General features: G+C 71.5%; 679 protein-coding genes, 11 tRNA genes, 1 other RNA gene, 13 pseudogenes and 4 riboswitches. Of the genes and pseudogenes, 362 read left to right on the top strand and 342 right to left on the bottom strand.

The window, feature by feature from the left end; translation table 11 throughout:
* Positions 1–116 precede the first annotated feature (116 nt).
* On the top strand, positions 117–1,271 hold the full coding sequence (locus tag FRADC12_RS15360) for an alpha/beta hydrolase-fold protein (RefSeq protein WP_045877166.1): 1,155 nt from the start codon (positions 117–119) through the stop codon (positions 1,269–1,271).
* A 249-nt stretch (positions 1,272–1,520) separates the two neighbouring features.
* Positions 1,521–2,660 (top strand): LLM class flavin-dependent oxidoreductase, encoded by a 1,140-nt coding sequence (locus tag FRADC12_RS15355; RefSeq protein ID WP_232303818.1) that lies wholly within the window; start codon positions 1,521–1,523, stop codon positions 2,658–2,660.
* Positions 2,661–2,764: 104 nt separating this feature from the next.
* Here the strand turns inward: FRADC12_RS15355 and FRADC12_RS15350 are convergent, their stop codons facing one another.
* From FRADC12_RS15350 to FRADC12_RS15340, 3 genes are all read right to left on the bottom strand, one after another.
* Positions 2,765–3,616 carry an SDR family NAD(P)-dependent oxidoreductase gene (locus FRADC12_RS15350; RefSeq protein WP_045877165.1) on the bottom strand — a complete coding sequence of 284 codons (852 nt, stop codon included), beginning with the start codon at positions 3,614–3,616 and terminating at the stop codon, positions 2,765–2,767.
* A gap of 299 nt (positions 3,617–3,915) precedes the next feature.
* Complete coding sequence (locus tag FRADC12_RS15345; protein WP_045877164.1) at positions 3,916–5,511, bottom strand: class I adenylate-forming enzyme family protein; 1,596 nt, start codon at positions 5,509–5,511, stop codon at positions 3,916–3,918.
* Between the two features lie 150 nt (positions 5,512–5,661).
* Positions 5,662–6,027 (bottom strand): type III PLP-dependent enzyme domain-containing protein, encoded by a 366-nt coding sequence (locus tag FRADC12_RS15340; protein WP_198152914.1) that lies wholly within the window; start codon positions 6,025–6,027, stop codon positions 5,662–5,664.
* 149 nt (positions 6,028–6,176) lie between these two features.
* On the opposite strand from FRADC12_RS15340, the gene FRADC12_RS15335 reads away from it, so the two are divergent.
* A complete protein-coding gene (locus tag FRADC12_RS15335; RefSeq protein ID WP_045877162.1) occupies positions 6,177–7,547 on the top strand; it encodes a D-arabinono-1,4-lactone oxidase in 1,371 nt (456 codons plus the stop codon).
* Between the two features lie 460 nt (positions 7,548–8,007).
* Here FRADC12_RS15335 and FRADC12_RS31365 read toward each other — a convergent pair whose 3' ends face one another.
* The 3 genes from FRADC12_RS31365 to FRADC12_RS15320 form a co-directional block, all read right to left on the bottom strand.
* Complete coding sequence (locus FRADC12_RS31365) at positions 8,008–8,178, bottom strand: hypothetical protein (protein WP_157488875.1); 171 nt, start codon at positions 8,176–8,178, stop codon at positions 8,008–8,010.
* 309 nt (positions 8,179–8,487) lie between these two features.
* A complete protein-coding gene (locus FRADC12_RS15325) occupies positions 8,488–8,958 on the bottom strand; it encodes a YbaK/EbsC family protein (protein ID WP_045877160.1) in 471 nt (156 codons plus the stop codon).
* Between the two features lie 347 nt (positions 8,959–9,305).
* Positions 9,306–10,337: a LysR family transcriptional regulator gene (locus FRADC12_RS15320; RefSeq protein ID WP_232303817.1), complete on the bottom strand. Its 1,032-nt coding sequence runs from the start codon at positions 10,335–10,337 to the stop codon at positions 9,306–9,308.
* 16 nt (positions 10,338–10,353) lie between these two features.
* Between FRADC12_RS15320 and FRADC12_RS15315 the strand changes: the two genes are divergently transcribed.
* On the top strand, positions 10,354–10,581 hold the full coding sequence (locus tag FRADC12_RS15315; RefSeq protein ID WP_045877159.1) for a hypothetical protein: 228 nt from the start codon (positions 10,354–10,356) through the stop codon (positions 10,579–10,581).
* A 96-nt stretch (positions 10,582–10,677) separates the two neighbouring features.
* On the opposite strand, the gene FRADC12_RS15310 is transcribed toward FRADC12_RS15315, so the two are convergent.
* From FRADC12_RS15310 to FRADC12_RS15285, 7 genes are all read right to left on the bottom strand, one after another.
* On the bottom strand, positions 10,678–11,421 hold the full coding sequence (locus FRADC12_RS15310) for an ABC transporter ATP-binding protein (protein ID WP_045877158.1): 744 nt from the start codon (positions 11,419–11,421) through the stop codon (positions 10,678–10,680).
* The gene (locus tag FRADC12_RS15305) at positions 11,421–12,350 is read right to left on the bottom strand and encodes an ABC transporter ATP-binding protein (RefSeq protein WP_084010785.1); all 930 of its coding nucleotides are present in this window, start codon (positions 12,348–12,350) and stop codon (positions 11,421–11,423) included. The genes FRADC12_RS15310 and FRADC12_RS15305 overlap by 1 nt, the downstream gene beginning before the upstream one ends.
* Positions 12,347–13,753, bottom strand: a complete 1,407-nt coding sequence (locus tag FRADC12_RS15300) for a branched-chain amino acid ABC transporter permease (RefSeq protein ID WP_045877157.1) — start codon at positions 13,751–13,753, stop codon at positions 12,347–12,349. Before FRADC12_RS15300 ends, FRADC12_RS15305 begins: the two co-directional genes overlap by 4 nt.
* Positions 13,750–14,682, bottom strand: a complete 933-nt coding sequence (locus tag FRADC12_RS15295) for a branched-chain amino acid ABC transporter permease (protein WP_045877156.1) — start codon at positions 14,680–14,682, stop codon at positions 13,750–13,752. The genes FRADC12_RS15300 and FRADC12_RS15295 overlap by 4 nt, the downstream gene beginning before the upstream one ends.
* A gap of 326 nt (positions 14,683–15,008) precedes the next feature.
* Positions 15,009–16,184 (bottom strand): branched-chain amino acid ABC transporter substrate-binding protein, encoded by a 1,176-nt coding sequence (locus FRADC12_RS15290; RefSeq protein ID WP_052710932.1) that lies wholly within the window; start codon positions 16,182–16,184, stop codon positions 15,009–15,011.
* 421 nt (positions 16,185–16,605) lie between these two features.
* A complete protein-coding gene (locus FRADC12_RS29885) occupies positions 16,606–16,836 on the bottom strand; it encodes an FmdB family zinc ribbon protein (protein WP_084010783.1) in 231 nt (76 codons plus the stop codon).
* 57 nt (positions 16,837–16,893) lie between these two features.
* Positions 16,894–17,403, bottom strand: coding sequence for a J domain-containing protein (locus FRADC12_RS15285; RefSeq protein ID WP_045877155.1), 510 nt, complete (start codon positions 17,401–17,403; stop codon positions 16,894–16,896).
* A 422-nt stretch (positions 17,404–17,825) separates the two neighbouring features.
* Here FRADC12_RS15285 and FRADC12_RS15280 point away from each other — a divergent pair, with 422 nt between their 5' ends.
* Positions 17,826–19,376, top strand: coding sequence for a CoA transferase (locus tag FRADC12_RS15280; RefSeq protein WP_052710931.1), 1,551 nt, complete (start codon positions 17,826–17,828; stop codon positions 19,374–19,376).
* Positions 19,377–19,878: 502 nt separating this feature from the next.
* Here the strand turns inward: FRADC12_RS15280 and FRADC12_RS15275 are convergent.
* Positions 19,879–20,769 (bottom strand): hypothetical protein, encoded by an 891-nt coding sequence (locus FRADC12_RS15275; protein ID WP_045877154.1) that lies wholly within the window; start codon positions 20,767–20,769, stop codon positions 19,879–19,881.
* 175 nt (positions 20,770–20,944) lie between these two features.
* Entirely contained in the window at positions 20,945–21,361 is a 417-nt protein-coding gene (locus FRADC12_RS15270; protein ID WP_045877153.1) for a DUF2795 domain-containing protein, read from the bottom strand.
* A gap of 624 nt (positions 21,362–21,985) precedes the next feature.
* Between FRADC12_RS15270 and FRADC12_RS15265 the strand changes: the two genes are divergently transcribed.
* The gene (locus tag FRADC12_RS15265; protein WP_045877152.1) at positions 21,986–22,474 is read left to right on the top strand and encodes a MarR family winged helix-turn-helix transcriptional regulator; all 489 of its coding nucleotides are present in this window, start codon (positions 21,986–21,988) and stop codon (positions 22,472–22,474) included.
* Between the two features lie 127 nt (positions 22,475–22,601).
* Here FRADC12_RS15265 and FRADC12_RS15260 read toward each other — a convergent pair whose 3' ends face one another.
* The 5 genes from FRADC12_RS15260 to FRADC12_RS15240 form a co-directional block, all read right to left on the bottom strand.
* Positions 22,602–23,156 (bottom strand): DoxX family protein, encoded by a 555-nt coding sequence (locus tag FRADC12_RS15260; RefSeq protein ID WP_045877151.1) that lies wholly within the window; start codon positions 23,154–23,156, stop codon positions 22,602–22,604.
* Between the two features lie 172 nt (positions 23,157–23,328).
* Positions 23,329–24,027 carry a phosphoribosyltransferase gene (locus FRADC12_RS15255; protein WP_052710930.1) on the bottom strand — a complete coding sequence of 233 codons (699 nt, stop codon included), beginning with the start codon at positions 24,025–24,027 and terminating at the stop codon, positions 23,329–23,331.
* 83 nt (positions 24,028–24,110) lie between these two features.
* Positions 24,111–25,223 carry a DUF3089 domain-containing protein gene (locus FRADC12_RS15250; protein ID WP_232303816.1) on the bottom strand — a complete coding sequence of 371 codons (1,113 nt, stop codon included), beginning with the start codon at positions 25,221–25,223 and terminating at the stop codon, positions 24,111–24,113.
* Positions 25,224–25,665: 442 nt separating this feature from the next.
* Positions 25,666–29,172 (bottom strand): glycosyltransferase family 39 protein, encoded by a 3,507-nt coding sequence (locus FRADC12_RS15245; protein WP_232303815.1) that lies wholly within the window; start codon positions 29,170–29,172, stop codon positions 25,666–25,668.
* 453 nt (positions 29,173–29,625) lie between these two features.
* Positions 29,626–31,041 (bottom strand): XdhC family protein, encoded by a 1,416-nt coding sequence (locus tag FRADC12_RS15240; protein ID WP_045879643.1) that lies wholly within the window; start codon positions 31,039–31,041, stop codon positions 29,626–29,628.
* 205 nt (positions 31,042–31,246) lie between these two features.
* Here FRADC12_RS15240 and FRADC12_RS15235 point away from each other — a divergent pair, with 205 nt between their 5' ends.
* The gene (locus FRADC12_RS15235; RefSeq protein WP_045877149.1) at positions 31,247–31,912 is read left to right on the top strand and encodes a nucleotidyltransferase family protein; all 666 of its coding nucleotides are present in this window, start codon (positions 31,247–31,249) and stop codon (positions 31,910–31,912) included.
* Between the two features lie 90 nt (positions 31,913–32,002).
* Here FRADC12_RS15235 and FRADC12_RS15230 read toward each other — a convergent pair whose 3' ends face one another.
* Complete coding sequence (locus FRADC12_RS15230; protein WP_045877148.1) at positions 32,003–32,251, bottom strand: DUF6158 family protein; 249 nt, start codon at positions 32,249–32,251, stop codon at positions 32,003–32,005.
* Between the two features lie 97 nt (positions 32,252–32,348).
* Complete coding sequence (locus FRADC12_RS15225; RefSeq protein ID WP_045877147.1) at positions 32,349–32,621, bottom strand: hypothetical protein; 273 nt, start codon at positions 32,619–32,621, stop codon at positions 32,349–32,351.
* 487 nt (positions 32,622–33,108) lie between these two features.
* On the opposite strand from FRADC12_RS15225, the gene FRADC12_RS15220 reads away from it, so the two are divergent.
* Complete coding sequence (locus FRADC12_RS15220; protein WP_045877146.1) at positions 33,109–35,475, top strand: Hsp70 family protein; 2,367 nt, start codon at positions 33,109–33,111, stop codon at positions 35,473–35,475.
* Positions 35,476–35,857: 382 nt separating this feature from the next.
* Entirely contained in the window at positions 35,858–39,235 is a 3,378-nt protein-coding gene (locus tag FRADC12_RS15215; protein ID WP_045877145.1) for a pyruvate carboxylase, read from the top strand.
* A gap of 445 nt (positions 39,236–39,680) precedes the next feature.
* Here the strand turns inward: FRADC12_RS15215 and FRADC12_RS15210 are convergent, their stop codons facing one another.
* From FRADC12_RS15210 to FRADC12_RS15190, 5 genes and pseudogenes are all read right to left on the bottom strand, one after another.
* Positions 39,681–40,103, bottom strand: coding sequence for a hypothetical protein (locus tag FRADC12_RS15210; protein WP_045877144.1), 423 nt, complete (start codon positions 40,101–40,103; stop codon positions 39,681–39,683).
* A gap of 137 nt (positions 40,104–40,240) precedes the next feature.
* On the bottom strand, positions 40,241–40,810 hold the full coding sequence (locus FRADC12_RS31360) for a hypothetical protein (protein WP_198152913.1): 570 nt from the start codon (positions 40,808–40,810) through the stop codon (positions 40,241–40,243).
* Between the two features lie 82 nt (positions 40,811–40,892).
* Positions 40,893–41,390 (bottom strand): annotated as a pseudogene (locus tag FRADC12_RS15200) (protein kinase domain-containing protein); the annotation flags it as partial.
* Positions 41,391–41,714: 324 nt separating this feature from the next.
* The gene (locus tag FRADC12_RS15195) at positions 41,715–44,255 is read right to left on the bottom strand and encodes a glycosyltransferase family 39 protein (protein ID WP_045877141.1); all 2,541 of its coding nucleotides are present in this window, start codon (positions 44,253–44,255) and stop codon (positions 41,715–41,717) included.
* Between the two features lie 72 nt (positions 44,256–44,327).
* A complete protein-coding gene (locus FRADC12_RS15190) occupies positions 44,328–44,618 on the bottom strand; it encodes a response regulator (protein WP_502685309.1) in 291 nt (96 codons plus the stop codon).
* A gap of 131 nt (positions 44,619–44,749) precedes the next feature.
* Between FRADC12_RS15190 and FRADC12_RS34925 the strand changes: the two genes are divergently transcribed.
* Entirely contained in the window at positions 44,750–45,661 is a 912-nt protein-coding gene (locus FRADC12_RS34925) for a DinB family protein (RefSeq protein ID WP_502685255.1), read from the top strand.
* A 10-nt stretch (positions 45,662–45,671) separates the two neighbouring features.
* Here the strand turns inward: FRADC12_RS34925 and FRADC12_RS15180 are convergent, their stop codons facing one another.
* On the bottom strand, positions 45,672–46,244 hold the full coding sequence (locus FRADC12_RS15180) for a hypothetical protein (RefSeq protein ID WP_045877139.1): 573 nt from the start codon (positions 46,242–46,244) through the stop codon (positions 45,672–45,674).
* A 91-nt stretch (positions 46,245–46,335) separates the two neighbouring features.
* A complete protein-coding gene (locus tag FRADC12_RS15175) occupies positions 46,336–46,668 on the bottom strand; it encodes a hypothetical protein (protein ID WP_045877138.1) in 333 nt (110 codons plus the stop codon).
* Between the two features lie 199 nt (positions 46,669–46,867).
* Here FRADC12_RS15175 and FRADC12_RS29875 point away from each other — a divergent pair, with 199 nt between their 5' ends.
* The 3 genes from FRADC12_RS29875 to FRADC12_RS15160 all read left to right on the top strand — a co-directional run bounded on the left by FRADC12_RS29875 (position 46,868) and on the right by FRADC12_RS15160 (position 49,147).
* Complete coding sequence (locus FRADC12_RS29875; RefSeq protein WP_052710929.1) at positions 46,868–47,194, top strand: ATP-binding cassette domain-containing protein; 327 nt, start codon at positions 46,868–46,870, stop codon at positions 47,192–47,194.
* Positions 47,195–47,610: 416 nt separating this feature from the next.
* Positions 47,611–48,291, top strand: coding sequence for a hypothetical protein (locus tag FRADC12_RS28435; RefSeq protein WP_052710928.1), 681 nt, complete (start codon positions 47,611–47,613; stop codon positions 48,289–48,291).
* 127 nt (positions 48,292–48,418) lie between these two features.
* Positions 48,419–49,147: a TetR/AcrR family transcriptional regulator gene (locus FRADC12_RS15160; RefSeq protein ID WP_232303814.1), complete on the top strand. Its 729-nt coding sequence runs from the start codon at positions 48,419–48,421 to the stop codon at positions 49,145–49,147.
* 35 nt (positions 49,148–49,182) lie between these two features.
* Here the strand turns inward: FRADC12_RS15160 and FRADC12_RS34040 are convergent, their stop codons facing one another.
* A complete protein-coding gene (locus FRADC12_RS34040; RefSeq protein ID WP_283215128.1) occupies positions 49,183–50,994 on the bottom strand; it encodes an amidohydrolase family protein in 1,812 nt (603 codons plus the stop codon).
* A 468-nt stretch (positions 50,995–51,462) separates the two neighbouring features.
* Here FRADC12_RS34040 and FRADC12_RS15150 point away from each other — a divergent pair, with 468 nt between their 5' ends.
* Positions 51,463–52,386 (top strand): acyl-ACP desaturase, encoded by a 924-nt coding sequence (locus FRADC12_RS15150; RefSeq protein WP_045877136.1) that lies wholly within the window; start codon positions 51,463–51,465, stop codon positions 52,384–52,386.
* A gap of 167 nt (positions 52,387–52,553) precedes the next feature.
* Positions 52,554–52,973: a hypothetical protein gene (locus FRADC12_RS15145; RefSeq protein WP_157488873.1), complete on the top strand. Its 420-nt coding sequence runs from the start codon at positions 52,554–52,556 to the stop codon at positions 52,971–52,973.
* Positions 52,974–53,077: 104 nt separating this feature from the next.
* On the opposite strand, the gene FRADC12_RS15140 is transcribed toward FRADC12_RS15145, so the two are convergent.
* Both FRADC12_RS15140 and FRADC12_RS15135 read right to left on the bottom strand, forming a co-directional pair.
* Complete coding sequence (locus FRADC12_RS15140) at positions 53,078–54,517, bottom strand: glutamine synthetase family protein (protein WP_045877134.1); 1,440 nt, start codon at positions 54,515–54,517, stop codon at positions 53,078–53,080.
* 121 nt (positions 54,518–54,638) lie between these two features.
* Positions 54,639–55,310: a dTMP kinase gene (locus FRADC12_RS15135; protein ID WP_045877133.1), complete on the bottom strand. Its 672-nt coding sequence runs from the start codon at positions 55,308–55,310 to the stop codon at positions 54,639–54,641.
* A gap of 242 nt (positions 55,311–55,552) precedes the next feature.
* Here FRADC12_RS15135 and FRADC12_RS15130 point away from each other — a divergent pair, with 242 nt between their 5' ends.
* The 4 genes from FRADC12_RS15130 to FRADC12_RS15115 all read left to right on the top strand — a co-directional run bounded on the left by FRADC12_RS15130 (position 55,553) and on the right by FRADC12_RS15115 (position 59,462).
* Entirely contained in the window at positions 55,553–56,977 is a 1,425-nt protein-coding gene (locus FRADC12_RS15130; protein ID WP_232303813.1) for a sensor histidine kinase, read from the top strand.
* On the top strand, positions 56,974–57,618 hold the full coding sequence (locus FRADC12_RS15125) for a response regulator (RefSeq protein ID WP_045877132.1): 645 nt from the start codon (positions 56,974–56,976) through the stop codon (positions 57,616–57,618). The genes FRADC12_RS15130 and FRADC12_RS15125 overlap by 4 nt, the downstream gene beginning before the upstream one ends.
* 344 nt (positions 57,619–57,962) lie before the next feature.
* Entirely contained in the window at positions 57,963–58,664 is a 702-nt protein-coding gene (locus FRADC12_RS15120; RefSeq protein ID WP_198153131.1) for a molybdopterin-dependent oxidoreductase, read from the top strand.
* Between the two features lie 3 nt (positions 58,665–58,667).
* Positions 58,668–59,462, top strand: a complete 795-nt coding sequence (locus FRADC12_RS15115) for a cytochrome b/b6 domain-containing protein (protein ID WP_045877131.1) — start codon at positions 58,668–58,670, stop codon at positions 59,460–59,462.
* Positions 59,463–59,502: 40 nt separating this feature from the next.
* Here the strand turns inward: FRADC12_RS15115 and FRADC12_RS15110 are convergent, their stop codons facing one another.
* The 4 genes from FRADC12_RS15110 to FRADC12_RS15095 all read right to left on the bottom strand — a co-directional run bounded on the left by FRADC12_RS15110 (position 59,503) and on the right by FRADC12_RS15095 (position 63,703).
* A complete protein-coding gene (locus FRADC12_RS15110; RefSeq protein WP_045877130.1) occupies positions 59,503–60,027 on the bottom strand; it encodes a GNAT family N-acetyltransferase in 525 nt (174 codons plus the stop codon).
* A 182-nt stretch (positions 60,028–60,209) separates the two neighbouring features.
* Positions 60,210–60,422: a hypothetical protein gene (locus FRADC12_RS15105; RefSeq protein WP_045877129.1), complete on the bottom strand. Its 213-nt coding sequence runs from the start codon at positions 60,420–60,422 to the stop codon at positions 60,210–60,212.
* 110 nt (positions 60,423–60,532) lie between these two features.
* Positions 60,533–62,377 (bottom strand): hypothetical protein, encoded by a 1,845-nt coding sequence (locus FRADC12_RS15100; protein ID WP_045875092.1) that lies wholly within the window; start codon positions 62,375–62,377, stop codon positions 60,533–60,535.
* Positions 62,378–62,773: 396 nt separating this feature from the next.
* On the bottom strand, positions 62,774–63,703 hold the full coding sequence (locus FRADC12_RS15095) for an AAA family ATPase (RefSeq protein ID WP_052710927.1): 930 nt from the start codon (positions 63,701–63,703) through the stop codon (positions 62,774–62,776).
* A gap of 329 nt (positions 63,704–64,032) precedes the next feature.
* Between FRADC12_RS15095 and FRADC12_RS15090 the strand changes: the two genes are divergently transcribed.
* From FRADC12_RS15090 to FRADC12_RS15080, 3 genes are read left to right on the top strand one after another with little or no spacing between them, the layout of a single operon-like run.
* A complete protein-coding gene (locus FRADC12_RS15090; protein ID WP_045877128.1) occupies positions 64,033–64,647 on the top strand; it encodes a PadR family transcriptional regulator in 615 nt (204 codons plus the stop codon).
* Positions 64,648–64,650: 3 nt separating this feature from the next.
* Positions 64,651–65,562, top strand: a complete 912-nt coding sequence (locus tag FRADC12_RS15085; RefSeq protein ID WP_045877127.1) for an ABC transporter ATP-binding protein — start codon at positions 64,651–64,653, stop codon at positions 65,560–65,562.
* Positions 65,562–67,904: an ABC transporter permease gene (locus FRADC12_RS15080; RefSeq protein WP_045877126.1), complete on the top strand. Its 2,343-nt coding sequence runs from the start codon at positions 65,562–65,564 to the stop codon at positions 67,902–67,904. Before FRADC12_RS15085 ends, FRADC12_RS15080 begins: the two co-directional genes overlap by 1 nt.
* An 88-nt stretch (positions 67,905–67,992) precedes the next feature.
* Here FRADC12_RS15080 and FRADC12_RS15075 read toward each other — a convergent pair whose 3' ends face one another.
* A complete protein-coding gene (locus tag FRADC12_RS15075; protein WP_045877125.1) occupies positions 67,993–68,454 on the bottom strand; it encodes a CD225/dispanin family protein in 462 nt (153 codons plus the stop codon).
* A gap of 239 nt (positions 68,455–68,693) precedes the next feature.
* Positions 68,694–69,197 carry a CD225/dispanin family protein gene (locus FRADC12_RS15070; protein ID WP_045877124.1) on the bottom strand — a complete coding sequence of 168 codons (504 nt, stop codon included), beginning with the start codon at positions 69,195–69,197 and terminating at the stop codon, positions 68,694–68,696.
* Positions 69,198–69,868: 671 nt separating this feature from the next.
* On the opposite strand from FRADC12_RS15070, the gene FRADC12_RS15065 reads away from it, so the two are divergent.
* Entirely contained in the window at positions 69,869–70,525 is a 657-nt protein-coding gene (locus FRADC12_RS15065) for a TIGR03085 family metal-binding protein (RefSeq protein ID WP_045877123.1), read from the top strand.
* A gap of 17 nt (positions 70,526–70,542) precedes the next feature.
* A complete protein-coding gene (locus FRADC12_RS15060) occupies positions 70,543–71,127 on the top strand; it encodes an NUDIX hydrolase (RefSeq protein WP_084010777.1) in 585 nt (194 codons plus the stop codon).
* Positions 71,128–71,169: 42 nt separating this feature from the next.
* On the opposite strand, the gene FRADC12_RS15055 is transcribed toward FRADC12_RS15060, so the two are convergent.
* Positions 71,170–72,087: a hemerythrin domain-containing protein gene (locus FRADC12_RS15055; RefSeq protein ID WP_045877122.1), complete on the bottom strand. Its 918-nt coding sequence runs from the start codon at positions 72,085–72,087 to the stop codon at positions 71,170–71,172.
* Positions 72,088–72,490: 403 nt separating this feature from the next.
* Between FRADC12_RS15055 and FRADC12_RS32305 the strand changes: the two genes are divergently transcribed.
* From FRADC12_RS32305 to FRADC12_RS15040, 3 genes are all read left to right on the top strand, one after another.
* Positions 72,491–73,189, top strand: a complete 699-nt coding sequence (locus FRADC12_RS32305; protein ID WP_198152912.1) for a hypothetical protein — start codon at positions 72,491–72,493, stop codon at positions 73,187–73,189.
* A complete protein-coding gene (locus FRADC12_RS34355) occupies positions 73,177–74,280 on the top strand; it encodes a hypothetical protein (RefSeq protein WP_349305868.1) in 1,104 nt (367 codons plus the stop codon). Before FRADC12_RS32305 ends, FRADC12_RS34355 begins: the two co-directional genes overlap by 13 nt.
* A gap of 533 nt (positions 74,281–74,813) precedes the next feature.
* A riboswitch (cyclic di-AMP (ydaO/yuaA leader) is annotated at positions 74,814–74,988 on the top strand.
* 79 nt (positions 74,989–75,067) lie between these two features.
* On the top strand, positions 75,068–76,060 hold the full coding sequence (locus tag FRADC12_RS15040) for a C40 family peptidase (protein ID WP_232303812.1): 993 nt from the start codon (positions 75,068–75,070) through the stop codon (positions 76,058–76,060).
* Between the two features lie 711 nt (positions 76,061–76,771).
* Here the strand turns inward: FRADC12_RS15040 and FRADC12_RS15035 are convergent.
* From FRADC12_RS15035 to FRADC12_RS15025, 3 genes are all read right to left on the bottom strand, one after another.
* Positions 76,772–77,410 (bottom strand): PHB depolymerase family esterase, encoded by a 639-nt coding sequence (locus FRADC12_RS15035; protein WP_045877121.1) that lies wholly within the window; start codon positions 77,408–77,410, stop codon positions 76,772–76,774.
* Between the two features lie 122 nt (positions 77,411–77,532).
* Positions 77,533–78,258 (bottom strand): type 1 glutamine amidotransferase, encoded by a 726-nt coding sequence (locus FRADC12_RS15030; protein ID WP_045879632.1) that lies wholly within the window; start codon positions 78,256–78,258, stop codon positions 77,533–77,535.
* A gap of 599 nt (positions 78,259–78,857) precedes the next feature.
* On the bottom strand, positions 78,858–80,159 hold the full coding sequence (locus FRADC12_RS15025; protein ID WP_045877120.1) for a Mur ligase family protein: 1,302 nt from the start codon (positions 80,157–80,159) through the stop codon (positions 78,858–78,860).
* 432 nt (positions 80,160–80,591) lie between these two features.
* Here FRADC12_RS15025 and FRADC12_RS15020 point away from each other — a divergent pair, with 432 nt between their 5' ends.
* Both FRADC12_RS15020 and tadA read left to right on the top strand, forming a co-directional pair.
* Complete coding sequence (locus tag FRADC12_RS15020; RefSeq protein WP_045877119.1) at positions 80,592–81,086, top strand: tRNA adenosine deaminase-associated protein; 495 nt, start codon at positions 80,592–80,594, stop codon at positions 81,084–81,086.
* Positions 81,087–81,224: 138 nt separating this feature from the next.
* Complete coding sequence (gene tadA / locus FRADC12_RS15015) at positions 81,225–81,788, top strand: tRNA adenosine(34) deaminase TadA (protein WP_502685254.1); 564 nt, start codon at positions 81,225–81,227, stop codon at positions 81,786–81,788.
* A 220-nt stretch (positions 81,789–82,008) separates the two neighbouring features.
* Here tadA and FRADC12_RS15010 read toward each other — a convergent pair whose 3' ends face one another.
* Positions 82,009–82,350, bottom strand: coding sequence for a hypothetical protein (locus tag FRADC12_RS15010; RefSeq protein ID WP_045877118.1), 342 nt, complete (start codon positions 82,348–82,350; stop codon positions 82,009–82,011).
* An 892-nt stretch (positions 82,351–83,242) separates the two neighbouring features.
* Between FRADC12_RS15010 and FRADC12_RS31355 the strand changes: the two genes are divergently transcribed.
* Positions 83,243–83,881: a hypothetical protein gene (locus tag FRADC12_RS31355; RefSeq protein ID WP_157488872.1), complete on the top strand. Its 639-nt coding sequence runs from the start codon at positions 83,243–83,245 to the stop codon at positions 83,879–83,881.
* A gap of 89 nt (positions 83,882–83,970) precedes the next feature.
* On the opposite strand, the gene FRADC12_RS15005 is transcribed toward FRADC12_RS31355, so the two are convergent.
* Positions 83,971–84,438, bottom strand: a complete 468-nt coding sequence (locus FRADC12_RS15005) for a guanylate kinase (RefSeq protein WP_198152911.1) — start codon at positions 84,436–84,438, stop codon at positions 83,971–83,973.
* A gap of 59 nt (positions 84,439–84,497) precedes the next feature.
* Positions 84,498–85,343, bottom strand: a complete 846-nt coding sequence (locus tag FRADC12_RS15000) for a GntR family transcriptional regulator (protein ID WP_045877116.1) — start codon at positions 85,341–85,343, stop codon at positions 84,498–84,500.
* A gap of 180 nt (positions 85,344–85,523) precedes the next feature.
* Between FRADC12_RS15000 and FRADC12_RS14995 the strand changes: the two genes are divergently transcribed.
* From FRADC12_RS14995 to FRADC12_RS14945, 14 genes are all read left to right on the top strand, one after another.
* Positions 85,524–86,297, top strand: a complete 774-nt coding sequence (locus FRADC12_RS14995; protein WP_157488871.1) for a DUF6284 family protein — start codon at positions 85,524–85,526, stop codon at positions 86,295–86,297.
* Positions 86,298–86,311: 14 nt separating this feature from the next.
* The gene (locus FRADC12_RS32300) at positions 86,312–87,094 is read left to right on the top strand and encodes a hypothetical protein (protein ID WP_052710926.1); all 783 of its coding nucleotides are present in this window, start codon (positions 86,312–86,314) and stop codon (positions 87,092–87,094) included.
* A complete protein-coding gene (locus FRADC12_RS14985; RefSeq protein ID WP_052710925.1) occupies positions 87,094–89,349 on the top strand; it encodes a zonular occludens toxin domain-containing protein in 2,256 nt (751 codons plus the stop codon). Before FRADC12_RS32300 ends, FRADC12_RS14985 begins: the two co-directional genes overlap by 1 nt.
* Before the next feature lie 277 nt (positions 89,350–89,626).
* The gene (locus FRADC12_RS14980; protein ID WP_045877114.1) at positions 89,627–89,809 is read left to right on the top strand and encodes a hypothetical protein; all 183 of its coding nucleotides are present in this window, start codon (positions 89,627–89,629) and stop codon (positions 89,807–89,809) included.
* Between the two features lie 45 nt (positions 89,810–89,854).
* Entirely contained in the window at positions 89,855–90,004 is a 150-nt protein-coding gene (locus tag FRADC12_RS31345) for a hypothetical protein (protein ID WP_157488870.1), read from the top strand.
* A gap of 85 nt (positions 90,005–90,089) precedes the next feature.
* Positions 90,090–90,266, top strand: coding sequence for a hypothetical protein (locus tag FRADC12_RS31340; protein ID WP_157488869.1), 177 nt, complete (start codon positions 90,090–90,092; stop codon positions 90,264–90,266).
* Between the two features lie 5 nt (positions 90,267–90,271).
* Entirely contained in the window at positions 90,272–90,673 is a 402-nt protein-coding gene (locus tag FRADC12_RS14975; protein WP_045877113.1) for a hypothetical protein, read from the top strand.
* Positions 90,673–90,840, top strand: coding sequence for a hypothetical protein (locus FRADC12_RS31335; protein WP_157488868.1), 168 nt, complete (start codon positions 90,673–90,675; stop codon positions 90,838–90,840). The genes FRADC12_RS14975 and FRADC12_RS31335 overlap by 1 nt, the downstream gene beginning before the upstream one ends.
* 85 nt (positions 90,841–90,925) lie before the next feature.
* A complete protein-coding gene (locus FRADC12_RS14970) occupies positions 90,926–91,435 on the top strand; it encodes a single-stranded DNA-binding protein (RefSeq protein WP_045877112.1) in 510 nt (169 codons plus the stop codon).
* Positions 91,436–91,636: 201 nt separating this feature from the next.
* Positions 91,637–92,065 carry a hypothetical protein gene (locus FRADC12_RS14965; RefSeq protein WP_045877111.1) on the top strand — a complete coding sequence of 143 codons (429 nt, stop codon included), beginning with the start codon at positions 91,637–91,639 and terminating at the stop codon, positions 92,063–92,065.
* 23 nt (positions 92,066–92,088) lie between these two features.
* Positions 92,089–92,967, top strand: a complete 879-nt coding sequence (locus FRADC12_RS14960; RefSeq protein WP_045879628.1) for a bifunctional DNA primase/polymerase — start codon at positions 92,089–92,091, stop codon at positions 92,965–92,967.
* A gap of 112 nt (positions 92,968–93,079) precedes the next feature.
* Positions 93,080–94,342, top strand: coding sequence for a DUF3631 domain-containing protein (locus tag FRADC12_RS14955; RefSeq protein ID WP_198152910.1), 1,263 nt, complete (start codon positions 93,080–93,082; stop codon positions 94,340–94,342).
* Between the two features lie 30 nt (positions 94,343–94,372).
* Positions 94,373–94,564, top strand: a complete 192-nt coding sequence (locus FRADC12_RS14950) for a helix-turn-helix domain-containing protein (RefSeq protein ID WP_045877110.1) — start codon at positions 94,373–94,375, stop codon at positions 94,562–94,564.
* A gap of 10 nt (positions 94,565–94,574) precedes the next feature.
* Positions 94,575–95,813, top strand: coding sequence for a tyrosine-type recombinase/integrase (locus FRADC12_RS14945; RefSeq protein WP_045877109.1), 1,239 nt, complete (start codon positions 94,575–94,577; stop codon positions 95,811–95,813).
* Between the two features lie 66 nt (positions 95,814–95,879).
* Here FRADC12_RS14945 and FRADC12_RS14940 read toward each other — a convergent pair.
* Positions 95,880–95,966, bottom strand: a tRNA-Ser gene (locus FRADC12_RS14940).
* Positions 95,967–96,236: 270 nt separating this feature from the next.
* Here FRADC12_RS14940 and FRADC12_RS31330 point away from each other — a divergent pair.
* Both FRADC12_RS31330 and FRADC12_RS14925 read left to right on the top strand, forming a co-directional pair.
* Positions 96,237–96,497, top strand: a complete 261-nt coding sequence (locus FRADC12_RS31330; RefSeq protein WP_157488867.1) for a hypothetical protein — start codon at positions 96,237–96,239, stop codon at positions 96,495–96,497.
* A 719-nt stretch (positions 96,498–97,216) separates the two neighbouring features.
* On the top strand, positions 97,217–97,861 hold the full coding sequence (locus FRADC12_RS14925) for an NAD(P)-dependent oxidoreductase (RefSeq protein WP_045877106.1): 645 nt from the start codon (positions 97,217–97,219) through the stop codon (positions 97,859–97,861).
* Positions 97,862–98,213: 352 nt separating this feature from the next.
* On the opposite strand, the gene FRADC12_RS14920 is transcribed toward FRADC12_RS14925, so the two are convergent.
* Both FRADC12_RS14920 and FRADC12_RS14915 read right to left on the bottom strand, forming a co-directional pair.
* Entirely contained in the window at positions 98,214–99,638 is a 1,425-nt protein-coding gene (locus tag FRADC12_RS14920; protein WP_045877105.1) for a pyridoxal phosphate-dependent decarboxylase family protein, read from the bottom strand.
* A 1,563-nt stretch (positions 99,639–101,201) separates the two neighbouring features.
* Positions 101,202–101,286 (bottom strand) — tRNA-Ser (locus FRADC12_RS14915).
* A gap of 351 nt (positions 101,287–101,637) precedes the next feature.
* Between FRADC12_RS14915 and ffs the strand changes: the two genes are divergently transcribed.
* From ffs to recR, 5 genes are all read left to right on the top strand, one after another.
* Positions 101,638–101,734, top strand: an RNA gene (gene ffs, locus FRADC12_RS29865) — signal recognition particle sRNA small type.
* Positions 101,735–101,789: 55 nt separating this feature from the next.
* Positions 101,790–102,341 (top strand): hypothetical protein, encoded by a 552-nt coding sequence (locus FRADC12_RS14910; RefSeq protein WP_045877104.1) that lies wholly within the window; start codon positions 101,790–101,792, stop codon positions 102,339–102,341.
* Between the two features lie 165 nt (positions 102,342–102,506).
* The gene (locus FRADC12_RS14905) at positions 102,507–104,903 is read left to right on the top strand and encodes a DNA polymerase III subunit gamma and tau (protein WP_045877103.1); all 2,397 of its coding nucleotides are present in this window, start codon (positions 102,507–102,509) and stop codon (positions 104,901–104,903) included.
* Between the two features lie 26 nt (positions 104,904–104,929).
* Positions 104,930–105,394 (top strand): YbaB/EbfC family nucleoid-associated protein, encoded by a 465-nt coding sequence (locus FRADC12_RS14900; RefSeq protein WP_084010769.1) that lies wholly within the window; start codon positions 104,930–104,932, stop codon positions 105,392–105,394.
* A 183-nt stretch (positions 105,395–105,577) separates the two neighbouring features.
* Positions 105,578–106,177, top strand: coding sequence for a recombination mediator RecR (gene recR, locus FRADC12_RS14895; RefSeq protein ID WP_045877101.1), 600 nt, complete (start codon positions 105,578–105,580; stop codon positions 106,175–106,177).
* A gap of 160 nt (positions 106,178–106,337) precedes the next feature.
* Here recR and FRADC12_RS14890 read toward each other — a convergent pair whose 3' ends face one another.
* Positions 106,338–107,090, bottom strand: a complete 753-nt coding sequence (locus tag FRADC12_RS14890; protein ID WP_232303811.1) for a hypothetical protein — start codon at positions 107,088–107,090, stop codon at positions 106,338–106,340.
* Positions 107,091–107,492: 402 nt separating this feature from the next.
* On the opposite strand from FRADC12_RS14890, the gene FRADC12_RS14885 reads away from it, so the two are divergent.
* Positions 107,493–107,993 carry a hypothetical protein gene (locus FRADC12_RS14885; protein ID WP_045877100.1) on the top strand — a complete coding sequence of 167 codons (501 nt, stop codon included), beginning with the start codon at positions 107,493–107,495 and terminating at the stop codon, positions 107,991–107,993.
* A 13-nt stretch (positions 107,994–108,006) separates the two neighbouring features.
* Here FRADC12_RS14885 and FRADC12_RS14880 read toward each other — a convergent pair whose 3' ends face one another.
* Positions 108,007–109,035 carry a zinc-binding alcohol dehydrogenase family protein gene (locus FRADC12_RS14880; RefSeq protein WP_045879626.1) on the bottom strand — a complete coding sequence of 343 codons (1,029 nt, stop codon included), beginning with the start codon at positions 109,033–109,035 and terminating at the stop codon, positions 108,007–108,009.
* A 298-nt stretch (positions 109,036–109,333) separates the two neighbouring features.
* On the bottom strand, positions 109,334–109,918 hold the full coding sequence (locus FRADC12_RS14875; protein ID WP_045877099.1) for a TerD family protein: 585 nt from the start codon (positions 109,916–109,918) through the stop codon (positions 109,334–109,336).
* Between the two features lie 391 nt (positions 109,919–110,309).
* Between FRADC12_RS14875 and FRADC12_RS14870 the strand changes: the two genes are divergently transcribed.
* The 5 genes from FRADC12_RS14870 to FRADC12_RS14850 all read left to right on the top strand — a co-directional run bounded on the left by FRADC12_RS14870 (position 110,310) and on the right by FRADC12_RS14850 (position 114,741).
* Entirely contained in the window at positions 110,310–111,359 is a 1,050-nt protein-coding gene (locus FRADC12_RS14870; RefSeq protein ID WP_052710924.1) for an ABC transporter ATP-binding protein, read from the top strand.
* A complete protein-coding gene (locus FRADC12_RS14865) occupies positions 111,356–111,745 on the top strand; it encodes a hypothetical protein (RefSeq protein WP_232303810.1) in 390 nt (129 codons plus the stop codon). Before FRADC12_RS14870 ends, FRADC12_RS14865 begins: the two co-directional genes overlap by 4 nt.
* Before the next feature lie 34 nt (positions 111,746–111,779).
* Positions 111,780–111,986, top strand: a complete 207-nt coding sequence (locus FRADC12_RS14860) for a response regulator transcription factor (RefSeq protein ID WP_232303809.1) — start codon at positions 111,780–111,782, stop codon at positions 111,984–111,986.
* Positions 111,987–112,279: 293 nt separating this feature from the next.
* Positions 112,280–113,548, top strand: a complete 1,269-nt coding sequence (locus FRADC12_RS14855; protein WP_013427956.1) for an aspartate kinase — start codon at positions 112,280–112,282, stop codon at positions 113,546–113,548.
* 155 nt (positions 113,549–113,703) lie between these two features.
* Positions 113,704–114,741, top strand: coding sequence for an aspartate-semialdehyde dehydrogenase (locus FRADC12_RS14850; RefSeq protein WP_084011344.1), 1,038 nt, complete (start codon positions 113,704–113,706; stop codon positions 114,739–114,741).
* Between the two features lie 336 nt (positions 114,742–115,077).
* Here the strand turns inward: FRADC12_RS14850 and FRADC12_RS14845 are convergent, their stop codons facing one another.
* The 3 genes from FRADC12_RS14845 to FRADC12_RS14835 all read right to left on the bottom strand — a co-directional run bounded on the left by FRADC12_RS14845 (position 115,078) and on the right by FRADC12_RS14835 (position 118,898).
* Entirely contained in the window at positions 115,078–115,281 is a 204-nt protein-coding gene (locus tag FRADC12_RS14845) for a cold-shock protein (RefSeq protein ID WP_013427958.1), read from the bottom strand.
* 387 nt (positions 115,282–115,668) lie between these two features.
* Positions 115,669–117,726: a CHAD domain-containing protein gene (locus FRADC12_RS14840; RefSeq protein WP_232303808.1), complete on the bottom strand. Its 2,058-nt coding sequence runs from the start codon at positions 117,724–117,726 to the stop codon at positions 115,669–115,671.
* Positions 117,727–117,923: 197 nt separating this feature from the next.
* Positions 117,924–118,898, bottom strand: a complete 975-nt coding sequence (locus FRADC12_RS14835) for a CPBP family intramembrane glutamic endopeptidase (protein ID WP_232303807.1) — start codon at positions 118,896–118,898, stop codon at positions 117,924–117,926.
* Between the two features lie 478 nt (positions 118,899–119,376).
* On the opposite strand from FRADC12_RS14835, the gene FRADC12_RS14830 reads away from it, so the two are divergent.
* The 3 genes from FRADC12_RS14830 (at position 119,377) to FRADC12_RS14820 (ending at position 122,151) form a co-directional block, all read left to right on the top strand.
* Positions 119,377–119,853 carry a BlaI/MecI/CopY family transcriptional regulator gene (locus FRADC12_RS14830; protein WP_045879619.1) on the top strand — a complete coding sequence of 159 codons (477 nt, stop codon included), beginning with the start codon at positions 119,377–119,379 and terminating at the stop codon, positions 119,851–119,853.
* A gap of 72 nt (positions 119,854–119,925) precedes the next feature.
* The gene (locus tag FRADC12_RS14825) at positions 119,926–121,059 is read left to right on the top strand and encodes a M56 family metallopeptidase (protein WP_045877098.1); all 1,134 of its coding nucleotides are present in this window, start codon (positions 119,926–119,928) and stop codon (positions 121,057–121,059) included.
* Between the two features lie 249 nt (positions 121,060–121,308).
* Positions 121,309–122,151, top strand: coding sequence for a type 1 glutamine amidotransferase (locus FRADC12_RS14820; RefSeq protein WP_052710923.1), 843 nt, complete (start codon positions 121,309–121,311; stop codon positions 122,149–122,151).
* Positions 122,152–122,169: 18 nt separating this feature from the next.
* On the opposite strand, the gene FRADC12_RS14815 is transcribed toward FRADC12_RS14820, so the two are convergent.
* The 4 genes from FRADC12_RS14815 to FRADC12_RS14800 form a co-directional block, all read right to left on the bottom strand.
* The gene (locus FRADC12_RS14815; RefSeq protein WP_084010763.1) at positions 122,170–122,670 is read right to left on the bottom strand and encodes a MarR family winged helix-turn-helix transcriptional regulator; all 501 of its coding nucleotides are present in this window, start codon (positions 122,668–122,670) and stop codon (positions 122,170–122,172) included.
* Positions 122,667–124,250: an MFS transporter gene (locus FRADC12_RS14810; RefSeq protein ID WP_502685253.1), complete on the bottom strand. Its 1,584-nt coding sequence runs from the start codon at positions 124,248–124,250 to the stop codon at positions 122,667–122,669. Before FRADC12_RS14810 ends, FRADC12_RS14815 begins: the two co-directional genes overlap by 4 nt.
* A gap of 501 nt (positions 124,251–124,751) precedes the next feature.
* On the bottom strand, positions 124,752–125,426 hold the full coding sequence (locus FRADC12_RS14805; RefSeq protein WP_084010761.1) for a methylated-DNA--[protein]-cysteine S-methyltransferase: 675 nt from the start codon (positions 125,424–125,426) through the stop codon (positions 124,752–124,754).
* Positions 125,427–125,543: 117 nt separating this feature from the next.
* Positions 125,544–126,032 (bottom strand): DUF2599 domain-containing protein, encoded by a 489-nt coding sequence (locus FRADC12_RS14800; RefSeq protein ID WP_232303806.1) that lies wholly within the window; start codon positions 126,030–126,032, stop codon positions 125,544–125,546.
* A 282-nt stretch (positions 126,033–126,314) separates the two neighbouring features.
* On the opposite strand from FRADC12_RS14800, the gene FRADC12_RS32295 reads away from it, so the two are divergent.
* Positions 126,315–126,467, top strand: coding sequence for a hypothetical protein (locus FRADC12_RS32295; protein WP_198152909.1), 153 nt, complete (start codon positions 126,315–126,317; stop codon positions 126,465–126,467).
* 141 nt (positions 126,468–126,608) lie between these two features.
* On the opposite strand, the gene FRADC12_RS14795 is transcribed toward FRADC12_RS32295, so the two are convergent.
* Positions 126,609–127,193 (bottom strand): HhH-GPD-type base excision DNA repair protein, encoded by a 585-nt coding sequence (locus tag FRADC12_RS14795; RefSeq protein ID WP_045877095.1) that lies wholly within the window; start codon positions 127,191–127,193, stop codon positions 126,609–126,611.
* Between the two features lie 222 nt (positions 127,194–127,415).
* On the opposite strand from FRADC12_RS14795, the gene FRADC12_RS14790 reads away from it, so the two are divergent.
* Positions 127,416–129,230 (top strand): ATP-binding protein, encoded by a 1,815-nt coding sequence (locus FRADC12_RS14790; RefSeq protein WP_045877094.1) that lies wholly within the window; start codon positions 127,416–127,418, stop codon positions 129,228–129,230.
* A gap of 1,358 nt (positions 129,231–130,588) precedes the next feature.
* Here FRADC12_RS14790 and FRADC12_RS14785 read toward each other — a convergent pair.
* The 6 genes and pseudogenes from FRADC12_RS14785 to FRADC12_RS14770 form a co-directional block, all read right to left on the bottom strand.
* Positions 130,589–131,275: a hypothetical protein gene (locus FRADC12_RS14785; protein ID WP_157488866.1), complete on the bottom strand. Its 687-nt coding sequence runs from the start codon at positions 131,273–131,275 to the stop codon at positions 130,589–130,591.
* A gap of 1 nt (position 131,276) precedes the next feature.
* Positions 131,277–131,654 carry a hypothetical protein gene (locus tag FRADC12_RS31325; protein WP_157488865.1) on the bottom strand — a complete coding sequence of 126 codons (378 nt, stop codon included), beginning with the start codon at positions 131,652–131,654 and terminating at the stop codon, positions 131,277–131,279.
* A gap of 15 nt (positions 131,655–131,669) precedes the next feature.
* Positions 131,670–131,834, bottom strand: a complete 165-nt coding sequence (locus FRADC12_RS31320) for a hypothetical protein (protein ID WP_157488864.1) — start codon at positions 131,832–131,834, stop codon at positions 131,670–131,672.
* An 85-nt stretch (positions 131,835–131,919) separates the two neighbouring features.
* Positions 131,920–134,658, bottom strand: coding sequence for an ATP-binding protein (locus tag FRADC12_RS14780; protein WP_045877092.1), 2,739 nt, complete (start codon positions 134,656–134,658; stop codon positions 131,920–131,922).
* 430 nt (positions 134,659–135,088) lie between these two features.
* Positions 135,089–135,184: pseudogene (locus FRADC12_RS34350) on the bottom strand (HhH-GPD-type base excision DNA repair protein); the annotation flags it as partial.
* Between the two features lie 147 nt (positions 135,185–135,331).
* Complete coding sequence (locus FRADC12_RS14770; protein ID WP_084011343.1) at positions 135,332–135,982, bottom strand: TetR/AcrR family transcriptional regulator; 651 nt, start codon at positions 135,980–135,982, stop codon at positions 135,332–135,334.
* A 62-nt stretch (positions 135,983–136,044) separates the two neighbouring features.
* Here FRADC12_RS14770 and FRADC12_RS14765 point away from each other — a divergent pair, with 62 nt between their 5' ends.
* The gene (locus FRADC12_RS14765) at positions 136,045–136,983 is read left to right on the top strand and encodes an alpha/beta fold hydrolase (RefSeq protein ID WP_052710922.1); all 939 of its coding nucleotides are present in this window, start codon (positions 136,045–136,047) and stop codon (positions 136,981–136,983) included.
* Between the two features lie 78 nt (positions 136,984–137,061).
* Here the strand turns inward: FRADC12_RS14765 and FRADC12_RS14760 are convergent, their stop codons facing one another.
* The 3 genes and pseudogenes from FRADC12_RS14760 to FRADC12_RS34920 all read right to left on the bottom strand — a co-directional run.
* Positions 137,062–137,445, bottom strand: a complete 384-nt coding sequence (locus tag FRADC12_RS14760; RefSeq protein WP_052710921.1) for a hypothetical protein — start codon at positions 137,443–137,445, stop codon at positions 137,062–137,064.
* Complete coding sequence (locus FRADC12_RS14755) at positions 137,442–137,672, bottom strand: hypothetical protein (protein WP_198152908.1); 231 nt, start codon at positions 137,670–137,672, stop codon at positions 137,442–137,444. The genes FRADC12_RS14760 and FRADC12_RS14755 overlap by 4 nt, the downstream gene beginning before the upstream one ends.
* A 219-nt stretch (positions 137,673–137,891) precedes the next feature.
* Positions 137,892–137,987, bottom strand: a pseudogene (locus FRADC12_RS34920) (HhH-GPD-type base excision DNA repair protein); the annotation flags it as partial.
* Positions 137,988–138,679: 692 nt separating this feature from the next.
* Here FRADC12_RS34920 and FRADC12_RS14745 point away from each other — a divergent pair.
* The 3 genes from FRADC12_RS14745 to FRADC12_RS14735 all read left to right on the top strand — a co-directional run bounded on the left by FRADC12_RS14745 (position 138,680) and on the right by FRADC12_RS14735 (position 142,282).
* Entirely contained in the window at positions 138,680–139,468 is a 789-nt protein-coding gene (locus tag FRADC12_RS14745; protein ID WP_045877087.1) for a Fic family protein, read from the top strand.
* Positions 139,469–139,870: 402 nt separating this feature from the next.
* The gene (locus FRADC12_RS14740; RefSeq protein ID WP_045877086.1) at positions 139,871–140,281 is read left to right on the top strand and encodes a hypothetical protein; all 411 of its coding nucleotides are present in this window, start codon (positions 139,871–139,873) and stop codon (positions 140,279–140,281) included.
* 87 nt (positions 140,282–140,368) lie between these two features.
* A complete protein-coding gene (locus FRADC12_RS14735; protein ID WP_045877085.1) occupies positions 140,369–142,282 on the top strand; it encodes a hypothetical protein in 1,914 nt (637 codons plus the stop codon).
* A gap of 57 nt (positions 142,283–142,339) precedes the next feature.
* On the opposite strand, the gene FRADC12_RS14730 is transcribed toward FRADC12_RS14735, so the two are convergent.
* Positions 142,340–142,987, bottom strand: a complete 648-nt coding sequence (locus FRADC12_RS14730; RefSeq protein ID WP_045877084.1) for a DUF2461 domain-containing protein — start codon at positions 142,985–142,987, stop codon at positions 142,340–142,342.
* 284 nt (positions 142,988–143,271) lie between these two features.
* Here FRADC12_RS14730 and htpG point away from each other — a divergent pair, with 284 nt between their 5' ends.
* The gene (gene htpG / locus FRADC12_RS14725) at positions 143,272–145,218 is read left to right on the top strand and encodes a molecular chaperone HtpG (protein WP_045877083.1); all 1,947 of its coding nucleotides are present in this window, start codon (positions 143,272–143,274) and stop codon (positions 145,216–145,218) included.
* Between the two features lie 35 nt (positions 145,219–145,253).
* On the opposite strand, the gene FRADC12_RS14720 is transcribed toward htpG, so the two are convergent.
* From FRADC12_RS14720 to FRADC12_RS14695, 5 genes and pseudogenes are all read right to left on the bottom strand, one after another.
* Positions 145,254–145,688 carry a type II toxin-antitoxin system VapC family toxin gene (locus tag FRADC12_RS14720; RefSeq protein ID WP_045877082.1) on the bottom strand — a complete coding sequence of 145 codons (435 nt, stop codon included), beginning with the start codon at positions 145,686–145,688 and terminating at the stop codon, positions 145,254–145,256.
* A gap of 18 nt (positions 145,689–145,706) precedes the next feature.
* Positions 145,707–145,952, bottom strand: coding sequence for a FitA-like ribbon-helix-helix domain-containing protein (locus FRADC12_RS14715; RefSeq protein ID WP_045877081.1), 246 nt, complete (start codon positions 145,950–145,952; stop codon positions 145,707–145,709).
* A 420-nt stretch (positions 145,953–146,372) separates the two neighbouring features.
* Positions 146,373–146,957: a hypothetical protein gene (locus FRADC12_RS14710; protein ID WP_232303804.1), complete on the bottom strand. Its 585-nt coding sequence runs from the start codon at positions 146,955–146,957 to the stop codon at positions 146,373–146,375.
* A 294-nt stretch (positions 146,958–147,251) separates the two neighbouring features.
* Positions 147,252–147,839: an NYN domain-containing protein gene (locus tag FRADC12_RS29850; RefSeq protein ID WP_084010757.1), complete on the bottom strand. Its 588-nt coding sequence runs from the start codon at positions 147,837–147,839 to the stop codon at positions 147,252–147,254.
* Positions 147,840–148,386: 547 nt separating this feature from the next.
* Positions 148,387–148,692: pseudogene (locus FRADC12_RS14695) on the bottom strand (winged helix-turn-helix transcriptional regulator); the annotation flags it as partial.
* Positions 148,693–148,913: 221 nt separating this feature from the next.
* Here FRADC12_RS14695 and FRADC12_RS14690 point away from each other — a divergent pair.
* From FRADC12_RS14690 to FRADC12_RS14680, 3 genes are all read left to right on the top strand, one after another.
* Positions 148,914–150,758 carry a hypothetical protein gene (locus FRADC12_RS14690; protein WP_045875092.1) on the top strand — a complete coding sequence of 615 codons (1,845 nt, stop codon included), beginning with the start codon at positions 148,914–148,916 and terminating at the stop codon, positions 150,756–150,758.
* Positions 150,759–150,957: 199 nt separating this feature from the next.
* Positions 150,958–151,689, top strand: a complete 732-nt coding sequence (locus FRADC12_RS14685) for an MDR/zinc-dependent alcohol dehydrogenase-like family protein (RefSeq protein ID WP_052710920.1) — start codon at positions 150,958–150,960, stop codon at positions 151,687–151,689.
* 67 nt (positions 151,690–151,756) lie between these two features.
* A complete protein-coding gene (locus tag FRADC12_RS14680) occupies positions 151,757–152,173 on the top strand; it encodes a nuclear transport factor 2 family protein (protein ID WP_045877078.1) in 417 nt (138 codons plus the stop codon).
* Positions 152,174–152,316: 143 nt separating this feature from the next.
* Here the strand turns inward: FRADC12_RS14680 and FRADC12_RS34915 are convergent, their stop codons facing one another.
* The 5 genes from FRADC12_RS34915 to FRADC12_RS14660 all read right to left on the bottom strand — a co-directional run bounded on the left by FRADC12_RS34915 (position 152,317) and on the right by FRADC12_RS14660 (position 158,036).
* Entirely contained in the window at positions 152,317–152,754 is a 438-nt protein-coding gene (locus tag FRADC12_RS34915) for a hypothetical protein (protein WP_232303802.1), read from the bottom strand.
* A 16-nt stretch (positions 152,755–152,770) separates the two neighbouring features.
* A complete protein-coding gene (locus FRADC12_RS14670; protein WP_084010755.1) occupies positions 152,771–153,253 on the bottom strand; it encodes an NYN domain-containing protein in 483 nt (160 codons plus the stop codon).
* A gap of 174 nt (positions 153,254–153,427) precedes the next feature.
* On the bottom strand, positions 153,428–154,084 hold the full coding sequence (locus tag FRADC12_RS34910; RefSeq protein WP_157488862.1) for a TetR family transcriptional regulator C-terminal domain-containing protein: 657 nt from the start codon (positions 154,082–154,084) through the stop codon (positions 153,428–153,430).
* A 70-nt stretch (positions 154,085–154,154) separates the two neighbouring features.
* Positions 154,155–156,917, bottom strand: coding sequence for a hypothetical protein (locus FRADC12_RS14665; RefSeq protein ID WP_045877076.1), 2,763 nt, complete (start codon positions 156,915–156,917; stop codon positions 154,155–154,157).
* Positions 156,918–157,385: 468 nt separating this feature from the next.
* Positions 157,386–158,036 carry a DUF2461 domain-containing protein gene (locus FRADC12_RS14660; protein WP_045877075.1) on the bottom strand — a complete coding sequence of 217 codons (651 nt, stop codon included), beginning with the start codon at positions 158,034–158,036 and terminating at the stop codon, positions 157,386–157,388.
* Positions 158,037–158,205: 169 nt separating this feature from the next.
* Between FRADC12_RS14660 and FRADC12_RS29840 the strand changes: the two genes are divergently transcribed.
* Positions 158,206–158,421 (top strand): hypothetical protein, encoded by a 216-nt coding sequence (locus FRADC12_RS29840; RefSeq protein WP_084010753.1) that lies wholly within the window; start codon positions 158,206–158,208, stop codon positions 158,419–158,421.
* Between the two features lie 39 nt (positions 158,422–158,460).
* On the opposite strand, the gene FRADC12_RS14655 is transcribed toward FRADC12_RS29840, so the two are convergent.
* Complete coding sequence (locus FRADC12_RS14655) at positions 158,461–158,946, bottom strand: hypothetical protein (RefSeq protein ID WP_045877074.1); 486 nt, start codon at positions 158,944–158,946, stop codon at positions 158,461–158,463.
* A complete protein-coding gene (locus FRADC12_RS14650; RefSeq protein WP_084010751.1) occupies positions 158,943–159,254 on the bottom strand; it encodes a hypothetical protein in 312 nt (103 codons plus the stop codon). The genes FRADC12_RS14655 and FRADC12_RS14650 overlap by 4 nt, the downstream gene beginning before the upstream one ends.
* A gap of 166 nt (positions 159,255–159,420) precedes the next feature.
* Here FRADC12_RS14650 and FRADC12_RS31310 point away from each other — a divergent pair, with 166 nt between their 5' ends.
* The gene (locus FRADC12_RS31310; protein WP_198152907.1) at positions 159,421–159,933 is read left to right on the top strand and encodes a cupin domain-containing protein; all 513 of its coding nucleotides are present in this window, start codon (positions 159,421–159,423) and stop codon (positions 159,931–159,933) included.
* Here FRADC12_RS31310 and FRADC12_RS14645 read toward each other — a convergent pair.
* Together FRADC12_RS14645 and FRADC12_RS33165 are read right to left on the bottom strand one after the other, a co-directional pair.
* Positions 159,870–160,145 carry a hypothetical protein gene (locus FRADC12_RS14645; RefSeq protein ID WP_013427974.1) on the bottom strand — a complete coding sequence of 92 codons (276 nt, stop codon included), beginning with the start codon at positions 160,143–160,145 and terminating at the stop codon, positions 159,870–159,872. The two genes, FRADC12_RS31310 and FRADC12_RS14645, sit on opposite strands and share 64 nt — an antisense overlap.
* 211 nt (positions 160,146–160,356) lie before the next feature.
* Positions 160,357–160,515: a hypothetical protein gene (locus tag FRADC12_RS33165; RefSeq protein ID WP_232303801.1), complete on the bottom strand. Its 159-nt coding sequence runs from the start codon at positions 160,513–160,515 to the stop codon at positions 160,357–160,359.
* A 1,055-nt stretch (positions 160,516–161,570) separates the two neighbouring features.
* Here FRADC12_RS33165 and FRADC12_RS14635 point away from each other — a divergent pair.
* The 3 genes from FRADC12_RS14635 to FRADC12_RS32290 all read left to right on the top strand — a co-directional run bounded on the left by FRADC12_RS14635 (position 161,571) and on the right by FRADC12_RS32290 (position 163,883).
* Positions 161,571–162,431, top strand: coding sequence for a helix-turn-helix domain-containing protein (locus FRADC12_RS14635; RefSeq protein ID WP_013427976.1), 861 nt, complete (start codon positions 161,571–161,573; stop codon positions 162,429–162,431).
* On the top strand, positions 162,428–162,673 hold the full coding sequence (locus FRADC12_RS14630) for a DUF397 domain-containing protein (protein ID WP_045877072.1): 246 nt from the start codon (positions 162,428–162,430) through the stop codon (positions 162,671–162,673). The genes FRADC12_RS14635 and FRADC12_RS14630 overlap by 4 nt, the downstream gene beginning before the upstream one ends.
* Before the next feature lie 1,051 nt (positions 162,674–163,724).
* Complete coding sequence (locus FRADC12_RS32290) at positions 163,725–163,883, top strand: hypothetical protein (RefSeq protein ID WP_198152906.1); 159 nt, start codon at positions 163,725–163,727, stop codon at positions 163,881–163,883.
* 21 nt (positions 163,884–163,904) lie between these two features.
* Here FRADC12_RS32290 and FRADC12_RS14625 read toward each other — a convergent pair whose 3' ends face one another.
* Entirely contained in the window at positions 163,905–164,867 is a 963-nt protein-coding gene (locus FRADC12_RS14625) for a hypothetical protein (protein WP_045877071.1), read from the bottom strand.
* Positions 164,864–165,916, bottom strand: a complete 1,053-nt coding sequence (locus tag FRADC12_RS14620) for an SPFH domain-containing protein (RefSeq protein ID WP_045877070.1) — start codon at positions 165,914–165,916, stop codon at positions 164,864–164,866. Before FRADC12_RS14620 ends, FRADC12_RS14625 begins: the two co-directional genes overlap by 4 nt.
* An 86-nt stretch (positions 165,917–166,002) precedes the next feature.
* On the opposite strand from FRADC12_RS14620, the gene FRADC12_RS14615 reads away from it, so the two are divergent.
* Complete coding sequence (locus FRADC12_RS14615) at positions 166,003–166,812, top strand: NUDIX hydrolase (protein WP_232303800.1); 810 nt, start codon at positions 166,003–166,005, stop codon at positions 166,810–166,812.
* 29 nt (positions 166,813–166,841) lie between these two features.
* On the opposite strand, the gene FRADC12_RS14610 is transcribed toward FRADC12_RS14615, so the two are convergent.
* The 4 genes from FRADC12_RS14610 to FRADC12_RS14595 all read right to left on the bottom strand — a co-directional run bounded on the left by FRADC12_RS14610 (position 166,842) and on the right by FRADC12_RS14595 (position 171,544).
* The gene (locus FRADC12_RS14610; protein ID WP_045877069.1) at positions 166,842–167,810 is read right to left on the bottom strand and encodes a hypothetical protein; all 969 of its coding nucleotides are present in this window, start codon (positions 167,808–167,810) and stop codon (positions 166,842–166,844) included.
* A gap of 34 nt (positions 167,811–167,844) precedes the next feature.
* Positions 167,845–169,143, bottom strand: coding sequence for an MGDG synthase family glycosyltransferase (locus tag FRADC12_RS14605; protein ID WP_052710919.1), 1,299 nt, complete (start codon positions 169,141–169,143; stop codon positions 167,845–167,847).
* The gene (locus FRADC12_RS14600; RefSeq protein WP_045877068.1) at positions 169,143–170,246 is read right to left on the bottom strand and encodes an NAD-dependent epimerase/dehydratase family protein; all 1,104 of its coding nucleotides are present in this window, start codon (positions 170,244–170,246) and stop codon (positions 169,143–169,145) included. Before FRADC12_RS14600 ends, FRADC12_RS14605 begins: the two co-directional genes overlap by 1 nt.
* Positions 170,247–170,413: 167 nt before the next feature.
* Complete coding sequence (locus tag FRADC12_RS14595; protein ID WP_045877067.1) at positions 170,414–171,544, bottom strand: DegT/DnrJ/EryC1/StrS family aminotransferase; 1,131 nt, start codon at positions 171,542–171,544, stop codon at positions 170,414–170,416.
* An 862-nt stretch (positions 171,545–172,406) separates the two neighbouring features.
* On the opposite strand from FRADC12_RS14595, the gene FRADC12_RS14590 reads away from it, so the two are divergent.
* The 8 genes from FRADC12_RS14590 to FRADC12_RS14555 all read left to right on the top strand — a co-directional run bounded on the left by FRADC12_RS14590 (position 172,407) and on the right by FRADC12_RS14555 (position 181,639).
* Entirely contained in the window at positions 172,407–173,246 is an 840-nt protein-coding gene (locus tag FRADC12_RS14590; protein ID WP_045877066.1) for an amidohydrolase family protein, read from the top strand.
* 172 nt (positions 173,247–173,418) lie between these two features.
* The gene (locus FRADC12_RS14585) at positions 173,419–173,928 is read left to right on the top strand and encodes an MSMEG_0572/Sll0783 family nitrogen starvation response protein (protein ID WP_045877065.1); all 510 of its coding nucleotides are present in this window, start codon (positions 173,419–173,421) and stop codon (positions 173,926–173,928) included.
* Entirely contained in the window at positions 173,928–175,148 is a 1,221-nt protein-coding gene (locus FRADC12_RS14580) for an MSMEG_0568 family radical SAM protein (protein ID WP_232303799.1), read from the top strand. Before FRADC12_RS14585 ends, FRADC12_RS14580 begins: the two co-directional genes overlap by 1 nt.
* Before the next feature lie 6 nt (positions 175,149–175,154).
* Positions 175,155–176,636: an MSMEG_0567/sll0787 family protein gene (locus FRADC12_RS14575; protein WP_084010747.1), complete on the top strand. Its 1,482-nt coding sequence runs from the start codon at positions 175,155–175,157 to the stop codon at positions 176,634–176,636.
* A gap of 105 nt (positions 176,637–176,741) precedes the next feature.
* Positions 176,742–177,647: a carbon-nitrogen hydrolase family protein gene (locus tag FRADC12_RS14570; RefSeq protein ID WP_045877064.1), complete on the top strand. Its 906-nt coding sequence runs from the start codon at positions 176,742–176,744 to the stop codon at positions 177,645–177,647.
* A 20-nt stretch (positions 177,648–177,667) separates the two neighbouring features.
* A complete protein-coding gene (locus FRADC12_RS14565) occupies positions 177,668–179,293 on the top strand; it encodes an FAD-dependent monooxygenase (protein ID WP_045877063.1) in 1,626 nt (541 codons plus the stop codon).
* Positions 179,290–180,495, top strand: a complete 1,206-nt coding sequence (locus FRADC12_RS14560; protein WP_232303797.1) for an MSMEG_0565 family glycosyltransferase — start codon at positions 179,290–179,292, stop codon at positions 180,493–180,495. Before FRADC12_RS14565 ends, FRADC12_RS14560 begins: the two co-directional genes overlap by 4 nt.
* Positions 180,496–180,751: 256 nt before the next feature.
* Positions 180,752–181,639: an alpha/beta fold hydrolase gene (locus tag FRADC12_RS14555; RefSeq protein ID WP_045877062.1), complete on the top strand. Its 888-nt coding sequence runs from the start codon at positions 180,752–180,754 to the stop codon at positions 181,637–181,639.
* 189 nt (positions 181,640–181,828) lie between these two features.
* Here the strand turns inward: FRADC12_RS14555 and FRADC12_RS14550 are convergent, their stop codons facing one another.
* The 7 genes from FRADC12_RS14550 to FRADC12_RS14520 all read right to left on the bottom strand — a co-directional run bounded on the left by FRADC12_RS14550 (position 181,829) and on the right by FRADC12_RS14520 (position 190,069).
* Entirely contained in the window at positions 181,829–182,059 is a 231-nt protein-coding gene (locus FRADC12_RS14550) for a hypothetical protein (protein WP_045877061.1), read from the bottom strand.
* Positions 182,060–182,068: 9 nt separating this feature from the next.
* A complete protein-coding gene (locus FRADC12_RS14545; protein WP_198152905.1) occupies positions 182,069–183,340 on the bottom strand; it encodes a DUF427 domain-containing protein in 1,272 nt (423 codons plus the stop codon).
* 293 nt (positions 183,341–183,633) lie between these two features.
* Positions 183,634–184,710 carry a LacI family DNA-binding transcriptional regulator gene (locus FRADC12_RS14540; RefSeq protein ID WP_084010745.1) on the bottom strand — a complete coding sequence of 359 codons (1,077 nt, stop codon included), beginning with the start codon at positions 184,708–184,710 and terminating at the stop codon, positions 183,634–183,636.
* Between the two features lie 157 nt (positions 184,711–184,867).
* Positions 184,868–186,352: a GH1 family beta-glucosidase gene (locus tag FRADC12_RS14535; protein ID WP_502685252.1), complete on the bottom strand. Its 1,485-nt coding sequence runs from the start codon at positions 186,350–186,352 to the stop codon at positions 184,868–184,870.
* A 26-nt stretch (positions 186,353–186,378) separates the two neighbouring features.
* Positions 186,379–187,296, bottom strand: coding sequence for a carbohydrate ABC transporter permease (locus FRADC12_RS14530; RefSeq protein ID WP_045877059.1), 918 nt, complete (start codon positions 187,294–187,296; stop codon positions 186,379–186,381).
* The gene (locus tag FRADC12_RS14525; protein WP_084010743.1) at positions 187,293–188,486 is read right to left on the bottom strand and encodes a carbohydrate ABC transporter permease; all 1,194 of its coding nucleotides are present in this window, start codon (positions 188,484–188,486) and stop codon (positions 187,293–187,295) included. Before FRADC12_RS14525 ends, FRADC12_RS14530 begins: the two co-directional genes overlap by 4 nt.
* Before the next feature lie 323 nt (positions 188,487–188,809).
* Positions 188,810–190,069 (bottom strand): ABC transporter substrate-binding protein, encoded by a 1,260-nt coding sequence (locus FRADC12_RS14520; RefSeq protein ID WP_045877058.1) that lies wholly within the window; start codon positions 190,067–190,069, stop codon positions 188,810–188,812.
* Between the two features lie 391 nt (positions 190,070–190,460).
* On the opposite strand from FRADC12_RS14520, the gene FRADC12_RS14515 reads away from it, so the two are divergent.
* A complete protein-coding gene (locus tag FRADC12_RS14515; RefSeq protein WP_045879600.1) occupies positions 190,461–191,660 on the top strand; it encodes an ABC transporter ATP-binding protein in 1,200 nt (399 codons plus the stop codon).
* Between the two features lie 149 nt (positions 191,661–191,809).
* On the opposite strand, the gene FRADC12_RS14510 is transcribed toward FRADC12_RS14515, so the two are convergent.
* The 3 genes from FRADC12_RS14510 to FRADC12_RS14500 form a co-directional block, all read right to left on the bottom strand.
* Positions 191,810–192,775, bottom strand: a complete 966-nt coding sequence (locus FRADC12_RS14510) for a DUF3618 domain-containing protein (protein WP_045877057.1) — start codon at positions 192,773–192,775, stop codon at positions 191,810–191,812.
* Positions 192,751–193,812, bottom strand: a complete 1,062-nt coding sequence (locus FRADC12_RS33160; protein WP_232303795.1) for a phage holin family protein — start codon at positions 193,810–193,812, stop codon at positions 192,751–192,753. The genes FRADC12_RS14510 and FRADC12_RS33160 overlap by 25 nt, the downstream gene beginning before the upstream one ends.
* Before the next feature lie 65 nt (positions 193,813–193,877).
* Positions 193,878–195,272 carry a DUF4407 domain-containing protein gene (locus FRADC12_RS14500; RefSeq protein WP_157488861.1) on the bottom strand — a complete coding sequence of 465 codons (1,395 nt, stop codon included), beginning with the start codon at positions 195,270–195,272 and terminating at the stop codon, positions 193,878–193,880.
* 280 nt (positions 195,273–195,552) lie between these two features.
* On the opposite strand from FRADC12_RS14500, the gene FRADC12_RS14495 reads away from it, so the two are divergent.
* Positions 195,553–195,987: an SRPBCC family protein gene (locus FRADC12_RS14495; protein ID WP_045877056.1), complete on the top strand. Its 435-nt coding sequence runs from the start codon at positions 195,553–195,555 to the stop codon at positions 195,985–195,987.
* A 43-nt stretch (positions 195,988–196,030) separates the two neighbouring features.
* Here FRADC12_RS14495 and FRADC12_RS14490 read toward each other — a convergent pair whose 3' ends face one another.
* Complete coding sequence (locus FRADC12_RS14490) at positions 196,031–196,801, bottom strand: peptidoglycan-binding domain-containing protein (RefSeq protein ID WP_045879597.1); 771 nt, start codon at positions 196,799–196,801, stop codon at positions 196,031–196,033.
* Positions 196,802–196,990: 189 nt separating this feature from the next.
* Positions 196,991–197,962 (bottom strand): MFS transporter, encoded by a 972-nt coding sequence (locus tag FRADC12_RS14485; protein ID WP_045877055.1) that lies wholly within the window; start codon positions 197,960–197,962, stop codon positions 196,991–196,993.
* 220 nt (positions 197,963–198,182) lie between these two features.
* Between FRADC12_RS14485 and FRADC12_RS14480 the strand changes: the two genes are divergently transcribed.
* Positions 198,183–198,255: transfer RNA gene (locus tag FRADC12_RS14480), tRNA-Lys, on the top strand.
* On the opposite strand, the gene FRADC12_RS34905 is transcribed toward FRADC12_RS14480, so the two are convergent.
* The 8 genes from FRADC12_RS34905 to FRADC12_RS14445 all read right to left on the bottom strand — a co-directional run bounded on the left by FRADC12_RS34905 (position 198,217) and on the right by FRADC12_RS14445 (position 206,464).
* Positions 198,217–198,885 (bottom strand): tyrosine-type recombinase/integrase, encoded by a 669-nt coding sequence (locus FRADC12_RS34905; protein WP_084011339.1) that lies wholly within the window; start codon positions 198,883–198,885, stop codon positions 198,217–198,219. The two genes, FRADC12_RS14480 and FRADC12_RS34905, sit on opposite strands and share 39 nt — an antisense overlap.
* 737 nt (positions 198,886–199,622) lie before the next feature.
* Positions 199,623–200,387 carry a class I SAM-dependent methyltransferase gene (locus FRADC12_RS14470; protein WP_052710917.1) on the bottom strand — a complete coding sequence of 255 codons (765 nt, stop codon included), beginning with the start codon at positions 200,385–200,387 and terminating at the stop codon, positions 199,623–199,625.
* Between the two features lie 302 nt (positions 200,388–200,689).
* Entirely contained in the window at positions 200,690–201,676 is a 987-nt protein-coding gene (locus tag FRADC12_RS14465) for a site-specific integrase (protein ID WP_052710916.1), read from the bottom strand.
* Positions 201,677–201,769: 93 nt separating this feature from the next.
* Positions 201,770–203,614 carry a hypothetical protein gene (locus tag FRADC12_RS14460; RefSeq protein WP_045875092.1) on the bottom strand — a complete coding sequence of 615 codons (1,845 nt, stop codon included), beginning with the start codon at positions 203,612–203,614 and terminating at the stop codon, positions 201,770–201,772.
* Between the two features lie 194 nt (positions 203,615–203,808).
* Entirely contained in the window at positions 203,809–203,997 is a 189-nt protein-coding gene (locus FRADC12_RS14455) for a hypothetical protein (protein WP_045877054.1), read from the bottom strand.
* A gap of 601 nt (positions 203,998–204,598) precedes the next feature.
* A complete protein-coding gene (locus FRADC12_RS14450; RefSeq protein WP_045877053.1) occupies positions 204,599–205,858 on the bottom strand; it encodes a hypothetical protein in 1,260 nt (419 codons plus the stop codon).
* A gap of 54 nt (positions 205,859–205,912) precedes the next feature.
* Positions 205,913–206,038: a hypothetical protein gene (locus FRADC12_RS33830; RefSeq protein WP_255355193.1), complete on the bottom strand. Its 126-nt coding sequence runs from the start codon at positions 206,036–206,038 to the stop codon at positions 205,913–205,915.
* A gap of 144 nt (positions 206,039–206,182) precedes the next feature.
* Complete coding sequence (locus tag FRADC12_RS14445) at positions 206,183–206,464, bottom strand: hypothetical protein (RefSeq protein WP_198152903.1); 282 nt, start codon at positions 206,462–206,464, stop codon at positions 206,183–206,185.
* A gap of 1,002 nt (positions 206,465–207,466) precedes the next feature.
* Here FRADC12_RS14445 and FRADC12_RS14440 point away from each other — a divergent pair.
* The 3 genes from FRADC12_RS14440 (at position 207,467) to FRADC12_RS14430 (ending at position 209,154) form a co-directional block, all read left to right on the top strand.
* A complete protein-coding gene (locus tag FRADC12_RS14440) occupies positions 207,467–207,658 on the top strand; it encodes a hypothetical protein (protein ID WP_232303793.1) in 192 nt (63 codons plus the stop codon).
* Between the two features lie 440 nt (positions 207,659–208,098).
* Positions 208,099–208,557 (top strand): helix-turn-helix domain-containing protein, encoded by a 459-nt coding sequence (locus tag FRADC12_RS14435; RefSeq protein WP_045879593.1) that lies wholly within the window; start codon positions 208,099–208,101, stop codon positions 208,555–208,557.
* Positions 208,558–208,560: 3 nt separating this feature from the next.
* Positions 208,561–209,154, top strand: coding sequence for a PIN domain-containing protein (locus FRADC12_RS14430; RefSeq protein ID WP_045877051.1), 594 nt, complete (start codon positions 208,561–208,563; stop codon positions 209,152–209,154).
* A gap of 1,019 nt (positions 209,155–210,173) precedes the next feature.
* On the opposite strand, the gene FRADC12_RS14425 is transcribed toward FRADC12_RS14430, so the two are convergent.
* The 3 genes from FRADC12_RS14425 to FRADC12_RS32285 all read right to left on the bottom strand — a co-directional run bounded on the left by FRADC12_RS14425 (position 210,174) and on the right by FRADC12_RS32285 (position 212,886).
* A complete protein-coding gene (locus FRADC12_RS14425; RefSeq protein WP_198152902.1) occupies positions 210,174–210,518 on the bottom strand; it encodes a hypothetical protein in 345 nt (114 codons plus the stop codon).
* 677 nt (positions 210,519–211,195) lie between these two features.
* Positions 211,196–211,528, bottom strand: a complete 333-nt coding sequence (locus FRADC12_RS14410; RefSeq protein WP_045877047.1) for a hypothetical protein — start codon at positions 211,526–211,528, stop codon at positions 211,196–211,198.
* Positions 211,529–212,355: 827 nt separating this feature from the next.
* Complete coding sequence (locus tag FRADC12_RS32285; protein WP_198152901.1) at positions 212,356–212,886, bottom strand: hypothetical protein; 531 nt, start codon at positions 212,884–212,886, stop codon at positions 212,356–212,358.
* A 98-nt stretch (positions 212,887–212,984) separates the two neighbouring features.
* Here FRADC12_RS32285 and FRADC12_RS14400 point away from each other — a divergent pair, with 98 nt between their 5' ends.
* From FRADC12_RS14400 to FRADC12_RS14380, 5 genes are all read left to right on the top strand, one after another.
* Positions 212,985–214,628: a serine/threonine-protein kinase gene (locus tag FRADC12_RS14400; RefSeq protein WP_045877046.1), complete on the top strand. Its 1,644-nt coding sequence runs from the start codon at positions 212,985–212,987 to the stop codon at positions 214,626–214,628.
* A gap of 77 nt (positions 214,629–214,705) precedes the next feature.
* Positions 214,706–219,379 carry a DEAD/DEAH box helicase gene (locus FRADC12_RS14395; protein WP_045877045.1) on the top strand — a complete coding sequence of 1,558 codons (4,674 nt, stop codon included), beginning with the start codon at positions 214,706–214,708 and terminating at the stop codon, positions 219,377–219,379.
* Between the two features lie 62 nt (positions 219,380–219,441).
* A complete protein-coding gene (locus tag FRADC12_RS14390; RefSeq protein ID WP_084010741.1) occupies positions 219,442–221,061 on the top strand; it encodes a TIGR02677 family protein in 1,620 nt (539 codons plus the stop codon).
* On the top strand, positions 221,058–222,488 hold the full coding sequence (locus tag FRADC12_RS14385; protein WP_045877044.1) for a TIGR02678 family protein: 1,431 nt from the start codon (positions 221,058–221,060) through the stop codon (positions 222,486–222,488). Before FRADC12_RS14390 ends, FRADC12_RS14385 begins: the two co-directional genes overlap by 4 nt.
* The gene (locus FRADC12_RS14380; protein ID WP_052710915.1) at positions 222,485–226,567 is read left to right on the top strand and encodes a TIGR02680 family protein; all 4,083 of its coding nucleotides are present in this window, start codon (positions 222,485–222,487) and stop codon (positions 226,565–226,567) included. The genes FRADC12_RS14385 and FRADC12_RS14380 overlap by 4 nt, the downstream gene beginning before the upstream one ends.
* Before the next feature lie 529 nt (positions 226,568–227,096).
* On the opposite strand, the gene FRADC12_RS33150 is transcribed toward FRADC12_RS14380, so the two are convergent.
* Complete coding sequence (locus FRADC12_RS33150) at positions 227,097–227,279, bottom strand: tyrosine-type recombinase/integrase (protein WP_232303792.1); 183 nt, start codon at positions 227,277–227,279, stop codon at positions 227,097–227,099.
* Positions 227,280–227,624: 345 nt separating this feature from the next.
* On the opposite strand from FRADC12_RS33150, the gene FRADC12_RS14370 reads away from it, so the two are divergent.
* On the top strand, positions 227,625–228,908 hold the full coding sequence (locus FRADC12_RS14370) for a permease (RefSeq protein ID WP_084010739.1): 1,284 nt from the start codon (positions 227,625–227,627) through the stop codon (positions 228,906–228,908).
* A 24-nt stretch (positions 228,909–228,932) separates the two neighbouring features.
* Here FRADC12_RS14370 and FRADC12_RS14365 read toward each other — a convergent pair whose 3' ends face one another.
* Both FRADC12_RS14365 and FRADC12_RS33145 read right to left on the bottom strand, forming a co-directional pair.
* A complete protein-coding gene (locus FRADC12_RS14365; protein WP_045877043.1) occupies positions 228,933–229,268 on the bottom strand; it encodes a DUF2218 domain-containing protein in 336 nt (111 codons plus the stop codon).
* Positions 229,258–230,715: an ATP-binding cassette domain-containing protein gene (locus FRADC12_RS33145; protein WP_232303791.1), complete on the bottom strand. Its 1,458-nt coding sequence runs from the start codon at positions 230,713–230,715 to the stop codon at positions 229,258–229,260. Before FRADC12_RS33145 ends, FRADC12_RS14365 begins: the two co-directional genes overlap by 11 nt.
* A gap of 130 nt (positions 230,716–230,845) precedes the next feature.
* Between FRADC12_RS33145 and FRADC12_RS14350 the strand changes: the two genes are divergently transcribed.
* Both FRADC12_RS14350 and FRADC12_RS14345 read left to right on the top strand, forming a co-directional pair.
* Positions 230,846–231,757 (top strand): C40 family peptidase, encoded by a 912-nt coding sequence (locus FRADC12_RS14350; protein ID WP_045879588.1) that lies wholly within the window; start codon positions 230,846–230,848, stop codon positions 231,755–231,757.
* An 86-nt stretch (positions 231,758–231,843) separates the two neighbouring features.
* Positions 231,844–232,335, top strand: coding sequence for a hypothetical protein (locus FRADC12_RS14345; protein ID WP_157488860.1), 492 nt, complete (start codon positions 231,844–231,846; stop codon positions 232,333–232,335).
* Positions 232,336–232,566: 231 nt separating this feature from the next.
* On the opposite strand, the gene FRADC12_RS32280 is transcribed toward FRADC12_RS14345, so the two are convergent.
* The 4 genes from FRADC12_RS32280 to FRADC12_RS14330 all read right to left on the bottom strand — a co-directional run bounded on the left by FRADC12_RS32280 (position 232,567) and on the right by FRADC12_RS14330 (position 234,376).
* A complete protein-coding gene (locus tag FRADC12_RS32280) occupies positions 232,567–232,737 on the bottom strand; it encodes a hypothetical protein (RefSeq protein WP_198152900.1) in 171 nt (56 codons plus the stop codon).
* A gap of 158 nt (positions 232,738–232,895) precedes the next feature.
* Positions 232,896–233,204 carry an SHOCT domain-containing protein gene (locus FRADC12_RS14340; RefSeq protein WP_045879587.1) on the bottom strand — a complete coding sequence of 103 codons (309 nt, stop codon included), beginning with the start codon at positions 233,202–233,204 and terminating at the stop codon, positions 232,896–232,898.
* Between the two features lie 191 nt (positions 233,205–233,395).
* Positions 233,396–233,596 carry a hypothetical protein gene (locus FRADC12_RS14335; protein ID WP_045877040.1) on the bottom strand — a complete coding sequence of 67 codons (201 nt, stop codon included), beginning with the start codon at positions 233,594–233,596 and terminating at the stop codon, positions 233,396–233,398.
* Between the two features lie 3 nt (positions 233,597–233,599).
* The gene (locus FRADC12_RS14330) at positions 233,600–234,376 is read right to left on the bottom strand and encodes a COG4280 domain-containing protein (RefSeq protein WP_045877039.1); all 777 of its coding nucleotides are present in this window, start codon (positions 234,374–234,376) and stop codon (positions 233,600–233,602) included.
* Between the two features lie 478 nt (positions 234,377–234,854).
* Between FRADC12_RS14330 and FRADC12_RS14325 the strand changes: the two genes are divergently transcribed.
* Positions 234,855–235,286: a PPOX class F420-dependent oxidoreductase gene (locus FRADC12_RS14325; RefSeq protein WP_045877038.1), complete on the top strand. Its 432-nt coding sequence runs from the start codon at positions 234,855–234,857 to the stop codon at positions 235,284–235,286.
* Positions 235,287–235,722: 436 nt separating this feature from the next.
* Positions 235,723–236,088 (top strand): hypothetical protein, encoded by a 366-nt coding sequence (locus FRADC12_RS14320; RefSeq protein ID WP_045877037.1) that lies wholly within the window; start codon positions 235,723–235,725, stop codon positions 236,086–236,088.
* A 487-nt stretch (positions 236,089–236,575) separates the two neighbouring features.
* Here the strand turns inward: FRADC12_RS14320 and FRADC12_RS33140 are convergent, their stop codons facing one another.
* Positions 236,576–236,743, bottom strand: a complete 168-nt coding sequence (locus FRADC12_RS33140; RefSeq protein WP_232303790.1) for a VOC family protein — start codon at positions 236,741–236,743, stop codon at positions 236,576–236,578.
* Positions 236,744–237,067: 324 nt separating this feature from the next.
* Between FRADC12_RS33140 and FRADC12_RS33135 the strand changes: the two genes are divergently transcribed.
* From FRADC12_RS33135 to FRADC12_RS29805, 5 genes are all read left to right on the top strand, one after another.
* Entirely contained in the window at positions 237,068–237,271 is a 204-nt protein-coding gene (locus tag FRADC12_RS33135) for an alpha/beta fold hydrolase (protein ID WP_052710912.1), read from the top strand.
* Between the two features lie 24 nt (positions 237,272–237,295).
* The gene (locus tag FRADC12_RS29810; protein WP_232303789.1) at positions 237,296–237,727 is read left to right on the top strand and encodes an alpha/beta fold hydrolase; all 432 of its coding nucleotides are present in this window, start codon (positions 237,296–237,298) and stop codon (positions 237,725–237,727) included.
* A 105-nt stretch (positions 237,728–237,832) separates the two neighbouring features.
* Complete coding sequence (locus FRADC12_RS14305) at positions 237,833–238,336, top strand: toxin-antitoxin system HicB family antitoxin (protein ID WP_045877036.1); 504 nt, start codon at positions 237,833–237,835, stop codon at positions 238,334–238,336.
* A gap of 73 nt (positions 238,337–238,409) precedes the next feature.
* Entirely contained in the window at positions 238,410–239,258 is an 849-nt protein-coding gene (locus tag FRADC12_RS14300) for a DUF4097 family beta strand repeat-containing protein (RefSeq protein WP_045877035.1), read from the top strand.
* Positions 239,259–239,569: 311 nt separating this feature from the next.
* The gene (locus tag FRADC12_RS29805) at positions 239,570–240,016 is read left to right on the top strand and encodes a DinB family protein (RefSeq protein WP_052710910.1); all 447 of its coding nucleotides are present in this window, start codon (positions 239,570–239,572) and stop codon (positions 240,014–240,016) included.
* A gap of 83 nt (positions 240,017–240,099) precedes the next feature.
* On the opposite strand, the gene FRADC12_RS14290 is transcribed toward FRADC12_RS29805, so the two are convergent.
* Positions 240,100–240,759 (bottom strand): peroxiredoxin, encoded by a 660-nt coding sequence (locus tag FRADC12_RS14290; protein ID WP_045877034.1) that lies wholly within the window; start codon positions 240,757–240,759, stop codon positions 240,100–240,102.
* 422 nt (positions 240,760–241,181) lie between these two features.
* On the opposite strand from FRADC12_RS14290, the gene FRADC12_RS14285 reads away from it, so the two are divergent.
* Entirely contained in the window at positions 241,182–243,344 is a 2,163-nt protein-coding gene (locus FRADC12_RS14285; RefSeq protein WP_045877033.1) for a DUF7846 domain-containing protein, read from the top strand.
* Between the two features lie 167 nt (positions 243,345–243,511).
* Entirely contained in the window at positions 243,512–243,886 is a 375-nt protein-coding gene (locus FRADC12_RS14280) for a hypothetical protein (RefSeq protein ID WP_045877032.1), read from the top strand.
* A 124-nt stretch (positions 243,887–244,010) separates the two neighbouring features.
* Here the strand turns inward: FRADC12_RS14280 and FRADC12_RS14275 are convergent, their stop codons facing one another.
* The gene (locus tag FRADC12_RS14275) at positions 244,011–244,688 is read right to left on the bottom strand and encodes a response regulator (RefSeq protein ID WP_198152898.1); all 678 of its coding nucleotides are present in this window, start codon (positions 244,686–244,688) and stop codon (positions 244,011–244,013) included.
* Entirely contained in the window at positions 244,685–245,926 is a 1,242-nt protein-coding gene (locus FRADC12_RS14270) for a sensor histidine kinase (RefSeq protein ID WP_045877031.1), read from the bottom strand. The genes FRADC12_RS14275 and FRADC12_RS14270 overlap by 4 nt, the downstream gene beginning before the upstream one ends.
* A 399-nt stretch (positions 245,927–246,325) precedes the next feature.
* Here FRADC12_RS14270 and FRADC12_RS14265 point away from each other — a divergent pair, with 399 nt between their 5' ends.
* The 5 genes from FRADC12_RS14265 to FRADC12_RS14245 all read left to right on the top strand — a co-directional run bounded on the left by FRADC12_RS14265 (position 246,326) and on the right by FRADC12_RS14245 (position 251,261).
* The gene (locus FRADC12_RS14265) at positions 246,326–246,919 is read left to right on the top strand and encodes a DUF6529 family protein (RefSeq protein WP_045877030.1); all 594 of its coding nucleotides are present in this window, start codon (positions 246,326–246,328) and stop codon (positions 246,917–246,919) included.
* Between the two features lie 84 nt (positions 246,920–247,003).
* On the top strand, positions 247,004–247,471 hold the full coding sequence (locus FRADC12_RS14260; RefSeq protein ID WP_045877029.1) for a Rieske (2Fe-2S) protein: 468 nt from the start codon (positions 247,004–247,006) through the stop codon (positions 247,469–247,471).
* A gap of 111 nt (positions 247,472–247,582) precedes the next feature.
* Positions 247,583–248,128: an FHA domain-containing protein gene (locus tag FRADC12_RS14255; RefSeq protein ID WP_045877028.1), complete on the top strand. Its 546-nt coding sequence runs from the start codon at positions 247,583–247,585 to the stop codon at positions 248,126–248,128.
* Between the two features lie 211 nt (positions 248,129–248,339).
* Positions 248,340–248,879 (top strand): Rieske (2Fe-2S) protein, encoded by a 540-nt coding sequence (locus FRADC12_RS14250; protein WP_052710909.1) that lies wholly within the window; start codon positions 248,340–248,342, stop codon positions 248,877–248,879.
* Between the two features lie 813 nt (positions 248,880–249,692).
* On the top strand, positions 249,693–251,261 hold the full coding sequence (locus FRADC12_RS14245; RefSeq protein WP_232303788.1) for a glycosyltransferase: 1,569 nt from the start codon (positions 249,693–249,695) through the stop codon (positions 251,259–251,261).
* On the opposite strand, the gene FRADC12_RS14240 is transcribed toward FRADC12_RS14245, so the two are convergent.
* The 6 genes from FRADC12_RS14240 to FRADC12_RS28400 all read right to left on the bottom strand — a co-directional run bounded on the left by FRADC12_RS14240 (position 251,228) and on the right by FRADC12_RS28400 (position 257,795).
* Positions 251,228–252,805, bottom strand: a complete 1,578-nt coding sequence (locus FRADC12_RS14240) for a DHA2 family efflux MFS transporter permease subunit (RefSeq protein ID WP_045877026.1) — start codon at positions 252,803–252,805, stop codon at positions 251,228–251,230. The two genes, FRADC12_RS14245 and FRADC12_RS14240, sit on opposite strands and share 34 nt — an antisense overlap.
* Before the next feature lie 11 nt (positions 252,806–252,816).
* Positions 252,817–252,978 (bottom strand): hypothetical protein, encoded by a 162-nt coding sequence (locus FRADC12_RS32275; RefSeq protein WP_198152897.1) that lies wholly within the window; start codon positions 252,976–252,978, stop codon positions 252,817–252,819.
* Positions 252,979–253,067: 89 nt separating this feature from the next.
* Complete coding sequence (locus FRADC12_RS14235; protein ID WP_045877025.1) at positions 253,068–254,504, bottom strand: adenylosuccinate synthetase; 1,437 nt, start codon at positions 254,502–254,504, stop codon at positions 253,068–253,070.
* Positions 254,505–254,670: 166 nt separating this feature from the next.
* Positions 254,671–255,192, bottom strand: coding sequence for a hypothetical protein (locus FRADC12_RS14230; RefSeq protein WP_045877024.1), 522 nt, complete (start codon positions 255,190–255,192; stop codon positions 254,671–254,673).
* A 622-nt stretch (positions 255,193–255,814) separates the two neighbouring features.
* A complete protein-coding gene (locus FRADC12_RS14225) occupies positions 255,815–256,675 on the bottom strand; it encodes an NUDIX hydrolase (protein WP_045879584.1) in 861 nt (286 codons plus the stop codon).
* A gap of 346 nt (positions 256,676–257,021) precedes the next feature.
* Complete coding sequence (locus FRADC12_RS28400; protein ID WP_052710908.1) at positions 257,022–257,795, bottom strand: hypothetical protein; 774 nt, start codon at positions 257,793–257,795, stop codon at positions 257,022–257,024.
* 536 nt (positions 257,796–258,331) lie between these two features.
* Here FRADC12_RS28400 and FRADC12_RS14215 point away from each other — a divergent pair.
* Positions 258,332–259,756, top strand: a complete 1,425-nt coding sequence (locus FRADC12_RS14215) for an amidase (protein ID WP_045877023.1) — start codon at positions 258,332–258,334, stop codon at positions 259,754–259,756.
* Between the two features lie 119 nt (positions 259,757–259,875).
* Positions 259,876–261,198 carry a PP2C family protein-serine/threonine phosphatase gene (locus tag FRADC12_RS14210; protein ID WP_045877022.1) on the top strand — a complete coding sequence of 441 codons (1,323 nt, stop codon included), beginning with the start codon at positions 259,876–259,878 and terminating at the stop codon, positions 261,196–261,198.
* A gap of 58 nt (positions 261,199–261,256) precedes the next feature.
* Here FRADC12_RS14210 and FRADC12_RS31305 read toward each other — a convergent pair whose 3' ends face one another.
* Positions 261,257–261,412: a DUF4236 domain-containing protein gene (locus FRADC12_RS31305; protein WP_157488859.1), complete on the bottom strand. Its 156-nt coding sequence runs from the start codon at positions 261,410–261,412 to the stop codon at positions 261,257–261,259.
* A 188-nt stretch (positions 261,413–261,600) separates the two neighbouring features.
* On the opposite strand from FRADC12_RS31305, the gene FRADC12_RS14205 reads away from it, so the two are divergent.
* From FRADC12_RS14205 to FRADC12_RS14180, 6 genes are all read left to right on the top strand, one after another.
* On the top strand, positions 261,601–263,241 hold the full coding sequence (locus FRADC12_RS14205; RefSeq protein WP_045877021.1) for a carboxylesterase/lipase family protein: 1,641 nt from the start codon (positions 261,601–261,603) through the stop codon (positions 263,239–263,241).
* Between the two features lie 101 nt (positions 263,242–263,342).
* Positions 263,343–264,098 (top strand): hypothetical protein, encoded by a 756-nt coding sequence (locus FRADC12_RS14200; RefSeq protein WP_045877020.1) that lies wholly within the window; start codon positions 263,343–263,345, stop codon positions 264,096–264,098.
* Positions 264,099–264,210: 112 nt separating this feature from the next.
* Positions 264,211–264,627: a TOBE domain-containing protein gene (locus FRADC12_RS14195; protein WP_045877019.1), complete on the top strand. Its 417-nt coding sequence runs from the start codon at positions 264,211–264,213 to the stop codon at positions 264,625–264,627.
* A gap of 76 nt (positions 264,628–264,703) precedes the next feature.
* On the top strand, positions 264,704–265,510 hold the full coding sequence (gene modA, locus FRADC12_RS14190; RefSeq protein ID WP_045877018.1) for a molybdate ABC transporter substrate-binding protein: 807 nt from the start codon (positions 264,704–264,706) through the stop codon (positions 265,508–265,510).
* Complete coding sequence (locus FRADC12_RS14185) at positions 265,507–266,406, top strand: ABC transporter permease (RefSeq protein ID WP_502685251.1); 900 nt, start codon at positions 265,507–265,509, stop codon at positions 266,404–266,406. Before modA ends, FRADC12_RS14185 begins: the two co-directional genes overlap by 4 nt.
* Positions 266,403–267,560 carry an ABC transporter ATP-binding protein gene (locus FRADC12_RS14180; protein ID WP_045877017.1) on the top strand — a complete coding sequence of 386 codons (1,158 nt, stop codon included), beginning with the start codon at positions 266,403–266,405 and terminating at the stop codon, positions 267,558–267,560. Before FRADC12_RS14185 ends, FRADC12_RS14180 begins: the two co-directional genes overlap by 4 nt.
* A 55-nt stretch (positions 267,561–267,615) precedes the next feature.
* Here FRADC12_RS14180 and FRADC12_RS14175 read toward each other — a convergent pair whose 3' ends face one another.
* Positions 267,616–268,209: a TetR/AcrR family transcriptional regulator gene (locus FRADC12_RS14175; protein ID WP_045877016.1), complete on the bottom strand. Its 594-nt coding sequence runs from the start codon at positions 268,207–268,209 to the stop codon at positions 267,616–267,618.
* Between the two features lie 499 nt (positions 268,210–268,708).
* Here FRADC12_RS14175 and FRADC12_RS14170 point away from each other — a divergent pair, with 499 nt between their 5' ends.
* Both FRADC12_RS14170 and FRADC12_RS14165 read left to right on the top strand, forming a co-directional pair.
* On the top strand, positions 268,709–270,190 hold the full coding sequence (locus FRADC12_RS14170) for a tetratricopeptide repeat protein (RefSeq protein ID WP_045877015.1): 1,482 nt from the start codon (positions 268,709–268,711) through the stop codon (positions 270,188–270,190).
* A 219-nt stretch (positions 270,191–270,409) separates the two neighbouring features.
* Positions 270,410–272,659 carry an MMPL family transporter gene (locus tag FRADC12_RS14165; RefSeq protein WP_232303787.1) on the top strand — a complete coding sequence of 750 codons (2,250 nt, stop codon included), beginning with the start codon at positions 270,410–270,412 and terminating at the stop codon, positions 272,657–272,659.
* Between the two features lie 45 nt (positions 272,660–272,704).
* Here the strand turns inward: FRADC12_RS14165 and FRADC12_RS14160 are convergent, their stop codons facing one another.
* On the bottom strand, positions 272,705–273,655 hold the full coding sequence (locus FRADC12_RS14160) for an NADP-dependent oxidoreductase (RefSeq protein ID WP_045877013.1): 951 nt from the start codon (positions 273,653–273,655) through the stop codon (positions 272,705–272,707).
* A 183-nt stretch (positions 273,656–273,838) separates the two neighbouring features.
* Here FRADC12_RS14160 and FRADC12_RS14155 point away from each other — a divergent pair, with 183 nt between their 5' ends.
* The 3 genes from FRADC12_RS14155 to FRADC12_RS33130 all read left to right on the top strand — a co-directional run bounded on the left by FRADC12_RS14155 (position 273,839) and on the right by FRADC12_RS33130 (position 277,293).
* On the top strand, positions 273,839–274,327 hold the full coding sequence (locus FRADC12_RS14155; protein ID WP_157488858.1) for a MarR family winged helix-turn-helix transcriptional regulator: 489 nt from the start codon (positions 273,839–273,841) through the stop codon (positions 274,325–274,327).
* 78 nt (positions 274,328–274,405) lie between these two features.
* Positions 274,406–276,751 (top strand): helicase-associated domain-containing protein, encoded by a 2,346-nt coding sequence (locus FRADC12_RS14150; RefSeq protein ID WP_045877012.1) that lies wholly within the window; start codon positions 274,406–274,408, stop codon positions 276,749–276,751.
* Positions 276,752–276,972: 221 nt separating this feature from the next.
* Complete coding sequence (locus FRADC12_RS33130) at positions 276,973–277,293, top strand: hypothetical protein (RefSeq protein ID WP_084010733.1); 321 nt, start codon at positions 276,973–276,975, stop codon at positions 277,291–277,293.
* A gap of 329 nt (positions 277,294–277,622) precedes the next feature.
* Here the strand turns inward: FRADC12_RS33130 and FRADC12_RS14145 are convergent, their stop codons facing one another.
* The 3 genes from FRADC12_RS14145 to FRADC12_RS14135 all read right to left on the bottom strand — a co-directional run bounded on the left by FRADC12_RS14145 (position 277,623) and on the right by FRADC12_RS14135 (position 280,138).
* Positions 277,623–279,083, bottom strand: coding sequence for a hypothetical protein (locus FRADC12_RS14145; protein WP_157488857.1), 1,461 nt, complete (start codon positions 279,081–279,083; stop codon positions 277,623–277,625).
* Between the two features lie 331 nt (positions 279,084–279,414).
* Positions 279,415–279,882 (bottom strand): type II toxin-antitoxin system VapC family toxin, encoded by a 468-nt coding sequence (locus FRADC12_RS14140; RefSeq protein WP_045877010.1) that lies wholly within the window; start codon positions 279,880–279,882, stop codon positions 279,415–279,417.
* Positions 279,872–280,138: a type II toxin-antitoxin system Phd/YefM family antitoxin gene (locus tag FRADC12_RS14135; protein WP_084010731.1), complete on the bottom strand. Its 267-nt coding sequence runs from the start codon at positions 280,136–280,138 to the stop codon at positions 279,872–279,874. The genes FRADC12_RS14140 and FRADC12_RS14135 overlap by 11 nt, the downstream gene beginning before the upstream one ends.
* A gap of 594 nt (positions 280,139–280,732) precedes the next feature.
* Here FRADC12_RS14135 and FRADC12_RS32270 point away from each other — a divergent pair.
* Together FRADC12_RS32270 and FRADC12_RS29790 are read left to right on the top strand one after the other, a co-directional pair.
* Entirely contained in the window at positions 280,733–280,990 is a 258-nt protein-coding gene (locus FRADC12_RS32270) for a TIR domain-containing protein (protein ID WP_052710907.1), read from the top strand.
* Positions 280,991–282,184: 1,194 nt separating this feature from the next.
* Positions 282,185–282,832, top strand: a complete 648-nt coding sequence (locus FRADC12_RS29790) for a toll/interleukin-1 receptor domain-containing protein (RefSeq protein ID WP_349305938.1) — start codon at positions 282,185–282,187, stop codon at positions 282,830–282,832.
* A gap of 1,171 nt (positions 282,833–284,003) precedes the next feature.
* Here the strand turns inward: FRADC12_RS29790 and FRADC12_RS14120 are convergent.
* The 7 genes from FRADC12_RS14120 to xylA form a co-directional block, all read right to left on the bottom strand.
* Positions 284,004–285,491 carry a tyrosine-type recombinase/integrase gene (locus tag FRADC12_RS14120; protein WP_045877008.1) on the bottom strand — a complete coding sequence of 496 codons (1,488 nt, stop codon included), beginning with the start codon at positions 285,489–285,491 and terminating at the stop codon, positions 284,004–284,006.
* 235 nt (positions 285,492–285,726) lie between these two features.
* On the bottom strand, positions 285,727–286,188 hold the full coding sequence (locus FRADC12_RS14115; protein WP_045877007.1) for a hypothetical protein: 462 nt from the start codon (positions 286,186–286,188) through the stop codon (positions 285,727–285,729).
* 4 nt (positions 286,189–286,192) lie between these two features.
* Positions 286,193–288,193 carry a site-specific integrase gene (locus tag FRADC12_RS14110; protein WP_052710905.1) on the bottom strand — a complete coding sequence of 667 codons (2,001 nt, stop codon included), beginning with the start codon at positions 288,191–288,193 and terminating at the stop codon, positions 286,193–286,195.
* Positions 288,194–288,731: 538 nt separating this feature from the next.
* A tRNA-Phe gene (locus FRADC12_RS14105) sits at positions 288,732–288,805 on the bottom strand.
* 52 nt (positions 288,806–288,857) lie between these two features.
* Positions 288,858–288,932, bottom strand: a tRNA-Asp gene (locus tag FRADC12_RS14100).
* A 379-nt stretch (positions 288,933–289,311) separates the two neighbouring features.
* A complete protein-coding gene (gene ltrA / locus FRADC12_RS14095; protein WP_232303511.1) occupies positions 289,312–290,580 on the bottom strand; it encodes a group II intron reverse transcriptase/maturase in 1,269 nt (422 codons plus the stop codon).
* A gap of 770 nt (positions 290,581–291,350) precedes the next feature.
* Complete coding sequence (xylA, locus tag FRADC12_RS14090; protein ID WP_045877006.1) at positions 291,351–292,571, bottom strand: xylose isomerase; 1,221 nt, start codon at positions 292,569–292,571, stop codon at positions 291,351–291,353.
* Positions 292,572–292,911: 340 nt separating this feature from the next.
* Here xylA and xylB point away from each other — a divergent pair, with 340 nt between their 5' ends.
* Positions 292,912–294,354, top strand: coding sequence for a xylulokinase (gene xylB / locus FRADC12_RS14085; RefSeq protein ID WP_045877005.1), 1,443 nt, complete (start codon positions 292,912–292,914; stop codon positions 294,352–294,354).
* Positions 294,355–294,429: 75 nt separating this feature from the next.
* Here the strand turns inward: xylB and FRADC12_RS14080 are convergent, their stop codons facing one another.
* A complete protein-coding gene (locus FRADC12_RS14080) occupies positions 294,430–295,701 on the bottom strand; it encodes an ROK family protein (RefSeq protein ID WP_045877004.1) in 1,272 nt (423 codons plus the stop codon).
* Between the two features lie 180 nt (positions 295,702–295,881).
* On the opposite strand from FRADC12_RS14080, the gene FRADC12_RS14075 reads away from it, so the two are divergent.
* The 4 genes from FRADC12_RS14075 to FRADC12_RS14060 all read left to right on the top strand — a co-directional run bounded on the left by FRADC12_RS14075 (position 295,882) and on the right by FRADC12_RS14060 (position 299,629).
* Positions 295,882–296,982: a sugar ABC transporter substrate-binding protein gene (locus tag FRADC12_RS14075; protein ID WP_045877003.1), complete on the top strand. Its 1,101-nt coding sequence runs from the start codon at positions 295,882–295,884 to the stop codon at positions 296,980–296,982.
* A 246-nt stretch (positions 296,983–297,228) separates the two neighbouring features.
* On the top strand, positions 297,229–298,071 hold the full coding sequence (locus tag FRADC12_RS14070) for an ATP-binding cassette domain-containing protein (RefSeq protein ID WP_045877002.1): 843 nt from the start codon (positions 297,229–297,231) through the stop codon (positions 298,069–298,071).
* A complete protein-coding gene (locus FRADC12_RS14065) occupies positions 298,068–299,360 on the top strand; it encodes a sugar ABC transporter permease (RefSeq protein ID WP_157488856.1) in 1,293 nt (430 codons plus the stop codon). Before FRADC12_RS14070 ends, FRADC12_RS14065 begins: the two co-directional genes overlap by 4 nt.
* A 196-nt stretch (positions 299,361–299,556) precedes the next feature.
* A tRNA-Glu gene (locus FRADC12_RS14060) sits at positions 299,557–299,629 on the top strand.
* Positions 299,630–299,847: 218 nt separating this feature from the next.
* Here FRADC12_RS14060 and FRADC12_RS14055 read toward each other — a convergent pair.
* On the bottom strand, positions 299,848–300,582 hold the full coding sequence (locus tag FRADC12_RS14055) for a hypothetical protein (protein ID WP_045877001.1): 735 nt from the start codon (positions 300,580–300,582) through the stop codon (positions 299,848–299,850).
* Positions 300,583–300,900: 318 nt separating this feature from the next.
* On the opposite strand from FRADC12_RS14055, the gene FRADC12_RS14050 reads away from it, so the two are divergent.
* Together FRADC12_RS14050 and FRADC12_RS14045 are read left to right on the top strand one after the other, a co-directional pair.
* Positions 300,901–301,803 (top strand): DNA adenine methylase, encoded by a 903-nt coding sequence (locus FRADC12_RS14050; protein ID WP_045877000.1) that lies wholly within the window; start codon positions 300,901–300,903, stop codon positions 301,801–301,803.
* The gene (locus FRADC12_RS14045; RefSeq protein ID WP_052710904.1) at positions 301,800–302,258 is read left to right on the top strand and encodes a GNAT family N-acetyltransferase; all 459 of its coding nucleotides are present in this window, start codon (positions 301,800–301,802) and stop codon (positions 302,256–302,258) included. The genes FRADC12_RS14050 and FRADC12_RS14045 overlap by 4 nt, the downstream gene beginning before the upstream one ends.
* A 194-nt stretch (positions 302,259–302,452) precedes the next feature.
* Here the strand turns inward: FRADC12_RS14045 and FRADC12_RS14040 are convergent, their stop codons facing one another.
* On the bottom strand, positions 302,453–305,233 hold the full coding sequence (locus tag FRADC12_RS14040; protein ID WP_157488855.1) for a fibronectin type III domain-containing protein: 2,781 nt from the start codon (positions 305,231–305,233) through the stop codon (positions 302,453–302,455).
* 64 nt (positions 305,234–305,297) lie between these two features.
* Positions 305,298–306,731, bottom strand: a complete 1,434-nt coding sequence (locus FRADC12_RS28395; protein WP_052710903.1) for a serine/threonine-protein kinase — start codon at positions 306,729–306,731, stop codon at positions 305,298–305,300.
* 525 nt (positions 306,732–307,256) lie between these two features.
* Between FRADC12_RS28395 and FRADC12_RS14030 the strand changes: the two genes are divergently transcribed.
* Entirely contained in the window at positions 307,257–307,832 is a 576-nt protein-coding gene (locus FRADC12_RS14030; protein ID WP_045876998.1) for a hypothetical protein, read from the top strand.
* 81 nt (positions 307,833–307,913) lie between these two features.
* On the opposite strand, the gene FRADC12_RS14025 is transcribed toward FRADC12_RS14030, so the two are convergent.
* From FRADC12_RS14025 to FRADC12_RS14015, 3 genes are all read right to left on the bottom strand, one after another.
* Entirely contained in the window at positions 307,914–309,329 is a 1,416-nt protein-coding gene (locus tag FRADC12_RS14025; RefSeq protein WP_045876997.1) for a sensor domain-containing phosphodiesterase, read from the bottom strand.
* A 495-nt stretch (positions 309,330–309,824) separates the two neighbouring features.
* Positions 309,825–310,031, bottom strand: a complete 207-nt coding sequence (gene bldC, locus FRADC12_RS14020) for a developmental transcriptional regulator BldC (protein ID WP_013428155.1) — start codon at positions 310,029–310,031, stop codon at positions 309,825–309,827.
* A gap of 152 nt (positions 310,032–310,183) precedes the next feature.
* A complete protein-coding gene (locus FRADC12_RS14015; RefSeq protein ID WP_045876996.1) occupies positions 310,184–311,014 on the bottom strand; it encodes a DUF8083 family protein in 831 nt (276 codons plus the stop codon).
* 369 nt (positions 311,015–311,383) lie between these two features.
* Between FRADC12_RS14015 and FRADC12_RS14010 the strand changes: the two genes are divergently transcribed.
* The gene (locus tag FRADC12_RS14010; RefSeq protein WP_045876995.1) at positions 311,384–312,493 is read left to right on the top strand and encodes a Glu/Leu/Phe/Val family dehydrogenase; all 1,110 of its coding nucleotides are present in this window, start codon (positions 311,384–311,386) and stop codon (positions 312,491–312,493) included.
* 204 nt (positions 312,494–312,697) lie between these two features.
* A complete protein-coding gene (locus FRADC12_RS14005) occupies positions 312,698–312,907 on the top strand; it encodes a DUF3073 domain-containing protein (protein WP_045876994.1) in 210 nt (69 codons plus the stop codon).
* Between the two features lie 224 nt (positions 312,908–313,131).
* Here FRADC12_RS14005 and purM read toward each other — a convergent pair whose 3' ends face one another.
* The 3 genes from purM to FRADC12_RS13990 form a co-directional block, all read right to left on the bottom strand.
* A complete protein-coding gene (gene purM, locus FRADC12_RS14000; protein ID WP_045876993.1) occupies positions 313,132–314,250 on the bottom strand; it encodes a phosphoribosylformylglycinamidine cyclo-ligase in 1,119 nt (372 codons plus the stop codon).
* Positions 314,247–315,908, bottom strand: a complete 1,662-nt coding sequence (purF, locus tag FRADC12_RS13995; RefSeq protein ID WP_232304164.1) for an amidophosphoribosyltransferase — start codon at positions 315,906–315,908, stop codon at positions 314,247–314,249. Before purF ends, purM begins: the two co-directional genes overlap by 4 nt.
* Before the next feature lie 542 nt (positions 315,909–316,450).
* Positions 316,451–317,251: a sterol carrier family protein gene (locus tag FRADC12_RS13990; RefSeq protein ID WP_045876991.1), complete on the bottom strand. Its 801-nt coding sequence runs from the start codon at positions 317,249–317,251 to the stop codon at positions 316,451–316,453.
* Positions 317,252–317,418: 167 nt separating this feature from the next.
* Here FRADC12_RS13990 and FRADC12_RS13985 point away from each other — a divergent pair, with 167 nt between their 5' ends.
* Positions 317,419–321,294: a sacsin N-terminal ATP-binding-like domain-containing protein gene (locus tag FRADC12_RS13985; RefSeq protein WP_084010725.1), complete on the top strand. Its 3,876-nt coding sequence runs from the start codon at positions 317,419–317,421 to the stop codon at positions 321,292–321,294.
* 58 nt (positions 321,295–321,352) lie between these two features.
* Positions 321,353–321,733, top strand: a complete 381-nt coding sequence (locus tag FRADC12_RS13980; RefSeq protein WP_232303785.1) for a DUF2530 domain-containing protein — start codon at positions 321,353–321,355, stop codon at positions 321,731–321,733.
* A gap of 15 nt (positions 321,734–321,748) precedes the next feature.
* Here FRADC12_RS13980 and FRADC12_RS13975 read toward each other — a convergent pair whose 3' ends face one another.
* Both FRADC12_RS13975 and FRADC12_RS13970 read right to left on the bottom strand, forming a co-directional pair.
* The gene (locus FRADC12_RS13975; RefSeq protein WP_045876990.1) at positions 321,749–322,321 is read right to left on the bottom strand and encodes a flavin reductase family protein; all 573 of its coding nucleotides are present in this window, start codon (positions 322,319–322,321) and stop codon (positions 321,749–321,751) included.
* 234 nt (positions 322,322–322,555) lie between these two features.
* Positions 322,556–323,137 carry a winged helix-turn-helix domain-containing protein gene (locus FRADC12_RS13970; protein WP_045876989.1) on the bottom strand — a complete coding sequence of 194 codons (582 nt, stop codon included), beginning with the start codon at positions 323,135–323,137 and terminating at the stop codon, positions 322,556–322,558.
* Between the two features lie 135 nt (positions 323,138–323,272).
* On the opposite strand from FRADC12_RS13970, the gene FRADC12_RS31295 reads away from it, so the two are divergent.
* Complete coding sequence (locus FRADC12_RS31295; RefSeq protein ID WP_157488854.1) at positions 323,273–323,410, top strand: hypothetical protein; 138 nt, start codon at positions 323,273–323,275, stop codon at positions 323,408–323,410.
* A 234-nt stretch (positions 323,411–323,644) separates the two neighbouring features.
* Here FRADC12_RS31295 and thpR read toward each other — a convergent pair whose 3' ends face one another.
* The gene (gene thpR, locus FRADC12_RS13965) at positions 323,645–324,271 is read right to left on the bottom strand and encodes an RNA 2',3'-cyclic phosphodiesterase (protein ID WP_045876988.1); all 627 of its coding nucleotides are present in this window, start codon (positions 324,269–324,271) and stop codon (positions 323,645–323,647) included.
* A 122-nt stretch (positions 324,272–324,393) separates the two neighbouring features.
* Between thpR and FRADC12_RS13960 the strand changes: the two genes are divergently transcribed.
* The 3 genes from FRADC12_RS13960 to FRADC12_RS13950 all read left to right on the top strand — a co-directional run bounded on the left by FRADC12_RS13960 (position 324,394) and on the right by FRADC12_RS13950 (position 327,771).
* On the top strand, positions 324,394–325,407 hold the full coding sequence (locus tag FRADC12_RS13960) for a Gfo/Idh/MocA family oxidoreductase (protein ID WP_045876987.1): 1,014 nt from the start codon (positions 324,394–324,396) through the stop codon (positions 325,405–325,407).
* A 117-nt stretch (positions 325,408–325,524) separates the two neighbouring features.
* Complete coding sequence (locus tag FRADC12_RS13955) at positions 325,525–325,953, top strand: MarR family transcriptional regulator (protein ID WP_255355192.1); 429 nt, start codon at positions 325,525–325,527, stop codon at positions 325,951–325,953.
* A gap of 450 nt (positions 325,954–326,403) precedes the next feature.
* On the top strand, positions 326,404–327,771 hold the full coding sequence (locus FRADC12_RS13950; protein WP_084010723.1) for a citrate synthase: 1,368 nt from the start codon (positions 326,404–326,406) through the stop codon (positions 327,769–327,771).
* A 139-nt stretch (positions 327,772–327,910) separates the two neighbouring features.
* Here FRADC12_RS13950 and pdxH read toward each other — a convergent pair whose 3' ends face one another.
* The gene (gene pdxH, locus FRADC12_RS13945) at positions 327,911–328,738 is read right to left on the bottom strand and encodes a pyridoxamine 5'-phosphate oxidase (protein ID WP_232303784.1); all 828 of its coding nucleotides are present in this window, start codon (positions 328,736–328,738) and stop codon (positions 327,911–327,913) included.
* 383 nt (positions 328,739–329,121) lie between these two features.
* Here pdxH and FRADC12_RS13940 point away from each other — a divergent pair, with 383 nt between their 5' ends.
* The 4 genes from FRADC12_RS13940 (at position 329,122) to FRADC12_RS13925 (ending at position 333,242) form a co-directional block, all read left to right on the top strand.
* Positions 329,122–330,219, top strand: coding sequence for a citrate synthase 2 (locus FRADC12_RS13940; RefSeq protein WP_045876985.1), 1,098 nt, complete (start codon positions 329,122–329,124; stop codon positions 330,217–330,219).
* 34 nt (positions 330,220–330,253) lie between these two features.
* Complete coding sequence (gene serC / locus FRADC12_RS13935; protein ID WP_045876984.1) at positions 330,254–331,366, top strand: phosphoserine transaminase; 1,113 nt, start codon at positions 330,254–330,256, stop codon at positions 331,364–331,366.
* A gap of 290 nt (positions 331,367–331,656) precedes the next feature.
* Positions 331,657–332,469, top strand: coding sequence for a hypothetical protein (locus FRADC12_RS13930; RefSeq protein WP_045876983.1), 813 nt, complete (start codon positions 331,657–331,659; stop codon positions 332,467–332,469).
* Between the two features lie 2 nt (positions 332,470–332,471).
* On the top strand, positions 332,472–333,242 hold the full coding sequence (locus FRADC12_RS13925; RefSeq protein ID WP_045876982.1) for a L,D-transpeptidase: 771 nt from the start codon (positions 332,472–332,474) through the stop codon (positions 333,240–333,242).
* Between the two features lie 756 nt (positions 333,243–333,998).
* On the opposite strand, the gene FRADC12_RS13920 is transcribed toward FRADC12_RS13925, so the two are convergent.
* Entirely contained in the window at positions 333,999–334,244 is a 246-nt protein-coding gene (locus FRADC12_RS13920) for a hypothetical protein (RefSeq protein WP_232303783.1), read from the bottom strand.
* A gap of 480 nt (positions 334,245–334,724) precedes the next feature.
* Here FRADC12_RS13920 and FRADC12_RS13915 point away from each other — a divergent pair, with 480 nt between their 5' ends.
* On the top strand, positions 334,725–335,873 hold the full coding sequence (locus FRADC12_RS13915; RefSeq protein ID WP_045876980.1) for a CE1 family esterase: 1,149 nt from the start codon (positions 334,725–334,727) through the stop codon (positions 335,871–335,873).
* Between the two features lie 28 nt (positions 335,874–335,901).
* Here the strand turns inward: FRADC12_RS13915 and FRADC12_RS13910 are convergent, their stop codons facing one another.
* Positions 335,902–336,873 carry a hypothetical protein gene (locus FRADC12_RS13910; RefSeq protein ID WP_232303782.1) on the bottom strand — a complete coding sequence of 324 codons (972 nt, stop codon included), beginning with the start codon at positions 336,871–336,873 and terminating at the stop codon, positions 335,902–335,904.
* A 1,560-nt stretch (positions 336,874–338,433) separates the two neighbouring features.
* Between FRADC12_RS13910 and mscL the strand changes: the two genes are divergently transcribed.
* The 3 genes from mscL to FRADC12_RS32265 all read left to right on the top strand — a co-directional run bounded on the left by mscL (position 338,434) and on the right by FRADC12_RS32265 (position 343,128).
* A complete protein-coding gene (gene mscL / locus FRADC12_RS13905) occupies positions 338,434–338,868 on the top strand; it encodes a large conductance mechanosensitive channel protein MscL (RefSeq protein WP_198152896.1) in 435 nt (144 codons plus the stop codon).
* A 192-nt stretch (positions 338,869–339,060) separates the two neighbouring features.
* Positions 339,061–340,671, top strand: a complete 1,611-nt coding sequence (locus FRADC12_RS13900) for a S1C family serine protease (RefSeq protein WP_045879568.1) — start codon at positions 339,061–339,063, stop codon at positions 340,669–340,671.
* Positions 340,672–341,352: 681 nt separating this feature from the next.
* A complete protein-coding gene (locus FRADC12_RS32265; protein WP_052710902.1) occupies positions 341,353–343,128 on the top strand; it encodes a hypothetical protein in 1,776 nt (591 codons plus the stop codon).
* A 92-nt stretch (positions 343,129–343,220) separates the two neighbouring features.
* On the opposite strand, the gene FRADC12_RS13890 is transcribed toward FRADC12_RS32265, so the two are convergent.
* Together FRADC12_RS13890 and FRADC12_RS13885 are read right to left on the bottom strand one after the other, a co-directional pair.
* Positions 343,221–343,868: a response regulator transcription factor gene (locus tag FRADC12_RS13890; RefSeq protein ID WP_045876979.1), complete on the bottom strand. Its 648-nt coding sequence runs from the start codon at positions 343,866–343,868 to the stop codon at positions 343,221–343,223.
* Positions 343,869–343,911: 43 nt separating this feature from the next.
* Positions 343,912–344,727 (bottom strand): MOSC domain-containing protein, encoded by an 816-nt coding sequence (locus FRADC12_RS13885; protein ID WP_045876978.1) that lies wholly within the window; start codon positions 344,725–344,727, stop codon positions 343,912–343,914.
* A gap of 203 nt (positions 344,728–344,930) precedes the next feature.
* On the opposite strand from FRADC12_RS13885, the gene FRADC12_RS13880 reads away from it, so the two are divergent.
* The 3 genes from FRADC12_RS13880 (at position 344,931) to FRADC12_RS13870 (ending at position 348,834) form a co-directional block, all read left to right on the top strand.
* The gene (locus FRADC12_RS13880) at positions 344,931–345,698 is read left to right on the top strand and encodes a hypothetical protein (RefSeq protein WP_052710901.1); all 768 of its coding nucleotides are present in this window, start codon (positions 344,931–344,933) and stop codon (positions 345,696–345,698) included.
* Between the two features lie 242 nt (positions 345,699–345,940).
* Positions 345,941–346,672 (top strand): YcnI family copper-binding membrane protein, encoded by a 732-nt coding sequence (locus tag FRADC12_RS13875; protein ID WP_045876977.1) that lies wholly within the window; start codon positions 345,941–345,943, stop codon positions 346,670–346,672.
* A gap of 104 nt (positions 346,673–346,776) precedes the next feature.
* Entirely contained in the window at positions 346,777–348,834 is a 2,058-nt protein-coding gene (locus FRADC12_RS13870) for a copper resistance CopC/CopD family protein (RefSeq protein ID WP_232303781.1), read from the top strand.
* Positions 348,835–348,848: 14 nt separating this feature from the next.
* On the opposite strand, the gene FRADC12_RS13865 is transcribed toward FRADC12_RS13870, so the two are convergent.
* Positions 348,849–349,733, bottom strand: coding sequence for a hypothetical protein (locus FRADC12_RS13865; RefSeq protein ID WP_045876976.1), 885 nt, complete (start codon positions 349,731–349,733; stop codon positions 348,849–348,851).
* A gap of 419 nt (positions 349,734–350,152) precedes the next feature.
* On the opposite strand from FRADC12_RS13865, the gene FRADC12_RS13860 reads away from it, so the two are divergent.
* Complete coding sequence (locus FRADC12_RS13860) at positions 350,153–350,503, top strand: type II toxin-antitoxin system VapB family antitoxin (protein WP_045876975.1); 351 nt, start codon at positions 350,153–350,155, stop codon at positions 350,501–350,503.
* Positions 350,504–350,510: 7 nt separating this feature from the next.
* Here FRADC12_RS13860 and FRADC12_RS13855 read toward each other — a convergent pair whose 3' ends face one another.
* Positions 350,511–350,870, bottom strand: a complete 360-nt coding sequence (locus FRADC12_RS13855) for a hypothetical protein (protein WP_045876974.1) — start codon at positions 350,868–350,870, stop codon at positions 350,511–350,513.
* Positions 350,871–351,174: 304 nt separating this feature from the next.
* On the opposite strand from FRADC12_RS13855, the pseudogene FRADC12_RS33125 reads away from it, so the two are divergent.
* From FRADC12_RS33125 to FRADC12_RS29775, 3 genes and pseudogenes are all read left to right on the top strand, one after another.
* A pseudogene (locus FRADC12_RS33125) lies at positions 351,175–351,288 on the top strand (zinc ABC transporter substrate-binding protein); the annotation flags it as partial.
* Positions 351,289–351,290: 2 nt separating this feature from the next.
* Positions 351,291–351,449, top strand: a pseudogene (locus tag FRADC12_RS29780) (ATP-binding cassette domain-containing protein); the annotation flags it as partial.
* 55 nt (positions 351,450–351,504) lie between these two features.
* Positions 351,505–351,711: a hypothetical protein gene (locus FRADC12_RS29775; RefSeq protein WP_232303780.1), complete on the top strand. Its 207-nt coding sequence runs from the start codon at positions 351,505–351,507 to the stop codon at positions 351,709–351,711.
* Here FRADC12_RS29775 and FRADC12_RS13845 read toward each other — a convergent pair.
* The gene (locus tag FRADC12_RS13845) at positions 351,672–352,166 is read right to left on the bottom strand and encodes a Fur family transcriptional regulator (RefSeq protein WP_045876972.1); all 495 of its coding nucleotides are present in this window, start codon (positions 352,164–352,166) and stop codon (positions 351,672–351,674) included. The two genes, FRADC12_RS29775 and FRADC12_RS13845, sit on opposite strands and share 40 nt — an antisense overlap.
* A 310-nt stretch (positions 352,167–352,476) precedes the next feature.
* On the opposite strand from FRADC12_RS13845, the gene FRADC12_RS13840 reads away from it, so the two are divergent.
* The 3 genes from FRADC12_RS13840 to FRADC12_RS13830 all read left to right on the top strand — a co-directional run bounded on the left by FRADC12_RS13840 (position 352,477) and on the right by FRADC12_RS13830 (position 356,789).
* On the top strand, positions 352,477–353,286 hold the full coding sequence (locus FRADC12_RS13840; RefSeq protein ID WP_052710900.1) for a hypothetical protein: 810 nt from the start codon (positions 352,477–352,479) through the stop codon (positions 353,284–353,286).
* Positions 353,287–353,491: 205 nt separating this feature from the next.
* On the top strand, positions 353,492–354,706 hold the full coding sequence (locus FRADC12_RS13835) for a pyridoxal phosphate-dependent aminotransferase (RefSeq protein ID WP_045876971.1): 1,215 nt from the start codon (positions 353,492–353,494) through the stop codon (positions 354,704–354,706).
* Between the two features lie 112 nt (positions 354,707–354,818).
* Entirely contained in the window at positions 354,819–356,789 is a 1,971-nt protein-coding gene (locus FRADC12_RS13830; RefSeq protein ID WP_232303779.1) for a glycosyltransferase family 39 protein, read from the top strand.
* Positions 356,790–356,839: 50 nt separating this feature from the next.
* Here FRADC12_RS13830 and FRADC12_RS13825 read toward each other — a convergent pair whose 3' ends face one another.
* Positions 356,840–358,048: a CapA family protein gene (locus FRADC12_RS13825; RefSeq protein ID WP_349305866.1), complete on the bottom strand. Its 1,209-nt coding sequence runs from the start codon at positions 358,046–358,048 to the stop codon at positions 356,840–356,842.
* Between the two features lie 315 nt (positions 358,049–358,363).
* Positions 358,364–359,296 (bottom strand): LLM class F420-dependent oxidoreductase, encoded by a 933-nt coding sequence (locus FRADC12_RS13820; RefSeq protein WP_232304163.1) that lies wholly within the window; start codon positions 359,294–359,296, stop codon positions 358,364–358,366.
* Between the two features lie 213 nt (positions 359,297–359,509).
* Here FRADC12_RS13820 and pdhA point away from each other — a divergent pair.
* From pdhA to FRADC12_RS13800, 4 genes and pseudogenes are all read left to right on the top strand, one after another.
* Positions 359,510–360,562, top strand: a pseudogene (pdhA, locus tag FRADC12_RS13815) (pyruvate dehydrogenase (acetyl-transferring) E1 component subunit alpha); the annotation flags it as partial.
* Between the two features lie 356 nt (positions 360,563–360,918).
* Entirely contained in the window at positions 360,919–361,953 is a 1,035-nt protein-coding gene (locus FRADC12_RS13810) for a transketolase C-terminal domain-containing protein (RefSeq protein ID WP_084010719.1), read from the top strand.
* Between the two features lie 103 nt (positions 361,954–362,056).
* Positions 362,057–363,814 carry a dihydrolipoamide acetyltransferase family protein gene (locus tag FRADC12_RS13805; RefSeq protein ID WP_045876968.1) on the top strand — a complete coding sequence of 586 codons (1,758 nt, stop codon included), beginning with the start codon at positions 362,057–362,059 and terminating at the stop codon, positions 363,812–363,814.
* 269 nt (positions 363,815–364,083) lie between these two features.
* Positions 364,084–364,332, top strand: coding sequence for a hypothetical protein (locus FRADC12_RS13800; protein WP_045879560.1), 249 nt, complete (start codon positions 364,084–364,086; stop codon positions 364,330–364,332).
* 108 nt (positions 364,333–364,440) lie between these two features.
* Here FRADC12_RS13800 and FRADC12_RS13795 read toward each other — a convergent pair whose 3' ends face one another.
* Both FRADC12_RS13795 and FRADC12_RS13790 read right to left on the bottom strand, forming a co-directional pair.
* Positions 364,441–364,740, bottom strand: coding sequence for a hypothetical protein (locus tag FRADC12_RS13795; protein ID WP_232303778.1), 300 nt, complete (start codon positions 364,738–364,740; stop codon positions 364,441–364,443).
* Between the two features lie 155 nt (positions 364,741–364,895).
* Positions 364,896–366,764 carry an acyl-CoA dehydrogenase gene (locus tag FRADC12_RS13790; RefSeq protein ID WP_045876967.1) on the bottom strand — a complete coding sequence of 623 codons (1,869 nt, stop codon included), beginning with the start codon at positions 366,762–366,764 and terminating at the stop codon, positions 364,896–364,898.
* Between the two features lie 492 nt (positions 366,765–367,256).
* Here FRADC12_RS13790 and FRADC12_RS13785 point away from each other — a divergent pair, with 492 nt between their 5' ends.
* Positions 367,257–367,895: a hypothetical protein gene (locus tag FRADC12_RS13785; protein ID WP_045876966.1), complete on the top strand. Its 639-nt coding sequence runs from the start codon at positions 367,257–367,259 to the stop codon at positions 367,893–367,895.
* A 259-nt stretch (positions 367,896–368,154) separates the two neighbouring features.
* Positions 368,155–371,385: an ATP-binding protein gene (locus tag FRADC12_RS13780; RefSeq protein WP_045876965.1), complete on the top strand. Its 3,231-nt coding sequence runs from the start codon at positions 368,155–368,157 to the stop codon at positions 371,383–371,385.
* A 309-nt stretch (positions 371,386–371,694) separates the two neighbouring features.
* On the opposite strand, the gene FRADC12_RS33120 is transcribed toward FRADC12_RS13780, so the two are convergent.
* Positions 371,695–373,167 carry a hypothetical protein gene (locus FRADC12_RS33120; protein WP_232303777.1) on the bottom strand — a complete coding sequence of 491 codons (1,473 nt, stop codon included), beginning with the start codon at positions 373,165–373,167 and terminating at the stop codon, positions 371,695–371,697.
* A gap of 682 nt (positions 373,168–373,849) precedes the next feature.
* On the opposite strand from FRADC12_RS33120, the gene FRADC12_RS13770 reads away from it, so the two are divergent.
* Positions 373,850–374,191: a hypothetical protein gene (locus tag FRADC12_RS13770; protein ID WP_157488853.1), complete on the top strand. Its 342-nt coding sequence runs from the start codon at positions 373,850–373,852 to the stop codon at positions 374,189–374,191.
* Between the two features lie 261 nt (positions 374,192–374,452).
* Here FRADC12_RS13770 and FRADC12_RS13765 read toward each other — a convergent pair.
* Positions 374,453–374,779: pseudogene (locus FRADC12_RS13765) on the bottom strand (STAS domain-containing protein); the annotation flags it as partial.
* A gap of 112 nt (positions 374,780–374,891) precedes the next feature.
* Positions 374,892–376,631 (bottom strand): glucose-6-phosphate isomerase, encoded by a 1,740-nt coding sequence (gene pgi, locus FRADC12_RS13760; protein ID WP_084010717.1) that lies wholly within the window; start codon positions 376,629–376,631, stop codon positions 374,892–374,894.
* 498 nt (positions 376,632–377,129) lie between these two features.
* Between pgi and FRADC12_RS13755 the strand changes: the two genes are divergently transcribed.
* From FRADC12_RS13755 to FRADC12_RS32260, 4 genes are all read left to right on the top strand, one after another.
* Complete coding sequence (locus FRADC12_RS13755) at positions 377,130–379,670, top strand: serine/threonine-protein kinase (RefSeq protein WP_084010715.1); 2,541 nt, start codon at positions 377,130–377,132, stop codon at positions 379,668–379,670.
* Between the two features lie 153 nt (positions 379,671–379,823).
* Entirely contained in the window at positions 379,824–382,352 is a 2,529-nt protein-coding gene (locus tag FRADC12_RS34030; RefSeq protein WP_283215126.1) for a serine/threonine-protein kinase, read from the top strand.
* A gap of 98 nt (positions 382,353–382,450) precedes the next feature.
* Positions 382,451–384,049, top strand: a complete 1,599-nt coding sequence (locus FRADC12_RS13745; RefSeq protein ID WP_052710898.1) for an FAD-binding oxidoreductase — start codon at positions 382,451–382,453, stop codon at positions 384,047–384,049.
* Between the two features lie 441 nt (positions 384,050–384,490).
* Positions 384,491–384,649 (top strand): hypothetical protein, encoded by a 159-nt coding sequence (locus FRADC12_RS32260; protein ID WP_198152894.1) that lies wholly within the window; start codon positions 384,491–384,493, stop codon positions 384,647–384,649.
* Between the two features lie 242 nt (positions 384,650–384,891).
* Here FRADC12_RS32260 and FRADC12_RS13735 read toward each other — a convergent pair whose 3' ends face one another.
* From FRADC12_RS13735 to FRADC12_RS13725, 3 genes are read right to left on the bottom strand one after another with little or no spacing between them, the layout of a single operon-like run.
* Positions 384,892–385,887 (bottom strand): bifunctional lytic transglycosylase/C40 family peptidase, encoded by a 996-nt coding sequence (locus FRADC12_RS13735; protein ID WP_045876959.1) that lies wholly within the window; start codon positions 385,885–385,887, stop codon positions 384,892–384,894.
* Positions 385,888–385,902: 15 nt separating this feature from the next.
* Positions 385,903–386,652 carry a hypothetical protein gene (locus FRADC12_RS13730; protein WP_045876958.1) on the bottom strand — a complete coding sequence of 250 codons (750 nt, stop codon included), beginning with the start codon at positions 386,650–386,652 and terminating at the stop codon, positions 385,903–385,905.
* Positions 386,649–386,933, bottom strand: coding sequence for a helix-turn-helix domain-containing protein (locus tag FRADC12_RS13725; protein ID WP_084010713.1), 285 nt, complete (start codon positions 386,931–386,933; stop codon positions 386,649–386,651). Before FRADC12_RS13725 ends, FRADC12_RS13730 begins: the two co-directional genes overlap by 4 nt.
* Before the next feature lie 292 nt (positions 386,934–387,225).
* Here FRADC12_RS13725 and FRADC12_RS13720 point away from each other — a divergent pair, with 292 nt between their 5' ends.
* The 6 genes from FRADC12_RS13720 to FRADC12_RS13700 all read left to right on the top strand — a co-directional run bounded on the left by FRADC12_RS13720 (position 387,226) and on the right by FRADC12_RS13700 (position 395,846).
* Positions 387,226–389,343 carry a hypothetical protein gene (locus FRADC12_RS13720; RefSeq protein ID WP_157488852.1) on the top strand — a complete coding sequence of 706 codons (2,118 nt, stop codon included), beginning with the start codon at positions 387,226–387,228 and terminating at the stop codon, positions 389,341–389,343.
* Positions 389,344–389,404: 61 nt separating this feature from the next.
* Positions 389,405–389,827: a DUF6112 family protein gene (locus tag FRADC12_RS13715; RefSeq protein WP_045876956.1), complete on the top strand. Its 423-nt coding sequence runs from the start codon at positions 389,405–389,407 to the stop codon at positions 389,825–389,827.
* Between the two features lie 264 nt (positions 389,828–390,091).
* The gene (locus FRADC12_RS29770) at positions 390,092–390,694 is read left to right on the top strand and encodes a DUF8175 domain-containg protein (RefSeq protein ID WP_232303776.1); all 603 of its coding nucleotides are present in this window, start codon (positions 390,092–390,094) and stop codon (positions 390,692–390,694) included.
* Positions 390,695–390,816: 122 nt separating this feature from the next.
* On the top strand, positions 390,817–392,064 hold the full coding sequence (locus FRADC12_RS13710) for a hypothetical protein (RefSeq protein ID WP_502685250.1): 1,248 nt from the start codon (positions 390,817–390,819) through the stop codon (positions 392,062–392,064).
* A 174-nt stretch (positions 392,065–392,238) separates the two neighbouring features.
* Entirely contained in the window at positions 392,239–393,741 is a 1,503-nt protein-coding gene (locus tag FRADC12_RS13705; protein ID WP_045876954.1) for an SCO6880 family protein, read from the top strand.
* A 368-nt stretch (positions 393,742–394,109) separates the two neighbouring features.
* Complete coding sequence (locus tag FRADC12_RS13700) at positions 394,110–395,846, top strand: putative type IV secretion/conjugal transfer ATPase (protein ID WP_232304162.1); 1,737 nt, start codon at positions 394,110–394,112, stop codon at positions 395,844–395,846.
* 40 nt (positions 395,847–395,886) lie between these two features.
* Here the strand turns inward: FRADC12_RS13700 and FRADC12_RS13695 are convergent, their stop codons facing one another.
* Positions 395,887–396,687 carry a nuclease-related domain-containing protein gene (locus FRADC12_RS13695; RefSeq protein WP_045876953.1) on the bottom strand — a complete coding sequence of 267 codons (801 nt, stop codon included), beginning with the start codon at positions 396,685–396,687 and terminating at the stop codon, positions 395,887–395,889.
* A 494-nt stretch (positions 396,688–397,181) separates the two neighbouring features.
* Between FRADC12_RS13695 and egtA the strand changes: the two genes are divergently transcribed.
* The 4 genes from egtA to egtD all read left to right on the top strand — a co-directional run bounded on the left by egtA (position 397,182) and on the right by egtD (position 402,760).
* Positions 397,182–398,732 carry an ergothioneine biosynthesis glutamate--cysteine ligase EgtA gene (gene egtA, locus FRADC12_RS13690; RefSeq protein ID WP_232303775.1) on the top strand — a complete coding sequence of 517 codons (1,551 nt, stop codon included), beginning with the start codon at positions 397,182–397,184 and terminating at the stop codon, positions 398,730–398,732.
* Positions 398,733–398,943: 211 nt separating this feature from the next.
* Entirely contained in the window at positions 398,944–400,476 is a 1,533-nt protein-coding gene (egtB, locus tag FRADC12_RS13685) for an ergothioneine biosynthesis protein EgtB (RefSeq protein ID WP_045879552.1), read from the top strand.
* Between the two features lie 89 nt (positions 400,477–400,565).
* Positions 400,566–401,543 carry an ergothioneine biosynthesis protein EgtC gene (gene egtC, locus FRADC12_RS13680; protein ID WP_045876952.1) on the top strand — a complete coding sequence of 326 codons (978 nt, stop codon included), beginning with the start codon at positions 400,566–400,568 and terminating at the stop codon, positions 401,541–401,543.
* Between the two features lie 14 nt (positions 401,544–401,557).
* Positions 401,558–402,760, top strand: a complete 1,203-nt coding sequence (egtD, locus tag FRADC12_RS13675) for an L-histidine N(alpha)-methyltransferase (RefSeq protein WP_045876951.1) — start codon at positions 401,558–401,560, stop codon at positions 402,758–402,760.
* Between the two features lie 101 nt (positions 402,761–402,861).
* Here egtD and ilvD read toward each other — a convergent pair whose 3' ends face one another.
* Both ilvD and FRADC12_RS13665 read right to left on the bottom strand, forming a co-directional pair.
* Entirely contained in the window at positions 402,862–404,715 is a 1,854-nt protein-coding gene (gene ilvD, locus FRADC12_RS13670) for a dihydroxy-acid dehydratase (protein ID WP_045876950.1), read from the bottom strand.
* A gap of 336 nt (positions 404,716–405,051) precedes the next feature.
* Positions 405,052–407,556: a WD40 repeat domain-containing serine/threonine protein kinase gene (locus FRADC12_RS13665; RefSeq protein ID WP_045876949.1), complete on the bottom strand. Its 2,505-nt coding sequence runs from the start codon at positions 407,554–407,556 to the stop codon at positions 405,052–405,054.
* A gap of 261 nt (positions 407,557–407,817) precedes the next feature.
* On the opposite strand from FRADC12_RS13665, the gene FRADC12_RS13660 reads away from it, so the two are divergent.
* Both FRADC12_RS13660 and FRADC12_RS13655 read left to right on the top strand, forming a co-directional pair.
* Positions 407,818–408,171 carry an antibiotic biosynthesis monooxygenase family protein gene (locus tag FRADC12_RS13660; RefSeq protein WP_045876948.1) on the top strand — a complete coding sequence of 118 codons (354 nt, stop codon included), beginning with the start codon at positions 407,818–407,820 and terminating at the stop codon, positions 408,169–408,171.
* Positions 408,172–408,200: 29 nt separating this feature from the next.
* Positions 408,201–408,839: a hypothetical protein gene (locus FRADC12_RS13655; protein ID WP_045876947.1), complete on the top strand. Its 639-nt coding sequence runs from the start codon at positions 408,201–408,203 to the stop codon at positions 408,837–408,839.
* A gap of 263 nt (positions 408,840–409,102) precedes the next feature.
* Here the strand turns inward: FRADC12_RS13655 and FRADC12_RS13650 are convergent, their stop codons facing one another.
* The 11 genes from FRADC12_RS13650 to FRADC12_RS13600 form a co-directional block, all read right to left on the bottom strand.
* Positions 409,103–409,603, bottom strand: coding sequence for a GNAT family N-acetyltransferase (locus tag FRADC12_RS13650; protein ID WP_045876946.1), 501 nt, complete (start codon positions 409,601–409,603; stop codon positions 409,103–409,105).
* Between the two features lie 163 nt (positions 409,604–409,766).
* On the bottom strand, positions 409,767–410,828 hold the full coding sequence (locus tag FRADC12_RS13645; protein ID WP_045876945.1) for a CobW family GTP-binding protein: 1,062 nt from the start codon (positions 410,826–410,828) through the stop codon (positions 409,767–409,769).
* Between the two features lie 66 nt (positions 410,829–410,894).
* Positions 410,895–412,253: a replicative DNA helicase gene (dnaB, locus tag FRADC12_RS13640; RefSeq protein WP_045876944.1), complete on the bottom strand. Its 1,359-nt coding sequence runs from the start codon at positions 412,251–412,253 to the stop codon at positions 410,895–410,897.
* A gap of 666 nt (positions 412,254–412,919) precedes the next feature.
* Positions 412,920–413,366 (bottom strand): 50S ribosomal protein L9, encoded by a 447-nt coding sequence (rplI, locus tag FRADC12_RS13635; RefSeq protein ID WP_045876943.1) that lies wholly within the window; start codon positions 413,364–413,366, stop codon positions 412,920–412,922.
* Between the two features lie 16 nt (positions 413,367–413,382).
* Positions 413,383–413,619: a 30S ribosomal protein S18 gene (gene rpsR, locus FRADC12_RS13630; protein ID WP_045876942.1), complete on the bottom strand. Its 237-nt coding sequence runs from the start codon at positions 413,617–413,619 to the stop codon at positions 413,383–413,385.
* Positions 413,620–413,708: 89 nt separating this feature from the next.
* On the bottom strand, positions 413,709–414,317 hold the full coding sequence (locus FRADC12_RS13625) for a single-stranded DNA-binding protein (protein ID WP_045876941.1): 609 nt from the start codon (positions 414,315–414,317) through the stop codon (positions 413,709–413,711).
* A gap of 53 nt (positions 414,318–414,370) precedes the next feature.
* Positions 414,371–414,700 carry a 30S ribosomal protein S6 gene (gene rpsF / locus FRADC12_RS13620; protein WP_255355191.1) on the bottom strand — a complete coding sequence of 110 codons (330 nt, stop codon included), beginning with the start codon at positions 414,698–414,700 and terminating at the stop codon, positions 414,371–414,373.
* Positions 414,701–414,953: 253 nt separating this feature from the next.
* The gene (locus FRADC12_RS13615; RefSeq protein ID WP_157488851.1) at positions 414,954–415,346 is read right to left on the bottom strand and encodes a hypothetical protein; all 393 of its coding nucleotides are present in this window, start codon (positions 415,344–415,346) and stop codon (positions 414,954–414,956) included.
* A 395-nt stretch (positions 415,347–415,741) separates the two neighbouring features.
* On the bottom strand, positions 415,742–416,932 hold the full coding sequence (locus tag FRADC12_RS13610; protein WP_045876939.1) for a glycosyltransferase family protein: 1,191 nt from the start codon (positions 416,930–416,932) through the stop codon (positions 415,742–415,744).
* Entirely contained in the window at positions 416,929–418,986 is a 2,058-nt protein-coding gene (locus tag FRADC12_RS13605; RefSeq protein ID WP_045876938.1) for a glycosyltransferase family 87 protein, read from the bottom strand. The genes FRADC12_RS13610 and FRADC12_RS13605 overlap by 4 nt, the downstream gene beginning before the upstream one ends.
* 202 nt (positions 418,987–419,188) lie before the next feature.
* Positions 419,189–422,788 (bottom strand): GDSL-type esterase/lipase family protein, encoded by a 3,600-nt coding sequence (locus tag FRADC12_RS13600; RefSeq protein WP_045876937.1) that lies wholly within the window; start codon positions 422,786–422,788, stop codon positions 419,189–419,191.
* Between the two features lie 1,255 nt (positions 422,789–424,043).
* On the opposite strand from FRADC12_RS13600, the gene FRADC12_RS13595 reads away from it, so the two are divergent.
* The 9 genes and pseudogenes from FRADC12_RS13595 (at position 424,044) to FRADC12_RS13560 (ending at position 432,198) form a co-directional block, all read left to right on the top strand.
* Positions 424,044–424,388, top strand: a complete 345-nt coding sequence (locus FRADC12_RS13595; protein ID WP_045876936.1) for a hypothetical protein — start codon at positions 424,044–424,046, stop codon at positions 424,386–424,388.
* Between the two features lie 228 nt (positions 424,389–424,616).
* A complete protein-coding gene (locus FRADC12_RS34900) occupies positions 424,617–424,934 on the top strand; it encodes a DUF6444 domain-containing protein (RefSeq protein ID WP_045876935.1) in 318 nt (105 codons plus the stop codon).
* The gene (locus FRADC12_RS33105) at positions 424,897–425,214 is read left to right on the top strand and encodes a transposase (RefSeq protein WP_084010707.1); all 318 of its coding nucleotides are present in this window, start codon (positions 424,897–424,899) and stop codon (positions 425,212–425,214) included. The genes FRADC12_RS34900 and FRADC12_RS33105 overlap by 38 nt, the downstream gene beginning before the upstream one ends.
* Positions 425,211–426,095: an IS3 family transposase gene (locus FRADC12_RS31285; protein ID WP_232303774.1), complete on the top strand. Its 885-nt coding sequence runs from the start codon at positions 425,211–425,213 to the stop codon at positions 426,093–426,095. Before FRADC12_RS33105 ends, FRADC12_RS31285 begins: the two co-directional genes overlap by 4 nt.
* A gap of 33 nt (positions 426,096–426,128) precedes the next feature.
* Positions 426,129–427,376 (top strand): annotated as a pseudogene (tnpC, locus tag FRADC12_RS31280) (IS66 family transposase); the annotation flags it as partial.
* A 611-nt stretch (positions 427,377–427,987) separates the two neighbouring features.
* Positions 427,988–428,803: a phosphopantetheine-binding protein gene (locus FRADC12_RS13575; protein ID WP_349305864.1), complete on the top strand. Its 816-nt coding sequence runs from the start codon at positions 427,988–427,990 to the stop codon at positions 428,801–428,803.
* Between the two features lie 13 nt (positions 428,804–428,816).
* Positions 428,817–430,469: an AMP-binding protein gene (locus FRADC12_RS13570; RefSeq protein ID WP_232303773.1), complete on the top strand. Its 1,653-nt coding sequence runs from the start codon at positions 428,817–428,819 to the stop codon at positions 430,467–430,469.
* Entirely contained in the window at positions 430,466–430,918 is a 453-nt protein-coding gene (locus FRADC12_RS13565) for a hypothetical protein (RefSeq protein ID WP_045876932.1), read from the top strand. Before FRADC12_RS13570 ends, FRADC12_RS13565 begins: the two co-directional genes overlap by 4 nt.
* Before the next feature lie 8 nt (positions 430,919–430,926).
* The gene (locus FRADC12_RS13560; protein WP_045876931.1) at positions 430,927–432,198 is read left to right on the top strand and encodes a cytochrome P450; all 1,272 of its coding nucleotides are present in this window, start codon (positions 430,927–430,929) and stop codon (positions 432,196–432,198) included.
* A gap of 662 nt (positions 432,199–432,860) precedes the next feature.
* Here the strand turns inward: FRADC12_RS13560 and FRADC12_RS13555 are convergent.
* From FRADC12_RS13555 to FRADC12_RS13545, 3 genes are all read right to left on the bottom strand, one after another.
* A complete protein-coding gene (locus FRADC12_RS13555) occupies positions 432,861–435,398 on the bottom strand; it encodes a transglycosylase domain-containing protein (protein ID WP_045879549.1) in 2,538 nt (845 codons plus the stop codon).
* A gap of 798 nt (positions 435,399–436,196) precedes the next feature.
* Entirely contained in the window at positions 436,197–437,270 is a 1,074-nt protein-coding gene (locus tag FRADC12_RS13550; RefSeq protein WP_045876930.1) for an inositol-3-phosphate synthase, read from the bottom strand.
* A gap of 77 nt (positions 437,271–437,347) precedes the next feature.
* Positions 437,348–438,022 (bottom strand): PadR family transcriptional regulator, encoded by a 675-nt coding sequence (locus FRADC12_RS13545; RefSeq protein WP_045876929.1) that lies wholly within the window; start codon positions 438,020–438,022, stop codon positions 437,348–437,350.
* A gap of 332 nt (positions 438,023–438,354) precedes the next feature.
* Between FRADC12_RS13545 and FRADC12_RS13540 the strand changes: the two genes are divergently transcribed.
* Positions 438,355–438,789 (top strand): DUF5318 family protein, encoded by a 435-nt coding sequence (locus tag FRADC12_RS13540; protein ID WP_045876928.1) that lies wholly within the window; start codon positions 438,355–438,357, stop codon positions 438,787–438,789.
* A 10-nt stretch (positions 438,790–438,799) separates the two neighbouring features.
* Here FRADC12_RS13540 and FRADC12_RS13535 read toward each other — a convergent pair whose 3' ends face one another.
* The gene (locus FRADC12_RS13535) at positions 438,800–440,572 is read right to left on the bottom strand and encodes a substrate-binding and VWA domain-containing protein (RefSeq protein ID WP_232303772.1); all 1,773 of its coding nucleotides are present in this window, start codon (positions 440,570–440,572) and stop codon (positions 438,800–438,802) included.
* Between the two features lie 286 nt (positions 440,573–440,858).
* On the opposite strand from FRADC12_RS13535, the gene FRADC12_RS13530 reads away from it, so the two are divergent.
* Entirely contained in the window at positions 440,859–442,238 is a 1,380-nt protein-coding gene (locus FRADC12_RS13530; protein WP_045876926.1) for an MFS transporter, read from the top strand.
* Here FRADC12_RS13530 and FRADC12_RS13525 read toward each other — a convergent pair.
* Positions 442,235–443,863, bottom strand: a complete 1,629-nt coding sequence (locus tag FRADC12_RS13525) for a CCA tRNA nucleotidyltransferase (RefSeq protein ID WP_045876925.1) — start codon at positions 443,861–443,863, stop codon at positions 442,235–442,237. The two genes, FRADC12_RS13530 and FRADC12_RS13525, sit on opposite strands and share 4 nt — an antisense overlap.
* Before the next feature lie 197 nt (positions 443,864–444,060).
* On the opposite strand from FRADC12_RS13525, the gene FRADC12_RS13520 reads away from it, so the two are divergent.
* The 10 genes from FRADC12_RS13520 to FRADC12_RS13475 all read left to right on the top strand — a co-directional run bounded on the left by FRADC12_RS13520 (position 444,061) and on the right by FRADC12_RS13475 (position 459,559).
* Positions 444,061–444,531: an NUDIX hydrolase gene (locus tag FRADC12_RS13520; protein ID WP_045876924.1), complete on the top strand. Its 471-nt coding sequence runs from the start codon at positions 444,061–444,063 to the stop codon at positions 444,529–444,531.
* Entirely contained in the window at positions 444,528–447,122 is a 2,595-nt protein-coding gene (locus tag FRADC12_RS13515; protein WP_232303771.1) for a DUF6049 family protein, read from the top strand. The genes FRADC12_RS13520 and FRADC12_RS13515 overlap by 4 nt, the downstream gene beginning before the upstream one ends.
* The gene (gene murJ, locus FRADC12_RS13510) at positions 447,119–449,914 is read left to right on the top strand and encodes a murein biosynthesis integral membrane protein MurJ (protein WP_045876923.1); all 2,796 of its coding nucleotides are present in this window, start codon (positions 447,119–447,121) and stop codon (positions 449,912–449,914) included. The genes FRADC12_RS13515 and murJ overlap by 4 nt, the downstream gene beginning before the upstream one ends.
* A 220-nt stretch (positions 449,915–450,134) precedes the next feature.
* On the top strand, positions 450,135–452,012 hold the full coding sequence (locus FRADC12_RS13505; protein WP_045876922.1) for a protein kinase family protein: 1,878 nt from the start codon (positions 450,135–450,137) through the stop codon (positions 452,010–452,012).
* 96 nt (positions 452,013–452,108) lie between these two features.
* Complete coding sequence (gene sigM, locus FRADC12_RS13500) at positions 452,109–452,789, top strand: RNA polymerase sigma factor SigM (RefSeq protein ID WP_232303770.1); 681 nt, start codon at positions 452,109–452,111, stop codon at positions 452,787–452,789.
* Positions 452,779–454,062, top strand: a complete 1,284-nt coding sequence (locus FRADC12_RS13495) for an anti-sigma factor (protein ID WP_157488848.1) — start codon at positions 452,779–452,781, stop codon at positions 454,060–454,062. Before sigM ends, FRADC12_RS13495 begins: the two co-directional genes overlap by 11 nt.
* Before the next feature lie 396 nt (positions 454,063–454,458).
* The gene (trxB, locus tag FRADC12_RS13490) at positions 454,459–455,409 is read left to right on the top strand and encodes a thioredoxin-disulfide reductase (protein WP_045876919.1); all 951 of its coding nucleotides are present in this window, start codon (positions 454,459–454,461) and stop codon (positions 455,407–455,409) included.
* A 56-nt stretch (positions 455,410–455,465) separates the two neighbouring features.
* Positions 455,466–455,792 carry a thioredoxin gene (trxA, locus tag FRADC12_RS13485; protein WP_045876918.1) on the top strand — a complete coding sequence of 109 codons (327 nt, stop codon included), beginning with the start codon at positions 455,466–455,468 and terminating at the stop codon, positions 455,790–455,792.
* An 896-nt stretch (positions 455,793–456,688) separates the two neighbouring features.
* Entirely contained in the window at positions 456,689–457,840 is a 1,152-nt protein-coding gene (locus FRADC12_RS13480; protein ID WP_045876917.1) for an N-acetylmuramoyl-L-alanine amidase, read from the top strand.
* Positions 457,841–458,902: 1,062 nt separating this feature from the next.
* Positions 458,903–459,559: a GNAT family N-acetyltransferase gene (locus FRADC12_RS13475; RefSeq protein WP_045876916.1), complete on the top strand. Its 657-nt coding sequence runs from the start codon at positions 458,903–458,905 to the stop codon at positions 459,557–459,559.
* 822 nt (positions 459,560–460,381) lie between these two features.
* On the opposite strand, the gene FRADC12_RS13470 is transcribed toward FRADC12_RS13475, so the two are convergent.
* The 9 genes from FRADC12_RS13470 to rpmH form a co-directional block, all read right to left on the bottom strand.
* Positions 460,382–461,323: a ParB/RepB/Spo0J family partition protein gene (locus tag FRADC12_RS13470; protein WP_045876915.1), complete on the bottom strand. Its 942-nt coding sequence runs from the start codon at positions 461,321–461,323 to the stop codon at positions 460,382–460,384.
* Complete coding sequence (locus FRADC12_RS13465) at positions 461,320–462,150, bottom strand: ParA family protein (protein ID WP_045876914.1); 831 nt, start codon at positions 462,148–462,150, stop codon at positions 461,320–461,322. The genes FRADC12_RS13470 and FRADC12_RS13465 overlap by 4 nt, the downstream gene beginning before the upstream one ends.
* An 88-nt stretch (positions 462,151–462,238) precedes the next feature.
* A complete protein-coding gene (gene rsmG, locus FRADC12_RS13460) occupies positions 462,239–462,994 on the bottom strand; it encodes a 16S rRNA (guanine(527)-N(7))-methyltransferase RsmG (protein WP_084010703.1) in 756 nt (251 codons plus the stop codon).
* A gap of 643 nt (positions 462,995–463,637) precedes the next feature.
* Positions 463,638–465,722 (bottom strand): hypothetical protein, encoded by a 2,085-nt coding sequence (locus tag FRADC12_RS13455; protein WP_502685249.1) that lies wholly within the window; start codon positions 465,720–465,722, stop codon positions 463,638–463,640.
* 169 nt (positions 465,723–465,891) lie between these two features.
* Entirely contained in the window at positions 465,892–466,428 is a 537-nt protein-coding gene (locus tag FRADC12_RS13450; RefSeq protein WP_045876912.1) for a Jag family protein, read from the bottom strand.
* Positions 466,429–466,527: 99 nt separating this feature from the next.
* Positions 466,528–467,811, bottom strand: a complete 1,284-nt coding sequence (gene yidC / locus FRADC12_RS13445) for a membrane protein insertase YidC (protein WP_045876911.1) — start codon at positions 467,809–467,811, stop codon at positions 466,528–466,530.
* A gap of 4 nt (positions 467,812–467,815) precedes the next feature.
* Entirely contained in the window at positions 467,816–468,187 is a 372-nt protein-coding gene (yidD, locus tag FRADC12_RS29750; RefSeq protein ID WP_084010701.1) for a membrane protein insertion efficiency factor YidD, read from the bottom strand.
* The gene (gene rnpA, locus FRADC12_RS13435) at positions 468,184–468,573 is read right to left on the bottom strand and encodes a ribonuclease P protein component (protein ID WP_045876909.1); all 390 of its coding nucleotides are present in this window, start codon (positions 468,571–468,573) and stop codon (positions 468,184–468,186) included. Before rnpA ends, yidD begins: the two co-directional genes overlap by 4 nt.
* A 36-nt stretch (positions 468,574–468,609) precedes the next feature.
* Positions 468,610–468,747, bottom strand: coding sequence for a 50S ribosomal protein L34 (gene rpmH / locus FRADC12_RS13430; protein ID WP_013428281.1), 138 nt, complete (start codon positions 468,745–468,747; stop codon positions 468,610–468,612).
* Positions 468,748–469,243: 496 nt separating this feature from the next.
* Here rpmH and dnaA point away from each other — a divergent pair, with 496 nt between their 5' ends.
* The 8 genes from dnaA (at position 469,244) to FRADC12_RS13390 (ending at position 481,210) form a co-directional block, all read left to right on the top strand.
* The gene (gene dnaA, locus FRADC12_RS13425) at positions 469,244–470,776 is read left to right on the top strand and encodes a chromosomal replication initiator protein DnaA (RefSeq protein WP_045876908.1); all 1,533 of its coding nucleotides are present in this window, start codon (positions 469,244–469,246) and stop codon (positions 470,774–470,776) included.
* An 871-nt stretch (positions 470,777–471,647) separates the two neighbouring features.
* Positions 471,648–472,811, top strand: a complete 1,164-nt coding sequence (gene dnaN / locus FRADC12_RS13420; RefSeq protein ID WP_045876907.1) for a DNA polymerase III subunit beta — start codon at positions 471,648–471,650, stop codon at positions 472,809–472,811.
* 9 nt (positions 472,812–472,820) lie between these two features.
* Complete coding sequence (gene recF / locus FRADC12_RS13415; protein ID WP_045876906.1) at positions 472,821–473,945, top strand: DNA replication/repair protein RecF; 1,125 nt, start codon at positions 472,821–472,823, stop codon at positions 473,943–473,945.
* Entirely contained in the window at positions 473,926–474,546 is a 621-nt protein-coding gene (locus tag FRADC12_RS13410; protein ID WP_198152893.1) for a DciA family protein, read from the top strand. The genes recF and FRADC12_RS13410 overlap by 20 nt, the downstream gene beginning before the upstream one ends.
* A gap of 438 nt (positions 474,547–474,984) precedes the next feature.
* Positions 474,985–476,925, top strand: coding sequence for a DNA topoisomerase (ATP-hydrolyzing) subunit B (gene gyrB, locus FRADC12_RS13405; protein ID WP_045876905.1), 1,941 nt, complete (start codon positions 474,985–474,987; stop codon positions 476,923–476,925).
* 264 nt (positions 476,926–477,189) lie between these two features.
* Positions 477,190–479,682: a DNA gyrase subunit A gene (gene gyrA / locus FRADC12_RS13400; RefSeq protein WP_045876904.1), complete on the top strand. Its 2,493-nt coding sequence runs from the start codon at positions 477,190–477,192 to the stop codon at positions 479,680–479,682.
* Between the two features lie 52 nt (positions 479,683–479,734).
* Complete coding sequence (locus tag FRADC12_RS13395; protein WP_045876903.1) at positions 479,735–481,051, top strand: DUF3566 domain-containing protein; 1,317 nt, start codon at positions 479,735–479,737, stop codon at positions 481,049–481,051.
* An 85-nt stretch (positions 481,052–481,136) separates the two neighbouring features.
* Positions 481,137–481,210 (top strand) — tRNA-Ile (locus FRADC12_RS13390).
* Positions 481,211–481,228: 18 nt separating this feature from the next.
* Here the strand turns inward: FRADC12_RS13390 and FRADC12_RS13385 are convergent.
* The 19 genes and pseudogenes from FRADC12_RS13385 to FRADC12_RS13315 form a co-directional block, all read right to left on the bottom strand.
* Positions 481,229–482,476 carry a site-specific integrase gene (locus FRADC12_RS13385; RefSeq protein WP_045876902.1) on the bottom strand — a complete coding sequence of 416 codons (1,248 nt, stop codon included), beginning with the start codon at positions 482,474–482,476 and terminating at the stop codon, positions 481,229–481,231.
* Complete coding sequence (locus FRADC12_RS29745; protein WP_084010699.1) at positions 482,473–482,823, bottom strand: helix-turn-helix domain-containing protein; 351 nt, start codon at positions 482,821–482,823, stop codon at positions 482,473–482,475. The genes FRADC12_RS13385 and FRADC12_RS29745 overlap by 4 nt, the downstream gene beginning before the upstream one ends.
* A 34-nt stretch (positions 482,824–482,857) precedes the next feature.
* Positions 482,858–484,393 carry a replication initiator gene (locus FRADC12_RS13375; RefSeq protein WP_052710895.1) on the bottom strand — a complete coding sequence of 512 codons (1,536 nt, stop codon included), beginning with the start codon at positions 484,391–484,393 and terminating at the stop codon, positions 482,858–482,860.
* Positions 484,394–484,525: 132 nt separating this feature from the next.
* A pseudogene (locus FRADC12_RS13370) lies at positions 484,526–484,909 on the bottom strand (single-stranded DNA-binding protein); the annotation flags it as partial.
* 39 nt (positions 484,910–484,948) lie between these two features.
* Positions 484,949–485,317 (bottom strand): RRQRL motif-containing zinc-binding protein, encoded by a 369-nt coding sequence (locus tag FRADC12_RS13365; protein ID WP_045876900.1) that lies wholly within the window; start codon positions 485,315–485,317, stop codon positions 484,949–484,951.
* 5 nt (positions 485,318–485,322) lie between these two features.
* Positions 485,323–485,508: a hypothetical protein gene (locus tag FRADC12_RS13360; RefSeq protein ID WP_157488847.1), complete on the bottom strand. Its 186-nt coding sequence runs from the start codon at positions 485,506–485,508 to the stop codon at positions 485,323–485,325.
* Positions 485,505–485,645 carry a hypothetical protein gene (locus FRADC12_RS31275; RefSeq protein WP_157488846.1) on the bottom strand — a complete coding sequence of 47 codons (141 nt, stop codon included), beginning with the start codon at positions 485,643–485,645 and terminating at the stop codon, positions 485,505–485,507. Before FRADC12_RS31275 ends, FRADC12_RS13360 begins: the two co-directional genes overlap by 4 nt.
* Positions 485,642–485,815 carry a hypothetical protein gene (locus tag FRADC12_RS32255; RefSeq protein WP_198152892.1) on the bottom strand — a complete coding sequence of 58 codons (174 nt, stop codon included), beginning with the start codon at positions 485,813–485,815 and terminating at the stop codon, positions 485,642–485,644. The genes FRADC12_RS31275 and FRADC12_RS32255 overlap by 4 nt, the downstream gene beginning before the upstream one ends.
* A 91-nt stretch (positions 485,816–485,906) precedes the next feature.
* A complete protein-coding gene (locus tag FRADC12_RS31270) occupies positions 485,907–486,083 on the bottom strand; it encodes an LIM domain-containing protein (RefSeq protein ID WP_157488845.1) in 177 nt (58 codons plus the stop codon).
* 38 nt (positions 486,084–486,121) lie between these two features.
* Positions 486,122–486,319, bottom strand: coding sequence for a hypothetical protein (locus FRADC12_RS13355; protein WP_045876898.1), 198 nt, complete (start codon positions 486,317–486,319; stop codon positions 486,122–486,124).
* 44 nt (positions 486,320–486,363) lie between these two features.
* Complete coding sequence (locus tag FRADC12_RS31265) at positions 486,364–486,510, bottom strand: hypothetical protein (RefSeq protein ID WP_157488844.1); 147 nt, start codon at positions 486,508–486,510, stop codon at positions 486,364–486,366.
* A complete protein-coding gene (locus tag FRADC12_RS13350) occupies positions 486,507–486,740 on the bottom strand; it encodes a hypothetical protein (protein WP_157488843.1) in 234 nt (77 codons plus the stop codon). The genes FRADC12_RS31265 and FRADC12_RS13350 overlap by 4 nt, the downstream gene beginning before the upstream one ends.
* A 56-nt stretch (positions 486,741–486,796) precedes the next feature.
* A complete protein-coding gene (locus tag FRADC12_RS13345; protein ID WP_052710894.1) occupies positions 486,797–487,045 on the bottom strand; it encodes a hypothetical protein in 249 nt (82 codons plus the stop codon).
* A 455-nt stretch (positions 487,046–487,500) separates the two neighbouring features.
* A complete protein-coding gene (locus FRADC12_RS13340; RefSeq protein WP_045876895.1) occupies positions 487,501–489,807 on the bottom strand; it encodes an ATP-binding protein in 2,307 nt (768 codons plus the stop codon).
* Positions 489,807–490,673 (bottom strand): DUF2637 domain-containing protein, encoded by an 867-nt coding sequence (locus FRADC12_RS13335; protein ID WP_084010695.1) that lies wholly within the window; start codon positions 490,671–490,673, stop codon positions 489,807–489,809. The genes FRADC12_RS13340 and FRADC12_RS13335 overlap by 1 nt, the downstream gene beginning before the upstream one ends.
* Positions 490,670–491,197, bottom strand: coding sequence for a hypothetical protein (locus FRADC12_RS13330; RefSeq protein ID WP_045876894.1), 528 nt, complete (start codon positions 491,195–491,197; stop codon positions 490,670–490,672). The genes FRADC12_RS13335 and FRADC12_RS13330 overlap by 4 nt, the downstream gene beginning before the upstream one ends.
* On the bottom strand, positions 491,194–491,793 hold the full coding sequence (locus FRADC12_RS13325; RefSeq protein ID WP_045876893.1) for a WhiB family transcriptional regulator: 600 nt from the start codon (positions 491,791–491,793) through the stop codon (positions 491,194–491,196). Before FRADC12_RS13325 ends, FRADC12_RS13330 begins: the two co-directional genes overlap by 4 nt.
* Positions 491,794–491,967: 174 nt before the next feature.
* On the bottom strand, positions 491,968–493,182 hold the full coding sequence (locus tag FRADC12_RS13320; RefSeq protein ID WP_045876892.1) for a helix-turn-helix domain-containing protein: 1,215 nt from the start codon (positions 493,180–493,182) through the stop codon (positions 491,968–491,970).
* Positions 493,179–493,484 carry a putative quinol monooxygenase gene (locus FRADC12_RS13315; RefSeq protein ID WP_232303769.1) on the bottom strand — a complete coding sequence of 102 codons (306 nt, stop codon included), beginning with the start codon at positions 493,482–493,484 and terminating at the stop codon, positions 493,179–493,181. The genes FRADC12_RS13320 and FRADC12_RS13315 overlap by 4 nt, the downstream gene beginning before the upstream one ends.
* 2,053 nt (positions 493,485–495,537) lie before the next feature.
* Here FRADC12_RS13315 and FRADC12_RS13310 point away from each other — a divergent pair.
* The 5 genes from FRADC12_RS13310 to FRADC12_RS13290 all read left to right on the top strand — a co-directional run bounded on the left by FRADC12_RS13310 (position 495,538) and on the right by FRADC12_RS13290 (position 503,128).
* Positions 495,538–496,797: a glycosyltransferase family 4 protein gene (locus FRADC12_RS13310; protein ID WP_045876890.1), complete on the top strand. Its 1,260-nt coding sequence runs from the start codon at positions 495,538–495,540 to the stop codon at positions 496,795–496,797.
* Between the two features lie 3 nt (positions 496,798–496,800).
* On the top strand, positions 496,801–497,598 hold the full coding sequence (locus FRADC12_RS13305) for a class I SAM-dependent methyltransferase (protein WP_045876889.1): 798 nt from the start codon (positions 496,801–496,803) through the stop codon (positions 497,596–497,598).
* The gene (locus tag FRADC12_RS13300; RefSeq protein ID WP_052710891.1) at positions 497,585–498,874 is read left to right on the top strand and encodes a prenyltransferase/squalene oxidase repeat-containing protein; all 1,290 of its coding nucleotides are present in this window, start codon (positions 497,585–497,587) and stop codon (positions 498,872–498,874) included. Before FRADC12_RS13305 ends, FRADC12_RS13300 begins: the two co-directional genes overlap by 14 nt.
* Positions 498,875–498,898: 24 nt before the next feature.
* Positions 498,899–499,516 carry a class I SAM-dependent methyltransferase gene (locus FRADC12_RS13295; RefSeq protein ID WP_045876888.1) on the top strand — a complete coding sequence of 206 codons (618 nt, stop codon included), beginning with the start codon at positions 498,899–498,901 and terminating at the stop codon, positions 499,514–499,516.
* Between the two features lie 3,333 nt (positions 499,517–502,849).
* A complete protein-coding gene (locus FRADC12_RS13290) occupies positions 502,850–503,128 on the top strand; it encodes a helix-turn-helix transcriptional regulator (RefSeq protein WP_198152891.1) in 279 nt (92 codons plus the stop codon).
* Here the strand turns inward: FRADC12_RS13290 and FRADC12_RS31260 are convergent.
* Positions 503,125–504,531, bottom strand: a complete 1,407-nt coding sequence (locus FRADC12_RS31260) for an NsdA family TPR-like regulatory protein (protein ID WP_157488840.1) — start codon at positions 504,529–504,531, stop codon at positions 503,125–503,127. The genes FRADC12_RS13290 and FRADC12_RS31260 overlap by 4 nt on opposite strands.
* 297 nt (positions 504,532–504,828) lie before the next feature.
* Here FRADC12_RS31260 and FRADC12_RS13280 point away from each other — a divergent pair, with 297 nt between their 5' ends.
* The 5 genes from FRADC12_RS13280 to FRADC12_RS13260 all read left to right on the top strand — a co-directional run bounded on the left by FRADC12_RS13280 (position 504,829) and on the right by FRADC12_RS13260 (position 507,804).
* Positions 504,829–505,275, top strand: a complete 447-nt coding sequence (locus tag FRADC12_RS13280) for a hypothetical protein (protein ID WP_045876887.1) — start codon at positions 504,829–504,831, stop codon at positions 505,273–505,275.
* A 50-nt stretch (positions 505,276–505,325) separates the two neighbouring features.
* Positions 505,326–505,949, top strand: coding sequence for a hypothetical protein (locus tag FRADC12_RS32250; RefSeq protein ID WP_045876886.1), 624 nt, complete (start codon positions 505,326–505,328; stop codon positions 505,947–505,949).
* Positions 505,946–506,281: a helix-turn-helix domain-containing protein gene (locus tag FRADC12_RS13270; RefSeq protein ID WP_045876885.1), complete on the top strand. Its 336-nt coding sequence runs from the start codon at positions 505,946–505,948 to the stop codon at positions 506,279–506,281. Before FRADC12_RS32250 ends, FRADC12_RS13270 begins: the two co-directional genes overlap by 4 nt.
* Positions 506,282–506,292: 11 nt before the next feature.
* Positions 506,293–506,484, top strand: coding sequence for a helix-turn-helix domain-containing protein (locus tag FRADC12_RS13265; RefSeq protein ID WP_045876884.1), 192 nt, complete (start codon positions 506,293–506,295; stop codon positions 506,482–506,484).
* A 90-nt stretch (positions 506,485–506,574) separates the two neighbouring features.
* On the top strand, positions 506,575–507,804 hold the full coding sequence (locus tag FRADC12_RS13260) for a site-specific integrase (protein ID WP_084010689.1): 1,230 nt from the start codon (positions 506,575–506,577) through the stop codon (positions 507,802–507,804).
* 18 nt (positions 507,805–507,822) lie between these two features.
* Here FRADC12_RS13260 and FRADC12_RS13255 read toward each other — a convergent pair.
* The 5 genes from FRADC12_RS13255 to FRADC12_RS13235 form a co-directional block, all read right to left on the bottom strand.
* A tRNA-Ala gene (locus FRADC12_RS13255) sits at positions 507,823–507,895 on the bottom strand.
* 389 nt (positions 507,896–508,284) lie between these two features.
* Complete coding sequence (locus FRADC12_RS13250) at positions 508,285–509,619, bottom strand: hypothetical protein (protein ID WP_045876882.1); 1,335 nt, start codon at positions 509,617–509,619, stop codon at positions 508,285–508,287.
* A 170-nt stretch (positions 509,620–509,789) separates the two neighbouring features.
* On the bottom strand, positions 509,790–510,317 hold the full coding sequence (locus FRADC12_RS13245; protein ID WP_045876881.1) for a hypothetical protein: 528 nt from the start codon (positions 510,315–510,317) through the stop codon (positions 509,790–509,792).
* 73 nt (positions 510,318–510,390) lie between these two features.
* On the bottom strand, positions 510,391–511,509 hold the full coding sequence (locus tag FRADC12_RS13240; RefSeq protein ID WP_045876880.1) for an AAA family ATPase: 1,119 nt from the start codon (positions 511,507–511,509) through the stop codon (positions 510,391–510,393).
* 455 nt (positions 511,510–511,964) lie between these two features.
* Positions 511,965–512,798 carry a maleylpyruvate isomerase family mycothiol-dependent enzyme gene (locus tag FRADC12_RS13235; RefSeq protein WP_045876879.1) on the bottom strand — a complete coding sequence of 278 codons (834 nt, stop codon included), beginning with the start codon at positions 512,796–512,798 and terminating at the stop codon, positions 511,965–511,967.
* Between the two features lie 758 nt (positions 512,799–513,556).
* Between FRADC12_RS13235 and FRADC12_RS13230 the strand changes: the two genes are divergently transcribed.
* The 4 genes from FRADC12_RS13230 to FRADC12_RS13215 all read left to right on the top strand — a co-directional run bounded on the left by FRADC12_RS13230 (position 513,557) and on the right by FRADC12_RS13215 (position 518,152).
* On the top strand, positions 513,557–514,801 hold the full coding sequence (locus tag FRADC12_RS13230; RefSeq protein ID WP_232304158.1) for an ABC transporter ATP-binding protein: 1,245 nt from the start codon (positions 513,557–513,559) through the stop codon (positions 514,799–514,801).
* Between the two features lie 121 nt (positions 514,802–514,922).
* A complete protein-coding gene (locus FRADC12_RS13225) occupies positions 514,923–516,167 on the top strand; it encodes a polyamine ABC transporter substrate-binding protein (protein ID WP_045876878.1) in 1,245 nt (414 codons plus the stop codon).
* Between the two features lie 93 nt (positions 516,168–516,260).
* Complete coding sequence (locus FRADC12_RS13220) at positions 516,261–517,184, top strand: ABC transporter permease (RefSeq protein ID WP_084010685.1); 924 nt, start codon at positions 516,261–516,263, stop codon at positions 517,182–517,184.
* A 173-nt stretch (positions 517,185–517,357) separates the two neighbouring features.
* Complete coding sequence (locus tag FRADC12_RS13215) at positions 517,358–518,152, top strand: ABC transporter permease (protein WP_232303768.1); 795 nt, start codon at positions 517,358–517,360, stop codon at positions 518,150–518,152.
* 65 nt (positions 518,153–518,217) lie between these two features.
* On the opposite strand, the gene FRADC12_RS32245 is transcribed toward FRADC12_RS13215, so the two are convergent.
* Positions 518,218–518,346, bottom strand: coding sequence for a DLW-39 family protein (locus tag FRADC12_RS32245; RefSeq protein ID WP_232303767.1), 129 nt, complete (start codon positions 518,344–518,346; stop codon positions 518,218–518,220).
* 103 nt (positions 518,347–518,449) lie between these two features.
* Positions 518,450–518,992, bottom strand: a complete 543-nt coding sequence (locus FRADC12_RS13210) for a YbhB/YbcL family Raf kinase inhibitor-like protein (protein WP_045876877.1) — start codon at positions 518,990–518,992, stop codon at positions 518,450–518,452.
* A gap of 112 nt (positions 518,993–519,104) precedes the next feature.
* Here FRADC12_RS13210 and FRADC12_RS13205 point away from each other — a divergent pair, with 112 nt between their 5' ends.
* Complete coding sequence (locus tag FRADC12_RS13205; RefSeq protein WP_045876876.1) at positions 519,105–519,443, top strand: P-II family nitrogen regulator; 339 nt, start codon at positions 519,105–519,107, stop codon at positions 519,441–519,443.
* Positions 519,444–519,817: 374 nt separating this feature from the next.
* Positions 519,818–521,053: a lipase family protein gene (locus FRADC12_RS13200; RefSeq protein WP_232303766.1), complete on the top strand. Its 1,236-nt coding sequence runs from the start codon at positions 519,818–519,820 to the stop codon at positions 521,051–521,053.
* 18 nt (positions 521,054–521,071) lie between these two features.
* Here the strand turns inward: FRADC12_RS13200 and FRADC12_RS13195 are convergent, their stop codons facing one another.
* Positions 521,072–521,638 (bottom strand): NADPH-dependent FMN reductase, encoded by a 567-nt coding sequence (locus tag FRADC12_RS13195; RefSeq protein ID WP_045876874.1) that lies wholly within the window; start codon positions 521,636–521,638, stop codon positions 521,072–521,074.
* 238 nt (positions 521,639–521,876) lie between these two features.
* Here FRADC12_RS13195 and FRADC12_RS13190 point away from each other — a divergent pair, with 238 nt between their 5' ends.
* The 3 genes from FRADC12_RS13190 to FRADC12_RS13180 all read left to right on the top strand — a co-directional run bounded on the left by FRADC12_RS13190 (position 521,877) and on the right by FRADC12_RS13180 (position 524,850).
* Positions 521,877–522,998, top strand: coding sequence for an ROK family protein (locus tag FRADC12_RS13190; RefSeq protein WP_045876873.1), 1,122 nt, complete (start codon positions 521,877–521,879; stop codon positions 522,996–522,998).
* Between the two features lie 276 nt (positions 522,999–523,274).
* Positions 523,275–524,060 carry a hypothetical protein gene (locus tag FRADC12_RS13185; protein ID WP_232303765.1) on the top strand — a complete coding sequence of 262 codons (786 nt, stop codon included), beginning with the start codon at positions 523,275–523,277 and terminating at the stop codon, positions 524,058–524,060.
* 121 nt (positions 524,061–524,181) lie between these two features.
* Positions 524,182–524,850 carry an alpha/beta fold hydrolase gene (locus FRADC12_RS13180; protein WP_045876872.1) on the top strand — a complete coding sequence of 223 codons (669 nt, stop codon included), beginning with the start codon at positions 524,182–524,184 and terminating at the stop codon, positions 524,848–524,850.
* Between the two features lie 40 nt (positions 524,851–524,890).
* Here the strand turns inward: FRADC12_RS13180 and FRADC12_RS31255 are convergent, their stop codons facing one another.
* Both FRADC12_RS31255 and FRADC12_RS13175 read right to left on the bottom strand, forming a co-directional pair.
* Positions 524,891–525,037 (bottom strand): hypothetical protein, encoded by a 147-nt coding sequence (locus tag FRADC12_RS31255; RefSeq protein WP_157488838.1) that lies wholly within the window; start codon positions 525,035–525,037, stop codon positions 524,891–524,893.
* A gap of 62 nt (positions 525,038–525,099) precedes the next feature.
* The gene (locus FRADC12_RS13175; RefSeq protein WP_045876871.1) at positions 525,100–526,437 is read right to left on the bottom strand and encodes an OsmC family protein; all 1,338 of its coding nucleotides are present in this window, start codon (positions 526,435–526,437) and stop codon (positions 525,100–525,102) included.
* Positions 526,438–526,638: 201 nt separating this feature from the next.
* Between FRADC12_RS13175 and FRADC12_RS13170 the strand changes: the two genes are divergently transcribed.
* The 5 genes from FRADC12_RS13170 (at position 526,639) to FRADC12_RS34895 (ending at position 529,893) form a co-directional block, all read left to right on the top strand.
* Positions 526,639–527,256 carry an HdeD family acid-resistance protein gene (locus FRADC12_RS13170; RefSeq protein WP_045876870.1) on the top strand — a complete coding sequence of 206 codons (618 nt, stop codon included), beginning with the start codon at positions 526,639–526,641 and terminating at the stop codon, positions 527,254–527,256.
* 538 nt (positions 527,257–527,794) lie between these two features.
* Positions 527,795–528,373 (top strand): hypothetical protein, encoded by a 579-nt coding sequence (locus FRADC12_RS32240; RefSeq protein WP_198152889.1) that lies wholly within the window; start codon positions 527,795–527,797, stop codon positions 528,371–528,373.
* A gap of 46 nt (positions 528,374–528,419) precedes the next feature.
* Positions 528,420–528,695, top strand: coding sequence for a hypothetical protein (locus FRADC12_RS32235; RefSeq protein ID WP_198152888.1), 276 nt, complete (start codon positions 528,420–528,422; stop codon positions 528,693–528,695).
* 221 nt (positions 528,696–528,916) lie between these two features.
* Positions 528,917–529,519, top strand: a complete 603-nt coding sequence (locus FRADC12_RS13160; protein WP_045876869.1) for a hypothetical protein — start codon at positions 528,917–528,919, stop codon at positions 529,517–529,519.
* 107 nt (positions 529,520–529,626) lie between these two features.
* Positions 529,627–529,893, top strand: a complete 267-nt coding sequence (locus FRADC12_RS34895; protein ID WP_045876868.1) for a hypothetical protein — start codon at positions 529,627–529,629, stop codon at positions 529,891–529,893.
* Positions 529,894–530,267: 374 nt separating this feature from the next.
* Here FRADC12_RS34895 and FRADC12_RS13150 read toward each other — a convergent pair whose 3' ends face one another.
* The gene (locus FRADC12_RS13150) at positions 530,268–531,032 is read right to left on the bottom strand and encodes a tyrosine-type recombinase/integrase (RefSeq protein WP_052710888.1); all 765 of its coding nucleotides are present in this window, start codon (positions 531,030–531,032) and stop codon (positions 530,268–530,270) included.
* Positions 531,033–531,130: 98 nt separating this feature from the next.
* On the opposite strand from FRADC12_RS13150, the pseudogene FRADC12_RS33095 reads away from it, so the two are divergent.
* Positions 531,131–531,223: pseudogene (locus FRADC12_RS33095) on the top strand (TylF/MycF/NovP-related O-methyltransferase); the annotation flags it as partial.
* 32 nt (positions 531,224–531,255) lie between these two features.
* Here the strand turns inward: FRADC12_RS33095 and FRADC12_RS13145 are convergent.
* Positions 531,256–532,677, bottom strand: coding sequence for an IS1380 family transposase (locus tag FRADC12_RS13145; protein ID WP_045876867.1), 1,422 nt, complete (start codon positions 532,675–532,677; stop codon positions 531,256–531,258).
* A gap of 606 nt (positions 532,678–533,283) precedes the next feature.
* Here FRADC12_RS13145 and FRADC12_RS13140 point away from each other — a divergent pair.
* The 6 genes from FRADC12_RS13140 (at position 533,284) to FRADC12_RS13115 (ending at position 540,008) form a co-directional block, all read left to right on the top strand.
* On the top strand, positions 533,284–534,960 hold the full coding sequence (locus FRADC12_RS13140) for an exopolysaccharide transport family protein (RefSeq protein WP_045876866.1): 1,677 nt from the start codon (positions 533,284–533,286) through the stop codon (positions 534,958–534,960).
* Positions 534,961–535,089: 129 nt separating this feature from the next.
* Entirely contained in the window at positions 535,090–536,502 is a 1,413-nt protein-coding gene (locus tag FRADC12_RS13135) for a glycosyltransferase family 4 protein (RefSeq protein WP_084010679.1), read from the top strand.
* Complete coding sequence (locus tag FRADC12_RS13130; protein WP_045876865.1) at positions 536,429–537,382, top strand: sugar nucleotide-binding protein; 954 nt, start codon at positions 536,429–536,431, stop codon at positions 537,380–537,382. The genes FRADC12_RS13135 and FRADC12_RS13130 overlap by 74 nt, the downstream gene beginning before the upstream one ends.
* A gap of 56 nt (positions 537,383–537,438) precedes the next feature.
* Positions 537,439–538,305 (top strand): protein phosphatase 2C domain-containing protein, encoded by an 867-nt coding sequence (locus tag FRADC12_RS13125; protein ID WP_045876864.1) that lies wholly within the window; start codon positions 537,439–537,441, stop codon positions 538,303–538,305.
* A 458-nt stretch (positions 538,306–538,763) separates the two neighbouring features.
* Positions 538,764–539,234, top strand: coding sequence for a DUF4232 domain-containing protein (locus FRADC12_RS32230; protein WP_232303764.1), 471 nt, complete (start codon positions 538,764–538,766; stop codon positions 539,232–539,234).
* A gap of 288 nt (positions 539,235–539,522) precedes the next feature.
* A complete protein-coding gene (locus FRADC12_RS13115) occupies positions 539,523–540,008 on the top strand; it encodes a hypothetical protein (protein WP_045876863.1) in 486 nt (161 codons plus the stop codon).
* A 51-nt stretch (positions 540,009–540,059) separates the two neighbouring features.
* On the opposite strand, the gene FRADC12_RS13110 is transcribed toward FRADC12_RS13115, so the two are convergent.
* Positions 540,060–541,232, bottom strand: coding sequence for a glycerate kinase (locus FRADC12_RS13110; RefSeq protein ID WP_157488836.1), 1,173 nt, complete (start codon positions 541,230–541,232; stop codon positions 540,060–540,062).
* Between the two features lie 615 nt (positions 541,233–541,847).
* Entirely contained in the window at positions 541,848–542,825 is a 978-nt protein-coding gene (gene add, locus FRADC12_RS13105; protein ID WP_045876861.1) for an adenosine deaminase, read from the bottom strand.
* Between the two features lie 422 nt (positions 542,826–543,247).
* Between add and FRADC12_RS13100 the strand changes: the two genes are divergently transcribed.
* From FRADC12_RS13100 to FRADC12_RS13085, 4 genes are all read left to right on the top strand, one after another.
* Positions 543,248–544,240: an SPFH domain-containing protein gene (locus tag FRADC12_RS13100; protein ID WP_045876860.1), complete on the top strand. Its 993-nt coding sequence runs from the start codon at positions 543,248–543,250 to the stop codon at positions 544,238–544,240.
* A gap of 10 nt (positions 544,241–544,250) precedes the next feature.
* The gene (locus FRADC12_RS13095) at positions 544,251–544,547 is read left to right on the top strand and encodes a type II toxin-antitoxin system antitoxin (protein WP_045876859.1); all 297 of its coding nucleotides are present in this window, start codon (positions 544,251–544,253) and stop codon (positions 544,545–544,547) included.
* Positions 544,548–544,582: 35 nt separating this feature from the next.
* Positions 544,583–545,287: a GOLPH3/VPS74 family protein gene (locus tag FRADC12_RS13090; protein ID WP_045876858.1), complete on the top strand. Its 705-nt coding sequence runs from the start codon at positions 544,583–544,585 to the stop codon at positions 545,285–545,287.
* 170 nt (positions 545,288–545,457) lie between these two features.
* Positions 545,458–546,108, top strand: coding sequence for a response regulator transcription factor (locus FRADC12_RS13085; RefSeq protein WP_232303763.1), 651 nt, complete (start codon positions 545,458–545,460; stop codon positions 546,106–546,108).
* Between the two features lie 42 nt (positions 546,109–546,150).
* On the opposite strand, the gene FRADC12_RS13080 is transcribed toward FRADC12_RS13085, so the two are convergent.
* Positions 546,151–546,966, bottom strand: a complete 816-nt coding sequence (locus FRADC12_RS13080) for a peptidoglycan recognition protein family protein (protein ID WP_045876857.1) — start codon at positions 546,964–546,966, stop codon at positions 546,151–546,153.
* A gap of 446 nt (positions 546,967–547,412) precedes the next feature.
* Here FRADC12_RS13080 and FRADC12_RS13075 point away from each other — a divergent pair, with 446 nt between their 5' ends.
* From FRADC12_RS13075 to ahcY, 3 genes are all read left to right on the top strand, one after another.
* A complete protein-coding gene (locus tag FRADC12_RS13075; RefSeq protein ID WP_198152887.1) occupies positions 547,413–548,513 on the top strand; it encodes a GNAT family N-acetyltransferase in 1,101 nt (366 codons plus the stop codon).
* Positions 548,514–548,771: 258 nt separating this feature from the next.
* Positions 548,772–551,225, top strand: coding sequence for an efflux RND transporter permease subunit (locus FRADC12_RS13070; RefSeq protein WP_232303762.1), 2,454 nt, complete (start codon positions 548,772–548,774; stop codon positions 551,223–551,225).
* Positions 551,226–551,590: 365 nt separating this feature from the next.
* Entirely contained in the window at positions 551,591–553,027 is a 1,437-nt protein-coding gene (ahcY, locus tag FRADC12_RS13065; RefSeq protein ID WP_045876854.1) for an adenosylhomocysteinase, read from the top strand.
* Between the two features lie 212 nt (positions 553,028–553,239).
* On the opposite strand, the gene FRADC12_RS13060 is transcribed toward ahcY, so the two are convergent.
* A complete protein-coding gene (locus FRADC12_RS13060; RefSeq protein ID WP_045876853.1) occupies positions 553,240–553,437 on the bottom strand; it encodes a DUF1918 domain-containing protein in 198 nt (65 codons plus the stop codon).
* A gap of 91 nt (positions 553,438–553,528) precedes the next feature.
* Positions 553,529–554,749 (bottom strand): acetyl-CoA C-acetyltransferase, encoded by a 1,221-nt coding sequence (locus FRADC12_RS13055; RefSeq protein ID WP_045876852.1) that lies wholly within the window; start codon positions 554,747–554,749, stop codon positions 553,529–553,531.
* 281 nt (positions 554,750–555,030) lie between these two features.
* Between FRADC12_RS13055 and FRADC12_RS13050 the strand changes: the two genes are divergently transcribed.
* On the top strand, positions 555,031–557,055 hold the full coding sequence (locus tag FRADC12_RS13050) for a C2 family cysteine protease (protein WP_045876851.1): 2,025 nt from the start codon (positions 555,031–555,033) through the stop codon (positions 557,053–557,055).
* A 229-nt stretch (positions 557,056–557,284) separates the two neighbouring features.
* Here FRADC12_RS13050 and FRADC12_RS13045 read toward each other — a convergent pair whose 3' ends face one another.
* Positions 557,285–558,085 (bottom strand): alpha-ketoglutarate-dependent dioxygenase AlkB, encoded by an 801-nt coding sequence (locus tag FRADC12_RS13045; protein ID WP_052710885.1) that lies wholly within the window; start codon positions 558,083–558,085, stop codon positions 557,285–557,287.
* A 598-nt stretch (positions 558,086–558,683) separates the two neighbouring features.
* Between FRADC12_RS13045 and FRADC12_RS13040 the strand changes: the two genes are divergently transcribed.
* Both FRADC12_RS13040 and FRADC12_RS13035 read left to right on the top strand, forming a co-directional pair.
* Positions 558,684–560,465, top strand: a complete 1,782-nt coding sequence (locus FRADC12_RS13040) for a hypothetical protein (protein ID WP_045876850.1) — start codon at positions 558,684–558,686, stop codon at positions 560,463–560,465.
* A gap of 85 nt (positions 560,466–560,550) precedes the next feature.
* Complete coding sequence (locus FRADC12_RS13035; RefSeq protein WP_045876849.1) at positions 560,551–562,470, top strand: FAD-dependent oxidoreductase; 1,920 nt, start codon at positions 560,551–560,553, stop codon at positions 562,468–562,470.
* 105 nt (positions 562,471–562,575) lie between these two features.
* Here the strand turns inward: FRADC12_RS13035 and FRADC12_RS13030 are convergent, their stop codons facing one another.
* Positions 562,576–563,934, bottom strand: coding sequence for a hypothetical protein (locus FRADC12_RS13030; RefSeq protein ID WP_045876848.1), 1,359 nt, complete (start codon positions 563,932–563,934; stop codon positions 562,576–562,578).
* Positions 563,935–564,458: 524 nt separating this feature from the next.
* Between FRADC12_RS13030 and FRADC12_RS13025 the strand changes: the two genes are divergently transcribed.
* Both FRADC12_RS13025 and FRADC12_RS29725 read left to right on the top strand, forming a co-directional pair.
* Positions 564,459–565,001 (top strand): peptidylprolyl isomerase, encoded by a 543-nt coding sequence (locus FRADC12_RS13025; RefSeq protein WP_045876847.1) that lies wholly within the window; start codon positions 564,459–564,461, stop codon positions 564,999–565,001.
* Between the two features lie 330 nt (positions 565,002–565,331).
* The gene (locus FRADC12_RS29725) at positions 565,332–566,507 is read left to right on the top strand and encodes a rhomboid family intramembrane serine protease (RefSeq protein ID WP_084010675.1); all 1,176 of its coding nucleotides are present in this window, start codon (positions 565,332–565,334) and stop codon (positions 566,505–566,507) included.
* Positions 566,508–566,621: 114 nt separating this feature from the next.
* On the opposite strand, the gene FRADC12_RS13015 is transcribed toward FRADC12_RS29725, so the two are convergent.
* Entirely contained in the window at positions 566,622–567,758 is a 1,137-nt protein-coding gene (locus tag FRADC12_RS13015; RefSeq protein ID WP_052710884.1) for an SAM-dependent methyltransferase, read from the bottom strand.
* 677 nt (positions 567,759–568,435) lie between these two features.
* Between FRADC12_RS13015 and FRADC12_RS13010 the strand changes: the two genes are divergently transcribed.
* Complete coding sequence (locus FRADC12_RS13010) at positions 568,436–570,340, top strand: glycoside hydrolase family 15 protein (protein ID WP_045876845.1); 1,905 nt, start codon at positions 568,436–568,438, stop codon at positions 570,338–570,340.
* Between the two features lie 41 nt (positions 570,341–570,381).
* On the top strand, positions 570,382–570,753 hold the full coding sequence (locus FRADC12_RS13005; RefSeq protein WP_045876844.1) for a hypothetical protein: 372 nt from the start codon (positions 570,382–570,384) through the stop codon (positions 570,751–570,753).
* Between the two features lie 133 nt (positions 570,754–570,886).
* On the opposite strand, the gene FRADC12_RS13000 is transcribed toward FRADC12_RS13005, so the two are convergent.
* Entirely contained in the window at positions 570,887–571,150 is a 264-nt protein-coding gene (locus tag FRADC12_RS13000; protein ID WP_045876843.1) for a cell division protein CrgA, read from the bottom strand.
* Positions 571,151–571,318: 168 nt separating this feature from the next.
* On the opposite strand from FRADC12_RS13000, the gene FRADC12_RS12995 reads away from it, so the two are divergent.
* On the top strand, positions 571,319–572,152 hold the full coding sequence (locus tag FRADC12_RS12995) for a DUF881 domain-containing protein (protein WP_045876842.1): 834 nt from the start codon (positions 571,319–571,321) through the stop codon (positions 572,150–572,152).
* 41 nt (positions 572,153–572,193) lie between these two features.
* Here the strand turns inward: FRADC12_RS12995 and FRADC12_RS12990 are convergent, their stop codons facing one another.
* From FRADC12_RS12990 to FRADC12_RS12955, 8 genes are read right to left on the bottom strand one after another with little or no spacing between them, the layout of a single operon-like run.
* Positions 572,194–572,844 carry an aminodeoxychorismate/anthranilate synthase component II gene (locus tag FRADC12_RS12990; protein WP_045876841.1) on the bottom strand — a complete coding sequence of 217 codons (651 nt, stop codon included), beginning with the start codon at positions 572,842–572,844 and terminating at the stop codon, positions 572,194–572,196.
* A 23-nt stretch (positions 572,845–572,867) separates the two neighbouring features.
* Positions 572,868–574,895, bottom strand: coding sequence for a Stk1 family PASTA domain-containing Ser/Thr kinase (gene pknB / locus FRADC12_RS12985; RefSeq protein WP_045876840.1), 2,028 nt, complete (start codon positions 574,893–574,895; stop codon positions 572,868–572,870).
* Positions 574,888–576,807, bottom strand: coding sequence for a serine/threonine-protein kinase (locus FRADC12_RS12980; protein ID WP_045876839.1), 1,920 nt, complete (start codon positions 576,805–576,807; stop codon positions 574,888–574,890). The genes pknB and FRADC12_RS12980 overlap by 8 nt, the downstream gene beginning before the upstream one ends.
* Positions 576,804–578,267, bottom strand: coding sequence for a peptidoglycan D,D-transpeptidase FtsI family protein (locus FRADC12_RS12975; RefSeq protein WP_045876838.1), 1,464 nt, complete (start codon positions 578,265–578,267; stop codon positions 576,804–576,806). Before FRADC12_RS12975 ends, FRADC12_RS12980 begins: the two co-directional genes overlap by 4 nt.
* Entirely contained in the window at positions 578,264–579,751 is a 1,488-nt protein-coding gene (locus FRADC12_RS12970) for an FtsW/RodA/SpoVE family cell cycle protein (protein ID WP_045876837.1), read from the bottom strand. Before FRADC12_RS12970 ends, FRADC12_RS12975 begins: the two co-directional genes overlap by 4 nt.
* Positions 579,748–581,106 carry a PP2C family protein-serine/threonine phosphatase gene (locus FRADC12_RS12965; RefSeq protein WP_045876836.1) on the bottom strand — a complete coding sequence of 453 codons (1,359 nt, stop codon included), beginning with the start codon at positions 581,104–581,106 and terminating at the stop codon, positions 579,748–579,750. The genes FRADC12_RS12970 and FRADC12_RS12965 overlap by 4 nt, the downstream gene beginning before the upstream one ends.
* Positions 581,103–581,654 (bottom strand): FHA domain-containing protein FhaB/FipA, encoded by a 552-nt coding sequence (locus tag FRADC12_RS12960; protein WP_045876835.1) that lies wholly within the window; start codon positions 581,652–581,654, stop codon positions 581,103–581,105. Before FRADC12_RS12960 ends, FRADC12_RS12965 begins: the two co-directional genes overlap by 4 nt.
* A gap of 6 nt (positions 581,655–581,660) precedes the next feature.
* Positions 581,661–583,409, bottom strand: a complete 1,749-nt coding sequence (locus FRADC12_RS12955) for an FhaA domain-containing protein (RefSeq protein ID WP_045876834.1) — start codon at positions 583,407–583,409, stop codon at positions 581,661–581,663.
* Between the two features lie 490 nt (positions 583,410–583,899).
* On the opposite strand from FRADC12_RS12955, the gene FRADC12_RS12950 reads away from it, so the two are divergent.
* Positions 583,900–583,982: transfer RNA gene (locus FRADC12_RS12950), tRNA-Leu, on the top strand.
* Between the two features lie 334 nt (positions 583,983–584,316).
* Here FRADC12_RS12950 and FRADC12_RS12945 read toward each other — a convergent pair.
* Complete coding sequence (locus tag FRADC12_RS12945; protein WP_045876833.1) at positions 584,317–585,063, bottom strand: HNH endonuclease family protein; 747 nt, start codon at positions 585,061–585,063, stop codon at positions 584,317–584,319.
* A gap of 263 nt (positions 585,064–585,326) precedes the next feature.
* On the opposite strand from FRADC12_RS12945, the gene FRADC12_RS12940 reads away from it, so the two are divergent.
* Both FRADC12_RS12940 and FRADC12_RS12935 read left to right on the top strand, forming a co-directional pair.
* On the top strand, positions 585,327–585,992 hold the full coding sequence (locus FRADC12_RS12940) for a TetR/AcrR family transcriptional regulator (protein WP_045876832.1): 666 nt from the start codon (positions 585,327–585,329) through the stop codon (positions 585,990–585,992).
* A gap of 100 nt (positions 585,993–586,092) precedes the next feature.
* Entirely contained in the window at positions 586,093–586,443 is a 351-nt protein-coding gene (locus tag FRADC12_RS12935) for a rhodanese-like domain-containing protein (protein WP_045876831.1), read from the top strand.
* 30 nt (positions 586,444–586,473) lie between these two features.
* Here FRADC12_RS12935 and FRADC12_RS12930 read toward each other — a convergent pair whose 3' ends face one another.
* The gene (locus tag FRADC12_RS12930; protein WP_045879529.1) at positions 586,474–587,352 is read right to left on the bottom strand and encodes an Fpg/Nei family DNA glycosylase; all 879 of its coding nucleotides are present in this window, start codon (positions 587,350–587,352) and stop codon (positions 586,474–586,476) included.
* Between the two features lie 72 nt (positions 587,353–587,424).
* Between FRADC12_RS12930 and FRADC12_RS12925 the strand changes: the two genes are divergently transcribed.
* From FRADC12_RS12925 to FRADC12_RS12910, 4 genes are all read left to right on the top strand, one after another.
* Positions 587,425–587,628 carry a hypothetical protein gene (locus FRADC12_RS12925; RefSeq protein WP_045876830.1) on the top strand — a complete coding sequence of 68 codons (204 nt, stop codon included), beginning with the start codon at positions 587,425–587,427 and terminating at the stop codon, positions 587,626–587,628.
* Between the two features lie 355 nt (positions 587,629–587,983).
* Positions 587,984–589,744, top strand: coding sequence for a serine/threonine-protein kinase (locus FRADC12_RS12920; protein WP_045876829.1), 1,761 nt, complete (start codon positions 587,984–587,986; stop codon positions 589,742–589,744).
* Between the two features lie 93 nt (positions 589,745–589,837).
* Positions 589,838–591,253: an ATP-dependent sacrificial sulfur transferase LarE gene (larE, locus tag FRADC12_RS12915; RefSeq protein WP_045876828.1), complete on the top strand. Its 1,416-nt coding sequence runs from the start codon at positions 589,838–589,840 to the stop codon at positions 591,251–591,253.
* Between the two features lie 324 nt (positions 591,254–591,577).
* The gene (locus tag FRADC12_RS12910) at positions 591,578–591,973 is read left to right on the top strand and encodes a cold-shock protein (RefSeq protein ID WP_045876827.1); all 396 of its coding nucleotides are present in this window, start codon (positions 591,578–591,580) and stop codon (positions 591,971–591,973) included.
* A 329-nt stretch (positions 591,974–592,302) separates the two neighbouring features.
* On the opposite strand, the gene FRADC12_RS12905 is transcribed toward FRADC12_RS12910, so the two are convergent.
* From FRADC12_RS12905 to FRADC12_RS12895, 3 genes are all read right to left on the bottom strand, one after another.
* On the bottom strand, positions 592,303–593,208 hold the full coding sequence (locus FRADC12_RS12905; RefSeq protein ID WP_232303761.1) for a 1,4-dihydroxy-6-naphtoate synthase: 906 nt from the start codon (positions 593,206–593,208) through the stop codon (positions 592,303–592,305).
* Between the two features lie 48 nt (positions 593,209–593,256).
* Positions 593,257–594,183 carry a futalosine hydrolase gene (gene mqnB, locus FRADC12_RS12900; RefSeq protein WP_045876825.1) on the bottom strand — a complete coding sequence of 309 codons (927 nt, stop codon included), beginning with the start codon at positions 594,181–594,183 and terminating at the stop codon, positions 593,257–593,259.
* A 221-nt stretch (positions 594,184–594,404) separates the two neighbouring features.
* A complete protein-coding gene (locus tag FRADC12_RS12895; RefSeq protein ID WP_283215125.1) occupies positions 594,405–596,000 on the bottom strand; it encodes a DUF3027 domain-containing protein in 1,596 nt (531 codons plus the stop codon).
* A gap of 108 nt (positions 596,001–596,108) precedes the next feature.
* Here FRADC12_RS12895 and FRADC12_RS12890 point away from each other — a divergent pair, with 108 nt between their 5' ends.
* Entirely contained in the window at positions 596,109–598,115 is a 2,007-nt protein-coding gene (locus FRADC12_RS12890) for an MFS transporter (RefSeq protein WP_084010671.1), read from the top strand.
* Here the strand turns inward: FRADC12_RS12890 and FRADC12_RS31240 are convergent, their stop codons facing one another.
* Positions 598,116–598,262, bottom strand: a complete 147-nt coding sequence (locus FRADC12_RS31240) for a hypothetical protein (protein ID WP_157488835.1) — start codon at positions 598,260–598,262, stop codon at positions 598,116–598,118.
* A 342-nt stretch (positions 598,263–598,604) separates the two neighbouring features.
* Here FRADC12_RS31240 and FRADC12_RS12885 point away from each other — a divergent pair, with 342 nt between their 5' ends.
* Entirely contained in the window at positions 598,605–599,684 is a 1,080-nt protein-coding gene (locus FRADC12_RS12885) for a DUF5926 family protein (protein ID WP_084010669.1), read from the top strand.
* A gap of 10 nt (positions 599,685–599,694) precedes the next feature.
* The gene (locus FRADC12_RS12880; protein ID WP_045876823.1) at positions 599,695–600,864 is read left to right on the top strand and encodes a geranylgeranyl reductase family protein; all 1,170 of its coding nucleotides are present in this window, start codon (positions 599,695–599,697) and stop codon (positions 600,862–600,864) included.
* A gap of 185 nt (positions 600,865–601,049) precedes the next feature.
* Here the strand turns inward: FRADC12_RS12880 and FRADC12_RS33090 are convergent, their stop codons facing one another.
* The 5 genes from FRADC12_RS33090 to FRADC12_RS12855 form a co-directional block, all read right to left on the bottom strand.
* The gene (locus tag FRADC12_RS33090; RefSeq protein ID WP_052710883.1) at positions 601,050–605,420 is read right to left on the bottom strand and encodes a nucleotide-binding protein; all 4,371 of its coding nucleotides are present in this window, start codon (positions 605,418–605,420) and stop codon (positions 601,050–601,052) included.
* Between the two features lie 284 nt (positions 605,421–605,704).
* On the bottom strand, positions 605,705–607,249 hold the full coding sequence (gene larC, locus FRADC12_RS12870; RefSeq protein WP_045876822.1) for a nickel pincer cofactor biosynthesis protein LarC: 1,545 nt from the start codon (positions 607,247–607,249) through the stop codon (positions 605,705–605,707).
* A complete protein-coding gene (larB, locus tag FRADC12_RS12865; protein ID WP_045876821.1) occupies positions 607,246–608,172 on the bottom strand; it encodes a nickel pincer cofactor biosynthesis protein LarB in 927 nt (308 codons plus the stop codon). Before larB ends, larC begins: the two co-directional genes overlap by 4 nt.
* Positions 608,173–608,265: 93 nt before the next feature.
* Positions 608,266–609,024 carry a phosphotransferase enzyme family protein gene (locus FRADC12_RS12860; protein ID WP_349305860.1) on the bottom strand — a complete coding sequence of 253 codons (759 nt, stop codon included), beginning with the start codon at positions 609,022–609,024 and terminating at the stop codon, positions 608,266–608,268.
* Positions 609,025–609,242: 218 nt separating this feature from the next.
* Positions 609,243–611,054: an NsdA family TPR-like regulatory protein gene (locus FRADC12_RS12855; RefSeq protein ID WP_045876820.1), complete on the bottom strand. Its 1,812-nt coding sequence runs from the start codon at positions 611,052–611,054 to the stop codon at positions 609,243–609,245.
* A 794-nt stretch (positions 611,055–611,848) separates the two neighbouring features.
* Here FRADC12_RS12855 and FRADC12_RS12850 point away from each other — a divergent pair.
* The 6 genes from FRADC12_RS12850 (at position 611,849) to FRADC12_RS12825 (ending at position 618,027) form a co-directional block, all read left to right on the top strand.
* Positions 611,849–612,781, top strand: a complete 933-nt coding sequence (locus tag FRADC12_RS12850; protein WP_052710882.1) for a GNAT family N-acetyltransferase — start codon at positions 611,849–611,851, stop codon at positions 612,779–612,781.
* Positions 612,778–613,707 (top strand): dihydropteroate synthase, encoded by a 930-nt coding sequence (gene folP, locus FRADC12_RS12845; protein WP_502685248.1) that lies wholly within the window; start codon positions 612,778–612,780, stop codon positions 613,705–613,707. The genes FRADC12_RS12850 and folP overlap by 4 nt, the downstream gene beginning before the upstream one ends.
* A gap of 164 nt (positions 613,708–613,871) precedes the next feature.
* Positions 613,872–614,288: a dihydroneopterin aldolase gene (folB, locus tag FRADC12_RS12840; RefSeq protein WP_084010667.1), complete on the top strand. Its 417-nt coding sequence runs from the start codon at positions 613,872–613,874 to the stop codon at positions 614,286–614,288.
* Positions 614,285–614,878, top strand: coding sequence for a 2-amino-4-hydroxy-6-hydroxymethyldihydropteridine diphosphokinase (gene folK / locus FRADC12_RS12835; RefSeq protein WP_084010665.1), 594 nt, complete (start codon positions 614,285–614,287; stop codon positions 614,876–614,878). The genes folB and folK overlap by 4 nt, the downstream gene beginning before the upstream one ends.
* Complete coding sequence (locus tag FRADC12_RS12830; protein ID WP_045876818.1) at positions 614,875–615,309, top strand: DUF3180 domain-containing protein; 435 nt, start codon at positions 614,875–614,877, stop codon at positions 615,307–615,309. Before folK ends, FRADC12_RS12830 begins: the two co-directional genes overlap by 4 nt.
* A 174-nt stretch (positions 615,310–615,483) precedes the next feature.
* A complete protein-coding gene (locus tag FRADC12_RS12825) occupies positions 615,484–618,027 on the top strand; it encodes a helicase-associated domain-containing protein (protein ID WP_045876817.1) in 2,544 nt (847 codons plus the stop codon).
* Between the two features lie 179 nt (positions 618,028–618,206).
* Here the strand turns inward: FRADC12_RS12825 and FRADC12_RS12820 are convergent, their stop codons facing one another.
* On the bottom strand, positions 618,207–618,896 hold the full coding sequence (locus FRADC12_RS12820; RefSeq protein ID WP_045876816.1) for a RibD family protein: 690 nt from the start codon (positions 618,894–618,896) through the stop codon (positions 618,207–618,209).
* Positions 618,897–619,032: 136 nt separating this feature from the next.
* On the opposite strand from FRADC12_RS12820, the gene FRADC12_RS12815 reads away from it, so the two are divergent.
* The 3 genes from FRADC12_RS12815 to FRADC12_RS12805 all read left to right on the top strand — a co-directional run bounded on the left by FRADC12_RS12815 (position 619,033) and on the right by FRADC12_RS12805 (position 623,310).
* Positions 619,033–620,670 carry a DNA repair helicase XPB gene (locus tag FRADC12_RS12815; RefSeq protein WP_045879521.1) on the top strand — a complete coding sequence of 546 codons (1,638 nt, stop codon included), beginning with the start codon at positions 619,033–619,035 and terminating at the stop codon, positions 620,668–620,670.
* 583 nt (positions 620,671–621,253) lie between these two features.
* Positions 621,254–622,150 carry a glycosyltransferase family 2 protein gene (locus tag FRADC12_RS12810; RefSeq protein WP_045876815.1) on the top strand — a complete coding sequence of 299 codons (897 nt, stop codon included), beginning with the start codon at positions 621,254–621,256 and terminating at the stop codon, positions 622,148–622,150.
* A 155-nt stretch (positions 622,151–622,305) separates the two neighbouring features.
* A complete protein-coding gene (locus FRADC12_RS12805) occupies positions 622,306–623,310 on the top strand; it encodes a beta-ketoacyl-ACP synthase III (protein WP_045876814.1) in 1,005 nt (334 codons plus the stop codon).
* Positions 623,311–623,385: 75 nt separating this feature from the next.
* Here FRADC12_RS12805 and FRADC12_RS12800 read toward each other — a convergent pair whose 3' ends face one another.
* From FRADC12_RS12800 to FRADC12_RS12790, 3 genes are all read right to left on the bottom strand, one after another.
* On the bottom strand, positions 623,386–623,802 hold the full coding sequence (locus FRADC12_RS12800; protein ID WP_045876813.1) for a hypothetical protein: 417 nt from the start codon (positions 623,800–623,802) through the stop codon (positions 623,386–623,388).
* Positions 623,799–624,773, bottom strand: coding sequence for an endonuclease/exonuclease/phosphatase family protein (locus FRADC12_RS12795; RefSeq protein ID WP_045876812.1), 975 nt, complete (start codon positions 624,771–624,773; stop codon positions 623,799–623,801). Before FRADC12_RS12795 ends, FRADC12_RS12800 begins: the two co-directional genes overlap by 4 nt.
* Positions 624,774–624,837: 64 nt before the next feature.
* On the bottom strand, positions 624,838–625,881 hold the full coding sequence (locus FRADC12_RS12790) for a glycosyltransferase family 2 protein (protein ID WP_084010663.1): 1,044 nt from the start codon (positions 625,879–625,881) through the stop codon (positions 624,838–624,840).
* A gap of 585 nt (positions 625,882–626,466) precedes the next feature.
* Here FRADC12_RS12790 and FRADC12_RS12785 point away from each other — a divergent pair.
* Together FRADC12_RS12785 and FRADC12_RS12780 are read left to right on the top strand one after the other, a co-directional pair.
* On the top strand, positions 626,467–628,224 hold the full coding sequence (locus FRADC12_RS12785) for a GMC oxidoreductase (protein ID WP_045876811.1): 1,758 nt from the start codon (positions 626,467–626,469) through the stop codon (positions 628,222–628,224).
* Between the two features lie 81 nt (positions 628,225–628,305).
* A complete protein-coding gene (locus tag FRADC12_RS12780) occupies positions 628,306–629,646 on the top strand; it encodes a hypothetical protein (RefSeq protein ID WP_157488834.1) in 1,341 nt (446 codons plus the stop codon).
* A 134-nt stretch (positions 629,647–629,780) separates the two neighbouring features.
* On the opposite strand, the gene FRADC12_RS12775 is transcribed toward FRADC12_RS12780, so the two are convergent.
* Together FRADC12_RS12775 and FRADC12_RS32225 are read right to left on the bottom strand one after the other, a co-directional pair.
* Complete coding sequence (locus FRADC12_RS12775) at positions 629,781–632,408, bottom strand: hypothetical protein (RefSeq protein ID WP_157488833.1); 2,628 nt, start codon at positions 632,406–632,408, stop codon at positions 629,781–629,783.
* A 1,325-nt stretch (positions 632,409–633,733) separates the two neighbouring features.
* Positions 633,734–635,062 (bottom strand): glycoside hydrolase family 16 protein, encoded by a 1,329-nt coding sequence (locus FRADC12_RS32225; RefSeq protein WP_232303759.1) that lies wholly within the window; start codon positions 635,060–635,062, stop codon positions 633,734–633,736.
* A gap of 701 nt (positions 635,063–635,763) precedes the next feature.
* Between FRADC12_RS32225 and FRADC12_RS12765 the strand changes: the two genes are divergently transcribed.
* The 3 genes from FRADC12_RS12765 (at position 635,764) to FRADC12_RS12750 (ending at position 641,894) form a co-directional block, all read left to right on the top strand.
* A complete protein-coding gene (locus FRADC12_RS12765) occupies positions 635,764–637,170 on the top strand; it encodes a family 16 glycosylhydrolase (RefSeq protein WP_084010661.1) in 1,407 nt (468 codons plus the stop codon).
* Between the two features lie 516 nt (positions 637,171–637,686).
* Positions 637,687–640,500 (top strand): glycosyltransferase, encoded by a 2,814-nt coding sequence (locus FRADC12_RS31230; protein WP_157488832.1) that lies wholly within the window; start codon positions 637,687–637,689, stop codon positions 640,498–640,500.
* A complete protein-coding gene (locus tag FRADC12_RS12750; protein WP_045876808.1) occupies positions 640,497–641,894 on the top strand; it encodes a lipopolysaccharide biosynthesis protein in 1,398 nt (465 codons plus the stop codon). The genes FRADC12_RS31230 and FRADC12_RS12750 overlap by 4 nt, the downstream gene beginning before the upstream one ends.
* Positions 641,895–641,918: 24 nt before the next feature.
* Here the strand turns inward: FRADC12_RS12750 and FRADC12_RS12745 are convergent, their stop codons facing one another.
* The 7 genes from FRADC12_RS12745 to thrC all read right to left on the bottom strand — a co-directional run bounded on the left by FRADC12_RS12745 (position 641,919) and on the right by thrC (position 649,441).
* Entirely contained in the window at positions 641,919–642,527 is a 609-nt protein-coding gene (locus FRADC12_RS12745) for a Uma2 family endonuclease (protein WP_045876807.1), read from the bottom strand.
* A 250-nt stretch (positions 642,528–642,777) separates the two neighbouring features.
* Positions 642,778–643,809: a phospholipid scramblase-related protein gene (locus FRADC12_RS12740; protein ID WP_045876806.1), complete on the bottom strand. Its 1,032-nt coding sequence runs from the start codon at positions 643,807–643,809 to the stop codon at positions 642,778–642,780.
* A 442-nt stretch (positions 643,810–644,251) separates the two neighbouring features.
* The gene (gene groL, locus FRADC12_RS12735; RefSeq protein WP_045876805.1) at positions 644,252–645,871 is read right to left on the bottom strand and encodes a chaperonin GroEL; all 1,620 of its coding nucleotides are present in this window, start codon (positions 645,869–645,871) and stop codon (positions 644,252–644,254) included.
* Positions 645,872–646,367: 496 nt separating this feature from the next.
* Entirely contained in the window at positions 646,368–646,655 is a 288-nt protein-coding gene (locus FRADC12_RS12730; protein ID WP_045876804.1) for a type II toxin-antitoxin system RelE family toxin, read from the bottom strand.
* Positions 646,652–646,948: a type II toxin-antitoxin system Phd/YefM family antitoxin gene (locus FRADC12_RS12725; protein ID WP_045879515.1), complete on the bottom strand. Its 297-nt coding sequence runs from the start codon at positions 646,946–646,948 to the stop codon at positions 646,652–646,654. The genes FRADC12_RS12730 and FRADC12_RS12725 overlap by 4 nt, the downstream gene beginning before the upstream one ends.
* Positions 646,949–647,125: 177 nt before the next feature.
* The gene (locus FRADC12_RS12720) at positions 647,126–647,611 is read right to left on the bottom strand and encodes a hypothetical protein (RefSeq protein ID WP_045876803.1); all 486 of its coding nucleotides are present in this window, start codon (positions 647,609–647,611) and stop codon (positions 647,126–647,128) included.
* A 546-nt stretch (positions 647,612–648,157) separates the two neighbouring features.
* The gene (gene thrC / locus FRADC12_RS12715) at positions 648,158–649,441 is read right to left on the bottom strand and encodes a threonine synthase (RefSeq protein WP_045876802.1); all 1,284 of its coding nucleotides are present in this window, start codon (positions 649,439–649,441) and stop codon (positions 648,158–648,160) included.
* 257 nt (positions 649,442–649,698) lie between these two features.
* A riboswitch (SAM riboswitch) is annotated at positions 649,699–649,787 on the bottom strand.
* A gap of 322 nt (positions 649,788–650,109) precedes the next feature.
* Between thrC and FRADC12_RS12710 the strand changes: the two genes are divergently transcribed.
* The gene (locus FRADC12_RS12710) at positions 650,110–650,931 is read left to right on the top strand and encodes an HAD family hydrolase (RefSeq protein WP_045876801.1); all 822 of its coding nucleotides are present in this window, start codon (positions 650,110–650,112) and stop codon (positions 650,929–650,931) included.
* A gap of 217 nt (positions 650,932–651,148) precedes the next feature.
* Positions 651,149–652,792: an alpha,alpha-trehalose-phosphate synthase (UDP-forming) gene (locus FRADC12_RS12705; protein ID WP_045879514.1), complete on the top strand. Its 1,644-nt coding sequence runs from the start codon at positions 651,149–651,151 to the stop codon at positions 652,790–652,792.
* 116 nt (positions 652,793–652,908) lie between these two features.
* Here FRADC12_RS12705 and otsB read toward each other — a convergent pair whose 3' ends face one another.
* The 3 genes from otsB to FRADC12_RS34330 all read right to left on the bottom strand — a co-directional run bounded on the left by otsB (position 652,909) and on the right by FRADC12_RS34330 (position 655,140).
* A complete protein-coding gene (gene otsB / locus FRADC12_RS12700; protein WP_045876800.1) occupies positions 652,909–653,862 on the bottom strand; it encodes a trehalose-phosphatase in 954 nt (317 codons plus the stop codon).
* 157 nt (positions 653,863–654,019) lie between these two features.
* A complete protein-coding gene (locus FRADC12_RS12695; protein WP_052710879.1) occupies positions 654,020–654,664 on the bottom strand; it encodes a LytR C-terminal domain-containing protein in 645 nt (214 codons plus the stop codon).
* An 11-nt stretch (positions 654,665–654,675) separates the two neighbouring features.
* On the bottom strand, positions 654,676–655,140 hold the full coding sequence (locus tag FRADC12_RS34330) for a DUF3263 domain-containing protein (protein WP_084010657.1): 465 nt from the start codon (positions 655,138–655,140) through the stop codon (positions 654,676–654,678).
* 490 nt (positions 655,141–655,630) lie between these two features.
* Between FRADC12_RS34330 and FRADC12_RS12685 the strand changes: the two genes are divergently transcribed.
* Positions 655,631–656,002, top strand: coding sequence for an RNHCP domain-containing protein (locus FRADC12_RS12685; RefSeq protein WP_045876799.1), 372 nt, complete (start codon positions 655,631–655,633; stop codon positions 656,000–656,002).
* Between the two features lie 72 nt (positions 656,003–656,074).
* On the opposite strand, the gene FRADC12_RS12680 is transcribed toward FRADC12_RS12685, so the two are convergent.
* A complete protein-coding gene (locus tag FRADC12_RS12680) occupies positions 656,075–657,328 on the bottom strand; it encodes a Glu/Leu/Phe/Val family dehydrogenase (protein WP_045879511.1) in 1,254 nt (417 codons plus the stop codon).
* Positions 657,329–657,638: 310 nt separating this feature from the next.
* Between FRADC12_RS12680 and FRADC12_RS12675 the strand changes: the two genes are divergently transcribed.
* Complete coding sequence (locus FRADC12_RS12675) at positions 657,639–659,336, top strand: hypothetical protein (RefSeq protein ID WP_045876798.1); 1,698 nt, start codon at positions 657,639–657,641, stop codon at positions 659,334–659,336.
* Here FRADC12_RS12675 and mptB read toward each other — a convergent pair.
* Positions 659,254–661,254 carry a polyprenol phosphomannose-dependent alpha 1,6 mannosyltransferase MptB gene (mptB, locus tag FRADC12_RS12670; RefSeq protein WP_045876797.1) on the bottom strand — a complete coding sequence of 667 codons (2,001 nt, stop codon included), beginning with the start codon at positions 661,252–661,254 and terminating at the stop codon, positions 659,254–659,256. The genes FRADC12_RS12675 and mptB overlap by 83 nt on opposite strands.
* Positions 661,255–661,688: 434 nt before the next feature.
* Here mptB and FRADC12_RS12665 point away from each other — a divergent pair, with 434 nt between their 5' ends.
* From FRADC12_RS12665 to FRADC12_RS12650, 4 genes are all read left to right on the top strand, one after another.
* The gene (locus FRADC12_RS12665; RefSeq protein WP_502685247.1) at positions 661,689–663,416 is read left to right on the top strand and encodes a putative glycosyltransferase family protein; all 1,728 of its coding nucleotides are present in this window, start codon (positions 661,689–661,691) and stop codon (positions 663,414–663,416) included.
* A 426-nt stretch (positions 663,417–663,842) separates the two neighbouring features.
* Entirely contained in the window at positions 663,843–665,246 is a 1,404-nt protein-coding gene (locus tag FRADC12_RS12660; RefSeq protein ID WP_045876796.1) for a protein phosphatase 2C domain-containing protein, read from the top strand.
* A 238-nt stretch (positions 665,247–665,484) separates the two neighbouring features.
* Positions 665,485–666,486: a glycosyltransferase family 2 protein gene (locus FRADC12_RS12655; RefSeq protein WP_045876795.1), complete on the top strand. Its 1,002-nt coding sequence runs from the start codon at positions 665,485–665,487 to the stop codon at positions 666,484–666,486.
* Between the two features lie 150 nt (positions 666,487–666,636).
* Positions 666,637–667,422 carry a polysaccharide deacetylase family protein gene (locus FRADC12_RS12650; RefSeq protein ID WP_052711277.1) on the top strand — a complete coding sequence of 262 codons (786 nt, stop codon included), beginning with the start codon at positions 666,637–666,639 and terminating at the stop codon, positions 667,420–667,422.
* 51 nt (positions 667,423–667,473) lie between these two features.
* Here the strand turns inward: FRADC12_RS12650 and FRADC12_RS12645 are convergent, their stop codons facing one another.
* Together FRADC12_RS12645 and FRADC12_RS12640 are read right to left on the bottom strand one after the other, a co-directional pair.
* Positions 667,474–669,057, bottom strand: a complete 1,584-nt coding sequence (locus FRADC12_RS12645) for a purple acid phosphatase family protein (RefSeq protein ID WP_084010655.1) — start codon at positions 669,055–669,057, stop codon at positions 667,474–667,476.
* 152 nt (positions 669,058–669,209) lie between these two features.
* Positions 669,210–671,720 carry an ATP-dependent Clp protease ATP-binding subunit gene (locus FRADC12_RS12640; RefSeq protein WP_045876793.1) on the bottom strand — a complete coding sequence of 837 codons (2,511 nt, stop codon included), beginning with the start codon at positions 671,718–671,720 and terminating at the stop codon, positions 669,210–669,212.
* 602 nt (positions 671,721–672,322) lie between these two features.
* Between FRADC12_RS12640 and lysS the strand changes: the two genes are divergently transcribed.
* From lysS to FRADC12_RS28375, 9 genes and pseudogenes are all read left to right on the top strand, one after another.
* Entirely contained in the window at positions 672,323–673,777 is a 1,455-nt protein-coding gene (gene lysS, locus FRADC12_RS12635; RefSeq protein ID WP_045876792.1) for a lysine--tRNA ligase, read from the top strand.
* A gap of 841 nt (positions 673,778–674,618) precedes the next feature.
* Positions 674,619–675,596: an NAD(P)-binding domain-containing protein gene (locus FRADC12_RS12625; protein WP_045876790.1), complete on the top strand. Its 978-nt coding sequence runs from the start codon at positions 674,619–674,621 to the stop codon at positions 675,594–675,596.
* 184 nt (positions 675,597–675,780) lie between these two features.
* A complete protein-coding gene (locus FRADC12_RS12620; protein ID WP_045876789.1) occupies positions 675,781–677,043 on the top strand; it encodes a glycosyltransferase family 2 protein in 1,263 nt (420 codons plus the stop codon).
* Entirely contained in the window at positions 677,043–678,560 is a 1,518-nt protein-coding gene (locus tag FRADC12_RS12615; RefSeq protein ID WP_045876788.1) for a right-handed parallel beta-helix repeat-containing protein, read from the top strand. Before FRADC12_RS12620 ends, FRADC12_RS12615 begins: the two co-directional genes overlap by 1 nt.
* Positions 678,553–680,943 carry an acyltransferase family protein gene (locus FRADC12_RS12610; protein WP_045876787.1) on the top strand — a complete coding sequence of 797 codons (2,391 nt, stop codon included), beginning with the start codon at positions 678,553–678,555 and terminating at the stop codon, positions 680,941–680,943. The genes FRADC12_RS12615 and FRADC12_RS12610 overlap by 8 nt, the downstream gene beginning before the upstream one ends.
* Positions 680,940–681,959, top strand: a complete 1,020-nt coding sequence (locus FRADC12_RS12605; RefSeq protein WP_045876786.1) for a polysaccharide lyase — start codon at positions 680,940–680,942, stop codon at positions 681,957–681,959. Before FRADC12_RS12610 ends, FRADC12_RS12605 begins: the two co-directional genes overlap by 4 nt.
* A 1,107-nt stretch (positions 681,960–683,066) precedes the next feature.
* Positions 683,067–683,711, top strand: a pseudogene (locus tag FRADC12_RS34890) (AbeC-like domain-containing protein); the annotation flags it as partial.
* A gap of 7 nt (positions 683,712–683,718) precedes the next feature.
* Positions 683,719–684,108 carry an AbeC-like domain-containing protein gene (locus tag FRADC12_RS34885; RefSeq protein ID WP_502685308.1) on the top strand — a complete coding sequence of 130 codons (390 nt, stop codon included), beginning with the start codon at positions 683,719–683,721 and terminating at the stop codon, positions 684,106–684,108.
* Between the two features lie 3 nt (positions 684,109–684,111).
* Complete coding sequence (locus FRADC12_RS28375; protein ID WP_157488831.1) at positions 684,112–684,549, top strand: effector-associated domain EAD1-containing protein; 438 nt, start codon at positions 684,112–684,114, stop codon at positions 684,547–684,549.
* Between the two features lie 162 nt (positions 684,550–684,711).
* On the opposite strand, the gene FRADC12_RS12590 is transcribed toward FRADC12_RS28375, so the two are convergent.
* Positions 684,712–685,236, bottom strand: a complete 525-nt coding sequence (locus FRADC12_RS12590; RefSeq protein WP_198152885.1) for an excisionase family DNA-binding protein — start codon at positions 685,234–685,236, stop codon at positions 684,712–684,714.
* Between the two features lie 329 nt (positions 685,237–685,565).
* On the opposite strand from FRADC12_RS12590, the gene FRADC12_RS12585 reads away from it, so the two are divergent.
* The 4 genes from FRADC12_RS12585 to FRADC12_RS12570 all read left to right on the top strand — a co-directional run bounded on the left by FRADC12_RS12585 (position 685,566) and on the right by FRADC12_RS12570 (position 689,630).
* The gene (locus FRADC12_RS12585) at positions 685,566–685,823 is read left to right on the top strand and encodes a type II toxin-antitoxin system Phd/YefM family antitoxin (protein ID WP_045876784.1); all 258 of its coding nucleotides are present in this window, start codon (positions 685,566–685,568) and stop codon (positions 685,821–685,823) included.
* On the top strand, positions 685,820–686,080 hold the full coding sequence (locus FRADC12_RS12580; RefSeq protein ID WP_045876783.1) for a Txe/YoeB family addiction module toxin: 261 nt from the start codon (positions 685,820–685,822) through the stop codon (positions 686,078–686,080). Before FRADC12_RS12585 ends, FRADC12_RS12580 begins: the two co-directional genes overlap by 4 nt.
* A 403-nt stretch (positions 686,081–686,483) precedes the next feature.
* The gene (locus tag FRADC12_RS12575) at positions 686,484–688,844 is read left to right on the top strand and encodes a 2OG-Fe(II) oxygenase (protein ID WP_052710876.1); all 2,361 of its coding nucleotides are present in this window, start codon (positions 686,484–686,486) and stop codon (positions 688,842–688,844) included.
* Between the two features lie 231 nt (positions 688,845–689,075).
* Positions 689,076–689,630: a Uma2 family endonuclease gene (locus FRADC12_RS12570; RefSeq protein ID WP_045876782.1), complete on the top strand. Its 555-nt coding sequence runs from the start codon at positions 689,076–689,078 to the stop codon at positions 689,628–689,630.
* A 67-nt stretch (positions 689,631–689,697) separates the two neighbouring features.
* On the opposite strand, the gene FRADC12_RS12565 is transcribed toward FRADC12_RS12570, so the two are convergent.
* The 4 genes from FRADC12_RS12565 to FRADC12_RS33080 form a co-directional block, all read right to left on the bottom strand.
* On the bottom strand, positions 689,698–689,946 hold the full coding sequence (locus FRADC12_RS12565) for a hypothetical protein (RefSeq protein ID WP_045879505.1): 249 nt from the start codon (positions 689,944–689,946) through the stop codon (positions 689,698–689,700).
* 45 nt (positions 689,947–689,991) lie between these two features.
* Positions 689,992–690,228 (bottom strand): YgiT-type zinc finger protein, encoded by a 237-nt coding sequence (locus FRADC12_RS29680; protein WP_198152884.1) that lies wholly within the window; start codon positions 690,226–690,228, stop codon positions 689,992–689,994.
* Positions 690,228–690,554: a DUF4258 domain-containing protein gene (locus FRADC12_RS12560; protein ID WP_045876781.1), complete on the bottom strand. Its 327-nt coding sequence runs from the start codon at positions 690,552–690,554 to the stop codon at positions 690,228–690,230. The genes FRADC12_RS29680 and FRADC12_RS12560 overlap by 1 nt, the downstream gene beginning before the upstream one ends.
* 371 nt (positions 690,555–690,925) lie before the next feature.
* Positions 690,926–691,312: a YdcF family protein gene (locus tag FRADC12_RS33080; protein ID WP_232303758.1), complete on the bottom strand. Its 387-nt coding sequence runs from the start codon at positions 691,310–691,312 to the stop codon at positions 690,926–690,928.
* 338 nt (positions 691,313–691,650) lie between these two features.
* On the opposite strand from FRADC12_RS33080, the gene FRADC12_RS12550 reads away from it, so the two are divergent.
* Positions 691,651–691,875, top strand: coding sequence for an AbrB/MazE/SpoVT family DNA-binding domain-containing protein (locus FRADC12_RS12550; protein WP_232303757.1), 225 nt, complete (start codon positions 691,651–691,653; stop codon positions 691,873–691,875).
* A 123-nt stretch (positions 691,876–691,998) separates the two neighbouring features.
* Here the strand turns inward: FRADC12_RS12550 and FRADC12_RS12545 are convergent, their stop codons facing one another.
* The 3 genes from FRADC12_RS12545 to FRADC12_RS12535 form a co-directional block, all read right to left on the bottom strand.
* Complete coding sequence (locus FRADC12_RS12545; RefSeq protein ID WP_052710875.1) at positions 691,999–692,307, bottom strand: hypothetical protein; 309 nt, start codon at positions 692,305–692,307, stop codon at positions 691,999–692,001.
* 141 nt (positions 692,308–692,448) lie between these two features.
* Positions 692,449–692,874, bottom strand: coding sequence for a type II toxin-antitoxin system VapC family toxin (locus FRADC12_RS12540; RefSeq protein WP_045876779.1), 426 nt, complete (start codon positions 692,872–692,874; stop codon positions 692,449–692,451).
* Entirely contained in the window at positions 692,871–693,143 is a 273-nt protein-coding gene (locus FRADC12_RS12535) for a type II toxin-antitoxin system Phd/YefM family antitoxin (protein WP_045876778.1), read from the bottom strand. The genes FRADC12_RS12540 and FRADC12_RS12535 overlap by 4 nt, the downstream gene beginning before the upstream one ends.
* A 200-nt stretch (positions 693,144–693,343) precedes the next feature.
* Between FRADC12_RS12535 and FRADC12_RS12530 the strand changes: the two genes are divergently transcribed.
* The gene (locus FRADC12_RS12530) at positions 693,344–693,568 is read left to right on the top strand and encodes an AbrB/MazE/SpoVT family DNA-binding domain-containing protein (protein WP_232303756.1); all 225 of its coding nucleotides are present in this window, start codon (positions 693,344–693,346) and stop codon (positions 693,566–693,568) included.
* Positions 693,565–693,972: a type II toxin-antitoxin system VapC family toxin gene (locus FRADC12_RS12525; RefSeq protein ID WP_045876776.1), complete on the top strand. Its 408-nt coding sequence runs from the start codon at positions 693,565–693,567 to the stop codon at positions 693,970–693,972. The genes FRADC12_RS12530 and FRADC12_RS12525 overlap by 4 nt, the downstream gene beginning before the upstream one ends.
* A gap of 53 nt (positions 693,973–694,025) precedes the next feature.
* Here FRADC12_RS12525 and FRADC12_RS12520 read toward each other — a convergent pair whose 3' ends face one another.
* On the bottom strand, positions 694,026–694,949 hold the full coding sequence (locus FRADC12_RS12520) for an SGNH/GDSL hydrolase family protein (RefSeq protein WP_045876775.1): 924 nt from the start codon (positions 694,947–694,949) through the stop codon (positions 694,026–694,028).
* Positions 694,950–695,309: 360 nt separating this feature from the next.
* On the opposite strand from FRADC12_RS12520, the gene FRADC12_RS12515 reads away from it, so the two are divergent.
* Entirely contained in the window at positions 695,310–696,887 is a 1,578-nt protein-coding gene (locus FRADC12_RS12515) for an ATP-binding protein (RefSeq protein WP_084010637.1), read from the top strand.
* A 128-nt stretch (positions 696,888–697,015) separates the two neighbouring features.
* Here FRADC12_RS12515 and FRADC12_RS12510 read toward each other — a convergent pair whose 3' ends face one another.
* The 5 genes from FRADC12_RS12510 to FRADC12_RS31220 all read right to left on the bottom strand — a co-directional run bounded on the left by FRADC12_RS12510 (position 697,016) and on the right by FRADC12_RS31220 (position 698,739).
* A complete protein-coding gene (locus FRADC12_RS12510; RefSeq protein WP_045876774.1) occupies positions 697,016–697,570 on the bottom strand; it encodes a PIN domain-containing protein in 555 nt (184 codons plus the stop codon).
* Positions 697,567–698,043, bottom strand: coding sequence for an excisionase family DNA-binding protein (locus FRADC12_RS12505; protein ID WP_045876773.1), 477 nt, complete (start codon positions 698,041–698,043; stop codon positions 697,567–697,569). Before FRADC12_RS12505 ends, FRADC12_RS12510 begins: the two co-directional genes overlap by 4 nt.
* A gap of 197 nt (positions 698,044–698,240) precedes the next feature.
* Positions 698,241–698,390 (bottom strand): helix-turn-helix domain-containing protein, encoded by a 150-nt coding sequence (locus tag FRADC12_RS32220; protein ID WP_232303755.1) that lies wholly within the window; start codon positions 698,388–698,390, stop codon positions 698,241–698,243.
* Between the two features lie 23 nt (positions 698,391–698,413).
* Entirely contained in the window at positions 698,414–698,575 is a 162-nt protein-coding gene (locus FRADC12_RS32215; protein ID WP_198152882.1) for a hypothetical protein, read from the bottom strand.
* Positions 698,572–698,739 carry a hypothetical protein gene (locus FRADC12_RS31220; protein WP_198152881.1) on the bottom strand — a complete coding sequence of 56 codons (168 nt, stop codon included), beginning with the start codon at positions 698,737–698,739 and terminating at the stop codon, positions 698,572–698,574. The genes FRADC12_RS32215 and FRADC12_RS31220 overlap by 4 nt, the downstream gene beginning before the upstream one ends.
* A gap of 11 nt (positions 698,740–698,750) precedes the next feature.
* Between FRADC12_RS31220 and FRADC12_RS32210 the strand changes: the two genes are divergently transcribed.
* The gene (locus tag FRADC12_RS32210) at positions 698,751–699,527 is read left to right on the top strand and encodes an arsenate reductase/protein-tyrosine-phosphatase family protein (RefSeq protein ID WP_255355190.1); all 777 of its coding nucleotides are present in this window, start codon (positions 698,751–698,753) and stop codon (positions 699,525–699,527) included.
* A gap of 129 nt (positions 699,528–699,656) precedes the next feature.
* On the opposite strand, the gene FRADC12_RS12485 is transcribed toward FRADC12_RS32210, so the two are convergent.
* Positions 699,657–700,601, bottom strand: coding sequence for an SGNH/GDSL hydrolase family protein (locus FRADC12_RS12485; protein ID WP_232303754.1), 945 nt, complete (start codon positions 700,599–700,601; stop codon positions 699,657–699,659).
* Complete coding sequence (locus FRADC12_RS33825) at positions 700,601–700,735, bottom strand: hypothetical protein (RefSeq protein ID WP_255355189.1); 135 nt, start codon at positions 700,733–700,735, stop codon at positions 700,601–700,603. The genes FRADC12_RS12485 and FRADC12_RS33825 overlap by 1 nt, the downstream gene beginning before the upstream one ends.
* A gap of 302 nt (positions 700,736–701,037) precedes the next feature.
* Here FRADC12_RS33825 and rfbA (FRADC12_RS12480) point away from each other — a divergent pair, with 302 nt between their 5' ends.
* From rfbA (FRADC12_RS12480) to FRADC12_RS31215, 11 genes are all read left to right on the top strand, one after another.
* Positions 701,038–701,913 carry a glucose-1-phosphate thymidylyltransferase RfbA gene (rfbA, locus tag FRADC12_RS12480; RefSeq protein WP_045876770.1) on the top strand — a complete coding sequence of 292 codons (876 nt, stop codon included), beginning with the start codon at positions 701,038–701,040 and terminating at the stop codon, positions 701,911–701,913.
* A gap of 22 nt (positions 701,914–701,935) precedes the next feature.
* Complete coding sequence (gene rfbD / locus FRADC12_RS12475; RefSeq protein ID WP_232303753.1) at positions 701,936–702,847, top strand: dTDP-4-dehydrorhamnose reductase; 912 nt, start codon at positions 701,936–701,938, stop codon at positions 702,845–702,847.
* A gap of 64 nt (positions 702,848–702,911) precedes the next feature.
* A complete protein-coding gene (gene rfbB / locus FRADC12_RS12470) occupies positions 702,912–703,970 on the top strand; it encodes a dTDP-glucose 4,6-dehydratase (protein WP_045876769.1) in 1,059 nt (352 codons plus the stop codon).
* Between the two features lie 1,104 nt (positions 703,971–705,074).
* Positions 705,075–706,121, top strand: coding sequence for a glycosyltransferase (locus FRADC12_RS29675; protein WP_084010633.1), 1,047 nt, complete (start codon positions 705,075–705,077; stop codon positions 706,119–706,121).
* Between the two features lie 85 nt (positions 706,122–706,206).
* Complete coding sequence (locus tag FRADC12_RS29670) at positions 706,207–707,784, top strand: O-antigen ligase family protein (RefSeq protein ID WP_198152880.1); 1,578 nt, start codon at positions 706,207–706,209, stop codon at positions 707,782–707,784.
* An 87-nt stretch (positions 707,785–707,871) separates the two neighbouring features.
* The gene (locus tag FRADC12_RS29665; RefSeq protein ID WP_198152879.1) at positions 707,872–709,257 is read left to right on the top strand and encodes a tyrosine-protein kinase domain-containing protein; all 1,386 of its coding nucleotides are present in this window, start codon (positions 707,872–707,874) and stop codon (positions 709,255–709,257) included.
* Between the two features lie 107 nt (positions 709,258–709,364).
* Complete coding sequence (locus FRADC12_RS29660) at positions 709,365–710,384, top strand: glycosyltransferase family 4 protein (RefSeq protein WP_157488829.1); 1,020 nt, start codon at positions 709,365–709,367, stop codon at positions 710,382–710,384.
* A gap of 17 nt (positions 710,385–710,401) precedes the next feature.
* Positions 710,402–711,283: a glycosyltransferase family 2 protein gene (locus tag FRADC12_RS34880; RefSeq protein ID WP_084010626.1), complete on the top strand. Its 882-nt coding sequence runs from the start codon at positions 710,402–710,404 to the stop codon at positions 711,281–711,283.
* Between the two features lie 1,026 nt (positions 711,284–712,309).
* Positions 712,310–713,320 (top strand): glycosyltransferase, encoded by a 1,011-nt coding sequence (locus FRADC12_RS29650; protein WP_084010624.1) that lies wholly within the window; start codon positions 712,310–712,312, stop codon positions 713,318–713,320.
* A gap of 94 nt (positions 713,321–713,414) precedes the next feature.
* Positions 713,415–714,953, top strand: a complete 1,539-nt coding sequence (locus FRADC12_RS29645; RefSeq protein ID WP_084010622.1) for an oligosaccharide flippase family protein — start codon at positions 713,415–713,417, stop codon at positions 714,951–714,953.
* 199 nt (positions 714,954–715,152) lie between these two features.
* Positions 715,153–716,112, top strand: a complete 960-nt coding sequence (locus FRADC12_RS31215) for a glycosyltransferase family protein (protein ID WP_157488828.1) — start codon at positions 715,153–715,155, stop codon at positions 716,110–716,112.
* Positions 716,113–716,363: 251 nt separating this feature from the next.
* On the opposite strand, the gene FRADC12_RS12445 is transcribed toward FRADC12_RS31215, so the two are convergent.
* From FRADC12_RS12445 to panC, 6 genes are all read right to left on the bottom strand, one after another.
* The gene (locus FRADC12_RS12445) at positions 716,364–717,956 is read right to left on the bottom strand and encodes a sugar transferase (RefSeq protein WP_084011326.1); all 1,593 of its coding nucleotides are present in this window, start codon (positions 717,954–717,956) and stop codon (positions 716,364–716,366) included.
* Between the two features lie 384 nt (positions 717,957–718,340).
* Entirely contained in the window at positions 718,341–719,870 is a 1,530-nt protein-coding gene (locus FRADC12_RS12440) for a sugar transferase (protein ID WP_502685307.1), read from the bottom strand.
* 765 nt (positions 719,871–720,635) lie between these two features.
* Positions 720,636–721,388: a type III pantothenate kinase gene (locus tag FRADC12_RS12435; protein WP_045876768.1), complete on the bottom strand. Its 753-nt coding sequence runs from the start codon at positions 721,386–721,388 to the stop codon at positions 720,636–720,638.
* A gap of 93 nt (positions 721,389–721,481) precedes the next feature.
* On the bottom strand, positions 721,482–722,486 hold the full coding sequence (gene nadC / locus FRADC12_RS12430) for a carboxylating nicotinate-nucleotide diphosphorylase (protein WP_232303751.1): 1,005 nt from the start codon (positions 722,484–722,486) through the stop codon (positions 721,482–721,484).
* On the bottom strand, positions 722,483–724,186 hold the full coding sequence (locus FRADC12_RS12425; RefSeq protein ID WP_045879492.1) for an L-aspartate oxidase: 1,704 nt from the start codon (positions 724,184–724,186) through the stop codon (positions 722,483–722,485). The genes nadC and FRADC12_RS12425 overlap by 4 nt, the downstream gene beginning before the upstream one ends.
* Before the next feature lie 47 nt (positions 724,187–724,233).
* Positions 724,234–725,136, bottom strand: coding sequence for a pantoate--beta-alanine ligase (gene panC / locus FRADC12_RS12420; RefSeq protein ID WP_045876767.1), 903 nt, complete (start codon positions 725,134–725,136; stop codon positions 724,234–724,236).
* Positions 725,137–725,830: 694 nt separating this feature from the next.
* Here panC and FRADC12_RS12415 point away from each other — a divergent pair.
* Complete coding sequence (locus FRADC12_RS12415) at positions 725,831–727,180, top strand: UDP-glucose dehydrogenase family protein (RefSeq protein WP_045876766.1); 1,350 nt, start codon at positions 725,831–725,833, stop codon at positions 727,178–727,180.
* 642 nt (positions 727,181–727,822) lie between these two features.
* Here FRADC12_RS12415 and FRADC12_RS12410 read toward each other — a convergent pair.
* Complete coding sequence (locus FRADC12_RS12410; RefSeq protein WP_045876765.1) at positions 727,823–730,357, bottom strand: MMPL family transporter; 2,535 nt, start codon at positions 730,355–730,357, stop codon at positions 727,823–727,825.
* 511 nt (positions 730,358–730,868) lie between these two features.
* Here FRADC12_RS12410 and FRADC12_RS12405 point away from each other — a divergent pair.
* From FRADC12_RS12405 to FRADC12_RS12380, 6 genes are all read left to right on the top strand, one after another.
* A complete protein-coding gene (locus FRADC12_RS12405; RefSeq protein ID WP_157488827.1) occupies positions 730,869–733,364 on the top strand; it encodes a hypothetical protein in 2,496 nt (831 codons plus the stop codon).
* A gap of 283 nt (positions 733,365–733,647) precedes the next feature.
* Positions 733,648–734,625: a glycosyltransferase family 2 protein gene (locus FRADC12_RS12400; protein WP_052710873.1), complete on the top strand. Its 978-nt coding sequence runs from the start codon at positions 733,648–733,650 to the stop codon at positions 734,623–734,625.
* 120 nt (positions 734,626–734,745) lie between these two features.
* On the top strand, positions 734,746–736,020 hold the full coding sequence (locus FRADC12_RS12395) for a glycosyltransferase (protein ID WP_045876763.1): 1,275 nt from the start codon (positions 734,746–734,748) through the stop codon (positions 736,018–736,020).
* A gap of 422 nt (positions 736,021–736,442) precedes the next feature.
* Positions 736,443–738,020, top strand: a complete 1,578-nt coding sequence (locus FRADC12_RS12390) for a tyrosine-protein kinase family protein (protein ID WP_045876762.1) — start codon at positions 736,443–736,445, stop codon at positions 738,018–738,020.
* Entirely contained in the window at positions 738,017–739,708 is a 1,692-nt protein-coding gene (locus tag FRADC12_RS12385) for an O-antigen ligase family protein (RefSeq protein ID WP_045876761.1), read from the top strand. The genes FRADC12_RS12390 and FRADC12_RS12385 overlap by 4 nt, the downstream gene beginning before the upstream one ends.
* 5 nt (positions 739,709–739,713) lie before the next feature.
* Positions 739,714–740,901, top strand: coding sequence for a glycosyltransferase family 4 protein (locus tag FRADC12_RS12380; RefSeq protein ID WP_045876760.1), 1,188 nt, complete (start codon positions 739,714–739,716; stop codon positions 740,899–740,901).
* A 138-nt stretch (positions 740,902–741,039) separates the two neighbouring features.
* Here the strand turns inward: FRADC12_RS12380 and FRADC12_RS12375 are convergent, their stop codons facing one another.
* Positions 741,040–742,665 carry a right-handed parallel beta-helix repeat-containing protein gene (locus FRADC12_RS12375; protein ID WP_045876759.1) on the bottom strand — a complete coding sequence of 542 codons (1,626 nt, stop codon included), beginning with the start codon at positions 742,663–742,665 and terminating at the stop codon, positions 741,040–741,042.
* A gap of 202 nt (positions 742,666–742,867) precedes the next feature.
* Positions 742,868–744,199: a GNAT family N-acetyltransferase gene (locus tag FRADC12_RS12370; protein ID WP_198152877.1), complete on the bottom strand. Its 1,332-nt coding sequence runs from the start codon at positions 744,197–744,199 to the stop codon at positions 742,868–742,870.
* 784 nt (positions 744,200–744,983) lie between these two features.
* Here FRADC12_RS12370 and rfbF point away from each other — a divergent pair.
* The 8 genes from rfbF (at position 744,984) to FRADC12_RS12335 (ending at position 751,602) form a co-directional block, all read left to right on the top strand.
* Positions 744,984–745,763: a glucose-1-phosphate cytidylyltransferase gene (gene rfbF / locus FRADC12_RS12365; protein WP_045876757.1), complete on the top strand. Its 780-nt coding sequence runs from the start codon at positions 744,984–744,986 to the stop codon at positions 745,761–745,763.
* Between the two features lie 4 nt (positions 745,764–745,767).
* The gene (locus tag FRADC12_RS12360; RefSeq protein WP_045876756.1) at positions 745,768–746,808 is read left to right on the top strand and encodes an NAD-dependent epimerase/dehydratase family protein; all 1,041 of its coding nucleotides are present in this window, start codon (positions 745,768–745,770) and stop codon (positions 746,806–746,808) included.
* Positions 746,805–746,948, top strand: coding sequence for a Rossmann-fold NAD(P)-binding domain-containing protein (locus FRADC12_RS34875; protein WP_198152876.1), 144 nt, complete (start codon positions 746,805–746,807; stop codon positions 746,946–746,948). Before FRADC12_RS12360 ends, FRADC12_RS34875 begins: the two co-directional genes overlap by 4 nt.
* Positions 746,945–748,132, top strand: a complete 1,188-nt coding sequence (locus tag FRADC12_RS12355; RefSeq protein WP_045876755.1) for a class I SAM-dependent methyltransferase — start codon at positions 746,945–746,947, stop codon at positions 748,130–748,132. Before FRADC12_RS34875 ends, FRADC12_RS12355 begins: the two co-directional genes overlap by 4 nt.
* A gap of 56 nt (positions 748,133–748,188) precedes the next feature.
* Positions 748,189–748,683 carry an NUDIX domain-containing protein gene (locus tag FRADC12_RS12350; protein ID WP_045876754.1) on the top strand — a complete coding sequence of 165 codons (495 nt, stop codon included), beginning with the start codon at positions 748,189–748,191 and terminating at the stop codon, positions 748,681–748,683.
* A gap of 11 nt (positions 748,684–748,694) precedes the next feature.
* Positions 748,695–749,522 carry a YdcF family protein gene (locus FRADC12_RS33075; protein WP_052710872.1) on the top strand — a complete coding sequence of 276 codons (828 nt, stop codon included), beginning with the start codon at positions 748,695–748,697 and terminating at the stop codon, positions 749,520–749,522.
* A gap of 110 nt (positions 749,523–749,632) precedes the next feature.
* Positions 749,633–749,977, top strand: coding sequence for a helix-turn-helix domain-containing protein (locus FRADC12_RS12340; protein ID WP_198152875.1), 345 nt, complete (start codon positions 749,633–749,635; stop codon positions 749,975–749,977).
* 659 nt (positions 749,978–750,636) lie between these two features.
* Entirely contained in the window at positions 750,637–751,602 is a 966-nt protein-coding gene (locus tag FRADC12_RS12335) for a hypothetical protein (RefSeq protein WP_045876752.1), read from the top strand.
* A gap of 192 nt (positions 751,603–751,794) precedes the next feature.
* Here FRADC12_RS12335 and FRADC12_RS12330 read toward each other — a convergent pair whose 3' ends face one another.
* Both FRADC12_RS12330 and FRADC12_RS12325 read right to left on the bottom strand, forming a co-directional pair.
* A complete protein-coding gene (locus tag FRADC12_RS12330) occupies positions 751,795–752,706 on the bottom strand; it encodes a phosphoribosylaminoimidazolesuccinocarboxamide synthase (protein ID WP_045876751.1) in 912 nt (303 codons plus the stop codon).
* Between the two features lie 278 nt (positions 752,707–752,984).
* Positions 752,985–755,099 (bottom strand): DUF4012 domain-containing protein, encoded by a 2,115-nt coding sequence (locus FRADC12_RS12325; protein WP_045876750.1) that lies wholly within the window; start codon positions 755,097–755,099, stop codon positions 752,985–752,987.
* Positions 755,100–755,376: 277 nt separating this feature from the next.
* Between FRADC12_RS12325 and rfbA (FRADC12_RS12320) the strand changes: the two genes are divergently transcribed.
* Positions 755,377–756,246, top strand: coding sequence for a glucose-1-phosphate thymidylyltransferase RfbA (gene rfbA / locus FRADC12_RS12320; protein ID WP_045876749.1), 870 nt, complete (start codon positions 755,377–755,379; stop codon positions 756,244–756,246).
* Between the two features lie 246 nt (positions 756,247–756,492).
* Here rfbA (FRADC12_RS12320) and FRADC12_RS12315 read toward each other — a convergent pair whose 3' ends face one another.
* From FRADC12_RS12315 to fbaA, 12 genes are all read right to left on the bottom strand, one after another.
* On the bottom strand, positions 756,493–757,317 hold the full coding sequence (locus FRADC12_RS12315; RefSeq protein ID WP_198152874.1) for a WecB/TagA/CpsF family glycosyltransferase: 825 nt from the start codon (positions 757,315–757,317) through the stop codon (positions 756,493–756,495).
* Between the two features lie 369 nt (positions 757,318–757,686).
* Positions 757,687–758,700, bottom strand: a complete 1,014-nt coding sequence (gene gmd, locus FRADC12_RS12310) for a GDP-mannose 4,6-dehydratase (protein ID WP_045879488.1) — start codon at positions 758,698–758,700, stop codon at positions 757,687–757,689.
* A gap of 270 nt (positions 758,701–758,970) precedes the next feature.
* Positions 758,971–759,936, bottom strand: coding sequence for a GDP-L-fucose synthase family protein (locus FRADC12_RS12305; RefSeq protein WP_045876748.1), 966 nt, complete (start codon positions 759,934–759,936; stop codon positions 758,971–758,973).
* 503 nt (positions 759,937–760,439) lie between these two features.
* On the bottom strand, positions 760,440–761,747 hold the full coding sequence (gene purB, locus FRADC12_RS12300) for an adenylosuccinate lyase (protein WP_045876747.1): 1,308 nt from the start codon (positions 761,745–761,747) through the stop codon (positions 760,440–760,442).
* Positions 761,744–762,256 (bottom strand): 5-(carboxyamino)imidazole ribonucleotide mutase, encoded by a 513-nt coding sequence (gene purE, locus FRADC12_RS12295; RefSeq protein WP_045879487.1) that lies wholly within the window; start codon positions 762,254–762,256, stop codon positions 761,744–761,746. Before purE ends, purB begins: the two co-directional genes overlap by 4 nt.
* A gap of 106 nt (positions 762,257–762,362) precedes the next feature.
* Positions 762,363–763,670 (bottom strand): phosphoribosylamine--glycine ligase, encoded by a 1,308-nt coding sequence (gene purD, locus FRADC12_RS12290; RefSeq protein ID WP_045876746.1) that lies wholly within the window; start codon positions 763,668–763,670, stop codon positions 762,363–762,365.
* A 247-nt stretch (positions 763,671–763,917) separates the two neighbouring features.
* Entirely contained in the window at positions 763,918–765,066 is a 1,149-nt protein-coding gene (locus tag FRADC12_RS12285) for a hypothetical protein (protein WP_502685246.1), read from the bottom strand.
* A gap of 251 nt (positions 765,067–765,317) precedes the next feature.
* Complete coding sequence (locus tag FRADC12_RS12280; RefSeq protein ID WP_045876745.1) at positions 765,318–766,601, bottom strand: adenylosuccinate synthase; 1,284 nt, start codon at positions 766,599–766,601, stop codon at positions 765,318–765,320.
* Between the two features lie 140 nt (positions 766,602–766,741).
* Entirely contained in the window at positions 766,742–767,173 is a 432-nt protein-coding gene (locus tag FRADC12_RS12275) for a DUF3151 domain-containing protein (protein ID WP_045879485.1), read from the bottom strand.
* Between the two features lie 126 nt (positions 767,174–767,299).
* Positions 767,300–768,052 carry a transglycosylase family protein gene (locus FRADC12_RS12270; RefSeq protein WP_045876744.1) on the bottom strand — a complete coding sequence of 251 codons (753 nt, stop codon included), beginning with the start codon at positions 768,050–768,052 and terminating at the stop codon, positions 767,300–767,302.
* A 1-nt stretch (position 768,053) separates the two neighbouring features.
* A riboswitch (cyclic di-AMP (ydaO/yuaA leader) is annotated at positions 768,054–768,228 on the bottom strand.
* Between the two features lie 462 nt (positions 768,229–768,690).
* Entirely contained in the window at positions 768,691–769,506 is an 816-nt protein-coding gene (locus tag FRADC12_RS12265) for a transglycosylase family protein (RefSeq protein ID WP_232304153.1), read from the bottom strand.
* Positions 769,507–769,545: 39 nt separating this feature from the next.
* Positions 769,546–769,731, bottom strand: a riboswitch (cyclic di-AMP (ydaO/yuaA leader).
* Between the two features lie 807 nt (positions 769,732–770,538).
* On the bottom strand, positions 770,539–771,570 hold the full coding sequence (gene fbaA, locus FRADC12_RS12260; RefSeq protein ID WP_045876743.1) for a class II fructose-bisphosphate aldolase: 1,032 nt from the start codon (positions 771,568–771,570) through the stop codon (positions 770,539–770,541).
* Positions 771,571–771,982: 412 nt separating this feature from the next.
* Here fbaA and FRADC12_RS12255 point away from each other — a divergent pair, with 412 nt between their 5' ends.
* The 4 genes from FRADC12_RS12255 (at position 771,983) to FRADC12_RS12240 (ending at position 776,346) form a co-directional block, all read left to right on the top strand.
* Positions 771,983–772,678: a DedA family protein gene (locus tag FRADC12_RS12255; protein WP_045876742.1), complete on the top strand. Its 696-nt coding sequence runs from the start codon at positions 771,983–771,985 to the stop codon at positions 772,676–772,678.
* A 305-nt stretch (positions 772,679–772,983) separates the two neighbouring features.
* Positions 772,984–774,219 carry an NAD-dependent epimerase/dehydratase family protein gene (locus tag FRADC12_RS12250; RefSeq protein WP_045876741.1) on the top strand — a complete coding sequence of 412 codons (1,236 nt, stop codon included), beginning with the start codon at positions 772,984–772,986 and terminating at the stop codon, positions 774,217–774,219.
* Between the two features lie 125 nt (positions 774,220–774,344).
* Complete coding sequence (locus FRADC12_RS12245) at positions 774,345–774,881, top strand: GNAT family N-acetyltransferase (RefSeq protein WP_045876740.1); 537 nt, start codon at positions 774,345–774,347, stop codon at positions 774,879–774,881.
* 409 nt (positions 774,882–775,290) lie between these two features.
* Positions 775,291–776,346: a nucleotidyltransferase domain-containing protein gene (locus FRADC12_RS12240; protein ID WP_045876739.1), complete on the top strand. Its 1,056-nt coding sequence runs from the start codon at positions 775,291–775,293 to the stop codon at positions 776,344–776,346.
* A gap of 4 nt (positions 776,347–776,350) precedes the next feature.
* Here the strand turns inward: FRADC12_RS12240 and FRADC12_RS12235 are convergent, their stop codons facing one another.
* The 3 genes from FRADC12_RS12235 to FRADC12_RS33070 form a co-directional block, all read right to left on the bottom strand.
* Complete coding sequence (locus FRADC12_RS12235; protein ID WP_157488825.1) at positions 776,351–777,082, bottom strand: hypothetical protein; 732 nt, start codon at positions 777,080–777,082, stop codon at positions 776,351–776,353.
* 136 nt (positions 777,083–777,218) lie between these two features.
* Positions 777,219–779,414 (bottom strand): MMPL family transporter, encoded by a 2,196-nt coding sequence (locus tag FRADC12_RS12230; RefSeq protein WP_052710870.1) that lies wholly within the window; start codon positions 779,412–779,414, stop codon positions 777,219–777,221.
* Positions 779,415–779,939: 525 nt separating this feature from the next.
* Positions 779,940–780,245, bottom strand: a complete 306-nt coding sequence (locus FRADC12_RS33070; RefSeq protein WP_232303750.1) for a hypothetical protein — start codon at positions 780,243–780,245, stop codon at positions 779,940–779,942.
* Positions 780,246–780,279: 34 nt separating this feature from the next.
* On the opposite strand from FRADC12_RS33070, the gene FRADC12_RS33065 reads away from it, so the two are divergent.
* Positions 780,280–780,726 carry a hypothetical protein gene (locus FRADC12_RS33065; protein WP_232303749.1) on the top strand — a complete coding sequence of 149 codons (447 nt, stop codon included), beginning with the start codon at positions 780,280–780,282 and terminating at the stop codon, positions 780,724–780,726.
* Positions 780,727–780,752: 26 nt separating this feature from the next.
* Here the strand turns inward: FRADC12_RS33065 and FRADC12_RS12220 are convergent, their stop codons facing one another.
* Complete coding sequence (locus FRADC12_RS12220; RefSeq protein ID WP_045876736.1) at positions 780,753–781,682, bottom strand: pseudouridine-5'-phosphate glycosidase; 930 nt, start codon at positions 781,680–781,682, stop codon at positions 780,753–780,755.
* Between the two features lie 259 nt (positions 781,683–781,941).
* Here FRADC12_RS12220 and FRADC12_RS12215 point away from each other — a divergent pair, with 259 nt between their 5' ends.
* The 3 genes from FRADC12_RS12215 to FRADC12_RS12205 all read left to right on the top strand — a co-directional run bounded on the left by FRADC12_RS12215 (position 781,942) and on the right by FRADC12_RS12205 (position 783,702).
* Positions 781,942–782,667 carry a hypothetical protein gene (locus tag FRADC12_RS12215; RefSeq protein ID WP_157488824.1) on the top strand — a complete coding sequence of 242 codons (726 nt, stop codon included), beginning with the start codon at positions 781,942–781,944 and terminating at the stop codon, positions 782,665–782,667.
* A gap of 226 nt (positions 782,668–782,893) precedes the next feature.
* Entirely contained in the window at positions 782,894–783,340 is a 447-nt protein-coding gene (locus FRADC12_RS12210; protein WP_045879482.1) for a hypothetical protein, read from the top strand.
* Positions 783,337–783,702: a DUF5615 family PIN-like protein gene (locus tag FRADC12_RS12205; protein WP_045876734.1), complete on the top strand. Its 366-nt coding sequence runs from the start codon at positions 783,337–783,339 to the stop codon at positions 783,700–783,702. The genes FRADC12_RS12210 and FRADC12_RS12205 overlap by 4 nt, the downstream gene beginning before the upstream one ends.
* Before the next feature lie 236 nt (positions 783,703–783,938).
* On the opposite strand, the gene FRADC12_RS12200 is transcribed toward FRADC12_RS12205, so the two are convergent.
* A complete protein-coding gene (locus FRADC12_RS12200) occupies positions 783,939–786,194 on the bottom strand; it encodes a (Fe-S)-binding protein (protein ID WP_045879481.1) in 2,256 nt (751 codons plus the stop codon).
* Between the two features lie 750 nt (positions 786,195–786,944).
* Between FRADC12_RS12200 and FRADC12_RS12195 the strand changes: the two genes are divergently transcribed.
* The 6 genes from FRADC12_RS12195 to clpB all read left to right on the top strand — a co-directional run bounded on the left by FRADC12_RS12195 (position 786,945) and on the right by clpB (position 796,673).
* A complete protein-coding gene (locus tag FRADC12_RS12195) occupies positions 786,945–788,141 on the top strand; it encodes an NERD domain-containing protein (RefSeq protein WP_045876733.1) in 1,197 nt (398 codons plus the stop codon).
* A gap of 359 nt (positions 788,142–788,500) precedes the next feature.
* Positions 788,501–790,330 carry a molecular chaperone DnaK gene (gene dnaK / locus FRADC12_RS12190; RefSeq protein ID WP_045876732.1) on the top strand — a complete coding sequence of 610 codons (1,830 nt, stop codon included), beginning with the start codon at positions 788,501–788,503 and terminating at the stop codon, positions 790,328–790,330.
* Complete coding sequence (grpE, locus tag FRADC12_RS12185; protein WP_045876731.1) at positions 790,327–791,013, top strand: nucleotide exchange factor GrpE; 687 nt, start codon at positions 790,327–790,329, stop codon at positions 791,011–791,013. The genes dnaK and grpE overlap by 4 nt, the downstream gene beginning before the upstream one ends.
* 143 nt (positions 791,014–791,156) lie before the next feature.
* Positions 791,157–792,332, top strand: coding sequence for a molecular chaperone DnaJ (gene dnaJ / locus FRADC12_RS12180; RefSeq protein ID WP_045876730.1), 1,176 nt, complete (start codon positions 791,157–791,159; stop codon positions 792,330–792,332).
* A gap of 207 nt (positions 792,333–792,539) precedes the next feature.
* Entirely contained in the window at positions 792,540–793,130 is a 591-nt protein-coding gene (locus tag FRADC12_RS12175; RefSeq protein ID WP_045876729.1) for a heat shock protein transcriptional repressor HspR, read from the top strand.
* A 915-nt stretch (positions 793,131–794,045) separates the two neighbouring features.
* Complete coding sequence (gene clpB, locus FRADC12_RS12165; protein WP_045876727.1) at positions 794,046–796,673, top strand: ATP-dependent chaperone ClpB; 2,628 nt, start codon at positions 794,046–794,048, stop codon at positions 796,671–796,673.
* A gap of 20 nt (positions 796,674–796,693) precedes the next feature.
* Here the strand turns inward: clpB and dcd are convergent, their stop codons facing one another.
* The gene (dcd, locus tag FRADC12_RS12160) at positions 796,694–797,290 is read right to left on the bottom strand and encodes a dCTP deaminase (RefSeq protein ID WP_045876726.1); all 597 of its coding nucleotides are present in this window, start codon (positions 797,288–797,290) and stop codon (positions 796,694–796,696) included.
* Positions 797,291–797,680: 390 nt separating this feature from the next.
* On the opposite strand from dcd, the gene FRADC12_RS12155 reads away from it, so the two are divergent.
* Together FRADC12_RS12155 and FRADC12_RS12150 are read left to right on the top strand one after the other, a co-directional pair.
* Positions 797,681–798,499, top strand: a complete 819-nt coding sequence (locus FRADC12_RS12155) for a beta-phosphoglucomutase family hydrolase (protein ID WP_232303748.1) — start codon at positions 797,681–797,683, stop codon at positions 798,497–798,499.
* Entirely contained in the window at positions 798,496–800,865 is a 2,370-nt protein-coding gene (locus FRADC12_RS12150) for a glycoside hydrolase family 65 protein (protein ID WP_045879480.1), read from the top strand. The genes FRADC12_RS12155 and FRADC12_RS12150 overlap by 4 nt, the downstream gene beginning before the upstream one ends.
* Before the next feature lie 285 nt (positions 800,866–801,150).
* Here the strand turns inward: FRADC12_RS12150 and FRADC12_RS12145 are convergent.
* Both FRADC12_RS12145 and FRADC12_RS12140 read right to left on the bottom strand, forming a co-directional pair.
* Positions 801,151–801,224, bottom strand: a tRNA-Gly gene (locus tag FRADC12_RS12145).
* A gap of 54 nt (positions 801,225–801,278) precedes the next feature.
* Positions 801,279–801,512: an MmcQ/YjbR family DNA-binding protein gene (locus FRADC12_RS12140; RefSeq protein WP_232304151.1), complete on the bottom strand. Its 234-nt coding sequence runs from the start codon at positions 801,510–801,512 to the stop codon at positions 801,279–801,281.
* Positions 801,513–802,155: 643 nt separating this feature from the next.
* Here FRADC12_RS12140 and FRADC12_RS12135 point away from each other — a divergent pair.
* On the top strand, positions 802,156–802,728 hold the full coding sequence (locus FRADC12_RS12135; RefSeq protein WP_084010615.1) for a DinB family protein: 573 nt from the start codon (positions 802,156–802,158) through the stop codon (positions 802,726–802,728).
* 293 nt (positions 802,729–803,021) lie between these two features.
* Here the strand turns inward: FRADC12_RS12135 and FRADC12_RS12130 are convergent, their stop codons facing one another.
* From FRADC12_RS12130 to FRADC12_RS12105, 6 genes are all read right to left on the bottom strand, one after another.
* Positions 803,022–805,082 (bottom strand): ABC transporter ATP-binding protein, encoded by a 2,061-nt coding sequence (locus tag FRADC12_RS12130; RefSeq protein WP_052710869.1) that lies wholly within the window; start codon positions 805,080–805,082, stop codon positions 803,022–803,024.
* A gap of 158 nt (positions 805,083–805,240) precedes the next feature.
* Positions 805,241–805,753, bottom strand: coding sequence for a lasso peptide biosynthesis B2 protein (locus tag FRADC12_RS12125; RefSeq protein ID WP_157489135.1), 513 nt, complete (start codon positions 805,751–805,753; stop codon positions 805,241–805,243).
* Positions 805,754–805,851: 98 nt separating this feature from the next.
* On the bottom strand, positions 805,852–806,265 hold the full coding sequence (locus FRADC12_RS29630; protein ID WP_084010613.1) for a lasso peptide biosynthesis PqqD family chaperone: 414 nt from the start codon (positions 806,263–806,265) through the stop codon (positions 805,852–805,854).
* Entirely contained in the window at positions 806,259–808,223 is a 1,965-nt protein-coding gene (locus FRADC12_RS12115; RefSeq protein ID WP_045876723.1) for an asparagine synthase-related protein, read from the bottom strand. The genes FRADC12_RS29630 and FRADC12_RS12115 overlap by 7 nt, the downstream gene beginning before the upstream one ends.
* 155 nt (positions 808,224–808,378) lie before the next feature.
* A complete protein-coding gene (locus tag FRADC12_RS31205) occupies positions 808,379–808,576 on the bottom strand; it encodes a lasso RiPP family leader peptide-containing protein (protein ID WP_045876722.1) in 198 nt (65 codons plus the stop codon).
* Between the two features lie 650 nt (positions 808,577–809,226).
* Positions 809,227–810,042 carry an AfsR/SARP family transcriptional regulator gene (locus FRADC12_RS12105; RefSeq protein ID WP_052710867.1) on the bottom strand — a complete coding sequence of 272 codons (816 nt, stop codon included), beginning with the start codon at positions 810,040–810,042 and terminating at the stop codon, positions 809,227–809,229.
* A 265-nt stretch (positions 810,043–810,307) separates the two neighbouring features.
* On the opposite strand from FRADC12_RS12105, the gene FRADC12_RS12100 reads away from it, so the two are divergent.
* Complete coding sequence (locus tag FRADC12_RS12100; RefSeq protein ID WP_045876720.1) at positions 810,308–811,207, top strand: class II glutamine amidotransferase; 900 nt, start codon at positions 810,308–810,310, stop codon at positions 811,205–811,207.
* Positions 811,208–811,368: 161 nt separating this feature from the next.
* Positions 811,369–811,455: transfer RNA gene (locus FRADC12_RS12095), tRNA-Ser, on the top strand.
* A 52-nt stretch (positions 811,456–811,507) separates the two neighbouring features.
* Here FRADC12_RS12095 and FRADC12_RS12090 read toward each other — a convergent pair.
* Positions 811,508–813,019, bottom strand: coding sequence for a site-specific integrase (locus FRADC12_RS12090; RefSeq protein ID WP_045876719.1), 1,512 nt, complete (start codon positions 813,017–813,019; stop codon positions 811,508–811,510).
* A 944-nt stretch (positions 813,020–813,963) separates the two neighbouring features.
* On the opposite strand from FRADC12_RS12090, the gene FRADC12_RS12085 reads away from it, so the two are divergent.
* Complete coding sequence (locus tag FRADC12_RS12085) at positions 813,964–814,371, top strand: hypothetical protein (RefSeq protein ID WP_045879475.1); 408 nt, start codon at positions 813,964–813,966, stop codon at positions 814,369–814,371.
* Positions 814,368–814,745 carry a helix-turn-helix domain-containing protein gene (locus FRADC12_RS12080; protein WP_045876718.1) on the top strand — a complete coding sequence of 126 codons (378 nt, stop codon included), beginning with the start codon at positions 814,368–814,370 and terminating at the stop codon, positions 814,743–814,745. The genes FRADC12_RS12085 and FRADC12_RS12080 overlap by 4 nt, the downstream gene beginning before the upstream one ends.
* A 445-nt stretch (positions 814,746–815,190) precedes the next feature.
* Here the strand turns inward: FRADC12_RS12080 and rpoD are convergent, their stop codons facing one another.
* The 3 genes and pseudogenes from rpoD to FRADC12_RS29620 form a co-directional block, all read right to left on the bottom strand.
* A complete protein-coding gene (gene rpoD, locus FRADC12_RS34025) occupies positions 815,191–817,362 on the bottom strand; it encodes an RNA polymerase sigma factor RpoD (protein WP_283215123.1) in 2,172 nt (723 codons plus the stop codon).
* Positions 817,363–819,219 (bottom strand): vWA-MoxR associated conflict system protein, encoded by a 1,857-nt coding sequence (locus FRADC12_RS12070; protein WP_157488823.1) that lies wholly within the window; start codon positions 819,217–819,219, stop codon positions 817,363–817,365.
* Positions 819,220–819,372: 153 nt separating this feature from the next.
* Positions 819,373–819,595 (bottom strand): annotated as a pseudogene (locus FRADC12_RS29620) (ISAzo13 family transposase); the annotation flags it as partial.
* Positions 819,596–819,636: 41 nt separating this feature from the next.
* Here FRADC12_RS29620 and FRADC12_RS12060 point away from each other — a divergent pair.
* From FRADC12_RS12060 to FRADC12_RS12045, 4 genes are all read left to right on the top strand, one after another.
* The gene (locus FRADC12_RS12060; RefSeq protein WP_045876715.1) at positions 819,637–820,002 is read left to right on the top strand and encodes a hypothetical protein; all 366 of its coding nucleotides are present in this window, start codon (positions 819,637–819,639) and stop codon (positions 820,000–820,002) included.
* Positions 820,003–820,265: 263 nt separating this feature from the next.
* On the top strand, positions 820,266–821,336 hold the full coding sequence (locus FRADC12_RS12055) for an SAVED domain-containing protein (RefSeq protein WP_198152873.1): 1,071 nt from the start codon (positions 820,266–820,268) through the stop codon (positions 821,334–821,336).
* Positions 821,337–821,428: 92 nt separating this feature from the next.
* Positions 821,429–822,457: an SMODS domain-containing nucleotidyltransferase gene (locus tag FRADC12_RS12050; RefSeq protein WP_045876713.1), complete on the top strand. Its 1,029-nt coding sequence runs from the start codon at positions 821,429–821,431 to the stop codon at positions 822,455–822,457.
* Positions 822,458–822,568: 111 nt separating this feature from the next.
* Entirely contained in the window at positions 822,569–824,215 is a 1,647-nt protein-coding gene (locus FRADC12_RS12045) for a ThiF family adenylyltransferase (protein WP_157488822.1), read from the top strand.
* 13 nt (positions 824,216–824,228) lie between these two features.
* Here FRADC12_RS12045 and FRADC12_RS12040 read toward each other — a convergent pair whose 3' ends face one another.
* Genes FRADC12_RS12040 through FRADC12_RS12030 form a run of 3 tightly spaced genes read right to left on the bottom strand, consistent with a single transcriptional unit; the run spans position 824,229 to position 830,465 of the window.
* A complete protein-coding gene (locus FRADC12_RS12040) occupies positions 824,229–827,675 on the bottom strand; it encodes a DEAD/DEAH box helicase family protein (protein ID WP_045879473.1) in 3,447 nt (1,148 codons plus the stop codon).
* Between the two features lie 46 nt (positions 827,676–827,721).
* Positions 827,722–828,936, bottom strand: coding sequence for a restriction endonuclease subunit S (locus tag FRADC12_RS12035; RefSeq protein WP_045876711.1), 1,215 nt, complete (start codon positions 828,934–828,936; stop codon positions 827,722–827,724).
* Positions 828,933–830,465 carry a type I restriction-modification system subunit M gene (locus FRADC12_RS12030; protein ID WP_045876710.1) on the bottom strand — a complete coding sequence of 511 codons (1,533 nt, stop codon included), beginning with the start codon at positions 830,463–830,465 and terminating at the stop codon, positions 828,933–828,935. The genes FRADC12_RS12035 and FRADC12_RS12030 overlap by 4 nt, the downstream gene beginning before the upstream one ends.
* A gap of 673 nt (positions 830,466–831,138) precedes the next feature.
* Here FRADC12_RS12030 and FRADC12_RS12025 point away from each other — a divergent pair.
* Positions 831,139–832,482 (top strand): helix-turn-helix domain-containing protein, encoded by a 1,344-nt coding sequence (locus tag FRADC12_RS12025; protein ID WP_052710866.1) that lies wholly within the window; start codon positions 831,139–831,141, stop codon positions 832,480–832,482.
* On the opposite strand, the gene FRADC12_RS12020 is transcribed toward FRADC12_RS12025, so the two are convergent.
* Positions 832,479–833,042 (bottom strand): NUDIX hydrolase, encoded by a 564-nt coding sequence (locus FRADC12_RS12020; protein WP_045876709.1) that lies wholly within the window; start codon positions 833,040–833,042, stop codon positions 832,479–832,481. The two genes, FRADC12_RS12025 and FRADC12_RS12020, sit on opposite strands and share 4 nt — an antisense overlap.
* Between the last annotated feature and the right edge of the window lie 73 nt (positions 833,043–833,115).

The following is an 833,115-nucleotide window of genomic DNA, read 5'->3' as shown; positions in this document are numbered from 1 at the left end:
GGGCGAGCGGTCGCTCCGGCGTCCGTTATGCGGCGTATGCCTGGGCGCCTCTTCTAGATCACCGAGGCTCTCCCGAATTGGCCAGCAGGATCCGCCTGGGATGGGAGCATTCGGGCATGGGGTCGGGGGCAGGGCCGGAGCGGGGTGCGTCCGCGCGTGCCGCCGCGGGCGCGGGCGCGGACCCGGAGGAGGACCGCGGGCCGCGAGCGCGGGCTCCCTGGCCCGCGCGGCTGCCGAGCCTGGCGGAACGGCGCCGGTCGGCCGGCGCCGGCCCGAGCCGGCGCCGGATGCTGGTCGCGGGCACCGGGGCGTTGGTCGGCGTCGCGGGCCTCGCGGCAGCCGGTGGCGCGGTGTACGAAGGCTGGCTGCCGGGCCGGCCCCGGCTCATCAGGACGATCGAAGGCTGCGGGAGCCCCGGAACCCCGCCCGCGGGCGTCACCACCGGCCCCGTCACCACCACGACGTTCACCAGCGCCGCCCGCCGCCGTGACGTCAGCCTGGTCGTCGCCTACCCACCCGGCTACGCCCCTCGACACACCACCGGCACCGGAGCGAGCAGCGGTACCGCCGCCGGTAGCCCGGTCAGTCGTGCCGACGCCGGAGCCAGGGGCGCCGACGCCGGAGCCAGGGGCGCCGCGACGGGCGGCGACCTCGCGGCGCTGCCGCTCTGCCTGGTGCTGCATGGACTGGGCAGCACGGCAGGCGACCTCGTCACCGGGCTGGCCGGGCCTGCATACCTGGCGGCGGCGACAGCCTCCGGAGTGGCACCGTTCGCGCTGGCCGCGGTCGACGGCGGTGAGACGTACTGGCATCGGCGCGCGAACGGCGACGACCCCGAGAGGATGCTGCTGGACGAGGTACTGCCCCGGCTCGCGGCGCAGGGGATCCGGGTCGACCGGTTCGGCGTGCTCGGCTGGTCGATGGGCGGCTATGGCGGGCTGCTGCTGGCCCGGCGGCACCCAGCGCGGGTCGTCGCCGTCGCCGCAAGCAGCCCAGCGGTCTGGCGCAGCTACGGCGACGCCGCCCCCGGCGCGTTCGACTCGGCCGCCGACTTCGCGGCCAACCGCGTGCTCGGCATCGGGCCGGCCCGCGGAGTCAGCTACCGCATCGACTGCGGCAACGCGGATCCGTTCAGCCCCGTCGACCACGACCTGGCACGGCAACTCGGCGCGGCCGAGCGCGGATTCGCTGTGGGCTGTCACGACTTCGGCTTCTGGCGCCGCCAGCTTCCCGCCCAGCTCGCGTTCCTCAGCGACGCCCTGTCCGGCTAGGACCGGCTCCCGCCGCCCTGCGCGGTCGTTGATCGCTGTCTTCGCCTCGCGCGGCTGTGATCAGGACTTTCCCACGACCACCCGAGGGCCGAAGCAACGATCACTAGCACCAAGGTGGTGGCCCGCGGCTGGCCGGGAAGCAGACGGAGATCGAGAAATGCGGACCGCGGTCCGGGCTGCCCGGCCCGAGGTCGGGAAGCACCCTGGGTCCGGGAAGACGGCGGGGGCGCCCGACGGTTGTGCGAAGACGTGACATCGCAGCCTGGTGGGCTCGCGCCCGCGCCGTTCGCCCTGCCGTTGTCGGTGCTCGACCTCGTACCGGTCGGGACCGGAGTGACGCCCGGGGACGCCATCCGCAACTCGCTCCACCTGGCCCGACGGACCGAGCAGCTGGGCTTCACCCGTTACTGGCTGGCCGAACACCACGGCATGCCGGGGATCGCGAGCGCCGCGACGGCACTGCTGATCGGCCAGGTCGCGGCCGCCACCGAGACGATCCGGGTCGGCTCCGGCGGAGTGATGCTGCCCAACCACGCGCCGTTGGTCGTGGCCGAGCAGTTCGGCACGCTCGGCGCGATGTTCCCCGGCCGGATCGACCTGGGCCTCGGTCGCGCCCCCGGCACCGACCAGGCGACGGCGCGGGCACTGCGCCGGACCCAGGCCTCCCCGAGCGGCTTCGCCGATCGGGGAGGAACCCCGGGCCGCTTCCTCGTCGAGGACGAGTTCCCCGACCAGATTGCCGAGCTGACGACCTTCCTGGCCGGCGCCGAGTTCCCCAAGGGCCATCGGCTGCACGGCGTGACCGCCTTCCCGCGCGCCGAGATGCCGCCGATCTGGCTGCTCGGGTCCAGCGGCTACAGCGCCCAGGTGGCGGGCATCCTGTCGCTGCCGTTCGCGTTCGCGCACCACTTCAGTGCGCAGAACACGCTGCCGGCCCTGGAGCTGTACCGCTCCTCGTTCCGGCCATCGGCCGGCCGCGAGCGGCCGTACGCGATGGTGGCCGCCGCCGTGCTGGTGGCCGACACCGACGAGCAGGCGGAGTGGCTCGCCGGCCCGATCCGGCTGACCATGATGCGCCTGCGGACGGGCCGGCCCGGGACGTACCCGACGCCCGAGGAGGCCGCCGCCTACCCCTGGACCGACCAGGAGCGCGAGGTCGCGCGCCAGGCGACCGCCTCGCACGTCGTCGGCTCGCCGGAGAGGGTCCGCCGCGGGTTGCGCCAGCTGCTCGACGCGACCGGCGCCGACGAGCTGATGGTCACCACCAACGTGCACGCCCACACAGATCGCGTTCACTCCTACGAGCTGCTCGCCGGGCTCGGCGGGGACCTCGTGCCGTCCCGGACGCCCGCCGGCGCGGTCGGGGAGGCTACCCGCCCGGCCGGGTGAGGTCCGCCCGGCGGCGGGCGGCGACACGGTTCCTGACGTCAGGCGAACGGCGCCGGGCAGGCGGGCGCCGTTCGGCAGCCAGGGCGGGACGTCGGGCGGCGGCGTCAGGCCGCCGGGCGGGCGGCGTCGGCCGCGGCGGCGAGGTCGCGGGCGGGCTTGGCGGGCCGGGTCATCTTCGACGGGTGCAGCACCTTCTGGGTGATGCGGGCGACCAGCCCGCGCGGCAGGAACCGTGGCGCGTTCGCCGTCAGGCGGTACATCCACCCGTCGATGGCATACGGCGCGCCGCGCTTCAGGCCCCGGAAGGCGGTGGCGACGACCTCGTCCGGGGTCCGCAGCCGGCCTCCGGTCGCGACCTCGTAACCGAGGCCCTCGAAGAAGTCGGTGTCCGTCTGGGCCGGGCACAGCGCCATGATCTTTACGCCGCGGTCGCGGTACTCGGCCCACAGGGCGGTGGTGAACGAGAGCACGAACGCCTTCGCCGCGCCGTAGACGGCCATGTGCGGCACGGCCTGGAACGCCTGCACCGAGCTGAGGTTGATCAGGATGCCGCGGTCACGCTCGAGCATCCCGGGCAGGAACAGCCGGGTCATCCGCTCGACGGCGGCGCACAGCAGCATCACCTCGCGGTGGTGCAGGCCCTGGTCAAGATCATGATAGTAGCCGTGCTGCCCGAAGCCGGCGTTGTTGACCAGGATGTCGATCGTGAGCCCCAGCTCCGCCACCCGCGCGGCGAGCCGGTCCGGGCCCTCCTCCAGCGCGAGGTCGACGGCGATCTCGTGCACCGTCACCGGATGGCGCCGCCGCAGCCAGGCCGCGGCCGCGGGCAGCTTCTCGTTGGGCAGCGCGGCGATCACCACGTCCGCGCCGCGGCTCGCGAACCCGTCCGCCAGAGCCAGACCGATGCCCGACGAGGCACCCGTGACCAGGGCGGTCTGCCCCCTGTAGTCGTTCACCTAGATCACGCTCTTCCCGCCGCGGACACCTGCCGCCGTTCGACGGCAACCCGGTACATCTTCCGGATTGTGGCGAAGCGGCCAGAGCCATCTTGGGCCATCGGCGGGGGTAGATCTTCACGTGGTGGCTACATCTGTACCCTTACGGGAGTGTCAAGTGCCCCTATGAGCACATTCAGCCACCCTAGGTCGGTCAATCGTGACGACCTGCTCATCAGGCAAACGGGAATACAACCGACAGCGATCCGTGATCGACGGGCAGGATCTGAAGAGTCAGAAAGGCGACACGACCGGCCACGTCAGCCGTCCAGCAGCGCCCGCAGCGCCTTGCGGTCGGTCTTCAGCACGCTGGTCAGCGGGATCGCGTCGACGACCAGCACCTCGCGTGGGTACTTCACCGCCGAGATCCGCTCCCGCGCGAAGGCGACGAGATCCGCCGGCGTCACCGTCGCCCCCGGCGCGAGCTGGACGAAGGCGACGACCTCCTCGCCATGCGCCGCGCCCGGCCGGCCGACCACTCCACAGCCGACCACGTCGGGGTGGGTGAGCAGCACGTCCTCGACGTCGCGCGGGTACACGTTGAAGCCGTTGCGGATGATGACGTCCTTGATCCGGTCGACGACGTAGAGATAGCCGTCGTCGTCGTACTTCCCGATGTCGCCGGTGTGCAGCCAGCCGCCGCGCAGCACCTGCGCTGTCTCCTCGGGGGCGTTCCAGTAGCCGCGCATCAGCGACGGCCCGCGCAGGCAGATCTCGCCCTCCTCGCCGGCCACCGCCTCGGTGCCGTCGCGCCGCTCGATGCGCACCTCGACCCCCGCGGCGGGCTTCCCGACGCTGCCGAGCCGGATGGCCCCGCGCGGCGCGGACGAGACGATCGCCGCCGCCTCGGTGCAGCCGTAGCCCTCGGCCAGGGCGATGTGCGGCAGCCGGCGCTGCCACTCCAGACCGGTCTCCCGCGGCAGCGCGGCACTGCCGCTGACGACCCTGCGCAGGCTGGACGTGTCGTAGCTCTCGACCGGCATGTCCAGCAGCATCCGGATCATCATCGGCACGAGGGCACTGATCCGCACCTGGTGACGGGCGACGAGGGTCAGGAACCCGACCGGGTCGAACCACCGCATCAACACCGACGTACCCGGCATCGAGGCATGCAGGGCCATCACGTTGATGGCCAGCCCATAGACGTGCGACAGGGGCAGCGGGGACAGCCCGACCAGCCTGCCGCCGTCCTCGGGCGCCTCCTCCTCATGGGAGAGGTGGGCCGCCCAGGCGGCGGACGACAGCGCGTCGTGGGTGAGCACGACGCCCTTGGAACGGCCGGTGGTGCCGCCGGTGTAGAGCAGCGCCGCCATCTCGGTGGACACAGTGTCGACCAGCCCGGCCGCGTCGGCGGCCTCCAGCTCGGCGAAGTCGACCACAGGCGGCACCCGGCCGGCGCCGCCCGCGAGGTCGGTGCCCCCGGCGAGGCCGCCGGTGTCGCCGGCGACCACGACGGCGGCGACCGTCGGCACATCGGAGGCCGCTCCCAGCACCTTGGCCAGGAACTCCGGCGTGGTGACGACGAAACAGGCGCCGCTGTCGGTCAGCACGTGCTTCAGCTCCGGCTCGCTGAGCAGGAACAGCACCGGCGTGACGACCGCGCCGGCCCGCCAGACCGCCGAGTAGGTGATCCCGACCTCGGGGCAGTTGGCCATGCAGACGACGACCCGGTCGCCCGGACGCAGACCGGCGGCCCGCATCCCACCGGACAGCCGGGCGGCCCGCTCGGTCAGCTGGGTGCCGGTCCAGCGCTGGTCCTCGAAATGGAGCAGCGTCTCATCGCCCACCCGCTCCTGGGCCAGCTCGGCCAGGAGGCCGAGGCTGCTGCCGGTAGCCATGGTCCCGGTCACCGTCATCGCGTCACGTTCCCTTCGGGCCCGGCCGACCGGCGATCGAGCCGGCAGCAGGTCGGATGCTCGTGAGGTACGACACACAGCCGCGGCTGGAATGCTGCACCCTCCGCGCCGCCGACACCAGAGATCCACTCCGTGACGCGCCAGCGGTGGTCAGAAGGCCTGGCCCTCGCCTCGACAGGTCGGGACCGGCCGGACCGAGCCGTCAGCCTCCACCAGCTGCGGCAGGTTGACGTGCTCGCACAGCTCGCCCGCCTTGGCGTGCCGGAACCAGACCAGGTCGCCGATCTCGAGCCGGTCTGCCGCCGGGCCGCGCAGCGGGGTCCGCACTCCGCCGGCGCCCTCCGAACCGACGAACCGGAGGCCGGCCGGATGCACGGGCTGGGGCACCCGGTCCGGTCCTGGCGGCCCGGACGCGATCCAGCCACCGCCGGCGGCCGTCACGATCCCGGGCGCCGGGCGCCGGGCGGCGCACCACCGGCAGTGCGAACAGGGCGGGTGGGCCGGGTGGGCCGACACCGCCCTGATCCGTCCCCGCGAGACCGCCGCAAGATCACATCCGGCTCTGGCGCGCATAGGGCAAGATGAGACGGCGAACGCCAGTCATCTCACCGGTGCCCCGGACCCGGCTGCGCGGGGAACCAGGCGCGGACGCTCGGAGGAAATCAGTGGGCTCTTCCGCCGGCTGGCGGCAAAGGCGGTCGGGAACCCCGACGGCGTGGGCGAACTGGGCCGGCAACCAGACGGCGACCCCGGCCGAGGTTGCGCACCCGGCTGGCCCCGACGAGGTCGCGGCCCTGGTACGCAAGGCCGTCGACGGCGGTTCGCGGCTGCGGCCCATCGGGACCGGCCACTCGTTCACCGCGATCGGGCGGCCCGACGGCCCGGACACGACCCAGCTGGTGCTGGACCGGTGCGCCGACCTGCTTGCGCTGGACGCCGCGAGCGGGCTGGTGACCGTGGGCGCCGGGATGACGTTGAGCCGGCTCAACCGGCTCCTCGCCGAGGCGGGGCTGGCATTGACCAACCTCGGTGACATCGAACAGCAGACGATCGCCGGGGCGCTGGCGACCGGGACACACGGCACCGGCGCCCGGTTCGGCGGGCTCGCGACCCAGGTACGGGCCTTCGAGCTCGTCCGGGGGGACGGGGAGATCGTGCTGTGCTCGGTGCATGACCACGCCGACCTGTTCGCCGCCGCACGGGTGGGGCTGGGCGCCGTCGGGGTCGTCACGTCGGTGACGCTCCAGGCGGTACCGCTGTTCGCGCTGCGGGCCGAGGAGGGCTCAGCCCGGCTGCCTGAGCTCCTCGACGGTCTCGACGAGTTCGCCGACGGTGCGGACCATGCCGAGTTCTACTGGTTCCCGCATACCGATCGCACACTGACGAAGCGCAACACCCGGATTTCGCTGTCCGCCGGGCAGAGCGAACTCGACCCACTGGGCCGGGTACGCGGGTGGTTCTCCGACGAGTTCCTGTCCAACCGGGTCTTCGGGATGGTCGTCGCCGCCGGCCGGCACGCGCCGCGCACCATTTCGCCGGCGGCCAGGGTCAGCTCTCGGGCACTCGGCGCCCGCACCTTCACCGACCTTTCCTACAAGGTCTTCACCTCGGCGCGCCGGGTGCGTTTCAAGGAGATGGAGTACGCCCTGCCGAGGGCCGGGCTGGTCGGCGCGGTCCGCGAGCTGACGGCCGCGGTGGAACGCTCCGGCCTGCGGATCTCCTTCCCGGTCGAGGTACGGGTCTCGGCGCCGGACGAGATCTGGCTGTCGACGGCGCACGGCCGGGAGACCGGCTACGTCGCGGTGCACGTCGACCACGGCACCCCGCACGAGGAATATTTCGCGATGGTCGAGGCAATCATGACCTCGGCCGGTGGCCGGCCGCACTGGGGAAAGCTGCACACCCAGACCGCCGAGACCCTCCGCCCGCGCTACCCGAAATTCGACGACTTCCGAGCCGTCCGCGCCCAGAGCGACCCAGCCGGCATCTTCACCAACGACTACCTCGACCAGGTCCTGGGGCCCGTCGGCGAATAGCGCCGCAGGGATACGCCGTCAGTTGGGGAAACCGTAGAGGAACCAGCCGTCGACCAGCCAGGGCGACGTCGGTCCGGAGCTTGAGACGTACGGCCGTTGCCCCCAGCCGGCGAGCATCCCGCCGGCGACCAGGGCGATCAGGCCGATGGGAAAGGCCGCGGACCAGACCCAGGGCTGCGGCGAGATCGCTCTCGGTAGCGTATGGCAACCCAAGGTAGTCGGATTCGGTCGGCACGGATAGGCCGGCAGCGACGTGAACCGCCTGTGGTTACCGGGTTTTCGGATCAACTCAAAGTACTTCTCCAGGCCCGACCAGACTGGAAGCGTAGTTTGATCAATCCGGACTGTTATCTTGCCGCAGCCCTGGACCAGACCCGCCTGTTCCGTACGACGGCCAGAATGCCAGCGCGCATCCCGCGCTCGCCCTCTCTGTTCCCGCGGCGAGACATCCGGGCGACGATCAGCGGTACTCGGGGAGCGCGGTGTCGCTGACATCCCAGGAGTCGGCGGCCCAGTCGTCCAGCTGCCAGGGCGCGGACGGCTCCGCACGTTCCAGCTCGATGCGCAGGGTGTAGCCGGGCTCGCTCAGCCATCCGCGGGGATAGCCGAGTCGATCCTGTAGATGGGCCACGCCTTCGCCTCCTTCACCCGTGCCGCCGTCGTGTCCGGTCTCACGACCAGGCCCACCACGGCTTCCGAAGCCGGGCGGAAGCGTACCGTCGCGGACCGGTTGCGTCGGCCCGCTGTCGAGTGCGAGACAAAGGCTCGGAGCGAGGCCGGTGCGGCTGGTTCTGGTGCCGCGACCGTCAACGTCTGCCCCCGCCTTGATCGCTGTTTTCGTCCTCTGGTGGCTACGAAACAGCGCCGGATACGACCACCGGAGGGTCGAAACAGCGATCTGGGGGAGGCCGAAGCCGGCCGAACCTCGGCGGAGTTGGTTCTAGAACTCGTGGCGGACGTCGGCCCATTCGCCGTGGGTGATGGCGTGGAGCTCGTCGGGATTCGTCGGGAAGACGGCGTTGGGAGTTCCGGCCGCGGCCCACAGCTCGGCGTGGGCGAGCAGGTCACGGTCGAGAAGGATGCGCATGTCGGTGGCGTGCGCAACCGGGGGAACGCCCCCGATGGCGTAGCCAGTCGCCTCGCGGACGGTCTTCGCGCCGGCGCGGCCCACCTGGCTGCCTAGCAGCGCCGAGACCTTGTCGGTGTCGACCTGGTTCAGACCCGACGCGAGCACCATGACGGGCTGGTCCCCAGCCAGGAAGACCAGGCTTTTCACGATCTGCCCGACCGACGTGCCGAGCGCTTCGGCGGCCTCGTTCGCGGTGTGCGAGCTGTTCGGCAGCTCACGGGCTTCGCCAGTGCCGCCCAGCTCGCGCAGGCGCTCCTGAAAACGCTCCACCGTCGGATGCATGGCGTTCCCTGCTTCTTGATCGGATATTCAGGACGTGCTGTGCTGGTCTATCAGGGCCCGGCGGCCCGCGCACACGCATCGACGCTGGGCACTCCGTTCCCTGAGCGTCCGTCAGTCATCCGTTGGCCCATGACGTCCCACAGCGAGAGGGACACTCCGCGCGGCTCGTTGGCCCGCCCGGCGTGATAACCCGCTGGTCAACCATGGCCGACGCGCGGTGACCCCCGATTCCAGCCCCGTTTTCGCGCCCCGTCCATGAACGGCGCGGGCGCCGAGGAGGTCAAAGATTAGCCGGCCGCTCCAGCCACCTGGGTGCCGGCCGTCACCAGCCCGAGAACCGGGCCGTTCTACGCCATCACGGCTGGCTGGGGGACGCCCGGGCGAACCGCGGCCGGGGGCGGGCAGATGCCTGGCAGCAACGGGGTCTCGGCCTCGGCGACCCGGGCCGCGTCCACCAGCGCGCGCACCACGGCCGCGAGGTGCGGCGCGCCGCCGGATCCGCGCCGCAGCGCCACCGCGAGCCGGCGCACCGGCGGGTCCACGAGCGGCCGCAGCACCACCCGGTCCGTCGAGCACAGCCCGGCGAGCCGCGGGATGAGCGAGATCCCGCAGCCGGCGGCGATCAGGCTGAGCACCGCCGGGAAGTCGTCGCTGCGGTGGCGGATCCGCGGCGCGAAGCCGGCTACCGCGCAGCCCGCCAGCATGATCTGCAAGCAGGCGGTCCCCGGCCGGCTCGCGATGAAGTCCTCGTCGGCGAGCTGGGCGAGCCGGATCCGGTCGAGGGCGGCAAGCGGGTGGTCGCGCGGCAGCGCGACGTCGAAGAGGTCGTCCAGCAGCCCGACTGTCTCGAACCGGCCGTCGTCGGGGTGGGTGGAGACGAAGTCGCACGCGAGGTCGAGCTCGCCGCCGATCAGCATGTCGTAGCAGTCGGGTGGCATCACGTCGACGATGGTGATGTCGATGCCCGGATGGGTCTCGCGCAGCCGCTCAATCGCGGGGGCGACAATTCCGACGATCGCCGTCGGGAACGCGGAGATCGTCACCGGGCCGATCCGGCCCGCGTCGAACGCCGCGAGGTCGGCCTCGGCTCGCTCCAGCTGAGCGAAGATCTCGTCCGCGTGCCGCAGCAGCACCCGGGCCGCCGGCGTCAGCCGGACGTTGCGTCCGACCTGGTCAAGCAGGGGCACACCGGACTCGCGGGCGAGCGCCGCCAGCTGCTGGCTGACGGCGGACGGGGTCAGATGCAGCGCGGCGGCGGTCGCCGCCACCGTGCCCCGGCAGTCCAGCTCACGCAGCAGGCGGAGCCGTCGAACATCGATCACGTAGAACAGCTTAACGGTGTCGGCAAGAAAAATTAGATGGACCGGAGGATCGAACACCCGTCACTCTCAACGCATGGTCATCGTTGCTCTCATCACCCTGGCGGTCCTGCTGATCGTGGCGACTGTCCGGCGCTTCGGCGCCGACTCCCGCGACGGCCGGGACTGGCGCAGGGCCACCTCGTCCACCCTCGACGAAAGCCATCCCTGGACCGCCGGCTACCGCGACATTCCCCGACTCCATGACGTCCACGCCCGCCAGGAGACCCTGACCGGCTCGCGCGAACGCGGCCTGTTCGGGTGACCCCGGCCACCGGCGACCCGAGAGCCGGCGCATGACACCGCCGGCGATCCGAAAACGGCGGCACCCGTCAGTGACGGGTGCCGCCGTCCAGCCGGGTCAGGAGGTCGCGGCGGCCTCGGCGCCGGCCGGAGCGCCGACATCCTCGCCTAGGTAGGCCTGGCGGACGCGGTCGTCGGCGAGCAGCACGCCGGCCGGCCCGTCGAGCACGACCCGGCCCGTCTCCAGCACATAGCCCCTGTCCGCGATCCGCAGCGCCTGAGCGGCGTTCTGCTCGACGAGCAGCACGGCCACGCCGGTGGCGTTGATCTGCGCGATGACCTCGAAGATCGTCTGGACGATCAGCGGCGCCAGGCCCATCGACGGCTCGTCGAGCAGCAGCAGCCGCGGCCTGCTCATCAGGGCCCGGCCGATCGCCAGCATCTGCTGCTCACCGCCGGAGAGCGTGCCCCCGGCCTGACCGATCCGCTCCTTGAGCCGCGGGAACATTCCGAAGACCATCTCCAGGTCGTCGGCGACGTGTCTGCGGTCGTGGAACGCGCCCATCAGCAGGTTCTCGCGGACCGACATCGACGGGAAGATCCGCCGGCCCTCCGGTGAGTGCGCGACGCCGCGCCGGATCAGCTGATGCGCGGGGATGCGCGACAGCGGCTCGCCGTCGAGGAGTACCTGCCCGGCCCGCGGCCGCAACAGCCCGGAGATGGTACGCAGCGTCGTCGTCTTGCCGGCGCCGTTCGCGCCCAGCAGCGTGACGATCTCACCGGCGTCGACCGTCAGCCGAGCTCCGCGCAGCGCGGTGACGGCACCGTAGGCGACCTCGACGTCGACGAGCTCCAGCAGCATCAGGACTGGTCCTTCCCCGTGATGGTGACGGAGGCGGGCTCGTCGCTCTGGGCTCCCAGATACGCCTCGATGACCGCCGGGTCGCGCTGCACCTCGGCGGGCGTGCCATGCGCGATGACCTGTCCGAAGTTCAGCACGACGACGCTCGCCGCGACCGACATGACCAGCCGCATGTCGTGCTCGATGAGCAGCACCGACACGCCGGTCTCGGCGATGGCGCGGATCAGGTTGGCCAGTTCCAGCTTCTCGGACGGGTTCGTGCCGGCAGCCGGCTCGTCGAGCAGCAGCAGCCTCGGCTCGGTCGCCATCGCCCGGGCGATCTCCAGGCGGCGCTGCTCGCCATAGGGCAACGACGAGGAAAGCTCGTGCAGCCGGTGTTCCAGCCCCACCAGCCGCATCAGCTCGACCGAGCGCGCCACCCCGTCGCGGTCCTCCCGCCGGGCCCGCGGCGTTCCGAAGATCGCGCCGAGCGCGCCGTGGCGCTGGCGCATCTCGGCGCCGATCTGCACGTTCTCCAGCGCGGACAGCGCCGGGAACAGCCGGATGTTCTGGAAGGTCCGGGCGACCCCGAGCTTGGTGATGGAGTGCGGCGTCCGGCCGACGATCGAGTACGCCTTCTGCGGCGTCGGCGCGAACCGCACCGAGCCTTCCTGCGGCTTGTAGGCCCCGGTCAGGCAGTTGAACAGCGAAGTCTTGCCGGCGCCGTTCGGGCCGATGACGGCGAGGATCTCGCCGCGCCGGTGCCGCAGGGAGACCCCGTTGAGACTGGTCACGCCGCCGAACCGCAGCGTGAGGTCCTGCGCGTCGACGACCACGTCACCGCCGGGGCCGTCAGCGGCCGAGGCCGCGGTCGCGGCGGTGGCCGCCACGGCCACGGCCTCGGCGGTGCCCCGGTCCACGCCCGGGCCGGATGCACGGTGCTTGCTCATGAGGCCAGGTCCTCCGAGATCGGCGCGGAACCGAGCGAGTCCGCGTGGCCGATGCCCTGCTCGGCCAGCTTGATCTCCCGCCCGCGCCGCCGCGACGGGACGACACCCTGCGGCCGGAAGATCATCATCACGATGACGACCGCGCCGAACCAGATATAGCGGTCCGTCGCCGGAACCTTGTCTCGCAGGTAGAACGCCAGGCCCTGCAGGACCACCGACCCGACGACCACGCCCAGCCGGTTGCCCATGCCGCCGAAGATGACGATCGTCACCACGAGGAACGACGCCTGCAGGCTGAAGACACCGGGGTTGAAGAACTGCTTGCTCGCGAACAGCACCCCGGCGAAGCCGGAGACCGACGCGCCGATCGCGAACGCCAGCAGCTTCATCCGCAGCGTCGGGACGCCGGTCGCCTCGGCGGCGATCTCGTCCTCCCGGATCGCCGCCCAGGCCCGGCCGATTCTCGACCGTTCCAGCCGGCCGAGCGCGAGCATCACGACGACGATGATGACGAGCAGCAGGTAGTAGTACGGCCTCGGATCCAGCTTCCAGGCGTAGTTCAGGCCGCCGATGTGAATCGAGAGGTGCGGCACGCCGAACGCGCCGCGCGGCCCGTTCGTCCACGACGAGTTGTTCGCGATCAGCTGGATGATCTCGCCGAACCCGAGCGTCACGATCGCCAGGTAGTCACCGCGCAGCCGCAGCGTCGGCGCGCCCAGGATGATGCCGGCGAGCGCGGCGAGCACGAACGCGATCGGGAACACGAAGAACGGGTTCAGGCTGAACGGCGCGTGCACCGGCAGCGGCGGTGACGTGTGCTTGTACGAGAAGTAGGCCGTCGCGTAGGCGCCGATCGCGAAGAAGGCGATGTAGCCCAGGTCGAGCATGCCGGCATAGCCGATGACGACGTTGAGGCCGAGCGCGAGCAGCGCGTAGATGCCGATGTCGTTGACCATCGACTGCTGCGCGGCCGTCGAGAAGAACATCGGCGCGAGGATCGCGAGCACCAGCAGCACGAGGTTCAGGCCGATCGGGGCGTACCGGTTGCCGGTCACGACGGCGGCCGGCCCGCGGGCCTGGTCGACCGGGATCTGGAGCAGCGACCGCAGCGGCGGCCACAACGCGACCACCACCCACATCACCACGGCGATGACCAGGAAGGTGACGATCCTGGGCCCGAAGATGGACTGGGCCACGGCGTGCGCCGGCTTGTCCGGCGAGCCGTCCTTGCCCGTCATCACGGCGAGGACCAGGCTCAGCAGCACCCAGGTGCCGAGCAGCCGCAGGCCCTTGAGGCTGAAGAGGGCACCGGTGACGACAGCGCCGATCCCGGGGCGGCCGGCGGGCGCGGGCGGGGCGGACGCGGGCGGCGACGGTTGCGACATGGTCGGCGCGGCGCTCATGCGGCCCTCCCCAGCCGCTCGCCGAGCAGGCCGGTCGGCCGGATCATCAGGATCAGCACCAGTACCAGGAACGCGATGACGTCCTTGTACGACGCCTGGAAGATGAAACCGCCGTAGCTCTCGATCAGGCCGAGCGTGATACCGCCGAGCACCGCCCCGCGCACATTGCCGATGCCGCCGAGAACCGCGGCGGTGAAGGCCTTGACGCCGGGCAGGAAACCCATGTTGTTCGCGGCGGTGAACGTCATCGCCTGCAGGAAGCCACCGGCACCCGCCAGCGCTCCACCGATGACGAAGGTCAGCACGATGACCCGCTCGACGTTGACGCCCATCATGATCGCCGTGTCGGCGTCCTGAGCGACCGCGCGGATGCTCTGACCGAGGCGGGTGCGAGCGACCAGCGTGTCGAGAACGATGAGCATGAACGCGGCGACCGCGATGATGACCAGCGTCTGGGTGTTCACCTTGCCGGTGAAGATGTGGAACACGACGCCGTTGGTGAACGTCGGCGGGAGCGGCACGTTCTGGTGCCCCCACAGCTTGCCGGCCATGTTCACCGCGAAGCCGGACGCGCCGATGGCGCTGATCAGGTAGGCCAGCCGGGGCGCGTTGCGCTTCCGCAGCGGGCGGTAGGCCACTCGTTCGAGCACGAACGCGGCGAGCGCGCCGGACGCCGCGCCGGCGATGAGCCCGACCATCACGATCCCGACCGAGGCCATTCCGGACGGGGTGTGGTCGAACGCGTGGATGATTGGCCGGGCAGCAAACAGGCCACCGAAGGCGCCCAGCATGAAGACCTCGCTGTGCGCGAAGTTGATCAGCTGCAGGACGCCGTACACCAGCGTGTAGCCGAGCGCGATGACGGCATACAACGAGCCCGACATCAGCCCGTCGATGGTTAGCTGCCAGAACTGGTGGACGAAGCCCATGCATCCGCCTTGTCGAAGATCGTCCGCCGCCGCGGGAGCGACGGATCACGGTCGCTTACTCCCGCGGCCAGGTCACTCGGGGGCCCGACGCCGGCGACCGAGTCCGGTCCCGGCGTCCAGGCGGGCGCCCGCTCAGCCGTCCGGCAGGCGGCGCGGCGCCGTCGAGACATCTCCAGGCCCCCGGAAAGCCGGATCGGGCGGCGGCCGATGCGCGCCCGCCGCCCGATCCATGAGGTCCCAGGCCGGCCCCGCGGCGAGGAGCGCCATGGGCCGGCTCCCGCCGCGTGCGGCGCGCTGGCCTCACGCGGCGGGTCCGGGCGGCTGGGTCAGCCGCCGATCAGCTTCGAGGTCTGGCCGAGGACGGTCAGCTGGCCGTCCTTCACCTGGTAGATGTAGAACGACGCGTCGGTGACCTCACCGGTGGGCGTGAACTTGATCTGCTTGGTCAGGCCCTTGATGTCGATCTTGCCGAACGCGGCCGAGACCGACTCGCGGGTCGCGCCCGTGCCCAGCTGCTTGAGCACCGCGATGATCCCGTTGGTCGCGTCGTACGCCTCGGCCGAGTAGGTACCCGGCTCGGCGCCACCGTTGGTGCTCTTGTACGACGTCACGAACGCGGAGGCGTTCGGGTCGGCGCCGGCCAGGAGGCACGGGCAGCTGATGAGGGCACCCTCAGCGTTGGCCGCGCCGGCCTGCTTGATGTACTCCGGGTCCAGCGAGCCGTCACCTGACATGATCTTGCCGGTGAAGCCGGCGCTCTTGAGCGCCTTGGTCAGCAGCGCGAACTCGGCGTAGTAGCCCGAGTAGTACAGGACGTCCGGCTTCGCCGCCACGATCTTGGTGGCCTCAGCCGTGTAGTCCTTGGTCGGGTTGATCGAGTCGTGCGTGAACTTCGTGCCGTCAGAGGTCAGCGTCGTCTCGATGACCTTGGAGAGGCCGGCGCCGTACTCCGAGGCGTCGTCCAGCGAGTAGACGCTGGCCGGCTTGAGGACCTTGGAGATGTAGTCGGCGGCGGCCTTGCCCTGGCCGGCGTCGGTCGCGATGACCCGGTAGAAGGTCTTGAAGCCCAGTGTGGTCAGGGCCGGGTTGGTGGCCGACGGGCTGACCGACAGCAGGTTCGCATCCGTGAAGAGCTGCTCGCTGGCCTTGGTCGCGCCGGAGAACATCGGGCCGACCATCGCGATGACGTCCGAGTTGTCGACCAGCTTCTGGGCGGCGGTCGGCGCGACGGCCGGGTCGCCCTGGTCGTCGGACTGGACGAGCTTCAGGGTGAACGGCAGCGACGAGTCCGCGTTCGCCTCGGCGATCGCGGTCTTCACACCGTCGAGGCCGTTGATGCCCAGCTGCTGGTTGTCACCGGACAGCGGGCCCTGGAAGCCGATCGTGAACGTCTTCTTGCCACTGCCGGACGAGCCGCTGCTGCCGCTGCTGCCACAGGCGGCAGCGGTCAGCGCGACCGCCGACGCGAGCGCCAGCGCCCCAACGAGCCTGCGCCTTTCCATCAACTTCCTCCTACGTGTGCCGGGCATGACCCCCACCCGCGAACGCCGCCGCTCCCACGTCCGACGCCCGGCCCATCCGGCCGGCCACCCCAAGGACGCGAGGAGGCGCGCGCCCGGTCATGGAGATCGGAACCGGTGCGGTCTCCCCTGCTCCCAACGCCCGTGACCAGCGGAACCGGAAGATCTCCGACTCTCTGGTGCAGTCCGCGCCGAGTTGGCGGAAACCTAGCCAACCCGAGCGCAGGCGGGTAGGGCAGTTGAGCTCTTGTTACACGTAGGACATATTCCAGGCACTTTCGCGCCGCATCCGTTCACAATGCACGGCCTGAGGCCTCCGGCTGGCAACACCAGCCCCACAGGACCACGGGCAGGTCAGAGCGCCTCACCGGCACCGCGCCAGCCGCCGCAGGCCGCCGGAAGATCAGCCGCAGCCGCAGGCGCCACCGCAGCAGCCACCGCCGCCGCCCATGGGAACCGAGGCACCCACCGGCGCGGACGAGCCGCGGCTGACCGCCACCGCAGAGAAGACCCGCGAGGTCTCGGTGTGACCGGCCGGGCAGGGCACCGCCGAGGCAGGCGCGTCCTCGGTTATCCCGCGACGCACCTCGAACGAGGAGTCACAGACCCGGCAGCGGTAGTCGTAACGAGCCATGGCTTGAGAATAGGGAACGCGGACTCCGGTGTCCGCCGGTCCTCACGTCATCTCAGGTCAGGGCGCCCGGTGGCCGGCCGACCGCCCCTTGCGCCGGGTGCCACGGGTGGGCGGCGGGCGGTTCGCGACGATCGCGGCAATCGGCGGGATCACCATCGCCACCACGGCCATGGCGATGGCGGCCGGTACGGAGACCGGCCGCACCACCGTACCGGCGAGGATGAACAGCCCCAGCGCCACGGTCGTCATCACGAGGTAGCCGCGCCTGACCTCCCGGCTGGCCCCGGGGAAGGCCGCGGGAGGCGGCGGTCCATCGCCGGGCTGGGCACCGTCGGCGGCCTGGGCCACGCGGGCGCTGCTGGTGGCGAGGTACTCGTCGTAGCCGGCCCGGCCGGCTGGGTCACCAAGGATGTGGTACGCGGTGGTGAGCCGCTGGAAGGCGGCCGCACTGCCCCCGGCATCCGGGTGCAGCTCCCGGGCGGCGTGCCGGTACGCGGCCCTGATCTCGTCCGCCGTGGCCGACGGCGGGACACCGAGGAGGCCGTACAGCGTCGTCCGCCTGGTCATGGCGGCCTCCTCTCACGGCGGCCCCGCGCCCGGGCCCACGGGCAGCCCGCCCGCTCGCCCCGCCGGCACCATGTCCGGCGACCCGGCGCGTGGCGGCTGACCGGCACCTACCCGAGCAGGGCTCCTCGACCTCCCGTCGATCGATGATCACAGAACGGGACGCGAGATGTGGGCGAATCACGGCGACAAAGCGGGCCACCTCGTCGCAGGAACCCGGCCAGACTGGCGTACTTGTCGCACTTTGTTCGTATCGGTCGCCGAAGGCGTCACTGCTATCTCCTTCTGTCATCAGGAGCCTGGTTGGGGCCGTTGTTCCGACCCCTAGCGAGCAAATGCGATGCTGAGAGTCGCCAACTGCCCACGGTATGCATCAGGCGGGCTGATTATTGGCGAGCTGGACAGGCCTCGAAGCGGACGGAGCCATGGCGGATCAGCTGCATGACCTACCGCGACCGAGCCCTCGCCCCGAGGCCGTCGGCGAGCCCACGGGCGACGGCGCGCGGGAGCTCGCGGGAATCGTCACCGAGTTCGCCCGACTGACCGGGGACGCACGGGCGGCCGCCAGCCTGACGGTGACCGGGCCCGCCGACGTGCTGCCCAGCCTGTACCGGGTCACCGCCGCGGCGACCATCGCGACCGCGGCCGCCGCGCACGGCGCCGCCGAGCTGTGGGCCGCGCGCTCGGGAGACGACTGCCCTCCGGTCACCGTCGACACCCGGCACGCTGCCGCCGCGTTCCGCGGTGAGCGGCTGCTGCGGATCGGCGGGCAGCCGGCACCGAGCCCGTCGGATCCGCTGACCGGCTACTACACGACCCGGGACGACCGGTGGATCCAGGTGCACTGCAACCTGCCGCACCACCGCGCCGGCGTCCTCGAGCTGCTCGGTGCCCGGGCCGAGCCGGCCTCCGTCGCCCAGGCCATCGCCCGCCACGACGCGGCCAGCCTGGAGGCCGAGCTGCAGTCGATGGGCATGTGCGCCACGATGGCCCGCGCCGAGCCGGAGTGGTGGGCCCACCCGGCCGGGCACGCCGTCGCCGGGCTGCCGCTGATCGAGATCGAGCAACTGGACGAGGGTGTACCGCCGGCCGGGCCATCCGCGATGGCGCGGTTCCGCGGGACCACCGTGCCGTCGGCGCCGGCGCAGGCGTTGTCGGCGCAGGCGCAGGCGGTGGCGTCGCCGGCCCGCCCGGCGGCCGGGCTGCGGGTGCTGGACATGACCCGCGCGACCGCCGGTCCCGTCTGTGGCCGGGCGCTGGCCTCGTTCGGCGCGGACGTGCTGCGGGTGGGCGCGGCGCACCTGCCGGACAGCCGGACACTCCTGATCGACACAGGGTTCGGCAAGCGCGGCACGTTCCTGAACCTGCGGGTCGGGACCGATGCCCGGCGGCTGCGCGACCTGGTCGCCGCGGCGGACGTCGTCATCCAGGCCTACCGGCCGAAGGCACTGGACCGGCTCGGGTTCGGGCCGGAGGACCTGGCCAGGATCCGACCCGGCCTCGTGTGCGCGACGATCAGCGCCTACGGCCGGCTCGGGCCGTGGAGCGGGCTGCGCGGCTTCGACGGCCTGGTGCAGACGGCGTCCGGGCTCGCGGTCGAGTCCGCCCGGGCAGCCGGGTCGGACCGGCCGCAGCCGCTGCCCGCGTCGGCGCTGAGCCACGCCACCGGCCACCTCGCCGCGTACGGGGTGCTGGCCGCGCTCGCCCGCCGCGAGGGAGCCGGCGGCAGCTGGCACGTCCGGCTCTCACTGGCCCAGACGGGCCGCTGGCTGATGGGCCTGGGGCAACGGGACACCCTGGCCCAGCCGGGCCTGAGCGACGCCGACGTCGACCCGTTCCGGCGCACCATGCGCAGCGAGTTCGGCGAGCTCTCCTACATCGCCGCGCCCGGTGTGGTCGGCGGCGCCGCGCGCGGCTACGACCGCCCACCCAGCTCACTGGGCGCGCACTCCCCGGGCTGGGCGCCCATCCGCTGACCGCGCCGCCGGTCAGCATGGCCCGCGGCGTCCGGCCTGACGGAACCGAACAGCTCGCGGCAACAAGGCCACCTACGCGCGCTCCGCATTACTTTCAGGGCAGAACGGCCACGCGGCCAATGAGGGCGGAATTTCGGGTTGAATGCACCGCGCGGCGAGCCTCGTCCCGGCAGGTTCCGGGCGGTCACGGAGCTAACTCTGGGAACCGTGCTTCGGATGGCTCACGCGGCTGCGCGCAGGAGCCGAGCCAGGATCATCGCGAGACGGGACCGAGTCATCGGAGTCGCCGCGGCGGCGGCGCGCGCGTGTGCGGGTACCTACGTCCACCTGCCGCTCACGCTGTCCGGCCGCCGCCGCGGCGCGGTCGGCGAAAAGACGCTGTCTGATCAGATCAAGGGTCTGCTCGCGCTCTACCTGATCCAGTCCGGCCGCGAGGGTTTGAAACAAACCACCAGCAGCGGGTCGCCGGCCGTTTTCACTCGTCGCACCCATGCCTGGATGCCTACCCGGTCATTCGAGGGCTATTCCTGTTACCGTCCGTGTCCGCCCGGGTCGAGACGCTCCCGCCGGTTGGCCGCGCGGTACGCGGCTCGTCCGGTTCGGTGCCGGCCGAGCGAGCCACGGCCGGTACCGCGGCTGGGCCGCAGCCCGACGGCACCGCCGGCTCGGGCGGTCCCGCGGCCGGGTCGGGCGGGCTGACCCGCCACCCGCGCCCCCGGCGCCGCCGCTGCGGTGACCGGCACTCGTCCGGCCCCGCGAGCCCTGCGGCGACGACCTGGTCGAGAGTCGGCACCGTCCAGTCGGTGCCCGGCCGGCCCAGGATCACCCGGGCCGCCACACACAGCGCCCAGACGCCGAGCACCGCGCCGAGCGCCATCACATCCAGGCCGCCGACCAGCCATGACAGCCCCAGGATGACGGCCGCCAGCACGAGGCACAGCGTGATCAGGCCCAGCAGGCCGCTGACGCCGGCGGACAGACCGTGGCTCGCCGGCCGCGTCGGCCGCGGCCACCAGGAGGGGTGCCGGCCAGCGGCCGCGGGCGGGCCGTCCGTGGCGCCGGTCCCGCTGCCCCGCCACCGCGGCAACCCGGTCCGCCTCGGCCCGTTGCCCACGTCGGGGTCAGGCCGTCGCGGTCCGGCGCCAGCCGGCCGCCCCGGCCCGGTCCCCTCGGCGGTCTGCGCCGCGCGCGGCGAGATGGGGCCGGGCTGGCCGTCGGTCGTGCCGCTTCCTGGCCGGGAGTCGAGGCGGCGATCGTCGGTGCGCCGTCGCCGAGCCTGGCTTGACGGCGCGGGGCCCGTGGTTGCGGGGGCGGCGGGGGAGCTCGGCTGGCGGGTCGGAAGCAGTCCTCGGACCAGCCGCCGGTCGCCCGCACCCGAGTCGCGGCGTTCCATGCCGCGCTCCTGCCCACCGTCGCCGGGGTAATACGGGGCAGGGACCTTCAGCCCGGCCAACCTGGTCTGATCGCGCCAAGGGCGTGGAGGCGGCACTCTGTCCACGCCGTTCTCCGCACCCTTGGGCGGGATCCTCGCCAAAGCGACGGCATCCGTGAGTCGTCCCTGGCAGCTGCTAGTACCGGGCCTTCTCCACGTGAGCTCCGCTGTGGACGGCGCGCCAGAGCTCGCCGACGGAGCCGAACTGGCCGTGCTTCGGCGCCTGGCGGATCTCCTCGACCACGTGGTCGGGAGCGTTGTGGTCACGCAGGTGGCCCATGACCCCGTCGCGGTCGGCCGGGAACACGGCCCGGCCTAGCCAACGGGCCAGCTCCGAGCGTTCCTCGACATCGCTGAGGCTCATCCCGCGCGGGGCGCTACCGCGGCCCATCCCGTCCGGGCGGTCCAACGCCACTGGGACGTCGTCGGTCGACGGCTCGGGCGACCTCCACTCGGCGGCGTGGGTCTGCCTGCGGGCTCGGACGTAGTCGCGCACCTCGTCGGCCATCGCCTCATCGAGCTGCGGGCCGTGCTTGGCGCTGCCTCGGTCCATCGGCTGCTCCCGTCACGTGATGCCGGGCCTTATGCCTCGGCGGTCGTGGGTGCCTGGGGCTGCGTGGCCGCTGAGCTGTCGTGGGCTCCACTCGGAAATCGGCCCGAGCCCGGACCGGGACCTACCCGGACGGGTGTCGGCAAAGCACGGTGGTCCATGGCCCAGACCCCGAGCAAGGAAGACGGCACTCGGTGTCAAATTGGCCGCACGCATGTCAGGTCGGGGGTGAAAGCGGAATTGTCGGTACTTTTTCGACCCGCAGACCTCGTTCTCGACGGACTTGGCACCGCTTCTCCGGCGATTCCGCCACAGCATGGCCTGATGCGGATGATTATGATCCCATCCCAGCAAGACCGCGGGCTGGCAGCCACCGACCTAGACCACGGACCGACGACCACGGACGACCAAGCCGCACCGGCGCCCCCGCCAGCCTTCGGACCCTCGAATCCAACCGAGCGGCTCCGATCCCCTGTTGCCTTCGACATCCCACGGTCCTTCGCGGTCCTTGGTCCTTCGATGTCCCCGGCTCGAGACGCGCCATCCGGTGCCCGACGTGAACGGACACAGACCCTGAACACGCACACACTTCCCAACCATTCGGCAGGGAATGGTGGACGGACCATCGTGTCGGTACCGTCCGGAGCTGCCGTCGACGGCGCGGCAGACCTGTCTGCCAACCCAGGCCACCTGGCCCGCCGGCTGCAGCAGGTCATTCATCAGCTATGGACGACCTCGGTGTCCACCGAGACCACGCCGCCCCAGTTCGTCGTCCTGAACAGCCTGCGGGCGGCGCCGGACATCGACCAGCGCACGCTCGGCGAGCGGGCCTGCCTGGACCGCTCGACCGTCGCGGACGTGGTCGCGCGCCTCGTCCAGCGCGGCCTGATCCGCCGGGTCCGCGACCCGCACGACGGCCGGCGCAACGTGCTGCGGCTGACCACGCGTGGGGAGGGGACCCACACCGAGGTGGCGCACCGCGCACAGACCATGAACGAGCAGTTGCTGGCGCCGCTGTCCGGCGACGAGCAGCTGGCCCTCGTCACCCTGCTCAACCGGGTCGTCGACGCGCACCCCGCCGGCCGTCCCGGCGGCGCCGAGGCCGACCCGGACTGACTCGCCACGGGGCTGCGCGGGGGCTGACCTGACGGGCAGCTCCCAGCGTGTCCCCGTCTCGCCAACCGGACCGGCGAACGCGGGACGCGGCCGGGTTGGTTCGGCCGCGTCCCAGCAGCGGTCGCGGCTAGGCGTCCTGCGTCGTCGTGACCTCCTGCGTGGCGGGGGTGGCCGGCTTCGGCGGCTCGGGGCGCCACGAGCTGCCCAACAGCGCGGCCGCGCCGAGCACGCCCATCCCCACGGCGATCAGACCGCCAAGCCAGCCGTCCAGGTTGTCGTCGATGGTGGCCAGGTGGTCGATCGAGGCATAACCCGGGCCGAAGGTCGCGATCGCCGCGCAGACAACCGCGATCATGAGGACGTACTCGTACCCCTGGCCCGGCTTGAAGATGAAGAAGCCGTTCTTGCGATGCGCCGTCATACCCGCAACGATCATGATGCCGATGATCGCGCCGGCGCTGAGCGGCGTGAGGAAGCCGGCGGCCAGGCCCACCCCGGCGGCGAGCTCCATCAGTCCGCTCGCCCAGGCGTGCACGATCCCCGGCTTGAGACCCATGCTCGCGAACCACCCCGCGGTACCGTTGATCCCACCCGGACCGAAGATGTGGTTGTAGCCGTGCGCGACGATCGTCAGACCCACGACGATCCGAAGCACGAGGTCCGCGGTGTCCGCTGCGGTCACGAGAACTCCCCTCCACTGCCATCCGCGAGTGAACGCGAAACACGAGCCCATCTGCCGGGAATCTATAGTTCATGGGCACTCACTCGCTCGTGGTACCGCTTGGGGTAACATCGCCGCGACAATTTGGGGCACCCTGGTCACCGCCTGGTTCCGGCCGGTGAGCTGACGCAGCTCACCGCACCGGCGGAGCCACTCTCAGCAAAGCGTGAACGTCGTCGTCGGTCGGCGGGCCGAAGTCACGGTAGTACTCGCCGACGGCCATGAAGTCCGGCGGCGTCAGCGGGCACACCAGTTCGTCCACCTCGGCGCGCACCGCCAGCGCCCCGTCCGGAGACGCTACCGGCAGCGCCGCGACCACCCGCCGCGGGCCAGCCCGGCGTACCGCCCGGGCGGCGACGACCATGGTCGCCCCCGTGGCCAGGCCGTCATCGACGAGCACGACCGTCCGGCCGGCGAGCGGCGGCGGTGCGCGGCCTTCCCGGTAGACGCGCTCGCGGCGCGCCAGCTCCGCAGCCTCCCGGACGGCGACCGCCTCGATCGCCTCGGAGGTCAGGCCGAGCCGCTCGACGGCCCGGGTGTTCAGCACCCTGACCCCGCCGGCCGCGATCGCGCCGAGGGCGAACTCCGGCTGCCCCGGCGCGCCCAGCTTGCGGACCACGAGGGCATCGAGCGGGGCGCCCAGCCGGCGCGCGACCTCGGCCGCGACCGGCACTCCGCCTCTGGGCAGGCCCAGCACCGTCACCGGCTCCTCGTCGCCGGAGGCGTCGCGGAGCACGGCGCCCCGGCGGGAGACGACCGTCCCGGCGATCACGTCGGCAACCAGGTCGCCGAGGAACCGCCCCGCCGCCCGCCGATCGGTGTAACCGGCCATGCGCACGGCGTACCCATGGCTGGTCCGAGCACGCCCACCAACCAGGCCGCTCGCCGGTTCGATCTCCGCCGCGGCGCCGGCCGTCAGCTTGGGCCGGCGGAGGCGCCGTGCGCGGCCAGGTAGGCCACCGACTGGCGGCTGACGAGCTGGACCAGGTCACCGAGAGTGAGGTCGAACTCGTCGAAGTGCAGCCCCCAGGTCGGCAGCGTGTCGAGCGTGGGAAGGGCGCGCTGGTCGACATAGGCGGGCCGGACGGAGATGTCGAGCCAGGCCCTGTTCCCGGACTGTCGACAGTTCGCGGACAGGAAGTTCGGATAGGTCACGAATCCGGTCGACGCGACCGGCAGGTCGGTCGACGACAGCCCCGGGAGCAGGTCACCGCCATCCGGGGCCCCGTCCGGCAGCAGCCCGGCCGTCGGCAGGTAGGGCGCCAGGGCGGCCGCACCGCCGCCGAGGGCCGCGGGGTTGGTACAGAGCGTCTGCAGGTTCAGCGTGCCAGCCGGAGCGGCGACGCCGCGGGACGGCGCGTTCGGCTGGCCGAACCAGGCGTCCGCGGGAGGCGTTCCCTCGTACGCCGAGTACGCCACCACACAGCCGAACTCGTCGTGACGCTGGCAGGCCGGGATCTGGGCCAGGTCACCGCCGACGAGCGAGCCGTGGCGGACTCGCACGTCGGCACCGACCAGCAGCGCGGAGACGAGCAGCGCCCGCTGGCCCTCGTTCGGCTCGATCTCGTCGTGCAGCAGGCGCAGCAGCATCTCCGCGCCCTGGTCGTCGCCGATCAGCACTACAGGCCGGCCACGGTTGTCGTTCAGCAGGTAGTCGTTCCACGCGGACTGGACGTCCGCGAAGGCGAGCTGGCGGGCGCTGTCGGACGGGCCGCCGTGCTGCAGCCGGGAGACGACCGAGTACTGCTCGTAGACCGGGGCGAACACCCGGCAGTCGGCGCCGAACCGGGCCGCCTGCGTGCGGACGACCGCGACCTCGGTGTCGGTGGCCTTCAGCGGCGCGTTGGCCAGCGCGACCTGCGAGACGGTCGGATAGACGTAGAAACAGTCGACCTCGGGGTTCGTCGCGGCCCGGTAGGCGTCCGTCCCGGTCGGTCCGGTGGGGCCGAGAATGGTCGCGTCCAGGTTGGTTGCGCAGTTGTCGTCAATCGTCCCCGGCCGGCAGACCCAGACCGTCGGATGGGCCATGACGAGGCTCGAACCCGTTGTCAGCGCACCCGGCGCCGTCGCCGGGCCCCGCGCCTGTCCACACGCGGAACCGAGCACCACCGTCGCGACCACGAGCAGGCCGAGGCGTTCCCATCGCCTTGACCGAGGAGCAGGCGTCCTCGACACCGTCAGGCCAACGGGAAAGGGCTCATCAGCCGGGCAGCGGCGCATTGAGACCTCAGATCATCCGGGCATGCCGACGCGACCCCGTCGCACGCCCACGATCTGTTTGTCCGACCGTGGCCACCCGTCGATCACCGCGTTGCGGCACAGTATGCACCGTTACGTCCTCGCGCGGGTTCGCGGGTATTGCGACAAGCACGCGAGTCCGCCGCCACATCCGCGGATCGGCGATCGAGCAGGGGCCCGGTCACCGGCGTGGGGTTCCGGTGACCGGGCTTTGGCGGGCCCGCGGACGGCCTTACGCGACGGTTCCGGCCTTTGTTGGCTTGGTGAGGTCGTAGAGCGTCTGACCGCCGATGGTGACGGCGGCGAAGTTCTGCTGCACCCACGACGAGATCTCGCTGTCGGAGCCACCGCCGCCACCACGCAGGCCGCCGCCGCCGAAGCCACCGCCGCCCAGGAAGTAGTGGATCTTCTTGTCGGCGACGTCCTGCCTGAACCCGGCGAGGGTGATCGCCGGATCTCCGCCGGAGAAGCCGCCGATGGCCATGACCGGCTTGCCACCTGTCGCGAGCTCCAGGGTGGCCGCGGACTGGGAGTTGGCCACCGCGGCGGCCCAACGGAACCCCTTGGCCCCTTCGGTGAGCAGGGTGGTGACCGCGGCGTTCGACGAGCCACCCCCCGGCCCGCCGAACCCGCCGCCGAAGGGCCGGCCATTCAGGCGTGCGCCACCACCGGGAAGGCCGCCACCCCGATTGGAGCCACCCTGGTTCGGGCCGCCGCCCGGAAGACCGCCCCCGCCGGGAACCGACCCGCCGAGGCGACCCGGGAAGCCGCCCTGCCCGAAGCCCTGCCCGCCGACCCGGTTCTCGTTACGGCCGGTGGCACCGGCCGTAACGCCCGCTCGGCCGGCGGCCACGAACGGCGCTCCGCCCCCGCCGCGGTTACCGGGCCCGGCCAGCGGGGTCGCGCCGTTGTGCGCCGTCCCGGCGGTGTCCAGGGCGTACGCCGTCGGTCCCGCGAGCAGGCCGACGCCCGCAAGCGCCGCGATCCCGACCGTGGCGGCCGAGGTTCGCGCCCGGCTGGCGAAGACGTCCAGCACCGGCGAGCCACGCCGCACGGCGGTTCGCCCCTGACCGTCGGACGCGTCCGACGGTGTCGGCGAGCCACCAGCCGGGCCCGGTTCCGGCGCCGGCACGCCCACGACCTCGGCGGCCGGCCGGCCGGCGAGGAACAGCGTGAGCACCGCCGCGAGCACTCCGGCGACCAGCACCGGCACGCGCAGCCAGCCCTGCCAGTCGATCCGGCCGAGCAGTCGGTAGGCCCACCAGCCACTCACCCCGAAGCTGGCCGCGAGGAACAGCCGGGAGATCAGGTCCTCCCGGCCACGCCACAGGACGAGGGCGCCGATCGCGACCGTCGCGCCGACCGACGGCGCGAGCGCGATCGAGTAGTACTCGTGGATCGTGCCCTTCATGTAGCTGAAAACCAGCCCGGAGCCGACCAGCCAGCCGCCCCAGAGCACCAGCCCGGCCCGGGCCAGGTCGGTCCTGGCCGCGCGGCGGGTCGCCCACAGGCCACCGAGCAGCAGGATCAGCGCGGCCGGCAGCAGCCAGGAGATCTGGGCGCCGAAGTTCTGCGAGAACATCCGGCCGATTCCAGCCGAGCCGCCGAACCCGCCTCCGCCGCGGCCCGGGACGCGGTTGCCGCCGGGGAACGCCGGTAGGTCTCCCGCCGCGTGGCCGGTCAGCGCGTCGCGCAACGCGCTGGCCGCGGCACCGCCCCGGGGGGCGCCACCGCGGTTCCCGTCGCCGCCGAAGATCCGGCCGAACCCGTTGTAGCCGAAGGCGAGGCCCAGCTCGCTGTCGTTCCGCGACCCGCCGACGAACGGCCGCGACCCGGAAGGCCACAGCTCGACGGCGGCCACCCACCAGCCGGCGCCGGCCACCACGCCGGCCCCGCCCACCAGCACGTGCCCGACCCGGCGCAGGAACGCCGGCGGCGCCGCGACCAGGTACACGAGCGCGAACGCCGGCACCACCAGGAATGCCTGCAGCATCTTGGTCAGGAAGCCGAACCCGACCGCGACACCCGCGAGCAGGATCCACCGCCACGAGCCGCGCTCGACGGCCCGGGTGACGCAGTAACCACCGACCACCATGGTCAGGACGAGCAACGCGTCCGGGTTGTTGAACCGGAACATCAGCGCCGCGACGGGGGTCAGGGCGCACAGCAGCCCGGCGAGCAGGCCGGCGCCCGGGCCGGCCACCCGCCGGACCGCCGCGAAGAGCACCCCGACGCTCGCGACCCCGCACAGCGCGTCCGGCACGAGCATGCTCCAGCTGGAGAAGCCGAAGATCCGCCCGGACAGCGCCATCAGCCACAGCGAGGCCGGTGGCTTGTCGACGGTGATGTAGTTCGACGCGTCCAGCGAGCCGAAGAACATGGCCTTCCAGCTCAGCGTTCCGGCCTGCACGGCTGCGGCGTAGAACGTGTTGCCGTAGCCGGACGCGCCCAGGTCCCACAGGTAGAGGACGGCCGTCCCGGCGAGCAGCACGCCCAGCGCCGGCTGGACCCAGCGCGGATCGCCCGGCCGCCCGCACACGAGCCGGCTGGGCCAGCTCCGCCAGCCGATGTTCCCCGCGCCGGCCGGCAGCGCCGTCGGGGCGCCGGCCGCGGGGGACGGCTCGTCGGGCGCGGGCGCGCCGGAAGCGGTGGGCAAAGGCTCCGTGTCGGCTGACTCCACCGCGAGCGGGTCGGCCGTGAGCACGTCGACGGACGGTCCGGGAGCGCCTGGTGGGGCTTGGTCCTGCGCAGCCGCCGTCGGGCTGGCCCAGGCCTCCCGCCTGGGTGGCCGCGCCGCCGCGTCGACGGCCTGGCCGTCGCCACCGGGCTGCGCCGGGATCGACGGGACGACGGGGGCCACCGGGTCGGCGTCCGCCGGGTCGGGGCGGTCACCGCTGTCGGCGGCAGGGACGGTCGTCATGGGCCGATCTCCAGTGATCGAAGGCGAAGAGGCGGGGGTGGCGCCGTCGATGGCGCCGGGTGTCCGGCCAGGCAACGGTGCTCGGCCGAGCTCGGCGCGCAGCACCCGCACGGGCAGCCGGCGCGTCAGGAGGCCCCTGGCCACCCGGGCGATCCCGCGCAGGTCGGCGAGGGCGGTGGGGACGATGGCCACTCGGCTGTCCGGGTCGTCCACCCAGTCGACCGGGACCTCGTGGATACGGAGCCCGGATCGCTCGGCCAGGACGAGCAGTTCGGTGTCGAAGAACCAGGCGGTGTCCTCGACATACGGGAGCAGCCGGTGTACGACGTCGGCCCGGGCAGCCTTGAACCCACACTGGGCGTCCGAGAAGCGCGTCCGCAGGGTGGCCCGCAGCAGCAGGTTGTAGCACCGGGAGATCGCCTCCCGCTTGGGCCCGCGCACCACCCGGGCCCCGGGCGCGAGCCGGGACCCGATGGCGACGTCCGAGTGCCCGGAGATCAGCGGCGCTACCAGCGGCAGCAGCGCGCCCAGGCCGGTGGACAGGTCGACGTCCATGTACGCGACGACGGCCGCGCGGCTGGCCGACCAGGCCGCCCGCAGCGCGCGGCCGCGGCCCTTCGCCGGCAGCCAGGTGGCGCGGACCCCGGGCAGCCCCGCGGCGAGCTCCTCGGCGAGCGCCCAGGTCCCGTCCGTGCTGGCGTTGTCGGCGATCGTGATCTGAAAGCTGAAGGGGAAGCCGTCGAGAAGGAACGCGTGCAACCGCCGCACGCTCGGGCCGACGTCGGCCTCCTCGTTGTGGACCGGGATGACGATCTCCACCGCTGGTCCGTCGCCCGGCCGCGCGGCCGCCGGCTGGGGCTCGACCGGCTCTGGTCCGGTGGGCCGGGCCGGGATCGGCTCCGGTGGGCCGGGCGCCCGTGCCGGTGCCGACGATGCCGCCGAGGGGAGAGCGACGGACGTCGGCACCGGCGTCCCAGGGACGACCGACAGGGACCAGGCCGGCACTGGGATGGGAGCGACGCCCGGGGTGCCTGACATGCGTGGTGCCACCCCCGGCCGCCGTTCCCATCCCACGCTCAACAGCTTGGCCGCGCCGGTTAGGACAAGCCTTGCGGCAAGCTTGGAATCTCCTGAACTCCAGCTATCACAGAGCGTCCATCAATGGCATAGCCGGGCTTTCCCGGCTACGACACCGGTGTAAAAGGAAATCCCAGGGCGAGCCGGCGGGAGCCAAACAGCCGGAGCAGATCTGGACCGTCCGCCCGGTCTGGCTCAATCCGCTCCCGCACTGGTGGCATCGCCCACGATCACGGCCCGGCCGGAATCGGACGCGTACGTGCGACCGGAGTTCACAAAAGGGGACCCTGCCGGCACGCCGGACGGCTCGTGAATTCGGCCGGAGGTGACCGCCAGTGGCGCTCCGCTGCCGCCCCAGGTCGCCTGGATGATCTCGGCGGCGATCGCGACAGCGGTCTCCTCCGGGGTGCGCCCGCCGAGGTCAAGGCCGATCGGCGAGCGCAGCCGCGCGAGCTCGGCCTCGGTGAGACCGTCCGCGCGCAGGCGCTCCAGCCGTTCGGCGTGGGTGCGCCGCGAGCCCATCGCGCCGACGTAACCGGCCGGCGATCGCAGCGCCACCCGCAGCAGCGGGACGTCCAACTTCGGGTCGTGGGTCAGCACGCAGATCACCGTGCGCGCGTCGACCGTGACCCGCTCCAGATAGCGGGACGGCCATTCGCAGATCACCTCATGCGCGTCCGGGAACCGCCGGGCGGTCGCGAAGACCGGCCGGGCGTCGCAGACCGTCACCCGGTAGCCCAGGAACCGTCCCATCGAGACGACGGCCGCGGCGTAGTCGATGGCGCCGAAGACGAGCATCCGCGGCGGCGGCGCGAACGCCTGCACGAAGACGGTGACCGCGTCGGGCGGCAGCCCGGCCTCACCCAACAGGCCGTCGGCCGCCCGGCCCGACCAGGCTTCGTTCCAGCGCTGCCCGCCTGGGGCGCCGTCACCCGCACCGTCGCTCCCGGGCGCGTCCCGGCTGGCCGCGTCGACCGGAGACCGCTCGCCGCAGGCACCGTAATGGCGGGCGCCCGTGCGGCCGGCCGCGAGCATGCCCCTGGCGTCGTCGACGACGGCGTGGTCGAGGCCAGGTGAGCCCAGCGTGCCGACGACGCGGTCAGGCCAGACGGCGAGCTGCCGGCCGAGATCGCCCGGCCCACTCGCCACCCCGGCATCGCCCCGGCCGGGGCCGGCCTCGTTTCGGCCCGAGCTGGCGGCGGCCCGGTCCGGCCCCGCGTCCGGCGCCGGGCCTGACAGGACGGTGACGAGGGCGACCGGAACGCCGGCCGCGACCGAGTCCAGCGTCTCGAACATCGGCTCGCCCGCGGGTGCGACGAGGATGTCGATGATCCCGCCACAGGTGAGGCCTACCGCCAACGCGTCATCGTCCGAGATCCCGTAGGTCGTCAGCACCGGTGCCCCCGTCGCGAGCACCTCGGTCGCGACGTCGTAGACGGCGCCCTCGACACACCCGCCGGAGACGCTGCCCAGCGCCTCGCCACTCGCATCGACGGCCATCACCGCGCCCGGCTGCCGCGGCGCGCTCCCGCGTACTCCGACGACGGTCGCGACGGCGAACGGAGTACCGGAGCGCCGCCACCCGCGCAGTTGCTCGGTCAGCTCACGCATCGCGTGCCACCCCTTGTCGGTCGCCGCCACCGGCCCACGCACCAGGCGGCCGGCCGCACCACCACCGGTCCGTAGGTCCAGATTCGCGCGCCGAGCCGCCAGGTGCATCGTCTTGGCGGTCACGAGCACGCAAGCCGGACGCGCGCCGGCGTTCTGGGCGGCCCGCCATGGCCTCGCGAGACCCACTCAAGGATAGAAACGAGGCGTGAAGGTCGCTGGGCTGCTGCTGGCGGCGGGGGCCGGCCGGCGCCTCGGCACGCCGAAGGCACTGGTCGGCTGGGACGGCGCCCCGCTCGTCGTGCGCGGGCTGCGGCTGCTCGACGCGGCCGGCTGCTCGCCGCTGCTGGTCACCGTCGGCGCCGCCGCCGACCAGGTGATCGCCGCTATCCCCACGGCCGGACCCCCTGGCGGCGTCGAGGTCGTCCGGGTCGAAGGCTGGGCCGAGGGCATGGGAGCCTCGCTGCGCGCAGGCCTCGCGGCGCTCACGGAAACCGCGGCCGAGGCCGTCGTGGTCGCGCTCGTGGACCAGCCGTTCGTCGAACCGGACCTGGTCAGACGCCTGATCGCCACCGCGGTCGGCGGCGCGCGCGCAGCGCCTGACGTGGCGACGGCCCCGGCGGCCGTCGTCGCCTGCTTCGGCGGCAGGCCGCGCAACCCGGTGCTGTTGCCGCGCGCGATCTGGCCGGACGTCGCCCGGCTGGCCCGGGGCGACGTCGGCGCCCGGGCCTGGTTGCGCGCCCACCCGGACCGTCTCACTGTCGTGCCGTGCGACGACCTGGGCACACCCGACGACGTCGACACCCCGGCCGACCTCGCCCGTCTCGCCGGGCCTCGGGCGGCGGGCGCCCCGCCAGCAGGCGGGCCGGACTGAACCCGCCCGCCTCGCCAAGGCGAGCCGGCCACGGGAGGGCGCCCGGCCTCATCGGCGGTTGTGCGCCGACGGGCCGGCAGGGCGCGCGGGTCAGGCGGTCAGGCCGGCGGCTCGTCGCCGGCCGGCGCGGGTGCGCTGCGGGTCGGGGCTGACCGCGTCGGGGAACCGGCGCAGGTATTCGCGTTCGAGTTCCAGCATCCGGCGGGTGTGCGTCTCGAAGGCATCTTCGCTGCCTTCGAGGAAGGTCGCGTGCCGGGTCCGATGCAGTTGACGCACCTCTCGGACGAGCGCGGCGTCGGACAGGTCGCGGCCGGGGATGCCGTCGGGACGGTGGCTCATGACGAGGCCTCTACCCAGCCCTCTGAGCCACGAACCGGATCCGGCGCTCACGCACAGGACAGTTTATGACACTCCAGGTGACCGTAGGCGACTGCCGTCAGAGTGGCTCCGGGGCGGGGATCGGGGGCATCGGGATGTCGGGGCCGGGCACCGGGCCGGGGTAGGGGTCGGGCACCGGGCTCGGCGGAACCGGGTCCGGCACCGGCACAGGCGGGATGGGATCGGGGTCCGGCACGGGCGGCTTCGGGTCGGGCGGTGGCATCGGCGGCACCGGGTCTCCCGGGCGTGGGCCGGGGCCGGGGCCGGGCGGCGGCAGCACGGCACGGTGCCCGGAGCGCGCCTGGCGTCGGGTGAGCATGGTGGAGCTCATATCGGCCTCCTTCATGGCACGTACCCAGCGTGCACCGATCCCGCCCGTCCGCAAACCTCGTTCGTGGAAACGGCCAGAACCGGCGAATACGGAAAAACCGGAGCGATCGCCACTTCACTGTCGACACGGCCTTCCGGCCGTCACGGTGACCCACGCGGCGTTGGCGGGCGCACGGCGCCCGTGGCGGGCGCGTAGGGCCTCCGTACCCGCGCGAAGAGGGCAGGGACGTGCTCGGCTAGGATCGGTCGGACAAGTCGACCTCCAGGCGACGATGCCGGCCGACGATGGGCAATCCAGCACAGCCAACCCAGTGCGGATGGTGGGCCGGCCTTGGGCCGAGCTTGGGCCAACCGACGGGGTTGGAGGGCAACAGCGGCCCGGAGCGGCTGGCCGGCCGGTAGCGGGCGGCGGTCGCGACGGACTGGTACACGTTCGATCACCGGTGGCTCGTGCGCGAGGCCCGGCGACACAGACGACGGAGGGCGCGGTGGCTGAGCCGATCCTCGCGATCGACTACGGCACCTTCCGGGCGTCCGCGGCGTACGTGGCCGACGGCCAGGTGGAGCTCGTCCGCGAGACCGCCAGTGGCGCGGTGTCCTGGCCGTCGTCGGTGTTCGCGGACAGTGACACTCTGATCGTCGGGACGCTGGCGGAGCGCCGCAAGCGGATCTGGCCGGCCGCCTACCGCGGCGAGATCAAGCGGGATCTGCGCCGCGAGTCGCCGGTCACGCTCGACGGGCGGACCTACCCGCCGGCCCGGCTGGTCACGGCCACGATGGCCGCCCTCAAGGCAGAGGCCGAGGCGCAGTTCGGCGGCTCCCTGCCGCGCGCCGTCGTCACGATCCCCGCGGTCTACGACCCGTCCGGCCCGCTACGGCGCCTCATGATCAACGCGGCCGAGGCGGCCGGTTTCGTCGACGTCGACCTGCTCGCCGAGCCGGTCGCCGCGGCCTGGGCGCCGCTGGGCGCGCACCGCCCCCGCCCCGGCGACCTGGTGCTCGTCTACGACTTCGGCGGCGGCACCTTCGACGCCGCCCTGATCGCCGTCGGCTCCGCCGGCCGGCACGAGGTGATCGGCCACTCGTCCCTGCACGACTGCGGCGGTCGCGACCTCGACCAGCTACTTTTCGACGAGATCCTCAGCCAGCACGGCCGCAGCCTCGAGCCGCTGCTCAACCCGACCGGCACCGGCGAGGTGTTCCAGACCGCCGCCCGCCGGACTCGGCTCGAGCTGGCCGACTTCGCCCGGACGCTCAAGCACCAGCTCACCGACGTCCCGCTGGTCGAGGACGTGTTCGGCCCGGCCGGGCTGCTCGTCGGCATCGACCGGGAGCGGTTCGTCCAGCTCGCCTCGCCGACACTGGCCCGCACGATGGCCTGCTGCCAGCACCTGCTCGATGCCGCAGACGTTCCCGCGGAGAAGCTCGGCGGGGTGCTGCTGGTCGGCGGCGGCTCGCGGATGCCGGTCATCCAGGACATCCTGGCCGGCAAGCTGGGCGTGGCGACCGACTGGCCCGGCCAGCAGCTGTTCGTCCCGCCAGAGCCGGAGCTCGCCGTCGTCCGCGGCGCCGCGGCCTGGGCCGCGTCCGTCTCGACGCGGCGCACGGTCGCCGCCCGGCCGAGCCCCGTCGTGCAGCCGGCCCGTTGGGAGATCCCCGGCGGCACGGCGACGATGGTCCGGTGGCTCACCGAACCGGGCGCCCGGTTCGAAGCCGGCTCGGTGCTCGCCCGGGTCCGCCTGTCCGACGGCTCACTGTTCGACCTGGCCGCCGAGGCCCCCGGCAGCCTGCTGCACACGCACGCGAAGCCGGGCGCGGCGATCACCGAGCACGACTGGATCGCCACCACGCTGCCGACGTCCCCGGTACCGCTCGGCCAGCGGGCCGGCAACGGCACGCCCACCGGAAACTCCGCCGACCTGCGCGGCGGCGGCATGGAGCGGTCGGCCCGGCCGGCGCACCTCGTCGACGTCTCGCTGCGCGCGACCCTGACCGGCCACGACCGCGACGTCACCAGCTGCGCTTTCTCCCCCGACGGCCGGCTCCTGGCCACCACCAGCAAGGACGGCATCCAGCTCTGGGACGTCGCCACCGGCCGGGTCGAGGGCGAGCTGTCCGGCCCCGGACGCAAGGGCTCCGTGCCGAACAGCTGCACCTTCTCGCCGGACGGCAAGCTGCTCGCCATCACCGGCAGTGACAAGTCGACCCGGCTGTTCGACATGGCGACCCGGGCGGAGACGACGGTCTTCTCCGGACACAAGGGCCCCGTCTACGGCGTCGCGTTCTCGCCCGACGGCACGCTGATCGCGACGACCAGCACCGACCGGACGGTCAAGCTGTGGGGCGTCTCCACCGGTAAGCAGATCGCCACCCTCTCCGGCGAGCACCGGGGCTCGGTCTACGGCTGCGCCTTCTCCCCGGACGGGCGGCTGCTGGTCTCGGCCGGCGCCGACTCGATCCTGCTGTGGGACGTGGCGATCGGCGAAAGCATCATGAAGGTCCCGGGGCACACGAACTTCGCGAATGGCTGTGCCTTCTCGCCGGACGGGCTGCTGCTCGCGACGACCGCCAACGACGGCACCCGGGTGACCGACGTCCCGACCGGCACGACGACGATGACGCTCGGCGGGTCGGCGCAGAGCTGCGCGTTCTCCCCCGACGGCCAGTTGCTGGCGACGGCGAGCACCGACGACGTCGCCAGGCTCTGGGACGTCTCCACCGGCGTCGAGGTCGCGACTCTCTCCGGCCACAGCAGCACGGTCATGAGCTGCGCGTTCGCCCCCTACGGCCTGCTCCTGGCCACCACCAGCACCGACACCACCGCCCGCCTCTGGGAGATCATTTACACCCGTTAGTCCCGGCGCGCGGCTGGAACCGGCCGCGGAGCGCCCTTCAGCCGCGCCGCCTTCGGGCGCTGAGCGCCCTCCCAGCCCTTGTCCGGGTGGACGCGGACGACGGGGGCGCACGCCCGCCGATGTCGACATCTCTGGTCCCGTCCCTGCGCCCGTACCGGGTGTCGGGACCGTTTGACCGGTAACGGGGAGCTGTCTGATCGTTGACGGGGCGATGCCCGTGCTCTGACGCGCAGATGGCCGGAGCGTGGCCTGTCGGGGGGTCCCGGGGAGCGCGGCCGGGCCGTGAGACGTCGCACGTTGGCCTGGTCTCTGCTGTCGGCGCCGGTCAGAATGGGCGGGCCCGGCCTGCTCGACCGTTCCAGCCACCCGGTGAGGAGCACGCGTGCACAAGGTCCTGGTCGCCAACCGGAGTGAGATCGCGGTCCGGGTCTTCCGTGCCGCCCACGAACTCGGACTGCGCACCGTCGCGGTCTACACCCCCGAGGACGTCTCCTCCCTGCACCGGACCAAGGGCAGCGAGGCCTACGAGCTAGGCGGGCCCGGCCACCCGGTGCGGGGCTACCTGGACATCGACGAGCTGCTGCGGGTCGCGAAGCACGCCGAGGTGGACGCGCTGCACCCCGGGTACGGCTTCCTGTCCGAGTCCGCGGCGCTGGCCGAGGCGTGCGGCGCCGCCGGGATCACGTTCGTCGGCCCACCGCCCGCGGTGCTGCGGCTGACCGGCGACAAGGTCGCCGCCCGCAACGCGGCAATCGCGGCCGGGCTGCCGGTGCTGCGGGCGTCGGCGCCGCTGCCGAACGGCGACGGCGCGGTCGCGGCCGCCGAGGAGGTCGGCTTCCCGCTGTTCGTGAAGGCGTCGGCCGGTGGTGGCGGGCGCGGGCTGCGCCGGGTCGCGCGGGCCGCGGACCTGCCGGACGCGGTCGGGTCGGCGGTCCGCGAGGCGGCGGCGGCCTTCGGCGACGGGACGGTGTTCCTGGAGCAGGCGGTCGACCGGCCGCGCCACATCGAGGTCCAGGTGCTCGGCGACAGCGCGGGCGCGGTGGTCCACCTGTTCGAGCGGGACTGCTCGGTGCAGCGGCGCCATCAGAAGGTTGTCGAGATCGCGCCGGCGCCGAGCCTGGACCCGGCGGTCCGGGACGGGCTGTGCGACGCCGCGGTCCGGTTCGCCAAGCATGTCGGGTACGTGAACGCGGGAACGGTCGAGTTCCTGGTCGGCGCGGACGGCCAGTACACGTTCATGGAGATGAACCCGCGCATCCAGGTGGAGCACACGGTGACCGAGGAGGTCACCGGCGTCGACCTCGTCGGCGCCCAGCTGCGGATCGCGGCCGGCGAGACCCTGGCCGACCTCAACCTGAGCCAGGACGCGATCACGCTGCGCGGCGTGGCGATCCAGTGCCGGGTGACGACCGAGGACCCCGCCCAGGACTTCCGGCCCGACACCGGGACGATCTCGTACTACCAGTCGCCCGGTGGCCCCGGGGTCCGGCTCGACGGAGCGACCTACGCAGGCGCCGAGGTCAGCCCGTACTTCGACTCGCTGCTGGTCAAGCTCACCTGCCGGGGCGTCTCGCTGGAGAAGGCGTCCCGGCGGGCCCGCCGGGCGCTGCGCGAGTTCCGGATCCGGGGCGTACGAACCAATATCGAGTTCCTGTCCCGCCTGCTGGCCGACGAGTCGTTCCTCGCCGGGGGTGTGACCACGTCGTTCATCGACGAGCGGCCGTGGCTGCTGGCCGGTGACGGCGGTGCCGACAAGACCAGCCGGATGCTGGCCCGCCTGGCGCACGCGACGGTCAACGGCTACAAGCGGCCGGCGGCGGCGTTCACCGACCCGCGCAAGCTGCTGCCCCCGCTCGCGACGGCGGACGCGCCGGCCACCGGGTCGCGTCAGCTGCTCGTCGAGGCCGGCCCGACCGAGTGGGCCCGGCGGCTGCGTGCCCAGGAGCGGCTCGCCGTCACCGACACGACGCTGCGTGACGCGCACCAGTCGCTGCTGGCGACCCGGCTGCGCAGCTTCGACATCCTCGCCGCGGCGCCGTCGTTCGCCCGGCTCACGCCGAACCTGCTCAGCCTGGAGTGCTGGGGCGGCGCCACCTACGACGTGGCGCTGCGGTTCCTGTCCGAGGACCCGTGGGAGCGGCTCGCCGCGCTGCGCGAGGCGGCACCGAACATCTGCCTGCAGATGCTGCTGCGGGGCAAGAACGCCGTCGGCTACACGCCGTACCCGGACGAGGTCGTGCGGGCCTTCGTCTCCGAGGCGGCCGCGACGGGCATCGACCTGTTCCGGATCTTCGACGCGCTCAACGACATGGAGCAGATGCGCCCGGCGATCGAGGCCGTCGTGAACACGACGGGCGCGCTCGCCGAGGGAACCCTCTGCTACACCGGCGACCTGACCGACCCCGCCGAACAGATCTACACCCTGGACTACTACCTGCGGTTGGCTGACCAGCTCGTCGAGGCAGGCTCCCACCTGCTCGCGATCAAGGACATGGCTGGGCTGCTGCGCCCCGCGGCCGCGACAAGGCTGGTGACGGCGCTGCGCGAGCGGTTCGACGTCCCCGTCCACCTGCACACCCACGACACCGCCGGCGGCCAGCTCGCGACCCTGCTCGCCGCGGTGAACGCCGGCGTCGACGCGGTCGACACGGCGGCGGCGGCAATGTCGGGCGGGACCAGCCAGCCGAACATGTCCGCCCTCGTCGCGGCCACCGACCACACCGACCGTGCCACGGGCATCTCGCTGGCCGCACTGTCGTCGCTGGAGGCGTACTGGGAGGCGGTCCGCGACCTCTACGCCCCGTTCGAGGCCGGGCTGCGGGCGCCGACGGGCGCCGTCTACCGGCACGAGATCCCCGGCGGCCAGCTGACCAACCTGCGCCAGCAGGCGATCTCACTCGGCCTGGGCGACCGCTGGGCGGACGTCACCGAGTGCTACGCGATCGCCAACGAGCTGCTCGGCAAGCCGATCAAGGTCACCCCGACCAGCAAGGTCGTCGGCGACCTGGCCCTCTTCATCGCCTCGGGCAACATCGACCCCGAGGTGCTGCGGGCCGAGCCGGAGAAGTTCGACCTGCCGGCGAGCGTGCTCGGCTACCTGGCTGGTGAGCTCGGTACCCCACCGGCCGGCTTCGCCGAGCCGTTCCGCGAGCGTGCGCTGGCCGGGCGCCGCCCGGCGCCGCCGAAGGCCGAGCTGGAGCCCGACGACCGGGCGGCGCTGGCCGGCAACGGACGCCGGGCCGCCCTGTCCCGACTGCTCTTCCCCGGCCCGTGGCGGGACTACGAGAAGGCCGTCGAGCTGTACGGCGACAGCTCGGTCATCCCGACCGAGGCGTTCCTCTACGGCCTGCGGCCCGGCGAGCCGGTCAGCGTCTTCCTGGAGCCGGGCGTCGAGATCATCGTCGAGCTGGAGACGATCGGCGACGCCGACCGCTCCGGAGTCCGAACCCTGTACCTGCGGGTGAACGGGCAGCCCCGGCCGATCCGGGTCCGGGACGAATCGATCACCTCGGTCTCGCCGGTCGCTCGGCGAGCCGACCCGGGCGACCCCACCCAGATCGGCGCCTCACTGCCAGGCATCGTCACCTTCTCCGTCAAGGTCGGTGACTCCGTCGACAAGGGCACCAAGCTCGCTGTCGTCGAGGCCATGAAGATGGAAGCGGCCGTCACCAGCCCGGTCGCCGGCACGATCGCCGAACTCGCCCACGAATCCGGCGACTCCGTCGAGGTAGGCGACCTCCTCGCCATCATCAGGCCCTGAGCGCGCCGGGGATGCCTCCACAGAGTGATGGAGCGTTGCGTTCAAAGCCATCGGATTCAGATCGTGCTTGAGGACGACCAGTACGGTCGGCTTCGTGCGGAGTCTCAGCGCAGTGGGCCGACATCGCGGAACTGATACTCCTGGCTATCCGCCGCGCCTACAGCACCGCCAGGCCCGGCCAGGTTCTGAACGATCTCGAAGCGAGCTTCGGAAGCTGGGCCGGCCGCGCCCCGGACGGCGAAACGGACGCCGAGCAGCTACGGCCGGGCCTCCGCCACACCGCCTGACGAAGGCGCCGTACTAGCTGGCACGGCTGGGCGCTGGGGCTGTCATACCTGGTGGTGGCAGGTTCTGGCCTTCTCCCGACCATCGGGCATGAGTAGGCTCCCGCCGGCCCGGCATGGCCTCTCCTGAGCCCCGGCTCCGGATGCCGGTACCGTCCCGTCTATGGCGCGGCGGTTGGGCAGGACTTTGCGGTGCTCAAGGGGATCGTGACGGTTTTCGGGGCCTTGGTGTCGGCGTTGATGGTCAGGCAGCGACGGCCGCGGGGCGATGTTGCGATCTTGAAGCCGTAGCCGACGCCGGGGTTCCAGTACTCGTTCCGGGTGATCGACTCGCCGGGTGCCATTGGGATCCAGGCGCTGCGGGTGTTGATCTGGGTGCATGGGGTGTCCAGGCACAGGTAGACGATGACCCGCGCCTTCGAGTCGTTGACCAGGGCATACGTGTTGAAGTTGCCGTCGTCGCTGGGGTCGGTCGCGTGCGCGCCGGTGTTCGAGCTGCCGGTGAGCCCGAGCCCGAGCGCCATCACCCCTGCGAGCACGACCGCGCCGAACACCAGCAGCAGCCGATTTCCCTTCCGACCCATGTCCGCCATCATGCCCCGCGAACGGCGGCGGCCGGCGCGGGCGTGACGCTCCCGACCCGCGCCGGGGCCGACCAGGTCAGCAGCCCGGGACGCTGGCGTCATCGCGTCGTCCCGTCAGGGCCACGACGCGGGCCCGGTCAGGGCTGCCGCCATGCGGCCGGGTCAGGCCCCGGCTGGCGTCGCACGACCGTCTGCTCGTCTGCCCGGCCGGCGGGACCGCCGGCCGCGCCGCCAGCCGGACCAGACGCGGGGACCGGCGGCTCGGCCACGGCGGCGGGGCGGCGCAGCCCGCTCGGCGCACCGACCGGGACCGGCAGCTCCGCCGCGGCCGGCTCGGCCCGCGCCTGCTGCTCGGAGCGCGGCCGCGGCGCGGCGAACGCCATCGGGCTCCGCATCCCGCGCGCGGCCAGCGGGACAGCCGGATCCGGCCCGGCCGGTCCCCGTCCGACCGGGAACAGTGGGCGCGGGTCGAGCAGGACCCCCAGTCGACGGCCGAGCGGCGCGGCGTCGCGCAACGCGGCCCGCAGCTCGTCGACGCACTGCCAGGCGGCGCGCGCGTCGTCGTCACCGCCGCCCGACGGCGAGTACAGCGCCAGGTCGGCAAGTACCACGAACCGCTCCAGCGGCCGGACCGTCGCGGTCAGGGCCGGCCGCTCGGCGACCGCCCAGACGACCTCTCGTCTGGTCCAGGCCCGCGCCCGCGGCACGCCGCGTTCGCTGAGCCGGTCGCGTACCTCCCGCCAGGCGCCCTCGACCCGGCGCCGGCGCAGGCCCGCGTGCCGCGTAGCGCGGCGTGCCGCTGACCGTGCTGGTGAAGGCGGCGGTGTCCTGGAACGCCTTCGCGATTCCGAAGTCGGTGAGCTTGAGCCGGCCGTCCGCGGCGAACACGAACAGCACGTTCTCCGGCTTCACGTCCCGGTGCAGCAGGCCGCCGCCGTGGGCGAACTCCAGCGCGCTGGCCACCGCCAGGGCGGCCGCGCAGCCCCACTCCGGCGCGGACTGCCCGGCGTCGATCCGGGACCGCAGGCTGCCGCCGGACAGAAGCTCCATCACGATGAGCGCCATCTCGCCGGCTGGCACGAAGTCATACACCTTGACGACGTGCGGATGGTCCTGCTCGGCCAGCATGAGCGCCTCGTTCTCGGCGCGTTCTCCGCGCACCGAGATACCTGGCATCACCTTGACGGCGACGTCCCGTCGCAGCCGGTTCTTCGCGGCCAGGACCATGCCAAACGCGCCCTGGCCGACCTGGGCACCCAGCTCATAGCCCGGAAGCGCGGCCGCCACCAGAGCCCGATCGACGATCACGTCGACTACCGCTTCCTACGTCCTACGCGGTCACGACCGCGACAACGCCCCCGTGCGTCGCGGCGGTGATTGTCGCAGACCCGCGGCCCCCGGCCGAGCCGGACGCACCGCGTTCATACCATCACCGGTCGACCGATGGGCCTGACACCAGAAAACGAACCCGAATCCAACGCGTCATCCCCAGGCCCCGGAGGCTCCGAATGACGCTCCCATGGTGACGCCCGCGGTCGGGCACCATCTTCCCGATCGCGGGCCGGCGGTGGCCTCAATGAGGACGGACACCGCCGGGCCGCGTGAGCGAGATCAGGTGGCCCGAGGGGTGGCCGCGGTCGAGGAGGTCGTGGCGGTGGCTGCGGCGGTGAGGTCGTAAATAGTGACGCCGTCGACAGTGGCCGCCGTGAAGTTCTGCTGTACCCAGGCGGCGATCGCCGCCGCCGACTGGCTCCCGCCATTGCCGGATCCGGACAGCCCGCCGCCGATGAAGTAATGAATCTTGCCGGCGGCGACGTACTGCTGGAACTGGGCCAGCGTCGGGGACGGGTCGGTGCCGTTGAAGCCGCCGATCGCCATCACCGGCTCGCGGGAGGCCAGCTGGTAACCCGCGGCGTTCTCGGAACCGACCGTCGCGGCCGCCCAGCGGTAGGCGGAGGCGTTCTGCTTGAGCGTCGCGGTCAGGTTCGCGCCCGGCGTCGTCCCACCGAGCAGGCCGCCCATGCCGCCCGCGAAGCCGCCGAAGCCACCGGCGCCGCCCTGGCCCGTACCACCCTGGCCGGCCGTACCACCGCCGGGAAGCGTCGGCGCACCGCCCGCGGAGCCGAAGCCGGGGAAGCCGTTCGTGCCGCCCCCCGGGGTGAACCCGCGGCCCTGTCCGAAGCCGCGTCCCAGGCCCTGGCCGAAGCCACCCGGTCCGCCGGGACGGCTGGCTGCGACCGACGGTCCGGCGCTCGGGATGGCCCCCGAGTGCGCGGTGCCCGCCGTCGCGAGTGCGTAGCTGGCCGGGCCGAGCAGGCCCGCGACGAGCGCGATGCCGGCCACGCCGAGCCCGGCCCGGGCCGTCAGCCTGGGCAGCCCGATGAGCAGCACCGCCGCGGCGAACCCGACGACGAGCACCGTCGGGCGCAGCCAGGCATGCCAGCCGGACGTGCGGCCGAGCAGCCGGGCGCACCACCACGTCGTCCCCGCCGTCACTGCCGCCAGCGTCAACGAAGCCGCCGGGTGCGACCGGTGCTCCCACAGCGTCACGGCGCCCATCCCGACCAGCGCGCCGATCGCCGGGGCCAGCGCGATGGTGTAGTAAGGGTGGAAGATCCCCTGCATCTGGCTGAAGACGGCGCCGGTCACCACGAGCCAGCCGCCCCAGACCAGGAACGCGGCCCTGACGCGGTCGGTTCGGCCACGGCGGGCCGTCACCACCAGGCCCGCGATCAGCAGCGCGAGCGCCGCCGGCAGCAGCCAGGCGACCTGGCCGCCGATCTCGGAGTTGAACATCCGGGCCCAGCCGGTCTGGCCCCAGCCGCCGCCCTGCGACGGCGGGCCGAAGGTCCGCCCGCCGGCCGCCGCGCCCGCGCGGGCCCCGCCGCCGCCGACGCTGCCGGTCTCGTTGCCGGTCAGCCGGCCGAGGCCGTTGTAGCCGAAGGTCAGCTCCCACAGGCTGTTGTGCTGCGAGCCGCCGATGTACGGGCGGTCGGACGCCGGCACCAGCGCGACGACGGCGATGAACCAGCCGCCGGACACCACCAGCGCGAGCCCGGACGCCAGGACGTGACGAACTCGCCGCCACCAGGTGGTCGGCGCCGCGACCAGGTACGCCAGCGCGAGCACCGGCACGATCAGGAAGGCCTGCAGCATCTTGGTCAGGAAGCCGAAGCCGACCAGTACCCCGGCCAGCACCAGCCACCGGGCGCTGGCCCGTTCCACGGCGCGCAGCGTCGCGTACGCGGCGCCGACGAGCAGCAGCACCAGCAGTGCGTCCGGGTTGTTGAAGCGGAACATCAGGACCGCGACCGGTGTCGTCGCGAGCACCGCTCCGGCGATCAGCCCCGCCGCCGGGTTGAACGCCCGGCGCACCGTCGCGTAAAGCAGCCCTACCGAGGCGACCCCGCACAGCGCCTCCGGCACCAGGATCGACCACGAGCTCAGCCCGAAGATCCGGACCGAGAGGCTCATCACCCACATCGCCACCGGGGGCTTGTCGACGGTGATCGCGTTGCCGGCGTCCGAGGAGCCGTAGAACATCGCCTTCCAGCTCGCGGACCCGGCCTGCGCCGCCGCCGAGTAGAAGTCGTTCGCCCAGCCGGAGCGACCCAGCCCCCACAGGTAGAGCAGCGCCGTGGCCGCGAGCAGCAGCCACAGGCCGGGCCGGGCCCAGCGTGGATCGTCCTGGTGGCCCCAGACCAGTCGAGCCAGGAACCCGCGCTGTCCTGGGCCGCCGCCATCGGCCCCGTCCGCCGTGTCGTCCGTACCGGCCTGGTCGGGCCAGTAGCCGGCGTCGTCCTGGCGCTGGCCGCCCGCCGGCTCCAGCGGCCCGTCGGGCGCGAGCACGACGACACCCGCGCGCTGATCCGCGGCCGCGCCGGTCGCCAGACCGCCCACCGCGGCCCAGCTCCCACCCACGCCGTCCCGGCCGCCGGCCGCGCCCGTCGGTGCCGCCCAGGCGGACATGTCCGCCTGGGGCGCCTGGCCCCCGACCGCGTCGAGGCCGGTGGCGGCCGATGCCCCGGTGCTGGGCGTTTCCGCTGTGGCCGCCAGATCACCGACGGCGGCCGGCGCCGCCTCGTCCGGGTCGGTGCGCTGGTCCGGCACGCTCCCGTCGACGGCCTGTGACGCCGGCTCGTGCGTAGTCATGTCATCAAGGTTCACGTAGCCGGCTGTGGTTTTCCTGAACGGCTCCCTAAACCGACGCGGGGGCGCGACCCGTCAGACCGGAGCCTCGGGGCCGCGCCGGCGCCACAGGTCGCGCAGGACGTCGGGCGCGAGGTCTGCCTTGTGCAGGTAGTCCATGCCGCTCTCGGCGACGGTCGCGGGCAGGTCCGTCTGGCCGTAGGTCGAACAGAGAACGACGGCGGTGCTCGGTGCCGCGGCGCGGATCTGGCTGCCGGCGACAACGCCGTCGATGCCGCGCAGGTTCACGTCCATCAGCACGAGATCGGGGCGCAGCGTCTCGGCCGCCTCGACGCCGGCCTCACCCGATTCCGCCTCGCCGGCCAGGGCGGGGCCGCCGGGACCGGCGCTTGCGCGCCTTCGGCGGCCCCGCCGGGTCGGGCGCTTAGCGCCCTCCCCAACCTGGTTCGGGGGTGGGGTTGGAGTGCGGAGGCGGGCGCCTATCCAGGGTCAGGATCTTGGCTGCGGCTCGCTTCGCCTCGGCTTGTCTGTCGCGTCGCGCTTCGGGGCACCTCGGCTCGCTTCGCATCGCCGTCGCTTCGCATCGCCGTCGCGCCTCGCTTCACATCGCCGTCGTGCCTCGCTTCACATTGCCGTCGCGCCTCGCTTCGCGCCGCCGTCGCGCCTCGCTTCGCATCGCCGTCGCTTCGCATCGCCGTCGCGCCTCGCGTCGCGTCGGCGTCTCGCCGGTTTGCGGCGCGATGGTTGCTATTGAGGTCAGGATCTGGCCGGAATCGGTTCTAGCGTCGGTGGCGTTGGTTTCTGGGAGACGGAGGGCTTTGGAGATGACGACGATGAGCGATGCCGGTGTCGTGGCCGGGACCGAGCCGGATGTGCCGGGCAATGCGGCGGCGGCGGTCGGGGCGGCGGAGGGGCCGGCGGTGGCGGGTGAGTGTGGTGATCTGTTGGCTACGCTCAGTCAGGCTCGGTTTTTCCTGCGGTTCACTACGCGTGACCTGACCGACGAGCAGGCCGCCGGGCGCACGACGGTGAGTGCGTTGTGCCTGGGTGGTCTGATCAAGCATGTCGCCAGGGTCGAGGAGCAGTGGCTGGAGTTCGTGGCGCGCGGGCCCGACGCTCTGTCACAGGACCCGGACGAGCGGGACGCCGACTTCCGGCTCGGTGCCGGTGAGACGCTCGCCGGCGCCTTGGCGCGTTACGAGCAGGTGGCCCGGCGCACCGACGACTTCCTGGCGAGTCGGCCCGATCTCGACGTCGACCAGCCGCTTCCGGTGGCGCCGTGGTTCCCGCCCGGCGCGCGCTGGTCGGTCCGCAGGGTGATCCTGCACGTGATCGCCGAGACCGCGCACCACTCCGGCCACGCCGACGTCATCCGCGAGTGCCTCGACGGCGCGAAGACCATGGGGTAGCCGCGGCGCGTCAGCCGACCCGGTTGCGCGGGTTGGGGAGCCGCCAGCGCCGGCGCGCCGTGGGGACGCCCGCGACGAACAAGGGCAGGGCGACCGCCGCCACGGGCAGACCGAGCAGCAGCCTCGTCGGCAGGGCCACGCCGGTACCGACCCCGACCGCGGCCGCGATCTCCCACCAGATCAGCCGGCCGACGCCGAGGCCCACCGGGACGCCGATCAGCACCGCGACCAGCGCGGCGACGGCGGCAGTCACCGCGATGGCCCCGATCCGCGGCGGGGTCGCGCCGAGGACGCGCAGCACCGCCGTGGACGCCGTAGCGGCTCGCGGCGCGTTCGTCGAGGACGGCCTCTCCCGCCCGGCCGGGTCATAGAACCGGCCGGCGACCAGCACCGGCGTGTAGGCACCCGGATCCGAGCCGACCGGATGGCCCTCAAGGGCCCCGACATACCGGACGTCCGGCCGGTTCTCCACCCGCGCCACCAGCGCCCTCGTCACCCAGACACCGCGCACCCCCGGGACGACCGCCGCCGCCCGGAAGGCCAGGTCCGGGTTGGAGGTCATCGTGATCTGCAGGTCCGGCACGTCGTTGACCCGGCGCAGGTCGACCAGCGCCTCCCGCAGGTTCGCGTCGAGCTGGCGGTTGTGCAGGACGGTGCCGAGCCGGGTGCCGAGCTCAGCGAGCAGCCGGTCCTCGGCCTCGCTGAACCGCGGCCATCAGCGCACCGACCCCGACCAGCGCGAACGCGGCGACGTCGGCGGCGAGCAGGAGCGCCTGCTCGGCCTGCCGGCGCAGCACGCCGACCTGGCCCGCCACGACCCCCGCGAGCAGCAGCACGGCGGTCGTCACGACCGGCACCGACCAGGGCGGGTAGGCCGCGCCGAGCACCCTGGGCAGCACGCAGACGGCCGCCACCCCGGCGGCGGCCAACGCGCCGGCGGCGACGAGCAGGCCACGCGGACGCGGCCCTACCTCCCGCACGCGCGGCGCGCCGTCCGGCAGGCTCACGCGGGTTCCTCTTCCGTAGCCGGCTGCTCTAGCTGACCGTCGCGCATGGTGACGATGCGCTGCGCGCCGGCGGCGACGACGAGGCCGCGCCCATACGAGCGTTACGTGGTGCGTCGCTGACGGTCTGGCCGGGCGAGTTCGTCGCGGTCACCGGGCCTTCGGGCAGCGGCAAGCCTAGTTGTTCCACCTGTTGGAGAGCATGACGGCGGCGGACAACGTGGTGCTGGCGGCCCGGCTCGCGGGACTTGGCCGGCGCGACGCGGTCGGCCGCGCACGCGAGCTGCTCGACGTGCTGGGCCTGCTGGGGCGGGCCGAGGCGCTGCCGTCGACGCTGTCCTGCGGCCAGCGTCAGCGGCTCGCGATCGCCAGGGCGCTCGCCGGCGGCCCGACACTGCTGCTCACCGACGAACCGACCGGGGCGCTCGACTCGGCCGGGCGCGGCCGAGGTGCTCGACCTGTTCACCCGGCTGCACGCCCGCGGCCAGACCATCGTCGTGGTCACCCACGACGCCGCTCTCGGCGTTGAACGTCCGGTGCGCGCCCACCACGGCCACGACTGGCTCGGCGGCCCGCTCCTGCGTCGGTTCCATGCCCTCCCCCGTTCGGCTCCCCCCCAGCATTGCACCAGGCGCATCAACCGGGAGAAGCCGGCTAACCAGCGCGATCTCGGTGGTGCTGCCATCCCCGTCCATGCGGTGCCTGGGCGATCGCCCGGCCACGACCGGCGCAATGGCACATCCGGGCCAGGAACTCCGGACCCGTCGCACCAGTCGTTCGAACGCCACGGTGGGACACCGCTGGACTATTGCTCGGCGCAATCGCCGTGCACGACGCTACGTATGCCGACATGCGGCAAATACCCACCGTGACCTGTCCGGAGCCTGACTCGCTTCTCGCAGAAATTGCTGGAATGAGCCGAGCACACTTGGGGATGTGCAAACCATGGCCCGTCACCGCGTCGCCCCCCGGTCCGTCCCGCGAGCTGTTCCCGCCGGCACCGGGGCATCAGCGCGCGCACACGGCCGGCACGCCCCCACGTCCGCGACGACCACCGCGCGCCTGGCGCTGTCCCGGCGGGTCGTCACGCGGCGGATCGCGCTGCCCGCGGCATCCGTCGCGGTCGCCAGCGTGGTGACGGTCGGCGGAGTCGCGTTCGCGAGTGACGGGTCCGGCTCGACGGTCCCCACCCAGCGCGTGGCGAGCACAGCGCCCGCCAACCACCCGTCGGCGAGCACCGGCGTGGACGGCGGCGTCACCGCGTCGGCCGTCGGGATGACCGGCGGCACCCCGGCGGGCACGGCCGCGACCGGCGCGGTCGCCGCGTCGCCGAACGACGCCGCGGCGATCGCCGCCGCCATCCGGCACAGCGACCTGACCGGCCAGGTTCCGGCGAATGCCTACCAGGTCGTCGGGGCGAAGCTCTCCCGCGGCGACCCGACCTGGGCGTGGGCGCGGCTGATCCCGGTGACCGACACGATCGACCAGGCCCAGGGCGTGCTGCACCGCACCGCGTCCGGCTGGCAGCTCGTCCAGCTCGGCAGCTACGAGGTCGGCTGCTCGGTCGCGCCGGCCCAGGTCCGGGCCGATCTGGCCCTCGACTGCCCGCCCGGCGCCGCCGGCTAGGTGCTTCTCGCCGATCTTGCCAAAGATCCACGGCGAGCACCCTAGGTGCGGTCGAGCCGACGGGCCACACTGTCAAGCTACCGTCAGGCCTGGCCAAAACCGGCCTGCCTACAGGCAGACTGGTGGGATGGCCCTGCGTACCCCCGCGAGTGGACAGAACCCCGGGGGTCGTCGTCGCCAGCCGGAGGCAACCCGTGACCGCCTCCTCGCCGCCGCCGTCGACCTGTTCGCCGAGCGCGGCTACGACCGCGTCCGAGTCCGGGACATCGCCCAACGAGCCGGCGTGACGACCGGCGCGATCTACGCGCATTACCCCGATATGGCCTCGCTGCTCGCCGACGCGGCCGGCCGGGCGGTCGACCACGCGGTGGAGGCGGTCGCGCACGTCGGCCACGGCGAGGTCGGGCCCGCCCTGCTCGCGACCGTGACCACCACAGCGGCCGGCGGGCGGCGGCTGTCGCGTGAGCAGGCGCTGCTGCTCGAGGCGATGGTCGCGGCCCGCCGCGAGCCCACGCTGCGCAAGGCACTCGGCGAGGTGCTGCGCGACCGGCTCGAGGTGCTCCGCGGCGCCGTCGCGCAGGCGCGCGAGGACGGCGAGCTGCGCGCCGACCTGGCCCCGGACGCCGTCGCCTGGTTCCTCTACCTGGCGCCCATCGGCCTGCTCACCGGCCGGGCCGCCGGGATACCCGGCCCGGACCTCGACGAGTTGCGCGCCGTTCTGGAAGCCGTGGTCACCGGCCTGGGCAAGACCCCCGTCGGCGTGGGTCCCGACGAACCGATCGCCGCGACCGGCGACCCGGACGCGGCGGAGGCTGCCCCGCCGGTCCCGGCCCTGGGGGACGCACAGCACGGGTAGCTGATCGGGGACGCGCGCGCCGGCCGTCCGCGAGCTCAGCCGGTGTCGCCGGTCTTGGGGTGCGAAGCGGTCCCGTGCGTCCTGGACCTGGGCGGCTTGGGTGAACGGTGGTGCTCCTTGCCACGCGGCTCCTTGATCAACGAGATCGGGCCCGGCACCCGCCTGCGGGACCGGCCCGCGCCCCCGCCGACCGACGATGGGCCCTTCGGCCGCGGGCCGGTGGCCGGTGGCTGCTCGCTCTCCGCCTTCCCGCCGGCCTTGGGCCCCGGGCCGCTCTCGACCGTCGTATCCGACGCGTCGGCCTTCCTGGCCGCGGCCCGCCCCGCTGCGGCAGGCTTGGCGTCCGCCGCAGCGGCTTCCCCGGCCGGCGCCGTCGACTGCGCTGCGGCCTTCGCCGGCTTCGCGGCCTTCGCCGGATTCGCGGCCTTCGCCGGCTTCGCGGCCTTCGACGTGGCCGCCTTCGCGCCGCTGGTCGCCTTGGCCGTAGCCACCTTCGACGTCGTGGCCTTCGAGGCGGCGGGCCGCGGCCTGGCGGGTCGCGGCCTGGCCGCGGGCGGGACGGGCGGGGCCGGCTCGGCGTCGGGCGCGGGCTCGGCGAGGCCGTAGACGCGACGGGCGTTACCGGCCCCGATCATCGTGGCGACCCGGTCCGCGTCCCGCGCCGTCCAGTCGTCGGCCTCGACACCCGCGGCGAGGAAGGAGCCGAGGCCCCGGCGGAACAGCTTCGCCCCCAGCAGATACAGCTCGGCGAGCGCGAAGGCGTCGGTGGAGAACAACATCTTGCCGAACGGCGCCAGCTCCAGCGTCTCGGCCAGCACCGTGGCGCTCCCCCGGCCGAGGTTGTGGGTGGCCAGGCCGACGTCCACGTAGACGTGCGGGAACACCTGCGCCAGGTAGCCCGCCTCCCGGTGGTACGGGTAGCAGTGCAGCAGCAGCACCGGTGCGCCGGTGGGGACCAGCTCGCGCAGCAGGTCGGTCAGCAGCAGCGGGTTGGCCCGGGCCAGGTGCAGGTCGGTGTCGCCGAAGCCAGTGTGGATCTGCACCGGCAGGCCGAGGTCCGCGCCGGCCCAGATCAGGAAGCTGTGCAGCACCGGGTCGGCCAGCCGGATCGGCGCGCCCGCGCGCAGCTGGCTGACCCAGCCGCGCACCGAGGCGATCACCGCGCGGTCGGTGGGCCGCTCCGACGGCAGGTCGAGCCCGACTCGGTAGGCGGCCACCGACTTGACGCCGACGACGCCGACGCCGGCCGGGCTGCCGGTCCTGGTGGTCTTCCGGGCCGCGCCGGCCGGCCGTTCGGCGGCGCCGGAGGGCGGCTCCTCGCGGCCGGTGCGGGCGGCGAGCCGGGAACGGACGAGGTCGGGGAAGTGGGCGACGCCCACCTGGCCGGTGACGATGTCGAGCGCCACCTGCTCGGCCAGCGGCTCGAGCCGGACGACGTCATGGGCGCGGGCACGGGCGACCCCGGCCAGGTCAGCGGCGCCGGTCAGCCGCTCGGGGGCGAAGCCGGTGTCGACGCAGAGCTCCTCGATGCCCGCGGCGCGCAGCATCCGGGTGGCCACCTCGTCCGGGCCCAGCTCGGCCCGGCGGCCCAGGTAGTCATCCGGCTCGGCGTGCGGGGCCAGGTCCAGCACCGGCGCGCACCAGCGCCGCAGCGCGAGCCCGAGCTGGCTGTCGAAGAAGGACGTGCCCGCCGGCGCGGGATGGTCCGCCTCCGTCATGGCCCGCTCGAAGTCGGCCCGGTCTAGCTCGCGCCGCACCAGCCCGTGGCAGTGGTGGTCGACGAGCGGAAGCGTCTCGATCCTGGGCAGCCGCACCCGGAGTGCTTCCCCCGGATCCCTCGTCAGCATGCGTCGGGCGCCGCCGGTGCCGGCCCAACCGGCCATCCGGGGCCGCGCGCTGCGGGTGGACGGGCGGTAAACGGCTCCCGAAGTCTGGCCCGGGGCCTTCGCGGGGCAATCGGTTATCCACAGGTATCCACAGGCTCGATGTCACCGATGCGGCCTGAAACCGCTGCACAGCCGGCGGATAGTCCCGATGACTAGCAGTCAACCTGTCCATCGGCCCGGCTATACACAGCCCACCCCAGGTTATCCACAAGTTATCCACAGGCGGGGCGGCCGATGTGGAGTCATCAGGGCCGTACCCAGGCTCGGCTTCAGGACCGGGCGTCGACGCCAAGCCCGGATACATCCACCCAAAGCACCGGTAGGCGCGACCGAGCCCGGCTACGACTGTTCCCCCGGAACAGTTCGCCCACGGAAAGTCCACTCCGCCGGGACATGGTCCGGCCCAGGTTCAGCTGCGAAGGTCAATCCATGACCTCGTACTCGGATTCCGACCTGCTGCGCGAGCTCGAGCCCGTCGCCGCGGCGAACCTCGACCGGCACCTGGGCCTCGCCGCCGAGTGGATGCCGCACGAGTACGTCCCCTGGAGCCAGGGCCGCGACTTCGACTCCCAGCCGTGGGAGCCGGGGCAGTCCACGCTGTCGGACGTCGCGCAGCTGGCGTTCGAGGTCAACCTGCTCACCGAGGACAACCTGCCGAGCTACCACCGGGAGATCGCCGGCGGCTTCGGCCTCGACAGCGCCTGGGGCACCTGGGTGGGCCGGTGGACGGCCGAGGAGGGCCGGCACGCGATCGCGATGCGCGACTTCCTGCTGGTCACCCGGGGTGTCGACCCGGTTACCCTGGAGCGCGGCCGGATGCACCAGATGCAGGTCGGCTACCACAGCGGTGGCAAGACCCCGCTGCACATCCTCGCGTATGTCACGTTCCAGGAGCTGGCCACCCGGATCGCGCACCGCAACACGGGCCGGTACGCCGAGGACCCGCTGGCCGAGAAGCTGATGGCGCGCATCGCCGCGGACGAGAACCTGCACATGATCTTCTACCGGAACCTGACCGCCGCCGCGCTGGAGTTCGACCCGAACGGGGCCGTCCAGGTGATCCGCGACGAGGTCCTCGGTTTCGAGATGCCCGGGACCGGGATCCTCGACTTCGCCGAGAAGGCCCGGCGCATCGCCGAGGCCGGCATCTACGACCTGCGCATCCACCACGACGAGGTACTGACCCCGGTCCTGCGGCAGCTGAGGTTCTTCCAGCTTGAAGGCCTGGACGCCGCCGCGTCGCAGGCGAGGGACGAGGTGGCCTCGTTCCTGGAGACCGTCGACGCGTTCGCCACCCGTCAGGCCGAGAAGAGGGCGGCTCGCGAGGCCCGCGGCGCGGCTGCCCAGGCCTGAGGCCCTTCCGGCCAGACGTCGTGGTCAGGCGTGCCGCCGGGCCCGCCGGCACGACGGCGTCCGCCGGTGCGGCTTCAGATCGGGCATCCGCCACGGCCGCCGGCCAAGCGGACAAATCGGGAACCCGTTGCGCACGCGCCGGGCGGTATGCCCCATAGTGTTCCCCCGTGGGCGTCCATCGTCGCCGGTCGTGGCATGTCACGACGTTCCCGGTCATCGTGGCCGGGTTCGGCGTGGTGGCCCTCGCGGTCGGGCTGATGTTCGGCGGGCTGCACTCGGGCGGCTCGAAGCCGGCGGACGCCCAGGTCGGGCAGCCGGCGGCCACGGCGGAGCTCCCCACGTCGGCGGTCGCGACGAGCGGCACCGAAGGGCTGACCGCGGCCGGCCTCCCGTCCGCGGTCGACGCCGCGTCCAGTGGCACGGCGACGACGACCCGTGCCCCCGCCACGTCGGCCCGATCCACGCCCCACCCGACCGCCGGAACGGCACCGAGGCTCAGCCCCACCCCGACGCCCTCCACCGACAGCTCCGCGGGCGGCGACGACGGCATCCACCTTCCCAAGGTGAACCTTCCGACGTTCGGCTAGCCCGCCGACGCACCCGCCGCCCTTGTGTATGACGGCCGCCGCCGGGAGCCCGGCCGGGACGGCCGAGGCTCGGCTCCGCCGGTTCGAGTTACCCGCCAGACCGCTCAGTGCCGCCAGAGGGACCGCTCGACGATCTCGTCGGCGGAAGCAGCGGCGAAGACCTCGATCTCGGCCCGCCGGACGGTGGCGATCGTGTCGTGCAGCTCGGCGCCGAAGACGGACCGCAGGACGGGGTCGGCCTCGAACGCGGCGACCGAGTCCGCGAGCCGGCCGGGCAGCGCCTTGATGCCACGCCGGTCCCGCTCGGCCGCCGGCAGCGTCGCCGGGTCGACGTCGACCGGCTCGGGCAGCCGCGCGCCTTCCTCGATCCCCGACCGGCCGCAGGCCAGCACGCCCGCGAGCGCCAGGTACGGGTTCGCCGTCAGGTCGAAGCACTTGATCTCAAGGTGGGGTGACGCCTGGGACCACTGCTCGGCGCTGGGCTTCAGCCCGGCGCCCGGCGTTTGCTCGCCGGCCGCCAGCCCGGTCACCAGCCGCAGCGCCGCCTCCCGGTTCTCCACACCCCAGCAGGCGAACGCGCCGGCCCAGCGGGATGGCTTCAGCCGCAGGTAGGACGCGACGCTGGGCGCGCCGACGGCGAGCAGCCCCGGCAGGTGGGCCAGGATGCCGGCGACGAGATGCTCCCCCAGCTCGCTCAGCCCGGCCGGGCCCGTGCCGTCGGCGAGCGCCGCGCCGGCGGGACGCCGATCCGCCCGCTCGGCGCGGCGCAGGCTGACGTGCGCGTGACCGCCGTTGCCGACGCCGGCAGCGACGACCGCCGGCGAGAACGAGGTGCGCAGCCCATGCCGGGCGCCGACGGCGCGGACCGTCTGGCGGACCAGCACGCTGGTGTCGGCCGCCGCCAGCGGGTCCTCGGGGGCGGTCGACACCTCGAACTGGCCGGGCGCGTACTCCGGATGGATCTGCTCGACGGCCACCCCCTGCTCGGTCAGCGCCCGGACCAGGTCACGCAGGTAGCCCGACTGCTCGATCACCCGCTCCATGCCGTACGCCGGCCCCGTCGCCACCGGTTCCGGAACGCCGCCGGTCCGGGCCGCGCCGGCCAGGTAGATCGTCCATTCGACCTCGATCCCGGCCAGCGCGGGCAGGCCACGGTCAGCGAACGCCTCGGCCTCGCGGCGCAGGATCGCGCGGGCGTCCTGCGGGTGGGGCCGCCCGAGCTGGTCGAACCGGTCGACCGGCGCCCACGCCCAGCCGGGCTGCGCGGCCAGCGGGACGACCCGGTCGAGGTCTGGGCGCAGCCGGAGGTCGCCGACCGGGCCACCGGCGTAACGGCCGGTGGCGAGCTCGTCGGTCAGCAGGAACGCGTCGAACGACGGCGACGCCCCGACGCCCACGGTTGCCGCCCGCTCCAGCCGGCCGACCGGTACGCCCTTCACCCGGGTGATCCCGCTGTTGTCGACAAAGGTCAGCGCGACCGCGTCCACACCCCGCGCCCGCAGGTCCGCCGCGGCCGAAGCCGCCTTCTTCCCGTCCACGCTCATACGTCTCTCCCGGTCGGCACCTGTGCGGGCCGGCCCTCGGCACTGACCGATGTCCGCCAGTGTGCGGCCTTGACCACCCTCCGCGCCGGCCGGCACGCGGTGTCCGGTGAGCCGGGATGAGTCAGTACAGGCTGCGTAGGACCTTCTCGACGGCGGCGTCGACGGACGCTGCCTTCGTCGCGTCACCGGCCGCGGCGGCGCGGTCGACCGTGAGCCAGGGCGTGACCCAGCAGGAACGGGCCAGCTCGTCGTACTCGGCGGCGACCCTGGCCTGCAACGCGTCGTCGGCCTCGTACTGGTCGGGGGCACGGCTCGCGTCTAGCGCCGCGCGGGCGCGGGCCTGCGCACGGGCCACGTCGACCGGCACCCGCAGCAGGATCTGCAGGCCGGGCCGGGGCAGCGCCAGGTCGGTCAGCTCGATCGACGCCACCCAGTCGCGGAAACCGGGCCTTTCCTCGGCGGGCAGCCGGGCCGCGCCATAGGCCGCGTTCGAGGCCACGTAGCGGTCGACCAGCACGACCGCATCGCCGGCCGCGGCGGCCGCCAGCTCGGCGCCGGCGTTCGCCCGGTCCAGGGCGAACAGCAGCGCGCTCGCGCGGACCGACGCGGCGACCGGTGCGAGTGCCTGGTCACCGGCGAGCATCGCGCGCACCGCCGGCCCAAGCGGCTCAACGGTGTAGCGGGGGAAGGCCAGCCGGCGCACCGGCCGCCCGGTCGCGGCGAGGGCCGCCACCAGCGCCTGGGTCAGCGTGTTCTTGCCCGCCCCGTCGATCCCCTCGATCGCGACGATCACCGCGCGCAGGCCCCCTCGTCCGCTTCAGACCGGTCGCCCACGCTACCGGCCGCCCGGGCCGGCACCCGCGGCAGGCACCGCCGCACGACCTTTCGGGATCGCCGGTGGCGCGGGTACGGTCGGCGGCGTACGCGGGGATACGCCTGGAAGGGGATGCCACCGGGACCGGGCGGCGCTACCGTCGGCTGGTGGACGGGCCGTGGTTTCGACGGAACCTTCGGTGTCTGCTGATCGACCTTCTGATGGCCGCGGCGTTCGCGACCGTTTTCCTGGTCAGCGCGGCCAAGTGGGGAGGGACGCAGTCCGCGCCGCACAAGGCAGTCGACGCCGTGGGGTACGGGCTTCTCATCGGGATCGCGGCCGTCCTGCTGGTCCGCCGCTGGGCACCGCGCCCGGCGCTGGTCGTCGAGGCCGCCCTGGTCGGGATCTTCGTCGGCGTGGGGTACCCCGGGGGGCCGTACTTCATCGTGATGGCGATCGTCGGCCTCACGGTCGGGCGGACCAGCGGGCGTCGCGAGGCAGCCTGGGCGGCGATCGGCGCGACCTCCCTGATCGGGGCCGGGCACGTGGCGAGCTTCGACCGCGGGCACGCGGGCGGCGGCTGGGGACTGTTCGCCGGGCTCGCCGAGGCGCTGCTGGTCGGTGCCGCTCCCGTCGTGGTGGGGTCGCTGATCCGGGAGCACCGGAGCTGGCGAGCAACCGCGCAGGACGAGGCTCAGGCGCGCCTGATCGACGCCGAGCGGCTGCGGATGGCCCGCGAGGTTCACGACGTCGTCGGGCACAGCCTTTCGATCATCTCGCTGCAGGCCGGCGTCGCGCTGCACGTCCTGGACCGGCGCCCCGAGCAGGCGCAGCTCTCGCTGGAGGCGATCCGCCGGACCTCGATCGAGGCGCTCGACGAGCTGCGCGCGACCCTCGCCCTGACCCGCGCCGGCCAGTCGGCGGCCGGCCCGCCAGCGGTCAGCGAGTCGAACATCGGCGCATCACCAGCCGGCGCGACAAAGTCCGGCGCACCGCTTGCCGGCGCACCGCGGCCCGCCGTGGCCCTGCCATCCAACGCCAGTCCCGCCAGCACTCCCTCATCGGCTGCTCCGACCACCTCGGCTGGCGTGGTCGGCCAGCGGACCGACGGGGCTGGTCTCGGCCTCCGGTCGCCGGTCGCCGGTCCAGGAGCGCGGCCGGCCGAACGGGCACCGCTGACGGGGCTCGGCCGGCTGCCCGGGCTGTTGGCGGAGGTGCGGCTGTGCGGCGTGCTCGTCGAGGCCGACATCAGCGGGCCGCTCGACCGGCTCCCAGCCGACGTCGACCTCGCCGCGTACAGGATCGTGCAGGAGTCGCTGACCAACGTGCTGCGGCACGCCCGCGGTGACCGGGTCGCGGTCCGGCTGTGCGCCGAGGCCGCCAGGGTCACGATCGAGATCACCAACGTCCCGGAACGGCCGCTGGACGACCCGGTGCCCGTCGTTCCGGCCGCTTACGGCCACGGGCTGACCGGGCTGCGCGAGCGGGCCGCGGAGCTGGGTGGCGAGCTGACCGCCGGGCCGTGCGGCGCCGGCGGCTGGCAGGTCCGCGCCCTGCTTCCCCTGCCACGCGCCGGCGGTGGCAGGGTGGGCACCGTTGGTCAGACCGGCAACGGCAGGGGCGCTGCCAGCGGAGGGTCTCGTTGATCAGAGTTGTGGTGGCCGACGACCAGCCGCTGATCCGGCTGGGGCTGCGCGTGCTGGTCGAGACCGAGCACGACCTGGAGCTCGTCGGCGAGGCGGAGGACGGCCGGACCGCCGTCGAGCTGGTCCGCCGGGCCCGGCCCGACGTCGCCCTGCTCGACATCCGGATGCCGGTGCTCGACGGCCTCGCGGCACTGCGGGAGATCACCGCCGACCCGGCACTGAGCGGCACCCGGGTGGTCATGGTCACCACGTTCGAGCTCGACGAGTACGTGTTCGAGGCGCTGCGCGGGGGCGCCTCCGGGTTCGTCTTGAAGGACAGCGAGCCGGCCGACCTGTTGCGCGCGATCCGGGTCGTCGCGGCGGGCGAGTCGCTGCTGTCGCCGGCCGTCACCCGCCGGGTGATCGAGGCGTTCGCCCGCCGCCCGGTCGGGCCGGGCGCGCCGGACCTCGACGGCCTCACCGACCGCGAGCGCGAGGTGATGGGCCTCGTAGGCCACGGCCTGTCCAACGACGAGATCGCCGCCCGCCTCGTCATCAGCCCGGCGACCGCCCGAACGCACGTCAGCCGCGTCATGGTCAAGCTCGGCGCCCGTGACCGCGCCCAGCTAGCCGTCCTCGCCAACCAGGCTGGCCTCGTCTAAGCCGCGGGTTGGAACGTAACCGCTTCGGTGGACACCCGGAGTAGCTGCCCGATTCATCGGGCGAGCAGAAACGGGTTCGACACGCCGCGCATCTACCGAGGAGATAAAGATCAAGCGGTAGCTTTCCTGCTGGCCGTGATCGCCGCCACCAGCCTCGCCCGGCGCGACGTCACAGCCTGAGTCGAGCGCGGCGCCGCCGCCCGATTCGGGCGCGCCGCCGCCCACGGCCGCCCGGGCCCCCGGAAATCGCCGAGCCGCGCTGGTCAGGCCGGCAGTTCTTAAGAAACAGAGAAATCCCGGCCGAGCCGGGTCGCGGGTCCGGGAGGCGGGTGTTCACTGAGAACATGGTCGACGGGTCGCCGGTGGGGCGCCGGGTGGTGCTCGGGGTGGCCGCGTTCGGCGCGGTCGGGGTCGCCTTCGGCTCCATCGCCCAGCGGGCGCTGGACACAGCAGTCGCACCGCTGCGGGCCCGGGACACGACCGGCCTGACGAACCTGATCCCCGGCGACGGGTTCCAGATCTACACGGTGACCTCCTCGGTGCCGCACCTCTCGGCGGCCAGCTACCAGCTCAAGGTCCACGGCCTGGTGAACGAGCCGGCGACGCTGACGCTCGCGGACCTGGAGGCGATGACACAGACCGAGCTGACCCGCGACTTCCAGTGCGTGACCGGCTGGCGGGTCGGCGGCGTGCACTGGTCCGGGGTGAAACTCGCTGACCTGCTCGACCGGGTCGGCGTGCGCTCGACGGCCCGAGCGGTGACGTTCCGCTCGTTCGACGGGTTCTACGACGAGAGCCTCACCCTGGAGGAGGCCCGCCGGCCGGACGTGCTGGTGGCCCTGCGCATGCTGAACGGCCCGGTCAGCTATGAGCATGGCGGGCCGGTGCGGCTGTACGTGGCGCCGATGTACGGCTACAAGTCGATCAAATGGCTGGGGGAGATCGAGCTCGTCGACCAGGTCACTCCCGGCTGGTGGGAGCGCCGCGGCTACGACGTCGAGGCCTGGATCGGCCAGTCCAACGGCCGCAGCGACAAGCCGGTCTAGCCGATGTCCGTGGGCGAGTACCTGCGCAACTCGACGGCGACTCGCGGCGACGACATTCGCCGCTTCGGGTCCGCGACCCGATGGGTGCACCGGACGACCGCGTTGCTCTTCGGCGTCTGCCTGGCGACGGCCGCGATCCTCTATCTGCCGTCGTTGGCACTCCTGTTCGGCCGCCGGCCGCTGATCATGTCGATCCACCTGTACTGCGGCCTGGCGCTGCCGGTTCCGGCGCTGCTCGGCTGGCTCACCCGGAGCTTCCGCCGCGACACCACCGAGCTCAACCGCTTCACCGCCCCCGACGGCGTGTGGCTACGGGCCCGGCTGCTGCCCTGGGGCACGGCGCGCCAAGCGCCACTGACGCCGACCCGGGCCGGATCGGGCTCCCTGCCGCCAGCCTCTCGGCACGGCGCCGGCCAGGGCCTGCTCACCGTCGGAGGAAAGTTCAACGCGGGCCAGAAGCTCTACGCGGCGGTCGTCGCCGGGTCGATTCTGGTATTCCTCGGAACCGGCCTGGTGATGTACCTCGGCCAGGACCTGCACATCCAGGACCGCTACCGCACCGGCGCGTCGTTCGTGCACGACCTTCTCGCCCTCGGCATCTTCGTCGCCGTCTGCGGCCACCTCTGGATGGCCTCCCGCGACTCCGTCGCCCGCGCCGGCATGCGCACCGGCTACGTCCCCCGCTGGTGGGCCAGGACCGAACACCCACACTGGGCCGCTCTCGCCCCCGAAAACCTCGATGAGGCCGGCAGCGCGCCTTTGGCCGAGCCCGACGAGGACTTTCCGGCGCTGCCCTGAGCCGCCTCCCGTGGATCTTCAGGCGAGTCCGCCACACCATCTAGTCCCGGCGGGGACGGTAGGTCCTGTAGGGGAGAAAACGGTGCATGACGTAGAGGTCGACGTCGCCGTTCCAGGGGTGGCGGAAGGCTGACGGCAGCGTGCCAATCACTCGGAAGGCGAGTACGCGCCAGATCGCGACCATCCGGGTGTTGCCGGCGACCACCGCGGTGGACTGCATCGCCCGGTAGCCGAGCTCGGTCGCGTGCTCGATCGCGGCCTCGGCCATCGCCCGGTCGGCCCCTTCGGCGGCCCGGTCCGGGTGCGCCATGAAGACCAGCTGCGCCACGTGGTCGCCGAGCCCGACGAGCGCCGGTGTTATCTGCGCGGTCGCGATGATCCGCCCGTCGCCCTCGTCGTCCTCCATCACCAGCACGACGGCCGGCTTCGGCAGCATCCACAGCTCCCGAGCGTCCGACTCCTGGGTTTCGGGGTGCCAGGTGTACAGCTCACCGGCCGCGACCTGCGCGTGCCAGATCGGCCAGATTCCGGGCCAGTCATCGTCAGATGCCAGCCGTGTGTGCACCCACCTGATCCTGCCCGTCCGTCAACCCCCCTGTGGGAAAATCCGGCATGGGTACCCCCGCAATCCACCAATCTCATCCGTCAAGGCCGATCGATCTCATTGCGCAACCATATAACCACATAGGGCAACTGGTGGCCGGTGGGTCACAGTCTGTCGGGTGCGGGTGCCGTCGCCCCGGAGGTTCAGCTGTGTGCGGCCAAACCCGCGTCGAGCGTCCAGATCCGGACGTCGGAGATCCCGGTCTGGTCCCGGTAGACCTCGCGCTCCATGAGGATCGACAGGTCGCCACATCCCAGCTCGTGCATCGCGTGGTCGACTAGCGAGACACCTGTTGAGCCACCCCGGACCAGCCGCTCGAGGAAAGCGCCGTCCAGCTCGCACCGTGCAGCCGCCATGGCGCCTTGCCTGCCGAGACCAGGAGAAGGATCTCGCTGAAACGACTGGCGACCTCGCTCCGGCTGGACCCGTTCGCCCAATGCCAGTGAAACTCTCTTGATCGCGTGGGTCAGGCTGCCATGGCTGGCTGAGTGTGGTCACGTTCGGTGACATCGGGAAGCGTGAGTGTTGGGGCCGCCGTGGTGAGGGTGTCGGTGATCGGTCCGCAGATCCGGGTCTCGTAGACGACCTTGCGGGTGGTGAGGCCGGGTCCGGCGTGGGGGAACTCCGAGACGCTCTTCGCCCGGCGTTCGCGGGTGCGGTTGCGGTCGGGGGTGTTGCGCCGCCGGCTGAGTGCGCTGTGGATGGCGGCGAGCCGGTGTGCGACGACCTCGTCGGGCAGGCCGGGGGTCGCCGCGCCGAGGTGGCGGGTGAGCGCGAGCACCGTGGCCTTGGTGGACAGTTCCCGGGCCAGGACCGGCTGCCCGGCGCGGGCGCCGCGCTGGGCGGGGGTGGCCTGCGCGGCGGCGCTGCGCTGCACCGCGCGCAGGAGAGCCGCCCCGAGCAGGAGAGCGGGGATCTCCTGGTCGACCTCGAACGGGTCGGTGGCGCGCAGCATCGGCCCGGCTCCGGGTCCGGAGTCGTTCAGGGTGGCCTTGGTCTCGCGGATCGGGGTCTCGGTCGCGCCCCATCGGGCCCGGTAGCCGGCGGTGAGAGCGAGCGCGGGCAGCGCGGCGGGGTCGGTGATGTTCGTGGCCACGGCGAACGTCTCACCGGTGTGGACGCCGTCGGCGAACACGTCCCACTCGACGTCGCGCCAGCCGTGCAGCACGTCGTCGGTGCCGAGGTCGACGAGCGCCGAGCCGTCGGGCAGCCACGTGTCGACGTCGACGGTGATCCCGGCGCGCAGCCGCACCGCGAGGTTCATCCCGGCGCCGGTCAGCCGCCTCAGCCGCTCGGCGCCGGGGAAGTTACGGTCCCCGACGTGCAGGAGCCCAGGGTGACAGATCGCCGGGGTGGCGGTCGCGACCTGCTCGAGCAGCGTCTGCTCACCGGCGTCCTTCGCGCCCGAGGACGGGCCGTGGGCGTAGCCGAGCGGGGTCTTCGTCCCAGCGTCGACGTCGATCAGAAGGCGGACGTGCGGGAACGGCGCCGGGTCGGTGCCCGCCCCGAAGCGCTCCCGGTTCGCCGCCGTGTCGGGCAGCCGCAGGAGGGTCCCGTCGAAGCCGGCGACCCGGAACGCTCCCGCGGCCAGCGCCTGTGGGTCGTGCGGGTCGAGGAGCTCCGCGCGCAGCACCACCAGGACCGCCTCGCACACCGCGGCGACCACCACCCCCGGCACGCCGCGCCGCGCCCGGGAGAACGCCGGCCCGCCGGGCGTGGCGGAGCAGCGGGTGAACGGGACGTCCGCGACCGGCGCGAACAACGCCGCCAGCACGTCGTCCCACCCGGTGCCCGCCATCCACGACCCCAGGACCAGCGCCCGCACGACGACCCCCCGGGTCAACGCCAACGCCGTCTCCTGCCCGCGCACGGCGTCATCAGGTGCGGCGTCGTCGCTGCCGGGCGGTGTCGTCGCCTGGAACTGGGTGAACGCCTCGGCGATCAGCCGGTCGAGCGCGCCGGGGCCGAGCCGCCGGTCGAGCTCGGCCTCCGCCGCTCCCAGCGACACGTGGTCCGCCGCCCGGCCCGACAGGGCCAGATCCCCGTTGTCGTAGGCCCTGAGCGTCCCGGCCAGCACCGGCCGGTAGACGATCACCTGGTCGCCGTGGCGGGCCGGGAGCGCGCCCTCAGCCAGCGTGAGCAGGCCGCGGCGGTCGCGGGCCGGCGCCCGGCCGCCGCCGCGGCGCCCGGCCGTGCGAACCGGCCCCGCGGCCAGGTCCTCGGCACGCACCGCCAGCAGCCCGGCACCGACCCGGCCGAAGGCCACCCCGGGCAGCGCGACCGACGGGACGACAGGATAGAAACAGGACACGGCGGACTCCGGGTCAGGGAACTGGCTTCGACACCCTTCACCTCACCCGGAGATCCGCTCAAACCCCGCAATCCGGGCACTCCCAGCACCCAAATCCTCCGCTCCGGCGACCTCCCACCCCACCCCCGACCGTCACCCAACGTCACCGTTAGCTCAGGCGCGGCCGGGTACCTCACACCTCGCGATCAAGCGCCTTACAACGGCATTGCCCGTTCGCCAGCTGGGCGATGTGGTTGCCCGTTTCGATTACGGTCGCGACCGGTAACACCAGTCCGCACCGCGCGGCGGCCCACTCCCGCTGCTCTCGGCGCACTCGGTCCCGCTGTTGAGCACGACCCGGGACATCCAACAGGTTGGCGAAAATCGATGTGTCAACGAACCACACCGGCGGGCGCATCATTCGATCCCCAGGATGCGGTTGAATTCGCTGTAGTCCGCTTCGGCCTCGTCAGGGGCAACCAGCGCACCACGAGTGACGATGTCTCCAATTCGTCCACCGGCCATGGCTCCCAGGTAGCCCGGCAGCTCGGTGATCCGGGTGAGGCGACTGTTGGCCTGGCCGTCTCGGTAACAGACGATGACGTCTTCGTTCAGCTTTCCGGTCGATCCTCGGTCCTCGGTCCGGAGCCTCCACAGGGCAGCCGAAAGATTCTCACCAGTCCGCCGGAGTTCCATATCGCTGCTCGGCACGAAGTTTCGCATCAGATGCGGTACCGGATCGAGGTGAAATATTCCACGGAGCGCGGAGGTAACCGCGAGAGCGGCGTCGACGATGGCTCGCTCCGCCGGCGTCCCCGGTCTCATGACGGCCGGCAGCTGCGGGGTGAGCAAGGCTGTGCGGCGGAACCCGAGCACGGGTCGAATCTCGGGTTCGATGCTGTAGGCGGACTCGGGTCCTTCCGATGAATCACCGATGCGGAGCAGCAGAACCGGTTCGGCTCCGGGCGAGAGCGCTGTTGGGCTGGGGCCGGTCAGCCGCTCGTGGACGACACGTAGTTCCGGTTCCACCTGCACGCGGACGTCGAACTTGACGAGTCCCCTGTCGAGTTCGATGGTGCAGCCGAGCTGGAATGACCGCTCGCCGTGCGGCCGGCAGCCCGCCGAGCCGCCTCGAACGGCTCCACCCACGCGACCTCTCGCATCGAGGGCATCTGACAGAAACTCGCCACCCGCCAGCCGGGACAGGACCTCGAGCGCATCAAGAGCATTGGACTTGCCACCGCTGTTACGGCCGGTCAGCACGGTGACTGGCCCGAGAGGCAGGGTGACGCCACGGAACGACTTGAAGCTTGTCAGCCGGATCTCGCGGAGCCGCGCGGCGGTCACGGCGCGACTCTATCCCGGCACCCGAGCGCTTGATCATCGCAGCGGGGCCGATCGCAGCCAGCACGCTCGAACGGCGGCGAGAGCGTGCTCTGGCGCCCGATCTCCGTAGCCAGGCAACCTCCCCGCCGCCGCGCCCGTGCGTGGTGATCGCGGGCACCGGCCACAGCAGCAGCCGCTGTCCCGAGCCCGGATCGACTGGGACGCAGGCGGTGACGCGTCCGCGATGGGGTGTTGACGGCGACTAGCTAACGGATGTACATAACCGTTATGCAGATCTACCTAACCGTTATACAGACGGCCCGCCCCACCGTCCCGAGCAACAAGGCTCCGTGAGGTACCTGATGCTCGCCCTGTTGGACCGCGGACCGGCCCATGGATACGAGCTCAAGCGCGCGCACGACGACCTGTTCGGCGACGTCGCCCCGCCGGTCAACGTCGGGCAGATCTACGTGACCCTCACCCGGCTCGAGCGGGACGGCGCCGTCACGCATCGCGTCGCCGAGGGCAGCGGCGGCCCGGACCGCAAGGTCTACGAGCTGACCGACACCGGCCGCAAGTCGCTGCGTGGCTGGCTGGAGGAGCCCAGCAACCTTCCGGTCGGCAAGAGCGATGTCGTGCAGCGGCTGGTCGCCGGCCTGATCTACGACGCCCACACCGCCCGCGACGGTCAGCCGCCGAACGCCGGGGCGGGCAGCGCCGCCCGCACGATCGCCGCGCACCGCTCCCGCTGCCTGCGGGCGCTGCGGGCGCTCGCGGAGGCCGCGCCGGGCCAGGACTCGCCTGCTGAGGACGACCTGATCACCCAACGGGGCGGCGCCGCCGCTCATTTCAGCGTCGCCGGCATCGGCGACCTGCTCCGCGAGGCCTCGGTGCTGCACCTGGAGGCCGAGCTGCGCTGGCTCGACGCCGTCGAGGCCCGCCTCGCCCAGTATGGGAGGACCTGATCCATGACTACGACGGACCCCGAGACCGCGACCGAACCAATCCTGGTCATCACCGACCTCAAAAGGTCCTTCGGCCGCGGTGAGCGGGCCAGGCCCGCGCTGTGCGGAGTCTCCCTGACCGTCGCGCCGGGTGAATGGGTCGCCGTCGTGGGCCCCAGCGGGTGCGGCAAGTCGACACTGCTCCACCTGGTCGGCGGCCTGGACACGCCGAACGCCGGCTCGATCCGGATCGGCGGCGACGAGGTGACCACCTTGTCCGCGGGCCAGCGCGCACTGCTGCGCCGCCGCAAGATCGGCTTCGTCTTCCAGTCCTACAACCTCATACCGCACCTGAACGTCGCCGCGAACGTCGAGCTGGGCCTGCGGGTCGCGGGCGCCGGGCGCCGGGCCGCGAGGGCACGGGCCGCCGAGGTCCTCGACGCCGTCGGCCTCGGGGACCTCGCTCACGCGCTGCCCTCGACGCTGTCCGGCGGGCAGCAGCAGCGGGTCGCGATCGCCCGCGCGGTGGCCGGCCGGCCCGACCTCGTGCTGGCCGACGAGCCGACCGGCGCGCTGGACACGGCAGCCTCCCGCCGTGTGGTCGAGCTGCTGCGCGAGGAGCACCGGCGCGGCCAGACGTTGATCATGGTCACCCACGACTACGCGGTCGCCGCCGCCGCCGACCGGGTGATCTTCCTACGCGATGGCCAGATCATCGACGAGCGCCGGCCCGCCGGCCGTCGGGCCGGCGTGGCCGCGCTCGCCGGCCCGCACGACACCGCCGACGCGGACGGAACCGACGCCGAGATCGACGCCGACGAGGCCGCGTTCCGCGCGACGCCAGGCGAGCTCGACGCCGATGACGGCGCCGGCGGGGCGCGCTCGGCGCTGGGCGGAAACGACCTAAACGACCTGCTCGGGCTGGGGAGCTGGTAATGCGTACCGTCCTCCTGCTGGCGCTCGCCGGCCTGCGCGGCCGCAGCCGCACCGGGATCGCGATCACCGTGCTGATCCTCGCGTTGTCCGCTCTGGGCCTGTCGATCGGCTTCGCGGTCAGCGGCCAAGGCGACAAGGCGATCGACCGGCTCGCCGCCCGCACCAACGTCGCCGACGTCGTCGTCTGGGCCGACGACTCGACCCTCGACAAGCCCGGCCAGGCCGCCACGGGCAGCGTCATCCCGCCGCCGAGCGCCGTGACCGCCGAGCTCCGCCGCGTCCCAGGGGTCCGCACGGTCGTGGGGCCGCTGCCGTTCCTGGACACGACGCTCGTCGTCCCCGCCTCACAGGATGCGGCCGACGGCTCGCCCGCGGAGTACCACAGCGAGGTGACCACCCTGGCCGACCCGAACGTGGCCGTGAACCACCCGGCGCTGGTCGCCGGCCGGTGGCTGGCCGGGTCACACGAGGTCGTGCTCGAGCGCAGCGTGGCCGCGGACCTGGGGCTGCACCCCGGTGACCACCTCGCGCTGCGCGGCCCGGGTGGCGACATTCCGTTCACCGTCGCCGGCGCCGCGAACGAGCTGACCGACTGCGGCTTCCCGCAGTGCGGCCAGGCCCGGCTGTGGATCTCCGCCGCCGGGCTCGCCAGGATTGGCCCGGCCGGCGGCGTCACCTACTGGATCGAGGATGTCCCCGGTGCCTCCGCCGAGGTCGTCGCGAGCACCGTCGTCGCCCAGCTGGGCCCCGTCGTCGTGGGGACGAACACCTGGCCGAGCACCCGGGGCGACCTGGTCCAGGTCGAGCAGATCTTCGGAAAGATCGTTTCCGCGTTCGGTCTCTTCCTTCTGGTCGCGGTGGGCGTGATCGTCGCCGGCTCGATGACCAGCCGGATGGTCACGCGGCGGCGGGAGATGGCGCTGTTCGGCGCGGTCGGGGTCCGGCCCGTCCAGCTCACGGCGGCGCTGCTGGTCGAGCACCTGGTGCTCGGCGTGGTGGCCGCGGCGCTCGGCTGGGCCGCGGCCGAGGCGCTGGCGCCGAACGTCGACATCGGCGCAGCGGTGACCGGCAGGCCGGCGCCGCACTGGGCGGTCCACGACCTGCTCGTCAGCGGCGGAGCGCTACTCCTGCTGCTCACGCTGGCGACCGTCGCGGGCGCCCTGCGGGCCGGACGCGCGTCGGTCGTCGACGCCCTGCGGGACGCACCGGCCGCCGGCCAGCGCGGCGGAGCGCTCGCCCGGCTGACCGGGCTCGTTCCCGGCCGGCTGGCCTACCTCGGAGTCGGCCGCCTCGCCGCCCGCCCGGTCCGCGGCGCACTCACCGCGCTGACGGTGCTCGTCGCGGTGTCCGGGGCCGTCGTCAGCGGCGGATGGCATCTCACGGTCGCGCACGCGCTCACCAACCCAGCCGCCTCCGGAGACCCGTGGCGGGTGATGGTGGGGCGCGGCAACGTCCCGACCGCCACCGTCGAGGCCGCGCTGAACCAGACGCCCGGGATCTCCGGCTGGTGGTCGGAGACCGAACGGCGCGGCAGCGACGACGACCTGACCTTCCGGGTCCGCGCGATCGGCGGCCCCCAGGCGCCGGGCTACCGGGTCGGGGCCGGCCGGCTACCGGCCGGCCCGGGCGAGGCAGCGGTCGGCTATGGCCTGCTGGACAAGCTCGGACTGCGGGTCGGCCAGACGACGACCGTCGACATCGGCGGGGTGGACCACCACGTCCACATCGTCGGCTGGTACCGGACCACTGAGGACACCGGGCAGATCCTGGTCATGCCTGCCTCCGACCTCGGGCCTGGGGCGGAACCCAGCCAGTACCGGATGACGCTGACGCCGGGCACGTCCACGGCGACGGTGCGGGACGCCCTGGCCAGACGGCTCGGCAACGAGGCGGAGATCTCCACCCAGAGTTCGAGCATCACCGGCCGGGCGGTCATCGAGTCCGTCACGACGGCGATCATGCTGATGCTCGCGCTGGTCGCACTGACCAACATGCTGTACTCGCTGGTCGCGTCGAACCGGGAGAACGCCCGGGACATCGGGGTCACCGGCGCGCTCGGCGCGACACCGCGACAGATCGTCGCGCAGGGCGCGGTCGCGGCGTTGTTCCTCGCGACGCTCGCGCTGGTCATCGGCGTCCCGGTGGGGCTGCTGGTCTTCAGGCTGCAGGTGGACGCGGTGTCCGCCAGCATCGGGCTGGGGCCCGGGATCGGGCTGCTGCCGTCCGCGACGTTCCTCATCGGGATCGTGCTCGGCACGCTGGTGCTGACCGGCGCCACCGGAGCCGTCGCCGCGCGTGGCCTGGCCCGCCGGCCAGTCGGCGACCTGCTCCGCTGGGAGTAGCCCGCCGGCGCCCGCGTCCGATGACTCCCCGGTCAGCCGGGGTGCCACCGGACGCGTCCGCGCGGGACAGGATGCCGCGGTGAATGGTCTAGCTGCTACTGCTGCTGATCGAGCCAATGATGACGACGAAGACAACGATGTACAGAATCCAGAACGCGACGGCACCGACGGCCGACACGATGCACCAGGTCCGCGCCCGCTTGGAGCAGTCGAGCGCACCCTGGATGTCACCCATCTGCTGTTTGGTCTGCACCCGGGTCGAGTTCACGATCGCCACGATGCCGGCCGGGAGGCAGCAGAGCAGGGTGACGACTATCGACTGCCACAGGTAGTTCGGGATCGGCGCGCCACCGGGCGGCGGGGTGCCGAAACCACCGCCGGGTGCCGGGTAGCCGGGCGGCGGGGTGCCATAGGCCGGCTGGCCGTAGGCGGGCTGGCCATAACCGGGCTGCTGGCCGTAGGGCTGCTGGCCATAACCAGGCTGCTGGCCATAACCAGGCTGCTGGCCGTAAGGGTCGCCTGGGTTGCCGTAGGGCGGAGGAGTCGTCACGGTCGCGGCCGCGCCTTTCGGTGAATTCCTGATCGCTCCCGTTACGGGAGCGCCATCGGTTTCGGTACCGATCGAGGTCGTGGAGCAGTTAGAGGGCCAGCGCCGAGGCGCGTCCGACAGGTCAAAAGAAGTTACGAGATACCGGGCTAGGGGCGCACACCGGGTGCCCACGTCGGCGCACCCACCGCATGGGATGGCCAGCCGGCGACAACCGGCCCGACAACCCCGGGCCGCACCGGTCAGGCGTTGTAGGAGGCGTGGGTCGAGAAACTGGTACTCATCGCCCCGGTGGCGACGAGGATGAGGTCGAGCACGATCAGCACCAGCCCGACGACGAGCGAGACGATGCACCAGGTCCTGGCCCGCCGGGAGGCGTCCAGCGCACCCTGGATGTCACCCAGCTGCTGGCGGCCCTGGACCCGGGACGCGTTCACGATCGCCACGACACCAGCCGGCAGGCAGCAGAAAAGAGTCACGACGATCGACTGCCACAGGTAGTTCGGGATCGGCGTCCCGCCGTATGGCTGCTGAGGCGGCCCACCGGCCGGGTAGCCCGGCAGGCTGCCGTAGACCGGCGGCTGCTGGCCATAGCCGTAGCCCGGCTCCTGGGGCGCTCCGTAGCCACCCGGCGGCGGGCCCGGCTGCTGGCCGTAGGGGTTGGGGGAGCCGTAGGGCGGTGGTGTCGTCACGGTCGGGACCGCGCCTTTCGGGTCGTCGCGCTCGCCGGGCGGTCGAGCTGGCATGGGGTGTCATTCGGATTGTCGTGGAGCGCCGGGTTGCCGGGGCGGGCACAACCGGATGAAAACGACCACGTTCCGGGTCCCGGTGACGTGGGTCGGCCCCCAGGCCGGCCGACGGGAACGCGCGTCGGCCAGCTCGTCGACGCCCGGTTCTTTCAGGCATCCGTGTCGACTGCTACCGGCTCGCCGCGCGATCCGGCGCGAGATGTCCGAAAGTCGACAACACACCTGACGTCGCCCGCCGCCGGCGTCCAGCCCAACCGGCTCGGCATCGCGCTCTCCCCCTGCTCACCGCCAGACGACCGCCCGGACAGGTCCGCCCGCCCGGGCGGCGCGGCACATTGTGGCACAACCCGGCCCACGCCCGACCGGCCCCGTGCAGCCACATTGCCCAACCCAATGGCCGCACATATTCGCCCGTCCGGGCCGGCGCGGCCGCGGGCTGCGTCAACGTGGCCACCCGGCGACCCGCGGGCGTCACCCCCGATCGCGCCACGACCTGACGGCCAGCCTCGGACGGCTCTCCCACACCGGGCCCCGGCAGCCACGAAACAGCCGGCGATGATCCGGCGAAAAGTACCGGCGAATACAACCGGACGCGGCGCCGGTAAAGCCCCGGCAAAGGAAATACGCAGACGACGCACGTGGCGGCACGGCGGATCTACAGTGCCCGCATGGGAAACGCGCGCGACGAACGGGCACTGCTCGCGGACGTCATCGAAGCCGCCGGGCCGGAGCACCCGACGCTGTGCGTGGGCTGGGACGCCTATGACCTCGTGGCACACCTGGTGACCCGGGAGCGGGTCCCCAAGGCCGGCCCGGGGCTGATCATCCCGAGACTGCACGGGATCACGGAGCGCGCCGAGAAGGCGACCCGGACGGCGCGCCCCTTCCCCGAGCTGCTGGCGATCTTCCGGTCAGGCCCACCGGCCTGGCAGCCGTCCCGGTTCCGCGCGCTTGACGACGCCACGAACCTGGTCGAGTTCTTCGTGCACGGCGAGGACGTCCGGCGCGCCGGGGCGCCCGAGGCGGTGCCGGCGCGGGAGGTCGGCCCCGAGCTGAGCGAGAAGCTGTGGGCGTCGGTCCGCCGGATGGCGCGCCTCTCCTACCGCCGAGCGGCCTTCGGCCTGGTGCTGGAACGCGCCGACAGCGCCGCCCCCTCTGGTCCCAGCCGCGTCGTCGCCCGCAAGGGCGAACCGGCCGTGACGCTGAGAGGCCCGGCCGCGGAGCTGCTGCTCTACGGGTTCGGCCGGCGGTCCGCCGCCCAGGTCGAGGTCACGGGTGACCCGGGCCTCATCGCGACACTGGAAAAGACGCCACTCGGCCTGTAGCTGGCAGGCTGGGTCCCGTGGACACCTCGCGCGAGGACCTGCCGACGACGCCGGAACCTTCGCCGGCCGCTCCAGCGGTGCTCGACCTGGACCCGCCAGCCGAGGACCCGGAGTGGCCCGAGGACGTGACCGCCCGGGTGGCCGGCCGGGTGGTGCTGCTCGACCCCTCCGACGCGTTCCTGCTGATCCGCGCGCACGACCCGTTCCTGGCCGAGTCGCCGACCTGGTGGCACGTGCCAGGCGGTGGCCTCGACCCCGGCGAGAGCCCCGAGCAGGGCGCGATCCGGGAGATCGCCGAGGAGGTCGGCATCCGGCTCACCGACGTCGGTCCCGTCGCCGGAACCCGGGTCTCGCGCTTCCAGTTCGCCGGGCGGCACTACGTCCAGACGGAGTCCTTCTTCGTGGTGCGGCTCCCCGAGCGGGTCGACGTCGACGCCACGGCCTGGACGGACCTGGAGCGCAGGTCAACCCTCGGCTGGCGCTGGTGGACCGTCGAGGAGGTGCGCGCCACCGCCGAGACCGTCTATCCCCGCCGGCTGACGACCTTGGTCAGCGGCTGGCTCGGGCACGGCCCCGGTGCCGGGCCGATCGACCTGACCTGACCGGGCGCCGCCCGGCGGGCGTCGCGGCGCCGCCCTGAGCGCTCAGCCAGGCCGCTGGCCGCCACGGTCCTGGCGCGCTGGCCCGGCGCCCGCCTTGTCCTTGCTGGCAAGCCCGCCCGTCCTCGGCGGCTGGCCCAGCAGCCAGGCCCCCCACGGGCCGACCCGACCCGGCTCTCGGACCGGAGCCCAGGGCAGCTCGCGGGCGTCCATGGTGTCCAGCAGCTCGTCGAACCGGCCCAGCACGCCGAATCCCAGCGTGCCGGCGAACGGCCCCCGCGCGAACAGGTACGGATGCGGCCGGCTGGGCGCACGCGGCAGCAGCCGCTCGTACTCGGCGACCAGCCGGTCCTGTCGCCAGGAGGGGGCCGCCTCGTCGTACTCGCGCAGCAGCTCCTCCTCGACCTGGCCATGGTCGGAGATCGCGGCCACGAAACGGCGGCGTAGCTCGTCGGTCGCGTTTCCCCGACCGTGCGTGTCCCCCTGCGCGACCTGCTGCACGCCGCGCATGGTCAGCACCATCTCGTGGGCGTCCGCGCGCAGCCGGGCGATGGTGCCCTCGGTGTGCGGCAGCACCCGAGCCACCTCCGGATAGACGAGCCGGTCCATGGTCGCGAGGTGCTGGCACATCGCCGCCACGGCCGCGTCGCCCGCGTGGTGGATCTGGCGCGGATCGGCGTCGCTCGGCGCCCCGTCGGCGACCCACGCGGCGAGCCGGGTGGCGTCCCGGTGGACCGGGCCGACCAGACCGGCCAGCCCGTCCTGGGTCAGCGGCGGGCCCGAGGCCCGCGGACCCGGCGCCGCGGACCCGTCGTCCGCCCAGCCTCCGTCCAGCGGCGCGCCGGCCGCGGCGGGATCGGACCGGGGGGTGGTGGCCCGAGGCCGATGGGATGTCCGCTTCGCCAGCCGGCTGGTCAGCCGCTTCGTGGCCGCCGCCGGCTTCGTCAGCGTCCTGTAGCGCATGTGCACCTCCTGGGCGCGGCGCCCGCTTCACCTGGGGCGGGAGCGCGGCCATGACAGCCTGGGTAGCCACGACCTGACTCGATCGGCCGCGAACCGACCGAACGCCGAACAGGGGTTTCCTGCCCGCTCACGACGCCGGTATGGCCACCAGCCAGCACATCGACGTGATGCGACGGAAAGTAACGACTAGGACGCTATCCGGCTGGCTGTGAGACACTGATCCACAACCCTGTCGCAGGAAACATTCGACACGCGTTGTAGCCGCAAGCAGGATGGCCTAAATTTCTACGCTGCGGAGGATACCGGCTACCCTTCCGACATGCCTGGCACCGCTGCCCCGGGGTCCCCGCCGGGCTGGAGGAGCCGATCCGACCGGTCGACGCCGCCGGACGGCTCGGCCGTCATGGTGCGGCCAGCCAGCCCGGCGGCCGACGCGACCGCCAAGCCCGCGGACACGGCCGGCGGCCGGCGTCGTAGTCCCGACAACAGCACCGAGGCCGCGGTCGCGCGTGCCCGCGGCCAGCTGGGGCACCTGCGCCAGCAGTTCCTCCAGGGGCGGCTTCCGCCGCTGGGCCACCTCATCGTCCGGCACCGGCTGGCGATTCCGGGCGGATCAGAGGCGCCCTGGGTGCTCACCCGGTCCTGGCGGGTCCGGGCCTGGCTGGAAGGACGTTGCCTCAACGACGCGGTGCACCCGTCGCTCGCCCACATCCGAATGGGCCGGGCGGTGGTCGTCGACGCCGACCAGGTCGTCGACTGGGCGATCGTCGACGCGTTCGGCTCGATCATCGACGGCGGCTGGAGCCGGGACCTGCGCTGGGCGCCGCCACCACCGGAGCACCGAACCATCGACGCGCAGGCCACCGCTGCCTGGCAGAGCACCGCCCACCGGCCCTCCGCGGGCCACAGACCCGCTCACCGCCGGCCCGGCGGCCGTCGAACCGCGAGACACCGACCTGTCGCTCTGACCGGACCGCCCACCCCACATCGGTGCTGGAATCATCACTTTCCGTCCTGGCTACGCTCACAGGCTAGCGAGACGGTGTATCTGCCCGCACTTCCGCGCGGTCTGGGCTACCGTTACGAACCGTGTCGGATGTGACCGGCCCGCACAGCCTCACTGGACCGGAACGGGCAGTTGACAGCGCCTACATCCATGTCACCGTGCCCGATGGCACCGTCGACACGCCGCCTGGTGCTGCCCCGGACGCCCTCTGCGACGACGATCCCGCCTTCGGCGGCGCGGGCCCGGCGATCGGGCCTCGGCAGGCGTCGACCTCCAAAGGCCTCGGCCCCGGCGATGCCTCGCCACCCGCCGGTTTCGCCGTGAGAGACGAGGCCGGGTTCGCGGCAGGAGACAGGGCCGGTCTCGCGGTGAGGGACGAGGCGGGGTTCGCGGCACGCGACGAGGGCGCCGTCCCGGCCCGGGACGGCGCAGGGTTCGCGGTCGAGCAGGGCGTCGCGGTCGAGCACGGGTTCGCGGCCACGGACGGGTTCGCGGTCGAGCATGGCTTCGGTCCGGGTGACGCGTTCGCCGGGCCGGACGGCCACCAGCCCGAGAGCACGGCTGGCGCCGCGGCCGGATACGACCCCGTCGGACCGCCGGCCAGCGCCGGCCCGACGCCACCATCCTTCGCCGACTACTTCGGAGCCCTTATCCCGACCAGACCGCACCCGCTCGAGCAGGTGCCCGGCACGCCACCCCCTGGAGCGGAGCCGCCCTTCCCCCCGGGCCCGTACATCCCGGCGGTGCTGCAGTCCTCAACGGAACCGCAGGACCCGCTCGAGCAGAGGACCCCACCCGGCGGCTGGGAGGAGCAACGCTTCCCCGGGATCGGCCGGGGCGACATGCTGGAGCTCGCTGGCCGCCTCGAGCAGCTCGACCAGCTGCTGGACCGGCTGGAGGAGGCCAAGCGCCAGGCCGCCGACGCGAGCGAGCACCTGGTGCTCACCCGGCGCTGGCAAGAGGAGACGGTCCGCACCATCCAGGAGGAGCGCGCCCGGATGCGCCAGCGCCAGCACGCGCTCGACGAGCTCGCCGACCGGGCCAGAGCGGCGGTCGAGGCGATGCAGGCGATGCATCGGACGCTCCCCCGCGAGGTGCTGGAGCTGGCGATCGAGCTGCAGGTGCTCGACCGCGCCGGTTTCCTCACCCGGCGCGCCCCGCGCCAGCAGCCGGACGATCTGCCTTAGCGGCAACAAGGAGTCAGCCAAGGTGCGAGCCGCGCCCGGGCCATCGACGGTCGGTCGCCGGTCCGGCTGCGCTGGGCGACCAAGCCCGGCCATCCGTAGCGATTTAAGGACTTTCGTCCTTACGTTTGAGTCCTAGGGCCTTGCGCGGCAACCACATTTAGAGGGGTGCGCGTCTAGCCCTATAGGCCTACCCGGCATAGGGGGTGCACCTGTCACCACCTCCTCGAGGCCGGCTACGGAAAGTGTTCGCCCTGTGGCCTCTCGGGCCGATCATGACATCTTCGCGTAGTGTCGAGATTACCGGTAGTACCGACCATGGCGACCGCAAGGCCCGCTACCCAGGCAGACGGCACCACCAATAGCCGTCCGCGACCAGGGCAGTGACAGAGCGCCAAGCCGCCCGTGAACCGACGTTTCGTGAAAGACCAGACGTATCGGCGGTACCTGCGTTTACCGTCATCATCCACGTGGACTAGTCTTCTCCACGACGTCAGCCCAACCACCGGACCGAACGCCGAATCCTGCCCGCGGTCCCGGTGTCCCCTCCGAGTCGTCACCACGGGCAGGAGCGGGGGAACCACCCGTGCAAGACCGGCCGGCGTGAAAACGCTGGCCTTGGGGTGAAGCCCTTCGCGCGCCAGTCGCGCGGGGGCCGGGCAGCCCAGCCCGAACCCGACAGCTCACCTCGTAGGCGTACGGGAAGGACCAGCGAGACTTGTCTGCGCCCTCCGTTTGGGATACCGACGCCCGGCTCACTACCAGCCGAGGCCGTCACCGCGGCCTCTCCGTGGTCGCAAAGGCGAAGGGCCGGACCGCGGTTGCCGCGGCCACCACCGGCGCCATCGCGGTATCCGGCATCGCTCTTGCCGGCTGTTCCCCAGCCGCGGACCACGCAAACGACGCCTTCACCGGTGACGGCACCACCACGACCGGACTGAACCTCGCGAGCGCCCTCGGCGCCGGGGGGAGCAGCGGCAGCACGATGGTCCACCCGGTGAGCCTCGCCTCGACGCTCGCGTCCGCGGACGGCGGCACCGCGTCCGACCTGGCCGCCCCGACGCTTGCCTCCAAGGCCGACGTCGACCTGCACATCACGAACCCGAACGTGAACGTCTACGCGGACCAGGCGGTCGAGGTCGGCTTCCAGCTGACCAACAAGGACACCAACCAGCCGCTGGCCAACCAGCTGGTCAAGGTCCAGGTGAAGCTCCCTACGGGGTTCGCCACGTTCCTGCACCTGACGACGAACGGCAGCGGGTACACCTCGTACACCGCACGGGTCCTCACCACCACCCAGATCACAGCGGTGTTCGACGGCACCGACGCACTGCAGTCCGCCGTCTCGGACAACGTCGGCACGCTGAACGTCATGGCGAAGCCCGCCGTCTCGGCATCCCGGGGCATCACGGTCAACGCGCCGACGAATGGCGACCTGGGTTCGAAGGCCGTCTACCTGGCCTCGCTCCAGGCCGGTAAGCCCTACGTCTACGGGGCCAACGGGCCGGACTCGTTCGACTGCTCCAGCCTCGTCCAGTACGTCTACAGGCAGCTCGGCCGCAACCTGCCCCGGACGGCGGAAGCCCAGTACGAGGCCACGATCCACGTCGACCCGGCTCACAAGGAGATCGGCGACCTGATCTTCTTCGGGTCTCCGGGAAACATCTACCACATGGGCATCTACGCCGGCGACGGGAAGATGTGGGCAGCTCCGCACAGCGGTGACGTCGTCAAGCTCGAGGCTATCTACAGCACGACCTACTACGTCGGGCGCGTCCTGTAAGGACCTGGCCGCCGTCGGGCGGCCTGGTCGGCCGGTCCTCCGGCCGACGGCGCCAACCGGCGAGGTAGCCCGGCCCGATCGGCGACGGCCGATCGGGCTTGGCGAGCCCTACGTGGAATCACCCGTCGCGGTGGCCGGCCCTGCGGAAATCCGCGCGGCCACCCGGCGGGCGACTGGCCGTCCCACCCCGGGCTTGTCCCGGCGAGCTCCCCCAGACCAGTGTGTCGCGGCCTGACTCCGCGCGGAGCGTGCCCTGAGGGATCTCCCGCTGTCCGAAGCCGGGCAAGGGGATCCCGTCACGGCTCGGCCTCCCTCGGCCGGGCCGGGATCCACTCTGCGGACTTTGTGACCACCGGCTCGCCGGGGTCCGCCCTGGCGTCCGACCACTGTCTCCACCAGCGTGGCCCAGCCCCTTGCCACGCCCACAGCTCGTCCGTCGGCGCCAACGAGGGCTTCCCCCTCCCGCCCTCGATCTGACGCCCCCGGACGAACCGCCGGCCGATCCCCCTCGGCCCGGCGGCGGCCCGGCCGGTCCCCCCCGGATCCGGGCCAACCAGGCGGCGCCGCCCTTGCCGGGTCTTCCCCCCACCTGGCGGGGGCGGCGCCAGCCGACTCCTCGGCCGAGACCAGGCCCGCCGTCCGCCCTGCCGAGACCCCCCGCCCGGTGGGGCGGACGGCTTTCCGCCGCTCAGCAGCGGCGATCCCGGGCGCTCAGCGCCTCTTGTTCGAGGAGAAGGTCCACAACCGTGCGGACGCGTTCTTGTCCAGGGTGGCGACGCGTTCCCGGTCGGTCGGGACCTCGGTGTCGCAGTTCGGGCCCGGGTCGGGGTCGAACTGGCCGACGACACCGACCGCCGCGAACTGGGACGGGTTGGCGCAGGCCAGGGCGAGCGCCAGCCGTGCTCCCTCGCCCAGGCCCCAGATGTAGACGCGGCTCGCGTCGACCGATGTCCAGTCCTTGGACATGTAAGTGACGACGTCCTTCAGGTACTGGGCGTCGGCGCCGTTCGGGTCGACCTGCCACTGGCTCGCGACCGGCTCCGGGTAGACGAGCGCGAAGTGCTTGCGGTCCGCCAGCGTCGAGGCACCACTGTCCGTCTCGAACACCTTGGTCTTGGTGTTGTCGTCCGACAGGACGAGCACCAGCGGCACCTTGCTCTTCGACTTCTCCTTGGCGTGGATCAGCACCAGGCGCCCCTTGGACGCGTACTGGTCCGGGATCGCCTTCTCCTTCGTCTTCGCCGATCCGTTGCCGTGGGCGACGGTCCAGAGCACAGCGATCACGACGACAGCGATCACGGCTGTCTTGCTGTTCTTCTTCCACCACGCGGAGAGCGGATTCGCGGCCACGCCACCAAAGGAATCACACTAGGCACCGCCATGGCGCCGGTTTACACCACCAGCGTGGCCCCGGCCGTGCCTCCGTGTCATGAGGATGCCCACGTCACTGCCGGCCGAGGCCAGATCCTCGCTCAGGCGATCTCCAGGGCGCGCAGGCGCGCGGCACGCAGGGCGTCGACCTCGGGCGGCCCGGGCAGCGGCGGCAGCTCGCCGTGCACCCAGGACAGCAGCAGATCGGCGACAGCGGGGTTCTGCGCCAGCAGCGGGCCGTGCAGGTAGGTCCCGAGCACCGTGCCGTGGACCATCCCGTCGGTGCCCGCCGGGATGCCATTGCCCAGACCAACCCGGACCGTGCCGAACGGGACCCCACGCGCCCCCGGCAATGGCCTGGTCCGCCCACCGTGGTTCTCGTAGCCAAGCACGGTCGGCAGCCGCAGCGACGGGTCCGGCTCCACAACGATGTCGCCGACGGCCCGGGGCGGCACGGGAGCGTCCGGCGCCTCGAACGAGCGGCGAGTCTCGATGCCGAGCAGCCCGAGACCGTCGTAGATCTTCCCTCCGGCCGGGAAGGTCGTGCCGATCACCTGGTAGCCGGCGCAGACGGCGAGCACCGCCGCACCACCGCCGACGGCCCGGGCGATCGCGTTGTTGCGCCGCAGGCCCTCGGCCGCGAGCGTCTGCGGCTCGTCCTCGCCGCCACCCAACAGGTAGATGTCGCAGCCGGCCGGCACCGGCTCGCCGGCCGGCACACTGACGACCTCGGCCGCCATCCCGCGCCAGCGCAGCCGCTGGACGAGCACCGTCGCGTTGCCGCCGTCGCCGTACGTCCCGAGCAGCTCCGGGTAGATCAGCGCGATCCGGGTGGTCGACTCGCGGCTGCGAACCTGCCCACCCTGCGCGGAGAACTGCCCGGGCGACCCGTCCGCGACCGAGTCCTGGCGCCGCGCCGGCAGCCGGGCGGCGTCCGGCTGCGACCGGGCCGGCGGTGGCTCGAACAGGTGCGCGGCGGGGAGCTGAGGCGGCGCGTACCGCCGTGGCGGTCCGGCCGGCGGGACGCCTTGATCCTCCGGGTAGGTCGCTGGGGGGTTCACCTGGGCCTGGTAACGCGGCTCGGGTGGGTAAGACGAGCCGGGCGGAATCGCCCGGGCGGGCGACGACCCGGCCGGCGGCGGAAGCTCGCGCCGGGCTGGGACGCCGCGGACTGGCAGTCCCCGGGTCGAGTACGGCCCCGGCGGTAGCTCGTCCGGGTGCTGGTAGATCGGCCGGGCGTGCTCGAACGGGTCGGCGGCCGGCGCCGGCTGGCCGTACGGGCCTCTGCCTGGCGGGCCGTAACCCGGCTCAGGCTCGTAGCCGGGGTGCTCGCGGGCCCGCCGCTCGCGGCCGGGCTGGTCGGGCTCGCGGTGCTCGTCGTCCGGGCGCCGATTACGCGACCCGCGCGGCTCCGGCTGAAAAAGGCTCACCAGGCACCGCCTGGGGCGGGCGCCGCCGGCTCGGCGGGCGGGCGCGGCGCGGGCGTGGTCCGCACGAGCAGGTCACGGAAGGCGGTGTAGTTCGCGACGACGTCCAGCCGGGCGTCGCCGGCCGCGTCGGCGGCCTCTTCCGCGCTCGGGTGCACCGTGTGCCGGACGCCGGCGTAGGCCAGCCGGACGCTCATGTCTTCCTTCCGATCCCCGGTGACGAGAACCGGGCGGCCGGCCAGCCGCTCGAACGGCACGTCCCAGATCCAGGACGGGTCACGCCCGTCGGCGGTCTGTGAGTTGAAGTCGACGATCAGGCTGCGCGGCGGAGCGGAGTTGATCAGCTCCATCATCTCGACCCAGCCCGCCGGGTTCTTGGCCAGCAGCATCCGGGCCCGCGTTCCGGCCGAACCGAGCAGCACATCCTGATAGCGGCCCTGGACGTCCCCGAGGTCGGCCATCGCGGCCAGCGCGTCCTCGACGGGCACGCCGAACTCGCGGGCCGCCGCGGCCGCCATCGCCGCGTTGCCGAGGTTGACCCGGCCAGGCAGGCCGATCGACGCCCTGATCGTGTGGCCGAACCACATGATCTCGCCGGGACCGGTCACCGCGACGATCGGCTCCGGGCGCGCCAGCCCGCATTCCGACCACCAGCCGGACTCGTTGCGATGCAGCAGCCGCGCGCACTGCGGGCAGACCATCGCGTCCGCGGTCCAGTTCTGCCCGACCGAGACCCAGACCTGCTTCGACCAGGTCGCCGCCGCCCAGGTGACGAGCGGGTCGTCGACATTGGCGACGACCGTGCAGTCACCGAGCTCCGCGCCGAGCTCACGCCAGATCGCGGCGATCCGGCGGGTCTCGTTCGAGCGGTCCAGCTGGTCCCGGCTGATGTTGAGCAGCGCGACCACGCGGGGCCGGACCTGGCGGGCCACCTTGGGCAGCCAGATCTCGTCCACCTCGAGCGCGGCCGCCGCGTCGTAGGGCGGGCGGGCCAGCGCCGCGAGCACGCCCGGGGCCATGTTCGCGCCGCCGCTGTTCGACTTCACCGGGCCGAGCGTGCCCAGCGCCCTGGCGAGCAGGCGGGTGGTCGTGGTCTTGCCGTTGGTGGCGGACACACAGGCGACCGGCCTGCCGCTGCCGACCTCTTCGAGTGCGTGCGGCGAGACCTGCAGGGCGAGCTTGCCGCCGATCATCTCGCCGGATCCCTTGCCCAGCCGGCGGGAAGCCTCGGACGCCAGCCGCTCAACGGCGAGCGCCGCCTTCGTCCTCGTGGAGAGGCGGCGCGGCAACGGAGTCATCATGGCGATTTCTACAGTGCCACGCCGCCCTGGCGCCGTGGCGGCGACCCCGTGACCTGTCCGCGCTTGCCCCGCCTCGTCACCCGCCCGCTGGCGGCGGACGGGCCACCGACCACCATTCGACGGAAGATCACCTTCTCGCCGCCGGCCGGACATCGCGACGGCGCCCCCGGCCCGGCCCACCTCGCGCCCGCCGGCCTTCACATACACGGGGGAGCATCGCCGGCACCGGTCGGACGAGGCGGTCTCTGCTCCGGGCCACGGGCCGGGCGCGTTGGGCGGGCCTCGCGGCGGCGGGCTCCGGGTGACGCGGTGCGCCGGGCGAATGGGACGGCGCGAGAATCAGGATGCGGAGACACCGACCCCTCCGCGGCGAACGTCGTAGTGATCAAAAGTCTGAAGATTCACCAGCTTTGACGATGTGAGGACACCACGGTGAGCACCAAGGCCATCGCGATCGCGCGAGAGGACGACCGGTGGAGGGCATTCGACCTCGACCCCACCGAACTCGAGGACCTCGACGCGCTGACCGACGCGATGCGTGATCTCGGCGACGGCCTCGTCGTCGCCTTCGTCGAGGAGGACGACGAGTACCTGGCGATCATCAGGATCGACGAGGACACGTCCGACCCTCGGGTCTTCCTCTCCGACCGGCGGGTCCTCGGGACCTCCGGCCTGGCCAAGGCCCTGCTGGCCGACGCGCTGCCGCTGCCGGCGCCGCGCGGTGGGGACGACGACGAGGACGAAGACGAGGCCGTCATGCTGCACGCCCAGCCGATCGGGGATCTCGACCTGCTCGACGACCTCGGCACGACGGCGGAGGCGCTCGTCGCCTTGATCGCCGAGGAGGGCATGCTGCCCGGCGACGTCGTCGCCGCGATCAGCGAACGCGCGGGCGCGGGCGAGATCCTCGACGAGGTCCGCGGCTGACCGGGTGCGCGGCGAGCGGGTGCGCGGCGAGCGGGCGGCGAATCCGCCGGCTGCGGTCGGGATCACCCGGCGCAACCGCCACCGGCTCGCGTGACCGCGGGCTCGCCGCCTCGCGACGCCTGACCGGGTCCAGCGACCATGTCTGACGCGGCGGCAGAGCCCACGGCCGAGCGGGCCGAGCCGGTGCCGCAGGTTCGGCTCGCGGAGCCGGCGGGGCCCGCCCGTGACCTCGCGGCGATGCGGCTCGCGCTCGCCGAGGCCGCGCTGGCCACAGCCGGCGGCGACGTGCCCATTGGCGCCGTCGTGATCGGCGCGGATGGCGCCGTCCTCGGCCGGGGCCACAACATCAGGGAAGCCGCCGCCGACCCGACCGGGCACGCCGAGATCGTCGCCCTACGTGCCGCGGCGGCCGCCGTCGGCGAATGGCGCCTCACCGGTGCGACCCTGGTCGTCACGCTCGAACCGTGCACCATGTGCGCCGGCGCGCTCGTGCTCGCCCGGGTCGCCCGCCTCGTCTACGGCGCCATCGACGAGAAGGCCGGCGCCGTCGGCTCGCTGTGGGACGTCGTCCGCGACCGCCGCCTCAACCACCGCCCGGAGGTCATCACGGGCGTGGCCGCAACCGACTGCGCCGCTCTCCTGGACACCTTCTTCGCCACCCGCCGAGCCCCCCGACGCCCCCAGGCCACCACCGACCCGTAGCCAACCCCTCGCCAGGGCTCGCGGGCCCGGAGGCGCACCGGGTTCGGGGCTTCGCCCCGGGCGCTCGGGCAGACCCGTGCCGCGCCGGCCACCGGCCTTGGCTGGTTGAGTCATACCAGGTGGCTGTGGACCTGGGATCTTCCGAGCCACGGGGTATGAATGGGCTCGCCGTCGACGGCGGGTGCGGCGAGCATCCCTGGCTCACAATGGCTGCGGCCAGTCAGCCGGTGAGCACGAAATTGGGCAGGTACTCGACGGCAGCCTCGAACAGGCAGGCGAGCAGGAAGCACGCGATGCCAACCGCGATCCCGATCCAGCGTCTGCCGTGGACCGCGATGGCCGCTCCCGCCAGCGCGGGCAGGGCACCGAGCAGACCCACGTGCACGAAGAGACCCGGGTGTGTCCGGATCTCGACCGAGCCACCCCAGTCCGCGGTGAAGCGGCGATCGCGAGGCCAGGCCCAGCAGATCAGATAGCACGTCAAGAAGGCGCTCGAGACGTACGCCGCGACCGGCAGGATCTGCCTGACCTGACTCCACCTCGACGCGGACGCAAAGATCACGAGTCCTCCTCGCTCCACTACTCCCGCCAGGCGCACAGGGCCTGCGTAGGGAGCGCCGGGCCCGGAGTTCGCCTCCAACATTCTGGGCAGACCTGGCCGCGGTCCCAGCCACGGCCTTGACGCGTTCAGACATACCAAGTGGCTGCAGATCTGGAGTTTCCCCAGCCACAAACTATGAGTCAGTCAGCCAACCCGCCCAACAAAGAGGGCGGCATCAAACGCCACCCAGATACCCAGATGAGCAACACGGAACGCGAACGAGGCGGGTGTCAGGGGCGAAGCCCCTCGACACGGGAGATCCAGGGAGTCACCCCCCTTGGACAGACATCACGGCAACCGCGAAAGCGCCCCCCAGAAGGCGACGCTGAGCAGAAGAAACCAACCACAGAAGTTAGAACGATGAACGACACGAAGCGCGAACGCAGGACGCACCGATGAGCAACACGGAACGCGAACGAGGGGGGTGTCGGGGGGCGAAGCCCCCCGACACGGGGGTTCCAGGGGGTCGCCCCCCTGGGCAGACATCACGGCCCCCGGTGAAGCTGCCCCAAAGGGCAGCGAACAGCGGAGGCCGGCGCGGTGGAGGTGGGATTTGAACCCACGGAGGGGTTGCCCCCTCACACGCTTTCGAGGTCTGCCCAGCGTGGTCCGCCAGGGTTCGCCGTGGTCCCACTGTGGCTTTTGAGGCGCCCGAGCACGACGCCGACCGGGGGCGAACGTTGACGAACGAGACCAGGAGTGAGACCAGTGGACCGGGCAAGGGCCGTGCGTGGAGCCGCCCGCCTTGAGAGGGCGCACCCCGGCGCTCGACGAACTCAATACGCGGCTCCCGCGGCCCGTCGACCACCCACCCGGTGCGCGGATCTCATAGCAGATCCGCCATGATTGACCGATGGCATGGGAGTGGGTCTCACCCGTAGCAATCGCCACGGGAACGATCATCACGACGACCGTTACGGCGCTTCGGTCGCGCGGGGATCGCCGACATGCTGATGGCGTCGCCGCATCCGCCCGAGCAGACGCCGTCGCGGCTGCCGCCGCCGCCCGGGCGCACGCCAAAGAGACCGCCGCCGAAGAACTCAAACAGCGCCGAATCGAGCCGACCTACAGCCTCTTGTTGGAATGGCTAGGTCAGCAATGGCGGTGGGCTCGCGATATTCAACCAGTTTACAAGTTTGGCGAACAGTCCGAACCCGCACCGCCCGCCACCCAAGAGTTAAGCCAACGGCTCGAAGGCTCGCTGGTGCTGCACGGCGGCGACGCAGTATGGGAACTATTTAAAGAGTACGAACAGCACCTGTGGAATCTCGCAGTCTGCGATAGAGCCATACGGACCGCCATTCATCCGAGTGAGTCCGATGAAGCCGGGGCGTCGAGGATTTCCGAGCTGCACGCCGAGGTCCGACGCCAAAAAGATGCCATCGATGCTATAGATAAGAAGCTTAGAAGGCAGGTTCGCCTAGAATTGTCCGGCGTAGCGCCGGAAATCGAGACGAACCATTGGGGCGGCCCGAATTGGGGCGTGGCCTAATATCCTGACTTCGGGTATCAAGCAACCCAATCGAGCAGTCTAGTCTGCCCGCCGAGCGGCAGAGAATCTGGCGGCCGACCCGCTTTTCTTCACCATCCTAGGACTGAGACGATCTCGCGTGCGGCGTCGACCGGTAGGACGGTGGACGTGTCCAACGTGAGGTCCGCGGTGGGCAAACGCTCGGTCGCATCCCAGGCGGCAAGGCGCTCCGCGGCGTCCGCAGGATTCCGCTTGGTGAGTCGGCCGGCGGCGACCTCGCGAGGACACCAGAGCTGGACGACCGTCCAACGCACCTCTGGCGCGGCAGCCTCGATCGCCCCCACGGCTTCTACCTGACCAAGGTGCACCACGGGTACGTGGTCGGTCGCGGCCTTGACCAGCGCAGGAGTGTCGACCGCGTATCGAGAGCCGTAGCGGCGATTCTCCCAAGCGATCTGCCCGGCCTCAGCGAGTGAATCGATGCGCGCATCGTCCACTAGGCGGTAGCCATCCGACCGACCCTTGCCTGATTTTAGGCGGGGGAACAGTTGAATTCGAGGGTCGACCGCCGTCAGCATCAAGGTAACCGTATCCTTCCCGGCCGCTGGTGGCCCATACAAGAGGACCCCCTGGGGGATCATCGGGACAGGATCTTAGCGACGAGATCTTTGGCCTGACCTTGGAGCGGCGATGACGACGCGGAATTGTCGATAAGCTCGTGATCCGCTGTCGGCCGGAACTCGGTGTCAACGCCTGCGAGGTACGCACCCCAGTCCGCGAGCTTGGCCGCGTCGCGGGCCGCACCACGATGCCGTATGTACTGCTGCATGCTGTCCGGGTCGCAGCGCACCCACACCAGCGTTGCGACGGCGCCCCGCTCGTTCAGCCTAGCAACGGTCCGATCCAGCCAGGCCTGATCCCGGAACTCGCGGAGGAATGGCGCGACCGACACGACGCTGTTTCCGCACTCGACATTCTCCAGCGTCGCTGCGAGGAGGGCATCGTACTCACGCGGCCGAACGATGTTCAGGTAGTCGGCTGACTCGCGGTCGTGCGGGGAACGGCCAAGCACTTCTAGCGCAGCCTCGACCACCGGGCGAGTGATCGTGTCCTTGTCGACTACCGCCCAGCCCGTCTGCCGTCCGAGGATACGGCCAAGCTCAGACTTGCCGCTTCCCGGGTATCCGCCGATGAGAACGGCCCGCGGCACTTCCGGCCGCCACGCCGCCGGATTGACACCTACGGGCGCATGAACGACGCGCTTTGATCGCGACTGCGACACCACCAGGCCCTCATCTCCGAGCACGCGCATCGCCTCGTTGATCGTATAGACGCTGGTCTTCCACTCGGCCGCCAGCTCCCGGGTAGACGGGAGCACCGCGCCGTCCCGCAGACGGCCGGACTGGATCTGGTTGCGGATGCTGCGCGCGACCTGCTGGTGGAGCGACTCCGTCGCCGGGGTGCTCCGGTCGGTACTCGCCACGAGACGTCTCCTCACCGCTGTGCGTCGGACACAGCCTCTCATCTGATCGGCCTGATCGGCCCGTCAGGGCTGGTCAGAGGCCTTCCATGAGACCAACGTGACCTAACAGTTGACCTGTTCCCCGTTCAACTGTTAGCTTCCTGTTGTCGCTGACGGACGAGGCAAGGAGGGCTACGAAAAGTGACAGCGCCTGCGGTGGTGACCGGCCCGGGTTTCCGGGCCGGGTCGCCGTCCGATGACCTCGACAACGTCCGCCAGGCACCGCGCGGGGTTGGTCAGGCCGACGCGATGCGGGCCGGGATCGAGCTGCTGCGGCGGCTCGATGGCTGCGCCGACGTCTACCTGACTTGCCACCCACGCCGGGCAGAGGCCGCGTTCGCCGTGACGCTCGACGCGCAGGTCGTCCCGAACGTAGGAGCGCACCGCACCGAGGAGAGCGACCGCTCGCGGCTGGACGCGATTGTGCAGGCCTGCGCCGCGCTGGGCGCCCCGTTCGTCCTGGTCACCCCATGGTCCGGCGACGACGGCGTCAAGCTCACGATCTTTACCGTCGTCGCGGGCGTCGGCATCGACCTGTGGACCTCGGTCACGGACCCGTCCGTCGTCGCCGACGTCCGCGCCCAACTCACCGACGACACCGAGCCGGCCCCGGCCGTCCAGCCGACCGGCCCGGACGTCGAGGCCGACCACGACGAGCCGACGCCTGACGAGCTGGCCGCGATCGCCGCCGAGTGGCCTTTGATCGCCGCCGAGCTGGGCGTCACCGACGCCGACGCCGCCATCGCCGCGCAGGGCTGGAGCCCACTCGCCGCGCGCCGCCTGGCCGTCGCCCGCCGCCGCCTGGTCGAGGTCGCCGCCGGCTTCACCCTGACCGACCCGGACGCCATGACCTACCGCCCGATCGCCCCGGCCGACCCGACCCCTGCCCGCTCGACCCACCGCCGCCCGGCCTGAAAGGAGCCCCTCTCTTGTCCACCTCGATCAACCCGGCCGCCGCGGCGGAGCCGGTCGACCCCCGCCAGCTTCGCCGCGTGGCACGCGCCCTCGACGGTGCGCTGTGGCTGGTCGCGCTGATGGTCTGCGCCTACAGCCTCGCGAACGTCCACGGTGTCGCGACCAGCCACGGCACCGCCGACCCGCAGGCCTGGCTGTTGGCCCCGATCGTCGACATCGCCCTGTTCGGTGGGATCACCGCCGACTCGATCCTGTCCCGCTACGCGGTCCGGCCGTCGGGCTGGGGCGCGACGCTGCGCTGGGTCTGCGGCTGCTCGACGTGGACGCTCAACGTCTGGGACGCCGCCGGCTCCCGGGACATGGGCGCGATCGTCGCCCACTCGATCCCACCGCTGGTGCTGATCCTGCTGGCCGAAGCCGCCCCCCGCTACCGCCAGCAGTTCGCCGCCCTGGTCCGTTCCGCGCCTGCCCCGGCCGACACGGCGCCCGTCGTCGAGCCGGCCGCCGCGCCGGAGCCCGTAGCTGTCACCGTCCCGGCGCCGCGTACCGGTACCCCGGCCCGCCGCCGTACCGGTACGGCCACCCGTCCGGCGACCGGTACACGTACCGCCCGGCGCACCGACGCCGAGCTACTGACCGCCCTGACCGACGTGCCCCGCGACGACGACGGCACCGTCCCCGTCCGCCGCGCCGCCGCCGCCCTGAACTGCGGCCCCGACCGCGCCCGCCGACTCCTCGACACCGCCGGCCTACGCCGCCCGACCCCGATACCCGCACTCACCGTGGCGGCTGCCTGATGACCGAGCCCCTCACCCCCCGCGACGACGACACCCCGCCCGCCGGCATGGTCCTGCCCGGCCCCTGGACCCCCACCACCCCCACCGAGACCGCCGCCCCCGCGCTGACCGGGGAAGTCCTCGACCACCCGCCCGCCCGCTACCGACCCCGCGTGCCCGCGGTGTCCCGGGGGGAGCCGGTATCGCGGACGTGGATCGTGGTGACCGGAGTGCGGACGGTCGCCACGCACCCGCAGACCAAGACCGGCGCGAAGCTGGTCGCCCGCAACCTGTGGTACCCGGTCGCCGGCGCCGGTGTCGCCTACCGCCGCTGGCAGGACACGCACGGGGCGTCGCGGTACGAGCGGCAGATGCGCCGCGCGGAGATCGCGGGCGATCAGGAGAGCCTGCGCGAGTGGGAACTCCGCGACGTCGCGGAAAAGCAGCGCCGCCACGACCGGGTCATGGACTGGGTCCGCTCGCCCGTCGACCTGCTCCGCGCCGCCGCGGCGGGCCTGGCCGGGTTCGCCGCCCTGCTCCTCGTGCTCGGTGTGGTCCTCGCGCTGGGCCACCACGACCCCGGCTACGTCCTGGCCCCGATCATCGGCGTGATCGCCCTGGTCACGTTCGTGTGCTGGTTCCTCGCCGCCTACGGCGCCCTTCTCCTGCTCGCCGCGACCGGCGGTGTCGGCGCGTGGCTGTGGCATCTGGGCCGCTCCCGTTCCGAGCTACCCGCCTGGGTGTCAGCCACCACGCCCGACGGCAGCGCCGGGCGGGACGTGATCCCGGACGAGCGGGCGATCACGAACGCGCTGCGGAACCTCAACCTGCCGGCGCTGAACAAGAAGTTCCGCGAGGGCTGGACCCCCCGCTGGCTCGACGCGCCGGCCCACGACGGCAAGGGCTGGCACTCCCGGCTCCTGCTCCCCGAAGGCGTCACCGTCGAAATGATCGTCAACAACAAGCGGGTCCTCGCCCACAACCTGCTGCGCCTGCCGGTCGAGGTGTGGCCGACCGAGCCCCGCGACAAGCCCGGCGTCCTGGATCTGTGGGTCGCCGACCAGGGCAGCCTGACCAAGCCCGTCGCGCCATGGCCGCTGCTCACCACCGGTACCGCGGACTACTTCAAGGGCGTGCCGGTCGGGGTCGACCCGCGCGGGAACACCGTCCTCGGCCGCCTGTTCCAGGCCAACTGGGGCGTCGCCGGGATGATGGGCTCCGGCAAATCCACCCTGATCATCACCGGCCTGTTGGGCGCGATCCTCGACCCGCTCGTCGAGATCGACGTCTACTGCATGGCCGTCAACGCCGACTACGACCCGCTGCGACCCCGGCTACGAACCCTGTTCGTCTCCGATGACCCGGACGAGATCCCGACCGTCCTCGGCGCGCTCAAGCGGCTCATGTCCGAGCTGTCCGACCGCGGCCGCAAGCTCTCCGCGGCCGGCGAGCCGAAGCTCACCCGGGCCCTGGCAGAGGCCGACCCGAGCATGCGACCGAGGGTCGTGGTCATCGATGAGTGCCAGGAGCTGTTCGTCTCCGACGTCGGCGAGGAAGCCGCCGAACTCGTCGAGAAGATCGTCGCCAAGGCCCGCAAGTACGGCGTCACCCTGATCTTCGCCACGCCCGTCCCGTCGGCGGACTCGCTGCCCCGCAAAGTCGCCAAGGTCCTGTCCAACCGGGCGTGCTTCGCCATCGGCGACCACCAGGGCAACGACGCCATCCTGGGCACCGGCAAACACAAGGCCGGGATCACCGCGACGACGCTGCGGCCGATGACCGTCGAGGCCGACGGCACCGTCGACCTCGGTGACCTCGGCACCGCGATGACCTCCGGGTTCACCCCCGCCGACGGGCTGCTGCGCTGCCACTACGTCCGCCGCGGCGACGGCGTCGATGACGTCACCCCCGTCGTCGAACGCGCCCTCGCCATGCTCGACACCCCACCAGCCCCCGCCGCCGACGACGAGCCGGCACCGGTCGAGCACGTCGACCCGCTCGCCGACATCGTCGCCGTGATCCGCACCGCCGGACCGGACCCGATCATGCCCACCCTCGAAGTCCTCGCCGGGCTCGCCGCGCTGCGGCCCCAGCTCTACCGGGGGTGGACGTTCGAACGGCTGCGCGAGGCGCTCCCCGACTCCGCACGGCCCTACAAGACCCGCGGCCGGATGTCCGTCAACGCCGACCGCGTCGCCGCCGCCATCGCCGACCGCGACACCCCCGACGATCCCGATCTCGCCGACGAACCAGCCGACGAGTTCGACACAGCGTGACCGTCCGGCCGAGGGAACCCGCGAGGGAGGACCGAGGGACCGAGGGAGTTCTCCCTCGCCAGCTCCCTCACCGCCTCCCCGCGCCCGCCACCGCCGTCTAGCAGCGCGAACAGTCGCAGGCCACACCCCCAGGGGAGCCAAGGGACCCGAGGGACCCGACCCCCAACCAGCCAGCCCACACCCCGAAACCGCGATCGAGACGCCCTCCTGCGCCTCCCTCCCCTCCCCACCCACACCCACCAACCGTCACACAGCGTGACAGAACGGAGAACCCTCCATGCGCCACCAGACCCGGCTACGACCCCGCGCCCGCTGGCCCTGGGCCCTCGCCGCCACGGTCGGCCTGTTCCTCTGGGCCGCCGCCACCGCCCCGACCACCACCGCCGCCGACCTCGCCGTCGCCGGCCACGTCCTGACCCAGATCACCGCGGGCCTGGGCGAGTTCATCGCCGCCCTCTGACGACCAAACCAGTCGCTAGCCACCACCTCACGGAAGGACCGAGACATGGACTGCATCCACTGCGGCGCCAAGGTCGAAAGCGGCGTGTGTACCAACACCGCCTGCCCCCTGTCGAAGACCAACCCGAAGATCCGCCGCGCCGGCACGACCCACGCCTGCCTGTGGGTCGCCGTGTTGCTCGCGACCGTCCTCTGACCTCGCCCGGGGCGCGGCGCCAACCGCCAAGAAGCCGCCGCGCCCCGGCCCTCACCCCTCATCGCAGAGCAAGGGAGTTTCCATCATGGCGCAGTACACCTGCCCAGACTGCGGGGTCACCTCGCAGCAGCTCAGCAGCCCCGGCGAGGCCAGCCAGCTCCTCGCGACTCACCAGCAGTACACCTGCCCCGCCCGCCGCGGGCCGGTCGGCGGCGGCCAGGGCCGCGCCACCACCACGACGACGACCCGTCGGCGGCGGTAGCCCCGGTGAAGGTCAGCGTCTTCGGCACGCCCGACGAGATCTCCGGCGCCCTGACCGCGCTGCTGCTGCACCTTGACGTGCTGGACGTCTCGGAGCCGTTCGCGTCGGTGTTCTACGCCGACGAGCTGCGCGTCGACATCGACGCCGAACTCCCCGCCCCCACCCGGGCCGACGTCCTGGCCGACCTCGCCGCGATCCTCCACGGCCAGGCCTCGATCCCGGTTGGGGAGCTTCTGCCCGCCCTGGTGGCGCACGCCCCGGACGCCTACGCCGACTGGACGCCGCGCCACGTCGCGGCAGAGCTACGCCGCCACCGGATCGCCGTCACCCAGCTTCGCCCCGGCGTCCGGGTCCTCCGCGCCGCCGACCTCCCACCGACCACCCGTACGGAAGGAGCCCAGCACTGATGGCTCGTAACAACCCGACCCGGGTCCGCGCGTCGATCAACCGCGCGGTCGCCACCCAGCTCATCTGCCCGGACTGCCGCCGGCGGTTCGGCACCGACACCGCCCTGCACACCCACACTCTCGCCGCCCACGGCCCGACGGCCCGGCCCGTCCAGCGGGCCAGTTAGCACCGCCCGGGGCGCGGCGCCAACCGCCAAGAAGCCGCCGCGCCCCGGCCCTCACCCCTCATCACAGAGCAAGGGAGTTTCCAGCATGGCAGGCGAAACCGTCATCACGATCATCGGGAACCTGGCCGGCGACCCGGAGCTTCGCATCCTGCCGACCGGCGCGCAGGTCACGAGCTTCACCGTCGCCTCGACCCCCCGCGCCCTCGACCGGGCGTCGAACGAGTGGCGCGACGGCGAGACGCTGTGGATGCGCTGCTCGATCTGGCGTCAGCCCGCCGAACACGTCGCCGAGTCGCTGACCAAGGGCGCCCGGGTCATCGTCGTCGGCCGGCTCAAGCAGCACTCGTATGAGAAGGACGGCCAGAAGCGGACCGTCGTCGAGCTGGACGTCGAGGAGATCGGCCCGTCGCTGCGGTTCGCGACCGCGAAGGTCGTGCGCGCCGCCCGCGGGACCGGCCCGACAACCGGCGACCAGTGGTCGACCCCTGCGGGCCGCACCCCGGCCGGGGCCGGCGCCGCCCGCTCGGCCGGCTCGACTGTCGATGACCCGTGGGCGCCGCCGGCCGGCGGCTACAGCGACGAGCCGCCGTTCTAACACCCCGCCAGGGGTAAGCGTCCCAACCGTCCCAAGCGTCCCGCCGCAGGTCAGCGCGGGACGGATACCCCCGCCGGGACGGATCGATCCGTCCCACCACCCCGCTCATGCCCTCGCGCCCCCGCCCGGCCCGCCTCTGCCGCCGGCCGGGCGGGGCGCCCGGTCCCTGCCACGCCGCCCCGTTGTCACGGGAGGACCCGCATGCCCAGTCCCGCCCCGCACCGCCCCACGCCGCCGGCCGCCGCGCCGCCCGGCCAGCTCGACCCGCTCATCCTGACCGCGCTGGCCGCCGGCCGGGTCCGCCTCGACCGGGCCGACGCCGACACGGTCATCGACCGCCACCAGCCCGCCGCCGCCGCCCGCGGCAAGCGCCCCACGACCTGCCTGGGCTGCGGGTTCCGCTACCGGACCGGGTCACGCGCCTGCCCGTCATGGGTGTTCCTCACCCGAGGTCTGCGCGCCGCGCTCGCGCTCGTCCCGCCGGCCACGACCACCCGGCCCTGCAAGGTTTGCCGCGGCCCCGTCGAGCTCCCCGCCGCCGACCCCAACCCCCGGCCGGGCGGGGTGGTGTGCGATTCCTGCGCCCACCAGCCCGGCCTGTTCGACGGCCTGTTCGGCGGCGCGGCGTGATCCGCCGGCCGGATGATCCGGCGATGCTGGCCGCCGCGCGGCACTACGCGGCGACGGGCTGGCCGGTGTTCGTCCTGGGACGGACGAAACGCCCCGTCGCCAACTGCCCGCCCTGTCACCAGGCCGGCCGCGACCACGACCGGCAGGCCTGCGCCTGCCTGACGTGCCACGGCTTCTACGCCGCCACCCTCGACCCCGACCGCGCCGCCGCCATGCTCTCCGCGGTCCCAAGGGGGCTACTGGCGATCCGGACCGGCACCGCCGCCGGCCTGGTCGTCATCGACATCGACCCCGCCCATGGCGGTCGCCTCGACCCGGCGCTGATGACCCCAACCGCCGCCGTCGCGTCTGGCGGCGGGGGCTGGCACCTCTACTACGCCCACCCCGGCCCGCCCGTCCTGTCCCGGCCGCTCCCGGGCCGGGACGGCATCGACGTCAAGGCCGACGGCGGCTACGTCGTCGCCCCGCCCTCGACCCACCCCACCAGCCACCGCCCCTACCGCTGGACCGTCCGCCGCGGCGTCGAGGAGATGCCCCCCGCCCTCCACACCGCCGTCACCCGACCATCGGCGCCCACCGCCCAGCCGTCCCACCTGGCCACCCCGAGACCGCCAGCCCGCCCGCCAAGCGCGCGGCGCGGTGGCGGGGGCGGGGGCATCTCCCACCCCGACCTGCTGATGGCCGCGCACCTGTCCGCCGTCGCCCACGCACCCGAAGGCCGCCGCCGCACGACGCTCTACGGCGCCGCCCGCGGTGTCGCCCGGCTCGTCGCCGCCGGCCACCTCGACCCCGGCGACGCCTGCGGCGCACTTGCCGACGCCGGCCGCGCGGCCGATCAGACCGACCGCGACATCCGCGCCGCGATCGGCGGCGGGTTCCGCGACGAAGGAGTCCCGCTATGACCCGGCAGGGCCGATCCACCCCAACCCATCACCCCACCCGGGTCGAAAACGTGGCTCTACGGCCCTCTCAGCGTCTCAGCTACGGCCCCTCGCGGCCCACAGGAGCGACGCTATGACCGTCCAGCCCGAGGGGCCGGGCCTGACCGGTGCGACGCTCCTGGACGCGCTGAGGGCCGCGCTGACCCGCTACGTCATCCTCCCGTCCGACGACGCGACCACCGGAGTCGTCCTGTGGATCGCCGCCAGCCACGCCCAACCCGCCTGGGCACACGCACCCCGGCTCGTCATCCGCGCCCCCGAGAAGCGCTGCGGCAAGTCCCGCCTCCTCGACGTCGTCGAGGCGACCTGCCACCGGCCCCTGATCACCGTCAACGCCACGTCCGCGGCGATCTACCGGAGCATCAACGAGGACCCGCCGACGCTGCTGGTCGACGAAGCGGACACGATCTTCACCGCTGGCAAGGCCGGTGAGGGCAACGAGGATCTGCGCGGGCTGCTGAACGCCGGGCACCAGCGCAACCGGCCGGCGATCCGCTGGGACCACGTCAACCGCCAGCTCGACGAATGCCCCACCTTCGCCATGGCAGCCCTCGCCGGCATCGGCGCCATGCCCGACACGATCGAGGACCGCGCGGTGGTCATCCACATGCGCCGCCGCGCCCCCGGCGAAACCGTCGCCCCCTACCGCCACCGCCGCGACCGCCCCGCCCTGCGCGACCTAGCCGCCGACCTCGAAGCCTGGCTACGCCCCGGCCTGGCCGTACTCGAGAAGGCCGAGCCGGCCATGCCCGTCGAGGACCGGGCTGCGGACACCTGGGAACCGCTCATCGCCGTGGCCGACCACGCCGCCGGCCCCTGGCCCGACCTAGCCCGCCGCGCCGTCCTCGCGCTCACCTCGAACCCCGGCGACGCCGACACCACCTCACTGCGGACCCGGCTGCTCATCGACTGCCGCACCGCCATGACCGGCCTCGACGCGATCCCTACCGCCCGACTCCTGCACGCCCTCAACACCGACCCCGAAGCACCGTGGTCCGAGTCCGGACCGGCCGGACTCACCAGCCACCGACTCGGCGCCATGCTCCGCGAATACGGCATCCAGAGCGCCAACCACCGGTTCCCCGACAGCCAAGCCAAGGGCTACCTCCGCGCCGCCTTCACCGACGCCTGGCAGCGCTACTGCCCACCCGAACCCACCCCGCCCGACGAGGCCCCGCCCGACGTCGAGCCGGGACGGATCGCGGCCCTGGTACGGATCGATCCGTCCCACCGCAACCAAGCGTCCCGCGCTGACCTGCGACGGGACGCTTGGGACGGATGGGACGGCACTCCTGACGAGCCGTTCGACCACGGCCACACCGCCGCCACCGCCTGACGTCGACGACCTCCGAGGAGGACCCGCGCTATGACCGCCCCCACCGCCCCAAAGCTCCTGCTCACCGTCGAGGAAGCCGCCGACGTGCTGGGCCTTGGCCGCACCACGACCTACGCGCTCATAAGGACCGGCGCCCTCAAGTCCGTCCGGATCGGCCGGGCGCGGCGCGTCCGGGTGACCGATCTCGACGCCTACGCCGCCCAGCTCGACGCCGCCGCCTGAGGGGAGCCCAGTGGCCCGGAACCGAAAGGAAGGGACCCGCGCCCCCAACGGCGCGGCGTCCATCTACGAAGGGTCGGACGGACGCTGGCACGGGCGCGTCACCTTGGGCGTCCGCGACGACGGCAAGCCCGACCGACGCCACGTCAGCGCCAAGACCGAGAGCGAGGTCATCGCCAAGGTCCGCAAGCTGGAGCGCGAGCGTGACGCGGGCACGGTCAAGAGGCCAGGGAAGCCCTGGACCGTCACGAAGTGGCTCACGCACTGGATCGAGAACATCGTCCCGGGCACCGTCGCCGACAACACCCTGTCCGGCTACCAGGTGGCCGTACGTGTCCACCTGATCCCGGGAGTCGGCGCTCACCGCCTCGACAAGCTGGAGCCCGAGCACCTGGAGCGGCTCTACGTGAAGATGATCCGTAACGGGAAGAAGTCCGCCACGGCGCACCAGGCCCACCGGACCGTCAGGACTGCGCTCAACGAGGCCAAGCGCCGGGGCTACATAACCCAGAATCCGGCGACGTTGGCCAAGGCCCCCCGCGTCGTCGAGGAGGAGATCGAGCCGTACGGGGTCGCGGAGGTCAAGCGGCTACTCGACGCCGCGGACGATCGGCGGAACAGCGCGCGATGGGCAATCGCGCTCGCGTTCGGTTTGCGACAGGGCGAGACGCTTGGCCTGAAATGGACTGACGTCGACCTCGACGCGGGAGCCCTCCGGGTGCGTCGAAACCGCCTGCGCCCGAAATGGGCGCACGGGTGCGGCGGGACCTGCGGTCAGAAACACGGCGGCTACTGCCCGAAACGGTTCCCGAAGCGCGCCGAGACTGCCGAGACGAAATCCCGCGCAGGCAAGCGTGTCATCGGACTTCCCGACGAGCTGGTCGCGTTGCTGCGCAAGCACCGCGAGACACAAGACCGCGAGCGCCTCGACGCCGCCGACATGTGGGTGGAAGGCGGCTGGTTGTTCGCGACGCCGACCGGCGGTCCGACGAATCCCCGGACGGACTATTCCGAGTGGAAACGGCTTCTGGCCGCCGCCAAGATCCGCGACGGCCGGTTGCATGACGCCAGGCATACCGCGGCGACGGTTCTTCTCCTGCTGGGCGTGCCAGATCGGACCGTGATGGGGATCATGGGGTGGTCCAACACCGCCATGGCGGCGAGGTACCAGCACCTGACCGAGCCCGTCCGCCGGGACGTCGCCGATCGGGTCGGGTCGCTGCTCTGGAAGGACGAACGAGACCAGAAGTGAGACCAAAGCGAACGGCCGGCCCGGTAGGAAGATCAACCGGTCCGGCCGTTTGTGCTGGTCCAAGGGCGGTGGAGGTGGGATTTGAACCCACGGAGGGGTTGCCCCCTCACACGCTTTCGAGGCGTGCGCCCTCGGCCACTAGGCGACTCCACCGCAGGTGAGCTTACTAGACGGAGATGGGCGGATGGAGCCCGGCCGGCGTCGATCTCGTCCGGGTCGGTGGATCAGACCGGGTCAGTCGGGCTCCGTTCTCCGGGGTGTCGACCGAGAGGGGCGCGTCGAGGGGCCAGCCGATGAGATCGGCGTACTCCAGCAGCCTGGCCCCCGCGTTCGCGCTGACGGCGCCGACCACGATGCCCTTCCGGGGGGGTGTACACGGCGACGAGCTCGAGGGCCTTGGGTGAGCCCTCGGCGAGCCGGCAGGTGTCGGCGAGGGCGGGGGCGCCCGACACCCTGCAGCCGGATGCCGAACTGCTCGGTCCAGAAGCGGCGTATCGGCGTGAACGGCGGCGCCACGTCGGGGCCGAGCAGGAGGGCGTCGGCGGCCGCCTGACCGTGCTCGGACGCGGTGATCCAGTACTCGACCCGCCGGGGGTTCCGGTCGACAGCAGGTTCGGCCAGCGGGCCACGTCGCCGGCGGCCACGATCCAGGGGATGACCGCCGGGGCTACCCCCCGTCCATGAAGACGGCGTGGGTGGTGGGCCCGGTCAGCACTCCGTCGCTGATGTCCAGCCCCGAACCCTGCAGCATCCGACTGAGCCAGACCGGACAGCTCGGGCCGGGGAGCCGGGCGGTCGGCGCCAGTCTCCGGCTAACCGCCGGGCGTCCGTCGGGCACACCCTCGCCCGGTCGTCCGACGGTGAACTCGCCCGGGCACTTGGTCCCTCGGGTGGGCGACCACGGCCGCCGGCGACGCGCACTCCCCGTGACCGTTGGCCGCGAGCGGCGCTCCGCCAACTCGCGCCCGAAACACCTCCGGCCGCCGCGTCATGCCTGCTCGCCCGACCCGTCCGGCGCGCCGGTTCCGCGACATCTTCCAGCTACGGGCGGGGCACCGAGGTCCGTCAGGGCCGCCCCTGACGGTTTACGGACCGGGGAGCATTCGCCGGCTTTTCAGGAGAAGAAGTAGCCAGCCGTCCCAGCGTTCGGGAAGTGCGGCTCCGGGTGGGCGGAATCTGCGTGGGTGCGTGCGCCCGGGTGGGTACATCCATGGGCCGGGTTGCAGCGGCCGGCCGGCATGCAATAGTCGGTGCGAAGGAAAAAGAATGCGGATCATGACTTCACTGGAAGGTCGCGGCGCGGCCCCGGAGAATGATTTTTTAAATGCGATGGGCAGCGTTTGTCGATAGATTCTCCGGTGGAGCGTGACGCGCAACCTATCCCCGCCAGGAGGTAATGAAGAATGGCAACGGTTGTGGTGTTCGGCGCGAGCGGCAAGGTTGGCCAGTCCGTCGTCAACGAGGCGATCCGGCGCGGCCACAAGGTCACCGCGGTCGCCCGTGACGAGGCGAAGCTCAGCAAGCTGTCCAGGAAGGCCAACGCCGCTGCCGGTGACGCCACTTCGCGCGACTCGGTGCACAGCCTCGCGGACGGTGCCGACGCGGTCGTCGTGGCCGTCGGCGGCAACGACAAGAAGATCTGGGCGAACAGTGCCCGCACGATGATCGACGCGCTGACCAAGCTGGGCGGCAGCGCGCCGCGCCTCATCCACGTGGGTCACGGCGGCACCCTCGAGGACGGGCAGGGCGCCCGCGTCCTCGACGACCCCGAGTTCCCGAACAACATGCGCAAGGACGCGCTCGGCCAGGCGGAGGCCCTCGACGTGCTGCGGGCTGCCAAGGGCAACGTGCGCTGGACCGTGATCTGCCCGCCGCCGGTGCAACTGGTCCAGGGCAAGCGCCGGGACACCTACCGCACCGGCACCGACCAGCCCGTCCAGGACGGCCGCGGCAACATGGCGATGTCGACCGACGACCTCGCGGTGGCCATCATCGACGAGATCGACAAGGCCAAGCACGTCAACCAGCGGTTCACCATCGGCTACTGACCCACCAGGCCGGGGGATGAACGGCGGCCAGCGGGGGCGGGGTTTCGCGGAGTTCCTCCGTCTACGCCGGCCGTCGACCTCCCCGAAGGTCCGCGCGGCGCGCGCCATTGACACGCGCGCCGCGCGGATGCCATTTCTGTCCTCCATCGGCGTCATCGGCGAATAACGGACAGCGACGTCCGGAAAGACGGCGATGGCCCGAAAATCTCCCGCGGCGTCCGGACGCCGCGGCGGCTCGGTGCGCGCGCCCGTCGGCACCGGTGTCAGCGTCGACCCGAGACGCGGACGTGGCGGACGACTGCCGCCGGCCCTCGGAAGACCGCTCAATGTCGCGCGGCTTCCGAGGGCCTTTTCACGACTTCGGCTCGGGATCGGCGAGCATCGTGTCGAGGATGAGCGCGGTGTCCTTCGGCGTCGTGCGCGGCGAGACGATGGCGAACCGCGCGAGCGTCTCCCCGTCATGCACGGTCGGCGTGACGAAAGCCAGGCCGTCCCGCAACAGCCGGTCGGACCAGGCGTGGTATTGGGCCGACGTCCAGCCGAGCCGGCGGAAGACCACGACGGAGAGCTCCGGCTCGCCGACGAGTTCCAGATAGGTCCTTGCCCGGATCTGGCCGGCGCACAAGGCCGTGGTACGCAGCGCACTCTCGACCGCCTCCGCATAGGCGTCCGTGCCGTGCACCGCGAGCGAGAACCAGAAGGGAAGCCCGCGAGCACGCCGGGACAGCCCGACCGCGAAGTCCGACGGGTTCCAGTCACCCGAACCCAGAACGTCCAGGTAGCCGGCCTGCTGCGTGTGCGCGGCCCGGGCGAGTGCGGGCTCCCGGTAGATCAGCGCGCAGGCGTCGAACGGGGCGAACAACCACTTGTGCGGGTCGACGATCAATGAGTCGGCCAGCTCCAGGCCGTCGAACCGGGCCTTGGCCGATGGCGCGGCCAAGGCAGCGAGCCCGTACGCGCCGTCGACGTGCAACCACAGCCCGCGTTGGCCTGCGGCGTAGGCCAGCCCGCGCAGATCGTCGACCAGACCGAACTGGGTGCTTCCGGCCGTCGCCACGACCGCGAAGACGCCTGCCCGCCGATCGGCCGGCAGGCCGTCGACCGCCGCGGCGAGCGCCGCGCCGGTGAACCGCCCAGCTTCGCTGGACGGGGCGATGACGATGTCGACGTCCATCACCCGGGCCGCCTCAACCAGCGAGGAGTGCGCCTCCTCGCCGCAGACGAAGCTCCAGCGTCCGGGTGGCGACGACGAGCCGTTCGCCTCGGCGGCCGCCGGCGCCGAGCGGCGGGCGCGAGCCGTATGCCGGGCCGCGACCAGCGCGGAGAGGTTCCCCACGGTGCCGCCCGGCACGAAGACACCGCCGGCCGACGAGGGCAGACCGGCGAGATCCGCGAGCCACCGCAGCGCCTGGTTCTCCGCGTAGACCGCGCCAGCGCCCTCCAGCCAGCTGCCCCCGTAGATGGACGAGGCGCCGACTACCAGGTCGAACAGCACGGCGGCCCTTGTCGGCGCCGCCGGGATGAACGACAGGTAGCGCGGATGGTCGGTGGAGATGCAGGCACGGGCCAGCACCTCGTCGAACAACCGCAGTGCCTCGGCGCCACCGAGGCCATCCGGGGTGACCGTCTCGCCCGCACGGGCGGCAAGCTCCGCCGGCGACAGCGGCGCGTCCAGCGGCGCGGGATCGAGCCGCAGGCGTTCCTGCGCATAGGCGATGACGGCGCTGGCCAGCTCGCCCGTACGGGCGTCGTACCGGTGCACCGTGAGTCTTCCCATCCAGCCGGCATCGGGGCAGGCGCGCAGACTGCCGGCAGGCGCCGAAAGGCCCGTCGTCTCGCGCGTTGTCCCGAGGGCTGGCCGGCCCCGTCAGCTGGCCAAAAAGCCCAGACCGGTCATCCGCTCACCCATTTGAATGCCACTTCAGCGAAGCCGTCCGGAATCAATCCCGGACGGTTCTCGCTCAGGCCTCCTGCTTGCCCCTGCGCTGACGAAGGAAGAACCCGCCGGTAGCGAGGGCGACCAGCAGGACGACGATGCCGACACGCTTCATGACAACCTCCGAAGAAGTACCTGTCAAAGACTCAGAACGGCGACAGTGAGCCGCCGTCGGCCGAGCCGGGCGACGTCGCGACAGCCGTCGGTGGGAGGCGTTCGGCCGCACGCCCACGGGCGCACGGCCGGCGTCCTCGGCAGGGCTCCGACGGAATGTCACGGCGAGGTTCCAACCGGCTGGGCCAGAGCATGCCACGCGTTGCCCGACGACGGTGCGGCGGCACCGGCACGTGCCCGGCTTGCCCCAAACATCCGGCGAGCCGCCACGCCCGCTACCAGCGCCGATCCACGCCGCCCGGTCGCCGGTACGACCCGATGTCACCACCGTCACACCGCTACCGGACCTGGTTGGGCTGCCCGTTGCCTGGTTGTTCGACGCCCTTGACCGTTTTTGGATCTGGCGGCGCAGACCGTGCAGCCCCCCGCCCCGAAGCGAGTCCAACCGCCCCCTCAGACGCGTTTCTCGGTCAGATTCGACCGAACAGTGGGGACGGACCCGGTCCGGGTCGCCTGCCGTCCCACGGTCATTTCTGGATCCCAGCCACGCCACAGCCTCAGCACGGCCAGCCTCGCCATGGTGGCCGCCACGGATGGCTCTGGAGCATCCGGACGACGCCCACCTAGGAGGATCATGGACGGCCGCAGGATTGCCAGCCTGACAACGATGGCGCGCCTCACGCGCGAAAGGCGGCCGCTGGCTGGCCGCCCCGGCCCTGGTGCTGGCTCTCGGCGCGTGCGGCACCGGCGGGACCAGCACTGCGCAGGCAGGCAACGCGACCACCGCCGGCTCTGGCGCCTCCGCCGGTGGCGCCAGCAGCGCCATGAGCGCCTACATCTCCTGCCTGGCCCAGAACGGCGTCACCTTGCCGACCCCGTCCGCCGGGACGGGCGGCGGGGCCGGACGGGACAGGGCGGCACGCCGCCGCAGGGCGCCCGCCCGTCGGGGTCGCCGCCTTCCGGGATGCCGAACGGTGGCCAGCGCGCGGGCGGGCCGGGCGGAGGCGGGCCGGGCGGAGGCGGGCCGGGCGGGGCGTTGTCGACCGCGGCACCGGCCGGCGTCGACGCGCAGACCTGGGCCAAGGCCCGCACCGCATGCGCCTCACTCGCGCCGACACCACCAGCGGGCCAGACCGCGGCGCCCAGCGCGCAGCCGACGTCCTGACCGGTGCGCGCCCACGGTCTAACCCACGCGCGCGGGGGCAGTCCGGGACATGCCACGGGCCGCGCCTGGCGGTGGTGCGCCAGGTCAGCGGCCCGTTAGAGATCTTCCGTCACGTATGATCAGGGCGGAGGACGCGGGATTCGAACCCGCGAGGGTGTAAGCCCAACACGCTTTCCAAGCGTGCGCCCTAGGCCACTAGGCGAGTCCTCCGCCGACGAGACTACCGGATCGCGGGAGTGTCTGGGCCAGGGGTCGACCACGGTCCAGCTCAGCTCGGCCTCTCCGGGCAGACCTCTCGTGAGCGAGACGAGGTCCGAGCACCGCTGACCTCGGGTGGCGAGGTCAGCGCCGGACCATGCGCGCCTCGCCGCTCGTTGATCGTGGTTTTCGCCTCCGGCGGCTGTCGCTCTGCCTCGGTGACGACCACTGGAGGGCGAAACGACGGCCTAGGGACGACCGGCCCACCGGCGGGCGGGGCGTTTGCCGGGTTACGGATGGCCTGGGGCCCAGGGCACTCGGAGCCTCGGCGTCAAGATCGGCGCTGGCGGGCTATGCTGCGTGGCAGACCCCTCGTGCGGCGTCATCCTCGTGAACCTCCCCAGGGCCGGAAGGCAGCAAGGATAAGCGGGCTCTGGCGGGTGTGCGGGGGGTCCTCTCGTTGATCGCCCCGCCCGGAAGGTACGGCCCGTCCGGGCCTGCCTAAACTCGGCGCGGTGTTCGACTCGCCCGCTTCGTCCGCCACGGCCGCCGGTGGCATCCAGCTGATGTTCCTGCTCAGCCCCGACGAGCTCGCGACGGCCACTGCCTCGCGAATGCGTTCCCAAGTGCGGCGGGTACGCATCGTCGCGGCAGTGGTCGTACCAGTGGCCGTGTTGCTGGTCGGTGGATCGACTGGGTCGTTTCCGGCCGGAATCACGGTCGCCGCCGTGGGAGCGTTCTACTACTGCTTGTTCTTCTGGCGGTTGTCGCCGCGGCGGGCCGGACGGGCGGCGGTGCGCCGCCAGCTGGCCGACAACCCATGCCTCGCCGGCTCGTTCACTGTCGACGTCGAGCCTGCCGGCGTGCGTGTGCAGACCGCGACGAGCTCCGCGGCGTTCGCGTGGGCTCACTTTCCCTATCGGGCTCAGGCGGACGACCTCATCCTGCTGCTGACCGGCCCCGGCCGGGGCGCTACGGGCCAGCCATTGCCGCTGCGAGCGGTCGCGGAGGCCCACCGGCCGCACCTGCTCGCTCTCCTGTCCGGGCACACCCAGCTGATCCGCTGACCGAGGCCGCGGGGCCACCCAGGTCGGCCGCTCCGGGAGACCTCGGGAGGGCGGGGCCCGTAGTGGCCCGGACGGACGCCCGCGGCAGGAGGGGACAATGGGCACCGCTCGCGACGTAGGCGAGCTCGTTGGGCCAAGCGGGAAGACGGGCGGGGAGACGGGCCAGTGAGCACAGCGCTGTACAACCGGTACCGGCCCGCGACGTTCAGCCAGGTCGTGGGTCAGGAGCACGTGACCTCCGCGCTCATGCAGGCGCTGCGGACCGGCCGGTTGCACCATGCCTACCTGTTCAGCGGTCCGCGCGGCTGTGGCAAGACGTCCTCGGCCCGGATCCTCGCCGCGTCGCTGAACTGCGAGCGCGGGCCGACCCCGGATCCGTGCGGGGTCTGCGACCAGTGCGTGTCCATCCGCACCGGCTCGTCCATGGACGTCACCGAGATCGACGCCGCCTCGCATGGTCTCGTCGACGACGCCCGCGACCTCCGGGAGCGGGCCTTCTTCGCACCCGCGTCGGCGCGCTTCAAGATCTTCGTCGTCGACGAGGCGCACATGGTCACGGCGGCCGCGTTCAACGCGCTGCTCAAGGTGGTCGAGGAGCCGCCGGCCTACCTGAAGTTCGTCTTCGCCACCACCGAGCCGGACAAGGTGATCGCCACCATCCGGTCCCGCACCCACCACTACGCGTTCCGGCTGGTGCCGCCGGGAGTGCTGCGCGACCATCTGGCCTCGGTGGCCGCGCAGGAGGACGTCGACGTCGACCCGGCGGTGCTGCCGCTGGTGGTCCGCGCCGGTGCCGGCTCCGTGCGTGACTCGCTGTCGGTGCTCGACCAGCTGCTCGCCGGGGCCGGCTCGGACGGGCTGCGCTACGACCGGGCGGTCGCCCTGCTCGGCATGACCGACGGCGTGCTGCTGGACGAGACCGTCGACGCGCTGGCGGCTCGGGACGGCGCGACCCTGTTCACCGTCGTCGAGAAGGTCGTCGGCTCGGGGCACGACCCCCGCCGGTTCACCGCCGATCTGCTCGACCGGCTGCGCGACCTCATCATGATCAAGGCGGTGCCGGACGCGGCCGAGCGGGGCCTGCTGGACGCGTTCTCCGCCGACCAGATCGAGCGGATGAAGGCGCAGGCCGGCCGGGTCGGCCCGGCCGAGCTGTCCCGGACCGCGGACGTGCTGCACAACGGCCTCACGGAGATGCGCGGGACAGCTAGTCCGCGCCTGTTGCTGGAACTGGTGGTGGCCCGGGCGCTGTTGCCGGCGGCGGCGACCGATCCGGCGGCCCTGCTCACCCGGCTGGAACGGCTGGAACGAGGCCTCGCCGCCGGCCCGCCGCCGGCGGCACCCGTCGCGCGGGCCGGGGCTGGCGCCCCCCCAACGGCCCCGGGCGGGTCGACCGCCCCCGCCGCCCCGGCCTCCCTCCCGCCCGAGCCTGCCGGGGCGCTCCGGTCGGACACGTCGCGGCCTCAGCCCCCGGCAGGCTCGGCTGGGCCCGCGCCCGACACCCAGCAGCCCGGCAGCCGGGGTGGCGGCCCGACGGCTCCGGCCAGCCCACCCAGCGCCCCGCCGCCCCAAGCCTCGCGGCCCGCCGCCCCGGCGGCACCCGCCCCGCAGGCTCCCGGCGGCGGCGAGGGCGCCGAGGCGGCGACCGTGCGTGCCGTGTGGGACCAGGTGCTCGCGGCGACCCGCCGGCGCAAGCAGACCACCTTCGCGCTGCTCACCGAGTACGCCAGCGTCCTCGACGTCCGCGGGAGCGAGTTGTTCCTCGCCTTCTCCGCGCCGCGGATCGCGCAGATGTTCGGCCAGGGCACCCACATCGACGTGCTCTGCGAGGCGCTCGCGGAGCAGCTCGGCGGCGGCTGGCGCGTGACGATCGGCGAGCCTGGCGGCGGCCGGCCCGGGGCTGGCGGCCCTCGTGGCGGGCCAGCTCGGCCGCCGGCCACGCCGTCCGGCGGTGGCTACCCCTCCATGCCAGGGGCTTCGCCCAATCCGGCCCCGCCGCCGAACAGCACCCCCCGGCCGCCGGCCGGCTTCACTCCGGCCACGCCCGGTGGCGGTCTCGCGCCGCAGGCCCCGGGACGCTTCGGCGCCGCCGCCCGGGGCAGCAGCGCGCCCGCGGCCCTGGGCGGGCACAGCGCGACCACCGGCCCAGGCGGTGGTTCGGTTCCGTCGGCTTCCGGCCCCGCCGTCGCCACCGCCGTTCGCGGGCCGCTCGGCCCCGGCCTGGACCCGTCCGCCGGCAGCGCACTGCCCCAGGTCCCGCAGGCCGCCTCCCCCGCGGGGGTCGCGACGACCGCCTACGCCCACCAGGCCGGCGCCGGCCTGGCCGGTACCCCCGGGACCGCCCCGGTCACGCTCGGCGGCAACCTGGGCGGCCTCGCACCGGCCGCCCCCGGAACAGCCCCCGCCGGGGTGGCCGAGTCGGGCGGGCCCGACGAGCCTTCGCTGGACGACGAGGACGCTCCCGCGCACGCGGGCTCGACGCTGACCGGCGAAGCGGCCGCCATGGAGCTGCTGCGGGTCGGGCTCGGCGCCACCGTCATGGAGCAACGTGGTGCCACCTGAACCTGTCGTCCCCGGGACGTAGGATCATGGTCATGTCGAGTCCAGGCGAGCCGTTCGGGAACACGTGGCCTGCTGGAGGTTCCGTACCTGCTGGCAGTTCAGGCCCTGCCGGTGGCACGGGCGACGGGCTCGGCGGCTTCGGCGCGATCTTCGAGCAGGCGCAGAAGATGCAGGCGGCGATGGTCGCCGCGCAGCGAGAGCTCGCCGAGGCCCGGATCGACGGCAGCGCCGGCGGCGGGCTCGTCACGGCGACGGTCAACGGCGGCGGTGAGCTGGTCGCGTTGACGATCAGCCCGAAGGCGGTCGACGCGGAGGACACCGAGACGCTGGCCGACCTGGTGCTGGCCGCCGTCCGGGACGCGACGACGAACGCCCACAAGCTGGCCGAGGAAAAGATGGCCGGGGTCACCGGCGGGCTCGGCGGCATGTTGGGTGGGCTCGGCGGCGGGCTCCCGGGGCTGCCCGGCGGGATCTCCGGGCTCGGCGGCTGACGGCGTCTGCCAGGCCGGACCGGCCACGGCACCGACGGCCACCAGAGCACCGACCACCGAGGCACCGACCACCGAGGCACCGAGGCACCGAGGCACCGAATCACGACGGCTCTGTCCGGACCACGGCAGTGACGACCAGGCGTTGGACAACGGCGCTGACGGCGCGGGAACGGTAAGGCACACGTGTACGAAGGCGTCGTCCAGGATCTGATCGACGAGCTCGGAGCGCTGCCCGGGATCGGTCCGAAGAGCGCGCAGCGCATCGCGTTCCACATCCTCGCGGCGGATCCGGCCGACGTCCGGCGGCTGGCCAAGGCGCTGATCGAGGTCAAGGAGAAGGTCCAGTTCTGCCGGATCTGCTTCAACGTGGCCCAGGCCGAGCTGTGCCGGATCTGTTCCGACCCGCGCCGTGACACGACCGTGCTCTGTGTCGTCGAGGAGCCGAAGGACGTCGTCGCGATCGAGCGCACTCGAGAGTTCCGCGGCCGCTACCACGTGCTCGGGGGAGCGATCAACCCGATCGGCGGGGTCGGCCCGGATGACCTGCACATCCGAGAACTGATCGCCCGGCTGGCGGATGGCACGGTCACCGAGCTGATCCTCGCGACTGACCCGAACACCGAGGGCGAGGTCACCGCGAGCTACCTGGCCCGCCAGATCGGCCCGATGGGGCTGACGGTAAGCCGGCTGGCGAGCGGTCTGCCAATGGGCGGCGACCTGGAGTGGGCCGACGAGGTCACCCTGGGCCGCGCCTTCGAGGGCCGCCGCGTCGTCGCCGGCTAGCACCGATCTCGCGAAGGCCCCGTTACCTCGATCGCTGTCTCGCCCCTCTGGTGGCTACGAAACAGCCTCGGCTGCGACCATCCGAGGGCCGAAACGGAGATCAGGACGCCGCCGAGACCGGGTCAGCCTCGTCGGAGGCGGTACCAACCGGCCCGCGGGCTCAGAAGCCGAGGATGGGTGCGTAGGTCGAGCTGGGCAGGGACGCGAGGGTCGCGAGGACGACGCTGACGTCGAGCTTGTCGGCATCAGGTTCGAAGTGCCCGACCATGCCGCGGGTCAGGTAGACCGGGCGGTCGCCACGACTGACCCGGACGCCGAAGACGCCGGTCGCCCGTAGCCACCAGACCCGGTCGGCGGCGCGGATGCGGACCTGCCGGTTGTCCCGGCGCAGGCCGGCCGTCGCCCTGGTCAGCCGGCCTGCCTCGGCCGGCGGGCGGGCCGGCTGGTCGAGGCTTCCGGCGAAGTCCCGGTCCGGGGCGCGCACCACCAGCCGGGCCGGTGCGTCCGCGAGCTCGATCAGCGGGCTCTCGAGCGAGACCTCCGAGTCCGCCGGCCACACCGTCACCGGCCACACCCCCGCGCCGGCCAGCACCCGGGCGCCGAGCCGGCCGGCCCGTGGATGCCCGGGCGGCAGCAGCGCCCCGACTGCGGATCCCACCCCGTCGAGCTGCCAGACAACCGAGACAACCGCGCCGGCCGGCAGGTCCGTCAGCCCCTGCTCGCCGCGCGCCAGGCCGTCGGCGCAGCGCCGGGGCAACATCCGCACCAGCCGGGCCGGGACCGGCTCGTCGCCGGCCATCGCGGGAGCGAGGCAGGACCCTCGGGAGCCCTGTGCGCCAGCGAGGCGGCGTAAGCCGGCGGAGAGCTGGCCCAGCGTCAGGGGGCGGGGTTCCCCGCCGGTCAGACTGACCATGTCTCGCTGGCGCCTCCTTCGGCCGTCACCGGCGCGGGCATCGGGGCACTCCCCCGGTGGCCCGGCCGCACGGTCCTAGCCGACGCACGCTCCGTCGGGCTGGGTCGACAGTCTGCCATCCGTCCCTTACAGAATGCAATACCTGCCATGTCGGCGGCAGATTCTGGCATTCGACGGCCAGCCGAGCTATCCGACCCGCGAACTCGGGAATGACGATCTGCGCACCGCCCACCGACGACGCCTCTCGCCCGCCGCGGGCCCGGCGGAACCCGAGCGGGCCGGAAGCCGGCTCTCGCTCGGGGCTACAGGGCCCGTACCGACCCCCGGTCGTCCGCCACGGCGGGACGAATGGCAGCGTGGAGGATGCGGCCACGCGGAGCCGTCACGTCAGGAGCGGATCAGATGATCATCAGTTCGCACGTCGGGGCGGGCGCCTTCGTCGGCATGGCCGTCCGCCAGCCGGGAGCGGCGCTCGCCGCCGGCTTCCTGTCGCACCTCGTGATGGACGCGCTGCCGCACTGGGGCCTCGGGCCGAACACCGAGAGCGAGTGGATGCCGATCGCGAAGGTGGACGGTATCGCGGGGCTGTCCGCGATGGCGCTGCTCACGGCGTCGGCGCCTGCCGAGGCCCGGCTGGCCGTGCTCGCCGGGATGACCGGCGCCTGCCTGCCGGACACGGACAAGGTTGGCCGGTTCTTCTTCGGCCAGAGCCCGTGGCCGGCGAAGTTCGACCGTTTCCACGAGCTGATCCAGAACGAGGCTCGCCACCGTCTGCCCCGCGAGGTCGCCACCGCCGCGGCGCTGACCGTCCTGGGCACGGCGGCGCTCCGGGTCTGGAAGGCGCGCGCCGCGCGGTTGGAGCTCAGCGAGGTGGAGCCCGCCGAGGCGCTGGCCGCGGCCTGACCGCCACCGCCGGTCAGCGGTCCGGCTCGGGGAACAGCACGGCCGCACCGGTGACCCGGTCGGCCGCGAGGTCGGCCAGTGCCCGGTCGGCGGCGGCCAGCGGGTAGGGCGCGACCGTGACCGCCAGCTGGTGCCGGGCCGCGATCTCGAGGAACTCCCGGCCGTCGGCCCGCGTGTTCGCCGTCGTGCTGCGCACCGACCGCTCCTGGAACAGGTGGCGCTGATAGTTGAGCGTCGGGACGTCGGAGAGGTGGATCCCGGCGACGGAGAGGGTTCCGCCTCGGTCGAGCGCTTCCAGCGCGACGGGCACCAGGTCGCCGACCGGGGCGAACAGCACCGCGGCATCCAGTGGCTCCGGCGGGGCATCGTAGGCGCCGGTCACCGACGCGGCGCCCAGCTCGGTCGCGAGCCGCCGGGCGTCCGCCGACCGGGTCATCACGTGCACGATCGCCCCCTCGGCGAGCGCGACCTGCGCGGCGAGGTGAGCCGACGCCCCGAAGCCGTAGATCCCCAGCCGGCCACCCGGCGGTAGCTGGGCCCGACGCAGCGCGCGGTAGCCGACGATGCCGGCGCACAGTAGCGGGGCCAGCTCGCCGTCGCTGTAACCGGGGGGCAGCTGGTAGGCGTAGGCGGCGCTCACGACGGCAAACTCGGCGTATCCACCATCGGCGTCCCAGCCGGTATAGGTGGACGCCGGGCACAGGTTCTCGTCGCCCCGGCGGCAGTAGCGGCACGTACCGTCGGTCCCGGCGAGCCAGGCGATGCCGAGCCGGCCGCCCGGGCCGAGACCGGGCCACAGCTCGCCTGGGTCGACCCCCGGCCCCACGCCGTCGAGCCGGCCGACGACCTCATGGCCCGGAATCGTGAACGGCCGACGCGGGGCCAGATCCCCCTCGGCCAGATGAAGGTCCGTCCGGCAGACCCCGCAGGCCATCACCCGCACCCGCACCTGGCCCGGCCCCGGCTCGGGCACAGGCACCTCAACCCGCCGCAACGGCCTGGAGGCAGCCGGCCCGGGCGTCGTGACCTGCCACCCGGTCATCATCCCCGTCACCACACCCCAAGGCTCCCACCACAAGCGAAGGGGTGCCCGCCCTCAGGCAGACACCCCTTCCAACCAAACGACGGCGCCAAGGAGCGCGCCAACGCCCGCCCCCTGTCGGAAGCGGACGACGGCTCTCAACCGAACGCCCGCCACCGAACAGCGCAACCCAGCGCCGAACCCGGCTCCGGACCAGGCTGACCTCCGACTTCCGGGCCAGCCTGGGACGAGCGCAGGGAGGGCGCTCAGCGCCCGACGTTTGACCGCCGAGTGGTCGCGCCAGCGACCTTCGAGGCGGTCAAACGTTGACGCCGTAGTCGCGGGCGAGGCCGGCGAGGTCGTTGTGGCCCTGGCCGACGGCGCGGAACTTCCACTCGGCGCCGTTGCGGTAGACCTCGCCGAAGATGACGACCGTCTCGGTCGAGTAGTCCTCGGACAGGTCGTAGCGGACCAGCTCGGTGCCGGTCTGGTCGGCGACGCGGATGTAGGCGTTGCGGACCTGGCCGAAGTTCTGCGCCCGGTTGACGGCGTCGTAGATGGACACCGGGATCACGATCTTGGTGATGTCGGCCGGGACGCTGGCCAGGGTGATGGCGATCGACTCGTCGTCCCCCTCGCCCTCGCCGGTCCGGTTGTCGCCGGACAGCACGATCGCGTCCTCCGGCGACTTCAGGTTGTTGAAGAAGACGAAGTGCCCGTCGGAGAAGACCTTGTCGCTCGCGTTGACGCCGATCGCCGACGCGTCGAGGTCGAACTCCGTTCCGGTGGTCGTGCGGGCATCCCAGCCCAGACCGACGGTCAGGGTCGTGAGTGCCCCGGTGCCGGCCTCCGCCGCCGTCTTCGTCAGGCTGACGTTGCCGCCCTTGGCGAGACTGATGGCCATATTGACGTCCTTCCTGGCCGATTCCCACATGCGTCGCCGGCCATGACGAGAAGCTGCTACTGAGCAGTAGTGAGTACTGGGCAGTGGCGAACACTCTGACACAGGCAGTGGTGCGACTTCTCCGCTCGTCGCCCGCCAGACACCGCCACTGACCCGTCTGGGCCGCTCTAACCCAGACCTGCGCCGTATCACCAAAACAGGCAACCGCAACCGTACCGAAAGACCAACGAAACCTCTCCCGTGACCCACCGGGCCGGCGCGTCCCCCCGGATGGCACATCCACGTCGATGACCGGACCCGCCGGCCCAGCCGCCGGCGATGACGGATGTCATCCCGAGCTCGTGACGGTCATGACTGACCTTGGTCCGGCCCGAAGCGGCACTCTGCTCACATGCCCAGCGACCATCTGTCAGCGCCGCCCGACCGCCGCGAGCGGGCCCCTCTCGCCGCCACCGCCGCGCCGGCCCCGATCGCCCTGAGCGGTGTACGCCGCAGCTACGGCGCCACCAAGGCGGTCGACGGCGTCAGCCTCACCGTCCCCGCCGGCCAGGTCATCGCCCTGCTCGGGCCGAACGGCGCCGGCAAGTCGACCACGATCGACATGCTGCTCGGCCTGACCCGCCCGGACGCCGGCACGGTCAGCCTCTTCGGGCGCTCACCCCGGCAGGCCTGCGCCGACGGCCTCGTCGCGGCGATGCTGCAGAACGGCGGCCTGCTGCCGTTCGTCACCGTCGAGACGATGCTCAACGCGCTGCGCGGCCTGTACCCCCGCCCGTTGAGCGTCGCCGAGGCGCTGCGCCGGGCCGGCGCGGCCGAGCTCGCCGGTGCGCGCACCGAGCGGCTGTCCGGCGGCCAGCGCCAGCGGGTGCGGTTCGCCGTCGCGCTGCTGCCCGACCCTGCCCTGCTGGTGCTCGACGAACCGACCGCCGCGATGGACGTCTCGGCCCGCAGGTCGTTCTGGGCCGCGACGCGGGCCTGGGCCGCCGAGGGCCGCACCGTGCTGTTCGCGACGCACTACCTGGCCGAGGCGGACGACTTCGCCGACCGGATCGTGCTGCTGCGCTCGGGGCGAGTCGTCGCCGACGGGCCGACGACCGAGGTCAAGGCGCTCGTCGGCGGCCGGACGATCCGGGCCACCCTGCCTGGCGTCGACGACACCGGGATCGCCACGCTCGACGGCCTGCCGGGCGTGAGCCGGGCCGCCCGCCGCGGCGACACGATCGAGCTGCGCTGCTCCGACAGCGACGCGGCCCTGCGGGCGCTGCTCGACGCGGCCCCGACCGTGCGCGACATCGAGATCTCCGGCGCCGCCCTGGAGGAGGCGTTCCTCGCCCTCACCTCCGACCAGGCGTCGGCAGCTGACCGGCCGCTGGCGCTGCCCCGCCCCGCCTCGCCCACCGGCGCGGACACCGACGCCGCTCCGAAGGAGACCGCCCGATGAACGGCACGCTGTTGATCGCCCGCTACACCCGGTTCGAGATGGGCCGGATCTTCCGCAACCCCCGCTTCCTCATCTTCAGCATGGCCCTGCCGGTGATCATGTTCGCCGCGTTCACGGCGACGGACCCGACCGACACGCTCGGCCCGATCACCGTCGGCCCCTACATCATGATCAGCATGGCCAGCTTCGGCGCCATGATGGCCGTCGTCGCGATCGGCACCCGCATCGCGCTGGAACGCGCCGGCGGCTGGAGCCGCCAGCTGCGGCTGACCGCGCTCACCGGCCCGCAGTACCTGGTCTGCAAGGTCCTCGGCGGCTTCACTCTCGCGCTACCCGCGCTGATCGCGGTGTTCATCGAGGCGGTCGTGCTCGGCCGCCCGCGGTGAGCGGGTCGTCGACCCGACGCTGGCCGCCAGCACGTTGGCCAGCGGGCCGAGCCCGCTCACCGGACGGGAGCGGGACGTCCTTGTCGCCGCCCGGGACGGCGCCACCGTCGCCGACATCGCCGGACGGCTCTTTCTGTCCGAGGGCACGGTACGCAACTACCTGTCCGCCGCGATCGCGAAGACCGGCGCCCGCAACCGCCTGGAGGCGCTGCGAACAGCGGAGGAGTCCGGCTGGCTTTAGGTGGCCGACGCGACAGGACGGGGCCGGGGGACGCCGGCGCCCGACACGCGCGGCGGACACCGCGCTCGCGAGCGCGGTGTCCGCCCTGACAGCGCAACTCAGCCAAGAAATCGACCCTCGATCGTGCCCGACCATCCAAATCCGCGCCAGGGGACACCAGAGGCGGTAACGGGCGCTCAGCGCCCGACAGGCGGAGCCGGGGTCCCTGCCGGATCGACGGAGTCGATCCGGGAGGTTCGCGCAGCGCTCCGCGTCCGGTTCCGGCCGACCGCCTCGCTCGGTAGCCTGGTGGCATGGCGTTGGTCGTGGCGAAGTTCGGCGGCTCCTCCGTAGCGGACGCGGACAAGATCAAAAGGGTGGCCGAGCGGATCGTCGAGACGCGCCGCGCCGGCAACGAGGTGTGCGTGGTCGTCAGCGCGATGGGTGACACGACCGACGAGCTGCTCGAGCTCGCCGAGCAGGTGTCCCCGCTACCGCCGGCCCGCGAGCTGGACATGCTGCTCACCTCGGGCGAGCGCATCTCGATGGCGCTGCTGGCGATGGCGATCTCGAACCTTGGCGCGGAGGCGCGTTCGTTCACCGGCTCGCAGGCCGGCGTCATCACGGACTCCACCCACGGCAAAGCGCGGATCATCGACGTGACGCCGGGCCGCATCCGTACGGCGCTCGACGAGGGTGCGATCGCGATCGTCGCCGGCTTCCAGGGCGTCAGCCAGGACACGAAGGACATCACGACGCTCGGCCGGGGCGGCTCCGACACGACGGCGGTCGCGCTGGCGGCGGCGCTGCACGCCGACGTCTGCGAGATCTACACCGACGTGGACGGCGTGTTCAGCGCCGACCCGCGGATCGTCCCGAGCGCGCGGAAGATCGACACGATCTCCTACGAGGAGATGATGGAGCTCGCCGCCAGCGGCGCCAAGGTGCTCATGCTGCGCTGTGTCGAGTACGCCCGCAACTACAGCGTTCCCGTGCACGTCCGCTCGTCCTTCTCGACGAAGCCGGGCACCTGGGTCACCGACATTCCGGAGGCTGAACTCGTGGAACAGGCCATCATCCGCGGCGTCGCGCACGACAGCAGCGAGGCGAAGGTGACGGTCGTCGGCTGCCCGGACAAGCCCGGCGTCGCCGCGGCGGTGTTCCGCGCCGTCGCGGACGCGGACGTCAACCTCGACATGATCGTCCAGGTGGGCTCGGTGGCCGGCACCGGCCGGACCGACATCTCGTTCACGCTACCCAAGACCGACGGCCGCACGGCGCTGGCCGCGCTGGAGAAGGTGCGCGGCGAGATCGGCTTCGAGAAGACCCTCTACGACGACCACATCGGCAAGGTGTCCCTCGTCGGCGCCGGGATGAAGTCGCACCCGGGCGTCTCGGCCCGGTTCTTCGGCGCGCTCGCGGACGCCGGGGTCAATGTGGAGATCATCTCGACCTCGGAGATCCGGATCTCGGTGGTCGTCCGCGACACGGACCTGTCCGGCGCGGTCAAGGCCGTACACGACGCCTTCGAGCTGGGCGACGAGGGCAACCAGGCCATCGTCTACGCCGGCACCGGCCGCTAGCCCGCCACGCAACCCGCACGACACCGTCCCCGAGGCGGTGGTTATGGAGAGGATCTTCGGCCGTGGCCGACCATCTGCGTGTCCCCAGTGACCCGTCGCGCCCGGCCGGTGGCCAGTCCACCGATGCTTCCGCGCCGGGCCGCCCCACTCTCGCCATCGTCGGCGCGACCGGCGCCGTCGGCACGGTCATGCTGTCGCTGCTCGACGAGCGCCCGGACGTCTGGGGCGAGATCCGGCTGATCGCGTCGGCCCGCTCGGCCGGCCGGACGTTGCGAGTACGCGGTGAGGACGTCGTCGTCCAGGCGCTCGCTCCGGAGGTGTTCGACGGCGTCGACATCGCCATGTTCGACGTGCCGGACGAGATCTCCGCGGTCTGGGCACCGGTCGCCGCAGAGCACGGCGCGATCGCAGTGGACAACTCGGGCGCGTTCCGGCTGGACCCGGACGTCCCGCTGGTCGTCCCCGAGGTGAACCCGGACGCGCTGGCCGACGTCCCGCGCGGCATCATCGCGAACCCCAACTGCACGACGCTGTCGATGATCGTCGCGGTCGGCGCGCTGCACCGCGAGTTCGGCCTCGAGTCGTTGTTCGCCACGTCCTACCAGGCGGCGAGCGGCGCCGGGCAGGTCGGCATCGACACCCTGTACGACCAGCTGGCGGCCGTCGGCGGGCGTCGCGACCTCGGCCAGACCGCAGGCGACGTGCGCAAGACGATCGGTGACGACGGCTTCGGCCCGTTCCCGGCGCCACTCGCGCTCAACGTCGTGCCCTGGGCCGGCTCGCTGAAGGACGGCGGCTGGTCGAGCGAGGAGCTCAAGATCCGCAACGAGTCCCGCAAGATCCTCGGGCTGCCGTCGCTGCGGATCTCGGCGACCTGCGTGCGGGTCCCGGTCATCACGACGCACGCGGTCGCAGTGCACGCGCGGTTCGGCCAGCCCGTGACCGGGGCCGAGGCCCGCGCGGCACTGACCAACGCACCGGGGGTGGCCGTCCTGGACGACCCGGCGAACGGTGAGTTCCCGACGCCGGCGGACGTCGTCGGCACCGACCCGACCTGGGTCGGGCGGATCCGCCAGTCACCGGACGACCCGCACGAGGTCGCGCTTTTCGTCTGCGGCGACAACCTGCGCAAGGGCGCCGCGCTGAACACGCTGCAGATCGCCGAGACACTCGTCGCACGCGGTCAGCGCTAGTCGACACAAAAGAGGTTCTCCGCGCAAAGACACGATACAAATACCGGCCGCGGCGCCGATCGGGTACGAAACTTCGAACAAGTACCAGGAGTCGAACCAGGCGCCTCAATCGGCGGCCGGCGAAACAGGCGGGGGAGACTCCGGGCGTACGGCTGCAGCGTTAGCGGCAAGACGAGCGCTCGGAATTTCGCGCGCCCGGCGATAGGCCAGCCCGGGCTCCCTGCCATGTCGACAGCACCGGCAGAACAGAGCCCTGGGCCGACGCACAGAACGGGCCACCCGGGACCGCCGCTCGAAGGCGACTGGCCCGGGTGGCCCGTGAGGTCTGTTGGTGGCTCAGATGGCGCGGACGCCGTCGGCCTGCGGCCCCTTCTGACCCTGGGTCACCTGGAACTCGACCCGCTGGCCCTCCTCGAGAGACTTGTAGCCGTCCATGTCGATAGCGCTGTAGTGGACGAAGACGTCGGAGCCGCCGCCGTCCACGGAGATGAAGCCGAAGCCCTTCTCCGAGTTGAACCACTTAACCGTGCCCTGAGCCACGTGCCGTTCTCCCTGCTGGTGCAGTCAGGGCCCGCACCGCGCGGGCCCCGGGCCAAACGCCGGTGGGGTATTCCCATCACCGGCTCAGTTCCGCAGCGTCTCGGTTGAGACACGGATCGAACTGCTGCCAGGCACGACGGTACACGGCGAGGGGCGCAGAGGGGAGTCCTCGCGGTAACGAAGTCCACGTCATCCGGCGGTAACAAGACGACCCGCGGCCACGCGTCGGCGTCTATATCTCATCGGGCTCAATCGGTCGAGACCGTCGCGTGGACATGCCGAAACGACACGCGTCGACGCAATCCAGCCACACTCTGAAAGGTGAGACAAGTCACGTTTGATGGTCGTCCGTCACGCTAGGCGAGCCTTCGGACGACAGGCCACCGACTAGACCTTGAGCCAGCGGCGGTGGCCGGGCGCGGACAGGGCCGGCCAGGCGTCGAAGAAGTCCCGCTCGGCCGTACGGGCCCGCAGCTCCTCCAGGCCCAGCAGCAGGCCGTAGGTGAACGCCGTCGGGTCCCCGGCCTGCTGCGCCGCCACCCCCCACGACTTCAGCAGCCCCGCCGCCACCGTCGCGTCCTGGTGAGTACCGAGCAGCTCCTGCGCCTCGGCCGACAGCTTCGCGAGCGTGCGGGCGTCCGCCCCGAAGATCGGCGTCAGTGCCTCGCCGGCGTAGCGCAGCCGCTTGGCCTGCTTGCGTGCCGAATGCAGCAGCTCGTCGCGGTCGTGGCCGGCCGGCGTCGCCGCCGCGGTCGCGACCTTGCGGGCGAGCCTGCGATCGGCCTCCCGCACCAGCCGGGGCAGCTCGGTGGCCGCCGGGCGTCGGGCCCGCGCGGACACCGGAGCGCGGGCCAGCTCAGCCAGGTCCACCAGCAGGACGAGGTAGCGCTCGTCCCGCAGGGCCGCGAGGGCCGCGTCCCGACCGACCGCCATGCCAGCGCTCAGATGGCCGCTCAGGCTCGCCTCGATCGGCCCGAGGACCAGCTCCGCCGGGAGCGCCGCCAGCCGGCTGCCGAAGTACTCCAGCTGCACCTCGCTGTCCCGGGCACCGGACAGCGCCGACGCGAGGTCGCCCAGCTCGACGTCCAGGTGCCCGACCAGGTCAGCCGGGAACAGCGCCGCGAACGTGCGCAGCGTGCTGCGCAGCCGCCGGGTGGCGACGCGCATCTTGTGCACGGCGTCCGGCTCGTCCATCCGCACCCGCGGGTCGACCGCGAGCAGAGCCGCCACCTGCTCGGCCAGGTAGGCACGCAGCACGTCGCCCGCGGTGTCCGAGCGGCCGGGGCGGCGCGGCCGCGCGGCCGGCTCGGCCGCCGGCTCCGGTGGAGCAGTGTGCGCGAGGCTGAGCAGATGCGCGAGTTTCGAGCCGTGCGGGGCTTCCGTCGCGCCGGCCGTTCGCAGGACCGCCTCGACGGCGTCCAGCAGTTGGGCACCGGCCGGGCCGGCCGGGTCCGTGCCCGGCTGCCCCCCGGCCGCGGCCTTGCCGCGCACCTCCGCCTTGCCTTCGACCGCCTTGCCTTCGACCGCCTTACCGCTGGGAGCGGCTTTGCCGTTGGCCGAGGCCTTCGCGTCTGCTGCTCTGCCGCCGGCCGAGGTCTTTCCACTCGCCGCCGCCTTACCGCTCGGCGCCGCTTTGCCCTCGGCTGCCTTGCCGCTGGCCGCCGTCTTGCCGTCGGCTGCCTCGCCATCGGCCGTAGCCTTGCCACTCACCGCGGCCTTGGCACCCGGCGCGGCCTTGCCACTCGGCGCCGCTTTGCCCTCGGCCACCTTGCCGCCGGGCACCCTCTTGCCGTCGGCTGCCTTGCCGTTGACCGCTACCTTGCCGGTCACAGCCGTCTTGCCTGCTGCCGCCGACCTGCCACCCGCGGCTTCGCCGTCAGCCGCTGCGACTGTCGCGCCCGGGCCGCTGAAGGCGGCGTCCAGCAGTTCGACCTCCACCTCGCGCCACTGGGTGAGGACGGTCTGCTCGCCGAGCGTCTGTGCGTGCACGTGGTCATCGACGATCTCGACGAGACCCGCGCCGGCCGCGTCCAGCAGCCGGGTGGCCGTCCGGGTGGTGACCAGACGGGCGACCGGGCTGACCCGGGCGCCGCGCAGCGCCAGGAAGACGATGTCGAGCAGGTCCGCCGGTGGCGCACAGTTGGCCACGCCGCACTCGTCGGGCTCGCCGGCTTCCAACGGCCGGTGGATCTCCTCGCGGGCGCTCGTCCCGGCCGGAAGCTTCAGGTGCCAACCATCATCGGTGCCACCGGTGCGTCGGCGCAGCGTGATCTTGGCACGAGCCAGGCGCAGGTCCTCGGAGTCGTAGTAGACGGCCTCCTGGGTGAACGTCTCCGGGGTGCCGACCGTGGCGACGCCAGCGTCCCGGCCGGCGCCCACCAGGCTTGGCAGCGCGAAGCCCGGCTCCACCGCGAACTTGCGCTCGATCTCCAACCGGCCGCCCACTGCGCGTCCCCTTTCGGAGCCCTCGCTCCCGGTAGCCGTCTCCGACCCCGGCCGCATGCGGCGGCCGGGCCCGAGGCCCGAGGCCCGCGCGACGCGCGACGCGCGACGCTCAGCCCACCGGGAGCCGACGGGGAACGGCCCACACCGAGCCAGCCCGCCGGGACGACACCCCCGGTTCGCCTTCTGTTCCCCTATTGTTATCCGGAAGTTGGCAGCCAGGAAACCGATCCGGCCAACGCCACATAACCGACGAACGCCACCGAGTCGATCAGGGTGTGTGCCACGATCATCGGCACCACCCGGCCGCGCCGCTGGAAGAGCCAGCCGAACAGCACGCCCATCGCCAGGTTCCCAAAGAAACCGCCCAGGCCCTGGTAGAGGTGGTACGAGCCACGAAGCACGGCGCTCGCGGCGAGCGACCGCCGGTCTCCCCAGCCGAGCTCGCGCAGCCGGGCCAGCAGGTAGCCGCCGACGATGACCTCCTCGGTCACCGCGTTCTGCAGCGCCGAGAGCAGCAGCACCGGGATTCGCCACCACACCTCCGGCAGCCCGGACGGGGCGACGGTCAGGCTCGCGCCGCTGTGCCACGCCAGCAGGTACAGGCCCAGACCGGTACCGCCGACGCAGGCGGCGATCGCGGCACCCAGGGCGAGGTCGGTACCGAGGTGGCGGCCGTCGAAGCCGATCGACGCGAACCCGCGACGTAGCCCGTAGGACGCCTCGGAGCTCCGGTCCTGACGACGCCCACGGCCGGGCCACCTCGCCCACCGCAGCGGAGACCTCGGGCTGCCCGCAGTGACCGGCCGCGACGCCAGGAAAGGCAGGCAATGCCGAGACAGCAGGTGAACCGCGAGGAAGGCCGGGGCCACGTCCGCCAACAGTCCGGCGAGCTGCAGCGCGAGATCCAGCCACGGGCGCCCCGGCGCGGCTGAGCCGTTGAGCAAGGCGACTTGGCCTCGCAGTGGGCCACGGGTAACGGCGCCGATGTAGCGGATAAGCGCGAAGAGCCCGGACATGCCCAGCGATACCGCGAGCAGCAGCCAGATCTCGGTAATGAGATCCCGCCGCCCCAGCCGTTCGCCGGCCGCCAGCGCGGGAGCCCGGACCCCGGTTGCCGTCGCTGACCCGGGCGCACCCGCGCCGGACGCCTGCCCGACGATGGTGCCAGCCACATCACCACCGGCCACATCACCACCGGCCACATGACGGCCAGCCACGCGACCGCCAGCCGCCCACATGCTGTCGGACGTCCCCGTGCTACTGGGCGCTCCCGTGCCGTCGGACGTCCCCGTGCCGCCTGTCATCGCAGTGACGTCGATCGCCCGGGCGCCGCCAACCGCCCGGGCGCCGCCAATTGTCCCGGCGCCGCGGATCGTCCGAGGACGCTTGCCTGCCGCATGCCCGGACGGTAGCCCAGACTCCTGAGCCAGGAGCGAACGATCCTCGCGATCCAGCGCAGCCGAGCCCGGCCGGGTCATACCTCGTGGTCGCGACTCGCGCCCCTTCCGCGGGCCACGAGGTATGACCCGGTCCTCGCGGCGTCACGCCAGCAGGCTGGCGCCCCCGACGCGGAGGGCCGCGGCGGTCCAGGCCGGTCAAGTAATTGGTTTCGCCAGCACACGATCTTCTACACGGCGTAAAATTATGATCATGGCGCGGCTGGGAGACCTCGAACGCTCGGTCATGGATGTGTTGTGGGACTCCGTCGGCTGGCTGACCGCGCGAGAGGTCGCCGCCCGGCTTCATCATGAGCGCGACCTCGCCTACACGACCGTGCTCACCGTGCTCGAACGACTGGAGCGCAAGGGATTCGTGCAGCGCCAGCGGGCGGCCCGGGCGCACCGGTACAAGGCCGCCGACGCGCGTGAAGCGGTCGTCGCCGACGCGATGCTGGAGGCGCTGGGCACCGCGGACGACCGTGGTTCCGCGCTGGTCCGCTTCGTCGGCGCCGTCTCCGCCGAGGAAGCCGAGATCCTGCGCCGCGCACTCGCCCTGCCCACCGAGGCGGAGCCCACGCAGCTGGGCCTTGCCGAGGCCATCGGGACCGGCCCGGAGACCGACCGGCCCCATGGCCCGACCGACACGGCCACGGAACCGACTACCACTGACAGTGACGACCTGAGCTGACGCTGTGCGACCTAACCGACGCGATTCCGCATCGTCGCCCGATTTGGCGGATGGCGGTAACGTTGCGTCGACATGACGACGGCGGCCGCTCTCACGCTGTTCGCCGCGGTGCTGGCGTGGCCGGTGCCGCGGCTGCTCGCCGGTGCTCGCTGGACGCACGGCTGCCCCCGGGCCGCGATCGTGCTGTGGCAGGCGATCGGCCTCGCCGGTGGAGTCTGCGCGCTGCTGGCCGCGATCGCGTTCACGGTCGCGCCGCTGTCGGGCTCGACGCCCCGGGCAATCGCCCACCACGTCCATAACCTCGCCAAGGGCCAGCCGCTGTCGGGGCTGGACTGGCTGAGCGTCGTCGGCCTCGGCCTGGTCGCTGCCCTGGCCAGCCGGCTGTTCGGCGTACTCGCCTCGTCGACCTTCGCCACGCTGCGCCGCCGCAGCCATCACCGCCACATCGTCGACCTGACCGGTGACGATCACACTGAGGACTGCCGCTCGGCCGCCACGCCCGTGGAGCTCCCGGCCGCCGCGCCGCGGCCGCGCCACCACCGCATCCAGGACTGGACGCCGCTGGCCTCGATCCGGCACGGCTACCACGCCCGTGGCTCGGACGGCTGCGAGCTGTGCGGACACGTCGGGTTGCGGATCCTGGACCACCCGGTGGCCGTCGCCTACTGCGTCCCGGGAGTCCGGCACGCCCGGGTCGTGGTGTCCCGTGGGCTGCTGACCACGCTCGGCCCGCGCGAGCTGCGTGCCGTCCTCGCGCACGAGGACGCGCACGTCACCGGTCGCCACGACCTGGTCATCCAGCCGTTCATCGCCTGGCAGCAGACCTTCCCGTTCCTGCGGCCAGCCTGGGAGGCGACCGCGGCGGTTTCGCTCCTGGTCGAGATGCTCGCCGACGACGCCGCGGCCCGCCGGACCAGCGGCAGGACGCTCGCCCGGGCCCTCGCCCAGCTGGGAGTCACGCGCTCCCTCATTCCCGCGGGCACCCTCGGCGTCAGCGGGAGCCCCGACACCTCCGGGCCGGCAGGCCCACTGGCGACAGGCACCCGCGCCGAACCGGCAGACACCGAGCCGCCGTCCCGCTCGCCAGTGATCGCCCGCATCGTCCGGCTGCTGGACCCGCCGGCCGTCCCGTGGTGGCAGCCCGCCGCCGCCTACACCGCCGCGGCCGCCATTCTGGCCGCTCCGTTCCTGCTGCTCGCCGTCTAGCCGCGGTCCGTGCGAGGGCGCGCTCCGCGCCGACGTCACCGGGCCGTACCAGGGTCTTCAGGAGTTCGAGGCGTCACGTTTCCTGTTCGACACGCCGAAGTGGGAGGACGATCGGGGCAGACGGACCGCCCGCGCGCATCGTGTGTACGTCTCTGAAACCGGTGAGCCCTTCTCCTCACGCGGATCCGGGCCCAGCCCGGCCCACGGCGACGATGGCAACGGCAGGCTGACAGCCGTGGACGGAGGACGATGACGACGGCGATCGGCCCGGAGACGGCCGAGCATGGCGGCGACGACTACGACGGCAACCACCCCGGGCGCGACGGACAGGGCGGCGGGATCCGTGCCGGCGGCGGGCGCCACCGGCGCGATGACGGCTCAGGCGGTGCCGAGGCGGTCATCGTCGTTCACGACGTGAGCGGCGTCGCCGCGGCGGGCGAGCTCGGCACGATCGCGGACCGCATGACCCAGCACGGGATCCGCTTCGACGTGGTGACCGCGGGCGAGCGGCTGTTCCCGGACCCGGCCTCGCTCGACCTCATCGTGATCATGGGCTCGGATCGGTCGGCGTTCGACGACACGATCCCGTGGCTGGCCGGCGAGCTGGCCTTCCTGCGCGCCGCGGTCCGGCTCGGCACGCCCGTGCTGGGCATCTGCTTCGGCGGCCAGGTGCTGGCCCGGGCGCTGGGCGGCTCCGTGCGGCGGGCCGAGCGACCGGAGCTGGGCTGGTTCTCGGTCACGACGGCCGACCAGGCGGAGCTGCCGGCCGGACCGTGGATGGAAGCCCACTGGGACACGTTCACAGTGCCGCCCGGTGCCCAGCGCCTCGGCTGGACACCGGGCGCCGAGCAGGCGTTCCGCCTCGGCCCGCATCTCGGGGTCCAGTTCCACCCCGAGATCACCCCGGCCGTCTTCGAGACCTGGGCCGGCGTCTGGCAGGCGACCGGCTTCGACCGGGAGCTGGCCCGGGCCGGCGTGCGGCTCGCCTCGCTGCGCGACGAGATCGCCCGGCGGTCCGACACCTCGCGGGCGGCTTCCTACACCCTGTTCGACGCCTTCTGGGCCCGAGCCCGAGCCGTCACGCGAGCCTGATCACTACGACGACCAGTGTCACCAGGACTCCAGCGCGGCGGTGAGGCGGTCGAACGCCGCGAGATCGGCGGGGGGCAGCGCGGCGAGGGCGGGCGGCGGGTCACTGAGAATCCGGTCCGCCTCGCGGGCCGCGTCCTCGCCGGCAGCCGTGAGCGAGACCTGCCGGCAGCGGCGATCGTTCGGGTGGATGGTCCGAGCGACCAGCCCGCGCCGTTCCAGCTCGTCGATGACGACGGTGGCGTACGGGCGGTCGATCGCGAGGGCGGTGGCAAGGTCCCGCATGGGGCGTGGCCCAGGGCGCAGGCTGAGCAGCGCCTTGACCCGGATGAAGCTGAGATCCAGCGCCTCGCAGACTTCACGCCGCCGCTCGTTGCGGCCCAGCACCAGCTCCCGCATCCGCCGCCAGACCCGCGCCGCGGCGTCGTCGGCAGCCGGCCGAGGTCCGGTGTCCGGCACGGCGGGCGGGCCAGCGACCTCGACCGTCGTCTCGGCCTGCGGCGCGGGCGTCCCCGTGGTCATGCCGCCCGTCCGTCCGCACCGGCCCCGGAGAGCGACGTGGTCCGCTCGGGCGGCGCGGGCTGGGCGCTGAACAGCGCCGCGGTCCGCGCGGCGGTCCCGCGAGCCCAGGAGCCGGTCGTCAGCACACCCAGCACGCCGATGGCGGCGCCGCAGCCAACCATGATCCACCACGCCGGGGCGCTGGTCGGGTCGATCGTGGCCCGGCCGACCTGGCCGGCCGCGCTGTGCGCGGCCACCGACCCGAGGATGGCCACGCCGAGTGCGGACCCGATCTGCCGGCTGGTCGAGGCCACCGCTGCCGCCACCCCGGCCTGGGTCACCGGCATCCCCGAGACCGCGGTGTTGGTGATCGGCGCGTTGACCATCCCGAACCCGATGCCGAACAGCACGTACGCGGAAACGAGCAGAACAAGGCTGGTATGCGGGCCGAGGAACGTCAGCAGCAGACCGCTGGCGGGCAGCGCGATACCGGCGACGACCAACGACGGCCGCGGGCCACGGCTGCCGACGAGCCGGCCGGAGATCGGCGGCATGATGGCGGCGAACGCCGCCATGGGCAGCGTCATGAGCCCGGCGTGCAGGGCTGAGTAGCCCCGCACGTTCTGCAGGTACAGCGTGTTCAGGAACAGGAAGCCACCCAGGGCGGCAAAGGCGCAGACGGCGATTCCGGTCGCGCCAGAGAAGGGCACGCTGCGGAAGAACCGCATGTCCAGCAAGGCTTCCTCGCGACGCGTCTCGACGATGACGAGGCCGATGAGCGCGGCGGCGGCGATCACGAACATCACGATCGTCCGGGTGGACGCCCAGCCGGCCGACGGCGCCTCGATGATCCCATAGGTCAGCGTACCCAGCGTCGCGGCGACGAGGATCTGGCCCGCCGGATCGAAGCGACGGGCCCGTGGGGCATTCGACTCCGGCACATACAGCCCGGTCAGCACCATCGCGGCCAGGCCGATCGGCACGTTGATCCAGAAGATCGCCCGCCAGCCGACGCCATCCACCAGCACGCCGCCGAGCACCGGGCCGAGGGCCATGCTCAGGCCGATCACGGCGCCCCAGACGCCGATGGCGCGGGCTCGCTCGCGTCGCTCCGTGAAGGTGTTCGTGATGATGGCCATGGCGACCGGGTTGAGCATCGAGCCGCCGACTGCCTGGAGCATCCGGAACGCGATCAGCCAGCCAAGCCCCGGCGCGAGGCTGCACAGCAACGAGCCCGCGGAGAACAGCGTCAGCCCGGTCCTGAACACCCGCTTGCGTCCCAGGCGGTCACCCATCGAGCCGGAGAAGAGCAGCAGGCTCGCGATCATCAGCCCGTAGGCGTCGATCGTCCACTGCAGGCCGGAGTCGGGCGCGTGCAGGTCACGCTTCAGCGACGGCAGGCCGACGTTCAGGATCGTCGTGTCCAGCCCGACGATGAACAGGCTCGAGCAGCAGATCGCCAGCACAACGTAGCGCCGGCCCTTGCCCAGGGTCTCCCCCGTGGGTGGCCCGGCAGGCCGCGATCCCGCCTGCTCAGGCGGTCCGGCCGGCGCGGGACTGGCGTCCGCCGAGGGACCGGAGATGGAGGAACTGGTGGTCACAGGGCCTCCGAGACCGTTGTAGATCGTTAATAGTTACCAGACTACAACTAATTTCGGTGCCAGCCGTTCCCTCGGCCCGATGTGACGGCCGACGCGGGTCACACATCGCCCGAGCCGACCGGGCGTAGGCCAGGTTCGATACCCGGTCAGCGATCTCCAGGCCGCACGGGCAGCCTGGCCGGCCGTGATCGTGAATTACGTATGAGACAGGGGCAAATCGGACGCAGGGCGCCGTTCTCCATCCCAGTCAGCGATCAGGTCGCTCGTGGTTGCGCCGGTTTGCGGGCCCAGCTGGTGATCTCCGGCCGGTCTGGGGTCGGCCTGTCAGTTGTGATCGCCAGTTGCGCAGGGATAAAAGGTCAATATCGGGGCGTCGGATGCCTGTTTCCCCTGCGCAGCTGGGGATCATGGATGGTTACCGCGCGGCCGGCTGGTGGTGATCGCCAACCGGGTAACCGAGACTGGCAGTCGGGAGCACCACCAAGGAGACCTGACAAAGTCCTACTGGCTGTCGGCGAACAGGTCGTCGAAGAGGGCCGGGGCCGGGGCCGGCAGGGCTCCCTCGATGCGCAGGATCCGCTGTTTCGTCGCAGCGCCGCCAGGGGCCGAGAACCCGCCGAGCGCGCCGCCGGCGGCCAGCACCCGATGACAGGGAACTATGATCGGCACCGGGTTGCGGCCCAGTGCCTGGCCGACGGCCTGCGCCGCGCCCGGCATGCCGAGCCGGGCCGCGACCTCACCGTAGGTGAGCGTCGAACCGGGCGGTATCGCCCGCGTCACCTCGTACACCCGCTGGTGGAACTCGGGCAGCCCGTCAAGGTCGACGCGGATACCTGTCAGGTCGGTCGGCTCGCCGGCGAGCAGCGCGATCATGCCATCGATCGCCGCCGCCACCTCGGGTGGAGGCGTTCCCTCGACGGAGTCGGGCTGTGCGGCGGCCAGGTAGGCCCGGGTGGCCGCACGGGCCGCCGCCTCGTCGCGGCCTCCAGGCCGGGCCGGCAGCGCCACGCGGACGATGTCCCCGTCACGCCAGGCGACGCCGCAGCAACCAACCGGCGTCTCGAACAGCGCGAATCCGACTCGCGCTCCGGACTGGGCAAATCCGAACTGCGCGGACTCGGACTGGGCGAACTCGGACTGCGCGGACTCAGGTTGCGCGAACTCGGTCCCGACCATGAGACCTATCGTGCCCGCCGGTACCGACAACTTCGGGCCCCGCTCGGGCTTCCGCCCAGCCGGCCACTCGTCCCGGGCAGCCGCCCAGCCAGCCGCTCGCTGGGGAGGCCCGGGCAGCTACTGGTGCTCGCCGCTGGCGGTGTACTGGGGTTTGACGCCGTCCGGGCGGTAGGTCCTGACCGGCGGTCCGGTCGGGTCGGTACCGAGCGTGTTGCCGCACTTCGTCGAGAACCAGTGGGTCGGTCCGGCTGTCGGCCGCCAGCTCTCGATATCGAAGGTGTCGCCGGTGGCGTAGCCCTTCCCGCCGCCCAGCGCCGGAACGAGCGCGAGCGACTCGTGGCAGCGCAGCTGATCCTGCAGGCTGGCGCCGACCGGGCCGTCCAGGCCGCTGAAGCCGGCCGACGGGGTGAGACACCGCCGAATCGCCTGCCACATCACGTTGGTGGCCGCGTCCCGATCGCTGGCGTGCCGGCCCTCGGCTGTCGGCCACAACGAGACCCGGAAGTCCCCGTTCGACCACTTCTCGACCGTGATCTCCGCGACGTACTGGCTCGCGCCGCAATAGGGCGCCCCGTCGGCGCGAGCGGCGATTCCCGGGCTCGCCAACGGAGCCACCGAGGGGGACGCGGAAGGCGGTTGCGAACGATCGGCAGCCCTCGACTCGGACGAGGTGGCTGGGCCACAGGCCGCGGCGGCCGCGACCACCAGCGCCGTCGCCAGCGCCGTCCGCGCGCTGACCAGTCTTCCCGTCGACAAGCACCGCACGGCCCGAGCCTAGAGTGCGGCCATCGGCTTCGCCGCGGACGCCACACCTGACGTGGCGTCCGACTCGGCCCGATCTACGCGGGCCGCCTGATTTGTCAGGCGATCAGCGGGTAAGGCGGGATCATGCTTGCTCTCGCTGCCGCCCTCTGCTTCCTACTCGCCGCGTTCGGAGCCGACTCCAGCGACGTCAACCTCGTGTGGCTCGGTCTCGCCTTCCTCGCCGCCGACTTCGCGTTCCCGTATCGCTTCAGCCAGTTCAGAGGTAGACGCCGATAGTCGCGGCGGTTCCAACTCCTGGTCAGACAAGAGCGCCGTGCGGCCCGCCCTGACGGCGGATCGCACGGCGTCTCGGCTCACCCAGGCTGGCTCCCGGCCAGCGGCGCCCCAGGCCTACGACCGCGCCGCCAGTGAGGCCGCCTAGGAAGCTGCCCCCGCCGACTCCTTGGCCGCCGCCTTCATGGCCTTCTTGAAGTCACGGACCTGGACACGGGTCTCGGGGCTGACGATGTCGGCGACGGAGCGCAGGCTGCCTTCCTCGCCGAAAGGCGCACTCGCCTCACGCCAGCCGGGTGTCGTGACGCCGAGCTGCTTACCGAGGAGCGCGAGGAAGATCTTCGCCTTCTGCTCGCCAAAGCCGGGGAGCTTGCTGATCCGGCGGAGCAGTTCCTCGCCGTCGGAGGCCGTCGTCCAAACCGTGGCCGCGTCACCGTCGTACTGGTCGATGAGGAGCTGGCACAGCGCCTGCACCCGCTTGGCCATCGAACCGGGGAAGCGGTGCAGCGCCGGCGGCCGGGAGAAGATCGCGCCAAGCTCGTCCGGGTCGAACTGGGCAAGCTCCGTGACGTCGAGCGACCGACCAAGCCGCTTGGTCAGCTCCAACGGCGCCGCGAACGCCCGCTCCAGCGGGATCTGCTGGTCCAGGACCATGCCAATAAGGAGGGCAAGCGGGTCGTTGGTCAGCAGCTCGTCGGCCTCGGCGATCTGGCTCAGATACAGTCCCACGGTCGATTTCCCTTCGCCAGCAAACCAGGTTCTCGATCGTGCACATGATGGGTACGACCGCCGGCTCGCCTACCCTCCCGAGGTCCACCACGGGCGGATGGACCCGACGTCGCACCAGCATCCGAGCGCCGACACGTACCGTACCTAACAGAGCCTAACAAAATCTGGGAAGCCTTACAACATCGTGTTAGGCTGACGTCAGGCTCTCCGGGAGGCTACGGCATGGATGCGGACGGACTGGCCGAGATCGTTGTCTCGCTTCGCCGGATCGGTCGGGACGACGCAGGCCTTGAGGTCAAGCTGGCCGCAACCGACAAGCTACCCAGCGAGACCATGCAGACACTATGCGCATTTGCGAATACTCCGGGAGGCGGCATCCTGATCTTGGGTCTCGACGAGGCGCGCGGGTTCGCGGCGGCTGGCTGCGAGCATGCCGCGAAGCTCGCCGCGGACCTCGCGGGGCTGTGTCGGGACGGTCTCGTTCCGCCGCTCATGCCACTGATCAGCCTTCCGGAGTTCGAGGATCAGACCCTTGTCGTCGCCGAGGTGCCGGAGCTCGACCCGGCCGACAAGCCCTGTTACCTCCGGGGCAAAGGGCAGCCTAACGGCTCGTACATCCGCATCTCGGACGGGGATCATCGACTCACGTCGTACGAGGTAAGCCAACTGCTGATCAACCGAGGCCAGCCAATTTTCGACATGGAACCCGTCGAAGAAGCAGGCGGAGTCGATCTGCACGACGAACTCGTCGCGGACTATCTGCGAGACCTCCGCCGGTCCCGACCGGCCTTGGCCCGCCGGGACGACGAAGATCTACTTCGCCGCTGCGGAGTGCTGGTAAGAAGTGCGCTGGATGACCAAAGGCTCGTACCGTCACTGGGTGGACTGCTCGCTCTGGGCCGGGATCCACAGAGTTTCGACTCATTGCGCGGATGCGCGATCACGGTGACCGCGTACCCTACGCCACGCAAGGGCGAGACCGGTCCAGACGGCCAGCGATTCCTGGATGACAAAATCCTTGAAGGCCCGGCGCCGATTCTTCTCGCGGAGGTTTTTGACGTCCTGTACGCGCGCATGAGCCGGAGCGGAATAGTGGAGGGCATCGGCAGGGAAGATCACTGGGAGTATCCACTGGAGGCTCTTCGGGAAATCTTGGTCAACGCCGTGGCCCACCGCGACTACAGTCCAATGTCCCGGGGGACGCGCATCCATGTAGAGATGTACCCCGATCGCCTTGAGGTAGTTTCACCGGGCGGGCTCTTCGGGCCCGTCACCATCGACCGGCTGGGAGACGAGAGCATCGCATCCGCTCGTAACCGGGTGCTCGTCGACATCCTCGAAAATGTTCGTTTCCACCGCGATCGAAGGGCCCTGTGCGAGGGGCGGGCGACCGGTATCCCCACGGTTCTCAACAGCCTGCGTCAGGCAGGGCTCGTGCCCCCCAGATTCAAGGACAACATAAGCGACTTCCGAGTCATCGTGCCAAACAGGGCCTTGCTCGACGAGAGCACCCGCGCCTGGCTGTACTCTCTGGGTCAGCCGAGCATCTCTCCGACACAGGAGATGGCCCTCGCGGTACTTCGGACTGGCCGGGCGCTGACGAGCGACGAGTACCGCATCGAACTCGCGGTGGACAGCAAGGTCGCCCGTCGAGAGCTGGGGGATCTCGTCCAACGGGGTCTGGTACGGACGGTCAACCAGCGCCGATGGGCAAGGTACGTCCTTGACGACGCGGCCGAGGATCCACACCCAACACTTTTCTCTGAACTCCTTGGGCACGAGCCGCGTCACCAACGCGCAAGAGCCGCCCGCGACAGGGAGACTCGCGGGTCCGCCACACGGAGACAACGTGTTCTGGAACTCCTGGCCGTCGAGTCGCCCCTGACCCGCGCGGAGATCGCCGTCCGCCTTTCCCTGGGCGATCGGCAGGTTAGTTATGAGCTGACCAAGATGATCACCGAGGGCCTGGTCGCCAGAACAACCGAAGCCTACAGCGACCCGAATGCCGCGTACCGCCTCACCAGACCGCCGGCATGATTTCCACACCATTTCTCGGAGCAGGCCGGCCTGATCGAGAAGTCGCGACGACACGATCGCGAGGATGTCGCGCTCAGGCCGTACCTGCGGGGAGGCGGTACCACTGCGGTTGCGGACTCGCTGATGATCGTCGAGCGGACCGGCCGCGCATCTCTGACTCGTGGCTGTCGCCCGGTCACAACCGGGTGCGCTCCGCGGAGCGGGCGTCCTGGACGAGCGTTCCGCTGCGGAGTACGCCCGCCATCGCGCGGTCGCGCCAGGCGGCGGTGGAGTCGTAGAGCGCGGCCTCGGTGTTGACGGTGGAGATCAGAACGCCGCTTCGGTTACGCGGCAGCCGTCCACTGACGAGGCTGTCGGCCCGGACGAAGAAAGTGCCCCAGCAACTCTCCCGAGCGGAGGAGTTCGGACAACTGACCGGTTGGGCGAAACTCGTTGAAGCGGCCGGGTGCGGCCTGATGGGACTCAGCGCCTGTCCTGAATCTTGGCTGGTGTAGGCCGGGTGTGTCCTGTTCTGGTCTTTGCGGTGTGGCGGCCGCGTGGGTGGTGTGGTCGGGTGGTCAGGGTCACGATATGGCTCACCCGCCCGGTTTTTCTTTAGCGGAGTCCACGGACGTGGTGTACGGAGTGTGATCGTCTAGCGACTCGCCGGATGTGACGGTGCGTGACATTGGACGGCCAACGAACCGATCTGCCGAACTGCTCCCGGTCCGAGACCGGGTGTTAGCCAGGGCTGCGGCAAGATAACAGTCCGGATTGATCAAACTACGCTTCCAGTCTGGTCGGGCCTGGAGAAGTACTTTGAGTTGATCCGGAAACCCAGTAACCACAGGCGGTTCACGTCGCTGCCGGCCTATCCGTGCCGACCGAATCCGACTACCTTGAGTTGCCATACGCTACCGCGAGTGATCTCGCCGCAGCCCTGGGTGTTAGCAAGGTCTGGCCACGGTGGCGGCCAGCCAGCTGCGCGCCGATTCTCGCGCAGCTGTTGGCCATCCCATCGATCAGGTGTACTCGAAGTGGAGTTCGTGGTCGCCCCACCATGGACGGTGGCGGCGGGGATGCCGGATTGGCGCGAAATAGGTAAGTAGGTGCGCATTGTGTCCCGCCGCGCCGCCCCAGGGCTGCGGCAAGATAACAGTCCGGATTGATCAAACTACGCTTCCAGTCTGGTCGGGCCTGGAGAAGTACTTTGAGTTGATCCGGAAACCCAGTAACCACAGGCGGTTCACGTCGCTGCCGGCCTATCCGTGCCGACCGAATCCGACTACCTTGAGTTGCCATACGCTACCGAGAGCGGTCTCGCCGCAGCCCTGGCGCCGCCCCTGCCGCGAACCTGATGCAGTTGCCGGATCCGCCCCCTACTCGTCGCGCTGCCAAGTGAAGCGGACGGAATCACCACCGCGCAGGCCACCAAGGTCACCCAGACGGAGAACGTCCGTCATGATGCCCAGAAACTTCGCCTTGCGGAAAGTGAGTTGTTGTCCTTGGCCCGTCTGGTTCGCCCACAGGCTATTGCTGGCGATTACCCCCTTTCCATCTGCGGTGATATCCCAGCTGTTTCCCGCGCCGTCGGGCATGTTTAAGATTTTTTTCCAGCCTGAGGAGTTGTAGCCGAGCTGCAGCTCGAAGACGACGATCTGGGGATCCACCGAACTGCGGATGATGTTCCAATTTATGAGATCGACTGGGTCCTCGGTGCCGAATTCTCCGCTGTCCTGTTCCGACCAGCGGGCAGGCGGGAGCGGACCCTCGCAGGGGTGTGTGGTCGGGATGATCAGATAGATTTGGCCGAACCAGATCGCGGGCCACGGAAGCGTCAAATATACGCCGCATCCGCGATCCACCCGCTGGATCAGCCAAGCCTGTGCGCCGAAATAGGCGGAGATGACGCCGGTGACGAGCGCCGCGGGAGCTGTCACTCCGCCCGCCGCAAGGGCACCGGTAACCAGCCCTCCCGAACCGCCGAGCGCCTTGGCGCCGCTGGCTACTCCGTCCACCTCGTCGTGGTCGAAAACGAATACCAGGCCGGCGCCGTTGACTGCCACGCTAGCCATCGATATCCCCCCAGTTAGGATCGCCGTCGCCACGATGTCCGAGCATGAACGGGCGAGCGATCGCGTAGTGGATTCCCCCAACAGGAGCTGGGGGATCTTCGGGAGCGCCCGGCGGACGTTCAGCAGGTTGCGCACGCTCCTCGGGCGCCTTTCCCTTCGGCGGCAAGAAGTAGTGACGGTCGTCGGGATTGAACTCGTGAACTGTTACCCGCACACCCTGGGGGAAGGCGACACCCTCCTGCTCAAAGGCCGACTGGGCGTCCGAGAGCATCAAGACTCGAAAATCGTCGTCCACCCAGGCCCTGCAGACCACACGATCAAATGCGGCCAGGTCGTAGCCGTAAAGTGCCCGTTGTTCAGATCCGGACAAATGATTTCATCTCCTTCAGTCGGCTGTGCCGCCCGGCACCGGATCAGAGGTTTGTGCTGGCTCCAGGAGTCGCAGCAGTTCCAGCCAGCCGGAGAATCGCTGCGGCTCGGTCGCGTCCGCCTGCGTTATCTCCCCTTCCACACCGTTGCTGGTATGGCGGATCTCCACGACGAAGCGCACCTGACCTCCCCGGTATTTATCCGGTCGAGTGGGACGCTAGAGGCCGGGACCCCAGGGTCGCATCAGGGATCAACCCAGGGTCCGCCTAGGTATTGGTGAGCCTGCTCGCGATCTGGTCTCGGGAGGTCACCTGGAGCTTGGTGTACACATGGCCGAGGTGGTACTCGACGGTCTTGACACTGAGGACCAACTCCCGCGCGGCCTGCCGATTGGTCAATCCCCGGGCGACCAATCGGGCCACGGCCTGTTCCTGCGGAGTAAGACGGCTTGGGTCAGCGGCTTTCCTACGTGCCGGTGAACGGCCGCAGGCGGCCAGTTCTTGCTCGCATCGCTCCAGATGCGGTCGTGCCCCGAGCCGCTCGAAGATCGCTTGGGCCGCCTCCAACTGAGTTCCGGCCGCACCGCGTTTGCCGGCACGTCGCAGGTACGCTCCGTAAGCAAGCCGGAGGACGGCGCGCTCAAACGGCATGTCGACCTGCGCTGCGTGGTCTAGGCCGACCGTGAAGGCGCCTGCTGCGGCCACGGTGTCACCGCGGGCGGCAGCGAGATTGCCGCGCGCCCGCGCTGCGGCGGCCATGGCCGAGTGACGCCGGCGATCAGCGGCCTCTGCCTCGAAATCACCGAGCACGAGCTCCGCACGGTCGAGGTCGCCAACCGCAACGAGTGCGTCGACAAGAAGATCCTTCCAGCAAATCAGAGCGGGCTCGTCGATGCCATCGCCGTGCTTCAGATGCAGCAGCGGCTCGAGCGCCGCGATGACGCCCTCGGGGTCGGCACGGACCCGGGCCAGCTGCGCGGTGGCGGCGGCGGCGTAGGCACCGGCGATAAGGTTCCCTGAGGCCACTGCCATGGCGCGCGCGATTTCAGCGTGTGTGCTAGCCTGCTCCCATTCGCCGCGCCCGGCCAGCAACAGCGTTGCCGTGGCGTGGCACAGCGGTGCGAGCCAGGGCTGGTCCGCGTCTGCCGAGATCGACATCGCGAGATGGTTGTGGAAAGCGGCGTCGTTCCAGAGGCCGAGCCGGTATTCAGCCTCACTTAGCAGGTCCGCAGCTGACAAGCGGAATACCACAGAGCGATCGTGACCGGAGGCGAGCACCCCAGCGAGGTCTTGCCGGGCCCCGGAGAGGTCGTCGGTCCAGATCCGCAGTAATCCGCGGCCCATCAGCGCGTCCAGCTCGAAGTCTGACGCGACTGCTGGGTCCGGCGCGGTGCGCAGCGCGGCGAGCGCGGCATCGGCATGCCCGCTGATACCGAGGCCGGCCAGCCGGACGAAGCGGAGGGTGTCGGTGCCGCTCTGCTCCGGCGCCAGCCGCAGCGCCAGGTCGGCCCATTCGACGGTGCTCTGCCCGCGTGCCCGCATGACGCACAGCATCGCCATCTGCGCGGCCACCTTGGTGGCGAGTACCGGCTCCTTGTCGGGACTGCATCGCTTCCAGGCGTCTTGGAGAAGCGCCTCGGCCTCGGTGAAGCGGCCGGCAACCAGCGCTAGGCGTCCCAGGACGTAGCTGCGCCACGTTGTGGACGGAAGAAGGGTGCGCAGCCGCATGCTCATGTCGGCTGAGTCGACGATGTCGCCCGCGAGGAGTCGGCACTCGGTCGCCTCCAAGGTGAGCTGCCCAAAATGGGCTCGGCTGGGGGCGAGTCGGGCGGCCGTGGACAGGTGGTCTGCGGCTGCCCCGGGGAAGCCGTTGATCGCCTCCTGCCGTCCCACTCGCGCCAGGTTCTCGGCAAGAGCGGCGTCCGGGCCGCTGGCCGCGGCGGCGCGGTGACGAAGCCGCGTATTCTCGTCCTCACTCAGGCCTGCCGCCCGCCTGTGTAGGGTCGCGCGGCGGGCAGGACCAAGCTGCTCGAAGACGGCGGCACGGACCAGCGGGTGCGCGAATCGCACCGACCCCCGGCCGGGCTCCTCGACGAGAAGGCCGGCCCCGATCGCTTCCTCCAGAGCGGGTAGCGGCTCAGCGAGCTGGGCGACTCCACTAGCAAGGTGGAGCGGGCAGCGTGATCCGAGCACGCTGGCGGCCGTGACCAGTTCCAGCGCGTCGGGGCTGCATTCGGCCAGCCGGGCGAGCACCAGCAGGGCGAACGAGCGGGGGGCCGGCAGCGGCACGTCCGTGTCGTCGAGGGTATTGGCAGAAAGCTGTTCGAGTAAGGCACATGCGTGTAGCGGATTGCCGTCGGTATGGGCATGCAGCCGCACAGCCGCTCGCGCGGACAGCGGTACGGCACCGAGCTGGGCACCCAGGGAACGAAGTTCGCCAACTGTGAGCCCGACCAGGGACAACCGCAGCATATGGCGCCGGTCGGCGAGCAGGCGTCGTAGGCCCTCCGGCAGGCGCGAGTCGGACATATCCCTACTGGTGATTAGCACCAACACTTGATCGGTGTGCAGCCGGCGTAGCACGAAGGTGAGCGCCACCAAGGAGAGGCGATCGGCCCAGTGCGCATCATCGACGACGAGCACAACCGGCCCCAGTCGCTGAACCTCGCCGAGCAGGCCTATCAGCGCGGCACCGGCCAGCAGCGGGTCGACTGTGTTCCCGCCACCCTTGACCGCCGCGGCGAAAGAATTTATAACTGCGGTCGGCACGCGGCTGACCAGCTGCGTGACAACTCCGAACGGCACTCCATCCTCGTTCTCGTCGCCGCTGGCCCAGAGCACGCACGCTGCATCAGCGGCGTCGAGGAATTCGTGGACCAGGGCCGTCTTGCCGATCCCCGCCGGCCCCTCAATCGACGCCAAGCAGGACTGCCCCGCCCGGGCTCGCTCCATCAGGAGGCGAAGGCGGGCGAGTTCGGATTCGCGGCCGACAAACGATTTCCGCATCGGTCCGTTCGTGAGCCATAGATCAGGCCGATCCGCACGGCACACTTTAGGTAGTACTCTCGCGCAACAGATGCCTCCGAAGTCGCAAATCACGCCGTCGGGCTACAGGCTATGGCTAAAGAGAGCAGTCCAAGGGCACTTTGCGTAGGTAGGCCAGGAGTAACTGGCTGGTCAGGTTCTGGTTTGATCTTGGGCTAGCTGGTTGCGGGCATCCAGGGACGGCCCTCCGGAACAGAGCAATCCACGGAGGCCAGGAGCCAAGCGTGGATGAGACGCGGGAAGCGCTGAGGGCCGCAGACGAGATTATGGAAACCGCTTCCCCGCGCTCGGCACTGCTTTAGGCGCACTCTGATCCATCAAATCCAGACCCGAACGTCACGATGGGTGTTCATGACGTAACGGATCGTCCAAATTCGTTCCTTGTTTGTCCGACTTGCTGGTCCAGCACCATCCCGATCAGCAGCGCAAGCGGGTCATTTGTCAGCAGTTTGTCGGCTTCGTCGATCTGGCTCAGATGCAGTCCCACGGCCCCACCGTAGCCGACCTGAGCGTAGCGCCCGTCGCGCCGCAGGTCAGACAGCCGCACGGCGATGGTGTTCTGCGCGGTCCGTGGCATCGGCCAGGTCCAGTTGCCGATGACTCCCGACGGCTCCCGCGGTAACGGTCCGGACGGTCAGCTGAAGATTCGGTCAAGGTGATGGTCAAGGATCGCCGCAGCGGCATCGGGCGTGTAGAGGCCGACTAGCAGTGGTCCTACCAACCCGTGCGTAAGCCAGAACAAGGACGCCGCTTCCTGTTCGGCATCGAGGCCCGGACGCAGCTGGCCATCGCGGGCCGCTGCGCGCAGGTGCTGGGCTGTGACGTCGAGCAGCCCCCGCAGGCCCTCGCGCAGCGACTCGGCGTAACGAGGTGTGACAGCCGCCCTGGAGTAGAACGCGACCGAGACGGCCCCTTCGGCCCGACTGTCCTCGTCCGTGGGCAGGAGCTCGGTCAGCACCGCGCGTGCCAGGTCACGCGGAGTAGGTTCCGGCAGGCGCGCCAGCCGCGTTCCGAGACGGCCGGCAACCCGCTCACGCATATGGTCCAGCGCGAACAGCAGCATCTCGTCCTTGGTACGGAAGTAGTGCTGGACCATCCCCATCGAGACTCCGGCCTCGGCGGCGACGTCACGAAGGCTGATCGCTTCCACACCACGGCTCGCCGACACCCGGAAGACGGCCTCCGCGATAGCGCGACGCCTCTCAAGCGAGTCCACCCGCTTCGGCACTACGACCCCCTTTGGCAATGCGACCGCATTGCAATAACATCCCGCCACCCATAGCATGTCAGCTGCATTGCCAAGAGCCCCAAGACCTGGACGACCGCCCGAGGAAGGCCGAGATACCCGTGACCACGCCCTTCGCCCGCAACGGCGACGTGAAGATCGCCTACGAGACCTTCGGTCCATCCGACGGCGAGCCGCTCCTACTGATCATGGGCCTGACCTTCCAGATGCTCTGGTGGCCGGACGGGTTCTGCGACCAGCTCGCCGAGCGCGGGTTCACCGTCGCTCGCTTCGACAACCGCGACGCGGGCCTGTCAACCCACTTCACATCCCCGGCCAGCGGCACGGTCCGGACGCTCCTGGGACGGCAACGCGGCCCGGCCTACCGGATGAACGACATGGTCACTGACGCCACCGCCGTCCTGGACGCACTCGGCTGGGACTCCGCCCACCTGCTGGGCGAGTCCCTGGGCGCCACGATCGCGCAGATGGTGGCCATCCGGAACCCGGACCGGGTTCGCAGTCTGGTCTCGGCGATGGCCGGCGGCACCGGGGGCGCGATCGGCAACCTGCGCAACGTGAAGATCGGCACGCTGCTCCGGCTGGCCCGCAAGAAGTACGACGACACGCGCGAAGGCGGCGTACAACGGCTGATCGACACCTACACAATCATGTGTTCCACCGGGCACCCGGTCGACGAGGAGTGGGTGCGCGTCACAGCCGAGCAGTCCTGGGACCGTGACCACGATCCCGGCGCGACCCACCGCCAACTCGCCGCAAGCCGCACCGCCGGTGACATCCGTGCGCGGTTGCGACAGCTACGCGTGCCGACCCTCGTGATTCACGGTGAGGACGATCCGTGGATTCGTCCGCGAGCGGCTCATGCCATCGCCAGGGCGATCCCTGGCGCCCGGCTGGTCGTCTACCCCGGTATGGGACACGAGTTTCCCCAGCACCTGTGGGCCACCATCGCTCGCGATGTGTGGGAGGCATGCCAGTCGACGGCGCGACGCCCGTCCCCCGAGAAGGCCGGTGGAAGAAGCACTCCACGACTGGTCTAGGCCGACGTAGTCAGATGCTGGAAGGGGCGGAGCCCGATGCGGACAGACATGCACGACACCCTGACCGCGTTGGGATCGTCAGCAAGGCACCACCACGGCCGGTACGCCACCCGCTTGAACCAGGCGGGTGATGTCCTTGGGGTCGCTGGTCAGGATGCGGTCGCCCGGACGGGCGAGCAGGACGACCGTCGCGTCAACCACATCGGATGTCCCGGCCCGGCCGAGGAGCACACCGGCATCGCGGCCGGTCCGTTCATCAACGGCGCGCACCTCCACCGCGCGCAGCAGGCGGGCCAGCGCGGCCTGTCGCCCGGCGCGATCCCGCCAGACCTGGGCGACGACAACGGCATTGCTCCGTAGGCCGATGTCCCGCTGCTGCGCGATCCGGAGCCGGGCGACCATCTCCCGATCGCCGCGCTCGACGGCCAGGAGCGCGCCCGCATCGAGAACGAGCGCGCTCACGCCGCCGACTGATCCGCGCGCAGGCTCAGCTCGCGCTCGGCCCGCGCCAGCTCCTCCGGCGTCAACGCCGGATTCGTCGCCTCCCACGAGTCGAGGAACTCGGCGAGGGCATCGGCTCGAAGTTTCGCGGCAGCCGCGACCGCGAGCCAGGCCGACAGCCCAACGCCAGCGCGCCGGGCGGCGTCCCGCACCGCGTCGCCCAGATCGCCGTCGAACGAGACGCTCAACTTGTCAACCTTCACGTCTTCAGAATACCAGAGTAGCAACTACTGCGGTATGTCGTCTCGACATGGCTCGTCGACCATGTCGGGCGGGAGGGGGCAGGGCAACCGTCAATGATCGCGTTAAGGGCGTCGCAGCGTTTCGTCACGCGACGGCGGCACTGAGGCGATGAGAACAGACCGACCGGCACAGGACGGCGTCCGTCATCTGTTCCTTGTTTGTCCGATCTGCTGGTCCAGCACCATCCCGATCAGCAAGGCCAACGGGTCGTTGATCAGCAGCTCGTCCGCTTCGGCGATCTGACTCAGGTGAAGTCCCACGCCATCACCGTAGCCGGCCCCGGGAGCGAGGCGCGCCTGCCACCTTGACCTCAAGTTCGGTAGAGGTTCTAGCTCCATGACGGCATCGCCCCGCATGAGTACGTGGCCGCACTCAACGTGCTACGACGCCTGATCGCGAACCTCGGCGGCGACGCGGATCTGCCCTGAAAGAAAGCCTTTCTTCTTCCTGGGTAGCGGGACGCCCCGCCCCGATCAAGGAGCCGTTGGCGGAGCGCACCAGGACACCCACCTGGACAGATCAACGCTCCGCAGCCGCCCGAGGTGGCATGATCATAAGGTGATCGTTCGCTCGGCCGTCGCCAGTGACGCCGTCGGGACGCCGCTCAGCTGAGCAGACTCCGGAGCAAGATCACGATGAAGCAGCACAATCACGGTGCGGGCGGAGTCCTTGTGTCCTGTCGAGCGCGCATCGCGTCCTGTCGAGCGCATCGCGCGTGAACGCACCTGCGACGCGCTCGCCCAAGCCGTCACGATGAGCGGCGGAGGACACGCATCCGGCGTGTCGTAAGGGGCTCGCCGCTGGCCATATCGCCGCGCCGTCGACGTGCGGACCACCAGCTACAGCGTGCCGCACGGTAGGAAGCTCCGAGATCCCGCGGTCCCGTATCGTTGGATCACAGGCATGGCTCGCGGTACATGCCGGTGGCACTCGGTCCCGAGGAGGTGCGATCATGGCGACGAGTAAGGCGATGCTAGGCGCCCTGGGATTCGCATGGGACCGGTCCGCCGTACGCCGGGATATTCCACGATTCTCGGTCGAGCGCGCCGTCTGGCGGTTTCACCGCTCGCTGCCGGAGTACGTGTGGGATGCCGCGGTACTTGAGGGAAACCCTTTCACCTACCCCGAGGTCCAGACGCTCTTGGACGGGATCACGGTCGGCGGGCGGAAGATCAGCGACGAACGTCAGATCCTGAACCTCGCGGAGGCCGCGAACGAGCTCGCCCAGCTCGTCCGGACGCACGAGTTCCGGCTCTCCAAAGAGATCTCCGACAGGCTCCAGTTCCTGCTCGCCCGAGACGAGGCGCTGGAGTCAGGCCATTTCCGCGGCGAGGGACAGGAGACACTCACCCCAGGCGTCAGCCTCGGACAGCATGGCCGCTACCTACCACCCGCCACCGAGCGCGGCGGCGAGAACCTGCGTCGCATTTTCTCTCAGGGCCTGGAATTCCTTTCAACCGAGATCGACGCCGAGTTCGAGCAGGCGATCGCATATTTTCTCCTCGGTTCGCTTCAGCAGTTCTACTACGACGGCAACAAACGCACCGCGCGCTACATGATGAATGGCCACCTCATGTCCCATGGCATGGATTCCATCAGCGTCCCGGCCGCCCGTCGCAACGAGTTCAACACCCAGATGGTGGACTTCTTCCGACGCAAGGACGGCACGGGGATGTTCGGTTTTCTGACGTCCTGCCGACTCGCCGCCGATGAGGGGGTCCTACCGCCAAGCGGTGACTAGGAGCACCCGATGTCAACAAGGTGCATATCAAGATCCTAGCCACGTCGCGCTCAGGTGCAGTCCTACGGCACAACCTCAGCCGAGCGTCGCGAATCCGATACCAGGCCGGGCCGGCCCAGTGGCTCGCGCCGGTCGTCCACCACGCGATCAACGCCCTGCCAGCTGAGGTGTCGAGGACAGTGTCGTGCCGTGGCGGGTCACACCGTGCGGCGGCGGGTCACGAGTGTGACGCCGGGCTTCACGCCGGAGCAGGTGACGGCATCGACGAAACGTTGGAGGTAGATCATGCCGCGGACCTGTAAGGACGAGGCACCACTGCTGGTGGACTCACCCGTCGTCGAGGGTCGATATGTCGACCTTGACGCGAACATGCAGGCGCAGCCTGGGCACGGTGAGTGAACGATGAGTCCCGACGAGACGACCGCCCGGGAGCTGGCCGAGAAGCTTGTGGTGTTCCTGGAGACGAACACCCCGCCGGACGGCCTGTTCACGCCGGACGTGCTCTGTGATCTGAACGTGCCGCAGTGGCGGCTGCAGGCCCTCGGTCTGGAGGAGTCGGTCGCGCTACGCAAGGCCGGGCACCCGATGTCAGGCCGGGTTCCGCGCTCCCGCCTCGATGTGACCAGCGGCGGCTTCCTCCTCGAGGTCGAGGAGGAATGGGAACAGGGTGGGGACACCTGGTACTGCCGCGAACTGATCAGAGCCGACGTGACCGACGGCGCGGTCAGCTCCGTCACCGTTTACTGCACCGGAGACTGGGATAGCGCGCTGGTGGCCCGGCATACGGCCGAGGTGCGCCTGGCCCGGCCCTGACGGCCTGCGCCGATCCGCACCGGGCGGTTGACGAGGTCGAAGCGGCGGATCGGCCGCTCTACACTCTCGGCCATGAGCAGGTCGGCCGTGGACGGGGCGCGGAACGACTCCGCCGCCACGCCGCGGGCAGCGGTGCCGTCCTCGGCGGACGGCACCGCTGCCCGCGGCGAGGATGACGTCGACGTGCGGCGGGCGTCCTACGTCGAGGCGTTCACGGCGGCGCGAACGGCGGGTGACGTCGAGGCCATGGCCGCGGCGGCGCTGGGGCTGCCGTCCACTCAGCGGTTCGGCAGCCATCCGGGACAGCTGCCGGCACTGCTGCACGAGGCGTACGCGGCGGCCGTCGCGCCTTCGACCCGCTGCAGGCTGGCCGCGGCACTCGCCCGCACCTGGGTCTACGGCGGCGATGCCGGCCGGGCCGGCGGCTTCGCTCGAGACGCCGAACAGCTCGCCACGGACCTCCGCGACCCGGTCCTGCTCGCAGATGCGCTCGACGCGTCACTGTCAGCGCGCTGGGGGCCCGACGACTACCGAGAACGGGCCAGGCTCGCGGCCAGGCTGGAGGACGTCGCCGCGCACCAGACGGATTCGGGTACGCGGCTGTCGGCGCACCTGTGGCGGCTGACCGTCGCCTGGGAAGCACTGGATGTGATCGCGGTCCAGCGGCAGCTACGGGCCATGGACGTCCTGGCCACGGAAGCAGCCGCGCCACGTTGTGCCTTCTTCGCCATGTCCCGCCGAGCCATGCACGCCCTGGCCACCGGGAACCTGACCCGTGCCGACGATTTCATCGCCCGGACGCGCGAGCTGGGCGCCTCGCTCGCCGAGCCGGACCGGGAGGCTGTGCTGCACAGCCTCGCCGCTGACCGCGCCCTGCAGGCCGGTGACGCGGAGGCGCTGCGGCACGAGGCAGCGGCATTCGAGGCGTACGGGACCAACGAGGGCATCCCATCGGTGACCGCCGAGGCGGCCGTGCTCTGGCTGGAAGCCGGCGAGCCCGACCGTGCCGAGCGGCTGGCCCTCCAGCTGGCTGGGCCCGGCCTGCACACCGTCGCCAGGGACGTCGACTTCCTGCTCACCGTCGGGTGCCTGCTGCAGGTCGCCGCGGCGCTGCGGCTCGACGATCTTTGCGAGCAGGGTGTCACGTTGCTGGAGCCGTACGCCGGCCGGGGCGTCATCAACGCCGGGGCGGTGACCTTCCACGGCGTCGTCGACGACTATCTCCACCAGGCCTGCCGTCGACTGGGCCGGCCCGATGCCGCCCGGTGGAGGCACAGTGCCCTGTCCGCCTACCGGCGGGTCGGCGCCGCATGGTGGGCCGGCCGCCTGGCGGAGCCCGGTCCCGTGGCCGGTGACAGGTACGTCAGCGGCCCGAGCAAGCCTGGCACCGCGGCGCCCGCCCGCCCATTTCTCGTGATCCATCTCGAGCCGGGCCCCGCGGACGTCTGGACCGTCGGCCAGCCCGGCGCGACCGTCGCGATGCCGGGCGTCAAAGGGCTGCACTATCTGCGCCATCTTGTCGAGCGGCCCGGCCAGGAAGTCAGCGCGCTCGTCCTGTCCGACACGGTCACGGGTCACGCTGGCGTCAGCATCGGGGATTCGGACGCCGGCGAGATTCTCGACGCCCAGGCTCTCGCGGCGTACCGACGCCGGTTGTCCGAGATCGACGCCGAGCTGGCCGAGGCGGACGCGTGGGCCGACCCGGTACGGCTGGAGCGAGCACGCCTCGAACGGCAGGCCCTCCTCGACGAGCTGGCCGCCGCCACCGGGCTCGGTGGACGCCGCCGCCGTGCCGGCTCCATCCGGGAACGAGCCCGTGTCGCCGTCCGCAAGGCGATCGTCGCGGCCGTCGACCGCATCGACCGGATCGACCCCGAGGTCGCCGGGCTGCTGCGCGACACTGTGCACACCGGCACTGCCTGCCGCTACGACCCTGACCCGGGCCGCCCGGTCCGCTGGGTCACCGGTCGAGGCAGCACCATCACCGAATCGAACAGCTGACACGGACCGTTGCGGCCCGAACAACCTCCGGACCTGAGACTCTGGGCAGCGCGGGCGTTACCGGCGGGACTCGGGCAGCCGGGAGGCGCCGACCTGCTCGTCGAGCCAGTCGGTCAGCAACCGCATCTCCCGCCAGGCCGACGCCACGTGCTCGGCGCAGGCCGGCTCGCCCAACCACGACGGCTCGCCGAAACCGCGGTGGGCGGTGAGCGTCTTGTATCTCAGCAGCTCGACGCGTGGATGATCAGCGGCATATCCACGCGGCCGGGTCCGCAGCTGGTCGCCCGACACCTCGCAGCCGTCGGCCCGCAGCCGCGCGACGATGTCCTCCAGGCCGGGACCGCGCAGGTCATCCGCGATCGCCGCCCGGAGGCGTTCGACCTGGTCCGGCGCGGTCCGCCAGTACCCGGACGCGGCCATCAGACCGCTCGCCGACACCTGGACGTAGCCGCCCCGCTCGCAATGGGCGCCGATCGCCGTCTTGTACGGCGACTTGTCCTTGGAGAACCGGACGTCGCGATACGGCCGGAACACGTGCGGCTCGCCGAACTCCGGCCCGAGCGCCGCCAGCAGGGCCAGCATCGGGCCGCGCACGGCTGTCTCGTAGGTCGCCCGGTGATCCGTCCAGTACGCCTTGCTGTTGTCCGCCTCGAGCCCCTCAAAGAAGATCAACGCCTCGGTGGGAAACCCCGTGAACTCGGACATCGCCCCTCCTCCGCGAACGCCGTCATGCTACGGCCGCCCACCGACTGACACGCAGGAGGCGGCGTGCGGAGGTCTCGCCGGAGCGAAGCGAGGGCGAGGCCGGAGCACGCAGCCGACAAAGTGGCAGCCGTGGTACTGATCCGTCGGCGGAGGTTCGCGGACGCCCGATATGATCCAGACTCCCCGTCCCGCTGCGTGGCCGAAGCGTCGCCGGGGCGCTGGCCGTCGCGCGCTGGGCCGGGCAGCCGTCGTGCAGTCCGCTCGTGTCCGCATGGAGGGGCCCCGTGAGCACCCGGGTCGAGACGCTGGAGTTTCAGGCCGAGGCGCGTCAGCTTCTGCAGCTGATGGTCCATTCGATCTACTCGAACAAGGACGTCTTCCTGCGGGAGCTGATCTCCAACGCGTCCGATGCCCTGGACAAGCTGCGCCTCGCGTCGTTGGTCGAGGACGGTCCGCGGGTCGACAGCGCCGACCTGCGCATCGAGATCGAGGCCGACGTCGACGCTCGCACCCTGACCGTCCGCGACAACGGCATCGGGATGTCCCGCGACGAGGTCGTCGGGCTCATCGGCACCATCGCGAAGTCCGGCACGGCCGAACTGCTGCGCAAGCTGCGGGAATCGGAGGACAGCGCGGCGTCGGCCGATCTGATCGGACAGTTCGGCGTCGGCTTCTACTCCGCCTTCATGGTGGCCGACAGGGTCACCCTGCTGACCGGGAAGGCCGGTGAGAGCGGCGGCACCCGGTGGGAGTCCGACGGCACGGGCAGCTACGTCATCGAGACGGTGGACGACGCGCCGCGGGGAACCGCGGTCACGGTCCACCTGAAGCCCGAGGACGGCGAGGACCGTCTCCACGACTACACCGACGAGAACAAGATCCGCGAGATCGTCAAGCGGTACTCCGACTTCATCGCCTGGCCCATCCGGCTGGTGTCGGCCCCCGCCGCGAACGACCGAGACTCGAACGACGAGGGGACGACCGAGTCCAGCGCCGAGAACGCCGGCGACCGGCCGCTCAACTCGATGAAGGCGCTGTGGGCGCGGCCGCAGAGCGAGGTCGACAAGGCCGAGTACGACGAGTTCTACCGGCACCTCAGCCACGACTGGACCGGCCCGCTCGAGGTCATCCACATGAAGGGCGAGGGGACGTTCGAGTACGAGGCCCTGTTGTTCATCCCGTCGCGAGCGCCGCTCGACCTGTTCACCCGGGATGCACGCCGCGGCGTCCAGCTGTACGTGAAGCGCGTCTTCATCATGGATGACTGTGCGGAGCTCCTGCCGAACTATCTGCGTTTCGTCCGGGGCGTCGTCGACGCGCACGACCTGTCGCTCAACATCTCCCGAGAGATCCTCCAGCAGGACCGCCGGATCCAGCTGGTGCGGCGCCGGCTGGTCAAGAAGGTACTGGCCTCGATCGGGACTCTTCAGGAGAACGACGCCGAGCGCTACCGGACGCTGTGGAAGGAGTTCGGCGCCGCCCTCAAGGAGGGCCTCCTCGAGGATGCCGACAACCAGGAGGCGATCCTGGACCTCGTCTCGGTGGACTCGACGCACGACGCCGATCGGCCGACCACTCTGCGCGAGTACATCGAGCGCACGAAGGACGGCCAGAACGAGATCTACTACCTGACCGGCGACTCGCGCGGAATGATCGAGAACTCGCCGCACATGGAGGCGTTCCGGGCCAAGGGCTACGAGGTCCTGATCCTGACCGACCCGGTCGACGAGGTCTGGGTCGAACGGGTGGCGGAGTTCGACGGCAAGCCGCTGAAGTCGATCGCGAAGGGCGAAGTCGACCTCGACACCGACGACGAGAAGAAGAGCAGCGAGGCCGAGCGGGAACAGCTGCGCGAGGACTTCGCCGCGCTGCTGCCCTGGCTGACGGCCAAGCTCGCGGACGACGTCAAGGAGGTCCGGCTGTCCAGCCGCCTCACCAAGTCGCCGGCCTGCCTCGTCGGCGACACCTTCGACATCACGCCCGCGCTGGAGAAAATGTACCGGGCGATGGGGCACGAGATGCCACACCCCAAGCGCATCCTTGAGCTCAACCCGACGCACGCACTGGTCATGGGCCTGCGCGCCGCACACGAACGGGACGCGGATTCCGCCGCCCTCGGCGACACCGCGGAGCTGTTGTACGGCATGGCGCTGCTCGCCGAAGGCGGAGAACTACGCGATCCCGCGCGATTCACCCGCCTCCTCGCCGAACGCCTGGCGGAGGCGCTGTAGCGGCCGCTCGGCCATGGGCGACGCCGGGTGATGGTCTACTCGGCGGGCAGTACATCGGCCTCCCAGGGGTTGACCAGCTCCAAGCCCAGGCCGGTGAAGTCGCTGGTGTTGCGGGTAGCCAGGACGGCGTTGCGGGATCGACAGATAGCCGCGATCTCGGCGTCGAAGCCGCTGATCGGAGTCCCGGCTTGTTCACGCTCGGCCACGAGGCTGGCGTAGTGGCGGGCCGCCTTGGCGTCGAAGGGCAGGACTCTGTCCTGGAACGCCGAGAAGACATCGTCCGCGGCTGCCATCAGCGACTCGCGGCGGCGACCGGATGGCAGTCGGACAATGCCGTAACGGACCTCGGCCACGCTTATCGAGGTCGTGTTCAAGGCATCACCGGGTCGGCTGGTTACCCACCTGACGACGCGATCTGCTGGTACTGCTCGCATGAGTTCGGAGATGACATTGGTATCGAGAACGATCATTCTGAGGGTGGCACCCGGTCACGTGAACAGGTCCGCTGCCCGCGGTGCCTGTATCCGCGCTGGCAGCTGGAGGTCGACGCCACCAAGCGCGCCGAACCGGGCGAGCAGGGTCTGAGCGAAACCGGCAGCGTCCTCGGGCTCATTGACCGCCTCGGTGAGGATCGCACGGATCTCGGCCTCCATCGAACGGCCGTGGTGCGCCGCACGTATGCGCAGTCGCTCCCGCACACCGTCGTCGAGGTCTCGGATACTAACCGCCGCCATCGGGACCACCTCCCGATAGCAATGCTAGCACGTGCGGACTCTGGCGGCACCGTCGCGTCGCCGGTCAGATAGTCATGCGGCTACTGCTGGCTGTTCGAATATCAGGTCGGTTCCGTCGACGATGGCGGACACGCCGATCGGGAAGGTTGGCAGCGGGTCTGTGTGACCGCCCTCGACCGGACGTGGCCGTCGCAGGGAGTGCCAGGCAATCCCAGCGCGTGGCTGCTGACCGTCGCCCGCAACCGGGGGCGGGACCAGTGGAAGGCAGTCGGTCTGATCGCCATGTGGTCGACGTCGTACCGGCACGCCTCGCAGACAACGGCAACCAGACAGTGGCTGGCCGCGCCGCGCCGGGCGGACGACACCGGTTCCCGCCGGCTGGAGCCCGGTCGGCGCCACGACCGACCGGGCTCCAGCAGTTCAGGCGACAAGCACCTCCCAGCGGTCGGCTATCTCGTCGAACAGCCGCGCATCCTCATCCGGCACCGCCGAACCGAGGCCGAGACAGAAGCTGGCCTCCTCGGTCACCGCCATGTACTCGCGCACCGTCCAGACGCGACCGGCATCGCGGCGCATGCAGTCGAGCCGCGCGCCCGGCCGGCCGCCGACCGGCATCGCGGTCACCTCGAATTCACCGAAGCCGGCCCCTTCGAGCGACACGCTCGCTGACTCGGCCAGCTCGGTGGCCGACCGCGACCGGAAGATCGGCATCCGGAGCACGATGGCGATCCGCCGGTGGTCGTCGGCCGCACCAAACCGGGCCGTCTCCCACGGGCTGTTCTTCGGGTTCGGCGGCCGCTCGTCCCAACCGTCAGGAACCCAGACGGCATATGCGAACTCGAGCTTGGCGACGCGGCGCCAGACAATCTCGGGCAGGACAGGCTCGGGCATCGCGGGCCCCTCGGTGGAGATCCGTCGCAGGTGCCGGAGCGCGGCCGTGTAGGACTCGCCGGTGCGACGCATCCGCGCCCGCACCAACCGCTTGAATTCCTTGTTCGCCGTCATCCGATTTCGCCGTCATCCGACACCCACACCACCGGCACCGTCCCCCAGCGACGCCGCCGACGGCGGGCGGATTGACAGCGATCCGAGGAGAACTCCCCTTTGCCTCCGCCGAGTGGCCCGGCTGGGGTGGGCCAACGGAGGTTGGGCGGTAGATCAACGAGGAGAGCAGTATGGCCTACAGCCGCGACGGACCGTCAAACAGGCCGGCCAGGCGCGCGATGGTGGGCGGAGCTGTCGACGGATGACGGCAACACGAGGATCACAGGACCAGCGCATCCCCCGTGCGGCTGTCGATCAGGCCGCCGTGTAGTCGGTGTAGTCCCGACAAGCCGCGTAGTCGTCGGCGTCCAGGTAGTGGCACCACGGAAGCTGCGAGTCGGGAAAGCGGAGCCGGCTGGTACCCTTCCAGCTCGCTACTTCCACGTGACACCCAAGATCCCTGACGGTCTCCAACGCCGGTACAAGGTCCGTGTCGCGGCTGAACAGAACGCCCACGTCGTAGGCGCCCTCGCAGGCCAGTCGCACGAGGTCCACGGCGAGGGCGACGTCGATGCCCTTCTCCTGCGCGGGCTCAGCCGGCCAGGCCTTCGGGTAGCGCAGCTGGCGGCGGACGAGGACCACGCGGGAATCGCGAGACCAACGATCGGCCTGCCGGTCACTGGCCCTCGCGGCGACCGGCTGATGATCGGGGCTTGGGCGCCCGCGGTAGACCCGGACGGTCGCAAGCTCACCGTCGAACCGTCGCCCCCTGACGATCCGCCGCGCGACACGCATGGGATCGACATGTCCATGCCGGCCCGAGCTGCCCGAGGGCAAGAACGCGGTGCGAGCCGAGAGATGGACATTTTGGTAGTCGAGGAAGACGGCGACTCGTGGGGTCATGGCGAAGCCGATCTAGAAAAAAGCCCCGCCAGTCCCGGAGGACGGCGGGGAGTAAGTGAAACCCACAGTACTGGTGCAGGCTCCGGCTCGTCAAACGGGGGCGCAGTCATCTGATCGCGCGTGCAGCCGTGGGCCTGGAGCCAAGCTCCTCCGGGCGAAGGCCGGCGGGGCGGCACTCCATGTTTCCGAGACTGACTGGTCCAGAACCATGCCGATCAGGAGCGCCAACGGGTCCTTGGTCAGCAGCTCGTCGGCCTCGTCGACCTGACTCAGATGCAGTCCCACGACGTCACCGTAGCCGACCACGCTGCACGGGCCGTCGCGCCGCTGGTCACATCGCCGGGTTCGCAGTGGATCGGTGCCGTCCCGGCGCGCTTCGGTCCCGGGCGCCTGCTTCCGGCGGGCGGACGCCGCGACCTTCCCGACCGACGAGGTAACGCCGGCCCGTTTGAGACCTCCCTCGATCACCGGGAAAGCACGCCCACCCAGCTCGTCCGCAGGTCTCGAGTCAGTCGCTGACGTCGCGGCCCACAGATCGAGGCGGCGTCTATCCGGCGTCGCTGGGGACCGGCTGTCGATCGTAGCTGTCGCGGGCCATGGTGATCTCGTCCATATGGGTGTAGGCCCACTTGCGGACGACGGCGATCGCCTCCTCAAGGCCTTGGCCAAGCGGGGTGAGCCGGTACTCGACCTTAGGTGGGATCGTCGCGTAGACGTGGCGATGTACGAGTCCGTCTCGCTCGAACGCTCGCAGGGTTTGGGTGAGCATCTTCTGGCTGATGCCCTCGACCTCGGAGCGCAACTGCGAGAATCGCTTGGTGCCGGTCGAGAGCGCGTAGAGCACCAGCAGCGACCACTTGTCACCGCAATGCCGTTGTAAGGCGCTTGATCGCGAGGTGTGAGGTACCCGGCCGCGCCTGAGCTAACGGTGACGTTGGGTGACGGTCGGGGGTGGGGTGGGAGGTCGCCGGAGCGGAGGATTTGGGTGCTGGGAGTGCCCGGATTGCGGGGTTTGAGCGGATCTCCGGGTGAGGTGAAGGGTGTCGAAGCCAGTTCCCTGACCCGGAGTCCGCCGTGTCCTGTTTCTATCCTGTCGTCCCGTCGGTCGCGCTGCCCGGGGTGGCCTTCGGCCGGGTCGGTGCCGGGCTGCTGGCGGTGCGTGCCGAGGACCTGGCCGCGGGGCCGGTTCGCACGGCCGGGCGCCGCGGCGGCGGCCGGGCGCCGGCCCGCGACCGCCGCGGCCTGCTCACGCTGGCTGAGGGCGCGCTCCCGGCCCGCCACGGCGACCAGGTGATCGTCTACCGGCCGGTGCTGGCCGGGACGCTCAGGGCCTACGACAACGGGGATCTGGCCCTGTCGGGCCGGGCGGCGGACCACGTGTCGCTGGGAGCGGCGGAGGCCGAGCTCGACCGGCGGCTCGGCCCCGGCGCGCTCGACCGGCTGATCGCCGAGGCGTTCACCCAGTTCCAGGCGACGACACCGCCCGGCAGCGACGACGCCGCACCTGATGACGCCGTGCGCGGGCAGGAGACGGCGTTGGCGTTGACCCGGGGGGTCGTCGTGCGGGCGCTGGTCCTGGGGTCGTGGATGGCGGGCACCGGGTGGGACGACGTGCTGGCGGCGTTGTTCGCGCCGGTCGCGGACGTCCCGTTCACCCGCTGCTCCGCCACGCCCGGCGGGCCGGCGTTCTCCCGGGCGCGGCGCGGCGTGCCGGGGGTGGTGGTCGCCGCGGTGTGCGAGGCGGTCCTGGTGGTGCTGCGCGCGGAGCTCCTCGACCCGCACGACCCACAGGCGCTGGCCGCGGGAGCGTTCCGGGTCGCCGGCTTCGACGGGACCCTCCTGCGGCTGCCCGACACGGCGGCGAACCGGGAGCGCTTCGGGGCGGGCACCGACCCGGCGCCGTTCCCGCACGTCCGCCTTCTGATCGACGTCGACGCTGGGACGAAGACCCCGCTCGGCTACGCCCACGGCCCGTCCTCGGGCGCGAAGGACGCCGGTGAGCAGACGCTGCTCGAGCAGGTCGCGACCGCCACCCCGGCGATCTGTCACCCTGGGCTCCTGCACGTCGGGGACCGTAACTTCCCCGGCGCCGAGCGGCTGAGGCGGCTGACCGGCGCCGGGATGAACCTCGCGGTGCGGCTGCGCGCCGGGATCACCGTCGACGTCGACACGTGGCTGCCCGACGGCTCGGCGCTCGTCGACCTCGGCACCGACGACGTGCTGCACGGCTGGCGCGACGTCGAGTGGGACGTGTTCGCCGACGGCGTCCACACCGGTGAGACGTTCGCCGTGGCCACGAACATCACCGACCCCGCCGCGCTGCCCGCGCTCGCTCTCACCGCCGGCTACCGGGCCCGATGGGGCGCGACCGAGACCCCGATCCGCGAGACCAAGGCCACCCTGAACGACTCCGGACCCGGAGCCGGGCCGATGCTGCGCGCCACCGACCCGTTCGAGGTCGACCAGGAGATCCCCGCTCTCCTGCTCGGGGCGGCTCTCCTGCGCGCGGTGCAGCGCAGCGCCGCCGCGCAGGCCACCCCCGCCCAGCGCGGCGCCCGCGCCGGGCAGCCGGTCCTGGCCCGGGAACTGTCCACCAAGGCCACGGTGCTCGCGCTCACCCGCCACCTCGGCGCGGCGACCCCCGGCCTGCCCGACGAGGTCGTCGCACACCGGCTCGCCGCCATCCACAGCGCACTCAGCCGGCGGCGCAACACCCCCGACCGCAACCGCACCCGCGAACGCCGGGCGAAGAGCGTCTCGGAGTTCCCCCACGCCGGACCCGGCCTCACCACCCGCAAGGTCGTCTACGAGACCCGGATCTGCGGACCGATCACCGACACCCTCACCACGGCGGCCCCAACACTCACGCTTCCCGATGTCACCGAACGTGACCACACCCAGCCAGCCATGGCAGCCTGACCCACGCGATCAAGAGAGTTTCACTGGCATTGCTTGTCACCGACCCGACCGATCACTTGGCGGGTCGGGCACGCCGCGGCCATCACGTCGAAGCGACCGTCCTCGGACTTCAAGCCCACGCCATTAGTCACCACAAGGTGTGTATAGCACTTAATGCTGCCTACTTCCGACAGGTGCCCGTAGTTGTCACGCTTGCCGCGTGCAGGCATGGACCGCGACAGGACATGGATCGCTCAGGCTCGCCGAGGTCGACGAGGCCGAGCCGAGGCAGGACGAGGCGGTGGTTGCGGTCCAGGCGTTTTCGCCGAACCGCGGCGAGTCATTCGTGCTCGAACGGGCCGAGCGGGGCTTCAGGCCGGGCAAGGACATCGCCGGCGTCATCGTCAAGCCCGCAAGGTCAGGGCATGGACCGGGCGTCGGGGATCGTGTGGTCGCGCACCTGGATCACTCCGGTTGGGCGGAGCGGGCGGTCGTGCCGATTGATCGGCTCGCCGTGGTCCCCGAGGCGATCAGCAGCGAGGAGGCCGCCGCGCTGCCGTTGGCCGGTGTCACCGCGCTGCGGCTGACCAGAGCCACCGGCCCGGTGGCTTCCCGCCGGCTGCTACTGACCGGGGCATCAGGCGGTGTCGGCCACTACTTCGTGGAGCTGGCCGCATCCCAGGGCACCCAGATCACAGTCGTAGCCGCCACCGACCAACGCGCCCGCCGACTGCTCGAACTCGGCGCATCGGAGCGGATCAAGCGCAACGATCCGCAAAGTTCCTTTACACCGACGATGACACGCCAGTCGCGGACGACCTGGCCGCGCTCGTGCGGCTCACTGCCGCCGGACGCCTGCACCCCGAGATCGGCGTGGTCGCAGGCTGGGAGGACACGCCGCGGATCATCGAAGCGATGGTCGCCCGGACGGTGCGCGGCAACGCGGTCCTGACTATCCCCTCACCTCAGACCACCGTTCCACATCGACCGCACGAGCCGCTGTCAGACAGGAACTCAGCATGAGCAACGACACTGAACCCGAGCAGGTCCTCCAGCGCTACCTGGACGCGCTCGTCGCCGGAGACATCGACACGATCCGCGACAGCTTTGCTGAGGACGCCACGTGGACCGTCAAGGCCGATCTACCGACCGCGGGACCCTGGCACGGCCGAGACCAGATCGTCGATGACTTCCTGTCCGCGGTGATGGGCGAGCGGTTCGAGGCCGGCAGTCACGTTTTCACGTTCCCGACCATAATCGCACACGGCGACACCGTCGCTCTGGAGTGGCACGTCTCGGCCCGCAACACCACCGGCGAACCCTACGAGAACGACTACTGCGGCATCTTCGTCATCCGCGACGGCAAGATCACCGCAGTACGCGAGTACCTCGACAGCCGCTACGCCGCCAGAGTGCTCTTTCCCGACCTCGACTAAAGCGGCGCCAACGGTGACAGCAGCGCCCGCAGGGCTGGCGAGTGCCTCGACCTCCACACCTCACCTCCTGGCACCCGGCAGCCACGAACAGCGCCTCGTTAATCACGTTCGCGCAGGAATCAGCAAGGCCAGGGCCTTGATGATCAGATATGCCACGAACGTGACATCGGAATTTCGCGAGACTTCCGCCGCCGCGCGTCGAGGTGCTGACGCACCCGGTCCCGAATTACCGGGGCATCCCCATAGGCGACCATCGCGTCAACCAGCCGGCGGCTCGGCCGGCCGAGATCGCCCTCGTCAAAACCCATCCGCCGCATGTTCGCCGCGTGGTGCGATGCCATGGAGACATAGGCACCGACGTGCGCTGTGGACACCTCACGGGCCCGTTCGACGTCGGGGTCGAGGACGACGGCCTGCTCGACGCCGAGGAACGCCACCCCAGCCGGCCGGAAACATACCGACACGCGTGGGGCGGCCCTCACTACATCGGGTTCATCACGGTGCACGTCGGGCCCGCAATTCTCGCGCTCTTCCTGACCGGCCTGTCGCTCTACCGCAGGTTGAGGGACGTCGCCGAGCATCCACCCGCGCTCCCGGTCAGATCAGCGTGTAATCAGTGTCGTCGCGGCAAGCCTCGTAGTCGTCGGCATCCAGGTAGTGGCACCACGGAACCTGCGAATCAGGGAAGCGGATCCGGCTCGCGCCAGTCCAGCTGGCGACCTCGACGTGGACAAGGCCGGATTCGAGGTCGCGAACTGCTTCCAGGGCAGGTACCAGGTCGGTGTCACGGCTGAACAGGATGCCGACGTCGTAGGTGTTCTCGCACGCGAGACGTACGAAGTCGACAGCCAGTGCCACATCGATGCCCTTCTCCTGGGCAGGCTCAACCGGCCAGTCCTTCGGGTACCGCAACTGTCGACGTACCACCGTCACCCTTGGGTCACGTTCCCACTGGTCCGCCTGCCTGTCGCTGGCCCTGGCAGCCGCCTGCTGATGATCCGGGCTCGGACGGCCACGGTAGACACGGACGGACGTCAACTCACCGCCGAAGCGCCGACCGGCGACGATCCGCTCAGCCACCCGGCCAGGACCAACATGACCAAGCTGACGCCGCGCGTCGGCCGGCAGAAACCTGGTTCACGCCGAAAAGTGAACGTTCTGGTAGTCGATGAAGACCGCGACTCGTGGGGTCATGACGTAGCCGATCTAGAAAAAACCCCGCCAGTCCCGGAGGACGGCGGGGAGAAAGTGAGGTCAGCATAGGCGGCCGACGGTCACGGCGTCAAACGGACGAGGGCGCAGAGCACGCCGAGCACACAGTCCGGCTGGGCGGACACCCACCGCGTCCACACGAACACTCTCCGCGTTTTCATCTGGACAAATCGTCAAACTTCGTTCCTTGTTTGTCCGATTTGCTGGTCCAGCACCATGCCGATCAGCAGCGCCAGCGGGTCGTTGGTCACCTGAGTCAGATCGACGAGGCCGACGCGCTGCTGCCGTGCGCAGGTGTTGAGCCGTGACGTCGAGCAGCCCGCGTAGACCCTCGCGCAAGGCGAGCGCGTAGCTGGGATTGGCCGCGGCTCTGGAGTAGAACGCCACTGACACGGCGGCTTCGGCCCGGCTGTCCTCGTCGGTGGGCAGCAGTTCGGTCAGCACCGCACGAGCCAGCTCTCGCGGGGTGGCGTCCGGCTGACCCGCGATCCGCGCCTGAAGACGTCCCGCGACCCGGTCACGCTGTGGTCCAGCGCGAACAGCAGCATCTCGTCCTTGGCACGGAAGTAGTGCTGGGTCCCGGGTGATGTAGTCCCGCTCGAGCAGAATCTCGATGATCTTGGCTGCAGCCTGCTTGGTCACCGAGATGCGTCGACCGAGTTCGGAGGCGTTGTCAGCCCCGGACTCGATGGCACGCATGGCGAAGTCGTGCGACGGACGCACGTCGTCGAAGCCGCGCGCGGCCAGCTCGGCGACAGCGCCGCCATGCTCAGCCGCGGCCTTTCCTTTTCGCGGATTTGTTGGCCAGCTCGCGGCGGCGGGCGACGTCCCGCCGGGACGGAACGCGGCCGCCGGCCGGCGGTCTCGGGCGGCCCGGAGCGTTCTGCGCCCGCGGCGCCGGCTCCGCCGCCTGCCCCGCGGCCTGGGCGACCGCGTGCGGCCGGCGTCTGGCGATAGTCGCCAGGGCGCCGGCCAGAAGCGAGAGCGGCGTGCCGGGAAGCTCGCGCAGCGTTCGCAGCAGTTCTCCGCCTCCGCCCGGCCACCCTTCGGCCTCCTCGTCGAAGGCCGCGACGACCGCTCGGCCCAGCGGATCGTCAGTCTCGCCACCCGGCTCGCCCGGCTCGCCCGGTCCGCGTGGCCCGTCGGACTCAGGAGACGCGTCGCTGATCAGCAACGACCAGAAAGCGCCGATCTCAAGGCTGACGAGCCGATCACGTAGCAGGATCGCCCGGGCACGCGGCGGCGGGTCCAGCGCCTCGTGGCCTCCCCTCGACCGCCAGGCCGCCAGCGCGTAGGCGCCGATCGTCGGGTCGGCGACGGCTGCCCGCAGCGCGTCTCGCAACGACCGCTCGGCCTCGGCGTCGGGCAGTGGGGACGGAAGCAGCTCATCCAACGGCGCCTCGTAACGCCGGCCGGCCGTGATCCGCTCCCGCGCCCACCGGCTGTTGTCGATCCCCAGCAGCTCGAAGACGGGCTGGTAGCGCCCAGGGCTCGCCGCGCTCGCCGTGAACAGGTCCCGCCAGCGTCGTTCGTGGTCACGCGCGCCTGCCCACAGCAGCAGGCCCGACACCCGAGCCCAGGCCGGCCACGACCCGAGCCACCGCACCATCAGCGCCGGCTCGGTGCTGGCGACCTCGCTCAGCCTCGGAACGTCCCAGCCAGCCTGGCCCGCGAGATGACCTATGACCAGTTCGCCAAGCCTGGACAGCACGACCGTGTCGCCGGCCCGGCGAACCATGCCCAGCCCCGCCATCCGGTCGGCGACAAGCGCCGTCACATGCGCCTGCCGGGTGAGCTCGGCCCGCTCGTCCGCGCCGAGAGGTTCGTCGAGGCCGATCAGGCGATCGAGCTCGCCGTCGGATGGCAGGGCGTATGCCTTCGAGTCCAGCGGGTCCGGTGCCCGCATGGCGAGGGCGAGTGCCGTGTCCGGGCCGTCCGCGGCCGCGAGCGGGATCGGTGGGATCGGCTCCCGTGCCCGCCGGATCCGCCAGTCGAGGCTCGCGGCCGCACGACGCGCGACGGAGACCGTCCCCTGCCCCCCGAACAGCTCGAAAAGCAGCGAGACGTCTGCCTCGCCCAGTTCGGGGTCGCCCAGCTCCAGCTCGTCCGACTCAAGATCGTCCGACTCACGATCGCCAGATTCAAGATCGTTAACCTCGGACTCGTCCCACTCGGACTCGTCCGGCTCAGGGTCATCGCCTCCAGGGCCGTCGGCTGGCGGGTCGCCGTCCTGGTCGCCGTGCGGCCCGTGACCGTCTTCCGCCAGGCCGACCGCCATCGTCCGGATGGCCCCGTAGCTCATCGCCGCGAGGTGCAGCAGGTCGTCGGCGTCGCCCTCCCGCCATAGCTGCCACGCTTCCCCCGCGGCCACGCGGTCTTCACGGACGCGCAGCATCGACACGGCTGAGGCGAACTCCGCGACTCGCTCCACCACCGACTCCGACACGCCGAGGCGGGCGGACGCCTCCCGGTGGTGACGGGCGAACTCCGCCGCGCTGACACCGCCCCGCTCGTCCACCCAGCGGGCGAGGCCCGCCGCGGCTGAGAGCAGCGGAGCCGAGCGGATGAGAGCCGCGGTCGCCGCTGGGCCCGGGACGCCGCCGCCGTCGACTTCCGCGACGGGCAGGCGTGGCGCCAGCGGTGCCAGGTCAAGGACCGGCGGCAAGCAGCCTCCGTAGTCTTCCCGCTTCTCCCGTAGCTCCCAGACGATCGGACGGAGCAGGAGGTCGTCCGAGGGCGCGAGATCGCGGAACTCCTCGCGCAGGAACGTGCTGAGGCCCGCTGCCGTGACGCCGTCGATCAACCGATCTACCCAGTCCTGGATGCGCGCGATCGCCGACTCGTGCTCGCCGTCGTCCCCATACAAGTGGGGCAGGTAGAAGGTGCGGACAGCCTGCTCCAGACCGGAACGCACCGTCTCGGAGAGCTGCCCGACGATCACCGCGCGCGCGTGTCGCGCGGTCGCCGTTCCCATCGGCTCGATCTCGGCCGCATCAGCCGTCGCGGCGAGAAAGGCGGTCTTGCGGTCCGCCAGCGGGCGCTCACGGTAACGGGCGAGCCAGGCGCGTACGGTGACCTCGTCGGCGACCTCGACACCCTCGTCGCGCATCAGCCTGGCGTAGAAACGCTCCCAGGTCGGCCGATCCGGCGCGAAGAGCGCCCTCTCATACGGCCCGGTGGCCTCATCGATCGCCGCGTGAAGCTTCGCCAGCTTCTTGGCGCTCAGCAGACGAGCATCGTGCTGCTCCTCTGCCAGCGCCTTCAGCACCCGAGGGCAGACTGCGACGTCATCCCGGGGCGGGGCCGCGAACGTAGGCAAGGTCCCGGTGAGGATCTCCCGGGCCAGCGCCGGGGTGATCTCCGGCAGCCCTGCCCGCAGGCGCGCGTCCCGGTGCAGCGCGACAAGGGCGACCGTCGTCACGGTCGGTCCGACGGGCAGGACCTGGCCTCGCGCCTCGGCAGCGCGGCGAAGACGGTCGACCCCAGCGCCGAGTACCTCGTCGAGCTCCGTCACCGCGTCATGTCCGGTCATGGTCGACTGGTCTACCAGAGTGGTGGCAGCGGTCGCCGGACGGCCACGGAAGCCGTGCCACGACCAGACACCCGGCTTCGGGCCTGCTCCTCTTCCAAGCGGGGCCAGGACGAGGCCACGTTGGTCAGGCGGGGGCCTGCGTGGATGCGCAGCGAGTCGTTGCACTCCGCCCGGAGCTTCGCCACAGCCTCATCCTCCTCCAGCTCCCCCCACCATCTGGAGGGCGCGGGTGCCGCCGCGCTTCGTCTCCCGCCAGGCGGCCATGATCTCGGCGAACTCCGCCTCCGACGCTCGATCGCGATGTCGCTCACGGCGCCGAACGTCAGGTTCCGGCCGGCCGTCTCAGCTTCCACCGGCAGGCCACGTTCGCGGTCCTACCGTGGTCGGATGGCCGGCGGGCGAAGCGCTACCCCGGTTCCGGCGGCCAATCCCGGGCGGCGTGCGTGCCACGCGCCGGCCGCCGGCTCGTCAGCGTCGGCGGGACTCGGGCAGCCGGGAGGCGCCGACCTGCTCGTCGAGCCAGTCGGTCAGCAACCGCATCTCCCGCCAGGCCGACGCCACGTGCTCGGCGCAGGCCGGCTCGCCCAACCACGACGGCTCGCCGAAACCGCGGTGGGCGGTGAGCGTCTTGTATCTCAGCAGCTCGACGCGTGGATGATCAGCGGCATATCCACGCGGCCGGGTCCGCAGCTGGTCGCCCGACACCTCGCAGCCGTCGGCCCGCAGCCGCGCGACGATGTCCTCCAGGCCGGGACCGCGCAGGTCATCCGCGATCGCCGCCCGGAGGCGTTCGACCTGGTCCGGCGCGGTCCGCCAGTACCCGGACGCGGCCATCAGACCGCTCGCCGACACCTGGACGTAGCCGCCCCGCTCGCAATGGGCGCCGATCGCCGTCTTGTACGGCGACTTGTCCTTGGAGAACCGGACGTCGCGATACGGCCGGAACACGTGCGGCTCGCCGAACTCCGGCCCGAGCGCCGCCAGCAGGGCCAGCATCGGGCCGCGCACGGCTGTCTCGTAGGTCGCCCGGTGATCCGTCCAGTACGCCTTGCTGTTGTCCGCCTCGAGCCCCTCAAAGAAGATCAACGCCTCGGTGGGAAACCCCGTGAACTCGGACATCGCCCCTCCTCCGCGAACGCCGTCATGCTACGGCCGCCCACCGACTGACACGCAGGAGGCGGCGTGCGGAGGTCTCGCCGGAGCGAAGCGAGGGCGAGGCCGGAGCACGCAGCCGACAAAGTGGCAGCCGTGGTACTGATCCGTCGGCGGAGGTTCGCGGACGCCCGATATGATCCAGACTCCCCGTCCCGCTGCGTGCCCGAGGCGTCGCCGGGCGCTGGTCATGGGCCTGCGCGCCGCACACGAACGGGACGCGGATTCCGCCGCCCTCGGCGACACCGCGGAGCTGCTGTACGGCACGGCGCTGCTCGCCGAGGGCGGAGAACTGCGCGATCCCGCGCGATTCACCTGCCTCCTCGCCGAACGCCTGGCGGAGGCGCTGTAGGGGTGGTCGAACGGACAGGCTGGGCTGCCGAGGAGCGTCTCAGATCGGTTCGACGACGATGTCAGCGCGGTCGAGTGTGGCGGTGTAGGCGCCTATGTCGTCTGGGTCGCTCGTGAGGATCTGGGCCGGACCGTGAAGAGCAGCTGCTATGACGACCAGGGCGTCGATGACGTCCGGCCGCTTCCTCGTGGGAAGCCTGGCCTCGGCGAGCATGGCCCCCGCCCGTTTGTACGAGTCGAGGGTGAAGGTTCTTGCGCAGGCGACGCAGCCGGCGGGGATGCTCGACACGCCGCGCATGGGGGATGCGCTCTCCCGAATCTGGGGCACGGTGCAGTCCTTCAGGTACTGGCTGAAGGCAGGTACCATCTTCGGGTCCGGTCGCCACGCCTGGGCGAGGACCGGGCCAATGACGACCGGCCGGTGCGGAGCCGCGCGTAGGCCGTGGTGGAGCAGCCGCGCCGCCGACTTGTCTCGCAGGAGCGCCACGAGCATCCCGGCGTCATAGACGACAGTACGCGCGATCATGCGACACTCGCGGCGTCCGATCCAAGCGCGCTGTTCAGAACCCGGTGGACGAGCGCCTGCTCGTCCGTGGTCAGGGCATCGAACGAAGGCAGGTCCGTCTCAGGGACGCCGCCAGCCTGCTCAAGGGCTGCCCGGTTGCGCGCGTCAAGTGCCGCGAAGGTCGCCGTGGCGGCATCGTCGCGCGCCATCTGCGCGACGGCCGCCGCGATCATGTAGGCGGACACATCCATACCTGCCGCCTCGGCGTGCATCCTGATCGCGGCCTGGACGTCCGAGGCCGTCGAGATCGTGAACCGAATGTTGGGCATGCCATCATCGTAACACCGCGTATTACGCCGTCGTAGCCACCATGCCACGGGCCGCGATCCGCCGACAACCGGCCATGTGCGGTGCCGTCCGCTCGCGGGTCACGATGTGACGCGCGGTTCCACGCCGAGGCAGGTGACGGCGTCGACGGACTGTTGGAGGTAGGTCATGCCGCGCACCTGTAGGGACGAAGCCCCGCTGCTAGTGGACTCGCCCGTCATCAAAGGTCGATACGCCGACCTTGACGGGTTCATGGTGGGATTCGAGACATTCGAGGCGGATGCGGACGGGGCGCCGGCGTTCCGGGGCCTACCCGACGACCGCTGCCAGTGCCCGCACTGGGGACTCGTGCTGTCCGGCCGGTTCGTGCTGCGCTACGTCGACCGGGAGGAGACCTACGTGGCGGGTGACGCCTACTACGCCCCACCCGGTCACACGCCTGAGGTGACAGCCGGCACCCAGGTGGTCGAGTTCAGCCCATCGGCCGAGATGCGGGCGACGATGGCCGTCGTGTCCGCCACGGCGAGACCAACGGCGAACTGGCCAGGTTCCACCGGGAAGCACCGTCTCGCGGCACCGCCGGCTGAACCGGCGGCAGGCGGCCCGGCTCGCCGCGGTCAGGAGGCCCAGGCGTGGGTGCGCAGGGCGACGATGCGCGGGTGGCGTTCCTCGACGCAGTAGCCGTACTCGACGCGGCGGCGCCAGACCGTGAGCCGGCATGAGCCGCCCTCGACCGTCCAGGTGCGCCGGCCGACGCGGTCCTCGATCTGCACCGGCTGCGGCGTGAGCGGCTCCGCGGAGCGCCGGTGCGCCCAGGTGTGCGCGGCCTCCCATTCCGGGAAGCTGCCAACCAGCTCGCCGTCGCCGTCGAACACGAGGTAGGGGCGGGTCATCGTCGTCACGCCTTTCCAGGAGGCGGCGCGGGTTTCCCGACCGTCCCGGCGCGGGCGCCGTGTTCGGATCCCGGCCGCTCGAAGCGGTCCGGGCCGTCCGGCCACGGACGTCCTGCCGACCGCGACGCTGCGGCCGGCACCCGGACGACGAAAGCGGCGCCGAAGCGAACGCGGCCGGCGGCACTGCCCGGTCGCGCGTCGAAGGTGGCCGTCAGGCCCGCGGTACGCCGGTTGGTGCGAGAAACGACAACGGCGCGATCAGGTAGTCCACGAATGCGTTTTCGGCTGCATAGGCCGCCGCCTCGAGCGGGGTGTCGAAGGCCAGCACGACGCGGCGCGCCCGCCACGGGCCACTCTCGAAGACGATCACGCCGAACTTCTCCGTCGCGTCGTCCGGCATCGACCGCCGGGGTGGCGCCGGGTCGGCCGGCGCTACGGCAGGAGGGCGTTCGACCGGCCGGATTCGGGTTCGCGGCGCGAGCCCGCCGCAGGTGCGCGCACGTAGCTGGGAAGTCATCGGTACTCCAGGGGACGTCGTACGCCGCGACGGCGGCCACCACGGGTGGCCACGCATGCGTCAGCCCAGTGCTCCGGCCAGCTCGGCGGGCGGCCTGGGACCGGATCGGCGAGCGGGATCGGGCCGGATCGGCGAGCGGGAGGGCCAGCGTTCCCGGAGGCCGGCGACCCGCGAAGTCGGCAACGAGGTCGGCGTCGTAGCTCGCGCTCATCGCTTGCACTCCCCCCTGCATCGCTGCAGCCAACCTCTCACGCTGAGATGTGAACCTGCCACTCAAGGTGAGGACAGACCGGAAGCATGGCGCCCGCCGGGCGCATATGCAAGAGCTTCTGTAAGGGTTTTGCTACGGGATGCTTCAACGCATGCGAGGACGGTGGCGGACCGGTGGCGAGATTGAACTACGAGTCGGACTCGACCGACTCAGTACGGACAGACCCGCGACCTGCGTGGCAACGCCAATCGGCGGGTCCGGAACCGAGCCGGCGGGACGCGGGCGCCGGCCCGGTCGGCGTCATCGCGCTCGATTCAGAGACCACCTGCGGACCCACCACTACCGGCGAGCCCGCGTCGTGTCTGTCCGTAACGGCGGGCACGATGCCACCCAAGGCCGGAGGTCGCGTGACATTTGCGCCACCGAAATCGGGCCAGCCGGCCGAAACCGACTACCCTCCCGTTACCTTGACGGCCTCATCATCGGCACCATTGATCGCGAAGACATCGACATCGGCCGCCAATCCGGCAAAGCGGGCGGCGAGCCGACAGGGGTGGCGGCCGTGACGGAACCGGAGGCTGGTTCGCCGACCGGCGGCCAGCAGGCGGACCCGGCCGGGCCCGAGGGTGGGACGACGCCCCCGCCGGCCGGCGGGCCCGAACGCCGGCCCGGCGGGCCCGACGGAGGGGAGACGACCATGGCGACCAGCGGCGGTCCCACGGTGCGCAGGCGCCGCCTCGGCTCCGAGCTGCGCCGGCTGCGGGAGGCCGCGGGCGTCTCCGTCGACCAGGTGTGTGACCTGCTGCGCTGTTCGGTGTCCAAGGTCAGCCGGCTGGAGAACGGCCGGGTACCGGTGCGCACCCGGGACGTGCAGGACCTGCTCAGCCTCTACGGGGTGCACGACGACGAGCGCCGGGAGGCCTTGTTGGCACTGGCCCGCGAGTCCCGCAGGCACGGCTGGTGGCACGACTACCACGACGTCGTGCCGGCCTGGTTCGAGATCTACATCGGCCTGGAGGAGGACGCGGCCTCGATCAGCGTCTACGAGTCCCAGCTGGTGCACGGGTTGTTGCAGACGGCCGACTATGCCCGGCATGTGATCCGCGCCGAGGCCCCGGAGAGCCCGGACGACGAGGTCGAGCGGAAGGTCGCGCTGCGGCTGGACCGCCAGGGCCGGCTGACCGGGGAGAACCCACCCCGTCTGTGGGTAATCCTCGACGAGGCGGTGCTGCGCCGCCCGGTCGGTGGCCCAGTTGTCATGCGCGGTCAGCTGGAATGGCTGCGCAAACAGGCGGAGCTTCCCAACGTGACGATCCAGGCGCTCCCGTTCGCGGTCGGGGCACACGCCGGACTAGGTAGTACATTCTCCATTTTGGGCTTTCCGGACTCCGGCGACCACGACGTGGTCTATATCGAGGAGGCGGCCGGAAGCCTCTACCTGGAACGTGCTTCGGAAATCCGACGCTATAGAGTGAAGCTCGACTACCTGATGGCCTCTGCGCTGAGTCCGGAGGAGTCGATTCAGATGATTTCATCCATAGCGGAGGAAATGAAGTGAACAAATACGAGAAGCCGTCTCTCGCCGGTGTGGAGACTGCCCGGCTGAGCTGGCGGGCCAGCAGCTACAGCAACGGTGCCGGAGGCATGTGCGTCGAGGTGGCGCCGCTCGGTCACGGCATGGTGGTGCGGGACTCGAAGAACCCGGCGGGCGCCGTCCTGGCGTTCTCGGCCGCCGAGTGGGACGCGTTCCTCGCGGGCGCGCGCGATGGCGAGTTCGACCTGCGTTCGGTGACCGCCTGACGCGAGCGTCCCCTGCGGGGCCGGTGAGCCCGCACCAGGAAGCCCAGTACCAGGAAGACCGGCGACGAACCCGGCGGGAACACCGCGGTTTCCGTCCCGCGCACACGAGTGATCAACCGGTACGGCCACGCCCGCGTGGCCGGCCGACGAGGCGCCCGGCCTGGCCGGTCAGCCGTTTCTGGCTGCCGGCCAGGGCCCGGCCGGCAGCCACCACGGCCCATTGCGGCGCCGGCACGCCCCGGCCCCGGACAGGCTGGCCGCCGGGGCACGGAACGGACGCCCGCGGGCCCTCCAAGAAGCCGGTCAAACCCGCCTGAGCCGCGGATTTCCAGGCCATGAGGCATCACGGCGCGCAGCGGGCGCAATGCATCCGTCAGACGGCCGCCTGGCGTCGCCACATCCGCCGTTCTCGGCCAGCCCCAGGCCCGGCCTCGCCGCCTTCGATGCCCTACGTGACGGCGCGTTGTCGGAACGACGTGCTAGGGCGGGGAACGAAGCCACCGCGTCGAACGTCCCAACACGGCCGTTTTGGCTCTTGCACGACCGGCAAACGTCACGCACTCTTGTAGACGTTCGGTCGGGCTGCGTTGATCTGACGTTCACCCGGGTTGTGTCTGCCGGTGTGCCATGGAGCGGTCAGCCGCCCCCACCGGCGGCGCTCCCCGCACACCGCTGTGGCGGCCCACCGGATCGGCATGGGCGTAAGCAGGCGGACCTCCGCCGGCAGGACGACAGGGAGCAGGCAGCCGTGATCGCCAACCGGATACGCACGGCCGCAGGGCCGCGGCTGGCTCCGGCGCGCGGACGGGTAGCCGCGGCGTTGGGCCAGGCCCGGTCCGCCGCACCGATCGTCGGTCCGCTGGCCGCGCCCCCCTCGTAGCGGCACCCCGGACCTCCTCGCCCGGACCTCCTCGCCCGCACCACCGCGGCGGCCCCACCGTCGCCACCCGCTCGCAGCGTCGCGAGGGCTCCCGTCCACCTCTGCCAGCTACGCGACCTGACGGCTCTCCTGAAGTTCCCCATCTGTCCCCGGTACCGGGAGGTGATCGCCGTGGCCACTGCCACGACAAACCTGCTCAACACCCCGCTCGAGGACCCGCGCGCCGAGCGCGTCCGACGGGCCTCGCTGTCCGCGTACGTGGATGGTAAGATCACCTACGCCCAGGCGAACTCGCGGGTCCGCAAGGCCATCGAGCGGTTCCACGCCTGATCAGGCGGCACGGGCCGGGCGCTAGAGCAGCAGCAGGCCACGGCCGGCGACGCCGACAGACAGGCGCTGGCCCCAGGACAGCCGGATCGCGTCGCTCTCGATCCCATCACCGAAGACGAGCATCCGCTCGGACTCGACGGTGAGCTCGAGGCGCGCGCCCGTGCTGAGGAAGCCGTCCGTGTAGGCAGTGCCGGTCATCGGCGACGGCCACGCCTCGCGGACGAACCAGAAGAGCTGTCCGGACGCGGGTCCCGGCGGCGGTGGCGGGTCGCGCCGCTCCCGCCGCAGCGACCCGCACCAGCCGGTGGCGCCGGTGCCGGTGCCGACCAGCACCCCGGACGACGCCTGCCGCTCGGCCGTCGGCGCCCGGCCACGGCCCGGCGGGCCGGTCGTGCCTGCCGGGTCGCCGGCCGGGACCGTCAGCACGTAGCGGGCGGTCTGGTGGCTGACGTCGCCGACGAAGACCTCGTTGAGCGCGACGAGCCGCTGCCCGTCATCGGCCACCGCCTCGACCATCGTCAACCGCTGCGGCCCGCCCGCCCCCGGGCCGGCGCCGGGCGGTAGCAGCTGAGCCGCGGCGGCGAGCAGGGCGCCCACCTGCCCGGATTCATGGCGTACCAGGACCCCCGGGTTGCGTCCCGGTTCCGGGTTGATCCCGACGACAGGCTGATGCTCGACGTACTTCGCCACGTTGGCGACCAGGCCGTCCTGGCCGACGCAGACGACGACGTCCTCCGGGCCGAACAGGAACCGGTCCAGGTCGGCCCGTTCGACCGCGCCCCGCCGCCAGGCCGGCGGGGTGGCCGCCGTGACCGCCCGCCGGGCCGCGAGCTGCGCCTCGTGCCGGCTCACGACGTCGGCGAGGTCGCGGCCCCGCCCGGCGAGGAAGAACGCGGCCTGGCCGGCGGTGCCGTGCCGGTCGAGCAGCTCGTCGTACTCGGAGCGACGATGGACGACGACCACCCGCGGCGGCAGCGTGCTCACGCAACGCCGCCGCCTGGACCGGCCGCGCCGGCGAGCTTGCCGATCGCCTGGGTCAGCAGGTCCGGGGTGATGGTCAGCGCGCCGATCTCCGGCAGGTTCGCGGCGAGCTCCCGCACCGCCAGCACGATCAGCGTCGCCTGGTCCAGGCCACGCAGCGCCTCGACCTTCGCTGCCTCGGCAGCGCCCTCGGCGGCACCCACGACGCGCAGCGCATCGGCCCGCGCGGCGGCGTCGGTGCGCACCCGTTCCGCGTCGAGCGTCGCCGCCAGCCGCTTGCGCTCCCCTTCAGCCTCGGCGCCGATCCGCGCTACGGCGGCCTCCTCCGTCGTTCGCCGCTGGTCGTTCGCGCCCCGCTGGATGACGAGCTGCTCCTCGCGCTTGGCCAGCTCGATCTGGTTCTGCAGCTCGTTCTCGGCGATCCGGCGTTCCTGTTCGACAGCGAGGGCCCGGCGGCTGTAGGTCGCGCGGTCGGCGTCGGTCTGGACCTGCTCCCGGGTCGGGGTCCGCAGCGCCTTCTCCAGCTCCGGTTCGGGCCGGATCGCGACCACGCGCACGCCGACGACGGCCAGCCCGGTCTGGGCCAGCCGCGGGTCGCCGACGAGCCCGGCGCCGACCCGCTCCCGGACCGCCCCGACGCCGTCGACCAGTGCCCAGGTCAGCGGCTCGCGGGCGATCAGCTCGGCGGCGTACTGCTGGGCGGTCTCGGTGATCAGGCCGGCGACCTGCTCCAGCACGCCGGTCCGCCAGCTGCCGCGGTCCGGGTCGATGTCGAAGGGCAGGCGGGTGGCGGCGAGAGCCGGGTCGGCGACCCGGTAGGTGATCGTCGCCTGGACGGCGACGTCCTGGAAGTCGGCGGTGCGGGCGTGGAACAGCAGCGGCAGCTCCCGGTCGTCGACCGGGACCTCCGACAGGACGGCGGTTCGCGGCCGGTACCAGAACGACTGCCCGACGCCCTGCCGGCGCACCGCGCCGCCGCGCACGAAGCGCACATAGGTGGTCGGCGTGCCGCGCAGGTGGTTGAGCAACGGTCGCCGGCTGATGTCGGCCATGCGGTCACCTCTTTTCGTCATCACGACGATAGCCGGATATGTCCGTTATCGTCAAGGTGACGAGATGAGGCGGTAGGGTCGGGTCCATGACAGTGGAGCCACCGGCGCCGGTGGTGTTGGCGGTCGACCTCGTCGTGCTGACACTCCGGGACGACGCGCTGTGCGCCCTGCTGGTCCGGCGCGCCTACCCGCCGTTCGCCGGCGAACTGGCGCTGCCCGGGGGGTTCGTCGGCTTGCATGAGGCACTGCGTGACGCCGCGACCCGCGAGCTCGCCGAGGAGACGGGGGTCCGCCGACAGCCCGGCCACCTGGAGCAGCTCGCGACCTATGGCGACCCGGGCCGCGACCCGCGTGGCCGGGTGGTGTCGGTGGCGTTCCTGGCGCTCGCGCCCGACCTGCCCGACCCGGTAGCCGGTACCGACGCGGCCGCCAGCCGCTGGGCCCCGGTCGGCCCCCTGCTCGCCGAGGCACCGCTCACTGGCGCACAGCCCAGCGCACTGGCGTTCGACCATCTGGAGATCCTTCGAGACGGGGTCGAGCGGGCCCGGTCGAAGATCGAGTACAGCCCCGTGGCCACGGCGTTCTGCCCGCCGGAGTTCACCGTCGCCCAGCTGCGCCGGGTCTACGAGCTCGTCTGGGACACCCGGCTGGACCCGCGCAACTTCCACCGGAAGGTGACCTCGTCGGCCGGGTTCCTGGTGCCTACCGGTCAGACCAGCCGCGTGGACGGCGGCCGGCCCGCCGAGCTGTTCCGGCCAGGCCTGGCGCCGCTGCTGCATCCGGCGATGCTGCGCCCGACGCCCGCGCGACACCGGACACCTCAGCGGCAGAGGTGGCAGCGGGTGGACGGCCGGGCGCCCGGGCGATCGGGGGGTGAACCCGGGCGGCCGGCCTGAAACATTGATAACAGTAAGCACACGTCCGGTCACGCTTTGGTGGCCGGCGTGCCATCTGCGCGACGAGTGACCCCCGGACGCGGCATACCGGCCGATTGTCCGACGACGGCGACCCGGTCCCGCGCGAGACCCGCGATCCCGGCGGCGATGAGCACCAGGGCGGCGACGAAGGCGACGAGGCGCGGACCGGCCGGGGCCGGCTCGTCGAACAGGGTCAGACCCAGCACCACCGGCAGGAAGGCGGAGATGCCGCTGGTCACCGGGAAGGCTATGACCGCCGCCTGCCCCTGCAGGCCCCGCTGCTCCAGGCCGATCGCCAGCACGGAGAACACGACCAGCAGGTAGAACGCCGGGCCGCGCAGCAGATCGAACAGGTAGGAGCCGATGGGGTCTCCGCTGGACCGGCGCTCGTCGAGGGCCAGCCCGAACTGGCGGGTCGCGAGCGTCGCGATCGCATAGGCGACCCCGGCCGCGACGCCGAACCCGAACGCGGCGGTCGTCACCCGTCCCACCGCGGCCGAGCGGTTCGCGGCGAACGCGGCAACCAGCGCGAACACCAGCCCGGCGGACAGGAACAGCAGCAGAACCTTCGTGCTGGCCATGGAACCGACGCTGCCGTGCCGCGCGAAGGCGTAGGCGAGCAGGCCGACGCCCGTGACCATCAGGCAGATCGCCGCCGCCCCGGCCCGGCTGAGGTGCTCACGCAGCGCACGGCGGGCCAGCAGCGTGAACACGATCATGTCGAGCGCCATCACCGGGCCGACCAGCGCCACCGGCGCGACCGACAGCGCGTACACCTCCAGCAGGAAGGCGGCCGTCTCGACGGCGAGGCCGACCAGCCACAGCGGCCGGCGGACGAGCTGGGCCAGCAGACCGAGCCCGAGACCACGGCCGGCCGCCTCGCGGCGCGCCGCCCTCGCCTGTACCAACGGCGCGACCCCGTACAGGGCCGCCGAACCGATCGTCGCCGGCAGCCCGTACCCGATTGCCGCGCTCAACGGCCTCCCGCCGATCCCGTTCGCGAAGCGCCGATCACCGACCTGGGGTCAGGCCGACCAGGGCCATGGCTGTGCCAAAGGCGTCTTCCCAGTCGCGGGGCCCGCGAGTGATCCGTTGGGTCGGCGGCCGGACCCGGTCCAGCGCGGCCAGCACCGAGCGAACGAGGGCACGCGGGTCGCGGCCGGCGATCTCGGCGCCGCCCTTCTCCAGCTCCCCCTGGAGGTTGTCCCGGCCGTGGCCCGGCACGACATCCAGCAGGAGCAGGTCGCGGCCGACGACCCGCGCTTCGCTGCAGGTGTCACCGGACGAGGTCACGACCAGGTCGGCGGCAGCCATGAGCTGGGGAATCCGGTCGGTGAAGCCAAACGGGATCACCCGGTGCTCCCGCTCGGCCAGCGCCGCGAGCCGGCGGGCCAGCTTGGCGTTGTGCCCGGCGACGGCGAACACCCACACGCCGGCCGCGGCCATCGCCTCGGCCGCCGAGACCAGCGGGCCGAGGCCCCAGGAGCCGGACATCAGCAGCACGCAGCGGGCCTCCAGCGGGAGGCCGAAGGCAAGACGGGCATCCTGCTGCGTCGGCGCCTCGTAGAACGGAGCCCGCACCGGCGTCGGGACGACGGCGATCTCGGCGCGTGGGTGGAACCGACGCACGTAGCGCATCGCCGTCGGCGACGTGACCAGGTAAAGGTCGGTGTTGGGGTGCACCCACAGCCGATGCGGGCAGACGTCCGTACAGAACACGACCGTGACCAGGCCGGGGAAGTCGGCCTTGACCCGGCTGGCGGCGGCCGCGCCGGTGGCGAAGACGGAGATGACCACGCTGACCGGCTCGCGCGTCAGCTCGTCGCGCATCCGCGGCACCAGGAAGCGGCTGGAGAGGGCGTCGATCGCGGTCGCGACCCGGCCGCCGGTCCGCAGCTGGTTGAAGTGGAACGCGTCGTAGAGGCCCGGGACCTCCAGCATCCCGCGGAAGACCACCTCGCCGAGCCGACCGCCCGGCCCGCCGAGCATCCGCAGGCTGTCCAGCGTGCGCACCCGCATCTGGCGGGCCTCCAGCGAGGCGGCGCAGGCCTGCGCCATCACGTGGTGCCCCATGCCGAGCGACCCGGTCAGCAGCAGTGCGCCGCCACTCGGGCGGGGGCGCGCGAACGGGACGTCGAACCCGCGCACACCGGCCTGCCGGGCCTGCCGCGCGGCCCCTGGCGAGGTTCCCGAGGCGGGCCCCGAGTCGGGCAAGGTAGGCACGTCCTCGGGCCGGAACGGGACGGTCGGGACCTGGGCCGGGTCTCCGATCCGGCCGCTTCCGGCGGGCCAGGCGGACTCCGCGGCCATCACCGCTCCACCGGGCTCGCGGCCAGACCCGCCCGGCGCGCCGACGGCGTCGCCGGAGCGCCGTCCCGCCGGCCGGGCTTGCGCGCCGTCGAGTCCTCGGCCGGGACGGCCGGCGTGCGCGGCCGGCCGGCCGGCGACCCGGCGACTGTCGCCTGGCCGTCCACCCGGTTGGCGCGGTACCACTCGACGTACTGGCGTACTCCGTCGTGGAACGTCGTCGTCGGCCGCCAGTCGAGGAGCCGGGCGGCCCGCTCGGTAGACACCTCGCGTCCGCGGTAGTCACCAGGTCTGGCCGGTACGTGCTCGATCTCCACGCCGGGGAAGTGCGCGCGAACAGCCTCAGCCATGTCGAGGACGCTGATCCGTTCGGCGCCTTCCAGCGCGATCGTCTCGTTCTCCGCCGCGGGAGCGGTCAACGCGCGGACATGCGCGTCGGCGAGGTCCCGGACGTAGACGTACCGGCGGAACTGCCGGCCGTCCCCGGCGACGGTGAGCGGCTCGCCGGCGACCGCGCGGGCCACGAAGCGGGCCAGCACCAGCTCGTCGCGCATCCCGGGACCGTAAGGGATCCCATAGCGCAGGATCGCGAACGGCAGGCCGTAGGTCTCCCGGTAGCTGTGCAGCAGCAGCTCCGCCGCCAGCTTGGTCGAGGTGTAGACGTGGCCGGCCCGGCCGAGCTCGATGACGGAGTCCTCTGTCAGCCCCTCGCCGCCCGCCGCGCCGAGCTCGGGCCTCCCGTCGGCGTCGGGCACGGCGCCGTAGACCCAGACGGTGCTGGCGAACAGCACCCGGCGCACGCCGGTCCGGCGGGCCGCCTCGCAGACGTTGCCGGTGCCCTCGACGTTGAGCCGCACGGTGCCGACCGGGTCGGCGAAGGCCAGGTCGACGTTCGACATGCCGGCGATGTGGAAGACCGCGTCACAGCCGTCGAACGCGCCGGCCACGGCGTCGAGGTCGAGGACGTCGATCACCTGGTGGTCCGCCCGGGTCTCGGCGCCGTTGACGGCCAGATCCAGCGCGCGGACCTCGTGGCCCGCGTCCAGCAGCCGGTCGACCACGTGCGCGCCGATGAAGCCGGAACCGCCAGTAACAGCAACTCGCATGTCAGTGCTCCAAACGGGGGAACCTCCGCCGGGACGGCCGGACGAGAACGACCGTGACGGCGACGGCTCGCGGATCTGCGCGGGAGACGGAAGATGTCCCGCTCGCGGCGACCGAAGGCGTGCGTCACGCGTCGAGCCGCCAGCTGGCGAGTCTGCCTGGCGTTTCCTCAGCCGGTCAGCAACTGGGCTCTCAGTGCCCCGGAGAGGCCGGCGAGAACGTGGTCGGCCTCGGCGTCGGTCATATCCGAATGGACGGGCAGACAGATATGCCGAGCACAGACGTCCTCGGCGGCAGGAAGCGCCCCCGCGGTGAGGCCCTCGAAGACCGGCTGCTGGTGCAGCGGGGCCTCGTAGACCTCGCCGGCAAGGCCCACTCCATGCTTTTCCTTCAGCTCCTTGCGCAGCGACGTCCGATCGACGCCGACACTTGGCAGCACTATGTACTTGTAATAGTTGTGCGTGTCCGCGGGCGGTGTCCGCAGGCGCTCCAGGGCGGGGTTCGCGTCGATCACCGCGTCGTAGCGGGCCGCGATCCGGGCCCGTATGGCGAGGAACTCCGGCAGCCGGCGCAGGTGCACGAGACCGGTGACGGCATGGATCTCGCTCATCCTCCACGCGTAGCCCGGCCGAATGTGGACGTTGCCGAGGAATGCCGCCTTCCCCTGGTCCCGGTAAAGAAGCGCCTCATTCCGGATCCGCTCGTCGGCAGTGACGATCATGCCGCCCTCACCGCTCGTGATGACCTTCGTCGGGTAGAACGAGAACGCCGCCGCGACGCCGAACTGGCCGGCGTACCGACCGGCGCGCCGGGAGCCGTGCGCGTGCGCGGCGTCCTCGACGAGGGCCAGGCCACGTTCGTCACACAGAGCCTGGAGCGCGTCGATCCCGGCCGGGATGAGCCCGCCGACGTGGACGACGACGACCGCCTTCGTCCGGTCGGTCAGCACCGCCGCCACCGTCTGGGCCGAGAGCGCGAAGGTATCGGGGTCGACGTCCGCGAAGACCGGTCGCCCGCCGGCGCGCTGCACCGCGAACGCGGTCGCCGCGAAGGTGTTCGTCGGCAGCACGACGTCGGCTCCGGCCACGTCCACGGCCCGCAGGATGATTTCCAGTGCGGCCGTGCCGCTGTTCACCGCGATCGCGAACGGAGCGGCCTGCGCCCGCGCGAAGGCGTCCTCGAACTCGCGGGTGTACGTGCCGAGGGTGAGCTGGCCGGTGGCCAGGACTTCGGCCGTCGCCGCCGCGATCTCGGCACGGTCCGCCTCGGAGAAGACGATTCTCGCCGCTGGCACCTGCACCAGTTCCCCCTGTCTCCCCGATCGCGCTTCGCCCCGATTCCGGGGGCCTGCGGGCCGGCCAGGTTCCGAACCTCCCGAACCGCCGACCGCCCGGATCGCCGACGGTGCGGCGCCACCCGGGAGATCCCCGATCCGTCGCCCATTCGGCGGCGGCGCCGTCAGCAGACGTTAACCGCTCTCGGCCACTGCGGCCCGTCGTATCCGTAGAACGAGATCCAGGAGTCCCCACGTCGGCAGACTCGTGGTCTTGTTCCGGCATTTTCCCGGCACCTCAGCCGAAAAGGGCCGATGGAGAACAAATGGACCGTGATCCCGGAATGGGCCACCGAAGCCGCGGCGCAGCGAGCGATGAATCTCGCGCTGGCTTCCGGATCGGCCGGCGACCGACGGCCGATCTCGACCTGCCGGCCACGGCACGAATGCGGCCGGGAAAGCGCGAGAGCGCGGTCCGTGGGCCGTGCGCCGGCAGGGAGCGATATCACGCGAAGCGAGAGAACACGCGGAGACGAACAAACAGCACAAAAAGTGGATGCCCCGACAGTCCGTTGACTCCTGACGTACGGGGGGAACGCAGGAGAACCGGTCTATCGGGGCGTGGGTTCACCTTACGTCCCCCGAACGTCTAGGTGGGATGGGACCAAAGTCTCTACTTTCAGCGCTAGCTGGGCCTACCACTTCTACGCTCCGAATTTGTTTGACAGCATTCCGCAACGGTGGTTCCAGGCCCACCAGCCCTGACCTGGATATATCGCACAACGGAGGCAGGCCCGGACGGATCACCGATGGCACCTTTGGGTCACCATCCGGTAACCATGGTCGCTCACTAGCCTCACGGAAACGATTGTCTGCTTCACTGTGAGGTGTGCCGCTGCGAGAGGTGCGCGACGCGCACCGACATCTCGGAGTACTTCCCGCCTACGGTTTCTACGGCGGGCCGCCGGTGACGCCGGATGTCTCGGCCCGTGGCACCCTCGCCGAGCTGCGCGCCGATCTCGACCGCGAAGGCACCGCCAGGGCGCTGGTCATCCCGAACTACGGCGTCCCGGACGTCGCGGTCACCTTCGGCTTCAACGAGCTGTGCGTCGAGGCGGCCCAGGCCGACGACCGGATCCGGGCCGGCGTGTGGGTGTCACCCCGGCCGTCCGACGCGGCACACACCGCCAAGGCGCTCCAGCTGACGGACGAGCCCGGCGTCGTGGCGCTGAAGCTCAGCTTCCTGCTCGGCGGCCGGGCCGACGCCGCCGAGTGCCTGCCCCAGCTGGACGCGATCTTCGCCACGGCGGCGGCGCGCGACCTTGTGGTGCATGTCCATACCTCCCCTGGAGCCGCCTCCGACATCGACGTCGTCGGGAACCTCGTGGACCGGTACGCCGACGAGGTGCGTATTCACCTCGTGCACCTGGGTGGCGGCGTGAGCGGGCACATCAAGCTGATCGGCGGCCGGTTCTTCGACTGGGTCGCCGCCGGCAAGCGGGTCTACACCGACACCAGCTGGGCGGTCGGCTTCGCGGCCCGCTGGCTGGCCGCCGAGATCGAGCGGCGCGGCCTCGGCCACGACCGGCTGCTCTTCGCCAGCGACGAGCCCTGGGGCGACCACCCCGGCGAGCTCGCCCGGCTGGCGGCCGCGGTCGGCGACGGGGAGCTGGCCCGGCACGTCTTCACCGACAACTTCGACACCCTTTACGGCTGCCACTCGCCCTGACAACCCCGTCACCGAGCCACCGACCGGCGATCGCCGAACGAGCGCCGGGCGGCCCGGCCATCAGGCCCACAGCGGGATCACAGACCGGTGAGCGATCTCCACTTCACAGTTGGACCGTGCCAGAAGGATCAGACCTACCCAGGCCGACGAGTAGAAGGGAAGTCGCCCCCCGATGGAGCTGACCGAGCTGGAGCAGCAGAGCATCGCCGAGGTACCGCACCCGTCACTGCCGCCCGGCAGCAACCTGTACGGCTCAACCAAGATCTTTCCCGACTACCAGGCCGAGAACGGCGAAAGCTACCTCACCCTGATCCACGGCATCGCGCACGAGTCGTCGGTGAGCTTCGTGGCGATCCTGCAGGCGACCCGCGCCCTGCGGAAGGGCTTCGAGTCGGTCATCTACTTCTACGGGCCGGGCGCGATGAACGCGATGGCCACCCGGGGCTTCCCACACACCGGCGACTCCGCGTTCGCCGGCGAGCACAACATCAACAACCAGCTGGAGACCTTCATCAAGGAAGGCGGGAAGGTCTACGTCTGCCGGTTCGGCCTGTCCCTGCACGGGCTACGCGAGGAGGACCTGATCGAGGGCGCCATCCCGGCGCACCCGCTGGACATCCAGGACTGTGTGATCCACTACGCCCGCAAGGGCGCCGTCATCAACTCGACCTACATGTTCTGATGACGCTGCCGCCCACCCCCTCCGCGGCGAGCGTCAACGCCAGTGACGGAACCGGCCGCCCCGCGGCGGCCGGCCACAACCGGCTCCCCGGCTCCCCGGCCGACAAGGCCACCGCGGCCCTCACCGTGGCGGCGGACCTCGACAGCGACGTGCGGGCTCCCCGACCGCCAAGCCTGGAGACCCGGGTCGGCCTCGCCGTGCACGGCGTGCGGCTCACCGCGCCGGTGAGCCGGCGGGCCGGAGCCGGTCCGAGCGACGACGGGCACGTCGTGCTCGGCGGCCGCGGCGTCGCGCTGCCGATCGTGGCGACCAGCCGGTACGAGGTCAGCGGCGACCGGCTGCTCTTCGAGGGCACCGACCTCGGCGTCCCGGTCGAGCCGGTCCGCCGGCCCCGGTTCTACGACCTGACGACGGCCGACGGCATCCGTTATGACCAGCTCGCCCGGCTGCACAGCGCCGACGTGCTGGCGACCACCGTGCTGCAGACCTGCGTCCGCTACCAGGAAGCGGACCGCTGCCGGTTCTGCGCGATCGAGGAGTCGCTGCGGGCCGGAGCCACTACCGCGCTGAAAACCCCGGCCCAGCTGGCCGAGGTCGCCGAGGCGGCCGTTCGCCTCGACGGGGTGCGGCAGATGGTGATGACGACGGGCAGCACCGCCGCGCCCGATCGGGGCGCCCGGCTGCTCGCGGAGGCGGTCCGGGCCGTGCTCGAGGTGGTTCCTGGCCTGCCGATCCAGGTCCAGTGCGAGCCACCCGGGGACCTCGCGGCGATCTCCGAGCTACGCCGGGCCGGCGCCAGCGCGATCGGGATCCACGTCGAATCGCTCGACGACGCCGTACGCGCCCGCTGGATGCCCGGCAAAGCGACCGTCCCGTTGGCCGCCTACGAGGCCGCGTGGACGGAGGCGGTCCGCGTCTTCGGCCGCAACCGGGTCTCCACCTACCTGCTGGCCGGCCTCGGCGAGGACCCGGACGAGCTCGTCGCCGGCGCCGAGCGGCTGATCGGCCTTGGTGTCTACCCGTTCGTCGTCCCGTTCCGCCCGATCGCCGGCACCCTCGCCGCCCGTGACGGCGCCGCGGCACCGAACCCGGCGGTCGTGGCGGACGTGACCCGCCGGGTCGCGGCCGCCCTGCGGTCCGCAGGGATGCGCGGGAGAGACCAGACCGCGGGCTGCGCCGCCTGCGGTGCCTGCTCGGCGCTGCCCGAGGCGGGGGGCTGAACCCCGATGGTGGCAGCGCTGCTCGCCGGTGACCCGGTCCCGGCCGGCCCGGTCGGCCGGCCGGGCCCGGTCGACACCCTCGCCGTCTGGGGCGATCCCGGCCCGCTGCGCCTGCGCCCGAGCTACCGGATCGAGCGGGCGCAGGACGCGGCCGCCATCGCCGCCTACCACCGGCTGCGCCGGGCGGTGTTCGTCGACGAGCAGGGCCTGTTCGCCGACGGGCCGACCGGCGACCTGGACGCCACCGACGAGGACTCGCGCACGATCGTGCTCGCCGCCTGGGCCGTCGGCGGGCCACAGGACGGCCAGATCATCGGCGGGGTGCGCCTCGGCCCGACGGCGGCCTGGCCGGGACCGGACATCGGCTGGTGGCAGGGCGGCCGGCTCGCGGTGACGGCCGCCGCCCGGGAGCGCTACGCCGGCGTCGGCGGCGCGCTGGTCCGGGTCGCGTGCGCGCATGCCGAGGCGGCCGGCGCGCTCCGGTTCGACGCGACGGTCCACCGGGCGCGGGAGCGGTTCTTCGGCCGGCTCGGCTGGATGACGGTCGGGCCGACGACGGTCAACGGCGCGCCGCACGTGCTGATGCGCTGGCCGATCCACCGGGTCGCCATGCTCGCCGCGATCACAAAGGCGCCACTGGGGGCGCTGCTCGGCGGGCTACGCCCGGGCGGCACCGGCTTCGTCGGTGACGACGGCGCGCCGGTGCCGGGAACCGACCTGGTAGCCGCGTGCGACGCGATCCTGCCGGCGATGGTCGACCGGGACCCGTTCTGGGCCGGCTGGTGCGGGGTGCTGGTCAACCTGAACGACCTGGCCGCGATGGGCGCCCAGCCGCTCGGGCTGCTCGACGCGGTCGCCGGGCCGACGGAGGCCCGGGTCAGCCGGGTGCTGGCCGGGCTGCGGGCCGCCTCCGACGCCTTCGCGGTGCCGATCCTCGGCGGGCACAGCCAGCTCGGGGTGGCGTCGTCGCTCGCCGTCACCGCCATCGGGCGGGCCGAGGAGCCGATCCGCGCCGGCGCCGGCCTGCCCGGACACGTCGTCACCGTCACCGCCGATCTCGCCGGGGGCTGGCGCCCCGGCTACACCGGCCGGCAGTGGGACTCGACCTCGGCCCGTCGGACCGCCGAGCTGCGCGGGATGCTCTCGCTCACTGTCCGCCACCGACCTGTGGCGGCCAAGGACGTCAGCATGGCCGGGATCGTCGGCACCCTCGGCATGCTCGCCGAGTCCAGCGGCTGCTCGGCCGAGATCGACGTGGCGCGGGTGCCGCGGCCGGCGGGCGTCCCGGCCGGCGACTGGCTGACCTGTTTCCCCGGCTTCGCCCTGGTCACCGCGGACGTCCCCGAGCGGCCGATGCCCGCGTTGTCGCAGGCCGTCTCGGCCTGCTGCGGGCGGCTGGTACCCGGGACCGGCGTCTCGCTGGTGTGGCCCGACGGCCTGCGGACCCCGGTTCTCGGCGGTCACGTCACCGGGATGGGGCCCGCATGATCCGACGCCGAAGCCCGGACGGGACCTGGGTTCGGGAACGAAGGAGCCGGCCCGCGGCAGTTCGTGGCCGGCGCACGACAGTGGTGGGGGGCAGGAGACCTGCGGATGAGCACTATGACTATCGGGGCGGTGTCCGACACGTTCGGGCGGGACCTGGCCGCGTGCTTCGAGCGGGTGGCCCGGTACATCGAGTCGGCGCGGGCGCAAGGTGTCCAGCTGCTCGCGCTGCCGGAGGCGTCGCTCGGCGGCTACCTCCCGGAGCTCGACTCGACCGACGACCCCGGCATCGTCGAGCCGCCCCCACTGCTCGCGGCCGACGGGCCGGAGATCGCCCACCTGGTCGACCTGGCCGGCGACATGGTCGTCTGCATCGGCTACTCGGAACGGGACGGGGCCCGCCGCTACAACAGCGCCGTCTGCGTCGGCGCCGGAGAGGTGCTCGGCCGTTACCGCAAGGTCCACCTGCCCCTGTCCGAGGGCGCCTCCTACGACGCGGGTACCGGCTTCCACGCGTTCGACACACCGATCGGGCGGATCGGCATGCTGATCTGCTACGACAAGGTCTTCCCCGAGTCGGCCCGAAGCCTGGCACTCGACGGCGCGAAGATCATCGCTTGCCTGTCGGCCTGGCCGATGTCGCGCACGAACCCGGCCGAGACCCCGGCCGCCGACCGCTGGCGCTTCCGGTTCGACACCTTCGACGAGGCCCGCGCACTGGAGAACCAGGTGGTCTGGGTGTCGGCGAACCAGGTTGGCCGGTTCGGGACACTGACGTTCGTCGGCAACTCGAAGATCCTGCACGCCGACGGCACCGGGCTCGCCGCGACCGGTGACAAGGAGGGGCTGGCCGTGGCCCGGCTGGACGTCGACCATGCGCTCTTCGTCGCCCGGCGCGGCCTGAACCACCTGCGCGGCCGGCGCCCGGACGCCTACGACACCCAGTGTCTGCTGGCCGGCGAGCCGCTCCTGCACCAGCCGCTCCGGCTCATCCCGCCGGCGCGCACCGGCTGACCACCGCCAGCAGGGAGACGATGCCCGCCATGACCCTCGCGGCCACCGAACGCGTCGTGATCGTCGGCGCCGGCGCCGGCGGTCTGCTGGCCGCGGTGTTCCTCGCCCGCGCCGGCCGCCAGGTCCTGGTCGTCGACCGGGACGCCGCCAGGCCGCCCGGGGTGGGCGAGCCGCGGCCGGGGGTGCCGCAGGCGCGGCACTCGCACGCCTACCTGGCCCGGTTCCGCGCGCTGCTCAGGCAGCGGGCACCGGACCTGCTGGCCGCCCTGCTCGCCGCGGGCGCACGGGAGATCTCGCTCCCGCGGACCGCTCCCGCCGAGATCCGGTCGTCGCTGACCGGTCCCGGCGCCGGCACGACCGTTCCGGGGCTGCCGACGGAGTCGGGTGAGCTGGTGGTGCTCGGCGCCCGGCGCGCCCTGCTCGACGACGTCCTGCGCACGGCGGCACAGGCCGAGCCGGGGGTCACCATCCAGGACCGGTCCCGGGTCACCGGCCTGGTGACGGCCCCATCCGCCGCCGACGGCGTGCCGTGGGTGCGCGGCGTGCGCCTCGCCGACGGCACCAGCGTCGCGGCCGACCTGGTGGTCGACGCGGGCGGGCGGCGCTCGCCGCTGCGGGACCTGCTCGCGGCGGCCGGCGCGGCGCTGCCGGCCGCGCTCGAGGCGCCCTGCGGCATCACGTACTACTCGCGGTTCTACGCCCGCGGCGGCGACCGGTCGCTCGCCACCGGCCTCAACCGCGGCCACACCGCCGGCGGGTCCTTCGACCTTTACTCCTGCCTGGTCTTTCCGGCCGACAAGGACGTGTTCTCGGTGACCTTCGGCGTCCTGCCCGAGGACGCGGAGCTGCGGGTGCTCCGGCACGGCGTCGCGTTCGACGCGGCGGTCCGGGCGATCGGCCCGATCGCACCCTGGCTGGACGGCAAGACGGCCGTCAACCCCACGGAGCCAGCCGCCGAGGCGCGGACGCCGGCCGGCGGCAGTTGGGCGACGCCCGGCGGCGGCCCGGTCGGACCGCTCGGCCCGGTCGCCGCGATGGCCGGGCTGCACAACCGGTTCCACCCCTGGGTCGCCGACGGCCAACCCGCGGTGCTGGGCCTGCTGCCCATCGGCGACGCCGCGCTGATCACCAATCCGGCCCACACCAGGGGCACGACGCTCGCGGCGCTCACGGCCGCGTGGCTGACGGACGTCGTCGCCAGCACGCGCGACCCGGTCGAACGCGCGCTGCGCCTCGACGCGATCGTGCGAGCCGAGGCGCTGCCCTGGTACCACGACTCCCGCGCCCAGGACTCCGCGCGCCTCGCCCGCTGGCGCTCGTCCCCGGCCGTCGCCCCGGCTCCGCGCAGCCCGGATGGAGCCGGATCAGGCCGCGCGGGCTCCGAGCCGGTGACGAACGGGGAGGCGTTTCTCGCCGCGGCGCGCGACCCGGTCGTCTGGCAGGCCTTCACCCGGCTGCAGAACCTGCTGGCGCTTCCGTCGGAGGTGCTCGCCGACCCCGGGATCGTCGCCCGGGTCCGCGCCGTCCAGGCCTCCGGCTGGCGCCCCGCGCCGGCAGCCGGGCCCAGCCACGCCGACCTCGTCGCGACGGCAGAGGCCGCGCTCGCCCGCGCGGGCGAGCGCCAGGCCCCGGACAGCTCGCGGTGAGCCGGGCCGCGACCGCCGACGAGGCGCTGCGGATCGCGTTGCTGACGTACTCGACGAAGGCACGCGGCGGCGTCGTCGCCACGCTCTGCCTGGCCGAGGCGCTCGCCCGCGCGGGCCATGAGGTTGACCTGTGGACCCTCGCCCGCGGCGGCGACGGCGGCTTCTTCCGGCCGGTAGCCCCGGGGGTGACGGTCCACGGGGTGCCGTTCCCGGACCGGGCGGGCGAGTCCGTCGGGGCTCGGGTGCTGCGCTCGGTCGAGGTCCTCGGCGCTGCCTTCCACGACCATCCCGCCACCGGGCCGGGTGGGTATGACGTCGTCCACGCGCAGGACTGCATCAGCGCGAACGCGGTACCGGAGTGCGTGCGCACCGTCCACCACCTCGACACGTTCAGCACGCCGGAACTGGTGGCCTGCCACGAACTGGCCCTGCGCCGGCCGTACGCCCACGTCTGCGTGTCGGCGGCGGTCGCCGCCGAGCTCTCGGCCGGCTGGGGCATCGAGGCACGCGTGATCCCCAACGGGGTGGAGGCGGCGCGGTTCGCCGCGGCGGCGGACCCGGCGTCGGCCGAGGCGAGAGCCCGGTGGCGCGGGCAGCTTGGCCGGTTCGTGCTGGCGGTCGGTGGGATCGAGCCACGCAAGGGCACCCTCGACCTCGTCGAGGCGATGGCCCTTCTTCCTGGACTTGTGCCGCCCGGCGCGCCGGTACCGGCGCTGGTGGTCGCGGGCGGCGAGACGTTGTTCGACTACCGGGACTACCGCACCCGGGTGCTCGCTCGGGCTGCCGAGGTGGGCCTCGAGCCGGTGCTCCTCGGGCCGGTGGACCACGCCCGGCTCCCGTCGCTGGTCGCGGCGGCCGCCGTCTTCGCCTTCCCGTCCGTCAAGGAGGGCTTCGGCCTGGCCGCGCTGGAGGCGCTGGCGGCTGGCGTGCCGGTGGTGGCGAGCGATCTGCCGGTGCTGCGGGAGGTCTTCGCCGGTGCGGTCCGCTTCGCCGACGGTCCGGCCGAGCTGGCCGCAGGGCTCGCGGCGTCCCTCGCGGCGCCGGACCCGACCCGTCGCGCGGCCGGCGCCGCCCTCGCCGCGCGGCACAGCTGGGACGCGGCCGCCGGCGCACATGCCGATCTCTACCGTGACCTCCTCGCGAGCCGGCGGGCAGCGGCCTCTCCCACGGGACGGTCAGGCAACCGTCCACGAGGGTGTTGACCATGGCTTGGCGGCGTTACGCTCACCAGGCAGGATGGGTCGGTCCGACCCGGACCGCCCAGATCGACGACCCACCAGACCGACTCCCTCGGTCCGGCCGGAAGCCCGTCGCCGATCAGGCCGGAGCCCCGGGGGACCGCGGAACCGGCGGAACCGGGCCACAGCCCCGGCCGCCGGCCCGCGAGGCCACCGACCACCCGCGCACGGACAGCAGTCACGCGGGCAGCCGACAAGCCGAATAGGCGGACAGCGGGAGATGGACGAGGAAGCACCGCCCTGGTTCGACCACGCGTTGGACGACCGGCCCGAGCACTTCGAGGTCGAGGTCGAGGGCGCGCGGATCGCCTACCGGTGTTGGGGCGGCCCACCCGAGCTGCCGGCCATCGTGCTCGTGCACGGCGGCGCGGCGCACGCCGGCTGGTGGGACCACATCGCGCCGCTGATACCGGCCGAGTACCGCGTGGTCGCACTGGACCTGTCCGGTCACGGCGACAGCGACCGCCGCGACGACTACACACTGTCCACCTGGGCCGCCGAGGTGGTCGGCGTGATCGACGACGCGGGCATCAGCTCGCCCCCGGTCGTCATCGGGCACAGCATGGGTGGCTGGATCGCGATCACCACGGCCGCGGAGCACCCTGACCGGGTCGCCGGCATCGTGCTGATCGACTCGCCCGTCTCGGACTTCACGCCGGAGGAGGTGGCCGCGCGGGACCGCACCGCGTTTGGGCCACTTCGGGTGTACGCGACCGCCACCGACGCGCTCGCCCGGTTCCGCACCGTCCCCCAGCAGACGCATTCGCTGTCGTACGTGATCGAGCACATCGCGCGCGGCTCGATCGGCTCGGTCGAGGGCGGCTGGACCTGGAAGTTCGACCCGAACGTCTTCGGCAACCGGACCCCGGCCCCCGAGGCACTGCACAAGGTGCACTGCCGGGTCGCCCTGTTCCGAGCCGAGAACGGCCTGGTCACCTCGGACATCGGCGACCAGATGTACAACCTGCTCGGCCGGGTCGCCCCGGTGATCGAGATCCCGCTCGCCAGCCACCACGTCATGCTCGACCAGCCGCTCCTGCTGGTCACCGGCATCCGCACGATCCTCGCCGACTGGGAGCACTCCTCCCCCCAAGAGCGAACCGACTGAGGCGATCGGCCGGCGACGGCGCTTCGCGCCTCCGCTTACCTGCCAGATCGGCTTCGCCGATCCGGCAGGGACCCTGGCTCCGCCTCGGGCGCTGAGCGCCCTCTCGACGTCTCCTCCACGGCGGCGTGGAAGCCCGCAGCCGATCCAGGTCTGGACCGGCTTCGTTGCCGGGTCGCGCTGATTTTTCTCCTAGTCGGTGAGCGCTTGCCGCGCCCAGTCACGCAGGGTGGGGACGAGGAGTGGCCAGCGGGTGAAGGCGCTGCCGGCGGCCGCGGCCGCGGCCTGGCGTTCCAGGTACTCGCGGTCGCCCCACGGGGGCTCGGCCAGGCGGGCGTTCGGTAGCAGCTCGGCGACGGCCTCGGAGGTCGCCCTCGGATGGAAGGGATCGCTCGCGCCGCCGCGGAACACCAGCGCCGGCACGGTGCGCCATCAGATCGCGGTCTTGTCACTGTGATGGAACCTGGCCTCCAGAGCGCGCAGGATCGCATCGACAGTGAACGACGCGACGAGGCGGCCAGCCTCGGTGTATACCCGGCATTCCGCGTGTGCCATGCCGTCGCCGACGAACGTCGAGTGGTGGTGGTAGAGCATCCACTGGTCGGCGCGGACATCGGCGTGCAGCGAGATCGCGATCGTGCTGATCCCCATCGACAGGGTGCGGTGTGCCTGGTCCTGCCCGAAGCCGGCGTGCGGACGCATCGCGGCGGCGAGGGACATGTGCCCGGTGAACTGGGCGAGCAGGCCGGCGTGCAGGGCCGGGTCGGCCGGCACCTCGCGGAACTTCACCCACGCGTCAAGGGTCGGCGGTCCGACCGGCGCGTTCGAGTCGTTGTCGCACGCGGCGTCCACCACGCGCAGATCGCGGCCGGTGACCGCCATGTCGTAAGGAACCGCATCGTACGGTCCGGCACATGGCGGCGCCGGCTCCTCGTGCCGGAAGACCTCAGCGGCCGTGACGTCGAGCAGCAGGCTGACGCTGGCCCGGCGCCTTCCCTCCTGGCTGACGTGCACGAGCACCGCGCTGAAGGTCCGGCCGGAGCTGAGGTCCTCAAGGTCGAACTCGAGGGGGATGCTGGTGTCGGCGACCCGGTACATCACCAGCTGTGCCGACACGACGCGGCGGCCGCCGGTGTGCCGCATCGCGGCGACGATCGCCTGGCCGAGGATCTGGCTCGCCTCGACGACCGAGCGGGCGGCGAACGGCCGGACCGTGCTCACCTGGCGGCGCTCGCCGACGACCCGCAGATCCAGCATGTCGATGAGGTCGGTGGCGTCGCCCCAAATGGGGAACCGCTTCACCGACGCCTCGCGGGAGTCCTCCCCCTCGACGAGGTCGACGATCTCCACCCGCACCCGGTCGTGGTCGAAGGCGACCAGATCCGTGAGCCAGTCCAGGCCGGGGGCCGGCTCGGTGAAGCTCCACACCGCGTCCTGGCCGTCGACCAGACCGTCACCCGCGTGCGCCGGGTCCTGCCACTCGGGCAGCGGCGCCGGCGACTTCCCGTCGAGCGACCACAGCTGGGCCGTGCCCTTGACCGGGCAGACCGCCTGGCCGCCCGCCGCGCCCAGCAGCTCGAACCGGACGTCTTCCTTGGGGAAGTACAGCTCAGGCAGCCGCGCGGGCTCGCTCACCCGGACCGCGGCGGTCGACGCGGCGACCAGCCGTCCGCCCCACCAGGCCCGAGCCAGATATCGGCACATAGAGTGCTCGATCGCTTGCGCCGAGTCCGGTTCCGCGCCGTTCGTCACTGGCCGCACGTCCCGGAAGGCTAGTACCCGCCGCTTCCACACCAGCCACCGCGCCCACCGTCCAGCGGCAGCCGACCACGAGGCCAGCCCTTACCAGCGCCGACCACCAATCTCCACGTCCAGCCGAACAAGCCTTGGGAGGGCGCTCAGCGCCCGACAGGCAGGGCCGGGGTCCCTGCCGGATCGACGAAGCCGATCTGGGAGGTCAGCGAAGGGCGCTCAGCGCCCGGTTCCGGCCGACAGTCTCAAGCGGAGGCGCGGATGACGAGTTCGGTGGGGAGGATGATCTCGCTGGGGTCACCATCGGGATCCGCGATGCGGGCGAGCAGCAGGCGGACCATCTCCTGGCCCATCAGCTCGACCTGTTGACGGACGGTGGTCAGCGGCGGGTCGGCGTAGGCGGCCAGCGCCGCGTCGTCGAAACCGACGACGGCCACGTCGTCCGGCACCCGCCGCCCGGCCGCCCGCAACGCACGCAGCGCACCCAGCGCCATCAGGTCCGACGCCGCGAACACGGCGTCCAGGTCCGGGTGCTCGGCCAGCAGCCGGGCAGTCGCGGCCTGCCCGCTGGCCTCGGTGAAGTCGCCGACGACGACCCATCCCGCCGTGTCGCCGCCGGCGTCGCGCACCGCCTCGGTGTAGCCACGCAACCGGTCGACGCCCACGCTCATGTCCGGCGGCCCGGCGACGCTCGCGATGCGGCGCCGGCCGGTGGCGAGCAGGTGGGCGACGGCGTCGCGGGCGCCACCGACGTTGTCCGCGTCGACATAGTCGACGGTCTGGCCGGTCAGCAGCCGTCCGGCCATCACCAGCGGCATCCCGGCGGCGGCGATGGCGTTGGGCATGATGTCGTCGCCGTGCAGCGAGATCAGCAGCACGCCGTCCACGTGCCCGTTGCCGACGTAGCGCAGGGCCCGGTCGCGCTGGGTCTCCCCCTGGGCCTGCAGCAGGACGAGCTGGAGGTCGGTCGGGCTCAGCGCCCGGTTGACGCCGCGCAGCACGCTGGCGAAGAACGGGTCGGAGAACACGGTGTCCGGCCGCTCGTGGACGATCAGCACGAGGGTGTCGGTCCGGCGGGTGACCAGGCTGCGGGCGGCCCGGTTCGGCACGTAGCCGAGCTCGGCGATCGCCACGGTGACCGCCGCCCGGGCCTCCGGGGACACCCGGGACGACCCGTTGACCACCCGCGAGACGGTCGCCCGCGAGACCCCGGCAAGCTCCGCGACCTCCTCCAGCGTCGGCGCCCGGCGTGGAGCCGGGCCGGGGCCGCCCGACTCACCGGAGGTCCCGCTCGGATCGGCCAGGCCGATCGCCCCGCTCATCGCTCCCCCATCCATCGCGGCCACCCCGACCTCGGCCGAGCCCCCGTCCGTTCGCCAGCTCCTTCGCTCACGGCATCTCGGGTTCGCTCCGTCGCCGCACTCGCTACAGCCTCGTCCGCGCTCCTCGGGCGAGACCTCCGCTCGCCTGCTCCTGCGCTCACGCTGTCCCATTTACGGCGCGGTGATCACGGATCAGGCGGGAGTACCACAGCGCGCTCGACTTCGGAGTGCGGACCAGGGTGTCGAAGTCGACGTGAACCACGCCGAACCGCATTTTGTATCCCTCAGACCACTCGAAGTTGTCCAGCAGCGACCACACGAAGTATCCCCGGACGTCCACCCCGTCTCCGACCACATCCCGCACGACGTCCAGGTGCTGGGCCACATAGCGCAGCCGCCCAGGGTCAGGCACCTCACCGTCGGCCGCCGGTTCGTCGAGGAAGGCGGCGCCGTTCTCGTGTATGTACCAGGAGGTGCCCGGATAGTCGGCGTCAAGCCGGCGCAGCAGCGCGGCGTAGCTTCGCGGGCGGATCGGCCAGCCCAGCGCGGTCACGTCGTCGGTCGACCTCACCCGGGTCAGGTCGTCGCCGGCGACGAACGGCATCGGTGCCGGGTCGGGATCCGGGCCGGGCACGACGATGTGCGGGGCGTAGTAGTTGACCCCGATCCAGTCGACCGGCGCGGCGATCCGCAGCAGGTCGCCGGGCTCGACCGGCAGCTCGGCGCCCACCTTGGCGAAGTCCGCCACGACGTCCTCGGGGTAGCAGCCGCGCAGCAGCGGGTCGAGCCAGAGCCGGATCGTCTGGCCGTCGACGAGCCGAACCGCGTCCTGCGCGGCCGGCGAGTCCTCGGGGGACTCGGCCGGGATGAGGTTCAGGGTGATGCCGACGTCGCCGGCCCCGCGAGCGCGCAGCGCCTCGACGCCCAGGGCGTGGCCGAGCAGCAGGTGATGCACCGAGCGGACGGCGGCATGCGCGCTCTGGACGCCGGGTGCGTGCCGGCCGGTCAGATGGCCCTCGAACGCGGAGCACCACGGCTCGTTGAGCGTCGACCAGTGCTTCACCCGGTCGCCCAACGCGGTGGCCACCTGGTCGGCGTAGTAGGCGAACCGGTAGCAAGTCTCCCGGCTGGCCCAGCCGCCCAGGTCCTGCAGCGGCTGCGGCAGGTCCCAGTGGTAGAGGGTGAGCCAGGGATCGAGGCCGGCGGCGAGCAGCTCGTCAACCAGTCGGTCGTAGAAGGCGAGCCCGGCCCGGTTGACAGCCCCGGACCCGGTCGGCATGACCCGCGGCCAGGCCACCGAGAACCGGTACGCCGCGAGGCCGAGGCCGGCCATCATCGCGATGTCCTCGCGGTAGCGGTGGTAGTGGTCGACGGCGACGGCACCGCTCTCGCCGTTGCGGGTCTTGCCCGGGGTGCGGGCGAAGGTGTCCCAGATGCTGAGGCCACGACCATCCTCCGTGACGGCGCCCTCGATCTGATAGGCCGAGGTGGCCGCGCCCCAGACGAAGTTCCCGGGCAGGCCGGTCACGATCCGGGCGGCGATCTCGTCGGTCTCGGGCGTACCGGTCGCCCCGGTGGCCGAGGCAGTACTGAGCCTTCGCCATTTATGCGTCTCCTGGTCCAGGTCGGTGTTGCTCGTCACCGGCAATGGAAAAGGTTCACTGATAGTCATCCCTTGACCGCGCCTTCCATGATTCCACTGATGATCTGACGGCCGAAAACGATGAAGACGACGATCACGGGAAGCGTCCCGATCGCCGTGCCGGCGAGGACGAGCGTGTTGTCGCGGTAGTAGCCGGCGGAAAGAGTGCTGAGCGCGACCTGGACCGTGGGGTTCTGCGGGCTCAGCGCGATCAACGGCCACATGAAGTCGTTCCAGGCCTGCATGAAGGTGAGCAGGCCGAGCACGGCCAGCGCCGGGCGCAGGCCGGGCAGGACGACGTGCCAGTACAGGCCGAGCGTCGAGCAGCCGTCCATCCGGCCGGCCTCGAGCAGCTCGTCCGGGACCGCCTGCTCGGTGTACTGGCGCATGAAGACCACGCCGAACGCGGTCACCGCCGTCGGCACGATCACCGAGATCAGGTGGTTCGTCCAGCCGAACTTGTGCATCTCGATGTAAAGCGGGATGACGCCGAGCTGGACCGGCACCATCATCGTCCCGATCACGATGAGCAGCAGGGCGTTGCGGCCCCGGAACCGAAGCTTCGCGAACGCGAAGCCGGCCAGCGAGCAGAACAGCAGCGTGCACAGCGTGATGGCCGTGGCGACGAGCAGTGAGTTGGCCAGCGCCTTGCCGAACTCGACCGTGTCGAAGACCCGCAGCAGGTTCCCGAAGAAGTGCCCACCCGGGGTCAGCGGCGGCGGGACCTTCGCGACGTCCGCGTTCGTCCGCGACGGGATCAGGAACGTCCAGTAGACCGGGAACACCGAGATCAGCAGGATGGTGATCAGGAACGGGTACCGCAGCAGGCCGGGGCGCCGCTCGTTCGGGTCGGTCCGGCGGCGCCGCGAGCCGCGGGCGGCGGGGTGCGGTGGGTCGGCCGCGGGCGCGGACGAGCCGGCGGGTTCCTGGGTCGCGACGCTCATCGGGTCCCTCCGGTGGTGCCGTCCGCTTCGGCCTCGCGCGGCGTTACCGCGACGGCCGCGGTGGCGGCGGACGCGAGGATGGCCGGCCCGCTGCCACTCGGGGCAGGTGCGGATGGTGCGTGAACGGTCGTCGCGGTCGTCGCGGTCGTCGCGGTCGTCGCGGTCGTCGCGGTCGTCGCGGTCGGCTGGCGGCGGGCGCGGCCGGCGCGCCGGGCACCGCCGACCCTCGCGCCGCCTCTGGTGATCAGGTAGGCGCCGGCGGCGAGCAGCACCGTCAGCAGGAACATCAGCCAGGCGACCGCCGAGGCGTAGCCGAAGTGGTAGAGGTGGAAGCCCTCCTCGTACATGAAGAGCGCCAGCGTCTGGAACTGCCGGCTGGTGCCTCCGGTGACACTGCCCGGCGTCGTCTCGAACAGCAGCGGCTCGGTGAACAGCTGGATCTGGCCGATGATCGAGACGAGCCCGGTGAACGCGATCGTCGGGCGCAGCGCCGGCAGCGTCACGTGCCACAGCTGGCGCCAGGTCCCGGCGCCGTCGATCGCGGCCGCCTCGAACTGCTCCCTGGGGATCGCCTGCATCGCCGCCAGGTAGATCAGCGCGTTGTAGCCGGTCCAGCGCCAGATGACCATCGAGGAGATGGCGATCTTCGAGCTCCAGGTGCCGGCCTCCCAGTTGATCCGCGGCAGGCCGACCGTGTGCAGGGCCCAGTTGAACAGGCCGTAGTGGAAGCTGAAGAGCTGTCCGAACACGAGTGTCACCGCGACGATCGAGGTGACATTCGGCAGCAGGACCCCCATCCGGAACAGCGTCCGGCCACGCATGCGGGAGTTCAGCGTGTGCGCCAGCACCAGCGCCAGGAGCAGCTGGGGAATCGTGCACATGAACATCAGCAGGAACGTGTTGCGGACCGCGTGCCAGAAGTACGGGTCCGCCATCAGTTCGGTGTAGTTGCGCAGCCCGATCATCTTTCCGCTGTGCGAGCTGAGCATGCTCCGGTCGTGTAGTGAGACCCAGAACGTGTAGAGCATCGGGAAGAGGCCGAACACCGCGAAGAGCAGGAAGAAGGGGGCGACGAATCCGTACGGGGCCGTCACGCTGGTCAATCGCCGGATTCCGGATCGGACCGCGCTCGGGCGGCGCCGGGGCGGCGCGGCGTCCGCGGTGGACGCCGAGGTTACGAGGGTGGTCACCGGGATTCCTCCGGCCCGAGTATGGTGGTCGGCCCGAACGGGCGCTGAGCGCCCGCGGGCCGCTCCGCCTGGTCGGGCGCCTAGGGCGCCCTCCCAAAGGTGGATAGGTGCGGATGCGGAAGGCTGTGTGCTGGCCGTGGTCAAGGGTCGGGAGAGTGGTTGCGTTTCGCTCATGGGCCGGTCGGTCGAGCGGGCGTTTGTGCGCTGCTTCGCGGCCCCTGTTGAGGGCCGTGCGCTTCGCCTCGCCGGGGGCCGCGCGCACCAGGGGCCCGGTGCGCGCGGCCGGCCGGCGGGATCGACGGCCCGGGTGAGCAGTCAGCGGGTCAGCGGGCAGCCCGTTCGGCATCCGAGACGGCAGCCGTCCAGGCGGCGGCCGGATCGGTGTGCTTCTGCTCCATGTTCTGGATCTGTGCCTCGATCGCGGCCCGGATGGCGCCGTGCTTGGGGCCCTGGTATTGCGGGGTCAGGGAAAGCGCGGACTCGCCGAAGATCTTGCCGGTCGGGGCGTTCAGGAAGTACGGGTTGGTGAAGCTCTGGACGCTCGGGTCGTTGACGCCCCCGACGGTCGACGGCACGTTGCCAATCGACTTGAAGACCTTGACCTGGTTCTCCGGCCTGGTCAGGAAGTCGACCAGCTCGGCGGCGAGCTTCTTGTTCTTGCTCTGCGCGGGAACCGTCAGCCACGAGCCGCCCCAGTTACCGCCCTTGCCCGGGACCGTCGCGACGTTCCAGATGCCCGAGCCGGGCTTGGCCTGCTGGATGTTCGCCATCATCCAGGCGGGGCAGGTCAGCGTGGCGAACGCACCGTTCGCGATCGCCTTGGTCCAGTCGTCCGAGAAGGAGACGAGGCCGCCGGACAGGCCGCCCCGGATCGCCGCCGCGGTCGAGTCGAACGCCGCCTTCACGCCCGGGTTGGTCCCGACCTCGACGTCGTCGGTGCCTGGCTTGTAGTAGCTCTCCTTGAGCTGGAACACCTGGGCGTTGTAGACGTTGGTGCCGGTGTCGAACCAGGTCGCGCCGGTGTTCGCGGCCTTGAACTTCTGGCCGGTCTGGAAGTACGCGTCCCAGGTCGGCCACAGCGCGGCGACCGCGGCCGGGTCGGTGGGCAGCCCGGCCTTCTGGAAGAGCTGGGTGTTGTAGCACATCGCCAGGCCGCCGACGTCGGTGCCGAGGCCGAAGAGCGACTTGCCGTCGGTCGACTCACCCATGGTCCACTTGTAGTCGCCATAGTCGGACTTGCGGCTGCCGAGGCCGTAGTCGTTCAGGTTGGCGAACAGGTCCGGAGTCGCCTTGAACTGGGCCATGAAGCCCTCGTCCACGGCTTCGACGTCACCCGCACCCGACCCGGCGGCAAGGTGCTTGACCAGGTTGTTGTGGTGGGTGTTGTACTCGTTGATGTTCTCGACGATCTTGACGCCCGGGTGGCTGGCCTCGAAGGCCGCGTACAGGCCGGCGTCCTTGTAGCCAAATGTGCTGAAATCGTTGACGACGAGCGTCGTGCTCTTGGTGCCTCCTCCTCCGTTGTCGCTGCTACCGCCACAGGCCGTCGCCACCAGCGCCGTGACCAGGAATGCCCCGGCCATGGTCGCTAAGCGACCGCGTTGTGCCCTCATGAAGCCCTCCCTCTGGCTTCACGCCCACCGCACTGATCGCGTGTGAGCGCTCTCATGGCTTCGGAACTGTGATGCGTGGTTGCGCTGGTGTCAAGGGCCAGTCGCCCAGAGATGTCACGCGCACTTTCAGAAGCCGGCTGACTACTCAAAGCACATCCAGCCATCGCCTGGACGCCGCCGGCCCCGCCGTGTCACCCTTTGCGGCACGCCGTCAGACCAGGACGACTGGGGACTCCCTCCCTCACCCGTCCAGCACCGGTCTGACCGGCGCGGCCCGCCGAAGGCCGTGCCGGCCACCGGCGCACTGTTCGCATGCGCGCCCGGCGCCGAGCCCGCCGGGGTGGAAGGGAAGAGGGAGCCCATGTCCACAATCGAGCTTCGTGACGTCTCGCTGACCTACGACGTCGGCCCGGTCCTCGACCACGTCAGCCTGTCCGTCGAGGACGGCGAGTTCCTGGTGCTCGTCGGGCCGTCCGGCAGCGGCAAGACCACCGCGCTACGAATCGTCGCCGGGCTGCTGAGCCCGCGCTCCGGCCAGGTGCTCGTCGCGGGAGAAGACGTCACCAGGGTCCCGCCGGCGGAGCGCGACCTGGCGATGGTCTTCCAGAGCTACGCGCTCTACCCGCACATGACGGTGCGCAACAACATGGCGTTCGGGTTACGGCTGGCCGGCGTCTCGCGCCGGGAGCGCGACGAGCGGGTCGAACGCGCGGCGAAGATCCTCGGCCTGACCGAACTGCTGGAGCGGCGCCCGAAGGCGCTTTCCGGCGGGCAGCGCCAGCGGGTCGCGATGGGGCGCGCGATCGTCCGCGAGCCGCGGGCCTTCCTGATGGACGAACCGCTGTCGAACCTGGACGCGAAGCTGCGCACCCAGGTTCGCGCGCAGATCGGTCGTATCCAGCGCGATCTGGGGATCACCACGCTCTACGTCACCCACGACCAGGTCGAGGCCATGACGATGGCCGACCGGATCGCGGTGCTGCACGAGGGCAAGCTCCAGCAGCTCGGCACCCCGGACGAGCTTTTCTCCCAGCCGGCGAACGCCTTCGTCGCCGCCTTCATCGGCAGCCCGCCCACCAACCTGGTTCCGGGCACGCTGACGACGGCCGACGGCCAGACGGCCCTGCGAGTCGGCGGCCAGACGCTGGTGCTGCCGGCCGGACTCGCGGCGGCGGTCAGCTCCGCCAGCACACCGGACGTGCTGGTCGGCGTCCGGCCGCACGACGTGCAGACCGAGGCGCCGGAAACCGCGGCGCTCACGCTGGAGGTCGCCGTCGACCTGGTCGAGCGGCTCGGGACCGAGACACTCGTGCACGGGGAGATGGTCACCAGCTCGATGAGCGGGGCCGCCGCCCAGGCCGCGCACGCGTTGACCGCTGCGGACGACGGGCTGCCCACGGACCCGGAGCGTCATCGGTTCACGGCGGCACTCGACGCCCGGACCGCCGTCAGCGCCGGCAGCAGGGCGCTGTTCTACGTCACCGCCGCCCGTCTGCACCTGTTCGATGCCGAAACCGGCGTGACGCTGCGAGCCGGCCGCAAGTCGCTGGCCACGGTCTGAGGTCGGCGGTAGAGACCAGCTCGCCGCCGGTTCCGAGGCCGGAACCGGCGGCGAGCTGGTCTTCTGTTCGGATCGCGGCGCCGGCCATCCGCCTCGGCGCCGGCACGGGCACCAGCGCGTCGCACTTCGGAGGAGATCTCGTCCGCCGTTCAGGACGCGGTCTCGTGCCGCTCCTTCTTCGCTGCCGGCTTCTTCTTCATGGCCGCCCGCGCCGCTGCCGACGTCAGCCCGGCCATCGCGCCGGCTCGAGCGCCGCCGCCCGCCTCGCTGCCGGTTGGACCGGACGACGCGTAGGGCCGCTTGCTCTTCGCCGCCGCCAGCAGGTCCTTCTCGCGGCGGCCCGGGTGGCTGACCGTCCGGGCGCCGAGCGCACCGATCACGAGTGAGGCAACTGCGAGGCCCAGGTCGCGCTTGCGCGCCCGCCCGCCCGGGCGTTCCGGCCGCGACCCGCCGTCCGCGGCGCTCGACCGCTGTTCTTCGGATCGTTGCCGGTCAGCTGGCCGATGGCCGTGGCCATGCGGCTCGTGTTGCCCCCCGGGGAACGACAACAGGTGCTTGCGCGCCCGGGCGTACGTCACGTGGTCATCCGCCCGGTACGAGGACGGATCAGGTGACGGCATGTCGGACTCGGCCTGGCGTCGCGGCGGCCGGTTGTCGCCTGAGCCGGGCGTGGCGGTCCTGTCGTACGAGGAGACTTCGGACCGCCGCGCCGAATCGGCCGGATAAGGCGCGGGCGGTGCGTCCGCGTCCGGCCGGTGCCGGTGCAACCGGCCGCCGCGCTCGCGGCGCCCTGCCTCGCCACGCCGTTCGGCCGCCGGCCGTCCCGCGCCGACGTCGAGCGCCTGGCCGGTACTGGCCTGCCCTTCGCCCAGATGGCCGCAGGTGCTGGAGTGCTCGTGATGGCTGCTGGAGCGCAGGGCCAGGCGCTGCTTCATGCCGGTCGCGCCCGAGCCGACCTTCGCCCGCATGGACGTCGCCGCGTCACGCGCGCCACTCGCCTTCCGGCCGGCGACCCGACCTGGGCTGTACCGCGCGGTCAGCTCGTCGATCTCGGCGGTGATCCGGTCCCGGGTCTCCTCGATCTCTGACCTTATTTCCTCAGGCCGTGCGCCCACTGCATATCCTCCTTCAGCGTCTCGACTGTCTGTGCCGGCTTGGCGTGCGCCTTTTTCACGTTCGCCCGGCCTATCAGCGCCAGTGCCGCGGCCGACACCACCAGGAGCGCACCGATAATCAGTGCGGCCCACCCGAGCGCCATTACCTCCGAAAGGCCGAACATGGCCGCGAGCAGCAGGAAGAGAACCGCGAAGACGCCCGCTCCCGCGGCGCCACCGAACATTCCGGCGCCCTTGCCGGCCCGGACCGCCGACTGGCGGATCTCCGCCTTGGCGAGGTCGACCTCCTGGCGCACCAGCATCGACATGTCACTCGCGACGTCGGACATCAGCGCCCCGGCGCCGCGGCGGCCCTGCCTGCGCCCGTTGGCGCCACCTCGGGGCGCCGTGGCCCGGTCGGCGGTCATCGTGCGCGAGACGGTCGTCGTCCCGGTCCGGGCGGTGGCCGGTGGTGCCGCGGCCGCCCGGACGCTGGCCGGGGTCTCGCCGGCCCGGGTGATGATCGGTTCGTCCGGCCAGCTCCGGCCGGTCGAGCCGTTCGCTGTGGACGTCGTCGAGGCCGGTCGGACGGTGCGCGAGGTCTCCGGGAAGGTCCCGAGGCCGTCGTCGGTGCTTCGGACATCCCGCTGGCCGCCGGGAGGCGGGCGGCCGTCGCCGTGCGCCTCGGGCCGGTCGTCCCGGAAGGTGTCGTGCCCCGGTCTGGTCGAACGGGAAGAGCCTTCCGGATAGACGTCCAAGCCGTTGTCGAACTGGCCGTCCGTGTACTGAGTCCTGGTGGCCGCGCGCTTGTCGACAGAAGGTGGGTCGTCGTCATGCAGCCCATGGCGGCTCGTGGCCCCGGCAAGGTTGCGCCGCTTCGTGGCACCCATCGCGGCGACGTCCGACCCGTCATTCCCGACCTTGCCGGGCGCGGGGGGCGTCGGCGCCTTCTCGGTCACCACGGTGGCCGTGCCGTCGAGACGTTCGTCCGGGTACGCGCGCTCTGTGCCATCCGGAGGCATCCTGCCGGTCGTCGTCGACCGTTGCGACCTCGTCATGTTGCCTCCCTGTGTGGTGTGGCCTCAGGAGACGACCGCGGGGTCGATGCCCGGCATGCCGGTGACTAACCCGGGGTACGTGAACCACTACTATCCGTTTCTTTGCCGCGCGGCGGCGGCGCGGGCAGCCGGTAGGCCCGGCGCAGGTCCGCAGCCTGCCGGTCGTTCCCGAGCCGGCGCTCGTCGCGCCGCAGCGCGGCGGCGCCCGCGTCCTCGTCCATCGACGCCGCCAGCCTCAGCTCCTCGCGGGCGGCCGCGTACTCCTCGTACCGCGCGGCCATGCGCTCGGAGACCTCTCCCGCCTTGGCGCGCCGCGCCCTGGCATTGCGATTGAGCTGGAAGGCGTCGACCTCCTCGTTGGTCTCGCCCTCCCACAGCGCGCCGCGTTCCAGCCGTGCGTAGGCGGTCCGGTCGAGGTTGCGCTTGAACAGCAGCGGCGCCAGGTCGATACCGAGAATCAGCAGGCTGATCAGTATTCGCCACACCTTGACGGAGTTGTCGCTCGCGGTGAGCCGCCAGAAGCCCTTCTCCCGCATCAGGAGGTCGTTGGCGTTCCCGATCGACCGCCATTCCGTGTCCGCGTACTGCGCGCGGCGCTGGTCCCTGGTCACCCGGAAGGAGTCCAGCCGGGCCTGGGCGGCGTCGCGCGCGGTGCGCAGACCCGGGATCTGCCCGGCCGCGGCCTGCAGCTCGCCCAGCTTGACCTGGTAGATCGGCCCCCGGCCGCCCAGGCAGCCGTCGCCGCCGGTCAGCTGGCAGTCGACCTCGCCGGTTTTGGAGGTCACCAGGTTCTCGGCCGCGGCGAGCTGGGCGCGCTGGTCGTCGAGGGCTGCGACCAGGCCCGCCTCGGTGGTTCGCTGACCGGCGTCCCAGGACGCCATCACCCCGGCGAGCTCCTGCTGGCGCAGCTCCGCGACCCGTGGCTCGATCGACGCGTCGAAGAAGCGCAGCAGCAGCGACTCACCGACCAGGATCGCGCCGATGATCGCGATCACGATCCGGAGCGCGCCCGTCGGCAGCAGCCGGCGCTGTCGGATGCGCTCCTTGCCGCCCTTTCCAGCGAGCCGCAGAGGTCGGATCGTCAGCAGCACCGACCGGTCGATGCAGAAGATGAAGGCCGCGTAGAAGATCCCATAAGGCAGCGCTGCCAGCGTCGACGTGCGGAAGCCGAACGCCGCGACCGAGGATCCCGCGTAGGCCGCGAGGCTCGCCGTCAACAGCATCAGCGCGCCCGCGCTGGCGTATCTCGATCGGTCCCGTTCGGTGACCGCGCGGTGGTCGGCCCCGGTGCAGCCGATCAGCAGGTCGACCGCGGTCCGGCGGGCGCCGACCCCCGACCCCCGGCCGCGCCGGCGCGATGCCCGGGATCCGTCTGGCTCCGCCATGGCGACGGCGGCGTCGCCGCCGATCGGCGCGTTGTCGCCGTCAGCGCCGTCCAGCCGATCGCCGCCGGAGTCCATGCCGGCACCATAGCCGTTTCAATCACTATCCGCATTCGATCAGTTACGTTAAGGCGCCGATGTGGGCCGTCGGGCGCCGCCGTCCGCGCGGCACCCCGGGGCGCTGACTAACGTCTGTCCAGGAGCCGGAGGATCTCCTGCGCCGAGGCTTCCGCCTGGACACCTGGATCGAAGCGGTCGCCGACCCGGGGTCCCGCGGCGCGACGGCCGCGATGGGCACCGCGGAGACGATCCGCTGGGAGGGGCCGGTCAGCGGCCCGATGAACGGAGGACAGGACCAATGGGGCAGATCAACGTTGTGACGCAGCGGTCACTGGCAGCGCCGACGGATCGGGTCCTCGACCTGGCCGCCGACTACGCCGGAACCCGCGCCGAGCTGTGGCCGGAGAACATCACCGACTACCAGGTCCTCGCCGGCGGCAAGGGCGCCGGCACCCGGATCAGCTACCGGCTGCACGCGACCAAGAAGCGGATCCGCGACGTCGCGGCGGAGGTGTCGGCGCCCGACCCCCAGACGCTCGTCGAGGCCGACCAGAACTCGACCCTGCGGACGGTCTGGCGGGTGCGGCCCGAGGGCGACGGCAGCCACGTCACGGTGATGACCACCTGGACCGGCGCGGGCGGCGTCGGCGGCCTCTTCGAGCGGATCTTCGCTCCCGGCGGCGTCAGCAAGCTCTGGACCGCCGTCCTCGACAACCTCAGCACCCGCCTCTGACGGCTTCCGCGCCCGAAAGGCGAGCGATCCCTGGGTGCCAGGGCTACCAGGTGCGCGCGAGGACGTTGGTGACGTAGCCGGTCATGCGGTCGAGCTTGGGCTGGTCATCGGCACTGCCGGGGACGAGCTTGCCCTGCGCCCACTGGAGCGCCCAGGTCGGCACGTTGTGCGCGGCGATCACATAGATCCAGTTCCTGCCCCAGTCGGTCGCGTCGATCCGGGTACGCATCATGTGCGCGGTCGAGTCGAGCGCCCAGAAGGGGTCCAGCGCGTTGTCCTTGGTGACGTCGGGCAACGTGGTGTTCCACTGGCACAGGCCGAAGTCGGAGTTCGTGTAGTACCCGATCGCGCCCGGGTCCCAGTTGCTCTCGATCGTCGTGATGCCACGGAGCAGACCGCGGGGAACGGTGTACTTGATCGCGTAGCGGTCGGCGATCGGCATGAACAGCGCGTAGGACGTCTCCTTGTGCACCAGCCCGAGCGGACTGCGCTCATTCGCCGGGATGTACATGTCCCGGTTGATGGTGGGCTGCTTCTGCTGCTGGAAGGCGATCAGCGCGCTACGGGTCGTCTGGGAGAAGACGCCGTCGGTTGGGATGGGCTTGCTCGTGGCCTGGTGCCAGTTCAACGCCCGTTGGATCGCCTTGACGCCGGCCTTCACCGCCATGATGTCGTCGGCCGCGCTGCCGTCCGGGGACCGCTGACCCGCGCCGACGCCGTAGTAGGGACCGAATCCGGTCCCGTCGGCGCTGATGGTTCCGCCGCGGCCGTCCGACGGCCACCCGCCCCGCCCTTCGCGCACGGGTGTGGTCACGTCCGCCCCCAGGATCTTCTTCGCCCCCAGCACCCGGCCAGGGACCGCCTGGGCAAACGTTAGGGGCGTCCTGGTGCCTCCCGCGCCCGAATCGGCCAAATCGGCCTGGCGCTGGCGAAGGTGGCGGCGACCGGGGGACGAACCCCCGGTCGCCGCCGATGATGCGGTTCCGCGGCCCAATGGCTGAGGCTACCGGCGGTCCTGCTTGCTGCCACCGATGCCGTGCCTGGCCAGCGTGCGGCCGATCGCGCTCTCGAAATGCCCGATCTTCTCGCTGAACCCCTCGTGCCCGGCCTCGTGCCGACCGCGCTGGGTCTCCGTCGTGTCGGACCGCACGCGCTCGGTCTCGCTCGGGTAGACGGTGGTCGTCGTCTCGCCACGGCGGCCCGGGTCCTGGTCTCGATGCCCCCCCTCGGACGCGTGGACGTCCCGACGGCTCCGGCTGTCGACCGGCAGCGCGGCCGGGCCATCGACGCGGTCTGAGTGGGCCGTGTCGGACGGGTAAGGGTGGTCCCGGTAGTCACGCTCGACGCGGTTCATCCGGTCGTCTCGGCCGGAGTCGCGCCGCGCAGGCTCCCGCTCACGGCCCCGGCCGCCGTGGCCGCCAGGGCCGCCGAACAGCCCACCGTGACGGGCCAGCTGCTTGCTGCGTGCGCGCATCGTGGCGTGCTCGACGTCGCGAAGGCTGCGCACACTGAGGCGGCCATGCGCGGTCGACGCCACAGCCAGGATCACCGCCCCGAGGCCGTAGAAGAACAGCAGCCAGGTCCAGGCGATCCGGGCGGTCCCACCCATCGGGTAGCCCAGGTCCCCCAGGTGCAGCGGTCCGGCCAAGGTCGGGCCGATGACGAACCAGGCACCCGCGGCCATGGCGAGCCACGCGCCGAGCATCGTCGTAGCCCGATTGGCGCTGAGCATGAGCATCAGGCCACCGACAAAGCAGGCGATCCCCGGCAGTACCTCCAGCCAGAACCGAGCGGCCGTCCACGACCACGTCTGGCTGCCACCGAACCCGAAGTGGAACGCCGGTCCGATGAACGGGATGAGCGCACCCCAGGCGCCCAGAGCCATCAGCAGCAGGCCAGCCACCGCGCCGCGGCTGCGAGGTATCCGCCAGGCTCCTCTGGCTAGGTTGTATCCGGTATCTCCGGTCGCGGTCATGGGTCGCTCCCTCCGCATCGGTTCACCCCGGTCGGTGCCCCCAGTACCGCGTACTAACCGGATCCACCTCTTGGGGGTGACCCGCCCATCACGGATGGTGGTGTCGACGCGGGCCCCGCCGGGCACTGCTCCCGGCCCCGCCCCGATCCGCACCCCGTCGCGGTCCAGGCGAACGGTGAAGCCACCGGCAGGCCGGCGCGCCCGGGTACGATCAGCCAGCGGGCCGTTAGCTCAATTGGCAGAGCAGCCGGCTTTTAACCGGCGAGTTCAGGGTTCGAGTCCCTGACGGCCCACCCGTCTTCAGGTTGCTGACCTGCAGGTTTACCTCGGGCGCTTGGCCCTCTTCCCCCTCGTTGATCGTTGTGGGCGTCAGGTGGGCGTGGCGGCGCACGACGCGGCGCGGGACTGCGTTGGCCACCTTCTCGGCCGCGGCCTGGCCGGCGCTGCGCAGAAGGTGGGTGTAGAGCAGGCCGGTGATGTGCGGCGAGGAGTGGCCGAGCCGCTTGGAGACGAGGGTGATGTCGATGCCCTCGGCCAAACCGGTAGGCGCTGTGTCGCAGCCGATGGGCACCGACCACCCCCAGCCCTGCCTTGCGGGCCGCCGTCGCGGTGACGCTGCTGACCGTGTCAGGGCTCATCGGCCGGTAGGGGCCTCTGGCGCAGAGGAACACCTCGCGCAGATCGGTGCTGGGCCTGCCGTCCCGCAAATACGCCACGAGGACGCTCCCGGCGTCGGCGGGCAACGGGAGCCGCTCGTGGCTGGTGCCCTTGCCGACGATGCTGATCTCGCCGCGCCGCCAGTCGATGTCGTCCAGCCGCAGAGCGGCGACCTCGGCGGCCCGGAGGCCGAGGCGGGACAGCAGCGTCAGGATCGCCCGGTCGCGCCGCCCCACCGCGGTCGCCTCGTCGCAGGTCGCCACCATGGCCGCGACCTGCGCACCGGCCAGCGCCTTGGGCAGTCCCACCAGTCTGCGCGTGCGGGCCGTCGGCACCGCGTCGACAAGCCCGGCGGCGATCACGCCGTCGACATGCAGGAAACGCAGCAGCGAGCGCAGCGCGGTCACCGTCGGCGGTAACGACGCCGGCCGAAGCCGGGATTCCCTGACGACGAACTCAGCTACTTCCTCCGCGGTCAGCGACCCCAGATCCACCCCGTCGCGAGCCGCCAGCTTCGTCAGGAACGGACGGACAAGCTTCACCCTCAAAGTGACAGTCGATTCCGCGAGGCCCTGTTCTCCGGCGAGATAATTCGCGAAGCGAGCGAGCACAGCATCGACCGCGCCGACCGGGCCAGCGGACTTCTGGGCATCGGTCACGCCCAAGGCGCGGAGATACGCCAGAAGGGGCTCGAACGAACCGACCCGCACCGAGGCATACCGGCCAGCGGCATGGCACTCAGCGAGAAAATCCCTCACCAGATCGACGCTCAGCGCGCTAGCTCTTTGATCCCGGTCCTCCAGCCAGCGACTCACCTGGCCCAGCAGCCGGCAGTGGTGCTCCACCGTCCTCGCCGCATATCCCCGACCTGCCAACTCGCCGGCGAAACCCAACACGAACGGAGCCAACGGCCCCGACACCGCGACACTCGACACGTCAACCAAGCTCAGCCCCTCGCGAATCATGAACGAACCGGGAGAAGCCACCGTACCTGGACCGCAGATTATGCCGACAACTCATCACACAAAACACGTGCCAGCAACGACTTGCCTACAATAGTCGGCATAAAATTCGAGTCCACATAAGTTCCGTTATGCCGACGTCGGCATAAGGGCACGAATCCACACAGCAGGTTGCTGCTGCTCACGAGGTGATTCCCCGCGCGTTGGAGCGCCCACGACCGGGTCATGCCCAGCGTGCGCAGCGGGACGACGAGGGTGCCATCGTCCGCAAGCTGGCTGATCCAGGCCGGCGGGATATCCCACGCACCGACCGTGACCTCGATGAGATCGAAGGCGCGGCCAGGCTCGATCTCGAACTCGGCGTCCGCACACACGACCTCGACGTCGGAATAGCCGGCTGCGTCCAGGCACGCGCGAGCCCGGTCGGTGACCTCCTGGTCGATGTCAACAGTCATCACCAACCCGTCTGGCCCGGCGATCTCACGCAACAAGGCGGCGTTGTACCCTCCGCTGCCGATCTCAAGGGCGTGACGGCCTTTCGCCTGACCCAGCATCTCAGCGATCAGATGAGGCGCGGATACCGAACTCAGGTTCACGCCGTCCGGGCTGCGTTTCGTGATGACCGCGCCGTTCCGGTATGCCTCCTCGAGCGGCACGCCCGGCGTGAACAACTCGCGCGGCACCTTCCGCAACGCCCGCTCCACGTCGGCGCGCATCGTCAGTCCCTGCCGCACATGGTGCTCGACGATCTTGTCGACGAGAGTGTTACGAAGATCCTCAGCCCGGGTGCTCGTGCCGGTGCTCATGGCGGTGCTCCTCCTTGGTGGCGGCGCTTGGTCATGCGTTTGACGCAGTAGCCCTCGTGGGTCTGTCAGATGACGGAGGCGGATACCAGGCCTGAGCAGGGCAGGGCAGGACCGGGCTGTCATGCCAGGTATCGAGGGCGCGTAGACGTTCGGCGACCCGGCGCAGGGTTTCCTCGTCCGTTCGGAACACGACTGGCCAGTTGGGCTCCGGTATCGCGCTGGATACGCGGGCGGTGAGCGGGGTGTCGTCCGGGGAGGGTTGGATCACGACGGTGCCGCCGGGGATCACTGGTGGAGATCACTTAATCGGACCATGCGGTATTCCTAGATGTCGATCTTCGTTGGTTGGTGGACATCCCCTGGTCGGCTCGGGCGGCGATGAAGCTCGTCCAGTCGTGGCGGGTGCGCTGTGCCCATCGGGCGGCTGTGGTGATGTGGATGCCGAGGAGGTCTGCGAGGACCGGGGCGGGGAGTTCGCTGGCCCAGTCCGCGAGGGCGCGGTTGCGTGAGTGGCGAGGTTCGATGCCGTGCTGGCGGAGCCGGCGGGTCAGGACCTCGTTGGAGGCTCGTGCTCCTGGGGCGCGGCCGGGGAAGAGCGGCCGGTCGGGGTCTGCGGAGTTTCGTCGTCGTGTGGCTGCGTCCTGCTGTGCGCGCACGACGGTGGCGAGCTTGCCAGGGATCAGCACCGGAACGTTGTCGAGCCGCAGGTAGGTCTCGGCCTGGTTGTGGTGGATGTCGCCGCTGGTCAGACGGGTCAGGCGGGAGATCATCTGGCCGTAGAGCAGGAGCAGTCCGCCGGCGGTGCGGACATCGAGGGGCATCTGCCCGTCGTTGAGGCAGCGCTCGAGTAGCTGCCAGCGGCTGGCCTCGTCGAGGAAGGTGTCCGGCTCGGAGTGGGGCAGCGTCGGCACCTGGAGGTCGCTGGTCAGTCGGCGGGCCCTGGTCCAGGCGAGGAAGGCGCGCACCAGGTAGCGAGTTTGAGCGGCGTCGTGCAGCCAGTCGTCGATGTCGGCCTGGCGGGCGTCGGCGAGGCTGGTGCCGCGTTCATCGAGCCAGGCGAGGAACTCCAGGGCGATGAGGACGTGGGTCCGCGCCCAGCGCGCGGCGTGTGAGGTGAAGCCCTGGCGGGCGGCTCGGGCACGGGCGCGGCGTAGGAGGTGCCACTGCGCGAACGGGCGCACGACCCGGGCGTGCGCTTTAGGGCAGCCGCTGAGGGTCTGGTCGAGCCACGGTTCGAGGCGTTCAAGGTACTCGAGACGTTCGGGCAGGACACCGGCGCGGACGAGCATGCCGCGCAGGTGGTGCAGGTCGTAGGTCTGGGGGTAGCTGTCGAGGAGGGCGTGGCTGACCCAATGCCAGTGAAACTCTCTTGATCGCGTGGGTCAGGCTGCCATGGCTGGCTGGGTGTGGTCACGTTCGGTGACATCGGGAAGCGTGAGTGTTGGGGCCGCCGTGGTGAGGGTGTCGGTGATCGGTCCGCAGATCCGGGTCTCGTAGACGACCTTGCGGGTGGTGAGGCCGGGTCCGGCGTGGGGGAACTCCGAGACGCTCTTCGCCCGGCGTTCGCGGGTGCGGTTGCGGTCGGGGGTGTTGCGCCGCCGGCTGAGTGCGCTGTGGATGGCGGCGAGCCGGTGTGCGACGACCTCGTCGGGCAGGCCGGGGGTCGCCGCGCCGAGGTGGCGGGTGAGCGCGAGCACCGTGGCCTTGGTGGACAGTTCCCGGGCCAGGACCGGCTGCCCGGCGCGGGCGCCGCGCTGGGCGGGGGTGGCCTGCGCGGCGGCGCTGCGCTGCACCGCGCGCAGGAGAGCCGCCCCGAGCAGGAGAGCGGGGATCTCCTGGTCGACCTCGAACGGGTCGGTGGCGCGCAGCATCGGCCCGGCTCCGGGTCCGGAGTCGTTCAGGGTGGCCTTGGTCTCGCGGATCGGGGTCTCGGTCGCGCCCCATCGGGCCCGGTAGCCGGCGGTGAGAGCGAGCGCGGGCAGCGCGGCGGGGTCGGTGATGTTCGTGGCCACGGCGAACGTCTCACCGGTGTGGACGCCGTCGGCGAACACGTCCCACTCGACGTCGCGCCAGCCGTGCAGCACGTCGTCGGTGCCGAGGTCGACGAGCGCCGAGCCGTCGGGCAGCCACGTGTCGACGTCGACGGTGATCCCGGCGCGCAGCCGCACCGCGAGGTTCATCCCGGCGCCGGTCAGCCGCCTCAGCCGCTCGGCGCCGGGGAAGTTACGGTCCCCGACGTGCAGGAGCCCAGGGTGACAGATCGCCGGGGTGGCGGTCGCGACCTGCTCGAGCAGCGTCTGCTCACCGGCGTCCTTCGCGCCCGAGGACGGGCCGTGGGCGTAGCCGAGCGGGGTCTTCGTCCCAGCGTCGACGTCGATCAGAAGGCGGACGTGCGGGAACGGCGCCGGGTCGGTGCCCGCCCCGAAGCGCTCCCGGTTCGCCGCCGTGTCGGGCAGCCGCAGGAGGGTCCCGTCGAAGCCGGCGACCCGGAACGCTCCCGCGGCCAGCGCCTGTGGGTCGTGCGGGTCGAGGAGCTCCGCGCGCAGCACCACCAGGACCGCCTCGCACACCGCGGCGACCACCACCCCCGGCACGCCGCGCCGCGCCCGGGAGAACGCCGGCCCGCCGGGCGTGGCGGAGCAGCGGGTGAACGGGACGTCCGCGACCGGCGCGAACAACGCCGCCAGCACGTCGTCCCACCCGGTGCCCGCCATCCACGACCCCAGGACCAGCGCCCGCACGACGACCCCCCGGGTCAACGCCAACGCCGTCTCCTGCCCGCGCACGGCGTCATCAGGTGCGGCGTCGTCGCTGCCGGGCGGTGTCGTCGCCTGGAACTGGGTGAACGCCTCGGCGATCAGCCGGTCGAGCGCGCCGGGGCCGAGCCGCCGGTCGAGCTCGGCCTCCGCCGCTCCCAGCGACACGTGGTCCGCCGCCCGGCCCGACAGGGCCAGATCCCCGTTGTCGTAGGCCCTGAGCGTCCCGGCCAGCACCGGCCGGTAGACGATCACCTGGTCGCCGTGGCGGGCCGGGAGCGCGCCCTCAGCCAGCGTGAGCAGGCCGCGGCGGTCGCGGGCCGGCGCCCGGCCGCCGCCGCGGCGCCCGGCCGTGCGAACCGGCCCCGCGGCCAGGTCCTCGGCACGCACCGCCAGCAGCCCGGCACCGACCCGGCCGAAGGCCACCCCGGGCAGCGCGACCGACGGGACGACAGGATAGAAACAGGACACGGCGGACTCCGGGTCAGGGAACTGGCTTCGACACCCTTCACCTCACCCGGAGATCCGCTCAAACCCCGCAATCCGGGCACTCCCAGCACCCAAATCCTCCGCTCCGGCGACCTCCCACCCCACCCCCGACCGTCACCCAACGTCACCGTTAGCTCAGGCGCGGCCGGGTACCTCACACCTCGCGATCAAGCGCCTTACAACGGCATTGGCTGCTGCACGTCGTCGGCCTCGCGCTGCTGCTGTTCTCGCTGATCGAGCGCGAGGCCCGCCGCGCCGCCGGCCCGACCGGGACGGTCGCCGGCCTCTACGCCCGCCGCCCGGCCAGGCCCACCGGCCGGCTCATCCTCGAAGCCCTCGCCGACCTGCGCCTCGTGCCCGCCCACGGCGGCCAGCCCGCCTACATCCCCCGGCCCACCCCGCTCCAGCAGCGCGTGCTCGACCTCCTCGGAGTCGACCCGACCAAACCCCCGTGATCAAGAAAACGGGCTGGTCAGAGACCTAAACCGAACGTGCGGAGTGCAGGCAACGGTGCCCAGGGCACTCGCCACCAGCGCGGCAAGAAGTGGCAAGAACGCCGAGTACCAGCGGACGACCCGCCAGGCGGGCTGAGCAGAGAACCGAGCCATTCCACCGCCCGGCGTGTGGGGTCATGACCCGCCGCTATCTTTCCGCCACGGTAGCGAACAACAAGCCCACCCGTCCCGCCCTTCGACCGACCGGAGTTACCGCCGCCGCCCCGCACCGCCGAGCAACTTCAGCAACGTGTAGATCCCCAGCACCGACCGGATCGCGACCAGCGCCCCCAGCCCCGCGTTGATGACCCCAGGATTCCCCCGATGTCACCGCCGACGAAAGAAGGATCGACGCGAACCCGACCACCAGCCACTCCGGCAGCGCGCGCTGAGCGGGTTAGGCGGCGTAGGGGCGCCGATGCTCGCGAGGTCGAGTTCGCGACCAATACCGTCCGCGGCAAGCTCGCCGACCTTAGGTCGCGATCAGCGAGTAGATCGAGCCGTCGGGCATCGCGGAATGGACCTCGCGTGTATCTCCCCGCTCGGCACGGTCGGGACTGGCGCTCGCCCGCGAGCGCGCGTCCGAGGCGGGGAGACGCCGGGCGAAGGCCGCTTGGACTTCGAGGACAGCGCCCATGTCGCCGGTGGACAGTTGTTGGTCGAGGTTCGCTTCGACTCCACAGCGGACGGTCAGCCTTTGACCCTCGAAGGCGAATGTGGCGCTCGTCCCGCGTGCTGTGCCGAACGGGGTCTCATAGAACGGCCGTTCTCGTGGCCTGCGGTCCAACCGCTGTCGCATGACCCTCGGCGCCCAGCGCTCGACGGCGGGCAGGTTGCCCGCGAAGTCCGCGAGCATCGCCCATGAACCAGGCAGCCCAGCGTCCACCAGATCTCGTGAGTCGACATCGCGAGTATTGTCGGCGATACGGAAGCCTCGCATCTGCTGTACACGCTCGGCTCGTACCCCGTAACTGGGCTCGTCCTCATCTTGAGGATCCAGCGCGAGATATCGCAACCCGTTGTCGGCCAGGATGGTGCTCACGGCCACGCCAGCTGGGACTCGGCCGTCCACTCTGATCCCGCCGAGCTGCTCGACGGCACTCGCCAGCTGCTGGATCGCATGTGCGGGGTACTTGGTGCCCTTACATTCGACAGCCCGCACGCGGTACCGCGAGGGAACGGAAGCGTCGTCCGCGAGCAGCAGATAGTCAGGGCGTCGCACCCCAGCCTTCTTCACCGGGTACCGCTCCCCGCCTGCGCGTACGTGGCCGTCACGGAACGCAACATCGATGTCGATCACTCGGATCACCTCGCCGGCAACGCCTGACCGCTCGAACCAGCGCTGGCCGAGAAGTGCGCCGAAGCCGATACCCAGCTCTTCCGACGTGACCCGCCTCTGGTTGCCGACGACCCCGCGACCAGGCTCACTGACACACAGCTGCGGCACCTCATCGGAGGTCAGCTCGAAGAAGCCGAGATAGCGGAGGCGACCCCACTGCAGGTACAGGTCGAGAAGGTCATCCTGATAGCGAGAGCGAGTCACGTAGGAGAGCATGTGAAGCGCCTCAACCGGCCGAAGGCGAACACCCGACTCCAACCCGACGGCGGGCGCGAGGTCCTTGTCGGCGTTGAAGCCCTTCACACTCTGGATCTTGCCGACAAGTTCGTCGTCGCTGCTTCCGGACAACTGAATCTCGGTGTCAACAACCCGTAGGGCATGGTCAAGGTCCATACACCAATGATGCCAGTCAGCACCGCAGGAACAGGTCGGCCCGCCCGGTCGCGATCAGCCTGCGGTGAGGCGGACACGCCAGTCGGCGACTCGCGACCGCAGGCCTGCCAGGTAGTCGGGGGTCGCACCGTAGACGGCGAAGTCGTCCTCGTCATCAAGCCGGGCGATCAACCCGAGCATGGCCGCGAAATGCCGGCGATCAAACCCGCCGTCAGCCTCGTAAGCGATCTCGCACAGGCGATCGAGGGTGTAGTGCCCGCCCGTGACCGCGGCGCCGATGTCCAGGAAGTCGCGGGCGGCCGCGCGGTTGCACAGCGCGTGCCGCTACGCCCCAGGCCTGTGCCCGCTGGCCAACTCGAGGAAGCGCGCCTCCCAGCGGCTACGCACCTGGGGCGGCAGCACCAGCTCACGCCACAGTTGCGCGAGCGTGCGCCCATCCAGCCACCGCGACAGGTCCGCCTTCGTCGACGCCTCACGCAGAACGGTCTCGTACATCCGGACCAGCCTGCCCTGGCTGGCCAGGTCGTACCGGCCAGAACCTGACCAGTCCAGCCACCGGTCCAGGACGACCACTCCAGCGGTCGGACCATGAAGTGTCGTTGACATGAAGATCCTCGAGGGAGTCCGCCACGGCGTACGGGCGCACGTCGGCGTACCGCGACCCAGGCGGCGGGCCCCCGGACCACGAACCGCTCATCTCCGACACCACTTCCCGGCTCAGGTCCCCTGACATAGAGCACGCCGACGGGCCGGAGCCGATGGACGAACAGAGTGCCAGTGATAGACCGATAGTCATGGCTGAGCCGCTTCGACCGCAACGGCAGGTAGGCGCCATGAGATCGCCTGCCAGGTCGCCCGGGCGCCCAGCCGCCCGACGCTGTTGACCGACGCCGGAGGCATGCGCGCATTTTCGCGCGCGCGCGATCGATTTCTCGTATGCGCGATTAGATCGCGTGGGGATCAGACGCGGCGTGCGTAGGCGGTCGCACGGCCTGCGCCAGCGGCTACCAGTGGTCCGCCATCGCGTGCCATGTCGCGCAGCAACCGGGACGCCTGGCTGGAGGACAGAGCGCACAGGTTCGCCGCGTCGCTTCGGGTGATCTGGCCTGTCAACGGTTTCCGAAATTTGACCCCCTGGGGGTCCGTGAAATTCGACCCCGGGTCGATTTTCAAGATCAGGTAGTGCGGTGTTCCCGGTGGTGCGGGTGTGCCGTGACGGTGGTGGTCTTCCCTGCGTGGTGCGCGCGGGTGATTGAGCTTCGCTGAGATCGGCGATCTTCTCAGTGGGCACGTCGTGGGGTAGGGGTCGTTCGGTGCAGACGCGGTCGAACAGGTCTCCGCGCTCATACCACTCCAGGCCGGTGCCGCGCAGTAGCGCGCTGACGAGCAGGAGCGACAACTCGCGTCGCCCGATACCGCGGCCGTCCGTGGTGGCTAGATCGAGCGCGCCACGGCTGTCGGCGGCGAAGAGGGGCATGCGCGATGTCCATGGCTATGCCGCCACCGAACGCGGCGGTTTCCGGTTCGTAGACCCCGGGCCTCCAGGCGTCCAGATGTCCGTCCGCGACGAGCTGGTCAAGGGCCGCCTCGGCCGCACGCTTCCTGGGCGTGTCGAAGAAGGACTTCGTCGCCGATGCCGTCCGGGTCTACCTTGACCAGCGCCGCGAAGAGATCCGCCGGGGCATGGCCGCCTCGATGAAGGTCCTCGACGGCTCCCTGTCCGCAAGCGTGGCCGCACTGACCGGCCTGTCAGCAGAACGGATCGAACAGCTCGGCGGCGTCGGCGGCTGGAACGAGTGACCGCATGCCGGTCGCCCGACCCTGCGCTGCCCGCGCGAAGACCTGCACCTGCCACTCCCAGCGCGGCCAGAAACCTGGCACGGGACCTCACCCATCCGGAGCCTGACCGGCGACTGGGACGACGGCCCCGTGACCAAGGCGGCCACCGCCCTGCTCCCCGAGTGGGTCCAATGGCCCGCTGAACGGGCAACCTTCCCGAACCCCTCCTCGCAGCGTCACGCACCGCTACCGAGGGCACCTTCGACCTGCCGGGCCTCGGCGCCTCCTGCATGCCCTGACGTAGAGCCACCACAGCGATGTCCGCGGCGGGCCATGGGCAGCCCGTGTCGGCCTGCCCACAACGCTTGCGGATATTGCGGCTGCTGCGGATGATGCGAATAAAGGACCGCGCCAACGCGTTGAGCGGGTCGGCGAGTCCGATGGCCCCGGAGGTGATGAGCATGCCCGCGCAGGTCGACGGCGAGACCAGACCGACGGACCGCGACCGAGAGGTCGCCCGACGAGCACACCGCCGCATCCGCGAATACCTCTCAGCGCATCCGAACGACGACCAAGACACGATCAACGCGGAACTGGTCGGCGACGAGGCTCTCGTCGTCCCCAGGGGCGCAACCGTCCTCCTGACTCAGATCCTCGGAGCCCTCGCCCGCGGCGAGGGTGTTACCGTCATGCCCGATTCGGCCGAGCTGACGACCCAGCAGGCCGCAGACGTCCTCAACGTCTCCCGCCCATACCTGATCAAGCTGCTGGAGTCCGACGAGATCCCGTACCGCAAGGTCGGCACCCACCGACGGATCAGGTTCCGCGACCTCCGCGAGTACAAGAACCGCGACGACCTGCAGCGGAGACGCACCGCCGACAGCCTGACGGCGCTGGGTGAAGAGCTGGGGCTGTACTGACCCATGGCCTTCGTCGTGGTCTACGACGCCAACGCCCTCTATGGGACCACGGTGCGCGACCTGCTGATCCGGATCGCACAGTCAGAGCTCGTCCAGGCCAAGTGGACAGACAAGATCCTCGACGAGATGCTCGACAATCTCGGGCGCAAGCGCCCGGACATCACAGGCGAGAAGCTCGGCATCCTGCGCGAGCGCATGAACGGTGCCATCAGGGACGTCCTGGTGACCGACTACGAACCGCTCGTCGAAGGTCTCGATCTGCCCGATCCTGACGACCGGCATGTCCTCGCAGCGGCGATCAAAGCCGGCGCGGAGGTCATCGTCACCAGCAACCTCAGGGACTTCCCCGCCAAATACCTGGCGCAGTGGGACATCGAGGCCAAGTCGCCTGACGCGTTCGTGCTGGACCAGATGGGCATCTCGATGCCGAAGGTAGCCGGGGCCATCCAGCAGATCGTCGACTCCAGGACGCGCCCACCGCAGTCGGTCGATGAGGTGCTCGACGAGTTGGAACGTGCGGGGCTTGTCGATTCGGTCGCAGCACTTCGCACCCCTCGCGCGCTCGATTCAGCGGACGACGACGCCCCGGCCGGCTAGCAGGGCGTCGATCGGCCTGCGCGGTGTTGCCCGGATTGCCGCCCGATCGAGCCCGCGACTGCTGGAGTCGGCTCGGCGCACGCTTGGGCCGGAGGCAACCGACACGGGCTAAGGCTACGCAGCGGGCCCCCGCCGTTTGGGCAGAGGAAGCAGTCCAGCACACCCAACAGGGCGCAACACAGCAAGATCGTTGTGGGCGTGATGTGTCCATTCCAGGTGGTGGGTTGAGTAGCCCCGCGTTGATGGTGGTTAGGGAAGACGCCACGGGGGTCATCGATGAGGAAGCCGAATTGATCAGTCTTGTGGGGCGAGGGGTGCGCGAGCAACCGCCCGATTACGTGCTAGATCCTGAATCATCTGAAATCGACCGCCATGGCTAATGGTCACCCGTCGGACCAGATAGTCTCGGTTGCCTCGTCCACGCTGCGGACAGGGGCAGGCTCCGTAACCGCCGATGTCCGCGCCGAAAACCGACGACAAACAGGTACCCAGCGGGCACCCGGCATGCCATCGGCGCCAGAACTCCCGCACCTTCGACGCTGACCGATGGTTCGGTCCGAGCATCCACCGACCGAGCATGAGACTGCAACCCGCACCCGGTCACCTGGCCCGAGCCGACGCGCCGATCGACCGCCTGACCGATCGGTTACCCGCCCGCGTGCCTGCCCGCCCGAGCCACGCACCGTGGCCACCGTTCGACCACATAGCCGATCGACCACCCCGGCGCGCGGGGCTGACCCGTCGGCGGGCGTCGATCGACGCAGACCCATCGATCGGCGCCCACCGGTCCGACCCATCGAACCGGCATACCCATCGACGCCACCCCAGCCGACCTCATGAACACCCCGAACCCGGCCGACCCCATGAACGCCGGTTACCCCATGGAGGCCCGCGACGGGTGGCGGTTCGGAAACGCTGGGGCTGAAACGTGCCACCGCCCCCGGAGCGCCGTTGATCCGGGGGCGGTGGGTCGGGTGGCGCCGGCTGGACGGGCAGGAAGGATGCCGGCCGGCGCCGGCTCAGGTGGTCACGACGCGGGCAAGCGCCTCGACCCCATCCACCGGCCGGCAGTGAACGAAGACGGTCACGTCCTCGTCTGCCGGGGCGGGAAAGTGCGGGCTGACCTGCTGCACGTCAGCGACGAGGCGGATACCGGCCACCATCGCCGCGACGTCGGCCGGAGTGCCGACGATCCGCACCCGGCACGCCGCACCGTCCAACTCCGCCCCGGCGCCGCGCTGGCCGTACCGGGCGGCCATGACTGGGTGGCGCGCGGCGGCCCGCTCGGTGGCGCTCACCGGCCGGACGACCCGTGCTGGCCAGCGGCGCGCCGGTTCCAGTGGCGCAGGATGCACGCCCGGCACGGTTCGATCCACGGGCCGCGCGGCACATCGGCCCACCGAACCGGCTCGGCCAGCGGCTCGGTTACTGGCTCGGCGACGTCGGCGCCCGCAGTCGGGCAGGATGACACCATCGGCGCTCCCTATAGCGTCGCGGCCCGTTCGGTGCAGCCACACCGGGCGGGCCGTTCTCGTTCCGGCGGACCCGGCCACTCGGGCGGCCCGCGTCCAATCGGGAACGGTAGCGCGTTTGCATCGACCGCGACAGACCCGGTCGTGCATCGACCCATCTGCAATCAGGGTAGAGACGCGTGGGGCACAGCACCGGGCCACGGGCCGCGACACCGGATGAGTTGATCGGTATGGCCGAGATCCGGGCCGTTCTTGGGGTCGGAAAGGCACGGGCCTACACGATCACGCGGGACCGCTCGTTCCCGGCGCCGTGGTACGAGGGACCCGACGGGCAGACCCGTCTTTGGCTTCGGCCAGACGTCCACGGCTGGCTAGACACCTACCGCCCGGGTTGGCGGGACGCCCCGCCGGTCCGCTGACGGGCCGGCACGCAGCCGGCAGTTCCATGGCCTACAGCGATCCACCACAGTTCCATGGCCTGCACAGCGGCCGGGCCTCGACGGACGAAGCGGGCCGCTGTGCAGGTGGGCGCCGCTACCTGCTCGGGCGCCCGGTGGTCGCCATCCCGGCTAGACGAGACGCCCCGGGCTGGCCGTCCGCCTCGTCGGCGCGCTGCCCGTCCCGGACGGCTGCACGGTCAGCGTGACCGTGTCCAACAACGTCAACGACACGTCGCCGAACTGGTTGGTGAGCACCACGTCCGTGAGCCGATCCGTCCCGCTCAACCGGCGGAGAGCGGCCCGCAACTCCGCCACCGTGCAGCCAGCCGGCAGACTCACTCGGACCAGCGGACCGGCCGGCGCCGACGAGGATGCGGCCCGGTCCGCCTCGACGTCCCGAACGGCGCTGACGACCGGCCCGGCCGGCTCGGCGGGCGCCGCGACGAGGACCGGCCGCGTCACCTGACCACCCGACCGGCCCGAGCCGACGAGACGAGGCGCAGGCCGAACCGACGCGGGCAGGGTGCGGACGATGGGCACAGGAAAGCTCCGTTCATGAGCAGGTGGTCCGCAGGTCACGGCCGGCGAACCCGCGCCAGACCGGACCACACGGGCGGGATCGGATGCAGGCAGCGCCGGACGTCGAGGCGGCCGGGTGCCCGGCCGAGCCGGGTGGAATGGGCCGCGCGAACCACGGGCCGGCAGCTACCGGCAGTAGCCGAATTTCGGGGCATACCGAGCACTCGGCACGGTCAAACGGGCTGGCTGGCCGTGCCATCCGCCTAGCACACGACAAGCACACGGCGCCCGATCGCGCCCGTTTTGGATCACTCGTACCCGGTCGCGCCCGAGCCGGAAAGTGCTGCGGCGTAGGCACTTTCACTCTTGGCCGTCCGTACCCGGCCGAGCCTGAGACCGGCTTTTAACCGGCGAGTTCAGGGTCGAGTCCCTGACGGCCCACCCGTTCACAGGTCCGTGACCTGCCGGTTCCTTCATCATCTTCCCGTGCTGGGGCTCTAAAAATGACCTCAAGGTCGTTGTGGTCGGTATGTGGTCGGTGGAGCGCCGGCATGTGGCGCGGCCATCGCGGCGGCCACCTCGCATCGACCGCTCTCCGACCCGTCGCGGGGGGTGGCCGGGGCAGAGTGCCAGCCATAGACGGAGAGCGAGGACCGGCCGTTGGACGCGAGGGCCAGCCCGAGGCTCTCCGCGAGTCCAGTTGGACGCTCACCCCAATGCGATCAGGTCCGCACGGGGATCACATGCAGTGTGCGTAGGCAGCCACGGAGTCAGCGCCAATGGCTACTGATGGTCCGCACCGCCGCCCACCGGGGCGGTCGGTCGGCCAAGTCCTGGTCAGTCGCTGGTGAGCGAACACGCCAGTCCGCGACTCGCTGCCGCAGGCCGGTCAGGTAGTCGGGAGTCACACCGTAGACGGCGAAATCGTCGTGGTCATCGAGCCGGCCGATCAACCCGAGCATGGCCGCGAACTTCCGACGGTCAAACCCGGGGTCAGCCTCATGAGCGATCTCGCACAGGCGATCCAGGGTGTAATGCCCGCCGCTGATCGCGGCGTCGACGTCCAGGAAGTCGCGGGCGGCGGCACGGTTGCACAGCGCGTCGACCTTGCCGGCCATGACGTCGTCCGGGTGGAGCACCGGCCCGAGTTCCGGGCGGGCAGTCAGCCGGCGGTCCGTCCGCGCGGTGCTGGCCTTGTTCGCGAACCTCTCCGGCCAGCCGTGGTCCGCGGAGCGGGCGAAGGCGACGATCTCCTCGCAGGGCACGGCGGCCAGCGCGTCCACGAACGGCCAGCGTGTCACCCTCGTGGGCGTCAGGTCTGCGCCGGAGGCCTTCGAGGACGCCGTCTCATGCCAGTCCTCGCGGGACAAACAGCGCAAGCGATTCCTCGGAGGCCCTCGTGCCCAGTGAAGGTAGAGCCATCAGCGGCACCATCGCCGGTGACAGGCTGCTCGACCTGCTCGAGTCCGGCTGGCGACGAGAGCTCCGGGCGGGTGCCGTCGCCGGGCGGCTTGAGGCAGAGCCTGGGCTCGCGCAGGCGGTGGCCACGGCGCTGGGAGCACAGTCCCGGGCTCTGAGGGCCGGCGGGGTGGCGCGGAGGTGGCCGGCCTGCGTCGTCGTCGGGATCGCCCGCGCCGCGGCCGGGTCCGACCCGACGGCGTTCTGGCCTGCCTGGCACCGGGCCGCTGGGCTGCGGTCAAGTGCGCGGTCCGCCCGTGAGTGGGGCGACGCGTTCCTCGCGGCGCTCGGGGCGCTGGGACTGCCTGCCGAGCCCACCGCGGAGGTGGCCGTGCTCGCCCATGCGACCACGCCGGAGGACCACGCCGGTTCCGAGGGCGACCGCTCCGACGGGGTGGGCCAGGCGCGCCTTGACCCGTTCGGCGGCGGGGTCCTCCTGACGGACGGCGTATCGGGACAGGCCCGCGCGGCGCTGCCGGAGGAGATCACCGCCGAGGGCGCCACGTTGCTGGCCTTCGACGAGGACGGGGCACTCGTGGACGGGGCGCTGCCCGCCGACGCCGTCTGGGTGCTCTGCCCGGCGGGCGCCGAACTGCGCTCCGACATGCCGGTTCGGACCCTCGTGACGAGCACGCTCCCGCTGGCCTGGCGTGGCTGGCGCCTCATCCAGGTGGACCTGCGGGGGGCTTGTTGGATCGCCCTCGGCGACAATGCCGATGCCGAAGACAGCCGTCGCCTCGTGCGCGGCCGGACCAGGCCGGTGCTGCGCACGGGCCCGCCGATCCCCGGCGTCACGACCGCCGCCGGCAGGCCCGTCCTCACCTCGCCCCCCGAGGTTCTGCTCCCACCCGGTCAGGCCACCTTCCGGGTCGAGGCGCGGCGGACGGACTCCGGGGCCGCCCTCGCGAGTGTCACGACGACCGGTGACACGTGGCGACCGGACGTCCTGTGGCGCGGTGTGCGGCGGCCATTGCTCGGCGAGCTCGTGATCTCTGTGATCCCCGGGCTGCGCCGCACCGTGGTGCTCGCGGAGGGCCTGGGCGTCACCTCGTACCCGGCCCCTCGGCTCACCAGCGCCAGGGGGCTCCAGCCCGCGGAGGCGGTGATCTCGGCCCCGCCGGGCATGACGGTCTCCCCGGCCGCGGCCGCGTACCAGGAGGAGACGGTGACGCGGGAGGTCACCTGCGTCGCCGGCGCGGTGGTCCAGCGCCTGGCCGTGACCCCGCCGCACCTGCGGCTGCGGATCGATCCCGAACCGGGCAGCGGCGCCGAGGGGACCGGGTGGCACCACACGGGCCCGCTGCGCCTCACCCACGACGACCTGTGGCGCGGGGGCCTGCTGCGCATCGACCTGCCGGGCGCCGCCACGCCACCGGCGATCACGGTCATGGCGGGCGGAGAACCCGTCCAGGTCCTGGGGGCGCTGCGCGACGGCCGCTACCCGCTGCGCCGCATCCTGGACACGGCGGCCGTCCACGGCGACACCGAGCTCACCATCACCGTCGACGACGGAACCGTCGTGACGTTCGCCACCGTGACCGGCGCCGGCCCGGCCAATGATCCGTGGACGGTCACACGGGCCTGACACCGCGCCTCCCCCTCGCGCGGGCCACCCGCGAGGGCCCCGAACAGCGGGAAATCCCGACGCGAGATCCTTCAGCGATGGACGTGATCGCCACCGCCGAGCACCTCAGCCTGACGTACCGCCGCTACCTGCGGTCGCTGCTGCCGGTGCGCGACCCGAAGCTCGCGCGGGCGCTGCGGGACGCGATCGACGCCAGCCCGCTGCTGACCAAGGGGCCGGTGCTCGAGGCGACACCGCCGTACGCGGCGGGCGCCAGCCTGCGGCAGCTGATCGCCGACGGTGTCCTGCCCAGCGGGTTCGCCCGGCTAGGCGGGCCCGCGCTGCCGCTGGACCGGCCGCTGTACGCGCACCAGGAAATGGCGATCCGCAAGGCCGCCGCGGGCCGCAACCTCGTCGTCGCGACCGGGACCGGGTCGGGCAAGACGGAGAGCTTCCTGCTGCCGGTCCTCTCCGAGCTCGTCCGACAGCGGGAAGCCGGGACGCTGGGCCCAGGGGTCCGGGCGCTGCTGCTGTACCCGATGAACGCCCTGGCCAACGACCAGGTGCGCCGCCTGCGGCAGGTGCTCGCGGGCACACCCGAGATCACGTTCGGCCGGTACACCGGGGAGACACCGGAGCGGCCCGCCGAGGGCGCCTCCCTGTTCGAGGCCCTGAACCCGGGCGAGGCCAGGCTCCCGAACGAGCTGCTCTCCCGGGCCGAGATGCGCGACAGCCCGCCGCATCTGTTGCTGACCAACTACGCGATGCTCGAGTACCTGCTTCTGCGCCCCGCGGACATGGACCTGTTCGAGGGGCCGCACGGCGGGCACTGGCGTTTCGTCGTGCTGGACGAGGCGCACGTCTACGACGGGGCGAAGGCCGAGGAAGTCGGCATGCTGCTGCGCCGGCTCAAGCAGAAGGTCTTCTTCCAGGGAGCGGACTCCGCCCGCTCGCTGCAGGCCATCGCGACGTCCGCCACGGTCGGCGACAGCCCGGCGGCCGTCATGGAGTTCGCCGCGAAGCTGTTCGACGCCCCGTTCGAGTGGAGCCCCGGCAACCCGACCCGCCAGGACCTTGTCCAGGCCACCCGGGTGACGGCGCCGGACGGCCCGGTCCGGGACGCCCCCGGCCTGGGGCTGGACGACGCCGCCGGCCTCGGCCAGGTCCGCGCGCTCCTCGCCGGCGGGCCGCGCCTGTCCACCGATCTGGCCGCGGCCGCGGGGATCTCCGGGGCCCGGCTGGCGGAACTGGTCGCGCTCGGCACGGCGACCCGGGACGCCTCGGGCGCGCCGGTGCTGTCCGCGCGCTACCACCTGTTCGCCCGCGCCACCGAGGGCGCGTTCACCTGCCTCGCGGGTGACGCCGGGAGCGGGGGCGGGCCGCACGTCGCACTGGCCCGGCGCGAGGTCTGCCCCGACTGCTCGGCCGCGGTGTTCGAGTTCGGGTGCTGCAAGCGGTGCGGCGCTGTGCATCTCACCGGCGTCATCCGCAAGGAGAGATCCGGGGAGTACTTCACCTCCCGGGTCGCGCGTGGCGACCGACGCGCCTGGCTCGTCCTCGGAGACACGCCGCGGCCGCGGGGCGCGGCGCAGCCCGAGGACGCGGCGCAGGGGGCCGACGAGGACGACGCCGCGTTCGAGGAGACCGCCGAGCAGGACGCCAAGGACGCGAAGGACGCGAAGGACGCGAAGGACGCGAAGGACGCGCTGCTGTGCGGCAGGTGCGGCGCGCTGCACGCGCCCACCGCGACAGGCGCCGTCGCCCCGTGCGGATGTTCCGCCGCGTACCTGCGTGCGGTGCGCCGGCTGCCGGGCCGGTCCGGGACGCCGCGTGGCTGCCTGTCGTGCGGCGCGCGCGGCACCGGCATGATCCGGCTGTTCGAGAGCGGCAACGAGGCCTCCGCCGCCGTCCTCGCGACGGCTCTCTACCAGGCGCTGCCCGCCGACGACGAGTTCGCCGGGCGGCCAGGAGGCGGCCGCAAGCTGCTGGCGTTCAGCGACAGCAGGCAGGCGGCCGCGTTCTTCGCGCCGTATCTCGAGTCCAGCCACGCGCTGGTACAGCAGCGCCGCCTGATCCTCGACGGGCTGGCCCGGGCGACCGCGTCCGACCCCTCGTGCTCCGTGGACGACCTGATCGAGGCGGTGGCCGCCGAGGCCGGGGCCGCCGGGGTGTTCGGGCGCCGCGAGTCCCGGCAGGCACGCCGGCGGGAGACCGCCCGCTGGGTGGCGCGCGAACTGATCGCCCTCGACGAGAGGCAGTCGCTGGAAGGTCTTGGCCTGCTGCGTGTCGCCCTCGACGTCGACCCGGCGTGGCGGGCGCCGGCCCCGCTGCTCGCGCTCGGCCTCACCGCCGACGAGTGCTGGCTGCTGCTCGGCGAGCTCGCGCGGACGCTGCGGCTGCAGGGCGCGCTGTCGATGCCGGAAGAGGTCGACCCGGCGGACGAGATGTTCGACCCGCGCCGGGGACCGATCTACGTCCGCGTCGACGGCGCCGAGGCGAAGCTCAAGGTGCTCAGCTGGCTGCCGACCCGCGGTGTCAACAGGCGCCTGGACTACGTTCGCCGCGTGCTCGGCGCGGGCGGTGCCGACCCGCGGGAGACGCTGGCCGGCTGCTGGCGGGCGCTGACCGCCGTCCGGGGCGGTTGGCTCGCCGGAGCGGCGCTGCCGAAGGCCGGCCAGGTCTACCAGGTCGACCACACCTGGCTGACGCTCGCGCCGGGCGGCGCAGGGGACCTGCACCAGTGCGACGTGTGCCGCCGCCGGGTCTCCGTGTCCGTGCGCGGCGTCTGCCCGACACTGCGCTGCGCCGGCCGGCTGGCGCCGGTGACCGCCGCCACCGACAACGACGACGAGCACTACCGGGCGCTCTACCAGCGCACCGCGCCGGTCTCCCTGACCGCCCGCGAGCACACCGCCCAGTGGACCGGGCTGGAGGCGGCCGACATCCAGCAGCGTTTCCTGGCCGGGGAGGTGAACGTGCTGTCCTGCTCCACGACCTTCGAGCTCGGCGTGGACGTCGGCGCGCTGAACGCCGTGCTGCTGCGCAACATGCCGCCCACCACGGCGAGCTACATCCAGCGGGCCGGGCGGGCGGGCCGCCGCGCGGGCTCGCCGGCCCTCGTGCTGACCTACGCGCAGCGCCGCTCCCACGACCTGTCCCGCTACGCCGCGCCCGAGACGATGCTGACCGGCCAGGTCCGCGCCCCCTACGTGCCGCTCGGGAACCCGAGGATCGACCGGCGCCACGCGCACTCGGTGGCGCTCGCGGCGTTCTTCCGCGACGCGAAGGAGGACGCCGGCCAGGAATGGAAGACCGCGGGTGCCTTCTTCCTCGGCGAGCGGGGCGGGGCTACCGGCCGGCCGGGCCCGCTCTCCGCGCCGTCACAGCTGGTCCGCGGCTTCCTGACGCCGGTACCGGACGATGTCGACGCCGCGCTGAGGGCGGTCCTGCCCAAGTCCGTCCACGAGCAGATCGGCCTCGACTCCGGCGCCTGGGTGGACCAGCTCGACGCGCTGCTGGCGGCGGTCCGCGCCGAGCTCGCCCAGGACGTCGCCCTGTTCGAGGAGCGGCGCAAGGAGGCGTTCGAGTCCCGGCGCAGCGACCTGGCCGCCCGGTTCGAGCGGTCCATCAACACGATCACCCGGCGGTCGCTGATCGGGTTCCTCGCCAACCGCAACATCCTGCCCAAGTACGGGTTCCCGGTCGACACCGTCGAGCTGCGTACGGCGCACTGCGACTCCCAGGTGGGGGCGCGCCTCGAACTGACCCGTGACCTGGCGATGGCGATCCACGAGTACGCGCCCGGCTCCGAGCTGGTCGCCGGCGGCGTGCTGTGGCGCAGCGCCGGGATCTACCGGCTGCCCGGCCGGGAGCTCATCACCCGTTCCTACACGGTCTGCCGCGGCTGCCAGCACTACCGCGAGGGCGGCGACGACCTCGAACCGGCGTGCACGGCCTGCGGGCGGCCTGCCGACGGGCCGGTGCGGGAGTACTGCGTGCCCGAGTTCGGCTTCGTGGCCGACCCGCGCACAGCCAAGCCGGGCACCGCCCCGCCGCTGCGCGTCTGGAACGGCGGCGTCCACGTGGTGTCCCTCGGTGCGGAGCTCAGCGAGAGCCGCTGGCGGTCGGCGGACGGCGCGATGGCCTGGTGCCACAGCGGCACGCGGGGCCGGCTCGTGTCGCTGTCCGAAGGGCCGGGCGGCGCGGGCTTCCTGCTCTGCGACTGGTGCGGCTGGGGCGGCGCCAACCACGGCCGCGCACCCAAGTCGCACATCAACCCGCTGCGCGGCAAGCCGTGTACCGGCCCGCTGCGCTGGCGGTCGCTGGCGCACACCTACGAGACCGACATCCTGCGCGTCCAGGTCGACGCGCCCGGTCTGGGCGCCACCGGCTCCGGCACCGACGAGCGGGCGCGGTGGCACTCGCTGCTCTACGCGTTGCTGGAAGGCTGCGCCGAGGGCCTGGAGATCGGCCGGAGCGACATCGACGGCGTCGTGCACGCGGGTGCCGACGGACGCAGTGGTCTGGTGCTGTTCGACACCGTCCCCGGCGGGGCGGGCAGCGCGGCGCGTATCGCCGCGTCGCTGGATATCGTCGTCGACTCCGCTCTGCGGCGGGTAAGCGCGTGTGACTGTGGCCTCGAGACATCCTGTTACGGCTGCCTACGGACCGCCGGCAACGAGCGCTACCATGAAGATCTGTCACGCGGCGCGGCCCTGGCAATTCTCCGGTCGTTGTCCGGACTGCACGCCGACGATGACCGAGATGACTGAGCAGCATACCGAGCACCGTCTTGAGCCATTCCGACCGCGTATTCGCTGGGATACCGAAACCCATGACAACGACAAGCGCCCAGGACTCACTGGCCACGCCGGGTGGCATTCCCGCGCCGGGCGTGCCGGGCGGCGCCTTCGGTATCGCGGCGTTCACCGCCGACGACCGCCTGCGCCTGTTCCACTTCGCCGCCACCGAGAAGCGCCACGAATACCTGTGGCTGATGCGTGCCCTCGACCGGGCACGCGCCGACTACCAGGTGCTGGTACACGTTGCCGATGCCCAGGCGGCGCTCGACGCCCTGGCCGAGGAGCGCCCGGACGCGCGGGTGCCCGACGTCCAGTCCCTGCTGGACTCGCTCGCCGACTGGAAGGTCCTCGACCGCTCCTATGACGGCACCCGGGCCGCGAACCTGGCCGAGTACCGCAACCGGCACTACGTCTACCAGTTCACCCAGGCGGGCTACCGCGCCTACCGGGCGGTGGAGGACGTGCTGTCCGCCAGCCTGGAGGACGCGCAGCTGTCGCGGCTGGTCTTCCCCGATATCCTGGCGGACCTGCAGGCGCTCGCCGAGGCGGTGCGCGAGGGCGACGCGCCAGAGGTGTACCGCAAGCTGTCCCGCCTCGACGGCGTCCTCGCGGACATGGCGCAGCGCGCCGCCCGATTCTACCTGATGCTCGGCGACCTGTCGCGGACGAACGACACACGCCCCGAGGTCTTCCTCGCGCACAAGGACGCCCTGCTCGCCCATATGCGCGAGTTCCATTCCGAGCTCAGCAGATACGCGCCGCTGCTCGCCGACGCGGTCGAGGCGGTGGGCGCCGAGGGCCCGGACCGGGTCGCGGCGCTGGCCGCCGAGGCCGACGACTCCCTCTTCCGCTCCCGCGACGGGACGGCGGAGTGGCGACGGCGCTGGGCCGGCCTTGTCCAGTGGTTCGGCACCTCCCAGGGGGGAGCACAGCGGGCCAGCGAGGCGGACCGGCTACAGGACGCGACGATCACTGCCATCGCCAACGTCACCGCCCTGCTGCGGCGGGTGACGGAGTCGAGGAGGGGCGGCGTCAGCCGCGAGAGCCAGCTGCGCCACCTCGCGCAGTGGTTCGCCAGCCTGCCCGCCGACACCGACGCGCATGCGCTGTACCAGGCGGTCTTCGGTCTCGGCGGGCCGCGGCACGTCGCGGCCGGCTACGAGGACCCCGAGCTGATCCCCAGCAGGCAGTCCTGGTGGGAGGCCGAGCCGGTGGCACTCTCACGCACCCTCGTGCGGGTCGGCCGCAGAGCCGGGCTGCAGGGCCCCGGCCGGCTCCAGCGCGACGAGGCGGCGAAGGAGTGGCTGCGCGCCGAGCAGCTCAAGGCCACCACGCAGCGCCGTTCCGCGATGGCGCGGCTCGCCGGCAACGGCGTCCACGACCGCGTCCTCGACGAGGCGGAGACCGAGGCCCTGCTCGGCCTGCTCAGCATCGCCCTGGTCGCCCGGGTCCCGGTCAGCCGGACCGTCGGCTCCGGCCCCGGCCCGGTCGCCACCGGCTCCTCCGACGGCGTGCGCCTCACGCTGCGCCCCGGGCCAGGCGTCACGACCGTGCGGACGGTCCGCGGCAGGCTGCACCTCGACGGGCTGGCGATCGAGGTCAGGAGCGCCGGCTCGGGGCTGGTCGCGCCTGCGGCGGCGGTCCCGGCGTGAGGGTCGCTCAGAACGTCAGCGCCCTGGATCTCGACGAGTACCAGCAGGCCGCCCGTCAGGTGCTGCGCCATCCGCTCATCACGGCGTCCTACCCGGACAGGACCGCACTTCCGCTGGTCCGCAAGTGGGCATCGCAGCTGCGCGTGGACCTCGCCGAGACGCTCGGGTACACCCTGGTCAGCGACGGCGACACGGTCCGGCTGCGCCGCGTCCAGGACACCCTCGACGCGACGCACCCGGCGTTCACCCGGGCGAGGAAGCCCTTCGACCGCCGCCGCTACGCCTACCTTGTGCTCGCTCTGTCGGTGCTGGGCCGCGCCGGCACCCAGATCGCCCTGTCCGAACTCGCCGACGCGGTGGCCGCCGAGGCCGGACGGGTCGACGGCCTCGGCATGGACAATGCGCGGAAGCCCGACCGGGACGCCTTCGTGGACGCGGTCGCGTGGCTCGAGACGCGGGGCGCGCTGCGCATGGCCGACGGCAGCGCTGTGGACTGGGTCAACGACCCCGAACGCGCCGAGGCGCTCTACGACATCGACCGGGAGATCACCGGGGCGGTCTACGCCCCGAGCCGTGTCCTGCAGCACCTGAACTCGGTGACCGGCCTTCTCGGCGACGCCGCGAGCGCGGGCCCGGCGCAGGGCATCAACGCCGAGCGCCGACGCACCGGCCGCCGGGCCCGCCGCCTCGCCCTGGAACAGCCCGTCGTCTACTACGCGGACGTGGACGAGGGCCTGCGCGGCCAGCTGCGGGCCCCTGCTCTCGCCGAGGACCTGGAACGCCTCACCGGGCTGCCGCTGGAGCGCCGCGCCGAGGGAGTCGCGCTGATCAACACGGGCGGCCGACTCACCGACATCACGTTCCCCGGCACCGGCACGGTCGCCCAGGCGGCGCTGCTGCTGTGCGCCCGGATCGCCGGCTACCTGACGTTCAGCCCGCACCGCGTCGAGAAGCTGCCCGCCGCCACGGCCGCCGAGCGGCTCGCCGACGCTGCCGCCCGCATCGACGCGGCGCTGCCCGCGCGCTCCGGTGTCACCGCCCTGCTCGCGGACGCCGCCGACGCCGCAGCGACCGACGGCGCCGGGCAGCCCAGTGCCGCAGCGACGCCCGGCGGCGCGCTGCCTTCGGGTGACGCTCTGCCTTCTGGTGACGTGGCGGCCGAGGCGACGAAGGCAGCCGGTCGCGAGGCCACCTATCCGTTCCTCAGCGACTCCTGGCTGCGGGCGGAGCTCACGAAGCTGGTCGAGGAGTTCGGCAGCGGCATGTCCGAGCGCCAGATCGCCGATCCGGCCAGTCTCCTCGACGACGCCCTGAACCTGCTCGCCAGCGTGGGCTTCGTGGCCCGTACCGACGGCGGCGCCCTCATCCTGCCCCTGCTCGCCCGCTACCGGGGCGTCACGGCCCAGCTCAAGGAAACGACCAAGTGACCAGGTACGAGCCCACCCGGGCCGGGATCATCAACATGTGGGACTACCGGGACGAGGAGTTCTCGTTCGCCCACGGCTGGCTGGTTTTGCGCGGGCCGAACGGGTCCGGCAAGACCAAGGCCCTCGAAGTCCTCTTCCCCTTCGTCCTCGACGGCCGGATCGACCCGAAGCGGCTCAACCCGTTCGCCGCCGAGGACCGGACGATGAAGTCCAACCTGCTGTACCGGGGCATGGACAACGCGGTCGGCTACGTCTGGCTCGAGTTCCGCCACCGCGACACGAGACAGGCGGTGACCGTCGGCATCGGGCTGCACGCCCAGCGGCACCGGGACACGCCGGTGCGCTGGCACTTCGTCGCCGACGGCCGGGTCGGCGAGGACTTCTCGCTGCTCACCGACGACGACCGGCCGATGACGCGCAAGCAGCTCGCCGAGGAGATCGGCGACGCGAACATTCACGCCTCGGCGACAGAGTACCGGGCCGCGATCGACGCCCGGCTCTTCGAGCTCGGCGCCGAGCGCTACGAGCAGCTGGTCACCCTGATCCTCACGCTGCGCAGGCCGCAGCTCGCCAAGAACCTCGACCCGGTCAGGCTGTCGGACACGCTGACCGACGGCCTGCGGCCCGTCGGCGACGACCTCATCAACGAGGCGGCGCGCAGCTTCGACGATATGGAGGCGGTCACCCGCACCCTGGAGGGCCTGGTGGCCACCGACGAGGCGACTGCCGCGTTCCTCGCCAGCTACACGACCTACCTGCGCACCCACGCCCGCGCCGCCGCCGACGCGCTGACCCGCCGACGCGAGGCGACGCAGGCCCACCGCGCCGCGGCCGCGGCGGACGAGGAGGCCGAGCGGGCCGCGCACGACGGGCAGCGGGTCGCCGAGGACCGCCGCGAGCAGGCCGAGACGGCCGTCGCCGGGCTGCGCGGCCGGATCGAGCAGCTCAGGGCGAGCAGCGCCTACCAGGCGGTCGAGCAGATGGGCGACCTGGAACGCCTGGTCCGCACCTGCCTGCAGACCGCCAACGAGACGAGGGCCGAGCTGGGCCGCCGCCAGGCGGCAACCGCCCGCGCGCGGTCCGAGGCCGAGCGGGCGGGCACCGAGCTCGCCGACCTCTCCGCGGCGGCGACCCGCGCCGCGGCGGAGCTCCTCGACCATGCGGCGCGGGCGGGGATCGAGTGGCAGGCTGCCGACGCCGAGGCGGCCGGAGTGGTACGGCGGGCCAGCGCCCGCGCTGCCGTCCGCCTCGAGAACGTCCGGGCCGTCCGCGCGCCCGACGCCGAGCATCGCAAGGCCGAGCAGGCCCGTGACCTCGCCCGGATCGCCCTTGACCGCGCAGCCCAGGCCCGCACCGACGCCGAGCAGGCCGAGCAGGCCGCCGACGGCGCGGTCGCCAGCGCCGTCGAGGCCGCCGGGCAGGCCCTGGCCGCCTGGTCGTCCCGGCACTCCGGGCTGTTGCCCACGCACAACTGGGCGGACCTCACCGAGGCGCTGGGCGACGCGCTGACCCTGTTCGGCGAGCCGGGCGCGGCGCTGCCGGAGAGCACGTACAACGCCGGGACTGCCCCGGCGGAACACCAGGTCCGCGACGAGCAGGCGGCACTGCGCGCCCAGCACACCGCCCTCGCCGCAGAGCGGAAGGCCGTGACCGCCGACCGGGCTGCCATCGCCGCCGAGCGAGATGACGCCCCGCCGCGGTATCCCGGACGGACCGCGGACCGCACGGATGTCGCCGGCGCCCCGCTGTGGCGCCTGGTCCGCTTCGCGCCCGGCGTCGACGACACGCGGGCGGCGGCGATCGAGGCGGCCCTTGAGGCCAGCGGCATGCTCGACGCCTGGGTGTCGCCGGACGACCACGCCAGCCTGCTGGCCGCGCCCGGCCATGACGGGTACCTGGTCCCCGGGACGGCCGTCGCCGGCCCGAACCTCACCGGCGTACTGGAACCCGAGGACGACACACCCGTGCCACGGCGACTGGTCACCGCCATCCTGGCGTCGGTCGCGCTCGACGGGAGCCTGTTCTCCAGCGCCGCCGTGACCGGCGCCGACGGGCGCTACTCGCAGGGCATCATCGCCGGGTGGCACCGCAAGGAGCATGCCGAGTACATCGGCGCGACCGCCCGCGCCCACCGCCGCGCCGCGCGGATCGCCGAGTGCGACGCGAGGATCGCCACGCTGACCACCGAGATCGCCGGCCTCGACGAGCGGGCGCGGGCGCTCGCCGGCACCCTGGCCGCGTTCGGGGAGGCACGCAGGGACCTGCCCGCGACCGGTCAGATCGCCGGCGCCCAGCGGGAGCACAACCGGGCCGCCGGGCACCTGCGCAGCGCCCGGCACGCCGCTGAGCAGGCTCGGGCGAGCTTCGACGAGTCCGTCGCCGCCGTCACCGTGACCGAGCGCGCCCTGCGCCGGGTCGCTGCCGACAACGCGCTCACCCCCGAGGGCGCCGACCAGGTCGAGGACGCGACCCGCCGTTTCGAGGCGGCCGCCCGCGACCTCGAAGCCAGGCACCGGGAACGCGGGCGGCAGGCCGACGCCGTCGCCGACGCCCGCGACCGCGTCGAGCACGCCGATGCGGAGGAACAGGCGGCCGCCAGCACGCACCGCTCCGCGTACCGCCGCCACGCCGAGGAGGACGCGAAGCTGCAGGCGCTGCGGGAGTCCGTCGGCGCCGAGGCTCAGGCGGTACTGGCGCGGGTCTCGGAGGCCGAGTCCGGGCTGGCCGCCGCGCAGGGCGAGGAGAAGGCCGCCCGCGGCGCCGAGATGGAGGCGATCCGGCTGGCGTCCGCTGCCACCGAGCGGGTCGCCTCGGGCCGGGCAGCGCTGCGCGTCGCGCTGGACGAGGAGCTCGCCACCGCCCGGAGGCTGGCTCCGTTCGCGGCCCGGGAGCTGCTCGACGTGCTGGCGTGCCCGCCTGGGCTGCGGTGGCCCGCGAGCGAGGATGAGTGGACGCGTGGCGAGACCCCGCCGGCAGCGCTCGCGATCCATGACGCGATCCTCACGGCCACCCGGGGCATGTCCGCGACCGAGACGTCGCAGAAGGCATCGACCACCCGGCTGACCCGGGCGCTCGAGGAGCTGCAGGCGCAGCTCGCGGCGGCCGGCCAGGACTACCACCCCGAGTGGGACAGCCCGGACGGTGTGATCGTCGTGCGGATCGCTGACGAGCAGGGGCCGCTGCCCGCCGCGGCGTTCGCCAACCGGATCTCCGCCGCGCGCCGTGACCAGCACCTGCTGCTGTCCGGCAGCGAGCAGCGGATCCTCGAGGACGCGCTGCTGACCCGGCTGGCACAACAGATCCACGACCGCACCGTCGACGCGCGCGACCTGATCCGGGCGATGAACAGGGAGATGCGCGAGCGGCGGATGTCGTCGGGCAAGAAGGTCGGCGTGAGCTGGCAGATGTCCGATGCCCTCGATGCCGAGCAGCGGGCGGTCGTGAGCCTGCTCGACACGGAATCCTCCCGCTTGGCGCCGGAGTCGCTCGCCCGGATGCGGGCGCACTTCGCCGATCGGATCAAGACCGAGCGGGCGCGCCACCGGGACCAGCCCTACCGCGAACTCCTCGCCTCCGTGCTGGACTACCGGCGCTGGCGGCAGTTCTCGTTCCATCTGGTCAGCCCCGAGGGCGGGGAGGAGACGCTGACCCGGGCCAGGCACAGCAGGCTGTCCGGCGGCGAGCAGTCGGTGTCGCTGCACCTGCCGCTGTTTGCGGCGGCGCACGCGACCCTGAACACGGCGCGCCCCGACGCGCCCCGGCTGCTTGCCCTCGACGAGGCGTTCGCCGGGGTGGACGACACCGGCCGCGCCGAGCTCATGTCCCTGGCGGCGCAGTTCGACCTCGACCTGTTCATGACCGGCTACGACCTGTGGGCGACCTCGGCCGCGGTCCGCGCCGCCGCGCACTACGACCTCGCGCACTCCCCCGTCCAGCACACGGTCAGCGCCCTGCTGCTGGTGTGGGACGGCAGCGAGCTGATCGCCGACGAGACCGGCACCCTTACCGCTCTCCTCGGCTCCCCGGGCACGCGGCGCGCGACCACCTCGCCGCACCTCGTCCTGACCCCCCAGGTGTGACCGCTGATCGGGCAGGGTTCCGTTGTCCCATGCCGTTGCGAGCCGCTCGCGCTCCGCGTCCTGGGCCAGGCGATGCGCCGCCAACGACCCGAGCGTGTCGCCGTCCAGATCGACTTTTCGCCTGCCGGACCTGGTCTTCGGCGGCCACACACCGACCTGTCCGCCGGAGTCGGTGATCTGCTGCCGGATGGTGAGCACCCCGGTCTCGCCGTCCAGGCCGTCCCACGTCGCCCCGCAGGCCTCGCCCCGACGCGGCCCGTGCAGGGCGATCAGTTCAAACGGCGCGGACAGACGGTCGCCCGCGGCCTCGTCGAGGAACCGTCCGATCTCCTTGGCTTCCCACGGCTCGATCTCGGCCCGGTCGTTCTCCGGTAGCTCGACGTCGTTGCAGGGGTTGAAGGAGATCAGCCGGTTGTCGACCGCGTCGTTCAGCGCGGCCCGCAGCGTGCCGAAGATCTCCGCGATCGTCTTGGGCCCGATCTTCCGGCGCCGAGTCGCGTTGCCGTCCTCAAGCCGCCTGATCATGGCGTCAATGTGGGCCTTGCGCCAGGCCCGACAGAGGCACCGCCCCGATCAGCGGCTTGAGGTGCAAGCGGATGTCGGTCTCGTAGCCACGCCGTGTGGTCGGCCGCAGCCGCCGCTTGCCCGCGAGCCATTCGTCCAGGTACTGGCTGACGGTGAGCGTTCCGACGTGCCGCTGGCCGGCCCGCACGATCGCCAGCTTGTCTTCGGCGTCCCTCTCGGCCGCGTCCTGGCCGCGAAGCCGGAGCCGCGGAGACCGGTCCTGCCGACCAGCGGGCCCGACACGGAACAACCAAAACATCACACAACTGGCCCATCACACGCACGTGCGAAAGACAGGACTAGCAGGCGAGTTCAGGGTTCGAGTCCCTGAAGAGAGGATTGAGTAGCCTGGCGGCGGCGAGTGGCAGCGCGGCGATGTTGCAGCCGAACGGCGCCGACCGGGTCGACAAGACCGACGAGCTCATGGCCTCCGTCGCACGGCTGATGCGACGCGGCTGACAGCGCCCAGCCCGACCTGCGGAGGCGGCAACTGATGGCTCTTCTAGCTGCGCTCGGTCACGCCCTGGAACTGGCGTTCGCGATGACGTGGGAGATCACCTGGGCGCTCGTCCTCGGGTTCTTCCTGTCCGCCGCGGTCCAGGCGCTGGTCCGTCGACAGACCATCACCGGCCTGCTCGGCGACGACCGGCCCAGGACCCTCGGCGTCGCCGCCGGGCTGGGCGCGGCGTCGTCGTCGTGCTCGTACGCGGCGGTGGCCCTGGCCCGCTCGCTGTTCCGCAAAGGCGCGAACTTCACCGCGGCGATGGCGTTCGAGATCGCCTCGACCAACCTGGTGATCGAGCTGGGCATCATTCTGGCGCTGCTGCTCGGCTGGCAGTTCACCCTCGGTGAGTTCGTCGGCGGCCCGATCATGATCGTCGCCCTCGCGGCGCTGTTCCGCCTGTTCCTCCGGCCGGCGCTGGTCGCGGAGGCCCGCCGGCAGGCGGACCGCGGGCTGGCCGGGTCGATGGAGGGCCACGCCGCGATGGACATGAGCGTCCAGGCCGACGGCTCGTTCTGGCGGCGGCTCTCGTCGTCCCGGGGACGCACCGCGGTCAGCCACATCTTCGTCATGGAGTGGGCGGCGGTGCTGCGGGACATCGTGATCGGCCTGCTCATCGCCGGCGCCATCGGCGCCTGGGTGCCCGACAGCTTCTGGCGGCATTTCTTCCTGACCGATCACCCGCTGCTGGCCAAGATCTGGGGCCCGCTCGTCGGCCCACTCGTCGCCGTCGTCAGCTTCGTCTGCTCGATCGGCAACGTGCCGCTGGCCGCGGTGCTGTGGAACGGCGGGATCAGTTTCGGCGGGGTCGCGAGCTTCATCTTCGCCGACCTGCTGATCCTCCCGATCCTGATGATCTATCGGAGGTACTACGGCGTCCGCATGACGGCATTCCTGGCCGTCACCTTCTACGTTTCTATGGTCATCGCGGGCTACCTTGTCGAGATTCTCTTCGGCGTCGCCGGTCTGATCCCGTCCGGACGGCACGCGAGGGTGGAGATGGCGCACCTGTCGTGGAACTACACCACGTTCCTCAATATCGCCTTCCTGGCGCTGGCCGCCGCGCTCGTCGTGCGTTTCGTGCGCACCGGCGGGACAGCCATGCTCGCGATGATGGGCGGCGGGCCGAACGACATGGCCAGCCACGATCACAATGCCCAGCACGAGGGCCCTTCTCACGGTGGCCACCAGGCCGGCCCGGCGGCGCACGAGACCAGTGCCGACGATCCCGATGCCGGTCAGGGAGACGGCACCGGGCGGTCGGCGCCGGCGTAACGGCCCGGCGCTTGCCGCGTTTGCCTACCAGGTGAGCCTCAGTCCTTCCCGGGCGCCGATCGTCTCCAGCCGGTGGGTGAGCGCCGTTTTGATCTGTTGCAGGCTGTCGGCGTCCGTGGCGTCGGCCGAGAGGATGAGCGCGTCGTCGTTGGCTTCGAGCCGGCAGGTCCCGCGGTCGAACTCGAGCAGGGCAGCGTTGCCGCTCAGGGTCACGGTCCGGATCTGGGGCAGACCAGCGCTGCTGTGTCGTGCTTCGTGGCGGTGTTGGATGGCGTTGAGATGGCCGCACAACTGGGTGAGATATCGGGCCGCCCGGTCCGTGGCGACGCGCCCGTCGGCCCTGGGCGAATCAGGCGACATCGCGTCGACCGGTCGCCAGCGTGGCGGCGGCGAGCGCCGCGACGGTGTGCGCCGCCAGGAGTGCGCCAGCGATGCCGGGCGTGCGCAGCGCGCCTGCGCGGTCCTGCCCAGCGAGGGCCTGGGCGAGCCCGCCGGGAACGAACCGGTGCACCGCTGGCAGGTCGGTCAGCAGGTTCTCCACGAACAACAGCCAGGCGAACAGCGCGACGAGGGACGGTACCTGCGCGCGGATGACCGCGCCTACGGCCAGTCCCACGACGGCGAGCAGCCCGCCGCCGAGGGCACCACCGCCGAGGAGCTGCGCGTAGTCGCCTGCGGTAAGCCGGACGCCCAGCCCGCGCAGGTCCAGGGCCACCGAGCCGACGCCCGCGACGGTGCCGGTCGCGACCAGCCCGACGAGCAGCCCGGCGGCGAACACCGACACCGCCTTCGCCCTGATCACCGTCGCGCGGCGCGGAGTCGCCAGGAAGGTCGGGCGGATGGTGCCGGTGCGGACCTCGGCTGTGATCGACAAGGCGCCCAGCAGGGCAGCGAACAGTGCGCCGAGGTTGACGGCGACGTCGATGAAGATGCCCCGTTGGTCGGATCTCGTAGTCAGCTGGCTCGTCGAGAGACCGTAGGCGTGCAGTGCGACGGCGAGCGCGACGAGCCCGACGAGGGTGGCCAGGATCGCCGTCGCCGTCGGCGTCGTGGTGAGCTTGGCGAGTTCGGAACGCAGCTGGCGCCTCATGCCGTCGCCGCCGCGGTGAACGTGAGGTAGGCGTCTTCGAGGGAGCCGTCCAGGGCGAAGTCGGCGATCGGCTGGTCTGCGACGAGCCTGCCGCGGTTGATGATGAGGACCTTGGTCGACGGTCTGGGTGACCTCGGCCAGGACGTGGCTGGAGACGAGCACGGTTCCTCCCTGGTCGGCGAAGGTGCGCAGCAGGCCACGCAGCCAGTGCACGCCGGCTGGGTCCAGCCCGTTGATGGGTTCGTCGAGGACGAGAAGCGCCGGGTCACCGAGCAGGGCGGCGGCGAGCCCGAGCCGCTGACGCATCCCGAGCGAATAGGTCCGCACCGGTCGGCCAGCCGCGTCGGTCAGTTCCACGGTCTGCAGCGCCGTCTCGACCCGGGCGCGGTCGATGCCGGCGGCGAGGGCGAGCACACGCAGGTGGTCTCGGCCGTTGCGGGCCGGGTGGAAGTCAGCGGATTCGAGAACGGCGCCGACGGTGCCCGCGGGGTCGGTGAGCTCGGCGAAGGGCCGGCCCAGGACGTGGGCGGTGCCGCTGGAGGGGGCGGCGAGTCCGAGGAGCAGGCGCAGGGTGGTCGATTTGCCGGCGCCGTTGGGCCCGAGGAACCCGGCGATCTCGCCGCGGTCGAGGGCGAACGTCAGGTCGTCGACGACGGGCCGGCCGCCATACCGCTTGGTGAGCCCCTTGACGGCGACGACCGGTGTCGGGCGGCTCATGGACGCCGCCAGGGACCATCCGCCGGTCGACACGGCGTGGCCCCGGCGGGGCCAGTCGCCCCAGCGCCCGCCAGCCGACGACGTACGCCCGACCACGAGCTGGCGACCGCGCTTCACGGGACGACGGCAGGTGGCCACTGTTGTCGCCCTGGCCACGAGCAGCCTCGCGGTGTCGACCGCGGGCTTCGCCGCGACGACCTCGACCGCCGGTGCCGGGGGCGACAGCAGCCCGGCCGACGCAGGCTCAGTCACCCGGGCGTCGATCTTCGGAGGTGTCGGAACCCCGGTCTCGACCCACCCGCCCGCGTCGCTCGCCGAGGCGCTCGCCAACCCGACGCCCGGCTTCACCAGCACGACGATCGAGGCGGCCAAGTCCACCATCAGCCCGAACGCCGAGGCACGCTTCAGCATTACCGTCCGCGACGCATTGTCGGGCAGGCCGGTCGTGGATGAGGACGTGAACGTCGTCGTCGTGACCGGAACGCGCTGGACGACGAGTGCGACACTGTGGACCGACGAGCACGGGGCCGCGCAGATCGGCGCGCGGCTGCTCTCGACGACCACGGTGACCGCCGTCTTCGACGGCACCACCGCGCTGCGCCCGTCGGTGGCCAACGCCACCACCGTCACCGTGACCAGCTCCACCGGCGCGGCCGGCGTAAGCGGCAATGTGTCGGTGATCCCGGGCAGCACCATCGGGGCCAGAGCGGTTTATCTGGCGTCGCCGCAAAAGGGCAAACCGTACGTCTGGGGTGCCACCGGCCCGTACGCGTTCGACTGTTCCGGCTTCTCGCAGTACATCTTCAAACAGCTCGGCCGCTACCTGCCCCGCACCGCCCAGCAGCAGTTCAACGCGACATTGCGCGTGCCCCTGTCCGCCAAGCAGCCCGGCGACCTGATCTTCTTCGGGACACCGAACAACATCTACCACATGGGTATCTACGCCGGTAACGGCTACATGTGGGCGGCACCCCAGACCGGCGACGTGGTCAAGCTGGAGCCGATCTACACCAGCAGGTACTACGTCGGCCGAGTGCTGTAGATCCGCATGAGTGACATCCCGGCGTATCTGAAGACGGGACGGGCGCGACGGTCCGCGCTCGACCGGGGATCTGGAAGGATGACGCCGTGACCAGGCCAGCCAGCCGCCGTCGCGGCCTGGCCGCTCCCCGTGTCGGGGTGGGCGGTCTGGTGCTGGTCAGTGCCGTCCTGCTCGGCATCCTGCTGATGCACGGCGGGCTGGGCATCCACACCGGTGCCGGCATGATGATGAAATCGGCATCGGGCGTGCCGGCCTCAGGTGGCGCCGTGGGCATGGCCAGGCCCTCGGTGACGTCGGAGCGGGGCATGGCTCGATTGCCAGTTCCGGACGCTTTCCCACCGGGCGTGCGCGCGGCGCTGAAGGCCCTTCCGGGCCGTGACGGTCACGTTGGCGAGATGTGCCTTGGCGTAATGCGTGCCCTGGCGCTGCTCGCAGGCCTGACGGTCCTTCTGCTCCTTGCCGTCAGGCGGTACGGCGAGGCGATGAGGCGACCTCCTGTCGTCGGCGATAACCCGCCGCCACACCCGCCGCCACCGAACGCGTCGTTACTGTCCTTGCTCTGCGTGCTTCGTCTGTAAAGCGACGCGCACGCCCGCGCCGAAGCCCAGCCCCGGTGCGTCGCCCTCGCGCGGTTCCCGGACCTGCCGGATCCGTCCGGACTTGGCGACGTCTCCCGGCTGATGTGCCCTCTATCCGGCACCGCGCACATTCCGCACGACCAGGTTCCTGGCGACTGACGCCGGGCGGCTGCGTGCGGCTGGCGCCGTGTCCGCGCGGGCGATGACGCGTCCCGTCCGGTCAACGGACACTCAGACGACCTCTTGCGAGGACACGCTGACCGCCGGCCGCAGCGGCGACGAGTTCCAGATCAGATTGTGGCTGCCCCACTCCAGGCCAGCGCCATGACCAGGATCGTCATCGCGGACGACGACCACCTTCTCACCAGCAACTGCCCCGAGTGCCCGACGGAGGCCGTCCACGCGTGTCGCGTCTGGGGCGCACCGCGACTACGGCACCGGCGCGGTGCTCAGGTTCGCTCGTCGCGAGGGTCCGAGGCCAGTGCCACTGGCCGGCTGGCACGCCGCGCGCGCACATGGATGGTGAGCGTGCCGCGACCGGTCAACGCCTCGGTTGGCCGTCAGTGTTTGACAAGCTGGTCGGCCGTCTCACGGAGGGCGGCGAGGCGGGCGCGGTACTCCTTTTCGTCGATCTCACCCCGGGCGAAGCGATCAGCGAGTATCTGCTCGGGCGACGGGCGGACAGGCCCATCGGTGGCTGCAGGCCCGGCGGGTGGCCGCATCTCGGAACGACCCCGGTCGCCGGCGTTGGTCAGCGCACGTACCACCAGTACCGCCCCGACGATGAGCACGGCCCAGAACAGCAACATACCCAAAGACATGGCGAACCATCCCCAGCCCCCCATGCCATGGCCGTAGTGCCAGTACATCATCACTGTCACCTCCCGAGGCAAGCGGACGGACGGCCGAATCGGTACCCGTTCCGCACTCCCTCCTTCCAGGATGCGGCGACTCGCTCTGGAGCGCAGGTGCTGGACGGACCAGGCCACCGGTCAACCCGCTCGCTGCCGCCTGCTCATCGGAGCGGGTCGGCCCTGGAGGGTTACCTGCGGCTTCCGGATCAGCGGTGCCGGGCCGTTCTCCAGAGGGTGAACGGGAGCAGGATGGCCACCGTCAGCGGCAGCAGCCACCACGCTGGCATCAGTATGTGGATGGCCGCGGTCACGGCGACGGCGAGCACGACGCCGAGGGCGACCCGCCAGTCGTCGCCGACGAGGAAGTCGTACCAGAACACAAGGAACGCGCGGATCTTCGCGGTCATCGGTCAGCCCCCGTTCGTCGCCTGAGCGGGGGCGCCAGGCAGCGGCGCCCCACCCGTCGCCGCGCGGCGCAGCAGGACGACGAGGGCGAGCGAGAACAGCGCGATCGCCGGCACGATGACCAGCAGCGCGGCGTCGTGCCCGGGCCAGGCTCCGCCGGCACCCTCGGCGGCCCAGTAGGTGCCGAACGCGGTCAGCATGACCCCGACGACGAACTTCATCGTGTTCTCCGGCACCCGGGCCAGCGGCGCCCGCACCGCGAGCCCGGCGCCGGCCACGACGACGACCGCCGCGACGGCGGCGATCGCGGCGGTCGGGATGTCACGCTGGTTGGAGCCGAACGTGACCGCGATGAACGCGACCTCCAGCCCTTCGAGCAACACACCCTTGAACGACAGGGTGAACGCATACCAGTCACGGACCACGCCGCGGCCGGTGACGAGCGCGCCCTGGGCGGCGGCCAGTTCCCGCTGGTAGAGCGCGTCCTCGTCGTGCAACGCCTTGTGGCCGCTGGCACGAAGGATGGCCTTGCGCAGCCACTGCAACCCGAAGATCAAAAGTAGGGTGCCGACCACGACCCGCAACCCGGTCAGCGGGATCACCGTCAGCGCGGGTCCAAGCACTGCGACGACCGCGGTGAGCACCACCAGGGCGGAGATCAGGCCCTGTATTGCCGAGCGCCAGTCACGGGCGGTGCCGGCGGCGAGCACGATCGTCGTCGCCTCCACGGCCTCGACCGCGCACGCGAGAAAGACAGCCAGAAACAGCGACCCAGTAGTCACACGACCTCCCACAGACCGGCGCGACAGCCTCGCTCAGATGCCCCGGTGCCGCCGGCGGGCACCGCATCCCAGCGCGACCGCCGCGGACGCGGCCGTCCGCGGATAGACGATCATCTCCCACCCCTAACTACTACCCGCTACTACAATACGGCGACGGCCTGGAACGCGATGGCGGGATCGAGGTGGCCGGCAGCCCAGCCACTCTCGACGACGGTGACGGCGGCGGTGCGGGTCCTGTTCAAATCAAGATTGGCCGCTGGCGCGGCGCGCCCCACACCGACCACGCCGACAGCGAGGCCCGCGACTGGCTCGTCGCCGCCGGCCGCCGCGACCGGCCCCGAGCTTCTTGGCGACCTCGGACCGGGTTATCCGCGCCGCCTTGCGGATCACCGCAAGGTTCATGGCGTAGACCCGGTCCGTCTCCTACGCCGCCGGCGCCCGCCGGAATGCGCGGCGTAACGGAGGTCTTGCTACGGACATGACTGGTACGCCGTTCGACCCGCACGCGCTGCTCGCCGAAAGCCGGCTCGGTGTCCTCGCGACGATCAGGTCGGACGGCCGCCCGCAGCTTTCTCCCGTCCTGCCTTTCTACGACCGGGGGGCCGGCGTCCTCTACGTCTCGATGACCGAGGGACGCGCCAAGACGGCGAACCTGCGGCGGGACCCACGAGCCGCTTTGGAGGTCACCAGTCCCGACGGTCGAGCCTGGGCCACCGCGGAAGGCGCGGTGACGCTCGTCGGGCCGGCTGCCGACCCGCACGGTTCCGAGGTTCAGGCGCTCGTCGACTACTACCGTGCCGCGGCGGGCGAGCACCCGGACTGGGACGAGTACCGGTCAGTGATGGTGGCCGACCGCAGGGTCCTCATGCGCATGACGGTCGACCACGTGTACGGAGCCAACCTCGGCTGACAGACCCCGCCCTCTGTAACGGGCGTCGGCCGCCGCGAGCGAGGGCGCCAGGTCTCGCAAGCTGTCGGTCTTTCGGGGCTGGTCAGCCGCCGACCTCGCGGTCGAGTCGCCGCGCCTCATCACGGGCAGCGAGGACGGCATCAAACACGGCACGCGGTGGCGGGCAGTTGACCGCCTATGATCGGCCCTGTCGCAGCACACCGGAGAGACCAGCTTGGAGGGCCCAAGTCATGAGCACTCCAGGAGCCGAGTGCCCGATGCACCCACCGCGGCACCCCCGGATCTCCGCCGAGGAACCCCTGGCTGCCAATGGCATCCAGCGCATCTGGACTCTCGACTGGGCCGGGTCGGCCAACCTCGTCAGGAACTCGTCGCCGGACTCTCAGCGATCCCCGCGCGACCCGGCGACGAGGCGGTCGTCACGAGCGGCGGCGGCGTGACCGAGGCGCACGATCGGCTGGTCGAGGGCATCGCCGTCATCACCGCCGCCGCGTCGCATGACCTGGCCCAGTTGACCGCCGAAATCCGCCGGGCCATCGGCCTCAGCGCCGGCCTTCCCGAAGAGTCGACCGACGCGGATGGTGGCGAGTCGGATGATGGCCGGTCGGCCAGACAGTTGCTGCACGACCTGGCCGAGAGCAACCCCGGCGCGCTTGCCGAAGCCACAGGAAAGATCATTGAGGAAGCGGCGATGCGGATCGCCGCGGTCGCCTATCTTGCCGCGACGCTGAACGGCGAAGGGCGGCCGAGCCTGGAACACATCGCGCTGATCCTCGCCGCCGAGGCGGAGGACGAGACGTAGTCCTGCGCGACGGACCGGCTCGCCACGTGCCAATGCCATACCCCGAACGACCGGCACCGCCGCCTGAGCGGGCTGGTCAGGCGGGCACGCCGCGCCCGACCGCGCGGAGTCCAGGTCCCGCCTCAGCACGGGTGGACCTGCACCCCCGCCGCCCCGTGCTCGGCCAGGCCTGTGTTGGTGCATGTCGACATCGCGCCGCTCCTCGCGCTTACCAGCGGGCGCTCGGGCCCCCGCCCGTCTGCGCGCCCAGCCGTGCGGGCCCGGTCCGTCCGCCTGCGGCGGCGAGCAGCGCCCGTCGTCCCTGGCCAACCAGGCGAGGAACCACGGCAATGGTTACACAGAGTCACCGAGCTACGGCGGTGCGCCGAGTCGCGTGTCCCGCGCGGACGAGATCGGCAGGTCGGCCGGGCTTGCTTTACGAGTCCGTGGCCGCGCAGGACGAGGGCCGACCGTGACCCGCGGGGCCGCTGGCCGCGGGACGCGCCTGCTACTGGTCGGACGCGGGTTCCCAGAGCTCGAACCGGGTCCCCTCCGGATCCACGGCCCAGGCGTACCGGCCGTACTCGGAATCCTCGCCCGGGTCGATCACCTCGACCCCGGCGGCACGCAACTGGGCGAGCATCGCGTCCAGGTTGGCCACCCGGAAGTTGATCATAAAAGCCTACTCGGGCCGGCCGAAACGGTCGGTATCCCGATCGAAGATCGCCCAGGTCGTCGAGCCCCCAGGTTCCCAGTGAAACTGGGCGCCACCGTACTCAGCCAGGTCGATACCCAGGTGCTTTGCGTACCAGTCCCGGAGGCTCTCGGAACCGCCCGCTCGCTGGAATACACCGCCAATGCCCGTGACCTTCTCCATTGGCCCACATTAGCGGCCTCAATGCCGCGCCCAAGCGACACAGTCCGGCACGGCACGGCGCCCGCGGCGCCTACGCCGGGCAATCACGACACCAGCCCGGATCGCCGATGCTAGGAAAGTGGTGTGATCAGGCTGGCCGACGGCACGCGACTGTGGACCGAGGTCAGCGGTGGCGGTCCACCCGTCGTGCTGGGCCATGGCGGACCAGGCCTGTGGGACTACCTGGCACCGGTGGCCGCGCTGCTGGACGACGTGTTCACGGTGATCCGGTTCGATCAGCGGGGCTGCGGACGTTCGCGGTCCACTCCGTGGGCGGCCCGGACCTGATCCAGGTCGTCGAGGGCCTGCGCCATGGTGAACCGCCCACCACCGCTGGTGGACCGCTGGGGCGTGGTGGGGCACTCGTGGGGGGTGGCCGAGCTGGGCCTGCGTTATGCCGCGCACTCACCAGACAGCGTGACAGGCGTCGTCTACGTCGCCGGCGTCGGCGCGGGCGACGGATTCCGCGCCAGGTACCTCGCCGAGCGGCAGCGCCGACTGGGCACCGACCTGCCCCGGTGGACGGAGCTCTCCCAACGCCGCCGCAGCCCGGCCGAGGAACGGGAGTGGTGCCTGCTGCAGTGGCGGCCCGACTTCTCGCCTGGTCCCGCCGCGCGTGACCACTCCGCCGCGCTGTGGGCCACCCAGGGATCTCGGATCGTGTTCGACGCCGCCGGGCACGCGCCGTGGGCCGAACGACCAGCGGCGGTCCGCGACGCGATCCTGACGGCCCTCCCGCGGTAGCCGCGTCCCCTCGCGTAGCCCTCTCGAGAGGGCGTGGCGCCATTTCGGTGCCATCCTGGCGCCAATCCTCTTGCATATGAGCCAAACTGGTGCCAATATGGCGTCATGGAGTTGAGCAAGCAGGTGGACAGGCTCGGACAAGAGCTCGTCACGTTGCTGGAGGCCGGCGGCGACGACGTACGCGAGCTGGTCGAGCGGCTGACGGGCGGGCTGGAGTCGGCGATCCGGCTCACGTTGCTCGAGACGTTGTCCGCGGCCGCGAACGAGATCACGCAGGAGCTCGCGCCGGGATCGGTGGAGGTCCGGCTACGTGGACGGGAGCCCGAGTTCGTCGTGGCCATGCCACAGGCGGACCAGCCGGCCGAGACGCAGCCGGCGGCGATGACGCTGGACCCGGTGTCGGAGGACGGTGCCACGGCACGGATCAACGTGCGGCTGCCCGAACAGCTCAAGGTCGCCGTGGAGGCGGCGGCGGCCCAGGAGGGCCGGTCGGTCAACGCCTGGCTCGTCCGGGCCGCCACCGCCGCCCTGCGTTCGCCGCAGGACGGGGCCGCCCGGCCGACCGGAGGTAAGCGCGGCTCGCAGCACGTCACCGGCTGGGTGCACTAAACACCATTCTTCGGCGCTGCTCGACGACTTCGAGCGGCCAAAAACCAGAATCAGTACCTAAGTGAGGACAGCCATGCCCATTTTCGACACACCGTCACCGATTGCGGCCACTCTCGAGCTGTTCTGCGGAAACGCGAGAATCATCGCGACCGACCGCGTGGACACGGTCGTCGAGGTCCGACCGACCGACCCGGACGACGAGTCGGACGTCGAGGCAGCCCGGCAGACCCGGGTCGAGTACTCCGACGGTGCGCTGCTCGTGCGGGCGCCCCGGACCCGGGCCCTGGCCTTTTCCCGCAAGACCAGGTCCGTCGACGTGACGGTCGAGCTCCCGGCCGCGTCGCAGGTGGACTGCGAGGCATCGGTCGCCGACGTGACCAGCTCCGGCGAGCTGGGTGAATGCCGGATCAAGACGACCATGGGCGCCATCCGGCTGGAGCACTGCGGGCCGGCGCGGCTGAGCACCGGGGCCGGCGACATCGCGGTCGACGGCGTGGCCGGCGATGCCGAGGCCAAGACCGGGACCGGCGCCGTGCGGATCGGCACGGTCAAGGGCGACGTGGTGGTCCGCAACTCCAACGGCGCCACCCGGATCGGCGCGGTGTCCGGGGAGGCCCGGGTTCGCAACGCCAACGGCGAGATCGTCATCGACCGGGCGGCCACCGGGGTCGACGCACGCACGGCCAACGGCAGCATCCGGGTGGGCGGGGTGGTCAGCGGCGCGGTCGCGCTGCGCACGGCCGCGGGCGACCTCGAGGTCGGCATCGCCACGGGCACCGCGGCGTGGCTCGACGTCCAGACCGGACACGGCCACATGCGAAACGAGCTCGACGCCGTCACCGGCGAGCCGAGTGAGGCCGAGAACAAGGTCGAGATCCACGCGCGGACGCCCTTCGGCGACATCAGGCTGCACCGCGTCTGACCACCACGACGCGACGCTCGCGCGCGGCCCTGCTCACCGCGCTCGCCCGAATCGTCTCCGCCGGGCTCGGCGTCCCCGTCGACAGTCGCCCGCCGAGGTGGCCGGGGCAGGCCGCCGTCTTACGCCGGTTCCCAGCGCCAGCCGTTACCACCCACCGATGTCGCTGTGGGTGCACTCGACGGAGCATGCGATGAACCCGCTTACCGACCAACTGGTCAGCCACGACCTGGACGACACCCGCGACCTGCTGGAACTCGCGAAAAGGCCTGACCGACGCCGAGTTCCGGGCCGTCCGGCGACCCGGTGCGACGGTGACGTCCTGGGAGGGCCTGGAGGGGTCGATCGCCGCGGTCCTGGAACATCACATCTGGACCAAGGAGGTATGGCTCGCTGCCATCGAGGGCCTCGACCTGCCGGCCCGCGACGAGGATGGCGACGCGGCCGCCCTGCTGGCGCGTCATGACGCCACCGCCCCGCGCTGGCTCGCGGCCGTCCGCGACATCGACCGCCGCGGGGCCTGGGGCGACCGCCTGATCGACGCGCTCTGCGACCCGCCGGTGAGCTTCGTGCTCAGCTCCGTGATCGCGCACGTGCTCACGTTCGCCGCGCACCGCCGGCAGCTGACCCGGGAACTGCTGCGAGCCGCCGGCCAGCAGGTCGACGACGGCGACCCGATCCTCTGGCTACGCGCCGTCCGCGGCGAGCCGGGCGACGAGCCCACGAACGCGGACAGGGCCGGGGGCCAGGCCGAGTCATGACCTACGGTCGTGCCTCCGAGTCCCTTCCCAGCCACCACGTATGACTCACGCGGCGGCCGGGAAGGGGCCGGGGGCCTGGCTGGTCAGGCGCTGGGCTGCGGGACAATGCGCAGGTAGGGCTTCGGGGCCTGCCAGGTGCCGAACAGCTCCTTGGCCTGGTCGTTACTGACCGAGCCGGCGATGACGACGTCCTCGCCCTGCTTCCAGTTCACCGGGGTGGCGACCTTGTGCTTCGTGGTCAGCTGCAGCGAGTCGATGACCCGCAGGACCTCGTCGAAGTTGCGGCCGGTCGTCATCGGGTAGACCAGGATCAGCTTGATCTTCTTGTCCGGGCCGATCACGAACACGTTGCGGACGGTCTGGTTGTCCGCCGCGGTCCGGTCCGACGGGTCGCCGCTGACGTCCGCGCCGAGCATGCCGTAGGCCTTGGAGATCGTGAAGTCGGAGTCACCGATCAGCGGGTAGTTCGGCGCGGTGCCCTGCGTCTCGGCGATGTCCTTGGACCAGTCCTCGTGCAGCTCGACCGGGTCCACGGACAATCCGATGATCTTCACGCCGCGGCGGTCGAACTCGGGCTTGATCGACGCGACGTAGCCGAGCTCGGTGGTGCAGATCGGCGTGAAGTTCTTGGGGTGCGAGAAGAGCACCGCCCAGGAGTCACCGATCCAGTCATGGAACTTGATGGTGCCCTCCGTGGTCGCGGCCACGAAGTCAGGCGCGGTGTCGCCGATCGTCAGAGTCATCGCTGTCTCCGTCAACGAGAGGTCCGGCGCGGTTTCTGCCGGGTTTCTGCTGTGGTCATCGAGGACTCTACGGATCCGGCGGGGTCTTGGCGGTCCTGACCGACGCGGCGACGGCCACCTCTCCACCGCGACCGGAGCTCGGCCGACCGACCGCGGGCCGACCGGAAGCGCCACCTGGCCGATCGGACCCGGCACCAGGACGGCTGCGAGAAGGCACCGAGACGACCGGGTACGGCCGCCAGTGATCGCTTATGGGTCGTCTATCGTGCTAATGGCGCGAAGCCGCAGAATGCGGCTGCTCCGTGCAGATAAGCGCGATTAGCGACAGCGATGCGACGGATGGTGCCCACGCGTGACCGGAGACGGGCGGCAGCGTGCCGTGACGCAGTCATGATGGCCGACGTCGCACACCGCGAGCCCCGATGACCGTCGACGTCTCCGCTCCCGAGACGGTTCCCCTTCGGGTGCGACGACGGCGGCCGACCGGTGTCGGCTGGCGGCCGGCCGTAGTCGAACCCGGCTTCCAGGAGCCAGCCTGGCGGGTTCGGCTGGCCCGGATCGACGTGCAGAGCCGGGCCGTCCTGCTCCTCGCGGCCTGCTCGTTCGCCGTGAGCCTCCTGTTGCAGGCCGGCCTCTACCGGCAGGGCTCCGGGGACGCCGACGAGGCTGCCTACGTCCTGCAGGCGCGGATGCTGCTGGACGGGCGGCTCACTCTCGACGCCCGGGTGGTGGAGCCGTTCTTCCAGCCGTGGCTGACCGGCGTGCGCGGCACCGAGGTGTTCACCAAGTACCTGCCCGGCTGGCCCGCGCTGCTCGCCACGTCGCAGGCCATCTTCGGCACGATGGCCGTCGCTCCCGCGGCGGTCGCGGCCTGCTGGGTCATCGGTACCTACCTGTTTACCCGCGAGCTGTTCGAGGACGCCTGGACCGCCGTGATCGCGGCCGGGATGGTCGCGCTCTCCCCGCTCGTGCTGCTGCACACCGCGCTTCCCCTGGCCTACGCCCCCTGCGCGGCAGTACTCACGCTGGCCAGCGCCCTGCTGCTACGCGGGGTGCGGACCGGGACACGGCGCACGCTGGTCGCCGGTGGCGCACTGGTCGGGTTCGCGGTGCTGATCAGGCCGTTCGACGTGGTTCTCGTCGTAGGGCCCCTCATCGTGTTCGCATTCGCCCGGATGTGGCGGACTCCAGGGATCTTCCTGGCCCGATCGGGCTGGGGCGTCCTCGGCGCGGCCCCGTTCGTCGGCCTGCTGTTGGCCTACTGCGCACACGTGACGGGGTCGCCGACCCGGCTCCCGCAGACGGCGTCGGACCCGTTGGACACGTTCGGGTTCGGCCCGCGGCGCATCCTGCCGTCCGAGCCGGCCTTCACCTTCAGCCGTCACCTCGCCGAGCAGGCCCTCTCGGCGACGCTGAAGGCGGCGCCAAGTTGGTATTTCGGCGGCCTGGGCCTGATCGCGCTCGCCGTCATCGGCCTGCTGGCTCCTCGACACCGCGCGGAGCGCCTGCTGCTCGCCGTGACGACCGGGGCGGTGCTGGTCGGCTACTTCTTCTGGTGGGGCTCGGCCTTCGCCATGCCGGGGCTGCGTGACGGGCTCGGCCCCCACTACCACCTCGCCGGCTTCACTCCGGTCGCCATCCTCGGGGCCGCCGGCGCCCGCTGGCTGTGGACGCTGCTTCCCCAGGAGCGGCGCAGCGGGCGGCGGGCGCGCCGATCCCGTCCGAAGCCGCTGGTCCGGATCACCGCCCTGGTGCTCACCGTGGCCGGATTCGTGGCGCTGACCGTGCCCACCATCCCGGCCAGGATCCACGTCCAGCGCGGCGTGAACTCCGGCAACGCGTTCCTCGACGCGCTGATACCGGACCAGCTCCCGGGCCCGGCACTGGTAGTGGTGACGCCCGCGACCCCCACCCGCTACACCCAGATCCCGTACCACACGCTGCGCAACGCGCCCGGACTGGACGGACGGATCGTCTACGCGGCCGACATCGGCCCCGGCATCGCCGCCCTGCCCGACCGGATGCCCGACCGGACGATCTACCGGGTACGGCCGAACGAGCTCGTCGACGCGGACGTCCCCGGCAGCTACCGAGGCTCGTTCGTGCAGCTGCACCAGGTTCAGGGCACCAGCATCCAGATCCGGGTGACCGTCCGGCCGCCGGCCCCCGGCACCGCCGGCGTCTCCGCCGGTGGCCTCGGGGCGGGCGCCCGGCTCTATGTGCGGCTGGGTGGGCAGACCCAGTCCCAGCAGCTGAAGGTGGCTTCGGGCGGCGACGGCACCTTCGTGCTCGACGGCGCGGCGCCCGGTGGGCCGGGCGAGATCAGCGCCGCCACGCTCACCGCACCCGCCGAGCTCGTCGTGGGCTTCACGACCGGCGACGGCCCCGGCGCCGCGAGCTGGGAAGACCGGTTCCCACTGATGCGGCGCGCGACCGGTGACCTCACGCTGCTCGCGCCAGGCCTCGGCTGGCGGCGGCTGCCTGGAAACCTGGCGCGCACCCTGACCGGCACCGAGTCGCAGTGGCTCGCCGCCCGCATCGAGCCCACCCTCGACGTGGCCCTGACCGGATCGGACAACCGCTGACGGACCTGCAGGTGACGGACCTGCAGGTGACGGACCTGGTCAGGCAGCTCGCCGGCCGAGCGGACGGTTGACCCCGGAAGTGAGCGATCACATACTTAGCGGATGACTGAGCCGACGTCGCCCGCGCTGTTACAGGTACCCGCGGACTGGGCCGACGTGACGCCGGAATGGATGACCGCGGCCCTCGCGCAGCAGCACCCCGGCGCGGTGGTCGACACGGCCACGCTGGTCGCCCGGGACGGGACGTCGGCTCCTTCCTGGTCGGCTCGCTCACCATCGCCGACCGCCGCCGCGCCGAGGCCGACCTGCTGACGGAGTATTCGGCCGCGCTCGACGTGCCGGACGAGACCCGCCCGTCCTTCGAGGACGCCTGGACGCACTACCGGGCCTCGGCCGCCTACGGCCTGGCGATCTGGCTGTCGACGCTGGGCACCGACGGCTTCCCGCGCAGGGAGAGCTCGCTCGCGCTCACCGAGCGGTACGGCGCCGCCCACGTCGACCTCGACGGCGAGCTCGCCCTCACGAAGATCGAGCGGTCCTGACTACCAGGCGGCCCTGACTACCAGGCGGCCCTGAGCACCAGGCGGCCCTGAGCACCAGGCGGCCCTGAACGCCCGCCGGACCTGAACGCCCGCCGGACCTGACCCGGCCGCCGCCCTGACCGGCTCAGCCGGGGCGGACCCGCCGGGTCTCGTAGGCCCAGATGGCGATCTCGACGCGGTTTCGCGCGGCGAGCTTGGCCATCAGGCTGGCAACGTGGGTCTTGACCGTGCTCAGCGTGATGTAGAGCTCGGCCGCGACCTCGTTGTTGGTCCGGCCGCGGGCCACCGCGGCGAGCACCTGCTCCTCGCGGTCGGTGAGCGGCTCGACGGGCTGGCGCGGCGGCCGGCCCGAGCCCGACTCGGCGAAGGCGGCCAGCAGCCGGGCCGTGACGGCCGGAGCGATGAGCGCGTCGCCGGCGGCCGCGGCGTGGACGGCCTGGGCGAGCAGGTCCGGACCGGCGTCCTTCAGCAGAAAGCCCCGAGCGCCGGCCCGCAGCGCGGCGTACACATACTCGTCCAGGTCGAACGTGGTGATCACGACGACCGCGATCGGGTCGGCCACGCCGGGGCCCGCGAGCCGGGCGGTGGCCTCGATCCCGTCCATGGCCGGCATCCGGATGTCGAGCAGGCACACGTCGGGGCGCAGCTGGCCGGCCAGCTCGACGGCGGCCAGCCCGTCGGCGGCCTCGCCGACGACCTCAATGCCCGGCTGGGCGTCGAGGATCATGCGCAGGCCGGTTCGGACGATCTCCTGGTCGTCGGCGACCAGCACCCGGACGACCCGGCCAGCGGGACCGGTCACGCTGGCGCCCCGGCGCGAGGAAGGACCGCGTGCACCGTCCAGCCGCCGCGCGCTCCAGGCCGCTGCTCGGGGCCGGCCTCGAAGGTGCCACCCAGCAGGTGTACGCGCTCGCGCATCCCGAGCAGGCCGTACCCGGGCGTCGGGCTCGGCGCCGCCCCGCTGGTGTCGCCGTCGTCCCGTACCCGCAGCCGGACCGCGCCGTCGTCCGCGGTCACCTCCACCTCGATGCCGGTCGCACCGCGCGCGTGTCGGCGGGCGTTCGTCACCGCCTCCTGCGCGAGCCGGTAGACGGCGGTGGCCACCGGAGCCGCGACGTCGTCCACCGGTCCGGCGAGGCTGACCGCGACGGGAAGCCCGGCCCGGTCGTCCGCCAGCCGGCCCAGGTCCGTGATGCCCGGCGTTGGCGCGAGATCCTCGGGCCGCGGCGGCGTCGGCCCGGCCAGCGGTCCCGGCCCGCCCAGGGGCGGGGCGACGGGCAGCGAAGAGCCCGTGGCGGTGAGCGGCTGGTCACGGCGCAGGACACGGACCATCGTCCGCATCTCGGCCAGCGTCCGTCTCGCCTCGGTCTCGATCAGGCGCAACGCCTCGGTGGCGGCCTCCTGGCGGGCCGGCGCCGTCGCGAGGCCGGCCTGCGCGCGGATCGCGATAGCCGAGACGTGGTGGGCGACGGTGTCGTGCAGGTCGCGGGCGAGCCGCTCCCGTTCGACGAGCTTCACCTGCTCGAACTCTCGGAACCGGGCCCAGGCCCGGTAGCGGAACGCGGCGCCGAGCGCGGCGGAGGTGGTCAGGACCGCCAGCCCACCAGCCGCGCTGCCCAGCGACTCGGGGTCGGCGACGAACGACACGACGTCGGCCAGCACCGCGATCGAAAGGCCCGCCGGGACCGCCCGGCCCTCGCCCCAACGGGCCAGCGCGTATGGGAAGAGCAGCAGGTAGAACATCGAGTTCAGCTCGGGCGGCGGCCCGCTGGTCGCGAGCGAGGCGACGATGCCGACGCCGAACGCGATGGCCGTCATCAGGAACGGCCTTGTCCGGCGCCACAGCAGCGTCGGCACCAGCCCGACGCCGATGACGAGCGCCACCGGCCGCCAGGGCAGATCCGGCCGCAGCAGCCCTTCGAGCAGGGCCATGGGCGTGAACACGGCGACCAGAGCCCAGTCCCGCCAGACCCGGGCCGGCGGCCGCGGCCGGTCCGGGTGGTCGCGGCCGCCCGCGCGCCGACCGAGAGCCGCCTCCATGAATCCTCACGGTACGGGAGCCGGCCCCGCGCCGTGATCAGCCCTAAGTAGGAGCCGGCTCTCCGCCTTCTGGCCTCGGTCCGGACACCGAGCGGTTCCCCTCGACAGCACGGGCATCCTTTTCGGCGACTGGTGCATCCTCGCCGCGCCTGCGCCTCTATGCTGGGCGGTTGCCGGAAACCGACGGAATGCTTCGTCGGAAATCCAGCTCGCGACATACAGCTCTAAGGCGCGCGCCGTTTGGCTGCGATGACGCAGACCCGACGCCGCAAATCCGTCAGCCTGCGTGCCTTGACACCGACCTCCGGTTACGAGACAAATCGTCAGGCATTCCAGCGGCGGGCCATCCGACCGCGCGGAAACTGCCTGAGCCGGCCGGGGGGCCGGGACGGAGGCGATATGTCGATACCCGAGCCGACCGCGGGCACCGCCGCGCCACAGCGCCGGTCGGCCCTGAGCGGGTCCACCGGGCTCGCCGGCGCAGTACTCGTAGGCGCCGTCATCGCGGTCGTCCTCGGTGTGTACGGCCGGGAGCACACGCCCGCCCGTCGCCCGCTGTACACCCTCGGTTTCTCCAGCCCACTGCCGATGAAGGCATGGCTGACGACAATCGTCCTCGCCCTCGTTGTCGTGCAGTTGCTGACGGCGCTGTGGATGTGGGGGCGCCTGCCCGGCGTCAAAGCCGGCGGGCCAGTGGTTTCGATCGCGCATCGCTGGAGCGGGACGGCGGCCTTCGCCATCTCCCTTCCGGTCGCCTTCCACTGCCTCTGGGCCCTTGGATTTTCGACGGCAGACACGAGGGTCGTCGTACACAGCGTCGCAGGGTGCACGTTCTATGGCGCGTACGCGGCGAAGATGCTCGGGCTGCGAGTGAAATCCCTGCCCGGCTGGGCGCTGCCGGTGCTCGGCGGGCTCGTTTTCTCGCTGCTCGTGCTGCTGTGGCTGACGGCCGCGTTGTGGTTCTTCACCCGTACCGGCATTCCCCATGTCTGATCCCCGCCCGGCCGCGCGCCGCCCGCCCGCGGCATCCCTGCTGCCCACGGTTCACCGCGGCCCCGCTCCGAGGAAGGCGCTCAGATGACGCAGGACATCTCCACCTCGGACGGGGCCGGCTCGCTCACCCGGCGGGCCATTCCCGCGGCGGTCGTCGTCGTCGGCGCGGCGGCCGGTTTCGGCGTCGCGTGGAACCACCGCGACGGCGCTGGGCCCGGCGCCAACGCGGCCGGGGGCAGCCCCGCCGGCGGGGCGGCAGCCGGCGACACGCCGCTGGCGACGCTCGACCAGGTCCCGGCCGGCGGCGGCCTGATCCTGGAGAAGGCCGGGGTCGTGCTGACCAAGGACCAGGCCGGCGACGTGCACGCCTTCTCGGCGGTCTGCACACACCAGGGCTGCACCGTCAGCGAGGTGACCGGCGGCACGATCAACTGCCCGTGCCACGGCAGCAAGTTCGACGTGTCGACCGGCGCCCCGGTGGCGGGCCCGGCGTCGACCCCGTTGCCCCCGGTCCAGGTCAGCGTCCACGACAACGCCGTCTTCCCTGCCTGAGCCGGCCGGCAGTCCGCGGCCAGCAGCGGCGCCGTGCCCGTCGGGTGCGGCCTGAGTAGCGACCAATTCGGCTCCACGACCGCCGGAAGCCCGGCAGGAGAGAGGATCAGCGTGCCTCTCGTCGCGCTGCGCGTGCAGACCTCGACCACGCAGCTCACGCTGCCCGGCGACCGCAAGGTCGTGGTCGGCCGGGCCTCGGACTCGGACATCGTGGTCAGCCACCCCAAGGTGTCCCGCCGGCACGTCTCGCTCGAGCCGGGCGCGGACGGCTGGACCGCCAGTGATCTCAGCGCCAACGGGATGTGGCATGACGGCCAGCGGGTCAGCTCCGTCCCGGTCGGTCAGCAGCCGGTCCGGCTGCGGCTCGGTGCCCTGGACGGCCCGGAGCTGACGGTGGCGGCCATCGTCCCCGTCGACGTCGCTCCGGCGGCCCCGGCCGAGCCGGACGTCGACGAGGCCGAGACCCGGCTCGCCCCCGCCAGCGGCCCGCTGGCGCGCCCCGGCCGCGCGACCGCGCCGGCCGCGGCTCCGGCGCCCATTCCCAACACGCCCGTCGCGGCCCGGCGACGGCCGCCGCGCTGGCTGAGCACCGTGCCCACGCTAGTCTGGCTTTTCGCGGCCGCGTTCGCCCTCGGCGCCCTGGTCGCGCTCTCCTGAGCAACAGGCACTGACGACCGCTGGCGCCGACGGGCGGTAACTACGCCCGTCGAGCGGCCATTTCGCCAGCTTCGTGCGCCCGGATATCCGGGGCCACTCCGCGTGCTCTCACCAGTTCTTTAGAAGTTCACGGCATGCCACGACTCGGGAGGCCCTTCCGCACACCTACCGTCGGACTGCCAGGCGATACCCACTTGCAGGAAGGAATGCCATGACGCTGGACGCCACGACCGAGGTGGAGCCGACGGAACTGCCGACGCCGCACCCCGGGCTGACCCGGCGAGTGACGGTTCCCCTGTTCGCCCTTGCCGCTGGCGCCGGCGGCTTCCTGGTCGCGGCGTGCGGCAGCTCGTCGGACTCGACCACCAATGCCAGTACGAACGCGCCCGCCTCGACGGACAGCGGCGGCGGCGCGGACAAGACCCCCAGCACCGCCGCGCAGACGAGCGGCTCGGCCAGCGACGCCAAGGAGCTCGCCAGCCTCAGCAAGGTGCCCGTCGGCGGCGGGCTGATCCTCGCCGACAAGAAGATCGTCATCACCCGTGACTCCGGCGGCACGGTCCACGCCTTCTCCGCCGTCTGCACCCACATGGGCTGCACCGTCGGTTCGGTCTCCGACGGTGCCATCAAGTGCCCCTGTCACGGCAGCATGTTCGACGCCAGCACCGGCAAGAACATCGGCGGCCCGGCGCCCCGCCCCCTGTCCGCGGTCAACGTCACCGTCAAGGGCGACAACATCTACCAGGCCTGACCGCTCGCAGCTTCTGGATCCTCCCGACGCGGCCTCGGCCACCTCGACGGCCGAGGCCGCGTCCGGCCCTCTCTCCCGGGGCGCTCCGCGTGAGCCGGGAGCCGCCCGCGCAGCCGGCTTCTCCCGCCGCCTCGCCCGCGAGCCACCCGCACGATCGGCCTCGCCGCGAGCCGCCCGGACGGCAGGCTTCGTCCGCGGCCTCGCCCGCGAGCAGCCTGTAGGGCCGGTTCTTCCAGCGCCTCGCCCGCGAGCCGCGCGTGCCCGCCGCCTCGGGCGCCGCGCGCCGGCGAGACCGCGCCACGGAACTACAACCAGTAGTAGTCCGGGTACGCATCTTCGTACGGGCGGCTCCCCGGGGCTCGCGCGTCATGTTTCCGAAACAGCACGCAGGATTCAGCCGCGCGAAACATGTACGTCATCTCTCAACGCCACCGAAAAACATCGCCGCCCCGCGCGCACGCCGCCACGACGCACGCCGGCCGGACTCCGCACGGAAGCCCAACCAGACTGAATGTGCCACAGCTCACACTTCGGTCGAGGTTTCGGATCCCTTGAGAATCCGCCCGCTGACGTGCGAACATTTCGGTCAACCCCCCGCTCCAAGGTGCCCGCGCCGACGCGGTGTGCCGGCGACCGGTCACGGGTCACCCATTCTTCGCGCGCCGGCAGGCGTGCGTTAAACGCTGTATTCGTCATGGGCGGATGTCGACGGGTGGCATGAACAAGGTTGAGGCTGTCGTCATTAACTGGAAACGTCCAGGCAATGTAGAGCGGATCGTGGATGCGCTACGCGCACAATCCACCCCGTGCACGGTGACGGTATGTGACACCCATCTCGACGACCAATACACGCTGTCCGAGGCGACGCTGTCCAGCGCCGACCGGGTCTACCGCTGGGGCCACAACACCGGGCCGTACTCCAGGTTCGTGCCGCTGGCCGCCTACGACCACGAGTACACGTTCTTCGTCGACGACGACATGCTGCCCGGGACCCGCTGCGTCGAGCACTTCGTCGAGACCGCGGAGTCACTCCCCGGCTTCGGCTCGATCGGGCAGATGGGCCGGATCGTCCCGGCCGACGGGGTCTACACGGCCCGCAACGTCGGCCGGCTGCCCAGGGCACGGGAGATCGACATCCTGGTCCGTGGCTTCTTCGTCCGGACCCGGAACCTGCATCACATCGCCCAGCTCCGCTGGCTGATGAACTACATGGCCGAGCAGGTCCCCGAGGACGACATGCTGCTCTGCGTCGCGATGCGGCTGTGTGCCGGGCTGCGCAACTACCTGGCGCCGAGCGACCCGGACCCCGAGACACTGATGAACCGGGCCGAGCTGCCGGACCCGCACGCGCTGCACCGGCGACCGGACCACATCCAGCGCCGGATCGACTTCATGCTCGCCGCCAGGGCGATCGGCTGGCTCTCGGTCAGCCCGCCGCCCGCCGTCCCCAAGCAGCTCACCGCGGCCGACCGGGACCGGGTAAACGGCGGCACGGTCCGCGAGCCGGACGAGACGCTGGCCACGGAGTTCTCGGTGGCGCCGCTCGGCGTTTCCCCGAACGGCCATGCGCCGGTCCGCCAACTGAACGGTCATGGGCCCGGCCAGAACGGGAGGCCTGCCAGGCCGGCGGCGCGGCCCGGCAGGCCGGGAGCCAACCGCGGCGTCGTCTACCTCGCCCTCGGCGAGAGCTACGCCAACCTCGTCACGGACAGCGCGCGCACGCTGCGGCTGCACGGCTACGACGGCCCGGTGCGGGTCATCACCGACGCGCCGAGCCACGAGCTGGTCGACCTGGAATGCGAGACCCTCGTCGTCGGCAGCCTCCCTGGCGGCTTCGCGTCCCGTTTCCACAAGACCCAGCTGTATCGCTGGTCGTTCGAGCGCACGCTCTTCCTCGACGCCGACACCATCGTCATCTCTTCGATCGACGAGGTCTGGGAGCTGCTGGCCGGCCGCGACATGGCGATGGCGCCCGACATGCACTCGTCCGTCGCCGACGTCATCGCCAGGAGCGTCAACGACCCGAGCCGCCGCGCCCCCGAGTACCAGCTGATGCAGGAGCTGGGTCTGGCCGGCCGCCGCTACTACAACAGCGGCGTCATGCTCTGGGACCAGAACGGCCGCATGTCCCGAATGTTCAACCGGTGGCACCAGGAATGGAACCGCTTCGGCGGCGAGGACCAGCTCGCGCTCGTCCGCGCGATCGCCGCCACCGGGACGAAGGTCGCCACTCTCGACTCGACCTGGAACCGCCGGCCCAAGGCGTTCGCCTCCGTCGACGAGGCCCGCGGCGCCGGCGTCCGCATCCTGCACTTCCTGTCCCGTCAGCGCGCCCTGCTCAACGACGCCTACCTCGGTGTCGTGGCGGAGTATCTGGGGTAACGGCCCCCGGCGCTCAGCGGGCAGTTGTCCGCGGTGGTGGCGACGGGCGTCGCGTCCAGGGCGCAGTGGGTGAAGGGCGCGGGCCGCAGCCGCGGGCGCCTGCGATGCGCCGCGCGCTGGTCCGGCCGGTCGCGGATGCTGGCGGCGGCGGTGAGACCACCGACGGCGGCGATCGCGGCGGCCAGCAGCATCGCGATCCGGAATCCGTGGTCGAACGCTCCGGCCCGCAGGTAGGACGCGCCGGCGAGGCCGGCGCCGGCGGGCAGGACGGCGACCGCGAGCAGCTGGGCGGTGCGCGCGACGTCGTTGTTCACCGCGGAGGCGACGCCCGCCTTCTCGACCGGCGCCGCTGCGAGCGCGGTCGACGTCAACGGCGCGACGGTCGTCGCCAGTCCCAGGCCGAGCACGATCACCGCGGGCAGCACGTCACGCCAGTAGCCGTCACCGTGGCCGGCGCGGGACAGCAGCGCGAGCCCGGCCCCGACCACCAGCGGGCCGACACTCATCTGCAGCCGGGGCCCGATCCGGGCGGCCAGCGCCCCGGACCGTGCCGACAGCGTCAACATGATGATCGTGACGGGCAGCAGGGCGGTGCCCGCCTCGACCGGCGAGTAATGGCCGACCTGCTGTAGCTCGATCGGAAGCAGGAACAGCGCCCCGCCGAGCCCCGCATAGACCACGAAGGTGACCAGGTTGGCCGCCGAGAACTGGCGCGACGCGAACAGGCTCGGCGGGAGCATCGGCTCGTGGGTCCGTCGTTCGGCGGCCACGAAGGCCACCAGAATCCCGGTTCCCGCCGCCAGCGGCACGATCACCGGAATCGACGTCCAGCCCCGGGACGGGCCCTCGATCAGCCCGTAGCAGAGCCCGACCAGGCCGAGCGTTCCCAGGGCCGCTCCGGTCAGGTCGATGCGCCGCGGCGCGGCCGGGTCCGTCGACTCGGGAACGTGCCGGGCGGCGATGAGGATCACGGCGACGGCGAGGGGCAGGTTTACGAAGAAGATCAGCCGCCACGACACGGCCGCCACCAGCCAGCCGCCGAGGAACGGCCCCACCGCCGTCGCGACGCCGGACAGGCCGGACCAGGCGCCGATCGCCCGGGACCGGTCCTCAGCGCCGAAGGAGGACTGGAGGATCGCGAGGCTGCCCGGGGTGAGCAGCGCGGCACCGACCCCCTGCAGCGCCCGGGCGCCGATCAGCGCCGACGCGCTCGGCGCGAGCCCGCACAGCAGTGAGGCCGTGGCGAACCAGACGACGCCGACCACGAAGACCCTGCGGCGGCCGTACCGGTCCCCGAGCGACCCGCCGACCAGCAGCAGCCCGGCGAGGGTCAGCGTGTAAGCCGTCACGACCCACTGCAGCGACGCGAGCCCGGTGCCGAAGTCGCGCCCGATCGCGGGCAGCGCGACCCCGACCGCGGTCGCGTCGATCGCGGCGAGCCCAGAGCCGAGCACGGTCGCGACCAGCACCCATCTGCCCGGCGCGGACGAGAACACGAGCGCGGGCGACGTGTCCGGCCCGTCCGGGAGTGGTGGGGTCGACATGGTCGGAGACGCTACGCGTGCCGGTCCTCCCGCAGGGCCCGGATCGCGTCGGCCATCCGGGTGTCAGCGACGTCGCGCCGCTCTTCCAGCACCCGGAGCAGGACCAGCAGGAAGACGGTCCCTGACGCGAAGACCAGCGCCAGGATCAGTGTGAAGACGTAGAACTCCAGCACGGCGAACCTCCATGGGTTCGGTTCTTGCGCTGTCCACGCTGGCTGGCCACCTGGGGCAGGGGCGACCAGTGGCCGTGGACCTGTTCCGATCAGTGCTTGTCACCGCTCCTGGGTCCGTGGGAGCGGATGGCCACCGGCGCACCGCACACGTCCGCGACGACGTCCGGCCAGTCCGCCGCGCCCGGTGGGCGCGGGTCGAGGACGGGCCGGGCCCGCCACAGCAGCCCGGTCAGCTCCGCCGCGCGCGCCAGGTCACCGGGTGGCCCGGGCACCAGGCGGTCGACCCGCCGCGAGCCGGCCGGCTCGGCCTCCGCCGGGCTGGCTAGGCCACGCACAGCACTCGCGTCCATGCGGTCAGCGTTGCGCGTAGCGGCCGGCCCAATGTCGTCACAGTCCGGAATGTCGGCACCGTCGGGAGTCGGCTGGACGACTGTGCCAGCCGGGCTGACCTCGTAGGACCGGCAGATGCCCAGCGGCTGGCTGCCGGGCGCGTCGAGATGCGTGAGCGCCACCGCGTCGACCCCGCCGGCGACCTCGACGGCGTAACGGTGCGCGACCGCGTCGAAATGGCCGACGCGGAACGCGCCCTGCCAGCGGCCGGTGCCGTTGTACCGGTCGGGCAGCGCCGCGGTCAACGCGGCGTCCTCGGTCACCAGCGGGCCGGCGCCGTGGCGGGTGGTGTAGGTGCGCACCACCCCGAGCCGGCGCGCGTCGCCCGCGGGCACCCCCGCGTCGCACAGCAGCTTCTCCGCGTTCGCGAACGTCGTCGTCGACCAGGTCGTGTACGGGTGGAAGCCGTGCCACTCGTCGAGCAGCACTCCCTGCGCCCCCTCGAGGACCACCGGGCCGACCCGGGCCAGCTCGGCGAGGTGCCGGTCGTCGACGAGCCGGACGGCCCGAGAGAACTGGCCGAACACCTCGACACAGGCGTCCACCGGTGGCAGCCCGACACCGGCCCGGGCGGGTACCTCCAACGAGCCGAGCTCCGCCTCCAGCCGGTCGCGCAGCTCGGTCAGCAGCCGGCGCAGCCGGGCTGGCCGCGCGCAGTCGCGCGCCCGCGGGGCGGTGTCCGGATGGGCGAGCCCGTAGGCGGCCGTCTCACCGATGCCCATCCCGCACGAGCCGTGCCGCCCCGCGCCGCGTGCCAGTTCCCTGGCCCGATTCGCCACGACGTGGTACGGCGTGGTGAGCAGGGCGTCGCCGTGCACCGTCAGCCGGGCGAACGGGTCGGGCACGCCGAGGGCCGCGAGGTGCGCGGCCTCGGCCGCGAGCGCCAGCGGGTCGACGAGGACGTACCGGGACAGGTGCGTCGGAACGCCGGTGAGCGTGCCCGACCCGAACTGGGCGAACGTGTGGTGCCGGCCGTCGTCGGTGACGACGTTGTGCGCCGCCTGCGCGCCGCCGTTGAACCGGACCACGGCCGCCGCCGGCTCGCCGCCCGCCGCCGCGACCCGGCAGAGATGGTCGACGACCGTCCCCTTGCCTGCGTCGCCGAACCCGAGGTCGACGACGATCGTGTGCCGCATGAGAGCTCCTCCTGGTCCGCTGGACGTCGGGTCTGCTGGTGGGCCGGTACGGCCCTGCCGCGAGGGTGGGTGCCCGGGCGGGTGGATGCCCGGGCGGGTGGGTGCCCGGGCGGTTGGGTGCCCGGGCGGTTGGGTGCCCGGGCGGGTGGGTGCCCGGGCGGGTGGGTCAGAGCCGGGCGATGCCGGTTCCGCCGCGCTGCGCCGGCGGCTGGCCGCCAGGGCCGAGGGCGATCTCGCGACGGTCCGGGCCGTCGGCGCGCATCCGGGCGAGCGCCTTGCCGACCGGGACGACGGCCGCGCCGGCGCCGACGTCACGCAGGTCGTCGAGGCCCTCGTCGAGGTCGATCGAGTCCTCCAGGATGCCGATCGTCAGCGCGATCGTCTCGCAGGCCAGACCCAGGTCGTCGAGCTCGATCACCCGCTCGCCCAGCAGCTCCCGCCAGGTCGCCAGCACCTCCTGGTCCTGCGCGTGCGCGGTCCCGGCCGGGATGAGGAAGAAGACGTTGTACGTCCGCTCCAGCTCCTCGACGATCTCCCTGGTCGGGAGGCCGACCCGCAGCTGGTCGCCGACGAGGTCCCGGACCTGGCGGGCGTCGACCTTCCGGTAGGGCTTCTCGTCGCCGATGACGAACAGGTAGCCCTTCTTGGCGCGCTTCTCGAAGCAGTCCAGGGATGTGTGCCGGGCCATGACGCCGAGCCGGTCCGCGCCAGCCGAGCCGTGTCGACCAGGGTCGGCGCGTAGGCGGCGTGCCTCGGGTCGCCGAGCCGGGCCAGCCGCCGCAGGGCCGTCGCCTCCCGGGCTACGAGGTCGTCGTCGTCCGCCGAACGGGCCATCTTCACCAGCAGTTCGCCTGGCGCGGGACGGCCGTCGGCCGGCTCGACGCCGCCGGCCCGGTACAGCGTGGCCAGGTCGCCCTCGGCGTAGGGGCCACCGACGGTGTAGGCGTGCCGGGCGCGGCCGACGACGACCACGCCAGCCGGCCCGTCGGCACTCGGACCGGTCGGCACCCCGGCGGCGCCGTCCTGGTAGGCGAACCACAGCTCGGTGAGCCGGGCGAACGCCGCCGCGGCCTCGGCCCGCCGACCCGGCGGGGCGACATCCGGGTGGACCTGGCGGGCCATGGCGCGGTAGGCACGGCGCGCCGCGCGCGACGCCTCCCGGGCCTGCGTGCCGGCAGGGCCGAGCGGGCCGAACAGCACCGGCGCGGGCGGGCTCCGCCGCAGTACCAGGTCCACGATCTCGTCGAACGTGACCGGCGGGTGAGCCGTCGAGCCGGTCCTGGGGGGTGCGGCCGTGAAGGCGGGTGTGGTCATCGGGACTCCTCGTGCCCGGGACGCAGCAGCGCGGGGTGTAGCAGCCTGGCGGGACCGGCCCGGTAGAGGCGTGCCCGGCGGCCGCCGCGGGCGCCGCCGCGGGCGGTGGTGGCACCGGTGTCCTCGACGAACCCCGGCGCGGAGAGCACCTTGCGGTGGAAGTTGGGAGCGTGCAGGGGCTGGCCCCAGACCGTCTCGTAGACGGCCCGCAGCTCGGTGACGGTGAACTCGGCGGCAACGAACGCGGTGGCCAGCGGCGTGTACTCAAGCTTCGACCTGGCCCGTTCCAGGCCGTGCGCCAGGATTCGCGCGTGATCGAAGGCCATCTCGTCCCGCCTGACCGACGTGACCGGAAGCCAGGCGGCCGAGGCCGCGTCGCCACCGGCGGTCGGATCGGGCAGATCAGGGGCGAACGCCAGGTACGCGACCGAGATGACCCGCATCCTCGGATCACGCCCCGGAGTGCCGTACGTCCCGAGCTGTTCCAGGTGGATCCGGCCGAGCCGGCGGTCGGCCGCCCGCCGGTCGGGCGACGCGGCCAGGCCGGTCTCCTCGGCGAGCTCCCGGACGGCGGCCTCGCCGAGGTCCTCCTCGGCCCGGGAGCCGTCCGGCCCGACCGTCGTCCGGATGAAGCCACCCGGCAGGGCCCACCGGCCCTCGAAGGGCGCCTGGCCCCGTTGCACCAGCAGCACGTGCAGCGTGGGGACCGGCTCCCCGGCCGGGCTGCCCACCGGCCGGATGGTGAGCGCGACGACGTCGACGGTGACCGCGACCGGTTCGTAGTCGCGCGGGTCGTAGGACGCGAGGAACGCGACCTCCGCCGCCGCGCCGCTACCGGCTGAGGCCTCGTCCGTCATCGAGCTCTCCACTCCGTCGACAGTTCTTCTCGAATTGAGTAAATCTGAGATTGAGAAGAACCTATGCGACAGATCACCCGAGGGCAAGGGGTGTCCGGCAGGAGACATCGCCAGGCGGCGGACGCACGCTCAGGCGGGATCACCAGGGCTCACGGGCACACCGACGGAGCCGGCGGCGAACCACGGCCGCCGCCGCGCGCCGGGACCCACGGTCAACCTCCGGAGCGCGCGAGCCCCGGTCCGCGTCCCGATGGCCGTGGACGGCCGGGGGACGGTCGGGACGCGGACCGGTGGGAACCCCGTCACGTCAAGGACGGGTCGTGGTTCCCGCCAGCGGGGCGAGGTCTCAGGCGTCCGGCCGCCGGCGGGACCGCAGCCGCAGCCGCAGCCAGACGGTCCCGACGGCCGCGGCGAGCGCGGCACCGGCACCCCCGGCGACGGCGGGGTGCCGCCGGACCTCCTGGCCGAGCTCACGCGCGGTCTTCCCGCTCGACGCGACCGCCGCGGCACGTTCCGCCGCGGTCGCCACCCACGGGTGCTCGCCCGCCTGGGAGCGGACCCTGCCAGCGGCGGACCTGGTGCGCTCCGTCGCGGCGGCCACCTGGGGAGTCACCTTCTCGCGAGCGCTCGCGACGGCCGGGGCAACCTTGTCCTTCGCCGTCGAGACCGCGGGCCCGACCATGCCCTTCGCCGTCGAGACCGCCGGGCCTATCCTGGCGACGGCAGGGGCGATCTTCTCGCGGGCCGTCGCGACGGCGGGGCCCACCTTCGCGACGGCGGGGCCCACCTTGTCCAGAACCGTGGCCACGGCCGGGCCGACCCGCTGGCGCGCGCCCGCGACCACCCCGGGAGTGTCCGGCTCGCCGTCGGCCGGTGCCTCGTCGCCCGGCTGGACGGCCGGACCCAGCGCCGCCGCCGGCTCGCCGTCCGCCGGGTGGTGCCCGTTGGCGGTGGACGCGCCGTTGAGCCCGGCGACCAGGCTGCCGAGTGGCTCCCGGCTGGGGGTGGTGTCGTCGTTGCCGGGCGCGATATCGGACAACGCGGAGTGGGGAGCCGGGGGCTTGGTGGCGCCCTCCGGCGGGGTCCCGGTGGACTCCGACGAGTTGTCTGCTTCGGTCACCTCGTTCCCTTCTTGGTGCTCCGGTCGGTGGTGAATGATCGCCAGCGGGCGGGTGCCCGCGGGGTGCTGCCACGAACGGACCGCCCCACAACACCGGCCACACCCCGCAGGACGGGACATGGTCGGCAGAATGCGCATTACTTGAGCTACCCGTGGTGCTATGGAGATAGTCCGTCGTTCTTCACCGCAAGGACACCCCAACAGGGGCGGCGTGACCGAAAGACCGCGTGGACCACGACACGACATCTCGACGCACCCCACCTCGACGCGCGCCGAACGGCAGGCCCCTCAAGCCGGCCGCCGATCGGGGCGAATCCGCTGACCAGCGCGTTTCGGGCGACGGGAGGGGCCGAGGGGCCGCGTTCGGCTACGGTTTCCTGGGCGGCGGACTCGGCCCTCGGGCGCAGACCGGCGAACTCCGCTCCGGTGCGGACCCGACGGCGCACCGGTGGCGCGGGGCCCGCGCCACAGCGGCGGCCGGGCCAGGCCCGGCGGCAACGGCACGGCGGCCTCGTCGGGCCGGAGGGGAGGTCGGGGTGCGGGACGACCTGGTGGGCCTGCGCGACCAGGCCACGGCACTCGCCGCCGGCGCGGTGTCGGCACGCGAGCTCGTCGGCGCCGCTCTCGATCGCATCCAGGCGACCCAGTCGACGCTCAACGCGTTCCGGCGGTTGCGGCCGCAGGCCGCGCTCGCCGAGGCCGACGCGGCCGACCGGCGGCTCGGCGCGGGAGAACGGCTGCCCCTGCTGGGCGTGCCTATCGCGATCAAGGACGACACCGACCTGGCCGGCGAGCCGACGGCCTTCGGCGCGCGCGGTGAGTTCCCGCCGCAGCAGGCGGACAGCGAGATGGTGCGCAAGCTGAAGGCGGCCGGGGCGGTGATCGTCGGCAAGACGAACACCCCGGAGTTCGGGCAGTGGCCGTTCACGGAGGGCCCGGCGTTCGGGGTCACCCGCAACCCCTGGAACCTCGACCACACGCCGGGCGGGTCCTCGGGCGGGGCGGCGGCGGCCGTGGCGGCCGGCCTCGTCGCGGCGGCGGTCGGGTCGGACGGCGCCGGCTCGGTGCGGATCCCGGCGGCCTGGACGAACCTCGTCGGCATCAAGCCACAGCGCGGCCGGATCTCCAGTGCCCCGGTCTCCGAGCAGTTCAACGGCCTGACGACGTTCGGCCCGCTGGCGCTGACCGTCGGCGACGCGGCCCTGCTGCTGGACGTGCTGTCCGGCAGCGCGCCCGTCGACCGGGCCCGCCCGCCGGCTCCGGACGAGCCGTTCGAGGCCGCCGCCAGCCGGGAGCCGCGCCGGCTGCGGATCGGCCTGTCCCTGAAGATTCCGTACAGCGGCATGGCGGCCAGTCTCGACCCGTCGGTGCGCGACGCGGTCGAGAAGGTCGGCGTGACGCTGACGGAGCTCGGCCACGAGGTCGTCCTCGCGGATCCGGCGTACGGGCTGCTGGGCGTGACCTTCCTGCCGCGCTCGTTGGAGGCGATCGACGACTGGGCCCACCGGGTGCCCGACCCGCGACTGCTCGACGGTCGTACGGTCGCCAATGCCCGCACCGGCCGGGTGCTGCGCCCGCTGCTGCTCGCCGCGCGCGGGGCGGAACCGATGTCACGCTGGCGGATCGGCCAGGTGTTCCGGTCGGTCGACGTGCTGCTCGCGCCGACGACGGCGGTGCCGCCACCGCTGGTGGGCGAGCTCAACCGGCCGACGAACTGGGAGACCGACCACGCGATCGTCGCCGCCTGTCCGTTCACCTGGCCGTGGAACGTGCTCGGCTGGCCCGCGGTCAACGTGCCGGCCGGGCTGGCCCCCACCGGTCTGCCGCTGGGCGCCCAGCTGATGGGCCCGGCGAACAGCGAGAGCCTGCTGATCTCGCTCGCCGCCCAGTTGGAGCGGTCGCAGCGCTGGTACGAAAGGCGTCCGGGCCAGCGGACGGGCGCTGCCCCGTCGGCAGCCTGACCGGTCGAAGCCCGGATCTGGGTGCGATTTTCCGGTCGAAGAGGCCACCCGGCGTATATCGCCCCGATGAATCCGGCGGTACCTGCCCAGTGCCGGCAGGTGGACAGCGACAATGCCTCATGCCCTGGAAGCTGGACCGGGCGCTGGCGCTCGGGCTGGCCGTGCTGTGCTGCGCGGTCGGCATCAGTCTGCTCACCAACGTGGCCATGGCCGGGTACTTCGGGCTGGCCGCGCTGCTCGTCTCGGGCGCACGCGGCCCGCGCCGCACGGCCGCGATGGGCTCGCTGGCGGTCCTGGTGGCCGTGGTGTCCGGCCTGTGGGACCACCGGTTTCTCAACTCGCAGCATCTGGCCGCGATCGGGCTGGTCGCAGCGCAGTCGGCGGTGGCCGTCTGGATCGCGATCCATCGGTCCCGCCGGGAGTCGGAGCTGCGCCACCGGGAGACGGAGCTCGTCCGGGTGCGCGCCGTCGCCGACGTCGCGCAGCGGGCGCTGCTGCCCGAGGTGCCCACGACGATCGACGGCGCCTGCTTCGCGGCCCGCTACCTTTCGGCGGCCGAGGAGGCCACCGTCGGCGGCGACCTGTACGAGGTCGTCGCCACCCGGCACACGATCCGGGTCATCATCGGCGACGTCCGCGGCAAGGGCCTGCCCGCCGTCAGGCTTGCCTCCGTCGTCCTCGGCGCCTTCCGGGAGGCGGCGGTGACCTGGCTGGAGCCGGAGCAGGTGGCCGCGGCCTGCGCCGGGGCCGTCAACCGGGAGGCGGGCCCGGAGGACTTCGTCACCGCACTGCTGGTGGACATCCATCCCGACGGCCGGCTCAGCCTCTGCTCGGCCGGGCATCATCCGCCCATGCTGCTGGCACGGTCTTCCGCGAAGACCGTGGGGCAGGCCGACGGCACCGGCGGCGAGCCGGCCACCGGGCTCGGTCAGGTGCTGTTGAAGTCGCCGAGCCCCCCGCTGGGGCTCGCCGAACGGTTCACCCCGTCGTCCGCCCGCTGGAGCATCGGCGACCGCCTCCTGCTGTTCACCGACGGGCTGATCGAGGCGCGTTCGCCGGATGGCGAGTTCTTCCCGCTGGAGGACCATCTCGAGCGGCTGCTCGAGGGCACTCCGGAGCAGGCGCTCGACCGGCTGACCCAACGGGTCACCGAACACGCCGGCGGGCACCTGCGGGACGACCTCGCCATGCTGCTCATCGAGCGCCGGCCGCTCGCCACCGAGCCGGAGCCCACGGTCCCGCGCCAGCCGTCCGCGAACCACGGCGAGCAGCCGCGCTCCGTCCGGGACGAGGAGCCGCCGCCCGACGACGACCCCTACGACGTCGAGCCCGACGACGACCAGCCGGTGGCCACGGCCGACGAGGTACCCGCGGTCGAGGTGGCCGGGTCGGCCGGATCCGGCTGGCGGCGGCGGCGCGTCGGCCGCGCCCACCGGGGCTGACGGCGGCCCCGCCCCCAACCGGCGCCACGGCCCGAGGCTGCCCGGGCCCGGCGCCGGCCTAGTTGTTCCGGTAGTCGACCGGGCCGGGCAGGTCGATGGTGGACTGGCTGCTCCAGCCGTCCTTCGACCACAGGCTCCAGTCGATGCGGCCGAGCACGAAGCGGACCTGCTTGACGCCGCTGCCGTCGCCGTTGGACTGGAAGGGACTGAGCACCGCACGACCACCAAACTCACCGAATCCTCACCGGTGCACGAACCATGCCACACCGCCGAGGTGGACCGGCAGCGGCCCGACTACGCTCGACGGCTAAAGATCCGTTGTCGCGCGAGCGGCGCCGTCGGCCGCCAGCCGGGCGACAGGCCCGGCGTGTGTGGGTCTGTCTGACCGGGGAGGGGCCGAGGATGGGGCGCGCGCGGCTGACGGCCCTGCTGGCGGGCCTGTTGCTCCTCGCCGCCGGGCTCGGCGGCTGCACGGCCGGGACGGGAGGCTCCCAGCCAACCCGCGGCCGGCCGGCAGTGGCCGCCACACCGACCAGCTACACCGCGAACCCGGACGCGCCGCCACCACTGGTCGCCACGACCGACGGGCGAGTCAGCGGCGTGCGCACCGGGAAGATGGACCGCTACCACGGCATTCCGTTCGCCGCGCCCCCCGTCGGGGCGCTGCGCTGGACCGCGCCGCAGCAGCCGGCGCCGTGGTCCGGGGTCCGGGACGGCACGCGCGGGGGGCCGCCCTGCAAGCAGGACGGACCCTTATTCGCGATCTCCAGCGAGGACTGTCTCTACCTGTCGTTGGGCCGGCCGGCCGGGGCTCCGCTGACCGGACGCCTGCCGGTGATTCTCTGGATTCACGGCGGCGCCTTCGTCGGCGGCACCGGGGAGACCTTCGACCCGTCCGCACTGGTGGCCGGTGGCCCGGCGATCGTCGTGACGACGAACTACCGGCTCGGGCCGCTCGGATACCTGGTCGTTCCGTCGCTGGGCGCCGGTGACGCCGGAAACTTCGCCACCGAGGACCTCATCGCGGCGCTGCGCTGGGTGCGTGCCAACGCGGCCGGGTTCGGCGGCGACCCGAACAACGTCACGATCATGGGCGAGTCGGCTGGCTCGGTGAACGTCTGCGCGCTGCTGGCCGCGCCGGCGGCTGACGGGCTGTTCCAGCGGGCAATCATGGAAAGCGGCCCGTGCAGCTGGGAGCTGCCGACCATGGCCCAGGCCGCCCAGACCGGGCTGGCCCTCGCGGCCAAGCTGGGCTGCCCCGGCCCGCTGACCGCGGCGGCCTGCCTGCGGACCCGCTCGGCGAACCAGCTGGTCACCGCCGCGGCCGACGACACCGAGATCTTCAGCGCCTTCGCGTTCGCGCCGACGGTGGGCGGGACGACGCTGCCGCTCAGCCCATCCCAGGCGCTCTGGGACGGCCGGCTGGCCCGGGTCCCGCTGCTGATGGGCACCGTCACCGACGAGGGACGGCCGTTCACGAACCACTGGGCCGCCGAGGGCCCGATCACCGACTGGGGCGTGGACGCCCTGATCCGGACGCATTTCCCGGACCGGGACGACCGCGTGCTGGCCGCCTACCCAGCCGGCCAGGCCCCACCGCGCGAGCGGCTGGCGCGCATCATCACCGACGACATGTTCACCTGCCAGACAACCACGTTCGCGCAGCTGGCCACCGGAATCGCCCAGCAGCCGGCCTACCTCTACGAGTTCGACGTGCCCGACGCGCCGGCCAGCTCGCCCGAGTTCGGCCCGGGCGCCACCCACGGCTGGGATCTCGACTATCTGTTCCCCGCTGCGACCTCGTCCCAGCTCACCAGCCCAGGACGGGCCTCACTGTCCAAGGCGATGGTCGGGTACTGGACCCGGTTCGCCGCCACCGGCGACCCGAGCGGCGCCGTGACGACCGCCGGATCGCTGCCGGCCTGGCCACGCTTCGACGTCCGCACCGTCCGGGGCGGCCAGGACCGAATGCTGCTGACCCCGGCGAAGGTCGGGGCGGTGGCCGGCACCTGGTCCGCCCACCACTGCGACGTCTGGAGCTAGGACCGCGACCTCGCCGCCCTGGGCCGGCCGGGCTCTTGCGCCGGCTCGGTTGATCGGTCACCGTGAGCTGCGACGCGCCAGGGCCACGGGGAGGCGGCGGCATGGTCGGCGGCACGGCGGCGGGGGCGAACGGGTTCCGGCCCCGCGCCTCGGCGCTCCAGTTCACGAACGACTTCCCGCATCAGCCGGTTCTCACGGTCGCGATACCGGGCCTCGGCAAGCGGATCCCGATCGGCGACGCAAGCCGCGGCCTGTGCGGCGGCATGATCTTCACGGTTCGCGACCTGTTCGAGGCCGGCCGTAAGCCCCCGCCCGACGCGGCCCCGCCCGGGCCAGGCTCTCCCCTCTACCGGTACATCGTCCGGCGGCTGTTCGACAGCTGGGACCTGCCGCGCGGCGGGCTGCGCTACTACCAGCTGCAGGCGACCGGGGACGCCGACGTGACCTGGGCGCTCGGCCGGCGGCCCGGGCTCGGCCGGATCACGGTCGTCGACGAGTGGCCTCGCGTCCGCACCGACCTCGACTCCGGCCGGCTGCCCGCCCTCGGGATCGTCACCGTGCACTCGCTCGACCCGCTGAAGCTCGGCCTGAACCACCAGGTCCTGGCCTACGGCTACGACCTGGTCGGCACGACGGTCACCCTGCGCGTCTACGACCCGAACACCCCGCTCGCCGGCGCCGACGACGTCACTCTGTCGTTCGACCTCGCGAACCCGGCCGGACCGGTGCCCATCACGCACAACCTCCGCGTCGGCGGCCGGCCTGTCCGCGGGTTCTTCCACACCGCCTACCGCTGGTCCGACCCCGCGGTCATCTCGACAGCCCCGGATGGTCCCGCGACGCAAGCCAACCCCTGACCCACGGGACAGGCGCCGGCTTCCGCAATCACGTTGTCTTTGCGGCCCGATGTCCGTAATCCCGGAACGGTTCGGTCGATGTGTCCGTAAGTACGGGTGGTACTGTTCCGCCATGCCGAGGTTTCGGATCAGCGAGGCGGCGGGGCTGCTCGGTGTCAGTGACGACACCGTCCGCCGTTGGGCGGACATCGGCCGGCTGCCGACCGTCCGCGACGACTCGGGCCGTCAGGCGGTCGAGGGGGCCGTGCTGGCCCAGTTCGCCACCGAACTCGCCGAGGGCGTCGAATCCCCTGCCGGACGGGCGGTCATCGTCGGCGAATCGGCTCGCAACCGCTTCCCCGGGATCGTGACCCGAGTCCAGCGAGACGGCGTGATGGCCCAGGTGGAGATCCAGGCCGGGCCGCATCGAATCGTCTCGCTGATGAGCCGGGAGGCCGCCGACGAGCTCGGCCTGGAGCCGGGGGTACTGGCGATCGGCTCGGTCAAGGCGACGAACGTCGTGGTCGAGGTCCCCCAGCAGCATCGCTGAACGCCCGGTCGCACCGACGCGACGCCGTCATCACCCGCCGTTCCCGAGTCGTGTCACGTCGCTGTGGAGAATCCCCGTGCGCATACCCCGCCCCGCGGCGGCAGCCCTCGCCGGTGTGGTCACCGTCGTCGTGCTGGCCGGCTGCGGCTCCAGCTCCGGTGGTTCCACCGGAGCTGGAGCCACCCCGAGGGCGTCGAGCACGCCGGCGCTGTCCGGGACCATCACGGTGCTCGCGGCGTCCTCGCTGACCGGGACCTTCACCGACCTGGGCAAGAGCTTCGAGGCCGCGCACCCGGGCGTGACCGTGAAGTTCAGCTTCGGCGCCAGCTCCGCCCTGGCCACCCAGATCAACTCGGGTGCCCCCGCGGACGTGTTCGCGTCGGCCAGCACCAAGAACATGACCCAGGTGACCGACCAGAAGAACGCCGCCAACCCGACGACGTTCGCGACGAACGAGGCGGAGATCGCGGTTCCGCCCGCGAACCCGCAGCACATCGCCGCGATCGAGGACCTGGCGAGGCCGGGCGTCAAGGTCGCGCTCTGCCAGGCTGCGGTGCCGTGTGGCGTCGTGGCCCAGGCCGCCTTCGCCAAGGCCAAGATCACGGTTAAGCCGGTGACCGAGGGCCCCGACGTCAAGAGTGTGCTGACCACGGTCGAGCTCGGCGAGGTTGACGCAGGCATCGTCTACAAGACCGACGTGCTGGCCGCCGGCGGCAAGGTCACGGGCATCGCCATTCCGGAGAACGAGAACGCCTCCACCGCCTACCCGATCGCGACCCTCACCGCGACGAAGAACAAGGCGACAGCCGACGCGTTCGTTGCCTATGTGCTGTCCGCGACCGGCCGCTCGGTCCTGACCCAGGCTGGCTTCAGCCAGCCGTGACCGCCCCGCCCGTGACCGGCCCGCCCGTGACCGGCCCGCCCGCGCCCGCCGCGACTGGCGGTGGGCGCGGCCGGGGCCGGCCGCGGCGGACCGGCCAGGGACGGGCGCCCTGGCCGCTGGCCCTGCCCGCCGGCCTCGCCGTCGCGTTCCTGGTCCTCCCGCTCGTCGGGCTGCTGGTCCGGGCGCCGTGGCGGCGGCTGCCGAGCCTCCTCGGGCAGGCCGAGGTCCGCCAGGCCCTCGTCCTGTCGCTGGAGACGGCGACCCTGGCGACCGGCGTCTCGATCGTGACCGGGGTTCCGCTGGCATGGGTGCTCGCCCGGACCAGGCTGCCCGGACGGTCTGTGCTCCAGGCGCTGGTCACGCTGCCGCTGGTGCTGCCGCCGGTCGTCGGCGGCGTGGCGTTGCTGCTCGCCTTCGGCCGCAACGGCGTCGTCGGCCGCCACCTCGACAGCATCTTCGGGATCACGCTGCCGTTCACGACCACCGGCGTGGTGATCGCGGAGACGTTCGTCGCCATGCCGTTCCTGGTCGTGTCCGTCGAGGGCGCGCTGGCCGCAGCCGACCGCCGCTTCGAGGACGCCGCCGCGACTCTCGGCGCCAACCGCTGGCTGACCTTCCGGCGGGTCACCCTCCCGATGATCGCCCCATCGGTCGGCGCGGGAGCCGTGCTGTGCTGGGCCCGGGCGCTCGGCGAGTTCGGCGCGACCATCACCTTCGCCGGCAACTTCCCGGGCACCACCCAGACCATGCCGTTGGCCGTCTACCTGGCGTTGGAGAACGACCCGGACGCCGCGATCGCCCTTTCCCTGTTGTTACTCGTGGTCTGTGTGACCGTCCTGATCGTGCTGCGGCGCCGCTGGCTGTCCGGCGCGCGCGGCGTGGCCGCCGCCGCATGACCACCCCCGACCAGACCGCCCTGGCAGCCGGCCTCCCGCCCGCGACCGGTCCGGACTCCCAGGTCACGCCGGCCGGGCTGGTCGCGGACGTCGTCGTCGACCTCGGTGCCTTCACCGTCCAGGTGGCGCTCGCGGTGCCCCCCGGCGAGGTCACCTGCGTGCTCGGGCCGAACGGCGCAGGCAAGACGACCCTGCTGCGCGCCCTGGCCGGGCTCACCCCGATCAGCTCCGGGCGCATCGTCCTCGACGGTGACACCCTCGACGACCCGGCCGCCGGCGTGTTCAGGCCGGCGCACCGCCGCCCGGTCGGCGTCGTCTTCCAGGACTACCTGCTGTTCCCGCACCTGTCCGCCCGCGACAACGTCGCCTTCGGCCTGCGCGCCCGGGAGCGCACCGGCCGGCGGGAGGCCCGCCAGGTCGCGGACGGCTGGCTGGACCGGCTGGGCCTCGCCGACCATGCCGACCGCCGGCCCGGCCAGCTGTCCGGCGGGCAGGCGCAACGCGTCGCCCTCGCCCGTGCGCTGGCGCCCGCGCCCCGGCTGCTGCTGCTCGACGAGCCGCTGGCCGCCCTCGACGTCGCCACCCGCTCCGACGTGCGCGCCCACCTGGCCCGCGCGCTCGCCGCCGCGCCGACGCCGGTGCTGCTGGTCACGCACGACCCACTCGACGCGATGATCCTGGCCGACCGGATCGTCATCCTCGAAACCGGCCGCATCGTCCAGGAAGGGCCGGCCGCGGAGGTCGCCCGCCGCCCCCGCACTCGTTACGTGGCGCGCCTGGTCGGCCTCAACCTCTGTTCGGGGACGGCTCGTGGAGATCTGGTCACCCTGGACGGTGGCGGTCAGCTCCACATCCCCGCTGACAGCTCGCCGCCGGGGGCCGGTGCCGCGGTGCTCGTCGCGATCCGCCCGACGGCGGTGGCCCTGCACACGGGCCGGCCCGCGCAGGGCAGCCCCCGCAACGTGCTGCCAGGGCTGGTGGAGACGCTCGAACCGTTTGGTGACCGGGTCCGGGTCACCATCGCCTCCGACCCACCGATCCACGCCGACATCACGGCTGCGGCGCTCGCCGATCTTCGGCTCGCTCCGGGTACTCCGGTCTGGGCCACGATCAAGGCGACCGACCTTGCCGTCTACCCGGCCCAGGAGGGCTGACCAGCTCGCGGCCTGTCCCGGGGCCGGATCGTCCCAGGCCTGGCCGGCCGGTTCGCTAAGGCTCGTCGATTTCGTCGATCTCGTCGATCAGACGGGTGATGTAGGCGTTCACGGGCTCAAAGTCGTAGGCGACGCCGAGGTCGGCGTCGATCGTCATGATCTGGGTTATCCCGATCATCGCCAGCTGGGCGAACAGCGGTGGGCACCGTTCCGGCGGGACGCCGCGGTCGGTGAGCGCCGCCGTGAACGCGTCGAGCTGGAGCTGGCGACAACGCTGGTAGTAGTCGACGAGCGCGGACCGGATGACCTTGCGGTGGTTCGCCAGCGCCATGAACTCGAGGCTGAGTCGCGTGGTGGTGAGGCCGGTCTCCCGCAGGTCCCAGAGCTGCCGCAGCGTCGGGCGGGCACCCACGACCTCCCGGAGCATTTCCAGGCCCGCGTCGGCGCGACGCCGGAATATCTGCAGGAAAAGCTCGTCCATGGTGTGGAAGTAGTAGTGCACCAGCTGCGGCGTCAGGCCGGCCCGCGCACCCACCCGGCGCGAGGTGACGGCGGCGTAGCCTTCCTCCAGCAGCAGCTGCTCCGCGGCGTCGAGAAGCTGCTCCCGGCGACCTGACTCCGCCGGAGCCGTCCGATGCTGGCTGACCATCTGCCCTTCATATCGCAGCGCGGCAGCAGGCACACCGGACCTGCCAGCTGCCGTGCCCGGCAGGTCGAGGTCCGCGCGAACTTCGCGCCCACGAGACGGCGCGAAACCAGTTCGGTGCACACCGTCACGTGCGGCCGATGCCCGAGGCGCCACCCGTCACGACGGCGGCCCTGCTCATCGGGCCCCGCCTTCGACGGCCGTGAACTCCAGGTGCAGCTCGGTCAGGCCGCGCAGCACCCAGGTCGGCTCGTACCGGAACCGCCAGTCGCCGGCCGGGCCGTGGTGTTCCTCGGAGAGCCGCGTCGGCTGCGCGCTGTCCCGCGTTGGCGGGAACTCCCGCTGTCGGGTGGATGACGGCGGACGACTGGCGCAAAACCGGCCCGGCGTGGCGCGCCGAACCCTTACATTGCAGCGGATCCGCCGGGCCGGCCCCGGCACGGCTGAGGGGTTTCGGGATGCCAGCTCACGATGCGCGCAGCGGACGCAAGGGACCACTCTCGTGAGTACGGCGCAGGCTCCGGACGACACCCCGGAGTACGGCCCCGAAGGCACCACTGATCCGGAACCGCCCGTCAACCGCGACCCGCTGGCCGTAATACTCGGAAACGCGTCCTTTTTCAACGTCGGCTACCTCATGCTGGGCCGCCGGGGGCTCGCGGCGGTCACCGGGCTGGTCACGCTGATCCTGCTGATCATCCTCGGCACCGCGGCAAGGACCCTGTGGTTCGAGATCGTCGTCCTGCTGTGGTGGACCGCGCTCGTGGGGCATGGCTGGTACCTCGCGCAGGGATGGCCGCGAGGTCGCCACCGAGGCGGGAGCAGGAGCCGCCTCATCCTCGGCGCGGCCTTCTTCCTACCGGTGCTGCTGGCCTTCTCGCTGCTGCGGGTCCACGTCGCCTCGATCAACAGCCGAGTCGCCGCCGCGGTCCGGACCGGCGACTGCCGTCGCGTCGCCGCCGCGTTGGACGATCGATGGGCGGGGGACTATCTGGCGAACGCCCCCGGCGCCGTCCAGGGCGCGGGCACCGGCCGGGTGTGCGGCGAGCTGGGAGAAACCGCCGCCCGCCTCGCCGCGGTCGTCACGAACAGCGACCCGAACTCGCTGCCGCCAGAGTTGAAGAACCTCTCCGCTGTCCTCGCCACGCACCCCGACGACGACAAGCTGGTCCTTCGCACCCTGGACGACTTCCTCGGCCGGCTGCCCTTGTCGAACCCCTGCGACACCACAACGGTCCTCGACACCCTCGGCTCCTACAGCACCCGTGATGCCGTCCGGGATCGGGCGAAGGCCGTCGTCCCCCGCCTCGCACCCGCAGCGCTCGTCGGCTGCGGCGATCGCGAATTCCAGTCCAAGGACTGGAACGGCGCGAAGTCCTCCTACCAGCGCCTACTCGACGACTACCCGCAGAGCCCGCTGGCCCCGAAGGCTTTCATCGGGCTCATCGCCGCCAACCAGGCGATCGAACTGGACCACGTGCGCACCGGGCTAGGCGCCGGATCGGACACGTCTTACTGCTCCAACCCGGCAACCTGGAGCGGTGCCACCCCGTACCGCGCCGCCTCCCCGAACCGGGCGGTGCTCCGTGGCGACAGCGCCTACACGAACCAGCTGCCGGCCGACTGGGTGGTCGACGACGTGGCCAAGGCGCCACTCGTCATCTGCGTCAGCCCGAAGGAGCAGGGCGACATCGTCCAGAGCTGCGAGTACCAGTCCGGCTCGGTCCTGACCAGCCTCTACGGCACGAACACCGTGTCGTTCCACAAAATCGCGGTTCCGATCCGCGTCATCGAGGTTCTGACCGGGCACGTCGTGGCCAACCTGTTCGTCCAGGTAGACGGCACCATCTGCCCCGCCGTCATCTCGTACACGACCTACGGCTCCTTCGACACCGGGCCGTCCCCGGACGAGTACGTGGACGCGCCGGACACCGATGTCAGCGCGGCCGTACGCGACGCCCTCGCTCCGATCATCAGCCCCTGAGAGCGGGCCGCACCCACCGCGCGTTTGGCTGGCACGGTCCGACAAGACGTGTGCAGATAGTCACGGTCAGGTTCCGAAACCTGGTTCGAGCCGACGATTGGGGTTAATTTGTCGTGAATGAGGCGAGACAGCAGTTTCGGTTCGGCCGGACGGACGCGTCTCGCCGGGTTGTGTGTCGGGCACCGCTGGGTGGTCGTCGGTTTGTGGGCTCTCTGCCTGGTGACGCTTGTTGTCCTGGCGCGGGGGCAGGGATTCCGGTTCGACACCGAGGTCGCCGTTCCAGGCAGCGATTCCGGGCGTGCTCTCGACCTCGTCAGCCGGGGGCTGGGCGGGTCGGGTGTCCCGGACACCGAGACGGTGGTGCTGCGTGCCCGCCAGGGGACGGTCGATGATCCGCTGGTACGGGCGCAGATCGCCGCGGTGGTGGCACAGCTGGGGAAGGTGCCGAAGGTCGCCGGTGTGGTCAGTCCGTTCTCGGCGGCTGGCGCGGTCGTTCTCGGTGTCGACCCGGTCAGTGCCGATCGGCGCACCGCGGTGGCCACGGTGATCGTGAAGGGCTCGGCGCTGCATCCTGACCTGGCAGCAGCGCGGCGCCTCGTTACAGCGGCGCGCTCCTATGACGGGCCGAGTCTGGAGGTCGAGGTCGCGGGCCCGGACGCGGCCGCGGTCAACGCCACCGCCATCTCCTGGTGGCCAATCCTCATCGCGCTCGCGGCAGCCCTGTTGCTGCTCGGTGCCACGTTGCGTTCCCGGGGCGCGGTGGTCGTCTGTGCCATGACGACAGCGGTGGCGACTGTGACCGCGGTGGCGATTGTGGAGCTGGCGTCGCACACGACGGCGATGACGTTGTACGCGCCGCTGCTCGCGGCGGTCGTCGCGGCTGGGAGCAGCCTGGGCGGCGCGGTCGTCGTCGTGCACCAGGCTCAGTCCGGCCTGCGGGAGGGGGCCGCTTCGTCCGAGGCGGTGACGCGGGCTGCCGCGCGGACGGGCTTCGCGATCGCATGCGGCGGCTTCTGCGTGACACTGGCGATGGACGGCGTTGTGGCGTTGGGGCTGCCCTTCTTCAGCGGTGTCGCGCTCGGCTCCGCCGCCGCCGGGACGGCGACCGGTCTGGTGGTCCTTACCCTGCTCCCGGCGCTGCTGGCGATCTGCGGGCCACGGCTGCTGGGCTGGACGGAACGCCAGCATCTGACGACCAGCGGCCGTGGGCTGAGCCAGCCGCCGGGGCTGCGGGCGAGGTGGGCCGGCTGGGTGCACCGCCACCCGTTGGCCGCTGCCTGCGCGGCGGGCCTCCTGTTGCTGGCGCTCGCCGCACCGGCGCTGACTCTCAAGCTCGGCGGTGCCGACGACGGCGCCGAGTCGACATCGTCGACGACCCGGCGGGCCTACGACCTGCTTAGCGCTGACTTCTTTCCTGGGCTGAACGGGCCGATGCTCGTCGCCGTCGAGCTCGGCCCCGCGCCGTCGGCGGTGTCTCCGGATGCCGTGGTGACCGCGTTGGCCCGGACTCCCGGGGTCGCCCGGGCGGCGGTGAGCGTGAACAACGCGCAGGCGGGCGTCGCCGTGATCCGGGTGTTCCCGGCGGCCGGCCCACGCTCGCCAGAGGCCACCGCCCTGCTGCACCGGCTACGCGGCCAGGTGCTCCCACGAGTACTGGGCGGCACCGGCTCACGGGCCTACGTCGGCGGTTCCACCGCCCTGTTCGCCGACATGGCGGCGAGCTTCCGCGGCGCGACCACCGGGTTCCTCGCGGTGGTCCTGCTGACGGTGCTGTGCTGCGGGCTGCTGATGCTGCGGTCCTCGATGATCGCGGCCACTGTGGCGTTGACGAGCGTGCTGGCGATTCTCGCCGCGGCCGGTGTCCTGGCGCTGCTGTTCCAGACCGGCCCGGTCACCCGAACACTGGGACTAGCGACCGGGCCGGTCGAACCGTCGCTACTGGTCATCGTCCTGGTCGCCGTGTTCGGCCTGCTCCCGGGGCTGAACTTCAGCCTGGTCGCCCGGCTCACGCAGCCCGCCGATGCCGGCCTGCGCCGACGGGAACGGCGCCGTGGCGCCACCGGGCCGGTCCGGCTCGGCCACGCCGACGTCGGCCACGTCATGGTCACCATGAACCTGGTGATGCTGTTCCTGTTCGCCGCCGTCGCCGCCCAGCCGGCCCGCATGATGAAAGTGATCGGCTGCGGCCTCGCCGCCGGAGTCGCCATCGACGCGTTCGTGCTGCGAGCGACACTGCTGCCCGCGCTCCTGCACCTGCTCAGCCCCCACCGGCCAGCCCCGAGCACCCACCACAAGCCCAGCGGCCAGTCCGATCAGGGCCGCGACGTGCAGGACCTCGGATGGACCCAGTCGCTGGTCGGCGGACCACCCGACCGAGAGCCCACGGCCACGGACGGCACCGAGAAGACGACAGTACCGATCCGCTTCCTGCCGCCCGACGAGGCGGCGCCGCGGCCAACCCGCCCGTGACCGTCAACTCGGCCAGCCGGTAGCCGTCGCCCTGGCTGCCCTCTGTCAGACGCCGATCTCGACGACGATCTTTCCTCGGGCGGTTCCGCTGGCGAGGGTGGCGAGCCCGTCGGTGGCCTTCTCAAGGGGCAGGACGGTGGTGACGTCAACCTTCAGCGTGCCGGCGGCGGCCCGCTCGGCAAGCTCCGCGACGACTTCACGAAGTGGGGCGGCCATGACGCTGGTGCCGGTCAGGCCGCCGGCGGCGAGGGCCTGTTCGTCGGCGGCGGCGCCCAGGGTGCTGGCCACCTTGCCGCCCTTGCGAACCGCCCCGAGCGGTGCGCCTTCGGCGGTGTAGGCGACGAGGTCGATCAGGGCGTCGACACCGTCAGGGTACGCGGCGTGCACCTGCTCGGCGATCGGGCCGGCGGTGTAGTCGACCACAGTGGCCGCGCCGAGCGTGATCAGCCGGCCGGCGTCGGCGGCGGTGCCGGTGGCCACGACCGTGACGCCGCTGGCCGCGAGCAGCTGGACGGCGTAGGAGCCCACGCCACCACCGGCCCCCACGACGAGGACGGTCTGTCCCTGCTCGGGCTCGACGGCATCGACGGCCGCCTTGGCCGCGGCCGCCGCGAGGGGAAGGGCCGCGGCCGTGGTGAAGCTGAGACCGGCGGGCTTGCGGGTGACGGCGGCGGCGGGCAGCAGCGCGTACTCGGCGAGCGTGCCGGCCTGAATCGGCGGGGCCAGCAGCATGTGGCCGATCACCTCGTCGCCGACGGCGACGTGGTCGACGCCAGCTCCAACCGCCTCGACGATGCCGGCGGCATCACGGCCGAGGACCAGCGGGTACAGGTGCGGCAGCATCTCGGCCATCACCCCGGCGGCCAGGGCGTTGTCGAGGGCATTGAGCCCGGCCGCCTTCACCCGGACCAGAACGGTGTCCTCGGTCGCTTCGGGGACGGGCAGGTCCGACAGGCGGGGCTGCTCGCCGGCGGCCGGGACATTCAGTGCGCGCATGTGTGCTCCCAAGGAGATCGGGGTCGAAGACGAGCCCGGAGGGTGGGTGCGCGCCGCGGCCCGGTCTGGCCGCGGCGGACGCCCGTCTATGAGTTGAAGTTTCAACTCAATCTACGGCGAGATCACTTGACATGTCAAGTGATCAACAGATTTTCGGTTGATGCTTCAAGCTAGGCTGATGGCGTGGACGCGCAGGAGCCGCGCTGGCTGGCCAACGATGAGATGCAGGTCTGGCTGACCCTGGCGAGGGTGCTGATCAGGCTTCCGGCAGCACTCGACGACCAGCTCCAGCGCGATGCCGGGATCAGCCACTTCGAGTACCAGGTGCTGGCCATGCTGTCCGAGGCCCCCGAGCGCACCCTGCGGATGAGCACCCTGGCCGTGTTCGCCAACGGGTCGCTCTCCCGGCTCTCCCACGTGGTCGGACGGCTGGACAGGGCCGGCTGGGTGCGCCGCACGCCGGACCCCGGCGACGGTCGCTACACCCTGGCGATCCTCACCGACGCGGGCTGGGCGAAGGTCATCGCGGCCGCCCCCGGGCACGTCGCGGCGGTCCGTGCCCTCGTCTTCGATCCCCTCACCCGCGCGCAGCAGCGGCAGCTGGGCGACATCGGGCGCCGCATCGCACACGCCGTCGACCCGGATGGGAGTGCCCTCGACGCGCTCGGCTGAGAGTTCTTCCGGGAGACCCGAGGCACCTGGTGCGGATAGCCTGACGGCGTGGCGATGGGTGTTCGGGAGAATGCTGGCATGGCTTCCGGATCGTTTGCCGAGTATCTGGCCGGGTTGGACGAGTCGGCGCTCACGGGGTTGCTGCGGGCGCGCCCGGACGTGCTGGTCGAGCCGGTCCCGCGCGGGTTCGAGCAGCTGGCGCAGCGACTGTGCGGCCCGGACTCGCTGGTCGCGGCGCTGCGCTCGGCCGATCGGGACGCGGTGGTCGTCGGCCAGGCGGTGGCCGCCCTGGGATCGCTGGCCACGGTGGAGGCTGTTACGCGCCTGGCCGCCGCGCCGGAACAGGCCGTGCGGGACGCCCTCGACGAGCTGCGCGGCCGTGGGCTGGCCTGGCTGGAGTCCGGGACGATCCGCCTACCGGAGCGATTGGCCGAGCACTGGTCAGCCGAGATCGGCGACGGTCGGCCGTTGGCCACGATCGCGCGGTCGGCGCCGGTCGAGGACGTGCGTTCGGCGGCCGAGGCGCTGGGTGTCGAGGTGGCTGGCCTGCGCAAGCCTGAGTTGATCGCCCGGCTGGTGGACGCCGTGTCCGACGTCCGCGCGATGGCCGACGTGGTGCGACAGCTGCCTGAGCCCGCGCGAGGCCGCCTGTCGCAGCTCTGCCATCGCTACGGCCAGATCTACTTCGGCTCTCCCGCGCAGGCAGCCACAAGTGCCGATCGTGCGTTGGCCGCCGCCGGCCTGGTGATACGGGTCAACGGGCGGTGGGAGGTGCCTTGGGAGATCGAGGCCGCGGCCTGGTTGGCGCGCCGGGACCTGGTGGCGACCGGCCGGCCGCGGATCCCTTCGGCCGCGGTCAGGAGCGGGTCGACGCGGGCCGCCGCGCAGGCCGCCGCCGCGGATCTGCTCCGTGGGGTCACGGCGCTGTTGGACGAGGCGCGCTCACATGCGATCGTCGCGCTGAAGAAGGGCGGCGTCGGACCGCGGGAACAGTCTCGGCTGGCTGCGCGGCTGGCGCTGCCAGCCGAGGTGCTGGTGCTGGTGATCGACCTGACATACGCGGCCGGGCTGCTCGGTCGCGCGGACACGGGCTATGCGCCGACCGATCGGTACGCGCCGTGGCGGGAGGCACCTCCGGCCCGTCAGTGGTCCGCGCTGGCGACCGCGTGGTTGATGTTGGGACATGCGCCGACCAGCCGGGAGATCGAAGGGGGCAAGGAGCTGCCCCCGCCGCTGCCCCTGGTCTCGGCTGCCGGTGGGCTGCGACGCGCCGTGATGAGCGCGGCCCGTGGCGGGCTGTCGCTGCGGGCGGCCGGCGAACACGCCGACTGGTTCTTTCCGCTGCATGGGTACGAGCCCGACCAGCTGCGGGACAAGGTGGCCGCCGCAGGACGGGAGGCGGAGCTGCTGGGTGTGGCCGCCGCGGACGTGCTGACCGAATGCGGCGAACAGCTCGTGGCCCTTCTCGACGCCGAGCTCGCCGGCGCGGAGCCGGCGGACGCCGAGCCGGTGGACGCGTTGACCGAACGGGTGGCCGGAGTGCTGGTGGAGAGGCCGTGCGAGGTGATACTCCAGTCGGACCTGACCGCGGTGGTGTCCGGACAGCCGACAACGGTGGTCTCGCGCCTGCTGGGAACAGCCGCGGTGAGCGAGTCCCGTAGCACGGCAGGAGTCTGGCGGTTCAGTCCGGCCAGCGTCCGGGCGGCGTTCGACGCCGGCTGGACCGCCGAGCAGTTGCTAGCCGATCTGACGGCGATATCGAATCGGCCGGTGCCGCAGCCGCTGGAATTTCTTGTCAAGGATGTGGGCCGTCTACACGGAAAGATCCGGGTGCGGGGGATGCGCTCGTGCGTCGTAGCCGAAGAGGCCACGATCAACGAGCTTCTGCACACCCGGTCGTTGGCGAAACTGTCCTTGGCGCGGGTGGCGCCGACGGTGCTGTCCAGCCCGTACGAGCTGCAGGACGTGCTGGAACGGCTGCGCGCGGCCGGGTTGTCCCCAGTCGCCGAGGATGCGACGGGCACAGTGATCGTCGAGCAGCGGCGGGAGCACCAGGCGTCCGCGCCCCGGTCGCCGAAGCGGTCCGCGTCCCGGGGCCGGCTGGAGGCGGAGAAGCTGGCCGCGCGGCTGCTCGCGGACCCGGCCGGCGGTGACAGCAGCGGGGCGGACACCTCGGAGATGTTCGCGCGGTTGGCGCAGCTGAACCCGGGCCTGAGCGATGCCGAGATCATCCTGTTGGCCGACGCGGTCGAGTCCCAGCGCGATGTACTGATCAGCTATCGGAACAAGACCGGAAACCGGACCGTGCGGGAAATCCAGCCGCGCCAGCTGTATGGCCGGTGGCTCGACGCGTGGTGCCACCTGCGGGACGATCAACGGGACTTCACCGTGGCCAACATCGAGTCGGTCGCGCCGGTCGGATGACCCGACGGCCGCAGCCCGGCATCTCATGTTGGCCCCACGACGCCCCGCGAGCACGACGATCTCGCCCAAAGAGCAGCCCGGCGCATCGTGCGCCTGCGACGGGCCAGCTCCACGACGCGCTGGACGAGATGGGACGTCGCGGGCCTCTGGGGCTCAGCTGCTCGTCTTCGTGGAATGTGGCCACCGCGGGCATTGACCGGCACGGAGTTTCGGCGGGTTGGGTGTCACGGACACCCCCGCGCTCGGCGCGGCCTGCGAGATCGTCCGCGATCTGGTCGCCGCGGTCGACGCGGCGGCGACCAGGTCTCGCGACGATTCCGAGCTCAGCCGGCCTCGCGGCCTGGGACGCGAGCCCCGGGCCGGGCCTCGTCGCCCTCTTCCACATGCTCGACCGCGGCGAGCCCTACCGGGACCTCGGCGCCGACTACTTCACCCGCCGCCGCGACCCCGCCCGCCACGCCCAGCGACTGGCCGCCCAGCTCGACGCCCTCGGCTACGACACCGTCATCACCAGACGACCCGACCAGGCCACCGCCGCCTGACCCAGCACGACCACACCGCCTGCCCCAGCGCCGTCGCCGGACCCGCGGACTCGCCTCGCGCTGATCGGTCACCTGTTTTCCCTTTAGGTCACCGCGCCCGTATAGGAGGACATGGATAAGTGCCCAGCGGGTGGGGGCGTCGTCCGGCCGAAGCCGCAACGCCGCGTCGAGGAGTTCCTGCGCCTTATCGAACCTGTTGTCCAGGTAGGCAAGCTGTGCTGCGAGGCGCAGTGCAGCTGGTCGACGTGTCCACTCGGCGGATGCTGACGCGAGGAGGCTGCCTACCTCGTTCTCGGCGTCGGAACGACGGTCGTGGTGCACCAAGACTTCTACGGCGGTGAGGTGCAGCGATGGGTCGTGGAAATCGTCCGCTCAGGGAGGGTGCGTATCTGGTTGTCTACCTGGCCTGCGACCTGGTACGCCTTCGCTAGCGCTAGCGCGGCGGTCACTGAGTGCCGCCGCCGTGGACGAAGCTGGCTGATTGCCGCGTCCGTATTGCCGGTTGCAAGATCGGACATGGCGAGGATCTCGGCCGCCTCGTCAGGATGACGGGCCGCGAAGTCCTCGATCTGCGCCGGGTCGAGGCCGCCGGCGTCCGCCAGGCCAGCTAGGGCAATGGCGAGTTGCTGGTCGTCGTCCCGGGCCAGTTCGACGGCGCGTAGCCAGTGTGATCGGGCGTTCTCGCCCCTGGCTTCGGCCGCGAGCGCGTGAAGGCGGGCCCGCAGGGCTTGGTCGTCGACACGGCTCGCGCTGTCGCGCGCAAGGTCAAGATCACCGAGTTGCATCGCAGCCGCAGCGACGTAGCTGCGGATGGCGGGAGCCGCTGCCTCATGTTCGGTCGCACCGTCGCGGGCCACGGTGCCGACTGCGAGCACACTGCGGAAGTCGTCCGCGATGAGGGCCGCCTGGCAGGCGAGTGCCACTGCTTCGGCGCTGTCACCGCGGTAGCGGCGCCGGTCGTCGCGGGCGCGCACGGCGAGATCGTAGGCGTCCCGAAGATCGGCTGGCGCGTTCGGCGAGTGTCCTCGACTTACTCGCCAGATCAGGAACCGGGCGCGGCCGACGGCGAACCCGGCGGTCCATTGCTCCCGCAGCGACGCGGCGAGGAGATTGATCGCGTGGTCGAGCGCCTCCCTGCTCGGCATCGCCCCGTTCAACTCCGCATCAAGGACGCGCAGTCGAAGGGCGGTATGCAGCGCGCGATCGGCGGGACTGGGTGACCAGCGGTCGAGGTCCCGGTCCGCCGTTCGCGTGTCCCCAGAAAGCAGCGCCACAACGATGCGGGCGTAGGGCTCGGACACCCCCGCAGGCGCGCCAAGGGCTGCAAGTGCTTCCCCCTCCTTCGCCGGCCGAGCGTGATCGCGGAAGAGGAGCGCGGCGCGCGCGAGCCAGAAATCGCGGCGTCCCACTCCCTTTTCGCTGGCAGCCAGGAACAGATCCGCCGCCAAGATCGGCGCGCCGTAGGCGTCGGCGAGGTCGCCCGCAGCGATCTGGACCTGCGATGGGGCGTCGCGTAGCCAGGACGGCGTGTGCCGCGCCCAGCCAGCGACGACGTCGGAAGGTCGATGCTCGCTGCTGGTCAACGCCGTAACCAGGGACCAGGTCAGATCCGGTTCGTCGCGCCACGCCGCCAGTATCAGCGGCTCAGACGATCTGGAAAGTTCCTTAAGCCGGTCCGGAAGCTGCGCTTCCCGCACCAGCCACCGACCCCGGAGCTGCTCACCAGGAGCTTCCACGGAATGCCGCAAGATGTTGCCGTAGTTCACCCCGACGGCGAGCCACGGACGCACCGACCTTCCCTGGCGCCGCCCGACCCGCCGCCGCGGACGCACCGACCTTCCCTGGCGCCGCCCGACCCGCCGCCGCGGACGCACCGACCTTCCCCGGCGCGGCAGCGCCGAGCATGCCTGGCACCTCACCAGCATGAGCGATCCGGATCGGCGATGTGTCGGCTCCGGGCGGAGGGGTCGCGGTCGGTGTGAACTACGGACACATCGCCCACGGAAGAGACGGCTAGTAACGGGTCCGGGCTGATGCGGGGCTATGTAGCTTCCCCGATCCTTGGCGGACTCAGAGCCGCGTGCCAGAGAAGGGGCCCCTGTTGTCACCCCGCCGGCTTGGTCAGGGCTTCTTCTCGTGGGGCAAGGGCGGCCTCGTGACTGGAACCGTGCGTAGGAGCTTTTCCAAGCCGGTGTAGTCGCCGGGATTGGTGGTGAACAGCGGGAGGTCCTCGGCGACCGCAGTAGCGGCAATCATGAGGTCCGCGGTGCGGCGGCGCGGTTTGCGACCTGCGGCGACGACGGCTGCGGTCAGTCGGCCGTAGACTCGCGCGGCCTCGGTGTCGAACGGGATCGGGTCGAACTCGTTCTCTGCGCGTTGGAGTATCTCCATCCGCCGGGCCCGTTCCTCGTGCTCGTCGTACAGGTCCTGCTCGTCGTTGCGCCGGACCTGGTGCGGCCCGGCGGACAGCTCCGCCAGCGTCACCACGCTGATCGCCATCTCGTCCGGAAGCTCGGCGACATCGACCCAGCGGCGCAGGATCAGGATGTTGGTGTCCAGCAGGCCCTGCCGGACGGGCTCACTGGTCATAGGCGCTCGTGGCCTCGTGGTCGGCTGCCGCGTCCTGGTCGGCGCGGAACGCCTCCAGACCGGCGTCAGGCACGTTGCGCGACATCGCGGCGAACTCCTGCCGCGAGACGAACCGGCGCCGACGTCGGATCGGGACGAGCTGTCCGATCCGGTGACCATCCCGAGTGACCGTGAACGACTGCCCATGCTCGACGGCGTCCATGATTTCCCGCGACTTCGACCGCAGGTCCCGCTGCGTGATCTCAGGAGTACTCACCCAGCCAGGGTAGCACCAGGTGCTACACCGTGCCGCCGCGAAGACCGAGAGTCTGGCCAGGCGATGTTGACTGCTGGCTTCACTGTCCCGCCGTGAGCCTGCAGTCGTCTCCTACCCGGAAGGTGCTATTCGAAGTGTTCAAGAATTTGCGGGTTCACCGGGCGCATGGGTAACGGTCGCCGCACGCGGCGATTCCAGTGTCTGCCGCTTCAGTTCTTTCGTGCATTCGGCGGCCCCGCTGTCCGGCTATCCTGATGGGTCGAGTAGTTTGCGCATCAACGACGTTGCTCTGAGTTACTCATTTAACTGATTCCGCCCGAGTTGCCGGACACCGTGAGGTGGTCCTATGCCGCGTCCAACCCAGCTCAACGAGCGCCAGCGCGCGGTTCTCCGCTGGGTTGGCGACGGATGCCCGTCGCGGGACTGGCCTGACCCAGGGCTGCGGCGAGATCGCTCTCGGTAGCGTGTGGCAACTCAAGGTAGTCGGATTCGGTCGGCACGGATAGGCCGGCAGCGATTGAACCGCCTGTGGTTACTGGGTTTCCGGATCAACTCAAAGTACTTCTCCAGGCCCGACCAGACTGGAGGCGTAGTTTGATCAATCCGGACTGTTATCTTGCCGCAGCCCTGGTCCTGTCCGGCGCGTACCTGGACTCGGTCTACGGCCAGGTCGAATGGCTAGCCGCCCAACCAGCCGACCCGCACGGCTTCGCCCGCAAGCTGCTTCCCGTTCGCATCGAGGACTGTTCCCGCCCAGGCCTCCTCGGCGCTGTTGTCTCCATCGACCTGTTCGACCGGGCTGTCGACGACGCCCACGTCACCTGCTCGACCAGATCCGTGGCAGCCGCTTAGTGCCTGTTGTGCATCTTGGTGGTGTGTGCCGGGTGTAGTCCGTCTCTGACCTTTGCGGTGTGGCGTCCCGAGGTGGACGGGTGTCCCCGATCGTCCGCTGCCGAAACGGACGGTCCGCTGGTTCGCTCCGCGGATCGAGGCAGGTCAGACAGCTGCGCCGGCGCGTTCCGCTGATGTCGGCGTCTGTTCTGTAGCTACCGGTGTAGCAACAGCCTGCGATCGCCGACGAGGCGTGTGGCGCGCTGGGCCGTCAATGCGGAACCGCAGGTCCAGAGGTCTGATCGGTCGCTTCGCCTGGAGACGGGGCAGGATCGGCGTCCTGCGGCAGAGGCTTGACCAGGGTGTTTGCGCTACCTCGGGCACGGGCGGTGCGACGACCGCGGCCGGCGAGATCCGGCTCGACTGTTTTGTCCCGAAGCGGACGGTCTGCCGGAGGTGTCTGTGCAGGTCAGCGCTGGTGTGCGGGTGACCGTCCGCCGCCAGGTCTCGGTCGGCGTTGCTACACCCGTTGCTACATAACGATCTTCAAAACGGCCGATTTGATCTCTGTTGCGGTGTAAAACCGCTGGTCAGAGGTGGTGGGCAGGGGCGGGGTCGAACCGCCGACCTTCCGCCTTTCAGTGCCACGGTGGCTCGTACGCCGGCCTTCATAGCGGTCCGCGATGCAGGCGGGGCGATGCCACGACGTTGTCTCGACCGCTGCCGAACGGCCCTGAACGAGACCAAGACTGAGACCACGCACGTTCCTGCCCGCTGGCAACGCAGGCACGAGCGTCGAGTAGCGGAAGCGCAGACAGCGCGGGACGGCACCATCGTGCGGGCGGTCCTCGACCCGCAGCTTAAGAGATCTTGGTGATTTGTCCATGGATGTCCGCAGACGCCCGCTAGTGCAGGTCGCGGGCGTTTTGGATTTCAAGACATCCACGCTCGTCCACAGTCGTCCGTCGGCTTGGCCGCCACGGTGGCTGCCCGCCGTTACGCCTCGGCTGCGGAACCCTGACTGTGGGGAGTGATGTCCATCGATGTGTTCGGCCTAGGCCGGGTGGGGACTCCATCTTGTCGACCATCCCGGGCCGTGGGTCCTGTTCTCGTGCGAGGATCGGTCATGTGACGGCTTCGGGGGATTTGCCGCGCGCCGACGGGTGAGACTTCTTTGTCTCCTACACCCACACAGACCGCGCGTGGGCTGAGTGGGTGGCTTGGCAGTTGGAGGACTCTCGCTACAGCGTCTTGATCCAGGCTTGGGACTTCGTCGCCGGCTCGAACTGGCAGTTTCGCATGAACGATGGGGTGCAGCGAGCGACTCGGACGATCGCGATCCTGTCTGCCGCCTACCTCGATTCCGTCTACGGCCAACAGGAGTGGCAAGCAGCCCAAGCCGCTGATCCCACAGGCTTCGGCCGCAAACTCCTGCCGATCCGTGTCGAGGACTGCGACCGGCCCGGACTGCTCCACGGAGTGGTGTCCATCGACCTATTCGGCCTAGCCGCCGATGACGCGCAGCGTGACCTGCTCGACCAAGTGCGTAACTCCCTGAACGGCCGAGCCAAACCCACCTCGGCACCCGCATTCCCTGCGCGCCCCCGCAGCGCCCCACCTATCAGCAAGCCCGCCTTTCCTCGCGCACCCAGGCCAGCACCCGCTCCGCGGCTCACAGGAACCGGACACAGCGGGCAACCACCGAGGTCGGCGGCCAGCCGCGGGAAGCCAGCCACCGCGGCGGCCGTGTCGGCGTCGCCGAGCACGACCGGCGGGTGGGCGCGGCGCAGCATGTCGTGCTGCGCGTCGGCGATGACCGCCTCGACCGCCTCACGCTGGGCGGGGGTGGTGGCGGTGAGGTAACTGTCGCCTTCCACGGCCGGGCTGTGGTTCGGGTCGATCAGCGTCCGGGAGCTGCCGTGCCAGGACCGCCGGTCCCGCAACGACAGGTAGGTCGTGCGGATGCGGCGCCGGTCGACCGTCAGGCCCCGGCGCTGCGCCCACGCCCGCTGGGTCGGCGCGGGAACCTGCGTCGTCCACCACTGCTGCCGGCTGCCCGTGCGGGCCGCGTAGTAGTGGAAGTGCGCCCACAGATGGCCGCGTAGTCCGGCGGGAGCGAAGGCCCGGGCGGGCGCGCTGTGGGCCAGCCACTGCTCGAGCAGCCGGACCGCCTTGGCGGGCAGGGTGACCGATTCGGCTGCCCGCCGGCCCTTGACGTAGGCGAGCAGCACGGTGGCGTCCCCGGCCCAGTCGAGGTCGCTCACGCCGAGGTCGGCGATGCCGTCGGGCACGATCCCGGTGTAGATGCCCAGCAGCAGCCGGTAGGCGATCACCGTGTGGACGTCGGGGTAGAGAGCCTGGCAGACGGGGCGGACCCCGCCGCGTAGCTCGATCCACCGGTTGGTCCGGCCCAGATACGCGGCGACGTCGGTGGCGGTGGCCGGACCGTGTTCGGCCAGCAGCCAGGCAACATTGTCCTGGCTGAAGCCGAGCTCGCGCGGGTCGCCGCCACGCCGTGCCGCCGCCTGCATGACCCGGTGGCTGGCGAACGCCTCATCGACCGCCGTCCGGCAGGCTTTGTGCAGCCGTTCCCACTCCTGCACCGGGTAGGGGACCAGCGGCGTCGACGCCGGCGCGGAGTTGAACAGCCGCCCGCCGGCCAGCTCCCGCACTGGCGGCGGCAAGGCACCGGTCGTCGTGTCGTAGCTGGTCAGCATCCGCCGGGTCGTCAGCTCCGCCAGCCAGCCCGCTTGCAGCCAGTACTCGGCGAGCACGGCGCGGGTCAGCGTCGCCGCCCCACCAGCCAGCCCACGGCCGTGGGCGAAGGCGGCCAGGTCCTTCAGGCCGGTCAGGTAGCAGCCGACGGTGGCCGGCGCGTCGACGCTGCCGTGCGGGTGGACCAGCCCGGCCAGCCCGACCAGCAGATCAGCGGCCAGCGGCGCTGGCGCCACGCCCGCGACCGTGAACGCTCGGCGGCGGCCGTCGCTGAACACGCAGGCGATCCCGAGCCCGTCCTCTCGCAGCTGGGCGGGCATCAGAACTCGTCCCCCTCCACGTAGGTGCCGGTGAACTCCGCGTCCGCCTCACGCTGCGCAGCAGGGTCGGCCGTCAGGCCGTGGGCGGCGCCGGCGTGCTGGTAGGCGTCCCGGTAGATGCGGGTGGTGTCCAACCGGCGCAGGTAGGTTTCGGTGACCATCACGGAGGAGTGGCCGAGTAGGTCACGCAGCACCATCAGCGGGTCGGCCTTGGACAGATACAACGCCAACGCCACGTCCGGGCCGCCCTCGCCGCCGGTCGCCGCCGTGAGCGCCGCGGCCTGCCGGTAGTAGCCGCCGACCAGCTTCTCCAACGTGGCGAGGGCGAACGAGTGCCGCAGCCGGTGCGGGTGGACATGCGGGAAGCGGGGCTCGAAAGCCTCGCGGATGCGCTCTGAGGCGCGGGTGAACACGCTGTCCCACGCGGTGAACGGCCCGCCGTCACCGCGCAGCGCCAGCAGGCACGACCCACCGTCCGGGTCGACGAGGCGCCGCCGGTCCGCGGGACGCAGGCTCGCCCAGCGCACCCGGACCCCGTTGACCCGCCCGCCGATCGGGTCGGGGTCGCTGACGTGCAGTGGCGTTCCCCACCGGGGCGGGGGACGCCACGACGACCCGGCCGTGCTCGCCGCCCGGTCCAGCCCCACATAGCGGTGCACCGCCTCCAACGCGGCGTGATCAACCCAGGTGGTCCGGGGTTTGCGGCCCTTGGCCACTCCCGCCGGCACCGCCAGCGGCACCGGCAGGTCCCTCGCCGCTCGGGGCAGCGCCGGGACCTCGTAGACCAGCAGGTAGGTGAACTCCGCCCGGCGCAGCCCGCTCGCCAACGCCAACCGGGCCATCGCGGCGTTGCGTTCCAACTCCCGGCCCCGATAGCCCTCGTCCGCCACGCCATCGGGCCGCAGCCCCGCCAGCGCGCGCACGAACATCTCCGCGAACTCGGCCTCCAGATACTTGATGGTCACGTGCGCCTTCGGTGTCCGCCGCCGGGCCAGATTCACCCGCACCGGCCCGGCCGGACCGGCGAAACCGGCGCGGCCCTGGGCATAGCTGAACGGCACCGCCACCGCATACCCCTCGGCCACCGCCCACTGGTAGAAGCACGACAACACGCTCACGTGCCGGTTCCAGGTCGTCGCCGCGAACCGCGCCGCCACCGGCCCGTCCGCCCGGTGCGCCGCATACGCCCCCAGCGCCCGCTTCAACGCCTCCCGGCCGTCGAACAGACCGACCCCGAGGCCCGTGAGGAACTCGATCCAGTCCCGCAGCACCCGCGCGTAGGCCGCCCACGTCGCGCTCGCCGGCGCACCCCTCGTGGGCAGCTCCCACAGCCACCGGTTCACCACGACCGCCGGCCGCGGCACACCACCGTCGCCGTCGAACCGCAGATCGTCATCGACCAGCACCGGCATCCGCTCAGGGATCGCCGGCGCCGCCGCCACATCCCAGCCCTGCCAGCCCGCACCGGAGAAGAAGGTCAGATACACGAGGCGCGACCCTACGAACGCCGCACACCACCCCGCAACCGGCAAACGAGACAGCCAGCCCCACCGAAAGGAGAAAACGAGACGCTGTCACAAAGCAGAGAGAATCGGCTTTTTGTCCGCAGTCTGCGTGTCTCGTTTAATTCGGCGGCGAGCGGTCGTGTCTCGTTTCGAGCCGTGTCGGAGCGCTTGGGTGTGAGGCAGGTCATGGCTCGTGGCTGTCCCCGGTCTGGCGCGGTCAGCATGGTCCGATCTGGCCGGTGGATCGTCGGGTAGGTAGGGCGCGCAGTGTGCCGGCGGGGGCCGCCGCGGCGGTGCGGAGGCGGTGGATCTCGTCGTGTTGGGCGGCGAGCCGGGAGATCGCGAGGGTTCTGAACGCTTCGTGCTCGGCGAGTTGGCTGTCGCGTTCGGCGAGCCGGCGGTGCAGGTCGGCGTTGTCCCGTTTGAGGCGGGTGATCTGGGCGTCTCGGGAGTCGACGACGGTGCCGCCGGTGGCGTGAAGGTCGGCGAACTGCTTTTCGAACTCGGCCTTGAGGTGCGGGTAGCTGCGGTAGAGGGTGGCCCGGGAGATCCCGGCGAGGCGGGCCAGGGTGGTGGTGTCGCACTTGCCGCCGGGTGGTAGTTCGCCGCGTAGCAGTGCGCGGGCGGTGGCGCGGATGCGGTCTTCGGTGTCGCGGCGCTGGGCGTCGCTGACGCGCATGGGGCTACTCGCTTTCGGCGTCGGAAGCCGTGGATGATCCAGACGCGGTGTCGATCGCGTCCAGGACACGTTGGGCGCGGGCGAGTTCACCGCGTAGCCGGGCGCGTTCGGCGGTGTGGGTGCGGCCGAGGTTGCCAAGGAAGGCGGTGGCCTGGGTGACCGTGTCGGCCCAGACGTCGCGGTGGCAGGGGTGGTGGGTGGCCTGCGGGCAGCGGGCGGAGTCGCACATCCCGGCCAGGGGCTTGTCCGCGGTCGGGGTGCCGGCGAGTGTCAGGCAGAGCGCGCGGGCCGGGTCGATGAACCAGCAGTAGTTCGCGGCGCCGAGGTGCAGCGTCCCGGCCCGTTTGGACAGCAGGTTGATCACATGTTTGTCGCTGTCGAGGACCCCGGGCGCGATGGGGGCGTGGGCGGAGAGCTCGGCGTCGATGTGCGCGAACAAGGCGGTCAGGTCCCGGGCGCCAGGCCCAGCGGGCATGATCTGCTGCTGGTGGTTGCGGTATTCGGCGAGGATCAGCTGCTGGTTGCGTTCGGTTTCGTGTTCGCTGATCTCGGCGAGCAGTTTCGCTTGGGCGCCGCCGGGCCGGGCGGCGTAGCCCTCGGTCGTCGCCACCGACACATGCTTCAAATGGATTTTCGTGGCGAGCAGGCCGCCGGGCCGGTAGGCGAGTTCTTGGGCGAGGGTGCGGCGCAGCATCCGCGGGTTGACCGGGTCGTCGGGGATGGGGTCCAGGCCGAGCCGCCGGCCGGCCGGCCCGTTCACCCAGGAGCGTAGGTGCTGGTAGCGGGACGCGAAGGCAAACCGGCCGAACAGCAGGTCACCGTCGCGGCGCTCCGTTCTGTGGAGCCGTTCGGCGACGGCGATGGCGTGGTCGACCTCGCCGATGACGACCCATTCGTCGCGGGTGCCGCCGAGGGGCTGGCCTTTGACGAGGGTGCCGGTCAGCCGGTGCCGGTCGAGGGTGTCCTCGGCGGGTGGGCGGCGGCAGCCGGTGCGCAGTTCCATCAGCTCGCACTCGCGCATCCCGGTGACGGTGGCGGTCACCAGCAGGCAGGCGGTGAACAGGTGGTCGGCCAGGTAGCGCACGTCGGCTTCGTCGATCGGCAGTGTCCACCGGATGGGGCCCGCGCCGTCGGCCCGCTCGACGTGCGGGGCGTCGCGGCCCCAGGGCCGTTCGACGCCGACCAGGCGGAGGGTGTGTTCGATCGCCGGCCGCAGCGCCTGCACGGTCGTGTTGCTGATCTTGGCGCGGCCGGTGCGGCGGGCCAGGGCGTGCAGGTTGACCGCCAGCAGCGGGTCGTCGTCGGCCCAGCCCCGGGCCAGCCGACCGTGCACGATGTGGTCGGCGACCTGCTCCAACGGAATGCCGGTGGACTCGTGGCGGCGCAGGACGACCCGCAGGGCGGCGGGTGTGGCGTGCGAGCCGGGTAGCGCCCGTACCTGGTCCTGGTGGGCGGCCAGCCCGCGGCGCAGCAGGGTGATGGGCTCGGCGAGCGTGCCGACGAGGTAGAGCGTGGCGGCGAGCATCGGCGCCAGCACCTGCTGGCGCACCACCGGGGTGGTGTTGGACCCGGGCGGGTTGGCCCCTGTTACCGCCCAGGCTGATCGTCCCGACCAGGGCAGGAAGCCGGGCGGGTAGCGGTCGGCGGTGAACAGCTCGGTGTAGTAGGCGAGCTCGATGATGACCGCGGCGATCAGGCGGACGCTGTAGTCCCCGAGCGGGCCGACCGGGTTCCCGTCGGGATCGTGCCGGGCCCGCCGCTGGTTCAGATACCGGTCGCAGTGCTGCTGGCTGACCTGATCCAGGCTGGACACGCCGTGGCTGGTCAGCCAGTTCAGCCAGCCGGTCAGCGCGCGCAGCCGCTGGTGGCAGCTGGTCAGCGCCAGCGGTGTCCGGTAGGCGTGCGCGAGCACGGCCACCTCGTCGAGGGTGGGTGCCAGCCGGGCGAGCAGGTACTCCTTGGCGAAGCGCCGCCAGGCCGGGGCGGTGATCGCGGTGAAGTCCATCCACAGCTCGCAGTTCCGACGGGTTCGCGGAAGAAGGCTCGTGAGGTGCTGTAGCCGCCCTCGTGCTGGGCGTCGCCCGGACGGTCATCACCTGCGCGCTGCGCTGATCGGTTTTTGATCGCCTCCGCGATCCGGGACCGTCCGCCCAATAAGCGGACGTGCGCTCTCCTCGATCCTCTTCATCGTCGCAGGTGGGTCGCTCGCCAGCAGGGCACCGGGCGAGCTCCTCTGCCATACAGGGCCATGTTGTGTGGCAACGTCCATGGACGTCAGCGAACGAATGCCCCCGCGCCCGGACGGTCGTTGGGGCCTCCTACCAGCACAAACAGTGCCGGAACACCGTCGGCCGGCCACCCCTAGAAAAGGATCTTCGTGACCTTCCACCCGAAAAGCGGACGGTCAGCCTCGCTGTCTTCGCAGGTCAGCCAGGGTCCGAGCCGGTCGGCCGCTGGGATTGGACGGTCCCGTTGCCACACGCGTTGCCATATATCGATCAGGCGTTGATCGAAATTTCGGGTATTTCCGCAGGTCAAATGGGTGGGCAGGGGCGGGGTCGAACCGCCGACCTTCCGCTTTTCAGGCGGACGCTCGTACCGACTGAGCTACCTGCCCCCAGACGACACATCCGAGCGGCCAGCAGGCTGGCCGCTTCGGACGTTGTGCGCGGTCCCGACGGGATTCGAACCCGCGACCTCCGCCTTGACAGGGCGGCGTGAACTCCAGGCTTCACCACGGGACCAAGGGCGTTCAGTTTTGCGACCTTACCGTACGAACCACCTGCTGGTCAGCCGGCCTAGATCCTCGTTCAGATCTAGATCCTTAGACCGCTCTGTGCTCCGTGGAGAAGCATACAGGACCGCGAGACAGTCCAGGAGGGCCACTCGCCCACCCCTCGAACCACGTGTGGCCGACGTTCGCCGGCCCCACCTCCCCAGCCGGTCGACGCCGCCCGGCCAGCCCGCTGACCCGGTCGCGCAGGTCGCGAAACCCCGCCGTGATCGCCATTTGACCCTCGCGCGGCCGTAACCGGGGCGATTCCGTGACCGGTCGAGAGTGCCGGGTAGCCGGCGGGAGTCTCACCCGCCGGCCCCCACAGATCCGGACGTGAGCCTCTCGACTCATCCGGCTCGTGCTGTCCTACCGACCGCCAGCGGTTGCTGCCAGTGCGCGAACAGTCCCGGGTCGCGGCGACGTACCTCCGCGAGGAACCGTAGCGACCGGCGCCACCGCCGTCGGAACCGCCTGTATTTGCGTTGCAGCCATCGCGCCAGGTAGGCGTCGATCAGGCGGAGGGTCGGAGCCAACCGAGACGGTGTAAACGCACCGTAGTAGTTGATCCAACCCCTGATCAGCGGATTGATTCTCGCTGCCAGGTCCTGGAGAGTCCCGGCCGTGCGCCGATGCAACCTCCACCGGCGTATCTGGCGGCGTAGCCGTTTGGCATTCCTGTCGCTGATCGCGGGAGTGAAACCGACGAACAGTGCCCCGTCCCGGCGGCGAACCGTCCGGGCATGGAACGTGTACCCAAGGAAGTCGAAGCCCGTCGGCCCGTCCCAGGGTTTCCTCCGTCCGTCGTCCGCGCAGTAAACGACCTGGGTCTTGGACTCGTTCAGTTCCAAGCCACATTCCGCCAGCCGGCCGCGTATATCCGCCAGCACCCTGCGAGCCTGCTGCTCGCTGGTGCAGTGCACGACCACATCGTCACTGAACCGCTCGAACAGGACACCCGGAAATTCCCGGATCATCCAGGTGTCGAACGCATAGTGAAGATAGATGTTAGCCAGCAATGGTGACACAGGCGACCCCTGCGGGCATCCCCGTGTCCGTTCTTCCCGGGTCCCGTCCGCTCGGACCAGGGGAGCCCTCAGCCAGCGCTCCACATACAGCCCGACCCATCGGGTATCCCAGTCGAGGTGCCGGTGCACCGCCGCCATCAGCTTATCCCACGGCACGCTGTCGAAGAACGCCCGAATATCCAGGTCGATGACCCAGTCGTTCTTCCAGCACCGCGTACGTGCGGCCGCGACCGCGTCCAGCGGCGAGCGCCCTGGCCGGTACCCGTAGGAGTCCCGATGGAACATCGGCTCCACTCGCGGGTCCAGGACCAGCACGGCCACCGTCTGCGCGACCCGATCCGCCACGGTCGGCACCGCCAACACGCGCGAGCCACCCTCCGGCTTCGGTATCACCACCTCACGCAACGGCGACGGGAAGTAGGTACCCGACGACATCCGATTCCACGTCTTGTACAGGTTGTCTTTAAGCCTGCTCTCGAACGTGGCGATCGACGTCCCGTCGACTCCCGCCGCACCCTTGTTGGCCCGGACTCTCCCAAAAGCCTCCACGAACAGCCGCTTGTCAATGTCAAACGGTTTCGGCTGTGACACGCCGACCGGCTCCTCCCGCATCCAACGGTTGACCGACACATTGTCACCGGACAGCCCGCCCCCTTCGCTCCACCCCCATTACAGGAGTCTCCGCGCTACTACGAGGCGGTCCGCCCCTTCCGTTTCCACCTTCGGTACTCTGTCCTCACGGATTCCGCCGCTTGGAGTTCTCCCTCACCCACGCCATACTCGACGCGAGACGTGGCATACGGAAAGTTCCCACGTTCCACACGGAAGCCCGGACCGGGCTCGCGCCACCTGCATGCCGGACGCCGTCTGGGCAGTAGACGGGTAACCCCCAGACTCATCCCGAAGCCGTTTCACTGCCCCGGTTCTGACGCCATCCACATCTTTTCGACACTTCAACGGTGGTTCGCTCGCGCTCGCCTTCCCGGCCCACACCTGACACGATCACCGCCGCGCCTTTTCCGTCACGCTCACGACCCCAGCTGTTCGGCTGACGCCGCTGACGGCGGTTTGTGACCACCACCCGCATGGCGATCACGGAGGGCCAACCTCCATCTCCCGTGCAGCACCCCTCCAAAAGATCACCGTCTACCTCAGATCGGCGTCTCCCTTCGAGTTCGTGGCGCAACAAGACGGCGATCACGGCCTGACGTGTCCCCGGCCACGGACGGCGTCAGGCGAGACCACGGGCCGAACTGCTGCGCCGGGCCAGTCCGGCCGGGCCCTTGGCCAGGCCGGGCGACGGAGGCGTCCTAAGTAGCTACTTCATGCCGGGCCGCCCTCGCCTAGTGCGACCCCAACTGTCAGGCGATACCGAGGAGGTGCTCAAGGGCCAGCTGGTCGAGCGCCTCGATGTTGACCGCACGAGCACCCGCTGCGTCGGCGTCGAAGTTCTCGTACGACGAGGGGTCGGCCAACAGGTCGGCTGCAGTCTCGCCAGGGGCAAGGGTCGGGGTCGACAGCTCGTCGACGCCGGCCGCGCTCAGCGCCGCGACGACGCGAGGGTCGGCCCGGAACGCCGCGGCCTTCTCCTTGAGGATCAGGTAGGTCCGCATGCAGGCGGCCGCAGAGACCCAGACGCCGTGGATGTTCTCGGCCCGCGGTGGCTTGAAGTCGAAGTGGCGGGGGCCGTCGTAGCCGGCGCTCTCCAGCAGGTCGACGAGGAAGAACGCGCTCTTGACGTCGGCCGCGCCGAAGCGTAGGTCCTGGTCGTACTTGAGCCCGTGCTGGCCGTTGAGGTCGATGTGGAACAGCTTGCCGGCCCACAGCGCCTGGGCGTAGCCGTGGACGACGTTCAGGCCGGCCATCGTCTCGTGGCCGACCTCCGGGTTCAGGCCGACCATGTCCGGATATTCGAGCTGGTTGATGAAGGCCAGGGCGTGGCCGATCGTGGGGAGCAGGATGTCGCCACGAGGCTCATTGGGCTTCGGTTCGAGCGCGAACCGGATGTCGTAGCCCCGGTCGAGGACGTACTGGCACAGCGTGTCGATGGCTTCCTTCATGCGGTCGAGCGCCGCGCGTGGATCCTTGGCAGCGTCACTCTCCGCACCCTCCCGGCCGCCCCATGCGACGTAGAGTTTCGCGCCGAACTCAGCGGCGAGGTCGATGTTGCGCATCGTCTTGCGCAGGGCGAACCGACGGACACCGCGGTCGTTCGCGGTGAACGCGCCTTCCTTGAAGACCGGGTGGAAGAAAAGGTTGGTGGTCATCATCGGGACGATCAGGCCGGTCTCGTCGAGAGCTGATCGGAACCGCTTGATGCAGCGCTCCCGCTCGGCGTTGTCCGCCGCGAACGGGATCAGGTCGTCGTCGTGGAAGGTCACGCCATAGGCGCCGAGGTCGGCGAGCCGGTGCACGCTCTCGACCGGGTCGAGCGGCGGGCGGGTGGCCTCACCGAAGGGGTCGCGCCCCTGCCAGCCGACGGTCCACAGGCCGAAGGTGAACCGGTCTGCCTTGGTGGGCGTCAGATCACTGGCGGTCAGATCACTGACGGTCAGGTCACTGGCGGTCAGATCACTGGCCATGGGGTCACCTCGCGGCTAGTTTGGTGTTGGATACAACAAATAAGCCGGACGGAGCCGCCACGCAAGCCCCGACCCAGAGTCGCGTAGCCCTCGACGAGAGGGCTGTTCGCCGTTCACCAGGTAAAATGCCGAAGCCTCGCGGAGCCGGGCCTCGATCGCCCAAGTCGCGCCACGGGCGCATCTCACCGCGCAACCAACGGCCGGAGCGCCGTCGAGGCGGCCAATCGTTACCGACAGTCACACTGGCGGCAGCGATACGAGGGCACCCCGCACGAACGGGCCGTCGGCCCGCGGCGTCTCGTACTCCGCCGCCGCGGCGGTCACGCATCGGGAGCAGGCCATGACGCTGGTCGCGGGTGTCGACTCATCGACGCAGTCAACGAAGATCGTGGTCTGTGAGGTGGCGGACGGCACCATCGTCCGAACCGCCGCCGCGCCGCACCCGGACGGCACCGCCGTCGACCCGGAGGCCTGGTGGGGCGCGCTGCGCACGGCCGCCGGCGGCGGGCTGCTCGACGGCGTCGCGGCGATCTCGGTAGCCGGCCAGCAGCACGGCCTGGTCGCGCTCGACGCCGCCGGCCAGACAGTCCGCCCGGCGCTTCTCTGGAACGACGTCCGCTCGGCCGACGACGCCGCCGATCTCGTCGCCGAGCTGGGGGCCGCGACGTGGGCGACGGCCACCGGCAGCGTGCCGACGGCGAGCTTCACGGTCACCAAGCTGCGCTGGCTCGCCCGCCACGAGCCGGCGAACGCCGCGCGGACGAGGTCCGCGCTGCTCCCGCACGACTGGCTGACCTGGCGGCTGGCCGGCGGCGGGCCCGCGCCTGACGAGCGTCCTGACCTTCCGGCGACGACGGACCGCGGCGACGCCTCCGGCACCGGCTACTGGTCGCCGGCGGCCGGCGAGTACCGGCCTGACCTCGTTGAGCGCGCCCTCGGTCATCCGCTGGAGCTCCCCCGCGTCGCCGCCCCGTGCGAGGTCGTCGGGGAGGCGGCGCGGCTGGCCCCGCCAGGCGCGTTGCTGGCCCCGGGTACCGGCGACAACATGGCCGCGGCGCTCGGCCTCGCGCCACTGCCCGGCGATGTGATCGTCTCCTTGGGCACCAGTGGGACGATCTTCACGGCGTCCGAGGCGGCGACGCACGACGAGGCCGGGCTGGTCGCCGGCTTCGCCGACGCGACCGGGCGGTTCCTTCCGTTGGTCTGCACGCTGAACGCGGCCCGGGTGCTCGCGACCGTCGCCGACCTGCTCGGCGTCAGCCCGGACGGCTTCGACGCGCTGGCGCTGGGCGCGCGGCCCGGCGCGGGCGGGCTCACCCTGCTGCCGTTCCTGGACGGGGAGCGCACCCCGAACCTGCCCCGGTCACGCGGGCTGCTCGCCGGGCTCTCGCGCGGCAACTTCTCCCGGGAGAACCTGGCCAGGGCCGCCGTGGAGGGAGTGCTGTGCGGGCTGGCGGCCGGGGTCGACGCGCTGCGCCAGCACGGCGTCGAGGCCCGCCGCGCGTTGCTGGTGGGTGGGGGCGCGCGCTCGCTGGCGGTGCGCGCGATCGCCCCGGCGGTTCTCGGGCTGCCGGTCGCACTGCCGGACCCGGGCCGCGAGTGGGTCGCGATCGGCGCGGCCCGTCAGGCCGCCTGGGCGCTGTCCGGCGCCGCCGCGCCGCCTGACTGGCCGGTCGCCGCCGACCTCGTCGCCGCCGAGCCTGACCCGGCGACGCGCGCCGCCTTCGCCGACGTCCTGGCCGGCGTCCTGCCGCTGCTGCGGCGCGAGCGCGAGTCGGAGTAGACCCGTCCGTCGTTCTTCGGGCCGGTCGCCTTGGGGTCGCCGGCCGCTACGGGCCGGCCCGTAGCGGCCGGCGGCTCAGACCTCGGCCGCGGTCGCGAGCGTGGCGGCGACCCCGAGCGGGTCGTCCAACAGGCGGGCGAAGGCCAGCTCGGCGGCACCGAACAGGCTCGAGTCGCCGCCGAGCGCGCTCGGGACCAGCGCGACGTGCTCACGTGAGACGGTCAGGCCACCCGCGCCCATCCGGCCGACGACGTCGTGCTCGACCACCTCGAGCAGGTCGCGCAGCTCCCCGCCGAAGATCACAAGCTCGGGGTTGAACAGGTTGACGAGGTTGCCGACCCCGACGGCGAGCCAGCGACTGACCTCGTAGAGCGCCAGGCGGGCCCGGGCGTCGCCCGCCGTCGCCTCGGCGACGACCGACCGTACGGAGCCGCCGTCGCCCGGCTCGTGCCCGGCGGCCCGCAGGATGGCGTCGGTGCCGATCTCCGTCTCCCAGCAGCCGCGCGCGCCGCAGCGGCAGCGCTGGCCGCTCGGGTTGACGATCATGTGGCCAGCCTCGCCCGCGTAGCCGCCGTGGCCGCGCAGCGGCCGCCCACCGCAGATGATCCCCGCGCCGAGGCCGACCTGGCCGGAGAGGTAGACGATGTCGTCGTGGCCGCGGGCCACGCCGCGCGCGTGCTCGGCGAGCGCACCGAGATCGGCCTCGTTGGCGACCTCGACCACCGGGCTGCCGACGGGCCCGCCGATCGCCCGGCCGGGCAGCGCGTCGACGAGCGCGGCTCGCAGCGCGGCACCCAGCGGCTGCTGCTCCCAGCCGAGGTTCGGCGCGAAGCGAACGAAGCCGTCGGCGCTGCGGACGACCGCGGGGACGGCGACCCCGATACCGACACAGTGAGTGAGCGGAGGGAGCGCCTCCGCGAGACGGCGCGCCGTCGCGGCCGTGAGTTCCACCACGGTTCTGAGGTCCCGCTCACCCGGAGGTAGCGGAACGACCTCGCGCGAGAGCAACGCGCCGCCCAGACCGACCCGCGCCGCGACGATCCGGTCAACCCCCAGGTCGAAGGCCAGCACCTGGTAGCGCTCGGTCTCCGGCACCACCACCAGCGACGGGCGGCCGGCACCGGAATGGGTATCCGGCGACTCCTCGCGGACCAGCCCGGCCGTGCTCGCGAGGTCGGCGGCCAAGGCACCGATGGTGCTGCGGTTCAGGCCCGTCCGCGCGGTCAAGGTAGCTCGCTGTGTCGGTCCGGCCAGGTGCACGTAACGCAGCAGCAGGCTCAGGTTGTGCCGACGTAGCTCATCCTGCTTGATCCCGGCCGGCGATGGGTGCGGTCGGGGAAGACGCATCACGTGTCCAGTCTCCCGGAGCAGCCCGCCGTCGGTAAGTAGCTGACTGCGTACATATAGTTACCAATTCCTCTTGCCTTCGGCAATCTCCTTGCGTGAGACTGATCACATGAATATATTCTGGCAAACAACTTAGCATCCGCATCCTGGGCGACAACGCCCAAGGAAGGGGCCACGCAGATGCGCGGGAAGGTTTTACGGTTCGCGACGGCGGGAGCATGTGTTGCGCTGACCGTTGCGGCCTGTGGCAGCAGCGGCGGCGGGGGTAGCAGCACCTCGTCCGGTGGTGCGAAGGTCAAGGGCAAGATCGGTGTCATCCTGCCTGACACCAAGTCCTCGGCTCGCTGGGCGACGGCTGACCAGCCGTTGCTGGCGGCAGCCTTCAAGGCCGCGGGCGTTCAGTACGACATCCAGAACGCCCAGGGCGACGCCACCCAGATGCAGACGATCGCCGACCAGATGATCACCAACGGCGTGACCGTTCTGATGATCACAAACCTGGACTCCGGTTCCGGTAAGGCGATCGAGGACAAGGCCAAGGCGCAGGGCGTCGCGACGATCGACTACGACCGGCTGACGCTGGGCGGTTCCGCTCAGTACTACGTCAGCTTCGACAACGTCGCGGTCGGCAAGCTGCAGGGCCAGGGCCTGGTTGACTGCCTCAAGGCCTCGGGCGCGCAGAAGCCGATCGTCGCCGAGCTGAACGGCTCGCCGACCGACAACAACGCCACGCTGTTCAAGCAGGGCTACGACTCGGTGCTCGACCCGCTGTACAAGGACGGCACCCTGGTCAAGGGCCCGGATCAGTCCGTGCCTGACTGGGACAACCAGCAGGGCGGCACGATCTTCGAGCAGATGCTCACCCAGCAGCCGGAGATCGGCGGCGTGCTGACCGCCAACGACGGTCTCGGTGGGGCCGCGCTCGCGATCCTGGCGAAGAACGGGCTCAACGGGAAGGTCCCGGTCACCGGCCAGGACGCCACGACCCCGGCTCTGCAGAACATCCTCGACGGCGACCAGTGCATGACCGTGTACAAGGCCGTCAAGAAGGAGGCGGACGCGGCGTCGGCGCTGGCGATCAGCCTCGCCAAGGGTGAAAAGGGCGACGCCCCGCAGACCATCCACGACCCGACCGGTAACCGGGACGTGCCGTCGGTGCTGCTGCAGCCGGTCGCCATCACCAAGGACAACGTGAAGTTCGTCGTCGACGACGGTTACGTGACCAAGGCCGAGCTCTGCACCGGCAAGTTCGCGGCGCTCTGCACCACCGCCGGAATCTAGCCCCGGCCGATCACGGCCACCAGTCGTGATCACATGGGAACCGTCCGTGGGTGGTAGCTTCAACGCCACCCACGGACGGATTCCTACGTCCGGGTGGGTTCTCGGATCTCTGTTCAGCCGGCGCTGGTACGCCCATACTGCTGGCTACCTGTAGTCCGGATCACACCTACCTATTCGCCTGAGGCGCTCATCCATCGCTGACGCGCGCCGACGACCGGCCGTGCCTTCGTCCGGGCGAGGAGTGACATGACTGACAATCCACCGCCGGCGGGGACGCCCGTCCTCGAGCTACGCGGCGTGAACAAGAGTTTCGGCCCGGTACACGTGCTGAACGACGTCGACTTCGCGGCCAACGCGGGCGAGGTCACCGCGCTCGTCGGCGACAACGGTGCCGGCAAGTCGACGCTGGTCAAATGCATCGGCGGTATCCACCCGATCGACTCCGGCATCTATTCCTTCCTTGGGAAGCAGGTCTCGGTCAACCAGCCGAAGGACGCCGGGGCGCTCGGCGTCGAGATCGTCTATCAGGACCTGGCCCTGTGCGACAACCTCGACATCGTCCAGAACATGTTCCTCGGCCGGGAGCGGCGCGGCCGCTTTCTCGGTCTCGACGAGGCCGCGATGGAGAAGCAGGCCGGCGAGACACTCGCCGGCCTCTCGGTCCGGACGGTGACCTCGCTGCGCCAGCGGGTCTCCAGCCTGTCCGGTGGCCAGCGCCAGACGGTCGCGATCGCCAAGGCCGTGCTGTGGAACAGCTCCGTGGTCATCCTCGACGAGCCGACCGCCGCCCTCGGCGTCGCGCAGACCGAGCAGGTGCTGCAGCTGGTCCGCCGGCTCGCCGACAAGGGCCTGGCCGTCGTCCTGATCTCGCACAACATGCGGGACGTGATGGATGTGTCGGACCGGATCTGCGCGCTCTACCTGGGCCGGGTCGCGGCCGACGTCCGGTCGAAGGACGTCACCGTGGCGGACGTCGTACAGACGATCACGACGGGTAACGCGCCGGGCGCCCCGGCGGCGAAGACCCTTTCCACGAACGGTGCCCTGGCGGACGCCTCCGCCGGCGCCACCGCGGGAGGAGCGGCATGAGCACCACCGAGGTCGCTACCCCCGTCAACCCGGAGCCCGCCGCCCCGTTGGCCAAGGGGACCGCCCCCATACCAGCCACGGACCCGAGCCCGCTCGACTACGGGCGTAACTACGTCAGCCGCGTTCGCGGCGGCGACATGGGCGCGCTGCCGGCCGTCCTCGGTCTCCTGGTGCTGTGCGTCGCGTTCGCGATCCTGCGCTCGCGTTTCGTGTCGGCCATCAACTTCGCCAACCTCTTCACCCAGGGCGCGGCGGTCACCGTCATCGCGATAGGCCTGATCTTCGTCCTGCTGCTGGGTGAGATCGACCTGTCGGCTGGCTTCGCGTCGGGCGTGTGCGCCGCCGTGATGGCGACCCTGACCGCCCAGCACGGCCAGTCTTGGATCGTGTCGATCCTCGCTGGGATCGGCACCGGCGTCGTGATCGGTTTCGTACTCGGGTTCCTGGTCTCAAGGGTCGGTATCCCCTCCTTCGTGGTGACCCTGGCCGCGTTCCTCGCGTTCCAGGGCACAGTCCTGCTGATCATCGGGAATGGCGGGAACATCTCGATCAGGGACAGGACCCTGGTCGCGATCGCGAACAAGAACCTTCCCGTCTATGGCGGCTGGATCCTGTTCGCGGTGGTCGTGCTCGGCTTCGGCGCCACCCAGCTGCTCCGCACCCTCGGGCGCCGTCGCGGCGGCCTGTCGGCCGACCCGGTCTCGGTCATCGCCCTGCGCACGGGCGCGCTGGCCGTGCTCTTCGGGGTCGCGGTCTACGTGCTCAACCGGGAGCGCTCGCGCACGGCGATCGTCTCGCTCAAGGGCGTCCCGATCGTGATCCCCGTGATCCTGGTGCTGGTCGTCGCGGGGACGTACGTGCTCAATCGCACCGCGTACGGACGTCACATCTACGCGGTCGGCGGCAACGCCGAGGCCGCGCGCCGCGCCGGCATCAACGTGGTCGCGATCCGGATCTCCTGCTTCGTCATCTGCTCGTCGATGGCGGCGGTAGGCGGCATCATCGCCGCGTCCCGGGCAACCTCCGTCGACCCGAACGCCGGCGGCAGCAACACCCTGCTGTACGCGGTCGGCGCGGCCGTCATCGGTGGCACCAGCCTCTTCGGTGGCAAGGGCCGGATCATCGACGCCGTCCTCGGTGGCGCGGTGGTCGCCGTAATCGACAACGGCATGGGCCTGATGGGGTACAGCGCAGGCGTCAAGTTCGTCGTCACCGGTTGCGTCCTTGCTGTCGCCGCCAGCGTCGACGCCCTGAGCCGCAAGCGGGCTGCCTCTACCGGGCGCATCTAACCCACCGCTTCACCGTCCGAGACCCCGGCGCCAGCAGTCCCGGCGCCAGGGTCTCGACGCGTCCCGGCGGCCGGCGCACGATCCGGGACGATCCCGGCGGCAGAGACGCGTTTGGCGGTGGACCTGGCTGTCCCCTATGCTTGCCCGGACCTCTCGGCGGGGTTTGGCAACGCGCCGTGACGGTTCGGAACTCTCGGCCCCCATCGTCTAGTGGCCCAGGACGTCGCCCTTTCAAGGCGGTAGCACGGGTTCGAATCCCGTTGGGGGCACACTCAAGGTATCCGGCGCGCTACTTATTGCTACTTCCCGTCGGCCGGACAGCGCCAGATCCAGTTTTCATGTGGCCTGCCAAGTCCGCCGCCGACGGCCCTCGCGCCACCGCACGACCGAACCAGCGTGCCTGGCCTGGCCCGGGGTGTTGAGGCAATGCCGACAACCAGCGCATGATCGCGTCGGTTACGCGGCTGTGGCCAGGTCCGGGGTGTGGTCACAGTTGGTGACGTGCTGGCAGGGTGATGACGGCCGGCATGGCGGTGAGCGCCGGCGGGGTGGCGACGCCGGGCGGGGTGGCAGCACGGTCGGTGGCGGCCGTGGTGGTGTGGTGCGGGGTCGCCCCGCAGATCCTGACCTCATAGCTGATGTTGGTCGTGGTCTTGATGTCGGGTCCGGCGGTCGGGAAGTCGGAGGCGCTCTTCGCCGCGCGGGGCCGGGCGCCGTGGCGGTCAAGGGTGTCGCGGCGGCGGCCGGGCAGGTCCTGGGCGTGCCGGATCTGGACGATCTCGGTGGGCAGGCCGGTGGTCGCGGCGTCGAGACCGCGGACGGGGGCGTGGCGGGTCGCGGTGAACGACAACTCGCGCACAAGTACGGGCTGCCCCGCCCGGCGGCCGCGGGCCGCAGGGGTGGCCTGGGCCGCCGTGGCCCGTTGCAGCGCACGCAGCAGCAGGCTGGCCGTGATGATCCAGGCGGGTAGTTCCTGGTCGACCTCGAACGGGTCCCTGGCGCGCAGCATCGGGCCGGTACCGGGCCCAGCCCCGGTGATCATCGACTTGTGTTCGCGTAGCGGGGTCTCGGTCGCGCCCCACCGGGCCTGGTACGCGCCGGAGGCCTGGACGGCGGGCAGCACGGCGGGATCGGTGACGTTGCTGGCGACCGCGTACGTCTGTCCGGTGTGGACGCCGTCCGCGAAGACGTCGTACTCCACGACCCGCCAGCCGGTCAGCACGTCGTCGGTCCATGTCAGCGAGGAACGATCCGTCGTCCAGCCAGTCGCCGGCCCTGCGTACCGTCAGCCCGCCGGGCAGCCGGGCCAGCAGCTTCCACCCGTCAGCTGCCAGGCGGCGCAGCCGGCTGGCGCCGGGAAAGTTGCGATCTCCGACATCACCCGACGACCTCTAACGCGGGGGCCGTGGGCCCAACATGATCACACCCACATCGCGGACCGCCACACCGCACCACCTGCACAAACACCCGCCCGACTCACCGAGCACCCCGATGCACCGCCGGAGCCGGGTGCGCCGGCCCGGCCCGGTAGGCTCCGCATGTGCAGCCGGCTCGGGTAGAGGTTGCGCGTCCCGCGCCTGGTGAGCGGTCGTTTCTGAAGTGGGCCGGCGGGAAGACGCGCTATGCCAGCACCCTGGTGGCGCTGGCACCGGAGTTCGCGGGGACGTACCGGGAGCCGTTTCTCGGCAGCGGGGCAGTGTTCTTCGAGCTCCGGCCGGCGAGAGCGGTACTGAGCGACGCCAACGGCGAGCTGGTCGTCTGTTTCCAGCAGGTTCGCCGCCAGCCTGCCGAGGTGATGGCGCTGCTCGACACGATGCCGAACACCGCCGAGCACTTTGAGCGGACGCGGCGCCGCGACCCCGCCGAACTCTCCGAGCTGGAGCGGGCCGCGCGCGTGATCTACCTGAACAAGACCAGTTTCCGCGGGCTCTGGCGGGTCAACCGGAAGGGTGAGTTCAACACCCCGTATGGCGCCTACGACCGCCCGTACTACAACCGGGAGACGCTGTCCCGTGCCGCCGAGGCGCTGCGGGCCGCCGCCGTGGTGGAGTCGGACTTCGAGACGGCCGTCGACGCCGCCGAGGCGGGCGACTGGATTTTCCTCGACCCGCCGTATGTCCCGCTCGGCGGCTGGTCTGACTTCAAGCGGTATACGGCTGGCCAGTTCGGCGCGCAGGACCATGTCCGGCTGTGCGCGGCGATGCGGCGCGCGGACCGGCGTGGCGTGTACCTGATGCTGACGAACAGCGACACCGAGTTCGTTCGCGAGCTCTTCGGGCCGCAGTTCCAGACGCTTCGGCTCCCGACGCGCCGCGACATCAACCTGGTCGGGCGTAATCGCGGCAGCTGGGATCTGGTGTTCACGAACTACAAGCTGGATCGCGCCGCGCGGCAGACGCCGGACTCGCGGCAGAGCCCGGGCATGGCGAGGATCGGGCCGTGAGCAGCGGCCAGCCGGCCGGCGTCCGCGTCGAACGGGCCAGCGTCGAGGCCACGCTGGCACTGCGGCGCCGGGTGCTGCGGCCGCATCTGGCGGCCAGCGAGCTGGTCCGCTTCCCGCACGACGACGAGCCTCACACCGCGCATCTCGTCGCCCGGCTGGCCGACGGGACCGTCATCGGGACCGCGTCGGTGCTGCGTGAGGAGTCGCCCTGGGGAGACCCGGGCTGGCGCCTGCGCGGCATGGCGACGGAAGCGGAAGTTCGAGGCCGGGGAATCGGCTCCAGGCTCCTTTCCGGCGCAATCGAGCACGTCCGCGGCCAGGGCGGTGGTCTGCTGTGGTGCAACGCCCGTGTTCGCGCGGTCCCGTTCTACCAACGCGCCGGCCTCCGGACTCGCGGTGAGCCCTGGGAGGAGCCGCTGATCGGTTCACACATCGTCATGTGGCGCGTCATCTGAGCCCGTCCGCGGGCTCCAGGCTTCCCAGCCGAAGGGTGGCACGGGCCGCGATCAGCGTCAGCGCGGCGACAGCGACCGCGGCCACGGGCGCGAGCCACAACCGGGCGTTGGGGATGAATCCCTCGTGGCGGGCGTAGGCGAAAAGGCCGATGGTGGCGAGCGAGGCGGCCGCGGCGGCCAGTCGCGGCTACTGCTTAGTGGCTAGCCCAGGCGACGACGGGCTCACCGACACCAGCGGCATTCTTCGCGGCCACCGTGACCCGGAAATACGGGTCGGCGGCGGTCGGAGCGGTACGCGTGTAGCTATGCCCCGAGATCGTGTAGCTGTCCGAGGTCACGCCGGCCGGACCCGTCCGGAAAACGGTCACGACATACACCAGATTGACCGCGTTGCCACCGACGTTGGCGGGGACATCCCAGTTGACGATCAGATGGCCGTGACCATCCGGGATCGCCAGGATCCCGGTCGGCGGCCCAGGCGGAACGCAGCCCAGAGCCTGCACTGTCGCGGACGGCTCCGACAGGCCCCCGGGACCGCTGGCTCGGACGGTGGCGGTCAGCTGGCCGCAGCCGTCGACCGGGACCTGGAAGATCCCGGGCTTCGAGAGCGTGCGGGCGCCGCCCGGAGTCGAGGTCACCGTGTACGACGTGACGGGACCGCCGTTGAACGGGGCGATGATCGTGACCGTGACGCCGCCCGGCACCGACTGCAGGAACAGTCCGGGCACACCCGGCTGGTTCCCGGGGGGAGCCGGTGGCGTGGTGGCCGCGTCGGTCGGGCTGGCCGACGCGGCAGGGCTGCCGGTCGTCGCGGCCGCCGGAAGGCTGGCGGCCGGCGTCGGGGCGGGCCCGCCCGCCGAGGGCGTAAGCCCGGCGGCCGTCGCCGTCGCCGCGCCGCCCGACGAGCTCAGCAGGATCGGTACCAGGGTCGCCACCAGCGCGACGACGAGGGCGACCAGGATCGTCACGTTGCGCCGCCGCCGGGCGCCGCGGCGGACCGCGGCCGCCCTGGCCCGCGCGCCGGGCTGGCCGGGCAGCACCAGCTGCATGGTCGGGGCGCTGTCGACCGACAGGCTCGGTTGACCGCCTGTCGGGGTCAGCGCGACCGGTTCCGTCGCCGGCCCTTCCGCGGACGTAGCCCGGGGAATCACGGGCGCGGCCAGCTCGGGCAGCCGCGGGCCCGCGGGCTGGAACGGTTCCAGCTCGGTGGACGGGCGAGCCGACGCCGGCGGCGACTGCGTCGGGCCGATCAGCGCTACGTCAGCGCCGATCGCGCGCGCCGCGGGCACGCTCGCCGCCGGGTCGAGATCAACCTCGCCGTCCCACAACGCGTGCAGGTCGGCGAACCGGATGGGCGGCAGGGCCGGCTCGGACCGGCCACCCGTCTCCTGAATCCAGTCCGGGCCGACGTCGATGACGCCGTCGACATCGATCTCGGCGTCGGCCGCGCGGGCGACGAGTACCCCGGGCGGCAGCAGCTCGGCGAGCGCGGCGGCCGAGTCTGGCCACGGCGCGAGGACCAGCTCGGCGCCCGGGCCGGAAGCGGCCACCTCGTCCGGCGTCGAGGTAGCCTCGGCGGCCTTGCTGGCGACGGGTGCCTCGCCGGGAGTTGTGTCCCGCGGATCGTCCTGGCTGCCGTCATCCGGCTCATCGCCAGTGAGGTGGCCGTTGCTCAGCTGGATGGCGCTCAGGCGAAGGTCACTCGGGTGGTCGCCCAGGTCAGGCCTGGCCGGGCCGGCGACAGCGCGGATCGAGATCGGGCCGGTCAGGATGGCCGCGGCGGTCTGGTCCGCTGGCACGTCGCTCTCGGGCAGCACGACCGAGCGTGGACCGGTCGACAGGACGAGCTCGGATCCCACCACCGGGGTCGGCGCTGCCTCGACCGCGGGCGCGGCGACGGCGTCCGCGAGGTTCGCGACCGTGATCTCCGCCGCCGCGACCTCGACGACGGTGATCTCCGCGATGTCCGCGTCGGCCCGGTCTTCCTCGAGAAGGTCTTCGAAGGCGATGTCGACGTCACGCAGCGGGAGCGCCGCCGGGGCGTCGATGCCCTGACCGACGTCCACTCCGGGCGCGGACTCGCTGCCCGGCCCGGCGGGCGCGCCCGGCGCGGCCGCCGGGGGAGCACCGGCGGTCTCGTCCGTGACGCCAACGGCATCCGCGACAGCGATCTCGCCGGACGAGGGCACGCGATGGCCGGTGTCCGCGCCGTCAACGGCACCGACGCCCGCGGCGACAGCCGGGAAGGCGCCGACGACGTCGGCGAAGACCGATCCGGCTCCGTCGTCAGCCGGCTGCAGGTCGGTCAGCGGGGCGAACAGCGGATCGACGACCTCGGCCTCCGGCCCCGGGACAACCGGCGCCTCATCGGCCGGCGCCGGGCTTGCCGGCTCGGTCCCGAACGGCACGATCTCCGAGCCGCCCGGGCCCGTCGGCGCGAGCGCGCCGTGCGCCTCGCCGATCGAACCGAGAACGGGCGCCCAGTCGTCCCACGAGTCGACGCCCACCGCGTGTGTCCCAAGGCCGGTCGGGGGCTCCACCCGCGGCTCGGCGACCGGCTCGCCAGCCACCGGCGCCTCGGCGGCGGTGAGCGCCGCAGGGTCCTGGCCGGACGGCTCCGTCCCAGCCTGCGCCGGATCCGTGCTCCCGTGCGAGGCGACCGGAGGCATGAGCGGGAACCGGACGTCGGGCGTGGCGACGGCCTCGTCTGGCGACGAGTCCGCCGGGCGGATCGGGCCTGGAACGACCTGGTCCGGCACCTCGAGAACGGAATCGCCCGACGACCGCGCGACGGGTGCGGCCACCTCGGCCGGCGCGGGCACAGGCGCCGCGTCCACGGAAGCGGCATCCGTCGACGCGGCCGCCGCGGGCGCGGCACGGTCGAACGGCGGGGCGTCGGAGGGCACGGTGGCCTCGAAAGGCGGCACCGTCTCGAAAGGCGGCACCGTCTCGAACACCGGCGAAGGCTCGGACACCGGCGCAGCGTCAACCGGCGGCACGACCTCGGAAGCCGACACGAACTCAGGACCTGGCCCGGATTCAGGCGCTGGCCGGTCGGGCTGGCACGGCCTCCGGGGCTGGCACGGCCTCCGGGGCTGGCACGGCCTCCGGGGCTGGCACGGCCTCCGGGGCTGGCACGGCTGCGGCAGCCGGGCCGACGCCGAACGCCGGCACGACGCCGAACGCCGGCCCGGCCCCGACCGGTGGCACGTCGTCGAGCGCCGGCGCAGCCAGCATCGGCGACACCTCGTCGACAGCCAGCGCAGCCGCGACGGCCTGCGGGCCGTCGAACGCCGGCACACCGTCGGCCCCCGGCACAGCCTCAACGGACGGCACAGCCTCCACCGGCGGAGCGGGAACCGGCGTGGCTGGTCGAGGCACCGGGGGCGCGATGGCGGCCGGTGGCGCCCACGCGAACGGCGCGAGCCGCGCACTCGGCGCGGCGGCAGGTGCCGGCTCGGCGACGGGCCGGGCCGGCCCGGCGGGCAGCGCGAGGCGACGCTCGGGCTCACGCGCGCTGAGCCGGCCCGCGGACTTCTCGCCCATCAGCGTGAGCAGCAGGTCACCAGCGGACGGCCGGTCCTGCGGGTCCTTGCTGAAGGCGGCGCGGACCAGCGGGGCCAGGTCCGCCGGCAGCGCGCCGAGGTCGGGGGTATCGTGCGTGACCCGGTGCAGCAACTGCTCCGGGGTGCCGTCACCGAACGGCGGTGCCCCGCTCGCGGCGAACGTCATGACGGCCGCCCAGGCGAAGACGTCGGCGGCCGGGCCGACCTCGTCGCCGCGAGCCTGCTCGGGCGCCATGTAGCCGGGGGTGCCGATCTGGCTGGCCTCCGGCGCCGCGTGCCCGCGGCGGCCACGGCCGCGGCCCCTGCCGCCCCGCCCGTGCTGCTGGCCGAGGGCCTGGCCACCAAAGCCGTTGGCGATGCCGAAGTCGATCACCCGTGGCCCCGACGGGCCGAGCAGCACGTTGCCGGGCTTGAGGTCATGGTGGGCGATACCGGCGCCGTGGATCGCGGTCAGCGCCGCGCCCATGCCGACCGCGAGCCGGGCCAGGTCGCCGGTGCCAAGCGGGCCTCCGGCGTTCACGGCGGCACGCAGCGTGGGCCCTGGCACGAACTCGGTGACCAGGTAGGGCAGTGCCGCGTCCGGGTCGGCGTCGAGCACCGCGGCGGTGTAGGCCTCCTCGACCTGACGGGCATGTGCCGTCTCGGCCCGGAACCGCTCCCGGAACTCGGGGTCCCGGGCGTACTCGGACTGGATGACCTTGACGGCCACCCGCCGGCCATCGACCGACTCGCCGAGGTAGACGGTGCCCATTCCACCCTCGCCGAGCAGGCGCAGGACGCGGTAGTCACCGACGAACGCCGGGTCCTTCGGACGGCGAGGAAGACCCGGCTCGGGCTCGGGGAGCACGACCGGCGCGCCCTCGTCGATCTCCTGGGCGCGGGGGGCGCGGCGCGTCAGCAGCCCCACGGAACCACCCGACCACGCAGAGCCACCCGACGACGCGGAGCCACCCGACGACCGGTCAGCGGCATCCAGCGGGCGGCACGGTCAGCGAGATCGCGATCCCGACGTCGCAAGGTTCCTCCCCACCCGGAGCGTGAACCGGCGGCGCGCTCCGACTCACAGCTGGTCATCGGGGCAACGTGCTGCGTGGGCCGCAGCGTTCACCGAACGCCTCGAATGACCAGATTTTGCACAGACCGGCGCAGACCAGGTCGGCCCGCCCGGCCATCGTGCCGGCAGGTCCGCCCATCACCAGGACTGTTGCGCCGCTGGTGTTGGCCAGATTCGGCAATGGCGTCCGAATCGTGGGTGATGGATGAGATAGAGCCCGCGAGTGGACAGCCGCAAGGGTAGCAATAGGGCCAATGGAGCGTCCTGGTCCACCTCCCCTACCGTCGCCTACATCGGGGCGCGACGGGTATCACGGGACGGATTGTCCTGAATCTGTGCGGGGTCGGCCCACAGCGTTGGGCGACCAGGCTGCACACTGTGGCGGTGCCGGGACTGCTGCCACCCCCCTCCGCCGGTTTCCCCATCTACGGTCTGCGCCGGGGACTGCTGGAGCCGCGATGGCTCGAGCTGTGGGATACCTGGCGCCCGCGGTCGGAACAGGTCTGGCGCGTATGCCTCGGGCACGGCGACGCGGCCCACGCGGGACCGCGGGTCATCGTGACGACGGTGCCGAGGCTGCCGGCGATGCAGGTCGGTGAGGTGGGCTACGGCCCGACCGTGGCCGATGACGCCATCGGCTGGGCGCAGCAGAGCATGCTGCACGCCGTCGCTCCCGCGTTCCCGAGCTCCGTAGACCGGCAGGAATGGTGGCGCTACCAGCTGGAGCTCGCTGGCTGGCTGTCCACGAACCTCGACGCCGAGGACTGGACGACGATGTACCTCCCAGTCGATGGTCAGTCGCTGCCGTTCCTGCTGCGCCAGCATGGCCCGGCCTGGGCGGCGTTCGCGGAGACCGAGACCGGGTGGATCGCATTGGACGGCATTCACCGGGGCGCCGTCGGTCTAGCGCTGGAGACAGTCCCGACGGCGGCCTACCTACCGATGGCCGTCTGACCGCCCGGTCTACCGGGCCGATCGAGTAACCCGCGACGACTCAGGGGTGGCGGTACGTCGAGCTACCTACCGACTTTCCGGTTACAGACCGCTATCACTGCACATAGGCGACTCGGACCACTTTCGGGCCGCCGGGCCGCCGGGCCGGGCCTCCCACGGGCCGGGCTCGTATACCGAGGACAGACGGTCAGGTGGCGCTATGTAGTTCCCCTGGCCGAGCCGTACCTGCGCGGCCCGGAGGGTGGCCAGTTCCTCCCAGGTCTCGATGCCCTCAGCCAGCATGGTCGCCCCGATCTCGTCCGCGACCTGGATGAGCGCACCGGCGATCACCTGCCGGGCTGGGTCGGTGTCGATCCCATGCGTGAGAAACCGGTCCATCTTTACGAGATCTGGACGCAGCACCAGGAACTGCGCGAGACCGGCGTAACCCGATCCGACGTCATCCGCGCCAATCCGCACGCCGCGGGCCCGCACCTCGTCGATCACCCGCAGCGCCTCGGACTCCGCCTCGAGCCGGTTGTGTTCGGTGATCTCCAGGAGCAGCCGACTCGGCTCGACCTCCTGGATCAGTTCCAGCAGATCCGGGCGCACGCTGTCGGGCGACACGTTGACCGAGAGAAAGAGCCCCGACGGCAGGCGTCCGAGCTCGGCGAGCGCGGACCGCATGGCGGCATACTCCAGCTCGACGCCCAGGCCCACCGCCGCAGCGCAGGCGAACCAGCGTTCGGTCTCGGTCTGGACGCCGTTCCCCGGGCCGCCGGAACCTCCGGTTACGGACCGGTCCCCGCCCGCCCACGCGGCGGCGAACCGGGCTCCCGGGTCTGACCGCGTCTGGCCTTCCCCCGGATCGAGCCCCGCGAGGTCCGGGTACGGAGGAAAACGGGCCAGCGCCTCGACGCCGACGAGACGGCCCCCCGCTCCCAGGTCCGCGATCGGCTGGTAGACCATGGCCGGGCCGCCGGCGTCGATCACAGCACTGATCCGGTCCCAGTACGCCCGGCGCCGCTCCCACATCCGGGGCAGGTCGGAGACCGAGTCGGCGATCATCTCGGCGGCCAGCCGCAGGAACCGGACATCGCGTTCCTGCAGGTCGGGGCGCGGCTCGTGGGCCAATGCCGTGAGCACGCCGTAGAGCGTGCCGTCGCGTTCGAACACCGTTGCCGAGATGTACGCGCCGGAACGCAATGCCTCCACCGCGGGCAGCTGCCGGACCGCGTCGTCACCGCGGACGTCCCGGACAAACGCCGGAAGCTCGCCGGTGATGACGCGGGGATAGGCGGTGGCCGTGTGGCGCATGGTCGTGCCGACGCTGATGCCGAACGAGCCGGCGTCGCCGTCGAGGGCCTCGATGACCACCAGGTCGCCCTCGGCCCTGGCCAGCCAGACGACGTCCATCCCCAGCCGGTGCCGAACGGCCTCCAACAGGTCGGAGATGGCGCGGTCCTGCTCCGGAACGGCCAGCACGGGCCCGAACGTCGCCTTCCGGTTCCTCGCCACGGGCGTCCCCCCACCGGTCTGCCGGCACAGGCGAAGCGCCCCCGGCCTGGTGCCTACCGGCAGCATTCCCCGCCCGGTCCGGTTCGCTCACCTGCGCCGGGCGTACACAGCACGAGGACGGACGGCGTGATGCCGTCCGTCCTCGTGTTGGTGCAGGTGAAGCGGTTGGTGCGTGTGAACCGGGCAGCCCAGTGCAGGCCGTCCGGTTCGGCGCCGCAGGGATCCTGCCGACCTACGCGACTGCGCAGCCTCGGCGGGCAAGCCCCTTCTCCCGATCCGGCAGATCGGTGGGACGGGCACGTGAAAGAACTGAGCCGGCACGCCAGAAGGACCGATGACCAGGGCCCATAGGCCACCAGCTCATCGGCACTGGCAGGTTGGCGTGCCTGCCCAGAAACCCACCCCAGTCGGTACGCGCCGCACCGGCCACCGGCCGCCGTCCCCGTGGGCGGCCAGATTGCTGGCTTGGCGTGCGACCGACCTGGATCAATCCACCTAGAGGTCGCCCCCCATGCTGGGGACACCCTTCAACAGGGCACGGACCTCTGCCTCCCGGTAGCGCCGATGGCCACCGAGCGTGCGGATCGACGTCAGCTTCCCGGCCTTGGCCCACCGGGTGACGGTCTTCGGATCAACCCGAAACATCGTCGCCACCTCGGCCGGCGTCAGCAGGGGCTCGGCGTCCGGCGTTCTCGTCGTCATTGCGTTGGCCTCCCGTCACAGAGCGTCGCTCCGTCCCATACAGATCGTGCATCCTTCGGGGGCATTTCGGACATGGCACGTCGGGACCATCTGCTGACTAGTCACAGCTCGTCCGAAGCGGGTGGCGACTCTCTGTTAGCTAACGCCCGAGCTCAGCTCGCGGATTCCCGTGCCTGCATGGGTCGCCAGCGGACGAGCACCCGCTCGTAGGCCTCCGTCGCCCGGTCTGTTCGCCCTTGGCGTAACGCCCGGACGGCCTCGGCGAGGTCCTCCACGGAGCTGTCCTGGCGCAGCACGTCGTCCTCGAGCAGGTCGACCAGCCCGTCGTAGTCCAGCTCGACCCGGCTGCGCGGGTGGAAGGCGTCCAGCCAGCGGGCGAGGTCGGTGACGCCCTCCGCGGCGGCGGTGTCCGGCATCGAGGCGCGCATCGCGGCCAACGTGTCGGTCGCCTCGGAGATCCGCCGGCGAGCCAGGCCGATCTCGGTCCGGTAGACCATCGACCGCTCGGCTGTGTCGCCCGTCACGAGCATCCGCTCGGCCGGGTCGAACAGCAGGAACCACGGCGCCGGGACCGTCCAGGTCGATGTCTCGATGTGCACCTTCGGTTCGGGCCGCCGGGCCCGCCAGCGGTCCAGCTCCGTCTCGGCCGAGTCGATGACCCGCCGCGGCAGGAACACGTCCGCGATCCGCTCCGGCATCCCGCCGCGGAACTCCACCGCGGCCTGCCACACCCGCAACTGGGTGGACCAGGGGCAGACGAACATCAGACCGTCGACCATCTGCACGAACGCCGACTCGCCCGCGACGTCGAGCGACGGGCGGACCGTCGCGACCAGCGCGACCACCCGCTCCCGGCGGGTGCCGGCCCGGCGTGACGGCGGAGCCGTCGCCGCGAAGCGCTGCCAGCGCAGCCGCTCGGCCGGCGAGAAGGCGGCCAGTGGCTCGTAGACCCGCAGATACGCCGCCGGAGAGACAACAGGCACCTTGGACCCCCTCCCCAGCCTGATCCCGCCGAGGCGAGGCTATCGCGCAAACGGCGATCGGCCGGAACCGGCGCTTGCGCGCATCGCTCGATCCGGCAGGAACCTGGCTCCGCCTGTCGGGCGCTTAGCGCCCTCCCAATCTTCGTTGTCATCTTCGTCGTCTCATGACATGGAAATTGCAGCCGGTCATCATCCCGGCCGGTTTCGTGGCTGGTTCACACTTTTGAGTCGCCGGTCAGCACGGGGCGGCTGGTTCGATGGACGTCGCTGGGCCTGGGCCAGAACGTCGGTTCAACACGAGGCCAAGTGCGGCAGGGGCGCCTCGCGCCCGAGCGCGGCGGGCCCGGTGCCCGCCGTAGGGTTCCAGGCATGACAACGGTGTCCGCCTATCCCGGCGAGCCGCGGGTCGCGTCGTCGGTGTTCGACGCCGGCGCCGAGCACGAGCAGGTCGTCTTCTGCTCCGACCCGGCCTCCGGTCTGCGCGCGATCATCGCCATCTTCTCGACCGCGCTCGGCCCGGCCCTGGGTGGCACCCGGTTCCACCCCTACCCGGACGAGTCCTCGGCCTTGGCCGATGCGCTGGCCCTCTCGCGGGCGATGGCCTACAAGGCGGCCTGCGCCGGTCTGGACCTCGGCGGCGGCAAGGCCGTCATCATCGGCGACCCGGCGAAGGACTCCTCCGAGGCGCTGCTGCGCGCGTACGGCCGGTTCGTGGCCTCGCTCGGCGGGCGTTACATCACGGCCTGCGACGTCGGAACCTATGTCGAGGACATGGACGTCGTGGCCCGGGAGGCACGCTGGGTGGCCGGGCGGTCGCCGGCGCACGGCGGGTCGGGCGACTCGGGTGTGCTGACCGCCTACGGCGTGTTCGAGGGGATGCGGGCCAGCGCCGCCAGGGTCTGGGGCAGCCCTACCCTGGCGGGGCGGACGGTGGCCGTCAGTGGGGTGGGAAAGGTGGGCGCACGGCTGGTCGGCCACCTGATCGAGGACGGCGCGTCGGTGCTGGCCACCGACGTCAACCCCGCCGCACTGGCCCGGCTGCGCACGCTGCATCCGACGGTCGAGATCGTCGACGACCCCGACGAGCTGATCGGCGCGGCAGCGGACGTCTACTCGCCGTGCGCGCTCGGCGGCGCGCTCACGGAGGAGACGGTCGGCCGGCTGCGCGCGAAGGTGGTCTGCGGCGGAGCCAACAACCAGCTGGCCCACTCCGGCGTCGACAAGCTGCTCGCCGACGCCGGGATCTTGTACGCGCCGGACTTCGTCGTCAATGCCGGCGGGCTGATCCAGGTCGCCGACGAGATCGAGGGCTACCGGGCCGACCGGGCCAAGGCGTCTGCCGCGCGGATCTTCCGGACGACTCGGAACGTTTTCGAGCTCGCCGAGGCCGAGGGGCAGACGCCCGGTGCCGCCGCGGTGACACTCGCGGAACGCCGGATGACCGGAATCGGCCGGCTTCGCCGCATCCTGTTGCCCTGAGACCCCGCGCTCGCACCCACCGCCATCGTCCGAACGGGGCGAAGGCAGGGCACGAAGTAGCAGAAGGCGGACGCTCCATGGCCCGCCGGCGGCAACTGCGGGGTTGGCGTGCCGACCGGCCCGCGATCCCTGTAGTCTCGGTAAGCACGAGACAGTTAGAGCACCGGGGCGGGTCCCCGTCGTCATGTTCGAGGGGGTCGAGCCATGGGGCGCGGCCGAGCGAAGGCCAAGCAGACGAAAGTCGCCCGCGAGCTCAAGTACAACTCGCCAAATATGGATCTCGACCGGTTGAAGGCGGATCTGGGCGTAAATGGGTCGACCACTCGAAGCACCACCGAGGGTGATGATCCCAACGCGGACGACGAATACGACGACGACGAGTACAGCGCGTATCTCGTCGACGACGATGATTAGCCCGGCCATCCGGCGCTGACCTCCGGTCAGCACGCCCAGGCCCGCGCCAACGCTCCCGAGGCAAAGCCCGGGAGCTTGGCGTGCCAGGGCCCGAACCGCGGCCTCGGCAGCCGCTGGCCAGGTCAGCACGGGATCGACTCCCGCGCACGGCTTTCGCCGTCATCGCCACCCCGGACGACCGCCCGGCCCCGCCCGGCACACCGGGCCGGCCGCACGCTCACGGATCAGGGATGGGCACCGGTCACGCGGGCGGTCAGGCCGTCCTCGGCGTCCGCCGCGTCGACGTGGCCGGCGAGCCAGGCCGGGACGCCACGGTCGGCCAGTACGGCAAGCGTCGTGTCAACGGCACCCGGAGCGACGACGGCGATCATTCCGACGCCCTGGTTGAACGTCTGCTCCATCTCCGCGAGCGGGATGTCACCGCGTTCGGCCAGCAGCGCGAAAACCGCCGGCGGCGTCCAGGTGGACCGGTCAAGCGTCGCCAGCAGCCCGGCCGGGATCACCCGGGCCAGGTTCGCCGCCAGCCCGCCTCCGGTGATGTGCGCGAACGCACGCACCTCGGCGGCGGCCGCGGCCGCCAGGCAGTCCTTCGCGTAGATCCGGGTCGGGGTCAGCAACGCCTCCCCCAGCGTCGTGCCGAGCGCCGGCTCGACCGCCCGCAGCGCGGCCTGGCCCTCGGCGCCGATGCCGCCGGGCGCGGTCGGGTCGACGGCGCCGAACAGCACGTGGCGCACCAGCGAGAAGCCGTTCGAGTGCACCCCGGACGACGCGATCGCGATCAGCGCGTCGCCGGCCCGGACCCGCTCCGGGCCCAGCACCTCGTCCGCCTCGACGACGCCGATCCCGGTCGCGGCCAGGTCGTAGTCGTCCGCGCCCATCAGGCCCGGGTGCTCGGCCGTCTCGCCGCCGACGAGGGCGCAGCCGGCCTGCTCGCAGCCGGTCGCGATCCCGGCGACGATCGACGCGACCCGGCTCGGGTCGAGCGATCCGCAGGCGATGTAGTCCAGCAGGAACAGCGGTTCCGCGCCGCAGACGACCAGGTCGTCGACGACCATCGCGACCAGGTCGATGCCGACCGTGTCGTGGACGTCCAGCGCCCGCGCGAGAGCGATCTTGGTGCCGACACCGTCGGTGGACGAGGCCAGCAGCGGCTTGCGGTAACGGCCGGTGTCCAGGGCGAACAGGCCGGCGAAACCGCCCAGCGACCCCACCACCTCCGGCCGGGTCGCCCGGGCCACATGCCCCCGCATCGCCTCGACGGCGCGCTCCCCGGCCGCCACGTCCACGCCGGCGGCCCGGTAGGAGGCCCCGGCCGACGCGCGAGCGCCGTCGGTGCCGGTCACGAGCTCCTGCTTCCCGCCGGAGCGACGTCCGCGGCCGGACCGTCGATCGCGGCCATCTCCCCGAGCGTGTCCATCTCCCCGAGCGTGTCCAGACCGGCGAGGCCGGCGAGTTCGTCCAGCGCGTCAGGCGACGGATCGGCGCCGTTCATCCCGACCACGACTCGCCGGCTGAACGCTTCCGCGAGCGCGGCACCGGTTGCCGCGCCGCTGCCCATCCCCTCCAGCTGGTGCCTGCCGCCCAGTCGGTCGGAATCCATCAGCGGTACCGGGTAGACGCCGTCGAAGCAGGCCCGGCACAGCTCGTTCGCCGGCTGCCGGGACGCGTCGACCAGGCCGTCGAGCGAGACGTAGGCCAGCGAGTCCGCCCCGAGCGAGGCGCGGATCTCCTCAACCCCGAGGCCGCTGGCGATCAGCTCGGCCCTGGTGGCGAAGTCGATGCCGTAGAAGCAGGGCCAGCGCACCGGCGGCGACGAGATCCGCACGTGTACCTCGGCGGCGCCGGCCTCGCGCAGCATCCGCACCAGCGCTCGCTGGGTGTTGCCCCGCACGATCGAGTCGTCGACGACGACCAGCCGGCGGCCCTCGATCACCTCGCGCAGCGGGTTGAGCTTCAGCCGGATGCCCCGCTGGCGGATCTTCTGCGACGGCTGGATGAACGTCCGGCCGACGTAGGAGTTCTTCACCAGGCCCTCGCCGAACGGGATGCCGGACGCCTCGGCGTAGCCGACCGCCGCCGGCACTCCGGACTGCGGCACCGGGATCACCAGGTCCGCGTCTACCGGTGCCTCGCGGGCCAGCGTCCGGCCGACCTCGACCCTGGTGGCGTGCACCGAGCGGCCGGCGATCGTCGTGTCCGGACGGGCCAGGTAGACGAACTCGAACAGGCAGCCATGCCGGTCAGCCGGGGCGAACCGCAGCGAGCGCGGCCCGGCCTCGTCGATGACCAGCAGCTCACCGGGCTCGACCTCGCGGACGAACGTCGCGCCTACGATGTCCAGCGCGCACGTCTCGCTGGCGACCACCCAGGAGCCGGACGGATGCTCGGCGCCACCCTCGGTCCGGCCGTCGAGGCGCCCTAGCACCAGCGGGTGGATGCCGTGTGTGTCGCGGGCCGCGTAGACGGTCGCGGCGTCGGAGAAGGCCAGTGAGAACGCGCCGCGCAGCCGGGGCAGCACGTCCAGCGCGGCCTCGACGAGGGTCGGGCCGGGGTGCTCGGCGAGGAGCGCGGTGATCAGGTCGGAGTCGGTGGTGGCGTGCATGCCGGCGTCCCGGTTGTCACCGAGGCCCTCGGCCAGCTCCAGGATGTTGGTCAGGTTGCCGTTGTGCGCGAGCGCGACGCCACCGCCCAGCTTGGCGGTCCGGTACGACGGCTGGGCGTTCTCCCAGGTGGAGGAGCCGGTCGTCGAGTAGCGGGTGTGCCCGACGGCCAGATGGCCTGACAGGCTGGAGAGGGTCCGCTCGTCGAAGACCTGGGCGACCAGGCCCAGCTCCTTGAAGACCACGATCGTGCGACCGTCCGCGACCGCCATGCCGGCGGCCTCCTGGCCACGGTGCTGAAGCGCGTAAAGGCCGTAGTAGGTGAGGTTCGCGATGTCCTCGCCGGGCGCCCAGATGCCGAAGACCCCGCAGGCGTCCTGGGGCCCCGCCGCGTCGTGCAGCTCCCGCTCCCAGGCCCGGTCGTCGACGCCACCGGTAGCCCGGCCGCCCGTGCCGCGAGTGTCGCAGCCAGGTTCGGTGGGCACGGGCCTCGGGTTACCCGAGCCTCCCGCGTCCGGGGCAGCAGCCGTCCCCTTGGTCACTGGCACCAGTCTCCTCGCCGTCAGGCCGTTTGAGGGGTGCCGGGGATCTGTCCCCCCGGGCAGGCAACACGGGACATGGACGGTCTTGTACGCGAAGGTGGACGCACCGTCGACAGCCACCGGCTTTCACGCTAACAGGGGCTGGGTGAGCGAGCATTTCCCTTCGGACATACCCGTGACCAGTGCCACGGCGATCGGCCGGAACGGGCGCGGAGCGCCCGCCGCCCGCTCCGCCTGGTCCGGGCGCTGAGCGCCCTCCCCGATGTGGTACGGGGCCGGCGAAGAAGTCCGGCGATCAGCGCTGGTCAAGGGCCGGCATGTCGGCTGGTTTTGCCGGTCCGGTCGGAACTATGCAACCGATCTGGCAATGACCTTGGAAACTCGGCCTGGCCTGAAGGTGGCTACAGCAGCGGGAGCCAGGGGCGTAGGTCGGCACGATCACCACTGGCTGTGATCCGGCCGGTGGCGAGCGCCCTGGCCCATTCGAGCCGGCCGGCCGCCACCTCGACGAACGCCACCGGATCCGCCTCGACCACGTTCGGCGGGGTGCCGCGGGTGTGCCGGGGGCCGTCGACCACCTGCACCGCGGCGAACGGCGGCACCCGGACCTCCACCGACCGGCCGGGCGCCCGCGCCGCCAGCAGGTCGACGAGCGCCCGGGTGACGATCCGCAGCGCGTCCCGAGCCGGCGCGAACCCGAGGTCCAGCCCGTGCACGACCCCCTCGACACACCGGGTCACGACGAAGTCCCCGAGCCGGATCGGCCCGCCCGGCGAGCTGACCACCTGATCCCAGCCAGGCGACGAACCGGCACCGAGCGCGGCCTGCAGCCCCCCGGCCGACGCGGCCACCGCGTCCCGGAGCCGGCCACGCAGCTCGACGGCGCCCGGCCCTGCCGCGTCGGACCGGGCGGTGTCCGCGACCGCCTCCGCTCGCGCACCGACGCCGCCCAGATAGTCGACGGCGTCCGCAGCGCTCACGCCGGCGGCTGGGCCGGCCGCCAACGCCACCGCCAGCGCGCCGCCGGAGCGGGCGCAGTGCGCGACCAGGGCACCGACGGTCCAGCCTGGCAGCGGGCTGGCCGCGTCGAAGGCGGCGTCCGGCAGGGCGTCGACCCCCGCGGCGACGACCCGCCACTGCTCGCCGAACGCCTCGGCCAGCCGCGCGTCGTCCGGCCGTCTGGCTCTAGCTCCTCGTGCCACCGGCCCATCCTGCCGTGATCCCGACGATCGCCGCACCCGCCCCGCACGCGTCACGGCCGCCCGTCATTGCCGCCCTGGCACCGCACCAGTGGCCGCATCGCCGGACGACTCGGGCCCAGGTGGACGGCCACCCGCCAACCGGGCGCGCGGGTCGCGAAGATAGAGCAGTGGAAGCGACGCATCTCGACGCGATCGACGGCGCGGGGCCGGCAGGCCCCGACCTCTCCGCCGGCCAGGCAGACCCGTTCGGGACGGCGGCGATCCGATCCCGGGTGCTAGACGCGTGGGCGGCATCGCCGGCCCGGTTCCGGGAGGACGCGAATGCCGAGGAGGACGCGGCGCTCGGCGCCTACCGCGACCGGCTCGTCGCCGAGCTGTTGCAGAACGGGGTCGACGCCGCCGCGTCGGCCGGCGTTCCCGGCCGGGTCCTGATCCGGCTCGCCGGGGACCTGCTGGAGGTCGCGAACACCGGAGCGCCGCTGACGGCCGAGGGCGTCGAGGCGCTCAGCACGCTGCGCGCCTCGGCGAAGCGGGATGTGGCCGCCGTCGGCCGTTTCGGCGCGGGGTTCGCCGCCGTGCTGGCCGTGAGCGACGACCCGTCCGTCGTCTCGCGCGCGGCCTCGCCAGGGGATCCCGCGGCCTGGCGCGGGGTGCGGTGGTCGAAGGAATGGACGGCCATGGCCGTGCACGAGATCGGTGCCGCCGGGCTGCGCACCGAGCTGGGCCGTCGAGAGGGAGCGGCGCCCGTGCTGCGGCTGCCGTTCGCCGAACCGGCGCCGCAGCCGGTGCCGGCCGGTTACGACACGGTCGTGCGCCTGCCTCTGCGGGACGCCGACGCGGCCGCCATGGCCCACGAGCTGCTCGCCGCGTTCGACCCGACCCTGCTGCTGGTGCTGCCAGGCCTGAGCGAGGTCGTACTGGAGGTCGACGGCCAGCTCCGCACCCACAGCTGCGTCTGGGAGCACCTCGGCGCCAGTGCGGCCGGATCCGAGCTGCCCGCCGTCGAGGCTCCGGGCGCCGAGCCGGCGGCGAGTCTGTTCACGCGCCCGTCCGGCGCCGACGAGGGCCAAGAGCCCGTGGAGACCCCGCTGGACACGACGTTGGAGATCGCGCTGCTGAACGGGGAGCGCTGGCGCGGCTGCGTGCGGCGCGGCACGATCCCGGCCGCGCTGCTCGCCGGCCGTCCGGTCGAGGAGCGGACCAGGACCGGCTACGTGGCTCGGGTGATGGTGCGCGACGGTGGCTGGCCGACCGGCGTGCCGAAGGTGGTCCGGGCACCACAGCCGACCGACGAGGCGTTGTCGCTGCCGGTGCTGGCCAGCGTCGAGCTCCCGTTGGAGCCGTCCCGGCGGCACACCGTCGCCGGCCCGCTGCGCGACTGGCTGACCGACCGGCTCGCCGAGGCGCTCGCCGCGCTCGCCATCCACCTCGGCACCGCCGGCTCCACCGACGATCCCGCCGACCTCGCCGGTGCCGCCGGCAGTGACGCCGACGGGGCGGACGACGACCTGTTCGCCGTCTTCGCCCCGCGGCCGGGCCGGCCGCAGGCCGCCACGGCGCCGGGTGCGGATCCGCTGGTGCCGCCGGACCCGCTGGTGGCGCTGGAGCTGGTCCCGGCCGGGCTGCCCGCCGGAGCCGTCGACGGCCGGCTGCGGGATGCCGTCGCCGCGATGCTGCCCGAGGCCGCGATGATGCCGGGCGGCCGGCTCGGCCGCGAATGCGTCGTCTGCGACCTCGGCCCGGCCACCGACGCCGTGACCGCCCTGCTCGCCGGTCCCCACCCGCTCGGCCGCGCCGACGCGGGCCATCGGGTCGACCACGGCGTCGCCTCCAGCCCCGATCTCCTCGACGCCGGGTTCGACAGCGGCTTCGGGGTCGCCGTCGAGCTGGGTTCCCCGGTCGGCGAGGACCAGACGGCGGGCGTCGTAGCCGGCCTGCTGCCCGCGCGGTACGCCGCCCGGCACTGGCGACGGGCTCTGGATGCCCTCGGCGTGCGCCGGCTGGACAGCGCCGGGCTGGTGGAGGTGCTGGCCGGGCTACGCCGGCCGCCGGCCTGGTGGTCGGCGCTGTACTCGGCTCTGATCACCGCGCCGGACCGGGACGCGCTCGGCGCGCTGCCCGTTCCCATCGCGACCGTGGCCGACGACGACACGCGGACGTTCTCCCCAGGCGGTCCCGCCGGTCCGGTGACGGGCCAGGACTCGCTGGTCGGCGACACCTCGAGCGCGGCGCCCCTGCGGGTCCGGATGGTCACCGGGCCGCGCGGGGTGCTGCTGCCCACCGACGGGCTGGACGTCGTCGCGCTGGCCGCCTCCGGGCTGCCGCTGCGGGTCGTGCACCCGGACGCCTGCCTCGGCGGCGCCCGGGACGCGCTGCGCACGCTCGGCGCCGTCGAGGGCACCCCCGCGGGTGTGCTGCGCGACCCCGCGGTGCACGAGGCGGTCGTCGACGCCGACCCCGACGACGATCCGGAGGAGCTGCGGGCGCTGGCCGCTGCGGTGCTCGCGCTGGTCCGTGACGCGGGGCTCACCGCCGAGGAGCTCACGGGAGGGCTGGACTGGCTGGGCGAGCTGCTGCTGCCGGACGTCGACGGCGAGTTCGTCCCGGCCTCCGAGCTGCTCATCGCCGGCGGCCCGCTCGACCGGCTGGTCGCCGACGACGCCCCGTTCGCCGTCCTCGGGCCCGAGCTGACCGACGCCTGGCCGCCGGCCGTCCTGGAAGCCGTCGGAGTGCTGCGCACGTTCGGCGTGCTCTACGCGAACGACGTGACCCTCGACCCGGACGAGCCCGTGCTGTTCGACCTCGACGACAGCGACACGTGGGTCGAGGAGGCGGCCGATTCCCCGGCCCTGGCCGCGGTCCGGGCGGCGGCGGCGCGGGCCGGCGCGGGCCGGGGTTCCTACGGGGCCGGCGACGGCGAGTTCGCGGGTCGCGCCCCGGTCGTGCTCGCGAGCTTCGCGGCCGTGCGTGACCTGGAGCTGGTCGACTCGGCCGCCTGGCCGCGGGCTCTCGCCGAGCTGGCTCAGCCACCGCTGCGTCACGTCGTTCTCGGCGACGAGCCGTCCTACACTCGCTGGTGGCTGTCCCGCCATGCCCTGCTGCCGGTCGCGAGCCGGGCCATGACCCACTCGGACGGCTCGGCCGGCGCCTTCGGCGACGCCGGTTTTGGTGACGGCCTCGACGACGGCCTCGACGGTGCCGGGCCACTGGCCGGCCGGGTGGTCCGGCTGCCACCGCCGGAGCTGCGGCTGCCCAAGGCGGACCCGCTGCTCGACGGCCTGTTCGCCCCCGCGGCCCCGCTGCCGGGCGTCGACCCGGAGCTGCTGCGCGCGCTCGGCTGCCGGTTCACCCTGGACGACGTCCTCGGCGACCTGGCCGGGGTGCTCGACCTGCTGGACCGGCTCGGCGACGTCGACCGGGAAGTCCCCTGGCCCAGCGCCCGCGCGCTCTACGTGGCAGCGGTGACCGCCGCGACGCTGCTCGCGACCGGCCCGGACGGCCGACCCGGCGGCGGCCTCGCCGACGGCCGGTTGGACCCGCCGCTCACGGTTCGCACCCCACTCGGCGTCGTCCCGACCGGCGACGCGGTGATCCTCGACGCGCCCGACCTGCTCACGCTCCTCGGTGACGTGGCGCCGCTGCGGCTCCCGCTGGACCGCGCGGCCGAGGTCGGGCACGTACTAGGTGTCCCGCTGGCCTCGGCGCTGGCCGACTGCCCGATCCTCGCCGACCCCGCCGACGCCGCGATCGAGCAGCAGGCCCCGGACGGCACGCCGTACGTCCAGCACACCCGGCTCACGGTCGCGGACCTGGCCGGCCGCCCGACCCGGACGGGCTGGCGGGTCGTCGGCGGCATCGGCGGCGAGATCCACGTCGACGCCTCCGCCGGCTCCGACGCGCTGGCTCGCGCGCTCGCCTGGCAGGCCGGCACCTGGCACCGACGGCACGCCCTGGCGGCCGCGCTGCGCGACCCGGACGGCACCGAGTTCCGGGACGCCGAGGACGACCTCGACGACTCCGGCGTCCCGCTGTGGGGAGGCTGAGCAGCCACCGGCGGCGGCTCGGGGGGTGCGGTCCTGGCCGCCCGAGCGCTCGGCCCCGGTGGCGGGTAACGTCGCCGGCGTGGAGGCGAAAGTGCCGCTGGAGCAGGACGCGGCCGGCCAGCGGCCGGCAGGCCCGACGTCGACCGCGGTGAAGGCCACCGAGGCCGACACGGGCGGGGTGGGCGACGGGGCCGGGCCGGCCGGCGCCGGCCTGGCGCCGCTGCCCTACGACGGGGTCGGCTCGGTCGCGGGTGGCACCGTCCTGTGGCTGATCGCGCTGGCCGTGATGATCCCGCTCGCCGGTCGGCTGCGCCACGACGGCCACCTGTGGTGGCTGGCGACAGCCGCGTGCGGCTCCGGCCTCGGGCTGGTCGGCCTGTTCATCGTCATCCGTAGGCGCAACCGGATCCGGCGCGGCGAGCGGTCCAACGCGAACTGACCGAGCCGGCCGAGCTCAGCTCTCCGGCTCCTGCACCCGCTCACCGGGCGGGGTCATGTCGGTCAGCGTGGCGTAGCGGCCGTCGTGGTAGACGAGCGGCTCGTCCGCCCGGTCGACCCGACAGTCGATCACCTCGGCGACGACGAGGTAGCTCTCCCCGGCCGGGATCCGGTGCCCGATCCGGATACGCAGCCAGACGGCGACGTCCGACAGCAACGGCTCCCCGGTCGGGAGCGTCTCCCACCGGATCGGGGCGGCGAACCGGTCGACGCCACGGGTCGAGAACCGCCGGGCGATCTCCTCGTGCTCCCACGACAGCAGGTGGACGATCAGCGTGTCGGCCTCGAGCACCGCGGGCGCGCTGGACGACGTCGCCGACAGCGACAGCGACAGCAGCGGTGGGGCCGCCGACAGCGACGCGACCGAGGTCGCGGTGAAACCGACCGGACCAGCCGGCCCGGCACACGTGACCACCGCTACCCCGGCAGCGTGCCTGCGGAACGCCTGCCGCAGCGCGTCCGGCTCGATTGCCGGACCTACGACGGCCGGCCGCCGCGCGTCCCTGGCAACCCCCGGCACGCTGGTCATGACCACCCTTCGAGTCAGAAAACGACTAGCCAGCCGCCCGAGTCGAAGTCTCACACGGCTTGCTCGGCTGGTCCCCGGGGACGGCAGCCGCTCCCAGGCTCCGCCGAGCACGTCGTCGCCGCGAGGTGGCCGACTGGCCTGGACGCCACCGGCGATGCCTCACCTGACCATACGAATCGAGATCCCACAACCGGGCCCGAAGTGACGAAGGCGGCGCTACTGGGACAGCCCGGCTCAGGCGACCGTGTCGACGGGGGCCGGCCGGTAGCGGTACCCGACGCGGCGGACGGTCTCGATCCTGGCCCGGTTGTCCGGGCCGAGCTTGCGGCGCAGCCGGGTCACCAGCACGTCGACGGTCCGGCCGGCCTGACCGGGGTCGTCGTCGACCCGGTGGCCCCAGACGTGGCGCAGCAGGGCGGCCCGGGAGTACACCCGGCCGGGGTGTCGGGCCAGGAAGTCCAGGACCTCGAACTCCAGATAGGTCAGGTTCAGCAGCTCGCCGTCCAGCCAGGCGGCCCAGGCCGACCGGTCGACCGCCAGGCCCACGCGCCGGCTCGGCAGCGGCGTGGCATAGGCGCTGGTCGCCGCGGCCCCGGCCGCCGCTCCGGCGGCGGCCGGCGCACGGTGGAACTGCCGCAGGTCGAACCGCTCGCCCGGGCGGGCCACCCCGGCCGGGCGGCCCAGCTGAGCCCGCGCCGTCTGTGCCGTCGGGACGGCCGGGCCCGGCAGGCGGCGGACGGGGGCGACGGGCGCGAGCGGGCGTGGCGCGACCAGGTGCTCCGAGGCGGCGCGGACCGTGGCGGGCTGGGGCGACATGGCGTTCTCCTTGGGCGTGGCGGCTGAGCGAGTGAGGCTTCGGTAGCGCGGGGCCGGTCCCGCCCGGGTCCGCCGCCTGCCAGCCGGTCGAGTCCAGGGCTCGCGCGCTGGGCTTCGCGGGTCGAGGGACCACCGGTGGCCGTGTCGGCAGGTTCCCGGCGACGCGAGGCCGACGGCCAGGAACTGGCGGGAGGGAGCGGCGGGCTGGGCCCGGCGCGGCGCGATCGGGAGGTGGTCCCGGAGGCGATGCGGGCCGCCGTGCTGACCGAGTGAGGTCAGCGAGTGAGGCGGCCTGGAGTGGCTGGCGGCAGGGTCGGCGGGGTCTTCAGCGGACCGGACAGGCCGCGGAAGAGACCCGGAGCAGGTCGATGTGGCCCCGGGTGACCAGGTAAGCCGGCTTCAGCACAAGCCAACAGAAACACACCCGCAGCCGGCCCGCCAACGCCTTACCGGTGTGTCGTGATTCACTTTTCTACTTCTTGACTTAACAAACTGAACTTTTGAGCGTCAGGCGCCGGCCAACGGCCAGGTCGACTCGACCGTGTAGGCGGGCTGGGGGCCCAGCACGCTGCTCATCAGCTCGAAGCGGTCGACCGTCCAGGCCAGGGCCGGCAGCCCGCCGAGGGCGGCCACGACCGGACGCAGGTCCATAGGCTCCGCCGAGGCGCCCGGCCCACCGGAAGTGCCAGCGGCCCGGGAACCAGCCGCCGCGCGCGCCGAGCCGGCCTGGTCCACCCGGCGGCCAGCGCGGGCGTAGGCAAGAGTGAGGTGCGCCCGCAACGGGCGCGGGTCCAGGTCGGCCACGCCCGCTCGCCGCGCCGCGCGACATATCCCCGCGGCCAGCGGGGCCAGCTCGCCGTCGACCCCGGCCCACAGGACCCGGTCGCCGAACCGCCCGGCTCCGGCCAGGGCGACCTCCACCGGTGGGTGGCGCCGCGCGACCCGGCCGAGCCGCTCGGCCAGCGCGGCGCGCAGGGCGTCGTCGACCGAGCCGAGGAACACGAGCGTCAGGTGGCTGCGGGCCAGATCCACCCAGCGCAGCGCCGGCGCCGTCGGTCTCGCCCGGGCCACCGCCGCGCCGAGCGCCGCGATGACCTCGGCCGGCGGCGTAGCGGCGACGAACAGCCTCGCCATGCCCCGATCATCGCCCATCACGCCCGGACTGCGCCCGCTCACCAAAGATCGACAAGATTGCCGCCGGTGGCTCGGCCCAACCGTTCGTCGCCGGGGCGCAGGCGGAGGCACTATCTGGTGCCATGACCACCGTTCCCGAGCTCGTCGGGCCGCGCGACCCGGTCGCCGCGCAGACCTGGCGGGAGCAGCGGCGGGCAGACCGGCGCCGCGACCCGCAGCTTCCGGTCGCCGCGGCGCTGGTCACCGACGGCTCCGAGCGCCTGACCGCGAGCCTGCTGCGGGAGGCCGGGATGGACGTGGTCGGGCTCCTCGCGCCGGAGCCGCTGGAGTCGCTCGCCTGGGCCGCCGACGTGGGGGCACCACGGGCGTACGGCGACCTGGCCGCGCTGCTGTCGGACGACATCGAGGCTGTGTGCATCGAGCTCGCGCCGCCGGCGTCCGACCTGATCGCTCAGCGGGCCGCCGAGGCCGGGCTGCACGTGCTGCTGGTCAGGGCGGTCACCTCGGACCCGGAGGCGCTGCGCGCGGTCGCCGACGTCGCCGAGGACGCGGACCTCGCGCACGTCGTGGCGTTCGACGACCGGGCCTGGCCGGCGGCCTGGCACGTCCAGGCGTCGGTGCCGGCGCTCGGCCGGCTCACCCAGATGACCGTCGTCGGCGCGCCGTCCGGGCCGCTCGGGCGGGCGGAGATCCTCGACCTGACCGTGCGCTGGTGCGGCGAGGTGCTGGCGGTCTGCGCCGACCCGGCGGGCATGCCGGCCCCGCTGCTGACCAGCACCGCGCCGGTTACCCTCGCGCTGCTGACCGCGAGCGGCGCCACGGTGCTCGTCCACGAGCAGATGGGCGCGAGGCTCACCGACGCGACGTTCACGCTGTGCGGTGAGGAGGGCCGGATCGTGGTCGAGGGCCGGCGGGTCCGGCGGTCCGACCACGAGGGGGTGCGCACCGTGTGGATGCCGCCGCCGGTCTCCGAGCGCCCGGGCCTGGTCGAGGCGACCTACGACCTGGTGCGGGCGGTCGAGCTGGACGACCCGGCGATGGTCCGCGGCGCGACCGTCCACGATCTGCTGACGGTCACGCGACTGCAGGACGCGGCGCGCCGCTCCCGCGAGGCCGGCGGCTGGGTGGAGCTCTAGTCCCGGCCGCGCCCCCGGCGCGCGGGCGGCTGTCGGCTGTCGTCCGGTCGGAACCGTTCGCACCGGCACTTGCCGAGCGGCGGCTAGATCCTGAAGTTGGGTCATGAGTACCGTCAGATGATGGACAGCGCCGCGAAGACCGAGCTTGCGTCGGCATTGCGTCTCTCGGTGATGCGGCTGTCGCGGCGGATGCGCCAGGAGCGGTCGAGCAGCCTCACGCCGACGCAGCTCGCGGTGCTCGCCACGCTGGAGCGGCACGGCCCGATGACGTTGGGCGAGATCGCGGCGCACGAGCGGGTTCAGCCGCCCTCGATGACCCGGGTCATCAGCAATCTCGCGGATTCCGGCCTGGTGGCGAGGTCGGCGCACCCCACTGACGGCCGGCAGGTCATCGCGGAGGTCACCGAGGCCGGCCGGGCGCTGCTGGAGGCGGACCGCCGCCGCCGGGACGAATGGCTGGCCGAACGCCTGGCGGAGCTCTCCGATCTCGAGATCGCCGCGCTGCGCCACGCGGCACCGATCCTGGAGCGGCTCGCCGGCTCCTGAGCCGGACGTGCGGGCCCGCGGTGTGGCCGCGAGGCCCGCGCCCGGCGCGGATACCACCGAGTGTGACAACTCGCACCCGGACGGACCGCCGGCCCGGCGCACCCACCGGCCGCCGCGACGACGCTCAACGCATTCACATCAAGACTGGGTATCACCCGTCAGGAAGCAACGTTCACCGGTCTGACGAACACGTCATGTAGCCAGGTCACAGCGCTACGCGGTGGGCGCACAACAGCGCTGACCAACCCGGCGACGGGGGACAGACCGGGTGGCGCAGCCCACGTCGGATGTTCCACTCCGATCACGCGCATGTGGCGCCTCCAGCGGCGAGACTTGGGAGCAACGAACTGCCAGCAAACCGGCGCGAGGGCTCCGCAACCCCGGACTCACGGCGCCGGCGTCGTGCCAGCCCGTCGACCGACTGCGCTGCCACAGCGAGAGGAGCCCGGCGTGTCCGAGCAGGTCAGCACCCTGACCGTGACCGACAACCGCACCGGTCGTAGCTACGAAGTACCGATCAAAGACGGCGCCGTGCGCGCTGCGGACTTCCGCAAAATAAAGGTCGACGACGACGACTTCGGGCTGATGACCTACGACCCGGCGTTCACCAACACGGCGAGCTGCCGGAGCGAGATCACCTACATCGACGGCGACGCCGGCATCCTGCGGTACCGCGGCTACCCGATCCAGGACCTCGCCGAGAAGAGCAGCTTCCTGGAGGTCGCCTACCTCCTGCTGGCGGGCGAGCTGCCGTCGAAGGACGAGCTGGCCACCTGGGAAGACGAGATCACGCACCACACGCTGGTGCATGAGTCGATTAAGAAGTTCATCGACGGCTTCCACCACGACGCGCACCCGATGGGCATGCTCGTGTCGTCCGTCGGTGCACTGTCGACGTTCTACCCGGACGCCAAGAAGATCAAGGACCCGGGACTGCGCCGCCTGCAGATCGTCCGCCTGATCGCGAAGATCACCACGCTGGCCGGCTACTCCTACCGGCATTCGGTGGGCTTCCCGTACGCGTACCCGGACAACGACCTGTCGTACGCCGGGAACTTCCTCAACATGATGTGGAAGGCGACGGAGCTCAAGTACGAGCCGGACCCCAACCTCGAGCACGCGCTCGACGTGCTGTTCATCCTGCACGCCGACCACGAGCAGAACTGCTCCGCGAACGCCATGCGCGCGGTCGGCAGCTCCGAGGCGGACCCGTTCTCGGCCGCGGCCGCCGCGATCGCCGCGCTCTACGGCCCGCTGCACGGCGGCGCCAACGAGCAGGTCCTGCGGATGCTGCGCGAGATCGGCTCGGTGGAGAACATCCCGACCTTCATCGCCCAGGTGAAGGACGGCAAGAAGAAGCTCATGGGCTTCGGGCACCGGGTCTACAAGAACTACGACCCGCGGGCCCGGGTGATCCGTCAGGTCGCCGACGAGGTCTTCAAGGTGACGGGCACCAACCCGCTGCTCGACCTGGCGATGGAGCTGGAGCGGATCGCCCTTTCGGACGAGTACTTCATCTCCCGCAAGCTGTACCCGAACGTCGACTTCTACACGGGCATCATCTACCAGGCGATGGGCTTCCCGGTGGAGATGTTCCCGGTGCTGTTCGCCATCGGCCGCATGCCCGGCTGGCTGGCGCAGTGGGAGGAGGGCCTGCTCGACCCCGAGCAGAAGATCGCCCGCCCCCGCCAGCTCTACGTCGGCCACGGCGAGCGTTCGTATGTCCCGATGTCGGCACGCACCGCCGACATCGACGCCGATGTGGACGCCATCGCGGCCCAGGCGGCCCAGGCCGCCCCGGAGCGCCCACTGCGCTAGCGCCCCCGGCAAGGCTCGGTCAGAAGGCCGGCCCGGCCCCTGATCCATGGGGTTGGGCCGACCCTTCGTCGTCCGCACCAGCGCCTTGATCGGCTTCTGCCAGCGACGGCCGGAACGACCGGAGTGGCAGCCGCACGAGTCAGGGGGAAAGGCGTTCGATGACCCAGTTGTCCGGGCCATCGGGGCCAGGTGCAGTGACGCGGCGATACCGGAGGCGGTCGTGGAGGCGGTCCGGTCGGCCCTGCCAGAACTCGACCGTCTCGGGCACGACCAGGAGGCCTCCCCAGAAGGTCGGGACAGGGATCTCGGTGCCGTCGGGCCAGCGCTCGGCGAACTGCAGGTCGCGCCGTTCCAGCTCCGCGCGCGAGGTCAGGACGGCGGACTGCCGGCTGGCCCAGGCACCGAGCTGGCTGCCTCTCGGCCGGGACCGGAAGTACTCGGCCGAATGGGCCGGTGAGATCCGTTCGACCGCGCCGACGACGATCACCTGACGTTCCAGCGCGTACCAGGGGAACACGAGGCTGCCGTGTGGGTTGGCCGCGCTCTCCTGGCCCTTGCGGGAGTTGTAGTTGGTGAAGAGCAGGAACCCCTCGGCGCTGAAGCCCTTCAGCAGCACGGTCCTGGCGCTCGGCCGGCCGGCGGCGTCGGCTGTGCCGAAGACCATCGCGTTGGGCTCGAGCACCCCGGAACCGGGAGCCTCCGCGTCGGCGAACCAGTTGGCGAACTGCTCCACCCAGACTGGCGCAAGGTCACCCTCATCGAGCCAGCCGACGTCGTAGACCCGTCGAAGCTCGCCAAGGTTGGCCGTCACATCGGCGCCATCGTGGTCAGGAACGTCGTCATGCCTGTCCAGGCCCCGGCCGCGGTGATCTCCGCGTTCCGCGGAACGGGGCGGCGCGACGCCGGCGGCCGGGGCCTCGACGTACGTGTCCGGTGCCCCGGCGGGGGCGGGTTCGCGGGCGGCCATGAGCCCGATCCTGGCACCACGCCACCGCCCGATCCGGGCACCGCGGCACGGACCGCGAGCCCACGACGCGGCAGTGAGCGGCGGCGACCTCCGCTGGGACGTGACCGGACCGTTTTCCGGCTCCTACCGGCTTCGCCCCGATGTGAGCTACGACACCTCGGCGCGGTGAGGGCTTTCTCCACGCCGCCTTGAGGGCGAAGGTCCGTCGAGAAGAGTTGGATGGAGGGATGGCCGGCGGACGCCGTTTTCGGCGAGACTGGCCGGCCGGGCACAGCCAGGGCGGCAGGACGCGCGCCACCCGCGGCTCGCCGAACCCGATCCGAAGCAGGCAACGAACCACAACAGGATTCAAGTCGCGAACTCAGAGCGGAGATCCGGACTCGATGGCCGAGAAGACAAGCGATTTCAAGCCCGGACTGGAAGGCGTCATCGCCTTCGAGACCGAGATCGCCGAGCCGGACAAGGAAGGCAGTGCGCTGCGCTATCGCGGCGTCGACATCGAGGACCTGGTCGGCAAGGTCGACTACGGCCACGTCTGGGGCCTGCTCGTCGATGGCTCGTTCGAGCCCGGCCTGCCACCGGCCGAGCCGTTTCCGGTGCCGGTGCACTCCGGTGACATAAGAGTCGACGTGCAGAGCGCGCTGGCCATGCTGGCCCCGTACTGGGGCTTCGGCCAGCTGATCGACATCCCCGACGAGCAGGCCCGGATGGATCTGGCCCGGTCGTCCGTGATGGCGCTGTCCTTCGTCGCGCAGTCGGCCCGTGGCCTCGGGCTCCCGGCCGTGCCGCAGACCGAGGTCGACAAGGCCCGGACGATCACCGAGCGGTTCATGATCCGCTGGCGCGGCGAGCCGGACCCGAAGCACGTCCAGGCCGTCGACGCCTACTGGGTGTCCGCCGCCGAGCACGGCATGAACGCGTCGACGTTCACCGCCCGGGTCATCGCCTCCACCGGTGCCGACTGCGCCGCGGCGCTGTCGGGCGCGGTCGGCGCCCTGTCCGGCCCGTTGCACGGCGGGGCGCCGTCCCGGGTGCTCGCCATGCTCGACGAGGTCGAGCGGACCGGCGACCCGGTCGGCTACGTGAAGCAGGCGCTGGACAACCACGAGCGGCTGATGGGCTTCGGCCACCGGGTCTACCGGGCCGAGGACCCGCGCGCCCGGGTGCTGCGGCGCACGGCCCGCGACCTCGGCTCGCACCGGTACGAGGTGGCCGAGGCGCTGGAGGCGGCGGCCATCGAGGAGCTGACGAACCGCTACCCGGACCGGCCGCTGCGGACCAATGTCGAGTTCTGGTCGGCCGTGGTGCTGGACTTCGCCGAGGTGCCGGCACATATGTTCACGTCCATGTTCACCTGCGCGCGGACCGCCGGGTGGAGCGCGCACGTCATGGAGCAGAAGCGCACCGGACGGCTGATCCGGCCGTCCGCCCGCTACGTCGGCCCGGCGCCTCGGCCCCTGGGGGATGTGGCAAGTGCCTGAAGTCGAACAGACGACTGACTCACAGCAAGGGACGATGACGATCGTTCTGCCTGATCACCTTCGCCCGGTCGACGGCCGGTTCGGCTGCGGGCCATCGAAGATCCGGCCGGAGGCGGTGGCGGCCCTCGCCGCGACCGGCACCAGCCTGCTCGGCACGTCCCACCGGCAGAAGCCGGTCAAGAACCTGGTGGGCCGGGTCCGGTCCGGGCTCGCACAGCTCTTCTCGCTGCCCGACGGCTACGAGGTCGTCCTCGGTGTCGGCGGGTCCACCGCCTTCTGGGACGCGGCCGCGTTCAACCTGGTCCGGGAGCGCTCGCAGCACCTCGTCTTCGGCGAGTTCGGCGGCAAGTTCGCCGAGACCACCGCGGGTGCGCCGTTCCTGGCCGACCCGTCGGTGATCAGGTCCGAGCCCGGCTCGCACCCGGACTGGTCGCCGCTGGCCGGCGTCGACGCCTACGCGACCCCGCACAACGAGACGTCGACGGGCGTCGCCAAGCCGGTCCGCCGCCCGGTGGGCGCCGACGCCGGCGCGCTGCACGTGGTCGACGCGACCTCCGGCGCCGGCGGCCTGCCAGTCGACGTGTCCGAGGCCGACGTCTACTACTTCGCGCCGCAGAAGTGCTTCGCCTCCGACGGCGGGCTGTTCGTCGCGCTGATGTCGCCGGCGGCGCTCGCCCGGCTGGGCGAGATCAAGGCGACGGGCCGGTGGATCCCACCGTTCCTGGACCTGACGACCGCGCTCGACAACTCCACCAAGGACCAGACGTACAACACCCCGTCGGTGGCGACGCTGTTCCTGTTCGCCGAGCAGCTGGACTGGATGAACGGCCAGGGCGGCCTGGACTGGTGCGTCGCCCGGACCGCCGACTCGAGCTCGATCCTCTACAACTGGGCCGAGAAGACGTCCTACGTCACGCCCTTCGTCGCCGACCCGGCGCAGCGGTCGCAGGTCGTCGTAACGATCGACTTCGACGGGGTGGACGCGGCGGCGGTCGCCGAGGCGCTGCGGGCGAACGGCGTCGTCGACGTCGAGCCGTACCGCAAGCTCGGGCGCAACCAGCTGCGGATCGCGTGCTTCCCCGCGGTCGACCCGGCCGACGTCGAGGCGCTCACCGGCGCGATCGAGTACGTGGTCGACCGGCTGTAACGAGCCGGCGGGCCCACTACCGCGTGATCGGCCGGCCGGATCCCGTCAGGGGATCCGGCCGGCCGTTCTCGCGTGCTCCGGCCACCGGCTCGGCACCGGCGCCCAAAAGAAACCCGTACCCAACGTGCGCGCTAGCCCGGTACCCGCGTCGAGTATGCGCTTTGCGATATTGGTACCGTTCCTGCCGGCGACGGCGCACCCGAGCAGGATGCCCGTCGAGTCCGGCTAGCCGGGGCCGCGCGGGAACATGACCGCCGTGGGCCCGTCGTCCTGCAAGGGAGAACGGATCCATGCGTAACTCCAGAATGCGGGCCGCCACGGCCGGCCTGCTTGGCGCGGCAATGGTCGCCATCGCCAGCCCCGCCTGGGCCGCCGACACCCCGACCCCGACGCCGACGTCGACCTCCTGCACCACGCCGTCACCGACGGCCGCAGCGTCGGTCACGGCGACCACGACAACGACGCCGACCGGCACGCCCACCGCCACGGCGACCAGCACCGCGAGCGCGCCGACTCCGACGGCGACCGAGACCACCGCCGCGCCCTGCGGCGTGATCGTGGCGGGCGGCACCGCGACGCCGGAGGTGACCACCCCCGGCACCCCCAACACGAGCCCGAGCTCGTCGCCCGGTGTCATCGTCATCCCGGGCCTCGGGACGATCAACCTGGACATCAAGAAGGACTGCGACGCCTTCAACTCGTTCTCGCCGGTCAAGCTGCCCTGTGACAAGCAGATCACGGGCATCCAGGACTTCGTGCCGAACCCGCTGGTCATCACGGCCAAGTGCGGCCCGGACGGCCCGATCTGGACGGTCACGAACACCGGCACCGCCGCGCTGGGCTACGGCTGGTTCGACATCAACCTCGGTGGCGGCGTCTCGATGATCGCCCCAGGTGAGAGCCAGACCCTGAACAGCCACTCGATCGCCGTGATCGCCTCGCCCTGGGACGCCAAGACCAGCACCCTGCTGGTCGCGATCCCGGCCGTCGGCTACTCGACCTGCCCCGGCGGCACCTCCGTCAAGATCCCGCCGATCGTGCTGCCGGTCGCCCCGCCCGCCACGGGCGTGGCCGTCCCGGGCACCCCGCACTTCACGGGCTGACCGTGCGTTTCTCAGCCTCACTCGCCCGCGTCACGGCGACAGCGGCCATCGCCGTCGTCGCCGTGGCCGGTTGCGGCGGTGGCAAGGGCTCCTCGTCCGCCACCTCGACCCAGATCCCGGACACCGTGAAGAGCGAGCTCTCCGCAGTGGCCGGCGTCGGCGTGGACAGCACGATCCTGACCGCCAACACCGGCTCAGTCGCCGTCTACGCGGCGCCCAGCACGGCCGGAAGCGCCGGGACGGTGAAGGTCCGGCTCGCCAACCCGAACCAGGACGGCGCCAAGCTGGTCTTCCTGGTGACGGCAAAGCTGCCTGGCTGGTGGCAGGTCCTCCTGCCGGTCCAGCCCAACGGCAGCACCGGCTGGGTCAAGACCGACCAGGTCACGGCGAGTACCACGCCCTACCGGATCGTGGTCTCGCGCGGCCAGCACACGATGACCCTCTACAAGTCGGGTGGCGTGATCGCCGTCGAGAAGGTCGCGATCGGCACCTCGGACACCCCGACTCCGGGTGGCCGGTTCTACCTCGCCGAACTGCTCAAGCCGCCGAACCCGAACGGCCCCTACGGACCGTACGCGTTCGGGCTGAGCGGCTTCTCGACGACCCTGGCGTCGTTCGACGGGACGAAGCCGGTCATCGGCCTGCACGGGACCAACCAGCCCCAGCTGCTGGGCCACGACGTCTCGCACGGCTGTATCCGGCTCAGCAACGACGCGATCACCCGGCTCGCCGGAACGGTCCCGACCGGCACCCCGGTCGACATCATCGCCTGATCGCACTTTCAACCCCTCGGGTGGCGTCAACCGCGGTCCTTCCGTGAGCCACCCGAGGGAGCGATCGGCGCGCCTGGCGAAGGACGGTCGCCGACGTGGTCGCCGAGCCGGGCTTGGACGCGGCGATCAGCCAGGTTCGCAGGTAGGAGGCGTTAGCCCCGCTCCAACCGGGTAGATGCCCCAGAGCTGGTCGCGGGCACTGAGCCACGCAACGAAGGCCAGGCGGAGGCTGTGGGGACTCCTCCGCCACCGGGGGACCGCGCACGTGCGTGAGTTGGAGGGCTCCGCGCGTTGCCGACGGTCCCACCCGGCCGCGGTCGCGCCGGCCCGACGCTCGGAGGGGGGCGTACGGAGGCGCGACCGCGGCGGTCGGCCAGAACGGGCGCGGAGCGCCCGCTGGCCGACCGCCCGTCGGGCGCTAGGGCGCCCTGCGAACGCCTATCGATCGGGACGTGGAAATCGGGAGCCGAGGCCGTACTGGGTTGGCTTCGTGGCCGGGTCTCGCTTGGGCGCCCGCCGGCTGAGGTCGCGTACCGCCTGAGGCTGCCGCACCGGCCAAGGCCGCTCGCCGACTAGGGTCGTTCGCCGCGGACGACGGTGGAGATGGGCGGGTTGGCTTCGTGGCTGGCATCGCTTGGCGCTCGCCCATTGCGGTCGCGTACCGCTTGAGGCTGCTGCACCGGCTGAGGCCGCTCGCCGACTAGGTCGTTCGCCGCGGACGACGTCGAGATGGGCCGGCTTCGTGGGTGGGTACCGCTAGGGTCGCTCGCCGCGGACGACGTTGAGGTGGGGGCGCTCGTGCTGGGCGCCAGCCGTCTTCTCCGCGGCCGTGCGGTAACGGTCGAAGGCCGCCTGGGCACGGCTCTCCAGGTCGTCCACCAGGGCCAGCTGGGCCCGGACGCGCCGCTCACCCGCCGGTCCGGCAGCCAGCAGGTCCGACAGGCAGTGGTCCACTGCGCGCCGCGCCGCCAGCCACCCAAGGAGCAGGCGGGAACGGTCCATGTCCGATAGCTCGTCCACCGAGAGTTGTCCCTCCGGATTGCCGATTGCTCGCTCCGGTCGCGTCTCCTGACTACCTACCCTGGGGGCAGTCGCGCTTCACATTGCGACGAGCCGGCCGGCCCGCCGTCAGCTGGCTCGTCGCCCGCGCTGGCTTCCACTCCCAGAGTGCCGCACAAGGGCCGGCCACGCCCGACAGTTCGCCGAACCCCTCCCCACCGTGTCATCCTCTCGCGCCCGCCCAAACGCCCGACGCCGCCCGTCGCCGAGTGATGCCGCCAAGCCCGCCACCAGGGCGCCGACGCCGCAGCCGGAGCGCCTGGGCCCTGCGTGGCCGCCAGCCGGCGCCACGACCTCATGTGGCGGAGACGACCTGGGATGTCACCCGCCCAGCACACCCGAAGACGGGCGACACGTGGCAAAGGGACCACTGACGGCCATGATGGACAACCGGGCGTCGGGTCCGCCCAGGGAAACGGCAAAATGGGCGATGTGTCGGCCGTCCGTCGCCGCCGGGCCGTCACGGTCTGGCCCCTCAGCCTCCTGTTCGCCGCTCTGGCCTTCGCCGGATGCGGCTTCCCGGCCGGTGACCCGCCCGCTGCCGGTGGCGCGGCCGGGGCGACGCCGGCCGCCGTGGCCGCCGCCGCCACCCCCACCCACACGACCGGCCCGGACGCCTACGAACGCTCCGGCCGCACGGCCCAGCTGCGCCTCGTGCTGCCCGGGCCGGACACCGCCGGGCCCTACCCGCTGGTCATCGCGCTGCACAGCCTGTTCCACTCGGCAACCGAGACGGACGGCTGGGGACTGAGCCAGCTCGCCGAGACCGCGGGCTTCGCGATGGTCAGCCCGGACGGCATCGACGGCTCGTGGGACGCGGGCAACTGCTGCGGCGCCGCGGCCAGCAAGAAGATCGACGACGTCGCCTACCTGCACGCGCTGATCGAGCACCTGGAGGCGAACTACCCGATCGACCCGACCAGGGTGCTGATCGTCGGACTGTCCAACGGCGGCATGCTGGCGTACCGCTACGCCTGCGAGCACCCCGAGGACATCGCCGGGATCGCCGTCGTGGCCGGCAGCCTGGAAGTGCCCGGGTGCGCGCCGAGGACTCCGGTGACCGTCGTATCGGTACACGGCGGCAAGGACCAGCACGTGCCGGCCGCCGGAACTCCCTGGCAGCCCGATCTCGGCGCGCCGATCACCTCGACCGTGGACAGCCTGGCCCCGTTTCGTGCCCTGGACCGCTGTGAGCCGGCCACCAGCGCCGGCGACGTCACGGCGACTGGCCCGGACGGTGCGCCGCGCCTGAGCGACGCGCTCAGCACCGGCAGCCCGGCAGTGACACCGGCGCAGATCCGCGCCACGCTGGCCGGCGCACGGACGTCCGGCGACCCGGCCTCCGGCGGCGCCGCGCCGATCACGCCGGTGCCGGTCAGCACGGCGACCAGCCCGACCGACGCTGTGCGGACCGAGTCCACCTGTGCCGCGAGCGCCCGGGTGGTCGACTACTTCCTGCCCGACGTCGACCACGGCTGGCCCGCGTCGACCGGCCCGGCCGCGTTCGACACTGCGACCGTCGTGTGGCGCATCCTGAGCGGCGCCCGGGCCAACCCCGTCCCCAGCCGGTAGCCCGACGGCCGCGTCAGGCCAAGGTGGGTCAGGCCGCGGGCTGGAACGAGGCCCGCAGCGACCGCATCAGGCCGTCCAGCTCGGACGAGGAGTCCGCCGGCACCCGGACGATGAGGACGTACTCGGCGCCCGGCCCGTCCACGGAGTGCATCATGTACGCGACCTTCTGGCCCTGGCGGGTGTAGGTGCCGGTCAGCTCCCACGCCGTGGCGCCGCTGACCGGGTCCTTGACGTTGCCGGAGCCGGTGACCGTGTGGCCGGCCAGGGTGTTGAACTCCAGCGCGTCCACCTTCGAGACGGCGGCCGCCCCGTCGGTCAGGCCGGCCCGCCGCGCGACGCCGACCATCCGGGGGCCGCTCGGCTCGACGAAGAAGACGGCCGTGCTGTCCGGGTGGATCGTCCAGGTGCCCGGGTGCGAGAACGTCGACCTCGCGTTGCTGGTGGTGGCCGTGTAGGCGGCCCAGTCCGCCGGGACGGCCGGGGTCGGGGTGGCGCTGGTCCTCGGCGCCGGCGCGGCAGCGGCGGGCGCACTGGCGGACGGGGTGAGGCTCGCCGAGGAGGCCGTCGTCGCGTCGCCACTCGGGCGGATCTTCTCCCAGACGACGCCAGCCCCGACACCGAGGCCCAGCGCGAACCCGAGCCAGACCAGCGTGATCACCAGGCGGCGCCAGAACAGCGCCATGCCGAGATCAGGTCGTTCGGTCTCCGGCGGGTCGTCGTCCTCGTCCTCGTCCGTCTCGGCGAAGGCGGCCAGCCGGCCCGAGCCGGCCGAGCCGCCCTCCGTCCCCAAACGGCCGGCCGGGCCGGCGCCGGCCCGGCGCGGCCCGGCACCGCCGCGCGACGCCGCCGGGCCGTCCCGGCCGACCCGAGGGCCGCGCTCGCCATCCCAGTCCCAGTCGGCGCCGCGGCCGAGCTCGGAGGCCGGGTCGGCGGGGCCGTCGAGGAGGGCGTCGTCGCGGCCATCGGCCCACGGGCCGCCCCGTCGGGGGCGCCTGATCATCGTCTGCTCGCTGACGGATTCCCGCTGAGGGTCTTCAAATCGGCCGCGGGCGCCGGTCCCACCAGTGTCACGGCCGGTCCTGCCATCAAGGTCACGGCCGGTCCTGCCATCAAGGTCACGGCCGGTCCTGCCATCAAGGTCACGGCCGGTCCTGGCATCGCGGCCGGTCCTGCCGTCGGCGCCGCCGGCTCCAGGGCCTGGAGCGCGCGGGCTGAGCATCGTCTGTTCGGCGCGGGACTCGGGGGGCGGCGGGCCGAATCGGTCGCGTGCGGCCGCCTCAGGGCCAGCCGCGGCCACGCGGGGGCCGGTGCCTCCGGTTCGCCGACGGCCTCCCGTCACCTGGTCAGCCGGGCGACGACCGGGCGCCGGGGCACGATCGCCCGCCGGGCCGGGACCACCGGCCGGGCCGGGACCATCAGCCGGGGAACGTCCGGCTGCCGGGCCGCGACCGCCGGCGGTGTTGCCAGCGGGCGGCACCAGCACCTTGCGGCCCGTGAAGCCGGGCCGTGAGTCGTCGCCGTCGCGACCGTTCGCGGCGACGCGGCCCTCCGGCCCGCGGCGCTCCCGGCCCTGCCCCGTCCGGTCGGGGCCGCCCGGTGGGAATGAGCCGGTGTTCCGCGGGCGGCTGTCCTGCCGGTACGGGTCGTCGTCGCTGTCCCAGCCCCCGCCGACGGCGCCTGGATCACGGCGGTGGGGGTCGTCCGCGCGGCGTGGCGGGGGGGCGCCGCGGTCCGGGGCACGGTCCGGGGCACGGTCAGGCGCGCGGCCGGGATAGCCACTGGCCGCGCCCGGCAGGCGCCCACTCTGGCGGTTCCGCGGGTTCGCCTCGTCAGCCCGGCGACCGGTGGCGTTCCGGGGGTCGCCCGCCGGCCCGCCGCGGCGGGGCGGCGGGGCGGCGGGGCGGTAGTCGTCCTGGCGGTAGCCACCTGGCTCATCGGCACGTCGACCGCCCGCCGGAGCTCGGCGAGGGTCGACCGGGCCCGGTCGGCGCGTACCGTCCGTCACCGGGCAGCCTCCCTCCGGGCCTCATCCGGCAAGGCCCCCGACCGGCACACTGCCTCAGACCGGTGTACCACGCCGTTGGTCGCCCATTGCGGGAGACCCACGCGCCAGAAGGCGCCCTTCCGCGCTGATGCCACCGGATCGCCCGGCTTGGCACACACAGCGCAACCAGATGCCCCCATCCAGGTGACCATTTCGCCGCGCCCCGACGCGCTCGGTCACCAAAGAGCGCGGCGTCGGACAGCCCGGGCCGACTGGCGGTTGACGAGCCGTTGACCCGACACGCCCGGTTTGAGACTTTCGACGGCCGATAGCGGCACCAATTCCCATTAATTCTGTTCCGACCACTCAGGCGGTGGTTCGGGACTTTCGTCTACGGTGACCCGAACGGACAGCGCACGCTCGCCCGGCGCACCGGCGTCGGCGCGGTGGGCCGCCGACCGGATGGATGGCCTTCACCGGGGCGCGCGGGCAATGGCCGATCCAGCGAAACAAACAGCCAGGTTCGCGCCCGGTCGGCGCCGCCGCGGGCCAGAACCGACCCAAAAGGGGGGACCCATGCGCGACACCCTGCAAGGCTTCAAGAACTTCCTGATGCGCGGCAACATCATCGACCTGGCGGTCGCCGTCGTCATCGGCACCGCGTTCACCGCGCTGGTGAAGTCGCTGGTGGACAACATCCTGACGCCGCTGATCGCGGCCATCGCCGGCAAGCCAAGCTTCCAGGGGCTGACCTTCCGGATCCACCACAGCGCCTTCACCTACGGACTGTTCATCAACGAGGCGATCTCGTTTCTGATCGTCGCTGCCGTGATCTACTTCCTCGTGGTGATGCCGCTGGCCAAGATCAGCGAGCGGCGCCGCAGTGGCGAGACGCCCACGCAGGCGGACCCGGTGCTCTCCGACGAGGCCCTGCTGCTGGTCGAGATCCGCGACCTGCTCGCCGCCCGCGGCACCACCGGTCAGTCCGCCGAGCCTCCGAAGGGACTCTGAGCCGGCCCGCGGGGGCCCGCGCGCCGGCCCCGGAAGGTGGACCAGCCCGGCAGTGTCCGCATGGCGACCACGACCGACCAGCGAAGCTGCCCAGATGGTTGTCGGGCAGCCGATAGGCTGCCTGAGACCGCTTAGCGGAAACGTTGGTCGGGCTTCAGCAAGCGCTCAGGGTCCGCCGGGAAAGTGCCTCTCATGACAACGCGTCCCACCTTCAACACCACCGCGGTCGACGGCAGCGACCCGGCCGGTCGGTCGTTCGACGCCCGGGAGGGGTCGGAGACCGCGTTCGACCCTGCTCGATCCTCGGACGGCTCCGCGGACCGCTCGCCCTGGGCCCGGCCCGACGGCTCCCTGCTGTCGCCGGCGGAGAACCCGGGATTCGGCGCGGCGCCAGCCGGGCCGCCGGTCACCGGCGGTTTTCCCATCGACCCGCCTACCAACGGGGTACCTATGGCGTTCCGGGCTGAGGACGCGCCGAACCCACCGACCAACCCCGGCCAGGGCGGCCCCTGGGGCCCGCCGCCGGGTTCGCCCTGGGCGGGTCGGCCTGGCGACGCGTGGTCCGCTCCGCAGTACCCGCCGCCAGGCGGGATGTACTCCGGCGGCCCTGGTGGCCCCGGCGGCCCTGGCGGGATCACCGCCGGCCCCGCGCGCTCCGGGCCGATGGGTGGCCGGCGCCGGCTGGTCGCCGCGGCCGTCGCGCTCGCGCTCGTCAGCGGCGGGGTCGGCGGCGGGATCGGCGCCCTGGTCGCAGACAGCGACCATTCGACGACACAGGTCGTCACCGGCTCCGGGCTGACCCGCTCAACCGACTCGAACCCGGTGGCGCCGGCGGCCGACAACACCGTCAGCAAGGCCGCCCAGGTCATCCTGCCCAGCGTCGTGACGATCTCCGAGGTCGGCAACAACGAGGCCGGTACGGGATCGGGCATCATCATCCGCGCCGACGGCTACATCCTGACCAACAACCACGTGGTCTCCGGTGCCTCGGGAGCCAGCGGCTCGCTGACCGTCACCCTGCAGTCGGGGGACACCGTCGACGCGACCGTCGTCGGCACCGACCCGAGCTCCGACCTGGCCGTCATCAAGATCAACAAGTCGGGCCTGACCGCGGCGACGTTCGGCGACTCGGACGCCCTGCAGATCGGTGAGCTGGTGGTCGCCGTCGGCAGCCCGCTCGGCCTGGCCGGCACGGTCACCTCCGGCATCGTCAGCGCCGTGCACCGCCCGGTGCGCACCGGCGACAGCCAGGTCCAGGATGCCAACGCGGTCCTCGACGCGATCCAGACGGACGCCCCGATCAACCCGGGCAACTCCGGCGGCCCGCTGGTCAACAGCAAGGGCCAGATCGTCGGCGTCAACAGCGCGATCGCCACGGTCGACAGCGGCAGCAGCAGCCCGTTCGGCGGCCAGCAGCAGCAGTCCGGCAACATCGGCGTCGGGTTCGCCATCGCCAGCAACTACGCGCAGAAGATCGCCCAGCAGCTGATCACCTCCGGCAAGGCGGTCCACCCGTACCTCGGGATCAACGCGCAGGACGCCGGTAACGACCCGACGGGCACCGGCATCGGCGGCAAGGGTGCGCAGATCCAGAACCTCGTCAGCGGCGGCCCGGCGCAGCAGGCCGGTCTGCAGCCGGGCGACATCATCACCAAGATCGGCGACCGGACGGTGTCCGACGTCGACGCGCTGATCGCGGCGGTCCGCGCCCACGAGATCGGCGAGTCGGTGACGGTGACGTACACCCGCAACGGGCAGAGCCAGACCGCCAAGGTCACACTGGCGCAGCAGCCGTCCTCGTAGCCCCACAGCGACCTTCGAGGCCCGGCCGGTGAGTTTCACCGGCCGGGCCTCGGCGCGTTATGGCGGCCGGCCGCGCGTCCCGCCGCGGCTGTCCACACACCGGCCGGGCCCGCCTCACAAATCGGCCCGGCCGTCCCCGCCGGTGAATACCCGAAAACCGCCGGACCGAGATTTCAGATTTGCCCACCGGTACCACACCGTATACCCAGGTAATGCCGGCCCGGAACGCTGGGAGAACATTTCGGTAACGATTCTACGCAACCGGCGTATGGCACGACACGGAAGTGGTCCGCCGCCAGCCGGGCACCACCACGGTCAAGTCACCTGGGCCATAATCCGGTCCAAGGGGACAGATCCGCGAGGCATGTCTGGTATCCGGACAGCCCATCGGAACACGGGCATCGACGGCCCGTCCGCGCCCGTGGCCGCCGGCTCGGGACCGAGGAGACGAAGGGTCCGGATTCTGGCCAGACCCGCTGTACGAGCCCTGCCATCACGTGAAATCATCGAGGTCAGCGGGGGCTACGCAGTTGGTTACGGATGGATCAGGTGCCGTCATCGCCGTCAAGTCGGATGAGCTGTCGAACGCGCGACACGGCGATCTTCGCAAGGTTCACGCCCACCGAACGGCAGGCTCCTAGTATTGGTGCGTCCGAGTAAGCGACGGGAGCGGCGGGCGATATGGGCGGCGACGCGGACCTGGTGGCGCGAGTGCGCCGCGGTGACCGTCAGGCGTTCGACGATCTTTACGATCGGTATGCAGACGACGTCTTCTCCATGTGCCTGGTCGTTCTCGGCGACCCGACCGTGGCGCGGGCCGCCGCCGGCACCGCATTCGCGCTGGTCGCCCGCACCCGGATGAACCCGCTTTCCGATCCGTCCCGGCTGCGGTCCTGGCTGCTCGAGCTCGCCCGAGGCAGCGCACTGGCCTGGTCCGGCTCGCCGCAGGCCCGCAGCGTGCCGGTCCCGCACGGCGTCGGCGCCGAGGAGATGATCGAGGGCGCCGTCGTCCCCGCGCCCGCGAGCCTGCACACCGGCCTCGCCCGCACCTTCGACCGGGCCGCCAGCGCCGCCGCGCACGAGCGGGCCGCGCACGAGCACCTCGCCGCCCGGAACGTCCCGCGCCCGAGGAGCACCGAGGCAGCCGCCGCGTTGACCGGCGCCGCCCTGGCGGCGGACAGCGGCGATGTCCCGGCGGCCGGGGCCGGGCTCCGCGACGCGGCGGCCGTGCTCGAGCTGAGCTCGTCCGAACTCGCGGACGGCGAGGACGCCACAGTCGGCGCGGGGTCGCACGAGGCCGCCGCCGCGCACAGCCAGGACGCGACGCACGAAGCCGCCGCCGAGGCAGCCGAAGACGTCACCAGGGCCACCCACTTGGACGAGGCGCAGGACCACGACCTGGAGACCGTCGCCGACGGCCTGGCCGAGGTCACGGTCGAGGCGGCGGCGAACGTCACCCGGGCCGCCAAGACCGCCGGCCGCTTCAGCAGGAAGTCGGCCGGGCACGGGACGAAGGCCGCCAGGCCCGGTACCGGCGACCTGGCCGCCCATGCCACGGCGGACCCGGGCGCGGTCGCCCGCGGTAGCGGCCTCGGCGGCCACGCGGTCGGAGCCGAGCAGCCCGTGGCCCTGGTCAAGCGGCCGCGCGACGCCGCGGCCGAGAGCGCCGTCGACCTTGATGTCGACCCGCCGACACTCGACACCGAGCTACCGGCGAACGTCCTGCCGTTCGCCGCGGCCCAGCCGTTCTACGCCGACGACCAGTTCTACGCGGACGGCCAGGGCGCGCCCCTCGTCCCGATCGACGACGTCGAGACCCGCCACGGTCGAGGGCTCAGCCCCGACTGGCGCACCCGGCCGGCGATCGCGATCGCCGCGTCGCTGGTGGTCGCGGTCGCGGGTATCACCGCCGCGCTCAACTGGCCGACGCCGTCGGCGAACCTGTCGGCCGAGAACTACCCGGGCGCGGCGATCGTCGCGCCCTCACTGGCGGTGACCTCGACGGCGACGCAGGGCGCCGCGACCACCCCGCCTGGGATCACCCCGCCGGTGGCGCCGCAAGCCCCCGCGGTGGTCATCACGCACGGCCAGCCGCGCCCGGTCGTCGACCATCACTTGATCGTCGCGACGACGCCGCCCCCACCATCGGACGGCGGCGCCCCCACCCAGCCGACGGTCACCAACTCGCCGACGGCCACGGTTACCTCGCCGGCCACGACGACAGACGGCCCGACGTCGCACTCGAGCCCGACGGTGACCCCAACCTGGTCGTCGTCGCACAGCCCGCCGCCGACCGGCGGCGCACCGACCAGCCCGGCACCGACCCAGCCCGCGACGACCCCGCCGCCGGCCGGCAAGACGACCCCGCCGGTCACGACGGCGGCCCCGACGCTGCAGCTGCCCCACCCGTCGACCGTCCTCGGCACGCTCGACTCGGGCAGCACCGCCAACCTCTAGCCGGGCAGCCGCCGTCCGACTGACTTACCAGGTCCAGCTTCACCGACCTCGGACCCGCTCAGGCGAGCCTCGCCGCCCCCGGGCGGCTGGACTCAGGACTCGCGCAGGTAGGTGAGGACCGCCAGCACCCGGCGGTGGTCACCGCCTGACGCCTCCAGGCCGAGCTTGGCGAAGACGTTGGAGATGTGCTTCTCGACCGCGCCAGCGCTCACCACCAGATGCGAGGCGATCGCGGCGTTGGACCGCCCCTCGGCCATCAGCTGGAGCACCTCCCGCTCACGCGGCGTCAGCGTGGCCATCGGGTCGTCCCGGCGGCTGCGGACCAGCAGCTGCGCGACCACCTCGGGGTCCATCACGGTGCCGCCGCCGGCCACGCGCCGGACCGCGTCGACGAACTCGCGGACATCGGCCACCCGGTCCTTGAGCAGGTAGCCGATCGAGCCGGCGCCGTCGGCGAGCAGCTCGGCGGCGTACTGCTTCTCGACGTACTGGCTCAGCACCAGCACCGGCGAGCCGGGCACCTCGGCCCGCGCCGAGATCGCCGCCCGCAGCCCCTCGTCCCGGTGGGACGGGGGCATCCGCACGTCCACGACGGAGACGTCCGGCCGGTGCGTCGTGATCGCGCCCACCAGCGCCGGGCCGTCCCCGACGGCCGCCACGATCTCGCAGCCCGCGTCGGTCAGCAGCCTGGACAAACCCTCCCGCAGCAGCACCGAGTCCTCGGCGATCACGACCCGCACGGCACCTCCCACTCCTCGTCGGCGGCGGGCCCCGGCCTGGCGCTCAGCCGGCCGCGCCGAGCAGGGTGACCGGATCGCCGGGCCGGACCGTGCCGGCTGTCAGCACCGTGGCATAGCTGCCGCAGTCGGTGTGACCGTAATGGGTCTGGAGTTCCTTGAGGACCTTCAGGTCCCTTTCGGCGGTCCGCGGGTTGACCATCGTCGCCGCGCAGCGAGGGATGTCGCGCAGGACCCGCAGCCGGGCCGGCCCGACGAGGATCTCCTGGCCGACCCAGTCCCGCTCGGCCCAGGCCGCCACGCCGTCGAGATGCAGGTTCGCCCGGAACCGCAGCGGGTCGACGGCCTGGCCGACCCGTTCGGCGAAGTCGCGAACGCTGGCGAGGTTGAGCAGGGAGACGGCCCGCATCAGCTCGGGCCCGCTCGGCCCCGCGTCGGTGAACCGGTGCCCGCGCTGGGCGGCGACCAGCCGGGGCAGCCCACCGTCGCCGGACGTCCCGGCGGTCGGCGCGGCCAGCGCGCCGAAGTACTCCTCGACGGACCGGCGGCCGGCGGCCGTGCCCAGGTCGGCCGACCAACGGCTCGCGCCGTCGTCGACGGTGAGCACGCGGGTCCCCGGGTCGTAGCCGGTGCGCACCCGCGCGAGCGTCTCGTCGCGCATCAGCATGAGGAAGTGGCGCTTGCCCAGCGCGACCGGACGGTCCTCGTCGAACTCGGTGCTCGGCAGCGCGAGCGCGAACATCCGATCCCCGGGGACCCCGTCGCCGGCGGCCAGGGCCACCTCGTCCAGCCGCTCACCGGTCAGGCCCTTGACCGGGTATCGGTAGAGCTCGGACACGCGGGGACCGGTCGACACGCCCATCAGCCCCGCTCCCTTGCCCGCACGGTCCTGTCCGCGCTTCGACGCTACCCGCTGCCCGGGCGATGCCAGCGAACCAGCGCGCGGCCCGGGCTCGTCCCCCGACGGGGGACTGTGCCCGTGGGCGCCTGGCTGGCCGAGAGGGCAGTTCGTCGCGCTGGCGACGGGGCTCGTGCCGAACATTCAAGATGTGGCAGAGTCGCGGCGTGACGTCCGGTCGGGCAGACGCGCCGCGGCCGCCAGGTTCGCATGGCGCCAGCACGGCCCGGCCCAGCATCCCGGCGGTCGAGATCGCGCTGCCGGCCACCGGCAACGGGCCCGCGGCCGGGCCGACCCGACTGGTCCGAGCCGTCGTGGCCGGCGGGTCGTCGGTGAGCCTCGCGGTCGGCGCACACACCGCCGCCAGCGGTCAGCCACCGCCGGCCTGGCTGGTCCTCGCGGCTGGAGCGCTGTTCGTCCGGCTGGCGTGGGGCCTCGCCCGCAGGCGCCGCGGCCTCGCCGCGGTGCTCGGTCTGCTCACCTGCTCGCAGCTCGCGGCGCACGTCGCGTTCGTGCTCGCCAGCCATCCGGTGGGTGCCGGCCACCACCACGTGCTGCGGCCCACCGAACTGCTCCTGGAGCAGGACGGGTCGACGTGGACGCGAGCCGCGTTCATGGTCCTCGCCCATCTCGCCGCCCTCCTGGGCACCGGCCTGCTGCTGCACCGGGCCGACAGGCTGCTGTGGGCCGCCGCCACGCTGCGCACCGCGCTGCCGAGGGCCGCGGCCCGGATCGTCGGGCCGCTGGTCGCGGCCGCCGCCCGGCTGCGCCGCCTAATGGTGCTTGCAGCCACCGACGGTGATGCGGACGGACGCCTCGACGTCGGTTCGCTGGCCAGCAGACCCCCGGTACGTCCGCGCACGCATCCGGTCGGCCGCGCCGCCCGGCGGCGCGGCCCGCCGGCGAGCCCGGTCGTCACCCTCCTCGTGGTCTGACCAGATCCGCGCACCTGGAACCCGGGTGCCCCGGCCTACTGCTCTGACCGACCTCGCGTTCCGGTCGCCTAGCTCGCAGCCGTCCGCCGCAGGCCGCTGCCTGGGCGAACGCCGGTGGCGTGCCTCGGCGGCCCATCACCGCTCCCGTTCCGGCCCTGCCCGCGACGCCGCGTCGCCCAGTTCCGGCCGAGCGGGGGCCGGCCCATTCCTGTTCGCCTGTCCACCTGTGTGGAAGGACCACCATGTCCCGAAGAATGCCCCGGTTCGCCAGAGTCGCCGGCGTGGCCACGATCGGCGCCGTCGCCGTCGTGGCGATGGCTTTGCCGGCCTCGGCGCACGTCACGGTGTCGCCCCAGAGCGCCCCGGCGGGCGGATACGTCCAGCTCTCCTTCAACGTCCCCTCCGAGAGCGACACCGCGGCGACGACCAAGCTCGACGTGCAGTTCCCGACCGCCGATCCCATCGCCTCGGTCGCGGTGCAGCCGAAGGCCGGCTGGACGTACGAGGTCAAGACCGGCGCCCCTAGCAGGCCGGTCACCGACGACGACGGTGACAAGATCACTCAGGTTGTCAGCGAGATCATCTGGACTGCCGACGGGCCGGGCATCAAGCCCGGCGAGTTCGACACCTTCGTCGTCTCGGCCGGTCCGCTGCCCACCGACGCGAAGTCCGTCAGCTTCAAGGCGCTGCAGACGTACTCCGACGGCTCGGTGGTTCGTTGGATCGACGAGAGCCAGGCCGGCCAGCCGGAGCCGGAACACCCGGCTCCCACCGTGACCCTGACCGCGGCGACGGGCGACACGGCCAGCACCGCCGGCGCCACGCCTGCCCCGGCGGCGGCCCCCGCCGCGGCCAAGGCGGATGACACCGCCCGCGGGCTGGGGATCGCCGGCCTCGTGGTCGGCGTGCTCGGCTTCGTCACCGCGGGCCTCGCGCTCGCGTCGACCCGCCGCCGCGCCAACACGGGCGGCTGACCTGGGAACCGTCGGCGGCGGGCCAGCCCGCCGCCGACGGGACCTTCTGGACCAGGGCGCCGGGCGGACTTTCACGGGGCGCCCGGCAGAAAGAGACTGGGCGCATGAGCGGCAATTCCGGCACGGCGGCTGACGAGCCCCGCTTCCTCCCGTCGCAGACGGCCGACCCGGCCGGCCGCCGCCGCCGCCGCAGGCGAACCGTACGGCGCCGGCGGGCGGGCATGCTGGCGGCCCTCACGGTGACCGCCGTGGTGGCCCTCATCGGGCTGGGAGCGTCGCCCGCGTGGGCGCACGCGATCCTGGAACGGGCGATGCCGGCCGGTGGCACGGCCGCCGCGACGTCGCCGGCGACCGTGACGCTCGGCTTCAGTGAGTCCGTCCGGGCGGATTCGACGTCCATCCGGGTGATCGACGCACACGGCACCCGGGTGGACATCGGGGGCGCGCACGGCGGCCCGACCGCCTCCCAGGTCACGATCGCGCTCAAGCGCAACCTGCCGACGGGCACCTATCTCGTCAGCTGGCATGTGATCTCGGAGGACAGCCACCCCGTCGCCGGCGGGTACGCGTTCGGGATCGGCCGGGCGCCCACGGCGAGCGAGGCCGCTGCGGCGAACGCGGCGCAGACCGGCTCGTCGGTGACCGGGTTCGTGTTCGGCGTGGCCAGGCTGGTCGCCTTCGTTGGGATGGCGGTGCTGCTCGGCGCCGGCTTCTTCCTGCTGGTGCTTTGGCCAGCCGGGCTGCGCCGGGCCGCGCCACGCCGGCTGCTGGCCGCGGGGTGGGTGGCCGCGCTCGTGGGGGCCGTCGCCTGTCTTTTCCTGCAGGGGCCCTATGGCGACGATCTCGGGCTGTCGGCGCTGTTCCGCTGGGCACCGCTCGGCTCCACGCTGGCCGACCGGTACGGCAAGCTCACCCTGATCCGGCTGCTGGCGCTGCTGCTGGCCGTCCCACTGCTGCGCGCGGTGCTCGCGGCCACCGCCGCGCGGCCCGACGCGCCGACCACCCCGGACGATGAGCCGGGGTGGCGGCCGTCGGTCTGGACGAAGGCCGAGCTCGGCGGCCTCGCAGTCGCGGTCGCCGCGACGACGGCACTCACCGGTCACGGCGGCGTCGGCTCGTGGGCGTGGCTGGCGACCACAAGCATCACGGCGCACCTGCTGGCGATGTCGGTCTGGCTCGGTGGCCTGGCGGTCCTCGCCACCGGCCTGCTCGACCGCCGCCGCCCCGCACCCACCGACAGCGAGGACCAGGCCGACTGGGCCGAGGCGGTCGTCCGCCGGTCCAGCCCCGACGAGGGTGACGAGGACGGCGAGCTCGACGACGAGGCCGCGCTGGCCGCCGCCCGCGCCTACCTCGACGAGCATGACGGCGACGTCGTGCCGGTCGAGGCCGACCGCGCGGCCGAGCTGGCCGCGGTACTTCCGCGCTGGTCGCGCGCCGCGATGACAGCGGTCGCGCTGATCGTCCTGTCCGGCGTTTACCAGAGCTGGCGTGAGCTCGGCGCGGTGGGCGCGCTGTTCGACACCGCCTACGGCCGGCTGCTGCTCTACAAGCTGTGGTTCGTGCTGGCGATGCTCGGGGTCGGCTTCGTGTCGAACCGCTGGGTGATCCGGCACTTCCGCCCGGTCGCGCTGGCGATGACCGCGCAGACCGACGCGGCCAGCGCCGAGGCCGACGACGACGAGGCGGAGTTCGACGAGGAGGGGCGCCGCAGGGTCACCCGCGGCTCGCTGGGGGTGCTGCGACGCGGCGTGATGGCCGAGGCCGTGATCGGCCTGGCGGTGCTCGCGGTCACCGCGGCGCTCGTCAACCGTGCTCCCGGCCGCACGACGTACGCGCCGCCGTTCCACACGACGACCACCGCCGGGCCCCTCACCGTCGAGGTCCGCGTCTCGCCGACCCGGACCGGCCTGGAGACGGTCGACGTCCGGGTGCGCGACCCGCAGGGCCAGCCGCAGCGGCTGGTGGAGGCGTCGGTCACGATGTCGCTGCCGGCGGCCCAGGTCGGGCCGATCGACGTCCCGATGGTCGCGGCCGGCACCGGCGAGCTGATCGCCCAGGCCGCCCAGGTCCCGCTCGCAGGCTCGTGGCGGATGGGCATCACCTTGCGGATCAACGACTTCGACGAGTACTCCACCACCGTCGCCTACACCGTGCGGTGACCGCCGCGCCGCCGCTACCGGGACGGCTCCGCGAGCAGGCGGCGCAGCTCGAGGCCCAACGAGCGCGGCTCCGTCAGCGGGTTGTGAAAGGCGACCGTCAGCTCGTGGGCACCCGCCTCGTCGACCAGCCACAGGGTCAGGCCGCCGCGGTCGAGCGCTCCGACGGCGATGCCCGCGACGCTGCTGAGGTCCGCCGGGCGCATCGGCGCAGCCGACCCGGTCCCAGGCACCTCGGCGGCGACCGTCCGGCCGTGGGCGGCGGCGATGAGCCGCAACTGGCCTACGTGCGCGGTGTTCAGGTGCTCGATGAGGTCGGGCGCGTAGGCGGCGATGAGGTCGGGCTCGGCGAGCGCGTACGCGTCCAGCTCGATCCGGCGGCCGGACGCCGTCGACGGCCACGCTGGCTCGGCGCCGCGGCCCAGCCCCCGCCGTCCCGCGAGCGCGTTGACCCGGCGCCCGGCGCGGTGGCCACGGCGGCGCGCGCCTGGCTCGGTCGGGGTGGGCAGGCAGAGCAGCACCTCGTCGACCGACAGCGCCAGCGCGGCGAGCCCGTCGTCGTCGTAGTCCTGCATGGTCGGGCGCAGCCCGGGGCCGGCGATCCGCCGGGCGATCTGCTCGGCGCTGCCCGGCATGGTGCGCAGCTGGCCGCCGAGCACGAGCCGCTCGCCCCGGAACCCCGGCACGTCGAGCCGGCAGCGGCGAGCCCCTGCCGTCAGCGTCGGCGGGCTGCCGGCTCCGACCAGGAGGACGGGCTCACCGCCGTCGTCGATCAGGCCGGTCCAGCCACACACCCGCGCTCCCGGCAGGGTGAGCAGCGCGTGCCGAGCGCCGGCCAGTACGGTCCGCGCGTGGATCGCGAGCCGGGGCATCGCGTCGTCGTCCGGTTCCTCCGCGGCCATCAGGCCCCTCCCACCCAAAGCAGTCATGAAGTTAGGCTTACTTAAGTGGGTGTCGTGGCGTAGGTCAAGCGCTTTCGCGAGCTGATCCCGCGGCACGGGCCGCCCGGGCGGGTTCGAAGGCAGCGTGAGCCGGCACCGGCCGGCGGGGTGGGCACCCCGCGACACGCCCTGGCAACGAGGCCACGCGCACCGGCTGACGGCTACGCGACGCCAATGCCGTCCGTGTGTCTCAAGACCTGGGCAACTGCGGGCCGGAGAGTGGTAGTGCGCGAGGGTGCGGGCGCAGGATTCTAGGCTGTAGTGGTGGCGTCGCCGAGCAAGGTGAGCGGCCACCCGCTCCGGCTCCGGCCGGTTGGGACGGTTGTCGACGCGCGGCCACCCGGTGTGCGTGGGTTGACGAGACGGCGAAGGAGGTACAGGTGATCTTCAAGCTGGTCGGGGACGGTCGCCCGTATCCCGATCACGGGCTCGGCCAGCGCGACTGGGCGAAGATCCCGCCGCGCCAGGTCCGGCTCGACCAGCTGGTCACGACGAAGCGGGTCCTCGCTCTCGATCTGCTGCTCGACGAGGACTCGACCTTCTACGGCGACCTGTTCCCGCACGTCGTCGAATGGGACGGCACGCTCTACCTGGAGGACGGGCTGCATCGCGCCGTCCGCGCCGCGCTGCAGCAGCGGACGTCCATCCACGCCCGGGTGTACGTGCTCGCCGCCGGCCACCCCGGCTCGCCGCCGTCCGGCGAGGCCACGATCCCGCGCCCGGCGCGGTGACCGGCCGTCAGCCGGTCGGGAAGGTGTAGACGACGAAGCGGTCCGAGCCGACCTTCGCGAAGACGTAGCGCGGGCAGGCCCTCGCCGGCTTGTAGGCGGCGATGGGGCGCAGCACCGGCGAGCGCATGACCTGCTTGACCCGGCCGCCCGCGAGCGACTCCATGTCGGCGGTGGACACGTCCGGCGGACTGTCGCGCCGCTCGTAGTACGTGCGGCAGTAGCGGATCTCGTTCGGCCGCGACGTCCACGCGGGGGTGTGGAAGTACCACAGCAGGTAGAGCTCGCGGAAGACGATCGTGATCAGGCCGATGACGATGAGCGCGCGGACGAAGTTCCCGGCTCGGGACGAGGCGAGGACTGGGCTCACAACACGGTGACCCTATGCCCATCTCCACAGGTTCCCGGACATGTCCCCTGTATCCGACGCATGTGTCGTGCAACGGCCGACCCACTCTCGCCCGGTTGGGCACGACGCCCGGCCTCGACACGCCCGACCGGAAGCGGCCAGTTTGGACCACTATCCGAAATTGTTTTCATTACGGACGCGCGAAGCCGTGGCGGGGTCTGCTCCTCCCCCGATCGAGGCGAACGTCGGGCCGGCCCCCGAAGGCGGCGGCACCGGACCAGGGCCGCGGCGGGAGCTCTCGGCGTCCTGAGCCTGGCCGCGTCGGGCGGGTGAGGACTCGCTGTACGCCGACTCGCTCGGCCCGGCCGGATCCGCCGGTGACACCTACCTGAAGGCCGAGCAGCACAACACCGACGTGATCGTGCGGGCACTCCGGTGAGCGCCGCCGACACCGCGCTGGACGCGGTCGGGCTCGCGCACCGGGCGAAGGACCGTTTCGGCACGCTGTCCGGCGGCCAGCGCCAGCGGGTCCTGCTGGCCAGGGCGATCGCGGGCGCGCCCCGGCTGCTGCTGCTGGACGAGCCGTTCAACGGCGTCGACGCTGGTCGTCGGCCCGGCGGCGACCGCCCGGCGGTGGTGCGTCCGCACCGGCTCGATGACGGCGCTCGCGATGGCGCTGGGGATGGTCGCCGGCGTCGCCTGCCTGGCCATGAGCGCCCAGTGGAACATCGCGGCCGGTGGCGCGATCGTGCTGACGGTCACGGCGCTGTTCGCCGGCTCGCTGCTGGTGGCTCCGTGGCTGCGGGCCGAGGCTTGCCCGGCTCAGGCGCCGGCGGCGGCGCAGCTGGCGCAGCGGCCGTAGATCTCGACGGTGTGGGCGACGTCCGTGAAGCCCTCGGCCGCGGCGACCTGCTCGGTCCAGTGCTCGATCTCGCGGCCGGAGACCTCGACCGTGTGCCCGCAGACCCGGCAGACCAGATGGTGGTGGTGGGTGTCGGTGGTGCACCGGCGGTAGACCGTCTCGCCGTCGTCGAGGCGCAGCACGTCGACCTCGCCGCGGTCGGCGAGCACCTGCAGATGCCGGTAGACGGTGGTCAGCCCGACCGGCTGGCCGTCGGCGCGCAGCTGGGCGTGCAGCTCCTGGGCGCTGGTGAACGCGTTGGTCGCGGCAAGCGCCGCGGAGACGGCATCACCCTGCCGGGTCGAGCGCGTCGCGGTGCCTCGGCCCGCCGCGGCCCTGCCGACGGGAGCCGTCGGGCCAGGCCCGGACGCTTCGTCGTTCGCTCGGCTGCGGTTCACGGTCGACACACCATCCACTTTCTCACCTCAGCCGCTACGGGGTCCCAGGACGACCGGCACCCTGTATACCCGGCGATCGGCCTCGCGGAAGCGAAGCCGATTGATCCACCGCCAGATCAGCACCGGGTCTGACGGCCCTCGGCAAGGGATTCCTTCCAGGTCAAAACACCTGCAGGGCGGCCGACTCCGACCCGGCCGACAAGGAGGGTAGAAAGAGCGCGAGGTGCACCTAACGACCCTCCCCGTCGGCAGCTGACGTAACTGGCGATATCGTGCCGACTCGTACGCGCTACTGGCTGACGCCGGTGACTCGAAGGAGAACGGTCGGATGGCGGTCCCTCGGCTGAGCCTGCGTGCAAAGGCCGACGGGGAGCCCAGCGAACTATGGAAGCCGTTCGCCCTCGCCGGAGCCATCCTCATCGCGGTCGCTGGGGTGCTGACCACCTGCGCCGGCCCTAAGCCCGCGGACTCGACGGCGAACAGCGGCGGCAGCGCATTCGCGGCATCAACCGTCAGCAGCGACGCACTGACCCGGTGGTACATCGGCACGCAGGCCATCCGGCAACTCGTCGCGCTCGACGTCGCGGCCATCCGCACCGACCTGGCCGGGCAGAACGGAACGGCCCTGCAGCCGGTGTGCAGCGCCCTCGCCGACGCCGTCACGGAGGCCCGCGCGCTCCCCCCGGGCCCGGACAGCGCGGCCCAGGACCTGTTCGACGGTGGACTCGACGGTTACGGCGACGGCGTCGCGGCCTGCGGGAACCTGTTCGACGGCACGGCGGCGCCCGTCTCCACCATCCAGCAGCGTGTGAAGGCCGGGCTGACCAAGGGCGACGCGCAGTGGTCCGCGCTCGCCACCCGGGTCGGGCAGCCCATGGCCACCTTCTCGGCGCCGGCCCCCTCGGCCGGCGTCACGCCCGCCGCACCGCCCGCGACGGGGACGCCCTCCGCCTCGGCTCGGCCGACGTCCAGTGCGGCCGCCCGCCAGACCGCGGCGCCGACCACCCCGGCCAGGCAGACCACCTCGCCGCCGCCACCCGCGACCACCCCGCCTCCGTCTCCCACCGCGGTCCCCACCAGCGAGGCGCCGCCCACACCGACTCCGACCGCGACCAAGGCGGGGATCCTCGGCGCCTGAACCGAAGGCCCGCCCGTTGGCGGGTGACCGTCGTCTCTGCACACACCGTGGTGTCGCTGGACGCAGGCACGGTCACTGCGGGTGAAAATAGGAGCCTAGAATGGGCCGATACGGGTCCCGAGGCTCCCCTCGGCGCGGGTGACGCGGCCTCCCGCGGCCACTGGGCGTGCATAAACCCGTGGACAGCCGGCCTACCCTGGATGGCATGGAGTTCACCCAGTCCGACAAGCTCGCCGGCGTCTGTTATGACGTCCGAGGTCCAATCCTCGACGAGGCGACCCGGATGGAGACCGCAGGCCAGCGGATCCTGAAGCTGAACATCGGGAACCCCGCTCCGTTCGGCTTCTCCACGCCGCCCGAGGTCCTCGCCTCCGTCATGGAGAACCTCGCGAGCGCACAGGGCTACAGCGACTCCAAGGGACTTCCCGCCGCCCGCGCCGCGGTCGTCGACTACCACCGCCGCAAGGGCATCGCCGGCATCGGGCCGGACGACGTCTACCTCGGAAACGGCGTCTCCGAACTGATCATGATGTCCCTTCAGGCGCTGCTCAACAACGGTGACGAGGTGCTGCTGCCGGCGCCCGACTACCCGCTGTGGACGGCGGTCGTCAGCCTCTGCGGCGGCCGGCCGGTGCACTACCTGTGCGACGAGTCCGCGGACTGGGCCCCCGACATCGAGGACGTCGCCGCCAGGATCACCCCCCGCACCCGGGCACTGGTGCTGATCAACCCGAACAACCCGACCGGCGCGGTCTACGACCGGGCCACCGTCGAGGCGCTCGTGGAGCTGGCCCGCCAGCACAACCTGATGCTCTTCTCGGACGAGATCTACGACCGGGTGCTCTTCGACGACGCCGAGCACGTGTCCACCGCGGCGCTCGCGCCGGACGTGGTCTGCGTGACCTTCAACGGGCTGTCGAAGTCGTACCTGCTCGCCGGCTTCCGCGCCGGCTGGATGGTCGTCTCCGGCCCGCGCCAGCATGCCAGCAGCTACATCGAGGGTCTCAACATCCTGGCGAACATGCGGCTGTGCGCGAACGTGCCCGGCCAGTACGCGGTGGTCGCGGCACTGGGGAACGACGAGGGCGCCGGCAGCCTGGTGCTGCCCGGCGGCCGGCTGCGCGAGCAGCGCGACACCGTGGTGAAGCTGCTGGCCGACATCCCCGGGGTCACCTGCGTGCCGCCGCGCGGCGCGCTGTACGCGTTCCCGCGGCTGGACCCGGACGTCTACCCGATCACGGACGACGAGCGGTTCGTTCTGGACCTGCTGCGGGCCGAGAAGATCCTCCTGGTGCAGGGCACCGGCTTCAACTGGCCGAGCCCCGACCACGTCCGGATCGTCACCCTCCCGAACGTCGACGACCTGACCGCCGCGATCGGCCGGATCGGCCACTTCCTGTCGACGTACACGCAGCGCTAACAGGCTGCGGTCGCCAGAGGCCCCGGGCACCTCGTCATCCACACTCTGCGGGAGGATTTCCACAGCCCAACGCACTCTGTGGACAAGGTCTGTGGATAAGCCTCTCTCAACTGTGGATGCCAGCGTCGAGTCGACCAAGGAGCCGCTACCCGGCGTAGCCGAGCCGGGAGGCCCGGAAGAGGCCTCGCGCGGCCCCGACGCCGGGACCGTCACCCCGCCGGCCCCGCGCCCGCCGGCCCGTCGGCATCCCCGGGCGGCTGTGGATATCGCCGTGCCCGCCGCCCTGGCCGGCGCGGTCGTCGCCGTGCTGGCCGTGCTGCACACGATGCTGGCCAGGCCGCTCTGGTACGACGAGATCTGGCGGCCGCACTTCCTGTCCGCGCCGCCGTCGACGTACTGGTCCCAGCTCGCGCAGGCGAACACGCCGTCGGCCCTCGGCTGGGCGGTGCTCATCCGCCTCGTCGGCGACGTCGCCGGCTGGCACGCCTGGGCTCTGCGGGTTCCCGAACTGGTGGCGCTGGTGGCGCTGCCGGTCGTCACGTACGCGTTCATCCGCCGCTTCGCCGGTCCGGTGGCGGCCGGCCTGGCGGCGGCCAGCCTCGGCCTGTCCGGGGTCGTGGTCGACCTCGGCACCCAGCTCAAGCCGTACAGCGTCGAGGCGCTCGCCTCGCTCGTGATCGTCTGGCTGTGGGTCAGGGCGCCGAGCACGGCCCCGTGGCACCGGCGGCTCGGCTGGCGCACCGCCGCGGGCCTGGTCGCACTGTTCTCCGTTCCGGCGGCGCTCCTGGTCATCCCGCTGGCCGCCGTCGACGTGGTGACCGCCGGTTACGGCTACCGCTACGGGAGCTGGCGAGTCGGCTGGCGCCACCGGCTGTGGGCCGCGGCCACCGCGGCGCCGGCGGTCGTGATCTGTGGGCTGCACACGTGGCTGTTCATCGGCCATCAGTCGAGCCAGCGGGCCAGCCAGTTCTGGAACACCCAGTTCCTGGCCGGCCGCGGTCCGCTGGGCGGCCTGCGTTTCGTCGCCCGTGAGCTGGTCCGGATCTTCGGCGGCGCCCCGACCGGCGTCGACCGGTACGACCCGAACCTGGTGCACCCGGCCACCGACCCGACCTTCGCGGCGGCCTGGCTGCTCGCCCCCGCCGCCGCCGTGGCGTTCCTCGTCGGCGCGGCCGCGCTGGCCCGCGGGAGCACGATCAGCCGGACGGTCTGGGGCATCGGCGGCGCGCACCGCCCGTCCGACCGGCCGGCGACGGCGGACGACGGTGGGTACGTGGTCGCGGCCGTGCTAGGCGCGCTCGTGCTCGCCCTTGCCGCCAGCGCCGGCCGCTACTGGCCCTTCGGCGCCAACCGCACGAACCTCTTCCTCGTCCCACTGCTGGTCACGGTCGTCGGCACCGGTGGCGACCGCCTCGCCCGCCGCGCCAGCACCCGCGACCCCCTGGCCCAGCTGGACCACGTCCGGCGACGGGCCTCGACCGCCCGCAGGCTCGGCCTGGGCGCCCTGGTCCGGTACTGCCGGCTGGCCGCGTCCGGCTGGCACCGGCTCGGCCGGCCGGGCCGGGAGGTCGCGCGAGCCGCGCTGGTCGCCATCCTGGTCGTGCTCGCGGCGACGCCGGCCGCGTCGGCGAGCGCGCTGCGGCCGCTGTGGCGGGAACGCGGCGAGATCCGCCCGGTGGCGCTCATGGTCGACGCGACGACCCAGACCCGGCGGCTCTACCGCCCGGGCGATGTCGTCGTGGCCGGCGGCCGGCTCGCCCGGTCCGGCTGGCTGTATGCCATGGACGTCAGCGCGGACGGGCCTTTCCTCGCGTCGTCGGCGAAGCAGCCTGGGCCGGTCGGGCCGCGCGTGCCCACCGGTGCGACGGTGTTCCTCACCGCGGTGGGCAAGGGCGAGGCGCGTGCCGCACTCGCCGCGCGCCGGGGCCCGACGCCGGACCGGCTGCTGCTCTTCGTCCTCGTCTACGACCGGGCCGGCACGGCCGGCGAGCTCGCGAGCCTGCGCGCCGCGGGCTGGTGCGCGACGCAGACCTTTGACTACCCCGGCACTGGCACCCTGCGCGTCCTCGCCCGCTGCTCATAGCCCCACCGGGCCGGTCAGCCGTGGGTCGGGGCCGCCACGGGCGGGACGGATTACGCGGGGATGGCGGATGACGCGGGGATGGCGCCCCAGGCGGGTGGGTTCGGGTTGAGGCCGGCGCACTGCTGCAGCGAGCCGACGGTGCCCACGATCTGCTGCGCGTCGACCCCGGTCGCGGGCCTGGGCAGGCCGCCGGAGATCCGGGCCGGCAGCCACTGGGCCTGGGTCACCGCCCGGCCCTGGACGGTGAGGCGCAGGATTCCGCTCTGCGTGCTCGCGCCCATGCCCGAGGAGTAGAAGACGAAGTTGCCCAGGCCGTAGTCGACGAACGCGCCGGACGGGTGCCAGCCGCCGCCCTCGAGCACGTGGGCGTGCGAGCCGACGACGATGTCAGCCCCGGCGTTGACCAGCTGCGGGACGATCCCGGTCTGGTCGGTGCCCGGGCAGCTGTGGGTCTCGACGCCCCAGTGCAGGTCCACCACGACGGTGTCCGCCTCGGCGCGCGCCGCTCGCACCGCGGCCAGCAGCTCCGTCATGTCCTTGGCCGACGCCAGGCCCGGCTTGCCCGGCCCGGCCGTCCAGGCGGCGGCCAGGTTGTCGTCCAGCACCCGGGTCGCCGCGATGATCGCGATCCGCTGGCCCTTGATGGTGACCTTGTACGGCCGGAACGCGGCGGTGTCGTCCGCGCCGATCCCGACGACCGGGAAGTTGGCCGCCTGGGCGGCGCTCAACGTGTCCCGCAGGCCGGTCACGCCGTAGTCCATCGCGTGGTTGTTCGCCATCGTGACGACGTCGACGCCGGCGCCGCGCAGTGCGGTGAACGCCCGGGACGGGGCTCGGAAGGTGAATTCCTTGTCCGCCGGCTCGCCACCATCGGTGATCGCGGTCTCCAGGTTCACCATGGTGAGGTCGGCGGCCGACAGTTCAGGCACGATCGGGCCGAAGCCGTTCAGGGCCGCGGCCGCCGAACCGGCGAAGTGCACGTCGCCACCGAACTGCAGCGTCACCGGCTGACCGGTCGGCGCCCGCTGCGTCCCGCCCGGCGGCACGTTCGCCGTCGTCGACGCGGACGCCTGGTCCGCCACGCCCGTCGAAGCCCCGGCATCGACGCCACCGGACGGGGCGTAGGACGACGACCCGCCGAGCAGCCCACAGCCCGCCAGGGCCAACCCGACGGCCGTCAGCGCGGCCGCGGCCCGCGCCGGCCCGCTGAGCCGGCCACCCGGACCAGGCCGGCCACCCGGACCGCGGCGGCCATCCATCCGGCGCTGGCCGGCGCCCGATGACCTGCCGAACCTGGGACCTTCGCGGCGTTCCGGGGCGCGAACGCCCACACCGGAGGCGTCCGGCCTGCCCTGATCCCCGCGCGACGGCACCGCAGCTCCACCCTGCCCGTTCCGGCTCCCCAGCCAGAGGACACGGTACGCAGACACCGACAGACCACTTGCCATCGACCCGCCGGCCGGCTCGCGGCGGTCGGCGGACCGAATCATGATCTGGTGGATTCCCGGTCGTCGGGGCTACCGGAAATCCACCAGATCATGGAAGGCGAGGCCGCAGCACGCGTCGCCCGTCGCCTACAGGGCGAGCAGGGCCGGCGCGAGCTCGCGCCACTGGCGGCGGGGCAGGCCGCGCCGGTCGTAGTCGAGTACCTGGATGGCGACCTGGTCGGCGCCCGCGTCCAGATGCTCGGCGATCCGCGCCGCCAGCATCTCGGGACCACCATGCGGGACGATCATGTCGACCAGCCGGTCGGAGCCCGCGTTCGCGAAGTCGTCGTCGGTGTAGCCGTAACGGCGCAGGTTGTTGGTGTAGTTCGGCAGCCGCAGGTAGGAGCCGGTATGCCGGCGGGCCAGCTCCCGGGCCCGCTCGGTGTCCGTGTCGAGCACGAACGCCTGCTCGGGGACGAGCAGCTTGCCGGAGCCGAGCGCCTTGCGAGCGGCCGCGGTGTGCTCGGGCGGCACGAAGTAGGTGTGTGCCCCGTCGGCCCGGTCGCGGGCGAGCTCCAGCATCTTCGGCCCGAGCGCGGCCAGCACCCGCGGCGGCTCGGTCAGCGGAGGTACCGCCCTGTACTGTTCGGAGGCCATCCGGTCCATCTCAGCCAGATAGGCCGACATCTGGCCGAGCGGCTTCGTGTACGGCGCGCCGCGGATCTGCATCAGCTCGGCGTGCGAGACCCCGAGGCCGAGCACGAACCGCCCCGGGAACGCCTCGGCCAGGGCGAGCTGGCCGGCGGCCATCGTGAGCGGGTTGCGGGCCAGGATCTGCGCGATGCCGGTCGCGACGGTGATCCGGGCCGTGGCGGCGAGCATCAGCCCGGCCGTCACCAGCACCTCCCGGCCCTTGACCTCGCCGGTCCAGACCGTCGGGTAGCCCAGCTCGTCGAGCTCGGCGACGGCCTCCCGCACCACGGTGGCCGGCGAGAAGTCGAACTGCCCGCTCCAGACGCCGACCCGGCCAAGGACAGCACCGTCGACCAACGGCCGGGCGGCCGGGCTCGCGGTGGGCACGGTTGGTTCCTCGGATCCGCTCACGCCGTCACCGTACCGACCTCACCCGGCCTCTACCGGACGGCGCCCTGTCGCCGGCGCGGATCGCGTCCGAAGCCTCGGCCTCGGCCCGCAGGGATCGGCGGCGTCACCCCACCGCTCGTTGATCAGTAAGGCGTTTCTGGCTTGCCGTTACAGGAGACCGTCCTATCGTTAGCCAACGTGACGGAGCTGATGCAGCTGCTCACGCCCAGCGGGCAGCGGGTGGCGGCGGCGTCCGGGCGTGAGATCGAGGCGCACGTCGCGGACGTGGGCGTCGCGGGCCTGCTGGACCTGTACACCGACATGGTGGTCGTCCGCCGGCTGGACGAGGAGGCCACCGCGCTGCAGCGCCAAGGTGAGCTCGGGCTCTGGGCTCCGCTGCGCGGCCAGGAGGCGGCCCAGGTCGGCTCCGCCCGGGCCCTCGCGCCGGATGACATGGCCTTCCCGTCGTACCGCGAACACGGCGTCGCCTACTGCCGGGGCGTCGACCCGGTCGCGATCCTCGGGCTCTTCCGCGGCGTCTCGCACGGCGGCTGGGACCCCGCTGACCACGGCTTCGCGCTCTACGCGATCGTCGTCGGCGCGCAGACGCTGCACGCGACCGGCTACGCGATGGGCATCACCCGGGACGGCGGCCAATGCGCCACGATCACGTACTTCGGCGACGGCGCCTCCAGCCAGGGCGACGTCAACGAGGCGTTCGGCTGGGCGGCCGTGTTCGGCGCACCGGTCGTCTTCTTCTGCCAGAACAACCAGTACGCGATCTCTGAACCGACCTCTTACCAGTCACGGGTGCCGATCTCCCAACGGGCCGTCGGCTACGGCTTCCCCGGCGTGCGCGTCGACGGCAACGACGTCCTCGCCACCCTGGCCGCGACCCGCTGGGCGTTGGAAAGGGCCAGGGCAGGTGACGGGCCGACACTCATTGAGGCGGTCACCTACCGGATGGGTGCGCACACCACCGCCGACGACCCGACCCGCTACCGGGACGCCGCCGAGGTCGCGGACTGGGCCCGGCGCGACCCGATCGCCCGGGTACGGGCCCACCTCGTCGCCCAGGACGCGCTGAACCCGGCGGGTGAGACCGCGATCGCCGCCCGGGCCGACGAGCTCGCCGCCGACCTGCGCCGCCGGTGCCTGGCCCTGCCGGACCCGGCGCCGCTCACGCTGTTCGACCATGTGACCGTCGAGGAGAGCCAGCTCCTGGCGGCCGAACGGGCCGATCTCGCCGACCTGCTCGCCGCCGGCACGGACGGCGCCGGCCTCACGAACGCGGATCTGGATGCCGCCGAGGCGTACCCGCACAATCCGTACCCAGACGACCCGTCCCCGGGACCCGGACGCTTGCGCGACCCCTACCCGGACGATCACCCGCACCAGGGCGGTTCCACGGCTCCCGGCCCGACTGGCCCGTCCGCGTCCGCTTCGTCGCCCCGGCCACCCGCGGCCTCGTCGCGGGAGGACGGTGCCCCGCCCGCCGCCGGGGCCGAGACTTCCGTCGCGCCTGTGCCAGCCGCCCAGGCGGTGGCACCGAGCGAGGCAGCACGGCGCAACGGCGGGCGGCCAGTCGCTCCGCCGCAGGTCCCAGGTCCGGAGGCATCGTGCCCACACTGACGCTGGCCGGCGCGCTCAACAACGGGCTGCGCGCGGCGATGGAGTCCGACCCCAAGGTCGTCGTGATGGGAGAGGACGTCGGGCGGCTCGGCGGCGTCTTCCGGGTGACGGACGGGCTGCGCGCCCGGTTCGGCGAGGACCGGGTGATCGACACCCCGCTGGCCGAGTCCGCGATCATCGGCACGGCGATCGGGCTGGCGATGCGCGGCTTCCGGCCGGTCTGCGAGATCCAGTTCGACGGCTTCGTCTACCCGGCGTTCGACCAGATCGTCAGCAACCTGGCCAAGCTGCACTACCGCTCGGCCGGACGGATGCGGATGCCGGTGACGATCCGGATTCCGGTCGGCGGCGGGATCGGCGCGGTCGAGCACCACAGCGAGTCGCCGGAGGCGTATTTCTGCCATACCGCCGGGCTGAAGGTGGTGACCTGCTCCAACCCGGCCGACGCCCAGGTGATGATCCAGCAGGCCGTCGCGGCCGACGACCCGGTGGTGTTCCTGGAACCGAAACGGCGCTACTGGGAGAAGGACGAGGTCGACCCCGTCGTTCTGGGGATCGCCGAGGCGGACGCGCGGGCCGGGTCGACGACGGTTCCCGCGGCCCGGGTGCCGGCGCCGCTGTTCAGCAGCCGGGTGGTCCGGCCAGGCTCGGACGCCACCCTCGTCGGCTACGGGCCGATGGTGCGCACCTGCCTGGACGCGGCGCTCATCGCCGATGCCGAGGACGGGCGGTCCCTGGAGGTCATCGACCTGCGCACGCTGTCGCCGCTCGACCTCGAACCGGTGGTCGAGTCGGTCCGGCGGACCGGGCGGCTGGTGGTGGTGCACGAGGCGCCGTCGAACGTCTCACTCTCCGCCGAGGTAGCCGCCCGGGTCACCGAGCAGGCCTTCTACTCGCTGGAGGCGCCGGTCCTGCGGGTCACCGGCTTCGACACCCCGTACCCGCCGTCCCGGCTGGAGGAGAGCTACCTCCCCGACGTCGACCGCATCCTCGACGCCGTGGACCGGACCTTCACCTACTGAGCCCCGGCCCGACGGACGACGCTCAGGTCCTGGGCACCCCTCAGCAGCTGAGCGCCCCCGCTGACTGAGCCCCCTCACCTGCTGAGCCCTGGATGGAGACACGGTGGCGCGACGAGAGTTCCGGCTCCCCGACCTGGGCGAGGGGCTCGCGGAGGCAGAGATCGTCCACTGGCTGATCACGGCCGGCGACCAGGTGACCGTCAACCAGCCGCTGGTCGAGGTGGAGACGGCGAAGGCCGTGGTCGAGCTGCCAAGCCCGTTCGCCGGCCGGCTGGTCGCGACCCATGGCGCGGCGGGCGACACGATCTCGGTGGGAACCGTCCTGGTCACCATTGAGGACGACGAGACCGCCGAGATGGCCCCGACCGACGGTTCGCCAAGGACCGGTGCCGCCCGGCCGGGCGGCACCGCCGCCCGCACCCCGAACCCGCCGGGAGGGGCGACCGTTCCGGCGCCGGCCGGCGCGGCTGGTGGCAGCCGGGAGCCGATGCTCGTCGGCTACGGCCCGCGCGCCGCTGCCGCCGGCGGGCCAGGCGGCCCCGGCCGAGCCCGCCGCCGCCATCACCCCGCGGCGGCCGCCACCGGCGCCCAGGCCGCGATCAGGCGGCCCGCCGGAGGCCGGGCCGCCACCGCCACGCCGTCAGACCACCCGCACGACGGCGGACCCGCGCTGGCGAAGCCACCCGTGCGCCGCCTGGCCCGCGACCTGGGTGTCGACCTCAGCGGGCTGGTCGGCACCGGCCCCGCGGGCACCATCAGCCGGCACGACGTCGAGGCGGCTGCCGGCGTCCTCGGTCATCCGGAACCGCCGTCGGCAGCCACTCGGCTCACGTCTCCGGCGCCGCCCAGGCCCGCCGGATCCTTCGCCACCTCGCCCGGAGCGCCTGCCGCGCCCGGCTGGGGGCCACGGACCGTGCCGCCCGACATCACCGCACGACCTGACATCACCGCACGACCTGACATCACCGCACGTCCTGACGGCACCGCACGACCTGACATCACCGCACGACCTGACATCACCGCACGACCTGACATCACCGCACGACCTGACGGCGCCGCGTCGAGCACCGGGCCGGCGCCGCGGCGGCCAGCCGGCCAGCCGGCCGAGCCCATCGGCTGGGTCCCGGCCGGGGCCACGTTCGACGAGGCCAGCCGGACGTGGCGGATCCGCGTGGCCGGCGTGCGCCGGGCGACCGCGCGGGCCATGGTGAGCAGCGCCTTCACCGCGCCGCACGTCACCGAGTTCGTCTCCGTCGACCTCACGGCGACGCTGGCGGTCCGCGACCGGATCGCCGCGCTGCCCGAGTTCGCCGGCCTGAAGGTGACGCCGTTGCTGTTCGTCGCCCGTGCACTGCTGGCCGCGGTCCGGCGCCACCCGATGATCAACGCGACCTGGGCCGAGAGCGGCGTCGGTGACCCGGAGATCGTCGTCTCCGCCGCCGTCAACCTCGGCATCGCGGTCGCCTCGCCGCGAGGCCTGCTCGTGCCGAATGTCCCCGAGGCTGACCGGCTCGGCCTCGCCGGGCTCGCCCAGGCCCTGCACGACCTGACCACCCGGACCAGGTCCGGCGGGGCGACGCCCGCGGATCTCAGCGGCGGCACGATCACCATCACCAACATCGGGGTCTTCGGCGTCGACATCGGCACGCCGATCCTGAACCCGGGCGAGGCCGCGATCCTCGCCGTCGGCGCGATCCGCCCGGCCCCGTGGGTCCACGAGGGCCAGCTCGCGGTCCGCACCGTCGGCCAGCTCGCGCTCTCCTTCGACCACCGCCTGGTCGACGGCGAGCTCGGTTCCGCCGTCCTCGCCGACGTCGCCGCCATGCTGACCGACCCCGCCCTCCTGCTCGCCTGGGGCTGACCAGGCCCGCTGTAGCTGATGGCGTGGCCGCGCCTGACCGCGGCGGGCCGGCGCCGCGCGGACCCTGGAGATCACGGCGACGGGTGGTCCGCACGCGAACAGGCAGCATCCGCCCAACAGATGCCGCGATGACGGCCAAGACTCCCCGGGCCGGCGCAAAGGGGGCAGGTGGGGCGAACAACAGCGGCAGGATGCTGCCTGGTAACGTGCGGACCGCAGCCAGGTATCAGTACGGCTCCGGCTTCACGGGACAAATAGAGGTGACCCATATGACGCGCGTGGAAGCTCTGATGGCCGCGGACGAGTTTGTCGCCAAGGTCCTCACCTCCGCGTCGTCCGCGGGTCAGACGAGCGGTCGTTTCACCGGCGCCCTCAACCTGGCCGAGCGGGTCGACCTGACGCTGCGCGTCGCCCGTTTCCTCCTCGAGGGCCAGCCATCCTCGGAGGCCGACGACATCCTCAAGCGCGACATGCGCAACGAGCTAGATCAGGCTTTCCCGCCCCTCCGGACCTCCTGACCAGGTCCGCCCCATCCGAGGCGTCCCCGCGCGGCGCCGAAGGCGAAGCGCGCTCCGGGCAGGAGGGAGAAGGGTTCCCTCCCCCGCGCGCGGCCCGGGCGGCCGTGGTCACAGGGGCTCGGTCAGGTTCGGGTACTCGTGGGCCGGCGCGGTGATCGGGGTCGTCGGCTCGACCATGATGATGTCGTCGTCGGGGGACAGTGGCGGCGTCGTCCCCTGCTCGATGGACTCCTCGAAGATGCGCCGCCGCCAGAGGTCGCGATAGACAGCTGCCGCGAAGCCCGCGACGCTGACCAGCATGATGATCACGCCTACCGCGACGAGGCTGATGCCGGAGGGCTCGGCTCGGATAGCGAAGGTAAAGATCGCTCCGATCGCGAAGAACACCAGGCTCACCATGATTCCCATGGCTCGGCGTGTACCCAGGATCTGCCACAAGAACCGCCGCGCCTATTGGCAATCCAGCGCGTCACACCTCGGACACCCGCCGAGACGCCGCCGGCCACCGGTGCGGGAGCACCAGGCGGCCGGCGGGTACCGGTCGGGCGGACCGGCGGGAAGGGCTAGAACGCTTCCTCGGGCAGCGCCATGAGGTCGAGGTCGGCGGCCTCCAGCATGGCCCGGCGGGTGTGCAGCTCGGGAAGGATGTTCGCGGCGAACCACTTGGCCGCGGCGATCTTGCCCTGGTAGAACGCGGCGTCCCGGGCGGACGGGCCGTCCGCGACCGCCGTGATCGCGACCTCGGCCCCGCGCAGGAGCAGCCAGCCGATCACGAGGTCGCCGAGGCTCATCAGCAGCCGGGTGGTGTTGAGACCCACCTTGTAGACCTCGTCGCGGGTCTCGGCGGCGGCGGTGAGGAAGCCGACGAGGGCCCCGACCATCGACTGGACGTCCTCCAGCGCGGTGGCGAGCTGGTCGCGCTCCTTGGCGAGGGTGCCGTTACCGGCGTCGCCCTTGGCGAACGCCTGGATGTCGATGAGCAACGCGGTCAGCGCCTGGCCCTGATCCCTTACGATCTTGCGGAAGAACAGATCCTGCCCCTGGATCGACGTCGTCCCCTCGTACAGGGTGTCGATCTTGGCATCCCGGATGTACTGCTCGACCGGGTAGTCCTGCAGGTACCCGGAGCCGCCGAAGATCTGCAGCGAGCTGGCGAGCAGCTCGTACGACCGCTCCGAACCGACGCCCTTGACGATCGGCAGCAGCAGGTCGTTCATCCGGGCGGCCCGCTCGGCGGCCGAGCCGTCCGCGCCGGACAGCGCTGCCCGCGTCCCGGGGACGCCGCCCTCGGCCTCGGCGGCGGCGACGGTGTCCTGGAAGGACGCGGTGTAGAGCACCAGCGCCCGCATGCCCTCGGCGTAGGCCTTCTGCGCCATGAGCATCCTGCGGACGTCCGGGTGATGGATGATCGTCACTCGCGGCGCGCCCTTGTCGGTGGCGGCGAGGTCGGCGCCCTGGACCCGGGTCCTGGCGAACTCCAGCGCGTTGAGGTACCCGGTGGACAGCGTGGCGATGGCCTTCGTGCCGACCATCATCCGGGCGTGCTCGATCACCTGGAACATCTGGGCGATGCCGTCGTGGATGTCGCCGACCAGCCAGCCGACGGCGGGCGCCTTCTCGCCGAAGCGCAGCTCGGTGGTCGCCGAGACCTTCAGGCCCATTTTGTGCTCGACGTTGGTGACGTAGACGCCGTTACGGGCCCCCGGCGCACCCGTCTCCGGGTCGGGCATGAACTTCGGCACGATGAACATCGAAAGGCCCTTGGTGCCCGGGCCGTGGCCTTCCGGCCGGGCAAGCACCATGTGGAAGATGTTCTCGGGGATATCCCAGTCACCGCTGGTGATGAACCGCTTGACGCCCTCGATGTGCCAGGTGCCGTCGGGCTGTTGGACGGCCCTGGTCCGCCCGGCGCCCACGTCCGAACCAGCGTCAGGCTCGGTCAGCACCATCGTCGCGCCCCACTGCCGCTCGATCGCCTGAGCGGCGAGCTTCTTCTGCGACTCGGTGCCGAGCCGGTCGAGGATCCCCGCGAAGGTCGGGCCGGCCATGTACATGAACACGGCCGGGTTCGACCCGAGGATCAGCTCGGAGGCGGCCCAGGCGACGGTCGGGGGGGCGCCGAGGCCGCCAAGGTGCGCGGGCACGAACAGACGCCACCACTCGCCCTCCTCAAGGGAGCGGTAGGACTTCTTGAACGACTCGGGCAGCCGGACGGTCCCGGTGGCCGCGTCGAACTGAGGGGGATGGCGGTCCGCGTCCGCGAACGACTCGCCCAGCGGTCCGGTCGCCAGCCGCTCGAGCTCGACGAGGACCTCGTGCGCCGTCTCCCGATCCATTTCCTCGAACGGGCCGGTGCCCAGGATCTGGTCGACCTTGAACACTTCGAAGAGGTTGAACTCGATGTCCCGAAGGTTGCTCCGGTAGTGCCCCATGGCCGCCCCCATGTCGTATGCGGGCCCGGGTATCGGCCACCCGCTCGGCCGTAGCCGCGCGCCGCCCTGCCCCAGGCCCTTGCCGACGTTCGAGCACAGGGCCCGTCGGCGTTGTTACTGGTGAGTACGTCGTACCCATGCTACTAGCGAGTAACCCAGGAGCAAACCCGTCTTCGCGGCCTCCACCGGTCGCGATCGACATGCGAGCCAGCCGGGGAGACAAGGGATGGCAGGTCAACCGACCCGCCAACGGCCACTCCCTGTGATGCAACACACAGACACCACGGAGGGGGTGGGTGTCGCGGGACGAAAGACGAAGCAGCAACCAACGATCAATGGCATGCCTAAGCTGGGTGGTGAGACCCCGACGGAGGCGGCCGAGCGGAACACGCCCCGCTACACAACGCGATAGCTTGTAAGCGCATCGCCACCGGGTGGCGCCCGCCCCGTTGGCGTGCCGGCCCGGTCCGCCGGGTGGGAGGAGGGTGCGCCGTGGCCGGGTGGACGCGGGTTCACCAGGCGGTTGTGGCGGGCGTGCTGCCGGCGATGCTTGCCGCGGCACTGTTCGGCGCCCTCGCCGGATGCGGGCACGAGAGAAGCCAGAGCACCGCCACGTCCGCCGCGAACACCGCACCTGGCGGTCCCGCCGCCGGGGCGAGTGACGCGGGGCCAGGTCCGGCCACGACGACCGCCTCAGCCCCCGCGCCGAGCACCGAGACCGAGCCGTCACCCGGTGCGTCCAGCGCGGCCTCGGGCGCGGCCGGGGGCGCCGCGGCCGGCACGGCCAGCGGCGGCCCCGGCGGTTCCGATGCCTCCGAGCCGGCCGCCAGTCCCAACGTGGCCGCCTCGCCGGTCTTCGTCGGCGAGCCATGCCAGCCGAGCCAGGACTCGACCCCGCAGGCGGCGATCAACGGGCTGACGCTCTTCTGCGTTCCGGTCGCCGGCGCAGCGGGCTCTGCCGGTCTGGGCGCCTGGTCGGACTCGCCGCCCAAGCCGCAGCCGAGCGGGCCGGCGCCCGGCTCGGAATGCGCCAGCTCGGACCTGGGGCAGGTCCAGCGGGACCCGTCGGGGCGTCCGATCGCCTGCCTGCGTGAACCGAACGGCGACCTGCGCTGGGCCGACATCTCCTGACGAGGGTCGTCGGCGCGCCGCTGACTATGGTGGTACCGACCGAATGCCGCACCCGCGGGAGGCACGGCTTGGCTTGGGCATGGGCCGCGCCGCGCCGGGGCTCGCGCGGATGAACGACCAATCGGGCGATTCAGGCAACCCCCACCCCTGGGCCAGGGAAAAGCCCCACGACGCGCCGATGTGGGACGGATCACCGCGCAGCCGACCGATGCCGAGATCCCCCGCCGCCGGGCCACCCGTTCGGCCTACCATCCGGCACATGGTGCGGTGCCCGGTATGTGCGCGGCAGAACCAGGATGATTCCCGGTTCTGCTCCGCCTGCGGGAACGCTCTCCCCACCGCGGTCAGCGGGACCCGTAAGACGGTCACGGTGCTGTTCGTCGACATCACCGACTCGACGCGGCTGGCCGAGAACATCGACTCCGAGCCGCTGCAGCAGGTGATGTCGCGGTTCTTCGACCTCGCCAGAGAGGCGATCTACGCACACGGTGGCACCGTCGAGAAGTTCATCGGTGACGCCGTCTTCGCCGTCTTCGGCATCCCGGTCCTGCACGAGGACGACTCACTGCGGGCCGTGCGCACCGCACTGGAGATCCGGGCCCGGCTGCGGGAGCTCAACCTCGACCTGCACCGCGGCTGGGGCATCGGCCTGCGGGTCCGGATCGGGGTCAACACCGGCGAGGTCACCGTCGCCGGCGGCGGTGTCACCGGCGACGCGGTCAACGTCGCCTCCCGGCTGGAGGTCGCCGCCGCCCCCGACGAGATCCTGATCGGCGACGCCACCTACCGGCTGACCCGGCACAGCGTCACTGTCGACAGCGTGCCGCCGATGGTCGTACAGGGGAAACGCGACCCCGTGCGGGCACACCGCCTGCTCGGCCTGGTCGACCCCACCGCGGGACCGGGCAGCCGGACGCCGTCGCTGAGCCTGGCCGCCCCGGTGATCGGGCGCAACCGGGAGCGCCGACGCATCCAGGACGCCTTCGAGGCGGTCGTCGAGGAACGGATCTGTCATCTGTTCACCGTGCTCGGCCCCGCCGGCATCGGAAAGTCACGGATGGTCAAGGAGTTCTGCGAAGGCGTCGCGAGCCGGGCGACCGTGCTGTCCGGGCGCTGCCTGTCCTACGGCGAGGGCATCGCCTACTGGCCGCTGATGGAGATGGTCCGCCAGGCCACCGGGATGTCGGCGGACTCGCCGGCCCCGGAGGGCAAGCGCCGGCTGCGCGAGCTGCTCGACGAGCTGGGCGTCGTCGGCGCGCCCGAGGTCGTCGCCGCGCTCGCACCGCTGGTCGGCCTCGGCGGCGCCGAGGTCGGCACCCAGGAAAGCTTCTGGGCGGTACGCACCTTCTTCCACGCGCTGGCCGAACGCCGCCCGCTGGTGCTCTGCTTCGACGACGTGCACTGGGCCGAGCCGACCCTGCTCGACCTGATCGAGCACATCACCGACTGGTCCCGCGACGCGCCGATCCTGCTGCTGTGCCTGACCAGGCCCGAGCTGTTGGAGGAGCGCCGGCAGTGGGGCGGCGGCAAGCTGAACGCCACCTCGATGCTGCTGCAACCACTCACCGAGGCCCGCTGCCAACGGCTGATCCGCAGCCTGATGGGCTCCGACGACCTCGACCCGGCGCTCGTCGCGCGGATCACCTCGTCGGCGTCGGGCAACCCGCTGTTCGTCGAGCAGATGGTGGCCGCGCTGGTCGACGACGGCCTGCTGCGCCGGGACGGCAACCGCTGGACGGCCACCGGCAGCCTGCGCAACGTCAAGGTCCCGCCGACGATCTCCGCGCTGCTCGCGGCCCGGCTCGACCGGCTGGTCACCGCCGAGCGGCAGGTGCTGGAGCGGGCGGCCGTCGTCGGTGGCCGGTTCTACCTGGACGCCGTCGTCGACCTCTCCGAGCCGGAGGAACGCCCGCAGGTCGCGGCGCACTGCCTGGCCCTGGTCCGCAAGGAGCTCGTGCACCCGGACCGCTCCGACCTGCCCGGCGTCGAGGCGTACCGCTTCCTGCACGTGCTGCTGCGTGACTGCGCCTACCAGGCAACCTCGAAGCGGCAGCGCGCCGACCTGCACGAGCGGTTCGCCCGCTGGCTGCAGGCCAGAATGGTCGGCGGGCCGGGCGAGCACGACGAGCTCGTCGGCTACCACCTGGAACAGGCCTACCGCTACCGGGTCGAGCTCGGCCAACGGGACGCGGCGACCGTCGAGCTCGGCCGGCAGGCCGCCAGCTGCCTGATCGAGGCCGCCGACCGGGTCCGCCAGGGCGACGAGATGGGCGCCGCCCAGCTGCTCAAGCGCGCGATCGTGCTGCTACCGGAGCTGGAGCCGCTGCGGCTGCGGGCCGAGATCGACCTGGGCTGGGCACTGTACTCGTTCGGCCGGCTCTCCGACGCCGACCGCATCCTGCGCCAGGTCACCGACCGGGCGCGCCGCGCCGGCGAGGACGGGCTACGGGCGCACGCCCGCCTCGCCCACCTGCGAGTGCTGTTCTCCACCGAACCCGACGGCCTCGTCGCGACGACGCTTGAAGAGGCGGGCGAGGCGCTCACCGACTTCGTCCGCGACGGCGACGAGGTCGGCGCGGCGCTCGCCTGCCGCAGCCAGGCCGCTGCCTACACGGCCGCGGGCCAGTTCGGCGCGGCAGAGAAGGCGATGGAGATGGCGGTCGGGCACGCCGAGGACTCGGGCGTGCCGAGGGCTGCCCAGTCGCTGCGCCGCGAGCTGATCGGCCTGCTGAGCTGGACACCGCGGACCGTCGGCGACGCGATTGGGATCGCGACGTCAGCCCTGGACGCCGCCGGCGACGACCGTGGCCAGCGCCGGGCGCTGCTCGCCCAGCTCGCCGTGCTGACCGCGATGTCCGGGGACATGGAGGCGGCGAGAACCCACCTCAAGGACGCCGAGGAGATCGTCTGGGACCTGCGCGGACCGCGGTTCGACCCGCTGCACAGCGGGTTTGTCGTCGCGAGGGTGGCCGTGCTCGCCGACGACCTGACGACCGCCGAGCGCGAGCTGCGCCGCAGCTGCCGGCACCTGTCGCAGATGGGCGAGCGGGCGTACCTCGCGACCCGGGCAGCCGCGCTGGCGGAGGTCATGCTCGCGCTGGGCCGGCTCGACGACGCCGGCAAGTACGTCACCCGCTGCCGGGACGCGGCCGCCTCCGACCAGCTGCCCGCGCAGGCCGGCTGGTGCGGAGTGCACGCGCGGCTACTGGCGATCCGGGGCCGCGACGCCGAGGCGCTGCGGTTCGCCGAGACCGCCGTCGACCTGTCCGGCCAGACCGACGATCTGGACGGCCAGGCGGTCGCGCTGCTGGCCCACGCCGAGGTACTGCACCGGGCCGACCGCAAGGACGAGGCGGCTGTGAGCCTGGCGGGCGCGATCGAGCGCTACCACCGCAGGGGAAACGTCACCGCCGCCGCGCTGGCCAACCGGGCCTTCGAGAACCTCGAAGGCCCGGACACCACGGTCGTCATGCTGAGCCCGCCGCGCTGATCGTCCGCCGCAACGCGGCCAGGACCGGCAGCCTCGGCCGTCCCGCTCTCGACTTCACCGTGGCGACCCGGCCTGGCTCAGGCCGGGTGACTCGGCCGTAATGCCCGCAGTCGTAGCGGCAGTAGTCAGTTCCCGGCCGGTCGTGGTGATGCTCGACCCGCTGATGACCGCAGCCGCAAGCGAGCGGCCATGGGTCCGCCAGCACTCCGACGATTGATCACAGCCCTCCCCCAAGATGCCTGGCGGCAATCTACCGCTGGTCAGCCCGGGTGAGGCCAGGAAGTCAGTAGCTGGACGACAGACCGGCACCTAAGCGAAGCCGCGGGTCTGCTCCTGAAGCCAGTAGAGCTCCTGTGCCCAGACCCGGAGCCGCTCGACACCGGCCAGCTCGCAGAACAGCGCGTGCGCCACCGCCGGCCGGCGCATCAGGTCCACCTCGGTGTCCCGGAACGGCCAGCCGGGCCGGCCGGTGTCCTCGCAGGCCCGGCGGAACGCGGCCTTGGCCAGGGCGATCTCCGCCAGCGCGTAGTCGACCTGCTCACGGACCACCGCGTGCCTGGCCGCGAGGTCCTGCGGGCTGACCTGGCGCCGGCCGCGATACGGCTCCAGCGGCACCGGGCCGGTCGCCGTGCCGGCCGCGAGCCCGTCGCCTCCGTCGGCGGCCGCCGGCTGTCCGAGGGCGGCCACCGCCTGGACCGCCGCGGCCGCCGCCGCGAGGCCGGCCAGCACAGGGGGCGACGTCACAGCTGCCGGCTCAGCCAGCGTCGGCGAACGCTCGTCCGGGGGTCCCGCCGCCGCCAGTTCCGCCCCGTCGACGACCTCCCAGTCCGAGGCCGCCACCGGCGCCGGGCCCTGAGGGGAGCGCGCCGACGGCCCATAGCCGAGCCGCTGGGGCTCCGACGGTGCCTCCGGCCGGGGTCGGCTCGACTGGTCCGGCCCATGGAACGGGTCCAGGCCGTACGACAGCTCGGGCGCGCGGGACCGGTCCGGCCCGTGGCGCTGGTCCGGCCCGTGGCGGTGATCGGGGCCGTAGTACTGGTCAGGCTCATAGCGTTGGCCGGGGCCGTAGGGCTGGTCCGGGACGAACGGCCGGTCCGTCCCGGGCGGCCGGTCCATCTCGCGGGACGGGTGTGGCAGCGGCAGGTCGACGCCGATCCCGCCGTCGTCCAGCGCGGTCAGGCCCACCCCGATGCCCGCCACCGAGACCGGCACCGACGCCGGCACGAAGGCGCCCGAGGGCAGCGAAACCCCCGGAAGTGATCCGTACGGGGCCACGACCGGCTCGGGACGGTGGTCGCCAGGCAGTGCGGGGGCGAGCCGCTCGGCGTCAACTCCGGCGGTCGTCGTGACCTCGAACGGCGCCCGCTCGGCATGCATCGAGACGGGTGGCGGCTGGGCGGCCTGGTAGCCGGGCGAGCCGCTCGGCGACCAGGCCGCCGGCACTGGGAACAGGCCCACTGGCAGGCCCTGCGGCGGGAAGGGCGCCGTCGGAAGCAGCGTCGTCGGCGGCTGCGGACCGTCCGGCGCGGCCTGCGCCGCGTAGCCGGGTGGAGGCGGGATCGGGCGGCCGAACTCGTCGGCGGCCATCCGCCAGTCGGTCACGTGGCTGACCGCCAAGCCGCCCGGAACTCCGCCCTGCCCGGCGGAGCCCGGCCCTGCTTCCGTCGCCCACGGCAGGGACGGCACCGGCATCTCGGCCTGGTCGACCGGCGGGTAGCCGGAATCGCCCCCGTACTCGTAGGGGGCGTGGCCCTCGTACGAGCCGAACGACGACACAGACATGGTGAGGGCAGGGTACGACGGGCGCTTCGAGCCCGTCGTACGACGCTTCGCGCCCGGCCACCGCGTGCGCCGGTTGGTCCGCATTGTGACGGCCGGCCCGGTCGGGTTCGGAGGTTCCAGCCACCGGCCGCTGCGCAGGCAGAACGGTATGACCTACGGCATCCGTCACCTGGCCGCGCCCTGCTCGGCCCGGATGCCGGTCTCGCTCGCGGCGCGGGCCGGCCCCCACGGCGGGGGCGAGCCGCTCCTGTCCAAGGTGTCCGATCCAAGGTGTCCGAGCCGCTCCCGCTCGGCGAGAGGGCGCAGCCGATCGGCTCCAGTCCGGCCCATCCCGGCACTCAGGGCGTTTCCCGGCGAGCCCGCCTACTGGGCTGCCGGGACGACGCGTCGGTGAGAGCGTGAAACCGGCTCTCCCGCCAATGCCGTCGAAGCCTGATCCACCGGGCTCGGCCTGTCGGCGGGGACTGGTCGCGAACCTGCGGGTCCTCCGGTGTCCGAGGGGCCCGCACCAGGACAACTCTCGACGGGCTCACCCCGCATGGGTGAGAACAACCGCGCCCGGTGACATAGTAACCACTACGGGTAACCAAACGAATGAGGCACCTGGTCGCGGTCCGGGCCCGCCGCGCCGATTGAGCGCCTTTCTCGGACTTGTCGGACCTTTGGCACAGGGGGTGTTCAGGTGGAACTAACCGCGCCAACCGCCGCGCTGGTGATCGGATTTCCGCTCGTGATGATGCTGGTCATGCTGTTGATGAACACGGTCGAGAGGTGGTTGACCAGCCCTGGACGAGCGCAGTTGCGCCTGGTGCCTGGCGGCGCCCCACCGGATGCCGCCGGCGGCGAAGGTGAGCTCACCGAGTCCACCGCGAGCGCCGTCGACGTGCCGGCAGCGGCCGAGGTCCCGCTGATCGCCGCGCTCGGGACGAGCGACGGCGGGAGCCGCACAGCCGAGCTCCACCCCGCCCTCCAGCTGGTCAAGGCCACGCGCTCGGCCGGCCGCGTGTCAGCCGCCGACGCCTGAAGCCGAGCCGGGGTCGGGCAGACCGACCACCGCCCCGACCCCACCCGACGGCGCTGTTCCCACTCGCGACGTCCCAGCGGGTCCCGCCCCAGGGATCCGAGCCGCACCTGCTCCAGACGTCAGAGCCGCACCTGCTCCAGACGTCAGAGCCGCACCTGCTCCAGACGTCCGAGCCGCACCTCCTGACGGCGGCGTCGGTGCCTCGGTGGCCGACCGCGCTGGGAGGTCGCCCGGCGCCCGTGAGGTGGGCGGGGCCGGGACAAGCTGGAGCCGGCCGGTCAGCCCGGTGGCCGTCACGAGCTCCAGGAAGGCCGGCGTCGCCGACCGGATCTCCAGCGAGCCGCGGACCCGCCGCAGCAGCAGGTCTGCCCGCAGCAGCGCGGCGAGCCCCGGTATGTCGACCCGGCGCAGCCCGCCGACGTCGACGGTCACCGTGCTGCCCCCGCGGCCGAGCAGCTCGGCGATCTGGTCACGCAGGCAGCGCCGCCCGGCCGCGTCCAGCTCGCCGGCGAGCTCAATGAGCACGTCCTCCCCGCCCCGCGCGTCGCGGTGCACGGACATCCGCAGCGCCCCCGCGTCGACCCGCATCTCATCCCCGATCCCCTGTCCACAGAATGGTTACGGAGAGTAACAGCGGCTCCGTCGATTCAGTCGGACGCGAGCGGGTGAGGGAGACCGGCCGACGCCGGAGCCTGGGGCCTCAGGTGGCGACGGGCGCCGGGAGCGTCTCGGCGAAGCCGGCGCGGAAGCGGTGGATGAGGGCGTTGGTGGAACCGTCGTGCGCGAGGTCGGGCTCGGCCGCCCCGGCCAGCTCGGGGATGATCCGGCCGGCGAGCACCTTGCCGAGCTCGACGCCCCACTGGTCGAAGCTGTTGATCCCCCAGATCGCGCCCTGGGTGAACACCTTGTGCTCGTACAGCGCGATCAGCTGACCGAGGGTGAACGGGGTCAGCCGGGGCGCGAGCAGCGTGTTGGTCGGCCGGTCACCGGTGAAGACCTTGTGCGGGACGAGCTCCGGCGCGACCCCCTCGGCGGCGACCTCGGCGGCGGTCTTACCGAAGGCCAACGCCTCCGTCTGGGCGAAGAAGTTCGCCATCAGCAGCAGGTGCTGGTCCGCGGCACCGCTGCCCCCGACCTGCGCGTGCGTCGGGGCGACGAACCCGATGAAGTCCGCCGGGATGACCGTCGTGCCCTGGTGGAGCAGCTGGTAGTAGGCGTGCTGCCCGTTCGTGCCCGGAGTGCCCCAGACGACCGGGCCGGTGGCGGCGGTGACCGGGCGGCCGGCCCGGTCGACCGACTTGCCGTTGCTTTCCATGTCGAGCTGCTGCAGATAGGCCGCGAACCGGCTGAGGTAGTGGCTGTACGGCAGCACCGCATGCGTCTGCAGGCCGAAGAAGTCCCGGTACCACAAACCGATCAGTCCCAGGAGGACCGGCAGGTTACGGTCGAGTGGCGTCGTGCGGAAATGCACATCCATCGCGTGGAAACCGGCGAGCAGCTCGGCGAAGTTCTCCGGCCCGATTGCCACTACCAGAGACAGGCCGATGGCCGAGTCCATCGAGTACCGGCCGCCGACCCAGTCCCAGAACTCGAACATGTTCGCCGTGTCGATGCCGAACTCGGCGACCTTCTCGGCATTCGTCGAGACGGCCACGAAGTGGTGCGGCACGGCATCCTCGCCGAGCTCGGCGACCAGCCAGGCGCGGGCCGTCTTCGCGTTCGCGATCGTCTCGAGCGTCGTGAACGTCTTGGACGAGATGATGAACAGCGTCTCGGCCGGGTCCAGGTCGTGCGTCGCCTCCCAGATGTCCGAGCCGTCGACGTTGGAGACGAAACGGGTCTGGATGGATCGGTCGGCGAAGGTGCGCAGCGCCTCGGCGGCCATTGCCGGGCCGAGGTCGGACCCGCCGATGCCGATGTTCACGACGGTCCGGATGTGCTTGCCGGTGGCGCCCGTCCAGACCCCGGAACGGACCCGGTCGGCGAACGCGTACATCTTGGCGAGCACGGCGTGCACCGCGGGCACGACGTTCTCGCCGTCGACCAGGATGGTCTCGCCCGCGGGAGCGCGCAGGGCGGTGTGCAGAACGGCCCTGCGCTCGGTGGTGTTGATTTTCTCACCGGTGAACATCGCCTCGACCCGGCCCGCGAGCCCGGCCCGTTCGGCAAGGGCCACCAGCAGCCGCATTGTCTCGGCGGTGACCAGGTTCTTCGAATAGTCCAGGAAGAGCTCATCTGCTTGCACGGACAACTTATCGGCCCGGCCGGGCTCGGCCGCGAACAGGGCCCGCAGACCGGTTCCGGCGAGCTCGGCATGGTGTGCACGCAGCGCGGCCCACTCCGCTGTCCGAGTGAGCACAACCGGCTCGGGCGTCTGTGTGATCACCACCGGCTCGCCCCCCAGCGGGGACGACTCAGAGCTCGGCACCGAACTCGACATCACGCGACCGCCCTTCGAACCTCTTGCCTGAGATCTGCCACCGTCAGTGTCTACGGCCAGCCCGGCAGTCGAAGTCAGGGCGCCCCGACCGCCCGGCGTCCGACAGACATCCCATGCCCTGAGCCGTCAAGCGGCAGGTACTCCGCCCCAACCCGCACAACCCAACCCAGCCAAGAACCCGACCCAGATACACCCCCGCCTCCCGACCTCCACACCCCAGGACATCAGGCGTTGGGAGGGCGCTCAGCGCCCGACAGGCGGGGCGGCCGGAGGCGCGGAGCGCCGTCTCCGGCCGACCGCCCCATGTCGGACATCCGACGGACACCAACTAGGCCCTACCAGGGGGGAACTGGGGGGTACCAGGCCGTAGTATCGCCGGGTACACGACGAAGGGCGCGTTTGCAGCCCGGGCGTGGCCTTCGCGTTTTAGATTCCCCGCGTTCATCCCCGGGGGCCGGCGGCGAACGGGACCAGACCTTGCTAATCGATCGTTCTCTGGTGGAGGCGGCCCTCCCCGGCTACCAGGTCGAAGGTGACCTCGGTAAGGGTGGTTACGGCCTCGTGCTCGCCGGCCAGCACCGGCTCATCGGCCGCAAGGTCGCCATCAAGATCCTCCTGGACACCTCGGACGACCCGGAACTGCGCGCCCGCTTCCTCGCGGAGGCCCGGGTGCTCGCCGAGCTCGACCACCCACACATCGTGCGGGTCCACGACTACGTCGAGCACGAGGGCACCTGCCTGCTGGTGATGGAGCTGCTGCCCGGCGGCACCCTCAAGCAGCGCATCCAGGCCGGAAAGATCAACCAGGAGACCGTCTGCGCGGTCGGGATCGCGGCCGCGGCGGCGCTGACCACAGCGCACGCGGCCGGCGTCCTGCACCGGGACGTCAAGCCGGACAACATCATGTTCGACGGCGCCGGACTGCTCAAGGTGACCGACTTCGGCATCGCCAAGATCTTCGACGGCGCCGAGACGACCGCCAGCGCGATCCTCGGTACACCGCGTTACATGGCGCCAGAGCAGATCCTCGGCGGCCGGCTGTTCCCCTCGACCGACCTGTACGCGCTGGCCGGCGTCCTCTACGAGATGCTCGCCGAGCGGCCACTGTTCGGCCGCCCGATGGGAGTGCAGCCGCTCACCCATCACCATCTCAACGTCATGCCGGAGCCGCTGACGATGGCGCCTCCACAGGTCGCCGCGGTCATCATGCGCACCCTCGCCAAGGACCCGGCGACCCGGCTCGGCGAGGCCACCGAGTTCGCCCTGGAGCTCGCCAGGGCGAGCGTCGCCTCGTTCGGCCCGGCCTGGCTGACCCGCTCGGACGTCAAGATCCGGGTGGACGACGAGATCCGCGAGGCCGCGCTCGGCACGGCCTCGACGCCCAGCTCGCGCTTCTCCGGGCCGCCCGTCGGGCCGCCCCGCCCGGTTGGTCCGCAGACGCCGCCGCCGGGCACGCCGGGCTTTCCCGGCTACGGCCCGGGCGGGCCGCCGCGCCCGAACCAGCAGTTCCGGCCCGGCATGCCCACCGGCCCCGGCTACCAGCCGGGGCCCGGCCGGCCGCACGTGCCCGGCCAGCCCGTGCCGACGACAGGCCGGCCGTTCGCCGGCACCTCGCCGGTGTCCGGCCCCGCCGGCTGGTCGGCGCCGCCGGCCACGCCGCAGCCGGGCCCGACGCCGCCCGCCGCCCCGCTGCCGACCCCGGGGTACCGCCCTCCGGCCACCGGCGGCTGGCCGCCCGGCGGCGCACCGCCGGTCCAGCCACGGCCACCGCAGCCCATCCAGCCGCGGCCGCCGATGACACCGCAGCCGGTCCGGGCACCGCTTCCCGCCCCGAACCGCAACCAGCCCAAAGACGGCATGTTCGGGCTCTCGCTGCGGGCCACCGTGATCGCCGCGACGCTGCTGTTCGTGCTCGTCGCCGGCCTGATCGCCGCGATCGGCCTGGCCGCCAGTGGTGGAGGCCGCAGCGGGGGCGGCGGCACCGTGGAGAGCACCCAGGAGCCGTACCCGGACCGGACCCGCGGGCTGCCGGCGACCGCGGTCGCGTACTCGGGCCCAGTGCTGCGGGTCCCGAACCTCGCGCCGCTGCACCTGTTCATGGGGACTGACGGCTCGGTGTACGTCTCCAGCCTGGACACCGACATCGTCCACCGGATCAGCAAGGACGGCACCGTCACGCCGATCGCCGGCAACGGCACCGCAGGGTTCAGCGGCGACGGTGGGCCGGCGACCTCGGCCGAGCTGAACGGCCCCGGCACCGCCGTCGTCGACAAGAACGGGAACATCTACATCCCCGACACCGCGAACAACCGGGTCCGCAAGATCACCCCCAATGGAGTGATCACCACGGTGGTGGGCAACGGCACCGCCGGTTTCGCCGGTGACGGCGGCCCGGCGACCCAGGCCGAGATCAACAGCGTCGAGGGCATGGCTGTCGGCCCGGACGGTTCGCTCTACCTCGCCGACTACACGAACGAGCGCATCCGCAAGGTGACGCCGGACGGCATCATCACGACGATCGCGGGCACCGGCACGAAGGGCTACACCGGTACGCCGACCCCCGCGATATCGGCCCAGATCAGCGACCCGAACAGCATCGTGATCGCCGACGACGGCACGATCTACATCGGCAACCTCGGCAGCGACTCGGTACAGAAGATCGACAAGAACGGCATCCTGAGCCCGTTCGCGGGCAACGGCAAGACCGGCCGTACCGGCGACGGTGGGGACGCCGCCGACGCCACCCTGTCGATTCCCGACCTGACCCTTGGCCCGGACGGCACGGTCTACATCTCCAACTACGGCAGCAACACCGTTCGCAAGGTCACCCCCGACGGCGTCATCTCCACGATCGCCGGGACCGGCGCCGAGGGCAGCTCCGGCGACGGCGGACCGGCGACGGCCGCGCAGCTGAAGAGCCCCAGCTCAGTGGTCGTCGACGCCAGCGGCGCCGTCTACATCGCCGACAACGGCAACAAGGAGATCCGTCGGATCGACCCGAACGGCACGATCAACGTGATCGCCCGCCAGGCAAGCTAGGCCCACCTCCGTCCCGCGAGCGCTAGGAGAGGCGCCCTGACCACGCCGACACCCGCGCCCGACCTGATCGCCGGCGCGCTTCCCGGGTACGAGATCGGCGCCGAGCTGGGCCGCGGCGGCTTCGGGGCCGTCTACGCCGCGCGGCACCGGCTGATGGGCCGGGCCGTCGCGGTCAAGGTGCTGGTCGACCCTGGGGCCGCGGCTGGCAGCGACCCCTTCGACGGATCGGCCGGTCAGACCTCCCAGATCGCCGACCTCCCAGATGGGTTCCGCCCATCCGGCAGGAACCCTGTCGCCGATCCGGCAGGGACCCCGAGCGGCGACCTACGGACCCGCTTCCTCGCGGAGGCGCGCGTGCTGGCCGAGCTCGACCACCCGCACATCGTGCGCGTCTACGACTACGTCGAACACGCGGGGCTTTGTCTGCTCGTCATGGAGCAGCTCACCGGCGGCAGTCTGCGAACCCGGATCGCGACCACGCCGCCGTCACGCGGCCAGGCGGAGTGGCCGCCGGCCAACCAGCCGATCCAGCCCACGAACCTCGACCCGCGGGCCGTCTGCGCGATCGGCCTGACGGCCGCGGCCGCGCTGGCGGCGGCGCACCGGATCGGTGTGCTACACCGCGACATCAAGCCCGACAACCTGCTGTTCGGCGCCGACGGGATGCCCCGGGTCGCCGACTTCGGCATCGCCAAGATCGTCGAGTCGGCCACGGTGACCACCACCGGTCTGATCGGTACGCCACGGTACATGGCGCCCGAACAGATCGAGGGCACCCGGCTCGGCCCGGGTACCGACCTGTACGCCCTTGGGGTCGTGCTCTACGAGCTGCTCTGCGGCCGGCCCGTGTTCCGCCGCGGGCTGACGGTCCCGGCGTTGCTGCACCATCACCTGTCCGTCCCACCGGACCCGATGCCCGAGGTTCCAGCGCCACTGGCCGCCGTGGTGCTGGCCGCGCTGGCCAAGAACCCGGCCAACCGGCCCGCGAGTGCCCACGATCTTGCCCTCATGCTGGCCGCCGCGGCGACGGCCGTCTTCGGGCCCGGCTGGCTCGTCGCCACTGGAGTCCCGGTTCGGCTGCCGGACGACGTGCTCACCGCCGCCGGACACCGGCTCGGGGACCTCCTGCCGGGAATGGCCCCCGGCTGGGCACCGCCCGGAGTGTCCCCGACGCTCGTCGGGCCGACGACGACCCCTCCCGGCGGCAGCCACGACGGGTGGGCCGCGGACGACCCGGCCAGGCCGACCCAGTTCCTGCCGGAGAGCGCCGCGGCGGTTTCCCCGACAACCCCCGTTCCCGGCCGGCCCACGCCACCCACAGGCCCGGCGCAGGCCGGGTGGGGCGCGCAGCCGCCGTACCCGATGCACACGCCGAGGCCGGGCGGCGTGTCGCCCTCCGGCCCGCCATCTCGGCCGGGGCCGCCGCTCGCCCCGACCAGGGTCGCCTCGCCGCCCCGCGGCCGGCGCCGCCGGCCGCGACGGCCGGGCCTTCTGATCGGCGCGGGCGTCACGCTGGTGGTGGTCCTGCTCGCGATCGGCCTGGTGGTGGGCCTGACGGCCGGTGGCGGGGGCGGCGCCAAGCCCGGCTACGCCGGCCAGCAGCTCACTCTCGACCGGGGCACGTACCTCGACGCGGTGGCGATTCGCCGGGACGGCACGGTCTACATGGCCGTCTCCGACAGCGGCGCGGGCACCGGCGCCGTCTACAAGGTCACGGCCAGCGGAACGGTGCGGGCCGTCGCCGGCGTCGGACCGGCTCCAGCGGGCGCGACGACGCCGCCGGCGACCGCGACGGCCAGTCCCGCGACGGCCAGTCCCGCGCCGGTGCCCGCGGCCGGCATGCCAGCAGCCCAGCTCGTGCTGAACGACGTGCAGGCGCTGGCGGTGGCCCCGGACGGCACGGTCTACGCCGCCGACCACGACGAGAACCAGGTCTACCGGATCGCCCCGGACGGCACGGCCTTCGTCTTCGCCGGGACGACCCGCGGCGACGGGGGCTTCACCGCCGGCTCGGGGCTCGCCACCAGGGCGGCGCTGGACGGCCCGGCCGCGCTGGCGCTCGGTCCGGACGGCTCGGTCTACGTCGCCGAGGGCACCCGGATTCGTAAGATCACCAAGGACGGCCTGATCTCCACGGTCGCCGGCGCGTACGGCAGCAGCAGCTCCACGAGCCTCGGCGACGGCGGGCCGGCCACGAAAGCATCGCTGCCCTCGCCGTCCGGCCTGGCGGTCACCGCGAACGGCTCGGTCTACGTCGCCGACGACTATCTGAACACCGTCCGCGAGATCACCCCGGACGGGATCATCCGGACCGTCGCGGGCACCGCCAGCCAGGACGGCGAGACCGGCGACGGCGGACCGGCGGCGAACGCGCTGCTGAGCGGGCCGACCGGCCTGGCTCTCGGCCCGGATGGCTCGCTCTACATCACCGACACGCACAACGAGAAGATCCGGCGCATCGACCCGAAGGGCGTGATCGCGACCTTCGCCGGGACCAGCTCCAGCCAGTCGACCGGCCTGGACGGCGCCACCGCCGACGAGGCCGACCTGGCCGACCTGTACGGGGTGGCCGTTGATCCGTCCGGCGCGGTCTACGCCACCCTGAGCGTGGGCCGCACCCTGGTACGGGTCGACCCGGCGAACCACATCGTGCGCACGCTGCTCGCGCCACCGGAGAAGTAGCTGCGCACGGCCCGGGCGTCCGCCGGCCGACAGCCCGGCGGCCGGGCAGCCGCCCAGAGCGGCCCTGACCTGGGGCTTCACCCGCGTAGGGTCCGGACATGGGCGTCGTGACGGACCGTCGGGCAGTGTTACGGGCGGCGGGGCTCGCCGTGCTCGGCGGCGGCATCGCGGCCGGTTGCTCGCCGGGCCGGTCCCACCAGCCGACGGCCCCCGCCGCCTCCAGCTCGGCCACGGCCGCCGGTGGGACGCCGGCGCTCGGCCCAGCCCAGAGCTGGGACGCCTTCGCCCGGCGGCTGACCGGCCAGTTGGTCCGCCCCACGGATACCGACTACGACCGGGCCAGGGCGCTGTTCGACCCGGCCTTCGACACGGTTCGCCCGCAGGGCATCCTCTACGCGGCCGATCCCGCGGACGTGGCCGAGGCCGTCCGGTTCGCGCAGGCCACCGGGGTGCCGCTGGCCGCCCGCTGCGGTGGCCACAGCTACGCCGGCTACTCGACGTCCGATGGGTTGGTCATCGACGTCACCCGGATGAACCAGGTGAACGTCGCCGCCAACGGCATCGCGACCATAGGTGGCGGCGCCCGGCTGATCAAGGTCTATACGGACCTCGCCGGCGCCGGCCGGGCCATCGCGGGAGGCTCCTGCCCGACGGTGGGCATCGCGGGGCTCACGCTCGGCGGTGGGATCGGCGTGCTCGGCCGGCTCTACGGCCTGACCAGCGACCAGCTGACCGGCGCCGACGTCGTGCTCGCCTCGGGTGAGCGGCTCAGCGTCGACGAGAACCACGACGCGGACCTGTTCTGGGCGCTGCGCGGCGGGGGCGGGGGCAACGTCGGGATCGTCACGGCGTTCCGGTTCGCGACGCACCCCACCCGGCCGCTGACGCTGTTCTCGGTGCGGTGGCCGTGGTCCGCGGCGGCCGACGTCATCACCGGCTGGCAGCAGTGGATCACCGGAAAGCTGGGCACCATGCCGGACACGCTGTGGTCGACGGTCGTCGCCGGTTCGGTACCCGGCGGCTCGGCGCCGACGCTGCGCGTCAGCGGGGTGTTCGCCGGCCCCCGGGCCGGCCTTACCGCCCCGCTGGCCGACCTGCGCGCGGCGCTCCGCTCGGCCACGCCCGTCAGCACCGCGATCGCCGAGCATGACCAGCTGACCGCGATGCGGATCGAAGGCGGCTGCTCGGCGAGTGGCGGCACCTGTGGCAGCACCACGGGCATCAGCGCGGGCACCCGCCGGCCGGGACAGAAGGCGGCGTCGGCGATCCTGGTCGCGCCGATCGCCCCGGCCGGCATCGACGTCCTCACGCGGATGATCGAGGAGCGCCAGCGCGACCCGCTGGCCACCGCCAGCGGCGGGGTCATCCTGGACTCGTGGGGTGGCGCGATCGGCCGGGCCGGGGCGGCGGACACCGCGTTCGTGCACCGGAACGCGATCGCCAGCGTCCAGTACTTCGCCGGCTACCCGGCGGGCGAGCGGGCCGAGAACGTCCAGGCGGCGCACAACTGGGCGCGCGACATCGCAGCCGCCGCCGCGCCCTACGTCTCCAACCAGGCGTACCAGAACTACATCGACCCCGAGCTGGCCGACTGGGCCCAGGCCTACTACGGCGCCAACCTGCCGCGGCTGACGGCCGTGAAGCGCCACTACGACCCGGGCAATCTCCTCCGCTTCGCTCAGAGCATCCCCATCTGAGCTCCGGAGGGCGGGAAGCGCCTCGAGCAGGGAGTCGACGTCAACCGGCTCGAGGCGCCTGACCTCAGTACAGCGCGGAACGGCCTCAGATCGCTACCGTCGGCAGCTGGCCCGGGTGTGCCCACGGGTTGCCCGCGACGCGATTCCCCGCGGCCGGTCAGCGCGCGACACGCCGACGCGACTCACACCATATGCGTTTGAGCGATCACTCAAAGCGGCGAGTCAGCTTGCGGTATGCACCCACCGTAAGTACAAACTCGATGCTGGTGATGCAGCAAGGCCGGTCGAGGCGGCGGATGGCCGCCACCGCGCCGCCCGGGGCCTTCCCCGGGCGGCGCGGTGGCGGCCCCGACCGTCCGCTCCGTCCGGCCCGGGGGGCGTCGCCGGCTCCTCGTCGTCAGCCGACCGCTCGCCGGTCGCCGGGTCATTGAGAGGTCGGGCGTGAAGAAGGTTCTGTGGCCATGGGGTTTCTGGATCTTCGTGACCTTCTATGTGGTGACCGCGCCCAGTGACGCGGCCAACTTCGTCCACACCGCGTTCGGCTGGCTCGGTTCCATGGCCGACGGTTTCTCCAGCTTCGTCAGCGACGCAACGGCGTAGCGGTCGGAACGGGCGCGGAGCGCCCGCCGACCGCTACGCCAGCTCGGGCGCTGAGCGCCCTCCCTAACGTGAATCTGGGTTGGTGGAGACGACCGAGGTAGACGCTGCTCCAGGGCCGGTACCTTGGCTGATCTTCGCTTGAGCAAGAGACGGCTCGTCATGGCTCGTCATGGCTCGTCATGGCTCGTCATGGCTCGTCATGGCTCGTCATGGCTCGTCATGGCTCGAGCAGTCCGTCTGCTCTAGGCTTTGCCTGCTAGGGGTCTGGTTACGGCGACGACGTTGGTCCAGGCTGAGATGTCCGAGACGACGACGCCCCAGCGGGCGCCCTTCGCGTCGATCACCTGGCCGTCGCCGACGTACATACCCACGTGCCCCGGCGCGGCAACCGTGCCGTCGCTGCCCGGAATGAACAGCAGGTCCCCCGGCTGGATGTCCGCGCCGGAGACCTGTGGCCCGGCGGCCAGCTGTTCGGTGGTCACCCGTGGCAGCTGCAGGCCGATCGCCCGGTAGGCCGCCTGGACCAGCGACGAACAGTCCCAGGTGTCCGGGCCGACCGAACCCCAGACGTACGCTTTGCCCACCTGCGAGCGCATGAACGCGACCACCGGCCCGACCGCCTCGGCCGAGACGATCGCCCCCGCCACGAGGTCGTCGCCGTACTCGCGCGCCTTCGCCAGGATCGTGCGGACATAGTTGCGGGTCTCCGGGAACGGGGGCAGGCCGGAGAAGGCCAGTACGGCCCCCGGGCCCGCGTTGTAGGCGGCGAGCATCTTCTCCTGGCCGGCGCCGGGCACCGCCGCCACCGAGGCCGCGACCGCGCAGTCGTACCGCGCCGCGGCCGGGATCGCGTCGGCCGGGTTCCACACGTCGCCACCGCCGCCATGGGCGGCCCAGGTGGCCGGCATGAACTGGGCGATGCCCATGGCCCCGACCGGCGACGAGGCCCGCGGGTTGAAGCCGGACTCCTGGTAGAGCTGCGCGGCCAAAAGCGCCGGGGTCACCTCGGGGCAGCCCGCGTCGTTCGCCGCCGAGACGATCAGATCCAGGTACTCGGCCGGGATGCCCTTCGAGTTGACGATCGTGTGCGGCCCGTTGTTGTCGCTGCTACCCAGGAACGGCCCGGCGATCAGCAGCACGACGAGGCAGATGAAGAGGATCATCCCGCCGACCGCCACCAGCCCGCCGCCGCCGAGCCACAGCATCCAGCGACGCCGGCCGAGCCGCCCCCGTGCCATCTACGTCCGCCTCCTCTAGCGCCCGGGCGCGTCGCCCGCGCTGGCGGACAGGTCGGCGCCGGCGATCCGCCAGCGGCCGGCGGTATCGCGCAGCAGCGTCACCGTCGGAGTGGAGACGGTTTGGGTCGCCGTGGCGTTGTCGGACGCGTAGTCGCTGCGAGCATTGAGCAGGTACACGACCCGGCCGGTCGCGGCGGTGTCGCCGAGCGGGGTCGCGGCGAGCACCGTCACGGTCGAGTGGGCGCCGTGGGCGCGAAGGTCCTCCCAGGCCGGCCCGGCGCCCGCGTCGGGGGTCGACGCTCCGGTTCCGGTGCCGCTGGCCAGCTGGCCGAGGAAGTCGGGAGTGAAGCACTGGTCGGCGGCGGCACGTTGGACGCCGGCGCCGAGGCTCGCGTCGGTGCGCGCGTCGAAGGTCTGCCAGCGAGCGAAGCAGTAGGTGGCGACGGCGGCCGGGTCCGAGCCGGCCGGCGGTGTGGTCGCGTTCGGGGCGGCCGAAGCGGTCGCGAGCGGGGGGCCGGGGGCCTGGCTCGCGCCGGGCGGTGGCCCCGTCGTGGCCGGCCGGGCCGAGGGTGTCGCCCGCTGCCCCGAGCCACCCGGCAACGAGCATCCGGCCATCATCAGGGCCACGGTGACAACCGTGACCCCGATCTTCGGGGCCAGCGCGGGTCCCCGCCTCCGCAGGCAGGCCAGGCGCCCGGTCCAGGCAACGCGGGGGGCCGGGCCCGTCGGCAGCGTCGGCCTGACCTCGACGGCGCCCGGGATCACTCGCGGCCGTCCAACCAGTCCCGGACCCGGCCGCGCCGGACCCGCCACTGATGCCCCACCTTGCGAGCCGGAATGGCCCGCTCGGACAGGAGCCGCAACACGGTGCTCTCGGACAGCCGCAGCCAGACGACCAGCTCGTCCACGGTCAGAACGTCGTCGTCGTCCTGGCGCTGAGGCGGCTCATGGCGAGCGGACGGGTCGAGCCGCCGTTTGGGCTCCAGGCGCTGGGGAGACGGGACGGCCGATACGCCCTCATGCGCCGTCGGGACACCCTCCTGCATAGCGGCTGCCCCTTTCGCGCGGGTCAGGCGGTCGCGGATTCCGCTTGCATGGTCGCGCGTCCCCTCAGGAGCCCGGCAGCACCCCCTGCATCAGGGCGGCAACGACGTGGTCGACGCCCATTGATGGTGACGGACGGTGTACCACCCCAGGTAACCATGGTTAGGCTCTGTGGGAGCTTGTCATACTTCTACGTCCCGGGTTATCCGAATCTGGTGGCGGCCCGCCGCAAGTGACGGTAAGAAATCCCAACTGGGGCCAACCGGCCTGAACCAGCCAGGAGGGCGACGGCACGTGAGCAATGTGCCACCGACACCGTACGGCGAGGAGGGCGACGCGCGACCGGTATCTCTCATCGGCGCGCAGATCTCCGCGACCGGGCCCATGGCCGGTGAGGACGACGCTGACCCGCGCCTCGACCGGGATGGCGACTCACGCGGCAGCCGCAGCCGGCGCCGCCACCGCCGGCGCTCCGACGACGGCGCCGCCCCCGAGGGCGACGAGGCGTTTCACCTGGACGACCGGCCGACCGTCCCGCTGCCACCGGCCCGCGACCCACGGCCGCACGTCGTCGCCGGCCGGCCAACGGACACGGTCAGCGACCGTCCAGCCCGCCGCACCGACCGGCCGGCGGACGGGCCCGAGCCGGCCGGCGCGGAGACGACGGCCGCACCCGAGCCGTCGATCCGGATCGAGGGGCCCACCCAGCCACTCCCGCCGTCCACCTACGCTCCGTCGCCTCACTCTGCGTCGCCGCCGGCGGCCCAGCCGCCCGGGCCCGCCCGGCCCGCTTCGTCGCGCCCGGCGCCCGGCCCGCCCCCAGCCCGTCAGCCGCGGACCGGCTGGCTGCCGGCAACACCACACGCCGCCGCGCCGGGCGATCCGGCCGACCCGGACGACGAGCCCGCCACGCCGCCGATCGGGCGCCGGATGCCACCCCGGCCCCCGGCGACGCCACCGCCAGTGCTGGCACCGCCCAGCCGGCCCGGCGACCGCGCGGCGCCGGGTGCCGCGGCACCGGCCCATCCGCCGCTGGCACCCGAGCCGCCGAGACCGGCGGCGCGCGGCCAGGCCACCCGCACGGCCGAGCCCTCGGCGCAGCCCGCTCCTGGGCCGTGGACCATCCCGCCGCCCGCCCGGTCGCGCCCGACCGCGCCGACCGAACCGGCCCGACCGACCGAACCACCGAGGTTCACAGAGCCCCCCCGGCTCGCCAAGCCGGCGCCGGCTGACGGGCGGTCCCGGCCTGCCGGACCGGGTGCACCCAGCCAGCCCGGCGCCTGGACTCCACCGCCCGCGGCCTCGGCCGAGCCGGATCACCCGGTGGCGGAGCCCGGACACTCGACGCTCCCGGCCGTCCCCGGCTCCGCCGTCGCCCGGCGGTTCGCGCTGCCCGCGGTCACGGACGACGACTGGGACTGGGACGACGAGGACGGCCTCGCGGACTGGGACGAGATCCCGCTGCGGGAGTCGCTGCCCGACCGGGCCGCGGTCGACCTGCCCGGCTCGTGGCGGATCGGGATCACCTCCGCGTTCCCGTACTCGGGGACGACGACCCTCGTCGGCATCCTCGGGCTCGTACTGGCCGGTGCCCGCGGCGAGTCGGTGCTCGCCCTCGATCTGTGCCCGTCCGTGTGGCCAGACGAGGAGCCTGAGGAACCCCGCGGGGATCCGCTGTGCCCGCGGGTCGGACTGGCCGGCGACGTCACGGTCGCCGACGTCGCCCGCCGGCGGGACGGCGCGGCCGCCGGCCTGCGTGCGCTGCTGCGCTCCTCCGGTGATGGCACACCGGCGCTGGAGGTGGTGCCGTTGAGCCGGAGCCAGGCGCCCGGGGGCGGCGCGGCGGTGGTCCCGGCGGATGACACCGTGACACCCGGGATGCTGCGAACCGCACTCGGCCAGCTGACCCGCGCCTACCCATTGGTGTTGGTGGACGCGCCCGTCGCCGCACCGCTGTCGCCGACCGCGCTGCGGGCCGCCGACCTCATCGTCGTCGTCAGCCTCGCCGCTCCGGCCGACCTGGACCGCACCGCCGCCGCGCTGCGTGATCCGGCCGCCCCGCTCCTGCCCGTCGACAAGGACGGCCGCCGACCGCCGGTGATCGTCGCCGTCGTCTCACCGCGGCGGGGCCGCTGGTCACCGCGTACCCGGGCGGCCGCCGGCCGGCTGGCGCGGCAAGTCGACAGCGTCGTGAGGATTCCGTACGAAAGCCGGCTGGACCCGAGCAAGCGTGCGCCAATTCGCATCCCGAGGCTGCGCGCGAGTACTCGCCGGTCGTATCTGCGGCTCGGTGTGGCAGTGGTGGAGTCCCTGCTTCGGCTTGCCGCCGAAGAAACGGTCAAGACACACGCAACGGCAGCCGACGCGACTCGCGGGAGCACTCCGGAAACGCTCCGGACACCCGTCGTATGATTCGCCAGACCTGCGGTCTCCGGGCCGTAGTAGGGCGAAGTGCCCATGGGAAGGGACTACGATGATCGTCGACGCCGCGTCCGCGCGGGCGACAGTGCTGCTCGCGTCGGTTCAGGTCAAGCCAGATGAGACGAAGGCACCAGGAATCAACGCGCTGAAAGACCTGGTCAACGGCCTGGCGGCCTATGCCATCATCGCCGCGGTCGCGGCTGTGCTGCTCGGCGGCATCGCCTGGGCACTCGGCGAACGGATGGGCCTGGACCGGGCGTCGTCCATGGGCAAGAGCGGGGTGCTCGCCGGGTTCGGCCTGGCATTCCTGGTCGGCGCGGCCGCAGCGCTCGTCAACTTCTTCCTCGCGACCGGCAGCACCGCGTCCTCCGGGACACCGAAGGCTGGCCCCACGAACGGCATGCGACCACCCGCCATCGTCCGAACCGTGGACGACCCCGCCGTGGTCCATGACGAACCTTCCGCATCCTCCTGAGACGTTCTCCGGGTACCGGCGGGCCGGTATTGGGATGATGTCCCTGCCGTCAGGGAGGGGAAGTACGTGGTTAGCGTCACGGGGTGGGCCGCCAGGCGACTGGCCCTGGTAGCCGCGGGGACGTGTCTCGCGACACTCGTGGTCGGCGTTCCCGTTGGCATCGCCATCGGTTACTACACCCTCGGCCGTTCATCCCAGAATCAGAGCCGAGGGAACAGCGCCCTGCCAGGTGCCACCTCCCAGCCGTCGCCACCGGCGACCGTCGTGACCGTGGTGCCGTCGGCGACTTCTGACGGCGCCGACAATACCGCCGGACCCGTCGGCGCCCTGCCAGGCGCGCCGAGCCGGGTCAACGAGTTCGGCATCCCCGTCGGCTATCCCCACACCGAGCCCGGCGCCATCAGCGCCTGCGGCAACTACGTCTCGGCCTACAGCGACGTCCGCAACCGCGAACCAACCCGCATCAAGGCTGTTCTTGGTTCGATCGCAACCGACAGCGCCAGCAAGTCGATTAGCGATCAGATAATTAAGGCCGACGACACTAATACCAAGACTGCGGGTGCAAATTCAATTTCCGATCCGAGATTGAATTTTAATCTCAGAGTTGTCGGGTTCAGCGCAAAATCATCAACAGCTAATTCGGCGACCATATCGATCTGGTCGGTCGGTGGAATTGGAATGTACGCAAGCAACGACGCGACGACCGCTCCACGCGAGGTGTGGGGATCCGATGACTGTACTGTAACGTGGACGACCGGGGATTGGAAGCTTTCCGCCGCAACCGACGGCCCTGATGGACCATCGATCACCCAACGGCCGGGGGAAGATTTTCGTCGTTTCTTTTACATCGGGGGTCCCTCCGCATGACCATGATCCCGTCGCAATCACAGCCCCTCGCTATTGGATTCGATCCGGTCGCACCATTGAAAGACGCAATTACCGGGACTGCGGATTCTTTTCTGAGTTCTATTGGTACAGCGTTCTGTAACATGGCGGCGGATCTTTCGTCGTCGGTGTTCAGTTTCGCGGCGCAGAAGACGGCCGTTGACCTGCGGGCCGACTACGTGGTGAAGAACTACAACATCGTGTTCGGCGTCTCGGTGCTGGTCGTCACCGGCCTTTTCCTGTGCGCGTGCATCATGGGCGCGGTACGCGGCGACCCCCACATCTTCGCCCGGGCGGCCGCGGCGACCGGAACCGCGATTCTGGGCTCGTTCATCGCGCTGACGCTCCTACAGATGGTGCTTACCGCGTCCGACGGCATGGCGGACGCCTTCGGAGACGGACAGCCGCTCGGCGCGAGCCTGGTCGGGCAGCTCAGATCCCTGCCAGAACAGGGAAACTTCGCACTGGACATGGTGCTGTCCCTACTGGTGGCGTTGTTCTCGTTCGCCCTGTTCGTCGTTCTTTATATCCGTAAGGTCGCGATCATCGCGATGGCCGTGTTCATCCCGCTCTACCTGGCGGGCCAGCCGTCGATGTCGACCAGCGCGTGGATGAAGCGGGCCACCGAGTTCCTGATCGCGTTGATCTTCGCCAAGCCGGTGATCTATGCGATCTTCACGCTGGGCGCGGGAATGGCCAGCGACAACACCGGCTCGGCCGCCGACCAGACGCTGACGATTCTCGGCGGCGTGGTCGTGATGATCGCCGCCGTCTTCTCGCCGTTCCTTCTCGTACAGCTGTTCGGCTTCGCCGACGTCCATCTGATGCGCGCGGTCGGCAGCGCGGGCCGGCGCGGCGCCGCCTCGTTCGGCCAGGGCGCTGGCGCCCTGCTCGGCTCCACCTCCCGGGACACCTTCCGCGGCATCGGCGCCCGGCTGCAGACCCGCAACCGAGGCGTCCTCGGCGACGCCATCCCGGCCGGCGTGTCCGCCGGTGGCGGCGGTGGCTCGGCTCGTCCGGCCGTCCGCGCCGGACGCCCTGGAGCGGCTCGGCCCGGCACCGTACGCCCGGGGGTCGGCGGCCGTCCTCGCGTCGGACGTCCAGCCATCGCGGCCAGCACGGGCGGGGTCGGCGCGGGAACCAGCGCCGTGCGCGGCCGCACGGCCCTTCCCGCGCGGGCCCCGGCGGCCCGGATGCCCGCCCGCGTCAGTGCACCTCGCGCAACCACCCAGGCGGCCGTCACGTCCCACACCGCGGCCCCGGCGGCCCGCGCGACCCCGGCCGCGCGCCTACCGGTGGCGCCCCCGACCAGGCCGCGGGTGCCCGGCGGAACCAGCCATGGCGGCGGCTGACCGCCGCGCCACCGCCGGGCGCCGGCCGACGAGCGTTCCAGGGCGCGCCCGGCCGGTCCCACCGGCCCGGGGCGGACCCGCGGCGACGCGTCCGGGCCGCTCGGCGACCGGCCGGTCGCCCGCAGCGTTGGGCTGGCAGCGTTGCTCTACTAGGACTGCGTTGGAATAGGGGTCATGGTCGCGGAACGCAGTTATCGGTTCGGCCCGCTGGAACGCGGCGGGATCCTGCTCGGCCTGCGCTGGCCACAGCTCGGCCTGCTGGTCGGGGTGATGGTCTGCGTCATCGGCGCGCTGCGCTCACCGGTGCTGCTGGCGCCGGCCTGGCTGCTGGTCGCGGTGGCACTGGGTTTCGTGGCGTTCGTCCGGGTCGAGGACCGTAGTCTCGACCAGTGGGTGCCGATTCTGTTCGGCTACACGATGCAGAAGGTGACGGGCGAGACAGTGTTCCGTGGCGGCGTGTTCCGGCTCAGGCCGGACGAGGACCAGATCACGAGGACGGTGCTGCCCGGACCCCTGGCGAGCCTCGTCATGCTGTCGGTGCCGGTCGGGAACGGCCGCTACGTGGCCGTCGTCAAGGACACCGGCAAGCAGACCTACACGGCGGTCCTGCAGGTCCAGGGCAGCCAGTTCGCGCTGCTGGAGTCGGGTGACCAGCAGGCCAGAGTGGACGCCTGGGGCGAGCTGCTCGCCGGGCTGACGTCCGGCGGCGGGCGGCTGGCCCGGATCCAGTGGCTGGAGCGCACCCTGCCCGACTCGGGCGACCAGTTGCAGCGGCACTGGCGGGTCCGTGGGCACCACGACGACTCGTGGGCAGCGCAGGCCTACCAGGAGGTGATCGACGCGGCCGGTCCGGTGGCACAGAGGCACGAGACCTTCCTGTCGTTCCAGCTGCGGGCCAGGGACGCCCGAAGGGCGATCCAACGGGCCGGCGGCGGCGACCGGGCCGCCTGCGCGGTGCTGCTCGGCGAGCTGCGCACGATGGAGGCCGCCCTCGCCAGGGCTTCCATCAGCACCGTGGGCTGGCTGCCGCCGCGGGCCCTCGCGGCCGTCATCCGCACCACCTACGACCCGTACTCGGTCGACATGATCGACGCCCGCGGTGGCGCGTCCACCGACCTGGCCGGTGGCCTGAAGGGCCTGCCGTCCGGGATCGACCCGGCCGTCGCCGGCCCGGTCCGCGCGGTCGCGGCCTGGGACCACTACCGAACCGACTCGGGCTTCCACACCACGTACTGGATCAACGGCTGGCCTCGGGTGCCGTCGCCGGCCGCGTTCCTCGCCCCGCTGCTGATGGAGACGACCTGCCGGCGCACGGTCTCGCTGGTGGTCGAGCCGCTGCCGGGCCGCAAGGCCGAGAAGGCGGTCAACCGCCGCCGGATGGCGCACCTCGGCGAACAGCAGATGCGAGACAAGATCGGAAAGGTGACGACCCAGCGGGACGCCACCGAGGCGGACGAGGTGGAGCGCCGCGAGCAGGAGCTGGTCGCCGGCTTCGGCGCGTTCCGCTTCCACGGCTTCGTGACGGTGTCCGCGGACGACCTGGACAGCCTCGCCGACGCCTGCGGCGAGGCGGAGACGCTGGCCTCGCGCAGCCGGCTGGAGATGGTGCGCCTGGTGGGCGAGCAGGACCAGGGCTTCAACGTCGGCGCGCTGCCGCTCGCAGTGGGCGTCTCGTGACCGCGCAGGACCCGCCTGACCCGGCCACGACCACCGGCCCGTATGCGGCCGCCGGGGACGCCGGCCCGTACCTGGCCGCCGGGGACGCCGGCCCGTACCTGGCCGCCGGGGACGCCGGCCCGTACCTGGCCGCCGGGGACTCAGACCCGTACGTGCCCGCGGTCCACGAGCCCGGCCACCAGAACCTGACGCCCAACGGCTACGGCGACGCCCAGGACGTCGACGACGACTACCCGGACGACCAGTACACCGACGCCGACTACCAGCTCGGCCCCGCCGACCAGGGCGAGCCTGGCGGCTATGGCGTCGTCGTGCGCCAGGACGACCTGACGGTCGACGGCCGGCCGGTCGCGGCCCCGGCCGCCCGCGTGCCGGTCCGCCCACCGGACTACGACCCGGGCCGGGACGCCGGCGGCTACGTCGACGACCTTGGCGGCCGCGGCCGGCGGGCGGGCGGGCCGGCCCGAGGCTCGGCCCGGTCCGGTCGCCGGGCGCAGAAGTCGGCCGCGGCGGCCGAGCGCGCGGCGGCCCGGCGGGCCCAGTCCACGGCGCGCCGAGGGGCTCAGCCATCCCAGCCGCACGGCCCGTTCCGCGGCCAGACCTTCCACAAGCTGCGGCTGCCGGCGCACATGGAGACGACGGCGCAGATCGCCGGGATCTACCCGTTCGTCGTCGACTCCGGCCTGGACGCGCCGGGCATGTTCATCGGCAGGCACGTCTGGTCCGGCAACTCGTTCGTGTTCGACGTCTTCGAGCTCTACCGCCAGCAGGTCATCGAGAACCCGAACTTCGCGGTGTTCGGCGCGGTCGGTTCGCGCAAGTCGTCCCTGTTGAAGACGCTGATGTCACGCGGCGCCGCGTTCGGGTACCAGGCCGCGGTCCCGTGCGACCCGAAGGGCGAGTACACCCGGCTGGCCCGCCGGCTCGGCTGCGAGCCGACCTACATCGGCCCGGGCATGTCGACCCGGCTGAACCCGCTGGACGCGCCACCGCGGCCGCGTGGCATCCATGACCATGACTGGGCCCGTGAGGTGAAGCGCGCCCGGTCGTCGCTGCTCGCGTCGCTGATCGAGACGGCCAAGGGCGTGCCGCTCACCCCGCCCGAGCACACCGCGATCGACCTGGCCCTCGACGTCGTCTCCCGGCAGATCACCGGCGCGACCACCGACCGCTGGGCGACGCCCCTGCTGGGGCAGGTCCTCGACGCGATGACCGAGCCGGCCGAGGCGGACTGCACCGGCCTGCCGATGACCGCCGTCGAGCTGCGCGACGCCTCCCGGGACGCGACCCTCACCCTGCGCAGGCTGACGACCGGCGCCCTGGGTGGGCTGTTCGACGGCCCGACGACGTCGCCGCTGGACTTCGACAAGCCGATCGCGGTGCTGAACCTGGAGCGGGTCCAGGGCTCCGACGAGATGATCGCGCTGATCATGACCTGCGCGCAGGGCTGGATGGAGGCCGCGCTGATGCGCCAGGACGGCGTCCAGCGCTACGTGGTCTACGACGAGTGCTGGCGGCTGATGCGCTTCGCCGGCCTGGTCCGACGCCTGTCCGCGCAGCAGAAGCTCGCCCGGCAGTGGGGCTGCGCGAACGCGATCGTCGCCCACCGGATCTCCGACCTGCTCTCCGCCTCGCCCGACTCGGTGGAGATCGCCAAGGGCCTGCTGGCCGAGACGTCGACCCGCATCCTCTACAAGCAGGCCACCGACCAGGTGGCCGCGACCCAGGAGGCGCTCGGGCTGACCGACGTCGCCGCCGACCTGCTCCCCCGGCTCGACCCGGGCTTCGCGCTCTGGCTGATCGGCCAGCGGGCCTTCTACGTCGAGCACGTCGTCGGCGACATGGAGATCCCGGTCGTTCTCAACGGCTCGAAGATGCACGGCGAGGTCGACGACATCAACCTCACCCCCGAGGACCTCGACCCGCGCGAGCTGGACCCGCCGGGCATGGGCCCCGAGGACTTCGCCGGCCACTGGGAGCCGGCGATCCTCGACGAGGCCGCCGACGCCGAGCTGGAGGACGGCTTCGACGTCTCGGCCTACCGCGACGACGAGGAGCCCGACGGCACCGGAGTCCGCGTCCCGCCCGGCTACCAGAGCTACTAGCGCCGGCAGCCGGCCGCGGCGAACCGCGGCCGGTGGACTGTCAGAGCTGCTCGCGGCGACGCAGGCCGCGCAGCTTGGCCAGCGCGGACCAGGTGGGCGGCGGGCCGGCGACCTCGTAGGCGGGCAGCGCCCGCTGGGCGACGTCGACCAGCATCGCGACGTCCAGCGGGCGCAGCACCACTCCGGCGGACAGCACGTACTCGGCGACGCCCGCGGCCGGCAGCAGCAGCACGCCGTCGACGAGGGCGAGCCCGCCGGGCACGTCGGCCCGGGCGAACGCGAGCACCGTCTGCGCCTGCAGCTGCCAGCCGTCGGGCAGTTCGGCGAGCAGCGCGCCACTGACCTGCTCACCCGTCCAGGCGACCAGGCCGAGCCGGGCGCGCAAGGGCGCCTTGCCGGCCCACACGCCGCCGCCGCTGGAACGCACCGGCCCGCGGTGCGCGTCGGTCTCGATCACCCAGACTCCGGACGCGCCGATGATCAGGTGGTCGATGTTGCCGGCCGAGTCCGCGGTGGACCGGTCGTGCAGGACGGTGTACCCGGCGCGGTTCAGCCGGTCGAGAACCCGGGCGGTGCGCCGCTCGGCGCCCGCGTCCCGCCGCCAGGCCTCGATCTCCGGCGGGATCCGGAAGAACCGGGTGGCCGCCACCACGAGGACGAGAAGTGCGGCGGCGACGCCCGAGCGCACCAGGACCGCCGCCGCCCCGTGCAGCGAGATCCCGATCAGCACGACGACCAGCGCGGCCCCGAGCGCGGCCGAACCGGCGATGATCGCGGCTCGGACCCGCCTGTCGTCCCGTTCGGCCACGTAGAGCGCCCGGCGCCGCCGGTACTCCGCCATGGCCGACCGGCCAGGAGCCGTCCGGTCCAGCCCCGCGCTCAACCGCCACCACCTTCCAGCACCACGTGCCACGATTCTGCCGCGAGGCGGTCACCACGTGCTATCGGCAGTTCCTGGTCCGATGACCAGCATTCCATCGAATCCTCACGGTAAGCCAAGGGTGGCACACGTATTGCACACTGGTTGACCAGCAGTCCCGCTTGACCTGGTTCGCGGGCTCGAACGTCCCGTCCGGTCGGCCCAAAAGCCAGGCTCCGCCGGTTTATCCGCCCCGGTCCGGGTGTATCGAGCCGGGGGTGAGCGGGCCGCCCGCCACGCCGGGTACCTGGCGACCGGCGGGCGGTCGCGCTCCCGCGTCCGACGTGGAAGGTTCCGAACCGTGCCCCGAACGCCAGCTCCCGCCCGTGTCAGCGCGGCGGGACCGGTCCCGGGAGGAATTCATGCCACCCCGTCCGATCTCGGCGCCCTCCGCCGCGCCGGCGAGCACGCGGCCGATGCCCACGCCCGGCCGGCCCACGACCGCGCCCCCTGGCGTGGCGACCCGGCCCGCCGGGCCGTCCAGGCTCACGACCAGGCGCCCGACCGGGCCACGCGGTCCCCGGCACCGCTCGCTCGCCGGCCTGACCGTCGACGACGTGCTGCGGTTCGCGGCCGGCTGCCTGCCGGCCCGGCCGGGGCCGCGATCCGTCGGCGTCGAGACGGAGTGGCTGGTCGTCGACCGGGCCGCGAGCGACGCGCCGGTGCCCCCGGAGCGGACGTCGGCGGCGCTGGCCACCCTCCTCGCCACCGGGTGTGGTGGCGCCGCCGTGGCCGGGCCTAGCTCTACCGCGCCCGACGGGCCGGGAGCCGCGCTGAACGTGACCGGTGCCGTGCTGAACGTGACCGGTGCCGTGCTGGCCGGCGGCAGCCGGCTCACGTTCGAGCCGGGAGGGCAGCTGGAGCTGTCGGGCCCGCCACTGCCACTGTCGGCCGCGCTGGACGCGGTACGGGCGGATCTGGCCCAGGTTCGGGCCGCCCTCGCCGACGCCGGCCTGGCCCTGGCCGGGCTCGGGCTCGACCCGCTTCGCCCGCCGACCCGATGGCTCACCGACGACCGCTACGCCTCGATGGCTGGCTACTGGGCGGCCAGCGGCCATGACGCCGGCCGGATCATGATGTGCTCCAGCGCGTCCGTGCAGGTCAACCTGGATGCGGGGGCCGACCCGACCGACATCGTCCGCCGCTGGCGGCTCGCCCACCGGCTGCGGCCGGTGCTGGTCGCGATGTTCGCCGCGTCGCCGGCCCGGCTGGGCACGCTGACCGGCTTCGGCTCGGCCCGGACCCGGATGTGGGAGTCGCTCGACCCGACCAGGACGGTCCAGGTCGGCCCCATGCAGGTGGCCGCGGCCGACCTCGCCGACCGTTGGGCGGACTACCTGCTCGCGGCCCGCCTGATGATGATCGACGTCGGGCCGGACGCCGATCGAGAGGCCGGCGCCTCGGCCGGCTGGGGACCCGGCAATGGGCCTGGCTCCCGCACCGGTCCGAGCCGCCAGCCGCGGCTGGTCGCCGTGCGGGACGGCACGACGTTCGGCGACTGGCTGCGCGGCGCCGGCCCGACGGACCGTCCGCCGGCCTACGAGGACCTGGTGCTGCACTCGACCACGATCTTCCCGCCGGTCCGCCCCCGCGGCTGGCTGGAGATCCGCTACCTGGACGCGCAGCCGGGCGACGGCTGGCTGGTGCCCGTAGCCGTGACCACTGCGCTACTGGACGACCCGGTCGCCGCCGCCGGGGCGCTGGCCGCCTGCCGCGGGGCCGACGAAGGCTGGCGGCAGGCCAGCGCCTTCGGCCTGCGCGACGACGCGCTGCGCCGGGCCGCCCTCAGCTGTGTCGACCTCGCGCAGGACGCTCTGGTCCGCCTGGGCGCCGACGAGAGCACTCGCGCGGCCGTGGCCCGGTTCCGGGACCGCTACCCGGCTCGCGGCCGCACCCCGGCCGACGACCTGGCCGACCGCTTCACCCAGGTGGGCCCCGCAGGCCTGCTGCGCGACCAGTTCCGCTGAGGAACCGGCGGCTCGGCGCCGAGATCGGTCTCTGTCAACTTTCCAGAATCTGGTCACATCAAGGATGAAGCAGAAGTTCGCGGTGTTTAGCTGATCACGGGCGTCCGTAGGGCGGTGGATGCCCGAAGCGGACCCGCGACCGGTCGAGAGCCACGAAAAGACCCCCTGGCGACCAGCAGGCAGGACCGGTCCCTGTCGGACGGAGATGCAGATGGCGGGATCGGCGGCGTCGCCACGCCGTGGACCAACGACGGCCGAACCAGCGGCCGCTGCTCAGACAACGGGCTTCCCCGCCGGACCGACCGCCGGCGGATTCCACCCGGCGCCCGTACCGGCCGACCCCGCTGGATGGGCCGAGGCCCTCGATCGCAGCCGGCGCCGGACGCTGACGTATACGGACCTCGACGACGCCCTGCTCGTGCGCCAGCACTCCCCCTTGATGTCGCCGCTGGTCTGGGACCTGGCGCACATCGGCAACTACGAGGAGCTCTGGCTGCTTCGCGCGCTGACCGGCGCCGACCCGGTCCTGCCGGGCATCGACGACCTGTACGACGCCTTCCGCCACCCGCGGGCCGACCGGCCGGCTCTCCCGCTGCTGCCCCCGGACCGCGCGCGTGGCTACATCGCCGACGTCCGCGCCCGGGTCCTGGACGCCATGGCCACCCTGGCCCCCCGTGCCCTCGACGGAGGCGTCACCGTCCCGGGCCCACCCACCGGCGAGCGGGAGGATCAGGTCACGCGCCTGCTGACGGGCGGGTTCGTCTACGGCATGGTCGTCCAGCACGAGCACCAGCACGACGAGACGCTGCTCGCGACGCTGCAGCTGGCGACCGCGACCCTGGCCCAGCCGGACCCAGGCCCGCTGGTCGACGAGGGCGTGGAGCTGCCTGCCGGCCGGCCGGCCGGCGGTGAGGTCCTCGTACCCGCCGGGCCGTTCACGATGGGCACCAGCACCGACCCATGGGCCTACGACAACGAGCGCCCGGCCCACCGGGTCGTCGTACCGGCCTTCCGGATCGACCGGCTACCCGTCTCGAACCGGGCGCATCTGGCGTTCCTCGACGACGGCGGCTACGACGACGAACGGCTCTGGTCACCGGCTGGCTGGGCGTGGCGATGCCGCGAGCGGCTGGAAGCCCCGCTGTTCTGGCGCCGCGACGGCGCGGGCGGCTGGTCGCGCCGCCGGTTCGGCCGGGACGAGGCGCTCCCGCTCGACGAGCCGGTGCAGCACGTCTGCTGGTACGAGGCCGAGGCGCACGCCCGTTGGGCCGGGCGGCGGCTGCCGACCGAGGCCGAGTGGGAGAAGGCGTGCGCCCACGACCCGGCGTCCGGCCGGTCGCGTCGCTTCCCGTGGGGCGACGAACCGCCGACGGCGGCGCACGCGAACCTGGGCCATCGCGCCGCCCGGCCGGCGCCCCTCGGCGCCTACCCGGCCGGCGCGAGCGCGAGCGGAGTCGAGCAGCTCATCGGCGACGTCTGGGAGTGGACGGCGAGCGGCTTCACCGCGTACCCGGGCTTCGCCTCCTTCCCGTACCGGGAGTACAGCGAGGTCTTCTTCCGTGGCCCCGGCGAAGCCGGCGGGGCCGACTCCGACCCGGACCAACAGTTCAAGAGCTACCGGGTGCTGCGAGGGGGCTCCTGGGCCGCCGACCCGAGCGCGGCCAGGGCCACGTTCCGCAACTGGGATCACCCGATCCGCCGGCAGATCTTCGCCGGCTTCCGACTGGCCCGGGACGCGGACTGACCGACCAGCTGTCCACGCCGATCCGGGTGGTCCGGTCTGGACGCGCCCCGGAGGCGCCTCGTACCCGTGCCGAGTGAAGGGCCGACCACATGTGCAGACACCTCGCCTGGCTCGGTGTTGACCGCACCCTCGACGAGCTGCTCCTCGCCCGGCCGTCCGGGCTGTTGCAACAGTCCTGGGCGCCTCGCCAGCAGCGATACGGCCGGGTCAACGCCGACGGGTTCGGGGTCGGCTGGTACGCGCCGGGCTCCCGGCCCGCGCCGGCCCGCTACCGCAGGGCTGTGCCGATGTGGACCGACGCCTCCTTCGCGTCGTTCGCCGGCGTGGTCGCCTCGGGCTGCGTCCTCGCCGCGGTACGCGACGCGACCGTGGGCATGCCGATCGAGGAGAGCTCGACCGCGCCCTTCACCCACGGACCGCTGCTGCTGAGCCACAACGGCCGAGTGAGCGTCGACGTCCTGCTCGGCCTGCTGGCCGGGAGGCCGGACGCCCCGGCACCGGACTCGCGGTGCGACTCGGCGCTGCTGGCCGCGCTGGTGTGGGAACGGACGCTGGCCGGAGCCGGGCTGGCGGAGGCGGTGGCGGAGGTGGTGACGACGGTCGGCGAGAAGGCGTCCGCGCGGGCGGCGAGCCGGGCGGCGAGCCGGGCGGCGGCGGACGCCGGCCAGCAGCCGGCGAGCCGGCTCAACCTCCTCGTCACCGACGGGCGGCAGGTGGTCGCGACGACCTGGAACGACACGCTCTGGTATCGGGTCACCCAGGCCGGAGTGCTGGTCGCCAGCGAGCCGGACGACGACGCCCCCACAGCCCCCGTCCCGCGGCAGAGCCGCGATGACGCGGTACTCGCGTGGCCGGGCCCAGACGGCGCCGAATCCGGCAGCGAAGGGCACCCTGCGACCGAAGGGCACTCAGCGACCGAAGGGCACTCAGCGACCGAAGGGCACTCAGACAGCGGAACGGACGTCTGGGTGGAAGTCCCGAACCACCGCCTGCTCGTAGCCGACACACGCAAAGTAACTGTAAGTAATTTGATCTCGCAGGACGATTACTCTGGGTTCACTACCTGACGGAGGGCGTCCGTATGACTTCGAGGACACCGACACCGGGGGCGGACACGGTCCAGTCCCCGGACGCGGTCATCTCTGGCCAAGAACGGGCCGCGCACACCCCTGGCCAGGAGCAGGCCGCGCACACCGCCAGCCAGGGGCGGGCCACGCGCACTCCTACTCCGGCCGATGTGGCCGCCCTGTTGAAGGCCCGCGGCGGTATGACGATCGAGCGACACCTGACCGATGCGCAGCGGACGGCGGCACTCGCGGCGGACGTCCGCCGCGGCCTGGCCGCCACGCCCAAGGAACTCCCACCCACCTGGTTCTACGACGCCACGGGCAGCATGCTGTTCGGCAAGATCACCGAGCTTCCGGAGTACTACCAGACCAGGGCCGAGCGGGCGGTCCTCGCCGCGCACGCGGCGCAGCTGGCCGCCGAGCTCGAGACCGCGGTCCCGGGCGGCGTCGACACCCTGGTGGAGCTGGGCTCGGGGGCCTCGGAGAAGACGCGCCTGCTGCTGGCCGGGCTCGCCGGCGCCGGTCGCCTGCGGCGGTTCATCCCGTTCGACGTCGATGCCGAGGCGCTCTCCCGCGCCGGCGCCGCCGCCCGCGCCGCCCACCCGGGGCTCGCGGTGCACGCCGTCGTCGGCGACTTCCGCCAGCATCTGGGCCTGCTGCCCGCCCAGCCAGCCGGCGGGACCCTCGTGGCGTTCCTCGGGGGCACGATCGGTAACCTGCGCCCGCCCGAGCGGGCGGCGCTGCTGACCGAGCTGCGTTCCGGGCGCGACCAGGCGAACGGGTCCCGGGGGCACGGCGGCCGGGCCCAGGCCCTGCTGCTCGGCACCGACCTGGTCAAGGAGCCGGCCCGCCTGGTCGCCGCCTACGACGACAGCGCCGGGGTGACCGCGGCCTTCAACCGCAACCTGCTGACCGTGCTCAACCGGGAGCTGGGCGCGGACTTCGACCTGCGCGGATTCGCCCACGTCGCCCGCTGGGACGCGGCGAACAGGTGGGTCGAGATGCGGCTGCGCGCGGTCAAGGCGCAGACGGTGAAGGTGACGGCCCTCGACCTGACCGTCGAGTTCGCCGAGGGCGAGGAGATCCGCACCGAGATCAGCGCCAAGTTCGACCGTGCGACGGTCGAGCGCGAGCTCGGTGCCGCCGGTTGGCGCCTCGCCCAGTGGTGGACCGGCCCCGACGGCGACTTCGCCCTCTCACTCGCCGTCGCCGCCTAGCCCGGTCAGAACGGCCAAGCCCGGTCCGCGACCAGTGGTCACGGACCGGGCTTCGTCCGTCAGGCCACCCTGCGGCGAAACCGCCGGGACGGCGCCGGGCGTCAGCCGCCGAGCAGGCTGATGTCCCGGGCGGCGCCCGTCGCGGCCGACGTCGCCATGGCGGCGTAGGCGCGCAGCGCGGCGGAGACCGTGCGCTCACGGTTCACGGGGCGATAGCCGTGGCCCGCCTCCAGCTCGGCGCGGCGGGCGGCGAGCTCGGCTTCGGGAACCATCAGCTCGATCCGCCGGGCGGGGATGTCGATCTCGATCCGGTCGCCGTCGCGGACCAGCGCGATCGTGCCGCCGTGCGCCGCCTCCGGCGAGACATGCCCGATCGACAGGCCCGAGCTGCCACCGGAGAACCGCCCGTCGGTGATCAGCGCGCACTTCGGCCCGAGGCCGCGGCCCTTCAGGTAGGCGGTCGGGTAGAGCATCTCCTGCATACCCGGGCCGCCGCGCGGCCCCTCGTAGCGGACGACGACCACGTCACCCGGCTTGACCCGGTTGCCGAGGATCGCCTCGACGGCCTCCTCCTGGCTTTCGACGACGATCGCCGGACCGGCGAACACCCACTGGTCCTCCGGGACGCCGGCGGTCTTGACCACCGCGCCGTCGTCGGCCAGGTTGCCGTGCAGCACGGCCAGGCCACCCTCGGCCGAGTAGGCGTGCTCGACGGACCGGATACAGCCGTTCTCGGCGTCGGTATCGAGGGTGTCCCAGCGGTTGGTCGAGCTGAACGGCTCGACGGTGCGCACCCCGCCCGGCGCGGCGTGGAACAGCTCGACGGCGTCCGGCGCCGGGCTCGCGGCGCGGATGTCCCACCGGTCCAGGTGCTCCCGCAGGCTGGCCGAGTGCACGCTGTGCACGCCGCGGTCAAGCAGCCCGGCCCGGTCCAGCTCGCCGAGGATCGCCGGGATGCCACCAGCGCGGTGCACGTCCTCCATGTAGTACTTCGTCGAGCTCGGCGCGACCTTGCACAGGTTCGGCACCCGGCGGGAGATCTCGTCGATGTCGTGCAGGGTGACCGGCACCTCGGACTCGACCGCGGCGGCGAGCAGGTGCAGCACCGTGTTCGTCGAGCCGCCCATCGCGACGTCGACGGCGAACGCGTTGCGGAACGCGGCGGCGGTCGCGATCGAGCGCGGCAGCACGCCCTCGTCGTCCTTCTCGTAGTACCGGCGGGCCAGGTCGACGACGAGCCGCCCGGCCTCGACGAACAGCTCCCTGCGGGCCGCGGCGGTCGCCAGCGTCGAGCCGTTGCCCGGCAGCGAGAGGCCGATCGCCTCGGTCAGGCAGTTCATCGAGTTCGCCGTGAACATGCCGGAGCAGGACCCACAGGTCGGGCAGGCGGACCGCTCGATGATCCCGAGGTCGGCGTCGGAGACAGCCGGGTTGACGGCGGCCGACATCGCGTCGATCAGGTCGAGCCGGGAGTGCACGGTGCCGTTCTGGACCACCGCGTTGCCGGACTCCATAGCCCCGCCGGAGACGAACACGGTCGGGATGTTCAGGCGCAGCGCGGCCAGCAGCATGCCCGGCGTGATCTTGTCGCAGTTGGAGATGCAGACCAGCGCGTCCGCGCAGTGCGCGTTGACCATGTACTCGACGCTGTCGGCGATGATCTCCCGCGACGGCAGCGAGTAGAGCATGCCGCCGTGGCCCATCGCGATGCCGTCGTCGACGGCGATCGTGTTGAACTCACGCCCGACGCCGCCGGCGGCCGCGATCGAGTCGCCGACCAGCTGGCCCAGGTCCTTCAGGTGCACATGACCGGGGACGAACTGGGTGAAGCTGTTGGCGATCGCCACGATCGGCTTGCCGAAGTCGTCCTCGGTCATTCCGGTCGCCCGCCAGAGCGCGCGGGCACCGGCCATGTTCCGGCCATGGGTGGTCGTACGGGAACGCAGTGCGGGCATCTTCGTAACCTCTCCGACCTTCGACGGCGGTACGAACGCGGGGCGGGCTCCACAGCGGGCGCGGGTTCGCGCGGGCCAGGTCGCCGCACTCGCGGACGGACGCGCACCTGCCTCGGAGGGTTCACCGGCGCGAGGCCGCCAGTACGCGTGGGCGCTCGCCTCGGTCCGGCGGCGCGCTGCCCACCAGCGTATCCGCTGCCCCGGGCGGCCTCTGTGGCCGGCCTCACCCTGACGGCCAGCCTCCGGACACGAGTCGGACGTGCGGCTCGTAGCAACGTCGACACCCACGACCAGCGGGTATGACGGCGAGCCGTCGGGGCGGCCGCGCGGGAGAGATCAGCTCGGTTGCCAGAGCCGGACGGTGTTGTCGCCCGCCGTGGCGAGGGTCTCGGTCGTCGGGGAGAAGGCCAGCGCGCGGACGGTGCCAACGTGGCCGGTGGCCAGCGGCCCGAGCGGTTGCGGGGTACCGAGGCCCTCGATCATCCACAGCTGGACGGCGGCGCCGATGCCACCCGCGGCGGCCAGCGTGCGGCCGTCCGCGCTGAGAGCGACCGAACGGATCTGCCCGTTGCCCCTGCTGGTGACCTGGGCCAGCGGGTACGGCTGGGCCGGCTCGGCCACATCCCAGAGGTGGACGGCGCCGAAGCCGGCGCCGGCCACCAGTATCCGTCCGTCGGGCGAGAACGCGAGAGCCTGCACCTGCCAGCGGTGACCGGCCAGCGGAGGGCCCACCGGGCGCGGGACCGTCGCGGTCAGGTCCCACAGGAGCGCGGTGTGGTCCGTCCCAGCCGTCGCCAGCAGCCCCCCGTCGGGTGAGAACGCGACGGCGAGCACCTTCCCCTGGTGACCGCTCAGCGGCTGCCCGAGCTGGCGGACGACGCCCAGCCCGGACGACGCCGGGTCCAGCTCCCACAGCCGGGCCGTCCCGTCGAGGCTGGCGGTCGCCAGGATCCGGCCGAGCGGGGAGAACGCCACCGCGGTCACCTGGTCCGTGTGGCCGGAGCCGGTCACGGGCAAGCCGTCGCCGTCGTGGCCCGAACCGCCGTTGCCGCCGCCGCCGTTGCCGCCGCCGTAGCCGCCGTAGCCGGAACCGCTGGAACCGTCGGCGTCGTGGCCGCCGGTGCCGGACCGGCGCGTGGCCGGGCCGGTGGCCGCTGCCGGCGGCAGCGGCCAGATGCGGACCGTGTGGTCGCCGCCCGCCGTGGCAAGCGCCGTCCCGTCCGGAGCGTAGGTGACGGCGAGAACGCGGCCCTCATGCCCACGCAAAGGTTCGCCCAGCGGGGCCGCTGTACCGGGCCCGACCGGGTCCTCGGCCAGCCGCCAGCGACGGACGGTGCCATCCGCGCTCGCCGAGGCTAGCTCGCCACCGCCGGGTGCGAAGGCCACGGACTCGACATGACCGGTGTGACCGGCCAGCGGCTCGCCGAGCAGGGTCGCGTTGACGGTACCACCGGTGGCACCACGCCGGCCGGCGAACAACCGGCCCGACCTACGACGGGCCGTCACACCGGTGACCGTCTCCGGGTCACGTCGATGGGAAGTTTCGGCCGATTCGTCGCCCTCGGGACGCAGATGGGAGGGGACAAAGGTGGTCGCGTCCCTGGTAGGCGGATCGGTGGTCACGGCCCGCGTCGAGGCGACGCGGCCGACAGCAGCCGCGCCAGCGGGGCCGGTCACGTGACGAGAACCTGCCGCGTCACGAGAGCCAGTCACGTGGCCGGGGCCGGTCGCGTCTTCCGGTGCGGTCTCGGCGCCGGGAGCGGTCTCTGCGCCGGGGCCAGTCGCTTCGCGGGTGCCGAGGGTATCGTCGCCGAAGTCGCGAGCGATCTCGTCGGCGAGCGCCAGCGCCTCGGCGAGGTCGGCTGGTGCGGAATCGAGGTCCGCCGTGGACGGCTCGTCCAGGCCGTCGAGGGGGCTCGCGCCGACGAGGTACAGGAGGAGTTCCTGCGCCGTGGGACGGGCGTCCGAGTCCTTCGCCATCGCGCGGGCGACGAGCTGGCGCAGGCCTGGTTCGAGGCCGGAGAGGTCAGGCTCGTCGTTGACGGCCCGGTAGAGGATGACCGGGCTCGGTCCTTCGCCGTGCGGGAGCCGGCCGGTAGCGGCGAAGAGCACGACGCCACCCCAGGCATAGACGTCGGCCGGCGGCGCGACGACGCTCCCCAGGGCTTGTTCGGGCGCCATGAACGCCGGAGTTCCAACGCCGGCCTGGGTGAAGGTCGTCGTGGCGTCCAGCGCGCGGGCGATCCCGAAGTCGATCACCCGGGCTCCGGACGGCGAAAGCATGATGTTGCCCGGTTTCAGGTCTCGATGCACCAGCCCGGCGGCGTGGATCGCCGTCAGCGCCGAGGCGACCGCGACCGCGAGCCGCTCGACCTCGGCGCTGGGCAGCGGGCCGTCCTGGCGAACGGCCGCGGCCAGGGTGCGGCCCTCGATGTACTCGGTGACCAGGTAGGGCCGCCGGGACTCGACGTCGACGTCCAGCACCTCGGCCGTGCAGAACCGGGCTACGCGCCGGGCCGCCGTCGCCTCCCGTCCGAAGCGCTCGCGGAACTCGGGCTCCCGCGCCAGGTCGGGCCTGATCATCTTGACCGCGACCAGCGGGCTGGCGCCGTCCTCGCCGCCCGCGCCGGCACTCTCCGGGTTCTGGGCTGCCGCTCCAGCGTCAACGCCCAAGCCGTCCGTCCCCGTCCGGCGGCCCAGGTAGACGGTGCCCATTCCGCCCTGGCCCAGGCGGCCAAGCAGGAGGTACGGGCCGAGCCGGCTTGGGTCGTCCTCGTCGAGCGGTTCCACCAGCTGGCTCCCGACCGCGCCGTCGCCGGCGACCATGCCGGCCTCGGCCATCGCGCCGACGCCTTCGTCGCCCTGATCGTCAGGACGAAGGATATTCGTGCCGCTACGCCGGTTCGCCCGGGTTCGCGATCCCGTCCGGATGCGGACACGTCGCTGACTGGCACCACTCTCGCGTGAGCCGGCGAAGTCCCCGGCCCAAGCAGTTCTGGGCAGAGGAGTCCGCGGCCGGAGGCGCCCCTGGGCCAAGAGTCCCGGGCCGGCGGAGTCCCGGGCCGGCAGCGGAGGCGGCGGTGCGGGTGCCAGACTTGCGGCATGAGCGTTACCGGGCCGGCGGCGGGCGGCACCCCCGTTACGGAGATCGCAAGGTTTGACGTGAAACCAGGTACGGAGAGCGACTTCGTGGCCGCCTACCGCACGGTTCGGCATGAGATCGCCAACACGCCAGGCTGCCGATCGATCCGGATGAGCCGTGGAGTCGAGTCACCGAGCTCGTTCGTGCTGATCGTCGAGTGGGCCACTCTCGAAGCGCACACCGAGGGCTTCCGCGGCTCCGCTGGCTTCGGGCGCTGGCGTGCGGCGATCGGGCCGTTCTTCGCCGGAACGCCGTCGGTCGAACACGTCGCCAGCGTCGAGGCGTCGGCGGACGCCACGGCCGGCGCGGCCTGACGGCACGGTCTCAGGCGGCGGGGCCCGGCATGGGCGACTTCTTCAAGCAGTTCTTCGGGTTCCTGGTCTTCTCACCGTTGACCGCGGCCGTGTTCGGCTTCGGCATCTGGATCCTGCCGGCGGTGTTCCTGCGGGACGTGGTCGCCCGGCTGCGGCTGCGCTTCTTCCATTTCTTCGTCAGTGGCTACGTCTTCATCGCGATCATGACGATCTACCTGCTCGCCGCGGGCGCACGGACGAAGAGCGGGGACCGGCACCACCAGGCTGGACCGTTTGTCGGCATGCTCGCGTCACTCGCGCTGGCCTGGTGGCTCAACCGACTGCTGCGCAGCCGCTTCCCCGGACGCGGTCCGGGCCGGCCGACGGGACCGGGCGTCGCGGCCGGCCAGCAGCCGGGCTATCCGGGAGCGCTGCAGCAGGGCTACCCCGGCGCGAACCAGCCGGCCTACGGCCACCCCGCCTACCGCCCGCCGGGCTACGGCCAGCAACCTGGTTACCCTCCTCATCCCGGCTACCCGGGCTATGGTCCGCCGCCACCGGCGCCACCCAGCCAGCCGGCCGCCCACCCCGAGGCCGAGGGCATCCCCAACCAGCCGCGCACCCCCGGCGTGCCCTGGGTCGTCCCTCCTCCTGCCGACCCCGCCCCTCCGACCACCCCGGCCGAGTAAGTCGCGCACGACGATCACCGCGCCCCGCGGAACGTGGAGATCGTCTTCCTTGTCGGGCAGCGGCTGCCCACGACGGCGCCCCGGACCTGAAGTCGATCAGCCCGGCGCGGACCTCGGCGGGCGAGTTCAGCTGCGCCCTCTCCCTCGGCCCGCGAGCCACCGGCAGACGCCGTCAACGACCTTGGCGTTCCGCGGAACGCGCGGCACGACCCAAACGGCCGGTGGCAGGCGCGAGTCGGCTGACGGCCCGATCGCACGTACCGTCAGGCGCGAGGAGCCGGCCGGTTCAGGGCATAGACGACTACCGGCTTGTCGAACAGGACGTCCGCACGCAGGACGGTGAAGCCCAACCGCTGCGCGACGCGGTGCGAGGCCGCGTTCTCGGGGTGGATGTAGGCAACCAGACAATGCTCGTCAAGGTGCTCGAACGCCCAGTCGACGCAGGCTCGGGCCGCCTCGGTGGCGAGGCCCTGGCCCCACCTCTCGGCGCGCAGCGTCCACGCGATCTCGACCTCGCCGAACTGGTCCCAGAACTGCGGCCCGACCCGGCCGACGAACTCGCCCGTGGTCCTGTCCAGAACGGCGAACAGTCCGTGCCCCCGCTGTTCCCACTGCTGCTCGACGGTCCCCAGCCGGGCCAGCGCCTGGTCCCGCGTGTAGGAGCCGACGAAACGGTTCACCCGGTCGTCGGAGTGCAGGGCCACGAAGTCGTCGACGTCGGCCAGCCGCAGCGGGCGGAGCAACAGCCGGTCCGTCTCAAGCACAGTGCTGACCTTTCGCCGTGGACGTCTACTGGCGCCGGGCGGCGACCGTGACCAACCAACACCTTCCGCGCCGGCGACGCCACGCCATGACGCCCTGTCCCGGCACCGAGCGGTCACCCCCGCGAGGCTCAGAGGTGGCCGAAAACCACGGTCAAACCCGTCGTCAGCCGCTAAGGCGGCGGTAGCGGGTGAGGCGACGCACGCCGTCCGCGGCCGGCCGGCCGCCGCAGGGCCGCAGGGCGGCCTCAAGGCGGGCCCGGGCGGCGACCTGGTCGAGGTGCAGGCCGATCGCGACCAGCCCGTCGGGGCCGCCTGCCGCTGGCCTTGCCGCGACGTGAATCTGCGGCCCGACGATGTTGACCACGAAGCCACGCGGGCCTCGCCCGGTATCCACCGTCACGGTGCCCTTGAGACGGTAGGCCCCCGCGGGTGGGTCTTCGAGCAGGTCGACCAGCGGGCCGGGGTCCACCAGGCCGGTGGCCGGCACCGTCACCGCCCGGACGTGCCGATGATGCTGCGCGCCAGGGCCGCGAGAGCCAGGGCTCCGCGCGACGAGGTCCTGGACGCCGAGGTCCTCCCTGGCCGCGGCGGCGAACGGGAGCTCGTCGACCGGGTCATGCGTGCTCGCGGCGTCGAACACGAGAGCCGGGTCGACGCGGCCGTGCGACGTGTCGACGAGGTGGGCGCGGGGGTTCGCCTCGTGCACCCGGTCGGCGATCCGAGCCACCGTGTCGGCGCGGAGCGCGGCCGGGATGAGGTCGGTCTTGTTGATCACGACGAGCGAGGCCGCCGCGAACCTGGCCGGCGGCGGTCCGCCGGTGTCGACGGTGTCGAAGTACGCGCCAGCGTCGATCACGTCGACCAGGCCGCCCGGACGCATCCGGCGCACACCGCTGAACTGGATGAGCCGGGCCAGGGCCGGTGGGTCGGCGACGCCGCTCGCCTCCACGAGAACCGCGTCCAGCCGCAGCCGAGGCTGGGTGAGCTTCTCCAGCGCGTCGTCCAGGCCGTCCGTGTCCGGCACGCAGCACACGCAGCCGCCCGTGATCGCGGCCGGCTCGTCCACCTGACCCGTGATCAGCGCGGCGTCGACGTTGATCGCACCAAAGTCGTTGACCACCACCCCGATACGCGCTCCTGGCGCCCGGAGCAGGTGGTTGAGCACCGTGGTCTTGCCCGCGCCCAGGTAGCCCGTGAGCGCGATCACCGGCACCCGTGTGCCCATCCGCCGCCTCCTCCCGCGCCAGCGATCAGCCGCGTGGGTGAACGACCTGCCCGCCTGGCAGGAACCCTAGTTGGCCATGTCGACGAAGCGGGAGTAGTGCCCCTGGAAGGCGACGGTCACCGTGCCCGTCGGGCCATTTCTGTGCTTCGCGATGATGAGGTCCGCCTCGCCGGCCCGGGCCGACTCCTTTTCGACGGTGTCCTCGCGGTAGAGAAGAATGACGGCGTCGGCGTCCTGTTCCAGCGATCCGGACTCGCGAAGGTCGGAGACCTGGGGCCGCTTGTCCGCGCGCTGCTCGGAGGCGCGGTTCAGCTGGGATATCGCGACCACGGGAATCTCCAGCTCCTTGGCGAGCAGCTTGAGTGACCGTGAGATCTCGCTGACCTCCTGCTGACGGCTCTCCACCCGCTTCGGCGAGGACATCAGCTGGAGGTAGTCGAGGATGATCAGGCGCAGGTCGTTGCGCTGCCGCAGCCGGCGGGCCTTCGCGCGGATCTCCATCATGGTCAGGTTCGGGCTGTCGTCGATGAACAGCGGCGCCTCGGCCACCTCACCCATCCGCCGGGCCAGGCGGGCCCAGTCCTCGTCGGTGAGCCGCCCGGTCCGGATGTTCTGCAGGGAGACACGTGCCTCGGCGGACAGCAGCCGCATCGTGATCTCCATGCGGCTCATCTCCAGCGAGAAGATGACCGACGCCAGGCCGTGCTTGATCGAGGCCGCCCGCGCGAAGTCCAGGCCCAGGGTCGACTTACCGACCGCGGGCCGAGCGGCGACGATCCAGAGCTGCCCGCCGTGCAGGCCGTTCGTCAGTTCGTCGAGGTCGGCGAAGCCGGTGGGAACGCCGGTGAGGGCGCCGTCGTGGCCCGCGATCGCCTCGATCTCCTCGAGCGCCGGGTTGAGCAGGTCGCCGAGGGGCGCGTAGTCGTCGGTACCACGGCGCTCGGTGACGTCGTAGACGGCGGCCTGCGCGCGGTCGACCAGGGCGTCGACATCGTGGGCGGGCCCATAGGCGAGCTGGACGATCCGGGTGCCAGCTTCGGCGAGCCGGCGGAGCACGGCCTTCTCGGCGACGATATGGGCGTAGTAGCCGGCGTTCGCCGCGGTCGGCACGCTGGAGATCAGGGTGTGCAGGTAGCCGGCGCCACCGACCCGTTCCAGCAGTTCGCGACGGCCCAGCTCGGCGGCGACGCTCACTGTGTCGGCGGGCTCGCCGCGGCCGTAGAGATCGCCGACGACCTCGAACACGGTCGCGTGTGCCGGACGGTAGAAGTCGGTCGCCCGCAGAACCTCGACGACGTCGGCGATCGCGTCCTTCGACAGCAGCATGCCGCCCAGCACGCTCTGCTCAGCCGGGATGTCGTGTGGGGGCGTCCGGTCGAGCTCCAGCGGCTGGCCGCCACCGCGCGAGATGTCGGTGACCGTCACCCGCCTCACCCCTGTCCTCGATCATCCGCGCCGGCCCACTCTGACGCACCGCCCCGAGCCGCAGGCTCGAAGGCGCGACCCGCCGCGTCACTCGGGCGTCCCGTTCGGATCGCCGTCGACTCGGATCGCCGACCACCCGAACCCAACTCTCGAACAAATGTTCGAGGAACGGTAGCCCGTTGTCAAGGAGGCACCCGCGATGGGACCGCGGGCCGCCCGCGACAGAGAACGTACGTACGACCGGAGGCCGACTTTAGGGGCTGGCAGGCGCGACCAGCAAACAGTTATCCACAGTCCTGTGTGGATAACCTGTGGGCAACGCCGGTAGTACCTGGGGAAAGCCTCGGGACGACCGTCGGTGGACTGTGGACAGCCAAGTCACGTTTCGTTCAAATTTCCCCGCTGTGCTGGGCATCTGCCCTCGCAGCCTGTGGACAGAGAAAAGTCGGCCGAAACCCGAGAATGAATCGTCCGGACGATGAACACAGGCCATGCATGGGCACCGTCCGCCACGATGAGCCGGCGGGGGGCGGGCGGAAGGTCCGAGAACGGCACTGCCCGGTGTCCCGACAACCGCGCGAGACGGTTGTCGGGACACCGGGCAGTGGTAGAGCAAGTACGTCGCGCGGGTCCCGGGCCAGCTCGCCCGGGACCCGCAGCCGTGGATCAGGCCGCGGAGACGCGGACCGTGACCTGGGCGGTCACCTCCGGGTGCAGATGCACCGCGACGGTGTGCTGGCCGAGCGATTTGATCGGCGCGGTGAGCTGCACCTTGCGCTTGTCCAGCGCCGGGCCGCCAGCCCGCGTGACGGCGTCCGTGACGTCGCCGGCCGTGATCGAGCCGAAGAGCCGGCCCTCCTTGCCCGCGCGGCTCGTCAGCGTGACCGTCAGTGCCTTGAGCTGCTCGGCGATCTCCTGCGCGTGGCCGAGGTCGCGGACCTCACGGGCCGAGCGGGCCCGCTTGATCTGGTCGACCTGGCGCTCGACACCGCGAGTCGCCACGATCGCGAACTGCTTCGGGACGAGGTAGTTGCGGCCGTAACCGTCGGCGACCTCGACGATGTCGCCGGGGCTGCCGAGACCAGGCACCTCGTGGGTGAGAACGAGCTTCATGTCGGCGTCACCCTCCTCAGCGAGCGGTCGAGGTGTAGGGCAGCAGCGCCATCTCGCGGCTGTTCTTCACCGCGATCGCGACGTCGCGCTGGTGCTGGCTGCAGTTGCCGGTCACACGGCGGGCACGGATCTTGCCGCGGTCGGAGATGAACTTCCGCAGCAGCGACGTGTCCTTGTAGTCGATGTAATCGGTCTTGTCCTTGCAGAAAACGCAAACCTTCTTCTTGGGCTTGCGCACAGCCGCCTTGGCCATGTGTGCACTCCTAGGTTCAGACAAACGTCATGAGGGCGCGCAAGAGCGCGCAACGGGCGCCGCGCACCCGTGGGCACCGTGGGTGGTGCCTAGAACGGGGGCTCGTCCGAGTAGCCGCCGGCCGACTGCGACCAGGGATCGTCGACGGCTCCACCGGAGTAGCCGCCACCGGACGAGGAGCCGCCCTGGCCTCCACCCCGGTAGCCGCCACCGCCGCCGGCACCACCGGCACCACCGGCACCACCGGCGCTGGCGCCGCTGGCACCACCGCTGGGGCCGCCACCGGAGTAGCCGCCACCGTCGAAGCCGCCGCCACCGCCCGGGCCGCCGCCGCGCGCGGCGCGAACGACCTTGGCGGTCGCGTACCGCAGCGACGGGCCGATCTCATCGACGTCGAGCTCGATGACGGTGCGCTTCTCGCCCTCGCGAGTCTCGAAGGTGCGCTGCTTGAGGCGGCCCTGGACGATCACCCGGGCGCCCTTCTGCAGCGACTCCGCGACGTGCTCGGCCGCCTGCCGCCAGATCGAGCAGCGAAGGAACAGCGCTTCGCCGTCCTTCCACTCGTTGGTGGCGCGGTCGAGCGTGCGCGGGGTCGACGCGACGGTGAAGCTCGCGACAGCCGCCCCGTTCGGGGTGAACCGCAGCTCCGGATCGCTGGTCAGGTTGCCGACAACCGTGATGACGGTCTCACCGGCCATGGCTTGTGCCCCCAGTCCCGCAAGGCCTGTGGTTGGCCTCGATTGACACGGTGTTAAGCGGCGACCGGCCGACGGGCGGCGCGCGGCTTCTTCGCTTCCGGCAGTCGGATGACCTTGGTGCGGATGACCGACTCGTTGAGCGTGAGCTGCCGGTCGAGCTCGGCGACCACGTCCGGCTCGGCGTGCAGATCGATGACGGCGTAGATGCCCTCGTGGCTCTTGCGGATCTCGTAGGCGAGCCGGCGCCGGCCCCAGACGTCGACCTTCTCGACCGCGCCGCCGCCGTTGCGGACGACGCTGAGGAACTGGTCGAGGGACGGGGAGACGGTGCGCTCTTCGAGATCGGGGTCGAGGATGACCATGAGCTCGTAATGACGTGCCAAGGCTGAACCCACCTCCTGTGGACTCGGCGGCCGCGGGACGTGCCCGTGGCAGGAGGACAGTGCTGTACCGACGGACGACGCCACTCGAACGAGCGGCTCCGCCGGCAGAGCAGACGCTCGGCACATCGTTGGCGGCCCAGCCGTGAGGCTGAGGCTCTGAAGCTGACGTCCTACCGCTGACGTCCTACAGCTGGAGCCGCGAAGATGTGTCGACGACACCCGGTATAGGAGCGGGCGTCACGTCGCGTCGAGCTTACTCGACGTGTCGGACGACCTGACGCTCGCCGTCTCGGGGCCGCGCGGCGGAGTGCGCCGGGGACGAGGGCCCGTCCGTCGGGGCGTCGGCGCCCGGACCGTCCGTCGGCCCGTGCCAGACCGTGCGCACCCAGCCACACGCCGCCGCCAGCAGCCCGACCAGGGCCAGCAGGATCAGCAGCCCGCGCACGTGCCGCCCCGGCGACGGGTCGACCAGCGCGACCACGATGACGACCACCACGGCGGCCGCGGCGGTCCCCGCGACCGGATAGGCCAACGCGTTGATCGCTCGCTCGCGCTCCGTGAAGCCGCGGCGCGGGCCGGCGGGCCGGGGCTCGGGGGCCGGGGCACCGTCGGCCGGCGGGCCGGCTGGGTCGCCGTCCGTATTCATCGCCCCATCCTGGCCTACCGACGCGCCGATCACCTCCATTGGCGTCCTTGGTGTGGTGCTTCCGCGGTAGGCGCCGCTTCGGTGGACCCGTGCCGGGTGCCCAGGCTGGCCGGGCCCCGAGGACCAGCCCACCCGACCGTCACTGTGCGTTATCTTGCCGGCCGACGAGCGGTGACGGAGCGCGGACGGGGGACGGCCGTGGAGGTCTGGGACAGCTGGCCGTCGCAGCGCGAGCCTGAGCCACCGCCCATGCCGTACCCGGCGATCGCCGCCGCGGCGCTGCTCGGTACCGGGATAGTCCTCGGCTTCGGCATGGTCATCCAGGGCGTCCTCGCACCACCCCACGCGCTACCGACCGTAGCCACCAGCCCGAGCAGCGCGCGCCCTCACGGCGGTCAGTCGACCCAGTGGCCCTGGGTGAAGGCGACGACGAACGCGGCCATGACGGGCCCGGACAGCCAGAGGTAGGCCGGCGCGAGCCGCGGGTACCGGCCGGCGAGCCGGGCCAGCAGCAGGTAGACCGGGAAGGCGACCAGCATCGTGCGCACCCCGGAGGCGTAGTAGTTGGTCGCCGCCATCAGGAGGGTCGCGGTGCCGATGAAGGTCGCCTCGGCCCAGCGCCGGCCGCGCAGCAACATGAGCGTGACGACGACGCCCAGCACGACAGCGAGCAACTCGGCCCGCCAGAACCAGGTAAACGTCGTGGATCCGTCCGGACCGGGAAAAGCCGAATGCCACGTCGCCCGCCAGCCGGACCACGGCCAGTCGGTCCAGCGGTGCCAGCCGGCCCGCATCGCCACCGTGTAGGCGTTCCACTCGCCCGTCTTGCCGTGCAGATACCAGAGGAAGCCGAAGACCGGCAGCGGCGGCAACGCCAGCGCGAACGCCGGCCGGGCGAGTACCGGCTGCCCGGCGACGCGACGTTCGACCAGGTAGAGCACGACCAGTCCGCACCACAGCGGAATGCCGGTGATCCGGGTGCCGGTGGCTCCGGCCGCGAGCAGCCCGGCGACCCACCAGTGGCCGCGCCGGCCGGCCAGCCAGGCGGTGCTCGCGAAGGCCAGGAACAACGCCTCGGAGTAGCCGGCGAACAGGAAGACCGCGTACGGGGCGAAGATCGCGGCGAGCACCGCCGCCCGGCCGGCCTCGGGCCCGTCCTCGTCCGCGGCGAGCCGCCAGAGCGCAGCCATCGCCACCGCGCCGGCCAGGAAGACGACGATCAGCCCGGACGCGAGCCAGCTGCGGGTGAACAGGTGAACCAGCCGGATCGCGAGCGGGAAGGCTGGGAAGTCGACCTCGGTCTGGTCGGCATAGTGCGGCGAGACGTAGCCGTAGCGCGCGACCTTGGTGAACAGGCCGACGTCCCAGCGGTCCCACAGCGCCAGGAACGTGGGTTGCCGGCCCAGTGCGCCCTCGACCGCGACCCGTGCGGCCGCGTAAGACAGCACCGCGACTCCGACCCGGCTGGCGAACCAGACCGGCAGGGTGGCGCGCACCGTTTCCGGCAACCGTGCCCACCAGGTCCGCACGGCCGAAACCGGCGGCTCCGGTTCGACCGATTCCCCCGGCGTGAGCAGCGATGTCACGGAGCGTCGGGATCCGTCCGGCGCGGTTTGAACAGCGCACCCGGCTCGCCCAGCCCGCCATCTCCGCCGGCCTCGTCGCCCCGGCCGGATGTTCCCGTCCCCGTCGGGGTCGCGCCCGCGTCACCGACCACCTCGGCGCGTCGCCAGCGCCGGCCGAGCGACGGGAGCGGTCCCGTCTCGGCGTACTCAGGCACGGTCGGGCTGGGCCCGGAGGCCAGCAGCCGGTCGGACGGCGGCCGGGCGGGCGGCGCGTAGTCCCGGCGCACGGCCCGGCCGCGGCCCGCAGCGACGTCCGCCGCACCGTCGAGGACACCGCCGGCCGGGTCATCCAGCCCGGAGGCCCGCACGACGTCCAGCTCCGGGCGCAGGATCTCGCGGATCACGAGACCCGCGAGCACCACCAGCATCAGGTCGCGCAGCGCCACCGCGCCGACGAACCAGCCGCGCGCGACACCTCGCCCACCGGACGTGTCGTTGTAGATGAAGTGCATGAACCGCATGAAGAGCAGGTAGGCCTCGGTCGCCTGCCAGACCAGGAACGCTCGCCACCTCGGCCGGGCGAGCGCGTACAGCGGGACCAGCCACAGCGTGTACTGCGGCGAGAACACCTTGTTGGTGACCAGAAACGCCACCACGAGCAGGAACAGCACCTGCGGCAGCCGGGGCCGGCGCGGCGCGAACCAGCACAGCGCGCAGATCGCGGCGACGACCATGAGCAGCACCACCGCGGTGACCCAGTTGAGCACGTGCACGGGGATGCCGTGCTCACGGATCGCGGTCAGCACGAGCGGCGTCGCGATGACGATGACGAGCCACGTCCCGCCGGCCAGGGCCACCTGGACCCGCGGCGCGTCGAGCAGGCCTCGGGCCAGCTCCGGCTCCTCGGGCCCCGCCGCCCACCGCGCTCGTTCGGCGCGATAGCGGACGAGGACGACCGCCCCGGCCAGCAGCAGCCCGCTCAGCAGGACGACCACCAGGTGCAGGCCGCCGAACCAGCCTGGATCGTGCGCCCCGGACAGCCACTGCAGGGCGAAGGCGACCGAGTCCCAGTCGGCGACCCGGGTCTCGTTCAGGTGGAAGAACTGTTCGACCGCGTTGCGCGAGCCGTCGGGGCCGTGGCCGCCGAGCAGACTCAGCCAGTCCCCGCCGGAGAAAAACGTCGGCAGAATGCCGTCCTGCACCTTCCGCGTGCCGACGAAATAGCCGGCGACCAGCCAGGTCGGCAGCATCACCGCCGCGATGGTGACGGCGGTGGCTATCGCCGTGCGGGCGAAGGTGCGAAGGTACCCGGTCCGCAGGCACAGCATGAACAACCCGACGAGGAAGAAGATCGGGTAGAGCTTGGTACACACCCCCAACCCGAGCATCACCCCCGCGACCACCGGCATCCGTCGCGACCACGCGTAGCTGGCCAGCGCCGCGAAGGCGACGGCGATGATGTCCCAGTTCGTCAGGAGATGCAGCACCATGGTCGGCGCCAGCGCGAACAGCGCCGCGTCCCAGATCCGCCTTCGTCCGGCGGTCAGCGCCGTCGCGACGACGGTGACGCAGGCCAGGCCGAGGAAAAGGACCCAGGTCAGGTCGTAGAAGAGTGCTGACCGGCTGTCCATCGTGTAGTGATCGACGACCTGCTTGCCATCGACCGTCTTGTAGACCGGGTGCTGGGTGGGAGCGAGCCGCGAGACCGCCCCGACGACCTCCATCGTCAGGCCGATCAGCGGCGGGTACTCGGTCGGGTAGTCCAGGTAGGGCGTCTTGCCGCCGGACAGGCCCTCCTGCGAGTAGAGCGCGACGACGTCCGAGTAACACATCCGGGTGTACTGGTACTCGTGCGCCCAGTTGCGGGTGTCCCGGCAGGTCGACTTCTGGGTGTAGCCGAGGCCGCAGACCACGATCGTCAACGCGAGCAGCACCCGCAGCGGCGTCCACCAGGTCGACGCGGGCAGCGCCGCGTGCCGCCCGGGCGGCCCGCCGACCAGCTCACTCGCGCCCCGGACGACAGGGTCCTCGTCGCTAGGGCTGACGGTGGCGTCCACGACGTCGGCCGCCGTCATCCCCGCCACCTCATCCGCACCCCACACTCATGCAACCCATTGTGGTACATGCCCGTGCTTCGCCAGCCACCACGCATGCCCTGAGCGTGCCGACGCACGGCGCCAGCGAGCCCCGGACCCCATCGACGACCCGGCCGCCGGTTCCGAGAGTTCTGCTCGGAACCGGCGGCCGGATCTCACACCTGTTCGGCCTCCGGTTTCGTCACACTCCGAGAGAGGCGTTGATGAGACCGGCGACGGCACCATGGCCCGCGGCGTCGGGATGGAAGCTTCCCGGTCCGGGATAGGTGCTTCCACTCCCCGTACTGCTGTGGGGTATGAGTGAGTTGATCCACTCGTCGTCGTGGTTGAAGGAGCAGGCACCATGGTCAGGTGGCCCTTGGAAGGTGCTCACAGGGTTGACGAAGGTCGCTCCGACCCCGGCCTCCGAAACGGCCTGTGCGGTCACGCTGTCCAGCCGGTCGCCCATATCCGCGAACCACTGGGCCAGATCGGGGTTGAGGGCCACCGTGCAGATATCCAGCCGAAGACTGCCGGTCGTGACGATATGTGGATAGCCGATGACCGTTATTTTCGCGTTGGGAGCCAGAGAATGTATCTGCTGGTACAGCGTGACCAGGCGTGGTTTGAGAGCGTCGATGGCGATGGGCTCCTGAACGGTCAACGGTTGCGGATCAAGTACTCCATCGGCCTTGAGATGAAAATCTGACGCCATGCAGTCCGGGCCGCTCAGTGGTAGTTGCGAATAAGCGTCCTGCAGGTCATCGATCAAACACGCCTGCACGATCGTGCTGAAACGTGAGTCATTTCCGCCGATACCGATCGTCACATTGGTGACGTTCTCATCAAGCCAGTCTGTGGTTATCTGCGGCAGCTCCCCCTGGTCGTAGTGCTGACCGTTGATGTCGTCGATGACCGCGCCACTACAGGCCAGGAAATGAAACTCGTCGTTGCCCGGATGCGCGGCCTGCAGTGCACCAAAAACAGCGTTTGAGTAGGCCTGCGGGCTGCGGTGGCAGGCATCGGAGATGCCGTTCATCTCCGGCCTGTCGGCATTCCCGTAGTACGGCTGGACTCCTTCTCCAGCCTGGTAAGAATCGCCCAGGGCTACATAGTCGACGGCGGGTTTCGACGATGGCGTGAAGGCGATCGCGTCCCACGCGATGTCAACGGTGTGACTGTAATCCTCGTTGGTGATGTTCGTCAGGTAGACGTAGGCACCAGCGCTTAGCTGAAACGAGCCGAGATCGAACCATGCGTTCTGGTTCCATCGCTGGTTGACGATCCGGTCCTTCGTCGTCGTACCAGTGTTGATGACATAGTCGGCCTGCTGGGTGTCGGCACCGTTGTCCGGGATGTGCACCCAGATCCGCTGCCACCCAGTCACGCTGGACGGCGGCGTCCAGGTGCCGGTGGCGCGTACGGAGGTCGTGGACCAGGCCCGACTGACCGAGACGGTCCTGGCGAAGTAAGTATGACCCATGTATCCGACGCCGAGCTGATGAGTGTCGATGGCTCCGATCGGGTGGCCGGAGCTGTCGGTTCCATAGGTCATCGCGAAGGTCCCCGCGGAAGTGGTGGTCCCACAGCCGGCGAGGTTCGTGGTGGAGCTCGAAAGTTCGTCGACGATCACGGCGCCACCGGGCAGGGCCGCGGTCCCTGGTGTCTGCACGACGGGCGAGGCCGCGGCCGAGCATGATGCCGGATAGGGATCAGCGACCGCCGGCTCGCCGCCGCCGACGTCTCCGGAAGGATTTTCCGAGGCCAGATTCGGGCGGTCGACAGAGGTCCAGGTGACTGCCGTGTGCCACGCACAGTAGGAGCGGTCAGCGTTGTTGCAGTATCCCCCAGAGGTATTCGTCTGGCTGCAGTTATTCGCGGAGGTGCAGAAGAGGAAGTAGTTCTGGGGCAGGTTCAGGATGCCACTCGGCGTGTACTTGTTACCACCGTTGATCAGGTCGAGCTGGGCATTGGCGGCCCAGCCCAGGACCTTCTCCTGGTACGGCCACCGCGAGGGGTGGGCGGCGTCATCGTAGGTGACACTCAGGAAGGGCTGACGGTTCGGCGGGTAGTCGTTCTGCGCCGGATTGTTCGTCCAGCCCAGGCCGAGCGAATGGTAGTTACTCGGCAACGGGTTCGCATGGATACCGGTATTATAAGCCCAGATCGCGAAATACCAGTTCTCAATCTTTGTCGGGTCGCCGTTGTTGGCAAGAATTCCCATGCCGTAGAGCTGGTTCCAGAAGTCCGTGAGCATCTTGACAGCGGCGAGCTCGTTCACCTCGTAGTCGGTGGCGATCGCCAGCTTCACGGTGTCGCTCCACGGGCTGGTCGCCGCACCCGTCATGCCCGAGGTGATCTGGCCGACGCCGTAGCCACAGTCGGCGTTGCTGGGATTGGCGCCGGTGATCAGAGAGCCGTCGGAACTGTAGGCGGTCCCGTAATAGTTGGCGATGAGCGGGTCGCTCGCGATGCCCGGCAGTGCGCGCCAGCTGGCCTGGCTGAAGTTGGACTCCTGAGCGAGCACGCCCTCCAACACCTGGGCTGGGATGTGGCCCCCGGTGGGAGCACCCGCGAGGGTCGCGATAGGGATAAGCGACGCCGGCGTGTAAGCCGGAAGGCCGTGCTTCTCCCAGTTCGCGGGCCGTTGAGCCGTCAGACCACCGGAAACGGCGCGGTAGGCACCCCACTGAATCTGCGCTGGAGACGGCTGGATGATCTGCATCTGCGGATCGAGCGGCGCGACCGCGCAGGGCGAGCCAGAACCGGCGGCTCCGCCACTCGGAAGGGTGTTCGGCTTGAGGGTGCTCGGTGCCAGGCTGGACGGCGTCGGGCTGCTGCTCGCTGCGGGGGTCTGTTCCGGCGCGGCGGTGGTGACCTGGGTGGTCGTAACCGCGCCGCCCGACCGGGGCCGGTTCCTGATCGTGATGGCGTTGGTCGTCTTGGTCGGCGCCGTCCCGCCTGGAATGTCCTCTTTTTCGACGACGAGCCCGGCATCCAGGGACAGATCCGCCGGTTGCGCGTCGGCGCCGAGAACATCGATCGGGTTTCCGCCGGTGACCCGGCTCGGACGGCCGACGAGGTGGTTCTTGCCGCCCCGGCCCTGCCAGAGCGCCATGTTGCGTAGCGGCCCCTCGGCCAGCTCCGTGATCTTGCCGCTGCTCCCTCGGCGGAACGCCTTCGAGGTCGCCGAGCCCGTCACGGCGAGGTAGTCGAGCCCGTCACCGGAGCTCGGCCGCAGATCGAAAACCGCACCTGGCGCAGTCACCAAGGTCGATTTGCCTCCGTCGGCCGCGACCGAGATCACCCTGGAACCGTCGGCCGCTGCCACCCCCTTCGCCGTCGGCACGGCTGACGCCACCCGACCGGTCACAGTGCGTCGGTCGCGGATCTTGCTGCCCGCGGCATCGACCCTGATCAGTTCGGTGTTCGCATGGTCGGTTCCGGTGTTACGGCTGAAGACGACATCCGTGCCGGTGCCACAGCCGGGTGAGTAGTACTTGAGCCCGACTCGGACCGGCAGGACCCACCGGCTGCCTGTCCTGAGGTCGACGATTGCGCCGAACGCACCCTCGTCGCGCAACGTCTCGTCATCAGCCATGCCGATCGGGGCGAAGGTCACAGCCATGTAGCGGCCATCCCCCGTCACGCAGTGGAACTCGGTCCAGAGCGGGGTGTCCCAGCCCTGAACCGCTAGGTTGGTCAGCTCGCGCCAGCCGCCGTCCGCAGCGGAGTTCGGCACCAGGACGTTCACGCCGTCAGGGGTACCGACCGCCAGCGCCGCGACATCTCCGGCCGGCACGGGGACGTTGCCACCGGCGCCCGGCTGGGCCGGATTCGCCGACCCGCCCCCGCCGGTCCCGCCGGCGGGCGTGGGACTGGGGGGGGGGCCGACCCCCCGCCTGGCGAGGCCTCGACCGCGAGGGCGGTGCCGGTGAGGCCCGGCAGGCCACTCGACATCGCCAGCGCCAGGCAGATCACGATCACGACGCTCTCTGCGAAAAGAAGCTTGTACCTACGCGTTCGAGGCAAGGCTCTTCCTCTGCTCCGATCAGGCATCTGGACGACAACGGAGTCGCGCAGCGGCGCGCGGCAAGGACGAACAATCCGTGTCGGTGACTACTGGCGCCAGGAAGCGAGCAGGCCGGCAGAGACCGCCCGCACCTCGACTAACTGCGGCTGCTGCTTTGTGGGCATGCCCCTTTGACGCCGAATACAGGCGCAGGAAATCCCACGGTCGAGGATCTCCTGATTGGAACCCCGACGAGGTTCGGCGACGAGGTTCGGCGCCTGTGCTGTTGAGCGGGTGAGAAGTGCGCCGGATTGATCATGTAGGCGCGCACCGACCTGCCACGAGTACCGACCAGGCCCGGAGCTGGAATTTAGATTGGTGACAAACTCACATGGGGCATGACTATGCGGACAGTGACGGCCACTGTCAACCAGCAACCCGAGCCGACTCGCGACTACTTTCTGTCGCCAACCTCATCCCGCGCTGAGCGTTCGCGCCACAGGCGCCTGAGCAGGGCATCTACAAGCAGGGTGCTCACTGACCGTGATTCACGCCGAGTTGGCGTATACAATTAGCTACTTCGATGCGCCGCTAGCGTCCAGAACAGGGGAGAAATTGGCTACCGAACGTCATAGGCCCAGGCAGGCGGACCGTGAGCCGACACCAGAACGGGAGAAATTTCCAGATACGGCTTGCGCTTGCCCCCGTGGCCGCTTATGTTGCATCCCGCTGCCCATACCTCAGCCCACGGATCGGCGCTCCCGCCTCATCTTGCTCCGGGAACCCGCTGATTCAGGATGCGTCCCGCTGGCTTAAGTCTTGGAGCGTCCGTGCTCGGTGAACTGCAATGCACCGTGGTAAATGATCTTTTGACTGAGGTGCGGAACGTCGACCCATTCATGATCACGCACAGGTCCTCGTCGATGCCACCGTCTCTCTCCGAGACGGGGGCAGGGCCCGGCATGCACCGCCTGCGAAAGATCTACCTGGAGGTTCCGGGCCCCAACTGTCGCCGTCCCGGGCCCAGGCCGCGGCCACACCCCTGATGCGGCTCGGGACCTCGGCGGGCTGGCGCCAGGCCCGGACCGTCTTTTCGGTCGCCGTGGGGCCACTCGCGAGCTTCTTTCTGACGGTCTACCTCCTGAAGTGGGCCGCGAAGCTCGACCGTCACTACATCACCGACTTTGGCGTTCCGGTCGAGATCCGTACTCACGCCGGCCTGTTTGTGAAAATGAGCCTGCTGGGCGCACTGCCAGCGTGGGCAGGCGCAGCGGCCGCAAAGCGTGGCACACGATGGGTAGGCATCCTGGTCGGCCTCGGATGTCTCGCCGCCGGCTGCATCTGCGAAGCAGTCGTCACCTATGTGTACAAACCGTGGTTCACCTTCTAGCCAGACCGGAGATTACGGCGGTGGCGAGCAGATGCTAACTGAGGATGAGTTCGTCGATCTGGTCAGTGCGCGAACAGGTGTGCTGCGGGAAGTCGTGGACGGTTCTTCCCGCCTGGAGATGGATCTGGGGTAGCTGTTCAGCTCGGTTGAGCGGCTGTCTTCCGGATCTTGTGTGGTGATCGGTCTCCTGGTTGTCGGGCGGCGGGGCAAGATCGGTTAGGTTGCGGGGTGGAGTCCGCGGGCCGGCCGAGCTATGAGGAGCTTGAGCGTCTGGTCGCGGAGCAGGCGGCTGTCATCGCTGGGCAGGCCGCGCTGATCGAACGGCAGGCGGCGCTGATCGAGGGGCTGACCGCGCGGGTCGCGGAGCTCGAACGCCGGCTCGGGACGGACAGTTCGACGTCGTCGCGTCCGCCGTCGTCGGACAGCCCGTTCACGAAGGCGCCGGGGTGGAACGTAACCGCTTCGGTGGACACCCGGAGTAGCTGCCCGATTGATCGGGAGAGCAAAAATGGGTTCGACACGCCGCGCATTTACCGAAGAGTATAAAGATCAAGCGGTAGCTTTCGTCCTCGATGGTGATCGTCCGATCGCCGAGGTCGCCCGCAACATCGGCGTCCACGAGATGACGTTGGGTAAATGGGTGAAGAAGGCACGGGAAGCCGCCGCCGAGCGGCCAGCGGACGCGGTCTTGAACGAGTCTGAACGGACCGAACTCGACCGGCTACGCAGGGAAGCGGCCGATGCGACGGCGACGATCGCGGAACTACGGATGCAGGTCGACTTTGCAAAAAAAGTTGCGACCTGGTTCGCGAAAGGAAAGCAGTGAAGTTCGCTGCTATCGCGGACTGGGCTGCCTCCGACGCATTCCCCGTCACGTTCATGTGCGACGAACTGGAGGTGTCTCGGTCGGGCTACTACGCCTGGTTCCAGCGCCGGCCGAGCCAGCGGTCCCTCGATGACGCTACCTACACCACCCTGATCAAGGCGATCTGCGCCCACGGACGCGGGAACCCCGGCGTCCGCCGGGTCCAGGCCGACCTGGCCGCCTCGGGCCACCTACTGTCGCCCAAGCGTGTCTGGCGCCTCATGAAGGCCGCTGGCCTGCAAGGACGTCACCCCAAGGCGTGGCGCCGCACCACCATCGGCGGGGACCATCCCGTGCCCGCACCCGACCTGATCGCCCGGGACTTCACCGCCACCGAGCCCAACACCCGCTGGTGCGGAGACATCACCTACGTCAAAACCTGGGACGGCTGGGCCTACACCGCAACCGTGATCGACCTGCATTCCCGCACCGTGGTCGGCTGGGCCGTGGCCGACCACATGCGCACCAGCCTCGTCACCGAAGCTCTCGATATGGCATTGACCCGCCGGAGCCCACCACCCGGGGTGATATTCCACTCCGACCGCGGCACCCAATACACCTCCGCCGCGTTCGATGACTACTGCAAAACCAACAAGATCAGCCGGTCTCTGGGGCGGACCGGGATCTGCTACGACAATGCCGTCTCGGAATCTTTCTTCGCAACCTACAAGAAGGAGCTTGTCCATACCCGCCCCCGGCCGACCCGAGCCGACCTCAAAACCGAAACCACCGACTGGATCAACAACTACTACAACACAATTCGCCGTCACTCTACCCTCGAATACTTGACATCCAGAGAATACGAGCTAGGCTACAGGGATATCAGCCAACTAGCAGCTTAAAACGGCGTCCACAAAAGCGGAAACACTCCAAAGCGGTCGTCGCGGACGGCGTCGGGCCGGCCCCGTGGCAAGCAGCCGGGCGAGCCGGGGCAGACGCGGAACATGGTCGCGGACCCCGACGAGGTGGTCACCCTTGATCCGGCCGCGTGCGGGCGGTGCGGCGGCTCGCTGGCCGGGGCGGCGGTGTTCGGGATGCGCCGCCATCAGGTCTTCGACGTTCCGCCCCCGCCGCCGCAGCCGTATGTGGTCGAGTACCGGGTGATCGCCAGGGTCTGCCCGTGCTGCCAGGCCACGACCGCCGGACAGGCTCCGGCGGGGGTGACCGGCCGGGTCGTCTACGGGCCGGGGCTGCTCGCCCGGGCGGTGTGGCTCGTCTGTGGCCATCACCTGCCGGTTCGCCGGGCCGGGGCGGTGCTCGCCGCGCTGCTCGGCGTCGCGGTCTCGACCGGCTGGGTCGCCGCCACACAGGGCCGGGCCGCCCGGCTGCTCGAGGCCACGTTCCTGCCCCACGTGCGCGGGCTGATCACCGCTGCGCCGGTCGCGCACGCCGACGAGACGACCGCCCGCGCCGCCGGCGCGTTGCGCTACCTGCACGTGGCCGCCACCGACTACCTGACCGTGATGCACACCGGTGACCGCACCGCGGCGGCGATCGACGCCGGCGGGGTCTGGCCCGGCTTCACCGGGGTCCTCGTCCGCGACGGCTACGCCGGCTACACCCACCTGACCGGGGCCGTGCACGCCTGGTGTGGCGCACACCTACTCCGTGACCTACGCCAGATCCACGACTCCGACCCAGACGGGCAGGTCTGGGCCCAGGCGATGGCCACCACCCTGCTCGACGCCCACCACGCCGCGGGCGCCGCCCGCCAGAACGGACAGAACGCGCTCACCCCCGAGACGCTCGCGACGATCCGCAACCACTACCTCGGCGCGCTCGCCCGCGGCGAGACCGACAACCACGGGAAACGGAACCCGCTCGCCGCCGATGCCCGGACCCTGATCCGCCGGTTCCGCGCCTACGAGGACCTGATCCTGCGGTTCGCCACCGACCTGACGGTCCCGTTCTCGAACAATCTCGCGGAGCGCGACGTCCGGCCGGTCAAGGTCCAACAACGCGCCTCCGGCGGCTGCTGGCGCACCCTGGAAGGCCTCGCCGACTTCGCGATCGTCCAGTCCTACCTGTCCACCGCCAGCAAATGGGGCCTCGACACCCTCGACGCCCTCACCCGGCTCTTCACCACCGGCCCCTGGCTACCACCAGCGACACAACCCGTCTGACCAGCACAATCAGCTACGACGCCAGCTGAACAGCTACTTCCTTCGACGGTTAGCCCACTCAGAGTGAGCATTTCGGCTACTGGCGCTCACTTTCAGCTACATCAGTGCGCCACAAGAAGATCGTGGCGGCGGGATCGCGTAACGTTCCGCGATAAGCCCTGGTAGAGAGGGTGTCGATCTAGCTTCGAAGAACGATCACGAGGAGGTTCAGCGAACCGCTTGTCCACTCCTCAGCATTGCCGCTAAGCTGCGCGACAGACCCACACCGTGGCATTGCCACCAGGACTCCCAATCGTGCCCGATCTCGAAATCAGCTTCTTGTAATCGAGCCGCGCCCTGGCCCGTCTCGACGGATCCTTCTCCACTTCTTACGTTGGAGAGTGTGTGTTCAGCGGAATTCAGCGCGGCGCCGTCCAGGAGTTCCGACCCAGCTGCTCGCCCATGATCCGACTCAGGTGACCTCGGCGAGGGTGCTGCCAGATGAGCTCGCTCTCGACTGGAGACGGCTGCGCCGTACGAATTGCCGCAACAAGGTGGTCGGGAGAGATGGTGTTCGACGTTGGTCAGACCGGAAATGCGGCGGGGAGCAGATGCTAACTGAGGATGAGTTCGTGGATCTGGTCAGCGCGCGAACGGGTGTGCTGCGGGGGTCAGTGGGCGCCGCTTCCCGGCTGGTTACGGATCTGGGCCTCGACTCGTTCGGCCTACTGGAACTAGCAGCGTCGCTCGCGGACCTTGGGGTGGATCTGGAGGAGCGAGAGTGGCTCGCGGCGGAGACGGTCGGCGGACTGTACGACTGCTACAAGGATCGGGTCGGATCTTTCTCCACGGCGGTTGGCGAAACTGCGGTGGAGTCCGCGCGAGGGCCTGAGGATCTTGTCGGCCCGCCGCGGCTGGCCGGCAGATTCTTCCGACTGGTGCCGATACACCCACAGGCCGTACCGTTCCTATATGAACTTGCAGTGAGCCCTGACGTGGGTTTCCGGTGGCGTTACCGGGGATCGGTGCCCCCGTTCGCGCAGTTCGAGAACGACTTGTGGCAGGGAGTATTCACGCAGTTCCTCGTGGAGTCGGTGCAAACAAACCAACCCGCCGGACATGTAATGTGCTACAACGCCGATCCGAACCTGGGTCACGCCTACGTGGGCGCGGCAATGACAAATCAGTACCTCGGATCAGGGATTGCGGCTGAACCGGTGCAGCTTCTCGTCAGGTACTTGTTCGACGTGTGGCCTCTACGGAAACTTTACCTGGAACTTCCCGAGTTCAATTTCACTCAGTTCGCGAGTGCGAGCGGCCGCGGCCTGTCTGTGGAGGCGCGGCTACGGGACCATGACTACTACCAGGGCCGCAGATGGGACCGGTTGATTCTGGCGATCTACCGACCCGGCGAGAACCCGGAGTCCTCTGGGGAGTTCGCCAGCTGACCAGGCCTCCCTGATGGTGATACTCGACGCGAAAGGCGCGGTCGTGGTCCGTTTGTTGGATGGGTTCGCTCGGGCGCGGCTCAGGGATGGTCAGATTGTCTTTCTCCGCCCGGACGGCGAGGACGCCCTGACGTGGTCTGAGTTGTTCGCCGAGGCGGAGCGGGTTGCGGTGTGGCTCCGAGACGCTCGAGGAACCGGGCCGGGCGATCGGATCGTCGTGCTGGGGCTGCCGTCACGTGCGGTGGTGACCGGGCTGGTCGGGGCATGGATGGCGGGCGCGAGCGTGACCTGTGCGCCGACGCCGGCGCGGACCGTGGCGCTGGAGAGCTACGTCGAGCAGACCCGGGCGCGGCTCGCGGCGCTTCGGGATCCGGTCGTGCTGGTGGGTGCGCCCTATGAGGACCTGGTCGGCGCGCTCGGGGTCGGTGGGACGCGGGTGGAGCTTCTCGCGGATGTGGTCGCGGCCAGTCCGGCCGGGGTGTGGAAGGCGCCTGATCTCACCGATGACGATCCGGCGATTCTGCAGTTCACCAGTGGGACCACGTCCGAGGCGAAGATTGTTCAGGTCAGTCACAGGAATCTCGCGGCGAACATCGCGGCGGTCCAGGAGCGGCTGCGCCATGACGAGATGCACGGCCGGTTGCTGACCTGGCTGCCTTTCTCGCATGACATGGGGCTGATCGGGGCGCTGGCCTCGCAGCTGACCTGCGGTGGGTGTGACGTGCTGGTCGGCTCGCCGGTCGATTATCTGGCGTCGCCGTCGTCGTGGCTGCGTAACGCCGCCCGGCTTCGGGCGACGGTGCTGATGGGCCCGCCGTCGGCCTATGCGCTGGCCGGGCGGCTGTTGCGCAGCGGCCCGGCGCTCGATCTGTCCTGCGTGCAGCAGGTGTTGTCGGGCGGTGAGCCGATCGACCCGGAAGCGATCGAGGGCTTCCTTGATGCCGGACAGCGCCATGGCCTGCGGCCGGAGACGTTCGTGGCGGCCTACGGGCTGGCCGAGGCCACCCTCGCGGTCACCGCGCCCGAACCTGACCGGGGTCTGACGGTCGATGAGGTCGACGCCGACACCCTCGCGGAACACGGCCTCGCCACGCCCGCCCGGCCGGGCCGGCGGGCGCGCCGGCTGACTCGGTTGGGACCGCCGTTGCCCGGCACGCAGGTCCGGGTCGTCGACCCGATCACCGGGGCCGACTGCGGGCCGCGCACGGTGGGCGAGGTGCGGGTCGCGGGGCCGTCGGTGGCCGGCTACCTCGGCGAGCCACCAGCCGACGGCTGGCTGGTCACGGGGGATCTCGGCTACCTCGTCGATGACGACCTGGTCGTGTGTGGCCGGGTCAAGGATCTGATCATCGTGGGGGGTCGCAACATCCACCCCGAGGAGGTCGAGCAGGCCGCCACATCCGTTCCCGGAGTCCGCGCGGGCAACGCGGTCGCGTTCGCGACCCGCCGTCCGAACGCCGCGACCGACGGCGTAATGGTCGTCTTCGAGCTGCGTGCCGGTCACGACGAGGCGGATGTTTGCGCGCAGGTCACCGCGGCCGTGCTCGCCACAGTCGGAACCAGGCCCGCGGCGGTGCGCGCCGTGCCACCCGGGTCGGTCCCGAAGACGCCGTCGGGCAAGCTCCAGCGCGCAGCGGCCGCGCGACGGTGGGGGCAACACCGGTGAGCAGCAGCGGATCCGTCAGCCACCAGATACCGATCAACGTCGGTCAGGGCGTCTCCACCGCGATCGCCCAGGTTGTCGCGGCGGCGACAGGCCGCGTCCATGAAGTTTGGCGTTCTGCCGACACCGACCAGCGCGCGGCCCTGCTCTGCGAGGTGTGTACCGAGGACGTCACCTACGCCAACCCGCTGGCCGACAGCACCGGGGTCCGCGCCCTCGCCGAGCTGATCACCCGGCTGGCCGGCGAATACCCCGGGTACCTGCCCTTCCGGACCTCCGGCCTCGACGTGCACCACGACACCGCGCGCTACTCCTGGGCCATGCGCGACCGGCGCGGTCAGACGGCCCTGGCCGGCCTGGAGATCGTCCGGTTCACCCACGAGGGACGACTGGCCGCGATCGTGTCCTTCTTCGGCCAGCCCCCGAACCTCGCCTACACCTACACGACCTGACCTCACCCATGCCACTCACCGCCCAGAGCCACGACCGCGCCCTCGTCGCCCCGACCAGCGGCGAGTTCCGCGACGCCCCGCTCGAACAAAGGCTTGTTCATCTCGCTCAACTCCGCGAGGCCCCCGGCCTCCCCCTGTTCGACGAACCATCTGTGCCCGGTCTCCCGCTCGGTCCGGGCTATCGGGCAGTAGCCCGCCACGCCGACGTCCTCAAGGCGATCCGCAGGCCGGCCGCCTTCCGCTCCGGCCAGGGATCCCTGTTCATCAACGATCTACCAGCAGGATTCGGGGAGTCCTTCGGCTCGATCATCACCATGGACGACCCCTGCCACCGCAAACTCCGCGCCATCGTCGCCCAGACATTCACCCGACAGAACCTGCGCACGCTACGCGAACAGATCGAGCGAGCCGCCGCGGACACCGTCGAGGCCGTCGCCTCCCGGCGGGAGTTCGACATCGTCACCGACCTCGCGGCACGGTTCTCCCTCCTCGTCATCGCCGGGATGCTCGGCATCCCCGACAGCCAACACACCCGCGTCCTCGAGGCCTCCACCCTCATCGCCTCCGCGGGCGCCCCCGACCTGCTCCCCCCCGAGCACGACCCCGTCCGCGCCGTCCTCGACGCCGGCACCTACCTCGCAGACCTCGCGACCGACCTCGCCGCGTTCCGCCGCACCCACCCCACCGACGACCTACTCACCACCCTTGCCCATGCACAGATCGACGGACAGCCCCTCACCACCGGTGAAATCGCCTCGTTCTTCACCCTGCTGACCTTCGCCGGCCAGGAAACAACCCGCAACACCATCTCCCTCGGCCTATGGGCCCTACACACCCAACCCGACGCCCGCACCACCTGGGCCGCGGACTTCGACCGCCTCGCACCCACCGCCGTCGAAGAACTCGTCCGCTACACCAGCCCCGTCGTCCTCATGCGCCGCACCACCGCCCACGACACCACCCTCGCCGGCCACCCACTCCACGCCGGCGAAAAGATCGCCCTCTGCTTCACCGCCGCCAACCACGACCCCACCCTGTTCACCCACCCCGACCGACTCGACCTCACCCGCACCCCCAACCCCCACCTCGGCTTCGGCGGCCCCGGGCCCCACCACTGCCTCGGCGCCCACCTCGCCCGCGCCGAAATCACCGCACTCCTCCGCGAAACCTTCCACCACCTCCCAAGCCTGATCATCACAGAAGAACCACAGCGCCTGCGATCGATCACCGTCAACGCCCTCACACACCTCCCCGCCACAACCACACCAAAGCCAGCCTGAATAAGGGAGGGCAGGCCCGCAGAAGGGATCAAAGCTCCTATCGTGCACTTCGGTCACTAAGACGTATCTATCACAGCAGTAATCGAAATCATTTGAGAGGGAAGATGACACCAAGACGAAACCTGGCCACCCGAGTCGCGATCGGAGCCTGTGGGACCGCGGCTTTCGCGTCCGTCGGCAGCGCATTGTCCGCCGTTCCAGCCTACGCCGGTGCCCAGTATTTCGATGGATCATATTGGCTGGACTGCACCCACGCTGGATCACAGTACAGCGGCCTTGTTTACGCATGGGCGCCTTATGTCGGCTATAGCAATTCCTCCGAGATTTGGGCACAAAGCTCGGGAGGATGCGATACGGGTAACCCGCCGAACAACATCATCAACAATGTTACGACCACCCTCCAGAAGTCGACCAACCGCGGCTCCTCGTGGTCGAACGCGGCCACCTCCACTGACGTGGGTGGCGGCATAGTTTCGGCTGGACGCACCACCAGTGGTTGCACGTACTGGCGGACGGCCGTCGTCGACAAATTCGACGGCAAAACGCTCGGACTTGTAGGCCCCACCTTTACCGATCACTGCTGACCCAGCTGGCAGAAAGACCACGGGCCTGGCGAGTTCTCACTCGCCAGGCCCGGCTTGTGTCAATGTCCCGTGAGGGTGCTACCCCGATGGAATCCCGAGGACCCCGGTTCTTCGGGTCGTTGGTGTCGGTGCGGGTGTCGCCGTCGGCGGTTTGTTCCCGCCGCCGCCAGAGCCGTTGCCGTTCCCACTGCCGCTGGTACTGGTGGTGCCGCGGTTCTGGTTGGTGCCCCAGCTGGCGAACGGGTTCCACGGGGTGTTCGAGGTGCCGGGGTTGTTGAACAGGTCGCCCGGGGTGAGCGTCGACATGTCGGGGGTCGCGCTGGGCGAGTTGGTCGGGGTGAAGGTCCGGATCGAGCCGCCGTAGACCGGCGGTGGGAACTGCTTGACCGGCTGACCGGTGAGCGCGGCGTTCATGAACGCGTTCCAGATCTTCGCCGGCATCCCACCGCCGTACACGCCACTGGTCGCGCCCGGAATTCCGGTCAGCGCCTCACCCGGCAGCGGCTTCGGATTTTTCGGATCGCTGTTATCCATCAACGCCTGGTCCCGGTACATGTCCACACACGAGGTCAGCTGCGGGGTGAAACCGCAGAACCAGGCACTACGGTACTGCTGGACGGTTCCGGTCTTACCTGCGGCCGGCCGGCCGGTCAGCGACGATTTCGCCGCCGTGCCACCGGGCTGGAGCACCGACTGCAGCGCGAAGGTGGCGTCGGCGACGACTCCGGGCTCGAGGACCTTCTTCGCATCCGGCTGGCCCTGGTAGATCAGGTGGTTCGAGCCGTTGTAGACGGTGTCGACGATGTGCGGGGTCGTCCGGTACCCGCCGCTGGCGATGGAGTTATAAACATTGGCCATCTCAAGCGGGTGAATCGAGTCCTGACCGAGGGTGATACCGGCCAGGTTCTTCAGGTCATCCGAGACTCCCAGACTCTTCGCCATCTGGATGACCTTGGAAACGCCGACGTGATATCCGAGCGGCACATAGACGGTGTTCATCGACTCGCCCGTCGCCTGGATCAGGTTCGCGGAGTCGTAATGGCCGTCGGTCTCGTCGTTGTGGATTACGTAGTCCTGGCCGTTCTCACCCGGCAGCTTCTGCGGATCGGACGCGTCAAATGTCGAGTTCAGGTTGACGCCGTTGCTCAGCGCGGTCAGCAGCGTCACGGCCTTGAACGTCGAGCCCGTCGGAATGCTCGCGTTGGACACCGTGTCGCCGTACGACTTGTAGGTCGGGTCCGAGCTCTGCGGGTTCGTGCCATACTGCGAACCGCCGTACCAGGCGAGGATCTTCCCGCTCGCCGGGTCAAGCGCGACGAGTCCGGTTTTCAGGGTCGCGATCGGGTTCGGGTAGATCGGACCGATGACCTTGTTGACGGCGGCGACGGCATCAGCCTGTCTGACGGGATCGATCGTCGTCGTGATCCTCAGGCCGCCGGTCTCGATCTGTTGCTCCGAGATCCCGTGCGCCTCCAGCTCGGCGACCACCTGGTCCTGGATGTACCGGTTCTGGACGTTGCCATTCGTCGACGAGACGTCCGTCTTCTGTTTCACCGTGGACAGCGGGTAGTCCGGCACCGAGCTCAGCCACTTCTGGGAGATCATCGTGTTGACGACCTCCTTCCACCGTGCCTTCGCGGCGTCCGTGTGGACCACGGGGTCGAGGTAGTTCGGCTGCCGGATGAGACCGGCGAGGATCGCCCCCTGCGCGGCCGTCAGCTGGCTCGGCGGGATGCCGAAGTACGCCTCAGAGGCGGCGTAGATGCCGTACGAGTTACGGCCGAAGTAGATCGTGTTCAGGTAGTACTGAAGGATCTCGTCCTTCGAGTACTTGTGGGACAGCTTGACCGAGATCACGATCTCCTTGATTTTTCGGGAGAACGTGCGGTCCTGCGTCAGGTAGGCATTCTTGACGTACTGCTGCGTGATCGTCGAGGCGCCCTGCTGGACGCTGCCGCTCTTGAGGTTGACCAGCAGCGCCCGCGCGATGCCGCGGTAGGAGATGCCCGGCTCGGTGTAGAAGTTCTTGTCCTCGGCCGCGAGCACCGCCTGCTGCGCCGGCTTGGAGACCTGCGACAACGGGACGTCGGTCCGGTTGGTCGTGCCGAACCGGGCGAGCTGGGTGCTCTTGTCGGAGAAGTAGATGATCGACGTCTGGTCGGTCTTGATCGAGTCCGGCAGCGGCACCTTGGTCGCCGAGTACAGGATCGCGCAGGCGGCGACGAACAGCAGGAAGGTGCCCAGCGAGCCGAAGATGACCAGGCGCCGCATCCACAGCGGCCGTTCCCGCCAGATCCGCGGACCGTGCGCGCCGACCTTGCGGCCGGGACGGGCGGGGCCGTCCGGCGCCGCGTTGGGGTCGTTCGGCCCGCCGGGGCGCCGATGGCCGCCGGGGCCGGTTGGCCTGCGGGGAGCCAGGGCGGCGCCGTCGGCGCCGACGCGACGGTAGGTGGTGGCGTTCTCGTCGCGGTCGCGTACCTCGATCTTGCTGAGCGCGGCCTGGTCGACGGTGTCGTAGACAGCGTCGCGCTCGGCCGGATGCAGGGGACGCCGACCTCGGTCGGAGACTCCCCGGCCTCGGTCGGAGATGCCACGGCCTCGGTCGCCGATCGCCATGGTTCCGGTAACCCCGCCACCGGCACGCGCGCCGGTCGGGCCGTTCGCGCGGCCGGCGCCTGTGCGCGGGCCACTCGGCCGGGCGCCCGTCGCGCCTGTCGCGCCAGTCCGGTTGGCGGTAGCCCGCGGATGGTAGGAAGGCCGGTCGGTCGGCGGAACACCATCATCGGCGGCGGGACGCGCGCCGGCCCGGTCGCCACGGCCAGCGGGCGGACGGGCACCAGTAGCGCCGGTACCACCGTTGACGCCACCTGGGCGCGGGCCGCGCCCGGCCACCGGCCGCTCGGGCCGCTCACCGCGGTCGCCACTCGGCCGCGCGGAGCGGCCGGTGCCGTCGTCGTCGGCCGGCCGCTCGGGCCGGTCGTAGCGACCGGGCCGCGGGCCGCCGGGGCGCGCCCCGTTGTCGACCGGGTCCGCGAAGCCGCGCGACGCGCCACCTGGCGGCGTCGGACGCCGCCGGGTTGGTTCCTGATCATTAGGCAGGCTCAAAGCCGTCCCGTCCTTCCCGCACCGCGACCAGGACTGGGACAATACAGACAGTTCGGTCGCGTTCGGTACATGGAAGCTCAGGGTCTCATGTCCGGCTGTGGGCCCGACCAGCACCCCCTGCGCGCCCCTGATGCAGCTACTGCGCCGTCACGTCGAGGCTGATAGCAGGACGCGCAAGGCCCGCTGTGGGTTGCGCCGGTGCGTCTCATCGGCTCGGACGGCCAGGCCCGACACACGACGAGGGTCGGGCCACCCCCTCCGGTGGCCCGACCATCGTCGCTGTACGTACTCAGTTGTGCGCGAGGACGACTACTCCTCGCCGAGGATGAAGGCCTCGACCTTGTCCCGGGCGACGCTGTCCCGGTACTGCTCCGGCGGGGACTTCATGAAGTAGCTCGACGCCGACAGGATCGGGCCGCCGACGCCGCGGTCCAGGGCGATCTTGGCGCAGCGCACCGCGTCGATGACGACACCGGCGCTGTTCGGGGAGTCCCAGACCTCGAGCTTGTACTCCAGGCTCAGCGGGACGTCGCCGAACGCGCGGCCCTCGAGCCGGACGAACGCCCACTTGCGGTCGTCCAGCCAGGCGACGTAGTCCGACGGGCCGATGTGCACGTTGCGCGCGCCCATGTCGTGCGACACCTGCGAAGTGACGGCCTGGGTCTTGGAGATCTTCTTGGACTCCAGCCGGTCGCGCTCCAGCATGTTCTTGAAGTCCATGTTGCCGCCGACGTTCAGCTGCATCGTGCGGTCCAGGATGACGCCCCGGTCCTCGAACAGCTTCGCCAGCACCCGGTGGGTGATGGTGGCGCCGACCTGCGACTTGATGTCGTCACCGACGATCGGCACGCCGGCGGCGCGGAACTTCTCGGCCCACTCGGGGACGCCGGCGATGAAGACCGGCAGGCAGTTGACGAAGCCGACGCCCGCGTCGATCGCGCACTGGGCGTAGAACTTGGCCGCGTTCTCGGACCCGACCGGCAGGTAGCAGACCAGCACGTCGGCCCGCGCCTCACGCAGGGCGGCGACGACGTCCACCGGCTCCTCGTCGGACTCCTCGACGGTCTCCCGGTAGTACTTGCCGAAGCCGTCGTAGGTGTGGCCACGAGCGACGGTTACCCCGGTCGGCGGGACGTCAGCGATCTTGATGGTGTTGTTCTCGCTGGCGCCGATGGCCTCGGCCAGGTCACGGCCGACCTTCTTCGCGTCGATGTCGAACGCGGCGACGAACTCGAGGTCGGAGACGTGGTAGTCACCGAGCTGGACGTGCATGAGCCCAGGTACCTGCTCGGACGGGTCGGCGCTGCGGTAGTACTCGACCCCCTGGACGAGCGACGCGGCGCAGTTGCCAACGCCGACGATGGCGACACGTACCGAACCCATGACGGTCTACTCCTTTAGTTACGCGGAATGCATGCGGGACAGTGGGCCAACTGGGGCGCCGCGACGGTCATCGGCGTTCACCGGGGCCCGGGGACCTCACCGTCGGGGTCCTGGGATGTTGCGGGTGGTGCCGCGGGTGGCACCAATGGCCGAACTTCGGCTGGCCGTACTGCCGCCTGCGGCTGCGGCGCTGGCTCCGGCAAGCCAAGATCCTCCATACCAGGCTGGCCGTGAGCGCGTTCCGTCTCGATCAGCTCTGTGAGCCAGCGGACCTCACGTTCGACGGACTCCAACCCGTGACGCTGCAGCTCAAGGGTGTATGCGTCGAAGCGCTCCCGGGTGCGGGAAAGCGCCGAACGGACCTTCTCCCGCCGCTCCTCCAGCCGGGTGCGCCGGCCTTCGAGGATCCGCAGCCGCACAGCGGCGTCGGTCTTCCCGAAGAAGGCGAAGCGGACGCCGAACATCTCGTCTTCCCACGAGGCCGGGCCGCCCTCGCCGAGCAGCTCGGTGAGCCGTTCCTTCCCCTCGGCAGTGAGGGTGTAGACGACCCGGCTGCGCCCGCCGATCCGGGCAGCCGCACCGGCGTCGTCGGCGGTGACGAAGCCCTCGGCCTGCAGCTTGCGCAGGAGCGGGTACAGCGAGCCATAGCTGAACCGGTGAAAGGCCCCGAGCACGGCCGCGAGCCGCTTGCGCAGCTCATACCCGTGCATCGGGCTCTCGGAGAGGATCCCGAGCACCGCGAGCTCCAACATCGCGCCGCCCTCCCCTCCGCACCGATGTGTCCCCGATATGTCGAGCCAACGTGTCGACACAACATATCGAGCCGATACATCGACCTTAGACGACTCGGGACGACCATGGCAACAGGGGATGTCTCACCGGTGTCCGGCTGGCGGCGGCATGATGACCTTCCAACCAGACGGCGGGCCGTCGCCGGGGCCCCCGCCGATTCCGCCCCCTGATCACCTACCAGGCTCGAACCCGCAGACCAGGACCGACCCGGAATGGGTGGGGAAGTGGCGAAGGCGGCCGGAGCCGTCGAACGGGGGCTGCCGGGCCAGGGTGTGGCGGTACCGTGGCAGTCATGGGACCCGGGCCGGGAGCGAGGTCGGTCATCGACTACGCCCTTGCCCGCCGGGCGGCGCTGACCGGCCTGCAGGCCGGCCGGGTCTCCCGGCCAGAGGTCTGCGACGCCAGCCCGTACCTGCTGCGGGCCGCGCGCCACCACGGCGAGCCGACCACCAGGACCTGCCCGGTCTGCCTCGCGGGCGACCCGGAGCGCCCAAAGCCCGGCGACCCGCTGGTGAACGTCATCTACGGCTACGGCGACGAGCTGGGCGGCACCTCGGGGCGGACGTGGGCGACCGCGGACCTGCCCACCCTTGCCGGGCGGTTCAGCGAGCTCCAGATCTACGTCGTCGAGGTGTGCGCCGAGTGCGGCTGGAACCACCTGGTCACGTCGTACGTCATCGGGACCGGCGGGCCGCCGGTCCGCCGGGTCAGCCGCCGCGCCGAGTGAGGCGCGGCCGTTACCGGTCGGTCAGGGCGTTGACCATGACCTGGAAGATCGAGTTCGGGTCCTGGGCCGGGTAGCTCTTCGAGCCGGTGGCCGCCGAGATCTGCCGCAGCGCGTCCAGGTCGGCGTCCGCGCCATAGCCGATCGTGATGATGTGGACCGGCGCCTTCGGGTTGTACTCGGCCTTCAGGGCCGAGACCAGCTGGGTGAGGGTCAGCGAGCTGGTCGGATCGTCGTTCTGCCCGTCGGTCAGCAGTACCACCTGGTTGGGCTTGTCGGGCTGGTACTGCGCGGTAAGGCTCTCGAACGCCGCCAGCGCGGTCGCGTACAGCCCCGTCCCGCCCTTCGCCTTCAGCCCGTTGACGGCGGCCACCAGCGCTTCCTCGCGGGTACCTGTGCCAACCTCGTCGCTCATCGGCCCGACCGGCACCAGCTCCCGGTAGGGCTTGTTGCCGTCGAGTCTGGTGGAGAACTGCCACAGGCCCAGCCGGCTGTCCTTGGCGAACAACGGGATGGCCGCGTCGGCCGCGCCGACGGCGATCTGCAGCCTGGTCTTTCCACCGCTGTTGGCGACCGGCAGGTCCATCGAGCCGGAGGTGTCGTACACGGCCAACGTGTTCCCGCGCTGGTGGATACCGATGAAGGTGTTCCGGGCGGCGTTGATGGCCTTGCCGTCGAGGGCCGCCCGCGGCTCGGTACGAAGCGTCGGGGCGAAGCCGAGGCTCTCGGTGAGCTTGGGGTTCTGCCGGTCCGGCGACCGGAAACCGGCCGACTGGAACGCCGCCTGGCCATGCGGGCCGGTGAGCTCGGCACGGAAGTCGGCCGCGGCGGCGGCCCGGTCCGAGCTGGCCGGAAGCTCGAGCGGCTGGTAGCTCGCCTCGTCCACGACGAGGCCGTCGGTCGGGTAGGCGGCGACGAGCGGCACGGCGGCGGGCGCCAGCGCCCCCGCGCTGATCGAGTCATCGCTGGCGACCGTGGCGCTGGTCCCGACATTCGCCTGGTACACCATGCTTTCCGGCATGACCAGCGCGGACATCTGCGCCGGCGCGTTCTTGCCCCAGCCGACGTAGGAACCAAGCAGGTCGGTGTCCGAGTTGGCGACGAGGTCGGCGCCCCGCTCGAACGTGAGGATCGCGCCCTTGGTGTTCAGGTCGCCGCTGAACTGCGCCGCGGTCAACGCCGACGACGGCTGGCCGACGGTGCTCGCCACCACGTTCAGCACCGCGGCCAGGCCCGCCGACGAGGTCTGCGGGTTCGCGAACCCGATGCTGAAGTCACCCCACTCGGGGTGGCCGCGCCCGGCCCAGAATGACGGCGAGTTCTCGTTCGCGCGCAGGTCGGCCCAGCTGAGCTGTCGGTCCGGCCAGCCGAGCGCGACGGCCAGGGGCCGCGGCATCGCGAGCACAACCGGGGAGCTGGCTATGACCGTCCCCGTCCCGCCGAGCATCTTCACCCCGGCCGGGCCCGCCTTCGCCAACGCGACCCAGCCGGCCGACTCGGGCACCCACACGTCCGGGGCCTGGCCGTACTGCTGGTCGGTCCAGCCGGAGGCGATCGCCTCGGCCGTCTGCCCGCTGTCGACGGTCTCGATCTTGACCTGGACGCACTTGCCCAGCACCTGGTGCCGCTCGTTGTTGTAGGTGGCGGCGATCTGGGTGAGCGGCGCGGTGAGCGTCGACCCGGTGCGCACCGTCAGCGGCATCGTCTGGGCGCAGCCGGCGCCCGGCTCGTCGCGGCTCACCAGCCGGGTGCTCGCGACATAGCCGCCACCCGCCAGCAGAAGCACAACGACGGCCGCGATGAAAATCTTGACCGGAGCAACGGACCGACTGGACGGACGGTGACGGGGGCGGTGACGTGCGTCGGCCATCGGACCGGACCTCCGCGACACTGGGTACGAGAGGCCCGAACATAACGCCTAGTGAAGAATCCTTGCCAAACGCAACACTGGTTGTGATGGGGTTGGGCGCGCTTCACCGGTCGCTGACGACATGATGTGACGCCCTAGGTGCGCCGCGCACCAGACAGCCTCCGGCACCGGATGGTCGCCGGAGCTTCTAGGCTGTTGGGATATGGCGCGGGCGGGGAAGCTACGGGAGTTGCTGGACGTCCCCGGGTTCCGGGCGCTTTACGCGTCCCGGCTGACGTCACAGACCGCCGACGGGATCTTCCAGGCGAGTCTGGTGAGCTACGTGCTGTTCTCGCCCGAGCGGGCCACGTCGCCGGGTGCGTTGGCCGCCGCGCTGGCCATCGTGGTGCTGCCGTTCAGCGTGATCGGGCCGTTCGCCGGGATCGTGCTCGACCGGGTGTCGCGCCAGCGGGTCCTGGTCTACTGCTCGCTGGTCCGCGCGGCGCTGTTGGCGGTCCTGGCGGTACTGATCGCGGCCGGGCACACCGGTGCGGACTTCTACGTCGTCGCGCTCGGGGCCGTCAGCGTCAACCGGTTCGTGCTGGCCGCCCTCTCGGCCGGCCTGCCGATGGTGGTCGACCTCGAGTGGCTGGTCAGCGCCGACTCGCTGTCCGTCACCTCGGGAACGGTCGCCGCGCTGGTCGGCGGTGGCATCGGCACCGGCGTCCGCGGGCTCACCGGCGGCCACGACGCCTCGGTCGCGCTCGTCGCGGGGCTGGCGGGGCTCGCCTACCTGGGCGCCGCCGCGACCGCGGCGACCCTCGCCGACCGGCGGATGTTCGGCCCGGCCGAGGTCGGCGACTGGGCCGGCAGCACGGAGCAGCTGCGACGGGTGGCGTTCGACTTCGCGGATGGTGCGCGGGTGCTGTGGCGCGCCGGCCCGGCCCGGCGCGCACTCGCCGCGCTGACCGCGTCGCGGGCGGCCTACGGGCTGGTGCTGTTCATGACGATCCTGCTCTACGCCAACTACTTCAAGGGCGATGACGGCCGTCTCTGGGGGCTGGCGGCCGTCGCCGTGGCGAGCGGGATCGGCACCGTGCTGGCGGCTGTGGCCACCCCGGCCGTCACCGCGCGGATGCCACGGGCCCGCTGGATCCTGATCGTGCTGACCGGTGGTGGCGTCGTCGAGATCGCCTTCGGGCTGCCCTACTCCTCGGTGCTGTTCGTCCTCGCCGGCCTGCCGCTGGGCTTCTCCGCGCAGGCCAGCAAGATCTGCGTCGACACGATCGTCCAGGAGCACGTCCCCGACGCCTACCGCGGGCGGGCCTTCTCGCTCTATGACCTGCTGTTCAACGTCGCGTTCGCCGGCGCCGGGGCCGTGGCCGCGCTCGTGGTGCCGAAGAACGGCCACTCACCCGGCACGATCATCGCGGCCGGAGCCGGCTACCTGCTCGCCGGCGTGATCTACTACCTGGCCGCCCGACGCCACCCGACCGACCTGCGCATCGCCGTGGACGGCACCACGCAGCCCGCCGGGACGTCCGAGCCGACGCCGCCACCGGCGGCCGTCACGGCCGCCGGCCCGGACATCTCGTTTCGTTAGTCGCCAGCCGTTGGAGAGCCCGGGATCTCAAGCCCTTTAGCGCTAGCCCAACGCAGAAGTTCGGCGACGGCCGCGTCACGGCCGACCATGCCCATGTCGAAGCGGAAGTCGAGCATGTGCTGGCGCGCCTCGCCGACCAGCCGGGACGGCCGCAGGCCCAGGATCTCCATGATGTCGTCGCCGGAGAGCTCGGGCCGGATCGCGGAGATCTCCTCCTGCGCGGCCAGCGCTGCGATCCGCTCCTCCAGCGCGTCGTAGTGCCGGGCGAGCATCGCGGCCTTGCGCTTGTTGCGCGTCGTGCAGTCGGAGCGGACCAGCTTGTGCAGCCGGCCCAGCTGCGGGCCCGCGTCGTGCACGTACCGGCGCACCGCCGCGTCGGTCCACTCGCCCGTGCCGTAGCCGTGGAAGCGCAGGTGCAGGAAGACCAGCAGCGTGATCGCGTCGCCGACGTCCTTCGGGAAGCGCAGCGCGGCCAGCCGCTTGCGGGTCATGTCCCGGCCGACCACCTCGTGGTGGTGGAACGAGACGCCACCGCCGGCGGCGTGCCGACGGGTACGTGGCTTGCCGATGTCGTGCAGCAGCGCGGCCCAGCGCAGCACCTCGTCGGGGCCGTCGTCCTCCAGCTCGATCGCCTGGCGCAGCACGGTCAGCGTGTGGGTGTAGACGTCCTTGTGCTGGTGGTGCTCGTCGATCTCCATCCGCAGCGCGGGCAGCTCGGGCAGCACGACGGCCGCGGCACCGATGTCGACCAGCCGCCCCAGCCCGCGGGCCGGGTCCGCGGACACGACCAGCTTGCGCAGCTCGTCGCGGACCCGCTCCGGCGCGACGATCCGCAGCCGGTCCACCCGGGCCCGCATCGCCTCGACCAGCTCCGGAGCCGGGGCCAGGCCCAGCTTCGCCTCGAACCGGATCGCGCGCAGGATGCGCAGCGGGTCGTCGTCCAGGGACACCTCGGGCGGGCCAGGGGTGCGCAGCACGCCCCGGGCCAGGTCGGCCATGCCCCCGAACAGGTCGACGAACTCGTGGTCGGGGACGGAGACCGCCATCGCGTTCACGGTGAAGTCCCGGCGCAGCAGGTCCGCCTCCAGGCTGTCGCCGTAGGAGACCGTCGGGTTGCGGGAGCCCCGGTCGTAGGACTCGGCGCGGTAGGTGGTCACCTCCAGCCGGGTCCCGGCGCGGGCGATGCCCACGGTCCCGAAGGCGATCCCGGCCTCCCAGGTCGCCTCCGCCCAGCCGCGGGTGATCTCCAGGACCCGCTCGGGCCGGGCGTCGGTGGTGAAGTCGAGGTCCGGCACCTCCACGGCCGCTCGTGCAGGTGATGTTCCAGGCGCTCTTGCCGATGACGTTCCAGGCGCTCTTGCCGCTGCGCTGCCAGGTGTCTTGGCCGGTGCGGTGCCAGTGGTGCTTGCCGGTGAGGTGGCCGCCGGCCGCGCCGACGAGGTCGAGGCCGCCGGCGTGATGTCGCCCAACAGGGCGTCCCGGACGGAGCCGCCGACCAGGTGCAGCCTGTGCCCATGCGCGGCGAAGATCCGGCCCAGCTCGTCGGCGAGCGCCGGGACCTTCAACATGTCGGCCACCACGGCCTCCGCGGAGTCACGCGGGTTGTCGAGACTGATGACAGACACCTGCTCAGGGTAGCGGCGATCGAGACTGAAGCGCCCCGGGCTCACGTCCCGCACAGGGTCTGGGGGCCGTCCCCCAGAGGGTCACGCAGCACGGTAGTCACCCACGCGAGGTGTCGTCGGCGACAGAGCTCCTGTCGGTACCGGACAAGCCGGACAGTCGAGCGGGGCGCTCCCGGCAATGCTCGTACGATCGTTTAATGCCGCCCACCTCGTCGCCCCGCAGCCGTCGGCGGCTGCGTCGGGTCGAGGAGACGTCGGCCGGCGGGTTGGTACTCGACGTCCGCTCCGACCATGCCAACGCGGCCCTGATCGCGCGGCGGGACCGGCGCGGCCGGCTACTGTGGTCGCTGCCGAAGGGGCACGTCGAAGGCGGCGAGACCCACGAGCAGACCGCCGTTCGTGAGGTCGCTGAGGAGACCGGGGTGACCGGGGAGATCGTCGCGCCGCTCGGGACGATCGACTTCTGGTTCGTCACCGGCCGTTCGCGTATCCACAAGACCGTGCACCATTACCTGCTGCTGCGCACCGCCGGCGAGCTGTCCGACGCGGACATCGAGGTCAGCGCCGTGGCGTGGGTACCGCTCGACCAGGTGGCCGAGATGCTCGCGTACGCCGACGAGCGGCGCCTGTTGGACGACGTTCCGGCCCTGCTGGCGGCCAGCGCATGACCAGACCGCCCCGGCCTCGCCCGCTCGTCCGCGGGCTTGCCCGGACGGCCGTCGCGGCGGTGGTGACCGCGGTGCTGGGCGCGCTTCTGGTGAGCGGGCCGGCCCAGCCGGCGGCCGCCTCATCCACAGTGTCCACAAGCTTGTCCACAGGTCTATCCACAGGCAGTACAGCCACCAGCCCCGGTACCGACGTGACCGCGGGCGTTGTCTCGGCGGCGGGTTCGGCGGTGACAACGGCGGCCGCTGCCGTCCGCGTGCATATCGACCAGTACGACGGGATCGCCTCGCCAGACAAGCCGCTGGTCCTGAACGGCCACATTGACGCCACACCCATGACCGGGCTGTCGGCCTACGTGTCGGTGATGTCGGGCGGCGTGGGCAGCCGCGGCACTCTCGCGAAGCTGCGGGCCGACCCCACCCTGGGTGGCAAGGCCCGCTACGTGCTTGCCCCGAACTCCTCGGGAACCCCCGTCGTGGGCACGGCGTTCTCGATCAACCAGAAACTGAAGATCGAGAAGCCGCTGACGATCTATGCAATGAAGATCACCATTGCGCCGACGGGCGGCCCGTCCAAGGTGCTCGGTGCCGCCTACTCCTTCCTGGTCTGGTCTCCGGAGCAGCCCGGCCTGAAGGCGACCTCGCTGGCCACGGTGCTGCCCATCTCCGACTACCCCCGGCTGCGCTCCGACAACATCCTCACCGACAACCAGCTCGCCACGGAGGTGCGGCCGGGCGGCCGCCTCTACAAGCTGCTGATCGCCGTCAGCCCGACCAGCCGCCAGCCGTCCCCGATCGCCCTGGCCGTCGATCCGACGCTGCTCAAAGAACTGCAACTGATGAGCGGGCCCTACAGCTACGCGGACACCGAGGGCCCGAAGAGCAAGCCTCCCGACCGGTACGCGGGCGACTATCTGGCCGCGCTGCGTATCTTTGCCGCGACGCCGGGCAACGTGGTGTTCGCGCTGCCCTGGGGCGACGCCGACATCGCCGCGCTGGTGCGCGCCGGCGGCCAGCATGACGACGGCCAGCTCAACGACGCCCTCTGGGCCATCAACACCGGCCAGCAGACGCTGCGCGACGTGCTCGGCGTCGCGAACCCGCCGCCGGTCGCCTACCCGGGGGACGGCCTGGCCAACGCCGCGACGCTGGAGTTCCTGGCCCACCCGACCGTCGGCGTGACCACCGCGATCCTCGACGACAGACTGCTGCCAGCGACGTCCAAGGCCGCCTCCTCGACGCCGACCGCGCTGACCGTCCAGCAGACGGCCAACGGCCCGATCCGGGCTCTGGCGGCGGACTCGAGGCTCGCCACACTGCTGACCCCCAAGATCAGCCAGAACGGCCTGAGCAAGGATCAGGCACTCGCCGACGTGCTCGCCGACGTCGCCATGATCACAGCCGAACAGCCCAGCGCCTCGGCGAGCCGGCTTGCCGTGCTCGCGTTGCCACGGCTGTGGGACCCGACGGACGACTGGGCCAGCCTCGTGCTGCACTCGCTCAGCACCCCGGCCGACCCCGGCTACCAGCCGTTCTTCCAGCCCGTGCCGCTCCCGGTCGCCCCCAAGGGCGGCGCGGGTACGACCGCGTCCATCGGCCAGGCCGCGACGCTCACGTTCGCCCCCGCCGGCAGCAGTCGCACGTACGTCTACCCTGACTCGGCGACGGCCACCGAGATACCGACGTCGTACGTCGATGCCGTCGAGCATCTGCGCGCCGAGGTCAGAGAGCTCGATCCGGTCCTGTGCGCCACCACCGCTCGCAATGGAAAGACGACCAATCCGCCGGCTCCGGCCCCGTGCGCGCTCACCGACGTGGTGGACGCCGCCGGGTCGAAGCCGCAGGACGGGCGCGCCACCGTCATCAACCCGATGCTGAACACCCTGCTGACCGCGCTGTCCGTCGACTGGCGGCCCGACCGCTCCGGCGCCGTCCGGCTCAGCCAGGAGGTCGACGGCCGGATCAGCCAGATCCGCGCCAATGTCGAGGTCGTCGCTTCACAGAAGGTCACGCTTACCAGCCGCAACGGCGCCGTCCCGCTGAGTGTGCAGAACATCAGCGACCAGCAGGGCGGCGGCGGCTACCCGATGACCGTGATCCTCTCCCTGTCCTCCAACGACAAGACTCGGCTGCGCTCGGCGGCGCGGATGGCGCTGACCGTCGCCCCGGGCGCGAAGACGCAGGTGGAGATCTCGGTCAGTTCCGACGCCGCCGGCACGTTCCCGGTCTTCGTCCAGGTGCTGACGCCGGACGGGCAACGGCTGTCGGCCCAGCCGGTCCGCATCCTGGTCCGCTCCACGGCGTACGGCTCGATCGCGACCGCGATCACCTATGTCACGATCGGACTGTTCGTCGCGGCGGTCGTGCTGCGCCAGGTCAGGCGGTCGCGCCGCAAGCGCCGCGACGGGGGTGACAGCGGTGGTTCCGCCGGACCAGTAGCCGGCGTCACCCCGACTGGCCCGAACACGGCAGCGGCAACGGATCGGGCCACGGTACCCATCCGGCGAATCCAGGCGAACGCCGCGGGAACACAACGGACCGAGGTCGAACGGGCCTACGCTGGCGGGGTGCCAGCCAACCCGAGCGAGCCGTGAGCCCGGCCGACGGTTCCGACGGTCCCCGGGGACCGCGGCGCCGCGGAGGCCCCACTCGCCGGGATGACAGCTACCGCGACGACCCCAACCACGCTGATCCTTACTCGGTCGATCCGTACTCCGCGGATCCCTACGCCGGAGATCCGCGGCCCGTCGACCGGTACTACGCCGACCCGCACTACGCCGACCCGCACTACGCCGACGAACACGAGCCCGGCCGCGGTGCTCCGAACCACTATCGGCCAGACCGCCCGCAGGCGAACGGCTACGGCGACGACCGGTACCAGGAGCGCGGGCGCGCCGGCGGCCGGCCGGCCAGCCGTGGCTACCCGGAGCCGGGCGACCCAGAGCCGGGCTACCGGGCGTCAGGGAGCGCAGGCCCAGGACAGCGCGACCCGAGGCAGCGCGACCCAGGGCTCCGGGACCCAGGGCTCCGGGACCCAGGACATCGGGAGCCAGAACCCCGGGGGCGAGAACGCCGCGACCCGCGGCGCGCCGACGCCGGCTACCGGGACGAGCGCTACCTGCAGCCGCCGCGCAACCAGCCCTACCGGCAGCCCTGGGAGCGGGACGAGCGGCCCCGCGACGCCCGCGCCGAGCCGCATCGCGAGGATCGTCGTCCTCGACCGGGCACTGGCCCGGAGCCGACCCGCCGCCTTCCGGCGACCCCGCGCACGCCGCCTCCCGCGCCGCAGGCACCGCCGACCAGCCGGCTGCCAGGCCCACCCGCCAGCCCACCGCCGCTGCCCGGCGACCGGGCCCCGAGCGGCCGGGCGGCGGAGGCGCGCCCGACGACGCCCGTCTCCCGGCTTCCGTCCCGGGATGGCCGCAGGCTCGGCTCGCACCGCGCCGAGGGCCGCCGGGCCACCCCGCCGCCCGAGCCGCCGAGGCAGCAGCGCCCCCGCCCGGACGGGACGGGCCGGCCGATCCCGCCAGACCGGATGGTCGCGCGGACCGACCGGGCGGTGGCCCGCGCGTCGGGCCGCGGCGAGGAGACGGTCGCCCAGCCACGCCCGCGGCGGTCCGGCTCGCGGCAGCCCCCCCAGCCACGCCGGGACCCCGGCCAGCAGCCCAGGGGCGGCGGGACCGGCCAGCAGACCCGGATCCAGGGCAGCGCCGGAGCCGCGGGCCGGACGGCACCGGGCAGGGCCGCGGCCCAGCGCCCGTCGGGCAGGACCGGCAAGAGCAGCCTCGGCCGGGCCAGCGGCGTCATGGCGCTCGGCACGATCGCCTCGCGGGCCACCGGGTTCCTGCGGACGGTCGCGATCGCGGTCACGATCGGCGCCGGCGCGGTCAGCAACGCCTACAACGTCGCGAACACGATCCCGAACATCGTCTACGACCTGCTGATCGGCGGCATCCTGACCAGCGTCGTGGTGCCGGTGCTCGTCCGGGCCACCAAGGAGGACCCGGACGGCGGTGAGCGGTTCGCGTCGTCGCTGCTGACGCTGATGATCCTGCTGCTCGGCGCCGCCTGCGCCGTCGGCATGTTCCTGGCGCCCCAGATCGTCAACAGCTACCTGCACGCCACCGGGCCGGACGCCGCCGCGGAACGCGCGCTCGGCGCCACCTTCCTGCGCTGGTTCATGCCGCAGATCGTCTTCTACGGCGTCGGCGCGACGATCGGCGCGATCCTCAACGTCCGCGGCTCGTTCGCCGCGCCGATGTTCACGCCCGTGCTGAACAACCTCGTGGTGATCGTCTCCTGTGTGGCGTTCGCCTACGTCATCGCCGGGCCGCACCCACCACAGGTGAACGGCGCACACACGATCACCAACACCCAGGAGCTCGTGCTGGCGGCCGGTACGACGATCGGCGTCGTACTGATGACCATCGCGCTGCTGCCGGCGCTACGGAAGGTCGGCTTCCGCTACCGCCCGCGCCTGGACCTGACCCATCCGGGTCTGCGGGGCGCGCTGCGGCTGGCGGGCTGGACGTTCCTGTGGGTCATCATCAGCCAGCTCGGGTACCTCGTCATCACGAACCTTTCGACCGCGACGAACTCGTTCCCGGTCTACACGTACGCCTACCAGCTCTTCCAGCTGCCATACGCGATCATCGGCGTCTCCGTGATCACCGCACTGCTGCCGCGGATGAGCGCGCACGCGGCGGACGGCGACCGGGCGCTGGTACTCGAGGACCTGTCGACGGCGACCCGGCTCAGCCTGACCGCGATCGTGCCGGCGGCGTTGTTCCTGCTGGCGTTGGGGCGGCCGATCGCCGTCGGTGTCTTCAACCACGACGCGTTCGGCTACGAGTCGGCGTTGTCGGTCGGCGACACGCTCTCGGCGTTCGCCGTCGCCCTGGTGCCGTTCTCGGTGTTCCAGCTGCACCTACGGGTTTTCTACGCCCATCAGGACAGCCGGACACCGTCGCTGGTGAACATCGGAGTCGTCGCGACGAACGTGACGGCGGCCGTGGTGATCAGCCATGTGCTGCCGCCCGAGCACCGCGCGCTCGCCCTCGCGCTCGCCTTCACCGTCGGCTATCTGGTCGGCCTGTGCGTGACCTGTGTGCTGCTGCGCCGGCGGCTCGGCGGGATGGACGGCGACCGGATCATCGCGACGCTCGCGCGGATCAGCGTCGCCGCGGGCCTCGGGGCGGCTGCCGCGAGCGCCGTCGCGCACGGGCTGCGCACGGTCCTCGGCAACGGGTTCGTCGGCTCGTTCTCGGCGGTGCTGGCGGGGGCGGTCGTCGGCCTGCCGTTGTTCGTCGGCACGGTTACCCGGATGGGAATCCCTGAGGTCAGGGCCCTGACCCGGATGGTTTCTCGACGTTTCCCCCGGGGCTGAGCGACCTGTCCGGGCGATCCCCGTAGACTAAACCCGGGAACATCGCCAATCGGCCGGCAAGCGACAGCGAACGCCAGCCCACGGACGCCAGACCAGCGGACACGGCCACACGGTGCGTGCAAAGATCGGGCGGCCAGGCCACGCGACGACATACGAGACCAGCACGGCCAGGCGAGCACGGTGGCGACGGCGCCATGGAGCTGGGGACGACGGAGGCGTTGTGGTCGAGGCAGGCAACCGGCCCCAGCCGGCGGACGTCGACAATGACGTGACGGTCAACGCCTCGTCCTCCGATGCCCACGGCGGCGGCACGCTGCTCGCCGAGTCGGTCCTCGACCGCCGGTACCGCCTGATCGGGGTCCTCAGCTCGCGCGGCCCGGTCACCCTGTGGCGCGGCGACGACACGGTGCTCACCCGGCCCGTCGCGGTCCGGGTTGTCGAGCACATCGACGACGACCCCGCGCGCCGCGAGGCGGCGCAGTCCCTTCTCCAGGCCGCGGTCAGCTCCGGACGGCTCGTACACCCGGGCGCGGCGTCCACCTACGACGCGACGGTCACCAACACCGAGAACGGCCAGGTCTCGTACGTCATCACCGAGTGGGTTGACGGCCGTACCCTGCGCCAGCTCGTCGAGGACCAGCCGCTGCGGCCCGACCAGGCGTCCGCCGTCGTCCTCGGTGCCGCCCGAGTGATCGCCGCCGCGCACGAACGCGGGCTGCGCCACGGCGGGCTTCGTCCCGGTGATGTCATCGTGTCCGGCCACGGCACGGTCAAGGTCATCGACCTCGAGGTCGGCGCCGTGCTCGCCGGCATCGACGGCACCGCGCCGGCCGATGCCCCCGCCGACGCCGACGCGGCGGCCGCCGACGTGTGCGCCCTGGGCGGCCTGCTCTACGCGGCCCTCACCGGCTGCTGGCCGCTCGCCGGCGACACGGGTCTGCCTGCGGCGCCCTACGGCACGTACGGCCGGCTCCAGAGCCCGCGTCAGCTCAACCACGCGGTGCCGCGCGACCTGGACGCGATCACGATGGCCGCGCTCAGCGGCGAGGAGGCCGGCACCGAGCCGATCACCACCGCCGCCGAGCTGATCGCCGAGCTCGAGGCGGTCACCCCGGTCGAGGCCCTGCACGCGACCGGCCTGATGACCTTCGGTGACGAGCCGTCCGACACCGAGGCCATGGCCGGCTACGACGGCTACGGCCCCGACACGTCGAACCTTCCGTCGACCGCCGGTTTCGCCGCGCCCGACCAGGACGACTACGACCGTTACGGCTACGACGACTACGACAACGGCTACCAGGACGGCGGCCGCTACCGGGACGAGTACAGGGGCGAGACCCAGGTCGACCGTGGCCGTGGCGGCGGGTACCGGCCCAGCTACCAGGACGAGGGCTATCCACCGGCGCAGCGCGGCTACCAGGCGGCCGGCCCGGGTGGGACCGGCCCCCGGCCAGGGAGCCGAGCTGCGGCGCACGGGCGCTCCGGCCGGACCAGTCGCCGTCCGCTGATCGTCATCATCGCTTTGGCGGTCGTCGTCGTAGTCGTCGCCGTCGTGCTGGGCCTCAACCTGGGCAGCAACGGTGGCGGCGGCGGCGCCAACAACTCCCCGACGGCGTCGGCGACCGTGACGGCCGGCGTGCCGATCACCCCGGTGAACGTGGTGTCCTTCGACCCGCCGCCGGGCGACGGCTCCGAGAACAACGGCCAGGTCGCCAGGGCGTACGACGGCAACCCCGCGACCCAGTGGGAGACCGAGGGCTACCTGCCGCCGTATACGTTCGGCAATCCGGCGAAGAAGGGGGTCGGCCTGCTGTTCGACCTCGGCCAGAGCCATGACGTGTCCCAGGTGGTCGTCACGCTCGGCACCCTCGCGCCGGACTCGTTCGAGATCCGCGCGGGCGACTCGTTCGACGCCAACGCCCAGAATCTGGGTCTCTACCAGGTCGTCGGACAGCAGCAGAACGCCTCGGGCACCGTGACAGTGAACGTCTCGCCACGTGGTGCGCACCGGTACTGGGTCGTGTGGCTGACGAACATCCCGCAGGGCGCGGACTCGAAGTTCAAGGGCTCGATCGCCGAGATCAAATTCCTGTCCTGACCCGGGCCGTCGAACGCCGTCCGGCCACATGCCATGCCCGCCCAGCCCGACTCGCCAGAACCGTCTGCCCCTGCCGGCGCGCCCGGGTGGTGGGGAATGCCGACGTCCGGCCAGAGTGACGCCCCCGACTCGGCCGGCGGCGAGCCCGACTCCGAGGCCGAACGCCGCGACGACCCGGATCTCGAGCTGCTGCGTCGGCACGTCGCCGGCGACCCGACGGCGTTCGCCGAGCTGTTCCGAGCCAACGCCGACCGGCTCTGGTCCGTCGCCTTCCGGCTCCTGCACGATGCCGAGGACGCCGCGGACGCCGTCCAGGAAGCCATGCTGTCCGCGCACAGGCGGGCCGCGGCCTTCCGCGGTGAGTCGGCCGTCCGCACCTGGCTGCACCGGATCACCGTGAACGCCGCGCTGGACCGGCTGCGCCGGCAGGCCGCCCGCCCGACGACCGTGCCCATGCCCACCACGCCCGAGGGTGAGGAGCGCGAGCCACCCGACCCGCGGGACGCCCACGCCGAGGGTGAGCTGCGCCTCGACATCGCCGACGCACTGGCCCGGCTGCCGGCCCAGCTACGGGCGGCCGTCGTCCTCGTCGACGTCGAAGGACTGCCGGTGGCACAGGTGGCCGAGCTGCTCGACGTGCCCGTCGGGACGGTCAAGAGCCGGGCCTCACGCGGCCGGGCCCGGCTCGCGGCCGAGCTGGGCTACCTGCGTCCAGGGAACCAGCCGGCCGCCCCCGCCGTCTTCCAGAGGCGGGAGGTGATCGGCGGTGGGTCCTGACGAGCGCGGCGAATCTGTGCCCTCGGAGGCCAGGGACGAGCTCGGGCCCTCGGGGCCGATGCTCCCGGCGGCCGACAACGGGCCGCTGCCTCTGGCGGCCGACAACGGGCTTGATCCCTTGGGCGCCAGGAACGGGCCGACGCCGTTGGACGCCAGCGGCGGGTCTGGGCCGCGGCATCCGGAGGGCGACCTCCTGGACGCCTACGCGGACGGCGAGCGGACGCCTGGATCCGTCGACCGGCATGTCCGAGGCTGCGCCGTCTGCCAGCAGACCGTGGTCGCGCTGCGCGGCGTGCGGGTCGAGCTGGCCCGGCTCGCGCCGGTCAGCATGCCGCCGGATGTCGCCCGCCGGATCCAGGAGGCGCTGACCGCCACGCCGCTCCCGTCGATGCCGCCGGCCGGCGAGGGCCGCCGCGGCGGTCCGGCTCGCCGTCGGCCGGCGGGCGGGCGCTCCGCCGGGCGCCCGTCGGCCGGCCGGCGCCGGCCGACGGCCCCGCACGGCGTCACCCCGCTGCGCCCGCCAGACCGTTCGACGGTGCTTTCCCACTCGCAGTGGTCCGAGCGGCTGGTCCTCCTGGCAGTGTGTCTGCTCGTCGTCGTCGCCGGGGGCGGCCTGGTCGTCGCCCTGCAGCACAACGCGCAGTCGTCGTCCTCGACCAGCAGCTCCGCCGCCGGACCCGCGATCGCCGCGGACCAGCAGAACAGCGCGGACTCGGCCGCCCGTGCCGCGGTGCCCAGCGCTGTCGCGGCCGCGCCCACTCCCGAAGGCCTGGTCACCGTGACGGACGGCGGCTCGGTCCAGTCCTTCCGCGTCGCGACGAGCCGGGCGGCGCTCGACCCGGCCAACGTCGCCGCGCACGCGAGGGATCTGCTCGCCGGGAGAGTGCCCGGCGCCGAGACCGCTCCGTTCGCCGCGTCCGACGCGCGGACAGCCACCGGAGCGTGGGCCGTCGTCGCCACCCCCGCTCTGCTGGCCTGCTATCGGGAGCTCGTCGACACCGCGCACGGCCCGCTGCTCGCCGTCGACGAGGTCAACTACCGGGGACGCGACGCCATCCTCGTCGTCCTCGACCTCCCGGACGGGGGGAGCGCCGTGGGGACCGCGTCCGCATCGGCGGCCGCCCCGGTTGGGCCGGCCTCGGCGGCGCCCGGCGCGGCCCTGGTTCCAGCGAGTCAGGACCGGATCCAGCTGACTGTCGTCGACCTTGACTGCAATGTCGGGCGCCTGCCCGCGGCCACCCTGTTCGACGAACGGTCGACGAAGGCCGCCTGAGCAAGGCGACGAAGGCAGGGGAACTCGATTATTGGCGCTTAACTTCTGTTTAGTGGTAGTTAATAACTACATATTGACACTGTACGTACACAATTCGTTGTCGACTTCGCCATAACAAATTCGACCAAAGATGTCACTTAGAGTTGTCAGCGTAGGGCGGTGCGCCGAAGCTCCGACCGGCCGCCGGAGATCGTTTGTCCTTCGACGGCCTCGACGGCCTCGACGGCACCTCGCCGGGGCTCGTCGAAGGATGAGCCGACCCGGGCCAGCGGTCCGGACAGTTCGCGGCGCGGTACCGTTCCGCCCGGTAGCAGGCAGGAACCCAGCAGGAATCTCTGGCTGGCCCGCGCGGTTAGCGTGTCAGCGGCTTTGGCCGCAATGTGAAGGGAGCAGGGCGTGACAGCGCAGGACAGCGGGGTCCGGGACGTCATCATCGTCGGCTCCGGCCCGGCGGGATACACGGCAGCGATCTATACGGCGCGCGCGAGCCTGCACCCGTTGGTGTTCGAGGGCGCGGTGTCCGCGGGTGGCGCGCTGATGACCACCACCGAGGTGGAGAACTTCCCGGGCTGGCCCGAGGGCATCCAGGGCCCCGACCTGATGGACAACCTGCGCAAGCAGGCGGAGCGGTTCGGCGCGGAACTGGTCACGGACGACGTGACCGAGGTCGACCTCACCGCCACCCCGAAGGTCGTCAAGGTCGGCGAGGAGACCTACTACGCGAAGACGGTGATCCTCGCGACCGGTTCGGCCTATCGCAAGCTGGGCGTCCCGGACGAGGGCAAGCTGCTGGGACGCGGTGTCTCGGCCTGTGCGACCTGTGACGGCTTCTTCTTCCGCGACCAGGACATCGTGGTCGTCGGCGGCGGCGACTCGGCGATGGAGGAGGCCACGTTCCTCACCCGGTTCGCCAGCTCCGTGACCGTCGTGCACCGCCGGGACAAACTGCGCGCAAGCGCCATCATGGCCGAGCGCGCCCTGGCGAACCCGAAGATCAAGTTCCGGTGGAACGCGGTCGTCACCGGGCTCGAGGGCGACAGCAAGCTCACCGGGGTCCGGCTCAAGGACACGGTCACCGGCGCGGACGACAAGCTGGACGTGACCGGGCTGTTCGTCGCGATCGGCCACGTGCCGCGCTCCGATCTGTTCCGCGACCAGGTGACGCTCGACGACGAGGGCTACGTGCTGGTCGAGGCTCCGTCAACGCGGACCAACCTGGACGGGGTGTTCGCCGCCGGCGACGTCGTCGACCACACCTACCGGCAGGCCATCACGGCCGCCGGCACCGGCTGCGCCGCCGCCCTCGACGCCGAGCGCTGGATCGCCGCCCACGAGAAGGACGCCTAGACCACAGGCAGCTTGAAGACGAGATCAACCGCAGTCGACCCGAGGAGAAGAGTTCGATGGCAGGTGCGACCACCCCGGTGACGGACAGCACGTTCGACGCCGAGGTACTCAAGAGTGACAAGCCCGTGCTGGTGGACTTCTGGGCCGAGTGGTGCGGGCCGTGCAAGATGGTCGCCCCGGTCCTGGAGGAGATCGCCGCGACCCACGGCGACCAGCTGCGGATCGTCAAGCTCAACATCGACGAGAACCCGCAGACCGCCCGGGCCTACCAGATCATGTCGATCCCGACGATGGCGGTCTTCGTCGACGGCGCGATCGCGAAGAGCATCGTCGGCGCGAAGCCGAAGAGCGTCCTTCTGAAGGACCTCGCCGAGTACATCTAAGCCTCGGCCCGCCAGGCCGCCGCGGCCTCCGCTGAGCAGGCCACGGCCGCGGGGCAGCGTGTGCTCTCCGGCGCGAGGCGTTCGACGGCTCCGCTCGGGCAGGCTTCTCTCGGCCCGCCAGTTTCCCCGCCCGCGAGGGCGAGAGGCTGGCGGGCCGATCGCGTCTCCGACCCCGGCCCGCCGGCCCGGCTCGGCTCCGCGGGCACGCCCCAGCGCCAGAGTCGGCCCGTCGACGTGTCCGGCGGCCAGATCTCCCGCACGATGCCAGGTCCGGCCGGCCCAGCTGCCTCGGGCCGCGGCGGCTGCCCCGGATTTCCAGCATTCGCACAACGCCATGCCACCGGGCGCAAAGGGGCATAAGGAAGCCGCGATAAAGGGCCCTGGGGTCACCGCTAGCGGACAGCGAACCTGAACCCACCCCGGTTACCCAGGACTGCTGCGATCGTCCGCCAGCGGCGATCTCAGCCGCACACGTATCATTACCGTACGTATAGAAATGGCCGCTTCTGGCGGGATCCTCTCGCTCGGTCGGACGATTGCGGGAATCCGGCGCCCGGCGACTCCGGGAAGCCTCTTCACACCACCCGGCCGGCCTCGCAGCCGTGTCCCGGCCAGCCCCGACCGCCGTCTCTCATCCCGGCCGCCTCGCCACCGCGCTGCCCTGCAGCCCGACCACGCTCTCTTCCCCCGTCGACCGTCGCGCGGCCCAGGGCCGACGCCCGTCGCGCAGCCCCGCCCCGACACCGGTGCGCGGGCTATCCCACCGTGGCCACGCAGCCAGGCCCGGACCCAGACCTCGCGACGGAGCTGACCCGGGTTCGGTTCCGGCTACCACGACAGCAGCAGATGAGAAGGCGAAGCGCGACCATGAGCGGCATCGCCTACGCTGGTCTTCCGTGAAGCTGCTCCGGCTCGGCGACCGCGGAACACGCGTGGCCGACGCGCGCGTCGCCCTGGCCTATCTGTCGTTCCTTCCGGCCGCCCCACGTCAGCCTGACGGGGAAGAAGGCGGCGCCGCCGACGCCGAGCTGTTCGATGACGACCTTGACCGCGCCGTCCGCGCCTTCCAGCAGAGTCGCGGCCTATCAGTCGATGGCATCATCGGTCCGGACACGGCGCGCTCTCTCGAAGAGGCCCGTCACGGCCTGGGCGATCGTCTGCTCTTCCATGCACCAGGCCAGTCGCTCACCGGCGACGACGTAGCCGCATTGCAGGAGCGGCTGTCGAACATGGGGTTCGACGTCGGCCGCAGCGACGGGATCTTCGGCCCGCGCACCGAGTCCGCCGTCCGCGACTTCCAGCGCAATCGAGGCCTCGAGCCCGACGGACGCTGCGGCCCGCACACTCTGCGCGAGCTCAAGCGGCTGGAGCGCACCGTCACCGGCGGTCGCCCAGACATGCTGCGAGAGTCGGTGCGCCTGCTAGTGCGCGGCCCATCGCTCCTCGGCATGCTGGTGGCGATCGACGCCGGCCACGGCGGTGACGACCAGGGCGTCGTCGCCCACGGCCTGACGGAGCGGAACGTCGTGGCCGACCTGGCCCGCCGGCTTGAAGCCCGGCTCCTCTCCTCCGGGCTGGAGACCTTCCGGGTCCACACCGAGGACGAGTCGCCAGACGAGGCGGAGCGCGCCAGACGAGCGAACGAGCAGGGCGCCGACCTCCTCGTGTCCCTCCACCTCGATGCCAGCGACTCTCCGAAGGCCGAGGGCATCTCCTGCTACTACTTCGGCAACGCCCGCGGCTCGTCGGCGGTCGGTGAACGGCTCGCCGCCCTCATCCAGAAGGAGCTCGTCTCCCGAACGGACCTGGTCGACTGCTGGACCCATGCCAAGACCTGGGACCTCCTGCGCCGGACGACGATGCCCGCGGTCCGGATCGAGGTCGGCTACCTGACGAACGCCCGCGACGCCGCCGCGCTCGGCTCCCCCAACTACCGCGCCAACGTCGCCGAGGCGATCCTCGCTGCCATTCAGCGGCTCTACCTTCCCCCCGAACAGGACCCCCCGACCGGTCAGCTTCGAGTGCCCCGCGTTGCCACACCATCCTGAGGACGAGTCCAGCCATGCCGTCCCTAGAACGAACCCACGCGATGCGAGGCCAAGAACGGACCCAGGCCGCACGCCCCGAGGACGGGCCTGGCGGGCGCCGTTCGAACAGGATGTCATCGTGAGGACGAAGTCTGTCGACGTGGCTTCCGCACGACGAATCGGCAGGCGACGAACCACTCGAGATTCGCCGGCGACCAGGGTTGGAACGCAAGCCAACGTTCGGGCACCGGCGAATAGGAGGCAGTCGCGAATGACCGTTCACGATCCATCGGCCGCGCTGCGCGGCAAACCGTCTCTCGGGTCTACGTAGCGAACGTCGCAGCGCCGATCTTCTGGGGGCCGTCGCGGTTGGACGGCAGTTTCGGTCACAGAGTTCGCCGATGTTTCACGTGGAACAGGCGGGCACAGCGGCCCGCGTGACGTCGTATCGGGTGGTCTTCGGCGCCGCGTTCCCGGACCGCAGGCCGCAGGCCGCAGGCCGCAGGCCGCAGGCCAGTCTCACTCAGGCAGCACCCGATCCATCTGCGGGGCGCCTGCGGATGACAGTCGCCCGATGTTCCACGTGAAACCTGACCATCGCGCGAACTGTTCTTACGGGGTCCAGACGTGAGCGCGGACGGCGCGCTTCTAGCGTCACGACGCAGCCTCGAGACAAGAGCGGCACCAGGCCGGGCGATACCATCGACCACCCGCCGCTCGTCCTTAGATCTCGTACTCCGATGCCATCACTGGCCGCAGCTCCCTCCGTGAGCCAGCGTCCGCCGCGTCAGCAACACCGTGTCGGGCGGGACGCCGAAGACGAAGAGCACTCGCGCTCGCCAGCCTCAAGGTCGCAACCCGCAAACCCTTCGACCTGCGCCGTCGAACTAAGATTTCCTCGCGCGGGAGACCATCGTTCGACCTCGACGTGCCGAGCCGGGGCCGGACGATGGGCGCCACGATGGCAGCGGGGAAGGCGTGGACGCGGAGGGCGATCGCACCCGCCCCTGTCAGGAAGATTCCGGGAGGGACGCTTAGGCTGGGTCCAGCTACCTGGATCCCTCGACGTGCGGAGCGCCACCGATGAGTCGTCGCGTCGCCAACATTACGCTCGACAACATCGACGACCTACCCCAGCGGTGTCGCCGATGCGTGTTCTGGGAGCTCGATCCGGTTGCGCGAAGCCGGGCCGAGGAAGCCGGCGGAACCGACATCGAGAAGGAAGCCTGGGTCTCCTCCGCGCTGCTCGAATGGGGAAGCTGCGGGAAAATCGTCTACATCGACAATGTCCCCGCTGGCTTCGCGATGTACGCGCCTCCTGCCTACGTCCCTCGCTCGATCGCCTTCCCGACCAGTCCGGTCAGTGCCGACGCAGTGCTCCTCATGACCGCGAAAATCGTCGATGAGTTCGCAGGACAGGGCCTCGGGCGGGTGCTGGTCCAAGCGATGGTGAAGGACGTCATCCGGCGCGGCTACCGAGCCATCGAGGCTTTCGGCGACCTTCGGCAGGACGAGGGCACCAAATGCGTAGTGCCCGCCGACTACCTTCTCTCGGTCGGTTTCAAGACGGTTCGCCCGCATCGACGCTGGCCCCGGCTGCGCCTCGAAGTAAAGAACGCCGTCACCTGGCGCGAGGACGTCGAGGTCGCCTTGGAGCGCCTTCTCGGTTCGATGACTCCCGAGGGGATCCTTCGCCCCATCGGCGGCGGCACCCCGACTCCGGCTCCGGCTCCCGCCTGAGCATCGGTCCGCACATCCCTGTCGGGCAGAGCGGTCACTCGATCAGCGCCGCTGCCGACCAAGCTCCAACAGGAGCAGCGGCCTGGGGCGGGCCTACGGCGCGCACCGTCCGAGTGAAGGTTCACGATCGGGTGGGATGTCCGCGCGTTTCAGCGCTGCGCGAGGCTTGGGCACTGTGCCCCTACCTCCACGTCGCCACCTGGTGCCGCGACCGTCAACGTCCGCCCGTCGACTTGATCGCTGATTGCAGCCTCTGGCGGCTACGAAACGGGGCCGGATACGACCGCTGGAGGGTCGAGGCAGCGATCATGGGGACGCCGGGAGCGGGCGAACCTTGTCGGAGGCGGCACTAGCTCGGGGCACCGGGGCGTCGGCCGCCGCTCGGCAGCAGGGCCACCGGGGAGGTACGGCCCAAGGCCCGCCAGGCGAATGCCGAGAGCGATGCTTGAGACCGAGTAGGTCGAGATGGCGCCGACAGCCTCAGCCCTGACCCGTAGCTATCCGCGGAAATGGGAGAACTCGCCAGACAGAGGCGCCATACGCCGACCACGCAGGCCGACGCGACCAGTACCGGTCCTGGCAAGGTCGGACCGGACCGTCGAGCCGTGGCGGGGCGAAGCTGGGAGCAGCGGGTTTGTCACCGCCGGAACGGGCGGACGCTGCCAGAGAAGGCACTAGAACCAGGCCGGGCCGAAGCAGGCTGCCGGTCACGCGAACAGCTGGCGCCAGGTCCCTGGGAACCTGCCGATGCCAACGATCGAGCGGCCGACCCGCCAGCCCCCAGCGACGCCGCCTGACGGCCCGCGAGCAAGAAGGCGCGAGCTAGGCGCCAGGGACGATGGCGGCGACGATCCGCTCCAGGTCCTCGATGCTGGCGAACTCGACGGTTATCTTGCCCCGGTTGCGGCCCATGTCGACCTTCACCTTTGTGTCCAGGCGGTCGGCAAGGCGCTCGGCGACCTGGTTCAGGGCCGGCGGCGTGTGGCGGGGCGACCGCGGCGTTCGCTTGCGTGGCCCCTCCTCGCCCAACGCCACGATTTCCTCGACAGCGCGCACGGACAGGCCCTCGGCGACGATCCGGGTAGCAAGACGGTCCTGGGCCTCGGTGTCCTCAAGCGCGAGCAGCGCACGGGCGTGGCCGGCAGAAAGCACACCGGCGGCGACCCTGCGCTGGACGGCCGGCGGCAATGCCAGAAGCCGGATCGTGTTCGTGACGTGGGATCGAGATCGGCCCAGTTTGCTGGCGAGCTGGTCATGTGTGGCGCCGAACTCGCGCAGCAGCTGCTCATAGGCCGCAGCCTCTTCGAGCGGGTTGAGCTGCTGGCGGTGCAGGTTCTCCAGCAGCGCGTCCCGGAGCATCTGGTCGTCGGCGGTCTCCCGCACGATCGCCGGGATCTCGGTCAGCCCGGCGAGCTTCGAGGCCCGCCAGCGGCGCTCGCCCATGACGAGCTCGTACCGATCGGGCATTACCTCGCGGACGACGACGGGCTGAAGCAGACCGACCTCGCGGAGACTGGCGGCGAGCTCCTCCAGCGCTTCTTCGTCGAAGACCAGCCGAGGCTGACGTGGGTTCGGCTCCACCCAGTCGACCGGGATCTCCCGGAACACGGCGCCGTGGACCGGCACGGGCTCCGACCCGAGCCGGGTCGACGTGCCGTTGCCGTTACCGCCGGCACCGTAGCCGTCGTACCCCTCCGGCGCGGTCGGAATGAGCGCGCCGAGCCCCCTGCCGAGCCCGCCGACCCGCCGCGGGGGCGGGCTCATCGAACGGTTCCGTTCGGTGCCTCGACGCCGCGCTCGGCCAGCTCCCGGGCAGCCGCGAGGTAGGACAGCGAGCCCCGCGAAACCGGGTCGTACGTCAGGGCGGACTGCCCGTAGCTGGGCGCCTCCGCCAGCCGGACGTTGCGGGGGATGGTCGTCCCGAGCACCCGGTCACCGAAGTGCTCCTTGACCTCCGCGACGACCTGGTCGGCAAGCCGGGTCCGCGAGTCGTACATGGTCAGCAGGATCGTGGTGAGCCGGAGTTCCTGGTTCAGATGCGCCTGCACCAGGTCGACGTTGCGTAGCAGCTGCCCAAGACCCTCCAGCGCGTAGTACTCGCACTGGATCGGGATGAGCAGCTCTTTCGCCGCCACGAGCGCGTTCACCGTGAGCAGACCGAGCGACGGCGGGCAGTCGATGAAGACATAGTCGACGTCGACTTCCTTGGAGAGGGACGCGATCGCTTTGCGTAGCCGGCCCTCCCGAGCCACCATCGAGACCAGCTCGATCTCCGCGCCGGCGAGATCGATGGTCGCGGGGGCGCAGTAGAGACCGTCCGCCTCGCCGGACTCGACGACCACCTCGTGGAGTGGCCGGTCGCCGAGCAGAACCTCGTAGATGGACGGCACCCCGGAACGATGTTCCACCCCGAGCGCCGTTGATGCGTTGCCCTGAGGGTCTAGATCGACGACCAGGACACGGACCCCGTGCATTGCCAGGGCCGCCGCGAGGTTGACGGTCGTCGTGGTCTTACCGACGCCGCCCTTCTGGTTGGCGACCGCGAAGATTCGCCGCCTGGTGGGCCGCGGGAAGGGCCGTCGACGTTCCATGGTCAATGCTTCCACCGCTGCTGCCGCCGCCGCTCCGATCGGGGTCGACGGATCGAGGGGGTCCATTCCCAGACCTGTCGACGCTGTTTCACGTGGAACACGCCCGTCCGCGTGCCCCTCGTTGCTGTTCACGTGCTGTCTGTCCACGCCGTTCACGCTGCCTGCCATCGTGCCGGTCTCCGCCGCCCCGCCCCACATCGTCGGCCACCCGTACAGCTGAGACTAGGCGAGTGGGCTCGGTCAGCCGATCTTTTCCACACAGAAGGACCTGTACCTCGCGCCATCCCTGCGAATGCAGGCCGTCCCGCGCTTCCGCGAGTTCCTCGTCCACGCGTGAACCTCGCATCGCAAGCATGACACCCCCGGGTTGAACAACCGGAAGCAGCATGCCGCCCAACCGCTCCAGGGGCGCCACTGCCCGAGCGACGGCTACGTCCCACCGTAGCCCGTCCCGGCCCATTCCGACGTCCGGCGCGCGGCCCCGCAACACGGACATCCGGCTCGTGGCGCCCAGCGCCTCGACAACCTCCCGTAGGAAGACACACCGGCGCTCCATCGGCTCCAGGAACACGACCCGCAGATCGGGACGGGCCAACGCGAGTGGCACCCCCGGCAGACCCGCGCCGCTGCCGACATCGACGACCGTCACGTCGGGCCCGACAACCTCCGCGAGGAGCGCGCAGTTGAGCAGGTGCCGATCCCACAACCGCTCGGTCTCCCGCGGTCCGATCAGCCCGCGTTCCACACCCGCGGTGGCCAGTAGCTCGACGTACCGGATCGCGTCATCGAGCGCCGCACCGAACACCTCGGCAGCAACGGGTGGAGGCGGCGCCACCACGCTCACCGGGCCGCCTCGGGATCGAGCCGAACCAGGGACGAGGACCAGGCCGCAGGGCAGCCACACAAACGCCGCATCTGACCAGCATCCACGACGCGCCCGGCAACCCGCACGAAGCCATGCCGCCGCCTCCCCAGCGCAAGCAAGTCTCCGGGCTCCCTAGGCGGAATTACATGCATCAGCCCGGTGCTGGACGGGCCAGGAACCCATCCGCCAACGCGACGAGCGCGTCCGCGTCCGCCCGCCGGTCCCGGGGGATCCTGCTGGCCAATTACACGCAGCTACGATTCGGCCGGGACTGGCCGCCGATCAGGGGGCGAGCGGTCGCTCCGGCGTCCGTTATGCGGCGTATGCCTGGGCGACTCTTCTAGATCACCGAGGCTCTCCCGAATTGGCCAGCAGGGTCCCGGGGATGGCCAAAACGTCCTCGTCTGTCGGACGGAGCCTGGCTCCCCGTCAGCCGGCTGCGGGCTGGAGTCGTCCAGGCTTGCTTGCGCCGAGTCGATAGCCGCCGCGAGTCGCGCGCCCTCCTCCGCTGTCAGCACCGCTGCCAGGCGGAACATCCCGTCTGACCGCCTGACGATCTCTGCGTTCCGCAGAACGGGCCGAGGTGAGGCACCGTGCTCTGCGATCCCGCTCTCGGACCTGCTCAGCCAGCCGCGGGCTGACAGTGGACGAGAACGGTCAGGGTGCCGGCCTGGGGAAAGGGATAGGCCTCGGAGGAACACCAGCCGGAACGACGTAGGTCGGCCAGGTCTGAGCGCGCGCTGGTGGCATCGAGGTCGAACACGAACAGCAGGATGCGGTCCGGCGCCGGGGTGCGCGCGTCGACGTCGGCCACGACCTGTCCCGCACCGGGCTGGACGAAGAACACCGTGTCCGACCGCGGAATTCGAGGTGCCTCTCCGGCTGCCCCCGCGGGCCTGGCCGGCAGGTTGGCCGGGCGCCGGGCCGCGTCATCGTTGGCTTCCATCGCATAGATCCAGCCGGGCCGCAGAAGTCGGCCGCCTACGACGACGAGATCGCCGGGACGATAGAGCCGGCGGGCCGCGATCGCGGCGTCGACCGTCAGGTCCAGGCCACGGAGCCGGTCACGTTGCCCATACAGCCGGCCGTCCTTCGAGGCCGACGAGATCTGCGCGGTTGTTCCGGCGACGGCGACCGCGACGATGACCACGACCGCCGACGCGACGATGCCGACCCGACCAACGCCGCGCGCAGGACCGGAGACGTGTGCCTCGACGGCCGAACCCACCGCGGCTTCAACCGGTCTGGCGACCGCCCCGGCAGCCGCGGCGGCGACCCGACGCACCAGGGTCGCGGCGCCGGTTACGACCACGAGCACGAGCAACGGGACCAGGAACAGGTTGGTGCGAGTGGGGCCGAACGGCCAGAACCGGATGGCACTCGCGGCCAGCATCGCCGCCTGGGCGCCGCCGAGCGCGAGAAGGAGCAGCCTGCCGTCGTGCCGTCGGGCGAGCACCGCGACGCCGGCGAGGCCGCAGACGACGACCGCGGGAGCGAGCACCCAGTAGGACGCCCACGAGCCGTCGGTCGGGGGGTGCAGCAGGCTTGGGTCGTACCGGTCGATGCCCGGCGGCGTGCCGGTGACGATGTCGCGCAACTGCCGCCCGACGAAGGCGAGCCCGCCCGCCAGGCCGCGGCCGGCGAGGAACTGCGCGTCCCAGTAGTGCCCGAGCCGCTGGCTGGACTGGTGCCCGACGAAGAGGAACGTGTTGGCCGCCGTGAGGACGAGCGCGGGCAGCGCCTCCACAGCACGCCACCCGCCGGCCAGCAGGGCGTCCCGAGACCGCCTCCGCCGCCAGGCCGCCTGCGCCGCGAGAAGGATGTCTGCCGCCGCCAGCGGCGCGATGATGAAGATCGCCGGGACTGAGAACAGGCTGATCACCCCGGCGGCTGTCCGCCGCGCCAGCCGACCCCGGTTCAGGCGACGCGGCCCGTCGCCGGTGGACCTGAGCGCATCAGCCTCGTTGCCGGCCCCGAGTCCGCTGGAGGGGCCATCAAGGCCGGCATCTGCGGCCGGTTGTGGCCCGGCAGGACTGCTGGGCTCAGCGTCGTCACCGACGCCCCCGAGGACCGCACCCTCTCTGACCCCGCCGGGAACTGCACGGTGGAGGCCTTCGCCTCGTGCGTTGTCTGGGGCGGCATCGGTCGCCGTGGGCTCGCCGGCCAACCAGAGGAGGACAGCGACGACCGCGGCGAGGGTCTCGATGGTGTATGGCTTCAACTGGGTACCGAGGTCGAGAAGAGTGCTGTTCAGACAGATCCACAGCGCGGCGAACGCTCCAGCCAGTCGTCCGGCGAAGCGACCGACCAGCAGCGTGATCCCAACCCCAAGCAGCGGCAGCGCGACGAATCCCGGCAGCCGCAGGACCCAGGTATGCCAGCCGAGTACGTCCCCACCGAGCCGTTCCATCACGACCCAGCCGGTGGCCGACGGGGTATTGGCCTTGGCCAGCTCCGGCCAGAAGGTCCCGAGCGGCTCGCTGACGAAATGCCCCCGCCAGATCTCGTCGTACCAGAACGGTCGGCGCAGGTAGGCGCGTAGCACGACGTCAACGGCTACGAGCGCCCCGCCGACACCACCGGCCCACCAGAGATCGAGGAGGGAGACCCCCCAGGCCCGCCCGCGGCGCGGTGTCGAACCAGCGGAGGCCGAGGCGACGCCCACCTCGGCCAGGCTGGCCGCGGCGACGCCCGACTCGGAGGCCAAGCCGACCGGAGCAACGCCCGATTCTGCCGAGCGGATCGAGGCATCGCCTACCTGAGCCAGGCCGACCGGCGCCAGGCCCGTCTCAGCCAGACCCCCCGACGCAGCTGGAGTCCCGTCGTGGACCGGCCGCCCAGGGCTCGGGTCTCGGCTCACCTCGACGATCGGGCGGTCAGACCGGCATGACGACGACGCAGCGGTTCGGCTCTTCGCCCTCCGACTCGCTGCGCACGCCGTCGACGTCGGCGATGACGTCGTGCACGACCTTGCGCTCGAACGGCGTCATCGGCGCGAGTTTCTCCTGCTTGGCCCCGCCCGCGACCCGCTTGGCCACCTCCGTGGCAAGCTCGCGCAACTCCGCGCGGCGGCGAGCCCGATGACCGCCGACGTCGAGCATCAGCCGGCTGCGCTCGCCGGTCTTCTGCAGCACCGCGAGCCTGGTCAGCTCCTGCAGCGCCTCGAGGGTCTCTCCGTTGGACCCGATCAGCTTGTCCAGGTCGTCACCGACGACCGCGACGACGGCGCGGCTGCCTTCGACGTCCAGGTCGAGATCGCCATCCATGTCGACGATGTCGAGCAGGCCCTCGATGTAGTCGGCGGCGATTTCGCCTTCCTGCTCCAGGGCGGTCAGCCGCTGCTGAGCGCTCGCGGGCTCATCGACCCGCGGGGCGTCTTCGTCAGGGCCAACGGCGATGTCAGAACCGCTCATCAGCGCAACTCCATGGGGTTGGGGGACCGCCGTGAGTGGCGGTACGCAATCGGAACGCCGGGTCCAGCCGGAGGAAAGGGGCCGCGGGCGCGGCAGCGGTCACCGCCGGCCGCCGGGTCGCTTCCCCTTGCCGCCGCTGCGCCGCTTCGCGGCCGGACGTGACCCGCCGACGTGACGCTGGACTCCAGCCGGGACCGGCCTGGCCGAGTCGGCGGCGGAACCAGCGGGCGGCTCGGCGTCACTGGACTTACTCACATCCTGGGCCGCGGGCGGCGTACCTGCCTCCGCGGCGGCAGGCGGCTGAACCACCCGCTTGGAAGTACCGCCGCGGGGTGACCGGGTGCCTGCCGGGGCCGTGCCGCTGGCGCCGGTCTTGGTGGCCGCGCCGCTCTTCACCGCCGCGCCGTTGACGGACGGGCCGTCGGCTGCGGGGGTCGCCTTGGTCAGCGTGGCCGGCTTCGGAGCTGTCTTGCCCTTGGCACCGGCTCGGGCGCCGGGGGCGGGGCGGGCGCCCGGGGCCGGACGAGGGGGGGTGGGCCGGTCGGACACCGCAGCGGCGGTGCGGGCGGCAGGCAGCTTGCCGGTTCCGGCTGCCTCCCCGACCGGCGGCATCCGCTTGATGACGAAGAACTGCTGGCCCATGCTCCACAGGTTCGTGACGAGCCAGTAGATCAGCACGGCGACCGGGAAGCGGAAACCGAAGACCGCCAGGGTGATCGGCGAGCCGTAGAGCATGACCTTCTGGACGATCGCCTGCTGTGGGTCGACGGTCCCACCGGTGCGGGCCATGATCTGGCGCTGCGTGAAGAACGTCGTCGCGGCCATCAACAGGATGAGCACGACACAGACGATCTTGATGTGCGTGCTGTTCGCGTGCAGTTCGTCCAGCAGTGCCTTCGACGAGTTGAAGTTCGTCGAGAGCGAGATGCCCCAGATCTTGGCCTTCGCGATCTTCTCAATCGTCGCGCCGGTCAGGCCGACGCGGTCGACCCACTCCAGCTTCCCGTTCCTCGTGACCGGGGCCATGTGGGTGAAGACGTGGAACAGCGAGATGAACAGCGGGATCTGCAGGAAGATCGGGAGGCAGCCGAGCAGCGGGTTCCCGTGCTCCTTCTGCAGCTCCATCATCTTCTGGTTCATCTGCTGCTTGTCATGCCCATACTTCTCCCGGATCTCCTTGATCCGGGGCTGCATGAGCTGCATCGTCCGCTGCGACTTCACCTGCTTGACGAACAGCGGGAAGATCAGGATGCGGACACAGACGACCAGCAGGGCGACCGAGAACGCCCAGGCGAAGAAGCTGCTCTCGCCGAAGATCGGCCCGAAGCCCTTGTGGAAGAAGACGATCGAGTTCGCCGCGAGATGGTAAAGCGGATCCAGCACCGGTCTAACTCCTCCAGGCCCCTCGGGCGGACTCTACAGGTACTGGGTCGTACCCACCGCGGGATAGCGGCTGGCAGCGTAGGAGCCGCCAGCCGGCGAGCAGGCCTCCGCGCACGCCCCCGTGTATACGAACGGCGGAGAGCGCGTAGACGCTGCAGGATGGATCAAATCGGCACGCGCCGGCCGACCGGGGTGACCAGACGAGCTGGTAACCGCGGATGAGCGCGCCGAGCACCCAGGCGAGCGGGCCGCGGACGGCTCCGGACTGGTCACGGGCGATCCGGGGCGCCCGTTGGCGTAGTGCAGCGGACGCGAGCGCGAGGTCGAGGAGGGCGAAGGCGCCGAGGACGATCCCGGCCCAGGCGAGCGCGGTCATCCCCGACTCCTGCGTGGGCGTCCCGGGTCGGCACGGTCGGGACCGGGCCGAGCCGATCGCACCGCGGCGAAACCTCGGTCGAGAGCGAGGCCGAGCTCGGCCGAGCTGGCTTCCGCGGCGGCGGGCAGCGCACGGATGACCAGCAGGGTTCCCGCTGGCACCGAGGCCAGCCGGGACCTGGTCTGCTCGCGCAGCCGGCGGCGGACCCGGTTGCGGGTCACGGCCGCGCCGACCTTGCGGCTCACCACGAAGCCGGCCCTCGCCGGGCCGGAATCGTCGGTGCGCAGAGCGTGAACAACCAGTGGATGGCAGCTGAACCGGCGACCACCTCGCCCGACCTGGGCATGCTCCGCCCGGGACGCGACCCGGGAACGGGCGGGGAGCATCGGAGGCCGGTAACCGCGCGCCGGCGAGGTCCGCCGTCAGGCGGACAGTTCGGCGCGGCCCTTGCGGCGGCGGCCGGAAATGATGGCGCGGCCGGCACGGGTACGCATCCGCAGCCGGAACCCGTGGGTCTTGGACCGCCGACGGTTGTTCGGCTGGAAGGTGCGCTTGCTCACGTGACGACTCCGTGGTTACAGGCCGCGGTGCTGACGGGCCGGGACAGGCGGACGGGACACGCGGGCAACACCGCGCGTACTCAGGCTACGCCAACACTGCCCCCGGCTCGCAGCGCGCGCGTCGCCGACGCAATGCCGGGCCGAGCGCGACGCCGTAGAAGTGCCGACAGGAGTGGGCTGGCGACGCACCAGCCTACACACGCCCGGACCACACAGTGCCCGCCGCACCGACCAGCGCCCATCGAGGGCCGAGTCCCTGGATGTCTGGATGCCCACCGTCCGCCCTACCGTGCCGGCGCCACGCCGGATGCGGTGTCATGTCCGTACACAGGTTGTGGACGACTATGTGGAAACCTTGGCGGCACGCCGGGCCCGATCCTCGTCCCCAACACCGCGCCCCGGCCGAAGGAGACCCGACCGTGACCATCGTCGCGGCTCCGTCGGCCACCAGCCGAACCGGCCGACACCTCACTGGCCGACGTATCGAGGAGCACCCGTGACCGACCGCGACACCACCCCCGTCACGGGCTCCCAGCGCCAGCTTCCGCTCGGCGAGGACCCGGACCTGCACGAGGTCTGGCGCCAGGCCGTCGCCGGCGTCGCGGACGGCACACTGTCCGCGCAGCAGCGCGCCTGGCTGCGGCTGACCCGGCCGCTCGGCCTCGTGCAGGACACCGCGCTGCTCGCCGCGCCGAACGAGTTCACCAAGGACCTGCTCGACTCACGGCTGCGCCCGTTCCTGTCGACCGCGCTGACCGCCGCCTATGGCAGGGAGATCCGGGTAGCCGTCACCGTCGAGCATCTGCCCGACCCGGAGCCGATGACCGGCCCGATGGTGCTGCCGCAGGCGGCGCTCGCCGGAGCTGGGTCGGCCGGTGCCGCGGGCACGGGCCACGACGGGCGCGCGGACTCACCGCTGGGCTCGCCGACCTCGCCCATCCAGCGGGTGGCCACCGGCCTCGGCCGCGACCCGGAGCCGCGCCCGTCGGAGCCGGCCCGGCTCAACCCGCGGTACGTCTTCGAGACGTTCGTCATCGGCGACAGCAACCGGTTCCCGCACGCCGCGTCGGTCGCCGTCGCCGAGGCGCCGGCCAAGGCCTACAACCCGCTGTTCATCTACGGCGACTCCGGCCTCGGCAAGACCCACCTGCTGCACGCGATCGGGCACTACACGAAGAAGCTCTACCCGGACGCGCAGGTGAAGTACGTCAGCACCGAGGAGTTCACGAACGACTTCATCAACTCCATCCGCGACGACCGCCAGCAGGCGTTCCAGCGCCGCTACCGGGACATCGACGTGCTGCTCGTCGACGACATCCAGTTCCTGGAGAACAAGGAGCGGACGCAGGAGGAGTTCTTCCACACGTTCAACGTCCTGCACGACACCGAGAAGCAGCTGGTCATCTCCTCGGACCGCTCGCCGCGCCAGCTCTCGGCGCTGGAGGACCGGCTGCGCAGCAGGTTCGAGTGGGGCCTGATCACCGACGTCACCCCGCCTGACCTGGAGACCAGGATCGCGATCCTGTCCAAGAAGGCGGCGATCGAGCGGCTCCCAGTGCCACCGGACGTGCTCGAATACATCGCGACGCACATCGAGCGCAACATCCGCGAGCTCGAGGGCGCCCTGATCCGGGTGGCCGCGTTCGCGAGCCTGAACAAGTCGCACGTCGACCGGACGCTGGCCGAGATCGTGCTGCGCGACCTCATCCCGGACGCGACCAACACGGAGATCACAGCCACCTCGATCATGAACGCGACGGCGTCCTACTTCGGCGTCTCGATGGAGGACCTGTGCGGGACGTCGCGCAGCCGGGTGCTGGTGACGGCCCGCCAGATCGCGATGTACCTGTGCCGGGAGCTCACCGACCTGTCGCTGCCCAAGATCGGTCAGCACTTCGGCGGTCGCGACCACACGACCGTCATGCATGCCGATCGCAAGATCCGCGGGCTGATGGCGGAGCGCCGGGCGATCTACAACCAGGTCACCGAGCTGACCAACCGCATCCGCGCCGAGACGCGCCATCTGTAAGCCCGGCGGCTGGGTCTAGCCCGAGGCTGGAACCAGCGCGGTTGACGGGCGGTCACCGTCCGGGCTGCCGTCGATCTTCAAGCACAAGCTCTTGGGCCCGACATCTTCGGTAATACCCAGGGATTGTCCACAGCCTGTGGGTTCCAGCGGGGATGGTCGGCCTGACCGGTTCCGCTCGGCACGGCGCCCGAATCGCGCCTACTGGTCGACCCACCAAGAGCCCCATATGCCCGATATGCGCCGTATATGTGCGCACGGGGACGGAGCGTGCTCGACCCCCGCCCTCAACTCTCGCTGGCCGTGATGGACCCCCAACGCAGGGCTCAGGACCCACGAGACCACTTGGGTGGTATTCACCCACAGCTTGTGGACAAGCCTGTGGATTACCTGGGGGCAGCCGTCCGCTCGCGACCGCCGGAGATCACTTCGGGACCCGGCTCAAGGCCCCCGGCTCCTGTGGAGAACCAGGGGACAGCCTGGGGACGACCTGGGTGTAACCGGTGGATGGACGGTGGATGGCGCCGGGGGACAGCGAGCGGTGTGGACAACTACCGGCGTCACGCACAGGTCGACCCACACGATCTCCACCGGCCAATCTGCGGCCTGACCTGGGAAAACGCGAGTTTTCCACAGTTTCCACAGCCCCTACTACTACCACTACCAAGATTTCTAATTAGAAGATCAAAAGCTCGAAGAACTAGGGCCTGGGGATGACGCTCGCGCGGCCTCGGTCGCCTCGGTCCCGAGCGGGCCGGCTTCACGCCTCGCCGACCCGACGTGACGCTCCGCGTTCGCCGTACCACTGGACCGCTCGCGAACGCGTCGGAGGGCTCTGAGATGCTGGACCACGTTCGTCGCTGAGGAGGCAGGCATGAAGTTCCGGGTTGAACGGGACGAGTTCACCGAAGCGGTCGCCTGGACCGCGCGCAGCCTGCCGAGCCGTTCGGCGACAGCGACCAACCAGCAGGTGCTGATGGGCCTGCTGCTGGACGCGACTGCGCCGGGCCTGGTCGTCGCCGCCTTCGACTACGAGGTCGCGGCGCAGGCGACGCTGGAGGCGACCGTCCACGAGGAGGGCCGCGCGCTGGCGCCGGGACGGATGCTCGCGGACATCACCAAGCAGCTACCGGCCGCGCCGGTCGAGGTCGAGACCGACGACAACAAGCTGATCATCACCTGCGGCAACGCCCGGTTCACCCTGCAGACGCTGCCCGTCGACGAGTACCCGACGCTGCCCCCGCTGCCGCCGGTCACCGGACACATCGAGGGCGGCGCGTTCGGCGCCGCCGTCGCCCAGGTGGCGGTGGCCGCGGGCAAGGACGACACGCTGCCCGTGCTGACCGGCGTCCGGCTGGAGATCGAGGGAGACACCCTCACCCTCGCCGCCACCGACCGTTACCGGCTCGCGGTGCGAACCCTCAAGTGGAGCCCGTCGAGCCCCGACGCGTCCGGGGTCGCGCTCATCCCGGCGCGCACACTGCTGGACACGGCCCGCTCGCTGGGCGGCGGGACGGCCCAGGTCGCGATCGCGCTCGGCACCGGCCCGTCCGGGGAGGCACTCGCCGGTTTCGCGGGCAACCACCGCCAGACCACGACCAGGCTCGTCGACGGCCAGTTCCCGCCCTACCGCAAGCTGCTGCCGGACTCGTGCCCGCTGGCCGCCCAGGCGGAGAAGGCCCCGCTCCTGGAGGCGGTCAAGCGGGTCGCGCTGGTGGCCCCGAAGACCGCGCCGGTGCGGCTGGCGTTCAGCGCCGACCACCTGCGGCTGGAGGCTGGCAGCCACGGCGGCGAGGCGCAGGCCTCCGAGACGCTGCCCGCGACCTACGACGGTCCCGACCTGGAGGTCGCGTTCAACCCCGCGTACCTGCAGGACGCGCTGACGGCGGTCGAGTCCGACCAGGTCGAGTTCGGCTTCGCCAGCGCCGAGGACGCCGAGGTGGCGGCGAAGAAGCCGGCCATCCTGACCGGTAAGGGCGCCGGCGACGAGCTGCCGGACTACCGCTACCTGCTCATGCCCATTCAGCTGAACGGCTGACCGGGTGACGTGTACGTCACGCACCTGCAACTGGTCGACTTCCGGTCCTACCCGGCGCTGGAGCTGACGCTTTCGCCCGGGGTGGTCACCTTCGTGGGGGCCAACGGCCAGGGCAAGACGAACCTGCTCGAGGCCGTTGGCTACGTCGCCACCCTCGGTAGTCACCGAGTCTCCGGCGACGCGCCGCTGATTCGCGAGGGCGCCGAGCGGGCCGTGGTCCGGTCGCGGATCGTGCGTGGTGACCGGGCCGCGCTGGCCGAGATCGAGATCGTCACCGGCCGGGCCAACAAGGTCTGGCTGAACCGCCGGCCGCTCAGCCGCCCACGCGACCTGCTCGGCCTGCTGTCCGTCGTCCTGTTCGCGCCGGAGGACCTGGCGATGGTCAAGGGCGATCCGGGCGAGCGCAGGCGGTTCCTCGATGACCTGCTGGTCGCCAGGACGCCGCGGCTGGCCGCGGTGATCGCCGACTACGAACGGGTACTGCGCCAGCGAACGACCCTGCTGCGTGCCCACGGCGACCTGCGCACCCTCGATTCCTGGGACCAGGCGCTGGCCCAGCACGGCGCCGAGCTGCTCGCCGCCCGGCTGGCCCTCGTCGACGAGCTGCGTCCCCGGGTCCGGGCCGCGTACGCCGCTGTGGCCGGAACCGCGGACGAGGACGTGACCGGGCAGGGCGTCGGTGTCGACTACCGCTGCGGGGTGGAGCTGCCGGAGGGTGCGGACCGGGAGGCGATCGCGGCCGCGCTGATCGCAGAGCTCGCACGTGTGCGGCCCCGGGAGATAGAGCGGGGCGTGACCCTGGTCGGCCCGCACCGCGACGAGCTCGCGCTGGCGGTCGGCGGGCGCCCGGCTCGCGGCTACGCGAGCCACGGCGAGTCCTGGTCGCTCGCGCTCGCGCTGCGGCTGGCGTCGTACGAGCTGCTCGACGCCGACGACCGCGCACCGGTACTGCTGCTGGACGACGTCTTCGCGGAGCTGGACGCGCATCGCCGCCGCCGGCTCGCCGAACTGGTGGCGTCGGCCGAGCAGGTGCTGATCACGGCCGCGGTCGGCGCGGACGTGCCGGCGGAGTTGGTCGGGCCGCGGTTCACCGTCCACCGGGGGGAGGTGCTTGATGCCGACCGATCCGGCTGAACCCGACCAGAGCGCTGCCGCTCCCCGGGTCACGGGCGCGGACCTGGCCCGCCAGGTGCTCGCCGCCGCGAAGGCGGACGCGCGGGCCCGATCCAGGGGCGGCCGGCCTGGCTGCGGGGGCGGCCCTGGCCGAGGGGCCGACGCCACGTCACCCCCTGCGGACCGCACCATCCCGGCGGACGACGACCGGGAGCCGCCACGCCGGCCCCGTCAGCCGGGGATCGCGGCGCCCGGCCGGGAGTGGCGCGAGCCGACCAGCTTCGCGGCCTCGATCAACCGGCTGCTGGCCGCCCGTGGCTGGCAGACCAGGGCGACGGACTCCGGTGTGCTGGCCAGATGGGATGTGATCGTCGGCCCGGAGATCGCCTCGCACGCGACCCCGGTCTCGCTGCGCGACGGCTTGCTGGAGCTGGAGGCGGAGTCCACTGCCTGGGCCACCCAGCTCCGGCTGCTGGCCCCGCGGCTGCTCGGCGTGCTGCGCCGCGAGCTAGGCCAGGGCATCGTCACCGGGATCACGGTGCGGGGTCCGTCCGCGCCGTCCTGGCGGCATGGCCCGGCCCAGATGCCGGGTGGTCGCGGGCCTCGGGATACCTACGGCTGAGGGGTTCCGACGCACCTCTCCGGGCCGCGCGGCAGGCGCCTGGCGACGCCGGGAGCCGCCTCGTACCGCCGGTCCTGGGCCGATCGGCGGCGGGGCCTGGCGGTCGTCCGTGACACCGTCGGGCGGGGTGGCCGCGTCAGGTCCGGAAGGTGCTGTGAGCCGGCCGTCAAGCGGCGACCGGCGTGGATCGGCCTCACGGCCGTTGAGGCCGCCCGCCTCGTAGGGGGGGTTCGCCCGGCCCTCGTTCGGCCCGCTACGCAGACGTCAGAGCCCACCCTGCGTCTGTTGTGGTGCGTTGCCGGGTAGACTGAAAGGGACTTCGGCCCACAACGAGCGCCTTGCAACAACGAGGCCCGCCCGGACGGCCCTCGCACGCGGGGGCGGACGAGCGGGCCTGCCGAGGGACCTGGCGAGGATCTGAAGAGAGGGACGCTGCGCGTGGCGTACGACGCAAGTTCGATCAAGGTTCTCGAGGGTCTCGACGCGGTCCGCAAGCGGCCGGGTATGTACATCGGCTCCACCGGCGAGCGTGGCCTGCACCACCTCGTCTACGAGGTGGTCGACAACTCCGTCGACGAAGCTCTCGCCGGATACTGCGACACCATCGCGGTAACCCTGCTCGCTGACGGCGGCGTGCGTGTCGTCGACAACGGTCGCGGAATTCCGGTCGGGATGCACCCCACCGAGAAGAAGCCGACGGTCGAGGTCGTGCTCACCGTCCTGCACGCGGGCGGCAAGTTCGACGGCGAGTCGTACGCGGTCTCCGGAGGCCTGCACGGCGTCGGCATCAGTGTCGTCAACGCGCTGTCGACCAAGGTCGAGGTCGAGATCAAGGTCGACGGCTTCACCTGGTTCCAGCGTTACACCGACCAACGGGCCGGGGCGCTGGAGAAGCGGGCGCCGCTGAAGAGGAACGAGCGCACCGGTACCACGGTCACGTTCTGGGCCGACCCGACGATCTTCGAGACCACCGAGTACAAGTACGAGACCCTGTACCGCCGGCTGCAGGAGATGGCCTTCCTGAACAAGGGCATCTCCCTGACGCTGCGCGACGAGCGGCCCGAGGAGCCGGTCGAGGTCGCGTTCATGTACGAGAAGGGCCTGGTCGACTTCGTCAACCACCTGAACGCGACGAAGGACCCGATCCACAAGACGATCGTCGCGCTCGAGGCCAAGGCGAAGGGCATCGAGGCCGAGGTCGCGATGCAGTGGAACGCCGGCTATAACGAGTCGGTCTACACCTTCGCGAACACGATCAACACGCACGAGGGCGGCACCCACGAGGAGGGCTTCCGGGCGGCGCTCACCAGCGCGGTGAACGTCTACGCCAAGGAGCAGAACCTGCTCAAGCCGGTGAAGGCGGGCGCGAAGAACACCGACGAGCGCCTCTCCGGCGACGACATCCGTGAGGGCCTCACCGCGATCATCTCGGTCAAGCTGGCCGAGCCGCAGTTCGAGGGCCAGACGAAGACCAAGCTCGGCAACACCGAGGCGAAGAAGTTCGTGCAGGAGATGTGCTACTCCGCGCTGCGGGACTGGTTCGACGCGAACCGGGTCGAGGCGCGCAGCATCGTCGGCAAGGCGCTCGACGCGCAGCGGGCCCGGATCGCCGCCCGCGCCGCCCGGGACCTGACCCGGCGCAAGGGCCTGCTCGGTGGCACTGGCCTGCCCGGCAAGCTGTCGGACTGCCAGTACACCGACCCGGAGCGCTGCGAGCTCTACATCGTCGAGGGTGACTCGGCGGGCGGCTCGGCCAAGGGCGGCCGCGACTCGAAGTTCCAGGCGATCCTGCCGCTGCGGGGCAAGATCCTCAACGTCGAGAAGGCCCGGATCGACCGGGTCCTGAAGAACACAGAGGTCCAGGCCCTGATCCAGGCGCTGGGCACGGGTATTCACGACGAGTTCGACATCGCCAAGCTGCGGTATCACAAGATCGTGCTGATGGCGGACGCCGACGTCGACGGCCAGCACATCCGGACGCTGCTGCTCACGCTGCTGTTCCGGTTCATGCGCCCGCTCGTCGAGGCAGGCCACGTGTTCCTCGCGCAGCCCCCGCTCTACAAGATCAAATGGGGTCGGGAGGACTGGGAGTACGCCTACTCGGACCGGGAGCGCGACGGGCTCCTCGAGCGTGGCGTCGAGGCCGGCCGAAAGCTGCCCAAGGACGCGATCCAGCGGTTCAAGGGCCTCGGCGAGATGAACGCGACCGAGCTGTGGGACACGACCATGGACCCGGACCGCCGCATCCTGCTGCAGGTCACGCTCGACGACGCGGCCGTCGCGGACGAGCTCTTCAGCGTCCTGATGGGCGAGGACGTCGACGCCCGGCGCAGCTTCATCCAGCGCAACGCCAAGGATGTCCGCTTCCTCGACATCTGAGGGGGGCCGAGGCAGGCGGCCCTGTTCGCTGGCCCGCGGCCAGCTTCCCTGGTGGCCCGCAATGTCTACCCGGGGGGCGACCCCCCCGACCCCCCGATGTCGGGCTTCGCCCGACTGGGGGCAGGTCTGGCTACGGGCCTGAATGCACTGACCGAGACAGATCGAGCCACCAGAAAGACCGAGACCTACAGCGCTAGCTGAGACGACAGCCGTTCGAGGGACAGCAGTCAACCGGTTAGCTCCGAACTGCCCTGGAAGGACACCGTGGTCGACGTACTACCGCCGCCTGGCGACCGGATTGAGCCGATCGGCATCGAAGTCGAGATGCAGCGGTCGTACCTCGACTACGCGATGTCGGTCATCGTGGGGCGGGCCCTGCCGGAGGTCCGGGACGGGCTCAAGCCCGTGCACCGCCGGGTGCTCTACGCCATGTACGACGGTGGGTACCGGCCCGACCGCGGGTACTTCAAGTGCTCCCGCATCGTCGGTGACGTCATGGGTAACTACCACCCGCACGGCGACTCGGCGATCTACGACACCCTCGTGCGGCTGGCCCAGCCCTGGTCGCTGCGGTACCCGCTCGTCGACGGCAACGGCAACTTCGGCTCGCCGGGCAACGACCCGCCCGCCGCCATGCGGTACACCGAGGCCCGCATGGCCGCGCTGGCGATGGAGATGCTGCGCGACATCGACGCCGACACCGTCGACTTCGCGCCGAACTACGACGGCCGCTCGCAGGAGCCGCTCGTCCTGCCGAGCCGGTTCCCGAACCTGCTCGTCAACGGCGCGGGCGGCATCGCGGTCGGCATGGCGACCAACATCCCGCCGCACAACCTGCGCGAGGTCGCCGCCGGCGTCCAGTGGGCGCTGGCCAACCCGGACGCCACCGACGAGGAGCTCCTCGAAGCCCTGCTCGGCATCATCAAGGGCCCGGACTTCCCGACCCACGGCCTGATCGTTGGCCGGCAGGGGATCGAGGACGCGTACCGCACCGGCCGCGGCAGCATCCGCATGCGCGCGGTGGTCCAGGTCGAGGAGAACAAGGGCCGCACCCAGCTCGTCGTGACCGAGCTGCCCTACCAGGTCAACCCGGACAACCTCGCCGAGAAGATCGCCGAGCTGGTCCGGGACAACAAGGTCTCCGGGATCTCGGACGTCCGCGACGAGACGTCGGCCCGCATCGGCCAGCGCCTGGTCATCGACCTCAAACGCGACGCCGTCGCCAAGGTCGTGCTGAACAACCTGTACAAGCACACCCAGCTGCAGGACACCTTCGGCGCGAACATGCTGGCGATCGTCGACGGGGTGCCGCGGACGCTGCGTCTGGACCAGATGATCCGCTACTACGTCGAGCACCAGGTCGACGTGATCGTCCGGCGGACCCGCTACCAGCTGCGCAAGGCCCAGGAGCGGCTGCACGTCCTCGAGGGCCTGCTGATCGCGCTCGACCACCTGGACGACGTGATCGCGCTGATCCGCAACGCCGAGTCGGCGGACGCGGCCCGCGGCCAGCTGATGGCGCGCTACTCGCTCTCCGAGATCCAGGCGACCGCGATCCTGGACATGCAGCTGCGCCGGCTGGCCGCCCTCGAACGCCAGCGGATCATCGACGAGGCCGCCGAGCTGCGCGCCAAGGTCACCGAGCTGGAGGCGATCCTCGCCTCCCCGCAGCGGCAGCGCGAGATCATCGGCGAGGAGCTCAAGGAGGTCGTCGACAAGTTCGGCGACGAGCGCCGGACCAGGATCGTCCCGTTCGAGGGTGAGATGTCCATCGAGGACCTCATCGCCCAGGAGGACGTCGTCGTCACCGTCACCCGCGGTGGCTACGCCAAGCGCACCAAGACCGACCTCTACCGCTCCCAGCGGCGTGGCGGCAAGGGCGTGCAGGGTGCGGCGCTGCGCGAGGACGACATCGTCGAGCACTTCTTCGTGACCACCACCCACCACTACCTGTTGTTCTTCACGAACAAGGGCCGGGTGTACCGGGCGAAGGCGCACGAGCTGCCCGAGCAGGCCCGCAGCGCCAAGGGCCAGCATGTGGCGAACATCCTGGCGTTCGGCCAGGACGAGCGGATCGCCGAGGTGATGGCGATCCGCGACTACGCGGCCGCGCCGTACCTGGTGCTCGCCACCAAGCGTGGGCTGTGCAAGAAGTCGGCCCTGACGGACTTCGACTCCAACCGCGCCGGCGGTCTGGTCGCGATCAACCTGCGCGAGGACGACGAGGTCATCGGGGCCCGCCTGGTCGGCGCCGACGACGACCTGCTGCTGGTCAGCCGCAACGCCCAGTCGATCCGGTTCCACGCGGACGACGAGCAGCTGCGGCCGATGGGCCGGGCGACCGCGGGCGTGATCGGCATGCGGTTCGAAGCCGACGACGAGCTGCTCTCGATCGAGGTCATCAAGCCGGACTCGCCGGCTTCCCTGCTGGTCGCCACCAGCGGCGGCTTCGCCAAGCGGACGCACCTGAACGAGTACCCGCTGCAGGGTCGTGGCGGGAAGGGCGTGCTGACCGCGAGGATCGTGCCCAGCCGCGGCAGCCTGGTCGGCGCTCTGGTCGTCGAGCCCGACGACCAGCTGTACGCCATCGCGTCCAACGGCGGCGTCTTGCGTACCGTAGCCAGGGACGTACGGCAGGCCCAGCGCCAGACCATGGGCGTGAAGCTGATCGACCTTGAGGCCGGTGTGCAGGTCGTGGGCGTCGCGCGTAATGCTGATGCCGACGACGGCGATGGCGACGAGCCGACGGCCGGCTGACGCCTGACTGCGAGGACGGGCCCATGGCTGGCGGGAAGCTAAGGGGAGACGCGTGAGCGAGAAGGACGAGCGGCCGGGTCGGTCCGGCGGCCTCCCGACGGCCGCGGCCGACAGCGAGTCGGCGGCCGGCAACCCCTTCTTCGAGAAGGTTGGCGGGCCCAAGAAGGATGTGCCCGCCAAGCCAGCCGTCGCCGCGTCCGACGACGCCGCGGGAGCGCGGACGGCGACCAAGGAGCCGGTCGAGGGCGACGCCGACAAGACGGCCGCCGTCCGGTCGGTGTCGTCGGCCGTGCCGGCCCCGTCCTCGGTCCCGTCAAAATCCTCGGCCGGGTCCAAGGGAGCTGCTTCGGACACCGTCAGGGGCGGCGCGGCGACCACCAAGGTCGCCACGCCGGTCGCCAGCCAGCCACCGTCGGCCGGTTCGGACCGGTATGCCGCGGCTGGCCGTGGCGCGCCGGCCAAAACGGCCGCGACGGACCAGCTGGCGCAAGCGCCGCGCGACCCAGACACCATGGCCATCGTGCGTACCCCAGCCCGGCCCTCCGGGTCGGACAACGGCCGGGACAGTGGCGCTCGGGACAACGGCGGCGCCAGGGACAACGGCGGCGCCAGGGACAGCGGCGGCGCCAGGGACAGCGGCGCCCGGGACGACCGCGGTCGTGCCGGTGCCGCCGACCGCGGCGCCGAGACCCGGACGGTCGCGGCCGTCGGCGCGGCGTCCGTGTCGGCCGATCCGGACCGGACCGTCGCCGACACCACCCCGAAACCGAACCTGGCCAAGCCCAGCCGCGGCCCGGCGGTGCCGGCGGAACGGATGCCGGCCCCGGTGTCCGGCGTCCGTACAGGCGCCGCGCCGGCCGGAGGCCGTGAGCAGCGGGAGTGGGCCCGGCCGGGCCGCGGCGCGCCGGATCCGGCCGCCGGCTACCCGGGCCGGGGCGACCAGGACCGGTCCGAGCCGGCCCGCGCGGGTGACTACTCGGCCGACTACGGCGACGCGGACGGCTCGCGCACCGGCCGGCGGGCCAGGCTGCGGCTCACCAGGGTCAGCCCGCTGACCGTGACCCGGCTCGCGTTCGCGTTCTCGCTGTGCCTGTTCCTTGTGATCATGGTCGCGGTGGCGGTGCTCTGGTTCGTGCTGAACTCGGTCGGTGTGTTCGACAGCATCACGAACGCCGCCGGCACCCTGACCTCGGGCGAGAGCCACAGCGTGAGCTCCTGGCTGTCGTTCGGCCGGGCCATGCAGATCAGCCTGCTCGTGGGTGCGATCAACGTCGTCCTGTTGACCTTGCTGGCCACCCTCGGGGCGATGCTCTACAACCTCTGCGCCGACATGATCGGTGGGATCGAGGTAACGCTCAGCGATCGATAGCGAGGAGCCGGGCGGTGGCTCCCACCCGGTCGCCGCCGTCCTGTACTCTTGCTCTCGCGCCCCCAACGGGCCCCAGCAACTCCCCGGACCTATAGCTCAGCCGGTTAGAGCGCTTCCCTGATAAGGAAGAGGCCGGTGGTTCAAGTCCACCTAGGTCCACCCTTTGGTACCAGCACATCAGCCGGTCTCGCCCCCGCATTCTGGGAGCGGACCGGCTTCTTTGTGCACAGGATCGTGCACGTCGTCGTCCTGCGGGGTCTCGTCAGCGGGCGGCGCGAGCGGCTCGGACGCCCCGAGGATCTGGCCGGCGACCAGGTCGGCGGCGGCGGCATCCATGCCCGGGATGACGTGGCTGTAGGTCCGCAGGGTGAACGCCACGTCGGCGTGGCCGAGCCGCTCGCTGACCACCTTGGGATGAACCCCGGCCTTGAACGCGGCGGTCGCATAGCTGTGGCGGACGTCGTGCAGCCGGATCACCGGCAGGCCCGCCGCGCGGGCGTGGCCCTGGAACCAGTCGGTGACCGAGTCCGGGTGGATGTTGGACCCGTCCGGGTGGCAGAACAGCAGATCCGAGGTGTGACCGACGTCGGCCCGCTCCTTCTCCCACCGCTCGACGTGGGCGCGCAGCGCGGCGAGCGTCGCCGGGTCGAGCGAACGCGGGCGCTCCCCGGACTCGGTCTTGGTCTCGCCGTCGCCGGCCTGGCCGTCGACCACCACCCGCGGGACCGCCGGCACGACCGTGGCCGCCGCCAGGTCGAGATCCTGACGGCGCAGCCCGACCGCCTCCCCGCGCCGCATCCCGGTCGTCACGATCAGCAGGTAGAGCGCGTACAGCCGATCGCCCTGGATGTGCTCGACGAACGTCCGCAGCTGCTCCGTCGTCCACACCGTCGCCGGCCGCTTGCCCACCCGGGGCGGGGCCGCGTCCTCGGCGACGTTGCGCGCCAGGTAGCCCCAGCGCACCGCGTCACCGAGCGCCCGGTGCAGCATCCGGTGCACCGTCGCCACGGTCGACGCCGAGAGCCCCGCGCCCTGGTCCCCGCGCGGCCGGACGCGACCCGCCTTGAGCAGGTGGGTATAGAGCAGGTTCAGCCGCACCGGGGTCAACTCCCGCAACGGCGTCTCCCCGATGACCCGGGTCACGTAGCCGGCGCAGTAGCCGTACTTCACCCACGTGTTCGGCCGCATCGCGTGCTGCACCGCCGCGTGCCACTCGGTCAGGAACTCCCCGACCGTGCGGCGCGAGGCCCCGACATGCCGGCCCGCCTCAGCCGCCGTGATCGCCGCGCGCATGGCCTTCTCCGCATCGGTCTTGCGCTCGAAGCCGGACTTGGACGGCTGGCGGCGCCGGCCGGTCAGCGGGTCGGGCCCGAGGTCGAAGCGGTAGGCCCATTTGCCGTCCTTGCGGTAGACGCTGCCCTTCACGCCGCCGCTCCGTCCGGGGTGAGGATCGCGCGCAGGCCGGCGGTGACGATGAACACCCGGCCGCCGAGCTTGCGCGACGGCAGCTCGCCGCTGGCGGCCAGGCGGTAGGCGCCTGAGCGCGACAGGCCGAGCAGGTCGGCGGCGCGCTCCACGGGCACGAGCGGCGGCAGGTCGGCGGTCGGGTCCGGCGCGAGGATCGTCGCCGGCCGGGTCGGGGTGACGCGCTGGACGGCGGCCAGGTCGTCGAGCCGGGCGAGGACCGCGCGCAGCTCGGCGCGGATCAGGTCCAGATCGGCCGCGGGTGGCGCGGTCGGCGGCCGGTGGCCGGCGATGGGGGAGACGGTCATGGAGGGCTCCTCTCGAAGGCTTCGGGCGGGACGGTCAAGCGGCGGCGCGGTCGGCGCGGGCGGCCTCGCGTCGCGAGCGGGCGAGGTCGGCGGCCATCGCGGCGAGCTGGGCGTCTCCGGACAGGCGGTAGCCGGCGCCCTCGAAGCGCCATTCGCCGATGGTCAGGACTTCGTCGCCGGTGTCGGCTTCGAGTGGGCGGCCCCAGGCGTCGAGCGGGGTTCGCGGGTTGCCCTTGGCGTCGTGGGTGCGCTGCCACTCGCGGCGTTCGGTCCGGCAGGCCCCGAAGGTCAGCGAGTAGACCCGGGACTTGGTCAGCCAGTGGCCCCGGAACCCGAACTGGTGAGCGTTTTGCCGCAACCGCAGCTCGGCGAGCGCCCGGGCCGGCTGCCCGGGCAGCGGGAGGACGGGGCCGCCGAGGTACCAGGCGGTGCGGACCATCGCGGCCTGGTGGCCGGTGAGCAGCGGCAGGACCAGGCGCAGATCGTCGGAGGTCCGGATGGGCTGGTCCAGCACGCCGGAGTCGGTGACGCCCTTGGTGACGTACTTGGCGAGGTAGTTCCCGACCGCGCGGGCGGACAGCGGCCCGTCGGGAATCACGGTGGTCGTGTCGTCGAGTTCGACGCCACCGGCCACGGTCAGGTGGCGTTCGTGGTGCTGCTCTCCCCAACGGGCGGCGGCCAGGCCGGCGGCGGCCGGGGTCGGGCAGGGTTCGCTGACCTGCTCGACGGCCCAGCGCCACGCCCGCGCGAGCAGCTTCCCGGTCGCCCAGTCGGGCGGGGGCGGGTAGTCGCCAGGGATCGGGCTGAACCCGTCGAGCCGGAGGATCCCGTGAAAGTGGATCAGGCTACGGGCCTGCATCTCGGCGACCTTGACGTAGGAGATCCGCAGCAGTTCCCGGATTCCGACGCGCCGTGATCCGTCTTTGCGAATACCGCTGGTGAGGGGCACGCCGACGATGTGCGCAAGACGGCGGTAGCAGAGATCAACGGTCCGCTTGAACAAGCGGGCGGCGATCGCGTTCCAGATCACCGCGCCGAGGTAGTCGTAACAGTCCAGACACAGCGCCTGACCCAGCTGTGGATCGTCTTTGGCGTCGTGGACCGCCCAGCAGCCGCGGGGCTTTCCGTGGGGGCAGAAGCCTTTGAGTCGGTGGCAGGTCCGGGCGTCCTGGCCGTGCTTGGCGTTGCGGGTATGGACCGGCCCGAACGAGGGGGCGGTGACCGTGACGAACAGGCCCGGGTGGTCGATGACCGCCTCGGGGATGCCCCGGCCGCCGGCCAGGCCGGTGTGCACGATCTGCCAGGCGTCACCCGCATAGGTCCACGAGCACGACGGGCAGACGCTCGCGCGCCGATTGCCGCAGGGGATGAGGATCGTCCCGTCGGGCTGGGTGGCCGACTCGAAGAATGGCCGGATCTCCCCGGTGCGCAGGTCGACGTGAAGGCTTCGGCCGGAGATGCGGATCGGGCGGGTGCAGCCGGCGATCCGGTCGAGCTGGACGCGGAACGCGGCAAGGGAGCCGTCCGCGATACGCGGCCGGGCCTCTTCCAGCAGATCGACCGGGGTCACGGATTCGCCGCTCCTTTCAGGCCACAGGGGGATGGATGCCGGGCCGGCGGCCGGTTGCGGCGATGGCCGCCGGCCCGGGAGTCGGGGCTAGAACGGCGGTTCGTCGCCGGGCGGGGTGGTGTAGGCGTCGGTGCCGGGGTTGCCGGTGCCGCGGGCGGCGCGGGTGACCTTGGCGGTGGCGTAGCGCAGCGACGGGCCGATCTCCTCGACGTCGAGCTCGAAGACGGTGCGCTTCTCGCCCTCGCGGGTCTCGAAGGACCGTTGCTTGAGCCGGCCGACGACGATCACGCGCATGCCCTTGGTCAGGGAATCGGCGACGTGTTCGGCCGCCTGGCGCCAGATCGAGGCGCGCAGGAACAGCGGGTCGCCGTCCTTCCACTCGCCGCTGGCCCGGTCGAGGGTCCGTGGTGTGGACGCGACGGTGAACGAGGTGACGGCCGCACCATTCGGGGTGAAGCGCAGCTCGGGGTCGGCGGTGAGGTTGCCGACGACGGTGATCGTGGTTTCTCCGGCCATGGCAGGTCGGTCCTTCCGGTGCTGGAGCGGGTGGGCTGGTCAGGCAGCGAGGTCTGTGCGGTCGTGGCAGTCGAGGCAGACGCCGAGGTGGGCGGGGATGACGTAGCCGGCGTCTTGCTGGCAGTCGGGGCAGATGCGGCGCCGGGCGCGGGCGGCGGCGAGCTGCGCGCGTTGCCGCTGGGTTGCTGGGGTGCGTTGGACGGTGTCGGCGAGGTGGTAGAGCGCGGCGGTCCGGATGCCGGTGGCCGAGCGGCGGGAGCGCCACATGAGCTGGGCGACGGGGTCGCCGGTCGGGCGTAGGCCCAGGGCGGTGAGTTGGCGGCGGGTCGCCAAATGGTCCGGGGCCATGCGGTACGGCCAGGTCGGGATGCCGTAGCGGGCGCCGTCTGGGTCGTAGAACACGGCCACCGGGGCTACCGCCCGGCCGGGTGAACGACGGCGATGGGCGTGGCGTGGTGGTAGGCGCGGTCGTGGCCGGTGGCGAGCTGGCGGGCCGTGGCGGTGCCGGTGACGGTGCGATCGAGCCGGCCGCAGGAACACGTCACGCGCACCGACGCCTGCCACGGAGCCGGGGCGGTCCCGGCCGGGTGGACGGTCATCGGGTGCCGGCTCGGGTCGGCGTGGGCAGGGTGACGCAGCTCGCGCAGATCAGCCCGGTGCCGCCGGTCGTCTGGCCGCACAGCGCGCACGCCCGGTTGGTCGGGTTGGCCTCACCGGCCGCCGTGGGCGGGGTCACCGGCGGCCGGTCCTGGCGGGCCGGGCGGCGGGGGTCGAGGTCGGCCGCTGGACGGGCCGGGCGGGGCGGCAGAAGTGCCGCTGGTGGGTCTGGAGGAGCTGCTTGGCTTCGGCCTGGCTGCCGACCTCTTGGGAGGTCGTGCGGCAGTCGGGGCAGTACCAGTGCGCCATGATGGAACTCCCTTGCTGTCCCTGGTGGGTGGTGAGGGCCGGGGCGCGGCGACGGTTCTTTGGCGGAGTTGGCGCCGCGCCCCGGGCGGAGCTAGTTGCCGGCGGTCGGGGTTTGGGTAGTGGGTGCGCAGCCGGGGTGGTAGTTGCGGCCGGTGGTGCGGATGACACGGCGGCCGGGGTCGATGGGCTGGCGGCAGACCGCGCAGCTCAGTGCGGCGATCGCGCGGCGGCCGGCGGCGCGCAGGGCGCCGGGGGTCTTACGGGGCATGGCCGGTCGGTCCTCTCGGTGGGTGTAGGCGGGACGGGTTAGCTCTGGCAGCCGTGGCCGGGCATGCAGACCATGCGGCGGGCGGTGACCCGCAACCAGCGGCTGGCGCCGCAGTGGGTGCAGGCCTGGCCACCGTCGCGGGACGCGCCGGGTGGGAGCTCGTCGCGGGTCGGGGCGGAGAAGGTCTGGGTGCCGCGGCGGGACGAGACGACGTGGGTACGGGATGAGCGGGCCATCGGGGGTTCCTTCCGGGTGGTGGGGTTGGTGGTCGGGGGCAGATCTAGCTCTCGTCGTCGGGTGTCTCGTCGGCCTCGTCGTCGGTGGCGGTGGGGAGCGGCGCCGCGCACGCGACGCACTCGTACACGCCGTTCAGGCGCCACCAGACGTGCCGCCCGGACGGGAGCGTGGGGCAGACGTCGCGGCTCATCGGCTGCCGCGAAGCCGCTCGATCTCGTCGCTGACCTCGCCGTGGCGGTCGGCGAGGGTCTCGGAGAGCGCGGCGGCACGGCGGCCGGTCGGGGTGTGCCGGCCGGCCCGGTCGGCGAGGTCGTAGGCGCGGTTGGACGCGTCGATGACCTCGACCTGCCGGTCACACAGCCGGGCGTCGCGGGCCAGCTCGGCGTCGGTCATCGGGCGGCGAATCGAGTTGTCGCGCATGATCACGGGTCCTTTCGGCGGGGTGATGTCGTCGGGGGTTGGCAGTCGAACTGAGGTCAGCGGCCCGCTTGGATGGCGGCGATGTCGACGTCGCACTCGGCGACCCAGACGTCGATGCCGGCGGCTTCGGCGGCCCATTCGGACTGGTCGGCGGGGTCGGTCGCGATGGCCGCCTTGTGGCGGGCGTCTGCGGCCCAGGCGACGTACTTCGCGCGGGAGGCGCGGATGCTCGCGAGCGACTCGGCGACGGTGGGCACGTCCGGTGCGGGGGTGGCCCGGCGGCTGGGGCGGGTGGGGCGTCTCATCGGTCTTCTCCGTTCAGGGGTGTGGGTTGGCGTGGGTTAGCGGCGGGCTCGGCGGTGCTGTTGGGTGAGGGCGTTGGAGATGCGCCGGCCGATGCGGAGGCGGGCGCCGGAGCCGTGGCAGCGGTGGCAGGTGCGCCACGCACGGCCCGACAGGGAGCGGCGTTTCCCGGCGCCGGAGCACCGTGGGCACGCGGCGTAGGGCCAGAACCGACACGCCACGAGGTAACCGAGCGTCACCACGGCCAGGAGTAGGAGTAGGGCCAGGACGGGAGGCATGAGGGCTCCTGGAGCGGGTTCGGGCACCGAAAGGGCAGGTGGGGTCTAGGACCTAGAGCGCTGGTGGGGTGCCGGGCGGGGGTCTAGAGGTGCCTCTAGGGTTAGAAGCCGTCCGCCTCTACGGGTCTAGCCTCACGACCCCCACCTGACGGCTACGTAAAGTGACGATCCTGAGGGGGTTAGTCGGTGTCGTCGTCGTCGGTCCGGCGGGCGCGTAGGGCGCGGCGGATGTCGGCCAGGGCGTAGCCGTTGCGGTTGCGGCCGCCCTTGTTGACCTGGACGGGGGTGATCCCGTCGGGCTTGAGGGCCTTCGTGAGTGACCCTTCGTCCATGCCGGTGTAGCGGGCCGGGTAGATGTCCTGGAGGCGGGCGAGGATCGAGGCGGCCTGGGCTTTCGGGTCGTCGCCGGGCCAGACGGCGGCGACGTCTTCGAGCACGGTGACGGTGACCTCGATCGGGCGGTCCTCGCCGGCGGCGGCGCCGATCAAAGTGCCGGCGTCGAGACGACGCTGCCGGCCGATCTTGCAGGCTTGGTCGAACTCGGCGGGGGTGAGCAGGTCGGTCCGCACGACTTGCAGGTCACCGCCGCGGGGGGTGGGGACACCGCCGATGATCGCGGCGCCCTTGTGGTGCTCCATGAACCGGTCGGTGCGGTAGCCGGTGGCCGAGATGTCCGCGCCGAGGATCGCGTCGGAGCCTTGCCGGGTCTTGGTCCGCAGCGCGATGCGGACCGTGGTGACGTCGCGGAAGTCGGCCGGGATCACGTCCGCGGCCGGCCGCTGCGTGATCGCGACCAGCGTGTAGCCGGCGGCCGGGGCGGTCTTGGCCAGCCACACCAGCACGTCCAGGGCGGCCTTGCGGATGTCGCGGTTGGTGGCCTTGAGCAGGTTCTGCAACTCGTCCACGACGATCAGATGGGCGCGCATCCCGGCGTCGGCGAGTTCCCGGGTCAGCTTGTCCTCGGGCATCTCCTTGGCCGTCAGGGTCCGGAACGACGCGAGGCGTTCCCGCGCCTCGCTGCGGCGCCGTTCCAGGATCGACAGCGCCCGCAGGAGGTCTTCCTCCTCGTCACCGGCGGAGAAGTCGACCGCGACCTGAGCGGTCGGCAGCCAGTCCCGCCCGCCCTTGCAGTCGATGGCCGTCAGGTCGCAGAACGGGTCCAACACCCCCGGGGCGACCAGCACCTTCGCGGCGAACGACTTGCCCGCCCGCGGGACGGCGCCGACCAGGAAGCTGTTGAACAGCAGGGACGGGGTCACGGCGTGCCCGACCGGGGTGCGGGCCATCGGCTGGGGGTCCCAGACACTGACCTTGGGCAGGCGGGCCAGCGGGGACCGGGTCGGGGGCAGCGTCATCGGGTCCTCGTCGGCGACGTACAGCGACACCCGACGCGACCGGCCGGCCACCGGTTCGGGGAACACCTGCGCGGTGTCGACGTCCAGCCCGGACGCCAGCTTGTCGACCGCGTCGGCGGCGTCCCCGGCGGTCTTGCCGTAGGGCAGGTCGACCACCACCTCGTAGCCGCGCCCGTTCGCCGACCGGGAGATCGGCGCGGCCAGGGTCGGGCGGGTGTCCTCGGACAGTTCGTGGCCGTCCTTGTCCAGCCGCGGCGGCGCCCCGCCCAGCCCGGCCGCCCGCAGCGCCCGCATGACGATGGCGTCGGTCAGTTCCCGGTACTTCCCGGACGCCGCCATCACCCCGGCCACCAACGGCCGGCCCGGGTCCGAGCCCAGCCACGTCAGCCCCGCGACGACACCGGCCCCGATCAGGGTCCGCGCCAGGACACCGAAGGTCGTGACCACGATCGTGGCCGCGACCGCCGTCGCGATCAGGCCGAGGGCCAGGACGACCAGGCGGGCCTTGACCCGGGCCGCCCGGTCCTCCCGCACCCGGACGAAGTCCGCGGCATCGGTCCGGCCACCGGTGGACAGGGCCTGCTCCATCCCGTCCGCCCGGATGTCCAGCGCCCACACCAGCAGCCGGGACACCAGGCGGAACGCGCCCTTCGGGGTCCGCCACGCCACCCGGCCGACGTACACCGGGGCGCGGAAGGCATGGAAACGGACCTTGTACCACTGCACACCCAGCCACCACCCGGCCACCGCCCGACGCGACGACGCAGACCGCATCCATCCCGGAACGACCGGGCGGACCTCCACCCCCCGGGAAGGCAGCACGACACCTTCGAGCACCACCCCGCGAGGGACGGCGGCCGGACGGGTGCCGGCCGCGACAGCGGGGGCCGTGACCGTGCTCGTGTCAGCCGCTTCGGGCGACGAGTCGTCGGCGGACGGCGTCGACGCATCCGGCGGCGCCGTGTCCCGATAGCGGCCGGCGACCGCAGCCACGGCGGCCCAGTCAGAAACACCCTGGGCGTCGGCGACGTACAGCGGCGCGCCCTGGGCGGGCACATCCGGGGTCCACGGGCCGGGCACGACCACACCCCCCGGCGGGGTCAGTGCGTCGATCGGGTCGTGCTCGGGCATCAGACACCTCCCATCGCCGCAGCAGCGGCGGGCTTGTTACGGATCTCGGCGAGGTAGCGGCGCGCCGTCGCCGGGGTCAGCCCGGCGGCCGGTCCCAGCTCGGCGGCGAGCTGCCGGTCCGAACGCGGGTCATCCGGAGGGATCGGGCCGAGTAGCTCGGCGAGCGTGTGACGGCCCGACCGTGCCGGCCGGCGGGTGGCACCGGTGCCACGGGCACGGCTGGCAGCGGTGCCGCGCGGCCGGGTGGCACCGGTACCGGCCGAGGTCGCCGGGCGGACCGGCACCGGTACCACCGAGGGAGCCGGGGCGGGTGGCGCGTCAGCGGGTGGCACCGGTGCCACGGCCGCCGGGGCGGTGGTGAGGGCGGCGCGGATCTGGCCGCCGACCTCCAACAGCGCGATCGACGCGACGACCACCAGGCCGTCCACCGACAGCGGCAACAGGTGCGCCGACACCGGCGTCTCGCCGTAGCGCAGCGCCACGGACACCATGTGGAAGTAGGAGACGTAGGCGGCGATCAGCGCTACGGCGGCCATCGCCACCCGGCCGACGTAGGCCAGCGCCCGGCGGTGCACCGGCACCCGCGAGATCAGCTCCACCGTGATCAGCAGAGCCACCGGTGACCATGCGGAGATCGCCCGGCCCACGATCGAGGGCTGGGCGTGCAACATGTTCGCCGCGATCGATGCGGCGACCCCGAGGACGAGCGCGGCGCGCACACCCCACTGCAAGCGCCGCAACCGGCGCAGCTTGTCCTCCGCCGACGACACGACAGCCGCCACCGGGGCGATGACCGGCACGGCGGCCAGGTCCAGGCCGCGCGGGTCGTCATCGGGCGCGGGCATGGTGAGAACGGGCGTGGTCATGCGGCACCTGCCAGCGACGACGGAACAGACGAGTCGGGGGTGAGGGCGGCGTCGATGCGGGCGAGTTCGTCGGTGAGGGTCGCGACCCGGGCGGCCCACAGGTCGCAGACGGGCCACACGTCGTCGTCGGCCGGGGCGTCGGCCAGGCGGCGCTGAGCGCGGGTGAGGTCGTCGGCCTTGGCGGCGCGCAGCTCGGTGAGACGGGCGCGGCGCTCCTCTGGCGTGCCGTAGCGGCCGGCGCTGCCGGGACCGGCCATCCAGATCGCGAGCGAGACCCGGCCGGGCTCGTCGGCGTCGATCGCGGCGGCCATCGCCAGGCCCTCACGGACCCGGCGCGGCGTCCACGCACTGTCGGGGAACGACAGGTGCAGGTTGACCGCATCGGCCAGGTTTCCCAGAGCCGCGCGGTAACGCAGGGCCCGCATGGCGTCGTCGCGGGGCGAGTCCACGACCGAGCCGACGGTGCGGAACAGCTCGACGCGAGCCGCATCCAGCTCGTCCGGCGTCAGGTCCTCGAAGCTCATGCCGCACCCGCCAGCGACGACGGGACAGGCGGAGTCGACGGGGCGGCGAGGTCGGCGACCTGGTGGGCGGCGGCGAACAGCGCCGGGCGGGTCCGCTCGATCGCGGGTGTGGTGGCCTCGGTCGCGGCGGCGGCCTCGGCGGCGAGGCGGCCGGCCAGCTCGGTCAGGTACACGAGACGGGCCGTCTCGTATGTGGCGTCGTCCGCGTGGACGACGAACGCGACCAGGTAGCCGGTCAGCGCGTCGGCCTCGGCGACCAGCGCGGCGGCCAGGTCGCGGATCAGGCCACGTGCGGCCCGGTCGTTGGTCCGGGCGGCCTGGCGCAGCAGCGCCGTGTGCCGGCGGTCGATCGCGGCCCGCCACGGGACGTAGGCCGCGTGCAGCGGCTCACGGACATCCTCAGCCAGACCAGCGCGGACACCAGCCGGCCACCGGGCCGGCAGATCCTCCGTGACGCACTCCCGACGCACCGGGCAGTCACGGCACAGCCGCGCGGCCTCGGCGGACGGGGCGCCCGGTTCGGACCAGAGAACGAGATCAGTGCCGAGGCAGGCAGCGTCACCACGCCAGCCGTCGGACGAGCCATACTGAGCCAAGGTGCACGACCCCCACATGGTCGGGTGCCCAGGCCCCGGGCCGGTGCTGCGAACACCGGCCGCGGGGCCGCTTATGTTGCGGGCCAGTGACTGCCGCCACCAACCCACACCCGAAGTATGGGGTCGAACTTGCAGTGTCGTCTAGGGGGTAGCCGAACTTTTTGTTCGGCCTAGCTACGCGGGTACGCCACACCGTTCGGCCAGGCCGCGAAGCTCCTCCTCGGCCGGGCGGTCCGCGCCTTGCAGGAGATCCCGTACGAGCGTGCGCACGCGCCCGTGGTCGCGGATCTGCTCCGGCGCGATCTGCTCGGCTTCGAGTAGCGAGGCCACTGCCTCTCTGCGGTCGCGGCGCTGCGCGTGCGCCCGGGCGACGTCGACCAAGAACCGCGCTCGCCGCTCGGGCGAGAGGCCCGAGACGTCGATGCGAGACGCGCGGTCCAGCGCTTCGCCCGCGTCGCCGAGCTCCACCGCGATCGCGACCGCGTGCATGGCGACGTTTGCTGGGCCGAACTCGGTGTTGTAGTCGTTGCGGCCAGGACCGACCGCATCCGCGAGCACCTCGGTCTCGGCGATCAACGCGCGAGCGCCGGTCCGGTCGCCGGCCCGCGCGGCCGCGACCGCTTGGACCAGGTGCAGCGCGCCTAGTACCGCAGTGACAGCGACGTCGCGGCCCGTCGCGTTCGCTCGCAGCACGGTCGCGCCGATCGTCGCCGCGTGCCGGGCTTGTTCGAGGCGGCCAGCGCCCAGCAAGGTCAGCGCCAGCCGGTGCTGACTGGCCGCGACCAACGCTGGATCGCCAGCCCGCTCGGCTGCGAACAGCGCACGGTCGGCCGCTACCCAGCCCGCCTCCGTGTCGCCGGCCTTCGCGAACAGGGCGCCCGCGGCCTGGTAGGCGCTCGACAATGCCGCCGCGATACCGGCGCGCTCCGCTGGGGGCGCAAGTCGCGCCGCGTGCTCCAGGTCGCCGATCAGATCCGCGAGTGCCGGTACGGCTTCGGAGTAGTGCGACGCATGGACTAGAGCCCACGCGCCGTCGACCCGCTCTCGCGCCCTGGCCTCGGTCGTGTCGTCCTCGGTCCGTCCCGGGGCCACCAGCGCGGCCAACGCCGGGTGACCAGTGATCGCCAGCCTCAGCGGCCACCACCACGCGGCAGACTCGGCCGTGGGAGCAACTGGAGCGGTCGGCGCCAGCTCGGCGACCGGCACATTCAGCGTCTCCGCGAGCGACTCCAGCACCGACATCCGGTCGATCTTGCGTACGCCGCGCTCGACCTGCGAGACCCATCCTTCCGACCGGCCGATCAGCCGGCCCAGCTCGACCTGAGACAGCCCGCGCAGTTTCCGGTGGTACGCGACACGGTCGCCCAGCGTCGGCGGTGCCTCGCTCACGACGCGCCGCCGGGCGTGCCCTTGGCGTCGATCAGAGAGAGGAACTCGACTCGCGGCGGACCCGCGAGGAACTCCTCACGCGCCGCGAGGAACCGCCGAACGTGCTCCTGACGCTCGTGCTCATCGAACGCCTCCCGGTCTCGGTACAACTCGTAGAAGACCCGAGCATCCGGGTCTCCCTCCACACCGTGCGTGGCGTAGACCTGCGTGCCAGGTTCGAGCGCCACAATCTCCGGCACCGTCTCGGCGACCAACCGGTCAAACCCGGCCGCCGCGCCCGGCCTCAGCGCGAACCGGACCACCAATCCGAACATCGATCTTGCCTCCCTTACAGCGCGGCGCACCCCCTCCAGCGCGCCTGGCGCCCAGATCATGTCACAGCCGCACCGCAGCTCGCGCCTAGCACTTTTCGTGCGGATCATCAGTGGATCATGGTGTAGCAAGATATGGCTTTTGATACAAAAGCCCGGGCCGCGCGGCGGCGCGATGGGTGCCCCCGGAGAGGGTTGAGCAGGAGCTGTGCCAACTTTCCTTGCTCCTTCAAGACCGGCCTTCGGCCGGACAAGCAGAACCGCCCCGGGCCGGATGATCGGCACGGGGCGGTTGTCGTGTGGGAAGACCTCAGGGGGCTCTGCCCCCCGAACCCCCCGGCCAGATCCAGAGGGGAGGGAAGTGCGGGAACGTGTCCGCGTGATCACTCCGCAGATCTGGCGCCCGAGGGCTACCACCGGAACCCCGACCGCGCAAGATCCGCACGGCGGACGATCGGGGAGGGTCGGACCCCCGACCGCACTCGATCCGCACGGCTGTCGGCTGAAACAGGGGGCGTCGGCGGATCGAGCACGGCCGGCGTTCCTCCGATGGCGGATCTTGCACGGTCGAGAACCCGGCGGTAGGGACAAGCCCGCCAGCTCTCCGGAGGGATCACGCTCGCCCCAGCCATGAGGGCCAGGCCCTCAGGCGACAGACAGCGAACGTGATGTGACACTTTCCGGCATGACGGCGATCTTCGAAGCGCGTGACCCGAAGCGGCGACGACGAGTCTTACTCCTGTCCGTGGTGGTGGTTGGGCTCATCGTTGTCTGCACGGTCGTCGTCCTTGACCGGCTGCGGACTCCGGACAGGCTGACGTATTGCGGGGGGCGTCACTACCTGCGAGGCAGCATAGAGACGCGGGCCGCGGCCGAAGCGCACGGAACGCTCGTGGCCATCGGCCACACACCAGGTCGGGCGGCCATCTTCAGTCACGGGCCCGCGACCGTAGCCGGCGGCGAGACGACATGCCCAACCGTCGTGTGGGTTGCCGATCCGGACGACGCGCATCTTCGGCACTACACCTTGTCTGGTGGTCCCTGACGACCCGCAGCGTTGGCGCGCCGCGCCGCACGCGACGTGCGCGGCCAGGACCCGGCGGCCCCGCCGCGCAGCCGCCTGCGCGCGGCGCTGGCGCGCCGTGCTCGGCGGGCGCGTCGGGCCGCCACCCGCCCGCGCCCGTCGGAGCGTCGCACCACGCATTCGTGCACGAGACCGTGAACGGGAGCCGTGAGGATCGCCCGGACGGGCGTCGATCATCGGTCGTGGACGATCACGGACGGGCGGGACGGGATGGACAGATGCCACGGTGAGACCACGCCGTTTCGTCCGTGGGCTAACTGATAAGGAAGAGGCCGGTGGTTCAAGTCCACCTAGGTCCACGAGCCGGTTCACTGTGTTCGCCGTGCTTTGCACGGCTTCCCGGCTGGCCGCGATGTCTGCCCGGGGGCGACCCCCGGACCCCCGATGTCGGACTTCGTCCGACCGGGTGGGCTCTCGTAGGAGCGAATCGCATGCTTTGCACGGCTTCCCGGCTGGCCGCGATGTCTGCCCGGGGGGCGACCCCCGGACCCCCGATGTCGGACTTCGTCCGACCGGGTGGGCTCTCGTAGGAGCGAATCGCCCCAAAAGATCCCGTAGGCGGGCTGTCGCCTGGGGATCTTTTTCATGCCTGCCGGGGTCGAGCCCCCGATCCCCCATGTTCTGGGGTTGGGTTTCCTTCCGCACCGACTTCACCTCGCCGCCTTCGGCGGCTTGGCCGGGCGGCTGACCGCTTGGTTGCTTTGGGTGATGATCTGATTTCGCACTAGGGGTGACGGGTAGTTACTTGGTGGATGCAGGTGTTGACGCTTCCGCACGGTCGCGGCGCGATGCCATCGGGACGATCGGCTGGGTTGTACGCAATCGTTACGCGTGGGCCTTTGATGTCGAGAGTGCGGGCGATTTGCAGGAAGATCGGCGAAATTTGTCCTAATGTGCCATCAACGGCGCTGCTCTCGACCGGTCGGCGAGAGGGAGCCTCAACCGTGGGAGGGCGCACCGTTGCGGATCGCGTTGCTGTCGTACCGCAGTCTCCCGACTTGTGGGGGCCAGGGCGTGTACGTCCGCCAGCTGTCCAAGGAGCTCATCGGCCTCGGCCACGAGGTCACGGTGGTCAGTGGACCCCCCTATCCGGTCCTGGACGACGGGGTCGGGCTGAGGGAGCTGCCCAGCCTCGACCTGTGGAGCGAGCCGAACCCCTTCCGTTGGCCGGCACCGCGTGAGCTGACCAACGTCGCCTCGATGGCGGAGTTCGTGATGATGCGAACGGGTCAGTTCTCCGAGCCGCTGGCCTTCAGCCTGCGGGCGCACAAGGCGTTGCGGCCGCGCAAGGGGACTCCGCCGCCGTTCGACATCGTGCACGACAACCAGACCCTGGGATACGGGATGCTCGCGCTGCGACGGGCGCTGGCCCCGCACCGCATCCCGCTGGTCGCCACGCTGCACCACCCGATCACCGTCGACCGCCGGCTGCACCTGGAGGCCACCACCGGCCGCCGGGCACGGTTCGGGGTCCGGCGCTGGTATTCCTTCCTTCCGATGCAGGCGCGGGTCGCGCGTGGGCTTGACGGGATCGTGATCCCGTCCGAGAGCTCGCGGACGGACATCATCTCCGACATGGGCCTGGCGGACGGGCAGATGCACACGGTGCCGCTCGGCACCGACCACGAGGTGTTCTCGCCGGACCCGTCGATCGCCAGGGTGCCGGGCCGGATCGTCGTCGTCACCAGCGCGGACGTCCCGCTCAAGGGGCTGATGGTGCTGCTGGAGGCGCTCGCGAAGCTGCGGGTCGAGCGGGAGAACGCGCACGTCGTCTGCGTGGGCAAGGCACGCCCCGGCGGCGCCGCCGCCCGGCAGGTCGTCGAGCTCGGGCTCACCGACGCGGTGACGTTCCGCTCGAACCTGGAACAGTCCGATCTGGTCGACCTGCTGCGGTCCGCCGAGGTGGCCGTCGTGCCGTCGCTGTACGAGGGCTTCAGCCTGCCGGCCGTCGAGGAGATGTCCGTCGGGCTGCCGCTGGTCGCGACCACCGCGGGTGCGCTGCCCGAGGTGACCGGGCCCGACGGTGAGGCGGCGCTGACCGTGCCGCCGGGAGACGCGGGCGCCATGGCGGAGGCCATCAAGCGGCTGTTGGACGACCCGGAGCTACGGGTCCGGCTGGGCGCCGGCGGCCGGGCCCGCGTCGAGGCGAGGTTCTCCTGGCGAGCTGCTACGGCGGCCACCGCGCGGTGGTACGCCGAGCGGATCGACGCCGTCAGGTAGCCGATGCTGACCGTTGACTTCGACCGGTTCCCGGTCGGTCCAGGCGACCGCGTGCTCGACCTCGGTTGTGGGGGCGGTAGGCACGCTTTTGAGGCTTACCGCCGCGGTGCCGATGTCGTGGGCCTGGACTACTCCTTCGACGATGTGGCCGGCGTCGCCCGGATGTTCGGTGCGTTGGCGCTGGAGGGCCAGGTCCCGGCCGCCGCGCGCGCCGGCGGGGTGCGCGGCGACGCCTTCGGGCTGCCGTTCGCGGACGGCACGTTCGACCGGATCATCGCGTCCGAGATCCTCGAGCACCTGCCGGCGGACGGCCAGGCGATGGCCGAGCTGGTCCGGGTGCTGCGCCCGGGCGGGCTGGCCGCCGTCACCGTGCCGGCGTGGCTGCCGGAGCGGCTGTGCTGGGCGCTGTCGTCCGGCTACCACACGGTCGAGGGCGGGCACGTGCGCATCTACCGGCGCGACGAGCTGCTGGGCCGGCTCACCGACGCCGGCCTGGACTACCTCGGGGGCCACAGCGCGCATGCCCTGCACGCGCCCTACTGGTGGCTGCGCTGCCTGGTCGGCGTGCACGACGACGACCACCCGGCGACGCGGCTTTACCACCGGATGCTGGTCTGGGACATGATGAAGCGCCCGCGGGCGACGCGGTGGACCGAGCAGCTGCTCAACCCGGTCCTGGGTAAGAGCATCGTGCTTTACCTGCGCAAGCCCCTGGACGTGAGCCAGCCGGCGGTGGTGCCCGAACCGGCGGCCCCCGCCCGGCTTGAGGCGTTCGCGGAGACCGGCCATGGCGTCGACTGACGCATCGGCGACGCAGCCGTCCGTGGCGGCCCAGGAAGCAGGCTCGAAACCGACCGTGCGACCGACGGTGCCCACCAGGCGAGGCGTGCTCGCCCCCGACCGGCTGGCCGACCTGCACCCGCTGGCGCGCCCGCCGGAGACGAGCCCGCTGTTGACCGCGGCCGAGATCCGGGCGACGGCCGACTCGATCGCCGCCATGCAGGAGCCGAACGGCGCGATCCCGTGGTTTCCCGGCGGCCACACCGATGCCTGGGACCACCTCGAGTGCGCGATGGCGCTGGAGCTCGGCGGACGTGATGATGCCGCCCAGCGCGCGTGGGAGTGGCTGGTGCGCCACCAGCGCGACGACGGCTCCTGGGCGACGAGCTACATCGGGGGCGGGGTCCGGGAGGACTTCGCCGACAGCAACCAGTGCGCCTACGTCGCGACGGCGGTCTGGCACCACTGGCGACGCACCGGTGACGCGGCCTTCGTCGCGGCCCTGTGGCCAGTGGTCCGCGCCGCGCTGAACTTCGTCATCGACATGCAGGCGCCCAGCGGCGTGATCTGGTGGGCCCGCGACGCCGAAGGCAAGGACTACCCGCTCGCGATGCTGACGGGCTGCTCCAGCACGCTGCACAGCCTGCGCTGCGGGCTGGGCCTGGCGGCGCTCGCCGGCGAGACGCAGCCCGACTGGGAGCTGGCCGCCGGCCGGCTCGCGCACGCGCTGCGCGTCCATCCGGAGTACTTCGCGCCGACGTCGCGCTGGTCGATGGACTGGTACTACCCGGTGATCGGCGGGGCGCTGCGCGGATCCGAAGGACTGGCGCGGCTGCGCGGCCGTTGGGACGAGTTCGTCATCGACGGCCTGGGAATCCGGTGCGTCTCCGACGAGCCATGGGTGACCGGCGCGGAGACCTGTGAGCTGGCGATCGCCTTGCACCTCGTCGGCGAGATGACGGCCGCCCGGACGCTCGTCCGGGACATGCAGCACCTGCGCCACGACGACGGCGCTTACTGGACCGGCTGGCAGTTCGTGGGTGGCGCCCACTGGCCGGACGAGCGCAGCACCTGGACGGCCGCCGCCGTCATCCTCGCCGTCGACACGCTCAGCGGAGGCGTCACCGAAGCGGTCTTCCGCGGCGACGACCTGCCCGAGCCGCTGCCGACGCTGGCGCCGGACGACGAGGACCTCGACGATGTCGAGACCCGCGGCGAGCTCGGCTGCGACTGCGACCCGGCGCCGGTCATCGCCGCCTGGTCGGACGATGAGCTGGCCGGCCGGCTGGCCAGCTAGCCGGACTCTGGGAGTACCTGGCTCGTGGATGAGACGTTGCGCCAGGCGGCGCTGGCCGCCAAGGGCTTCATGCCCGAGGACGAGGGGGACGCGCTCTACGCCGCCGCGGCCGAGGTGCCGGCCGGCGGCCTGATCCTTGAGGTCGGCACCTACTGCGGCAAGTCGACGCTCTACCTGGGCGCGGCGGCGCGGGCCGTGGGCGCGCGGGTCGTGACGGTGGACCACCACCGCGGCTCCGAGGAGAACCAGGCCGGTTGGGAGTACCACGACCCGACCGTCGTCGACCCGCGTACCGGCCGGATGGACACGCTGCCGTTCCTGCGGCGCAACCTCTGGGACGCGGGCGTCGAGGACGTCGTGACAGTGGTCGTCGGTCGTACCGAGGAGGTCGGCGGCTGGTGGACGACACCGGTCGCGCTGCTGTTCATCGACGGCGGGCACGCCGAGGAGCAGGCCCACGCTGACTACGCGGCCTGGGGCCGGCACGTCGCCCCCGGCGGGATGCTGCTCATCCATGACGTCTTCCCGGACCCGGCCGACGGCGGACAGGCGCCATACCACGTCTACCTGCGGGCTCTCGCGGACGGCTTCAAGGAGCGCTCCCGCACCGGCTCGCTGCGCGTCCTCGAACGCGTCGAATAGCCGTATGGTCTGGCGGTGCGTGGGCCGCCGCCGCGCGCTCCGTTGATCCGGCGCATTCCGGCGGTCTCGGGCCGCGGGTACGCTGCCGGCTGTGGGCGAGCCCGTCTCCGAGCAAGGGCCGGCTCGTCCCGCCCCGGGAGAGGTGCTGGACGACCTGGGGCGGCGGTACGGCCGCGCCGTCGCCGGCGTCGAGCAGCTGGACACCGGGGTTCTACGGGTTCCCCGGCCGGCTGGCCCGGACGGGGTGGCGCGGGTCTTCGCCGCCCACCGGCCGCGGACGCGGTTCTCGGGGACACGGAGACTCTCGGCTGGCTGGTGGGCCATCCCCAGCTGCGGGCCCTGCGTGGCGAGATCGCCACGGCCGACGACGGGGCCGGCCTGCCGGAGCTTCATCCATCGCGACTTCGTCCTCGCCAGCTGGGTCCGCGTTCCGCGGAACGCGGAGATCGGTTGGCGCGCGGCCGTGCCGCGGGGACCGTCGTCTGCGTTCCGCGGAACGCCGGGACCGGCTAGCGCGGCGGCGCTGGCAATACGAGCCTGGTCGCTGGCCCGCGTTCCGCGGAACGCGGAGATCGGTTGGCGTGCGGTGATGCCGACGCTCGTAGCCCCGCGCCACTCCTCGGCGGCTGCGGGGCACTTACCTGCCGCAACCAGCGTGCGCTAGGTGGTGGAGACGGGGAGACTCGAACTCCCAACCCCTGCCTTGCAAACTGAATGACGCCTGTCTCACCACTTCCATTTGATCTCAGCCATCCTGGTGAGGGGAGTTCCGCGCTCCCACCTGTCTCAGCGCGTCCACCCTGGCGCGGGGCGTCTCGTACGCGGATTCGTACGCGCCGCCTCCTTGGAGTGCCGACCCTTCGGGGCTCATCTCCAGGCCGGCCAACGCTGCCGTCGGCCTTGGCATGCGCCTGCTGCGGCCGGCGGTCCGACAGGGAGATGCCCCCGGCGCCTGGCGCGCGCCCGTCACCGCGGGGGCGGCGTGCACGTCCCCGGCGCCGCCTGGCCGCCGTCGGGGTTCCGATATCCGCCAGCCTCCTGTTGGGGCAGGCAATGGCCGGGGGGGCATCTCTCCGACTGGGCCTAAGGGCCGGCCGCGCCGTCGGTCTATCGGGGGCGGGCTCGACCCCAGGGCAGCGTGAAGGCCGCTGCAATGGCCGTAGGCTGCCCGGCAGGTCGGGGCAAGGTGCCGGTGGTGGCCTCGGCTTAGCCGCCCCTGTTTCAGCCGTGTCGTTGAGCGGCTGAAACAGGGTGCGTGGGCGGCAGGGCGGTGCCGGCGAATGGCGGGAGTGCGTTGACACGTTGACAATCGGCCTGCTGCCCCCTGTTCCAGCAGGTCAGAGACCATATTTCGCTGTCAACGTGCCTGGTTGACGCCTGGTGACAGCGTTGACAGCCGTCCGGGTTACCCACCGCCGCCGGATCGGGGGCTCGGGAAACTCTCCAAGGCCTCCTCGACGCCCCGCGCGCGTAGGGGTGCGCGTAGTGACCCCTACCGAGCCAGCTGGCCGCTGGGACGAGGAGAGTCTGTAGAGCTTGGAGAGTTTCACTCGCTGTAACTGGTCACCCGGACCCCGGGGGCTGGCCGGGGGCGGGGATGGCTAGGCGTGAGACCGCGCGACCCTCGGACCCTCCAAACCATCTCCGCAACCCCGCAACCCCGCAAATGACCCCTTGACCAGCACAAATACCCTGCGGGGGTAGAATGATCTAGGAACCTCCATCTCCGCAACCCCGCACTTTTGCGGGGTTAGACCCCCGTTTGCGGAGATAGACTGAGTACATCTCCGCACCTAAGACCGCAGGTCAGAACCTATTTTGCGGGGTTGCGGGGTTGCGGAGATGTTCCCCCGGCGCCACAGAGAAATTCCCGATGGGTCCGTCAGGGCCGGAGTCGACACGTCGTCTGCGGCCACGGGCGACGGGTCACGCTCGGAGGAGGAAAACGTCGCGCGGGCCGGCCGGCGCGACGGGTCGCACGCCGGCTGGAAGCGCCGCGGCCCGCCGGAGCCGATGAGCGGCCCGCGCGGGCCGAGGGAAGGCCGGAAAGGCCGGTCGGATGCCTCGCGCGCGTAGGCCCGCGCGTAGTGACCCCTCCCCAGGAGGCCCTCGCGCCTGCCGCCGGCCTTTCCGGCCTTTCCGGCCCTTGCGCTCCGGCCGCCGCCACCGACCACACCGCGCCGCCGCCTCGCGTGGCGGCGAGCGGGATGCGGGGCCGGTGACCGCCAACCGATGGGCGGCCCGCGTCGGCGAGCTCGCCGCCGTCGGCCCCAGGTCCGCCCGGCGGGACGCGACCCCGCCGGCCAGGGCGCGACACGTCACGCCTGCGTGACGCGACGGGCCGGCAGCCGGCCACTGGTAACGGATCGCCACCGATTGCGGTCGTCGCGAACTCCGGAAACTCCGGCTGGCGCCCTCGCGCGCGTAGGGGTGCGCGTAGTGTCCCCGCCGCCGCGCACCCGGCCGGCGAGCCGCCGGAGTTTCCGGAGTTTCCGGAGTCTTACGCACCGTCACGTGGCGGGACGTAGCCCGAGTAGGGCGTGCGTGCCAGGCGACCCCAGTCGGGAGGCGACACGACGCGCCGCTCGACCCCGTGAGAGGACGCGACCAGTGGTGTGCTCGCTGGCGTGCCGGTCGTCGCGCTCACGCGGTAACGAACACCGCCGCCGGGCCACGTCACAGCGACAGGCACAACCACCTCGACCTGCCCAGATACCACCCGCGAGGCTGGGAAACCGGGTGCCGGAGGCGTCGTGTGCCCGCCGCCGGGCACCGTGCCCCCCACTTCGCATGCCACCGCGCGCGGCCCCTCCATCCCCGGCAACGTCCCGAGCGGCCAGGCAACCACAGGCACGCGCGTACGGGGCGCCCGCCAGGCCGGGGCGCCGCGGCAGCCGGCGGCGCCGGAGGCGCCCACGGGATGAGCCCCCGAAGGGCCGATCTTGTCCTTTGGCCGGGCGTGGGCTCCGCGCGAGGCCCCGACCCGCCCGCGCGCCCGGAAAGGCGTTGACACGTTGACAACCAACATCAACGACGCCGCTTCCGCAGGTCACAGCCCTGAGACACCCGTCAGCATCACTTGGTGACTGCCGTTGACACCGTTGACACCCCCGCCCGGTCGGCCCGCCGGTGTCAACGCTGTCAGCGGGCGTCAACTGGGGCCGCTGACAGCGAAAGATGCCGCTTGACCTGCTGGAACAGGGCGCAGAAGGCCGATTGTCAACGTGTCAACGCCTTCCGGGGTATCCCGGGTGGCGCAGACTGGGGAGCAACCTCGCTCGCCGCGGCGTTGGCACGGTGGCGTAGGTGGATCAGACGTTAGGATCGTTGATCGTGGCAGTGGACCAGGTGCGGACCGTCCCGGACCCCGAGGCGGAATGGTGGACGACTTCCGACATCGCGGCCTACCTCGGTGTGCGGGTCGGGACCGTAAGCAGCTACCGCCAGCGCGGCCAGATGCCCGCGCCTGACCAGACGATCGGCCGAACGCACATGTGGCGGCCGGCGCGCATCGTGGAATGGCACGAGGCTCGAACTCGAGTCGGGGTCGGCGGCCGGCTGCCCGGTGGTGGCCAAAAGTCGCCCGACGACCCGACACGAGGCGAGCATTAAGCCGGTTGCGCTTCTAGCTGCCGGACGCGCTCCCCGAATGCCTGGACACATGAGAGGCCCTCGAAGGGCTCCAAGTGATCCTTCACCCGCTGAATGTGGCCGACGCAGCGTGCGGAATCGACTTGAGTCAACAGGGCATCGATCGCCTGGCTAGCTATGTCGCAGGCTGTATCGGGTTCGCCCTGCTGTGCGTAGGTGTCCGCCAGGAGCGCTTGTCGCAAGACGCCTTCTCGGGAGTTCGCAACACCTTCGACCTGGGTGGCGGCCAGTAGGTGCTCCCGTGCCCGCGGCCAGTCGCCTAGGCGCATGTAGCAGTAACCGACCTGCTCATTGATCTGCGCATCGTCAAGCCAGTAGGACCATGCGGGCTCGCCGTGCTGCGGTGTAGTACCCCCCATCGCAGCAAGGGCGGTGTCGATGGCTCGCCGCGACTCGGTGACGTCGTCAACGTTTGCGTATGCCTGGGCAGCCCTCATGTTGAGAATGGCCGTCACTGTCGGACTCCCGTCCGCGTAGCCGGAACGCGCACTATCCGCGAGTCTTGTTGCGTCGCGGAATTGGCCGATGTCCTTGGCCTGGCAGCTCATGAATCCCAGCACGTTTGCACCGAGCGCGCGATCCCCGGCCGTATGGGCGCCTCGAAGCGCGGCGACGAAGAAGCGCTGAGCTTCACCGTGGCGGCCGGCGTCGAACGAGAGCCAGCCCGCAAGGCGCAGAAGCTCCGCCATGGTGGCGTAGAGGTCGCGGCCCACCGAATCGGTGTAGCGGCCTTCCCTCAAGAGCGTTTGGACGTAGGCCGCTTGGCTGCGAACGACGTTTATGAGCGATCCGCCGCCAACCTTGTCGTCCATCTTCCGAAGGCTATCGGTCATCTGGCCGAGGTACTCGACGAAAGACGGTTCGATCACTCGGCCCGATCTTCCGATCGTTTCATCGACGGGACGTGCAATGAGCCAGTCATGAGCGGGGGTGGTAAGAGCTGTACCGGACAGAATCAAAAATGACCGACGATTCATGGCATCGCCCCCGCCTTCCGACAGTTCGCGGACAACATCAAGTGTATCGTGAGCCGTCCACGGGAGCAAAAGTGCCGATTCCGCAGGAAGGGCAGCGTCGTCCTGCACGTTTGTGACCCTGACCGGGCGGGCGTCCACCTCGGAGCTGTCGCTATGTTGGCTAAGCAAGAGCAGGAACTTATCCTTGGCCCGCTCCGGTGCTTTATCTAATGCGGCATCAAGTACGTCTTGAATAGAGGGCTTGGGAATTAGGTCGGGCCGTGCCCGCCAATTGGCCACCGTCCGGACCGCAACGCCGAGGTGCGAGGCGAAGCTCTCATTGGACATCCGCAGGGCCTCGCGCAAGGTGTCAGCCTTCGCGCCTGTCCATGAGTCGATGACGTCCATCAGAAGGCGCCCCGATCCTCGGTGAACTGCACTGGTGATGCACGGGCGGTGCATTGGTAGAGCATCGGCGGTTCATGGTCGACTACCAGGCCGGCCGCTTGACTTGGACCCATGCCAGCTCCGACGAAGCCCTGCACAAGTGGACCACACAGAGCGCACGTGGCACTACCCCCGCGCGTCAGTGGGCAGGGATTGACGAGTACTGAGTCAGTCAGTACTCTCCCTCCGAGAGAGGCCCCGGCGGGTAGCCGCCCACCGGGGCCAGTGCACCCAGTTCCCCCGCTCAGAGGACGAAAGATGCAGTTGAACAGTACCGCCGTCCGGCGATCCCGCAGCCGCGCGAACGCCCCGACCGCGCGGAACACCGGCACGCGGACGTTGGAGCCGACACCTGAGGCGTGGGCAACGGTCGAGCCGGTCCAGGTCCCGGTGACGGCCCGGTTCGGTCTGTCGGAGCGGGAGATGGTCGCGCTGTTGGCGATGCACTCGACAAAGACCAGCGTCGAGTTGGGCACCGTGAACGCGCTCGCCTCGGAGATCCTCAGGTTGCGGGACTACTGGGGGATGCGGGTGGTCCAGGGGGCGGCCCGCACCGTCTTCGAATATGACCTTGAGCCCCGCAGCCGACAGGACGGCTGGACGGCCGAACGGCAGGCCCGGCGGCGCTGGTGCGCCCGGCACGTCGCCGGCATGCTCGCCAGCCACAGCCCGCGCCTCATCGTCGCTCTGGACGGCGACCGGTGACCGCCCCGACCCGGCTAAGCCGCCGCCGACCGCGCCGCGCGGCCCGCCGCGTGGACATCGAGCCCGACCACGGCCAGGCCGTGACCCGCTCGCGGGCACGGGTGGGCCTGTCCGAACCGCTGATGGTCGCCGCACTCGTCTGCGGCGGCGTCCCCGCCGACCTCGCGACTCCCGCCGGGGTCCGCGACACCATCGAAACCGTCGTCGCGGTCGACGGCCTGGCCGCCCTCGACCAGGTCATCGCCCGCCTCGCCGACTACCCGCCCGCCTGGGTCGCCCGCTGCCGCCAGGCCGTCGCCAACCTACTCGCGGCCGAACGTCCCGTTCCTCGCCCGACGTCGGCCGCGGCCAGCCGGGGGAAGGCCGTCGCGGACCTGACGGTCTGCGCCGGCCCGAGATGCGACCACGACGTCTACGAGAAGAACACCGGCCTGTGCGCCTGCTGCGCGACGACGATCGCCACGAGCATGGCGCCCCACGACCCGCACAACGCCGCGCGCCTGGGCAGCCTGTTGGCCGATCCGTACCGGTCCACCGGCTGTGAATGGCCCCGGATCAGCACCACCCCCGAGCGCCAGAACGCCATGCACCTCGCCCGTATCGCCGCCGACGAAGGCCGTGGGGAAGTGCCGCAATCTCCGTGGGCCACCGTCCGCACGGTGCGTATTCCATGAGCCACCACCCTGACGGCCCGGCGGAATGGGCGAAGGTCATCCCGATCAACCGCGCGCGGCCCAGCACCCGCCGGACCGGCACACCCTGGGACCGTCCCGCCGCTGTCCAAGCCAGCGGTGAGCCGGCGTTCTACACCGTCGAACAGGTCGCCTACAAACTCTCGACCAGCGTCGCCGAAATCGTCGCCTGGATGAGCACCGGCCAAATGCCCGGCCGGCGAGGCAGCAATGGCCGTTGGCTCGTCTCCCGCGCCGTCCTGCACGCGTGGATCAACGCGCTACCTGAAGCCGACCCAGCGGACGACCCCCCATACGACGGCGACGACGAATAGGTCCGGGTGAGATGACCGACATCGAAATCAATGCTCTGCCCGCGCTTATCTCGGTGCCCCGCGCCGCAAAGCTACTGGGACTTCCCCGCGCGTCCGCCTACCGGTACGCCGCCAGCGGTGACTTGCCGGCAAGGCGGTTCGGCGGCCGGGTCTACGTCATTACGGCCGAGATCCGCCACCTCCTGACCGCGACGTCTGTCTAAAGAATCGCCAGAAGGCGGCGGGCGACGGGATCACCGCCGTCCGCCGCCTTCTGAGGCAACCCTGCAAACTCTGAAAGCGGAGGAGTTCCTATGAAGGGAAGTGCGCGGAAGCGCGCCAATGGCGTCTGGGAGTACCGTCACGATCTCGACCCGGACCCGCTCACCGGCAAGCGACGGACGACCGGCAAGAGCGGTTTCAAGACTCGCAAAGAAGCAGAGAGGGCAATGCGGGAATCGATCTCCTCGCACGAGGCGGGCCGGCGAGTAGCGCCGTCTCGCCGCACAGTTAGTGAGTTTCTGGCGGAATGGCTGGAGGCGACCAGGCCGTCAATCCGACCGGTGACCTGGAGCAAATACCGGACGTACTGCAACAGCTACATCATTCCGGTTGTCGGGATGACGGCACTCCAGGACTTGACCCCGGTGCGCGTAAGCCTGTTGTACGCGCATCTCCTCACCGCAGGCCGACGCCATCAGCGGACGGGCCAGGCCGCGGGCCTCGCGTCGGCCAGCGTCTCCACCGCGCACCGTGTGCTGCATCGCGCCCTGGGTGATGCCGTGAAATGGGGTTACCTGCCTCGCAACCCGGCCACGGACGCGAACAAGCCGCAGGTTGGACGCCGGCCGCCAACGATCTGGACGCCGGAGCAGCTCCGCGCGTTCGTAAAGCACATCCGGGGTGACCGGCTGTTCGCTATGTACCTGTTGGTCATCACGACCGGACTTCGCCGCGGCGCACTCGCTGGACTGCGCCGCCCCGACCTCGACCTTGAGGCGGGCACAGTGTCGCCCAGCCGGCCGCGCATCGTGGTCGACAACAAGGCGGTCGACGGGGAGCAGAAGACCGACAGCGCGTACCGGCCGCTCGTGCTCGACCCCGTGACCCTGGCCGCGCTGCGTGCCCACGTCGAGCAGTGGGACGCCGAGCGGGAGGCGGCCGAGCACACGACCGAGCTTCTGTTCTGCTGGCCGGACGGCGGCGAGATCCACCCGGACACGATCACGGACTGGTTCCAGAAGCACGCGCGTGCGGCCGGGCTCCCCGTGATCCGACTGCACGACGTCCGGCACAGCTACGCCACCGCCGCGCTCAAGGCCGGCGTACACCCCAAGGTGGTCTCCGAGAGGCTCGGTCACGCGAGCGTGGCGTTCACGCTGGCCTTCTACAGCCACGTCATCCCGGGCATGGACAAGGACGCGGCCGGCCTGATCGCGAACGCGATTCTCGGCGAGCCGCCGGCGGACGACGATGCCGACGTGGGCGAATCCGTACGCGACGAGCCTGTTTCACCGCTGATCGGCGAGGGGGAGGAGAGCTAAAGCCCTGGTGGTGCTGGGTGGAGACGGGGAGACTCGAACTCCCAACCCCTGCCTTGCAAAGGCAGTGCTCTGCCAGTTGAGCTACGCCCCCGTGGGTCGCGTCCGGCGTGACCGCTGGACGGGCGCTGCCGCCGGGCGGCACGCCTTCCAACTGTACGGCATCGAGGTGGCCACCGTGGCGGGTGCCTGGCGGGCAATCCCGCTGTCCAGGAGCGGTTTTGGATGCCTCGGCTGCCCTCTGAGTCCCCCGGCCTGAACTCCGCGCGCCGGCCGGAACTCCGCCGTTCGGAGCGGCCGCCACGGGGTCGCCCGACATGATCGCAAAAGCCCACTGGCGGTCACTGTCCGACAGCGACCACTAGCGGGCTAGAACGACGTCAACGGCCAGAGCGCGAAGGTCTGGGCGGCCGTGACGGACGCGGTGGGGTCTTCGTCTCGCGAAGGCCCCCTGGGCTGGCGGGAGCGTCCCGGGATGAGGCCCTAGCAGCCGCCCATGCGCTTGAGCAGCGTGGCGATGGCCGGAAAGTTGGTCCAGCAGTTGGAACTGGAGCTGCTGGTGGCAGGAGCCGGGACTTTGGTCGGAGCCTGGCTGGCCGAGGTGGTTGGCGCCGCGGCGGCAGAGGTCGGCTGGGGCCCGTGGCTGGCTGGGACGTTGGCGCTCGAGCGGCGCGGACGCCCGCCGACGCGGTCGACGGACTGCGCCTGCAGGGAATTGTAGCCGGGCTGGCTCGGCGGCGGGACGGTGACGGGCGGCTCGACGATGGGGAGAATGCTGGCGAAGTCCAGCGTGGGCGCCTCGGTGTTCACGAACACGACTGCTTCGCCGGTGCCCTCGGAGGGGCTGTTGCCGGCCACCAGGAGTCCGGTCAGGCCGACCAGCGTCAGCACGATGAGCACCACGGCGGCGGCGACGGCCATGCCTGCCCGGGAGCGCAGGACGTAGCCGTGCCGGACGACGTGAATCCACTTCCGCGCGTCCCGCTGTGGGTGCGGCCCGGGGCCAAGGGGCCCGGGATCGCCGTTGGCCGCGCCGATGGCGGCCGCCCGGTCGACCTCGTTGATCTCCGCGGAGTCGTCGACCGGGAGCCAGGCGGCCCGGTGGGGCGGCAGGCCGACCACCGTGGCTTCGGCATCGACACCGTCCGCGTCGCCGGCCTCGGGGTCGTGGGCATCGAGGCCAGCCTGAACCGACTCCGACGCGTCCGTTGGCGACGTGTCACCAGTGGGCTTGGCGCCCTCCTGCCGCGGGGCCGTCGCGGCGGGAGCCGGCGGGGTCCCGACAGGTGCGTCCGCGGCCCGGATCGTCTCCTCGCCGAGTGCCTGCGTCTCGAGGTCGTCCGCCACCCTGGCCTGGTCGGCGTCCTGCGGCGTGTCCGGGCCGGAACCGGCGACGCCGGGCACGACCGAGCCTGAGGCGGCGGCCACGGCGTCCGCGCTGGCCCCGGCGGGGCCAGCCGCGACGGAGCCTGGACCGGCCGCCGGGCTGGCCCCTCGCGACGGCTCGTGCACGGCCACCGGCGGCGTCTGGGCCTTCGTGAGCGAAAGACCTGCGGCAGCCACCGCAGCCACGCCCGGATTGTCCGCATTTGGAGAATTGGTCGGTGCCATGGTGGTGTCGTGGTGAGTTCCCCGCTGACTGTTGTCGACGGTCGCGGTGGACGGCGGCGGCGGGGCGGCGGCCTCGGTGACCTGTTCCGCGCCTTTCACCGGGCCGGGCCGAAGTGTCTCGTCGGGGTCGACGGCGGCCTCGGGCCGTGCCAGCCCCGACGTCGCGTCGGGGGTGTCTTCCCAGTCCCCGGCGGCGATTTCGCTCATCGTGACCTGCCCCTGTCGCCTACTGTTCGCGCGGGTCCGCGCGTGACACCGCGCCGCGCCGCAGCTGCGGACGGCGGGCTTCCGAGGTCCCACGCTTCCACATGGCGGTAGAGGTCATCCCCGCAGGCGGGCCGACCGGCGAGGGCTGACAACAGACCACCAATCCGCCATCAGCAGGGTAGCGGCATTCCGTGCCGCACCAGGTATTGGGCGATCGGCGAACTCCGGCAGGCGCTCGCCGCGGCGTCGGTGTCGTCGCGCCCGGTGCCCGTGGTGGCCGTCGACTTCGGGCCGGCGCCGGGCAGCCTGATCCGCGTGGTCGCGGCGGGGCTCTGGCTCGACGCCGCGGCCGCGGTCGTGGTGGCCGTGGGTGACGGGGTGACCGCCCGCGCCGCGACCATCGACGCCGGAGTGGCCGCGCCGGTCTGCGCACTCTCGGAGGCGACCGGCGCCGTCGTGCTCAGGGCGGGGTTGCGGGCGAACAGGACGACGGCGACCACGATCAGGACGCCGGTCAGCGCGAACCCGGCCAGCGCGGCCAGTGGGACTCGGACGGGCCGTCCGGCGGTGCCAGTCACCCCGTCCGGTAAGCCGGTGCCGGGCCCGGTCGTCGGCGCGTCCGGACGGTGGTGCCACGCGAACCGGTCCGTGACGTCCGCGGGCAGGCCGTCGTGGCTGAGCGGGATCCTGGTGGGCATCGCTGTGGCGTCCGCCTTACTGTGTCGGTCACCTGGGCGTCTGGAGGACCTTTCCGGGCTGGCCAGGTGTTAGTTACTGTCGCGTCCCCGCCGCGGAGACCGGCAGCCTGGGCAGGGTCGGGTCGAGATAGCGCAGCCGCTCCCGAACGGTCACCGCGAGGTCGCGGAACTCCTGGTAGCACTTGCGGACGTAGGTCTGCGCGCTGCCGAGCGCGCCGTCAGCGGCCCGCAGCTCGAACATCGGCTTGCGGGCGTCCTGGGCCAGCGGCATCAGAGTCTGGTAGTGGGGCAGGTTCGCGATCTCGAAGGACTTGTCGTAGGGGTCGGCTCGCTGGGTACCGAGCACGGACGTCGCGAAGACCTCCGGAATCCGGTCCAGCCAGCGGTCGTAGGCGCGGGCCGGCCGGTCCCGGCCGGACGCCGGCTGCACGATGACGTAGCCGATGGGCATCATCAGCGCGCGCGGCGCCACGATCCGGTCGGGCACCTTCGGCAGCACCATGCCCTGCCAGGTGGAGCGCCAGTCCCGCAACGTCGGGCCGAGGTTGCGCAGGCCGCGCAGCGAGAAGAGGTCCGCGCCCAGTGGCATGAGCACCGTGTCCGCGGACAGCAGTGCCGCGCGGTTGATCGCCCCCAGGTTCGGGCCGACGTCGATGAGCACGATCTCTGCGCGGACGGCCTTGCCGCCGTGGTCGACGACCCGGTGCAGCGCGGTCGTCGTGCGCAGCGCGGCGACGTCCTTGCCGAGGAAGCTGTTCGGCCAGGCGGCGGACAGCTTGTCCTCGAAGACGCTCAGGTCCACGTCGCCGGGCAGCAGCCACAGGTTGTCGTCGACCGAGACCGGTTCGGACAGTGCGACGTCCCCGACGCCCTCCATGATCGGAGCGATGGCGGTGGCGATCGTGCCGGTGCCCGCGGCGATCCGCGACCGTCGGCCGCCGAGGATGTCGTGGCGTGGCGCCGAGGACGCGGTCGACCCGAGGCCACCACCGGCCGACGCGCCGACGATCTGCTCGCGCCAGAGTGTCGCCAGGTCGTCCTCGTCGAGGAACTGCGCGGTGAGGTTCGCCTGCGGGTCGAGGTCGACGGCGAGCACCCGATGCCCCTGCCGGGCGAGCATGTGCGCCAGATGGAAGGTCAGCGTGGTCTTGCCGACGCCACCTTTGTTGTTGAACAGTGCCATCGTGATCAACAGTGGCCCCCTCGCGCCGCCCGCCAGGCCGGTGTCACGTCGGGGAGGTCGGCAGCGCGCGACCCGACGCCGCCCCGCCACCCCCGGTCGCGAGGGCCGGGCAAACCAGTCATATCGGCATGGTGCGCACGCACCGGACCATTGTCTCCGAACCGTCGGCGACGGGCGCACCGCCACGGCACCATCGTCGTAGCTCTGCCGGCGTCGAGGGTTCTAACGCTGCCCAGCTGGTGGGCAGCGAGGCCGGACGGATCCCACGCAGGCGGATCGTGCGCGGGTGGGTGCCGCCTTGTGCTGAGGCTGACGATCACCAGGGCGCATCTGTGGGCAGCGTTCCCTGGCGACCGGGACCGCCCATGGACAGCGGCCGTCGCCAGGCCGCGTCGCTACCCATCGGCGACGCGACGCTGCCCATGGGCGAGCAGCGTCGGAGCCCGTCACTGCAGCGGGCTCCATCACTCCCAGGAACGCAGCTCCGGCCAACCCCTGGGCGCGGCCGGGCGAGGAAGGCGACCCAGTAGCCAGCGCAGAGTCTCCGCGGTGGAGGTGCGGACGACGGCTGGCCGCGAGCCGGCGCCGAACGCGCGCGAGGGCCGGTCGCCAGGCGCCAGCACCACGCTGACCCCGGGTGGCAACCGTTCCGGCAGGCGCGCGGTCGTCCAGTCCCATTCGGTGTCCACGTAGGGAGCGGGTAGGTCGGCCCAGCCAGGCCCGCCGCGGTCGGCGAGCCCGAGGTCGACACCGTGGATCTCGACTTCGCGCCAGCGCAGGAACACCAGGTCCGACAGGGTCACCGGACCATCGGGCGGCGCGCCGTCCGCTGGCTCCGGCCGGCACCGGCCGAGACCGGTGCGCCAGACCTCGACATGGGCGGTGTCCCAGGCACGTTCCAGCCCGGCGATGGCGGCGGCCAGGTCCGCGTGCAGACGCTCGGCTGCGGAGGCAGCGCCCGCGTCGGGACCTGTTGGGCCGGTGTCGCGCAGAGGTACTGGGGCCGCGCCGGCGCAGGCTGCCTGGACGACGTTCGTGTGTCCGTGGGCATCGACGGTGAGGTGGTGCAGCAGGTGGCCCACCGTCCAGCCGGGCAGCAGGGAGGGCCGGGCGACGGTGGCGTCGTCCAACGCCGCGGCGAGGGCCAGCAGCCGCCGGTGCGACGCGGACACTCCGGCCAGTAGGTCGTGCGGAACCGGGGAGGGAAGGTAGCCGGCGCCGACGGGCGTGGTGTGCGTCGCCCGTGCGGACGGCGGCAGGCCTGACTCCCGGGCCCCGGCGCGCGTCTCGGTCGCCATCCGTCCACGATGCGCCGCTGGGTGCCCAACCGCCAGCCGACCGCCCCTGGAGACGCTGCTCATCTGTGGTCTGTCTGGTCACCGCCGCGAAGGCACTGCCCACTGGGGGGCAGCGCCGTGGCGATCGCCGTCTCCATGGGTGGGCAGCGTCGCCACGGCTGGGGGCGGGACAGTACGGCGCTCCGGCGCCGATGGCGCCAGGCCCCCGTGGGGAAAGCGTCAAATGATCTAACGATGCCCGCCGGTGGTCAACGCCTCCGGTGGGCCGTGGCCTCCGGTCGAGAGTGCTGGTCCTGAGCGGGACGGTGACCATCGGCGGTAGGTGACCGGGAGAGCCAGGTCGTCCGCCTGCGGACGGTGACCAGGTGGCGGTCTGTCCTGCCCCGGGTGGTTCTGCCCTCACTGCCCGGTCAGGGCGGCCGGGCGGCCACGCACCGCCCGTAGGCTGACCACTATTGGGTCAGCGCCACCGGCGGTGTGCATGGATGGTCTCCGTCCGCGCACGGACCCTTTCCCTCCAGGAGCGGTGGTTCGGTGGCCCGCGCCATCGCATCAGTGTCGATGACCCCGCCTTGCGAGTGGATTCCCTGGCCGGCAGGGCGTCTCGGCTCTGATTCGGCTGGGAAATCGAACATTTACGTCGGATCCCTTGTCGAGGGCACATGCCGCTGGCAGTCTGACTCGGCATCGGTGCGTGACTTCTACGGATTGCCATCGATCTGTCACGAAACTCGGGAAGGCAGGTGCGGGCCTTGGCGGTGACCGCGGACGGGGTGGCGGCGCCGGTGACGGCGGTCAGTACGCCGACGGTGCCCACCCGTGGAGCGGGTGCGGCGGCGCCCGCGATCGAGCTGATCGGCGTCGCGAAGGACTACGCCTCGCGGCGCGGCGCCGTGACGGCCGTCGAGACCGTCGACCTCCAGATCGCCGAGGGCGAGTTCTTCTCGCTGCTGGGGCCTTCGGGCTGCGGGAAGACGACGACGCTGCGCATGATCGGCGGCTTCGAGGAGCCGAGCCGGGGCCAGATCCTGTTGCACGGCAACGACGTGACGGCGACTCCGCCGAACCGGCGGGACGTCAACCTGGTCTTCCAGAGCTACGCGCTCTTCCCGCACCTCGACGTCGCCGGCAACGTCGCCTTCGGCCTGAAGCGCAAGGGCATCCGTGGCCAGACGATGCGCGACCGGGTGACGAAGATGCTGGAGCTGGTCGAGCTCGGCGCGCTGGCCGACCGCAAGCCCAAGGAGCTCTCCGGTGGCCAGCAGCAGCGGGTGGCGCTGGCCCGTGCGCTGGTGAACGAGCCGCGCGCGCTGCTGCTCGACGAGCCGCTGGGCGCCCTCGACCTCAAGCTGCGCGAGACCATGCAGATCGAGCTCAAGCGCATCCAGCGTGAGGTCGGGATCACGTTCGTCTACGTGACGCACGACCAGAGCGAGGCGCTGACCATGTCGGACCGCATCGCGGTCATGAACAAGGGCCGGATCGAGCAGCTGGCGGCCCCGCGCGACCTCTACGAGCGGCCGCGTACCCGGTTCGTCGCCGGGTTCATCGGCACGTCGAACGTGCTGCGCAGGACGGTCAGGACGGTGACCACTGGCCCGCTCTCGGCCGAGGCTGGCGGCGCGACCGGTCCGGTCGCGATCCTGGACGCGGGCATCGACGAGCGGCTGATGGTGCCGTTGCACGAGGACCTGGAGTCGGTGCGGACGGGCTCCGTCGTCGAGCTGACCGTCCGTCCCGAGAAGATCGGCATGACCGTCGAGCGGCCGGACGGCGACGTCTGCCTGCTGCGCGGCCGGGTCACCGAGGTCGTCTACCTGGGGACCAACACCACCTACACGGTGTTCACCCCGGGCGGCGACGAGATCACAGTCTTCTGGCAGAACAGCTCGGACTCGGCGGACATCGCGCGCCGTGGGGACGAGGTCTGGCTGTCCTGGCGGGAGGACCACTCGTTCGCCCTCGCGTCCGGTCCCACCGGCTCCACGCCCGTCGCTGTCTGACGGTGACAGCCGACCCGAAGCACCTCCCAGCCGGCCCTCGGGCCGACCTGGCAAGCAACGACCAACAGATCCCTGACAAGAAGCGCGTTCAGCTGACAGCACCTCGCGGAGGACCTCCCACGTGACGACGCACGACAGCACGGACCATCCCGGCGCGCAGTCGCCGGCTCCCGCCGTCGACCCGGCCCTCCTGCGCGGCCTCACCCAGCCCCGCCTCGGCCGCCGGCAGGTCCTGCAGGCAGGCGGCGCCGCCGGCCTCGCCGCGTTCCTCGCCGCCTGTGGCGTCAAGGGGGAGAAGAAGGCGCCGGCGAGTGCCGACGACGTCGCCAAGTTCTGGAGCGACAAGAAGAAGGCGGGCACGCTCGACTTCGCCAACTGGCCGCTCTACATGGACACCGACGACGCCGGGAAGCACCCGTCGCTGGTCCAGTTCGAGAAGGACACCGGTATCCATGTCAACTACCGGGAGTCGATCCAGGACAACGGCGAGTACTTCGCGAAGGTGCAGCCGCAGCTCGCGGCGCACCAGTCGATCAGCGCTGACCTGATCGTCATCACCAACGGCATCTACCTGGACAAGTTCATCGAGCTGGGCTTCCTCGCCCCGCTGGACCAGACGAAGCTGCCGACCTTCGCCAAGAACGCCGACCCGTCGGTGAAGAACCCGTCCTACGACAAGGGCAACAAGTACACCGTCGCGTGGCAGTCCGGCCTGGTCGGCATCGGGTACGACCCCGAGAAGACGGGCCGCGAGATCACCAGCTACGAGGATCTCTTCGACCCGGCTTTCAAGGGCCACGTCGGCATGTTCGGCGACAACGAGGACCTGCCGAACTTCTGCATGGTCGGCATGGGCGTCAACCCGGAGACGTCGACCGAGGCGGACTGGAAGAACGCCGCCGCGAAGCTGACGAAGCAGCGCGACGACGGCATCGTCCGCAAGTACTACGACCAGGGCTACATCGACGCGCTCGCCTCGGGCGACCTGTGGCTGTCGATGGCCTGGTCCGGCGACGTCTACCAGCAGCAGGCCGGTGGCAAGAACCTCAAGTTCGTGGTCCCGAAGGAGGGTGGCCTCTTCTGGACCGACAACATGTGCATCCCGATCACCGCCGCCCACCCGGTCGACGCGATCACCTACATGGACTACGTGTACAAGCCGGCTATCGCGGCGATGCTGACCGACTACATCAACTACATCACCCCGGTGCCGGGCGCGAAGGCGCTGGTCGACTCGTCGCTCTCCGGCTCCCCGCTGATCTTCCCGACCGCGGACGACCTGAAGAAGAGCTACCGGTACCGGGATCTCACCGCGGCCGAGGAGAAGACCTGGAACAGCATCTTCCAGCCCATCGTCCAGTCGTGAGCGCCTGAGCCGGAGCGAATGAACCTTTTCCATTGCCGTTGACGAGAAGGACCGACCTGGACCAGTGCACGCATAAATGGAAAAGGTTCAATCATGACCCAGACCGTGGCCGCCGCCCCGGAGGCCGGGGCGGCGGGCGGCCGCGGGAAGAAGCCGAAGCACTGGCGCTCGCCGTGGACCCCCTACCTGCTGTCCACCCCAGGCGGGCTCTACCTCGCGATCTTCTTCGTGGTGCCGATGCTGGTCATGCTCTCGGTCTCGCTGCAGACCGGGAACGTGACCGACGGCTTCGCCCAGACCTTCAATTTCGGGATCTACCCGCACGCGATCAGCGAGTACTCGACGCAGCTGATCCGGTCATTCATCTATGGCGGCGTCTGCACGGTGCTGTCGATCGTGCTGGCGTACCCGATGGCGTACTGGATTGCCTTCTACGGCGGGAGGCGGCGCGCGACCTACCTCTTCCTGGTCCTGCTGCCGTTCCTCGTCTCGTTTATCATCCGGACCGTCTCGTGGGAGTTCCTGCTCGCCGACGACGGCGTCATCCTCGGGAACCTCAAGCACATCGGGCTGCTGCCGGACGGTTTCCGGGTCATGGCGACCTCGGCGGCGGTGATCGGCGGTCTGACGTACAACTCGTTCCCGTTCATGCTGCTTCCGATCTACGTGGCGCTCGAACGGATGGACCCGCGGCTACTGGAGGCCGCGGGTGACCTCTACGCCAACAAGGCCGGCGTGTTCGGCCGGGTCGTGCTGCCGCTGTCCATGCCGGGGGTGTTCGCCGGCGTGCTGCTCACGTTCGTCCCGGCGACCTCCGACTACGTCAACGCGTCGATCCTCGGAGGCACCCACAACACGATGATCGGGAACATCATCCAGACGGCGTTCCTCACGAACGCGGACTATCCCCTCGCGTCGGCGCTGTCGTTCATCCTGATGGTGATCCTGCTGGTCGGCATCCTCATCTACGCCCGGGTGCTCGGCACGCGTGACGTCTTCGAGATGGCGACGCGGTGAGCGCGGGAGGACGCGGGCGGAGGTCCCGTCCGGAGCTTGCGGAGGACGGGGCCGTAGCTCGCGGCGGACGGAGCGAACCAGGGACTCTGAGCGCCCCCACCGTCGCGGCGACCGCTCTGGCGCAGTCGGCCACGCCTCGGCGGCGACCGCGCATCCGCTGGGGCGAGCACCTGATGCACGCCTACACCTGGCTGATCCTGCTGTGGCTGGTCGCGCCGATCATCTTTATGATCGTCTTCAGCTTCAACGACACCCACAGCCGGCAGAACACCCACTGGCAGGGCTTCACCTTCAAATGGTGGGGCCGGCTCGGCGCCTACCCGGACCTCACCAGCTCACTGGTGAACTCGCTGACGATCGGCGTGCTGTCGACCCTCATCGCGACGGCTTTCGGCACGATGATCGGCATGGCGATCGGGAAACACTCGTTCCGTGGCCAGGGTGGCGTCAACCTGCTGCTCTTCGCCAACATCGCCGCACCCGAGGTGGTGCTGGGCTCGTCGCTGCTCTCGCTGTTCATCACGATGAACATCCCGCGCGGGTACCTGACGATCCTGATCGCGCACGTCATGTTCAACCTGGCCTACGTCGCCGTGGTCGTCAGCACCCGGCTGGCCAGTTTCGACAGGAGCCTCGAAGAGGCGGCGCGCGACCTCGGGGCCGGGCCGTGGGCGACGTTCCGGCTGGTGACGCTCCCGATCATCCTGCCGGGCATCCTGTCGGGCGCGATGCTGGCGTTCTCGCTGTCGATCGACGAGTACATCATCACGGCGTTCAACGCGGGCGGCACGCTCACGTTCCCGCTGTGGGTGATGGGCGCGACCAAGAACGGGGTCCCGCCACAGGTCAACGTGATGGCGACGATCATCTTCGTCGGCGGCATCCTGCTGGCCGCCGGGGGTTTCGTTGTCGGACGTGGGGCGAAGGCCCGTGCGCCCGAGGAGGACCTGGGCGTCGTCCCCGTCTGAGGGCCGCCGCCAGGCCTGGGCCGGGATGGTCCCCTGACGCGGGGATCCATCCCGGCCTGTCGGGCCTAGCGACCACCCTGGTCGGCCGAGGTGGCCTCGTGCCACAGGTCGACCTGCTCGCCTTTGTCCTTGCGCCAGCGGGCGGCCAGCGCGGCGGCGCTGGCGACCGCGGCGATCAGCGCAAGCCTGCGCATCATCGGACGCCCTCCTCTGCCTGGGTTCCGGGGAGCCTACGGACGGCGGACCGTCGGCTCATCCCGTCAAGGTATCCCGGTCTGGCTGGTCGCGGCGCGAGACTCAGCGCTGGTAGGTGCCGCGGATGACGGCCCTGGCGAGGGTGTGGAACGCCAGGTTGAAACCCACGACCGCGGGGGCGACGGCGTCGTTGACCTCAAGCTTCGGCACGTCCACCGCGTGCACGACGAAGACGTACCGGTGCGGGCGGTCGCCGGCCGGCGGCGCGGCGCCTCCGTAGCTCTTCGCGCCCCAGTCGCAGGCGACGTGGTAGGCGCCGGCCGGGAGGCCGGAGAGGTCGCCGGAGGCGGCGCCGGTCGCGAGCTCGGTCACCGAGGCCGGGACGTCGACGAGGACCCAGTGCCAGAACCCGGAGCCGGTCGGTGCGTCCGGGTCGTAACAGGTGACCACGAATGACTGCGTCTCAGCCGGAAAGCCCGACCAGGACAGCTGCGGCGACAGGCCGCCGCCGCCGGCGCTGCGGTGCGCGTGCGCCAGTGGCAGCGGCGCGCCGTCGGCGAGGTCCGTGCTGGTCACGGCGAAGGTCGGCGCGGGCGGGAGCAGGTCGATCGGGTCCGGTGCCGGAGCTCGGTCAGCCAGCGACATTTCGTCGGTCCTCCAGAAGAGCCGGTGTGGGGCACAGGACCCCGACATCCGTCGGCTCTACGCTTTGGCAGGATGAAATACCGCAGTCCGAGCGGATGAGTGGGGCCTGGTCGTGAAGCTTGTCACCGCAATTCTCCGTCCGCACCGGGTGGCCGACGTGCGCGCCGCGCTGAACACGTTTGGTATCCATGGGATGACAATCAGCCAGGCCACCGGTTACGGAATGGAGCTCTGGCGGACCAGCTCGTATCGGGGGCAGCGGTTCCATGGCGAGTCCGTGAGCAACGTCCGCATGGAGGTCGTCGTTGACGATTCCGACACCGAGGACGTCGTCGACCTGATCCTCAGCTCGGCCGCGAGCACCGCCAGCGGCGCGGGCAAGGTCTGGGTCACCCCGGTCGTCGCGTTGACCAGGGTACGAACCGGCGAACGCGGCATGGACGCCATCTAAAGTTCCAGGAGCTGAGGGTCCCGATGTCGTCCGTTGTTCTTGGGAGCGGCGACAAGCGCAGGCCGAACCTGTAACGTGTGGCTTGTCCCGGTCGGCGTACCCCTCGAATCCCCCCGTATCGATGGGTACGTCACCGGGACTCTTCTTTGCCCCACTTCGCCGTCCTCCCGAGTCGGCCTGGTCGGGGCCTTCTTGTTGCTTGGAGCCAGGCCCCCACGGGCGCCGCGGCGCCCGTGGGGCTGCGAGAGGTCGCAGTCCCGCGCGGCCGCGCGCGGCCTGCCGGGTGGCGACCGGCCTCGGTGCCGGTCGAAATCCACGTGGGGCGTGACCCACGTGAATCGTCGAAGCGCCAGGCTGGTGAATACGCTCGAAGCGTGGCGAGGCGGGCGGACCCGGGCGTACCGGGCCGGATGAGGACACGCGGCGTCCTTGCCTACGCAGCCCTGGCCCTGCTCTTGGCGGTGCCGCTGGCTGGCTGTTTGGCGGGCACATCCTCGGGCGCCGCGGCTTCGAACGGGGAAGCCGAGCAACTGGCACCGGGCGCACCCGGCAGCCTGATCACGGCCACGCCGGTGGCCGGCGCGCCGGCGGGCATCGTGGCCTGGCGGGTGATCTACCACACCCGAGACCAGAACGGCACCGACGTGGCGGCCTCCGGGGTGGTGCTCAGCCCGGCACCGGGGCACGGCGGCACGGTGCCGCCCGGTGGCCGCCGGGTGGTCGCCTTCGGTCACGGCACCACGGGCGTCGCGGACGCCTGCGCCCCGTCGTTGACCCAGCCTCCGCTGTCCGCGGTCGGCAGCACGTTCTCGCTGGCGCAGCAGGGGTATGTCGTCGCCGCCGCCGACTACATAGGCCTCGGCACCCCCGGCGATCACGCGATCTACGTAGCCAGGCCCGCGGGCCAGGCCCTTCTCGACGTGGTGCGGGCCGCGCGGGCGCTGCCGGCGGCGCACGCGGGCAGCAACGTGATCATCTGGGGCTATTCGCAGGGCGGGCAGGCCGCGCTCGCCGCCGGGGTGATGGCCGCCGGCTACGCGCCGGAGCTCGCGGTCCGGGGGATCGTCGCCATGTCGCCGCTTGCGGACCTGCCACGTTCGCTGGCCAGCCTGCGTGACGAGAACAACACCGGGGTCGCCTACGTGCTGCTGGCGGCCTACGGCGTGTCGGTGGCCTATCCCGCCGTGAACCTGGTGGCCGACCTGACTCCGCGGGGGAAGCGGCTACTGTCGATCTTGCAGCGTGAGTGCGCCGGCGACCTGGTGACCGCCAGCACGGGGCTCACCGAGGCACAGGTGTTCCAGCATGACCCGCTGACCACCGAGCCCTACGCCTCCAGGTTCGCCGCGCAGGGCAAGGCGGTGATCGGTGTCATGCCGCCGCTGTTGCTGCTGCAGGGCGACGCCGACGACGTCATCCGCCGGCCGATCACCGACGGCGTGGTGCGGGACCTGTGCTCGGCGGGAACCGCCGTCGACTACCACCGTTACCCGACCGCCGGCCACAGCACCGTCTTCAACGCGTCGGCGCACGACATGTACACCTGGATCGCGAACCGCTTCCTGGCCAGCCCGGCCCCGGTGCACAGCGTCTGCGGCCCGGTGCTCTAAGGCCGCCGTCACCCTGGCTCAGCTGGTGCGCAGCGCGGCAAGCGTGACGGTCCAGCGGGCGAGCTCGTCGAACATCACCTTGGCGGCCGCGTCCATCGCCGCGTCGGCCGTGAGCTGGCCGTCCGAGCCGATCTTCTGGCCCACCATCGCGAGGGCGACCGCCGGAGTCACCGGGACCAGGTCGAGCGCCGCGAGCACCGGCTTGATCGCCTGCACCGCGCGGGTGCCGGCGGCGATCCCGCCGTAGCTGGCGAAACCGACCGGCTTGTGTTGCCACTCCGCGGACAGGAAGTCAAGCGCGTTCTTCAACGGCGCGGTGAACGAATGGTTGTACTCCGGCATCACGAAGACGAACGCGTCCGCCGCGGCCACGGTGGCGGCCCACTCTTTGGTGTGGTCATGGGCGTAGTCGCCCAGCCGAGGGTGCCTTGGTTCGTTGAACATCGGGAGGTCCACCTCGGCGAGGTCGACCAGTTCCACGTCGAAGGCACCGTGCGCAGTCGCCTGCTCGGCCACCCACGTCCCGATCGAGGGCCCGATCCGGCCGGGACGGGTGCTCGCGATGATGACCACAAGCTTCGGCACGACAATTGCCTCCACCTTCTGACAGGCGACGAGATTGCGTACGCAACCAAATCCCAGGCTAGCGACCGGGCCGCCGGCGAACGGACGGCACGGTCATGGGGTTGACCACAGTCCTGCCATCCGCCCCTACTCTTCGGCGAGGCGGTGCTGCCCGGCGAGCGCGGGCCGTGCGGTGGCGGCCGGCGGACAACAAGGCCGAGCACGGTTCGGCCCCAGCGCGGAGACGGAGAATGGCGCGGTGACTCAGGGCGGCCGCCAGGCCCGCACGTGGCCTCAGGATGCACAGGCCCGCACGTGGCCTCAGGATTCGCAGGCCCGCACGTGGCCTCAGGATCCCGAGGCCGCCAGTTGGCCTCAGGATTCGCAGGCCCGCACCTGGCCGCTGGAGGCCGAGCCGAGGTCCTCGACGGTCCTCGGGCTGGACCTCGGCGGCACCTCGATCAAGTGGGTCACGCTGGCGGATGGCCAGGTAGTCCGCAAGGGCCGGGTCCCGACCCCGCACAGCGGGGTGGACGACGTGCTGGGCGCCCTGGCGGAGGTCGCCGCCCAGGTGCCCGAGGCCCGCGCGATCGGGGTGGCCGCCGCCGGCGCGCTCGACCCGGTCGCCGGCCGGCTGCTCGTCGTCCCGAACATCGCGGGCGACTGGTCGGTCCGCGCGGTCGGCCCGGAGCTCGCCGACGCCACCGGCCGACCGGTGAACCTGGCGAACGACGCCCGTGCGTTCGCCTACGGCCAGCTGCGGCACGGCGCCGCGGCGGGGGCGTCGGACGCGATCTTCGTGACTCTGGGGACCGGCATCGGTGGTGCCATCGCCTCCGACGGGCAGCTTCGGATGGGTCGCGCCCGCCGTGGCGGCGAGATCGGGCACATGCCCATCGAGCCGGTGGACGGCCGCAGGTGCGGCTGCGGCTCGGTCGGCTGCCTGGAGACGATCGCCGGTGGCCGGGCACTCGCCGAGATGGGCGCCGACCTGGTGCGTACCGGGGCTTCGCCGGCACTCGCCGCCGCGGTCGGTGGGCAGCCCGAGGCGGTCGAGCCCGCCGACGTGGTGCGGCTGGCGCCCGTCGATCCCGCCTGCGCACGGCTGGTTGCCCGCGCCGGGCACGCCCTGGGGATCGCGCTGGCGGGCCTCGCGAACGCGCTCGCACCGGAGGTCATCGTCGTCGGCGGGGGTGTCGCGGCAGGTCTGCCGGCGTTCCGCCCGCAGATCGACGAGGTCATGTCGCGGTACACGGTGCTGGTGGAGGCCCCACGGATCCTCACGGCGGTGGACGGCTTCGCCGGCGCTGTCGGTGCGGCCGCCTGGGCGGCCGAACCGCCCGCCGGCTATCCGGCGCCGATCCAGCCCGGCGGCCACTGACCCGGTTCAACCCCTACATCCGCGGGTCTGCGGGGGCGCTGCGCTCCCGTCGGCTCCCGTGCCCGGTTGTAGCGCTCAGTGCACGAGTCGGGCCGCCGGTGGCTGGCTCGGGGACCCGGTGCGCGGTGCTCGAGGATGTTGGGTGAAGATCGGTCAAGAAGACCCGTTCGACCGGCCTTGAGGTCGGAAAGTAACAGTTCATTCGCTGTGCGCTGTTGTTTACCGTGACTTAACTAAGTTTACGGGCAATAAGCGAGGTGAAGGGCGGTTTGGCCGGTGAGTCGGCGTGATGACCAGGTCGACCGGCAGGTTGACGAGCTCCTGACGGCGATGGTCCACGTCTGGGCCGAGGCGCCGCCTACCGTGCGCTGGCGGGCGCTGCGCGAGCTGTCCGACAACCGGGCCAGCCTGCAGGCGATGACGGTCCACCAGCTGCTGCCCGAGACCACCGATGAGGGCGCTCGCCGTGGGGTCGGCGCCGTCGCCCGCGCGCTTGGCGTCACCACCAGCTGGATCAGCCAGCTTGCCGCCCTGCCGCGCAAGCACAGCGGCCTGTTCTCCTGGGGACGCGCGCTGGCGCTCGCCACCGAGCTCGTCGCCCTGGCCGAGCGGGCACCGTCGACCCGGCTGTCCGACGAGCTGGCCGGGATCGTCCGGCGCGGCCTGCACGACACCAGCCCGCGCCACGACCTGGAGAGCGCCACGAGCCGCTGGGCGATGGCCGCGCGCCGGCAGCGCCGCGGCCCGGAGGCCGACGTGCTGGTCGACCGCATCGACGCGTTGCTGGTCGACGTGACCCCAGCCCTGGACCTCGACTGGCTCGCCCGCGCCGAGATCGCCATCGGCTACCAGACCGCGCGCGGGCCGGCCGATCTGGACCGGGCCCTGCCATCGGCGCCCGTCAGCACGCCGGGGCCGCACCGGTTGCCGGCGGCCCCGGCTGCGACCGTCCCGCCCGCGCGCCAGCCCGACCAGGCGGAACCGCCGGCCGACCGGCTCCGCCCACGGCGGGGCTCGAACGACCCGTTGCCCTGGTCGCGCTACCGCCTCCGCGACCGCTGACCTGACGGGCGCGGTCACCGTCGTTCCCGGTGCTGTCGTTCCCGGTGGCGGTGACGGGGCGAGACCCGCGACCACCACGTGTGGCTCGACGGGCCGAAACAGCGGCGGTTACTGTTCGCGGGTGGCTGATTCGGCGCCTGTCGTCCTGGTTCATGGGTTCGCGTCCTCCAGCGAGCACGGCTGGGGGCCGGCTGGCTGGGTCGAGATGCTGCGCGAGGCCGGCCGCGAGGTGATCGCCGTCGACCTGCCCGGGCACGGCACGGCGCAGCGCTCGACCGACCCGGCGGACTACGCCGACGTCGCGGCGACCGTCGCCGCCGCGTTCGCCGACCGTGGTCCCGTCGACGCGGTCGGCTTCTCGGCCGGCGCCCGGACCCTGCTGGAGATCGCGGCGCGCGGGCTCGCGTCGTTCGACCGGCTCGCCGTGATGGGGATCGGCCCGGCCGTGCTGGAGGTCCGCGAGGCGGGCTCGTTCTCGATCGAGAACGCCGACCCGACAGACGTTCGCGCCCGCCTGTTCCGGGGCCTAGCCAAGAGCGCCGGCAACGATCTCGCGCCGCTGGCCGCGTTCGCCCGGCGCGCGGCTGAGCCGCTGACCGCCGTAGAGCTGGCCGCGATCACCTGCGAGGTTCTCGTCGTCACCGGCGAGCGGGATCCCGCCGGCGACCCCGAGGCGCTGGCGGCCATGCTCCCGAGCGCCACCGGCGTCCTCATCGAGCGCGCGGACCACTTCTCGCTGCAGTCCAACATGCGCGCCATGGCGGCCGTCCTGGACTTCCTCGGCGTGTAGCCGTGGGATCCCGCGGCGTCGGACCGGCGGCCCGCGCGGGTCAGCGGTCGGCGACGGCCAGGCGGGCGTTCGTGACCGACGCCCGGCGGGTGCCGGTCAGGCCGAGACGTTCGGAGATCGCGAGCAGGGACTCGTCGCGCGTCACGGTGAAGCCATGGCTTGCGAGCAGGGCCGCCAGCTCGGGCACGGCCTAGGCCGATCGGAAGTTCGGTCCAGGCGCCCGCCGGGCCGCGGCTGCTCCGGGTGGAGCTAGCCGGCCAGGCGGCGGACGGCGACGCGGCGCATCGTCCAGGTGATCTGACCAGCACGCTCCGGGCCAGCGGCCAGCGCCGCCAGGTCGGCGGCCAGCTGGTCGAGCTCGGGCTGTCGGCCGCGGTACAGGGGGTCGGTGCGCCAGACGACCAGGTTCAGGCCGAACATCGCGGCGGCGGCCGGCACCGAAGGACGCACGAGCTCGGTGGCGTCGTACTCGACCTCGAAGGACGCCCCGTCGCGGTGTGCGGCCAGGTCGTGCAGCGCGGTGCTGACCAGCCGGCCGGCGTGCAGGGTCGTGCCGCGGGCCGTCAGCAGCCGGCGCGCGTGGTCGAGGTAGGCGGCGAGTGCCGGCTGGTCGGTGTCGATCGACTCGACCTCGTCGAGTAGCAGCAGGCCGTGCGGGGCGACCTGGGTGATCCAGCCGCCGATCGCGTCGGTGACGTCGACCAGGTGGGGCAGCAACAGCCGGGCGTAGACGACGTCGGCGGCGCGTGCCTGGGCCGGGAACGGCACCCGGCGGACGTCGTGGCGCAGGAAGGTCAGTTCGCCGCCGCGCCCATCGTCCTCGGCGTTGACCGTCTCGGCGCCGGTGGCCGCGGCGACGAAGGCCGTCGACGCGTCCAGCCCGACGGTGTGGGCCGCGCCGGTCGCGGCGGCCAGCAGCCGGGTGGTGTGGCCCGGCCCGCAGCCGAGGTCGACGGCGAGCCGGACGTCGGCCGGCCCGTGTGCGCCGACCCGGTCCCGGACGAAGGCGCGGGAGCCGGGACCGAAGACGTCGGCGACCAGCGCGAGCCGGTGAGCCGCCGTCTCGGTGTCCCGGAACGCGTACGGGGTGAGGATCTCGAACGTCGGGGAGACGGTGACCGGGCAGTTCAGCGAGGCGGCGATGAAACACTGCTCATGGGCCAGCTGGGCGAGCCGGCCCAGCCTTTCCTCGGTGGCGTCGGTGACGACGGTGATCCGGGGCCGCAGGGTGATCTCGGTGATCGCGCCGCCGCCCCGGCCGTCCTCGGTCATCACGGCGGTGCCGGCGTCCTGGTAGTCCCGCACGTCGACCCGGGCCCGCGCGGCGATCGCCAGGAACGACAGCAGCTGGCAGGACGCCGCCGCCAACACGACCAGCTGCTCGGGGTTGAGCAGCGACGGGTCGCCGCGGAAGGCGGAGTCGGAGGAGAGCCGGACCGCGGCGGCCGCCGGCGGAGCGTTCCCGAGGTGCGACCGGGAGTACTGATCGTACCCGGCCCCGGTTGAGCCTGACCACTCGCAGGTGACGGTGTAGCCGTGCGTCGGCGGAGTGGGACGGGCGGACGCGGTCTCGGCTGGAGCGACCATGCCCGCCATCCTGTCCCAACGCCCGCGCGTTGTTCAGCCGATTTCTCCCAGGTGGGGCAACCCGGCGTTTCGCCCGGTCTGGCCTGCTCGGGACTGGTCTGGACCGGGCCAACCGTCCTGACCCGGAGGTGCCAGGCGTCCGGGCGAGGCTGGGTGGGCACGCTTAGTGGCGACCGAGCAACAGCCTGGAGGTGATGGGACATGCTCAGGTCGGAATCCACTTCCTTCCTGCTGCGCGGCTTTGTTGCCGTGGCACTGGGAATTGTCGCCATCGCCTGGCCTGGGGTCACTGTGAGCGCGCTGATCGTGCTTTTCGCGATCTATGTGTTCTGCGATGCGATCGGCCATTTCCACCGCGCGTTCGCGCATGACCGGGCGGGCCCCGCGGCGGGCAGCATCGCCCTCGGGCTGCTGGACGTCGCGGCCGGTGTGGTGGCGCTCGTCTGGCCCGCGATGACGGTGTTCGTGCTGACGGTCTGGCTGGGTGTCTGGGCCGTGGTCACCGGCGTCGTCGAGGTCGGTGCCGCGTTCGCGGCGCCTGTCCGGCGCGGCGTTCGCACCGGCATGGTGGTGGTCGGTCTGGCCAGCATCGTGTTCGGGATCGTCGTGTTCACCCATCCGAGCGTCGGCGTGCTCAGTGTGACCCTGCTGTTCGGCCTGTTCCTGCTGGTCTACGGCGTCGACCTCATGATGACGGGCGTGCGGATGCGCCGCCGCGGTGCCAGGGGCGGCGACGCCCTCGGCGGCGGCTGGACGGACAGCGCGCCGTATCCCGAGTCCGCCCGGCGAGCCGACCAGGGTGCGCCGCGCTATCGCTGAACGCGTTGGATGGAGACTGAGACCGCCGGCACGTCGCCGGCGGTCTCAGTGCTTTCTCAGTCCTAACGGGGCTTCGCCCCAGCCCGACGAGGCATGTTGCTGTGGTCGGGTAGTGATCTGGGGCTCCGGCCGGGCGGTGTGACGGGTTGACGATGAACCCGTTGTGGTGCCGCACGACGGCGGCGGTGGCCCGAGGGCTGACCGTCCCGGTCCGGAGCTGATGATGACGCTACCCCGCACGGTCGCTGACGTCCTGTCCGGTCATGTGAGCTTCGAGGTCGAGTGCATCGACCGGATGTACGAACGTCTACGTGCCCCGGCTCCAGTTCGACCGGGGGATCGTCGGCTACGTCCATAACCAGCTCGGCATGCCGGTCGCCTCGACCGCCCCACTGGGCGCGATCACGGACCGGTTCGTCAGGGCGGTGCGGACCTTCGCCACCGACCGAGGAGTCCCGATCGTCGACGTCGTCAGGGGCCAGCGTAAGGACGACGTCATGCACGCCCACCTGCCGGGTTCACCGACGACGAGGGGGTGGTGTTCATCGGCCGGGCGCAGGAGAAGGTCCCACTGTTCCGGACGGAGAAGCGCCGCGACGCCAAGGGTGTGACCTACCCGTGGATCGTGAAGACGACCGGGCTGGTCAACGTCAACCAGTTCGACTTCTACTGCGTCGACACCGACTTCGGCCCGTTCTTCCTGAAGTTCTGCTCCTACTTCCCATACAACGCCAAGCTCTGCCGGGGCGGCAACCACTGGGCCCAGCGCCAAGCCGCCAAAGCCGGGATCGGCTTCACCCCGCTCGACAACGCCTTCGCCACCGTCGACCACCCGACCGCGCTCCAGCAGGTCTGCGACCAGCTCGGCCCCGACCAGATCGACGCACTGGCACGCAAGTGGTTCGACCTCCTGCCGCACCTGTTCACCCAGGCTGACCGCGACGCCGGCTACACCTACGACATCTCGATCCTGCAGGCCGAGTTCTCCCTGACCCAGATGCTCGACCGGCCCCTGTCAGGACGGGTGTTCTTCGAGGAGGTCATCCGCGACAACCTCGGCCGGCCGGCCCGACCAGGTCAGCCTCATCTTCGACAGGAAGATCTACACCGGTCGTAACCGGCCGACCCCCGGCCGGTTCCGCACCCGGGTCCTCACCGAAGGCGTGACCCCGAGCCTGCACGTCGACTACAAGCACACCACGATCAAGCAGTACCACAAGGAAAACCGCGCCCTACGCACCGAAACGACCATCAACGACACCCGCGATTTCGAGATCGGCAAGCGGCTGGTCAACCTGCCTGCGCTCTGGCAGATCGGCTTCAACGCCAACCGGCGTCTCCTCGACGTCCAGACCATCAGCCACGACCCTCTCGAAGGCCACCTGTTGAACGGCGCTTTCGATGCCGACGGGACTGGGGCAGTGCGGCGCTGTCGCTGACGACGGCGGTGGGCTGGCGTTGGGCGGGCCGGGCTGGGTGGGTGGCGACAGCGTGTCGATGGGCGGGATCAGCGCCGGCGGTCGCGTTGGGTTTGGTGGGTCCGTGGTGGGTTTTTGGGGTGGCAGGCCGGTGACGGTGAGTACGTCAGGGATGAGGACGGCCCTCCCCGATCCTTGTTTGCGCGGGTAAGGGAGGGCCGCGGAGCGCCTCGGGAGGCGCCGTGCTCACGGTAGAGGACGATCCTGCTTCGGTCGACCGGAAGCTGACGGCGGGTGAGCTGTCCTGTCCGGTGTGTGATGGTTCGTTGCGGCCGTGGGCGTTCGCGGCGCGGCGGGTGCTGCGGGGGTTCGGTCGGGTCGTGGCGCGCCGGCCGCGGCGGGCGCGGTGCCGCCGCTGCGGGCGGACACATGTGCTGCTGCCGGTCGTGGCCTTCTCGCGGCGGGCGGATCTGGCCGCGGTGATCGGGGCGGGGCTGGTCGCGGCGGCTTCGGGGCTGGGCGCGCGCCGGGTCGCCGGGGTGCTGGGCCGGCCGGTCGGGACGGTGCGGGGCTGGCTGCGCCGGTTGGCGGGCCGGGCGGAGGCGGTCCGGCGGGTGTTCACCACGCTGCTGGTGGCGGTCGGGGTCGACCCGGTGGTGCCGGCGGGGGCGGGCTCGCCGCTGGCTGACGCGGTTGAGGCGGTACTCGGCGCGGCAGTCGCGGTGGCCAGCCGTTGGCCGAGGCCGGGGGGCCTGGCGCCGTGGCGGGTCGCGGCGGCGGTGACGCACGGGACGTTCCTCGCCCCTCAGATGATCACTGCTGTGCGCCGTCCACCTGATCGTTGATCATTCGTTCGCGTGATTGTGGATCAACGCGAGTCGCCTCTTCTGCCTGGTGGCCACCGGTTGGGAGCCTGCGCGGGTCGTATGCCCACGAACGCGGAGGATGCCTGGTGGCCGGCAAGGAGACACGCGCGCGGCGCGAACCTGGACGGGAGACGCCGACCCGGGCGGAACGGGCGCGCGACATCGCGCTGTTCCGCTATCTGCTCGTGCGCGAGGCGGGCGACCCGTCCCTGACGTCGCGGCAGCGCGGCGAGCTGGTCCGTCAGATCGCCGAGCAGGAGCACACCGGGCCGGACGGGCGGCCAGTGCGGGTGACCCGCTGGACCCTGGACCGCTTATCAGGACCTGGCGGACCGGCGGGTTCGAGGCGCTGATCCCAGCGGAGCGGCACCTCACACCACGGACCCCGGCCGAAGTGCTCGACCTGGCGGTGGCGCTGCGCCGGGAGAACCCCGCGGGCACCGCCGCGCAGATCCGGCGGATCATCGCCGCGCGCCACGGCTGGGCGCCCGACGAGCGCACTCTGCAGCGCCACTTCACCCGGGTCGGGGTCGGACCCCGCCAGCTCGCCGAGGCGAAGGCCGGGGTGTTCGCCCCGTTCGAGGCGAGCCGGCCGAACGAGCTCTGGGTCGGCGACGCCTTATCCCGACGTCGGGATAAGGCGTCTAATGACGACGCCGTCGTTATGCCGACCCGCTGCGCGGACGGGCTGGCCGGGTGGCTCCGGCCAGCTCACCGGTCGGCGTTATCAGAGGCTGTTGAGGAAGTCGATCAGAGTGTCGGGGGGCTGGTAGCGCAGCCGGCCGGCGTCGGTCGGGGCGGTGCGCGCGAGTGCGGTTTCCTTCAGGGCGAGATCGGCATGAAGGTAGATCTGCGTCGTCGTGACGGCCTCGTGGCCCAGCCAGAGCGCGATGACGGTGGTGTCGACGCCGGCGCGTAAAAGGGTCATTGCGGTCGAATGGCGCAGGACGTGGGGCGTGACGTTCTTCTCGGTCAGGGTCGGCGCGCTGGCGGCCGCGGTGGCGGCGTGTGTGGCGACGCGGCCCTGCAGTGCGTCGTGACTGAGTCGGGTGCCGCGGCGGGTCGGGAAGAGCGGGTCGGTCGGCTGGCCTGCGTGTTCGGCGAGCCAGGCACGAAGGATGGTCGCGGTCGTTCGGGTCAGCGGGGTGATCCGTTGCTTGCGGCCCTTGCCGAGACAACTGACGTGCGCTCCGGTGCCCAGGTGCAGGTCGGCGACGGTCAGCGCGGTCAGTTCGCTGGCGCGAAGGCCGGTCTGGACCGCGAGTGTGAGCAGCGCGTGGTCGCGCCGTCCGGTCCAGGTCGCCTGATCGGGCGCGGCGATCAGGGCGGTGATCTCGGGTTCGGTGAGGTAGGTGACGAGCGGCCGGTCGGAGCGTTTCGGTGGGATCGCGAGCACCCGGGCGATGACGGCGGCGTGCTCGGGGTGGCGCAGTGCCGCGTAGCCGAACAGGGAGTGGATCGCGGCGAGGCGGGTGTTACGGGTCCGAGGCACCCCCCGAAAATCCGCCGCGGTGCACCCAGTCGCCATGGCCGTTGAATTGACGAAAACAAGAGCCGCCGTTGCGAAACGACGGCCTCCTGATCGGCGCAATGAGAGTGCGAACAGTCGACGACTACGGCTGCGCCGAGCGATGCCGGCGGGCAGTCGAGGACTACCGCACCGCGCACCAGATCGACGACCCACTGATCAAGGTCGTAGGGGCGGGGGAGAATGGTCAGGTCGCGGTGGGTAGCGCCTTCACCCGTGTCCAGCTGCCGGTGACGGCGTCGATCCAGGGCCAGTCCGCGCGCAGGTGCAGCCAGCGTCTGCGCTGGCCGCGGGTGAGCCGGGCGGGCAGGTCGAACAGCCGGAGCCGCAGCAGCTTGACTGAGGCGTCGCGCTGCTCGCCGGGGGCGAGGGCCAGCCAGCGGTAGGCCGCGAGCAGGTTCCCGGCCAGCGGGACGATCTGGGTCCACGCCACGTTGATGTCCCAGTGCCGCGACGGCCAACGGTTCAGGCCGATCGCCTTGCCCTGTTTGACGTCGTTCTCGACGTGGACGTGGGAGCGGTGCCGCGCGTCGATCCACGCGAGCTGGCCGGCCTTCGCGTTGACGGCGATCAGCTGGTAGCGCCGGCCGAGCTCCTTCTCCCTCGCCGAGGCTCGTTTCAGGTACTTCGGGTGCAGCGGCTCGTCCCGGACGGGGATCCGCAGCCCGGGGATCTTCTTCGTCCAGGCCGACAGGTCGAGCAGGCCGGTCAGCTCGGCGACGAACGCGTCCTCGACCGGGGTGCCGTCCTGCTCGATTGCCTGGGCCCACGCCTTCTGCGGGAGCTTGGCGATCGCGGCCGTCTCCACGTCGGTGCACGACCAGCCGACCGAGAACTCCCAGCGCCGGCCCCGTTTCCCGCCGCCCGAGGCGATGTGCTCGAGCAGGTCGTGGGAGAAGCCCGCGCCGTCGAGGCGGACGAGCATCCGGTGGCGGTAGGCGCCCGGGATCCGCTCGACCGCTCTCGTGAGGGTCGCGATGTTGTCGGCGGCGTCGTTCGAGGTCGCGTTGCCCGGCCGCGGGTCGATCACCAGGACATCGTCGGTGTTGTCGCAGGTCGCCAGGTTCGGGCAGAAGCCGACCCCGCCCTTGTAGGTCGCCGCCGCCTTCTCCTTGTTCTCGGAACGGGCGAACACGATCGACGCGTCCAGGTCCATCACGGTGATCCCGGTCAGCTCCCGGCCGGCGACCCTCAGCCACGGGAACCCCTCCGGCCGGGCGGCCAGCAGCGACCACCAGTGGCGGCGGAACGCGGCCACGGCCCGGTGCAGTCCGTCGAGGGTCTCCTCGTCGGCCTCGTCGAGGAACCGCCACACCGTCGGGGTCGAGGCCACCGGCCCGGTCACCGGGGCCAGGTGGCGCAGGCCCTGGAAGTCGCTGATCGCCTCACCGCCGAGCAGAAGCGCCAGCCCGAGGTCGACCGCGAGCTGGCCGCGGTCGTAGACCGGGGTGAACCCGGGCCGGGCCCACGCCGCGGACAGCGCGGCCTGCAGGCCGAGCTTTTCGGCCAGAAGCCGGATCGGTAACACGCCGACGGAGGCGACAAGCCGGTCGTCGTCGCCGACGAACTCAAGTCGATCGGCCCACGCGGAGCATGGCGTAGCCTGCACGGAAGAGGTGCACCCGTTTCAACGAGAAGTGATCCTAGACAAATCACATCGTTGCTGGTCAGGTGCACCTCGATCACGTTCCGGCCAGGTCAGCCCGGCATATCACCACGGGCCGTGAAAGACGGAGGCTGCTTCCGGCCACAGAGCTGGCTGCGTCCCGACCTCGTCGACCACGACCGGTTCCCACGCGACTCGGGCGCGCGCAAGGTCCGCGCCGTGCTCGACATCCACCGCTGGCTGGCTGGCTGCCATCCGACGCATCCCCGCGCAATGGCCCGCCGTGGCCGTCGAACGCCTTGACCCGGCCTCGGGAACTGGGGCCGGCTCGCCGCTGGTGGAGTCGTCCTGAGGCTGACGACCGCACGAAGGCCGAGCGGGTGGTAGTGACTCAAACGCTTGGCGGCGCGTCCCGTTGCCGTCGGTATTCCGGCCGTCGGGATGCGGTCATCCATCGCGTGTGGTAGAGCCGTCGGCGCGCCTCCACCGCCTTCGGCGTCCCAGCCCTACTGTCACTCTAAGTATTCTTCTGGGTTCTCTTTGTGATCAAAAGGTGGGTGTGGTCGAGCATCGGTCGCACCTGCCACTATGGAAAGGAGCGGCGAGCCTGTGGAGACGGACCCCACCGCGGACACTCGGGCCGATTTTGCCCGCAGTGGTCGGAGCCTGCTCACGCTGCTTGCGCGGCGATGGCACCTGCTACTTGTCGTGACCATCCTGTTCGGCACGGCTGGGTTCCTGTTCGCCTCGCTCCAGTCGACGCTGTACTCGAGCAGCGCGACCATGCTTCTCAACGACCCGGGCAGCACCAGCGTGTTCGCCGACAACAACCGTGTTGCCGGTGACCCGTCGCGGTACGTCCGCACGCAGGCGCGGTACGTTATCTCCACCGAGGTGCTGACGACCGCCCGTTCGCTCCTTCACAACCGGCTCACCGTCGACCAGCTGCGTGACCGGGTGAAGGCGACCTCCTCGGACCAGCTCAACCAGGTCAGCGTGACTGCCACCGACCCGACGGCCGAGGGGGCCGCCACCGTGGTCAACGCCGTCTGCCAGGCCTACCGCCAGACCGTCCGGAACCTGACCCAGGCGAACGCGAAGGTCACCACCGACGAGCTCGACCAGACGATCGCCACCCTGCGCGGACGTATCAGCGATCTGGACGAGCAGCTGAAATCGAGCGAGGGCCCGGCCGACCCGAGCCTGTCCGCCGCCCGGCAGGCCGCGGCCACCCAACTGCTGACGCTGCAGAGCCGGGCTGACGAGATCGCGGTGGACACCGCGACGTACGGCGACGGCGTGCAGATGTTCGAGCAGGCGAACCCGCCGAACGCGCCGGTGCAGCCCAGGCCGCTTCGCGCGGTCGTCGTCGGCGCCTTCCTCGGGCTCCTGCTCGCCGCCGGTGCGGTGTGGTGGCGCGACGAGTTCCGCCGTAAGGCGGACGAGAAGCAGGACCCGGCAGCCATCCTCGGCGTCCCGCTGCTCGGCGACGTCCCCGAGTTCGCCGTCTCCAGCGACGGCCGGGCGCTGCCCGCCGCGCGCGAGCCCATGTCCCCGGCGGGCGAGGCTTACAACTTCCTGGTGGAGAGCATCGGGTTCGCGCTTGCCGCCGAGGGCGGCGGCAGCGTCGTCGCGGTGACCAGCGCACGCCCTGGTGACGGCAAGACGGTGACCGCGCTCAACCTCGCGATCGCGATGGCCCGCGACGACCGCAAGGTGGCGGTCGTCGACGGTGACGAGCGGATGCGGGGGCTGACCGGGCTGGCTGACGTCTCCCACGAGCCGGGCCTGTCCGACCTGGGCGGCGACGTGCCGGTAAGCGCCGCCGTGCGCCACCTCGACCTCGACGGTGCCGAGGCGCTCGACGTGGTGGCCGCCGGGACTGCGCTCGACGACCCCGCCAGCTTCTTTCGGACCGGCCGGTTCCGCCGCGCGGTCGGCCGGCTGCGCATCCACGCCGACGTCGTCATCGTCGACTCGCCGCCACTGCTCGCGGCCAGCGACGCGGCCGCGATCGCCTCGCAGGCCGATGCGGTGGTGCTGGTGGTCGGGCGCGGCACGCCGCTGCGGGTGCTCTCCGAGGCCCGCCACCGACTGGAGTTCGTCGGTACGCCGGTACTGGGCTACGTCTTCAACAGGTCGGTCGGGTCCAAGCGGCGCTACGGCTACAGCTATGGCTACGGGCGCCACACGGCCCGGCCCGCCGCTATGGTGGCGCCGGCCGGCCGCCACCGGATCCCCGACCAGCGACTCAGCGAGGGCAGTGAGGTCGAGGCCAACCAATGACGGCCGACCCGGCCGTGCGCCGTTCGCGGGCCGGGCCAGTCCGGGCCGCCCAGTGCGTCTGGGACGGCGGCCCGTCCCCGCCGCTCGCGATGCCGGAACACGCATGGCGCCTCGAGGAAAGGCGAACCGATGCGGGTGACGATCGTCAGTCAGTACTTCTGGCCTGAGCAGTCTCGGGTCAACGATCTCGCTGTGGGCCTGCGCGAGCGCGGCCACCGGATGACGGTGCTGACCGGGCAGCCTGGCTGCCCGGACGGGGAGGCGTTCGCGGGCCGCCGGCGCTCGGCCAGGGAATGGTACGAGGGCGTCGAGGTGGTGCGGGTGCCGCTGGCCTCTCGCGGCGGGGGCGAGCCACGGCGTCTCGCGCTGAGCCACCTGTCCTTCGCGGCCAGCGCCAGCGTGCTGGGCGTGCCTCGGCTGCCACCGTCCGACGTGGTGCTCGTCTACCAGACCTCGCCGGTGATGCTGGTGCCGGCGCTGCTGCTGAGGCAGCTCCGGGGCACTCCGGTGGTGCTGTGGGTGCAGGACCTGTGGCCGTGGAGCCTGCATGCGACGAGCGCGGTCCGCTCCGAACGGGTGCTCACTCTGCTCGACTGGATGGCGCGCGCCGGCTTCCGGCGCTGCGCCCGGGTGCTCGGGCGGTCCGAGGACTTTCTGCCGCTGCTGCGCGAGGCGGGGGTCCCGGTCGACCGGCTCGACTACGTGCCGAACTGGGCGCAGGAGTGCTACCGCCCGGTTCCGGCCGACCCGGAGGTCCGCCGCGCGGCCGGAATCCCCGACGGGTTCGTCGCGATGTACGCCGGCAGCCTCGGCGTCGGCCAGTCGCTGGAGACACTGGTCGCGGCGGCCGAGCGGCTGCGCGGGGATCCCCATGGCGCGCGGGTGCGCTGGGCAGTGCTCGGCGACGGCCAGCGGGCCCGGTGGCTGGCGGACGAGGTGCGCCGAAGAGGCCTCGGTGACCGGGTCCACCTGCTGGGACGTGCCTCGCCCGAGCGGACGCCCGCTCTGCTGGCACACGCGGACGTGCTGGTCACGACGCTGCGCCGCGATCCCATCGGGGCGCTGACGGTTCCTAGCCGGGTGCAGTCGTTCCTCGCCTGCGGCCGGCCGATGGTGTCTTCGGCCACCGGCGCGGCCGCCCGTGTGGTCGCCGCGGCTGGCGGAATCGCGGTACCGGCGCAGGACCCGGTGGCGCTCGCTGACGCGATCGCGAAGGTGGCGGCGCTGGGGCCAGCCGAGCGGGTGGCGATGGGCGTCGCCGCGCGACAGTACTACCTGACCCACTACCTGCGGGCCGCCCTGCTTGACCGGGTCGAGCGGCATCTGCGCGCCGCCGCGGGCCTGTCGGCCGCGGCGGAGCGGGTGCCAGTCGGTGGGCCGGCGGCCACGGAGGAGACGCCGCGGGCGCCGTCGGCGCGGGAGCGGCCAGGCTGGCCGGCCTTGGGCGCCGCGCCAGGGAGGGGGCCGGATGAGAGTCCTCGTTCTCGGCGGCGACGGGATGCTCGGGCACGAGCTCGCTGGCACGCTCGCCGGCCACCATGAGGTCGCCGTCACTGTTCGCGGTCCCGCGGTGGCGGCGCGGCCGCGCCCCGGGCCCGAGCGGGTTTTCGGCGGGATCGACGCCCGCTGTCATGATGACGTGGCCGCTCTGCTCGAGCGGTTCCGGCCGGACGCGGTGGTCAACGCGATCGGTCTGGTCCAGCAGCGTCCGGAGGCGCAGCTGGCACTGCCTGCCGTCGAGGTCAACACGGTGTTCCCGCACCGGCTTGCCCGGCTGTGCCGGGTCGCCGCCGTCCGGCTTGTGCACATCAGTACCGCCTGTGTGTTCTCCGGCCGGCGCGGCCGGTACACCGAGGATGACCAGCCGGACCCGGTCGACGTCCACGGCATGTCCAAGCTGCTCGGCGAGATACGCGAGGCGCCGGCCGTGACGCTGCGGACTTCGGTCATCGGGCTGGAGCCAGCCGGGCGGGCCAGCGGTCTGATCGAGTCGTTCCTCAGCCAGCGCGGCCGGGTGCCCGGCAACCGTCGGGCGATCTGCACAGCACTGACGACGGTGGAGCTTTCTCGGCTCGTTGACCGGGTGCTCGTCAAGCACGAGAACCTGGCGGGGCTGTGGCACGTCGCCACCGCCGAGGCAGTCACGGAGTACGACCTGCTTGTCCGCCTGGACGACCGGCTGCGCCGGGCCGGGCGGGCGGCAGCCGAGGTCGTGGCCGTCGACGGGCCCTCCCGCGACCATGGCCTGATAGCCGACCGGTTCGCTGAGGCGACCGGCTACACCGCTCCCGGCTGGGACGTGATGCTCGACGAGCTCGCCGAACAGATCATGATGCGAGCCGGCGGAGGCCGAGCCGACGGAGGCCGCGATGACGGAGGCCGCGATGACGGAGGCCGCGATGACGGAGGGTGCGATGACTGAGGGTGCGACGGCCTCGTGGGGTGGCTGGGCCGTGCTGCCGTGCCGGCTCTGACCACGTGACCGACGTGGCGGCCCGCCTCCCGCGCCCGGCATCGACTGTCCGCCCGGTGCTGCTGCTGGGCCCGGACTATCCGGCCCTACGTGAGACGGTCACCGCCGGCATTTCCGGGTGCGTCGCCGGCATCGACGGCCGCCGGGGCGACCCGGCCGCACTCGGCGCGGCGCTGTCGGCCGGCTGGCTGCCGAAGGCGGTGCCGTCTGTGGAGCCCAACGAGGACGGCGTCATGCTGGCGGCCGGCCCCGGCGGGCTGCTGCTCGCGGTGGCGGACGGCCACGGCGGCTCGGCCGCCGCGGCCGCGGCCCTGCGCGCGCTGGCCATCGCGGCGGCCGACCTGCTCGCCACTCCCGCGGAAGGGGCCGCCGGTCGCGGCGGCGGCGCCCGGCTCGTGCGCGCGCTCGCCGTGGCCGCCGTGGACGGCGTCGCGGACGTCGCCGAGCCGGCGCGCACCGCGCTGGGCCTCGTACTCGCCGTCGACGAGTCGATCTTCTCAATCGGCTACGGCGACACGCTTACGGCGCTGGTGCGTCGAGGCCGCCCCCGGGTCATCAGCACGCCGTCGGAGTTCCTCGGCCCGGGTACGCGCGGGAGCGAGGACGAGGGCCGGTCCGTTGAGCGGCGCCGCCGCCGGCCGGGAGACGCCGTTCTGATCGTCTCCGACGGTGTGCCCGACTACCTGGGCCGCGCCTTCCCCGAAGCGACAAGGGCTGTTCTTCGCGGCGACGGGCGGTCCGCTTCCGACGCCCCCGCGGTCGCCCGAGCCCTCGTCGGCCGGGCCGGGGCCGCCGGCGCCGGCGACAACATCACGGCGGCCGTGCTGCTGCCCGCCGCGGTGCCGTCATGGCGGGCTCGCCTGCGCCGCTGACGCGGCGTTCCACTGCCTCGGCCAGAGCCGCGAACGTGACCGTGGGGACTCGAGACTCGCGCGACACGCGTTTCACGATGCGTGGAGCTTTGCCGGTCGTCGCTCGCTGGCTACGGTTATTTCCGTCAGGAATCGAATGCGGAGTGTCAGCAGTGTGTCACGAGGCTGCCGCCTGCCGGACCAAGGAGCCCGCGATGCGGACGGATCGGGTCAGGGCCTCGGCATGCCGGCGGCATGCCGAGGCGCCCCGTGCCGGAAGGGCGAAGGCGGCCGCGGTGGTCGCGGCTGCGCTTGGGCTGGTCATGGTCGGATCCGGGTGTGGCTCGACCGTGGCCGGCAGGAGCTCCGCGACCGTGGCCGCGGGCTCGTCGGCAGCGGGTCCGCGGGGGCTGGCGCAGTCCGCCGCCCCCTCGGCGCCCGGCCGGGGTGGCCTCGGTGGTTCCGGCATGGCGGCGGCCGTGGCCGGATACAGTGCCGCACCCGAGGAGGTAGCGGCCACGCCCAGCTGCGCGGCAGGCGCCCTCACCGGCAAGCTCGACGACATCGAGGGCGCGGCCGGACACGTATACGGAAAGCTGGTGCTCACCAACGCGGGCCCGGCCGCCTGCAGGCTGAACGGCTTCCTCGACGTCCGGTTCGTCGACGCCGGTGGGGCCGAGTTCGGCGCGCCGGCGGACCACGACGACTCCAGGCCCATGCCAGGGCCGGCGCTACTGGCCCCGGGTGGCGCGGCGACGGCCGTGCTGCGCATCACCCAGCCGGGCATCCAGGAGGGCTGCCTGCGCTCGGACGCGACCAGGGAGGCGTCCGCGCTGGCGGTGACACCTCCCGGCGGAACAGGCACCATCTCGGTCGGACTGGCCGGCGGTGTCACGGCGTGCGTCTCCACCGGCGTCCGCCAGCTCCTGATCGGGCCCCTGGGCACCTGACGCCCGCTGCCGGCCCGCGGCCCGCGCGACATTCGCCAGGCACCTGCCACCCGCTGATGGCCGCTGGCGGGTGCGCAACAGCGTCACATATCCCGCTCGCCGCCGTCCGCGTTCATCTCGCGCGGCCGGGACTGTTGCCGCCGCCCCGGTGACTGGTTGGGCTCGCAGTGGTCCCGATGGCCGCGTGGTGAGGTTTCCCCGCCCGACCGGAATGGGGGCCGGAGGAGCTCGCCACGCGTTCTGCCAGGCGGTGCGACCGGCCGGCCCCGTGTCGGCGACCATGGAGGCGTGGGGCCCAGACACAGTGACGACCAGGACCCGGCCCGCGTCGACCCGGCCGGCCGCGGCATGCTGTCCGCGCTGGTTGCCCTCGTGCGGGACACCCGCGGCGACGAGTCGACGCCGATCCGGTACATCCAGTGCGACGCCTGCGGGAGCCCCACCCCGCATCACGCCGAGGTCCAGATCTTCTCCGCGACCTCCCGGGACCCCGCGTTCGTCGCGTCGCCGCCCGAGGTGGTCTGCGGCGCCTGCGCCTCGGTCCACCCACGCGTCGTCGATGACGAACCGCCGCTCGACACCGAGCTGACCTGCGCCGCCCATGGCCCACGCCCCTGGCCGGTGAGCCGGTTCGTCCCCGGCCGCTGGCTCGCGCACCGCTGGCTTGGCGCCTGCGCGCACCGCTTCTTCGTCCCGGCCGCCGCCGCCACGGTCGTCTGCCCCCGTTGCGCCACCACCCAGCCCGGCCGCCGCTTGGGGGCTACGGCCCGGTAGCCGTCGAGCACGATCTCAGCCATCTCGTTCCAGTCGGCCGGCGCGTCGACGTCACGCCTCCCGAGGTCCCTGGCCGGTCACCCTGGCGCTGGCCAGCTGGGCCGCCGCCGCGGCGAGCCACCGCTCGGGCTCGGCGAGCGCCGCGGGGACACCGCGGGCCAGCGTGGCGATCGCGAGAGCGGCCTCGACGCCGGGCGGCGACGGCGCGCCCAGCTGGCCGGCGACGACCAGGACAGGCACCGGGCCGGCCTCGCCGTCGCGGGCGGCGGCGAGGCGCAGTACCCCGCCGACGACCTTGCCGGACATCGAGGTCGCGTCGAAGCGGCCCTCGCCGGTGATGACGAGGTCGGCATCGGCCAGGGCGGTGGGCAGCCCGGCGTGCTCGGCCACCGTGGCGGCACCAGGCACGAGCCGGGCGCCCCAGGCGGTGGCCAGGCCGTAGCCCGTGCCGCCGGCCGCGCCGGCGCCTGGTGCGTCGGGCTCGCCGCCGAGCAGCTGGGCGAGCCGGTGCAGGCCGCCGTCGAGCAGGCTGATGTCGTCAGGGCTCGCGCCCTTCTGCGGGCCGAAGACGGCCGCGGCCCCGCGCGGGCCGCACAGAGGAGCGTTGACGTCGGTCAGGCAGAGCACCCCGCCGGACGGCGCCGGGGGTAGCCCGCGCGGATCCGCGACAGCCAGCCGAGTGAGCGCCCCGCCACCCGGTGGCAGCGGAGCGCTCGCGTCGTCGAGGAAACGGGCGCCCAGGGCCGCCAGCGCGCCGGTGCCGCCGTCGGTCGACGCGGAGCCGCCGAGGGTGACGATGATCCGGCGGGTCGCGGCGTCGTCGAGCGCCGCGGTGAGCAGCTGGCCCAGGCCGATCGTGTGTGCGCCGAGCGGGTCGCGCCGCGCGCCGAGCAGCGGCAGGCCGCTGCCCCTCGCGAGTTCGACGACCGCTGTCCCGTCGGGCAGCGCGAGCCACTCGGCGTCGATCAGGCGGCTGTCCGGGGTGCCGTCAGGGCCGGTGACCTTGACGGGCCGGCGGCGCGCGCCCGGCACGCCGGCCGCGAACACGTCGAGCGTGCCCTCCCCGCCGTCCGCGATGGGCAGCCGGACGACGTCGTCGCCGGGCCGGGCCGACAGCCACCCGTCCGCGAGTGCCGCCGCGACCCGGTCGGCCGTGAGCGAGCCCTTGAACGAGTCCGGCGCGATCACGACCTTCAGCCGACGATCCTTCAGCCGACGATCCATGCCGTCCATGATGGCCCTGTTTCTGGTTCGCTCCGTCCGGGCACGGCGCTCCGGCCCCGTACTCACGACTTCCGAAATCGGCTTCGCCGATGCCGCAGGGACCCCGTCGCTCCCACGGGACCTCCTCGCCGTGTCCTCCTCCGCTCACGTGCGCTGCGGCGACCTCCGCTGCGGCTCCCCTACGTCGCTTCGCTCGTGGGGAAGCCTCCGCGGAGGCGCGCCTCCGCGCCAGCTCGGTTGCGTGCCGCTTGAACGGATCGAACACGCCGGTTTCTACGGGAACCATGTCGCTCGCTCGTGGGGCGGCCGTCACGCCTGATCGGTGCGGAACCCGTGACCAGCACCAGTCCAGACGTTCCACGAGCGAAGCGGCGTGGCCCGCGAGGCTCTGGTTCTGGATCGGGCGGTCTTGGGTTGGTGACGTTCAGCGGTAGGTGACCGTGCGGCGCGGAGGCGTGCCTCCGCGGAGGCCTGGCCACGAGCGAAGCGAGGTGGTTGGGCCGCAGCGGAGGTCGCCGTAGCGCACGCGAGCGGAGGAGGACGGCGCGCGGAGGTCCCGTCCCGCAGCGAAGCGAGGGACGGGACCGGAGCGCGCCGCCCGGACGGAGCGAACCATCAGGACAGCCAGGCGTCGATGCCGGCGAGGGCACGCTCCTGGACGTCGGCGGGGGCGGCGCCGCCGGTGACCGAGCTGCGGGCACAGGTGGCGAGCTGCTCGTCGGTCAGGGCGAGCGCCTCGCGGCACAGCTCGTACTCCTGCAGGCAGCTCGGCCCGAACAGGAGCGGGTCGTCGGCGTTGATCGAGCAGCGCACACCGGCGGCGAGCAGCGCCGGGAGCGGGTGCTCGGCCAGCGACGGCACCACGGACAGCTGCACATTCGAGGTAGGGCAGACGTCGAGCGTCGTTCCCCGCTGCGCGAGGACCTCGACCAGCGCCGGGTCCTCGATCGCGCGGATGCCGTGCTGGAGCCGGTCGGCGTCCAGGGTGTCGATGGCGCCGCGCACGGAGGCCGGGCCGTCGAGCTCGCCGGCGTGCGGGGTGGACAGCAGCCCGGCGTCCTTCGCGTAGCGGAACGCGTCGGCGAACGGCTCCGGGGGGTAGCCGTTCTCGTCGTTGTGCAGGCCGAGCGCGACGATCCCGGCCTCCCGGAACCGGGCGGCCGTCTTCGCGATCTCGATCCCGTGCTCGGGGGTGTCCAGGACCCGGTCGATGGCCGCCATCCAACGTACGACGACGCCGTGGCGGGCGCCGGCCTGCTCGCCGCGGGTCAGTATGGCCTCCCACGCCGCCTCGGCGGTACCGAAGATCTCCAGGTACGGGTACGGGTAGAAGCTCGGCTCCAGGTAGACGATGCCCTCGTTCGCGGCGTCCTCGACGACCTCGTCGACGAGTCGCTCGAAGTCGGCAACCTCCCGAAATATCGGCAGGATGCCCCCGACCACCTCGCCGAAGCCATTGAACTCCGTGAAGCCGGTGGTCCGGGGTGTCGGCAGGCCCCTGCGCGCGGCGAGCGCGGCCAGCGTCGACGGGCGCATGCCGAGCTCGAAGTGCAGGTGCAGATGCCCCTTGGGCAGGTCGCGCAGGTCTCGCATCACCAGTCCTCACGCCGCGTGGCCGGCTCGCCGCCGCGATAGCGCCGCAGGCAGGGTCCAGCCTGGCCGATGAGGCGGCGAGACAGTCCTGACCCGCGGTGGCGCGCCTGCGACGACGGTACGGAGCGAACCACCTCCCCGGAAAATCATGTCCTGGTATTTACCGCCTGGATACACGTTTCCCCATGTCACACGCGCGCCGCCTCACGCGGTCCCGGCTGGCGGCATCCGGTCGTCGACACCGGTCACCGGCGCCGCGGCCGAACCACTGTCCGACGCGTGACGCGTGACGCGTGACGCGTGACGCGTGAGGGCACGAGAGGGGCTTACGAGGTCGACGAAAAAGTGATATCACTTTGATAGACAGCGAGGGGGTACCACCAACAGGGTGGCCCGCTCGCCGGATCGGAGGAGAGACCGCCATGACCACGGGTAACCTGCCCCAGGCCTCGACGAACCCGGCCGGCCCGGACCCGCGCCGGGACGACCCCGGCCCGGGCGAAGCGATCGACATGCCGCGGCCCCGGGTAGGGGAGCGCCCGATGACCGGCCTGTCGGGCGCGGCCGGGTTCTTCGGCGCTCTCCTGATCTTTGTGGCCGGGGTGGCGCTGATCGTGCTCGCGGCCCTGCTGTTCGACGACGGCACAGGTGGCGGCGGCGCGGCCGCGCTCGTCGTCGGCATCCTCGTCCTGATCGCCAGCGTCGTGTTCCTCGGCGGGCTGACCGCCGTCGCTCCCGGCCAGGCGCGGGTGGTGACGCTGTTCGGCCGTTATGTCGGAACTGTCCGGGTCACCGGCCTGCGCTGGGTGAACCCGTTCACCCAGCGGCGCAAGGTCTCGACCCGGATCCGCAACCATGAGACCGGCGTCGCCAAGGTCAACGACGCGGACGGCAGCCCGATCGAGATCTCGGCCGTCGTGGTCTGGCAGGTCGCCGACACCGCGCAGGCCCTGTTCGAGGTCGACGATTTCGTCGAGTTCGTCGCCATCCAGACGGAGAGCGCCGTTCGGCACGTCGCCACCCGGTACCCGTACGACGCGCACGAGGCGGGGCAGATGTCGCTGCGTGAGAACGCCGACGAGATCACCGGCAAACTGTCGACCGAGATCGGGGTGCGGGTGGCGTCAGCCGGCGTCCACGTCATCGAGTCGCGGATCACCCGGCTCGCCTATGCCCCCGAGATCGCCCAGGCGATGCTGCGCCGCCAGCAGGCGAACGCGGTCGTCGCCGCCAGGGCCCGGATCGTCGAGGGCGCGGTCGGCATGGTGGAGACGGCGTTGGCCCGGCTGGAAAGCCAGGACGTCGTCGAACTGGACGAGGAGCGTAAGGCGGCCATGGTCAGCAACCTGCTCGTGGTGCTGTGCAGTGAGCAGTCGACCCAGCCGGTGGTGAACACCGGATCGCTCTACCACTGATCCGCGGCCCGTGACGGAGCGGAAGAAGATCCTGCTACGGCTCGACCCGGCCGTGCACGACGCGCTGGCGCGGTGGGCCGGCGACGAACTGCGCAGCACCAACGCCCAGATCGAGTTCCTGCTGCGGGGCGCGCTGTCGTCCGCCGGCCGCCTGCCAGGCGCCGTCGGCCGGATACCGCGCCGCGGCCGGCCGCCCAAGCCGGCCGCCGAAGCGCCGCCGGCCGGGGCGGAGGAGCTCACCGCGGACGGCGCCGACGAAGCGGATCTCGACGGGGCACACAACCACCCAGCCGATGACGGCGACTGATAGCCCTCGACACTGCAAGGACCCGAGGAGACGCCATGGAGCTGCCCGACTCACTGCCAGCCCAGCTTTACCTGCTGACCTACAACCCGGATAAGGAGCGGATGGACGGCAGCAGCCTCCTCGGCCCCGCGCTGCGAGCGGCGGCCCTGCTGGAGCTGCGCCAGCGCGGCCGGATCATCGACGAGGGCGGCAAGGTGGCCCCGGTCCTGGGGACCCGTGGCGCCGGCCAGGTCAGCCAGCCCGGCACCGTCGGAGCCCGTCGCGTCGGCGCGCTGACGGTCGACGACCCGGTCCTGACGCGGGTGCTGGAGCAGGTCGGGGCCTCCGGGCGTCCACGCTCCTGGAAGCACTGGATCGGCAAGGACAACCGGTGGACGACCCGGTGTGCCCGCGACTACCTGGAAGCCGGCCGCTGGATCCGGGTGGACCGGACGCGGGTGCTCGGGATCGTCCCCCGCACGGTCGTCACGGTTCGCGACCCGCGTACGGTGCGGGCGCTGATCAACGACGTGCGCCGCGCGCTGCGCGGCCCGGGACCGGCGGACCGCCTCGGCGACCGTGACCGCCAGCTCGCCGCGCTCGGCGCCCTCGCCGAGATCCGCGTCCTGGGCGGCTGGCGGGAGCGCCACGCGCACAGGGCCCGCATCGGCGAGCTCACGGCGTCCATCGCCCCGGCCGGCCCCGCCCTGCGCAAGGTCATCCAGACTCAGAAGGCCGCCCACGCGTCCGGTGGGGGATGAGCCAGGCCGACGTCCCACCAGCCGCGGCAGGCCGACCAGCAGGGTGGTCATCCGGCCCGCGCCGAGCACGAAGGTGAGATCACGCCGACGAGCCAGGTGCGGAACGACCGGTCCGGCCGAACCGGTCCATCCGGGCTGATCGATTGGCCGTCCGGGTGAGGTGGAAGGCTATGCGCGTGCGTGTCGTGCTCGCCGAGGACCTGGCCCTGCTGCGTGACGGGTTGATCAGGCTGTTGACGGCCTACGACTTCGAGGTGGTCGAGGCGGTCGACAACGGGCCGTCACTGGTGCGCGCGCTGATCGCGCACCAGCCCGAGGTCGCCGTCGTCGACGTCCGGCTGCCGCCGACCTTCACCGACGAGGGCCTGCTCGCGGCGATCGAGGCACGTTCGCGCATCCCCGGCCTGCCGGTGCTCGTCCTCTCCCAGGACGTGCAGCCGCTGTACGCCCGCGAGCTGCTGACCAGTCCCGGGGGTGGGGTCGGCTACCTGCTCAAGGACCGGGTCAGCGATGTCGGCCAGTTCGTCGACGCCATTCGCCGGGTCGCCGCCGGTGGGTCCGCGATGGACCCGGAGGTGGTGGCCGAGCTGCTGACCAGGCGTTCCCGGGACGAGCCCCTGCGCACCCTGACGGCCCGCGAGCGCGAGGTTCTCGGGCTCATGGCCGAGGGACGCTCGAACGGGGCCATCGCCGGCCGCCTGTTCGTCACCGAGAAGGCCGTCGGCAAGCACACCAACAACATCTTCAGCAAGCTGGGCCTGCCGCCGTCCGCCGACGATAACCGCCGCGTCCTCGCCGTCCTCGCCTATCTGAACTCCTGAGGCGGGCTCGGCTGAGGCGCCCAGCGCCTGACCCGGGCCACTCTAGACCGAGCGGTTCATGCCCGTGAGAATGTAGCCGATCTTCAGCCAGGTCTGCCGGCCGACGACCCCGTCGACCGGGATCGGGCCGTAGTACGGCGAGTTCAGCCGTTGTAGCGAGCCGACGCGGGCCTGGGTCGCGGGGCCGAAGCTGCCATCCGGGACGAGCCGGTTCGGGTCGCCGGTCGGCGCCTCGTGGCCGAAGATGATGTTCAGTGCGTTCTGCAGCGTGACGACGGCCGAGCCCTTGCTGCCGCTGCGCAGCGTCGGCATGTTGACGTAACGCTGCTGGGCCTGGGACGGGCCCGGGGTGGGCGGCGGGTTGCCGGTCAGCGCCAGCGCGGCGGCGAGGATGTCCTGGCGTCGGTTGGCGCGGATGTCGCCGGGGCAGGAGTGACCGCCCCAGGCGGTGCCGCCCATCCGGTGGGTGCCGATTCCGTACCCGTCGACGCTGTCGGTGATCTCGGCCTTCCAGCCGAACTCGGTCATGCCCCAGGCGTAGAACTCGGCGAGCCGCTGGACCTGGATCGGCGCGTAGTCCTCGGTGTCGTATCCCTCGCACTCCACCGAGATCCAGTACGGGTTGCCGGCAGCCTCGGCCCACGCCTTGTCGGAGAGGTCGACGTACTGCTCCCAGGCTCCGCCCTTGGACAGCCACAGATGACTGGAGACCTGGGTGCTGGGGGTGTTGAACATGCCGTAGAGCGAGCCGTTGCCCTGCTGGACGTGCGGGATGAGGCCCCGCGTCGGCTCGACCATCGTGCCGGAGGTGTTGACCACCGGGCGCCAGGCGGCCGACGGATACCGGGTGGCGGCCACGTCACCGCCCCCGGCGGCCGGACCGAACCGTCAGCGCAGTGCTGCCGGCGGCCACGGCACGCGCGCAGAAGTTGTCCATTATGTCCATTTATGACCCCTGTTTAGCCGGAGAGCCTCCGCCATTCACGCGGTTGCGCGCGACCTCGGGCCGCGCCTTGGGGGCGATGGCGGGAGAGGCTCATTTCTGCCGCCTTGCCGGGCCCGGTCAGAAGACGATGCTGTAGCCGGCCGTGCCAGAAAAGCGCGACTTGCGACTGTCATTCGCTGTGTCCTCTGTCACGCGGGGTCATCCGGCCCGGCTGAACGGCGTGCGCGGGCCTCCGCCGGCCCGGCCCGGAAGTGCCGGTGCGGCAGGGTTGGTGGCGCCTGGGTGCGGGTGGCCGGTAGCGCGGGCGGGCTGGCCGAGCGCAGTCCGGGCCGCTCGTTCGCTTCCTAGACTCCGGCCCATGGTTGTGTCGGCTCGTCCAGGTCCTCGTACCGAGAGCGGCGGTGACGACGACGGCGGCCCGCCCCGCGTCGTCGTGCTACCAGGCCCGCCCCCGGCTGCGGTGCGGACGCTACGGACCGCGGTCTTCGTCGAGGAGCAGGGGGTCCCGGCCGAGCTGGAACACGACGCGGCGGACCTCGCCGCGGACCACGCGGTCGTCTGGGACGGGGCCGGCGAAGCGCTCGCGACTGCCCGCCTGCTGGATCCGGTGGCCATCCCCGGTCTCGAGCTCGGTCCGGCCGAGGCCGGGCTCACGCCGGCCGAGTCGATGCCGGCCGAGCCGGGTGAGCTGGCCGCCGACAGGCCGGGCGAGTCCGTCGGGGTGATCGGGCGGGTCGCTGTCCGCCTGGACGCGCGCGGCCGCGGGCTGGCCAGGGCCGTGACGGCGGCGCTGGAGCGCCGCGCGGCCGAGCGGGGCCTGACGGGCATCCGCCTGCACGCGCAGGCGGCCGTCGCCGGCCTGTACCTCGGCCTGGGCTACGAGACCTTCGGGCCGCCCGACCGGACCGCCGGTATCGAGCACGTCTGGATGCGGCGGTCGATCCTGCCGGGACTGCGGCCTGTCCGGGACGGCGACGGGCCGGAGGTGCAGCGGCTGATCGGCGCGGCCTGGTCCGAGTACCCGGGCTGCGTGCTCGACGTCGACGGCGAGGAGCCGTGGATGCGCGCCCCGGCGACGGCCTACGCCGGCGACCGGGACCCGGCTCGCTACCGCGGCCGGATGTGGGTCGTCGAGGACACCGAGGAGCCTGACCGGCTCGCCGCCAGCGTCGCGGTGCGCGAGACCGCGCCCGGGTGGGCCGAGCTGAAGTCGCTCTACGTCGCGGCGAGCGCCAGGCGGCGCGGGCTCGGCCAGGCACTCGTCTGGCTGGTGGAGCGGGAGGCCCTGCGGCGCCAGGCCGAGGTAGTCGAGCTGTGGTCTGACACGCGGTTCACCGACGCGCACCGGCTCTACGAGCGGTTGGGCTACCAGCCCACCGGGAAGACCCGCGACCTCCACGATCTTTCGAACACGACCGAGCTCCACTACACCAAGGATCTACCGAACGAGAAGAAGTGATCTCTGAGCGTAACCTGTCCGGCACTCTGGGGACTTGTCGCGGTCACTGACCCGTGGGGACTGCACATCCGGGTGGGAGTTGGGCTATACAGCTTGGGGACCTGTTACCTAACTCACCAGTAACCAGTTGGGCAGCCCATCGCCGCCCCATCGAACCCCGCCAGGAGTCCGCTCGTGTCCACACCCCCAGGTCCCTCCGAGTCGCGCGGACCCACGCACGGCGGCCGGTCCGGAGCCTTCTGGACGTCGGCTGCCCGGATGGCGGGGCAGCGCAGTGGCATCGTCGCGGTCATCGCGCTCGTGATCACCGTGGGGCTGGGCTTCGGCATCTCCCAGCTGAAGTTCAGTACGGACCAGAGCAACTACCTGAACTCGGGCTCGCAGGTGGCGAAGGACAACCACGCCTACCAGTCGCTGTTCGGCGGCGAGTCGATGATCACGGACTTCACGGTCGACCCGGGCAAGAACCTCACCGACCTGTTCACCCCGAACAACCTGAAGGCGTTCGAGGCGGTGACCAAGGAGCTTGAGGCGGACAAGCGGATCGTCGCCGTGGTCACCCCGGTCACCGCTCTGCAGTTCACCCACAACCTGGTCAGCAGCGCGGACGGTAACCCGATCAACAGTCCGGCCGCCAAGATGCTGCTCTCGGCGCAGCAGCGCGACACCGATCCGACGTCACAGGCGATCCGGCTCCAGGACGCGATCAAGACCCTGGGCCGGGTCAACGCGGTCCCGCCCGCGCAGCAGATCATCGGCTCCCAGGCCTGGGACAACTTCCTGCTCTACGACAACAGCGGCAAGGTCCGCGAGGCGCTGGTGCCGTTCTTCCCGAACAGCACCAACGCGCAGATGGTCGTCCGGCTCGAGGGCAACGCCTCGATCAAGGACGAGGGCGCGGCGGCGAGCCTGGTCCAGCAGGCGATGGCCAAGCAGCACTTCGAGAACGCGCACGTCGTCACGACCGGTGCCTCGGTGCTGTTGAAGGACATCAACGACTACCTGCGCGGGGGCTTCCTGACCCTCGGCGCCATCGCCCTGGCGCTCATGGCCGGCCTGCTGCTGGTCGCGTTCGCGGTGCGCTGGCGGCTGCTGCCGCTCGGCGTCGTCGTGGTCGGTCTGATCTGGGCGTTCGGCCTCGCCGGTTACCTCGGGATCCACCTGAACGTCGTCACGATCGCCGGTCTGCCGGTGCTGCTGGGCGTCGGCATCGACTTCGCCGTCCAGCTGCACAGCCGGGTGGAGGAGGAGGCGCAGCTCGACCAGGCCGAGCATCCGGTCGCGGCGACGCTGCGCAGGCTGATGCCGGCCCTCACGCTGGCCACCGTCACCGCCGTGGCCGCCTTCCTCGCGCTCGAGTTCAACGCGACGCCGATGATCCGCGACTTCGGCGTGCTGCTGGCCATCGGCCTGCCGATCATCGTGATCGCGACCGTGTTGCTGACGTCCGCGACGCTGGCGTGGCGCGAGGACAAGCGGCCGACCCAGCCGAAGGACTACACCCGCGGGCCGCTCGGCCGCGCGACGGTGACGCTGGGGTCGCTGCCGCGTGCCGCGGCGTTGCCACTGGTCGTGATCGCGATCGCGGTCTTCGTCGGCGGTGCGTTCGTCGAGGGCGGCCAGAAGATCCAGACTGACCCGCAGAAATGGGTCAACCAGAACAGCCAGGTCATCAAGGACCTCGACTACCTGGGCGGCCACGCCGGCACCACCAGCGAGCTGGGCGTCTTCATCCAGGCGGACAATCTCTTCGATGACAAGACCGCGGCGTTCGTGAACACCGTCGCTCGCGACCAGATCGCCAAGCACGATGACGTCCTGACCAACGCCTCCAGCCTCGTCACGACCGTCGGCTACCTGCTCGACGTCCCGGGCGCGAAGATGGTGCCGCCGACCGGCGACGACGTGCGCGCCGCCTACGCGGCCGCTCCGGAGGCGATCCGGGCCAGCACGGTCAACCTCAGCTCGCCGGGTGGGACCGCCGGCGCGATGAACCTGATCTTCCAGACCGGCCCGAGCTCGCTGGAACAGCGCGCCGTCGTCGTGAAGGACATCCGGGCGACCGTGCAGCCGCCGCCCGGGGTGCGGGCGACGCCGTCGGGCCTGGCCGTCGTCGGCACCAGCCTGCTGGACAACATCCAGCACAACCGGGCCGCGCTCACCTACTACGCCCTGATCGGCGTCTTCCTGGTGCTGCTGCTCCGGTACCTGAGCATCGCCAAGGCGCTGCTGTCCGTGGTCCCGGTGCTGATCGCGGTGGGCCTGACGTCGCTGATCGCGCGGGGGTCGGGCCTGGAGCTGTCCCCACTGACGGCCGTGAGCGGTCCGCTGGTCATCGCCCTGTGCACCGAGTTCACCACCCTGATCGTGCAGCGGCATTTGGATGAACGGGCGACCGGCCGCTCGCCGCGGGTGGCCGTCGACGAGGCGGCCGCGCGCACCGGCCGGGCGTTCCTCGTGTCGGCCGCGGCGGCCGTCGTCGGCATCCTGGTGCTGGCGTTCAGCCCGCTGCCGCTGCTGCGCGACTTCGGCCTGGTCGTCGCGCTCAACGTCGCGGTCGCGCTGCTGTCGGCGCTCGTCGTGCTGCCGCCGCTGCTGGTGTGGGCGGACGAGCGCGGCTGGGTCTACCGCCCGAAGGGCGGCGCCGGCGAGGCGTCGACCGGCCTGGCCGCCTCCTCGGTGGACACGCCGACCGGAAGCAGCGTGGCGTAGCGGCGGCTGGCTCCGGTAACGGGTCCGGGCTGCCGCTCAGGCAGGCCCCAGCGGCGCCCGGACGTCCGCTCGACCGGGTTTCCTGACCAGTTCGCGTCAAGTTTCACCGCCGTGGCCTGACGCGAAAGCCCCTGCTAGGGCGGGGAAAATCGCGGGCGGCGGCCGTTCCCGACTACGGGGCCGGCCGCCTGCGCGCGCCGCCGCGTGCCGTACCGTGACGCCGTACGGCACGGGCTATGAATCCCTCGCTCGGGCGTCGGCTGTGGTCACCAAGGTCTTAGATCGGACCATGTGGTCACAAGGTCTTAGATCGGACCATGGTCACAAAGGTCTCAGGAGCGCGCGCGGAGCGCCGAAGGAGAGAGATGAGCTTCGACTTCAAGGTTGCTGACCTTGCGCTGGCCGAATTCGGTCGCAAGGAGATCCGGCTGGCCGAGCACGAGATGCCAGGCCTGATGGCGACCCGTGCCGAGTATGCCGCGAGCCAGCCGCTGAAGGGCGCGCGGATCATGGGCTCGCTGCACATGACCATCCAGACCGCCGTGCTCATCGAGACCCTTGTCGCGCTCGGCGCCGACGTCCGCTGGGTCTCGTGCAACATCTTCTCGACGCAGGACCACGCGGCCGCCGCGGTCGTCGTCGGCTTGAACGGCACCAAGGACGACCCGCAGGGCGTCCCGGTCTTCGCCTGGAAGGGCGAGACGCTTGAGGAGTACTGGTGGTGCACCGACCAGGCGCTGGCCTGGCCGGACGGAGGCGCCCCGAACATGATCCTCGACGACGGCGGCGACGCGACTCTGCTCGTCCACAAGGGTGCGGAGTTCGAGAAGGCCGGGGCCGTCCCGGCGACCGACGCGTCGGACTCCGAGGAGTACTCGATCGTCCTGGAGACGCTGCGCACCACGATCGCGGCGAAGCCGGGCCGGTGGACCGCGGCGGCCGAGTCGATCAAGGGTGTCACCGAGGAGACGACCACCGGTGTGCACCGGCTCTACGAGATGCACAAGGGCGGCGACCTGCTCTTCCCGGCGATCAACGTCAACGACTCGGTCACCAAGAGCAAGTTCGACAACAAGTACGGCTGCCGCCACTCGGTGATCGACGGTCTCAACCGGGCCACCGACGTGCTCATCGGCGGCAAGGTCGCCGTGGTCTGCGGCTACGGCGACGTCGGCAAGGGCTGTGCCGACGCGCTGCGCGGGCAGGGCGCCCGGGTCATTGTCACCGAGATCGACCCGATCTGCGCCCTGCAGGCGGCGATGGACGGCTTCCAGGTCACCACGCTGGAGGACGTCGTCGGGATCGCCGACATCTTCGTCACGACCACCGGCAACTTCAACATCATCACCGCCGGCCACATGGGCGCGATGAAGCACCAGGCGATCGTCTCGAACATCGGCCACTTCGACAACGAGATCGACATGGCCGGCCTCGCCCGCATCTCCGGTATCGAGAAGGTCAACATCAAGCCGCAGGTCGACGAGTGGGTCTTCCCGGACGGCCACTCGATCCTGGTGCTGGCCGAGGGGCGGCTGATGAACCTCGGCTGCGCCACCGGCCACCCGAGCTTCGTCATGTCGAACAGCTTCACCAACCAGGTGATCGCCCAGATCGAGCTGTTCACCAAGACCGACGAGTACCCGACCGGTGTCTACACGCTGCCGAAGCACCTCGACGAGAAGGTCGCCCGGCTGCACCTGGACGCCCTCGGGGTGAAGCTCACCAAGCTCAGCAAGGCCCAGGCGGAGTACATCGGCGTCGACGTCGACGGGCCCTACAAGTCCGACCACTACCGCTACTGAGCCGGCTGGCTGACTGCCCGACGGGCAGTCAGCGGATCGCCGCTCATCCGTAACACCCGCGCACGTGACGAGGGCCGCTCCCGCCGGAGCGGCCCTCGCCGTCTTCGGGCCGGCTCGGGTGGTCGGCGCACGTGACCTCCGGTTCCGCGGAACGCGGGCCGGAGCGACGAGGCCGCTCCCACGCGTGGGAGCGGCCTCGCGGCGTCTTGCGGTCAGGCGTGTTGCTTGGTGAAGATCTCCAGGACGGAGTCGGCGCTGGGGAAGCAAAGGCCCTCGTGGCCGTCGTCCCAGCGGATCAGGTAGGGCGGGCCGTCCGGGATGCCGCGTGCCTCCATCACGACGCCGTGCCGTTCGGCCTGGCCGACCGTCCGGCTGCGGACGCAGACTCGGTCTCCTGCGGTCGCATGCATCGTTGCCTCCTTGCGTGGTCACCCGTCGTCGATAGCTGGTCGCCTCCAGGTAACTCCCCAGCCTCCGCCCGCTAACGCCAGCGGGCGGCGCCTAGCTGAGCCGCTCGATGAGCATCGCCATGCCCTGGCCGCCGCCGACGCACATGGTCTCCAGGCCGATGGTCTTGTCCCGGGTGCGCAGGCCGTTGATCAGCGTGGTCAGGATGCGGGCGCCGGTCATGCCGAACGGGTGGCCGAGCGCGATCGCGCCGCCGTGCACGTTGAGCTTGTCGAAGTCGATGCCCAGCTCGCGGGCCGACGGGACCACCTGGGCGGCGAACGCCTCGTTGATCTCGACCAGGTCGACGTCGTCGATCGTCATCCCGGCCCGGTCGAGCACCTGGCGGACCGCGCCGACCGGGCCCAGCCCCATGATCTCGGGGGAGAGGCCGGTGACGCCGGTGGCGATGATCCGGGCGAGCGGGGTGAGGCCCAGCTCGCGGGCCCGGGCGTCGCTCATGACCAGGACGGCGGCCGCGCCGTCGTTCAGCGGGCAGGCGTTGCCGGCGGTCACCGAGCCGTCCGGCCGGAAGACCGGCTTGAGGCCGGCCAGCGCCTCCAGGGTGGTGCTCGGACGCGGGCCGTCGTCGGTCGAGACGACCGTGCCGTCCGGCAGGGTGACCGGGGTGATCTCCCGCTCGAAGAAGCCGCCGGCGATCGCCCTGGCGGCGTTCTGCTGCGAGCGCAGCGCGAACTCGTCCTGGTCTGCCCTGGTCAGGCCGGTGTACTGGACGACGTTCTCGGCGGTCTGGCCCATGGCGATGTAGATGTCGGGCAGCAGGCCGGCTTCGTGCGGGTCCGTCCAGACCGGCGCGCCGGCCTCGGCCCGGGCCTTGGTGCGGGCCTCGGCGTCGGCGTAGCGCGGGTTGTGCGTGTCGGGCAGGTTGTCGGCGTTGCCCTTGCCGAACCGGCTGACCATCTCCACGCCGGCGGACAGGAACGTGTCACCCTCGCCGGCCTTGATCGCGTGGAAGGCCATCCGGGTGGTCTGCAGCGACGAGGAGCAGTAGCGGTTCACCGTCGTGCCCGGCAGGAAGTCGAACCCGAGCTGGACGGCGACAGCCCGGGCCATGTTGAAGCCCTGCTCACCGGCCGGCTGGGCGCAGCCGAGCATCAGGTCGCCGATGGTCGTCGGGTCGAGCGCCGGGACCTTGTCGAGGACGGCCCGCACGATGGTGGCCGCGAGGTCGCCGGGGTGCAGGTCCTTCAGGGATCCCTTGAACGCACGGCCGATCGGGGACCGGGCGGTGGCGACGATGACAGCCTCGGGCACGGCTGGCTCCTTCGACGGATGGTACGCGGGCGGTCGTTCCAGCCGCGGTTGTCGGTCAGGTGCAGCTGTCGTGGGGCGCACCTGTGGGGTGCGCCGTCCGCGCGTTGCCCGGGCGCCGGCCTTGACGGTCATGGGCGGGCGACAGCCACCCCGCCCAAGCTAGCGCAACTCGGCCATCCCGGCCTCTGTTGCGGACCGGTCACGATCAAGTGCTCGAGTGACATCCACCGCCGGCCGCCCTACGTTGATCCGCGCGGGAAGACACCGGCGCGGGGGGTCCGATGGCGCGGGACCGGGACTATGCCGACGACCAGGCCGCGCGGCTGCCGGCCGTGGTCGCGGCCGCCGTCGCGCGGCTGCGTGACGCGGCCGAGGAGCTGCGCCGGCTGGCTGTCGCGACCTCCACCCTGCTGGAGCCGGTGTCGGAGCTGAACACCACCGACGCCTGGTCCTCCCCGTGGCAGCGGCGCTCGACGGCCCGGATCGACGCCTGGCAGCAGGCCCTGACGGCCGCCGCCGCGGTGATGGCGCTGCGGTCCGGCTGGTACATCCGGGTCGCGGGCGTCCTCGACGCCGCTGCCAGGACCGCCGTGCCAGGCCTCGCCGGTGGTTCGGCCGGCGGTCCCGGCCTCGCCGGGGGTGGCGGTGCGGTTGAGAGGTCCGGCGGCCCGGCCCTCGCTGTGGCGGACCCGGCGCCCGCCGCGGTCGTGCCGGCGATGCCGCGCGGATGGGACACGCCCGAACCGGCGCTGGTCCGGGCCCTCGCCGCCGGGCTGCTGGACCGCGTCGACCCGGCCGACCCGCCCGGCGGGGACGTCGGCGGGGACCGTCCGGTCTCGTTCGACGCGGGACGGCTGGGCGCTCTCGCCGGCCTGCTGCGCGCGGCCGGCACCAGCGCCGCGCGGCTCGCGACTGCCGTCGACAGGACCGAGGACCAGGCGCTGCACGCCACCGTCGCCGCACTGACCGGGCTGGTCACCGCGGCTGGCGCCGGCCTCGGCGCCGCCGCCGGGGCTGTCGTCACGGTCCGGCCGGCGGCGACGTTCCGGGTCGGCGGGCTGGCGGTGGCCACCGACGTTCTCAGGCTCGGCGCGCACGTCGTCGCGACCGATGGCCCACGGCTGGCGGCGTCGCTCGATCGGCGGATGGCGCACTTCGCGGCGGCCGAGGACGCCGTGCGTGCCGGTGGGGTCCTGATCGACCAGCGGGCCTGGTTCGACGACGCGCCGCCACCGAGCCTCGGCGAGATCAGGTCCGTGGCCGCCGGTCTGCTAGCCCTGATCGGGACGCGACCGAGGTCGTTGTCGGCCGGCGACCTGCTGGAGGTGGGCCGGCGGCTGGCCGTGCTGCCGCCGGCGACCCGGGAGGCGGTGATCAGCCGGCTGCGTGGCGCACCGCTGGCCGTGCTCGCCGCCGCGGTGCCGCGGCTGATGACGCGGCTGGCGGCGCGGACCTGGGCCGAGCTCGCCGCGTTGACGGCCGTTCCGGACCTGCTGCTGGCAAGCGCGCCGGCGGCGATGCTCGACGAGCTGGTCCGGCTGTTGCCGAGCCTTGAGCCCGCCGCGCCGGGCGCCAGCGGCCAACGCGGTGGCGCACCCGGCGCGGACGGGCCTGCGGCCGACCGGACCGACGCGGTGATCCGCGACGGCATCTCCTCCTCCGACGTCGGCCAGGGCGGTGTGGACGACTGCTACCTCGCCGCCGCGCTGGTGGCACTGGCCCGCCAACGTCCGGCCCTGCTGGCCGACGGCATCCGGGAGAACGCCAACGGCACGCTCACCGTCACGCTGTACCGCGACGGCCGGCCCTTCCCCGTCACCGTCACTCGCGACCTGCCCGGCCTGGCCGCCGGTGCTGGCGTGGGAAGCCGGCCGGCGCGGACCGGGATGGCCGGTTATGACGCCACCGGCCGGCCCGAGCTGTGGGCGGCGGTCTACGAGAAGGCCTACGCCCGCGCGCACGGTGGCTACGACGCGATCAACGGCGGCGACCCGGGGGTGGCGACCAGCGACCTGACCGGCCTGCCGCACCGGACGCTCCGGCCCGCCGACGTGTCCGCCCGTGAGCTGGCGGCCCGCCTGGCCGCCGGGGACGTCGTGATCGTCTCGACCGGCGATGACGCGCCACACGCGGACACGGGCCTGGTCCGCCGGCACGCGTACACGGTGCTGGCCGTCGACGTGGCCGGCGGGCGGGTGCTGCTGCGCAACCCCTGGGAGCACCCGGGGCGAGAGCTGACCGCCTGGTATCGCTGGGATGACCTGCGTCCCGGCCTGCTCGCCGTCTCCCTGACGGCGCTGCCGTGACCAGCCGCCGAGCGTCCGTTGTGTTGTGATGTCCGTCACATTGATCGAGTTGTTCAAGGTCGCGGGCACGGCCAGACGCGTCGAGTGGGCGAACGAGCGTTCGACGAGTGTTCGAGGCGGCCCGGTGCACCAGGTCCGCGCGCGGTCCCTGGCCGGGGTACCGACGCCCGCGAGGCGAGCGCGGGGCCCACCCGGTGGACCGGCGTCGTCGGCCGGCTGTTGGGCTCGGCTAGCGGCCGAAGTGGCGGGACGCCATGTAGCCGGGGCCCTGCTCCGGCTGCCCGGTGCGGCTCGTCCAGCGCCACTGGACCGAGATGCGGCCGCCGACGTGCCCGCCCACCTTCGGTACTCCGTGTAACCAGTCGCGCTGTGCCCGGCCGCCGAGGACGAGCAGGTCACCGGGGCCGGGTGCCAGATCGAGCAGGCCGGCTGTGTCGGTGGCGTCGTTCAGGATGCGGCGGCCGGCGGGTAGTCGGGCCGGCTTGACGGTCCACGGCCGGCGGGCGCCGAGCGTCAGGATCGCGATCACCGTGTCGTCCAGCCAGCGCAGCTCCTTGTCCCGGTGCATCGCGACCGAGTCGGCGCCGTCGCGGTAGTAGGACAGGCCATAGCCGTCGAAGGAGACGCCGTAGCGGCGGCGCAGCGCGAGGTGGGCCGCGGCCAGCTCTGGGTACGGCGGCGGCTGGCCTGGTGCGTACCAGGCGGAAAGCCGCGGCGGCACGACGTACTTCTCGTAGCGCCACATCGCGCCCTCGCGCCAGCGGGCGGTGTCGCGGACGCGCTGGTAGAGCTCCTCGGTGCCCGGCAGCCAGCCGCGGCCGACGTCGACCCAGGACCCCTGGTCGAGCCGGTGCCGCTGGACCGGCGCCGCCGCGAGCGCGCTGACGAGCCGGCGCACGGTCGCCTCGGAGTCCGCTTCGGCACCGGCCACGGCCGCTGGGTCCGTGGGCGCGGCGACGGCCGGAAGCGGCTCGGCCCGGGGCGGCTCGGCCCGGGGCGGATCGGCTGGTTGCGCCTCGTCGGCGGGCATGACCCAACGTTACCGCCGGGCTCCGTCACCTCCGGGTTAGGCGCCGTTGTCGATCATTGCTGGTGGTGGTCCGGGCACCTGTCTGGAGGGTTCACGGGGGTGCTGGCGCGGCCTGACGTAGGTGTCAGATTGCGGCTGGGTGGGCTGTGGGAGGGTCGGCGTTTCGCGGCGTCGATGCGCGTCGTTGAGGCACCGGCCCCGGACGGCTGCTGGGTCTCGTGTCACTCGGTCGAAGCGAGGCATAAGTGCTGGTAAGGCGTTCGTTGTGTGCTGACGCAGGCATGTTGCCGTGGTGTGTGCCCCTTGGCCGCGAGCCCCTTACCCCTTCGCCGGCAGGGGGTAACGTGCCTGAACCGGCACAGCGCAAGCCGGCCTCGGCATACCCGGCGACGGCCGGGCGCAGACTCATCCGCGACGAGCGCACCACCACTTCACCGGCTGAAGGCCCGAGCACGAACGGCCCGAGGCGGGGCCGCACCAGACCGCTGACAGAGACCGTCGGCCCGCTCCGTGAACCGCGCCGGGCCAGGCCGCTGGCGGCCGACGGCGACGGACCGTGCGGCGCACGAGCAGACACGCAGGAAGGAGGCGACGCACCGTGCAGACCGGCCAGACCGCAAGGACCGACGAGATGATGCGCCAGCTGTCCCTTCCCGGCGTCCTCGTCCTGGTCTCCACGCCCTCCGCCGACCACCTCGTCGCCGACAACGTGGGCTGGCACCGCACCGTGGCCCAGGCAGGGCTGCCTCGCGCGACCAAGCTGGTGGCCCTCGTCCTGTCCAGCCACGTGCAGCCGGCGGGCGTCGCCGACCTGGACCTGCCGGCCGGCGCCGCGTTCTGCGCGCCCGGCCTGCCCGTCCTCGTGGAGCAGACGGGGTACAGCCGCACGCACGTCCAGCGCCAGCTCGCCAAGCTGCGCGAGCTCGGGTGGCTGAGCACGGTCGGCCGGCCCGCCGCCGGCCGGCCGGCCCGCTTCGTGCTGACTCTTCCCGCGGACGTCGCCCGCTCGGCGGGAGTCGGGGTGGCCCGGCCCAGCGAGGCGCCCACCGCCAGCCAGACATCGGCTGCGAGCCAGGCGGCCGCGGCTGGACCGGTCCCCGGGCCTGGCCCGCTGGCCGCGAGCGCAGGGTCGCCCGTGTCCAGCCAGGTCGCCGCGACGGCCCGGCCCGCGGCTCCGGTCTGGCGGCCGCTGCAGGACGGCCCGGTGCGCACCGGGCTGCTCGACCGTGGCCGGGTACCGGGGCGGGTACCGGACGAGGTCGTGGCCGCCGCGGCGGCGGGCTGGCCGAGACCCCGGCGAGCGGCCAGGGCCGACGGCGCCGTCGAGACGGCCGTCGTCGAGTGGGAAGAGGACGAGGAACAGGTCACCGAGGAGGACGGCCCGCTGACGGCCACCGGGGAACGGCCTCGGGTGATCGTCGGAAGGCACGTCTTCCGGCGTCGCGGCGGGCGGCCGCTGGACAACTCGAAGGCGGCCGTGCGACGGCGGGCCCAGGTCGTCGGCGCCTTCCTGGGCAGCGGGCCGGCCACGGACCAGCGCGAGGACACCCCGCTCGGCCGGCTGGCCGACGAGTTGTTGCCACCGACCCGGATCATCACCGACGAGTCGTCGACGCCGACCCGGATCATCATTGAGGACCGGAGCTTCGCGCCCGGGACGGAGCCCTTCGAGCCGGCGACGCCGAACCCGGCAGGGTCCCCGCAGCAGGCCACCGGCGAACGGCTCACCGGCACGGGCCTCGCCGGCGGCCCGCCCCCGGCAGTGCGACGCACCGAGTCCACCGAGTCCACCGCGCGACGCACCGAGCCGGGCGGGAACGGACCGGGCTCGGCTGGCGCGGCCGGCCGCGACCAGGGCCCGACGCCGGCCCTCGACGAGCCAGCCCCCCTCGACGGGCCGACGGCCCTCGACGAGGTGCCTGAACCCGCTGTGGCACCGCCGCCCCAGGTGGCGCCCGACCCGGTGGTCGTCGCGGCCCGGCAGGTGGTCACGACGCTGGCGCAGGCGATGCGCTGCGAGCCGGAGATGTTCGCCGACTCGGTCGACGGGCTGACCGACATCCTGCGCGAGGGCGGCTGGACCGCGCCGACGCTCGCGACCCACCTGGTCCACCTGGTCGTCGGCGGGGTGAAGGTCGGGTCCGACAGCCCGGGTGACAACCTGGCCTGGCGGCTCAAGCACCTGCCGCGGGCCAGTGACCAGTGTCCCTGCGCGGCCTGCCGGGGCTGGCGCAACGCCCAGGCGCAGGCGCCGGCCCAGGCCAGGCCGGCCCGGGAGGGTGAGGACGGCCCCGCGCTGCCGGATGTGGCCGAGATCGAACGCGCCGCCGCCCTCGGCGCGGAGCAGGCCGCTCTGCTGGCCCGCGCCCGCGCCTCCTGACCTTCGCCCGACGACGCCCCACCCGCTGGCCCCAAGCTGATGCCAGTTCCGATGGCCCGGGCGGCGGCAGGGGAATGATGGGGTCATGGAAACCGGGGGATCGGGACCGGCCCGGGACGAAGACGGCACGTTCGACGTCGACGTTCTGGTGGTGGGCAGCGGGTTCGGCGGGAGCGTGACGGCGCTGCGCCTCGCCGAGAAGGGCTACCGGGTGACGGTGGTCGAGGCCGGCCGCCGGTTCGGCCCGCCACCCGCCGTCGCCGGCGGAACCGCCTCCGACGGCGCGGCCGACGCCGGCCCGGACAAGCGAGACGCGGGCGCGGTGGCGTCGCCGTTGCCGCGCAACAGCCTGGACCTGCGGCGCTACCTGTGGCTGCCGTGGCTGGGCTGCCACGGAATTCAGAAGATCACGCTGCTCGGCCGGGTACTGGTGCTCTCCGGCGCGGGCGTCGGCGGTGGCTCGATGGTCTACGCCAACACGCTCTACCGCCCGCTGGAGCCCTTCTACGCCGACCCGCAGTGGGCGGCCCTCACCGACTGGCGGGCCGAGCTCGCCCCCTACTACGACCAGGCCGAGCGGATGCTCGGTGTGGTCACGAACCCGACGACGACCTACGCGGACGAGGTGTTCCGCGCCGTCGCCGAGGACATGGGCGTCGGCGACACGTTCCGGCTGGCCGACGTCGGTGTCTACTTCGGGCCGCCCGGCCGGCCGGCCCCGGGGGAGACGGCCGACGACCCGTTCTTCGGCGGCGCCGGGCCGCGGCGCACCGGCTGCCTGCAGTGTGGCGAGTGCATGAGCGGCTGCCGGCACGACGCCAAGAACACCCTCGACCGCAACTACCTCTACCTCGCGGAACGACTCGGTGCGACCGTCGTGCCCGACACGACGATCCGGTCGGTCACCCCGCTGCCCGGTGGCGGCTACGAGGTCCTCGGCGAGCCGGCCGGCGCCTGGCCGGCGGTCACCCCGTGGGGCCGCGCACGGGCGCGGCGGCGCCGGCGCGGCTGGCGGGCCGAGCAGGTCGTGTTCGCCGCCGGCGCGCTGGGCACCCAGCGGTTGCTGCTGGCGATGCGTGACGCCGGCCGGCTGCCCGGCCTCTCGCCCCGGCTCGGCCACCTGACCAGGACGAACTCGGAGGCCATCCTCGGGGCGACGACGGCGCGCCCGGACCGGCGGATCACCCACGGGGTGGCGATCACGTCCAGCTTCTACCCGGACGAGCACACGCACGTCGAGCCGGTTCGTTACGGCGTGGGGAGCAACGCGTTGGCACCGCTGGCGTCGGTGATGACGGACGGCGGCGGTCGGGTGCCCCGCTGGCTGAAGTTCGTCGGCGCCTGCCTGCGCCGGCCGCACCTGGCGCTGCTCGCCGGGCTGCCGTGGCGGTGGTCCGAGCGGACGATGATCTCCCTGGTGATGCAGTCCCACGACAACTCGCTGGTCGTGCGCCGCCGGCGCGGGCCGTGGGGGCTGTCCTGGCTCACCAGCAGCCAGGGCCACGGCGGCCCGAACCCGGCCTGGATTCCCGAGGGCAACGACGCGACCCGCCGGGTTGCCGCCCGGCTCGGCGGCTTTCCCGCCGGATCGATCACCGAGCTCGCGAACATCCCGGTCACGGCCCACATCCTGGGCGGCACCCCGATCGGGGCGTCCCCCGAGCGGGGTGTGGTCGACGCCTATCAACGCGTCTTCGGGCACCCGGGTCTGCACGTCGCCGACGGGGCCGCCGTCACCGCGAACCTCGGTGTCAACCCGTCGCTCACGATCACGGCGCAGGCGGAGCGGGCGATGTCGTTCTGGCCGAACCGGGGCGAGCCCGACCCGCGCCCCGTGCTCGGCGCGCCCTACCGCCGGATCGAGCCGGTGCCCCCGCGCAGCCCCGCCGTCGCGGCCACCGCCCCGGCGGCCTATCGGCTCCCCGGCCTCCCGGTCGTGCCCGTCGGCGACCTGCTCAGGACGGCCCGGACGCCCGGGGCAGGCGAAGGACCCGCACAGGCCTAGGCCCGTGCGGGTCCTCGCTCGTCCTCGTCCGGCTGGTGTTCGTCCGGCTGGTGTTGGTGTTCGTCCGGCCGGCGCGGGCCGCCTGGGTGGCGGCCCGCGCCGACGTCAGAAGCGACGCGAGGTCGAGTCGCTCATCGTGTCGGTGTCGGTTCCGGCGCGGTGGCCAGCGGTGACGTCGTCCCGCAGGCTGTCGGGCATCCGGTCGTCGGCCGGGTACCGGGTGGTGGTGGTCGCCCGGGTCGTCGACGCACCGGTCTGGTCGAGGCTGCCGGGAGCCTGCTGACCGCCACCGGGCTGGCTGAGCATCCGGCGCGCGGCGATGGTGATCCCGGCGCCGGCACCGGCCAGCATCACCAGGCCGAGGCCGCGACGGCGGCGCCGCTGTGTCGACGCCATCCGGCGCTCGGCCCGGGCGACGTGCTGCTCGAGCATCCGCTGGGCGCGGTCGGCCTGCGCCACGGCCTTGCGCTCGTCCTTCAGCGCCCGGCGGGAGTGGCTGTGGCGCATGGCACGCTCGCTCGCCTCGAAGGCGCGGCGGGCCGACTCGTCGGCGGAGTCGTGGGCTCGCTCGATCCGCTTGCTGTGCCGCCTGGGCAGGCTGTGCCCGCCGATGAGCTCCTCCCGCGACATCAGGTCAGGGCGTTCCCACCGCTGCCCCGGCCGGCGGCCGGCCTGGTCGTCCCAGCCGCCCAGCTGGTCGGTGCCGCGCTGGCCACGCCGACGGCCTCGGCCACGCTGCTCGCGAGCCTGGAGACCCAGCTGCCCGCCGGGCTGCTCCCAGCCGCGGCCGGGCCGGTCATCACCCATCCGGAGCTCGCCGCGGGCCGGTCCGCGCAGACCCAGCGCGGCTCCAATGCCCTGCTCACCCTCGTCGGCGCGGCCCATCCGGGCGGTCATGCCGTTGCCGTTGCGGCGCGCGTCGTCCCAGCCGTGGCCGGAGTCGTCGCGCTGGCTCCACCGCTGCTGGCGGGCCGGCTCGTCCCAGGCGCCCCGGCCCCTGGGCCGCTCCCACGACCGCCCGGCGCGCTGCTCGCGCGAGAACTGACCCGCGTCGTCCCACTGCCGGCCCAGTCCGCGGCCACCCATCCGGGCACCCTGGCGGCCCGGCCAGCTCGCGTCGTCGGGGTGCTCGGTCAGCCGGCCGGAGACGTCCGACACCCGCCCGGCCAGCGCGCTGCCGGCCGACTGGCCCGCGCGGGCCGCCAGGCCGGCGGCGCCGGCCATCGCCGTGCCGGCCCGGCCGGCCGCGCCCCAGGCGGCCTGCTGAAGGCCGGGGCCGTCCTGGTGCCGGCTCTGCTGGCCGATCTGGCCACGCAGGCCGGACATCGGCCCGCCGTCCCGGTCGTGCCCGCGCTGGTCGGCCGCGCCGCCGCGCAGCAGGCCAGCGAGGCCGCCGCGCCGAGCGCTCTGAACCGGCGCGTCGGTGACGCGCGAGAGCCGGTCCCGCATCTTGCTGGTACCCATCGGTCTCCCTCTTCTGCTGCCGCGTTTCCCACCGGCGGCGGAGGCTCGGGACGTCTCGCTCGGTGTGCGCCGGGACCTGCTGGCCCGGCGCCGGTCGCCATCGGTTCTCCCCCGACGTCGGATGTTCGGAGGCCCCGCGCTCGCCCGGAACCCGCCGCCGCCGGACAGTGAAAATCACTCTGCGTAGTGCTGACAGCACTCTCCCGCCTCGGGCCGCTCCTGTCGCGCGCACGGGGCGGAATGCCTCGTCCGCCCCTCCGCGTCCTGCCCTGCGGGCTTGACGCGGGCCTCGCGCTGGTCCGGCCGGCGTGGTCCAGGGACGGTCGGGCGCTGCTCCGTGTTCGGCTGGCGCGTCGGCGTGACCGGCCGGCACATACGATCGTCGACAGGTCGGCCCCGCGGAACGGGCGGACGCGATCGCCGGCGGTACGCCGCGCGGGCGCGCTCCCGATGGGGGCCGGTAGGCCGGTGACGCGAATCCGGCGCCGGCCAGGTGGCCCGCGACACGAAGAGAAGAGAGGCACATGGCCGAGGAGCTGTACGCGACGCTGCGGACGACTCAGGGCGACATCGAGGTCCGGCTGTTCCCGGACCATGCCCCCAAGACGGTCCGCAACTTCGTCGGTCTCGCGACTGGCGACCAGGAGTGGACCGACCCGAGCACCGGTGCCAAGAAGACCGGCACCCCGCTTTACAGCGGCACGGTCTTCCACCGGGTCATCCCGGGCTTCATGATCCAGGGTGGCGACCCGCTGGGGAGCGGGCGCGGCGGCCCGGGCTACAAGTTCGCCGACGAGTTCCACCCGGACCTGACGTTCAGCAAGCCCTACCTGCTGGCCATGGCGAACGCCGGGCCGGGCACGAACGGCTCGCAGTTCTTCATCACGGTCGGGCCGACCGACTGGCTCAACCGCAAGCACACGATCTTCGGCGAGGTCACCCGCGGTACCGAGGTCGTCGACGCGATCGCCAAGGCCCCGACCGGCGCCCAGGACCGCCCGCGGACCGACGTGGTCATCCAGGAGATCGCCATCGAGACCCGGCGGTCGGCTGGAACCGGGCGCTGAGCGCCCTTCAGCCGCTCCGCCTGTCGGGCGCTGAGCGCCCTCCCAACGCTTGACGGGGTTGGTGGGGAGATCCGAGGCTGGCGTCGTACGGGGTTGGGATCTTGGCTGAGTTTCGGTCCGAGTCTCGATATAGGGCTGGGATCCGGAGTTCGGTGGGTTTCCTTTCGCTGCGTTCCGGGGTCCCGGGGGCTTGCTGGGAGCGGGAGCTTGGCTGGGTTCGTTCGGAAGGTGAGTGGCCCGCGGTCACGGGCCGTGTGTAGGGCGGCGGCGGATGGCGGATCATGAGAGACGAAGGCGCAGGGGCCTGATGGCCCGCGGGGGGTGGCGGCAATGAGCGTCGAGGAGCCGGGTGGACCGGTGCCCGGTTCGCGCGAGGCCGAGCAGGCACCCACCGCCGCGCCTTCGCCCTGGGAACGCCCGGCGGACGCGAGCACGCCCCCCAGCATGCCGAAGCAGACCGGTCCAGGGCCGGACGACGGCGCGCCAGGACTGAGCCACCAGCAGGTCTGGGGAGCCGCCCGGTCGGGAGGCTCCTCAGGCCAGTGGTCCCGCGACGCGTCCGGGATGCCAGTCTGGGAGGGTCCCCGGGCGGATGAGCCGTCCGGCCGATCGGCGCCTGGCTCCGCGCATCCGGCGCCTGGCGTCCCGGCGGGCGGGCAGCCGGGGCAGTCGAACCGGTGCTACCGGCACCCGGGCCGGGACGCCTTTGTCTCCTGCCAGCGCTGTGGCCGGCCGATCTGCCCGGATTGCATGCGCCCGGCCGCGGTCGGCTTCCACTGCCCGGAGGAGACGGGGGCGGCCCGGTCGGCACCGGCGCCGACCCAGTTCGGTGGCCGGGCGGACCAGGCATCCTCGGGCCTGGTCACGAAGATCCTGATCGGGCTCTGTCTGGTCGCCTACGTGCTTGAGGGCGTGCCCGGACTGACGGGCACCTCGCACTACAACCAGTTCACCCTCAACTACTCGCTGATCGGTGGCGACATCGCCGAGCACCACGAGTACTGGCGGCTGGTCACGGCGGCTTTCCTGCACGGCAGCGTGCTGCACATCCTGTTCAACATGTACGCGCTGTTCCTGCTCGGCACGCAGCTGGAGGCGATCCTCGGCCGAGCGCGCTACCTGGCGCTGTTCTTCGCCTGCGCGATCGGCGGCAACACCCTCAGCTATGTGATCCACGGCGAGAGCGCCTTCTCCTACGGCGCCTCGACCGCGATCTTCGGTTTCTTCGCCGCGTACTACCTGATCGCGCGCCGACTGAGGGTGAACACCAGCCAGATCCTCATCGTCGTCGGGATCAACCTGCTGATCACGTTCAGCATCTCGGGCATCGACAAGTGGGGCCACATCGGCGGGCTGGCCACGGGCGTCGTGATGGGCCTGCTCTACGCCTATGTACCGGCGCGGCGAGTGGCTCTCCAGGCGCTCGGCACCGCGGCCGTCTTCGCGGTGCTGGTCGTCGCGGCAGTCCTGAACTCCCAGAGCCTGACGGCAGTGCACACGTTCTGACGCCCGAACGCCGGCTGGCGCCAGGTACGGCCGCCAGGTACGGCCGCCAGGTACGGCCGCCGGGTGGGGACCCGGGCCTGGCCCCGCAGGGGGACCAGGCCCGGGCCGAGGACGTCAGTGCCAGCCGACGGAGGCGTACACCGGGAGACGGCCGGAGTGCGGGTGCCCGCGCTCGTCCGGCGCGCTCCACTCCTCGGCGGGCACCAGGCCCGGTTCGATCGGCTCCCAGGTGCTGACCAGCTCGACGGTCTGCTCGTGCGGGCGAGGACAGCCCGGCTGGCCGGCCCGCTCGAACAACGCCCGCAGCCCGCGCGCGCTGCCCTCGTCGCACAGCTGGCTGAAGACCAGCAGGCTGCCGCGCGCCGTGGCCTCCCGGTAGCCGCGCAGCACCTCGCGCGGATCCTCATGGTCGGCGATCCCGGGCAGCCCGGGCACCATCACGACGGCGATCGGCTGGGTGACGTCGAGGCGGGCGGCCACGCCCGGGTGCCGCAGCACCTCGGCCGGCCTCGAGACGTCCGCCTGCACCAGTGCGGCCTGGCGCGCCCGGATGTCCGGAAGTGACCGGGCGATCACCAGCGGGTCCGGCTCGACGTACACGGTCTGGCTCTCCGGGGCGACGGCGCACGCGATCTCGTGCACCGGGTCGACGGTTCCCGCCCCGCTGCCCAGCGCGAGGAACTGGTTCACCCCGTTGCGGGCGGCGAACCTGACCGCCCTGACCAGGAAGTCCTTCGTCGCCCGGGCGGCGGTCGGCGCGTCCGGCCAGGTCAGCAGGATGGCGAGCGCGGACCTGCGGTCGACCCGCCGGTGCGCGGTTCCGCCGAGCAGGGCGTCGTACACCCCAGCGGGCGACGGGCGCTCGTTCAGGCCACCCGCGGGCCGGAACCCGCCGGGCGGAATCGGGGCGGCGAGGCTGCCGCCAGGACCGCCCAGGTCGACCGGGTGGACCGGTCCGACCGGGGCGAACGGGCCGTTGGACCCGAACTGGCTGCCGACGGCGGCCAGGTTGGCGATGCTGAACGAGCTGGCGGACCCGCGGGACTCCGCGTGTCTGGCCCCCGCGTGTCTGGCCCCCGCGCCGGGTCTGTGCGGTCCATTCGGCTGGCCGGACCGGGACGACGGGACGCTGGTCGGCGGCCCGTCGCCGCTGGTCCTGGCCCGCCCGGCGGAATGTGGCGGCCCGGGCGCCGCGGGAGCCTGCATGCTGCCGCCGTGCCTTCCGGCGAGCATCGGTCCGGTGGAGGTCATTTCGTTGCCTTTCGGTTCTGCTGGGCGGCGTCGGCTCGCCTGCGCGAGGCTGTGGGCACCGCGGTCGGGTCCGGCCCAGCCGTCGGTACGCGGCGCTCTCGTGCGGCACGGGCCGCGGGCGCGGCGCGAACCTTGCGGTCGCTGGAGCGATGGAGCTGGCGGTATCTGCGCCAGCGGCGTCCGGGGCACAGGACTCCGAACGTCGCCGGAGCAGCTGGTCAGCTGTTGCCCACGGTGGGTGCGGTGGCCGCGCGCGCCTGGGGTGCGCCGGGTGGCGTCGCCGCCTGGCCTCGGCGCGTCAGTGCACCGGGCCGTCGTCCGCGCGCGGGGGCCGACCAGGCCCCGGCCTCGCTCGCACCGACCTCGTCGAGCGGTCTGCACAACCGTTGTTGCCAAGCATGCGGTCCCCCTGCCGTGTGGCGTCGCGAGATCAGATTATCGTGCTTCAGCCCGCCGTATCAGTGCTTGCATTCTTCTGAGGTGAGCCTTTATCCGGTTGCCGCCCGGAATCGCCCGCTCGGCCGGTGCCTCCGACTGCCAGTCAAGATGATTACTATCCATTTCTGCTTCCGATACAATGAGTGTGACGGATGTACGGGCTCCGCTCATCGGTACCGGGGGCAATTCGGGACAACGTCTGTTCAGGTACCCGGCAGCGGGGCGAAACGGGGGCAGCGGTGGCACACTCACCGACACGTCGGCTCGGTGGCAGCCCTTTCCCGCCGATCGCCGAGTACGCGTTCCTCTCGGACTGCGAGACCACCTGCCTGGTCGCGCCGAGCGGGAACGTCGAATGGATGTGCGTACCTCGCCCGGATGCGCCCAGCGTGTTCGGCTCGATCCTAGACCGGTCCGCCGGCGGCTTTCGGTTCGGTCCCGAGCGCATCATGATTCCTGCTGGACGCCGTTACCTGCCAGGAACCAACATCGTGGAGACCACCTGGCAGACGCCGAACGGCTGGCTGATCGTCACCGACTGCCTCGTCGTCGGCCGCTGGCACCGCACCGCTGCCCGGTCCAAGACGCACCGGCGCACGCCGATGGACTGGGACGCCGAGCACGTCCTGCTGCGCACGGCCCGCTGCGAGCACGGCACCGTCGACCTCAGCCTCGTGTGCGAGCCGAACTTCGACTACGGCCGCAAGCCCGAGTCGTGGGAGTACGAGGGCGGCGGCTACTCGTCCGGGATCATCCGGAACGCCGACACCGATGTCACCCTGCGGCTGCGCACCGACCTGCGCCTCGGCTTCGACGGCCGGCGCGCGCTGGTGCGGACCACCCTCAAGGAGGGCGACACCGCGTTCGTCGCCCTTACCTGGCGGGCGCACGAACCAATGCTGCCCACGACGTACGCGCAGGCGATGGCCGCGGTCGACTCGACGACGGAGTTCTGGCGGCAGTGGCTGTCGCGCGGCGTGTTCCCCGACCATCCCTGGCGCCGGCAGCTGCAGCGCAGCGCCCTCGCGCTCAAGGGCCTCACCTACGCTCCCACCGGCGCCCTGCTCGCCGCCGCGACCACCTCACTGCCGGAGACCCCGCAGGGCCAGCGCAACTGGGACTACCGGTTCAGCTGGATCCGGGACTCGACCTTCGCGCTCTGGGGGCTCTACACACTGGGGCTGGACTACGAGGCCAACGACTTCTTCTCGTTTATCGCCGATGTCTGTGAAGAAGCCGAAGACATCCAGGTGATGTACCGGGTCGGTGGCGAGTCGGACCTCCAGGAGCAGGTACTGGGCCATCTGTCCGGCTACGACGGGGCAACCCCGGTACGGATCGGCAACGACGCCTACAAGCAGTGCCAGCACGACATATGGGGCACCGTGCTCGACTCGGTCTACCTGCTCACGAAATCACGCGACTACTTGTCCGAACGGCTGTGGCCGGTGCTGGTCCGGCTCGCCGAGTCGGCCGCGACGCATTGGCGCGACGCCGACCAGGGCATCTGGGAGGTGCGCGGCGAGCCGCGGCATTTCACCACGTCGAAGATGATGTGCTGGGTGGCGCTCGACCGGGGCCGGCGGCTCGCGCAGATGCGCGGCGACCTGAAGACCGCCGCGCGCTGGAAGACGGTCGCGGAGGAGATCCACGCCGACGTCTGCGCCCACGGCGTCGACCAGCGCGGCGTGTTCACCCAGTACTACGGCTCGGCCTCGCTGGACGCGTCGGCGTTGCTGCTTCCGGTGCTCGGGTTCCTGCCCGCGTCGGACGACCGGGTGAAGGCGACCGTGCTGGCGATCGCCGACGAGCTGACCGTCGACGGGCTGGTGCTGCGCTACCGGACCGAGGAGACGGACGACGGTATCGGCGGCGAGGAGGGCGCCTTCCTGATCTGCTCGTTCTGGCTGGTGTCGGCGCTGGTCGAGATCGGGGAGCTGCACCGGGCCCGGCAGCTGTGCGAGCGGCTGCTGTCGATGGCGAGCCCGTTGGACCTGTTCGCCGAGGAGGTCGACCCGCCAACCGGGCGGCACCTGGGCAACTTCCCGCAGGCTTTCACCCACCTGGCGCTGATCACCGCCGTGATGTTCGTGATCCGAGCCGAGGACGCGGCGGCCTACGCCCGCCCCTCGCCCTCCACCTGACCGAACGCGCCCGCGGGATCCTGAGGTCCTAATGTTGGGGTGTGGCGAAGCTGGTGGTCGGGGGCGGACGAGTCGAGGTCGTGCTCAGTCAGGCCGAACGTCTCGCGGCCCTGCGAGGGGACGTGTCGGCCGCGCTGGCCGAGGTGGCCGATGTCCTGGTCTCGCCGCACCCGTTCGGCGAGCTGCGGGGCATCCGCGCGCCCGGAACCGGTGTGCCCGGGGTGATCGCGCTGGGTACCTGGCGCCACCGCGGCGGCAAGGACTTCGTGGCCATCTACCGGCGCCGGCCGGCCGTCGTCGTGCTGCTCACGGCTGGCTGCGAGTTCGAACGCCTCATCGTCGGCGTCGAGGACCCCGACCAGACGGTCGCCGCCATCCGTGCGGCGACCGGCCTGGCCATTGGGGGAGCGTAGAGGACTGGCCGGGGCTGTCCACATATGTGGACAACGGTTGTGGATAAATCTCAGCCGTGCAACTTGCCGCGCCGGGCCGCTGACCTGCCGAACCGGTCGTCCGGCGTTCCGAGTGGTCCCGCGCCGGGGCCCGTCAGTGCCACTGGGTCGCCACGCCCAGGCCAATCACCACAAAACCAAAGCCGATGAGGATGTTCCAGCCGCCGAGCGCCTCCATCCCGAAGACGCCGCCGTTGGAGAAGTAGTACGTCAGCAGGTAGGCGATTCCGATCAGGAAGAACGCCATGATCATCCCGCCGAACCACCGGGGCGACGGTGACCGCCGCTTCGCGGTCACCGTCGAGGCGGGGCGGGCCGCAGTGGCCTTCTTCGGCTTGCGCCGTCGCGATTCGGGCACGGGACGGTCTCCTCGTCGGGGCTAGACAAACATTGCGTGCAGGCTATTACGGGTCCGCGCCGTGGTGGGCGCGCGATCCCCATCGGCGCGGCTGTGAATCGGGCTTCGACAGGACACACCGAAGACCCAGGGTCGACAAGACCGTCCGCCAGCCACCAAGGTTTCCCTGTGCACAGCGGCGGGAAGCGGCGAGCCGGCCAGGCCCGGCGCCTCGCTGTCGCGCTCGTGGCGGCTCTCGCCGGCCTGCTGCTCGTCCTTGCCCGGGGGCCTGCCGGCGGCGCACAGCCGCCGAGTGGGAGCGCCCTGGCCGGCGAGCGGCACGCGCTCGCGGACGTGGTGGCGGCCGACCAGGCCGAGGTGGACAGGTCTCGCGACCGACTCGTTCAGGCGCGGGCCGACCTCGCGGCGCCCGCCCCCCTGGCGGCGCCGGAACCGGCCCTGTCATCGCAGGGGCCGCCGGCTGGCTGTGCCGGCGTGGGCGCCGACGCGGCGGCGGTGCCGCCCGGCTGCGCGGGTGAGACGGCCCTGCTCGCACAGGCGGGCCTCACCCCCGTGCATGGAACCGCGATCATCGTGTCGCTGGACGACACCCCGCGGGACCGGCGCGCAGGCCCGTGGCCGTCCGGGGTCCGCGCTCCCGTCGCCGACGACCTGGTCGTTCACCAGCAGGACGTCCAGGCCGTGGTGAACGCCCTGTGGGCCGGCGGGGCGCGGGCGATGACGTTGATGGGCCGACGGGTGACCGCGCTGACCGCGGTCCGCTGCGTCGGGAACACGCTGCTGCTGGAGGGGAACGTCTACTCCCCGCCGTTCGTCGTCGCGGCCCTCGGCGATCCGGCGCGGCTGACGGCAGCCCTCGACGCCGACCCCGGCGTCGTCCTCTACCGGGAGTACGTCGACGCCTACGACCTCGGCTATCACGTGGAGACGAACGCGAACGTCACCTTCCCGGCCGCGACGGAACCACCGACGGCGGTCTACGCGACGCCGCTGACCGGCTGACGCCCCGGGAGGCCGGCTCACCGGGTGAGCCGGCCGCCGGGTCAGGCGAAGGCCGCCAGACGCAGGGTCTCGACCTCGTCGGACAGGGCTGGCGCCAGGGCACGGCTGACGCCACCGTCGCCGCAGGTCTCCAGCCAGCGGGCGAGCATCAGGTGCCCCCCCTGGGTGAGGACCGACTCAGGATGGAACTGCACCCCTTCGATCGGCAGCGTGCGGTGCCGCATCGCCATCACCACGCCGCTGTCGGTGCGCGCGGTGACCTCGATCTCCGGCGGCAGCGTCGCGGCGTCGACCGCGAGTGAGTGGTACCGCGTCGCGACGAACGGGTTCGGCAGGTCGGCGAGCACGCCCGCGCCGCTGTGCTGCACGACCGACGTCTTGCCGTGCAGCAGCTCGGGGGCCCGGTCGACGGTCGCGCCGAAGGCGACGCCGATCGCCTGGTGGCCGAGGCACACCCCGAAGACGGGCAGCCCGGCGGCCGACGCCGCCGTCACCATCGGGATGGTCACGCCGGCCGCCTCAGGCGTCCCGGGACCGGGGGAGAGCAGGACGCCGTCGACCCCGAGCTCGCCGACCCGGTCGGGGTCGACCTCGTCGTTGCGCCGCACGACGCACTCCGCGTCCAGCTGGCCCAGGTACTGGACCAGGTTGAACACGAACGAGTCGTAGTTGTCGACGACGAGGATGCGCATCCTGCTCCCGCTTGCTGAGTGGGTCACCCGCTGGCGCTGGCGCTGGGGGTCGGGGTCCCGCCGTGGCCGGGGCCGCCGGTGGTGCCCGAGGTCGGCAGGCCGGGCAGCGTCGGGGTCGCACCGGTGGACGGCGTGCTGCTCGGGCTGCTGGTGGCCTGCGCGGCGACGGTCAGGGTGATCGTGTCTCCACGGTTCACGGTGGCGTTCTTCGGGTTCTGGTCGATGACGGTGCCCGGCGGCTGGTCACTCGGCTGCTGCTGGACCGTGTTGTTCAGCCCCAGCTGCGTCAGGGCGGCCTGGGCCGACGCGACCGACTGGCCGATGTAGCTGCCGACGTTCACCTGCGAGCTGACCACGTAGATCGTGACCGTGGTGCCCACGCCCCACGGCTGACCAGCCGCAGGGTCGGTCTTCTCCACCCGGCCCGGCTTCTGCTTCGGCGGGTTGTTGCTGTCACTGTAGGGCTGGCTCTGTACCTGGAACCCGGCCTGCGTGAGCGCGTCCGAGGCCGCCGACTCCGTCTCGCCGACGACGTCCGGGACGGGCCTCTGGTCCGGCGCCGCCGCGACCGTCAGGGTGATGGCCGTCGACAACGGGACCTTGGTGCCCTCAGTCGGCGCGATGTTGATGACCGTGTCCGGCGCGGTCCCGTCGGTCACCGTCTGCGATTTGCTGGTGATATTGGTGAAGCCGAGGTCGGTCAGCTGGTTCTTGACGGCGGTAAGGGGCTGGCCTTTCAGACCCGTGGGGATCGTCGTCTCGGTCGACGAGCCGCCACCGGAGCCACCGCCCTTGTTGGCCAGCAGCGACGTCGCGACCAGGGAGACGACGACGAACGTGAGCACGACCGCGAGGCCGGCCAGCACCCATTTCCACGCGTTCGAGCCGCGCTGGGGCGGCGGCGTCGGGCCGCCGGAGCCGCCGTACCGGTCGTCGTCCGGGGGGAAGCGCTCGAACTGGTCGGTGTAGCCGCCCACGGGGGCGTAGCCGCCACGGGTGCGGGTCTCACCGCTCTGCCGGTAGGCCCCGGCCTCGTAGCCCGAGTCTTGGTAGCCGGTGTCGCCGTAGCGGTCGTAGGTGTCGTAGCCGCTGGTTCGGGGGTCGTCGCGGTAGCCGCCGCGGGCGATCTGTGTCGCCGCGGCCGCGGCGCCGCCGGTCGGGCGGCCGGACTGCTGCGCGACGACCCTACGGCCGGCGAGCGCACGCTCCAGGTCGTCGCGCATCTCCCCGGCGCTCCCGTACCGGTCGTCGGGCTCCTTCTCCAGCGCGTGCAGCGTGACCGCGTCCGCGGCGGCTGACAGCGCGGTGTTGTGCCGCGACGGCGGGTCGGGGATCTCCCGGACGTGCTGGTAGGCGACGGCCACCGGGTTGTCGCCCCGGAACGGCGGCTCACCCGTGAGCAGCTCGTAGAACAGCACCCCGGTCGAGTAGACGTCGCTGCGCGCGTCGACCTTCTTGCCCTGCGCCTGCTCGGGCGACAGGTACTGGGCAGTGCCGATGACGGCCTGCGTGGCGGTCATCGTCGACGAGGTCGCGTTGTTGGCCTTGGCGATGCCGAAGTCCATCACCTTGACCGAGCCGTCCGGGGACAGCATCACGTTCGCCGGCTTGACGTCCCGGTGGATGATGCCCAGCCGGTGGCTGTAGTCCAGCGCCGCGCAGATGTCGGAGGTGATCTCCATCGCCCGGCGCTCCGGGAACGGGCCCTCGCGCTGCAGCATCTCGCGCAGGGTGCGGCCCTCGACGAACTCCATCACGATGTACGGCAGCCGGGAGCCGTTGATGACGTCTTCGCCGGTGTCGTAGACCGACACGATCGCGGGATGGTTGAGGCCCGCGGCCGACTGGGCCTCACGCTGGAAACGCTTGAGGAAGTTCGGGTCGCGGGCGAGGTCCGAGCGCAGCACCTTGATGGCCACGTCCCGGCCCAGCCGGATGTCCTTGCCGCGGTACACCTCGGCCATGCCGCCGTAGCCGATGCCGGCGCCCAGCTCGTACCGGTCGCCGACGAGACGTGGCTCCGTCCCGTACAAGTCCGTCACGTCAGTCACCCGCGTTCGCCTCCCCGACCACGATCCCACCACCGCGGGTACCGGTCGTCACCGCCTGTGTGACGGAGGCCGCGGCGTGGTTCGAGCCACCGGAGCCGGCGAGCGAACGGGTGATCAGGGCGCAGACGATCACGGTGAGGACCAGCAGCACCAGCAGGACAGGCAGACTGAGTCGCCGTCTGCGGCCGCCGGCCGCGCCCGCGCGGGCGGATCCGGCCCGTCGGGCCGCGCGGTTGCCCGGCTGCCAGCCGGCCGGCTCGTCCAGGTCACCGGCCGGCGCGGGGTGCGCCGCGGCCAGGCTGGTCTCGTCGCCCTGGTCGTCATCGGCCCAGCCGCCGGCGGCCGGCTGGTAGGCGGTCGGTGCCGGCTGGTAGGCCGTGGGCGCCGGTTGGTAGCCAGCCTGCTCGGGCTCGTACCCGGTGGCGCCGGGCTGGTAGCTGGTGGCGCCGGGCTGGTAGCTGTTCGCTCCCTGCTGGTACCCGGTGGCGCCGGGCTGGTAGCTGGTGGCGCCGGGCTGGTAGCTGTTCGCTCCCTGCTGGTACCCGGTCGCGCCGGGCTGGTAGCTGGTGGCGCCGGGCTGGTAGCTGTTCGCTCCCTGCTGGTACCCGGTCGCGCCGGGCTGGTAGCCGGTGGCGCCGTCGGCGCGGTTGGCGAAGCCGCCGCCCTGCTGGTAGCCGGTCTGGCCGGCTGGCGACTGGTACCCGGTGCCGCCGGGCTGGGCCGGCGGGTAGCCCGGCGCGCCCTGCTGGTAGCTGGTCGCCGGCCCGCCGCGGCCACCGGGCTGACCGGGATAGTTGGCGCCCGGCGCGGCCGGGGCTCCCGCTCCGCCGGGGTAGCCGCCGCGCGCGGCGGCGCCGCCGGGCGCACTCGTGCCGCCGGCGGCGGGAGCGCCGGCCGGGCCGTCGGCGAGCCAGGACGCCGCGCGGGTGCGCCCGCGCGGCGGCGGGCCGGCCGGGCCGGGGTGGCGCGCGGTCATGTCGGGGCTGACGCCGCCGGCGCCCGCGGCCCAGCGCGGCTCCGGCGCGAACATCTCCCGCTGGATGGCCGCGGCGCTGCGGGCGAACCCGCCGGCCGACGAAGGCCGCCGGTTCGGGTTCTTCGTCATCGCCTGCTCGACGAGCTGGCGCACCTGGTGGGGCACGTCGCCAGGCAGCGGCGGCGGGTTGTCCTGCTGGTGCGCCATGACGACGACGATGGGGTTGCGGTCGTCGAACGGCCGGCGGCCGGCCAGGCACTCGTAGGCGACGACGCCGAGCGAGTACACGTCGCTCGCCGGGGTGACCGGGCGGCCCGAGGCCTGCTCCGGTGACACGTAGTAGGCCGTGCCCATCATGATTCCGGTGGCCGTCAGCGGCGCGGCGTCGACAGCCCGCGCGATGCCGAAGTCGGTGACCTTGACGACGCCGTCGTTGCGGATCAGCAGGTTGCCCGGCTTGATGTCGCGGTGCACGATGTTCAGTGCGTGCGCGGCCTGCAGCGCGTCCGCCGCCTGGCCGAGGACGTCGAGCATCCGCTCCGGTGACAGCCGCTTCTCCCGGTGCAGCACCGCGGACAGCGGCTCGCCCTCGACGAGCTCCATCACCAGGTAGGCGGTCGGGTGGTCGTCGACGGTCGCGACCTCGCCGTAGTCGTAGACCGAGGCGATGCCGGGGTGCGAGAGGCGGGCGGCGTGCCGGGCCTCGCCGCGGAAGCGGACCAGGAACGACTCGTCGCTGGCGTACTCCGGGCGCAGCAGCTTGACGGCGACCGGTCGGCCCAGCGTCTGGTCGACGCCGCGCCAGACCTCGCCCATGCCGCCGGTGGCGATCCGGCCGTCGAGGCGGTAGCGGTTGTCGAGAACGGTGTTGGCCGGCACGGCGCCGGCGAACGGCTGAGCCGGATGGTGGGCGGGCTGCCCGGACGGGTTGTTCATCCTTGGATGTCCAATGCGGTCTGCATGACCTTCTGCGCGATCGGGGCCGCGACGGAGCCGCCGGTCCCGGACTCTCCGCCGCCATCCTCGACCACGACCGCGACGGCGATGCTTGGGTTATCGGCTGGGGCGAACCCGACGAACCAGGCGTGCGGCGGCTCGTTCGTCCCATGTTCGGCGGTGCCTGTCTTGCCTGCCACCGACACGCCGCTGATCCGCGCCTTGGTACCGGTGCCCGATGTGACCACGGACTCCATCATGGTGGTCAGGTCACTGGCTACGGACGCGGAGATGGGCTGGCCTAGCTCCTTCGGCTGGGTCTTGGAGATCTGCTTGAGGTCGGGCCCTTCGAGCTCGTCAACGAGGTACGGCTTCATCATCCGCCCGTGGTTGGCGATCGCCGACACCACCTGTGCCATCTGCAGCGGCGTGACCCGGTCGTCGAACTGGCCGATCGCCGACTGCGCGGTCTGTGCCTGGTCCAGAGACGCGGGAAAGACGCTCTTCGCCTCCGGCAGTTCGAAGCCGTCGATCGTCGTGTTGAACCCGAATGCCTGCGCCTGTGCGCGCAGCCTGTCCCCGCCGACCTGCATGCCGAGCGAGGCGAACGCGGTGTTGCAGGAGATCGTCAGGGCGTGGATCATCGTGTCGGTCTGTCCGTTCCCGCAGCGTTCACCACCGAAGTTCGGCAGTTCGGTGTTGGTCTGTGGAAGCTTGAGCCGGTCCGGCGCCGGAAGCACCGAGCTGATGTTGTACTGCCCGGTGGAAAGCGCAGCCGCCGCGGTGATCAGCTTGAAGGTCGAGCCGGGTGGATAGGTCTGCTGCGTGGCTCGGTTCAGCAGCGGCTGGTTCGGGTCCGCGTTCAGGACGTCGTAGTTCTTCTGGACCTGGTCCGGGTTGTGGCCGGCGAGATCGTTCGGGTCGTACGTCGGGGCGGTCACCATCGCGAGGATCGCGCCGGTGCGCGGGTCCATCGCGACGACCGCGCCCTTGCGCCCGCCCAGCGCCTGCGCGGCGGCCTGCTGGATCTTCGGGTCGATCGTGGTCAGCACATAGCCGCCCTTGCGGCCTGAGCCGGACAGCAGCGCGCTGACCCGGCTCGCGAGCAGCCGGTCGTCGTCGCCGTTGAGGAACAGGTTCTCGGTGTGTTCCAGCCCGGTGGCGCTGTAGAGCGTGAAATAGCCGGTGATCGGCTCATACAGCCGGCCATCCGAGTACTGGCGCAGGTACTTGAACTCGTCGTCGACCGGCGTCGAGCTGGCCATCGTCACCCGGTCGTCCGCCGGGCCGGCGAGCAGGCCGCCGCGCTGCCGGTCCAGCCGGGCCGCGATCTCCCGGGTGTTCGTCGGCTCCTGCTTGAGCGAGTGCTGCTCGCCGACCTGCACCCAGTTCGCGTTGACCAGCAGCGCCGCGAACAGGACGGCGCACACGGCCGTGACCTTGCGGATCGGCCGGTTCACGAGCTCTTCACCACGACCTGCGTCCGGGCCCCAGCCAGGGCATCCGGGTCGTACAGGGGTGCCGGCGCGGCCTCCTCCCGCGGGCTGCGGGTGGTGCTGTCGCTGATCCGCAACAGCAGCGCGATGATCGCCGCGTTGGCGACGATGGAGGAGCCGCCGTACGAGACGAACGGCAAGGTGATGCCGGTCAGCGGAATCAGCCGCATCACGCCGCCCACCTGCACGAAGACCTGGAAGGCCAGCGAGGCCGACAGTCCGGTCGCCAGCAGCTTGCCGAACGGGTCGCGGGCGCCGATCGCGGCCCGCAGCCCTCGCATGACGATCAGCGCGTACATGACCAGGATCGCCATGACGCCGGTCAGGCCGAGCTCCTCACCGAGGCTGGCCATGATGAAGTCGGTGTTCGAGAACGGCACCTTGCGCGGGTTGCCCTGGCCCAGGCCGGTGCCGGTGATCCCGCCGGCCGCGAAGCCGTACAGGCCCTGCACGAGCTGGTAGGACTTGCCGCTGGGGTTGGCGCCGCTGAACGCGTGCAGCCAGCCGTCGACCCGGACCTGGACGTGGGAGAACAGGTGGTCGGCGAGGAGTGCGCCACCGCAGAACAGCAGCAGGCCGATCGCGACCCACGAGACCTGCTCGGTGGCCGTGTAGAGGATCACCAGGAAGATCGCGAACAGCAGCAGCGACGAGCCCAGGTCGTTCTCGATGACGAGGACGCCGAGGCTCGCCGCCCAGGCGACCAGCACCGGGCCCAGGTCCCGTGGCCGCGGCAGTTTCATGCCCAGGAAGGTCGGCGAGGCGAGGGAGATGACGTCGCGCATCCGGCTGAGGTAGCCGGCGAAGAAGATCATGAGAAGGATCTTCGAGACCTCGCTGGGCTGGAACGAGAACGGGCCGACCCGCAGCCACAGCCGGGCCCCGTTGATCGACGCGCCGATGCCGGGGACCGCCGGCAGGATCAGGAAGAGTATGCCGGCGAGGCCCGCCGTGTACGTGTAGCGGGTGAGCGTCGTGTGGTCGCGGACGACCGCGAGCACCAGCACGAACACGATGATCGCCAGAAGGGTCCAGACCAGCTGGGTCTGCGCCGCGCCGGCGGTGACCGTCTTGTGCGCGCTGCGCTGCGCGTCCGCCCTCGCCAGGTCGATCCGGTAGATCATCACGAGGCCGATGCCGTTGAGGGCCGCGACCAGCGGCAACAGCAGCGGGTCGGCCGCCGGGGCGAACCAGCGGACGGCCAGATGCGCCAGACCCCACAGCGCGAAGAAGCCAAGGCCGTAGGTGGCGACCTGGAAGGTCAGCGTGCCGTTGTGTGCCAGCATCAGCGCCGCGAACGCACCGGTCGCCAGGATTCCCGCGAACACCAGCAGGCCCAGCTCACGCCGACGGTACGGCGGTAGCTCGAGCCCTGGTGGCAGTGGGAATCCGGCGAAGGTGGCCGTGAGGTCCGCGGGGCGTGGCCGGCGCAGCGGCGGCAGGCTCATGGGGTCGGCGACGCTAGGCCCACGCAGGAGACGGCTGCCGCTGGGTCCGACGTCGCACAGGCGGCGATCGAGGCCACCGTGCCGGGCAGCGTGGTGACGTTGGTCGGCGTCGCGGTTGGAGGCGTGGTCGGCTTCGAGGTGGACCCGCTGGCCGGCACGGTCCGCAGGCTGCTCACCTTCTTCTGAGCGTCGGTGAGGTCTTCGGCGTGCAGACCGGCCCGGACCGCACTGCGGTCCGGCTCGGCGACCTCGGAGATCGGCATGAAGGTGGCATGCACGCTCGACAGCGCGTCGAGGCTCTGCACCCCCTGGAAGATCGCGACCTGGTTGTCGTGGACACCCACGTAGTACTGGCTCTTCACCCACGCCCAGCCGGCGACGGCGATGAGCACGAGCAGCACCGCGACCGACGCCCCGACGAAGACGAGCCGGCGGCGGCCCCGGCCGGGGGCCGCGCCGTCGGCGAAGTCCTCGGGTGACAGGCCGCTCCGGGACACCCGCCCGATCCGGGCGGCTCGGGCGGCGGCCGAGTCACTGTCCGGGTTACGCGGGTTGGGACCGACCCGGGCCGGGGTGGCACCGGGAACGCTGTCCTTCTCGGCAGCGGCACCGGCCACCATCGCGGCCTGCGCCGGGTCCTCGTCGTCGACGACGTCCGCGACGACGACCGTGATGTTGTCCGGGCCACCGCCCTTGAGCGCCAGCTCGACCAGTCGGTCGACGGCGTCCTGCGGGCTCGTTCCCAGCAGGGCCTCGAGGATCGTCTCCCCGCTGACGACGCCGGAGAGGCCGTCGCTGCACAGGAGGTAGCGGTCGCCGAGCCTGGCCTGGCGGAGCGAGAGGTCAGGGTCGACCTCACGGCCGTCGAGGGCGCGCATCAGCAACGAACGCTGCGGGTGCGAGTTCGCCTGCTCGGGCGTGATCCGTCCCTGGTCGACCAGGTCCTGCACCAGGGTGTGATCGTGCGTGATCTGGCTCAGCACCTCGTCGCGCAGCAGGTAGCAACGGGAGTCGCCGACGTGGAGCACGCCAAACTGGTCACCGGAGGCCAGTACGGCGGTGACCGTGGTGCCCATCCCGTCGAGTGACCCGTCCCGGGCGGACATCGCGCGCAGGTTCGCGTTCGCGTCGTGCATGGCGGAGACGAGCGCCTCCACCAGTTCGTCCGCGTCGATCTCGGTGTCCAGGTCGGCCAACGCGGCGATGACCGTCGAACTCGCCACCTCACCTGCCGCGTGACCGCCCATGCCGTCGGCGACGGCAAGTAGATAGGGACCGGCATACGCCGAGTCCTCGTTTCCTTCTCGGACATGGCCGACGTCCGAGCGGATGGCGTAGTGAAGCCGCAGGCTCACCGGCGGAGCTCCAGGACCGTCTTGCCGATCCTGACCGGCGCGCCGAGGGATACCGGCATGGGCGTGGTCACTTTCGTGTGTTCGAGAAAGGTTCCGTTGGTCGAGTTGAGATCTTCGACGAACCAGCGCCCGTCGTGAGGGACGAGTCTCGCATGCCGGCCGGACGCGAAGTCATCGTCAAGAACCAACGTCGAGTCTGGAGCCCGTCCGATGGTGATCGGTTCGCCGGTTAGTGGGATGACAGTGCCCGCTAGCGGACCCTTTGTGACCACGACCTTGCTTGGCGGGTATGCATTGGGTGCGTTCGGTGGTGCCGGAGCCGGAACACCCGCCGGTGGTTGAGCCGGATGCTGATGACCACGCGGCCGCGCGACGGCGTCGCCGCCCGCCCGGACCGGTGTACCCCGCCGCGCCACCCGGCGCCGCGCTGGTTCGAGCAGATCCGTGCGGATCGCGCGGACGGCCAGCAGCACGAACGTCCAAAGCAACGCCAGGTAGCCGATTTTCACCAGCAACAGGACGAGCTCGTTCGGCTGGGACGGGTCCATCAGGCTTTACCAGCTCCGGTCGCTCGGCGGGGGTGGGCCCGGCCGGCGGCGAGGCTCGTCGGGCCGAGGACGATCGGGCGCCCGGCCGGGCAGGACTTTCTCGGCATCGTAGATCTCTTCCGGCGGGCGGCCATCGCGACCACCGGCGTTGTCGCGGCCGCTGGCGCGGCGGGCTCCGGCCGGGTGCGGCCCACTCCCGTCGCCACGGCGACCATAGCCACGACCTTGGCCAGGGTACTCATCGCTGTCACCATCCTGACGGGGCCGGGCATCTCGGGCATCCCGGCCGCCGCGGGCTGGGCCGTCCCGGTACGGCACGTTCCGTGCGCTCGACGCGCCGCGGTAGGCATCGTCACGCGGGCGCTCGGCGCGGGGGCCGGACCGGTCGTCCGCCGGTTCCGGGCGCCGGGGGCCCTGTCGGTGTGGGCCCTCGGGCTGGAGGTTCTCGCGCGGCGGCCCGGGCCGTGGCGAGTCCTGGCGCTGCGCGTCGGGCCGCGGCGGGACAGGGCGTGGCGAGTCCTTGCGCCGCAGGCCGGGGCGTGGGCGGTCCTCGCGCTGTGGCTCCGGGCGGGGCGAGTCCGGGCCAGGGCGAGCCGGCCGGCCACCCGTGCCGTCGCGGTACGGCTCGCCCCGGGCACCGGAGCGGTCTCGGTAGGGCTCGCCGCGCGGGCTCGACCGGTCGTCGAAGGGCTCGTCCGGGCGGGCGCCGGGGCGGTCGGGCCGGCCCGGGGCTGGTGGCCGGTCGCGGTAGGGCTCGCCGCGGGCGCCGGAGCGGTCGTTGAACGGCTCGTCGGAACGGTTGCCCACCGGCCGGGCCGGTCCGTCCAGCCGGTCGCGGTAGGGCTCGCCGCGCGGGCCTGGCCGGTCCCGCGGATCTGGCCGGTCCCGCGGGCCCTGGCGGTCGCGTGGGTCGGGACGGCCGCCCTGGTAGGCGTCCGGACCGCCGCCTAGCTCACGGTCGTGCTGACGGCCGAAGGGCTCCGGTGCCTCGGCGGCCATCCGACCCGGCTCGCGGCTGTCCCGACCGCCGCGGCCGTCGTCGCGCTGGAAGGTGACCAGGGCGGCGCCCAGCTCGATCAGGTCCCCGTTGACGAGCTTGACCTGCGTCGCCGGCCGGCCGTTCACGATGCTGCCGTTCGTCGAGCCGGCGTCCACATAGAGCCAGTTGCCATCCGACATCCGGCGGATCTCCCCGTGGCGGCGGGAGACCCCGGTGTCGGTCAGCCGGATGTCGCATTCCACGCTGCGGCCGATCAGCGTCGACTCGGCGGTCAGCTCGTACTCGCGCTCCCGGCCGGGGGGTGCCTCCTTGTTCGTGATCAGCAGGCGGGGCGCTCCGGGCGCGGCTCGTGGCCCCCGCCGGGGCGGCGTCGCGACCATCCCTTCGGCCGACGCCACGCTGCTGCGAATCCGGAACACGCCGACGTCCAGGTCGGCCGCCTCGGTCAGCCGGATGCTCACCGGCCCGACGAACGTGTACCGCTGCTCGGCCGCATGTTCGCGGACCATCTCGGCCAACTCGTCACACAGCGCCCGGCTGTAGGGCGAGAGCCGGTTGTAGTCCGGACTGGCCAGTTCCACGGCGAACTCGTTCGGCACCAGCACGCGGTTGGAGCTGATGGCGCGCCTGTCGTCGGCCTCCCGGGCCAGCGCGCCCGCGATCTCCACCGGCTCGACGCCACCCTTGAAGACCTTCGCGAACGCGCCTTCGACGAGGCCGCCCAGGCGGCGTTCGAATCGCTGCAGCACACCCATGCCCGACCTCCCTCCTCCCGGTACGTGAGATCGTATGCCGCCGGCCCTCGGCGCCCCCGACCACCGGGCTGACCAGGCCCGTCGCCTCACGGACATCCCGCTCGCGCAACCTTCCGGTCGCGCGCATCACCCGTGGTCCCGGCGCGGCCGTCGTCCCAGTACCCGTCAGGTTCGACCTACCCCGGAGCCATCTACCCATGCGGACGTGGTACCGTGGCTCCGCGCGAGACAAAGGCCCTGCGATGCTGGTTCACGGGGCCATAGCTTTGGAGCCGCTGCCTTGGAGCCGTAGTTTGGTTCACGAGGTTGTCTGGTTCAGGAGGCCGTTGTATGGCTGACTCTGTGTGGTCGGCTCCGTATAGTTGGCGTCGCAAGGCTGGCGATCGTAGAGTCAACACGAGGTGCTGGTAAAGTCAGGTTGGCAGTTCGGGTGCTGGGTGATGGCGACAGCGGTCGGTGGAAAAGCGTAACGCAGTAGGCAAGACCACTCGGGCGAGTGGCGGAATGGCAGACGCGCACGGTTCAGGTCCGTGTGTCCGAAAGGACGTGGGGGTTCAACTCCCCCCTCGCCCACTCACAGGTAGTACGCGCCGGGAGCTCAGGCAGGACTGAGCCCCGGCCTTCTTTTTGGGTCGGGAGATTACCGTCGTCGTCGGCGGTGCTGTTTCTCTCTGACTTCGGCAGCCGGAGAATGCGTCCCGGTCGCCTCCGTTCAGGGTCCGGGCCCGATTCAGGCCCCGGTGGGCGCGGGCCGTGGCCGACCCGACCGGTAGCCGATCGCCGTCTGGCCCGCGGGTGGCTGTCGGCTGGCCTTGGTGACAACCCCAGCGGGCCGCAACGCGATCAGGTGTCGCTGATGGCGCGCGATCGCGCGCCATCAGCGTTCATCCAATGCTTGAGCGGGAGGTCAGCCGCCGAGCTCAGGCTGCGACGCGCAGGAGGAGAGCACGGTGCGCATGGCATCGGCCTCGGCCTGGGTCACCCAGAGGTGATAGCGCGCCTTGATACCGATCTGCCGCGCGACGTACTTGCAGCGATAGCCCGTGACCGGCGGAAGCCACTCGCTGGCGTCGCTGTCGCTCTTCTTGACGTTTGTCGGCCCATCGACGGCGAGCAGGTTCTCCGGGTCGTTGGCTATCGCCTCACGCTCGGACTCGGGGAGGGCGTAGGCGCCGGTTCGCCAGGCGTCACCCAGCGGCACGACGTGGTCGATCTGCACCGCGGCGGAGTCCTTGCCCCGGTTGAACCGGATGATCCTGTTCGTGTACGGGTCGTTCAGCTCGCCGGTGAGCACGATGCAGTTGTCGGTCGTACGCACCGTCACCGAATGCAGGTCCCGGTGCAGGACGTCGTTACGGGTGTCGCAGCCGTTGTGGTCGACGTCCTTCCAGGCTGTGCCGAAGGCGTCGCGGTCATACTTCGGCGACGTGGCAAGCGGCGCGATCTTCAGCGTGCCCAGGGCGGCGAGCGCCGAGCCGTCGGCGCCGACATCCGAACCGTTGGCGGCGAACCCGCTGGGCTGGACGTTCCCCGGGCTGGCGGTCGAGGCGTCGTTGAGCGCCGTCGAAACCGCGTTGCACCCGGTCGCCAGCACCGCGACCGTCGCTGCCGCCGCCACGACAGCGGCAAGCCGCCCCGCGACCCACGTGCCCATGTCCCCCACCTGTCCCACGTCCGTTCGTTAGCGGCGAGTCTGCCGGAGTCCGGGCCCATCCGAGCAGGTTTGTCGCTCGGTGCTGGCGGCCCGGCGCCCGATCGTGCCACACATGGGGGCATATCGGGTTTTGGCCGGCCGAGAGTCCCGGACTACGGCGTTGACTCGCAACGACAGCCGAGCGAATGGCGCGCCGATGGCGCTCAGAGGTGATGGGCTCAGAACGGATGGTTGCGCATATACGAGGCCTTTACAGTTGCCGCATGAGTTTGGGGGGCCCACACGTCGTTGGCGTCGCTGCATCGGTACCGCGGTCGTTGCGCCGCGACGCGGAACGCAATCGCGAACGCATCCTGTGCGCGGCCAGGGAGCTGTTCGTCGAGCACGGCCTCGCCGTTGGCGTCGACGAGATCGCCCGGCGCGCCGGCGTCGGTATGGGGACGCTCTACCGCCGTTTCCCGAACAAGGACGCGCTCGTCGAGGAGACACTGGCCGCGGCGGTCGGACGCGTCCGCGAGCTCGCGGTGACCGCCCGCGAGACCGCGCCGCCTGGGCGCGCACTGCGCGAGTTCCTGATGACGTCGATCGCGGATGACGCCTGCCGCTGGGCCTTCGTCTCCCGGAGGCTGTGGACGGGCCGGACCAGCGCGCTCGTGTTCGACGACGTCGTCCCGTTGCTGGGGATGATGTTCAACGACGCGCAGGAGGCCGGGCTGATCCGCGCGGACGCGGTACTGGCCGACCTGATCGTGCTGCTGCGCGCGGTGCGGGTGGTGCTGGAGCTCACCGAGGCACCCGCCGGGCGGACCTGGCGACGATACATCGACCTGCTGCTGGACTCGCTGCGTCCCAGCGAGCACAACACCGCGCTCGACGGGCCGCCGATGACGCTGCGCGCCCTGGCCAGCACCGCGAGCGAGCCCGGCTGACGCGGCCGGCCGCCGCGGTAGGCCGTGGGGGCTCGGTGCCGGGAGGTGCCGGGAGGTGCCGGGAGGTGCGGCGGACCGCAGAGGTGGCACGATGACAGGCATGGGTCCCGATCAGGTGCCGACCGTAACGGTGGCGGACATCCCCGCCGAACCTACGCGCGACGACAAGCTGTTCCTGCTCGACGTGCGGGAGCCGGACGAGTGGGCTGCCGGCCACATCGAAGGCGCCACCCACATCCCGATGGGCGACCTCGTCAGCCGCCTCGACGAGGTCCCGCGGTCGGCCCGCATCATCGCGGTCTGCCGGTCCGGGAACCGGTCGGGGATGGTCACCGGCTACCTGACCAAGGGCGGCTGGGACGCGTACAACCTGGCCGGGGGCATGATGGCCTGGGCCGCCGGTGGCCGCCCGATGACCGCCGACAGCGCGGGCGCCCCGTTCATCCTCTGACCCCCGCGGCCGTGCCAACCGGCCCGCATCCTACTTCAGCAGGCGGGACAGGCGGCGGTCAGCGAGTATCCGGCCCCCGGTCTGGCAGGTAGGGCAGTACTGCAGGCTGCGGTCCGCGAACGAGACCTGGCGGACGGTGTCGCCGCAGCGCGGGCAGGCCTCGCCGGTCCGCGCGTGCACGGCCAGGTTGGCCTTCTTCTCCGCCTTCAGGTCGGCGGCGCCCAGCCCGCCGGCCGCCTCGACGGCCGATCGCAGCGTCCCCACCAGGGCGTCGTGCAGGGCGGCGACCTGATCGCCCGACAGGGCGCTGGATGGGGCGAACGGGGACAGCCGGGCCGCCCACAGCACCTCGTCCGAGTAGGCGTTGCCCACTCCGGCGAGGACCGACTGGTCGGTCAGCACGCCCTTGATCTGGCTGCGCCCGGCGGTGGAGAGCAGCGCGGCCAGCGCCTCGACGGTGAACGCGGGGTCCAGCGGGTCGATGCCGAGCCGGGCCACACCAGGCACCTCGGCCGGGTCGCGGACCAGGTAGACGGCGAGGCGCTTCTGCGTACCGGCCTCGGTGAGGTCGAAGCCGGACCCGTCGTCGAACACCAGCCGCCAGGCGAGCCCGCCGCGCCCGCCGCGGCCAGGCGTCGTCGGCTGGCGGTCCTTCCAGCGCAGCCAGCCGGCCCTGGACAGGTGCGCGATGAGGTCGAGCCGCTCGCCGCCGGCACCGGCGAAGATGAGATCGAGGAACTTGCCGTGCCTGGTCGCGTCGACCAGGGCCGCGCCGACCAGGTCGACCGGGCTCGGGGAGACGGTGCGCAGCGCGTTGATCGCGACAGGCTCGGCCCTCGTGACGACCTTGCCGACCGCGCGGTCGCGCAGGACGCTGGCGAGCGCCTCCATCTCGGGCAGCTCCGGCATGCCCTCAGTGTTGCCGGTCCGGGACGCCGTGGCCATCCCCGACCGGGGAAGCCGGCATGTCATCGTGGATCCATGACAAATGGCGGCACCGTCGACGGGCCGTGGATCAGCTGCCCCTGGTGTACCGGCACGGTGCCGCTCACACATTTCGCCGAGTCCGACGAGGAGCCGGGTGCGCAGGAGGCGGTCTGCGATGCCTGCGGGCGCCGGGTCTCGTTCCTGCCGCCCGTGCCGCCCGACGAACCGGGCGACGCGGCGTCGTCGGCCGCGGCCTGACGATCGGGATCGCGGGCCGTGCCCGTCGGCACCGGTGGTCCGATGGCCGACAGAGGGGACGAGCAACCCGTATGCAGAGCCAGTGTGTGGGATACATGTCGGTATGCGGTGAAAGGAGCGGTCCAGGCGGGCCGCGAGCGGGCAGCGCGGCGCCCCGGTGTTGGGGGAGACTGCGGCTTGGCGGGCTTCGGGCCGTCGCTGGCGGTCATGCGAGGAACTCGGCGCCACGGCAGCCGCCAGGGCCGGGACAGCTTGACGGTGGCACCGGTCAGTGGGGCCGCGGCGAGCAGCGGGTCCTGACACGACGATGGTGGACGAGTGGCCGGGGCATCGGACGGGGGAGCAGGGGGCGCGGGTGACGGAGGACGTGGCGGGCGCGGAGCGGCGCCCGGCCTCCGGGCTGTCGGGTGACCCGCTCGCGGCGCATGACCCGCGCCGGGTCGGGCCTTACCCGTTGCTGAGCCGGCTGGGCACCGGGGGCATGGGCACGGTCTACCTGGGCCGGGGCGAGCGCGGCCGGCTGGTGGCCGTGAAGATCATCCGTCCGGACCTGGCCGCGGACGAGGAGTTCCGCCGCCGGTTCCGCCAGGAGGTGGCCGCCGCCCGCCGGGTGGCGCCGTTCTGCACGGCCGAGGTGCTCGATGCCGACCCGGATGCGCCGGCGCCCTACCTGGTGACCGAGTTCATCGACGGCCTGCGCCTCGACCAGGCGATCGCCAGGGGCGGTCCGCTCACGCCGTCGACCCTCACCGGGCTCGCGGTCGGCGTGGCGACCGCGCTGACGGCGATCCATCGCGCCGGGCTGGTGCATCGCGACCTCAAGCCGAGCAATGTGCTGCTGTCGCTGTCCGGGCCGCGGGTGATCGATTTCGGGATCGCCCAGGCGGTGGCCCACGGCTCGACGGCCAAGCCCACGTCGTGGGGGTTCGGCTCGGCCGGCTGGATGGCGCCCGAGCAGATCAACGGCCAGCCGATCGGCCCGGCGGCGGACATCTTCACCTGGGGCATCCTGATGGCCTACGCCGGGACCGGGCAGCACCCGTTCGGCGAGGGCAAGGACATCGACCTGGCCTACCGGACCGTTTCCGCCGCACCGGACCTGACCGGCCTGGCTCCGCCGATGCGGGACCTGATCGAGGCCGCGCTGGCCAAGGATCCCGCGGCCCGCCCGACGGCGCGCGACCTGCTGCTGGCTCTGATCGAGCGCGGTCCCAGCGGTGGGCCGGTCGTGCCGCCGGGTGAGGAGCTGCTCGGGCTCGCCGCTGACCGGGCCGAGGTGATGGCGAGCCCCGCCGTGGTCGCGTTGACCGGCCCGGATCCGTCCGGCGCGCTGCCGCGGACGCGGGTCGCTCCACCCGGCTACGGCGACGCGACGGAGCAGGTCGAGGGCGCGGCGCGGTTCGGTGGCCCCGGCCATGACCCGCGGCAGGCGCCGGGGCACTATGACCAGCGGCCCGGCGGCATCGTGGCGCCGCGGCGGCCGTCCTCCCCTGCGGCCGGCGGGCGCCGGGGCGCCGCCGGCTACCAGGGCCCCGCTCGGCCCGGGATGCCGGTCCGCGCCAGTGGCCGCCGGCGCGGCGGCAGCAGGCTCGGGCTCTGGCTGACGGTCGCGCTGGTCATCCTGGGCGCGCTGGCGATCACCCTGATCGCGCTCAATCCGGGCGACTCGTCCGAGCCGGGCAGCGCTCTCCCGCCGTCGAGGACGCCGACACCGACGGCGACCGGGCCGAACAGCCACGTCTACACCGACGGCTCGCTCCAGTTCCAGGTCCAGAGTCTGCGCTGCGGCGTCCAGAAGATCGGCATCATCCCGCGCAAGCCGGACGGCCAGTACTGCCTCGTCAAGATCAACGTTCGGAACATCGGGAACTCGTCGCGCACGCTGGTCGCCAACCAGCAGTTCATGTACGACCAGGACGGTGGCCGCCACCAGGCCTACTCGTCCTTCGAGTCCCGGCTCTACTACCCGTTCGACTCGTTGTGGAACAAGATCGAGCCGGACGCCCAGGTGAGTGGAACGCTGATCTTCGACATCCCGGTCGACACCGCCCCGACCCGCCTGGAGCTGCACGACGGCCTGCTCGGCCAGGGGGCCCAGATCCCGATCGAGCGTTGACGCCGGCCCGCCCGCCGTGACGACGACCGCCCTGGCGCCGTCTGTTGGCCAGGGCGGAAACCCGGTCGTTACGCTCGGGACGTGTCAGCTCGGGTGAGTTCTGCTCCGCTTGTCGTCGGCTTTGACCTGGATCTCACGCTGCTGGATGCGCGGCGGGGCATCGTCGCGATCTACGCGGAGATCGCGGCCCGTACCGGCGTCCCGATCGACGGCGAGCTGGCCGCGAGCCGGCTGGGCCCGCCGCTGGAGCACGAGCTCGCGAACTGGTTCCCGGCCGACGAGGTCGCCGCCGCCGCCACGCTCTACCGCGAGCTGTACGTCGACCACGCCGTGCCGGTGTCGGAGGCGATGCCAGGGGCGGCACGCGCCGTCGAGGCGGTCCGGCGGGAAGGCGGCCGGGTGGTCGTGGTGACGGCCAAGGCCGAATGGCTCGCACGCGCCAGCCTGGCGGCGATCGGCATCGAGCCGGACGTCATCGTCGGCTGGCTCTGGGCCGCGGCGAAGGGGGACGCGATCCGCGAGCACGGCGTGCACATCTACGTAGGTGACCACGAGGGCGACGTGATCGGCGCGCGGGCCGGCGGGGCGCTGTCCGTCGGGCTGACCACCGGGTCCCACGACGCGGGGGCGCTGTCGGCCGCCGGCGCGGACGTCGTGCTGGGCGGGCTCGAGGAGTTCCCCGACTGGCTCGCCGACGCGGTTCTCGACGAGCGGCTGGCGGCGCTGAGTGCCCGGCTGACGGACCTGGGCTCGGTGTTGGTGGCCTTCTCCGGCGGGGCCGACTCGGCCTTCCTGCTCGCCTGGGCGGTCCGGACGCTCGGGCCCGGCGCGGTCACCGCCGCGACCGCCGTCTCCCCATCCCTGCCGGCCGCCGAGCTCGAGGCCGCCCGCGCGTTCGCCGCGGCGCTCGGGGTGCGGCACCTGCTGCCCAGCACCGCTGAGCAGTCCCGGCCCGGCTACATCGCCAACGGCGCGGATCGCTGCTATTTCTGCAAGGCCGAGCTGACCGAGACGCTCGGCCCGCTGGCAGCTGAGCTGGGCCTGGCCCACGTCGTCACCGGGACGAACGCTGACGACGCCGTCGCCGGGTTCCGCCCTGGTATCCGGGCCGCGGCCGAGCGGGGGGCCGCCACCCCGCTTCTCGATGCCGGGCTGACCAAACGGCAGGTCCGGGCCGCCTCCCGCCGGCTTGGCCTGGTCACGGCTGACAAGCCGGCCGCGGCCTGCCTCGCCAGCCGGATCGCCTACGGGATCGAGGTGACGCCCAGCCGGCTCGCCCGGGTCGAGCGTGCCGAGCAGGCACTGCGGCTGGCCCTGGCCGACGCCGAGCTTCCCTGCCGTGACCTGCGGGTGCGTGACCTGGGTGACCGGGCCTCGATCGAGGTGGACGCCGAGCTGGTGCCGACGCTCGCCGCGCGGCCCGACCTGACCGCGGTGGTCACCGGGTTCGGCGTCGTCGAGGTGGATCCGCGCGGATTCCGGTCGGGGTCCATGAACGAGCTGCTCTGAGCCCTGGCCTGCGTGAACGGCGGGCCGCGGCGCGCGCCGCTCCGGCCCGGGGTGTGTCGTCCGCCTGCGGCGGCGGAAATCTCGCGCCTGTCGGGCGCCGGCCGGATAGCCTGAGCACCGTCGTTTGCCGGTCTCTCGGCCCGCTCACCGCGGGCCGGCGCGACCGGCGTGAGGGCGCGGCCAGGCAGGCATGGTCGCGCCTTCTTTGCCGCCAGGGATCCCACCGGTTGGCGGCCGAGCGAACGACGGGGAGCCGGACCGACGGCCGCCCGACGGTGGGGAGAAAGCGTTGTAGCTCCCGTCGCGCGAAGAACGAGGTCGCCCGTGCCCACCGGCAAGGTCAAGTGGTATGACGTGGACAGGGGTTTCGGCTTCCTCTCCCGCGACGACGGTGGGGATGTCTTCGTCCGCAAGGCCGCGCTGCCGGCCGGTGTCGAGAAGCTGCGCGCGGGCGACAAGGTCGAGTTCGGCATCGCCGCGGGTCGCAAGGGCGACCAGGCGCTCTCCGTCCGGCTCCTCGCCGCGCCGCCCTCCATGGCGAAGGCAGCCAAGGAGGCCGCGCGGCGCAGCCCCGACGAGTTGCACGCCATGGTCGAGGACATGATCAAGGTGTTGGACGACGTCCAGCGTGAGCTCCGGCGCGGCCGCTACCCGGACCGCCGCATCGCCCAGCGCGTGGCGAAGGTCGTCCACGCCGTCGCCAGCGAGCTTGAGGCATAGGGCGGATCGTCCCGAACGGGCGCTGAGCGCCCGCGGGACGCTCCGCCTGTCGGGCGCTGTGCGCCCTCCCAGCGTTTGCTGTGTGGTGGCGTGGAGATCTGGGGTTGAGCGGGGCTGTGGGCTGGGTTCCTGGTTGCGTTGTGCGGGTCTGGTCGCGTGTGCTTGTCTGGGCGCTGAGCGCCCGCGGGACGCTCCGCCTGTCGGGCGCTGTGCGCCCTCCCAGCGTTTGCTGTGTGGTGGCGTGGAGATCTGGGGTTGAGCGGGGCTGTGGGCTGGGTTCCTGGTTGCGTTGTGCGGTCCGGTCGCGTGCGCTGGTTGCCTTGGGGTGGCTAGGGCTCGCGGAGGGGGGCGGGGAGCGCGGGGACCAGGTTCTCGGCGGCCGCCCGGCCGAGGAGCTCCTCGGCGGCGGCATAGCCCTCGTCACCGAGGTCGAGGCTGAAGTCGTTGACGTACAGGTTGATGTGCGCCTGGACGACCTCGGGCGCCAGCTCCTGGGAGTGTGCGAGCACCCAGCTCGCGGAGGCCGCCGGGTCGGCGAACGCGACCGCGACGCTGGCCCGCACGGCCGCGGCCAGGTCGCCCGTCTCCTCGGGCAGGTCCCGGCGGGCCAGGATCGCCCCGAGCGGGATCGGCAGGCCGGTAGCGCCCTCCCACCAGTCACCCAGGTCCGCGACCGCCACCAGCCCGTAGGACGGGTAGGTGAACCGGGACTCGTGGATCACGAGCCCGGCGTCGTAACGGCCGGCCTGGACCGCCGGCATGATCTTCTCGAACGGCAGCACGTCGATCGTCGCCACGTCGATGCCCGCCGCCCACAGGCGGAACAGCAGGTAGGCCGTGGTCCGGGTGCCCGGGATCGCCACCCGCGCCCCGCGCAGCACCGCCGCGTCCCCTGAAGCGCCCGTGGTGGCCGGATTTCCGGCGGACATCAGCACCAGGGGACCGCAGCCACGTCCCAGTGCCCCGCCGGCCGGCAGCAGCCGGTACCTGTCGAGCAGCCACGGCAGCGCGGCGTACGAGACCTTCACCAGGTCGTCCAGGCCGTCGGCCGCGCGGGCGTTCAGCACGTCGATGTCGGCGAAGGTGACCGACACCGGCGGCGCCCCGGGCACCAGGCCGTGCGCGAGCGCGTGGAAGGCGAACGTGTCGTTCGGGCAGGGCGAGATCGCCAGCGTCAGGCCCGCCCGCTCCGCGTGCTCCGCCTGGCCCAGCGCAGTCACCTGAGACGTCGTCACGCCCTCATTGTCCGTCGCCCTCGCATCGGGCGGGCGACTGGAGGGCTCTCAGCGCCCGATCGGTGGGCGTGCTGCGTCCGCCACCGCCAGCAGCCCGTCCGGATGGGCTACCAGTGCTCCGGCGGCCGTGCGCAGGCTCGCCAGCGCCGCCGGCAGGTTCCAGCTGCCGCGGTCCCGCCGGCCAACCTGGTTGCTGATCGCGCGGATCTCACCGGCCGGGACGCCGAAGGCCGCGGCCGCGGTGCCGACCGCGTAGCCCTCCATGCCCTCGGCGACCGGGTCGAGCCGGGCGGTCAGCGTCGCCGCGCGCAGCTCGGTACCGGTGCCGGTGGCGACGGAGAGCACCGGGCCGGTGACGATCCGGCGACCGGTGATGCAGACGACGGTCGCCAGCCGGTCGACCAGGCCGGGCTCGGGCACGATCGTCGACGAACCGAGGTCCAGGTCGTCGAGGGTGAGGAACTTCCCGTCCGCGGACGAGCTCGTCGCGCGCGGCAGCGGTGGCGCTCCGGTGCTGTGGAAGCCGAGGCTGCGATCCATCTCGTGCACCTTGCCGGCCGGCTCGCGCAGGTCCTCCAGGCCGGACTCGGCGCCCAGGTCGGCGGCCACCAGCTGGGTCGCGACGGCCAGGTCGCCGATCTCGGCCCAGCCACGGAACCCGCCGGCGACGCCCATCGACAGCACCAGGGTGAACGGGTCGCCGGCCGCCGCGGCGACCGCGAGCGCCACGGCGGCGCCGGCCGCGGCCGCGGGGCCGCCGGTGCCGGCCGCCAGCACCGTCACCGGGCCGCGGCGACGGCCGACGTACGGGCCGAGCGTCGAGGTGGTCAGCAGCTGGCGGTCCCAGTCGGGGGAGACAGGTGCGCTCGGCACCTCGGTGGAAGGTCCGCGGGAGCGAGACCAGCTACCCATCAGGCCCGCGCACACCGCGTCCGCCTCCGCCTGGACGGCAGTGACGATCAGGGTGCGGCTCATCGGCGTGTCTGAGGCATGGTCGGTGTGGATCTCCGTGCGCCATCGTCGGGGAACAGAAGACCCTCCGGGAAGGACCACCGTGTCGGACGGCGCGGTGACAGCACGAGGTTCCCGGGGAGGGCAAACCGGACTTTGTTGACGGACCTTAGCATCGGCGTCGACCGAGCGTGGTGCCCCCGGCGGGCGGTGACGATTGACGGCTGGTCCGGTCACCCTGCGGTCTAGGCGTGGCCGTACGGCTCCGGGCGGCCCACGGATGGGTGACCGGCGTGTGCGGGCTCCGGCGAGCCGGGGCTCGCCGCCGCGCCGACCAGCTCGACGTCGGTCGGCACGAGATCCGACGGATCCTCGTCGAACGGGACCGACTCCGGGTGCGCCGACGGCGCCACCAGGGCCTCCGAGTGGGCGCCGCAGCCGTGGTCGATCGAGGTCACCCGCGCGTCGTCAGGCGCCAGCTCGTTGGCACACACCCCGAACAGCCGGCCGAGCGTGCCGGCCAGCCGGACATGGAACCCGCAGGTCAGGCAGCTCGCCGGAGCGACCTTCGCCACGTGCGCGTCGGGGCCGGGCTCGCCGGCGTACCAGCGAGTGGAGGCCTCCTCCCGGCCCAGGGCGGACAGCACCCGTGGCCGGCCCAGCCCCAGCTCCAGGAACGCGTCGGTGTCGACGAACTCCTCCACGTCGGCCTGGCGCAGTGCCAGCCGCGGGTCGTCGACGGCGGTCGGCAGCAGGTCGCCGACGCCGACGTCCCCCGGGCGCAGCCGCTGCGACCACGGCACCCACACTGGCGCGAGCAGCGCGTCGTCGCCGGGCGTCAGCACGACGTCGTCGACGGTGACCCTGCGCACTCGAGGGGCACGGGTGGTGACGACCGTCCACACCCAGCCGCGGTACGCCAGGTCCAGTGAGGCGAACCGGTGCAGCACCAGCCGCTCGCCCTCGGCCTCGACGCCCAGGTGCTCGCCGACGGCCTCCTGAGACCCGGCCTCCTCGACAGCGGCCGCGCGGGCCAGGCCGACGGCGGCGGCACAGACCGGGTCCGGCTCGTTGGCCCGCGCCCGCGTCCCGCGCGCGGCGGCCGGGTCGTCGTCGTCCTCGTCGTCGTCGTCGGCCTCGGCGACCCCAAGCTCTGGACGGTCTGCCGCCTCGTCCCCGTCGGGCGCTTCGCCCTCGGCAATGGCGGGCGTCTCGGGCTCGCGTGCCGGCTCCGGCTCGCCTGCCGTGTCAGGCTCGACCACGGCCTGCGGCTCGACGGGCGGACCGAGTTCGGCCGTCGTGGCGGACGCGGCGCCGCCCTCGGCGAGGGTGGGCGTCTCGGGGCCGGCCGCCGCGTCTGGTTCGGCCGCCGCCTCTGGTTCGGCCATGGCGGCCGGTTCGGCCATGGCGGCCGGTTCGGCCATGGCGGCCGGTTCGGCCACAGTGTCAGGCTCGGCCACAGTGTCAGGCGCGGCCACGGCGGCCGGCTCGGCCGTGGCCTGCGGCTCGGCGGGGGGCTCGACGCCGGCCGCCACGTCGAGAGATGGTTCAGATGCGGACGCTTCGGGCGCCGTCGGGGCAGCTGGCGTCACGTCGGCGGCTGCTGGCTCGTCGTCGGCGGCCGGGGGCACCTCGTCGGCTGGTGGCTCGACGATGGCGGCCGGAATCGCCGGCTCCGGCGGTTCACCTGGAGTCGGGGCGGCTGCTGTCAGGTCGGCAGGCGGCTCCGCCGGTGCCTTGATGGGCGGGGCGGGCTCGGTGGCCGCCGCCACGTCCTGGGTCTCGGCCGGCTCGGCCGGAGTAGCGCTCACTGCGTCGTCAGCGCCCGTTGCATCGTCCACGGCACCATTCTCGCCCAGGCTCGACAGGTACGCCCGGCGTGGTCGTGGCCGCGGGGCTGTTGGGCGGGCACACTCGGCAGGGTGGGTACTCGCGGGTTCGGTCGGTCGATGCGCCGCGCCGCGGCCGTGACGGAGCCTGGCGCGGCTACGGACCGTCCAACCGGGGTCGTGGGCAAGGCCCGGGCCAGCCTGGGAACGGGAGTAGGTCGAATCCGAGCGACTACGCGGCGTGATGGCGCCGACCGTTCGGGGCTCGCCGCGCTGCTCGACCTGTCGGTGATCAACGCCGCCGGCGACGCGCTGGTGACCGTCGCCCTGGCCGGCTCGTTGTTCTTCTCCGTGCCGACTGGCCAGGCCCGGTCCAAGGTCGCGCTCTACCTGCTCATCACGATGGTCCCGTTCGTGCTGCTCGCCCCCGTGATCGGGCCGCTGCTCGACCGGCTGTCCTACGGCCGCCGCACGGCGTTGGCGGCACTGTGCCTGGGGCGCTGCCTGCTGGCCTGGCAGCTCGCGGCCCAGCTCTCCGGCCTGCAGGTCTACCCGCTGGCGCTGGGTCTGCTCATGCTGTCCCGGGCGTTCGGAATCGCGCGCAGCGCCGTGATCCCGCGGGTGGCGCCGCCCGAGCTGACGCTGGTCAAGGTCAACTCGCGGATGTCGATGGTCAACATCGTCGCCAGTTCCGCCGCGGCGCCCATCGGTCTGGGGATCGCACACATTCCCTACGTCGGTTACCCGTGGGTGCTGCGGCTGTGCGCGCTGCTCTATCTGGCCGGCGTGCTGTCCGCGATCAACCTGCCGAAGCGGGTCGACTCGAACGAAGGTGAGCTCGGGCTGCGCGACATTGTGGCCGGCGCGACCGGGCCGCGCGCCGCGTTCGTCCACCCTGGCGCCGTGGGGCCATCGGCCCAGCCGGTCCAGGGCACGGTCGTGCAGGGCGCCGTCGAGCCGGGGCGCCGGGGCGGGCGGCTCGCGGGTAAGCACGCCCGCTGGCACGCGCTGGTCCGGGCGGTGCTCGGCGCGTCACCGGTGGCCCTGCGCTCGACTCTGGTGCTGCGGGCCATCGTGGGGTTTCTCACGTTCTTCCTGGCCTTCCTGCTGCGTACCGAGGGCGGGACGAACCTGTGGCTGGGCGCGCTGGCCGCCTCGGCGGCGGTCGGCAGCGGCCTGGGCGTGGTGATCGGCGGGCGGCTCGGCCGGCGCCGACCGGAGCGCATCCTGACGCTCGCGCTACTCCTCACGACCGTCGGCTGCCTGCTGGCCGCCGTCGACTACGCGAAGTTCCCGGCGCTGTTCGCGGCCCTGCTGGCGATGCTGGCGGCGTCGATGGCCAAGCTCGCGCTCGACGCGATCATCCAGCGCGACACGGCCGACGACGTGCGTAACTCGGCGTTCGCCCGCTCGGAGACCGCGTTGCAGCTGGGCTGGGTGGCTGGGGGAGCGCTCGGGCTGATCGAGATGCCCGGTCAGCTCGGTTTCCTGATCGCCGGGCTGGTCCCCGCGGCGGCGCTGTTCCCCCAGGCCCGCGAGATCCGCCGCTCCCGCGGTGCCGCGGACCGCGCCGAGCGGCTGCGCCGGTCGGGCAGCGACCCGACTGGATGGCCCGCACGTCTGACCGCTACCTGGGCGCAACCGGACGGCACGACGGTCCTTCCGGCGATGATGCCGGCACCGGATGGCTCGTTCCCACCCGGCGCCGGTCAGTTCCCGGACGACACGACGCGCCCTTGGTGGGCCGTCACGGAGCCGCCAGCTGGTCCCGCGGTGCCCGGCTACCCGAGCGTCAGCCCACCTGGGGCCCCGCCGCCGACCCTGCGGTACCCGGGCACCGGCGAGTACCCGGATTTCGGCGGGTACCCCGGAACAGGCGCGTATGCGGGGACCAGCGGTTACCCGGCTGCCGGCGAACCGGCCCCCGGCCAGCCGGTGAGCCCGTGGGCGCAGCCATCCGGGCAGGCCGACGAGGCGACCACGCGACCCGCCCGCAGGCGCCCGTGGGGACGCGCCCGCCGGGCCGCCCAGGCCGAGGACCCGGACACGACGCTCCCGCTCGGCTCCGAGCGACGGTTCCCCGAGGTGCCCCCGCCCCGGAACACCCCGAGCCGCCCGGGCGACTAGTCAGGCGAGACCCACGCTGGCCAGCCACTGCTTGGCGACCGAGTCCGGGTCACCGGTCCCGACCTTCGCGTCGAGATCGGCGAGGATCGCCGTGGTCAGCTTCGCGGACACGGCGTTGACGGTGTCCTTGATGGTCGGACGGATCACCACGCCATCCCATATGTCTGATGGCCACGACACTCGCCGCGCGCCTGACGAGGATGTTGCAGTGAAAGCCCGTAGCCAAAATGGGCTTTTCGTTGTTTCCCGGCAGTGCCATCCCTCCGTCGGCCGGCTCGCCGGCCCGGGTGCGGCGCGCCGACACCGGCGGGCTGACGCCGCCCGCCGCGAACTGCCCGGTCACGGGCGTCGCCGGGGGACGCGCGGACCGGTGCGAAACGGTGGGCGCCGTGTCGCGTCCTGGGGGCGGTCGTGCCCTAGCCTTACCGGATGACGTCCGCACCGGACGGCGGCCGGACCGGCTGTCGCCCTTGACCTCGGGAGCCCGCCATCGCTCGCCGAACCACCACAGCGCGTCCTCGACCCGCCGCCACCGGGGCTCCGGCCGCCGGCGCCCACCTGGCCGACGTGCCCCAGGTGGGACCCCGGGAGCAGTGCCCGTGTGGCTCGGGCCGCCGGTACAAGGCCTGCCACGGCGCCAAGACGCGCCCGGCTCCGGTGCTGCGGCCGTTCGCGGGCCGGGTGGACGAGGCCGACCTGGTCGCGCTGCGCGAGCTGATCCCCAGCGCCACGGCGCCGCTGACCCTGCACCCCGACCACCTGGCCAAGAACCCGGAGCACGCCGACCGGAAGATCACGCTCGGCACCATGCTGCCGCAGGCGGCGCCGGCCCTGGTCCGGGACACCGGCGAGATCCTCGTCGCCACCCAGACCCTCGTGCCCGGCCTCGACCCGTCCGCGGACATCGCCGGCGCGCTGCTGGCCGCGCTCGCCGCCGAGCCTGGCACGGTCGTCGCCACCGGGCCGGTCTCCGCGCTGACCGCCGTGGAGCGCCTGCCCGAGGGGCTCACCGGCCTGCCCAGGCTGGTCGACGTGCTCGACCCGGCGCCGCTGACGATCACCGTGCACGCCGGGTTCGACTGGTGGCTGCCGCCGTCCGAGGACGGGGCCGCCCTGTCCGGTGAGGTGGCGTCGAGCCTGGAGCGGGCGAACGCGACCGTCGTGCCGACCGCGCGGCTGAGCTCCGTCGAGGCCGCCTACTGGACCCAGCCGGGCGACAAGCGCCATCTGCGCTGGGTGCTGCCGTTCCTGGAGGTCGCGGGGGTCAGCGACCCGGACGTCGCCCGCTCCCGTTCCGAGGAGCAGCTGCTCGACGCGCTCGCCCGTCTTGCCGCCGCCGACGCGCTCAGCGCCGGCGAGGGGTCGCGGTTCGTCGGCTCCTTCCGGGCCGACGGGCTGGTCGTCCCGGTCTGGGACCTGGCGCCCGACGCGGACGCCGACAGCTGTGAGGCGCCGGCCGCGGCGCTGCGCAAGGCGATGGACGAGGTGCTCGCCGAGCGCCGCCCGCTCACCAGCGAGGAGCGCCGCATCCGCGCCGGCGTCGTCGGCCGCACCCTGACGCTGCGCTGACGGACGGGCCGTGACCGACACCTCCGCGCGGGACTTCGACGTCGTCGTGATCGGGGCGGGGCCGGCCGGCGGGGCGGCGGCCCGGGCCGCCGCCGCGGCCGGCGCTCGGGTCTGCCTGCTGGAGCGGGCGGAGCTGCCGCGTTACAAGACCTGCGGCGGTGGGCTGGTCGGGATCTCACGCGACCACATCAGCGCGGCCGGGCTGGACCTGGCCCAGCTGGCCCGGGTCGAGGTCGACGCCCTGACCATCACGCTCGACGGCCGCTACCGGGTGACCCGGCGGCGCCGGGACGGTTCGCCGATCCTCGCGATGGTCATGCGCCCCGAGCTTGACGCGGCCCTGGTCGACGCGGCCAGGGCCGCCGGTGCCGAGGTCCGCACGTCGACGGTCGTCACCGCCGTCCGCGACGACGGCCCGGACGGCGCGGTCGTGGAGATCCGCGGTGGGCCGGACCTGCGCGCGTCGGCAGTGGTGGGCGCGGACGGGACGTCGTCGCGGGCCGCCAGCTACGTGGGAGTGCGCTGCGACCAGGTCGACGTCGGCCTGGAGGCGGAGCTCAAGGCGCCCGCCGAGATCGCGGCCCGCTGGGAACGCCGGATGCTGCTGGACTGGGGCCCGGTGCCCGGCTCGTACGGCTGGATCTTCCCCAAGGGCGACGTGCTGACGGTCGGGGTGATCGGAGCCCGCGACGACGGGCCGGCGATGCGCGCGTACTACGAGCGGTTCGTCACCCAGCTTGGCCTGGCCGGCCTGCCGCGGCTGCACGACTCGGGGCATCTGACCCGAGTGCGGGCCGACGGCTCGCCGGTCCGCCGCGGCCGGGTGCTGGTCGCCGGCGACGCCGCCGGCCTGCTCGACCCGTGGACCCGAGAGGGCATCTCGTTCGCGCTGCGCTCCGGGCGGCTGGCGGGTGCGGCCGCCGCGGCCGCGGCCGGCGGTGACCTGGGCGCGCTCGACGCCTACCCGGCGCGAGTCGAGGCGGTCTTCGGCACCGAGATGACAGCCGGGCGGACCCTGCTCAAGCTCTACGGCCGCCGGCCCGAGGTGATGCACGGGCTCATGTCCGCCCTCCCCGGTGGATTCAGCCTGTTCACCCGGATCATCGACGGCCGCTCGACGGTCGCCCGTCAGCTCGGCCGCCCCGGCGTCACCAGAATCGTCGCGGCCCTCTCCCGCTAGACCGGACGGCCGCGAAGCGCCGTCTCGCTCCGTTGCTTTGAGGGGACGTAGCGCAGTTCCCGGCCCTGGAGATGCGTTTGCCTCGTAGTTCCGCGCCGTGTCTGGTCCAGGTTGGGGGAGGGCGCTCAGCGCCCGAACCAGGCGGAGCGGGCAGAGGCGCGAAGCGCCGTCTCTGCCCGATCGCCTCAGGAGAAGAGGCGGTCGTCCCGGTAGGGGTTGACGCCGGGGTAGGACAGGTCGTCGAACTCGGGCGGGGCGAACCGTTCGGCGACCGCGGCGGCCAGCTCCTGGTAGGCGCGGCGGGTCTCGCGCTTCAACGCGTCCAGGCTGATCCGGCCGCCCGTCGCCAGGTGCGGGTCCCACGGAACCCGCACGACCCGCCGGGTACGGGCCGCGAAGTGCGCCTCCAGAGCGTCGACGTCGACGCCGTCCCCGTTCTGCGGGAACATCGAGATCACCGCGACCGCGTCGCGGACCTGGGCGGCGTACCCGTGCGCGTCCAGCCAGTCGAGCGTGGCGCTGGCGCTGGTGCCGCCGTCCGCGCTGGAGCTCGTCACGATCACGAGCGTGTCCGCCAGCGCCAGGACGCCACCCATCGCGCTGTGCAGCATGCCGGTGCCGCAGTCGGTCAGCAGGATCGAGTAGTACCGCTGCAGCAGGTCGTCGACGGCGTGGTAGTCGGAGTCGGCGAACGCCTCGGAGATCTCCGGGTCGTCCGCGGAGGCGAGCACATCGAGCCGTGAATCCGACCGGGCCATGTAGTTGCGGACGTCGACGTAGCGGCTCAGCCGGTGCGAGTCCTCCAGCAGGTCCCGGACGGTGAACGGCGACGGCTGCTGGGCCTTGGTGCCCAGGGTGCCGCGGTCCGGGTTGGCGTCGATCGCGACCACCCGGTCGTCACGAAGGTCCGCGAGGGTGGAGCCGAGGCCGATCGTGGTCGTGGTCTTGCCGACGCCGCCCTTGAGTGACATCACCGCGATCCGGTGGCAGTCGGTCAGCGGTGTCCGGATGTGCCCGAGCAGCCGATTGTGCCGGGCCTCGTCGGGAGACGGGCCGGGATTCACCGCTCCGCCCGACACCTGATAGACGACCTTGCGCCAGCCTCGGGCGGCGGTCTCCTGGGCCGGGCCCAGCAGGGCGTCGCTGTAGAGGGCCGCGTTCGGGTGGCCGGTCGCGTGCCGACCATTCGAGCGGCCGGCGGCCAGCCCCGGCCCGCTGATGTCGAGACCGGTGCGGCCAGGGTCGGACGACGTGTTGCGCCGCCGGGGTGGGGGCGGCGGGCCCGACGGGATCGCGGACGGCGCCGAGGACACGTCGAACGGGTCGAAGTCGGCGCTCGCCGGCCGTGGCCGGGTCGCCGGTGCCTGGCCGCGCGCGGCCTCGGAGCGGCCGCCCGGATCCGGGCTGGTCGGGAGGTAGGCGTGCGCCGCGCGGCGCGGGTCGGCGAAACCCGGTGGCGTGGCCGGCGGCCGCGGTGGCATCGGCGCCCGGCCGTCGCCCGGCGCCATCGGCCGCTGGGCCGTCGCGCTCGGCGGAACCGGCAATGGGTCTGGCGCGGGCGCGGGGAACTGGGTCGACGGCTGGAAGCCGGGCGCGCGGTCGTGCAGCGGCGCGAACGGGGTGGGCGCGTCGGAGAGCACTGGGGCGCCCGGCGGTGGCATCGGCGGGCGCGCCGGATAGCCCGCGCCCGCGCTACCCGGAGCGGCGGGCCATGGGCCGTTGGGCCCCGCGGCCGGGCCGCCGGGACCGCCGCGGAAGCCTCCGGACGGGCCAGCGGGCGCGGCGGGCGGACGCTGACCGGTGAACACGCCGTTCGGCGCGGCGGGCGAGCCGACCGGGAGATCGCCGAACAGGGGGTCAAACGCCTGGGTGGGAGGACCAGGCTGTGCCGGTGGCTGGGCGCCAGCCGGATGGCTCCCACCGCGTGGGTCCATGCCCGGGTGTGGCTGCCCGGCCTGCTGCTGGCCCGCAGGAAGGTGCTGGCCGGACGGCCCCGCCTGGCCGCTCGGGGAGCGCTGCTCGGTTGAGCCCTCGACGATCCACGCCCCGCCCGGCCGGGCGGGGCCGCCACCGACCGCGATGCCAGCCCCGAGTGAGGAGCCGTTGACCGGTGCGCCGCCTGGACCGGCGCGCTGCGGGAACGAGGGCCCGTTGCGCGACGGGTTGCCGTTTCCTTGGCCGGCAGCGCCCGGGACGTGGCCGATGCCGGGAGCGCGGCCGTTGACCAGGTAGCCGTTGGCGGCCCCGGCGGTGACGTTCGCGCCGCCGGGACCGCGGCCGGCGGCCGGACCGCCGTCGACGTTGATGCTTGCGGCGGCGTGCCTCGGCTGCGCCTGGCCGCCGAGGACGAACGGGTCGCCTGGCCGGTGGGCGCCGGCGGGCTGCCCGGCACGAGGCTCGTCCCAGCCTCGGGTCTGGGAGCCTGGAGCCACGCCGCTGTGGCCGGCTCCGCCGTTGCGGCCCGAGCCCTGGGCCGCCTGGGCGCCGGGCGGTGGGCCACTCGGTGGCAACAGCCCGGCCGCGCCGGGATATCCGCCGGTCAGGCCCGGGCCGTGGCCGGGCCCGGCGACCACCGCCGGCGGTACACCCGGCGCGCCGCGGTGCCCGGTGGCGCCGGCCGGCGGGGGCGTCGGTGCGTTCGGGTTCTCGACCGACAGGCCGCTACCCAACCAGGACGGTGGGGCCGGCGCCGGGGCTGGCGGAGTGGACCAGGTGCCGTTGGGCGTCGACCACGGGTCCGCCACCCCGTCGGCGGGGGCCGCGCCGTAGCCGGTCACGCCGAACGGGTCGTTCGGGCCGGGGGTGGCGTGCGCCAGGTCGGCGGGGCCGCTCGAGGATCGCACCCCGGGGTGATTGCCGCCGGCCGGGCCGAACGGGTCGGAACCGGCCCGGCCGTACCGCCCGAACGGGTCGGCGCCTTGGTGCCCGCCCGGCCCGGAGGGGGGCTGGCCGTTGGGAGGCGGTGGCGTCGCGGCCCGCCCCGCGAACGGGTCCATCGGGAGGCGGGCCGACGCGGGCTCGGCGGGTGGGAGCGCGCCGCCCGGTGCCAGCGGGTCCCAGCTGGCTGGGCGGGTCGGGCCGGCGGCGTGTCCGCCCGGGTAGCCGTTGTGCCGATGGTCTTGCGGCTGGCCGATGCCGAAGCCCCCCGGCGGGCCGGGTGGCGGGCCGCCGGCGCCCGGGAGCGGTGTGCTGGGAGCAGCCGGGGCTGACGTCAGCGCGGCGAGTCGGGTGGCCGGGTGCTCTGGAGCTCCGACCGACCAGCCGTTCGGCATCCCGCCAGCCGGCCGGGCCGCGGGCGAGTCGACGGAGAAGCCGGTGTCGAAGGCGTCTCGGACCGGGCCCTGCGTGCGAAAGCCGGTTGGCTCGGACGGCTGGGCCGGCCGGCCGGTCGGGGGCTGCGGCGAGGCGGGCCTAGGCATCGCCGGGCGAGGGCCGGAAACGTCGATGTCCGTGGCCGCCGGCCGCCAGCCCGGGCTGTAGGGACGGCCCAGGGGTCCGGGACCACCGCGGCCAGCGGCTCCGCGTCCCGGGCTGATGTCAGCTCCACGGCCATCAGGGCTTGGTGCGCCAGGCCGGCGGCCGGCCTCGGGGGCGCCGCCGACGCGGGGCCCTCCTGGCTGGCCCGGGGCACCACGGCCGTTCGGGCCGGCGTGACCGTTCGAGCCACCCTGGGCGTTGGCGGCGGCCCGGCCGTTCGGGCCGGCATAGCCGTTCGGGCCGCCCTGGCCGTTGGCGGCGGCATAGCCGTTCGGGCCGGCGTGGCCGAGCGGGTCGTGGCTGTTCGGACCGTCGTAGCCGTTGGGGCCGCCCTGGCCGTTTGGTCTCGCGTAGCCGTTCGGACGGGCATAGCCGTTCGGACTCGCTTGGCCGTTCGGGCTCGTGTAGCCGTTTGGGCTGGCGTAGCCGTTTGAGCTCGAGTGGCCGAGCGGATCGCGGCTGTTCGGGCTTCCGTAGCTGTCGTTCGGGCCGCCGTAGCTGTTCGAACCGCCGTTGCCGTTGGGACCGCCGTTGCCGTTGGGACCGCCGTAGCCGTTGCGTCCGGGGTGCCCGTTCGGGTTGGCGGCGCCGTTCGGGGCCTGGGCCCCGAACGGGTGAACAGGTGGGTGGCTGTCGCCGCCTGGTGCACCGAAGGCGGGTGGGGCCGCCCGCCAGTCGGTGCCGGCGGGGGCCGGGCGGCGGCCAGGGGGGCCGGCCGGCTCGGCGAGACCGGCCGGGGCCTGCCGGGGCGGCCCGCCGGGGCGCGGGTTCTCACCACCGGGCGGTGGGATCGGTGGCGGCGGGGGTGGGACCGGTGGCCGCGGTGGACCGCCGACGCCGGCCGGTCGGCTGGCGCCGGGCGGCCCGGCGTACGAGGAGCCGTAGCCAGGGCCTTCGTCAGGGCCGGTCATCGGCTCGCCAGCCGCGGCCCGGCCGAGATAGCCGTCGGCGAAGGGCAGTGCGGTCGGGCCAAGTCGGCCGGCGCCGGCCGGCGCTCTGGCGACATCGACGCGCGGCGGACTGGTGTACCGCGAGGGCGGATACCCGTTGCCAGCGTCGATGTCCGCGTCGTCCCTCATGCTTCCGTCCGGGCTGCCCGGCCGTGGGCAGAACTCTCACGATCCGGCCTACTACCCGCCTTGTCCACAGATACCCCTCCCATCGGGGGATGGACACACCGCGAACTGGTGCCCCCGGTACGACCCAGCGGGACTAGCTCATGGCACGGAAATGGCCAAAGATCACTATAAGTACCCACCCCATAGTCCCACGCCGCCGGACAGTGGGCACTCGGCGGTCGTCCTCAGGCTCACCAGGGTGACCGTGCACACCCTCCAGGGCGTCATCGCGCCAGCCATCATGATCATGATTGTCGGGTGGCGAGGCCGGGGTCCGTCCCGTGGCCGCTGACGCCGGGACCGGCGGGTTCGGTCCCGTCCCGGTCGTTCTCCGACCCGGGTGTGACGTCCGACCAGCGGCCTTCGTACGCGAGGGCGCAGGCCGCGGCGAGCACCGCCCGGGCTGGCCAGCCGAGCTTCTCCGCCGCGAGCGCGACGTCCTCCCACTCGGGCTGGGCGACGGGAACCGGACCGGGGGGGTGCTCGCCAAGGTCGCCGACCGGACCAGGGCCGGGGGAGACCTTGACCCGGACCGGGTGGCCGGCCACCTCGACGGCGCGCATCGACCGTGCCAGCGCGTGCTTGCGCACCTGGATCTCCCGCAGGCCCAGCGTCGAGGTGTGCTGGAAGATCGCGGCCCGCACCGCGGGGAGGCTCGCGGGCGCGACCAGGGCGCGCAGTGTGTGGGCCGGACGGCCCTTCTTCATCAGGATCGGGGTCAGCCAGGCGTCGGCCGCGCCGGCGGTGAGCAGCGCCGCGAGCACCGACGGCCAGACCCGCGGGTCGAGGTCGTCGACGTTCGCCTCCAGGACCAGCTCCGCGGTGACTGCGACCCCGTCGGCGAGCCCGCCTTCGCTCTGGGCGCTCGGGGCGACGCCCTCGGCGGGCGGTTCACCTGTCGGGGGGCCGCGACGGCCGGCCCGGCTGCCCGCGTCGTGCGCATGCCGGCTGTGGAGTCCCGGGTGTTCGTCGTCGGCATGGTCGTGGCCGAGGTGGTCGTGAGCCTGATGCCGGTGGGCGCCCGGCGCGGCCACGGTCGGGTCGAGGGCGTCGCCGACCACGAGGCGGACGAGGTTGGGACGGCCGGGCAGGTCCCTGGTGCCTGCGCCGCAGCCGACCGCGGTCACCCGCAGGGCCGGGAGGTCGCCGAAGTGGGTGGCCACCGTGACGACGAGGGCGGCGCCGGTCGGGGTGCACAGCTCGACCGGGACCGGGCCGCCGACGGCCGGGGCGCCCGCGGCGCGCAGCAGCTCGAGCACGGCCGGTCCGGGGATCGGCAGCACGCCGTGCGCCGTCCGGGCCCGGCCGCCGCCGAGCGCGATCGGGGTGGCGACCAGCCCGTCGAGCCCCAGCTGGGCGAACCCGGCGCTGACGCCGACGATGTCGGCGATCGCGTCGAGCGCGCCGACCTCGTGGAAGTGCACCTCGGCCGGGTCGATCCCGTGAACCAGCCCCTCCGCCGTGGCCAGCGCGGCGAACGTGGCGATCGCCAGGTCGCGGGTCGCGTCCGCCAGCGGCGCCCGGGCAAGCAGCACCCGGATATCGGCCCAGGTCCGCGTGTGGCCGGTGTCGGGAGCGACGACGTCGACCTTCGTCGCGGCGAGGCCGGACCGGTGCACCTGGCGGGCCTCGAGCCGGATCGGCAGCCCGAGCCCGTCGATCGCGGCGGCCGGCACGGCCAGCGGAACGCCCGCGTCGACGAGCGCGCCCAGCAGCATGTCGCCGCTCGCCCCGCAGGACAGGTCGAGCCAGCCGACCCGCCGGGCGGCGGGCGGTTCCGGCCCGCTCATCGGTACCCGGCCGAGCTGGCCGCCGTCGCGCGCATGCCGGCCGCCGGCGCGGCGGTTCCGATGCCCGCGGCCGTGCTGCCCTCAGGGCCGGCGCCCGCGGCGGCACGGGCCACCCGGGCCGCGAAGAGACCGGCGCCGAAACCGTTGTCGATGTTGCAGACCGCGATGCCCGGCGCGCAGGCGGTCAGCATGCCGAGCAGCGCGGCGAGCCCGCCGAACGCGGCCCCGTAGCCGACGCTGGTCGGCACGGCTACCAGTGGGACTCCGACCAGCCCGCCGATGACGCTCGGCAGCGCGCCCTCCATCCCGGCGACGACGACCAGGCAGTCGGCCGCGGCGAGCACGTCGCGCACGGCCAGCAGCCGGTGCAGCCCGGCGACGCCGACGTCGCGCAGCACCTCGACCCCCGCTCCGCTCGCGGCGACGGTCAGAGCCGCCTCGTCGGCCACGGGCGTGTCCGAGGTGCCGGCGCAGACGACGACGACCTGGCCGCGGGCGGGCGGCAGCGTACCGACGGCGACGGTCGCGAGCCGTCCGGTGTCGCCGGCTGGCCGCTGGTTTCCCCCCGGGCTGGCGGGGGACCAGCGGCCGGTGACGTGCGCGTCCGGCCAGCGGGCGATCAGCGCGTCGACCGTCTCGCGGTTCGCCCGGGTGACCAGGGTGGGTCGGCCGTCACCGGTGCTCGCGGCTCGCAGCGCGGACACGATGCCCACTGTCTCGGCCGCGGTCTTGCCGGCCCCGAAGACGACCTCCGGATCACCCGTGCGCACGCCGCGATGGGTGTCGACCCGGGCGTAGCCGAGATCGACGAAGCCAGCGCCGTCGCCGAGCGGCCCCGCGGCGAGGCGGGCCAGCGCCGTGTCCGTGTCCACCCGGCCGGCGGCGACGTCGGTCAACAGCGCGCGCAACTGGTCGGTGTCCACAGGGCAAGTCTGCCGGGCCGACGTCCGGGACGGAAAGCGTGACTGGTCCAGTGCGACCCGGAGTCGGTCCGCCAAGGCCGCGGCGGCGCAGCGTCAGCGATAGAGCGACCAGCGGGCGGCCCGGTCGCCGCGGCGCAGGCTGTCGAGCCGGACGCGGAACTGCGCCGCGACGGTGGGGCTGCTCGCCAGGATCGGCAGCACGCTTGTGACGAGCTTGAGCTCCCGGACAGCCCGCAACACCTCGAACCCGTCCCACTCGGTCACATCGACGCCGTAGGCCGCGGCGAGCAGGTTCTGCCGCTCGGGCGGATGTCCGAACCGCAGGAGACCGACCGCGACCGGCATCAGATCCCATTCCGCGGGCCCGAGGCAGACCGAGTCGAAGTCGCAGACGACCACCTGGCCGGACGAGCCTCTGATCAGGTTCCCGAGGTGGGCGTCGCCGTGGATCACCGTCGTGCCCAGCCGGTACCGGATCGTGCGGAGGCCGGCCGCGACCTGGTCGATGAGCTCTTCGAGGAAGACGCGGTCGTCGGGGGCCAGCGCCTCCGCGTCGGACATCCGGCGCCGGACGTCGTCAAGTGGGTCCCAGCGGGGCAGGGCTGGTCGCGGTGGTTCGAGCGCGTGCAGGCGGCGCAGCATGGCGCCGAGGTCCGCGGTGTCCGGTGGCGGCTCGGTGTCAGGACCGACGTCGACCCATGCGGTCGCGAGCGCCTCGCCGGCCCGGATCGGAGCCGGTACCCCGGGCAGCAGCCGGACCGCGGGCACTCCCTCGGCGGCGAGCCAGCGGGCGACCTGGACGACCTTAGGGGCCCGGAAGGCCATCGTGCCCGACGTTGCGAGGCGGACCACCGCGCCCGCGCGCGGCAGCCGGTAGACGGAGTTGACCGTGAGCTTCAGCGCGATCGCGCCGGTGTCGTCCAGGCCCGCGGCCGCGCAGATCGCGGCGAGGGCCCGACGGGACGCGGCGGCCGTGAACCGGCCACCGCCCTCCCCCGCGGACCGCCCCGCGCTGGGCGGGGTGGCCCGGTCCCGTTGGTCGTCCGGCTCGTCGCGCGGACGACCGGACGTCAGTCGCTCGCTTCCGGGTGGGTCAGGCCCGGTTCGGTGCTTCCACTCACGATCATGTTCGTGGCGGCCTTCGTCGTCCGGCCGGCGCCCTTGACGAGGGTCACCCCGGTGGCCGTGACGAGTGCCGCGCCCGCGAGCTGCCCGGTCGCCAGCGGCGTCGTCGCGAGGCCACCGGCCGGCCGCTGCGCGGCTGCGGAGCGCTGCCATTCGCGCACCAGCGCGGCGAGATCCCGAACCTCGGGCACCTCGCCGTGCATCCGGGTCGCCTCCAGCAGCTGGTCGGCCCGAGAGGACACCGAGGACACCGTGCGGCCCCAGGAGATCTGGATCGCCTCGCTGGCCAGGTGGCAGACCCGCTCCAGCTCGAGCCGGCCGGCCCTGGCCAGCGCCAGCGACAGGTCCAGCCTGATCACCGAGCGGAAGCCGGGGGCGTCCATCGCGTCGAGCTTCGGCAGCGCGAGCTCGGCGTGCTGCTCGGCGGTCCGGGGCCGGCCGAGCAGGCACAGCGCGGTGGTCGCGTTGTAGGCGACCTCCACCGGGTTGAACTCGTCGAAGCTGGGCCCGGGCCGGCCCCAGCGGTCCGGCGAGATCTGGTCGGCGAGGTCGTACGCGTGGTCGAGCGCCTTCGCGGCGCCGAGCACGTCGCCCAGCGCGGCGAGCGCGCGGGCTTCCTGACAGACCAGCCGGGCCCGTACCGGCCCGGCGCCGACGTGGCGCTGGCCGTCCCGGGCCAGCCGCAGCGCCTCGTCCGGGCGACCGTCGTAGAACTCGGTGACGGCACCGACCTCGCGGGCCGAGCCGCACAGCGGGCCGTCGCCGGCCGTGAGCCCCGCGGCGTACCCCTGCGCGGTGAGCACCCGGGCGGCCGTCACGTTGCCCTGCTTGAAGGCCGCGTCCGCCCGCAGCACGGCGACCCGACCGGCGAGCAGCCGCAGCCGCCGCCACTGGCTGTCGGGCATCCGGCGGCGCGCCAGCCGCTCGAGGCCCCGGTGCAGCCGGGCGGTCTGGGCGAGGATGTGGGCCGGCGGGATGATCTCGTGGGCGCCGAGCGCCTGGCTGAGGATGTGCTCGGCCCGGTCGAGCGCCAGCTGTACGGGGCTCGCCGCGAGCATGCCGGACACCTCCAGGATCTGTCCCTCAATGAGCAGAGCACCGATGGCCGCCCCGGCGATCCGGTGGAACTGGCGGCGGTCCGATGACCCGTTGTCTGGATCGTCCGCGCCTGCGAATGCGGCGGGCGGGTCCGGCGTGGTCCTGGTTGTGGTCTCCCTGTCGGCCGGCTCGCCCGTGCCCGTGCGGGCACCGGTCTCGCCGTCGGCGAAGGCGGCCTCGGCTGCCCGGGCGGGCCGCCCGGCGTCGGCCGGGCGGGGCTTGGCGGGGAGGCCCAGGGCGCGGTCGCCCGGCCCGCGGCCGAACTGCGCGACGGCGGACGGTGTGGGGAACAGGGTGGCCGCGGCCGTCAGCGCGCTGGCTGGCCGGGTAGCTGCTGGGCTCCCGCCTGGAGCCTGATCGGTGGGTGAGCGGTCGCCGGTCGCGCGGTCGCCAGGTCCGCGGGCGGCGTGGGCGCGCTCGTGGCGGCCGGTCAGGCGCGGGTAGTCGGCGGGGTGGTCGTCCGGGGAGTGTCTGGCGGCCGGGATGACCAGCCCGCGGCCGTCGGCGTCCGGCGCCGGGCGTGTCGCGCCGTCGCTGGACCTCGCCGCGCTCGCTCGGTCGTCCGGTTGGTGGGCGGCGCTGTCGTCGGCAGGCGCTCGCCAGGCGTCGTCGGAGTCGTCCGACGGCTCCTGGGGTAGTCCACCCGTGGCTGGCGGCATCCGGGTGTCCCTCCTGTGAATGGCCGTAACCGGGATCGGAGCGGCCGATCGGTATCTGGACTGCTCGATGTACGCAAGTCGGGCCCTTTTTGGGACTTTAGGCCCTGGTATTGAAGGCTAGGGGTCTGTCTCCCAGGTGGTTCACAGAAGTGGCTGAGGGGTACGGCGGGACCACGCGTCGGTCTGCTCGGGCCGAACCAGCCCAAACTGTCGCGCCGCCGGTGTTGCTATGGCCGGCCAGGCGGCCTTCCGGCCAGCGGTCGTGACCAAAGATCACGGAAGGTCACGTTCGCCGGGGCGACGGCCGGTGCGCTCCCGAATGCCGGGCATCGTACGAGCACCTGCTGTGAGCCCCTGCGTGTTGTCAGTACCGGACTTGTCCTGCATGGTCCCGATTTGGGGGTAGACGGGGTGTGAGCGTGGGTGAGAAGACCACATGTGGCTTATTGGCTCGTTCGAGGTGAAGACCACTACGGACAGTTGCCGAGCTGGCGAGACCGCGGACGGCCGCCGGCCCGCGGTCGCGCCCGCGCGCCCGGCTCGGACCGACTGGCCGGTCAGTGCCGGTCAGTGCCGGTCGTGACGGCCGGTTTCGTGGCGGGAAAGGCACCGTCCCGGGTGGTGGCTGGTCGGTAGCCTCGGGGCATGTCGTGCCGCTCGGGAGCTCGTTCGCCGTTGTCGATCCGCGGTTCCCGCGCCGGCCGGCCGGCGCGCCCGGCCGGCCACGGTCTCGCGTTCGACGGGCCGGGCCGTGTCCCGTCGCGGCTGCCCGGCGCCGACGCTGGCCGGGCCGGATGAGCGGCGAGCCCCCGACCGACCCACTGGTTGGCCCGTGCCGGTTCGCCGACCAGTCCGTCGACCCGGCGGTCGCCCGGATCAGCGGGTACACCGACCCGATCGCGCTGACCCGCGAGCTGGAGGAGCTGGCCTTCCGCGGCTGGTCGGCGCTGCGGACCGAGCGGGTCGATGGCTGGGTGCTGCGCGACTCGGCGGGCGCCACCCGGCGCGGCAACTCGGTCTGGCCGCACGACGACGTCGCGGACCTGCCGGCCGCCCTGGCTCAGGTCGACCGGTTCTACGCCCACGTTGGCCGGCCCGCGTTCGTCCAGCTGACCCCCGCGTCCCGCCCCGGCGAGCTGCGGCAGGCGCTCGACGCGGCCGGCTACGAGCCCGAGCAGGGACCGACCGACGTCTGCGTCGCGGGCCTCGCCGGGATCGCCGCCGCCGCCGCGGGCCTGGCCGAGCGGTCGGCGCCCCCGGGCGGCCGCGGGCGGGGCCCGGTCCGGGTCGCGCTCGCCGAGAGCCCGGGCGACAGCTGGCTGGATGTCTGCGCCGCCGGTGGCATGTCGATGTTCGGCGCGCACCGGGCGGCGAGCGTCGCGGTCCTGCGCAGGACCGAGACCCCCGCGATCTACGTCACGGCGACGCTCGACGGCGTGCCGGTCGGCGCGGGCCGGGGGGTTCTCGACGGCCAGTGGCTCGGGATCTACAGCATGGCGACGCTGCCGGCGGCCCGCGGCCAGGGCGCTGCCACCACGGTGGTCGCGGCGCTGTCCAGCTGGGCTACCAGCGTCGGCGCCCGGCGCGCGCTCCTGCAGGTGGAGGAGCAGAGCATAGCCGCCCGTCGGATCTACGCCGCCCTCGGCTTCCTGCCGGTGTACCGCTACGCCTATCGCCGCAGGTTGGCTGGTGCCACCACCACGGGCCGGCTCATGGGCGCGTCATGACCAGCGAGCGCGCCGACCCGGGTGGCGGCCGCCTTCGGCCGGTTGACCCTGCCGAGACGCCCACGGTGGACGCGATGGCGCGGCTGCTCACGCCCGGGCCGACCAGGGTGATGGGCATCGTCAACGTCACGCCCGACTCGTTCTCCGACGGTGGCACCTACGCCGTGCCGTCCGACGCGGTGCGGGCCGGGCTGCGGATGGTCGCGGACGGCGCCGACATCGTCGACGTCGGTGGTGAGTCGACCCGTCCTGGTGCGGCCCGGGTCGACACCGCCGAGGAGCGCCGCCGGGTCGTGCCGGTCATCGAGGAGCTGGTCGCCGCCGGCGTGACGGTGAGCGTCGACACCACCAGGGCCGCCGTGGCCGCGGCGGCGCTGGACGCCGGCGCGGTGCTCGTCAACGACGTCTCCGCGGCCGCGGACCCGGACCTGCTCGCGCTGTGCGCCGAGCGGGACGCCTACTACGTCCTCATGCATGCGCGCGGCGAGAGCCTCGACATGGCCAAGCGGGCGCACTACGGCGACGTCGTCGCCGACGTCGTCGCCGAGCTGCGCGAGCGGCTCGCGGCCGTCTCCGCCGCCGGGGTCCGGCTGGACCGGGTGATCCTCGACCCCGGGATCGGCTTCGCCAAGAAGTTCGAGCACAACTGGTCCCTGCTGGCCCAGCTGGACGCGTTCGCCCAGCTGGGCCGGCCGCTGCTGGTCGGCACCTCCCGCAAGTCCTTCCTGGGCGCGCTGCTGGCCGCGCCGGACGGCACGCCGCGGCCGGTCGAGCAGCGCGAGGACGCGACCCAGGCGACCACCACGCTGCTCGCCGCCCAGAGGGTCTGGGCGGTCCGGGTGCATGCGGTGCGGCCGGCGGTCGACGCCGTCCGGGTGGTCGGTGCCTGGCATAGGGCCCGCGCCTGGCCCCGGGAGAACGCCTGATCCCGGGCGGCGGGCCTGGCACGGCGACACAGCCGGTCGCGCGCGGCACCCGGGCGGACCGACTCGGGCATGCTGCAGGGAATGCGGACCCGTGGGGGCGCGCTCACACCAGCTGGGCCGCGTCCGCAGGGGCGCGCGGACGGCGACGAATCGGCGAGGGGCAGATGGGGTTCGAGCGGGTGGCCGAGCGGGTCGCGACAGCGGCGCCGGCCGGGGAGATCCGGGACCGGATCACGTTGCGTGGGCTGCGGGTACGCGGGCGGCACGGCGTGCTGGCGGCCGAGCGTGAGCTGGGCCAGGAGTTCGTGGTCGACGCGGCCCTGTGGCTTGACACCGCGCCCGCCGCGGCGGCCGACGACGTCACTCAGACCGTCCACTACGGCGAGCTCGCCGAGGCGCTCGCGGCCGTCGTCGCCGGCGAGCCGGTGGACCTGCTGGAGACGCTGGTCGCCCGGCTCGCCGACGTCTGCCTGGCCGACCGGCGGGTCGCGCGGGCCGAGGTGACGGTGCACAAGCCGGCCGCGCCGATCCCGCTGCCCTTCGCGGACGTCGCCGTCACGATCGTCCGGGAACAGGTGTGACGGGCCAGCCGGCGCAGCCAGGTCCGGGAGCTCCGGAACCGCACTCGGCCTCGGCGGGTCCTGGCCCACTCCCGGCCCACGCCGTGCTGGCGCTCGGGTCGAATCTCGGCGACCGGGCCGCGACGCTGCGCGCGGCCGTCGCGCTGCTGGACGACCGGCTGGGTGTGCTCGCCGTGTCGCCGGTCTACGAGACGGTGCCGGTCGGCGGGCCGCCGCAGGACGACTACCTCAACGCGGTACTACTCACCCGCCCGGCGCCCGTCCGCGCGCTGCTGGCCGCCGCCCGGGAGGCCGAGCAGGCGGCCGAGCGGGTCCGCACCATCCGCTGGGGACCGCGCACCCTGGACGTGGACGTGATCGCCTGCGGAGACGTGACCAGCGACGACCCGGAGATCATCGTCCCGCATCCGCGGGCGCACCTGAGGGCCTTCGTCTGCGTCCCGTGGCTGGACGTCGACCCGGACGCGACCATCCCCGAGCACGGCCGCGTCGCCGACCTGGTGGCCGGGCTCGCCGCGGCCGGCGAGACCGCCGGGCTGCGCCGGGCCGGGGCGGCGACCGATCTCGGCGTGGCCCCCGGGCTCGGATGACGCCGACCCGGGCTCGTGAGCTGGCCGGCGCCGTCCTGGTCGCCGGGGTGCTCGCGTACCTGCTGCTCGTCTGGTCGTACCGGACACTGCCGCAGCTGCCACGTACCGGCCCGCTTTCCGTGTTCGTGATCGCCGTCCTGGAGCTGCAGACGGCGAGCATCACCCGCCGCCGCCTCGCCGGCCGGCCGGGCACCAAACCGATCATGCCGCTGACGGTGGCCCGGCTGGCCGTGCTGGCCAAGGCCAGCTCGCTCACCGCGGCCGTGATGGCCGGTGGCTGGGCCGCCCTGCTCGCCTATACCGCGGCCCATCTGGACACCTACGGCACCGCGGGCGCCGACCTCATCACCGCCGGTCTCGGCCTTGGCTCAGCCGTGGCCCTGATCGTCGCCGCGCTGCTCCTCGAACGGGTCTGCCGGGTACGGCGCTGATCCGTCCGCCCCGACCCGGGCCCGGTCAGGACGGCGCCAGGCTGGCGTAGAGCGCCGGGTCTGTCCGGCTTGCTCCCGTGTGGACAGGGCCGTGAGGCCCGGGGAGGCGCCGGCGGGCTCGGTGATGGCGGGCGGCGCGGACGGTCGCTCAGGAAGCTGGGCTACCGTCGGAGAGTGTCATCGCCGGCACTGGAGCCCGACGGGGAGCCGGCCACGCTGCCGGCGTGGCTGCGCGCCCGGTCTGACGACGAGCTGACCAGGCTGTTCGAGCTGCGCCCCGACCTCGCCACACCGCCGCCCCCCGACTTCGACATCCTCGCGGCCCGGCTGGAGATCAGGGTCAGCGTCCTGCGTGCCCTCGACAGCCTCGACACGTTCGCCCTCGAAGCCGGCGCGGTGCTCACGCTGCTGCCGGGCCCGGTGACCGTCGGCCGGCTGGCCGAGCTCTGCGGCGGCCTCGACGTCCGCGCCGCCGTGCGGGCGTTGCGGGCCCGCGGACTGGTCTGGGGCGACGGCGACGAGCTGAGGCTGGTCGGGACCGCGGCCGACCTGCTCGGCGACCGCGCGCTGGGCCTCGGCCGGGCGGCGCGGGACTGCTTGGCCGCCTACCGGGTGCCGCAGCTGGCCCGGCTGGCCACCGCGCTGGGCGTGGCCCGGGCCGGGCGGGTCGCGCTGGGCGGCCGGACCGCGCGGCTCGGGGCTCCGGGCCAGGAACGCGGGGCCGCGGTGACCAAGGAGACGCTGGTCGCGGAGGTGGCCGAGCGGCTCGGTGATCCCGCGGTGGTGCGCGGGCTCGCGGCCGAGTGCTCCCCGGCGGCCGGCCGGATCCTGGCGCGGCTGGCCGAGGGCCCGGCCCGGGGTGCCACCGCGGAGGCGGGCCGCCTGCTGGCCGTCGCGGCCGCGCGCACCCCGGTCGAGGAGCTGCTCGCCCGTGGTCTGCTCGTCGGCGTCGACGCGGACGAGGTCGAGATGCCACGGGAGGTCGGTCTGGCGCTGCGCGGCGACCGGCCAACCGGCATCCTGCACCCGGCGCCGCCGGAGCTGACCGGCCGGCAGGTCGCGCCGGCCTCGGTCGACCCGGCCGCGGCGCTGGCCGCCGAGACGGTCGTCCGGCACGTCGCCACCTTGCTGCAGGCCTGGGGCGTCAGCCCGATCGTGCCGCTGCGCACCGGCGGGCTCAGCGTGCGCGACCTGCGCGCTGTCGCCCGGCTGCTGGAGATCCCCGAGCCGGAGGCGGCGTTCGTCGTCGAGCTGGCCGGCGCCGCCGGGCTGGTCGACACGACGGCCGGCGTCGACGTGCGGATCGTGCCGACGACCACCTTCGACCGCTGGAGCGTCGACTCGACCGCGCTGCGGTGGGCACTGCTGGTCGAAGGCTGGGTCCGGTCGGCCTCGGTCGCGTCGCTGGTCGGCGACCGGGACGAGCGGGGACGACAGGTCTCGGCGCTGTCCGTCGACGTCCGCCGGTCCGCCGCGCCGGCGACGCGGGCCGAGGTCCTGGCCGCGCTCGCGGCGGCCCCGGACGGGGTCGCGCCGACGGCGCAGTCCGTGCGGGCGCTGCTGAGCTGGCGGGCGCCGCGCCGTGGCGGCGCGCTGCAGGAGCGCCTCGTCGACGCCACCATCGAGGAGGCGGAACTGCTCGGGCTCACCGGCCGGGGAGCGGCGGCGACGACCGGCCGGCTGCTCTCCACACTGCTCGCCGAGGGCGCCGGGGCCGTGGGGACGACGCCGTTCGGCCCCGGGCTGGCCGCGAAGCCCGGCTCGTTCGCCGATGCGCTGGCCGACGCGCTCGCCCCGCTGCTGCCCGAGCCGGTCGACGAGCTGCTGCTGCAGGCTGACCTGACCGCCGTCGCCCCGGGCCCGCTGGTCGCCGAGGTCGCGGCTGAGCTCGCCCGGCTCGCCGACATCGAGTCGACCGGGGCCGCCACCGTCTACCGGTTCTCCGAGGAGTCGCTGCGCCGGGCGCTGGACGCCGGCTCCTCGCCGGCCGACATCCACGGCCTGCTGACCAGGCTCAGCCGGGGTGGCGTGCCGCAGGCGCTGACCTACCTGGTCGACGACACCGCGCGCCGGCACGGCCGGCTTCGTTCTGGCCCGGCCGAGTCCTACCTGCGCTGCGACGACCCGGCGCTGCTGTCGGAGGTGGTCGCCTCCCGGCGCACCCAGACGCTTGGGCTGCGCCGGATCGCGCCGACGGTCGTGATCTCCCGGCTGCCGGTGGTCGAGCTGCTCGACGGGCTGCGCGTGGCCGGGTTCGCCCCGGCCGCGGAGGGCCCGGACGGCCGGGTCGTCGTCAGCCGGCCGGAGACACACCGGACCCCGGCACGGGCCCGCTCGGCGGCGGCCGACCCGGCCGCGGTGCGCCGCGGCCAGCTGCGGGACGCGGTCAAGCTCGTCCGGCGTGGCGACGAGAACGCCCGGGCGCTGCGGCTGGCCGGCGGCGCCGCGACGACCTTCGGGAACAGCGAGGTCGAGGGCCTGGTGCGCTCGGCGCCGCTGATCCTGGTCCGGCTTCAGGCCGCGGTGCGCGAGCGGCGCCGGGTGCTGATCGGTTACGTCGACCAGCAGGGCACGCCCAGCGACCGGATCGTGCGCCCGACCGCCCTCGATGGCGGCTGGCTGACCGCCTGGGACGAGACCGCCGCCGCCCCGCGCCGCTTCGTGCTGCATCGCGTCACCGCGGTGGCGGACGTCGTCGATCCGTTCGCCGGCGTTTGAACTCAGGGACCGGGGTACCGGGGGGAGAGCGCGTAGGGCGAGCGGCCGGAGACGGCGCTTCGCGCCTCCGGCCGCTCCGCCTGATCGGGCGCTGGGGCGCCCTCCCTTGCGTGGATCGGAGGTGGGAGAAGTGCGGCGGTGGGCGCCGATCCAGAGTCGGGATCTTGGTTGAGCCGCGTTCAGAGGCCCGGGTAGCGGGGCGAGAGCGCGTAACGCAGGAGGACGACGTCGTTGAGCTGGGTGGTCTCGGCCAGGCGGGCGGGGTGGGCCGGGTCGTGCGGGAACGTGCCGGGACCGACGAAGCGGGGGGCGCGGGGGTCGCCGACGAAGAACGGCGCGATCACGAGCTGAAGCTCGTCGGCGAGGTCCCCGGTCAGGAACTGGGTGTGCACGGCACCGCCGCCCTCGACCATCAGCCGGGCCACGCCCCGGGCCGCGAGGTCGGCCAGCACGGCGGTCAGCTCCACGGGGCCGCGCGCGTCGACGACCTCGGCCCCCGCGCCGAGGCGCCCGCGGGCCTTCGCCACCGCGCTGGTGGCCGTGTAGACGACCTTCGGGGCCTCGCCGGCGGTGAAGAACCGGGCCGAGGGGTCGAGGTCGCCGGTGGCGGTGAGCGTCACCTTCAGGGGGTTCGCGGGCAGGCCACGACTTGTCCGTGCCCGTTGCCGCGCCGGGGACCGGATCAACAGCTTCGGGTTGTCCGCACGGATCGTCCCGGCGCCGACCAGGATCGCGTCGCATCCGGCGCGAACCTCGTCCACCCGGTCGAAGTCCGCCTCGTTCGACAGGCGTAGCCGCGCGTCGCTCGTGTCGTCGAGGTATCCGTCGATCGAGGTCGCGCAGCTCAGCAGTACGTACGGCCTGGTCACCCGAGGCGGGTCCTCTCTTCCGTGGTGGTGACAACGTAACGGGACGGGCCAGCGTCGCCGCGGGCGTCCGTCCGGTCGCCTCCGGCCGGCGGGTACCGTCGAGTCATGTGCGATGCCGAGCGAGCAGCGGTGGCCCGTGGCTGACGGGCCACTGATCGTCCAGTCGGACAAGACGCTGCTGCTAGAGGTCGACCACCCACGGGCGAAGGCCGCACGGGCGGCGATCGCCCCCTTCGCCGAGCTTGAGCGCTCACCCGAGCACGTGCACACCTACCGGATCACCCCGCTGGCGCTGTGGAACGCGCGCGCCGCCGGGCATGACGCCGAGCAGGTCGTCGACGCCCTCGTCACGCACTCCCGCTATGCGGTGCCGAACGCGCTGCTGGTGGACGTCGCCGACACGATGGACCGCTATGGCCGGCTGCGGCTGGAGAACGACCCGGCGTACGGGCTGGTGCTGCGGGCGATCGACCGGGCCGTGCTGGTCGAGGTGTCCCGGGCCAAGCGGATCGCGCCGATGCTCGGCAACCGGATCGACGACGACACGATCGCCGTCCACCCGTCCGAGCGGGGCCGGCTCAAGCAGGCGTTGCTCAAGCTCGGCTGGCCGGCCGAGGACATGGCCGGCTACGTCGATGGCGAGGCGCACCCGATCGAGCTGCGCGAGGACGGCTGGGAGCTGCGCGACTACCAGAAGGGCGCGGTCGCCGGCTTCTGGGAGGGCGGCTCGGGCGTGGTCGTGCTGCCCAGCGGCGCCGGCAAGACGATCGTCGGCGCGGCCGCGATGGCTCAGGCGTCGAGCACGACCCTCATCCTCGTGACCAACACCGTCGCCGGCCGGCAGTGGCGCACCGAGCTGCTGCGCCGCACGTCGCTGACCGAGGACGAGATCGGCGAGTACTCCGGCGAGCGCAAGGAGATCCGCCCGGTCACGATCGCCACGTACCAGGTGATGACCGCCCGGCGCGGCGGTGAGTACCTGCACCTGGATCTCTTCGACGCCCGCGACTGGGGTCTCATCGTCTATGACGAGGTTCATCTGCTCCCCGCGCCTGTGTTCCGGATGACGGCCGACATCCAGTCGCGGCGCCGGCTCGGGCTGACGGCGACGCTGGTCCGCGAGGATGGCCGTGAGGGCGACGTGTTCTCGCTGATCGGCCCGAAGCGGTACGACGCCCCCTGGCGCGAGATCGAGGCGCAGGGCTGGATCGCGCCGGCGGAGTGCACCGAGGTGCGGGTGACGCTCACCGAGGACGAGCGGATGTCCTACGCCGTGGCCGAGGCCGACGAGCGATATCGGATGTGTGCGACCGCTTTGTCCAAACACGGCGTCGTCGAAAGGCTGGTCCGGAGGCACGCCGATGACCGGGTGCTCGTCATTGGCGCCTATCTCGATCAGCTCGACGCGCTCGGGCGGAGCCTGGACGCTCCGGTGATCCAGGGCAGTACGAGAAACAAGGAGCGAGAGCGGCTCTTCGAGGCGTTCCGGACCGGCGAGATCAGGACGCTGGTGGTCTCGAAGGTCGCCAACGTCTCGATCGACCTGCCGGAGGCCGGCGTCGCGATCCAGGTCAGCGGCACGTTCGGCTCCCGCCAGGAGGAGGCGCAGCGGCTTGGCCGGGTGCTGCGGCCCAAGGCCGACGGTCGCTCGGCGCACTTCTACACGGTTGTCTCCCGAGACACCCTCGACCAGGAGTACGCCGCCCACCGCCAGCGCTTCCTCGCCGAGCAGGGCTACGCGTACACCATCGTGGACGCCGTCGATATCGCCTGAGCTGGACCGGGCGCGAACCCGCCGTCAGGCGCACGAACCACCCGCATGGCGACAGAACGGGTTGAGAACCAGTTCCTGGGAACAAGCGCCATCTCCTGGCGACAACGGCGCATTCCGGAGGCCCGTTCCCCTCTTTCGTGGTCTCTTGGCCGCGAAGACAATACGAGCGGGGCCGGTTGTGCTACTGATTAGTACCATGTTCTCCCAGCGGTTCTTCAGCCAGTTCGGCCGCTCGTCCTGGCCCCCGGCCGCCGCGGTGGCACTGTCGCCTGGGCGACAGCCGGATGCCCGGTATGACGTAGCGCACTCCTGACCGCCAATTAGTGGAAAAAGCCGGCCGGCCCGTGTGGGGCGGATGGTACACTTCAGGCCATCGGGGACCTCGCGGGAGCGAGTTATCCGGCTTGATCGCTGGAATTCATAGATCTCTGCCGTCAGGGGGATGGCCGGAGACCCGGCGAGCGACGAAGCATTCGAAGCTTTAGCCCGAGCAAACAAACTTACCCGACGCCGCGGCGCCGTCTCTCGACCTGCCACGAGAGATGGTGACCGTGGGCGGGTCCTTGGTCTTGGGGGGAGACCAATGTCTGGCGCTGCGCCCAAATTCATCCGTCGCGAGCCGACGATCAGCATCGTCATCCCGACGCTCAACGAGGCGAAGAACCTGCCACACGTCTTCGAGAAACTACCCGGTGACGCCGAGATTGTGCTGGTGGACGGCCGCTCGACCGACGGCACGATCGACGCCGCCCGCTCGCTGCGGGCCGACGTCGTCGTCGTCCACCAGACCCGCAAGGGCAAGGGCAACGCGCTGGCCTGTGGGTTCGCCGCGGCCACCGGGGACATCATCGTCATGCTCGACGCCGACGGCTCGGCTGACGCCAAGGAGATCGAGGCATTCACCAAGGTCCTGAAGGCCGGTGCGCACTTCGCCAAGGGCTCGCGGTTCATGCCGGGAGGCGGCAGCGAGGACATCACCCGCATCCGCCGCCTCGGAAACCGTTTCCTTTCCTTCCTCGTTAACTCGCTCTTTCGCTGCCGGTACTCCGACCTGTGCTACGGCTACAACGCGTTCTGGCGCGCCTGCCTGCCGGCGCTCGCGTTGGACGCGGGAATGCCGGCCGGCGGGGGGGACGCCGCCGAGCGACGCTGGGGCGACGGTTTCGAGATTGAAACAATGATTAACCTGCGTGTAGCGCAGGCCGGACTGCGTGTGATCGAGGTTCCCAGCTTCGAGTACTCCCGGATCCACGGGGTGAGCAATCTCAATGCGATCTCGGACGGCCTTCGGGTCCTCCGGACGATCGTCTCGGAGCGGCGGCGGCCGCGTGCGCCGCTGGAGATCGAGCCGGAACTGCCCACCCAAACACTGCCGGCCGGCGTAACACCCATCGGCCCGCTGGAGCGGGATCCGGCCGCGGGTATTATCCGGCAGCGCGAGCGCGCCGACGGGGAATCCAAGTCCGTTGGGATGGCCTGACCCCGGCGCTCCACCGCATTTCTTCAGAGGGGGGCACGGATGAAGTGGACTCTGTGTCGGATGGCATCGCCGGCCGCGTGCCGGCGGGGCCGGCCGATCCACGTGGGCCAGCCGGGCCGGCCGATCCACGTGGCGCGCGTAGGGAACGGGCTCCGATGACCGTCGAGCTGCGGTCACCGGCGGGGCCCGCGGGCGCGCGCATTCTGGGGGTGGGCGCCTACCGTCCGCCCAGGGTCGTCTCGAACGCGGAGATCAGCCTGGCGATCGACTCGTCGGACGAATGGATCGTCTCCCGTTCGGGTATCAGGAGCCGTCGGTTCGCCGGGGCGGACGAGCCGCTGGGCGGCATGGCGGCGGGCGCCGCCGGCAAGGCGATGGCGCACGCCGGTATCTCGGCGGCGGATCTGAGCTGCGTTCTCGTGGCGACGATGTCGAATGTCGTCCAGTCGCCGTCGCTGGCGACCGATGTCGCCGCCCGCCTCGGCGCTGAGGGTGTCGCGGCCTTCGACGTGTCGGCCGCGTGCGCCGGGTTCAGCTACGCCCTCGCGATGGCGAACGACATGATCCGCGCGGGCAGCGCTCGCTACGTGGTCGTCATCGGCGCGGAACGGATGACAGACATCATCGATCCGCACGACCGCGGTACGGCCTTCCTGTTCGGTGACGGCGCGGGTGCGGTGGTCGTCGGGCCGTCGGGCACCGCCGGCATCGGCCCGGTCGTGTGGGGATCGGACGTCAGCAAGCGGGATGTCATCGGGCACGACTCGTCCTACCTGCGGTGGCGGGAGAGCCCTGAGCTGCCCTGGCCGGTGATGCGTATGGACGGGCCGCAGGTGTTCCGGTGGGCGAGCTGGCAGATGGCGCCGGTGGCCCAGCGGGCGCTCGCGGCGGCCGGGATCGAGGCCAGCGACCTGGCGGCGTTCATCCCGCACCAGGCCAACATCCGGATCATCGACACGATGTGCCGGGTGCTCAGACTGCCGAAGAGTGTGGTCGTGGCCCGGGACATCGCGACCACGGGGAACACCTCGGGAGCCTCCATCCCGTTGGCGATGGAGGATCTGCTCGCCCGCCAGCAGGCCCCGAGCGGCGGCCTGGCGCTGCTGGTCGGGTTCGGCGCGGGGCTCGTCTACGCGGCCCAGGTGGTTCGGCTGCCCTGAGCGGGCGGCGACAAGCACGCACCCCGCGTCAGGGGCGAGCTCGTGACCGGGCTCGTCCCTGACGCCATCCGTGGGTCAGGGCGCGACGATCCCCAGGCCGCGCGTGTGGCAGTAGGCCGCGACGGGTTTCATGGCGGCCGGATCCGGCCTGGCCGGCAGGCCAGCGACCAGCCGGACGAACGCCGCGTCGTGGGTGCCGGCCGTGGTGCTCGTCAGGAAACGCCACTCGACCGCGAGGAACTGCTCAAGCTCCGGGTACCTCGGCGTCGCCACGACGACGTCGGCGACCTCGCACAGCACCGCCTTGCGATTCGCGCGGGCCGCGGCCGTCCGCTCGGCGGCGAACCAGCCGGACAGGCCCCCGACGACGATCAGCACCGGGACGATCGCGGCGACGAGCCGGGTCCGGCGGGAGAGGCGCCACCGGTGCGCTGAGCTGTCCCGGTGCGCTGAGTTGTCCCGGTGCGCTGAGCCGGGCCGCCAGATCCTCATGACGAGGGCCGCAGCGCGAGGTCCGCCACGACCGGTAGGTGGTCGCTTCCGTAGCTCTTCCCCACCCGGAGCCCGGTCGCGGTGAACTGCGGCGAGGTGAGTACATGGTCGAGCCGCCACAGCGCTGGCACGAGCGGAAGGCGGTCGTTCCAGGTCGGCGACCAGCCGGCGTGCACGGAGTCGTGAGCGTCGGTCAACCCCGCGGCGAGGACACGGCGGAACGGGCGCATGTCCCGGGTGGCGTTGAAGTCCCCGGCCAGGACGACCGGGAGCGTCGTGGCCTGCACCTCTCGGCGCAGGTCAGCCAGCTGGGTCCGCCACACGTCGACGTTGTGGGAGTTCCGCGGCGACAGCGTGTGCACGGCGAACAACCGGAAGCGCTGCCCCGCCGGCAGCGTGACCGTCACGCGCAGCGAGTCCAGGCCGCCGACGAGCGGTGCCGCGACGTCCGACAACGGGTACCGGGACCAGACGCCCGCTCCGAACGCCCCGAACTGTGGCCGGGATGCACTGTAGTGGTAGCCGGCGAGTGCCCCTGACTTCATCAGGCCGTAGTAGGTCACGTTGGACAGCTCTTCGACGACCACCACGTCCGGGGAGTCGGCGCGGATCTGGCGGCCGAGCGTGCCGGCCCGGCCGTTGTCCAGCTCCAGGTTCGCGGTCAGCAGCCGGAAGTGGGCCGCGCCGGCCGGCGCGGCGCTCGCGCCGCCCGGCCGGACCTCAGGCCACAGCCAGACGAGATGGGCGACCACCGCGACGAGGGCCACCACCGCCAGCGCGTAACGATGCGTGGCGACGCCGACCGCGAACGCGGGATACGCGGGCAGAAACAGGACCGGAGTGAGCGCGTTCACCAGAACGTAGGGCCAGAGCACGTCGTCCAGGTGCGTCAACCGGCCCAGTACGGCGACAGCGAGGCCAGCCGCGGCCACCCAGGCGAGGACGACCAGCACCTTCGTCACGACCGCCATTCTTCGCGCCCTCCCGCCGGCCGCGGTTGTTCGGTCGGGTGGGGACGGATCCTCACCCGACCGGTCACGGAGTGGCACGCGCGATCGCGCCCCGGCCATAGCCGGCGACGGTGAACGTCACGCCCACCAGCACCATCGCGGCGCGCCCCCACGTCCGTGGGCTGCGCAGATCGCGCCGCACGGCGCGCGGTAGGACATGTCGCACGTAGGCCTTCTCCGCCTCGAGCGCCGACTCCTGGCCTACCCGGCGGGCGACGACGGCCTTGGAGATGCCCTCGGAGAAGCACCGGCGCCGGTAGTACCGCCAGGTCGTCCGGTCCGGCGTGACGCCGTGCAGGACGACAGCGGCGGGCTCGTAGAGGATGACGGCCTCGGCCACGTCCCGGCGCAGCCGGATGCCGAACTCGGTCTCCTCGCAGCCGAGCGGAATCGACCCGACGCGGCCGAGTCCGTCGCTGAATCCGCCGACCCTGGCAAAGGCCGACCGCCGGAAGGACATCCCGGCGCCGATCGGGTTTCGCACCGGCGCGACGGACGTGGGCAGGCCGATGTAGCTGCACCCGATGATCCAGTCGAACTCGGGCGGGAACCAGGCTGGCCGGCCCGCGTGGGCGCCGCGCCACGGGCCAGCGCCCTGCTCGGGCCAGCGCGGCAGGGCGGCGCCTCCGACGCCCTGCACGGCCGGATCCGTGTAGTGGGCGAGCATGCGCTCCAGCCAGTCCGGCTGGGCCCAGGCGTCGTCGTCCAGGAAGACGACCACGTCACCCCTGGCCCGTTCCACACCCGTGTTCCGGGCTCCCGAGAGACCGGGCTTGCCGGCGTTCGGCACCACGACCGCGTCGGAGAAGCTGCTCAGGGCGAGCTCGAGCAACTCCTCGTTGTGGTCGATCACCACGATGATGTCGCCGGCTGGAACAGTCTGGGCACGTACCGACGTGACCGCCGCCGTCAGGTCATCCCACCGGCGCAGCGTGTACGCGCAAATTACGACTGAGGCGGTGACCAGTTCGGCGCTGCTTGGCAATCGTGTCGCCGACGATCGCGCGGATTCGTATTCGTTCCCGGCGGCGCCGATGGCGTCGCCGGGCGCCTTCTCGTCGAAAGCCAAGGTGCCCCCCCTATCACCCGATGCACATTTGGCGGAACCGCTCGGCACCAACATGGCCGGGCGAGGTGGGCGAGCGCCGCACATGGTGCCTGTGTCGCAAACAGAATTGGCGGGCTTGGTATCCCCCACGACCTGGCGCCGCCCAGACAGGCCTAACCAGGAGGATACCCGTCCCCGTCCGCCGCCGGACAGCGCCCTGGGCTGGCGAATGGTCAAGGCCACCCGCTGGCAGCCAAGGAACGACGCCAAATTCACAACATCGAATAATACGAATGCAAGCCGGCCGTGCATGGCGGTCGTTCAGGTGCGCCGTGGATTGGGTGGCGGCCACCGTGGCCGACCCAACGCGGTCGGCGATGATGTTCGGGGTGAGGTCTGGGTGAGGCCGGTCATAGTTGATCGCCGTCGCCAGGGCGGTGGGTGACCGCCTCGGCGACGAACGCCACGGGCCGTGCCTGTACTTTGAGGTGGCATCGCCTGCCGAGAGGTGCGTCACGGCTGACGTCCGCTCGGCGGCGTCTTGTCTTTCCTCCGGTCGCGCGCCAGCTCACGGGCTGTCGAGCCACGGGGCGTTGGGGGGCTGCCGTGACCGTGTTCGATCTCGACAAGTTGCCGCCAGACACGGAGCTCACCACCGAGGTGTGCATCGTGGGAAGCGGTCCCGCCGGCGCGACGCTCGCCGCGGAGCTCGCAGGCAGCGCGCTGCGGGTGCTCGTGGTCGAGAGCGGTGGCCGGGAGCCCGAGGCCGCCGTCGCGGCGCTCAACGAGGTCGAGAACGTCGGCGCGTCGCGCGTCGCTGACCAGGACCTGATGCGGACCCGCGCGCTGGGCGGCACCTCGCGCATCTGGACCGGGCGCTGCGCGGAGCTCGACGAGATCGACTACGTCGACCGGCCCTGGGTGGCGCACTCGGGCTGGCCACTGACCGGGGACGAGCTGCGGCCCTTCCTCGACCGGGCCCGGACCTACCTCGGGCTCGGCCCGAACCTCTACGACGACCGGCTCTGGGCCCTGCTCGGCCGGCGCCCGGCTGGGCCGCCGTTGCCCGAGTCACGACTCGTCCCGCGGTTCTGGCAGTTCAGCCGAGGAGCCACCGATCCCGCGGGTCCGACCAGGTTCGGCGTCGACGTGCTGCCCCGGGCGGCCGGGAACGACGCCGAGGTGGACGAGCCGGGACGGCCCGTGGGCTCCGGCAACGTCAACGTCCTGCTGCACGCGACCGTCACCCACGTCGACACCGACGACACCGGCGCGGTCGTGCGCGGCGTCGAGGTGGCGTCCACCTCCGGGCGCCAGGCCAGGATTCGCGCGGCCGTGGTGGTGCTCGCGGGCGGGGCGATCGAGAACGCCCGGCTGATGCTCGCCTCGAACCGCGTCGTCCCGCATGGGGTCGGAAACCGCAACGACCTGGTCGGCCGGTTCCTGATGGACCATCCGGGCTCGGTCATCGCGTCGGTCGAGCCGGGCTCGGCCCGGCGGTTGCGCGACCGGTTCGGGCGTTACTGGCTGGACGGGCCGGACGGGCGCCAGGTCTACATCCACGGCGTCGGGCTGAGCCCGCGGGCCCAGCGCGACGAGGAGCTGCTCAACTGCGCGGCCTTCCTCGAGGAGTACCCGGCGACGGGCGACCCCTGGCACGCCGGCCAGCGGCTGGCGTCCCGGCTGCGCGGCGGCGGCGAGCCGGCGCAGGACGAGGTGGCGCTGGCCAGCTTCTGGCGCCGCGAGGACGAGGTACCCGACCCCACGCCCGGGCGGGACGCGCTCACGTTGCTGCGCAACGCGCCGACGGTTGCCGCGGGTGCCTATCGGATGACCCGGCGGCATCGCCCGCCGATCTTCCAGGCCAGCCGGGTCGACGTCTACTGCCTGGTCGAGCAGGAGCCGGATCCAGCCAGCCGCGTCACCCTGTCGGACCGGATGGACGGGCTCGGCGTTCCGATCTCCCGCGTCGACTGGCGGGTCAGCGAGCGCGAGCGGATCTCGGCCGGCCGGCTGGCCGGGCTGCTGGCGGAGGAGCTCGGGCGCCTCGGGTATGCCAGTCCGGAACCGGCTGACTGGCTCAAGGGTGGCGAGGCCTGGCCGGAGAACATCATCGACAGGGCTCACCCGATCGGGACGACCAGGATGGCCGACAGTCCGCGCGCGGGAGTCGTCGACCGCAACTGCCAGGTCCACGACACCGAGGGCCTGTTCGTGGCGGGCAGCTCCACGTTCCCGACCGCCGGCCACGTCAACCCGACGCTGACGATCGTCGCCCTGGCGATCCGGCTGGCCGACCATCTGAAGGCCCGTGGCCGGGCCGGCCAGGCCGCCTGGGCGCCGTCGCCCTCCGTGAGCTCGTGACCCGGCCGTAAGGCGACGACCAGGCGAAACTGCCGCCGCCTATCATGAGGCCGGCATACTGGCGAAAGGCGAGGGGGACCAGTGTCAACGGCGAAGGGCAAACTGATCGCCCGGCCTGGCGAGGCGCGGCGTATTCCGATATCCGGCCGCGATCTGATCTGCCTCCACATGCGGACCGTCGCCTACCTGGGCCCGATTGAGGCCCCGTCGCCGGATCAGGTCCGGGGCGCGTTGGGCCGGCTGGCCGGGCTCTGTCCGGGGCATCGGATCCTCTGGCGGGTCGACCGGGTGGCGCCGCGCTGGGTGACGGTTCCTGCCGCCGACCTGGGCCGACACTGCGACAGCATGGTCATCGACATGACCGACCTGAGCGCCGTGCCCACCACGGCCGACGCCCCAGCCGTGACGCCGGAGACGATCGTCGCGCGGCTCTACAACTGGCCGGTCACGGAGCTTCCCTTTCAGATCGCGGTCGGCACGGATTTCTGCGCGCTGCTGGTCGACCACGCTTGTATTGACGGCCTGAGCATCAACGAGATCTGGCCGGAACTCATCAGGTGTGCGATCACCGGCGAGCAGCCTGTGGCGATCGCGAAACCGTCGATTCGGTTCCCGCTGGTACGTGCCCTGGACAACTACTTCCGCCGGAAGCCGAAGCGGGTGCTCGAGACCCTGCGGCTTCCGGCCCCCGCTCCCCCCGCCGAGACCGCGCAGCCCGGTCCGCTGGTGCCCTGGCACCAGGAGTTCGGCGTGGTCAGCGTCCGGTTCGGCAAGGACGTCCTCGCCGAGATCCGGGCCTGGCGGCTGGCGAACGCCAAGGGCATCACCAGGACGATGGTGCTGTTCGCCGCGGCCCGGGCCGCCCTCGAGACGTCCGGCCTGCCGCCGGTGCGCCCGGGGGTCAACATCAGCGTCGACATGCGCAAGTTCCTTCCCCAGGGCGCCGTCCTGTACGGCAACTTCGCGCCCTCGATCTACGTCTGCCCGGCCGACGGCTGCGACCCGGCGCAGCTGAACGCGGTCATCGACGAGGTCATGTCGGTCGCTCGGCCGCTGGCCACGATGGCACTGGTCGCCTCGACCGCGAAGCGGCGCTTCAAGCGCACCGCCCAACCGCCGACGCTCGCCGAGGCCACCGCGCGCCCGGCGCTGTCGCTCATCCACTGTGGCCGGCTGAAGGCATTCGAGAAGCTGCCGTGGACGGGCAGCCCGGCCGACCGCCGCTACCTGATCGGCAGCACCCCGGGAGATCCGGACGGGATCTCGATCTTCATCTCGGAGATCCACGGCGGCGTCGACGTCACGGCGACCTTCAACGCCACCACCTTCGACCCGGCGGTCGTGCAGGGAGCGTTGGAAATCCTCGCGACCGAGCCGACGCGCGCCCTGGACGCCCGACGTCAGGTCCCGAGCCGAAGCTGACACACGCGGCGCCCGGCGACGCGGGCGTTCCGGTCTCGCCGGAGTGGCTCCGCTCTGCCGGGCGCCGTTGGTCTTCCTGGCCGCGGCTCGCCGAGAGCCGCGGGTGCCACTCCTGACGAGTGGCACCCGCGGGTTTACGGCGTCGGGGTCTGGTAGCGAGACGGCTCGAACTTGAACAGCACGGTGCCGTCCTCGTCTCTCGCGATGGACCAGTACGGCGCGGCCGCGAACGCGTCGCGCAGAGCGGCGAACTCGGTGGGCGTCTCGACGCCGTAGTCGTAGCCGTACTCCGAGGAGACCGGCGACCAGATCGCGTACAGACGAGCCTGGGAGGCGGGCTCCTGCGAGTAGTCGATCAGGCGCGCGGTGAGAATCCGCATCCGGGTCGACGGCGGCAGCGCGACGTTGGCGGCCTGCGCGTACTGCAGGTCGTCGATCTTGAGTGGCCGGTGGGAGTTCGTTCTCGTGGGAATCGAGGCGGGCAGGTCGCCAGCCCCCAGCTGCAGCACGTAGTAGGCGTTCGCTGGCGAGGTGCTGTACCCCACCGTCTGGAAGTACCTGAGGGTGTTGAGGTCCGACCACCGGACGACGTTGATGTCGTCGAGCCCGTACGCCCCGACCAGGAACGTGGTGGTCATTGTCGCCGTCACCGCGAGCAGCGGGAGGCGGGGCAGCAGAACTCGCCTGCTCGTGAACATCCGCGCGGCGAGGACCGACAGCCAGGGCAGCGCGAACAGGATCGCCCTGAAGATGCCTTCGTTGCCGTACGGATTGACCGCGACCACCGCCAGGCCTACCACCGGGCAGCACGCCTGCGCCCAGACAGCGCCGGCGCGCCTGTTGCGCAGCACCGCGATCCCGCCGATCAGCCCCATGAGCGCGAGGCCCAGCATCAGCGCGTGGACGGTCTCGCCGACGATCGGCTGGCGGACCAGCCCGACCGCGCCGTCGGTCTTGGGCGGCTGGAAGTTCTGCGAGGCCCCGATGTCGTGCAGGTTGATGAATCCGCTGACCTCGTTCCAGTGCAGGAGCGCCCACGCTATGGCCGGGCCCAGCACCGTCAACGGTGTCCACCACGGGCGGACCTGGCGGAAGACGACGAGGATCACCATAGCCCCGCCGACGATGTACGGGCTGAGCTGGTGGGTGACCGAGATGAGCAGGCCGGCGCTCACCAACAGGACGGTCCGGTTTGTGGATCGCCGTTTCGAGAGCGCGAGGCCAAAGGCTATGAGGCCGATCACGTAGCCGACGGACTGCGGCGAGAAATAGTCCGCGCCGATGGTGTCGGCCAGGACACCCAGGATGACCGCGATCCAGCTCTGGTAGGCCGTCGGCAGCACCTTGCCGGCGAAGTAACGCAGCGCGAAGACCTTGAAGACGCCCACCAGCGGCGTCCAGAACGTCGCCAGCCCCATCGGCTCGCGGATGCCCGCGATGTCACACAGCCAGGCCATGGCCGCGAAGAAGCCGGCCCAGCCGTTGTAGACCAGCACCAGTGCGTCGAGGTGGTGCACGTGCCGGATCTGTTGCACGAGGTCGACATGCTTGGTCGCCGACGGCTGCCGCGGAGCGTCGTACATCAGCGCCGGCGTGAACGAAATCACGAAGAGGAGCAGCAGAACCGTGACGGCCAGGGCACGCTCGTCGCCCCGCGGCGCGATGACGATGCCAATGACGATGAGGGCCAGCCCGAGATACCAGACTGGCCCGACGTGAGTCAGAAATCCGTACACACCGGGATTGACGATGTGGCGGTGGCCCAGCGCGGCCATCAGGCAGAGCACCGCACCCGGGCCGGCGCAGTAAAGGGCCGGGAACTGGCGGAGGCCGAGTGAGGCCACGACGCCGTTCCACGCCCCCATCGGGACCGGGGTGAGATCAGCGACCAGCCGCGCGCCGCGTCGCTCGACGAAGGCCCGGCGGAAGCCAATCCAGTGGAGCGGGACGCAGACGAGCGACACCAGCGTGAAGGCGAGCGCTGGATGCCAGCGTTGGGCCGCCAGCATGAGCGTCCCGACGAAGGTCAGCACGGAGAAGCTGACCAGCGTCATCATCGCCAGGCGGGTGGGCAGCCGCATTCTCGTGTCGAGCGCCCAGGGCGCCGTGCCAATGCCGACGAAGCAGAACACGAGCATCGCCGCGACCCGCACCGGCGTAAGGCCGGCCGCGACCGCCAGAACCCCGAGCACGAACGACAGCAGCGTCACGCCGGACAGCACGAGACGCACGTTGACCGTCGCCGAGGCGTTCTCCCGGTCCGCTGGCTCGTGGCCGGACGCCCACAGCACCTTGACGAGAGCGTCGACGATCCGCTGGCGCCGGCCGGCAGGTTGGGCCGGTTCCGGGTCGGCGAGAGGCGACTTGAGTAGCGGTCGAAGACCGGTCAGGTATTCGGGCAGCAGATGAGACCCGGTGGTCGCGGAGGTTCCCGCGTCGGGCGGCGCCGCGGGCGCCCCGACGGGCGTCGGCGGCTTCGTCGCGCCAGGCGCCGCGGGCCTCGGGGTGATGCGTGCTGTGGGCCTCGGGTCAGTGGGCGCTGTGGGCCTCGGGCCGGCGGAGGCGGCGGGCTTTGTGCCGGCGGGTGCCGTCGTCTTCGGGCCGGCCGAGGCCGTCGTCTTCGGGTCGGCCGGTGTCGTTGGCTTCGGTTCGACGGCGATCGCCGGGTGCGCGCCGCCGGTCGACCGGGGCGCCTCCTTGGCCTTCTCGACGCCCGGGGCCGGTGGCGTCGCCCGGCTGGGTACGGACTGCTCATCCGCCACGGCCTCCGCCGGCCGCCGGCCGCTGGTTGACGCGGGCTGTTCCGGGTGGGGCTCTTTCGGGGGGTCCTCGACCACCGCCGCTGACGCCTCGGCCGCCACCTTCCGCTGGTCGGACCCCGTCCGACCGGGACCCGCGGCCGGACGCCTGACGCGGGTGGTCTGCTCGGCCGAGGCCGGTGACTTCGGGGCCGGCGGGCGCTTGTCGCGATCAAGAAGTGCCGGGGGGATCTCGACGCGCACGGTTGACTCGGCGTCCAGGGCTGGCAGGGGCGGTGCCGAGACGTCGTCGCCCGGGGCGTCGCCCGGGCCCGGTGCCGGCGGCGCGTCCGGCGACGCGGTGCCGTCAGCCCGGCGCTCCGTACCAGTGCGCTGGGCGGAATCGTCACCGCGTGCGTCGACTTCCGGGGACCCCATATTGACCACTCTGCCCTGCCCTCTCAGCTGTCGAGGTAGGGGGCGTGCGCCGTCCGGCTGAGCGGGCTCGGCGGGCCGTTGTGTCCCCTCCACAACCAGACCCTGTGTAGCCCTTCGCTCACTCCGCCGCAAGGTGCGGATCGCTCCGCGCATCCGGCCCGGCTAGCGGTCGCCACAGTGGAAGCCGCTGGTAGGCGACCTCACAGCGGGCCACGCCGCTGCGTCGCGTTCAGCGTCATTCAGTAAGCGCCATAGATCGGCATTGCTTACCAATGTGAAGGCGTCACACGGCGCTGGCCTGGCACCGGATCCAGCCAGTCCTTGTTACAGCCGCGACACATCCGGCCACTGTCCCCGTAAACTTGGCCGCGGCGGACGCAGACGCCACCAAGCGCGGACCTCGGCAAGCACGGATCCCAGCTAGTGCGGATTCCACCTAGTGCAGATCCCAGCTAGTACAGATCCCACCTAGTGCAGTGCGAATCGATGCCCCCTACATCGCGCAGACTTTATCACGCCCGTGTGGGCCCTCTGTGGGCCTGCCGAGAAAATCAGGCGGCCCGGCAGAGGTGGGTCTTCCGGCGTAATCACGCGGTCTACTGGCCGGCCAAGGTATTGGTGCGCTGTTGAGCGCTTGGCCGGTGGGATTGGCTTCCTGTTCGTGAAAGTGGCATTGGTAACGCCCCCGGAGGGGCAGCGGCTTCGTCCGTCGTCATGTTCGGCCACGGGTGCCGGAAGACCTGCCCTGTGTTGTCTCGATCAGGCGACGCGGCCGGATCGGCGATCGATCGGAGGCGTGGCGCACCCGAGAACCGAAATGACCGTGGGCGGCCACCCGCGTCGCGCGGATGGCCGCCCACGGAGGGGTCCGCGGCCCTGGTCCCTGCGCCGGGACCAGGAAACGCGCCCGGCTACGGCTTGGCCGAGTAGACCCGGACGTAGTCGACGTCCATGGTCTGGACGTCCGGACCGCTGGTGCTCGTGATCGCCAGGTTGAGCAGCAGGTAGTTCTCCTGGTCCCAGAGCCAGACAGGCACCGAGCTGCGGCTGATGGTGTGGATCAGCTTGCCGTCGAAGTAGTACTGCAGCGCGCTGCTCGTCCAGTTGAGGCCGTAGGTGTGGAAGGCATCGCCCACGTTGCTCGACGAGGCGTACGTCCCGGCCCCGCCCCACCCGGACTGCCAGGACTTTCCGGCCGTGTCCACCCCGTGGATGTTGGTGTGCACGGAGGCCGGCACGTTCGAGGTGACCTCGACGATGTCGATTTCACCACTGCGCGGCCAGCCGACGGACGGATAGTTCGCACCAAGTGTCCAGAATGCGGGGAATGCGCCGGGTGCCGTCGGCATCTTCGCCCGGACCTCGAAATATCCGTACTTGAAAGTGCGCTTGTTCACGCCTTCCAGCCGCCCGGAGGTGTAGGGCATCCCGTCGCACCCGGCCTCACGCCGCGAGGTGAGGACCAGATCCCCCTGGCCATCCATCGCCACGTTGCTGCTCTTCGGGGTGTAGCACTCCAGCTCGCCGTGGTGCGAACCGCTGACCGCGGTCCAGTCCGCCTTGTTCACCCCGGTGCCGGCCGCCCCATTGAACTCGTCCGCCCACTGGAGCGCCGCGCCGTTCGCGGGCGCCGGAGCGGTGGTGGCCGGCGCGGCCGTGACGCCCGGGGCGGTGCGAACCACGGCCGGAGTGGACTGGCCAGGCTGCGGAAGGCCCGCCGGCGACGTCGCGACCGAGCTGGGCAGCACGGTGCTGGTAGGCCCGGGCACCGGGGAGGTGGTCGAGTCGTCTGGCGTCGTCGCCGGTTCGGTGGGTAGCGCGGTAGCGGTCCCCGCGACCGTCTGGCCCCCGCCGTGCTGGTGCCTGCACGGCGGCCCCGCGTTCGAGGCGCAGTGGAACCAAGCCACGTAGGAGCCGTGAATTCTGCGTCGAGCGACCGGTGCGCCGTCGGGATCGTTGGCGTGCAGGACGAACCCGTAGTCACCCACGTTCGTCGCGACGATGGGCACCTTGGAATCGGACCCGCCGTCCTGCGCCCATGCTTCGACGGTGAGCTGGTCTGGTGTCGCATTCAGGCCCGGGGTCACGGCGCACGAGCCGTCGGTCGAGGTGATGCAGGTGAAGTCGCCCACAAGAGAGGCGTACGCCGGCATGGGACTCGCCGAGAGGTCACCGGTTCGGCTCAGCCCGATGCCCACCCCCAGCGCGACTACAGCCAGAACGCCGACCGAAGTGAACATTCTTCGGCGGACTGGTCGGCGACCGGGTGGACGGGATGCGGATGACGTCGGAAGGTCATGCGACGTTGGTCGCCGGCTCGAGTGTCTGCCTGTAGTCGTGGTCATGGCGGGGGAGAGTCCCTCCCGAGGTAGAGATATTTAGGGACGGCCGGCGTGGGTTCCGCCGCCCGTCCGCCCTCCGGCCCACACCTGTTGGCTTTTCTGCGTGACGCCGACCACCAGGTACGGGACAGCTGCACACGCGGCACATATTCCGCCCATGCCTGGCCATATTACGAGGACCGGTGTTCACCGCTCCAGAGGGTCCACTCGTTGTTGATCTGGCGCGTAACCGGTGTGTCGAGCCCTGCGGTAACAACGGACGGTCAGGCGCACTGCAATCTCGTGCCATCGATCGAACCATCGGCAAATGGACGGGCAACGCTCACACGCTCCCGGGCACTGGCGGGGGTTGGGGCCGACGCCGGCACCCCGGGTTCGCTGAGCGCCGTCCGCTGCTTGCGTCTCGGGGAGTCAAAAACATCTGGCGCGCCCACGTCGCGATTCAAGATCATGAGAAGAATTCATTACAGTGACGTTTCCGGTGCGCGGCGGGCTGGCAAAGATCTGGCCGTAGGATCTCATGGTAAAGAACTGAATAGTTCTCTGGATGGTTCACGTCTCGCGGCCCTCCGGGTAGAATAGCACCCCGGGGGGATGTCGTGATTGAGCGGATTTTGAAACATCCACACAGACGGGCTGGCGAACGGGACAATCTTCGTCTGGCGGTGGGCCGGGCTCGCTCTCCTGGACGCGCTGGCGGCCGGCGCGCCGCTGGCGGAGCGCATATCCGGGCCGTCGCTCTGGCACTCGCGGCGGCCGGGGTGCTGGCCGGCTGCGGGCTCTCACATTCCGGGCCGTCGACGCCCCGGCCGAGTGGCCCGTCCGAAAGGTGGGTCGCCGGCTCCGTCGGGATTACGGACAGTCGAGGCACCTTCTGGCAGCCGGATGTTTCCGTGGCCCGCGGCGGCCAGGTCGCCACTGCCGGTTCGGGCGCCGCCGGCACGGGCAATCCCGCCCTGTACCGCAAGGCGCGCGTCGACGGCAGCGGCTATGAGCTTCCGGTGGTCAAGCCGGGCACGTACGCCGTGGTGCTCCATCTGTTGGCGCCCAGGGACGCCGGGGTCGGACAGAACATGTTCGACGTCACCGTCGGCGGCCAGACCGTGGTCTCGGCGCTCGACGTCGCGGCGCGGGTGGGTGCTGGCCATGCCCTGGCCGTTCTCGTGCCTGTGACGGTCACCGGTGAGGTCGTCGACCTGGGCTTTCGCCCGCGCCGCGGCGAGGTGAGCGTGAGCGCGGTCAGCGTGACCCTTGACAGTGCCGCGACGATTCGCGGCACCTTCACCGACGACTTCGCCGGCCCGGCCGGCGCCACGGTGGATTCCCGGTGGACGTTCGAGACCGGTGGCGGCGGCTGGGGCAACAATGAGCTGGGGGTCTACACGTCCAGCAACAAGAACGTGGCGCTCGACGGCGCCGGAAACCTGGTCATCACGGCCAGGCGGGAAGACATCCGCGACGCGGATGGGAAAACCGGCCATTACACCTCGGGCCGGCTGACCACCAAGAATTCCCTCGACCTCCAGTACGGGCATGTCGAGACCAGGCTCGTGCTGCCGACCGGCGGTGGGCTGCTGCCCGCCTTCTGGGCGGTGGGCAGCAATGTCGACAGCGTCGGGTGGCCCGTCAGTGGCGAGATCGACATTCTTGAGCTGCCGGCGCCGAACGGATCGATTTACGCCTCGGTCCACGGCCCGGCGCAGGGTGACGCGGCCTACGCCCGCGTGGCGGGAATCCACCGGCTGCCGGCGGCGACGGTGGCTGGTTTTCATACGTACTCGATGGACTGGTACCCGGGAATTCTTCAGTTCTCCGTCGACGGAACAGTCTATGGTTCGGTGAGTGTCGACGACATGCCCCCGGGCCAGACGTGGGCGTTTGATCACCCCTTTTATCTGATCTTCAACCTCGCGGTCGGCGGTAACTGGCCGGGATCACCGCCCGCCGGCACCCGGTTTCCGCAGAAGATGGTCATCGACTACGTCCAGGTCACAGGTCACAACTAGCGTGACCCCTCGCGCCCTGGCCGGAGATGATCGTGTCCTGCCCGCCCCGCGCTGGTTGATGTGCGACGTCGCGCCGGCCTTACCCTGGCCCTGCGCCTCACTGTCCGTCACAGACGGCGCCCGAGGGTCACCGGGTGTGGTTACGGCCCGGTAATTTCTATGTCGCTCGTCGTCCTTTCACCGGATGCGCGGCCGGCCGCGCCGTCGCCGGTAGTAAAATCCCAGCGTCTGAGTCTCCGTAGTGCTGGCCCTTGGACAAAGGTCCTCGAGGCGTCAGCGGGCCGCACGGTACCTGCGCCCGCGCAGCACTTCATGGACGGTCTACGTTCTTGCGCATTGTAACTCGCTGTAACATGACAACAGTTACCAGGGGGGACTGTTGATCGACGCAAGTCGCCCTGCGCCGCCAAGCAACGCCGTGATGCGACGAGATCGCACGTTGGTGGTGCCATTCAGCAGGACCAGAGCCGTGGGCTCGCTCACTCGGCGCGCCGGTCATCACGTAGAGAGAAGCGCATGACCAGACCGACGTTGGATGGTTCCGAGCAGGCGGAGGCCGTACCCGGCGGCGCGGCCGACACGGTCCGGCCGGAGTCCACCTGGTGCGGCGAGGTCGAGCTCTCCGCACCCAGCCTGCCGGCGCTGCCACGCACCGCGGACGGCAGGCTCTGCGAGGACGCCCGCGTCCTGGTCCGGCTCCACGGCGACCCGGTCGGCTACGTCCAGCTTCCGCTCGCCGAGGGCCGGCTCGACGCCGACGCCGCGTTGCGGCAGGCCGTGGACCAGTTCGGCCCGAGCATCCGGCGGCACCTCGCGGCCGAAGGGCTGCCGGAGACCGAGCTGGTGCCCGCGCCCGCCGCTACGGCGCGCTGCTCGCTCGCGACCCCGCGCGCGCCGCGCCGGCGCTCGGCGGCGGCCGCGCCGGTCCAGCCGGTCGCGACCGTCGTCGTCTGCACCCGCGACCGTCCGCAGACGTTGCTCGCCTGCCTGGATCGGCTTCGGCGCCTGCGGCACCCGAACATCGAGATCGTCATCGTCGACAACGCACCGTCCGACGAGGCGACCAAGCTCGCTTTCGCCTCCGCCGTCGGGGACCTGGCCCACTTCCGTTACGTGCGGGAGGAGCGGCCGGGGCTGTCGTGGGCGCGGAACAGGGGCGTCGCCGAGGCGCGCGGCGAGATCATCGCCTTCACCGATGACGACGTCACCGTCGACGAGGGGTGGATCGCGGGCATCCTGCGTGGCTTCGCGCAGGGCGACGACATCGGCTGCGTGACCGGACTGGTGGCGACCGCGTCGCTGACCGAGGTGGCGGAACGCTACTTCGACTCGCGGCTCAACTGGTCCGCGAGCTGCGCCGCCCGCCGTTACGACCTCGTGGAGCACCGGGTCCCGAGCCCCGTGTACCCCTACTCGGCCGGCATCTTCGGCGCCGGCGCCAACATCGCGTTCCGCCGGGAGACGCTGGCCACCGTCGGCGAGTTCGACACCGCGCTGGGCGCGGGAACGGCGGCGGCGGGCGGCGAGGACCTCGACATCTTCCTGCGCGTGCTTCTCGCGGGCTATGCCATCTACTACGAGCCGGCCTCGCTCGTCTGGCATACCCACCGCAGCAGCGTGGACGAGCTGAACCGCCAGATGTACGCGTACGGCAGCGGGATGGCGGCCTACCTGACCAAGCACCTCACCGATCTGACCACGGCGCGCGGCCTGATGGCCCGGGTCCCGCGTGGGCTGTGGGAAATGCGCAAGATCAGCACGGACAGCCAGGGCGCCGCCGGCAGCGACGACGCGCTCCAGCGCCGGCTGCTCGCCTGGGAGCTCGCCGGCTACGCCGCGGGCCCCGCGCTCTACGCCAGATCCCGTCGGCGTTCGGCGGGGCTGGGTGGCAGCCGGCCAGCCACGACGGTCGTCGCCCTGAGCTCGTCTGCCGCTGCCGCTGCCGCTGCCGCGCCGGCCGACCCGACCGCGGCGGATGACGGGGCAACGCCGAGTTCCGACGGCCCGACTGGGCTGGTCTGCGGCGAGCTGGAGCTGGCCGGGCCGATGGTCCGGCTGCCAGCCGGGGAGCACGACGGTGACTACGGCCGGGCCCGGCTGCTGGTCCGGGTCCACGGTGAACCGATCGGCTACGTCGAGCTGCCCCTCGCGGCGGACGCCGACGGGCCCGCCGGCGTCGACGTCCAGACGGCCGTGTCCCTCGCGGTGGAGACCCTCGGAGGGCGAATCCGCCAGCACCTGGCCGACGACGGGGTGACGCTGCCGGCCGGTCCCGATCCCGGCGTCGTCGTCAAGGCCGTCCGGTCGGGCGCCCCGAGCCGCCCGTGCCGGCGGCTGCCCGGGGCGACCCCGCGGATCACCATCGTCGTCTGCACCCGCAACCGGCCACGGCTGCTGACCGCCTGCCTCGACGGGCTACGCACCCTGCGGTACGACAACTTCGAGGTCGTGGTCGTGGACAACGCGCCGACCGACGACGGCACCAAGGCGGCATTCGACGCCGCGGTCGGCACCGACGACCGCTTCCGGTACGTGGTGGAGCCGGTGCCCGGCCTGTCCAGCGCGCGCAACAAGGGCCTCGCGGAGGCCGGCGGCGAGATCATCGCCTACACCGACGACGACGTGCGGGTCGACGCCGACTGGCTGTTGGGGCTCGCCCGCGGCTTCGCCCGGCGGGACGACGTCGCCTGCGTCACGGGACTGGTCGGCTCGGCCGACCTGGCGACCGACATCGAGCAGTACTTCGATGCCAAGGTCTCCTGGTCGACCAGCTGCACGCCCCGCGTCTACGACATGGACCCGGCGAACGCGCCCGGCCCGCTGCATCCGTTCACGGCGGGCGTCTTCGGGACCGGTGCCAACCTGGCGCTGCGGACCGAGACCGTACGGGCGCTCGGCGGCTTCGACACCGCGCTCGGCGCCGGCACCAGGACCCGGGGCGGTGAGGACCTGGACATCTTCGTCCGGATCCTGCTCGACGGCCACGCCCTCGCCTACGAGCCGGCCGCACTCGTCTGGCACAGCCATCGCTCCGACCTGGCCGAGCTGAGCCGGCAGATGTTCGGCTACGGCTCCGGGCTCACCGCGTACATCGTGAAGTACCTGGTGGACCCGGCCACCCGCCGGCGCGTCGTCGCCGGCATCCCCGGCGGCGTGCGGCACGCCAGGCAGCTGGGCAGCCGTACCAAGGAGATTCCCGCGGCGCCGAAGCCCGAGGTCATGCGTCGGTTGCGGGCCAGAGAAATGGCCGGGATGCTCGCCGGGCCTGGGCTGTACCTACAGGCACGGCGACGAAGCGCACGGGCGTCCGCACGAGGAGCGCAGCGATGACCAGCGTCACGGACGAGACGGCGGCGGTTGTCGGAGCGGAGCAGCCGCGTCGCAAGATGAGCATGCTCTACCGCAACGGTCTCGCCGGTGTCGTCAACAGCGTGCTGTCGGCGCTGTTGGGAGCGGGTTTCTGGGTCATCGCCGCCCGTGAGTCGAGCACGGCCGCGGTCGGTGTCGGGACGGCCCTCGTCTCGGCATTGATGGCGCTCGCCACGCTGAGCCAGATGAGCCTCGGAGGAGCCCTCTCCGCCTACCTCCCGGGCGCGGGCGAGCACCAGCGGGCTCTGGTCCTGCGCTCGTATGGCATGGCCGTGCTCATCAGCGTCGTGCTCGGCGGGGCCTTCGCCGTCGCGGCGCCGCGCCTCGATCATTCGTTCCACATTCTGGCGCCGGTCGGCGCGGCGATCGGCTTCACCGCCTCGGTCACGGTCTGGGCGATCTTCTCCCTGCAGGACCTGGTGGTCACCTCGCTGCGCAAGGCGATCTGGCTGCCGCTGGAGAACACCACCTACAGCCTGACCAAGTTCGTGGTGCTGGTCGCGATGGGCACCGGCACGACCGCGCTGATGCTGCTGACCGCCTGGGTGGTCCCGGCGGCCATCGCGACGGTCGTCGTCTCCTCAATCGTGTTCGGCAAGCTGCTGAACAAGCGGGAGCCGGGCGCCGAGCCAGCCGTCCTGACACAGGCGCCGCAGCTGCAGGGCTACCGGCGTTTCCTGGCCGGTACCACGCTGGCGCTCATCTTCGAGCAGCTGGCGGTGACCCTGCTGCCGGTGTTCATCGTCGCCGGCCTCGGCACGGAGAAAGGCGCCGAGTTCGGCATCGCCTGGATGCTCATCCAGGCGCTCGACCAGTTCCCGATGATTCTCGGGTTCTCGATGACCGTCGAGGGCGCGCAGCCCGGCGCCGACGTGCGACCGATCCACCGGACCCTGCGCAAGCGCACCCTGGCCGGCATGGGTGCCCTGGTGGTCGTCGGGATCCTGGTGGCTCCCATCATCACCACGATCTTCGGCGGCGCCTACCGGCACGGCTCGACGACCGTTCTCCAGCTGCTCCTGCTCGGCTCCCTGGGCCGGGCGGTGAACAGCCTCGCACTGTGCGCCGCGCTGGCCCGGCGCCGGCTGGCCCCGCTGATCGGGATTCACGGCGCCATCGCGTTGATGGTCCCGATCGGCGCCCTGGTCCTCGGGCGCTGGTGGGGCCTGGTCGGCGTCGGCATCGCCTGGTCGGTCGCGCAGACCGTGGTCGCGCTCGGCGTCCTCGTCGCGGAACGCCGCGAGGAGGACGCCGAGCGGGTCCACACGCCGCCCGGGCTGCGCCGCCCGGCGGCGATCGAGGCGGACATCGAGACGACCATGCGCCTCACGCCGATCCAGCGGCCGCCGCGGTAGCGCTCGCCCTGTATCGGCGCCTGCCTAGTCGCCGGGGTCGACGAGATCGGCCGGGATGAACGTGACCGGGAACGGGCGGGTGACGCTGAGCGGGGTCTCGTCGCTGGCCCGGCCGGCCCGCGGGTAGGCACCGTCGACGAGGTCATAGATCTCGATGGTCACGGTGCGCCCCGCCGGGTCCGGATCGACCAGCCAGCAGGACGGAATCCCGCGGTCGCGGTAGAGATCGAGCTTCAGCGTGCGGTTGTACCGGCGGGTGTGCTCGTCGGCCACCTCGATGACCAGGAACGGTGGCTCGGTGATCCGGGACGGCACCGTGCCGGCCAGCGGCGGCGTTCCACTCGGGTCGGTGTCCGCGGAGGGCCTGGTCGGGGTGGGCGCGGGGCCGACCACCAGATCCGGGATCAGCAACGTCCGGGCGGAAACCTCGACGCGCAGGCCATGCGGATAGACGTGCGCACCGGACGGCGCGGCCACGGCGAGCAGCTCGGCCAGTCGCTGCGTCACCCGGGTGCGCAGCGGCGTGGGCCACGGGCGTAGTACGCACAGCCCGTCGAGCAGCTCCACCCGGCCGTCGTCCGCGTCGATCGCGTCCAGCGCGGCCACCGTCACCGGCGGCGCGGGCAGCGCCACCGTCGGGAGCCATCGGCGCGGGGCCTGCGTGACCGCCCCGGCCGGAGGAGGCGCGAAAGGGTTCTTCTTTCGCGCCTCCGGAGGTCCTGATGTCGGAGTCACCCGGCCATCCTGCCCGCCACCCAGCGTTGTGTCTAAGAACTTGTCTGACGAACTGCGCCGCGGCGGCCGTTGTCGGGATTCCTGGTCCCGGATCTGACGAGTCCCGGTCACGCGGGCCGGGACGAGGGCGGCCTGCCGCCGCGCCGGCTCAGTTCCAGCCGCGGGAGTCCTGCTTCAGCGCGGTGTCGACGGTCAGCGCCGAGGCGATGACCAGGCTGAGCAGCGGGTCCGGCAGCTGGAAGTGCAGCTGGACGACGTAGTTGTCCGCCGTCGTGAACATCGTCTTGAGCAGGCCCTCCCAGGTCTTGGTGATCCTGGCGACCTCGACCTCGGCGTGGTCGACGATCGAGAAGTTCCAGGCCCGCCAGTTCTCGGCCTTGATCAGTCCGATCTGCTGGCCGCCCACCATCAGGCCGAACCGGATCTTCCCGAGCGCGTTCTGCTGGACGATCTGGCCGATCTCCGACCCGTCCGGCCGGGTGACGATGACCTTCGACTTGACCAGCTTCGCCGGCCTGGTCAGCACCAGCATGACGTTGCCCGCCTGGTCGCGGACCTCCAGCTTGTGCGTCATGTACTGGTCCAGCGAGGTGAGCACCCGCGCGACCTTCTTCGCCGTGCTCTGCCCGACCTCGACCACCGAGCCGATCTGCCGGCCACCCTGGTCGAAGATCGCGTACTGGTTCGTGACCTCGATGAACTGGGTCTTCTGGTTCACCACCAGCACGGGCTCGGTGAAGATGGTGCCACCGCCCGGGCCGCTCGGCGCGACGCCGGCCCGCTGCTGGACCTGCTCCTGGATCTTGTCCGGGGTGAACCCGGTGTGCACCGGTACTGGCTGGAAGCCGCCCTGCGCGGTTCCCCAGCCCTGCGCGCCGGGCTGCGCTGGCGGCCCCTGCTGCCAGCCCGGCGCCGGCTGCCCCGGCGCGGACGGGAAGCCGCCCGGCTGCTGCTGGGGCGGGGCGCCCGCCGGCTGGAAGGCACCCTGCGGCTGGGGTGGCTTCTGATACACCGGCGCCGCGGGCTGTTGCGGCGTCGGCTGCTGCGGCAGCGAGGGCGCCGGCGGCTGACCCGGCGCGGCCTGGGTGTGCCCGGTCCACTGAACGCCGTCCCACCACCGGAGCCCCGGCGCCCCGGACGGGTCCGGGTACCAGCCCGGCACGGGGGAATTCTGCGACATACGCCTACCCTTCCACTGGCCACGCGCCAAGGCCATGCCACCTACGCAATACGGCCCAGCCATCACATCAGGTACCAACTCCGTTGGCCCAGTCCCGGCTGCGTCGGTATGGACTGTGGCGCTTCGACCGCCGGGCCGCACCGAGGGCCGGCTCTCACGACGGCCGCACAGCAGGAAGGGGCGGCCCCAATCGGGACCGCCCCTCCTGACGTGCAACGAACTCCTACGCCCAGCCCACTCCGATGCCCACCCAGCCGATCCCAGCGCTCAGGCCCGTGGTCCCGACCTCAACGATCGTGATCTCGAACCCTAGCCAGGCGGCGACCCCTTGGTCGCGCGAAGCGCGACATCCGGGGTCTCCGGGGGGCGCCCCCCGGAGCAGACATCTTCTGACAGGCCGCGGCGAAAGTGGCCGAAGGCCACTGAGCAGGGTGAGCCCCTGTCAGAAGTCCATGTCCCCGCCGCCCGGCATGGCCGGGGCCGGGTTCTTCTCGGGCTTGTCGGCGATGACGGCCTCGGTGGTGAGGAAGAGGCCGGCGATCGACGCGGCGTTCTGCAGCGCCGAGCGGGTGACCTTCGCCGGGTCGATGATGCCGGTGGCCAGCATGTCGACGTACTCGCCGGTGGCCGCGTTCAGACCGTGGCCGATCGGCAGGTTGCGCACCTTGTCGACCACGACGCCGCCCTCGAGACCGCTGTTGAAGGCGATCTGCTTGATCGGCGCCTCGAGCGCGAGCCGGACGATGTTCGCCCCGGTGGCCTCGTCGCCGGTCAGGTCGAGCTTGTCGAACGCGCTGACCGAGGCCTGGAGCAGGGCGACGCCACCACCGGCGACGATGCCCTCTTCGACGGCCGCCTTCGCGTTGGAGACGGCGTCCTCGATGCGGTGCTTCTTCTCCTTGAGCTCGACCTCGGTCGCCGCGCCCACCTTGACGACGGCGACGCCGCCGGCGAGCTTGGCGAGGCGCTCCTGGAGCTTCTCGCGGTCGTAGTCCGAGTCGGACTTCTCGATCTCGTTGCGGATCTGCGAGACGCGGCCGGCGATCTGGTCCGGGTCGCCGGAGCCCTCGACGATGGTGGTCTCGTCCTTGGTGACGACGACCTTGCGCGCCTTGCCCAGCAGGTCCACCGAGGTCGACTCGAGCTTGAGGCCGACGTCCTCGGAGATGACCTGGCCACCGGTCAGGATCGCGATGTCGCCCAGCATGGCCTTGCGACGGTCACCGAAGCCCGGGGCCTTCACGGCGACGGACTTGAAGGTGCCGCGGATCTTGTTGACGACCAGGGTCGCGAGGGCTTCGCCCTCCACGTCCTCGGCGATGATGACCAGCGGCTTGCTGGCCTGCATGACCTTCTCCAGCAGCGGGAGAACGTCCTTGACCGCCGAGATCTTGGAGTTGACGATCAGGATGTACGGGTCGTCGAGGACGGCCTCCTGACGGTCGGCGTCCGTGACGAAGTACGGCGAGATGTAGCCCTTGTCGAAGCGCATGCCCTCGGTGAGCTCGAGCTCCAGGCCGAAGGTGTTGCTCTCCTCGACGGTGACGACGCCTTCCTTGCCGACCTTGTCGAGCGCCTCGGCGATCAGCGCGCCGATGGCCGGGTCGCCCGCGGAGATGGACGCCGTGGAGGCGATCTGCTCCTTGGTCTCGACTTCCTTGGCCTGCTTCGAGAGCTCCTCGGAGACGCTCTCGACCGCGATCTCGATGCCCTTCTTCAGGCCGAGCGGGTTCGCGCCGGCGGCGACGTTGCGCAGCCCCTCGCGGACCAGAGCCTGGGCCAGGATCGTCGCGGTGGTGGTGCCGTCACCAGCGACGTCGTTGGTCTTCTTCGCGACTTCCTTGACGAGCTCGGCGCCGATCTTCTCGAACGGGTCCTCGAGCTCGATCTCCTTGGCGATGGAGACACCGTCGTTGGTGATCGTGGGTACGCCCCACTTCTTCTCCAGAACGACGTTGCGGCCCTTCGGACCAAGCGTGACCTTGACGGCGTCGGCCAGCTGGTTCATGCCGCGCTCCAGGCCGCGCCGCGCCTCCTCATCGAAGGCAATGATCTTCGGCATGGTGTCGGAGTCCTCCCACAGGGATATGGCAGTGTGATGGCCTGGCCACAACGACGCCCGCGACGGACGGCTCGACACCACGCGCCTCGGCGCCCGCCCGGTGGCGGACGCTCCACGGACCGAGTACCTGGCATGCAACACCAGGTACTGACCCGAATGACTGATGGCGACGGCCTCGTCGTTCAGCCCTGCTGGCACTCACCCTACCTGAGTGCCAGTCCCTGTTTAGCACTCGACATCGGTGAGTGCAAGCTCGCTCCGCGTATCAGCAACGTTGTCGTCGACCGGTCGGCCCGTCGAGACCACCCGTTGCCTGCGCGTTTGTCGCCTGGCCATCCGGCCAACGCCGAGCGCTCGACGGTCCTCGATGCCCTGCCGGGCGCAGCCTCCGCAGGACGCCTGCCGGCGGGCCGCCGGCACCAACCAGCTCGGCGTCCCCCTTGCTTCGTCCGCCCCGGTTCCGTGCTGACTGTGGCGGCCCGAGCCCGGCGGATGGTCAGCGTGATCTATAGGCGTCGGATCGGTGCTCGATGGCGGTGACCAGCACGGTTCTGTTCTCGTCGTCGATCTCGTACAGCACCCGGTAGGTGCCACGGCGGGCGGACCAGGTCCCCTCGTAGGGCGGCAGTAGGAGCGGTTTGCCCAGTCGGCGCGGATTCTCCAGCAGCGCTGTCGTGATGAACTCGTGGACGGCCGACGCGATCTTCTCCGGGAGGCGGCTGGCGAGCGCACGAGCCGCCGGACCGGCGATCCTCAGCTCGTAGGGCTCGCCGCCCGGCCTCATGCCTGGCGCCCGCCGTCCCCACGGGCGCGCTTCGCCATCAGCGCCGCGAGCTCGTCGGCGTCCAGTACGTCGCCGGCCTCGACCGCGGCGCGCGACTCCTCCAGTTGCCGCATGGTCTCGCGGCTGGCGAGGACGTCGAGCGTCTCCTCGATGGCTGCAAGGTCGTCCGGGGAGATCAGCACGGCTACTGCGCGGCCGTGCCGGGTGATCTCCACCCGGTCGTGCGTCTTGGCTACCTCGTCGATCAGATCAGAAAGTCGGTTGCGCGCCTCGGTGAACGGCAGCACGGTCATGCTCTGCATGATACTCGAAAGTGGCGCGAAGTTGAGGCAGAATCATCCTAGGTCGTGATCCGACGCTGCCAGCCATACAACTGACCCGTTCCAGTCCTGTCCGCAATCAGGCTCAAGCCGCGTGACGGCGCCGGGATCAGGTGCGCCCGCGTCGGTTGCGCTGGCGCCGTCGCAGCGTCAGAGGAAGTCCTCGTTGTTGATCACGCGCAGACCAGGCGCCGCCCTCGGACCAGGGACCGGTGGGCTCGGGGGAGCCTCCGGGAGCACGCCTGACTCGTCGAGATCGATGACGTGCACGGCGCGTCGGCTCCGCGTGGCGCCGACCGCTCGCTCGAACTGATCCCGGATCCAGGGCAGCCGGAACCGCCGCGCCTGCCGGGCAGCTTCCCGGATGCCCAACTCGGCGGTCGCCCCTTCAACCTCGACTCTCAGCTGACTTGCGCGGCGCGCGATCGCGACGTCCGCATCTGCGTCCGACCGGATGCGGGCGACGTCGGCGCGGGCCCTGCGCCGCGCTTCCTCGTCGCGAGCGAACATCTGCTCCGCATAGGCCCGGCGGGGCAGTAGCGAGTTGACGAACTTGACGACGACTGGCGCGATCTCGACCGCCAGCAGCCAGAACCGCAGGATGCGCTGTAGGTCGTCGGCCCGCGCCGAGTACATCGAGACACATGCTGGGTTGTTGAATACCTGATCCGGCGTGGGGTTGGCTGGGCAGGGCGGCACGGGATCGGCGACCTACGAACTTGGCTGTCCGGCCACGACAGAGCCATGAACATCGTCGTCTGCTCCCCCCGGCGCAGCACGATAGGAACTGCATTGTTATGGACCGTTGCGCTCCGCACAACCGGGAATGGCACGTCAGAGACACAACGCCCTGTCTTTTGTGACCGGCCTCCCAAGTTCGACGGTTGAGTAGCCAGCCGTCGCCACGCCCGCAGTGCAGGGGCTGGGGTCGACAGGCGCGCTCGAGTTGCCGAACGCGGTGTGGCACGTCTACAGCGCCGACGACCGGTGCTCGACGGCGGTGACCAGGACGCGCGAAATCGAGCCGGTTGCGGGTGCGTCTGGCGGCCAGCCTGCGGCGATCAGACGTTCAAAGCAGGTCCAACCACGATCGGCCCTGTTTGGGGCTGACCAGAGTCGACCGTCCTTCCGGCCTCGTGGGTGGTGTCGCATCGTGACCGCACGAGGCCAGAAGGTGGGGTCTCAGTCGTCGCCCAGGCCCGCGGCCTCGAAGGCGCTCAGGGTCGGGGGGATCGTCGCGGTGGGGAGGGCGATGCCGACGAGGGGGTCGAGGGTCTTCAGACCGTCGCCGGTGTTGTAGATGACGGTCTCGGCGTCGGGGTCGAGGAGGCCCTCGCGCAGCTGGCGGCGCAGGTTCGCCACGGTCACGCCGCCGGCGGTCTCGCCGAAGATGCCCTCGGTGCGGGCGAGCAGGCGCATGCCCTCGATGATCTCGTCGTCGGTGACGTCCGTGATCGCGCCGCCGGTGCGGCGGGCGACGTCGAGGGCGTACGGGCCGTCGGCCGGGTTGCCGATCGAGAGCGACTTGGCGATCGTCGACGGGCGGACGGGGGAGACCGTGTCGACGCCGCGCTCGAACGCCGCCGCGACCGGGTTGCAGCCGGCGGCCTGGGCGCCGAAGACCTTGTACGGCGTCGGCTCGACCAGGCCGAGCTTGCCCAGCTCGCGGAACGCCTTGTCGACCTTGGTCAGCAGCGAGCCGGACGCGATCGGGATGACCACCTGCGCCGGCAGCCGCCAGCCGAGCTGCTCGGCGACCTCGTAGCCGAGCGTCTTGGAGCCCTCCGCGTAGAACGGGCGGACGTTGACGTTGACGAACGCCCACTCGTACTCGTCGGCGAGCTGGCTGCACAGCTTGTTGACGTCGTCGTAGTTGCCCTTGATCGCGACCAGGGTGCCGCCGTAGACGGCGGTGGAGACGGTCTTGCCGTCCTCCAGGTCGTGCGGGACCAGGACGATGGAGCGCAGGCCCGCGTGGGCGGCGTGCGCGGCGACCGAATGCGCCAGGTTGCCGGTGGACGCGCAGGCGACGGTGGTGAAGCCCAGGTCACGGGCGGCGGAGAGCGCGACCGAGACGACCCTGTCCTTGAACGAATGGGTGGGGTTCGCGCTGTCATCCTTGACCCAGAGGGTCTTCATTCCCAGCTCGGCGGCCAGCCGTGGCGCCGGCCGCAGCGGGGTGAAGCCGGCACCGAGGGATACCCGGCGGGCCGGGTCGTGGCCGGCGGGCAGCAGGCCGACGTAGCGCCACAGGTTCTTCGGCCCGGCCTCGATGGATGCGCGAGTTACCCGGCGCAGCCGGTCCTCGTCATAGGCGATCTCCAGCGGTGCGAAGCACTCAAAACAGACGTGCTGCGGGCCAAGCGGGTAGATCGCGCCGCAGTGGCGACAGGAAAGCGAGACGGCGGGGTTCACGTCATCGGTGGTCGAGCCCGTCTGGGCAGCGCGCTCCGGCGCGAGAGTCATCGCGGATCTCCTCATCTTTCCCGGGGCCGACGATGGCACCTCGGGTCGGAATTGGCACCTGCCGCGGGGAGCACTGCCGTAGACCGCGCCCACGGGTGGGCCGCGCCTAGGAGATGACCGCCTGACCGAGTGGTCAGAAGCACCTGACGTGCTCGGTCAGAGCACCTGACCGGGTGGTCAGAAGCACCTAGGTCGCGCGAAGCGCGACACCGGGGGTCCGGGGGTCGCCCCCCGGGCAGGCATCGCGGCAAAGGCGAAGCTGATCCCGGAGGGATCAGCGAGCAGGCTCGTCCGCTCGGTTGCCGGGGCTTCATTGGGCCGTTCCCTCTGCCCCTCTGGATGAGCCATGTTCAGTTGTGTGTCCGTACTGTAGACCGCCGCCACCCTTCAGCGCATCGTCCTTTTGGGCGCAGGGGTGTGATGCGGATTGCGTCCCATCGCACGTCCCGGTCGCGGCCGTTCATGCTGACGACGGCGGGGCGGGCCGGGCGTCGACCGACCGGGAGCCCCGCGGGGGAGACCTCCGACCCGGCCGGGAGGGTCCCCAGCTCCCGAGGCCGGGCGGGAGAAAGACTTAGGGCTGCCGGAAGGTTGCAGGGACCAGGCCGGGAACCGCGCGACGGATGAGCTGATCGCGTGGAACCCGGCCGCCGGGAGGAGCCGCGCGCGTGAGCATCCGTGTCGTCTACACCGATCTCGACGGAACCATGGTCGGCCCGAAGGGCTCGTTCTTCGTCGCCGAGGACGGGTCGCACACCCTCGAGGCGGCGCAGGCGCTCGTCGGCCTGCATGCCGCCGGTCTGACGCTCGTGCTGGTCAGCGGCCGGACCAGGCCGCAGCTGGTCGAGGCGGCGGCGATCTTCGGAGCCGACGGCTTCATCGGCGAGCTCGGCGCGATTGTCGGCTGGGACCACGGCTGGCAGAGCGAGATCCTGCGCGGCGCGATGCCGGCCGGCTACGCCCAGGTGCCCGAGGAGCTGCTCCACAAGCTGATCGCCGCCAATCCGGGCCGGCTGGAGTTGCACACTCCGTGGCACACAGGCCGCGAGCTCGACGTGATGCTGCGCGGCAAGATCGACGTTCCGACCGTCGATGCCTGGCTGCGCGATAACGGCTTCGACTGGCTCTCGATGCGTGACAACGGGCTGATCGCCCCCCAGCACATGCCGGACCTGGGCGTGAACCCGCACGTCTACCACCTGGTGCCCGAGGGGGTCGGCAAGGGTGAGGCGGTTGCCTGGGACCTCAGGCGGCGCGGCATCGACCCGGCGGACGCGATCGCGATCGGCGACTCCGCGAGCGACCTGACGATGGCCCGGTACGTCGGGCGGATGCACCTGGTCGCCAACGCCCTGCGGCACCCGGACATCCCCACCCTGCTGACCGCCTACGACAACGTCGTCGTCGAGAAGGAGGCGGTCACCCTTGGCTGGGCCAGCGCCGTGCGCGCCGCCGTCGCCGGCCGGGCGCCGCTGGCGGCCACCTCCTGACGGGCCGTCGGCGGCCCGTGGCGTCGACCGTTGTCGATGTTGCCGCGCGGTGTCTGACGGGCCGCAACCAGGTGGCGCGCGCCTGGAGATTTCGCGCGACCGATCGGCGCCGACCTGGTCATCTGACCCGGTCTTGAGGTCTACTCTGCCCTGTGTGCCAAACCTGACCCGTGCCGTGGTGGCGGGGCCTGATCCGGCGGCCGCCGGCACCGCGCGGGTGCTGGTCGCCTCGAACCGGGGCCCGGTCGCGTTCTCCCTCTCCGATTCCGGCGCGCTGCTGGCCCGGCGGGGCAGCGGTGGCCTGGTGAGCGGGATGCAGGAGGTGATCCGGGAAGCGGCGGCGACCGCGGCCGGCCAGGGCGACGCCGCCGAGGGCAGCGAGACCGACCCCGAGGATCCGCCGTCCGGCATCGTCTGGGTGTGCGCGGCGCTGTCCGACGCCGACCGCCGGGCGGTTCGGGTGGCGCCGGACGGCCGGCTCGACCGGGCCGGCTTCGACACCGGTGGCGCCGCGATCCGGATGCTCGACGTCGACCGGGTCGTCTTCGACCGCGCCTACAACGGGGTCGCGAACCGCACGCTGTGGTTCGTCCTGCACCTGCTGTTCGCCCCGGCCAGCGAGCCGAGCTTCGGTGCCGCGTTCTGGCGTGACTGGGAGGCCTATGAGGCCTACAACGCGATGTTCGCCGACGCGCTGGCCCTCGACGCGGCTCCCGGCGCCGCCGTCCTGATCCAGGACTACCACCTGACGCTCGTCCCAGGCCTGCTGCGCAAGCTGCGCCCCGACCTGCGGATCTCGCACTTCACCCACACCCCGTGGGCGCCGCCGGACTACTTCCGGATCCTGCCCGACCGGGTGTCCCGGGCCGTGATCGGCGGCATGCTCGGCGCCGACCGGCTCGGCTTCCTCACCGTTCGCTGGGCGACCGCGTTCCGCGACTGCGCTCGCGTCCTGCTCGGCGACGAGGTCGAGATCGACGGCGTGGAGACCTGCGTGCTGGACGGCGGTCTTGATCTCGCGGCCGTTTCTGAACCTATGGCCCCGCCCGCGGTGGCGGCCGGCCGGCCGTCGCCGCCGGACCCGCACGTCGACGCGCTGCCGTCGGTGGACGAGCAGCCCGGCCACCGGGTCAGGATCGGCGTCCACCCGCTCGGGGTCGACGCCCCGGCGCTGCGCGCGCGGGCCGCGGCGCAGGACGTGGCCGCCCGCGCGGCCGAGCTGCGCGAGGAGGTCGGCGACCGGCGCCTGATCGTCCGCGTCGACCGGACCGAGCTGTCGAAGAACATCGTCCGTGGCCTGGACGCATACCGCGAGCTGTTGCGAAACCATCCGGACTGGCGCGGCCGGGTCATGCACCTGGTCTGCGCCTACCCGTCCCGGCACGACCTGCCCGAGTATCGCGAGTACACCGCCGCGGTGCAGCGGATCGCCACCGAGATCAAGGACGAGTTCGCGACCGACGGGTGGCTGCCGCTGCGGCTGGAGGTGACGGACGACTACCCGCGCTCGCTGGCCGCGCTGACGCTGGCCGACGTGCTGGTGGTCAACCCGATCCGCGACGGCATGAACCTGATCGCCAAGGAGGGCCCGACGGTCTCCGACCGGGACGTGGCCCTGATCCTGTCCCGGGAGGCCGGCGCCTACGCCGAGCTGGGCACCGAAGCGCTGGTCGTCAATCCGTACGACGTCACGGAGACCGCCGAGGCGATGGACGCCGCGCTGCGGATGCCACCGGCCGAACGCCGCCGCCGCGCCGGCCGGATCGCCGAGCTGGCCGCCCGCCTCCCACCCGGCGACTGGTTTCGCCAGCAGCTCGCGGCGCTGCCAGCCCCACCGGCCGGCGCCGTCCTCCGCGCCTGACCGTCCTCCGCGCCTGACCGTCCTCCGCGCCTGACCGTCCTTGGCCTGGCCGTCCTTGGCCTGGCCGTCCTGCCCGCCTGACCGTCCTTGGCCTGGCCGGCCCGTGGGCGGGTTGGTCAGGCGCCGATGCGGGCCGCGAGGACCTGGAGCAGGGCGACAATCCCGGCGGGGCCGTCGACGACGAGGTCGGCTCGCTCCCGCAGGGCGGGCGGCACCTCGGGGCCGTCGCTGCAGACGGTGAGACCGGCGATCCCGGTCGAACGCAGCGCCTCGACGGCGTCGAAGGCGGGCAGGTCGCCGAGGTCGTCGCCGGCCATCAGCACCGACCGGGCCGAGCGCTCGTCAACGAGCTCCCGCAGGGCCCGGCCCTTGTCGTGATGCGGCGGCCGCAGCTCCAGGACCTTCTTGCCAGGAGCCGCCTCGAGGCCGTGCTCCTCGGCGAGCCGGCGCAGGGCGGGGGCGAGCGCGCCGAGCGCCGCGTCGGGATCAACGGCGCGGCGGACGTGGATGACCAGCGCCTGCACCTTGTCCTCGACGGTGACCCCGGGCGGAGCGTCGCGCAGCACCTCGGGCAGCCGGGCGCGTACCGCCGCGACGCCGGGCAGCGGTTCCGGACTGACCGTGTCCCCGGTCGCGCCCTCCCAGCGCTGCAGCCCATACTGGCCGAGGATCGTCAGGTTCGCCAGCGCCTCGGTGCCCGCGTCGGCGGGCAGGCCGGTCAGCTCCAGCAGCGCGTCCACCGGGCGCCCGGTGATGATCGCGAGTGTGCCGACCCGGCTGGCCAGCGCGCGCAGCGCGTCGACGGCTCCGGGCGCAGGGGCGGCGTCCATCGGCCTGGGCATGATCGGGGCGAGCGTGCCGTCGTAGTCGAGCGCGACGAGCGCGTTCTCAGGCGCGGTGATCAGGGCCGCGAGCGCGGCGCCGCCCGGGATGCCGGCCCGGTCGGCGAAACCGGCGGCCGTCGCCGGACCCGTCGTCGCCGGGCTGTCGACAGCGTCAGCGGAGCCGGTTGGCGAGGTTCGCGAGAAGGCGGATGAAGGACCCGAGGCGGGGGCAGGGCTGGCTGTCACGACGCGGCCGCGATGGCCGACAGGCAGGCGTCCATGGGTCCAGTGTGCCGGTGGCCCCGGATCCGGCGCCCACCGGACCGCGTCGCGTGGTGTTCCGCTGACGGTGAGTGTCAGACCGGCCGGTCTGGATTCGCTGGCGGAGCCGCGCGGAGGAATCTCAGGGAGCGGGCGTCGGGGTGGGGAAGTCGCGGGTGACGACCATGATCAGCTTGCCCGGCTCATAGAGCCTGATGTCGGTGCCGGCGATCGGCTCGATCTTGACGATGCCGGGAACCCGGTGTTGGAGGTTCTCCGCGGCGGGCTTCAGATTGTCCTCGTAGAAGACGGTCGTCACCGGCACGTTGTAGGTGCTGACGTAGCCGCCGACCCGGTCGACCGTGAAGCCCGCGGCCCTGACCGGCGCGCTGGCGGCGTCGGCAAGGCCATCGATCTTGGAGTCGTTGAGGATGACGACCGGGGCCACCGCGCCGGCGCCGGCCGCTGGCGGGGGGTTCGGCGTACGCGGCGATGACGCGGGCGAGCTGGGCCTGGCCGACGAGGCCGCGCCGCTGGGATGGTTGCTCGTCGTGGCGCGCGGAGCCTGGGTGGTGACCGGCGTGGGGGTCGACGCGCGGCTCGCGATGGGGTGCTGGCCTGACTTCGGGTCGTGCAGCAGGTTGACCAGCAGGATGCCGGCGGCGACGGCGAGCACGGCGATCAGGCCGGCTCCCGCCGCGCGCAGCCGACCGGCGCGGGCCGGCCGCCGCGGCGTCGGGGTGGCGGGGCCGGAGCGGGTGGTGGTCGTGGTGCCGGGTCCGCTCATGCCGGGTCCGCTCATGCCGGGTCCGCAGGGTCGGTCGGGTAGGGCTCGACGGCATCAGCGGCCTGCCCGTCCGCCGCGGGCGGCGTCGGGGTGGTGACGGCGACAGCGGTGATCGTGGAGGTGGCCCGATCCGCGTCCGGCGCCAGGCCGGGCCGGGCGCGCCCGCCACGGGCCGAGACGCTCGCGGCCGGGGACCAGCCCTGCCTGCGTGCGGCGCGCAGCCGCGAGAGCCGGCCGACCAGCACCGGCTCGGCGGCCAGCGCGGCCGGCGTCTCGATCAACGCGTTCAGCAGCTGGTAGTAGCGCGGCGGCGAGAGCCCGAACTCGGCGCGGATGGCCTCGTCCTTGGCCGCCGGGTACCGCCAGGTCCGTCGCTCGAACCGCAGCACCCGGGCGTCGCGGTCCGACAGCCCGTCGGCTTCCGCCGGCTCCGCTGTCCGTGGGACCGCCGGGTCGCGCGACTGCGTGTCGTCCACGGAGTCACCCCCTCGGCTGGCCCGGCGACGACCGGCACCGACGGGCGGGGGGCCAGCCGACCGATATCCGCGAACCACGGCTATGTGCTTGGACGTCCACTATTTCACCCCGCGGGTCCGACACTCCAGACCGCCCCCACCCGTGGGCCCTGGGCCCGAACCGCCCAGCCGGCCGGGATTCGGCCGGCCGGGGCGGGTGCGGGTGCAGGTGCGGGTGCGGGTGCCTGGGCCACCCAGGACGCGGCCCGGCGGAAAGCGATGGCGTCACCCGCCGACCGGCCCGGACGCGGCTTCGGACTCGTCCACCGCGCGGAGCAGCATCGGGTCATACCTGGTGGCTGGGATAGGGCTCAGAACCGCAGCCACCCGGTCTGGCTCAACGTGGGGACCGACACCCGGCGGCGCGCACCGCGCTCGGGCTGGTTCCGGCTGGCGTCGCCGGATCTCCAAAAGATCTTCCGTGGATCGTCCGGGGCGTTACCTTGGCCTGGTGACCCGCCAGTTCACCCGCACGCCCGAGGACTTCACCTGCCTCGTCTGCGGCGCGGCGGTACGCGGCGACGGGTACACGAACCACTGCCCCCATTGCCTGTGGTCACGGCATGTGGACGTTGCGCCGGGTGATCGGGCGGCCGGCTGCGGGGGGCTGATGCGCCCGGTCGCGGTCGAGGCCCGCGCTCACGACATGGTCCTCACGCACGCCTGTGAGAGCTGCGGGCACCGTCGGCGCAACCGGACCGCGCCGGCCGACGGCGAGGCGGCGCTGCTGCGGGTCGCCGCCGAGGCGGCCGACGCCGCGGTCGCGGGCGGAATCGCGCATGCGAACGCCGCCGGCACCAGAGCTCGGCGCCGGCGGCGTTGACGACCGGTATTTCTGGGGCGGCCTGTTTCTCAGCCGGTCACGCGGTGAGCCGCCGAACCCGACAGCCGGCCGTCACGGGAACAGGCCTCTGGTCCGGTGCGCCTCGGCGACCCGGCCGACCCCGATGACGTGCGCCGCCTCCCGCAGCGTCAGCCCACGTTCGGCGGAGAGCTGGGAGACCTGCCCGTAGGCCCGTTCCATCAGCTCGGCCAGCCGCTCGTTCACCTGGTCCTCGGTCCAGAAATAGGCCTGCAGGTCCTGCACCCATTCGAAATAGGAGACCGCGACTCCGCCGCCGTTGGCGAGGATGTCGGGAACGATGACGACCCCCTTCGCGGCGAGGATCGGGTCCGCCTCGGCCGTCACCGGGCCGTTGGCGCCTTCGACGATCATCCTGGCCCGGATCCCGTCGGCGTTCTCCGCCGTGATCACGCCCTCGAGCGCGGCCGGGACCAGCACGTCCACGTCCAGCTCCAGCAGCTCGCTGTTGCTCACGGTGTCGGTGCCCGGGAATCCGACGACGGTGTCGGCACCCCGGGCGAGATGGCGGATCAGCGCGGTGGGATTCAGCCCTCGCGGGCTGTAGACGCCGCCCTTCACGTCCGACACGGCGACCACCCGGCAGCCGGCGTCGTGCAGGTACTGCGCGGCGAGCGCCCCGACCTTGCCGAAACCCTGGATGGCGACGGTGACGCTGCCCGGATCGATGCCGCGCTCACGCAGCGCCGCGAACATCGCCAGCTGGACGCCCCGGCTCGTCGCGCCGGCCCGGCCGGCCGACCCGCCGACCGACAGCGGCTTGCCGGTGACGACGCCGTGGGTGGTGTGGCCGGTGTGGGCCGAGTAGGTGTCCATGATCCAGGCCATGGTCTGCTCGTCGGTGCCGACGTCCGGCGCCGGGATGTCCTTCTCCGGGCCGATCAGCGGGACCAGCTCGGCGGCGTAGCGCCGGGTCATCCGCTCACGTTCATGGTCGGAGAGCATCCGCGGCTCCACGGCGATGCCGCCCTTGGCGCCGCCGTACGGGATGCCCATCAGCGCGCACTTCCAGGTCATCCACATCGCGAGCGCCTTGACCTCGTCGAGGTCGGTGGACGGGTGGAAGCGGATGCCGCCCTTGGCCGGCCCACGCGCCAGGTTGTGCTGCACGCGGTACCCGGTCAGCACCAGCAGCTGCCCGTCGTCGCGCCGCAGCGGGACGCTCACGGTTACCGACCGCCGCGGCATGCGCAGCAGGTCGTGCATTCCGTCGTCGAGACCGAGGTGACGAGCCGCGTCCGCCAGCTGGACGCACGCGGTGTCCCAGGGTGATGACCCGAGGCTCACTGGCCCTCCTATGTGGCCCACGGGCGTCGGGTCCGCGGGCCCGTCGCGAGGGCCACCCGGCGGGGTGCTGGCGCCTGCCGGAGCAGGGCCACCTGGGGCCGGGCGGTCCACCCGCCGGGCGACGTCCCGTCCCGCGAGCGCATCGCCGTTGATGCACTAGGTGACGCACGGTACCCGCAGTGACCGGTCCCCTCCACGCGGCCCGACGTGGTCGGCCGGTACGGTCCGCGTTATGCGGTCCGAATCGCCTCGCCGAGACAACGCGCGGACCGTAAGAGACTTGGCCCTGCGTCTTCGAACGACGACGAGGATGCTCGCCGCCCCCGCGATTGGGCTGGATCCCGCGCCCGGCGCGGCGGAACACGTCGCCGCGGCTGGCGACGACGACGGGTCCGCACTGGACCACGGACAGGCCACGGGCACCCACCGGGCCGGCCTGGCCGGGGAGCGTTCCCGGGCGGCCGGGCGGCCAGGGCGGGGCTGGCTCGGCCGGATCGCGGCTCCCTGGCGGGCGCCGTGGCCGGTCGGCCGGCTCTGGGGGTTCTGGGCGGCCACTCGGCTGCTGCTGCTCGCGCTGGTGTGGGCCGGCCATCCGCTCGGCGCCCAGCAGGGTGTGCTCGGCGACGTCCGGCTCTACGCCGGCTGGGGGACGGCGTTCCTGCACGGCCACGGCCTGCCGGTCGGCGACCAGAAATGGCAGTACCCACCGGGCGCCATCCTGGTGTTCGCGATACCGGCCCTGGCCCAGGTGCTCGTGCGGCTGCCGTACCGGGCCGGTTTCCCGCTGTTCATGCTCGCCGTCGACGCCGCCGTCACCGCGGCGCTCGGCCGGGCCCGCGGGCCCGCGGCGGGCAGCCTCCCCGCCGGACCGGCGAACTCGCGGACATCAGGCGATCCGGCCGAGAAGCCGGCACCGGGCCACCGAGAGCCGCCGGGGCCGGGCGCGCGGGTGTGGCTGGTGGGAACCACGCTGCTCGGGCCGGTCACGCTGGCCCGCTTCGACCTGGTTCCGGCGGCCTGCGCCGTGGCCGGCCTGCTCCTGATCGTGCCCGCTGGCCGCCGGGCCGCTGGCCGCCGGGCCGCCGGGGTGGCGGGTCCGCGGTTTGGCGCGGCGGGCTTCGCCGCGGCCGTCGGGGTGCTGGTCAAGGCCTGGCCGGCTTTCCTGCTGATCGCGCTCGGCCGGTCGGCGCTCGCCGGTGAGGCGCCGGTCGGGGCGTCGCCGTGGCGACGGCTGTGGAGCCGGCCGCTGGTCCGGGCCGCCGTGGGCGCCGCCGCGGCGGCGCTCGTGACCGGGCTGCTGCTGGTAGCCGCCGGCGCCGGCGGGGACCTGCTCGGGTTCCTCGGCGCGCAGCGGGCCAGGGGGCTGCAGCTGGAGGCCGTGCCGGCGACGGTCTTCGTGGTCATCAGGATGTTCGGCGTCGGCGAGACCGCGCACTACGAGTACGGGTCGCTCCAGTTCGGCGACCCGGCGGCGCGCACCGTCGCGACCGCCTGCTCGCTCGTGGAGATCGCGGTCGTCGCCGTCGTGGCGTCGCGGTGGTGGCTCACCCGCCCGGGCCCGGCGCCAGCCCGAGGCCTGGCGCTGACCACGGGAGACCGGCTGCTGGCGCTGTTGCTGGTCGTGCTGGTCACCTCGCGAGTGCTCAGCCCGCAGTACCTGGTCTGGGTGCTGGCGGTGGCCGCGGCGGTCGTGGCCCTCGGCGCCACCGAGCCGCCCGACGGCGATCTCGTCGCCGACCCGGCCGAGGCCAGGCGCGGAGCGGACCGGCGGGCCGCGCTGGCCATGCTTCTCGTGGTGGCCGCGATCAGCCAGGTGATCTACCCGTGGCGGTACAACGACATCATCGAGGGCCGGCCGGTGACCAGTCTCGTGCTGGTCGCGCGCAACATCCTGCTGCTGGCGGCCTGCTGGCGGGCCGTCCGCGTCATCGCGTGGCGGCCTGCCGGTCGTCGTCCCGCGGGCCGGGCGCGGACCGACCCGGCCGCCGCGAGCGACCCGCCGGGCTGACGGTACGGGTGGCGAAGGTCGCCGCGGTGATCAGCAGGGCGGCGCCGACGACGGCCGTGACCACCAGCGGCAGCGCCCCAGCCGGCCCGTCCGGAGCCAGCAGCCGCCAGGTCTGCGCGAGCGGGGAAAGCGTCGCGCCGCAAAGCCAGATCGAGCCGGCCGCGGTCACCCCGACCACCGTGCGGCAGCGGCGGCGCGGGTTGACCGCGGCGGCCGGCGAGCCCGCGGCGAGATGTTCCAGCTGCCAGCGCGCGGCGAGGATGCCCAGCATCGGCAACGTCGGCGCGAGATACCACGGGTAGAGCACGGGACTGCCGAGCGCCACCGCCAGCCCGCCGGCCCCGAGCACCAGAAGCCCGTCGTAGCAGCCGTTTTCGGCCGGCCCCGCGGTGCCGGCGGCGGGCGGCGCGGTGCGGGCTGGACGGCGCCAGGCCAGCCACAGCAGGCGAGCGCAGACCAGCCCGGCGACGGCCAGGGCGGCGGCACGCGCGCCGGTCAGCAGGACCGACCCGCTCCCGGTCGACGCGTGCACCCCGCCGAGCCGCCCGAGCGCCGCGATGATGCAGGCCAGCACCGACGCCGGCGCGACCCCGGTGGTCAGCGCCCCGGAGGTGCTCAGCGCGTGCAGCCAGGTCAGGCCGAAGCCGCTGCCGAGCATGCTCAGCCCGAGCACGGCAAGGGCCACGGCGAGATCGACGACGAGGACGCCGGCCATCGCCGCACGGCCGGCGCCCCTGACATCGGGGGCACCGGCGGCCCTGACACTTGGGGCACCGGCGGCCCTGACACTTGGGGCACCAGCGGCCCTGACATCGGGGGCACCGGCGGCCCTGATACTTGGGGCACCGGCGGCCCTGACACTTGGGGCACCAGCGGCCCTGACACTTGGGGCACCAGCGGCCCTGGCGTCACGGGCATGGGCGACGAGCAGCCAGGCCAGCCCCAGGAAAGCGGTCGCCTTGACGGTGCCGGCGAAGCAGGCCAGCGCGACCGCCCCGAGCCCGGCGAAGGAGACACCGCCCCACCAGGCGCCCGGACCGGTCCCGCGGCCGGTACCCGGACCGGGCAGATCGGGCCGTCGCGCCGCGAACCGGTGCCGCTCCAGGAGCAGCGCTCCGGCCAGGGCCCCGGCTACCAGAGCGTCGAGGTGCATACCGCCGATCAGGTGGATCACGGTCACCGGGTTGGCGCCGACGAGCGCGACCGCGACGGCGACGGCCCGGTCCTCGGCCCGGCCCGCGGTGGCTCCCCCGCCCGGCGGCGTCTCGCCGGCCGCGGTGGCGGGTCCGCCGGCCGCGGTGGCGGGTCCGCCGGCCGCGAGGCGGTAGGTGCAGGCGACCAGGGCCACCACAGCGAGGACCGCGACGATCCGCAACGTCACCAGCGCGACGGTCGGGCCGGTGCCGAACAGCCGGGCGACCGTCGCGGCGAGGCGCTCGACGGCCACCGCCCCGCCGCCGTACGGGGTGTGGGTATCGCGCCAGCGCGGGTCGACCGCGGCCATGAACGCGGCCCCGCGCGGGTCGCCGGCCAGGGCCGCCACGCCGTGGGTGGCCGGGTCGATGCCGCGCCTGGCCAGCTCACCCTGGGCGGCGTAGGCGTACGCGTCCCGGCTGAACAGCGGCGGCCCGAGCGCGAACGGAGCGGCCCAGGCGGCCGTCGCGGCCAGCGCCGCGCGGGGCTTCAGCCGGTCGGTCAGGGCCAGCCGGACCAGGCCGGCCCAGCACAGGCACAGGCCGACAACGGACAGCGCGCTGATACCGGCGAGCGTGCCCCGTGTGATGCTGGTGGGTGGGACTGGTGGGAGAATGCCCCACCAGGATGTCGGATCGGTTGCGCGCGGATCACGGGGACCGAGCCGGCCTTCGGCGGTGACAGCGGCGACGGCGGCGGTCAGGCCCGCCGCGACCAGCCACACCGTCGCTGAGCCGGCCCGATGGGTCCACCGCGAGACACCCGGCAGAGCGCTGGCCGCGCGAGGTTCGTCCGCGCCCGAACGGCCGGCGCCCCGGGCTGGGTGACGTGTCGAAGCTGGCTGGGAGGTCGTACCGGGTGGCAGGACCTCGGGCCGTGCCCGGATCGCCGACCGGCCCGCTCCCGGGGGCCGCTCCCACTCCGGCTGAGCCGCGACCGGGCGATCCGCCGCCTGGGCTGCCGGATCCCGGGGCTCCGGCGGAACCGGTGGATCCGGCCACGGAGGTGGTCCCGGCGCCGAGCCGTCCCGCTCTGGGCGATGAGCCGGGTCGGTCACTCCCGTCGTCCTCCTCGTTCGTCGACACGGCGCCGTCGGCCGCGCCTGGTCCCTCGACCATCGAACCGCCGCGCCCGGCCAGCGTGCCTGGAAACGACCTCGTGGCCGGCCCTCCGACCCGGCGGGACATCCCCGGCCCGCCGGCCGGAGCCGGCCATGCCCTCCAGGACCCTACGCGGGCCGGCGAATCCGTCGAACCAGGTGATGATCGGGGGCCGCTGGCCAGGCTGCGCGGCGCCCGGCGGGTCGTCCGGCTGGTGGCGCTCCGGGAGGGCCAGCTGATCCGGGCGCGGCCGTGGCTGCTGACCGCGGCGCTGTGCGCGCTCTCGCTGAGCCTCGGCCTGACCGGTCCCGACACCCCGGCCCAGGAATACCGCGTCTGGCTCTTCGAGCACGGCGGCGCCCGGCTGTGGGACGACCAGTGGTACGGCGGGCACACCATCCCGGGCTACAGCGTCCTGTTCCCACCGCTTGGGGCGTTGTTCGGCGCGCAGCTGCTGGCCGCGCTGTCCTGCGTCGCCTCGACGGTGCTGGTGGCGCGGCTGCTGCGCGGGCCGCGGGCCCGCCGCGGCCATGACCTTCCCGTGCTCTGGTTCGCCGTCGTCACGGTCGCCGACCTCATCGTCGGTCGCGGGCCGTTCGCGCTCGGGCTGGCGTTCGGCGCGCTGGCGCTGGTCGGTGTGCGGGAACGCCGCTGGTGGGCCGCCCTGGCGGGCGCGGTCTGCTCGTCGCTCGCGTCGCCACTGGCGGGCGCCTTCGTGCTGCTGGTCGGGGTCGCCCTCATCGGCAGCCTGTCGTGGCGGCGGATCCTGCCGATGGCCGGCGCGATCTGCGGGATCGTGGTCTCACTGGTCTTCCCCGAGGAGGGCACCCAGCCCTTTCCCGCGCTGACCTACCTGTCGCTGCTGACACTGATCGTCGGCGGCCTGCTCGTGGTGCCGCGCCGGGAGCGGGCGGTGCGCCGTGGCCTGCTGCTCTGGGCCCTGTCCGCGACGGTCTTCTTCGTGCTGCCGACGACGGTCGGCGGGAACATCACCCGGCCGGCGACGCTGCTGGCCGGGCCGATGGCCGCCGTGCTGCTGGCCAGACGGCCGAAGGTCCTGCTGATCGTGGCCGTGCCGCTGATCGGCTGGTCGATCGGCCCGGTCCAGGGCGCGCTTGCCACCCAGGGCGACCCGTCCGCCTCGTCCAGTTACTACAGCGGGATGTTGAACTACCTGGACCGCGGCGGCCCGGTGCCGGTCGGCCGGGTGGAGGTGCCGTTCACCCAGGCGCACTGGGAGGCCCGCTACGTCGCACCGAAGGTGCCCATGGCGCGCGGCTGGCTGCGTCAGCTGGACAGCAAGTACAACTCCCTGTTCTACGACGGGACGCTGACCGCGAAGACCTACCACGACTGGCTGCTGGCCCGTGGGGTCACCTACATCGCGCTGCCGGACGTCCCGCTGGACCCGTCGGCGCAGGCGGAGGCCGCGCTGCTGCGGTCCGGCCTGCCGTACCTGCAGCTCGGCTGGCAGAACGCCAACTGGAAGATCTGGATCGTCACCGACGCGACCGGCCTGGTGCAGGGGCCGGCGAAGCTCACCGAGCTGGGAGTCAGCTCGTTGGCGGTCGACTTCACCAAGCCGGGCCTGGCCACGGTGCTGGTGCACTTCACGTCGTTCTGGTCGATCACCGAGGGAAACGCCTGCGTCTTCAAGGCCGCCGGTAACTGGACGGGGATCCTCGCGAGCGAGGCCGGCCCGGTCCGGCTCGGCACTCACCTGTCGGTCGACGGCCTCACACACGCCAGCGAGCTCGACTGTCCCACCGATCAACGCGTCCACTGACCTCACTGCGGCCGGCTTCCTGACGACGCCGACCGGGCTCTCGGTGGGGATCGATCGCCCACCGGCCGCGAACCCGCGGGTTGTGCCTAGGACGGCGGGATTCGGGTGGAAGATAGCCTTTCAGGCCCGTCCCGCGACAGTCTCGCGGGATGATCTGGCCAGACGGGAGGTCCGTCCTGTGGCTGGGCGCGGGTGTCGGGGGTCCGCTGTGTCGGCGTTCCGACAATTCGCCATCCGCCCCGGGGCTGATGTCGTTGTTTGGACGGACATCGAGATATGGATGGCCGGGGCTGTTCGGACTGGCGGGGGCAGGTGCCGGCGACCGGACAGGTCGGTGATCTGGCAGCATGGCCGGCACGATCAGTGCCGCCTACGCAAGGTTCCCAAGTCGGTCTGATCGCGTCGCGGCGGTGGGGTACGGAGGCCATGAAAAGCTCACTGCTACCGATCATGCTGATCGTCGTCCTGGTCGTGGGCGCCACGGTCTTCGTCGTGCTGTCCAGCCGCTCCAGCCGAACGACGTACGGCCCCGGCGCGCAGCCACCTCCTACCCAGGGCGGGTCGCGTTCCCGCCGCCGCGGGCAGGACGACGGGAGCCCGCCGGACACGGGCCGGCCGGCCCGGCGCGGCGGCGGAAGCCCCTTCGGCCCGCCGGACGTCGAGTACACGGACCCTGCCGACCTCGTGCCCGGACTCGGCCAGCGACCGGCCGCGCCTGCCCCCGACGTCGACGCCCGCCGCGTCGACCCTGCCCTCGGTCAAGCCTGGAGAGATGACGTGACGACGCAGGTTCCGACGGACGGCGGCTGGCCGGCCGACGACCGCGACCCGGATGCGACCGGTTGGGCCCCGCCACCCAGTGGCGCACCGCACCCCCGCTCGGCCGACCCGGGCCCGGCGCCGGCCGGCGCCCCGGACGCCACGACCGCGGCCGAGGACGACGCCTGGAACCTGCCCGCGGCCCGTGACAGCCAGCCCGCCGCTGCCCCGGCCAGCTGGCTGGATGCCGCGCCGCCGGCCGAGCCCGTTCCCGCGGCGCCCGTCGCCGCGCCGAGCCCGCCGGCGGAACCAGCGACCGTGGCGGCGACGGCCGGCCCCTACGTGGCCGAGGAGCCCGAGCACTTCTCCGCGCCGCCGCTGCGGCTGGCGGCTGCCGGTCGGACCCGCAGAGGCAAGCGCGGCGGCCCGAACGAGGACGCCTTCGTCGTCGTGGACGGCCTGCTCGCGGTCGCCGACGGGGTTGGTGGTGAGGCCGCCGGGCAGATCGCCTCGACCCTGGCCGTGACCACGGTCGCCGGTTTCCGGCCGCAGTACGCCGCCGATCCGCGCGAGGGCCTGCGTGCCGCGGTCGTGCGGGCGAACAAGATGGTCCGGGAGCGGCCGAGGTCCGAGCCGAGCTGGCGGGGCATGGCGTGCACGCTCGACGTCGTCGTGCTCGGCCGTGAGGAGCAGACCGGCCGGGCCATCACCGTGGCCCATGTGGGCGACAGCACCGTCTGGCTGCAGCCGGGCCGGGGTGAGCCACGCCAGCTCACCACCCCGCACGCCATCACCGGTGGCCCGTTGCTGAACGCGATCGGCCTGGCCGACGAGGTCGAGATGGACCTCTTCCAGGTCGCGGTCCAGGCCGGCGACCGGGTGGTGCTCTCCAGCGACGGCATGACCAAGGTCATGAAGCCCGAGCAGCTCTACGGCCTGTTGCACCAGCTCGCGAACGATCCCCCGGAGCGGGCCGCCGACGCGCTCGTCGAGGCCGCACTGCTCGCCGGCGCCCGCGACGACACCACTGTCGTCGTCGCCGACCTGGTCCAGGAGCCGGCCCAGCGTTAGCGAAGCCTGTCCTGACCGGGGTCGATCGGCTGCTAGGGTCGTTCTCGGGAATGCCAGGTACGCAGCCGTAGGCGCTAGATGCCCGTCCTGGGCGTCCGCGGGGCCACGGTGGGACGGGTCTGGTACGGGGGATTCACGACGGGGGCGTAGGCAGCGCCATGACTGCATGTGCGGAATCAGGTCGGACCTGGCTGGAGCCGGTGGCGGCGCGCCGCGCCGGGCTCGCGGGGGAGGCCCCGTGAGCACGGTGAGTGTCGTCGTCTGCAGTCATCTGGTGGTGCGGTACGCGCTGTTGGCGGCGGCGCTCGAGTCGCTGCGCGCACAGACCCGCGTGCCCGATCAGGTGATCGTGGTCGTCGACGGTGACGACGAGCTGTTGAAGAAGCTGCACGATCGTGGTGGTGACGAGCAGGTTTTGTCGACGGGCGGCCGGACCGGCCTGTCCAACGCTCGCAACACCGGGCTGCGGGCCGTGACGACGGACTATGTCGCGTTCCTCGACGATGACGCGACGGCGGAGCCGGCGTGGCTTGAGTCGCTGGTGGCGGCGGCGGCGAGCTCACCGGACGTGCTCGGGGTCGGTGGCCGGACGCTGCCGGCGTGGGAATCCGCGCAGCCGGGGTGGTTTCCGGACGAGCTGCTGTGGACGGTCGGGTGCAGTCATCAGGGCCTGCCCGCGTCCTGCCAGCCGGTCCGGAACGTGTTCGGCGGCTGTGCGCTCTTCCGGCGGCGTCTCTTCGACGAGGTTGGCGGTTTCGACGACCGGCTGGGCCGCAAGGCGAAGGGCGCCGCGGGATGCGAGGAGACCGAGTTCTGCATCCGCGCGCAGCGGCTGCACGAAGGTGGTCAGTTCCTGTATGAGCCGGCGGCCGTCATCCACCATCGGGTGCCGCGTCAGCGCAGCTCGCCGCGTTATGTGCTGCGTCGTTGCTGGGAGGAAGGACGGTCGAAGGCGCTGCTCAGGGTGATCACCCGTGGCTCGGGGCGCGCGCGTCCGCTGCGCCGGAGGTCGTCACTGGGCCCTGAGCAGGACTTTCTCCTGCGGATCCTGCCGGCTGGTGTGTTCAGCGGCCTGCGCGCGGCGGTGCGGGGCCAGCCCGCCGCCGCCGGGCGCGTGCTGCTGCTGCTCCTGGGCTCGGCGACGACCGTGGTCAGCTTCGTGGGAGCGGCGCTCCTGTCCGCCCGGCGCGACGGGGCCGCGGTGCCGGCGCCGGAGTCTCCGCAACCGGCCCGGCCGTGACCGATACGTCTCATGGCGGCCCGGCCGCCGTGGCGTGGTGAGCTGGAGGCGATGCGCGTGAACGGCCGGGCGGCCGGGTGGTCGGCTTCGGGTTCGGCCGGTGGCCAGGACTCGTCGGCGTGGTCTGACCGTGGTCGTCTCCCCGTGCTGATGTACCACAGCGTCGGGCGGGGGGCGAGCAGCGCGTTTCGGCGTTGGCAGGTCGACCCGGGGCTGTTCGCCGACCAGCTCGGCACGCTGGTGGACGCCGGCTACCGGCTGGTCGGGCTGTCGGCGGCGTTGGACGAGCCGGACGACCGGACGGTCGCCGTCACGTTCGATGACGGTTTCGTCGACTTCCTCGGCGCGACGGAGCAGCTGGTGGCGGCCGGCTGCGGGGCCACGCTGTACGTGCCGACCGCGCATGTCGCGCGCAAGGCCGGCTGGATGGCCGGCTACCGCGAGGCCGAGCTGCGGATCATGGACTGGCCGCAGATCGCCGAGGTCGCGGCGGCGGGCATCGAGATCGGGTCGCACGGGCACGCGCACGCCGAGCTGGACCTGATGCCCGCGCACCTCATGCGCTCGGACATCGTGCGCAGCCGCCGGCTTCTGTCGGACCGGCTGGCCCGTCCGGTCCGCAGTTTCTGCTACCCGTTCGGCTACCACACCCGGACGGTCCGGTCGGCGGTCGCGGAGGCGGGCTTCGCCAATGCCTGCGAGGTCGGCTACGGGCTGCACCCCCGAGCGGGCGACCCGTTCGCGGTGCGCCGGCTCATCGTCACCGGCGACACCAGGCCGGCCGACCTGCACCGGCTGATCATCGCAGGCCAGGACAGCCCGGTGATGCAGCTGCGACGCCGGACCCGCACCCCGTGGCGGCTCTACCGCGCGGCCCACCAGATCGCCACCCGCGGTCGTCCCGGCGCGGAGGCCGGTGAGGACGCCGACCGCTGACCGTCAGGCCCGACCGTCCGGGTCGCCGGTCAACGCCGCCTGCCCCTGACGTCAGGTGGCGTCGCGGCGGGGGCGGGTGAGGATCACCTCGTCGAACGGCGGCTCGTCGGGCGCGAGGGAGTCGTGGACCGTGACGCGGATGGTCGTGGTGCCGCCGGGCTCTCCCGGGTCGACGCGCAGGGCGGCGAACGCGTACGGGTGCTTGGTGGAGCGGGCCGCGAGCCACGGCGCCTCCTCCAGCCGGTAGATGGTGCGCCGCCGGCCGCCGCCGCGCTTCTCCGCCTCGACGACCACCCGGCCGGCGGGCGGGTCGAACAGCGCCTCGGCGCTTGGTGTCGACGAGCCGCCCGTGCCGATCGTGAGGTGCACCGTCCCGGCGGTCGCGTCGACGTGCTCAAGCTCGGCGCCGGCCGGTCCCGGGCCGAGTGAGCCGACGAGCGGCCCGGTGGCCGCCAGCGGCGCGGCGCTGGCGACGGCGTGCTGCGCCGTCACCGCCGGCCGCGGCGTCAGCTCGGCCGAACCGGGCACGAACCCGCGGACCGGATGGGTTCGCTCGTAGTGATGCTCGTGGCCACAGAGCACCAGGTCGACGTCGTAGCGGTCGAACAGCGGCAGCCACTCCGCGCGCAGCCCGAGATCGCCGCCGTTGTGGTGCGCGGCGGTGGACATGGCGACCTGGTGGATGCCGACGACGACCCAGTCGATCGTGTCGTCGGCGCGGGCCTCGCGAAGCGTGCGCTCCAGCCAGGCCGTCTGCCGGCCCTCGCTGAAGCCGCGCAGGTACACCTCGCCGTGGTCCTGGTAGCAGACGTCCTCGCCGAACACCATGACGAACCGGGCCCGGCCGACCGTGAAGGCGTACCAGAGCCCCTCATAGTCGGGGCCGGCGCCGTTGGGCGGTGACAGGAAGTACGCCTGGTACGGCGTCAGGCCGAACCGGCCCATCCCGCGTTCGCTCTCGTGGTTGCCCGCGACCGGCATCCACGGCCGGCACCGGGCCGACGGCGAGATCATCCGGAACCAGTCGGCCCAGGCCCGGGCCGGGTCCTTGCGCAGGCTCGCGTAGGTGAGGTCACCGAGCGCCAGGTTGAACAGCGGTTCCAGGCGGTCGAGCGCGCCGACGACGGCCCTGGACGCGGCGGTGCCGTACGGGTCGTCCGGCTGGTCGGTGCCATGGTCACCGAAGCAGGTGAAGGTGAAGGCCTCGTCCGCGCCGGGCGCCGCGGGGGTGCGGAACTCGCCGGTGGCGGGTTCGCCCATGGGTGCCGGCTCGATCGTGTACCGGTAGCGGGTCCCCGGCCGGAGCCCGGTCAGCCGGGCGTGGTGGACGTGGTGGCGGCGCCGGGCCGCGTCCCGGAACGTGCTGGTCGTCGCCGCCGCCCGCTCGGCCGCGTCGTCGCCGGGGACCGGGCCTGCCGCGGCGCCGTCCGGCTCGGCCGGCGCGAACCGCACCTCCGGCCGCCTTGGCTGCGGACGCAGCCCCTGGCGCAGCGCGGCCAGCGGACCGGCCGAGCCGGCCGTGGAACTCCCCGCGGATGGCTCATCGTCGCCCAGCCAGGAGACGACCATCGACGTGGCGGGGTCCGCGCCGAACGTCAGATGAACTCCACTACCTGCCGACGGATGTCGTGCCATGGCCGTTCGCCCCCCGTTCGTGTCCGTGTCGCGTGGTGCTGACATGCGGAAGGGCGGCCACGAAGCCGTGACCGCCCTCCCAACCTTGCTGTTCAGTTTATGCCGAGCTGTCTCCTGCACACCTACCCGGCCAGGGCGCTGCGCGCCCGGCCTTACTCGCCGGACTTGGCCAGGTCGATGGGCGGGGTGTCCGGGACCGAGCTCGGCTTCGTCTCGCCGCGGAAGACGAACTTCGCGTCCTCGGCGGTGGGGTCACCCTCGACGTCACCGATCACGATCTCGCCCGGCTTCAGTGTGCCGTACAGGATCTTCTCGGACAGGACGTCCTCGATCTCCCGCTGGATCGTCCGGCGCAGCGGCCGGGCGCCCAGCACGGGGTCGTAGCCGCGGACGGCGAGCAGCTGCTTGGCGGCCGGCGTGAGCTCCAGCGCCATGTCCTTGTTCTTCAGCTGCGAGTCGACCCGGGCCAGCATCAGGTCGACGATCTGGATGATCTCGTCCTGGGACAGCTGGTGGAAGACGATGATGTCGTCGATGCGGTTGAGGAACTCGGGCCGGAAGTGCTGCTTGAGCTCGTCCTGGACCTTGGCCTTCATCCGCTCGTAGTCGACCGCGCCCTGGCCGGTCGCGAAGCCGATGCCCGGGCCCTTGGAGATGTCGCGGGTGCCCAGGTTCGACGTCATGATCAGGACGGTGTTCTTGAAGTCGACCAGCCGGCCCTGGGAGTCGGTCAGGCGGCCGTCCTCCAGGATCTGCAGGAGCGTGTTGAAGACGTCCGGGTGGGCCTTCTCGACCTCGTCGAACAGGACCACCGAGAACGGCTTGCGGCGCACCCGCTCGGTGAGCTGGCCGCCCTCCTCGTAGCCGACATAGCCGGGCGGGGAGCCCACCAGCCGCGAGACGGTGTGCTTCTCCATGTACTCGGACATGTCGAGCTGGATGAGCGCGTCCTCGTCGCCGAACAGGAACTCGGCCAGCGTCTTGGAAAGCTCGGTCTTACCGACACCGGACGGGCCGGCGAAGATGAACGAGCCGCCGGGGCGCTTCGGGTCCTTCAGGCCGGCCCGGGTACGCCGGATCGCCTGGGAGACGGCCTTGATGGCCTGCTGCTGGCCGATGACGCGCCGGTGCAGCTCGTCCTCCATGCGCAGGAGGCGGGCCGTCTCCTCCTCGGTCAGCTTGAAGACCGGGATGCCCGTCCAGATGGCGAGCACCTCGGCGATCTCCTCGTCGCCGACCTCGGCGACGACGTCCATGTCGCCGGCCTTCCACTCCTTCTCGCGCTTGCCCTTGTCCGCGATCAGGTTCTTCTCCTTGTCGCGCAGCGACGCCGCCTTCTCGAAGTCCTGCGCGTCGATCGCGGACTCCTTGTCCCGGCGGACGTTCGCGATGCGCTCGTCGAACTCGCGCAGGTCCGGCGGCGCGGTCATCCGGCGGATGCGCATCCGGGAGCCGGCCTCGTCGATCAGGTCGATCGCCTTGTCCGGCAGGAAGCGGTCCGAGATGTACCGGTCGGCCAGCGACGCGGCGGCGACGAGGGCGGCGTCGGTGATCGAGACGCGGTGGTGCGCCTCGTACCGGTCGCGCAGGCCCTTGAGGATCTCGATGGTGTGCGCCACCGACGGCTCCGCGACCTGGATCGGCTGGAACCGGCGCTCCAGCGCCGCGTCCTTCTCCAGGTGCTTGCGGTACTCGTCGAGCGTGGTCGCGCCGATGGTCTGCAGCTCGCCACGAGCCAGCATCGGCTTGAGGATCGACGCGGCATCGATCGCGCCCTCGGCGGCACCCGCCCCGACGAGCGTGTGCAGCTCGTCGATGAACAGGATGATGTCGCCGCGGGTGCGGATCTCCTTGAGGACCTTCTTCAGCCGCTCCTCGAAGTCACCGCGGTAGCGGGAACCGGCGACCAGCGCGCCGAGGTCGAGGGTGTACAGCTGCTTGTCCTTGAGTGTCTCGGGCACCTCGCCCTTGACGATCGCCTGCGCCAGGCCCTCGACGACCGCGGTCTTGCCGACGCCGGGCTCGCCGATCAAGACCGGGTTGTTCTTGGTCCGCCGCGACAGCACCTGCATGACCCGCTCGATTTCCTTCTCGCGCCCGATGACCGGGTCGAGCTTGGACTCGCGGGCGGCCGCGGTCAGGTTGCGGCCGAACTGGTCGAGCACCAGCGACGTCGACGGCGTGCCCTCGGACGGCGCGCCGGCGGTCGCCGGGTCGCCCTTGCCCTGGTAGCCGGACAGCAGCTGGATGACCTGCTGGCGGACCCGGTTGAGGTCGGCGCCGAGCTTCACCAGCACCTGGGCGGCGACACCCTCACCCTCGCGGATCAGGCCGAGGAGGATGTGCTCGGTGCCGATGTAGTTGTGACCGAGCTGCAGCGCCTCGCGCAGGGACAGCTCGAGGACCTTCTTCGCGCGCGGGGTGAAGGGGATGTGCCCGCTCGGGGCCTGCTGGCCCTGACCGATGATCTCTTCAACCTGCGACCGCACACCCTCGAGCGAGATCCCCAGCGACTCCAGCGCCTTCGCCGCGACACCCTCACCCTCGTGGATCAGGCCGAGGAGGATGTGCTCGGTGCCGATGTAGTTGTGGTTGAGCATCCTGGCCTCTTCTTGAGCCAGGACGACGACCCGACGTGCCCGGTCGGTGAATCTCTCGAACATGTGCGCTCCTTCGAGCTGCGACCGACCACACGACAGCCGGTATCCGCATGCTAGCTCCGCCGAGGCATGTCCTCACGCATCGAACAGAAACCTATCCGTCAGAACCCGGCCACCTCGTCGCGGACGGGGCCGACAGCGCCGTCGTGCCCCGATGGGTCCAGACGTCTTCCTCGACGCCTACGCCAACGGTGGCCGAGCGGTCATGATTCCGGCACGGCGTTCCGCCGAGAGCGGAAAGGTGCAGGTCCACCTGGGAGTCCGTACCCGGCCCGCCGGCCTCTCACGCGGCCGCCTGGGTCCGGCCCCGCCCGGTGACCGGCGGCGGCGGCCCGGCCGCGCGGCCACCGTTCCCGGCACCGGCCGTTTTCGGTACCGCAATGCCGCGGTACCGCAATACCGCGGCACCGCGGCGCCGCCTGACGGCGCACGGGGTCTGGACCGCAGATCGGTACGCTGGGTATCGCCTCGCGGCGCATCGGTGCGCCCGGGAGTCGCCAGGCGGCGACCCAGGGGCTGCCCGTCAGTGCCAGCGCGGCGACGGCCGGCCTCCGACGGTCGCGCGGTGGGTGACGGTCGCGCGGTGTGAAGAAGGTGCGGGTTCGATGACAGCCGACGAGCCGACGGTCGACGGGGCGGCACGGCTGCCCAGGTCCGGGTACCAGACGGACCTGACGTCGGCGGACGTCCAGACGGCGCCGGACGGCACGCCCGCCCGCGTCGCAGGGCGTCTCATGCTGTGGCGCCGGATGGGTGGCCTCGTCTTCGGGACCATCCAGGACCGGGCCGGCCGGGTGCAGATCTCGCTGAACCGCAACGAGCTGGGCGAGGAGACCTACAAGGAGTGGCACAGCTCGGTGAAGGTCGGCGACTTCGTCGGCGTCACCGGCACCGTCTACACCACCCGTAAGGGCGAGCGGACCGTAGGCGCCACCGACTTCATGCTGCTCAACAGGACGGTGCGCGCGCTGCCGGACAAGTGGCACGGCGTCGCCGACGTCGAGACCCGCTACCGGCGCCGCTACCTGGACCTGCTGGCCAACCCGGAGTCCCGGGAACGGTTCCGCATCAGGTCCCGGGTCATCAGCCGTATTCGGAGCTTCCTCGACGACGCCGACTTCCTCGAGGTCGAGACGCCGATCCTCACCGACGCGGCCTCCGGTGCCGCGGCGCGTCCGTTCATCACCCGGCACAACGCGCTCGGCGAGGACTTCTACCTGCGCATCGCGGTGGAGACCTACCTCAAGCGGGTCGTCGCCGGCTCGTTCGACCGGGTCTACGAGATCGGCCGAAACTTCCGCAACGAGGGCATCGACCCCTCGCACCTGCAGGAGTTCACGATGGTCGAATGGTACGCGGCGTACTGGGACTACCACGACAACATGCGCTTTGTCCGTGAGCTGATCCTAGCCGTCCTCGATGACGTGATCGGTTCCAGGACGGCGACCTACGAGGGCACCGAGCTCGACTTCGGTGCCGACTGGCCGGTCATCGACTACCGGGATGCCGTCGAAAGCCGCACCGGGATCGATTTGCGGGTCGTGCGCGACTTCGAGACGTTGAAGACGAAGTGCGCCGGCTTTGGCCTGGATGTCAGCAAGGCGGCCTCCTACGCGGCGCTCGTCGACCTTCTCTACAAGAAGACGGTGCGGCCCGAGCTGGTCCAGCCGTGCTTCCTCGTCGGCCACCCGGTGGAGCTGGTGCCGCTGGCCCGGCGCAGCGACGACGACCCGACCCGGCTGGACATCTTCCAGGTCGTCGTGAACGGCTGGGAGATCGTCAAGGCGTACTCCGAGCTGGTCGACCCGGTTGACCAGCGGGCGCGGCTGGAGGAGCAGGCCGAGCTGCGGGCCGCCGGCGACGACGAGACGATGATGCTCGAAGAGGACTTCATCGAGGCGATGGAGTACGGTATGCCGCCGATGTCCGGCCTGGGCCTGGGTATCGACCGGTTCGTCGCGCTGCTCACCGACGCCCCGACGCTGCGCGACGTCGTCCTCTTCCCCTCCATGCGCGGGACGAAGGGCGCCGAGCCGGCGGAGCCGGAGCCGGCCCCCTGACCGGACGGCTGGTTCCGGCCGTGTGTCCTCGACGTCCGGGGCGTCCGGGGCGTCCGGGGCGTCCGGGGCGTCCGGGGCGTCCGGGGCGTCCGGGGCGTCCGGGCGGGCCTGCGGGCCGGTGACGCGAGCGGCCCCGGTCCGCTTCCACTCCGAGAGGGTCCAGGACCTGCGCCGGCACCACTCCGAGAGGGTCCAGGACCTGCGCCGGCACCACTCCGAGAGGGTCCAGGACCTGCGGCACCTGCCGGGCCGACGAGACGGCGGCCATGGCACCGACGGTTCCCGGCGCCAAGGCTGCCGGTAGCGGGCCGGTAGCGGGCCGGCGGCGGGCGTGACCGGGCGGGTGACCGTGCCCTGGTGGCTCGGCGGCGGGAACGACGCCGGGAGGCAGGCGGTGAGCGTCGCCATCCCGAGCGCGACCCCGAGCGCGACCCCGAGCGCGCCACGCGCCAGCGCCGGGACGTTTTCACCCGTGAAGCTGAATAGCGGACGACTTGGCCTCCATTTCTCCGCCGCGTTCCATCTTCTCCTTATGGCCCTTTCGGCAGCCGATCACGATAATGCAGTGATTTTGGCCTCCTGATTCACGGACTTGTTACCAGCGGAATCCCGGCCATCCCGCGCCGAGCCAGGTAATCTCGTGACTGCGCGGCGTATCCGAGTGAGTGGCCCGCGCGCGCCAAACCGGGAAATACCGGCGACCGGGCACGCGACGGGTCGCGGTTCTTCGGCTGCCAGTCCAACTCCGCTGGCCGTCGCCCGAGCAGCAGCAACAGCCCGGCCTGGCGCCACCCATGACGACCGGCGCGCCGCGGGACCAGCGCGTCCGAGGAGTGAACCAGTGAGAATATTTGTCATCGGGTCCGGTGTCGTCGGCACGGCCACCGGCCGTGGTTTCGTCGAGGCCGGCCACCGCGTCACCTTTGTCGACGTCTCGCCCCAACGCGTCGAGGACCTCACCGCCTGGGGCCTGGACGCTCGCGCCCGGCTCGGCCTCGCCGCCGAGGAAGCGGGTTACATCTTTCTGACGCTGCCGACGCCGAACGACGGCACACGCTACGACCTCACCGCGTTCCTGGAAGGCACCCGCGCCGTCGGCAGGGCGCTGCGCGAGGCCGCTGCGGTGCACACGGTCGTTGTCCGTTCGACGGTGACACCGGGGACCACAGAGGGTCTCGTCGGCCCGGTCCTGGAACGGGAGTCCGGGCTGCGCCAGGACGAGGGCTTCCTGCTGGCGAGCAGCCCGGAGTTCCTGCGCGCGGCCTCCGCCGCCGCGGATTTCCGCTGGCCCCGGATGACCGTCGTCGGTGCACGCAACAGGCGGGTCCGCGAGCGGCTGGCCGAGCTGTTCGCCCCGTTCGGCGGCGAGCTGCGGGTCTTCGCCGAGCCGATGACCGCGGAGTTCATCAAGTGCGCGCACAACATCTTCAACGCAACCAAGATCTCGTTCTGGAACGAGATGCACACCGTCGCGCAACGGGCCGGCCTCGACCTGGCCGAGATCGCCGACACGGTGGCCCGCTCGGCGGAGGCGTCGTTCAACCCCGCCTACGGGATCCGCGGTGGCGCGCCCTACGGTGGGGCGTGCCTGCCGAAGGACACCATGGCGTTCCTCGGCTTCGCCGACACTCTCGACATCGAGATGCCGCTGCTGCGCGCGGTGATCGAGGTGAACGACCGGTTCGTCGGGAGCCCGTCGGCCGGCCCCGGGCCGGCCGCGGCTGGCGCGGTGACGGGCGGGCCGCCGCGGATCGAGATTCCCGAGCAGTCGACCGGCGGCCGGCTCTCCGCCAGGGCAGCGGAAAGCCCGGCGCGATGACCCCCGCCGACTACCGCCAGACAGCCGGCCCGACAACCCGCCAGACAGCCGGCCCGACAACCCGCCCGACGGGCGGCCCGACAACCCGCCCGACGGGCGGCCCGACAACCCGGCCGACGGGCGGCCCGACAGGCCGCCCGGCAACTGGCCCGACAGCCGGCCCGGCTGGTTCGGGAGGTGGCCGGTGAAGCACTGGCTTCCGTGGCTCGGCCTGGTCGCCTTCCTGCGCCCGCTGATCGAGGTGTTCATCCTCGCGGTCGGGGAGTGGTGGTTCCACTCCGCCTACAAGGAGAACCCCGGCCTGTTCAGCCGCTACATCATCCAGATCACGACCGTGGGCCGCGAGCAGGACCGGGTGAACGAGATCATCCGGGAGATCCGCGACTACCCGATGACGATGAACTACCAGCTCTGGGTGGTGAACGAGCCGGGCAACGACGACGTGTACCCGGACGCCGACCGCGTCGTCACGGTGCCCGTGGAGTTCGAGTGCGTTGCCCAGTACAAGGCCCGGGCGCTCGAGTACAGCCGGCTGGTCCGCCAGCAGCTCGGCTTCAACCAGGGCGACACGAAGATCACATTTCTGGACGACGACACGTCGCCGACCTGGGAGTACCTGGAGACCGCCTACGCTGGCGACTACGACATCTGCCAGGGCGTGACCGCCCCGCGGATCGGCTATGGCGTCCGCCCGCTGCGCCACTTCCTGCTCAGCCACGTCGACGACCTGCGGTTCCACAACTGCATGACGTACTGCTCGTCGTTCCAGGGCATCTTCGGCAAGCCGCTGTTCGTGCACGGCGAAGGCCTGACGATCACCGGCTACACCGAGGAGACCGTCACCTGGAACTGGCGGATCTTCGCCTCGGAGGACCTGACCTTCGGCTGCAACGCGGCGGCGAAGGGGCTGCGCTGGGGCTTCTTCCACGAGTACATCCAGCTCACCTCCCCGTGGACCTGGCAGGCCTACTTCAAGCAGCGCCGCCGGTGGATGTGGGGCAACATCCACGCGATCGTCAACCGGGACGTGCTCCCGCGCGGCGCCGCGACCCGGATCGCGATCCGCTATTTCCTCAGCCTGTTCACCTTCTTCGCCTCCGGTACGTCCGTGGCGCTGATCCTCACCCACACGATCGACCTGCCCGGCTGGGCGCACTCGCTGTTCTGGTGCTCGCTCGTGATCTGGCTGGTGAACTTCGCGCTGTCCGGCTGGGTGAACGCCGGCCTGCGGACGGCGGAGCAGACCACCGCGCAGTTCTGGTGGAACCGGGTGGCGCAGACGGCCGCCGCGGTGGTGCTCTCCCCGGTCACGGCGACGTTCACGATCGTCGCGCTGATCGTCACGCTCTACCTGGGCAACCCGCGCAGCTTCGAGGTGATCGCCAAGACCGCGGCGACCAGCGGGCAGCGCGAGTCCAGCCGTCCGCTCGTCCGCGGGGCCGCCTGATGACCGGCCCGTCCAGGCGAGCCCACGAGGGCACGGACCAGACCGAGACGGTCCGCGTCCCGGTCCAGCGGTCGGGCACCGCCGACGAGGTCGGTGGTGGGGCGGCGAGGTCCGGCGGAGCCCGCCGGGCCGCCGCGCGCGCCGCCAGGGCCACGGCCGCCGGCACCCGTGGCCGCGGCGTCTACCTGCTGGTGACGGTCATGACTTTGGTCGCCGCGGGCGTGCTGACCGTGACGGTCGGGCGTCACTACCAGGGCCTCGCGTCGACGTCCGAGTTCTTCCACCGGCACGCCTACACGCCGTCCTACGACCCGATCAGCAACGTCGAGGGCGGCCTGCAGCCGAACACCATCGACACCCGGAGCAGCAGGCCGGACCCGTCGATCCGGGCGATCTCGATCAGCCCGGCCGGCGTCGACCTGCTGGTCGGCGGCCAGGTCCGGCACAGCTTCCCGCTGCGGGACTCGGTCACCGCCCTGCCCCAGCTGGCGTCGGTCGTCAACGACCCGGACTGGCTGGAGTACGACGGGAAGGGCCACGCGGTGCTGCACGCCGCGCTGGTCGTCGTCGGCCAGACGTCGTTCACGATCGACGCGCCCGTCACGAGCCTGGTGCTGGAGTCCCGGCGCGGCGTCCTGCTGGGTGCGGAGAGCGGAACGCTCGCCATCGACGGGGTCAGCATCCGGCCCAGCGCACCGAACCCGGACCCCGAGCAGCGGGCGGTCGACCAGCGGCAGCCCTTCATCGTCGCGGCCAGCCGGTCTCAGCTGATCATCTCCCACAGTCACCTCAGCACCCTCGGTCGGGACTGGAACAGCTCCTATGGCGTCTCCTGGACCGACGGTGCCAGCGGAAGCATCACCAACAGCGAGGTCGACCACACGTTCATCGCGACCTACACCGATGCCGCGCACGACGTGACGATCGCCAACAACTGGCTGCACGACAACGCGCTCTACGGCGTGGACCCGCACTCGAGCTCGACCCGGATCGTGGTCCGGCAGAACCTGAGCGAGCACAACGGCCGCCACGGGATCATCTTCTCGGACAACGTCACCGACAGCGTGGTCGAGGACAACGTCGCGCGGGACAACTACCTGAACGGCATCATGATGGACGCCGAGAGCACCGGTAACCGCATCGTCGGCAACTCCGTCACCGGGAACCGGGGTGACGGGCTGGTACTCGCCTCGTCGCCGAACAACCTGCTGGCGGACAACACCGTCACCCACAACCGGATCGGCGTCATGGTCCGCGGCGACGGCGGCGACGAGGGCGTGACCCTTCGCGGGAACGAGATCTCTGGCAACCAGCTCGCGTCGCAGGGGATCTCGCTGGCGGGCAACAAGGTCAGCGGCAACGGAGACACCTGGCTGCCCCGGCGGCTCGCCGTGATCTGGTCGCCGGTGCCGGTGACGATCGCCGTGCTGATCGGCCTCACCCGCAGGCTGCGCCGGCGGCGGGGACGCGCCGCCGGCCGCGGGCGACACTCCTCGGCGGCGACCATCGGTGTCTAGGCCTCCGGAGATCCGCCTGTTCGCTCCGTCCGTCCCGTCCGCGCGCTGCCCGGACGCGACGGAGCGGCAGGCTGGCCGGAGCCCCGACAGCCCACCGGCCTCGGACGCCGCTGGCGGCGGGTCCGCCGCCAGTCCGGTCCCAGAGCGTCCGCCCGCCGTCGGGCCGCCCGCCGTCGGGCCGGCCGCCGTCGGGCCGGCCGGCGAACGCGGCACGTCGCAGGCGGGTACCGGTGCCGCGGCTGGCGCCAACCGGCGGTCCCGCGAGTTCCGGCCGGACATCGAGGGCCTGCGCGCCGTCGCCGTGCTGCTCGTGGTCCTGGGGCACTCGGATCTCGGCGTCCCCGGTGGCTTCGTCGGCGTCGACGTCTTCTTCGTGATCTCCGGATTCCTTATCACCCAGCAGCTGCTGCGCGAGCGGGCGGCCCGGGGCCGGATCTCGTTCCGCCGCTTCTACGCGCGCCGGGCCCGGCGAATCCTGCCCGCGGCCGCGGTGGTGATCGTGGCGACGGTCCTCGCGTCCTGGGCCTGGCTCTCGCCGCTGCGCGTCCGGGACGTCGCCTGGGACGCCGTCTACGCCGCGTTCTCGGCGGTGAACCTCCGGCTCGCCAACAGCGGCACCGACTACTTCCAGTCCGCTGACCCGCTGTCACCGCTGCAGCACTACTGGTCGCTCGCGGTGGAGGAGCAGTTCTACCTCGTCTGGCCGTTGCTGCTCACGCTGGTCACTCCGGGTGCCACGGCGCTCGGTGCCCGCCGGAACCGGGCGGGAGCGCACCAGGCCGGCGCCGGCCCGGCGGACCGCCCCGCTCCCAGTGGCGGCCCGGTGGCGCTCGTGCTGCTCGCGATCGTCGCCGGATCGCTGCTGCTCAGCGTGGTGGTGACGGCCCGGTCCGCTCCGTGGGCCTACTTCGGCGGTCACACCCGCGCCTGGGAGCTGGGCCTCGGCGCGCTGGTCGCGGTCTGGGCGCCGGCCTTCGAGCGGATGGGCCGGGCGTTGTCCAGCCAGCTCACCTGGCTGGGCCTGGCCGGCGTCGCCGTCGCCGCCTTCACCTACGGCGACGACACGGCCTACCCAGGCCTGGCCGCGGTGCTTCCCGTCGGGGCGGCCGCGCTGGTGGTGGCGGGTGGCTGCGCGGCGCCTCGGAAGGGGGCCGAACTGCTGCTGGGCCGTGCGCCGCTGCGGATGATCGGCCGGCTCAGCTACTCGTGGTACCTGTGGCACTGGCCGGTGCTGCGGATCTGGCCGGAAGCCGCCGGCCACCCGTTCACCACCGTCCAGAAGCTGGCGGCGCTCGGGGTGTCCCTGGTGCTCGCCTGGCTCACCTACCTTCTGGTGGAGAACCCGGTCAGGACCAGGCCGCTGCTGGTCCGCCGGCCGGCGCTGGGCCTCGGCCTCGGAGGTGCGCTGGCTGTCGCGGCCGCCGGGCTCGCGCTGCTGGTGACCGCCGTCGACACGGTGCCCGGCGGCGGTGCCAGCGGACCGCTGCGCGCGCTGGACGCGGCCGGCGCTCCGCCCACGGCGCCCACGGCCGCCGGGATCACGACGCAGCCCCGGTTCGTGGGCGTCGGCACGAGCTCGTTGACGCCGCTGATCACCCAGTCGGCCCAGCTGCGGGACCTGCCGGCGAGCCTGACGCCGTCGCTCGCGAAGGCGGCCGGCGACCTCGGCGGGAACAGGTGCCGGACGCCGATCAGGTCCAGCACGCCGGTCGACTGCGTGGCCGGTGACCCGACCGGGTCGTCGACGGTCGTGCTGTTCGGCGACTCGCACGCCAACCAGTGGTTCAACACCCTGGACGCGATCGCGAAGGAATCCCACTGGCGACTCGTCCCGTACACCAAAGGTGGGTGCCCAGCGCCCTACTACCCGAACTTCTACCTGGACGAGCTCAAGCGGGTATACACCGAGTGCTATGCCTGGCGGGACGCCGTGTTCGCCCGGATCGCGGCGCTGCACCCGAGCCTGGTCGTGATCGGCTCGGAGGCGAGAGTCCAGGCGATTCCCGCCGGGCCGGGCGCGACGACCGACCTGGTGCGCACGCTGCGGGCGACCGGCGCGAAGGTCGCGTTCCTGGCCGACACCCCGTTCCCCGGCTTCGAGGTACCGGACTGCCTGGCCAGCCACCCGACGAACGTCGCGTCCTGCATGGTGACCATCCAGAAGTCGAAGATCGCCGAGCCGCAGCGTGAGGTCGAGAACCGCGGCGCGCTGGCCGGCGGCGCGACGCTGATCGACCCGCTGCCCTGGCTGTGCGTCCGCGACCTGTGTCCACCGGTCATCGGCAATGCCGTCGTCTACGCCGACAACAGCCATGTCACCGGTACGTATGCGACGCTGCTGGCGCCGTTTCTCGGCCCAGCCCTGCGGGCCGTCCTGCGATGACCGAGCCGACCCGGCTGGCGGGACCCGGGTCCAGTGCCCGGCGGTCGCGGCTGCTCCGCGGGGTGACTCTCGTCGTGCTGCCCGCCCTCGCCGGGCTGGCCGCCTGTTCCGGTGGCCGGCCCCAGGGCGGTCCATCCAGCACGGCGCCCACATCCGCGCCGACGGCGTCGCGGTCCGGGCCGGCCGTCGCCGACGAGCCAGCCTCGCCAGGCTCACCGGGCTCGCCGGGCTCGCCGGCCGAGCCGCTGGCCCGGTTCTTCGGGGACGACCTGGTCATGCGGTCCCGCGGCTCGTTCAACCTCGACAAGGTGCGCCTGGTCGCCAGCGGCGACCGGTGCGTGCCGACGTACCTGCGGGTCCGCTACCCGGCGGGCTCGGCCAGCCAGCTCTCGGTCCGCAACGAGGACGCGCCGACCGGTGGGGCGCAGGTCTACCTGCTGCTGAAATCCGGCCCGACCGACGTCCTGCATCTCAGCTACCGGATTCGATTCCCGCTGGGCTTCCAGTTCAACAAGGGCGGGAAACTGCCCGGCCTGTTCGGCGGCGACCACGTGGCGGGCGGCAACATCCCCGACGGCTCCAACGGCCTGTCCACCCGGTACATGTGGCGGGCCGGGGGCGCCGGCGAGGTATACGCCTATCTACCGTCCTCGCAGGTGCACGGCACCAACATCGGCACCGGAAGCTGGAGCTTTCCACCGGGCCAGTGGGTGACGATGCAGCAGCGGGTCCGTCTGAACACTCCGGGCAAGGCCGACGGGTCGATCACGGTCTGGATGGACGGCCGGCAGGCCCTGCGGGTCGACAACCTGCTGTTCCGCGACAGCGCGTCCCTCCAGATCGACGGCCTGTTCTTCTCGACCTTCTTCGGCGGCGCCGACACCACCTGGGCAAGCCCCACCGACCAGTACGCCGACTTCGCCGACTTCCAGGTCTCCAGCAACTACATCAACGACGCGATGCCCGCAGGGTGCGGGGCCGGGCCTGCACCCAGCGGCCAGGCGGCGTCCGGCTGACTGGCGGGATGTCCTCCACACGGATGCCTAGGTCGTCGACCAGCCTGCCAGGCCCTCGGTCCGTCGCCGTCGCCCGGAACGGGCTACGGTAGCGCTCGGGAGTATCAATACCTGTCCAACTGAATATAGGAAAAGAATGGGATCCAGTCGCACATGGAGCCCTACACTTTGGCCAGGTTCGTGAACCGGCCCCCACCCGGCACCGCTGTCGGCACTCGTAGAAGCGCCACCGCCGGGTCTTCCATCGTCAGGCCGGCCTCTGGGCCTGCGCGACCTGGATGCGGGGGTAACCATGGCGCTCTGGAGCCCATCTCGCCGTGCCGCCGGCCCGGCCACCGTCGACCCGCCATTCCTCGAACCGGAGGCCGATCCGCCGACTGCCACCGGCGTGTTTCCGGCCGACGACTACGGCGACGCGATCGACAGCCCGCCGACCCGTTCCCTGTGCGCCGCGGTCCACCTCTCGAACCCGCTGACCGACCTGGTGCTCTCGAGGACCATTCGGGAACGGCACCGGGCCTGGGCGCCGTGCTACTCGGTGAACCTTCCCGCGGTACTGCAGCACGCGTTGGACTCCCGCCGACGGCGCCGTACCCGGGACGGCGTCCTGCTGCTCCTGCTCGTCGGAACTCCCGCCGCCGTGCTGGTTGATATGGGATTGCGGTTCGGCGACCACGTCGCACTCCTTATCGCCGTCCTCGTCGTCGGCGCGGCGGTCGGCGGGCGGTCGGCGGGCGGTCGGCGCTGCGGCAGTGGCGGGGCGACGAACCGGTCACCGTCCGGCGGGTGCTCGGGCTGCTGTGGCGGCAGGTCAGCTCGGAGCAGGGCGCGCTGGCGCTGGCCGTACTGGTCGCCGTCGTGGCGGCCGGCTCGGTCCTGCTCGTCCGGGGCGGCGCGTCGCTGCCCTGGGCGGACCTGCTGGTGCTCGCCGGCGGCCTCGTCGTCGCCTGGCTCACCGTCGTCGCCGACCTGGCGATCGGCGTGGCGAAGGCGGCGGCCCTGCTCAACCGGGCGAACAGCCCGTTCGATCTGGCCCGGCCGCTGCCGAGGTGGATTCTGGACCGCGCCCGCCGCACTGAGTCCGCGAATGTCGTCATTTATGGAAAAATGCGCAAGAAGGACCCGTTCGTCGGCTCGGGAGACCGGCTCGGCGGCTTTCCCATCGTCGTCGACGTCACCCGCGGCAAGGACAGCGGCGACGGCGACCGGGCGACTCCCGAGCCTATCGACGTCGCCGCGCTGCACCGTTTCCTGCGGACGTCGGCCGCCAGCGTAAAGATCTCGGGTCTCTGGTGCGGCCACCGGCTCTACGTCGATGGCATGGCCGTCGGCGGATTCCGCGATCTGGTCCCCGACCGGGCGCGGCCGCCGGTCACCGAGCTGCCCCACGACCGGCTGCTCGAGGAGCTGCACAGCCCGCACCCCAAAAGGCGCGCGTACCTCTGCCTCCAGCTGACCGGCTGGGACGGCGAGCTGGTGGTCACCATGTTCGTCCGGGCGGAGCTCAGCGCGAACTTGTTGATGGTCGAGGTCTCCGCGCACGGCCTGCTACCGGTCGACGAGTCCTGGCTCGGTGACGTCTCCGGCCTGGTCGGCCCCCGCGAGAGGGCCTGGGACATTCTGCGCTCGGCCGCTCGGCAGACCCTGGGCGCCCTGTTCGCCAGCCCCCGCAAATGCGGGGCCGGGCTCGCCGAGGAGCTCGGCCACCGGCGGCGGTCCGCGCGCGACGCCCGCGCGCGACGCCCGCGCGCTTCGCCGGCTGCGCCGCTTCGACTACGGGCTCGCGTACTCGCTGCGGGAGGCTGTCGCCCGCGACGAGCACCGGTACTACAACTCACACATCGACGAGCAAGGCCAGGTCGCCCGCCTCCAGGACCGGCTGCTCGCCGCCTTGGAGGAGTTCTTCGACGCCCGGGGCGTCGACACCTCCGACCTGACCGACCGCCGGCGGACCATCGTCAACAACATCACCAGCTACCTGTTCGGCGACGTCGTCGGCGACAACGTCGCGATCGGCACGAACAGCCGGGCCGGGGACGGGCGGGAGCGGCCGCCGGGCGCCGGCGGTGGCACCAGCCCGCCGGGCGGGCGGCGGCCCAGCGGGCCCGCGGGCCCGGACAAGCCGAAGGACGGGACAGCAGGGAGCTGAACGGTGTCTGACGTGTCGAAATACTCGTTTGGCAACATCCGCGGGGTGAAGAATGTCGCCGTCGGCGACTACGCGCGGGCGGGTGATCACTTGCCGGCAGACGGAGGTGCCGCGCCGGACGCCGGCCGGCCTGCGTCGGAGGATCCGCCAGGCCCGAACGGCGAGCCGGTGGGACTGTCCGACGACGAGATAGCGGCGCTCGCCGGCGCGTACCAGTCCGCGTCGGCGGTCGGGGCACTGCTGAGGCGGGCTGGCATCCGGGCCGACCTGCTGCCCGTCTTCGGCGCTGGCGTGAACGCGCGGGACTGGTGGAGCGAGGTCGGCGCGGAGCTCCGCAACGGCCGTGCGACTGCCGGCAGGCGGAAGATCTTTCGGGCCGCCGCGCGCGACTACCCCGACAACCCGACATTCCGCCGCGCGGCCCACGGACCGGGTGCCTGATCGTGGCGGTCGCGGCCCTTCATACCGCCTGGCGGCGGAACCTTGTGGTGGCGCCGCCACAAGGCAAGTCTCAAGCTGGCTTCGGTACCCGCGCCCAGGACGGCGACGGTCACAGCCAGGAATGCGCGGTTCGCGGCCGTTCGAGCGCTGTTCCGCCGGCTCTCATGCCGCGCCGTTCGCCCAGTTCTCAGATGACATGCCGTAGGTGCCTTCGGTCATGGCATCGGCGGTCATCTCGTCGAGCAGTTCCCGTCGGCGGCGCCCGAGCCGTTCCTTGTAGGCCAGCAGGCCGTCCAGTCGAACCCGGCGGCTCGACCGCGGCCGGGTGAACGGAATCTCACCGATGTCCAGAAGCCTGACCATTTCGGCGCGTGGGACGCCCAGCAACTCGGCGGCCTCGCGGACCGTGAGCTCGCTGTCCAGGATGACGACGGACACCGCTCGTCCCGCCGCCATTGCCGCCGCCACCTGTCGCAGAACCTCGACAACCGACTCGGGCAATTCCGCCTCGTGCTGTCCGCCGACCAGGCGGTACGGCAGCGGCCCTCGGCTCTCCGAGCCGTCGCCATTCGCCAAGACGTCGGCCAGCAGGACGAGCGCGGCGGCTTCCTCGGCTGAAGGCATGACAGGCTTCCCATGGGTAGCCACGGATGCCTCCTCCACGACTCCGGTTGCCAACTCGCCCACGTCAGCTCCCTTCATCATGGCGCACCCTTCGTGCCGTCGCACCCTTCGTGCCGTCGCACCCCTCGTGCCGTCGCACCCCTCGTGCCGTCGCACCCCTCGTGCCGCGACGAGGCGGAACTCGAAGTCGGTACATGGTACTGCATGACCCACCAGTGTCGAAGTAACCAGTGCTGTAGTATGCACGTCCGATCAGGCCGCCGGCCCTCCGGCTGGAGCGTCGCTTGGCGCCCCAGGAGCTGGGCCGGCAGGGTCGCCGTCATCGACGTAGCCGCCGAGTTCTTGTACCGTATCTGGTACAACATTCGGCAAGCTCTGGATCGGAGGACGCCATGGCGGCGGCGATCAGCGCCAGCGAGGCGCGGAAGACTCTGTTCCCGCTGATCGAGCAGGTCAATGCCGATCACACGCCTGTCGAGATCGTCTCGAAGCGTGGGAACGCGGTGCTCGTGAGCAAGGAGGACTGGGACTCGATCGTCGAGACCAACTACCTGCTGCGCACCCCGGCCAATGCCAGGCGGCTGATGGAGAGCGTGGAGCAGTGGCGCTCGGGCGATGCGGTCGAACGGTTGCTGGATCCCGACGAGTGAAGCTGATCTGGACCGACCACGCCTGGGATGACTACCTCTACTGGCAGGGCCAGGACCGGAAGACACTTAAGCGGATCAACGTGTTGATCGCGGACATCAAACGGGATCCCGAGGGGCCGGGGATCGGCAAGCCTGAGCTGTTGCGCAACAACCTGGCCGGGCTGCGCTCACGCCGGATCGATGACGAACATCGACTGGTTTACGCGGTTGAGCCCGGCCAGATCACCGTCATCGCCTGCCGCTACCACTATCAGTGAGCCACTCGGCGCCTGACACGCCGGCCAAGGCAGGCCTCAAACCAGCTTCGATACCTGCGCCGTGACCAGTGGGGCCGTGGTCTTCTCGGGCCCCTGGCTGGCCCGATCGCGCAGGGTGCGGTTGGCACGGGTCCACGCCGTCGGATCCGTGCCGGCCGCCGCGCTCGCCCACCACGGGTTCGCGTCAGCGAGGATGCGGCGAGCTCGTCGTCTCGCCTGGGCTGATCTCAGCCAAGGCACCACAGAGACGGGGGGTCTGGGAGTCAATGCCACCACAGAAGGGAGGGGGTAGCGAGGTATGTGACGCCACAGGAGGGGCGGTCCCTTGCGGCGGCTCCTCCCGGCTCCTCTATGGTTCCGCCTGGATCTTCTGTCTGTGTGGGGACACGTGTGGAGGCCGTGGATGGGGACGACGTCGGCGCGCGCCGCGCTGGCCGAGGCGTTGCGCGCTGAGGCGCGGGCCGATTTCTGGTCGGCGTCGACGACCCGGACAGGCGATCTGGCCCTGGAGGTCGAGGGCGTCGGGCCGATCCCGCTGCCCATCAGCGCCGCCGTGGCCCGCCAGCTCATCGGGATCGCTCAGCCCGCCCGGTTCGGCCGTGGCGAGGAGACGCTGACCGACCCGGCGGTGCGGCACACGTGGGAGGTCCCGAAGCACCTCGCGCGGGCCGTCTGGGACGACGAGGTGATGGCCCTCCTCCTCAAGCGCGCCCAGGTCGAGATGGGCATCCCGGACGATGCCGAGCTGTCCGCCGAGCCGCACTCTCTGCTGGTCTACGAGGCGGACCAGTTCTTCCTGCCGCACCAGGACAGCGAGAAGAACGACCTGATGGTCGGCACGGTCGTGGTGACGCTGCCGTCGGTCCACAGCGGCGGCGAGCTGGTGGTGCGCCACGGCGGTGAGGAACAGCGCTTCCCCGGCTCGGAGACCGACCTGTCGATCGTCGCCTTCTACGCCGACTGCCGGCACGAGGTGACCGAGGTGCGCACGGGCTACCGGGTCGCCCTGACCTACAACCTGCTGGCCCGGCGCGACGAGAGCGCCCCGCAGGGAGACGAGGCGACCGTCCGAGGCCTCGGGACGCTGCTGCGCGAGCACTTCACGACGCCGACGCCCACCTACGGAGGCCGGGTCGCGGATCCGCCGGGCCGGCTGGTCTACCTGCTCGACCACGAGTACACGCCCCGGTCGCTGGGCTGGTCCGCGCTCAAGGGTGCCGACGTCCGCCGGGTGGCGATGCTGCGGGCCGCGGTGGAGCGGGCCGGCTGCGAGGCCGTGCTCGCGCTCGCCGACGTGAAGACGACCCACAGCGCCTACGAGGCCGACGACCTCGAGTACCAGGACCGGTACTGGGACGACGGCGAGGACGCGGAGGACGGCGACGACGCGGAGGACGGCGACTACGACATCCAGGAGCTGATCGACGAGACGGTCACGCTCACCTACTGGACCGGCCCCGACGGTGGGCGCGGCGAGCAGATCTTGCTCGACGTCGACGACGCCGAGGTGTGCGACTCCGCCAGCGCCGAGGACTTCGAGCCGCATGCCTCGGAGTACGAGGGCTACATGGGCAACTGGGGCAACACCCTGGACCGCTGGTACCACCGGGCCGCGGTCGTCGTCTGGCCCCGGGAGCAGGCGTTCGCGAACCGGGCGAGATCCTCGCCCGCGTGGGCGCTCGAACAGCTCGCCGCGATGGCCTCCGCCGGTGACCATGCCGGTGCGCGGAACGCGGCGGCAACGCTCGAGCCGTTCTGGGACGGCGCGCTGGCGGTGGCCTCTCCCGGGGCCGGCCGACTGGTCCGCGGCCTCCTCGGCCCGGCGCTGCGGACGGCGGACGCCCTGGCGGACGAGGCGGCGGCGACAATGCTGCTGCGGCCGTTCCAGCTCGAATACCTGACCGCCGACCACGTCGAGGGGCTCGGACGGCTCGTCACCCGCTTTGGCGAACCGTGGGCCACGGCACTGCTGCGGCTTTGGTCCGGTCAGCAGAAGCCGGCCTGGTCGTACTCCGGCAGAGGTGAACGGCGCACGTGGCTGACCGAGCAGCTCGTGGGCCTGTGCTCGGGGCTGCACGCGGCGCCCGGCCCCAGCTGCCAGGCGGCCGCGAGGTCACTTCTCGGCCTTGCCGAGCAGTGGGTCACCGGGACGGTCGGCACAGCGTTCCGGTCGTCGTCGCCGTCCGCCCGTGAGCAGGCACTCGAAGAGCTGGCCGGGCCCGTCGCCGCCGTCCTGGCGGCGAGCGCCGCCGTCGGGGTGGCGAGCACCCGGGAGGCAATGCGTGACTGTCTGCGCCGAGGGGGCGACGGGGCCACCGCGCTCGCGGTGCCCGCGCTGCGCGCCAGTGCGGGGCGGGCCGGGAGCGCGGCGGCGGTCTTCGGCGCGCTGGCCGCCGACTGCGCGGCCTGGCTGCGGTCCCGGCTCGCGCGGCCCCAGCGGGCGTCCGACGACTGGTCGATCGAGCTGGCGGCCGGGGGCTGTGCCTGCGAGCTGTGCACCACGCTGCGCCAGTTCCTGGCCGCCCGCGACCGGCGCACGCTCGAGTGGCCGCTCGCCAAGGACCGCCGCCAGCACGTCCACGGCCGGATCGACGCCGCCGAGCTGCCGGTCAGCCACCTCACGAGGCGGCAGGGCCGCCCCTACACCCTCGTCCTGGACAAGACCGCCGAGCTGTTCACCGCCGCCGCCAAGGCCCGCTCCCGCGACCAGGCGGACCTGGACTGGCTCGAGACGACGTGGAAGACCGCCCGAAACGGCGAATGACCTACCACCGGCCGGTCAGGGCGGGTAGTCGGCCATCGACGTCTCGGATGGCGGCCGAGGTCGCATGCCTCTCTGTACGCGCGCCGCGGTCAGTGGGGCCGCCGCCGTCTCGGGCGCGGGCGTATCTCGCTCGTCCTGCCAGCGAGCCGGGACGAGCCGGACGACGGCGCTACGCTGACCTGTAGTACTGGCTGGTCGTGTCGGCTGAGGAGGTGCGCCATCACCGCGGAGATGATCGCTCCCGCCTGGATGCACCAGCAGGTCACGGCGGAGCAGTACGGCTCCTGGTCCGAGGAGCAGTGCGCGGGCGTCGAGATCGTGGACGGGATGGTCGTCGTGAGCCCGAGCGCCACCAGGCGGCATAACCGGCTGGTCAGGATCATCACGAACGCGCTGGACGCGGCCGGAGGGTTGGACTGGAACGCCGACAGCGACTTCGATCTCCGGCTCCAGGACGTGCCGTTGACCAACCGCCGGCCTGACGTCGTCGTCTACCGCGCCGACACGCTCGACGTGATGCCGGCCCGGCCCGAGCATGTGCTGCTTGTTGCCGAGATCGTCTCGCCGGGTTCTGAGTCGACGGACAGGTTCGTCAAGGCCGGGGAGTACGCCCGAGCGGGCATCACATACTACTGGCGCGTCGAGCAGCCTGCCGGAGGGGTTCCGCTCGTGTACACCTACGTTCTCGACCCGGCGACCAGGACCTATCGGGACGCCGGCGTCTTCACGGGCGTAGTCAAGGCTCCCGCTCCCTTCCCGGTCGAGATCGACATCACTCAGCTGTAGCCGTCGTTTTCGGCAACCACCTGGCGGGGTTCCACCCGACGGAGGCCGGTACGACGGCCATTGGTAGCTACCCGCGTCGGGCTTCCTTGTAGTCCTCGACGAGTTCGTCGATCTCAGCGTCGTCCAGGGCCAGCACCTCGTCGAGTTGAGCCGCTGCCGACCTCAGCGCGGCGATCTCCGCGGCCAGGTCGGTCCTCGTTGGGATGAAGAACCCTACCGTCTGGCCGTGCCGGGTGACGGCGACCGGTTGAACGCGGGCGATGTAGTCCGCAAGGCCGGCCCGGAACTCACGGATCCCCACCTTCGTCGTCGCCATCGCGCCTTCCAACCTGTGTGTCACTGGCAGCTCCGTGGCGACCGGTCAGGCGACCGCCTTGGCGTCGCTGTAGGGACGGATCGCCACGGCGTCGGTCGCCAGCATGTCGCGGAACAGGTCGTCAACCCGCCGGGCCACCGGACCATCCAGCCACGACATCCCGCACGACGCGCACTCCTCGACCGGGATGTCCGTCACCACAGCCACTCGGCCGCTCCGTTGCACCACCTTCGGCTTCCGCCCGAGACGGATCTCGCCGTTTCCGCACGAATCACAACGCACTACCGCCTCCTCCGGAAGTCCTCCGACCACTCGGTCGGATAGGGTTCGTACACGGTCACCAGTGTCTCCCGCCGCCGCCGCTCGTCAAGAGCGACGACTACGTGGAGCGGGCGGAGCCATTCGATCAGCAAGACCAGCTCCTTGACGACGAACGGGCCGCCGGCTGCCTCCTCGATGACCTCCCCACCGCCGAGCAGGCGTTCGAACTCGCTCAGGGAGATGTCGACGAGCTGCATCTTGTCGAAGACGTGTTCGGTGTAGCGGTACTCGAAGCGCCGAACGTACGGCCGGGACACGGGTCTGTAGCGGCCCTCGTCCTCGCGCATGGCGCCCCCCATCGGTGACAAGCCGATCTTTCTGCGCAGCGTAGCCGAGCGGTGGCTGACATCGGCGGGCGATCTTGCGGCCTGTGGATAACGACGTGGGAGCTTGCTCGACCGCCATCGAGCCTTCCGGCCGCGGGTGCCAGCGCCCGGCGCAGGTAGGACGTCCTGCCGGTGACCGCCGCGCCCCTGAACGCGTCAGTCAGGTAGGTGATCCGACGATCTGCTGCCGATCGACGTTAGCGAGGTCGCGTAGACGGATGCGGTGTCGCGGCCGACGCGGTGGCAGGCGATCTTCCCGCGATCGAGGAGTTTGTACAGGTTGGTCGGGACGAGAGCAGCGTCGCGACGCTGGCGGCTCAGCTGCATCCGGGTCAGCAGCCTCGTTGCCAGACCAAGGCCTTGACCATCGCGCTCCACTGGTAGGCGATGAGGCGGGGCCAGTCGTGGAGGGGCGGGTCGACGCTGACCATGATCTTCTTGCCGGGGTAGCAGCGGTCGATGCGCAGCCTGGCTCGGACGTTCTGCGAGCGGTCCGTTACGAAGATCATGCGGGTCCAGCCGTACCGTGCCGCGAGCCGGCCGGCCTCTCGGGCCTCGCCCTGGGTCGTGAACGGGTCCGGTCGGAAACAGATCACCTTGACGTTCGGGACGGTTGGGCAGTCCCGCGTGTTCGGCGTGGAAAGCACCAGCACGGGCGCGTAGCCCGCGCGGGCCAGCTCCAGTGCGCGGTCGCGTCGGTGGCCGTCCCCGCCCAGCATCAAGATCGCATTCGCGGGCGCTGGCCGGTCGGTCGGTGGGAAGACGATGATCGCCAGCGTCGCGCCGATGAACAGTAGAAAGAGGACTGCCAGGGCCGCTGCCGTGCGTCGGAGCGCTCGGCTCGGGAAGCCGCGTCGATCCGGTCCGTCGACGATGGTGGGGCCGGCCGGCGCGGGTGGGACCGAACGGAACTGCCGCGGGAGCCGGACCAGAGTTCGGGACACGCCTCACGATGTCACGCACGGTCTACGCGAACCGGCATCGCAACGAGGCCGGACAGGCAACGGGACCCAGGTCACAGCGAGGAACCTCGTACCGTCTTCCCATGGAAGCTGTTGTGGATCAGGCGGGCCGGATCGTGCTGCCCAAGTCCATCCGCGACGCGCTCGGCCTGCTACCCGGCACGAAGGTCGACATCTCGCCTTACGGGGCCGGCGTGCGTGTCCTGCCGGCCGGCAGGACCGCGCGTCTCGTCGAGGAGGACGGCGTGCTCGTGTCGGCCGGCGACCCGCCTGTCGACGACGACGTGCTGTTCGGCGTCGACGACGCCGGGCGCAGGTGACCATCGCCGTCTGTGATCCAGAGCCGGCACGGCCGTCGGTCTCCTTGTCGTCGCCGGGTTCCGTTCCGGGCTGGAGCAGGCTGGTCCAGAGGGTTTCGCGCCTGGTGCGCACCGTGCTCCCGATCAGGCGTCGGTGAGAGCCTTCGCTTCGGCCCCGATCTCGCGGATCAGGTCTTCCCAGCCAGGGGTGGCGGCGCCGACGGCGTGAACAGCCGCGCGTGTGGCGGTCGCGGCCTTCGTCAGGGCAGCCTCAAGAGTGTCGGCCTCGACGACCATCGACACGTCGAGACGACCAGTGGTCAACGTCGCGCCAAGGTCAGGGTCGATCACGTCATGCAGGTCGTAGAGAGCTTCCGCGAGCTGATCGCTGAGCGCGTCGAGGACGGCTACCGGTGCGTCCACCTTCAGCTCGATCAGCGTGTGGTACTTCACCCCAAGTCCCCCTTCCAGGAGGTTCGAGCCCTCAGATAGCCACGGAGGTTCGTCCTTGCCGCGCGCTACCGCCTCATCTCCACTCGTAGGAGCATCTCGGCTTGGAGCCCGTCGGTGGGCCTCCGTCGGGCTGGCAGGGGGTCAGCTTCCTGTGGCGGAGTGAAGGTCTGGTGACGCGGTCGGGAGGTCGGCTCGGCGCGCGGCTTCGAGCAGGCGCTTGTCGTAGGTGACGAACGCGTCCAGCGGGGTGTCGTTCTCGTCGGCCAGCCGCAGCGCGGTGGCCAGGTGAATCGCGTCGAGAGATCGCAGGAGCGGGTCGTCGAAAGCGGCCGCGACGGTGCGTACGTTGGCGTCGATTTCCAGGCGGTACATCCGCTCCAGTACCCGTGGAACGCGTCCCACCGCCTGCGGGGCCGCTCGTCTGATCGCGCGCGTGACCTCCACCTCCGCCAGTGCGGAGGTAAACCGCGGCAGGTCCTCGCGGGCATTGAGCCAGTCGACGAGTGCCGGGCTTTCCGGTTCGGCGACGACAAGCTTCACCACGGCCGCCGAATCCAGGTAGATCACCAGCGTTCCTCGTCGCGCATGGCGATCAGAGCTGCGCTGGCCGAGCCATCGCCCAGGATCGGCGGCATGGGTATCGGCCCAGCGGCCGTGGGCGGGATCGCGCGGCCCTCGGCGACCAGGCGGTCGAGCGCGGCTGTGCCACGGCTGACGGGCACCAGCCGCGCGACGGGGCGGCCCCGGTCGGTGATCTCGATCGTCTCGCCGCGCCGGACGCGGTCGACGACCTGGCTGGTGTTCTGGTTGAGTTCCCGCACGCCGACTCTCTCCACGTGGCAAGTGTAGAACATCATGTCCTACATCGGGGATCGCGAGGATGCTCGGTAGTCCGCGCGGGGCCGTCAGGCGACAAGGTAGGCCGAGTCGCCGAACTCGGCGGACACCCGTACACACAGAGGGCCTCGCGTGCCTGGTCCGTTAGCGGTCCGCGCGACTGGGATCGGAATGGTACCGTCTTCCCATGGAAGCTGTGGTGGATCAGGCGGGCCGGATCGTGCTGCCCAAGTCCATCCGCGACGCGCTCGGCCTGCTGCCCGGCACGAAGGTCGACATCTCGCCTTACGGGGCCGGTGTGCAGGTCCTGCCGGCCGGCAGGACCGCCCGTCTCGTCGAGGAGAACGGCGTGCTCGTGTCGGCCGGCGACACGCCTGTCGACGACGACGTGCTGTTCGGCCTCATCGACGCGGGACGTAAGTGACCATCGCCGTCGATACAAGCGTCGCCGTCCCTCTCCTCGTCCGCTCCCATCAGCATCACGGCGACGTGGTGCGCTGGTGGGGCCGTCAGCAGCTCACACTCAGTGGGCATGCCTTGGCGGAGACCTACTCGGTACTCACCAGACTGCCGGGCGACGCGCGGTTGTCCGGGCCGGACGCGGCGCGCCTGCTCGACGCCAGGTTCGCCGCGCCGCTGACGCTGAGCGGCCCGCAGGCCCAGAAGGTCCACACGACTTTGAGCCAGCTCGGCGTCGCCGGGGGCGCCGTGTACGACGGGCTTGTGGCGCTTGCCGCCAGGGAGCACGGCCTGGCTCTCGCGACAAGGGATGCACGCGCGCGCGGAACCTATGACGCGGTCGGAGTAAAGGTGATCCTCGTCGGCTGAGCGGTACGCGGCCGGGCCGAGGATGGCGAGATCGAACGGTCGGTCGCCGCTGGCTACTTGCCCTTGAAGAGGTAGCCGTAGACGGCGTCGGCGATGGCCTGCTCGCCTTGGGCGTTGGGGTGGGCGCTGGCTGTTGTGCCCGTGCCGAGTAGTTCGACCGGGTAGAGCCAGGAGTCGGTGGTGCACAGGCGATGGCCGTTGAGGGTGTTGGCTGTCGAGACGTACTCGACGCCGGCCTTCCCGGCGGCCCGTTTGGCTACTCGGTCGAGGTCGTCGTTGAGGCCGACGAGCTGGGTCCGTTCGGTGCTGGCCATCCATTTGCAGGTGTTGTCGCTGCGGCTCGGGAAGATGTCCGGGTATCCGACGACGAGGATCCTGGCGTTCGGGGCTGCGGTCTTGATGCCCTGGTAGGCGGTCTGCAAAAGCCCGGGGAGTTGGTTCTCGACGAAGTCCACGCTGGTGTTGTCGTGGCCCGTCCAGAAGCAGCGCCAGATCACGCAGCTGGCGATGGTCGGGCCGAAGCTTGCGTCGTTGCCGCCGATCGTGATCGTCACGACGTCTGGATGGACCCCAGCGGCCAGCAACGACTTCAGGGCTGTGATCTGGGCGGGCTGGCCGTGGAAGGCGCTCGTCAGTGCGTAGGTCTTGGCGCCGGAGCAGGCGAGCAGCTTCACCGTCGAGCCGGCCGCCTGTTGGCCGAGCAGCCTGGGCCAGGCGCTGGCGCCGCGGTGACAGGTGGCGGCGTCGGTGTCGAAGGGTGCGTTGCCCTCGCCGGAGGAGTACGAGTCGCCGAGGGCGACGATCGTCAGCGGCTGGTTGTTGGTCAGCGGCCGACGGGTCGATGACCCGGTGGCGGCGTTCGCCACCGTTGGGGGCTGACAGGCGGCGAGCAAGGTCGCGATGGTCGCGAAGAGGCTGACGACGCCCACCACGACGAGGCGACGGGCCCGCGCCGAAACGGGCGCACGCAGCTGCATGACCTCGGAGCGTAACCGTCTTGGCGGTGGTTGGCCGCCGCGTAGCGGCCACGAGGGTCCACGTTCTGCGCCGTGTTGGAGATCCGCGCGGTACGTTTCGGACATAGCAGACGCAGTGACGGAAGACTCTGCTGCCCGGCTGAGATCTTCAGCATCGCCAGAGATGGCCGCCGTGGGCGGATGCGCGCCCAGGGTATCGGGCCTGGCCTGGCCGGGTCGTAGCGCGGGACCCGTCGATCACCCGGTGTGTACCGCCGTACAGTTGCGGTGATCGGGTCATGGTCGTTTGCGCGAGAAAGCGGGTGAGTGATGACGCGCTGGTTCAACATCACTGGGCCCTGCGTTCCGGGGAAACATTTCATGATCGCGGCTTCGGCGCGGTTGCCCGAGGTCCCGGCTCTCGTGGCGCGCGAGCACTACTTCCTCGTGCACGCCCCGCGGCAGACCGGGAAGACGACGACCCTGCGCGCGCTCGCGGCCGGACTGACAGCCAGCGGGGAGTACGCGGCCGTGAAGCTCTCTTTGCAGAGCGGCGCTGCTTTTGGCGACGACATCGGCGGCGCCACCCGCGCCATCCTGGCGAAGGCCAGACGAGAGGCCCGGCTCACTCTTCCCGCGGACCTGCGGCCGCCGGTGTGGCCCGAGGGCCCGGACGGGGATCTCTTCGGCGGTGCGCTCGCGGCCTGGGCCGAGTTCTGCCCGCGGCCACTCGTGCTGTTCCTAGACGAGATCGACTCGCTTACGGGTGCGACGCTCGTCGCCGTGCTGAGCCAGATCCGGGAGGGCTTCGAAGATCGTCCGGGGGCGTTCCCGGCTTCGATCGCGCTCTGCGGCCTACGGGACGTCCGTGACTATAGGACCGCCTCTGGTGGAAATCCGGAACGCTCGGGCGGCCCAAGCCCTTTCAACATCATTGTCGAGTCGCTGCGGCTCGGGGATTTCACCCTTGACGAGGTGCGGGAGCTCTATGGCCAGCACACCGCGGAGACCGGCCGTGTCTTCACCGACGAGGCCGTCGCGCACGTCTTTGCGCTGACTGGCGGTCAGCCCTGGCTGGTCAACGCGCTGGCCGCGGAGATCGTCGACCGGATGAAGATCCCGGCGGCGGAGCCGGTCACGGTCGAGCAGGTCGACACCGCCCGGGAGCGGGTCATCCAGGCCCGGCCGAGTCATCTGGACTCGCTGGTGCGCCGGCTGCGTGAGCCTGAGGTGCAGCGGGTCCTCCTGCCGGTCCTCGCCGGCTCGCAGGAGCCGGTCGACCTGGAGTACTCCGACGACCGGTCCTTCGTCCGCGACCTCGGTCTGATCACCGAAGACGGTGGGGAGGGCCCGCGGATCGCCAACCCGATCTACGCGGAGGTGATCTCCCGAGCCCTCGCAGAGCAGGTGGTCCCCAGCCCGGCGGCGCTTCCCACGGCGCGCGACTTCGTCCTCCCGGACGGCCGGTTCGACGTTCCGGGCGCGCTGACCAGTCTCGCCGCGTTCTGGCGTACCCACGGCAAGATGCTCGGCGACGGGCGGCCCTATGCGGAGGCCCTCCCGCACGCGTTCCTGTTCGCCTGGCTCGACCGGGCCGTCAATGGCGACGGCGACGTGTTCCGGGAGTACGCCAACGGCGGCGGCCGCGCTGACCTCTATCTCCGCTGGCGCTACACAGCCGGGGACGGAACCCGCGCCGAGCAGCGCGAGGTGTTCGAGGTGAAGACCCACCGCGCCGGGCAGGCCAACCCGCTCAAAGATGCGATCGTCCAGCTCGACGACTACCTGAACCACCTGGGCCTGTCGTCAGGCTACATAGTGATCTTTGATCAGAGGCCGCAGACCATGCCAGACACCGACGAACCCCTGACCACCCAGGCCAGCCCGTCCGGCCACTCGATCGCCATCGCCCGTCTGGCCCTACCGCCGGGCCGCGATCAGACCCAGGCGCGGTCATAGCAGGTAGGAGCGTCGAGGGTTCCACGCACGCCGGCCCACACCCTGATGCGCGGACTACGGACTGTCGGCCGGCTCGCGGTCGGCAAGGATCTTCACCTGAGCTCGGCTCCGGTTCGGCCAGCTGTCTCCTAGAAGATCAGTCGGTGGGCCTCGCTCGCGAAGCTCCCGAGGCCGGATCTGCTCAGGGTGGCGAGGAGGCCGTCGAGGGTCTTGGGATCCCGCTTGTAGCCGTCGGCCTGCCTGCGTAGCACGGTGATCACCGTGCGTGGTGAAGTGTCGAGAAGTTCGAGGAGGAATTGGTCGGCCGTCAGCACCTCGACCCCGTGGGGTAGGGCCGATGCCGCCGGGAAGTCGGAGATGTTGTCGGTGACCAGAAGTCCTGCGCCCGCCTTGACGGCGGCCGCGAGGACGTGGCGGTCTTTCTCGTGGCAGGCCATCGCGGGGATCAACGTCTCGTAGCCGAGTACTTCCGCCTCGGGGAAGTGCTCGCGCAGGAGCCCGATGATCCGGCTGGCCTGGTCAGGTGACGCCGATCCTCGGCGGACGAGCGCGCCTTGGAGTTCCTGCAGGATGTGCGGTGACCACAGCGGGCGGTAGAGATCGGCGATCGCGAGGCGGAGCAGGCTGTCGCGTAGGTGCATGGGGTACAGGACGCACGTGTCTAGCAGCGCGGCGAACGTCATGGCGCTTCTGGGCGGTGGTAGGGCTTCTCGGTCGTGTGGTAGCCGTCGAACTCCTCGGAGATGGCGATCAGCTCGTCCATGGCGGCCTCGCGCTCGGCTCGGCGTAGTTCCTGGTAGGCCAGCACATCGTGCAGCAGGAGCCGGCGGTGTCGACCGGGCTGGGTGTAGGGGATCCGTCCCTCGTCGAGCATCCTGACCAGGGTCGGGCGCGAGACTCCGAGGATGTCGGCCGCCTCCTGGGTGGTCAGCTGCTGGTGATGAGGGGCGATGGTGACGGCCTGGCCGCGGGCCATCGCGAGGACGACGTGTTGGAGAACGTCGTAGACGGCTGCGGGAAGCGGGGTGCGTGATCCGCCGGATCCGACCAGTTCGGCGTGGTTCTCCGTACGGCTGATCTGCCTGACGAGTGCGACCAGGTCGTCGAGGGACTCGTCCGGGGGAAGGATGGTGCGTTCGGATACTCCAGTGGCCATGGTCTTCAACCTCCTGCCCCAGCATACTCAGATTCGAACGAATCGAAAGCGGCGGGATTGGAGCGGGTGAGCCGCTCCGACCTGACCGTGGTACGAATCAGACTTAGCGGACACGGCGGCGGAATGCGCTGCGGCTCGGCTGAGATGTCCAGCATCGTCGGGGATGGCGACCGCGGGCGGGGCCCGCGAAGGGCTGGTCAGGCGACGAGGTAGGCCGAGTCGCCGAATTCCGCGGTCACCTTGAGCTGGCCGCCGAGTGCTTCGACGTAGGCGCGCAGGACGGCGACAGAGACGACGTCGAGGTTTCCGCGCTCGACGTCGGAGACCCGAGGGCCGGAGACGCCCAAGGCCTCGGCGACCTCCCGCTGGGTCAGCGAGCGGTCGCGCCCTCCGCGAGTCGATAGGCGCGGATCTCGTCGTCGAGCCGGCGCTGTCCGGCCGCGCGCTCAGCTTCCGTGCGCACGTGGTGACCGGCGGCCTGGCGGGTCTGTTCCGCGCGCCGCTTCGCGTCGTCCCAGCTGACAGTGCTCATGAATAGCTCCTCGTCGGCAGCTCGGCGAGATGCGCGTCGTAGCGATCATCCCCCAGCGGGATGGCGATGTCGTACCAGCCCCGCCAGTCGCTCGACTTGTCGCCGGCGTGCTGGGCCGCGTGGCGGCCGGCCTCACGGTCCTCGCCCTGGCCAGGCTTGCGCACGGCCGGCGATAATGCTGTCGGCTGGCGCCGGGGCTCTGGTGCCGCGGACTGGTGCGGAGTGGGGTTGGGCCAGCGTGCAGCGGCGGGACGACGGCTCGCCCGGGGCGGGGGCTGCTCCGGGCGCCTGGCCACCCCGCCCGGCCACGGGTGCCGCGGGCGAAGGGCGCGGGCCTGGGGAGCTCGGCCGGCCTTTCCGCGTCCTCTTTGTCTGCACGGGGAACATCTGTCGGTCGCCGATGGCCGAGTGGCTGTGCCTGACGGAGCTGCGCGGGCAGCTCGGCCCGGCGGCGTCTGGTTTCGCGCTGGCGAGCGCCGGTACCCACGCGCTCGTCGACGAGCCCATGCACCCGCACGCGGTCCGCGCCCTGGCCGAGCTTGGCGTGAAGGCGGCCGGCTCGTTCGGGCGGCAGCTCGACGCGGGCGCGGTGGACCGGGCCGATCTGGTGTTGTGCGCGACCCGGGAGCACCGCTCCGAGGTCCTGACCGAGAACCCCCGCGCGCTGCGACGCACCTTCACCCTGCGCGAGTTCCACCGGGCCACGGCTGGGCTCGACCCGGCGCAGCTCGACGGGCGCGACGCCCAGGCGGCGATGCGGTCCCTGGTGGAGCAAGCGGCCGCCCGGCGGGGCTGGACGGCGGCCGGGCCGCAGACCGACGACGACCTCGGCGACCCCTACGGCGCGCCGCTGGAGGCCTTCCGGGTCTGCGCGTCGCTGATCCGCGAGGCGCTGGCCGGGCCGGTCTCGCTCGTGGCGGCGGCGGCCGGCAAGCGTGGCCCGGTCACGTGAGGACGCAGCGCTGCCAGCGCTGCCAGCGTCGCTCGGCTTGGGAAGCGCCGCCGAACCGGTCCGTCGGTGGTGGTGGGATCGACTGACGCGGTACGCCCGGACGAGAAAGGCCGGTCGTCGTGGGCCTGGCTACTTGCCCTTGAAGAGGTAGCCGTAGACGGCGTCCGCGATCGCCTGCTCGCCCTGGGCGTTCGGGTGAGCGCTGGCCGTTGCGCCGGTGCCGAGTAGCTCTACCGGGTAGAGCCAGGAGTTGGTGGTGCACAGCCGATGGCCTTTGAGCGTGCTGGCCGTCGAGACGTACTCGACGCCTGCCTTGCCCGCGGCCCGCTTGGCGACGCGGTCGAGGTCGTCGTTGAGCCCGACGAGCTGGACCCGTTCGGTGCTGTCCATCCACCTGCAGGTGTTGTCGCTGCGGCTCGGGAAGATGTCCGGGTAGCCGACGACGAGGATCCTGGCGTTCGGGGCCGCGGCCTTTATCCCCTGGTAGGCGGTCTGTAGCAGTCCGGGTAGCTGGTTCTCGACGAACTGCACGCTGTTGTTGTCGTGGCCGGTCCAGAAGCAGCGCCACACGACGCAGCTGGCGATGGCCGGCCCGAAGCCGGCGTCGTTGCCGCCGATCGTGATCGTCACGACGTCTGGATGGACTCCGGCGGCCAGCAGCGACTTCAGCGCGGTGATCTGGGCGGGCTGGCCGTGGAAGGCGCTCGTCAGCGCGTACGTCCTGGCGCCGGAACAGGCGAGGAGCTTCACCGTCGAGCCGGCCAGCTGCTGGCCGAGCAGCCTGGGCCAGGCGGTGGCGCCGCGGTGACAGGTCGCCGCGTCGGTGTCGAACGGTGCGTTGCCCTCGCCCGAGGAGTACGAGTCGCCGAGGGCGATGATCGTCAGCGGCTGGTCGGTGGTCAGCGGCCGGCGGGTCGACGTCCCGGTGGCGGCGCTCGCCGTATTCGGGGGCTGGCAGGCGGTGAGCAAGGTCGCGATGGTCGCGAACAGGCTGACGACGCCCAGCACGACGAGGCGACGAGCCCGCGTCGGTGCGGGCGAGCGCAGCTGCATGGTCTCGGAGCGTAGCCGCATCAGCCCTGGTCAGCCGTCGCGTAGCGGCCACGAGGGGCCACGTTCTGTGTCGCGTCCGGGTCCTCGTTCCGCATGTCCCGGATATAGCGGACATGGCAGCGGTAGGTCTGCTGTCTCGGCAGGATCTCCAGCATCGCCGCGGATCGCCTGATGCCTCGCGGTGTCGAGAGGCATCTGGGCCCCGATCGGCGCCGCGCGACTGGTTCGGTCGGCCAGGACTGTGTCGAGCAAGTTACGAACTTCGGTGCCCGTAAGGCCCCTTGTGGCGAACGCTGGCTGCTCCTAGGTAGCCAGCCAAGATCTAGAGCAAGGTTTTGCGACCCCGCAGTCTGTCCAGACTTCTCAGCCTGTAAGTTACATAGCGCGGTGGCGGGGGTTTCGCGGAGCTGGCCCTTGGCGGTCGCGCTGACGATGAAGATCATACCGGGGGCATCGCATGAAGGGCATCATCCTCGCGGGCGGCACTGGGACTCGTCTCTATCCGATCACCCAGGGTGTCTCGAAACAGCTGATGCCCGTCTACGACAAGCCGATGATCTACTATCCGCTGTCAACCCTCATGGCGGCCGGTATCCGTGAGATTCTTCTCATCACCACACCCGCGGACGAGGCGCAGTTCCAGCGGCTGCTCGGTGACGGTAGCCGGTTCGGCTGCCACTTCGAGTATGCGACCCAGAGCACGCCGCGTGGCCTCGCGGATGCCTTCATCGTCGGCGCGGACTTCGTGGGCGCGGACAAGGTCTGTCTGATTCTCGGTGACAACATCTTCTACGGCGTCGGTCTGGGTGAGCAGCTCAGGCAGTACACCGATCCGGACGGGGGCGTCGTCTTCGCCTATCACGTCTCCGACCCGCATCGCTATGGCGTGGTCGAGTTTGACGACCACCGCCGTGCTGTCTCCATCGAGGAGAAGCCCGAGAAGCCGAAGTCCAGCTACGCCGTGACCGGCCTCTACTTCTATGACAACGACGTCCTGCAGATCGCCAAGGATACCAAGCCCAGTGCCCGCGGCGAGGTTGAGATCACGGCGGTCAACCAGGAGTATCTCGACCGAGGCCAGCTCGGTGTCCACGTCCTGGACAGGGGCACAGCGTGGCTCGACACAGGCACGTTCAACTCACTCATGCAGGCCGCCCAGTTCGTGCAGGTGATTGAGGAACGCCAGGGCCTTAAGATCGGCTGCGTCGAGGAAGTCGCCTGGCGGGAGGGCTTCATCAGCGACAACGAACTTGCAGCGCTGATCCCCCGGGTGTCGAAGAGCGGCTATGGCGACTATCTGGGGCGCCTTCTAGAGACAACGCCGAGTCGTTGAATGAGGCGGGGGAAATCGTATCGTGCGCATTCTCGTGATCGGCTCGGGCGGCCAGGTTGGCTCTGACCTGTGCCGATTGCTGGCTGCTGATCGGCGGCTGGCGGTCTTGGTAGGACTGACGCGGGCCGAGTGTGACGTCGCCGACATGGAGCGGGTCCGAGAGGTGGTTCGTGACCAGTCGGCGGCTGCCAGGGCAGAGGGTGGGCTGACGGTCATCAACACGGCGGCCTGGACAGATGTTGACGGCGCGGAGGCGGACGAGGCAGGCGCCTACGCGGCCAATGCCGCCGGGCCAGCGCATTTGGCCGCGGCCTGTTCCGAGGTCGGCGCGGGACTGGTGCACATCTCGACCGACTATGTGTTCGACGGTGCGGCGAAACAGCCATACGAGGTCGACGACCGGACGGCGCCAGTGTCCGCCTACGGGCGTACCAAGCTGGCGGGTGAGCAGGCTTTGCTCGCGCTGTGTCCATCCGCGTATGTCGTCCGCGCGGCCTGGGTCTACGGCGCGTCCGGGAAGAACTTCGTGAAAGCGATAACGCGGCTGGCTGCGGAGCGCGACATGTTGACAGTTGTAGACGATCAGCGGGGCTCTCCGACCTGGTCGAGGGACCTGGCGGGCGGCCTGGCAGACCTTGCGCTGTCGAATGCGCCATCGGGCATTTATCACTACGCCAACGGAGGTGAGGTGAGCTGGTGCGGTTTCGCGCGCGCGATTATGCAGGAGCTGGGCGAGGACCCGGGGAAGGTGCGGCCGACTACGACCGATGCTTTTCCGCGGCCAGCACCCCGACCGGCGTATTCCGTCTTGTCGACCCGTCGCTGGGTCGATGCCGGGCTGCCACCGCCCCGCCCTTGGCGTGAGGCGCTGGCCGCAGCCTTCACGGCCCACCCGGATGAGCTCCGTGGTCTTGCCACGGCGCCTCGGCCGTGAGGAGGCCAGAAGTGAGCCAGATCACAGGGCATCAACCATCGAGCGCGAAAGGCCGACTCACGTCATGTCGACGACACTGCTGGTGACCGGGGCCGCCGGGTTCATCGGTTCGAACTTCGTGCGCTACTGGCACAGCTCGCATCCGGGTGACCGGGTGGTGGGGCTGGACTCGTTGACGTACGCGGGTCTGCGGGAGAACCTCGCCGACGTGCTGGACGGGTCGGGTGGTCTGGTGAGCTTGGTCCACGGGGACATCCGGGACCGGGAGCTGGTCGAGTCGCTGCTGCGCGAGCACAGGGTCGACACGGTGGTGAACTTCGCGGCGGAGTCGCACAACAGTCTGGCGATCCTGCGGCCGGGTGACTTCTTCTCGACGAACGTGATGGGTGTCCAGAGCCTGCTGGAGGCGGCGCGGACGGTCGGGGTGGGCCGGTTCCACCAGATCTCCACCTGCGAGGTCTACGGCGATCTGGACCTGGACGACCCGGGGGCGTTCACGGAGGACTCGCCGTATCTGCCGCGGACTCCGTACAACGCGGCGAAGGCGGGCGGCGATCATGCTGTGCGGGCCTATGGGTACACGTATGACGTGCCGGTGACGATCACGAACTGTTCGAACAACTACGGGCCGTACCAGTTCCCGGAGAAGGTCATCCCGCTGTTCGTGACCCGGGCGTTGCAGGGCCAGGAGCTGCCGCTGTACGCGTCGACGAAGAACCGGCGCGAGTGGCTGCACGTGCTCGATCACTGCCGGGCGGTCGAGGCGGTGCTCCAGGGGGGCCGGGTCGGGGAGACCTACCATGTCGGGTCCGGCGTCGAGGCCGACATCGAGACGATCGCCGACACGATCCTGACCGAGCTGGGCCTGCCCGACTCGCTGAAGACGATCGTCCCGGACCGTCCGTCGCATGACCGCCGGTACCTGCTCGACTCCAGCAAGCTGCGTACCGAGCTCGGCTGGGCGCCGGAGATCGAGTTCACCGACGGCATGCGCTCCACTATCGCCTGGTTCCGCGACAACGAGGCCTGGTGGCGCCCCCTCATCGGCCGCAGCCCCGTCTCCGAGACCGCCTGGAATGGCCAATCGAGACAGTCGCCGGCTGACCTGCCCCTGGCAAGGTGACAGCGGTCGACGTCTGATGTCTCTCTGTCGGGATGTTGGTAGGCGAGGGCCGAAAGGAATCACCGCCGGGGCCGCACGCCCAGGCCGGCGCCCTCGTCGACCGTAGCCAGGGCCAGGCCGGCCTCGCGCGATGCGGCGTGATGTCAACGATGCCAGTCCGCGGGCAAGGCCCCTACCGCGGTGATGTCAGCCCCCGCACCTTGCCTAGGCGAAGCCGCCCACTCGTCGGGTAGCCCGCGTCGTTGATGATCAGTCTCTCGGCCGCGAGCATCTCATGCGCCCAGCCCGCCCGACAGGCGCGGACCTCGCTGAAATCCTAGGGCCGGTTCCGCAGGAACTTTGGTCACGCCAGATGATCAATCGCGAGTCGTTCCGCCACCGGATGAAGCCTCGGTCCCTTTCTTGATCAATTGCGCAACATCGTCGAAACCGTATTTCCTGCGCTGATCTGTGCCCGCTGGATTCGGACGGACCCGCGCCGCGAGTTCCTCAACGTCGGACGCACTCAGCAATCTCCTCCGCCGTCAGCGGTCCGGCGGCAAGCGGGCAGAGATCCGCAATCCGACGCCGGGCCCTCAACAACCGAACAATGCCGGACTCGGTACGGTCCCGGAAACCGAGTCCCGAGGCTCAAATTTTCCAGAGGTCAAATCCGTTCTCTGGAAAAAGGCGGAACGAGGCCGCCTCAGATGGCGTCTCGTCACCTCGTCGATAGGGCGCCAGCTGACAGAAACTAGAGAAGGCTGAGACAATGGCGCAGCGGAGGTCCCGCATCGACACCTGAGGTGCATACTTGAGCCAGTCGGGCGCCACGGACCAGCGCACTCAAGCCCGGCTGGCTTGACTTGCGGCATCAGCTCCCGGGGGAGGGCCGATCTACCGACAGGTGAGGGCCGACACTGGCCCGCTACAGAGGGTCACCGACCATACGCCAGTGGCGACCATCAGGCGTTAATGCCGAGGTCCGCGCTCCAGACCCAGCCTAGTGACTCAATCGTATTGTCATCCTATTAGCTATTTCTCGTCGCCAAGCGACATTAAGGACAGGAAAACCGGCCCCTCGGCGCGGACGCGCGATAGGCCGGACAGAATACGGGGGGAACTATGACTGCGCTGCTGATCGCCTCCACCGGTGGTCATCTCACGCAGCTTCACCGACTGAGGCCGAGATTTCGAGCATTTGATCCACAAGACGTAGTCTGGGTCACCTTTGATACCAAGCAGAGTCGGTCTCTTCTGAGCGATGAAAACGTTGTGTACGTCAAGTACACCCATCCACGCGACATCAGGTCGGCAGCCGTGAACTTCACCCGTGCGATCCCGATCATCCGGACCGGGAAATACACCCACGCCGTTAGTACAGGCGCTGCGATCGCCGCATCCTTTTTGCCCGTCGCGGCGAGCCAGGGCCTGTCAACGCATTACATCGAAAGTGCAACGCGCGCCCAAGGGCCGTCGGTCACGGGAAAACTTCTACGTGTTATTCCACGGGTCAATCTTTACACCCAGTATCCAGGCCTGGCAAGCGCGCGCTGGTCATACCGGGGCTCGGTCTTTGACGGCTACCGGATCATCAGCGCTGCTCGACCGGTTTCAGTGAAGAAGGTCGTCGTATCTCTTGGCCAGATCGAGCGATACGGATTTAGGCGGTTGATCGAGCGCCTCTACAAGGTTCTTGGTAGTGACGTCGAGGTCGTATGGCAGACTGGGGCGACGGACACTCGTGGCCTACCTATCAGAGCGGTCAAGATGATGCCTGCAGACGATCTACGTCAGGCCATCACGGACGCCGACGTCGTAGTAACTCATGCTGGGACAGGCTCTGCTCTGCTTGCGCTCGACTGCGGGAAGTATCCAGTCCTGGTTCCGAGGAGGCGCGATCAAGGTGAACACATCGATGATCATCAAATGCAAATCGTTGGAGCGCTAGGGCGGAAAAATCTGGCGCTGGCGCGCGAGGCCGACGAGCTCGACTGGGAAGATTTGATCTACGCAGCGCATCAACGGGCCATAGTTGAGGCTGAGCCGCCGACTTTCAAGCTGAACGGCGAAGTTCCGGACAATGTTCCTCTGATGAAACCGCTGTCCCCCGCGGCTGAACCTACGCCTCCGCAAGCCGAGAAAAGGTCGCGTAACACGCATGGCGGGTAGCCGTTCAAGCGCGGGACTCCAGCCTCTCGCCAACCGACAAATAAGAAGAATAGAGTCATATTACGTCTCGACACCTGCTGGAGTCGTGACCGCACTGGCGGTCGGCTATTCTATTGCCCGCCACATGACCCTTCTTTATCTAATCTTCGCAGCGTTCGCCCTAGCGCTACTAGTTTTGAAACCGAACCTCGCTATCTATGCTACTATCGTCTTAGCATTCGGAGCGTTTCCAGACAGTCTTCGGCTCTCGATTCACCACCCGAAACCCCAAATAATATACTTCTATGAGATTACCCTCACGATTGCCGCGATCTATTGTGCGAGGTCGCTGCGCCCACGCGCCGAGGCCGCGCGATGGATATCAATCTTCGTGCTGGTCGTCGGCCTTGCAATCGCACTCGGATTCTACCGAGCCAATTCGCCGAATCAAATTTTCCGCGAGAGTCACCTCCTCGACTTGGCACTGGGATATTATGTAGCTGCGAGCGTGATCAATAGCGAGCACCAAGCAACGGCGATGAAAGTTGCGGGCTGGACGTTGGTCGAGGCAGCGACGATGGCTGTGCTCGGCCCGCTTCTTGGAGTCCGCCTCGCAGGCCGCGAGGAAACCACCCACCTCGGCGATAACGTGGCGGCTGACGCGACGCGCGTACTGGGAAACGCGCAGTTCTTGGCGCTCGCCGTTGTATGCATATTGCTCGCGCTTTATCTAGCAGGTTTTACTCCTTCCGTCAATCGCCTCTCGTTCTGGCTCGCACCATCGCTCGTGTTGCTACTCTTGGCGTTCTCGCGAAATTCAATAATCGCCTTGGCAGCAACTGCTGTCTTCACGCTACTAACCATGCGGTCATCCGAAACGCTGCGACGAATCACAGCGGCAGCCGGAGTCGTCTTGGCAGTCGTCGTCCCCAGCTACCTACTGTTGCGTGCCGCGCTTCCCGAAAATCCCCTTGTAAAATACTTGGCGAGCCAAATCCAGGCCTACCAGCTACGAGTATTTGGAGGCCTGAGCGGATCGGCTATTCAGACAGACCCTTCAGCACAGTACCGCCTTCTCGAGAACACTTACCTCGTGAGGGCCATCAATGAAAACCCAGTCATAGGCCATGGCCTGGGGTACGCCTACAAGCCTCCAATGGGAACCGATCCGAGTAGTTTCGAAGCGACCCTCGGCCAGTTTTACGCGCATAATTTCTATCTATGGATCGCCGTGAAGGCGGGCCTCGTTGGCGCGACAGCCGTCCTGTGGTTTGCTGGAAAGTCTGTTATGTGGGCGCTTCGCAGCCACCGTCCGGCTGGAGTGGCTGTAGGAGCTGCTGCGTCTGCGTTCCTAGTAGTTTGCCTCGTCGCACCCTTGCCGCTGGATCCTTCAAATAACCTCATCTTCGGGGTAATGCTTGGACTGGCGGCCGCGCAAACCCGCCTCGCGTCCGACCAGGCACTCGATTCTGAGTTGATTGACGGAACAAATCGCGAATCTATTGGCAGTGAGCGGCCTACTCCAGTGATAGTGCGACGTCGACGCAAAATTCACCCGGGCCGCGGCTTAACCTCGATGCGCGGGCCCGATCAGACGCAGGTACTGCGAATACCGCCGGGCCCGCCAACGCGGGACCAGGAATCGCATGACGTAGAACCCGGCTGGACCAACGAATTAATCTGAACTCCGCGTTAAAGTTCCGAAATATTGATGGAGTACCGTGACCGGCAAAAGCAACGCGGGCGCACAGACTCCAAGGCTGGGGGGAAAATGAATCTTTTTGGATACCTGCGCGCCGTTCGAGCACACTGGCTAACCGCGCTAAGCCTGGTGATAATTTGTTCTGCCGCAGCCGGGTTCTATTCGATAAATCAGCCCAAGATCTACCGGGCGAACATCCAAATGTTCGTCTCCGTCGCTAACGGAGCCGGCGACATTAGCGCGCTTTACCAAGGTGGAAACTTCACCACGGAGCGAATGCACTCCTACGTTCAGATTGTCAACAGTCCAGCAGTGACCGATCTGGTGAAGTCTCAACTCAAACTTACCACTTCTACAGAGTCGATCGGTTCCTTGATCTCTGCTTCATCGCCTACTGACACCGTGCTTCTGGACGTCGCAGTCCAAGATCACTCTCCTGAGCTCGCCCAGGCAATTGCCAATTCGATCGCCGACAACTTCCCGACGGTGATCCAGGACATAGAGAAACCAGACAGTGGTGGATCATCTCCTGTTCAAGTTTCGGTGACAAGAAAGGCAACCCTGCCTGAAAGGCCGGTCTCGCCACGGACAAAGGTAAACGTGGCGCTAGGACTTATAATAGGCTTGATCTTGGGGATCAGTTTCGCGACTCTGAGGTACCGTCTCGACCGAAAGATCCGAGACATCGAACAAGCCGCCCAGATAACAAATGTGCCCGTTCTTGGCGGAATTTCCGAAGACTCTTCATTTGCTTCGCGGGAACTCGTAGCAGGCATCCGAGGCAGCATTCGAGCGGAAGAGATCCGGCACCTTCGCACTAACATAAGGTTTCTTTCGGTTGGTAAAAAACTGTCGAGCTTTGTGGTCACATCTTCGGTCGCAGGGGAGGGCAAAACTCTCGTCACGGCGAACCTGGCGGTCGCCATCGCACAGCTTGGCGAAAACGTCGTACTCATCGACGGCGACCTACGAAAGCCACGAGTCGCCGACGTCTTCGGGTTGCCCGCCGGCGTCGGACTTACGAACGTCCTCGTCGGTGACGTTTCAGTCAATCACGCCTTGCAGCAATGGCGGGAGAATGCGTCCCTTTACATTCTGGCTGCAGGTCCCGTGCCACCGAATCCGAGCGAGCTTCTAAGTTCCGAACGCTTGCAGGCCTTGATCGATGAGTTGATCAATGCCGGCTACCTCGTCATTTTTGATGCCTCACCGCTCCTGCCCGTCACCGATGCAGCGCTGTTGGCAAGGGTCACGGGTGGCGCCCTATTGGTGACTCATATTGGGAAAACTCGGTCAGATGAGCTCCGAAACTCGACCGAGATCGTCAGAACTGCCGGCGGCAATATCCTCGGTCTGATCGGTAACCACGTGCGTAAGTCGTCTGCCGGCGGCTACTACGGTGCCGCGCCTTCGCAAGAGCCTGTTGGCGCATACTCGCGCCACGGACGGCATTAGCTAAATCTATCGTCCGGGAGCATGAGGTGCGAATCAGATCGCTTACCAGAAGCTGGCCGCAGGTAAATCGATGGAGGCCCACCAAGATCCGGACTCAGTTGGCTCCGGTGCTCATCATTGGAGATGATCCAACGGGTCCCGGTGGTATTGGTTCGGTCATTCGAAACATCCACGAGATGACCGATCATAAAGCATCTCACGTCGCAAGCTATCGGCCGGATGCGTCGCCGCAACAAAAGGCGGTTCTGTTTTGCCAGGCTGCCTACGTCTTGCTGACAGGCCAGCCTCCGGAACGATGGCTAACGCATGTACATCTGTCGCAGCGTGGATCATTTGTGAGGGAAGGCGTCTTGCTGTGGCTGGCAAAGCTTAAGGGTGCGGCATGTATCGTAACAATACATGGTAGTAGCTCCATCGACTTTCTGGCCTCGAATTCTATTTTTGGGCGAGGGGTTCTGGCGGCAGCTGACGATATCTATTGCCTGGGGCCGCTACAGGCCGAGCAGATCGCCAAAGTGTTGGATCGGGCTGTCGACGTGTTGCCGAATTTTGTTCCAATTCCTCCGTCGCCCCCGTTGGGAATATCAGGTCACCAGTTTGTATTCGCTGGCGCTGTCGGCGCTCGAAAAGGCGCTGATGTCCTTGCACAAGCATGGGAAAAGGTGGTCGCGCATTCTCCGGCATCTAGGCTGCTTGTCGTCGGCCGGGACGCAGGTATGGCAGGTGTGTTCATTGGTCTGGAAGGCTGCACTGTGCTTGGGGAGTGTACTCACGACACCGTCATTGAGATCTTTCGACAGTCTAGGGCAATCATTCTCCCGAGCCGAGCGGAGGGATTGCCGATGGCGCTGTTGGAAGCCGGATCGTACGGCCGAGGAAGCATCGCGACTCCAGTCGGAGAAACTCCTGCCCTCTTAGCGGATACTGGCATCCTCGTTGCCGTCGGTGATCAGAAAGGCTTGGTGAATGCGATTATCGAGTTCCTCGATGACGACGTCGCCGTTAGATTCGGCCAGGCGGCGTACGCAAAGGTGTGTACCGAATTCAGCTTCGAGCAAGGGAGGAATATATACCAGGGACTCTACGGGGCATATATCAAGCTGGCCGATATCGAAGACAAGTCGTAGAACTGGGGCCGCTCCGCATGGCGCACGTATCCGCGATTATCCTCAATTATCGGCGCGCAGCAGGTACGGCAAATGTCGTGAGGTGCCTATTCGATGGGACGGTCATACCTACTTGGGTGACCGTTGTAGATAACTATTCTGGAGTCGATGAACTTGATCTTCTGGAAAAGCAGCTCGAATCCTGGCCCTCGGTGGAGATCGTGGCCTCAGATCGGAACGGTGGTTATGCGGCTGGTATGAATCTGGGGGTTCTACGAAATCTGAGTTTGCGGCCAGACTATTTTCTTCTCTTGACTCACGACTGCCAGCTGGAACCCGGCGCGCTCTCAAATCTTATTTCGGCATTAGAATCGGATTCGGAAAGCGCGGTTGCCGGGCCACTTCTCAAGAGCCGCACGAGCGGCGATGTTTTCAGCGCGGGAGGGTGGATCGATGCTGGGAGGTGCAGAATCGGCCATTACCGTAACGCGCGCGCATGTGGAACTTCACGCGTTGATTGGATTGATGGCGCAGCAATCCTCGTTCGTAGGGAGATCCTGGAGCGGACTTCGATCGACACTCAATACTTTTTGTATTACGAAGACGTCGACCTGTGTCTAACCGTGCGCAAGATGGGTCGGAAGATCCTCTTGGTGGAGAGCGCGAAAGCAAGTCAGACAACTGACGGAATGCCGGTCTTCTACGCCGCGAGGAACAGATATCTTCTTGCTCGAAAGTGGTTTTCGAGGAGCGTCAGGAGACGAACGGTCGGAGAAATCGCGTTGGACGCCTGCGGACGCGCGATTCGAGGAGCCGTGCGTCGACGTCGATCTGAGATGGTCGAGGCGTGGAATATCGTCCGAGGTTTGGCATCGGGGATAGGCTTGCATACGGCGAGGGGAACCAGTCTCCATGGCTAGATTCTTGCTGGCGTCTGCCTGGTTTGCCGACCTGGCGGTCGCACACGCAGAAGCCCTCGTTAAACATGGACATTCGGTACAGGTAATCGTCGGCCGTGCGCCTTCGATAACGATCTCGTCCGTCCCGATCTATGTAGGTCCGGCGCGAATCAAAGACCTCAGAAATGCCGGGTTCGCGCGTAAGCTGGCTACGTTGCGCAGTACCATCTTTGACACAGTCGTTGTCGATGAGACTTGGGATCCGCGGTATAGTCATGCGTTGATTGATTTGGCAGACACGGCGGTAGTGGCCGTGCATGACGCCGTACCCCATGACGAGACGCATCGGTATACTGGCTGGAAGGAACTCTCGCGACGGTCTCTCCGGAAGCGGGCTTCCTTGCTTGCTTGCTTTAGCGAGTCGGTTGCTCTCCAGCTTCGAGGCACTGGAAAGCCGCTAATGCGTCTGCCGCTCACAAGCGACTATCTTGGTGCTGTCCCCGATCCGGCAACTGATCGCCGCGACTTCGTCTGCTTCGGACGAGCGAGACCCTATAAAAATGTTCGCACCGTTCTCGAAGCTTGGTCGGTGCATGTTGGGTCCGAGGGCTATAAGGGCGATCGGCTCATCGTGACGGGAACTCCGACTGATCATGGGGTAAGCGGTGCTCAGTGGGCTAATGTCGTCTGGATTTCAGCTGATCAACCATATAGTTCTTTGCTCCCGGTGCTCCGGAGGGCTAAAGCCAACGTGAGCCTCTACACGAGTGCGAGCCAGAGCGGGGTGCAAGTTCTCGCAGCGCAGCACTCGGTGTGCAGCATTGTTAGCAATGTCGGCGGCCTTCCCGAATATCAGGCTCCCGGCGCGCCTATTGTGAACCTCGCGAATTCAGGCGGCCTTGTTGACGCGTTTAACAGGCTGAGTGACGTCGACGTTGCTGTCCGACTTGGTGCCGAGGCACGGCTGCGGTACCAGAACGAGTGGTCCGCATCGGAGGTCGCGCGACGTCTCCTAGACGAGCTATCAGGAAGGAGGTCGGATCTCGGATGAAGGTCCTCGTCACAACCAACACGCTTGGAATCGGCGGAGCTGAGCGCCAACGGGTACTTCTCGCTAATGGCCTATTTCGTCAGGGCTTCGCTGTCGATCTGCTTTGCCTGCAGGGCATCGGCCCGATGTCAAGCGGTCTTGATGCAGGAGTAGTCCTGCGGCGCCAGCGCCCAACCGTAACAGTGCTAATTGAGGAGCGGGCCGATGTCGTGATAACGGGAGTTACTCGCACCGAGATGCTTGTTGGTATGACGATGCGTAGGAGTGGGCGCGCGCGGAAATGGGTCGCAGCCAGTCACCATGCTTTCCCGGATCGTCCTGGTCAGCGCCATCATCGGTATCCTCGAGATCTTGCTAGATGTTTGGGATTCGCGGACGTGGTGGTGGCGCTCAGCGAGGGACACGGTCGGCATCTTATGCGTTCGACTGCAGCGAAGAACGTGGCGGTGGTGGCGAACGGTCTTCCATCGGTGGCGATCTCTAATCCTCGAGTAGTGGAAAGCGGTCTAACCGAGTTCGCTTTTGTCGGTCGGATCACGGAGCAAAAGGGGCTCGGGCCATTTTTGGCGGCGTGGGAAGAGTCCCAGGCCGGTTCGAGTGTGCTGAAAATTTATGGCGATGGCCCGCTCACAGGTAGCCTCCAAGATGGTTTCGCCGCGGCGCGCAATGTGAGCTGGGAAGGCGCGACTAATGACCCTTTGGGCGCCATCGCGCGGAGTGATTGGCTGGTCGTTCCGTCTCTCTGGGAGGCGTTTCCAATGGTGATTCTGGAAAGTCTTGCGGTAGGTACTCCTGTGTTGGCTTCGCGCGTCGGCGCGGTCGGTGAGATGCTTGATGGTTTGCCGATGTGTGCCGCGGTGGAGCCGGGACGTTCCGCTTGGATCGATCTAATTCGACGTCACGACGGAAAGAGGACTGGGTTTCAAGATGAGCTGGCGTCACATGTAAACAGAAGATACTCGGCTGAGACAATGGTAAGTTCCTACATGGCGCTCCTTGAGAATTAGCTCACTGGGTGTAGAGGTTCCGAATCGACATCGAGTCGGCAGTCCGGCATGGCTGATGACCAAGGCCGTTGTCCGTCTCGGGCCATGAACGGAAATGGGCGTGAGGTTGGTGCGTACGGTGGTCAGTTCGGCTGCCGATGAGGGTCGGAACTCGACTCCGATGAGTCGGGGACGGCATCGGCAGCCTAGACGACGTGCCACGTCTCGACGGATCATGCGGGCCTTCGGTCACCAAGCGCTCGCGAGGTTGGTGACGACCCTCCTGGCGCTGGTTTACGTTGGAATATCGTCTCGGTATCTAGGTCCTTCGGCTTACGGCTCGGTTACGGCAGCGCTTGCTGTGGCCTCTCTTTGTACCGGACTTTCAGATTTCGGCGTAAATGCGGTGGCTTTGCGCGAAGGCGGCAGCGACGCGGAGTTGCTAAGGAAGATCGTGTCCGGCAGCGTCGGGCTTTCAATCGCATACGCGGTACCACTCGCACTCTTGGCCAGCGCCGTCGGGGGTCTCGTCTATGGGTGGAATCCTGGGTCGACCGGTCGACTGGTCGCGGTTACGGCGCCTTATATTGTTGCGTATACCGTTAGCGCGTGCTACATTCCGATCTTCCAATTTCATCATGACTTCCGTGGCTCCCTCGTCGGGGATGTTCTTTCGAGTTTGATCACGCTCGGTGCGGCGGTGCTGGCCGTCCGGTGTGGCTGGCCTTCTTGGACGTTCGTTGTAACAGTTGGAGTCGCCGCCTGTGCGAAATTGATCGTGGTGTATGCGAGCGCTAGACGGCTGGAGCACACTCCGCCGAACTGGGATGTTCACGCCTGGGCCAAAATATTGAAGGCGGCAGTCCCGATAGGCGCGAGCGCTTTGGTTGGGACCTTGTATTTCAGGGCAGATGCGATAATTCTGTCAGTCGTATCGACCGGCGAAGAGACCGGTCTTTACGCACTTTGCTACCGAGTCATCGGCGCTTTGGGGGCTGTTCCGAATCTTGCCGTTTCGAGTTCGTTTGCATCGCTCTCCGAAGCGGCGAAGAGCAGCGACGGTATGTTCGTGAGGCGTGTGTCGAAGCTGATGAATCTACTTTGCTTTGGCGCATTCGCGTTGTGGGCGAGTGTCGGGCCCTTTTCGCAGTATATTTTGAGAACCTTCGGCGGTGCCGATTATGCGTCAGGTGCCTCGGCTCTCCTTCTTATGGTCGCGGCGACAAGTTTCTCGTTCGTCAATACTGGCCTCTCGGTTTCGCTGATACTGGGTGGACGTGAGCGGATCCTATTTGTATCTAGTGTCGGCTTCTTGATATTGAACGTGGTGGGCAACGTGGGTCTGGACCGGAGTCACGGCGCGGGTGGTGCGGGACTTTCACTGCTCTTGAGTGAAGCTGGTAGCACCATAGTTGCTGGTCTGGTTCTTCTCCGGCGACTTAGGGTGCGGCTTGCGAATCGCACGTTGGTAGTGCAGATTCTTTTCGGCTGCCTGCTCGTTTATGCAGTAATGGTCGGGCGCAGGTATGGTCCTCTAGTTAGCGTCGCAGTCTCGACAGTCTTGTTGTGCGGAAGCGTTCTTGGTTATCGCGCAGGATCTCGTCGTTATGCCGCTGGAGGGGGCAGTGCGCAAGTTTCGGTGGATGCTGGTTGATGGGAATGGAGTCGCTTCGGCGCGACTGAGTGTGTAGTGAATAGTATCGATGACTTCGGGAGAGTGCGAATAGGACTTGATAGCGTGAGGTGGGGCTATGTCTAAGGTACTCGAGGCCGGATGTCTGGTTCAGAAAAGAGATGGGAGAAGCCCTGCGATGATGCGATGGTCTCGCGGTCGAAAGTCGAAGAAGATTTATGTGACAACCTGGTATGCCGATGCTCTTGGTGCGAGGAGATATGTCGCGCAAGGCGATAAGAAGAGATCGGCGATTGTGCGGACTCTTCAGATCTTTCGCGAGAGCTTTTTCTACGATTGTGTGGTAACCAGCGAGGGTTTCCAGACTGCGGCTGGCCTGGTGTTGCTTTGCCTCCTTGAGGCGATCACTGGCCGGCGGCGTATCGTGCTCCTCGAGTTTCTTCCGGGCGTTCGGCCGGGACGTAAGGGGATGGCTGTACGTCAGATGTATCGGATAGTTCTGCCGCGATCGGTGGCGGCATGTCACGTGCTGTCCTCGTGGGAAGCCGATTACTATTCACAGGCGTTTGGGATTGCAATCGAGCGTTTTAAATTCATTCCGTGGCCACTGGAGGGTCGTCTGGATCGGGATGTAACGCCGATTCCATACGGCGAGAGGAGCGGTGTGGTGGCGTCCGGTCGGAACTCGTGTGACTGGGAAACGGTATGCCGGGCTGCTAGCGCCTACTCATGGAAGGTAACGCTGATCTGTGGGCAAGCCGAATATCAGAGGGTGCTGGCCGCCGCGCCTTCGACGGCGCGGATTCTCGTCGATATCAGCGAAGATGAGCATTGGGCCGAAGTGAGACGGGCTAGCGTTTACATCTTGGCGTTGCAGGAGCGATTCGTGAGCGCGGGCCACGTGCGGCTTATGACGGCGATCATGGCGGAGACGCCAGTAGTCGCGTCCGATGTGCGTGGGCTGGCGGATTACAAGGATGCGATTGGTGTACTCGTGCCGGCAGCTGATTATCTGGCGCTGGGGGAAGCTGTTGGGTCGTTGCTTGGAGAGCCGAAACGCGCTGAGTCGATCGCGTCGGATCGTCGAGCCGTCGCTAGATCGCGCTCGTGGGATGAGTATCTGTCGAGGATTCGGGAGTTTATGTCGGAGGTTTCGGGACACTCGTGGTCGACTGCCTGAAGGCGATGTCCGAGTACTTTCGAGTTCTGACGAACGGTGTATCGTGGATGCGGAATGACATTAGTGTGCCGGTTCACCGTTGCGAAGATGCCAGCCTGAGCGGAAAGCGCGATTGGAGTCTGGCGTTGAATGGCGATCTTGTATAGTAGTGATGGGGCGAGTATGGATACACTCTGGGGAGCTTGGCCGAAGCTGCTCTCGCGTCTTCGTTGAGCTGGACGGCGAGATGTCCTTGAAGCCAAGGAAAATATCTAGTAGGCACCCTCGCGCCTGAGAACTGCAAACAGGGTTCGCCACAGAATGATCAGATCCATGGCCAGTGACCAGTTCTCCACGTAGCGGAGGTCCAGCCGGACCGCCTCGTCCCAGTCGAGGTCCGAGCGGCCGCTGATCTGCCAGAGGCCGGTGAGGCCTGGCTTGACCAGGAGGCGGCGGTGGACGTCCTTCTCGTAGGCGGCGACCTCGCGGGGTAGCGGCGGCCGAGGCCCGACGAGAGACATCGTTCCGTTAAGCACGTTGAAGAGCTGGGGCAACTCGTCGAGCGACCACTTGCGCAGGAAGCGCCCGGCCGGCGTGACGCGGGGGTCGTCCTTCATCTTGAACAGCAGCCCGGCGCCTTCGTTGCTGCCCTGGAGCTCGGCCAGCCGGGCCTCGGCGTCGGTGTACATCGAGCGGAACTTGTACATGGTGAATTCGTGGCGGCCCTGCCCGACCCGCTTCTGCTTGAAGACGGCCGGCCCGCGGCTGGTCAGCCGGACTGCCAGGGCGAGTGCGAGGAAGACCGGTGAGGCGAGCAGGACGACGGCGAGTGCCAGCCCGCGGTCGAGCCCGGCCTTCATGAGCCGGCGGGCGCCGGTGAGCTCCGGCTCCTCGATGTGCAGGAGCGGTAGCCCAGCCACCGGCCGCAGGTGTATCCGTGGCCCTGTCACGTCGGTGATGGCGGATGAGACCAGTACCTCGACGTTTGAGCCTTCGAGCGCCCAGAGCGCGCGGCGGAGTTGGTCCCCGTCGATCTGCGGGCTGATCGCCACGGCAGTAGCCTTGGTCCGGCGAATTACGTGATCGAGGGAGTCGGACGCCCCGACGATCGGGACGCCGGCGAGGTCGAAGCCGGAGCGGTCGGGCCGGTCGGAGCTGTGCATGCCGGGCGTCCGGTCGAGGCAGACGCCGATGACGTTCCAGCCGGCACCGGGGTCGCGTTGCGCGATCCGGACCAGGGACGCCGCCGATTCACCCGAGCCGACGACGAGCACCCGGTGCTGGCATTTGCCGGCGCGGCGCATGCGATGCAGCCGAGCCCGGGCGACACCACGGCCGACCAGGGTCAGCGCCGTCGCGGTGGGAAAGAGGACCAGCAGATAGCCGCGGGCGACCTCAGCCTTGGTCGCATACGAGATGACCGCGACCAACGCGACGAGACGCACCGCCGTATTGACGACCCGGCGGAACTCCTCCGAGCCAAGACCGAGGAAGCGCGCCTCGTACGCGCGGTTCAGCGCCATCGCCGCGATCCAACCGACCGGCAGAACCAGCGAGGTGATGAGGTACGGCTTGATCGAGATGGGGGCCTGGTCGAACTGGACGAGGCCACCGAATCGGATCAGGTATGCCAGGCCGGCTCCCGCGAGGCAGGCAGCGAGATCGGCGAACACGACGGTCCGGGTGTAGTCGCCTTCCCAGCGGACCTCGGCGCGGTACGGCTCACGCGGGCCTTCGTGCGGGGTGGTCGACAGGAGCGCGCGTTCGGCGCGGCTGCGGGTGGTCGCATGCGGGTTCGCGGGCGGCGCCGGAGCCGGTGCTGGTGGGCGGCCGGCAAGTCGTGCCCGGAACGCCCTGATCGACATCCGCAGGGTGGTCTCGGAGTCGTCCCGGCCGCCCGTGTCCTTGACGGGCGCGACCGCCTCGGCCGTCTCAGTGGCGGCTGCTATGAGGTCGGCCGGGGCATCGACGGTTCCGTCCGCGGTGGTCTTGCTCACTGGCTGTGCCCCTGGCTCCTCCGGCCGCGCCCTTCTGGACGACTCGGCTGGCTGGCCGCGGCCAGCCATAGCGGCCGCATAGCCATGCGCACTCCTCCACTCAACGCAGCCCCCCGGCAGCGGTCGACCGGCCCGCCACGGGCTGTCCGTAGTGCGCCGAACGACGTGCGACTAAAGCTACCAATTCGGCCAGGACCGCCGCGGCCACCCCTGATGCAATTTCCAGGTTCGTCGCGCTCGGTAACCAGGCAGCTAGTACGCGCCTTCGCGCTTGAGGACGGCGAACACGGTGCGCCACAGGATCGAGAGATCCATCGCGAGCGACCAGTTCTCGACGTAGCGCAGGTCGAGGCGCACGGCCTCTTCCCACTCGAGGTCGGACCGGCCGCTGACCTGCCACAACCCCGTCAGCCCGGGCTTGACCATCAGCCGGCGGTGGACGTGCCCCTCGTACTGGGCGACCTCACGGGGCAGTGGCGGCCGCGGGCCGACCAGCGACATCGTGCCGATCAGAACGTTGATCAGCTGAGGCAGCTCGTCGAGCGACCACTTGCGCAGGAACTTCCCGACGGCGGTGACCCGAGGGTCGTCTCTCATCTTGAACAGCAGGCCCTCGGCGCGTTCGTTGCGGTCGGCCAGCGAGGCCAGCCGCGCCTCGGCGTCGGTGTACATCGAGCGGAACTTGAACATGGTGAACGGCCGGCCGTCCCGGCCGACCCGGGTCTGCTTGAAGATCGCAGGCCCGCGGCTGGTCAGCCGGACCGCCAGGGCGAGCGTCAGGAGCGCCGGGGCCAGCAGCGTGAGCGCGAAGGTCGCGACACCCCGGTCCAGCGCCGCCTTCATCAGCCGGCGGGCACCCCGGAGCTCCGGCTCCTCAATGTGCAGCAGTGGCAGGCCGGCGACCGGGCGCAGGTGGATCCGCGGCCCGGTCACGTCGGTGACCGTGGACGACACCAGCACGTCGACGTTGGAGCCTTCCAGCGTCCAGAGCGCGCGGCGCAGCCGCTCCCCGTCCATCTGCGGGCTGATCGCGACGGTGGTGGCGTCGGTGATCCGGATCGCCTCCTCCAGCCGCTCCGACGTGCCGACGATCGGCAGGTCGAACAGCTCGAAGTCGGCCCGTTCCAGCCGGTTGTGGCTGTGCCGGCCGGGGGCCCGGTCCAGGCAGATCCCGACCACGTTCCAGCCGACCCCGGGATCGCGGTGGGCGAGGCGCACCAACGCGGCCGCCGCCTCGCCGGAGCCGACGACCAGCACCCGGTGCCGGCAGCGGCCCGCGCGACGCATCCGCAGCAGCAGCACCCGGGCCATCGCCCGGCCGGTGACCGTGAGGATCGTGGCGGCCGGGAAGACGATCAGCAGGTAGGCGCGGGCCACCTCGGCCTTCGTCGCGTACGAGGCGATCGCCACCAGCGCGATGAGGCGCGCGGCCGAGTTGACGACCCGGCGGAACTCCTCCGACCCGTTGCCGAGGAAACGGTCCTCATAGGCCCGGTTCAGCGCGATCGACCCGACCCAGGCGAACGGGAAGATCAGGCTGACGAGGAGGTAGAACCTGGTCGCCGACGCCGCGCCCAGTCCGAGATCGACGAGCACCCGGTTGAACCGGAGCAGGTAGGCCAGCGCCGCGGCCAGGGCGCCGGCGAAGAAGTCGGCTGAGACCACCAGCCGGGTGTAGATGACCTCCCAGGCGAGCTGCGCTCGGTAGCGCTGGCGGACCGGCCTACCGAGCAGCTGCTCCGGCCGCCGGCCCTTGCGGCGACGGCCGAAGGCCGCGGGCATGGGGTTCGGGTGCGGCTCCGGCCGCGGAGCTGGGATCGTGGCGTCAGCCGGAGCGGCGCCCATCTCGATGGGCCCGGACTCGGCGTCTTCGGCGCGGGTCACCAGCGGTGACTCCTTCGGGGCCTTGTCCCGCGCACTGATCGCCGTTGCCGGCTGAGCCCTCTGTTGCGGGGCGCCTGGCGGCAGCCGCTGTGGTGGCACCTCGACGAGCGGCTCGACCTTGGCGTGGGCAGTGCCGGTCGTGCCGAGCTCTAGCTTCTCCTCGTCCATGGCGCTGGGCTCCGCGGAACTGTCGACGGCGGCATCGGCCGCGCCGCTGCTCGGCACCGTAGATCTCGTGATCGTGCCCAAGCCCGCGCCATCGGTGGACCCGGCGCCGGCCAGGGCGCCGTGCCCCGAGCCGAGGCCGCCTTGACTCGACTCGCCTGCTTCTGTGCTCCTCGTGCTCGTGCTCGTGGTTGCCGCGTTCTCGATCGCATTTGCCATCGGTGAGCCCCCCGGATCGCCGAACCGATCTTGGTCGCGCCCGGGGGGTGAGTCCACCGGGTGATGCAGCCAATTACGGTGATGACCCGGAGTCTAACGTCGCGTCATTGCGTGGGCGGACTCATGCGGTTAACTCGCGTTCCAATGGCGAGTGCGCGGCCGATTCGTTGCGTGTCGTGAGGATTTGGAGGGCTGCGGATTGGCCCGGACTGCCCACGGGACGGCTATGCCGCTACCTGGTCTGTGATCCCCGCCACCAGCGGCGCGAGGCTCGCGCGGTCACACATTCTTGGCGAAGACGAGCCGTAGCCCGATCAGCGTCAGGTGCGGCTCGTGCACCTGGAGGGTCTCGCTCTCCTTGAGGACGAGCGGGGCGAGGCCGCCGGTCGCGACCGTGGTGGCCTCGGTGCCGAGCTCGGCCCGGATGCGGCGCACCAGCCCGTCCACCTGCCCGGCCACGCCGTAGATCATCCCGGACTGCAGCGCCTCGACCGTCCCCTTGCCGATCACCGACCGCGGCGGTACCAGCTCGACCTTGCGCAGCTGGGCCGCCCGGGAGGCGAGCGCGTCCAGTGCGATCTCGATCCCTGGCGCGAGCGCCCCCCCGAGGAACTCCCCGCGCGCCGAGACGACGTCGATGTTCGTCGACGTGCCGAAGTCGACGACGATCGTCGGGCCGCCGTGCAGGTGGTGGGCCGCCAGCGTGTTCATGATCCGGTCGGCGCCGGCTTCCTTCGGGTTGTCGATCAGGATCGGGACGCCGGTGCGGGTGCCGGGCTCGACGACCACCACCGGGACGTGGCGGAACAGCCGGCCGGCCATCCTGCGGATCTCGCGCAGTGCCGCCGGGACCGTCGAGCACACCGCCACTCCGTCGATCTTGTACTCGCCGATCAGGCCGCGGTAGAGGAACGCCAGCTCGTCGGAGGTGGCGTTGGCCTGGGTGCGGACCCGCCAGGAGTCGGCGAGCGTCTCGCCCTCGAACACGCCGAGGACCGTGTTGGTGTTGCCGATGTCGATCGTCAGCAGCATGAGGTCGTTTCCATCGTCTTTTCGGACCAGGGTGTCTCTGACCACGGTGGCAGGCCTCGGCGCCGCGCCGAGACGGGAAGGCTCACGGTTGTTCTACTTGTCCAGGGTGAGGTCGAGGCCGAGATCCAGCGCGGTCACCGAGTGCGTGATGCCGCCGACAGCGAGGTAGTCGACCCCGGTGGCCGCGACCTCGGCGGCGACGTCGAGCGTGAGGCCACCACTGGCTTCCAGCAGCACCCCGGCCGGCCCGTTCTTGGCCCGTGGGGACGCGGCCCGGGCCAGCGCCACCGCGGCGCGCAGCTCGTCCGGGGTCATGTTGTCCAGCAGGATCAGGTCGGCGCCGGCAGCGACGGCCTCGCGGACCTGGTCGACGGTGTCGCACTCGACTTCGACCGGCAGGCCGGGGAACGCCGCGCGGACGGCGGCGAACGCCTCCGCCACGCCGCCGGCGGCGACCACGTGGTTGTCCTTCACCAGCGCCGCGTCCACCAGCGACATCCGGTGGTTGACCCCACCGCCGGCCCGCACCGCGTACTTCTCCAGCGCGCGCAGCCCGGGCATGGTCTTGCGGGTGTCCCGGACGGCGGCGCCCGTCCCGGCGATCGCGTCGGCCCAGGCGCGGGTGGCGGTCGCGACGCCGGACAGGTGGCAGAGCAGGTTGAGCGCGGTGCGCTCGGCGGTCAGCAGGCCGCGCACCGGGCCGCGGACCCGCAGCACCTCGGTGCCGGGCCCGATCCGGTCACCGTCGGCGGCCGTCAGGGTCACCTCGGCGTCCGGTCCGGCCACGGCGTCGAACACGGCGGCCGCCACCGGGAGCCCGGCGACCACGCCGCGGGCCCGGGAGACGATCCGCCCGACGGCCACCAGGCCGGCGGGCACGGTGGCGGCCGACGTGACGTCCACCCCGAGCCCGCTCGCGGCGGGCAGGTCCTCGGCGATCGCCCGGGCCACCACGTCGGCGACGGCCGACGGGTCGAGGCCGGCCGCCAGCAGAGCCCGCTCGGTCGCGGCCGACCAGCCGGGGCGCCGCGCGAGCGTCGCGCGGTCGGTCGCCGGCGAAAACCCGAACCCGTGGGTCGCCTTGATTCTGGGGCTCACGGTGCCTTCCCTTCGCCCGCGCCGCCGGCGGTGACCCCGTCCGGTGGGGCGGGGGCGTACGTGACGTCGAGCAGGCCGTCCGGATCCATCCGCAGCAGCAGGTGGCCGCGCCAGGCGTCGTCGGCGTCGGCGAAGTCCTCGCGCCAGTGCGAGCCGCGGGTCTCCGTCCGCGCGGCGGCGGCGGCGACCAGCGCGGTCGCGACCGTCCGCAGGTTCGTCATCTCCCAGGCCTCCGGGCCGGCGGCGACCGTCGCCCCGGTCAGCCGGACGTCGCCGACGTCGGCGAGCGCCTTCGCCGTCGCGAGCAGGCTCGGGGCGCTGCGCAGGACACCGGCGCCCTCGCTCATCACCCGCGCCAGCTCGACGCGCTCGGCCGGGTCGGCCAGGCCCGCCGAGCCGCGGTCGACGACGGCCTCGACCGGTGCTCCGGGCGACGGCAGGCCGCCGGCCAGGTCTTCGGCGATCCGGGCCGCGAACACCAGGCCTTCGAGCAGGCTGTTCGACGCCAGCCGGTTCGCGCCGTGCACCCCGGTGCAGGCGGCCTCGCCACAGGCGTACAGGCCCGGGACGCTGGTCCGGCCCTGGGTGTCGGTGCGAACTCCGCCGCTGGCGTAGTGCGCGGCGGGCGCCACCGGAATGGGCTGGGTGACCGGGTCGATCCCATGGGACCGGCACCGGGCGGTGATCGTCGGGAAGCGGCGCAGGATCGTCTCCTCGCCGAGGTGGCGGGCGTCGAGATAGAGATGGTCGACGCCCTGGGCCGCCATCACCCGCGACATCTGCTTGGCCACCACATCGCGGGGCGCCAGGTCCTCCAGGGGATGAACGCCCGACATGACCCGCTCGCCGGCCGCATCCACCAGGAGGGCGCCCTCGCCGCGCATCGCCTCGCTGATCAGGGGCTGCTGGCCGGCCGACGCCGCGCCCGGGATCCGCAGCGCGGTCGGGTGGAACTGGACGAACTCCAGGTCGGCGATGACCGCTCCGGCGCGCAGCGCGAGCGCGACGCCGTCGCCGGTCGACACCGACGGGTTCGTCGTCGAGGCGTAGATCTGGCCCATCCCGCCGGTCGCGAGGATCACGGCCCGCGCCAGGACCGCGCCGACGCCGTCGCGGGTGCCCTCGCCGAGCACGTGCAGGGTCAACCCGGCCGTCTGCCCGTCCGCGTCGACGAGCAGGTCGAGCACGAGGGCATGCTCGATCACGTCGATGCCGTCGTCGGCGAGCAGCGCGGCGATCAGCGCCCGCTCCACCTCCAGGCCGGTGGCGTCGCCGCCCGCGTGCACGATCCGGTCGCGCAGGTGGCCGCCCTCCCGGGTCAGCGACAGCTCGCCGGCCGCGGTGAGGTCGAACCGGGCGCCGAGCGCGGCCAGCTCACGGACCCGCGCCGGGCCCTCCGTCACCAGCACCCGCACGGCCCCCGGGTCGCACAGCCCGACGCCGGCGACGAGGGTGTCGCGCAGGTGGTCGTCGGGGGAGTCCTCGGCGGCCAGCGCCGCGGCGATCCCGCCCTGCGCCCAGCGGGTCGAGCCCATGTCGAGCAGCGCCTTCGTCACCAGCAGCACCCGGCTCGCCGGCAGCTGGGCGCGGACCCGCTGCGCGGCGGTGAGCCCGGCGACGCCGGAGCCGATCACGACGACGTCGGCGTGCCTGGTCCAGCCGGCGCGCGGCGCGCCGAGCCGGGCGGGGAGCACGGGCAGCGGGGGCAGGCCGACCGGCGACGCGGCCGGGTCCGGGTGTGTCGATGTCACTGTTCCCCCGCTCCGGGCCCGGGGGCGGGCGCCACGGTGAGCTCGATGTTGTCTATCAGCCGAGTGGAGCCGACCCGCGCGGCCACCAGCAGCAGCGCCGGGCCGCCGGCCGGGCCGACCGGGCCGAGGCTGTCGGGGCTCGCGAGGGTGAGGTAGTCGACCTCCACGCCGGGCTCCGCGGCCAGCACGGCGCGGGCCGCCGTCAGCGTCGCGTCCGCGCCGTCGTCGGCCGCCGCGACCCCGGCGGCCAGCGCCCGGGACAGTGCCAGCGCCGACGCCCGCTGCGGCGTGGTCAGGTAGACGTTGCGGCTGGACAAGGCCAGGCCGTCCGGCTCGCGCACCGTCGGCACCCCGACCACCGTGACCGGGACGGCCAGGTCGGCGACCATCCGGCGGATGCAGACCAGCTGCTGGGCGTCCTTGCGGCCGAAGAAGGCCAGGTCCGGCCTGGTCAGGTGCAGCAGCGTCGCGACGACCGTCAGCATGCCGTCGAAATGCCCCGGCCGGCTGGCGCCCTCGAGGATCTCGCCGAGTGGCCCGGCGTGCAGCGTCACCAGCGGCCGCGGGTCGTGGATGACGACCGGCGCGAAGACGACGTCCGCACCCTCGCGGGCGCACACCTCGAGGTCGGCGTCGAAGGAGCGCGGGTAGCGGTCGAGGTCTTCCGCCGGCCCGAACTGCAGCGGGTTGACGTAGATCGTGACGACTACCTGGTCGGCCCGGCGCCGGGCCTCGCGGATCAGGGCCGCGTGGCCGTCGTGCAACGCGCCCATGGTCATCACGACGGCCCGGGTGCCGGTCGGCTCGGCCAGCAGCCGCGCGAGCTCGGGCCTGGTGCGGGCGACGACAGGGCGCAGGCGCGCGCCGGACACCGGATCGGCGGTTGGGGCGTAAGGCATGGGCCGTTCCAGTCCTCGGGGCGGTACCGGACGTCCGGATGACTGTAACCCCAACGCAACGACCGTGGAGTCAGTGTGACTGTAACTACCTGCGCTGGCCGTTCTCCGTGACGTCCGGGGTGGTGCGCCGCTGCCATGACGAGCAAGGCCGGGGGTAGTGGTGATCGCGGGTCCGACCCCGTCCAGCCCTGCCTCGTGGTCGTTCGCACGCGTCTTCGGGCGGCCGCGCGGTAGAACCGGGCTTCTTCGCCGGGCCGACGCCTGTCGGGACCGACCCACGCCGTCCCGATCGGCCCGGGCGCGTCGCCTGGCGGCAGCGCACTCGTGCCGAGCAACCGCGGTCTGCCCGTCCGGCGCGGGAACTGTCGGCGGTGAACCGGTAACTCGTCCGCAACAAATGCGTAGCGAGTTGCGCTGGCCATCTGTCGGACCGGCGGTCGGGCCGTGACTACCATGATGTGACGGCGAAATTCCATGGACCGGTTCGCCGCAGCTTTCGAGTCCATGGGGACGTGATTGGTCGTCGGTTGAGCTGGAATTCGAATCCACACACCGTCTGGAATTTCTGCCTGCTCCGCTGTCGGCGATCAGGCAGGCCGGTGCGTATCGCGGTTCACCGTGGCGCGGGGGCGTCGCGCGGATTTGCCCGGGCCGGCCGTGAGCGGCCGCGCCCGGCGGACGAAACGGGGGAACAATGACTGTCGGTACTGTGCCCGAGGTCACGCGGATCAGCGTGATCGGCACCGGCTACCTGGGTGCGACCCACGCGGTGTGCATGAGCGAGCTGGGTTTCTCCGTGGTCGGCGTCGACGTCGACCAGGCGAAGGCCGACAGCCTGGCGGGCGGGACGGTGCCCTTCTTCGAGCCTGGTCTTGAGGAGCTGCTGCGCAAGAACCTCGACTCCGGCCGGCTCTCCTTCACCACCTCGTTCGCCGAGGCCGCCGACGCCGACGTGCATTTCCTGTGCGTCGGCACCCCGCAGCGGCCGGACTCGCAGGCGGCCGACCTGCGCTACCTCGACGCAGCCGTCGACGGGCTGCTCGCCGCCGGGCCGAAGGCGGGCTCGCTGGTCGTCGGCAAGTCCACGGTGCCGGCGGGCACGGCCGCCGCGCTCGCCGGCCGGCTCGCGGCCCAGGCGCCGATGGTCCGGCTCGGCTGGAACCCGGAGTTCCTCCGGGAGGGATTCGCTGTCGAGGACACGCTGCGCCCGGACCGGCTCGTGCTGGGCGTGCCGGCGGGCGCCGGCGGGCACCGGGCCGAGGAGACGCTGCGGGCCGTCTACGCGACCGCGATCACGGCGGGCACACCGGTCGTGGTCACCGACTTCGCGACCGCGGAGCTCGTCAAGGCCGCCGCCAATGCCTTTCTCGCCACCAAGATCTCATTCATCAACGCCATGGCGGAGATCTGCGAGGTGACCGGCGGCGACGTGCAGACGCTGTCGACCGCGCTCGGCTATGACGCCCGGATTGGGCGCCGCTTCCTGGGCTCGGGCGTCGGCTTCGGCGGCGGCTGCCTGCCCAAGGACATCCGCGCGTTCCGGGCGCGCGCCGAGGAGCTGGGCGCCGGGCGCGCGGTCGGATTTCTCGCCGAGGTCGACGCCATCAACCTGCGCCGCCGGACCCGGGTCGCCGAGCTCGCCACCGAGCTCCTCGGTGGTGACGTGGCCGGCCGCCGGGTGGCCGTCCTCGGCGCTGCCTTCAAACCGAACAGCGACGACATCCGGGACTCGCCCGCGCTCGACGTCGCCGAACTGCTGCGCGAGGCCGGCGCGGTGGTGACGGTGACCGACCCGGCCGCCATCCCGAACGCCCGGCGCCGCCACCCCGAGCTGCGGTACGCGGACAACGCCGCCTCGGCCGCCGCCGACGCCGACATCGTCCTGCACCTGACCGAATGGGCCGACTTCCGGGAGATCGACCCGGCAGCGCTGCGGGCGCACGTCCGCACCCCGGTCGTCATCGATGGCCGCAACACCCTCGACATCGCCCGCTGGCGCGCCGCCGGCTGGACCTACCACGCCCTGGGCCGCCCGAACGTGTGACGGCCCCGGGCCCACCTCGTCCAGGCTCGGGAGGCCACTGTCTGGGCCTGCCACGCTCTGGCTGTCCGGACGTGCGATCGCGACCGGGGCCAACCCCGGTCCGGCGCCGAGCCCCCAAAAGGCCCGCCCCGCAAAGTGATTCCCATGTCGCCAACTGGTGGTTCCGATCCGGCCTGATCGCACCTATTGCAGACCGGACTCGCGATCATGGTCTGCGGGGCGACCCGGGCGAACCTCGCCGGCCTTACTCCCGTCTCATGGATCAGGCTGGAGCGCCGTTTTCCCGACCCAACCGGTGATCATAGGTGGCCTGTTCCGCTCCTGGAGATCATGATCGCGAACTGCGTAGGGAAAATGGCGTCCTGTGCCCCGGTTTGTGCCTTTTATCCCTGCGCAGTTCGCGATCAGGGCTCCTCTGGTGGCTCGATACCGCCTGAAGATCTGCGTTTGCGTGGGGAATCTGGCGTGGGCCGGGCGCAATGAAGATCGACGGCGAGTGTCCAAGGGGCGGAAGGGAAGGGGCGAGGACGGTTGGAGCCGTCAATGCAAAGGTGCCGGCTCCGCCAGCGGGGGACTGGCGAAGCCGGCACGACTGCGGGACGCAGGGACGGGGGCGCCGGGACCGGGGCGCCGCGGGACGGGTCAGCCGGTGTGGCTCGCGATCCGCGCGCCCTGGGCGGGGATTCCGCCGCCCGAGGGCGCGGCGGCCGGGAGCTTGCCGGTGCCGCCCGCGCGGGGGCGCCAGACGCGGTCGCCCAGCATGGTGAGCAGGGCGGGCATCAGGAACACCCGGATCACCGTCGCGTCCAGGAAGATCGCGGTGCCCAGCCCGACGCCCAGCTGCTTCATGCTCACCTGGGACAGCGTCGCGAAGATCGAGAAGACGGCGACCATGATGATCGCGGCGCTGGTGACCACGCCGGCGCTGCTGCGCAGGCCGGCCAGCGACGCGGCCCGCATGTCCAGCCCGGACTGCCGCGCCTCCCGGATGCGGGAGAGCAGGAAGACCTGGTAGTCCATCGACAGCCCGAACAGGATCACGAACAGCATCAGCGGGAGCCAGCTGACGACGCTGCCGGTGGCGGTGAAGCCGAGCAGCCCGTCCGCCCAGTGGTGCTGGAAGACCAGCTCGAGCACGCCGTAGGCCGCGCCGACTGACAGCAGGTTCAGCCCGACGGCGACGCCGGCGATGGCCGCGCTGCGGAACGACAGGTACAGCAGCGCGAAGGCCAGCAGCAGCACGAACCCGATGACCAGCGGGGTGCGGCTGGACAGCTGGTCGTTGAAGTCGATTGAGGCGCTGGCCTCGCCGCCGACGTAGGCGTGCGCACCGGGAACCTTGTCGATCGTCGTGGGCACCAGGTTGTCGCGTAGCTGGTGGGCCGCGTCGATCGACGCCCGGTTGTCACCGGTGCCGGCGAGCGGAAGGATCACCCGGGCCACCTTCTTGTCCGCGCTGATGTCGACGACCATCGGCTCGAAGCCGACGTGCGCGGCGACCGCCCGGGTCCGCAGCTCCTGGATCGCGGCGCTCACCGGAGCGGCGGTGACGTCGGGCGCTGTCACGGCGATCACGGCCGGGACCGGGCCGCCGGGGAACGCGACCAGCAGCCGGTCGTAGGTGTGGACGATGGGCAGGTCCTTCGGCAGGTCCGAGACGCCCAGGTCGGAGGTGTGCAGCCGCAGGGTCGGCGCGGCCAGCGCGAGCAGGAGACCGCCGGAGACGACGGCCACGGCCACCGGCCTGCGCATCAGCCGGTCGAGCAGCCGCACCCGGTCGGGGCGGCCCTGCCGGCGGCGGGCCGGGCGCGGCGCGGCAGCGGCGGCGAGCTGTGCGCGCTCCTCCTCGGCCTCCCAGTCGGCGGGGAGGCCGGACCGCCGGGCCGCGCTGGCCGCCAGCCGGGCGGCCTTGCGCTCCCGGCGGTTGCCCGGCGCGGCGGCGCGGTGCCATGGCAGCTTGCCGAGCTCGATCCGGTCGCCGAGCATCGACAGCAGCGCCGGCAGCACGGTGATCGAGCCGAGCAGCGCGATCAGGACGACGACGATCGTGCCCACCGCGATCCCGGTGAACGCGGCCATCCCGGTGATCATCAGGCCGGCCAGCGAGACCGCGACCGTCAGGCCGGAGACGAGGACGGCGTGCCCGGATGTCTCAGCCGCGATCTCCAGCGCCCGCCGAGCGCTGTGCCCCTTGGCGCGCTCCTCTCGTTCCCGGCGGATGTAGAACAGCGCGTAGTCGACGCCGACTGCCAGGCCGATCAGCAGCATCACCGAGGTGGCGGTCTGGTTGGTCGCCATCAGCCGGCTGGTGAAGGCGACGGCGCCGATCGCGCCGACGAACGCGGTCAGCGCCAGGCCGACCGGGACCAGCGCGGCGACGACCGCGCCGAAGACCAGGAGCAGGATCGCGAGGGTGATCGGGACGGAGAGGTACTCGGCCCGCTGGAAGTCCTTGCCGATCGTCTTGTTCAGTGCCTTGTCCGCGCTCGCCGAGCCGAACTGCTCGATCGACAGGCCCTGGTGGGCGGCGCCCGCGGCGGTGACGGCGTCCATCACCGGCCCGACGCGGCTGTCCGCGTCGTCGACCGTGCCGAGCAGCTCGAAGGTGACCAGAACGGACCGGCCGTCGGCGGAGATCAGACCGGGGTCGGCCGTCGCGCCGGGTGTGGCGATCGGCGTGCGCACCGCCGTCACCTCGTGCGTCGCGACGATCCGCCGGACGACGTCGGTCACGGCGGCCTGGACCTGCTGGTCCGCGGCCAGGCCGCCGGCCGGCCGGCTCGCCAGCTGGATCAGGACGTTCTCGCTGTCCCGGTCCACGAAGCCGTGGTCGCGCAGGGCCTGCTGGGCCTGGCCGTCCTGGCCGACGGTCCAGTCCGACTGCTTGAGGTTCCTGGTGCCGATCAGGCTGCCGGCCATGACGAGGGCGACGACGGCGAGCAGCCACCCGGCGACGGCGAGCTTGCGGTGCCGGACGCTCCACCGGGCCGCGCGGGCGGCGAGGTGCCCGCCGCGGGAGCGGCGGCGGTGGGTGCCGGCTGTCGGGAGGGCTGCTGTCGGGACGCCTGGGGACCCGGGACGGCCGGAGCCGCCCGCGCCCGGGGTGGCGTCGAGGTCGGTGGGCTCGGAAGCCGGGTCGGTGGCTGCCACGGCGGCGTCCGGCTGTCGTGTACGCATGCCTCGACGGTCCCGGAACGCGAGGTCGTGGTCACTGGAGTGGACCGGCGGATCCAGGGTGGGGCCAGCGGAACCGGCCGCGCGTGGGAGTACCACCGTGAGGGGTGGGGAATTCCCCACCCCTGTCGCTCTCCGTATCGTCGGGACGCGGCTATCGGACGACGTCAACTTTTCCGTAACGGCGGACTGGGATAATGCGCTGACGACTCGGTGAGTGAGGGTGATGAGCGACGCTGGGAGTGGCCCCGAGGCGGGTCCGGAAACGGGCGAGGCCGATGAGGCCGCCAGGGGGCGCAGCGAGACGCCGGGCGACCGCGAACACTCCTCGTCACCGGTCGAGCCGGAAGCGTCGCATGGTGTTCCTCCGCGTCGGCGGACGGACCCAGGACGTGGCGAGACGCGTGCCGAAGGTTCCGGCGGGGCCGGCGACGACAGTCAGACGATCAAGCTGCCGCCCGGGCGGGTCCTTCCGCCGTCTCCTCCCTCGGTCTACTCGCGCGCGGCGGTCCGCGTGGCGGTCGACGAGACGACGACGGTGCCACGCCCAGGCCGCGGCCCAGCCGAGCCACCCGCCTCGTCCCCACCGTCGGTCTATGCACCCACTCCGTCACGTGGGTCCCAGCGCGCGGAGGACCCGGGGGAGCGCACGACCCGGGTCGAGCGGCCCAGGACCGAGCGGCGTGACACCGTCGATCCGGCCCCGCCGGACCGCGCCTCGCCGGCCGGGGAGCGGACGACCAAGGTGGACCGTGCGCGGCTGGAACGCCGGGGCACGGCGGATCCGGCGGCTCCTGGGCGCGGCGTGGCCGGGCCCGCCTCCGACGCCGCCGGGCCGGCTGGGGAACGGACGGCCAGGGTCGACCGGTCGAGGGTGACGCGGCGGGACACCGTCGATGACCCTGCGGCTGTCACGAGCCGCGGCGTCGGCGTGCCGAAGGCACCGCCGCCGGACAGCACGGAGCTGCTCGACCGTCGCAAGATCACGGGAGCCGCGTCCGACGGACGGCCTGCCACGCCTCCGGCCGGCCGAGCACCGGCCGACCGGGCGGCAGCCGACCGCCCAGCGGTTGACCGAGGCGCGACTCAGGCCACCAGGCCTGTCGGTCACCGTGCCCTGGCGGAGCCGAACCCGGCCGAGACGACGATGCGGATCTCCCGCCGGGACCTCCCAGGCGGCAGGCAAGGGCGCATCGCCCTGCTCGCCGACCCGCTGGTGGCCGAGACGACCATGCATATGTCGCGCTCGGCGATGCCCCCGGGCTCGCTGCTGTTCCAGACCGGCCCGGTGCCGATCCCGCTTCGTGAGGAGCTGACGGGGGCCGCACCGACGCCGCCCCCCGAGGAGCCGCAGGCGCCGTCGCTGCTACGCCGGGTGCCGGCCGGCCTCGTCGACTCCAGCCTGTCGTCGCTGGGCAGCTTCATGATGGGCGTGTTCGCGCAGTATTTCCTACCCACGATGCTGGGCACGTACGGGCTCTTCTACACGGCCTTCATCGCCGTGTCGGTCATCCCGACGGGCATCGTCTTCTCGCCGGTCGAGTACACGTCGGCGGGTGTCGCGGCCCGGCACAGGCGGGTGCAGCTGCTGCCACAGTCGCTGCAGCTGGGCATGGCGCCCGCCGTCCTGGCGGCGCTGCTGGTGCCACTGGTCCTGATCATTCCGTCGCACGGGCAGTCGGCCGATTCCCGGGTCGGGTTCGCCGTGACGGCCGCCCTGGTCGCGGTGGCCTCGCCGATGCAGGACCACATCCGGCGGATGCTGCACCAGGCCGGAATGTCCTGGACCGCGGCCGCGACCTCCTTTGTACAGGTGCTGGCCGTCACGCTCGGACTGGTGACGGCCAAGGTCGCGCACGTGCCGCCGGCCTGGGTGCCGTTCGGCGCGCTCGCGGTCGCGAACTTCGTCTCCGGGGCGTTCGGGCTGTGGAAGGCCAAGCCCGGCCACCGGGCGCCGATGCTGTTGAAGCTGCGAACCCTGTTCGTCTCCATGGGCGGCTGGATCGTGGTGGGCAACGTGCTGTCGGCCAGCGGCCCGTTCCTCAACTTCGCGCTCCTGACGGCGCTGTCCGGCCAGGCGGACGTCGGTAGCGGCGAGGGGGCCCGGGTCCTGGCCCAGCCGGTCACCGTGCTGGTCATCGGGCTGCTTGCCGTGCTCAACCCGGAGATCATGGAAGCGGCGCACAACCGGTCCGTCCGCAGGCTGATCAAGATCTGTCTGCTTTTCTGGGGCCTGGTCGCGGTCGCCATCCTGGGGTGGGCGTTGCTGGTGGGCTTTGAATGGCCGTTCAACCCGCTTCCCAGGTTCCAGAAGCCCGCCTATCGGGTACACGGCTTGCTGCCCTGGACGATCGTCACCGAGGGTGCCGGCTACAGCGTCCTGGTACTGATCACAATCGCGAACGCCGCGGGCCGCGCGCGGGCGGCGTCGGTCGCGAGCCTGGTGGCCGTCGTCGTGTCCGGCATCGCCGTCGCGGCGACCGCCAAGGCCCTCGGCTCGTTCGCCCTGATCTGGGGTGCCGGGGCGACCCTCCTGGCGATGTACGTCGTCAACGGGGCGGTCATCGTCCGTGAGTTCCGGCGTCCCGCGCAGCCCGCCGCGACCGCGAGCCTGGCGGTCCCGGCCCCTCCGGCGGTGCCGGGACCGGTTGGTCCGGTGTCGCCGGGCCGCCCGGCTGCTGGACCGGGGCGTCCCGCGATGCCCGTCCCGTCGCGTCCCGTCGCGCCGGGGCCGGTACCAGGCCGGGGGCCCGCCGCCGGGCCCGGTCCGGCCGAGGTTCCTGCCCGCCGGGCGACGAGGCCTCCCGCACCCATGCCGGCACCGCCGACGCCTCGTCAGCCGAGGCCCGCGCCAGCGGCCTCCCAGGCGGACCCGCGTCCGCCGGCGCCCGCGCCGCGGCCGGAGCCAGAGCCGGAGCAGCCCACGCCGGCGGCGCGGCGCGGGCGGGGCCGGCATTCCAGCGGTGGGTCCGGCCTGCGCAGGCCTGACGTGTTCGACCGAGGCCGCTGACAGACCCCTGTTGGCGTGTCGTGAGGACGCGGCCCGGGCGGGGCGCGAGGCCCGTCCTGAGAAATCAGCAATACCCACCCTCTGAACATGAAAGATTTCACACCGTGATGACACCGGCGTGTACGGGCCTCCTAACTGGCTCACAGCCGGAGGCTCTAGGCTGGCAGGGACGGGGCTCCCGGATAGAAGGCCTCGCCGTGCCCGCGGGCGGAGCGCGATTCGGCCCGCCCAGGCTCGGCCCTGATGTCCGACAGACGGATGTTCGACAGACGGAGACGCTGCGATGAAGGAATCCCGGGTACCTGAGGTCAGCATCGGGATTCCGGTGTACAACGGCGCTGACTACCTCGGCTCGGCCATCGAGTCGCACCTCGCGCAGACCTTCGGCGACTTCGAGCTGGTGATCTCGGACAACGCCTCCACCGATGGCACCGAGGACCTCTGCCGCGGGTACGCGAAGGAGGACTCGCGGGTTCGCTACGTGCGCCAGGAGGAGAACATCGGCGCGAACGCGAACTTCAACGAGGTCGTCCGGCTCAGTCGGGCTCCCTACTACCGGTGGGCCGCCGACGACGACACCCTGTCGCCGGAGTACCTGGAAAAGACGTACGGCCTGTTGAGCAGGGACGACGACGCGGTCCTGTGTCACTCCTTCGCCTCGTACATCGACGAGGACGGCAAGCCGCTGCATCCGGCCGGCGACGGGGTGGGCTTCGTCGACGACAAGGGCACCTACGTCGACGGCCCGGACCCGAACATCGCCACCCGGCAGCTGCGCTCCCCCTACCCGCACGTCCGGTTCCGCGATGTGCTGCTGCACACGAAGTGGTGCTTCGAGATCTTCGGGCTGATGCGCCGCGAGGTGTTGCTGAGCACCGCGATGCAGCAGAAGTTCTACGGCACCGACCGGGTGATCCTCGCCGAGATGGCGTTGCTGGGGACCTGGCGGGTGGTCGAGGAGCCGCTGTGGCAGCGGCGCTCGCACTCGGGGGCTTCGAACAACATGAGCGTCTGGCAGAAGGCCAAGTGGAGCAACCCGGACGCGAAGAAGAGCGTGCTGCCCCCGGTCTCCAACATGATCCGCGGGTACATCGACGCGATCGACCGGCACTCCTTCCCGCCGGTCGAGCGGGCGCAGTGCTACGCCGCGGTCGGCGTGCTCGCGGTCCAGCCGGACAAGTTCCGCAAGCTGCTGGTGCCCGGCCCGCACAACTACTTCGGCATCGGCAACAAGCAGTCGAGCGCCGAGCACCGGCTGTAGGTCGTCACCGGGCGGCCGCCTCCCGGAGCCGCCAGCACGGCGGGATGGTGGATGGCTGCCCGCACCCGCGCGGAGGGGAACCGGCGCCGGTGGCGTCGGCTCAAGGGAGGATGGCCGAAGGTGAAGGTCGCGATCGGGGCATTTGCCTGCGGTCCCGGGGGTGGCTCCGAGCCGGGCGCCGGCTGGGAGTGGACCCGTGCCGCGGCGCTGCGCCACGACGTGTGGGTCTTCACCGACCCCTCCTGGATCGAGCCGATCCGGGCGGCGGTGCGCGCCGAGCCGGAGCTGCGGCTGACGGCCGTCGAGGTCCCGGCGCCGGCGTGGGCCAACTACCCGGGCGACTTCGGCCGCGGCGAGCGGATGCGCTACGCGGCCTGGCAGTACTTCCTGCGCCGGGCGGTCCGCGCCAAGCACGCGGAGATCGGCTTCGACATCACCCACCACATCACGTACGCGGCGGACTGGATGCCGTCGGGTGTCGTGCTGCCCGACGTCCCATTCGTCTGGGGCCCGGTTGGCGGGACGGCGCCGCTGCCGTCCCAGTTCCGCGAACAGCTCGGTGACAAGCAGTTCGCCGTCGAGGTCGCGCGTGGAGTGATCACCGCCGCCGGGCGGGTCGCCTGCGGTGAGCTGCTGTCCCGGCGGGCGAGCGTGATGCTCGCGGCGAACGAGGACGTCGCCCGCCGGTTCCGCCGGGCGCACCCGCGGGTCGAGCCGAACATCGCCCTGCACCTGGACCAGCTTCCGGTTCCCGCCGCGGCTCCGGGACACGGCACCAGGCCGGGCCCCGACCGCGCGCCCGCCGGCGCGCACCCGGAGGCCACCGCCGTCGAGGTCGGGCGTCCCGAGGCACCAGGCGGGGCCAAGCCGCAGCGGCGCGCTGTCTTCGCCGGCCGGCTGCTGGCGTGGAAGGGCGTCCGGCTCGCCGTCGCGGCGATCGCGCGGGCGCACGCGGACGGCTGGACACTGGACATCTACGGAGCCGGGCCGGACGAGGAGCAGATCCGCGCGGCCTGCGAGCGGCTCGGCGTGACCGACCGGGTGACGCTGCACGGTCAGCGGCCGCGGGAGGAAGTACTCGCGGCGCTCGCGAGCAGTGACGTACTGCTGTTCCCATCCATGCACGACAGCGCCGGCTGGATCGTCGCCGAGGCGCTCGCGCTCGGTCGTCCGGTGATCTGCCTGGACATCGGCGGCCCGGCCATGCAGGTCGGCGAGGTCAGCCGGTTCGGGATGGGGCAGCGGGGTGTCCGGGTCCGCCCGTACGGCGACGTGGTCGGCGCGCTGGCCCGCGCCCTGCGTGACTGCCCCGGCCCGCTCGAACCCGACCGGCGGTTCAGCGTCGAGCGGCTGCCGGACCTTCTCGACGAGATCTATGTCAAGGCGGCCCGGTAGCCGGGTCCCACGGGCCTTCTCGTCACTGGATAGCGCTCTGGTCGGGTTCCGTGGACCTGATCGTCGCGGGATAGTGCTGACGCTACCGTTACTGGACGGTTGCGGGACTTCGCAATGCTGACACGCCCGAACGGGGTGGCGTGACCAACGGGACCGTGGTCCCGGCGTTCTCTCGTTGACGTTCGGGCTAGCTCCTCGTCGTCCCAATGTCACCAGCCTCTGGCCGCCGGTCGCGTTCTGTGGAGAATCAGGCGCGTAGCCGGCTCGGGTGCCGTCGCGGGCTTACGTCCCGGCGGACCGGATGTGGGGTCGATGTAACCTGAGACCCTCATATCGACCGGCGTGTCCTTCGGGCCCTCTCCAGGTTCGAGACGCGATGATCCCTGTCCCGCGCGCTGGCCGCCCTAACCACCGGGAAGATCATGGATGCACTAGAGGTCTCACCGTTCGCCCCGACCGTCTTCGGCGCGATGAGCCGCCGGCGTGGACTGGTCCTGGTGTGTGTCGTGCTGCTGGGTGCGGTCGGGATCGCCATCGGGGTGAAGACGTCCGGTGCTGCCACGGCCAAGGCGTCGATCCTGGTGGAGGATCCTTCGGCCAGCAACCCCGACGCCCACTACGCGGCGAACCAGGCATCGATCATGAAGATGCCGAAGACGGCGGACGTGGCCGCGGCAGGGGTAAACAAGCAGTTCCCGAGTGCGCACCTGACCGGTCGTCAGTTGAGCAAGCATCTGACGGTCTCGCTGGACCAGAACAGTGACCTGATCACGGTCTCCTACCGAGACTCCAGCCCGGAGATCGCTCAGGCCGGCGCGAACGCGCTCGTTGACGCGTACAAGGCGGTCGTGACGACCATCGCCTCGGATGCCAATAAGAACGAGATCGACGGACTCCGCAAGGCGATCGCCACAGTGACCGCGCAGATCAACACCGACCCGGCCGCTCGTGCCGCCGGCTCTCCGCAGCAGGCCGTACTGAGCCAGCTGTACTCGCAGTGGTCGGCCGCGACCGGCAAGAGCGCCGTCACCCTGACCGGCATCGTCGACAGCTCACCGGCGGCCGTGCCGAGCAGTGCCTCCAAGTCCGCGGCCATCCGCTTCGGTCTGCTCGGCGTGGTGCTCGGCCTGCTGGTCGGCGCGGCCCTCGCGTACTTCACCGTCAACCGGCGGCCTCGGATCGAGAACCGCCTGGAGCCAGAGCTCCTGCTGGAGCGGCCGTTCCTCGCCGAGATCCCCGACTTCACGCTGGATCGCCTGCCGAGTGACCTCCCCGCCTTCGACGGTGAGCGATCGGCAGCCGCCGAGGGTTTTCGGTTCGCCGCGGACGCGCTGGAGTCCGGCCAGACGTACGCGGTGATCTCGGCTACCTCCGGGGACGGGAAGAGCGTGACGGTGGCCAACCTCGCAGTCACCGCCGCGAGGTCCGGCAAGCGGGTCCTCGCCATTGACGCCAACTTCGACGGCCAGGGCCTGTCCTGGCTGCTCGGGGTGCCGTCCGAGCGGGTCGGGCTGGCCGACGTGCTGCACGGTTCGATCAGCGCCGAGGAGGGTATCCGCCTCGTCGAGCAGGTGCCCGGCAAGCTGTTCATCCTGCCGCCCGGGCTTGCCGACGACGGGCGCCCGGTCACGTTCGACCCCGAGGCGATCGGCGACGTGCTCAAGGAGGTCCGCCGCCGGTTCGACCTCGTGCTCATCGACGCCCCGGCGGTGCTGGAGCGGGCGGCCGGCACGGCGCTGGCCAAGCAGGCCGACGCGGCCGTCGCGATCATCCCGTTCGGCGCGGACATCCGGGTCACCGAGGAGTTCGCGAAGCGGATCAGTCTGCTGAGCCTGCCGGTGCGCGGCTACTTCTTCACCCGCTCGCCGCGGCGTGGCGGCACTGGTGCCGGGAAGCGGCGAGCCGCACAGCCGGCCGCCAGGAAGGCTGGCCTATCCGGCGGATCCAGCGGTCAGGGCGGCAACCGGTACAACAAGCCGTCTGTCGGATCCGGGGTATGACGGCTCCAGCCGCCGGGCTGTCGCTGCCCGCCGGCGGCCTGGGTGCGCGGGCCGGGTCCGGCCCGCGCACCAGGCCCGGCATGTGGCTGGGCCGGCGGTGGCGGCGGGCGCCGCGGCCGGCCGCCATGCGCGGATCGGTCAACTCCGCGGTCCGGCGGATGGGGATGCCCGCGGCCGAGCGGGCCGCGCGACGGATGACGATGTACGGCCTGTTCGTCACCTTCGGCATGGTGCTCTGCGGGCGCGGGTTCGCGTACCTGGGCATCGCCCCGATCAACCTGTACATCAGCGAGATCACCATCATCACGATGGTGATCTTCAGTCCCACCCGGACGTACCTCGCCGGCCTGCTGCGCCAGGCCGGCCGGGCGGGGCGGCTGCACCTGCTCGCCGTCGCGATGATGGTGTTCTTCTGCTACGGCGTCGCCGAGACCATCCGCGGCCTGTTCGACGGCGGCAGCTCGACCACCCTGCTCAAGTCGCTGCAGCTGTACTACTACCCGGTTCTCCTCTCCTTCGGGATGTGGATGGGCGTCCGGGACCCGAAGATCTTCAGCAAGCTGGTCTGGGCGCTGGCCTGGGGCAACGCGACCTATGGCATCGCCTACGCGGTCTTTCTCAACAAGCTGCAGGTCACGGTGCCGGGCAATCCCGGCGCGCCGTTGTTCGACCTGGGCCTGACGAACGCGGCGATGGCCATCCTCGGGCTGGTCGTCTACCACCGCCGCAGCAAGTGGCTGATCCCGCTGGTGCTGCTGAACGTGGCCGTCCTGTTCGGGCATCAGATCCGGGCCGAGTGGCTGGCCCTGATCGTCTCGCTGGTGATCTACTGCGTGCTGACCAGGCAGTACCGGCGGCTGGCGGCCGGTCTCGGCGTCATCCTGGTCTTCGCGACGGTCATCACGATCATCAACGTCAAGATTCCCGGCCCGACCGACCGCGGTGGCGCCGTACGGCCCACCGACGTCATCGGCCGGGCCGTCGGCTCGGTGGACCCGGAGCTCGCGAGCCAGTTCACCAGCGCGGACCGGGTCGAGGGCGCGAACGGCACCGCCCAGTTCCGCCAGGCGTGGTGGCACGGCATCTGGCACAGCGCCACCAGCGACCCGACCTTCCTCTTCTTCGGCCACGGCTACGGGTTCAACCTGCAGACGCTCGCGCCGCCGGGCAACGTCGACACTACGGTCCGCAGCCCCCACAACATCATCTTCTACTCGATCGGCTACACCGGCTTCGTCGGCGTCGCGCTGATGGCGCTGCTCTTCTACGCGATCGCCCGGCAGCTGTGGACGGTCTACAAGCGGACCGGGAACCCGGTCGGCCTGGCGCTGATGGCACTGATGGTGACGGCGTCCCAGTTCGAGCCGTTCCTGGAGTCGCCGTTCGGCGCGGCCGCCTGCTACCTGACGCTCGGCATGTGCCTCGCGCCGCTGATGCGGCTGGGCGGCGGGGACGGGCGCAGGCTGCCGGCCCGGCTGGAGCGGGCGCTGGCCGGGATGGCCCACGACCGGCCGGCGCTGGACCTGGAACCGGCGCCGATCCCGGCGCAGCGCCGCTACGCCTCCCGTGGCGGTTCCGTTCCAGGCGTCGAGACCCTGCCCGAGCCGGGCAGCTCCGGCCCGGAAAGCCCGCCGCTACGTCGGCCGGCCGCGCTCTCCGCGGGAGCCCCGCGCCCAGGGAGAAGGTGACGGCTGTGCGCGTGCTGGTGGTGCACAACGACTACGTCAGCGCCAACCCGTCCGGGGAACGCCGGGTCGTGAACGACGACCTGGAGAACCTGCGGGCGGCCGGCGTCGACGTTCGGGCCTACATCCGGTCCAGCGACGAGATCGGTGGCCTGACCGGCGCGGCCAAGGCTGAGCTGCTGGTCCGCCCGCTCTACTCCCGTGAGGACACGGCCAAGGTCGCCCAGATCCTGCGCGACGACCGGATCGACGTGCTGCACCTGCACAACCCGTACCCGCTGATCTCGCCGCAGGTCGTCCGGGTCGCGGACGCGGCCGGGGTGGCGGTCGTCCAGACCGTGCACAACTACCGGATGGCCTGCGTCAACGGCGCGTTCTTCCGGGACGGCGAGATCTGCACGAAGTGCGCGACGAAGCGGGTGCCGCTTCCCGCGATCCAGTTCAGCTGCTACCGCGACTCGCGGTCGCAGAGCCTGGTCATGACGGCGGCGCTGGCCGCGCACCGGCCCACCTGGCAGCTCGTCGACCGGTTCCTGCCGGTCACGCCGTTCATGGCGAAGCACCTGCGTGACGCCGGCGTCGCGGCGTCGCAGATCACGCCCAAGCCGAACACCGTGCACGACCCGGGCCCCGCGACCGCGCCCGGCCGGGGCCTGCTGTTCGCGGGCCGCCTGGTGGAGGAGAAGGGCATCCAGCTGCTGCTGGCCGCCTGGGACCACTTCCACCGCCACGGCGGCGGCTGGCTGGACGAGCTGACCATCGTCGGCGAGGGGCCACTGCGCACCGAGGTCGAGCGGGCCGCCCGGGCGCTGCCCGGGGTGCGTTACCTCGGGCCGGTCCCGAGCGAGCAGGTCGGCGAGCTGATGCGCGCGTCGGCGGCGGTGGCCGTCCCGTCGCTGTGGTTCGAAGGCTTCCCGATGACGGTGCTGGAGGCGTACGCCCGCGGGCGCGCGGTCGTCGGCACGTCGGTCGGCTCGGTCGGCACCGTCGTCGACGGCGAGGTCGGCTGGCGCGCGGCCGGCACCGAGCCGGAGGACCTCGCCGCCGCGCTCGCCGAGGTGGACGCCGTCAGCGCCGCGCGCCGCGGCGCGGCGGCCAGGACGCGCTTCGAGACGTCGTTCAGCCCCGAGGTCGTCACCAAGCAGCTCGTCGCGATCTACGAGGACGTGCTGGCCCTGCGCCACGCCCGGCCCTGAGACCGGGGCCGGCCGAGACCCGGGCCGGCCGAGACCGGGGCCGGCCGAGACCGGGGCCGGCCGAGACCGGGGCCGGCCGAGACCCGGGCCGCCAGCTGGGGCTGGCGCTGGGGCCCTGGCCGGATCAGGCCGGTGGGCTCAGCCCGCCTGCGGGGTGGCGACGGCGGCGATGATGCCGTTGGTGTCGTGGCCCTGGGCCTGCCAGGCGGTGAACGAGCCCGCGCCGAGGCTGAACAGGTTCGAGCTCGGGGTCACCCGGCCCCACGTGAGCACGCTGTTGTCGGTGAACACGATCTCGTCGCCGTCGGTGCCGAAGGCGAAGGCCGCCGTCGGGATGCCGATCGAGATCACGTTCCCGTGGATGGCGTAGCGCGCCGGGTGGATCCGGCCGCCGTAGTGGGACGCGATGCCGAAGCCGCCCTGCGTGCCGACCTGGATGAAGTTCTGGTCGACGGTGGCGTTGGCCGAGTCGGACAGGAAGATCGCCGAGTACTGGCCCCGGGTGTCGAACTCGCGGTTCATCGCCAGGCCGGTGTCGCCGTTGCGGCGGAACGTGTTCTTGGTGATCTCGATGCCGCCGTCGTTCGCCTCGTACCAGACGCCGGCGGCGAGGTTGTCCTCGAACAGGCTGCCGGTGACCTTGAGGTTCTTGTTCCCGGTGTCGAACCAGGTACCGGCGCCGTACGAGTCGTGAATCCAGTCCCCGCTCAGGCTGACGTTGCTCCGGCCGGACAGCTTGAGCCCGCCGGCCTCGTCCCAGTACGAGTAGCGCTCGACGTTCGACCAGCCGATCTCGGTGTTGTTGATCTGGATGTTGTTGCCGTTCGGCGCCGCATCGAGATGCGGGTCGCCGCCGATGCCGAGGTCGCCGTTCAGCAGCACCTGCATGGAGCCGGAGCGGCCCTGCTGGTCGGACGACTGGTCGCCGCTGCCGCCGTAGGAGCCGGTGGTCGGCGCGATCGTCCCGACGATGGTGTTGTCGATCTCGGTGTTGATGCCGCGGCCGTGATGGCCGAGCACCAGGCAGTCCTTGATGGTCCAGCCGGTCTTCATCTCGACCCCGGCCTCGTTGAAGCCGGTCGCGGTCTTCTCGACGGTGAGGTTGACCAGGTTGACGTTGGTGGCGGTGGTGTTGGTGTCGCCGACGCCGACCCGGCGGACGGCCAGTTCGAAGCGGTGCCCGGCCGGGTCGTCCGCGATGTACACCCGGTGGGTGTCGTAGTCGATCCAGAAGTCGCCGGAGCCGACCTGGCCGCGCTGCGCCTTGTGCAGCAGCGGGACGTCGTCGCGGTGCAGCAGGTCGGTGTCCAGCGCGTCGATGTCCGGGGTGACGCCATCCCACAGTGCGGCCACCTTGCCGCGCAGCGGCCACGGGTCGGTGAAGTACCAGAGCCTGCCGTCGCGGTGCCACGACGACGCGGTGACTGCGTTGGCGCCGTCGATCCGGGTGCCGTCGCGGCTTTCGCCCTGCAGCGTCTGCCCGCTCTTGGGGATGACGCTCTCCCGGTAGGTGCCGTTCTTGATGTAGATGGTCGCGCCCTCAGGCGCCGCGTCGACCGCCTTCTGGATGCTGGTGTAACGCTGACCGGCGCCGACGACGTAGGGCGTGTCGGGCGCGGGGTACGTGGCCAGGCTGCCGGACGGCGCGGCCGTCGGCACACCCTGTTCGAGCGTCCCCGGCGCGGCCGGCGTCCCGTGCCCGCCGCCGCAGGCGGCGAGCAGGACGGCCGCGGCCACCAGCGCGGCGGTGCGTACCGCGGGCACTCTCGGCCCTCGGCGCGGCGGACCGGACCTCGACGTCGCCCGCCGGCCGCCTCGCGGGTCGGGCGGCGTCGGCGGGGCAGGCCGAAAACCCCAGGTCGTCGTGGTCGTGTCGGCGGGGGGCCCCATGGGCTCAATTCTTACGTAACGGAAGACAGAAGAAGACTATCGCAGCCTGGACTGCACCAGTTTTCTGCCTGTTGGGCTAGTCGCCGGCGCGAATTGTGTGAAACTGGAACTCGCGTCGGTAGCGCAGCGCCGCCGACAGCGGCCAGTACGCCGCGAAGGCCAGCCGCGCCGACGGCGTCGATGGCACCACGAGGAACTGCGGGTAGTAGTCGACCTGCTCGCTCCAGCGCAGCTTCGCCTCGTCCGGGCCGGCGGACAGGTGCAGCCGGCTGGCACCCCGCGCTATCGCGTCGGTGGCGACGGTGTGGATGATCAGGGCCATCGGCGAGTAGCTCCACGCCTCGGCGGTCAGCCCGGAGACCGAGAGGTAGCTCGCCCGCGTGTTGGTCAGCACCAGCTGGGCGGCGATCACCTCGCCGTCGAGCTCAAGCTGGTAGATCGCCGCCCGGCCGCGACCGGCGAGGTCCACCACCGCCTCGCGCAGGAACGGCTCCGCCGGGCCGGTGAGCGAGTTGATGTGCGATTCCTTGCCCGTCAGGACCGACCGGGCCGTGTGTAACTGGCGCAGCGTCTCGAAGGCGGCGGAGATCTCCTCCTTACCGGTGACCGCGCGCACCGACCAGGGCTTGCCCGTCCTGGTCAGCCGGTTGCGGGCGCGGCGCACCGACTCCTTCACGTTCCGCTTGAGTACCAGCGGCTCGGGAGCGGTGGGCAGTGGCAGGGTGACGACGGCGCGCGGCGCCTTCCCCATGATCGTCGGCGGGTGCTCCGCGGCCGACGCCGGCCGGAACCACTGGGCCTCGAGCCAGGGCACGTCGCGGTCGAGGGTGATCTCGATCCAGTGGGCGCGGGCGTCGGCGGGTGCCCGGTCGATCAGGTAGCGCAGTGCGGTGCGGGTGACGCCGCGGGGGTCCTCGCAGGGGTGCGTGAGCGGGGACGGAAGCTCGGTGATCCCGGACGTGATCAGGCAGCCGAACAGCTGGATCGAGCGGAAGGCCAGCCCATGGCGGCCGACGGCGGCCAGGTAGCAGGGCAGCACTCCGACGAGTTGGCCCTCGCGACGGACCGTGACGACCCAGAGGTCGTCGTCGACCGGAACATAGGTGCGGGCCCACGCCAGCAGCCAGCCTGGGTCGTTGAACGGGTTCTGGTGGCCGGCCTCATACAGCCGCTCCCATTCGGGGCGCAGCGCGGCGATCTCGGCGTGGCTGGCGAGCCTGGCGACCTCGTAGCGCTCGTCGCCGGGCCGCTCGGCGGCCTCGGCCGGCGCGCCGAGCCGCTGGCGCGCCGTGGCGACGAGAGCCCGCCCGACCGACCGCGCGCCGGCCAGCGACCGGGCCAGGCCGGCGGCGCCGTCGCCGAGGGGACGCGCGGTTGAGGCGCTGGTGGGCAGCGCATGCGTCAGCACGACCGGAGCAAGGACGGCCGACACTGGCCGTCGAGGGAGAACGGACATCAGATCCCGCCATACCGAAGGTTTGGGGCGACGACGACTGGATGGTTGGGGACACCGCCTCTGATGGATGCCGCAGTGGGAACAGCCGTGCCCGCGGCGCTAGAGGTGTTTCGGCCTCGTCGGCATTGATGGCCCCCGAGAGCGGACCCTCACAGATCGCGTCCCGTCTGGACCTGCCACTGGGGGCAGTGCCGACGATGGGGTGGGGCGCCTCAACATCGTCTACCACGCGCGTGCGAGGCCGCATGCCGGCAAATCTAGCATTTTGATCACTAACAAGCCGCTGACGCGTGTGTCCTGTCAGTTGCCCGACATCCCCGAACGGTCCAACGGTCAGAGAATCGCCACGTTCCGACGCATCGGTTCCGGCGTCGACGCCTCAGGCGGCCCACCCGGCAGGCCGCGAGCGTGACCTATGGGCCCGCCAGGGGCGCGGGGCGCCTGATGTTCGCTGGAATGCGTTGTGTAGCATCCCTCGAAGAAGTGGCCTGGTAGGCGGCGCGAGGGGGTTGGTCCGCACATCGGGTAGGCGGGCGCCGAGTAGCTGTGATCCGAGGAGAGTTGCTCACACTACGGCCGTCATTCCCGCGGCTGGGCGGAGCCGCCGGCCTGGCCCGGTGAGCGGCGCCGCTGCCAGGTAGCCCCGCTGGTCCCCGGCCGTCACGCGGCGGCCGCGTGCGGCGCCCGACGCCGCCGGCTGGCCGCGGGCCCATCGCCAGGAGAACGAGAGGGAAGCATGAAGATTGGTATCCTCGCGGGCGGGCTCGGTACTCGGCTCGCGGAGGAGACCGCCACTAGGCCCAAGCCGATGGTTGAGGTCGGTAACCAGCCGATCATGTGGCATATCATGAAGTACTACGCCCACTTCCACCTGACCGACTTCACCGTCGCGCTCGGTTACCGGGGCGAGTACATCAAGCGGTGGCTGGTGGACTACGCGTCCTTGGCCGCGAACGTGTCGGTCTCGTTGCGGGACGGCAAGGTGCAGTGGCACGAGCCGGAGACCGAGCGCGAGGACTGGAACGTCAGCCTCGTCGAGACCGGCCTGGAGACCAACACCGGTGGCCGGATCAAGCGGCTTCAGCCATGGATCGGCACCGAGGGCACGTTCATGCTCACCTGGGGTGACGGTGTCGCGGACGTCGACCTGGACGCCCTGCTCGCTTACCACAAGTCACACGGGAAGCTCGCCACCCTCACCGCGGTGCGCCCGCCGGCCCGGTTCGGCCACATCGAGATGGACGGCGACCGGATCACCGAGTTCTCGGAGAAGCCGCAGACCGGTGAGGGCTGGATCAACGGCGCATTCTTCGTGCTCGAGCCTGAGATCTTCGACTACATCGAGGGCGACTCGACGCAGTTCGAGAAGGAGCCGTTGGAGGAGCTGGCCAAGGACGGCCAGCTCATGGCGTACAAGCACAGCGGCTTCTGGCAGTGCATGGACACCATTCGTGATCGAAAGCTGCTCCAGTCGCTCTGGGACTCCGGCAGCGCTCCATGGAAGGTCTGGGACTAACGAGATGCGCATTCTCGTCACCGGTCATGACGGCTACATCGGCACGCGGCTGATTCCCCTGTTCCGCGCCGCCGGCCACGAGGTCGCCGGTCTGGACAGCGGCCTGTTCGCCGACTGCACGCTCGGGAACGAGCCGGAGGCGGTGCCCGCGGTCCGGGCCGACATCCGGGACGCGAAGCCGGAGCACTTCGAGGGCTTCGACGCGGTCGTCCACCTCGCGGCCCTGTCCAACGACCCGCTCGGCGACCTGAACCCCCAGACGACCTACGACATCAACGCGCATGGCACCGTCAGTGTCGGCCGGGCGGCGAAGGAGGCCGGCGTCGGCCGGTTCGTCTTCTCCTCGTCCTGCAGCCTCTACGGCGCGCACGGCGACGCCCCGATCGACGAGTCGGCCGAGTTCCTGCCGGTGACGCCGTACGGCGAGTCGAAGGTGATGGCCGAGCAGGGCCTCACCGAGCTGGCCGGCGACGACTTCCACCCGGTGTTCCTGCGTAACGCGACCGCCTACGGCGTCTCGCCCCGGCTGCGCGGCGACCTGGTCGTCAACAACCTCACCGGCTACGCGCTGACCACCGGCGAGGTGCGGATGAAGAGCGACGGCACCCCGTGGCGGCCGCTCGTGCACATCGAGGACATCGCCCGCGCCATGCTCGCCGTCTGCGAGGCCCCAGCGGAGAAGATCCACCTCGAGGCCTACAACGTCGGTCGTACCACCGAGAACTACCGCATCCGCGAGGTCGCCGAGATCGTCGAGGAGATCGTGCCGAACAGCAAGATCTCGTTCAGCGACAGCGCCGGCCCGGACAAGCGGAACTACCGGGTCGACTGCGACCGGTTCGCCGACACCTTCCCGGCGTTCCAGCCGGTCTGGACGGTCCGCAAGGGCGTCGAGGAGCTGTACTCGACCTTCGTCCAGGAGGCCCTCTCCAAGGCCGACCTGGAGGGCGCCCGCTTCCAGCGGATCCGGCGCATCCAGGAGCTGATCGACGCGGGGACGATCGACACGTCGCTGAAGTTCACGGCTCCTGAGACGTCGGCGTGAGCGATCTTGGTTGTCGGTCCCGCCGGACCGTCAGGCCTGCCTGGAACCACGTCGACGAGATCATGAAGCAACAGGACGAGTACCTGCGGCGGGGCGGAAAGTTCAGCCGCCCTGTCCCGAGCCCGAGGATCGTGCCATGACGAGCATCGACCGCTGCCCGGCGTGCGACGGGGCCAACCTGACCCCGTTCTACGCCAAGGACCAGGTCGCCTCGCACAGCTGCCTGCTGATGGACTCCGAGGCCGAGGCTCTCGCCTTCCCCAAGGGCGACCTGCGGATCTCGTTCTGCGACGACTGCGCCTTCGTCTTCAACGCCGACTACGACGGCCATATGGCCGCCTACTCGGAGAAGTACGAGGAGACCCAGGCCTTCTCGCCGCTGTTCCGTGAGTTCGCCCGTGACCTGGCGAAGCGGTGGGTCGACAAGTACGACCTGCACGGGAAGTCGGTCCTGGAGATCGGCTGTGGCAAGGGCGAGTTCCTGGTCAACATGATCGAGCAGGGCGCGGGCGCCGGGATCGGCATCGACCCGGGCGTGCGCCCCGAGCGGATCGCCCCCGAGCTTGAGGGCAAGCTGACCTGGATCGCCGACTACTACGGCCCGAGCTACAACCACCTGAAGGCCGACGCGGTCGTCTGCCGGCACACGCTTGAGCACATCTCGCCGGTGGGCGAGTTCATGCGCAACGTCCGTGCGGCCATCGGTGACCAGCCGGACACGATCGTGCTGTTCGAGCTGCCGGACGTGCTGCGCATCCTTGAGGACGCCGCGTACTGGGATGTCTACTACGAGCACTGCACGTACTTCTCGGCCGGCTCGCTGGCTCGGCTGTTCCGCGCGACCGGCTTCGAGGTGCTTGAGGTCACGCGCGAGTACGACGACCAGTACCTGGTGATCGAGGCCAAGCCGTCGACCGTGCCGGCCCCCGGCGAGCCGCTGGCGATCGAGGACGACATCGAGCGGCTTGCCGCGTCGCTCGCGCCGTTCGAGCAGAAGGTCAACTCCAGCCTGGACAACTGGGCCGTCGAGATCCGCGCGGTCCGAGCTCGGGGTGGGCGCGTCGCGATCTGGGGCTCCGGCTCCAAGGGCGTGTCGTTCTTCGCCGGCCTAGGCGAGGCGAGCAAGCTGGTCGACTACGCCGTGGACATCAACCCGTACAAGCACGGGAAATACATGGCTGGCAGCGGGCACCTGATCGTCGGGCCCGAGCAGCTCGTCGAGGACAAGCCCGAGCTCGTGATCGTCATGAACCCGATCTATCTGGCCGAGATCGGGGACGAGCTGAAGAAGCTCGGCGTCACCACGGAGCTGAAGGAAGTCTGACCCTCCTGTAACGTAAGGGTCGAGTCGTCCAGGTAGACGGAAAGGCCGCGATCCCGGTGGTATGGAGGGAGTACTCCCAGCAACATCGGGACGCGGCCGCAGCCGGAGCGCCTGAGGCGAAGCTAGCCAACTCCCTGGTCGTCGGCGGCAGCGCGATCGTCGTCGACGACCAGGGGCGTTTCCTGCTCGAACGCCGCCGTGACAACGGCAAGTGGGGCATCCCCGGCGGCGGGATGCAGATCGGCGAGTGGTTCGAGGACTGCGTGGTCCGCGAGATCCACGAGGAGACCGGTCTCGACGTCAGGGTCGACCGGATCGTCGGCGTCTACTCGAATCCGAGCCATGTGATGGTTTACGCGGATGGTGAGCGCCGCCAGGAGTTCACCATCTGCTGCGCCTGCACGATCGTCGGCGGCGAGCTGCGGGCCAGCGAGGAGTCGCTCGACGTCGCGTTCGTCGCGTTCGAGGATCTCGACGCCCTCGACTTCCACGAGAGCGGCCGGCAGCGGATCAACGATTACCTCGCGGGTGGCCCGCCGGTGCTGCGATGACGGACGGGGCGATGACCGCCGTAGGCTCCCAGCCGACCGAGTCCGACAGGCTGCCGAACCTCGCGATGCAGGACGACGCCGCGGAACCGGCCTCCGTGGTGCTGGATGACGCCGCGCCGCCGGCGCCAGCAGTGGACGACGACGCCGCGGAGCCGGCCCCCGCGGTGGTGGTGGACGGCGTCGCGGAGCCGGCCGGCACGGTGGTGGTGGACGGCGTCGCGGAGCCGGCCGGCACGGTGGTGGTGGACGGCGTCGCGGAGCCGGCGCTCGTGCCGGCGGTGGAGCGGCCCCGGGCCTTCCGGCGGATCCGCCGGCTGCGGCGACGCGGTTGGCTCGTCGTCGGGCTGGTTCTCGTCCTGGTCGTGGGTCTGCTTGCCGTGACCCTGCGGCTGTTCGTCTTCCCGAAGACGGACCCGCTGACGAAGGCGGACGCGATCGTCATGTTCGACGGGATCGGCGACCGGAAGTACACGACCTTCTGGCTGGCGGGCCACGGCTATGCGCCGGTCGTCGCCGTCTCGACGCAGGATCCCACGTTCTGCCAGAAGTCGCTCCCGACGATCTCCGGCGCGCAGGTGTTCTGCTTCGTGCCCAGTCCGGCGACGACCCGCGGCGAGGCTGAGGCGACGCAGCGGCTAGCCAGCGAGCACGGCTGGAAGAAGGTGATCGTGGTCACCGGCCGGCCGCAGGAGACTCGGGCCCGGATCCGGGTCGAACGCTGCTACCAGGGGCAGCTGGAGATCGCCGGCGTCTCGCCCGGCCGGGACAACTGGCCTAAGACGATCGTGTACGAGTGGGGCGCGCTCATCAAGGCGCTCGCGTTCCAGCGGTCCTGCTGACCGGCGACCCGACGGACGCGGAAGGCCCCGCCCCGCCCGTCATCCCGCCGCACGCCGGCGTGATCGACGAATCGCGTCCGTGGCCCGGCCGGTACCCCAGAATGGGCATCGTGGACGCCGACGACGAGACGATCGCCGAGCTGCGTCATCTGGTCGCAGTCATCGATGACACGATCGCGCAGCTGGAGCGGGTCCGTCAGCGGGCGGATGAGATCGAGCACCGCCGCGTCGGCGGCGACCTCTACCGGGTGATCGTCGAGGCCGAGGAACGGCCGCTGATCGTCGAGAGCCTCAGCGACGTCCTGGACCGGCTGTCCTCGGCGGCCGGGCGCTTCCGCCGGGCGGAGGCAGCCGCGCTGGTCGCTGAGGGCTGGACCCATGAGCGCATCGGACAGTTCTTCGGGGTGACCCGACAGCGGATTGGCATCCTTCTCAGCCGCGAACGGGTTCGTTAGCGCCGAACGTCCTCTCGGCCCTACCGGCTCCCGAACCCTCTCGTGGCGAGAGCTTCTCGGGTGACGCCGGACGCATTGTCCAGGCCGTGACCAAGGTCGACCGCGACATCCATGACGCGGATTCTGCGCGGCCTTCCGGGCCGGTTAGCTGATCGTCAATCCTGCTTTCCCCGGCTGGCCGGTCCCGGAAGATCCGCTGGTCACGGGTCCACTGCGCCGGGCCGCACGATGCGCTCATGCCGAACGACCCTCCCGATCGAGGCAGTCGGCTCTATGACACACTCGTAGTCAAAACGTCAAGGCAATACCTATTGCGCCACCGCCCACCCTGGGGCATCCTTGGTCAGGGCACGGATGGGAGCATCGTCGCGACCTGTCTGACCGGCCATGATCTGTGGCCGGGCGGCGGGCCGGCCAGGTGTCACCGTGCCGACGTGGTGAGCGCCTGGGCAGGCGTGCAGAAGGACCCGATGCGCTCCAACATTCTTGAATGCATTCTCACCGTCACTCGTGGCGATGGTGCCGAGGGACGTCCCTGACTCTGGCTGTTCCACGCCGCCGTGCTTCCTCACCGTTCATCGGCGACGCGAACTGGATCGAAAACCTTGTCGGCTGTGCCGTCCCGGTGGCGGCCGACCGCCCGACCACCAAGGACAACGATGACGACCGTCTTCACCGATTCGACGATGCCCGACGAGCGCCGGCGGGAGCGGCTGTACGGCGGCGACCTGTTCGTGACGTCCCCGTCGCCGGCCGTCCGGGCGCTGGTCGACTTCGCCCGCGAGCTCATCGAGGACGCGTTCGCGCCGTACGACCCGGTGGTGGCCCAGCACGAGCTGCCCGTCGAGAAGTTCGTGGAGATCTTCGGCCCGCTCAAGCCGAAGTTCATCCACCACCCGAAGACCAAGGGCCTGATCGCCGACGTGGTCCGCGGGCTCGGCTCGGACCTGGACGAGACCTACATCGACGTCCCCCGGCTGCGCGGGGCGACCTCCGACGGCTATCTCACGGCCGGCGTCGGCTACGCGTTCCCGCTGCACCGGGATGTCTGGTGGTCCGCGCCGCTGGCGCAGATCAACTGGTGGCTGCCGATCTACGACTTCGAGTCCGAGTCGTCGATGGCGTTCCACCCGCACTACTGGACCTCCGGGATCAGCAACGGGTCCGAGGAGTTCAACTACTACGTCTACAACGCGACCGGCCGGGCGCAGGCCGCGCAGCACGTCGCCAAGGACACCCGCAAGCAGCCCGGCCCGCGCGAGCCAGTCCAGGCCGACCCGCAGCTCCGGGTCGTCTGCCCGGTCGGCAGTGTCATCGGCTTCTCGGCCGCGCAGATGCACTCCACCGTGCCGAACACCTCCGGCCGGACCCGGTTCAGCATCGACTTCCGGACGGTGAACGTCGCCGACCTGCGGGCCGGCCGCTCGGCGCCGAACGTCGACACCCAGTGCGAGGGCACCAGCCTGCGGGACTTCCGTCGCGGCAGTGACCAGGCGGCGATGCCCGCCGACGTCGTCGCCCAGTACGACAGCGGGGAGATCCCCGAGGGCGCCGTCCTGGTCTTCGACCCGAACGCCGCCAAGGCCCCCGCCGACTCGATGGCGATCGGCCCGAACGGGCGCTGAGCGCCCGCGGGCCGCTCCGCCTGGTTCGGGCGCTGAGCGCCCTCCCCGATGTGGTTCGAGGTGACGCGGAAGGCTGAGGCGGGCCCTCGTCCAGGGTCGGGACCTTGGTCGGATTCGCTCAAGGCCCCCGCCATCTCGTAGGGCGCTGAGCGCCCGTCCGGGCCGATCGCCCTACGAAGTGGGCCGATCGGCCTACGAAGTGGCGAGGTAGTCGGCGAAGGAGATGCCGGTGAGGCGCTCGTAGGCCTCGACGTAGCGGTCCCGGGTCGAGGTGACGATGTCGTCCGGCAGCTCCGGCGCGGGGGAGACCTTGTCCCAGCCCGTGTTGACCAGGTAGTCGCGGATGAACTGCTTGTCGTACGAGGGCTGCGCGCCGCCGGGCGCCCAGGAGTCCGCCGGCCAGAAGCGCGACGAGTCGGGGGTGAGCACCTCGTCCCCGAGCCGCAGCACGCCGGCCGGGTCGTGGCCGAACTCGAACTTCGTGTCGGCGAGCAGGATCCCGCGCTCGGCGGCCAGGTCGCTGGCCCGGCCGAAGATCTGCAGGGTGAGCTTCTCCAGCTCGGCGGCGAGCTCGTCGCCGATCCGGGTTGCGGCGTCGGCGCGGCTGATGTTCTCGTCGTGCTCGCCGATCGGCGCCTTCGTCGACGGGGTGTAGATCGGGCGCGGCAGCTTCGAGCCGTCGACCAGGCCTTCCGGCAGCATGTGGCCGCTGACGGCGCCGGTACGCACGTAGTCCTTCAGGCCGCTTCCGGTCAGGTAGCCCCGGGCGACGCACTCGACGAGAGCCATGTCGAGGCGGTGGCACAGCATCGAGCGGCCGCGCAGCTGCTCGGCGTACGGCTGGAGCTCGGCGGGGTACTCGTCGACGTTCGAGCTGATGACATGGGACGGCACGAGATCGGCGAGCTGGTCGAACCACCACAGCGACAGGCCGGTGAGCACCGCGCCCTTGTCGGGGATCTCGGTCGGAAGGATCACGTCGAACGCCGAGATCCGGTCGCTGGCGACCAGGAGCACGGCGTCGTCGCCGACCGCGAACAGCTCGCGGACCTTGCCGGAGCCAAGGTGGGTGAGTCCGGCGAACTCCAATTGGGTGAGCGGCATGGTCCCGACCGTACCGGCTCGCGCGGCCCCTGGGCACGCGGCAGAGACCAAGGCCGCGTGGCCCATGAAGGGCCCACCACGCGGTGATCGCCCGTTCCGCGGAACGCGGTGATCGTTCGATGTCCTGTTCAGTCCAGCAGTGAGGCGCAACCAGGTTGCCAGCCCTGGATGGGGGCTTGCCTCGCATTTTTCCGGTTACCCCGTCCCACGTTGGCGAGGGCGCTCGGCGCCCGAGCCGGCTGAGCACCCGGCGGGCGCTCAGCGCCCGTTCCGGGTGCTCAGCCGCAGGCAGCGGCCTTGATCTCGGTCTGCTGCGGCCGGGCCATCGGCTGCGCCGGAACGACTGGCTTCGCCGAGGTGGCCGGCTCGTCGGTGTTGACGGTGACGGTCAACGGCTGGCCGGGGGTCGGGAAAACCCACATCTGGATTCTCGGGTGGCCGAGTTCCGTGCCGCGGGTGAAGTCGACGGCCTTGCCGTTGACCATGACGTTCACCAGCTTCGCGCCGTCGGTCAGGTAGACCGACAGCTGCAGCACGTCCTGGCCCCGCGGATAGGAGCCGGGAGGAGCGTCGATCCGCTGCCAGACGTACCGTGGCAGGCCAGCCGGGGCCAGGTTCGTCAGGCCGATCTGGATCTGCCCGGGCCGCCGGCCGGCGGAACAGGAACCGAGGGTGTAGCTGACGTTGCGCTGCAGGTAGTACTCGAGCTTCGCGCCGGAGACGTTGTTGAGGACGACGCCGGCGTACGGCGCCGTGCCCTGGTAGAGCTCGCCCGTCAGCCCGCCCTTGCGCAGGATGGTCATCTCGGACGCGACCGGGGTCCAGATCTGCAGGTGGCCGCCCTTGGCCGCCGTGTTCAGCTCGGTGACCAGCGGCTTCGGCTTGACGTCGCTGCTCAGCGCCGTGTGGAACGCCGTGTCGGCGACCTCCTGCAGGAAGTCCTTGCGGGCGGAGCGCTCATCGGAGTTGGTCGTGTCGTCGTGGAAGTCGGCGTAGGCGTCGACCTCGATGAGCTTGGCGACCGAGTCGCCGTCGACCTTCTGCCCGCTGGACAGCGTGATCGGCCCGGTGGCCCGGACCAGGTCGGCGAGCATCTCCGGGTCGACGCCGATGACGCCGTCGATGTGCGTGCCGGTCTGGCGCTCGTACATCGTCGCCCAGGTCTGCCCGGCGTACGGGAAGTTCGGGCTGGAGTTGCCGTTGGACCACAGCGCGCCTGGGAAGAGGGTGCCGTAGTTCGCGTTGTACTCGGGCCCGAAGTCGACGACGGGCACCTTGAAGTTCTTCAGCTCGTCGTTCGAGCCGGTGTGCACCAGGGTGATCTTGCCGTGGTCCGCGGTCATGATGCCGTAGACGCCGAGCAGGCCGCCGGTCGCCTTGATCTCCGCGTTGTTCTGGAACGCCAGGAAGTACGTTCGCGGGCCGTTGGCGCCGAGCATCTCCGGGCCGACGGTGAGCGCGTCGGCCATGCCGGCGAGCAGCTTGTCCAGCTTGGCGATCTTGGTGACGGCCTGGGTGCGGGCGGTCGCGACCGGGCCGACGAGGTGGGCCGACGGCAGGCTCTGCATCCGCTTGTCGACGGTGGCGACGCCGGCGGCGGCGCGCAGCAGCGTCGGGCGGTCCTTCACGAGGGTCGGCACGTCGATCGTGCTGTCCTTGATCAGGCTGTCCGGGCTGATCGTGTCCGAGACCGAGACCATGTCGGTCAGCGGGCCGTCCGCGAGGTCGGCGAGTGACAGCACCAGCTGGCGGGACGTGCTGAGGTTCGGGCCGGCGAACGGAATGTGGGACGCGGCCCACCAGACCGGCCCGGCCGAGTGCGAGCGGGCGGCGTGGGCGGAGTCGATGACGCGCGAGAGCCGGGCCTTGGCGGTCGGGATGTCGCCGGACGTGGCGGCGTCCTGGACGGCGGTGAGGTCGTTGGAGGTGCTGGCGAGGTCGGACTTCACCTTCAGCACCTGGTAGACGAGGACGGCCGCGCAGGCGATCAGCAGCACGACGACGCCACCGACCACCAGCGGCCAGCGTCGGCGGGACCCCGGCTGGCCGGCCCGGGCGCCGCCGATCAGGCGGCCACGCTTGCCTCCCGAGGCCCCCGTGCCGTCGTCGGCCGCGTCGGCGCGCCGGGAGCCGGCCGGCTTCCAGCCGCTGTCGGGGTCCTCGAACGGCGTTTCGGGGCTGTCCGTCGCCGCGTCCGGCCCGGCCGCCTCGGCCGTCCTGGGTGCGGCGTCTGGACCCGTGGCGCCGCGGCCGCGGGCGGAATGCCGGGAGCGCCGGATCACCGTCGTGGTCGACGGGTCCGACGGGTCGGCCAAGCCGGCCGGCGGCCTCGCCCACCGCGCGGGCCCGTTCGGGTCCTCGGTCGGTGGGTCGATGAAGTCGCGGGCGCTCATGCGATGACCTCGTGCGAGGCGTGCGCGGCGCTGGTCGGGGACATGAGCCGCGCTGGACTACCCACTCCAAGCACGATCATTGTTCCCCGATCTCCCCGAAGCCGACAGCTCCACCCATGGTGGCATATGTGGGCAGGTCGCGAAATCGCGGACGGCGGTCCCGGCCGCCCCTGGCGCTCGCGGCGTGACGGGGTGGCCGGCGACCTGCGCAGATTTGGCGGGAGAACCGCGCAAAGCGCTCCAACGACTGCGGAGCAGGCACGGCTAGGCTGGGTCCGTGAAGGGCATTGTTCTTGCCGGCGGAACGGGCTCGCGGCTGTACCCGATCACCCGGGCGGTGTCGAAGCAGCTGATGCCTGTCTACGACAAGCCGATGATCTACTACCCGCTCTCGACGCTGATGGCCGCCGGCATCCGGGAAATTCTGGTCATCACGACGCCGGCCGACCAGGCGCAGTTCCAGCGTCTGCTGGGGGATGGCGGCTGGCTGGGCTGCCGCTTCGAGTACGCGGTCCAGGCCGAGCCGCGAGGCCTCGCCGAGGCGTTCGTCGTCGGGGCGGACTTCGTCGGCGACGACAAGGTCTGCCTCATCCTCGGCGACAACATCTTCTACGGGGTGGGCCTGGGCGAGCAGCTCAAGGGCTACACCGACCCGGTGGGCGGCATCGTTTTCGCCTACCACGTGTCGGACCCGGAGCGGTACGGCGTCGTCGAGTTCGACGCCGACCGGCGCGCGGTCTCGATCGAGGAGAAGCCGGCGAAGCCGAAGTCGAGCTTCGCGGTGACCGGGCTGTACTTCTATGACAACGAGGTGCTGGAGATCGCGGCCCAGACGCGGCCGAGTGCGCGCGGCGAGCTGGAGATAACCGCGGTCAACCAGGCGTACCTGGAGCGGGGCCGGCTCGGCGTGCACCTGCTGGACCGGGGCACGGCCTGGCTGGACACCGGGACGTTCAACTCACTGATGCAGGCGGCCCAGTTCGTCCAGGTGATCGAGGAACGCCAGGGCCTGAAGATCGGCTGCGTCGAGGAGGTCGCCTGGCGGGAGGGCTTCATCACCGACGCCCAGCTCGCCGAGCTCCTTCGGCCGCTCTCCAAGAGCGGCTACGGCACCTACCTCGAAGGCCTGCTCAACGACGAGACCTAGACCCCCGAACCGGGCTTGGTCATTGTCGTGCCGAGGTGACCAGAGCTACCGAGCACGTTGGACATCGACCCCAGTCGTCCACGCCGGCCGAGCAGAGGGTAGGGGGCGCTCAGCGCCCGGCCAGACGAATCGGCCCGGGGTTCCTGCCGGATCGGCGACAGGGTTCCTGCCGGATCGGCGGAGTCGATCCGGCAGGTCGGCGATCGGGGAGGTCCGGGGCGCTCCGCGCCCGTTCCGGCCGATTCGTCAGTGGCCGCGGTTGCGCAGGACCGAGAGGACGAACTGCGGGTTGCCGACGAGGTAGCGCTTCCACAGCCGCTGCGGCTCGCTGGCCAGCCGGAAGATCCACTCGACGCCGTAGTCGCCCATCCAGCGCGGGGCACGCGGCTTCAGGCCGGCCAGGAAGTCGAAGGCCGCGCCCACCGCGAGGAACACCGCGGGAATCTCGGCGGCGAGCCGCTCGACCTCCCAGTCCTGCTTGGGCGTGCCGAGCCCGACCCAGACCAGGTCCGCGCCGGAGGCGATGATCCGCAGCCGCTGCTCGGCCCGCTCGTCGGGGGTCAGCTCCCGGAACGGCGGGCTCTCCACCCCGGCGATCTGGACGCCCGGGTAGGCCCTGCGGACCGACCGCTCGAGCGCCTCCAGGACCTCCGGCGTGGAGCCCAGGAAATAGTGCTTCACGCCGTGATCACGGCCGGCGGACAACACCGCCTGAAACAGGTCCGGACCGCTGATCTTCTCGCTGTCCGCCCCCGACAGGCGGGTCCGCTGGCGGGTTAGCAGGGCGACCGGCCAGCCGTCCGGGAAGTTGAACCGGGCTGTGTTGAGCGTCCTCTTCAGCCTGGCCTCGCGGTCCGCCAGCGCCAGGGTGTACGCGTTGCAGAGGTGGACCGCCGTGCCGGCGCCGGGCACCTCGTCGCCGCCCTTCACCGGAATACCGATGACCGCCGCGACGGCGTCCTCAAACGAGCAGGCCGTGATACGCACGCCGCAGCAGCTGGCCTCCCGGATCACGGGAGCGGAGCGACGCGTGCCGGCCACCGTCCTCGGCTCGGTGCGCCCTTCCAGCACAGCGACACTCCTTACTCGTTGCCCCCGCGACATGGCACCCGTCATAAATATCAGGCGGCGCGGCGCGCACACACCGACGCCAACAAAGAACCAGTGACCTCACAGGAAACACACAGCCCGAAACAATCGCGCCGGATGCGGCACTTGTTGGCTGCCGTCCGTCCTCAATTTGGGATGATTCCCGCTCAGTCGCGCGCTTCGTACCAGGATAACAGTGTGGTCGAGGCACTCCAACACCTGCCAACCGGGCCGGCTGGCAGATGGAAGACACTCTCGGTTGGCGATTAGGCGGGCGCCGCCAGTGAGCTGGCCGGCCGCCGGTGGTACGCCACGTGACGGCCTGCTCACCAATAAGAATTGGGCTGCTGACTACCTGTCGACGCGCACGAGCCGACCGGCCCGCTCATCCTCGAGCAGCTGGATGTCGCCGTCGACCATGATCTGTACCAGCTCTTCGAAGGTCACCTCGGGCTTCCACCCCAGGTTCGCGTTGATCTTGCTGGCGTCACCCATCAGGGCGTCGACCTCGGCCGGGCGCGTGTACTTCGGATCAAACCGAACGTAGTCCTCCCAGTTCAGCCCGACGTGGCCAAACGCAACCCGGCAGAACTCGCGGACAGAATAGGTCGTGCCGGTCGCGACAACGTAGTCGTCCGGCTCCGGCGCCTGCAGCATCATCCACATCGCGTTGACGTACTCGGGCGCGTACCCCCAGTCGCGGGTCGCGTCGAGATTGCCGAGGTACAGCTCATTCTGCAGCCCGGCCTGAATCCGCGCGACCGCACGGGTGATCTTCCGCGTGACGAAAGTCTCGCCGCGGCGGGGGCTTTCGTGGTTGAACAGGATCCCGTTCGAGACGTACATCCCGTACGACTCGCGGTGATTGACCGCCGACCAGTAGGCGTAGACCTTCGCGCAGGCATACGGGCTGCGCGGGTGGAACGGTGTCTCCTCGTTCTGGGGCGGCGGCGTCGAGCCGAACATCTCCGACGAGGACGCCTGGTAGACGCGGATGTCCAGGTTGCTCGCGCGGACCGCTTCCAGGATGCGCAGCGCACCGACGCCGGTCACATTCGCGGTGTAGAGCGGGGTGTCGTAGGAGACCCGCACGTGACTCTGCGCGCCGAGGTTGTAGACCTCACTCGGCCCGGTCTCCTTGAGAATGTTCACCAGGCTCAGGCCGTCGTCCAGGTCCGCGTGGTGCAGCACCAGCTTGCGCCCGTCTTCGTGCGGGTCCTGGTACAGGTGATCGATACGCGCGGTGTTGAAGCTGGACGAGCGACGGACGAGGCCGTGGACCTCGTAACCCTTCTGCAACAAAAGCTCGCAGAGGTAGGAGCCATCCTGGCCCGTGACGCCAGTAACAATCGCGACTTTAGTCATGTCGTCCCCGATCAAACGGCTTCTGAAAACGATAGCACCGGTGTCGCCGCTGACCTCGGGCTGCACGGCTGGGTGATCGTGTTCGCCCGATGGGGGCTGCCAGCCCGGTCACAATCAACGCCGAACGCGCGGCCACTACGGCAGTGGCTGCGCCGCCGGTGTCCAGGCTCTGCGCCCACCCGCCGACGACCGGACCCGCCTCGGTCGTCGTTGACGCGGGGGGTGACACGGACTGTGGCTGGGCGCGTGCCATGCGACGTGTTCCGCCTACTACGCGTCCACGGTCACGCGGCCGCGGGCGACCTGCCCGGAGCTCTTCCACCACGCGAACGTGGACTCGATTCCGTCACGCAGCGAGATGCTCGGCTTCCAGCCCAGCCCCTCCAGCTTGCTGACGTCCAGCAGTTTGCGCGGGGTGCCGTCCGGCTTCGCCGGGTCGAAACTGATCGTGCCGGTGAACCCGACGACGTCAGCGACCAGCTCGGCCAGTTCCCGGATCGTAACGTCCGTGCCGGTACCAACATTGATCGGAGCGGGGTCGTCGTACTTCTCGAGAATGGTGGCGCAGGCATCGGCGAGATCGTCGACGTGGATGAACTCCCGGCGCGGAGTACCCGAACCCCACAGGGTGACCTCGCGGTCTCCCCGCTCGGTCGCGAGATAGAAACGGTGGATGAGCGCCGGCAGCACGTGGGACGTCTCGAGGTCGAAGTTGTCGCCCGGGCCATAAACATTCGTCGGCATCGCGGAAACGTAGTGCGCGCCATACTCCCGCCGGTACGACTGGATCTGCGTGATCCCGGCGATCTTCGCGATGGCGTAGGCCTCGTTGGTCGGCTCGAGCGGGCCGGTCAGCAACGCGTCCTCGGTGATCGGCTGAGCCGCGAACTTCGGGTAGATGCAGCTGGAGCCGAGGAAGAGCAGCTTCTCCGTGCCCGCGCGCCAGGCCGACGAGATGACATTCAGCTGGATGTGCAGGTTGTTCTCGAGGAACTCGACCGGCTGGGTCGCGTTGGCCATGATTCCGCCGACCTTGGCGGCGGCCAGCACAACCGCCGCGGGGCGCACCTCGTCGAAGAACTGGGAGACCGCGACGGTGTCGGTCAGATCGAGCTCGTCCCGGCCGCGGGTGATCACGTCGATCCCGGCACCGCGCAGCCGCCGGGTGATCGCGCTGCCGACTAGCCCCCGGTGCCCCGCGACGAAGACCGATCCATGGTCAAGTAGTCCCGACAAGATGATGTCTCCCCCACTGGACGCGGCGGCCGGGGTGGCAATAGATCCGGCTGTGTCAATCGGGCCAAGTACGGACCTCGTGGATGCAGGCCAAGTACGGGCCTCATGGTCGCACACGGGTGCGAGACCGAACGAGGGGGGATCGTACAGGACTAACGGTCACTTCCCGTGTGCGTTGTGCATTCGCAATGCGAAGGGATTTGGCCTGACAGCTACTGCGTTGTCGAATTAACCATCAACCATTGTCGGTTGATGGAGTGGCCTCGGCTCAACTGGGACGCCGTCGTGACAGCATGTGCGCTCCCCGACGCTGTTCGGAAGCAAGCGGGCACGATCCGGCAGACGGCCGCGCGAAGCCGGCGGTCTGTCGTGTTTCCAAGGCTGTCCCGGGCGCCAGATGCGCCGCCGCGGCCGATCCACGACGACGCAACGGCGCTACCGGTTTCCGCGGCCATCGCGAGGGTGCTGTCGTCCTTCCGACAGTGAGGCGCCCGCCGGCGCTGTCAGGTGAGGGCGGCCAGCCGGTCGAAGACCGGGGTGAGCCGTTCGACGTATCGCTCCGGTCGGCTCACCTCGTCCAGCCGCGGCTCGTCCAGCGGAAGGCCACGGTCGGCCGCGTGCTTACGCAGCGTCTCCCGGAACGGCACGCCGGTCTGCCAGGTCTCCATCGCGGCCGCCTGGGTGATGGCGTAGGCGTCCTCGCGCGACAGCCCGGTCTCGACCAGCTCCAGCAGCACGGCCGACGTGTAGACGAGCCCGCCGGTGGCGTCCAGGTTGGCCCGCATCCGGTCGGCGTCGACGACCAGGCCGGTGACCAGGCGGGTCGTCAGGTTCAGCAGGTAGTCCGCCCCGATGGAGGCGTCGGGGAGTGCGACCCGCTCGGTCGAGGAGTGCGAGATGTCACGCTCGTGCCAGAGCGGCACGCCCTCAAGGATCGGCACATACTGCGCCCGGACGATCCTGGCGAGCCCGGCGATCCGTTCCGACATGATCGGGTTCTTCTTGTGGGGCATCGCGGACGAGCCCTTCTGCCCCTTGCCGAACGGCTCGGACAGCTCGCGCACCTCGGTCCGCTGGCCGTGCCGGACCTCCAGCGCCACGGTCTCGCACAGCGTCGCGAGGCCGGCGAGCGCCGCGACCCAGCTGGCGATCCCGTCGCGCAGCACGACCTGGGTGGCGACCGGCGCCGCGGTCAGGCCGAGCTTTTCGGCGACGTACCGCTCGACGTCCGGCTCGATGTTCGAGTAGGTGCCGACCGCCCCGGAGATCTTGGCGATGGCGATGTCGGCGCGCGCGGCCCGCAGCCGGTCCCGGCAGCGGGCCATGCCGAACGCGAGGTCCGCGACCCGGTGGCCGAACACGGTCGGCTCGCCGTGGATGCCGTGGGTGCGCCCGACCCGCAGCGTCGTCCGGTGGGCAAGGCCCAGGTCGCGCAGCGCCGCGACGAGCCGGTCCGCCTTGGCCAGCACGATGTCGGTCGCCTCGACGAGCTGGCAGGCCAGGGCGGTGTCGAGCAGGTCCGAGGACGTCATGCCGAAGTGCACGTAGGCGGCGGCCGAGCGCGGCTCGGTCTGGTCGGCCCACGCGGTGAGGAAGGCGATCACGTCGTGCTGGGTGACGGCCTCGATCTCGGCCACAGCGGCCGGCGTCGGCGCGGGGGCCCGGCGGACCGGCTCCACCGAGTCGGCCGGAACCCGGCCGGCGGCGGCGTGCGCCTCCAGGACGAGGACCTCGACCTCGCACCACAGCTCGTACTTGTGTGCCTCCGACCAGACCCGGCCGATCTCCGGGAGGGTGTACCGCTCGATCACGCTGAGGCTCCGGCGCGCGCGAGGCCGTCGGCCGCGGCCTTCTCGAAGTCGTCCTTGTAGGTGGCGAGCTTTGCGGCCAGGCCCGGGTCGGAGACGGCCAGGATCTGGACGGCGAGCACCGCCGCGTTGGTCGCGTTGTTCAGCCCGACGGTGGCCACGGCGACACCCGGCGGCATCTGCGCGATGGCGAGCAGCGAGTCCATCCCGTCCAGGGCGCCGCCGGAGATCGGGACGCCGATGACCGGCAGCGTGGTGAGCGCGGCGACCGTGCCCGGCAGGGCCGCGGCGAGCCCCGCGCCGGCGATGACGACGGCGACTCCCCGGTCGCGCAGCCCGTCCACCCAGTCGGCGAGGGTGCGCGGCGCGCGATGCGCGGAGAGGACCGCCTCCTCGAACCCGACGCCGAACCGGCCGAGGGTCGCGCCGGCCTTGCTCATCGTCGCCGCGTCGGACGCCGAGCCGTAGACAACGGCGACCTTGGGCCGGCTGGTTGCACTGGTGGCGGACATGCTGCTCACTTCTCCTCGTCGTCGGGGAGCGGGGTCGTCAGGGTGGGAATCGTCAGGCGAGTCGTCGGGGCAGTCGGGTGCGCGGGCCGGCCGCCCGGGGGCGGCCCTACCGAGGGCCGCCGGGCTCGTCCGCCGGGCCCGGGACGGGACCGGCCCGGCGGACATCCGCCGCGTGCCGCAGCCGGGCGGGGTCGCCGATGTCGGTCCGGTACTGGGCGCCAGGCAGCGAGATCCGGCTGATGGCTTCGTAAGCCGATCCTCGCGCGGACTCCAGGTTGGAACCGATCGCCGTGACGGACAACACCCGGCCGCCGGCGGAGACCACGTTCCCCTCGGCGTCGCGCCTGGTGCCGGCGTGCAGGACGTCGACACCGGCCAGTTTCCCGGCGGCGGCCAGGCCACGGATCGGGTCGCCCAGCCGCGGCGTGCCCGGGTAGCCGGCGGCGGCCATCACGACGGTGATCGCGGCACCGGAGCGCCAGACCGGAGCGCGCCGGCCGGTCAGCACGTCCGTCAGCGGCGTGGTCAGCAGCGCGAGGATCGCCTGGGTCTCGGGATCGCCGAACCGGACGTTGAACTCGACCACCCGCGGCCCGTGCGCCGTCAGTGCGAGACCCGCGTAGAGCAGGCCGGTGAACGGGGTGCCCCGCCGGGCCAGTTCGGCGACCGTGGGGCGGATCACCGTGGCGACGATGTCCGCGGACAGGCCGCGTGACGCCCAGGGCAGCGGGGTGTAGGCGCCCATCCCGCCGGTGTTCGGCCCGGCGTCGCCGTCGCCGATCCGCTTGTGGTCCTGGGCCGGCAGCAGTGGCGCGACCGTGCCGTCCTCGGCCACGACCGCGAACAGCGAGACCTCCGGGCCGTCCAGGTACTCCTCCAGGACCACCCGGTCGTCCGGCCCGCGAAGGCAGCCGCGGACAGCGGCGACGGCGGCGTCCCGGTCGTCGGTGACCGTCACGCCCTTGCCGGCGGCGAGACCGTCGTACTTCACCACGTAGGGCGGGCCGAAGGCGTCCAGGTCGGCGAGCGCCGGCTCCACCTCGCTGTGGTCGCGCGCGGCCGCCGTCGGGACGCCGGCCGCGCGCATCACGTCCTTGGCGAACGCCTTGCTGCCCTCCAGCCGGGCCGCGGCACCCGACGGCCCGAAGACCGGCAGGCCGCGGGCGCGCAGCTCGTCGGCGACCCCGGCGACCAGCGGGACCTCGGGCCCGACGATGGTCAGCTCGGCCCGGGCCTCCTCGGCGAGAGCGGCGACGGCGTCGGGGTTGGCCACGTCCAGCGGGCGGGGCTCCGCGATGTCCGCGGTGCCCGCGTTGCCGGGGGCGCAGACGAGCGAGCCGACCCGGGGGTCGCGGGTGAGCGCGCGGCACAGCGCGTGCTCACGGCCGCCCGAGCCGACGACGAGAACCCTCATGCCCACGCCGTCACCCCGTCGGCGCAGCCGGAGCCCGGCCGGCGTGCGGCGGGTGGTCGCGGGCTGCCCTGGGCGTCGTGGCGCGTCATCGGTCCGTCGGTCCTTTGCCTGTCGCGGTGTCCCCGGGGGATGGGTGGGGCCCGGGTCGCGCTGACGAGCGAGGCTCCGGCCCGGCCGCACCTTACCCGCCCGGGCCGCCAGGCATGCGGCAAAGGCGGTCGCTCTCGACGTACTGGCTTGTGGCGTGTCAGAGCCCGACACCTGCGCGCCATAGCAGGCGGGCCATGCCGTCGACGAGATGCAGGGCGCAGCGGCGGGCGTCGACCTCCGCCATGCCCTCGACGATCGACGGGGCGTCCACCGGCCAGACCCGGACCTGCCGGCCGAGCCCGTTCAGCGGGGACGGGTCCTCGCGCCCCTCGAAGGTCCGGCCGCCGGGCTCGACGAACAGGTGCAGCGACCGGCCGGCCGACGGGAAGCTCTCGCACCGCCAGTACAGCAGCGGCCAGGCCATCAGCTGGTCACGGCCGTGCCGGCGGGTGGGGGCCGGCCCGCCGCTGGCGGAGTCCCGGCCGCCGCGGCGGGACCGGCCCGACCGGTCCGCGTCGGCGCGCCCCGGGCGCCCGGCCCGGTCGGGGCCGGACCGATGCCCCCGGTCGGCCTCGGCGCCGCGCCGGCCCAGCGGACGGGTCGTCGGGGCGTCGGCCGGGTCCGGCAGGCCGATCCGGGTGGCTCGCACCACATTGGGCCGGCCCCGCCGTGGCACGGCGGCCAGGGCCGGATCGCCCGGTGGGTCGGTCGGCAGCGCCGCCCGGGGCCGTCCCTCACCGCGGTGGCGGGCCAGCCGCGGCACGTCGCGCACCACCCGCAGCGTGACCGGCGGGACCAGCTCGGCCTCGGCGCACAGCTCCAGGAAGGCGGCGAGCTGCGCCTCGACGTGCGCGGCGATGGCCGCCGAGCGCTCCCGGCGCAGCGTCTCCACCCGCTGCGCGCTGCGCACCCAGTGGCTGCCGCGCAGCAGGACGTCGGTGAGCGCGTCGGGCAGCGCCTCGCCGCTCGGCGAGAAGCCCACCTTCCAGGCGTCGGCGTCCCGAGCCGGATCGGCGTCGCCGAGGCGATGGGCGCGGTAGTCGCCCGCCGCGGAGCGCCGCCACGGCTGGTCGTCGGCCGCGGTGACCTCGCCGCGCAGGGCTGGGCCTCGGCGGACGACGACCGCGCCGGTGCCGCCGGGTGAGGCCGGGGCCTCGGGGGCCGGCCCGAACTCGGCGGCGGACGGCGGCCCCGGCTGGTCGGGCGCCGGCGCGAAGCTGTCCTCCCTGCGGGCCTCCGGCGGTCCCGGTGGTTCGGCCCGGGATGCAGACGGCTCCTCAGACGGGCGGGCGACCAACCGATCCACCTCCCGGCACTACGCAACGTGACCAGCGAAGCGTTACGCCTAGCGGCCAACCCTGCAAGGCGATCAGCCGGAACCGGCGCTTGCGCGCCTTCGGCTGTTCGCCGCTTCGGGCGCTTAGCGCCCTCGCCTACGTGAATCGAGGCCGGCGGACGAGCTACGGGGGTGGGCTAATCCAGGGTTCAGAACTGGGTTGCGTTGCGCTGTCGGGTCGCGGGCTGGGTTGCGTTGCGTGGTCTGGTCGTCGGCGTGGTCTAGAGGAGGTCGCGCAGGACGAGGGTCTGGTCTCGGCCGGGGCCTACGCCGATCGCGGAGATCGGCGCGCCGGACATCTCCTCCAGGGCGCGCACGTAGTCCCGCGCCTCGGGGGGCAGCTGGTCGAACGACGTGGCCTCGGAGATGTCCTCGTGCCAGCCGGGGAACTCCTCGTAGATCGGCTTGGCGTGGTGGAACTCGGTCTGGGTCATCGGCATCTCGGCCATCCGGGTGCCACCGACGTCATAGGCCACGCAGACCGGAACCGTGTCGAAGCCGGAGAGCACGTCGAGCTTCGTCAGGAACAGGTCGGTCAGGCCGTTGACCCGCACGGCGTACCGGGCGATGACGGCGTCGTACCAACCGGTGCGCCGGGCGCGGCCGGTGGTGACGCCGAACTCGCCGCCGATGCGGCGCAGCTCGTCGCCGACCTTGTCGTCCAGCTCGGTCGGGAACGGGCCGGAGCCGACCCGGGTCGTGTACGCCTTGATGATCCCGATTACGCGGCTGATCCTCGTCGGCCCGATGCCCGCGCCGGTGGCCGCGCCGCCGGCGGTCGGGTTCGACGAGGTGACGAACGGGTAGGTGCCGTGGTCGACGTCCAGCAGGGTGCCCTGCGAGCCCTCCAACAGGACCACCTTGCCGGCGCGCAGCGCGGTGTCCAGGACGAGGCCGGTGTCGGCGATGTGCGGCCCGAGCTGGCTCGCGTAGTCCAGGTACTCGGCGACGACCGCGTCGACCTCGATCTGGCGGCGGTTGTAGACCTTGGCCAGCACCTGGTTCTTCTCACGCAGCGCCAGCTCCAGCTTCTGGCGCAGGATGCCGGGGTCGAGCAGGTCCTGCACCCGGATGCCGGTGCGCGCGACCTTGTCTCCGTAGGCGGGGCCGATGCCGCGGCCAGTCGTGCCGATCCGGGCCTTGCCGAGGTAACGCTCGGTCACCCGGTCGAGGGCCCGGTGGTGCGGCATGATCAGGTGCGCGCTGGCGCTGATCAGCAGCCGGGACGTGTCGATGCCCCGCGCGCGCAGGCCGGCCATCTCGGCCAGCAGCACGCCGGGGTCGATCACCACGCCGTTGCCGATCACAGGGACGCAGCCGGGGCGCAGGATTCCGCTGGGGATGAGGTGCAGGGCGTACTTCTCGGCGCCGATGACTACGGTGTGACCCGCATTGTTGCCACCCTGGTAGCGCACGACGTAGTCGACGGCGCCGCCCAGCAGGTCGGTCGCCTTTCCCTTACCCTCGTCGCCCCACTGGGCTCCGATCAGGACAAGCGTAGGCACGTGGCGAGACTCTACTAAGAATCGACCTGGTCGAGCTCACGCTTCTGATCGCCACGACGTGCGCCGACGCCTGGACCGGCCCTCAGCCCGCCCGGGACCGACCTGCCGGGCCGCCCGAAAGGGCCGCGCGAGCGCTGGTGTCAGGGGGCGAGCGGGCCGAGCTGGCCGGGTGCTGCCGGGTCGCAGTCGACCAGGAAGGCCCGGATCCGCGTCACCTCGTCGGTCTCGCCGATGGCGTCGGCGGACCGGCCGAGCGCGGCCAGCGCGCGCAGGAAGCCGCGGTTCGGCTCATGTGACCACGGGACCGGCCCGTGGCCGCGCCAGCCGGACCGGCGCAGCACGTCCAGCCCGCGGTGGTAGCCCGTTCGCGCGTAGGCGTAGGCCTCGACGACGCGGCCGCCATCGAGCGCCCCCTCGGCGAGGGCCGCCCAAGCGGCACTCGACGTGGGGAACTCGGCCGCGACGTCGGCGGCGGCCTTGCCGGCGGCCAGCGCGTCGGCGCCGGCCTCGGTCGGCAGCAGCGTGGCCGGCGGCCCGCCAAGCAGGTCCGGCCGTCCGGAGGTAGAGGTCATGGGCCAACCGTAGTGGACCCGGGCGATCAACGACGCCAGCCCCGTCCGCACGGCGGATGAGCCTGCGCCGGCAGGGGGCCGGTCGGGGAAGCCTCGTCCCGCCCGGGACGGGCGGTGGAGCGCGGACTAGCCGGTGACCGTCGCGTTCCAGAGGTTCTCGCCGACGACGCCGGGCTGGCCGTCGCTGACCTTGGTGAGGTACGAGTACAGCGCCGCGACACCCTGGGACTGGGCGCCGAACTTGCCGTCGACCGCGAGGGCGAAGCCCTGGTCGTGCATCTGGTTCTGCCAGACGTACGCGTCGGCGCGGACCTTGTTCGCGTCGGCGGCGGAGATCGTGCCGTGGAAGCCCGAGGCCTGGACCTCCGCCTCGGCCTTGTCGAGCGTCATCGCCGGCTCGGCCGGCTGGAGTGCCTGCTGGAGAGAGCCGCCGGAAGCCGACGACGAGACCCCGATCGGGCCGTTGCTGGACAAGCCGAGCTTGCGCGAGCAGGCGGGCCACGGCGACCAGCCGCGCGAGTTGTAGAGGCGGTAGGCCGCCTCGTCCTGCACGGCGGGAGCGGCCTGGTCCGGCCGGCCCGAGTAGCCGAGGCCCTGCCAGGTCCGCAGGTCGAACTGGTACGCGCCGTAGAAGCCGTTGCCGGTGTTGATCGAGTAGTTGCCGCCGGACTCGCACTGGCGCAGGCGGGCGAAGTCGTCCGGGGTCGCGGCGCCGGCGGGCATCGCGGTGACCGCGAGGCCGCTGCCGACGAGCGCGGTGACCGCGCCGGTGGTGCGCAGCACCCGCACGGTCGTGGACGGGCCCTGCGGCTGGGCGCGGTGACGGCCCCCGGTTCTGCGCTCGGCGGGCCGGGTCTGGCCCGTCTGCTCAGACGGCATGTCCGATCCTTCCCTGCGCCTGCGGGGTGAGCTGTCGGGTTCGGGCTGGGAATGCCCGGCCGGCTCCCCCGTGCTCTCGCGAGCCCGGATGGCCGGCTACACCCCAAGGACGTGACTGCCGCCGCGTCCGAAAGTGGGTCCCCCGCTCCTGCCGAACGGATCAGCGCCCTTGGATCAGGGACGGCGTACATGCGGGTGGGGCAGGATTCGGCGTCCGCCCGCACGACTCGCCCAGGACAGACGAGTAGCTCCGGACTGTAGCGAGTCGGGCGTCAAGCCCGCAAACCGGGCTCCTCTTGACATCGGGAGCCGGCCGGGTCATGAGCCGTGAACCGGGGCCGTCCGTTGCGGCGGACGGCCCCGGTTCACGGATGGTCCGGCGACCCTGGCCGGAGCGGGAGCAGGGCTGTGGCCGCCCCGCCTCCGGCTGGCCGCCGGCTGGGTGGGGATCGGCCGGATCCCGGCCTGACGAAGGCCCACGACCGGTTGGGGGGCCGGTCGGGCGAGTGGGCTCCGCGCTGCCGGTGCCTCGGCCTCTGGCGCCGTGCCGGACCGGGCGGGGACCTCGCCGCCGGACCTCGGAGCGGGCAAGGGGCCGGCTGTCCGGGCCGGGTCAGGCGGGCGAGGGTGTACCGGGGCTAGGCGAAGGTCGCGGCCCAGGTCCGCGGGCCGACGACGCCGTCGACGGCCAGGCCCTTCGCGGCCTGCAGCTGCCGGGCCGCGGCCGCGGACACCGGGCCGTAGTGGCCGTCGGCGGCGAGCGGGTAGCCGATCGCGTTCATCCGCTCCTGCCAGTGGGCGACGTCGGCGCGGTACTGGCCGACGAGAGCCGTCGTGAACGGCAGCTGGGCCGTCGTCGACGTGATCGCCTGAGCGACGAGAGGAGTTCTGGCCGCCGACCGGGAGGCCTGGGGCACGTCGGACGCGCTGGCTCCCGGAGCGAGCTGGTCCGCGCCCATACCGCGGCCACAGAGCGGCCACTGGCCAAATCCAGAACGTTGCGCCAACCGCAGCGCGGCCTCGTCCTGAACCGCCGTTGGCGCGTCACTCGGCAGTCCTGAATATCCCAGGCTCGCCCAGGTCCCGGCCGAGAACTGGTACGCGCCGTAGTAACCGTTGCCGGTATTGACGGAATAGTTTCCGCCGGACTCGCACTGGCGAAGCTGCGCCCACGTTGAAGAGGCGCTGGCGGGTGTGGCCACGGCAATTGCGCCGCCTACTGCCGCCACGATTACCGGCACCGCGGCGATGCCTTGGCGTATCCGGCGGGTTGGGTGTGCCAATGCCCGTCGGGGATCCTTGCGGATCGGCGGGGCCGAACGGTGTGGCCGGTCTGTGCCATCGCCTCCGTGGGAGGGCGCCGGCCGGTGGTGCCTCGTGCTGGTGTCTCGCACGCTTGCGTTGCCGGCTGGTACGCGGCAGGCCTTCGACGGGGCGCAGTGCCCGCCGGACATGGGATGTCGGCCAGGGTTACGTGCTTCGGACATGGGTGATTGCCCTTTCCCCACGCCTGCGAGGTGAGCTGTCGGGTTCGGGCTGGGAAGAGAATGGCCCGGCCGAATGACGTGTCCTTTTGTGTCCTCGAAAGCGCCTGGAACGCGCGCTCTCGACGACTGCGGAAGTCAGTCGGCTTCACCCCTAGGACGCCCTGGTGGGCTGGGCCCAGGCGCGGCACTCATGTGGCCGCGCGGGCGGATGCCCGATTCTTCCAGGATCTCTGGGTACGGCGTCCGGAGTCGGTTCCCCCGTTCCTGCCACTGGGTTCAAAACACATCGGGGCGGGGGCAGGATTCGGCGTGCCGCCCGATGGGTGCCTGACCTGTCGCCTGGCACGGCGAAGACCATAACCACATTCCTCGGCGTGGCGACAAGCATTGAATAGGACACGTGAAAAAGGACACACCCGCGTGTCGGTGCTTGAGGCCGGTCTCTGGCGGTGTTAACGCGCGCGTACGCGCGCTCATCTATTCCTATCGGGGCTGCCAACGGTGTGTCGGCGCCCGGAGCGGAACATCGGGGACCTGCTGAATTCGTCCCGGAACGACCTGGATGGACCGGGATCGCGGGGCACCTCACAACTGCGTGGTCCGCTCGTCGCGCCGGGAAAACAAACCTACGACTCTGCCGCCCGACACGTCCGTTCGGCGCGCCGGTGGCCGAATTGCGATCCTGGGCACATCCGCACCGAACATCCCGGTCCGTACGGCAGGTAGTTGTCTGATTGCGCGCTGCTGAGCGGCGACCTGGCCGAACGACCCCGTCCGGCGGGCGCGTGGCTCGTTGGTGGTCCATCGCCGTGGCTCGCAGTGGTCTGGCCCGAGACTGTCAGTGAAGTGTCCTTAGACACATCGGGGCCGCCCCGAAGGGCGGCCCCGATGACGAAGGTCCGGCGCGGTGCCGAGCCGGCGGCCAGCCCGGTCCTGGCCGGGCCGTGGCGACGGGCTGGCCGGGCCGCGGTGGCGGTCTGGCCGGGCCGCGGTGGCGGGCTAGCCGATCGCGGTGCCGGCGGACCGGAGGTCCTCGCACGCCTGGAGCACGCGCTTGGCCATGTTGGCCTCGGCGGCCTTGCCCCAGGTGCGCGGGTCATAGGTCTTCTTGATGCCGACCTCACCGTCGACCTTCAGTACGCCGTCGTAGTTCTTCAGCATGTGGTCGGCGACCGGCCGGGTGAAGGCGTACTGGGCGTCGGTGTCCACATTCATCTTGACCACGCCGTAGTCGAGTGCCTCGCGGATCTCGGACAGGTCCGAGCCGGAACCGCCGTGGAAGACCAGATCGAACGGCTTCGCCTCGCCAGCCAGACCCAGCTTGCCGGCCACGTACTGCTGGCCGTCACGCAGGATCGCCGGGCGCAGCTTGACGTTGCCGGGCTTGTAGACGCCGTGGACGTTGCCGAAGGTGGCCGCCATCATGTAGCGCCCCTTCTCGCCGGTGCCGAGCACCTCGGCGGTGCGCCACATGTCCTCGGGGGTCGTGTAGAGCTTCTCGTCGATCGCGCCGACGACGCCGTCCTCCTCGCCGCCGACGACGCCGATCTCGAGCTCCAGGATGATGTTCGCGGCGTTGCAGTCCGCGAGCAGCTCCTCGGCGAGCTTGAGGTTCTCCTCCAGCGGCACGGCGGAGCCGTCCCACATGTGCGACTGGAACAGCGGGTCGCGGCCGGCCTTGACCCGTTCCCGCGAGATGGCGACGAGCGGGCGCATGTAGGTGTCGAGCTTGTCCGCCGGGCAGTGGTCGGTGTGCAGGGCGATCTGTACCGGATAGGCCTTCGCGACGTGGTGGGCGAACTCGGCCAGCGCCTCGGCGCCCAGCACCATGTTCTTGATCGTCGGCCCGGACAGGTACTCCGCACCACCCGTGGACACCTGGATGATGCCGTCGCTGCCGGCGTCGGCGAAGCCGCGAAGCGCCGCGTTGAGGGTCTGGGACGAGGTGACGTTGATGGCGGGGTAGGCGAAGGCACCCGCCTTCGCCCGGTCGAGCATCTCGGCGTAGACGTCTGGTGTGGCGATGGGCATCGAAAGCTCCTGTCAAAAGGCGTCGGGCCACCGAGGGGAACGGGCGCGGCAGGCACGCCGAGTGCGCGCCGTCCGCCCACCTGGCCGCGACAGGCCGGCGAAAAGGGCGTGAACCGGGACGAGGCCGTGCGCGCCGCGGGCAGGTGTTGCGCGAAGGGTATGACGTGCGGGCTGCCCGAGGGAGCCCGTTGCCACCCACATCGTGCGTGCCACTCCCGCGTAAGCCCGGAGCCCGGCGGGCGAGTCGCCAGCGGAATGCCGAACGTCGGCCGAAGGAGACATGTCGGCGGAGCCGCCGTGACATGTCGGCGGAGCCGCCGTGACATGTCGGCGGAGCCGAACGGGCATGTCAGTCGAGATGCTGGGGACGTCGCTGACGGTCGCCGGCGCATGGGGACGGCAGACTGAAGGTATGGATGTCCACCATCTATCCGGCCTGACCCTGTATCTCACCGTCTTCGCGATCGTGTTTGTCGAGAGCGGCGTGCCGATCGGGTTCTGGCTCCCGGGAGACGCGATGCTGTTCGCTACCGGGCTGATGGCGGCAGATCCCGCCCACCGGATCTCCTTGCCGGTCCTCGCGGCGGGGGTGACCGTGATGGCCATCGCGGGGGTCTGCCTCGGCTACGTCACCGGGCGCCGGCTCGGGCGCCCCTGGCTGGAGCGGCGGCACCTGAAGGTGCTCGGACGCACAGAGACCTTCTTCGACCGGTTCGGTCCGGTCACGCTGATCGCCGCCCGGTTCGTGCCGTGGGCACGCACCTTCGCCCCGATCCTGGCCGGCGCGGTCCGGATGCCGCCGGCCCGGTTCCTGGCCGCGGCCGCGGTGGGCGCGCTGATCTGGGGCACCGGCATCCCCGCGCTCGGGTACGCGGCGTCGTCCGTCCCCGGCCTCAAGGACGCGACCGGGTGGCTCGCGCCCGCGGTCGTCGTACTGTCTGTCGCCGCAGGCGTGCCCGGCGAGTTGCTGCGCCGCCGGGCCCGTCGGCGCGCCCGGGCGGCGGCCGACTTCGCCGTCACCGTGCCGGCCGACCCCGCTCCCTGGTCCGCCGGATCCGGGCCGGACGACTCGGCGGCGTTCGCCGGCAGCGAGCAGGGCCGGGCCTGACCGCTCCGGACGGTGCCATTGCGCGTCGCGCCAGCGGCGGCGCGGCTCGCCTGGATCGGCGCGCGGCTTCGGCCGGTCTCCGTCCGATCCGCCCTGGATTGGTGGATTACGGGCTGAGTCGGGTGACCGTGGTGCGCCGGGTGGTCGCCGTGGCGGAGATCGAGGTGTGCTGTGATGCTGCAAGCAGGAACGGGGGCTGCTTGCATGCGGAGACTGGTGTAGCCCGCGTGAGGGTGGGTCGGGCCGGTGCCCGGTCCGGGCCCGCGCGGCCTGGCGGCGCTGGCAGGTGATCAGGAGGGCTGACGTTGGCTCGGGTCGTGGTGACTGGCGCCGCGGGGTTCGTCGGCGGCGCGATCGTCCACGCCCTGCGCGGGCGCGGGGACGACGTCGTCGCGCTCGACGTGGCCCGCGGCCCCGGCGTGCACACCGCGGACGTGAGCCGGCCGGGGGATTGGGAGAAGGAGCTCGTCGGCGCCGATCTGGTGGTGCACGCGGCCGCCGTCGGGATGGGTGGGGTCGGTGAGCTGCCGCCGATCCGGGCCGGCCGGCCGGCCGGCGCGTCCCGGGTGCCGGCCGCCCAGATGCGCCAGGTGCTGCTCGGCGGTACGGCGACCGTTCTGGACGCCGCCGCCCGTGGCGGCGCCAGGCGGGTGATCCATCTCTCCTGCGTCTCCGCGCTCGGGCCCGACCTCGCCGACGGCGTCGACGAGACCGCGCCGGTGGGCCTGACCGGCGATCCGCGAGCCGACATGCTGGCCGCTGCCGAGCAGGCCGTGGGCGCCGCGACCGCGTCCGGGCTGCCCGCGACGATCCTGCGGCTGGGCGACGCCTACGGGCCGCGGGCCGGCCGGTGGACGGTCTGGCCGGTGCTGCTGCTGCGCGCGGGCCGGTTCGTCCTGCTCGACGGCGGCACCGGGTGGCTGAACCCCGTGCACATCGACGACGTCGTCGCCGCGGCGATCGCCGCCGCCGGCAGCGAGGCCGCCGTCGGCGAGGTGCTGCACGTGACCGGGCCCGCCCCGGCGACCGTCGCCGAGTTCGTCGGCTGTTACAGCCGGATGCTCGAGCTGCCAGTCCCGCGTTCGGTGCCGGCCCGGGTGTACGGCGCGCTGGACGACGCGGCGCACGCGGTCGGCCGGCTGCGCGGCCGGGTCGAGTCCCGTAGGGCGTCCGGCGAGTCCGAGCCGGCCCGCGGCGGCCGGCCCGGCTCCGGCGGCGAGACCGATCGGGCCGCCGTGCCGGCGGTGGGGGCGGCCGAGCACCCGGACGCGACGGGGCCGTCGACCGGGGCTGTCGCGCTCGGGCTGGTCCGCGGGATCGGAGCCCGGCTGGCGGCCGGGGTCGACCCGCACCAGCGGATGGACCTCGGCCCGCTTGCCGTCGCGGACGTCACGAGGACCGGCCGCCTGGCTGGCGACCGGATCACCGAGGCGACCGGCTGGCGGCCGCGCGTCGACCTCGCCGACGGGATGAGCCGGACCGAGACGTGGTTGCGCGACCGCGGCCTGCTCGGCGTCAACGAGCCGTCCCGGACGCGTTGACCGGCGCGCAGGGTCGACGGCTGTCCACACCTCTTTCTCTGCGGTGCCGCGCGGCCCTCTCCGCGGGCCTGCGCGACCGGATCGTCCGCCGATCGACCGGTCGGGTTCCGTGCTGACGGTGACTCATGGCTGACGACGGACCGACGTTGACCACGCCGCGGCTGCAGGCGCTACCGGTCACGCTGTGGAACGCGGGCTACGTGGCCGAGGAGCTGGCCCGCCAGGTGGCGCTGGCCTCCCGGCCGCTGCCGGGGCTCGGCGTCGGTGGCCTGTTCGCCGGCCCGGACGCGCGTGGGACGGCCGAGCCAGCGGCCCTGCGCCGCGAGCTTCGCCACCGGGCCAGCGCCGGTCGCTCGACACCCACCTGGGTGGTCCGCGACCACGACGGCGGCCCGGTGGGGTTGCTGGGCGCGGACGCCCAGGCCCGACGGGCCGCGGTCGCGGTCGTGATCGACGCGGCCGAGCGGCGGCGCGGCTACGGGGCCGAGATCATCCGTGCGCTGGCCAGCTGGCTGGAGAGCTCTCGCCTCGCGCTGGTGGAGACCCGGCTGCGTACCGACGACCTGGCTGCCGAGCGCCTCGCGCGGGCCACGTCCTTCGAGCCGACGCGGGTGGTGATCGTCGCTGGCTGGCGCGTCTGGTGCCGGCCGCCGCCGCGTTGACGGACAGCCACGACTCACCGAGGGTGACAGTTGGCCAGAGGGGTCCGTATCGGGCCCGCCGCCACTTAGCTAGAACAGAACGTTAGGTGCAATGCTGGTTCTGTCATACTCGCAGGTTGGCCCGCAGCCTTCGGGTGGCGCCTTTGGATGCGGGGCGTGCTGGCCGCTGCTAGGTTGTCGGGAGGCCGACACCGCTTGAGGCTCCGTTTCGACGCCGATGTGTATCTTCTGGTCGCCCGTAGGGTGCCCTGACTGTTCATTCGGTTACGGCTTGGGGCACCATGGGGAATGATGTCGCGGCGGGAGATGACACCCACCATCTCCGGTCCCGGTATCCGCGTCGGTTGGGGACCGGCGTGTGTCCGGGAGGGGAGCCCGACGGTCGGCGCGCTGCGCCGGGGAGGTGCACATGAGCGTCGATACCCCACGCCCGGTCTCGGCCGCGACGCCGCCTGCTGAGGTCACCTACGACCACCTGATCATCCCGCCGCACTGGCGGCGGCCCGAGGACTCGGTGGCCGGCGCCCCGAACCCGCTTTTCCCGTCGGTGGACGGCCCGGCGCACCCGGCGTCTGGCCCGTACCCGATGACGGGCCCGTTGCTCGTCGGCACGACGGCCCGCGCCTTCGTCAAGCTCGACGACATCATCCGGCTGTCCGCCGAGGACAAGGCCGTGATCGACGCGCGGCGCGACGAGGCCGAGCGGGCGCTGCGGGCGATCTTCCCGCCCCGGTGCGCCCTGCCGCTCGTCGGCGTCGCCACGATCGGCTCCGCCGGGCGCGACACGATGATCCGGCCGCTCGACGAGGTCGACATCTTCGCGGTGTTCAGCGCCGCGAACAGCGCCTGGAAGCGGTTCCGCTGGGACTCCCGCGACCTGCTGCTGTGCGTGCGGAACGCGATCGGTGGCGACCGGGTCCAGACGATCGGCACCCGCGGGCAGGCGCTGCGGGTCGTCTACGACACCCCGCCGGACGTCCACCTCGTCCCGGCCTTCGACCACCCGCGCGCGGGCTACGTGATGCCCGACCGGATCGGCGGCTGGCTGCCGACCCGGCCCGAGCGTCACGCCAGCTGGACCGAGGACCTCGGCCCCCGGGTGATCTCAGCGGTCCGGCTGCTGAAGGCGTGGAACCGGGTGTGCGGCAGCCGTCTGCGCTCGTTCCACATCGAGGCGCTGGCCGGGACGGTGCTGGCCGGCCGCGGCCTGAACCCCCGGCAGGCGCTGGCGACCGTGTTCCGGCACATGGACGAGGTCGGCCTCTCGATGACCGACCCCGCGGACGTCGGCGGCGACCTGTCGACCTACCTGCGGCCTGACGACCTCGGCGCACTCGGCGAGTCGGTCCGGATGGCCCGCGCCTACTCGGAGAAGGCCGTTGCCGCCGAGGGTGACGGCCGCCACGAGGAGGCCGTGGCCCTCTGGGCCACCATCTTCGGCCCCGAGTTCCCCACCTTCGGCTAACCCGTCACTGGCTCTTCAGCTTGGCGGCGAGCTGCGCGCTGACGGCCGAGACGAGGGTCTCGTCCGGGGGGCGGCTGGCCGAGAAGAAGGCCACCTCGTTCTCGACCCGGCCCGCGCCGAGGAAGACCACGTCGAGGTAGACGCTCGTCCTGACCCCGGACGAGGTGACCTGGCCGGTGTAGGCGACCCGGGCCAGTGCGCCCGCGGGAACCTGGGCGGTCCGCCAGGTGAGGCTCGCGATCGTGTCGTCCTGGCTGCCCCCCGAACCCGCGGACTGCCCCATCAGCTTCTTGATGCAGCCGTCCAGGCGCGGGTCCGTGAGTTCCTTGAGGTGGGCCGCTCGCTGGGCAGGTGTGACGATCTCCGCGTTGGAGTCCACCGAGGTGATCCGGTCCTGGCTCGTCAGCGTCGGCCCAGTCGCCACCGCCGAGGGTGCGCCGACGTTCTGGCCCATGCAGCCGTCGATGTCCAGGAAGATCGCTTTGTCGTGGCTGGTCGGGTCCCCGGCGCCGGCGGACGACTGGTCCACCGTGAAGGCGGCGGTCTCGGGACCCTGTGTGTAGACGTAGTCCATCGGGTCCAGCTTCGCCGCCGACACGCTGGCCTGGGACGGCGCCGTCGAGTCGGCCTTGGGGTCGTCCCCGGTCGAACAGCCGGCGAGCGCGGCCGAGACCGCCAGCGCGACGGCCGTCACGGTCGCGCGGGCCCTGCGGGAGGTGACGCGGGTTGACAGCATGATCAGTCGACAGTCCTTGTTCCGCGAGGGAATCCGGACGATCCGGACAGCTTGGACGACGACCATAGCGGTGTAGATAGTTCGCGTTCAACGAGCCTGTGCCGGGGTGCGTGGTTGTCGGTGCATCGATCCGGGCCTAGGGGACGTCCTCCGAGACGACGACTTCCGGCGTCACGAGGTCGATGGGCGGGGTCAGGGGCCGGCTCAGGCGGCTGGGCCACCACATGGTGCGGCCGAGGTCCAGGGCCAGCGCCGGCACCAGGACCGAGCGGACGACCAGCGTGTCCAGCAGCACCCCGAAGGCGACCAGGAAGCCGATCTCGGCGAGCTGCACCAGCGGGAAGATGAACAGCACCGAGAACGTCGCCGCCAGCACCACCCCGGCCGAAGTGATCACTCCGCCGGTGACGGCGAGGCCGCGCAGCACGCCGGTGCGGGCGTCGGTGTGCGTCGCCTCCTCGCGCACGCGCGTCATCAGGAAGATGTTGTAGTCGACGCCGAGCGCCACCAGGAAGATGAAGCCGAACAGTGGCAGCGACGGGTCGGCGCCGGCGAAATGGAAGACCCCTCGGAAAACCAGCGCCGACACCCCGAGCGATGCCAGGAACGACAGCACCACGGTGAGGATCAGCACCAGTGGCGCGACCGCCGCGCGCAGCAGCAGGCCGAGGATCACCAGCACGACGGCGAGCACCAGCGGGATGACGAGCCGCCGGTCGCGCATCGCGGCGCGGGCGATGTCGTGGTTCACCGCCGTCGTCCCGCCGACCAGCGCCTCGGCACCCGGCACGGCGCGGACCCTGGCCCGCAGCCGGTCGATCGTCGCGGCGGTCGCGGCGCTGTCCGGGTTGTCGCGCAGGACGACCAGGAACTGGGTGAGCCCTTCGCCGGTGCCGTCGACGACCGCGGTGGCGACCCCCGGAGTCGCGTTGATCGCCCGGCCGAGCTCGGCCGCCTTGTCGCTGGAGCCGATCACGAACGTGGGGGCGCTCGCGCCCGGTGGGAAGTGGGCCGCGATGCGCGCTTCGCCGGTGATCGAGTCGATCGGCTTGCGGAACGCCCCGCGGTCGGTGAGACCGATGTGGAACGTGACGATGCCGATCGTGAGGCCGGCGAGGACCGCGCTGGTGACGAGCCAGATCAGCCGGGGCCGGCGGGCGATCGTCAGCCCGGCCCGGGCCCAGGCGCCGACGACGTCCGGGCTGCCGGCGTCCTCGAGGCTCGTGGTGACGGCCGGCGCTGCGATCCGGGGGATGGCCGGCCAGAACAGCCGCCGGCCGCAGATCACCAGCAGCGCGGGGAGCAGCGTCCCCATGGTGACGAACGCCACGGCGATGCCGACCGCGCCGACCGGTCCGAGCCCACGGTCGGAGTTCAGCTCACCGAGCAGCAGGCACAGCAGGCTGAGGACGACGGTGCCGGCCGAGGCCAGGACCGCGGGGCCGGCGCGCAGCAGCGCGACCCGCATCGCGTCGGTCGGGGCGGCGTGCCGGGTCAGCTCCTCGCGGTACCGGGCGATCAGCAGCAGGGCGTAGTCGGTGCCGGCGCCGAACACCAGGACCCGCAGGATGCCCGCGCTCTGCCCGTTGACCGTCAGCCCGCCGTGCCGGGCCAGCAGGTAGATGATCGCGGTCGCGGCCTGGTCGGCGGCGCCCACGGCGACCAGCGGCACCAGGCACAGGAACGGCCCCCGGTAGACGACCAGAAGGATCAGCGCGACGACGGCCGCGGTCACGAACAGCAACGGCGTCTCGACCCCGCGAAACGTCGTGTACGTGTCCACGATGACGCCGGCCGGGCCGGTGACCGACGTCTCCAGTCCGGGTGGGGCCAGCGTGCGCACGATGGCGCGCATCCGGTTGATCTGGTCCGCGAAGGCGTCCGCGTCCGCGGACTGCGCGATCGGGACGATCATCAGTGCGGCCCGGCCGTCCGGGGCCGGTGCGGCCGGGGTGACGGGACCGGCGGCGAAGGGTGCCAGCTTGGCGCCGGCGGTGGTCATGGCAGCTCGATCGGCGTCGGTCAACGTCCCGGTTGGCCGGGTGAAGACGACCACCGCCGGAATGGCGTCGCCACCCGGCAGCTGGCGCTGGGCGGCGAGCACCTGCGTCGACTCCGCGCCCTGCGGCAGGAAGGCCGCGGCGTCGTTGGTCTGCGCGTTTCCCAGCCGCCCGGAGAGCGGCGTCGCGACCAGCGCCAGCGCGAGCCACAGCCCCACCGCGACCCAACGGCCCCACCGCCCGATGGGCCATTCGGCGAAGCGCTCGAGCCGGGCGCGGGACCGCCGGGCCGCCGCGTGGGCGGACTGAGCGGAACCCCCCGACCGGCGCATGCCCACGACCCCCCACCGAAAGCGTCCCGCACGTCACGACATCTCCAGGGTTTCGCCCGGGCTCACCCGGCCCGGGCTCACCCGGCCCGGGCTCACCCGGCCCGGGCTCACCCGGCCCGGGCTCGCGCGGCCCGGGCTCGCGCGCCACGCCGCGTGCCTGACCCGTGGCGATCGCGCCCTGTGGTTGGCTGCACCGGGAGCGCGCACCCTCCGCGCCGGTCCGTCGTCGTAGGCACGCAAGGCAACCTATGAGGTTTGACGGCACCCGGATTGCGTGCGGCCGGCTTTCTGGTGGTTGGCGCCCGCGCTCGCGGTGCCTTTCGGCTCCGGCGCGCCGTCTTGACCGCATGAGCGGTTACGCGGCAACGCCCCGCTCCGCCCGTCTCGCGCCCGCCGTTCGGGCACCCGGAGAAGAAGGCGGCCGGCTGGCTCCCTACGCTTCGACTGGGACCAGTCGGTCTGGATTGGCCGGTCCTGACGGGTTCGGCCGGCCTGGCCCGGTCGGTGGATGGGGATGGGGAAAGGTCATATGCCCTCGACGGCACGCAGGACACGGTGCGCGATCGCGCTAGGGGCAGCGGCCATCGTGGCCGCGGCGGCGGGATGCGGGGTGCTCGGCGGCTCGAAGTCCCCGAGTGACAGCCCGACGCCCACACCCGAGACCTCGACCGCGCCGGCCTCGGCAAGCGCGGCACCGGCCTCCGCCGCGGCCGGATCGTCGGTCTCCGCGCAGGCCAAGGACTTCGTGCTGACCACGAGCTCCGGGTTCAGCGGGTTCTCGGCCACCAGCAGCGGAGCGGACTCCAGCGGCGGCACCTCACCGCTCGCCAAGCTCGCCTCCTGCCTGGGCGCGACCGGGTCCGCCGTGCGCGACGGGTCGCTCGACCGGGCCGAGAGCACCCACCTTGTCAACAAGACCACCGGCATCACCCTCTGGTCCGACGCGCAGGTCGTTCCGGCCGGGCAGCTGGACCGGGACACTGGGCTCCTGCGTGACCCGAATTTCACCGACTGCGTGACCTCACAGACCCAGAAGGACGCGATTGCGTCACAGCAGGCGGCCGGCAACCAGCTGATCGACCCGGAGGCGGTGACGAGGGGCGCCCCACTGCCGACCGGGGCGCTGGCGCGCACCTCCGTGGTCGTGCTCGGTGGCAGCTCGTCAGGTGGCCAGATGCAGCTGTTCTACGACACGATCTACCTGGGATCGGGCCAGGTCGAGGCGCAGCTGCACCTCGTCGGCACGATCGACCCGCCAAGCGAGGACCTGATCAGCGTCGCGGTCAAGCAGCTGACGGCCAGGCTCGGCTGAGGCGATCGGCCAGGACCGGGCGCTGCCTACCCGCGGCGGCTGTAGGCGGTGGCGATGGCTGCCGCCACGGTCGCGTTCCCTCGGACGACCGCGAGGTTGACCTCGAGGCTCGCGCCGGCGGTCTCGCGGTGGAACGCGGCCAGCAGGAAAGGGGTGACGGCCTTGCCGCGCAGCCCGGCCCGGCGGGCGGCGCCGAGGGCGTCGGCGAGCACCCGGTCGTGTAGGTCACGGTCCAGTGCGTCGGCCTCGGCGACCGGATGGGCCACGATGACCGCCCCGGGCGTGCCGAGCTCGTCGGCGGCCGCCATCACCGCGGCGACCTGGCCCGCGTCCTCTACCCGCCAGTCGAGCCGGTAGCCCGTGCCGGGTAGGTAGAAGCCGGGAAAGTCGGACGTCTGCCAGCCGAGGACGGTGACGCCCAGTGTCTCCAGCCGCTCCAGGGTCGCGCCGACGTCGAGGATGGACTTCACTCCGGCGCAGACGACCGTGATCGGGGTCGTGGCCAGCGTCGGCAGGTCCGCCGACTCGTCATAGCTGAAACCGCCGCTGTCCTCGTCGCCGCCGCGATGGACTCCGCCGAGGCCGCCGGTCGCGAACACCCGGACTCCGGCCCGGGCGGCGAGCCAGGCCGTCGACGCGACGGTCGTCGCGCCGGTCTGGCCGAGTGCGGTGGCCGGCGCGAGATCGCGCACCGACAGCTTGAGGATGTCCGTGGCGGGATCCGTGATCCGCTCGCGGGCCGCCTCGTCGAGACCGACGGTCGGCACCCCGTCGAGCACCGCGACCGTCGCGGGAACCGCGCCATGGTCGCGCACCAGCTGCTCCAGCTCCGCGGCGAACTCCCTGTTGCGCGGGGCCGGCAGCCCGTGGGCGAGCAGCGTCGACTCCAAGGCCACCACTGCCCGCCCCGCGGCCAGCGCGTCCTGAACCTCGGCGGACACCTCGATCTCCGGCATGTCCGCACGATAGGCCCCGATGCGGGGGTGATCCGGGCTGAGAGGCCCACGTCACCCACGGGGCCGTCGGACGTGGCCCCCTGCCCTCCGCGAGAGTGGCGATGGCCAACAGAACACGAATGCCACCCGCACTTCATCGTGATTCCCAAAGAATCAGTAAGGGACTCGTGAACTGGTAAGGTGGTGGTAAGGATTGAAGTCTTTCTGATGACATACATTTTGCTGCTGGAAGGTGTGGTCTGCGGCTAGCCTTGCCCACATGGATTTTGGCGGAAAAAAACACTCGTTGCGTGGTGGACGGCATTTCCTCAGAGTTGTCGTTCCCGCTGGTTTCGCCGCGCTGGGTCTGGCGCTGACCGCCTGCGGCAGCGCCGGTTCGTCCCCGTCCGCCGCGGCCGCGGGGCCGAAGCTGGACCCCTCCGCGTACGTTCTCACCAGCGGGTCAGCCGCAACGAACGGCTACAAGGCGGAGCCGAACTCCGACACCACCGAAAGCACGGCCTTCCAGGACCCGGTCCCGAAGTGCATGCACCTGTCCAGCGGCGGCCTTGGCCCGGCCTCGACCGCCCACGCCAATGGCGACATGTTCAGTGACGACGACGGCACCGCGATCGAGTCGGGCGCCCGGGTGTTCGCGTCGGCCGACACCGTGACCAGGCATGTCGACCTCGTGCACCGGGCCGACTTCCCTGACTGCCTTGCCCAGGCGGTGATGGGTGAGCTGAGCAAGTCGGGAGGCATGAGCGGCGCGACCGTGCGCAGCGCGACCGCCCAGCCGCCCCCGCGCGGTGCGACCGCGCTGACCAGGATCATCTTCAACGTCAGCGCGAGCGGCGACACGGTGGAGGTGAACGTCGACCTGATCAGCATCTTCCGCGGCCGGGTCGAGTCCGTCATCCTCGTCGTCAACCCGCTGACGCAGGTCAGCACCGACACCCTGACCGCCCTGTCCGGACAGGTCGTCGGCAAGCTCGCCAACCAGTAGCCCTTCCCTCCGCGACGTCCAGCCCGGCCTCGGCCGTCAGAGCCCGGCACCTCCCGGCTCGGCGGCTGGGGCACTGTCGCACCGCAACCAGGTGCGCGGTGGAGGGCACCGGCTCGGCTTCGCCCCATATCGAAAAACTGTCTGTGCCAACAGTGTCGATGTCGACAGGTGCGTGGGGGGCATCATCGTGCTGGACGCGCTTTCTCGACCCAACTACGTTGTAGTCATGGCGAAGCGTCATCCGATCCCGGTTCGGTTTGACGAGGCCGTTGCTGCACGACTCGCGGCCTTTGCGGCGACTTACCCAGGTTTGTCGCTCTCCTCGGCCGGGAAACTCTTGATCGATGAGGGACTGCGGACGCACGAGCACCCCGGGATCGTGTTCCGCAACGGCGCTACGGGCCGCCGCGCGGGCTTGGTCGGCGGCCCCGACGTGTGGGAGGTCGTTCGCGCCGTGCGGTCGGCTCGTGCCGCGGAACCCGAGTTGGACGAAAACGAGGTTCTGGGCCTGGTGTGTGACAACACCGGACTCTCGCTGCGGTTGCTGCGTACCGCGTTGCGCTACTGGGCCGCTTATCCGGATGACGTCAACGCGGAGATCAAGGCCGCCGACGATGTCGAGCTCGCGGCCGAGCGGGCGTTTCAGCGCGAGCAGGAACTGTTCGCACGGTGAGCCGGCCGCTGCTGCTGGACGAGATGCTCAACCAGCGGATAGGCAGGCAGCTCACCGATCTCGGCTACGACGTCCGCTGCGTCGTGCTGGAGCCAGTGCTCCTCGGTCTGCCCCACGACGAGATTCTGGCCGCCGCGACCCTCGAGGGTCGCGCGCTCGTCACTCTGAACGTCAAGGACTTCGTCCGCCTGGACGCCCAATATCGCGCGGCAGGCCGCTCCCACGCCGGTCTCGTCCTCGTCTCGACGAAGATCTTTCCTCTGGACGCCCGCTTCATCGGCGCGGTCGGCCAGGCGCTGGAAAAACTCCTCGTCGAGCCCATGCACCTCGGGCCGGACGCGGTGCTCTTCCTTCGGCGCTGACCCGGGCGGCGCTACCTGGAGGTCGGGCATCAAGGGCCGCAGAGCTGGCGGTCGCCGCGGTCGGCGAAGGGGCGATCACGGGGCGTCTGGCGGGCAAGGTCGCGATCGTGACCGGAACCGGGATAGGACAGGGCAGGTCGACGGCCTCCCTTGTCGCGGGCCTGCCCGGCCCAAGCTGGCCCAGGGCCGCGAGCTCGGGCCAGCCGGACTGGCCCGAGCCTGCCTGCCGGCCCTGATCAGCTCATCGGGGCGGGCTCCGCGCCGGGGGCGTCCTGGGTGGGCGCTGCCGGGGCGGCCAGGGAACGGGCGAGGAGCTGGGAGACGTCGAGGACCTCGACGGACTCCTTCGCCGTGCCGGCCAGCTTCTGCTCGGTCACCGCGTCGGACAGCATGACGATGCAGAACGGGCAGGCGGTCGAGACGACGTCGGGGTCGAGGCCAAGCGCCTCCTCCACCCGGTTCGTGTTGATCCGGGTGCCGATCTTCTCTTCCATCCACATCCGCGCGCCGCCGGCGCCGCAGCAGAAGCCGCGGTCCTTGCACCGGTGCATCTCCTGGCCGCGCAGGCCCGGAATGGCTTCCAGGATCTCCCGGGGCGGGGTGTAGACCTTGTTGTGCCGGCCGAGGAAGCACGGGTCGTGGTAGGTCACCGACGACTCGATCGGGGTGATCGGCACCAGCTTCTTCTCCTCGACAAGCTTGCCGAGCAGCTGGGTGTGGTGGACCACCTCGTAGTTGCCGCCGAGGCCCGAGTATTCCTTCGAGAGGCTGTTGAAGCAGTGTGGGCAGGTGGCGACGATCTTCTTGACGCCGGTCTCGTTGAGCAGCTCGATGTTGGCCTTCGCCATTTCCTGGAACAGGTACTCGTTGCCCAGGCGGCGAGCCGGGTCACCGGTGCAGGACTCCTGCGAGCCGAGGATCGCGAACTTCACGCCGGCCATGTCGAGCAGCTCGGCGAACGCCCGGGAGACCTTCTTCGCCCGGTCCTCGATGGCGCCGGCGCAGCCGACCCAGAACAGGTACTCGACGTCCTCGGGAATCTGCTCGCCCGCATCGATGATCTTTACCTCGAACGGCAGGCCGTCGGTCCATTCGGTGCGGCTGCGCGGGGAGACGCCCCACGGGTTGCCGTTGTTCTCCAGGTTGCGCAGCATGACGCCGGCCTCCGACGGGAACGCGGACTCGATCATCACCTGGTAGCGCCGCATGTCGACGATGTGGTCGACGTGCTCGATGTCCACCGGGCACTGCTCGACGCAGGCGCCGCAGTTCGTGCACGACCACAGTACGTCCGGGTCGATGACGCCGCCCTCTTCGGCGGTGCCGACCAGCGGCCGCTCGGCCTGCGCCTTGCCAGGCTCCGAGACCCGGGCGAAACCCGACTCGGGAACGCCGTGGACCTCGTGCTCGGGGTGCTCGTGGCCCTCGCCCGGCGCGTGGTCGTGGCCCTCGTGGGCCTTGGCGGCCGCGGCGTCCCAGGCGGCGTCACGCGATTCCGCGTCGGTGCCACCGAGCAGGTATGGCGCCTTCGCGAACAGGTGGTCGCGCAGGTCCATGATGATCAGTTTCGGCGAGAGCGGCTTCCCGGTGTTCCACGCGGGGCACTGGCTCTGGCAGCGGCCGCATTCGGTGCAGGTGGAGAAGTCGAGCATCGCCTTCCAGGAGAAGTCCTCGACCTTCCCCGCGCCGATGATCGGCTCGTCCTGCTCCATCAGCGTCTCGATGTCCGGCGTCGTGCCGAGCGCGCCGAGCGCCTTCGGCTCCCGCTTGAGGACGACGTTGACCGGGGCCAGGAAGATGTGCAGGTGCTTCGAGTACGCGACGAGCACCAGGAAGCCCATGATGATCGCGAGGTTGATCAGCAGGAACGTGGTCTCGATGGCCTCGTTCGCGGTGTGGCCGAGCGGCGAGAAGACCCGGCTGACGACGTAGGACGCGAAGGCCCACTTGGTCTTGCCCTGCGGCAGGTTGCCCGTGTTCCACTGGGCGCCGCGGTAGATCAGCAGGGTCACGATGACCGCCGTGATCATGCCAAGGATCATCCAGGCCGGCCCGGTGTGCGAGCCGTAGAACCGTGACTGGCGCTCGAGGCGGGCGGGCGCCTTCCTGATCCGGATGGCCGTGAACGTGGCCAGGCCGGCGAGTACCGCGACGGCGAAGAAGTCCTCGATGAACCCGATCCACGCCCAGTGCCCGAAGCCGGGGATGTGGAAGTCGTCGTCAAAGAGGCCTCCGAAGGCCTCGATGATCGTGAGCATCAGGACGGTGAAGCCCCAGAACGTGAACGCGTGCGCGAGGCCGGGCACCGACCACTTCAGCAGCTTGCGCTGACCGCCGACCTCGCTGATCTCACTCCAGATCCGGGTCGGGATGTCGTCCAGACGCCCTTCTGCTGGCTGTCCGGTCTGGATCAGCCTGAACAGCCAGAAGAATCGCCTTCCGGCAATCGCCAGGGCGATCAAGGTGATCGCCCCACCGATCGCGATCCTCAGCGCCATCAGTCTGGTCCTCCTATGCTCCGCGAACGGGGCGTAGCCTACTCGTACCCATCGGTAACTTGGGCCTCGAAGTGTCCCGTGCCACCCGCCCGACCCGGCCAGGATCCCAACCCCTGACCGCTCCCACCCCAGACTTCCACGTCATGCGGCAACAAGCGCGGGGAGGGCGCCCCGCGCCCCGGACCTCCCCGATCGCCGACCACCCAGATCCACTCCGTCGATCCGGTAGGAACCCTGCCGTCGATCCGGCAGGGACCCCGAGACGGAGCGTCCGGCGGGCGCTCCGCGCCCGTTGGGGACGATCGCTCCACGGCCCGCTGCGACCGGCACGAGTTGTCCGGCGCCCTTCGCCGCGATTCGGTTCATCCGGGTGGGCAGGCCATCCTGTTTGAGGGATCATCGACCTAGCCGCGACCGGGCGGGCGGCCGGCCCCGCCGGCAGGCGGCCGGGTCGGCAGGTCGCGGCCCCGAGGGTCTGGTTCGGCCATCGACGTCCGCCGGCCGCTGCTACGCTCAGTCGCAACAGAGACCACAAATGGGAACACTGCTCACTGGGAACGCTGCTCACTCGGAACACTGCTCACCGGGAACGCTGCGGGCAGGGATTCAGCGAGCAGAGATCCCGCGCACCGCATGTCCCCACCCTGGCCACGTGGCGCGCCCAACCGCCATTCGCGCCAGGCCGGAAGACCTCATGGGCCCCAGTACCGAGCCCCGACAACCCTGCGAACCACGGTGGGCACGATGGCGACGATCACCAGGCCGGCTACGACGAACACCAGGACCGGGCAGCCGGGTTCCTACCTCTATTCGGAGTATCGACGCGGCCGCGAGCATCAGGCCCTGGTCCGCCGGGACCGGCTCGGCCGGGTGCTGCCACGTTCGCTCGCCAAATCGGTGCCGGTCGGGCTGCTGGTCTGCCTGGTCCTGACCTTCGGCGTGGGTCTGCCCGGTGGCGTCGGGTTCGCGGTCCTCGCTCTGATCGTCGTCGGGTGGAGCTCGGTCATCGTCGCGTCGGTGTTCGGGCGCGACAACGAGATCGAGACGATGCGCCTCAGCGCCGAGGCCGAGCGCAAGACCGCGCGGGCGCTGGCCCGGCTGCGGCGGGCCGGCTGGACCGTCCTGCACGATCTTGAGGTACCGAGCGCGGACGCCGTCGTCGGCCATCTGGTGATCGGCCCGGCCGGCGTGCTGGTCATCAACAGCGAGCCGCGCAAGGGCGTCGTCCGCTACACGAAGAAGGTCGCGACCGTCGACAGCGAGCCGCTCACCGCGGCGATCGAGCGGGACGCCTTCCTCGGGACCCAGATCAAGGCCGAGCTGCAGGCCAGAATTCCGCTGATCAAGCTGTCCGTGTACCCGGTGATGGTGATGACCGAGGCCGACGTCCTTTGGAAGGACGGCGCGGTCCTCGGCGTCACGATCATCAACATCCGCCGGATCTTCGACTTCGCCCGTGACCGGCCGCGCCGGCTCAACCCGGTCGAGGTCAAGGAGGTCGTGGCCGCGGCGAGGACGCTGTTCCCGCCGTTCGTCGACAACCGGTCGCTCGAGCAGGTGACGATCGGCCGTGACCAGTGGCTGATGCTGATGGAGACGCTGCACGCGATCCGCGACCGCGACGGCGACGCCACCGACCTGCTGGACCGGCTGGCCACGCTGGAGGCTCAGCTGTCCCGGGGGGGCGACGGCTTCGCCAGGGTCGGCATCCCGCCCGGCCCGGACGACTCGCCGGGCATTGAGGAGTTTCCCGAGCCGGCGGACCGCGACGGGCCCGGCTCGCCGGACGACCGCGACAGCATCATCCGCTCGCTGCGCCCGATCGGCCGGGGGGTTCCCCGCCGCCGGCCAGGCGGCCGCCCCAGCCTCGCCTCCGTCCGCTCGGAGTCGGACCCGCCCGCCACGGGCACGGACGATACGCCGGGTGGCCCGGAAGTCTGACCGCCGGGCGTTCGTCCGGAACCCGCTGTGCCGTAATGACTGGACGGCGCGTCACCGCTTGGTGACGCGCCGTCGCGTTATTTCGCCCTTGGGCGTGGATAGCCGTCGGGAAGAGAAGCCGGCTCTGTAAGGTTGAGCCAGTGAGACTCAGGTTCGAGCGCTATAGTGGGAAGACGATCCTGAGTGGACCACACTCAATCCATTGGGTCCGTACCGTCGGCTGACTTAGAGTCAGCGTTCAACGGCCTCGCGGCCGGATCGACCGTCTCGGTCGGCCCCGCGAACGGACCCACAGACCGAAACGGCGGCCCCGCGTACGCAGACGTGGCGGGTGTCATCAGATCGAGAGGCACACAGACATGGCACGAGCGGTCGGCATCGACCTCGGCACCACGAACTCCGTCGTGAGCGTGCTTGAGGGTGGCGAGCCAACGGTCATCGCGAACGCCGAGGGCTCGCGCACGACCCCGTCGGTTGTGGCCTTCGCGAAGAACGGCGAGGTCCTGGTCGGCGAGGTCGCGAAGCGTCAGGCGGTCACCAACGTCGAGCGGACGATCCGGTCGGTCAAGCGCCACATGGGCACCGACTGGAAGATGAAGGTCGACAACAAGGACTTCACCCCGCAGCAGATCAGCGCCTTCATCCTGCAGAAGCTGAAGCGCGACGCCGAGGCCTACCTGGGCGAGACGGTCACCGACGCGGTCATCACCGTCCCGGCGTACTTCGACGACGCCCAGCGGCAGGCCACGACCGAGGCCGGCACCATCGCCGGCCTGAACGTCATGCGGATCGTCAACGAGCCCACCGCCGCGGCCCTGGCCTACGGCCTGGACAAGGGGGAGAAGGAGCAGACGATCCTGGTCTTCGACCTCGGCGGCGGCACGTTCGACGTGTCCCTGCTGGAGATCGGCGACGGCGTCGTGGAGGTCAAGGCCACCCACGGCGACACCCACCTCGGTGGTGACGACTGGGACCAGCGGATCACCGACCATCTGATCAAGACCTTCCAGGGCCAGCACGGCGTCGACCTGGCGAAGGACAAGATGGCGCTGCAGCGGCTGCGCGAGGCGGCGGAGAAGGCCAAGATCGAGCTCTCGCAGTCGACCCAGACCACGATCAACCTGCCGTACATCACCGCGTCGGCCGAGGGCCCGCTGCACCTGGACGTCTCGCTGACCCGGGCCGAGTTCCAGCGGATGACCCAGGACCTGATCGACCGTTGCAAGATCCCGTTCCAGCAGGCGGTCAAGGACGCGGGCATCAAGGTCGCCCAGATCGACCACGTCGTCCTCGTCGGCGGCTCCACCCGGATGCCGGCCGTCGTCGACGTGGTTCGTGACCTGACCGGTGGCAAGGAGCCGAACAAGGGCGTCAACCCGGACGAGGTCGTCGCCGTCGGCGCGAGCCTGCAGGCCGGCGTCCTGAAGGGCGAGGTCAAGGACGTCCTGCTGCTCGACGTCACCCCGCTGTCCCTGGGCATCGAGACCAAGGGCGGCATCATGACCAAGCTGATCGAGCGCAACACCACGATCCCGACGAAGCGCTCCGAGATCTTCACGACGGCCGAGGACTCGCAGCCGTCCGTCCAGATCCAGGTCTTCCAGGGCGAGCGCGAGATGGCCGCCTACAACAAGAAGCTCGGCATGTTCGAGCTGACCGGCCTGCCCCCGGCGCCGCGCGGCGTGCCGCAGATCGAGGTCACCTTCGACATCGACGCGAACGGCATCGTGCACGTCTCGGCGAAGGACCTCGGCACCCAGAAGGAGCAGTCGATGACCATCACCGGCGGCTCCGCGCTGCCGAAGGATGACATCGAGAAGATGGTCCGCGACGCCGAGCAGTACGCCGAGGAGGACAAGCAGCGCCGCGAGGAGGCCGAGACCCGCAACCAGGGTGAGTCGCTGGTCTACTCGACCGAGCGCTTCCTCGCCGAGAACGGTGACAAGGTCGAGGCGACCATCAAGGCGGACGTCGAGGAGAAGCTGGCCGATCTGCGCGCGGCCACCGCGGGCACCGACATCGCCGCGATCCGCACGGCCACCGAGGAGCTCGGCAAGGCCAGCACCGCGATGGGCCAGTCGATGTACGCCGAGGCCCAGGCCGCTGGTGCCGCCGGCGGCGCCGCTGGTGCCCAGGCCGACGACGACGTGGTGGACGCCGAGATCGTCGATGAGGAGGGCAAGCAGTGAGCTCGCCGCACAACGCGGGCTCGGCCGAGGAACCGCCGGTCGTGGTGCGCGACCGGCGGCGCATCGACCCGCGCAGCGGGGAGGTCCGCGCCGGGGCGGCAGCCGAGGCCGCTGCCGGCGGCGAGTCGGCGGCGGCCGGGGCGGCCACCGGCGGGTCCGGCGCCACGGGCGACGCCGAGCTGCTTTCGTTGATCGAGTCGCTGAACCTCGCGGTGCAGGAACGTACCGCGGACCTGCAGCGACTGAAGGCCGAGTACGACAACTACCGGCGCCGGGTGGAACGGGACCGCCAGATGATCGCCGAACAGGCGACCGGACGGCTGCTCGGCGCCTTGCTGCCCACCCTGGACGACATCGGGCGCGCCCGTGACCACGGCGACCTGGAAGGCCCGTTCAAGTCGGTGGCGGAGTCGCTCGAGGTGGCATTGGAAGGGCTCGGCCTGGAGCGTTTCGGCGCGGTCGGCGACGAGTTCGACCCGGTGCTGCACGAGGCGCTGATGCACTCCTACCGGGGCGACGTCACGGCACCGACCTGCGTGCAGGTGTTCCGGTCGGGCTACTCGATGGGCGGCCGGGTGCTGCGCGTCGCCCAGGTCGCCGTGGCCGAGCCGGCCGACGAGCCAGAGCCCGCCGACTCGGCGGGCACCGACGCCCCGCCGCCAGCGGACGACACCGACGCGTGAGATCGTCTCGCCCGCGACCCGGCCCCCGGAGCTCCGTGCTCGAGCCTCGCTCGACAATCGGAGCGACGGGTGCCGGGGCGGTGGGCGTGGATTAGGCGCCCCGGTGGGCTTGGCGAGGAAATCATGAAGAGAGGAGGGGCGCCGTGAGTGTTCGCGACATGGTCGAGAAGGACTACTACGCCGCTCTCGGCGTTCCCAAGGACGCGCCGGCTGCGGACATCAAGAAGGCATACCGCAAGCTGGCCCGCGAGCTGCACCCGGACAAGAACCCGGGTGACACCAAGGCCGAGGCGCGCTTCAAGGAGATCTCCGAGGCCTACGACGTCCTCTCCGACGAGCGCAGGCGACGTGAGTACGACGAGGCCAGGGCCCTGTTCCAGTCCGGCCGCTTCTCCGGCGGCCCGGGCGGCTTCCCCGGCAACAGCGGCGGGTACGGCAGCGGCTACGCCGGGACCGGCGCGGGCGGCGGGTTCGCCGGCGCCTCCGGCGGCATCAACATGGACGACCTGCTCGGCGGGTTCAGCGACCTCTTCCAGCGGCAGTCGCCCGGTCGCGGCCCGAAGCGGGGCGTGGACATCGAGGCCGAGGTGACGATCTCGTTCGAGAAGTCACTGACCGGTCTGGAGGCGGCCGTCCGGATTCCCGGCGCCGCGACCTGCACCACCTGTAACGGGCTCGGCTCCCGGCCTGGCACGATGCCGCGCACCTGCCCCGTCTGCCGCGGGCTCGGCGTGATCTCCCGCTCGCAGGGCGGGTTCGCGCTGTCCGAGCCGTGCCGTGAGTGCCTGGGCAAGGGCCAGCTCATCGACCACCCGTGCCCGGACTGCCACGGCAGTGGCCGTCGCGAGCGGGAGCAGCGCATCCGCATCCCCGCCGGGGTCGCCGACGGGCAGCGCCTGAAGGTCCGCGGCCGGGGCACCCCCGGCGAGCGCGGCGGCAGCCCCGGTGACCTCGAGGTCACCGTGCATGTCCAGCCGCACCCGGTCTTCGGCCGGGAGGGGCCGAACCTGACCATCGCGCTGCCGATCACCTTCAGCGAGGCGACTCTCGGCGCGTCGGTCCGGGTGCCGACCCTGGACGGCGCGCCGCTGACCGTCAAGGTGCCGCCGGGTACTTCCAGCGGCAAACGGCTGCGGGCCAAGGGCCGGGGCGTCCCGAAGACGGGCGGGGGCAGCGGCGACCTGATCGTCACCGTCGAGGTCGCGGTCCCCAAGCCCACCGACCTGTCGCCGAAGGCGAGGACGGCGCTGCAGGAGTTCGCGCTGGCGCATCCGGGTGACCCCCGCGAGGCCCTGATGGCACAGCTCGGGCAGCAGTAGGGCGTACGCGGGCGGTTGGCCCGCCCGGGCTGGCGCCCCGGGCGCCGCGCCCAGCATCCAGACCAACAGCTCGCCGGTAAGGGCGTCCATCTGACCCGGAAGTCGCGGCCAGCGGCCTAGGTCCGCAGCAACCTGAGAAAGACGCAGTCCTGCGGGGGAGGCACTTCGATCGGCTCCCCGAGCCGGAGCGGAAGTGAGGCAGGTCAGATGAACAACCCACGCGCGAACCGGACCTCTGACCCACCGACGGACAAGGCGGCGGGCCCGCTCGGCCCCGACGCCCGGCACGACGAGGCCCGAGGCGCCGCTGGGCGCCGCGCCGGCCCGGGTGACCCTGGCGGTCCCCGCGCTGCCGGCCGACCCTCGTACCCGCTGCCCGGGCGGGGCGGCCCGGCGCACGACGACGACGCGCCCGTCTACGTCATCTCGATCGCCGCCGAGCTCGCCGGCATGCATCCGCAGACGCTGCGCTCCTACGACCGGCTCGGCCTGGTCACTCCCGGCCGGACGGCCGGTCGCGGCCGGCGCTACTCGGCGCGTGATGTGGCGCTGCTGCGGGAGGTTCAACGGCTCTCCCAGGAGGAGGGCGTCAATCTCGAGGGCATCCGCCAGATCCTCCAGCTCGGCGCCCAGGTACTGGCGCTGCAGGCCGAGGTGCTCCGGCTGCACGAGGAGCTGGCCACGGCCAGGGCCGAGGCGGACCGCCGGGTGGCCGAGGCCCACGCCAGCCATCGCCGCGACCTCGTCCCGGTCGACCGCGGCGCCATCGTCGTCTGGCGCCCAGGCCCCCGCCGCTGACTTTCCCGGTCCGCTGACCGCGGGCGTCCCAGCCGAAGCCCAGCGGTCAGCCCAGATCCGGCGAGTCTGACGGAGTCCACAGGCTGCTTGGCCGTCCGCCAAGCCCTGACTGACACCCAGGGTTCAGAAGATCGCGGGGAGCTTTTCAGCAGGTGAGCCGCCATGGCGGAGACGAGTGCGTCGTCAGGCTGAAGGGGGTCGCCGTCGACCGAGGTTCTGGTGACGACGACGTCTGCCTCGACATCGCCCGCGAGCCTGGTCACGGTGTCCGTGAGGATGGGCCGCTGCATGCCGGGATCGCTGGGATCGGTCACCATGATCTTGGCGGTGAGGCGGTATGCGGCCCCGGCGGGCTTCGTCGTCGGCACGAGGCTGGACCCGACGACCTGGGCCTGCGTCGTCTGGGAGGTGATGCGCACCGCCCACTGGAGCATGCAGGTCCCATAGCGTGGGCTCGCCAGCAGGTCGCGGATTGCCGCCGCCTGACCGGCCTTCAGCACCTGAGCGCTCGACTCGACGAACTCGGCGCCGGGCTGGTTGGGGAAGACGCCGCCCTGCGCGCCCTGGAGCGCCTTCTCGGACGCCACCGATGAGCCACCCAGGCATTGCTGCGACTCGTCGCCCCCGCCCGTGACGGTCGACGAGTCGCTCCGGCGCCCGCCAGGGCCGGTGCTCACGTCGGGACGGTTGCCCTGGCTCTCGTCGGCACGCTGTCCGGCTCATGGTCGGCGTGCGGTAGGTGGGGAACATTCTGCGGTAGGAACTCCGGGGACCGTCGCTAGGTTGAGTGACAGCGACTCAGGTATGCTTAGCGCAAGCTACGCTGGACGGGCCTGATCTGGACGAGTCAGGTCAGGACGAGTCAGGCGCCTCAAACGGCGTAGCCACCGACGACGATGACCAGTGGGGAACCGCATGAACCCTGACCGGCTGACCGCCCGCTCCCAGGAGGCGCTGGCCTCCGCCATCTCAAGGGCGACTGGCGGCGGATCACCCCTCGTCGACCCGCTCCACCTGCTGACCGCGCTCCTCGCGCAGCCGGAGGGCATCGCGACCGCGCTGCTGACCGCCGCCGGGACCTCGGTCGACGCGATCCGCCAGCGGGCCGAGAACGCCGTCGGCCGGCTGCCGCACGCGGCCGGCACGAGCGTCTCGCCCCCGCAGCTGTCCCGTCAGCTGGTCACCGTGCTCGAGGGCGCCGAGCGCGAGGCTGGCCGGCTGGGCGACGAGTACACCTCGGTCGAGCACCTGGTCATCGCGCTGGCCGAGGAGGGCGGCGAGGCCGGCCGGACGCTGACCGCCGGCGGCGCCACGGCCGACCGGCTGCGCGCCGCGATCGAGACGGTCCGTGGTGGTGCCCGCCGGGTGACCAGCCGTGACCCGGAGGGCTCCTACCGCGCGCTGGAGAAGTACTCGCTGGACCTGACCGAGCGCGCCCGCGCCGGCAAGCTGGACCCGGTCGTCGGCCGCGACGCCGAGGTCCGCCGAGTCATCCAGGTCCTGTCGCGGCGGACGAAGAACAACCCGGTGCTGATCGGCGAGCCGGGCGTCGGCAAGACCGCGATCGTCGAGGGGCTGGCCCAGCGGGTCGTCGCCGGCGACGTGCCCGAGTCGCTGCGCGGCCGGCGGATCGTCTCGCTCGACCTGGGCTCGATGGTGGCCGGCTCGAAGCTGCGCGGCGAGTTCGAGGAGCGGCTGACCTCGGTGCTCAACGAGATCCGTGAGGCCGAGGGCCAGATCATCACCTTCATTGACGAGCTGCACACCGTCGTCGGCGCGGGCGCGGCCGAGGGCGCGATGGACGCCGGCAACATGCTCAAGCCCATGCTGGCCCGCGGCGAGCTGCGGATGATCGGCGCGACCACGCTCGACGAGTACCGCAAGCACATCGAGAAGGACCCGGCGCTGGAGCGTCGCTTCCAGCCGGTCATGGTCGGCGAGCCGTCGGTGGAGGACACCATCGGCATCCTGCGTGGCCTCAAGGAGCGTTACGAGGTCCATCACGGTGTGCGGATCACCGACGCCGCGCTCGTTGCCGCAGCGGCCCTGTCGGACCGGTACGTCACCGCGCGGTTCCTGCCGGACAAGGCGATCGACCTGGTCGACGAGGCCGCCTCGCGGCTGCGGATGGAGCTCGACAGCCGGCCGGTCGCGATCGACGAGCTGGAGCGGGCCGTGCGCCGCCTCGAGATCGAGGAGATGGCGCTGTCGAAGGAGAACGACGAGGCGTCCAAGGCCCGCCTGGACCGGCTGCGCCGCGAGCTCGCGGACAAGCGCGAGGAGCTGGGCGGGCTCACCGCCCGCTGGCAGCGCGAGAAGGACGCGATCGGCGAGGTGCAGCGGCTCAACGAGGAGCTGGACCAGGCCCGGCGGATGACCGAGATCGCCGAGCGCGACCTGGACCTGGCCCGCGCGGCCGAGCTGCGCCACGGCACCATCCCGGCGCTGGAGAAGCGACTGGCCGAGGCCGCCGCCGCGCTCGGCGCCAAGGGCGGCGGCGCGGCCGAGCCGATGCTGAACGAGGAGGTCGGCCCGGACGACGTCGCCGAGGTCGTCGCCACCTGGACCGGCATCCCCGCCGGCCGGCTGCTGGAGGGCGAGACCGCCAAGCTGCTGCGGATGGAGGACGAGCTGCATGCCCGGGTGATCGGGCAGGACGAGGCCGTCCGGGCCGTCTCGGACGCGGTGCGCCGCGCCAGGGCCGGCATCGCCGACCCCGACCGGCCGACCGGCTCGTTCCTGTTCCTCGGCCCGACCGGTGTCGGCAAGACCGAGCTCGCGAAGGCGCTGGCCGACTTCCTCTTCGACGACGAGCGCGCGATGGTGCGCATCGACATGTCGGAGTACGGCGAGAAGCACTCGGTGGCCCGGCTGATCGGCGCCCCGCCTGGCTACGTCGGCTTCGAGTCCGGCGGCCAGCTCACCGAGGCGGTCCGGCGCCGGCCGTACAGCGTGATCCTGCTCGACGAGGTCGAGAAGGCGCACCCGGACGTGTTCGACGTGCTGCTGCAGGTGCTGGACGACGGCCGGCTGACCGACGGGCAGGGCCGGACGGTCGACTTCCGCAACACCATCCTGATCATGACGTCGAACCTCGGCTCGCAGTACATCGCGGACCCGACCCTGTCGGTCGAGACGCAGGCGAGCATGGTCCAGGCCGCGATGCGGGAGGCGTTCAAGCCGGAGTTCATCAACCGGCTGGACGGCTACGTGATCTTCACGCCGCTCGACATGGACAACCTGACGAAGATCGTCGACCTCCAGCTCGGCCGGCTGCGCCGCCGCCTGGCCGACCGGCGGATCACGCTGACGGTCACCGACGCGGCCAAGAACTGGCTCGCGGACAAGGGCAACGACCCCATCTACGGTGCCCGCCCGCTGCGCCGGCTGGTGCAGACCGCCGTCGGCGACCAGCTGGCCCGCGAGCTGCTCGGCGGCCAGGTGCACGACGGCGACGAGGTGGCCGTCGACGTCAACGCCGACGAGACCGGGCTCGCTGTCGGCCCGGCCGCCGCGGCGAACCTGGAGAAGAAGACGCTCTAGGAGCGGGTCCCGCGGCCAGGTCAGGTCTGGCCGGCTACCGGGGGCACCGCGGCGCGGGTGAAGTCGCGGTAGGCGCGGGACGGGGTGGGCCCGCGCTGGCCCTGGTAGCGGGAGCCGTAGATCGCGGTGCCGTAGGGGTGTTCGGCCGGCGATGACAGCCGGAACAGGCAGAGCTGGCCGATCTTCATGCCTGGCCAGAGCTTGATCGGCAGCGTGGCGACGTTGGAGAGCTCCAGCGTCACGTGGCCGGAGAAGCCCGGGTCGATGAAGCCCGCGGTCGAGTGGGTGAGCAGGCCGAGCCGGCCCAGGCTGGACTTGCCCTCCAGCCGGCCGGCCAGGTCGTCCGGGAGCGTGATGACCTCGAGGGTGGAGCCGAGTACGAACTCACCCGGGTGCAGCACGAACGGCTCGTCGCCCTCGGGCGCGACCAGCTCGGTGAGGTCCTCCTGCTCGACCGCCGGGTCGATGTGGCTGTACCGGTGGTTCTGGAAGACCCGGAAGGCACGGTCCAGCCGAAGGTCCACGCTGCTCGGCTGGATCAGGCCTGGGTCGTAAGGATCGAGGCACACCCGGCCGGCGGTGATCTCGGCCCGGATGTCCCGGTCGGACAGCAACACGCCCTGCAACCTACTGGACCGTCTGGCAACGGGGCAGGGAGCGGGTGGTCTTCGCCGATCTGGGCGCCGCCGTCCGGATCCGCCCCGGCCGCGGTCGCGATCTGTGACCTCAACCGCTCGCGGCCGGCCACGATTCGCGACAGCGGCGGAGTCGATCGAGCGGGCGTGGGTAGGACGACCGACATGGATGTCCCGTTCGCGCACCTGGGTCGGACGGCGCCTGGCGCCCGTCCGCCGGCACGACGGCGCCTCCGCCGCTCCGCGTCCAGGGCTCACGGCGCTGCCGTCGCGCCGGTGCGGTGCCGCCGGCCCGGGCCGCTCTCCTGGCTGCGGCGGACGTCCTCGGGCGGGACGAGAGAAAGCGGAGCCGTGGCCACACTCGGATTGCCCGTGCACATCGATGCGGTGCTCTTCGACCTCGACGGGGTGCTGACCAGCACCGCCGAGGTCCACGCCCGGGCCTGGAAGGAGATGTTCGACGACTTCCTGGACAGCTGGGCCCGCCGGTCCGGTGACCCCGAGGAGCCGTTCGACATCGAACGGGACTACGAGCAGTACGTCGACGGCAAGCCGCGTCTTGACGGGGTCCGTTCGTTCCTCGCGTCCCGGGACATCCACCTGCCTGAAGGCGCGGCCGACGACCCGCCGTCCGGGCTTACCGTCAACGCCCTGGGGACTCGCAAGAACATCCTGGTCATGGACAAGATCGCCAAGGATGGCGTCCAGCCGTACCCGGGGACGATGCGTTACCTGCACGCCTGCGTCGCGGCCGGGAAGCATCCCGCGCTGGTGTCCTCGAGCGCCAACGCGGCCGCCGTGGCCGAGGCCGCCGGGTTCGCCGGCCTGCTGGAGGCCCGCGTCGACGGCGTCACGATCGACGAGCGCGGCCTGGCGGGGAAACCCGCGCCGGACACGTTCCTCGCGGCTGCCCGGGACCTCGGCGTCCCGCCCGAGCGGGCCGCGGTGTTCGAGGACGCGGAGGCCGGCGTCGCGGCCGGGCGGGCCGGCAGGTTCGGCTACGTCGTCGGGGTCGACCGCGTCGGGCGCGGGCATGCGGAAGCGCTGCGCGCGCACGGCGCGGACATCGTCGTGGGCGACCTCGCCGATCTCCTCACCGGTGATCCGGCGTCGGGTGGCGATCCGGCGTCGGGCAGCTCGGTGGCGGGCACCGGACGGTGTTCGGGCGGGACCTCAGGACGCGGCCAGTGACCAAGAACGTGACCTACACGGTCGATCCGTGGGGCCTGCGCGAGATCGGGTTCGACGCGGAAGATCCGGCCCGATCTGAATCTTTGTTCGCTCTTTCCAACGGCCATATCGGTCTACGCGGCAACCTCGACGAAGGCGAGCCACACGGCCTGCCCGGTACATATCTGAACTCGGTGCACGAGCTACGCCCGCTTCCCTACGCGGAGGCGGGCTACGGCTATCCGGAGGCCGGCCAGACCGTCATCAACGTGACCAACGGCAAGCTGATCCGGCTGATGGTCGACGACGAGCCACTCGACGTCCGCTACGGCGAGCTGCGGTCACACCGGCGTTCCCTCGACTTCCGGGACGGGGTGCTGGTACGCCAGACCGACTGGGAATCACCGGCCGGTCAGGTCGTGCGGGTGACGTCCAGGCGCCTGGTCTCGTTCTCCCAGCGTGCCGTCGCCGCGATCTGCTACGAGGTCGAGTCGCTGACCGACGCGCCCCGGGTGGTCGTCCAGTCGGAGCTGGTGGCGAACGAGACGCTTCCCGAGCGCACCGGCGATCCGCGGGCCGCGGCCGTGCTCGAGTCCCCGCTGGTGCCGGAGCTCAACTTTGCCCGGGACACCACGGTCGAGCTGGTCCACGTCACGCGGCACAGCCAGATGCGGGTGGCCGCGGCGATGGACCATGTGATCGACGGCCCAGGGTCGATCGGCGTGCTGTCGGAATGCGAGCCGAACTCCGGGCGGGTCACCGTCACCGGCATCCTGAAGCCCAGCCAGAAGCTGCGGATCGTGAAGTTCCTGGCCTACGGCTGGTCACAGCAGCGGTCTCTGCCGGCGATGCGCGACCAGGCCGCCGCCGCCCTCGTCGCGGCCCGGGCGACCGGCTGGGAAGGCCTGCTCGCCGAGCAGCGGGAGTATCTGGACGCCTTCTGGAAACGAGCCGACGTCGAGGTCGACGGCGACGCCGAGGTGCAGCAGGCTGTCCGCTTCGCCCTGTTCCACGTCTTGCAGGCTGGCGCGCGCTCCGAACGCCGCGCGATTCCGGCCAAGGGCCTCACCGGTCCTGGCTATGACGGCCACGCATTCTGGGACACCGAAAGCTACGTGCTGCCGGTTCTCACCTACACCAGTCCCGGCGCGGCCGCCGACGCGCTGCGCTGGCGGCATTCGACCCTGAAACTGGCCCAGGAACGGGCCCAGCTGCTCAACCTGCGCGGCGCCGCGTTCCCCTGGCGGACGATCAGTGGTGAGGAATGCTCCGGTTACTGGCCGGCGGGAACGGCGGCGTTCCACGTCAACGCGGACATCGCCGACGCCGTCGACCGCTATGTCAACGTCACCGAGGATTTCGATTTCGAACGCTCCGTCGGGCTGGAACTGCTCGTCGAGACCGCCCGGCTGTGGCGCTCGCTCGGGCACCACGACCTGGACGGCAAGTTCCGGATCGACGGGGTGACAGGCCCGGACGAGTACTCGGCGATTGCCGACAACAACGTCTACACGAACCTGATGGCCCAGAAGAACCTGCGCGCCGCGGCCGACGCGGCGAGGCGCCACCCGGACCGGGCCAAGGAGTTCGGCGTCGACTCCGAGGAGACGGCGAGCTGGCGGGACGCCGCGGAGGACATGTACATCCCGTTCGACGAGAACCTCGGCGTCCATCCGCAGTCGGACGGCTTCACCGGCCACGAGCTCTGGGACTTCGAACGCACCCGGGCCGAGCAGTACCCGCTTCTGCGGCACTTCCCGTACTTCGACCTCTACCGCAAGCAGGTCGTCAAGCAGGCGGACCTGGTGCTGGCGATGCAGCGCCGCGGCGACGCGTTCACCCCCGAGCAGAAGGTGCGTAACTTCGCCTACTACGAGGGGCTCTGCGTCCGGGACTCGTCGCTGTCAGCGGCGCCACAGGGCGTGATGGCGGCCGAGTGCGGGCATCTCGCGCTGGCGCACGCCTATTTGCGGGAAGCCGCGCTGATGGACCTGCACGACATCGAGCACAACACATCGGACGGCCTGCACATGGCGTCCCTCGCCGGCTCCTGGATCGCGCTGGTGGAGGGCTTCGGCGGGCTGCGTGACCACGGCAGCGTGCTCACCTTCGCGCCGCGGCTGTCCGAGGGCCTGTCCAGGCTGGCGTTCGGCCTGTGCGTACGTGGCCGGCACCTGCGCGTCGAGGTCACTGACTCGGTGGCGACCTACACCGTGCAGGAGGGCGAGGGCATCACCCTCATGCACCACGGCGAACCCTTCCACGTCGATCCCAACCTGCCATTGACGCTCGACATCCCGCCGGCCCCGCGGCACGAGCACCCCCGCCAGCCCGCCGGCCGCGAACCCCGCTTCTTCCACACCCCAACCACCCCCGACGAGGACTGACCGCGCCTGCCAGCCTTTCGGCCTGCGCGCGGTTGGCGAACCCCTCGTACTCCGGTGCCGCACCGGGCCTGTCGGGCGAGAGCTGATCCGAGTTGGCGGGACAGCCATTCCGGCCGGCTCGGCGGGCCATGCCCGGCGACCGCGGCTGTCGGCCCTCCGGCGACCATCAGGTATGACTCGCCGAGCTGCTGCGTGGTCTCGGGCGGCTGTGCCGCAGTCGCGATGACTGGTGCCGCCCGTGGCGTGCTCCCCGGCCTTACGGCCCAGGTCAGGCGCCTTGATCGGTGGAGCGGGTGACGGGAATCGAACCCGCGTTGCAAGCTTGGGAAGCTCGTGTTCTGCCTCTGAACTACACCCGCATGATGCTGCTTGCGCATCCTAGCGGATGCCGGCGCCGGGCGGCTGGATGGTCGTCAGCCGGCTGGGTCGACGAGGCGGGCCAGGGCCTTGGGCGCTACGAGGGTGTAGGAGATGCGGATCCACTCGGCGATCTGGTCCCAGCGGTCCTCGGCCGCGTCGGGGGCGACAGTCAGCGAGACCCAGCTATGGCGGCCCAGTCCGTAGCCGGCGGGCTTGGCGTCCGGCTCGGCGGCGAGCCCGGCAGCGGCCTCGTCATTGAGAAGCTTCACGGCGAGCCGGGTGCCCAGCGGGTTGGCGAAGACGAAGTTCTTGCCGCGGACGCGGAAGGCCGGTTCACCGTCCCAGGTCTTGATGTCGACGCCTACCGCCTCGGGGGAGCGCGCACGCGATCTCCTCGACCCGGCGCATGCTGTCGTGCGTCTCGGCGCTCGTCACGAGGTGAGCGTGCCACGCGTCGATCGAGCTACGAGCAGGGCCTTCGGACAGCCTCGGCCGGCACCGGCACCGGCACCGGCACCGGCGTCGGCGACGGCCGTGCGGCAGGCGTCGGCACCAGGCCCGTTGGAAACGGGCCTCGCTATGCATGCAAATTGGTTGCGGAGTAACTACCCGGGCCGCCACGACGGATGAGACCCGCGGCCAGCGGCCGGCCTAGGCAATGGTGGCCACGGCAATTGGTGGCCACTGCCCCAACAAGGCCCGCGGCGAAGAGCGCGCGGCTGCCGGATGCGTCGCAGGAGGAATCCTCCGTGGACTGGCTAGTGCCGGCCCCGGCGGTGTTGGCCGCGTTCGATCGGCGGCTTCGCCGATCTTGATCGCGGTTTTGACCCTCCCACGGCCGTACTCACGGCTGCTTGGCAACCACGGGAAGGTGCAAATAGCGATCAAGGCGGCGGGCTGACTATGGCGGGGCCGCACTAGGGTGGGGCCGTGACCTCTGACGACGCGATTGTCCCGGATGACAAGGACTGGACCTGGGTCCTCGGCCGTGCGTGCCCGGAGTGCGGGTTCAATGCCGCGACGTTCCCGGCCGTCGGCGTCTCCGGGCACGTCCTGCGGGTCGCGGCCGCGTGGCGCCTGCTGCTCGCCGGCCAGCCCGCGCAGGACCTGCGGCGCCGGCCCGCGCTGGCCCGCTGGTCGCCGCTCGAGTACGGCTGCCACGTCCGCGACGTGCTGCGGCTCTACGACGAGCGCCTCGTGCTGATGCTCACCCAGGACAACCCGCGGTACCCGAACTGGGACCAGGACGTGACGGCCGTCGCCGGCCGGTACGGCGAGCAGGACCCGGCCCAGGTCGCGGAGGACCTCGCGAGCGCGGCCGCGCGGATCGCGACCCGCTTCGCGACGGTGACCGGGCCGCAATGGGAGCGCGCCGGCGAACGGTCCGACGGGGCCCGGTTCACGGTCGACACCTTCTCTCGCTACTTTCTGCATGATCCTGTGCACCATCTTTACGACGTCAACGGCCGGCCTGGCGGTGGCGTCGCCCCGGCCGCGCGCTGAACGGGCCGGTAAAGCGCATTCCTGGCTGGGAACGCGGCCGTCGCGAGTCGGCAGGTCGCCGCGATAGATCGCTCGTGAGCGAGCGATTCACCGAACCGTTCGCTCATCACGAAGGGTTCCGCTGAACCGCGCGCATCGGGGCGGCCAGGAAGGTCGCGGGAGCCGGAAATCCGCCCGAACCTTCCCAATTCGGGCGGATCGGCCGGCGAGGGGGCCGACAAATGCGGCGTGCCAACGGTCTGCGGCTGACCGGCCTGGGGAGAGCGCCAGGGTGCGTTCTCCCCAGGCCGTGGTCAGGTGGCCGTCGTGGCGGCTCCGGCGGGGACGGCCGGGTCCAGGCCGGTGGCCGACAGGCGCCGGTAGAGCGGGCAGGTCTCGACGAGCTCCTCGTGGGTTCCGGTCGCGATCACCCGGCCCTCGTCCATGACGATGATCCGGTCGGCCGCCCGGACCGTGGACATCCGGTGCGCGATGACCAGCAGCGCCCGTTCCGTGGCGATGTCGTGCATCACCTGGGTGAGGGCCCGTTCGTTGACGCTGTCCATCTGGGACGTCGGCTCGTCGAGCAGCAGTACCGACGGCTTCGCCAGCAGCGCCCGGGCGATCGCGACCCGCTGACGCTCGCCGCCGGACAGCAGCACGCCGTGGTCGCCGACTTCCGTCCACACCCCGCGTGGCATCTGGGCGACCAGATCGCCCAGCCGGGCCAGCTCGACCGCGCCATCGACCTCCGCGTCGGAGCTGTCCGGGGCCGCATAGGTGATGTTGTCGCGCAGCGAACCCTGGAGGACCGGAGCGTTCTGCTCGACGAGATTGACCTGGCTGCGGGCGGCTTCCCGTGACAACTCGCGCATGTCGACGCCCTGCAGCAGGATCTCGCCGCGGTCCGGGTCGTAGAACCGCTCGAGCAGTTCCAACGCCGTCGACTTGCCGGCGCCCGACGGCCCGACCAACGCGATGTGGCCGCGGCGCGGCACGGTGAACGAGACATCCCGCAGCACCGGTCGTTCCGGGGTGTAGCCGAACCACACATCGCGGAACTCGACCGAAGGCGCGGCCACCCCGGCGGACGCGGGCTGCGCCGCAGCCCGGTCCGCGCTCCAGGTCGCGGCATCCGGCGGAAGGATCCGCACCAGCTGGCCGCCGACCTCGTCGACCGGACTCGCAGCGACGGCCGGGTCCTCGCCGAAGTGGCTGGGCTCGGCACCGAGGGCGGCCGCTGGGCTGGTGTCCCGTTCACGCGGCAGGTCGAAGACCGCGTCGACGCGGTCCAGCGCACCCAGCCCGCGCTGCATGATCCCGGCCGACTCGATCAGCTGGGACAGCGGGACGACGAGGTACGTCGCGTACAGCAGGAACGCGACCAGCGAACCGAGCGACGTGACGTGATGCGCCACCAGGACACCGCCGACCAGCAGGACGACGAGCACGGAGCCCTGCACGGCCAGCTCCATCGCCGGCGCGATCACGGAGTTCAGCCGGGCCATCCGGATCCCGAGCCGGTAGGCCTCCTGGGTGTGCACGCCGATCCGGTCGGCCTCACGCTGCTCGGCGCGGCTCGCCCGGACGGTGCGGATCGCGGTCAGCGACCGCTCCAGGTCGGCGGTCATCCGCCCGACGCTCGCCTGGCCCTGTTCGGAGGTCGTCCGGACCCGGCGCAGGGCACTGAGCACGAACAGGGCCGCGAAGACCACCGCCCCGACCACCAGCGCGAACAGCCGGGCATCGATGTAGACCATCAGCGCGACGGCGCCTAGAGCCCCGATGAGGCTGGTCAGGAACGTCGCGAAGCTGTAGGCGACCGCTTCCCGGACGACGACCGTGTCGGTGTTCGCCCTGGAGATGAGGTCACCCATCCGGCGCTCGTCGTAGACGCTGATCCGCAGCCGCAACAGGTGGTTGACCAGCCGGGTCCGCAGCCCGAGCAGGATTCCCTGGCCGGTGCGCTCCAGCAGGTAGTGGCCGCCCGTGTCGATCACGGCCTGGCCGACGAACAGGCCCAGCAGGGTGACCAGCAGCCAGCCGGGCACCCCGCCGTGCTGGGCCGCGTCGATCACCCGTTTGACCAGCAGCGGCTGGACGATGGCAAACAGTGTGCCGATCACGGTCAGCGAGATGCCCAGAGCGACCGGCCGTGAGTGGCCGCGCATCAGCCGCCAAAGCCGGGCCACCTGCCACCCGTCGGGGCGTCGCTGCGGCCCCGGCCCCCGGCCCGGGCCTCCCGGTCCCCAACCGGGGCCGTCGCCCAGGCGGCCGGGACCGCCAGGCCCGGGTCCGCGCCCGCCTGGCCCCGGATTGGGACCCATCGCCGGCGGTCTGCCCATGGGCCCGTCCATCGGTCCTGGTCCGTCCATCGGTCCTGGTCCGTCCAACGGTCCCGGGCCGTCGGGCGGCCAGGGGCCGTGCGGCGGCCCACCGGCGGGCGGGCGGGCGCTGCCGGGCGGCCCGGCGGCGTACGGCGATCCGTACGGCTCGGAACCGCCCGGACGCGACCTCCCCCAACCCAACCCGGTCATTTGGCCACCGCCTCGGGACGCTCCGGCCGGGGCGGTCCGGCCGGCACGTCGACGCTTTGCCGGGCCTGCTCCGGCGGCTGCGGACCGGTTCGAGACCGCGGGGGCACCGTCATCAAGGGCCGGAAGTAGCCCGGCGGCTCCTCCTCGCCGACGAGCTGGCCCGCCGCCTCGACCCAGGCGTGCGCCGCGAACGGCGCGACCGTCCGCACGCCGACCCGCCAGGTCGGCCAGGTCCCGGACATCCGGCACAGCAGCGCCGTCGCGACCGACCGCGGCACACAGCCCCGGGAGCCGCGACAGACCAGGCTGACAGCGGTCACGTCGGCCCTGGCCACCTCCGCCTGGGCCCGGCTGGCTGGCTGGGCGCCGCGGCTGAGTGCCGCCATCGTGGCCTGGATCCTGGCTGGAGACTGGGTGGCCAGCGCCCGTGCGACCACGACCGCGAGGCTCGCCCGCAGCCGCCTGGCCAGCGGGGGCGCCGGGGTGCGCCGGCGCATCGACATCGGCATCGTCACCGTCGTCGACCTCCTTCAAATGTCCGCCGGACTCCGCGCGAACACGGGCCGGCGGGGATCCCGAGCACGGGGCGAGCTGGTGGGCGCGGTGTTCACCGATCGTTCGCCCGTGGGCGAGACGGCCGGCCGAGCACCGAGCGCAGGGCGTGTCGCGCGCGGGTGGCGGACCTGTGGTGGCCGCCTCTGGTCGCCGAGCCGGCCACGCCGGGCCGGGTCACCCCGGCGGGCGGCTCGATGCCCGATCCGCTGACCGAGCCGGTGACCAGGTCGGCGGCGCGCAGCTCGTCGACGAGCTTGTCGACGTCGGCCCGCGCCGTGGCCGGAGCGACGTCGTACTGGTCGAGCAGCGCGCGGGCCGCCTGGGGCGGGTCGCCGCCGTCGAGCAGGACCCGAAGGGCGAGGGAGGCTGTCGGGTTGAGCGTCCAGTAGCGACCTGAGCGCTCGTCCAGCAGCGCCGTCCCGTAGTCGGTGTCCGTCGAGACCACCGATCCGTTCAACGTCAACATGTCCTCTCCAGCTGCTCGGGCTCGGGACTGCCGGCGGCCGGGGCGGTCGCCGGGTGGGCGCTCTGGTGGGGCGGGCCGGGGGAGGGCCGGCCCGCGCCGGCACGCAGCCAGGACTCGGCGGCGGCGGTCTGCTGCAGCGCCAGGTAGTGCCGGTCAGGTGCCGCCGAATAGCGGCAGAGGCCGAGCAGCGTGTCCGTGTCGACCAGCCCGAGCTCCGCCAGCCGGGATCCGTCGAACAGCCCGCGCAGCGCGGTCTGGTGCGCGCGCAGGCCGGCCTCCTCCTCGGCCGAGCACTCCGCCTTCGTCTCGCGCCGCAGGCACGCGGCCGGCACCAGCCCGGCCATCGCGGACTTGAGCAGCGGCTTGTACTCCCAGGGTGTGGACCGCTCCTCGGGCCGGACGGCCAGCGCGGCCTCGATCACCCGGTCGTCGTAGAACGGCGCTTCCAGCGGAGGTCCCGTCGGCGCGGCCAGCTGTGCGAAGCCGCGGGCCACTGCCGCGCCGACCCGGATCGCGAACAGGTCGCCGTGCCGGTCGCGCGTCGGCCCGAGCGGCTCGGCGGTCGCGGACGCCTCCTCGATCGTCGCGCGCAGCAGCTCGCGGGCCTGGGACGTCAGCCAGACGCCGATCCGCGGCGGCATCGACCAGTCCAGCTCCGGGATCCGCTCCGACGGCCGCGGGAGACGCCAGCCGCGCACCGCCGGGTCGCCGGGCGGCGCGGCCAGGGCCGTCAGCCAGTCCCGGTAGGACCGCGGCCGCAGCGTTCGCAACGTCGCCGCGAGCGGCCAGCGGCCCTGGGCGCGCAGCGGCCTCAGCCTGCCCCAGGCGGCGATCGGATGGCCGAGAGCCAGGCCCGCCAGGTAGTTCGGCATGCTCTCCGCGACCTCGTCGCCACCGAGGCCGCACAGGTGCAGCCTCGGTTCGTGGCGGGCGGCCAGACGCAGCCCCGCGAGCAGCTTGGCCCGGTCGATCACTCCGATGAAGGGCCGGTCGAGGCGCTCCTCAACTCCGGCGATCCCCGCGTAGACGAGCGGGAGCTGGTCGCGCGAGAGCACCTCGAAGGCCCCGGCACCCAGTGCGGCCCGGGCCAGTGCGGCCCAGCGGGCGTCGTCGTCGGCGGGGTCGCGGCCCATGCCTGTATAGGGGACGAGCGCGGCCAGGCCGCCGGCGGCCAGAAAACAAAGGGCCGTCGAGTCGAGCCCACCGGAAAGGTCCGCGGTGATGGTCCCGCCCGCGGCCGTCCGAGCCGCGACCGCGGCGACCAGCGCGTGGCGCAGCGCGGCCGCCCCCTCGACGGCGTCGAGCGTCGGCTCAGGTGCCCGCCACCAGCGCCGGTGGCTGGTGGCGGCGCCGTGTCCCGGCTCGACGCAGAGCCATTGCTCCGGGGGCACGGCCGTGAGGCCCTGCCACAGCGGGCGGTCGTCGAGCGGGTGCGGCGCCACCGGGTCGACGAGGCAGAGGAGGACGGCGGCGACATCGATCCGGTCGAGGCCGGCGAGCGCGGCGACGACGTCCGCCCGGTCTCCGGCGATGACGCCGCCGTCGCCAGGAAGCGGGGCGTGGAAGACGCGGCGCAGGCCGGACGCGGTGCCCTGGACCCGCTGACGGCCCTCGATCTCGGCCGCCAGGTGGAAGCTGCCGGGCAGCTCGAGGGCGATCTGGTCGAGGGCGGTGACATCATCGGCGCGGGCCAGACGCCTGGCAAGCCGGTCGTGGTTGATCGCGGCGCAGCCGAGAAGGGCGAGCCGGGACCGGCCGGCGACCGTGTCGACGATCTCGTCACGCGCCCAGCGGCCGATCAGCCAGGGACGGCCCGACGGTCGCCGTAGTGCCGCGATTTCCGGATCCGAGGCTTGAATGCCGGTGGCCAGGGCGGTTCCCGCCGGAGTGTCCGGAAGGACGACGAACCAGGGTGCGGCCATGGCCAGCGGTGCTGGCGTGGTCAACGGATAGGTCATCTCGTCGTCAGCCGATCCTTTCCGGGCGGTTCCGGATTCCGGGCGGGTTCAGGCTCGCCGGAAATGCCAGCGGGCCGGCCGCGCGATTCTCGGCCGGCCCGCTCCCAGCGGCAGCTATACGCTCGCCGCTCGGCAGTTACCGAGGAGCTCCGGCATCACCAGCCGCCGCCACCACCGCCGGGCCCACCGCCCACGATGATGATGGCGCCGCCACCCCCACCGCCGCCGCCACCACCGTAGTAGCGCGGGAAGCTTCGCCAGAGCCAGTCACGGCCCCAGCCCCAACGGCCGTCGGTGACCTGGCTGAATGCCCCGGCGGCGTCGAGTGTCGGCGTCTCGTAACGAGCCTTCATTGGCGGATCCTCCATTCATCGGCTGCCGTCTGAGACGGCATTTCGTCGCTCAATGTGTTCCCATTCGCGGTGGGCCGCGAACGCCGGGGACAGGACTTTCTGTCGGCACTTCGCAATTACCCCTCTGTAAATCTGGCCTGGAGTGGATGGCGCGGCCCGAAGGCGGAAAAGTCTTGGGAAGGGCGAAAAGCCCAAGTCTTGGGAAGGGTGAAAAGTCTTGGGAAGGGCGACGGCGGCCGTCATACCTGACGAGCGCCACAGAGGACGGGGGATTCGTGGCCTCCCGGCTGGACGGCGGCGGCCGGCCGGGAGGCCGCACAGAAGGAGGCCGCCTGGCGGTTTCCCGACGCGGTGGGCGGCGCCCCATGCCGGAAGGGCGGACATCCGACCCCTGCGCCAGAACGCCGGCTCTACCGGCGGCGCCTTGGTCGTTGTCGGCGCGAGCGACGATGCTCGCCTGCGCCGCGAAGGCGCTTCGCCGTCCCTTCCCAGGCTCCTCCATGTTCCTCGTGGACACTCCGCGTCGGTCGCCGTGTCGGCGGCCTGGTAGGGACATGCCCGGGTCTGGTTCAGCGGCGGTTCATCACGCTGAGTGGCTCACGTCGCGGCATCAAGATCCCTGCCTGCGCTCTCCCGCGGTCCCGACCGGCTCACCTGTGCTGATCGCCGTTCAGGATGCGCTGGTGCTCCAACTGGAGGTCCTCGCCAGGCTCGATGCCCAGCCGTTCGGTCAGCATCCGGTACACCGTCTGGTAAGCGTTCAACGCCTCGGCGCGCCGGCCGTCCTGGCCGAGCGCCACCAGAAGCTGCGCCCACAGCCGTTCCCTGGTCGGATGCTCGATCGTCAGGGCGCGCAAGGTCGGCAGCACCCGGTTGTGCTGGCCCAGCCGCAGCCGGGCGTCGACGAGGTTCTCCCAGACCGCCCAACGCAGCTCCGCCAGCCGGGTGGTTTCCGCGACGGCGATTTCGGCCGGCAGGTCGTCGTACGGCTCGCCCCGCCACAGCGCGAGCGCGCGGTCGAGCAGCACGGTCGCCTCCGCCGGGCGCCCCGCGGCCAGCTCCTCCTCGCCCCCGCGCGCGCCCGCGTCGAACAGATCGACGTCGAACTCGTTCGGTGCCAGGCGGAGCAGGTACTCGCCGTCGCGGCTGAGGATTCGGCCCAGCGGGGACCCCGAGTCGGCGCCGCGGACGTCGGGATGTCCGTCCGAGGCGGGCGGCAGCACCCGCCGAAGCTCGGAGACGTAGGTCTTGATGTTGCCGAGCGCCGAGCGTGGCGGGTCGTCCTCCCACAGCGCGACGGCGATCTGCTCGGTGCTCACCCAGCCGCCCGCGTGCAGCAGGAGCAGCGCGAGCAGGCGGCGCTTCTTGCGCTGCCCGATGAACGCCGGCTCTCCGTTCGCCGCGCGCAGCTCCAACGGCCCCAGCGCCGCGAACCGGACCACAGCCGTACCCGGCTCCACATCCACGTCGACCTCCTTGCCCGGTCCAACCCGGATGAGACCTGGCTCTCGTCCCCGATTCCGCGGGGTCAAAGGCTTGCCGCCCGATCCGGGTAGCCCCCACGATCAGGAGATTGGGACCACCAGCCGACGGGCCTCACCCGGTCAGGGTGGCTGTGTAGGTCGAACCCGCATGGGGCACAACGACCGCCAGTCGCGCCGCGCAGCCGACGTCCGGGAAGGCAGACCCCGTCACCTCGGCTGATCGGGAGGCTGACGTCATGGAGGCTAGATGTGCCAGATGTTCGCGCTGACCAGCGGCTCGCAGCCCATAGAAGCAACGTTCTGGCTGCTCGACGCTCCTGACAGCGAACGCGCGCTCTCAGCCCGCACGCCAGACGGCGCGGGCCTTGCGACGTTCGGGGAGGACCGGGTGCCGCGGATCGTGAAGCAGCCGATCTCGAGCCGGGCTGGCGCTGACTTCGCCTACCAGCCGCGCACCGTCGTCTCGTCGACGTTCATCGCCCATGTGCGACATGCGTCCACCGGGAAGGTGAGTCTCGCGAACACCCACCCGTTCCAGCACGCCGGCCGGGTGTTCGCGCACAACGGCGTCATCGAGGAGCTGGATCGCCTGGACGACCACCTCGGCGAGCACCGTGCGCTCGTCCAGGGCGACACCGACTCGGAGCGCTACTTCGCCCTGATCAACCGGGAGATCGAAGCCCAGGGTGGCGACGTCGGTGCAGGCATCGTCGCCGCCGCGCGCTGGATCGCGGCCAACCTGCCGCTCTACTCGATCAACATGGTCCTGGCGACCGCCGACGAGCTGTGGGCGCTGCGCTACCCCGACACGAACCGGCTGTATGTGCTGAGCCGCGAGCCTGGCGGCCGGAACAACCGCCACCTCGACCACGCGAGCCCGTTCAGCGAGATCCGGGCCCGATCCCTCGACCTCGCCGACCGCCCGGCCGTCGCCGTGGAAAGCGAGCGGATGGACGAGGACCCGGCCTGGCGCCTCATGGTCTCCGGCGAGCTGGTGCACGTCGCGGCCGACCTGACCGTCACCTCCCGGGTCGTGATCTCCATCCCGCCCGCCCGTCAGCTCTCCCTCGACGACCTCAGCCCCGAGGCCGCGTTCTCCCAGGTCGTCAACGTCGCCCCCGCCGAGACGACACCGGCGTCTGCCTGACGTTCGGCGCTCCGTCCGAACTGTTCGCTGGTCGGCCGCGCGCCGCGGTGCGCTGGGCCGAGCGCACCGCGGCGACCAGCGTGAGGCCTCGGGGACGAACCGCCGCGGCGGCTGGGATACTGGTGACGACCAGCCACCGGCCCAGCCGGACGGCCGGTTCGGGAGGGCTCGCCTAGTGGCCGATGGCGGCAGTCTTGAAAACTGCTATGGGGGCAACCTCATCGTGGGTTCGAATCCCACGCCCTCCGCTCGTGACCTGCAGGTTTGCGTTTCGGCCAGGCCCGGTTTTGCCCCCGAAGATCATTGTGGGCGTGATGTGGGCGTGGCTCCCCGCGTGGAACGCGGCACGGCGTTCGCCACCGCGAGGGCGGCACGGCGGCCGGCCGGGCGCAGCAGGTGGGCGTACAGCGCCCCGGTGATCGCGGGCGAGGAGTGGCCGAGGCGCTTCGAGACGAGCGCCAGGTCGATGCCTTCTTGAAGCTGGATCGACGCCGAGGCGTGTCGGAGGTCGTGCAGCCGTCGGCGCGAGAGCAGGCCGCGGCCGAGCTCGGCGCCAACGGGAACCTCGACGGTGAGCGGATTGGCGAGCTCCAGTCGTGACCGGTTGCCCCGCAGCCGAGTCACCGCCGTCACGGTGACCGTCACTGCAGGCTCACGGTCGACGTAGAGGGTCCAGTCACCGATCGGGTCACGGTCGCGCTGGAGTGCGCCGACGACGACATGGTCAGCCTTGGCTGGTGAGGTAAGCCGGACGGTGGCGAGTAGTCCTGCTCGACGGGCGATCGCCTGCATCCGCTGGGAGACGTACCGCGGAGCCAGATGCCGTCCGTCCGGCCGGGTGAACATGAGTCCCGACAGCTTGACCGGCATGCCGTGCTGATCTGGGATCGTCCCGTTGTCCCACGACTCGCCGAGCTTTTGACGCTCGGCTTCCTGGTTCAGCTGGTGTGCCAGCAGGGACCCGAGCGTCATCGGATCGAGATCGATCTTCCGCTTGCCTGACCGTGTCTTCGGCGGCCAGACGCCGTACTGGTTGCCGAACTCGGTGATCTGCTGGGTGATCGTCAGAACCGACATCTCGGCGTCGAGTCCGGGCCAGGTGGAGCCGCACGCCTCGCCGCGACGCACGCCGTGCAACCCGATCAGCTCCCACATCGCGGCGAGTCGGTCCGTCGATGCCTCATCCAGGAACACGCCTACCTCGTGCGCTTCCCAGGGCTCCACCTCGGCCCGGCTGTACTCGGGCAGCTCGACGCCCTTCACCGGGTTGAACGGGATCAGGCGTCGGTCCACGGCGTCGTTCAGGGCGTTGCGCAGGGTGTCTCGGACGCGTTCGATCGTTGCCGGGCCGGTTGGTCGCGGCTTCCTGGAGCCGGCCGCCTCGATCTGGCGGAAAGCCTTGTCGATGTGATCCGCTCGCAGGCCCGACAGTGGCACCTTGCCGAGCCATGGCTTCAGATGGACCTCGATGTGGGTCTGGTACCCGCGTCGCACGGTGGGGCGAAGCCTGCGCTTCGACTCCAGCCACTGGTCGAGGTACTCGCCCACGGTCAGCGTGCCGACGTGCTGCTGGCCCGCGCGGACCCTCGCGATCTGGTCCTCGGCATCCTTCTCGGCGGCGTCCTTCGTGGCGAAGCCCGAGCCGCGCAGCTGAGTCCTGCCGACGAGGGGGACGAGTTCCTCGGGGACCTGCAGCCGCCAGGACCACTTGCCGTGGGGCTTCTTGCCCTTGAGCCTCGGACACTGCTTGCCGAGCTGCTTCTTGGTCTCGGGGTCGCGGCAGCCGCAACGCTTTTCGGTCTGGATTTCCATTAGAACGCTCCCGCTGTCTTCCCTAGTGGGGGCAGTCGCTGGCAGAGAACGGGGATGGGTGGGTGACCGGTTCGGGGCCCATCGGAGGGGCGAGTCGCGGAGGAGAGCGTCGCGTCCGGCGCCGCCGAGGCGGTCAGGTCAATCGTATGCGTCTAGCTGGCAACATTCTTGTTTCCAAGGACATCGCGTGGCGGGTGTTTCGTATCGCTGCGTGATGTCGCGTGTTCACATTCATGTGTCCCTGACGATGCCTTTTCTCGGCCATCGGTCGAAGCCGGGCGGCCTTGGATCGAACCTCGGTCATCACGCACACCGGCGGGATCTTCCTATGATCGGGCACGTGACCGGTATCCGAGCCTGGGGCAGGCGGTGCGCGCCTGGACAGCGCTACTGGCATCGCGTGCGTCATCGGCACCGACAGCGGGGCCGGCCGTGCGAGCCACAGCTGGACCGCGGTTCATATGGCGAACCGGCCGCGGGTGAGTCTATGGAGCCAGGCATCTAGATCATCGGCGGACACCGGATCGGCCCGGTGATAGGCCTAGTGACGGCCGGCCGGCGCCGCTTGTCCAACGTGCTCTTCTCGCGTCGCTCTCACCCTCGGACCGCGCGGGGTGCTTGGGTAGGACCGGGAGGGAACCAGCCGGGCCACCATGGACACGAACCATGAACTCGTCGGTTAAAGCGAAGGAAATAGGTGTCGCGCGGTGCCAAATGGTGTCGGCGAGTGTCCGATTTCCAGTTTTCCACGATTTTTCGGCGCGCGTCCTGCCCCCGGGTGTCCACGCCCACGTCACGCCCGCAATGATCTTGTCGCTCGGTGATCAGTTGGGCTGAGCCGCGTCGACATCGGTACGGCCTGAGTCCAGATCGACCGCATGTGGACAAGCCCTCGACCGGCGTATGCCTTGCATGGAATATCCCCTTGATGTAATGCTGTTGTGGTGGACATCGACTGGCCCGAGGACTTCGGGCGGTGGCTCGATCGCCTGGAGGACGAGGCGCGCGCTGGGGACGAACGTTCACGTCGGCTCCTGGCGTACACCGCTCGTGCCCTCGACCAGTTGCGCAACCTGACCGACCCTCCTGCCCGTGACCGTGAGACGGCGACCCTGCGCTGGGTGCGCCAGTCGCGTCGCTACCCCTTGTGGCGGGTTTCGCATGCCTATGACCCGCAGGTGGCGGTCCGGTTGATCTGCTGGTTTCCTCCGGGGGCCGGCACGGTCGTCGTGACGTTGTTCGCCGCTGACAAGGCCAAGTTGGGAGACGTTTTCTACGACGGGGTCGCTACCCGGGCTGATCCGATGATCGACCAGTGGAAGCGCGAGACATCCTTTGAGGAGAAGCCATGACCGAGGACGCCACGCAGCCGCCGTCGAAGTTCGTCCGTGGGAACGACCGCCTGGACCAGCTGTTGTCTGATCCGCAGCTCGCCGGTGACGTCGCCGAGGCGCACGCGGCGGCGGAGGAGATGGACCGGGTCTACGCCATGAACCTTGCGATGATCCGCAAGGCCGCGCAGATGACCCAGACCGAGGTCGCCAAGAAGCTCGGGGTCGGCCAGGCCGCCGTCTCCCGCCTCGAAAGCCGCGAGGACATGCTCCTCTCGACCCTGTACGACTACCTCACCGCTACGGGCGCCGACGCGGCCAGCATCGTCGTCACCGTCCACGGACGCCGCATCGAACTCGACCTTGCCAGCATCCGCGGCACCCACGCCGCCTGATCCGCGCAGCGCTCTGGCGATCTCATCGGTGCGAAGAGCCGTCTACGGGACGGGCCCCCGGCGGGATCGCCCGGGTGCGGGGGTGCATGGTGGGGACGCGGGCCAGGGCGCGGCCCGAATTCGGGCCGCGCCCCGGAGCGCGCGTCGTCGGCGGGCGGGCCACCCATGTCCCCGGGGACGTGGCGGGCGCGGGGTTTACGCCTCGGTCGGCACCGGTGTCCGGCCGGGGATGGGGCGCGTGGCTAGCCAGGCGACCGCGGGCCGGTCTGCTTCGCACCCCTAATCGGATGTCAAGAAGATTGACGAGATCGGTCGTCGCGGGTTCGCCAACCTGCGCTTGCCGTGCCGCGCGCTGGTGCGAGCGACAGAGCACGTGGCCCCTACACGACGCCTGGACTGCCGGTCTCACGCAGCGCACCCCCATCGCCAGGCCCCGTGCCGCCGCTTACTCGACGTAGTCGCGTAGCTTCTGGATTCGCGACGGGTGGCGCAGCTTCGAGAGCGTCTTCGACTCGATCTGGCGAATCCGCTCCCGCGTCACCCCGAACTCCCGACCAACCTCCTCCAACGTCCGCGGATGCCCATCCGTCAACCCGAACCGCAGCTGGATGACCTTCTTCTCCCGATCCGACAACGTGGGCAGCACCGAGTCCAACTGCTCCTGCAACAACAGGAAACTCGCCGCGTCCACCGGAACGACCGCGTCCGAGTCCTCGCTGAAATCTCCGTGGTGGGAGTCCTCCTCCTCACCGATCGGCGTCTCCAGCGAGACCGGCTCCTGGGCCACCTTCTGGATCTCCCGGACCTTGTCCGGAGTCAGGTCCATCTCCTTCGCGATCTCCTCCGGCGTCGGCTCACGACCCAGATTCTGGAGCAGCTGCCGCTGGATCCGGATCAGCTTGTTGATCGTCTCGACCATGTGGACCGGAATACGGATCGTCCGCGCCTGATCCGCGATCGCCCGCGTGATCGCCTGCCGAATCCACCACGTCGCATACGTCGAGAACTTGTAACCCCTGGTGTAGTCGAACTTCTCCACCGCCCGGATCAGACCCACGTTCCCCTCCTGGATCAGATCCAGGAACAACATCCCCCGACCGACATAACGACGGGCGATCGAGACGACCAGCCGCAGGTTCGCCTCGACGAGGCGACTCTTGGCGACCTCACCGTCACGCTCGACCCACACCAGCTCCCGGCGAAGGTCGCCCACCAGCCCGGCGGCGTCCGCGGCGAGCTTCTCGGCGGCGGACAGGCCGGCCTCGACCCGCTTGGCGAGGTCGACCTCCTCCTCCGCCGTCAGCAGCCGGACGCGGCCGATCTGCGAGAGGTACTCGCGGACGCTGTCGTCCGACATCCGGTCGACGGTCGAGGGAGTTGGGCCAGCTTCCGGCTCCGTGTCGGGCTCGTTGGCCTCCGCCTCGACGGCGGCGTCGAACTCGCCGTCAGCCTCTTCCTCGTCACCCCCCGCGGCCTGCGGGGCCGGCGCCGGCTCCGCGGCCGGCGGCTGCGGCAGCTTGTCCGCGTCAAGGTCTTCGGTCGCAACGAGGCGGCGTTCCGGGCGCTGGCCGAGCGCGACCCGTAGGACCCAGCCGTCCGCTGCAGACATTGATGCTGCGAGCACCTCGCGGACACCGGGTCTGAACCGCAGGATCGGCGGGCCGCCGACATTGTCGAGTTCCACGAGGTCGCTGACGATAACCTCAGCAAGGTCGCTGACCCGCGCCTCGGGAACCAGGTCACGGTGGACGCGGCGCAGCGTGGATAGCGGCACCTGATCCTGCCCCGAGATGAGCACGGACAGTCGTCGAGCTGCCCGGGAGGCCGTGAGACGGAAGGAGCCCACGAGAGTCTCCGCGTCTGCTTGATACGGCCGAACTCCGGTCGGAGGCCGGCCGACCCCACCGCCGCGGGGCAGCATGACTCCCGCGCAGGAAGCGTCATCAACGCCATTCATCACTGCGGCCCAGGCACGCAACTTCGCCGCTCCGAATCCGACGAGCGGCATTGGTACCCCGTCTTTGCCAACGCCGTCCGCGACGGGGACCAAGGCTCGGCCAGTCACGGTGTCGGCTCCCACAAGACGCACCATCCGCGCCGGCAGCGTGCTCCGCCGCCACAGCCGGGCCGGCAGAGGATTGAACAGTACACCCGAGCCCGTCTCGCCCAACTGCCTGAGCAGGTTCGACATCTCGGTATTGGACCACAGCGGTCCGATCCAGTCGGAGATCACCAGGGTGACGGATTGGGGCGTGCTCAGCTCCAGATCGACCGGGCCGGCCTGTCCGCCCGTAGGTACGGCCGCCAGCGGACGATTGTGCGCGGGGGACAGCCGCCAGTACTGGACGCTCCGAAACGCGCCGGATTGCTGACAGATCTCGATCAGTTCATCGACAATGTCGTCCCAGACGGCCATCGTCGGACCGGTGTCGACCAGGACATTCAGACGCTCCCAGAGCGTACGAACAGAACGAAAGGCGGACGCGAAGGCGTCGAGCTCCGCAGAATCTTCGACATGCGCCTCCTGTGCGTACCCGTTATGGCCGGCGCGCGACAACGGACCGCGTAACGTCTGGTCGACAGCGTCGTGATCTCCAGGATTTTCCGGGTGTGTCATTCAGGCACTCACGAGGCCGAGGCGGTACTTCTCGCAGAACGCGAGCCAGTCTGCGTTATTCCAGACGGCGCGCAGCTCGGAGAGCAGCGGCGGTCGCTTATCGGCTGGCGTCTGCCAACGACGCCGGTAAGCGTCGTTCAGTGCCTCGGGCAGGAGGAGCAGCACCTTGCTTACTAGCGCGTCGATCTCATGCCATGCAACGTACGTCTCGTCTGCCTCAGGCCATACGAGAATCGGGACGAACCTCAGTAGGAGATCTAGGACTTCGGGTTGGTTGTCGAGACAGAACCGCAGGCCGCAGGCCGCGCCGAGCGATCCCGTCTGCAGCCGCGCGAGCAGGTAGTCGAGGTCTGCCGCCTCTTCCTCACGCAGCCAGGAGACTGGACATGCACTGTCCAGAGAGATCATATCCTCGTTCTGCCGCATGACGGTCCATAGCGGGTCGTCGACGTCCGGGTCGGTCGGCGGGTGAAGAAGATCGTTCCACCGGGCTACCATGCGGTAGCGGACGCCGAGCCGCTGCGCAACGACAATCGTCTCGGGCTTCAGGGTCGCGAGCAGCCAGGCCGGTGCCGCCAGATCGATCTGGCCTACATAATCACCGACGACGCCACGGCTCCAGAGGACCGCGTCTCGGACGACCCGATCGAAACCGACCTGATCCTGCGTTGCGCAGGTGAATACCTCGGCACGAACGCGAGCCGGACGACGACGATCGGCCGACCATCCTTTGACTTCCTCCTCGGCCACGAGCCACGCGGACAAGGTTTCCGGCCAGTCGCCGGCCAGGGGGGCGTCCACGCTGAGGATCAACCTGTATTCCTGGCGCGTACGACGCTCACGCAGCGCGCGCACCAGCACGTTGAACGAAGGCTCACCAACCAGCTCGACCGCCCACGTCGTCAGGTCGACCTCTATGTCCACCCCGGCGTTCAGGCAGAGCGACAGCGCGAAAGTGACCAACGCGCGGTGATGGTCGGGCGCGTGGTCCGGCCGGAAGAGTACAGACTGGGTCACATAGTCAATGTCGTCGTGGGGCCCGGCCGGGTGTGCGGGCGCAGTATCGAGAGCGGGCAGGGCCTCAAAGAGCGCTCTGCTGTAATCCTCGTGATAAAGCGTTCGGCCGGCGAGGCAGCGACGGAGTAACACCGTGGCGGCGAGAGCATCCGCCAACGCGTCGATAGCGGCCAGGACCCACAATCTGGCGTCGCTCGATGGTAGTCGGGTGACCCGTGCTCGCAGCGTGGCCAACCCTGCCTCGTCGTGCCGCGAGGGCGGATCAACGGAGCGGGGGAGCGACGACAGTGCCTGCGTCAAGTGCGCTATCCCGATCGGGCCTAGGGCGGGCACCCGCAGCACAGGGCGGCCGAAAGACCAAGCCTGCCCGCCACCCAACGCGGACCTCGGAGACACCTCGATGCTTATGTCCTGGGTCTCCCCCGGCGCCGACAGGTCACCGACGACTTCGCCTGTCCAATCCGGAACAATGCCATACCGCCCCGCGAGAGCGAGGAGCCTGGGGTTGGCCGGGAAGTCCCGCAGGCCGGCGACGATCAGGTGGCGGCGCGGCGCCGCGATCTTGCCGTGTTCGAGAGTGACCAGTATTTCCGACCATGCGTCCGTCGCCGATGACCTAGGAACGAAGCCACTCACCTCATGCGGTGCGACACCCAAGCTCCGCAGCAACCGGTCCCCAGCCGACCCGCTCGAATACAGCGAGGCCAGCTCGTCTAGGAGCAACTCGCGGTCGTTGCTCGAGAGCTCGACATCATGGTCAGACTCGTCACTGAGTCCCAGACCACGCTTCGCAGCGCCGCTCGGCGTATCAGCCGGCCGGCTAACTGATCCGTCCCCCATGACACGAAGGATCTCAGATCACCGAACTGGCGCGCAATGCCGAAAGGGTCATGGCCTGGTCGAAGAACCGAGGTGCCGCGACCTCGGCGCGGCGCGCGCAACCACGTCGATGACCTGCCCCAGCCCGGTCGACAGCCCCAGGGAGCCGCCGATTCAAGTTCCCTTCTTGACGTTGCTGCGGTCGATCAGATCTGTCAAGTCCTGGCTGGTCGGAGCGGATCGGCGCGGGTCGGATGCGCTGGTTGAGGCCCTCGATGACGGGGGTCATCTCATGGATCGCGTCGCCGACGGCGCCGGCGGGTGCGCCGAGCAGCTGGGCGAGCGCCTTCATCTGGGTTTTCCACCGGCGGTGGATCACGGTGACGAGCAGGCGGTCGACACACCAGCGAGGGCGAGCGCCTTATCCGTGCAGTCGCGGTGAAGGCCCGCCAGGCCGCCGCTGCCGGCGCCGTGACGATCCCGCCTGGGGTGCTCGTGTACGGCCCGCCGCGCGGGGTCTCGGTGACCTCGGCCTGGGGAGTCACGCCCGAGGGCCAGCTTCACGGTGGAATGCGCGGGACGGACAGCCCCGTCGGGGCGCCCGCGCCGCGTCCCAGCGATTGGAAAGGCCGGGTCTGGGAGGTCAGCGAAAGCGGCTTCGACCCCGAGGGGAGGCGTTACAAGTTGGTGTGCGTCGGCCGTCGACACCGCTTCGAGAAGACCGTCACCCGTAACAATCTGGCCGCCGCATACAACCGGGCCGTCGCCGCGAACAGGCGCACGATCTCGCTGCTCGACCTGTAGACCGGCGTGTCGGCACCCCGCGCCGCGCAGCCGCCACCCGGTCCGGGGAAGCCAGTCGAGACCGGTGGACTGGCCGCGGCCGGGTGCTCCGGCAGCGCGGCCATGCACCTGGTACATCGTGCGGCGAGCCGGTTCTGTCGGATCCGCCGGATAGCGTCCGATCTATGGCATCGAAGCGGGTCCGGGACACGGCGGTCGCACGGGGGAACATCAAGTCTTCGGTGCGAATCGCTGTCTGGGCGCGAGCCGGCGGGTGCTGCGTCATGTGCTCCGCCAGCCTGCTCGGCGCGGCCCGCACCTTCCTCCACACGGTCTTGGTCGGCGAACTCGCGCACAACGTCGGCGCCACGGCCACTCCCGGCTCGCCCCGCGGGCTCGCAGAGGACCTCATTGAGCGGGAGGCGGAGGAGAACCTCCTTCTGCTGTGTCACAGCTGCCACCGTCTGATCGACAATGAGGATCACGCTCCGTACTTCACGACCGACCGCCTCCGTGACCTGAAGACGCGGCATGAGGACCGTGTGCGGGTAGCCGCGACGAGCGGCGGGCTGCGCCGTACCGCGCCGGTCCGGGTCGGTGGTCTCGTACGAGGGGCTACCGCCTTCGCCTCGCAGCGGCAGGCAGCCGACGCGCTCCTGGCCGCCGGCTATCTCGGCCTCGCGGACGGCCGGTGGCAGGGGGACTTCGCCTGCCACATGGCCGGTGACCCGAGCCGCTCCTCCTACTGGCTCGCCGCCCAGGAGGCGATCGACCACACCTTGGCACTTGTCGAGCAAGCAGTCGCGAGCGGCGGCGTCGACCATCTGTCGATCTTCGCGATCGCCCCGATCCCGTTGCTCGTGTACCTGGGTTCCCGGCTCGACGACAAGACCGATACCCGCCTGTACCAGAAGCATCGGGACGGAGATCAAGGCTGGCGCTGGGACGAGACCGCCGAGATCCACGGCTTCACCCCACGCGCCGCCATCGACTCCACCGCGGCCGGAGAGGTCGTCCTCGCTGCCTCGCTGACGGCCGAGGTCCAGAGGTCCAAGCTCCCGGAGCCGCTGCAGGAGCTGCCGTACTTCGAGATCCGACCAGAGGGCGATCTCTTCGGCCCTGGTCTCGTCTCACACCCGGACACGCTGCGCAACTTCGCCGACTGCTGGCGAAGCCTGCTCGCCGAAGTCGAGACGACGTGCCCCCGTGCCACACGATGGCATCTCGTCGCTGCCACACCGCTGAGCGCCGCCATCGAGATGGGGCGCGCCTTCATGCGCGGCGCCCAGCCACCCGTCGAGGTATACGAGCGGCAGAACGACACCTACGTGCGCGCCGTCGAGGTCAACACCTGACGGGCCAGCACTCCGACCTCTCCCACACGTCCCACGGCCGGATCGCAGCCGCCGGTCCCCGTCTCGCCCACGACCACTCCAGGGAACGTTCCGTGAAGCACACCGACTACTTCAACAACTTCTTGAAGAACACGGTCAACCTCAGCCAGTTCAACCTCGATGTGCTCGCCGGCCGCGTCGATGCCATCTACACGGCCCTCGAGGCGGATCCCGAGCTCGGCCCGCGCCTCGTCAAGAAGATCCCGCAAGGCTCCTGGGCCCAGAAGACGATCATCAGTCCGCAGAACGGCAAGCCGTTCGACGCCGACTTCCTCCTTCAGATGAACGAGGTACCTGACTGGTCAGACAACGTGCAGGAGTACAGCAACGCTGTCTGGAAGGTCATCCACCATCACTGGCGCTACGGCGCCATGCCACACAGCCGAAAGTGCCGCTGCGTTTACGTCGAGTACGCGGACAACGAGATGCACGTCGACATCGTCCCGTACGTGATCCTCGCCGACGGCCGTCAGGTGATCGTCAACCGGGATCTCAACCAGTTCGAGACAACCAACCCGGACGGCTTCACCACGTGGATGAAGGACAAGGACAAGATCGCCGACGGCAATCTGCGCAAGGTGATCCGTCTTCTGAAGTTCCTGCGCGACCACAAGAACTCCTTCACCGGCACCAAGTCCATCCTCATCACGACCCTCCTCGGAACGCAGGTCGCCGCCTGGAAGAAGATCGGCGACCCCGGCTACTACCAGGACCTACCCACCGCCCTGCTGAACCTGGTCAGCGATCTGGACGTGTGGCTGCAGGTCCATCACACCAAGCCGTCCATCGCCGACCCGTCGAACCCGGTCGTCACCTTCGACCATCGATGGGACGAGACGACCTACTCCTACTTCCGCACCCGCATCCACGCCCACGCAGCTGAGATCCGCGAGGCCTACCACGAGACCGACGAAGAGAAGAGCGTCAAGAAGTGGCAGGACCTCTTCGGGGACAAGTTCCAGGCCGCGCAGACCTCGTCGGCCAGCAGCAAGTTCGGCACCGCCGGGGCCGCGGGCCGGATCACCGGCGGAGCCGAGCCCCCCGGCATCTCCTCGTCCGGCCGCTCGGGCCGAGCCGGGTAGCGAGGCGCACGACCGGTGACGAGACGGAGACGCGCAGAGTTCACGGACTGGCAGGAGTCAGCCATCCGTGAACTGCGCGCGGTCGCTGCCGGCCTCCCAAACGAGTTCCAAATGCTCGACCGCCCACGGCTGGCTGACAGCGGGTTCGTCCAGACCCGCATCCGTCTACGAACCGGCGACCTGCCCCGTGCCCCGGATGGTCTTCCCCTGCGCGAGCAGGAGGAGTTCATTCTGGGGATCGGCGTCACCCTGCTGTCACCGCCGGTTGTCGAAGTCGATCATGGTCGATTCCTGGGCTACCCGCACGTGCTGCAAGGACGACGACTGTGCATCTACCTCGACTCTGCGCGGGAATGGAACCCTCAGCGCGGATTCGCCAGCGCGATCGACCGGCTGCACGACTGGCTCGCGGACGCGGCAGCCGCACGGTTCAGTCCCGAAGCAGCCCTCTTCCACGCAGTCGGCGGAGTCCTCCACCGCACACCCGGCACCCCGACCATCGTCATCCGGCAATCCGGAACGCCGGCCAAGGCGCAACCCGCCTACCTCGCCGTGCGTTCTCCGCACCGGCAGGACCTCCGCTACGACGACGATCACGCCGGGCGACACCGGACCGTGGTCTTCCAGGTGGCAGATCCCCTGCCTCTCGGAGCGGGGAGCCGGCTGCGCGACCTTCTGGAACTGCTCGACACTGCCGTCTCGCTTGGGGCCTTCACTGCGCGGCGGCCCCAGGCCCAGTCGGCGCCTTTCCTGACGGCGCTCGCGGCTGCCGCCGTCCGAAACCCGGAGCGCACGTCGCAGACGTTCATCCTTGCGATCCCGCACCCCACCGGCGGCCCTCCGCACCTCCTCGCGGGCCGGGTCCCCCCCGCGGTGGCCGACGAACTCCGCAGGCTCGTCCGTCAGCGCACCACCCCTATGATCAACATTGGGGTGGGCGAGATCGACCGCCAGACACCCGTGGAGTGGTGCACCGTGTCCGACGAACGGGACAGCGTCACAACCCGACGCGACGCCAGCCGTCCCGCTAACGCCTATCAAGGCAAGACGATCCACGTCTGGGGGTGCGGCGGCCTCGGGTCCTGGATCGCCGAGTTCATCGCCCGTGCCGGCGCCAAACGCCTCATTCTCTGCGACCCCGGCACCGTCACCGGAGGTCTGCTAGTGCGGCAGGACTTCACCGAGGAAGACATCGGCACCGCGAAGGTGGAAGCACTGCGGAAGCGCCTCGCCGCGATCCGCGACGACCTTGAGGTCGAAGCGCACGTCGGCGCCATCCCGAGTGTCCTCGCCACGATCCTCGCCGCCGACGTTGTCATCGATGCCACCATCTCCCGCGCCATCGGCCAGCTCCTTGACGGCCTGGCCTCGACACCAGGTCGCCCGCCGTTCGCCCAAGTCGCGACGGACGCGGGAACCAGCACCCTCGGGTTGCTGACCGTCAGTGACCGGGCGTATCCGTCGGGGCCGAACGCGATTGACCAGCGCTCTGGCGAGGAGATCACCGCCGACGGCGCGCTCGAAGCCTTCCACACCTTCTGGAAGGACCTATCCCCACACGACGAGCTCGTCCCCACCCGGGGCTGTTCCGTGCCCACCTTCCACGGCTCGGCCGCCGACACGGCTGCTGTCGCCGCCAGCCTGACCTCCATACTCGGCAGCCATCTAGCGAGCACCGAGCCGGTGTCCGGCACCCACCTAATCGGCCTGCCTCACTCGCCCGCAGGACCCTTTCGCCGCTTCATGCCCGCCATCTGACGCTGGGACGCGCCTAGCCGATCTGGGGGATGGCGGTGGCGCGGATCTGGGCCAGGATGGTCTTGACGGTGGCGATCTCGGGGAGCGAGAAGAGTTTGTCGGGGCCGCGGGGGGCGAGGCTCCGCAAGGGCGGGTTGTAGAGCTGGCCGACGTCCAGGAGGCCGCGGGCGGCGAGCACGTCGATCAGTCTGTCGAGGAAGTGCAGCTGGTTGGCGGTCAGGGTGCGGCCCGCCTGGAACTCGTCGAACGCTCTCGCGGCGGACTCGCGGTCCAGGCCAGTGAGTGAGCGTAGGAACAGTCCGAGGCCGTGGTGACGTGCCGTCGCCTGCTCTAGGTCGTTCTCGGTGCCGAGGCCGATCTCCAGGAAGACGTGCACGAGCTCGGCGAGGTCGACGGTCGTGATCTGGAGGCCGCGACGCAGCTTCTGGACGGCGAGCTGACTCTCGTGGCTGCGTAGGTAGGTGCGGATCCGTGACTCGAAGTCCGAGCCGAAGGGGATCCAGGTGAGCTTTCCTTCGCTGATTTCGCCGAGCTCGTCCTCGAAGTCGGTGTAGACGACCTTCTGCTTGGACTTCTCGATCAGCCGGACGAGGGTGCGCAGGCGTTGGCGGACGTTCTCTAGCATCGGTGGGGTCACGTCCTGCCACCAGGCGTCGGTGGTCAGGTCGTCGAGCAGGTCGACCTGGGCCTTGACGGCGGGGATCGTGGTCTGGGCGAGCAGCGCGGCCGCGATCTCCTGGACGCGGGCCCGCAGGGTCGCGAACCCGCTCTCGGCACCCAGGCAGGCGAGCTGGAGGCGCAGGATCAGCAGGTCGAGACGCCTGGCCTCCTCGCCGGCGGGGTCGTCCTCGTAGGCGCTGGGCAGGCCGGCGAGCTTGTCCAGGTCGGCTTGGACCGCCGGGGTGACGTGCTTCCATCGGTTGGGCTGTGAGTAGCGCTCGACCTGTTCGCGGTGTGGGCGGACGAGGAAGTTCTCGGGGTTCATCCCGGCCACCTGCTCGCGCAGCCGGCGCGCGAGATCCGCCCGCAGGTCCGCCTCGGTGATGACCGGGCCGCCGGGTGTCGCCGATCCGGCTGACGCCTGCCCGAGCTTCTCGTCCAGGCGCAAGAGTAGGTCGGCGCGGCGCTGGAAGATGCGCTGGCCCAGCGACGGCGGGGGCGCCTGCTCGACGACGGGCAGGTTCTGGTTGAAGTAGTCGACGTTCTGGCACAGGTCGAAGACGAGGAACTCGCTCTTGTCCCGGCCCGGGCCGAACAGGTCGGCGCACAGTCGGGTGCCCCGGCCGAGCATCTGGGTGAACTTGATCTTCGAGTGGATGAGCTTGAAGAAGACCAGGTTGACGACCTCGGGCACGTCGATGCCCGTGTCGAGCATGTCGACCGAGACGGCGATGTGCGGCGACTTCGCCGGGTCGGAGAACTTGTCGATCAGATCTTGGGCGTAGGACGTCTCGTGGGTGATCACGCGGGCGAACTCGCCCTGGTGCTCGGGATAGTTCGCGTCGAAGCGGTCGACGATGAAGTGCGCGTGCGCCTGGTTCTTCGCGAAGATGATTGTCTTGCCGAGCCGGTCGCCGGCCGCGACCCGCAGGCCCCTGGTCATCAGGACCTTGAGGGCCTTGTCGACCGTGTCCTTGTTGAACAGGAACGTGTTGAGCTCGTCGGCGCTGACCTCGTCCGGGATGGAGCCGTCCTCGTTCCATTCGGCGGCGTCCCACTGCTCCTTTTCCTCGCCGGAGAGGTCCGCGTATCGGATGCCACCGCGCTGGAACTTCAGCGGCACGTCGACGGCGCGCGCCGGGACGAGGTAGCCGTCCTTGACGGCGTCGTCGAGGTCGTAGACGTCGGTCGGCTCACCGTTGGCGAGGCCGAACAGCTCGTAGGTGTTGCGGTGGATCTCTCCGCGCGGGGTCGCGGTAAGGCCGACGAGGTAGGCGTCGAAGTAGTCGAAGATCGCGCGGTACTTCTGGAAGATCGACCGGTGCGCCTCGTCGACGACGACCAGGTCGTAGTAGCCCGGGCCGAACCGGCGCCGCCCGTCGGGCGCCGTCTCGTTGATCAGGTTCATCATCGTCGGGTAGGTGCTGACGAACACCCGGCCCTCGACGTTCTTCTCCTCCAGCAGGTTGACCGTGGTCAGGCCGGGGAGGTGCTCCTTGAAGGCGTTCGTCGCCTGCTTAACGAGGGCCTGGCGGTCGGCGAGGAACAGCACCCGCTTCACCCAGTCCGCCCGGGCCAGCAGATCGGCGAGGGCGACGACGGTGCGCGTCTTACCGGAACCGGTGGCCATGACCAGCAGGGCACCTCGGCGCTTCTCCTGCTCGAAGGCGTCGCCGATGCGGCGGATCGCCCGTGACTGGTAGCTTCGGTTGACGATCTTGTCGTTGATCGTGATGCCGGCGAGCGCCTTGCGCATCGAACGCCGGTTGATGAGCAGGCGCAGCTCGTCCTTGGTGTAAAAGCCCTGGACCTCGCGGGGAGCGTAGCCGGTGCCCGGGTGGTCGTCCCACAGCCAGGTCTGGTAGCCATTCGTGTAGAAGATCACCGGGCGCTGGCCGAACTTCTGCTCCAGGCAGTCCGCGTAGAGCTTCGCCTGGTGCTGCCCCTTCCTCGGGTCCGTCGACGCGCGCTTCGCCTCGACGAGGGCGAGCGGCCTGCCGTCGTCGCCCCAGAGCACGTAGTCGACCTTGCCGGTGCCACTGGCGTTCCCGCCGGAGACCGGCATGCCAGTGACGGGGAACTCCCGGTCGCGCTGCTGGTCCAGCGACCAGCCGGCCTCCTTCAGGAGCAGATCGATGATCAGCTCGCGGGTCTCGGCCTCGTTGTAGTCGTGTGTGTCCGGGAGGGTAGCGTTGGCGGCCTTGACGGCCTCGTACTTCGCGCGCAGCTCGTCGTACCGGGCCTTCAGGTCGGCGTGCAGCTGGCGCTGCTGGGCCAGTTGCTCCGCCAGCGCCGCCTGCTTCTCGGCGAACGCGGCCTCCTGCTTCTTCAGCTCGGCCATCGTCAGCTTGCGGACGTCCAGCGGCGGCGGAATCGCGGCCGGGCTGAACGCGAGGCCGGCCGCGGGCAGGCCGGCGGGGTCGCTGGCGTAGGTACGGGCAACCCAATACAGGACGTGGAAGAGTTCGCCCAGGACGGCGACGGCGTCCTTCTCGTCGACCGGCGTCTTCTGGTGGACGGCTGCGTTGCCCTTCTTGCGGATCACATCCATCTTGCCCTTGAGCGTCCTGCCGACCAGCGCCACCAGGGCGGGCTTCGCCGTCAGGTTGTTGAGCATGTCGTTCTTCTGCGGCACGGGCAGCGAGGCGTCCACCTCGTAGACCCAGCGCACCGCCAACTCCAGGCACCGGCGCGCGTAGAAGCAGGACGTCCGCGCATCTACCCGGGCGTTCCGCTCGGCGAGCCCGGCCTCCTCATGCAGGTCAGGCCACTCATGCAGCAGGAACCCGAAGTTGCCCACGACCACCCCCGCGCGACCGCCCGCCAAGCGCTAACGAAGCGCTATCCTACAACTCCCCCCGGAACGCCCGGTACTGAAGCGACGTAAAGAGAGCTTCCAAGCTCGCGAGGCTGCTCTGGTTCGAGCGCCGAATGTCTTGGACCGCGGCGACGCGCTGGGCGAACTCGTCCTGTAATTCGAGCGGAGGAAGACCGAAACCAATCGAGAGAACCTTCGGCTGTGAGATGTTCTTCATGGATGCACTGGTACCGGTGGCCCTGCTGCCGATTTCAAAGCGGAACCTCGGCTGACGAAACATCTGGTGAACAAAGGCAGGGTTGGCTGCTCGTGGTGAGCGCCAGACAAACCGCCAGAGCTTGTCGGGTAGCAGGAGGTTGTCGGGAACGTCGCCCTCCACGAGCGCGGTGGCACCCACTAGTTCCGCCGTGTTGGCGCGACTAAACAACAGGTCGCCAGTGCGGACAAAATGGTGCCTTGGTGGGACATATCCAGGAGGTGCCGCCTTGTTCTCGTCGGGGTTGAAAAGCCCTGAAGTGACCGCACTGATCTTGAGTACCCGGAATTCTGCATCCGGGTCTGCGGCGTCGTCGGCCACGAAACTCTTGCCGCCTTCAAAGCGTTTGACAACGTCCGAGACTTCAGCATTTGACCAGCCACGGTCATTGACTACGACGTCACCAAACATGTCGATGAAGATCGACTGGGAAAGCTCGTCGAGCCGCCCGATCGCCTCCCGCCGCCGCGTCCACAGGGCGTTTACCTTGTCGAGAAGGTCTGCGATACGCGCCTGCTCGTCGAGCGGGGGAAGGGGTAGGACGAGGTCAAGGCAACGTTGGACGTCGAGGTTCGAGATGTTGGTGGTTTGCCGGCCAAAACTGCGCACTGTGGCCTGGATATCGCTGGACCCGAACCAGTGGTAGAGGTATCGCGGGTGCACTTTGGAGGCATCCGCGCGCAGAGTTGAAATGAATCCACCGAAGGTGGTCCTGTCGGTCAACTCGGGTACCCAGCAGCACTTGCCAACCAGATTCCAGCTGTTGGCGCTCGAGACGAGGATGTCGCCGCCGCGCAGGAACTGGTTATCACGCTTCACGTGAACGGAGTCGACCGCCCACACGTCGCTTAGGTCCAGTTCCGCCTGTACGTTCTTGGTACGCATACACTGGACGGCCCCCGGGGTACCCGGTTCCACGACGTCCGTGGGTTTGAAAGTTATCCCACGCACAAAGGTCGCTATGTCGCCGAGCTTGGAGCCAGTCACGCCAGGAGACCCTTCAATTCCGATATGCCCTGCTGGATCTCGGATTCTATGCGTTGCAGGTCTTCGAGGATCTCCAGTGGGGAGCGGTGTTTGGCCTCGGCGTGGACGATCTCCTTGTAGCGGTTGAGGCTGAGGTCGTAGCCGTTGGCGGCAATGTCGGCCTTGGGGACGCAGAAGCTTTGCTCGGTGCGGGCGCGGCGGCGCTCGGAGCCGAGGCGGGCGTTCCAGCGGCGCAGGACGTCGGGCAGGTTGTTCTTCGCGTGCTCGGCTTCGTCGAGCGCGGCCAGCGGCACCGGGCCGAGCTTCTCCTCCGGCAGGAGCGGCGTGCGCTTGTCGTCGAGGCTCCAGCCGTCGGCGGTGACCTCGTAGAACCAGACGTCGTCCGTTCCGCCGCTGTCGGTGCGGGTAAAGAACAGGATCGCGGTCGAGACCCCGGCGTAAGGCTTGAACACGCCGCCGGGCAGCTTGACCACGGCGTCGAGCTTGTGGCTCTCGACGAGGAGCTTCCGCAGCTCCTTATGCGCTTTCCGCGAGCCGAACAGCACGCCCTCGGGAACGATGACCGCCGCCCGGCCGCCGGGTTTGAGCAGCCGCAGGAACAGGGCCAGGAACAGCAGTTCGGTCTGCTTGGTCTTGACGATCGCGAGCAGATCCTTGGCCGTCGTCTCGTAGTCGAGGCTGCCGGCGAAGGGCGGGTTGGCGAGGATTAGCGAGTACCGCCCGGCGTCGCCCGCCGCGGACTGGGCGAGGGAGTCGCGGTAGCGGATGTCGGGCGCCTCGACCTCGTGTAGCAGCATGTTCATGCTGCCGATCCGCAGCATCGTGTTGTCGAAGTCGAAGCCGTGGAACATCCGGTGGTCGAAGTGCTCACGGACTTTCGGGTCCAGCAGGTGGTTGCCGTAGGTGTGCTCCAGGTAGGCGGCGCTCGCGACCAGGAAGCCGGCCGTGCCGCAGGCCGGGTCACAGATGGTGTCGCCCGGCCCGGGGGCGGTCATCTCGACCATCAGCTGGATGATGTGCCGCGGCGTCCGGAACTGGCCGTTCTGCCCGGCTGTGGCGATCTTGCCGAGCATGTATTCGTACAGGTCACCCTTGGTGTCGTGCCCGACGAGTTCCTCGTCGTCCAGGATGCCGTCGAGCATGTCGACGACCTTGGTCAGCAGGTTCGCCGTGGGGATCGTGAACCGGGCGCCGCGCATGTGGTGCGAGTAGGTCGACCCCTCGCCGCCGAGGTCCCGCAGCCAGGGGAACACCTCGTCTCGGACCAGCGCGAGCATCGTCTCCCCGTCGCCCAGGTCCTTGAACCTCGACCAGCGCAGGTGCTGCGTCCTCGGTGTGTAGATCGGGCTCTCGATCGGCTGGTCGGTCACCAGGGCCTTGCTCTCCTTGGCGGCCTGGATGTCGTCGAGCCGCCGCAGGAACATCAGGTAGGTGATCTGCTCGATGACCTCCAGCGGGTTCGAGATCCCGCCGGACCAGAACGCGTCCCAGACCCGGTCGATCTTGCTCCGCAGATCCCCAGTAATCACCAAACGACCCTATCGGCCCCGAGTCGCGCCAACGTCGCACACCGCCCCAGCCGCACCGCGCCGCCCCCTGATGCGTGGAACGAACCGCCCATACGACCCAATGCTCGACGGCCGGCGGCGACCGCCAAGCCACGTCGTGATCTTCCGGCTTCGTTACGGACGTGACGCCCGGGCGGGCAGGCTAGAGGTCGCGTCTGGCCATGGCCCTGCCGCCCCTCGTAGAAGATGACCAGGTTGAAGATCGGGCAGCGAACACCGGTGATCACCGGCTCCGGCGTATCAGGCTGGGGCGGCGCCAGCCCGTCCTCGCGCAGCCGTGTTTCCTTCAGGTAGCCGAGGCAGCAATGCTCCAGACCGCGAGGCTCGCGAGGTGACTTTGCCGCCCGATGTGGCGATGAGGGTGCGCGCGAGATCTGCGCCTGCGTACTGGCCTGTGACCAGCTGATGCGACACCCCACAGTGACCCGGCACGCCGCCCGTCGTAAGGATCACCGCTATCAGGGTGGCAGGTCGGGACGTGGCCACTCCACCGAACGGCGACCGACTGGTAGCCGCATGGGGTGGCTATCGGGCACCTGACCGCGACAGCACAGACGGGTCGGTCGGAGCGTGACAGTGCGACTACTCTTGTGCAAACTGCCGCGCGTTCATGGCCAGGTGAGGTGAGTCTCCGGTGCCCGGTCTCGCGGACCCGCGTTTCGGGTCGAGGATGCGTGAGCTGCGGGAGTCGCGGGGTTTGTCGTTGCGGACGTTGGCTGTGCGGGCCTTCACGAGTAAGACCCAGCTGCAGGCGTTTGAGAGTGGGAAGGACCAGCCGAGTACCAAGACGGTGCAGCACATCGACGACGCGCTCGACGCTGGTGGCGAGCTGGTAGCGCTGGCGTCCGCCAGTGCTCGCGCCGACGTGGCGGTGCGGTCGTCTGCTGGCGGGTTGGAGTTCCCGGCGGACTGGACGGCAGCCGTCGATGCGGCGGCGACGCTGTTCCGGCGGGACGTGGAGCAGCGGGCTCGGGCCCGTGGGTCGGGGTTTGATGCTGGGGCGTATGCGAAGCCGGTGATGCGCTGGTTGACGGCGCCGTTCGACGAGCGGCCCCGGGGCACGGGCCGCCGGCCGGTCGGGCCGCCGGACGTCGAGATCGTTCACCGGGCGACGGGGCTGTTCCGGGAACTGGACAACCAGTACGGCGGTGGGTACGTGCGGGAGCTGGTCGCGCGGTTCCTCGACGCCGAGGTCGCGCCGCTTCTGCGGGACGGCCGATTCGACGAGCCGGTGGGGTCGGCGTTGTTGTCGGCGGCGGCGGAGCTGACGCAGCTGGCTGGGTGGACGTCGTACGACGCGGGCCTGCACGGGCTGGGCCAGCGGTATCTGGTTCAGGCGTTGCGTCTGGCGTTGGCGGCGGCGGACCTTCCGCTCGGCGCGGAGATCATCGCGGCGATGAGTCATCAGGCGTCGTATCTCGGTGCCGCGGAGGAGGCGGTGGACCTGGCCCGAGCGGCAGCGCGGACTGCGGCGGATGCCGGGGTGGTCGCGATCGCGGCGGAGGCTGCCGTCTTGGAGGCGCATGGTCTGGCGCTGCAGGGTGAGGAGCGGATGTGTGCCGTCGCTCTGGACCGCGCCGAGCATGCCCTAGACCGGGCCGATCGGACAGCCGATCCGAAGTGGATCGGGTATTTCGACGAGGCGTATCTGTCGGCCCGGTTCGGGCACTGCTTCGCCGCGCTGGGTCGGGGCGACCTGGCGCAGCGGTTTGCCGAACGCTCGTTGGAGATGGACGGCCGATACGTCCGGGGGCGGCAGTTCAACCTCGCGTTGCTTGCCCGTGCGCACGCCCAGGCCGGTGAGGTCGAGCAGGCGGCGACGGTCGGCATCGAGGCGGCCTCCGCAGCGGAGGGGCTGAGGTCGGCTCGTTCAGAGGACTATCTGCGGGATCTTGCCGGACGGCTCGCCCCACACGCGGGCCTCCCGGCTGTCGACGCTTTCACCGACCGGCTGGCCCCCGTCCAGGCGGCGGGTTAGAACTCGCCGTTGGCTTTCGCGAGCAGCGTCGCGAGGACTCCGGATACGGACCCGGCGCCGACGATCTCGCCTTGGACGACGCGGCTGTATGCCTCGGAGAGCGGGACCCAGCCGACCTTCGCAGTCTCGTTGATGTCGGGGGCCTGGCCAGTGGGGTCGGCGCCGCGGGCGAGGAAGACGAGGTTCTGCTGGTCGATCGTGCCCACGGCCGGCTGGAACGAGACGAGCTCGCGCATGTTCCGGGGGCGCCATCCGGTCTCTTCCTCGACCTCGCGGGCGGCGCACGCGGCGGGGTCCTCGTCGGGGTCGAGGTAGCCGCCGGGCAGCTCCCACACCCATTTGTCGAGGATGAAGCGGTGGCGCCACATCATCAGGACCCGCTCGTCGTCGTCCAGTACGACGACGACCGCGGCGCGCGGAAGGCGCAGCACGTACTGCTCGAAGCGCACCCCGTCGGGTAGCTCGACGTCGGCGATGCTGAGCACCGCGCGACGGGTGTCATCGACCACCCGCTCCCCGTGAATGATCCATTCGCTGGGCCCGCGGACTTCCGTGGTCATGACGCGAAGGCTAGTACCCGACGGCGCCGCCCGTTGTCGCCTACATGTCCCGCAACGGGAGTGGGTGTCCGGA

Source organism: Pseudofrankia sp. DC12 (assembly GCF_000966285.1).
Lineage (GTDB): Bacteria > Actinomycetota > Actinomycetes > Frankiales > Frankiaceae > Pseudofrankia.
This window is presented reverse-complemented; position numbering and strand designations above follow the sequence as displayed.

What these genes read in the sequence shown, in the direction of transcription:
- FRADC12_RS13645 (WP_045876945.1), bottom strand. Translation starts at nt 410,828, where the DNA reads ATGGGCACACGGGTGCCGGTGATCGCGCTCACGGGCTACCTGGGCGCG.
- FRADC12_RS13045 (WP_052710885.1), bottom strand. Translation starts at nt 558,085, where the DNA reads ATGCCCGCCGACGAGGCGCAACCAGCCGATCCGCCCCGGGCCGAGCCG.
- FRADC12_RS14065 (WP_157488856.1), top strand. Translation starts at nt 298,068, where the DNA reads ATGAGCACCACCGAGGTCGCTACCCCCGTCAACCCGGAGCCCGCCGCC.
- FRADC12_RS14175 (WP_045877016.1), bottom strand. Translation starts at nt 268,209, where the DNA reads ATGGTCAGCCAGCATCGGACGGCTCCGGCGGAGTCAGGTCGCCGGGAG.
- groL (WP_045876805.1), bottom strand. Translation starts at nt 645,871, where the DNA reads ATGCCGAAGATCATTGCCTTCGATGAGGAGGCGCGGCGCGGCCTGGAG.
- FRADC12_RS13355 (WP_045876898.1), bottom strand. Translation starts at nt 486,319, where the DNA reads ATGGCCCGCTCATCCCGTACCCACGTCGTCTCGTCCCGCCGCGGCACC.
- FRADC12_RS13915 (WP_045876980.1), top strand. Translation starts at nt 334,725, where the DNA reads ATGGGCGATGTGTCGGCCGTCCGTCGCCGCCGGGCCGTCACGGTCTGG.
- FRADC12_RS13545 (WP_045876929.1), bottom strand. Translation starts at nt 438,022, where the DNA reads ATGTTGGAGCTCGCGGTGCTCGGGATCCTCTCCGAGAGCCCGATGCAC.
- FRADC12_RS12520 (WP_045876775.1), bottom strand. Translation starts at nt 694,949, where the DNA reads ATGCAGCTGCGTGCGCCCGTTTCGGCGCGGGCCCGTCGCCTCGTCGTG.
- FRADC12_RS12675 (WP_045876798.1), top strand. Translation starts at nt 657,639, where the DNA reads ATGCTCGCCGCCCCCGCGATTGGGCTGGATCCCGCGCCCGGCGCGGCG.
- FRADC12_RS14370 (WP_084010739.1), top strand. Translation starts at nt 227,625, where the DNA reads ATGGCTCTTCTAGCTGCGCTCGGTCACGCCCTGGAACTGGCGTTCGCG.
- FRADC12_RS12515 (WP_084010637.1), top strand. Translation starts at nt 695,310, where the DNA reads ATGATCGCGGCTTCGGCGCGGTTGCCCGAGGTCCCGGCTCTCGTGGCG.
- FRADC12_RS14615 (WP_232303800.1), top strand. Translation starts at nt 166,003, where the DNA reads ATGACAGTGGAGCCACCGGCGCCGGTGGTGTTGGCGGTCGACCTCGTC.
- FRADC12_RS12930 (WP_045879529.1), bottom strand. Translation starts at nt 587,352, where the DNA reads ATGCCGGAGCTGCCCGAGATGGAGGCGCTCGCCAGCGTCCTGCGCGAC.
- fbaA (WP_045876743.1), bottom strand. Translation starts at nt 771,570, where the DNA reads ATGCCCATCGCCACACCAGACGTCTACGCCGAGATGCTCGACCGGGCG.
- FRADC12_RS12660 (WP_045876796.1), top strand. Translation starts at nt 663,843, where the DNA reads ATGAAAAGCTCACTGCTACCGATCATGCTGATCGTCGTCCTGGTCGTG.
- FRADC12_RS13030 (WP_045876848.1), bottom strand. Translation starts at nt 563,934, where the DNA reads ATGGGTACCAGCAAGATGCGGGACCGGCTCTCGCGCGTCACCGACGCG.
- FRADC12_RS32225 (WP_232303759.1), bottom strand. Translation starts at nt 635,062, where the DNA reads ATGTTCACTTCGGTCGGCGTTCTGGCTGTAGTCGCGCTGGGGGTGGGC.
- FRADC12_RS13975 (WP_045876990.1), bottom strand. Translation starts at nt 322,321, where the DNA reads ATGACCAGCGTGCCGGGGGTTGCCAGGGACGCGCGGCGGCCGGCCGTC.
- FRADC12_RS33120 (WP_232303777.1), bottom strand. Translation starts at nt 373,167, where the DNA reads ATGTCTGTGTCGTCGTTCGGCTCGTACGAGGGCCACGCCCCCTACGAG.
- FRADC12_RS14890 (WP_232303811.1), bottom strand. Translation starts at nt 107,090, where the DNA reads ATGGTCAGTCTGACCGGCGGGGAACCCCGCCCCCTGACGCTGGGCCAG.
- FRADC12_RS14720 (WP_045877082.1), bottom strand. Translation starts at nt 145,688, where the DNA reads ATGATCGTTCTCGATACCAATGTCATCTCCGAACTCATGCGAGCAGTA.
- yidD (WP_084010701.1), bottom strand. Translation starts at nt 468,187, where the DNA reads ATGACCGCGCTCGCCTGGGCCGGGATCGTCCTCGGCGCCTTCGCCCTC.
- FRADC12_RS12795 (WP_045876812.1), bottom strand. Translation starts at nt 624,773, where the DNA reads ATGGCGGTCGTGACGAAGGTGCTGGTCGTCCTCGCCTGGGTGGCCGCG.
- FRADC12_RS14305 (WP_045877036.1), top strand. Translation starts at nt 237,833, where the DNA reads ATGGAGTTGAGCAAGCAGGTGGACAGGCTCGGACAAGAGCTCGTCACG.
- FRADC12_RS13705 (WP_045876954.1), top strand. Translation starts at nt 392,239, where the DNA reads ATGGTCGCGGAACGCAGTTATCGGTTCGGCCCGCTGGAACGCGGCGGG.
- FRADC12_RS14665 (WP_045877076.1), bottom strand. Translation starts at nt 156,917, where the DNA reads ATGACCGGACATGACGCGGTGACGGAGCTCGACGAGGTACTCGGCGCT.
- serC (WP_045876984.1), top strand. Translation starts at nt 330,254, where the DNA reads ATGACGATCGTTCTGCCTGATCACCTTCGCCCGGTCGACGGCCGGTTC.
- FRADC12_RS14195 (WP_045877019.1), top strand. Translation starts at nt 264,211, where the DNA reads ATGCCGAGGTTTCGGATCAGCGAGGCGGCGGGGCTGCTCGGTGTCAGT.
- FRADC12_RS12850 (WP_052710882.1), top strand. Translation starts at nt 611,849, where the DNA reads ATGAGCGGCGAGCCCCCGACCGACCCACTGGTTGGCCCGTGCCGGTTC.
- FRADC12_RS33090 (WP_052710883.1), bottom strand. Translation starts at nt 605,420, where the DNA reads ATGAGGGACGACGCGGACATCGACGCTGGCAACGGGTATCCGCCCTCG.
- FRADC12_RS14140 (WP_045877010.1), bottom strand. Translation starts at nt 279,882, where the DNA reads ATGACCAGTGAGCCCGTCCGGCAGGGCCTGCTGGACACCAACATCCTG.
- FRADC12_RS15195 (WP_045877141.1), bottom strand. Translation starts at nt 44,255, where the DNA reads ATGACTACGCACGAGCCGGCGTCACAGGCCGTCGACGGGAGCGTGCCG.
- FRADC12_RS31340 (WP_157488869.1), top strand. Translation starts at nt 90,090, where the DNA reads ATGGCGCAGTACACCTGCCCAGACTGCGGGGTCACCTCGCAGCAGCTC.
- FRADC12_RS12990 (WP_045876841.1), bottom strand. Translation starts at nt 572,844, where the DNA reads ATGCGCATCCTCGTCGTCGACAACTACGACTCGTTCGTGTTCAACCTG.
- FRADC12_RS14715 (WP_045877081.1), bottom strand. Translation starts at nt 145,952, where the DNA reads ATGGCGGCGGTTAGTATCCGAGACCTCGACGACGGTGTGCGGGAGCGA.
- FRADC12_RS13340 (WP_045876895.1), bottom strand. Translation starts at nt 489,807, where the DNA reads ATGCCCGAGCACGACCCGATCGACGCACTGACCCCGCCGGGGGGTGTG.
- FRADC12_RS12130 (WP_052710869.1), bottom strand. Translation starts at nt 805,082, where the DNA reads ATGGACGGACCAGGACCGATGGACGGGCCCATGGGCAGACCGCCGGCG.
- FRADC12_RS29650 (WP_084010624.1), top strand. Translation starts at nt 712,310, where the DNA reads ATGAAGGTCCTCGTCACAACCAACACGCTTGGAATCGGCGGAGCTGAG.
- FRADC12_RS14200 (WP_045877020.1), top strand. Translation starts at nt 263,343, where the DNA reads ATGGTCGGCGGCACGGCGGCGGGGGCGAACGGGTTCCGGCCCCGCGCC.
- FRADC12_RS15240 (WP_045879643.1), bottom strand. Translation starts at nt 31,041, where the DNA reads ATGCGTGAGCTGACCGAGCAACTGCGCGGGTGGCGGCGCTCCGGTACT.
- FRADC12_RS13265 (WP_045876884.1), top strand. Translation starts at nt 506,293, where the DNA reads ATGACCGACATCGAAATCAATGCTCTGCCCGCGCTTATCTCGGTGCCC.
- FRADC12_RS15115 (WP_045877131.1), top strand. Translation starts at nt 58,668, where the DNA reads ATGTCCGTGGGCGAGTACCTGCGCAACTCGACGGCGACTCGCGGCGAC.
- FRADC12_RS12070 (WP_157488823.1), bottom strand. Translation starts at nt 819,219, where the DNA reads ATGGGGGACGGATCAGTTAGCCGGCCGGCTGATACGCCGAGCGGCGCT.
- FRADC12_RS13795 (WP_232303778.1), bottom strand. Translation starts at nt 364,740, where the DNA reads ATGGGAATCATGGTGAGCCTGGTGTTCTTCGCGATCGGAGCGATCTTT.
- FRADC12_RS15345 (WP_045877164.1), bottom strand. Translation starts at nt 5,511, where the DNA reads ATGACGGTGACCGGGACCATGGCTACCGGCAGCAGCCTCGGCCTCCTG.
- FRADC12_RS12240 (WP_045876739.1), top strand. Translation starts at nt 775,291, where the DNA reads ATGAGCGTCGATACCCCACGCCCGGTCTCGGCCGCGACGCCGCCTGCT.
- pgi (WP_084010717.1), bottom strand. Translation starts at nt 376,631, where the DNA reads ATGTCGAGTTCGGTGCCGAGCTCTGAGTCGTCCCCGCTGGGGGGCGAG.
- FRADC12_RS12730 (WP_045876804.1), bottom strand. Translation starts at nt 646,655, where the DNA reads ATGAGGCCGGGCGGCGAGCCCTACGAGCTGAGGATCGCCGGTCCGGCG.
- FRADC12_RS12325 (WP_045876750.1), bottom strand. Translation starts at nt 755,099, where the DNA reads ATGAGCGCCCGCGACTTCATCGACCCACCGACCGAGGACCCGAACGGG.
- FRADC12_RS14955 (WP_198152910.1), top strand. Translation starts at nt 93,080, where the DNA reads ATGACCGTCCAGCCCGAGGGGCCGGGCCTGACCGGTGCGACGCTCCTG.
- dnaK (WP_045876732.1), top strand. Translation starts at nt 788,501, where the DNA reads ATGGCACGAGCGGTCGGCATCGACCTCGGCACCACGAACTCCGTCGTG.
- FRADC12_RS13130 (WP_045876865.1), top strand. Translation starts at nt 536,429, where the DNA reads ATGAGAGTCCTCGTTCTCGGCGGCGACGGGATGCTCGGGCACGAGCTC.
- FRADC12_RS14870 (WP_052710924.1), top strand. Translation starts at nt 110,310, where the DNA reads ATGCCCAGCGACCATCTGTCAGCGCCGCCCGACCGCCGCGAGCGGGCC.
- FRADC12_RS12810 (WP_045876815.1), top strand. Translation starts at nt 621,254, where the DNA reads ATGTCTGGCGCTGCGCCCAAATTCATCCGTCGCGAGCCGACGATCAGC.
- FRADC12_RS12510 (WP_045876774.1), bottom strand. Translation starts at nt 697,570, where the DNA reads ATGACGTTCGCCGCGCTGCTAGACACGTGCGTCCTGTACCCCATGCAC.
- FRADC12_RS13515 (WP_232303771.1), top strand. Translation starts at nt 444,528, where the DNA reads ATGACCAGACCGCCCCGGCCTCGCCCGCTCGTCCGCGGGCTTGCCCGG.
- FRADC12_RS13955 (WP_255355192.1), top strand. Translation starts at nt 325,525, where the DNA reads ATGATGGACAGCGCCGCGAAGACCGAGCTTGCGTCGGCATTGCGTCTC.
- FRADC12_RS12925 (WP_045876830.1), top strand. Translation starts at nt 587,425, where the DNA reads ATGACAAATGGCGGCACCGTCGACGGGCCGTGGATCAGCTGCCCCTGG.
- FRADC12_RS32245 (WP_232303767.1), bottom strand. Translation starts at nt 518,346, where the DNA reads ATGCGCAGGCTTGCGCTGATCGCCGCGGTCGCCAGCGCCGCCGCGCTG.
- FRADC12_RS15080 (WP_045877126.1), top strand. Translation starts at nt 65,562, where the DNA reads ATGCGTACCGTCCTCCTGCTGGCGCTCGCCGGCCTGCGCGGCCGCAGC.
- FRADC12_RS13050 (WP_045876851.1), top strand. Translation starts at nt 555,031, where the DNA reads ATGGCGCGGGACCGGGACTATGCCGACGACCAGGCCGCGCGGCTGCCG.
- FRADC12_RS12415 (WP_045876766.1), top strand. Translation starts at nt 725,831, where the DNA reads ATGACTGTCGGTACTGTGCCCGAGGTCACGCGGATCAGCGTGATCGGC.
- FRADC12_RS12645 (WP_084010655.1), bottom strand. Translation starts at nt 669,057, where the DNA reads ATGGCACGACATCCGTCGGCAGGTAGTGGAGTTCATCTGACGTTCGGC.
- FRADC12_RS13335 (WP_084010695.1), bottom strand. Translation starts at nt 490,673, where the DNA reads ATGACCACGCCCGTTCTCACCATGCCCGCGCCCGATGACGACCCGCGC.
- FRADC12_RS31265 (WP_157488844.1), bottom strand. Translation starts at nt 486,510, where the DNA reads ATGAGCCGCGACGTCTGCCCCACGCTCCCGTCCGGGCGGCACGTCTGG.
- FRADC12_RS13345 (WP_052710894.1), bottom strand. Translation starts at nt 487,045, where the DNA reads ATGAGACGCCCCACCCGCCCCAGCCGCCGGGCCACCCCCGCACCGGAC.
- FRADC12_RS14180 (WP_045877017.1), top strand. Translation starts at nt 266,403, where the DNA reads ATGACCACCCCCGACCAGACCGCCCTGGCAGCCGGCCTCCCGCCCGCG.
- FRADC12_RS14770 (WP_084011343.1), bottom strand. Translation starts at nt 135,982, where the DNA reads ATGCTATGGGTGGCGGGATGTTATTGCAATGCGGTCGCATTGCCAAAG.
- FRADC12_RS13060 (WP_045876853.1), bottom strand. Translation starts at nt 553,437, where the DNA reads ATGCATGCGACCGCAGGAGACCGAGTCTGCGTCCGCAGCCGGACGGTC.
- trxA (WP_045876918.1), top strand. Translation starts at nt 455,466, where the DNA reads ATGGCAGGTGCGACCACCCCGGTGACGGACAGCACGTTCGACGCCGAG.
- FRADC12_RS12270 (WP_045876744.1), bottom strand. Translation starts at nt 768,052, where the DNA reads ATGCCGTCTGAGCAGACGGGCCAGACCCGGCCCGCCGAGCGCAGAACC.
- FRADC12_RS29745 (WP_084010699.1), bottom strand. Translation starts at nt 482,823, where the DNA reads ATGACCGTCTCCCCCATCGCCGGCCACCGGCCGCCGACCGCGCCACCC.
- FRADC12_RS12055 (WP_198152873.1), top strand. Translation starts at nt 820,266, where the DNA reads ATGTGCTCCGCCAGCCTGCTCGGCGCGGCCCGCACCTTCCTCCACACG.
- FRADC12_RS13665 (WP_045876949.1), bottom strand. Translation starts at nt 407,556, where the DNA reads ATGGCCGAGGCCGGCATGGTCGCCGGCGACGGCGCGGTCGGGAGCCAG.
- FRADC12_RS14980 (WP_045877114.1), top strand. Translation starts at nt 89,627, where the DNA reads ATGCGCCACCAGACCCGGCTACGACCCCGCGCCCGCTGGCCCTGGGCC.
- pdxH (WP_232303784.1), bottom strand. Translation starts at nt 328,738, where the DNA reads ATGGCCGCCCGCGAACCCGCCCCCGCCGGGGCACCGGACACGTACGTC.
- tadA (WP_502685254.1), top strand. Translation starts at nt 81,225, where the DNA reads ATGTCTGACGCGGCGGCAGAGCCCACGGCCGAGCGGGCCGAGCCGGTG.
- FRADC12_RS31355 (WP_157488872.1), top strand. Translation starts at nt 83,243, where the DNA reads ATGGCATGGGAGTGGGTCTCACCCGTAGCAATCGCCACGGGAACGATC.
- FRADC12_RS33105 (WP_084010707.1), top strand. Translation starts at nt 424,897, where the DNA reads ATGGGTTCGACACGCCGCGCATTTACCGAAGAGTATAAAGATCAAGCG.
- purE (WP_045879487.1), bottom strand. Translation starts at nt 762,256, where the DNA reads ATGTCCGCCACCAGTGCAACCAGCCGGCCCAAGGTCGCCGTTGTCTAC.
- FRADC12_RS14960 (WP_045879628.1), top strand. Translation starts at nt 92,089, where the DNA reads ATGCTGGCCGCCGCGCGGCACTACGCGGCGACGGGCTGGCCGGTGTTC.
- FRADC12_RS13595 (WP_045876936.1), top strand. Translation starts at nt 424,044, where the DNA reads ATGCGGCTCGGGACCTCGGCGGGCTGGCGCCAGGCCCGGACCGTCTTT.
- FRADC12_RS13615 (WP_157488851.1), bottom strand. Translation starts at nt 415,346, where the DNA reads ATGAATACGGACGGCGACCCAGCCGGCCCGCCGGCCGACGGTGCCCCG.
- FRADC12_RS14815 (WP_084010763.1), bottom strand. Translation starts at nt 122,670, where the DNA reads ATGACCACGGGGACGCCCGCGCCGCAGGCCGAGACGACGGTCGAGGTC.
- FRADC12_RS12720 (WP_045876803.1), bottom strand. Translation starts at nt 647,611, where the DNA reads ATGTACTCGGCGCGGGCCGACGACCTACAGCGCATCCTGCGGTTCTGG.
- FRADC12_RS14880 (WP_045879626.1), bottom strand. Translation starts at nt 109,035, where the DNA reads ATGACCGGGTGGCAGGTCACGACGCCCGGGCCGGCTGCCTCCAGGCCG.
- FRADC12_RS12090 (WP_045876719.1), bottom strand. Translation starts at nt 813,019, where the DNA reads ATGGAAATCCAGACCGAAAAGCGTTGCGGCTGCCGCGACCCCGAGACC.
- FRADC12_RS14965 (WP_045877111.1), top strand. Translation starts at nt 91,637, where the DNA reads ATGCCCAGTCCCGCCCCGCACCGCCCCACGCCGCCGGCCGCCGCGCCG.
- egtA (WP_232303775.1), top strand. Translation starts at nt 397,182, where the DNA reads ATGCCCACGCCCGGCCGGCCCACGACCGCGCCCCCTGGCGTGGCGACC.
- mqnB (WP_045876825.1), bottom strand. Translation starts at nt 594,183, where the DNA reads ATGAGCCGCACCCTGATCGTCACTGCCGTCCAGGCGGAGGCGGACGCG.
- FRADC12_RS12955 (WP_045876834.1), bottom strand. Translation starts at nt 583,409, where the DNA reads ATGGGTGTGCTGCAGCGATTCGAACGCCGCCTGGGCGGCCTCGTCGAA.
- FRADC12_RS13270 (WP_045876885.1), top strand. Translation starts at nt 505,946, where the DNA reads ATGAGCCACCACCCTGACGGCCCGGCGGAATGGGCGAAGGTCATCCCG.
- FRADC12_RS12980 (WP_045876839.1), bottom strand. Translation starts at nt 576,807, where the DNA reads ATGAACAACCCGTCCGGGCAGCCCGCCCACCATCCGGCTCAGCCGTTC.
- FRADC12_RS13835 (WP_045876971.1), top strand. Translation starts at nt 353,492, where the DNA reads ATGGAGTTCACCCAGTCCGACAAGCTCGCCGGCGTCTGTTATGACGTC.
- FRADC12_RS14365 (WP_045877043.1), bottom strand. Translation starts at nt 229,268, where the DNA reads ATGTCGCCTGATTCGCCCAGGGCCGACGGGCGCGTCGCCACGGACCGG.
- FRADC12_RS14010 (WP_045876995.1), top strand. Translation starts at nt 311,384, where the DNA reads ATGACAACGGTGTCCGCCTATCCCGGCGAGCCGCGGGTCGCGTCGTCG.
- FRADC12_RS15150 (WP_045877136.1), top strand. Translation starts at nt 51,463, where the DNA reads ATGACCTCGTACTCGGATTCCGACCTGCTGCGCGAGCTCGAGCCCGTC.
- FRADC12_RS14260 (WP_045877029.1), top strand. Translation starts at nt 247,004, where the DNA reads ATGACGCAGGACATCTCCACCTCGGACGGGGCCGGCTCGCTCACCCGG.
- FRADC12_RS12945 (WP_045876833.1), bottom strand. Translation starts at nt 585,063, where the DNA reads ATGGGCACGTGGGTCGCGGGGCGGCTTGCCGCTGTCGTGGCGGCGGCA.
- FRADC12_RS14005 (WP_045876994.1), top strand. Translation starts at nt 312,698, where the DNA reads ATGGGGCGCGGCCGAGCGAAGGCCAAGCAGACGAAAGTCGCCCGCGAG.
- FRADC12_RS12275 (WP_045879485.1), bottom strand. Translation starts at nt 767,173, where the DNA reads ATGACCTCTACCTCCGGACGGCCGGACCTGCTTGGCGGGCCGCCGGCC.
- FRADC12_RS12805 (WP_045876814.1), top strand. Translation starts at nt 622,306, where the DNA reads ATGACCGTCGAGCTGCGGTCACCGGCGGGGCCCGCGGGCGCGCGCATT.
- FRADC12_RS34030 (WP_283215126.1), top strand. Translation starts at nt 379,824, where the DNA reads ATGGGCCGGGCCGTCGCGGTCAAGGTGCTGGTCGACCCTGGGGCCGCG.
- FRADC12_RS13550 (WP_045876930.1), bottom strand. Translation starts at nt 437,270, where the DNA reads ATGGGTTCGGTACGTGTCGCCATCGTCGGCGTTGGCAACTGCGCCGCG.
- FRADC12_RS14395 (WP_045877045.1), top strand. Translation starts at nt 214,706, where the DNA reads ATGGACGTGATCGCCACCGCCGAGCACCTCAGCCTGACGTACCGCCGC.
- purD (WP_045876746.1), bottom strand. Translation starts at nt 763,670, where the DNA reads ATGAGGGTTCTCGTCGTCGGCTCGGGCGGCCGTGAGCACGCGCTGTGC.
- FRADC12_RS14285 (WP_045877033.1), top strand. Translation starts at nt 241,182, where the DNA reads ATGACCGTCGACGTCTCCGCTCCCGAGACGGTTCCCCTTCGGGTGCGA.
- FRADC12_RS15275 (WP_045877154.1), bottom strand. Translation starts at nt 20,769, where the DNA reads ATGGAACGCCGCGACTCGGGTGCGGGCGACCGGCGGCTGGTCCGAGGA.
- gmd (WP_045879488.1), bottom strand. Translation starts at nt 758,700, where the DNA reads ATGACTAAAGTCGCGATTGTTACTGGCGTCACGGGCCAGGATGGCTCC.
- FRADC12_RS12410 (WP_045876765.1), bottom strand. Translation starts at nt 730,357, where the DNA reads ATGCGTACACGACAGCCGGACGCCGCCGTGGCAGCCACCGACCCGGCT.
- ahcY (WP_045876854.1), top strand. Translation starts at nt 551,591, where the DNA reads ATGAGCTTCGACTTCAAGGTTGCTGACCTTGCGCTGGCCGAATTCGGT.
- FRADC12_RS33075 (WP_052710872.1), top strand. Translation starts at nt 748,695, where the DNA reads ATGACCGCCGTAGGCTCCCAGCCGACCGAGTCCGACAGGCTGCCGAAC.
- FRADC12_RS13780 (WP_045876965.1), top strand. Translation starts at nt 368,155, where the DNA reads ATGGTGCGGTGCCCGGTATGTGCGCGGCAGAACCAGGATGATTCCCGG.
- FRADC12_RS13735 (WP_045876959.1), bottom strand. Translation starts at nt 385,887, where the DNA reads ATGGCACGGGGGCGGCTCGGCCGGCGTCGCTGGATGCTGTGGCTCGGC.
- FRADC12_RS32215 (WP_198152882.1), bottom strand. Translation starts at nt 698,575, where the DNA reads ATGAGCACTGTCAGCTGGGACGACGCGAAGCGGCGCGCGGAACAGACC.
- lysS (WP_045876792.1), top strand. Translation starts at nt 672,323, where the DNA reads ATGACAGCCGACGAGCCGACGGTCGACGGGGCGGCACGGCTGCCCAGG.
- FRADC12_RS14265 (WP_045877030.1), top strand. Translation starts at nt 246,326, where the DNA reads ATGTCGATACCCGAGCCGACCGCGGGCACCGCCGCGCCACAGCGCCGG.
- FRADC12_RS12390 (WP_045876762.1), top strand. Translation starts at nt 736,443, where the DNA reads ATGGATGCACTAGAGGTCTCACCGTTCGCCCCGACCGTCTTCGGCGCG.
- FRADC12_RS15280 (WP_052710931.1), top strand. Translation starts at nt 17,826, where the DNA reads ATGGCGGATCAGCTGCATGACCTACCGCGACCGAGCCCTCGCCCCGAG.
- FRADC12_RS14485 (WP_045877055.1), bottom strand. Translation starts at nt 197,962, where the DNA reads ATGACCGCGACCGGAGATACCGGATACAACCTAGCCAGAGGAGCCTGG.
- FRADC12_RS13170 (WP_045876870.1), top strand. Translation starts at nt 526,639, where the DNA reads ATGCTCAGGTCGGAATCCACTTCCTTCCTGCTGCGCGGCTTTGTTGCC.
- FRADC12_RS33145 (WP_232303791.1), bottom strand. Translation starts at nt 230,715, where the DNA reads ATGAGCCGCCCGACACCGGTCGTCGCCGTCAAGGGGCTCACCAAGCGG.
- FRADC12_RS13725 (WP_084010713.1), bottom strand. Translation starts at nt 386,933, where the DNA reads ATGCAGGAGGGTGTCCCGACGGCGCATGAGGGCGTATCGGCCGTCCCG.
- FRADC12_RS13605 (WP_045876938.1), bottom strand. Translation starts at nt 418,986, where the DNA reads ATGACGGCGGCCGACGTCGTGGACGCCACCGTCAGCCCTAGCGACGAG.
- egtB (WP_045879552.1), top strand. Translation starts at nt 398,944, where the DNA reads ATGGCGGGATCGGCGGCGTCGCCACGCCGTGGACCAACGACGGCCGAA.
- FRADC12_RS14070 (WP_045877002.1), top strand. Translation starts at nt 297,229, where the DNA reads ATGACTGACAATCCACCGCCGGCGGGGACGCCCGTCCTCGAGCTACGC.
- rnpA (WP_045876909.1), bottom strand. Translation starts at nt 468,573, where the DNA reads ATGCTCCCCGCCCGTTCCCGGGTCGCGTCCCGGGCGGAGCATGCCCAG.
- ilvD (WP_045876950.1), bottom strand. Translation starts at nt 404,715, where the DNA reads ATGCCCGCACTGCGTTCCCGTACGACCACCCATGGCCGGAACATGGCC.
- FRADC12_RS14580 (WP_232303799.1), top strand. Translation starts at nt 173,928, where the DNA reads ATGACGCTGCCGCCCACCCCCTCCGCGGCGAGCGTCAACGCCAGTGAC.
- FRADC12_RS15290 (WP_052710932.1), bottom strand. Translation starts at nt 16,184, where the DNA reads ATGGAAAGGCGCAGGCTCGTTGGGGCGCTGGCGCTCGCGTCGGCGGTC.
- FRADC12_RS14150 (WP_045877012.1), top strand. Translation starts at nt 274,406, where the DNA reads ATGGCTTCCGGATCGTTTGCCGAGTATCTGGCCGGGTTGGACGAGTCG.
- FRADC12_RS14600 (WP_045877068.1), bottom strand. Translation starts at nt 170,246, where the DNA reads ATGCGAGTTGCTGTTACTGGCGGTTCCGGCTTCATCGGCGCGCACGTG.
- FRADC12_RS14335 (WP_045877040.1), bottom strand. Translation starts at nt 233,596, where the DNA reads ATGACCGCGAAGATCCGCGCGTTCCTTGTGTTCTGGTACGACTTCCTC.
- FRADC12_RS12335 (WP_045876752.1), top strand. Translation starts at nt 750,637, where the DNA reads ATGACGACCGTCTTCACCGATTCGACGATGCCCGACGAGCGCCGGCGG.
- thrC (WP_045876802.1), bottom strand. Translation starts at nt 649,441, where the DNA reads ATGACTCTCGCGCCGGAGCGCGCTGCCCAGACGGGCTCGACCACCGAT.
- FRADC12_RS14520 (WP_045877058.1), bottom strand. Translation starts at nt 190,069, where the DNA reads ATGGCCGGGGCATTCCTGGTCACGGCGCTGGTGGCGACGGCCTGTGGC.
- FRADC12_RS13900 (WP_045879568.1), top strand. Translation starts at nt 339,061, where the DNA reads ATGACAACGCGTCCCACCTTCAACACCACCGCGGTCGACGGCAGCGAC.
- FRADC12_RS14210 (WP_045877022.1), top strand. Translation starts at nt 259,876, where the DNA reads ATGCCCTGGAAGCTGGACCGGGCGCTGGCGCTCGGGCTGGCCGTGCTG.
- FRADC12_RS14280 (WP_045877032.1), top strand. Translation starts at nt 243,512, where the DNA reads ATGGATGACCGCGGCCCTCGCGCAGCAGCACCCCGGCGCGGTGGTCGA.
- FRADC12_RS15070 (WP_045877124.1), bottom strand. Translation starts at nt 69,197, where the DNA reads ATGCCAGCTCGACCGCCCGGCGAGCGCGACGACCCGAAAGGCGCGGTC.
- FRADC12_RS13555 (WP_045879549.1), bottom strand. Translation starts at nt 435,398, where the DNA reads ATGGCGATCGGCGACCGAGGCCGTGGCATCTCCGACCGAGGCCGGGGA.
- FRADC12_RS15105 (WP_045877129.1), bottom strand. Translation starts at nt 60,422, where the DNA reads ATGGCGGCTGCACGGTGCGAGCTGGACGGCGCTTTCCTCGAGCGGCTG.
- FRADC12_RS12080 (WP_045876718.1), top strand. Translation starts at nt 814,368, where the DNA reads ATGACCGAGGACGCCACGCAGCCGCCGTCGAAGTTCGTCCGTGGGAAC.
- FRADC12_RS14805 (WP_084010761.1), bottom strand. Translation starts at nt 125,426, where the DNA reads ATGGTCGGGACCGAGTTCGCGCAACCTGAGTCCGCGCAGTCCGAGTTC.
- FRADC12_RS12245 (WP_045876740.1), top strand. Translation starts at nt 774,345, where the DNA reads ATGGCTGACGACGGACCGACGTTGACCACGCCGCGGCTGCAGGCGCTA.
- thpR (WP_045876988.1), bottom strand. Translation starts at nt 324,271, where the DNA reads ATGGCGAGGCTGTTCGTCGCCGCTACGCCGCCGGCCGAGGTCATCGCG.
- FRADC12_RS14985 (WP_052710925.1), top strand. Translation starts at nt 87,094, where the DNA reads ATGACCGAGCCCCTCACCCCCCGCGACGACGACACCCCGCCCGCCGGC.
- FRADC12_RS29850 (WP_084010757.1), bottom strand. Translation starts at nt 147,839, where the DNA reads ATGACCCCACGAGTCGCCGTCTTCCTCGACTACCAAAATGTCCATCTC.
- FRADC12_RS14450 (WP_045877053.1), bottom strand. Translation starts at nt 205,858, where the DNA reads ATGGACCTTGACCATGCCCTACGGGTTGTTGACACCGAGATTCAGTTG.
- FRADC12_RS15025 (WP_045877120.1), bottom strand. Translation starts at nt 80,159, where the DNA reads ATGATGACTCCGTTGCCGCGCCGCCTCTCCACGAGGACGAAGGCGGCG.
- folB (WP_084010667.1), top strand. Translation starts at nt 613,872, where the DNA reads ATGGGGTTCGAGCGGGTGGCCGAGCGGGTCGCGACAGCGGCGCCGGCC.
- FRADC12_RS14530 (WP_045877059.1), bottom strand. Translation starts at nt 187,296, where the DNA reads ATGAGCGTCGCGACCCAGGAACCCGCCGGCTCGTCCGCGCCCGCGGCC.
- FRADC12_RS13300 (WP_052710891.1), top strand. Translation starts at nt 497,585, where the DNA reads ATGGCGTCGACTGACGCATCGGCGACGCAGCCGTCCGTGGCGGCCCAG.
- FRADC12_RS14325 (WP_045877038.1), top strand. Translation starts at nt 234,855, where the DNA reads ATGACTGGTACGCCGTTCGACCCGCACGCGCTGCTCGCCGAAAGCCGG.
- FRADC12_RS14710 (WP_232303804.1), bottom strand. Translation starts at nt 146,957, where the DNA reads ATGACGGCGAACAAGGAATTCAAGCGGTTGGTGCGGGCGCGGATGCGT.
- FRADC12_RS14390 (WP_084010741.1), top strand. Translation starts at nt 219,442, where the DNA reads ATGACAACGACAAGCGCCCAGGACTCACTGGCCACGCCGGGTGGCATT.
- FRADC12_RS14495 (WP_045877056.1), top strand. Translation starts at nt 195,553, where the DNA reads ATGGGGCAGATCAACGTTGTGACGCAGCGGTCACTGGCAGCGCCGACG.
- FRADC12_RS13215 (WP_232303768.1), top strand. Translation starts at nt 517,358, where the DNA reads ATGCACGCCTACACCTGGCTGATCCTGCTGTGGCTGGTCGCGCCGATC.
- egtD (WP_045876951.1), top strand. Translation starts at nt 401,558, where the DNA reads ATGACTTCGAGGACACCGACACCGGGGGCGGACACGGTCCAGTCCCCG.
- FRADC12_RS13840 (WP_052710900.1), top strand. Translation starts at nt 352,477, where the DNA reads ATGGCGGTCCCTCGGCTGAGCCTGCGTGCAAAGGCCGACGGGGAGCCC.
- FRADC12_RS14340 (WP_045879587.1), bottom strand. Translation starts at nt 233,204, where the DNA reads ATGTACTGGCACTACGGCCATGGCATGGGGGGCTGGGGATGGTTCGCC.
- add (WP_045876861.1), bottom strand. Translation starts at nt 542,825, where the DNA reads ATGCGAGACCTGCGCGACCTGCCCAAGGGGCATCTGCACCTGCACTTC.
- FRADC12_RS15270 (WP_045877153.1), bottom strand. Translation starts at nt 21,361, where the DNA reads ATGGACCGAGGCAGCGCCAAGCACGGCCCGCAGCTCGATGAGGCGATG.
- egtC (WP_045876952.1), top strand. Translation starts at nt 400,566, where the DNA reads ATGTGCAGACACCTCGCCTGGCTCGGTGTTGACCGCACCCTCGACGAG.
- FRADC12_RS12115 (WP_045876723.1), bottom strand. Translation starts at nt 808,223, where the DNA reads ATGACCTATCCGTTGACCACGCCAGCACCGCTGGCCATGGCCGCACCC.
- FRADC12_RS12435 (WP_045876768.1), bottom strand. Translation starts at nt 721,388, where the DNA reads ATGCTGCTGACGATCGACATCGGCAACACCAACACGGTCCTCGGCGTG.
- FRADC12_RS14470 (WP_052710917.1), bottom strand. Translation starts at nt 200,387, where the DNA reads ATGAGCACCGGCACGAGCACCCGGGCTGAGGATCTTCGTAACACTCTC.
- FRADC12_RS12100 (WP_045876720.1), top strand. Translation starts at nt 810,308, where the DNA reads ATGTGCCAGATGTTCGCGCTGACCAGCGGCTCGCAGCCCATAGAAGCA.
- FRADC12_RS28435 (WP_052710928.1), top strand. Translation starts at nt 47,611, where the DNA reads ATGGCCCGTCACCGCGTCGCCCCCCGGTCCGTCCCGCGAGCTGTTCCC.
- FRADC12_RS33825 (WP_255355189.1), bottom strand. Translation starts at nt 700,735, where the DNA reads ATGCTGGAGATCCTGCCGAGACAGCAGACCTACCGCTGCCATGTCCGC.
- FRADC12_RS29630 (WP_084010613.1), bottom strand. Translation starts at nt 806,265, where the DNA reads ATGTTGACGTTGAACGGATCGGTGGTCTCGACGGACACCGACTACGGG.
- FRADC12_RS34910 (WP_157488862.1), bottom strand. Translation starts at nt 154,084, where the DNA reads ATGCGTGCCATCGAGTCCGGGGCTGACAACGCCTCCGAACTCGGTCGA.
- FRADC12_RS12640 (WP_045876793.1), bottom strand. Translation starts at nt 671,720, where the DNA reads ATGTTCGAGAGATTCACCGACCGGGCACGTCGGGTCGTCGTCCTGGCT.
- FRADC12_RS33160 (WP_232303795.1), bottom strand. Translation starts at nt 193,812, where the DNA reads ATGACGAGGTCGCAACGGTCGACGACGACCGGCAGGATGCCTCCGGAT.
- clpB (WP_045876727.1), top strand. Translation starts at nt 794,046, where the DNA reads ATGAACCCTGACCGGCTGACCGCCCGCTCCCAGGAGGCGCTGGCCTCC.
- FRADC12_RS14515 (WP_045879600.1), top strand. Translation starts at nt 190,461, where the DNA reads ATGTCCACAATCGAGCTTCGTGACGTCTCGCTGACCTACGACGTCGGC.
- FRADC12_RS13660 (WP_045876948.1), top strand. Translation starts at nt 407,818, where the DNA reads ATGAGCGTTACCGGGCCGGCGGCGGGCGGCACCCCCGTTACGGAGATC.
- FRADC12_RS12445 (WP_084011326.1), bottom strand. Translation starts at nt 717,956, where the DNA reads ATGTCGATCAGGGCGTTCCGGGCACGACTTGCCGGCCGCCCACCAGCA.
- FRADC12_RS13100 (WP_045876860.1), top strand. Translation starts at nt 543,248, where the DNA reads ATGACCACGGGTAACCTGCCCCAGGCCTCGACGAACCCGGCCGGCCCG.
- FRADC12_RS13570 (WP_232303773.1), top strand. Translation starts at nt 428,817, where the DNA reads ATGGTGATACTCGACGCGAAAGGCGCGGTCGTGGTCCGTTTGTTGGAT.
- FRADC12_RS15300 (WP_045877157.1), bottom strand. Translation starts at nt 13,753, where the DNA reads ATGAGCGCCGCGCCGACCATGTCGCAACCGTCGCCGCCCGCGTCCGCC.
- FRADC12_RS12505 (WP_045876773.1), bottom strand. Translation starts at nt 698,043, where the DNA reads ATGGCCACTGGAGTATCCGAACGCACCATCCTTCCCCCGGACGAGTCC.
- FRADC12_RS12575 (WP_052710876.1), top strand. Translation starts at nt 686,484, where the DNA reads ATGGGGACGACGTCGGCGCGCGCCGCGCTGGCCGAGGCGTTGCGCGCT.
- FRADC12_RS13210 (WP_045876877.1), bottom strand. Translation starts at nt 518,992, where the DNA reads ATGTCGCTGGCTGACCGAGCTCCGGCACCGGACCCGATCGACCTGCTC.
- FRADC12_RS15140 (WP_045877134.1), bottom strand. Translation starts at nt 54,517, where the DNA reads ATGAGCGTGGACGGGAAGAAGGCGGCTTCGGCCGCGGCGGACCTGCGG.
- FRADC12_RS32305 (WP_198152912.1), top strand. Translation starts at nt 72,491, where the DNA reads ATGGTGCGGCCAGCCAGCCCGGCGGCCGACGCGACCGCCAAGCCCGCG.
- FRADC12_RS12560 (WP_045876781.1), bottom strand. Translation starts at nt 690,554, where the DNA reads ATGCGCGAGGACGAGGGCCGCTACAGACCCGTGTCCCGGCCGTACGTT.
- FRADC12_RS13085 (WP_232303763.1), top strand. Translation starts at nt 545,458, where the DNA reads ATGCGCGTGCGTGTCGTGCTCGCCGAGGACCTGGCCCTGCTGCGTGAC.
- FRADC12_RS13245 (WP_045876881.1), bottom strand. Translation starts at nt 510,317, where the DNA reads ATGCCCACCAGGATCCCGCTCAGCCACGACGGCCTGCCCGCGGACGTC.
- FRADC12_RS15285 (WP_045877155.1), bottom strand. Translation starts at nt 17,403, where the DNA reads ATGACCAGGCGGACGACGCTGTACGGCCTCCTCGGTGTCCCGCCGTCG.
- FRADC12_RS13970 (WP_045876989.1), bottom strand. Translation starts at nt 323,137, where the DNA reads ATGTCGCCCCAGCCCGCCACGGTCCGCGCCGCCTCGGAGCACCTGGTC.
- FRADC12_RS12385 (WP_045876761.1), top strand. Translation starts at nt 738,017, where the DNA reads ATGACGGCTCCAGCCGCCGGGCTGTCGCTGCCCGCCGGCGGCCTGGGT.
- FRADC12_RS32295 (WP_198152909.1), top strand. Translation starts at nt 126,315, where the DNA reads ATGCTTGCTCTCGCTGCCGCCCTCTGCTTCCTACTCGCCGCGTTCGGA.
- FRADC12_RS12740 (WP_045876806.1), bottom strand. Translation starts at nt 643,809, where the DNA reads ATGTCGCAGAATTCCCCCGTGCCGGGCTGGTACCCGGACCCGTCCGGG.
- FRADC12_RS31335 (WP_157488868.1), top strand. Translation starts at nt 90,673, where the DNA reads ATGGCTCGTAACAACCCGACCCGGGTCCGCGCGTCGATCAACCGCGCG.
- FRADC12_RS13465 (WP_045876914.1), bottom strand. Translation starts at nt 462,150, where the DNA reads ATGGAACGTCGACGGCCCTTCCCGCGGCCCACCAGGCGGCGAATCTTC.
- FRADC12_RS29875 (WP_052710929.1), top strand. Translation starts at nt 46,868, where the DNA reads ATGACGGCGGCGGACAACGTGGTGCTGGCGGCCCGGCTCGCGGGACTT.
- FRADC12_RS14780 (WP_045877092.1), bottom strand. Translation starts at nt 134,658, where the DNA reads ATGCGGAAATCGTTTGTCGGCCGCGAATCCGAACTCGCCCGCCTTCGC.
- FRADC12_RS33080 (WP_232303758.1), bottom strand. Translation starts at nt 691,312, where the DNA reads ATGCTGGGCGGGGACGGCCACCGACGCGACCGCGCACTGGAGCTGGCC.
- FRADC12_RS12440 (WP_502685307.1), bottom strand. Translation starts at nt 719,870, where the DNA reads ATGCCCGCGGCCTTCGGCCGTCGCCGCAAGGGCCGGCGGCCGGAGCAG.
- FRADC12_RS12800 (WP_045876813.1), bottom strand. Translation starts at nt 623,802, where the DNA reads ATGAGGATCTGGCGGCCCGGCTCAGCGCACCGGGACAACTCAGCGCAC.
- FRADC12_RS12855 (WP_045876820.1), bottom strand. Translation starts at nt 611,054, where the DNA reads ATGCCGCCAGCCACGGGTGGACTACCCCAGGAGCCGTCGGACGACTCC.
- FRADC12_RS13025 (WP_045876847.1), top strand. Translation starts at nt 564,459, where the DNA reads ATGGCCGAGGAGCTGTACGCGACGCTGCGGACGACTCAGGGCGACATC.
- rplI (WP_045876943.1), bottom strand. Translation starts at nt 413,366, where the DNA reads ATGAAGCTCGTTCTCACCCACGAGGTGCCTGGTCTCGGCAGCCCCGGC.
- FRADC12_RS13175 (WP_045876871.1), bottom strand. Translation starts at nt 526,437, where the DNA reads ATGGTCGCTCCAGCCGAGACCGCGTCCGCCCGTCCCACTCCGCCGACG.
- FRADC12_RS12890 (WP_084010671.1), top strand. Translation starts at nt 596,109, where the DNA reads ATGCGCCGCGCCGCGGCCGTGACGGAGCCTGGCGCGGCTACGGACCGT.
- rpoD (WP_283215123.1), bottom strand. Translation starts at nt 817,362, where the DNA reads ATGACACACCCGGAAAATCCTGGAGATCACGACGCTGTCGACCAGACG.
- xylA (WP_045877006.1), bottom strand. Translation starts at nt 292,571, where the DNA reads ATGGCCAGTGATCTGACCGCCAGTGACCTGACCGTCAGTGATCTGACC.
- FRADC12_RS13035 (WP_045876849.1), top strand. Translation starts at nt 560,551, where the DNA reads ATGGAAACCGGGGGATCGGGACCGGCCCGGGACGAAGACGGCACGTTC.
- FRADC12_RS13280 (WP_045876887.1), top strand. Translation starts at nt 504,829, where the DNA reads ATGCAGTTGAACAGTACCGCCGTCCGGCGATCCCGCAGCCGCGCGAAC.
- FRADC12_RS15360 (WP_045877166.1), top strand. Translation starts at nt 117, where the DNA reads ATGGGGTCGGGGGCAGGGCCGGAGCGGGGTGCGTCCGCGCGTGCCGCC.
- FRADC12_RS13695 (WP_045876953.1), bottom strand. Translation starts at nt 396,687, where the DNA reads ATGGCGGAGTACCGGCGGCGCCGGGCGCTCTACGTGGCCGAACGGGAC.
- FRADC12_RS15250 (WP_232303816.1), bottom strand. Translation starts at nt 25,223, where the DNA reads ATGGCCCATCCGACGGTCTGGGTCTGCCGGCCGGGGACGATTGACGAC.
- FRADC12_RS14230 (WP_045877024.1), bottom strand. Translation starts at nt 255,192, where the DNA reads ATGGCCCGGCACACATCCCTGGACTGCTTCGAGAAGCGCGCCAAGAAG.
- FRADC12_RS34040 (WP_283215128.1), bottom strand. Translation starts at nt 50,994, where the DNA reads ATGCTGACGAGGGATCCGGGGGAAGCACTCCGGGTGCGGCTGCCCAGG.
- FRADC12_RS15130 (WP_232303813.1), top strand. Translation starts at nt 55,553, where the DNA reads ATGGCCGCGGCGTTCGCGACCGTTTTCCTGGTCAGCGCGGCCAAGTGG.
- FRADC12_RS12615 (WP_045876788.1), top strand. Translation starts at nt 677,043, where the DNA reads ATGACCGGCCCGTCCAGGCGAGCCCACGAGGGCACGGACCAGACCGAG.
- FRADC12_RS15255 (WP_052710930.1), bottom strand. Translation starts at nt 24,027, where the DNA reads ATGGCCGGTTACACCGATCGGCGGGCGGCGGGGCGGTTCCTCGGCGAC.
- FRADC12_RS14790 (WP_045877094.1), top strand. Translation starts at nt 127,416, where the DNA reads ATGGATGCGGACGGACTGGCCGAGATCGTTGTCTCGCTTCGCCGGATC.
- FRADC12_RS15005 (WP_198152911.1), bottom strand. Translation starts at nt 84,438, where the DNA reads ATGCTGACGGCGGTCGACCCTCGAATTCAACTGTTCCCCCGCCTAAAA.
- FRADC12_RS14430 (WP_045877051.1), top strand. Translation starts at nt 208,561, where the DNA reads ATGGCCTTCGTCGTGGTCTACGACGCCAACGCCCTCTATGGGACCACG.
- FRADC12_RS14585 (WP_045877065.1), top strand. Translation starts at nt 173,419, where the DNA reads ATGGAGCTGACCGAGCTGGAGCAGCAGAGCATCGCCGAGGTACCGCAC.
- FRADC12_RS31310 (WP_198152907.1), top strand. Translation starts at nt 159,421, where the DNA reads ATGCCGCGCACCTGTAGGGACGAAGCCCCGCTGCTAGTGGACTCGCCC.
- FRADC12_RS12830 (WP_045876818.1), top strand. Translation starts at nt 614,875, where the DNA reads ATGACGCCGACCCGGGCTCGTGAGCTGGCCGGCGCCGTCCTGGTCGCC.
- bldC (WP_013428155.1), bottom strand. Translation starts at nt 310,031, where the DNA reads ATGACGACGAGAACGCCGGACGCCGAGCCCCTGCTGACGCCGGCCGAG.
- FRADC12_RS13360 (WP_157488847.1), bottom strand. Translation starts at nt 485,508, where the DNA reads ATGACCGTCCACCCGGCCGGGACCGCCCCGGCTCCGTGGCAGGCGTCG.
- FRADC12_RS29725 (WP_084010675.1), top strand. Translation starts at nt 565,332, where the DNA reads ATGAGCGTCGAGGAGCCGGGTGGACCGGTGCCCGGTTCGCGCGAGGCC.
- sigM (WP_232303770.1), top strand. Translation starts at nt 452,109, where the DNA reads ATGCCGACGTCCGGCCAGAGTGACGCCCCCGACTCGGCCGGCGGCGAG.
- FRADC12_RS14645 (WP_013427974.1), bottom strand. Translation starts at nt 160,145, where the DNA reads ATGACCCGCCCCTACCTCGTGTTCGACGGCGACGGCGAGCTGGTTGGC.
- rpsR (WP_045876942.1), bottom strand. Translation starts at nt 413,619, where the DNA reads ATGGCCAAGGCGGCTGTGCGCAAGCCCAAGAAGAAGGTTTGCGTTTTC.
- FRADC12_RS14875 (WP_045877099.1), bottom strand. Translation starts at nt 109,918, where the DNA reads ATGGCCATCAGTCTCGCCAAGGGCGGCAACGTCAGCCTGACGAAGACG.
- FRADC12_RS12210 (WP_045879482.1), top strand. Translation starts at nt 782,894, where the DNA reads ATGGCGAAGCGTCATCCGATCCCGGTTCGGTTTGACGAGGCCGTTGCT.
- FRADC12_RS12195 (WP_045876733.1), top strand. Translation starts at nt 786,945, where the DNA reads ATGGCGACGATCACCAGGCCGGCTACGACGAACACCAGGACCGGGCAG.
- FRADC12_RS13960 (WP_045876987.1), top strand. Translation starts at nt 324,394, where the DNA reads ATGACCACCGTTCCCGAGCTCGTCGGGCCGCGCGACCCGGTCGCCGCG.
- FRADC12_RS13870 (WP_232303781.1), top strand. Translation starts at nt 346,777, where the DNA reads ATGAGCGGCAATTCCGGCACGGCGGCTGACGAGCCCCGCTTCCTCCCG.
- FRADC12_RS12940 (WP_045876832.1), top strand. Translation starts at nt 585,327, where the DNA reads ATGAGTTTGGGGGGCCCACACGTCGTTGGCGTCGCTGCATCGGTACCG.
- FRADC12_RS14110 (WP_052710905.1), bottom strand. Translation starts at nt 288,193, where the DNA reads ATGGACTTCACCGCGATCACCGCCCCGGCCTGGCGGCGCTTCGCCAAG.
- FRADC12_RS13135 (WP_084010679.1), top strand. Translation starts at nt 535,090, where the DNA reads ATGCGGGTGACGATCGTCAGTCAGTACTTCTGGCCTGAGCAGTCTCGG.
- FRADC12_RS14225 (WP_045879584.1), bottom strand. Translation starts at nt 256,675, where the DNA reads ATGACGGACGAGGCCTCAGCCGGTAGCGGCGCGGCGGCGGAGGTCGCG.
- FRADC12_RS15065 (WP_045877123.1), top strand. Translation starts at nt 69,869, where the DNA reads ATGGGAAACGCGCGCGACGAACGGGCACTGCTCGCGGACGTCATCGAA.
- FRADC12_RS14270 (WP_045877031.1), bottom strand. Translation starts at nt 245,926, where the DNA reads ATGGAGGCGGCTCTCGGTCGGCGCGCGGGCGGCCGCGACCACCCGGAC.
- dnaN (WP_045876907.1), top strand. Translation starts at nt 471,648, where the DNA reads ATGAAGTTCCGGGTTGAACGGGACGAGTTCACCGAAGCGGTCGCCTGG.
- FRADC12_RS13075 (WP_198152887.1), top strand. Translation starts at nt 547,413, where the DNA reads ATGGTTGTGTCGGCTCGTCCAGGTCCTCGTACCGAGAGCGGCGGTGAC.
- FRADC12_RS12485 (WP_232303754.1), bottom strand. Translation starts at nt 700,601, where the DNA reads ATGCGGCTACGCTCCGAGACCATGCAGCTGCGCTCGCCCGCACCGACG.
- FRADC12_RS29645 (WP_084010622.1), top strand. Translation starts at nt 713,415, where the DNA reads ATGGGCGTGAGGTTGGTGCGTACGGTGGTCAGTTCGGCTGCCGATGAG.
- FRADC12_RS12565 (WP_045879505.1), bottom strand. Translation starts at nt 689,946, where the DNA reads ATGGCGACGACGAAGGTGGGGATCCGTGAGTTCCGGGCCGGCCTTGCG.
- FRADC12_RS29665 (WP_198152879.1), top strand. Translation starts at nt 707,872, where the DNA reads ATGAATCTTTTTGGATACCTGCGCGCCGTTCGAGCACACTGGCTAACC.
- FRADC12_RS14635 (WP_013427976.1), top strand. Translation starts at nt 161,571, where the DNA reads ATGGCGACCAGCGGCGGTCCCACGGTGCGCAGGCGCCGCCTCGGCTCC.
- FRADC12_RS12725 (WP_045879515.1), bottom strand. Translation starts at nt 646,948, where the DNA reads ATGACCGTGCTGCCGTTCACCGAGGCGCGCAACCGACTTTCTGATCTG.
- FRADC12_RS12265 (WP_232304153.1), bottom strand. Translation starts at nt 769,506, where the DNA reads ATGTCCGGCGGGCACTGCGCCCCGTCGAAGGCCTGCCGCGTACCAGCC.
- FRADC12_RS14740 (WP_045877086.1), top strand. Translation starts at nt 139,871, where the DNA reads ATGAGTCCCGACGAGACGACCGCCCGGGAGCTGGCCGAGAAGCTTGTG.
- FRADC12_RS15225 (WP_045877147.1), bottom strand. Translation starts at nt 32,621, where the DNA reads ATGAGCTCCACCATGCTCACCCGACGCCAGGCGCGCTCCGGGCACCGT.
- FRADC12_RS13470 (WP_045876915.1), bottom strand. Translation starts at nt 461,323, where the DNA reads ATGAGCCCGCCCCCGCGGCGGGTCGGCGGGCTCGGCAGGGGGCTCGGC.
- rfbB (WP_045876769.1), top strand. Translation starts at nt 702,912, where the DNA reads ATGTCGACGACACTGCTGGTGACCGGGGCCGCCGGGTTCATCGGTTCG.
- FRADC12_RS13475 (WP_045876916.1), top strand. Translation starts at nt 458,903, where the DNA reads ATGAGTCGTCGCGTCGCCAACATTACGCTCGACAACATCGACGACCTA.
- FRADC12_RS12960 (WP_045876835.1), bottom strand. Translation starts at nt 581,654, where the DNA reads ATGGACCCGTCCCAGCCGAACGAGCTCGTCCTGTTGCTGGTGAAAATC.
- folP (WP_502685248.1), top strand. Translation starts at nt 612,778, where the DNA reads ATGACCAGCGAGCGCGCCGACCCGGGTGGCGGCCGCCTTCGGCCGGTT.
- xylB (WP_045877005.1), top strand. Translation starts at nt 292,912, where the DNA reads ATGACGCTGGTCGCGGGTGTCGACTCATCGACGCAGTCAACGAAGATC.
- FRADC12_RS14235 (WP_045877025.1), bottom strand. Translation starts at nt 254,504, where the DNA reads ATGCGGCACACGATCGTCGTCGACCTCGGGTTCGGCGACGCAGGCAAG.
- FRADC12_RS12175 (WP_045876729.1), top strand. Translation starts at nt 792,540, where the DNA reads ATGAACAACCCACGCGCGAACCGGACCTCTGACCCACCGACGGACAAG.
- FRADC12_RS13910 (WP_232303782.1), bottom strand. Translation starts at nt 336,873, where the DNA reads ATGATCAGGCGCCCCCGACGGGGCGGCCCGTGGGCCGATGGCCGCGAC.
- FRADC12_RS12935 (WP_045876831.1), top strand. Translation starts at nt 586,093, where the DNA reads ATGGGTCCCGATCAGGTGCCGACCGTAACGGTGGCGGACATCCCCGCC.
- FRADC12_RS15120 (WP_198153131.1), top strand. Translation starts at nt 57,963, where the DNA reads ATGGTCGACGGGTCGCCGGTGGGGCGCCGGGTGGTGCTCGGGGTGGCC.
- FRADC12_RS15305 (WP_084010785.1), bottom strand. Translation starts at nt 12,350, where the DNA reads ATGAGCAAGCACCGTGCATCCGGCCCGGGCGTGGACCGGGGCACCGCC.
- FRADC12_RS13800 (WP_045879560.1), top strand. Translation starts at nt 364,084, where the DNA reads ATGACGCGCGTGGAAGCTCTGATGGCCGCGGACGAGTTTGTCGCCAAG.
- FRADC12_RS14545 (WP_198152905.1), bottom strand. Translation starts at nt 183,340, where the DNA reads ATGTGCCGATATCTGGCTCGGGCCTGGTGGGGCGGACGGCTGGTCGCC.
- FRADC12_RS12360 (WP_045876756.1), top strand. Translation starts at nt 745,768, where the DNA reads ATGCGCATTCTCGTCACCGGTCATGACGGCTACATCGGCACGCGGCTG.
- FRADC12_RS33140 (WP_232303790.1), bottom strand. Translation starts at nt 236,743, where the DNA reads ATGATCAACTTCCGGGTGGCCAACCTGGACGCGATGCTCGCCCAGTTG.
- FRADC12_RS29775 (WP_232303780.1), top strand. Translation starts at nt 351,505, where the DNA reads ATGACGGCGCTCGCGATGGCGCTGGGGATGGTCGCCGGCGTCGCCTGC.
- FRADC12_RS14620 (WP_045877070.1), bottom strand. Translation starts at nt 165,916, where the DNA reads ATGGCCGACATCAGCCGGCGACCGTTGCTCAACCACCTGCGCGGCACG.
- FRADC12_RS15315 (WP_045877159.1), top strand. Translation starts at nt 10,354, where the DNA reads ATGGTCATCGTTGCTCTCATCACCCTGGCGGTCCTGCTGATCGTGGCG.
- FRADC12_RS12585 (WP_045876784.1), top strand. Translation starts at nt 685,566, where the DNA reads ATGGCGGCGGCGATCAGCGCCAGCGAGGCGCGGAAGACTCTGTTCCCG.
- FRADC12_RS12230 (WP_052710870.1), bottom strand. Translation starts at nt 779,414, where the DNA reads ATGCGCCGGTCGGGGGGTTCCGCTCAGTCCGCCCACGCGGCGGCCCGG.
- FRADC12_RS12650 (WP_052711277.1), top strand. Translation starts at nt 666,637, where the DNA reads ATGTACCACAGCGTCGGGCGGGGGGCGAGCAGCGCGTTTCGGCGTTGG.
- FRADC12_RS13865 (WP_045876976.1), bottom strand. Translation starts at nt 349,733, where the DNA reads ATGGCCGCGGAGGAACCGGACGACGACGCGATGCCCCGGCTCGCGATC.
- FRADC12_RS15325 (WP_045877160.1), bottom strand. Translation starts at nt 8,958, where the DNA reads ATGCATCCGACGGTGGAGCGTTTTCAGGAGCGCCTGCGCGAGCTGGGC.
- FRADC12_RS12605 (WP_045876786.1), top strand. Translation starts at nt 680,940, where the DNA reads ATGACCGAGCCGACCCGGCTGGCGGGACCCGGGTCCAGTGCCCGGCGG.
- FRADC12_RS34880 (WP_084010626.1), top strand. Translation starts at nt 710,402, where the DNA reads ATGGCGCACGTATCCGCGATTATCCTCAATTATCGGCGCGCAGCAGGT.
- FRADC12_RS13655 (WP_045876947.1), top strand. Translation starts at nt 408,201, where the DNA reads ATGGGCGACTTCTTCAAGCAGTTCTTCGGGTTCCTGGTCTTCTCACCG.
- rfbA (WP_045876770.1), top strand. Translation starts at nt 701,038, where the DNA reads ATGAAGGGCATCATCCTCGCGGGCGGCACTGGGACTCGTCTCTATCCG.
- FRADC12_RS31260 (WP_157488840.1), bottom strand. Translation starts at nt 504,531, where the DNA reads ATGGACGTCATCGACTCATGGACAGGCGCGAAGGCTGACACCTTGCGC.
- FRADC12_RS15085 (WP_045877127.1), top strand. Translation starts at nt 64,651, where the DNA reads ATGACTACGACGGACCCCGAGACCGCGACCGAACCAATCCTGGTCATC.
- FRADC12_RS14730 (WP_045877084.1), bottom strand. Translation starts at nt 142,987, where the DNA reads ATGTCCGAGTTCACGGGGTTTCCCACCGAGGCGTTGATCTTCTTTGAG.
- FRADC12_RS13250 (WP_045876882.1), bottom strand. Translation starts at nt 509,619, where the DNA reads ATGAGCGAAATCGCCGCCGGGGACTGGGAAGACACCCCCGACGCGACG.
- FRADC12_RS14205 (WP_045877021.1), top strand. Translation starts at nt 261,601, where the DNA reads ATGGGGCGCGCGCGGCTGACGGCCCTGCTGGCGGGCCTGTTGCTCCTC.
- larC (WP_045876822.1), bottom strand. Translation starts at nt 607,249, where the DNA reads ATGAGCGGGCCGGAACCGCCCGCCGCCCGGCGGGTCGGCTGGCTCGAC.
- FRADC12_RS12355 (WP_045876755.1), top strand. Translation starts at nt 746,945, where the DNA reads ATGACGAGCATCGACCGCTGCCCGGCGTGCGACGGGGCCAACCTGACC.
- FRADC12_RS12400 (WP_052710873.1), top strand. Translation starts at nt 733,648, where the DNA reads ATGAAGGAATCCCGGGTACCTGAGGTCAGCATCGGGATTCCGGTGTAC.
- FRADC12_RS13260 (WP_084010689.1), top strand. Translation starts at nt 506,575, where the DNA reads ATGAAGGGAAGTGCGCGGAAGCGCGCCAATGGCGTCTGGGAGTACCGT.
- FRADC12_RS13885 (WP_045876978.1), bottom strand. Translation starts at nt 344,727, where the DNA reads ATGGGCGTGTCGACCGGTCCCCGCGTGTCCGAGCTCTACCGATACCCG.
- FRADC12_RS29885 (WP_084010783.1), bottom strand. Translation starts at nt 16,836, where the DNA reads ATGGCTCGTTACGACTACCGCTGCCGGGTCTGTGACTCCTCGTTCGAG.
- FRADC12_RS15295 (WP_045877156.1), bottom strand. Translation starts at nt 14,682, where the DNA reads ATGGGCTTCGTCCACCAGTTCTGGCAGCTAACCATCGACGGGCTGATG.
- FRADC12_RS12255 (WP_045876742.1), top strand. Translation starts at nt 771,983, where the DNA reads ATGGATGTCCACCATCTATCCGGCCTGACCCTGTATCTCACCGTCTTC.
- FRADC12_RS32255 (WP_198152892.1), bottom strand. Translation starts at nt 485,815, where the DNA reads ATGGCGCACTGGTACTGCCCCGACTGCCGCACGACCTCCCAAGAGGTC.
- FRADC12_RS14565 (WP_045877063.1), top strand. Translation starts at nt 177,668, where the DNA reads ATGCCCGCCATGACCCTCGCGGCCACCGAACGCGTCGTGATCGTCGGC.
- FRADC12_RS13015 (WP_052710884.1), bottom strand. Translation starts at nt 567,758, where the DNA reads ATGACCTCCACCGGACCGATGCTCGCCGGAAGGCACGGCGGCAGCATG.
- FRADC12_RS32265 (WP_052710902.1), top strand. Translation starts at nt 341,353, where the DNA reads ATGGGCGGCGACGCGGACCTGGTGGCGCGAGTGCGCCGCGGTGACCGT.
- FRADC12_RS14160 (WP_045877013.1), bottom strand. Translation starts at nt 273,655, where the DNA reads ATGCGCGCACTGAATGTCCCGGCCGCCGGCGAGCAGCCCCGCCTGTCG.
- FRADC12_RS15310 (WP_045877158.1), bottom strand. Translation starts at nt 11,421, where the DNA reads ATGCTGCTGGAGCTCGTCGACGTCGAGGTCGCCTACGGTGCCGTCACC.
- FRADC12_RS14655 (WP_045877074.1), bottom strand. Translation starts at nt 158,946, where the DNA reads ATGATCGCGCGTACTGTCGTCTATGACGCCGGGATGCTCGTGGCGCTC.
- FRADC12_RS13350 (WP_157488843.1), bottom strand. Translation starts at nt 486,740, where the DNA reads ATGCGCGACAACTCGATTCGCCGCCCGATGACCGACGCCGAGCTGGCC.
- FRADC12_RS14250 (WP_052710909.1), top strand. Translation starts at nt 248,340, where the DNA reads ATGACGCTGGACGCCACGACCGAGGTGGAGCCGACGGAACTGCCGACG.
- FRADC12_RS14680 (WP_045877078.1), top strand. Translation starts at nt 151,757, where the DNA reads ATGAGCAACGACACTGAACCCGAGCAGGTCCTCCAGCGCTACCTGGAC.
- mscL (WP_198152896.1), top strand. Translation starts at nt 338,434, where the DNA reads ATGCGCGACACCCTGCAAGGCTTCAAGAACTTCCTGATGCGCGGCAAC.
- FRADC12_RS14240 (WP_045877026.1), bottom strand. Translation starts at nt 252,805, where the DNA reads ATGTCGACCCCACCACTCCCGGACGGGCCGGACACGTCGCCCGCGCTC.
- FRADC12_RS13715 (WP_045876956.1), top strand. Translation starts at nt 389,405, where the DNA reads ATGATCGTCGACGCCGCGTCCGCGCGGGCGACAGTGCTGCTCGCGTCG.
- FRADC12_RS29840 (WP_084010753.1), top strand. Translation starts at nt 158,206, where the DNA reads ATGATCCAGACTCCCCGTCCCGCTGCGTGCCCGAGGCGTCGCCGGGCG.
- FRADC12_RS29675 (WP_084010633.1), top strand. Translation starts at nt 705,075, where the DNA reads ATGACTGCGCTGCTGATCGCCTCCACCGGTGGTCATCTCACGCAGCTT.
- FRADC12_RS32210 (WP_255355190.1), top strand. Translation starts at nt 698,751, where the DNA reads ATGCTGTCGGCTGGCGCCGGGGCTCTGGTGCCGCGGACTGGTGCGGAG.
- FRADC12_RS13710 (WP_502685250.1), top strand. Translation starts at nt 390,817, where the DNA reads ATGGCGGCGGATCTTTCGTCGTCGGTGTTCAGTTTCGCGGCGCAGAAG.
- FRADC12_RS14820 (WP_052710923.1), top strand. Translation starts at nt 121,309, where the DNA reads ATGACGACGGCGATCGGCCCGGAGACGGCCGAGCATGGCGGCGACGAC.
- FRADC12_RS13875 (WP_045876977.1), top strand. Translation starts at nt 345,941, where the DNA reads ATGTCCCGAAGAATGCCCCGGTTCGCCAGAGTCGCCGGCGTGGCCACG.
- FRADC12_RS15160 (WP_232303814.1), top strand. Translation starts at nt 48,419, where the DNA reads ATGGCCCTGCGTACCCCCGCGAGTGGACAGAACCCCGGGGGTCGTCGT.
- FRADC12_RS14900 (WP_084010769.1), top strand. Translation starts at nt 104,930, where the DNA reads ATGGTCATGTCGAGTCCAGGCGAGCCGTTCGGGAACACGTGGCCTGCT.
- FRADC12_RS31270 (WP_157488845.1), bottom strand. Translation starts at nt 486,083, where the DNA reads ATGCCCCGTAAGACCCCCGGCGCCCTGCGCGCCGCCGGCCGCCGCGCG.
- FRADC12_RS14605 (WP_052710919.1), bottom strand. Translation starts at nt 169,143, where the DNA reads ATGGCCGCGGAGTCCGCCTGGCCCGCCGGAAGCGGCCGGATCGGAGAC.
- FRADC12_RS14650 (WP_084010751.1), bottom strand. Translation starts at nt 159,254, where the DNA reads ATGCCCAACATTCGGTTCACGATCTCGACGGCCTCGGACGTCCAGGCC.
- FRADC12_RS13745 (WP_052710898.1), top strand. Translation starts at nt 382,451, where the DNA reads ATGGGCGTCGTGACGGACCGTCGGGCAGTGTTACGGGCGGCGGGGCTC.
- FRADC12_RS12235 (WP_157488825.1), bottom strand. Translation starts at nt 777,082, where the DNA reads ATGCTGTCAACCCGCGTCACCTCCCGCAGGGCCCGCGCGACCGTGACG.
- FRADC12_RS14660 (WP_045877075.1), bottom strand. Translation starts at nt 158,036, where the DNA reads ATGTCCGAGTTCACGGGGTTTCCCACCGAGGCGTTGATCTTCTTTGAG.
- FRADC12_RS31205 (WP_045876722.1), bottom strand. Translation starts at nt 808,576, where the DNA reads ATGAAGGCTCGTTACGAGACGCCGACACTCGACGCCGCCGGGGCATTC.
- FRADC12_RS12970 (WP_045876837.1), bottom strand. Translation starts at nt 579,751, where the DNA reads ATGAGCCTGCCGCCGCTGCGCCGGCCACGCCCCGCGGACCTCACGGCC.
- FRADC12_RS13450 (WP_045876912.1), bottom strand. Translation starts at nt 466,428, where the DNA reads ATGAGCGGTTCTGACATCGCCGTTGGCCCTGACGAAGACGCCCCGCGG.
- FRADC12_RS13560 (WP_045876931.1), top strand. Translation starts at nt 430,927, where the DNA reads ATGCCACTCACCGCCCAGAGCCACGACCGCGCCCTCGTCGCCCCGACC.
- FRADC12_RS13920 (WP_232303783.1), bottom strand. Translation starts at nt 334,244, where the DNA reads ATGGACCGTTCCCGCCTGCTCCTTGGGTGGCTGGCGGCGCGGCGCGCA.
- FRADC12_RS31230 (WP_157488832.1), top strand. Translation starts at nt 637,687, where the DNA reads ATGACCAGACCGACGTTGGATGGTTCCGAGCAGGCGGAGGCCGTACCC.
- FRADC12_RS12330 (WP_045876751.1), bottom strand. Translation starts at nt 752,706, where the DNA reads ATGCCGCTCACCCAATTGGAGTTCGCCGGACTCACCCACCTTGGCTCC.
- FRADC12_RS12220 (WP_045876736.1), bottom strand. Translation starts at nt 781,682, where the DNA reads ATGCCGGAGATCGAGGTGTCCGCCGAGGTTCAGGACGCGCTGGCCGCG.
- FRADC12_RS14570 (WP_045877064.1), top strand. Translation starts at nt 176,742, where the DNA reads ATGAGCACTATGACTATCGGGGCGGTGTCCGACACGTTCGGGCGGGAC.
- FRADC12_RS31345 (WP_157488870.1), top strand. Translation starts at nt 89,855, where the DNA reads ATGGACTGCATCCACTGCGGCGCCAAGGTCGAAAGCGGCGTGTGTACC.
- FRADC12_RS14555 (WP_045877062.1), top strand. Translation starts at nt 180,752, where the DNA reads ATGGACGAGGAAGCACCGCCCTGGTTCGACCACGCGTTGGACGACCGG.
- FRADC12_RS13625 (WP_045876941.1), bottom strand. Translation starts at nt 414,317, where the DNA reads ATGGCCGGTGAGACCGTCATCACGGTTGTCGGCAACCTGACCAGCGAT.
- FRADC12_RS14300 (WP_045877035.1), top strand. Translation starts at nt 238,410, where the DNA reads ATGCCCATTTTCGACACACCGTCACCGATTGCGGCCACTCTCGAGCTG.
- FRADC12_RS14920 (WP_045877105.1), bottom strand. Translation starts at nt 99,638, where the DNA reads ATGGGAAGACTCACGGTGCACCGGTACGACGCCCGTACGGGCGAGCTG.
- FRADC12_RS14540 (WP_084010745.1), bottom strand. Translation starts at nt 184,710, where the DNA reads ATGAGCGGGGCGATCGGCCTGGCCGATCCGAGCGGGACCTCCGGTGAG.
- FRADC12_RS12215 (WP_157488824.1), top strand. Translation starts at nt 781,942, where the DNA reads ATGGATTTTGGCGGAAAAAAACACTCGTTGCGTGGTGGACGGCATTTC.
- FRADC12_RS14075 (WP_045877003.1), top strand. Translation starts at nt 295,882, where the DNA reads ATGCGCGGGAAGGTTTTACGGTTCGCGACGGCGGGAGCATGTGTTGCG.
- FRADC12_RS33830 (WP_255355193.1), bottom strand. Translation starts at nt 206,038, where the DNA reads ATGCTCGGGTTGATCGCCCGGCTTGATGACGAGGACGACTTCGCCGTC.
- FRADC12_RS15210 (WP_045877144.1), bottom strand. Translation starts at nt 40,103, where the DNA reads ATGGGTCGGAAGGGAAATCGGCTGCTGCTGGTGTTCGGCGCGGTCGTG.
- FRADC12_RS13305 (WP_045876889.1), top strand. Translation starts at nt 496,801, where the DNA reads ATGCTGACCGTTGACTTCGACCGGTTCCCGGTCGGTCCAGGCGACCGC.
- FRADC12_RS12045 (WP_157488822.1), top strand. Translation starts at nt 822,569, where the DNA reads ATGCTCGACCGCCCACGGCTGGCTGACAGCGGGTTCGTCCAGACCCGC.
- FRADC12_RS14115 (WP_045877007.1), bottom strand. Translation starts at nt 286,188, where the DNA reads ATGCGCGTCAGCGACGCCCAGCGCCGCGACACCGAAGACCGCATCCGC.
- FRADC12_RS13410 (WP_198152893.1), top strand. Translation starts at nt 473,926, where the DNA reads ATGCCGACCGATCCGGCTGAACCCGACCAGAGCGCTGCCGCTCCCCGG.
- FRADC12_RS34905 (WP_084011339.1), bottom strand. Translation starts at nt 198,885, where the DNA reads ATGGTGGCGACCTGCGACGAGGCGACCGCGGTGGGGCGGCGCGACCGG.
- FRADC12_RS13940 (WP_045876985.1), top strand. Translation starts at nt 329,122, where the DNA reads ATGGCCGAGAAGACAAGCGATTTCAAGCCCGGACTGGAAGGCGTCATC.
- FRADC12_RS14445 (WP_198152903.1), bottom strand. Translation starts at nt 206,464, where the DNA reads ATGTCAACGACACTTCATGGTCCGACCGCTGGAGTGGTCGTCCTGGAC.
- FRADC12_RS14830 (WP_045879619.1), top strand. Translation starts at nt 119,377, where the DNA reads ATGGCGCGGCTGGGAGACCTCGAACGCTCGGTCATGGATGTGTTGTGG.
- FRADC12_RS34915 (WP_232303802.1), bottom strand. Translation starts at nt 152,754, where the DNA reads ATGCTCGGCGACGTCCCTCAACCTGCGGTAGAGCGACAGGCCGGTCAG.
- FRADC12_RS12125 (WP_157489135.1), bottom strand. Translation starts at nt 805,753, where the DNA reads ATGCCGATGTCGATGCGCCGGCGCACCCCGGCGCCCCCGCTGGCCAGG.
- FRADC12_RS12570 (WP_045876782.1), top strand. Translation starts at nt 689,076, where the DNA reads ATGATCGCTCCCGCCTGGATGCACCAGCAGGTCACGGCGGAGCAGTAC.
- FRADC12_RS13110 (WP_157488836.1), bottom strand. Translation starts at nt 541,232, where the DNA reads ATGGATCGTCGGCTGAAGGATCGTCGGCTGAAGGTCGTGATCGCGCCG.
- FRADC12_RS14465 (WP_052710916.1), bottom strand. Translation starts at nt 201,676, where the DNA reads ATGCTCGTCCGCGCCGGTGTCCTGCCCGAACGTCTCGAGTACCTTGAA.
- FRADC12_RS29810 (WP_232303789.1), top strand. Translation starts at nt 237,296, where the DNA reads ATGGTGAACCGCCCACCACCGCTGGTGGACCGCTGGGGCGTGGTGGGG.
- FRADC12_RS13540 (WP_045876928.1), top strand. Translation starts at nt 438,355, where the DNA reads ATGGGACCCGGGCCGGGAGCGAGGTCGGTCATCGACTACGCCCTTGCC.
- FRADC12_RS14885 (WP_045877100.1), top strand. Translation starts at nt 107,493, where the DNA reads ATGATCATCAGTTCGCACGTCGGGGCGGGCGCCTTCGTCGGCATGGCC.
- FRADC12_RS13090 (WP_045876858.1), top strand. Translation starts at nt 544,583, where the DNA reads ATGGAGCTGCCCGACTCACTGCCAGCCCAGCTTTACCTGCTGACCTAC.
- FRADC12_RS13825 (WP_349305866.1), bottom strand. Translation starts at nt 358,048, where the DNA reads ATGGATGGCCGCCGCGGTCCGGGTGGCCGGCCTGGTCCGGGTGGCCGG.
- FRADC12_RS13530 (WP_045876926.1), top strand. Translation starts at nt 440,859, where the DNA reads ATGGCGCGGGCGGGGAAGCTACGGGAGTTGCTGGACGTCCCCGGGTTC.
- FRADC12_RS13220 (WP_084010685.1), top strand. Translation starts at nt 516,261, where the DNA reads ATGACCCAGACCGTGGCCGCCGCCCCGGAGGCCGGGGCGGCGGGCGGC.
- FRADC12_RS14500 (WP_157488861.1), bottom strand. Translation starts at nt 195,272, where the DNA reads ATGGACTCCGGCGGCGATCGGCTGGACGGCGCTGACGGCGACAACGCG.
- panC (WP_045876767.1), bottom strand. Translation starts at nt 725,136, where the DNA reads ATGCCTTACGCCCCAACCGCCGATCCGGTGTCCGGCGCGCGCCTGCGC.
- FRADC12_RS14435 (WP_045879593.1), top strand. Translation starts at nt 208,099, where the DNA reads ATGCCCGCGCAGGTCGACGGCGAGACCAGACCGACGGACCGCGACCGA.
- FRADC12_RS15230 (WP_045877148.1), bottom strand. Translation starts at nt 32,251, where the DNA reads ATGAGCCACCGTCCCGACGGCATCCCCGGCCGCGACCTGTCCGACGCC.
- FRADC12_RS14925 (WP_045877106.1), top strand. Translation starts at nt 97,217, where the DNA reads ATGGCAACGGTTGTGGTGTTCGGCGCGAGCGGCAAGGTTGGCCAGTCC.
- FRADC12_RS14290 (WP_045877034.1), bottom strand. Translation starts at nt 240,759, where the DNA reads ATGACTCTGACGATCGGCGACACCGCGCCTGACTTCGTGGCCGCGACC.
- FRADC12_RS14825 (WP_045877098.1), top strand. Translation starts at nt 119,926, where the DNA reads ATGACGACGGCGGCCGCTCTCACGCTGTTCGCCGCGGTGCTGGCGTGG.
- FRADC12_RS15055 (WP_045877122.1), bottom strand. Translation starts at nt 72,087, where the DNA reads ATGCGCTACAGGACGCTGACGAAGCCGGCGGCGGCCACGAAGCGGCTG.
- FRADC12_RS13235 (WP_045876879.1), bottom strand. Translation starts at nt 512,798, where the DNA reads ATGGCGACCGAGACGCGCGCCGGGGCCCGGGAGTCAGGCCTGCCGCCG.
- FRADC12_RS12750 (WP_045876808.1), top strand. Translation starts at nt 640,497, where the DNA reads ATGACCAGCGTCACGGACGAGACGGCGGCGGTTGTCGGAGCGGAGCAG.
- FRADC12_RS12695 (WP_052710879.1), bottom strand. Translation starts at nt 654,664, where the DNA reads ATGAGCGGACCCGGCACCACGACCACCACCCGCTCCGGCCCCGCCACC.
- FRADC12_RS14950 (WP_045877110.1), top strand. Translation starts at nt 94,373, where the DNA reads ATGACCGCCCCCACCGCCCCAAAGCTCCTGCTCACCGTCGAGGAAGCC.
- FRADC12_RS14855 (WP_013427956.1), top strand. Translation starts at nt 112,280, where the DNA reads ATGGCGTTGGTCGTGGCGAAGTTCGGCGGCTCCTCCGTAGCGGACGCG.
- FRADC12_RS14575 (WP_084010747.1), top strand. Translation starts at nt 175,155, where the DNA reads ATGGTGGCAGCGCTGCTCGCCGGTGACCCGGTCCCGGCCGGCCCGGTC.
- FRADC12_RS12020 (WP_045876709.1), bottom strand. Translation starts at nt 833,042, where the DNA reads ATGACCACGGAAGTCCGCGGGCCCAGCGAATGGATCATTCACGGGGAG.
- FRADC12_RS13930 (WP_045876983.1), top strand. Translation starts at nt 331,657, where the DNA reads ATGCGTAACTCCAGAATGCGGGCCGCCACGGCCGGCCTGCTTGGCGCG.
- FRADC12_RS13790 (WP_045876967.1), bottom strand. Translation starts at nt 366,764, where the DNA reads ATGGGGCACTACCGGAGCAACCTTCGGGACATCGAGTTCAACCTCTTC.
- FRADC12_RS14865 (WP_232303810.1), top strand. Translation starts at nt 111,356, where the DNA reads ATGAACGGCACGCTGTTGATCGCCCGCTACACCCGGTTCGAGATGGGC.
- FRADC12_RS13520 (WP_045876924.1), top strand. Translation starts at nt 444,061, where the DNA reads ATGCCGCCCACCTCGTCGCCCCGCAGCCGTCGGCGGCTGCGTCGGGTC.
- FRADC12_RS13070 (WP_232303762.1), top strand. Translation starts at nt 548,772, where the DNA reads ATGGCGGGGCAGCGCAGTGGCATCGTCGCGGTCATCGCGCTCGTGATC.
- rfbF (WP_045876757.1), top strand. Translation starts at nt 744,984, where the DNA reads ATGAAGATTGGTATCCTCGCGGGCGGGCTCGGTACTCGGCTCGCGGAG.
- FRADC12_RS14970 (WP_045877112.1), top strand. Translation starts at nt 90,926, where the DNA reads ATGGCAGGCGAAACCGTCATCACGATCATCGGGAACCTGGCCGGCGAC.
- FRADC12_RS14745 (WP_045877087.1), top strand. Translation starts at nt 138,680, where the DNA reads ATGGCGACGAGTAAGGCGATGCTAGGCGCCCTGGGATTCGCATGGGAC.
- FRADC12_RS14080 (WP_045877004.1), bottom strand. Translation starts at nt 295,701, where the DNA reads ATGCGTCTTCCCCGACCGCACCCATCGCCGGCCGGGATCAAGCAGGAT.
- FRADC12_RS13330 (WP_045876894.1), bottom strand. Translation starts at nt 491,197, where the DNA reads ATGAGCTTCGAGGACCTGACGCCGGACGAGCTGGATGCGGCTCGCGTC.